The organism is Pseudomonas sp. Pseusp15 (assembly GCF_059492165.1).
On record NZ_CP168523.1, the window covers coordinates 1,997,916 to 2,920,661 of the forward strand.

At 59.5% G+C, this 922,746-nt stretch carries 768 protein-coding genes, 5 tRNA genes, 16 pseudogenes and 2 riboswitches; of the genes and pseudogenes, 460 read left to right on the forward strand and 329 right to left on the reverse strand.

The features are described from left to right. Positions 1–16: 16 nt before the first annotated feature. A pseudogene (gene ilvA / locus ACEN8R_RS09055) lies at positions 17–1,012 on the forward strand (threonine ammonia-lyase, biosynthetic); the annotation flags it as partial. A 30-nt stretch (positions 1,013–1,042) separates the two neighbouring features. On the opposite strand, the gene eco reads toward ilvA, so the two are convergent. Next, entirely contained in the window at positions 1,043–1,525 is a 483-nt protein-coding gene (gene eco / locus ACEN8R_RS09060) for a serine protease inhibitor ecotin (protein ID WP_018926054.1), read from the reverse strand. A gap of 390 nt (positions 1,526–1,915) precedes the next feature. Between eco and ACEN8R_RS09065 the strand changes: the two genes are divergently transcribed. Next, positions 1,916–2,185, forward strand: coding sequence for a DUF1652 domain-containing protein (locus ACEN8R_RS09065; RefSeq protein WP_026286409.1), 270 nt, complete (start codon positions 1,916–1,918; stop codon positions 2,183–2,185). Here the strand turns inward: ACEN8R_RS09065 and ACEN8R_RS09070 are convergent. From ACEN8R_RS09070 to ACEN8R_RS09080, 3 genes are all read right to left on the reverse strand, one after another. Further along, positions 2,182–2,580 carry a hypothetical protein gene (locus ACEN8R_RS09070; protein WP_018926052.1) on the reverse strand — a complete coding sequence of 133 codons (399 nt, stop codon included), beginning with the start codon at positions 2,578–2,580 and terminating at the stop codon, positions 2,182–2,184. The two genes, ACEN8R_RS09065 and ACEN8R_RS09070, sit on opposite strands and share 4 nt — an antisense overlap. Before the next feature lie 91 nt (positions 2,581–2,671). Further along, positions 2,672–2,941, reverse strand: coding sequence for a DUF2790 domain-containing protein (locus ACEN8R_RS09075; protein WP_018926051.1), 270 nt, complete (start codon positions 2,939–2,941; stop codon positions 2,672–2,674). 171 nt (positions 2,942–3,112) lie between these two features. Continuing rightward, complete coding sequence (locus ACEN8R_RS09080) at positions 3,113–3,646, reverse strand: hypothetical protein (RefSeq protein WP_018926050.1); 534 nt, start codon at positions 3,644–3,646, stop codon at positions 3,113–3,115. Between the two features lie 372 nt (positions 3,647–4,018). On the opposite strand from ACEN8R_RS09080, the gene ACEN8R_RS09085 reads away from it, so the two are divergent. After that, positions 4,019–4,315, forward strand: coding sequence for a hypothetical protein (locus ACEN8R_RS09085; protein WP_018926049.1), 297 nt, complete (start codon positions 4,019–4,021; stop codon positions 4,313–4,315). 99 nt (positions 4,316–4,414) lie between these two features. Here ACEN8R_RS09085 and ACEN8R_RS09090 read toward each other — a convergent pair whose 3' ends face one another. From ACEN8R_RS09090 to ACEN8R_RS09170, 17 genes are all read right to left on the reverse strand, one after another. Next, the gene (locus tag ACEN8R_RS09090) at positions 4,415–5,362 is read right to left on the reverse strand and encodes a PoNe immunity protein domain-containing protein (RefSeq protein ID WP_018926048.1); all 948 of its coding nucleotides are present in this window, start codon (positions 5,360–5,362) and stop codon (positions 4,415–4,417) included. Continuing rightward, complete coding sequence (locus ACEN8R_RS09095) at positions 5,359–7,092, reverse strand: hypothetical protein (protein ID WP_018926047.1); 1,734 nt, start codon at positions 7,090–7,092, stop codon at positions 5,359–5,361. Before ACEN8R_RS09095 ends, ACEN8R_RS09090 begins: the two co-directional genes overlap by 4 nt. Next, positions 7,089–9,380, reverse strand: a complete 2,292-nt coding sequence (locus ACEN8R_RS09100) for a type VI secretion system Vgr family protein (protein ID WP_018926046.1) — start codon at positions 9,378–9,380, stop codon at positions 7,089–7,091. Before ACEN8R_RS09100 ends, ACEN8R_RS09095 begins: the two co-directional genes overlap by 4 nt. A 229-nt stretch (positions 9,381–9,609) precedes the next feature. Beyond that, positions 9,610–10,341 carry a hypothetical protein gene (locus ACEN8R_RS09105; protein WP_018926045.1) on the reverse strand — a complete coding sequence of 244 codons (732 nt, stop codon included), beginning with the start codon at positions 10,339–10,341 and terminating at the stop codon, positions 9,610–9,612. A 397-nt stretch (positions 10,342–10,738) separates the two neighbouring features. Beyond that, positions 10,739–11,677: a carbohydrate kinase family protein gene (locus tag ACEN8R_RS09110; protein ID WP_018926043.1), complete on the reverse strand. Its 939-nt coding sequence runs from the start codon at positions 11,675–11,677 to the stop codon at positions 10,739–10,741. Positions 11,678–11,690: 13 nt separating this feature from the next. Beyond that, a complete protein-coding gene (gene xylB / locus ACEN8R_RS09115; protein WP_018926042.1) occupies positions 11,691–13,187 on the reverse strand; it encodes a xylulokinase in 1,497 nt (498 codons plus the stop codon). 126 nt (positions 13,188–13,313) lie between these two features. Next, complete coding sequence (locus tag ACEN8R_RS09120; RefSeq protein WP_018926041.1) at positions 13,314–14,789, reverse strand: mannitol dehydrogenase family protein; 1,476 nt, start codon at positions 14,787–14,789, stop codon at positions 13,314–13,316. 16 nt (positions 14,790–14,805) lie between these two features. Then, positions 14,806–15,909 carry an ABC transporter ATP-binding protein gene (locus ACEN8R_RS09125; RefSeq protein WP_018926040.1) on the reverse strand — a complete coding sequence of 368 codons (1,104 nt, stop codon included), beginning with the start codon at positions 15,907–15,909 and terminating at the stop codon, positions 14,806–14,808. Positions 15,910–15,941: 32 nt separating this feature from the next. Further along, a complete protein-coding gene (locus ACEN8R_RS09130) occupies positions 15,942–16,772 on the reverse strand; it encodes a carbohydrate ABC transporter permease (protein WP_018926039.1) in 831 nt (276 codons plus the stop codon). Positions 16,773–16,782: 10 nt separating this feature from the next. Next, entirely contained in the window at positions 16,783–17,712 is a 930-nt protein-coding gene (locus ACEN8R_RS09135; RefSeq protein WP_026286408.1) for a carbohydrate ABC transporter permease, read from the reverse strand. A 182-nt stretch (positions 17,713–17,894) separates the two neighbouring features. Further along, the gene (locus tag ACEN8R_RS09140; protein WP_018926037.1) at positions 17,895–19,205 is read right to left on the reverse strand and encodes an ABC transporter substrate-binding protein; all 1,311 of its coding nucleotides are present in this window, start codon (positions 19,203–19,205) and stop codon (positions 17,895–17,897) included. A gap of 342 nt (positions 19,206–19,547) precedes the next feature. Further along, the gene (locus tag ACEN8R_RS09145) at positions 19,548–20,453 is read right to left on the reverse strand and encodes an AraC family transcriptional regulator (protein ID WP_018926036.1); all 906 of its coding nucleotides are present in this window, start codon (positions 20,451–20,453) and stop codon (positions 19,548–19,550) included. 80 nt (positions 20,454–20,533) lie between these two features. Then, the gene (locus ACEN8R_RS09150; RefSeq protein WP_018926035.1) at positions 20,534–21,415 is read right to left on the reverse strand and encodes a phosphatidylinositol-specific phospholipase C domain-containing protein; all 882 of its coding nucleotides are present in this window, start codon (positions 21,413–21,415) and stop codon (positions 20,534–20,536) included. Between the two features lie 189 nt (positions 21,416–21,604). Beyond that, a complete protein-coding gene (locus ACEN8R_RS09155; RefSeq protein ID WP_018926034.1) occupies positions 21,605–22,471 on the reverse strand; it encodes a phosphatidylinositol-specific phospholipase C domain-containing protein in 867 nt (288 codons plus the stop codon). Positions 22,472–22,620: 149 nt separating this feature from the next. Next, positions 22,621–23,916, reverse strand: coding sequence for a glycosyltransferase (locus tag ACEN8R_RS09160; RefSeq protein ID WP_018926033.1), 1,296 nt, complete (start codon positions 23,914–23,916; stop codon positions 22,621–22,623). A gap of 146 nt (positions 23,917–24,062) precedes the next feature. After that, entirely contained in the window at positions 24,063–27,854 is a 3,792-nt protein-coding gene (locus ACEN8R_RS09165; protein ID WP_018926032.1) for a M35 family metalloendopeptidase, read from the reverse strand. Positions 27,855–28,054: 200 nt separating this feature from the next. Further along, the gene (locus ACEN8R_RS09170) at positions 28,055–28,417 is read right to left on the reverse strand and encodes a response regulator (protein WP_018926031.1); all 363 of its coding nucleotides are present in this window, start codon (positions 28,415–28,417) and stop codon (positions 28,055–28,057) included. 258 nt (positions 28,418–28,675) lie between these two features. Between ACEN8R_RS09170 and ACEN8R_RS09175 the strand changes: the two genes are divergently transcribed. From ACEN8R_RS09175 to ACEN8R_RS09190, 4 genes are all read left to right on the forward strand, one after another. Further along, positions 28,676–32,167, forward strand: coding sequence for a response regulator (locus ACEN8R_RS09175; protein WP_495624764.1), 3,492 nt, complete (start codon positions 28,676–28,678; stop codon positions 32,165–32,167). Then, positions 32,167–32,979 carry a CheR family methyltransferase gene (locus ACEN8R_RS09180; RefSeq protein ID WP_495624765.1) on the forward strand — a complete coding sequence of 271 codons (813 nt, stop codon included), beginning with the start codon at positions 32,167–32,169 and terminating at the stop codon, positions 32,977–32,979. The genes ACEN8R_RS09175 and ACEN8R_RS09180 overlap by 1 nt, the downstream gene beginning before the upstream one ends. Before the next feature lie 78 nt (positions 32,980–33,057). Further along, the gene (locus tag ACEN8R_RS09185; protein WP_018926028.1) at positions 33,058–34,272 is read left to right on the forward strand and encodes a hybrid sensor histidine kinase/response regulator; all 1,215 of its coding nucleotides are present in this window, start codon (positions 33,058–33,060) and stop codon (positions 34,270–34,272) included. Between the two features lie 44 nt (positions 34,273–34,316). Next, a complete protein-coding gene (locus tag ACEN8R_RS09190) occupies positions 34,317–34,694 on the forward strand; it encodes a response regulator (protein WP_018926027.1) in 378 nt (125 codons plus the stop codon). An 85-nt stretch (positions 34,695–34,779) separates the two neighbouring features. On the opposite strand, the gene ACEN8R_RS09195 is transcribed toward ACEN8R_RS09190, so the two are convergent. Beyond that, positions 34,780–35,835 carry a tetratricopeptide repeat protein gene (locus ACEN8R_RS09195; protein WP_495624766.1) on the reverse strand — a complete coding sequence of 352 codons (1,056 nt, stop codon included), beginning with the start codon at positions 35,833–35,835 and terminating at the stop codon, positions 34,780–34,782. Positions 35,836–35,911: 76 nt separating this feature from the next. Continuing rightward, on the reverse strand, positions 35,912–36,811 hold the full coding sequence (locus ACEN8R_RS09200; protein ID WP_495019790.1) for a bestrophin family protein: 900 nt from the start codon (positions 36,809–36,811) through the stop codon (positions 35,912–35,914). A 210-nt stretch (positions 36,812–37,021) separates the two neighbouring features. On the opposite strand from ACEN8R_RS09200, the gene ACEN8R_RS09205 reads away from it, so the two are divergent. Genes ACEN8R_RS09205 through ACEN8R_RS09215 form a run of 3 tightly spaced genes read left to right on the forward strand, consistent with a single transcriptional unit; the run spans position 37,022 to position 40,329 of the window. Continuing rightward, a complete protein-coding gene (locus ACEN8R_RS09205) occupies positions 37,022–39,169 on the forward strand; it encodes an FUSC family protein (protein ID WP_495624767.1) in 2,148 nt (715 codons plus the stop codon). Beyond that, positions 39,159–39,359: a DUF1656 domain-containing protein gene (locus ACEN8R_RS09210; RefSeq protein ID WP_018926023.1), complete on the forward strand. Its 201-nt coding sequence runs from the start codon at positions 39,159–39,161 to the stop codon at positions 39,357–39,359. Before ACEN8R_RS09205 ends, ACEN8R_RS09210 begins: the two co-directional genes overlap by 11 nt. Before the next feature lie 4 nt (positions 39,360–39,363). Beyond that, positions 39,364–40,329 (forward strand): HlyD family secretion protein, encoded by a 966-nt coding sequence (locus tag ACEN8R_RS09215; RefSeq protein ID WP_018926022.1) that lies wholly within the window; start codon positions 39,364–39,366, stop codon positions 40,327–40,329. A 237-nt stretch (positions 40,330–40,566) separates the two neighbouring features. On the opposite strand, the gene ACEN8R_RS09220 is transcribed toward ACEN8R_RS09215, so the two are convergent. The 4 genes from ACEN8R_RS09220 to ACEN8R_RS09235 form a co-directional block, all read right to left on the reverse strand. Further along, entirely contained in the window at positions 40,567–41,988 is a 1,422-nt protein-coding gene (locus ACEN8R_RS09220) for an efflux transporter outer membrane subunit (RefSeq protein WP_018926021.1), read from the reverse strand. Continuing rightward, the gene (locus tag ACEN8R_RS09225; protein WP_018926020.1) at positions 41,985–45,176 is read right to left on the reverse strand and encodes an efflux RND transporter permease subunit; all 3,192 of its coding nucleotides are present in this window, start codon (positions 45,174–45,176) and stop codon (positions 41,985–41,987) included. Before ACEN8R_RS09225 ends, ACEN8R_RS09220 begins: the two co-directional genes overlap by 4 nt. A 15-nt stretch (positions 45,177–45,191) precedes the next feature. After that, on the reverse strand, positions 45,192–46,445 hold the full coding sequence (gene mexE, locus ACEN8R_RS09230; protein ID WP_495624768.1) for a multidrug efflux RND transporter periplasmic adaptor subunit MexE: 1,254 nt from the start codon (positions 46,443–46,445) through the stop codon (positions 45,192–45,194). Positions 46,446–46,765: 320 nt separating this feature from the next. Continuing rightward, positions 46,766–47,683 carry a LysR family transcriptional regulator gene (locus ACEN8R_RS09235; RefSeq protein WP_018926018.1) on the reverse strand — a complete coding sequence of 306 codons (918 nt, stop codon included), beginning with the start codon at positions 47,681–47,683 and terminating at the stop codon, positions 46,766–46,768. A gap of 268 nt (positions 47,684–47,951) precedes the next feature. On the opposite strand from ACEN8R_RS09235, the gene ACEN8R_RS09240 reads away from it, so the two are divergent. The 4 genes from ACEN8R_RS09240 to pgm all read left to right on the forward strand — a co-directional run bounded on the left by ACEN8R_RS09240 (position 47,952) and on the right by pgm (position 54,278). Then, the gene (locus tag ACEN8R_RS09240; RefSeq protein WP_018926017.1) at positions 47,952–48,974 is read left to right on the forward strand and encodes a zinc-dependent alcohol dehydrogenase family protein; all 1,023 of its coding nucleotides are present in this window, start codon (positions 47,952–47,954) and stop codon (positions 48,972–48,974) included. Between the two features lie 588 nt (positions 48,975–49,562). Beyond that, entirely contained in the window at positions 49,563–51,053 is a 1,491-nt protein-coding gene (locus ACEN8R_RS09245; protein WP_026286407.1) for a hypothetical protein, read from the forward strand. 67 nt (positions 51,054–51,120) lie between these two features. Continuing rightward, on the forward strand, positions 51,121–52,521 hold the full coding sequence (locus ACEN8R_RS09250) for an aminotransferase-like domain-containing protein (RefSeq protein ID WP_026286406.1): 1,401 nt from the start codon (positions 51,121–51,123) through the stop codon (positions 52,519–52,521). A gap of 110 nt (positions 52,522–52,631) precedes the next feature. Continuing rightward, positions 52,632–54,278: a phosphoglucomutase (alpha-D-glucose-1,6-bisphosphate-dependent) gene (gene pgm / locus ACEN8R_RS09255; protein WP_018926014.1), complete on the forward strand. Its 1,647-nt coding sequence runs from the start codon at positions 52,632–52,634 to the stop codon at positions 54,276–54,278. 154 nt (positions 54,279–54,432) lie between these two features. Here pgm and ACEN8R_RS09260 read toward each other — a convergent pair whose 3' ends face one another. Then, positions 54,433–55,128, reverse strand: coding sequence for a pirin family protein (locus ACEN8R_RS09260; protein WP_495624769.1), 696 nt, complete (start codon positions 55,126–55,128; stop codon positions 54,433–54,435). A gap of 281 nt (positions 55,129–55,409) precedes the next feature. On the opposite strand from ACEN8R_RS09260, the gene ACEN8R_RS09265 reads away from it, so the two are divergent. From ACEN8R_RS09265 to ACEN8R_RS09275, 3 genes are all read left to right on the forward strand, one after another. Beyond that, positions 55,410–57,884 (forward strand): UvrD-helicase domain-containing protein, encoded by a 2,475-nt coding sequence (locus ACEN8R_RS09265; protein ID WP_018926012.1) that lies wholly within the window; start codon positions 55,410–55,412, stop codon positions 57,882–57,884. A gap of 281 nt (positions 57,885–58,165) precedes the next feature. Then, positions 58,166–59,542: a pyridoxal-phosphate dependent enzyme gene (locus ACEN8R_RS09270; protein ID WP_018926011.1), complete on the forward strand. Its 1,377-nt coding sequence runs from the start codon at positions 58,166–58,168 to the stop codon at positions 59,540–59,542. Then, positions 59,539–60,735: a cystathionine gamma-synthase gene (locus ACEN8R_RS09275; RefSeq protein WP_018926010.1), complete on the forward strand. Its 1,197-nt coding sequence runs from the start codon at positions 59,539–59,541 to the stop codon at positions 60,733–60,735. Before ACEN8R_RS09270 ends, ACEN8R_RS09275 begins: the two co-directional genes overlap by 4 nt. Positions 60,736–60,840: 105 nt before the next feature. Here the strand turns inward: ACEN8R_RS09275 and ACEN8R_RS09280 are convergent, their stop codons facing one another. Then, positions 60,841–61,116 carry a DUF1652 domain-containing protein gene (locus tag ACEN8R_RS09280; protein WP_018926009.1) on the reverse strand — a complete coding sequence of 92 codons (276 nt, stop codon included), beginning with the start codon at positions 61,114–61,116 and terminating at the stop codon, positions 60,841–60,843. Positions 61,117–61,391: 275 nt separating this feature from the next. Here ACEN8R_RS09280 and ACEN8R_RS09285 point away from each other — a divergent pair, with 275 nt between their 5' ends. From ACEN8R_RS09285 to ACEN8R_RS09300, 4 genes and pseudogenes are all read left to right on the forward strand, one after another. Further along, positions 61,392–62,207, forward strand: coding sequence for an AraC family transcriptional regulator (locus ACEN8R_RS09285; RefSeq protein ID WP_018926008.1), 816 nt, complete (start codon positions 61,392–61,394; stop codon positions 62,205–62,207). A 51-nt stretch (positions 62,208–62,258) separates the two neighbouring features. Further along, complete coding sequence (locus ACEN8R_RS09290; protein WP_495624770.1) at positions 62,259–63,665, forward strand: NAD(P)/FAD-dependent oxidoreductase; 1,407 nt, start codon at positions 62,259–62,261, stop codon at positions 63,663–63,665. Between the two features lie 2 nt (positions 63,666–63,667). Then, positions 63,668–63,754, forward strand: a pseudogene (locus ACEN8R_RS09295) (cupin domain-containing protein); the annotation flags it as partial. Positions 63,755–63,813: 59 nt separating this feature from the next. Then, positions 63,814–64,899 carry a polyamine ABC transporter substrate-binding protein gene (locus tag ACEN8R_RS09300; RefSeq protein WP_495624771.1) on the forward strand — a complete coding sequence of 362 codons (1,086 nt, stop codon included), beginning with the start codon at positions 63,814–63,816 and terminating at the stop codon, positions 64,897–64,899. Between the two features lie 73 nt (positions 64,900–64,972). On the opposite strand, the gene ahr is transcribed toward ACEN8R_RS09300, so the two are convergent. After that, a complete protein-coding gene (gene ahr, locus ACEN8R_RS09305) occupies positions 64,973–66,004 on the reverse strand; it encodes an NADPH-dependent aldehyde reductase Ahr (RefSeq protein ID WP_192350563.1) in 1,032 nt (343 codons plus the stop codon). 514 nt (positions 66,005–66,518) lie between these two features. On the opposite strand from ahr, the gene ACEN8R_RS09310 reads away from it, so the two are divergent. The 11 genes and pseudogenes from ACEN8R_RS09310 to ACEN8R_RS09360 all read left to right on the forward strand — a co-directional run bounded on the left by ACEN8R_RS09310 (position 66,519) and on the right by ACEN8R_RS09360 (position 81,517). Continuing rightward, on the forward strand, positions 66,519–67,967 hold the full coding sequence (locus tag ACEN8R_RS09310; RefSeq protein ID WP_018926004.1) for a serralysin family metalloprotease: 1,449 nt from the start codon (positions 66,519–66,521) through the stop codon (positions 67,965–67,967). A gap of 67 nt (positions 67,968–68,034) precedes the next feature. After that, complete coding sequence (locus tag ACEN8R_RS09315) at positions 68,035–68,457, forward strand: AprI/Inh family metalloprotease inhibitor (RefSeq protein WP_018926003.1); 423 nt, start codon at positions 68,035–68,037, stop codon at positions 68,455–68,457. A gap of 212 nt (positions 68,458–68,669) precedes the next feature. Next, a complete protein-coding gene (locus ACEN8R_RS09320; RefSeq protein WP_495624772.1) occupies positions 68,670–70,457 on the forward strand; it encodes a type I secretion system permease/ATPase in 1,788 nt (595 codons plus the stop codon). Continuing rightward, positions 70,454–71,803, forward strand: a complete 1,350-nt coding sequence (locus ACEN8R_RS09325; RefSeq protein WP_111453380.1) for an HlyD family type I secretion periplasmic adaptor subunit — start codon at positions 70,454–70,456, stop codon at positions 71,801–71,803. Before ACEN8R_RS09320 ends, ACEN8R_RS09325 begins: the two co-directional genes overlap by 4 nt. Positions 71,804–71,805: 2 nt before the next feature. Further along, positions 71,806–73,170, forward strand: a complete 1,365-nt coding sequence (locus ACEN8R_RS09330; protein WP_495624773.1) for a TolC family outer membrane protein — start codon at positions 71,806–71,808, stop codon at positions 73,168–73,170. Between the two features lie 180 nt (positions 73,171–73,350). Continuing rightward, positions 73,351–73,854 (forward strand): annotated as a pseudogene (locus ACEN8R_RS09335) (S8 family serine peptidase); the annotation flags it as partial. Then, the gene (locus tag ACEN8R_RS09340) at positions 73,742–74,107 is read left to right on the forward strand and encodes an autotransporter domain-containing protein (protein WP_495624774.1); all 366 of its coding nucleotides are present in this window, start codon (positions 73,742–73,744) and stop codon (positions 74,105–74,107) included. The pseudogene ACEN8R_RS09335 and the gene ACEN8R_RS09340, both read left to right, overlap by 113 nt. 66 nt (positions 74,108–74,173) lie before the next feature. Then, positions 74,174–77,221, forward strand: coding sequence for an autotransporter domain-containing protein (locus ACEN8R_RS09345; RefSeq protein WP_495624775.1), 3,048 nt, complete (start codon positions 74,174–74,176; stop codon positions 77,219–77,221). A 23-nt stretch (positions 77,222–77,244) separates the two neighbouring features. Then, on the forward strand, positions 77,245–78,942 hold the full coding sequence (locus ACEN8R_RS09350) for a polyurethane esterase (RefSeq protein WP_495624776.1): 1,698 nt from the start codon (positions 77,245–77,247) through the stop codon (positions 78,940–78,942). 97 nt (positions 78,943–79,039) lie between these two features. Next, complete coding sequence (locus ACEN8R_RS09355) at positions 79,040–80,893, forward strand: polyurethane esterase (protein WP_495624777.1); 1,854 nt, start codon at positions 79,040–79,042, stop codon at positions 80,891–80,893. Positions 80,894–81,151: 258 nt separating this feature from the next. Next, positions 81,152–81,517, forward strand: coding sequence for a hypothetical protein (locus ACEN8R_RS09360; RefSeq protein ID WP_019579005.1), 366 nt, complete (start codon positions 81,152–81,154; stop codon positions 81,515–81,517). A gap of 258 nt (positions 81,518–81,775) precedes the next feature. On the opposite strand, the gene ACEN8R_RS09365 is transcribed toward ACEN8R_RS09360, so the two are convergent. Beyond that, a complete protein-coding gene (locus ACEN8R_RS09365) occupies positions 81,776–82,702 on the reverse strand; it encodes a 2-hydroxyacid dehydrogenase (protein ID WP_026286404.1) in 927 nt (308 codons plus the stop codon). A 272-nt stretch (positions 82,703–82,974) separates the two neighbouring features. On the opposite strand from ACEN8R_RS09365, the gene gabT reads away from it, so the two are divergent. From gabT to ACEN8R_RS09385, 4 genes are all read left to right on the forward strand, one after another. Then, positions 82,975–84,267, forward strand: a complete 1,293-nt coding sequence (gene gabT / locus ACEN8R_RS09370) for a 4-aminobutyrate--2-oxoglutarate transaminase (RefSeq protein WP_018925993.1) — start codon at positions 82,975–82,977, stop codon at positions 84,265–84,267. 96 nt (positions 84,268–84,363) lie between these two features. After that, the gene (locus ACEN8R_RS09375) at positions 84,364–85,020 is read left to right on the forward strand and encodes an HAD family hydrolase (RefSeq protein ID WP_018925992.1); all 657 of its coding nucleotides are present in this window, start codon (positions 84,364–84,366) and stop codon (positions 85,018–85,020) included. Between the two features lie 45 nt (positions 85,021–85,065). Then, positions 85,066–85,554: an Lrp/AsnC family transcriptional regulator gene (locus ACEN8R_RS09380; RefSeq protein WP_003174918.1), complete on the forward strand. Its 489-nt coding sequence runs from the start codon at positions 85,066–85,068 to the stop codon at positions 85,552–85,554. 572 nt (positions 85,555–86,126) lie between these two features. Further along, entirely contained in the window at positions 86,127–87,332 is a 1,206-nt protein-coding gene (locus tag ACEN8R_RS09385) for an acetyltransferase domain-containing protein (protein WP_495624778.1), read from the forward strand. A 67-nt stretch (positions 87,333–87,399) separates the two neighbouring features. On the opposite strand, the gene ACEN8R_RS09390 is transcribed toward ACEN8R_RS09385, so the two are convergent. Next, positions 87,400–88,113 carry a cupin domain-containing protein gene (locus ACEN8R_RS09390; RefSeq protein WP_495624779.1) on the reverse strand — a complete coding sequence of 238 codons (714 nt, stop codon included), beginning with the start codon at positions 88,111–88,113 and terminating at the stop codon, positions 87,400–87,402. Positions 88,114–88,182: 69 nt separating this feature from the next. Continuing rightward, entirely contained in the window at positions 88,183–89,040 is an 858-nt protein-coding gene (locus ACEN8R_RS09395) for a GNAT family N-acetyltransferase (protein WP_495624780.1), read from the reverse strand. A gap of 241 nt (positions 89,041–89,281) precedes the next feature. Between ACEN8R_RS09395 and ACEN8R_RS09400 the strand changes: the two genes are divergently transcribed. From ACEN8R_RS09400 to ACEN8R_RS09460, 13 genes are all read left to right on the forward strand, one after another. Next, entirely contained in the window at positions 89,282–90,754 is a 1,473-nt protein-coding gene (locus ACEN8R_RS09400; RefSeq protein ID WP_495624781.1) for an aldehyde dehydrogenase family protein, read from the forward strand. 524 nt (positions 90,755–91,278) lie between these two features. After that, positions 91,279–91,947: a haloacid dehalogenase type II gene (locus ACEN8R_RS09405; protein ID WP_018925987.1), complete on the forward strand. Its 669-nt coding sequence runs from the start codon at positions 91,279–91,281 to the stop codon at positions 91,945–91,947. A 42-nt stretch (positions 91,948–91,989) separates the two neighbouring features. Beyond that, positions 91,990–93,264 carry an NAD(P)/FAD-dependent oxidoreductase gene (locus ACEN8R_RS09410; RefSeq protein WP_495624782.1) on the forward strand — a complete coding sequence of 425 codons (1,275 nt, stop codon included), beginning with the start codon at positions 91,990–91,992 and terminating at the stop codon, positions 93,262–93,264. Between the two features lie 94 nt (positions 93,265–93,358). Then, positions 93,359–94,996, forward strand: a complete 1,638-nt coding sequence (locus ACEN8R_RS09415; RefSeq protein WP_064617986.1) for an ABC transporter substrate-binding protein — start codon at positions 93,359–93,361, stop codon at positions 94,994–94,996. A 47-nt stretch (positions 94,997–95,043) separates the two neighbouring features. Next, positions 95,044–96,000, forward strand: coding sequence for an ABC transporter permease (locus ACEN8R_RS09420; RefSeq protein WP_018925984.1), 957 nt, complete (start codon positions 95,044–95,046; stop codon positions 95,998–96,000). Continuing rightward, a complete protein-coding gene (locus ACEN8R_RS09425) occupies positions 95,997–96,872 on the forward strand; it encodes an ABC transporter permease (protein WP_018925983.1) in 876 nt (291 codons plus the stop codon). The genes ACEN8R_RS09420 and ACEN8R_RS09425 overlap by 4 nt, the downstream gene beginning before the upstream one ends. Position 96,873: 1 nt before the next feature. Beyond that, a complete protein-coding gene (locus ACEN8R_RS09430; protein ID WP_064617983.1) occupies positions 96,874–98,715 on the forward strand; it encodes an ABC transporter ATP-binding protein in 1,842 nt (613 codons plus the stop codon). Next, positions 98,712–99,020 carry a (2Fe-2S)-binding protein gene (locus ACEN8R_RS09435; protein ID WP_495624783.1) on the forward strand — a complete coding sequence of 103 codons (309 nt, stop codon included), beginning with the start codon at positions 98,712–98,714 and terminating at the stop codon, positions 99,018–99,020. The genes ACEN8R_RS09430 and ACEN8R_RS09435 overlap by 4 nt, the downstream gene beginning before the upstream one ends. Then, the gene (locus tag ACEN8R_RS09440; protein WP_495624784.1) at positions 99,002–100,393 is read left to right on the forward strand and encodes an FAD/NAD(P)-dependent oxidoreductase; all 1,392 of its coding nucleotides are present in this window, start codon (positions 99,002–99,004) and stop codon (positions 100,391–100,393) included. The genes ACEN8R_RS09435 and ACEN8R_RS09440 overlap by 19 nt, the downstream gene beginning before the upstream one ends. Continuing rightward, positions 100,390–101,559: an NAD(P)/FAD-dependent oxidoreductase gene (locus ACEN8R_RS09445; protein ID WP_018925979.1), complete on the forward strand. Its 1,170-nt coding sequence runs from the start codon at positions 100,390–100,392 to the stop codon at positions 101,557–101,559. The genes ACEN8R_RS09440 and ACEN8R_RS09445 overlap by 4 nt, the downstream gene beginning before the upstream one ends. Further along, entirely contained in the window at positions 101,556–102,713 is a 1,158-nt protein-coding gene (argE, locus tag ACEN8R_RS09450; protein WP_019578987.1) for an acetylornithine deacetylase, read from the forward strand. The genes ACEN8R_RS09445 and argE overlap by 4 nt, the downstream gene beginning before the upstream one ends. Before the next feature lie 149 nt (positions 102,714–102,862). Beyond that, on the forward strand, positions 102,863–104,320 hold the full coding sequence (locus tag ACEN8R_RS09455) for an NAD-dependent succinate-semialdehyde dehydrogenase (RefSeq protein ID WP_495624785.1): 1,458 nt from the start codon (positions 102,863–102,865) through the stop codon (positions 104,318–104,320). A gap of 24 nt (positions 104,321–104,344) precedes the next feature. Next, positions 104,345–105,424 carry a tartrate dehydrogenase gene (locus ACEN8R_RS09460; RefSeq protein WP_495624786.1) on the forward strand — a complete coding sequence of 360 codons (1,080 nt, stop codon included), beginning with the start codon at positions 104,345–104,347 and terminating at the stop codon, positions 105,422–105,424. A 121-nt stretch (positions 105,425–105,545) separates the two neighbouring features. Here ACEN8R_RS09460 and ACEN8R_RS09465 read toward each other — a convergent pair whose 3' ends face one another. After that, positions 105,546–105,770, reverse strand: coding sequence for a YgdI/YgdR family lipoprotein (locus tag ACEN8R_RS09465; RefSeq protein ID WP_495624787.1), 225 nt, complete (start codon positions 105,768–105,770; stop codon positions 105,546–105,548). A gap of 207 nt (positions 105,771–105,977) precedes the next feature. Between ACEN8R_RS09465 and ACEN8R_RS09470 the strand changes: the two genes are divergently transcribed. The 3 genes from ACEN8R_RS09470 (at position 105,978) to ACEN8R_RS09480 (ending at position 110,958) form a co-directional block, all read left to right on the forward strand. After that, a complete protein-coding gene (locus ACEN8R_RS09470; protein WP_495624788.1) occupies positions 105,978–107,645 on the forward strand; it encodes a VRR-NUC domain-containing protein in 1,668 nt (555 codons plus the stop codon). Further along, the gene (locus ACEN8R_RS09475; protein ID WP_495624789.1) at positions 107,642–109,921 is read left to right on the forward strand and encodes an ATP-dependent DNA helicase; all 2,280 of its coding nucleotides are present in this window, start codon (positions 107,642–107,644) and stop codon (positions 109,919–109,921) included. The genes ACEN8R_RS09470 and ACEN8R_RS09475 overlap by 4 nt, the downstream gene beginning before the upstream one ends. 128 nt (positions 109,922–110,049) lie before the next feature. Then, on the forward strand, positions 110,050–110,958 hold the full coding sequence (locus ACEN8R_RS09480) for a zeta toxin family protein (protein WP_495624790.1): 909 nt from the start codon (positions 110,050–110,052) through the stop codon (positions 110,956–110,958). Positions 110,959–111,010: 52 nt separating this feature from the next. Here the strand turns inward: ACEN8R_RS09480 and ACEN8R_RS09485 are convergent, their stop codons facing one another. Further along, a complete protein-coding gene (locus ACEN8R_RS09485) occupies positions 111,011–112,159 on the reverse strand; it encodes a MalY/PatB family protein (protein WP_495624791.1) in 1,149 nt (382 codons plus the stop codon). 235 nt (positions 112,160–112,394) lie between these two features. On the opposite strand from ACEN8R_RS09485, the gene fdnG reads away from it, so the two are divergent. From fdnG to ACEN8R_RS09520, 7 genes are all read left to right on the forward strand, one after another. Next, positions 112,395–115,460, forward strand: coding sequence for a formate dehydrogenase-N subunit alpha (gene fdnG / locus ACEN8R_RS09490; RefSeq protein WP_258674112.1), 3,066 nt, complete (start codon positions 112,395–112,397; stop codon positions 115,458–115,460). Continuing rightward, entirely contained in the window at positions 115,461–116,405 is a 945-nt protein-coding gene (gene fdxH, locus ACEN8R_RS09495) for a formate dehydrogenase subunit beta (protein WP_495624792.1), read from the forward strand. It begins immediately after the preceding gene. Next, positions 116,402–117,055 (forward strand): formate dehydrogenase subunit gamma, encoded by a 654-nt coding sequence (locus ACEN8R_RS09500; RefSeq protein ID WP_018925967.1) that lies wholly within the window; start codon positions 116,402–116,404, stop codon positions 117,053–117,055. Before fdxH ends, ACEN8R_RS09500 begins: the two co-directional genes overlap by 4 nt. 4 nt (positions 117,056–117,059) lie before the next feature. Continuing rightward, positions 117,060–117,986, forward strand: coding sequence for a formate dehydrogenase accessory protein FdhE (gene fdhE / locus ACEN8R_RS09505; protein ID WP_495624793.1), 927 nt, complete (start codon positions 117,060–117,062; stop codon positions 117,984–117,986). A 249-nt stretch (positions 117,987–118,235) separates the two neighbouring features. Next, the gene (selA, locus tag ACEN8R_RS09510) at positions 118,236–119,669 is read left to right on the forward strand and encodes an L-seryl-tRNA(Sec) selenium transferase (protein ID WP_495624794.1); all 1,434 of its coding nucleotides are present in this window, start codon (positions 118,236–118,238) and stop codon (positions 119,667–119,669) included. Then, positions 119,666–121,585: a selenocysteine-specific translation elongation factor gene (gene selB / locus ACEN8R_RS09515; protein ID WP_495624795.1), complete on the forward strand. Its 1,920-nt coding sequence runs from the start codon at positions 119,666–119,668 to the stop codon at positions 121,583–121,585. Before selA ends, selB begins: the two co-directional genes overlap by 4 nt. A gap of 6 nt (positions 121,586–121,591) precedes the next feature. After that, a tRNA-Sec gene (locus tag ACEN8R_RS09520) sits at positions 121,592–121,687 on the forward strand. Between the two features lie 18 nt (positions 121,688–121,705). Here ACEN8R_RS09520 and ACEN8R_RS09525 read toward each other — a convergent pair. Continuing rightward, entirely contained in the window at positions 121,706–123,058 is a 1,353-nt protein-coding gene (locus ACEN8R_RS09525; protein WP_155944796.1) for an OprD family porin, read from the reverse strand. Positions 123,059–123,107: 49 nt separating this feature from the next. Beyond that, positions 123,108–123,761, reverse strand: a complete 654-nt coding sequence (locus tag ACEN8R_RS09530) for a hydrolase (RefSeq protein WP_018925962.1) — start codon at positions 123,759–123,761, stop codon at positions 123,108–123,110. A gap of 223 nt (positions 123,762–123,984) precedes the next feature. Here ACEN8R_RS09530 and ACEN8R_RS09535 point away from each other — a divergent pair, with 223 nt between their 5' ends. From ACEN8R_RS09535 to ACEN8R_RS09545, 3 genes are read left to right on the forward strand one after another with little or no spacing between them, the layout of a single operon-like run. Continuing rightward, positions 123,985–124,950 carry a tripartite tricarboxylate transporter substrate binding protein gene (locus tag ACEN8R_RS09535; protein ID WP_018925961.1) on the forward strand — a complete coding sequence of 322 codons (966 nt, stop codon included), beginning with the start codon at positions 123,985–123,987 and terminating at the stop codon, positions 124,948–124,950. A gap of 1 nt (position 124,951) precedes the next feature. Beyond that, positions 124,952–125,443 (forward strand): tripartite tricarboxylate transporter TctB family protein, encoded by a 492-nt coding sequence (locus ACEN8R_RS09540; protein WP_495624796.1) that lies wholly within the window; start codon positions 124,952–124,954, stop codon positions 125,441–125,443. Between the two features lie 24 nt (positions 125,444–125,467). Continuing rightward, on the forward strand, positions 125,468–126,976 hold the full coding sequence (locus tag ACEN8R_RS09545; protein WP_111453353.1) for a tripartite tricarboxylate transporter permease: 1,509 nt from the start codon (positions 125,468–125,470) through the stop codon (positions 126,974–126,976). A gap of 387 nt (positions 126,977–127,363) precedes the next feature. On the opposite strand, the gene ACEN8R_RS09550 is transcribed toward ACEN8R_RS09545, so the two are convergent. The 3 genes from ACEN8R_RS09550 to ACEN8R_RS09560 form a co-directional block, all read right to left on the reverse strand. Further along, on the reverse strand, positions 127,364–127,795 hold the full coding sequence (locus ACEN8R_RS09550; protein WP_018925957.1) for a nuclear transport factor 2 family protein: 432 nt from the start codon (positions 127,793–127,795) through the stop codon (positions 127,364–127,366). A 116-nt stretch (positions 127,796–127,911) separates the two neighbouring features. Next, positions 127,912–128,751 (reverse strand): pirin family protein, encoded by an 840-nt coding sequence (locus ACEN8R_RS09555; RefSeq protein ID WP_018925956.1) that lies wholly within the window; start codon positions 128,749–128,751, stop codon positions 127,912–127,914. Between the two features lie 41 nt (positions 128,752–128,792). After that, a complete protein-coding gene (locus tag ACEN8R_RS09560; RefSeq protein WP_018925955.1) occupies positions 128,793–129,176 on the reverse strand; it encodes a DoxX family protein in 384 nt (127 codons plus the stop codon). A 141-nt stretch (positions 129,177–129,317) separates the two neighbouring features. Here ACEN8R_RS09560 and ACEN8R_RS09565 point away from each other — a divergent pair, with 141 nt between their 5' ends. The 4 genes from ACEN8R_RS09565 (at position 129,318) to ACEN8R_RS09580 (ending at position 133,035) form a co-directional block, all read left to right on the forward strand. Further along, positions 129,318–130,229: a LysR family transcriptional regulator gene (locus ACEN8R_RS09565; RefSeq protein ID WP_138867557.1), complete on the forward strand. Its 912-nt coding sequence runs from the start codon at positions 129,318–129,320 to the stop codon at positions 130,227–130,229. Between the two features lie 88 nt (positions 130,230–130,317). After that, positions 130,318–131,820, forward strand: coding sequence for a sensor domain-containing diguanylate cyclase (locus tag ACEN8R_RS09570; protein ID WP_495624797.1), 1,503 nt, complete (start codon positions 130,318–130,320; stop codon positions 131,818–131,820). 153 nt (positions 131,821–131,973) lie between these two features. Then, positions 131,974–132,618, forward strand: a complete 645-nt coding sequence (locus tag ACEN8R_RS09575) for a hypothetical protein (protein WP_064617943.1) — start codon at positions 131,974–131,976, stop codon at positions 132,616–132,618. A gap of 75 nt (positions 132,619–132,693) precedes the next feature. After that, complete coding sequence (locus ACEN8R_RS09580) at positions 132,694–133,035, forward strand: hypothetical protein (protein WP_026286402.1); 342 nt, start codon at positions 132,694–132,696, stop codon at positions 133,033–133,035. A gap of 142 nt (positions 133,036–133,177) precedes the next feature. Here ACEN8R_RS09580 and ACEN8R_RS09585 read toward each other — a convergent pair whose 3' ends face one another. The 4 genes from ACEN8R_RS09585 to ACEN8R_RS09600 all read right to left on the reverse strand — a co-directional run bounded on the left by ACEN8R_RS09585 (position 133,178) and on the right by ACEN8R_RS09600 (position 137,818). Continuing rightward, a complete protein-coding gene (locus ACEN8R_RS09585) occupies positions 133,178–133,828 on the reverse strand; it encodes an MliC family protein (protein ID WP_495624798.1) in 651 nt (216 codons plus the stop codon). Between the two features lie 261 nt (positions 133,829–134,089). Further along, a complete protein-coding gene (locus ACEN8R_RS09590; RefSeq protein WP_018925949.1) occupies positions 134,090–135,505 on the reverse strand; it encodes an amino acid permease in 1,416 nt (471 codons plus the stop codon). A 175-nt stretch (positions 135,506–135,680) separates the two neighbouring features. Then, on the reverse strand, positions 135,681–136,733 hold the full coding sequence (ocd, locus tag ACEN8R_RS09595) for an ornithine cyclodeaminase (protein ID WP_026286401.1): 1,053 nt from the start codon (positions 136,731–136,733) through the stop codon (positions 135,681–135,683). Between the two features lie 50 nt (positions 136,734–136,783). Next, positions 136,784–137,818, reverse strand: coding sequence for a histone deacetylase family protein (locus tag ACEN8R_RS09600; RefSeq protein ID WP_018925947.1), 1,035 nt, complete (start codon positions 137,816–137,818; stop codon positions 136,784–136,786). A 119-nt stretch (positions 137,819–137,937) separates the two neighbouring features. On the opposite strand from ACEN8R_RS09600, the gene ACEN8R_RS09605 reads away from it, so the two are divergent. Further along, positions 137,938–138,438: an Lrp/AsnC family transcriptional regulator gene (locus tag ACEN8R_RS09605; RefSeq protein ID WP_495624799.1), complete on the forward strand. Its 501-nt coding sequence runs from the start codon at positions 137,938–137,940 to the stop codon at positions 138,436–138,438. 181 nt (positions 138,439–138,619) lie between these two features. Here ACEN8R_RS09605 and ACEN8R_RS09610 read toward each other — a convergent pair whose 3' ends face one another. Together ACEN8R_RS09610 and wrbA are read right to left on the reverse strand one after the other, a co-directional pair. After that, positions 138,620–143,434: a M10 family metallopeptidase C-terminal domain-containing protein gene (locus tag ACEN8R_RS09610; RefSeq protein WP_495624800.1), complete on the reverse strand. Its 4,815-nt coding sequence runs from the start codon at positions 143,432–143,434 to the stop codon at positions 138,620–138,622. 522 nt (positions 143,435–143,956) lie between these two features. After that, entirely contained in the window at positions 143,957–144,559 is a 603-nt protein-coding gene (gene wrbA, locus ACEN8R_RS09615; RefSeq protein ID WP_018925944.1) for an NAD(P)H:quinone oxidoreductase, read from the reverse strand. Between the two features lie 456 nt (positions 144,560–145,015). Here wrbA and ACEN8R_RS09620 point away from each other — a divergent pair, with 456 nt between their 5' ends. The 7 genes from ACEN8R_RS09620 (at position 145,016) to ACEN8R_RS09650 (ending at position 153,228) form a co-directional block, all read left to right on the forward strand. Beyond that, a complete protein-coding gene (locus tag ACEN8R_RS09620) occupies positions 145,016–146,284 on the forward strand; it encodes a cystathionine gamma-synthase family protein (RefSeq protein WP_495624801.1) in 1,269 nt (422 codons plus the stop codon). Between the two features lie 137 nt (positions 146,285–146,421). Next, positions 146,422–147,858, forward strand: a complete 1,437-nt coding sequence (locus tag ACEN8R_RS09625; RefSeq protein WP_258614349.1) for an amino acid permease — start codon at positions 146,422–146,424, stop codon at positions 147,856–147,858. Positions 147,859–147,909: 51 nt separating this feature from the next. Further along, complete coding sequence (locus ACEN8R_RS09630) at positions 147,910–148,800, forward strand: LysR substrate-binding domain-containing protein (RefSeq protein WP_495624802.1); 891 nt, start codon at positions 147,910–147,912, stop codon at positions 148,798–148,800. Positions 148,801–148,818: 18 nt separating this feature from the next. Continuing rightward, positions 148,819–150,207 (forward strand): threonine synthase, encoded by a 1,389-nt coding sequence (gene thrC / locus ACEN8R_RS09635; protein ID WP_064617926.1) that lies wholly within the window; start codon positions 148,819–148,821, stop codon positions 150,205–150,207. Then, positions 150,204–150,641: an Lrp/AsnC family transcriptional regulator gene (locus ACEN8R_RS09640; RefSeq protein ID WP_018925939.1), complete on the forward strand. Its 438-nt coding sequence runs from the start codon at positions 150,204–150,206 to the stop codon at positions 150,639–150,641. The genes thrC and ACEN8R_RS09640 overlap by 4 nt, the downstream gene beginning before the upstream one ends. A 115-nt stretch (positions 150,642–150,756) precedes the next feature. Next, on the forward strand, positions 150,757–151,797 hold the full coding sequence (locus tag ACEN8R_RS09645; protein WP_495019749.1) for a homoserine dehydrogenase: 1,041 nt from the start codon (positions 150,757–150,759) through the stop codon (positions 151,795–151,797). 12 nt (positions 151,798–151,809) lie between these two features. Then, positions 151,810–153,228, forward strand: a complete 1,419-nt coding sequence (locus ACEN8R_RS09650) for an aldehyde dehydrogenase family protein (protein WP_018925937.1) — start codon at positions 151,810–151,812, stop codon at positions 153,226–153,228. Between the two features lie 76 nt (positions 153,229–153,304). On the opposite strand, the gene ACEN8R_RS09655 is transcribed toward ACEN8R_RS09650, so the two are convergent. From ACEN8R_RS09655 to ACEN8R_RS09665, 3 genes and pseudogenes are all read right to left on the reverse strand, one after another. After that, on the reverse strand, positions 153,305–154,171 hold the full coding sequence (locus ACEN8R_RS09655) for a patatin-like phospholipase family protein (protein ID WP_018925936.1): 867 nt from the start codon (positions 154,169–154,171) through the stop codon (positions 153,305–153,307). Positions 154,172–154,726: 555 nt separating this feature from the next. Continuing rightward, positions 154,727–156,280, reverse strand: coding sequence for a sensor domain-containing diguanylate cyclase (locus tag ACEN8R_RS09660; RefSeq protein ID WP_495624803.1), 1,554 nt, complete (start codon positions 156,278–156,280; stop codon positions 154,727–154,729). A 102-nt stretch (positions 156,281–156,382) separates the two neighbouring features. Next, positions 156,383–156,860 (reverse strand): annotated as a pseudogene (locus ACEN8R_RS09665) (hypothetical protein). A 418-nt stretch (positions 156,861–157,278) separates the two neighbouring features. Between ACEN8R_RS09665 and ACEN8R_RS09670 the strand changes: the two are divergent. The 4 genes from ACEN8R_RS09670 (at position 157,279) to ACEN8R_RS09685 (ending at position 162,596) form a co-directional block, all read left to right on the forward strand. Beyond that, positions 157,279–158,196: a ketopantoate reductase family protein gene (locus ACEN8R_RS09670; protein WP_495624804.1), complete on the forward strand. Its 918-nt coding sequence runs from the start codon at positions 157,279–157,281 to the stop codon at positions 158,194–158,196. Positions 158,197–158,896: 700 nt separating this feature from the next. Then, the gene (locus ACEN8R_RS09675) at positions 158,897–159,616 is read left to right on the forward strand and encodes a helix-turn-helix transcriptional regulator (protein ID WP_258614344.1); all 720 of its coding nucleotides are present in this window, start codon (positions 158,897–158,899) and stop codon (positions 159,614–159,616) included. A gap of 98 nt (positions 159,617–159,714) precedes the next feature. Continuing rightward, positions 159,715–161,226 (forward strand): indoleacetamide hydrolase, encoded by a 1,512-nt coding sequence (gene iaaH / locus ACEN8R_RS09680; RefSeq protein ID WP_258614343.1) that lies wholly within the window; start codon positions 159,715–159,717, stop codon positions 161,224–161,226. Positions 161,227–161,294: 68 nt separating this feature from the next. After that, positions 161,295–162,596, forward strand: coding sequence for a carbohydrate porin (locus ACEN8R_RS09685; protein WP_018925930.1), 1,302 nt, complete (start codon positions 161,295–161,297; stop codon positions 162,594–162,596). Between the two features lie 67 nt (positions 162,597–162,663). Here the strand turns inward: ACEN8R_RS09685 and ACEN8R_RS09690 are convergent, their stop codons facing one another. Then, complete coding sequence (locus tag ACEN8R_RS09690) at positions 162,664–163,578, reverse strand: LysR family transcriptional regulator (protein ID WP_258614341.1); 915 nt, start codon at positions 163,576–163,578, stop codon at positions 162,664–162,666. Between the two features lie 118 nt (positions 163,579–163,696). On the opposite strand from ACEN8R_RS09690, the gene mdlC reads away from it, so the two are divergent. The 5 genes from mdlC to ACEN8R_RS09715 all read left to right on the forward strand — a co-directional run bounded on the left by mdlC (position 163,697) and on the right by ACEN8R_RS09715 (position 169,730). Beyond that, positions 163,697–165,286, forward strand: coding sequence for a benzoylformate decarboxylase (gene mdlC, locus ACEN8R_RS09695; RefSeq protein ID WP_018925928.1), 1,590 nt, complete (start codon positions 163,697–163,699; stop codon positions 165,284–165,286). A 63-nt stretch (positions 165,287–165,349) separates the two neighbouring features. After that, positions 165,350–166,684 (forward strand): MFS transporter, encoded by a 1,335-nt coding sequence (locus ACEN8R_RS09700; protein WP_192350504.1) that lies wholly within the window; start codon positions 165,350–165,352, stop codon positions 166,682–166,684. Between the two features lie 50 nt (positions 166,685–166,734). After that, positions 166,735–168,195 (forward strand): aldehyde dehydrogenase family protein, encoded by a 1,461-nt coding sequence (locus tag ACEN8R_RS09705; RefSeq protein ID WP_495625007.1) that lies wholly within the window; start codon positions 166,735–166,737, stop codon positions 168,193–168,195. Between the two features lie 118 nt (positions 168,196–168,313). Further along, a complete protein-coding gene (locus ACEN8R_RS09710; RefSeq protein WP_018925925.1) occupies positions 168,314–169,591 on the forward strand; it encodes an OprD family porin in 1,278 nt (425 codons plus the stop codon). Positions 169,592–169,607: 16 nt separating this feature from the next. Continuing rightward, the gene (locus tag ACEN8R_RS09715) at positions 169,608–169,730 is read left to right on the forward strand and encodes a ketopantoate reductase C-terminal domain-containing protein (protein WP_167331178.1); all 123 of its coding nucleotides are present in this window, start codon (positions 169,608–169,610) and stop codon (positions 169,728–169,730) included. Positions 169,731–169,793: 63 nt separating this feature from the next. On the opposite strand, the gene ACEN8R_RS09720 is transcribed toward ACEN8R_RS09715, so the two are convergent. After that, on the reverse strand, positions 169,794–170,750 hold the full coding sequence (locus tag ACEN8R_RS09720) for an AraC-like ligand-binding domain-containing protein (protein WP_081626502.1): 957 nt from the start codon (positions 170,748–170,750) through the stop codon (positions 169,794–169,796). Positions 170,751–171,136: 386 nt separating this feature from the next. Between ACEN8R_RS09720 and ACEN8R_RS09725 the strand changes: the two genes are divergently transcribed. The 5 genes from ACEN8R_RS09725 to ACEN8R_RS09745 all read left to right on the forward strand — a co-directional run bounded on the left by ACEN8R_RS09725 (position 171,137) and on the right by ACEN8R_RS09745 (position 178,374). Continuing rightward, positions 171,137–172,474, forward strand: a complete 1,338-nt coding sequence (locus tag ACEN8R_RS09725; protein WP_495624805.1) for a carbohydrate porin — start codon at positions 171,137–171,139, stop codon at positions 172,472–172,474. A gap of 11 nt (positions 172,475–172,485) precedes the next feature. Next, positions 172,486–174,711: a beta-glucosidase family protein gene (locus tag ACEN8R_RS09730; RefSeq protein WP_495624806.1), complete on the forward strand. Its 2,226-nt coding sequence runs from the start codon at positions 172,486–172,488 to the stop codon at positions 174,709–174,711. A gap of 144 nt (positions 174,712–174,855) precedes the next feature. Further along, positions 174,856–175,863 carry a carbon-nitrogen hydrolase family protein gene (locus ACEN8R_RS09735; RefSeq protein ID WP_495624807.1) on the forward strand — a complete coding sequence of 336 codons (1,008 nt, stop codon included), beginning with the start codon at positions 174,856–174,858 and terminating at the stop codon, positions 175,861–175,863. Between the two features lie 29 nt (positions 175,864–175,892). Next, positions 175,893–177,140 carry an MFS transporter gene (locus ACEN8R_RS09740; protein ID WP_495624808.1) on the forward strand — a complete coding sequence of 416 codons (1,248 nt, stop codon included), beginning with the start codon at positions 175,893–175,895 and terminating at the stop codon, positions 177,138–177,140. Positions 177,141–177,243: 103 nt separating this feature from the next. Continuing rightward, positions 177,244–178,374: an alpha-hydroxy-acid oxidizing protein gene (locus tag ACEN8R_RS09745; protein ID WP_032833723.1), complete on the forward strand. Its 1,131-nt coding sequence runs from the start codon at positions 177,244–177,246 to the stop codon at positions 178,372–178,374. A gap of 492 nt (positions 178,375–178,866) precedes the next feature. On the opposite strand, the gene ACEN8R_RS09750 is transcribed toward ACEN8R_RS09745, so the two are convergent. The 4 genes from ACEN8R_RS09750 to ACEN8R_RS09765 form a co-directional block, all read right to left on the reverse strand. Next, on the reverse strand, positions 178,867–180,162 hold the full coding sequence (locus ACEN8R_RS09750) for an MFS transporter (protein WP_495624809.1): 1,296 nt from the start codon (positions 180,160–180,162) through the stop codon (positions 178,867–178,869). Between the two features lie 49 nt (positions 180,163–180,211). Then, positions 180,212–181,369, reverse strand: a complete 1,158-nt coding sequence (gene tcuB, locus ACEN8R_RS09755; protein WP_495624810.1) for a tricarballylate utilization 4Fe-4S protein TcuB — start codon at positions 181,367–181,369, stop codon at positions 180,212–180,214. Continuing rightward, positions 181,356–182,807 carry an FAD-dependent tricarballylate dehydrogenase TcuA gene (gene tcuA / locus ACEN8R_RS09760; protein ID WP_495624811.1) on the reverse strand — a complete coding sequence of 484 codons (1,452 nt, stop codon included), beginning with the start codon at positions 182,805–182,807 and terminating at the stop codon, positions 181,356–181,358. The genes tcuB and tcuA overlap by 14 nt, the downstream gene beginning before the upstream one ends. 173 nt (positions 182,808–182,980) lie before the next feature. Beyond that, complete coding sequence (locus tag ACEN8R_RS09765; protein ID WP_138867536.1) at positions 182,981–183,916, reverse strand: LysR family transcriptional regulator; 936 nt, start codon at positions 183,914–183,916, stop codon at positions 182,981–182,983. 1,094 nt (positions 183,917–185,010) lie between these two features. Between ACEN8R_RS09765 and ACEN8R_RS09770 the strand changes: the two are divergent. Beyond that, positions 185,011–185,137, forward strand: a pseudogene (locus ACEN8R_RS09770) (hypothetical protein); the annotation flags it as partial. A 133-nt stretch (positions 185,138–185,270) separates the two neighbouring features. Here the strand turns inward: ACEN8R_RS09770 and ACEN8R_RS09775 are convergent. The 5 genes and pseudogenes from ACEN8R_RS09775 to ACEN8R_RS09795 form a co-directional block, all read right to left on the reverse strand. Continuing rightward, a pseudogene (locus tag ACEN8R_RS09775) lies at positions 185,271–185,390 on the reverse strand (hypothetical protein); the annotation flags it as partial. Positions 185,391–185,500: 110 nt separating this feature from the next. Next, positions 185,501–186,886 (reverse strand): GntP family permease, encoded by a 1,386-nt coding sequence (locus tag ACEN8R_RS09780; protein WP_032833722.1) that lies wholly within the window; start codon positions 186,884–186,886, stop codon positions 185,501–185,503. 297 nt (positions 186,887–187,183) lie between these two features. Then, the gene (locus ACEN8R_RS09785; protein ID WP_477759167.1) at positions 187,184–188,029 is read right to left on the reverse strand and encodes an amidohydrolase family protein; all 846 of its coding nucleotides are present in this window, start codon (positions 188,027–188,029) and stop codon (positions 187,184–187,186) included. Positions 188,030–188,057: 28 nt separating this feature from the next. After that, complete coding sequence (locus tag ACEN8R_RS09790) at positions 188,058–189,347, reverse strand: MFS transporter (RefSeq protein WP_495624812.1); 1,290 nt, start codon at positions 189,345–189,347, stop codon at positions 188,058–188,060. A gap of 136 nt (positions 189,348–189,483) precedes the next feature. Continuing rightward, complete coding sequence (locus ACEN8R_RS09795) at positions 189,484–190,215, reverse strand: GntR family transcriptional regulator (RefSeq protein ID WP_111453331.1); 732 nt, start codon at positions 190,213–190,215, stop codon at positions 189,484–189,486. Between the two features lie 216 nt (positions 190,216–190,431). On the opposite strand from ACEN8R_RS09795, the pseudogene ACEN8R_RS09800 reads away from it, so the two are divergent. Further along, positions 190,432–190,566 (forward strand): annotated as a pseudogene (locus tag ACEN8R_RS09800) (OprD family outer membrane porin); the annotation flags it as partial. 80 nt (positions 190,567–190,646) lie between these two features. Here the strand turns inward: ACEN8R_RS09800 and ACEN8R_RS09805 are convergent. The 4 genes from ACEN8R_RS09805 to ACEN8R_RS09820 form a co-directional block, all read right to left on the reverse strand. After that, positions 190,647–191,390: a proteasome-type protease gene (locus tag ACEN8R_RS09805; protein ID WP_026286395.1), complete on the reverse strand. Its 744-nt coding sequence runs from the start codon at positions 191,388–191,390 to the stop codon at positions 190,647–190,649. 80 nt (positions 191,391–191,470) lie between these two features. Continuing rightward, on the reverse strand, positions 191,471–192,268 hold the full coding sequence (locus ACEN8R_RS09810; RefSeq protein WP_495624813.1) for a transglutaminase family protein: 798 nt from the start codon (positions 192,266–192,268) through the stop codon (positions 191,471–191,473). Then, entirely contained in the window at positions 192,265–193,215 is a 951-nt protein-coding gene (locus ACEN8R_RS09815) for an alpha-E domain-containing protein (protein ID WP_019578892.1), read from the reverse strand. The genes ACEN8R_RS09810 and ACEN8R_RS09815 overlap by 4 nt, the downstream gene beginning before the upstream one ends. 3 nt (positions 193,216–193,218) lie before the next feature. Next, a complete protein-coding gene (locus ACEN8R_RS09820; RefSeq protein ID WP_111453329.1) occupies positions 193,219–194,628 on the reverse strand; it encodes a circularly permuted type 2 ATP-grasp protein in 1,410 nt (469 codons plus the stop codon). 1,178 nt (positions 194,629–195,806) lie between these two features. Here ACEN8R_RS09820 and ACEN8R_RS09825 point away from each other — a divergent pair. Further along, positions 195,807–195,917 (forward strand): annotated as a pseudogene (locus tag ACEN8R_RS09825) (ornithine carbamoyltransferase); the annotation flags it as partial. 75 nt (positions 195,918–195,992) lie between these two features. Here ACEN8R_RS09825 and ACEN8R_RS09830 read toward each other — a convergent pair. The 3 genes from ACEN8R_RS09830 to ACEN8R_RS09840 form a co-directional block, all read right to left on the reverse strand. Further along, positions 195,993–197,756, reverse strand: coding sequence for a SulP family inorganic anion transporter (locus ACEN8R_RS09830; RefSeq protein WP_026286394.1), 1,764 nt, complete (start codon positions 197,754–197,756; stop codon positions 195,993–195,995). 322 nt (positions 197,757–198,078) lie between these two features. Then, positions 198,079–198,276 (reverse strand): YbdD/YjiX family protein, encoded by a 198-nt coding sequence (locus ACEN8R_RS09835; RefSeq protein ID WP_007938220.1) that lies wholly within the window; start codon positions 198,274–198,276, stop codon positions 198,079–198,081. 14 nt (positions 198,277–198,290) lie between these two features. Then, entirely contained in the window at positions 198,291–200,348 is a 2,058-nt protein-coding gene (locus tag ACEN8R_RS09840) for a carbon starvation CstA family protein (RefSeq protein WP_495624814.1), read from the reverse strand. A 242-nt stretch (positions 200,349–200,590) separates the two neighbouring features. Between ACEN8R_RS09840 and ACEN8R_RS09845 the strand changes: the two genes are divergently transcribed. Together ACEN8R_RS09845 and ACEN8R_RS09850 are read left to right on the forward strand one after the other, a co-directional pair. Beyond that, positions 200,591–201,952, forward strand: a complete 1,362-nt coding sequence (locus ACEN8R_RS09845) for a cache domain-containing protein (RefSeq protein WP_064617831.1) — start codon at positions 200,591–200,593, stop codon at positions 201,950–201,952. A gap of 33 nt (positions 201,953–201,985) precedes the next feature. Then, the gene (locus tag ACEN8R_RS09850; RefSeq protein ID WP_018925859.1) at positions 201,986–202,618 is read left to right on the forward strand and encodes a response regulator; all 633 of its coding nucleotides are present in this window, start codon (positions 201,986–201,988) and stop codon (positions 202,616–202,618) included. Positions 202,619–202,624: 6 nt separating this feature from the next. Here the strand turns inward: ACEN8R_RS09850 and ACEN8R_RS09855 are convergent, their stop codons facing one another. Further along, the gene (locus ACEN8R_RS09855) at positions 202,625–203,146 is read right to left on the reverse strand and encodes a transporter suffix domain-containing protein (RefSeq protein WP_018925858.1); all 522 of its coding nucleotides are present in this window, start codon (positions 203,144–203,146) and stop codon (positions 202,625–202,627) included. Positions 203,147–203,349: 203 nt separating this feature from the next. On the opposite strand from ACEN8R_RS09855, the gene ACEN8R_RS09860 reads away from it, so the two are divergent. The 3 genes from ACEN8R_RS09860 to ACEN8R_RS09870 are packed head-to-tail and all read left to right on the forward strand — an operon-like array spanning position 203,350 to position 207,041. After that, on the forward strand, positions 203,350–204,888 hold the full coding sequence (locus ACEN8R_RS09860) for an efflux transporter outer membrane subunit (protein WP_495624815.1): 1,539 nt from the start codon (positions 203,350–203,352) through the stop codon (positions 204,886–204,888). Further along, a complete protein-coding gene (locus ACEN8R_RS09865; protein ID WP_018925856.1) occupies positions 204,881–206,020 on the forward strand; it encodes an HlyD family secretion protein in 1,140 nt (379 codons plus the stop codon). Before ACEN8R_RS09860 ends, ACEN8R_RS09865 begins: the two co-directional genes overlap by 8 nt. Next, complete coding sequence (locus ACEN8R_RS09870) at positions 206,010–207,041, forward strand: DUF2955 domain-containing protein (RefSeq protein ID WP_018925855.1); 1,032 nt, start codon at positions 206,010–206,012, stop codon at positions 207,039–207,041. Before ACEN8R_RS09865 ends, ACEN8R_RS09870 begins: the two co-directional genes overlap by 11 nt. Here ACEN8R_RS09870 and ACEN8R_RS09875 read toward each other — a convergent pair. Both ACEN8R_RS09875 and ACEN8R_RS09880 read right to left on the reverse strand, forming a co-directional pair. Beyond that, the gene (locus tag ACEN8R_RS09875) at positions 207,026–207,478 is read right to left on the reverse strand and encodes a YMGG-like glycine zipper-containing protein (RefSeq protein ID WP_064617823.1); all 453 of its coding nucleotides are present in this window, start codon (positions 207,476–207,478) and stop codon (positions 207,026–207,028) included. The genes ACEN8R_RS09870 and ACEN8R_RS09875 overlap by 16 nt on opposite strands. Further along, on the reverse strand, positions 207,475–208,401 hold the full coding sequence (locus tag ACEN8R_RS09880; RefSeq protein WP_019578879.1) for a helix-turn-helix domain-containing protein: 927 nt from the start codon (positions 208,399–208,401) through the stop codon (positions 207,475–207,477). Before ACEN8R_RS09880 ends, ACEN8R_RS09875 begins: the two co-directional genes overlap by 4 nt. A gap of 162 nt (positions 208,402–208,563) precedes the next feature. On the opposite strand from ACEN8R_RS09880, the gene ACEN8R_RS09885 reads away from it, so the two are divergent. From ACEN8R_RS09885 to ACEN8R_RS09915, 7 genes are all read left to right on the forward strand, one after another. After that, positions 208,564–209,922 (forward strand): glutamine synthetase family protein, encoded by a 1,359-nt coding sequence (locus tag ACEN8R_RS09885; protein ID WP_018925852.1) that lies wholly within the window; start codon positions 208,564–208,566, stop codon positions 209,920–209,922. Between the two features lie 50 nt (positions 209,923–209,972). Then, a complete protein-coding gene (locus ACEN8R_RS09890; RefSeq protein ID WP_495624816.1) occupies positions 209,973–211,061 on the forward strand; it encodes a polyamine ABC transporter substrate-binding protein in 1,089 nt (362 codons plus the stop codon). Continuing rightward, positions 211,058–212,359 (forward strand): NAD(P)/FAD-dependent oxidoreductase, encoded by a 1,302-nt coding sequence (locus ACEN8R_RS09895; protein ID WP_495624817.1) that lies wholly within the window; start codon positions 211,058–211,060, stop codon positions 212,357–212,359. The genes ACEN8R_RS09890 and ACEN8R_RS09895 overlap by 4 nt, the downstream gene beginning before the upstream one ends. Positions 212,360–212,533: 174 nt before the next feature. Then, complete coding sequence (locus ACEN8R_RS09900) at positions 212,534–213,130, forward strand: paraquat-inducible protein A (RefSeq protein ID WP_019578875.1); 597 nt, start codon at positions 212,534–212,536, stop codon at positions 213,128–213,130. Then, on the forward strand, positions 213,127–213,795 hold the full coding sequence (locus ACEN8R_RS09905) for a paraquat-inducible protein A (protein ID WP_086944304.1): 669 nt from the start codon (positions 213,127–213,129) through the stop codon (positions 213,793–213,795). Before ACEN8R_RS09900 ends, ACEN8R_RS09905 begins: the two co-directional genes overlap by 4 nt. Beyond that, complete coding sequence (locus ACEN8R_RS09910; RefSeq protein ID WP_495624818.1) at positions 213,776–215,431, forward strand: PqiB family protein; 1,656 nt, start codon at positions 213,776–213,778, stop codon at positions 215,429–215,431. Before ACEN8R_RS09905 ends, ACEN8R_RS09910 begins: the two co-directional genes overlap by 20 nt. Before the next feature lie 15 nt (positions 215,432–215,446). Further along, positions 215,447–216,001, forward strand: a complete 555-nt coding sequence (locus ACEN8R_RS09915) for a PqiC family protein (RefSeq protein ID WP_064617815.1) — start codon at positions 215,447–215,449, stop codon at positions 215,999–216,001. Positions 216,002–216,007: 6 nt separating this feature from the next. Here the strand turns inward: ACEN8R_RS09915 and ACEN8R_RS09920 are convergent, their stop codons facing one another. Next, positions 216,008–217,279, reverse strand: coding sequence for a sensor histidine kinase (locus ACEN8R_RS09920; protein ID WP_111453316.1), 1,272 nt, complete (start codon positions 217,277–217,279; stop codon positions 216,008–216,010). 298 nt (positions 217,280–217,577) lie between these two features. Here ACEN8R_RS09920 and pmrG point away from each other — a divergent pair, with 298 nt between their 5' ends. The 3 genes from pmrG to ACEN8R_RS09935 all read left to right on the forward strand — a co-directional run bounded on the left by pmrG (position 217,578) and on the right by ACEN8R_RS09935 (position 221,724). Further along, positions 217,578–218,258, forward strand: a complete 681-nt coding sequence (gene pmrG, locus ACEN8R_RS09925) for a lipopolysaccharide core heptose(II)-phosphate phosphatase PmrG (RefSeq protein WP_495624819.1) — start codon at positions 217,578–217,580, stop codon at positions 218,256–218,258. Between the two features lie 187 nt (positions 218,259–218,445). Further along, positions 218,446–220,167 (forward strand): lipid IV(A) 4-amino-4-deoxy-L-arabinosyltransferase, encoded by a 1,722-nt coding sequence (gene arnT / locus ACEN8R_RS09930; RefSeq protein WP_018925843.1) that lies wholly within the window; start codon positions 218,446–218,448, stop codon positions 220,165–220,167. A gap of 27 nt (positions 220,168–220,194) precedes the next feature. Next, positions 220,195–221,724 (forward strand): ArnT family glycosyltransferase, encoded by a 1,530-nt coding sequence (locus ACEN8R_RS09935; RefSeq protein WP_018925842.1) that lies wholly within the window; start codon positions 220,195–220,197, stop codon positions 221,722–221,724. A 3-nt stretch (positions 221,725–221,727) separates the two neighbouring features. Here the strand turns inward: ACEN8R_RS09935 and secF are convergent, their stop codons facing one another. Then, positions 221,728–224,301, reverse strand: coding sequence for a protein translocase subunit SecF (gene secF / locus ACEN8R_RS09940; protein ID WP_018925841.1), 2,574 nt, complete (start codon positions 224,299–224,301; stop codon positions 221,728–221,730). A gap of 188 nt (positions 224,302–224,489) precedes the next feature. Between secF and ACEN8R_RS09945 the strand changes: the two genes are divergently transcribed. The 14 genes from ACEN8R_RS09945 (at position 224,490) to ACEN8R_RS10010 (ending at position 241,340) form a co-directional block, all read left to right on the forward strand. Continuing rightward, positions 224,490–225,155, forward strand: a complete 666-nt coding sequence (locus ACEN8R_RS09945) for a response regulator transcription factor (protein ID WP_018925840.1) — start codon at positions 224,490–224,492, stop codon at positions 225,153–225,155. Further along, entirely contained in the window at positions 225,145–226,560 is a 1,416-nt protein-coding gene (locus tag ACEN8R_RS09950; RefSeq protein WP_018925839.1) for a sensor histidine kinase, read from the forward strand. The genes ACEN8R_RS09945 and ACEN8R_RS09950 overlap by 11 nt, the downstream gene beginning before the upstream one ends. Before the next feature lie 265 nt (positions 226,561–226,825). After that, a complete protein-coding gene (locus ACEN8R_RS09955; RefSeq protein WP_018925838.1) occupies positions 226,826–227,842 on the forward strand; it encodes an iron ABC transporter substrate-binding protein in 1,017 nt (338 codons plus the stop codon). 3 nt (positions 227,843–227,845) lie between these two features. Further along, positions 227,846–229,444, forward strand: coding sequence for an ABC transporter permease (locus tag ACEN8R_RS09960; protein ID WP_026286388.1), 1,599 nt, complete (start codon positions 227,846–227,848; stop codon positions 229,442–229,444). Continuing rightward, positions 229,441–230,511 carry an ABC transporter ATP-binding protein gene (locus ACEN8R_RS09965; protein WP_018925836.1) on the forward strand — a complete coding sequence of 357 codons (1,071 nt, stop codon included), beginning with the start codon at positions 229,441–229,443 and terminating at the stop codon, positions 230,509–230,511. Before ACEN8R_RS09960 ends, ACEN8R_RS09965 begins: the two co-directional genes overlap by 4 nt. Positions 230,512–230,926: 415 nt before the next feature. Next, entirely contained in the window at positions 230,927–232,075 is a 1,149-nt protein-coding gene (gene arnB / locus ACEN8R_RS09970) for a UDP-4-amino-4-deoxy-L-arabinose aminotransferase (protein WP_495624820.1), read from the forward strand. Then, complete coding sequence (gene arnC / locus ACEN8R_RS09975; RefSeq protein WP_018925834.1) at positions 232,072–233,091, forward strand: undecaprenyl-phosphate 4-deoxy-4-formamido-L-arabinose transferase; 1,020 nt, start codon at positions 232,072–232,074, stop codon at positions 233,089–233,091. Before arnB ends, arnC begins: the two co-directional genes overlap by 4 nt. Continuing rightward, the gene (gene arnA, locus ACEN8R_RS09980; RefSeq protein ID WP_018925833.1) at positions 233,088–235,082 is read left to right on the forward strand and encodes a bifunctional UDP-4-amino-4-deoxy-L-arabinose formyltransferase/UDP-glucuronic acid oxidase ArnA; all 1,995 of its coding nucleotides are present in this window, start codon (positions 233,088–233,090) and stop codon (positions 235,080–235,082) included. The genes arnC and arnA overlap by 4 nt, the downstream gene beginning before the upstream one ends. Next, positions 235,082–235,966 carry a 4-deoxy-4-formamido-L-arabinose-phosphoundecaprenol deformylase gene (gene arnD / locus ACEN8R_RS09985; RefSeq protein ID WP_018925832.1) on the forward strand — a complete coding sequence of 295 codons (885 nt, stop codon included), beginning with the start codon at positions 235,082–235,084 and terminating at the stop codon, positions 235,964–235,966. The genes arnA and arnD overlap by 1 nt, the downstream gene beginning before the upstream one ends. Further along, a complete protein-coding gene (gene arnT, locus ACEN8R_RS09990; RefSeq protein ID WP_018925831.1) occupies positions 235,963–237,618 on the forward strand; it encodes a lipid IV(A) 4-amino-4-deoxy-L-arabinosyltransferase in 1,656 nt (551 codons plus the stop codon). Before arnD ends, arnT (ACEN8R_RS09990) begins: the two co-directional genes overlap by 4 nt. Beyond that, positions 237,615–237,959: a 4-amino-4-deoxy-L-arabinose-phosphoundecaprenol flippase subunit ArnE gene (gene arnE / locus ACEN8R_RS09995; protein ID WP_018925830.1), complete on the forward strand. Its 345-nt coding sequence runs from the start codon at positions 237,615–237,617 to the stop codon at positions 237,957–237,959. The genes arnT (ACEN8R_RS09990) and arnE overlap by 4 nt, the downstream gene beginning before the upstream one ends. Next, a complete protein-coding gene (gene arnF / locus ACEN8R_RS10000) occupies positions 237,956–238,369 on the forward strand; it encodes a 4-amino-4-deoxy-L-arabinose-phosphoundecaprenol flippase subunit ArnF (RefSeq protein WP_018925829.1) in 414 nt (137 codons plus the stop codon). Before arnE ends, arnF begins: the two co-directional genes overlap by 4 nt. After that, positions 238,366–239,745, forward strand: a complete 1,380-nt coding sequence (locus ACEN8R_RS10005; RefSeq protein WP_018925828.1) for a UDP-glucose dehydrogenase family protein — start codon at positions 238,366–238,368, stop codon at positions 239,743–239,745. Before arnF ends, ACEN8R_RS10005 begins: the two co-directional genes overlap by 4 nt. Beyond that, on the forward strand, positions 239,718–241,340 hold the full coding sequence (locus tag ACEN8R_RS10010) for an ArnT family glycosyltransferase (RefSeq protein WP_495624821.1): 1,623 nt from the start codon (positions 239,718–239,720) through the stop codon (positions 241,338–241,340). Before ACEN8R_RS10005 ends, ACEN8R_RS10010 begins: the two co-directional genes overlap by 28 nt. A gap of 142 nt (positions 241,341–241,482) precedes the next feature. On the opposite strand, the gene ACEN8R_RS10015 is transcribed toward ACEN8R_RS10010, so the two are convergent. Then, on the reverse strand, positions 241,483–242,448 hold the full coding sequence (locus tag ACEN8R_RS10015) for a LysR family transcriptional regulator (RefSeq protein ID WP_026286387.1): 966 nt from the start codon (positions 242,446–242,448) through the stop codon (positions 241,483–241,485). 296 nt (positions 242,449–242,744) lie between these two features. Here ACEN8R_RS10015 and argH point away from each other — a divergent pair, with 296 nt between their 5' ends. The 11 genes from argH (at position 242,745) to ACEN8R_RS10070 (ending at position 254,699) form a co-directional block, all read left to right on the forward strand. Then, positions 242,745–244,172, forward strand: coding sequence for an argininosuccinate lyase (argH, locus tag ACEN8R_RS10020; RefSeq protein WP_018925825.1), 1,428 nt, complete (start codon positions 242,745–242,747; stop codon positions 244,170–244,172). A gap of 145 nt (positions 244,173–244,317) precedes the next feature. Further along, positions 244,318–245,196 carry an amino acid ABC transporter permease gene (locus ACEN8R_RS10025; protein WP_018929142.1) on the forward strand — a complete coding sequence of 293 codons (879 nt, stop codon included), beginning with the start codon at positions 244,318–244,320 and terminating at the stop codon, positions 245,194–245,196. 10 nt (positions 245,197–245,206) lie between these two features. Beyond that, on the forward strand, positions 245,207–245,971 hold the full coding sequence (locus ACEN8R_RS10030; RefSeq protein WP_018929141.1) for an amino acid ABC transporter ATP-binding protein: 765 nt from the start codon (positions 245,207–245,209) through the stop codon (positions 245,969–245,971). A gap of 39 nt (positions 245,972–246,010) precedes the next feature. Further along, positions 246,011–246,835, forward strand: coding sequence for an ABC transporter substrate-binding protein (locus tag ACEN8R_RS10035; RefSeq protein ID WP_018929140.1), 825 nt, complete (start codon positions 246,011–246,013; stop codon positions 246,833–246,835). A gap of 77 nt (positions 246,836–246,912) precedes the next feature. Further along, complete coding sequence (locus ACEN8R_RS10040; RefSeq protein ID WP_018929139.1) at positions 246,913–247,761, forward strand: polysaccharide deacetylase family protein; 849 nt, start codon at positions 246,913–246,915, stop codon at positions 247,759–247,761. Next, positions 247,754–248,641: a polysaccharide deacetylase family protein gene (locus ACEN8R_RS10045; RefSeq protein WP_018929138.1), complete on the forward strand. Its 888-nt coding sequence runs from the start codon at positions 247,754–247,756 to the stop codon at positions 248,639–248,641. The genes ACEN8R_RS10040 and ACEN8R_RS10045 overlap by 8 nt, the downstream gene beginning before the upstream one ends. A 17-nt stretch (positions 248,642–248,658) precedes the next feature. After that, positions 248,659–250,002 (forward strand): MmgE/PrpD family protein, encoded by a 1,344-nt coding sequence (locus ACEN8R_RS10050; RefSeq protein WP_018929137.1) that lies wholly within the window; start codon positions 248,659–248,661, stop codon positions 250,000–250,002. Positions 250,003–250,057: 55 nt separating this feature from the next. Further along, positions 250,058–251,236, forward strand: coding sequence for an MFS transporter (locus tag ACEN8R_RS10055; protein WP_495624822.1), 1,179 nt, complete (start codon positions 250,058–250,060; stop codon positions 251,234–251,236). A 160-nt stretch (positions 251,237–251,396) separates the two neighbouring features. Continuing rightward, the gene (locus tag ACEN8R_RS10060) at positions 251,397–252,092 is read left to right on the forward strand and encodes an HPP family protein (protein WP_026286646.1); all 696 of its coding nucleotides are present in this window, start codon (positions 251,397–251,399) and stop codon (positions 252,090–252,092) included. 345 nt (positions 252,093–252,437) lie between these two features. After that, positions 252,438–253,544, forward strand: a complete 1,107-nt coding sequence (locus ACEN8R_RS10065; protein ID WP_026286645.1) for an enoyl-CoA hydratase/isomerase family protein — start codon at positions 252,438–252,440, stop codon at positions 253,542–253,544. A gap of 3 nt (positions 253,545–253,547) precedes the next feature. After that, entirely contained in the window at positions 253,548–254,699 is a 1,152-nt protein-coding gene (locus ACEN8R_RS10070; protein WP_018929133.1) for an acyl-CoA dehydrogenase family protein, read from the forward strand. Between the two features lie 108 nt (positions 254,700–254,807). Here the strand turns inward: ACEN8R_RS10070 and ACEN8R_RS10075 are convergent, their stop codons facing one another. The 6 genes from ACEN8R_RS10075 to ACEN8R_RS10100 form a co-directional block, all read right to left on the reverse strand. Continuing rightward, positions 254,808–255,581 carry an enoyl-CoA hydratase gene (locus ACEN8R_RS10075; RefSeq protein WP_019649661.1) on the reverse strand — a complete coding sequence of 258 codons (774 nt, stop codon included), beginning with the start codon at positions 255,579–255,581 and terminating at the stop codon, positions 254,808–254,810. Positions 255,582–255,610: 29 nt separating this feature from the next. Next, the gene (locus ACEN8R_RS10080; protein ID WP_019649660.1) at positions 255,611–256,738 is read right to left on the reverse strand and encodes an acyl-CoA dehydrogenase; all 1,128 of its coding nucleotides are present in this window, start codon (positions 256,736–256,738) and stop codon (positions 255,611–255,613) included. Between the two features lie 180 nt (positions 256,739–256,918). Continuing rightward, positions 256,919–258,112: an acetyl-CoA C-acyltransferase gene (locus tag ACEN8R_RS10085; RefSeq protein WP_018929130.1), complete on the reverse strand. Its 1,194-nt coding sequence runs from the start codon at positions 258,110–258,112 to the stop codon at positions 256,919–256,921. A gap of 12 nt (positions 258,113–258,124) precedes the next feature. Beyond that, on the reverse strand, positions 258,125–258,886 hold the full coding sequence (locus ACEN8R_RS10090; RefSeq protein ID WP_018929129.1) for an SDR family NAD(P)-dependent oxidoreductase: 762 nt from the start codon (positions 258,884–258,886) through the stop codon (positions 258,125–258,127). A 16-nt stretch (positions 258,887–258,902) separates the two neighbouring features. Further along, positions 258,903–260,567 (reverse strand): AMP-binding protein, encoded by a 1,665-nt coding sequence (locus tag ACEN8R_RS10095; RefSeq protein ID WP_018929128.1) that lies wholly within the window; start codon positions 260,565–260,567, stop codon positions 258,903–258,905. Positions 260,568–260,735: 168 nt separating this feature from the next. Continuing rightward, positions 260,736–261,752, reverse strand: a complete 1,017-nt coding sequence (locus tag ACEN8R_RS10100; protein ID WP_018929127.1) for an AraC family transcriptional regulator — start codon at positions 261,750–261,752, stop codon at positions 260,736–260,738. 274 nt (positions 261,753–262,026) lie between these two features. Between ACEN8R_RS10100 and efeU the strand changes: the two genes are divergently transcribed. From efeU to efeO (ACEN8R_RS10120), 4 genes are read left to right on the forward strand one after another with little or no spacing between them, the layout of a single operon-like run. Next, a complete protein-coding gene (gene efeU / locus ACEN8R_RS10105) occupies positions 262,027–262,866 on the forward strand; it encodes an iron uptake transporter permease EfeU (protein ID WP_086944321.1) in 840 nt (279 codons plus the stop codon). A gap of 8 nt (positions 262,867–262,874) precedes the next feature. Continuing rightward, entirely contained in the window at positions 262,875–264,074 is a 1,200-nt protein-coding gene (efeO, locus tag ACEN8R_RS10110) for an iron uptake system protein EfeO (protein WP_495624823.1), read from the forward strand. 18 nt (positions 264,075–264,092) lie between these two features. Further along, complete coding sequence (efeB, locus tag ACEN8R_RS10115) at positions 264,093–265,391, forward strand: iron uptake transporter deferrochelatase/peroxidase subunit (RefSeq protein ID WP_495624824.1); 1,299 nt, start codon at positions 264,093–264,095, stop codon at positions 265,389–265,391. A 26-nt stretch (positions 265,392–265,417) separates the two neighbouring features. Further along, on the forward strand, positions 265,418–266,242 hold the full coding sequence (efeO, locus tag ACEN8R_RS10120; protein ID WP_111453294.1) for an iron uptake system protein EfeO: 825 nt from the start codon (positions 265,418–265,420) through the stop codon (positions 266,240–266,242). A gap of 89 nt (positions 266,243–266,331) precedes the next feature. Here efeO (ACEN8R_RS10120) and pssA read toward each other — a convergent pair whose 3' ends face one another. After that, entirely contained in the window at positions 266,332–267,675 is a 1,344-nt protein-coding gene (gene pssA, locus ACEN8R_RS10125) for a CDP-diacylglycerol--serine O-phosphatidyltransferase (RefSeq protein ID WP_018929122.1), read from the reverse strand. A gap of 228 nt (positions 267,676–267,903) precedes the next feature. On the opposite strand from pssA, the gene ACEN8R_RS10130 reads away from it, so the two are divergent. The 3 genes from ACEN8R_RS10130 (at position 267,904) to ACEN8R_RS10140 (ending at position 269,913) form a co-directional block, all read left to right on the forward strand. Further along, positions 267,904–268,467: a TetR/AcrR family transcriptional regulator gene (locus ACEN8R_RS10130; RefSeq protein ID WP_086944324.1), complete on the forward strand. Its 564-nt coding sequence runs from the start codon at positions 267,904–267,906 to the stop codon at positions 268,465–268,467. Between the two features lie 56 nt (positions 268,468–268,523). After that, a complete protein-coding gene (locus ACEN8R_RS10135; RefSeq protein ID WP_018929120.1) occupies positions 268,524–269,000 on the forward strand; it encodes a nuclear transport factor 2 family protein in 477 nt (158 codons plus the stop codon). 133 nt (positions 269,001–269,133) lie between these two features. Next, a complete protein-coding gene (locus tag ACEN8R_RS10140) occupies positions 269,134–269,913 on the forward strand; it encodes a TSUP family transporter (RefSeq protein WP_018929119.1) in 780 nt (259 codons plus the stop codon). Here the strand turns inward: ACEN8R_RS10140 and nudC are convergent. The 3 genes from nudC to ACEN8R_RS10155 all read right to left on the reverse strand — a co-directional run bounded on the left by nudC (position 269,881) and on the right by ACEN8R_RS10155 (position 272,520). Further along, positions 269,881–270,711, reverse strand: a complete 831-nt coding sequence (nudC, locus tag ACEN8R_RS10145; protein WP_018929118.1) for an NAD(+) diphosphatase — start codon at positions 270,709–270,711, stop codon at positions 269,881–269,883. The two genes, ACEN8R_RS10140 and nudC, sit on opposite strands and share 33 nt — an antisense overlap. A gap of 6 nt (positions 270,712–270,717) precedes the next feature. After that, positions 270,718–271,530 carry a crotonase/enoyl-CoA hydratase family protein gene (locus tag ACEN8R_RS10150; protein ID WP_018929117.1) on the reverse strand — a complete coding sequence of 271 codons (813 nt, stop codon included), beginning with the start codon at positions 271,528–271,530 and terminating at the stop codon, positions 270,718–270,720. 216 nt (positions 271,531–271,746) lie between these two features. After that, a complete protein-coding gene (locus ACEN8R_RS10155; protein ID WP_495624825.1) occupies positions 271,747–272,520 on the reverse strand; it encodes a methyltransferase domain-containing protein in 774 nt (257 codons plus the stop codon). 298 nt (positions 272,521–272,818) lie between these two features. On the opposite strand from ACEN8R_RS10155, the gene pncA reads away from it, so the two are divergent. Continuing rightward, a complete protein-coding gene (gene pncA, locus ACEN8R_RS10160; RefSeq protein WP_019578833.1) occupies positions 272,819–273,448 on the forward strand; it encodes a bifunctional nicotinamidase/pyrazinamidase in 630 nt (209 codons plus the stop codon). Positions 273,449–273,630: 182 nt separating this feature from the next. On the opposite strand, the gene ACEN8R_RS10165 is transcribed toward pncA, so the two are convergent. Further along, positions 273,631–274,932 (reverse strand): ATP-binding protein, encoded by a 1,302-nt coding sequence (locus tag ACEN8R_RS10165; protein ID WP_018929114.1) that lies wholly within the window; start codon positions 274,930–274,932, stop codon positions 273,631–273,633. 3 nt (positions 274,933–274,935) lie between these two features. After that, positions 274,936–275,637: a response regulator gene (locus tag ACEN8R_RS10170; protein WP_018929113.1), complete on the reverse strand. Its 702-nt coding sequence runs from the start codon at positions 275,635–275,637 to the stop codon at positions 274,936–274,938. Between the two features lie 251 nt (positions 275,638–275,888). Here ACEN8R_RS10170 and ACEN8R_RS10175 point away from each other — a divergent pair, with 251 nt between their 5' ends. The 3 genes from ACEN8R_RS10175 to ACEN8R_RS10185 all read left to right on the forward strand — a co-directional run bounded on the left by ACEN8R_RS10175 (position 275,889) and on the right by ACEN8R_RS10185 (position 280,983). Continuing rightward, positions 275,889–277,046 carry an efflux RND transporter periplasmic adaptor subunit gene (locus ACEN8R_RS10175; protein ID WP_018929112.1) on the forward strand — a complete coding sequence of 386 codons (1,158 nt, stop codon included), beginning with the start codon at positions 275,889–275,891 and terminating at the stop codon, positions 277,044–277,046. A gap of 14 nt (positions 277,047–277,060) precedes the next feature. Further along, positions 277,061–280,159 carry a multidrug efflux RND transporter permease subunit gene (locus ACEN8R_RS10180; RefSeq protein ID WP_018929111.1) on the forward strand — a complete coding sequence of 1,033 codons (3,099 nt, stop codon included), beginning with the start codon at positions 277,061–277,063 and terminating at the stop codon, positions 280,157–280,159. Positions 280,160–280,341: 182 nt separating this feature from the next. Then, positions 280,342–280,983 carry a DUF1345 domain-containing protein gene (locus ACEN8R_RS10185; RefSeq protein WP_018929110.1) on the forward strand — a complete coding sequence of 214 codons (642 nt, stop codon included), beginning with the start codon at positions 280,342–280,344 and terminating at the stop codon, positions 280,981–280,983. 71 nt (positions 280,984–281,054) lie between these two features. Here the strand turns inward: ACEN8R_RS10185 and ACEN8R_RS10190 are convergent, their stop codons facing one another. After that, the gene (locus tag ACEN8R_RS10190; protein ID WP_495625008.1) at positions 281,055–283,640 is read right to left on the reverse strand and encodes an autotransporter outer membrane beta-barrel domain-containing protein; all 2,586 of its coding nucleotides are present in this window, start codon (positions 283,638–283,640) and stop codon (positions 281,055–281,057) included. A 315-nt stretch (positions 283,641–283,955) separates the two neighbouring features. Continuing rightward, positions 283,956–286,778: a hypothetical protein gene (locus ACEN8R_RS10195; RefSeq protein ID WP_495624826.1), complete on the reverse strand. Its 2,823-nt coding sequence runs from the start codon at positions 286,776–286,778 to the stop codon at positions 283,956–283,958. 239 nt (positions 286,779–287,017) lie between these two features. On the opposite strand from ACEN8R_RS10195, the gene ACEN8R_RS10200 reads away from it, so the two are divergent. The 5 genes from ACEN8R_RS10200 (at position 287,018) to ACEN8R_RS10220 (ending at position 292,355) form a co-directional block, all read left to right on the forward strand. Continuing rightward, entirely contained in the window at positions 287,018–288,046 is a 1,029-nt protein-coding gene (locus ACEN8R_RS10200) for a LacI family DNA-binding transcriptional regulator (protein ID WP_495624827.1), read from the forward strand. Positions 288,047–288,198: 152 nt separating this feature from the next. Beyond that, the gene (locus tag ACEN8R_RS10205; protein WP_018929105.1) at positions 288,199–288,981 is read left to right on the forward strand and encodes a sugar phosphate isomerase/epimerase family protein; all 783 of its coding nucleotides are present in this window, start codon (positions 288,199–288,201) and stop codon (positions 288,979–288,981) included. Then, positions 288,974–290,014 carry a sugar kinase gene (locus ACEN8R_RS10210; RefSeq protein ID WP_018929104.1) on the forward strand — a complete coding sequence of 347 codons (1,041 nt, stop codon included), beginning with the start codon at positions 288,974–288,976 and terminating at the stop codon, positions 290,012–290,014. The genes ACEN8R_RS10205 and ACEN8R_RS10210 overlap by 8 nt, the downstream gene beginning before the upstream one ends. 52 nt (positions 290,015–290,066) lie before the next feature. Further along, positions 290,067–291,365 carry an MFS transporter gene (locus ACEN8R_RS10215; RefSeq protein WP_018929103.1) on the forward strand — a complete coding sequence of 433 codons (1,299 nt, stop codon included), beginning with the start codon at positions 290,067–290,069 and terminating at the stop codon, positions 291,363–291,365. Positions 291,366–291,377: 12 nt separating this feature from the next. Beyond that, the gene (locus tag ACEN8R_RS10220) at positions 291,378–292,355 is read left to right on the forward strand and encodes a 2-hydroxyacid dehydrogenase (protein WP_018929102.1); all 978 of its coding nucleotides are present in this window, start codon (positions 291,378–291,380) and stop codon (positions 292,353–292,355) included. Positions 292,356–292,450: 95 nt separating this feature from the next. On the opposite strand, the gene ACEN8R_RS10225 is transcribed toward ACEN8R_RS10220, so the two are convergent. From ACEN8R_RS10225 to ACEN8R_RS10290, 14 genes are all read right to left on the reverse strand, one after another. Then, complete coding sequence (locus tag ACEN8R_RS10225) at positions 292,451–293,635, reverse strand: methionine adenosyltransferase (protein WP_018929101.1); 1,185 nt, start codon at positions 293,633–293,635, stop codon at positions 292,451–292,453. A 108-nt stretch (positions 293,636–293,743) separates the two neighbouring features. Next, positions 293,744–294,628: a ribose-phosphate pyrophosphokinase gene (locus tag ACEN8R_RS10230; protein ID WP_018929100.1), complete on the reverse strand. Its 885-nt coding sequence runs from the start codon at positions 294,626–294,628 to the stop codon at positions 293,744–293,746. Beyond that, positions 294,625–296,142, reverse strand: a complete 1,518-nt coding sequence (locus tag ACEN8R_RS10235; protein ID WP_018929099.1) for a thymidine phosphorylase family protein — start codon at positions 296,140–296,142, stop codon at positions 294,625–294,627. Before ACEN8R_RS10235 ends, ACEN8R_RS10230 begins: the two co-directional genes overlap by 4 nt. A gap of 130 nt (positions 296,143–296,272) precedes the next feature. Next, positions 296,273–296,602: a DUF2933 domain-containing protein gene (locus ACEN8R_RS10240; protein WP_081626552.1), complete on the reverse strand. Its 330-nt coding sequence runs from the start codon at positions 296,600–296,602 to the stop codon at positions 296,273–296,275. Continuing rightward, a complete protein-coding gene (locus ACEN8R_RS10245) occupies positions 296,599–296,817 on the reverse strand; it encodes a hypothetical protein (RefSeq protein ID WP_018929097.1) in 219 nt (72 codons plus the stop codon). Before ACEN8R_RS10245 ends, ACEN8R_RS10240 begins: the two co-directional genes overlap by 4 nt. After that, the gene (locus tag ACEN8R_RS10250; RefSeq protein WP_018929096.1) at positions 296,814–298,997 is read right to left on the reverse strand and encodes a heavy metal translocating P-type ATPase; all 2,184 of its coding nucleotides are present in this window, start codon (positions 298,995–298,997) and stop codon (positions 296,814–296,816) included. The genes ACEN8R_RS10245 and ACEN8R_RS10250 overlap by 4 nt, the downstream gene beginning before the upstream one ends. 25 nt (positions 298,998–299,022) lie before the next feature. Continuing rightward, complete coding sequence (locus tag ACEN8R_RS10255; protein ID WP_018929095.1) at positions 299,023–299,292, reverse strand: DUF5676 family membrane protein; 270 nt, start codon at positions 299,290–299,292, stop codon at positions 299,023–299,025. Further along, on the reverse strand, positions 299,289–299,975 hold the full coding sequence (locus ACEN8R_RS10260) for a methyltransferase family protein (protein ID WP_018929094.1): 687 nt from the start codon (positions 299,973–299,975) through the stop codon (positions 299,289–299,291). Before ACEN8R_RS10260 ends, ACEN8R_RS10255 begins: the two co-directional genes overlap by 4 nt. Positions 299,976–300,072: 97 nt before the next feature. After that, on the reverse strand, positions 300,073–300,471 hold the full coding sequence (locus ACEN8R_RS10265) for a hypothetical protein (RefSeq protein ID WP_018929093.1): 399 nt from the start codon (positions 300,469–300,471) through the stop codon (positions 300,073–300,075). 104 nt (positions 300,472–300,575) lie between these two features. After that, on the reverse strand, positions 300,576–300,974 hold the full coding sequence (locus ACEN8R_RS10270; protein WP_018929092.1) for a hypothetical protein: 399 nt from the start codon (positions 300,972–300,974) through the stop codon (positions 300,576–300,578). A 96-nt stretch (positions 300,975–301,070) separates the two neighbouring features. Further along, a complete protein-coding gene (locus ACEN8R_RS10275) occupies positions 301,071–302,258 on the reverse strand; it encodes a pyridoxal phosphate-dependent aminotransferase (RefSeq protein ID WP_018929091.1) in 1,188 nt (395 codons plus the stop codon). 40 nt (positions 302,259–302,298) lie between these two features. After that, positions 302,299–303,924: a methyl-accepting chemotaxis protein gene (locus tag ACEN8R_RS10280; protein ID WP_495624828.1), complete on the reverse strand. Its 1,626-nt coding sequence runs from the start codon at positions 303,922–303,924 to the stop codon at positions 302,299–302,301. Between the two features lie 359 nt (positions 303,925–304,283). Next, complete coding sequence (locus ACEN8R_RS10285; RefSeq protein WP_495624829.1) at positions 304,284–305,426, reverse strand: glycerate kinase; 1,143 nt, start codon at positions 305,424–305,426, stop codon at positions 304,284–304,286. A gap of 155 nt (positions 305,427–305,581) precedes the next feature. Further along, complete coding sequence (locus ACEN8R_RS10290) at positions 305,582–306,712, reverse strand: sugar diacid recognition domain-containing protein (RefSeq protein ID WP_064617724.1); 1,131 nt, start codon at positions 306,710–306,712, stop codon at positions 305,582–305,584. A 169-nt stretch (positions 306,713–306,881) separates the two neighbouring features. Here ACEN8R_RS10290 and ACEN8R_RS10295 point away from each other — a divergent pair, with 169 nt between their 5' ends. Then, complete coding sequence (locus ACEN8R_RS10295; RefSeq protein WP_495019300.1) at positions 306,882–308,192, forward strand: MFS transporter; 1,311 nt, start codon at positions 306,882–306,884, stop codon at positions 308,190–308,192. A 238-nt stretch (positions 308,193–308,430) separates the two neighbouring features. Here the strand turns inward: ACEN8R_RS10295 and ACEN8R_RS10300 are convergent, their stop codons facing one another. From ACEN8R_RS10300 to ACEN8R_RS10310, 3 genes are all read right to left on the reverse strand, one after another. After that, positions 308,431–308,790 (reverse strand): DUF6124 family protein, encoded by a 360-nt coding sequence (locus ACEN8R_RS10300; protein WP_018929086.1) that lies wholly within the window; start codon positions 308,788–308,790, stop codon positions 308,431–308,433. Between the two features lie 346 nt (positions 308,791–309,136). Then, positions 309,137–309,511, reverse strand: coding sequence for a VOC family protein (locus tag ACEN8R_RS10305; protein ID WP_495624830.1), 375 nt, complete (start codon positions 309,509–309,511; stop codon positions 309,137–309,139). Further along, the gene (locus ACEN8R_RS10310) at positions 309,508–310,224 is read right to left on the reverse strand and encodes an SDR family oxidoreductase (protein WP_086944346.1); all 717 of its coding nucleotides are present in this window, start codon (positions 310,222–310,224) and stop codon (positions 309,508–309,510) included. Before ACEN8R_RS10310 ends, ACEN8R_RS10305 begins: the two co-directional genes overlap by 4 nt. Before the next feature lie 100 nt (positions 310,225–310,324). On the opposite strand from ACEN8R_RS10310, the gene ACEN8R_RS10315 reads away from it, so the two are divergent. The 3 genes from ACEN8R_RS10315 (at position 310,325) to rarD (ending at position 313,389) form a co-directional block, all read left to right on the forward strand. Then, on the forward strand, positions 310,325–311,224 hold the full coding sequence (locus tag ACEN8R_RS10315) for a LysR family transcriptional regulator (protein WP_018929083.1): 900 nt from the start codon (positions 310,325–310,327) through the stop codon (positions 311,222–311,224). A gap of 68 nt (positions 311,225–311,292) precedes the next feature. Further along, the gene (locus tag ACEN8R_RS10320; RefSeq protein ID WP_495624831.1) at positions 311,293–312,306 is read left to right on the forward strand and encodes an aldo/keto reductase; all 1,014 of its coding nucleotides are present in this window, start codon (positions 311,293–311,295) and stop codon (positions 312,304–312,306) included. A 195-nt stretch (positions 312,307–312,501) separates the two neighbouring features. After that, entirely contained in the window at positions 312,502–313,389 is an 888-nt protein-coding gene (rarD, locus tag ACEN8R_RS10325) for an EamA family transporter RarD (RefSeq protein WP_064617711.1), read from the forward strand. Between the two features lie 67 nt (positions 313,390–313,456). On the opposite strand, the gene hppD is transcribed toward rarD, so the two are convergent. Together hppD and ACEN8R_RS10335 are read right to left on the reverse strand one after the other, a co-directional pair. Next, positions 313,457–314,533, reverse strand: a complete 1,077-nt coding sequence (hppD, locus tag ACEN8R_RS10330; protein ID WP_007935668.1) for a 4-hydroxyphenylpyruvate dioxygenase — start codon at positions 314,531–314,533, stop codon at positions 313,457–313,459. Between the two features lie 246 nt (positions 314,534–314,779). Then, the gene (locus tag ACEN8R_RS10335) at positions 314,780–315,727 is read right to left on the reverse strand and encodes a DMT family transporter (protein WP_495624832.1); all 948 of its coding nucleotides are present in this window, start codon (positions 315,725–315,727) and stop codon (positions 314,780–314,782) included. A gap of 78 nt (positions 315,728–315,805) precedes the next feature. Between ACEN8R_RS10335 and ACEN8R_RS10340 the strand changes: the two genes are divergently transcribed. From ACEN8R_RS10340 to ACEN8R_RS10350, 3 genes are all read left to right on the forward strand, one after another. Continuing rightward, positions 315,806–316,678 (forward strand): LysR family transcriptional regulator, encoded by an 873-nt coding sequence (locus ACEN8R_RS10340; protein WP_111453272.1) that lies wholly within the window; start codon positions 315,806–315,808, stop codon positions 316,676–316,678. A 103-nt stretch (positions 316,679–316,781) separates the two neighbouring features. Beyond that, positions 316,782–318,317, forward strand: coding sequence for an EAL domain-containing protein (locus ACEN8R_RS10345; protein WP_495624833.1), 1,536 nt, complete (start codon positions 316,782–316,784; stop codon positions 318,315–318,317). Between the two features lie 233 nt (positions 318,318–318,550). Next, positions 318,551–318,916, forward strand: coding sequence for a histone-like nucleoid-structuring protein, MvaT/MvaU family (locus ACEN8R_RS10350; protein WP_007935661.1), 366 nt, complete (start codon positions 318,551–318,553; stop codon positions 318,914–318,916). A 174-nt stretch (positions 318,917–319,090) separates the two neighbouring features. Here the strand turns inward: ACEN8R_RS10350 and ACEN8R_RS10355 are convergent, their stop codons facing one another. Beyond that, entirely contained in the window at positions 319,091–319,615 is a 525-nt protein-coding gene (locus ACEN8R_RS10355; RefSeq protein ID WP_026286641.1) for a DUF4946 domain-containing protein, read from the reverse strand. Between the two features lie 134 nt (positions 319,616–319,749). Here ACEN8R_RS10355 and gloA point away from each other — a divergent pair, with 134 nt between their 5' ends. Next, positions 319,750–320,271, forward strand: coding sequence for a lactoylglutathione lyase (gloA, locus tag ACEN8R_RS10360; RefSeq protein ID WP_018929075.1), 522 nt, complete (start codon positions 319,750–319,752; stop codon positions 320,269–320,271). Between the two features lie 67 nt (positions 320,272–320,338). Here the strand turns inward: gloA and ahpF are convergent, their stop codons facing one another. From ahpF to ACEN8R_RS10375, 3 genes are all read right to left on the reverse strand, one after another. Continuing rightward, positions 320,339–321,901, reverse strand: coding sequence for an alkyl hydroperoxide reductase subunit F (ahpF, locus tag ACEN8R_RS10365; RefSeq protein ID WP_258614272.1), 1,563 nt, complete (start codon positions 321,899–321,901; stop codon positions 320,339–320,341). Between the two features lie 145 nt (positions 321,902–322,046). Then, positions 322,047–322,610, reverse strand: a complete 564-nt coding sequence (ahpC, locus tag ACEN8R_RS10370) for an alkyl hydroperoxide reductase subunit C (protein ID WP_018929073.1) — start codon at positions 322,608–322,610, stop codon at positions 322,047–322,049. A gap of 138 nt (positions 322,611–322,748) precedes the next feature. Beyond that, entirely contained in the window at positions 322,749–323,687 is a 939-nt protein-coding gene (locus tag ACEN8R_RS10375) for a site-specific integrase (RefSeq protein ID WP_018929072.1), read from the reverse strand. Between the two features lie 178 nt (positions 323,688–323,865). Between ACEN8R_RS10375 and ACEN8R_RS10380 the strand changes: the two genes are divergently transcribed. Then, positions 323,866–324,885, forward strand: a complete 1,020-nt coding sequence (locus ACEN8R_RS10380) for a DNA-binding protein (RefSeq protein ID WP_111453269.1) — start codon at positions 323,866–323,868, stop codon at positions 324,883–324,885. Here ACEN8R_RS10380 and gorA read toward each other — a convergent pair. Beyond that, positions 324,882–326,240 carry a glutathione-disulfide reductase gene (gene gorA / locus ACEN8R_RS10385; RefSeq protein WP_258614271.1) on the reverse strand — a complete coding sequence of 453 codons (1,359 nt, stop codon included), beginning with the start codon at positions 326,238–326,240 and terminating at the stop codon, positions 324,882–324,884. The two genes, ACEN8R_RS10380 and gorA, sit on opposite strands and share 4 nt — an antisense overlap. 129 nt (positions 326,241–326,369) lie before the next feature. Next, on the reverse strand, positions 326,370–327,209 hold the full coding sequence (gene galU, locus ACEN8R_RS10390; protein WP_003182953.1) for a UTP--glucose-1-phosphate uridylyltransferase GalU: 840 nt from the start codon (positions 327,207–327,209) through the stop codon (positions 326,370–326,372). Positions 327,210–327,489: 280 nt separating this feature from the next. Between galU and ACEN8R_RS10395 the strand changes: the two genes are divergently transcribed. Both ACEN8R_RS10395 and ACEN8R_RS10400 read left to right on the forward strand, forming a co-directional pair. Then, complete coding sequence (locus ACEN8R_RS10395) at positions 327,490–327,678, forward strand: hypothetical protein (RefSeq protein WP_007935646.1); 189 nt, start codon at positions 327,490–327,492, stop codon at positions 327,676–327,678. A 140-nt stretch (positions 327,679–327,818) separates the two neighbouring features. Continuing rightward, positions 327,819–328,100, forward strand: a complete 282-nt coding sequence (locus ACEN8R_RS10400) for a hypothetical protein (protein WP_018929069.1) — start codon at positions 327,819–327,821, stop codon at positions 328,098–328,100. A 13-nt stretch (positions 328,101–328,113) separates the two neighbouring features. Here the strand turns inward: ACEN8R_RS10400 and ACEN8R_RS10405 are convergent, their stop codons facing one another. Both ACEN8R_RS10405 and ACEN8R_RS10410 read right to left on the reverse strand, forming a co-directional pair. Beyond that, positions 328,114–328,344 carry a hypothetical protein gene (locus ACEN8R_RS10405; protein ID WP_007935641.1) on the reverse strand — a complete coding sequence of 77 codons (231 nt, stop codon included), beginning with the start codon at positions 328,342–328,344 and terminating at the stop codon, positions 328,114–328,116. A gap of 72 nt (positions 328,345–328,416) precedes the next feature. Continuing rightward, positions 328,417–328,773: a hypothetical protein gene (locus ACEN8R_RS10410; protein WP_018929068.1), complete on the reverse strand. Its 357-nt coding sequence runs from the start codon at positions 328,771–328,773 to the stop codon at positions 328,417–328,419. A 212-nt stretch (positions 328,774–328,985) separates the two neighbouring features. Between ACEN8R_RS10410 and ACEN8R_RS10415 the strand changes: the two genes are divergently transcribed. The 5 genes from ACEN8R_RS10415 to ada all read left to right on the forward strand — a co-directional run bounded on the left by ACEN8R_RS10415 (position 328,986) and on the right by ada (position 332,158). Continuing rightward, positions 328,986–329,288, forward strand: coding sequence for a DUF1883 domain-containing protein (locus tag ACEN8R_RS10415; protein WP_007900033.1), 303 nt, complete (start codon positions 328,986–328,988; stop codon positions 329,286–329,288). 28 nt (positions 329,289–329,316) lie between these two features. Then, positions 329,317–329,487 (forward strand): hypothetical protein, encoded by a 171-nt coding sequence (locus ACEN8R_RS10420; protein WP_086945763.1) that lies wholly within the window; start codon positions 329,317–329,319, stop codon positions 329,485–329,487. 129 nt (positions 329,488–329,616) lie between these two features. Next, the gene (locus tag ACEN8R_RS10425; RefSeq protein WP_192350427.1) at positions 329,617–330,327 is read left to right on the forward strand and encodes a 2OG-Fe(II) oxygenase; all 711 of its coding nucleotides are present in this window, start codon (positions 329,617–329,619) and stop codon (positions 330,325–330,327) included. Beyond that, positions 330,317–330,997 (forward strand): DNA oxidative demethylase AlkB, encoded by a 681-nt coding sequence (gene alkB, locus ACEN8R_RS10430; protein ID WP_477743154.1) that lies wholly within the window; start codon positions 330,317–330,319, stop codon positions 330,995–330,997. The genes ACEN8R_RS10425 and alkB overlap by 11 nt, the downstream gene beginning before the upstream one ends. 87 nt (positions 330,998–331,084) lie before the next feature. Beyond that, positions 331,085–332,158, forward strand: a complete 1,074-nt coding sequence (gene ada, locus ACEN8R_RS10435) for a bifunctional DNA-binding transcriptional regulator/O6-methylguanine-DNA methyltransferase Ada (protein ID WP_258614265.1) — start codon at positions 331,085–331,087, stop codon at positions 332,156–332,158. On the opposite strand, the gene ACEN8R_RS10440 is transcribed toward ada, so the two are convergent. Together ACEN8R_RS10440 and acuI are read right to left on the reverse strand one after the other, a co-directional pair. After that, positions 332,122–332,610 (reverse strand): GyrI-like domain-containing protein, encoded by a 489-nt coding sequence (locus ACEN8R_RS10440; RefSeq protein WP_495624834.1) that lies wholly within the window; start codon positions 332,608–332,610, stop codon positions 332,122–332,124. The genes ada and ACEN8R_RS10440 overlap by 37 nt on opposite strands. A 53-nt stretch (positions 332,611–332,663) precedes the next feature. Beyond that, positions 332,664–333,647: an acrylyl-CoA reductase (NADPH) gene (gene acuI, locus ACEN8R_RS10445; RefSeq protein WP_495624835.1), complete on the reverse strand. Its 984-nt coding sequence runs from the start codon at positions 333,645–333,647 to the stop codon at positions 332,664–332,666. A 213-nt stretch (positions 333,648–333,860) separates the two neighbouring features. Here acuI and ACEN8R_RS10450 point away from each other — a divergent pair, with 213 nt between their 5' ends. From ACEN8R_RS10450 to ACEN8R_RS10485, 8 genes are all read left to right on the forward strand, one after another. Beyond that, positions 333,861–334,925: an NAD(P)H-dependent flavin oxidoreductase gene (locus ACEN8R_RS10450; protein ID WP_495624836.1), complete on the forward strand. Its 1,065-nt coding sequence runs from the start codon at positions 333,861–333,863 to the stop codon at positions 334,923–334,925. A 265-nt stretch (positions 334,926–335,190) separates the two neighbouring features. After that, a complete protein-coding gene (modA, locus tag ACEN8R_RS10455; protein ID WP_374727784.1) occupies positions 335,191–335,943 on the forward strand; it encodes a molybdate ABC transporter substrate-binding protein in 753 nt (250 codons plus the stop codon). Continuing rightward, a complete protein-coding gene (gene modB / locus ACEN8R_RS10460; protein ID WP_018929058.1) occupies positions 335,944–336,624 on the forward strand; it encodes a molybdate ABC transporter permease subunit in 681 nt (226 codons plus the stop codon). Positions 336,625–336,627: 3 nt separating this feature from the next. Beyond that, the gene (gene modC / locus ACEN8R_RS10465; RefSeq protein ID WP_495624837.1) at positions 336,628–337,707 is read left to right on the forward strand and encodes a molybdenum ABC transporter ATP-binding protein; all 1,080 of its coding nucleotides are present in this window, start codon (positions 336,628–336,630) and stop codon (positions 337,705–337,707) included. A gap of 85 nt (positions 337,708–337,792) precedes the next feature. Beyond that, positions 337,793–338,830, forward strand: coding sequence for a DNA topoisomerase IB (locus ACEN8R_RS10470; protein ID WP_495624838.1), 1,038 nt, complete (start codon positions 337,793–337,795; stop codon positions 338,828–338,830). Positions 338,831–338,937: 107 nt separating this feature from the next. Next, entirely contained in the window at positions 338,938–339,162 is a 225-nt protein-coding gene (locus tag ACEN8R_RS10475; RefSeq protein ID WP_495624839.1) for a hypothetical protein, read from the forward strand. 132 nt (positions 339,163–339,294) lie between these two features. Continuing rightward, positions 339,295–339,543, forward strand: a complete 249-nt coding sequence (locus tag ACEN8R_RS10480) for a hypothetical protein (protein ID WP_018929055.1) — start codon at positions 339,295–339,297, stop codon at positions 339,541–339,543. A gap of 297 nt (positions 339,544–339,840) precedes the next feature. Next, positions 339,841–340,125, forward strand: a complete 285-nt coding sequence (locus tag ACEN8R_RS10485) for a hypothetical protein (protein WP_192350413.1) — start codon at positions 339,841–339,843, stop codon at positions 340,123–340,125. Here the strand turns inward: ACEN8R_RS10485 and ACEN8R_RS10490 are convergent. Further along, the gene (locus ACEN8R_RS10490; protein ID WP_018929053.1) at positions 340,103–341,032 is read right to left on the reverse strand and encodes a LysR family transcriptional regulator; all 930 of its coding nucleotides are present in this window, start codon (positions 341,030–341,032) and stop codon (positions 340,103–340,105) included. The genes ACEN8R_RS10485 and ACEN8R_RS10490 overlap by 23 nt on opposite strands. A gap of 100 nt (positions 341,033–341,132) precedes the next feature. Continuing rightward, complete coding sequence (locus ACEN8R_RS10495) at positions 341,133–342,332, reverse strand: MFS transporter (RefSeq protein ID WP_477759118.1); 1,200 nt, start codon at positions 342,330–342,332, stop codon at positions 341,133–341,135. A gap of 378 nt (positions 342,333–342,710) precedes the next feature. Between ACEN8R_RS10495 and ACEN8R_RS10500 the strand changes: the two genes are divergently transcribed. From ACEN8R_RS10500 to ACEN8R_RS10515, 4 genes are all read left to right on the forward strand, one after another. Beyond that, positions 342,711–343,910, forward strand: a complete 1,200-nt coding sequence (locus tag ACEN8R_RS10500) for a c-type cytochrome (RefSeq protein ID WP_495624840.1) — start codon at positions 342,711–342,713, stop codon at positions 343,908–343,910. Beyond that, the gene (locus ACEN8R_RS10505; RefSeq protein WP_086945556.1) at positions 343,907–344,380 is read left to right on the forward strand and encodes a (2Fe-2S)-binding protein; all 474 of its coding nucleotides are present in this window, start codon (positions 343,907–343,909) and stop codon (positions 344,378–344,380) included. The genes ACEN8R_RS10500 and ACEN8R_RS10505 overlap by 4 nt, the downstream gene beginning before the upstream one ends. Then, positions 344,377–346,614 carry a xanthine dehydrogenase family protein molybdopterin-binding subunit gene (locus ACEN8R_RS10510; RefSeq protein ID WP_495624841.1) on the forward strand — a complete coding sequence of 746 codons (2,238 nt, stop codon included), beginning with the start codon at positions 344,377–344,379 and terminating at the stop codon, positions 346,612–346,614. The genes ACEN8R_RS10505 and ACEN8R_RS10510 overlap by 4 nt, the downstream gene beginning before the upstream one ends. A gap of 150 nt (positions 346,615–346,764) precedes the next feature. Then, on the forward strand, positions 346,765–347,877 hold the full coding sequence (locus ACEN8R_RS10515; protein WP_495624842.1) for an alkene reductase: 1,113 nt from the start codon (positions 346,765–346,767) through the stop codon (positions 347,875–347,877). 114 nt (positions 347,878–347,991) lie between these two features. Here ACEN8R_RS10515 and ydiJ read toward each other — a convergent pair whose 3' ends face one another. Next, positions 347,992–351,021 carry a D-2-hydroxyglutarate dehydrogenase YdiJ gene (ydiJ, locus tag ACEN8R_RS10520; protein WP_495624843.1) on the reverse strand — a complete coding sequence of 1,010 codons (3,030 nt, stop codon included), beginning with the start codon at positions 351,019–351,021 and terminating at the stop codon, positions 347,992–347,994. Between the two features lie 160 nt (positions 351,022–351,181). Here ydiJ and ACEN8R_RS10525 point away from each other — a divergent pair, with 160 nt between their 5' ends. Both ACEN8R_RS10525 and ACEN8R_RS10530 read left to right on the forward strand, forming a co-directional pair. Continuing rightward, entirely contained in the window at positions 351,182–352,066 is an 885-nt protein-coding gene (locus tag ACEN8R_RS10525) for a LysR substrate-binding domain-containing protein (RefSeq protein WP_026286638.1), read from the forward strand. A 108-nt stretch (positions 352,067–352,174) separates the two neighbouring features. Beyond that, a complete protein-coding gene (locus ACEN8R_RS10530; protein WP_495624844.1) occupies positions 352,175–352,861 on the forward strand; it encodes a phytanoyl-CoA dioxygenase family protein in 687 nt (228 codons plus the stop codon). A gap of 116 nt (positions 352,862–352,977) precedes the next feature. Here the strand turns inward: ACEN8R_RS10530 and ACEN8R_RS10535 are convergent, their stop codons facing one another. Beyond that, complete coding sequence (locus tag ACEN8R_RS10535; protein WP_495624845.1) at positions 352,978–353,469, reverse strand: helix-turn-helix domain-containing protein; 492 nt, start codon at positions 353,467–353,469, stop codon at positions 352,978–352,980. A 99-nt stretch (positions 353,470–353,568) separates the two neighbouring features. Next, positions 353,569–354,405, reverse strand: a complete 837-nt coding sequence (locus tag ACEN8R_RS10540) for an AraC family transcriptional regulator (protein WP_018929043.1) — start codon at positions 354,403–354,405, stop codon at positions 353,569–353,571. A 380-nt stretch (positions 354,406–354,785) separates the two neighbouring features. On the opposite strand from ACEN8R_RS10540, the gene ACEN8R_RS10545 reads away from it, so the two are divergent. Together ACEN8R_RS10545 and ACEN8R_RS10550 are read left to right on the forward strand one after the other, a co-directional pair. Then, positions 354,786–355,499 (forward strand): class I SAM-dependent methyltransferase, encoded by a 714-nt coding sequence (locus tag ACEN8R_RS10545; protein WP_064617671.1) that lies wholly within the window; start codon positions 354,786–354,788, stop codon positions 355,497–355,499. A 168-nt stretch (positions 355,500–355,667) separates the two neighbouring features. Then, the gene (locus ACEN8R_RS10550; RefSeq protein ID WP_488175612.1) at positions 355,668–355,835 is read left to right on the forward strand and encodes a hypothetical protein; all 168 of its coding nucleotides are present in this window, start codon (positions 355,668–355,670) and stop codon (positions 355,833–355,835) included. A 166-nt stretch (positions 355,836–356,001) separates the two neighbouring features. On the opposite strand, the gene ACEN8R_RS10555 is transcribed toward ACEN8R_RS10550, so the two are convergent. After that, positions 356,002–356,937, reverse strand: a complete 936-nt coding sequence (locus tag ACEN8R_RS10555) for an AraC-like ligand-binding domain-containing protein (RefSeq protein WP_018929040.1) — start codon at positions 356,935–356,937, stop codon at positions 356,002–356,004. Positions 356,938–357,289: 352 nt separating this feature from the next. On the opposite strand from ACEN8R_RS10555, the gene ACEN8R_RS10560 reads away from it, so the two are divergent. The 8 genes from ACEN8R_RS10560 (at position 357,290) to ACEN8R_RS10595 (ending at position 364,120) form a co-directional block, all read left to right on the forward strand. Continuing rightward, the gene (locus tag ACEN8R_RS10560) at positions 357,290–357,469 is read left to right on the forward strand and encodes a hypothetical protein (protein WP_018929039.1); all 180 of its coding nucleotides are present in this window, start codon (positions 357,290–357,292) and stop codon (positions 357,467–357,469) included. 20 nt (positions 357,470–357,489) lie between these two features. Continuing rightward, complete coding sequence (gene oxdA / locus ACEN8R_RS10565; RefSeq protein ID WP_192350395.1) at positions 357,490–358,548, forward strand: aliphatic aldoxime dehydratase; 1,059 nt, start codon at positions 357,490–357,492, stop codon at positions 358,546–358,548. 86 nt (positions 358,549–358,634) lie between these two features. Beyond that, positions 358,635–359,501, forward strand: coding sequence for a transporter (locus ACEN8R_RS10570; RefSeq protein WP_258614237.1), 867 nt, complete (start codon positions 358,635–358,637; stop codon positions 359,499–359,501). A 153-nt stretch (positions 359,502–359,654) separates the two neighbouring features. Next, positions 359,655–361,169, forward strand: a complete 1,515-nt coding sequence (locus ACEN8R_RS10575) for an amidase (RefSeq protein ID WP_018929036.1) — start codon at positions 359,655–359,657, stop codon at positions 361,167–361,169. A 77-nt stretch (positions 361,170–361,246) separates the two neighbouring features. Continuing rightward, on the forward strand, positions 361,247–361,840 hold the full coding sequence (gene nthA, locus ACEN8R_RS10580; RefSeq protein WP_086945566.1) for a nitrile hydratase subunit alpha: 594 nt from the start codon (positions 361,247–361,249) through the stop codon (positions 361,838–361,840). Positions 361,841–361,881: 41 nt separating this feature from the next. After that, on the forward strand, positions 361,882–362,544 hold the full coding sequence (gene nthB / locus ACEN8R_RS10585) for a nitrile hydratase subunit beta (protein ID WP_018929034.1): 663 nt from the start codon (positions 361,882–361,884) through the stop codon (positions 362,542–362,544). After that, a complete protein-coding gene (locus ACEN8R_RS10590; protein ID WP_258614231.1) occupies positions 362,541–363,809 on the forward strand; it encodes a GTP-binding protein in 1,269 nt (422 codons plus the stop codon). Before nthB ends, ACEN8R_RS10590 begins: the two co-directional genes overlap by 4 nt. A gap of 92 nt (positions 363,810–363,901) precedes the next feature. Then, entirely contained in the window at positions 363,902–364,120 is a 219-nt protein-coding gene (locus ACEN8R_RS10595) for a hypothetical protein (protein WP_258614228.1), read from the forward strand. Positions 364,121–364,232: 112 nt separating this feature from the next. Here ACEN8R_RS10595 and ACEN8R_RS10600 read toward each other — a convergent pair whose 3' ends face one another. Together ACEN8R_RS10600 and ssuD are read right to left on the reverse strand one after the other, a co-directional pair. Then, positions 364,233–365,084 (reverse strand): amidohydrolase family protein, encoded by an 852-nt coding sequence (locus ACEN8R_RS10600; protein WP_018929031.1) that lies wholly within the window; start codon positions 365,082–365,084, stop codon positions 364,233–364,235. Further along, positions 365,081–366,220, reverse strand: coding sequence for an FMNH2-dependent alkanesulfonate monooxygenase (ssuD, locus tag ACEN8R_RS10605; protein ID WP_018929030.1), 1,140 nt, complete (start codon positions 366,218–366,220; stop codon positions 365,081–365,083). The genes ACEN8R_RS10600 and ssuD overlap by 4 nt, the downstream gene beginning before the upstream one ends. Before the next feature lie 635 nt (positions 366,221–366,855). Between ssuD and msuE (ACEN8R_RS10610) the strand changes: the two genes are divergently transcribed. From msuE (ACEN8R_RS10610) to ACEN8R_RS10620, 3 genes are read left to right on the forward strand one after another with little or no spacing between them, the layout of a single operon-like run. Continuing rightward, on the forward strand, positions 366,856–367,419 hold the full coding sequence (msuE, locus tag ACEN8R_RS10610) for an FMN reductase (protein ID WP_018929029.1): 564 nt from the start codon (positions 366,856–366,858) through the stop codon (positions 367,417–367,419). A 10-nt stretch (positions 367,420–367,429) separates the two neighbouring features. Further along, on the forward strand, positions 367,430–368,617 hold the full coding sequence (locus tag ACEN8R_RS10615; RefSeq protein ID WP_018929028.1) for an acyl-CoA dehydrogenase family protein: 1,188 nt from the start codon (positions 367,430–367,432) through the stop codon (positions 368,615–368,617). Between the two features lie 8 nt (positions 368,618–368,625). After that, a complete protein-coding gene (locus ACEN8R_RS10620; RefSeq protein WP_018929027.1) occupies positions 368,626–369,729 on the forward strand; it encodes a sigma-54 interaction domain-containing protein in 1,104 nt (367 codons plus the stop codon). Between the two features lie 10 nt (positions 369,730–369,739). Here ACEN8R_RS10620 and ACEN8R_RS10625 read toward each other — a convergent pair whose 3' ends face one another. The 8 genes from ACEN8R_RS10625 to msuE (ACEN8R_RS10660) all read right to left on the reverse strand — a co-directional run bounded on the left by ACEN8R_RS10625 (position 369,740) and on the right by msuE (ACEN8R_RS10660) (position 377,788). Next, positions 369,740–370,510 (reverse strand): ABC transporter ATP-binding protein, encoded by a 771-nt coding sequence (locus ACEN8R_RS10625; protein WP_018929026.1) that lies wholly within the window; start codon positions 370,508–370,510, stop codon positions 369,740–369,742. A gap of 148 nt (positions 370,511–370,658) precedes the next feature. Then, the gene (locus ACEN8R_RS10630) at positions 370,659–371,984 is read right to left on the reverse strand and encodes an ABC transporter substrate-binding protein (protein ID WP_018929025.1); all 1,326 of its coding nucleotides are present in this window, start codon (positions 371,982–371,984) and stop codon (positions 370,659–370,661) included. Between the two features lie 80 nt (positions 371,985–372,064). Further along, positions 372,065–373,132 carry a branched-chain amino acid ABC transporter permease gene (locus tag ACEN8R_RS10635; protein WP_495624846.1) on the reverse strand — a complete coding sequence of 356 codons (1,068 nt, stop codon included), beginning with the start codon at positions 373,130–373,132 and terminating at the stop codon, positions 372,065–372,067. A gap of 11 nt (positions 373,133–373,143) precedes the next feature. Further along, the gene (locus tag ACEN8R_RS10640; protein WP_258614218.1) at positions 373,144–374,025 is read right to left on the reverse strand and encodes a branched-chain amino acid ABC transporter permease; all 882 of its coding nucleotides are present in this window, start codon (positions 374,023–374,025) and stop codon (positions 373,144–373,146) included. A gap of 76 nt (positions 374,026–374,101) precedes the next feature. After that, on the reverse strand, positions 374,102–374,893 hold the full coding sequence (locus tag ACEN8R_RS10645; protein WP_018929022.1) for an ABC transporter ATP-binding protein: 792 nt from the start codon (positions 374,891–374,893) through the stop codon (positions 374,102–374,104). Positions 374,894–374,907: 14 nt separating this feature from the next. Then, positions 374,908–376,062 carry an AMP-binding protein gene (locus ACEN8R_RS10650; protein WP_495624847.1) on the reverse strand — a complete coding sequence of 385 codons (1,155 nt, stop codon included), beginning with the start codon at positions 376,060–376,062 and terminating at the stop codon, positions 374,908–374,910. Positions 376,063–376,077: 15 nt separating this feature from the next. Beyond that, positions 376,078–377,178 carry a dimethylsulfone monooxygenase SfnG gene (gene sfnG / locus ACEN8R_RS10655; RefSeq protein ID WP_018929020.1) on the reverse strand — a complete coding sequence of 367 codons (1,101 nt, stop codon included), beginning with the start codon at positions 377,176–377,178 and terminating at the stop codon, positions 376,078–376,080. A 46-nt stretch (positions 377,179–377,224) separates the two neighbouring features. Then, entirely contained in the window at positions 377,225–377,788 is a 564-nt protein-coding gene (gene msuE / locus ACEN8R_RS10660) for an FMN reductase (protein WP_018929019.1), read from the reverse strand. Between the two features lie 392 nt (positions 377,789–378,180). Here msuE (ACEN8R_RS10660) and ACEN8R_RS10665 point away from each other — a divergent pair, with 392 nt between their 5' ends. After that, the gene (locus tag ACEN8R_RS10665) at positions 378,181–379,419 is read left to right on the forward strand and encodes an acyl-CoA dehydrogenase family protein (protein ID WP_495624848.1); all 1,239 of its coding nucleotides are present in this window, start codon (positions 378,181–378,183) and stop codon (positions 379,417–379,419) included. A gap of 7 nt (positions 379,420–379,426) precedes the next feature. Here ACEN8R_RS10665 and ACEN8R_RS10670 read toward each other — a convergent pair whose 3' ends face one another. Both ACEN8R_RS10670 and ACEN8R_RS10675 read right to left on the reverse strand, forming a co-directional pair. Then, positions 379,427–379,756, reverse strand: a complete 330-nt coding sequence (locus ACEN8R_RS10670) for a hypothetical protein (protein WP_495624849.1) — start codon at positions 379,754–379,756, stop codon at positions 379,427–379,429. Positions 379,757–379,860: 104 nt separating this feature from the next. After that, positions 379,861–381,987, reverse strand: a complete 2,127-nt coding sequence (locus ACEN8R_RS10675) for a TonB-dependent siderophore receptor (protein ID WP_305409040.1) — start codon at positions 381,985–381,987, stop codon at positions 379,861–379,863. A gap of 212 nt (positions 381,988–382,199) precedes the next feature. Between ACEN8R_RS10675 and ACEN8R_RS10680 the strand changes: the two are divergent. Both ACEN8R_RS10680 and ACEN8R_RS10685 read left to right on the forward strand, forming a co-directional pair. Beyond that, positions 382,200–382,427, forward strand: a pseudogene (locus ACEN8R_RS10680) (site-specific integrase); the annotation flags it as partial. Positions 382,428–382,748: 321 nt separating this feature from the next. Next, complete coding sequence (locus ACEN8R_RS10685) at positions 382,749–383,012, forward strand: hypothetical protein (protein WP_026286635.1); 264 nt, start codon at positions 382,749–382,751, stop codon at positions 383,010–383,012. Between the two features lie 81 nt (positions 383,013–383,093). Here the strand turns inward: ACEN8R_RS10685 and ACEN8R_RS10690 are convergent. Continuing rightward, positions 383,094–383,177: pseudogene (locus ACEN8R_RS10690) on the reverse strand (DUF2280 domain-containing protein); the annotation flags it as partial. A 2-nt stretch (positions 383,178–383,179) separates the two neighbouring features. Between ACEN8R_RS10690 and ACEN8R_RS10695 the strand changes: the two are divergent. After that, positions 383,180–383,494 (forward strand): annotated as a pseudogene (locus tag ACEN8R_RS10695) (tyrosine-type recombinase/integrase); the annotation flags it as partial. 82 nt (positions 383,495–383,576) lie between these two features. On the opposite strand, the gene ACEN8R_RS10700 reads toward ACEN8R_RS10695, so the two are convergent. Both ACEN8R_RS10700 and ACEN8R_RS10705 read right to left on the reverse strand, forming a co-directional pair. Next, positions 383,577–383,663 (reverse strand) — tRNA-Leu (locus ACEN8R_RS10700). Positions 383,664–384,350: 687 nt separating this feature from the next. Further along, positions 384,351–384,650 carry a hypothetical protein gene (locus tag ACEN8R_RS10705; protein ID WP_495624850.1) on the reverse strand — a complete coding sequence of 100 codons (300 nt, stop codon included), beginning with the start codon at positions 384,648–384,650 and terminating at the stop codon, positions 384,351–384,353. 3 nt (positions 384,651–384,653) lie between these two features. On the opposite strand from ACEN8R_RS10705, the gene ACEN8R_RS10710 reads away from it, so the two are divergent. After that, a complete protein-coding gene (locus ACEN8R_RS10710) occupies positions 384,654–385,664 on the forward strand; it encodes an acyltransferase family protein (RefSeq protein ID WP_495624851.1) in 1,011 nt (336 codons plus the stop codon). 386 nt (positions 385,665–386,050) lie between these two features. Here the strand turns inward: ACEN8R_RS10710 and ACEN8R_RS10715 are convergent. Continuing rightward, positions 386,051–386,124 (reverse strand) — tRNA-Cys (locus ACEN8R_RS10715). A 241-nt stretch (positions 386,125–386,365) separates the two neighbouring features. Beyond that, positions 386,366–387,268, reverse strand: coding sequence for a helix-turn-helix domain-containing protein (locus ACEN8R_RS10720; protein ID WP_018929012.1), 903 nt, complete (start codon positions 387,266–387,268; stop codon positions 386,366–386,368). Between the two features lie 301 nt (positions 387,269–387,569). Here ACEN8R_RS10720 and ACEN8R_RS10725 point away from each other — a divergent pair, with 301 nt between their 5' ends. Both ACEN8R_RS10725 and ACEN8R_RS10730 read left to right on the forward strand, forming a co-directional pair. Next, positions 387,570–388,880 carry an ABC transporter substrate-binding protein gene (locus tag ACEN8R_RS10725; RefSeq protein WP_064617635.1) on the forward strand — a complete coding sequence of 437 codons (1,311 nt, stop codon included), beginning with the start codon at positions 387,570–387,572 and terminating at the stop codon, positions 388,878–388,880. A gap of 167 nt (positions 388,881–389,047) precedes the next feature. After that, complete coding sequence (locus ACEN8R_RS10730; RefSeq protein WP_018929010.1) at positions 389,048–389,821, forward strand: L-iditol 2-dehydrogenase; 774 nt, start codon at positions 389,048–389,050, stop codon at positions 389,819–389,821. Positions 389,822–389,851: 30 nt separating this feature from the next. Here the strand turns inward: ACEN8R_RS10730 and ACEN8R_RS10735 are convergent, their stop codons facing one another. The 5 genes and pseudogenes from ACEN8R_RS10735 to nirB form a co-directional block, all read right to left on the reverse strand. Then, on the reverse strand, positions 389,852–390,838 hold the full coding sequence (locus tag ACEN8R_RS10735) for a methyl-accepting chemotaxis protein (protein ID WP_457327234.1): 987 nt from the start codon (positions 390,836–390,838) through the stop codon (positions 389,852–389,854). Positions 390,839–390,955: 117 nt separating this feature from the next. Next, positions 390,956–391,465, reverse strand: a pseudogene (locus ACEN8R_RS10740) (MCP four helix bundle domain-containing protein); the annotation flags it as partial. Positions 391,466–391,595: 130 nt separating this feature from the next. Next, positions 391,596–392,036 (reverse strand): CBS domain-containing protein, encoded by a 441-nt coding sequence (locus ACEN8R_RS10745; protein ID WP_018929008.1) that lies wholly within the window; start codon positions 392,034–392,036, stop codon positions 391,596–391,598. A 31-nt stretch (positions 392,037–392,067) separates the two neighbouring features. Continuing rightward, on the reverse strand, positions 392,068–392,454 hold the full coding sequence (gene nirD, locus ACEN8R_RS10750) for a nitrite reductase small subunit NirD (RefSeq protein WP_495624852.1): 387 nt from the start codon (positions 392,452–392,454) through the stop codon (positions 392,068–392,070). Further along, on the reverse strand, positions 392,454–395,015 hold the full coding sequence (gene nirB / locus ACEN8R_RS10755) for a nitrite reductase large subunit NirB (RefSeq protein WP_495624853.1): 2,562 nt from the start codon (positions 395,013–395,015) through the stop codon (positions 392,454–392,456). Before nirB ends, nirD begins: the two co-directional genes overlap by 1 nt. A gap of 785 nt (positions 395,016–395,800) precedes the next feature. Here nirB and ACEN8R_RS10760 point away from each other — a divergent pair. The 3 genes from ACEN8R_RS10760 to ACEN8R_RS10770 all read left to right on the forward strand — a co-directional run bounded on the left by ACEN8R_RS10760 (position 395,801) and on the right by ACEN8R_RS10770 (position 397,990). Further along, positions 395,801–396,406 (forward strand): SCO family protein, encoded by a 606-nt coding sequence (locus ACEN8R_RS10760; RefSeq protein WP_018929005.1) that lies wholly within the window; start codon positions 395,801–395,803, stop codon positions 396,404–396,406. Continuing rightward, entirely contained in the window at positions 396,406–396,894 is a 489-nt protein-coding gene (locus tag ACEN8R_RS10765; protein ID WP_018929004.1) for a copper chaperone PCu(A)C, read from the forward strand. The genes ACEN8R_RS10760 and ACEN8R_RS10765 overlap by 1 nt, the downstream gene beginning before the upstream one ends. 169 nt (positions 396,895–397,063) lie before the next feature. Then, on the forward strand, positions 397,064–397,990 hold the full coding sequence (locus tag ACEN8R_RS10770; protein ID WP_495624854.1) for a bifunctional 5,10-methylenetetrahydrofolate dehydrogenase/5,10-methenyltetrahydrofolate cyclohydrolase: 927 nt from the start codon (positions 397,064–397,066) through the stop codon (positions 397,988–397,990). 58 nt (positions 397,991–398,048) lie between these two features. On the opposite strand, the gene ACEN8R_RS10775 is transcribed toward ACEN8R_RS10770, so the two are convergent. Further along, positions 398,049–398,567 carry an SgcJ/EcaC family oxidoreductase gene (locus tag ACEN8R_RS10775; protein WP_495624855.1) on the reverse strand — a complete coding sequence of 173 codons (519 nt, stop codon included), beginning with the start codon at positions 398,565–398,567 and terminating at the stop codon, positions 398,049–398,051. A gap of 172 nt (positions 398,568–398,739) precedes the next feature. Here ACEN8R_RS10775 and ACEN8R_RS10780 point away from each other — a divergent pair, with 172 nt between their 5' ends. From ACEN8R_RS10780 to ACEN8R_RS10795, 4 genes are read left to right on the forward strand one after another with little or no spacing between them, the layout of a single operon-like run. Beyond that, on the forward strand, positions 398,740–399,924 hold the full coding sequence (locus ACEN8R_RS10780; protein WP_495624856.1) for a sensor histidine kinase: 1,185 nt from the start codon (positions 398,740–398,742) through the stop codon (positions 399,922–399,924). Beyond that, complete coding sequence (locus tag ACEN8R_RS10785; protein WP_111453229.1) at positions 399,921–400,571, forward strand: response regulator; 651 nt, start codon at positions 399,921–399,923, stop codon at positions 400,569–400,571. The genes ACEN8R_RS10780 and ACEN8R_RS10785 overlap by 4 nt, the downstream gene beginning before the upstream one ends. Then, positions 400,568–402,895, forward strand: coding sequence for an ATP-binding protein (locus ACEN8R_RS10790; protein ID WP_495624857.1), 2,328 nt, complete (start codon positions 400,568–400,570; stop codon positions 402,893–402,895). Before ACEN8R_RS10785 ends, ACEN8R_RS10790 begins: the two co-directional genes overlap by 4 nt. Then, positions 402,892–403,356, forward strand: coding sequence for a response regulator (locus ACEN8R_RS10795; RefSeq protein ID WP_018928998.1), 465 nt, complete (start codon positions 402,892–402,894; stop codon positions 403,354–403,356). Before ACEN8R_RS10790 ends, ACEN8R_RS10795 begins: the two co-directional genes overlap by 4 nt. On the opposite strand, the gene ACEN8R_RS10800 is transcribed toward ACEN8R_RS10795, so the two are convergent. After that, complete coding sequence (locus tag ACEN8R_RS10800; RefSeq protein ID WP_064617623.1) at positions 403,333–404,253, reverse strand: alpha/beta fold hydrolase; 921 nt, start codon at positions 404,251–404,253, stop codon at positions 403,333–403,335. The two genes, ACEN8R_RS10795 and ACEN8R_RS10800, sit on opposite strands and share 24 nt — an antisense overlap. A 285-nt stretch (positions 404,254–404,538) precedes the next feature. Here ACEN8R_RS10800 and ACEN8R_RS10805 point away from each other — a divergent pair, with 285 nt between their 5' ends. After that, positions 404,539–405,219, forward strand: coding sequence for a glutathione S-transferase family protein (locus tag ACEN8R_RS10805; protein ID WP_018928996.1), 681 nt, complete (start codon positions 404,539–404,541; stop codon positions 405,217–405,219). 119 nt (positions 405,220–405,338) lie between these two features. Here ACEN8R_RS10805 and ACEN8R_RS10810 read toward each other — a convergent pair whose 3' ends face one another. The 3 genes from ACEN8R_RS10810 to ACEN8R_RS10820 form a co-directional block, all read right to left on the reverse strand. Then, positions 405,339–405,668: a hypothetical protein gene (locus ACEN8R_RS10810; RefSeq protein ID WP_018928995.1), complete on the reverse strand. Its 330-nt coding sequence runs from the start codon at positions 405,666–405,668 to the stop codon at positions 405,339–405,341. Between the two features lie 75 nt (positions 405,669–405,743). Then, complete coding sequence (locus tag ACEN8R_RS10815) at positions 405,744–406,424, reverse strand: phosphoribosyltransferase (RefSeq protein ID WP_064617621.1); 681 nt, start codon at positions 406,422–406,424, stop codon at positions 405,744–405,746. Between the two features lie 65 nt (positions 406,425–406,489). Beyond that, positions 406,490–407,377, reverse strand: coding sequence for a universal stress protein (locus tag ACEN8R_RS10820; RefSeq protein WP_477743182.1), 888 nt, complete (start codon positions 407,375–407,377; stop codon positions 406,490–406,492). Positions 407,378–407,636: 259 nt separating this feature from the next. On the opposite strand from ACEN8R_RS10820, the gene ACEN8R_RS10825 reads away from it, so the two are divergent. Next, on the forward strand, positions 407,637–408,860 hold the full coding sequence (locus tag ACEN8R_RS10825) for a DUF3422 domain-containing protein (RefSeq protein WP_495624858.1): 1,224 nt from the start codon (positions 407,637–407,639) through the stop codon (positions 408,858–408,860). 18 nt (positions 408,861–408,878) lie between these two features. On the opposite strand, the gene cobF is transcribed toward ACEN8R_RS10825, so the two are convergent. Both cobF and ACEN8R_RS10835 read right to left on the reverse strand, forming a co-directional pair. Then, entirely contained in the window at positions 408,879–409,634 is a 756-nt protein-coding gene (gene cobF / locus ACEN8R_RS10830) for a precorrin-6A synthase (deacetylating) (RefSeq protein ID WP_495624859.1), read from the reverse strand. Further along, positions 409,634–410,206 carry a histidine phosphatase family protein gene (locus ACEN8R_RS10835; RefSeq protein WP_495624860.1) on the reverse strand — a complete coding sequence of 191 codons (573 nt, stop codon included), beginning with the start codon at positions 410,204–410,206 and terminating at the stop codon, positions 409,634–409,636. The genes cobF and ACEN8R_RS10835 overlap by 1 nt, the downstream gene beginning before the upstream one ends. 514 nt (positions 410,207–410,720) lie before the next feature. Between ACEN8R_RS10835 and ACEN8R_RS10840 the strand changes: the two genes are divergently transcribed. The 8 genes from ACEN8R_RS10840 to ACEN8R_RS10875 all read left to right on the forward strand — a co-directional run bounded on the left by ACEN8R_RS10840 (position 410,721) and on the right by ACEN8R_RS10875 (position 418,925). Continuing rightward, on the forward strand, positions 410,721–411,575 hold the full coding sequence (locus ACEN8R_RS10840; RefSeq protein WP_018928989.1) for a MurR/RpiR family transcriptional regulator: 855 nt from the start codon (positions 410,721–410,723) through the stop codon (positions 411,573–411,575). Positions 411,576–411,577: 2 nt separating this feature from the next. Next, a complete protein-coding gene (locus ACEN8R_RS10845) occupies positions 411,578–412,222 on the forward strand; it encodes a cysteine hydrolase family protein (protein WP_064617612.1) in 645 nt (214 codons plus the stop codon). After that, the gene (locus ACEN8R_RS10850) at positions 412,219–413,550 is read left to right on the forward strand and encodes a type I glutamate--ammonia ligase (protein ID WP_495624861.1); all 1,332 of its coding nucleotides are present in this window, start codon (positions 412,219–412,221) and stop codon (positions 413,548–413,550) included. The genes ACEN8R_RS10845 and ACEN8R_RS10850 overlap by 4 nt, the downstream gene beginning before the upstream one ends. Beyond that, on the forward strand, positions 413,534–414,286 hold the full coding sequence (locus tag ACEN8R_RS10855) for an N-formylglutamate amidohydrolase (protein ID WP_495624862.1): 753 nt from the start codon (positions 413,534–413,536) through the stop codon (positions 414,284–414,286). The genes ACEN8R_RS10850 and ACEN8R_RS10855 overlap by 17 nt, the downstream gene beginning before the upstream one ends. Positions 414,287–414,339: 53 nt before the next feature. Further along, positions 414,340–415,689, forward strand: coding sequence for an APC family permease (locus ACEN8R_RS10860; RefSeq protein ID WP_018928985.1), 1,350 nt, complete (start codon positions 414,340–414,342; stop codon positions 415,687–415,689). A gap of 119 nt (positions 415,690–415,808) precedes the next feature. Then, a complete protein-coding gene (locus ACEN8R_RS10865; protein ID WP_064617605.1) occupies positions 415,809–416,825 on the forward strand; it encodes an arginine N-succinyltransferase in 1,017 nt (338 codons plus the stop codon). Positions 416,826–416,886: 61 nt separating this feature from the next. Beyond that, positions 416,887–417,921, forward strand: a complete 1,035-nt coding sequence (gene astA, locus ACEN8R_RS10870) for an arginine N-succinyltransferase (protein ID WP_086945598.1) — start codon at positions 416,887–416,889, stop codon at positions 417,919–417,921. 134 nt (positions 417,922–418,055) lie between these two features. Then, on the forward strand, positions 418,056–418,925 hold the full coding sequence (locus tag ACEN8R_RS10875; RefSeq protein ID WP_018928982.1) for an isocitrate lyase/PEP mutase family protein: 870 nt from the start codon (positions 418,056–418,058) through the stop codon (positions 418,923–418,925). Between the two features lie 51 nt (positions 418,926–418,976). On the opposite strand, the gene hcnC is transcribed toward ACEN8R_RS10875, so the two are convergent. The 4 genes from hcnC to ACEN8R_RS10895 form a co-directional block, all read right to left on the reverse strand. Continuing rightward, on the reverse strand, positions 418,977–420,236 hold the full coding sequence (gene hcnC / locus ACEN8R_RS10880; RefSeq protein ID WP_018928981.1) for a cyanide-forming glycine dehydrogenase subunit HcnC: 1,260 nt from the start codon (positions 420,234–420,236) through the stop codon (positions 418,977–418,979). Beyond that, positions 420,229–421,638 carry a cyanide-forming glycine dehydrogenase subunit HcnB gene (hcnB, locus tag ACEN8R_RS10885; RefSeq protein WP_230139129.1) on the reverse strand — a complete coding sequence of 470 codons (1,410 nt, stop codon included), beginning with the start codon at positions 421,636–421,638 and terminating at the stop codon, positions 420,229–420,231. The genes hcnC and hcnB overlap by 8 nt, the downstream gene beginning before the upstream one ends. Then, a complete protein-coding gene (locus ACEN8R_RS10890; protein WP_018928979.1) occupies positions 421,635–421,949 on the reverse strand; it encodes a (2Fe-2S)-binding protein in 315 nt (104 codons plus the stop codon). The genes hcnB and ACEN8R_RS10890 overlap by 4 nt, the downstream gene beginning before the upstream one ends. A gap of 287 nt (positions 421,950–422,236) precedes the next feature. Further along, positions 422,237–422,557 carry a YdcA family protein gene (locus ACEN8R_RS10895; RefSeq protein WP_064617596.1) on the reverse strand — a complete coding sequence of 107 codons (321 nt, stop codon included), beginning with the start codon at positions 422,555–422,557 and terminating at the stop codon, positions 422,237–422,239. A 160-nt stretch (positions 422,558–422,717) separates the two neighbouring features. Between ACEN8R_RS10895 and ACEN8R_RS10900 the strand changes: the two genes are divergently transcribed. Then, positions 422,718–423,401 carry a response regulator transcription factor gene (locus ACEN8R_RS10900; protein ID WP_018928977.1) on the forward strand — a complete coding sequence of 228 codons (684 nt, stop codon included), beginning with the start codon at positions 422,718–422,720 and terminating at the stop codon, positions 423,399–423,401. Further along, a complete protein-coding gene (locus ACEN8R_RS10905; RefSeq protein WP_018928976.1) occupies positions 423,379–424,773 on the forward strand; it encodes a sensor histidine kinase in 1,395 nt (464 codons plus the stop codon). The genes ACEN8R_RS10900 and ACEN8R_RS10905 overlap by 23 nt, the downstream gene beginning before the upstream one ends. Positions 424,774–424,873: 100 nt before the next feature. Here the strand turns inward: ACEN8R_RS10905 and ACEN8R_RS10910 are convergent, their stop codons facing one another. Together ACEN8R_RS10910 and ACEN8R_RS10915 are read right to left on the reverse strand one after the other, a co-directional pair. Further along, complete coding sequence (locus tag ACEN8R_RS10910) at positions 424,874–425,380, reverse strand: DinB family protein (protein ID WP_018928975.1); 507 nt, start codon at positions 425,378–425,380, stop codon at positions 424,874–424,876. Positions 425,381–425,603: 223 nt separating this feature from the next. Beyond that, the gene (locus ACEN8R_RS10915; protein WP_018928974.1) at positions 425,604–426,722 is read right to left on the reverse strand and encodes an NAD(P)/FAD-dependent oxidoreductase; all 1,119 of its coding nucleotides are present in this window, start codon (positions 426,720–426,722) and stop codon (positions 425,604–425,606) included. Between the two features lie 452 nt (positions 426,723–427,174). Between ACEN8R_RS10915 and ACEN8R_RS10920 the strand changes: the two genes are divergently transcribed. From ACEN8R_RS10920 to ACEN8R_RS10930, 3 genes are all read left to right on the forward strand, one after another. Then, the gene (locus ACEN8R_RS10920) at positions 427,175–427,471 is read left to right on the forward strand and encodes a hypothetical protein (RefSeq protein WP_018928973.1); all 297 of its coding nucleotides are present in this window, start codon (positions 427,175–427,177) and stop codon (positions 427,469–427,471) included. Positions 427,472–427,670: 199 nt separating this feature from the next. After that, positions 427,671–429,341: a Na/Pi cotransporter family protein gene (locus ACEN8R_RS10925; protein WP_018928972.1), complete on the forward strand. Its 1,671-nt coding sequence runs from the start codon at positions 427,671–427,673 to the stop codon at positions 429,339–429,341. A 95-nt stretch (positions 429,342–429,436) separates the two neighbouring features. After that, complete coding sequence (locus ACEN8R_RS10930) at positions 429,437–429,754, forward strand: DUF2388 domain-containing protein (protein ID WP_495624863.1); 318 nt, start codon at positions 429,437–429,439, stop codon at positions 429,752–429,754. A gap of 35 nt (positions 429,755–429,789) precedes the next feature. On the opposite strand, the gene ACEN8R_RS10935 is transcribed toward ACEN8R_RS10930, so the two are convergent. Continuing rightward, positions 429,790–430,737 (reverse strand): pyridoxal-phosphate dependent enzyme, encoded by a 948-nt coding sequence (locus ACEN8R_RS10935; RefSeq protein WP_495624864.1) that lies wholly within the window; start codon positions 430,735–430,737, stop codon positions 429,790–429,792. 166 nt (positions 430,738–430,903) lie between these two features. Between ACEN8R_RS10935 and ACEN8R_RS10940 the strand changes: the two genes are divergently transcribed. Continuing rightward, on the forward strand, positions 430,904–431,563 hold the full coding sequence (locus ACEN8R_RS10940) for a methyltransferase family protein (protein WP_018928969.1): 660 nt from the start codon (positions 430,904–430,906) through the stop codon (positions 431,561–431,563). Positions 431,564–431,588: 25 nt separating this feature from the next. Here the strand turns inward: ACEN8R_RS10940 and ACEN8R_RS10945 are convergent, their stop codons facing one another. Both ACEN8R_RS10945 and ACEN8R_RS10950 read right to left on the reverse strand, forming a co-directional pair. Continuing rightward, positions 431,589–432,257: an HAD-IA family hydrolase gene (locus ACEN8R_RS10945; RefSeq protein WP_495624865.1), complete on the reverse strand. Its 669-nt coding sequence runs from the start codon at positions 432,255–432,257 to the stop codon at positions 431,589–431,591. A gap of 58 nt (positions 432,258–432,315) precedes the next feature. Next, complete coding sequence (locus tag ACEN8R_RS10950; RefSeq protein ID WP_018928967.1) at positions 432,316–432,723, reverse strand: response regulator; 408 nt, start codon at positions 432,721–432,723, stop codon at positions 432,316–432,318. A 204-nt stretch (positions 432,724–432,927) separates the two neighbouring features. Between ACEN8R_RS10950 and ACEN8R_RS10955 the strand changes: the two genes are divergently transcribed. Further along, positions 432,928–433,866 carry a class I SAM-dependent methyltransferase gene (locus ACEN8R_RS10955; RefSeq protein ID WP_086945603.1) on the forward strand — a complete coding sequence of 313 codons (939 nt, stop codon included), beginning with the start codon at positions 432,928–432,930 and terminating at the stop codon, positions 433,864–433,866. 242 nt (positions 433,867–434,108) lie between these two features. On the opposite strand, the gene ACEN8R_RS10960 is transcribed toward ACEN8R_RS10955, so the two are convergent. Continuing rightward, the gene (locus ACEN8R_RS10960) at positions 434,109–434,762 is read right to left on the reverse strand and encodes an NAD(P)H-dependent oxidoreductase (protein WP_018928965.1); all 654 of its coding nucleotides are present in this window, start codon (positions 434,760–434,762) and stop codon (positions 434,109–434,111) included. A 100-nt stretch (positions 434,763–434,862) separates the two neighbouring features. On the opposite strand from ACEN8R_RS10960, the gene ACEN8R_RS10965 reads away from it, so the two are divergent. Both ACEN8R_RS10965 and ACEN8R_RS10970 read left to right on the forward strand, forming a co-directional pair. Beyond that, positions 434,863–435,501, forward strand: a complete 639-nt coding sequence (locus ACEN8R_RS10965; RefSeq protein ID WP_018928964.1) for a TetR/AcrR family transcriptional regulator — start codon at positions 434,863–434,865, stop codon at positions 435,499–435,501. A 105-nt stretch (positions 435,502–435,606) separates the two neighbouring features. After that, entirely contained in the window at positions 435,607–437,370 is a 1,764-nt protein-coding gene (locus ACEN8R_RS10970; protein WP_018928963.1) for an L-lactate permease, read from the forward strand. A gap of 28 nt (positions 437,371–437,398) precedes the next feature. Here the strand turns inward: ACEN8R_RS10970 and ACEN8R_RS10975 are convergent, their stop codons facing one another. Genes ACEN8R_RS10975 through ACEN8R_RS10985 form a run of 3 tightly spaced genes read right to left on the reverse strand, consistent with a single transcriptional unit; the run spans position 437,399 to position 443,126 of the window. Beyond that, the gene (locus tag ACEN8R_RS10975; RefSeq protein ID WP_018928962.1) at positions 437,399–438,784 is read right to left on the reverse strand and encodes an efflux transporter outer membrane subunit; all 1,386 of its coding nucleotides are present in this window, start codon (positions 438,782–438,784) and stop codon (positions 437,399–437,401) included. Continuing rightward, a complete protein-coding gene (locus ACEN8R_RS10980) occupies positions 438,781–441,927 on the reverse strand; it encodes an efflux RND transporter permease subunit (RefSeq protein WP_018928961.1) in 3,147 nt (1,048 codons plus the stop codon). Before ACEN8R_RS10980 ends, ACEN8R_RS10975 begins: the two co-directional genes overlap by 4 nt. Before the next feature lie 2 nt (positions 441,928–441,929). Further along, entirely contained in the window at positions 441,930–443,126 is a 1,197-nt protein-coding gene (locus tag ACEN8R_RS10985; RefSeq protein ID WP_018928960.1) for an efflux RND transporter periplasmic adaptor subunit, read from the reverse strand. A gap of 113 nt (positions 443,127–443,239) precedes the next feature. On the opposite strand from ACEN8R_RS10985, the gene baeS reads away from it, so the two are divergent. Next, positions 443,240–444,658 (forward strand): sensor histidine kinase efflux regulator BaeS, encoded by a 1,419-nt coding sequence (gene baeS / locus ACEN8R_RS10990; protein WP_018928959.1) that lies wholly within the window; start codon positions 443,240–443,242, stop codon positions 444,656–444,658. 3 nt (positions 444,659–444,661) lie between these two features. Next, the gene (locus ACEN8R_RS10995; protein WP_018928958.1) at positions 444,662–445,345 is read left to right on the forward strand and encodes a response regulator; all 684 of its coding nucleotides are present in this window, start codon (positions 444,662–444,664) and stop codon (positions 445,343–445,345) included. Between the two features lie 74 nt (positions 445,346–445,419). On the opposite strand, the gene ACEN8R_RS11000 is transcribed toward ACEN8R_RS10995, so the two are convergent. From ACEN8R_RS11000 to ACEN8R_RS11015, 4 genes are all read right to left on the reverse strand, one after another. Then, entirely contained in the window at positions 445,420–447,546 is a 2,127-nt protein-coding gene (locus tag ACEN8R_RS11000) for a TonB-dependent siderophore receptor (protein WP_018928957.1), read from the reverse strand. 91 nt (positions 447,547–447,637) lie between these two features. After that, the gene (locus ACEN8R_RS11005; RefSeq protein WP_018928956.1) at positions 447,638–448,087 is read right to left on the reverse strand and encodes a hypothetical protein; all 450 of its coding nucleotides are present in this window, start codon (positions 448,085–448,087) and stop codon (positions 447,638–447,640) included. A gap of 107 nt (positions 448,088–448,194) precedes the next feature. Beyond that, positions 448,195–449,457, reverse strand: coding sequence for a HAMP domain-containing sensor histidine kinase (locus ACEN8R_RS11010; protein ID WP_018928955.1), 1,263 nt, complete (start codon positions 449,455–449,457; stop codon positions 448,195–448,197). Then, a complete protein-coding gene (locus ACEN8R_RS11015) occupies positions 449,454–450,137 on the reverse strand; it encodes a response regulator transcription factor (RefSeq protein WP_018928954.1) in 684 nt (227 codons plus the stop codon). The genes ACEN8R_RS11010 and ACEN8R_RS11015 overlap by 4 nt, the downstream gene beginning before the upstream one ends. A 223-nt stretch (positions 450,138–450,360) precedes the next feature. Between ACEN8R_RS11015 and bamA the strand changes: the two genes are divergently transcribed. From bamA to ACEN8R_RS11070, 11 genes are all read left to right on the forward strand, one after another. Next, positions 450,361–452,727 (forward strand): outer membrane protein assembly factor BamA, encoded by a 2,367-nt coding sequence (gene bamA, locus ACEN8R_RS11020; RefSeq protein ID WP_018928953.1) that lies wholly within the window; start codon positions 450,361–450,363, stop codon positions 452,725–452,727. A 220-nt stretch (positions 452,728–452,947) separates the two neighbouring features. Beyond that, entirely contained in the window at positions 452,948–453,940 is a 993-nt protein-coding gene (locus tag ACEN8R_RS11025) for a SphA family protein (RefSeq protein WP_018928952.1), read from the forward strand. A gap of 54 nt (positions 453,941–453,994) precedes the next feature. Next, positions 453,995–455,176, forward strand: coding sequence for an MFS transporter (locus ACEN8R_RS11030; RefSeq protein WP_495624866.1), 1,182 nt, complete (start codon positions 453,995–453,997; stop codon positions 455,174–455,176). Positions 455,177–455,238: 62 nt separating this feature from the next. Further along, positions 455,239–456,690, forward strand: a complete 1,452-nt coding sequence (locus tag ACEN8R_RS11035) for a carotenoid oxygenase family protein (RefSeq protein WP_026286631.1) — start codon at positions 455,239–455,241, stop codon at positions 456,688–456,690. 316 nt (positions 456,691–457,006) lie between these two features. Further along, positions 457,007–457,858 (forward strand): fumarylacetoacetate hydrolase family protein, encoded by an 852-nt coding sequence (locus ACEN8R_RS11040; protein ID WP_018928949.1) that lies wholly within the window; start codon positions 457,007–457,009, stop codon positions 457,856–457,858. Between the two features lie 3 nt (positions 457,859–457,861). Continuing rightward, positions 457,862–458,683, forward strand: a complete 822-nt coding sequence (locus tag ACEN8R_RS11045; RefSeq protein WP_018928948.1) for an IclR family transcriptional regulator — start codon at positions 457,862–457,864, stop codon at positions 458,681–458,683. Between the two features lie 24 nt (positions 458,684–458,707). Next, on the forward strand, positions 458,708–460,354 hold the full coding sequence (locus ACEN8R_RS11050; RefSeq protein WP_018928947.1) for a bifunctional 3-(3-hydroxy-phenyl)propionate/3-hydroxycinnamic acid hydroxylase: 1,647 nt from the start codon (positions 458,708–458,710) through the stop codon (positions 460,352–460,354). A gap of 24 nt (positions 460,355–460,378) precedes the next feature. Next, positions 460,379–461,227, forward strand: coding sequence for a VOC family protein (locus ACEN8R_RS11055; protein ID WP_018928946.1), 849 nt, complete (start codon positions 460,379–460,381; stop codon positions 461,225–461,227). A 76-nt stretch (positions 461,228–461,303) separates the two neighbouring features. Beyond that, complete coding sequence (locus tag ACEN8R_RS11060) at positions 461,304–462,782, forward strand: aldehyde dehydrogenase family protein (RefSeq protein ID WP_018928945.1); 1,479 nt, start codon at positions 461,304–461,306, stop codon at positions 462,780–462,782. Between the two features lie 88 nt (positions 462,783–462,870). Continuing rightward, positions 462,871–463,848, forward strand: a complete 978-nt coding sequence (locus ACEN8R_RS11065) for a helix-turn-helix domain-containing protein (RefSeq protein WP_018928944.1) — start codon at positions 462,871–462,873, stop codon at positions 463,846–463,848. A gap of 216 nt (positions 463,849–464,064) precedes the next feature. Beyond that, the gene (locus tag ACEN8R_RS11070; RefSeq protein WP_026286630.1) at positions 464,065–464,829 is read left to right on the forward strand and encodes a substrate-binding periplasmic protein; all 765 of its coding nucleotides are present in this window, start codon (positions 464,065–464,067) and stop codon (positions 464,827–464,829) included. Between the two features lie 29 nt (positions 464,830–464,858). Here ACEN8R_RS11070 and ACEN8R_RS11075 read toward each other — a convergent pair whose 3' ends face one another. From ACEN8R_RS11075 to ACEN8R_RS11090, 4 genes are read right to left on the reverse strand one after another with little or no spacing between them, the layout of a single operon-like run. Next, a complete protein-coding gene (locus ACEN8R_RS11075; RefSeq protein ID WP_495624867.1) occupies positions 464,859–466,394 on the reverse strand; it encodes an amino acid ABC transporter permease/ATP-binding protein in 1,536 nt (511 codons plus the stop codon). 49 nt (positions 466,395–466,443) lie between these two features. Further along, on the reverse strand, positions 466,444–467,241 hold the full coding sequence (locus ACEN8R_RS11080) for a transporter substrate-binding domain-containing protein (RefSeq protein ID WP_018928941.1): 798 nt from the start codon (positions 467,239–467,241) through the stop codon (positions 466,444–466,446). Between the two features lie 26 nt (positions 467,242–467,267). Beyond that, the gene (locus tag ACEN8R_RS11085) at positions 467,268–468,317 is read right to left on the reverse strand and encodes an isopenicillin N synthase family dioxygenase (protein ID WP_192350314.1); all 1,050 of its coding nucleotides are present in this window, start codon (positions 468,315–468,317) and stop codon (positions 467,268–467,270) included. Then, positions 468,310–469,167 (reverse strand): sugar phosphate isomerase/epimerase family protein, encoded by an 858-nt coding sequence (locus tag ACEN8R_RS11090; protein ID WP_495624868.1) that lies wholly within the window; start codon positions 469,165–469,167, stop codon positions 468,310–468,312. The genes ACEN8R_RS11085 and ACEN8R_RS11090 overlap by 8 nt, the downstream gene beginning before the upstream one ends. A 1,349-nt stretch (positions 469,168–470,516) precedes the next feature. Between ACEN8R_RS11090 and ACEN8R_RS11095 the strand changes: the two genes are divergently transcribed. The 3 genes from ACEN8R_RS11095 (at position 470,517) to ACEN8R_RS11105 (ending at position 472,657) form a co-directional block, all read left to right on the forward strand. After that, the gene (locus ACEN8R_RS11095; RefSeq protein WP_495625009.1) at positions 470,517–471,083 is read left to right on the forward strand and encodes a methyl-accepting chemotaxis protein; all 567 of its coding nucleotides are present in this window, start codon (positions 470,517–470,519) and stop codon (positions 471,081–471,083) included. Between the two features lie 86 nt (positions 471,084–471,169). Next, a complete protein-coding gene (locus tag ACEN8R_RS11100) occupies positions 471,170–471,727 on the forward strand; it encodes a hypothetical protein (RefSeq protein WP_495625010.1) in 558 nt (185 codons plus the stop codon). 111 nt (positions 471,728–471,838) lie between these two features. Further along, positions 471,839–472,657 carry a DeoR/GlpR family DNA-binding transcription regulator gene (locus ACEN8R_RS11105; protein WP_018928936.1) on the forward strand — a complete coding sequence of 273 codons (819 nt, stop codon included), beginning with the start codon at positions 471,839–471,841 and terminating at the stop codon, positions 472,655–472,657. Between the two features lie 4 nt (positions 472,658–472,661). On the opposite strand, the gene otnI is transcribed toward ACEN8R_RS11105, so the two are convergent. The 6 genes from otnI to ACEN8R_RS11135 all read right to left on the reverse strand — a co-directional run bounded on the left by otnI (position 472,662) and on the right by ACEN8R_RS11135 (position 478,550). After that, a complete protein-coding gene (gene otnI, locus ACEN8R_RS11110) occupies positions 472,662–473,444 on the reverse strand; it encodes a 2-oxo-tetronate isomerase (RefSeq protein ID WP_018928935.1) in 783 nt (260 codons plus the stop codon). A gap of 103 nt (positions 473,445–473,547) precedes the next feature. Continuing rightward, complete coding sequence (locus ACEN8R_RS11115) at positions 473,548–475,008, reverse strand: GntP family transporter (protein ID WP_018928934.1); 1,461 nt, start codon at positions 475,006–475,008, stop codon at positions 473,548–473,550. 194 nt (positions 475,009–475,202) lie between these two features. Next, positions 475,203–475,841, reverse strand: a complete 639-nt coding sequence (otnC, locus tag ACEN8R_RS11120) for a 3-oxo-tetronate 4-phosphate decarboxylase (protein ID WP_007941469.1) — start codon at positions 475,839–475,841, stop codon at positions 475,203–475,205. Further along, positions 475,838–477,136, reverse strand: a complete 1,299-nt coding sequence (gene otnK, locus ACEN8R_RS11125) for a 3-oxo-tetronate kinase (protein ID WP_018928933.1) — start codon at positions 477,134–477,136, stop codon at positions 475,838–475,840. Before otnK ends, otnC begins: the two co-directional genes overlap by 4 nt. A gap of 10 nt (positions 477,137–477,146) precedes the next feature. Beyond that, complete coding sequence (gene ltnD, locus ACEN8R_RS11130) at positions 477,147–478,052, reverse strand: L-threonate dehydrogenase (RefSeq protein WP_018928932.1); 906 nt, start codon at positions 478,050–478,052, stop codon at positions 477,147–477,149. A 165-nt stretch (positions 478,053–478,217) separates the two neighbouring features. Then, positions 478,218–478,550, reverse strand: a complete 333-nt coding sequence (locus tag ACEN8R_RS11135) for a hypothetical protein (protein WP_495624869.1) — start codon at positions 478,548–478,550, stop codon at positions 478,218–478,220. A gap of 103 nt (positions 478,551–478,653) precedes the next feature. On the opposite strand from ACEN8R_RS11135, the gene ACEN8R_RS11140 reads away from it, so the two are divergent. From ACEN8R_RS11140 to ACEN8R_RS11195, 12 genes are all read left to right on the forward strand, one after another. Further along, the gene (locus ACEN8R_RS11140; protein ID WP_018928930.1) at positions 478,654–480,540 is read left to right on the forward strand and encodes a 3-dehydroquinate synthase; all 1,887 of its coding nucleotides are present in this window, start codon (positions 478,654–478,656) and stop codon (positions 480,538–480,540) included. Next, positions 480,537–481,427 carry a UbiA family prenyltransferase gene (locus tag ACEN8R_RS11145; protein WP_018928929.1) on the forward strand — a complete coding sequence of 297 codons (891 nt, stop codon included), beginning with the start codon at positions 480,537–480,539 and terminating at the stop codon, positions 481,425–481,427. Before ACEN8R_RS11140 ends, ACEN8R_RS11145 begins: the two co-directional genes overlap by 4 nt. Then, on the forward strand, positions 481,424–482,197 hold the full coding sequence (locus tag ACEN8R_RS11150; protein ID WP_018928928.1) for an EboA domain-containing protein: 774 nt from the start codon (positions 481,424–481,426) through the stop codon (positions 482,195–482,197). The genes ACEN8R_RS11145 and ACEN8R_RS11150 overlap by 4 nt, the downstream gene beginning before the upstream one ends. Positions 482,198–482,233: 36 nt before the next feature. Continuing rightward, on the forward strand, positions 482,234–483,118 hold the full coding sequence (locus tag ACEN8R_RS11155; protein ID WP_111453178.1) for a TatD family hydrolase: 885 nt from the start codon (positions 482,234–482,236) through the stop codon (positions 483,116–483,118). Continuing rightward, a complete protein-coding gene (gene eboE, locus ACEN8R_RS11160; protein ID WP_495624870.1) occupies positions 483,115–484,347 on the forward strand; it encodes a metabolite traffic protein EboE in 1,233 nt (410 codons plus the stop codon). Before ACEN8R_RS11155 ends, eboE begins: the two co-directional genes overlap by 4 nt. After that, a complete protein-coding gene (locus tag ACEN8R_RS11165; protein ID WP_495624871.1) occupies positions 484,337–485,782 on the forward strand; it encodes an alkaline phosphatase family protein in 1,446 nt (481 codons plus the stop codon). Before eboE ends, ACEN8R_RS11165 begins: the two co-directional genes overlap by 11 nt. Next, positions 485,761–486,900: a hypothetical protein gene (locus tag ACEN8R_RS11170; protein WP_019651677.1), complete on the forward strand. Its 1,140-nt coding sequence runs from the start codon at positions 485,761–485,763 to the stop codon at positions 486,898–486,900. Before ACEN8R_RS11165 ends, ACEN8R_RS11170 begins: the two co-directional genes overlap by 22 nt. A gap of 10 nt (positions 486,901–486,910) precedes the next feature. Continuing rightward, entirely contained in the window at positions 486,911–489,289 is a 2,379-nt protein-coding gene (locus ACEN8R_RS11175) for a hypothetical protein (protein ID WP_138867415.1), read from the forward strand. A gap of 67 nt (positions 489,290–489,356) precedes the next feature. Continuing rightward, the gene (locus tag ACEN8R_RS11180; RefSeq protein WP_495624872.1) at positions 489,357–490,280 is read left to right on the forward strand and encodes a hypothetical protein; all 924 of its coding nucleotides are present in this window, start codon (positions 489,357–489,359) and stop codon (positions 490,278–490,280) included. A 19-nt stretch (positions 490,281–490,299) separates the two neighbouring features. Continuing rightward, positions 490,300–491,610 carry a hypothetical protein gene (locus ACEN8R_RS11185; protein WP_086945631.1) on the forward strand — a complete coding sequence of 437 codons (1,311 nt, stop codon included), beginning with the start codon at positions 490,300–490,302 and terminating at the stop codon, positions 491,608–491,610. A 3-nt stretch (positions 491,611–491,613) separates the two neighbouring features. After that, entirely contained in the window at positions 491,614–493,422 is a 1,809-nt protein-coding gene (locus tag ACEN8R_RS11190; RefSeq protein WP_495624873.1) for a hypothetical protein, read from the forward strand. Positions 493,423–493,455: 33 nt separating this feature from the next. After that, positions 493,456–494,511, forward strand: a complete 1,056-nt coding sequence (locus ACEN8R_RS11195) for a hypothetical protein (RefSeq protein WP_495624874.1) — start codon at positions 493,456–493,458, stop codon at positions 494,509–494,511. Positions 494,512–494,582: 71 nt separating this feature from the next. On the opposite strand, the gene ACEN8R_RS11200 is transcribed toward ACEN8R_RS11195, so the two are convergent. The 5 genes from ACEN8R_RS11200 to ACEN8R_RS11220 all read right to left on the reverse strand — a co-directional run bounded on the left by ACEN8R_RS11200 (position 494,583) and on the right by ACEN8R_RS11220 (position 499,994). Continuing rightward, positions 494,583–495,668, reverse strand: coding sequence for a 2,3-butanediol dehydrogenase (locus ACEN8R_RS11200; protein ID WP_477759170.1), 1,086 nt, complete (start codon positions 495,666–495,668; stop codon positions 494,583–494,585). Between the two features lie 94 nt (positions 495,669–495,762). After that, positions 495,763–496,875, reverse strand: coding sequence for an acetoin dehydrogenase dihydrolipoyllysine-residue acetyltransferase subunit (locus ACEN8R_RS11205; RefSeq protein ID WP_064617509.1), 1,113 nt, complete (start codon positions 496,873–496,875; stop codon positions 495,763–495,765). Further along, positions 496,872–497,891, reverse strand: coding sequence for an alpha-ketoacid dehydrogenase subunit beta (locus ACEN8R_RS11210; protein WP_018928915.1), 1,020 nt, complete (start codon positions 497,889–497,891; stop codon positions 496,872–496,874). Before ACEN8R_RS11210 ends, ACEN8R_RS11205 begins: the two co-directional genes overlap by 4 nt. 33 nt (positions 497,892–497,924) lie before the next feature. Continuing rightward, a complete protein-coding gene (locus ACEN8R_RS11215) occupies positions 497,925–498,902 on the reverse strand; it encodes a thiamine pyrophosphate-dependent dehydrogenase E1 component subunit alpha (protein ID WP_495624875.1) in 978 nt (325 codons plus the stop codon). 33 nt (positions 498,903–498,935) lie between these two features. Beyond that, on the reverse strand, positions 498,936–499,994 hold the full coding sequence (locus ACEN8R_RS11220; protein ID WP_204125421.1) for an ATP-NAD kinase family protein: 1,059 nt from the start codon (positions 499,992–499,994) through the stop codon (positions 498,936–498,938). Between the two features lie 346 nt (positions 499,995–500,340). Here ACEN8R_RS11220 and ACEN8R_RS11225 point away from each other — a divergent pair, with 346 nt between their 5' ends. Beyond that, entirely contained in the window at positions 500,341–502,227 is a 1,887-nt protein-coding gene (locus tag ACEN8R_RS11225; protein ID WP_495624876.1) for a sigma-54-dependent Fis family transcriptional regulator, read from the forward strand. A 120-nt stretch (positions 502,228–502,347) separates the two neighbouring features. On the opposite strand, the gene ACEN8R_RS11230 is transcribed toward ACEN8R_RS11225, so the two are convergent. Continuing rightward, a complete protein-coding gene (locus ACEN8R_RS11230) occupies positions 502,348–503,913 on the reverse strand; it encodes a carbohydrate porin (protein WP_349745801.1) in 1,566 nt (521 codons plus the stop codon). A 167-nt stretch (positions 503,914–504,080) separates the two neighbouring features. On the opposite strand from ACEN8R_RS11230, the gene ACEN8R_RS11235 reads away from it, so the two are divergent. From ACEN8R_RS11235 to ACEN8R_RS11260, 6 genes are all read left to right on the forward strand, one after another. After that, on the forward strand, positions 504,081–505,355 hold the full coding sequence (locus ACEN8R_RS11235) for an ABC transporter substrate-binding protein (RefSeq protein ID WP_495624877.1): 1,275 nt from the start codon (positions 504,081–504,083) through the stop codon (positions 505,353–505,355). Positions 505,356–505,376: 21 nt separating this feature from the next. Beyond that, positions 505,377–506,339, forward strand: a complete 963-nt coding sequence (locus ACEN8R_RS11240) for a carbohydrate ABC transporter permease (protein ID WP_086945640.1) — start codon at positions 505,377–505,379, stop codon at positions 506,337–506,339. After that, positions 506,336–507,178 (forward strand): carbohydrate ABC transporter permease, encoded by an 843-nt coding sequence (locus ACEN8R_RS11245; RefSeq protein ID WP_018928908.1) that lies wholly within the window; start codon positions 506,336–506,338, stop codon positions 507,176–507,178. Before ACEN8R_RS11240 ends, ACEN8R_RS11245 begins: the two co-directional genes overlap by 4 nt. A gap of 27 nt (positions 507,179–507,205) precedes the next feature. Further along, positions 507,206–508,339 (forward strand): ABC transporter ATP-binding protein, encoded by a 1,134-nt coding sequence (locus ACEN8R_RS11250; protein WP_495624878.1) that lies wholly within the window; start codon positions 507,206–507,208, stop codon positions 508,337–508,339. After that, the gene (locus ACEN8R_RS11255; RefSeq protein WP_495624879.1) at positions 508,336–509,838 is read left to right on the forward strand and encodes a glycoside hydrolase family 32 protein; all 1,503 of its coding nucleotides are present in this window, start codon (positions 508,336–508,338) and stop codon (positions 509,836–509,838) included. Before ACEN8R_RS11250 ends, ACEN8R_RS11255 begins: the two co-directional genes overlap by 4 nt. A gap of 75 nt (positions 509,839–509,913) precedes the next feature. Then, positions 509,914–510,906 (forward strand): LacI family DNA-binding transcriptional regulator, encoded by a 993-nt coding sequence (locus ACEN8R_RS11260; protein ID WP_019651691.1) that lies wholly within the window; start codon positions 509,914–509,916, stop codon positions 510,904–510,906. Positions 510,907–510,943: 37 nt separating this feature from the next. On the opposite strand, the gene ACEN8R_RS11265 is transcribed toward ACEN8R_RS11260, so the two are convergent. Then, positions 510,944–511,579, reverse strand: coding sequence for an FMN-binding negative transcriptional regulator (locus tag ACEN8R_RS11265; protein ID WP_495624880.1), 636 nt, complete (start codon positions 511,577–511,579; stop codon positions 510,944–510,946). Positions 511,580–511,708: 129 nt separating this feature from the next. Here ACEN8R_RS11265 and pdxR point away from each other — a divergent pair, with 129 nt between their 5' ends. The 15 genes from pdxR to ACEN8R_RS11340 all read left to right on the forward strand — a co-directional run bounded on the left by pdxR (position 511,709) and on the right by ACEN8R_RS11340 (position 531,436). Next, positions 511,709–513,229, forward strand: a complete 1,521-nt coding sequence (gene pdxR, locus ACEN8R_RS11270) for a MocR-like pyridoxine biosynthesis transcription factor PdxR (RefSeq protein WP_495624881.1) — start codon at positions 511,709–511,711, stop codon at positions 513,227–513,229. 496 nt (positions 513,230–513,725) lie between these two features. After that, complete coding sequence (gene rfaH / locus ACEN8R_RS11275) at positions 513,726–514,247, forward strand: transcription/translation regulatory transformer protein RfaH (protein ID WP_495624882.1); 522 nt, start codon at positions 513,726–513,728, stop codon at positions 514,245–514,247. Positions 514,248–514,481: 234 nt separating this feature from the next. Continuing rightward, positions 514,482–515,642 carry an outer membrane beta-barrel protein gene (locus ACEN8R_RS11280; protein WP_495624883.1) on the forward strand — a complete coding sequence of 387 codons (1,161 nt, stop codon included), beginning with the start codon at positions 514,482–514,484 and terminating at the stop codon, positions 515,640–515,642. 13 nt (positions 515,643–515,655) lie between these two features. Beyond that, on the forward strand, positions 515,656–516,189 hold the full coding sequence (locus tag ACEN8R_RS11285; protein WP_026286626.1) for a polysaccharide biosynthesis/export family protein: 534 nt from the start codon (positions 515,656–515,658) through the stop codon (positions 516,187–516,189). Between the two features lie 3 nt (positions 516,190–516,192). Continuing rightward, on the forward strand, positions 516,193–518,439 hold the full coding sequence (locus ACEN8R_RS11290) for a GumC family protein (RefSeq protein WP_495624884.1): 2,247 nt from the start codon (positions 516,193–516,195) through the stop codon (positions 518,437–518,439). Between the two features lie 142 nt (positions 518,440–518,581). Continuing rightward, positions 518,582–519,973 carry an undecaprenyl-phosphate glucose phosphotransferase gene (locus ACEN8R_RS11295; RefSeq protein ID WP_495624885.1) on the forward strand — a complete coding sequence of 464 codons (1,392 nt, stop codon included), beginning with the start codon at positions 518,582–518,584 and terminating at the stop codon, positions 519,971–519,973. A gap of 10 nt (positions 519,974–519,983) precedes the next feature. Continuing rightward, positions 519,984–520,691 (forward strand): WecB/TagA/CpsF family glycosyltransferase, encoded by a 708-nt coding sequence (locus ACEN8R_RS11300; RefSeq protein ID WP_018928897.1) that lies wholly within the window; start codon positions 519,984–519,986, stop codon positions 520,689–520,691. 9 nt (positions 520,692–520,700) lie between these two features. After that, positions 520,701–521,780: a glycosyltransferase gene (locus ACEN8R_RS11305; protein ID WP_495624886.1), complete on the forward strand. Its 1,080-nt coding sequence runs from the start codon at positions 520,701–520,703 to the stop codon at positions 521,778–521,780. Further along, entirely contained in the window at positions 521,777–522,886 is a 1,110-nt protein-coding gene (locus ACEN8R_RS11310; RefSeq protein WP_495624887.1) for a glycosyltransferase, read from the forward strand. Before ACEN8R_RS11305 ends, ACEN8R_RS11310 begins: the two co-directional genes overlap by 4 nt. Beyond that, positions 522,886–524,199, forward strand: coding sequence for an O-antigen ligase family protein (locus ACEN8R_RS11315; protein ID WP_495624888.1), 1,314 nt, complete (start codon positions 522,886–522,888; stop codon positions 524,197–524,199). The genes ACEN8R_RS11310 and ACEN8R_RS11315 overlap by 1 nt, the downstream gene beginning before the upstream one ends. Before the next feature lie 17 nt (positions 524,200–524,216). Beyond that, positions 524,217–525,170 (forward strand): glycosyltransferase family 2 protein, encoded by a 954-nt coding sequence (locus tag ACEN8R_RS11320; protein ID WP_111453156.1) that lies wholly within the window; start codon positions 524,217–524,219, stop codon positions 525,168–525,170. Between the two features lie 13 nt (positions 525,171–525,183). Continuing rightward, positions 525,184–526,602: an oligosaccharide flippase family protein gene (locus ACEN8R_RS11325; protein ID WP_495624889.1), complete on the forward strand. Its 1,419-nt coding sequence runs from the start codon at positions 525,184–525,186 to the stop codon at positions 526,600–526,602. Positions 526,603–526,685: 83 nt separating this feature from the next. Next, positions 526,686–527,750 carry a UDP-glucose 4-epimerase GalE gene (gene galE / locus ACEN8R_RS11330; RefSeq protein ID WP_495624890.1) on the forward strand — a complete coding sequence of 355 codons (1,065 nt, stop codon included), beginning with the start codon at positions 526,686–526,688 and terminating at the stop codon, positions 527,748–527,750. Then, positions 527,747–529,219, forward strand: coding sequence for a family 16 glycosylhydrolase (locus ACEN8R_RS11335; RefSeq protein WP_495019342.1), 1,473 nt, complete (start codon positions 527,747–527,749; stop codon positions 529,217–529,219). Before galE ends, ACEN8R_RS11335 begins: the two co-directional genes overlap by 4 nt. Before the next feature lie 219 nt (positions 529,220–529,438). Further along, positions 529,439–531,436 carry a peptidase U32 family protein gene (locus tag ACEN8R_RS11340; RefSeq protein ID WP_495624891.1) on the forward strand — a complete coding sequence of 666 codons (1,998 nt, stop codon included), beginning with the start codon at positions 529,439–529,441 and terminating at the stop codon, positions 531,434–531,436. Positions 531,437–531,607: 171 nt separating this feature from the next. On the opposite strand, the gene ACEN8R_RS11345 is transcribed toward ACEN8R_RS11340, so the two are convergent. Continuing rightward, positions 531,608–531,682, reverse strand: a tRNA-Gln gene (locus ACEN8R_RS11345). 224 nt (positions 531,683–531,906) lie between these two features. On the opposite strand from ACEN8R_RS11345, the gene ACEN8R_RS11350 reads away from it, so the two are divergent. The 6 genes from ACEN8R_RS11350 (at position 531,907) to ACEN8R_RS11375 (ending at position 556,099) form a co-directional block, all read left to right on the forward strand. Beyond that, positions 531,907–533,019, forward strand: a complete 1,113-nt coding sequence (locus ACEN8R_RS11350; protein ID WP_495624892.1) for a CapA family protein — start codon at positions 531,907–531,909, stop codon at positions 533,017–533,019. A 154-nt stretch (positions 533,020–533,173) separates the two neighbouring features. Beyond that, positions 533,174–534,913, forward strand: a complete 1,740-nt coding sequence (locus ACEN8R_RS11355) for a dipeptidase (RefSeq protein ID WP_138867396.1) — start codon at positions 533,174–533,176, stop codon at positions 534,911–534,913. A 157-nt stretch (positions 534,914–535,070) separates the two neighbouring features. After that, positions 535,071–537,047 carry a metallophosphoesterase gene (locus ACEN8R_RS11360; protein WP_018928886.1) on the forward strand — a complete coding sequence of 659 codons (1,977 nt, stop codon included), beginning with the start codon at positions 535,071–535,073 and terminating at the stop codon, positions 537,045–537,047. Positions 537,048–537,387: 340 nt separating this feature from the next. Further along, a complete protein-coding gene (locus ACEN8R_RS11365) occupies positions 537,388–541,581 on the forward strand; it encodes a DUF5801 repeats-in-toxin domain-containing protein (RefSeq protein ID WP_018928885.1) in 4,194 nt (1,397 codons plus the stop codon). Between the two features lie 295 nt (positions 541,582–541,876). Then, positions 541,877–549,754 (forward strand): DUF5801 repeats-in-toxin domain-containing protein, encoded by a 7,878-nt coding sequence (locus ACEN8R_RS11370; protein WP_495624893.1) that lies wholly within the window; start codon positions 541,877–541,879, stop codon positions 549,752–549,754. Positions 549,755–550,036: 282 nt separating this feature from the next. Next, a complete protein-coding gene (locus ACEN8R_RS11375; protein WP_018927966.1) occupies positions 550,037–556,099 on the forward strand; it encodes a DUF5801 repeats-in-toxin domain-containing protein in 6,063 nt (2,020 codons plus the stop codon). Between the two features lie 115 nt (positions 556,100–556,214). Here the strand turns inward: ACEN8R_RS11375 and ACEN8R_RS11380 are convergent, their stop codons facing one another. The 4 genes from ACEN8R_RS11380 to ACEN8R_RS11395 form a co-directional block, all read right to left on the reverse strand. Continuing rightward, a complete protein-coding gene (locus tag ACEN8R_RS11380) occupies positions 556,215–556,931 on the reverse strand; it encodes a response regulator transcription factor (RefSeq protein ID WP_026286568.1) in 717 nt (238 codons plus the stop codon). A gap of 623 nt (positions 556,932–557,554) precedes the next feature. Then, positions 557,555–558,934 (reverse strand): TolC family outer membrane protein, encoded by a 1,380-nt coding sequence (locus ACEN8R_RS11385; protein WP_018927964.1) that lies wholly within the window; start codon positions 558,932–558,934, stop codon positions 557,555–557,557. Between the two features lie 2 nt (positions 558,935–558,936). Beyond that, positions 558,937–560,250: an HlyD family type I secretion periplasmic adaptor subunit gene (locus ACEN8R_RS11390; RefSeq protein WP_018927963.1), complete on the reverse strand. Its 1,314-nt coding sequence runs from the start codon at positions 560,248–560,250 to the stop codon at positions 558,937–558,939. After that, complete coding sequence (locus tag ACEN8R_RS11395; RefSeq protein WP_026286567.1) at positions 560,228–562,006, reverse strand: type I secretion system permease/ATPase; 1,779 nt, start codon at positions 562,004–562,006, stop codon at positions 560,228–560,230. Before ACEN8R_RS11395 ends, ACEN8R_RS11390 begins: the two co-directional genes overlap by 23 nt. Positions 562,007–562,205: 199 nt before the next feature. On the opposite strand from ACEN8R_RS11395, the gene ACEN8R_RS11400 reads away from it, so the two are divergent. Next, the gene (locus tag ACEN8R_RS11400; RefSeq protein ID WP_026286566.1) at positions 562,206–562,871 is read left to right on the forward strand and encodes a class I SAM-dependent methyltransferase; all 666 of its coding nucleotides are present in this window, start codon (positions 562,206–562,208) and stop codon (positions 562,869–562,871) included. A gap of 75 nt (positions 562,872–562,946) precedes the next feature. Here the strand turns inward: ACEN8R_RS11400 and ACEN8R_RS11405 are convergent, their stop codons facing one another. Together ACEN8R_RS11405 and ACEN8R_RS11410 are read right to left on the reverse strand one after the other, a co-directional pair. Then, the gene (locus tag ACEN8R_RS11405) at positions 562,947–564,287 is read right to left on the reverse strand and encodes an ATP-binding protein (protein WP_018927960.1); all 1,341 of its coding nucleotides are present in this window, start codon (positions 564,285–564,287) and stop codon (positions 562,947–562,949) included. After that, positions 564,284–564,943 (reverse strand): response regulator transcription factor, encoded by a 660-nt coding sequence (locus ACEN8R_RS11410; RefSeq protein ID WP_018927959.1) that lies wholly within the window; start codon positions 564,941–564,943, stop codon positions 564,284–564,286. The genes ACEN8R_RS11405 and ACEN8R_RS11410 overlap by 4 nt, the downstream gene beginning before the upstream one ends. Before the next feature lie 162 nt (positions 564,944–565,105). On the opposite strand from ACEN8R_RS11410, the gene ACEN8R_RS11415 reads away from it, so the two are divergent. From ACEN8R_RS11415 to ACEN8R_RS11430, 4 genes are all read left to right on the forward strand, one after another. After that, on the forward strand, positions 565,106–565,576 hold the full coding sequence (locus tag ACEN8R_RS11415; protein WP_018927958.1) for a DUF2271 domain-containing protein: 471 nt from the start codon (positions 565,106–565,108) through the stop codon (positions 565,574–565,576). Positions 565,577–565,600: 24 nt separating this feature from the next. Beyond that, positions 565,601–567,781, forward strand: a complete 2,181-nt coding sequence (locus tag ACEN8R_RS11420) for a PepSY domain-containing protein (protein WP_018927957.1) — start codon at positions 565,601–565,603, stop codon at positions 567,779–567,781. After that, complete coding sequence (locus tag ACEN8R_RS11425; protein ID WP_018927956.1) at positions 567,771–568,736, forward strand: FAD:protein FMN transferase; 966 nt, start codon at positions 567,771–567,773, stop codon at positions 568,734–568,736. Before ACEN8R_RS11420 ends, ACEN8R_RS11425 begins: the two co-directional genes overlap by 11 nt. A 388-nt stretch (positions 568,737–569,124) precedes the next feature. Continuing rightward, positions 569,125–570,165 (forward strand): ABC transporter substrate-binding protein, encoded by a 1,041-nt coding sequence (locus tag ACEN8R_RS11430; RefSeq protein ID WP_018927954.1) that lies wholly within the window; start codon positions 569,125–569,127, stop codon positions 570,163–570,165. 182 nt (positions 570,166–570,347) lie between these two features. On the opposite strand, the gene ACEN8R_RS11435 is transcribed toward ACEN8R_RS11430, so the two are convergent. Further along, positions 570,348–571,220 carry a DNA/RNA non-specific endonuclease gene (locus tag ACEN8R_RS11435; protein ID WP_018927953.1) on the reverse strand — a complete coding sequence of 291 codons (873 nt, stop codon included), beginning with the start codon at positions 571,218–571,220 and terminating at the stop codon, positions 570,348–570,350. Between the two features lie 370 nt (positions 571,221–571,590). Here ACEN8R_RS11435 and ACEN8R_RS11440 point away from each other — a divergent pair, with 370 nt between their 5' ends. Continuing rightward, positions 571,591–572,220 (forward strand): glutathione S-transferase family protein, encoded by a 630-nt coding sequence (locus tag ACEN8R_RS11440; protein WP_018927952.1) that lies wholly within the window; start codon positions 571,591–571,593, stop codon positions 572,218–572,220. Positions 572,221–572,337: 117 nt separating this feature from the next. Here ACEN8R_RS11440 and ACEN8R_RS11445 read toward each other — a convergent pair whose 3' ends face one another. After that, positions 572,338–572,934 carry a TetR/AcrR family transcriptional regulator gene (locus tag ACEN8R_RS11445; RefSeq protein WP_018927951.1) on the reverse strand — a complete coding sequence of 199 codons (597 nt, stop codon included), beginning with the start codon at positions 572,932–572,934 and terminating at the stop codon, positions 572,338–572,340. A gap of 532 nt (positions 572,935–573,466) precedes the next feature. On the opposite strand from ACEN8R_RS11445, the gene ACEN8R_RS11450 reads away from it, so the two are divergent. The 8 genes from ACEN8R_RS11450 (at position 573,467) to ACEN8R_RS11485 (ending at position 584,462) form a co-directional block, all read left to right on the forward strand. Further along, positions 573,467–574,480, forward strand: a complete 1,014-nt coding sequence (locus tag ACEN8R_RS11450; RefSeq protein WP_018927950.1) for an SDR family oxidoreductase — start codon at positions 573,467–573,469, stop codon at positions 574,478–574,480. A gap of 80 nt (positions 574,481–574,560) precedes the next feature. Then, positions 574,561–576,081 carry a class I adenylate-forming enzyme family protein gene (locus ACEN8R_RS11455; protein ID WP_495624894.1) on the forward strand — a complete coding sequence of 507 codons (1,521 nt, stop codon included), beginning with the start codon at positions 574,561–574,563 and terminating at the stop codon, positions 576,079–576,081. Then, positions 576,071–576,682 (forward strand): HAD-IB family hydrolase, encoded by a 612-nt coding sequence (locus ACEN8R_RS11460; protein WP_018927948.1) that lies wholly within the window; start codon positions 576,071–576,073, stop codon positions 576,680–576,682. Before ACEN8R_RS11455 ends, ACEN8R_RS11460 begins: the two co-directional genes overlap by 11 nt. Before the next feature lie 3 nt (positions 576,683–576,685). After that, positions 576,686–578,449 (forward strand): FAD-dependent monooxygenase, encoded by a 1,764-nt coding sequence (locus tag ACEN8R_RS11465; RefSeq protein WP_018927947.1) that lies wholly within the window; start codon positions 576,686–576,688, stop codon positions 578,447–578,449. Between the two features lie 118 nt (positions 578,450–578,567). After that, positions 578,568–579,653 carry an acyl carrier protein gene (locus ACEN8R_RS11470; RefSeq protein ID WP_018927946.1) on the forward strand — a complete coding sequence of 362 codons (1,086 nt, stop codon included), beginning with the start codon at positions 578,568–578,570 and terminating at the stop codon, positions 579,651–579,653. Between the two features lie 83 nt (positions 579,654–579,736). Continuing rightward, positions 579,737–583,147: a polyketide synthase family protein gene (locus ACEN8R_RS11475; protein WP_026286564.1), complete on the forward strand. Its 3,411-nt coding sequence runs from the start codon at positions 579,737–579,739 to the stop codon at positions 583,145–583,147. Positions 583,148–583,206: 59 nt separating this feature from the next. After that, positions 583,207–583,683, forward strand: coding sequence for an SRPBCC family protein (locus ACEN8R_RS11480; protein ID WP_019020906.1), 477 nt, complete (start codon positions 583,207–583,209; stop codon positions 583,681–583,683). Positions 583,684–583,763: 80 nt separating this feature from the next. Next, positions 583,764–584,462 carry an outer membrane protein gene (locus ACEN8R_RS11485; protein ID WP_018927943.1) on the forward strand — a complete coding sequence of 233 codons (699 nt, stop codon included), beginning with the start codon at positions 583,764–583,766 and terminating at the stop codon, positions 584,460–584,462. Between the two features lie 197 nt (positions 584,463–584,659). On the opposite strand, the gene ACEN8R_RS11490 is transcribed toward ACEN8R_RS11485, so the two are convergent. Next, positions 584,660–585,436: an alpha/beta fold hydrolase gene (locus ACEN8R_RS11490; RefSeq protein WP_018927942.1), complete on the reverse strand. Its 777-nt coding sequence runs from the start codon at positions 585,434–585,436 to the stop codon at positions 584,660–584,662. Between the two features lie 614 nt (positions 585,437–586,050). Between ACEN8R_RS11490 and bcsQ the strand changes: the two genes are divergently transcribed. The 10 genes from bcsQ (at position 586,051) to ACEN8R_RS11540 (ending at position 603,356) form a co-directional block, all read left to right on the forward strand. After that, positions 586,051–587,136 carry a cellulose biosynthesis protein BcsQ gene (gene bcsQ, locus ACEN8R_RS11495; RefSeq protein ID WP_026286563.1) on the forward strand — a complete coding sequence of 362 codons (1,086 nt, stop codon included), beginning with the start codon at positions 586,051–586,053 and terminating at the stop codon, positions 587,134–587,136. Further along, entirely contained in the window at positions 587,133–589,364 is a 2,232-nt protein-coding gene (bcsA, locus tag ACEN8R_RS11500; protein ID WP_018927940.1) for a UDP-forming cellulose synthase catalytic subunit, read from the forward strand. The genes bcsQ and bcsA overlap by 4 nt, the downstream gene beginning before the upstream one ends. Further along, positions 589,361–591,664: a cellulose biosynthesis cyclic di-GMP-binding regulatory protein BcsB gene (bcsB, locus tag ACEN8R_RS11505; RefSeq protein WP_280630367.1), complete on the forward strand. Its 2,304-nt coding sequence runs from the start codon at positions 589,361–589,363 to the stop codon at positions 591,662–591,664. Before bcsA ends, bcsB begins: the two co-directional genes overlap by 4 nt. A 7-nt stretch (positions 591,665–591,671) precedes the next feature. Continuing rightward, entirely contained in the window at positions 591,672–592,913 is a 1,242-nt protein-coding gene (gene bcsZ / locus ACEN8R_RS11510; RefSeq protein ID WP_018927938.1) for a cellulose synthase complex periplasmic endoglucanase BcsZ, read from the forward strand. After that, positions 592,889–596,749: a cellulose biosynthesis protein BcsC gene (locus tag ACEN8R_RS11515; protein ID WP_495624895.1), complete on the forward strand. Its 3,861-nt coding sequence runs from the start codon at positions 592,889–592,891 to the stop codon at positions 596,747–596,749. The genes bcsZ and ACEN8R_RS11515 overlap by 25 nt, the downstream gene beginning before the upstream one ends. 17 nt (positions 596,750–596,766) lie before the next feature. After that, positions 596,767–597,435, forward strand: coding sequence for an SGNH/GDSL hydrolase family protein (locus ACEN8R_RS11520; protein ID WP_026286561.1), 669 nt, complete (start codon positions 596,767–596,769; stop codon positions 597,433–597,435). Next, positions 597,432–598,106 (forward strand): alginate O-acetyltransferase AlgF, encoded by a 675-nt coding sequence (locus ACEN8R_RS11525; protein ID WP_495624896.1) that lies wholly within the window; start codon positions 597,432–597,434, stop codon positions 598,104–598,106. Before ACEN8R_RS11520 ends, ACEN8R_RS11525 begins: the two co-directional genes overlap by 4 nt. Positions 598,107–598,124: 18 nt before the next feature. Further along, positions 598,125–599,534: an MBOAT family O-acyltransferase gene (locus ACEN8R_RS11530; RefSeq protein ID WP_018927934.1), complete on the forward strand. Its 1,410-nt coding sequence runs from the start codon at positions 598,125–598,127 to the stop codon at positions 599,532–599,534. After that, positions 599,534–600,688, forward strand: a complete 1,155-nt coding sequence (locus tag ACEN8R_RS11535) for an alginate O-acetyltransferase AlgX-related protein (RefSeq protein ID WP_495624897.1) — start codon at positions 599,534–599,536, stop codon at positions 600,686–600,688. Before ACEN8R_RS11530 ends, ACEN8R_RS11535 begins: the two co-directional genes overlap by 1 nt. A 244-nt stretch (positions 600,689–600,932) precedes the next feature. Continuing rightward, entirely contained in the window at positions 600,933–603,356 is a 2,424-nt protein-coding gene (locus ACEN8R_RS11540; RefSeq protein ID WP_018927932.1) for a glucose/quinate/shikimate family membrane-bound PQQ-dependent dehydrogenase, read from the forward strand. Between the two features lie 104 nt (positions 603,357–603,460). Here ACEN8R_RS11540 and pcaG read toward each other — a convergent pair whose 3' ends face one another. From pcaG to hpaR (ACEN8R_RS11560), 4 genes are all read right to left on the reverse strand, one after another. Next, positions 603,461–604,066 (reverse strand): protocatechuate 3,4-dioxygenase subunit alpha, encoded by a 606-nt coding sequence (gene pcaG, locus ACEN8R_RS11545; RefSeq protein ID WP_018927931.1) that lies wholly within the window; start codon positions 604,064–604,066, stop codon positions 603,461–603,463. Positions 604,067–604,077: 11 nt separating this feature from the next. Beyond that, complete coding sequence (gene pcaH, locus ACEN8R_RS11550; RefSeq protein ID WP_018927930.1) at positions 604,078–604,797, reverse strand: protocatechuate 3,4-dioxygenase subunit beta; 720 nt, start codon at positions 604,795–604,797, stop codon at positions 604,078–604,080. A gap of 103 nt (positions 604,798–604,900) precedes the next feature. Next, positions 604,901–605,830 (reverse strand): pca operon transcription factor PcaQ, encoded by a 930-nt coding sequence (pcaQ, locus tag ACEN8R_RS11555; RefSeq protein ID WP_018927929.1) that lies wholly within the window; start codon positions 605,828–605,830, stop codon positions 604,901–604,903. 145 nt (positions 605,831–605,975) lie between these two features. Continuing rightward, positions 605,976–606,398: a homoprotocatechuate degradation operon regulator HpaR gene (gene hpaR / locus ACEN8R_RS11560; RefSeq protein ID WP_026286558.1), complete on the reverse strand. Its 423-nt coding sequence runs from the start codon at positions 606,396–606,398 to the stop codon at positions 605,976–605,978. A 254-nt stretch (positions 606,399–606,652) separates the two neighbouring features. On the opposite strand from hpaR (ACEN8R_RS11560), the gene ACEN8R_RS11565 reads away from it, so the two are divergent. Then, a complete protein-coding gene (locus tag ACEN8R_RS11565; RefSeq protein ID WP_018927926.1) occupies positions 606,653–607,909 on the forward strand; it encodes an OprD family porin in 1,257 nt (418 codons plus the stop codon). Between the two features lie 115 nt (positions 607,910–608,024). On the opposite strand, the gene hpaA is transcribed toward ACEN8R_RS11565, so the two are convergent. Then, positions 608,025–608,927, reverse strand: a complete 903-nt coding sequence (gene hpaA / locus ACEN8R_RS11570) for a 4-hydroxyphenylacetate catabolism regulatory protein HpaA (protein ID WP_018927925.1) — start codon at positions 608,925–608,927, stop codon at positions 608,025–608,027. Positions 608,928–609,116: 189 nt separating this feature from the next. On the opposite strand from hpaA, the gene ACEN8R_RS11575 reads away from it, so the two are divergent. From ACEN8R_RS11575 to ACEN8R_RS11615, 9 genes are all read left to right on the forward strand, one after another. Further along, positions 609,117–609,773 (forward strand): fumarylacetoacetate hydrolase family protein, encoded by a 657-nt coding sequence (locus tag ACEN8R_RS11575; protein ID WP_018927924.1) that lies wholly within the window; start codon positions 609,117–609,119, stop codon positions 609,771–609,773. A gap of 11 nt (positions 609,774–609,784) precedes the next feature. Beyond that, on the forward strand, positions 609,785–610,555 hold the full coding sequence (locus ACEN8R_RS11580) for a fumarylacetoacetate hydrolase family protein (protein ID WP_018927923.1): 771 nt from the start codon (positions 609,785–609,787) through the stop codon (positions 610,553–610,555). Positions 610,556–610,560: 5 nt separating this feature from the next. Then, positions 610,561–612,021 carry a 5-carboxymethyl-2-hydroxymuconate semialdehyde dehydrogenase gene (gene hpaE / locus ACEN8R_RS11585; protein ID WP_018927922.1) on the forward strand — a complete coding sequence of 487 codons (1,461 nt, stop codon included), beginning with the start codon at positions 610,561–610,563 and terminating at the stop codon, positions 612,019–612,021. Positions 612,022–612,129: 108 nt separating this feature from the next. Then, positions 612,130–612,987, forward strand: coding sequence for a 3,4-dihydroxyphenylacetate 2,3-dioxygenase (hpaD, locus tag ACEN8R_RS11590; RefSeq protein WP_018927921.1), 858 nt, complete (start codon positions 612,130–612,132; stop codon positions 612,985–612,987). Between the two features lie 201 nt (positions 612,988–613,188). After that, positions 613,189–613,581, forward strand: a complete 393-nt coding sequence (locus tag ACEN8R_RS11595; protein WP_018927920.1) for a tautomerase family protein — start codon at positions 613,189–613,191, stop codon at positions 613,579–613,581. A gap of 49 nt (positions 613,582–613,630) precedes the next feature. Beyond that, complete coding sequence (locus tag ACEN8R_RS11600) at positions 613,631–614,935, forward strand: MFS transporter (protein ID WP_018927919.1); 1,305 nt, start codon at positions 613,631–613,633, stop codon at positions 614,933–614,935. A 12-nt stretch (positions 614,936–614,947) separates the two neighbouring features. Next, positions 614,948–615,751, forward strand: a complete 804-nt coding sequence (hpaH, locus tag ACEN8R_RS11605; protein ID WP_018927918.1) for a 2-oxo-hept-4-ene-1,7-dioate hydratase — start codon at positions 614,948–614,950, stop codon at positions 615,749–615,751. 18 nt (positions 615,752–615,769) lie between these two features. Further along, on the forward strand, positions 615,770–616,570 hold the full coding sequence (gene hpaI / locus ACEN8R_RS11610; protein WP_018927917.1) for a 4-hydroxy-2-oxoheptanedioate aldolase: 801 nt from the start codon (positions 615,770–615,772) through the stop codon (positions 616,568–616,570). Between the two features lie 16 nt (positions 616,571–616,586). After that, positions 616,587–618,041 (forward strand): NAD-dependent succinate-semialdehyde dehydrogenase, encoded by a 1,455-nt coding sequence (locus ACEN8R_RS11615; protein ID WP_018927916.1) that lies wholly within the window; start codon positions 616,587–616,589, stop codon positions 618,039–618,041. A gap of 155 nt (positions 618,042–618,196) precedes the next feature. Here ACEN8R_RS11615 and hpaR (ACEN8R_RS11620) read toward each other — a convergent pair whose 3' ends face one another. After that, positions 618,197–618,619, reverse strand: a complete 423-nt coding sequence (gene hpaR / locus ACEN8R_RS11620; RefSeq protein ID WP_026286557.1) for a homoprotocatechuate degradation operon regulator HpaR — start codon at positions 618,617–618,619, stop codon at positions 618,197–618,199. Positions 618,620–618,851: 232 nt separating this feature from the next. On the opposite strand from hpaR (ACEN8R_RS11620), the gene ACEN8R_RS11625 reads away from it, so the two are divergent. The 6 genes from ACEN8R_RS11625 to ACEN8R_RS11650 all read left to right on the forward strand — a co-directional run bounded on the left by ACEN8R_RS11625 (position 618,852) and on the right by ACEN8R_RS11650 (position 623,770). Next, positions 618,852–620,150 (forward strand): NAD(P)/FAD-dependent oxidoreductase, encoded by a 1,299-nt coding sequence (locus tag ACEN8R_RS11625; RefSeq protein ID WP_018927914.1) that lies wholly within the window; start codon positions 618,852–618,854, stop codon positions 620,148–620,150. Positions 620,151–620,203: 53 nt separating this feature from the next. Continuing rightward, entirely contained in the window at positions 620,204–620,569 is a 366-nt protein-coding gene (locus ACEN8R_RS11630; RefSeq protein WP_018927913.1) for a cupin domain-containing protein, read from the forward strand. 52 nt (positions 620,570–620,621) lie between these two features. Beyond that, complete coding sequence (locus ACEN8R_RS11635; protein WP_018927912.1) at positions 620,622–621,287, forward strand: helix-turn-helix transcriptional regulator; 666 nt, start codon at positions 620,622–620,624, stop codon at positions 621,285–621,287. A gap of 93 nt (positions 621,288–621,380) precedes the next feature. Beyond that, positions 621,381–622,202 carry a molybdenum cofactor biosynthesis F family protein gene (locus tag ACEN8R_RS11640; protein WP_018927911.1) on the forward strand — a complete coding sequence of 274 codons (822 nt, stop codon included), beginning with the start codon at positions 621,381–621,383 and terminating at the stop codon, positions 622,200–622,202. Further along, the gene (locus tag ACEN8R_RS11645; RefSeq protein WP_018927910.1) at positions 622,195–622,995 is read left to right on the forward strand and encodes an SDR family NAD(P)-dependent oxidoreductase; all 801 of its coding nucleotides are present in this window, start codon (positions 622,195–622,197) and stop codon (positions 622,993–622,995) included. The genes ACEN8R_RS11640 and ACEN8R_RS11645 overlap by 8 nt, the downstream gene beginning before the upstream one ends. Next, on the forward strand, positions 622,988–623,770 hold the full coding sequence (locus ACEN8R_RS11650) for an SDR family oxidoreductase (RefSeq protein ID WP_018927909.1): 783 nt from the start codon (positions 622,988–622,990) through the stop codon (positions 623,768–623,770). The genes ACEN8R_RS11645 and ACEN8R_RS11650 overlap by 8 nt, the downstream gene beginning before the upstream one ends. 59 nt (positions 623,771–623,829) lie before the next feature. Here the strand turns inward: ACEN8R_RS11650 and feaR are convergent, their stop codons facing one another. The 3 genes from feaR to ACEN8R_RS11665 form a co-directional block, all read right to left on the reverse strand. Beyond that, entirely contained in the window at positions 623,830–624,792 is a 963-nt protein-coding gene (feaR, locus tag ACEN8R_RS11655) for a transcriptional regulator FeaR (protein ID WP_018927908.1), read from the reverse strand. A gap of 118 nt (positions 624,793–624,910) precedes the next feature. Then, entirely contained in the window at positions 624,911–625,495 is a 585-nt protein-coding gene (locus tag ACEN8R_RS11660; RefSeq protein WP_018927907.1) for a DUF3156 family protein, read from the reverse strand. Then, positions 625,476–626,975: an APC family permease gene (locus ACEN8R_RS11665; protein WP_018927906.1), complete on the reverse strand. Its 1,500-nt coding sequence runs from the start codon at positions 626,973–626,975 to the stop codon at positions 625,476–625,478. Before ACEN8R_RS11665 ends, ACEN8R_RS11660 begins: the two co-directional genes overlap by 20 nt. Positions 626,976–627,280: 305 nt before the next feature. Between ACEN8R_RS11665 and ACEN8R_RS11670 the strand changes: the two genes are divergently transcribed. Beyond that, positions 627,281–628,609 (forward strand): alginate export family protein, encoded by a 1,329-nt coding sequence (locus tag ACEN8R_RS11670; protein WP_018927905.1) that lies wholly within the window; start codon positions 627,281–627,283, stop codon positions 628,607–628,609. Positions 628,610–628,648: 39 nt separating this feature from the next. Here ACEN8R_RS11670 and ACEN8R_RS11675 read toward each other — a convergent pair whose 3' ends face one another. After that, on the reverse strand, positions 628,649–629,554 hold the full coding sequence (locus tag ACEN8R_RS11675) for a methyl-accepting chemotaxis protein (RefSeq protein WP_018927904.1): 906 nt from the start codon (positions 629,552–629,554) through the stop codon (positions 628,649–628,651). Between the two features lie 266 nt (positions 629,555–629,820). Between ACEN8R_RS11675 and ACEN8R_RS11680 the strand changes: the two genes are divergently transcribed. The 4 genes from ACEN8R_RS11680 (at position 629,821) to ACEN8R_RS11695 (ending at position 634,136) form a co-directional block, all read left to right on the forward strand. After that, positions 629,821–630,798: a helix-turn-helix transcriptional regulator gene (locus ACEN8R_RS11680; RefSeq protein ID WP_018927903.1), complete on the forward strand. Its 978-nt coding sequence runs from the start codon at positions 629,821–629,823 to the stop codon at positions 630,796–630,798. A 128-nt stretch (positions 630,799–630,926) separates the two neighbouring features. After that, positions 630,927–631,808, forward strand: coding sequence for a transporter (locus tag ACEN8R_RS11685; protein WP_018927902.1), 882 nt, complete (start codon positions 630,927–630,929; stop codon positions 631,806–631,808). A 22-nt stretch (positions 631,809–631,830) separates the two neighbouring features. Further along, a complete protein-coding gene (locus ACEN8R_RS11690) occupies positions 631,831–632,994 on the forward strand; it encodes an MFS transporter (RefSeq protein WP_018927901.1) in 1,164 nt (387 codons plus the stop codon). Positions 632,995–633,029: 35 nt separating this feature from the next. Next, entirely contained in the window at positions 633,030–634,136 is a 1,107-nt protein-coding gene (locus tag ACEN8R_RS11695) for a class II histone deacetylase (protein ID WP_018927900.1), read from the forward strand. 108 nt (positions 634,137–634,244) lie between these two features. Here the strand turns inward: ACEN8R_RS11695 and ACEN8R_RS11700 are convergent, their stop codons facing one another. Continuing rightward, positions 634,245–635,201 (reverse strand): p-hydroxyphenylacetate 3-hydroxylase reductase component, encoded by a 957-nt coding sequence (locus ACEN8R_RS11700; RefSeq protein WP_018927899.1) that lies wholly within the window; start codon positions 635,199–635,201, stop codon positions 634,245–634,247. Positions 635,202–635,269: 68 nt separating this feature from the next. Next, the gene (locus tag ACEN8R_RS11705) at positions 635,270–636,439 is read right to left on the reverse strand and encodes a p-hydroxyphenylacetate 3-hydroxylase oxygenase component (protein WP_018927898.1); all 1,170 of its coding nucleotides are present in this window, start codon (positions 636,437–636,439) and stop codon (positions 635,270–635,272) included. A gap of 274 nt (positions 636,440–636,713) precedes the next feature. Here ACEN8R_RS11705 and ACEN8R_RS11710 point away from each other — a divergent pair, with 274 nt between their 5' ends. The 3 genes from ACEN8R_RS11710 (at position 636,714) to ACEN8R_RS11720 (ending at position 640,323) form a co-directional block, all read left to right on the forward strand. After that, on the forward strand, positions 636,714–638,201 hold the full coding sequence (locus tag ACEN8R_RS11710) for an aldehyde dehydrogenase family protein (RefSeq protein ID WP_018927897.1): 1,488 nt from the start codon (positions 636,714–636,716) through the stop codon (positions 638,199–638,201). 128 nt (positions 638,202–638,329) lie between these two features. Further along, a complete protein-coding gene (locus ACEN8R_RS11715) occupies positions 638,330–639,376 on the forward strand; it encodes a Rieske 2Fe-2S domain-containing protein (RefSeq protein ID WP_018927896.1) in 1,047 nt (348 codons plus the stop codon). Continuing rightward, on the forward strand, positions 639,373–640,323 hold the full coding sequence (locus ACEN8R_RS11720) for a PDR/VanB family oxidoreductase (protein ID WP_018927895.1): 951 nt from the start codon (positions 639,373–639,375) through the stop codon (positions 640,321–640,323). Before ACEN8R_RS11715 ends, ACEN8R_RS11720 begins: the two co-directional genes overlap by 4 nt. A 10-nt stretch (positions 640,324–640,333) precedes the next feature. Here ACEN8R_RS11720 and ACEN8R_RS11725 read toward each other — a convergent pair whose 3' ends face one another. From ACEN8R_RS11725 to ACEN8R_RS11745, 5 genes are all read right to left on the reverse strand, one after another. Continuing rightward, on the reverse strand, positions 640,334–641,047 hold the full coding sequence (locus ACEN8R_RS11725) for a GntR family transcriptional regulator (protein ID WP_018927894.1): 714 nt from the start codon (positions 641,045–641,047) through the stop codon (positions 640,334–640,336). Between the two features lie 77 nt (positions 641,048–641,124). Further along, positions 641,125–642,366, reverse strand: coding sequence for a thiolase family protein (locus tag ACEN8R_RS11730; RefSeq protein WP_018927893.1), 1,242 nt, complete (start codon positions 642,364–642,366; stop codon positions 641,125–641,127). Next, positions 642,363–644,246, reverse strand: coding sequence for a feruloyl-CoA synthase (locus ACEN8R_RS11735; RefSeq protein WP_026286555.1), 1,884 nt, complete (start codon positions 644,244–644,246; stop codon positions 642,363–642,365). Before ACEN8R_RS11735 ends, ACEN8R_RS11730 begins: the two co-directional genes overlap by 4 nt. A 143-nt stretch (positions 644,247–644,389) precedes the next feature. Next, entirely contained in the window at positions 644,390–645,838 is a 1,449-nt protein-coding gene (locus ACEN8R_RS11740) for an aldehyde dehydrogenase (RefSeq protein ID WP_018927891.1), read from the reverse strand. Between the two features lie 129 nt (positions 645,839–645,967). Next, positions 645,968–646,798, reverse strand: a complete 831-nt coding sequence (locus ACEN8R_RS11745; RefSeq protein ID WP_007895816.1) for a p-hydroxycinnamoyl CoA hydratase/lyase — start codon at positions 646,796–646,798, stop codon at positions 645,968–645,970. Positions 646,799–647,010: 212 nt separating this feature from the next. Between ACEN8R_RS11745 and ACEN8R_RS11750 the strand changes: the two genes are divergently transcribed. Beyond that, on the forward strand, positions 647,011–647,499 hold the full coding sequence (locus ACEN8R_RS11750; protein ID WP_018927890.1) for a MarR family winged helix-turn-helix transcriptional regulator: 489 nt from the start codon (positions 647,011–647,013) through the stop codon (positions 647,497–647,499). A gap of 6 nt (positions 647,500–647,505) precedes the next feature. Here the strand turns inward: ACEN8R_RS11750 and ACEN8R_RS11755 are convergent, their stop codons facing one another. Further along, the gene (locus ACEN8R_RS11755) at positions 647,506–648,816 is read right to left on the reverse strand and encodes an OprD family porin (protein ID WP_019649001.1); all 1,311 of its coding nucleotides are present in this window, start codon (positions 648,814–648,816) and stop codon (positions 647,506–647,508) included. Between the two features lie 331 nt (positions 648,817–649,147). On the opposite strand from ACEN8R_RS11755, the gene mhpT reads away from it, so the two are divergent. Continuing rightward, positions 649,148–650,374, forward strand: coding sequence for a 3-(3-hydroxy-phenyl)propionate transporter MhpT (gene mhpT, locus ACEN8R_RS11760; protein WP_018927888.1), 1,227 nt, complete (start codon positions 649,148–649,150; stop codon positions 650,372–650,374). Between the two features lie 58 nt (positions 650,375–650,432). On the opposite strand, the gene ACEN8R_RS11765 is transcribed toward mhpT, so the two are convergent. The 10 genes from ACEN8R_RS11765 to ACEN8R_RS11810 all read right to left on the reverse strand — a co-directional run bounded on the left by ACEN8R_RS11765 (position 650,433) and on the right by ACEN8R_RS11810 (position 664,483). Beyond that, positions 650,433–651,893: an amidase gene (locus tag ACEN8R_RS11765; RefSeq protein ID WP_018927887.1), complete on the reverse strand. Its 1,461-nt coding sequence runs from the start codon at positions 651,891–651,893 to the stop codon at positions 650,433–650,435. A 16-nt stretch (positions 651,894–651,909) separates the two neighbouring features. Next, on the reverse strand, positions 651,910–653,157 hold the full coding sequence (locus ACEN8R_RS11770) for an MFS transporter (protein WP_018927886.1): 1,248 nt from the start codon (positions 653,155–653,157) through the stop codon (positions 651,910–651,912). 10 nt (positions 653,158–653,167) lie between these two features. Next, the gene (locus tag ACEN8R_RS11775) at positions 653,168–654,103 is read right to left on the reverse strand and encodes a SphA family protein (protein WP_018927885.1); all 936 of its coding nucleotides are present in this window, start codon (positions 654,101–654,103) and stop codon (positions 653,168–653,170) included. 78 nt (positions 654,104–654,181) lie between these two features. Continuing rightward, the gene (locus ACEN8R_RS11780; protein ID WP_018927884.1) at positions 654,182–655,165 is read right to left on the reverse strand and encodes a helix-turn-helix domain-containing protein; all 984 of its coding nucleotides are present in this window, start codon (positions 655,163–655,165) and stop codon (positions 654,182–654,184) included. Between the two features lie 144 nt (positions 655,166–655,309). Further along, positions 655,310–657,733 carry an efflux RND transporter permease subunit gene (locus ACEN8R_RS11785; RefSeq protein WP_018927883.1) on the reverse strand — a complete coding sequence of 808 codons (2,424 nt, stop codon included), beginning with the start codon at positions 657,731–657,733 and terminating at the stop codon, positions 655,310–655,312. A gap of 52 nt (positions 657,734–657,785) precedes the next feature. Continuing rightward, positions 657,786–658,886, reverse strand: a complete 1,101-nt coding sequence (locus ACEN8R_RS11790; protein WP_495624898.1) for a WD40/YVTN/BNR-like repeat-containing protein — start codon at positions 658,884–658,886, stop codon at positions 657,786–657,788. Positions 658,887–658,956: 70 nt separating this feature from the next. Then, complete coding sequence (locus ACEN8R_RS11795) at positions 658,957–660,318, reverse strand: DUF1329 domain-containing protein (RefSeq protein ID WP_018927881.1); 1,362 nt, start codon at positions 660,316–660,318, stop codon at positions 658,957–658,959. A 15-nt stretch (positions 660,319–660,333) separates the two neighbouring features. Beyond that, complete coding sequence (locus tag ACEN8R_RS11800) at positions 660,334–661,983, reverse strand: DUF1302 domain-containing protein (protein WP_018927880.1); 1,650 nt, start codon at positions 661,981–661,983, stop codon at positions 660,334–660,336. Between the two features lie 185 nt (positions 661,984–662,168). Further along, positions 662,169–662,936 carry a coniferyl-alcohol dehydrogenase gene (locus ACEN8R_RS11805; protein WP_018927879.1) on the reverse strand — a complete coding sequence of 256 codons (768 nt, stop codon included), beginning with the start codon at positions 662,934–662,936 and terminating at the stop codon, positions 662,169–662,171. A 71-nt stretch (positions 662,937–663,007) separates the two neighbouring features. Next, positions 663,008–664,483 (reverse strand): benzaldehyde dehydrogenase, encoded by a 1,476-nt coding sequence (locus ACEN8R_RS11810; protein WP_018927878.1) that lies wholly within the window; start codon positions 664,481–664,483, stop codon positions 663,008–663,010. Positions 664,484–664,776: 293 nt separating this feature from the next. Between ACEN8R_RS11810 and ACEN8R_RS11815 the strand changes: the two genes are divergently transcribed. Both ACEN8R_RS11815 and ACEN8R_RS11820 read left to right on the forward strand, forming a co-directional pair. Further along, positions 664,777–666,552, forward strand: coding sequence for a sigma-54-dependent Fis family transcriptional regulator (locus tag ACEN8R_RS11815; protein WP_018927877.1), 1,776 nt, complete (start codon positions 664,777–664,779; stop codon positions 666,550–666,552). 217 nt (positions 666,553–666,769) lie between these two features. After that, positions 666,770–667,381 (forward strand): TetR/AcrR family transcriptional regulator, encoded by a 612-nt coding sequence (locus ACEN8R_RS11820; RefSeq protein ID WP_018927876.1) that lies wholly within the window; start codon positions 666,770–666,772, stop codon positions 667,379–667,381. 91 nt (positions 667,382–667,472) lie between these two features. Here the strand turns inward: ACEN8R_RS11820 and ACEN8R_RS11825 are convergent, their stop codons facing one another. From ACEN8R_RS11825 to ACEN8R_RS11835, 3 genes are all read right to left on the reverse strand, one after another. Further along, positions 667,473–668,576 (reverse strand): polyamine ABC transporter substrate-binding protein, encoded by a 1,104-nt coding sequence (locus ACEN8R_RS11825; RefSeq protein WP_495624899.1) that lies wholly within the window; start codon positions 668,574–668,576, stop codon positions 667,473–667,475. 39 nt (positions 668,577–668,615) lie between these two features. Continuing rightward, positions 668,616–669,953, reverse strand: a complete 1,338-nt coding sequence (locus ACEN8R_RS11830) for an alginate export family protein (RefSeq protein ID WP_018927874.1) — start codon at positions 669,951–669,953, stop codon at positions 668,616–668,618. Positions 669,954–670,070: 117 nt separating this feature from the next. Next, on the reverse strand, positions 670,071–671,333 hold the full coding sequence (locus ACEN8R_RS11835) for a serine hydrolase domain-containing protein (protein WP_018927873.1): 1,263 nt from the start codon (positions 671,331–671,333) through the stop codon (positions 670,071–670,073). Between the two features lie 390 nt (positions 671,334–671,723). Here ACEN8R_RS11835 and fdhA point away from each other — a divergent pair, with 390 nt between their 5' ends. Next, positions 671,724–672,923 (forward strand): formaldehyde dehydrogenase, glutathione-independent, encoded by a 1,200-nt coding sequence (gene fdhA / locus ACEN8R_RS11840; protein WP_018927872.1) that lies wholly within the window; start codon positions 671,724–671,726, stop codon positions 672,921–672,923. Positions 672,924–672,973: 50 nt separating this feature from the next. Here fdhA and ACEN8R_RS11845 read toward each other — a convergent pair whose 3' ends face one another. From ACEN8R_RS11845 to ACEN8R_RS11860, 4 genes are all read right to left on the reverse strand, one after another. Further along, positions 672,974–675,343, reverse strand: a complete 2,370-nt coding sequence (locus ACEN8R_RS11845; protein ID WP_018927871.1) for a hypothetical protein — start codon at positions 675,341–675,343, stop codon at positions 672,974–672,976. A gap of 61 nt (positions 675,344–675,404) precedes the next feature. After that, positions 675,405–676,154, reverse strand: coding sequence for an ABC transporter permease (locus ACEN8R_RS11850; protein ID WP_007941346.1), 750 nt, complete (start codon positions 676,152–676,154; stop codon positions 675,405–675,407). A gap of 7 nt (positions 676,155–676,161) precedes the next feature. Next, a complete protein-coding gene (locus ACEN8R_RS11855) occupies positions 676,162–677,163 on the reverse strand; it encodes an ABC transporter substrate-binding protein (protein WP_018927870.1) in 1,002 nt (333 codons plus the stop codon). After that, the gene (locus tag ACEN8R_RS11860) at positions 677,160–677,999 is read right to left on the reverse strand and encodes an ABC transporter ATP-binding protein (protein ID WP_064617317.1); all 840 of its coding nucleotides are present in this window, start codon (positions 677,997–677,999) and stop codon (positions 677,160–677,162) included. The genes ACEN8R_RS11855 and ACEN8R_RS11860 overlap by 4 nt, the downstream gene beginning before the upstream one ends. 135 nt (positions 678,000–678,134) lie before the next feature. Here ACEN8R_RS11860 and ACEN8R_RS11865 point away from each other — a divergent pair, with 135 nt between their 5' ends. Further along, complete coding sequence (locus ACEN8R_RS11865) at positions 678,135–678,878, forward strand: GntR family transcriptional regulator (RefSeq protein ID WP_018927868.1); 744 nt, start codon at positions 678,135–678,137, stop codon at positions 678,876–678,878. Here ACEN8R_RS11865 and ACEN8R_RS11870 read toward each other — a convergent pair. From ACEN8R_RS11870 to ACEN8R_RS11890, 5 genes and pseudogenes are all read right to left on the reverse strand, one after another. Beyond that, a pseudogene (locus tag ACEN8R_RS11870) lies at positions 678,866–678,973 on the reverse strand (aldehyde dehydrogenase family protein); the annotation flags it as partial. The gene ACEN8R_RS11865 and the pseudogene ACEN8R_RS11870 sit on opposite strands and share 13 nt — an antisense overlap. Positions 678,974–678,983: 10 nt before the next feature. Further along, positions 678,984–679,832 carry an alpha/beta fold hydrolase gene (locus ACEN8R_RS11875; RefSeq protein WP_018927867.1) on the reverse strand — a complete coding sequence of 283 codons (849 nt, stop codon included), beginning with the start codon at positions 679,830–679,832 and terminating at the stop codon, positions 678,984–678,986. Positions 679,833–679,866: 34 nt separating this feature from the next. Then, a complete protein-coding gene (locus ACEN8R_RS11880) occupies positions 679,867–681,159 on the reverse strand; it encodes an NAD(P)/FAD-dependent oxidoreductase (protein ID WP_026286554.1) in 1,293 nt (430 codons plus the stop codon). A 57-nt stretch (positions 681,160–681,216) separates the two neighbouring features. Further along, positions 681,217–681,639: a RidA family protein gene (locus ACEN8R_RS11885; RefSeq protein ID WP_018927865.1), complete on the reverse strand. Its 423-nt coding sequence runs from the start codon at positions 681,637–681,639 to the stop codon at positions 681,217–681,219. A gap of 34 nt (positions 681,640–681,673) precedes the next feature. Then, positions 681,674–682,813 carry an ornithine cyclodeaminase family protein gene (locus tag ACEN8R_RS11890; protein ID WP_018927864.1) on the reverse strand — a complete coding sequence of 380 codons (1,140 nt, stop codon included), beginning with the start codon at positions 682,811–682,813 and terminating at the stop codon, positions 681,674–681,676. A gap of 185 nt (positions 682,814–682,998) precedes the next feature. Between ACEN8R_RS11890 and ACEN8R_RS11895 the strand changes: the two genes are divergently transcribed. Beyond that, positions 682,999–683,826 carry an AraC family transcriptional regulator gene (locus tag ACEN8R_RS11895; RefSeq protein WP_428635993.1) on the forward strand — a complete coding sequence of 276 codons (828 nt, stop codon included), beginning with the start codon at positions 682,999–683,001 and terminating at the stop codon, positions 683,824–683,826. 89 nt (positions 683,827–683,915) lie between these two features. On the opposite strand, the gene ACEN8R_RS11900 is transcribed toward ACEN8R_RS11895, so the two are convergent. The 9 genes from ACEN8R_RS11900 to ACEN8R_RS11940 all read right to left on the reverse strand — a co-directional run bounded on the left by ACEN8R_RS11900 (position 683,916) and on the right by ACEN8R_RS11940 (position 693,379). After that, positions 683,916–684,857 carry a helix-turn-helix domain-containing protein gene (locus ACEN8R_RS11900; protein ID WP_018927862.1) on the reverse strand — a complete coding sequence of 314 codons (942 nt, stop codon included), beginning with the start codon at positions 684,855–684,857 and terminating at the stop codon, positions 683,916–683,918. 75 nt (positions 684,858–684,932) lie between these two features. Continuing rightward, positions 684,933–685,712, reverse strand: a complete 780-nt coding sequence (locus ACEN8R_RS11905; RefSeq protein WP_495624900.1) for a 2-keto-4-pentenoate hydratase — start codon at positions 685,710–685,712, stop codon at positions 684,933–684,935. Next, positions 685,709–687,316 carry a bifunctional 3-(3-hydroxy-phenyl)propionate/3-hydroxycinnamic acid hydroxylase gene (locus tag ACEN8R_RS11910; RefSeq protein ID WP_028940844.1) on the reverse strand — a complete coding sequence of 536 codons (1,608 nt, stop codon included), beginning with the start codon at positions 687,314–687,316 and terminating at the stop codon, positions 685,709–685,711. Before ACEN8R_RS11910 ends, ACEN8R_RS11905 begins: the two co-directional genes overlap by 4 nt. Before the next feature lie 62 nt (positions 687,317–687,378). Then, the gene (locus ACEN8R_RS11915; protein ID WP_018927859.1) at positions 687,379–687,981 is read right to left on the reverse strand and encodes an amino acid synthesis family protein; all 603 of its coding nucleotides are present in this window, start codon (positions 687,979–687,981) and stop codon (positions 687,379–687,381) included. A gap of 10 nt (positions 687,982–687,991) precedes the next feature. After that, complete coding sequence (locus ACEN8R_RS11920) at positions 687,992–688,450, reverse strand: VOC family protein (RefSeq protein WP_018927858.1); 459 nt, start codon at positions 688,448–688,450, stop codon at positions 687,992–687,994. A gap of 11 nt (positions 688,451–688,461) precedes the next feature. After that, complete coding sequence (locus tag ACEN8R_RS11925) at positions 688,462–689,502, reverse strand: VPS10 domain-containing protein (protein WP_018927857.1); 1,041 nt, start codon at positions 689,500–689,502, stop codon at positions 688,462–688,464. 12 nt (positions 689,503–689,514) lie between these two features. Beyond that, positions 689,515–690,309, reverse strand: coding sequence for an SDR family NAD(P)-dependent oxidoreductase (locus ACEN8R_RS11930; RefSeq protein ID WP_019578593.1), 795 nt, complete (start codon positions 690,307–690,309; stop codon positions 689,515–689,517). Positions 690,310–690,335: 26 nt separating this feature from the next. Beyond that, positions 690,336–691,826, reverse strand: a complete 1,491-nt coding sequence (locus ACEN8R_RS11935; RefSeq protein ID WP_018927855.1) for an aldehyde dehydrogenase family protein — start codon at positions 691,824–691,826, stop codon at positions 690,336–690,338. Positions 691,827–691,837: 11 nt separating this feature from the next. Continuing rightward, on the reverse strand, positions 691,838–693,379 hold the full coding sequence (locus ACEN8R_RS11940; protein ID WP_111454537.1) for an acetolactate synthase large subunit: 1,542 nt from the start codon (positions 693,377–693,379) through the stop codon (positions 691,838–691,840). Positions 693,380–693,627: 248 nt separating this feature from the next. Between ACEN8R_RS11940 and ACEN8R_RS11945 the strand changes: the two genes are divergently transcribed. Beyond that, positions 693,628–694,386, forward strand: coding sequence for an IclR family transcriptional regulator (locus ACEN8R_RS11945; protein ID WP_018927853.1), 759 nt, complete (start codon positions 693,628–693,630; stop codon positions 694,384–694,386). Between the two features lie 49 nt (positions 694,387–694,435). Here ACEN8R_RS11945 and ACEN8R_RS11950 read toward each other — a convergent pair whose 3' ends face one another. The 3 genes from ACEN8R_RS11950 to ACEN8R_RS11960 form a co-directional block, all read right to left on the reverse strand. Beyond that, positions 694,436–695,761, reverse strand: a complete 1,326-nt coding sequence (locus tag ACEN8R_RS11950) for an alginate export family protein (protein WP_018927852.1) — start codon at positions 695,759–695,761, stop codon at positions 694,436–694,438. 3 nt (positions 695,762–695,764) lie between these two features. After that, entirely contained in the window at positions 695,765–697,198 is a 1,434-nt protein-coding gene (locus ACEN8R_RS11955; protein ID WP_018927851.1) for an aldehyde dehydrogenase family protein, read from the reverse strand. Positions 697,199–697,287: 89 nt separating this feature from the next. Next, positions 697,288–698,736 carry an APC family permease gene (locus ACEN8R_RS11960; protein ID WP_018927850.1) on the reverse strand — a complete coding sequence of 483 codons (1,449 nt, stop codon included), beginning with the start codon at positions 698,734–698,736 and terminating at the stop codon, positions 697,288–697,290. Between the two features lie 343 nt (positions 698,737–699,079). Between ACEN8R_RS11960 and ACEN8R_RS11965 the strand changes: the two are divergent. The 3 genes and pseudogenes from ACEN8R_RS11965 to ACEN8R_RS11975 form a co-directional block, all read left to right on the forward strand. Next, positions 699,080–700,273: pseudogene (locus ACEN8R_RS11965) on the forward strand (PDC sensor domain-containing protein); the annotation flags it as partial. 318 nt (positions 700,274–700,591) lie between these two features. Beyond that, positions 700,592–701,131, forward strand: a pseudogene (locus ACEN8R_RS11970) (methyl-accepting chemotaxis protein); the annotation flags it as partial. 86 nt (positions 701,132–701,217) lie between these two features. Beyond that, entirely contained in the window at positions 701,218–702,726 is a 1,509-nt protein-coding gene (locus ACEN8R_RS11975) for an MFS transporter (protein ID WP_495624901.1), read from the forward strand. Positions 702,727–702,765: 39 nt separating this feature from the next. On the opposite strand, the gene ACEN8R_RS11980 is transcribed toward ACEN8R_RS11975, so the two are convergent. The 3 genes from ACEN8R_RS11980 to ACEN8R_RS11990 form a co-directional block, all read right to left on the reverse strand. Continuing rightward, a complete protein-coding gene (locus tag ACEN8R_RS11980) occupies positions 702,766–704,214 on the reverse strand; it encodes an APC family permease (protein ID WP_018927847.1) in 1,449 nt (482 codons plus the stop codon). Between the two features lie 189 nt (positions 704,215–704,403). Then, the gene (locus ACEN8R_RS11985; protein ID WP_018927846.1) at positions 704,404–705,144 is read right to left on the reverse strand and encodes an IclR family transcriptional regulator; all 741 of its coding nucleotides are present in this window, start codon (positions 705,142–705,144) and stop codon (positions 704,404–704,406) included. Positions 705,145–705,204: 60 nt separating this feature from the next. After that, positions 705,205–706,179 carry a helix-turn-helix domain-containing protein gene (locus ACEN8R_RS11990; RefSeq protein ID WP_026286553.1) on the reverse strand — a complete coding sequence of 325 codons (975 nt, stop codon included), beginning with the start codon at positions 706,177–706,179 and terminating at the stop codon, positions 705,205–705,207. Positions 706,180–706,393: 214 nt separating this feature from the next. Here ACEN8R_RS11990 and ACEN8R_RS11995 point away from each other — a divergent pair, with 214 nt between their 5' ends. The 5 genes from ACEN8R_RS11995 (at position 706,394) to ACEN8R_RS12015 (ending at position 710,799) form a co-directional block, all read left to right on the forward strand. Next, complete coding sequence (locus tag ACEN8R_RS11995) at positions 706,394–707,770, forward strand: aspartate aminotransferase family protein (protein ID WP_018927844.1); 1,377 nt, start codon at positions 706,394–706,396, stop codon at positions 707,768–707,770. Positions 707,771–707,803: 33 nt separating this feature from the next. Continuing rightward, positions 707,804–709,258, forward strand: coding sequence for an aldehyde dehydrogenase family protein (locus tag ACEN8R_RS12000; protein WP_026286552.1), 1,455 nt, complete (start codon positions 707,804–707,806; stop codon positions 709,256–709,258). A gap of 105 nt (positions 709,259–709,363) precedes the next feature. Continuing rightward, positions 709,364–709,927, forward strand: coding sequence for a cytochrome b (locus tag ACEN8R_RS12005; protein WP_018927842.1), 564 nt, complete (start codon positions 709,364–709,366; stop codon positions 709,925–709,927). Positions 709,928–710,081: 154 nt separating this feature from the next. Further along, positions 710,082–710,465, forward strand: coding sequence for a fluoride efflux transporter CrcB (gene crcB, locus ACEN8R_RS12010; RefSeq protein ID WP_064617293.1), 384 nt, complete (start codon positions 710,082–710,084; stop codon positions 710,463–710,465). Between the two features lie 10 nt (positions 710,466–710,475). After that, positions 710,476–710,799 carry a DUF190 domain-containing protein gene (locus ACEN8R_RS12015; RefSeq protein WP_019578582.1) on the forward strand — a complete coding sequence of 108 codons (324 nt, stop codon included), beginning with the start codon at positions 710,476–710,478 and terminating at the stop codon, positions 710,797–710,799. A gap of 121 nt (positions 710,800–710,920) precedes the next feature. On the opposite strand, the gene ACEN8R_RS12020 is transcribed toward ACEN8R_RS12015, so the two are convergent. Beyond that, positions 710,921–712,258 (reverse strand): alginate export family protein, encoded by a 1,338-nt coding sequence (locus ACEN8R_RS12020; protein ID WP_495624902.1) that lies wholly within the window; start codon positions 712,256–712,258, stop codon positions 710,921–710,923. Positions 712,259–712,495: 237 nt separating this feature from the next. Here ACEN8R_RS12020 and ACEN8R_RS12025 point away from each other — a divergent pair, with 237 nt between their 5' ends. From ACEN8R_RS12025 to antC, 15 genes are all read left to right on the forward strand, one after another. Next, positions 712,496–712,888 carry a DUF6152 family protein gene (locus ACEN8R_RS12025; protein ID WP_019649037.1) on the forward strand — a complete coding sequence of 131 codons (393 nt, stop codon included), beginning with the start codon at positions 712,496–712,498 and terminating at the stop codon, positions 712,886–712,888. Between the two features lie 67 nt (positions 712,889–712,955). Then, the gene (locus tag ACEN8R_RS12030; protein WP_019578579.1) at positions 712,956–713,738 is read left to right on the forward strand and encodes a hypothetical protein; all 783 of its coding nucleotides are present in this window, start codon (positions 712,956–712,958) and stop codon (positions 713,736–713,738) included. Between the two features lie 32 nt (positions 713,739–713,770). Further along, positions 713,771–715,279 carry an alpha/beta hydrolase domain-containing protein gene (locus ACEN8R_RS12035; protein WP_019649039.1) on the forward strand — a complete coding sequence of 503 codons (1,509 nt, stop codon included), beginning with the start codon at positions 713,771–713,773 and terminating at the stop codon, positions 715,277–715,279. A gap of 20 nt (positions 715,280–715,299) precedes the next feature. Next, positions 715,300–715,788, forward strand: a complete 489-nt coding sequence (locus ACEN8R_RS12040) for a DUF6644 family protein (RefSeq protein WP_018927835.1) — start codon at positions 715,300–715,302, stop codon at positions 715,786–715,788. A 32-nt stretch (positions 715,789–715,820) separates the two neighbouring features. Next, positions 715,821–716,309, forward strand: a complete 489-nt coding sequence (locus ACEN8R_RS12045; protein WP_018927834.1) for a DUF6644 family protein — start codon at positions 715,821–715,823, stop codon at positions 716,307–716,309. A 38-nt stretch (positions 716,310–716,347) separates the two neighbouring features. After that, the gene (locus ACEN8R_RS12050) at positions 716,348–717,070 is read left to right on the forward strand and encodes a DUF6162 family protein (protein ID WP_018927833.1); all 723 of its coding nucleotides are present in this window, start codon (positions 716,348–716,350) and stop codon (positions 717,068–717,070) included. Beyond that, entirely contained in the window at positions 717,067–717,999 is a 933-nt protein-coding gene (locus tag ACEN8R_RS12055) for a metal ABC transporter solute-binding protein, Zn/Mn family (RefSeq protein ID WP_018927832.1), read from the forward strand. The genes ACEN8R_RS12050 and ACEN8R_RS12055 overlap by 4 nt, the downstream gene beginning before the upstream one ends. Beyond that, the gene (locus ACEN8R_RS12060; protein WP_495624903.1) at positions 717,996–718,703 is read left to right on the forward strand and encodes a metal ABC transporter ATP-binding protein; all 708 of its coding nucleotides are present in this window, start codon (positions 717,996–717,998) and stop codon (positions 718,701–718,703) included. The genes ACEN8R_RS12055 and ACEN8R_RS12060 overlap by 4 nt, the downstream gene beginning before the upstream one ends. Then, a complete protein-coding gene (locus tag ACEN8R_RS12065) occupies positions 718,700–719,605 on the forward strand; it encodes a metal ABC transporter permease (RefSeq protein ID WP_018927830.1) in 906 nt (301 codons plus the stop codon). Before ACEN8R_RS12060 ends, ACEN8R_RS12065 begins: the two co-directional genes overlap by 4 nt. A 35-nt stretch (positions 719,606–719,640) precedes the next feature. After that, the gene (locus tag ACEN8R_RS12070) at positions 719,641–720,597 is read left to right on the forward strand and encodes a metal ABC transporter solute-binding protein, Zn/Mn family (RefSeq protein ID WP_495624904.1); all 957 of its coding nucleotides are present in this window, start codon (positions 719,641–719,643) and stop codon (positions 720,595–720,597) included. 12 nt (positions 720,598–720,609) lie between these two features. Further along, positions 720,610–720,951 carry a hypothetical protein gene (locus ACEN8R_RS12075; protein WP_019578571.1) on the forward strand — a complete coding sequence of 114 codons (342 nt, stop codon included), beginning with the start codon at positions 720,610–720,612 and terminating at the stop codon, positions 720,949–720,951. 8 nt (positions 720,952–720,959) lie between these two features. Then, complete coding sequence (locus ACEN8R_RS12080; RefSeq protein ID WP_019649044.1) at positions 720,960–721,784, forward strand: DUF4198 domain-containing protein; 825 nt, start codon at positions 720,960–720,962, stop codon at positions 721,782–721,784. A gap of 152 nt (positions 721,785–721,936) precedes the next feature. After that, positions 721,937–723,322 carry an anthranilate 1,2-dioxygenase large subunit gene (antA, locus tag ACEN8R_RS12085; RefSeq protein WP_495624905.1) on the forward strand — a complete coding sequence of 462 codons (1,386 nt, stop codon included), beginning with the start codon at positions 721,937–721,939 and terminating at the stop codon, positions 723,320–723,322. Position 723,323: 1 nt separating this feature from the next. Beyond that, positions 723,324–723,812, forward strand: a complete 489-nt coding sequence (antB, locus tag ACEN8R_RS12090; RefSeq protein WP_018927825.1) for an anthranilate 1,2-dioxygenase small subunit — start codon at positions 723,324–723,326, stop codon at positions 723,810–723,812. Between the two features lie 18 nt (positions 723,813–723,830). Further along, positions 723,831–724,862, forward strand: a complete 1,032-nt coding sequence (antC, locus tag ACEN8R_RS12095; protein ID WP_349746803.1) for an anthranilate 1,2-dioxygenase electron transfer component AntC — start codon at positions 723,831–723,833, stop codon at positions 724,860–724,862. A 71-nt stretch (positions 724,863–724,933) separates the two neighbouring features. Here the strand turns inward: antC and ACEN8R_RS12100 are convergent, their stop codons facing one another. Next, entirely contained in the window at positions 724,934–725,146 is a 213-nt protein-coding gene (locus ACEN8R_RS12100; RefSeq protein WP_018927823.1) for a DUF3079 domain-containing protein, read from the reverse strand. Between the two features lie 224 nt (positions 725,147–725,370). Between ACEN8R_RS12100 and ACEN8R_RS12105 the strand changes: the two genes are divergently transcribed. From ACEN8R_RS12105 to ACEN8R_RS12120, 4 genes are read left to right on the forward strand one after another with little or no spacing between them, the layout of a single operon-like run. Then, entirely contained in the window at positions 725,371–725,895 is a 525-nt protein-coding gene (locus ACEN8R_RS12105) for an iron transporter (protein ID WP_018927822.1), read from the forward strand. Further along, positions 725,896–726,228: a cupredoxin domain-containing protein gene (locus ACEN8R_RS12110; protein ID WP_018927821.1), complete on the forward strand. Its 333-nt coding sequence runs from the start codon at positions 725,896–725,898 to the stop codon at positions 726,226–726,228. A gap of 22 nt (positions 726,229–726,250) precedes the next feature. Next, entirely contained in the window at positions 726,251–727,105 is an 855-nt protein-coding gene (locus ACEN8R_RS12115) for an FTR1 family iron permease (protein ID WP_028940861.1), read from the forward strand. Next, on the forward strand, positions 727,093–728,472 hold the full coding sequence (locus ACEN8R_RS12120) for a 4Fe-4S binding protein (RefSeq protein ID WP_495624906.1): 1,380 nt from the start codon (positions 727,093–727,095) through the stop codon (positions 728,470–728,472). Before ACEN8R_RS12115 ends, ACEN8R_RS12120 begins: the two co-directional genes overlap by 13 nt. Before the next feature lie 16 nt (positions 728,473–728,488). On the opposite strand, the gene ACEN8R_RS12125 is transcribed toward ACEN8R_RS12120, so the two are convergent. The 11 genes from ACEN8R_RS12125 to ACEN8R_RS12175 all read right to left on the reverse strand — a co-directional run bounded on the left by ACEN8R_RS12125 (position 728,489) and on the right by ACEN8R_RS12175 (position 743,213). After that, positions 728,489–729,184 carry an anaerobic ribonucleoside-triphosphate reductase activating protein gene (locus ACEN8R_RS12125; RefSeq protein WP_305409206.1) on the reverse strand — a complete coding sequence of 232 codons (696 nt, stop codon included), beginning with the start codon at positions 729,182–729,184 and terminating at the stop codon, positions 728,489–728,491. Further along, positions 729,181–729,348, reverse strand: coding sequence for an anaerobic ribonucleoside-triphosphate reductase (gene nrdD, locus ACEN8R_RS12130; RefSeq protein WP_111454549.1), 168 nt, complete (start codon positions 729,346–729,348; stop codon positions 729,181–729,183). The genes ACEN8R_RS12125 and nrdD overlap by 4 nt, the downstream gene beginning before the upstream one ends. A 32-nt stretch (positions 729,349–729,380) precedes the next feature. Next, entirely contained in the window at positions 729,381–731,396 is a 2,016-nt protein-coding gene (locus tag ACEN8R_RS12135) for a ribonucleoside triphosphate reductase (protein ID WP_495624907.1), read from the reverse strand. 327 nt (positions 731,397–731,723) lie between these two features. Then, on the reverse strand, positions 731,724–732,716 hold the full coding sequence (moaA, locus tag ACEN8R_RS12140; RefSeq protein WP_495624908.1) for a GTP 3',8-cyclase MoaA: 993 nt from the start codon (positions 732,714–732,716) through the stop codon (positions 731,724–731,726). A 25-nt stretch (positions 732,717–732,741) separates the two neighbouring features. Continuing rightward, a complete protein-coding gene (locus tag ACEN8R_RS12145) occupies positions 732,742–733,710 on the reverse strand; it encodes a peptidylprolyl isomerase (protein ID WP_495624909.1) in 969 nt (322 codons plus the stop codon). A gap of 10 nt (positions 733,711–733,720) precedes the next feature. Next, positions 733,721–734,401 carry a respiratory nitrate reductase subunit gamma gene (gene narI / locus ACEN8R_RS12150; RefSeq protein ID WP_495624910.1) on the reverse strand — a complete coding sequence of 227 codons (681 nt, stop codon included), beginning with the start codon at positions 734,399–734,401 and terminating at the stop codon, positions 733,721–733,723. After that, positions 734,394–735,149, reverse strand: a complete 756-nt coding sequence (narJ, locus tag ACEN8R_RS12155; RefSeq protein WP_018927812.1) for a nitrate reductase molybdenum cofactor assembly chaperone — start codon at positions 735,147–735,149, stop codon at positions 734,394–734,396. Before narJ ends, narI begins: the two co-directional genes overlap by 8 nt. A 2-nt stretch (positions 735,150–735,151) precedes the next feature. Beyond that, positions 735,152–736,690 (reverse strand): nitrate reductase subunit beta, encoded by a 1,539-nt coding sequence (gene narH, locus ACEN8R_RS12160; protein WP_018927811.1) that lies wholly within the window; start codon positions 736,688–736,690, stop codon positions 735,152–735,154. A gap of 1 nt (position 736,691) precedes the next feature. Next, the gene (locus tag ACEN8R_RS12165; protein ID WP_086945723.1) at positions 736,692–740,465 is read right to left on the reverse strand and encodes a nitrate reductase subunit alpha; all 3,774 of its coding nucleotides are present in this window, start codon (positions 740,463–740,465) and stop codon (positions 736,692–736,694) included. A 68-nt stretch (positions 740,466–740,533) separates the two neighbouring features. Beyond that, positions 740,534–741,931: a NarK family nitrate/nitrite MFS transporter gene (locus ACEN8R_RS12170; RefSeq protein ID WP_018927809.1), complete on the reverse strand. Its 1,398-nt coding sequence runs from the start codon at positions 741,929–741,931 to the stop codon at positions 740,534–740,536. Beyond that, complete coding sequence (locus tag ACEN8R_RS12175; RefSeq protein ID WP_018927808.1) at positions 741,909–743,213, reverse strand: MFS transporter; 1,305 nt, start codon at positions 743,211–743,213, stop codon at positions 741,909–741,911. Before ACEN8R_RS12175 ends, ACEN8R_RS12170 begins: the two co-directional genes overlap by 23 nt. Positions 743,214–743,516: 303 nt before the next feature. Here ACEN8R_RS12175 and ACEN8R_RS12180 point away from each other — a divergent pair, with 303 nt between their 5' ends. The 4 genes from ACEN8R_RS12180 (at position 743,517) to ACEN8R_RS12195 (ending at position 747,185) form a co-directional block, all read left to right on the forward strand. Beyond that, positions 743,517–745,319: a HAMP domain-containing protein gene (locus tag ACEN8R_RS12180; RefSeq protein ID WP_018927807.1), complete on the forward strand. Its 1,803-nt coding sequence runs from the start codon at positions 743,517–743,519 to the stop codon at positions 745,317–745,319. After that, the gene (narL, locus tag ACEN8R_RS12185) at positions 745,316–745,963 is read left to right on the forward strand and encodes a two-component system response regulator NarL (protein ID WP_018927806.1); all 648 of its coding nucleotides are present in this window, start codon (positions 745,316–745,318) and stop codon (positions 745,961–745,963) included. Before ACEN8R_RS12180 ends, narL begins: the two co-directional genes overlap by 4 nt. An 86-nt stretch (positions 745,964–746,049) precedes the next feature. Next, positions 746,050–746,724, forward strand: a complete 675-nt coding sequence (locus tag ACEN8R_RS12190) for a Crp/Fnr family transcriptional regulator (protein ID WP_192351179.1) — start codon at positions 746,050–746,052, stop codon at positions 746,722–746,724. 74 nt (positions 746,725–746,798) lie between these two features. After that, positions 746,799–747,185: a putative zinc-binding protein gene (locus ACEN8R_RS12195; protein ID WP_064617227.1), complete on the forward strand. Its 387-nt coding sequence runs from the start codon at positions 746,799–746,801 to the stop codon at positions 747,183–747,185. Positions 747,186–747,498: 313 nt separating this feature from the next. Here the strand turns inward: ACEN8R_RS12195 and ubiT are convergent, their stop codons facing one another. The 7 genes from ubiT to norR form a co-directional block, all read right to left on the reverse strand. Next, the gene (gene ubiT / locus ACEN8R_RS12200; RefSeq protein WP_495624911.1) at positions 747,499–747,969 is read right to left on the reverse strand and encodes a ubiquinone anaerobic biosynthesis accessory factor UbiT; all 471 of its coding nucleotides are present in this window, start codon (positions 747,967–747,969) and stop codon (positions 747,499–747,501) included. Then, entirely contained in the window at positions 747,963–748,853 is an 891-nt protein-coding gene (locus ACEN8R_RS12205) for a U32 family peptidase (protein ID WP_018927802.1), read from the reverse strand. The genes ubiT and ACEN8R_RS12205 overlap by 7 nt, the downstream gene beginning before the upstream one ends. 10 nt (positions 748,854–748,863) lie before the next feature. Continuing rightward, positions 748,864–749,859: a ubiquinone anaerobic biosynthesis protein UbiU gene (ubiU, locus tag ACEN8R_RS12210; RefSeq protein WP_064617223.1), complete on the reverse strand. Its 996-nt coding sequence runs from the start codon at positions 749,857–749,859 to the stop codon at positions 748,864–748,866. Between the two features lie 214 nt (positions 749,860–750,073). Next, positions 750,074–751,309, reverse strand: a complete 1,236-nt coding sequence (locus tag ACEN8R_RS12215; protein WP_192351175.1) for a molybdopterin molybdotransferase MoeA — start codon at positions 751,307–751,309, stop codon at positions 750,074–750,076. Beyond that, complete coding sequence (moaB, locus tag ACEN8R_RS12220; RefSeq protein WP_018927799.1) at positions 751,306–751,860, reverse strand: molybdenum cofactor biosynthesis protein B; 555 nt, start codon at positions 751,858–751,860, stop codon at positions 751,306–751,308. The genes ACEN8R_RS12215 and moaB overlap by 4 nt, the downstream gene beginning before the upstream one ends. A gap of 162 nt (positions 751,861–752,022) precedes the next feature. Next, a complete protein-coding gene (gene pdxH / locus ACEN8R_RS12225) occupies positions 752,023–752,670 on the reverse strand; it encodes a pyridoxamine 5'-phosphate oxidase (RefSeq protein WP_026286549.1) in 648 nt (215 codons plus the stop codon). Positions 752,671–752,769: 99 nt separating this feature from the next. Continuing rightward, entirely contained in the window at positions 752,770–754,299 is a 1,530-nt protein-coding gene (gene norR, locus ACEN8R_RS12230; protein WP_026286548.1) for a nitric oxide reductase transcriptional regulator NorR, read from the reverse strand. Between the two features lie 155 nt (positions 754,300–754,454). Here norR and ytfE point away from each other — a divergent pair, with 155 nt between their 5' ends. Continuing rightward, positions 754,455–755,129: an iron-sulfur cluster repair protein YtfE gene (gene ytfE, locus ACEN8R_RS12235; protein ID WP_495624912.1), complete on the forward strand. Its 675-nt coding sequence runs from the start codon at positions 754,455–754,457 to the stop codon at positions 755,127–755,129. A 75-nt stretch (positions 755,130–755,204) separates the two neighbouring features. Here the strand turns inward: ytfE and ACEN8R_RS12240 are convergent, their stop codons facing one another. Both ACEN8R_RS12240 and ACEN8R_RS12245 read right to left on the reverse strand, forming a co-directional pair. Further along, a complete protein-coding gene (locus ACEN8R_RS12240; RefSeq protein WP_428635952.1) occupies positions 755,205–755,642 on the reverse strand; it encodes a hypothetical protein in 438 nt (145 codons plus the stop codon). Positions 755,643–755,670: 28 nt separating this feature from the next. Next, positions 755,671–756,861: an NnrS family protein gene (locus ACEN8R_RS12245; RefSeq protein WP_495624913.1), complete on the reverse strand. Its 1,191-nt coding sequence runs from the start codon at positions 756,859–756,861 to the stop codon at positions 755,671–755,673. A gap of 584 nt (positions 756,862–757,445) precedes the next feature. Here ACEN8R_RS12245 and ACEN8R_RS12250 point away from each other — a divergent pair. Together ACEN8R_RS12250 and ACEN8R_RS12255 are read left to right on the forward strand one after the other, a co-directional pair. Further along, positions 757,446–758,129: a Crp/Fnr family transcriptional regulator gene (locus tag ACEN8R_RS12250; protein WP_018927791.1), complete on the forward strand. Its 684-nt coding sequence runs from the start codon at positions 757,446–757,448 to the stop codon at positions 758,127–758,129. Beyond that, a complete protein-coding gene (locus tag ACEN8R_RS12255) occupies positions 758,126–758,320 on the forward strand; it encodes a hypothetical protein (RefSeq protein ID WP_018927790.1) in 195 nt (64 codons plus the stop codon). The genes ACEN8R_RS12250 and ACEN8R_RS12255 overlap by 4 nt, the downstream gene beginning before the upstream one ends. Positions 758,321–758,491: 171 nt before the next feature. On the opposite strand, the gene ACEN8R_RS12260 is transcribed toward ACEN8R_RS12255, so the two are convergent. From ACEN8R_RS12260 to ACEN8R_RS12285, 6 genes are all read right to left on the reverse strand, one after another. Beyond that, the gene (locus ACEN8R_RS12260; RefSeq protein ID WP_495624914.1) at positions 758,492–760,333 is read right to left on the reverse strand and encodes a nitric oxide reductase activation protein NorD; all 1,842 of its coding nucleotides are present in this window, start codon (positions 760,331–760,333) and stop codon (positions 758,492–758,494) included. 77 nt (positions 760,334–760,410) lie between these two features. Continuing rightward, positions 760,411–761,838, reverse strand: a complete 1,428-nt coding sequence (locus ACEN8R_RS12265) for a cbb3-type cytochrome c oxidase subunit I (protein WP_018927788.1) — start codon at positions 761,836–761,838, stop codon at positions 760,411–760,413. Between the two features lie 3 nt (positions 761,839–761,841). Continuing rightward, complete coding sequence (locus tag ACEN8R_RS12270; protein WP_018927787.1) at positions 761,842–762,282, reverse strand: c-type cytochrome; 441 nt, start codon at positions 762,280–762,282, stop codon at positions 761,842–761,844. A gap of 263 nt (positions 762,283–762,545) precedes the next feature. Continuing rightward, positions 762,546–762,803, reverse strand: coding sequence for a cytochrome C oxidase subunit IV family protein (locus ACEN8R_RS12275; protein ID WP_495624915.1), 258 nt, complete (start codon positions 762,801–762,803; stop codon positions 762,546–762,548). Positions 762,804–762,814: 11 nt separating this feature from the next. Next, positions 762,815–763,402: a cytochrome c oxidase subunit 3 gene (locus tag ACEN8R_RS12280; protein ID WP_064617213.1), complete on the reverse strand. Its 588-nt coding sequence runs from the start codon at positions 763,400–763,402 to the stop codon at positions 762,815–762,817. Further along, entirely contained in the window at positions 763,386–764,168 is a 783-nt protein-coding gene (locus ACEN8R_RS12285) for a CbbQ/NirQ/NorQ/GpvN family protein (protein WP_370695265.1), read from the reverse strand. Before ACEN8R_RS12285 ends, ACEN8R_RS12280 begins: the two co-directional genes overlap by 17 nt. 208 nt (positions 764,169–764,376) lie before the next feature. Here ACEN8R_RS12285 and ACEN8R_RS12290 point away from each other — a divergent pair, with 208 nt between their 5' ends. The 11 genes from ACEN8R_RS12290 (at position 764,377) to ACEN8R_RS12340 (ending at position 773,610) form a co-directional block, all read left to right on the forward strand. Then, complete coding sequence (locus tag ACEN8R_RS12290; protein ID WP_495624916.1) at positions 764,377–766,068, forward strand: cytochrome D1 domain-containing protein; 1,692 nt, start codon at positions 764,377–764,379, stop codon at positions 766,066–766,068. 24 nt (positions 766,069–766,092) lie between these two features. After that, positions 766,093–766,407: a c-type cytochrome gene (locus ACEN8R_RS12295; RefSeq protein WP_192351166.1), complete on the forward strand. Its 315-nt coding sequence runs from the start codon at positions 766,093–766,095 to the stop codon at positions 766,405–766,407. Between the two features lie 15 nt (positions 766,408–766,422). Further along, positions 766,423–766,749: a c-type cytochrome gene (locus tag ACEN8R_RS12300; protein WP_018927781.1), complete on the forward strand. Its 327-nt coding sequence runs from the start codon at positions 766,423–766,425 to the stop codon at positions 766,747–766,749. Next, positions 766,746–767,924, forward strand: a complete 1,179-nt coding sequence (locus ACEN8R_RS12305; RefSeq protein WP_192351164.1) for a cytochrome D1 domain-containing protein — start codon at positions 766,746–766,748, stop codon at positions 767,922–767,924. Before ACEN8R_RS12300 ends, ACEN8R_RS12305 begins: the two co-directional genes overlap by 4 nt. Before the next feature lies 1 nt (position 767,925). Then, a complete protein-coding gene (locus tag ACEN8R_RS12310) occupies positions 767,926–768,384 on the forward strand; it encodes an Lrp/AsnC family transcriptional regulator (protein ID WP_495624917.1) in 459 nt (152 codons plus the stop codon). Then, positions 768,381–768,896 carry a siroheme decarboxylase subunit beta gene (gene ahbB / locus ACEN8R_RS12315; protein ID WP_495624918.1) on the forward strand — a complete coding sequence of 172 codons (516 nt, stop codon included), beginning with the start codon at positions 768,381–768,383 and terminating at the stop codon, positions 768,894–768,896. The genes ACEN8R_RS12310 and ahbB (ACEN8R_RS12315) overlap by 4 nt, the downstream gene beginning before the upstream one ends. Further along, positions 768,889–769,332: an Lrp/AsnC family transcriptional regulator gene (locus ACEN8R_RS12320; protein ID WP_064617203.1), complete on the forward strand. Its 444-nt coding sequence runs from the start codon at positions 768,889–768,891 to the stop codon at positions 769,330–769,332. The genes ahbB (ACEN8R_RS12315) and ACEN8R_RS12320 overlap by 8 nt, the downstream gene beginning before the upstream one ends. Then, on the forward strand, positions 769,307–769,822 hold the full coding sequence (gene ahbB, locus ACEN8R_RS12325) for a siroheme decarboxylase subunit beta (RefSeq protein WP_018927776.1): 516 nt from the start codon (positions 769,307–769,309) through the stop codon (positions 769,820–769,822). The genes ACEN8R_RS12320 and ahbB (ACEN8R_RS12325) overlap by 26 nt, the downstream gene beginning before the upstream one ends. Positions 769,823–770,034: 212 nt before the next feature. Continuing rightward, on the forward strand, positions 770,035–771,213 hold the full coding sequence (gene nirJ / locus ACEN8R_RS12330) for a heme d1 biosynthesis radical SAM protein NirJ (protein ID WP_258613877.1): 1,179 nt from the start codon (positions 770,035–770,037) through the stop codon (positions 771,211–771,213). A 70-nt stretch (positions 771,214–771,283) separates the two neighbouring features. Next, positions 771,284–772,120, forward strand: a complete 837-nt coding sequence (gene cobA, locus ACEN8R_RS12335) for a uroporphyrinogen-III C-methyltransferase (RefSeq protein ID WP_018927774.1) — start codon at positions 771,284–771,286, stop codon at positions 772,118–772,120. Beyond that, complete coding sequence (locus ACEN8R_RS12340; protein WP_018927773.1) at positions 772,117–773,610, forward strand: cytochrome D1 domain-containing protein; 1,494 nt, start codon at positions 772,117–772,119, stop codon at positions 773,608–773,610. The genes cobA and ACEN8R_RS12340 overlap by 4 nt, the downstream gene beginning before the upstream one ends. Positions 773,611–773,796: 186 nt before the next feature. On the opposite strand, the gene ACEN8R_RS12345 is transcribed toward ACEN8R_RS12340, so the two are convergent. The 7 genes from ACEN8R_RS12345 to moaC all read right to left on the reverse strand — a co-directional run bounded on the left by ACEN8R_RS12345 (position 773,797) and on the right by moaC (position 779,121). Continuing rightward, entirely contained in the window at positions 773,797–774,540 is a 744-nt protein-coding gene (locus ACEN8R_RS12345) for an SDR family NAD(P)-dependent oxidoreductase (protein ID WP_018927772.1), read from the reverse strand. Positions 774,541–774,579: 39 nt separating this feature from the next. Next, positions 774,580–775,968, reverse strand: coding sequence for an oxygen-independent coproporphyrinogen III oxidase (hemN, locus tag ACEN8R_RS12350; RefSeq protein ID WP_018927771.1), 1,389 nt, complete (start codon positions 775,966–775,968; stop codon positions 774,580–774,582). Next, entirely contained in the window at positions 775,952–777,337 is a 1,386-nt protein-coding gene (locus ACEN8R_RS12355) for an oxygen-independent coproporphyrinogen III oxidase (protein ID WP_026286546.1), read from the reverse strand. The genes hemN and ACEN8R_RS12355 overlap by 17 nt, the downstream gene beginning before the upstream one ends. A 119-nt stretch (positions 777,338–777,456) precedes the next feature. Further along, complete coding sequence (locus ACEN8R_RS12360; protein ID WP_018927767.1) at positions 777,457–777,900, reverse strand: CopD family copper resistance protein; 444 nt, start codon at positions 777,898–777,900, stop codon at positions 777,457–777,459. Between the two features lie 54 nt (positions 777,901–777,954). Then, a complete protein-coding gene (gene moaE / locus ACEN8R_RS12365; protein ID WP_018927766.1) occupies positions 777,955–778,401 on the reverse strand; it encodes a molybdopterin synthase catalytic subunit MoaE in 447 nt (148 codons plus the stop codon). A 4-nt stretch (positions 778,402–778,405) separates the two neighbouring features. After that, entirely contained in the window at positions 778,406–778,651 is a 246-nt protein-coding gene (locus tag ACEN8R_RS12370) for a MoaD/ThiS family protein (RefSeq protein ID WP_018927765.1), read from the reverse strand. Then, positions 778,648–779,121, reverse strand: coding sequence for a cyclic pyranopterin monophosphate synthase MoaC (moaC, locus tag ACEN8R_RS12375; protein ID WP_026286545.1), 474 nt, complete (start codon positions 779,119–779,121; stop codon positions 778,648–778,650). The genes ACEN8R_RS12370 and moaC overlap by 4 nt, the downstream gene beginning before the upstream one ends. Before the next feature lie 296 nt (positions 779,122–779,417). On the opposite strand from moaC, the pseudogene ACEN8R_RS12380 reads away from it, so the two are divergent. The 3 genes and pseudogenes from ACEN8R_RS12380 to ACEN8R_RS12390 all read left to right on the forward strand — a co-directional run. Next, positions 779,418–779,690, forward strand: a pseudogene (locus tag ACEN8R_RS12380) (PAS domain-containing protein); the annotation flags it as partial. Positions 779,691–779,909: 219 nt separating this feature from the next. Next, a complete protein-coding gene (locus tag ACEN8R_RS12385; RefSeq protein ID WP_495625011.1) occupies positions 779,910–780,983 on the forward strand; it encodes a methyl-accepting chemotaxis protein in 1,074 nt (357 codons plus the stop codon). A gap of 154 nt (positions 780,984–781,137) precedes the next feature. After that, positions 781,138–781,350, forward strand: a complete 213-nt coding sequence (locus ACEN8R_RS12390) for a hypothetical protein (RefSeq protein ID WP_018927761.1) — start codon at positions 781,138–781,140, stop codon at positions 781,348–781,350. Here ACEN8R_RS12390 and ACEN8R_RS12395 read toward each other — a convergent pair. Both ACEN8R_RS12395 and ACEN8R_RS12400 read right to left on the reverse strand, forming a co-directional pair. Beyond that, positions 781,347–784,367 carry an EAL domain-containing protein gene (locus tag ACEN8R_RS12395; RefSeq protein WP_495624919.1) on the reverse strand — a complete coding sequence of 1,007 codons (3,021 nt, stop codon included), beginning with the start codon at positions 784,365–784,367 and terminating at the stop codon, positions 781,347–781,349. The two genes, ACEN8R_RS12390 and ACEN8R_RS12395, sit on opposite strands and share 4 nt — an antisense overlap. Continuing rightward, on the reverse strand, positions 784,355–785,374 hold the full coding sequence (locus ACEN8R_RS12400) for a substrate-binding domain-containing protein (RefSeq protein WP_018927759.1): 1,020 nt from the start codon (positions 785,372–785,374) through the stop codon (positions 784,355–784,357). Before ACEN8R_RS12400 ends, ACEN8R_RS12395 begins: the two co-directional genes overlap by 13 nt. Positions 785,375–786,031: 657 nt before the next feature. Here ACEN8R_RS12400 and ACEN8R_RS12405 point away from each other — a divergent pair. Genes ACEN8R_RS12405 through ACEN8R_RS12435 form a run of 7 tightly spaced genes read left to right on the forward strand, consistent with a single transcriptional unit; the run spans position 786,032 to position 794,257 of the window. Next, positions 786,032–788,233, forward strand: a complete 2,202-nt coding sequence (locus tag ACEN8R_RS12405) for a type VI secretion system Vgr family protein (RefSeq protein ID WP_495624920.1) — start codon at positions 786,032–786,034, stop codon at positions 788,231–788,233. A gap of 11 nt (positions 788,234–788,244) precedes the next feature. Beyond that, positions 788,245–788,691, forward strand: a complete 447-nt coding sequence (locus ACEN8R_RS12410) for a DUF6484 domain-containing protein (RefSeq protein WP_028940907.1) — start codon at positions 788,245–788,247, stop codon at positions 788,689–788,691. A 15-nt stretch (positions 788,692–788,706) separates the two neighbouring features. Continuing rightward, the gene (locus tag ACEN8R_RS12415; protein ID WP_495624921.1) at positions 788,707–789,819 is read left to right on the forward strand and encodes a DUF2169 family type VI secretion system accessory protein; all 1,113 of its coding nucleotides are present in this window, start codon (positions 788,707–788,709) and stop codon (positions 789,817–789,819) included. Continuing rightward, positions 789,819–790,856 carry a hypothetical protein gene (locus ACEN8R_RS12420; RefSeq protein ID WP_258613873.1) on the forward strand — a complete coding sequence of 346 codons (1,038 nt, stop codon included), beginning with the start codon at positions 789,819–789,821 and terminating at the stop codon, positions 790,854–790,856. Before ACEN8R_RS12415 ends, ACEN8R_RS12420 begins: the two co-directional genes overlap by 1 nt. Beyond that, the gene (locus tag ACEN8R_RS12425) at positions 790,856–792,031 is read left to right on the forward strand and encodes a PAAR-like domain-containing protein (protein WP_495624922.1); all 1,176 of its coding nucleotides are present in this window, start codon (positions 790,856–790,858) and stop codon (positions 792,029–792,031) included. Before ACEN8R_RS12420 ends, ACEN8R_RS12425 begins: the two co-directional genes overlap by 1 nt. A 29-nt stretch (positions 792,032–792,060) precedes the next feature. Then, entirely contained in the window at positions 792,061–792,969 is a 909-nt protein-coding gene (locus ACEN8R_RS12430; RefSeq protein ID WP_018927753.1) for a WD40/YVTN/BNR-like repeat-containing protein, read from the forward strand. A 22-nt stretch (positions 792,970–792,991) separates the two neighbouring features. Beyond that, positions 792,992–794,257: a TIGR02270 family protein gene (locus tag ACEN8R_RS12435; RefSeq protein WP_495624923.1), complete on the forward strand. Its 1,266-nt coding sequence runs from the start codon at positions 792,992–792,994 to the stop codon at positions 794,255–794,257. A 101-nt stretch (positions 794,258–794,358) separates the two neighbouring features. Here ACEN8R_RS12435 and ACEN8R_RS12440 read toward each other — a convergent pair whose 3' ends face one another. Further along, the gene (locus tag ACEN8R_RS12440; RefSeq protein WP_026286543.1) at positions 794,359–795,291 is read right to left on the reverse strand and encodes a helix-turn-helix transcriptional regulator; all 933 of its coding nucleotides are present in this window, start codon (positions 795,289–795,291) and stop codon (positions 794,359–794,361) included. Positions 795,292–795,875: 584 nt separating this feature from the next. On the opposite strand from ACEN8R_RS12440, the gene ACEN8R_RS12445 reads away from it, so the two are divergent. The 4 genes from ACEN8R_RS12445 (at position 795,876) to ACEN8R_RS12460 (ending at position 799,808) form a co-directional block, all read left to right on the forward strand. Then, entirely contained in the window at positions 795,876–797,225 is a 1,350-nt protein-coding gene (locus ACEN8R_RS12445; protein ID WP_019649133.1) for an MFS transporter, read from the forward strand. A gap of 98 nt (positions 797,226–797,323) precedes the next feature. Beyond that, positions 797,324–798,016 (forward strand): fumarylacetoacetate hydrolase family protein, encoded by a 693-nt coding sequence (locus ACEN8R_RS12450; RefSeq protein ID WP_495624924.1) that lies wholly within the window; start codon positions 797,324–797,326, stop codon positions 798,014–798,016. A 43-nt stretch (positions 798,017–798,059) separates the two neighbouring features. Next, positions 798,060–798,818 (forward strand): SDR family oxidoreductase, encoded by a 759-nt coding sequence (locus ACEN8R_RS12455; protein WP_192351133.1) that lies wholly within the window; start codon positions 798,060–798,062, stop codon positions 798,816–798,818. A 33-nt stretch (positions 798,819–798,851) separates the two neighbouring features. Continuing rightward, the gene (locus ACEN8R_RS12460; protein WP_495624925.1) at positions 798,852–799,808 is read left to right on the forward strand and encodes a 2-hydroxyacid dehydrogenase; all 957 of its coding nucleotides are present in this window, start codon (positions 798,852–798,854) and stop codon (positions 799,806–799,808) included. Positions 799,809–799,906: 98 nt separating this feature from the next. Here the strand turns inward: ACEN8R_RS12460 and ACEN8R_RS12465 are convergent, their stop codons facing one another. Together ACEN8R_RS12465 and ACEN8R_RS12470 are read right to left on the reverse strand one after the other, a co-directional pair. Next, on the reverse strand, positions 799,907–803,056 hold the full coding sequence (locus ACEN8R_RS12465) for an efflux RND transporter permease subunit (RefSeq protein WP_495019369.1): 3,150 nt from the start codon (positions 803,054–803,056) through the stop codon (positions 799,907–799,909). Continuing rightward, positions 803,053–804,162: an efflux RND transporter periplasmic adaptor subunit gene (locus ACEN8R_RS12470; protein WP_495624926.1), complete on the reverse strand. Its 1,110-nt coding sequence runs from the start codon at positions 804,160–804,162 to the stop codon at positions 803,053–803,055. The genes ACEN8R_RS12465 and ACEN8R_RS12470 overlap by 4 nt, the downstream gene beginning before the upstream one ends. A 219-nt stretch (positions 804,163–804,381) precedes the next feature. Here ACEN8R_RS12470 and ACEN8R_RS12475 point away from each other — a divergent pair, with 219 nt between their 5' ends. Then, a complete protein-coding gene (locus ACEN8R_RS12475) occupies positions 804,382–805,842 on the forward strand; it encodes an efflux transporter outer membrane subunit (protein WP_495624927.1) in 1,461 nt (486 codons plus the stop codon). 138 nt (positions 805,843–805,980) lie between these two features. Then, complete coding sequence (locus tag ACEN8R_RS12480; RefSeq protein WP_495624928.1) at positions 805,981–806,766, forward strand: SDR family NAD(P)-dependent oxidoreductase; 786 nt, start codon at positions 805,981–805,983, stop codon at positions 806,764–806,766. Between the two features lie 111 nt (positions 806,767–806,877). Here the strand turns inward: ACEN8R_RS12480 and ACEN8R_RS12485 are convergent, their stop codons facing one another. From ACEN8R_RS12485 to ACEN8R_RS12495, 3 genes are all read right to left on the reverse strand, one after another. After that, a complete protein-coding gene (locus ACEN8R_RS12485) occupies positions 806,878–808,149 on the reverse strand; it encodes an OmpP1/FadL family transporter (RefSeq protein ID WP_018927738.1) in 1,272 nt (423 codons plus the stop codon). A 198-nt stretch (positions 808,150–808,347) separates the two neighbouring features. After that, positions 808,348–808,974: a TetR/AcrR family transcriptional regulator gene (locus ACEN8R_RS12490; RefSeq protein WP_018927737.1), complete on the reverse strand. Its 627-nt coding sequence runs from the start codon at positions 808,972–808,974 to the stop codon at positions 808,348–808,350. A 440-nt stretch (positions 808,975–809,414) separates the two neighbouring features. Beyond that, on the reverse strand, positions 809,415–810,341 hold the full coding sequence (locus tag ACEN8R_RS12495; protein WP_018927736.1) for an AraC family transcriptional regulator: 927 nt from the start codon (positions 810,339–810,341) through the stop codon (positions 809,415–809,417). Between the two features lie 165 nt (positions 810,342–810,506). Here ACEN8R_RS12495 and ACEN8R_RS12500 point away from each other — a divergent pair, with 165 nt between their 5' ends. The 3 genes from ACEN8R_RS12500 to ACEN8R_RS12510 all read left to right on the forward strand — a co-directional run bounded on the left by ACEN8R_RS12500 (position 810,507) and on the right by ACEN8R_RS12510 (position 813,921). Next, positions 810,507–811,556 (forward strand): NAD(P)-dependent alcohol dehydrogenase, encoded by a 1,050-nt coding sequence (locus tag ACEN8R_RS12500; RefSeq protein ID WP_018927735.1) that lies wholly within the window; start codon positions 810,507–810,509, stop codon positions 811,554–811,556. A 44-nt stretch (positions 811,557–811,600) separates the two neighbouring features. Continuing rightward, positions 811,601–812,623 (forward strand): alpha/beta hydrolase, encoded by a 1,023-nt coding sequence (locus tag ACEN8R_RS12505; RefSeq protein ID WP_495624929.1) that lies wholly within the window; start codon positions 811,601–811,603, stop codon positions 812,621–812,623. An 89-nt stretch (positions 812,624–812,712) separates the two neighbouring features. After that, positions 812,713–813,921, forward strand: coding sequence for an MFS transporter (locus tag ACEN8R_RS12510; protein ID WP_258613862.1), 1,209 nt, complete (start codon positions 812,713–812,715; stop codon positions 813,919–813,921). Between the two features lie 255 nt (positions 813,922–814,176). On the opposite strand, the gene ACEN8R_RS12515 is transcribed toward ACEN8R_RS12510, so the two are convergent. Next, positions 814,177–814,608, reverse strand: coding sequence for an Lrp/AsnC family transcriptional regulator (locus ACEN8R_RS12515; protein WP_019578517.1), 432 nt, complete (start codon positions 814,606–814,608; stop codon positions 814,177–814,179). 200 nt (positions 814,609–814,808) lie between these two features. Here ACEN8R_RS12515 and ACEN8R_RS12520 point away from each other — a divergent pair, with 200 nt between their 5' ends. The 4 genes from ACEN8R_RS12520 (at position 814,809) to ACEN8R_RS12535 (ending at position 819,573) form a co-directional block, all read left to right on the forward strand. Then, positions 814,809–815,528: a YczE/YyaS/YitT family protein gene (locus ACEN8R_RS12520; protein ID WP_018927730.1), complete on the forward strand. Its 720-nt coding sequence runs from the start codon at positions 814,809–814,811 to the stop codon at positions 815,526–815,528. A gap of 100 nt (positions 815,529–815,628) precedes the next feature. Then, on the forward strand, positions 815,629–817,113 hold the full coding sequence (amrS, locus tag ACEN8R_RS12525) for an AmmeMemoRadiSam system radical SAM enzyme (protein ID WP_018927729.1): 1,485 nt from the start codon (positions 815,629–815,631) through the stop codon (positions 817,111–817,113). Then, positions 817,110–818,255 (forward strand): trans-sulfuration enzyme family protein, encoded by a 1,146-nt coding sequence (locus ACEN8R_RS12530; protein WP_018927728.1) that lies wholly within the window; start codon positions 817,110–817,112, stop codon positions 818,253–818,255. The genes amrS and ACEN8R_RS12530 overlap by 4 nt, the downstream gene beginning before the upstream one ends. A gap of 61 nt (positions 818,256–818,316) precedes the next feature. Beyond that, positions 818,317–819,573, forward strand: a complete 1,257-nt coding sequence (locus tag ACEN8R_RS12535; RefSeq protein ID WP_495624930.1) for an aminotransferase-like domain-containing protein — start codon at positions 818,317–818,319, stop codon at positions 819,571–819,573. An 84-nt stretch (positions 819,574–819,657) separates the two neighbouring features. Here ACEN8R_RS12535 and ACEN8R_RS12540 read toward each other — a convergent pair whose 3' ends face one another. After that, positions 819,658–820,290 carry a LysE family translocator gene (locus tag ACEN8R_RS12540; RefSeq protein ID WP_018927726.1) on the reverse strand — a complete coding sequence of 211 codons (633 nt, stop codon included), beginning with the start codon at positions 820,288–820,290 and terminating at the stop codon, positions 819,658–819,660. A 411-nt stretch (positions 820,291–820,701) separates the two neighbouring features. Between ACEN8R_RS12540 and ACEN8R_RS12545 the strand changes: the two genes are divergently transcribed. From ACEN8R_RS12545 to ACEN8R_RS12565, 5 genes are all read left to right on the forward strand, one after another. Next, positions 820,702–821,814 (forward strand): hypothetical protein, encoded by a 1,113-nt coding sequence (locus ACEN8R_RS12545; RefSeq protein ID WP_495625012.1) that lies wholly within the window; start codon positions 820,702–820,704, stop codon positions 821,812–821,814. A gap of 93 nt (positions 821,815–821,907) precedes the next feature. Beyond that, positions 821,908–822,246: a hypothetical protein gene (locus ACEN8R_RS12550; RefSeq protein ID WP_495624931.1), complete on the forward strand. Its 339-nt coding sequence runs from the start codon at positions 821,908–821,910 to the stop codon at positions 822,244–822,246. A 328-nt stretch (positions 822,247–822,574) separates the two neighbouring features. After that, positions 822,575–823,063, forward strand: coding sequence for a hypothetical protein (locus ACEN8R_RS12555; protein WP_495624932.1), 489 nt, complete (start codon positions 822,575–822,577; stop codon positions 823,061–823,063). A gap of 125 nt (positions 823,064–823,188) precedes the next feature. Beyond that, positions 823,189–823,605: a hypothetical protein gene (locus ACEN8R_RS12560; RefSeq protein WP_018927722.1), complete on the forward strand. Its 417-nt coding sequence runs from the start codon at positions 823,189–823,191 to the stop codon at positions 823,603–823,605. Positions 823,606–823,999: 394 nt separating this feature from the next. Next, entirely contained in the window at positions 824,000–824,605 is a 606-nt protein-coding gene (locus ACEN8R_RS12565; RefSeq protein WP_495624933.1) for a hypothetical protein, read from the forward strand. 596 nt (positions 824,606–825,201) lie between these two features. Here the strand turns inward: ACEN8R_RS12565 and ACEN8R_RS12570 are convergent. Then, on the reverse strand, positions 825,202–825,663 hold the full coding sequence (locus ACEN8R_RS12570) for a hypothetical protein (RefSeq protein ID WP_432416838.1): 462 nt from the start codon (positions 825,661–825,663) through the stop codon (positions 825,202–825,204). A gap of 366 nt (positions 825,664–826,029) precedes the next feature. Here ACEN8R_RS12570 and ACEN8R_RS12575 point away from each other — a divergent pair, with 366 nt between their 5' ends. From ACEN8R_RS12575 to ACEN8R_RS12610, 8 genes are all read left to right on the forward strand, one after another. Further along, positions 826,030–826,620 carry an amino acid synthesis family protein gene (locus tag ACEN8R_RS12575; RefSeq protein WP_018927718.1) on the forward strand — a complete coding sequence of 197 codons (591 nt, stop codon included), beginning with the start codon at positions 826,030–826,032 and terminating at the stop codon, positions 826,618–826,620. 43 nt (positions 826,621–826,663) lie between these two features. Further along, positions 826,664–827,497 (forward strand): alpha/beta fold hydrolase, encoded by an 834-nt coding sequence (locus ACEN8R_RS12580; protein ID WP_018927717.1) that lies wholly within the window; start codon positions 826,664–826,666, stop codon positions 827,495–827,497. Further along, a complete protein-coding gene (locus ACEN8R_RS12585; RefSeq protein WP_192351099.1) occupies positions 827,494–828,975 on the forward strand; it encodes an aldehyde dehydrogenase in 1,482 nt (493 codons plus the stop codon). Before ACEN8R_RS12580 ends, ACEN8R_RS12585 begins: the two co-directional genes overlap by 4 nt. 12 nt (positions 828,976–828,987) lie before the next feature. Continuing rightward, complete coding sequence (locus ACEN8R_RS12590; RefSeq protein ID WP_018927715.1) at positions 828,988–829,473, forward strand: flavin reductase family protein; 486 nt, start codon at positions 828,988–828,990, stop codon at positions 829,471–829,473. 70 nt (positions 829,474–829,543) lie between these two features. Continuing rightward, on the forward strand, positions 829,544–831,019 hold the full coding sequence (locus tag ACEN8R_RS12595; protein ID WP_018927714.1) for an NAD-dependent succinate-semialdehyde dehydrogenase: 1,476 nt from the start codon (positions 829,544–829,546) through the stop codon (positions 831,017–831,019). Further along, positions 831,016–831,405, forward strand: a complete 390-nt coding sequence (locus ACEN8R_RS12600; RefSeq protein WP_008059553.1) for a carboxymuconolactone decarboxylase family protein — start codon at positions 831,016–831,018, stop codon at positions 831,403–831,405. The genes ACEN8R_RS12595 and ACEN8R_RS12600 overlap by 4 nt, the downstream gene beginning before the upstream one ends. A gap of 86 nt (positions 831,406–831,491) precedes the next feature. Beyond that, a complete protein-coding gene (locus ACEN8R_RS12605; RefSeq protein WP_018927713.1) occupies positions 831,492–832,244 on the forward strand; it encodes a GntR family transcriptional regulator in 753 nt (250 codons plus the stop codon). Positions 832,245–832,246: 2 nt separating this feature from the next. Then, positions 832,247–832,810, forward strand: a complete 564-nt coding sequence (locus ACEN8R_RS12610) for an NUDIX hydrolase (protein ID WP_018927712.1) — start codon at positions 832,247–832,249, stop codon at positions 832,808–832,810. Positions 832,811–832,816: 6 nt separating this feature from the next. Here the strand turns inward: ACEN8R_RS12610 and ACEN8R_RS12615 are convergent, their stop codons facing one another. Continuing rightward, positions 832,817–833,110 carry a DUF1330 domain-containing protein gene (locus ACEN8R_RS12615; RefSeq protein WP_018927711.1) on the reverse strand — a complete coding sequence of 98 codons (294 nt, stop codon included), beginning with the start codon at positions 833,108–833,110 and terminating at the stop codon, positions 832,817–832,819. A gap of 71 nt (positions 833,111–833,181) precedes the next feature. Here ACEN8R_RS12615 and ribBA point away from each other — a divergent pair, with 71 nt between their 5' ends. The 6 genes from ribBA (at position 833,182) to ACEN8R_RS12645 (ending at position 839,722) form a co-directional block, all read left to right on the forward strand. Next, on the forward strand, positions 833,182–834,291 hold the full coding sequence (ribBA, locus tag ACEN8R_RS12620) for a bifunctional 3,4-dihydroxy-2-butanone-4-phosphate synthase/GTP cyclohydrolase II (protein WP_495624934.1): 1,110 nt from the start codon (positions 833,182–833,184) through the stop codon (positions 834,289–834,291). 280 nt (positions 834,292–834,571) lie between these two features. Beyond that, positions 834,572–835,597, forward strand: coding sequence for an ABC transporter substrate-binding protein (locus ACEN8R_RS12625; RefSeq protein WP_018927709.1), 1,026 nt, complete (start codon positions 834,572–834,574; stop codon positions 835,595–835,597). Beyond that, positions 835,594–836,538, forward strand: a complete 945-nt coding sequence (locus ACEN8R_RS12630) for an ABC transporter permease (protein ID WP_495625013.1) — start codon at positions 835,594–835,596, stop codon at positions 836,536–836,538. Before ACEN8R_RS12625 ends, ACEN8R_RS12630 begins: the two co-directional genes overlap by 4 nt. Positions 836,539–836,544: 6 nt before the next feature. Further along, positions 836,545–837,354, forward strand: a complete 810-nt coding sequence (locus tag ACEN8R_RS12635) for an ABC transporter permease (protein WP_192351093.1) — start codon at positions 836,545–836,547, stop codon at positions 837,352–837,354. 17 nt (positions 837,355–837,371) lie between these two features. After that, complete coding sequence (locus ACEN8R_RS12640) at positions 837,372–838,526, forward strand: ABC transporter ATP-binding protein (protein ID WP_018927706.1); 1,155 nt, start codon at positions 837,372–837,374, stop codon at positions 838,524–838,526. 251 nt (positions 838,527–838,777) lie between these two features. Continuing rightward, positions 838,778–839,722, forward strand: coding sequence for a hypothetical protein (locus ACEN8R_RS12645; protein ID WP_018927705.1), 945 nt, complete (start codon positions 838,778–838,780; stop codon positions 839,720–839,722). Between the two features lie 97 nt (positions 839,723–839,819). Here ACEN8R_RS12645 and ACEN8R_RS12650 read toward each other — a convergent pair whose 3' ends face one another. After that, positions 839,820–841,226 (reverse strand): purine-cytosine permease family protein, encoded by a 1,407-nt coding sequence (locus tag ACEN8R_RS12650; protein ID WP_018927704.1) that lies wholly within the window; start codon positions 841,224–841,226, stop codon positions 839,820–839,822. Between the two features lie 324 nt (positions 841,227–841,550). On the opposite strand from ACEN8R_RS12650, the gene ACEN8R_RS12655 reads away from it, so the two are divergent. Both ACEN8R_RS12655 and ACEN8R_RS12660 read left to right on the forward strand, forming a co-directional pair. After that, entirely contained in the window at positions 841,551–842,036 is a 486-nt protein-coding gene (locus tag ACEN8R_RS12655) for a flavin reductase family protein (RefSeq protein WP_018927703.1), read from the forward strand. Between the two features lie 35 nt (positions 842,037–842,071). Beyond that, complete coding sequence (locus tag ACEN8R_RS12660; RefSeq protein WP_018927702.1) at positions 842,072–843,115, forward strand: LLM class flavin-dependent oxidoreductase; 1,044 nt, start codon at positions 842,072–842,074, stop codon at positions 843,113–843,115. Positions 843,116–843,196: 81 nt separating this feature from the next. Here ACEN8R_RS12660 and ACEN8R_RS12665 read toward each other — a convergent pair whose 3' ends face one another. From ACEN8R_RS12665 to glnT, 5 genes are all read right to left on the reverse strand, one after another. Continuing rightward, complete coding sequence (locus tag ACEN8R_RS12665; RefSeq protein WP_018927701.1) at positions 843,197–844,522, reverse strand: ammonium transporter; 1,326 nt, start codon at positions 844,520–844,522, stop codon at positions 843,197–843,199. Positions 844,523–844,695: 173 nt separating this feature from the next. Further along, entirely contained in the window at positions 844,696–846,036 is a 1,341-nt protein-coding gene (locus ACEN8R_RS12670; RefSeq protein ID WP_018927700.1) for an FMN-binding glutamate synthase family protein, read from the reverse strand. Between the two features lie 20 nt (positions 846,037–846,056). Next, positions 846,057–846,740, reverse strand: a complete 684-nt coding sequence (locus tag ACEN8R_RS12675; protein WP_018927699.1) for a GltB/FmdC/FwdC-like GXGXG domain-containing protein — start codon at positions 846,738–846,740, stop codon at positions 846,057–846,059. 11 nt (positions 846,741–846,751) lie between these two features. Next, positions 846,752–847,657, reverse strand: coding sequence for a class II glutamine amidotransferase (locus tag ACEN8R_RS12680; RefSeq protein ID WP_018927698.1), 906 nt, complete (start codon positions 847,655–847,657; stop codon positions 846,752–846,754). Positions 847,658–847,729: 72 nt separating this feature from the next. Then, positions 847,730–849,064 (reverse strand): type III glutamate--ammonia ligase, encoded by a 1,335-nt coding sequence (glnT, locus tag ACEN8R_RS12685; RefSeq protein WP_018927697.1) that lies wholly within the window; start codon positions 849,062–849,064, stop codon positions 847,730–847,732. Between the two features lie 277 nt (positions 849,065–849,341). Between glnT and ACEN8R_RS12690 the strand changes: the two genes are divergently transcribed. Then, complete coding sequence (locus tag ACEN8R_RS12690) at positions 849,342–849,947, forward strand: helix-turn-helix domain-containing protein (RefSeq protein ID WP_105341121.1); 606 nt, start codon at positions 849,342–849,344, stop codon at positions 849,945–849,947. Between the two features lie 39 nt (positions 849,948–849,986). Here ACEN8R_RS12690 and ACEN8R_RS12695 read toward each other — a convergent pair whose 3' ends face one another. The 3 genes from ACEN8R_RS12695 to ACEN8R_RS12705 are packed head-to-tail and all read right to left on the reverse strand — an operon-like array spanning position 849,987 to position 852,528. Further along, complete coding sequence (locus tag ACEN8R_RS12695) at positions 849,987–850,748, reverse strand: PAS domain-containing protein (protein WP_018927695.1); 762 nt, start codon at positions 850,746–850,748, stop codon at positions 849,987–849,989. Further along, positions 850,749–851,420 (reverse strand): response regulator, encoded by a 672-nt coding sequence (locus ACEN8R_RS12700; RefSeq protein WP_018927694.1) that lies wholly within the window; start codon positions 851,418–851,420, stop codon positions 850,749–850,751. Continuing rightward, positions 851,389–852,528 (reverse strand): sensor histidine kinase, encoded by a 1,140-nt coding sequence (locus tag ACEN8R_RS12705; protein WP_245220338.1) that lies wholly within the window; start codon positions 852,526–852,528, stop codon positions 851,389–851,391. Before ACEN8R_RS12705 ends, ACEN8R_RS12700 begins: the two co-directional genes overlap by 32 nt. Positions 852,529–852,751: 223 nt before the next feature. Here ACEN8R_RS12705 and ACEN8R_RS12710 point away from each other — a divergent pair, with 223 nt between their 5' ends. The 15 genes from ACEN8R_RS12710 (at position 852,752) to ACEN8R_RS12780 (ending at position 870,854) form a co-directional block, all read left to right on the forward strand. Next, a complete protein-coding gene (locus tag ACEN8R_RS12710) occupies positions 852,752–853,264 on the forward strand; it encodes a dimethylamine monooxygenase subunit DmmA family protein (protein ID WP_018927692.1) in 513 nt (170 codons plus the stop codon). After that, the gene (locus ACEN8R_RS12715) at positions 853,261–854,190 is read left to right on the forward strand and encodes a PDR/VanB family oxidoreductase (RefSeq protein ID WP_018927691.1); all 930 of its coding nucleotides are present in this window, start codon (positions 853,261–853,263) and stop codon (positions 854,188–854,190) included. Before ACEN8R_RS12710 ends, ACEN8R_RS12715 begins: the two co-directional genes overlap by 4 nt. A 9-nt stretch (positions 854,191–854,199) precedes the next feature. Next, positions 854,200–855,216 (forward strand): heme-dependent oxidative N-demethylase family protein, encoded by a 1,017-nt coding sequence (locus ACEN8R_RS12720; protein ID WP_018927690.1) that lies wholly within the window; start codon positions 854,200–854,202, stop codon positions 855,214–855,216. 34 nt (positions 855,217–855,250) lie between these two features. Further along, on the forward strand, positions 855,251–856,381 hold the full coding sequence (locus ACEN8R_RS12725; protein ID WP_495624935.1) for an aminomethyl transferase family protein: 1,131 nt from the start codon (positions 855,251–855,253) through the stop codon (positions 856,379–856,381). Positions 856,382–856,412: 31 nt separating this feature from the next. Then, on the forward strand, positions 856,413–857,279 hold the full coding sequence (gene purU / locus ACEN8R_RS12730) for a formyltetrahydrofolate deformylase (RefSeq protein ID WP_495624936.1): 867 nt from the start codon (positions 856,413–856,415) through the stop codon (positions 857,277–857,279). Positions 857,280–857,330: 51 nt separating this feature from the next. Beyond that, positions 857,331–858,698 (forward strand): trimethylamine monooxygenase, encoded by a 1,368-nt coding sequence (locus tag ACEN8R_RS12735; RefSeq protein ID WP_495624937.1) that lies wholly within the window; start codon positions 857,331–857,333, stop codon positions 858,696–858,698. Between the two features lie 15 nt (positions 858,699–858,713). After that, a complete protein-coding gene (locus ACEN8R_RS12740; protein ID WP_495624938.1) occupies positions 858,714–861,056 on the forward strand; it encodes a trimethylamine N-oxide demethylase in 2,343 nt (780 codons plus the stop codon). 75 nt (positions 861,057–861,131) lie between these two features. Beyond that, positions 861,132–862,811, forward strand: a complete 1,680-nt coding sequence (locus ACEN8R_RS12745) for an APC family permease (protein WP_018927685.1) — start codon at positions 861,132–861,134, stop codon at positions 862,809–862,811. Positions 862,812–862,906: 95 nt separating this feature from the next. After that, positions 862,907–863,830 (forward strand): bifunctional 5,10-methylenetetrahydrofolate dehydrogenase/5,10-methenyltetrahydrofolate cyclohydrolase, encoded by a 924-nt coding sequence (locus ACEN8R_RS12750; protein ID WP_018927684.1) that lies wholly within the window; start codon positions 862,907–862,909, stop codon positions 863,828–863,830. A 222-nt stretch (positions 863,831–864,052) separates the two neighbouring features. Further along, positions 864,053–864,919, forward strand: coding sequence for a formyltetrahydrofolate deformylase (gene purU, locus ACEN8R_RS12755; protein WP_064617107.1), 867 nt, complete (start codon positions 864,053–864,055; stop codon positions 864,917–864,919). Continuing rightward, positions 864,916–865,821, forward strand: coding sequence for a bifunctional methylenetetrahydrofolate dehydrogenase/methenyltetrahydrofolate cyclohydrolase FolD (gene folD / locus ACEN8R_RS12760; protein WP_064617106.1), 906 nt, complete (start codon positions 864,916–864,918; stop codon positions 865,819–865,821). The genes purU (ACEN8R_RS12755) and folD overlap by 4 nt, the downstream gene beginning before the upstream one ends. Then, on the forward strand, positions 865,803–867,044 hold the full coding sequence (locus tag ACEN8R_RS12765; protein ID WP_064617105.1) for an FAD-dependent oxidoreductase: 1,242 nt from the start codon (positions 865,803–865,805) through the stop codon (positions 867,042–867,044). The genes folD and ACEN8R_RS12765 overlap by 19 nt, the downstream gene beginning before the upstream one ends. Positions 867,045–867,057: 13 nt before the next feature. Beyond that, positions 867,058–867,360 (forward strand): sarcosine oxidase subunit delta, encoded by a 303-nt coding sequence (locus tag ACEN8R_RS12770; RefSeq protein ID WP_495624939.1) that lies wholly within the window; start codon positions 867,058–867,060, stop codon positions 867,358–867,360. After that, entirely contained in the window at positions 867,357–870,254 is a 2,898-nt protein-coding gene (locus ACEN8R_RS12775; RefSeq protein WP_495624940.1) for a 2Fe-2S iron-sulfur cluster-binding protein, read from the forward strand. The genes ACEN8R_RS12770 and ACEN8R_RS12775 overlap by 4 nt, the downstream gene beginning before the upstream one ends. A gap of 3 nt (positions 870,255–870,257) precedes the next feature. After that, on the forward strand, positions 870,258–870,854 hold the full coding sequence (locus tag ACEN8R_RS12780) for a sarcosine oxidase subunit gamma (protein WP_111454605.1): 597 nt from the start codon (positions 870,258–870,260) through the stop codon (positions 870,852–870,854). 367 nt (positions 870,855–871,221) lie between these two features. Here ACEN8R_RS12780 and ACEN8R_RS12785 read toward each other — a convergent pair. The 6 genes from ACEN8R_RS12785 to ACEN8R_RS12810 form a co-directional block, all read right to left on the reverse strand. Then, positions 871,222–871,297, reverse strand: a tRNA-Gly gene (locus ACEN8R_RS12785). Between the two features lie 63 nt (positions 871,298–871,360). After that, entirely contained in the window at positions 871,361–871,921 is a 561-nt protein-coding gene (pgsA, locus tag ACEN8R_RS12790; RefSeq protein ID WP_007933765.1) for a CDP-diacylglycerol--glycerol-3-phosphate 3-phosphatidyltransferase, read from the reverse strand. Positions 871,922–871,954: 33 nt separating this feature from the next. Further along, a complete protein-coding gene (gene uvrC, locus ACEN8R_RS12795) occupies positions 871,955–873,778 on the reverse strand; it encodes an excinuclease ABC subunit UvrC (protein WP_007933764.1) in 1,824 nt (607 codons plus the stop codon). A gap of 2 nt (positions 873,779–873,780) precedes the next feature. After that, the gene (gacA, locus tag ACEN8R_RS12800) at positions 873,781–874,422 is read right to left on the reverse strand and encodes a response regulator transcription factor GacA (RefSeq protein ID WP_008015884.1); all 642 of its coding nucleotides are present in this window, start codon (positions 874,420–874,422) and stop codon (positions 873,781–873,783) included. Between the two features lie 127 nt (positions 874,423–874,549). Then, positions 874,550–874,993, reverse strand: a complete 444-nt coding sequence (locus ACEN8R_RS12805) for a GNAT family N-acetyltransferase (protein WP_018927675.1) — start codon at positions 874,991–874,993, stop codon at positions 874,550–874,552. After that, a complete protein-coding gene (locus tag ACEN8R_RS12810) occupies positions 874,994–875,752 on the reverse strand; it encodes a carbon-nitrogen hydrolase family protein (protein ID WP_018927674.1) in 759 nt (252 codons plus the stop codon). A gap of 645 nt (positions 875,753–876,397) precedes the next feature. Between ACEN8R_RS12810 and ACEN8R_RS12815 the strand changes: the two genes are divergently transcribed. The 11 genes from ACEN8R_RS12815 to ACEN8R_RS12865 all read left to right on the forward strand — a co-directional run bounded on the left by ACEN8R_RS12815 (position 876,398) and on the right by ACEN8R_RS12865 (position 890,774). Beyond that, on the forward strand, positions 876,398–877,477 hold the full coding sequence (locus ACEN8R_RS12815; protein WP_018927673.1) for a 3-deoxy-7-phosphoheptulonate synthase: 1,080 nt from the start codon (positions 876,398–876,400) through the stop codon (positions 877,475–877,477). A 286-nt stretch (positions 877,478–877,763) separates the two neighbouring features. Next, on the forward strand, positions 877,764–878,645 hold the full coding sequence (locus ACEN8R_RS12820) for an esterase/lipase family protein (protein ID WP_018927672.1): 882 nt from the start codon (positions 877,764–877,766) through the stop codon (positions 878,643–878,645). A 95-nt stretch (positions 878,646–878,740) separates the two neighbouring features. After that, entirely contained in the window at positions 878,741–879,022 is a 282-nt protein-coding gene (locus ACEN8R_RS12825) for a peptidylprolyl isomerase (protein ID WP_007933754.1), read from the forward strand. 135 nt (positions 879,023–879,157) lie between these two features. Then, positions 879,158–881,026 carry an extracellular solute-binding protein gene (locus tag ACEN8R_RS12830; protein WP_018927671.1) on the forward strand — a complete coding sequence of 623 codons (1,869 nt, stop codon included), beginning with the start codon at positions 879,158–879,160 and terminating at the stop codon, positions 881,024–881,026. Then, positions 881,026–882,087, forward strand: a complete 1,062-nt coding sequence (locus ACEN8R_RS12835) for a microcin C ABC transporter permease YejB (RefSeq protein WP_018927670.1) — start codon at positions 881,026–881,028, stop codon at positions 882,085–882,087. Before ACEN8R_RS12830 ends, ACEN8R_RS12835 begins: the two co-directional genes overlap by 1 nt. Further along, positions 882,087–883,109, forward strand: coding sequence for an ABC transporter permease (locus ACEN8R_RS12840; protein ID WP_018927669.1), 1,023 nt, complete (start codon positions 882,087–882,089; stop codon positions 883,107–883,109). Before ACEN8R_RS12835 ends, ACEN8R_RS12840 begins: the two co-directional genes overlap by 1 nt. Before the next feature lie 14 nt (positions 883,110–883,123). After that, on the forward strand, positions 883,124–884,704 hold the full coding sequence (locus ACEN8R_RS12845; RefSeq protein ID WP_018927668.1) for an ABC transporter ATP-binding protein: 1,581 nt from the start codon (positions 883,124–883,126) through the stop codon (positions 884,702–884,704). Between the two features lie 44 nt (positions 884,705–884,748). Then, complete coding sequence (locus tag ACEN8R_RS12850; RefSeq protein ID WP_019020911.1) at positions 884,749–886,164, forward strand: sigma-54 interaction domain-containing protein; 1,416 nt, start codon at positions 884,749–884,751, stop codon at positions 886,162–886,164. A 287-nt stretch (positions 886,165–886,451) separates the two neighbouring features. Continuing rightward, positions 886,452–887,843, forward strand: a complete 1,392-nt coding sequence (locus ACEN8R_RS12855) for a GntP family permease (RefSeq protein WP_018927666.1) — start codon at positions 886,452–886,454, stop codon at positions 887,841–887,843. Between the two features lie 7 nt (positions 887,844–887,850). Next, positions 887,851–888,624: a 3-hydroxybutyrate dehydrogenase gene (gene hbdH / locus ACEN8R_RS12860; protein WP_018927665.1), complete on the forward strand. Its 774-nt coding sequence runs from the start codon at positions 887,851–887,853 to the stop codon at positions 888,622–888,624. Positions 888,625–888,818: 194 nt separating this feature from the next. After that, positions 888,819–890,774: an acetoacetate--CoA ligase gene (locus ACEN8R_RS12865; RefSeq protein WP_018927664.1), complete on the forward strand. Its 1,956-nt coding sequence runs from the start codon at positions 888,819–888,821 to the stop codon at positions 890,772–890,774. 60 nt (positions 890,775–890,834) lie between these two features. Here the strand turns inward: ACEN8R_RS12865 and ACEN8R_RS12870 are convergent, their stop codons facing one another. After that, entirely contained in the window at positions 890,835–891,944 is a 1,110-nt protein-coding gene (locus tag ACEN8R_RS12870; protein WP_018927663.1) for a PilT/PilU family type 4a pilus ATPase, read from the reverse strand. Positions 891,945–892,063: 119 nt separating this feature from the next. Between ACEN8R_RS12870 and ACEN8R_RS12875 the strand changes: the two genes are divergently transcribed. Then, the gene (locus ACEN8R_RS12875) at positions 892,064–894,601 is read left to right on the forward strand and encodes a PAS domain-containing hybrid sensor histidine kinase/response regulator (protein ID WP_018927662.1); all 2,538 of its coding nucleotides are present in this window, start codon (positions 892,064–892,066) and stop codon (positions 894,599–894,601) included. Between the two features lie 66 nt (positions 894,602–894,667). Beyond that, positions 894,668–894,943 (forward strand): peptidylprolyl isomerase, encoded by a 276-nt coding sequence (locus ACEN8R_RS12880; protein ID WP_007933743.1) that lies wholly within the window; start codon positions 894,668–894,670, stop codon positions 894,941–894,943. Positions 894,944–895,037: 94 nt separating this feature from the next. Here ACEN8R_RS12880 and ACEN8R_RS12885 read toward each other — a convergent pair whose 3' ends face one another. The 8 genes from ACEN8R_RS12885 to ACEN8R_RS12920 form a co-directional block, all read right to left on the reverse strand. Next, positions 895,038–895,973, reverse strand: coding sequence for a sugar kinase (locus ACEN8R_RS12885; protein WP_018927661.1), 936 nt, complete (start codon positions 895,971–895,973; stop codon positions 895,038–895,040). Positions 895,974–895,986: 13 nt separating this feature from the next. Then, the gene (locus ACEN8R_RS12890; protein ID WP_495624941.1) at positions 895,987–897,204 is read right to left on the reverse strand and encodes an amino acid deaminase; all 1,218 of its coding nucleotides are present in this window, start codon (positions 897,202–897,204) and stop codon (positions 895,987–895,989) included. A gap of 37 nt (positions 897,205–897,241) precedes the next feature. Beyond that, a complete protein-coding gene (locus ACEN8R_RS12895; RefSeq protein WP_111454618.1) occupies positions 897,242–898,006 on the reverse strand; it encodes an IclR family transcriptional regulator in 765 nt (254 codons plus the stop codon). A 124-nt stretch (positions 898,007–898,130) separates the two neighbouring features. Next, the gene (locus ACEN8R_RS12900; RefSeq protein WP_018927658.1) at positions 898,131–898,520 is read right to left on the reverse strand and encodes a RidA family protein; all 390 of its coding nucleotides are present in this window, start codon (positions 898,518–898,520) and stop codon (positions 898,131–898,133) included. A 30-nt stretch (positions 898,521–898,550) separates the two neighbouring features. Beyond that, positions 898,551–899,342 (reverse strand): amino acid ABC transporter ATP-binding protein, encoded by a 792-nt coding sequence (locus ACEN8R_RS12905; RefSeq protein ID WP_018927657.1) that lies wholly within the window; start codon positions 899,340–899,342, stop codon positions 898,551–898,553. Then, the gene (locus ACEN8R_RS12910; protein WP_018927656.1) at positions 899,339–900,001 is read right to left on the reverse strand and encodes an amino acid ABC transporter permease; all 663 of its coding nucleotides are present in this window, start codon (positions 899,999–900,001) and stop codon (positions 899,339–899,341) included. Before ACEN8R_RS12910 ends, ACEN8R_RS12905 begins: the two co-directional genes overlap by 4 nt. An 8-nt stretch (positions 900,002–900,009) precedes the next feature. After that, positions 900,010–900,672: an amino acid ABC transporter permease gene (locus ACEN8R_RS12915; RefSeq protein ID WP_018927655.1), complete on the reverse strand. Its 663-nt coding sequence runs from the start codon at positions 900,670–900,672 to the stop codon at positions 900,010–900,012. A gap of 52 nt (positions 900,673–900,724) precedes the next feature. Next, entirely contained in the window at positions 900,725–901,573 is an 849-nt protein-coding gene (locus ACEN8R_RS12920) for a transporter substrate-binding protein (protein WP_018927654.1), read from the reverse strand. A 340-nt stretch (positions 901,574–901,913) separates the two neighbouring features. Here ACEN8R_RS12920 and ACEN8R_RS12925 point away from each other — a divergent pair, with 340 nt between their 5' ends. Then, on the forward strand, positions 901,914–902,369 hold the full coding sequence (locus tag ACEN8R_RS12925; protein ID WP_018927653.1) for a thioredoxin family protein: 456 nt from the start codon (positions 901,914–901,916) through the stop codon (positions 902,367–902,369). A 63-nt stretch (positions 902,370–902,432) separates the two neighbouring features. Here the strand turns inward: ACEN8R_RS12925 and ACEN8R_RS12930 are convergent, their stop codons facing one another. The 5 genes from ACEN8R_RS12930 to cobW all read right to left on the reverse strand — a co-directional run bounded on the left by ACEN8R_RS12930 (position 902,433) and on the right by cobW (position 910,857). Next, entirely contained in the window at positions 902,433–904,079 is a 1,647-nt protein-coding gene (locus tag ACEN8R_RS12930) for a phospholipase D-like domain-containing protein (RefSeq protein WP_495624942.1), read from the reverse strand. A 76-nt stretch (positions 904,080–904,155) separates the two neighbouring features. Next, positions 904,156–904,701: a vWA domain-containing protein gene (locus ACEN8R_RS12935; RefSeq protein WP_495624943.1), complete on the reverse strand. Its 546-nt coding sequence runs from the start codon at positions 904,699–904,701 to the stop codon at positions 904,156–904,158. Between the two features lie 119 nt (positions 904,702–904,820). Continuing rightward, positions 904,821–905,828, reverse strand: coding sequence for a magnesium chelatase ATPase subunit I (locus ACEN8R_RS12940; protein ID WP_064617088.1), 1,008 nt, complete (start codon positions 905,826–905,828; stop codon positions 904,821–904,823). Positions 905,829–906,012: 184 nt separating this feature from the next. Next, a complete protein-coding gene (cobN, locus tag ACEN8R_RS12945; RefSeq protein WP_495624944.1) occupies positions 906,013–909,786 on the reverse strand; it encodes a cobaltochelatase subunit CobN in 3,774 nt (1,257 codons plus the stop codon). A gap of 3 nt (positions 909,787–909,789) precedes the next feature. Next, on the reverse strand, positions 909,790–910,857 hold the full coding sequence (gene cobW / locus ACEN8R_RS12950; protein ID WP_026286539.1) for a cobalamin biosynthesis protein CobW: 1,068 nt from the start codon (positions 910,855–910,857) through the stop codon (positions 909,790–909,792). Between the two features lie 102 nt (positions 910,858–910,959). Then, positions 910,960–911,172, reverse strand: a riboswitch (cobalamin riboswitch). A 256-nt stretch (positions 911,173–911,428) separates the two neighbouring features. Continuing rightward, a riboswitch (cobalamin riboswitch) is annotated at positions 911,429–911,656 on the forward strand. 122 nt (positions 911,657–911,778) lie between these two features. Here cobW and ACEN8R_RS12955 point away from each other — a divergent pair. The 4 genes from ACEN8R_RS12955 (at position 911,779) to cobM (ending at position 913,937) form a co-directional block, all read left to right on the forward strand. Beyond that, positions 911,779–911,982: a CbtB domain-containing protein gene (locus tag ACEN8R_RS12955; protein WP_018927647.1), complete on the forward strand. Its 204-nt coding sequence runs from the start codon at positions 911,779–911,781 to the stop codon at positions 911,980–911,982. Positions 911,983–911,993: 11 nt separating this feature from the next. Beyond that, positions 911,994–912,698 (forward strand): CbtA family protein, encoded by a 705-nt coding sequence (locus ACEN8R_RS12960; RefSeq protein WP_018927646.1) that lies wholly within the window; start codon positions 911,994–911,996, stop codon positions 912,696–912,698. After that, complete coding sequence (locus ACEN8R_RS12965; protein WP_018927645.1) at positions 912,695–913,108, forward strand: cobalamin biosynthesis protein; 414 nt, start codon at positions 912,695–912,697, stop codon at positions 913,106–913,108. Before ACEN8R_RS12960 ends, ACEN8R_RS12965 begins: the two co-directional genes overlap by 4 nt. An 82-nt stretch (positions 913,109–913,190) precedes the next feature. Next, complete coding sequence (gene cobM, locus ACEN8R_RS12970; protein WP_007941756.1) at positions 913,191–913,937, forward strand: precorrin-4 C(11)-methyltransferase; 747 nt, start codon at positions 913,191–913,193, stop codon at positions 913,935–913,937. A gap of 204 nt (positions 913,938–914,141) precedes the next feature. Here cobM and nfuA read toward each other — a convergent pair whose 3' ends face one another. Continuing rightward, positions 914,142–914,726 (reverse strand): Fe-S biogenesis protein NfuA, encoded by a 585-nt coding sequence (gene nfuA / locus ACEN8R_RS12975; protein WP_007946504.1) that lies wholly within the window; start codon positions 914,724–914,726, stop codon positions 914,142–914,144. 106 nt (positions 914,727–914,832) lie between these two features. Beyond that, on the reverse strand, positions 914,833–917,118 hold the full coding sequence (locus ACEN8R_RS12980; protein ID WP_495624945.1) for a fatty acid cis/trans isomerase: 2,286 nt from the start codon (positions 917,116–917,118) through the stop codon (positions 914,833–914,835). A gap of 155 nt (positions 917,119–917,273) precedes the next feature. Here ACEN8R_RS12980 and metH point away from each other — a divergent pair, with 155 nt between their 5' ends. Beyond that, positions 917,274–920,984, forward strand: coding sequence for a methionine synthase (gene metH / locus ACEN8R_RS12985; RefSeq protein WP_495624946.1), 3,711 nt, complete (start codon positions 917,274–917,276; stop codon positions 920,982–920,984). Positions 920,985–921,167: 183 nt separating this feature from the next. Further along, the gene (locus tag ACEN8R_RS12990) at positions 921,168–921,398 is read left to right on the forward strand and encodes a DUF2970 domain-containing protein (protein WP_018927642.1); all 231 of its coding nucleotides are present in this window, start codon (positions 921,168–921,170) and stop codon (positions 921,396–921,398) included. A gap of 6 nt (positions 921,399–921,404) precedes the next feature. Here ACEN8R_RS12990 and ACEN8R_RS12995 read toward each other — a convergent pair whose 3' ends face one another. Beyond that, entirely contained in the window at positions 921,405–922,490 is a 1,086-nt protein-coding gene (locus ACEN8R_RS12995) for an ABC transporter substrate-binding protein (RefSeq protein ID WP_111453873.1), read from the reverse strand. Positions 922,491–922,746 lie beyond the last annotated feature (256 nt).

Genomic DNA, 922,746 nt, shown 5'->3' on the forward strand with positions numbered 1-922,746 from the left:
AAGTCAGGAGACGATCATGAACAGCACCCCCGCCCAGCAGAGTTTGCTTGAGCATTACGTGAAAAAGATCCTCGCCGCGCCGGTCTACGAACTCGCCGTGCGCACGCCGCTGCAAGCGGCACCGGCCTTGTCCGAGGCGTTGGGTAATCAGATCCTGCTCAAGCGCGAAGACTTGCAACCGACTTTTTCCTTCAAGATCCGTGGTGCTTACAACAAGCTGGTGAACCTGAGCGATGAACAGAAGGCTCGGGGCGTGATCACCGCATCGGCAGGCAATCATGCCCAAGGCGTAGCGTTGGCGGCTCGCGAGTTGGGGATTGCCGCCACTATCGTCATGCCCTGCACAACGCCGGAATTAAAGGTGCTGGGTGTGCGCAGCCGGGGCGCCGATGCGGTGCTGCACGGCGAAAGTTTTCCGTTTGCCCTGGCCTATGCGCTGGACCTGGCACAGCAAACCGGTCGCACCTTTGTCTCGCCCTTCGACGACCCGGACGTGATCGCCGGGCAGGGCACCGTCGGCATGGAGATCCTTCGTCAGCACCAAGGGCCGCTGGATGTGATCTTTGTGCCGGTGGGCGGCGGTGGCTTGATCGCCGGTATCGCCGCGTACGTCAAATACCTGCGCCCGGAAGTGCGGATCATCGGTGTCGAATCGGAACATTCCGCCTGTTTGCAGGCGGCCTTACAGGCCGGCGAACGGGTTGTGCTGCCGACCGTTGGCACCTTCGCCGATGGTGTGGCCGTCGCTCAGATCGGCGCGCATGGTTTCGAGGTCTGCCGGTTCTGCGTCGATGAAGTGCTGACCGTCAGCAACGACGAACTCTGCGCCGCGATCAAGAATATTTACGACGATACCCGCTCGATCACCGAACCTTCCGGCGCCCTGGCCGTGGCGGGCATCAAGCAGTACGTGGCGAAAACCGGCACCCGAGGGCAGACCCTGGTGGCCATCGACTCCGGTGCGAATATCAACTTCGACAGCTTGCGTCATGTGGCCGAGCGCGCCGCATTGAGCGGCGCCCCGGCGTGAGGGATGGACCAGTTATTCCTGAACGGCGTTCTCGACGCGGCTCGACGCCGACCAGATCCGGTAGCGCACTTCGACGTCCTTGGGCACATAGAGCACGATCGGCAGTTTGCTGTTGTAGCGCAGCTTGAAACCGTCACCGACCACCGGCACGAAGTCCTGTTTGTGCTTGCCGTCAGGACAGGCCATCAGGGTGCTCATCGGGCCGGTGACTTTTTCCAGCCGGTAAAACGGGTAGCCCCAGCCTTCGAGGTTCTTTTCCTCAAGCATACCGCCTAGACGCTGACGGTTGCAGTCGACGGTCAGGGTCTTGCCGGCCAGAATTTCGACCTGGTAGGCGTCTTCCTGTTTTTGCGGGGCGAGATGAATGACCTGGCGGGTAAAGCCGCTCTCTGGTTTGGGATACGGCGCGACGTCTTCGAGTGTCGCGGCCTGGGCAACGGACGACAGAACGGTAACTATCAGCCCGACGGTCGTATTAAAGGGCAAAGCACCCATAATGCCTCCTTGCGTGTGCGTTGGGTCAGCGGATACTGAACAGATGGCCGCATTCTCACTGCCGTCCTCGGTCAATGCAAACCCGCCATCAGAGATGGGTTGCAAAATGCAGGTGTCGAAAACAGTCCTTTCTTGCATTTTGCATGACGTGATGTATTGCCTTCTTTGTTAAACCCTTGATTGGCCGACGAGCCGCAGGGCGAAATTCCGGGCATGTTTTATGCTGAAGCTGTCTTGAGCTGACCACGGTCCCGTTGAGTCAGCGCTGAAACAAAAAAACGGTCGGACGTTGGAACGATGAAGCCCGCAAGGAAGAAAAGAACGGGTGATCTGAGCTCCGACCGACAATTGATTTTCGATTGGCAATCTCACAATACCGAGAGGGTGGCCATGTTTCTTTCTGCCTTGGAACTACGCAATATCGTTGAAAGCAGTTTTCTTCCGAAACGCTGCCAATGCACGCTATCTCCGGATCTGTCGATGACCGTCAAGGTGTATTCGGACAACGAGACTGACCATCTCGACCTGTGCGTCACCGGCATAGACGCCCATCGCCTCAACGGATGTCGGGAGATTAATCATCTGATCGCCGAGTTACGCACCGACCTTGAGCACAAGACCCATAGCCATTTGCCCAGCACTAAGTCGAAAGCTCATTAGCCGACTGTTTCACCCAATTCGAGCGACACGCGCCGGGTCTGGATAAACCCCAGACCCAGTGCCAATTCCACCAGGATCGCCAGTAAGATACCCGGCCCGGCATGACCATTGAGCCATTCGCCGAAGCCCAGCGCTGCCAAGCCGAAACAGCCAACCATAAAGCCGCTGCATATCGCACTTCTCGCCGCCGAGGGCGGTGCCTGCCGCACGAGATAAAACATCACCCCAAGCGCACCGAACAGCACCGCACTGCGCCTGGCCACAAACCCCGCTGCGGGCGAATACTCGATACTCCAGATCGCCAGCAACCATTGCGGCATCAAACCCCACACCAGCGCCAGCAGAAAGCAAAGCGCGGCGGTGAACGTTGAAAGCGTGCGAAACGAGAACGGCATGGCGAATCCTTTCGGCAGTAGAGGGGGACGCCGAAGCATAGCCTCAGAATCCCCGCAGGCCTACCGCCAAGTGCCGAATCAGAATCGTCTGTCAGCTCTGATAACTGCACGCGTCAGAAAGTTTTCGATAGGTAATTTCCGCAGGCTTGCCCGAGGTGCTATCGATGTACTTCATGTCCGCCGTGACCACTTCGCAGTCCAGCGTCGACGGTTCGGTCATGGAAATGACCTTGCCCACATTCAGCGGCATGCCGTAGTGATAAGGCACGGCCTGAGAGGACGACGTGTCGTTGGCCTGAGCGAAACCGGCGAAAGCGGTGCAGGCGAGGGCGGTGGTCATCAGCAGTGTTCGCATGTTCATGATGGGTCTCCAGTGCAGAGGGGAAGCCAGTTCGATGCAAGAGCGTCGAACCTGCCGCACTGGGCGTCAGAGGGTGCTGAGGGAGTGCGGTCCAGTAAAGTTTTGGACCGCAGGATTAATCGAAGGTTAAGTAGCGGGCTAATGGTTGTTGCGAGCCGGTTGTGCGGTTATCTATTCGAGGTGCACAACCTTGAACCCACGTCGATCTGGAGGCGTCTCTATACCAGCGGGTCCTTCCAACTGCCCCCTTCCAGCAACATAGTCATAGACCAGAAACTTCGCCGACACTTCATACCCGATATTAGGAATGACCAGTCGGATCTGCTCTCGTCCGAGGTACAGCCAACGTGGTAGCGCCTTCTCGGCAAAATCGATTCGCTCGACGGTGTGAGTGACAGGGTTCTTGCGTAAAACGACGCCTTTTAGATACGGCGAGCCGTATGCGAAGGCGAATATCAGGCTGGAAGAAACACACTTTGCCAGGAAGACTTCGCCGAAAAAGTCGAAATCCGGGATGTCGGTAAAGGCCGGTTGGATTTTGCTGTCGAGTTTCACAAACAGGCGCTGGCCTTGCGCATTCGTTTCCGCCAGCAAGGACACCTGAGTTCTATCGGCCAAAGGGCAGGTGAGGATTGTCTGGAGTGGTTGCGCGTAGGCCGGGGCGGCTAGCAGTGCCGCGATGATGTACTTCCATGGTGTTTGCATTCGGGGAAATCCCTTCGGTTGTCGGGTCCTACGTTACTGCCCTTGAGTCGTGATAAATCCTAAGAAAGCTTCGTCCCGTTCCTACAGGCTCGGGCGTGTTGTCGTCTTTCGCCGGCCGGCTGCCAGCGTTTACTGTTTGGCGTCGCTGCAAAATCAGCGAACAGGTTTGGTCACCTGATAACAACGCACATATGTGCCATCATTCGCGCTGCGGACATCTATGTCCTCACAGTGCGTTGCTATGGCGGCTGTGTGCGGGACGCCTTCGGGCGAGCCGGTTGGTTGTTATCGGTTGACCAAGCCTGTACACAGTCCGCCTCCATCGTTTGGTCACGGTGCTGGTGGTTACTTACAAACAATCGAGTAATCCATATGCAAACTTTTAACCCGTTTCCAGATCGTTATCGTTCAATCAAAAGCAGCGTCACCAACTCAAATCCCTTGGTAATCGACACAGAAGCCAATCCCCAGGACATCCTCGAATCCGCCCTCCAGCGCATCCGGGCCTCCAGCCAGTTACTTGAAACACTTCACTGCCTATGCTTCAAGCACGGTGATGTTCAGGACATTCCGCACATTACCCATGCGATTTATTTGTTGACCCAGGATGGTTGCGACCTGCTGCAAGTTGCGCAGCAGCGGATGATGGGCTGGAAAGCGCCGGTCTGACGGATACGGTATTACACACAAGCCAGCCTCTTGCGGACGCTGGCTTGTTCGCCCATCCGAACAATGATTGGCTGAAGTCAAGTCAATCTGCCGCCGCTATTATTCTTCACCTGACCAATACCAAATAGTATCGCCCCATCTCGAGTCGCTGAAGCTCGGCATGATTTCGCCCTGTTCGAAATAGCGACGAGATTCTGCTTGTGCAGGTGTAAACCAATAGCCTGCTTTACTGCAAGGTTGCCCTGCATTTATACGAGCAATCTGGGCAGTGTCGGTCGGTTGGTAATTTCTCGCGTATTCGACCAAGTCTTTTGGATAAACCATATGATTAATTTTGCTGTCGTCGATACCGTACAGAAAAGCAATAGCACCAGCCTCCAGCGCCCAATATCCAAAGTAGCTTCCTTCATCCCCTTGTTTGTGAGAGTCGTGCCATGAGGCCTGCTCAAACGCGGGATACCAATCATTGCAATATTTTTGCAATAGTTTGGAAGCTTCTTCCTTGTCCTCCTCATAGGTGGCGTATACCAGAGGCGAGTAAACATCGTGATACCAGCGATCGACGTCGTATCGGTCAGGCAGCAGTTTGCAAAGCAAATCCTCATAGAGGGTGTCATCGCCTGCGTAACCTGCTGGATCTATTAAGGCAACGAATCGTTTTAGCAGGTCGGTGCGATGTAGAAGAATACACAGACTGAACACTTGAACGCATTCTTCGTACTGATCAGGCCAGTCATCAATCGTTAATGGTGTAATGTTCGGGATTTTTTCGTAATTCGCCAGCTTCTCCTGAAGAAGCTCGTAACTTTCTACAAGCTTTTCCAATAATGGGATCAGGACTACGATCTCATTGCCAGCGGTGTAGCGTATCAGTATTTCCTTGAGTATCAGCTTCTGAAAGTATCTGGCTCTGAGCGATTTTTCTTGCTCGTCAGAGTCCGCCTGAAACGTATTTTCTTTGAAGAATTCAATCGAATCTTTGTAGTTGATAAAAAAATTATCGAAGCGAGCTTCGCTTAAGAATTGTTGTCTTCTGCTCATGATCATTCCTCCGCCTTCAGGGAGCTCAATTTGCCGTATTTTTTGGTGAGTGACGCCTTCTTTTTATTGACGGCTTCTTTAACTTTGTTTTCTTTGTAGTGAATAGCCTCGTGCGCAGTATGAGTCTCCGGCCCCGTCATATTTTTTCGAGCTTTTGCGTGTTCGCGAGGACCATTGAGAACGCTGTAAAGAGGTGTGAAAAATAAATGCCGACTGAATGAACTAAGAACGTTCTTTGAAATTTTCTCACGTAGAGCTTTGTCTATGTTCTGGTGAATCCATTCGATACTCATTTGTACCAATACAACCTTGCCCGATTTTTCGGTAGGTTGAGCAGAGTCAATTTCTTTTTTTTGCTCTGTTTTTTCTATTGTTTTAGCTTTTTCTTTTGGTGCGTTATCATTGGTGGCTTTTTTTCTGTTACTGCTCGTCGATGCATTTTTAGTAGTCGTACTATTGTGTTTTTTTCCCGGTCGGGATTTTTTCGGCGCGGTTGTTTCTGCAGTCGTGTCTGATTGATCAACAGGTTCGAGTAACTCTTCAACTGCAATATCACCCGAAACACCCAGTTTGGAAACAATGCTGGGTTTACGAGGTTCTGGTTGTGGGCCTGAAGCCGCCGGTTTTTTTGAGTGCTTAGCTGCCTTATCCTCTTCTTCTTTTTTTCTGTATTGATCTTTTATAAATTTTGGAGTGTCTTCGTCTCTGCTTGCTTTAGCTTCGACAATCGCAAACTTTTTTGAATCATTCGTTGCAGGATCGGCGCGCCATACTGCGTCGATACCAGTACCGTTCGCCCCATCAGATAATTTATACAGGGCGTGCCATTCTTTTGGGTTGCCACCCATTGAAAGTTTGCCTAACGTATTTTCGTCAGGATTGCCACTAAGCCAACGTCCCTCTGCGCCTTTATCATGGCCATCCCAATGTTTACCCCAGCCTAGAGTTTCCGCGCAGTAATAGTCGGCGATATGCTCTCCACTGACGCCAAGTGCATCATTGGCAATATGGTAGACCTTGGTGGCTGCGTTCTGCTGGTCAATCTTGTTGGAATGTGTGCCGCTCGCGCCGTCCGCACCTTGACTCGCCACTGAAGCATCTTTGCCCGCGGGTTTCTTTGTTGTTGCCGGCTTGCTTGACGCCGCCATCGCAGAGCTGTTGCGTTGCATGCCTTTCCACTTGAGCAAGCGTCTTTCGACAATAGCGAGCATTTCCGGCATGTTGTCGCGAGACGTCGCCAAGACGGTAACGACCGCGGATTTTGCCCAATTAGGCAAACTCTGAAATGTCGACGAGCCTTTGACCGCGCTAATGATAGCGTCTAGCTCAGCACTCAATTTTGACGCATCGAAAACCTGCTTGAGCAGCTCCTCGGGACTGGTTTTGATTCCACACTCCTGAAGAACGAAGCGCAACAGATCGAACAAAACCGGTGCAAATCGCTGTGGGTCGCGGTTAACGATGCGCATGCTTTTCTTCAACCCATCGCCTGGGCCTGGTATCCAGCCTATCACTGCCATTAAAAGGTCAAATTTGGCGTCTTCCTTTCCGTCTGCGCTTTCTGCGTTATACAAAGTAATGGACGATTCGATAGTGTCATAGGCGTCGATGGCCTGGCCGAGGAAAGGCACGGCGCCCATGGCGATACCTTTGGCCAACTCGACAGCTGCTTCCTTATAAGCGGCCTTACGGTCTGTGTCGTCTGTGACCTCGGTATTTTGTGCTACTTCACTCATGCCAGCCTCCCTGCAGCTTGTTCAACCAAAGCCTGTAAATCGACCTCGTTCGGGTCATATCCTAATTTGAGCAAGTCTTCGTTGATCTTATCGTCGGAGCTTTCGACAACCTTGATTGATTCACGGTTGTACGGCCTTGGATCCTCGCCGTAATACACCTTGGCCGGTCCTTTCGGGACATCCTCCAAACGAGCAAAGCCGTCGTCGTCCAGCACGCCTTCACGGGTCGACCCGTCGGCAAAATCAACTCGATACGACGCGCCCTGCACAGGCTCAAGGTTGTCGTAATGCAGGTTCAATTCCAGCCAGGTCGGATTGGTCTTGGCTTCTTTCATCAGGCGACCGGCGATGTCGGCAGCAGCAAGTCCTGGAATAAGCGGGGCAAGGATGGCGATTCCGGTGCCGGAACCTGGCCCACCACCCGAGTTGACCTTCACCTCAGCCCCACTGATCGTCACACCCCCCGCATCAATCTTCACAAAACTCCCGCCAGCCTTGGCCGTGAGCTCCATGCCACCCTCAACCACTACCTTCTCGCCAGCGTTGTAATGAATCTCCTGACCGGCCTCGACAAACTGCGCGGTGCCCACCTTCACATGCTGGGTCACGCCCACGGTCAGGTGATCATCCGCCCGCGCTTCAGTCTTGCGATCCAGATGGGTGAGGCGATGCTCTTCCACCTTGAACTCGCTGAACACGTTGGCTTCGACCGTGTCATGCCGTTCATTGCCGACGCGGATCTTCTGGTCGTGTTCGATGTTTTCATCCCAGTCGCGCTGGGCGTGCAGGTAGATCTGTTCCGCGCCTTTCTTGTCTTCGATGCGAAACTCGTTGTAGCCCTTGCCGCCCGGCGAGCTGAGGGTTTTGAAGGTGCTGCGGGTCTTGTTCGCCGGCAGGTCGTAGGGGACGACGTTTTCCTTGTGGTACAGGCAGCCGGTGATCAGCGGTTGGTCGGGGTCGCCCTCGAGGAAGGTGACGAGCACTTCCATGCCGACTCGTGGGATGGCGATGCCGCCGTAGGCGTTGCCGGCCCAGCCGCTGGCGACGCGTAGCCAGCAGCTGGTCTTGTCGTCGGCCTGGCCGTCGCGGTCCCAGTGGAATTGCACCTTGACCCTGCCGTATTCATCGCAGTGGATTTCTTCCCCCGGCGGGCCGGTGACGATGGCGGTCTGGCTGCCCAGCACTTGCGGTTTCGGGTGTTCCAGGGCCGGGCGGAAGTGCGCGTCCCACGGGGTGGCGAGGAAGCGGTTGCGGTAGCCCTGGTGGAAGTCGTCCTTGTTGTCGGTGACGTCGCTGGTGGTGTTCTCGCCGAGCACTTGCGGCTGTTTGCCCTCGTGGACGATTTCCAGCAGCAGCCACAGGTCGTTCCATTCGGCGCGCGGGTGTTCGCTGAGGGCCAGGAAGTGGCCGCTGACCAGGGTCGGTTCGTCGCCTTTGCCTTCGGCCAGTTGGTAGTCGCTGCGATGGCGCTCGAGGGCACGGGTTGCCAGTTGCTTGCCGCGCGCGCGGTCGGTGAAACGGCCGGGGTAGTCGTAGTCTTCGAGGTCCGGGGCGAACGCGCTTTTGGCTGCGCTTTCCGGCAGCAGCCGGGGTTTTTCGAAGTCGTAGTCGCGGCGGCTGACGCGGGTGGTGCGGGTTTCCAAGCGCAGGTTGAAGCGCTTGATCACCGTCTTCTCGGCGGCCATGCCGGAGTCCTGCTGGTAGCTCACCGGCGCCAGTTTGCGGAACACCGTCTGGTCATCGCCGAACACCAGTTTGTGGCCACTGGCCGAGTGCTGGAAGTGGAAATGGATGCCTTCCTCTTCGCACAGGCGCTGGATGAAATGCAGGTCGGATTCGTCGTACTGCACGCAGTACACGCGCTCCGGGTAGATCGCGCCGAGCTGGAAGCTGTAGGCGTCGGCCAGAATGCCGCGGGCTTCGAGGACCTGGGCGATGATCTTCGGTACGCTGAGTTGCTGGAAAATCTGTTGGTCGTGGTTGTGGCGCAGGTAGGCCAGTTGCGGCACCAGGCTGATGCTGTAGCGGGTCAGGCTCTTGCCGGAATCGCCTTGCTCGATGCGGTACACCAGGCCATGGATTTTGCCTTGGCCGGTGGCGCCGAAGGTCAGACAACCGGGCTTGTGCAGCAGCTCTTCGAGTTTCAGGTCGGGGCGGGTACTGACCAGTTCGATGTCGAAACAGAACGGCTGGTTGAGGGCCTCGCGGCCGATGAAGCTGAGCACCTGAAGGTCGACGGAAACGCCTTCGAGGGTGAGGGAGATATGGATTGCGTTTGCGTCCAGCATGCCTTGAATTCCGTCCTTTGAAAAAGCAGGGGGCGGATGGTGCAGTATTAAATGGCCATGTTCAAGGCGAAAATGCCGTAGGTCAGGGGCCTGACGCTTGTAGGGCTTTCCCCTATAGCTGAGGTTTTGCACGATGAATACAGGCACTTTTCGAGGCAATTGACCGCTACGCCATATAAAAAAGAAGGCCCCACAGATGGGGCCTTCGTTTATGACTCAGCCAATTAATTCAAAGCGATTGCAGGGAAATGGTCGCGCTCTGAGAGTTTTGCTGGCTGTCAGCATCCATCCAGACCCACTGCGTACCGTCGCCTTGCAGATTATTGGAAATACTCTGAATCTGCGAGTAACTGATCTTGACGGCCCCAACTTCACTTGCAGTAGGCCCGATCGTGGTGACCTGGCCGGAGAGCAGGCCGTTCGACGTCTCATTGACGACGAACACGGTCGCTTGCGCCTCACGGAACTGGCAAGAGAGGAACTGTGTAATGGTGCTGGTGATCGTCAGGTTCATCCATTTCGATGGAGGGACCGCATAGTAGCGGGTGTACTTGTTGAACGGATGCTGCTCACCATCGGCCGGCAGCGGATAGTTGCTGAGTCCCGATGTATTGGTCGGCATGCTGACACTTCCCAGCCAGATTTCGACCTGTGATTTACCGGCGTTGCTGGACAGTGAGACTGAAACGGTTTGAGTATCGGTGCCCGAGACAAAACCCAACGATGCCAGGCCTGCATTGGCCGTGGTGCCAGGCACCGTGATCGGTACGGGCGGCTGGCTGTTGCTCCAGTTCACGGAGACAGTCGAGTTGTTGTCATTTTGCGCGGAGTTGTAGATAAAGATCCCATACAGCTGGCCTGGGCTAAGCGCGGTACAGGTGGCTGTATCACCTGCGGTGAGCGTAATGCGTTGTCCGCCGTTCCAGTTAATTTGGGCAGCTGAGATAGCGACACTTTCCATGTTGGAGTTCCTTTTCCTGTTGTGGTGGTATAAGGATTTCGCACAGCAATTGTCCTTACCTGCGCCGTGCGTGGAAAAGATACTAGTTGAAGGCATGTAGCGGTCAAGTAACTAACTGGTTGTAGTTGGCTGCATATGATTATTTTTTGGAATAGTTGCAAGTATAAATCGCTATAAATTTTCTCGGGTATAAAAAATATAAAGCTGTCAATGACCGCTTATCTTTTGTACGGGTTTTATTTTTTAAATTGCAATAAGACTATATCTAAAAAATATAATGGGAGAAAAGATGTAGCGCTCAATGAAGAAAGATATGCAAGCTGTCTTTTATTCAAGTCCACCGGCAGGCCCTGAAATCAGGACCTGCCATAGTAGAGAGGTATGGGGGGCGTGTATTTCAGCTCAACTGCCGCCGATACGGCAAATCCGGCCCGGTCTTGCTGCAGGTCAACGCGGCGGCACTCACCGCAAACCTGAGCATCCCGTCAATCTGCTCACGGCTCAGCCGCTGCACACCCGCAACCGAATCCAGCTGCTGCTCGGTCAGCCAGGTAATCAGCGCCGCCTGGAAGGTATCGCCAGCCCCAACGGTGTCGGCAATCTTCACCGAACAGGCCGGCACCGACCATGTGCCATGAGCCCGGCTGAACACCGTCGCCCCCTGACCGCCACGGGTCAGGAACACCAACTGACAACGATGCTCCAGCCAGCTTTCGATCACGCGCTGGGGATCCTGCTCGGGATACAACAGGCTCAAATCTTCGTCGCTGACCTTGATCAGGTCGGCAAGCTCCACCAGGGTGGCGATCCGTGAACGCCACAACTCGATGTTCGGCTCGGGATTCAGGCGCACGTTCGGGTCGAGGCTGATCAGGCGTTTGCCACTTTCGCGCTGCACCAGCGCCAGCAAGGTATCGGCAACCGGTTGCACCACCAGCGAGAACGAGCCGATGTGCAAGCCGCGCACTTCAGGCCCCAGTTGCGGCAGATGAGCAAGGCTCAACTGCCGATCCGCGCAGCCTTCGCCGCGAAAGCTGTAGTGAGGCGAGCCGTTGGCACCGACCGCGACCATCGCCAGCGTGGTCGGCGCGGCGAAGTCCACAAGGTAATCCGGGCGTACGCCTTCATCCTGCAGCACTTGCTGCAAGCGACGGCCGAGGTAGTCGGTCGACAGTCCGGCAAACAGCGCGGCATCCACGCCCAGGCGGCGCAAACCCACCGCGACGTTGAACGGCGAGCCGCCAGCAATTGCCTTGAAATTCACTTTGGACGCCAGGCCGCTGGCATCGTCTTCGCTGAAGAAATCGAATAGCGCTTCACCACACACCAGATACATAGTTGCTCGCTCTTTAAAGGGTTGCGACATGCTGTTGATAGCGTTCGTAGGCCTGCTGACAGGCCTGTACATTTTCTGCAATCGGCAGGGTTTCACTGGCCAGGTCGAGCTTCACGCAGCGCTCGCACAAGTCCGCCAGGCTGTCTTCGTGGCCGTTTGCCCAAGACTTGCACCACGCCGCCTGAATCGCTGCGCCAAGCGCCGCGGCCTCGCTCTGTTCGGTACAAATCACTGGCGTATTCATGATGTCGGCGACGATTTGCCGCCACACCGGGCTCTTCGAGCCGCCGCCGGTCAGGCAGATGCTGCGGCTTTGTAAGCCATTGTGGCGCAGCAGGTCCAGCCCGTAACGCAAACCGAAGGTGGTGCCTTCCACCACGGCGCGGCACAGATTGGCCCGGGTCAGGTTGGTCATGGTCAACCCCAGCAGGCTGCCGCTGGCATGGGGCAGGGCGGGAACGCGTTCGCCATTGAGGAACGGCAGCATGCACACGCCTTCAGCACCAATCGGCGCGTGTTCGACCAGGGCGTTGAACTGCTCGATATCCAGTTCGAACAACTCGCGAATCGCGCCGGTGGCATTGGTCAGGTTCATGGTGCAGATCAGCGGCAACCAGCCGCCGCTGGAGGAACAGAACGTTGCCACCGAGGCGTCCGGACTGACGTGCGCTTGCTCGGCATAGGCGTAGACCGTCCCCGAAGAGCCGAGGCTCATGGTGATCGCGCCGGGCTTGATGTTGCCGGTGCCGATCGCGCCCATCATGTTGTCGCCACCGCCGCTGGAGACCAGGGCCTTGGGGTTGATGCCCAGATGCTCGGCGATGCCCGGCAGGATCGTACCGACCGGCTGGTGGGCATCGATCAGCTCCGGGAGCGCGGCTTGCAGGCGCCCGCTGGGGTCGATGTCGCGCAGCAGTTGCAAGTCCCACTGGCGCGTACGTACGTTGAAATAGCCGGTGCCCGACGCATCGCCGTACTCGCTGCAACTGCGACCGGTGAGCCAATAGTTGAGGTAGTCATGGGGCAGCAGGATACGGGCGATGCGGGCGAAAATTTCCGGGTGTTGTTCTTTGGTCCAGAGCAGCTTGGACACGGTGTAGCCCGGCGCGATAACGATGCCGAGGCGCTCCAGGGAGCCTTTTTCACCGCCCAGATGAGCCAGTAGACGATCATTCTCCGGGGTGGATTCGGTATCGCACCAGAGCTTGGCCGGGCGCAGTACCTGGCCGTGATCGTCGAGCAGCACCAGACCATGTTGCTGGCCGGAAACGCCGATGCCGAGAATGGCCTGACCATCGACATCCGCGGCGAGCAACGCGCGACGGGTGGCCTGGGTAAAGGCTTCCAGCCACTGGGCAGTGTCTTGCTCGCGACGGCCATTGGGGCCGCTGATGAGGCTGTGGACAGCAGCGCCCTGAGCGAGGACCTGACCACTGTGTGCGTCGAGGATCACGGCTTTGGTGCCTTGGGTGCCGCAGTCGATGCCCAGGAATAGTTGTTGGTTTGCCATGGAAACACCCTACCGAAGATTGTTCCCACGTTCTGCGTGGGAATGCATCAATGGACGCTTTGCGTCCGCTTCTGGATGGGACGCGGAGCGTCCCGGGCTGCATTCCCACGCAGAGCGTGGGAATAATCAGACGGCCAGCACTCGTTCGAGCGTCTGCGTCACGCCAACTTCCCGCAAGCTGTTACAGCACCACTCGAACGCCGCGACGAACTCTGGCGAACGCGGAATCGCCGTGCCGAAAATCTCCTCAACCTCCAGCAGCCGCTGGGTGATCAATGCATCATCGGCCACCAGCGCCTGACAGAACGCCGCCCGCGGATCCGGAATTGCATAGGTCTGACCGTTCTCATCCACGCCTTTGAGGTACAGCGCCCAGGCCGCCACCACCAGCGCCGCACGTTTGGTCTCGCGGCCGTCGGCGATCAAGCGGTTGAGGGTCGGCACGGTGAATTTCGGAAACTTAGATGAGCCGTCCGAACACACCCGCTCCAGTTGATCGGCAATCGCCTGATTGGAGAAGCGCGCCACCAGGGTGTTTTTGTACTCGGTCAAATCGATGCCCGGCACCGGCGCCAGTTGCGGCGTCACGTCCAGGTCCATGTAGGCGCGCATGTAGCGCACGAACAGCGGGTCGTTCATGGTTTCGTGAACGAAGCGGTAACCCTTCAAAAAACCCAGATAAGTCAGGGCCAGGTGACTGCCGTTGAGCAGTTTGATCTTCATCTCTTCGTAAGGCGTGACGTCGTCGGTGAACTGCACGCCGACTTTTTCCCAGGCCGGGCGACCGTTGACGAATTTATCTTCCAGCACCCACTGCACAAACGGTTCGCAGACCACTGGCCAGGCGTCGTCAATGCTGTGTTTGTCGTGCAATTGCAGGCGATGCTGGATGCTGGTCATCGGCGTGATGCGGTCGACCATGGCGTTGGGGAAGCTGACGTTGCGCTCGATCCAGTCGCGCAGGTCGGCATCGCGCAGGGCGGCGAATGCGAGCAAGGCTTTGCGGGTCACCGCGCCGTTGTGCGGCAGGTTATCGCAGGACATCAGCGTGAACGCGGGCGTGCCGGCGGCACGCCGTTTGGCCAGCGCGGCGCAGAGGAAGCCGAACACGGTTTTCGGCGTGTTCGGATTGCTCAGGTCGTGCTGGATCTGTGGTAGATGCGTCATGAACTCGCCGTTGCTGTCGTCGATGCAGTAGCCGCCCTCGGTGATGGTCAGCGAGACGATGCGGATCTCGGGGCTGGCCAGTTTATCGATCAGCGCCTCGGCGCCGTCTTCGGCCAGCAGCATGTCGCGGATCGCGCCGATGACTCGCACTTCGGTGTCGTCGGTATCGCCGAGTTCAAACAAGGTGAACAGGTAATCCTGTTCTTTGAGATCGTCCCGGGCACGACGGTCTTCGGTGCGCAGGCCGACCCCGCAGATGGCCCAGTCCAGTGCTTCGCCGGTGTTCATCAAGGCGTCGGTGTAGTACGCCTGATGTGCGCGGTGGAAACCGCCGACGCCAATGTGCGCGATGCCCTGGCGGGTGTCGCTCAGGGTGTAGGCGGGCAGGGCCACCTCGGGGGCGAGGCGGTTGAGGTTGGACTTATTCAGTTTCATCGCATGTTCTCTGAGTTCAGGCTGCGGCGCGCAGTGGACGAGTCAGCGCCACGCCGTTGGCATCGAATAAATGGCAGTGTTCGGCGTCCAGGTGCAGGCTCAGGGTTTCGCCATAACGGCTGGCCAGATCGCCGCGAACGCGCATGGTCAACGCTTCACCGGAAGACGTCAGCACATGGCAGAAGGTGTCGCTGCCCAAACGTTCGCTGACATCGGCGGTGACTTGCAACGTGCAGTCGCCAGGTTGCGCCAACTCCAGGTGTTCCGGGCGAATGCCCAGCGTTACCGCACCGCCGACGCTCAGGTTGGCCGCGCTCAGTGGCAGAGTGATGCGGGTGCCGGCGTCCAGCAGCACTTCGCAGCCCCGGCTGTCGACACGGGTGACTTTGCCTTTGAGGAAGCCCATTTTCGGTGTGCCGAGAAAACCTGCGACAAACAGGTTGGCCGGCTGGTGATACAGGTCCAGTGGCGAACCGACCTGCTCGATCTTGCCGCCATTGAGCACGACGACTTTGTCGGCCATGGTCATGGCTTCGACCTGGTCGTGGGTCACGTAGATCATGGTGGCTTGCAGTTCTTTGTGCAGGCGCAACAGTTCCAGGCGCATTTGCACCCGCAGGGCGGCGTCGAGGTTGGACAGCGGTTCGTCGAACAGGAAAATTTTCGGATTACGCACAATGGCCCGGCCGATCGCTACGCGCTGACGCTGACCGCCGGACAGCTGTTTCGGTTTACGTTCGAGCATCGGCCCGAGCTCCAGAATGCGCGCTGCTTCGCCGACCTTCTTCTCGACTTCGGCTTTCGCTACACCGGCCAGGTCGAGGGCGAACGACATGTTTTTACGCACGCTCATGTGCGGGTACAGGGCGTAGGTCTGGAACACCATCGCCAGGTCGCGCTTGGCCGGGCTGACTTCGGTGATGTCGCGGCCATCGAGCTCGATGGTGCCGCCGCTGACTTCTTCAAGGCCGGCGATCAGCCGCAGCAGGGTGGACTTGCCGCAACCCGACGGGCCGACGAACACCACGAATTCCTTGTCGTTCACTTCCAGGTCGATGCCTTTGATGATGGAAAAACCTTCGAAGCCTTTTTGCAGATTTTTGATTTTCAGGTTGGCCATGATGGCGCTCCTTTATGTTTATTCTTTGAGGGCTATTTCACGGCGCCAAACGACAGGCCGCGGACCAGCTGTTTCTGGCTGATCCAGCCGAAGATCAGGATCGGCGCGCAAGCCAGGGTCGACACCGCCGACAACTTGGCCCAGAACAAACCTTCGGGGCTTGAGTAAGAGGCGATCAGTGCGGTCAGTGGCGCGGCTTTGGACGAGGTCAGGTTCAGCGACCAGAACGCCTCGTTCCAGCACAGGATCAGCGACAGCAACACCGTGGAAGCCAAGCCACCCTTGGCGATCGGCAGCAGCACCCGGACCATTTCCTGCCACAGGGTGGCGCCGTCCAGGCGTGCGGCTTCGAGGATGTCCTTGGGGATGTCTTTGAAGTAGGTGTAAACCATCCAGACCACGATCGGCAGGTTGATCAGCGTGTAGATCACGATCAGCGCGATTCGCGTATCCAGCAGGCCAAAGCTCTTGGCCAACAAGTAGATCGGCATCAGCACGCCCACTGGCGGCAGCATCTTGGTGGAGAGCATCCACAGCAACGTGCCTTTGGTGCGCTGGGTTTCGTAGAACGCCATGGAATAGGCGGCCGGCACCGCGATCAGCAGGCACAATGCCGTGGCGCTAAAGGAAATCACCACCGAGTTCCAGGCGAAGCTGAAGTAATCGCTACGCTCGTTGATGTGCAGGTAGTTCGAAAGCGTCGGCGTGAAGATGAACTGCGGTGGTGTGGCGAAGGCGTCGATTTCGGTCTTGAAACTGGTCAGCACCATCCAGAAGATCGGGAAGAAAATCAGGATCGCGATGGCCCAGGCCAGAGTGCCGAGCAGCAGGCTTTGCAGACGACGGGATTGTTGAAGAGTCATGGCGCGGGCCTCAGGCTTTGTCTGTCAGGTTTTTGCCGATCATGCGCACCAGCACAATGGCCGCGATGTTGGCAATCACCACCGCGATCAAGCCACCGGCGGAGGCCATGCCGACGTCGAACTGCACCAGCGCCTGGTTGTAGATCAGGTAGGCGAGGTTGGTCGAGGCGTAGCCGGGGCCACCGTTGGTGGTGGTGAAGATTTCGGCGAACACCGACAGCAGGAAGATGGTTTCGATCATCACCACCACCGCAATCGGCCGGGCCAGGTGTGGCAAGGTCAGGTGCCAGAAAATCGCGATCGGGCCGGCACCGTCCAGGCGCGCGGCTTCTTTCTGTTCCTGGTCGAGGGACTGCATGGCGGTCATCAGGATCAGAATCGCGAAGGGCAGCCATTGCCAGGACACAATGATGATGATCGACAGCAGCGGGTAGTGCGCCAGCCAGTCCACCGGCTGCGCGCCGAACAGCTTCCAGATGTAGGCGAGAATCCCCGAGACCGGGTGAAAGATCAGGTTCTTCCAGATCAGCGCACCGACGGTGGGCATGATGAAGAACGGCGAGATCAACATCACCCGCACGATGCCGCGACCGAGAAACTCACTGGCCTCCAGCAATGCGCTGATCAACACGCCGAACACCACGCTGACCAGCAACACACTGCCCACCAGCAACAGGGTGTTGGTAGCGCCGGGCAGGAAACCCGAATCGCTCAGGAAATAGCTGAAGTTCTCCAGCCCCACGAATTCGTTTTCACCGGGGTAGAGCAAGTTGTAGCGGATCATCGAAAAGTAAACGGTCATGCCCAGCGGCACGATCATCCACAGCAGCAGCAACGCCACCGAGGGGCTGACCAGAAACCAGCCGGGGTTGGTCAACCGGCTTTTACGCACCGGTTGCGGGATGTCCATGTGAGCTTTGACAGTGGTTGAAGTATTCATGGCGATCAGAACCGATTGGGAACAGACAAATGAAGATCAACTGTAGGGGCGAGGCTTGTGTGGTGAGGGAGCTTGCTCCCGCTGGGTCGCGAAGCGGCCCCAAAAGCTTTGCGACTGCTGCGCAGTCGAACGGGAGCAAGCTCCCTCGCCACACAAGCCGACCCCTACATGGGGGGCGCTGGTTATTTGGGATAACCGGCGCGCTTCATTTCACGTTCGGTGGTTGACTGGGCGGCGGTCAGGGCCTGGTCGACCGTGGTCTGGCCGATCAACGCGGCCGAGAACAGCTTGCCGACCTGGGTGCCCACGGCCTGGAATTCAGGAATGGTTACCAGTTGGATACCGATGTAGGGCACAGGCTTTTGCGACGGTTGGCTCGGGTCCGCGGCTTTCAGCGATTCCAGCGTCACCTTGGCGAACGGCGCGGCATTCATGTAAGCCTCTGTGTAGGTCGAGGCGCGAGTGCCTGGTGGCACGTTGGCGATGCCGTCTTTTTCCGCGACCAGGGCTCCGTACTCCTTGGACGTGGCCCAGGCGCTGAAGGTTTTCGCCGCTTCCTTGGCCTTGGAACTGGTTGGGATAGCCAGTGCCCAGGAATACAGCCAGGCCGAACCTTTGTCGGTGATCTGATGCGGCGCGTAAGTAAAGCCGACGTGGTCGCTGACTTTGCTTTGGGTTTTGTCGGTCACGAACGAGCCGGCCACACTGGCATCGACCCAGATCGCGCACTTGCCGCTGTTGAACAGCGCCAGGTTCTCGTTGAAGCCGTTGCTCGATGCGCCAGGCGGGCCGGACTTTTTCATGGTGTCGACGTAGAAATTCAGCGCATTTTTCCACTCAGGACCGGTGAATTCCGGCTGCCATTTCTCATCGAACCAGCGTGCGCCGTAGGCGTTGGCGACGGTGGTGATCAGCGCCATGTTTTCGCCCCAGCCAGCCTTGCCGCGCAGGCAGATGCCGTACTGTTCTTTATCTTTATGGGTGAGTTTGCTGGCGAATTCGCCGATCTGTTCCCAGGTCGGGCGCTCCGGCATGGTCAGCCCGGCTTCCTTGAACAGGTCGGTGCGGTAATAGGTGATGGAGCTTTCAGCGTAGAACGGCAGGGCATAGAGCGAGCCCTTGACCGAAAGACCTTCACGCACCGAAGGGAAAACGTCGTCGAGGGCGTAGTTGGCCGGCAAGTCCTTCATCGGTTCCAGCCAACCCTTGGCACCCCAGAGTGCGGCTTCGTACATGCCGATGGTCAACACATCAAACTGCCCGCCCTGGGTGGCGATGTCGGTGGTCAGGCGTTGGCGCAGGACGTTTTCTTCAAGCACCACCCAATTGAGTTTGATGTCCGGATGCTCGGCCTCGAAGGTTTTCGAGAGCTTTTGCATGCGGATCATGTCGCTGTTGTTGACGGTGGCGATGGTCAGGGTCTGAGCGCCGAGGCTGACGCTGCTGAGGGTCATGCAGGTGAGGGCAAGCAGAGCTTTTACCGAAGGTTGCATCGTGCACTCCTTTTCTGCACCCGGGGGTTACAGAAGGACAGTTATTGTTTTTGTGTCTTCCTGCGGAGGGAAGAATGTGCAGCGATTACAGCCTTCAATTGACAGGCTGACAAATCATCCATCGCACTGTGATCGATACTTTTTTGCACTGGGAAGTCAGGGGGCTGGTGTCGCTGCATGCCGCGCTGTAGCAGCTGCCGTCAGGCTGCGTTCGAGGGCGAAGCCCTCGCCGGGTCCGAAGCTGCGGCGATACAGAAGAGGTGGAGTGGCCGGGTTTGCGACTGCTGCGCAGCCGAACGCAGCCTTCGGCAGCTGCTACAAGGATCCGTGGTACAGGATAAGTCAGTGCTGATTCTGCTCAGTCAACCGTTGCACCGCCAGCCGCCGATAGTGCGACGGCGTCATGCCCTTGAGTTGCTGAAAACGCCGGTTGAAGTTGGAAATGTTGTTGAAGCCCGACTCGAAACACACATCGGTCACCGTTTTGTCGCCATCGGCCAGCAGCTCGCAGGATTTGCTGATGCGCAGGCGATTGACGAACTCGATGAAGCAGCGTCCGGTGGCCTGTTTGAACACTCGGCTGAAGTAGGTCGGCTTCAGGCCCAGATGCTCGGCCACCTCTTCCAGCGTTAAATCCCTGGCGTAATGGGCAAAGATGTAATCCACCGCCCGGTTGGTACGGTCGATATTGTGTTCATCGGCCAATTGCGGCGTTGTGGCACCGGACAGCAACTGGTAGTCATCGGACGCCGCCAGCAACTCCAGCAGAATGAAAAAATGCCCGAGCCGGGTCATGCCTTGGGTGTCGGCGATGCGCTGCATCAAGGTCATGGCCTGGCGTATGGTGCGCTTGCAGCGAAACTCGATGCCGTACTGCGCGCGCTCCAGCAAGGGCGCAATTGTCTTGAGTTCGGCGAATACCTGATGGCCACTTTCGAACAGCTCGTCAGTGAAATTGACCAGCATGTCGCGCTCGGGCACCACTTCGTCTTCGGCCACCTGGCTGATCCAGTTGTGGGGTAGGTTGGGGCCGGTCAGGAACAGTGTTTCCGGGTAGAAGTTACCGATGTAGTCACCGATGAACACCTTGCCGGAGCTGGCGATGATCAGGTGCAGTTCGTATTCCTTGTGGAAATGCCAGCGCACCAGGGGGCAGGGGAATCCGTGTTGGCGATAGATGATGGACAACCCGTTGTGGTCGTCCATCAATTCGTAGGAAGGATCGGTGACTCTGGCTGTTCGGGTCATGTCAGGGCGCTTTTATTGTTATCGCCTCTTGATCATGCCTCTTTCGGGGCGCCTAAGGCCAGCTTGCAACGCGACTGTGCTCAGGCGGGGGCATGCAAGGCATCACCGTATACCGCTTTCATGCTGGTGGCACTCCAGCAGTAACGAACGATTTCGGATTCGTCGAAAAAGTCGGTATTGATGATGCTGCAGCGCGTGACCCAGTCCCGGGTGGGATTGAACCAGTCATTGATGTGGTTTTTGATGTCTTGAGGCCCTCCCAGAAACGCGTAGCTGGTGGCCGATAACGACCATAGAAATGTTTCGTATGGCGCGTCTTTGAGTGTGTTGGAAATATGGGTTTTCAAATCCTCGGTGTCGGTAAACCGCTTGTTGATCCACTTGTGTGTAATACGCGGCCAGAAATAATTCTCATCCAGTTCCCGCCGTACGGGCGCCGCTAATATCACCCGGCGGCGAGCACTGATCCGCTTGAGCTCGCCGATCGTTTTTGTGGCGTTGTCGGGCGGTATCACTCGCTGTCCGAGTTGGCTGACCAGAAGCTCATTGAGTTTCTGATAGTCAAAGCGATTGTTACCGTCCCCTAGCTGATGAAAGTCCAAAACCACGAATTCATCCGGGTTTCGGTCCAGGAAAGATGAAACTGCGCTGATGAGTTCATCGAGAACCCGATGTGATTGATATCCATGGTGATGGAAATAGAAAATCGACTGCTCAGCCCCCTCGGTGTAGCCCAGGCGGATATCGAATGCCCGTGCGCCATTGGACAATTGCCATGCAAATGAACCGTTTTGACATGTCGTCCAGTTGCCGACGACCACCTCATAATTAGGCGCCTGTTTATCCATGCCGGCGTTATGGGCGCCGGGCCAGATAACATCAGTCAGTTTTATACGATCGATGTCGAGGGCATTACTCATCCATTTTTGTTTATCCAGCGTGATTACTGCGTTATGGGTCATGACAGTTCCTTGTCGTAGACTCGTCCCTTCCATGGAGGGGACGAGGTCCATGTTTAGGGTGTGGCTGCGTGCCATACCTCTATTGCTCGCCTGCGTAGAAAGGCTTTCATGACCCAGCATAGAAGTGCGCGACTGCATTGCCAGTCACGGAAATACTTGCATAAGAATTAATCCTTTAATGGCTCGGCGCTAGTTGGCGCGCTTGGCCGCTTTACTCAGGTTTGCGGTCAGGCAATACGAAACGATGTTGCTTTCTTCAATGAAGTCGACATTGATAATGTTGCACCGTGTTGCCCAGTCGCTTTTATTCGGGTCAAACCACGAATTAAGCTCATCGTGAATATCTACCGGACCACCGAGAGCGCTATAACTGGTCGCGGACAGCGACCATGGTGCCCATGTGCCTGGCGGAAACTTCAGCACTTTTATAATGTGCTGCTCCAACTCGGAGGCACTGGTGAGGCCGTTTCCAGACCATTTGTGCTCGATCTGTTCAATGAATAGGTTTTGATCAAGGGCTCTGTTCCTGGGGGCTGCGACCAGTATTCTTTGCAAAGAACTGATTTGTTTGAGTTGACGCAGACTCAGCGACCGGTTTTTGCTGGGAATGATCCGATGACCGAGAAAGTGGATCATCATGTCATTAAAATAAGCGAAGTCAAACGTGCTTCCGCTCAGATCGTGAAAGTCCAGGATGATGAATTCATTGGGGTTTTCCTGAAGGAATTTTTCTACATCGGTTACAAGTTGGCCCAGGGTTCGGTCATTGCGATAATTGTTATGATGACAGCGAAATTTTCCAAGTCCCGGCGCGCGGGCGTCGTAAGTCAGGCGAATATCCAGCGCGCGGGAACCGTTGTGTAGCTGGGAATAAAACGATTTATGCTGACAGGCCAGCCAATGGGCTCCCGGGCCTTGCAGCCAAGTGGCTTTCCAGTCGCTTCCGGCGTTATGGGTGCCTGGCAGTGTCAACTCATTGAGCGACAGTGTATCGATTGCCGGCGTGCTGGCCATCCAGTTTCTAAGTACGTAGTTGTTCTGAACAGTATTGTCCATTTAATGCTTCCTTGCATAGTTTGATAGGTGTTATCGGTTGGCTGAAGTGAGTGGCTGTTACTCACTTCGGTCAATAATTTATAAAGGGAAAGAGCGGGGCGATCAATCGTTGTGATAATGCAAGATATGTGTATTTGGTTGTGCGTAACTTAGGCAGGGTTTCGGTTTTTCGCCTCAATCCATTGCGCCATGTATTGCGTACTTTTATGGTGGTGATGACGCAACATACTACCGGTAAAATTATCGCGTCTAAGTTGAGTCAAGTGCTGTTGGCAGTGCAACAACTTCTTGATCAATGCCGGGCCATGTTCCGACATTTTATATCGATCGGCCAGTAACCTCTGTCCGTGGGATTGGGCCTGCGCCCAAAGCGCTTCATCCTTATACAGGCGCACCGCACAGTCAGCCAGTTCCCGTGCCGTGCGGGCCACGGTCCCAGGCCAGGGATGATTGCCATGCATGGCTTCGGCGCCGATGGGCGTCGTCACCGTGGGGGTGCCACATAACATGGCGTCGACGATCTTGCCTTTGATACCGGCACCGAAGCGTAGAGGCGCCAGACAAATGCGTGCCGCCGACATCACTTGCAAAGCATCTTCTGCCCAGTTCATGACATGAAAACCCTGGGCCGGGTTGTGCAACGCGGTAGCTTTGGGGGGGGTGTAAGCACCGTAGATATGCAACTGAGCCGTGGGCAGTTGCTCGCGGATCAACGGCCAGATGGCTGTTTTCATCCAGAGCACCGCATCCCAGTTCGGCGCATGTCGAAAATTGCCGATGCTGAGAAAGTGCGCCCGATCTTCAAAGGCTGTCGGCGGCACGAGCTCAGGTTCGACCATCAGCGGACACCAGTGCAACAAGTTGCGCGGCAGCTTGAATTGCTCGACCAGCAATTCGATCTCCACTTCAGAGATCATCAGGTTCAAGTCGCAACGGTACAGCGCAGCAATCTCCCGTTTGGCGAGATCGGTATCAGCCATCAGTTCGAACTCTTCGCGCAACGCCGGCGCGAACAAGTCGCTGAAATCATTATTGTCGTCACTGACCTTCAAGCGATCCTTGAGGCGCTGATGCCGGGCGTGCCGCAAGCTTTGCAGATCCGATGTCTCGAGGACACGCAGGGCATCGGGACAGTATTTTTCGACCCGCCAGCCAAACTGCTCCTCCATCATGAACTGATCGAACAGCACTATGTCCGGAGCAAGTTCACTGACGAAGTCGTCGAAACTACTGTTGTTCAATTCAATCGGAATTTCACGAATGCCCAACGCCGTCAGATCAGCCCGATGTTCGCCGGTGCCGGCCGGGCTACTGAAGGTGACGTCCCAGCCTTGCTGCAAGAATGTTTCAAGGATTTGCATGACGTGCCCACCGGCCGCTGAAGAACGGGGCTCGGGCCAGACGTAACCAATGACCAGGACTTTGGTTGCGTTGAGCTGACTCATGACAGTGTTCCTTGGTGTAGGCGAGGAGGGACGAAGAAAAGGCCGCAATTAAACCACAGGAGGCGATTCCTGTGAGTTTGCGGCCGTTTACTTGAGTCGACGGGAGGTCAGCGCCCCTGTTGACAGAGATTTTCTGTCCCAGGCATCTAGGCGAGTGTAGACAGATTAATGATCACAGCCTCCGTGATGTGCTTACCGGTTGCGGTGTCGAACTTGCTCCTCATCCGGCCCAGGTTTTCGAGAAAGCGCGGGTAATTGGCCGATCGTTGATTCAGCAAGCCAATAGCCAGGGCGTAAGAGTCGGCGTTCAGGAGTGCAGGAGCCTCGGCAACGATCTTGGGCAAGTCTTTTTTAAGCTGGTTAAACTCACGGAACCCCTTGTGATCGGCATCCCGCAATGTGAAAGGATCTAATCCTTCCGGATGCTTCGCCAGATTCATCAACTGAGTCACATCGACATCGCCGGCCTTACCAAATGCGGGATCCGGGTTGCCATACATCAGGTCAATCGTACGTTGTGAGCCATGAGACATCTCATGCACCACGCCATCAGCGATCCGTCCTCTGTCGAACCTTTCCTTTTGGAAAAAGTCAGTCATATTGTCCGAGTAGATCTTAATGAATCGACTGTTAACTGAATCGGCAGGGTAATTCGCTGCTTTCCATCGCGCGAAGGTCTCGGGAAGCATTGCCGCCAGCGCGCCGTCCGAAGGTTTTTTTACAATATCTATGTTCTTCAGGGAGATGTGATTGAGGTCTTTTTTCATTTTGCGTAATGCTTCGGTCAGGTGCTCAACAGTTTGAGCGGAACTGTTGCCGAAGAAATACTTTATTACTGCTTTTACTTCGAAATCAGCACTGTTCGCCACCAGTTGATGCAGTGCGGTGTCAATTTTTGTCTGGGCGATCGGTAAGCTTCTTTTGACATAGGCGGAGACGAAGCTATCCGGCAGGAGTTTCTTGCGAACGTAGGACTTGAAACTCAAGTCGAAGTTTTTGAGTTTCTTTCCCCACGGCTGCCCCAGCCGGTTGAGAGCGTACCAGTCATCCTGCATGCGGACCGCAGACACGACGAAAGAATCTCCAGAGCTACCCAGCGGACGCCAGGTTCCTTGTCCGATATCAGTTCGTTGCGCCGCTTTGATCAAGTCATAAGCGTCAGCACTGCCGGTCAGTCTTCGAAGTTGATGGGTTGCACTTTCCAAAGAGTTCAAGCCAGCCCGACTGATACCCAATACACCTTTCTTTAAATACTTTCCGACGCCCAGGATCAGCTCTGGCGTACCGTCCAGCGGGTTGAACACAGAGTGGAGAAACCCTAGGCCCAACTTGGCTAGCGCTCTGGTCTTCGAGGCTGTGGAAACGGCCTTTGCCGCGATGCTAGCGGCTTTTGCAGCGACGCCAACGACCAGCAAAACGGTCATCGCTAGTTCAAGCGTGCAGGACAGCGTACTGCCCCTGTTACGGTCCGGATCGTCGGAGAAGAAGTCTTCGATGCAGGATTTAAAGGGCACAATAATATTAATGAATGTCTCGAATTGTTGTTCTTCCTTTGAGTGTCTTTGCTCCAGTTCCGTTCGGCCCCGTGCGTCTTCTATCAGTTCGTCGTACGTCCAGAGGGGGCGATGCTTCAAAATGAAATTTGTCAGGGGGCTGAATTCTCCGCTTTGATAACTCTCATAATAACCAGGCTTAATAGTGCGTGTTGTTTTTACCGATGCGTTCAATGATCCCAGTTTTTCAATTACCCCATGACTGGACCGGGTGTTGCCGGGTGGAACTCCATGGGTATAGCTCTCTATATCAGTTGGCAAATTGTGGATTTTTTCGGCTTTGCTCAAACTGTTGATGTGATCGGTAAAGTCCAGTCTCGCAGGTTGTGCCAGCAGACCTTCTTTTTGCACAAGTGCTGCCAGTTGAGGGTTCTCCCTGCATTCACCGTGCAAGGTGAACAGTTCATAACAATACAACCGGCCTTCATATTTCGAGCACATCACGACGCCATAGCGACCCGTGGCTTCATCTTTGGCTTTCTGTTTTTCCTGAGGAAACAAATCGGGAGGCTGGATGATGGCAACCGAGGGCCGGATAGTGAAGAAAGTGACTTCACCGCACAGCAAACGAACCCGGTCAGCCGGTGGTAACGCCGACAAAGCCAGCTTGACAATACTGGCCATCGCTTTTTCCAATGGCGCATAAGCCTGGTCAAAACGACGTTTGAAAATCCCCTCCGTAGAGACCAGATTAGGCACAAGGTGCGGAAATCTCTGGTAGAGACTAGGGCTTCTTTTCAAATCCCAGTTCAGTGTCCCCAGATGGTTGGACATGTTGAGCTCTACCATGGACATGGCTAACGGCTCGAAATTGTTGAACTCGTGCCAACCCCGTTGTTTCTCGAACAGTATTTTTTCGTCGATGAAATCGCAGTCCGGCACGATCTGCTCAAGTATCTCCCGGGAAATCGCTTTTCGGCTGGGCAGTGGGGTCGATAACGTGGCGACTGCTTGGGAATAGACATCCGCAAAGGTCTGATAAGCCTCAATGGCACGATCACCAGAACCTTTATAGTCACTGACCACCTGCTCAAGAGTAATCACGTTGTTCAACAGCGCCCAGTCAATAATCGGGTCGACTGACAGCACGCTGTGCAGAATTTCCTGCTCCTTGTTGACTGGCTCAATCGCTTCAAGTTGCATGACGTTGGCAAATGTCATGGAAAGCACGGAACCGCAAGCGTTGGCTTCTGCTATGGCAACGCCCCGACAGAACGTAATCCATTCGGGGGTGCCCAGTCGCAATGATTCGGGCAGATTTCTTACCAGAAATTCGGGTGCCCTGCCTGCCAACAGCAAGTAGGCGGCGAGCGTACTGGTGTTAGAAGGAATGTCATGCTCATTCTCAAGATGCCGTTCCAGTTCGGTGAAAACCTCTGGAACCGATTTCTCTATGTTTTCAGGTGCATAAAGGTTGTAACCCGCGATGTGATTTCGACGCTCGTCGCCTCCCGCGTCCGGGTAAATGTCGAGAATAATTGCAGTCATGAGCACCTGCTCGAGGTTCAACTCTGAGACGGACTCACCTGATTTGGATCCGTACCAGTCAAGCGCTTTTAAGTAACTTTCGGACCAGCTTTTGAAATAGGGGTGTACACCCAATTCATGCAGCAGTTCGCGGCAATTCAATCGGTTTGCTGTTTTCGAACGATTTCCCAATGCAATGCTACACAGGTCCACCAGCAGTTTTCCGCGTCCGCCGATGTGCTGAGCGGTCAAGGTACGAATTGTTTGCCTGTCATCCGCCGACAACACCAAAGCCCTGTCCTCACTGCTCGTGATGGCTTCCCAGTAGTTACCCAATGCAGGGGAAGGGTGGTAGTCAAACTCTAGATGTTTGATCAGGTTTTTTATGCGTTTTACATCTTCGGGCAGTTCGTATTCGTGGAATGTGATCCATTGAGCAACACCCAGCCGATTGTCGAAGAACACCACTCTGTCGATGGTTGCTGCAATATCCGCGATTGCAACCAAATCATCATTGAGGTCCGCATCAAGTTTGGTCTTTGCGGTCAATCGTATTTCGCGGCCATTATGGGAGGCGATGATGTGACCTGCATCGACAACATAGAACGAAGCATCGGGATGGACGGAATAGTAGGCGAGCACTTCTTTAAAGGCGGGCTTGTCGATCATGCTCTGCAACATGACAGCGCCGGGGCGCAGCGCCTGTTCGAACGAAGAACCTTCGCTCACTGTAATGAATAGCTCTTCCCAGTCTATCTGCTCATTGTTTTCTTTTCCGGAAATAGCCTTTTTAAGCTGTGCGATGATTTCGCCTCGCTCGATTTTATCGCTCTCAATGCCTTGTTTAAGTCGAGGGGTGATGTCTTGAGGGTTGGATAGTTGCAAATTATAATTCGCAGCTGTGTGCCGTTGGTCCATTGGTAGTTCCTTCTACTGGTTGTTGCTTAAAGGTGTGGGGATCCTCTTTTAGTTTAAGTTATTGGGCAACTGGCATTGTATTAGTGCCTGTTTCAGGTGGGGTCATAAAGTTGTTGAGGGCGCGGACTGTTCCGTTGCGGAAAAACTAAAAAGCACCGCTCTTTTCAGGAGCAGGTGCTCGGTGCGGCTTAAGCGCTTAGTTACACTTCAAGTATGTCCTTGACCTTATCCCGCAGTTGATCAATCGAGAACGGCTTGCCGATCACATGCATGCCGTCAGGCACCTCGATGCTTTCGGCATAACCGCTGGCGAACAGGATCGGCAACTCGGGGCGCAGCAGGCGTGCCTGTTTCGCCAATTCCCGGCCGTCCATGACCGGCAGCCCCACATCGGTCATCAGCAGGTCGATGTGCTGGTCCTCATCGTTGATGAAATCCAGCGCCTCTTCACAGCCATCGGCCTCAAGTACCCGGTATTCCAGTTCCTCCAGCACATCGACGATCAGCGTGCGCACGATGGCATCGTCTTCGACGACCAGGATGGTGGATGTGTTGGTGGACATAGTGGGGCTCTCAAAGGTTGGATTTACGATAGCGTCGATCGAAATCGCCGGGCTCTTGCATGAGTAAGTGACGGATCACGACAAGTTCCCGAGGCGTTACAAAGAACAATAGCCGCACAAGAGCCGCGAAGAATAACCGCTCCTTTGCGCCGGAGCAGTGAAATGCAGGATATTGCCGAAAAACGTGTCAGAAAAATGGATCCCCTCGGCCGATTTGGGGCAGACTCGATGGCTTCCAACAGTTCGACAAGGCTTCCCATGACCTCTGCGCCTGCGGTTGATGAGCAACGATTCCGTAAACTCCTGAGCCGCAACGTCAGCCTGCCGTTGGGTGTCGGTGTCATCAGCGCGGCGTTCTTTGTCTTGCTGATCACCTATCTGCTGTCGGTGATCCAGTGGGTCCAGCACTCGGACCGGGTGATCAATAATGCCAATGAAGCGGTAAAACTGACCGTCGATCTGGAAACCGGTATGCGCGGTTTCCTGCTCAGTGGCGACGAGCAATTTCTCGAGCCCTATGAGACGGCCAAGCCAAGAATAACGGTCGCCCTCAATACCTTGCTCGAACTGACCGCGGACAATTCGGTGCAAACCGACCGCCTGCACCGGCTCCAGGCCTTGCAGACGGAATGGGCCAATTACGCGCAATCGATAATCGATTTGCAGCGCGCAGGCGGTGATTACCGCAGCGTCGTCAAGGTCGGGCGCGGCAAACGGTTGACCGATGAGATCCGCAAGCAATTCGAAGACGTGATCGACATGGAGCAGCAGTTGCGTGCCACGCGCAATGAAGAAGTGCGAAGCGCCACAATCTGGAGCATCGCCCTTTATCTGTTGTTCGTGGCCGGTATCAGCGGATTGCTGGCCTATGTCGGCCGCCGGGATCTACTCAACCTGTCCCGCAGCTACAGCGTCAACCTCGCCGCGCAACAGGCCAGCGCCCGGCGTCTGGAACAGCAGGCCTGGTTGCGCAATGGCCAGACCGAACTGGCCGAGCAAGTCCTGGGGCAGTTATCGCTCAATCTGTTGGGCCGCAATATCCTGCAGTTCTGCGCGCAATACCTGGGCAGCGCCGTCGCGGCGATCTATGTCCGTGAGGAGCATGGTGGCCTGAAGCGCATCGCGTCTTACGGTTTCTCCCGGGAACAGGAAGCACTTGAGCAGCAGATTTACAATGGCGAAGGGATTGTCGGCCAGGTGGCGCAACAGGCGCGTCTGATTCGTCTTGATGAGGTGCCAGGGGACTACTTCAAAGTCAGCTCCGGCCTGGGCGAAGGTTTACCACGCAGTGTACTGGCGGTGCCGACCAGCGATGACGATCGCGTCAACGGGGTGATCGAACTCGGTTTCCTGCGACCGCTGACAGATCGTGACATCGAGTTGCTCGAACTGGTTGCCGGCAACATCGGCACCTCGATCGAAGCGGCGCGCTATCGCCAGCGCTTACAGGAAGTGCTGGCCGAAACCCAGCAACTCAACGAAGAGTTGCAGGTTCAGCAAGAAGAGCTCAAGAGCGCCAACGAAGAGCTGGAAGAGCAGTCGCGGGTTCTCAAGGAGTCCCAGGCTCACCTGGAAACCCAGCAGATCGAGCTGGAGCAAACAAACGAGCAACTCGCCGAACAGGCGCAGATCCTGGCCGAGCAACGCGACGCCATGGACCTGAAGAACAGCCAGCTGAATCAGGCCCAGCTCGAGCTCGAGGCCCGCGCCGAAGAATTGCAGCGTGCCAGCAAGTACAAATCCGAATTCCTTGCCAACATGTCCCACGAATTGCGCACGCCGCTGAACAGTTCGTTGATTCTGGCGAAATTGCTGGCGGAAAACCCGCAGGAAAACCTCAGCGCCGAGCAGGTCAAGTTCGCCGAGTCGATCTATTCCGCCGGCAACGACTTGCTCAACCTGATCAACGACATTCTCGACATTTCCAAGGTTGAGGCCGGCAAGCTTGAGGTGCGTCCGGAGAACACCAGCGTTGCGCGCCTGGTGGAAGGCCTGCGAGGAATGTTCGAGCCGTTGGCCGCGGACAAGAAACTGGATTTTGAAGTCGAATTGCGCGCTGACGCACCGCTGATGCTGTTCACCGATCGCCAGCGCCTGGAGCAAGTGATCAAGAACCTGTTGTCCAACGCGGTGAAGTTCACCGAAAAGGGCACAGTCAGCCTGATTGTCGCGGCTCAGCCAGGCGAGGGCATCGCCTTTATCGTCCGTGATACCGGGATCGGCATTGCGCCGGATCATCAGGACAGCATTTTTGAAGCCTTCCGTCAGGCCGACGGCACTACTAACCGTCGTTACGGCGGAACCGGCCTGGGCCTGTCGATTTCTCGTGATCTGGCCACCTTGCTGGGCGGCTCCGTCAGCCTGACCAGCACGCCGGGGCAGGGCAGTGTGTTCACCCTGGTGTTGCCGCAGCACTACATCGAACCGGGCGATGCGCCTGTCGAAACGATGAAAGCCACGCCGGTGACCATGCCGCAAGCCATCGTGGTTACCGCGCCTGTGCCGCTGGTTGCCGAGGTCGAAATCGCGCGTTTCGATGATGATCGCTACGGGGCGCCGTTCGCCACTCGTTGCATCCTGGTGGTGGAAGATGAGCCGGACTTTGCGCGTATCCTCTACGATCTGGCCCATGAACTGGGTTATCAGTGCCTGGTGGCCTACGGCGCCGATGAAGGCTACGACCTGGCCAGGCAATTCATCCCCGACGCGATCCTGCTGGACATGCGCCTGCCGGATCATTCCGGGCTGACGGTGTTGCAGCGCCTGAAAGAGCAAGCCGAAACCCGGCACATTCCCGTGCATGTGATCTCGGTCGAAGACCGTGTCGAGGCCGCCATGCACATGGGCGCCATCGGTTACGCGGTCAAACCGACTACGCGCGAGGAGCTCAAGGAGGTGTTTGCCCGCCTCGAAGCCAAACTGACCCAGAAGGTCAAACGCATATTGCTGGTCGAAGACGACGATCTGCAGCGTGACAGCATCGCCCGATTGATCGGCGACGAGGACATCGAAATCACTGCCGTCGGCCTGGCGCAGGATGCACTCGATTTGCTGCGCACCACGATTTTCGACTGCATGATCATCGACCTGAAACTGCCGGACATGCTTGGCAACGACTTGCTCAAGCGCATGTCCTGCGAGGATATCTGCTCGTTTCCACCGGTGATCGTCTATACCGGACGCAACCTGACCCGGGACGAAGAGGCCGAGCTGCGCAAGTATTCGCGCTCGATCATCATCAAGGGCGCGCGTTCGCCCGAGCGGTTGCTGGATGAAGTGACACTCTTCCTGCACAAGGTCGAATCCCGGTTATCCCATGAACGCCAGACCATGCTCAAGACCGCCCGCAGCCGCGACAAGGTGTTCGAGGGGCGCAAAGTGCTGCTGGTGGACGACGATGTACGCAATATCTTCGCCCTGACCAGTGCGCTGGAGCACAAGGGCGCGGTGGTGGTGATTGGCCGTAACGGTCGTGAAGCAATTGAGCGATTAAATGAAGTCGAGGACATCGACTTGGTGCTGATGGACGTGATGATGCCGGAAATGGATGGTTTCGAAGCCACCCAGGAAATCCGCAAGGATCTGCGCTGGCGCAAGCTGCCGATCATTGCGGTGACGGCCAAGGCGATGAAGGACGATCAGGAGCGCTGCTTGCAGGCCGGCTCCAACGACTACCTGGCCAAGCCCATCGACCTGGATCGCCTGTTCTCGCTGATTCGTGTGTGGTTACCGAAGATGGAACGCCTCTAATGGAGCGCAGCGAAATCGAACTGAGGTTGTTGATCGAAGCGATCTACCTCAAATACAGCTACGATTTTCGCGATTACTCCGGCGCGTCGATCAAGCGTCGGGTCAACCATGCATTGATCCAATTCGAGTGCAATACCATCTCGGCGCTGCAAGAGAAGGTCCTGCACGACCCAACCGCGTTCATGCAGCTGCTGCAATTGCTGACGATTCCGGTCAGCGAAATGTTTCGCGACCCTTCGCACTTCCTGGCGCTGCGTCAGGAAGTGGTGCCGCTGCTCAAGACCTATCCGTCGATCAAGGTCTGGATTGCTGGTTGCAGCACCGGCGAAGAGGTCTATTCGATGGCGATCCTGCTGCGCGAAGAAGGCTTGCTGGAGCGCACCATCATCTACGCCACCGACATCAACCCGCGCTCGCTGGATAAAGCCAGGCAGGGGATTTTCTCCCTGCAGAATGTTCGGGCCTACACTCACAATTATCAGCAGGCCGGTGGTCAGCGTTCGTTCGCCGATTACTACACGGCGGCTTATGACTACGCGATTTTCGACAAGAGCCTGTGCGACAACGTAACGTTCGCCGATCACAGCCTGGCCACTGATAGCGTATTCTCCGAAACTCAATTGATTTCGTGTCGTAATGTGCTGATTTACTTCAACAAAAAGCTTCAGGATCGAACGTTCGGCTTGTTTCACGAATCTTTGTGTCATCGGGGCTTTCTGGCACTGGGCAGCAAGGAAACCCTGGATTTTTCGGCCTATGGCAATCAGTTTGAGCCGTTGGTCAAACAAGAAAGGATCTACCGCAAATCATGAACCGTGCAGGTATTCCTTGTGTAGAAGCTATCGTGATCGGCGCTTCGGCCGTCTTCGTGTCGAGCGGGAACAAATCCCATGCTAAGTAACATCCAGGCCAAATTGCTGATCGTCGACGACCTGCCGGAGAACCTGCTGGCGCTTGAGGCGTTGATCAAGCGGCAGGACCTCATCGTCTACAAGGCCTTGTCCGCCGACGAAGCCCTGTCGCTGTTGTTGCAGCACGAATTCGCGCTGGCCATTCTCGATGTGCAGATGCCCGGCATGAACGGCTTTGAGTTGGCCGAGTTGATGCGCGGCACGGAAAAAACCAAAAGCATCCCGATTGTGTTCGTCAGTGCCGCTGGCCGTGATCTCAACTACGCATTCAAGGGCTACGAAAGCGGAGCCGTGGACTTTCTGCACAAGCCGCTGGATGTTCACGCGGTCAAGAGCAAGGTCAATGTCTTCGTCGATCTGTATCGCCAGAGCAAGGCGATGAAGCAACAGGTCGAAGCCCTGGAGCAAAGTCGCCGCGAACAGGGGGCGTTGCTCGAACAGTTGCAGAACACCCAGAAAGAACTGAAGCAGGCGGTGCGCATGCGCGATGACTTCATGTCCATCGTTGCGCATGAAGTCCGTACACCGCTCAATGGCCTGATCCTCGAAACCCAGTTGCGCAAAATGCACCTGGCCCGGGATAACGCCGCGGCGTTCACCCTGGACAAAATGCACGCCATGGTCGAGCGCGACGAACGGCAGATCAAAAGCTTGATCCGCCTGATCGAAGACATGCTTGATGTGTCGCGGATCCGCACCGGCAAGCTGTCTATCCGCCCCAGTCGGTTTGACCTGGTGCAACTGGTGCACAATCTTTTGCAGAACTTCGCACCTCAGGTTGAGGCCGCAGAGTCGTCAGTCAGCTTGATCGCCGACCAGCCCGTGATGGGCGACTGGGACGAGTTTCGTATCGAACAAGTGATTTGCAATCTGCTGACTAATGCGTTGCGCTATGGTGCCAAGAGCGCGATCGACGTTCGCGTGTACAATCACCACGGGCAAGCGCGGGTTGAGGTTCAGGATCGCGGTATCGGGATCGGTGTAGAGAATCAACAGCGCATTTTTCAGCAGTTCGAGCGGGTTTCCACCAGGGCCGTGGTGGCGGGGCTGGGCCTGGGGTTGTTTATTTCGCAGCAGATTGTCGCCGCCCATGGTGGCTCCATTACCGTCGAGAGCCGGATTGGCGAAGGCGCCTTGTTTCGCGTTTGTCTGCCGCTGCAGGAAAACAGCCCGATGAACGCAACCTCTGATTGACCACATGGTCGTATCAGCAGCTATTGACCGAACAAAGGTTTTCCATGAGTGAAGATGCACAAGACGTGGTACTGATCGTTGAAGATGACCCTTCGATTTTGATGGTGCTGTCCGCTTATTTGTCGGGTGAAGGTTACCGGGTGCTGCAAGCCGAAAACGGTGAGCAGGCCTTTGAGATCCTGGCGAGCAAACCAAACCTGGACATGATGATCACCGACTTTCGCCTGCCTGGCGGGATTTCTGGCGTGCAAATCGCCGAGCCTGCCGTGAAGCTGCGACCGGAACTCAAGGTGATCTTCATCAGCGGTTACCCGCAGGAAATCCGCGAGACCGACAGCCCGATCACCCGCAAGGCACCGATCCTGGCCAAGCCATTCGATCTGGATGTGTTGCAACAGATCATGCAGGACATGCTCTCCTGAAGCTGCGTCGACGGTTGTGTCGTACGGCCCCCCTGTAGGCGCTGCCGAAGGCTCGGGCCGCGTTCGGACGATCTTTTGATCTTGATTAAAGCCCTTGCTGCAACGCCGGATCATCCGGATTGAGCTGCTCGAGCTGCGCCAACAGGATCTGTACGTTCTGCAGCTGCCCGCTTTCCTTCCAATAGTTGATCAACAGCACGCGCGCCTTGCGATCGGCCGGGTGGCGCTGGACGATTTCCTGCAGCTGTTTCTGCGCGGCCTCCAGCTCTTGTTCACCATGCAACGTGGTGGCCAGGTCGTAGCGGTAATCCTTATTGTCGGGTTCAAGCTCCACGGCTTTGGACAGCCCGAGCAAGGCGAACTCACTTTGCCCGTGATGCAGCAACCAGAGCCCCAACGCATGTTGCAAGTAGGCCGAATCGGGCTGGGCCTTTAACTGCTTCGCCAACAATTGCTGGGCGGCATCGCTTTGGCCCAGTCGATCCAGCACGTCAATCTGCATCACCAGTGCCGGCAAGTTGCCGGGCGCCAGTTGCAATGTGCGCTCCAATGCCTGCTGCGCGTCCTTCAGTTCGGCATTATGCAAATGCAGGCGCGCCAGTTGGTACTGGGTGTCGGCGCTTTCCGGCTGCTGCTTGAGGACCTGCTCCCAAGCGTCAATGGCTTGCTCCAGGGGGCCGAAATACAACCCCAGCTCATCCGGAGACAGCCCCAGCAAGGCGTTGACCGCCGCAAACCGGACACTTTGGTCGCTGTCATCGAGCAAGGGCCCGAGCAGCAGACTTCGTTGTCCGTTGGGCACTAAACCGCTGATGCTTTTGATCGCCGCGATGCGTACATCCGCCGAAGGATGTTGCAGGTCCGCATCCGCCAGTTTCAAGGCTTGCGGGCTGGGGTAGTTGGGCAGCTCGGCATGCAGCCAGACGCGGCGCTTGTCGGACAGGTCAGGGCGGCCCAATTGCTGGTAAAGCACCCGCGCCGCCCCCGGTTGACCCATGCGTGCCTGGGTCAGCGCTTCGCTGTAGCCGCGTCGAATTGCCTCCGGCACCACGGGCGTCGTGCTGCGCAAAAAAAACCAGGCAAGGGCGAGGGCAAACAGTGCACAGAGGCTGATGAGCAGATAGCGGCGGGACTGAGGCATGCAGGAATCCGGGAGCTGACAGGCTTTTACAAGGTCACCAGCTTCGGTCAGGCCGGGCTGTGAGTCAAACCCTGGCTCAGTTCAGCACGTAGTCATCGGGCTCAAGGGCCGGTGGCAAGTCGGTTTGCCCCAACGCTGCCAGCACTTCGCGCTCCAGCGTGCGCAAAATCGCATTGCACGGCAGATCGTTCTCATCGAAGCCGAACGGGTCTTCCAGATCGTCGCCAATTTCGTCGAGGCCGAAAAAGGTGTAGCTGACAATGGCGGTAATCACCGGTGTCAGCCAGCCAAGAGATTCGGCCATGGCGAACGGCAACAAGATGCAGAACAGGTAGATGGTGCGGTGCAGCAACAGGGTGTAGGGGAAGGGCAGCGGCGTACTTTTGATGCGTTCGCAACTGGCCTGGACCTGACTGAGGCTGACCAGTCGCGTTTCCAGTTGGGTATAACGCCATTCGCTGATCTGGCCGTGTTCGGCAAGGGCCGAGCACCGGACGCCAATCCGCTGCAAGAGCGCGTCAGTGATGTTCGGATGCTCTGCGTCCACGGCATCCTGCGTCCACGGCTTGATGGCGCTCATCTCGTTTTCAACGCGCAGGCGGGCGATCAGGCCATGGGCGAACCCGCAGAGTTCACGCAGCATAAGTTCACGTTCGGCCGCCTCCATCAGCCCCTGGGTTTGACGAATCAACGATCGCACTTCGATGATCAACTGCCCCAGATGCTTGCGGCCCTCCCACCAGCGGTCGTAGCAGGCATTGTTGCGAAAACTCATGAAGATCGACAACGACAGACCCAGCAGGGTGAACGGCGTGGCGTTGACCTTGGAGAAATACGCCGGGTGCCAGATCTCCACCAGCACGATTACCGACGCCAGCAGGGTCACCAACAGACTGCGCAAGGCAATGCGCTTGGCAATCGAGCCTTTAAGGGAAAACAACATGCCGAGCAGGTTCGGCTTGGGACGCACAATCATGGGCAGGGGCTTTATAGAGAGAGTGACGCTTTCGCAGCGATTTCAGCCTAGGGGCATGGGGGGATCCTGTCCAATCGCTTTGGCTGACGAAGTGATCGACAGGCTCTATCGACGCAGGCGTGTCCATCGGCGAAATGGCCTACAGGTCTTGTCGACATTGAAACTCGTCGAAGCAAGGAAGCAATGACTACGCTTGCAGGAGATGACTCGATGAGCGCTCCCATGCAACCGCTGCTTCAATACTTCAAGGCGATTCTCAACCCCGGACGCGAGGTGCTGCTGTTTGCCCTGAGAACCATCGTGGCGGGGCTGCTGACGCTGTACCTGGCCTTTGTGTTCGACCTCGACCAGCCCAAGTGGTCGATCATGGCGGTGATCATTGTCAGTCAGCCATTGGGCGGCATGGCCCTGGCCCGAAGTTTCGGCCAGATCATCGGCACCACGTTGGGCGCGGCGGTCGCGGTGTTGATCATGGCCATTTTCCCCCAGGCGCCGCTGCCCTTCATCATCACCCTGGCCTTGTGGTTGGCGCTGTGTACCGCCGGCGGCACCTTGTTGCGCTACACCAGTTCCCAAGCGTTTGTCCTGAGCGGTTACACGGCGGTGGTGGTGGCACTGCTGGCGCAACCCGATCAGGAGGGTACGTTCCTGCTGGCAGTCACTCGCGTGACAGAAACATTGCTGGCGGTGGCCTGCGTGTGCGTTGTCAGCCTTCTGACGGCGCGACCGGAGGCGGTGGCCAAGGGTTACTTCGCCAAGATCGATCAAGTGATCAAACTGCTCGCGACTCACGCGGCAGCGGTGATTCGAACCGAGGAAAGCGAGGCCGATTTCCACAAGCGGCAAATGCAACTGTTGGGCGAGATCAGCGCCCTTGAAGGGCTGCGTCGACATTTGTACTTCGATGCACCACGGTTGCGCAGCGCCAATAGCCTGGTGCAATTGCTTGGCAATCAACTGGTGCTGCTGACTTCGCGGCTGACGGCTTTGCGTCACCAGCGGCAATTACTCACCGAACGTTGGGAAGGCGCGCTGCCGGAAGAGATACAGCGTTTGCGCAGCGAGGAACTGGCATTCCTTGATGAGCTGGCCGTGCAAGGTCGCTCATTGTCGACCGAGGCGCGGCATCATTTTTTGACGCTGCAACAGCGTTTCGATGACCAGGCCTACAAGGCCGAACAACTCACCGAGACGATGCCTGCCACGCTGCGTTCATTGGCCTGGGCACTGCGCTGGGAGCAGGCACGGATGTTGGAGCAACTGGGGCAGATTCTGGAACTGAGCGACGCGATCCAGGAAGGACGGGAAGCCAGTTGCGTGTTCCGCGGCCAGGACAACCCGTTGCATCTGGACTTCACGTTGGCAGCAATGAACGCAGTCCGGGCATTTACAGCGTTACTGGTGGCGGGGCTGATCTGGATCGAGACTGCTTGGGATGGGGCCCGTGGCGGGATGATTGTAGTGGGGATTCTCTGTTCGCTGATGGCGACTTTTCCGCGACCGTTGCTTGCCAGTCAAAGCTTTGCCAGGGGGCTGGGTCTGGCCTTGGTGGTGTCGGCGTTCTATCTGTTCATGCTGATGCCGATGATCAGTGACTTCGAGTTGCTCGCCTTGTTGTTTGCACCATTGCTGTACGCGGTCGCGGTGGGGCTGGCCAGTCCGCCAACCACTGGCACAGGCATTGGTCTTGGACTGACGACCATGCTGTTGCTGGGGCCGCAAAACGCAGGAATCGGCCAAAACAATGCCATTCAGTGGTTTGAATTTGCCGGCGCGTATATCAGCGCCGCCGCGCTGGCGCTCAGTGTTTACGCCTTGATCTTCCCGTTCAGGCCCGATTTACGGATACGCCGGCTGTTCAATGAAAGCTGCGAGCAGGTCTACGCTTTGTTGAAGACGCCGGCCACCGATGAACAGCAATTTGCGTTTGAAAGCCGTATGGTCGATCGCCTGACCATGATGTTGGGACTATTGCCGGCGACCAGCGACAAGCACTCTCGCGAGCTGTTCGAAGTCAGCCTCGGGTGCATGGCACTGGGGGTGGCATTGAACCAGCTCAGGCAGCAGGGGCAGAGCAATGCGTTGTTGAGTACGCAACAACAGAACCGTTTGCTGGCGGCAGTCCGAGAGACAGGGCGATTGATCGCCGGGCGACCCGGGGTTGACCTTGTGCAGTTGCTCGGAAGCTTGCATGTCTTGGGCGATGAAATGGACGACTTGCATCTAGACGTACATGAACACCTGTGGTCGGTATTCAGGATGCGCGTGGCGTTGTTGATCGTGGTGTCGTTTCTGGAGCGCCATCGCAAATACTTTCAACCCGCAGACAAGGAAGGAGTGCCAGCCCTTGCCCATTGATCTGGAAGTGGGGGGCGTCTATCTGCCGCCAATCGCCCAGGCGCTGTTGCTGGCCTTGCCGATTTTTCTGCTGTTGGACTGGACCTTGCGCCGCCTGGGGGTATTGCGATTTGTCTGGCATGAAGCCCTGTTCGAAGGCGCGTTGTATGCCTGCGTATGCGCAACGTTGATTCTGATGATGGGAGCCTGATGCCTTGAAGACGATCCTTGCCCGACTCGCGACCCTGGCGGTGGTGGTGCTGGCCGTCATCCTTGGCTGGTTCGCCTGGGAGCATTACACCCGCGCGCCCTGGACGCGCGATGCACGGGTTCGCGCCGATGTGGTGACGTTGTCCGCCGATGTCTCGGGGCGGATCGTCAGCCTGAGCGTTCAAGACAACCAGCGTGTCGAGAAGGGCCAGTTGCTGCTGGAGATCGACCCGGCTCGCTATACGCTGGCGGTGGAGCATGCCAAGCGTGCGGTGGAAGTTGCCAAAGCCACGCTGGGTCAGTCCGAAGCGACGATTGTCTCCAGCGAAGCGCTGCTGCGGCAGCGTCAAAGCGAAGAGCAGCGCCGTCGAACCCTTAAACAGCGCTTCGCGATCTCCGGCGAAGAGTGGGAAAAGTCCAGTACCGAAGTCGCTGTGGCGCAGGCGGAACTCTTGCGCAATCAGGCCAATCTGGGCCTGGCACATGCCAACGTGCAGCTGGCGATCGCCGCTCTGACCCAGGCCGAACTGGACTTGCAGCGCACACGAGTCGTAGCGCCTGTCAGCGGTTACGTGACCAACCTGCTGACTCGCCAAGGGGACTACGCCACTGCCGGGGGCGCATTGTTGGCACTGGTGGACAGCGATTCGTTTTATATCAGTGGCTACTTTGAAGAAACAAAGCTGCCGCGAATCAAGGAGGGTGATCGGGTCAGGATCGAGTTGATGAGCGGCGAGACCTTCGGCGGCACCGTACAAAGCATCGCTTTTGCTATCGCCGACCGTGAGAACTCCCCCGGCAGTCGCCTGCTGGCCAACATCAACCCCAGCTATACCTGGGTCAAACTGGCACAACGGGTGCCGGTGCGGATTCAGATCGACGCCGACTATATCGCCAAAAACAGCCTGCGTGCCGGGACCACGGCCACGGTGACCGTCATGGAAAACCGGGATAATCAGGCAACCCACTAACCCCATATGGGGACGGGCTTATGTGGCGAGGGGGCTTGCCCCCGTTCGGCTGCGCAGCAGTCGTAGATTGGGGCCGCTTCGCGACCCAACGGGGGCAAGCCCCCTCGCCACAAAGGCTCGCTCCCACAGGGATATGCGTTGAATTAAAGACCGACAAAAAAAAGCCCCGCGACCGAATGAGGCGCGGGGCAAAGAATTTGGTTGGGTTGCGGCCAACCAAAGGGGCACGTTAAAGCATTACTTGCTGGCGACCGTCTCTGGCTGCCAGCCGCCGCCGAGGGCTTTGTAGATCGCGACGATGCCGCGATACAAATCGACTTCGGCCTGGGCTTGGGTGTCTTCGGCTGCCAGACGCTCACGCTGGGCATCGAGCAGGACGAGGAAGTCCACGGTGCCTTCGCGGTAGCGAATTTCGGCGAGGTCCGCAGCGGCGCGGCTTGATTCGCTTTGACGAATCAGCGAAATCAGGCGCTGCTGGCGTTTGCCGTAATCACTGAAGGCGTTCTCCGATTCTTCCAGTGCCAGCAATACGTGCTGCTCATAGGTCGCCAGGGCGCCTTCGGCTTCAGCATCGGCACCGCGCAAACGGGCGCGCACGCTGCCCAGGTCGAACGCCGCCCAGGTGATGCTCGGGCCCAGTGCCCAGGCATTGGCCGCCGACGAGCCGATTTGTGAACCGCGCCCGGCAGTCCAGCCAAGAAAACCGCTGAGGCTCACCCGAGGGAACAAGTCAGCCTTGGCCACGCCGATACGCGCAGTGGCAGCCGCCAGTTTGCGTTCGGCGCTGCGGATGTCCGGACGACGTTGCAGCAGTTCACCCGGGTCGCCGATGGGCAGGGCCTTGGCGATCGCCGGCAAGTCTTTTGGACTCAGGTCGACGGTCAGCTTGTCTGGACGTTCACCCAGCAGGGTGGCGATGCGGTTGCGCTGACGAACCTGTTCGGCTTGCAGTTGCGGCACGCTGGCTTCGACAGACGCCAGGCGCGCATCGGCACGAACCACGTCCAGCTGATCGCCAACACCGGCGTCACGCAGGCTTTCGGTGATCTTGCGTGACTCCTGCTGATTGTTCAGGTTGGCCAGCGCGATTTTTTCTCGCAGTTGCGCGCCGCGCAGTTGGCCATAGGCGTCCACCAGTTCGGCAATCATGGTGACTTGCAGTTGGTAAAGATCGGCTTCGGCCGCTTGCTGCTCAGCGTCGCTGGATTCCAGGTTGCGCTGGATGCGACCGAACAAGTCCAGTTCCCAGGCCATGTCCAGGCCCAGGTCATAGCGTTCGCTGTTGACCCGTTTGGTGGTCTGACCCGGAATCTGCCCTTTGCCCAGATCGCTGCTCGCGCGGCTGGTGATGGTCGGCATGGCGTCATTGCTGGCGTCATCGCGAATCGCTCGGGCCGCTTTCCAGCGGGCAAAAGCCACACGCAAATCACGGTTGCCCTGCAAGGATTGCTTCACCAACTGGTTGAGGGTCGGATCGTCGAATTGCTGCCACCAGATGCCTTCGAAACGGGCGCGGTCAAAGTTCTTCTGACCGGCGCTGCCATCGTTGGCGGCCGTGATGTTGGCCGCCTCGGTGGCTGGGGTTTTATAGTCCGGGCCGACGGCACAGGCGCTCAGCGCCAGTACCAGCAGGCTCGGCAGGAAGGCTTTCAGGCTCATTGTTGCGCCTCCAGTTGCTTTTCCAATTTCAGTGCCTTGGCCGCTTTGCGTTGCTCACCGCGCTCCACAAAGTTGCGAATCAGTACGTAGAACACCGGCGTCAGCAACAGACCGAAGAAGGTCACCCCGAGCATCCCGGAGAACACCGCCACACCCATGGCATGACGCATTTCGGCACCCGCACCGCTGGAGAAAACCAGTGGCACAACACCCATGATGAACGCGAAGGAGGTCATCAGGATCGGCCGCAGACGCAGACGGCAAGCTTCCAGTACCGCTGCCAGCGGGCCGAGGCCTTCTTCCTGTTTATCCTTGGCAAACTCGACGATCAGAATCGCGTTCTTACACGCAAGTCCCACCAGTACGATCAAGCCGATCTGGGTAAAGATGTTGTTGTCGCCGCCCGAGGCAATCACCCCGGTAATGGCCGACAGCAGAGTCATCGGTACGATCAGGATCACCGCCAGTGGCAGGCTCCAGCTTTCGTATTGAGCCGCGAGCACCAGGAACGCCAGCAGTACGCAGAGCGGGAACACGAACAGCGCAGTGTTGCCGGACAAAATCTGCTGGTAGGTCAGGTCGGTCCACTCGTAGGTCATGCCGTTCGGAAGTTCATCCTTGAGCAATTTCTCGATGGCTTTCTCGGCCTGGCCGGAGCTGTAGCCTGGGGCTGCCGCACCGTTGATTTCAGCGGTGATGAAGCCGTTGTAGTGCATTACGCGGTCTGGCCCGGAGGTGTCGCTGACCTTGATGAAGGTCGCCAACGGGATCATCTCGCCTCGGTTGTTACGCACTTTCAGCTGACCGATCTGGTCCGATTCGAGGCGGAACTGTTGCTCAGCCTGAACGTTGACCTGATAGGTGCGACCGAAGCGGTTGAAGTCGTTGGCATACAACGAACCCAGGTAGATCTGCAGGGTGTCGAAGATGTCGCTGACGGCCACGCCGTGAGTCTTGGCTTTTTCCCGGTCGATAGCAGCATCGACCTGCGGCACGTTCACGGTGTAACTGGTGAACAGACCGGCCAGTTCCGGCACGCTGCGGCTCTTGGCGATGATGTTCATGGTTTCTTTGTACAGCTCGTCATAGCCCAGGTTGCCCCGGTCTTCGATCTGCAGGCGGAAACCGCCAATGGTCCCCAGGCCTTGTACCGGCGGTGGCGGGAAGATCGCCATGTAGGCTTCCTGAATCCCGGCGTACTGGCCGTTCAACGCACCGGCAATCGCACCGGCGGACATGCTCGGGTCTTTACGCTCGTCGAAAGGCTTCAGGGTGACGAACACGATGCCGGCGTTAGGGCTGTTGGTGAAACCGTTGATCGACAGGCCGGGGAAGGCCACCGCGCTTTCCACGCCAGGCTGTTTCAGGGCCAGGTCGGACATGCGCTTGATCACGTCTTCGGTACGGTCCAGGCTCGCGGCATCCGGCAGTTGCGCGAACGCCACCAGGTATTGCTTGTCCTGGCCAGGTACGAAACCGGTCGGCGTATTGGAGAAACCGAAGAAGGTCAGCACCATCAAGCCGGCGTACAGCAGCAGGGCGATACCGCTGCTGCGGATTACCCGGCCCACGGTGCCGACATAGCCATGGCTGGCCTTGTCAAAGAAACGGTTGAACGGACGGAACAACCAGCCACCGAAGATCTTGTCCAGCACCTTGGAGAAGCGGTCCTTCGGCGCGTCATGGCTCTTGAGCAACACAGCGGCCAGTGCTGGCGACAAGGTCAGCGAGTTGAAGGCCGAGATCACGGTCGAAATCGCAATCGTCAGGGCGAACTGTTTGTAGAACTGACCGGTCAAGCCGGAGATGAACGCGGCCGGGATAAACACCGCACACAGCACCAGCGCCGTCGCGATGATCGGACCGGTCACTTCACGCATCGCACGCTTGGTGGCTTCTACCGGAGTGAGTCCGAGCCCGATGTTTCGCTCGACGTTCTCCACCACCACGATCGCATCGTCGACCACGATACCGATGGCCAATACCAGTCCGAACAGCGACAGGGCGTTCAGCGAGAAGCCGAACAGGTGCATCACGGCAAACGTACCGATCAGCGAAACCGGCACCGCCACCAACGGGATGATCGAGGCGCGCCAGGTTTGCAGGAAGAGGATCACCACCAGCACAACCAGGATCAGTGCTTCGAAGAGGGTGTGAACCACCGCCTCGATGGAACCGCGCACGAAGATCGTCGGGTCATAGACGATGCTGAAGTCCATGCCTTCCGGGAAGTTCTTTTTCAGCTCGGCCATTTTCGCCCGAACGTCGTTGGAGATCTGGATCGCGTTGGAGCCTGGGCGCTGGAAGATCGGGATCGCCACCGCCGGTTGGTTGTTCAGCAAGGAGCGCAGGGCGTATTGGCTGGAGCCGAGTTCGACACGAGCGATGTCTTTGAGGCGAGTGATTTCACCATTTTCGCCAGAGCGAATGATGATGTTCTCGAACTCTTCCTCAGACACCAGACGGCCTTGGGTGTTGACCGACAGCTGGAATGCCGTGGCATTCGGTGCAGGCGGAGCACCCAGGGCACCGGCCGCCACTTGACGGTTCTGTTCACGAATCGCGGTGACCACATCGGTGGCGGTCAGGTTGCGCGAAGCGGTCTTGTTCGGATCGAGCCACACCCGCAGCGAGTAATCGCCCATGCCGAACAGCTGCACATCACCGACACCGCCCAGACGCGCCAGCTCATCCTTGATGTTGAGCAAGGCGTAGTTGGACAGGTAGAGCATGTCGTAGCGTTTGTCCGGCGAGGTCAAGTGCACAACCATGGTCAGGTCGGGCGACGCCTTGTCGACGGTGATACCGATGCGCGTCACTTCCTCGGGAAGTTTCGGCTCGGAACGCGTCACGCGGTTCTGCACCTGCACCTGCGCGTTGTCCAGGTCGGTGCCCAGGGCGAAGGTGATGGTCAGGGTGATCTTGCCGTCAGCGGTGGATTGCGAGGACATGTACAGCATGTTCTCGACGCCGGTGATGGCTTGCTCCAGAGGAGCAGCCACAGTTTCACCGATGACTTTAGGGTTGGCGCCGGGGAAGTTGGCACGGACCACCACGGTTGGCGGCACCACTTCCGGGTATTCGCTGATCGGCAACTGGAACAGCGAGATGGCACCGGCGATCAGGATCAGCAGCGACAGTACCGCTGCGAAAATCGGCCGTGAAATGAAGAATTGGGAGAAATTCATCGGAGTAATTGCCCCTTAACCGCGTGGAGTCGCAGCAGCCAGTTTCACAACCGTACCCGGCGCGACCTTGGCAGGTGCGACTTGGGGCAGGTTGCTGACTTCCAGCGCTTGTCGTTGTTGAGCAAGGGCCGCGAGGGTTTCCTTGCTGGCCATCGGGATCACTTCAGGGCTGACCGGCGAACCAGGGCGAACCCGTTGCAAACCCTTGACGATGATGGTGTCGTCTTTGTTCAGGCCGCTGCGCACGATGCGCAAACCTTCGATTTTCGGACCCAGCTCGACGGGGCGATAAGCCGTTTTGTTGTCGGCATCCATCACCAGCACGAACTTTTTACCCAGGTCGGTACCGACCGCTTCGTCGTTGATCAACACCGCGGAGTAGGTGCCGCTGCCCACCAGTTTCAGGCGTGCATAAAGACCCGGGGTGTAGCTGCCGTCTCTGTTGTCGAACACCGCACGACCGCGGATGGTGCCGGTCTTCGGGTTGACTTGGTTGTCGACGAAGTTCATCTGGCCCTGGTGCGGGTTGCCGTCTTCATTGGACAGGCCCATGTAAACCGGGGTGGTGGCGCCGCGTTGACCCTGGCGGGCGAGCTGGTTGTACTTGAGGAACACGCGCTCGTCGGCATCGAAGTAGGCGTAGACCTTGTCGGTGGACACCACGCTGGTCAGGGCGGTGGTATCGGCGGTCACCAGGTTGCCGGCGGTGATTTCCGCACGGCTGACGCGGCCACTGATGGGCGCAGTTACGCGGGTGAAGCTCAGGTTCAGTTTGGCCAGGTCCAGTTGCGCCTGGAGTGCGCCGACGGCGGCGCGAGCCTCTTGAGCGGCACTGGTGCGCGAGTCGGCGAGTTCGGCGGAAATCGCGTTGCTGGTGCGCAGGCGTTCACCGCGTTGGGCTTCGTTTTCACTGCGGGTAGCCGTGGCGCGAGCTTGCGCCACCAGGGCTTCGAGGCGGCGGACCTCAGCCTGGAACGGGCGCGGGTCGATCTGGAACAACAGATCGCCTTTCTTGACCAATGCGCCTTCGGTGAAGGTTACGTCATCGATCTGGCCGGAGACCCGTGGACGAATCTCTACCGTTTCTGGCGCTTCCAGGCGCCCGGTGAATTCGTCCCACTCGTTGACCGGTTGCTCCAGCACCTTGGCCACGCTGACTTTGGCCGCGGGCATGGTGGCGGCAGCGTCCGGAGTCTTGCCGCAGGCGCTCATCACCATCACGGCCAACAGGGCCAAGGGGAAGCGCAAATGTTTGAGTGACTGTTCCATGGATGCATCCGCCAATGTATTGAGATGGGCGGATAATGCTTGGCGGGGCGGTATCAAACGAATCGAACGAGGCAAAGGTAACTATCATTCGGAATGATATAAGCCAGAAGCAAGCCCTCTAGCATGCACCTTTCGTTAGCGGGCTATCAAATGAAATGATGACAATTGTGTGTTGCGGGGAATGCAAAGGTTTGGCTTGAAACCGTGTAGCGGCCTTCGTGGGCAAGCCTCGCTCCCACTGGGGATTTGTGTATCGTTGATCCGGTCCAGGAGCGAGGCTTGCCCACGAAGAGGCCATCAGCCTCAATACAACATCAGGATCAGGCCAGACTATCCGGATCCCCGAAAAACATCTGAATCCGCGACCTCAACCACCGCTCACCCGGATCATTATCCTGCGACCCGCGCCAGGCCATGTGCAATTCAAAGCTGCGCACCGGCAACGGTGGATCTTCCGCCCGAACACCACCGGCGGCTGTCAACGCTTCGGCGGTGTAGTCCGGGACGGTGGCCACGATGTCGGTGCCGCTGATCAGTGTGCTCAGCCCGTTGAACTGCGGCACCGCCAGCACCACGTGCCGTTTGCGCCCCAGCTTCTCCAGCTCTTCATCTATAAAGCCGCTCAGGTCGCCCGCGAACGACACCAGCGCGTGGGGGCGGGCGCAGAAGTCATCCAGGCTCAACGGCCCCGGCACGGAGTCGGCTCGCAACAGTTTCGGCATGCTGCGGCGCAGTACTTTGCGCTTGGCGTTGGCCGGCAGGTCGGCGGTGTAGCTGACGCCAATGGAAATTTCGCCCGAGGCCAACAGGTTCGGCATCAGGATGTAGTTGGCCCGACGCACCACCAGCACGATGCCCGGTGCCTCGGCGCGCAGGCGCTTGAGCAGCATCGGCAGCAACGCGAACTCGACATCGTCCGACAGGCCGATGCGGAACACCGCGGTGCTGGTGGCCGGATCGAATTCCGCCGCGCGACTGACCGCGGTGGAAATCGAATCCAGGGCCGGCGAGAGCAGGGCGAAGATTTCCACCGCTCGGGCGGAAGGTTCCATGCTGCGGCCGGTGCGCACGAACAACGGGTCATCGAACAGCCCGCGCAGGCGCGAGAGCGCCGCACTGATGGCCGGCTGGCCGAGGAACAATTTCTCCGCAGCGCGGGTCACACTGCGCTCGTGCATCAGTGTTTCGAAAACGATCAACAGGTTCAGGTCGACACGACGCAGGTCATTACGATTCATCTGGGGTCCTGGCAGATTCAGCAAACTTGACGTGAGCGACCATATGAGAACAATGGCCGGCGTGAATCTTACGGGGAAAGGCTGGTACTCTGCACAGGGTAATTCAGTTTTCCCTGAAAGGCTGCTTCGGTTTTTACGGCATTGGATGATGTCGCCGTCGCTGCGGAATCAATGACAGGCATGTCGACTATTAATAGCCACTGATGGTCTTGGGTAGAAAGCCCAGATAGAGTTCAGGGCATTAGAGGTTACTTTGACGAGGTTTGCGATGTCCCGCACGATCCGTTTTCACAAGTTTGGTCCAGCCGAGGTGCTCAAATGCGAAGAGCATGCGGCCGCTCTGCCTGCGCCGGGCGAAGTGCAGGTGCGTGTCGAGGCGATAGGCATCAGCTGGTACGACATTCTCTGGCGCCAGAACCTGGCCTCGTCCCATGCTCGCCTGCCTTCAGGCCTGGGTCATGAAATGGCCGGCGTGGTCACGGCGCTCGGCGAGGGGGTCGATGACCTCGCTATCGGTGACAAGGTCGCCAGCTTCCCGGCCGAAAGCCCCAACGATTATCCGGTCTACGGCGAACAGATCGTTCTGCCGCGCACGGCGCTGACCCGCTACCCGGACGTGCTCAGTCCGGTCGAAGCCAGCGTGCATTACACGCCGCTATTGGTCGCCTATTTTGGCTACACCGATCTGGCGCGCGTCAAGCCCGGGCAATTCGCTCTGGTGACCGACGCCAGTCACTGCGCCGGGCCGTCGTTCGTACAGCTGGGCAAAGCCCTTGGTGTGCGAGTAATCGCTGCGACCAAAACCGCGGATGAGCGTGAATACCTGCTGTCGCTGGGTGCCGAAAAAGTCATCGTCACCGAAGAAGAAGATCTGCTGATGCGGATCAACAAAATTACCGACAACCGTGGCGTCGATGTGGTGTTCGATGGCCTGGGCGGCCCGCAGATGTCGCTGCTCGGCGATGTGCTCGCGCCTCGCGGCAGCCTGGTGCTCTATGGCCTGCAGGGTGGTAACCAGACGCCATTTCCGGCCTGTGCGGCGTTCCAGAAGAACATTCAGTTCTTCGTGCACTGCATCGGCAACTTCACCGGCAAGCCGGAGCTGGGCATCCTCCAGGATCAGGCCGCACTGCAACGTGCCCTGCGCGACATCAACCAGTTGACCGCAGACCATGTGCTGCTGCCACTCAAGACTCGGGTATTCCCGTTTTCCCAGTTTGTCGAAGCACACCGCTACATGGACGAATGCCCATGCCGCGAACGGGTCGCCCTTGAGGTCGAGCCTGTCTGAGCTCTTCGTACGAGCCCCCTTGTATAAACCCCTCTGGAAAGGTCCGTGCAGGCACGGACTTTTCCGCTGTCAAAACCTCCAAAATGAGACATCCCATCGATCCCTCGGTGGGGCGGTTCAGCAACTGAACTGGTTTTTGCTCTCGATCTGTATCTTCTAATCATTATGTAAGCCCTGATAATTGAATGATTATTTCATCTCAAGGAAAGAGTCATGGCTGGGTATCAGGTTGAAACTTTTCAACGCGCATCGGCAATACATGCTCAACAAATAATTCGACGCCGCTCGGCGGTCATACATTTATTGGCAATTTCTTTCTTTATTTCTTGTATTACACGTCTGTGGGATGTTGTCGGAAATTTCCTAGGACATCGCTCGGGGCCGAAAAACACCCGTCCTGCCTGGCGTTGCGGCGGTATTGCCCTGCTTGGGGTTCTCGAGACATGCAACCATTTCAAATAATTACAAAATGCTTAAGTGCTAGCATTTGATAACAACCCCGGCACCCCATTCATGACAGGCAATCCGTCGCGCAGTGCATGTAATTGTTTGCGTGGCGTCGAACTTATGAGTAACAGGTAAACAATGATGACCCATACCCATGAACAGGCAATGAATTATGTTTATCAACAAGTACTGCAGCGCTTGCTGAGCTTTTTCTCTCGCGCCGAGCGCACGGCATTGCAACTGATGATTCAGCGCCTGGTGGTGTCGGCTGGAGGTATGGAGCGTATCGGCGATTACAAGGTGTTGGCGATCCAGTCCGGGTCCCGTGACAGCTGCTACACACTGGCGCTGCTGCGCGCCGCGCAACTGAGTATCGCCGGTCGGGCACCGGCGACGTTCCAGCTGCGAGTGGCCACTTTGCGCTTGAATGGTACGGCTGCGACAGCACTGGAAAACATCCATCGCAGCAGCAGTGCATTGTTTCTCTACGACGATCCCCGGGTCGAAATGTTGATGGTCGATAATCGTGAGGTCCTGCCGTTCAATCACTTGGCGCCAATCTCCGATGCCGGCCGCGAGTCGAATCGGCTCAACCTGCTGATGGTCGGGCACCGTCGGGCCTGGAACGGGCCGCTTGAGTTGTGGGACGACGGGTACCTGGCCACAGGTGATTTTTATGGACAAATTGCCCGCTGGGACAACGGCGTCGATGTCATGGTCAGCAGCGATTCACCCCGTCGGCAGGCGCAGTTTATCGAGGGTTTGAACCGTGCCGCAGCCAAGGCCGGGCTTGCACCGACGAGCCGCCATGAAACGGGCTACGAGGGATTGTTCGCGCGGCTCGATGAACTGGGCAGCGACTGCTATCGCGAGTTTTATCCCGACTCTGCTCAGGCTGCGTGGCGTCCTTCCGAGCGCTTTGAGGCCTGCCGTCGCACGACCTTCATCGACATCCACGACATGCTGGTCAGCAACCTGGAGGAGCGCTGGCCGCTGCTCACTGACTTCCTCGGCTTCCAACCTGACGAACTGACGGCTCAACTCAGTGATAACGACTATGTCAGTCCGTCGATATCCGCGCACCTTCGCGGCTTGCAAGCGCGCTTTGTACACGGTCGCACCTACGAAGAGGGGGTCAGCGAATACCTGCAGCGGGCCTTGGTGATGATGCGTCGTAAACAATTGCCCGAGCGCTTTTGCGTGCAGGCAGTGGAGACCTTCGGCAATCCGCTGACCATGGCCGATCAGCGCGGATTGGCGACAGCCGAAGCACAAAAAAATCTCGGTTTGAGTGAAGCCCAACTGGTGTGCCTGCTGTTCGCCCCGTTTGTCGATAACGGCGCGGCCCTGGAGCATTTTCTTCGTCAATGCCATCCCGGCATGCTGGTAGCGCTGCCGGAATTGCACCGGGCGATGCAGGGCGGTCCGGCACCCGAGCAGGTTCTGCAGTGGATGGTGGATGTCAGCGGGTTACCGGTCAGCCTGATCGGTACGCTTTACCGCATGAGGCCGGTGGTTCGGGATGAGGGTAGGGTGCCAGACACGGAAAGCGGCGACGCGGGCGTGCAAGTCGAAGACATGGACCCCGAGAATGAAACAGCAGTGACTGGCGAATGGTCGATGGGCCAGTGAATGTTCCTGGTTTGGCGGATGCATCAAGAGTGCGTCATGACGTTCGTAGCGTGTTCGGTCATCACCCATGAAAGGATCACGAGATTCCGATTTCGCGTACCAGGCGGTGTACCGCTACCTGAACAATCTGATCAATGAGCCGGGCAGTGACGTGCGAGTGCGCCTGCCCTCATTGCGGCAGTTGGCGGATCGTTTGAGTGTGTCGATCTCGACCATTCAATACGCCTATTCGCTGCTGGAGAAGGAAGGACGCATCTATTCGGTTGCCAAGTCAGGCTATTACGCACTGCCGGTGTCTTCTATCGGTCTTCCCGGCAGCGGCAAAGACCTGCTCGAAACGGTCTATGTCAACGCCAGGCGCCCCGGCATGCTGGTGTTGAGCGCCGATGAGCCGGCGTTGTTACAACCCCTGGACAGCCCGTTGTTGTTGCTGGAGAGAGAATTGCTGCGCCAGTATCCGCGCCAGCCACAACCGTCTTCACAACCCTGCGGCGAGCTGGAACTGCGCACGGCCCTTGCGGCACGCTACACCACTTCGCCGACACGCTGCTGGCATGCCGATGATGTCTATATCGGCGCAGATATGCGCGGCGTACTTGAAATATTGATCGCCGTTCTTGAGCTCAAAGATTCGGTGGTGGTGGTCGAGTCGCCGTGCGACTGGGTGATTCTGCGCTTGTTCCAGGACGCAGACGTGCAGGTTGTCGAGCTGCCGCTGCAAGCCTGTGGTGGCCTGGATCTCGAACAGCTGAGAGAGCTGCTCGAGACCGGGCAGGTGCGACTGATGATGCTTTCATCGGGACTGAACATGCCGCGCGGGAGCGTGGCGCCTGACGACAACCGGCAGTCCACTGCGCAACTGCTGGGACGGCATGGCTGTTGGGTGTTGGAAAACGATTGTTACGGCGAGCTCGAATTCGAGCCGAGCGGCTTGCGGTTTCGCGACCTGGTGGACCCTGATCGGCTGATCGTGTTTTCCACTTTCGAGAAAATCATCGGCTCGGAGGCACCCTTTGGTTACCTGCTTTCGCGACAACTGCGTGCCGAACTGCAACGGCACTTTCTGCTGCGGGCATTCCGTTTGTCGCTGATTCGTCAGAAAGCCATCGCGCGGCTGTACAGCAACGGACGCATCGATCAACACCTGCTGGTGTTGCGTCGACTGCTCAAGGAACGCATGGTGCTGATGACCCAACTGCTCCAGGAGCGTCTGCCGGAATCGCTGCATTTCGTCGAGCCCCAGGGCGGGGCGACGGTGTGGATTCGCTCGTTGCGCCAGGTCAATGTACATCGAGTGTTCCAGAGACTGCTCAAGCAGCAAGTGGTCATCGCACCGGGGGAGTTGTTCAGTTTGCAGGGCCTGCACGCGCAGCACTTGCGCCTGAGTCATACGTTCGGTGGCGACCACGAGCTCGTCGCTGCACTGGGGCTACTGGGGGATGCCTTGCGTCTGGAATCGATCGATTGAGCCGAGGTGGAAGAGCTCCTCGGAACCTGACATTCGATAACGTCGCGCAACGGCCAAACTGTCAGTAAACTGCGCTCCTATCCCGAACCACTCTCTCTCAGAGGTTTTGCATGACACTCAGTCCTTTTGCGGGCAAACCGGCACCGGCAGAACTGTTGGTCGACATCCCGCGACTGGTAACGGCCTATTACACCGGCCAGCCCGATGCAGCCATTTCTACCCAGCGCGTCGCCTTCGGCACGTCCGGACACCGAGGTAGCTCGTTCGACTTGAGTTTCAACGAATGGCATGTCCTGGCCATCAGCCAGGCGATCTGCCTGTATCGCGAGGCCCAGGGCATCGATGGCCCGCTGTTCGTCGGGATCGACACCCACGCACTGTCCACGCCAGCCGGTGCCAGTGCCCTGGAAGTGTTGGCGGCGAACGGTGTCACGGTGATGATCGCCGAAGGCGACGAGTACACCCCGACGCCGGCCATTTCCCATGCGATTCTTTGCTACAACCGCGGGCGCACTTCAGGCCTGGCGGACGGCATCGTCATCACGCCGTCCCACAACCCGCCGCAAAGCGGTGGCTACAAGTACAACCCAACCAACGGCGGCCCGGCCGATACCCACATCACCAAGTGGATCGAAGCCAAGGCCAACGAGTTGCTGGCAGCCAAGCTCGCCGGCGTCAAACGCATCAGCTACGAGCAGGCCCTGAAGGCCAGCACTACCCATCGTCATGATTACCTCAACACCTATGTCGCTGACCTGATCAACGTGATCGACTTCGACGCCATCCGCGATGCGAAGCTGCGTCTGGGTGTCGATCCGCTGGGCGGAGCAGGGGTGCGCTACTGGTCGGCGATTGCCGAGCACTACCGCCTGGACCTGGAAGTGGTGAATAAACAGGTTGATGCAACGTTCCGTTTCATGACCGTCGACTGGGACGGGCAGATCCGCATGGACCCATCGTCCAGCTATGCCATGCAAGGCTTGATCGGCCTGAAAGAGCGTTTCGACGTGGCGTTTGCCTGCGACCCGGACCACGACCGTCATGGCATCGTGACCCCGTCCGGTGGTTTGCTGGCGCCGAACAACTACCTCGCGGTGTCGATCGACTACCTGTTCCAGAACCGTCCACTGTGGCGGGCCGATGCGGCCGTGGGTAAGACCGTGGTCAGCAGCGGCTTGATCGATCGCGTCGCCAAACGCCTGGGCCGTTGTCTGTACGAAGTGCCGGTCGGTTTCAAATGGTTTGCCGACGGTCTGTTTGACGGCTCCCTGGGTTTTGGCGGTGAAGAAAGCGCCGGTGCGTCGTTCCTGCGCAAGGACGGCGGTGTCTGGAGTACCGACAAGGACGGTTTGATTCCGGCGCTGCTGGCCGCTGAAATGACCGCTCGCACGGGCCGTGATCCAAGCCAGGCCTATCGCGCGTTGACCGATGAACTGGGTGAGCCGTTCTCGGTACGCGTTGATGCCAAGGCCAACCCTGAACAGAAAGCACTGCTGAGCAAATTGTCGCCGGACCAGGTCACTTCGACTCAACTGGCGGGCGAAGCGATCCAGAGCATCCTCAGCCATGCACCGGGCAACGACCAGGCCATCGGCGGTCTGAAAGTCATGACCGAGAACGGCTGGTTCGCGGCGCGGCCGTCGGGCACCGAGGACATCTACAAGATTTACGCGGAAAGCTTTGTCAGTGACGATCACCTGAAACAACTGGTGGCCGAGGCTCAGACACTGGTAGATGGCGCAATTTCTGCGAAGTGATTGAAAGTCCTGTGGTGAGGGAGCTTGCTCCCTCGCCACAAATGAAATTGTCTAGTCCTGAAGCTGGTGTAAACCTTGTTCAGGACGGGACACACAGCAAAAAAAAGGGGCGACCATCAACGGTCGCCCTTTTTTTTGCCGCGCATTTACCGCCTCAAGCCACATCTACCAAGACGATTTCGCTGTCTTCGATCGCAGTCACCCGCAACACTTGCTCATCGGCAACCGCGACCCCGTCTCGAGCTTGTGTGCGCAAGCCATTGACTTCAATCGCTCCTGTCGCTGGCACCAGATAAGCGCGACGGCCACTGTCCAGACGATATTCAGCCGTTTCCCCGGCTTTCAGGTTGGCCGCCACCAGACGTGCATCGGCGCGAATCCGCAGGCTTTGATCGTCGCCGGCCTTGCCACTGGCCAGGGTCACGAAGCCTTCGCGCTGGCCTTTGGGGAAGGGCTTGGCGCCCCACGACGGTGCCAGACCGGTTTCGTTGGGGATGATCCAGATCTGAAAGATCCGGGTCTCGGTCGCTTCCAGGTTGTACTCACTGTGGGCGATCCCGGTGCCGGCACTCATGACCTGCACATCACCGGCTTCGGTACGGCCCTTGTTGCCCAGGTTGTCCTGGTGGGTAATCGCGCCTTCACGAACGTAGGTGATGATTTCCATGTCCCGGTGCGGGTGTTGCGGGAACCCGGTGCCGGGGGCAATCACGTCATCGTTCCACACCCGCAGGTTGCCCCAGTTCATGCGTTTGGGGTCGTAGTACTCGGCGAACGAAAAGTGGTGATGGGCATCCAGCCAGCCATGGTGCGCGCCGCCCAGGGAGTTGAAAGGTCTGAGTTCAAGCATGATCGTCTCCTGAAAAAGGTTCGTCATGGGGGCAGAACGTCTGAGCCACAAACGAGAACCGGTGGTTGATGGTCAGTATCATCCATCAGGTACCCATCGATAAAAAGCGTAAAAAATGCCTCAATACAATCGAATTATTTGATACCGAATAATCTCGAATTTTTCTCATCCAGCCTTCACTTCATCGCATAAGCCAATGACCTGTAAGCATTTCACTAGAACTCAACGGCAAATGCAGACACCATAGCCCCCGACAGCCTTACACACTGGAGTCCGCCTGCGTGCCGCAACACACACCCGATCTTCCGCCCGAACTTCGTCCCCTGGCCGAGATGCCTTTGCTCAAACGTCTGGCCGCCCGGTTCTTTGGCCACGGCCTGACCCGCCTGCGCGCGCAACACCGTGCGTCCTGGCTGCACGGGCAAGCCGACGGTTTTCGCAGCGGTCACAGCGCTGGCGTGGAATACGGCTATAAGGAAGGCAAGCTCGAGGGTCTGGAAGAAGGCCGGCAAGTGCTGCTGATCCGTGACTCGCGCTCGACCGAGCATCGACCGCCCAACGTCGATGACAACCTGTTCGACGATTGGCGCCTGCCATTGAGCGCCGAGCTGAAGAAGCGCATGAAGGCCGACGTGGCGCGACTGCTGCCTGCGCATGCCCAGCCGAGCGCTGCCCAATGGAAAATGATCTTCAGTGACACACCGTCGACTTCGGTGATCGCCGGCGCGGGCGCGGGCAAGTCGACCACCCTGGTGTTGCGTATCCTGCTGCTCAGCCATTACCTGGGGTTTGAGCTGAGCTCGATGACCGTGGTGACCTTCACTCGCGAGTCGCGCAAGGACTTCATCAATAAGCTGATCGAACTGTTTGCCGTGTGGGGTCGGGCACTCAGTTTCAAAGAAGCGCGGGACCTGGTGCGTACTTTTCATTCGCGGATCCTGCCAATGGTGCGCAGCCTGCCGGGTTTCGAACGACTGCAAGCCTTCGAAAACCTCAGCTTTCGCGTGCAGGGCACCGATGAGGAGGTCGACAGCAACCCCTTCGACCTGCGAATCAACGATGCCCAGCGCCAACAACTCAACGCCTGCTATCACAGCCTGCATACCCGCGATGAGCGTTTCCGCGAATTGATCAAGCCGTTGTCTCGTCACGCCTTGCAGCTCAAGGAACTGGAGCGCGATCACCCGGACGTGCAAAAGCGCATGGCGGTGACTGAACTGGCGGCCAAGCGCGATGAAGAGCTGTGCGACACCATCGAGGACCTGTGGTTTCGCGCCGGCGCTTGGCCGATCAAGGGCATCGAGCCGAATCGTCAGGCCTTCGACATCAACGGTTCGACCTTCCATTGCCACGGTTACATTCCGGCGCTGGATGCCTGGGTGGTGCTGGGTTTCGATCCTCGGGAAAATCCCCAGGTCAGCCGCCCGAATGCCAAGCTGACCGTGCGTGCGGAATGGGCTGTAAAGCGCACCTTGTTTCAAGCTTTCTGTCATAAGCCATTGATATGGCTTGATAGTTACGAATCTTCAAAACGTGTTTTGGCGTCGCTTGCCGGTGACGCCAGCGCCGGGCCGGGCTTCGATTACAAGGTCAAGGGCGAGCTGGCTTCCGCGCCGTTGCTGGACTGTTTTGTCGCGGCAGCCGGGTTTATCGAAAACCTCGGCCTGGATGTGCCCAATGCCGTGGGCCAGATGAGTTTCGCCAAAGATGACCCGGACCGATTCTTCTTCGAGGCCTTGAGCCTGTTCTGGCGAGCGCTGGAAGATCATCTGCTGGATCAATCGCCACCCGTGATGACCTACAACCGGATGTTTGCCCTGTTCAGCGAGCATTCACCGGAGAATCTCAAGTTGCTCGGCGATGAACTGCTCAGGCCAATGTCGCACTTGATGATCGATGAGTTCCAGGACGTGTCGCCGCAGATCGTTTCCTGGATTCGCGCCAGCCTGGCCGAGATCCGCAGTCGTGGCCCGGCCATGCACGTAGGGCGAGGGGCGCAACGTTCGTCATTGCTGTGTGTGGGGGACGACTGGCAATCGATCTACGGCTGGCGTGGCAGTTCGCCGAGCTATTTCATGGAGTTCAACAAGGAGTTCCCGTCACCGAGCACGACCAAGGTGATGCTCAGCGACAATTACCGCAGCCATCAGCACATCATCGACGCGGCGGAGCACATCGTCCGCGCCGCACCGGCAATCGCCGGCAAGAAGGCCAAGGCCAGCGGAGAACCCAAGGCGTTGCTGCCGGTGAACGTTCTCGATCGGGATGACCAGGGTATGGCCCAGCGCCTGATCGAGCACTACAGAAAAGGCGATTCAATCTTGATGCTTTATCGAAAAAGTAGCGATAAGTCATTGATAGAAGAGCATATTCAGTCTGTAGTTAATGTGGATTCTAGCTTGCCGTACGACGCGCGGCGGCTCAAGCAACTGACCTATCACAGCGCCAAGGGCCTGCAAGCTGATGCGGTATTCCTGCTGGGAGATTGCCAGCATCTGACCAGTTCGCCTTACAAGAACCAGGTCTATCGCATGGCCGGACTCGGCAAGGCCGGCGACAGCGAGCCCTACGACAGCGCACAGAAAGACGAGATCCTGCGTCTGGCCTACGTGGGCATCACCCGGGCGGTGAGCCATTGCTACTGGTATGTCGATGGCCAGGATACCCAGGCGGCGAATATGCCCAAGGCCTCCGACCGGATCGGCAAGGGCAAGGCGTTTTTTGCCGATCACCGTCAGGGAAAAGTGCAGGCCTGAACCTCAAGAGAGTCTTGAGTCAAAAAACCTGTGGCGAGGGAGCTTGCTCCCGCTGGGCTGCGTAGCGGCCCCAAAAATGCGACAAGCATTGCCGATTTTTGTGAGCGCTGCGCACTCAAGCGGGAGCAAGCTCCCTCGCCACAACAAGCTCGCTCGCCACAAAAGTTGCGAGGGGCGCGATCCCGGCCTATGGTCCAAGCGAGGCTTTGATTGCGACGAGGCGCTCGACACGCTTCAGGTCGCTGTCCATCCAGTGCGGATACCCGTAGCGAGGTGACGACATGCCGAACAACTCCCGTCCCGCCGTGCTCGAACTGATCGGCAATACGCCGCTGGTGCGTATCAGCCGCTTCGATACCGGCCCATGCACACTGTTCCTCAAGCTTGAATCGCAGAACCCCGGTGGTTCGATCAAGGATCGCATCGGCCTGGCGATGATCGACGCCGCCGAGCGCGACGGTCGCCTGCGCCCCGGCGGTACCATCGTCGAGGCCACGGCCGGCAACACTGGCCTGGGGCTGGCTCTGGTCGGCCGCGCCAAGGGTTACCGGGTGGTGCTGGTGGTGCCGGACAAGATGTCCACCGAAAAAGTCCTTCACCTCAAGGCGATGGGCGCCGAGGTGCATATCACCCGCTCCGACGTCGGCAAGGGCCATCCCGATTATTACCAGGACGTCGCTGCGCGGCTGGCCAAGGACATTCCCGACGCCTTCTTCGCCGATCAGTTCAACAACCCGGCCAACCCGCTGGCCCACGAGTGCAGCACCGCGCCGGAGATCTGGGCGCAGACTCAGCATGATGTGGATGCCATCGTGGTTGGTGTCGGTTCGGCCGGCACGCTGACCGGGCTGACTCGTTTCTTTCTGCGCGTACAACCGAATCTGGAAATGGTGTTGGCCGACCCGGTCGGCTCGGTGATGGCGGAATACAGCCGCAGCGGCACCCTTGGTACGCCCGGCTCCTGGGCGGTGGAGGGCATCGGTGAGGACTTCATTCCGTCGATTGCCGACCTTTCCAGCGTGCGCAAGGCCTATTCGATCAGCGATGAGGAAAGCTTCGATCATGCCCGCCAGCTGCTGCGCGCCGAAGGCATTCTCGGCGGCTCTTCGACTGGCACCTTGCTGGCGGCGGCATTGCGTTACTGCCGCGAGCAGACCGAGCCGAAGCGGGTGGTCAGTTTCGTTTGCGACACCGGCACCCGTTATCTGTCGAAGATCTACAACGACCAGTGGATGAACGATCAGGGCCTGCTTGCGCGCAAACGCTACGGCGATTTGCGTGACCTGATCGCGCGGCGTTTCGAGGATGGCCGGGTGGTCAGCGTCGGCCCGGACGACACCTTGCTCACCGCCTTCCAGCGCATGCGCCTGGCGGATGTGTCGCAACTGCCGGTGCTGGTGGACGGGCAGCGGCTGGTCGGGGTCATCGACGAGTCCGATATTCTGTTTGGCGTGCATGAAGACGCCACGCACTTTCGCATGACCGTGACCAGCGCGATGACCGACAAACTCGAAACCCTGCCTCCCGGCGCCAGTCTTGCTGAACTGGAGGCGGTGCTCGACCGTGGGCTGGTGGCGATCATCGCCGACACCTCGGGCTTCCATGGCCTGATTACCCGCGTCGACATGCTCAATCACTTGCGGAGGTCCCTGGCATGAGTCAGCACGATGAAAGCACCGCGCCACGGGGCTTTGCCACCCGTGTGATCCATGCCGGACAGACGCCGGACCCGACCACCGGGGCGCTGATGCCGCCGATTTACGCCAACTCCACCTATGCGCAGCAGAGCCCCGGTGTGCACAAGGGCTTCGATTACGGGCGTTCGCACAACCCGACGCGCTTTGCCCTGGAGCGTTGCGTGGCGGACCTTGAGGGCGGCACCCAGGCGTTCGCTTTCGCCTCCGGGCTGGCGGCGATCGCCACTGTGCTCGAATTGCTCGACGCGGGTGCGCACATCGTTTCTGGCAATGACTTGTACGGCGGGACTTTCCGTCTGTTCGAACGGGTGCGCCGGCGCAGCGCGGGGCATCGCTTCAGCTTCGTTGATCTGACGAACCTGGCGGCCTTCGAAGCGGCGCTGCAGCATGACACGCGGATGGTCTGGGTCGAGACGCCGAGCAATCCTTTGCTCAGCCTCACTGACCTCGCCGCCGTCGCACGCATCTGTCGCGAGCGCGGCATCATCTGCGTGGCGGACAACACCTTCGCCAGCCCGTGGATCCAGCGTCCTCTGGAATTGGGCTTTGATATCGTGCTGCACTCGACCACCAAGTACCTCAACGGTCATTCCGACGTGATCGGCGGCATCGCAGTGGTCGGGCAGAATGCAGAACTGGCCGAGCGCCTGGGCTTTCTGCAGAACGCAGTGGGGGCGATCGCCGGGCCGTTCGACGCGTTCCTCACCTTGCGCGGGGTGAAGACCCTGGCGCTGCGCATGGAACGTCATTGCAGCAACGCGCTGGAGTTGGCGCAATGGCTGGAACGTCAGCCGCAAGTGGCACGCGTGTATTATCCGGGCCTGCCATCGCACCCGCAGCACGAATTGGCGCGGCGGCAGATGCGCGGGTTCGGCGGGATGATTTCCGTCGAGCTGAACAGCGACCTGACGGGCGCCAGACGTTTTCTCGAGAGTGTGCGGATCTTTGCCTTGGCCGAGAGCCTGGGCGGGGTGGAAAGCCTGATCGAGCACCCGGCAATCATGACTCACGCCACCATTCCCGCAGAAACACGCGCACAGCTAGGTATCAGCGATGCGCTGGTGCGTTTGTCTGTGGGGGTGGAGGATGTCGAAGACCTACGCGCCGATCTGGCCCAGGCGCTGATGCAAGTTGCGGCGACGCATTCCTTGTAGCAGCTGCCTCGCAGGCTCGACAGCTGCTACAAGCCGATCGGGCTCGGCAGCTGCTACAAAAAGCCCGCTAAATCGATAAGCGGGCTTTTTGTCGGGTGTTGGCTGTCAGGCATAACTCCTGAGCGTCTGCGGAGGAATGAACGCTTCCAGCTCATCCTCGACCGCTTCGATAATCCGCTCTACATCGGCAGCGTTCATGACCGTTGCACAAGGAATGCCGGCAATGGCGATCATGGTTTCGCCGCTGGCTCGGTCGAACAGGCGAGCAACCATGCTGCCCGGTGCATCCATGGTCGCCTCGAAACCCATGGGATGAAAATGCCAGCGCATCAGCTGGCAGGCATTTGGAAAAGTAACCTTGCTGAATGAACCTTGATTCATGTGTTGCCCACCTTCTTCATCGAGCGCTTCCTTTAGCTCATGTTAGGAGGGAAGAGCCTTCAATGGCTCAACCGGTGACTGTCTTTAAAAGTAGCACCCGGATGTGAAAATCATGTGGATTTTTTCAGACCGTTCAGCGATTGGTTCAGTTTTTTTTGATGCAGGTCATGAGATACGGGCATCTCGGCCAAGGGCCAGCATTGCCGGGCATCCCATTGGTCATTGAAGCCCGGACAGAACTTCGGCAAGCTCGGTTTTTTCTCGTCGAGTCCTCTATGCACGCCGATGATGATGGTCCGTCGCAAACCCAGGCCACGGGCGACACGGTCATGCGTTACCACCTGCGCTGGAAGCACCGGGATCTGGATGGTGTGATGGCGCTTTATCACCCGGACATTCAGTACAACGACTTTTTCCAGAACCGCGTGATGGGGCTGGATGCGTTGCGCGACTACGTGCGCGACAGCATGCCCCGGGATCCGGATGAGGCGCTGGAGCACTCGGACCGTATTCGACTGGATGGCAACACGGCGTTCATTCAATACCGCATCACCCTTCGCGGCGGTGAAGGGCTGGTGTCGTTTCGGACCAGCGAGGCGATCACCGTACGTGACGGGCTGATCTGGCGGGTCAATGAATACGCCACCCTTGTACATGAACAAACATCCGGCAAAGCCGCCCGCAACCTGCGCCCGGCGGTCAGTCGGCTCGGGTTGTCACCGCGACAGCTGAGTTTCATGGCCGAAGACTTGCAGCAGTATTTCCAGGGACAGCAGCCGTACCTGGATCCCGAACTCGACCTGCAACGGGTGGCGAAGGAGTGCGGTTACAGCCGCAATCAGATTTCCTACCTGTTGAACCAGGTGCTCGGTCAAAGCTTCTACCGTTACGTCAATCAGGCGCGGTTGCGGCATTTGCTCGCGGCACTGGACAGCGCCGCGCCGCCGCTGCGTATCGATGAGCTGGCCTTTGCCGCAGGCTTCAATTCGCTGTCGGCGTTTTACAGCTGTTTCCGCCAGCACACCGGTCTGTCGCCCAAGGCTTACGCCAAACAAATTTCTTTGCGTGCACGCGCGCAAGACGGCCCCTGAGCCCACGCACTAGGATCGACGCCATCGAAGTATTGAGTGGCGGAGTCTTGCATGGCAGCGTGGCGAACGATCAGTTTGTGGATGGATCAACTCGACGAGCCGATGCTGGCGCGCCCGGCGCTGGAACAGGACCTGGACGTCGACGTGGCCATCATTGGCGCCGGGTACACCGGGCTCTGGACGGCGTACTACCTCAAACGCCTGGCGCCGGGACTGAACATCGCCATCGTCGAAGCCCAAACCGCGGGGTTTGGTGCGTCGGGCCGTAACGGCGGCTGGTTGATGGGCAATCTGCTGGGTGAAGACCGCTTGCTCGCCGGACTACCGGCGGAACAACGTCGCGCCTCTTTCGATCTGTTGCACAGCATCCCTGATGAAGTAGAGATCGTCCTCGAACGAGAAGGCATTGACTGCGATTACCGCGAGGGCGGGGCGCTTTACTGTGCGGCGCGTTACCCGGAGCAGGAAGCCAGCCTGCGCAATTATCTGGACGCGCTCTACCGCCAAGGGCTGACCGAGGCCGACTACCGCTGGCTCAACACCGAGCAATTGGCGCAACAGATCAGAATTGCCAAACCTTATGGCGGTATCTATGCACCGCACGTGGCGACCATTCACCCGGCAAAGTTGGTGCGAGGTCTGGCACGGACGGTGGAGCGCATGGGGGTCAAAATTTATGAAAACAGCCCGGTCACCCAGTGGCAGTCGGGCAGTTTGCGTACCGCCCGCGCGCAGGTTCGCAGCCGCTGGATCGTGCCGGCGGTAGAAGGTTACGCAGTCACGTTGCCGCCGCTGGGTCGTTATCAATTGCCCGTGCAGAGTTTACTGGTGGCGACCGAACCGCTGTCCGCCGCGACCTGGGACGACATCGGCCTCAGCCATGGTCAGGCGTTCAGCGAAAGCAGCCGCCAGGTCACCTACGGCCAGCGCACGGCCGACAACCGTCTGGTGTTTGGCGCCCGTGGCGGCTATCAGTTTGCCGGCAAGTTGCGCCATGACTTCGAGCTGAGCGCCAGCGAAGTGCAGTTACGACGCTACCTGTTCGGTGAACTCTTCCCGCAGCTCAAGAACGTGCGAATCACCCACGCCTGGGGCGGAAACCTGGGGATGTCCCGGCGCTTCAAGCCGCACATGCTCTGCGATCAGGCCAGCGGCATCGCCTTGTCGGGCGGTTATGGCGGGGAAGGCGTGGGTGCCAGCAACCTCGGCGGGCGGACGCTGGCCGATCTGATTCTTCGGCGCGATACCGAGTTGGTGCGCCAGCCGTGGGTGATTACGGAGGGCGGTCTCGACGCGCTCAAGGCCTGGGAGCCGGAGCCCTGCCGCTGGCTGGGCTACAACGCAATCATCCGCAGCTTCGTTCACGAAGACCAGACCCTGGCCAATCCGTCCACCGCGCCCTGGCGTCGCAAACTGGCCGGCCGGGTCGCGGGGTTCATGGAAGGTTTCATGCGCTGAACGGCGATGCACTGATGTTGCCAGCCAACAGCCTCGGCATCTGGGACATCCAGGAAACCGTGCGCAAGACCTACGTTTTGATTTTTTGATCTCTGATTGCCTGCCAGTTCTCCAATAAAAAGAAAACAACCCATACAGGAATCGACCCATGATCCGAAAGACACTGACGCTTGCTCCACTTGCGCTCGTCGCGACCCTCAGTCAGGCCGCCGAGACCGTGAAAATCTACAACTGGTCGGACTACATCGCCCCGGACACCACAAAAAACTTCCAGAAAGAAACCGGTATCGCCTTCAGTTACGACGTCTTCGACAGCAACGAAACCCTGGATGGCAAGTTGATGACCGGCACATCCGGGTATGACGTGGTATTCCCGTCCAACCACTTCATGGCCCGACAGATTGAGGGCGGGGCCCTGAAGAAACTCGACAAGAGCCAGCTGCCGAACTGGAAAAACCTCAACCCGGTGTTGCTCAAAACGTTACAAGCCAACGACCCGGGCAACGAGCATGGCTTCCCGTATTTATGGGGCAGCACCGGCATCGGCTACAACGTGGCCAAGGTCAAGGCGGTGCTGGGCGACAACGCGCCGGTGGATTCCTGGGACCTGATCTTCAAGCCCGAGAACATGGCAAAACTGCAAAAGTGCGGCGTGGCGATCCTCGACAACGGGCCCGAACTGTTGCCGGCGGCGTTGAATTACCTGGGGCTGCCGCATCACAGCAAGAACCCCGAAGACTATAAAAAGGCCGAAGCGCTGCTGATGAAAGTCCGGCCCTATGTCAGCTATTTCCACTCATCCAAATACTCCAGCGACCTGGCCAACGGCGATATCTGCGTGGCCGTCGGCTTCTCTGGCGACATTCTCCAGGCGGAAAACCGCGCCAAGGAAGCCGGGAATGGTGTGGACATCGGCTATTCGATTCCCAAGGAAGGCGCGGCCATCTGGTTCGACATGGTCGCCATGCCCGCCGACGCCCCGGACGAGAAAGCCGGTTACGCGTTCATGAACTACCTGCTGCGTCCCGACGTCATGGCCGGCATCAGCAACTACGTGCACTACGCCAACGGCAACGAACAGGCCGACCGCCTGATCGATCCGGCGATCAAGAGCGACACCAAGGTGTATCCGAGCCCGGAAATGATGGGCAAATTGTTTGCCCTTGAGGCGATGCCGTTGAACATCGACCGGGTGCGGACGCGGGTGTGGAACAAGATCAGGACCGGTAGCTGATCGGTCTGCCTGCAACACCTCTCGAGTAGCGATGGCAAAAGGCGCGTGCGGTATTACCCGACGCGCCAGTCTGTCATTTGCTGGCGTCCAGCACGACGCGGTAACGCGCCTTGCCACTGCGTAGGTGATCAATGGCGTCGTTGATCCGGCTCATGGGAAAGTGTTCGACCTGCGGCAAGATCTGATGCCGGGCGCAGAATTCCAGCATGGTTGCCGTGGTACTGGGCGAGCCAACCGGCGAGGCAGACACACTCTTTTGTTGGGGCAGCAGGTTGAATACGTGCACTGGAATAGCGCCAGGCACGACGCCGACAAAGTGCAGGCGACCCTTGCCGCGCAGCGTGCCGAGCATGGCCGGCCAGTCGAGGTCGGCGTTGGCGGTGACCAGGAGAAAATCCAGGGTGCCGGCAATGGATTTCAGCGCGTTGCTGTCGGTAGAGGCGAGCACGTTGTGCGCGCCCAGGCGCCTGGCTTCGTCCTGCTTGCTCAACGACGAGGTAAAGGCCGTGACCTCGCAGCCCCAGGCGTTGAGAAAGCGCAGTGCCAGATGACCGAGGCCGCCGATTCCCACGACACCGACCCGGTCAGTGGGCTTGACGTCGAATTCCACGAGCGGGTTGAACACCGTCGAGCCTGCGCAGAACAGCGGTCCGGCCATGGCCGGGTCAAGTCCGTCCGGTATCGCAAGCGCCCAGGCCCAGTGCGAACGCAGGCGATCGGCGAAGCCTCCATTGCTGCCAACGATGGTGGGTTGGACTGTGCTGCACAGATTGTGGGAGCCTCCGATGCACGAGGAGCAATGCATGCAACTGCCCTTGTACCAACCAATGCCCACCCGTTGCCCCACTTCGAGACCGCGTACCTGTGCGCCCACTCGCACGATACTGCCGACTACTTCGTGGCCAGGGATAAACGGGTAGTGGCTCAGGCCCCATTCGTTATCGATCATCGACTGGTCGGAGTGACAGACGCCGCAATACTCCACGGCGACTTCCACCTCCTCGGCGCCCAATGGACCGGGGTCGTAGCTATAGCGCTCCAGCGGCGCGCCTGCCGATGTTGCGGCCCAGCCGGTAAAAGTTGTGAGTTCGGTACTGTTGCTCATGGGATACCTCCAGATCAGGAGACAGGGACTTTGGCCGTTCGGATGCGGTGGCCTGGCAAGCCAGAGCGTAATCAGTCTAGCAGGCCGCAATCACGAGCATGGTCTGAGGGCGGTGCCGGGATTAACGGGTCGTCGGAGCCCTGTCGTTGTCCACTGCGGCAACTAACTGGACGTTTAATTTGATTGATATCAATACACTGGCACTGATACTAAGAAGTCCAAAAAAAGAGAGCCAATCAACAAAAAAACAACTTACCAATATTTAATATTTAAATATGAAATTGTCGGACAATCCGGCTGAAACCCTGTACTAAGAACAATCTTTCGACAGCACAAGCAATGTTTGCTGGAGTTCTGCGAAACAGTTCAATTTGACGTCAAAAAAAATGTAGACGTTTGATTTCGAATTGTGTCAGTTTTCATACGCCTTCATTGGGCGAGTGATAGGACGATCTCGCCAGAGATTGTCGTATCGGACAAAAACTGTTCCATTGCTAAACAAGGAAGTGTGTTTATGTCGAAAGTAAAAGACAACGCTATTGATCTTGCCGAACAGGCCTTTGCACCATTGGCTGCCGCCAGTTCTGCCTACAACCAGATCGATAGTTTCAGCCATCAGTATGATCGGGGTGGCAATCTCACGGTCAATGGCAAACCCTCCTTCTCCGTCGACCAGGCCGCTACCCAGCTGCTGCGTGACGGCGCTGCTTACCAGGACAAGGACGGCAGTGGCAAAATCGAACTTACCTACACGTTCCTGACCTCGGCCTCGTCGAGCACCATGAACAAGCACGGCATTACCGGGTTCAGCCAGTTCAATACGCAACAGAAAGCCCAGGCCGTGCTCGCCATGCAATCCTGGGCCGACGTGGCCAACGTCACCTTCACCGAGAAGTCCTCCGGCGGTGACGGTCACATGACCTTCGGCAACTACAGCGGTGGTCAGGATGGCGCAGCGGCATTCGCTTATCTGCCTGGCACGGGCGCCGGTTATGACGGCACTTCGTGGTACCTGACCAACAGCAGCTATACGCCGAACAAGACGCCGGACCTGAACAACTACGGCCGTCAGACCCTGACCCACGAAATCGGTCATACCCTGGGGCTGGCCCACCCTGGCGATTACAACGCCGGTGAAGGTGCACCGACCTACAATGACGCGACTTACGGGCAAGACACCCGCGGTTACAGCGTCATGAGTTACTGGAGTGAAAGCAATACCGATCAAAACTTCAGCAAGGGCGGTGTGGAAGCGTATTCTTCCGGCCCGCTGATGGACGATATCGCGGCCATCCAGAAACTCTACGGTGCCAACACCACCACCCGTACCGGTGACACCACCTACGGCTTCAACTCCAACGCCGGTCGCGACTTCTTGAGCGCATCTTCCTCGTCGGACAAAGTCGTGTTTTCGGTGTGGGATGCGGGCGGCAAGGACACCCTGGATTTCTCCGGCTTTACCCAGAACCAGAAGATCAACCTCAATGAAGCCTCGTTCTCCGACGTTGGCGGCCTGGTGGGCAACGTGTCCATCGCCAAAGGCGTCACGATCGAGAACGCGATTGGCGGCTCGGGTAGCGACCTGTTGATCGGTAACAGTGTGTCCAACGAACTGAAGGGCGGTGCCGGCAACGACATCCTCTTCGGCGCGGGCGGTGCAGACAAACTGTGGGGCGGCTCGGGTTCGGACACCTTCGTGTTCGCGGCCAGCAGCGACTCCAAGCCAGGCGCGGTCGACCAGATCCTCGATTTTGTCAGCGGCCTGGACAAGATCGACCTGACCGGCATCACCAAAGGCGCGGGCCTGCATTTCGTGAACTCGTTCACCGGTGCGGCAGGCGATGCAGTGTTGACCACTTCGGGCGGCAACAGCCTGTTGTCGGTGGACTTCTCCGGGCACGGCGTGGCTGATTTCCTGGTCAGCACCGTTGGCCAGGCGGCGTTCTCGGACATCGTGGCCTGATTCAAGGCATAAAGGAGGGCGGCGCTTTACGCGTCGTTCTCTGCCCCGATCCAGAGTAAAACGCCCTATGACCCAGAACGCTTTTACCTGCAAAACAACCGCGTGGCTGTTAGCGACGCTGATGATGTTTCTTGGAGAAGTAGCCATGGCAAGCAGTCTGAAATTAGCCGATCCGTCGGAGCTCGCCGGCAAATGGCAAGCCATTTTGAATACCGCGCAAGACTCGCCCGAGTCCCAGGCGCTGCAGGACAAACCGTCGAATGTCTGCACGATAGAGCTTAAATCGGACCAGACCCTGGGTGAGGGGGCCGATTGCTTCAGTGCCTGGCTGAACAAATCGGCGATGGGCTGGTTCCCGGAGCCGGACGGCATTGCCGTGACCGGGGAAGAAGGCTCAAGAATTGTGTTTTTCAGCCGACAGCATGAGGGGCTTTATAAAAGCACCTTGAAGTCGGGGCTGATTATTACGCTCACGCGCGCAGCGCAATAAGCGAAAGGCGTCGGACCGACGACAGGTACTGAATATAAAGACCGTTGTTGCAGTTATAAGCAGCAGATCAATAACCAAGACTCTTTAAAGTCCACAAAGAGTTGTTATTAATCTGTCAGCAATAACCGGCAAAAGAATGTCTCGACCCGTGTGCGGACAGTTAATTGGAACCTTGCCAAGTGAGGCGAGGTTTAATACCTCAGGAAAAACCAATGAAGATGGCGAAGAGCCCGGCCACCGCACCGTTATTCAAGGCACTGGGCGACTATAAGAGCATCTTGATCAGCGTCGGCTGCTTTACCGCATTGATCAACGTTCTGATGTTGGTCCCGTCGATTTATATGCTCCAGGTTTATGACCGGGTGCTGTCGTCGCAAAACGAAACCACACTGGCGATGTTGTCGCTGATGGTGGTCGGGTTCTTCGCCTTCATCGGGTTGCTGGAGACTGTGCGCAGTTTCATCGTCATCCGTATCGGCAGCCAACTGGAGCGCCGTCTCAACCTGCGGGTGTATCAGGCTGCTTTCGAGCGCAACCTGTTCAAGGGTGAGGGCAACGCCGGGCAATCCCTGGGCGACTTGACCCATATTCGCCAGTTTGTCACCGGTCCGGCGCTGTTTGCCTTCTTCGATGCGCCATGGTTTCCGGTCTATCTGTTTGTGATTTTCCTGTTTAACGTCTGGCTCGGCGTATTGGCCACCGCAGGGGCGGTGCTGCTGATCGGGCTGGCCTGCCTCAACGAGGCCATGACCAAAAAGCCTTTGGGCGAAGCGGCAGGGTTTTCCCAGAAATCCAGCCAACTGGCCACCAGTCATCTGCATAACGCCGAAACCATTCAAGCCATGGGCATGCTTGGTGCATTGCGCAAGCGCTGGTTCGGGGTGCACTCGCGTTTTCTCGGCCTGCAGAATCAGGCCAGCGATACCGGCGCGGTCATCAGTTCCTTGAGCAAAACCCTGCGCCTGTGCCTGCAATCCCTGGTCTTGGGGTTGGGCGCCTTGCTGGTGATCAAGGGCGACATGACCGCCGGGATGATGATCGCCGGCTCCATTTTGATGGGCCGGGTGCTGAGCCCCATCGATCAGTTGATTGCCGTGTGGAAACAGTGGAGCGGCGCCAAACTCGCGTACCGCCGCCTCGACGCCTTGCTGCAAGCCTTTCCTGCGAGTGACGAGGCCATGGCGCTGCCGGCGCCGAAAGGCCAGATCACGTTCGAGCAAGTCAGCGCCGGCCCGCCGGGGCAGCGGGCAGCGACCTTGCACATGGTCAATTTCAACCTCGGCGCCGGCGAAGTGCTGGGCGTGCTCGGGGCTTCCGGCTCCGGCAAATCGACCCTGGCGCGGGTGCTGGTCGGCGTCTGGCCGACGCTGGGCGGCACGGTGCGCCTCGACGGCGCGGACATTCATCGCTGGAACCGCGACGACCTCGGCCCTTACATCGGCTATCTGCCCCAGGACATCGAATTGTTCAGTGGCAGCATCGCCGAAAACATCGCCCGATTCCGTGAGGCAGACCCGCAAAAAGTCGTCGAAGCCGCGCAACAGGCTGGCGTCCATGAATTGATCCTGCGCATGCCCCAGGGCTACGACACCGTGCTCGGCGAAAACGGCAGTGGTTTGTCCGGTGGCCAGAAGCAACGCGTGGCCCTGGCTCGTGCGTTGTACGGCCATCCGAGCCTGGTGGTACTGGATGAACCGAACTCCAACCTCGATACCGTCGGCGAAGCGGCACTGGCCGGCGCCATCGCACACATGAAGGCCCGGGGCACCAGCGTGATTCTGGTCACCCATCGTTCTTCGGCCCTGGCCCAGGCCGACAAGTTGCTGGTGCTCAACGAAGGTCGCTTGCAAGCCTTCGGCCCAAGCCAGGACGTGCTCAAGGCGCTTGCCGGCAACCAGTCAGGCGCTCAGGAACCACAACGTGAAAAAGCCGCGCAGGCACCGGGCGGGCTCAGCATGAGCCGGCAGTACCAGCCCACGACCAGGAATTCGGGTGTATGAGCAGCACACGCATGAACAACGACAGCGAAGCGACGATGGAACACGACTACATTGCCGAACGCCCTGAGCGTGACGCCCGTTTCTTCGCCCGCATGGGCTGGATTCTGGCGATTGTCGGCGCCGGCAGTTTTTTCACTTGGGCGAGCCTCGCGCCGCTCGATCAAGGCATCCCGGTGCAAGGCACCGTGGTGGTCTCGGGCAAGCGCAAAGCCGTGCAATCGATGAGCAACGGCGTGATCAGCCAGATTCTGGTGCGTGAAGGCCAAGTAGTGAAACAAGGCCAGCCGCTGTTCCGCCTCGACCAGACCCAGGTCGCGGCCGACGTGCAATCGCTGCAAGCGCAATACCGCATGGCGTGGGCCAGCCTGGCGCGCTGGCAGAGTGAACGGGACAACCTCAAACAGGTGAATTTCCCCGCTGAGCTGAGCAACGATCCCGACCCCCGCCTGGCGTTGGTGCTTGAAGGCCAACGGCAATTGTTCAGCAGCCGTCGCGAGGCGTTTTCCCGTGAGCAAGGCGCTTTGCGCGCGAACATCGAAGGCGCCAGCGCGCAACTGGCCGGCATGCGCCGCGCGCGCACTGACCTGACGGCCCAGGCCAGTTCCCTGCAACAACAGTTGAGCAATCTGCAGCCCTTGGCAGACAACGGTTACATCCCGCGCAACCGCTTGATGGAATACCAGCGTCAGCTGTCGCAAGTGCAGCAACAATTGGCAGAGAACACCGGCGAAAGCGGGCGGGTGGAGCAGGGCATCCTCGAATCCCGGCTGAAGCTGCAACAGCACAGCGAGGAATACCAGAAGGAAGTGCGCAGCCAACTGGCCGACGCGCAGCTCAAAAGCGTGACCCTGGAAGAGCAACTGACTTCCGCCGGCTTCGACCTGCAACACAGCGAAATCGTCGCCACCGCCGACGGCATTGCGGTCAACCTTGGGGTTCATACCGAAGGCGCGGTAGTACGCCAGGGCGAAAACCTGCTGGAGATTGTCCCGCAAGGCACCAGCCTGGAAGTGGAAGGGCACTTGCCGATCAACCTGATCGACAAGGTCGGCACGCACTTGCCGGTGGACATTCTGTTCACCGCGTTCAACCAGAGCCGTACCCCGCGAGTGCCGGGCGAAGTCAGCCTGATTTCCGCCGACCAAATGGTCGATGAGAAAACCGGTGCGCCGTATTACGTGCTGCGCAGCAGCGTCAGCGATCAGGCCATGGAAAAACTCAACGGCCTGGTGATCAAGCCTGGCATGCCGGCAGAAATGTTCGTGCGCACCGGTGAGCGTTCACTCCTCAACTATCTGTTCAAACCGCTGCTCGACCGGGCAGGCTCCGCGTTGACCGAGGAATAAGGATGTTCGGTTGTATGAATAAGCTTTCCCTGCTCGCAGCGACCCTGGCCTTGCTGACGTGCAACAGCGCAATGGCCATGGGGCCGTTCGACATCTACGAGCAAGCGTTACGCAATGATCCGGTGTTCCTCGGTGCCATCAAGGAGCGCGATGCCGGCCTCGAAAACCGCGACATCGGCCGCGCCGGGCTATTGCCGAAGCTGGGTTACAACTACAACAAGGGGCGTAACTCCTCCAAGGTCACGCAACTGAATGCCCGCGGTAACAGCCAGAGTGAAGATCGCAACTACAGCAGTTACGGCTCGACCCTGACCCTGCAACAGCCGTTGCTCGATTACGAGGCTTACGCTGCGTATCGCAAAGGCGTGGCGCAATCGCTGTTCGCCGATGAAAACTTCCGTGGCAAGAGCCAGGAACTGCTGGTTCGCGTGCTGGAGAATTACACCAAGGCGCTGTTCGCCCAGGACCAGATCGACATCGCGCGCGCGAAGAAAAAAGCCTTCGAGGAGCAGTTCCAGCAGAACGAGCAGATGTTCCGCCAAGGGGAAGGCACGCGCACCGACATCCTCGAAGCCGAGTCACGTTACGAGCTGGCGACCGCCGAGGAAATCGAGGCGCGGGACGAACAGGATGCGGCTCTGCGGGAACTGGGCGCCCTGGTGGGTGTAGCCGCCATCGACATTGGCGACCTGACGCCACTGGATCAGAACTTCCAGACCTTCACCCTGCAACCGGCCAACTACGACACCTGGCACGAGATGGCGGTGGCCAATAACCCGAACCTGGCTTCCCAGCGCCAGGCGGTGGAAGTGGCGCGCTATGAAGTCGAACGCAACCGCGCCGGGCACCTGCCGAAAGTCAGCGCCTACGCCTCGATGCGCCAGAACGAATCGGAAAGCGGCAACACCTACAACCAGCGCTACGACACCAACACCATCGGTATTGAAGTCAATGTGCCGCTGTACGCCGGTGGCGGCGTCTCGGCCTCGACCCGGCAGGCCAGCCGCAACATGGAACAGGCTGAGTACGAGCTGGACGGCAAGACCCGGGAAACCTTGATCCAGCTGCGCCGCCAGTTCAGCGCCTGCCTGTCGGGGGTCAACAAGCTGCGCGCTTATCAGAAGGCCCTGACCTCGGCCGAAGCGCTGGTGGTCTCGACCAAACAAAGCATTCTGGGCGGCGAACGGGTCAACCTCGACGCATTGAATGCCGAACAACAACTATTTACCACCCGCCGGGATCTGGCGCAGGCACGCTACGACTATCTGATGGCCTGGACCAAGTTGCATTACTACGCGGGCACCTTGAACGAACAGGATCTGGCCAAGGTGGATGAGGCGTTCGGCCAGGGCGCGAGGGCACAGTAGCCGTTAGAAAACAGTGTGGCGAGGGAGCTTGCTCCCGCTGGGCTGCGAAGCAGACCCAATGGCGGTTGCTGCGCAACCGAACGGGAGCAAGCTCCCTCGCCACAGAATCACAGCAACACGTCGCCCCTGGGACCGGGGCCTAGAACTCTAAAAACGCCAAGAAAGCGAGATTTCATGCACATGGACGTACAGATCAAGCCGATGTCGGTCGGCACGCTGCTGCTCTTGATTTCATCAGCGCCGGGTTCGGCCCTGGCGCAGTACCTGGAAACCGGCACCCTCGGTGACCCGGCCAGTTGGCGTTCGGCGGAGTTCCAGCGCGATTGGGGCCTGGGGCGGATGCAGGCCGATCAAGCCTATGCCGCCGGCATCACCGGCAAAGGCGTAAAAATCGGCGCGCTGGATTCCGGTTTCGATTCCAGTCATCCCGAATTCGCCGCCGACCGTTATCACGCGGTGACGGCCAGCGGCAGCTATGTCGATGGTTCAGCGTTCAATATCGACGGCACGCTCAACGCCCACAACGACTCCCACGGTACCCACGTCACCGGCACCATGGGCGCGTCCCGGGATGGCAGCGACATGTACGGCGTGGCGTTCAACGCACAAATCTACGTCGGCAACACCAACAAGAACGACAGTTTCCTGTTCGGTCCCAACCCCGACCCGCGCTACTTCACAGCTGGACCTGAGCGGCAGCCTCGGTTGGCAGCACAACCTGAGCAACACCAATTCCGAAGAACACCTGGTGTTTGCCAGCGGTGGCGCACCGTTCGCGGTGCAGAGCTCGCCGCTGGTTCGTGATGCGGCGCTGGTGGGTGCCCATGCCAGCCTGGTCTTGAGCCGGGACATTCGGTTGAACCTCGATTACACCGGCCAACTGGCCAGCCGCGAGAAGAGCCATGGGGTAGGGCTGAGTCTCAATTGGCAGTTTTAGTAGCAGGACAAGACACGCCTTTGAAGGCCCAAGGATCTTTGCAACACAACTAAGGACGGTAGCTTGATGGATAACAAGTACAACAAACTTGCCTTGCTCTGTGCACTGGCAACCCTGGGCACCGCACACGCGGCACCCTACGTGGAAAACGGCAGGGTCGGTGACCCGAACAGTTGGCGCAGCGCGGAGTTCAACGCCGACTGGGGGCTGGGGGCGATCAACGCTCAGGATGCCTATGCGGCCGGTTACACCGGCAAAGGGGTGAAACTGGGGATCTTCGACCAGCCGGTCTACGCCTTGCACCCGGAGTTTTCCGGGGCCAACAAGGTAATAACCCTGGTCACCAGCGGCATCCGCGAGTACACCGATCCGTACATTCCGGTCAAAGCCGGGGACGCCTTTCTCTATGACGGTTCGCCTTCAGTAGGTTCCAACGGCAAACTCGGCGCCCACGGCACCCACGTTGGCGGGATCGCCGCGGGCAGTCGCGATGGCGGACCGATGCACGGCGTCGCCTTTGGCGCGCAAATCATCAGCGCTGACAACGGCGACCCAGGCCCGGAAGACGGCATCATCCGTGGCAACGACGGCGCGGTGTACAAGGCCGGCTGGGACGCCCTGATCGCCAGCGGCGCGCGGATCATCAACAACAGCTGGGGCATCGGCATCACCGACCGCTTCGACCTCGGCGGCCGGGACCCGGCGTACCCGCACTTCACCGTGCAGGACGCGCAACTGCAATTCAACGAAATCCAGACCTTGCTCGGGACCAAACCCGGCGGTGCCTACGACGGCGCCATTGCGGCGGCCCGCAGCGGCATCGTCACGATCTTCGCCGCCGGCAACGACTACAACCTCAACAATCCGGACGCCATCGCCGGCCTCGGTTACTTCGTCCCCCAGATCGCGCCGAACTGGATGACCGTCGCCGCGTTGCAGAAGAACCCGGACATCAACAGCCCCGACCTCTACACCATCAGCACCTTCTCGTCGCGCTGCGGCTACACCGCGAGTTTCTGCGTGTCGGCACCGGGCAGCCGCATCTATAGCTCGATCATCAGTGGCACCAACGCCGATAACCTGACCACCGGCTACGCCAACTACAACGGCACCTCGATGGCGGCGCCGCACGTTGCCGGCTCGGTGGCAGTGTTGATGGAACGCTTCCCGTACATGACCGGCGCGCAAGTTGCCAGCGTGCTGCGCACCACCGCCACCGACCTCGGCGCACCCGGCGTCGACGCACTGTACGGCTGGGGCATGATCAACCTGCGCAAAGGCATCGATGGCCCGGCGATGTTCGTCACCGAGCAGGACATTCCCGAGGAGTTCCGCATCAACGGCGCCTACGGCTCCAGCCAGTTTGTCGCGGACTTGCCGGGTATCGGCGCGACCATCGATGCTGGCAAACCCACCGAGCGCGTGTGCAATGACGTGCATTGCGGGCTCGACTATTGGCGTAACGACATTTCCGGCCATGGCGGCCTGACCAAGCAGGGCATCGGCACGCTGGTGCTGACCGGCGCCAACACCTACACCGGCCCGACCCTGGTCAATCAGGGCCGATTGGCGATCAACGGTTCGCTGCTGTCGGCCGTCACCGTCAACAACAGCGGCATCCTTGGCGGTAACGGCAGCATCGCGGCACTGACCGCGAAAAGCGGCGGTACTGTAGCCCCCGGCAATTCCATCGGCACCTTGCAGGTGGCGGGCGACGTGACCTTCGAACCTGGTTCGACCTACGCCGTAGAACTGTCGCCCACCAGCAGCGACCGGATCATCGCCGGCGGCAAGGCGATCATTGACGGCGCAACGGTCAGCCTGTCGCTGGAAAACAGCCCGACGCTGCTGACCACCGGCGAGGCGAAAACCCTGCTCGGCAATCAGTACAACATCCTGCAAGCGGCCGGCGGAATCGAAGGGCGCTTCGGAGCAGTGCTGCCGGATTACCTGTTTATCGGTGGCACCCTCGACTACGCGGCCAACGGCATTCAACTGGCCGTCGAGCGTAATGCGACGTCCTTCACCAGCGTTGGCCAAACCCCGAACCAACGCGCCGTGGCCGCTGCTGCCGAGCAACTGGGCGCAGGCAATCCGCTGTACGAAACCCTGCTGCTGTCGCCGACCGCCGCTGTCGCGCAACAGGCGTTCCAGCAGCTGTCTGGCGAGATTCATCCGGCGATCGGCACGCTGCTGATCAACGACAGCCACTACCTGCGCGATGCCGTCGGCGACCGTTTGCGCGAGCATGATCTGTTCGACGCCGGCGCACCGACCGATGACCGCAGCAATGCCTGGCTCAAAGTGCTCGGCGCCTGGGGCAAGAGCGATGGCGGGCATGACAACGCCAGTTCCAACAGCTCCATCGGCGGGCTGCTGGCCGGTGTCGATGGCTTGATCACTGAACATACGCGCTTGGGTTTCGTCACTGGTTACAGCGACAGCTCATTGAGCATGGGCGATGGCACGCACTCTTCAGCTTCGGTCGACAGCTATCACTTGGGCGCCTACCTGGGCCATGAGATCGACGCGCTGCGCCTGAGTGTCGGCGGCGCTTACAGCTGGCATCGCATCGACGTCAAACGCGACCTGCAATTCGGTGACGTCAGCGGCAAGCAGAAATCCAAACGCGATGCGACCACCGCGCAACTGTTCACCGAAGCAGCCTATCGCCTGGACCTGCAACCGCTGGCACTGGAGCCGTTCGCCAACCTGGCCTACGTGCATTTGAACAGCGACAGCTTCAGCGAAAAAGGTGATGCCGCCGCACTCAAGGGCGGTGAAAACAACCGCGATGCGGTGCTCTCGACCCTCGGCCTGCGGGCGAGCAAAGCCATTGCGCTGTCCGACCAGCATCAGTTGGAACTGTCCGGCACGCTCGGCTGGCAGCACAACCTGAGCAGCACCCGTTCCGAAGACCACCTGGCCTTCGTCAACGGCAACACCGCGTTCAGCGTGCAAAGCGTGTCGATGGACCGCGATGCCGCGGTGGTCGGCGCCCGTGCCGGACTGGCGCTGGGCCGCGATACCCGTTTGAACCTGGATTACAACGGGCTGCTCGGCTCCCGGGAAAAAGACCACGGTGTGGGCCTGACCCTGGACTGGCAGTTCTGATTTGACGCAAAGGAAGCCACAGCATGGGACTGTTTGATTACAAAAATGCCGGCAGTGCGGCCGGCAAGGCGTTGTACTCCGACGCGATCGCGCTGACGCTCTACGCGTACACGCCCATCGGCCAGCCACTGCCAGCGACCGCTTGGGCGCCGATTGGCGCGGCAGCCCTGGGCTATCAGGGCAAGGTGGGGCCTCAAGGCACCTTCTATGGCGAGAAGGACGGTTTCACCAGCGCCGAAGCCGAAATCCTCGGTAAATACGACGGGGCAGGGCAGCTGATCGGCCTCGGCATTGCGTTCCGTGGCACTGGCGGCCTGGGTTACAGCGACACCTTCGGCGACATGAAAAACAACCTGCTGGCCGCGGTCGGACCGGCGGATTACGCGAGCAACTACGCGAAAAACGCCTTCGATACCTTGCTCAAAAGCGTCGCCGCGTTTGCCATCGCCCACGGCCTGAGCGCCAAGGACGTGCTGGTCAGCGGGCACAGTCTCGGTGGGCTGGGGGTCAACAGCCTGGCGGAGTTGAGCGGCAATAACTGGGGTGGTTTCTTCAAGGACGCCAACTACATCGCCTTTGCCTCGCCGACCCAAAGCGCCACCGGCAACAACGTGCTGAACATCGGTTACGAGAACGACCCGGTGTTTCGCGTGCTCGACGGCACCACTTTCAGCAGTGGCTCGCTGGGCAAGCACGACGGTCATCAGGATTCGGCGACCAACAACATCGTCAACTTCAATGACCAGTACGCGTCCACCGCGCAGAACCTGGTGCCGTTCAGCATCCTCAACCCGCTGAACTGGTCGGCCCATGGCTCGTTGGGCTATGCCGACGGCTTGAACCGGGTGATCGACTCGCGCTTCTACGACCTCACCGACAAGGACTCGACGCTGATCGTGTCCAACCTGTCGGAGTCGTCCCGAGGCACCACCTGGGTCGAAGACCTGGGCCGCAGCGGCGAGCCCCACACCGGCAGCACGTTCATCATCGGCACCGACAGTAATGACTGGCTCAAGGGCGGCGCCGGCAATGACTTCATCGAAGGTCGAGACGGTAACGACCGGTTCCGCGATGACGGCGGCTACAACCTGCTGCTGGGCGGCAAGGGCAGCAACACCTTCGAGCTGCAGAAGCCGTTGCAGAACTTCAGCTTTGCCAATGACGGCGACGGCACCCTGTATGTGCGCGACGCCTACGGCGGCATCAGCATGACCCGCGACATCGGCGCGCTGGTGAGCAAGGAATCGGGCTCGTGGTGGGGCAGCAAGGAGGTGACCTACAACGTCACCGCCAATGGCTTGCTCAATGGCACGGAACTGACCCACTACAACCATTCGCTCAACGGCGATGCCTTCAGCAACACGCTGGTGGCCAGCGTCGACGGTGACTGGCTGTTCGGCAATGCCGGCGACGACCTGCTGCGCAGCGATAAAAGCCATGTGACCTTCGTCGGCGGCACGGGCAATGACGTGATGCATACCTCGGGAGGCGGCAACACCTTTTTGTTCAGCGGCGCCTTCGGTTTCGACGCGATCAATGGCTACCAGGGCAGCGACAAACTGGTGTTTATGGGCGTCCAGGGCGCGGGGCAGGGCTATGACTACACCCAGCACGCTTCACAGGCCGGCAACGACACGGTGCTGAAGATTGGCGATTACGCCGTGACGCTGGTGGGGGTGGGACTGGATAACCTGTCGGCTTCGGGGATTACGTTTGCGTAAAGGCGGCATGCACTAGAGGCTCCGGGGCGCCTCGTGATCGAGGCGTCCTGGCTGTGAGCTATCTCTGACAATTCCAACAAAGAGAGAGGCAATAGCAATGGGTGTGTATGACTACAAGAACTTCGGCGCAGCAGACTCCAAGGCGTTGTTCAGCGACGCCATGGCGATCATGCTGTATTCCTATCACAACCTCGACAACGGTTTCGCCACCGGTTACCAGCAAAACGGTTTCGGCCTGGGCTTGCCGGCCACCCTCGTGACCGCGCTGATCGGCGGCACCGACTCCCAGGGCGTGATTCCCGGCATTCCCTGGAACCCCGATTCGGAAAAGGCCGCGCGCGACGCTGTGCAAAAGGCCGGCTGGACCCCGATCACGGCCACGCAACTGGGCTATGACGGCAAGACCGACGCTCGCGGAACCTTCTTCGGCGAGAAGGCCGGTTACACCAGCGCGCAAGTGGAGATCCTCGGCAAGTACGACGCCCAGGGTCATCTCACGGAAATCGGCATTGCCTTTCGTGGCACCAGCGGCCCAAGGGAAATCCAGATCGGCGATTCCATCGGTGATGTGATCAACGATCTGCTGGCGGCGCTCGGCCCCAAGGATTACGCAAAAAACTATGCGGGCGAAGCCTTCGGCAATTTGCTCGGCAAAGTCGCGGCGTTTGCCCAGGCCAATGGCCTTGCGGGCAAGGACGTGCTGGTTAGCGGCCACAGCCTCGGCGGATTGGCGGTCAACAGCCTGGCGGACTTGAGCAGCGAAAAATGGTCCGGGTTCTATCAGGATTCCAACTACATCGCCTACGCCTCACCGACCCAAAGCAGCAGCGACAAAGTGCTGAACATCGGTTATGAAAATGACCCGGTGTTCCGCGCGCTCGATGGCTCGTCGTTCAACCTGGCTTCGGTGGGCGTGCACGACGCTCCCAAGGATTCAGCGACCGATAACATCGTCAGCTTCAACGACCACTACGCCTCGACGGCGTGGAATGTGTTGCCGTATTCCATCCTTAACATTCCTACCTGGATCTCGCACTTGCCCACCGGTTACGGCGACGGCATGACCCGGGTGCTGGAGTCCAAGTTCTACGACCTGACCAGCAAGGATTCGACGATCATCGTCGCCAACCTCTCGGACCCGGCGCGAGCCAACACCTGGGTCCAGGACTTGAACCGCAACGCCGAAACCCACAAAGGCAGCACCTTCATCATCGGCAGCGACGGCAATGACCTGATCCAGGGCGGCAAGGGCAACGACTACATCGAAGGCCGCGACGGTAACGACACCTTCCGCGACAGTGGTGGCTACAACATCCTGTTGGGCGGCAAGGGCAGCAACGTGCTGGACCTGCAACAGTCGGTGAAGAACTTCGTCTTCGCCAATGACGGTGTCGGCAACCTGTACGTGCGCGACGCCAATGGCGGCATCAGCATCACCCGCGACATCGGCAGCATTGTCACCAAGGAACCGGGGTTTCTCTGGGGCGTGTTCAAGGATGATGTGACCCACAGCGTCACCGCCAATGGCCTCACTGTCGGCAGCAACCTGACCCAGTACGCCTCGAGCGTGAAGGGCACCACCGGCAACGACACCCTCAAGGCCCATGCAACGGGCGACTGGTTGTTTGGCCTGGACGGCAACGACCACTTGATCGGCAGCGCCGGCAACGATGTGTTTGTCGGCGGGGCGGGTAATGACCTGATCGAGTCGGGCGGCGGGATTGATACTTTCCTGTTCAGCGGCGCGTTTGGCCAGGACCGGGTGGTGGGTTATCAGGCCAACGACAAACTGGTGTTCCTCGGGGTTCAGGGCGTTGCGCCAAACGACGACTTCCGCGCCCATGCCACGGCGGTGGGGCAGGATACGTTGCTGACGTTTGGCAGTGATTCGGTGACCCTGGTAGGCGTTGGGCTGGACAGTTTGTCCAGCAGCGGCATTGTGATCGCCTGAGGGTGAGGCGGCGCCGGTAAGGGCCTCTTCGCGAGCAAGCTTCGCTCCTACATTGGAATCCATTTCCCCTGTAGGAGCGAGGCTTGCCCGCGAAGAACGATAACGCGGTAATCCTGCCTGTCCCCGTGACTCACTGGCCACTCCCGGACTCCAATACCTGCCTCAACAGCAACTGGCCCTAAAGCATCAGCCCATCCACGCGTTATCCTTATGACGCCGGTGCTGCATGCCGCCATTGAGTACAGGAGATTTTGCAACGTGAGTAACAGCAAGAGGTATACCTTCGGTCTGGCGCTGGCCTTGTTATCGGCAGCCGCCGCCGCAGAACTGCCTCAGAGCTCGATTCTGACCCGTTACGGGGTCACTTCCGATCAACTGCCGAAACCGGCAGCCACCGAAACCGCCAAACCCGTCGAAGAAAAAAGCCGCTTCCAGCTCCAGCCGGAACAGCCCTGGGTGACCGTGCGCCTGGGCGACGGCAAACAACCGGAGAAGACTGGCAATATCAGCATCGACCGTTCGATGCAGCAGGAACTGGAACGCTGCCAGCGCATGCAGGAACAACTGATCCGGCGTGGCGGGCAATACATTTCCTGCGATAACAGTATTCCGGGCACCCACTAAACCTATTAATGCCGGACAATTAAGCCGTAATGCGATCTGTAGCAGCTGTCGAGCTTGCGAGGCTGCGTTCGGCTGCGAAGCAGTCGTGAATCCGGCTAACGCGGTCTGCCTGATGCACCGCAATGTCTGGTTTTACGACTGCTCTGTAGCCGAACGCAGCCTCGTAAGCTCGACAGCTGCTACGGCGAACGCACAAAGAGTGCGTTGCGGCTGAACTGACCGGCATTAGCCCCTGAGCGCCCGTTACTGCATCGGCGCTCAATAACCCTGCGCGCGATCGATCTCACCGAGCATCGGCTCCCCCCGTTGATGCCGGCGGATGTTTTCCAGCAACACCCCGAACGCGCTTTCCGGCTGGGTCATCGCGGCGATATGCGGTGTCAGCAGAATCTGCGGGTGGTGCCAGAACGGATGATCTACCGGTGCCGGTTCCTGTTGCAGCACATCAAGGACTGCGCCGCTCAAGTGCCCGCTGTCCAGCGCTTCCAGCAGATCCTCTTCGATCAAATGCCCACCACGGCCCATGTTGATCAGCGCCGCGCCCTTGGGCAGTTGCTCAAACAGGTTGCGATCAAGAATGCCCTGGGTCTGTTCGGTCAGCGGCAACACACACAACAGAATGTCGCACTGGCTGAGGAACGCCGACAGTTGCGCGTTGCCGGCATAGCAATCGACCCCCGGAATGTGATGGGCACTGCGCGCCCAGCCGGACAAGGCAAAGCCCAGCGGTTGCAAGGTCGCCAGAATCTGCTGCGCCTGGGCGCCGAGCCCCATGACCCCGACCCGACGTTTGGCCGCCGGTTGCAACAAGTGCGCCTGCCAGCAGCGGGCCATTTGTTGCTGGCGGTAGCGCAGCATGTCGCGGTGCAGGCTGAGTACGGCAAAAGTCGCGTATTCGCACATGCCACGGGTGATGCCCGGATCCAGCAGACGCACCACCGGCAAGCTCGCCGGCAAGCGACCGAGGTCGAGTTGATCGACGCCGGCGGACAAGGCAAACAGCACTTGCAGATTCGGCAGCACAACGTCGAGATCGTCAGGTGCCTGCCACGCGGCCAGGTATTGAATGTCCTTCGGGTCGCCGATGTCCGGCCAGGCGCGCCATTCGATATCCGGGGCGTGTTCGGCAAACAGCGCTTGCCACTGTTTGCCGCGCACAGGGTCAGCTTTATACAGCAGGGCCATGGGCATTTCCTGAAAGGTGAAGGGGCTGCTCATCATCGCGCAATACCAGCGCAGGATCTGTCGAAAGCAGCGGCTTTAACGGGTTGTGTGATCTTGTATCGACCCGGCATCGGCAGATTCGGCGGGCTGAAGGAATCTGCCGTTTGGCGGGGTGAAAACAGTCGATCCGAATTTCTCAGGGGGCAAGTTCGGCGTAGTTCGTTTCGCGCAAGCCTTAACCTGAACACCATCGCAACCACTTCCCGGTTGCCGGACTCACGATGGGAAATGCCATGAATAGCAAAGTCGACGAAACCCCTCATTTGCTCCGTCAGCGCGATCAATTCGTGCCACGTGGCCTGGTTACCGCGCATCCGTTGGTGATCGATCGGGCCCAGGGTTCAGAATTGTGGGACGTGGACGGCAAGCGCTACCTGGACTTTGTCGGCGGTATCGGTGTGCTTAACATCGGTCACAATCACCCGAAGGTGGTCGCGGCGGTGCAGGCACAGTTGCAAAAAATCTCCCACGCCTGTTTTCAGGTGGTGGCCTATAAGCCTTATCTCGACCTGGCCCAGCGCCTGTGCGAAATGATCGGCGGCCAGGACGCTTATAAAGCGGCGTTCTTCACCTCCGGCGCCGAAGCGGTGGAAAACGCGGTGAAGATTGCCCGCGCCCACACCAACCGCTCGGCGGTGATCGCCTTTCGTGGCGGGTTCCATGGCCGGACTTTGCTCGGCACCACGCTGACTGGCATGAGCCAGCCGTATAAACAGAACTTCGGGCCGTTCGCGCCGGAGGTCTTCCACACCCCGTATCCGAATGCCTATCGCGGTGTCACCAGCGACATGGCGCTCAAGGCGCTGGACGAGTTGTTGGCGACCCAAGTGGCGCCTGAGCGGGTCGCGGCGATCATCATCGAACCGGTGCAGGGCGATGGCGGTTTCCTTGCGGCACCGGCGGAGTTTCTTCAGGCCCTGCGTGCCCTGACTGAAAAGCACGGCATCGTGCTGATCCTCGATGAGATCCAGACCGGTTTCGGGCGTACCGGCAAATGGTTCGGTTTCCAGCACGCCGGGATTCAGCCGGATCTGGTCACCGTGGCCAAGAGTCTGGCCGGCGGTTTGCCGCTGTCCGGTGTGGTCGGTAAAGCCGAGATCATGGACGCGCCATTGCCCGGCGGCCTCGGCGGTACTTACGGCGGCAACGCGCTGTCGTGCGCGGCGGCGCTGGCGGTGATCGAGGCCTACGAGCAAGAGCAGTTGCTGGCCCGTGGCGAAGCGTTGGGCGAGCGTCTGCGTCAGGGACTGTTGCGCTTGCAGGCCCGTTACCCGCGGATCGGCGACGTGCGCGGCAGCGGCTTCATGCTGGCGATCGAGCTGATCAAGGATGACGAGGCGCGCACCCCGGATGCCGACCTCAACCAACGACTGATCGACGAAGCCCGGGCCGGTGGCCTGTTGGTAATCAAGTGCGGCGTGCAACGCAACGTTTTGCGCTTCCTCGCGCCACTGGTGACCAGCGAAGCACAGATCGATGAAGCGTTGCAGATTCTCGACGCGGCACTGGCACGAGTCTTGAACTGAGCTCACGCCAGCTCACGGGCGCTGCCACACGGCATCGCCCGTGAGCATTTATGGAGCATGGATTGATGGAATGCATCATCGGAGGCTTTACACACCATGGGGCTGACTGATTATCGAGCGTTGCTGATCGATTGCGATGAGGTGCTGGTGGATCGCGATTCCGGAGTCTGGGCGGCGTTGCAGCCGCTGCTCGACAGCCGTGGCGGTCACCCGGACAAGGCACAGGTGCTGGCCGAATTCAGCGAGGTGGTGCGGGCGCTGTACCCGCGTTTCGGCGAGTTGGGCTTCAGTGGTTTGCTGTGTTTCGCCCACCGTCAATTGGCCGAGCGCTGGGAGTTGAAAGCCAGTTGGGAGGAGGGCATGAGCTTCGCCCGGTCCGTCGTCGGCTGGTCGTTGTTCGAGGATGCACCCGGCGCCATGCTGTACTTGCGCAAGTTCTATCGCCTGCTGGTGCATGGCGACCGTGACGCCGAAGATCGCGGCCTGCTGTGCGAACGCCTGGGGATTATGCCCGACGATTTTATTTCCTTGGCAAGCGACCCATTGCAGGACCATGACTGGCTGGCGGCCAATGACCTTGATGCCAACACCATCCTCCAGGTAACCCGGCCTGGCGCCCGGCAACCGGGGGCGGGGGCGGTCTGCCTGATCTGTCGCGGCCGGGCCAGACAACCGTCGCCGTGCGCGGCGGATTACTGCATTAACAGCATGGCGGATCTGGTGGCTCAGCATCAGCTGTCTTTACGGCGCTGATTTTGCTAGAAGATTGTCTTACAAACGGCAGTCAAGAGGTACGCAATGGAAGGTTTAGTAAAACTGGACCGAATCGACATCAGCATCCTGGTTGAGCTGCAAAAGGACGGGCGCATGACCAACGTCAGCCTGGCCGATGCCGTGGGCCTGTCGGCCAGCCCCTGCCTGCAACGGGTCAAGCGGCTGGAGTCGGCCGGGTATATTTCCAGCTACAAGGCTCACCTGAACCTGGCCAAGATCACCGACTCGGTCACGGTGTTCACCGAGATCACCTTGAGCGACCACAAGCGCGAAGACTTCGCCAAGTTCGAGTCCAATATCCGTCTGGTCGACGAAGTGCTCGAATGCCACCTGATCAGCGGTGGCTACGATTACCTGGTGCGCTTCATGACACGCAGCATCCAGCATTATCAGGAAGTGGTCGAAAGCCTGCTGGACAAGAACATCGGCATCTCCAAGTATTTCAGCTACATCGTCATCAAGTCACCCGTACTGAAGGACGGCGTGCCGCTGCGCAAATTGTTGCGGCACTGAAGCTGACTCCACATCCCCCCATTCCCTTGCAGCCTGCCGCGCCTTCGAAAGAGGCGCGCGACGGGCTCTGTGTAGCAGCTGCCGAGCAGCGCGAGGCGGCGTTCGGCGGCGAAGCAGCCGCAAAATCAGTCACTGCGATCCGTCAGGTACACCGTGCATTCAGGGTTTACGACTGCTACGCAGCCGAACGCCGCCTCGCGCTGCTCGACAACTGCTACGGAGAATTCGGTTTGGGCATGCACCTCAATCGGACATCGGGGCCGCACAGCCGCTTCAACACGCTTCATGCTGGCGCAGGCCGTATAAACCGCTGTTTACGCGGCGAAAACAGTCTTCGTTTGCGTTACGGGCGATGAATTCGGAACAAAGCGCAAAATCGCCTGCGTTGTAATGCGTTCAGAGAGAGGGGCAGGTCGTTGCACGGTTTCAGTTCAACACTGTCGTTCTATCGAAAGGAAGGTCAGGTACCCTTGCCGCGGGCGCCGTCGCAGCTGCCGGCATCGGAAGTTGCCAGGCTGAAGAAACAGGGCTGAGCCAGCGGTAGTCCACTGACCAAGACATGAGTGACTGATATGACCCTATTTACAAGCGTGGCAGGGCAGGCGGGAAGTGTTTCCCCTGCGCTGGCCACCAGCGTTGCCAAAACCAACACCCGGATGTTGGCCATCGATGCCTTGCGCGGCTTCGTCATGCTGTTGATGCTCATCGACCATGTGCGCGAAACCTTTCTGCTGCACCGTCAGGTCACCGACCCGATCGATGCGCTGAGCGTGACCCCGGACCTGTTTTTCACCCGCCTGCTGAGCACCCTTTGCGCCCCGGTGTTCATCTTCCTCACCGGGTTGTCGGCCTGGCTCTACAGCCAGAAACACACGGCCGGTGAAACCTCGGTGTTCCTGCTCAAGCGCGGGCTGTTCCTGGTGTTTCTGGAGCTCACGTTCGTGTGCTTTGCCTGGAACGCCGAGTTCCCGCCCAAGACGCTGTGGCTGCAAGTGATCTGGTGCATTGGCATTTGCATGATCGTGCTTGCCGGGTTGCTGCACTTCAAGCGCGGTTGGCTGATCGTGCTCGGGGTGGCCATTGTCGCCGGGCACAACCTGCTCGATGGCGTGACCGTGGGGCCGGAGTCGCCGTTCTTCGTGCCGTGGTCGATCCTGCATCAGCGCGTATTCATCGACATCACCGAGTTCACCCGGGCTCGCACCACGTACCCGGTGTTGCCGTGGATCGGCGTAATCCTGCTGGGCTGGGCCATCGGGCCGTGGTTCGGCAAGGACATGGACCCGGCAGAGCGGATTTCCCGCTTGCTCAAAGTCGGCTTCGGCCTGCTGGCGGCGTTTGTGTTCATCCGCTATCTGAACGTTTACGGCGAGAAACCCTGGGTGCAGACCGGTGATTCGCTGCGCACCTTCATGAGTTTCATGAGCGCGAAGAAGTACCCGCCGTCACTGATGTTCCTGATGCCGACCCTCGGCCTGGGGCTGATTCTTCTGGCGTTGTTCGAGAAGGCCCAGGATCGTTGGTCCACCGCGACCCTGGCGGTCTACGGTGGTGCGCCGATGTTCTTCTACTTGTTGCACCTGTATGTGCTCAAGGCCATGTACCTGGTGGCCGTTGCCATCTGGGGCGCCAATCAGGGCACCTATTACGGCTTCGATAACCTGCCCATGGTCTGGCTGTGGAGCGTGGTTCTCGGGGTGCTGCTGTTCTTCCCGACGCGCTGGTTCGCCAACCTCAAGCAGCGCCGTCGCGACATCGCGATTCTCAAATACCTCTGATTCAAAGATCTTGCTGAATTCAGCACAAATACCTGTGGGAGCGGCGATGCGGCGCTCCCACAGTTCGCTATTTGACGGCATACACCTTGCGCACATACCGCGTACTGCTCCAGGCGCACGGTGCGCCTTGCGGCACGAACACGGTGTCACCGGGGTTGACCGTTACGCTGGTTCCATCCGGCGCCTGCAAAGTCACGCTGCCTTCGAGCAGGTGCATCAGCTCGTTGAGTTTGTGCGCTCGGCCATGGCGGGTGTAAGGCGTCGAATCCCACACGCCGACACGCAGATCAGTGGCGTCATCTTCGAAGGCATTGCGCGAGCGACACTGCGGCGTAGGCCCGATCAGTATCTGCGGTTCCGGTGCCGCCGAAGGGGACAGCATCGCCAGCGGGTCGAGCGCTGTCAGCCCCGGTTTCTTTTCGGCGCTGGGGCTGGTGACGGCGCAGAAGGCCCAGCACGTATCGGGTTGTGCCTCAAACCTGAGCGCTGTGCCGCGACCGATCACCGCGCTGGCACCGATGCCCAGTTCCAGCACCTGTTCCCCGGATTGCAGCACGACGTGCCCGGCATGGACCACGATCACTTCGGTGTGCGGGAAGTGCTCGATATCGACGGTTTTGCCGGTGTGAACAAGGCCCGCCGAGACGCCGTCGGACCCGATGTAGGCGATCTGACGACCGTCCATGAACGGATCGATGGAACTCAAGGGCGCTGCCTTGAAAGACGTAGAAACGCGGCTGCCGTCGGCGCGGGCCAACAGCACAATGGTGGGTTGAGACATGCGGGTGACGCTCCCTGCAAATGGGGGGTAGAAAGTGATGGAAGGCGCTCGCTTCATCGCGCGCCGGGATCAGCCGATGGCTTGGGTGACGAGGGCAAATTGGCGTACGCCGTTGGCCGCTTGCGGCGGTGTACCCCGTGCCATTTGCGCCACGGTGTCGACCTGTTTGAGACCGGCCAGCTCCAGCCACTCGCTCAAACCACTGTCCGCTGGAATGTCGATTCGCACGAAAGCGTCCGGCACCTGGGCCAGCAACACGGCGATCAGGTGTTTGGCCTGTTCAAGATTTTCGGCGATGACCGGGCCGAGGCAACGACCGCGACCAAACGGGCGCAGCAGGGCGAAGGCACGCAACTGACCGTCGCGCTCGATGCCTACCGAATGCTCGGCCACCGCAAACAGTTCCGTGAGCACCGCTTGCCGGTCCAGACCACTGCCGGCGTTGGCCAGTGCCAGTTGAGGAGCCCGATCCGTCGCCTGTAACGGGCGGCATTCCTCACCGTCCGCCAGTGGTTCAAGCGCGGGCACCTGGGCCAGGCCTTGATGCTGCTGAATTCGTCCGTACTCGACAAACCCCTGGCTGGCATAAAGCGGCGCACCGGCGAGGGTCGCATTGAGCATCGGCGTGCGCGACTGGCAGGCCTCCAGTGCGTGCTCCATCAATCGACGGCCGATGCCCTTGCCCTGATAGTCGTCACTGACAATCACCAGGCCGATGGTGGCGAAGTCGCCTTGCCGGCAGGCGAATGCGGTGCCGATCAATCGGTCGCCATCGAGCACCACAAAGCCTTCGCTGACCCGCTGCAACATCGCCCAGTCTTCCAGGCGATGAGGCCACTTCAACTCGACAGACAAGGCATGGGCCGAAGGCAAATCAGCAGCGGTCATCGGCCGATAGACATAAGCGGAAGGGTGCGAGGCGGACATGATGAATCTCCGTTTTACAGTGTGCGCGATCAACCGGTTTTCCGGCGCGAGGATGCCTGTATCCCATCTGTGTGAAGGCCTGACAAGGGGGGCGGAAGGATTCGGCAGATTCCTCACATCAAAGGCCTGCAGACCACACTTACTACTTAATTGCCCCATAAGGTCGGCAGCAAATGCTTGGGCTTTTTTTCTACGATGGAGGCCTGAGTAAACGCCTCGCCGTCCCTTTCTGGAGTGCTCCATGGATAGCTTCGATCCTCGCCTTATCGCTGTGCGCAGCGCTCACTTTATTGCTGGCAAATACCGCGACGCCCAACCGGGGCTGGAGGTGGTTCGCCCTTCAGACGGTCAGGCCTATGCCCAGTTGCCGATCGCCGATGCCGACCTGGTGGATGAGGCGGTCAACGATGCCTGGCAGGCGTTTAACCGCAGCGATTGGGCCAGCCGTCCGCCCCGGGAACGGGCACGGGTCATGCGTCGCTGGGCCGATCTGATCGAAGCCGATATCGCCGTGCTGGCGCCGCTGGAAGCGGTGGGCTCGACCCGTCCGCATAAAGATGTGATCGCCTGGGACATTCCTTATGTCGCCGAGGGCATTCGTTTCTTTGCCGAACTGGCGGACAAGCACGGCGGCCAAGTCGCGGCGACCCAGACCGATCGCCTGGGCATGCAGATCGCTGAACCGTACGGCGTGATCGCCGCCATCGCGCCGTGGAATTTCCCCTTGAGCATGGCTTCATGGAAAGTCGCGCCGGCGCTGGCTGCCGGCAATGCCGTGGTGCTCAAGCCGTCGGAGCTGACGCCGTTTTCCAGCCTGCGCTTTGCCGAACTGGCGGTGCAGGCGGGCATTCCTGCCGGGATTTTCAACGTGGTTCAGGGCGATGGCCGGGTCACTGGCGACGCCTTGTGCCGTCATCCACGGGTGGGCAAGGTAACCTTTACCGGCTCCACGGCGACCGGCTCGAGCATCATGTCCACTTGTGCATTGGTGGGGCCGAAACCGGTAACGCTGGAGCTGGGCGGCAAGAGCCCGCAACTGGTGTTCGCTGACGTGCCGGACATCGCGAAAACCGCACGCACCGTGGCGCTGGCCATCACCGGCAATGCCGGGCAGGTGTGCGTGTCTGGTTCGCGGTTGTTGATCGAGCGCTCGATCATGGAGCCGTTCGTTGCGCACTTGCAGGCGTATTTCGAGGAATTGCGCCCGGGGCCGACCTGGTCCTCCGAGAGCACGCTGTCGCCGATTATTTCCCGGTTGCAGGCCAGCCGTATCGACGGCATCGTCCAGCGTTCGCGCCAGGCCGGGGCCGAAGTGCTGACTGGCGGTGGTTTGTTTGAAGGGCTGGGCGGTGCCTATTACCAGCCGACCTTGCTGGCTGGCCTGGACAATCAGAACCCGGCGATCTGTGAAGAAATCTTCGGCCCGGTGCTGACGGTGCAGGCGTTCGATGACGAACAGCAGGCACTGAGCCTGGCCGCGCACGCCACCTACGGCCTGGCGGCGGGCGTGCACACCGCCGACATCAACCGCGCCCTGCGACTGGTCCGGCGGCTGGAGGCGGGCACGGTGTGGGTCAACCGCTATGGACGCAGCAACGACTACATCCTGCCGACCGGTGGCTACAAACGCTCCGGCATCGGCAAGGACCTGGGTCGCGAAGCCTTCGAAGCCAATCTGCGCTTCAAGAGTGTGCTGATCGATATCGCTGGCTAATGTCCGCCCCCTAACACCTGTGGCGAGGGAGCTTGCTCCCGCTGGGGGGCGAAGCACCCCAAATCCAACGACCACAATCCTTCAGGTAGTACGCATCAGCCGACTTTACGACTGCTTCGCAGCCGAACGGGAGCAAGCTCCCTCGCCACAGGTGATCCGTTAACCGCAGATCGTCGACAGGTTTCAAACCGCACCCAAACGGGCGCTTCCTCAGGGAAGCGCCCGTTTTCGTTCAGCCCGGCGCAGGTTCTGCCGTGAATGGGGGCGTTCGTCAGCCTCGCATAGCCATGAAGGTCCATAAGAGCGCATAAATACGGGGGTTGCCCAAGGCTGGAGCGAGCCGCAAAGTCTGCTGAGGGGGCAGGCTAAAACGGTGGTTTGTATCAAGCAGAGGTCGCTTTTAACGCCATCTGCTGATTTCACGGTGTTGTAATGACGGTGTGCTGCAGCGTTGCATCGCCGCTCCCGAAACGCAGCGAATACCTGTCGCGCCATGACCTCAACGAACTTCAGGACCGCACTCAATGAGCTTTCTACGCCCCAAATTCATTACGTTCGACTGCTACGGTACGCTGACCAATTTCCACATGGGCACGATGACTCGCGAACTGTTCGCCGACCGCGTGGCGCCCGAGCAGATGGATCAGTTCGTCAAGGACTTCTCGGCCTATCGCCTGGACCAGGTCATGGGTGACTGGATGCCGTATGACGAAATCCTCAAGACCTCCCTGGCGCGGGTCTGCAAGCGTTGGGGTGTCGAATACCGTGGCGAAGGCCAGCTGTATTACGACGCCGTGCCGACCTGGGGCCCGCACCCGGACGTGCCGGCCGGTCTGTCGAAAATCGCCGACAAGATCCCCCTGGTGATTTTCTCCAACGCCAGCAACAGCCAGATCATGTCCAACGTCGACAAGCTCGGCGCACCGTTTCACAAAGTCTTCACCGCCGAACAGGCCCAGGCCTACAAGCCGCGCCTGGCCGCGTTCGAGTACATGCTCGACAACCTCAACTGCGGCCCGGAAGACATCTTGCATGTGTCTTCCAGTTTCCGTTACGACCTGATGCCGGCCCACGACATGAAGATCAAGAACAAGGCCTTCGTCGCCCGCGGTCACGAGGTTCCGGGCAATGCGTTCTACGGCTACCAGCAGATCACCGACATCGGTGGACTGGCGGCGCTGGTCGGTCTCTGAGTTGAACGGTAACGGCGCTCTTCACGGAATAAGGGGTTAGACATGGGCAGTGAATCCTACTGGCTCGACACCGCACCGGCGTTTACCGGTGCTCAGCTCGGCGCATTGCCCGGGCAGGTCGACGTGGCCATCGTCGGTGGCGGTTTCACCGGCCTGGCGGCGGCTCGCGCGCTGGCCTTGAAGGGCGCCAGTGTGGTGGTGCTGGAAGCCGGGAGAGTGATCGGCGAAGCCTCCGGGCGCAACGGCGGCCAATGCAACACCGGCGTTGCCCAGGACTATGCCGGGCTGAGTGCCAGCCTCGGTGCCGACAAGGCGCGGGCCTATTACCAGGCCTATGAAAGCGCGGTGCAGAGCGTTGTGTCCCTGGTGGAGCAGGAGCAGATCGCTTGCGACCTAAAGCGCAACGGCAAGCTCAAACTGGCGGCCAAACCGCTGCACTACGAAGGCCTGGCGCGCACCTGCGAATTGATTCGCAAGGAGGTCGATGCCGAGGTCGAGTTGCTGAACGCCGAACAGACCCGCGCCGAAGTGAATTCGGCCCAGTTCCATGGCGGCTTGCTGCAGCGCAACGGTGTGCAGATGCATGTCGGGCGTTTCGGCGTCGGTCTGGCAGAGGCTGCGGCGCGTCACGGCGCGCTGATCTATCAAGGTACGTCGGTGACGGACTGGAAGGCCCAGGCCGGCGGTTATCGGGTCAACACCGCGAAGGGTTCTTTGCACGCCGGGCAAGTATTGCTGGCGACCGGCGCTTGTCAGCACGGTGGCCTGGGCTGGTATCGGCGGCGGATCGTGCCGGTCGGCAGTTTCGTGATCGCCACTGAGGTGCTGCCGCAGTTCCTCATCGATCAGTTGCTGCCCGGTCGGCGTGCCTATGTCACCAGTCGCATGATCGGTAACTACTTTCGCCTGACCCCGGACAACCGCTTGCTGTTCGGCGGACGTGCGCGGTTCGCGATGTCCGACAGCGTGAACGACGCCAAGAGCGGCAAGGTGCTGCAAGCGGCGATGGTGCAGATGTTCCCGCAGTTGGCCAAGGTGAAAATCGACTATTGCTGGGGCGGGCTGGTGGACATGACTTCCGACCGTTTGCCTCGCGCCGGCCAGCATGGCGGGGTTTATCACTCCATGGGCTACAGCGGCCATGGGGTGCAGATGTCGGTGCACATGGGCCAGGTGATGGCCGAGGTGATGGCCGGCAAAGTCGAGGCCAATCCCTGGCGCGAACTCGACTGGCCGGCGATTCCCGGGCATTTCGGCAAGCCGTGGTTCTTGCCGTTCGTGGGCGCTTACTACCGCCTCCAGGACTACTTGCATTGAGTTGATGTTGTGGCGTCACCGTCGTTTGCGTTTCCAGGACGTTCCGGTCAACCGGAGCACTCGAATCTTCTGATTTTCGACAGGTACAACTGATATGACTGACAACAAGATCGACTCGAAACTGATTTCCGGCCAGGACAGCCTGCGGGTATTCGAAGGCCTCAATCGTGGTATGTCACGCCGCCACGCCTTGCAGATGCTCGGCGTGGCGGGTGTTGCCGCAGCGGGTGCCGGCAGCCTGTTCGGCGCCGCCGGCAAACTGTTCGCCGAAGAAGCGGCGACCCCGGGCAAAGGCAAGCCGGGCGGGCGGATTCGCGTCGCCGGCATGTCCAGCTCCACCGCCGACACCCTGGACCCGGCCAAGGGCGCGCTGTCTACCGACTACGTGCGTCACTTCATGTTCTACAACGGCCTGACCCGTTTCGACAGCCACCTGGTGCCGCAACTGGAACTGGCCGAGCGCATCGACAACACCGATGCGACGCTGTGGATCATCACCCTGCGCAAGGACGTGACCTTCCACAACGGCAAGACCCTGAGCGCCGCCGACGTGGTGTTCTCGCTGTCGCGCCACAAAGACCCGCTGACCGGTTCCAAGGTCATGCCGCTGATGGCGCAGTTCGAAGAGATCAAGGCCACCGGCACCCACGAAGTGCAGATCCGCCTGAGCGCGCCGAACGCCGAGCTGCCGTCGATCCTCGCCGTGTCGCACTTGTTGATCGTTCCCGAAGGCACCACCGACTTCAACCAGGGCATCGGCACCGGGCCGTTCACGGTCAAGGAATTCAAACCGGGCGTACGCTCGATTGCCGCGCGCAACACCGGCTACTGGAAACCGGGCCTGCCGTACCTGGACGAGATCGAATTCATCGCGATTGCCGACGAACCGTCACGAGTCAACGCACTGCTGTCGGGCGACGTGCACATGATCAACGAGGTCAACCCACGCTCGACCACACGGATCAAGGCCAGCGCCAAACACCGGGTCGTCGATGCGCCGTCGGGCAACTACACCGACCTGATCATCCGTCAGGACCAGATGCCGGGTAAAAGCGCCGAATTCACTCAGGCGATGAAGTATTTGCTGGACCGTGAGCAAGTGAAGTCCGCGGTGTTCCGTGGCTTTGCCGTCGTCGGTAACGACCATCCGATTTCCCCTGGCTCGCGCTACTACAACGCCGACCTGCCGCAGCGGGCCTACGACCCGGAAAAAGCCAAATTCCTGCTGAAGAAGGCCGGCATGGAAAGCATCAGCATGCCGCTGGTGGCATCGCCTGCCGCGACCGGTTCGGTGGACATCGCCGTGCTGTTGCAGCAATCGGCGAAACAGGCCGGGCTCAAGCTCGACGTCAACCGCCTGCCCAGCGACGGCTACTGGTCCAACCACTGGATGAAGCACCCGCTGAGCTTCGGCAACATCAACCCTCGGCCGAACGCCGACGTGATGTTCTCGCAGTTCTTCCAGTCCAGCGCGCCATGGAACGAGTCGGGCTGGAAGAACGATCAGTTCGACCAACTGCTGATGCTCGCCCGCGGTGAAACCGACGACGCCAAGCGCAGCAAGATGTACGCCGACATGCAGGCCCTGGTGCATGAACACTGTGGCATCGGCGTGCCGGTGTTCATTAGCAACATCGACGGTGTCGACCAGCGCATCAAGGGCTACGGCAGCAACCCCCTCGGCGGTTTCATGGGCTACATGTTCGCCGAACAGGTCTGGCTCGATGCCTGATCGGCCGCACACGGGCGTCAGCGGGGCTATTGCATGAGGGTAGGGCGATGAATAGCAACACACTGTGGTTGATCGGCCGGCGCCTGGGCGCGGCGATCGTGACTTTGTTGATCGTGTCTATGGTCGTGTTTGCGATCACGGCGGTATTGCCGGGGGACGCGGCGCAACAGGCACTCGGGCAATTCGCCACGCCGGAACAGGTGGCGGCCTTGCGCCTGAAACTGGGGCTGGATCAACCCGGTGTGGTGCGTTACCTGCATTGGTTGATGAACCTGCTGAGCGGCGACATGGGGCAATCGGTGTCCAATGCCTTGCCGGTCAGCGAGCTGATGGCCGGGCGGGTGCCCAACACACTGATGCTGGCGGCCGTCACGGCGCTGGTGTCGGTGCCGGTGGCGCTGATCATCGGCATCGGCTCGGCCATGGGCCGGGGCGGGCGCATGGACAGTGTCCTCAGCTTCATCACCCTGGCCCTGGTCGCCGTGCCGGAGTTTCTGGTGGCGACCCTGGCAGTGCTGATCTTTGCGGTGAACCTGGGCTGGCTGTCGGCGCTGTCCTATGCCAGCGACATCACCTCACCTTGGCAATTCATGCGCACCTACGCCTTGCCGGTGATGACTCTGTGCTGCGTGATTGTCGCGCAAATGGCGCGCATGACCCGGGCGGCAGTGATCGATCAGCTCGACAGCGCCTATGTGGAAATGGCCCGGCTCAAGGGCGTGAGCCCGGTACGGATCGTGTTGCGCCATGCCTTGCCCAACGCCATCGGGCCGATTGCCAATGCCATCGCCCTGAGCCTGTCGTACCTGCTGGGCGGGGTGGTGATCGTCGAGACGATCTTCAACTACCCCGGCATCGCCAGCCTGATGGTCGATGCCGTGACCAACCGTGACATGGCGCTGGTTCAGGCCTGCACCATGCTGTTTTGTACGGCGTACCTGGGGTTGGTGCTGATTGCCGACCTGTGCGCGATTCTTTCCAATCCGAGGCTGAGAAACCAATGAACGATCTCATGGCGAAATCGGCGCCTGCCGGGCCCGAGCTGGCATTGGGCAAGGTCGCCCATGGACCGTCGTGGCTTGGCCTGGTCGGGGCGGCGATGTGTGTGATCTGGCTGCTGGTGGCTATCTTCGGTCCGTGGCTGGCGCCGCACCCGGTGGGTGAAGTGGTCTCCGATAATGTGTTCGACAGCCTCAGCGCGGCTTACCCGTTGGGCACCGATTACCTGGGCCGCGACATGCTCAGCCGCATTCTCGTCGGCGCGCGGTTCACCGTAGGTCTGGCGCTGATTTCAGCGGTGTTGGCCAGCACGCTGGGGACCGGATGTGCGCTGCTGTCGGTGGTGTCGCCGAAATGGCTGGACGAAGTGATCAGCCGTTTGATGGATGCCTTTATATCCATCCCGAGCAAGATGCTGGCGTTGATCATGGTCTCCGCGTTCGGTTCTTCGGTGCTGTTGCTGATTTGCACCGCTGTGCTGAGCTTCACCCCAGGCGCGTTCCGCATCGCCCGCAGCATGGCGGTGAACATCGAAGCGCTGGAATACGTGCAAGTCGCCCGCACCCGTGGCGAGCGCCGGTTGTACATCGCCTGTGTGGAAATCCTGCCGAACATGCTCAACCCGGTGCTGACCGATCTGGGGCTGCGCTTCGGCTTCATCGTGCTGCTGCTCAGTGGCATGAGCTTCCTTGGCCTCGGTGTGCAACCGCCGGATGCCGACCTCGGTTCGCTGGTGCGCGAGAACATCGGCGGCCTCAATCAGGGCGCGCCAGCCATCGTGATTCCGGCGCTGGCCATCGGCACCCTGACCATCGGCGTGAATCTGTTCATCGACCGATTGTCGTCACGGCGTAGTCGACGTACGGGAGGTCATTGAAATGAGTGATTTGATTCGAGTCGAAGACCTGCGCGTGGTCGCTTGCGGCGAGCGTGGCGAAGTGGAGATCGTCAAAGGCGTGAGCTTCTCCCTGGCCAAAGGTGAAGTGCTGGCGTTGATCGGTGAGTCCGGCTCCGGCAAGACCACCATAGCGCTGGCGTTGCTCGGCTATGCCCGACGCGGTTGTCGATTGGCGTCCGGCGTGGTGCAAGTCGGCGAACACGACATGCTGGCGTTGAGCGAAAGCGAACTGCAAGGCCTGCGCGGCAATCGGGTGTCGTACATTGCCCAGAGCGCCGCCGCTGCGTTCAACCCGGCGAAAAAACTGATCGATCAAGTGGTGGAGGGCGCATTGATTCACGGCCTGGGTAGCCGGGCCGTGCTGGAAGCCAAAGCCATCGAACTGTTCCGCGATCTGGCCTTGCCGGATCCCGATCACATTGGCCAGCGTTACCCGCACCAAGTATCCGGCGGGCAGTTGCAACGGGTAATGGCGGCCATGGCGCTGATCAGCGATCCGCTGCTGGTGGTGCTCGACGAGCCGACCACCGCCCTCGACGTGACGACGCAGATCGACGTGCTGCGCGCTTTCAAGCGGGTGGTCCGCGAACGTGGGGCGACGGCGGTCTATGTGTCCCATGATTTGGCGGTCGTCGCGCAAATGGCCGATCAGATTGTGGTACTCAACGGCGGACAGATTTTCGAGCAGAGCGCCACCGCGCCGCTGCTCAAGGCCCCGGCCCACGAATACACCCGCAGCCTGCTGCTGGCGGCCCGCCCGGACACGACGATCCGCCCACCTTGTGGCATCGCCGAAGAAACACCATTGCTGACGATTCAGGGGCTGACCGCCGGTTACGGCAACAAGAACCTGCAAGGCATGCCGTCGATTCGCGTGCTGGAAGATATCGACCTGACCGTGCGCCGGGGCCAGGCCATTGGCGTGATCGGTGAGTCGGGTTCCGGCAAGTCGACGCTGGCGCGGGTGGTGGCCGGGTTGCTGACGCCAGCCTTGGGCGGCCTGACCTTCGATGGCCAGCCACTGGGCGGTAGCCTGTCCGAGCGCACCGATGAGCAGTTCCGCCGGATTCAGATGGTGTTCCAGAATGCCGACACTGCGCTCAACCCGATGCACAGCGTCAGCACTATTCTGAGCCGTCCGCTGAAAATGTACTTCGGCCTCAAGGGCGCCGCGCTGCGCGAGCGTATCGGCGAACTGCTGGACCTGGTGCGCTTGCCGCGCGCCATGGCCGAACGCCGTCCGAATGAGCTCTCCGGCGGGCAAAAACAGCGGGTCAACCTGGCCCGTGCCCTGGCGGCCAAACCGGACCTGATCCTCTGCGACGAGGTGACCTCGGCGCTGGACACCGTGGTCGGCGCGGCGATTCTCGAACTGCTGCGCGACCTGCGTCAGCAACTGGGCGTGTCGTATCTGTTCATCAGCCATGACATTTCCACGGTACGCGCGCTGTGCGACGACATTGTGGTGATGTACAGCGGCCACAAGGTTCAGGCCGGCAGCCGGCAGGCGTTTGCCCAGGCACCGTTCCATCCCTACACCGACCTGTTGATCCATTCGGTGCCGGAACTGCGTCAGGGCTGGCTGGAAAACTGCGGCACCACCTGCGGCACGCTGCCGCCGATTGGCGCCAAGGCCAATGTGCCAGAGCTGTGCACCTTTCTCAGTCGCTGCCCGGTGCGGGTCGACGGTCTGTGCAATCGCACCGCGCCGAACCGGCGGATCATCGACGGCGGTAGCGAAATTCTTTGTCATCACGACAGTGCCGAGTTGCTGAAAACACAGCAGGGGTTATCCACCATGAGCCTGGGAGCTTATGCATGAAAGGGCGTTTTGTGAGGCTGGCCGAGCAGGGCCGGCCGACCGTCAAGCTGACGGTAGACGGCGCATCGATTGAGGCATTGCAGGGCGACACATTAATGGTCGCGTTGCTGACCCAGGGCTCGGCGCTGCGCCAATCGGAATTCGACTCGGGCCGCCGCGCCGGTTTCTGCCTGATGGGCGCTTGCCAGGATTGCTGGGTCTGGACCCGCAGCGGCGAGCGCCTGCGCGCCTGTTCCAATGAAGTCCGCGAAGGGCTGGACATCGTCACCACACAACCGGAGGCAATATGGCCACTGCACGGCTGAGCGCTCAACGAGTGGTTATTGTCGGCGCCGGGCCGGCCGGCATTCGCTGTGCCGAAACGCTGCTGGCGGCTGGCTTGAAACCGATCCTGATCGATGAGAATCGCCGGGATGGCGGGCAGATCTACCGGCGCCAGCCCGAAGGTTTTACCCGGGACTACGCCACCTTGTATGGCACCGAAGCGGCCAAGGCCAAGAATCTGCACCAGAGTTTCGACCGATTGCGCGGGCAAATCGACTACCGCCCCGACACGCTGGTGTGGAACCTGACGCCGGGGCAATTGTGCTGCGTCAGCCAGGGCAAGCACTCGACGGTGGATTACGATGCGCTGATCCTCTGCACCGGAGCCACCGACCGCTTGATGCCGATCGAAGGCTGGCAGCTGGCGGGTACTTACAGCCTCGGCGGGGCGCAGATCGCGCTCAAGTCCCAGGCGGTGTCCATCGGCCACCGCGTGGTATTCATGGGCAGCGGGCCATTGCTGTATCTGGTCGCCAGCCAATACGTCAAAGCAGGCGCGAATGTGGCGGCGGTGCTCGACACTTCGCCCCTCAGCAAGCGTATCGCGGCAGTGCCGAAGCTGATGGCGCGTCCGGGATTGCTGTTCACCGGGATGAAGTTACTGGCGCAGTTGTACCGGGCGAAAATCCCGGTGCATCTGGGGATTTCGCCGCTTCAGGTGCAAGGCGACGCGGCCAGTGGCGTCAGCGGTGTGCGAGTGCGTACAGCGCGCGGTGAGACGTTAACGGTGGACTGTGATGCTGTGGCGTTGGGTTATCACTTGCGCCCGGAAACCCAACTGGCCGATCTGGTCGGTTGTCGCATGCGCTTCGATGAGGCCTCCAGCCAGTGGTGGCTGGCCGTCGATGAAGAGGGCCGCACCTCGGTCAACGGTGTGTATGCCGCCGGGGACGGTTCGAAGATTCGCGGCGCCGATGCGGCCGAGCACGCCGGGCGCCTGGCGGCGATGGCGTTGCTGGAGGATCTGCAGCAACCGGTGAACGCCGGTTTGCGTGACGAACAACGCCACGCGCTGGCGGTGATGGATGAGTTTCGCCTCGGTCTGGCCCAGGCGTTTCCCTGGCCGGCGGATCAAGCCAAAGCCTTGCCGGACTCAGCCATCGTCTGTCGCTGCGAGATGATCAGCGCCGGCGAGTTGCGCCGTACCGTGAGCGAGAAGGGGGCCTGTGAAGTCAATCGGGCCAAGGCCTTCAGCCGGGTCGGCATGGGCCGCTGCCAGGGGCGTTATTGCTCCCAGGCCGGGGCCGAAGTGATCGCGGCGGCGGCAGGCGTCAGCGTGCAACAGGTCGGTCGGCAGCGTGGACAGGCACCGGTCAAACCCCTTTCGATGCTCACCGAGGAGGTGTCGCCATGACGCTACACAAAGCCGATGTAGTGATTGTTGGCGGCGGCCTGATGGGCTCGGCGGCGGCGTTTTTCCTGCGCCAGCGCGGGCAGTCGGTGATTCTGCTGGAGCGCGACCAGATTGGTCAGTACGCCAGCGGCGTGAACTTCGGCAACGTCCGGCGTCAGGGACGCTTCCTCGGTCAACTGGAATTGGCCAACCGTTCCTGGGCGCTGTGGAAACGCTTGCCAGAGCTGATCGACGACGACCTCGAATTCATTGCCAGCGGGCACATGCGCGTGTGTTACCGCGAGGATGAAATCCCTGAACTGGAAGCCTATGCGGCAGCACCCGAGGCGGCGCAGCTGGATTTGAAAATCTATCGTGGCGCCGAGCTGCACCAGCGCTTTCCGTTTCTCGGGCCGGACGTGAAGGGCGGCTCCTATGCGCCTCACGATGGCCATGCTAACCCGCGCTTGGCCGCGCCGGCATTTGCCCGGGCTGCCCGCCGCCTCGGGGCGCGGATCGAGGAACAGACTGAAGTCGCTGAAGTGCAGAAAATTGCCGGCGAGTTCACGGTGACCACCACCGACGGTCGCCAGTTCGGCGCCGAGCGCTTGCTGATCACCGCCGGCGCCTGGGGCCAGAAACTCTCGGCGCAGTTCGGCGAACCGGTGCCGCTGGATACCAACGGCCCACAAATGGCCGTGACCGAACCGGTGCCGTACGCCTTGCCAACGGTGATCGGCGTGTACACCAAGATCCCCGAAGAAGTGATCTACTTCCGCCAGATCCCGCGCGGCAACATCATCATCGGTGGCGGCTACCGCAGCAAACCGGACATGCTCAACCGCCGCGCCTATGTCGAGCCGCGCAGCATTCTCAATCAGATGGACCAGATGCGTCGCCTGCTGCCAGGCGTCGGCAACCTGAACATCATCCGCGTGTGGAGCGGCATTGAAGGCTACTTGCCCGATTCCCTGCCGGTGATGGGCCCCAGCGGCAACGTTGACGGTTTGTATTACGCGTTCGGCTTCTGCGGTCATGGCTTCCAGCTCGGCCCAGGCGTCGGCGACGTCATGGCTGAATTGATCAGCACCGGCAGCACCAGCACTTCGATTGAGCCGTTCTCGATCCGCCGGTTCACCCCTTCAGCCGAGCAACGGACAACCGAGCAAAGGAGCAGGGCCTCATGAAACCCCGTGTACTGGATATTCTCAAACGCCTGATGGCCTTCGACACCGTGTCTTCGGAGTCGAACATGGCCCTGATCGAGTACGTACGCGACTTGCTGCTGACCAAGGGCATCGAGTCACTGATCGTCAAGGACGAAACGGGTAAAAAGGCCAACCTGTTCGCCAGCACCGGCCCTAAAGAGTTACCGGGCATTCTGTTGTCCGGCCACACCGACGTAGTACCGGCGGCGGGGCAGGCCTGGACCTTGCCGGCGTTTGAGGCGACGGTGCAGGACGGGCGGATCTACGGGCGTGGCAGTTGCGACATGAAGGGGTTTATCGCGTTGGCCATCGACGCCATGCTCGATGCCGCCGACCATTCGTTGAGCCGACCGCTGCAAATCGCCTTGTCCCATGACGAAGAAACCGGCTGCGTCGGTGTACGACGGTTACTCGACGTGCTGCACCTGGCGCCGGTACGGCCGTTTTTGTGCCTGATCGGTGAGCCGACCAACATGCAGTTCGTGCTGGGGCACAAGGGCAAGGGGTCTTACCGCACTTATTGCCGTGGCCTGGAAGCGCATTCCTCGTTGGCGCCGCGTTCGGTCAATGCGATTCACGTGGCCTGCGATTTCATCGCGGCTCTGCGTCAGAGCCAGCAGCAACTGCAAGAGCAGGGCGCACAGGATGCCGATTACGACGTGCCTTACAGCACCGTGCACGTCGGGCAGATTGTCGGCGGCAAGGCGCTGAACATCGTGCCGAACCTGTGCACCCTGGATTTCGAGGTACGTAACTTGCCGGCGGACGATCTGGATCAGTTCCTGGAGCAGATGCGCGAGCGTGCCGAAGTGATCGTGCGCGAGGCGAAAAAGCTGTCCAGCGTGGCAGACATCGAGATCGAAACCCTCAACGTCTATCCGGGCCTCGATACCCATCCGAGCGTTGAAGCGGTGCGCTTCCTGAAAAACTTCGCCGCGCCGGACACCGGCACCGCCAAAGTCTCGTTCGGCACCGAGGGCGGGTTGTTCAAGCAGCGTCTGGATGTACCGGTGGTGGTCTGCGGCCCGGGCTCGATCGAACAGGCGCACAAGCCGGACGAGTTCATCGAGATCAGCCAGATGCAGGCTGGGGAGCGGTTTCTGGAGGGATTGCTGGGCTCCCTGAAACTTTGAGATCGTCAAGATCTTTTGATTTCTGCTTGCCGGTAGAGCCTGCCGTCCCACCGCGAATTTCAGCATCCAACACTGCCCATCAAACGCTTTCAGCATCCTTATCCGTGGCACCTCCCTAGACTGGAAATGTCTCGGATCAGGACTCGACCATGCTCAAGAATCGTTTGAAAGACCCCAGCCTTCTGGCAGAACTCGCTTATGTGGACGGGCAGTGGATCGGCGCCGATAACGCCGCGACCCTGGACGTCATCGACCCGGCCACCGGCCAGTTGCTTGCCCGGGTGCCGGCCATGCAGGGCGCAGAAACCCGACGCGCCATCGAAGCCGCCGAGCGGGCCTGGCCCGCGTGGCGCACACGCCCGGCAGCAGAACGGGCGGCGCTGCTGGAGCGCTGGTATCAGGCGATGATCGACAACCTCGACGACCTCGCCTTGATCATGACCTGCGAGCAGGGCAAACCTCTGAACGAAGCCAAGGGTGAAATCCGCTACGGTGCCGGGTTCGTCAAATGGTTCGCCGAAGAGGCCCGCCGGGTTTATGGCGAAACCATACCGGCCCCCAGCGGCGACCGCCGCCTGCTGACCCTCAAGCAACCGGTCGGCGTGTGTGCCGCGATCACCCCGTGGAATTTCCCCAACGCGATGATCACCCGCAAGTGCGCGCCGGCCCTGGCCGCCGGGTGCCCGATCATCGTCAAACCCTCGGACTTGACCCCGCTGTCGGCCCTGGCCCTGGCGGTACTCGCCGAACGCGTCGGCATTCCGGCCGGGGTGTTCAACGTGCTGACCGGCATGCCCGCCGGCATCGGCGAAGAACTGACCGGCAATCCGACGGTGCGCAAGATATCCTTCACCGGCTCCACTGCGGTCGGTCGGCTGCTGATGCGTCAGAGCGCTGAGCACATCAAGCGCTTGAGCCTGGAACTGGGCGGCAACGCGCCGTTCATTGTGTTCGACGACGCCGACCTGGAGCAGGCGGTAGCCGGGATCATGCTCAGCAAATTTCGCAACGCCGGGCAGACCTGCGTCTGCGCCAACCGCATTCTGGTGCAGGATGGCATCTACGAACGTTTCGCCCAGCGACTGGTGGAGGAGGTGGGCAAACTCAAGGTCGGCAATGGCCTGGACGCCGACGTGACCATCGGCCCGCTGATCAACCCGGCGGCGGTGAGCAAGGTCGCCCGGCACATCGACGATGCCCTGAGCCAGGGCGCGCGTTTGCTCTGCGGCGGCATTCCCGAGGGTGACAACCAGTTCGTTCAGCCGACCGTCCTTGGCGACACCCACGCCGACATGTTGCTGGCCAACGAAGAAACCTTCGGCCCGGTGGCGCCGTTGATGCGGTTTACCTCTGAGGCCGAAGCGCTTGCGTTGGCCAATGCCACGCCTTTTGGTCTGGGTGCCTACTATTTCACTCAGGATTTACGCCGGTCCTGGCGGTTTGGCGAGGCGCTGGAGTTCGGCATGGTCGGCCTCAACACCGGGCTCATTTCCATGGAAGTCGCGCCGTTCGGCGGCATCAAGCAGTCTGGGCTGGGCCGTGAAGGCAGCAAGTACGGGCTGGATGAATACCTTGAAGTCAAAGCTTTCCACATCGGCGGGCTGTAATTAACGGACACGGGGGCACGATTGATGAGCAAGACATTCAGAATCGCCGCGATTGCCGGCGATGGCATCGGCAAGGAAGTCCTGCCGGAAGGGTTGCGGGTACTGGAGCAAGCCGCGAAGAAGTGGCAGTTGGAGCTGAGCATCGAAGTGCTCGACTGGGCTCACTGCGATTACTACCTGGAACACGGGCAAATGATGCCCGACGATTGGTTCGACCAGCTCAAGGGGTTCGATGCGATCTACTTTGGCGCCGTCGGCTGGCCGGACAAGGTGCCAGACCACATTTCTTTGTGGGGCTCACTGCTGAAGTTTCGTCGCGACTTCGACCAATACGTGAACATTCGCCCGGTACGTCTGTTTCCCGGCGTGCCGTGCCCGCTGGCCGGGCGCAAACCGGGGGACATCGATTTCGTAGTGATCCGCGAGAACACCGAGGGCGAGTACTCCTCGGTCGGCGGCAAGATGTTCGAAGGCACCGAACATGAGTTCGTGCTGCAAGAGTCGGTGTTCACCCGGCGCGGCGTGGACCGGATTCTCAAGTTCGCCTTCGACCTGGCCCAGACCCGACCGCGCAAACGCCTGACGGCGGCAACCAAGTCCAACGGGATTTCCATCAGCATGCCGTACTGGGACGAACGCACGGCATTGATGGCCGCGCAGTACCCGGACATCACTTGGGACAAACAGCACATCGACATCCTGTGCGCGCGTTTTGTACTGCAACCGGACCGGTTCGACGTGGTGGTGGCGTCGAACCTGTTCGGCGACATTCTGTCCGACCTGGGACCTGCCTGCGCCGGCACCATCGGCATTGCGCCGTCGGCCAACCTCGATCCCGAGCGGCGTTTTCCATCGCTGTTCGAACCGGTGCACGGCTCGGCCCCGGACATCTACGGGCGCAACATCGCCAACCCGATCGCGATGATCTGGTCCGGTGCGTTGATGCTGGATTTTCTGGGCAATGGCGATGAGCGTTATCGCGCCGCACACGACGGGATTCTGCAGGCGATCGAACGGGTGATTGCAGAAGGGCCAATCACCCCGGACCTGGGCGGGCGGGGCTCGACTCAGGAGGTCGGCAAGGCGATCGCGCAAGCGCTTTAAAGCCAACACCCTGTAGGAGCGAGGCTTGCCCGCGAAGAATGCACCGCGGTTTATCAGGTATTACGCGTCATCGCTCTTCGCGGGCAAGCCTCGCTCCTACAGGGGCGGCCCGCTCAGGGGATCAGTCTTCCTTGCGAATCGTGGCCACGTCATCGGCGCGGACTTTCAGTTTCGCCCCGGAAATATCTTCGAACTCGAAGAAGCCATCCTTGCCCTTGGTGTTCGGCATGTCCTTGGTCAAATACTGGGTGCCGTTCTGCAGGGTCACGACCGTTGGCGTCGAGCAACCGGTCAGGGCCAGAAAGGCCGCTGCCGCCAGAGGCAAACCCAGAGTCTTGATATTCATACACACCTCCATCACTCAATAAAAACAATGCGAACGCCTCATTCGAGATCAATCCTCACTGTGCTTCTAACGCGGTTTGTGCGATGGAATGGCAGAAAGTTCGATGGTCACCCGAAAATTGCCCGATAGCGTCGCCACTTATCCTTTTCCGTTTGCACCGGGTGGGGCATAGCTGGTATCTGTACGCATAACCAGTATTCGCTTGCCATGGCCCGATTGCCCGTGATTGTAAATCCCCTCGACGACCCGTTCTATTACTTGAACAACTTCATGCAAGTGCTTGATTGGCTTGAGCATCGTTATGCCGATGTACTCAGCATCGAAGAGCTGGACTTCATCCGCGACTTCAATCGACTGCCCCGCGAGTCCCAGGCTTTGCTGGTCAGATTGGTGATGCGCAAGGGCGTGCATTTCAGGGCCGGCAAACTGAGTTACGTCGAAATCGGCGACATCGCCAGCGCCGCCGCGCCGCTCCTGGCCCTGGGCTGGATCGACGAGCAGTTGCCGCTGCCTGTCGAGGAGGTGTTCGAGGTGCTGCTCAAGGCCGAGATTCTCCAGTGTTTTGGCGACGCCATCGATCAACCGAAAGGCAAAAAGAGCGATTGGCTGCGGGCCCTGAGCGAGCAGTTTCCTGAAGAGCAAAGTTTTGCCCAGTGGTGCCCGGCACTGGATGACCGGTTGTTCAGCCTGACCGTCATGGGCCTGTGCGATCGGTTGCGCCTGATGTTCTTCGGCAATCTTTACCAGGATTGGTCGGAATTCGTTCTGGCTGACCTGGGCATCTATACCTACGAAAAAGTCGAGTTTTGCGCCGAGTCCCGAGGCTTGCGCAGCCGCGAAGACGTCGACGCCTGCCTGTTCCTGCACAGCTGTCAGCAGCATTTCGAGGCGGGTGAAGAGGTGGCGACGGTTGTCGAGCAGATCAACAGGCTGGAACTCGCCAATCCCTGGCTGCAAAGACGTCGGGCCAAGCTGCTGTTCCAGATCGCTCAGCACTGCGAACGCATGGCGGATTTTTCCACCGCCCTGGGCCTCTACCGCGATTGCACCTACCCCGGCGCACGCCTGCGGCTGATTCGCGTGCTGGAGCGCTGTGGTGAATTTCAACTGGCCTTGGATTTGGCGAGCCACGCCGAGCAAACCCCGGAAAGCGCCACCGAACATCAGCATTTATTGCGTGTGTTGCCCAGGCTGCGGCGCAAACTGGGCGGGCCGCCGATCAAGCGGCCAGCCCCGCGGGCCATGCAGCGCCTGGACCTGCAATTGCCCAGGCACGACCCGGCATTGTCGGTGGAGTATTACGTTCAGGCGCATCTGGCGGACGAGTCGGCACCGGTGCATTACGTCGAGAACAGCCTGATCAACTCGCTGTTCGGGTTGCTGTGCTGGCCGGCGATCTTCGCCCCGTTGCCGGGGGCGTTTTTTCACCCATTCCAGCGCGGCCCGGCGGACCTGCACAACGAAGACTTTCATGCCCGGCGCGCGGATCTGTTCCAGGCCTGCCTCGCCGAACTCGATGACGGGCGTTACGCCCAGACCATCCGCGAGCGTTACACCGCCAAGTGGGGCGTGCAGTCGCCGTTCGTATTCTGGGGCGCGCTGAGCGAGGAACTGCTGGAGCAGGCGCTCGACTGTCTGCCCGCCGAACACCTCAAGCACTGGTTCAATCGACTGCTGCTCGACATCAAGGCCAACCGCGCCGGCATGCCGGACTTGATCCAGTTCTGGCCGCAACACAAAACCTACCGAATGATCGAAGTCAAAGGCCCCGGCGATCGCCTGCAAGACAACCAATTGCGCTGGCTGGAGTTCTGTCACGAGCACCAGATGCCCATCGCCGTTTGCTACGTGCAATGGGTGGAGCAGGGCGCTTGAGCTACAGCATTGCGGTGCGGGCGTTGTGTGAATTCACCGCCAAGGTCGGCGACCTCGACCTGCGTTTCACCCCGTCGCCAACCGCGCTGGAAGGCATTGTCGGCCATCGCACCGTGGCGTCACGACGCAGCGGGGGTTACCAGAACGAGGTCGCACTTGAGGGCCAGTATCGAACCTTGAGCGTGAAAGGCCGGGCGGATGGCTACGATCCGGGGCAAAACTGCCTCGAAGAAGTCAAAACCTACCGGGGCGACCTGAGCAAGCAACCGGCCAACCACCGGCAGTTGCACTGGGCGCAGGCGAAAGTCTATGGCTGGTTGATGTGCCAGAAACTGGATTTGGCGCAGATCGACCTGGCGCTGGTGTACTTCGACATCGTCAGCGAGAAGGAAACCTGTCTGGTCGAGACCTTCAGCGCCGCCGACTTGCAGCTGTTCTTCGAGCACCACTGCGGGTTGTTCCTGCACTGGGCCGAGCAGGAAATGGCCCATCGCGAAGGGCGCAATCTGGCGGCTCGACAGCTGAGCTTTCCCCATGCCGATTTTCGCCCTGGCCAGCGGCATCTGGCCGAATCGGTGTTCAAGGCAGTCAGCACCGGCCGCTGTCTGATGGCCCAGGCGCCGACCGGTATCGGCAAGACCATTGGCACGCTGTTCCCGATGCTCAAGGCCCTGGCGCCGCAGCAACTGGACAAGGTGTTTTTCCTCACGGCGAAAACCCCGGGGCGCAAATTGGCGCTGGACGCTGCTCAGGTCATCCTCGACAGTGCCGATGCACAGCCGTTGCGAGTGCTCGAGATGATCGCGCGGGACAAGGCTTGCGAGCACCCGGACAAGGCCTGTCATGGCGAATCCTGCCCGTTGGCCCAGGGTTTTTATGATCGTCTGTCGGACGCGCGTCAGGCCGCCAGTCAATTGAGCCTGTTGAACCAAAGTGCCTTGCGCGAGGTTGCCCTGCAGCACGAGGTTTGTCCTTATTACTTGAGCCAGGAAATGGCCCGCTGGGCGGACGTGGTGGTCGCTGACTACAACTACTATTTCGACTTCAGCGCGTTGCTGTTCGGGTTGGCCCAGGCCAATAACTGGAACGTTGCGGTGCTGGTGGACGAAGCCCACAACCTGGTGGAGCGCGGCCGGCAAATGTACAGCGCCAGCCTCGACCAGGCGACTTTGAACGGCGTACGAAAAACCGCGCCCGAGTCGTTGAAGAGATCCTTGCAGCGAGTCAATCGTGAATGGAATGCCTTGCACGATCAGCAACTCGGCCCCTATCAGGCCTACGACAAAGCCCCGGAAAAACTGCTTCAGGCCTTGTCCTTGTGCTGCGCAAGCATCGGCGACTACCTGAATGATCATCCTCAGGGCCTGGACAGCGGGTTGCAGAATTTTTACTTCGACATGCTGCAATTCGGTCGCGTGGCTGAACTGTTCGACGAGCATTTCCTGTTCGACATCAGCAAGCGTGACCTCGAGCGCAAGCGCAATCTGTCGCAGCTGTGCCTGCGCAATGTGGTACCCGCCGGTTTCCTCCGCCCGCGCCTGACCGCAGCGCGCAGCACGGTGCTGTTTTCCGCGACCCTGAGCCCTCGGCATTACTACGCCGACCTGCTGGGTACCCCGGCGAACACGGTATGGATCGATGTGGAATCGCCATTTCACGCCGATCAGCTGCAAGTGCACATCGTCAGCCAGATCTCCACGCGGTTCGTTCACCGTCAGGCCTCCCTTGCGCCCATCGTCGAGCTGATCGCCAAACAGTTCAGCCAGCGTCCGGGCAACTACCTGGCGTTTTTCAGCAGCTTCGACTATTTGCAGCAAGTGGCGCAGTTGCTGGCCGAGCGGTATCCGCAGATCACGCTGTGGTCGCAGTCCCGGGGCATGGGGGAAGCGCAGCGTCAGGACTTTCTCGACCAGTTCACCGCCGACGGGCAGGGCATCGGCTTTGCGGTGCTGGGTGGCGCGTTCGGTGAAGGCATCGATTTGCCCGGCGCCCGCTTGATTGGCGCCTTCATCGCCACCCTGGGGCTGGCGCAACTCAATCCGGTCAACGAACAGCTGAAACAGCGCATGGCGGCGATTTTCGGTGCCGGTTATGACTACACCTACCTGTTTCCAGGTCTGCAGAAAGTGGTGCAGGCGGCGGGGCGGGTGATCCGTACACGGGAGGATCAAGGGGTGGTGATGCTGATCGACGACCGGTTTGGCGAGAGTAAGGTTAAGCAATTGCTGCCGCGTTGGTGGTCCGTTGAGCTGACGCAATTTCCTTCTGGTTTGTAGGAGTTTTTACCTTGTAAAACAGTGACATATCTTGAAAGACACGCTCGTTTGAACAAACAACGAAACACCGCTTTATTCAAAGGGCAGGCAATCACTTTCAAGCGAATCTTTGATAAGGAAATCAAGGTATGTCAGTAGCACCGAATTACGCTTACACGCCAGTACAAGTCACCGCAGCGTTCACTGAAATCACCACCACATTATTCAGTGGCATCACCGCCGAAACACTCCCCAAGATGCTGATTGTCGCGGGGGTACAGGGCTCGGGTAAAACCTATCTGCTGGAAAAAAGCCTTTTGCCCACCAACCGCTATGCCAATTATGTCCGGCTGTACTTGCCCGAATACCGAAAAAAACACCCTCAATACGCAGAAATGATCAAACTCGGTGTCCTGCACGCTTATGAACATACGGAGGCTTTTGTCCGGGATGTGAGCACGAAGATCTTCACCGAGGCGTTTAAAAACAAATACAACATCATCATGGAATGTGCATTCGACAGCATCGATTTCGCGGCTTTCCCACCGACGGCGACGGCTGCCGGCTACCAGTTCGAAACTCACATCGTCGCCTGCAATCAGGAGTTCGCTCATGTATCGAGCATCAAAAGAGCACTGAAAAGCCTGGAAGATCAGGAAATGGAAAGATTTCTCCCGGCATCAAAGCTGGAGGCCAGCATGAGATATGCACAAGCGATCATCCCGGCCTTCGAGACAGCCGCAAAGGCGATCAGCGGCTCGCAAATCATCTTGTACGAGCGTGGGTTTGGTGGTTTGAAAGACCGTGTCTTGCGCGCTCAGAGCACCTACACAAAGGCCGCCAACGGAGCGATCGACTCGACGACACTCAACGCGCATTTTTCGCACGGCGTCTATTCCGGCATCATCGACAAACATGTCTTCGCGATGACCGACCGGGACGAAATGGTCAAAGAATGTCATGTGGCGTTGCATAAGTCCCGGACCCATGCCCGCTATGTCCCGAACTTCGTCTACAACGAGCTGTACGCTTACATCGTCAAATACGTGTACCGATAATCCGCGCTGTAGGAGCTCAGCTCCTACAGTTGATCCGTGGTTGCCGCACGAGTCAGCGGTTGCGCAAACTACGCTCCATCCGCGCAATCCCTTCTTCCAGCAACGCCCGTGGGCAGCCGAAGTTCAAGCGCACGAATTGCTGGGCGTGATCGCCGAAATCCAGCCCGGCGCTCAGCCCGACTCTGGCCTGTTCGAGGAAGAATTGCTGCGGGTTGTCCAGCCCTAGTGCCGTGCAATCGAGCCACGCCAGATAAGTGCCCTGGGGAACGTTCATGGTCACGCCCGGCAACCGCGTGCGAACGGCCTCCACCAGATAGTCCCGATTGCTTTGCAGGTAGGCCATGAGTTCGGTCAGCCATGGGCGGCCTTCGCTGTAGGCGACGCGGGTGGCTTCCAGGCCCAGCGGGTTGACGCTGTCGACCATGCCGCAGCGGGCATGGTTGACGCGATGGAGCAGCGCTGCGTCTTGAATGATCATGAACGCAGTCTTCAGGCCAGCGATGTTGTAGGCCTTGCTCGCCGACATCAAGGTGATGGTGCGCTTGGCGATCTGCGGGCTGAGCGAGGCGGTCGGAATATGCACGCGCCCATCGAAGCACAGCTCGGAATGGATCTCGTCGGAGATGATCCACGCATCCTGTTCCAGGCAGATGTCGGCAACCGCTTGCAGTTCTTCCCGAGGGAAGACCTTGCCCAGCGGGTTATGCGGGTTGCTCAGCAACAGCGCGCCGCCTCCTTGCAGTGCCTTGCGCAAGGCATCGAGTGGCGTGGCGTACGTGCCATCGGCCAGCGCGTTGAAGTCCAGTTCGACCTTGTTCAGCTGCCAGTGGCCCGGCGCATGGCGCAGTGGTGGGTAGTTGGGTGTCTGCACGACCACGTTCTGTTGCGGCTGAACCAATGCATGCAGGGCCATGTTGAAGCCTGATTCGATACCCGGCAGGAACACCAGTTCCTGGGGCTGCACACGCCAGGCGTACTTGCTCCACAGGTCGGCGACGATGGCGTCACGCAAGTCATCCTGAGCCACGCTGTAACCGAGCATCGGGTGTTCCAGGCGTTTTTGCAGGGCCTGAATGATCGCCGGCGGCGCGGCGAAGTCCATGTCGGCGACCCACATCGGCAACACGTCGGCCGGGTAACGGCTCCACTTGGTACTGCCGGTGCCATGGCGGTCGAACACCTGATCAAAATCGAAAGTCATGCTCAGTCTCATAAAAGGCAGAGGGGGTAATCCGGCGGCCATGATAAGCGCCAACCTTCACTGCTGGCGAGTTGTGCAACAGGGCATGACCGGCAAGCCGCCGACGGTCGGTTTTCAGACCGTGCACCACAACATTGTCTAAAGTTCTAATTGGCGGTAGTTCCGTTGCCGTCACCGTGATCGTCCAGAAAAACCCGGCCAACGCACCGGGCTTCCACCTGATCAGGAGTGCACGATGGACCTCAACCGTCGTCAGTTCTTCAAGGTCGCTGGTCTCGGCCTTGCAGGATCCACCCTTGGCGCGCTGGGCATGGCCCCGACGCCAGCCTTCGCCGAACAAGTGCGTCATTTCAAGCTCGCCCATACCCATGAAACCCGCAACACCTGCCCGTACTGCTCGGTCGGCTGCGGCTTGATCATGTACAGCCAGGGCGACAATGCGAAGAATGTCGCCCAGAGCATCATTCACATCGAAGGCGATGCCGACCACCCGGTCAATCGCGGCACCCTCTGCCCCAAAGGCGCAGGCCTGCTCGACTTCATTCACAGCCCCAGCCGTCTGCAATACCCGCAAGTGCGCAAGCCCGGCACCAAGGAGTGGACGCGGATCTCCTGGGATGAAGCGCTGGACCGTATCGCCGACCTGATGAAGGCCGACCGTGACGCCAACTTCATCGAGAAGAACGCCCAGGGGCAAACGGTGAACCGCTGGCTGACCACCGGTTTCCTCGCGGCGTCGGCCTCGTCCAACGAAGCGGGTTACATCACCCACAAGGTCATTCGCAGTCTGGGCATGCTGGGGTTCGATAACCAGGCACGTGTCTGACATGGCCCGACGGTGGCAAGTCTTGCCCCGACGTATGGCCGTGGTGCCATGACCAACCACTGGACCGATATCGCCAACGCGAATCTGGTTCTGGTGATGGGCGGCAACGCAGCAGAAGCACACCCTTGCGGTTTCAAATGGGTGACCGAAGCCAAAGCCCACAACAAGGCGCGGCTGATTGTGGTCGACCCGCGTTTCACCCGTACGGCCTCGGTAGCGGACTATTACGCACCGATCCGCACCGGCACCGACATCGCCTTCATGGGCGGGCTGATCAATTACTTGCTGACCGAAGACAAGATTCAGCACGAATACGTGCGGGCCTATACGGACGTGTCGTTCATCGTCAAGGCCGGCTACGGTTTCGAGGACGGCTTGTTCAGCGGTTACGACGCGAGCAAGCGCAGCTACACCGACAAGTCCGGCTGGGGGTATGAGATCGGCGAGGACGGCTTTGCCAAAGTCGATCCGACCTTGCAGGACCCACACTGCGTCTATCAATTGATGAAGCAGCATTACAGCCGCTACACCCTGGAGCTGGCCAGTCAGGTCTGTGGCATGCCCACCGACGCGATGAAGAAAATCTGGGAAGAGATTGCCACGTGTGCTCAACCGGGCAAGACCATGACGATTCTCTATGCCTTGGGCTGGACCCAGCACTCGATCGGCTCGCAGATGATCCGCAGCGCGGCCATGGTGCAATTGCTGCTGGGCAACATCGGCATGCCCGGCGGGGGCGTCAACGCTTTGCGGGGGCACTCCAACATCCAGGGCCTGACCGACCTCGGCTTGCTGTCCAACCTGCTGCCCGGCTACCTGACCCTGCCATCCGAAAGCGAACAGGACTACAACGCCTACATCGCCAAGCGCGCACTCAAACCGCTGCGTCCCGGGCAGATGTCCTATTGGCAGAACTACGGCAAGTTCCATGTCAGCCTGATGAAAGCCTGGTATGGCGCCAATGCCACCGCCGAGAACAACTGGGGCTACGACTGGCTGCCGAAACTGGACATTCCCGGCTACGACATCCTGAAAATGTTCGACATGATGGGCAAGGGCCAGGTCAACGGCTACATGTGCCAAGGCTTCAACCCGATTGCCGCCTTGCCGGACAAGAACCGGGTGATGAAGGCACTGGCCAAACTCAAGTGGCTGGTGGTGATGGACCCGCTGGCCACCGAGACCTCGGAGTTCTGGCGCAACGTCGGGCCTTACAACGATGTGCAAACGGCCGACATCCAGACCGAAGTCATCCGCCTGCCCACCACCTGTTTTGCCGAAGAAAACGGCTCGCTGGTCAACAGCGGCCGCTGGCTGCAATGGCACTGGAAGGGGGCCGACGGCCCGGGACAGGCGCGCACCGACGTGAAGATCATGGCCGAGCTGTTCATGCGTCTGCGCCAGCGTTACCAGGCCAACGGTGGTGCCTGGGCCGAGCCGATCCTCAAGCTCGACTGGCCGTACAAGATCCCCGATGACCCGACGCCGGAAGAACTGGCCCGGGAATTCAACGGCTACGCCATCGCCGATGTCACCGACGCCTCGGGTGCGGTGGTCAAGGCCGGTCAGCAGCTGTCCGGTTTCGCCCAGCTCAAGGACGATGGCAGCACGGCCTCCGGTTGCTGGATCTTCTGCGGCAGTTGGACCGAGCAGGGCAACAACATGGCCCGTCGTGACAACAGTGATCCTTACGGCATGAAGCAGAACCTCGGCTGGGCCTGGGCCTGGCCGGCAAACCGACGGATTCTCTATAACCGTGCCTCTTGCGACCCTCAAGGCAAACCGTGGGATGCGAAAAAGCGCCTGGTGTGGTGGAACGGCAAGGTCTGGACCGGCACCGACGTGCCCGACTACAAGGTCGATGTGCCGCCGGAAGCCGGGATGAACCCGTTCATCATGAACCCCGAAGGCGTGGCGCGGTTCTTCGCCCTCGACAAGATGAACGAAGGGCCATTCCCCGAACACTATGAACCGTTCGAGACGCCCATCGGCATCAACCCGATGCACCCCAATAACAAACAGGCGACCAGCAACCCGGCCGGGCGGATCTTCGATTCGGTCTGGGACACCCTGGGCCAGGCCAAGGACTTCCCTTATGCGGCGACCAGCTACCGGCTGACCGAACACTTCCACTTTTGGACCAAGCATTGCCCGATCAACGCCGTGACCCAGCCCGAGCAGTTCGTCGAGATCGGCGAGGCGCTGGCCAAGGAGAAGGGGATTGCCGCTGGCGACCGGGTTAGGGTCAGTTCCAAGCGCGGACATATCGAAGCAGTGGCGGTGGTGACCAAGCGGATTCGTCCGCTGCAGGTCAACAATCAGGTGGTGCACCAGATCGGTATCCCGTTGCACTGGGGTTTCACCGGCGCCACCCGCCACGGTTACCTGACCAACACCCTGGTGCCGTTCCTCGGCGATGGCAACACACAGACCCCGGAATCCAAGTCATTCCTGGTCAACGTGGAGAAAGTCTAAATGGCCAGCCAAGACATCATCGCCCGTTCGGCCACCACCACCGTGCCGCCCTCGGTGCGTACCCAAGGGGAAGTGGCCAAGCTGATCGACACCACCAAGTGCATCGGCTGCAAGGCTTGCCAGGTCGCCTGCTCGGAATGGAACGAGCTACGCGACGACGTCGGTCACAACCTCGGCACCTACGACAACCCTCACGACCTCAGCGCAGACACTTGGACCCTGATGCGCTTCACCGAGCATGAAACCGATGCCGGCAACCTCGAATGGTTGATCCGCAAGGACGGCTGCATGCACTGCGCCGAGCCCGGCTGCCTGGCGGCGTGCCCGAGCCCCGGCGCGATCATCAAGCACGCCAACGGCATCGTCGACTTCGATCAGGACCACTGCATCGGCTGCGGCTATTGCATCACCGGTTGCCCGTTCAACATTCCGCGCATCTCGCAAAAGGACCACAAGGCCTATAAATGCACGCTGTGTTCGGACCGGGTGGCGGTGGGGCTGGAACCGGCCTGCGTGAAAACCTGCCCGACCGGCGCCATCGTGTTCGGCAGCAAGGAAGACATGAAGGAACACGCCGCCGAACGCATCGTCGACCTCAAGAGCCGCGGCTTCGACAACGCCGGTTTGTATGACCCCGCGGGCGTCGGCGGCACTCACGTGATGTATGTGCTGCACCATGCCGACACGCCGAGGTTGTATGCCGGTTTGCCGGATCACCCGGCGATCAGTCCGCTGGTGGACCTGTGGAAAGGCCTGAGCAAACCCCTGGCGCTGCTGGCCATGGGCGCGGCGGTGCTGGCCGGGTTCTTCCACTACGTGCGTGTCGGGCCACAACTGATCGAGGAAGACGAACATCCGACCACCGTCGACCCTGCCGTGCATGAGTTCGATCCGTCGGTGCACACATTCGATCCGACCAAACCGGGCGGGGAGGACAGGCCATGAACGACAAACCGATCCTGCGCTACACCGCCAACCAGCGCACCAACCACTGGCTGGTGGCGATTGTGTTCCTCTTGGCCGCGTTGTCGGGGCTGGCCTTGTTTCATCCGGGGTTGTTCTGGCTCAGCAATTTGTTTGGCGGCGGTTCGTGGACGCGCATTCTGCATCCGTACCTGGGCGTGACGATGTTTGTGCTGTTCCTCGGCCTGGTGTGCAGTTTCTGGCGGGCGAACTACTTCATCACCAACGACCGGCTGTGGCTCAGGCGTGTCGGGCATGTGATCCGTAACGAGGAGGAGGGCGTGCCGCCCATCGGTAAATACAATCCGGGGCAGAAGCTGCTGTTCTGGGTATTGTTGATCTGCATGCTGGTGCTGCTATTCAGCGGATTGGTGATCTGGCGTGCCTGGTTCAGTGCGTACTTCGGCATCACCAGCATCCGCTGGGCGATGCTGCTGCATGCGCTGGCAGGGTTCATCTTGGTGTTGAGCATCATCGTCCACGTCTATGCTGGTATCTGGATTCGCGGTTCGGTCCACGCCATGGTGCGTGGCCGGGTCAGCCGCGCCTGGGCGAGAAAACACCATGGGCTCTGGTACCGGGAAGTGACCGGCGACGAAACGCCAGAGCCACCGATCAGCAAAAAAGGATGATCCCTTGGCCACAATCCTCGAGCCCGGGCAAATAGAAGCGGCGGCGAGTTCACCGCCGTTTTTGTACCTGCCGCCGAACAACCTGTTCACCCTGCGCGCGTTGCGCCTGGAACGTTTGGCTGACGGCCATCCCATGGCGGACTATCTGCGTTTGATCGCGGGGTTGTGTCATGTCCAGCAGCAGCTGATGGATGATCCGCTCGTGGCGACCATGCCCGACCCCGAACGCCTGCGGTTGTGCGTAGAACATGGCTTACCGCCGTTCGCCGCCGACAGTCTGGTGCGCGAAAATGTTTGGCTGCCATACCTCGAGGCCTTGTTGCAGCGCTATCAGCCATTGCCACACTCGGCGGTAGAAAACGCCGTGGCGACGTTGCGCAGTGCGAACCCTGGGCTGCTCAAGGCGTGGGCGATTGCCCTGGTCAGCGGCCAGTATTCGATGCTGCCGGCAGCGCTGGTGCCGTTTCTCGGCGCCGCGCTGCAAGTGGCCTGGAGTCATTGGCTGCTGAACACGCCCAACCTTGAACTGACGCGCGGTGACAGCCTCAGCCAATGCCCATCCTGCGGTTCACCGGCGATGGCCGGGGTGATTCGTCATCGCGGCAAATACAACGGCTTGCGTTATCTAGTGTGCTCGCTGTGTGCCTGCGAATGGCATGTGGTGCGGGTCAAATGCGTGTATTGCGAACAGAGCAAGGGGCTTGAATACGTCAGCTTCGAGGATGATCGCCACGCTGCCAATCAGGCACCGTTGCGGGCGGAGGTCTGTCCCGGTTGCAACAGCTACCTGAAACTGATCTACCTGGAAAACGACGCCGAAGCCGAAGCCCTGTCGGCGGACCTGTCCAGCCTGATGCTGGACATGCGTCTGGAGCAGGAAGGCTATCAGCGGCCAGCGCCCAATCTGCTGCTGGTAACAGGCGAACAGTAGCTCCAACGCTGCGATGTGTAGCAGCTGGCGAAGCCTGCGTTCGGCTGCGAAGCAGTCGTGAGTCCGGCAACCATGGTGCACCTGACACACCGCAATGGTGATTTTACGACTGCTGCGCAGCCGAACGCAGCCTCGCAAGCTCGACAGCTGCTACAAGGAGTGCGTCGCGGCTGAAAGTGAACAGCACTCGAGCGGGGAGCCCAGCGGCTACACTCAGACGCGACGGTCACTCGCTTCCGGGAGCCTCTGATGCCCGCAACCCTCGCCGGCCAAACCTTGCGGCTGCCTTCCATCGACAGCCTGCTACGCCATCCTGCCTGCCAACCGCTGGCCGAGCGTTACGGACACGACGCACTGCTGGCCGGCCTGCGGCAATTGCTCGATGACTTGCGCGAGCCGGTGCACAACGGTGAACTCGCCGCCATTGAAATCGCCCCCGACGTATTAGCGGGGAGGGCAGGTGAGCGTCTGGCGATTCAGCATCGCAGCCAGATCCGCCGGGTGTTCAACCTCACCGGTACGGTGCTGCATACCAACCTCGGGCGGGCATTGTTACCGGAGGAGGCCATTGAAGCAGTGCAACTGGCCGCCCGTTATCCGCTCAATCTGGAATTCGACCTGCACAGCGGCAAGCGCGGCGACCGGGACGATTTGATCGAAGGCTTGATCCGCGAACTGACCGGCGCCGAAGCAGTCACCGTGGTCAACAACAATGCCGCCGCTGTGTTGCTGACGCTCAACAGCCTGGGCGCACGCAAGGAAGGGATCATTTCCCGAGGTGAGCTGATCGAAATCGGCGGCGCGTTTCGAATTCCCGACATCATGGCCCGCGCCGGGGTGCGGTTGCATGAAGTGGGCACCACCAACCGCACCCATGCTCGCGATTACGAGGCCGCCATCGGCCCGCGCAGTGGACTGCTGATGCGCGTACACGCGAGCAATTACAGCATCGAAGGCTTCACCGCGAGAGTGCCGACGGCGGAATTGGCGCAGCTGGCTCACGGCCACGGACTGCCCTTGCTCGAAGACCTCGGCAGCGGCAGCCTGCTGGACCTGACACGCTGGGGGTTGCCCGCCGAACCGACGGTGCGCCAGGCACTGCTAGATGGCGCGGACATCGTCACCTTCAGCGGCGACAAATTGCTTGGCGGGCCTCAGGCCGGATTGATCGTCGGCCGCAAAGACCTGATCGCCAGGATCAAGAAAAATCCGCTCAAGCGTGCCCTGCGGGTCGACAAACTGACCCTGGCCGCCCTCGAAGCCGTCTTGGCGCTGTACCGTGATCCCGATCGATTGGCCGAACGCCTACCGAGTCTGCGTTTGCTGACCCGGCCCCAAGCCGACATCCTCGCCCAGGCCGAACGCTTGCAACCGTCATTGGCGCAGGTGCTGGGCGATGGCTGGAGCGTCAGCGCGGTGCCGGCACTGGGCATGATTGGCAGTGGCAGCCAACCGGTGGCGCGTCTGCCTAGCGCGGCGTTATGCCTGCGGCCCAACGTTTCCAAACGCCTGCGTGGGCGACGGTTGCTAGGGCTGGAGGCAGCGTTGCGGCAACTGCCCATTCCGGTGCTCGGGCGTATCGACGATGACGCCTTGTGGCTCGACGTGCGCCAACTCGATGACGAAGCGGCATGGTTGGCGCAGCTCAATCAGCTGGTGCAGGAGGAGGGCCGGGACGGGTGATTGTCGGCACCGCGGGGCACATCGATCACGGCAAGACTTCCTTGCTGCAGGCATTGACCGGGCAGGCCGGTGATCGTCGCCGCGAAGAACGCGAACGCGGCATGACCATCGACCTGGGCTATCTCTATGCGGCGCTGGAACCGGGCGCCGCCCTGACCGGTTTTATCGACGTGCCCGGCCATGAGCGCTTCACCCACAACATGTTGGCCGGCGCTCAAGGGATTGATCTGGTGTTGTTGGTGGTAGCGGCCGATGACGGCGTCATGCCCCAGACTCGCGAACATCTGGCGATTGTCGAGTTGCTGGGCATTCCTCGGGCACTGATTGCAATCAGCAAGTGCGACCGGGTTGACTCGGCTCGGGTGCAGGCTGTTCGTGAGCAGATCGAAGCATTGCTGGAGCCCGGACCGTATGCCGGCGCGCCGCAGATCGCGCTGTCGAGTGTGACCGGCGAGGGCATCGAGACATTGCGTCAGGCCTTACTGGATGCGCAGCATGAAGTTGTTCAACGCAGCGCCAGTGGCGGTTTTCGTCTGGCGATTGATCGGGCCTTCAGCGTGGCCGGCGCCGGCATCGTGGTGACCGGTACGGCGTTGTCCGGTCAGGTGACAGTGGGCGATACGCTGATGTTGAGCCCGCAGGGCAAACCGGTGCGAGTACGTGGCCTGCATGCGCAGAACCAGGCCGCTGACAACGCAATGGCCGGGCAGCGCGTCGCGCTGAACCTGAGTGCCGAGCGTTTGGCCTTGGAGCAGATCCACCGTGGCCACTGGCTGGTGGCCGAATGGCTGCATGCGCCGACCCAGCGTCTGGATATCCGGATGAGGGTGTTGACCAGCGAAGCGCGAAGCTTCGAACACTTTCAACCGGTGCATGTGCATCTTGGAACTCAGGACGTGACGGGGCGGGTGGCTTTGCTGGAAGGTTCCAGCCTGGCACCGGGCGGGCAGATGTTCGCGCAACTGCTGGTCAATGCGCCGGTGTTGGCAGTGAAGGGCGACCGCTTGATCCTGCGCGACCAAAGCGCCCAACGCACCCTTGGCGGTGGCCAAGTGCTGGACCCGTTCGCCCCGGCCCGACATCGTCGCAGCCCTGAGCGATTGGCGCAGCTACAGGCGCTGTCCACCACCAATAGCCTGGAAGCGGCACTGCCGGCGTTGCTGGCCAACAGCGACACCGGGCTCGATCCGCAGCGCCTGGAGCGTCAATTCAATCGTCCGCGCCAGACTTGGGAATTGCCCGATGACGTGCGCCTCATCGATACGCGGCAGGGGCCGTTGTTGTTCAGCGCGGTGCGCTGGGAAGCCCTGAAAACGCCGTTGCTGGAACACCTCGCACGCTTTCATCAACTCGAACCGGACCAGATGGGACCGGACCGCGATCGCCTGCGTCGCTTCGCCGGCAGCGTGCTGGAACGGTCGACCTTTATCAGCCTGCTCGACGAATTACTGGCCAGTGGTGCAATGACGGCCAGCGGCCCGTGGCTGCATTTACCCGATCACCAAGTGCGCTTGAGCGAGGACGACGAAAGCCTCTGGCAACAATTGCAGCCATTGTTCGAACAGGCGGGTTTCGATCCGCCGTGGGTGCGTGATCTGGCCAAAGCCACTGGCCATGACGAGGCTGCCGTGCGCCTGCTGCTGCGCAAGATGGCCCGGTTGGGACTGCTGCATCAAATCGTTCGCGACCTGTTTTACACCGACACGCTGCTGCGCCGATTGGCGGCTATGCTGGTGCAACTGGCCAGCGATAACCCGGTGATCCAGGTCGTCGGGTTTCGCGATGCCGTGGGCCTGGGGCGCAAGCGCAGTATTCAGATTCTTGAGTACTTCGACCGGCTCGGCCTGACCCGCCGCTTTGGCGATCGACGCCATATCCGGCTCGACAATGCACTGGCCCAACAAGCCGCAGTCTGACTTCAAGGAAGGCAATCGCGCCCGGTGGCGCGGCCGGGCTTCAAACCCGGTTGGGGACGGCATCCGTTCCCGGGCAGGTTCGACTCCGGCTGCCTTCCGCCATTTCCATGGTGATCTCGATCACAGGTGCCCGAAGGTCAGCGGGTACTGGATGACGACGTAAACTCTGTCGATGTCATCGCCCGCCTGAGCGGTGTTGGCCCGATGAGACACATGGGACAGTTGCAGTGACAACCCCTTGGCGGAGCCTGACTGCACGATGTAGCGCAGGTCGATGTCGCGCTCCCAATGCCGCCCGCCATCGCCCTGTTGAGGTACGTACTCGCCGATGGTCGGGTCGAACGGGTTGTAGGCCCCACCCTTGGGCGCACGGGTGCCGTCGATGTCGCTGCCCCGGACATAACGCGTCATGAAACTCAGGCCGGGGATGCCATAAGCACCGAGGTCGAGGTCGTAGCGTGCCTGCCAGGAGCGTTCATGGGCGCCGTTGAAGTCGGCGTACTTGATCGAGTTGGCCAGGTAAATCGAGTCGCCACCGACGAAGTCGAACGGTGTGTCGCCATTGATGCGTTGCCAGGCCAGGGTAAAGGCATGGGCATCAAGGGTGTATTTGCCCGAGAGGCTGTAGGCGGTGTTGTCGATGGCACCGGCCAGTGCCTTGCCGGTGTCCTGCGTGCGGTACAGGTTGGCGTCGAGGAACACGGCGGACTGTTTCAGGTGCAGGTTGGCGTAATACTGGCGCCAGGTGTCGCTCAGCTCGGAGGCGTACAACGCGCCGCCGACAGGACTGTTTGTGAACAGGTCGGTGCCCAGAAACGTGATGCCACCAGCTTCGGTGTTGGCGCCGTAGCCGTAAAAGTTGCCCTTGCTTGTTGTGTTGTCCTGATTCTTGAACGCCGTGAAATGACCAGCCACCAGTTTCATGTTGTCGATTTCGTTGCTGTTCAACAGAAAGCCCGTGGCGTATTCCGGTTGCAGGCGTTTGTCGGAGGTGTCGAACACCGGGGTTTCCACGGTCATTTCACCGAAGGCCAGGGTGGTTCGGGAGGCCCTGATTTTCAGTGCGCCACCGGCACTGGAATAGTTGTCTTCGCTGCGACCGTCACTGTCCAGCGGCAGTAACCCGGTTCCCGAATGCCCTTTGCCGCCGTCGAGCTTCAGCCCCATAAACGCGTGGCTGTCGACGCCGAAACCCAGCGTGCCGGGGGTGAATCCGGATTCAAATGAGCCAATAAAGCCTTGAGCCCACTCTTGTTTGTAGTTCTTGCCCGAAGGCTGGGGTGAGCGGTAGTCGCTGTTGAGGAAGAAATTTCGACTGAGCACCTCAAGCTTCCCGCCCTCGAGAAATCCTTGCGCGGAATCCGGTGTCTCATCCGCCAGGGCTGTTCCGGCAAAAAACACGCAGAGCCAGAAGGACGCCCTGGGTACGTCCTTCCGCCCGGAAATGCGCGGGAGGGTTTGTAAAGAAAACATGACGGATCTCCCGCTTGAAACAGCGACTCCGAAGAGTCGCTATTTATTCTCAATGGCCTTCAGAGGCATGGAACATGGTCTTGGCGTAGATCAGGCCCAGACCATAGGCACCACCGTTGGCGATGGAGGTTTTCACCGTCTCGTCGTAAGTCTCGGTGCGTGCCCAGTCGCGCTGCAGTTCAAGCAGGTATTGCAGCGAAGTCATTGGGCGGGCACCGAGCTGGATCATGCGTTGCACGGCCATTTCATGGGCTTCGATGGAGACATCGCCACAGGCATCGGAGATGAAGTACACCTCGAAGCCTTGGTCGAGGGCCGACAGTGCCGGGCCAACGATGCACACGGAGGTCCACAGGCCGGCCAGGACGATTTTTTGTTTGCCGATGGCGTTGACTTCAACGGCAATGCGCTCGTCTTCCCAGGTGTTCATGCTGGTACGGTCGATCACTTTGTGTTCCGGGAACACCGATTTGATTTCGTCGAAGATCGGGCCGGAGAAGCTTTTCTCGGCGACGGTGGTGAGGATGGTCGACACCTTGAAGCCCCGGGCTGCCTTGGCTACCAGTGCGGCGTTATTGCGCAGGGTGACGGCATCGATCGACTTGGTCGCAAAGGACATTTGCGACTGGTGATCGATCATGATCAGGGTGTGGTCGGTTGGGTTCAGCAGGGTTTTGCCAGGTGCTGCTTTTGCGATGGCCATGATGATGTCCTTGCAAGTGGATTGTGGGTGGTTCACAGGGCCTATGGTTGCGTAGATTTCGATGCGGATATTGAGTCGATGTGCTGTCTTTGATTAACGGCGCATCAGCACAAAGGCCGTCAACAAACACATCTATGACCTACGCTTGTTTCCAGACGAATGCTCACCGAACAGGGGCTCTCCCTGATCGAAAACAACAAGAACGGCTATCCGGAGACGTCTCATGTTTGCACTGGCCCGTCGATTCAGCAGCAACCTCGCCGCTTTCATTACCGCCGCCGCACTCGCATCCCCCGTTTTTGCCCTGGACACCGTCAAGTTCATGGCCCCAGGTTCCGTGGGTGGCGGTTATGACCAGACCGCGCGAGTCCTGGGCAAAGCCATGGTCGAGGCCCAAACGGCCAAAGCCGCCACCTTCGAGAACAAGGGTGGCGCCGGCGGGACCCTGGGGTTGGCGCAATTTGCCAACGCCACCAAGGGCGACCCCGATGCGCTGATCGTGGTCGGCGCGATCATGGTCGCGTCCATCGAGCAGAACAAACCGCAAATCACCTTGAAGGACGTAACCCCGATCGCCCGGCTGTTTACCGAATACAACGTGATCGCCGTACGCGACGACTCGCCGTACAAAACCCTGGAGGACTTGCTCAAGGACTTCAAAGCCAACCCGTCCAGCATCAAATGGGGCGGTGGCTCCAAGGGGTCGATCGACCACATCGGCATCGCCGAACTAGCGAGCAAAATGGACATCCCCGTCAACAAGGTCAATTACGTTGCCTTCGCCGGTGGCGGCGAAGTCGTTGCCGCGGTGCTGGGGGGGCACATCACGGTGATCACCGGCGGCTACGCTGAGCTGGCCAAATACGTGCAGTCCAAACAGTTCCGCTTACTGGCCGTCGGCGCGCCCAACCGCGTTGAAGGCATCGACGCACCGACGCTCAAAGAGTCTGGCTACGACGTGACGATCGGCAACTGGCGGGGTGTTTACGGCGCCGCGGGCCTGACGCCTGAACAGCGCAAGGCACTGACGGAAGCCGTGCTGACCGCCACCAAAAGCGCCGTATGGCAGGAAAACGTAAAAACCAATGCGTGGTCGCCGAGCATTCTGACCGGGGATGATTTCGGCAAATTCGTCGATGAGGAGCACGGACGCCTGCGCGCGATGCTGGTCAAGGTCGGGCTGCTTTGAGATGGCCGGGCGCTGGAGCGTAAAGCCTGCCCAACTGGCGATTGGCGTCAGTATTGTCGTCATCAGTGCGGTATTGGCGGTCGGCGCCTCGCGGTTTCCCGCCGAGATGGGGTTCGTCATCATGCCGGCCTATGTCTACCCCTATGCCGTCGCGGCATTTCTGGGCGCCGTCGGTCTATTGATGGGCTATCACGCGCTTACCGGTGGTTTTCGCAACCTCGCCGATGATCATGAGACTTCCGGCGCCGAGCCCGGCGGCAAGGCTGGGGCGATGTGGGTTACGGCAGGGCTGGTGGGCGTGGCGTTGCTCATTTCCTACATTGGCTTCGTATTGGCCGCCGCATTGCTGTTTGCCTGTTCGGCGCGAGGCTTCGGCAGCCGCAGCCCGGTGCGGGACCTGGCCATCGGCATCGCTCTGGCACTGCCGATCTACTGGCTTTTCACCGCCGGGCTAGGGGTTTCCCTTCCGCCCTTGATCAACGCCTGGATCTGATTCAGGCCGTAGGAGGTCGACAAGGTGGATATTCTCTCGAATCTGGCCGTCGGCTTCGCTGGCGCGCTGACGCCGATCAATCTGATGTGGGGTTTTATCGGTTGTCTGCTGGGCACTGCAATTGGTGTATTGCCGGGGATCGGCCCGGCGCTGACCGTCGCCTTGCTGCTGCCGATTACCGCCAAGGTCGATCCGACCGGGGCACTGATCATGTTCGCCGGCATCTATTACGGCGCTCAGTTTGGCGGCTCCACCACCTCGATCCTGCTCAACACGCCAGGGGAGTCATCCTCGATGGTCACGGCCCTGGAAGGCAACCTCATGGCCCGCAACGGACGGGCAGGCCCGGCGCTGGCAACGGCCGCCATCGGTTCATTCGTGGCTGGCACCATCGCAACGATCTTGCTGACGTTGTTCGCGCCCCTCGTAGCCACGCTGGCGCTGAAATTCGGGCCGGCGGAGTATTTCGCGATTCTGGTGCTGGCCTTCACCACCGTGTCGGCAGTGCTCGGCGCGTCGATGCTGCGCGGCTTTGCTTCATTGGGCATCGGGCTGACCATCGGTTTGATCGGCCTCGACTCGACGTCAGGCATTGCCCGCTACACCTTGGGAGTTCCCGAACTGGTCGATGGCATCGAAGTGGTGCTGGTCGCGGTGGGGTTGTTTGCCGTCGGTGAGGCCTTGTACGGCGTACTTTACCAAAAGGAAGAAACGGCCAGCCGACACCGCCTGACCTCGTTGTGGATGACCCGCGCAGACTGGAAGCGCTCGGTCCCGGCGTGGCTGCGGGGCACCTTGATCGGTTTTCCCTTCGGATCGATTCCGGCCGGTGGCGCGGAAATCCCGACGTTCCTGTCCTATTCCACTGAACGCAAACTCAGCAAGTACCCGAAAGAATTCGCCGCCAGCAAGGGCGTAGGCGCCATCGAAGGCGTCGCAGGTCCCGAGGCGGCGAACAACGCGAGCGCCACCGGCTCACTGGTGCCGCTGCTGACCCTGGGCATACCGACCTCCGCCACGGCGGCGATTCTGTTGGCGGCGTTCCAGAACTACAACCTGCAGCCGGGGCCGCTGCTGTTCCAGACCTCGGGCGAGTTGGTCTGGACCCTGGTGGCCTCTTTGTATATCGGCAACGTCATCCTGCTGGTGCTGAACCTGCCGCTGGTGGGGCTGTGGGTCAAACTCTTGCAAATCCCTCGGCCGTACCTGAACGCCGGGATCCTGGTGTTCGCCACCATCGGCGTGTACGGCATGCGCCACTCATCCTTCGACTTGTTTCTGATGCTGGGTATCGGCTGGGCCGGGGTGTTGATGCGCCGCTTCGACTTCCCCGTCGCCCCGGTGATCGTCGGCATGCTGCTGGGGCCGATGGCGGAAAAACAACTGCGTAACGCCTTATCCATCAGCCAGGGCGACTGGATGATATTTGTGACGCAACCGATTGCGGCGTCGGTGCTGGCGGTGACGTTGTTGGTGCTGTTGGTGCCGTATTTGCTGCATAAACGCGGGATCAAATTGCATGAGGATGATTGACGGCTGATTGCCTGGCTCCCAGCGCGATCCATAGCAGTTGCCGAAGGCTGCGTTCGGCTGCGAAGCGGTCGTGTATACGACTGACGCGGTCTGCCTGACATACCGCATTCGCTCCCGGGCAAATCGTAGGAACGTGGCGCACAGGCTCGGGCGTTGCAAAGGGAGGAGGGGTTCAAGGCTGCTGTCTAGCGGTGTAGCGACGGACGAGCAAGCCCGCTCCCATATGTGATCGCTGACGTGCACAAATAATGTGTTCACAGGTAATCCAGTGTGAGAGCGGGCTTGCTCGCGATCCAGCATTGCAACTGCCTGACACCCCCACTTAATTCTCGCCGCAAGGGACTGAGGAGTGGCCGCGCGATGGCCGAAAACCGGCTTACGCGACAGTCAGAGCCGAAACGCTTGTCGTCCTACCAGTAACCATTTTCCTTGCTGCTTTTGCCAGATCTGAAAGTTCTCGATTTCTGTGGGAACAATCTCGGTGCCCTTGATGGCTTGCGCCGAAAAATGATGGCGGACCAACGCCACATCACCCGAGACGGTGATTTTCTGGTTCTGCATCTCCAGCGTTTTGAAAGCGCTTTTTCCGGTTTCGATGTCGGCGATGAATTCTTTCTTGTCCTGGATTTTCCCGCTGGAATGCCCGTAGGACAGGTTTTCAGCGGTGAGCGCATTCAGTTGAGGGACGTTTTTGGTCAGCATCGCTTGAGTCAGATGGTCTACCGCAGCGGCAACATCCTTCTCGCTCGATGCGGGGGAGGCCGCCACGTAGCCACTGAACAGGCATAAAAAACCGATAATCAGCTTCACTTTTTTCATGGGTAATTCCTTGTTGTTATAGGTGCGAGGATGACAGATGAATTACGCAAACTCATCTGTCATCGTACAACATATCAGGTTTTTACCAAGTGATGCAGATATGGCATTAGCGAGTGCTAGGCCAGCCGTCCCTCATGAAACAGACGCGCGCCAATACGCTGAATTTCAGCTTCGCCCTGCGCCAGTGCCGCTCGGCTGGTGTGTACTGAATAACGCCCCATCACCAAATCATGTGGGTGCTTCACCGCCGAGCCCAGCACGAAAGACGTGTCGCCGTGCGCCACGAAATCGATGGGTTGGTCTGACTCCTCGAACACCGCCAACTCGCCAGTATTGACCGGGCCACCAACGCCCAGCCGACCGGCATTGACCGCCAGCCACGCCACGTTGTGGCCGGCGGGAGGTGTGTAGCGCCAGCGTTCTCCATCTTTCAAGCACACGACGAGGTAGTTCATGTCCGAAGGTGCTGCAATCGCGCTTTGCGCTGCGCCATAGCGTCCGAGCAGCACACGCGCCGGGCCTGCTTGCGGGATCTGCGAGGGCGCCAGGTAGAGGCTTTCCGCCGGTGTGTTTTCGTGTGAAGCGGGCAGGGCGACCCAGAGTTGGAAGCCCGATATTGAGCTGTCGCCGACTGGTTTAGCGTCGTGCCACACGCCATTACCGGCGCGCATCCACTCCACACCTTCGGTGGGCAGCACGCCCGTCTTGCCCGTGGTGTCTTCGTACTCCACGCCGCCCTCAATCATGTAGGTCAGTGTTGCGATCCCTGAATGCGGGTGCATGCCGAAACCTTTCTGCCCGCCTTGGGGCTTGAAGCCGAAGAGATCAAGAAACACAAAAGGCTTCAACAACTGGCCCAGGTCGCCAGGGCTCATGAGTCGCGTGATCGGCCCGTGAGTGCTGCCGGATGTGCGGTGAACGATGGCGCGCGTTGGTGTTGCGATGATGCTGTTCATAGGTTTTCCTCAAGTCTTGAGCCGATCGCCTTGGGCATGGATCAGCGCGCTGCACCGAGCAAGGCCGCGGGCTTCTGCCGCCAGGCCACGAAGGCAGACATCGCCAACAGCACCAGGGCAGGGGCGGGATTGCCGCCAATCACGAAGAGATGCGTAACCACTGCGCCGGTCATGGTCGCCGTCAGCAGCAGCCCGGCGAAAAAGCTCGTGACCGGGATGAGCAGCAACACAGCGCCAGCCACTTCAATGGCACCGGTGAGGTAGCGGAACCATTGCCCAAGGCCGACGGCATCGAACACCTGAACCATCTGTGGAGCGCCGGCCAGCTTGGCGATGCCGGCCGCAGCGAACGCCAAGGCCAGAAAGATGCGAACACCCCAAAGGATGCGATTTTGGATAGGGGAGAGGGATGAAGTTTGAGTCATGGAAAACGATGTCCTTGCCTGTGGTTAACGCAGTTAGAGGGCTAACTGCCGCGATGCAAGAAGGATAAGCGTGCCCGGATTGGTTGATTAGATGGCACAATTGGATTGAGCCCGTCCATTTTTTGCTGGAATTATCGCCTTATGCTCGACTTGAATGACATTGCCTTGTTTGTCCAAGTGGTCCGCAGCGGCAGCTTTGCCGAAGCGGCGCGGCGGCTGGGCATGCCGCCCAACACCGTCAGCCGGCGTGTCCAGCAGCTCGAGGCACAACTCGACACACGACTGCTGCAACGCTCCACGCGCAAGTTGACGCTGACTCATGCCGGGCAGGCTTTTCACGAGCGCTGCGTGGGCGCGGTGGACGGGCTGATCGAGGCGGGGCACGAGTTGATGACGGGCAGCCAGGAACCCAGCGGCTTGGTGCGCGTCGCGGCGACGGCGGATTTCTTCGACTTCTTCCCCATGGAATGGGTGGCTGACTTTCTTGCCGCGCATCCGCGGGTGCGGCTTGACTTCGTGCTCAGTGATGCCCGCGCCGACTTGATCGCCGAGCGTATCGACATCGCGTTTCGCGGCGGTCCGCTGCAAGACTCAGGCTACGTCGGGCGCCAGCTCTTCAGTGCAGGCAGCGAGGGCTTGGTGGCGAGTCCGGCTTACATCGCTGCTCGCGGTATGCCCGGTACGCTGCAGGACCTGGTGAACCATGACTGCGTGAGTTTCGCCCATCCCAGCGGCTTCACCACCTGGCGTCTGACCGGACCAGAGGGCGTGGAGGAAGAGGTGCAAATCGCCAGCCGTTTTTCCGGTAACACGGCCCAGGCACTGCGCAAGGCTACGGTGGCCGGCCTGGGCATCGCACTGCTGCCGCCGACGCTCGCCATGCTCGATCTTCAGGCGGGTCGACTTGTACGTGTGTTGCCACACTTCCAGCGTGCGGGCTTTGGCCTGCACGTGCTTTACCCGAGCCGGCAGCATCTGCCGTTGGCGGTATCGGCCTTCATTGAACTGGTGATGGAGAAACTAAGAGTGGAAGCATTCCCGGCGCAGGGCTGACCTATCCATATGCATCAGCAATGCTGGCCAAAAGCCTTCTATAATGCGCAGCCTTTGACGCCAGTGTACTCAACAGCCCGGTATTTCCTTGAAACGCGATCTTCGACTTGCCACTTTTCTGATCTTTCTGGTGTGTGTCTCCGTGGTGCTGCTGACGGCCTGGCAGACATGGACAGCCCGACAGAACACCTTGAGCGACATCAATACCGATACATTGAACCTGACTCACGCGCTCAACACTTACACCGAGGGCACCTTCAAGCAAAGTGAAGTGCTGTTGCTGGGCCTGACAGAAAGGATCGAGAAAGACGGCACCGGCCCGGAGCAACTCGAACGGCTGAGCAAGTTGGTTGCCCAGCAGATGGATGCGCTCCCCCAATTGAATAGCGTGGTGCTGTACGACGCCCAGGGGGACTGGCTATTTTCGACCGACACACTGATCTCATCCAATAGCAACAACGCAGATCGGGCGTTCTTCAAGCATCACCGAGACGTCCCGGATCGCGGTATCTATATCGGCCCGGCGATTCTCAGCCGTGTCACTTGCGCCTGGGTGATTTCCGTCAGCCGGCGCATCGATCACCCTGATGGAAGTTTTGCCGGGGTAATCGCCGCGACCATCAGCCTTGAACACTTCCTCAAACTTTATCGAAGCATCCACGTGGGGCAATACGGCGCGATCAGCCTGACCTCATCCGAAGGGAGCCTGCTGGTGCGGTATCCCTTTCAAGTGGAAGACATCGGTCGTGATCTGTCGCGCGCGCCCATATTCTCCGAATACTTGCGCAATACCTCATCGGGCACCGTGGATTTTGCGTCGAATGTCGATGGCATCCATCGCCTCTACGCGTTCAAGAGAAGCGATCAATATCCTGTCGTCACGACGGTTGCGGTGGGGCAGGCCGAGGCAACGCAAGCGTGGCTCAGTCAGACAAAGCAATCTGTCGCTGTGGTGCTGCTGTTGCTGGGCCTCCTGGTCGCACTGGGACGCCGGCTGATTTCCCACATCAGCCGGCGTATTCGGGCGGAGGAAAAGTTGCTCGCCACCCAAACCGCACTGATCGAGCTTAACCAGACGCTGGAAGTTCTCGCCAGCGAGGACAAACTCACCGGCCTCGCCAACCGCCGGCATTTCGATCAGTTCCTGGATGTCGAACTCAAACGCGCCAAGCGACTCGCAAGCCCGTTGTCACTGATCCTGATCGATGTGGACTTTTTCAAACGCTACAACGATCACTACGGCCATCTCGCCGGAGATGAATGTCTGCGGATCATAGGTCAGGCGATCAAGCACTGTGTACGTCGCCCGGGAGACATGGCGGCTCGTTATGGCGGGGAAGAAATCGCCGTGGTGATGCCCAATACGGACGAATCAGGAGCGCGCAAGGTTGCCGAGGCGATCCTGTCGGGGATTGCGACCGAGCAGCTTGCGCATTTGTCGAGCCCGTTAGGTATCGTGACCGTCAGCCTGGGGGTGGCAACTTATGTCGCCGACGGCAGCGACACTGATGAAAAGGCACTGATCGGTCGTGCAGACCGCGCACTTTATGCGGCAAAGTCGCAGGGGAGAAATCAGCTGAGCGTCGCGTGATCGAGCAGGCACTTGGAGGAAAGAGCGAACTATCGGCACGCGGCGCAACTATCGGTTCAAGTGATAGTGACAATCAAGAAACGCAAGTTCTGCTGGATCGGGTAAAGGCGGAAAATCGCCTCCATCGAAGACGCAGCTCAAGGAATTTGCGCGATGAAGACATTGACCCGACTGGCAATTGTCGCCCTGTTGATGGGCGGGGTTGTTACTGCTGCAACCGCCTACGCAGACGACGCTCAGTCGTGCCATTTTCTGCCCATCGCCGGCGCCAGTACCGGATTGCAGCATTCGCAAACCGTCGGTGTGCTGTACAGCGAAAACACCCTGGATAACCTGCAATACCTCGAGCGTTACCACGATGTGGCGGTGAACGGCGCGCGCGATGCGCTGGATGCGCGGATTCGCGACGCGTTCATCAACAGCTCCGACCCAGAGTTGGCAATCGACTGGCTGATGAGTTCGTTACAGCAGCAGTTCCTGTCGGTGACCGTCTACAACAACCTCGATGCGTTGTTGCAGGCCCATCCGGATGTGGTGGTGATGCTCGATACGCATAACCGTCTGCTGACCCAACGCAACAGTCAGGTCGAAGCGCGTTTCGCCGCACGGTTCTACGACGCCAACCTGCAATACATCGGCAAGGCCGAAGGCGCCGTCGAGAAACAAATGCCTTCGGTCTGGGTACACCGTAAAGCGGCAGCCGAGATTGCCGCCCAGATTGATCAACAACGCGACCTGCAACTCAGCGCCTTGAAGCAGTTCGATGACTCGCTCAAAACCCTGGTGACTGCTGGCTGAACACCCGGACCATAACCGCAACGACAGTGACCCGTTGCGCAACGAAACAGATTTTTTACTTCAGGACCTGCACCGATGCGCCCTTTATTTGTTCCTGCCATGGCTTTCGCCACCTTGCTGCTGGCCGGTTGTGCCACTGCGCCGAACGACCCGACGCAGATCCTGCAGACGAAAAAAACGCCTGCCGAGTACGCCGATTGCGTGGTGCCGAAGTTGCAGGGCAGCGCACTGAACCCGACGGTCTCGCAAACCCAGCGAAGCTACCGGATCGTGGTGCCGAGCAAAGTCGCCGCGGACAACGTTTTGGAAGCCTACAAAGCGCCGAACGGCGGCAAGGTGTTTTTGTATGAGCGCCACTTGCTGGCGTCGAACTTCATGCCTTCGAGTTTCGAACGTGCCGCGCAGGATTGCCTGTAACCCGAAACCGCTTTGAAAAATGCTCCTTTGGTTGGCCGCAACCAACCAATTTTTTGCCCCGTACCTTATGTGGTTTCGGGGCTTTTTTTTGCCTGCAGGTTTTGGGGCTGGGAGCAGGGCGCCGGTACTTGCGCCAGAGACATCAACCGACCGGCTCGGCCTTGCAACTCATTGGCCCTGAGCCAGGCTTCTGGAATAGCACCACGTCGCCCTCTTGCCAGAAACTGTAATTCCCTTGGGAGTCCTTGCCTGTGTATCGGGTTCCCGAATCACTCGGCTCCTGGTTCAGGACGATCGAGGTGTTCGCCCATTTCAGGTACACGACACCAGGCTGCGTGGTGAAGAAGGTGGCGGCAACCAGCGGGTCAAGCCCTGTACAACGAAAAGCCAGGGGGCCCTCGGTGAGTCTGTTTGGGTCCTTGGTTCTCACGATGGCCGAGCCTTGGCGCAGCTGGTACGCGCGCTCGGCATAACTGCGGACTGTGCACGTCTTGGGTACAGGTGTGGAGGCGCACTGATTGCGGGCATCGGTCCAGAACTGCTGGTCGATCATGATTTTGTCCGGACGCGGCACTGAATGTTCATCCGTGAGCGCCAGGCGATAAAGACGCGTCAGTTCGATATCCATCTGCGCCAGCTGCGGATCGCGACAAATCAGCTTTTCGACGGACGCCTTTGCCTCGGCACAGTCGAAGCTGGTCTTGAAGGTTGGTGCAGCATTAACACAAGTGCTCGCCGCCACGCATACGCTGGCAGCGAGTAGACAGGTGAAAAGGGTCGTGACCGTTTTCATGTTGGCTTCACCCAGATCATTACGTGATGCCCGGATTGCCGTGGGATTGATCGATGCGTTGAATAGTTATTCGTTCGCATTGGTGTATCGCAGTGTAAGTCAGTGCTCAGAACTTGCCATACCGCTCGGCGGCGGTGGGGTTGCAGGAGCGAGTTGGCCGCCACTGAAATTTGACGGCCTTCTCCTGCAGCTATTCGACCCGCAGGTGCCCCACAAATGCCACGTCACTCTAGAGGGCGCCCCCAAAGGCTCCAGGTAAAATCAGTTGTACTGACTTATCGATCCAGCTGCGGGTTTGGGCCTCCAGGTGTGGGTCAGCTGATAGGCAATTGCCAACCATATAAACCACCCCGGCATGACCATTAAAGCAATTCGGGTGTCAGGTCTTAATGCCAGCAAACAGAGAACAAAGCCCAGGAACGCCAAGGAGAACCAGGCCATCGGCACGCCGCCAGGCATCTTGTAGGCCGATTGCGCATGCAGGTCGGGCCGGCTTCTGCGATAGGCAATGTACGACGCGAGGATGGTCGACCAAGTGAAAATCACCAGGATCGCCGACACGGTCGAGACTATGGTGAACGCTGTCATGACTTCCGGAACGATGAACAGCAACAATACTCCCACCAGCATCAACAGTGTGGTGAACGCCAGGCTCAGCAGAGGCACGCTATTGCCCGACAAACGCCGAAAAATCCCTGGTGCATTGTCGTGACTGGCCAGCCCAAACAGCATGCGGCTGGATGAAAATACGCCACTGTTGGCCGATGAGGCGGCAGATGTCAGCACGACAAAGTTGACGATACCTGCTGCTGCGGGAAATCCCGCAACCAGAAACAGTTCGACGAAAGGACTCTTGTTGGGCGAAACCTGTTGCCAGGAGGTCACCGCAATAATGCAGGCCAGTGCCAGCACATAAAACAGGATGATTCTCAGCGGAATTGAGTTGATGGCTTTAGGCAGGGTCTTCTCGGGGGAGCGGGTTTCGGCTGCTGCTGTGCCGATCAGCTCGGTGCCGGCAAAGGAGAAGATGGCCATCTGAAAACCGGCAAAGAAACCGAACAAGCCGTTGGGGAAGGCTGCCTGTTTATCCAGCAGGTGGTTCAGGGAGGCAGTGACGCCATTGGGTGAGACGAAGGAGCTGGCAATCAGCACCATGCTGACGCCAATCAAGGTGACGACGGCTATGATCTTGATGATCGCGAACCAGAACTCCACTTCACCGAAAAGCCTGACCGTCAGCACATTCAAGGCAAACAGCGTCATTAGCATACCGATGGCCGGGATCCAGGCGGGTACATCAGGGAACCAGTATTGAAAGAAGCCGCCGACCACCACGGCATCACCCACTACCGCGACGCTCCAACTCAGCCAGTACGACCAACCGAGAAAAAATGCCGCTCGCGGGCCAAGGTAGGCACCGGCAAAATCCGCGAAGCTTTTGAAGTTTAAGTTGGAGAGCAACAGTTCGCCCATGGCGCGCATGACGAAGTAGACGAACAAGCCGATGATCATATAGATGAGGATGATCGACGTGCCGGAAAGGGCGATGATCTTCCCGGAGCCCATGAACAGCCCTGTACCAATGGCGCCTCCCATGGCCATTAACTGAATGTGACGATTGCTGAGGGTGCGCTGCAGCGCGGGCTGTTCAGGCAGCCCGGACGGAGTCGTTTTCATTACAAAACCTCTTGATTTTATGTTTTTGAGTTTTGGCAGAAAGTGGGTGTCTAGCGTTCTTGTTAGAGATGCAACGGCTACTGACGGTGGTGGTTTGCGTGTGGCAGGGTTTCTCGTCCGGTCACACGGTGAGTAGCCCCTTGGCACTTTGCTCAGGAGGCCTCACCTATCGCGATCAGCTGACTGTGCGCAGGCGCGAGGGAACTGCTGGCTGCTGATCAAGCAGTTGATAGAGGTTTTTTATGTTGGCAGGCGTCGGCACCAGATGGATGCGCTCACCGATGGCATGCTCCCGCGCAAGGTCGTGCACGTAGCGCAGTGACGAAAAGTCTTCGAGGGCAAAACCCACGGAATCGAAAACCGTGACCTGGGCGTCGTTCTCACGGCCCGCGACTTCACCTTGAACAATCCGGAAGAATTCGACGACGGGAAAGTCGGCCTCCAGTTGTTGAATATCGCCTTCAATCCGGGTTTGAGGTTCAAACTCAACGATGACCCGGGCATTGCGCAGGATGTCGGCGTGCAGTTCGGTTTTCCCAGGGCAATCACCGCCGACGGCATTGATATGCATGCCGGGCTCGATCATCTCGGGCGTCAGAATCGTTGCATAGGCCTTGTCTGCAGTGACCGTGGTGACGATGTGCGCACCCTTGACCGCGTCCTGTACCGAGTTGGCCAGAATCACCTCGATATCCGGGAATGCGGCTAGGTTGTGCTTCAACTTAAGTGAAGCGTCGCGATCGATATCGAAAATGCGGATTTCCTTGATGGACAGCATTTCGTAGAAGGCGATGGCTTGAAATTCGCTCTGGGCGCCATTGCCGATGATTGCCATGATGTTTGCATCAGGGCGCGCCAGGGACTTCGCGACCAGGGCGGAGGTCGCGGCTGTGCGCACGGCGGTGGTCAATGTCAGTTCGCTGAGCAAGGTTGGATAGCCACTGTGGACATCGGCCAGGACACCGAAGGCCATGACCGTCAGCAAATTGCTTTGACCGTTGTCCGGGTGACCATTCACGTATTTGAACGAGTACTGTTGGCCATCGTCCGTCGGCATCAACTCGATCACACCATCGGCCGAATGATTGGCGGTGCGCGGCGACTTATCAAACTGCGCCCAGCGTGAGTAGTCAGCTTCGATGTAAGCCGCCATTTCGCGTATTGCCCGACGGATTCCCACCTTGGCGAACAGGCGTGCGGCATGATCGACGTCTATAAAAAGAGTCATGTTTTTATTCTCCGATTCAATAGTTGAAGCGCTGCGATTCAGGGGATGACTCAGGTGCGTTTGCTCTCGTAACCATGCAGCACGTTGACCGCATTGATCCCGATTTCATCGACCATGTAGCCGCCCTCCATCACGAACAGGGCGGGGCAGCCCACGCCCGCTATCAGCTCGCCGATGCCGATGAAATCGTCGCTTTCCAGCAGAAAGTGGCTGATGGGGTCGTCCTTGAATGTGTCGACGCCGAGTGAAATAACCAGCACTTCAGGGGCGAATTGCTGAAGTTTCTTGCAGGCGTGGAGCAGGGCGTTGCGATAGCTTTCCCAGGTGGTGTTCTTCGGCAACGGGTAGTTGAGGTTGTAACCTTCGCCGTGGCCGGCGCCGACTTCGTGGCTGTAGCCTGAGTAGTACGGATAGGACACCGTCGGTTCGCCGTGCAGCGAGACAAACATGACGTCACTGCGCCCGTAGAAGATGTTCTGGGTGCCGTTGCCATGATGAAAGTCGACGTCCAGTACCGCGACACGTTTGGCGCCTTGGGTAATGGCGTGCTGTGCGGCAATGGCGGCGTTGTTGAGATAGCAATAGCCGCCCATGTATTCACGTGCTGCGTGATGGCCGGGCGGACGGCACAGGGCAAAAGCACTGTCGTGGCCTTCATCGATCAGCGCCAGCCCAGTCAGCGCGATATCGGCGCTGGTTTTTACCGCTTGCCATGTGGTGGCGGTAATCGGGGAGCCGGCGTCCATGGCGTAGAAACCCAACTTGCCGTCGATGTAAGCCGGCACATGCTCGTTAGCCAGATCGCGCACTGGCCATACCAGCGGCAAGGCATCGTGGGTGCGTCCGGTTGCGCTCCATTCAGACCAGGCCGATTCAAGAAAGGTTACGTAGCGCTCGCTGTGCGCGTTGACATAGCACGACCGGTCAAAGGCTTGCGGCTCGATGACCTGACCAAGCCCGACCTGCTTGACCCGATGATGGACGGTATCGGCTCGACTGGGCTGTTCGAAGGACGGCTTGAGCACGCCGTCTTTCAATTCGGTGCCGTGGTGCAAACGGTGGGAATCACTGAAAACTGTAAACATTGTGCGCATCCGTTGATGTGAGCCAGTACAAATATTTTGTTCTGGTACGGATGCGATTTCTTTGCTTTGTTTTCGGTGTTTGGTAGATATTGCGGGAGGTTTTACTCAGGAATGGCGCAATGCAGAAAAAAATATCCAAGCGTATCAGTCTCGACGACACCGACCTGGCGATTCTCGCATTGCTGCAGGAGGATGCGAGTATCTCCAACGCCGAGCTCAGTGAGCGCCTGTCGTTAAGCCTTACGCCTTGCTGGCGGCGGCGTAAGAGAATGGAGGAGGCGGGAGTGATTAAGGGCTATCAGGCTAACCTTGATCGACGAATGCTGGGGCTGGACATCATGGCGTTCGTGCACATCCGTTTTTCCACCCACGCCGATCACGCCCCCGACGACTTCGAGGCGGTGATTGCGCAGTTGCCCGAAGTGTTGTCCTGCCACAAGATCACCGGGGATGCCGACTACGTGCTGCAAGTGTTGGCAGAGGATCTTGACAGCTACAGTGACTTTATCGAGCAGGTGCTCAGGCGCCAGGTGGGTATTGCCTCCATCCAGTCCAGCCTGGCATTACGCGAGGTCAAGACCAGTAGCCGTATTGCGATACCCAAATCGAGCAAGGACTGAAGGGCAGGGGTTGGATCACCTTTCCAAAACCTACCTTGACCGAGTTTTTTTCTCGCTGGCGAAATTGACGCCTGCCCCCGTACCAGAATGCAAAATGCAGGAGCAGGCAAGCCCGCTCCTGCATTTTGACCTGTGGCTGTCCTCGATTTTTCGAGCACTGCAAATCCCTTTTGGGCGTAACTCAGGCTGTGAAATCGCTGGCGTGCAACTCCGTGACGCCCACCAGTGTGATTTCGAACTCGGGGGCGGCGTCGGCATCGACACTGCCGTAGAGAATGCCATCGGCAAAGCGTAGTTGGCCGGTGGCGTCGGCAGGGTCGAAGGCGTTGGCGCCGATGAAGGTGAAGGCGTCGATAGCAGTGGTCAGCGGGTTGGCGTCCAGGCCGGAGAAGTCCAGATGATCACCCTCGGTGCTCTTGAAACCGTTGATCACATCGCGTAAAGCGCCGGCGCCCATGTCCGACAGCGCATCAAACACGTAGGTATCCGCGCCAGTGCCTCCGGTGAGGTTGTCGGTGCCGGCACCGCCGATCAGCCGGTCATTGCCCGAACCGCCCACCAACGTATCGTTGCCCGCACCACCGTTCAGAACGTTCGCGCCGCTGTTACCCGACAGAGTGTCGGCGTAGGCGCTTCCCGTGAGGTTTTCGAAGAGCTTCACGGTGTCGAGCCCGGAACCCACGGTGTTTTGCTGCGCTGACGTCGAGAGGTTGACGGTAACGCCAGACGCGGCGCGTTCAAAAGACACCGTGTCATTGCCCTCGCGTCCGTCCAGCACGTTGTTGCCGGCTCCGGCGAACAGCGTGTTGTCCAACGCGTTGCCCGTGCCATTGGCGGCGCCAGTGCTATCGATATACAGATGCTCGACGTTGTTGCCGAGGGTATAGGCCGCCAGGCTGCTGTGCACGCTGTCGATCCCTCCGGACGCCGCACTGCTGTTGGTCTCGATCACGGCGTCGTCAGCGTTGTCGACATAGTAGGTGTCGTTGCCATCGCCGCCGCTCATGCTGTCGGCCCCTGCGGCACCATCGAGCACATTATTGCCGGCATTGCCGGTGATGAAGTTGTGCTGCTCATTGCCGGTGCCGTTGATGCCCGACACGCCGGTGAGCACCAGGTTCTCGAGATTGGCGCCCAGGGTCCAGCTGACCGAGGCCTGTACCGTATCGATCTGCGAGGTCGAGGTGTTGGTTTCCACCACGCGGTCGAGCACGTTGTTGACCACATAAATGTCGTTGCCGTCGCCACCGGTCATGGTGTCGGCGCCCAGGCCGCCATCCAGCGTGTCGTTACCCGAGCTGCCCACCAGGGTATCCGCCTGGTCGGTACCGGAAATCATCTTCCGGTTGTTGTCGAAAATGTCCTGCACGCTGTTGTTGTCGTTGGGGTTGCCCTGGAAGCCAAGGTCATTGGCGATGTAGTCGGCCAGGCGCTGGCCGACGATTTCCGCCGATTCCTCGTGCAGGTGCCAGATGTCGTCGGGATACGTCAGCGGATCGACTTCGTGTCGCAAGGGGAGGTCGTTGTAGTCCACCGCCAGCTTGACGTCGGCGCGCTCGGCGGCAATGGCTTCCTGGGCGGCGTGAACATAGCCAACCCCCTCGACGATGGAGGCGATCTTCTCTTCCGAATAGCCACGGGCGCGCGCCGCGTCCTGCTCGTAGTGACCGGTTTCCATCATGTACACGTCGAAGTTGCCGAACTGGGCATGCAGGTAGTCAAACACCTTTAGGGTCGCATCCTTGTAGGCCGCTGCTGCCGCTGCTTTGTCCGTGGCTTGGGCGATCTCCTGAGCGGCTTCCTCACCCTGGCCCCAAATGATGCCCATGGTGACGTTATTGATCGATTGCAGTTCGGAGCGCTGTTCGCTCAGCAGCGTCACGGCGCGCAACAGCGCAGCCCCGGGTTGGTCGGTGTCGGTCAGCCACCAGCACAACTTGAGTTCCTCGGCGCTGAGCGTCGACAGGCCGGTGACCGTGCTGCCGCCCACCGCGATGTCGATGCCGTTGCCATCGGCATCGGTGAACTGGCTGCGCACGTCATAGGGGGTGTAGCGGTCCAGGTCGTTGACCAGCATCGAGGTGCCGGACTGATTGTCGTCCTCCGTCATGCGCAGCAGGCGCGCATTGGATTGGCCGAGGGTGGGCAGGTAGAGGATGTCCTGCTGCGCGTGCTGGCCAAACACGAAGTCACTGGCGGTCAGGGTGTTGAGGTAGTTGCCGCTGAGGGCGATTTCAAAACGATTACCATCGGCATCCGCTTCGGCGGACTTGATGTAGGTCTTGTCGCCCGCCGCGTTGAGGGTGATGTACAACGTGCCATTGTGGCCATCGCCAAGGCCGACAAAGCCCAGGCCTGACACATCGATTTTGTCGACGCCCGCGGTGAAGTCATAAATCGTGTCGGTGGCCGTGATACCACCCGTGTCGTAGTCGCGGTAGCTGTCGAGCAGGTTGGTATAGCGGAAGGTGTCGGCACCGTCGCCACCATACAGCGAGTCGCGTCCGGCACCGCCGTCGACGGTGTCGGCGCCAGCGCCGGCCTTGATCGTGTCGTTGCCACCGAGGCCGAGGATCAGGTCTGCACCCGCCGTGCCGTTGAGGGTTTCGGCATTGTTGGTGCCGGTGACAGTGTTGGCCACTCCCAGGGCGAAGCTATCGCTGGCCGATGCACCGGCCGGGTCTGTGGCCTTGACCAGCACGTCGTAATTGCCGGATGCGGTGCTGGTCGGCGTGCCGCTGAAGGTCAGGTTGGTGGCATTGAAGCTCAGCCACGCGGGCAGGGCGCTGCCATCGGCCAGGGTGGCGGTGTAGCTGAGGTTGTCATTATCCGCATCGGTGAAGCTGGTGGCTGGCACCACGTAGCTGAACGGGGCGTTTTCGGTTGCGTTCTGATCCAGCAGCGGCGTGGCCAGAACCGGCGCGTGGTTGGTCGGTGACGACGTGGCGAAGACGAAGTTGGCGCTGGTCAGCTTGTCGAGGTAGTTACCGTTCAGTGCCACTTCGAAGCGGTTGCCATCGGCGTCGGCAGTCAGGGACTTGATGTAAGTCTTGGTGCCGGCACTGTTGAGCACCACGTACACGGTGTTGTTCTTGCCATCCCCCAGGCCGGTGAAACCCATGGCCGAGAGGTCGATCTTGTCGGCGGTGATATCAAAATCGGTGATCAGGTCGGCAAGGTTGGCACCACCGGTGTTGTAATTGCGATAACTGTCCAGGCGATTGGAAAACACAAAGGTGTCCGCTCCGGCGCCACCGGTGAGGGTGTCCATACCGGCACCGCCGTCGAGTTTGTCGTCACCCGCGCCGCCACTGAGACTATCGTTGCCCGCCAGGCCGAGCAGGGTGTCGGCCGAATCACTGCCCAGCAGCGAGTCGCTGCCGCTGGTGCCGGTGAGCACACGATTGAAGATGAAATTGCTCGCGGTCAGAGTGCTGGCGAGGTTGCCCGAGAGTATCAATTCGAAGCGATTGCCACTGGCGTCGGCATCGTAGTCCTTGATGTAGGTGCGGTTAGTGCTGGCGCTGTAGCTGACTTGCAGGGTACTGCCATGGCCATTGCCCAGGCCGGTGAAACCGAGGCCGGCGAGGTCGATCTTGTCCTGGGTGACATCGAAGTCGGTGATGGTGTCATCGAAGCTCGCGGTTGCATTGCGGTAGCTGTCGGACTGAGTGGTGAAACGGAACGTATCGGCGCCGGTACCGCCGGTGAGTTTGTCGATGCCTGCACCGCCTACCAGAATGTCGTCACCGGCCCCGCCATTGATGGTGTCGTTGCCAGCACCGCCATAGAAAATCTCGCTGCCGGCGCTGCCCAGCAGGGTGTCGTTGCCAGCTGTGCCTTGCACGGTGATCATCGGGACCGTGTCGCTGACGTAACTGCCGTCGCCATAGACCAGCGTCGCACCGTTGCTGGTGTGGCTGATGGTGTTGCCGATGATGGCGTTGCGATCAGTGCCGTCTTCATTGCGCTCCGCAACGCCGTAGGTCGACAGGTTGCTGCCGGTGATGATGTTGCTCTGGATGATGTTATCGCTGCCGTTGTAGTACTTGCCGGACACACCCAGGGTGTCGTTGTAGGACTGGATGATGATCTCCGGCACGGGGTTGCCCAGGGAATTGCTGTTGAGCGTGTTGTCGATAAGCTCGACGTGGTTGCTGCCGTAGATACGGACCCCGGCGCTGGTGTTGTCGTGAATGTCGACGCCGCTGACCGTCACCTCGCTGGACATTTTGATCAGTACCCCTTCGGCGCCGTTGCCATACACCTCGCCACCGGTGATGGTGATGTTGCTGGGGGAGGGGATGTTCTCGCTGCCGCGCTGCACCACGATGCCATTGCCGCCGTTGTTGTAGGCAACGTTATTGGTGAGCGTGAAGTCGTGGGTGCTGGTCACGATATTGAAACCGTGCCGGTCGTTGTCGTAGGCGACGTTGTTTTCGAAGGTGCTGTTGCTCAGGAAGTCAGCTACGAAACCGTCCAGGCCGTTGCCGTGGGACACGCTGTTCTTGATGACCATGTTGATGGTCTGCTCGTGGGGGTCGAAACCGTACCCGGAGCAGTCCTTGATCTCGACGCTGTCGAGGGTGACGTTGGAGTCGTAGCCTGCTTGCCCGGGAATGTAGCCGTTGAACCAACCGTCGATCTTGCCCGTAGTGTTGTCACGGTTGCCGTCAATGGTGAGCTTGCTGACGCCGAAGTCGTGGGTTTCCTCGCCATAGGCGGAGCGGATGACGCCGGTGATCTTGGTGTCGGAGCCGTCAGCCACCTTGACGGTGGTAGCGCCCATGCCGTCGCCGTACAGGTAGACGTTGCTCTTGAGCATCAGGCAACCGTCGGAAGGTTCCACTCCTCCCGAAACGATATAGGTTCCGGTCGGCACGTAAACCTGCCCCCCGCCTGCGGCGGCCGCCGCATCAATTGCACGTTGTATCGCCGCTGTGTCGTCAGTGATGCCATCTCCTTTGGCGCCAAAATTTTGTACATTGAAAATCATGAGCTTATCTCCGTATCAGGCAAGAACCTCGGAAGATGCCAATATTCCATCGACAGCCACCGTGGTTTGACCCAGCGGAGTGCAAAAGTTATGACCACATATCGGGGATGTGTCAAAAAACCGGACTAACTGATCGGCGGTTCGAGGGGTGTATCAAAAAAGTAACAGTTTGTTGACGCTCACTCCGGTAGCGAGCGATGGCTCTGTGGGAGCGGGCTTCCATCATTGAGGTGTATTACGAGGTGCTATCGATAGCCCGCAGGTGCGCTGCAGCAATGTTGTATGCGCGATGCTTGAGCTGGAGGTGTATGAGCGGCATGGGTAATGAGGAGCGACCTCGCCAGAACGTCGCTCCTCTGAATCCAACAACGCTTACGTCGTCTTCAATGACTCCCGACGCGCAAGGCTTTCTCTAGAATCGCCAAGCCACCAGCGAGTATCAGCGGCGCGGTGGTGAAGTCCGCCCCGGCCTTACACAGGCTAGCTCGTGTCCTGCAATACGCGCCCATTCAGGTGCTTGCGTTAACCCGCGATCTTTATTGCAAGCTCAGCGACGTGTTTACCCTGGAAACGCGCAATATCCAGTTCATTCTGTGACGGTTGCCGTTTACCGTCAGCGCCTGCCAGGGTGGTCGCGCCATAGGGCGTACCGCCGGTGATCTCGCTCATGTTGGTCAGCCCTGCGCAGGTGTAAGGCACACCCACGATGACCATCCCTTGATGCAGGAGTGTGCTGTGAAACGACGTAATCGTGGTTTCCTGGCCACCGTGCTGGGTGCCGGTCGATGCAAAGACACTGCCGATTTTCCCGACCAGCGCGCCGCTCATCCACAGTCCGCCGGTCTGGTCGAGAAACGTGCGCATCTGTCCCGCCATATTGCCGAAGCGCGTCGGTGTACCAAAGATGATTGCATCGTAATTGCCCAGCTCGTCAGGTGTCGCCACCGGTGCCATCTGGTCAAGTTTGACGCCGATGGCTGCTGCCTGTTCGGCCGGGATGGTTTCAGCAACACGCTTGAGCGTCACGTCGGTGCCAGGTACGGATCGTGCGCCTTCGGCCACTGCTCCAGCCATCGTTTCGAGGTGACCGTACATTGAGTAATAGAGAACCAGTACCTTCGCCATGATTTTTCTCCTGGATTAAGCGCCATTCGATGGATTAGGAAGATCTTGGGTTACACCACTGCCAACGAACTGCAGCGGCAGGCGTAGCACTCGGTCACGAACAAAACGGCGGCTCACACCCACCCGACTGCAGGGACTTTGACGGCATGCGGATTAACACTAGCAGTTCCGTATGCTGCCTGCCGGGCAGTCAGGGAAGCTATTCGATTGGTGGCAGATGGCAGCACGTGTAGTGGGGAAGGGCGCGCAGCAAAGAGGGCATCTGTCATAGGTAATTCACTTCACTCAATGCGCATGGGCATGTGAATGGATGGTCAGGGCACCCGGTACCCAGCCATTAAAAAAAGTACCCCTTACTCCCGGATATCATGATTTTTCACATGCATGAGCTTTCCATATAGTCCTCCCAAGCCCACTTGGAACACGGCTGTGTTTCCCTTGATGCGAGAGAACTTTATGGAAAATAAGAAACGCGCCGTCCAGGCTTCAGACATTGGGATGGGGACTCGAGTCGTATGGGGAGGAGAGCAGGTTCAACATCCCTACAATGCGACGCAGACACCCATCGTGGTCAGTGCTGCCTATGGCTATGACGATATCGATAAGTGGTATGACGTGGCATTGGGAAAGGAGCCCGGCTTCATTTACAGCCGGATGAGCAATCCCACTGTCTGCGTCTTGGAAGATAAACTCTGTGAGCTCGAAAACGCAGAGTCGGCCGTAGCTTTCAGTACCGGAATGGCCGCGATCAGCGGTGTACTGCACACCTTCCTGTCCTTTGGGCAGCGTGTGATATCTACGCGTGACAGCTACGGTGGTACGAACAAGATTTTCGAGGAGTTTCTTCCACGCATGGGGGTGGAGGTAACCCTTTGCGATACGCTCGACACCGTGGCACTTGAGCAGGAGATCGCTAAAGGCTGCAACGTCCTGTACCTGGAAACACCCACGAACCCAACGCTGAAAATCGTTGATATTCGGCGCCTTGTGGCAGCGGCCAAGCGAGTGGGCGCTTTGGTTGTTGCGGACAATACATTCGCGACGCCTCTGAATCAGAACCCGCTCGCCTTAGGCGTTGATGTGGTTGTGCACAGCGCGACCAAATTCCTGTCCGGTCATGGTGATGTCCTCGGTGGTGTGGTCTGCGGCGCCGAGCATTTGATGTCTCAAGTTCGCCATTACCGCGAAATCAATGGTGCCTCGCTGGATCCTTTTTCGGCGTATCTAATCATCCGAGGCATCAAGACTCTGGCTCTGCGTGTTCGCCAGCAACAGGCGAGCGCGAAGCTTTTGGCCGAGTACCTCTGTACCGAACCGCTGGTTGAGTCGGTGAACTATCCGGGGCTGCCTCAACATCCAGGTCATGACATCGCTCGTTCGCAAATGAACGGATTCGGAGCCATCGTCAGCTTCGTGCTGAAAGGAGGCATGGGCACAGTGACCCGTTTGCTGCCGCTGCTCAGGTATGCGCATCGGGCGGGTAATTTGGGCGCTGTCGAGACCATCTATGGGCCGGCTCGGACGACCAGTCACGTGGAAAATACCTTGGAAGAACGTCAGGCACTTGGAATCTCCGAAGGTTTGGTTCGAGTGTCCGTAGGTATTGAAGATTCAGCAGATTTATTGGCTGACCTAAAACAAGCTTTCGCTTTAGTGCGAGGTAAACATGGTGATACGAGCTTTAACGCTGATAGTGCCCAACGTTTCATTGAAGTAGAAACCTGAATACGGGCAGGACGCTCGAGATTCATCTTAAGCCCTTCATGAAGAATGAAAATAATAAAATCCAGCGACAACTAAATTGTACTGCCCAACCGCCAGTTACAAGGACGCTTGTCCGCACATTTCATGAGAATAAAACTATGTCCACGCATATTAAAGATAATCAGTCCGACCCAAACTCGCGTTTCAAAAAGGAAATGCAAACACGCCACATCGTTATGTTGGCACTGGGCGGTGTGATCGGTACGGGGTTATTCCTTACCTCCGGTTACACGGTTAATCAGGCAGGGCCACTCGGTGCAGTGATTGCTTACATCATCGGTGCAGTGATGGTGTATTTAGTCATGGTCTGTCTCGGTGAGTTGGCTGTACAGATGCCAGAAACCGGATCTTTCAGTAGTTACGCAACGCGATACCTGGGCCCAGGCACAGGCTATACAGTGGCCTGGCTATACTGGCTCACTTGGGCAGTAGCTATCGGTTCAGAGTTCACAGCTGCGGGCATTCTGATGGTTCGGTGGTTTCCTGATACCCCCGTCTGGATTTGGAGCGCGCTATTTGCCATCGCAGTGTTCTCAAGCAATGTTGTCTCCGTTCGGTGGTTTGCGGAGACTGAGTTTTGGCTTTCGCTGATTAAGGTGCTGACCGTTATCACATTCATTGTGATCGGCGGAGCGGCAATTTTCGGTCTTATTCAAGTACAGAGTTTGCAGGGTGCGGGACTTTCCAACTTCACACGTGAGGGGCTTTTTCCCACCGGGTTTCTACCCATTGCAATGACCCTCCTGGCTGTTTCCTTCGCCTTTTCGGGAACTGAGCTGATCGGGATTGCGGCAGGCGAAGCGCAAGACCCACATACTAGCGTGCCCAAGGCAATCCGCACGACAGTGGTACGTTTGGCGCTGTTCTTCGTGGGGACCATTTTCGTCCTTGCGACGTTACTGCCACGAGAGCAAGCGGGGCTTGTAGAAAGTCCGTTCGTCATGGTGTTTGAGCTGATTGGCATCCCATACTCTGCCGACATTATGAACTTCGTCATTCTTACGGCACTGATTTCCGCCGCTAACTCGGGGCTGTATGCAGCATCGCGCATGCTGTGGACATTGAGCGATCAAGGACATATGCCTAAGCGCTACGCCAGGCTCTCCAGTCGTGGCACACCGGTGAACGCCATCGTGCTTAGTATGGCGGGCGCAGTGGCTTCTCTGCTCAGCAGTGTGTTTGCCCCTGATACGGTTTACTTGGCCTTGGTGTCCATTTCCGGTCTGGCGGTCGTAGTCGTGTGGATGAGCATTGCTGCCAGCCAGATCGCGTTCCGTCGTCAATACGTTGCTAATGGCGGACGAGTTGAAGACCTGCATTTCCGTGTACGCGGCTATCCATGGGTGCCTATCGGTGCACTGTTGTGTTGCTTGCTGGCCTGTGTGGGTATCGCTTTTGATCCTGAGCAGCGAGTGGCGCTTTACTTCGGACTGCCCTTTATCGCGTGGTGTTATTTCGTTTACTGGGTCACTCGAAACAAGAGAGCAGAGCGATTGGCTTTAGCCGCCGCTGTTCATTCCTCTGGCACCGTGTGAGTTTCTCAGGCAATGATTGAGCATAGTTAAAGCCCTGATGAGGTTGCGCCGATGAGTCAAAAGTCACTACCACCCTTGAACTGGTTGAGGGCATTCGAAGTATCGGCGCGTTGTTTAAATTTTACCCACGCGGCGGAAGAACTCCATTTGACTCAAGGGGCTGTGAGTCAGCAGATCCGTCAGTTAGAAAGTCACCTCGGTGTGGCGCTGTTCAAGCGCTTACCTCGAGGACTTGGCTTGACCGAGGAAGGGCAGTCGTACCTGCCTGTCGTACAAGACGCGATCAGTCGCCTTGCAGTCGGCACAAACGAGATTTTCGGCCAGCGCAATCGAAGACATTTGAAGGTGCGTGGCAGCCTTTCCTTTCTTCACTATTGGTTGGCCCCCCGACTCGCAGATTTTTGTCGGGAGTATCCCCAGATTGATATTCGATATATCAGCAATATTTGGGTGAAAGAACCGGACGGCGAGGATGACCTGGAGATTCGCTGGGGATGCGGTGAGTGGTCGGGCTTGCACGCTCAGCGATTGACTTGGGACATCCTTCAGCCTGTTTGCTCCCCAACGCTCATGGCCAGTTCACCCATACATGAGCCTCGCGATTTGATGAACCATTCACTGCTTCACGTGTTGGGGTACGAAGAAGGTTGGGGTTACTGGTTGAAGCGAGTTGGAGCAGACGACGTCGACTACTCCCGTGGTCTTCAGTTTGACACGCTGATTTCCACGATCCGAATGGCCGAATTGGGGCAGGGCGTTGCGCTGGCACGGTCTTCCGTGGTCGAGGATTTGCTTAAAAACGGGCAATTGGTTGCGCCATTCAATCACCGTATCGAGGCAAGCGAATCCTTTTATCTGGTGCACGAACAGAACGAAGTGCTATCGCCTGATGCCGCACATTTTTCTACCTGGCTGGTGGCGCAAGCCCATCGCCTTTTGTAAAACTGATTTGGAGTTGCCATGGATTATGTAAGCACTCGCGGCGGCGACATGCGTGCTGATTTTCGCAGTGTGGTTCTGTCGGGGCTCGCCGAAAATGGTGGTCTCTATGTCCCAGCCAGTTTGCCTGTCTTTACCGAGAAACAGATTGCTGGCTGGTCGTGGCTGCCGTTTGATGAGTTGGTTTGGCGAGTGATTTCGCCTTTTGTTGGTTCATCCATAGACGAAAGCACCCTGCGTGCCTTGCTCAGTGACAGCTATCAACAATTCAAGCACCGCGCTATTACGCCGCTTGAGCAAATCGGGCACAACGAGTGGATACTCCAGCTGTTTCATGGCCCGACCGGTTCTTCCAAGGATTTCGCCGCGCAATTGCAGTCGCGCCTGGTCGACCATTTCCTGAAGGAGATCGGTAAAGAAGCGTTGGTGGTCGGTGCAACTAACGGTGATACCGGCGTCGCGGCGCTTGAAGCCTTTGCTAACTGCCCGGCCGCCCGCATGGCGATACTGTATCCGCGCGACGGGCTTGCACCTGAGCAACTCAGTGCCTTGCAGGCAGCCGACCCGCAGCGGGTTCAGCTGTTTCCGGTTGACGGTAATTTCGATGATTGCCAGACGCTGGTCTCCCGACTCTTGCGTGAGTGGCCGTTGGATGGAGTGTTGCCGGTCTGTTTCAACTCGACCAATTGGATCGGCGTCCTGGCCCAGATCGTTTTTTACTTCCACGCAGCCTTGCAACTGGGCGGTGGCTCGCGTCCCGTTGGCTTTAGCGTTCCAGCTGCCAGCTCGGCCGAAATCTACGCTGGTTACATTGCGCAGAAAATGGGATTACCGATCAATCAGGTGATCATTTCCACCAACAGCAATGATGCCCTGCACCAGTTTTTTCATTGCAATCGGTACTCCACCCGGATGACTAATCGAACCGTGTCGCCGGCGATGGACTTCTCGTTGTTTTCCAACCTGGAGCGGTTTATCTGGGAGATTTACGAGCACGATGGCTGCTCAACAAAAGCACTGATGGAGCATTTTGAAAGTTGCGGAGAAATGAGCATCGGCAACCAGCAATGGCTGCGTGCTCGAGTACTCTTCGATTCCTATGCCGTACACGAATCCCAGGTGCGCGATGAAGTAGTCGAACTGTTCCGAGAGACAGGCTCGGCCATCGATCCTCACACCGCTGTCGGTGTACTGGCCGGCAGGCTTCATCGACGCAGCCTGGGCGCGCCGATGGTCACCTTCGGGCAAATTGCGCCGGCCAAGTCAGCGGCGCTGTTGGCCGAACTGGGCGTCTGGCAAGCAAGCGTTCCGAGCACTGTCGAGGTGCGCGCGCAACCACCGTACCTGGCCAAGGGTGATCTTGACGGTCTGTGCCAGGCTCTTCGTCTGGCGCTGCAGAGGTCTGCATGAAGCGCATTCTAGATCCGTTGGACGAACGCATACTCGCCGAACTTACCGCCAATGCGCGAATAGCCCATATCGAACTGGGTGCCAAGATCAACTTGTCGCGCAATGCGGTGCGCCAGCGCATCGAGCGTCTTGAGCGCGACGGTGCGATCCAGGGCTATACGGTTCTTCTCGGTGAGTCGCGGCGGCCTACGTCGCTTATCAGCGCGGTGATCTTTGTCTACCGCTACGACCGCATGCGTGGCGAAGAAGTACTGACTGCGCTGCGCTCCATTCCCGAAGTCGTGCAATGTGAAGTACTCAGTGGTGAGTTCGATTTAATGCTGCGTGTGAATGCCGCCACACCTGAACGCGTCCATCTCGTGTGGAAGGAAATCGCGGCCATGCCGGGGGTGGAAAACACCGTGACATCGTTCGTCCTTTCTGCGGTGTTTTGACAACATCGTGCTTGGGCAAAACGCTCAATTAATACAGCACTCTGCCATATTCAACTGCCAAAGCCCGGCTCTTAGGATGTTCCTAACGAACAACATCAATATAGGAACAGCGCTTATGACTGAGTACAAAATTGCCTTGGTAGGATTTGGTGGCGTGAACCGTGGCTTCGCCCAATTGGTCGCCGATTGTAATGCCGAGTGGAAAGAGGCCCTGGGCTTCACCATTAAAATTGTCGGTGTCACCGATCTGTTCCTCGGCTCAATCGTTGCCAAAGACGGTCTGGATGCAAAGCAGTTGGTGGCGCTGCCGGTTGAGAAGGGCGCATTCGCTCAACTGCCCGGCGGCAATGCTGAGGCCTTCAACGAAACCGTGATCAAGCATTCCGGTGCAGACATCATCGCTGAGGCCACTTTTACCAATCCGGTGGATGGCGAGCCCGCCACTACCTTTTGCCGCTGGGCCTTGGAAAGCGGCATTCATGTAGTGACCACCAATAAGGGGCCTATTGCGCTGCACGGTGCCGAGCTCAAAGCGTTGGCCCGGCGCAACCAGGTCGCCTTCGAATACGAGGGGGCGGTGATGAGTGGCACCCCCGTGATTCGTCTGGCCAGGCAGGCTCTGGCGGGTGCCAATGTGCAAGGCTTCGAAGGCATCCTGAACGGCACTTCCAACTACGTGCTCACCCGGATGAAAGACGGCCTGGCGTTCAACGATGCCGTCGTACAAGCGCAACAACTCGGCTACGCCGAGGCAGATCCAACCGCCGATGTGGAAGGGTTTGACGTACGCCTCAAGGTGGTGATCCTGGCCAACGAACTGCTCAACGCACGACTGAATGTCAGCGATGTAGCGTGCTCGGGTATCAGCAATATCAGCGCACAAGATATTGCCCAGGCAAGTGCCAATGGCGCGAGCTGGAAACTGATTGGCTCAGCCGATCGTGAAGCGGATGGCTCGGTTCGAGCGAGTGTCGAGGCTCGCTTACTGTCGAACTCACATCCTCTTGCCGGAATCAACGGCGCTACGAATGCAGTGTCATTCAAGACCGAACTCCTGGGAGCTGTCACGGTGTCCGGGCCTGGGGCAGGGCGCATCGAAACAGCCTTCGCATTGCTGTCGGACATCGTCGCCATCCACTCCGCCCACGGCAAATAACAGGAGATAGTCATGAGCGTATCCAGCATGGCCAGTATCCAGCTTGTTGAAGCCAAACAGATTGATGTGTTCAGTCCATTCGATGGTCGCTTGGTGGGCAGTGTCCCTTGCCTCGATGCCGCCGCAGTTCCTGGCTTGCTGGAACGTGCGCGAATTGGCGTGCGTGAGAGTGCGGCAATGCCTCGTCACCTGCGTGCACGCATCCTTGAGGAGGCGGCCCGGCGTGTAGAGCTTGAGGCTGAAGCGTTTGCCAAACTCATTGTTGCAGAGGCGGGGAAGACGCTGCGACAAGCAGAGAAGGAAGTGAAGCGCTGTGTGAACACGCTGAAGCTATCGGCGGAAGAGGCTCGTCGTAACGCCGGGGAAGTGATTCCATTTGAGGCATATGAAGGCTCCGAATCGCGCCAAGGCTGGTTCACTCGAGAACCGTTGGGGCTTATCGTCGCGATCACTCCCTACAACGATCCGCTGAACCTGGTCGCCCATAAACTTGGCCCGGCCATCGCCGGTGGTAATGCTGTGATCCTGAAGCCCTCAGAGCTCGCACCGTTGTCTGCTCTCAAGCTGGTTGAGTGCCTGGTGGAAGCGGGTCTGCCTCCGTCTGTGGTAACCCCGGCGACCGGTGGCGTCGATCTGGGTAAAGCATTGGTGGAGGTTCGTGAAGTTCGGATGATTTCCTTTACGGGCGGTTTTGCCACAGGTGAGGCCATCGCTCGTAGTGCAGGGTTGAAGAAGCTAGCGATGGATCTGGGAGGAAATGCCCCGGTTCTCGTGCTTGAAGATTGCGATATCGAACCGACTGTTGAGTCCTGTGTGTCTGGCGCCTTTTGGGCAGCAGGGCAGAATTGCATCGGCACTCAACGCATCCTTGTACACAGTTCAATTTATGAGGACTTCCGTGAGCGTTTTGTCAGCCAAACGCGTGCCTTGGTAGTGGGTGATCCTGACCAGCGAGCAACGGATGTAGGCCCGATGATTACAGAACAGGCGGCCCGTCGTACCGAACAATTGGTGAATGAAGCACTGGCCGAGGGGGCCGTTCTTCTGTGTGGGCACCATCGCGAAGTGGGAAGCTATGCGCCGACCGTGCTGGAGCGTGTAAGCCATAACAGTCGTATCTGGCAGCAGGAAGTCTTCGCGCCGGTTGTCATCCTGGAGCCTTTTGACCAGTTGGATGATGCTGTTGCTCTGGCCAACGCTCCGGAGTACAGCTTACATGCGGGACTCTTCACACGTGATCTTTCCAAGGCCTTGAAATTGGCGCGGCAAATTCAAGCCGGTGGCGTGATGATCAATGACTCTTCCGATTATCGTTTTGATGCCATGCCTTTCGGTGGCTTCAAGTACGGAAGTCTGGGGCGAGAAGGTGTCCGGTTTGCCTATGAGGACATGACGCAGCCTAAAGTGGTCTGCATCAATGAAATGGGTTGAGCCATCAAAGTAGCTAATTACCGTCGACCGTTACATCGGGTGAAGTTGCTCGTCCAGTGACACCCGATGTTTTTTCTCAATGCTCATGGGCATGTGAATGGATGGTCAGGGCACCCGGTACCTTGGTGCGTTCGAGCCCCCCATGTTCCAGCCACCGGAGGGTCTGCTCATAGGCACGCTGCAGCAAAGACTCGGTCTGGTCGAAGTTGAACACCGAGACATCCACAGGGCACAAGGGCGGGACGATGTGCAGGCTGGTGAGCGTGCGGAAGTGTTCGATGTCGCTCACCAGTTGGCGCATGCTCATCAGATTGACGGTGTGCAAGGCCAAGGCGACCAAGCCTCGGGGCGGTTGTGTCAGGGCGCAACTGACCCCGGTGGGGATGACCACGACGTTGCTGGCTCCCAAGGCTACGGCAGTCGAAATAGGTGTATTGCTTGCCACGCCGCCGTCAACCAGGAACCGATCGGCGATTTGTACGCAGGGGAACACCAGTGGGATAGCAGCGCTGGCCAGTAACGCCTGCTCAAGTTCGCCACTGGACAGCACCGTCTCGGCGCCACTGAGCAGGTCGGTGGTGACGATGTGCAGGGGCAGCGCCGCATCCTCAATGCGATGAATGGGCAGTGCCTGACCCAGCAATCGGTGCAAGGCCGCCGGCTGCAACAGAAAACCACGCCGTTTGAGCAGTCCTCTACAGGTATCGAGCCAGGAGAGGGGAAAGATGTCCGTTTTACTCAGCCCGCGCCAGAATCCGGCGAGCGCCTCGACGCCATCGGAATCGGGCCTTGCGGCAAAGTAGGCACCGTTGATAGCGCCTACCGAAGCGCCAACCACCATGTCGAATCGAACATTGGCCTCGACCAAGGCCCGCAACATCCCCACCTGGACCGCACCCAAGCTGCCGCCGCCAGCGAATACGATTGCGGTTTTGGTCGCCATGGTCGAAGTCTCGGTGCGGAAATGTATCGAATGAGTGTAGCTGGTGGGGTGGTGTTACTTTGGGCGGCTCGCCATATGCTCGAGCCGTCGTAAGCTAGTAGTTCCGGACGATGCCGAATCCCACGGGATCAATGCGTAACGGAGCGTACTTCTACTGCGAGACTTCAGGCAGAACTGGACGATATCGTTCTGGCCGTTCCCAACCTATCGGACGCTAGCGTACCAATCGGCTCCGATGAGGATGGGTGCTCAAACCCTACATGGGCGGTGTCGATATCATTCGTTAAATGCCTATAGGCCTCAGGGGCTGGCATAGTTGATGTGTATCACTGTCTTGAGAAAAGCAGGGGGCCAGCGCTCAGCTAGTCGGCGCTGTGAACGTTTCCGTGATCAATCTTGGACTTCGGAGTTTGGAAGGTGCGTTCCCGGTACTGTTACAACACAGCTTCCGAACGCCAGGCCAGACATTTTCTTAATGCATGGCAATGGGTACGTCATGTGGTTTTGTGGCGGGGACTGACAACCTTGTGTAGTGACAACTCGATAGTCAGTTTGTTACGGATTCGCAAGTTGGACTTGATCACGACCACTTGATTTAGCACTGTACATAGCGGTATCGGCACGCCGAATGAAGGCGTCAAACGATTCCGATGGAACCCACGTTGCAACGCCGAAGCTACAAGTAACCTCTCCTGCCTCGTCAAATGGGAGGGCGCTTATCAGCACTCTAAGCTTTTCTGCCAGCAGGCTCGTATCGTTCGATTCGCTGTCCGGGCAGATCAATGCGAACTCTTCTCCGCCCGTTCGGCACAGCAAATCGGTATTGCGTGTTGCCGTACGTATTCGTGCGCACAACGACTTAAGAACGTTATCACCACACTGATGCCCCCAGCGGTCGTTGATGCATTTGAAGTGATCGACGTCGAACAGGATCAGCGATAGAGGCTTGTCGTGCTCGTCAGCCTCGATGAGCAGGCGCTCCATCAAATCTTCGAAATACCGGCGGTTATAGACACCGGTCAGGTGATCGGTAATGTTCAATAAACGCAAGTCTTGCGTGCGCTCATCAACCAGCGAGAGGGCGCGGGCGCGCTGTGTGATCAGCAAGTACACCATCAAGGTCAGCAGCAGCGTCAATCCTACTCCGAATACTGCAATCAAACTGACGGACAGGACGTTGCTGTTGGCGACCAGAAAAGTTGAGCTGGGCCGAAACTGCATCAGGTAATTCTGGTCGGCCACTTTCAACAGCCGTTGTGCGTACAGCTCTGACGGGGCAGCGGGGGCCTGGCTCTGATAAATGGTTTCCCCTTGATGCTGCGTGTCGATCAGTGAAAGTCTCACGTTCAGCCGTTGCAGACTGGGTGATGGAATGCCTTGTTCCATCAAAGACGCCAGGCGTACGGTGGAGACAACGAAACCCTGCAAACCATCATCTTTAGATGGAACCTTAAGGTAGTCCTGGAATACGGGTGCGACGAAGAAAATCCCGGACTGCCCATTAGTCATTTTCAATGGTTCCGACACGACTATTTGATGTGTTTCTCTCGCCTTGCTCATCAAGACCTGGCGACCCGGGCGAGCCATGACATCCATGCCAGGAACGATCTTCACGTCATCGAGCTTCAATAGGTAGAGCAATATCCAGTGTTCCGGCCTGCTGGAGAGGGGGATTTTTTCGCCGGTGACTGGATTAATTTCATGATATGAAAAATCACTTGTACCGTTGAGGAGCGCCTTCGCGCGAAACGACTGTAGATCCTTCTCAAGAATCCTCGGTACCCAGCTATAGGCTTCGTCCTCTCCAACTAGAGGTGTGACGAATCCCAGAAACTCCTTTTCAGTGACATCGTCGGCATTGATAAAGAAACGCTTCACAACGTCTAGTTTTAAGACCTGCGTATTAAAGCGTCGTTGCAGGCGACTGAATCGTTCGTCGACCTCCAGTTGGAACGCAACGTTGACGGTGCGCTGCTCTGACCCAACGAAAAGAATCAGTACCAAGACCGTGACGGCGACACCAGCTAGGAACACCAGAGCGCAGAGGCTCACATCTGATGCTTTGAATGCGTTCTGACGAGAAGACATCATTTCCTGTTCCTTGCTCATCGCCAAAATCGACGCGCGGTCATCTAGTATTCTTTCGAATTATCGGCACTTCCGACGACATCTTTATAGGCTATGCGACCCGGATACCTATCTACTCAATCTTCAGGTTTGCGTGCGTAGCCAAGCTTCCACTTTTTGCAATCTGCCAATCTCGAGAAGCTTTGACTTTGCTAGATCTAAAACCTCAAGCAGTCGCTGTTTTTCTATTCGGGAGGGAAACCAATCATCAATTTCAACGCTGCAGTGTATGGACTCGCTCAATGCCCATCTCACGATCATGTCCGCTGCTGCCCTTTAGTGATCCGCCATGTACAGACGTCGTCCTTCAACAGCCCAGCCACGGCCAACTAGCTGATCAGTGACGTCTGATGCCCAGGTCGCCAAAGTAGTCGGTGGTGTCAGGATAATGGATGCCTGCCAATGATACGTTGGCCACGCCGGATTCCCGATCAAAATATGAAAGGAAATGCCACCCACCCGTGGTGCTTCCTGGATGTGGGAAATTGATGGCGGCTTTCCCTGTAATGTAGTTTTCGCGGGAGGCGCGTTTGAGGTCAAAATCAAAGAGCGGCTGCATCATGGGAGCTTTTTACGCCGCGCTAGACCCTGCTCGATGTGGCCAGCGCGGGCGAAAATTGTGGCGTCTTCTACACGTAACCCACAATTTCAGGTGTGATTGCTAGACTGCATAGACTCCAGTGATAACCTGTTGATGCCCCCAGTCACCTTACCTGGCACACAAAAAGATTCTGCTCGACGCGACATCGATTGCTTGATTCGAACCGTTAGTTGCGAGCGCGCCACCTCGCAATCCTCAAAGCGCGTCTGACCAATCCATATGCATATCTTTATCCTCTTCATCGTGCAGGTCAGCAGTCAGCACAACTGATGTGAATGTCACCAACATAGAAGGCGTTTATCTTGAGTAGGCTTGGTATCTATTTGTGTGATTGCTGGCCCTTTTTCTACAGTTACCAGCTATTAGTCGAGGATTATTCATGAAAATCGCAATTGTCGGCGCTGGTGCAATGGGAGGGCTTTTTGGTGCGCGCCTATCGCTGGGTGGGCAAGAGGTCTCCTTTGTTGAAGCCTCTGAAGCCACTATCGCGGCCATCCAGCGCAAGGGCCTGCAGCTCGTGACGCCTTCGGCAACGGAGCGCGTGATGGTGCCTATTGGGCGGGCGAAGGATTTCGCTGGAACCTTCGATCTGGTAGTTATTTTTACTAAGGGCTTTCACACGGATATTGCTATTGAGTCGGTGCGACATCTTGTCGGGCCTACGACCTGGGCGCTATCTGTTCAAAATGGCTTGGGCAACGCCGAGCTGATCTCCAAAGTCGTACCTGCAGAGCGCATTATTGTGGGTATGACCAATCTGCCTGCTGATCTGGTTGAACCAGGTGTCGTCCACAGCCATGGTGATGGCCATATAAATCTTTGGCCATGGAATGGTGAGGATAAGTCGGTAGCACAGGATATCGCAGAGACCTTCCAGCAAGCCGGGTTACCGTGTCGGGCCGACCCAGAGGTTCAAATTGCCATCTGGGAGAAGGTAGCTTTCAACGCTGCCTTGAACTCGGTCTGCGCGATTACACGCCAAACCGTGGGAGGCGTTGGGGATTCTGAGCATGGTAGGAGTTTGACCGCAGGTGTTATCCGAGAAACGGTAGAGGTCGCGAATGCTCTCGGAGTGGATGCTCAAGCCAGTCGGGTAGAGCATGCCGTTAATCACGCCTTTGCCAATCATCATCAGCACAAGCCGTCGATGTTGCAGGATGTCGAGGCAAAGCGAAAAACTGAAATCGACTTCATCAATGGCGCCGTTGTTGAGCGAGCCAACGAGCAAGGGATCGACACCCCTGTGCTTTCATCGCTGCACAGCTTGGTCAAGCTCATTGAGGGCGCGTATCTCTGAATAGTGGTAAATCATCACCTCGAGAAGATCGGAAGGTAAAGCACTGACCCGCCGTGGCGCCATAAATATCGCCATATCAAATCAGGTCACTCCAGGCTCACCTAGAGTGGCTTGAGTTTGTTCGAAGAACCAGCTGAGGCCAGTTGATTGAATGCTTCTGGAGTGCCAGTGAAGGGTGCCTTCAAACGCTGGTACATGGAAAAGTGTGGAAGCCTGAGCTTGATTCGACGCTTGGCACCGAGCTTTTGGAGTACGTCTTCGGCCATTCCATGCCCCGATGTTCTTGTGACTAGGACATGAGGTTCCGCAAGGAAGTTTTCCATCGACAAATCCTCTTGAATCCGAGGGTGACCTGCGTCTAGCAGGCAAACATAGCGTTCGCTCACAAGTCTCTTGGAGGCTAGTCTTGGGCCGCTGATGACCCGGCTACAGATTCAGTCATGCCCCTAATGTCTTTACGATACTCACCGTGAATATTCGACCCATCTAGTAGAGGTACCAACCAATCTGGTACCTGGCAGAGAGTACCTCGGACGGATTTTTTATCTGAACAGGTTCACTATCTCGAGTGCTCTAGCACCTGCCTCTGAACGACTTTTAGCGATAGATACCAGTATTTTTGAGGCGTTTAACAGAACAAACCACCGAATTCAGGCCCGGAAATTGCTCGGAGACTCGCGTGAAAACCGGGAGCATGCCTATGCATATCAATCAAATGGACATGACGAATTCTGAGCTTGGCCTTTTTGCTCAGATCGTCTGGCGACTCCGCACGGGTGGTGCGGGGGATGAAGTTCGTCAGCAGGTGCTCGGTGATGTTACCCAGCTGCTTCGATCTGACTTCGGAGCCTCTTACCTCTGGGATAGCTCAAGGGGGCGATCCACGCGTTGCGCTGCAGTCAATATTGATGCACGTATGCTGCGGCAATACGATGAGCAGATTCACATGCACGATACCGTAACACCGGTGTTAAGAGCCCAGCGGCAAGCTGCTTGTGTGGATGATGTTATCAGTCGGCCTACCTTGGAGCGCAGTGAGCATTACGCCGAGTTCCTCAGACCGTGTGGGATGCACCATGGAGTGAACGTTTTCTTCTTCAACCAGGGACGGGATGTGGGGGATCTACGTATATGGCGCAGCGCTGACCAACCTGCGTTTGGCCCCAGGGAGCTCACTCTGCTGAACGCCCTCACACCGTACTTCCAGCACGCGCTCTCGGTTGAGCTGCCTCTAAATGGTGCCCTGAGTCCGCGAGAGCGTGCTGTTGTCGAGCACGTAGCGGCCGGGCGCAGTGACAAGGAGATCGCGCGCCTCATGTCCATTGGCTTCACAACGGTACGTACCCATCTAAAAAACGCCATGGCCAAGACCAATTCGAGCAATCGAACCGAGCTCGCCATGCGGGTGGGAATACACTAAACCTCCTCATTAATGAGGATGTTTGCCGGATATTTCCATGTGCGTAAATGAATCATCGAGACCTGCAGTGGGGATCGACTGATTCTCAAGGAATATCCGTGAAGACCAGACTCTCCTGCTTAGCGATTGGCCTTTTGGCAGCAAGCGCTGGCGCATCGGCGTCGAACGTACCGAAAGACTTCTACTTGATGAGCGCTGAGCAGATGGCACAAGCCATCTGCGAAAAGAAGGTTTCCAGTGAATCGGTTGTCAGCTATTGGCTGGCCCGTATTGAAACGCATCCTGAGCTTAATGCCTTCATTTCTATAGACCCAAAGAGAGCCTTGGGCGAAGCTCGTGCTGCAGACGCGCGCCTCGCTAAGGGTGAGCAGTGCCTTCCCTTGGGCGGCGTCCCTATAGCAATCAAGGACAACATTCAGGTCGTTGGTTTCACGAACACAGCAGGCACGCCAGCTCTCGCTAATTTCTTTCCGAAAGCCAATGCGCCGATTATCGATAGGCTCCAGGCCGCAGGCGCCATTGTGGTCGGCAAGACCAATATGCATGAGCTCGCGTTTGGCGCTACCGGCTACAACACCGCCTTTCATCTTCCACAGCTGGTCGGTGTGCGCAATGCCTTTGACAACTCTCGCATTGCCGGTGGTTCGTCATCAGGGAGTGCCGCCGCTCTGGGGGCTCGCTTGATTCCAATCGCTATGGGGACAGATACAGGTGGCTCTAGCCGTGAGCCTTGCGCGCTAAATGGCTGTGTTGGTTTTCGCCCAACGGTTGGTCGATATAGCGGTGTAGGCATCACACCTATTTCGACCAGTCGCGATACGGCAGGCCCAATGGCCAATACCGTCGGAGATGTCGTGCTGCTGGATTCGATTCTTAGCGGTGTACCGCCTCTGAAGCCAATACCGGCCCACCAAATTCGACTGGGCATTCCAGATTTCTTCTGGGCAGATCTGGAACCGGAAGTCTCGACACAGGCCAAAGCCGCGGTAGAGAAGCTCCGCAGTTCAGGAGTTGAGGTCGTCTCAGTCAGCATGCCGGGTATCGGTCAATTGGCATCAGCTGTGGCAACGCCAGTCGCGATCATGGAAGCGCGCAAGGCCCTGACTGATTACCTGAAATCACAATCCACCGGAGTGTCATTCGAAACCCTGGCCGCCAAAATTTCGAGTCCCGACGTCCAAGGTATTTTCTCGGCCATGGTCGTGCCTGGTAATGTCCCAGGGGCTGATGGAAAGATGATTCCTGGCGGCCCGGCTTATGCGCAAGCGATCAAGACGGGTGTCCCAGCCTTGCTAGCTCTCTATCAGAAGACATTCGCGGACAACAAGCTCGATGCTCTTCTGTTCCCCACGGTTCCAGAGGTGGCAATCAAGACCGGCCCTGACGCCGGAACGCCTCAAAAATTTGGTCGGATTATTCGAAACACCGACCCGAGCAGCAACGTGAGGATGCCGGGTCTCAGTATTCCCGTAGGTGTTGGGAAAGAGTCCGGACTTCCTATAGGTATGGAGATTGACGGATTGCCTGGAACGGACGACCAACTTCTGGCAATCGGTCGCACGCTTGAGTCGATCTGGGGGCCGGGCCCACTTTCGCCCATCGCACGCTGATCGGCCGTTCTTACCTTAAGCGCAGCTGCACTGGCTGCGCGAATAAAAACCTTTCTCGGATTAAATGAATGAACGCGATCCCACTCGTCGCAGGTACTTCTGCGCGCCGATTTTGTGTAACCGCTGTTGTGGCTTTGGGTAGTATGGCGAGCTCGGCATGGGCCGATTCGGCGCCCACAGACAGTAGTCCAGTCAAGGCGCACCTGATCGTTACCGATCTGATGCTGGAGAACCTTAACACTGGCCCTCGTCCCCATACATTCGCCAACGCTGGCGCAATTTTCGCCGGCGCCGATTTTGACATGTCCAAGCTCATGGGGTTGCCAGGCGGCACGTTCCAGTTTGAATACACATTTTTCCCGTGGATGCGCAATGAAGGTCAGCCAACTGCTGGCGCCTGGCAAGGAGCCACAGGTAGCGCGCTAGGTGGCGCACCTATGCATAACGACATCGACAAGGGATATCTGTCGAAGTTTGAATATCGGCAAATGCTGTTGGACAACCATCTTGAGCTCGATGTTGGCCGTAGCAATGCTAAGCAGCATTTCTACATGATGAACTGCGAAAACTGGGTTACTTGCAACGACCCCATCATTGAAAACACCACCGGAATATTGCCTTACCCATACGGAAGCTGGGGCGGTTACTCGCGTTACTCATTCGACAACGGTCAGTACATACATGCTGGCGCTTTCGAGTCCAATCCTGCCCATTACATCAAACGCACCAAGGGTTGGAACTGGGATCCGGGTGACGCGAGTGGTATCACTTGGTTGGCAGGCGTTGGTGCTCAAAAGAGCTTCGCGCAGACGCCCTTGGCCTATCACTACGAGCTTAATGGTTTTTACAATACCTCCGAACAGACAGACATATTGGATGGCTCGACCCGTCGTGGTAGCAGCGGCTTAATCTACCGCTTTATGCAAACGCTATCTCGCGAAGGCGGTTCCTCTGCCGGAAACCCAGACAAAGCGTGGCAAGTATTCGGCGCGTGGACTTGGAGTGCTGACGATCTGCAGCCTTTCGAACACTTCGTGGAAGCAGGTATAACTCGCGTTGGCCCATTCGGGCGCCCTCAGGATTCAGTCAGCTTGAAAGCGAGCTACCTGCGTTTGGGGGACAAGCAAGTTCAATATCAGCACGATCAGCGACTGCTGGCCACCGGTGTTGACCAAGGAATGTCAAAAGGAGAGTCGCGAGTAGAGCTCAATATGGTGTGGCAGGCGACGCCTTATCTAGCACTTCAGCCAAGCGTGCAGTACGTGTTCAACCCCAGCAACTTCTACAATCCACAGGCCGAGGTCAGCAGCGATGGAGCCGTCGTCGGATTGCAGATAGTTTATAACTTGGGCGCTCAACTCGGCCTTTAAGTGCTCGCCTTGGGCGATGATCAGATCTCAGCCGCTCGGGGTCGGACATCGACAGCAGCTTGATCCGTCAGGCCACGCCGGGCTCGCCTAGCGTGGCCTGAATCTGTTCGAAGAACCAGTTAAGCCCCGTTGATTGAGTGCTCCGGGAGTGCCAGTGGAGCGTCACTTCGAAGGACGGTACATCGAAGGGCAGTTCAAGCATTTTAAGCGGCTTGGCCAGTGGCATTTCACAAAAGCTGTCCGCGATCTGGGACGGCAGAATCACCAACAATTCTGTGCCCGGTATTACCTTTGGAAGGACTGAAAAGTGAGGAATCCTGAGCTTGATCCTTCGCTTGACCCCGAGTTTTTGAAGCACGTCTTCGGCCATGCCATGCCCCGATGTCCTTGTGACCAAGACGTGCGGCTCTACGAGAAACTGTTCCATTGTCAGCGCTGAACCAATCCGAGGATGATTCGCGTCCATCAAGCAAACGTATCGCTCGCTCACGAGCTTCTTGAATGCAAGCCCAGATCCGCTGATGACCCGGCTGCAGATGGCCGCGTCGATGTGACCGTCGTTCAACCATGTCCCCACCTGGTCGATCTCTAGCGGAATGATCTCAAGCTCGATATTGGGCGCCAGGATATTTAGCTGACCCATGAGCTTGGGCAGCAACGCCATCTCCCCCAAGTCAGAAAGCGCTAGTCGAAATTGCCTGCTTGAGTGGGCAGGCTCAAACCTTCTTGCCTCAGCCACTGACTCCTCAATACAACGTGCAGCCTGCTTGAAGCCTACGTATAGCTGAGCAGCAAGCCTCGTTGGCTGCATTCCTTGGCTATTGCGTATGAACAACGGGTCGTCGAATTGCTCACGTAGTTTCCCCAGGCTGTAGCTGATTGACGGCTGGGTGACAAACAGCCGCTCGGCGGTAATCGTCAGGCTCTGCGTTTCGTAAAGCGTGACGAAGGTGGTGATCAAATTTAGATCGAAATGAGCCATCCGTAGACCTTTATGAAAATAAGTGGTGTCTATGTAGTAGTCATAAAATATTGATTTGATCGATTTTAATCGAATTTTTACAGTAGGAGCAATCGGACACACCCTGGAATATGACCCAATGAAAACAATTCACTCTGCCGCTTATGCGCTTTTGCGTCGCCATGGCATGACCACCATCTTTGGTAACCCTGGATCCAACGAGCTTCCTTTTCTGAAGGACTTTCCGGAGGATTTCCAGTATGTCCTCGGTCTTCATGAAGGCGCTGTGGTGGGGATGGCGGACGGCTATGCTCTCGCAAGCGGTAAGCCTGCTTTCGTAAACCTCCATGCAGCAGCAGGTACGGGCAATGGCATGGGGGCTCTCACCAATTCGTGGTATTCACACAGCCCGTTGGTGATCACGGCAGGTCAACAGGTGCGTTCGATGATTGGTGTCGAAGCAATGCTGGCCAATGTGGATGCATCACAGCTACCCAAACCACTGGTCAAGTGGAGCTATGAACCTGCAACGGCTCAGGATGTGCCTCGGGCTCTTAGCCAGGCGATCCACATTGCTAATACTTCTCCCAAGGCTCCGGTGTATCTGTCTATTCCATACGACGACTGGGAGAAACCATCTCCGCTCGGTGTGGAGCATCTTCTTGAGAGAGAAGTCCAGACTGCGGGTGCTCCTGATGCGCGGCAGCTGGCAGCTTTGACCAAGCACTTGAATGAGGCCAACAACCCTGTTCTCGTTCTCGGCCCTGATGTGGATGCTACCCGCTCCAACGATTACGCCGTCGCCTTGGCCGATAAACTGAAACTGCCTGTCTGGGTTGCTCCATCGGCATCACGTTGCCCGTTCCCAACTCGCCATCCTAGCTTCCGTGGAGTTTTGCCTGCTGCCATCGCAGGGATCAGCAAGACGCTTGCTGGCCACGACCTGATCATCGTCATCGGCGCGCCGGTTTTCCGCTATCACCAGTTCGCACCAGGCGAGTATCTACCGGCAGGAGCTCGGCTCTTGCACATCACGTCAGATCCTCAGGAAGCAGCTCGCGCTCCTATGGGGGACGCCTTGATCGGCGATATTGCAGAGACTCTACGCGTACTGGCAGAGGGCGTTGAGGAGAAGGCAAAGTCCTATCCAGCATCTCTACCAGCGTTGACAGATGTACAAGATGAACCTCATCACTTGCGCCCGGAAACGCTGTTCGACGTCCTCGACGCGGTCGCTCCGCCAGATGCTATCTACGTCAAGGAATCGACTTCCACCACGACCGCGTTCTGGCAGCGAATGAACATGCGTCACCCTGGTAGCTACTACTTCCCCGCAGCAGGTGGATTGGGCTTCGGTCTGCCAGCAGCGGTGGGCGTTCAACTGGCCCAGCCCGATAGGCGCGTGGTCGCTTTGATTGGCGATGGCTCTGCGAACTACGGAATTACTGCGTTGTGGACGGCTGCGCAGTATCACATCCCAGTCGTGTTCATCATCCTCAAAAATGGCACCTATGGTGCGCTGCGCTGGTTCGCGGGCGTCCTGAATGTTGAGGAAGCGCCTGGTTTGGACGTCCCTGGTTTGGACTTCTGCGCTATCGCAAAAGGGTATGGAGTCAAGGCGGTACATACCGACACTCGCGATAGTTTCGAGGCCGCCCTTCGCGCTGCTCTCGACTCTACCGAACCTACTTTGATCGAGGTGCCCACTGTGACGATCCAGCCTCATTGATGAGTGCCAAGGGCCTTGTGCCTCCTAGTAAGTCCCCGAATAACAAAAACAAGAGACCAAATTATGACTCAAAGAAATGCTACAGAAATTGCGGGCTCAGCTCCGTTGGGCAGGTTCCACTACGGCCTGTTGTTTTGGTGCTCGTTCATCATGCTGTTCGATGGCTATGATCTCGTCATCTACGGATCTGTGGTTCCCCGCTTGATGGAACAGTGGTCTATCCCGCCAGTCCAAGCGGGATGGATGGGGAGTGCAGCTCTATTCGGAATGATGTTCGGCGCAATCGCTATCGGCCCGCTTGCAGACCGAATGGGGCGACGCAAGATCATCCTCGGAGCGATCACTCTCGCGAGCATTAGCGCTTTCGCAAATGCATTCGCCTGGGATGTACCCAGCTTCGCGGCTTTGAGATTTTTTACCGGTGTCGGCCTCGGCGGTGCCATTCCAAACATCGTTGCCCTGATGAGCGACTTGTCCCCCACAACTCGTCGTAGCACTCTGACTACGATCATGCTCAGCTTTTACTCCATCGGTGCAATGATTTCGGCGTTGGTGGCCATGCTGGTGATACCCAAATTTGGATGGGAGGCAACATTCTTCATCGGCGGACTGCCACTGCTTTGCATGCCTTGGATGTACCGTTATCTCCCTGAGTCTTTGCCCTATCTGCTGGCGAAAAATCAACGTGCAGCAGGGGCACTTCTCAAGCGTATCGTTCCCGATATAGATACTGCTTTTGTCCGATTTGAACCAGCTGTACGAACCTCAACATCCACACCTCTTTCCCGACTGTTCAAAGAGGGGAGAGGCGTGGGTACCGTCTTTCTCTGGCTAGGTTTCGGCATGTGCCTTCTGATGGTTTACGGCCTCAATACCTGGTTGCCGAAAATAATGGTCGCAGGGGGCTACCCACTTGGCTCCAGTCTCATGTTTCTGGTGACGTTGAATCTTGGCGCTACGGTGGGCGCTCTTGGGGGTGGCTGGCTGGCTGATCGCTGGGGCTGTAAACCTACGTTGATTCTTTTTTTTGCATTGGCGGTCGTTTCGCTTTGCATCCTCGGCATCAAGCCGGGCCCGGTAACGCTCAACATAATGTTATTGATTGCCGGTGCTACCACCATCGGAACTCTTGCTGTAATTCATGCCTTTGCCGCTCAGCAGTATCCGAGTGATATCCGTTCCACGGCTGTCAGTTGGTGTTCAGCCATAGGTCGTTTCGGAGGCGTCGCAGGCCCCGCTTTGGGGGGGCTTATGCTCAGCCTGAACTTACCGCTCCAACTGAATTTTATCTTCTGCGCCATACCAGGACTGATCGCGATTTTTGCTATCGCCATGGTCAAGCGGCGATCTGCGCATTCGAACGAGATGGAATCCCAGCCGATTGACGCGCATTCCTGATCTTCAAGTCACACCGTCCAAGGAGACATCACTTGAGCCAAGCCAACCGTATGCCTTACCAAGAAATGCATCTGCTGCCGATTGCAGGAGAGTGGCGTAAGGGCAGCGCCGGGAACGTGCTTAACGTTACTGATCCGTTCACCGGTGACACCCTGTTAGAAATCGTCCAGGCTGATCGCGAAGACCTCAATCAGGCCTATATCTCTGCCGAGAGCGCTCAGGCAGCTTGGGCCAATATGGGCCCGGGACAACGGTCGGCGATACTCTTGAAAGCGGTGCAAATCTTCGACGAACGCCGTGAAGAAATTATCGACTGGATCATCAAGGAGTCCGGTAGCACACGAATCAAGGCACAGATCGAGTGGGGGGCGGCTCGCGGCATCACTCAAGAGTCGGCGTCATTTCCTGCTCGTGTTCACGGTCGGATCCTACCTTCCAATGTGCCGGGTAAGGAAAATCGCGTTTATCGTGAACCGCTCGGCGTGGTTGGGGTGATCAGCCCTTGGAACTTCCCGTTTCACCTGACTCAACGTTCTGTCGCGCCGGCACTGGCATTGGGCAATGCTGTCGTGATCAAGCCAGCGAGCGATACTCCGGTCACCGGTGGGTTGCTCGCTGCCAGGATTTTCGAGGAAGCAGGAGTGCCCAAGGGCGTCATCAGTGTATTGGTGGGCTCTGGCGCTCAGATCGGCGATGCATTCGTGGAGCATCCGATCCCCAAATTCATCTCGTTCACAGGCTCGACGCCGGTCGGGCTGAACATTGGGCGCATTGCCAGTGGTGGCAAGTATCTCAAGCATGTGGCACTGGAGCTGGGTGGCAATAGCCCATTCGTGGTGCTGGCTGATGCTGATCTCGATCAAGCGGTCGCAGCGGCTGTCATGGGCAAGTTTTTGCACCAAGGACAGATCTGCATGGCCATCAACCGGATCATCGTGGAAGACGCCCTGTATGACCGGTTCGTAGAACTCTACGCGGAGAAGGTCAGAGCGCTGAAGGTTGGTAATCCCAGTGATGCTGACACGGTGATTGGCCCCATTATCAATCGTAAACAGCTCGAGGGATTGTTGAACAAGGTTTCTCGGGCCAAAGAAGAAGGTGCGAGAACCGTCGTTGAAGGGGAGGTTCGCGGGAATCTACTTCCACCACACGTTTTCGCCGACGTTACCGCTGATATGGAAATTGCGCGAGAAGAGATTTTCGGCCCGCTCGTTGGCATCCAGCGTGCTCGCGATGAGGCCCATGCTTTGCTGCTGGCTAATGACAGTGAATATGGGCTCTCCAGCGCGGTGTTCACCAAAGACCTCGAACGAGGTGCTCGCTTTGCTCGTCAGATCAAGGCCGGCATGACGCATGTCAACGATATTCCCGTGAATGACGAGGCGCACGCACCATTTGGGGGAGAGAAAAACTCCGGGCTTGGTAGGTTTAATGGTGAGTGGGCGATTGAAGAGTTCACCACTGACCATTGGGTAAGTGTGCAAATGACGCCTCGGTCTTACCCTTTCTAAGTGCTAGTGCACTACTTGCTATATAAAGTTTAGCTTTTTACAAAAATTGTATCCGCTGCCTTTATTTATAAGGGCGGCGGCCTGCTATCGCCTCCAAAAAAAATAAAAAGGTAAATTTATGCAGACTCTCTCCAAGACAAAATGTGGTGTACTTGCTGTCACTTGCTTGTCCTGTGTGCAACCGTTATCTGCTAGAGCGGACTTTCTCGAAGATAGCAAGGTCACATTAGGTCTGCGTAATGCTTATATTGACCGTGACTTCAAACAAAGCGATGCGCCTAAATCTAGGGTCGGCAGTTGGACTCAGGGTTTCGATTTGCGTTTCATCTCTGGGTATACCGAGGGGCCAGTTCAGTTTGGCTTTGATACCAGCGCTCAATGGGCGTATCGATTAGATGGCGGCGGCGGTAGAGGGCCCGATAGTGTCATACCCTACGACGCCAGCCGAGGTGAACAGGTCAGGGAATATGGGCGTTCGAATGCCACGGCAAAAATACGTGTTTCCAAAACAGAGCTAAAGCTCGGTGAGCTACGTCCCACTCTGCCAGTTGCCTATATTGACGATTCGCGCCAGCTCATCACCACTTATCAGGGTGCACTGCTGGAGTCTAAAGAGTGGGAAGGCCTTACTCTCACCGGCGGGCGTATCACTGAAATTGCTGCACGCGAATCGTCCAGTCATGAAAAAATCTATTTGATGAATGGCCCTGACATCAAACGCCGTAGCGATGGGCTGAACTTTGCAGGGGCTACTTACCAGTTCACGCCTGGACTTTCAGGAACCTATTTCTATGGGCAGCTGGAAGACATTTACAAACAGCACTATCTTGGGCTTACAGATGTTTTTGATCTGGGTGGCGGTTACGCGTTGAAAACTGACTTGCGCTATTATCAAAATAGCGAGGATGGAGACGCGCTCTACGGGAAAATTGACAATAAAACCTATGGTGCCATGACTACCCTGAAAAAGGCAGGTCATGCATTCGGGATTGGCTATCAACGTATGCTTGGCGAATCAGCGTTCCCGCTTTTCAATGGATATGCCCCACAACCCTATCTCGTCAACTGGTCAACACTCGGATTCTTCAAGCCCAATGAGAGCTCTTGGCAACTCAGGTATGACTACGATTTTGCTGCTATGGGTGCTCCGGGACTGAAGCTGATGACTCGCTATATGCGGGGTACCGGAATTGATCGAGGTAGCAATGCCTTGGACAAGAATGTCGAGAGCGAAAGCAACCTGGTGTTGAGCTATGTCATCCAAAGTGGCCTCTTCAAAAACGTCGGCTTTGAGTGGCGTCACATCGAGGTCAAAACCCGCTTCGGTAGCGGCTCATTGTCTGGCCCGGACTACGATGAGAATCGTCTGATCACTACTTATACCTACCAATTTTAGAAGGCAGCCATGCACATTGCGCCAGACTGAAAATGAACTTATAGCGGGCGCAATTGTGGAGAAAGGGCAGGCCGCTGGTGTTCACGTTCCTGTTACTCAGTGCCTCCATGCTCTGATAGGCATGAAAGAGCTGTCGTGAAAAAGCGACAGAGTGCTTCGTCCTAGTCGAAGCATGATGGAGTTACGTGGCCCCTGGATCATCTTATCCAGTCATGTGTTGCTTACGGAACTCCTTGGGAGTCATTCCAGTTTCGCGTTTGAATGCACGGCTGAAGTGCGTGCAATTGCTGAACCCCCAATCAAATGCGATATCACCAATATTCTTTTCTTTCAAAACAGGACTCTTCAGGTCGCGTTGACATAGCTGAAGCCGTTGACTCCAGATCCACTGAGAAAGTGGCTGATCTTCTTTTTCAAAAATCCGATATAGAGAACTCACCGACATCTTAAGATCTAAAGCAATCCTCTCGATATTCAGGCTCGGGTCTCTCAGGTTCTGAAGTATGTAACTCTTTACCCTGGATAGATGAAAGGTCTGAAGTTTAGATACTTCGCCTTGTTGAGCCTGAGGTAAGGACTGCAAACCTCCAACTACCAACTCAATCAAAGCGTTGGCTATCGGATCCAGCACAGTTGTTGCCATCTCAGCCCTGCTTTCTGCCAGAGAGCGCAGCATGCCGCCCAGCAAAATGCTAGGGCTTGATTTGGCGCTTATTGTCAATCCGCATAGGCGATCAGGGCTGCTCACGTGAGCGCTAAGAAGGCTGCGAGGAATTCTAAGGATATACTTGCTGAAGTTTTCGCAGTATCCCATTTCAAATGGCCGAGTGCTGTCGTAGAGAACGAAGTCTCCAGCGCTCTGTTGGGATTCTTTATCACTCTGTCTCAAAAAACCCTGTCCGGAAATTTGATAGCTGACCATAAAATAGTCAGCGTCAGAGTTGCGGACTAAACGAGCGCTTCGGGTCACCTGATGCGGACTGGCCGTCATGGCCATTAAGTCTACTGGCCCCACGGACGCATGTTGCAGATCCGCACTAAAGGACGTCCCCGCGCCGGCAACGCACTCCAGAGGCATAAACATTTTTCCAATTGTTTCCCTCCAAAAAGGTAGGCGGTCACCTTCGGGTATTGCTCTTGTTGAGAGTGTGGTGTGCATGTTGAGTGTCCTGCGCTGGCTGCTTGCCTAAAAGCAAGCAAATAGGGTGCCTCTCCCACAGAGATTCATCGATTTGAGATCCACAGCCCAGTAATGGTGGAAGCGGAGTACAGGAAGGCATTCGTTTCGCTTTCTCGCCACCGCAACTCGCCTCATTTCAGGGCGTGACGTCGACTTTCACGCTCGCCTGATGACGCGCTCCACCTTAAGAAATAGAGGCAACTTCCTCAGGAAGTGGAGGGCAGCGGTTTACTCCAGTGGCCTGCGATAGTTCTCAACGCAGACAGCTTGGCGCCGCTATCAAGATTTTTCTGCCCCCACACATATACACGAAGCAAGTAGGAGCCTGGCGAGCTCCTTTGCGCTCGACAAAAGGAGCACTCGAATTGAAGAAACGTATAGCAGCTGGTGGTTTAGCCCTCGTAGGGTCAATCAGCATCCCCGCCCTAGCTGCTGAGCCTTTAGCTTCAGACTCGCCATGGCTGACTGGTGATTGGTCGGGGAAACGCAATGAGCTTAGTGAGCAAGGGTTCACCTTTGGGCTGTTCTACGTAAATGAACTGGCTACGAACGTGAGAGGTGGTTATGACCAAAAGACAGCTTTGGAAACAAGTGATCAGACCACAGCCCTGTTTAACTACGATTTGAGTAAAAAGCTCGGTGTGGATGGAGAATTCAGCCTCGTCGTAACTAATCGAAACAACCATGAGTTACTTACAAACACTCGCGTGAACGACCCTCGCACGGGTTCACTTCCCAATCTCTCGCAAGAAGTGTGGGGCTTTGGCTCTGTGACGCGCTTGACCCGACTCACCTACCAGCAAAACTTCTTCGACAAACAGTTGAGCCTTAGGGTTGGGAAAATGACACCGACGGAAGAGTTTTTTCCGTCCACCTGTGAGTTTCAAAGTCTTGTCAACTGCGGCACCGTCCCTGGCATAAGCAACATTTGGTACGGATGGCCAATCAGTACGTGGGCGGCTACGACTACCTGGCACATGACGCCGGATTGGTACGTAAAGTTTGGCGTCTACCAGCAGAACCCCCAGACCACCACCAATGACAGAGCTATTTCCCTCAGTGATCGTGGTACTGAAGGGCAAATCTACCCGGTGCTGCTCGGCTGGCGCCCTTATTGGGGAGAGCGAAAGTTAGCGGGTAATTATTTCATTGGCGCCTATTACAGCAACGTAGACGCACCCGATGTTGTAGCAGGTGCTGCCGGCGGGATGGAGGCATCTAATCCATCTGCTGGATTCAAGACTCGCCATGGTAAGCGGGCGGCTTGGGCTTTCTTTGAACAGCAACTGACGGGGCCTGGCGGAGACAGTAAGCAAGGCCTGCGCGCTTTTGTTAACGCCGAGATCAATGACAAGGAAACTTCTGTCCTGCATTACGGCTACGGCGCCGGTCTTTACTACAACGGCCTTTTCGACAATCGCCCGGATGACATGCTTGGATTTGCCAGTACGGCAATCAAGATCAACAAAGATTGGACACGAAATCGAGATCTTACTAACCAGTTGGCAGGCGTCGATGACTACGACGATCCCCGTTATCTCCCGCTAGGCGACACCGAAGTTTCGACTGAGTTGTTCTATCGCTACCAAGCCACGAGGTGGCTCTACCTCCAGCCAAATATCCAGTATTACCACGCTCCAGGTGGTGTGGACAAAGTGCCGGATGCGACGGTGCTTGGCCTGCGATTCAACATCAGCTTCTAAAGGACAACCCAATGAAAAACCGAATTCCTTCAAGCGCCACCATGCTGCTGACACTTATAATGACAAACACCCACGTACTCGCGGCGTCTCAACCTTGGTTAGACTCGGATAAATCATCTGATCATCGTGCAAAGCTTCTTCAGCAAGATCTGACACTTGAAGAGCAAATACGCCGAGTACACGGCGAAATGGCCATGCCTATCCTTGGATTTACAGTGCCAGATGGCGCCATCGGATCCGCTGGGTTTGTGCCTGCCGACACAACGCGGGGCATCCCAGCGCTCCAAATCACCGATGCAAGCCTGGGCGTTGCCAACCCTGCCAATGTCCGGCCAGGAGATGGGGGGACGCCCCTTCCTTCAGGGCTCAGCAGTGCTGCCAGCTGGAATCCGAAGGTCGCCTACGATGGCGGCCAAATGATCGGGCATGAAGCATGGAGTAAAGGATTCAACGTCATGCTCGCAGGTGGCGTAAACCTGGCTCGTGATCCACGCAATGGAAGGAATTTTGAATACTTTGGCGAGGATCCCCTGCTTGCTGGCACGATGGCAGGTGAAAACATCAAGGGCATTCAAAGCCAGCATGTGCTTTCAACGATCAAGCATTTCGCCATGAACGATCAAGAGACCGCGCGAATGGGCATGAGCGCTGTCATCGGTGAACGGTCTTTGAGTGAGAGTGATCTGCTGGCATTTCAAATCGCCATCGAGCGCGGCCAGCCGGGCGCAGTGATGTGTGGTTATAACCGAGTCAATGGCATTCACGCCTGCGACAACGCTGATCTGCTTCAGCGCATCTTAAAGGATCGTTGGGGCTATCGCGGTTTTGTGATGTCCGACTGGGGTTCTGTTCACGGTGTCGAAGCCGCCATGCATGGCGTGGATATCGAGATGGGCACACAGTTGGACAAGTGGTTATTTGGAGATGTTTTCTTCGAGAAGCCACTGTTGGCCGAAGCTGAGCAAGACCAAGTTTATCGCACTCGTTTGGGTGAAATGAGCCAGCGAGTCCTGCGCTCGATGTTTGATGTTGGCCTCTTTGAGCACCCTCCTGTTAAAACACCTATTGATTACGCAGCGAGCAAGGCCGTAGCACAACAAGCTGCCGAAGAGGGGATGGTGTTGTTGCGCAACGAGAAGCATGCGTTGCCTCTCAATGGTGCGACCAAGAAGATCCTTGTAGTGGGTGGCAACGCGGACAAGGGGGTTCTCTCTGGAGCCGGTTCGTCACAGGTTGTAGAGCCAGAGGGTGCTGGCCTGGTAATTCCTACGGGAGGCGAAGGTCAGTTCGCTTCACTGCGCGAGATGGTTTGGCATAGAAGCTCGCCGCTTAAGGCTCTGAAGGAGGAGCTGCCAGATGCAGTCATTACCTTCAACGATGGCCGTAACTCCGGGGAAGCGGCTGCGTTGGCCAAGAACGCTGACGTGGTCATCGTGTTCGCGACGCAGTGGATGATGGAGAGTTACGACACCTATGACCTGGAGTTGCCTAGCGGTCAGAATGGCTTGATTGACGCATTGGCCTCCGCAAACGCTAAAACCATTGTGGTCTTGGAAACTGGTGGCCCTATCAGCATGCCATGGCTCAACAAAACGGCAGCAGTCATGCAGGCGTGGTATCCAGGTGCAGGTGGTGGTAAGGCCATCGCTCGCACGCTGACCGGCAAAGTAAATCCATCGGGCCGCCTCCCGATCACTTTCCCGGCAGACCTCAAACAACTGCCTCGCCCTGTGGTACCCGGCTTTGGTGGCCCCGAAAACGCCAAGATCGATGTGGACTACAACATCGAAGGCGCTGACGTTGGATATAAATGGTTTGCGCGAAAAAACATCAATCCTTTGTTCCCATTCGGCTTCGGGCTTTCCTACACACAGTTTAAATATGATGGGCTGAAGGTCGAAAAAACCTCTCCGCTCACCGTTAGCTTTAACGTGACCAACATCGGCAAGCTGACGGGACAAGATGTTCCTCAGCTCTATCTGACGGGTATGCCTGGTCGAGCTCAGCAACGCTTGCTGGGGTGGAACAAGATCGAGCTCCGTGCCGGGGAATCGCGATCCATAACCCTGCACGTGGATTCACGCCTGCTCGCCGATTTTGACGTCAAGGCACAGCGCTGGTCTGTAGCGCCAGGAGCGTATGCATTGGGCCTAGGCCATAGCGCTACAGAATTCGTTTCCCAGCGGCATGTAGATCTGCCCAAGCAGGATTTCGCAGATCCCGTCGTGAGCCGCTAAGACATTTTTCTTCATGCCTGGGTGCCCTCCACCCATGGCATGGAGAAGCTAGAGCAAATCTGACAAGACTTTCAGCACATTCCAATTGGGCATTTTCATCAAAGATGCAGCAACGGCTGAGCGCCATCTTTTTTTGAGGTTTCTATGTCTTTTTCAACTTCGTATCGAGTCGCAGTGGTGCAGGCAGCACCCGTCTTCATGGATCGCAGCGCGACGGTTGATAAGTGCATTCAATTGATTGCCGAGGCAGCTGGCAACGGTGCTCGGGTAATCGCGTTTCCGGAAAACTTCATTCCTGGTTACCCATGGTTTTTCTGGCTGGGGTCACCAGCTTGGGCAATGCAGTACATGCTGCAATATCACGAGCAGGCCTTGGTGATTGATAGCCCGGACTATCGTCGATTGGAGCAAGCGGCAGCCGACCATGAAATCTTCGTGTGCCTCGGCTTCACCGAGCGATCCAATGGCAGCTTGTACATGGCGCAGACTTTCATTGACGACCAGGGCCGTACCCTGTCGACCCGACGCAAGCTCAAACCAACCGTGGCAGAGCGCATGGTCTTTGGGGAGGGCGACGGTAGTGATATCCAAGTTCATGAAACCAACATTGGTCGGCTCGGAGGACTGTGCTGCTGGGAGCATATTCAGCCACTGACCAAATTCGCGATGTACAGCAAGCATGAGCAAGTGCACGTCGCCGCATGGCCAGGTTTTTCCCTCTATACGGACGTCACCCCAGCAATTGGTGGTGAGGTTAATAACGCCGTAAGCCGCACATATGCCGTTGAAGGCCAGTGTTTCGTTCTCGCCCCGTGCGGGATGGTTTCCCAGGACGTTGTTGAATTGCTCTGCCAAACGGATGAAGCACGTAATTTACTAAAGGTCGGGGGAGGCTTCGCGCGCATCTATGGCCCCGACGGCGCCGATTTGGCCACTCCATTACCGCCAGACCAGGAAGGACTGCTGTACGGGGACATCAACCTTGACGCCGTCACGATGGCCAAAGTTGCAGCAGATCCGGTTGGCCACTACTCCCGAAGCGATGTCACAAGACTGCTGTTTAACAGCGAGCCACGCAGGCCCGTTACAGAGGACGCATCAATCGGTTCGGATGACAAGCTTGCTCTTGTTGACGACCTTGAAGCCAATTAATCGATATCCCTTTTTGATGGGTGCATAACATGCAGCATAAATCGCTTGGTGATTCAGCTTACGAGTGGAAAATGGTGTGGCTGCTAGCGGTGCTGTTTGGCATCGTAGGTCTGGATCGGTTGGTGGTGGTGTACTTGTTTCCAATCTTGAAACCAGAGCTGGGGTTGAGTAATACCCAAGCCGGTGCAATCGCTTCTGTATTGGCGCTGACATGGGCGCTGTCTACTTATGTTCTTGGTGGCGTGAGTGATCGCCACGGTCGGAAGAAGGTGTTGATCTACTCCGGCATTTTCTTCTCACTCATGACATGGATGACGGGAGCGGTAAAAAGCTTCACTGGAATGCTGGTCGTTCGAGGCCTTCTTGGCGTAGGTGAAGGCGGGGTTTTCAGTGCCAGTGTCGCGACGCTCGCAGAGATATCGACGCCCAAACGGCGAGGGCTCAATATGGGCATTCACCAAGCATTCTTTCCACTGTTGGGCATCGGTTTGGGCCCGATCATTGCGACTCAATTAAGCTTGTACATGCCATGGGAGTGGGTGTTCTTTCTGCTCGGGATTCCTGGGTTGATTTTGACGGTGATGCTCGCGAAGCTCATGCGCGAACCCAGTAAGGTGACCGTCGAGCGCGATGCACGCAAAAGCGCTCCTATCACCAGCGTGCTCAAATTCCGCAATATCTGGGTGACTACAGTCATCGGCTCTCTGTTTCAAACGGGCTTGTTCGTATTCTCGACCTTCGTCGCGCTTTACCTCACTCAAGTGGTGGGGCTGTCGTTGAGCACGACGGGATTGATCGTCTCGGGCTGGGGGTTCGGTGGCTTCATAGGAATGATCGCCGTACCCGCCTTGTCGGATCGATGGGGGCGTAAACCTGTGCTGGTGACTTGCGCCACTATTTACGGTCTGCTGATGCTCGCATTTGCTCTGAGCCACGCCGGCCCTTGGGTGATGTTTTCGATCCTGTTTGCCGCCGGTATCTTCGGATTTGGCATCGCACCATTGTTCTTGGCTGTGATTCCTAGCGAGTCCGTCCCATCCAATATGACCGGAGCAGCAGTTGGTGTGCCAACGGGTGTGAGCGAATTAATTGGCGGTGTATTGATGCCTGTGATTGCAGGTGGTTTGGCCGATCTATACGGCTTGGCGCTACCCATGATGGTAGTGGGAGCGGTATCACTTGCAGCGGCTGTCACTGGTTTGTTCCTGATCGAAACCGCACCTGGTGCTGCTACCCATCTAGTCACGTCCTCAGCACTTGCGGTTACTTCTGAATAAGCGTGATCTATTCAGGGCCTGGATAGTATCGATTTGATCAATTAGGCCCCGCTCAATAGAGTGGGGTTTTTACTTTGTATTCTCGTACTGCCGTGAGGACACCATGAGCTTAGCTTTTAGCGTTGAAGGTTTTCGTTCACTGGCGCAACGGCGCCTTCCCAGAATGGTCTTCGACTACCTTGAAGGCGGCGCCGATGATGAGAAATGCCTGCAGCGTAACCGGGACACGTTCGACCATTGGGAGCTCATCCCAAGACGCTTGGTTGATGTCGCCCAGCGTGATCTGAGCGTTAACGTCTTCGGTACTACTCAGCCACTGCCGCTCCTGGTAGCTCCGATGGGGCTTAATGGGGCATTTTGGCCGAAGGGCGATATCGCTTTAGCAAGGGCGGCTAGGAAAGCCGGTATCCCCTTTATATTGTCCACGGCGGCCAATGCGTCCATTGAGGAGGTCGCGGAAAAAGCGGGAGGGGAGCTGTGGTTCCAACTCTATGTAGTGCACCCGTCACTTGCTGATCAACTCGTAGCTCGTGCACTGGCGGCAGGTTACAGAACGCTAGTGCTGACCACTGATGTTGCGGTGAACGGCAAGCGTGAGCGTGATTTACGTAGTGGTTTTGGCCTGCCTTTCAAGTACACGCCGAAGGTAATGCTCGATGGAATGCTCCATCCGCGCTGGTCTATAAGCTTGCTTGCAGGCGGGATGCCGCAGATGGCAAATTTCGCCAATCAGGACGCCAACAACGTAGAGCTTCAAGCTGCGCTGCTGTCGCGGAAAATGGATGCCAGTTTCAACTGGGATTCACTTAAAAGATTGCGAGAACTCTGGCCACATCGGCTGTTAGTCAAAGGAATACTTCACCCTGAAGACGCTGCGCGTTGTATGGCGTTCGGAGCTGACGGCGTAATCCTCTCAAACCATGGCGGGCGTCAACTTGATTCGAGCTGCTCGCCTATGCCTGTTCTTAAGCAAATTGCTAATGCTCATCCGGGCAAGGTGCTTGTTGATAGCGGTTTCAGACGTGGTTCTGACGTTGTTAAAGCTATGGCGCTCGGTGCGGGTGGTGTTCTTCTAGGCAGGCCACTACTCTACGGTCTGGCTGCAGGTGGCGAGGAAGGGGCTAGCCAGGTGCTGAGCATTATCAAAGATGAGATGGATCGCACACTTGCGAACATGGGGTGTGCCTCCATGGCGAGTTTGTCGCCCGACCATGTCACCTCAATCAGGGGGTGATACCAACAGCCGTATCTGCGGCCTCGGCGCTGTGTATGGCTGAACGTTTCAACTCGTGCATCGACGATTTCACGTTTTTTTTCAACCGGAGGGAAGAAGCGGAGGAGGGCGCTTGCGGTAATCATAAAATGCGTCAGTTGGTTTGAGCTGCAGCCATTATTACTTTGAGATGCTGTTCTCCTTGGAGTCAAACAGCTGTCATCCACCATCATCAAGATCCCAAACTGGCCCATTGCCGAAGCCTATCTACTGAAGTGCGGCTACGGCTTTCCGAATACTTGGGTTTTGAAGGATTTGGAATAGGAACGGCGCATTGGCCGCATGGAGTATCTGCTTAAAAAGGCTAGACGAGGTGTCCACTTAAATTGAAGTGCACACCTGTCTTGGCTTAGCAGAGCGGGCTAGATGCCTTTGCCGGACGCATACAATGCAGGCCAGGGCGCGATATTTATTCAGTGCAAAGCCCTGAATTCCGCCGAAACCTCTCTTTGATCAAGCGTTGACTGGCACTGCTTTTTGCCTGCGATACAGGATCGTCGTCGCTGTGAACCCACACAACGCAGCAAACATTAGCCAGTAGGCGGGCGACGCCTTGTCACCTGTTGCCTGCACCAGGATTGTTGATACGGCGGGTGTAAAGCCGCCAAACACAGCCGTTGCCAAACTGAATGCCAGTGAAAATCCTACGACTCGTACGTTCTGAGGCATTACCTCAGTCAATGCAGCAACCATCGCGCCATTGTAAATGCCAAAGAAAAAAGAGAAGTACAGCAGCACGGCGAGCAGTCGTTCGAAGCTTGCCGCCGCGGCCAGCCAATGCATGGCGGGATAGGCGGTGAAGATGCACAGCAAGGTGACCGCCAGCAACAAGGGGCGGCGTCCAATGCGATCAGAGATCGTACCGCCGATGGGCAGCCAGATGAAGTTGCTCAGGCCGACGAAGAGCGTGACCACCAGACTGTCGCTGGTGCTCAGGTTCAGTACAGACCGGCCGAAAGTCGGGGTGTAGACGGTAATGAGATAGAACGTGGTCGTGGTCATCGACGCTAACAGACCACCAGCCAGTACCGTGCGCCAGTTGTCCCGCATCGAGCGAAAGACTTCACTGGCACTTGGGTGATGGCTGCGCGCTTTGAATGCATCGGTTTCCTGTAGCGAGCGGCGAATGATGAAGATGAACGGGATAATCAGGCAACCAATGAAGAATGGGATACGCCAGCCCCAGGCTGCAACGTCGGCGGCCTCCATAGACGCGTTAATCGTATAGCCCAACGCAGCCGCAAGAATGATCGCCACTTGTTGGCTGGCCGACTGCCAACTGGTATAGAAACCCCGGCGTCCGGGCGTGGCGATTTCAGCCAGGTACACGGAAACACCACCCATTTCCGCACCTGCGGAGAATCCCTGCAACAGTCGCCCGAGCAACACCAATATCGGCGCTGCGATGCCTATGCTGGCGTAGCCCGGAACCAAGGCGATCAAGACCGTGCCCGCGGCCATGATCGACAGCGTCACGATCAGCCCCTTTCGCCGGCCCACCTTGTCGATGTATGCGCCCAGCACGATAGCGCCCAGCGGCCGCATCAGAAATCCCGAGCCGAATACGGCGAAGGTCATCATTAACGAGGCGAACTCGCTGGTGGTAGGAAAGAACGTATGGGAGATGTAGGTCGCGTAAAACCCGAACAGAAAGAAGTCGAACTGTTCGAGAAAATTGCCGCTAGTGACCCGCAGGATGGCGCCCAGTTTGGACCCCTTGGATCGGGTGTCTTGAGTTGTTGTTTTCATCAGGCTACCGTGGTGATCAATATTGTTTTTGGAATGAATGGATCGCCGATCAGTCGCTACCTGCGTTGATCGGGTTGGGTTGGCGTTTTTCGATGGAGTACTTGAGCAGCGCGGCGCTGCGGAAGATGCCATGGGCGAATTTGCTGTAGGGCATGGTCAGGAAAAACGCCATGACCAGGCCGAGATGGATTGCCAGCAACAGGCCCAAGGCTGCGGTTTCACGGAACGCCAGGAGTGCCAGGCCGCTGGCGCTGACCAGGAACAGCAGTGCGATAAAGCCGCGATCCATGGGTTTCTGGTTTTCGTCGCCGTGTTCGGGGTTGCGACGCAGGTTCAACCACAACAGACCCGCAGGGCCGACCAGCAACCCGAGCCCACCGCTGATGCCCAGCATCACCGGCAAGCTCAAGACGGGGTAGGGCGCCGACCAGTCCAGAAGGAAATGGTAGAGCGTGGCGACCCCAGTGGCGGCGAAGCACAGCATGAAGCCGTAGAAGGTGAAGTGGTGGAAGCGCCGCCGCCACAAGGTGAATCGATCATCAGCGTTATTGCAGCCCTCGCCATGGCCACCGTCCAGAAATTTGAGCCGGGCGACGTTGGCCGTGGCTTCCAGTGCAGCAGCGGTTTTTTCCTGCGCGGGCGCGTCGGTCGGTGAAACATTGCGCCAGAAGCGCCGCGCGCCAAGGGTTAACGCGAGTACCGCGAATCCGAAAACTGCACCGAACATTACGGCCAGGGTGTTGTGCGGAAAGATCCCGTAGAAATTTCCCCCGGGCATCGCCGTGAACAGGTTGCCCATCACCATCAACGTGAGACACAGGAACAGTGCCAGCCCGACACCGGCGGACAGTGCCAGAGTCAGTCCGTTGCGTCGGTATAGTGTGCCCATCGCCTGTGGCCAGGCGTACTCGGTATAAGTGTCGAGGCGGACTTTGGCCATGGCCTTGGGCACATTGATTACGAATTCGTGAGGGGCAGCGTACTGACAGGCATGCAGGCATGCGCCGCAGTTATGGCAAAGGTTCGCCAGGTAATGGATATCCGCCTGAGAAAACTCCAGACGCCTTGTCATGGCCGGGAATACAGCGCAGAAGCCCTCGCAGTAACGGCAGGCATTGCAAACGGTCATTTGTCGCTGAACTTCGCTTTCATCAAGGTTGAGTACGGGAATCAATTTACCCGGTGCCTTGGGATCAAACAGCTGCATGTTGGGGCTCCGTGGAGGAAGGGGTCAGGAAGCCGGCCGCAGCCGCGGCTTGCACACCGGCGATGCGACCGAATGCGGTACCAATGGCCATGCCGATGCCGGCGGTATAGCCCTTGCCCAATACGTTGCCCGCCATCATTTCTCCTGCGACAAACAGGTTGGGGCTAGCCTTGCCGTTGAAGTGAACGGCGGCGGTATCGTCGGTAGCGAGGCCTAGATAGGTGAAGGTCACGCCAGGTTTAAGTGGGTAGGCACAGAAGGGGGGCTTTACCAATGGGCGGGCCCAATGGGTTTTGGCGGGTGTCAAACCTTCGGTGTGGCAATTGTCCAGCGCGGTGTGGTCGAACGTGCCGACGCAGCAGGCTGCGTTATATTCCTCGATGGTTTTGACAAATTGCGTCACGGGAAGCTTCAACTGGCGGGCCAGGTCTTGCAGAGAGTTGGCTTTAGTGCCCGGAAACACCGGAGGCATGAAACGGCCGAGGGCTTGTTGGTCGATGATCGAGTAGGCCTGTTGACCGGGTTGACCCGCCACCAGGCGGCCCCAGATCGCATAGCGCTTGGGCCAGAAATCCTCGCCTTCGTCATAGAAGCGTTCGCCGTCGCGATTGACCACCACGCCCAGCGATACGCAATCGATACGGGTACAGATACCACCGTCATACAGGGGCGCACGGGCGTCGATGGCCACCATGTGCGCTTGGGTTGGGTCACCGATAAAATCGGCGCCCAAGCTCTGCATGCGCCGAAGCAGTACACCAGTATTGAAGCGCGTCCCGCGAATCAGAAAATTGTCTGACGGCCATTCTCCGCGATCGTTTTGGCCCCAAGCCTCACGGAGCCACTCGCGGTTCGACTCGAAACCGCCAGCCGCCAGAACGCACGTCTTGGCCTGGATCCGCTCGGCGGGCAAACGCTGACCATTGACCTCACGCTCACCGATGTGGGCTGCGACGAATGCTCCGTCCTTCAACTCGATGTCGATGACTTGAGCGTTGTAGCGGATCTTCACTCCCAGCCGCTCGGCGCTGCGGAAGTACGCGTTAACCAACGCTTTGCCGCCGCCCATGAAAAACGCATTGGTGCGCGCAACATGTAGGGCACCAGACAACGACGGCTGAAAATGCACACCATGGGAGCGCATCCAGTCACGGCAGTTCGACGAGGCGCGGATGACAATACGTGCAAGCTTTTCGTTAGTAATCCCACCGGTGACTTTCAGCAGATCCTGCCAATATTCTTCTTCGGGATAGGCATCGACCAACACATCTTGCGGTGCGTCGTGCATACATCGCAGGTTTCGTGTGTGTTGCGAGTTGCCACCGCGCCAGATTTTCGGTGCGCCCTCCAGCAGCATCACGCTAGCGCCAGCCTCTCGCGCCATCAACGCTGCACACAAGGCGGCATTGCCGCCGCCAATTACTAATACGTCGATCATCATCACTCCTCAATCGCAAGGAGGCATGAACGAAGTGCTCCTCGCGAGTGGGGGGAAGGTAGAGCTGTCAGCTTATTGTCGAAAGGCGCGAAATGAATGGGGGTGTTTAGTTTTCATAAAGGCTTTGGCGCGGACACCTCAGTATTGGAAACCGGGAAGAGGGTGCGCCGGGATCATGACGCGACGTCCTCAATCCACGATGCTCCCGGCCATTGTTGATCAACGACCAACTGTCGAGCGACATCGGTGATGACCAGTCGCGCCGCCAGAGCAGCGGGAGACAGCTCATCATCAGGCAGTGTCGCCAGCAGGTTTCGTCGACCTACGTGAGCATCGGAAATTTCCACCACTGAAAGTCCCGACTCACCTTTGAGCGCTGCTGCCGCACCGGGCTGGATGGTGGCAGCATGACCTGCGCGTACGGCGTTCATCAATACGGCAAGCCCATCCACTTCCATGATGATGTTGGGAGCCAATCCCGAACGTTCAAACGCAACCATCAGCGTAGAACGCAAACCGTGTTGCGCACTGGGCATTACCAGTGGAAGTTGCCCCAGATCCGCCAGTTGCACGCTGGTTCCTTGTGGTGCGTGGGGCAGGTGCGGTGAGCTGATGACAAATAGTTTTTCGTCGAGCAGCGGTGTCACGCTCCAGCGCTTACCACCTTCGAGTTGAAACAGAATGGCCAGGTCGATCTGGCGAGCATTGAGTTGCGTGGCCAAATGCCCGGATAGCATTTCGACCAGGTGCAATTGAATATCCGGGTAACGCTCTCGCATCGCGTTGATCAATGGCAGGGCAAGAACAGTGGAAGTCGTGGGCGCCATTCCGACGGTGACGTACCCACTCATTCGCCCACGGTGAGCGGCCATGATCGCATTTTCGGCTTGCCGCAAACACAGCTGGGCATGGTGCAGGAACGCCATACCGGAGCTGGTAGGTGTGACGCCAGTAGTGGTGCGATTAAGGAGGCGGGTTGACAGCTCACTTTCAAGTTTCGCGATCTGTTGGCTAAGGGCTGATACGCCGACGTCCAGTTCAAGAGCTGCGCGTCCCAAGCTGCCGTGTTCGAGGATTTTTACGAAATATCGCAGTTGTCTCAATTCCAAGCGTTGCTGCTCCACGTTAAATTGTTGTTGGAATGCCTATCGATTACCGCGGCGAGCACCAAACCGCAAGACAATATAGGAGAGGGCCTGAAAATTTTGAGATTCGTTGTTGTTCCTACAATCCAAACAGAAACAGGATCAATGCGTAACGGAGCGCGCTTCTACTGCCAGACTGTACCGCAAGGTTTCAACATCTATGGTAGGGAAGAGAAACTACGTCTGAAGACTACCTATGAGTCTCGAGAAGGCACCGAGACTGAATGTCGACGACTTAACTTTGATCGCCTTCAAATCATACTTTCTGAGCGCGAATCCATAATTGCGCTGTAGGTATGAGCAGTCCTGCAAATCATCCGGCGCTTGGCGTTCCGAAATGAGTGGATCAAAGGATCTGGAGTTGCGTATCTGTCAGGCTGCGGTAACGAGCGTGGTCGGGACGAACATTGATGATATGGCTTTCAAAGCGTCGTTCAATCTCGAATGAGTATGGGCAACGGCGCTAGCAGGTTTGTCGAATCAGTGGTTTAGGCGGTTCATGAACATCTATGACATGACACATCATTTAACATAATATACATTACACGTAACATTATGTTTCAAGATTAGTCCAGCGGACGCAGGTTTTCGAGGATCCCTTTCATTCGATGCTCTTGCTTGTGGTGGAAAATGCAGGACGATCTCTGATGAATCAACCTATGTGCGTGCGGTGTGTCGATTTTACTGTCGATGGAAAACTACACGCTATCGGGAAGCTGCAAGGTGAAGCGGCTACCGCCATTCGGATTGGGCTCATGTCGAATGCCCCATCCAAGGTGATCTACAACACGTTCGATGGTGGATAGGTCCAAGCCCGAGCCACCCGTGAAATCATCAGCGCCCCTAAAGCCGATTTGGGATTTGACAGGCATTCCTCGCATTTCTGATTGAGCTGTTCCCTTCAACGCCACCTTGGGATGAACTAATCAACAAAGTCGTGGGCGCGAGGCAGGAAAAAGGCATTTTGACGGTTTCTGAATGATCTGGCCCAGAGTGTGTAAAAACGCCGTCGCGAACACTTGCTATGGTTTTTGAGGGTTTCGTCGCAGGGATCGCCTATGAAGCGCTTTATCCAATGTGAACATCGAGGCCAAGACACCTTTACTTCCCGAGAGCCTTGATGACTATGCCCACGATGCCAATCCGGTTCGCGTAGTCGACATCTTGGTCTACGATCTCGACCTCCACCGTTATCGTTCCTGCCCCCTCTTCACTCTACTAATACCGGGACAGACCACATGCGTAGGCTCTGAGGTATTGTCCCTCCTGAGTTGACAGTAAAACCGTTTCCACCCCCTTTTCCTTTTTTCATAGATCATTAATCTGAACAATTTCGAAAGCGCATACAACAAAGGGCCCTTGAAGGGCCCTTCGTTTCTACAACTTCGCCTGTGTGAGGTTTTTTGTAGACCTTCACCTGGCGGGGCTTATGCGTGCCGACACTTTAGGGTTAGAGCCGAGTAAAACACCCTGTGGAACGTAACTCTATCTCCCCCCCCCTCGGCTAACTCGTTCGGGCAGGGTTACTAACTGCGAACAGATCCTGACTCAAACCACCGTGACAGCCGCATTCAACATCAACACCACAATCAAACCGACCACGGCTACGATGGATTGAACCACCGAAATGGTCTTGGTGGCTTCGCCCATAGTCATGCCGAAGGATTCCTTCACCATCCAGAAGCCCGCATGGTTCGCATAGTTGAAGAACAGCGAGCCGCAGCCTATGGACAAGGCAAGCAGAGGCAGGTTGAGGCTGGGATCAGCACCTGCAAGCGGCGCCAGCAAGCCAGCAGCACCAACGATACCGACAGTGGCAGAACCGGTAGATACCGAGAGCAACATCGCGATCAACCAACCCAAGATCAGCGGAGGGAACGCAGACTGCTGAGTCAGGTGCACAATGGCATCGCCCACCTTGGCGCTGGTCAACAGCTCCTGAAAGGCACCACCGCCGGCGATGATCATGATGATTGAGGCGATTGGCTTGAGGCTCTTGCCCAGGGATTCGCGCAATTGCCCCGCATCGCCGCCCCGCGCGAGTACCAGACTTGCCCCTGCGAACAGCACGCCCAGGAGCATGGCGATCAGGGGATTGCCCAAGAAACTAGCCATTTTCAGGATCGCATTGTCCTTGGGTAATACCATCTCAGCGACGGCATGAATCAGCATCAGGATCGCCGGTAGCAAGGCTGCCAGCACGCCAAGGCATACGCTGGTGCTTGGTTGATCGTCGGCTTTTTCAGCCAGGGTGAACTGATCTAGCAAAACCTGATCGGGCCGAGTGCTCATGCGCGGCGAAATGAATGCGCCATAAAGCGGGCCGCCTAAAATCATTGCAGGAATAGCCGCAAGGAAGCCATAGAGCATTGTGGGCCCAACCGAGGTTTTGAGCGCGGCGATGGCCGTCAAGGGGCCAGGGTGCGGCGGTACCATCCCGTGCATGGCTGCAAGTGCCGCAATCACCGGAACACCCACATACACATAGGCTGAACCTTTGAAGCGAGCCTGGCTTTCCAGCTTTCGCGCCACGCTGAATATCAGCGGCAGCATGATCACCAAGCCCACCTCGAAAAACATGGGAATGCCAATTACAAATGCAACCATCATCATGGCCCAAGGTATCATCCGATCCGATGTTCGCTTGAGGATGACCTCGGCGACCTGCTCTGTGACACCTGCGTCAGCAAGAATTTTGCCTAGCATCGCTCCAAGCGCGATTACGACCCCTACTGCCCCCAGTGTCTTTCCGACGCCGGTGATCAAGTGGGAGACTATGGTTTCTGGTTCCATACTGGTTGCAAAGCCAACGCCAACGGAGACTACTAGCAAGGCCAGGAGCGGGTGCATTTTGAGACGCGACACGATGAGCGCCACCAGCACCAGGACGCTCACCAATGCGGTCAGTAAGAGGTCTACATCTAAGGGAGTCATGAAAGGATCTCGGCTGGGCTGGCGCTCAAACTGCACTCAGATTTGAAAGAGAAGTTTGAAACCGTAACGCCTGTCGGCGCACGCAATAAACCAAACATCGTTTGGGTACTTTCAACTTCGGCATTGGATGACGTGTTCATGGAATCTACTCTCTTGTAATTGGAATATGCTGCTATTACACAGAACTTTTCGATGAGCCACGATAGGTTTTACTGCAACGGTCGCACTTCGAATGTTCTGTATGTATTCGTTTAAATGGGTGAGATGAATGGTCATCTGCAAATGCAGGCGTAAATTTCAGCTTTCGCCTTTCGCAAAACCGAATAACCTTCGAGGGACTTGCACCAGCAACGAATAGCTAACCTGCGTCGAACACTCCAGGGCTTGCAACTGATCGACTACGGTGCTGAAACCGATGCTTTGCTCATGCTGCGTATGCGGCCAGTCGCTGCCCCACACCAACTGGCGAAGGCCGAAACTTTGTTCCAGCAGCGGTAATGCCATTCGAGCGAAATTGATGTTCTGTTGCGGCGTACCTCCCAAACGATAGATTCCCGATACCTTCATCCAGATCGAACCTTTCGATCCCAACTCCAGTAACTCGCAAAAGCCGGGCTGATCGACGCCCGAATTGGCATCCGGCCGACCAAAGTGATCAATCACCAACTTCAAACCGAACGGCGTCAATTGATGGATCAGTCCCGGCAGATCCTTTACCTCCCGATGCAACTCGACATGCCAGTCAAGATCAGCAATGTGGCTGAAAAACTCTCTCCAGGCACTGTTACGAAAATCAGGTAACGCCTTACCCATCAGGTTCAAGCGAACGCCGACCACGCCCAGGTGATCCATGTCATTCAACATGGCGCGACTGACGCCTGGTTCCAGCACAACCACGCCTCGCAACTGATCCGGCGCTTGCCTCAACGCCGCCAGCAGGTAGCTATTGTCGGTACCGAGAAAGCTCGGTTGCACCAATACGCCATGACTCAGACCATGAGCGTGCAAGTGCGTCAGATACTGCTCAAGCGTGGCGTCGTAATCAGGGGTATAGCGCCGTGCACCGACCAGACATAGATCACGGCTAAACACATGAGCGTGGGAGTCGATGCCGGTGATCGGCGTAGAACAGGTGTCAGTCATAGCGTTCATCTATAGAAGGTAAAGGGCATCAGGCCCGGGCACTCTCGTTGCCGTTGACCGTTGCTGGCACCGATGCACTCGAGGCTTCGAGGCTGCATCCACGGGTTTCCGGCAGACAAAGTGCCGCGATCACCGCCACGCCGTAGGCAATCCCTGCGTCGATGCCAATCGCCGAACCCAATGACATGGAGTCGCTCATGTGACCGACCAGGAACGGGAATACTGCAGAGAGCACCCGGCCAAAGTTGTAGCAGAAACCGACACCGGCACCGCGTACATCCGCTGGGTACAACTCGTTGAACAGCGCACCAAGACTCGCAGGAATGCCTGCCGCGAAGAAGCCGAGCGGGAACCCCAGAAACAGCATCTGGGTATTGGTCAGCGGCAGGAACACATAACACTGCACGGTGACGACACAGCACAACGCGAACAGCACGATGTTTTTGCGGCGGCCAATACGGTCGATCAAGAATCCGCTAACAACGCAGCCACACCAGAAGGCGAAGATAATCACCGCCAGATAGCCGCCAGAGTTCAGCACCGACAGGTTGCGCTCAGTCTTGAGGAATGTCGGCAGCCAAGTCATCACCGCGTGGTATCCGCCGTGTGCGCCCAAGCCCAACAACCCGCCGAACAGCGTTACGCGGAGCAGTTCAGGTCGGAAAATACCGGCCAGGGATTTGAAGAAGCTCTGTGGAATGGCGTGTTCTTTCTGCAAACGTTGGAAGCTGTCAGGCTCCTCGACATTACGCCGTACCCAGAGGATCAGGAACGAGGGCAGCAGGCCTACGACAAACATCACACGCCAGGCCATGTCTTGCGGTACGAACGTATAAATCAGCGCAAATACCCCGACCGCCAGCCCCCAACCGACCGCCCAGGCACTTTGCACAGTGCCCATCACTTTGCCGCGGTATTTCGGGTTGATGGTTTCGGCCATCAATACCGCGCCGGCGGCCCACTCACCGCCAATGCCGAAGCCTTGCAGTGCCTTGACCATCAGCAACTGATGGAACCCTGTGACGAAGGCGGACAGAAAGGTGAAGAAGGAGAACCACAGAATCATCCACTGCAACGTACGCACCCGGCCGTAGCGGTCGGACAACGTCCCCCCTACCCATCCGCCGATGGCCGAAGTGACCAGCGTGACGCCGCTGATCAGCCCGGCATCGCCCTTGGTCAGTGCGAACGCAGCGATCAATGCCGGAATGGCCAGGCCGAACATTTGTACTTCCAGAGCATCCAGCGACCATCCGCCGAAGCAGGCCCAGAACGTTTTGCGCTCCCGAGGAGTGACTTGGCGATACCAGCTGAACATGATTTCTTATCCTTATAAGTGAAACGTGAGGCAGCCGAAAGCGAACCGCGCCGCTACGAGGCCAGGCATGGCAAGCAAGACGATGAAGACGGCGCAGATCAGGCGCCGATGAGCGATCCGCTATTGAGGCAAGGCGCTAGCGAATATCCACGCTGTAACGGAAATGCTCGGCATGCCCACGGGAGCGACGCCATTCCAGAGGCGTCCCGGCGTAGTCACGCGCCAGACGCTCGATCACCACCACGGGACTGTTGACCGGTACTTGCAGCAATCGCGCATGCACGTCGTTTACAGACTCGGCGGTGAGTGTTTCTTCGGCAGAAGCGACGACCTGACCGCAGACTTCTTCGTAAATCGGATACAACAGCGGCCCTTTTCGACTCAGGTCGATCTCCAGCAGCGGCTGAAACCGGCTGCGAGGTAGCCAGATTTCTTCGGCAAGTACCGGCTGAACATCGAGAAGACGTACGCGAACAATGCGAATAACCGGTGCGTCGATTGGCAGGCCTAACGTTTGGGCCACCGCCGAGGGTGCGGCCACCGGCTCAATCGACAAGATGCGACTCTCCGGCACCTGGCGCTCGCCCGCAGCGGTCTGGAAGCGGAAAAATCGGAACAGTGACGATTGAAACTGCGGCCGGCGAACGAAGGTGCCTCGACCTTGCTGACGCTCAAGAACGCCCTCACTGACCAGCGCGTCAACCGCTTTGCGTACGGTGCCAGTGGACAGTTGGTACTCCGCTGAAAGTGCAGCCTCGGTGGGAATGGCCTCCCCGGGACGCCAACGATTGTTGGCAATCTGTTCAGCCAACTGATCTCGCAGGCGCTGATAAAGCGGTAGCCGGACATCACTGGATAAGGAGTTCATCGACTTTATTCACCTTGTTATATAGTCATATATATGAATCTTGAGGCGAGTATTCTCCTGATGCATTTTTCTGTCAACAAGGGTTGCTGATCTCGCTGACGAAAGGTGGGTGAGCCTAGGTCAACTGGAATGACCCACTGCCTCAATCCGAGTGAGCCCTACCCGCTCAGCCTGTTCTAAAATCTCCTCTGGCGTTGCGTCCGTAGTGGGCATGATCTGGACTATGCGATTCAGTCCGGCACGCTTAAAGGTGTCGGATTTGGATGGCGCAACGGCAAGTCCAACAGCGAGGCGGCGCGTGACCAGAACCAGAATCGCTTGATCGTGAGCTACAGCATTCCGCTGCTTTAGCCAATCGACATCACGATATCGCGCACTTGGTAATCGCTGGCCCGGCCGCTTTACTTCAGCGCTGACGCAGAGTCAGCGCTTTATTGGCAGCCCCCCGACATGTAAGCGTCAGGCGGCGCCGGCAATGCGGCAAGCATGTCCTGCAGTCCGGCAGCCCACTGCATACGGATACGCATGAAATACGGGTCATCAGCCGTAATGCGATAACTTTTCGCGCTGGCAAAACTGTCCTTTCTGAACACCAGCAGGTCCAGCGGCATACCCACCGACAGGTTGCTGCGCATGGTCGAGTCGAACGAGATCAGCCCGCAGCGCAGGCCCTCTTCGAGTGATGTGCGGTACGTGAGGTTGCGATCGAGTATCGGTCGGCCGTACTTGCTTTCACCCAATTGCAGGAATGGCGTGTCCTCCGTCGCCTGAATGAAGTTGCCTTGCGGATAAATGCTGTACACATCCATCGCCCCCTCCGCGATCTGCCCGCCCACCAGAAAAGAGCAACTCAAGTCGGTCTTGCCGGCCAACTTGGTACGGTCCCGGGCGACGACTTCGCGAACGGTTTCGGCCACCAGCACAGTGGCGTCATAGAGTGTGCGGACATTCAACAGGTGCGGGCCAGGCCCACTGCAACGCTGCTTGAGCAAGTTCACCACCGATTGCGAGGTGGCCAGATTGCCCGCGGTCTGCAACACAATCAGCCGCTCGCCCGGCGTGCTGAAAATAAACAACTTACGAAACGTTGAAATCTGGTCGATACCGGCATTGGTCCGTGAGTCGGAGATGAACACCATCCCGTCGGCCAGGTGCATAGCGACGCAATAAGTCATTTGCGCTTACTCGTGAATTCTGGATGAAAGGCCATACCGTCTCCCCGACGGCATGGCCAATTACGGTGAACGTTTCAGGCTTATTGGTGCTGAACCTGAAACAGCGACGTTACCTGTACCCGCGCCAGCATCGACTCGGCCCCGCCACCACGACGCATGCCACGTACCGGGCAGGCGTCGAGGTAGTCCAGGCCTACCGCCAGTTTCAGATGGCGTTCGGGCCGGGCCAGCCGGTTGGTGACATCGAAGCTGTACCAACCATCGTCGAGCCAGGCTTCGGCCCAGGCATGGCTGGCCAAGTGGTTTTCATCTTCGGTGCACAAGTAACCGGAGACATAACGCGCAGGAATCCCCAGGCTACGGGCGCAGGCCAGGAAGGCGTGAGTGTGGTCCTGACAGACCCCGCCTCCACCCGCAAACGCCTCGGCGGCCGTGGTGTCCACGGTGGTTGCGCCCGGGTTGTAGACCATATGGTCGGCCAGGCCGTGCATCAGGTCGATCAACGCCGTTCGATCACGGCGTATGCCGCAGTGCTGCACGGCGAAGGCATTCAGGGCATCGTCCGCAATCGTCAGCTTACTGCTGCGCAAAAACGGCAAAGGCGATTGGCTGTCGCGCTCCAGCTCACGGTCCGAGTCGATATCCACCTGACCATAAGCTGTCAGTACCAAGGCCCCATGGGGTTCGTCCATCGTCAACACATGCAGGATGTTGCCGTACGGATCGAACTGGCTGCGCACCAGGCGCGGCAGTTCCAGGTGCCATTCCAGGATGCGCTGGCGTTCACTGTTCTGCGGCGTCAGACGCAGGAACTGAATGCTGGTGCAGACTTCATCGGCGTAGCTGTAGGTGGTGTCGTGACGTATGGACAGTTTCATACGGCCTCCAGATAGGACTCGTGAACGGTCTGGCCGAGATGGCGAACCTGGGAGATGAAGTCAGTCAGCCAGAGGTGCAGACCGAAGCCGAGAATCTCGTCGATACCGGTGTAGCGCAGCCGAGCATTCAACTCGGCGGCCAACCGCTGGGCGGCCCGCCCGTTGCTGCCCGGCAGGCTGGCGAGTATATGGTCCAGTTCCTCGATACAGGCATGCAACGAACGCGGGACGTCGCTGCGCAACAACAGCATCTCGGAGACCTGCTCGGCGCCCGGCGCATTGCGGTAGATCTCGTTGAACGCCTCGAAGGACGACAAGGCCCGCAGCAAGGCACTCCACTGGTAGTAGCCGCGCGCGGAATTGTCACTCACCTCCTCCGACTCCTCGCCGAACATTTCGTAGCGTGCATCCAGCAGGCGCAGCGTGTTGTCTGCCCGCTCAAGGAAAGTCCCCAGGCGAATGAAGCAGTAGGCATCGTTGCGCATGATGGTGCCCGAGGTCGCACCGCGGAACAGGTGCGAACGCTCCTTGACCCACTCGCAGAAATGGCTGATGCCATAGCGCGCCAGACCATTGCTGGCGATGTTGCGCATCTCCAGCCAGGTGGCGTTGATGTTCTCCCACATGTCGGCGGTGATGCGTCCGCGCACGGCATGAGCATTGGCTCGCGCGGCTTGCAAACAGCAATAGATACTCCCGGGGTTGGTTTCATCCAGCGCGAAGAAGTGCAACATGCGTTCGGTGTTGAGCTCTCCATAACGCTCGTTGTAATCGTCCAGCGTACCGGCGGCGAGCAGCGACATTGCCAGTTCGGCGCGGCCATCGGTACGCCCCGCCTGAGGCATCAACGACAACGAGTAACTGACTTCGAGCATGCGCGCCAGGTTTTCGGCGCGCTCCAGGTAACGGGACATCCAGTAGAGGTCCGAAGCGGTTCTTGAAAGCATGTCTTAGTCCTCCACTACCCAAGTGTCTTTGGTGCCGCCGCCCTGAGACGAGTTCACCACCAGCGAGCCTTCGCGCAATGCCACGCGGGTCAGGCCACCGGGCACCAGACGGGTTTCTCTGCCCGACAGCACAAACGGGCGCAGGTCAATGTGGCGTGGAGCGATGCCGTTTTCGACAAAGGTCGGGCACGTCGACAGGCACAGGGTTGGTTGGGCGATATAAGCTTCGGGGCGTGCCTTGAGGCGCGCGCGGAAGTCTTCGATTTCCGCCGCCGTGGCCGCCGGGCCGACCAGCATGCCGTAGCCACCGGAGCCCTGGGTTTCCTTGACCACCAGCTCAGGCAGATTCGCCAACACATGGGACAACTCTTCCGGTTTGCGGCATTGCCAGGTAGGCACGTTCTTGAGGATCGGTTCCTCGGCAAGATAGAAGCGGATCATGTCGCCGACATAGGGATAGATCGACTTGTCGTCGGCCACGCCGGTGCCGACGGCGTTCGCCAGCACCACATTGCCTGAGCGGTAAGCGGCAATCAGGCCCGGTACGCCGAGCATGGAGTCCGGGTTGAACGACAGTGGATCGAGATACGCATCGTCGAGACGGCGGTAAATGACGTCCACCTGTCTGGGGCCAGCGGTGGTGCGCATATAAACGTGATCGTCGCGGACAAACAGATCTGCGCCTTCAACCAGTTCCACGCCCATTTCACGGGCCAGGAACGCATGCTCGAAGTAAGCGCTGTTGAAGCGGCCCGGGGTCAGCACCACGGTCGTGGGATTGTCCAGCGGGCTGGAGCTCCTCAGGGTGTCCAGCAGCAGGTTCGGGTAGTGATCGATGGGCGCCACACGCTGGGCGGCGAAGAGTTCGGGGAACAAACGCATCATCATCTTGCGGTCTTCAAGCATGTAGCTGACGCCGCTGGGAGTGCGCAGATTGTCTTCCAGTACGTAGTAGCTGCCATCGCCGTCGCGGACCAGATCGACCCCGGCGATGTGGGCGTAGATGCCCCGGTGCAGATTCAGGCCCTGCATGGCGACCTGATAACCCTCATTGGCCAACACCTGTTCGGCCGGAATGATGCCCTCCTTGAGAATACGTTGCCCGTGGTAGATGTCGTCCAGGAACATGTTCAATGCCTGGACCCGTTGAATGCAGCCCTTCTCGACCATTTGCCATTCGCTGGCCTTGATGCTGCGCGGAATGATGTCGAACGGAATCAACCGTTCGGTGCCCTGCTCGTCCCCGTATAAGGTGAAGGTGATGCCGGCTCGGTGGAACAACAGGTCGGCTTCGCGACGACGTTGATCCAGCAACTCCAGAGGTGTGTCCGCCAACCAACGCGCGAACTCCTGGTAATGTGGGCGGCAGCCACCACTCGCATCATACATTTCGTTAAAAAAAGCTCGGGACATACCCTACTCCTTGCCGCAATACAGACGGCATTTTCTTATAACTTCGCTATTTCAATAAAATCAGGCCTTACGTTGTTTTAGTGAGTACTGTTTCTGTTGAGCACCTCAGTGTGCGTCGTTAACTTCCTGTCTCATTTGGAAACAAATTCCGCGTGAATTCGGCAACCTCTTGACGCGTTCCGACGCCAGAGACTTGGCCTTTGCGGTTTGATTTCTGGCGCCCCATTTATAACGTTCCCCCATAATTTTTTTTCGATGAAAAACCACACTAGCGGTGGTTTGAAAGTACTTTTGCAAGGGCTGTGCCCAACTATTGTTACGACCGATAAAAACCTTAAAAACCCTCCTACAAGCCTGAATTGCGACACATCATTTCATTTTTGAGACGAAAATCGATAAGACTACTGAAACGGTTTTTCCACTTGTAACTTGCACAACTCTGGATCGGACGAAAATGGTGCATTTGGCAACTGATTTGAGTTTTATGCCCTACAAGCGGGAAATTCCTACTCACTGTTTTTATTCTCCGTGTAATACAAGGCGTCCAGCGCGGCGCATTGATGAATACCGACGCACTATTAATGGTCAATAAAATGCACCCGGAGATGACGCCTGAAGCGAAGCTGCAAAGTAGTGAGGCATGGAGGACGGCCCGACACTGAGCCTTACCATCCGTACTACGCCAAAACCATATTCCACGCCCCGATGGCCAAGCTACAACGCAATAGGCATTGAGCTAGACAGTTGCTGTCCGACGCACGGCATCAGGCCGCGGGCAAACAGATCAGGATAGTTGATCCTGATCAATAGTTTGCCGGTTGATCGCGCACACGCTGTCGGGCACGCAACGACGCAATGCCATGGATTGCTCACCGCCAGCGTACTCAGAAAGCAAAGGATGAGCCTGCACACATCAGGATGATTGATTCCTGCCTTTTTGGAGCGCCGTCAATGAAGATTTATGTTGAAAAAGACCCTGCACAGAATTGTTGGTGGGTTCACATGGGGCTGTGGATGGCGAGCTTCCGCAGCCTTGATGGTGCCGAGTCTTTTGTCGAGAGATTGAACTCCCGAATCAATGCCCCGCACTCTCTGGAAATGATTACAAACCGTCCTTTGTGGCCGGGAACGATTTCCCGCAGCTCGCCTCTCGATCAGCACGATGAACCTCACTTGGCAAAGCCTGGGCCGAACGTATCAAGCAACTGTTGCCGTACCAGGTCAACACGGACTTGATGAAAGCCACCGGCAACCCGCGCCCCCGGTTCATGCACTGCCTTCCGGCATTCGTTCTGTGAAATCCGAGCGTCCACGCGCGCTTTGCTTTCCCGGGAAATCCCGCCTGCGAAGCTCATTGACGCGGGCTAACCCACTGGATAAATCACGAGATAACTTTCGACCGCATCGTCTATCGTTGGAAAAAACGCCGTTTCGCCCAGCTTGGCGAAAAGCCCGAATCGCTTTAGCTTGTCCTTGACCGGATCCTTCATCTCGGCCACGCACAACTTGATACCCGCCCCACGCAAGGTTTCATCGAGTTCAGCCAGCATATCGGCAGAAGTTACGTCCACGCTGGTGACCGGTTCCGACGCTACAACCAGCCAACGCACGGGCGAAGGCGATGTTGCCACGGCGTCCAGTACCCGGTCATTGAACAGCTCGGCATTGGCGAAAAACAAAGGCGCATCCCAGCGAAACAAAACCAGGCCTGGGATAAGGCGCGCGTCGGGATAGCGCTTGATATCGTGGTAACCCCGGATCTTTTCCGGGCTGCCCAGAACCGCCGAGTACGGGCGCCAGCCATCCCACAGGAACTCGATGACGGCGATCACGATGGCCAGGCCGATGCCCTCGATCGCGCCCAGTACGACCACACCGATGGTGCAGACGATCGACAGCCAGAATTCCCAGCGCTGGATGCGATAGATTCGTCGCAGGTCGGTCACTTCGATCAGGCCGATGGCGGATGCGATCACCACTGCCGCCAATGCGCTGGTAGGCAGGTTCTGCAACAGGTTCGGCGCCGCCATCAGCAATAAGGCAACTGCGATCGCACCGACGACACCGGTCAATTGGGTTTTCGCGCCTGCGGCCTCGGCTACGGGTGTCCGGGATGAACTGCTGCTGATTGGAAAACCTTGAAAAAACCCGGCGGTCAGATTGGCGAAGCCGAGCCCGACCATTTCCTGGTTCGGGTCCACATAAGTACGAGTCCGCGCCGCATAAACACGAGAGAGCACACTGGTGTCGGCGAACGAAACGAGGGCGACGGCACAACCACCAATCAGGACGGGGACGATATCAGCCCTGGTGATCCAGGGAATGGCGAATGCTGGCAGCCCCTGTGGGAGCGATCCCAGGACCGACACCCCGGCGCGAGCTGCAAGGTCCAGTACACCAACGGCAACGGTCGCGCCTGCCACTGCGACCAGAATGCCCGGCACGCGTTTATTGCCCTTGAGTAGCAGGATCACCGACAGAGTACTTGCGCCCACCGTGAACGCGGCCCAGTTGGTTATCCCAGCCATCACTGCTGTAGCGATCGCCCATACATTTCTCAGAGGCCCGTCGGTTTCTATCGAAAAACCGAAAAACTTTGGCAGTTGACTGATCAATACCACCAGCGCAATCCCGTTCATGTATCCGTAGCGGATCGGTTTGGAAAGCAGCTCAGTAATGAAGCCCAGACGCGCGATGCCAGCCAGGATGCACACCACCCCCGAGACGATCGCCATCATGCCCGCGAGGGCGATTGCGCGATGCGGATCGCCGCCGGACAGTGGCAAGACGACGGCCAGGATGACAGCAGCCAGCGAAGAGTCTGGCCCAAGCACCAGAATCCGGCTGGGACCGAACAACGCATAAGCGAGTAATGGAACGATCGTTGCGTAGAGCCCGTAAATACCGGGTACGCCCGATGCCACCGCATAGGCGATGCCGACGGGTATCAGCATTGTGGTGAGCACCAGTCCGGCCACGAGGTCGTGGCGCAACCAAATCATTTGGTATCCGCGCAACGTACGCAGTCCCGGGAGCCAGCGGTCCCAGAGGGTCTGGCCGTCGTTCGACTTGCGGTGCGCAATCCGCCCCGGTTCCGGGACGGGAGGCACAATATCCGAATGACTCATGGCAATGCAGCCCTTGGCGGAGACTCGCTCGGCAATCCGTCAGAATTTTTCGGGAATTCGCCGCAACGGATAATCCGGCTCGCGATAACCGCCTGCCTTCTCTTGCAGACCGCTCATTCGTTTTATCCAGATCGCGTGGACGGCCCTTCTGCTCTTGACGTTTAACTCCATCAGGCCCCCGGTGAGTCTAGAACATGATCAGCGATCATGAGGGCGTTCGCCCTGATGAAAAACCAGAGCGAATACCAACCGAATCGACCGTTGCAGGGTTGTCCTGCAACATAGAATCTCCCACAGGGTTTGGATCAACCTGGCTGTCAGGTCAGCAACACTTCGGCCCTGCCTTGCCGCCGTAACGAGCCTCCTGACGTTCGCGAAAGAACATCTCGTAGCTCATCACCGGCTTGTCCGGGTGTTCGGTTTGCATATGCTCGACGTAGTTGTCGTAGTCGGGCATGCCGACCATCAGGCGCGCAGCCTGACCGAGGTATTTACCGAGGCGACTCAGGTCATTGAACATGCTGCCCTCCTCGATCAAGCATCTGGCAGCGCATGGAATGGCGCTTCTTTATCCGTACGTTCTTTGGTGCCCCAGGCGGCGATACCGACCTTGAGCGCAAAGAACAGGATGCTGAACACCACGAGCAGGAACAACACCGTCAGCGTTGCGTTGGTGTAGGCGTTGTAGATCACATGCTGCATCTGCTCAATGCTCTTGGCCGGCGCCAGCACCTGACCGTTGGCCAGGGCATCGCTGTACTTCTTCGCTAGCGACAGGAAGCCAATCGCCGGGTTGGCGTCGAACAGCTTGATGAAGCCTGCAGTGGTGGTGCAGATCAGCAGCCATACCGCTGGCAGCATGGTCACCCACACATAGCGTTGGCGTTTCATTTTGATCAGCACAACGGTTGCCAACATCAGCGCGATACCGGCCAGCATCTGGTTGGAGATACCGAACAGTGGCCACAAGGTGTTGATCCCGCCCAACGGGTCGATCACGCCTTGGTACAGCAGGTAACCCCACATCGCCACGCAACCGGCGGTGGCGATCAGGTTGGCGGTCCAGGATTCGGTGCGTTTCAGCGCCGGCACGAAGGAACCAAGCAAGTCCTGCAGCATGAAACGCCCGGCACGGGTACCGGCATCGACCGCAGTGAGGATGAACAGCGCTTCAAACAGGATCGCGAAGTGGTACCAGAACGCCATGGTGTTTTCACCCGGCAGCACGTGGTGCAGGATCTGCGCGATACCGACCGCCAGGGTTGGCGCACCGCCGGCACGGGCCAGGATGGTGGTTTCACCGATGTCCTTGGCCACTGCTTGCAGCGCTTCCGGGGTAATCGCGAAACCCCAGCTGCTGACTGTCTGCGCAACCGAAACAGCATCGGCGCCGACCAGAGCTGCCGGGCTGTTCATGGCGAAATAGACGCCCGGCTCGATCACCGAAGCGGCAACCATCGCCATGATCGCCACGAAGGATTCCATCAGCATGCCGCCGTAACCGATGTAACGGGCATGGCCTTCGCTGGCAAGCAGCTTCGGCGTGGTGCCGGAAGCAATCAGTGCGTGGAAACCGGACACTGCGCCACAGGCAATGGTGATGAACAGGAACGGGAACAGCCCACCCTTCCACACCGGCCCGGTGCCGTCGATGAACTGGGTCAATGCCGGCATTTTCAGCTCGGGCATGGTGATCAGAATGCCGATCGCCAGCGCAACGATGGTGCCGATCTTGAGGAACGTGGACAGGTAATCACGCGGCGCCAGGATCAGCCATACCGGCAATACGGCCGCGACAAAACCGTAGCCGATCAGCATCCAGGTAATCTGCAGTCCAGTGAAGGTAAAGGCTTTGGCCCAGACCGGGTCAGCAGCAATTTGCCCGCCCAGCCAGATCGAACCGAGCAGCAACGCCACGCCGATCACCGAGATTTCACCAATACGGCCCGGACGGATGTAGCGCATGTAGATGCCCATGAACATCGCGATCGGGATGGTCGCCATCACCGTGAAAATGCCCCACGGGCTCTCGGCCAGGGCCTTGACCACGATCAGCGCCAGCACCGCGAGGATGATGATCATGATCAGGAAGCAGCCGAACAGCGCTATGGTCCCGGGGATGCGGCCCATTTCTTCACGGACCATGTCGCCCAGGGAACGGCCGTTGCGGCGAGTGGACATGAACAGGACCATGAAGTCCTGAACCGCACCGGCCAGCACCACGCCGGCAATCAGCCACAGCGTACCGGGCAGATAGCCCATCTGCGCCGCCAACACCGGACCGACCAGCGGCCCCGCGCCGGCAATGGCTGCGAAGTGATGACCGAAGAGTACGTGTTTATTGGTCGGCACATAGTCCAGACCATCGTTGTTGAGTACGGCGGGAGTGGCCCGATTGGGGTCGAGCTGCATCACCTTGGTGGCGATGAACAGGCTGTAATAGCGGTATGCGACGAGATAAATAGCGACGGCTGCGACTACGATCCAGAGGGCGTTGATGGCTTCGCCGCGGCGCAGGGCCACGACACTTAGCGCAAACGCTCCCAAGACAGCCACGGCAAACCAGGCGAGGTGTTTAGCCAGACGGGGCATAGCGTGTCTCCTGCCGACAGTCAGCGACTGCGGCGGTAATTATTATAATTGTGTCCGCTTTGCGGAGCGGGCCCAATATCCACCCATGCTGTCGACAAATAAATCCGCGTTACTACGTACGTGGCGTCTACGTAGTTCTACGTAGAAGGTTTGTCATTCTGTCCAGCACCGCTACTGGAGGCGCGTATCTTTGGCATATGATGCCGGGCCTTCGCCCTCCCTCGGTCTGGCCAGGAGTAGAGATGCAGCTCAAACACAAAATCGTCGCGCTCGGCATTCTGCCGCTGGTGTTGGCGATCGCGGTCATCTGCGCGCTGGTGATTTCCCTGAACCGCCAATTGGGTGATCAACAGGCGCAACTGATCGAAGACAGCATTCTGGCCAGCAAGCGCGCAGAGCTGAAAAACTACGTTGAAATGGCACAAAGCCTGATCGCGCCGCTGTACGACAACGGCCGTGGTGACGAACACGCACAGCAACAAGTGCTGGAAGAACTGCGCAAGCTCAGTTTTGGCATCAATGGCTACTTCTTCGTCTACGACCGCGAAGGCCGCAGCCTGATGCACGCACGCCAGTCAGAGCTGGTGGGCCAATACCTGTGGGACATGAAAGACCCTCACGGCCTGCCGGTAATCCAGGCGTTGCTCAAAAGCGCGGCATCCGGCGAAGGCTTTCAGCGTTACGCCTGGAACAAACCCTCTTCCGGCCAAGTGACCGACAAGCTCGCCTACGTAGTGATGCTCGATCGTTGGGGCTGGATGCTCGGCACCGGCATCTACCTTGAAGACGTTGAGCGCGCCACCCAACAAGCGCGTGCCGAGGTGGCTCAGGGCATCCGCACAACCATGCTGGCGATTGCCGCGGTGGCGCTTGTAGCGGTGCTGTTTGTGTTCGCCAGCGGCATGACGCTGAACGTCAGCGAACATCGCCTGGCCGACAAAAAGCTGCAGCGCCTGACCCAACGTATCGTCAGCCTGCAGGAGGAGGAGCGTTCGCGGGTTTCCCGAGAGCTGCACGACGGTATCAGCCAGTTGCTGGTCTCTATCAAGTTTCAGTTCGAACTGGCCAGCCATGTACTGGAGAATGGCCAAGACAAAGGCTTGAGCATTTTAAGAGACGCCACCGAGCGCCTGGGGGAAGCGATCGGCGAGGTTCGCAGCCTCTCCCACGACCTGCGCTCATCATTGCTCGACACCCTCGGCCTGCCGGCTGCGATCGGTCAACTCGCCGCCGAGTTCGAGCAACGCAGCGGTCTTGTTGTAACCTTCAACGATAACGAATTCGACTGTCACCTGGCCGATGGCGCCGCCGCCTCGCTGTTTCGCATTGTGCAAGAAGGCCTGACCAACATCGAACGCCACGCCCAGGCAAAACACGTCATCATTACCCTGCACGGCTGCGAAAAGTCCGTACGGTTGACGGTGATCGATGACGGCATAGGTTTCAATGTCGCCCAGGTCGAACGTCGCCAGGCCGGCATTGGTCTGCGTAATATCCGCGAGCGAGTCGAGCATTTTGGCGGTCGATTCGACCTGACCTCGATGCCGGGAAGAAGTGAGCTGGACGTGCTGCTGCCGATGAAGCCACCCAGTACAGAACGCTGACTCACCCCATAACAATTAGAGTGAATGCCTGCGATGAACCTGCCCTACCCGATCCGCGTCGCCCTGGTCGACGATCACTCCCTGGTCCGCGATGGCATCAAATCGCTGCTGGCGGTCATGGCGCCGCTGGAAGTGGTGGGCGAAGCCGAGAATGGCGCCGATGCCATTGAGATGGTCGGGCGCTGTCAGCCGGATCTGTTGCTGGTCGACATCAGCCTGAAGGATATCAACGGGCTCGAGCTGACCCGGCTGTTGCGCAGCCAGTACCCGTCGCTCAAGGTGCTGGTGCTGAGCATGTACGACAACTACGAATACGTCAGTGAATCGGTTCGCTCGGGGGCTAGCGGCTATGTACTGAAGAACGCGCCTTCACGGGAAATCATTGCGGCCATCGAAGCCATTGTCAGTGGTGGGACGTTCTACAGTGCCGAAATCGCCCAACGGCTCATCGCCGATAAAAGTACCGACAACGAACTGACACCGCGCGAGAGCCAGGTGCTGTACAAAATGGCTCAGGGGTTGAACAACAAGGAAATGGCTCGCGAGCTGGACATCAGCGTCCGCACAGTGGAAACCCATCGCCTGAGCATCCGCCGCAAACTCAACATCGACAAACCCGCCGCCCTCGTAAAATACGCGATCGATCACGGGATCATCTCTCGTTAGAAGCACTCACACCGTACTCACGTTGACAACACGCGCCGTGCGGATAAACAAAGCACGCACCTTGTCCCAGAAATTTCCCCCCAGTACGAAAAAGCTGCCGACCAACATGGCATCGCCCAGCGCCTGGACCTGCCAGAGGTTCGGTCTCAGCCCCGGCCACAGCGTGTCCACGTAAGGTTCGAGAAATGATGAGATCAGTGGCAGGCAAAACATCACCAGGCCAACTCGATGGCGAGCCGGGCCTACTTCCTGTTCAGTCGGTGCGAGCGTGGAAACGTAGCCAAACACGCTGCGCTTGAGTTGCTGAAAACCAGACTTGCCCATGACGGCGATGGCGAGGATCAGCAGAATCTTGTTGCTGATAAACAAAATGCCTGTCAGTGCCGCGATCTTTGGGCCGGGCACATCCGCAGCGGCGGCGAGCGGCACCAACAGCCAGGCGAGCACTGTCAAACTGAGAATCCCGATGCCTGCTTTGAAACGCCAACCGGTGGAGCTGGGGGCAATCTCGTCCTGGGGACTGGTCATGGTCTTCGTACCCTTCTTTTTCACCCGAATGAATAACTTTCAAAAGCGTAGCAGTTGCTCGGTGCCCTGTTTGTCAAACATGACCTTGTGTTTGTCTTGGCTGTACTAACCTAAGCGGAACCGGTTCAAGCCCGCACAGCCAGGGCATTCAATATTGGGGACGCTAGGATGACGTTTTCCCGTGACCAACTTACAGTGCTGCGATGCTGACGCGCCCGGCTCCGCTGCTTCTACTGGGGGCCCTCGCTCTTGGCGGCTGCGTGCGTCTGGGACCGGATTTCCAGGCCCCGGGCGAGGCCTGGACAAAACTCTGGAGCAGCCCTGCGCTTGAACAGGCCAGCCAAAGACGCGCCTATCCCGATGTGCGCCAGTGGTGGCAAGTGTTCGCCGACCCGGTCCTCGACGGGCTGATCGCCGAAGCGGATGCGCACAATTCCAACCTGAAAATTGCCGGCCTTCGCGTCATGGAAGCCCGTGCCCGGTTGGGGATAGCCCAAAGCGGACGCTATCCGCAACTGCAGCAGGCCAGCGCCGAGAGCTTGTACATCAACCGTCGGCAATACGGCGGCAACAACCCGCAAGACAGCCATTTCTGGCAACACAGCGTGGGTTTTGATGTCGGTTGGGAGCTGGACTTCTGGGGACGTTTCAGTCGGGCCATCGAGTCGTCAGATGCCAGTTACTTTGCGGCTCAAGCCAATTATGAAGACGTACTGGTACTGCTGCGTGCTCAAGTGGCCGACACTTACTTCTCATTGCGCACCACCGAAGCGCGTTTACGCGTCGCCCGGGAAAACGCCGAACAGCAAAAGCGCAACTTTGAAATCACCGAGAAACTGTTCAACAGCGGCCAGAGCGCCGAGCTCGATTTGCAACAAGCCAAGACCCAGTACCTCGGCACCTTGAGCAGCATTCCGGAGCTTGAAGGGCAAGTACTGCGCACCCGCAACGCATTGGCCGTACTGATCGGACAGCCGCCCAACGCCCTGCCCCGATTGCTCGAAAACCAGGGACTGATTCCGCTGGTAGACCGTGCCGTGCTGCAAGACATACCCGCCAGCCTGCTGTTGCGTCGACCGGACGTACGCGCCGCCGAACTCAACGTCGCCGCCCAATCGGCACTGATCGGAGTGGCAGAAACCGACTTCTATCCATCGCTGACCTTGCTCGGCAGCATCGTCTGGTCGACCGACACGCTGAAGGGCACCTCCAACAGCCTGGACCTGATCGGCGGCCCCAGTTTGCGCTGGAATCTGTTTGATCACGGTCAGATCAGCAACAACGTGCGGGTGCAGGATGCGCGGTTGCAGCAGCTGATCGAGGTTTATCGCGACAAAGTCCGCGAGGCTGCACGCGAAGCCGATGATGCCGCCAGCGGCCTGAGCAAATCACTGGAACGCGAGCGCATCCTGAGCGAAGCGCAGGTCGCCGCCAAGCGCTCGCTGAGCCTGGCCAACAGCCAATACCGCGAAGGCTACTCGGACTTCCAGCGGGTGCTGGATGCCCAACGCGCATTGCTCGAACAACAGGACAATTACCTGGTCAGCCGCAGCAATGCCGTGAGCAACCTGATCGCCCTGTACAAAGCCCTCGGCGGTGGCTGGTACAGCGCCCTGCCAACCGTCGACCCAGGCACTCGCCAACAAATGGAACACCGCACCGATTGGGGCAACCTGCTGCATGAACCAGCCCCTTCACCAGCCCTCTCTTCCACGTCAGACAAGGTCAAAGCCGATGAGTGAACCCTCACCGCCCGCCACTGAAGCGCCCTCTTCCAAGGCGCCCGAACCGGCTGCCGATCCGGCAAAAAAAGGCATCAAATGGGTGCTGCTGCTGATCGTCCTGAGCCTGGCCTGGTATCTGTTGGCTGACCGTTTCACGCCGTATACGCAACAGGCTCGGGTCGGTGCCTTCGTGATTCCGGTGGCGGCTGAAGTGGCCGGTCAGGTGATCCGCGTGAATGTGCGCAACAACCAGGACGTCAAGGCAGGCGATGTGCTGTTCGAAGTCGATCAGCAGCCCTATCAGATAGCCGCCGACCGCGCACGCGCAGATCTTGAGTCTACCCGCCGGCAGATCGGTGCCAGCACTGCCGGCATTGCCTCCGCGCAAGCCTCGTTGCGGGCGGCCCAGGCCAATGAACTCAAGGCCCGGCAGGATAACGAACGCCTTGAAAGCCTGTACCGCCAAGACCGCGGAACCATTTCCGTGCGCCTGCTGGAAGCTTCGCGGGCCAGCCGTGAGCAGGCCGTCAGCCAAGTCGCCGCGGCCCGTGCTGAAGTCCAGCGAGCACGGGAACAGGAAGGCGGCAGCGAGGAAGACAACGCGCTGTTACGCAGCGCCGCCACGGCGTTATCAAAAGCCGAACTCGACATGGCCAACACCCAGGTCCGCGCGCGCTCGGCGGGTTTGATTACTGACCTGCGCACCGACGTCGGGCAATTCGCCTCGGTCGGCACGCCGGTCATGACCTTGATTGCCATCCACGATGTGTGGATCAGTGCGGACATGACCGAGAACAACCTGGGGCGGGTCAAGCCTGGAACTCCGGTGGCGATCGTGCTGGACGCGCTGCCGGGCGAGGTCTTCGAGGGGCGGGTGCGCAGCGTTGGCTACGGCGTCAGCGTGGGGCAGACGCCGGCGCCGGGCACCTTGCCCAGTGTGCAAAACAGTCGCGACTGGTTGCGTCCGGCCCAACGCTTCCCGGTGATCATCGAATTTTCTGACGAGGCGATGCAGGTGCTGCGTGACAGTCGCGCCATTCGTGCCGGGGGCCAGGCCGAAGTCATGGCCTTTCCTGCGCAGAATAATCCGCTGAATCCCTTGGGACGCCTGTTTTTCTGGCTGATGAGTTGGTTGTCTTATGCCTACTGATCGCCCGCCCGGATTCCAACGGGCGCCGCGTCTGGCCGTCGGCACGGCGCTGTGCCTGGCCATCAGCTTCGGCCTGGCACTGCCGATTCCGTTTATTGCGCCGGTGCTTTGCGTGTTGCTGTTGGCCACGCTTAACAAACCCCTGCCATTCAAGGCAGGCGTGATGCTGGCAGTGGTTGCGATGCTGACCACCGGCATCGGGCTGTTACTGATCCCGGTCCTGCGTTATTACCCCCTCAGCGGCGTGCTGCTGATCGGTGTCGGTCTGTTCCTGGCCTTTGGTTTCGGGCTGCGCGGCGGCAACACCTTGGTCGTGACCTTTCTGATCATCGGCCTGACGATGATTTCCTCGGCCGGCGTTGCCGAGTTCGATCTGGCGATAATGGTCATCGGTGCCCTGGTCAAGGCCTTGCTCCTCGCCGTCATCGTCGTCGCGATCAGTCACTGGCTGTTTCCCGACCCGGCCAATGCACCCTTGCCAGCTGCCGCCAGCGCTATGCCGGCGCAAGAAGTGCCAAGGATAGCGCTGCGTGCCACCCTGATCGTGATCCCAGCGTTCTTGTTGGCGCTGATCGACCCGGCCAGTTATCTGCCGATCATTTTGAAAGCGGTCAGTCTGGGCCAGCAGAGTTCAACGGTAACGACGCGCAACGCCAGTCGCGAACTGCTCGGCTCGACCTTGATGGGCGGGCTGTTGGCCATTGTGTTCTGGTGCGCGCTCAGCCTGTTCGTGCACTTGTGGATGTTCTTTCTGTGGATGCTGCTGTTCGGCTTGCTGTTGGCGCGCAAGCTCTATGCCCTGAGTCCGACTCGACAAACCCCGGGGTTCTGGCTCAACAGCCTGATCACGCTGATCATCCTGCTGGGCCAGTCGGTGCAGGACAGTCTTGCCGGCAAAGACGTCTATACCGCCTTCGCCGTGCGCATGGGGTTGTTTATCGCCCTCACGCTCTATGCCGACCTGATGGTTCACCTGATTGAACAGCGGCAGCGAACGCCCGGTGCTCAGGGCGTTACCTGATAACCCCGCCCTTGCAGGCAGCTGGTATAGGCGGTTGAACTGGTCGACGCGTTGGTCTTTTGCTGCGCCCGACGCTCCTGACGCTGGCGCGCGCCACCAACCACTGCGCCCGCCGCTGCGGTTTGCCCGGCCCGGTTCTGGCGATATTCCTGTTTCACATCGTCGTCGACCCCCTCGTAAAACTCGTCATGCTGACGCCCCCGGACCTCAGCGCCCACCGCCCCGGCAGCAGCACCCACCGCAGCACCGCGCAAGCGCCCGCCCGAGGGTGGTGGTGTTGAGGAACTCTGACTCGCCGCGACGTTGCGGCAATCGTTGATGTCCAGCTGGGTTTGTTGCGAACTCTGCCCTTTCAACGGCACAACCGTTTCGGCCTGGACCTGCGTACAGGCCATCGACACTACGACACACAGACTGAAAGACGATAACCGACTCATGATGACCTCCGACAAGGTCCACTGTGTTGGCGGGCGAGCGTCTGGCTGGGAAGCTCCTGGAACAACGCTCGATAACTGCTGGAAAACCGCCCCAAATGCCAGAACGACCAGTGCATCGCCACTTGCGCGACTGTCGTGTCGCTGGCCGTTCGGCTGAGCAACTCACGGCGCGCACTGTTGAGCCGGCGCAAACGCAACCAATGCGAGGGCGTCATCCCGGTGTACGCCTTGAACGCGTGCTGCAACTGACGCAACGAAACCCCGGCCACCTGGGACAGTTCCAGCAAGTTGAGGGTTTCTTCCGGGGTATCGGCGGCCCATTCGGCGACGCGCTTCATGATCGTTCGCTCTTCGGCCCGACGCTGCAAGCCTGCGCGATCCAGGCACACACAAGCGTTATCGAGGATGAACAAACAGTCCTCCAGCAACTGCTGGGTCAATGCCTCTTTGCTCGGCGGATCCAGCGTCTGCTCCAGTCGCGTCAAGGTGCCGCTCAACCAGCGGCTGAACAGCGCGTTCTGCCCGCAATTGAGCGGCGACATGAACAAGCCTTCGAGCCGCGCCACGTCCAGGCCATGCCGTTGAACGAATTGCGGTCCGAACACCACGGCGATTTCCTGGTAGTTCTCCGGGGTGATCCAGATGTTGCGGCTCTCGCCGTTCAACATGTACAGCGAGTTGTCGTTGCGATCGAAACAGAACGCCAGTGAACCTTCGGGGGCGCTGAAATTCTGCTCGACCCGGGTGTTCATCTGCTCTTCGTAAATCTCCACGCCTTGCAAGTCCAGATAGCGCACCCGCCCGGCGAAATGCCCCGGTGACATCTGCTGATAGTGCTGCACCCAACCCGGTGTGGCGCGGATCTGCTCAGCCACGTCGGCGGTGTTGAAGGCTTGAACCTGTAACGGATTGCACGCTGTCATGGGGTGACCTTACGCACTCGTTTGGTGCGTTTTGGTGCTGCTTAAAGTGGATAGATGGAACGCCACGGCTCACCCAAGATAGTCGTCAACGCGCCACAGGGGAAGTGTCCGGTGGATGAAGGCGCCTTCCCCGGCGTAATTCAAACCAACAATGAGGTCTTTATGAATGTCCCTTTCGATCAGCTGTTCACGTGGCTGAAAGATCACAAGATTACCGAGGTCGAGTGTGTGGTCAGCGACTTGACCGGCATTGCTCGCGGCAAGATTGCACCCACCAACAAGTTCCTGCATGAGCGAGGCATGCGCCTGCCGGAAAGTGTGCTGTTGCAAACGGTAACCGGGGACTTTGTCGACGATGACATCTACTACGACCTGCTCGACCCGGCCGACATCGACATGGTCTGCAAACCTGTCGCCGACGCGGTTTACGTGGTGCCGTGGGCCATCGAACCCACCGCCATCGTGATCCACGACACCTTCGACAAGTTCGGCAACCCCATCGAACTGTCGCCGCGCAACGTGCTGAAGAAAGTGCTGCAGCTTTACACCGACAAAGGCTGGCAGCCGATTGTCGCGCCGGAAATGGAGTTCTACCTGACCCAGCGCTGCGAAGACCCGGACTTGCCACTCAAGGCGCCGCTGGGGCGTTCTGGCCGTGCGGAAAGCGGTCGACAGTCTTTTTCCATCGACGCCGCCAACGAGTTCGATCCACTGTTTGAAGACGTCTACGATTGGTGCGAACTGCAGGGCCTGGACCTCGACACGCTGATCCACGAAGACGGCCCGGCGCAGATGGAAATCAACTTCCGTCATGGCGATGCGCTGGACCTGGCGGACCAGATCACCGTGTTCAAACGCACCCTGCGCGAGGCGGCACTCAAGCACAACGTGACTGCGACTTTCATGGCCAAACCCATTGGTGACGAACCTGGCAGCGCCATGCACATCCATCAAAGCGTGGTCGACATCGCCAGCGGCCAGCCGATCTTCGCCGATGCCGACGGGCAGATGAGCGAGCTGTTCCGGCACCACATCGGCGGCCTGCAAAAGTACATCCCCAAAGTGCTGCCGATGTTCGCGCCCAACGTCAATTCGTTCCGCCGCTTCCTGCCCGACACCTCGGCACCGGTCAACGTCGAATGGGGCGAAGAAAACCGCACCGTCGGCCTGCGCGTGCCGACCTCGAGCCCCGACGCCATGCGCGTGGAAAACCGTTTGCCGGGTGCCGACGCCAACCCTTACCTGGCGATCGCCGCGAGCCTGTTGTGCGGCTACCTGGGCATGGTCGAAAAGGTCGAGCCGAGCGCCGCGGTGCAGGGTCGTGCCTACGAGCGACGCAACCTGCGCCTGCCGATCACCATCGAGGACGCACTCACGCGCATGGAAGAGTGCGAAACCATCAAGCGCTACCTGGGCAGCAAATTCGTCCGGGGGTATGTCGCGGTCAAGCGCGCCGAACACGAGAACTTCAAGCGCGTGATCAGCTCCTGGGAGCGCGAGTTCCTGCTGCTCAGCGTCTAAAAAACACACGCCCGCTCCCACAAAGCCAAATAACTCAAAGAGGTGTCGATATGCGTCTATTGAAATCCGTGGTTCCGGTCGCGCTGGCGGTATTGTTCAGCGCCTGGGCGCAGGCTCAGCCAAGCGTCAGCGTCTACAACTGGACCGATTACATCGGCGAGACCACCCTCGCCGACTTCCAGGCAAAAACCGGGATCAAGGTGATCTACGACGTATTCGATTCCAACGAAACCCTGGAAGGCAAACTGCTCGCCGGCCGCACCGGGTATGACGTGGTGGTGCCGTCCAACCACTTTCTCGCGCGCCAGGTGAAGGCCGGTGCGTTCCTCAAACTGGATCGCTCGCAGCTGCCCAACTTCAAAAACCTCGACCCGAAACTACTGACGCTGCTGGAGAAAAACGATCCGCAGAACGCGCATTCCGTACCGTATCTGTGGGGCACCAACGGCATCGGCTACAACGTCGACAAGGTCAAGCAAGTGCTGGGCATTGATCACATCGATTCCTGGGCCGTGTTTTTCGAACCCGAGAACCTGAAGAAACTCAGCCAGTGCGGTGTGTCGATGATGGACTCGGCTGATGAAGTATTCCCGGCAGTCCTCAACTACATGGGCATGGACCCACGCAGCGAAAACCCTGAGGACTTTAAAAAAGCCGAAGCCAAACTCTTGAGCATCCGGCCTTACATCACCTACTTCCATTCCTCCAAGTACGTCTCGGACCTGGCCAACGGCGACATCTGCGTGGCCTTCGGTTACTCCGGCGACGTGTTCCAGGCGGCCAATCGCGCCAAGGAAGCGAAGAACGGCGTGAACATCGCCTACTCGATCCCCAAGGAAGGCAGCAACCTGTGGTTCGACCTGCTGGCAATTCCCGCCGACGCCAGCAACCCGAAAGAGGCCCACGCCTTCATCAATAACCTGCTGGACCCGCAAGTGATCGCCAAGGTCAGTGCCTCGGTGGGCTATGCCAATCCGAACCCGGCGGCCAAGGCCTACATGGATGCTGAGTTGGTCAATAATCCTGAGGTCTACCCACCCCAGGACGTCCTCGACAAACTCTACATCTCCACCACCCCGCCCCAGGCGATCATGCGTCTGATGACCCGTTCCTGGAGCAAAGTGAAGTCCAACCAATGAATCAGCATGACAAGCAACATGCCCGCTCCTATTACGCGGCATCGGCCAATGGCATGGCACCCTACCCTACGCTGGATTCGGACCTTGAAGCCGATGTCTGCGTGATCGGTGGCGGGTTCACCGGGGTCAACACCGCGATCGAACTGGCACAGCGCGGGCTCTCGGTGATTCTGCTGGAGGGCCGGCGGATCGGCTGGGGCGCCAGCGGTCGTAATGGCGGGCAGTTGATCCGTGGCATTGGCCATGACGTCAGTGGGTTCGCCCGTTATGTCGGCGAGGAAGGCGTGCGTTATCTGGAGCGTGCGGGCATCGAGTCCGTGGAGCTGGTGGGCAATCGCATCCGTGAACATGGCATCGATTGCGACCTGCGCTGGGGCTTCTGCGAACTGGCCAATACACCGGCGCAGTTCGCTGCGTTCAAGGCAGAGCTGCAAAGCCTCGCCGAGTTGGAGTACGCCCATGAAACCCGACTCGTCGGCCCCGAGCAGATCCGCCAGCAAGTGGTGGGCTCGGACCTTTATGCCGGCGGCCTGATCGACATGGGTTCGGGGCATTTGCATCCGCTGAATCTGGTGCTCGGCGAAGCGCGGCTGGCGCAATCTCTCGGGGTACGGATTTTCGAGCAGAGCCCAGTGCTGGAGTTGGTCCACGGCAGCCCCGTGCAGGTTCGCTGCGCCGGCGGTACAGTACGCGCCGGCAGCCTGGTGCTGGCCTGCAACGCACATCTGGAAGAACTCGAACCGCGCCTGAGCGGTAAGGTGCTGCCGGCGGGCAGTTACATCATCGCCACCGAACCGTTGGCACCCGAGGTGGCCGCTCAGCTGATCCCGCAGAACCTGGCGCTGTGCGACCAGAAAGTCGGTCTTGATTACTACCGGCTCTCGGCGGATCGACGTTTGTTATTCGGCGGTGCCTGCCATTATTCCGGGCGCGACCCCGTGGACATCGGCGCCTATATGCGGCCGAAAATGCTCAAGGTCTTCCCGCAATTGGCGGATGTGCGCATCGACTACCAATGGGGCGGCAAGATCGGCATCACCGCCAACCGTTTCCCCCAGGCCGGCCGCCTGAGCCAGTACCCGAACGTGTTCTACGCCCAGGGTTATTCCGGCCATGGCCTGAACGTGACCCACTGGTGCGCCCGGTTGCTGGCCGAAGTGATACAGGTCGGCCACAGCCGGGGGCTGGACGTGTTCAGCGCCGTGCCGCATATGACCTTTCCCGGCGGACGAACCCTGCGCTCACCGCTGCTGGCGCTTGGCATGTTCTGGTACCGGTTGCGCGAATTGCTTGGCTGAGATTCGTGGTAATGGCTTTGCACATACCCTGAAGCCGAAGTGCAGTCTGCTACAAATGCCCTCTAGTGCCGCATTCGGGTTATCCCTGGAGTAGCCTTTAGATTTGCTCAATCGCAAGTCACTTCTATATTGAGGGAGTGCTCTGACTTTTCTGCCTCCCGGCGAGTGCTGCCCATGGCGACGACTGCTCCATTGATCATCTGCGAGCACTGCGACTGCGTGTATGAAAAAGTCACGCTCGCCAAACATCAAAAGGCCCTGTGTACACGTTGCGGCGGTGTGCTTGCGCGTTACAACGGCTTGTCGGTGCAGCAACGCCTGGCGCTGAGCTTCACGGCGGCCGTGCTGTGGACTTTCTCGAATTTCTATCCGGTCATGACCATCAGCCTCAAGGGCATGAAGAACAGCGCGACGCTGTGGGATTCGGTGGTGGCGCTGAGCCAGGGGCCGATCACTTTCATTGCGTTAGTGGCGGCGATTTCCATCATCATCGCGCCGATGTTCCAGCTGCTCCTGTTGATCTGGGTATTGAGCTTTGCCCTCACCTCCCGACGTTCCCCAGGCTTCAAGCTATGCATGCGCTGGCTGGAAACCCTCAGGCCCTGGAGCATGCTGGAAGTCTGCCTGCTTGGGGCGATGGTCGCGGTGTTCAAACTCGCCGGGCTGCTGGATGTGCTGCCGGGTATCGGCATGTTTGCCCTGGCGGTCCTCAGCCTGTTGCTGATCCGCATCGCCGGGCGCGATGTACGTGATTTGTGGGACACCCTATGAACAGGCCACCGCTCGCCAGCGAACTCAACCTGTGCCTGTGCCACAGTTGTGGCATGGCCTGCGACATGACCGATCAACCTCACGAATGCGAACGCTGCGGCGCGCCGTTGCATGCCCGCAAACCTGACTCTCTGACCCGGACATGGGCCTATCTGCTGGCCTCACTGGTGTTTTATATCCCGGCCAATCTGCTGCCGGTCATGAACACCAGTCTGTTCGGCAACGGCTCCGACAGCACCATCATGAGCGGTGTGCTGGAGTTCTGGGCACACGGTGCATGGGACATTGCGCTAATCATTTTCATTGCCAGCATCGCGGTGCCGGGCATCAAGTTCGTTGCTCTCTCCCTGCTGCTGATCACGGTGCAACGCGGCAGCTTCTGGGCGCGCAAGGAACGTTCGAGGCTTTACCGTTTTGTCGAGCTGATCGGCTACTGGTCGATGCTCGACGTCATTGTCGTTGCGCTGGTGGCGGCATTGGTGAAATTCCAGGCCCTGGGCGATATCGAACCGCGCCCGGGCATTCTGTTCTTTGGTCTGGTGGTGGTGTTCACCATGCTGTCGGCGATGAGTTTCGACCCGCGGCTGATCTGGGATAACGAGCGGGATAGAGCGCTGCAAAACCCACAAGATGAGGAGCCCATGGATGAAGTCCCAAGCCACTGACGGTCCGCAAGCCCCTGGCCAAGCCGCGATCAAGACCCGTCGCTTCAGCGTTTCGCTGGTATGGATCGTGCCGATCGTAGCGGTGTTGGTGGGGATTTCCCTGGTGGTGCACAGCTGGCTGCAGGAAGGCCCGACCATCACCATCACGTTCAAGACCGGTAGCGGCCTGGTGGCCAACAAGACCGAGGTCAAATACCGCAATGTGGTCATCGGCCGCGTCTCGGAAGTGAAACTGAGCGGCGACCAGAAACGCGTCGACGCCACGATCCAGCTCGACAAACAAGCTGAAAGCTTCACCCGGGAAGACTCGCAGTTCTGGGTTGTGCGGCCGCGCATCGGTGCCGGTGGCGTTTCGGGCATCGATACCTTGCTGTCGGGCGACTACATTGGTGCCGACATCGGCCAGGCCGATGCCCGCTCCAAACACTTCATCGGGCTGGAAAACCCGCCGCCCATTACCTATGGCGAACCGGGTAAACGCTTCATGCTGCACACTCAGGACCTCGGCTCGCTGGACATCGGCTCCCCCGTCTACTACCGCAAGATCCCCGTCGGGCAAGTGGTGGCGTATGAACTGGATGCCGACGGCAAAGGGGTGAACATCGAAATATTCGTGCACGCACCCAACGATGCCTACGTTACCGAGAACACCCGGTTCTGGAACGCCAGCGGTATAGATGTGAATGTCGGCGCCAACGGTTTTGCGGTGAAGACCGAATCCCTGTCGGCCCTGTTGGTGGGCGGCATCGCGTTTCGCGCGCCGGAATACAGCCCCAACGACCAAGTGGCGGCCGAGGATAATGCCTTCGACCTGTTCGAGGATGAGCATACCGCCCTCGCCCCGCCCAACGGCAAGGCGCAGTACCTGAGCTTGCGATTCGATCAGGCATTGCGCGGGCTCAAGGTTGATGCACCGGTGGAATTCCTCGGCATAGAGATCGGCCGGGTGGTGGCAGTCAATCTGGATTTCGACGCGAAAAAACGCAGCTTCCCGGTCAATGTCGGCATCGTGATCTACCCGCAACGCCTCGGTAAGGCTCATCTCAAATTGCTCGAAGCCTTGAAACATGACCCCAACGATGAAGCCGCCAGCGTGCGCCTGATCGGCTCCTTCATCGAAAACGGCCTGCGAGCCCAGGCCCGTAACGGCAATCTGTTGACCGGCCAGCTGTACATCGCGCTCGACTTCTACCCCAAAGCTGAAAAAGTCGTGTTCGATCCGACCGCCCGTCCCGTCGTCATTCCCACCATTCCCGGGAGCCTTGAGCAGTTGCAGGAAAAACTCGAGAGCATGGTCAACAAGATCAACCAGCTGCCCATCGAACGCATAGCCGGCAACCTGGACAGCAACCTCGTCGAACTGCGCAAAGGACTCGCACAATTCAACGCCAAGACCCTGCCCGGCGTGCAAACCACCCTGTCGGACGTCAGCAAGACCTTGCAATCGGCCAGTTCGACCCTCGCCGAAGATTCGCCGCAACGGGAACAACTGAGCCAGACCCTGGACGAGCTTGGACGCATGTCGCGCTCGTTGCGTGAACTCTCGGACTACATGGGACGGCATCCGGAATCGCTGATTCGCGGCCGCCCCGACAATGCCGCGCCGATGGATCTGCAAGGGCCACCGCGCAACTGACCACAGGAGCTACCCATGGCATTTTCGCTGAAGATCACGCTGGTCACTGCGTTGTTGCTACTCGCCGCTTGCCGCAGTGAGCCGATTCAATTCCACACCCTGACCCCGGCTCAACCGAGCGGTGCAAGCGGCGGAGCGGACATCCAGATCGAAAGCATCACCGTGCCGCCCCAGGTCGACCGTCCGCAGATCGTCATTCGTCAAGGCAACGCCGGCCTGGCAATCCTCGAAACACAATGGTGGGGCGCAAGCCTGTCGGAGGAACTGCGCAGTGCCCTGGTCGATCAACTGGTCAACAGTAACCCGCAGCGCAAAGTGTCGTTGCGCCTGGACGTTCAGCGTTTTGATTCGATACCCGGTCAGTACGCATTGATCGACGTCAAATGGCGCCTGCGCAAACTCGGCGAAGGCGATGCTGCATTAGTCACCTGCCGCAGCACCTTGCAGACGCCTTCCGGCACGAGTATCGATGAGTTGGTGGTGGCTCATCAGAACAATGTGAAGCGCTTGGCCGCCACCATCAGCCAGGCTACCGCCGGCACATCGAAAAGCTGCCCGGCAACTAAATAACAGTCATCAGACGCCTTCCAGTTCAATGGTGAAACAACTGCCGTTGGGCTGAAGGCTGCTGTGTTCCACTCGCCAATTCTGATGGGTGCAAATCCGTTGGACCAGTGAAAGCCCCAGTCCCAGGCCTTCTCCCCGGCGCTCGTCACCGCGAACGAACGGTTGAAACATCGTATGGCGTTTTTCTTCCGAAATGCCTATGCCACTGTCTTCGACGCTGAAACCGCGCGCCCGCAGGGTCAGGCGAATGTAGCCGTGATCGGTGTAATGCCAGGCATTGCGCAGCAAATTGCCCATGACCGATCGCAGGAACGTCAGGTTATGGCGATCCGACGAAACCTGTTCATTGTCGTAGATAAACTCGATGCCTTTTTCCCGGATCAGCGGCGCCCAGATATCCACGAGAGCATCGGCGACTTCTTTGAGCGTCGCACTTGCTGCGGTATCAGAGTCTTCCCGATCGCGAGCCAGCATCAGAAACGTATCGACCAATTGCCGCATTTCGTCGCTCGCGCGGGCAATTCGACTGACTTGAGCCACGGAGCGCCGGTCAAGCGAGGGATTGGCTAGCAGCAATTCGCAGGAACTGCCCAATACCATCAATGGCGTGCGAAGTTCGTGGCTGACATCGCTGGTAAAGAGTTTTTCCCGGTCCAGTGCCTCACGCAACCGGCCCAGGGTCTGATCGAAGGCAAGTGCCAGCGCTCCCACTTCGTCGGCCGCGTAGTCGGGATGAAGCTCAGGGGCCAGTTCCAGCAACTGCTCACGTTGACGCACCTGGTGCGCCAGACGAATGACCGGCGCCATCACACGCCTGGCCAGCATCCGGCCTAACAAAACCGCGAGCAGGATGCTCAAGACGAACCCGACGACCACCACCGAGAATAACGCCTGTTCACGCTGTTCGACGCTTCGCCGGTCTCGCAACAAAACGTATTTGCGACCGCCCACCAGGCTTACCATGGCGTAGTACTTAGAACCCGCGTAGAGCGTTTCCTGAAAACCTGGTGCAAGCGCCGCCAGTTCCTTATCCAGCGCCATCGCACCCGGACCTTCCTGGATGAAAAACAGTTCGTCTTTCTCCGGCTGATGGCTCCACCCGGCGCTGTTTTCCATCGACAGCAAGCGGTGCAGCCCTCCTACCAGGCGGGAAGCCGTGATATTTCGATCCACCACATGCACGGTCGCGACGATGCCCATCGCAAATACGCCCGCGACCAAGGTACTCATCAAGGCAAATACGATGACAATCCGTTTATTCAGACTCAGTTTGAAATCCATTCTGTTGCTTGGCTCCACTGCCGGTTCAAACCGCGCCATCTGCTGAATCGGGCCGATGCCGCAGAGCCGAGACGCGAACCAAAGATAGACCATAGACCACTGTACGTGGTGTTCAAGACAAGCGCTGCAACAACCAACTAAAAAAAGTACTGAAATTTTTCTACGCAAATTTTTCACATCCCTTTCACCACTCCGACACCTGCCTTGAACTAGTGTCTTTCCAGGCCCCTTCAAGCGTTGTTACGCTGGGTTGTATTTGAAAGTTGTTCTCTATTGCGTACCGACGGGTAAACAAAACATGGTTGATCATGTATCGCGCAAACAGCCAGCGGCACGAATCGTTAAGTCGCGGCTCGGCAAACTGGTCGCGGCAACGGCCGCTCTGGTTATCGCGGCACTCGTCACGGGGTTTGTCTGGTGGCCCAGATCTCCGATCAACCTGGCGACCGCCGGGTCCGAAGCGACCAACAGCCTGGTCGATCGCTGGCAAGCCGGTGAAGTGGCGGTACTGGTTCGCCATGCGGAACGCTGCGACCAGTCCAGCAATCCGTGCCTTGGCCCCGCCGACGGCATTACCCGAGTCGGCAGCGAAGCCGCCACAGCCGTGGGCCAAGGTTTTATGCAGCTGGGCATGACCCAGACCGATGTGCTGAGCAGCCCAGCCACCCGCACGGCACAAACCTCGCGTTACATGTTCGGCAAAGACGCGATGACCCAGGAATGGCTGGTCAGCTGCGGTAAAACCCTGCGTAACGATGTGGTGGCGCACAAGCAAGCCCATCGAAACCTGGTGTTGGTCACGCACAGCGGTTGCATCAGTGATTTCGAAGCCCAGACCGGTTTCGAGCACGCGACGACCAGTAAGTATGGCAGTGCCTTGTTCGTGCAAATTGCCGCCGACGGGCAACCTCAGGTACTCGGCATTGTGAATGCCACTGACTGGCAGACGCTGTTGCACGGCAAAGCCTTGAAACAATAATCGCGGAAAAAAAAGTCGAAGCCGAGAAAGCCTTTTTGCTCGGGCAGACTATAACTAGTCCGTAACCATTAGATGGCTGACGCAACTTCTGTAGTCCACATCGCTATTGTGTTGCTTTATGTAAAAAGTTCCGCTAGTGCAAGCGTGCACCTGGCGGAGCAACTTCCTTCTGCGCCAAGGTCGAGTCATGACGTCCAATAACTTGTTGCCCCACCCCGACGGCTCTTTATTGCGTGGCACCGCGCGTGCGCTGCCCATCACCGAACGCTGGATCGTGCCCGGCTTGCTGCTGGCGTACGTGGTCTTCTACCTGCTGCCGCTAGTCACCCATGGTCTATGGATTCCCGATGAAACCCGCTATGGCCAGATCAGTCAGGAAATGCTGCTGAGCGGTAACTGGGTGTCCCCGCACTTCATGGGTATCCGCTACTTCGAGAAACCCATCGCCGGTTACTGGATGATCGCCATCGGCCAAGCGGTGTTTGGCGACAACCTGTTTGGTGTGCGTATCGCTTCGGCGCTGAGCACCGGGCTGAGCGTCTGGCTGACTTACCTGATTGCTCGCCGATTCTGGAATGATCCGGGCAAGAGCTTTATCTGCGCCTTGCTCTACATGAGCTTCGGCCTGATCGCCGGACAAGCCGGATACGCCAACCTCGATCCGCAATTCACGCTCTGGGTCAACTTGAGCCTGGTCGCGTTGTGGTTTGCCATCGATAGCCATTCCTCCCGCGGCAAACTCGGCGCTTGGGCGCTGTTGGGTTTTGCCTGTGGCATGGGCTTCATGACCAAGGGCTTTCTCGCCTGGTTGTTGCCGGTGTTGATCGCCCTGCCCTACATGATCTGGCAGCGACGCCTGGGCGAGCTGTTGCGCTACGGACCACTGGCGGTGGTCGTGGCGGCGGTGGTCTGCCTGCCGTGGGTGCTTGCCATTCATCATCAGGAACCGGACTTCTGGCGGTTTTTCTTCTGGCACGAACACATCCGCCGTTTTGCTGGCGAAGATGCGCAACACGCGCGCCCGTGGTGGTTCTATTTGCCGCTGCTGGTCGCCTCGAGCCTGCCGTGGGCTGCCTTGTTGCCAACGACACTCGTCCAGGCCTGGCAGCAAAAGCGCCAGCCCGTGATCGGTTTTCTGTTGCTCTGGATGCTGTTGCCGCTGGCGCTCTTCAGCTCGAGTAGCGGAAAACTGCCGACCTACATCATGCCGTGCCTGTTGCCATTGGCATTGCTGATGGGACACGCAGTGATGGAGCTATTGAATCAAGGACGAGGCCGGATCATTCGCATCAACGGCGTGATCAACGTCGTCATCGCCACCAGCGCCCTGATCGCCCTGCTTTATCTGCAAGCCACCAAGGAAGTCTACGAAAACACCGAGATGTTCACCCTGTCCCTGGCGTTCATCGTGTTGCTCGGCTGGATCATCACCAACGCCTTGCAGGTGCTGCGTCCATTGATATTCTGGGCCATGCCGGCACTCGGCATCTGGCTGCTGGTAGCGTTGTTGCCGGCAGCGATGCCGGCGCAGATCGTCAATAGCCAAATGCCTGACCAGTTCATCGCCGAGCATCTGGATGCCTTGAGTCAGACGACATCGTTGCTCAGCAACGATCTGGGCGCGGCGTCAGCCTTGTCGTGGCGCCTGAAGCGACCTCAGGTCGATCTGTTCAACACTGTCGGCGAGCTGAAATATGGCCTCGACGATCCCGCCATGGCGTCACGTAAAGTCACCCTGGACAACGTCGGGCAATGGATGACCGAGGCCCGCAAAAAAGGCGCGGTCGGCGTGGTGATGCGGGTTAACAGTGTCGCGGAGATGCAGGAAGTCGAGATGTTGCCCATCGATGGCAAGCGCTATCAGCGCGGCCACCTGGAGATTCTGATATTCCCGCAGAGCCAACCCTGACACCGTTCTTCCTACAGGAAACCCGCTATGAACCTTCGGGCTAGTGACAGGGGCGCCTTGGCGCTCCTGCTCGGCGCCTCTGCGCTGATTTTGTTGTTGGGCCTGGGCACGCGGGAGTTATGGGGGCCGGAAACCCGCTGGGCCAACATCGCGTTGCAAATGCTCCAGAGCGGTGACTATTTCGATCCCTACCTCAAGGGCGGGCCGTATTACGACAAACCGCTGCCCTCCTACTGGCTGATCACGGCCACCGCCTGGCTGACCGGCGGTTTAGGGCACTGGTCATTACGCTTGTCTTCGGTGGTTGCCGCCTGGCTGAGCGTCTGGCTGGTGTACTTGATCGGCGAGCAGCTAATGCGCAAAGGCACCGGATTGATTGCCGGGTGGATGCTGGCGACCACCTTTTATTTCGTGTTCTGGGCACGGGTCGCCACCGCCGACATCCTCACCGTCTGCGGTGTGCTGGCGGCGGTGTGGTGGTATTGGCGCGGGCCGCAAGACACGCGTTTCAGCCGTTACCTGGTGTTTTTCCTGCTGTTGTCCCTGACCTCATTGTTCAAAGGCCTGATCGGCTTCATTCTGCCGGGCTTGCTGCTATTACCGCATGTGGTGCAGGACGGTCGCTGGAAAAGCCATCTCAATCTGCGGCTGTGCGGCGCCCTGGTCATCGCCGGGGCGTTTTACATGACGCCATTCATATTGTCGCACCTCTACGGCGCGCCGACTTATGGCGAAAGTGGCCTGGGCCTGGTGCTGCGGGAAAACGTCGTGCGGTTTTTCCAGCCCTTCGACAACATCGGACCGATCTACACCTATTTGATTTACCTCCCGGTCTACACTCTGCCATGGGCGCCTTGCTGGATGCTGGGGTTGTGGTTTGCGCTGCGCCACTGGCGCAGCGTCGAACCCAATACGCGCTGGCTGGTTTGGGGGTTGGGTCTGTTGATGCTGTTTTTCACGGCCAGCGGCAGTCGACGCAGTTACTACGTATTGCCCCTGGTGCCCTTCGCCCAGTTGCTGGGCGCCTGGTGGATCACCCGGCGAATGGCCGAACGCAATGCCACAGACAGGTTCGGTAGTCGCCGATTGAAAATCGGTTTCGGCCTGACCGCTGTGTTGTTGATGGCGATACTCGGTGTGTTCTATCCCTGGACCAACGGCGGTGGCGGCGTGGTTCAGTTCGGTGAGACGGTCAGGCTTGAGGCCAGCAAACGCGCACCGCTCAATACATGGCGCATGGTGATGATCGAGGTGGACAACAAAGTGCCGATGTACCTGCAAACCGGCGGCGCCCCCTTCTATTACGTGCAGCAAAGCCAGGACTTTCCTCGCACCGGCGATACCGCCGCGCTGATGACCTGGCTGGACAACACCAGCGGCCAGCACTGGGACCCGCAACGCACCATCGTTATCACCCAGTACCGCAACGGTGATGCAGTACCGCTGGACTACCTGAGTGCCGACCATCAGGTCATCACCACCACGCCCACCAACGGCGAGCGCATATTCCACGGCCGTGAAGACCAGAGCGTGGCGTATATTCCCCGGGCCGAATAGGTGTCAGTGCAGGCGCTTGCTGTCGATCTTCGTCGCCAGGGTTTCCAGCGCCTCAGTACACGCAGTCAGATCCGGCGACCCGGTTCTGACTTGCTTCAACGCCCGGTCCAGGGACTTGTCGATGGAGGTCCAGCCTTCAGGATCAATCGGTCGCAGTTGTTCCTCGTTTTGGTCCCAGGCACTTTCCAGGTCAGTGATCCTGGCCCTTGCACCTTTCATGTCGCCACTGCCCAGTAGCTTTTTGGTGTCGGTAATGATGGCCATCAGGTAGGACAGATCGCCCATCGACCCGGCGGGAGTGGCCGCTACGGGAATGGCGGCACTGATCTGCTTGCTATCAAACTTGGCCAGCAGAGTCTTCAAGGCTTCGGCACAGGCTTGCGGATCCGGGTTGCCGGAGCGCAGTTGGGACAGTGCACGGTCAATCGATTTATCGACCGAAGTCCAGTCAGCCGGCGACTTCGGCTGCAAGGTTTCTTCGGCTTGATCCCACGCTGTTTCCAGATCGGTGATGCGAGCCTTGGCTGCTTTCAGGTCGCCGGCGTCCACTAAACGGGCAGTGTCTACGGTAATCGTCCGGAAACTCGACAAATCGCCAAGGGAACCGGTCACCGTCGAGGCGCTCACCGTCGTTTTACCGGCCGTTGCCTGAGCCGGCACCCAGAACCACCCACCGACGCCGACCGTGCAGACGAACAGCAGTGCCCCCAGGAACGGCGTGGACGCCAGATGCGGGACACGCTTGGGGCTGAGTTTCAATGTTGAACCAACCTTCGCCACCCGAAAGCTTCGCCGGGAAAGCGTCAGCCAGATAGCGCTGGACATGAAAATCGACGACACCGCGCCGGATATCAGACCCAGCACCAGAGCCAGCGAGAACATCTGCAACGGTTCGCAGGCAAACAGATACAGGCAGGTCGACGCCATCACCACTGTCAGCACGGTGTACAGCGAACGCCTCAGGGTCTGGCTGATGCTCAGGTTGATCAGGCTCCACAAGGCCAGCGCATCCACCGGCGGGGACTTTTTCACGTTTTCGACAATGCGTCCGAAGATCACGATCTTGTCGTTCAGTGAATAGCCGATGATCGTCAGCAATGCAGCGATGTAAGTGACGTCGATCTCGAACTTGAACAGCGAGAAGATCGCCGAAACGATGAGGATGTCCTGAACGATCGGCAGCAAGGTTGCCAAGGCGATGGCCCAGGAGAAACGCAGGCCGATATAGATTGCGATGCTGGCGAATGCCGCAATCACCGCATAAATGGCCCGAGTGGCAAAATCCCGTGCAACGCCCGGGTCTGCGGTGTTTTCCTCGTACTCTACGGTCTGATACTTACCCTTGAACGCAGTAATGATCTGCTTCAGATCAGCGGACTTGAGCACTTCATCGAAGCGTACGGCGATGTGCTGATTCTGTGCACCGCCCACGGCCACGGTGGCCGGGATGGTGCCCGCCCCGGTCATGATTTGCGTGGCGGTTTCCTGAGTGATCGCACGGTCGACGTCGATGTCCAGCGCAGTGCCGGCGGTAAAATCAATGTCCAGGTTCAGGCCGTGAGCGCGGTAATACAGCGAGCCGGAAACGATGGTCAGCAACGAGACCACAATCGCCGTTTTACCCAGGCCCAAGAAGTTGAAACGGCGAGCCTTGGTGGCGCGCGGCTTGCTCTTTCCGATCAACCAACGCTGGCTGACCCACTGGGTATCGACCAGCCACAGCATCAGCTGGCGAATTAGCAAGAAGTTAGTGGCGACACTGATCACGATGCTCACCAGCATGGTCAGCGCAAATCCTTGAATCGGCCCGATGCCGGCCGCGAACAAGGCAATCATCGCCAGCGCGGTCACCAGGTTTGCATCACGTATCGTCGGCTGCGAGCCTTTGAAACCGTTATCCACGGCTTCGCGCAGAGACCGGCCAAGGTCGATTTCCTCGCGAATACGTTCCAGGCAAATGATGCTCGCATCCGCCGCCATGCCAATGCCCAGCACAAACGCGACCACCGCCGACAGCGACAAGGTGGCACCCGAGGCGGTGAATACAATCAGCAATAGCCACAGGTAGACCAGCGTACAAAACGCGGCGATCAAACCGGCAGTGCGGTACAGCCCCACCAGCAACAGGAAAATACAGGCGATGCCGATCAAACCTGCCTGAACGGTTTCCGCCAGCGCGGTTTTGCCGAGTACGCTGCCGACGGTCTGGGTGTATTTCTCGGTCAGCTGCGTGGGCAACCCCTGCGAACTTCCGAGCAGCGAGCGTGATTCTTCGGCGGACGTCAGGCCTGCCAGTTTCACCCGAATATGGTTGGCGCCCTCGACCCGGATGTCCGGTTCGGTAATACCAATGCTGTCGGCGCGTTTACTCAGGATCGCGACCGTCTGCAACAAGTCATCCTTGGCGAGCCGGGTTTTGCCCGGTGCCGGGTTCACAACGTAATAAATCTCGTAACCACCGCGAAACTCCAGCCCGAAGCGCACATGAGTGGCCAGGCTGGAAAATGTCGCAGCCACCAGACAGGCCAGCAGCCCCGTCAGGAGGATGAACGACAGGCGTCGACTGGAAAGGCTCATGGAAGAAATCCAGAAAAGGGACTGAAAAGCGAATCGAAGCCGAAGGGCTCGCTCACCACTGGCGGGCAGTCTAAAGAAGCGAAAATGAACCGCTTGTTAACGAAGTCACATGGCTGTGCGACGGCTTGCCAGTGCGTGCCGGACATGCAATGAATGCACGCCTGCAATGCCTGATCAGGAAGCGAGCGATGAAGGTTCTGGTGGCCGAAGACAATGCCCTGCTGGGTAACAGCATCAAGCGCGGGCTTGAGGAAGAAGGCTGGGTGGTGGATCTGGCCAGGGACGGCAAAGAGGCCTTGTACTATGCCGATGCCAGTGAATACGACGTGTTGGTGCTGGACTGGATGCTGCCGCAGATATCGGGTCTGGAAGTACTCAGCGTGGTGCGCGGCAAGGGCAACGACGTGCCGGTGATCATGGTCACGGCCAGAAGCGAAGTAGTGGATCGGGTGCAGGGCCTGGATCGCGGCGCCGACGATTATCTGAGCAAACCTTTCGAAATGATCGAGTTGGTGTCGCGGCTCAATGCCCTCTATCGGCGCTCGATCGCCCGTGGCTCGAAATCGCTGACACTGGGTAATCTGAACATCGAACTCGACACCTTGCGGGTCAGCATCGGCGGCCGTCCGCTGGATCTCACGGGCATGGAATACAATCTACTGGTGGCGCTGGCCGGCAAGGCGAATCAGTTGCAGACCCGCACGGTATTGCTGGGGTTGCTCTACCCTTTCGACAGCGAGCCGGACAGCAACAGCCTGGACGTGCTGCTCAATCGCCTGCGACGCAAGTTGGCTGGGGCCGACGTCGAGATTGAAACCGTTCGCGGCAAAGGGTTGATCCTTCGTGTGGCGTAACCTGGCACTGAACATCAAAATCGCGCTCACGCTGTTCGTGGTTCAGGCGTGTGTGTTGTTCGTCGGCTATGTGTGGCTGAGTCATTGGGTGCAAACCACCCGGCTCGATGAACTGCGGCACCATCTCGATACCCAGTCGGACGTCATCGAGTCGCTGATCAGCGTCGAAAACGCGCAGTTGGTCTATCAGCGCCAGGGTGAATTCGCCTCGGAACTGGATCACGATCACGACCTGTTTTTTGACTTGTCATCGATATCGGGTGAGATGCTGCAAGAATCCTGGGGACCAACGCCGTCAATGCGCAAAGCGCTTCGCGAGGCCATGAGTCAGGTTCGCGCGGGCGACGAAGAGACTTTCCTGTTCGATGTCGGTCACGAGAAATGGATCGCACAGATGGGCGACCTTGAGCGCGCCAGCCCCGAAGGCCCGCTGAAAGCCAGGCTGCTGGTGGCCACCAACGCGCAACCGGTGCTCAATGCGGTCAACGCCTTCAAACGGGTGGTGGCGCTGGCCGCGATAGGGATATTGCTGTTGACGACGCTTGGCAGTTTTATCGTGGTGTCGCTCTCCACCCGCAACCTTCGCCATTTCGCTCGACAACTGCGCACCTTGAAGCCGCCGGAATTCACCCGCCGGGTGGTGTTCGAGGCGCACTCGGCGGAAGAAAAACTGCTGTTCGACAGCTACGCGCAAATGGAAGCGGCGGTTCAGGAGGTGCTGGAACATCAACGGCTGTTTATCGCCAACGCCTCCCATGAACTGAAGACGCCGATTGCTGCCGTGACCTCTGCGCTGGAGGTCATTCTGGCGCGGCCACGGCACGCCGAAGATTACGCCCAGACCTGTCGTGATGTGCTGGCCGAAATGCAGGTGCTCAAGCGCCTGTCTCTCGGCCTGTTGGACCTTGCGCAACTGGAGGGCACCGCCGAGATTGCCGGGCAGGCAAGTGGGTTGAATGACAATGCGCTCAATGCTGTCGAGCGTTGGCGCAAGGCTGCCGAACTCAAAGGTCTCAGTCTCTCCCTGCATCTGCTGGAGGATTATCAGGCCCAAGTCGCCGGAGGACCGGAACAGTGGGAAGTGGTGTTTGGCAACCTGCTGGACAACGCCATCAAGTACACCCCGGCCGGCGGCGCCGTCGACGTCATGCTGGACGAACATCCGGGCAGCGGTTTGATCATCAGGATCACCGATAACGGTGCAGGCATGTCCACGCAAGAAGTCCGGCAATTGGGGCAAGTGTTTTTCCGTGCCGACGCCGCACGGTCGCAATCATCGTCGTTCGGGCTTGGCTTTGCCCACTGCAAGCGGATTGTCGAAAGACTGGGTGGACATCTGACGGTTCAAAGTACGCCGCAGACAGGGACGCGCGTGACCATTGCCATGATGCGTTATAAGCCTTGAGCCCCGCGTCACCTCAGACCAGGCCAAAGTTCAGCCAAGAGGCCCAAGGCCACACTCCGATCGAAGATATCGTTTGAAAGTTGCCCACCACCGTGTCGGCTCAAGTTTTCCGTCGACCGTGAAATGACATCTATTTACGATTTTTTTGACGTTTTTTTCTCATTTGGCGCTCTACATTCGCGGCGACTCAAACATGCAAATGATTCGCATTGTTCCCATGATGAATCTGCGCGTGTTGACTAAAAAAACAGGAGCCGTCGACAGAATGATTTCCCGTATCCCCTCGTTCCTTAAAAACGCATTGCTGACCACTGCTTTCCTCAGCGCCGGTCACGTGTATGCCGCTGCGCAGACGGAGGGTATCGTGGTCTACAACGCTCAACACGAAAGCCTGACCAAATCCTGGGTCGAAGGCTTCACCAAGGAAACCGGCATCAAAGTGACCGTGCGCAATGGCGACGACACCGAGATGGGCAATCAGCTCGTGCAGGAAGGTGCAGCCTCCCCGGCCGACGTGTTCCTGACCGAAAACTCCCCGGCGATGGTGCTGGTCGACAACGCGGGGCTGTTTGCACCGGTTGCGCCGAGCACGCTGGAACAAGTGGGCGCGGCCTATCGTCCGGCGCATGGCAAATGGGTAGGGATTGCCGCACGCTCCACGGTGTTCGTCTACAACCCGAGCAAGCTGGCTGAAGCAGACTTGCCAAAATCGCTGATGGACCTCGCAGCACCGAACTGGAAAGGCCGCTGGGCCGCTTCGCCGGCCGGTGCCGACTTCCAGGCCATCGTCGCTGCCGTGCTGGAACTCAAGGGTGAAGCCGCGACCCTCGACTGGCTGAAAGCGATGAAAACCAACTTCACCGCCTACCGGGGCAACAGCGCCGTGCTCAAGGCGGTCAATGCCGGTCAGATCGACAGCGGCGTGATCTATCACTATTACAGCTTCGTCGATCAGTCCAAGACCGGCGAGAACAGCAAGAACACCTCGCTGAACTACTTCAAACACAAGGATCCAGGTGCCTTTGTCAGCCTGTCCGGCGGTGGCGTCCTGGCCTCCAGTCAACACAAGGAACAGGCCCAGGCATTCCTGAAATGGATTACCGGCAAAGACGGCCAGGCGATCCTCAAGAACGGCAACTCTTTTGAATACGCCGTGGGCAAGAATGCAGAGTCCAATCCGAAACTGGTGCCGCTGCAGCAACTCGACGCTCCGACTGTCGACGTCTCGAAACTCGACAGCAAAAAGGCGGTTGAGCTGATGACCCAGGCCGGGTTGCTCTAATTGTTGCCTGAAACGCTACCGGCAGAGGTCGCTGCGGCGTCCTCTGTAAACTTGCGCGCACGCTCTCGCGGCGTCTTCTCGGGCCGCGGCGGCGCCTGGGTGATTAGCCTGTCGGTGCTGATGTCGTTGCTGGCGTTGCTGCCGATTGCTTTCGTGATCGGCGTATCGGCGCAGACTGGCTGGGCGACGCTGGTGACGCTGGTATGGCGCCCACGCGTCGGCGAGTTGCTGATCAACACCGTGCTGCTGGTGGTGCTTACCATTCCCTTGTGCATCGCACTGGGTCTGGCGCTGGCCTGGTTGACGGAACGCACCAACTTGCCGGGGCGGCGCTGGTGGTCGCTGTTGGCGACGGCGCCGCTGGCAGTGCCAGCATTCGTGCACAGCTATGCGTGGGTCAGTCTGGTGCCACCGATTCATGGGCTGTTTGCCGGCGTTCTGGTGTCGGTCATCGCCTATTTCCCGTTTCTTTACCTGCCGATAGCAGCGACTTTGCGCCGGCTCGATCCGGCCATCGAAGATGTCTCCGAGTCGTTGGGGCTCAAGCCCTGGGCAGTGTTCTTTCGTGTGGTGCTGCCGCAGTTGCGCCTGGCCATCTGCGGCGGCGCCTTGCTGGTGGGGCTGCACCTGCTGGCCGAGTACGGTCTGTACGCGATGATTCGCTTCGACACCTTCACCACGGCCATCTTCGACCAGTTCAAGTCCACCTTCAACGGGCCTGCCGCCAATATGCTGGCCGGCGTCCTCGCGCTCTGCTGCCTGGCCATGCTGACGGCTGAGTCGGCTGCTCGCGGCACGGCGCGTTACGCCCGGGTCGGGTCGGGAAGCGCGCGCGAACAAAGGATCGTGCGCTTGAAGTTGCGCACCACCCTGCTCGCGCTCACGCTGCAAGGCATGACCTGCGTGCTGGCACTCGGCGTGCCGTTGATCACCCTTGGCAAGTGGCTGATCGCCGGTGGCGCGCAAGTCTGGAACCTGAGCGAACTGCTGCCGGCGCTGGAGCAGACGCTGATGCTCGGGGCCGCCGGCGCGCTTATTACCACATGCGCGGCTATCCCGATCGCCTGGCTGTCGATTCGCTCACCGGGCCCGTTGCAACGTGTGCTGGAAAGCTGCAACTACATTACCAGCGCGTTGCCGGGGATTGTCGTCGCGCTGGCACTGGTAACGCTGACGATTCATTTTGCCCGGCCGATTTACCAGACCACCATCACGGTGCTGCTGGCGTATTTACTGATGTTTTTGCCCCGCGCCCTGGTGAGTTTGCGCGCAGGCATCGCCCAGGCGCCGGTGGAACTGGAGAACATGGCACGCAGCCTCGGCCGTTCGCCTGGTCGGGCGTTGTGGCTGATCACTCTGCGTCTGGCCGCACCCGGTGCTGCCGCTGGCGCTGCGCTGGTGTTTCTGGCGGTCAGCAATGAGTTGACCGCCACCCTGCTGCTCGCCCCCAATGGCACGCGCACCCTGGCTACCGGTTTCTGGGCAATGACCAGTGAAATCGACTATGCCGCCGCGGCGCCCTATGCCTTGCTCATGATTCTGCTGTCGCTTCCGTTAACCGGACTTCTTTACCATCAATCCAAACGCACGGCTGGCCGATGAACGCTCTTGAACTCCACTCGATCTGCAAGTCCTACGGTTCTCACCGAGCCCTGGAGAACATCAGCCTGTCGGTGCCGACGGGAAGCCGTACGGTGATCGTCGGCCCGTCCGGTTCGGGCAAGACCACCTTGCTGCGAATGATCGCCGGTTTCGAGTTCCCGGACTCGGGCAGCCTTGCGCTCAATGGTCAAATGCTGGTCGACGGCACCCGCGAGGTCCCCGCGCATCAACGCTTGATCGGCTATGTTCCGCAGGATGGTGCGCTGTTCCCGCACATGACCGTAGCCGCCAACATCGGTTTCGGGCTGGCGGCCAAGGGCGTTGCCAAACAGGAACGTGTCGCCGAGTTGATGGACAGCGTGGCACTGGACTCGAGTATGGCCAATCGTTGGCCGCATGAACTCTCCGGCGGCCAGCAACAGCGTGTCGCGCTGGCCCGGGCCCTGGCGCAACAACCACGGCTGATGTTGCTGGACGAGCCGTTTTCGGCACTCGATACCGGTTTGCGCGCCGCCATGCGCAAATTGGTCGCAAGGCTTCTGGCTGACGCCGGTGTCACGACCATTCTGGTGACTCACGATCAAAGTGAAGCGTTGTCATTCGCCGATCAGTTGGCGGTGATGCGTCAGGGCCGGCTAGTGCAATCCGGACATCCGCTGGACCTTTACCGCTATCCCGCCGATGAACAAACCGCCCTGTTTCTCGGGGATGCCGTGGTCATGCCGGCCAGAATCGAAGCGGGTTGGGCTCATTGCGATCTGGGTCGCATACCGGTCAACAACCACAGAAACAACCGATCAGCGCAAATCATGCTGCGCCCCGAGCAACTTCAGCTGATCAGCGCGCCCCACGGCCTGGAGCAACAGGACGGCTGTCGCGGCGTGGTCACCGAATGCGACTTCGGCGGTAATACCTGCACATTGACCGTGGAATTGCAGACGTTGAACGCTGATGACCGTCCGGGGCGTTCATTGCTGGTGCGCAGTTCCGGCATGCACGCGCCACCCGCTGGGAGCGAGGTTCATGTGTCGACCATCGGCCATGCTCATGTACTGAGCGAACCTTAAGCTTTTGAATCGGTAACGGGCGAGAAACGAAATCGCCCCCGAATATAACAATTCAAAAAAACAACTAAGCAATGCAGCGCAAGTCCATCAAGGCAGACACTTCTGTACGCCTTTCCCTACAAAAAATGCGATGAGCCGGTAGAAGCCTGAACAGTGCCTGTATGGGCTTGAAATAAAACGAATCACCTACCGGTTTTTCATGTTCCTTTCACAAAATCGCGCTTACCCTCAACGGATCACAGATGGCGTCTTGATAGCGTCCAACCCGCCGGGCATGACAAGCAAAGTCAACCGATGTAATTTGTCACAAATTACTGGCAACTGCTTGATGCCGCTTTTGTTTTAGCGTCTACGCTGATGTTGGATCCAACGTTCAAGCCTGATAGTCTAATTTTTTTTCAGTTCCGAGGTGCCCATGAGTCAGGCGTTTCTCCCCTTCTCTCGCCCGAGTATCGGCGATGAAGAAATTGCTGCGGTAGAGCAAGTACTGCGCTCTGGCTGGATCACTACCGGGCCGAAAAACCAGCAACTGGAAGAACACTTCGCCAACTATGTCGGCTGTCGGCATGCCGTCGCATTGTCCTCGGCCACCGGTGGCATGCACATTACTTTGTTGGCCTTGGGTATCGGTCCCGGTGACGAAGTCATCACTCCGTCCCAGACCTGGGTGTCGACCGCCAACATGATCTGCCTGCTCGGTGCGACGCCGGTTTTCGTCGACGTTGACCGCGACACGTTGATGAGCGACCTGGAGAGCATCGAAGCGGCGATCACGCCTCGCACCAAGGCAATCATTCCGGTGCATTACGCCGGCGCGGCATTCGACCTCGATCCGCTCTACGCTCTGGCCGACAAACATGGCATCACCGTCATCGAAGACGCGGCTCACGCAGCGGGCACTTTCTATAAAGGTCGGCATGTCGGCGCCCAAGGCACGGCGATCTTCTCGCTCCACGCGATCAAGAACATGACCTGCGCCGAGGGCGCAATGTTCGTCAGCGACGATGAAGCCCTGGCCAATCGGGTACGCATGCTCAAGTTCCATGGCCTGGGCGTCGACGCCTACGACCGCCTCACCCACGGCCGCAAACCCCAGGCCCAGGTGATCGAACCCGGCTTCAAGTACAACCTGGCCGACATCAATGCCGCCATCGCCCTGGTTCAGCTGGAACGCCTGGACGCGATCAACGCCAAGCGCACAGAGCTGGCCCAGACCTACCTGCAACGCCTTGAAGGCCTGCCGGTGCAACCGCTGGCCATTCCGGCCCATGCGCAACAGCACGCCTGGCATCTGTTCATCCTGCGCATCGACGCCGAACGTTGCGGGCTGGATCGCGAGGCGTTCATGAAGGCGTTGCAGGAACAGAACATCGGCACAGGTATTCACTTCATCGCCACCCACCTGCACACTTACTACCGGCAGCGTTTCCCCAACATCTACCTGCCCAACACCGAATGGAACTCGGCGCGGCTGTGTTCGATCCCGTTGTTCCCCGACATGACCACCGATGATGTCGATCGTGTCGTCGGCGCCATTGAAAAAACACTGGACAGAAGCCTGTGAAACCTTATCCGATCCGTTGCGTATCAATCGTCATCCCGGTCTATAACGAGGAGGACAGTCTGCCCGAGTTGCTCCGGCGCACCGAAGCGGCGTGCCAGCAACTGCACCATGACTACGAAATTGTGTTGGTCGACGACGGCAGCCGCGACAACTCGGCGCAAATCCTCGAGGAGGCGGCCAGTCTCGACGGCAGCCCGGTGGTGGCGGTCATTCTCAACCGCAACTACGGCCAGCACGCGGCGATCATGGCAGGGTTCGAACAATGCAAGGGCGACGTGGTGATCACCCTCGATGCCGACCTGCAGAACCCGCCTGAAGAAATCCCGCGGCTGGTGGCTCAGGCCGAACTGGGCTATGACGTAGTCGCCACGGTGCGCAACAACCGTCAGGACTCGGCCTTGCGTCGCTGGCCGTCGAAGCTGATCAACCTTGCCGTGCAACGCTCCACCGGTGTTGCCATGAGCGACTACGGCTGCATGCTGCGCGCCTACCGCCGCACCATCGTCGACGCCATGCTCGCCTGCCGCGAACGCAGCACGTTCATCCCGATCCTGGCCAACAGCTTCGCCCGGCACACCACGGAAATTCTGGTGACCCACGCCGAGCGTGAACACGGCGAATCCAAATACAGCCCGATGCGCCTGATCAACCTGATGTTCGATCTGATCACCTGCATGACGACCACGCCCCTGCGATTGCTGAGCATCGTCGGCTTCGGCATGGCCGGCCTAGGCGTGCTGTTCGCCATCGCGTTGATTGTGCTGCGCATGGCTTTCGGCGCCGGTTGGGCGGGCGGCGGTACGTTCGTCCTGTTCGCCGTACTGTTCGTTTTCACCGGCGGGCAATTCATTGGCATGGGCCTGCTGGGCGAGTACCTGGGTCGCATGTACAGCGACGTCCGGGCACGTCCACGGTTCTTTATCGAAAAAGTTTTACGTAGCACCCCTTCTGCTCCTGCCCCCGTTGTCACCGTTGACGGTCTCACTTCCACTTCTTCAGATCAGGTTCTCTCATGAGTGCAAAAGCTGTTGTCTTCGCTTATCACGATATTGGCTGTGCCGGCATCGAATCCCTGCTTGCCAGCGGTTTCGAGATTGCAGCCGTGTTCACCCATCCCGATGACCCGAAGGAAAATGCGTTCTATGGCTCGGTTGCGCAACTGTGCGCCCGTAAAGGCATCCCGGTGCATGCCCCGGAAGACGCCAACCACCCGCTGTGGATCGAGCGCATCAGCAAACTCAATCCCGAGTACCTGTTTTCGTTCTACTACCGCAACCTGCTGAGCGAACCACTGTTGGCCACGGCCAGCAAAGGCGCCTTCAACCTGCACGGTTCGTTGCTGCCTCGCTACCGTGGCCGCGCACCGGCCAACTGGGTACTGGTCAACGGTGAAACCGAGACCGGCGTGACCCTGCACCGCATGGTCAAACGTGCCGATGCCGGCGCCATCATTGCCCAGGAGCGGGTAGCGATCGAGCGCGCCGACACCGCGCTGACCCTGCACGCCAAATTGCGCCAGGCCGCCAGCGATCTGCTGCGCGACACCTTGCCTGCCTTGCTTCAGGGCAAAATCAGCGAAACCCCACAGGACGAATCCAAAGCCACAGTGTTTGGCCGTCGCACCCCGGCGGACGGCAAACTGGTCTGGAGTAAACCTGCCGAAGAACTGTTCAATCTGGTCCGCGCCGTGACCCAACCTTACCCGGGCGCGTTCTGTGCCGTGGGCGAGCACAAGTTGATTGTCTGGAGCGCGGATGTCGTCAAGGGCAACGAAGGCCAGGCACCAGGCCGGGTTATCAGCGTCGATCCGCTGCGCATCGCCTGCGGCGAAGACTCGCTGGTGGTCAACGCCGGCCAACGCAACGACAACGGCCTGTACCTCAGCGGTCCACAACTGGCCAATGAGCTGGGGCTGGTCGACGGTTCTGTGCTGCGTGGCGCCGAATCGGGCCGTGCACCGCGTCGCACCCGCGTGCTGATCCTTGGCGTCAACGGCTTCATCGGCAATCACCTGTCCGAGCGCCTGCTGCGTGACGACCGCTATGAAGTGTACGGCCTGGACATCGGCTCGGACGCCATCGAGCGCCTGCGCAGCCATCCGAACTTCCACTTCGTCGAAGGCGATATCAGCATCCACTCGGAGTGGATCGAGTACCACATCAAGAAATGCGACGTGGTCCTGCCGCTGGTGGCGATCGCCACGCCGATCGAATACACCCGCAATCCGCTGCGTGTATTCGAACTGGACTTCGAAGAGAACCTGAAACTGGTTCGCTACTGCGTCAAATACAACAAGCGCGTGATCTTCCCGTCGACCTCCGAAGTCTATGGCATGTGCCAGGACGCCAACTTCGACGAAGACAGCTCCAACCTGGTGGTTGGGCCGATCAACAAGCAACGCTGGATCTACTCGATCTCCAAGCAGCTGCTTGACCGAGTGATCTGGGCTTACGGCCAGAAAGGCCTGAACTTCACCCTGTTCCGCCCTTTCAACTGGATGGGCCCACGCCTGGACCGTCTGGACTCGGCGCGTATCGGCAGCTCCCGGGCCATCACCCAGTTGATCCTGAACCTGGTGGAAGGCACGCCAATTCGCCTGTTCGACGGCGGCGAACAAAAACGCTGCTTCACCGACATCGCCGATGGCGTCGAAGCCCTGGCGCGGATCATCGACAACGACAACGATGTCTGCAACGGCCAGATCATCAACATCGGCAACCCGGACAACGAAGCCAGCATTCGTCAGCTGGGCGAAGAACTGCTGCGTCAGTTCGAAGCTCACCCGTTGCGCGACAACTTCCCGCCATTCGCCGGTTTCCGCGATATCGAAAGCAAGGCTTTCTACGGCACTGGCTATCAGGACGTGTCTCACCGCAAACCGAGCATCGCCAACGCCAAGCGTCTGCTTGACTGGGCACCCACCGTGGAGATGAAGGAAACCATCGGCAACACGCTGGACTTCTTCCTGCGCGAGGCCATGCTCGAAATCGCGGACAAAAAACGTTGATGCAGGCAGGCCTTCGAATCGATGTCGACACCTACCGAGGCACCCGTGAAGGGGTGCCGCGGTTACTCGAAATGCTCGATGAAGCACAGGTCAAGGCGACGTTTTTCTTCAGCGTCGGGCCAGACAACATGGGGCGCCACTTGTGGCGCCTTATCCGTCCGCAGTTTCTCTGGAAGATGCTTCGTTCCAACGCTGCCGGCCTGTATGGCTGGGATATTTTGTTGGCAGGCACTGCGTGGCCGGGCAAACCGATCGGTCGCGACCTCGGGCACCTGATGCGTCAAGCCCAGGCGGCTGGGCATGAAGTCGGCCTGCACGCCTGGGATCACCACGGCTGGCAGGCCAATGCCGGACGCTGGAGCCAGGCGCAACTGATCGAGCAGATTCGTCGTGGCGTCGACAGCCTCAGTGACATCCTCGGTCAAAAAGTCGAATGCTCGGCATCCGCCGGTTGGCGGGCGGACGAGCGTGTGATCGAAGCCAAGCAAGGTTTCGGCTTTCGCTACAACAGCGATTGTCGAGGCCAGCATATGTTCCAGCCAATCCTGACCAATGGTAGTCTGGGCGCACCGCAGATTCCGGTGGACCTGCCGACCTTCGACGAAGTGGTTGGCCCGACCGTTGCGGCCAAAGACTTCAACACCTTCATTCTTGAGCGGTTCTCCCCGCAAAAACTCAATGTCTACACTGTCCATGCCGAAGTAGAAGGGATTCTGATGGCCAACGATTTTCGCCAATTATTGGCCGATGCTCGCCAACGTGATATTCATTTCCAGCCCTTGGGCAATTTGCTTCCCGACGCCCCCGCCATCTTGCCGAAGGGCCGGGTTGTACGCGGCACCCTTGAGGGTCGCGAAGGTTGGCTAGGGGTTCAAGGCGCATGAGCAAACCCTGGGCATTGCCGTTATTACTGGTCGTTCTGCTGCTGGCGTACTTGTTGCCACTGGGCACCCACGGCCTATGGATTCCCGACGAAACCCGTTACGCCCAGATTAGCCAGGACATGCTCCTGAGCGGTAACTGGGTGTCGCCGCACTTCATGAGCCTGCGTTACTTCGAAAAACCCATCGCGGGCTACTGGATGATTGCCATCGGCCAGGCGCTGTTTGGCGATAATCTGTTTGGCGTGCGTATCGCCTCGGTGCTGAGTACCGGGCTGAGCGTGTTGCTGTGTTATCTGATCGCTCACCGGCTGTGGAACGAGCCGCGCAAGAGTTTTGCCTGTGCGCTGCTGTACATGAGCTTTGCGATCATCGCCGGGCAAGCCGGCTACGCCAACCTCGATCCGCAATTCACCTTCTGGGTAAACCTGAGCCTGGTGGCTTTGTGGTTTGCGCTGGACAGCACCAGCCGTGGCCAGCGTCTGCTCGGCTGGACTGTACTGGGGCTTGCCTGTGGCATGGGTTTCATGACCAAAGGCTTCCTCGCCTGGGCGTTGCCGGTGTTGATCGCCCTGCCCTGGGTGCTCTGGCAGAAACGCTGGCGGGAACTGCTGACTTACGGCCCGGTGGCGATTATCGTCGCCATCGCGGTGAGCCTGCCGTGGGCCTTGGCGGTGCACGCGCAGGAACCCGATTACTGGCGGTTCTTCTTCTGGCACGAACACATTCGCCGCTTCGCCGGGGATGACGCCCAACACGATGCGCCATGGTGGTTCTACCTGCCGCTGCTGGTAGCGTTCAGCCTGCCATGGGCGGCGTTGCTGCCATCGGCGCTGAAACAGGCCTGGCAGACCCGGCGTCAGGCCAACATCGCTTTCCTGCTGCTGTGGTTGCTGATGCCCTTGCTGTTTTTCAGCCTGAGCAACGGCAAGCTGCCGACCTACATCATGCCCTGCCTGCTGCCTCTGGCGTTGTTGCTGGGCCATGCCCTGGCGGACCGACTGAAGCTGGAACAAGGCCGGGTGCTGGGGATCAATGGCCTGCTGAACATGACGCTGGGCCTGATCGTCCTGATTGCGCTGGTTTATCTGCAACTGAAAAAACCGCTGTACACCCACGAACTGCACAACCTGGTATTGGTGTTCATCGGGTTGATCGGCTGGATCATGGCCAACCTGCTGCAGGCCTTCCGTCCCTTGCAATGCTGGGCGGCACCGGCTTTTGGCAGTTTGCTGCTGATCGGCGTGCTGCCGGCCGGCATGCCGGATTCGGTGGTGGCTAACAAGATGCCCGACCAGTTCATCCTCCAGCACGCCCCGGAACTGGCGCAGACCGACAAGCTGTTGAGCAACGACCTGGGCGCTGCCTCGGCCCTGGCCTGGCGCTTGAAACGCCCGGAGGTGGCGTTGTACAACACGATAGGCGAATTGAAATACGGCCTCGACTATCCTGATCCAGATGCAATACAGCAGCGGGTCGATCTCGAGCACGTGCAACAGTGGATGCGCGAAGCGCGTCAGAGTGGTTCGGTCGGCGTGGTGATGCGGGTCAAAGGGGATGACGAACTGCAAGAAATCGAACTGCTGCCCAAGGATGGCAAACGTTATGAACAAGGCAACCTGGTGATCCTGATCTTCCCTCGGGATGCGTCATGAGCCTGTTGCTGCTCCTGACCGCCTGCCTGCTGACTTGCCTTGGCCAGATCGCCCAGAAGTACGCCGTGGAAAGCTGGCGTGGCAAGACCTCGGGTTGGGGCGAGAAACTGCGTTCGCCTTGGCTGTGGCTGGCGCTCGCCTCTCTGGGGCTGGGCTTGCTGGTCTGGCTGCTGGTGTTGCAGCGCCTCGAAGTCGGTATCGCCTATCCCATGCTCAGCCTGAATTTCGTGCTGATCACACTGGTCGCCCGTTTCGTCTTTCACGAAGTCATCGACCGCCGTCACTGGTTGGGCGTGGCGCTGGTGATTGGTGGCGTGGCGTTGCTGGGGCAACACGCATGAGCCTGCCTCGCGGAATCGCCTTTGCCATGGGCAGCGTAGTGCTGGGCACCGCCGCGCAGTTGGGCATGCGCTGGAGCATGACTCGCTTGCCACATCCCGAACAGTGGTTAGCGGCCTTGAGCAGCGGCAGCGTCGATATGCCCGCTGTGATTGTCGTACTGGCCGCCATCCTCGCCTATGCCGTGTCGATGCTCACCTGGCTCGCGGCCCTGCGGGATGTGCCGCTGGGTCGGGCCTATTCGCTGCTGAGCATCAGCTACGCGCTGGTGTATGTGCTGGCCGCCAGCCTGCCACTGTTCAACGAATCCTTCAGTCTTTCAAAAACCCTGGGAGTGGCGCTGGTCATCCTGGGGGTCATTACTATTAATTCTCGACCTGCTCGCGCGCCCGAACTTAGGAGTGCATCATGAAAATCAGTGTATTTGGTAGCGGTTACGTTGGTCTGGTGCAAGCCGCCGTCCTGGCTGAAGTCGGCCATGACGTAGTGTGCATGGACATTGACGAGAAAAAAGTTGCGTTGCTGCAACAAGGCCACGTCAGCATCTTCGAGCCGGGGCTGGCCAGCCTGGTGCGTGAAAGCCTGGATGCCAAGCGGCTGCACTTCACCTCGGACGAAAAGTTCGCGGTGCAACATGGCCAGGTGCTGTTCATCGCCGTCGGCACACCGTCCCGGGAGGATGGTTCGGCGGATCTGCAATACGTGTTGTCCGTGGGTGAAGCGGTCGCGCGTCATCGTGAACAGCCGGTGATCCTGGTGGAGAAATCCACGGTGCCGGTGGGCACCGGCGATACGCTGCGCGCCCATATCGACCAGTACCTGCTCAAGGCCGGCCGTCAGCTGCAGTTCGATATCGTTTCCAACCCGGAGTTTTTGAAAGAAGGTTCGGCCGTGGCCGATTGCCGGCGCCCGGACCGCATCATCATCGGCTGTGAAGGCGATGAAGTGCGCGACGTGATGCGCGACCTCTATGCACCGTTCAACCGCAACCATGACCGCGTCATGTTCATGGACCTGCGCAGCGCCGAGCTGACCAAATACGCCGCCAACTGCATGCTGGCGACCAAAATCAGCTTCATCAACCAGATCGCCGAATTGGCCGAACACCTGGGTGCCGACATCGAATCGGTACGGCTGGGCATCGGTGCCGACTCGCGTATCGGTTACCACTTCATCTACCCCGGCTGCGGTTACGGCGGCTCGTGTTTCCCCAAGGACATGCGCGCTCTGATCCACAGTGCCGAAGAAGCCCACTGCAACAGCGACCTGCTGCAAGCGGTGGAAGCCATCAACGAGCGGCAGAAACACAAATTGTTCGAACGCATCAACGCGTTCTACAAGGGTGATTTGCGCGACAAGACCTTCGCCGTTTGGGGCCTGGCCTTCAAGCCCAACACCGACGACATGCGCGATGCGCCGAGCCGGGTGCTACTGGAATCGCTGTGGGCTGCGGGGGCCAATGTACGGGCGTTCGACCCGGAAGCCATGCAGGAAACCCAACACCTTTATCCTGACGAACCGAAGCTGATGCTCATGGGCACGCCGGAATCAGTCCTTTCGGGTGCCGACGCCTTGATCATCTGCACCGAATGGCAGCAGTTCAAGGCGCCAGACTTCGACCTGATCCAGCAACGCCTGAATGCACCGGTGATTTTCGACGGACGTAACCTGTACGACGCAGAGCGCCTGGCCCGCAGCGGCTTCCTGTATTTCCCGATGGGCCGTGGTGAATCCCGCAAATTGCCAATTCCCCTTCAGCAATGGCCATCGGCCTCAGGCGTCGCGTGAGTACGGTATCGCCCGGCATTCGTCGGCAGTCCTTAGGGTTCGGGCTGCTGACGTTCATGCTGTTCATCGCAGGGGTCTATCAGCAAACAGCAATCGGTTTCGATTCGCGGTTCGTGCTGTTCGCCCAGGAGATGCTGCGCCACGGGCCGTCGTTTTTCCCGACCACCTATGGCCAGCCCTATGCCGATTACTCGGCGCTGTCTACGGTGTTTGTCTGGCTGTTGTCCCTGCCGTTCGGTCAGGTCAATAGCCTCACCGCGTGGTTGCCGACTGCCATCGGCGCTGCGGTGATCGTCACGTTGATGTACCGGTTGGTCGCGCCCTGCTCCACACGCTGGGCGCTGCTGAGCATCGCGTTGATGTTGCTCACCAGTACATTTGTCACTGAAACCCGTGCCGTATCCCAGGACCTGATGCTGGCGGCCGTGGCCTTTTCGGTGTTCTACCTTGGGTACGCCGCCGATCATTTCGCGATGCCCCGTCGGTGGCCGCTGATTTTTGTGCTGCTGCTGTTGGGCTTCGGGATTCGCGGGCCGATCGGGCTGGTTATCCCCACCGGTATGTTGTGCAGCTACTACCTGCTCAATCGCCAATGGTCACGGTTGTTCGGTTTTGGCCTGCTGGCGGCGGTGTTGTTGGTGGTGTGCGTCGGCGCGCTGCTGTGGCTGGCCGAAGCCAGTGGTGGAACGGCCTTCATGCATGACGTGGTGCGCATGCAGTTCATGGGGCGCATGGACGGCAGTGAAGGCGTCAGTGGTTCGCTGTATTACTTCACCGCTTCGTTTGGCAACTATGCGCTCGCTTATCCATTGGCACTGCTGGTATTGGCCGCGGTCTGGCTGACGAATCCACGGCAGGCAGGTCCGGCATTACGCTTGTTGCAATACTGCACGGCGGCCGGGTTGATCGTGATGATTGGCTTATCGATTCCCCAGGCGAAAAAGGCCCGTTACCTGCTGCCGATGCTGCCCATGGCGGCGATCATTGCGGCGTACCCGTTTCAGGTGGCGCAAGGTCGGGTATTCGGTTGGTTGCGGGGTTTGATGCAAGGGCTGTGGCTGGTGATACCGGGGGTGTTGATTGTCGCATTGCTGATCATTCAGCGGAGTCTGCCAGCACAACCTCCTGCCTTTGTGCCGGTATTGATCGTGCTTGCGGCTCTGCAAGTCATCACACTGGCGGCTTGGTTCCGCGCTCACTGGCGAGCCGAGGTGCTGGCCTGTTGCGCAGTCCTGGCGCTGTGGTCGGTTTATATCCTGGTGTATGAACCGGTCGAACGTCAGCTTTACGACACGCAAGCCTTCAGTCGAGCCGCGTTCGCTGAGATTCAAAAAGCGCCGGCGCCGTTGGTGCTGCACGGCATGGGCAAAGACGCCAAGGCGATCAAGTTCATGGTCAATATCGAGCAGGACTTTCAACCGGTGTTCACCGAATCGACACAGGAACTGGAAGCCCTCTCGGGGCCGGCCTGGCTGATGATGGACCGAAACGACTACAACGCCTTGCAAGGCACTCCGCTGGGTGCCCAGCCACCGGTATTGAGCGGACGTTTCGATAAGAACGATTTCGTATTGCTGCACACGCCGCCCTTGTAGGAACTGCCGCAGGCTGCGATCTTTTGATGGTTTCGATGTTGCTGAAGAGCAAGATCAAAGATCGCAGCCTGCAGTAGCTCCTGCGTATCCATGTATTGTCCTTTAGTTACTGTTAACCACACTTGAACGCCTACGTTTGAGGTTAAACCGGCGCCTTCAAATCCACCCCCAGCGCCTGGGCAAACGCCTTCACCAACGGACTGCGCACAGTGTTGTGGCGCAGGATCAGATTGAACGGCGTGACGATGTTGATCAGGTCCGGACGCACCGCCCGAAACTGTCCCTGAGCCACCAGGTTTGCCGCGTAATGCTCGGGCAGAAAACCGACGAAACGCCCCGTCTTGACCAGCAGCGCCACGGCTTCCACTTGAGTCGCCGAAGCGGAAAAGCTGTCGTAGCGGGCAAAATTCAGTTTGTCCCGATGGATCGCGTAGCGGTGGTTGATGCACTCGTAATCCTGCAGCACATTGCCGCCCATGTCCGCCTCCGGCACCGAGAACAGTGGATGACCGACAGCGCAATACACGTACGAGCGTTCTTCATACAGCGGGAAGTAATCGAACTCTTCTCTTTTTTGATAAACCGGCACGATCCCGGCCACTAGCCGCCCCTCGACCACCCCTCTTTCCACTTCATCTAACTGCGATGCCTGAAGTTGAAATCTTACTTTCGGCGATTCTTCATTTATTCTTCTAAGCGCCGCAACTAACGGAGAATTCGAGTCCGTAATTGTATTATCAATGACGCCCACCCCAAGGTCGCCAATAAGTTCATTCTGCGCCGAACTAAGCCGATCACGAAAGTTATCGACCGATGCAAATAAATCGATCGAGGCCTGATACACCAGGCGCCCTTCTTCGGTCAGGTGAAACCCTTCCCGCCCCCGGGTACACAGGCGCATGCCGATGCGAATCTCAAGGTCGGAAATCTGTTTGCTGATGGCCGCCAAGCCCACGTTCAGCTCATTCTGCGCCGCACTGAAGCCGCCAGCCTCGACCACGGCCTTGAATACTTTGAGCAGTTTGAAGTCCAGGCCGCTGAGGGCCAACGGCGCCCGATGTACCGTTTTTAACGGCGGGTTTCCGGAATTGGAAAGTGGGGTTTCCATAATGCTTATTTACCTCTGGCGCCCTATTCAACAACCTGTGTCCAACAACAAAAACAGTGCTGGCTAATAATAATGAACACAGAAAACAAGGCTTGGCAACCGTTAATAAATCCCGCCGATCAGTGCCAACTCACTGATTTCGAACTATTAAAAGCTGACACTTCGATCAGCTCTCGCCCTTTAGCAACTGCCCTCTTGAATACTGCTTGGCCATGACCACACCCGAATAATTTCCGGGAAGTGTTTCAGGCTCTGCACACCGATATCAGTTCGCGTTACCGACGAGGAAAACAACAATGTCTCAAACCACCGACCGTCTCTGGGGTGCCCGCTTCAAGAGCGGCCCGTCCGAAGCCTTGGCGGCGCTGTCCCGTTGCCCCGAGCGCTACTTTCGCCTCACCCCGTACGACCTCGCCGGCTCCAAGGCGCATGCCCGGGAATTGCAGCGCGCCGGTCTTCTGAGTGAGCAGGAAACCCAGACCATGCTCGACGCCCTGCAGCGCATCGGTGATGACTTCCGTGCCGGCAGCATCGCGCCGACCCTGGATGACGAAGACGTGCACACCTTCATCGAGCGCCTGTTGACCGAACGCCTCGGCGCACTGGGCGGCAAGCTGCGCGCCGGCCGTTCGCGCAACGACCAGACCGCCAACGACCTGCGGCTGTTCCTGCGTGATCACGTCCGTACGTTGGCCGTTGAAGTGCTGGCCTTGCAGCAAGCACTGGTGGAGCAGGCCGAGCGACACGTCGAAAGCATCTGCCCGGGATTCACTCACCTGCAACAGGCCCAGCCGATCGTCTTCGCTCATCACTTGCTGGCCCACGCCCAATCGATGCTGCGCGACGTGCAGCGTCTGGTGGACTGGGATGCACGCACCTCGCTGTCGCCCCTGGGTGCGGCGGCCATGGCCGGTTCCGCCATCGCTCGCCTGCCCCAGCAGTCGGCCAAGGAAATGGGCTACAGCGGCGTGTGCGAAAACTCCATCGACGCCGTGGCCAGCCGCGATCACGTCGCCGAATTCCTGTTTATCGCCAGCATGCTCGGGATCAACATTTCCCGCCTCGCCGAAGAATTCTGCCTGTGGTCGTCGCGACAATTTCGCTGGGTCGCGCTGGACGATGCCTACGCCACCGGCAGTTCGATCATGCCGCAGAAGAAAAACCCGGACATCGCCGAACTGGCCCGGGGCAAGGCTGGCCGCTTGATCGGCAACCTGACCGGCCTGCTCTCGACGCTGAAATCCCTGCCGCTGTCCTACAACCGTGACTTGAGCGAAGACAAGAACGGCGTGCTCGACAGCGTCGACACCCTGCTGCTGGTGCTGCCGGCCATGGCCGGGATGGTCGCGACCATGAAGGTCAACGTCGAAGAACTGCGCCGTCAGGCACCACTGGGTTTCACCCTTGCCACCGAAGTCGCCGACTGGTTGGCGATGCGCGGCGTGCCGTTCAAGGAAGCGCATGAAATCACCGGCGCATTGGTCCAGGCCTGTGAGAAACACGACATCGAACTGTGGGAAGCCTCACCGGCGCTGCTGGCCGAGATCGATCCGCGCCTGACACCTGAGGTGCGCGACAGCCTGACCCTCGAAGCCGCCATCGCCGCCCGCAGTGGCTGGGGCGGTACCGCGCCGCAACAGGTGCGCGAGCAGATCGGCCGACTGAAAACCGCCCTTGTCGCGCAGCAAGAGTGGACCGAGAACTATCAGGGCTTCCGCCTCTGATAGACAACGCAAAACCTTGTAGGAGCCGGCTTGCTGGCGATGGTGTGTCAGCTGAATTGATGTCGACTGACACTCCATCGCCAGCAAGCCGGCTCCTACAAGGGGATTGTGCTTGATCTGAAAGAACAGTGTACGGAGAACCAACATGAGCCAGACACAGGCAGAACGACTCCAGGCGGAGCGCAAACTGGCGGAAAACCAGTTCGATATCACCCAGTATCAACACGTGCCACGGCGCTACTACGGGCGGATTTTTTTCGCCAGCGTCATCGTGATCGCGATTATCGGCCTGGTACGAGCCTTCGCCGAAGGCAAGATCGAATGGTCGTACATCGGCCAGTTCCTCACTTCGCAAGCGATCATGTGGGGCTTGCTCAACACCATCGTCATGGCGGTGCTGGCGATGGCGCTGGGCATTGTCTTCGGGGTGATCACGGCGATCATGCGCATGTCGGCCAACCCGATCCTGCGCTATGTGGCGCTGACCTACACCTGGCTGTTCCGTGGCACGCCGCTGATCCTGCAGCTGTTGCTATGGTTCAACCTGGCGCTGATCTTCCCCACCATCGGCATCCCCGGCCTGTTCGAAATGGACACCGTGAGCCTGATGACGCCCTTCGTCGCCGCCCTCCTCGGCTTGAGCATCAACCAGGGCGCCTATACCGCCGAAGTGGTGCGTGCCGGCCTGTTGTCGGTGGACACCGGCCAGTACGAAGCCGCCAAGTCGATCGGCATGCCGCGCCTGCAAGCCTTGCGCCGGATCATCCTGCCCCAGGCCATGCGGATCATCATTCCGCCAGTCGGTAACGAATTCATCGGCATGGTGAAAATGACCTCCCTGGCGAGCGTCATCCAGTACTCGGAGCTGCTCTACAACGCGCAGAACATCTACTACGCCAACGCCCGTGTGATGGAGCTGCTGATCGTTGCCGGTATCTGGTACCTGGCCACGGTCACCGTGCTGTCCTTTGGTCAAAGCCGTCTGGAGCGTCGTTTCGCTCGCGGCGCCGGCAAGCGTTCTTGAGGAGCCCAACATGAGAAGCATCGTCAAGGCCGTGAGCCTGAACAAGTATTACGACCATTTCCACGCGCTCAAGGACATCAACATCGAGGTCGAGCAAGGTGAAGTGCTGTGCATCATCGGCCCGTCCGGCTCCGGCAAAAGCACCCTGCTGCGTTGCGTGAATCAGCTGGAAAAAATCGACAAGGGCGGCCTGTGGGTCGACGGCGAACTGGTGGGTTACCGGATCGTCGGCAACAAACTGCACGAGCTCAACGAATCGCAGATTGCCCGCCAGCGCCTGGCCACCGGCATGGTGTTCCAGCGTTTCAACCTGTTCCCGCACATGACTGTGCTGCAAAACATCATCGAAGGGCCGTGCCAGGTGCTCAAGCGTTCGCCCAAAGAGGCGCACGAAGAAGCCGTGGAACTGCTCGCTCGCGTCGGCCTGGCCGACAAGCGCAACAGCTACCCGATCGAACTGTCGGGTGGTCAGCAACAACGTGTCGCTATTGCCCGTGCATTGGCCATGCGCCCCAAGCTGATGCTGTTCGATGAACCCACTTCGGCACTCGACCCGGAACTGGTCGGAGAGGTGCTGTCGGTGATGCGCGATCTGGCGCAAACCGGCATGACCATGATCGTCGTCACCCATGAACTGGGCTTCGCTCGCGAGGTTTCCAACCGCATGGTGTTCATGGACGGCGGGCAGATCGTGGAGGCTGGAAGCCCCGAAGAAATACTAATAAGTCCGCAAAACCCACGCACCCAAAGCTTCATTTCTGCCGTTCGAACCTAAGCGCCCTTTGGCGCTCACAACACTCATAAGAGAACGACCATGAAGAACCTAGTAATCCCAGCAGTACTTGCCAGTGTCCTGGCATCCGGTTTCGCCTTCGCTGCCGAGTTGCCGGCCAGCATCAAGGACAAGGGCGAGATCGTTGTTGCGATCATGCCGAACTACCCGCCGATGGATTTCAAGGACCCGGCCACCAACACTCTCACCGGCCTTGACTATGACCTGGGCAACGCCCTGGCCGAACGTCTGGGCGTGAAGATCAAATGGCAGGAAACCGGCTTCGAGCAAATGATCAACGCGCTCACGACCGACCGCGTAGACATGGTGCTGTCGGGCATGACCGACACCGCCGAGCGTCAGGCCAGCGTGACCTTCGTCGATTACTTCACCAGCGGTCCGCAGTTCTACACCTTGCAGAAAAACAAGGACACCAACGAGATCGTCGACTTGTGCGGCAAGAAAGTCGGCACCAGCCGCCGTACCACCTTCCCGGCGGAAATCGCCGCGTGGAGCAAGGAAAACTGCGAAGCCGCCGGCAAACCTGCGATCAACGTGATCGGCACCGAAGGCTCGGCCGACGCCCGTGCGCAACTGCGTCAGAGCCGTATCGACGCGGCCATGCAGGGCAGCGAAACCCTGCCGTACCTCAAGACCCAGGAAAAGGACATGTACAAAACCGTGGGACTGCCGATCTCCAAGCAGTTCTCGGGCATGGGTGTGAGCAAGAAAAAAACTGAGCTGAGCGAAGCGGTGAAAATCGCGTTGCAAAGCATGATCGATGACGGCAGCTACCAGGCGATCCTGAAGAAATGGGACCTGGAACTGGGCGCGATCAAGACCGTGACCATCAACGCCGGCAAGTAACACGGTTCGTAGCAGCTGCCTCGCGGGCTCGGCAGCTGCTACGGGTGTTTCAACTATTAATTCTGGAGCGCCACACGATGTCCTCCTCGCTGCAACCCACCTGGCCCGACCAGCACCAGGCCTGCCTCGCCCTGGCCTTCGACCTCGATGGCCCCACCGGCGATGCCATGCTTAACGGCTCGATCTGGCGCAAGCCCGAGTATTTCGGTTTCGGCGGTTACGGCCCCTATCGGGCGCTGCCGCGGATTCTCGATCTGCTGGATGAGTTCCGCATCCCGACCACGTTTTTCGTTCCGGCCTGGGTCGTGGAGAACTGGCCGAAACAGTGCCAGGCGATTGTCGAGCGCGGGCATGAGGTGGCCTATCACGGCTACAAACACGAATCTTTTTACGCCCTGACGCTGGAGCAGCAGAAGGACGTGATGCACAAATCCCGCGAGGTGTTCTGGAAGTACCTGAACATCCGCGCTGAAGGTTTCCGCACGCCGTCCGGCGACTGGCGGGCCGAAACGCCGGCCATGCTGGTGGAAGCCGGTGTGACCTATTCCAGCAGCATGCGCGGCGATGACCGGCCCTACCTGGTCAAGGTGCCGGGCTTCGATACACCACTGGTGGAAATCCCCGGCCGCTGGGAAATGGACGACTACGCCTCCCTCGCCTACACCCGCGCACCGGACTTCCCTTCCGGGCTGGACCGAACCGCCAGCTACGAACTGACCCTCGATAACTGGTGCCGCGAGTTCGATGGCGCCATGGCTGAAGGCCTGTGCCTGACCACCCTGTTCCACCCCAAGATCACCGGCAAACCGGGCCGCATCCTGTTGCTGGAAAAACTCTTCGAACACATGCGCCAACGCGATGACGTGTGGTTCGCCACCTGCCGCGATGTCGCCCACTGGTGGCTGAAGGAGCATCACCATGGCTGATTCCATTGTCTGGCCCAACGGCTACCGCTGCGCCGTGGTGCTGACCGTCGATTACAACGACATCCACGGCATCCTCACCCAGGCGCCGGAAGTCGCCGGGCGCGACAAGACCTTGTCGGTGTGGCGCTACGGCACCCAGCGCGGGGTCGAGCGTTTGCTTGGCGTGTTAGCAGAACTGGGGGTTTCCAGCAGCTGGTTCGTGCCCGGCATCGTTGCCGAGGAAAACCCGCAACACCTACGGGCGATCCAGGCCGGCGGGCACGAGATTGCCTGCGCCGGCTACCGCCATCAGCACTACGACCACCTGACTCTGGCCGAGCAAAGCGCCGAAATCGCCAAGGGCTGCGCGGCCTTGAGCGCGCTGACCGGTCAGCGTCCGACAGGCTTTCGCATTCCCGCCGGCAATGGCGCACCCGGCTTCATCGAGGCGTTGCGCGAGCACGGTATCCGTTGGTCCTCGTCATGGCGCGGCGATGATTTGCCCTTCGCTCACCCGACGGCGCCCGAGGTGATCGAACTGCCGTTGCACTACGAACTGGAGGACGAGCCCTATTTCGCCTTCAACCTCAGCCCGGCGGTGCCACCGGCGCAATCGCGCATCGCCTCTTACAGCCACACCCTTGGCAATCTGAAGATGGACTTCGCCGGGTTTCACCGATTCGGCTTGTGTTACGTGCTGCGGCTGCACCCGGAAATCATCGCCACGCCAGGGCGGATCGGCGTGTTGCGCGAATTGCTGCAAAGCATTCAGCAGCACGATGACGTGTGGATCGCCACCGGTGCCGAAGTGGCTCAGTGGTGGGCAGAGTCGGCGGCGCCGGTGACCGAGGATCACCCGGCCGCTGTGTACGAGCGTCATTATCGGGATTACGGCGTATGAGAGATCAGGATGGGGTTATGCGAATGGCGCGGCTGGCGCAGTTCTGCGTCGATACCCGTTTCGAAGAGTTACCTGCCGCGTTGGTGGAGCAAGCCAAGCGACACATTCTCGACACCTTCGGCGCAGCCCTGGCCGGAGCCGGCAGCGATGTCGCCAGACAGGCGCGTCAGGTGTTCAAGGGAGAAGCCGGCAGCACGTTGGTCTGGGGCACCGGTCAGCGAGTCGGCGCGGCGCAAGCCGCCATGCTCAACGGCATCGCCGCGCATGCCCTGGAGCTGGACGATACCGGCGGCTGCGACCATTCCGGCGCGGTGGTGCTGCCGGCGGTGATGGCGGCGCTGTCGATGTCAACGAAGCCAGTAGACGGCCGCGAACTGATCACTGCCGTGGTGATCGGCTACGAAATCGGCCGTCGGGTGCTCGAAGCCTGCGGCAGTTACTCGGCCCATAACGGCGCCGGTTGGCACTCCACGGCGACGTGCGGAGTGTTTGGCGCGGCGGCGGCCAGTGCACGGATTCTGGGGCTGGATGCGCAACAAACCTTATCGGCACTGGGCATCGCCGGCAGCTTCAGTGGTGGTCTGTGGGCGTTTATCCATGACGGCTCGCAAAGCAAAAGACTCCACAGCGGACGCGCCGCCGAAGGTGGATTGCTGGCCGCGCGGTTTGCTCAACAAGGCATCACCGGCCCGACAAAACTGTTCGATGACGTCTGGGGCGGTTTCCTCAAGACCCTCGCGGCGGACACCGCCGCGCCCGAGGCGTTGGACGCCGAACTGGGCCACGTATGGAAACTCGCGCGCTGCTCGATCAAGCCCTATGCGGCTTGCCGTGGGACCCATTCGGCGATCGACGCATTGGGCCTGTTGCTCGATCAATTGCAGGTCAGCGCCGAGCAGGTCGAGGACGTTCAGGTATCGCTGTGCGGATTCCTTCAAGACATGTGCGGTGGCCAGGACGTCAGCACGTTGCCGGCGGCGCAGATGAGCCTGCGTTATGCCCTGGCGGCCCGGCTGCTCCATGGGCATTGCCGATTGGAAGCCTACGACGATGAACAGCGCCGCCACCCGCGGATTGCGCACTGGATGTCGCGTATTCGCCTTGAAGTCGACCCGCAACTGTCCGAGGATGGCGAGCCTGTCGTCAGCGTGCGGACCGTGGACGGTCGGCAAGCAAGCCTGTGCGTTGAGGTGCCGTTGGGCGCGCCGGGCAATCCGCTGAGTGATGCGGCGCTGGAGGAGAAATTCTTCAGCCTGGCCGAGCGGGTGATACCGCTACAGCAGGCAAAAGAGCTGCTGGAGCAGTTGTGGCGGCTGGAAGAACTGGAGTCGGTTCGGGCGCTTGATCGGTGGCTGAGTTGAGCCTGGCGTTGCGCGTCGAACACCACAGAATCTGAATAAGGACATTTGCCCCACCGTGGCCACTTACTCCCTCGTTATCCGCCGGCTGATGATCTGCTCGCTGACCATCGTCGTCAGTCGCGCCATCACCAGCCCGTTGCTCACGCTGTTCCTGAGCACCAAGCTCGGCCTCAACCAACAGGACGTCGGCCTGCTGCTCGGGATTGCGGTGTTCATCGCCACCCTGCTCGCGCTCTATGGTGGTTACATCATCGACCGCCTCGAAAAGCGTCGGCTGTTGATCCTGGCCATGCTCTCCAGTGCCATCGGCTTCGTGCTGCTGACCTTTGCCGAAAACCTCTACCTGACCACCGCGACCCTGGTGATCACCGAAACCGCCTCGGCGCTGTTTCTGATCGGGTCCAAGGCGATTCTCAGCGACAACCTGCCCATGGGCCAACGCGCCAAGGCTTTTTCGCTGCGCTACACCCTGACCAACATCGGCTACACCACCGGCCCGATGCTCGGCGTGGTGATCGCCGGCGTGTACCCGATTGCCCCGTTCCTGATCGCCGGCGGCATCGCGTTCTTCAGCATTTTCCTGATGAGCGGGATTCCCAAAGACCCGGCCCAGGTACCCGCCATCGGTCAGCCGCAAAACTTTCTCAAGACCCTGGTCACCCTGAAAAACGACCGCACGCTGATCATGTTCACCTGCGGCTGCCTGCTCAGCACCGTGGTCCACGGGCGTTTTACCTTGTACCTGTCGCAATACCTGCTGGTGACCCACGACTCCAAACGAGCGCTGGAAACCATGGCCGCCCTGCTCGCCTGCAACGCCATCAGCGTGATCCTGCTGCAATACCAGATCGGCCGGTTTCTCAAACGCGAACAACTGCGTTACTGGATTGTCGGCGGCAGCAGCCTGTTCATCCTCGGCTTGATCGGTTTCAGCCTGGCCGACAGCCTGGTGAGCTGGTGCATCGCAATGTTCATTTTCACCCTCGGCGAAATGATCATTTACCCGGCCGAATTCCTCTTCGTCGACACCCTGGCCCCGGAAGAGCTGCGCGGCAGCTACTACGGCGCACAGAACCTCGCAGCCCTCGGTGGTGCGCTGAGCCCGGTGATCTGCGGCTTCTTGCTGATGCACACACCCGCGCCCACCATGTTCTACGCCCTGAGCGCGTTGACGGCGATGGGCGGTTTTCTCTGTTTCATGAGCGGTCGACGCGTCGCGATACTGCAAAAATAATGCATTGAAGCTGCATTAATATGAATTTGTCAGTATCGGTAATGACCGGCACACTGTGCGCCGTTCCTCCCCCAATAGTTGGAACCACTTCAAGGGCTTTCCGGGTATCCGGACAAGCCTTTTTTTTGCCCTGGTTTTTGTCAAAGGATCGATGTTCGTCATGCTCGCTCACTGGTTGCCCGCCGCCATCAACACCCGCCCCTCCGAATGGAGCCGTGCCGCCATCGGCATGGCCATGGGGACGATGTTCAGTGTCTGGTTGTGCGGCCAGGTGTTCGGCATCGACGTGGCGCTGCATCTGATAGGTCCGTTGGGCGCGTCGGCGGTATTACTGTTCGCCGTGTCCTCAGGTGCGCTGGCCCAGCCGTGGTCGATTCTTGGCGGTTACCTTTGCGCGGGGGTGATCTCGCTGCTGGTCGCTCACGTACTCGGCCGCACCCTCGGCAGCGCCTGCCTCGCGGCGGGCATGGCGCTGATTCTGATGTGCTGGCTGCGTTGCCTGCACCCACCCGCCGGGGCGCTGGCGCTGCTGATGGTGCTGGCAGACCCGGCGACCATCGCCATGGACTGGAAAGCCCTCGGCCCGGTAATGCTCAGCGGTTCGACGATGCTGCTCAGCGCGTTGGCGTACAACAACTTCACGCGCATTCGTTACCCCAAACGTCCCGCCGAACCGGCCCCGCTAATGCCCGCGGCCGACAGCCAGGCGATCACCGCCGAAGATCTGCGACGGGCACTCGCCGACATGGAGGCCTTCTACGACGTCACCCCTGAAGACCTCGAGCAGTTGATTCATGCCAGTGAATTGCATGCCAAGCGGCGCAGTATCGGTGAAGTGCTGAGCAGCAGAACCTGAAGGCATCTTTGTGGCGAGGGGGCTTGCCCCCGTTGGGTCGCGAAGCGGCCCCAAAACCTGCTAACGAATTTTTCCAGGCATAGCTCATTGCCCTTATCTGCGGCTGCTGCGCAGTCGAACGGGACGGTGCGGCGATCCGACAAGCCCCCTCGCCACAAATTCAAGGTTGATTCAAAACGGAGTCAGGCTGCCGAAGGCTGCGATCTTTTGATTTTGCACTAAGGTAAAAATGCAGAAAGAACCTGCACGTATCTCGGTTGTACAGGGCAAATTTGCACTGTTACGATCCTGCATCGCTCGCGCGCGAGCTTCTCTATAAAGAACAATAAAAGCAGGGAGTTAGTGATGACTGCTCAGGTTTCATCCCCGGGGACACCGTCCATGGATGCCACGCAAAACGAAGTGTTGGCCGAGGTTCGCAATCACATCGGTCACCTGACCCTCAACCGCCCCGCCGGCCTCAACGCCATTACCCTGGACATGGTCCGCAGCCTGCAACAGCAACTCGATGCCTGGGCACAGGATCCGCAGGTGCATGCGGTGGTGTTGCGCGGTGCTGGCGAGAAAGCCTTCTGCGCCGGCGGCGATATCCGCTCGCTGTACGACAGCTTCAAAAGCGGCGACACGCTGCACGAAGATTTCTTCGTCGAGGAATACGCCCTCGACCTCACGATCCATCACTACCGCAAACCGGTCCTGGCCTTGATGGACGGCTTTGTCCTGGGCGGTGGCATGGGGCTGGTGCAAGGCGCCGATTTGCGGGTGGTCACCGAGCGTAGCCGTCTGGCGATGCCGGAAGTGGCCATCGGTTATTTCCCGGACGTCGGCGGCAGCTACTTCCTGCCGCGCATTCCCGGTGAGCTGGGCATCTATCTCGGCGTCAGCGGGGTGCAGATCCGCGCCGCCGATGCGCTCTATTGCGGCCTGGCCGACTGGTATCTGGAGAGCGCCAGCCTGGGCGAGCTGGACGAGCGACTCGACCATCTGGAATGGCACGACACCCCGCTCAAGGACCTGCAAGGCGCGCTGGCGAAACTCGCCGTGCAGCAACTGCCGGTAGCGCCGCTGGCGGCGCTGCGGCCGGTCATCGACCACTTCTTCGCCCTGCCCGATGTGCCGAGTATGGTGGAACAACTGCGTGCAGTGACCGTCGCCGACAGCCATGAGTGGGCCATGGCCACCGCCGACTTGCTGGAAAGCCGTTCACCGCTGGCCATGGGCGTGACCCTGGAAATGCTGCGGCGCGGTCGGCACCTGAGCCTGGAACAGTGCTTCGCCCTCGAACTGCACCTGGATCGCCAGTGGTTCGAACGTGGCGACCTGATCGAAGGCGTGCGCGCCTTGCTGATCGACAAAGACAAGAACCCGCGCTGGAACCCGCCGACCTTACAGGCGCTGGACGCCGAGCACGTCGCGAGTTTTTTCACCGGGTTTGACCAGAGCGGGAGCTGAGCCATGCACGATATCGAATTGAGCGAAGAACAAGTGATGATCCGCGACATGGCCCGGGATTTTGCCCGCGGCGAAATCGCGCCCCACGCACAAGCCTGGGAAAAGGCCGGCTGGATCGATGACGGTCTGGTGGCAAAGATGGGGGAACTGGGGCTGCTGGGCATGGTGGTGCCCGAGGAATGGGGCGGCACCTATGTCGACTACGTGGCCTACGCGCTGGCGGTGGAAGAGATTTCCGCCGGTGACGGCGCCACCGGCGCGCTGATGAGCATCCACAACTCTGTCGGCTGCGGGCCGGTGCTGAACTACGGCACCGAAGAGCAAAAACAGCAATGGCTGCCGGACCTCGCCAGCGGCCAGGCCATCGGTTGCTTCTGCCTGACCGAACCGCAAGCCGGTTCCGAAGCCCATAACCTGCGCACCCGCGCCGAACTGCGCGACGGCCAGTGGGTGATCAACGGCGCCAAGCAATTCGTCAGCAACGGCAAACGGGCGAAGCTGGCAATCGTTTTCGCCGTGACTGATCCGGAGTTGGGCAAGCGTGGCATCTCGGCATTCCTGGTGCCGACCGAAACAGCGGGGTTCATCGTCGACCGCAGTGAACACAAGATGGGCATCCGCGCTTCCGACACCTGCGCCGTCACCCTGAACAACTGCACCGTCCCTGAAGCCAATTTGCTGGGTGAACGCGGCAAAGGCCTGGCCATCGCCCTCTCCAACCTCGAAGGCGGCCGCATCGGCATCGCTGCGCAAGCCCTGGGCATCGCCCGTGCGGCGTTCGAAGCGGCGCTGGCTTACGCGCGGGATCGGGTGCAGTTCGACAAGCCGATCATCGAACACCAGAGCATCGCCAATATGCTGGCCGACATGCAGACCCGACTGAACGCCGCGCGCCTGTTGATCCTGCACGCCGCGCGCTTGCGCAGTGCCGGCAAGCCGTGTCTGTCGGAGGCTTCACAGGCCAAGCTGTTTGCTTCGGAGATTGCGGAGAAAGTCTGCTCGTCGGCGATTCAGATTCATGGCGGGTATGGGTATCTGGAGGACTACCCGGTGGAGCGTTACTACCGGGATGCGCGGATCACGCAGATTTATGAAGGGTCGAGCGAGATACAGCGGATGGTGATTGCCCGGGAACTCAAGAACTACCTGATCTAAAAAGCTTCGCGGGCAAGCCTCGCTCCTACAGGGGAATGCATATCCTCTGTAGGCGCGAGCGGTGCGGCGATCCGACTTGCCCGCGAAGACGTCCGTGAGGACGCTACATCACTTGCCTTGGAATTCGGCCTCACGCTTGGCAATAAATGCCGCCATCCCTTCTTTCTGATCCTGTGTGGCAAACGCCGCATGGAATACCCGGCGTTCAAAACGCACGCCTTCCGACAGGCTGACTTCAAAGGCGCGGTTGACGCTTTCCTTGATCATCATCGCAATCGGCAGTGATTTCTTCGCAATCAGCGCCGCGACTTTCAGCGCTTCGTCCACCAGATCATCCGCCGGCACGATGCGCGCCACGATCCCGCAACGCTCGGCTTCCACCGCATCGATCAAGCGCCCGCTCAAGCACATTTCCATGGCCTTGGCCTTGCCCACGGCGCGGGTCAGGCGCTGGGTGCCGCCCATGCCCGGCAATACGCCGAGGTTGATTTCCGGTTGGCCGAATTTTGCATTGTCGCCGGCCAGGATGAAGTCGCACATCAGCGCCAGTTCACAGCCACCGCCCAAGGCGAAACCGTTGACCGCGGCAATGATCGGCTTGCGGCGGTTAGCCACGCGATCGCTGTCGCTGAACAGATCATCGAGGTAGATCTGCGGGTAAGTCAGCTCGGCCATTTCCTTGATATCGGCACCGGCGGCGAAGGCTTTTTTCGAGCCGGTCAACACGATGCAACCGATGTTCGAATCGGCTTCCAGGCCATCGAGGGCGTGGTTCAGTTCACTGACGATTTGGGCATTCAACGCGTTCAAGGCTTGCGGACGGTTGAGGGTGATCAGGCCGACACGGCCGTGGGTTTCCAGCAAAATCGTTTCGTAGTTCAGCTCTTTATTGCTCACAGACGGACTCCTTCTCAAAGATTGCGCGAAATGACCATGCGCTGAATGTCGCTGGTGCCTTCGTAGATCTGGCACACCCGCACGTCGCGGTAGATACGCTCCAGCGGGAAGTCGTTCAGGTAACCGTAACCGCCAAGGGTTTGCAACGCCGAGGAACAAACCTTTTCGGCCATTTCCGAGGCGAACAGTTTTGCCATCGACGCTTCGACCAGCGCCGGTTTGCCGCTGTCGCGCAATGCCGCCGCGTAATGCACCATCTGCCGGGCCACGGCGATCTGGGTGGCCATGTCGGCCAGGCGGAACGCTACCGCCTGGTGCTCGATGATCGGCTTGCCGAAGCTCTCGCGTTCGCGGGCGTAGTCGCGGGCCGCTTCGAATGCGGCGCGGGCCATGCCCACCGATTGCGAGGCGATGCCGACACGTCCGCCTTCGAGGTTGGCCAGGGCGATCTTGTAACCTTCGCCCTCCTCACCCAGTCGATTGGCCACCGGCACTTTCACATCCTCGAAGAGGATCTGGCAGGTATCGGAGGCATGTTGACCGAGCTTGTCTTCGACCCGCGCGACTTTATAGCCCGGCGAATCGGTGGGCACGATCAGCGCGGTGATCCCGCGTTTGCCGGCACTCGGGTCAGTCACCGCAAACACAATCACCACCCCGGCGTTTTGCCCGGAAGTGATGAACTGCTTGCAGCCGTTGAGCACGTAGTGATCGCCTTCCAGCCGGGCACGGGTTTTCAGGCTGCTGGCATCGGAGCCGGCTTGCGGTTCGGTCAGCGCAAACGCACCGAGCATCGCGCCGCCGGCCAGCGGTTTGAGGAAACGTTCTTTCTGGTCGTCGTTGCCGAACTTGAGGATCGGCACGCAACCCACCGAGTTGTGCACGCTCATGATGGTCGAGCAGGCGCCGTCGCCGGCAGCGATTTCTTCCAGGGCCATGGCGTAAGCCAGGTATCCGGTGTCACAACCGCCCCACTGCTCCGGCACCAGCATGCCGAAGAAGCCCAGGTCAGCCATCTCGCTGATGGCTTCCTTGGGGAAGCGATGTTCGCGGTCCCATTCGGCGGCGAACGGTTTCAGCCGTTCCTGGGCAAACTGCCGGGCCGCGTCGCTGATCTGAAGTTGTTCGTCGTTGGGGATCATGCCAATTCCTTAAAAATCAAGTTGAAACGCAAGACCTGTGGGAGCGGGCTTGTGTGGCGAGGGAGCTTGCTCCCGTTCGACTGCGCAGCAGTCGCAAAGCTTTTGGGGCCGCTTCGCGACCCAGCGGGAGCAAGCTCCCTCGCCACATAAAACCCACACACAGGTTGCGCCTCATTAGCCTCAGTACAGGCATTCAACGGCCATGGCCGTCGCTTCGCCGCCACCGATGCAGATCGCTGCAACGCCACGTTTCAGGCCTTTCTGGCGCAGGGCCGAGAGCAAGGTCACGAGGATCCGCGCGCCGGACGCGCCAATCGGGTGGCCCAAGGCACAGGCACCGCCGTGGACGTTGATCTTCTCGTGGGAGATTTCCAGCTTGGTCATGGTCACCAGGCTCACCACGGCGAAGGCTTCGTTGACTTCGAACAACTCGACTTCATCCAGTGACCAGCCGGTTTTCTTCATCAATTTCTTGATCGCGCCCACCGGTGCCACCGGGAACAGCCCCGGGGTGTCGGCGAACGCCGCGTGGCCATGAATCACTGCCAGTGGTTTCAAGCCTTGTTTCTCGGCTTCGGAACGGCGCATCAGCACCAATGCCGCCGCGCCGTCGGAAATCGAACTGGAGTTGGCCGCCGTCACCGTGCCGCCCTCGCGGAACGCCGGTTTCAGCGAAGCGATCTTGTCCAGTTTGGCTTTCGGCGGTTGTTCGTCGTGGCTGATCAGCACTTGCTGTTTGCCGACCGTCACGGTGAGCGGCACGATCTCGGCGTTAAAACTACCTTCCTCGATCGCCTGTTGGGCGCGGGTGGTCGACGCGATGGCAAACGCGTCCTGATCTTCACGGCTGAAGCCATTGGTCTCGGCGCAATCCTCGGCAAAGGTGCCCATCAGGCGGCCCTTGTCGTAGGCGTCTTCGAGACCATCGAGGAACATGTGATCGAGCACCTGGCCATGGCCCATGCGGTAACCGCTGCGGGCGCGGTCCAGCAGGTACGGCGCGTTGGACATGCTTTCCATGCCGCCAGCGACCACCACGTCGGCGCTGCCGGCGATCAGCATGTCGTGGGCCAGGATCGTCGCTTCCATGCCCGAGCCGCACATTTTGTTCAGCGTCGTGCAGCGGGTCGATTTATCCAACCCGGCGCCCAGTGCCGCTTGCCGCGCCGGGGCCTGGCCGAGGCCGGCGGAGAGCACGCAGCCGAACAGCACTTCTTCGACGGATTCAGGGGCGATACCGGCGCGTTCGACCGCGGCACGAATCGCAGCAGCGCCCAGTTGCGGTGCGGTCAGGCTTTTCAGTTCGCCCTGGAAACCGCCCATCGGGGTGCGGACGGCGCTGACAATAACAATCGGATCGTTGGACAATGTCATGACAAATACTCCTTATTTAGCGGCCATGCGCAAGGCACCGTCGAGACGGATCACCTCGCCGTTGAGCATGCTGTTTTCTATGATATGCCTGGCCAACGCGGCGTACTCGCTCGGCTTGCCCAGGCGTGGCGGAAACGGCACCCCAGCGGCCAGTGAATCACGTACTTCCGGGGTCATGCCGGCCATCATCGGCGTTTCGAAAATGCCCGGTGCGATGGTCATCACGCGGATGCCGAAACGCGCCAGCTCACGGGCGGCAGGCAAGGTCAGGCTGGCAATCGCGCCTTTGGACGCCGAATACGCAGCCTGGCCAATCTGGCCGTCGAAGGCCGCCACCGAGGCGGTGTTGATGATCACCCCGCGCTCGCCGTCTGCATCGGCTTCAGTCTCGGCAATCGCCGCAGCAGCCAGGCGCAGCATATTGAAACTGCCGATCAGGTTGACGTTGATCACCTGGCTGAAACTGGCCAAGGCATGAGGGCCGGTCTTGCCGAGGATCTTCTCGCCACGCACGATGCCGGCGCAATTAACCAGGCCATTAAGGCCGCCAAACGCTTTGACCGTCGCCTGCACCGCCGCTTCGGCCGCCGCTTCATTGCTGATGTCGGCCACCACGCTTTGCGCGCCGAGACGTGCCGCCTGCGCCGCAACGGCTTCGGCGTTCATGTCCACCAACATCACCTTGGCGCCGGCCGCCACCAGCATTTCAGCAGTGGCGGCACCGAGCCCGGAAGCACCGCCGGTGACGAGAAAAACCTTGTTTTCGATCTGCATCATTGTTTCCTTGGATTCAAGCTGAAACGTTCTTCGCGGCGGCCTCTTGAGCCTTGGCGATTTCCTGGTTGCGCAAGATAAAGCGCTGCAATTTGCCGCTTGGGGTTTTCGGCAATTCGCTGACAAATTCGATTTCACGGGGGTACGAGTGCGCCGCCAGACGCTTGCGCACGTGTTGCCGCAGTTCTTCGGCCAGCGCAGGCTCGGCGCGGTATTGCGGGCTGAGCACGACGAAGGCTTTCACCAGTTCGGTGCGCTCCGGGTCGGGCTTGCCGATCACCGCCGCCTCGACCACCGCCGGGTGTTCGATCAGCGCGCTTTCCACGTCGAACGGGCCGACGCGGTAACCCGAGGTGGTAATCACGTCGTCGCTGCGGCCGACGAAGCTGATGCTGCCGTCCGGGTTCCACTCGACGGTGTCGCCGCTCAGGTAATAATTGCCGACGAACGCTTTGGTCGGTACGCCTTCGTAACCACCGAACCAGCACATCGGCGACTGGGTACGGTCAATGGCCAGGATTCCTGGCTGGCCAACGCCGAGTTCTTTGTATTCCTCATCCAGCACCACGATACGGTGGCCCGGCGAGGCAAAACCGGCGGCGCCCATGTGGATCGGATGTTCCAGGCCATGGTGATTGCACAGCACCATGCCCAGTTCGGTCTGGCCGTAATGGTCGTGAATCACCACGCCGAGGTTGTCGGCGAACCAGCGGATCACTTCCGGATTCAGCGGCTCGCCGGCGCTGCTGACGATGCGCAGCTTGCCCTTGATCGAACGGGCGAATTCATCGCCACCGGCAATCAGCAAGCGATAGGCGGTCGGTGAGCCAGTGAGGTTGGTAATCCCGTATTTGTTGATCACCCGGCAGGTGCTTTCGAGGGTGAACGGGCCATCGTAAAAGGTGATCGGATGCCCCATCGCCATCGGCCCGGTGACACCGAAATAAATACCGTAGGCCCAACCCGGATCGGCGACGTTCCAGAAGGCGTCCTCGGGGCGCAGGTCTACAGCGTCGCGGGTGTAACTCTGGAACGCAACGATGGCCTTGAGCGGCACCGACAGCGCTTTCGACGGGCCGGTGGTGCCCGAGGTGAACATCAGCAGGAACGGGTCTTCGCCGGTCAGCAATACCGGTTCGCAGATGCTGGAGTAGTTGGCCAGTTCCGCCCAGAAACTGAAATCACCCCGAACAATACCTTGGCCTTTCGCGCCGCCGACGGTGACGATGGTCGGGCAGTCGGCCACTTCAGCGAGTTTCGGGCGATTGACCGCATCGGTGACCACCACTTTGGCGCCGGAACTGTTCAGACGGTGTTCGATAGCTTTGGGGCCGAAGGCGGTGAACAGCGGCTGATAAACCGCCCCGATACGCCAGGCGGCAAACACGGTGATCAGCAATTCGAAGTTGCGGGGCAGCAGGCCTGCGACCTTGTCGCCCTTCTTCACGCCCTGGGCCACCAGAAAGTTGGCGAAACGCGCGGCCTTGTCCTGCAAGTCGCTGAAAGTATAGGTCGCGCTGCTACCGTCGCGGCCTTCCCAGAACAGCGCAATGCGCCCCGGCAAGGCATGCCGGTCGCAACACTCGACGCAGGCGTTGAGCGCTGTCAACGACCCTGTGAGCGCGGCATCGACGGTGTGCTGATAGTTGAACTGTGACGTAGCAGACAAGTAATCGCGCATTGCCAGAATCCCTCTGTATTTTTATTAGGTTGGGGGAACCGTAATCAACAGGGAAATACTCGCTCTGCGCGGGGAGCGGGACAATGGTCAAAGCTATCAAGTTGCGTGACTGGTTTGGCCAAGGTTCGAGGGCGTGCCCGCGATGGCGTCAGCCCCCCAGGATCCGGATCAGTCCGCCTCGTTAAGAATCAAACTCCGATAATGCCCAGGATTGGACCCCGACCATTTGCGAAACGCCTTGTAGAACGAGCTGGCATCGGCAAACCCCAAACGGGTAGCGATTTCAGCGAAGCTGATGGCCGGTTCGGCCAGCCAGACGATGGCCAGTTCCTTGCGCACGCTGTCCTTGAGCCCCTGATACGTCTGCCCTTCTTCGGCCAGGCGGCGGCGCAAAGTTGAAGCCGACATGCACAGTTGCTGCGCCAGCGCTTCGGTTTCCGGCCAGCACTCGGCGGGCAATTGCCGCAGATCGTGCTTGATCCGGCTGGCCAGGCTCTCGGGGTCGCGGTACTTGACCAGAATGTTCGCCGGTGCATGGGCCAGAAAGCGCTTGAGCTCTTCAGCGCTGCGCTTGATCGGCAAATCCAGGCAGTCGGCGGAGAAAATCATCCGCGTACGCGGCCGGTCGAATCGCAGGTTCTCGGAAAACATCACCCTATAGTCATCGCAAAAATCCGGCTCCGGGCAACGCAATTCAATGGCCAGGATCGGAATCCGTCGGCCCGCCAGCCAGCAAGCAACGCCGTGCACGATCATCCAGTAAGTGAAATAGGTGAAGGCGCGGCGTGGTTCTTCGTCGTCCTCCAGCAGGACGATTTCCGCCAGGCTTTGCTGGCGAACCAGTTGTGCGGGCAGGCGTTCGAGCATCAACGACAGAAAGCTCAGGCCCGAGGTCAGCCCGGCGGCCAGGCTTGGCTGAACCATGGAGCAGCGACAGAGAAACTCCAGGCTGCCGGACTTGAGCTTGCGTGGGTCCATGCCAAAAAACTCATCGTCCCCACGCCGGGCCAGCAAACGCCACAGGCGCGCATAGGCGGCGGCCGGGACACGCGCGTCGGTGCTGCCCAACAGCGCTGGATCGATGCCGACCTTGTTCAACACCTCTGCGGTGGCAGCGCCAGGGGCGCAACTTTGCAACAGTGCTTCACGCACCAGTTGAATGGCGATGGTGTCTTTTTCCGACATTGACCGGGGTGAGCCTTGTTCGTGTTTGAGTGGTGGGCATATTAGCGCACACCAAACCGATTCCGTAGGAGCGAGGCTTGCCCGCGAAGAACGATGACGCGGTTTCACCGACAGACCGAGTTGCCTGATTCGCGGGCAAGCCTCGCTCCTACGGGATGGTGGGATCTTCAGGGTTGTTCAGCTTAGGTTCAGGCAATTAGCAATAACTACCATATGAGAATAAGTTTCATCATGTTACAAATTAGCACCCTATCTAATTACTCCCCGGTGCTGAATGCTCGTTCCTTTTCTGATCATGCTGCGCGAAGGCATCGAAGCCGCGTTGATCGTTGGCATTATCGCCAGTTACCTCAAGCAGACCGGTCGCGGCCAATGGATGCCGGCAGTGTGGGTCGGTGTATTCCTCGCCGCCGCGCTGGCCCTGCTGGTCGGCGGTGGCCTGGAACTGATCAGTGCTGAATTCCCGCAAAAGCAGCAAGAGCTGTTTGAAGGTGTGGTCGGTTTGCTGGCCGTCGGCATTCTCAGCTCCATGGTGTTCTGGATGCGCAAGGTGGCGCGTTCGATCAAGCATTCGCTGCACGTTTCCCTCGATCAGGCGCTGACCGGTTCCAGGCATCAAGTGACCGCGCTGATCGCCATGGTGTTTTTCGCCGTCGCCCGGGAAGGCCTGGAAACGGTGTTCTTCCTGCTCGCCGTGTTCCAGCAAAGCGAAGGCCCGGCCGCACCGCTCGGCGCCCTGCTCGGCCTGGCCCTGGCGATCATCGTCGGCTTCCTGATCTACACCGGCAGCCTGCGCCTGAATCTCTCGGCGTTCTTGCGCTGGACCGGTCTGTTCATTCTGGTGGTAGCCGCCGGGATTCTCGCCAACTCGGTGCAAGCCCTGCATGAAGCCGGCGTGTGGAATCACCTGCAAACCGTGCTCTTCGACTTCAGCGCCACGCTGCCGATGGACGGCCCGCTGGGCTCGGTGCTGGCCGGCATGTTCGGCTACCAGGACGCGCCGACCGTCAGCACCCTCGGGGCGTATCTGCTTTATCTGTTGGTGGCGCTGGTGATGTTTTTTCTCCCGGCGGCCACGCCCGCGCAAACACCCTCCTCCGTTTCCAGCCAGTAAGGGCCTTCATGTCAACGCCAGTTCCTCCAGTGGCTTCCCCTCCCCGCGCCTTGCGCTGGGCGGTAGCCGGATCGGTGATCGTGATGATCGCCGCCGGTGGCCTGTTCTACTACGCCTCGAAAATGGCCGCCGCCAAGCGCCAGAGCAACCACGACCAAGTGCTGGTCACCCTTCACCCGCACAGCTGCGAACCGAATGCGTTGACGGTTCCGGCCGGTCGCACCAGTTTCCGTATCGTCAACCGCTCGGACCGTGCCGTCGAATGGGAAATTCTTGACGGCGTGCTGGTGGTCGAAGAGCGCGAGAACATCGCCCCTGACCTGAGCCAGGTGATCAACGCCAACCTGTTGCCCGGCGACTACACCATCACCTGCGGCTTGCTGAGCAACCCGCGCGGCACCTTGCATGTCACCCCGACCGCCGCGTCCGATGCGGCGACCAAGGCGCGTCCGTCGATGGTGGCGTTCATTGGCCCGCTGTCGGAATTTCGCGTGTACCTGAGCAGCCAGAGCACCGCATTGATCAAAGCCGTCGCCGCGCTTGAGCAAGCGATCGAGGCCGGCGACCTGAGCCAGGCACAAGCCTTGTATGTGCCGGCTCGTGCGGCCTATCAACGGTTGGCTCCAGCAGCCCAGCGCCTCGCGGAGCTGGACAACGCGATCAACGCCCGCGCCGATTACTTCGATAAGCGCGAGCAGGATCCGGGCTTCGTCGGCTTCCACCGCCTCGAATACGCGCTGTTCCAACAACGCAACCTCGACGGTCTGACGCCTGTTGCACAACGCCTGAGCATGGATGTCGCCAATCTCAAACAGCAACTGCTGGCCCAGTCGCTGCCACCGGAACAACTGGTGAGCATGCTGGTGCGCAACCTCAACAGCCTCGCCGAGGTACGCGCCAGCAGCGGCGAAGAAGAACGCTACAGCCACTCCGACCTGAACGGTTTCGCCGCCAACCTCGACGCGACCCGCAAAGTCGTCGACCTGTTGCGGCCATTGCTGAGCAAATCTGCCGCTGAACTACTGGCGAAAATCGACAGCGCGGTCACGGCCTTCGACGCCGAACTCAACGGTTTCAAGGTCAAGGATGGCTACGCCAGCTACGACACTGTCAGCGCCGAACAGCGCAAACGTATCGCCGACAAGGCCAAGGTTCTGGCCGATGCACTCGATGGAATCGATCCCGCCCTTGGCCTTTCCGGCCTGTAAGCAGAAGACCTCAGACAGATGAACGACTCAGAACAGTTTTCAGCACAACGCCGTCGTGTATTGATGGGTATGGGAGCCGCCGGTGTGGCGATAGCCGGTTCGGCCCTGAGTTGCCCGGTCATGGCCGCGACCCCGGCGCAAGTCACCGAAGCACCGAGCAGCGACAAGACCGAGGACCGCCACGCCTTCCACGGCCAGCACCAGACCGGCATCGTCACCCCGCGCCCAACATCCGGCATGCTGGTGTCGTTCGACGTACTGGCCAACGACCGCGCGGACCTGGAGCGGCTGTTTCGCACGCTCAACGAGCGTATCGCGTTCCTGATGCAAGGCGGTCCGGTGCCCCAGGTCGACCCCAAACTGCCGCCGCTGGATTCGGGGATTCTTGGCCCGGTGGTCACACCGGACAACCTGACCATCACCGTTTCGGTGGGCGAGTCGCTGTTCGACGAGCGCTTCGGTCTGGCCGGCGCCAAGCCCAAGCGGCTGGTCCGCATGGTCGGTTTCCCCAACGACGCACTGGAGGCCGACTGCTGCCACGGCGACCTTAGCCTGCAGTTCTGCTCCAACACCGCCGACACCAACATCCACGCCCTGCGCGACATCGTGAAAAACCTGCCGGACCTGTTGCTGGTGCGCTGGAAACAGGAAGGCAGCGTGCCGCCGCAAGCCCCGGCGAAACCCGGTGTGCCGGCGCAAAGCGCACGCAACTTCCTGGGTTTTCGCGACGGCTCGGCCAACCCTGATTCCAACGACGACAAGGCCATGGACCGTATTGTCTGGGTCCAGCCCGGCAGCGACGAACCGGCCTGGGCGGTCAACGGCAGCTACCAGGCGGTGCGGATCATCCGCAACTTCGTCGAGCGCTGGGACCGCACGCCGCTGCAAGAACAGCAAAGCATTATCGGCCGGGTCAAGAGCACCGGTGCACCGATGGATGGTGCGCATGAAACCCAAGTCCCGGATTACGCCAAAGACCCGGAAGGCAAGCTGACCAAACTCGACGCCCACATCCGCCTGGCCAACCCGCGCACCGCCGCAACCCAGGCCAATCTGATCCTGCGCCGGCCGTTCAACTACTCCAACGGCGTGAACAAGAACGGTCAGCTGGACATGGGTTTGCTGTTCATCTGTTACCAGGCGGATTTGCAAAAAGGCTTCATCACCGTGCAGACCCGACTCAATGGCGAGCCGTTGGAGGAATACCTGAAACCGGTTGGCGGCGGGTACTTCTTCACCCTGCCGGGTGTGACCGGCGACAAGGACTTCATCGGCCGCTCGCTGCTCAACGCCACACAACCCAAAGCCTCAGTCTGACCCTTACCACTCCACGGAACCGTCCCATGAAAAAGTCGCCCCTCGCGTTACTGCTGACCCTTGGTTTGCTCAACACCCCGTTTTCAGCTTTCGCGGCGACGGCGCCACTGGAGTTGGTGGGGCCGATCTCTGACTACAAGATCTACGTCACCGAACAACTGGATGAACTCGCCAGCCACACTCAGCAATTCACCGATGCAGTGAAAAAAGGCGACCTGGCCACCGCGAAAAAGCTCTACGCACCGACCCGCGTCTATTACGAGTCGATCGAACCGATTGCCGAGCTGTTCAGTGACCTCGATGCGTCCATCGACTCCCGGGTCGACGACCACGAAAAAGGCGTGAAGGCCGAAGACTTCACCGGTTTCCATCGCATCGAATATTCATTGTTTTCAGAGAGCAGCACCCAGGGTCTGGACAAGCTGGCTGACGGCTTGAACAAAGACGTGAAAGACCTGCAAACCCGCGTCGCCGGCCTGACCTTCCCACCGGAAAAAGTCGTCGGCGGCGCCGCTGCGCTGCTTGAAGAAGTGGCCGCCACCAAGATATCCGGCGAGGAAGATCGCTACAGCCACACCGACCTCTATGATTTCCAGGGCAACATCGACGGCGCGAAGAAAATCGTCGACCTGTTCCGTCCGCAGATCGAGAAGCAAGACGCGGCATTCATGGCCAAAGTCGACAAGAACTTCGCTACGGTGAACAAGACGTTAGCCAAGTACAAAACTACAGGGGGTGGTTTTGAAACGTATGACAAGGTGAAGGACAGCGACCGCAAAGCGCTGGTCGGGCCGGTGAATACCTTGGCTGAGGACTTGTCGATGTTGCGGGGGAAGTTGGGGTTGAACTGAATATCGGCGTTGTCTGTGAAAAGATCGCAGCCTTCGGCGGCGCCCACAGGCGCGGAGCTGCCGAAGGCTGCAATCTTTGCTTTTGAGCCCTACAAAATCCGATACAACAACCGCTCGATCCGCACCCGACTCACACGCTTGAGAAACCTGGCCACTCCCGCCGGGTAATCCGGTAGCGTTTGCAGATCCAGGTAACGCTCAATACGGCGGGTGTGCTGGAAAATCTCCGCCAGTTCCTTGCCACGCGGCTCCAGCAACTCGCCTTTCGGATCATCAATCAGCAACGCATTTTCCAGGTCGAGACGGAACGCCCGTGGATTGAGGTTGTTGCCGGTCAGCAAGGTGTAGCGCTGATCGATCCACATGCCCTTGAGATGATAGGTGTTGTCACCATCCTTCCACAGATGCAGGTTCAGCTTGCCGCTGTCGATGTTGCGCTGATGACGCTTGGCGAAACGTCGCAGGCTGATTTCGTAGAGGTATGGCAACGCCGCGATCACCTTGAACGGCTCGCTGGGCGGGATGTAGAAATCGTTGGCGGTCTTGTCGCCGACGATGATGTCGATCTTCACGCCGCGAGCCAGGGCCCGATTGATTTCCCGGGTCACCGCCAGCGGCAGGTTGAAGTACGGCGTGCAGATGGTCAGCTGATGCTGCGCACTGGCAATCAGCTCGCAGATCACCCGACTCAACGGGTTGTTCTTGCCCACACCGAGCAACGGACTGACCGATAAACCGCCCTTCGCCGTGCTGCCCGCCGTGGTGTCGTACGCCGCGTGCTTGAGACGGCTGCGCAGGTCGCCGATGTCATGGCGCAGACTGCGGGTGGTCGGCAGGTTCGGCAGGTCTAGGCGATGCACCGCTTTGGAGGTGATCAAACCGTGCTGGATCAGGTGATGCATCGAATCGGCCAGCGCCTGATTCTGCAGCAGGTGATAACGGTCGAAGCGGTACTTGTCGAATTTGTGCAGGTAAACGTTGTTCAGGCTCGCGCCGCTGTAGATCACGCAATCGTCGATCACGAAGCCTTTCAAATGCAGTACGCCGAACAGTTCGCGGGTCTGCACCGGCACGCCGTACACCGGCACTTCGCTTTCGTGGGTACGGGTGGTTTCCTGATACCAGGCTGAGTTGCCCGGTTGCTTGCCGGCACCGATCAAGCCGCGCTGGGCGCGCAGCCAGTCCACGACCACCACCACGTCCAGTTCCGGACGTGCCAGTTTGGCCGCGTGCAGCGCATCGAGGATTTCCTGGCCGGCCTCATCCTGTTGCAGGTACAGCGCAACGATATAGATACGCCGGGTCGCCTGAGCGATTTTTTCCAGCAGGCAACGACGGAACTCGGCAGCGCCAGAGAGGATGGTGACGGCATCGGCGGTCAGCGGAAAACTGCGCAATTTAGGCAGCAGAGAACGTTTGAAAAGCAACGGCATAGGGCTCGCAAAGGGTCGAATCCGAAGAGCCTGAGAGCTTACACCATGGATGGGTTTGGGTCTTGTTACTGTCTGTAAAGACCTCTTCGCGGGCAAGCCTCGCTCCTACGGTTTTTCGTCGTTTGGAACACAAATCCTGTAGGAGCGAGGCTTGCCCGCGAAGGCAATTTCATAGGCACTACAAATAACTACTTGACCATGAAGAACGATCATTCTACTGTTAGCCACATGAACGAAATCATTAGCAACGACACACGCGACATCATTCTGGATGTCACCGAAAAGTTGATCTACAAAAGTGGCATCGCTGCCACCGGCATGGATCTTCTGGTGAAAACCGCCGGCGTCTCCAGAAAAAGTATTTACCGCTACTTCGCCAACAAGGAGGAGCTTGTCGTCGCGGCCCTGCAACGCCGCGATGAGCGCTGGATGCACTGGTATCGGAGCGAAGTCGGCACGGCCCAAACCCCGGCCGAGCGGCTGCTCAACCTGTTTACCGTGCTCAAGGCCTGGTTCGTCTCCGAAGGCTTCCGCGGCTGCGCATTCATCAATACCAGCGGCGAAACCGGCGACCCGCAAGACCCGGTTCGCCTGGTCGCCAAAGACCACAAACAGAAACTGCTCGACTACGTGCGCGAGCTCTGTACCGAATATGGCGCAACAGACCCGGAGACGCTGGCCAGACAGCTGCTGATCCTGATCGACGGTGCCATTACCGTAGCGCTTGTGATGGGTGATCACAGTGCCGCCGATAATGCGCAATGCATGGCGCGAAAGTTATTGGACCTGTAACACTTTAAATAAGCCCGACAACTTGCTTGAACGTTAATTTGATAGGGAGACTTAATATGTCTACTGCCGAAGTTCGTCCGCCATTGCCGCCGTTTACCCGTGAATCGGCCATCGAAAAAGTTCGCCTGGCCGAAGATGGCTGGAACTCCCGTGACCCGGAACGGGTGTCTCTTGCCTACACCCTGGACACCCAGTGGCGTAACCGCGCCGAGTTCGCCCACAACCGCGAAGAAGCCAAAGCTTTCCTGACCCGCAAATGGGCCAAGGAACTGGACTACCGACTGATCAAGGAGCTCTGGGCCCATGGCGACAACCGCATCGCCGTGCGTTACGCCTACGAATGGCACGACGATTCAGGCAACTGGTTCCGTTCCTACGGCAACGAGAACTGGGAGTTCGACGAGAACGGCCTGATGTTCAACCGCTACGCCTGCATCAACGACCTGCCGATCAAGGAAAGCGAGCGCAAATTCCACTGGCCACTGGGTCGCCGGCCGGATGATCACCCAGGTCTCTCCGATCTAGGCCTGTAGACACAATCCCCCTGACCGATCGTTCCCGCGCTCCCGCTTGGGAACGATCGGCTGTACCCGGATAACTTTATGGGTAAGATACCGGCCTTTCCCCGCAGCCCTCTTCTGCGCCCTGCCGAATAAGCCCCATTCCATGCCTTTCGAACTCAGCGTTGACCCCACTACCCTGGCCGTTCTGGCTCTCGTCGCTTTCATTGCCGGTTTCATCGACGCCATCGCCGGTGGTGGCGGTCTGTTGACCACCCCGGCACTGCTGACCGCCGGCCTGCCGCCGCATCTGGTACTGGGCACCAACAAACTCAGTTCGACCTTTGGCTCGGCCACCGCCAGCTTCACCTTCTACCGCCGCAAGCTGTTCCATCCACGGCAGTGGATGCACGCCATCGTCGGCACGTTGGTTGGTGCGCTCAGCGGCGCCATCGTCGCTCATTATTTGCCGGCGGAATGGCTGAACAAGATGCTGCCGGTAATTGTGTTCGCCTGCGGCCTGTACCTGTTGTTCGGCGGCACACCGAAAGCGCCGCTGGACAGCGATGCACCGATCAAGAAAAAGTGGCAATCGAGTCAAGGCTTCAGCCTCGGTTTCTATGACGGCGTGGCCGGCCCGGGAACGGGGGCGTTCTGGACCGTCAGCAGCCTGCTGCTCTACCCCATCGACCTGGTCAAGGCCAGCGGCGTGGCGCGCAGCATGAACTTCGTCAGCAACATTGCGGCGCTGTCGGTGTTCATCTTTTCCGGGCAAGTGGACTGGATTATCGGCCTGAGCATGGGCCTGTCGGTGATGGTCGGCGCCTTCTTCGGCGCGCGCACCGCCATCAGCGGCGGTGCGAAATTCATTCGTCCGGTGTTCATTACGGTGGTGCTCGGCCTGACCGTGCGCCTAGCCTGGCAGCACTGGTTCAGCGTGGCCTAAGCGCCGCGCCACGTAGACGTCGATCAGGTAGCGGGCAATCGAGCGTGACGCCGGCAACGGCGGCAGCTCGTGCACGTTGAACCACTGGGCGTCTTCGATCTCGTCTTCCTGACAGACAATCTCGCCACCGGCGTACTCGGCATGAAAACCGAGCATCATCGAATGCGGGAACGGCCAGCACTGACTGCCCATGTACTGGATGTTCTTGACCTCGATCTGCACCTCTTCGCGAACCTCGCGAATCAGGCAATCTTCGGCCGACTCACCCGGCTCGGCAAACCCCGCCAACGTGCTGTAGACCCCGGTGACAAAACGCGGCGAACGGGCCAGCAGAACCTCGTCGCCACGGGTCACCAGCACAATCATGCTCGGCGAAATACGTGGGTAGCTGCGTAAATCGCATGGCTCGCAGTACATTGCCCGCTCGCGCGGCACCTGGATCATCGCCTGCCCGCAGTTGCCGCAAAAACGGTGCTCACGGGCCCAGGTACCGATTTGCGCGGCATAGCCCAGAACCTTGTAGACGGTGTGATCGCCCTCGAGCATGAACGCCCGCAGGCCTTTCCAGTTACAACCCGGCACGTCGCTGTGACTGCGCAATTCCAGCAGGTACACCGGTTCGCCATCCAGGTGACCGATGCCGTGCTCGGCAAGAACCGACAAGTCCTGACGCTTGAGCCATTCCCGTGGAAACAGGGCGCCATTGTCATCGAACAAAAAGCCTTCGGGGCTGCGCGCCACGGCCCAGCCGCCGGGTTGATCGGTGTCCAGTACTGCAGTGGTCCAGCGTGAAGTCATGGTTAATCAATCCAGAAATTCGGGTTTCTGTTTGCTCATATGGGCGGCCATGGCCACGCGCAGATCGGTGGACTGCAGCATGGCGGCGTTCCACGTGGCGACGTATTCAAGGCCGTCGTCGATGCGATGGTCGCGCATGTAGCTGATCATCTCTTTGGTACCGGTGATGGCAATCGGCGACTTGCCGGCGATTTCGCGGGCAATCCCCATCACGCCTTCCAGCAGGCTGGCGGTGTCGCTGTAGACGCGATTGACCAGGCCAATGTTACGCGCTTCTTCGGCGCCAAAGGTGCGACCAGTGTAAGCCAGTTCACGCAGCATGCCGTCACCGATGATCCGCGGCAAGCGTTGCAAAGTGCCAACATCGGCCGCCATGCCGATATCGATTTCCTTGATGGAAAATTGCGCGTCCTCAGCCGCGTAACGCATGTCGCAGGCCGAAATCAGATCGATGGCGCCGCCCAGGCAATAACCCTGCACCGCCGCCAGCACCGGTTTGCGGCAGTTGTCGACGGCGTTGAACGACGCTTGCAATGCCAGGATCTTGCGCCGCAGCAGCCGCGCATTGCGGCCGACGTCCTTGCCCAGTTCATTGGCCACACCAGCGAGCATCATTAGGTCGATACCGGAAGAAAAATGCTTGCCGGCGCCACTGAGCACCACCACCCGGACTTCATCGGTATCGTCGATCCACTGGAAAATCTCGATGATCTCGCTCCAGAACGCGGCGTTCATCGAGTTGATCTTGTCCGGACGGTTGATCTGCACATGGGCGATGTTATCGGCCAGTTCGACGCTGAAGGCGGTGTATTGAGACATGGCAGTGATCCTTTACCGGACAGAAAATGAAGCCCGGACTATAACAAGGCATCTGTGTCGGCAGTAAGGCAGCGGTTCGGCCAAATGCGGGACTGGCTTCAGGTTTTTTTAGCGTCTGGACCGGCCCTTTCGCGAGCAAGCCTGCTCCCACAGGGGGTCTTTGGCGCTCACAAATTCCCTGTGTGTGGGCTTACTCGCGAAGGCCGCACCGCCGATCTAACGGCCCTTCACCGCCACAAACGCTACGGTTTCATAAGGCACGGTCACCACATCCCGCCCCCTCAGCGCCGGTTCCCCGGCAATCAATGCCCGCAGTTGTGCATCAACCTTCGCCCGCTCCGCCACCGGCAACGCAGCGATATAACTGATCGAGCGCACCCGATTGAAAATTACATCCTCCAGCGACCCCGTATGACCATGACTGAAATACTGCACCTGCAACGGCCCGAATGCCTGATGTGGAAAGGCTTCGCGCCACGCGCCTGTGTAATAACGCGGTGTGTCGCCTTCCAGCGCGTTGACAATCGCATCCAGTTTTGGCATCCAGCTGACCTTGGCGTCGCGCAGGTTCCACACCAGCCCCAGCTTGCCGCCGGGCTTGAGCACCCGGGCAATCTCGGTCAACGCCTCGGTGCTGGCAAACCAGTGAAAGGCCTGAGCACAGACCACCACGTCCACCGACGCATCCGGCAGCGGGAGGTCGGTGGCGGTGCCGCTCGCTGCCAGTACCTCAGGAAAGGCTTCGCACAGTTTCTCCAGCATCTGCGGCACAGGTTCCACCGCAATCACCTGCGCCCCGGTCGCCACCAACGGCCCGGTGAACTTGCCGGTGCCGGTGCCTAGGTCGAGCACGGTTCTATCGGCGTTCAACTCAAGGGTAACCGTAAGCCAGTCAGCCACTTGGGGTGGATAATCCGGACGACCACGGACATAGGTGTCGGCACCGGTTTTATACCCTGCGGCCGCAGAGGGATGGACCTGATCTTTCATGGCAGTTCTCCAAATGGACAACGAACGCTGTCGAGGATAGCGCCTCGATTTGCGCTTTCCTTGCAATGATTGTCAGAAAAAAATGAATAATTGTTCACACTGCGGTGTTCACCGTCCATCGCCCATGAGGTCCATGACCGTTGTCTATTGGGCGAGCATGGAACACGCCTTGATGCTGATCGGGCATAACCCGGCGGCAGCACTGGAGGGCCCGGCGAAGTTATTGAGAAGCCGGCTTAGCACTCCAGCGAACTTGTCACTATGCTTGCACCCGACTTTCCAAGGAGGAACCTACCCCATGCCAATTTCTTCACGCGCTGCCTTACTGGTCATCGACGTACAAAACGACTTCATTCCCGGCGGTCAATTGCCGGTGCCGGAGGGTGACCTGATTGTGCCCCTGATTAATCGTCTGGGTCGCCAGTTCAAACAGGTCATCATTGCCCAGGACTGGCACCCGCCCGGCCACGCCTCGTTCGCTTCCAGCCACCCTGGGCACAAGCCTTACGACGTGATTCAGTTGCCTTACGGTGAACAGACCCTGTGGCCGGAGCATTGTGTTCGCGCCACACCCGGCGCCGAGTTCCACCCGGAGCTGGACCTGCCCCACGCCCAATTGATCATCCGCAAGGGCTGCAACCCGGACATCGACAGTTATTCGGCGTTTCTGGAGGCGGATCGAACCACGACCACCGGTTTGGCCGGGTACCTGAAAGAACGCGGCATCGACACGGTTTACATGGTTGGGCTGGCACTGGATTTCTGCGTGATGTTTTCTGCGCTGGATGCGCGGGCGGCGGGGTTCAATGCGTTTGTGGTGATGGATGCTTGCCGCGCGATTGATCTGGAAGGGTCGCTGGCGGCGGCGATTGAGCGGATGCAGGTGGCGGGGGTCGGGTTGATTGAGTCAGCCGAACTGCTCGACTGAACTGCAGATCGTTCCCTCACCTGGCTCGTAGCAGCTGCCGAGCCCGTGAGGCTGCGTCCGAGGACGCAGTCCTCGCAGGTCCTGCGAATGCGGTTTTCCTGGAAGAACCGGTTGCCTGGTTTTACGAGTGCTGCGCACTCGAACGCAGCCTCGCGGGCTCGGCAGCTGCTACAACGAATGCGTCAGGCCGAGGTGGGCAGCCACAAACGGAACCGTGCGCCGCCCAATGGTGATGCCTGCGCGGTCAGCGTGCCACCCTGCGCTTCCAGTGCTCGGCGGCTGATTGCCAGCCCCAGGCCAAACCCGCCTGTGGCGCGATCCCGACTGCGATCCAGCCGATAGAACGGCTCAAAGATCCGCTCCCGCTCTTCATCGGGAATGCCAATGCCATCGTCATCCACCCAGATCTCACAGCCTTTGGCGCACACCTGCACACCAATCTGAATCCGTTTCTCGCAATAGCGCATGGCGTTGCGCAGCAGGTTCTGGATCGCCCGGGCGGTCAATCTCGGATCCAGCGAGAAGCGTTCGAGCTGACCGTGCAGCAGCACATCAATGACGATTTCCGGTGACTCAAGCTCTTCATCGACGCTGCCCAAAATACTGTCGATGAATTCATCCAGCGACACCTCGACCTGATCCGGCAGCCGAGCCGGGTTTTGCAATCGGCTGTAGGACAGCAGCTCCAGCACCAGCTCATCCAGTTCGCGAATGTGCGCGACCAGGCCTTGCAGGCGTTCTCGGCTGGTGGCCGGCAAGTCGTCGGACAGCGCCAGGGCCAGACCGAAATCCAGCCGCGTCAACGGCGTGCGCAATTCGTGGGACACGGCGTTGAGCAAGTCGCGCTGCTGGTTGAGCAGGTTTTCGATGTCGCCGGCCATGGTGTCGAACACGTTGGCCAGGCTGCCGATGTTGGAGCTGGGGGAAATCTGCGTGCGCTCGCTCAAATGGCCCTTGCCGAAGCGTTCGGCGGTGCTTTTGAGACGTTCCAGGTCGCGCCAGTGCGGGCGCAGCCACAACAACAGGCAGGCCAGCATCGTCGCACCGATCAGCACGTTGATGCTCCAGTACAACCAACTGACATCCGTGGGGTCCGGTGGCACGACCATCTCCACCACCATCTGCTCGTTCAACGGTGTCACCGCCAGGGTGCGCCAGCCCCAGTCGCCGATGCGTACCACGTTCTCCCCGCGCTGCAAGCGTTCGCGCTCATCCAGGGTAAATTCGGTATCGTCGTTGCGGGTCAAAATGATGTGCAGCGGCTGGAACTCCTTGTCCATCTCCGCCGCCAGCGCCGGCCACTGCTCGACAGGCACCGTACGAAACTGTTTGACGATCAGCGTTTGCAAACCTCGGGAGTAATCGAGGTTGTAGGTCACAAAACGCTCATGGAAGACCTTGATCACCAGGTCCGGGACCAGGTAGATCGCCGCGCTGAACGAAACGATGGTCACCAGGTACAGACGAAACAGGATTCTGAACATGGTTCAGCATTCCCACTCGGAGCGGCTGAACAGGTAGCCCTTGCCCCACACGGTCTTGATCTTGCGCGCCTCGCCGGCGTGGTCGTCGAACTTGCGCCGCAGTTTGGAGATGGCCACATCCACCGAGCGGTCGGTACCGTTGAATTCGATACCGCGCAGGCGTTGCAGAATCTGGTCACGGCTCAGCACCTCGCCGGCATGCCGGGCCAGCACCACCAGCAAGTTGTATTCGCCGCTGGACAGCTCGACCAGTTGTCCACGCCAGGTCACAGTGCGCTCGGACAGGTCGATGCACAGGTTGCCCATGAGAATGCGGTCATTAGCGGTCTGCGGTTCGCTGAGGCTGCTGCGACGCAACAGCGTGCGTACGCGAGCCAGTAACACACGGGGCTCGCAAGGTTTGGTGACGTAGTCGTCTGCGCCCATTTCCAGGCCCAGCACCTGATCGTGGCTGTCGTCACGGGCGGTGAGCATCAGGATCGGCAACGTCGCCGAATCGGCCCGCAGCAAACGGCAGACCTGCAAGCCGTCGAGCCCCGGCAGCATCAGATCGAGAATCACCAGGTCCGGCGGACTGACCCGCGCGCGTTCGCGTACATGATCGCCGCGGCTGATCACGCTGACGGAATAGCCGTTGCGTTCCAGGTAGCTGGCAATCAGTTCCGAGAGTGCGGTGTCGTCTTCGACCAGGAGGATGTTGGGCATGGGTGTTTCCAGAAAGTGCTGTGGCGAACTTCAGGGCCTCTTCGCGGGCAAGCCTCGCTCCTACTGTAGGAGCGAGGCTTGCCCGCGAAGGCGGCCTGACAGGCGCAATAAAATTCAAGGCCTGAAGGATATACGCCCTCACGCATACGCGAGCAAAACCCTTACACAATTTCACACAGCACCAACAAAGCTTCACCGCTACCCTCATCGACTCCCCGTAGGATGCGGGTAGTCATTATTGGGGTATTTCCATGTCAAAGAATCTGCTTGCCACGCTCAGCCTGATTGCCCTGGCGTTGACGTTGAGCGCTTGTGACCAGTCTTCGACCGCCGAAGAATCGGCACCGCTGGCCACGGTACGCATCGAAACCGTCGAAGCTCGTCCTCTGTCAATCAGCAGCGACTTGAGCGGGCGGATTGCCGCACCACGGATTGCCGAAGTGCGTGCCCGGGTTGCAGGAGTGGTGTTGCAGCGGGTCTTCCGCGAAGGCAGCGACGTGAATAAAGGCGACGTTCTGTTCCGTATCGACCCGGCCCCCTTCAAGGCCGACCTGGACAGCGCCGAAGCCGCGCTGCGCAAGGCCGAAGCCAACGCGTTCCAGGCCAGATTGCAGGAGCAGCGTTACGCCCAGTTGATCGAAGGCAACGCCATCAGCGCTCAGGATTACGACAATGCCCGAGCCAATGCCCGGCAGACCGCCGCCGATGTCGCCGCCAACAAAGCCGCGGTAGAGCGGGCGAAACTGAACCTCGGTTATGCCACCGTCACCGCGCCGATTTCCGGGCGCATCGGCCGCGCGCTGGTGACTGAAGGCGCGCTGGTGGGGCAGAACGAAACCACGCCGCTGGCGCTGATTCAGCAGTTGAACCCGATCCACGCCGACCTGACCCAATCGACCCGTGAACTCAACGACCTGCGCCGGGCCTTCCGTTCCGGCCAACTGAAGGAAGTGGGCCAAGGCCAGGCCAAAGCCACACTGATCCAGGACGACGGCAGCCTTTATCCATTGCCCGGCAAGTTGTTGTTCACCGACATCACCGTCGACCCGGGCACCGGTCAGATCATTCTGCGCAGCGAGTTCCCCAACCCGGACCTCGACTTGCTGCCGGGCAGCTTCGTTCGCGTACGTCTGGAGCAAGCGTTCAATCAGCAAGGCATCAGCGTGCCGCAACGGGCCATTCAGCGTGACAGCGCCGGTGTCGCCCAAGTGCTATTGCTCGACGCCGAACAGCGGGTCGGCCAGCAACCGGTAGAGCTGGGCCCGGTGCAGAACGATCGCTGGATCGTCACCCGCGGCCTCAAGCCCGGTGACCGCATCGTCACTGAAGGCCTGCAACACGCGCGCCCCGGTGAGAAAGTCCAGATCGACAACACCCCTCTTCCACTTGCCCAGGTTTCTGGTCAGTAAGCAGGACGCTTTTTATGCCGCAGTTCTTTATCGATCGCCCGGTGTTCGCCTGGGTGGTTGCCTTGTTCATCCTGCTGGCCGGTGCGTTGGCCATTGGGCAGTTACCCGTGGCGCAATACCCGAACGTTGCGCCGCCGAAAGTCGAAATCTACGCCACCTACCCCGGCGCTTCGGCGCAGACCGTGGACGAAAGCGTGGTCAGCCTGATCGAGGGAGAACTCAACGGCGCCGACCATCTGCTGTACTTCGAATCCCAGAGCAGCCTCGGCAGCGCCACCATCACCGCGACGTTCCAGCCGGGCACCAATCCGGAAATGGCCCAGGTCGATGTGCAAAACCGCCTCAAAGCGGTTGAGTCGCGCCTGCCTCAGGCGGTCACCCAGCAAGGTTTGCAGGTGGAGAAAGTCTCCGCCGGTTTCCTGTTGCTGATCACCCTCACCTCCAGCGACGGCAAGCTCGATGACGTGGCGCTCAGCGATTACCTGGCGCGCAACGTGATGAACGAGATCAAGCGTCTGGATGGCGTCGGCAAGGCCCAGTTGTACGGCGCCGAACGGGCGATGCGGATCTGGATCGACCCGCAGAAGCTGATCGGCTTCAACCTGACCCCGGCTGACGTCAATGCCGCCATCGTTGCGCAGAACGCTCAGGTTTCCGCGGGCAGCATCGGCGACTTGCCGACCCGCACCACTCAGGAAATCACCGCGACCGTTCTGGTCAAAGGCCAGCTGTCGACGCCTGAAGAATTCGCCGACATCGTGCTCAAGGCCAATCCTGACGGTTCTACCGTGCGCATCCGTGATGTGGCGCGGGTCGAGATCGGCAGCCAGGAATATCAGTTCTCCACACGCCTGAACGGCAAACCGTCCACCGCCGTCAGTGTGCAACTGTCGCCGGGCGCCAATGCCCTGAGCACCGCAACGCTGGTGCGAGCAAAGATGGACGAGCTGGCGCGCTATTTCCCGGCCGGTGTCGAATACAAGATCCCGTACGACACCTCACCCTTCGTCAAAGTCTCGATCACCAAAGTGGTTTACACCCTCGGCGAGGCGATGGTGCTGGTGTTTGCGGTGATGTTCCTGTTCCTGCAGAACATCCGCTACACGCTGATCCCGACGCTGGTGGTGCCGGTGGCGTTGATGGGCACGTTTGCGACCATGCTCGCGCTGGGCTTCTCGATCAACGTGCTGACCATGTTCGGCATGGTGTTGGCCATCGGCATCCTGGTGGACGACGCGATTGTGGTGGTGGAGAACGTCGAACGAATCATGGCCACCGAAGGCCTGTCGCCCAAGGAAGCGACGCGCAAGGCGATGAAGCAGATCACCGGCGCGATCATCGGCATCACCCTGGTGCTGGTGGCGGTATTCATTCCGATGGCGTTCATGCAGGGCTCGGTCGGGGTGATTTACCAACAGTTCTCGCTGTCGATGGCCACGTCGATTCTGTTCTCGGCATTCCTCGCCCTGACGCTGACCCCGGCGTTGTGTGCGACGCTGTTGAAGCCGATCGCCAAAGGCGAGCATCACGAAAAAGCCGGATTCTTTGGCTGGTTCAACCGGCGCTTCGAACAACTGACCGAGCGTTATCAGGGCTGGGTCGCCTATGCGTTGAAACGCACCGGTCGTTACCTGTTGATTTATGGCGTGCTGCTAGTCGGCCTGGGACTGTGTTTCAGTCGTCTGCCCTCCTCGTTCCTGCCGGTGGAAGACCAGGGCTACACCATCACCGACATCCAACTGCCACCGGGCGCGAGCAAGAATCGCACAATAAATGTGGTGGAGCAGATCGAAGCACACAACGCCACCGAACCGGGCGTCGGCGACAGCACAGTGATTCTCGGCTTCAGTTTTTCCGGTAGCGGGCAGAACGCCGCGCTGGCGTTCACCACGCTCAAGGACTGGTCGGATCGGGGCAGCGACGACTCGGCGAGTTCCATCGCCGATCGCGCCAACATCGCGCTGAGCCAGATCAAGGATGCCATGGCTTTCTCGGTGCTGCCGCCGCCGGTTGACGGTCTCGGCACCTCCAGCGGTTTCGAGTTCCGCTTGCAGGACCGTGGCGGCCTCGGCCATGCCACGCTGATGAAAGCGCGCAGCGAATTGCTCGCCGCCGCCGAGAAAAGCCCGATCCTGATGAATGTGCGCGAAAGCGCCCTGGCCGAAGCGCCACAGGTTCAGCTGGAAGTCGACCGCAAACAGGCCAACGCCCTGGGCATATCCTTTGCCGACATTGGCAATGTGCTGACCACGGCGGTCGGTTCGGCCTACATCAACGACTTTCCCAACCAGGGGCGAATGCAGCGAGTGGTGGTCCAGGCTGAAGGCGATCAACGCAGCCAGGTCGCCGATCTGCTGAAGATTCACGTGCGCAACAACGCTGAAAAAATGGTGCCACTGTCGGCCTTCGTCCGGGCCAACTGGACCCAGGGCCCGGCGCAATTGACCCGATACAACGGCTACCCGGCCATCAGCATTTCCGGCGAGCCTTCGCCCGGTCATAGCACCGGTGAAGCGATGGCGGAAATCGAACGGCTGGTGGCGCAAGGCCCGGCAGGGTTGGGTCAGGAATGGACCGGGTTGTCGTTGCAGGAACGTTTGTCCGGCAGCCAGGCACCGATTCTGCTCGGGCTGTCGCTGCTGATCGTGTTCCTGTGCCTGGCGGCGCTGTACGAGAGCTGGTCGATTCCAACGTCGGTGTTGCTGGTAGTGCCGCTGGGCGTTCTCGGTGCGGTACTGGCCGTGACGCTACGCGGAATGCCCAACGACGTGTTCTTCAAGGTCGGGCTGATCACCATCATCGGCCTGTCGGCGAAGAACGCGATCCTGATCATCGAGTTCGCCAAGAGCCTTTATGACGAAGGCCACGATCTGGTCGACGCAACCTTGCAAGCCGCGCGCCTGCGGTTGCGGCCGATTGTCATGACGTCGCTGGCGTTCATCCTCGGCGTGGTGCCGTTGGCGATTGCCACCGGGGCCAGCTCGGCGAGCCAGCAAGCGATCGGCACCGGGGTGATCGGCGGGATGATCACCGCGACGCTGGCGGTGGTGTTTGTGCCGGTGTTTTTTGTGGTGGTGATGAGGTTGGTGCGCAAGCGCCATAAGAACATCTAAATAACGACACACCCCTGTAGGAGCGAGGCTTGCCCACGAAGGCGGTGTATCAGTCAACATCAACGTTGAATGTTACGGCCATTTCGCGGGCAAGCCTCGCTCCTACGGGGGATGTGTCGTTGTGGTCACAACGGACTGCGCTGGGCTATGGTGTTTGCAAAACCCAGACACATCGAGCCTCCATGCCCCTCCTCGCCCGCACCCACCCTCGCCTGTCCGCCGCGACCGCATTCGGCCTCGCGGTGGGCATTCTGGCGCCAGCCGATTCGATCCTCGGCAAAATCCTCGTCGGCTGGAATGCCGGGGTCTGGACCTATCTGGCCCTGATCCTCTGGCTGACCATGCGTTCCAAAGCCGACGACGTGAAACGCATTGCCGAGGTCGAGGACGAAAACGCCGGGCTGGTGCTGTTCACGGTGTCCATGGCCGCATTGGCCAGCCTCGCCGCTATTACTCTGGAACTGGCGGGCAGCAAGGATCTGGGCACCTATCACCGGCTGTTGCACTACGGCTTCACCGGGTTGACCGTGATCGGCTCGTGGCTGTTGATCGGGGTGATCTTCAGCGTGCATTACGCCCGGTTGTATTACACCTGGGAAGGCAAGGAACCTGCGTTGCGATTTGCCGAAGGGCTGACAACCCCCAATTACTGGGACTTCCTGTACTTCTCGTTCACCATCGGTGTGGCGGTGCAGACGGCGGATGTCGGCGTGGCCACGCGGGAATTGCGTAAGATCGTGCTGGCGCAATCGTTGATCGGGTTTGTGTTCAACACGGCGATTCTCGGGTTTTCAATCAATATCGCAGCGGGTCTGTTTGGCTGATGGCCGTAAAAAAAAGATGCCCCGACAGTGTCGGGGCATCTTTATAGGTCATGTCATTGAAGCAACGTTCATCAGAAGAAATAGCTCACTCTCAAACTACCGCTCCAATCCTGACTGACAGTGTTGCCTTTACTGCCACCGACCTGGCCGGAAACCTGCCAGTTGCGTTGAGCCGGTGTCCACTTCACACCTGCGCCGTACTCAATTGAGCTACTGGCGCGGTCATCATCGAAACGGTCGTCGTTGATTTTAACCTCGTTGGTTTTCACAAACTCGTGGTTAACCCCCGCCGACAGACTTGGCTCCAGCAGACTGCCATTTTCGAGGCTGATCACACGTCCGCCTCTGACGCCCACATTGCCCTGCAAAGAACGCATGGTGTCGGCTTTAACTTCAAGGCCATTGTCCAAACGATAACTGTCACTTTGAGTCACGCCGGTCGAAACCCGCACCTGGGGTTCGACGAAATAGTTGTTCTTGAGGCGAATATGTTTGCCCACCGCCACCGAACCGCTGGCGCCCAAGGCCGTGTAATCACCCTTGGCCCGAGTGCCATCACTCATGGTGACTTTGGCCTTGTTGTCGAACTGGTTGATCTTGGCCATGACATTGACGAACACGCCGCTTTCAACATCGAACGTGCTGCCGTAAACACCGGCGTTCACACTCTCGACAGTCGCGCTGGAACCGTATTTGAGATCCATTTTGGTATGGCTAGACCCGACGAACCCGCCCAATACCCACGAGCGACCGCCAAGATCCACCAATGTATCGGCGCCGCCGGTGATGCCGGTCTGGTTTTGCGTGTAGCCATCGCCATAGGCGTTATCGACGCTGTATTGATTGCCGTAAGTGCGAACCCACACACTGTTGCTCAGCTTTGTGGTGTCGCTATCGCTGGCCGCCCGCATCGAAGCCTCGGGCCGGGCACTGAGCCCGCGATCACCGATCTGATCATTGAGCATGTTCATTTCGGCATTCAACAAACTGCGCGCGCTGCCTGCCAATGCCAATGCCGTATTGGTCGACGTACTGACCGTTTCCTTGTCCGGCCGAAGGTACAAGCCCTCGCCTTCCCTCGCCAGCCGGTAGACAAAGGTGCCGGCGTCCACTGTTTCCCGATTGTTCAAGCTAACGTCAGCGTTGCCCGAAATGATATTGCCGATGTGTATGTCCTCGGCAGTCAGCGGCTTGTGGCCGGTAGGGGTGACATCAAATTTAAGTTGACCTTCCGCGTGCCCGGCGTTGAAAAAATCAGTATCGCCGGTTCTCAGGTCTGTCCCCATGACAACAGTGCCCTTACCGGAAAAATTAGCGACATCCAGTCGAAGGAACTGCTCGTTAGTGCCCATACGCACGATGCCGCCGTTGGACGTCAGGTTCTGTATGGCGCTATTCCCGGTCATCACCCACTGCGCCGCGTTGTTGATGCTCAGATTGCCTGAATTGTTGATCCGGCCAGTTAATACCGAACTATTGTCCAGGAGCACGTTGCCATTGGAAGCAGTGAGCACGTCACCGGTGAGACGGCTGCCATTGTTCAGCGAGAGGCCGGAAACGTTTTCAACGTTGCCCTTGATTGCCGAACGGTTGTCCAGCTGCACGCTGCCATTGGCGTCAGTGAGCACATCACCGGTCAGGCTGCTGCCATTGTCCAGTGAAAGGCTGACGACATTGTCGACATCGCCATTGATGGCAGAACCGTTGTTCAGACTCACCGTAGCCGCCGTGCCCGCAACCGCCTGCACATTGCCGTTCAAGGTGCTGCGAGAATCGAGGCTGACCCGTGTAACGTTTTGCAGATTGCCATCGATAGATGCCGCGTTTTGCATCGCCAGCGCGACGGTGCTGCCGGTATCGGCGATGACATTGCCGCTCAAGGCACTGGCGTCGACGGTAACGTTGGCAGTGGAGCGATTGGTCGCCTGCAGCAGTGTGCCGTTGCCGCCGATCAGCTCGGAACCCGCAAGGACATTGATGTTGGCAACCGTGCCGGCGCTGCCGGAAGAGCCCAGTACGATGGCTGACCCGGTTCCGCCTGTAACGCGGGTATGGTTGAGCATCACAGTGCTGGCGTTGACACCTACCGTGTCGGTCACGATTTGCAGGCCGTCTTGTGCGCCGGTAATCGTGCTGCCCGTCGCTGAAAGTGTTGCGCCGCCCAACTGCACACCATAACTGGTGGCCCCCGTGCCGACGACAGTGGAGTCTGTAAGGTTAAGTACGGCAAAACCTACCGCTTGTACGCCGCCAATCGCGCCGGTGATGACACTGTTACCAGTCACGGTGGCAGAAGAGGATGCAGGGGTGCTGATGTTACGTCCCAGCAAAAGCCCGAAACTGTTGGTGCTGGTGATGGTCGAGTTGTCGATCGTTGCGTTGCTGTCGATCAGTTGAATGGCACCTCGGCCCGCCGTGCTGTTGACCGTAGCGCCGGACATATTCAACGAGGAGGTGTTGGCATCGATTCGCTGGCTCTGACCACCGTTGAAAACGACATTGGCATTTTGTGAGCTGATGGTCAGCGCTGTCGCGTTGTTGACGGTCAGCGTTCCCCCCTGGGACACCACCCAGGCTTCCGGCGCAGGTGGATTGGTGACCACTTCACTTTCGCCTGGCAACAGGGTTCGGCTATAGGCCTCAGGCGCGGCGATCATTGTCGCCACCATCATCAGTCTGATGGTATTCGGGTGTTTAGAAAGAAAAAAAGTGGACATGGGTCGTTCCTCAAACCTGCACGAATACAGAAGCTGTTTTTTGGCAGTGTTGAAAACTCCCACCTAAAAAACGTCCGACAGCCTAATTAGAAAACCGAATGTTTAATGTAGGAATAGTCCTTACATGCACGACGACTTATCCTTCCAGAGTGAAGGCAACCTCGATTTCCTCCTCTTTGATAGTGGTAAAAATCGCGAGAGAGGCAATCGAATCTCCCTCGCGATACCGGCAATACCAATACTACGGAGACAGCGCTAGACTGGAGCTAGTGACAGGTCGCAATATTGGAAGCTGTTATTGATAGTATCCAAAGGTTTGATGACCGGAGTTGATGATTGCAGGCCATTCTGGGCTGTAATCCAGTATTTACCCCATGCAAGTGCACCTCGCTTCGGCTGGGCAGCCTTGAAGTTTGTAGCAGTACCTACGCCAGCAACGTCAGGTATGTTGGCAGCCTGGATGGTGTAAGTTGCTGAGTTAGCCGTACCGGGAATCAACGCGTTACCCGTCGCATTTGAGTGCGCTTCAAAATGCGCCGTGATAATCGTGCCCTGCGGCAATAGTGGGGTCTTTGCGAGCTGCAATCCGAGTACATAACCACTGGTAGGATTCCTCATCCCAAAGCACTCGATATAGTCGCGCACTGCAGGATTACGGATTCTGATTGTAGGATCCGGCAGCACGACCGGAATCTGATTGACGACCACTGTCTTCGTCAAGGATTTGTTTACGTTTTTACCTAATCCGGTTATCTCGATAGTGTAGCGAGCTGTATCGCTGGGAGGTGTCAACGTGGCCATTACATTGGCCGGGATCGGAACAGAAAAACCCTGTACAGCTACGAGCGGGCTATATGTTTGAAAAGGTATTGTAGCGTTACCCAAGTAACACTTGACCTCATGCTCCGGTAAAATGTCCGGATCTGTAAGACCGTTCGTCACTGTGAATGTACCTGGCTTGTCGCGATCAGTAGCCGCAATAACGTCTGGAACATTGGAAACTCCCGTTACAACCGGTAGTTGGAGATCCGGGTTCTCCAGATCAGGCGGGTTTGGAGGTATTACACCAGCGACACGCGAATCGAACGTAAAGGTTGCAGTCGGTGAAACTGCATTAGGCGTAAGACCGGCGCGCTCTATTTCGTAATGGATCGTGAGGTCCATGGGGTCATCAGTATTGGCAAATTTCGGATAAAGATCTGCGAAGTCAAGATCAAAAGACAGATTAGCGTTAGCCCAAGGTTGTTTGGCAGTCTCGAAAAAATTGGTGACATCGAGGGGATCCGTAATCACCGCAAAAACTTGATCTCCCGGCTCCGCGTGTTCGATAAATGCGTTTTCGACGATAGCCGTAATCGCGTTTGCAAAGTCTTCCCAATAGAGCGGCGTGGTGTAGTTTGGATCGGTCTTTGGCACCAAAGGTGCTTTTTTGGCCAATGGCGCTTGCGGTAATGCCAATGTCAGAATCGGCGTGGAAACAGATTCTTCGCCTTGATTAGCGAGCCAATCGTCCCACCGATAACTCATATTGACGCGTCCATTCAGGAATTGAAGCAACGCGCTGCTAGGAATGCTAAATGCACCGGTAGCATTGACGGTGGCGTTATAGACCTGGACTTTTTGCATACCAGAGATGAGCCAGACGGTCAGCATGTCGTCGAGACGACGCCCGAAGTAACCGACACTCACCGTAAAATTCATATCCGTATTTGCATCTATCCAGGTCTTGTCAATAATCCGCTGCGGAAGCGGGGTGCCATTGGCAAAATTTGGAACGGGTGTCGGCTTTATTTTTCTGGGTGGATTTTTTGTATTGACCGGTGCAGTTTCGTCAGATATAGCCTCCACGATGTTGGAGGGGTCTCCATTACCGCCATTGTCTTTGAAAAATTTAAACATGATTTCCCAAACAGTCGGGCCAAGTGACGTAGCTAATTCCTTAAACAGGTCTGCATTCAAGGTCACCGGAATAGGGGTCGGAGGCCGGCTGGCGACTGGGCCAAGAAAGAGGGTCTCTGGATAGTCTATCCAAGTCAGGGATCCTTTTTCGCGGTACATAAAATCCATACTATCTTGTTCCAGCTCATCTGGCGGACGATTAACATCCACAATGAGGGCCTTAGTATCAAACATTGCTTTTGGGATAAAACCATTTGTCAGACCATTTATTGCAAAAGTCGAAAGAACCCCACCACCTGAGGAAAGAGTAGAAGTGGGGCGCTGCACTTTTGGTACGAATTGCATTGTCATCAGTGTATCTCCTTGCGCGTTCAGGCCGGAAGGGCCAGGTTTTCCAGGTATTTTTTGATCGATTTTCACCAGTCCTTGTTCTGACTCAGCAATGATCCTGCCGCCGTCAAACAACTGGCAGATGAAAACAGCGGAATCATTATCAAACAACGAACTTATATGCTTTTGAAACGGCACTACATGATTGAAGCCATTTGCTATGTCTGTCCCGGAAAGTATTTTCTCCCAACGGCCATAAACTTCTGTCACTTCAGGACCACTTCCATTGAGGCTCCGGTATCCCCTCCAGATAATCACTGCGACATATCCGGGCAGAGCAATGTCAATCAGGGGGCGAACGCGGAGAGTGGCGCCACTTGTCAATGGAGGATTCGTATTGTTATTCAGATACCCCCAGAGTGTTGCATGAACCGCCAAGGGTTCCAGAAAGGTTAAAAGAGGCGTGTGATCGATGGTTAGTTTTCGATCTGGCGAGCGATCGTCGTTACCGCCATCCCCTTTCCAGAGTACGTAATAGAGAAACATACTGCCGTCGACTGCCAAATGAGTTGGCGTCAGATCGAAATACAATTCCTTATCCGTCAGGGGGGTCGGGTATTTAACGTTATAAAGAGTATCCTCCACATCATTCTGACGCTTGATCACCCACAGTCGATCATTAGGCAGTGGATCCAGCCAATACGGAATTACAATTCGAGTCCCGGTTTTCAAAATCTCGCGAGGAACATGACCGGCCAGATCACTGTCCTCGATCCCTTCAACTGAAAGCGGTTGTGCCAGTACACCTATAGGCGTCTTAGTGGTTTGATTAGTGGGTGTCGAAATCATTTTTCCATCACCGATTGATACGAGATGTTCGAGAAATCAAGGCACTTTCTTTTGCTGTTCTGTCGGGAAAATTAGGCGCTTCAACAGAAAATTTTCCTACTGTCAGATCTGACAGGTATTGATACCGTTTGTCGGATTCGATCTTTTCGAGCACCTTGACTGAAAGCGTTATCACTTGACGCAACCAAAGAATCTGGTGTTTCATGAAACCGGTTTCAGATAACAAGAAGACTCAATCCATGAACGACTTCTCCGCCGCCCAGCGCAGCCGCGTCACCATGCTCGACGTCGCCGAACACGCCGGCGTCTCCAAGGCCAGCGTCTCGCGCTTCATCGGCGACGACCGCGCCCTGCTCTCCGATGCCACGGCCCTGCGCATCGAGCAGGCGATTGCCGAACTCGGTTACCGCCCTAACCAGATGGCCCGCGGACTCAAACGCGGGCGCACCCGGCTGATCGGCATGTTGGTGGCCGATATCCGTAACCCTTATTCGATTGCCGTGATGCATGGCGTGGAAACCGCCTGCCGTCGGCACGGCTACAGCCTGGTGGTGTGCAACACCGATCGCGATGACGAGCAGGAGCGTCAGCACCTGGCGTTGCTGCGCTCGTACAACATCGAAGGCTTGATCGTGAACACCCTCGGCCATCACGTGGATGAGTTGCGTGAATTGCAGCGGGAAATGCCCATGGTGCTGGTGGATCGCAAGGTCGAGCAGTTCGATAGCGATCTGGTGGGGCTGGACAATCCCGCCGCCGTCGAGATCGCCGTGGCCCATCTTGAACAACGCGGTTATCGCGATGTGCTGATGGTGACGGAGCCGTTTGACGGCACCAGTTCGCGGATCGAGCGGGTCAGCAGCTTCAAGGCGCAGATCGAGCAGCGTCCGGCGCTCTCGGGCGCGGTGGTTGAAACTGGCGGTGATCTGGCCGGTCGCTTGAAATCCTTTCTTGATACCCCTGGTCCCAGGCCGAAAGCGCTGTTCTGCGCCAACGGTATTGCGGCGTTGGCCAGTACCCATGCGTTGCGTGAATTGCAGTGCAACCTGTTTGAGGATGTCGGGTTGATCGCCCTGGATGATCTGGATTGGTATCCGCTGGTGGGCAGCGGGATTACCGCCCTCGCCCAGCCGACCGAGGACATTGGCGCGAGTGCGTTTGAGTGTTTGCTCAAGCGTTTGCGTGGGGATGACGGGCCGGTGCGGACTTTGGATTTTCCGGCACGGTTGATTGTGCGGGGGGCGACCACGGGGGGTGTTCCAATTTGAAGGCCTCTTCGCGGGCAAGCCTCGCTCCTACGGATTTACACCCACGCCCCTGTAGGAGCGAGGCTTGCCCGCGAAGAGGCCCGAAAGAACAACACATCACTCACTGATATTTTTTTTGAACAAAAATGAAACCGGTTTCAGAGGTGATAACAATGAACAAACCACCCGTTTCCATCAGCCTGTCCAGCTATGGCGCCGAGCTTGTGCGCCAACGCGGCCAAGGCAGTTTTGTCGAGGTGCTGGCCGCTGCCGGCGCCACGCACATCGAATGGCGCGAAGAGCTGCTGACCCTCGAAGACCCCGCGCAATTGGCCGACGCCACGCAATCCCGGGGCCTGGAAAGCGTGTATTCCTCGCCGCTGGAGTTGTGGCTGGCCGGGCAATCGGCACCCAACCCTGAATTGCTCTCGACCCTGCAACGCGCCGAGGCATTCGGCTCACAATGGCTGAAAGTCTCCCTGGGTTATTTCACCGACAACAATGACCTGCAAACACTGGCCCATGTGTTGCAGCAGAGCCCGGTGCAATTGCTGGTGGAAAACGACCAGACCTTGCACGGCGGCCGCATCGAGCCGTTCCAGCGTTTCTTCGCCGACGTCGAGCAGCATCAGTTACCGATCAAAATGACCTTCGATATCGGCAACTGGCAATGGCAGGACCAGTCCGCTGCCAGCGCCGCGCGGTTGCTCGGTCGACATGTCGGCTACGTGCACTGCAAAGCAGTGGCGCGTCGGGTCGACGGCAAACTGGTGGCGATACCACCGGCGGCCAGTGACTTGCACCTGTGGCAACAATTGCTGCGGCACATGCCCCAGAACGTGATGCGCGCAGCGGAATATCCGCTGCAAGGCGATGACCTGGTGCAGTTGACCACCGAACACGTTGCTACCCTCGCCTGCCTCGGCCAATCCCGCCTGGAGCCTGCGCATGTCTGAGATCGAGATTCTGTCGTTCGGCGAAACCATGGCGATGTTCGTTGCCGAGCAGAACGGTGAACTGGCCGACGTCGGCCACTTCCACAAGCGCATTGCCGGGGCCGACAGCAACGTCGCCATTGGCCTGTCGCGATTGGGCTTTAACGTCGCCTGGCTGAGCCGGGTGGGCGCCGATTCTCTCGGCCGTTTCGTCATCGATACGCTGAAGAAAGAAGGCCTGGATTGCAGCCACGTCGACATCGACCCGGCCCACCCCACCGGGTTTCAACTCAAATCCCGCGCCGATGACGGCAGCGATCCGGTGGTCGAATATTTCCGTCGCGGTTCGGCGGCCAGTCACTTGTCGGTGCAGTCGATTTCCCCGTCGCTGCTCAACGCCCGGCACTTGCATGCCACCGGCATTCCTCCGGCGCTATCCGCGTCGGCCCGGGCAATGTCCTTCGAACTGATGACCCGCATGCGCGATGCCGGGCGCAGCGTGTCGTTCGACCCCAACCTGCGCCCGAGCCTGTGGGCCAGCGAACAGCAGATGATCAGCGAGATCAACCGCCTCGCCGCCCTCGCCCATTGGGTACTGCCGGGGTTGAGCGAAGGACGGTTGCTGACCGGTTTCGAAGACCCCGCCGATATCGCGGCGTTTTACCTCGACCAGGGCGCCGAAGCCGTGGCGATCAAACTTGGCCCGCACGGTGCGTATTACCGCACGCATCAGGATGAAGGTTTCGTTGCAGGCGTACCCGTGGCAACAGTGGTCGATACGGTTGGTGCCGGTGACGGGTTTGCCGTCGGCCTGATCAGCGCCCTGCTGGAAAACCACAGCGTTGCTCATGCCGTGCAGCGTGCCAACTGGATCGGCAGCCGCGCGGTGCAGAGCCGTGGGGATATGGAAGGCTTGCCCACCCGGGCCGAAATGGATGCTGAATTTGAGGACGCCGTTCGCGGGCAAGCCTCGCTCCTACAGGGTTCGGGGTGTACGCCCGTAGGAGCGAGGCTTGCCCGCGAAGGGCCCCTCACTATTAACGTAAAAATTTGAATCAGACTCCGTTACCTGCTGCGACAAAAACAACAAGCTCAGGAGCATCACTATGAAAACCGCAACACTGGCCACCCGCCGCTGGTGGTACATCATGCCCATCGTGTTCATCACCTACAGCCTGGCGTATCTGGACCGCGCCAACTACGGGTTCGCCGCCGCCTCCGGGATGGCCAAGGACCTGATGATCACCCCGGGGTTGTCTTCCCTGCTCGGCGCACTGTTCTTCCTCGGCTATTTCTTCTTCCAGATTCCGGGCGCGATCTACGCCCAGAAGCACAGCGTGAAGAAACTGATTTTTGTCAGCCTGATTCTCTGGGGCGCCCTGGCGACCTTGACCGGGATCGTCTCCAACGCCTACTGGCTGATCGTCATTCGTTTCATGCTCGGCGTGGTCGAAGCCGCGGTGATGCCGGCGATGCTGGTGTACCTGTGCCACTGGTTCACCCGTGCCGAACGCTCGCGCGCCAACACCTTCCTGATCCTCGGCAACCCGGTGACCATGCTCTGGATGTCGGTGGTCTCGGGTTACCTGATCCAGCATTTCAGCTGGCGCTGGATGTTCATCATCGAAGGCTTGCCGGCGGTGTTGTGGGCGTTTATCTGGTGGCGTCTGGCCGATGACCGTCCGGCCCAGGCCAAGTGGCTCAACGACCAGGAAAAGCAGGACCTGGAAAGTGCCCTGGCCGCCGAACAGGTCGGCATCAAGGCAGTGAAAAACTACGCCGAAGCCTTCCGTTCGCCAAAAGTCATCATCCTCGCCTTGCAGTTCTTCTGCTGGAGCATCGGCGTCTACGGTTTCGTGCTGTGGCTGCCATCAATCCTCAAGGCCGGCGCGCAAATGGACATGATCGAAGCCGGCTGGCTGTCGGCGTTACCCTACCTGGCGGCAGTGATCGGCATGCTGCTGGTGTCCTGGGGCTCGGACAAACTGCAGAAGCGCAAACGCTTCGTCTGGCCTCCGCTGCTGATCGCCTCGATTGCGTTCTACGGCTCCTACGCGCTGGGCGCGGAGCATTTCTGGTGGTCCTACACCCTGCTGGTGATTGCCGGTGCCTGCATGTACGCCCCGTACGGGCCGTTCTTCGCCATCGTTCCAGAAATCCTCCCGGCCAACGTGGCCGGTGGCGCCATGGCGTTGATCAACAGCATGGGCGCGCTCGGTTCGTTTGGCGGCTCTTATCTGGTCGGGTACCTGAACAGCTCCACCGGATCGCCTGGTGCGTCTTATCTGCTGATGAGCAGCGCGTTGCTGGTGTCGGTGGTGCTGACGATTTTCCTCAAGCCCGGCGCCAGTGACCGGGTCGTGGCCAAAGCCGCCGCGCCCCGGCCGGTGGCGGCTCATTCCTGAATGGATGTTGATATGAAAAAGCAGGTTGTGCTGTACAAGAAACTCTCGCCGCTGCTGATGGCTCGCTTGCATGAGCAGACCGAGGTGACGCTGATCGACAGCCTCGACGCCGAAGGCCTGGCCAAGCTGCGCCAGGCCCTGCCCCGCGCCCAAGGGTTGCTTGGCGCCAGTCTGAAACTCGATGCCGGGTTGCTGGACCTGGCACCGAACCTGGAAGCGATTGCCAGTGTGTCCGTCGGCGTCGACAACTACGACATCGACTACCTGACCGAACGGCGGATCCTGCTCAGCAACACCCCCGACGTGTTGACCGAGACCACCGCCGACACCGGTTTCGCGCTGATCCTGGCCACCGCCCGACGCGTGGTGGAACTGGCGAACATGGTTCGCGCCGGCCAGTGGAACCGCAACATTGGCCCGGCGCATTTCGGCAGCGATGTGCATGGCAAGACGCTGGGCATCATCGGCATGGGGCGGATTGGCGAGGCGTTGGCGCAGCGTGGGCATTTCGGTTTCGGCATGCCGGTTGTGTATCACAGCCATTCCCCGAAACCGGCGGTGGAGCAGCGCTTCAATGCGCAATACCGCAGCCTGACCGAGTTGTTGCAGCAGGCCGATTTCATTTGCCTGACCTTGCCACTGACCGCTGAAACCGAAAAGCTGATCGGCGCCAGGGAGTTCGCCTTGATGCGCCCGCAGAGCATCTTCATCAACATTTCACGGGGTAAGGTGGTGGACGAAGCGGCGTTGATCGAGGCGTTGCAGCAGAACCGGATTCGCGCTGCCGGGCTGGATGTGTTCGAGCGCGAACCGCTGCGCCATGACTCGCCGTTGTTGCAGTTGAACAATGTGGTGGCGACGCCGCATATCGGTTCGGCGACCCATGAGACGCGGGAGGCGATGGCGACTTGTGCGGTCGAAAATTTGTTGGCGGCGTTGGCGGGTGAGCGGCCGGCTAACCTAGTGAATGGGCGAGCGTGGAAAGGCTGAAGCATTGGATCGGATGCGCCGAACTCAGTAGCCAGGTGCCTAAAAAGGTAGCTCAGTGATGTGTGACCGCTGAGCAACCCCGCTGACTTCTCTTATCAAAAAGCAGGCAGATCACCGCGGACCAAACGCGCAGTGGTTCGTTCGATGTCGGACAAATGGGCATACGCAAGGTTTTGCACTGCCTGGCGCATGGCCGCACTCAAAGGAGTGCGGCAGCCCAGTTCGACAGCAACCAGTGCCGGGCAGTCAACCGGCTGGCCGATACGCGACAACAGTTGCACCGTGGCCTCTTCCACGCCCGCGACTTCGGCGACGATAGCGCGTGCCATTTCCCACGCCAGTGCGTTGTAGAGCTTGCCGACATGGGAAACCGGGTTTTTCCCCGCCACCGCTTCAAGCGACATGCTGCGGCAAGGTGTGATCAGGCCGTTCATGCGGTTACCGCGCCCAACCTGGCCGTCGTCGCCCTGCTCTGCACTCAACCCGGTGACGGTCAGGTAAATCCCGTCCACGCCGATCGCGTTCGTATCGTCGAGCGTATTGACGGCTAGATCACAGGGGCTCGCCAGGGTCGCGCGTAAATGCTCCGTGATCGACTGCTTAATCGCGAAATACTCTGCCGCATGGTGAATCTCCCGATCGATGAGCGCCAACGCGACGGTAAATGTCATCCTGTCGCCAACCCGCGCCCCCATGACTTTATAGTCATCGCCCGCCGCCGGAAAACGCGCTTGAAACTCGGCCGAGTGCAACAGCGTCCCCAGTTGCAGCACCTGTTTTTCGAGGGGCGAGTACGGCGCGAACCCGATACCGAAGGAGGTGTCGTTGGCCAGCGCGTGAGACATACCGCGCACGAAAGCCTGCTGCAGATTGGGGCTGCCGCTACGTACCGCACATTCGATTGCGAACAACGCCGGATCGCAGCGCAGGTTCTCGGACAAATAGCGACGTGCGGATGCATGCACACTTTCGGCCAGCCCGGCGTCCGGCAAGGAACTGGCTCGGCCGCACAGGATCAGGCGCATCGGCGTCAGCACCTGTCCACCACCAAAGTGCGGCTGGCTCTCGCCGCCGATCAACAAGGCCTTGTCGACGTTGTAATGCTGAATGCGCCCATAGGCTTGCAGGTACGCGCGGTTGAGCGCCAGCGACACGGCTTCCGCGACACCATCGCACAGGCTGTCCGGATGGCCGATCCCCTTGTGTTCGCACATCTCGACCTCGCTCATCCGGTGCAAGCGTTCGCAGGCAGTAATGACGAACCGGGTCCTGTCGCTCATGTTCCTCTCCGCGTTATCTTCCGATCGATCGCGTCTACTCAGTACCTCGTGCACGACGGCGCTGTTTGCGATCAGCCCGTGAGTGCCCGTGATGAGTGAGTACGGAAGTCATGGCGCAAGCTCCTTGATGGCTTGTGCAAGCAGTGTCGACAGATCGATGGCGTTGCTGGCGTGCCGGATGCTATTGCTGGTGAAGACCTGAATGCCGGCCGCTTGCAGGTTGCGTTGGGCGTGTTCTGCATACACTCCGTGCACCGCCAAGGCCACCGGTGGGCGCATGCCTGCTCGTTGCAGGTGCCCGGCGGTTTCGAGCAGGGTATGCCCCGTCGAAATGATGTCGTCGATCAACACCGGGGTGTGTTCTCGCCAACGCTGGATATCGGGCACGGAGACCGCGACCTCCCGATCGCCGAGTCGCATTTTCTGCAACACGATGAATGGTGCTTTCGCCAGCCGGGCGACCTCCGATACCCATTGCTCGCTTTCGCTGTCCGGACCGATCAACAAAGGTCGGGCGATCTTGCCGGGGATCCAGGCTGCCAGGGCCGGCGCGGCATGTACGACTCGATGCGGTACCGGGTATAGGGTGCCTAGATCATGGATACGATGCAGGTGCGGATCCACCGTCACCAACCAGTCGATGTGCGGAGCCAACAGTGCAGCAAACAGACGCGCGCTGACAGCCTCACCCGGATGAAAACGCTGGTCCTGGCGCATATAGGCCAAGTAGGGAGCAACCAGGCCCACAGAGCGAGTGCCCATCTCGCGCAGGGTTTCCATAAGGAAGCACAGCGGTATGAACCGTTTGTCCGGGCAGTGCAGGCTGCACAAAATCACCGCGTCACGGCCCTGCACGTCGCTCAACACACGCACATAGCTTTCCTCGTCGGGAAACTGCCTCAATTGGCAGGCGGCGGGTTCCAGCCTCGCGGCCGCCGCCAGCCCGGTCTGTAAAGCCAGATTGCCGTCGAGACAAAACAGCAGGGGATTCATGGCGCATCCTCCTCGATGAAGAAGAGTTCCGGGTGCTGCTGTGCATACTCCAGCGCATAGGCCAGTTCGCCCGGGCTTTCGGCATGCACGGTATAGAGCGGCTGATCGGCCTCGACCCGTTCTCCGAGCGCCGTACCGAGTACCAGCCCGGCCGCGGGGGCCGCCGGTGCCCCGGCCAATTTTCCGATGCGCGACAGTACGCGGTTGTCGATGCGGCACACACGACCTTCACGGCCGGCCAGGACCGGGTGCCTATAGCGCGCCTGCGGCGGCTCTCGCAGTCCGCCCTGGGCGTTCGCGATGGCCTGGAATTTTCGCCAGGCACTACCGCTCGCCAAGGTAGTGGCGGCGAGCGCATAGCCACTATCGGCCGGCGCCTTGCCGGCCATTTCCAGTAACAGACCGGCGAGGTCGAGGGTACGCTCACGCAAGTCCGGCGGCGCCTGCGCATCGCCGCGCAGCACCGCCAGCACATCACGCGCTTCCAATGCCGGACCGATACCCCGCCCAACAGGGCCATCACCGTTCGAGACATGCACCTTGACGTTGAGGCCAAGCCGACCGCCGACCTCGACCAACAGCGTTTGCAGTTTTATCGCCGCCGGCAGATCGCGCACTTTCGCGGTGGCGCCGACCGGGATATCGATCAACACATGACTGGCACCGGCCGCCAGTTTCTTCGACAACACCGAGGCCACCAACTGGCCTTGGCTGTCCAAGTCCAGGGCTCTTTCGACCCGGATCATGACATCATCGGTTGGGCTCAGTTGCACGGCCGCGCCCCACACGACACAACCGTTTTCTTGCTCCACTACCCTGCGCATCGCCGGCAAATCGAGAGCGACCGGGGCCAGGGTCTCCATGGTATCGGCTGTACCCGCTGGCGAGGTAATGGCGCGGGAGGAAGTCTTGGGTATGCAAAGGCCGTTGGCCGCGACGATGGCCACCACGATGGGCGTGGTCCGATTCCCCGGCAGCCCACCGACGCAGTGCTTGTCCAGCACCGGTGACCGGTCCCAGTGCAGACGCTCGCCGGTTTCAACCATGGCTTCGGTCAGATAGCGGATCTCGGTGAGCGACAGTTGGTTGCCGGTACAGCCGGTTATAAAGGCCGCCAGCTCCACATCGCTGAATCGGCCGGCATCGATGTCATTCACGATCGCGGTCAGCGCCTCCCGCGACAGCGCACTTCCATAGATCTTCCCGCGCACGGCGCTCATCGACTCTACCGGCGCCGGGTGACGCACGGCAACGCTTTCACCCTCCTGAGCACCGAGCAGCCGCCAGGCCGATTCCGATAGCCCAACCTCACCGCCGGCTATCCACCGTCCATCCACCACCATCAGCGTCGCGATGACGCGACGCGTGCCTTTGACCAGTTCGATACGTGACAAGGCGGAAAAACCTTCCGAGCGGCAGACGTGACAATCCCGTGGCATGAACGCCACCGGCTGCTGGTGGGTATCAATGCCGAGCCGGCGGACGCGTAACTCAAGCACACTGCGTATCGGCATGAGCACACTCCTTTCGGCGCCTTGGCGCAGTAAGTCGATTCGCTGAAGAAGCCACTATCCAGGACTTGTTCACCATACTACTGCCCTCACTGCACGCAGGCAGGGTCTCATGCGATATACGGCACGGCACTCATAGGTCTGGGCGTTGCGTCGCGCCGTCCGACTGACTACCGGATTCGGGCGCATGGCCTGCGTGATCGTCGCGGTACTGATGGCCGCAGCAGCCACCGTGCGCGTCATGCTCACCGCGATTGGCCTGTTCGTGACCGCCATGCCCACCGTGTCCACGATGCATGAACAGATGCATGAGCGGACAGGCCAGCAACAGCAGGAATGGCAAGTAGGGAATGACGTGGGCCCGGTGCTCGGTCAACAGGAAGTACCCGGCGATGGCAAGAAAGCCGAGGAAGAACCCGTTGACACGGCCGGTGCTGCGATGGGGAACATAATGGCGTCTCATAACTGATTCCTCCTGTGGGGTTTGCGACGGGCCTCGGCCATGTCCTTATCGAATTGGCGGACGCCGCGAAAAAGTTGCACCCCGACCAAGACCGGGCATAGCAGGAATATCGCTGCTATGGCCAACGATTTGCCCGTCAGCCCCAACAGGTAAATCGCCGTTGCAATACCCGCGATACTGACCAAAAGGCAGATAATCAAAACTTCGCGCTTCATGATGTGGCCTCCTGGCTTAAACCAACACGGGCACGTTTAAGCAGTGCGGAGTTGGCAACCACCGACAGGGAGCTGAGTGCCATGGCGGCGGCAGCGATGATGGGGTTAAGCACACCAAAGGCCGCGATTGGAATGCCGATACTGTTGTAGATGAATGCCCAGAACAGGTTTTGTTTAATCTTGACCATGGTTGCGCGCGACAGCTTGATCGCGGTCACCACGTCACGCACATCGTTCTTGAGCAGGATGATGCCGCCGGTTTCCTTGGCTACATCGGAACCCGAGCCGATGGCGATGCCGATGTCTGCGGTGGCCAGGGCAGGCGCATCGTTGACACCATCGCCAACCATGGCCACGACCTGCCCTTCGCTTTGCAATTGACGGATCACTGCGACCTTGTCATTCGGTAAAACCTCGGCAATCACTCGCTCGATGCCCACCTGGCGTGCAACCGCTTCGGCAGTACGGTGGTTGTCACCGCTCAGCAGCACGACCTTGATGCCGCTGGCCAGCAACGCCGCAACAGCCTCGGCCGCTTCAGGTTTAATGGTATCGGCCACAGCAATCACACCGAGCAAACGGTCATCGACTCCGACCAGCATGGCGGTCTTGCCATCGGCTTCCAAACGGATGAGGTGCTCCTCGGCAGCCTCGGTCGAAATGCCTTGGCGGGCGAATAAACGCCGGTTGCCCAGCCAGAGGGTGCGATTGTCGATCTTGCCTTCGATGCCGTGACCGGCGATCCCTTTGATGTCGCTCGCTTTCGGCAGGCTGATATCGCGATGCCGGGCGGCGCGCACAATCGCGGCACCAAGCGGATGTTCCGAACCGGACTCCACGGCGGCAGCGAGCATCAAAACCTCGTGTTCCGACGCTGCGCCTAGCGAAATCACATCGGTTACGTTGGGTTCGCCTCGGGTAATGGTGCCTGTTTTGTCGAACACCACCGTACTCAGTTTTTCTGCCCGCTCCAGCACTTCGCCACCGCGAATCAGGATGCCGTTATCGGCCCCCTTGCCAACACCGACCATTAACGCGGCGGGCGTCGCCACGCCCAGGGCGCAGGGGCAGGAAATGATCAGCACCGCGATAAAGGCCAACAGCCCTTGCGGAAAACTCCCCGCAACAGACCAGCCGATCAGGGCCAGTATCGCGACTGTCACCACCGCCGGCACAAAGTAGCCCGTGACCTGATCGGCCAACCGCTGGATCTGTGCCGTGCTGGTCTGTGCTTCCTCAACCATCCTGATGATCTGCGCCAGTGCGGTATCGGCACCGATCCTGCTCGCCTTGAAAGTGAGCACCCCGCTGCCATTGAGCGTGCCTCCGATCACCGGGCTGCCCGGGTGTTTGTCGACCGGCATCGACTCGCCGGTCAGCATGGACTCATCCACCGTTGACTGACCTTCACTGACATCGCCATCGGTGGGGATTTTCTCGCCAGGCTTGACCACCAGAAACTCCCCGGCCATGACGTTTTCAGCAGGCAAGTCGACCTCTTGTCCGTCACGAATCACATGCGCAATCGCAGGCTTGAGATCAAGTAAGCGCCGCACCGCCGCCGAGGATTTTTTCTTGATGATCTCCTCCATGTACCTGCCAAGCAGTACGAAGGCGATGATGACCGCCGACACCTCGAAATAGACGTCGCGCTCGGCTACCTTGACCGGCAGGACATCCGGGAAGAACAACACCGCGACACTGTAGAAATAGGCGACCGATGTGCCGAGGGCGATCAGAAAATCCATGTTGATGCTACGGGTGCGAATGGCATTCCACGCCCCCTTATAGAAACTCCAGCCGCCGATGAACTGCACCGGTGTTACCAGCAGGAATAGCCAGATACCCCACGTGAACCAAGGGAGTGCCGGGATCGGTACCCAAGTCAGCAAGGTGGCACCCGCGGCCAGCGCGATGAAGGCGCCCGCACGCAGCAGCGCCAAGGCCAATACACCGGTCAGGGCGATAGTCACGCGGGTTTTCATCGCCTTCAGTTCATTTTCTGGCGACTCGAAGATGCGCACGCAACTATCGCTGCAAAAGTAATAGGTGCGCCCGCCACGTTCTCGTGACAACGCCATGGTCATATCAACCATCATCCCGCAGATCGGGTCTTTCGCCATTTTCCCTGATGCAAGCGCCTGCTGGTGTTGGCTGTGCTGCATGTGTGATTCGCTCATCACGGCCTCCTACTCGAAGCAGCTATCAAGGCCTGCCATGAAGCTTGGCGGACAGCCACGCAAACAAGGTACCGACCAACGCGCCCCATACACTCAAGACCAGCAGTGGTCCGACGAAAGTCGCCACACTGTAGTCTTGCGGAGCTTGAAGACGACTGAAGTCGAGTCCATGGAACAAGGCACTGAGGAAAGCAATACCCTGCGCCGGCCATAGCGCATAGAGCAACGCACAGATGGTGTAGGAAATGGCCATGGTCAGGGCCAGAGAAATGCCGGTTTTCCAGGGAGCGTTCATGATTGTTTTCCTGAGCCTGGAGGGCTACCAGTAGGAGTGTTGGGACTGTGGGGGACTGACCAGGGCAGGAATGCCGGAGTCTGTTCACAGTAAGTTCGGTAGGCATCACCGAAGTGCGCAAGCATCTCCTGCTCTTCTCGCTTCGCCAGCCTGGCGTAAACCAACAGGAGAATTGGAAACATTGCCAGGGTGATCAATGTCGGCCATTGCAACAAAAAGCCAAACATGATCAGCACGAAGCCAGCGTACTGCGGGTGACGGATCCGTGAATACGGTCCGTCGAGCGCCAGTTGGCCAGTGCTTTGGGCCTTGTAGAGCACACGCCAGGCGGCCGCCAATAACCAGAAGCCGCCAGCGATCAGCAGGTTGCTGACAATGTGGAATGGACCCCAGTGTGGATTGACCTTCCACCCCATCATTACTTCGAGCAAATGCCCAGCGTCGTGCGAAAGGAAGTCGATGCCAGGGAAGTGACGAGTGAGCCAGGGCATCAACAGGTAGATCGTCAGCGGGAAACCGTACATTTCGGTAAACAGAGCCACCAGGAACGCCGAGAACATACCGAATGAGCGCCAATCGCGGCTCGTCCTGGGCCGGGTGAAACTGAAGGCAAACAGGATAAACACCAATGAGTTGATGATAACCAGCGACCAAAGACCGTAGGCCGATTCTGTATGGTTCATGGTGGGTGCTCCTCAACAACAAACATCAGAGGGGTGCTGGCTGCATTCACCCCTCCAGCGCCAGAGCCATGTCATTTGCAGCAGCTCTACCGCACATTCACTTTTTCATCGGCATTTCCATCATGGACGACTGCTGCTCCATCATCTGCATCATCATGTCCATCATCCCTTTGCCTTCGCTGTCCTTAGCTCCCATACAACCCATCGCACCCTGCTCCTTACTCATCATGGCCATGCTGTCCTGCATCGCTTTCATGCCTTCTTGCAAGGCGGACTGGCGCTCAGCCGGCGTTTCAGCCGCTACTGCTTTGTCATGTGCAGCCTGCATTTTCTGCATTTGCTCGGTCATGGCTTTGGTCATGGTCGTCGATACCGGGGCGGTGCTCACGGTTGCGTCGGCTGGCGCGTCGGCCGGGTGATGCGCATCCTCGGCAGAGACCATGAATGCACGGCTGGCCAAGACGGCAGCCAAAACCCATTTCGAATGCACTTGCATGATGAACTCCTGAGATTGTGACGGGATAAGCAGGAATAACCGAGTCGCGAAAAAGCGACACAGCAGGACAGAGCAACCAGTGCTCTGCCACTCTGAGGCAGGGGTTAATCGTTGAAACGGACGAAAGTAAGACGTACAGGGCTTTCGGGTGGCGCGGGACGTTTCAGTACAAGAGCGGCGAAGGAGGATTTTTGCTCAGGATCAAACACCATAATCAGGACTGCCGCCGTTAGCAGTAACAGGGCAGCCCAGTGGACAGGATCCGCTGCTGGCATCTGCAATGCAGGTTTTATCGCCGTGGCAGTGTCCTCACAGTTTTGAAGGCAACCATTGGCGTGGAGCGCATGCCCCTCCAGCAGATGCTGTTCGACATTGTGTGGCGCGGCCAAATTGTGAATCGGCTGTACCAGACACCCCTGGATTGCCATCACGGTCACAGCAACCACCCATACGGCGAGGATCAGGCGCAGTAGGCGTTGGCGGTGCCGGCGGAACCAGGACATGAAGTACAACCTCGACTTGTTACGTCGTATTGATTTTCAGTCTAGCCAGCAAAGCAATGCAGAAGTTGATCAATATCAAATTAGTCGATGGCGCGATCAGGCCCGTCGCATCTGCAGCAAATCCGCCGCACAGGACGCAATCCGCCGACACGCTTCCGCCAGCTTCACCTGGTCCACCACCAGCCCGATGCGTATGTGCCCCGCCGCACTCGGCCCGAAGGCTTCGCCGGCCAGCACCGACACGCCATAACCTTCCAGCAGCCGCTCGGCAAAATCCTGGGCGCCGAGCCCGGTCTGGCGCACATCGAGCATCACAAACATCCCGCCATCGGGCTTGATCGGCCGGATACCGGGGCAACCGCTCAACCTCGCGCACACCAGATCGCGTCGCTGGCGATACTCCTCACGCATCAGCGCCACTTCCGGCAAATCCTTATCGAGTGCCGCTTGCGCGGCTTTCTGAACGAAATCCGGAATGCCGAACAGCATGCACAACGACAGATGCATCACATGATCGGCCAGTGGTTTCGGGCCGATCATCCAGCCTACCCGCCAGCCAGTCATGGCATGGGATTTGGACAAACTGTTGAGGGTCGCGGTGCGCTCGGCCATACCCGGCAGGCTGGCCGGGCTGATGTGCTCGCCCTCATACAACAGGTCGCTATAGACCTCATCGCTGATCAGCCAGAGGTCATGTTGCACACAGAGCGCCGCCAGTTCCTGCCAGCTTTTCAAGGAAAGGCTGGCACCGGAGGGATTGTTCGGACTGTTGAGCAGAATGACCCGGGTTTTAGCGGTGATCAGCGCTGCGACATCCGCCGGCTCGACCCGAAAGCCGTTCTCCGGACGCACCGCCACAGGCACCACGCTCGCCCCGCAGGCACCGAACACGCCTTCATAAGTGACGTACATCGGTTCGGCGATGATCACTTCATCACCCGGATCGAGCAGGCACTGGGCAACCGAATACACCGCGCATTGAGCGCCGGGCAGCACGATCACATGGTCGGCGTCCACCTCTTGGCCGCAGCGCTGCTGGTGACGGCTGGCGATGCTGCTGCGCAATGTACGGGTGCCGCGCACATCCGAGTAATGGGTGTCGCCGGCCAGCAGGCTGTCGATGGCCGCGTGGACGACCGGCAGCGGCGTATCGAAGTCCGGGTCGCCGACCGACAGCAGCAGCACATCGACGCCCTGCTCGCGCAATTCCAGCGCTCGATCGTGAATCTTCCAGGCTGCCGCTCCATCACCGTCGATTCGTTGGGTCAAGGCTGAATAGCGCATGTACTTCTCCTAACGCGCGAGTTCCAGTTTCAACCCTATCTCAAATCACGAAACGCGCCACCATTGCATTCAAATCTACCGCCAGTCGTGACAGTTCATGGGTGGCGGCGCTGGTCTGGTTGGCACCGGCGGCCGACTGGGTGGCCAGGTCGCGGATGTTCACCAGGTTGCGGTCGACTTCACGGGACACCTGGGCCTGTTCTTCCGAGGCGCTGGCGATCACCAGGTTGCGTTCATTGATCAGCTGAATCGATGAAGTGATCTGTTCCAGGGCGACACCTGCCGCACGGGCCATTTCCAGGGTGCTTTGGGTGCGCTGATTGCTTTGCTGCATCGACGACACCGCTTCACCGGTGCCGTTCTGAATACCGGCCACCATTTTCTCGATTTCCTGGGTCGATTGCGCAGTGCGATGGGCCAGCGCCCGGACCTCGTCCGCCACCACCGCAAAGCCACGTCCGGCCTCCCCGGCACGGGCCGCTTCGATGGCAGCGTTGAGGGCCAGCAGGTTGGTCTGCTCGGCAATGGCGCGGATCACGTCCAGCACTTTGCCGATGTCGCGGCCCTGAGTCGCCAGCCCCTCGATCATCAGTGCAGTGTTTTGCACGTCGTGGGTCATGGTCTGGATCGCGTCGACGGTTTCCACTACTCGGTCACGACCTTCACGGGCGGCCGCGGTCGACTGGTTCGAGGCTTCGGACGTCGATACCGCGTTGCGTGCCACTTCTTCCACGGCGGCGGTCATTTCGTTGACGGCGGTGGCGGCCTGTTCAATTTCGTTGTTCTGTTGTTGCAGGCCACGGGACGCTTCTTGGGTCACGGTGCTGAGTTCTTCGGCGGCGGCGCCCAGTTGCGTCGCGGAGCCGGCGATCTGTTCGATGGTCTTGCGCAGGTTCGTCTGCATGGTGGCCAAGGCGCCGAGTAAACGCGCCGGTTCGTCGTTGCCATCGACTTCGATGACCTTGCTCAGGTTGCCGCTGGCAATGGTTTCGGCCGCGAGCACCGCACGGTTCAGCGGCGTGACGATACTGCGGGTCAACAGCCAGGCCAGCAGCACGGTCATCAGGGCAGCGACCGCCGAGACCACGATGATGCCATTGGTGGCAAAGGCAAACTGCTCTTTGGCCTGGGCATCGGCCGCAGCCGCGCCAGCCTTGTTGATGGCAATCAACTTGTTCAACTGCTCGCCCATCTGATCGGTGCCATCCTTGATCCGGGTGTTGATCAGGTTGAGCATTTCATCCAGTTTGTTCTGCCGCGAAAGCTCCATCATCTCGCGCACCGCTTGCAGGTATTTGTCCAGCGTGGCCGAGAATGTCTTGAATAACGCCGCTTCCTCATCGCCGGCCGGCAATGCCCCATAAGCAGCCTGTGCCTGCTTGACCTTGTCCACCAGTATCCCGATTCGGGTTTCTGCTTCTTGCAGGCTCGCGGGCTCACGGTTCACCAGAACCCGGAACGAGAGAATTCGCAGACGCAGCACGTTTTCGGTCATGACACCCAGGAAGCCGACGCTGGGTAGCTGATTGCTTTCCATATCCACAGAGGCCTGTCGGATGATCGACATGCGATTCGCCGCAAACACACCCAGCACGATGACCAGCAAGGCGATGAAAGCGAAACCGAGGAAAGCTCGAGGCGCGATTTTCAGATTACGCAGTGACATAGGATGATCTCGGTAATTGAGGCGGCGAGCATCCTTGCCATGATCACTGGCGGGCGGGCGATGGCGCGCACCTTTCAGTTTGGCGCCACTGTTGTAATTGGTTTGTGTACGCCTATTGGCTGTATCGGCCGGGGTTTAGGATTTTTGCAGGGGTCTGGAGAAATATTTTTCAAGGGCGGCAGAGTGTTTCAGCGGTGAAACAGATGTTGCGCGGAGGTCGGCTTTGCGCAGTAGCCTTTGTGGCGAGGGAGCTTGCTCCCGCTGGGCTGCGTAGCGGCCCCAAAAAATTTACGGCTGCTGCGCAACCGAGCGGGAGCAAGCTCCCTCGCCACAGAGATTTCTTTTTACTGAAGACAGTGTCAGGCCTTGCGGGCGGCCACCCGCCAAACCCGCGCGATATCACTGGCGCGCTCACGCAACAATCGCGGCGCCTCGGCGCAGGCCTGTTCCAGGCTCATCGGCCCGCTCGCCAATGCAAAAGCCGCATCGATGCCATGCTCGTACAGAGCCTGATACCCCTCGCCCAAGGTGCCGGCAATGACGATGACCGGCACACCGTGCTGCCGCGCAATGCGTGCCACGCCAAACGGGGTTTTGCCGCGCAATGTCTGGGCATCGAAACGACCTTCGCCGGTGATCACTAGGTCGGCGCCGTTGACCGCCTCGGCCAGCCCCACCAGTTCGGCGACCACTTCCACACCGGCCTGGAATTGCGCGCCGAGAAACGCCTTCGCGGCAAACCCCAGACCGCCCGCCGCGCCACTGCCCGGTTCATCGCGCACGTCCTTGTCCAGGGCTTGCGCGCAGAGCTCGGCAAAGTGCCCGAGGGCCTGGTCCAGTTGCTGGACTTGCTCGGGCGACGCACCTTTCTGCGGGCCGAAAATCGCTGACGCACCGTGAGGGCCGCACAGCGGATTATTGACGTCGGCGGCGATGTCGAAACGCACGCCGGCCAGACGCGGATCAATGTCGCTCAAATCGAGACGGGCCAGTTGCGCCAGCGCCAGACCACCCGGCGCCAGGGTTTGGCCCTGGGCATCCAGCAGTTTCACCCCCAAGGCCTGCATCGCCCCGGTGCCGCCGTCATTCGTGGCACTGCCACCAATCGCCAGAATCACTCGTTGCGCCCCGGCATCGAGCGCAGCGCGGATCAATTCGCCGGTGCCGAAGGTGCTGCTGGTACAGGCATCGCGCAGGTCAAGCGGCACCCGTTGCAGGCCACTGGCCTCGGCCATTTCGATGATCGCGGTATGACTCTGCGGCAACCAGCCCCAGGCGGCATCGACCGTGGCGCCCAACGGCCCGCGAACGCGGGTGCGGCGCAGTTCCCCATCGCACGCGGCCAGAATCGACTCGACCGTGCCTTCGCCACCATCAGCCATCGGGCACTTGAGCAATTGCGCGTCTGGCCAGACCTGCGCCAATCCCAACGCGATGGCGTCGGCCACACCTTGGGCACTCAGGCTGTCCTTGAACGAATCGGGGGCAATGACGATTTTCATGCGAATTCTCCAGTTCCAATGCGTCCATGCTGCCAGCAGGCCTGAACAATAACGCCGGTCCGCTGCACAAGCGGCCATGTGGATTATTGTTCATTTCCACAAAACCCTTGTCCGCACTGGTCGTCGTAGCAGCTGCCTCGCAGGCTCGGCAGCTGCTACGGAGCGGTGGTCGGCAGCTCGGTTTGTGGCAGGAGCTGGACGCCAAGGTACAGTGCGAGCATTCCGTCGAGCTTCAGCGGGTCGACGCCGCTGAGTTCGGCGATCCGCTCCATGCGATAACGCAAACTGTTGCGGTGGATGCCCAGGGCATCGGCGCAGGCCTGGCTCTGGCCGTCGTGTTCGCACCAACTGCGCAACGTCGCCAGCAGTTGGCCGTTGCCATCCTTGGCGATGACTTTACGCAGCGGCCGCAGCAGTTCATCCAGCGCATCGTCGTCGCGGTGCCGCCAGAGCATCACCGGCAGCCGATAACGGTTCAGGATCAACAAGCGAGAATGCGGCAACACATCGCGCCCGTAGGCCAGCAAATCGCCGACCCGTCGATAGCAGCGACGCAACCCCGACAAGCCGTCGGCCTGCCCGCCCACGGCAATGCGCAAAATGTTCCAGCCCAGGCCATCGAGCTTTTCCAGCAATCGTTCGTTCTCGACCGCAGGCGTCGCCGGGCGGCACCAGAGCAACGAAGATTTGGCCGAGCTCACGCACCAACTGTCCGGGTAGCGCGACATCAGCCAGGCGCTGAGCGCTTCGACGGTCTGGCTCGGGCCGTGTTCGATGCCCAACTCGAACAGATACGGCACTCGTGTCAGCTGCGGCTTGAGCCCCAGTTGCTGCGCTTCATCCAGCAACCGTGGCGAATCCCCTGCTTCGCTCAACAGCAATGCCAGCAGATCGTCGCACCGTTGGCGCCGCCATTGCTGCTCGGCCTGCTGATTGCGCTGGGCCACCAGCATCTCGGCGGTCATGCGCACCAGTTCGGCGTAGGTGCGCAATTGCTCCGGTTCGCCAGTAATGCCCAGCACGCCGATCAAACGCTGATCGAGCAACAGCGGCAGATTAATGCCCGGCTGCACGCCTTTGAGATGAATCGCCGTTTGCGCGTCGATCTCCACCACGCGCCCGTTGGCCAGCACCAGTTGCGCGCCTTCGTGACGGGTGTTGATGCGCTCCGGCTCACCGCTGCCGAGAATCAGCCCCTGACTGTCCATGACATTGACGTTGTAGGGCAGGATGGCCATCGCCCGGTCGACGATGTCCTGGGCCAGGTCGTGATCGAGTTCAAACATAGCGGGGATCCTTGAAAGCGTGATGGGGCGGCTTGTTCAGCCGCACAGGCCAGGGTCGCAAACCCTGTGCTCAGGCACAAAGACAACCACCCAAAGGGTGGCCGAGACTCACCGGGCGATCAACGTTACCCTTGCGTCGCAAAAAATCATAATAAAGAGAGAGCCCGCCATGTCACAGAGCGCCACCGCTACCCTGGCCAACGCTGACGACAAGAACGCCGTCTACAAACGCATTACCTTGCGTTTGATCCCCTTCATCTTCATCTGCTACCTGTTCAACTACCTCGACCGGGTGAACGTCGGGTTTGCCAAACTGCAGATGCTCGACGCGCTGAAATTCAGCGAAACCGTGTACGGCCTCGGTGCCGGAATCTTCTTTATCGGCTACGTATTGTGCGGCGTGCCGAGCAACCTGGCCCTGACCAAGTTCGGCCCACGACGCTGGATCGCGTTGATGATGATGACGTGGGGCACGCTCTCGACGTGCCTGCTGTTCGTCACCACACCCACCGAGTTCTACACCCTGCGCCTGTTCACCGGCGCCGCCGAAGCCGGGTTCTTCCCGGGCGTGGTGCTTTACCTTTCGCAGTGGTTCCCAACGTTCCGCCGTGGCCGCATCATGGCGCTGTTCATGTCGGCGATCCCGGTATCGGGCCTGCTGGGCAGCCCGTTTTCCGGCTGGATCCTCAACCACTTCGGCGCAGGCCAGGCCGGTTTGGCGGGCTGGCAGTGGATGTTCCTGCTGCAAGGCATCCCGACCGTGATTCTCGGCGCCCTCGCCTATTTCCTGCTCAGCGACAGTTACGCCAACGCCAAGTGGCTGACCCCGTACGAGCGTTCGGTGCTTGAAGCCGACCACGCCGAAGACCTGGCCAGTAAACCGAAAACCACCACCGACTCCTTGCGGGCAGTGTTCAAGAACCCGGCGATCTGGGCGTTCGGATTGATCTACTTCTGCATCCAGAGCGGTGTTTACGCGATTAACTTCTGGCTGCCGTCGATCATCAAGAACCTGGGTTTCAGCGACAACCTGGTGATTGGCTGGTTGAGCGCGATTCCGTACTTGCTGGCGGCGGTGTTCATGTTGATGGTCGGTCGCTCGGCGGACCTGCGCAAAGAACGTCGCTGGCACCTGGTGGTGCCGATGCTGATGGGTGCGGTGGGGCTGTTGATTGCGGTGAACTTCGCGACCACGCCAGCTCTTGCGATTCTCGGCCTGACCCTCGCCACCATGGGCGCCCTCACCGGCTTGCCGATGTTCTGGCCGGTGCCGACGGCGATGCTCAGCGCCGGTGCGGCGGCCGGTGGCTTGGCGCTGATCAACTCCATGGGGCAGATGGCGGGTTTCCTTAGCCCGTATCTGGTGGGTTGGGTCAAAGACAGCACCGGGTCGACCGATGCGGCGTTGTACCTGCTGGCGGGTGTGATTGTGTGCGGCAGTTTGCTGGCGTTGCGCATGACCCGGACGTTGCGGGTTTAAGGTTCAGTGAAAACAAAAACGGCCCTCCCGGGCCGTTTCTCATTCCATGCATTCGCAATTGCTTCCGTGGGAGGGAGCTTGCTCCCGCTGGGTTGCGAAGCGACCCCAATCCCGGTGATCGCGGTTTTTCAGACATACCGCATGCCCAGGCTTTGCGACTGCTGCGCAGCCGAGCGGGACGGTGCGGCGATCCGACAAGCTCCCTCGCCACAAGGAGTGCTCTCACTACAGACTTTCGTCAGCCTTGCGGATCGAGGTTATCCAGCACTCGGTTGACAGCCAGCTCCCCAAGCATGACCACCGATTGAATCCCCAGCATCATGTTGCGATGGGGCATGTCCATCAATCCGGCGAATTCAGTGAGCATCATGCTCGCTGACGCCAGGGATTCGCAGGCGTTGACCAGCAGGGTTTCGTTATCGACCTTTTCACCGACATGGTAAATGGTGCTGGGTTTGCGCTTGGTGGCTTTGGGGGTGGGTGGTTTGAGGTAATGGTCGAGGGCGCGCTCGGCGGCTTCGTTGAGTTTTTTGGAATCGGGGGTTTCGTAGGGGGAAACGTCGTCCACTTCAGGTGGATTTGGCGTTGGTTTGAACATAGATGAAACTCCTAACAGGACAGAAGGAGCCATCACCCTCGCTACCAAACGATGGGTGGCGGCCATGCTCAGGTTGGTAGACCGGGCGTTAGGAAACCGGCGCGTCCGAAGACGCCCTGCGCATGGCCACCATAAAACAGAGACGAGAAACTCTGCAAAAAGGTGGTGCTGTGCACCTAACAACAATCCCGGGCTACCAAACCCGATCGCTGTTTTTCAGCGACAGAGAAACGATATAGCCCAGGCCAAAGATGCACTAGCCGGCGGATTCTGGCGCAGTCGTAGGCAGCGGCGCAAGAATATGTAGCCTTAGTGAGTATCTGGAAATGTCTTTTAAACATCGTCCTTAAACGCCCACCAGACTCCCCGCCTTGGCATCCAGCTCAATCACCAAACCACCCGGCATCTGCACGAAAATCTGCCAGATTCCGTCCTCCGGCACCTGCGCCACCTGATACGGCAAACCGCTGGCCTGCACCTGCCGCAACACCGTGGCAGCCTCCTCATCGGTGCGAAAGGCAATGTGGCTCAACGCCGTTTCATCGAACGCCGGCTGTTCGATCACATGCACCAGCGCCTGCGCATCCTGATACAACCAGCGTCCGGGGAACGGGAATGGCGGGCGGCGTCCCGGCGCCAATCCCAACAACGAACCGAAGGCCTCCTGCAACGGTTGCCCGTCGGGGGTGTTGAAGGCCAGATGATCAAAGTGCCAACTCATAGCAACCCTCCTCCGTCGACGTCGATGACGGTGCCGCTGATAAAGTCGTTTTCCATCGCCAGAATAAACGCTGCCGCCAGATCTTGCGGGGTGCCGACCCGGCCCACCGGCAATGTGGCGGCGGTACGGGCAAACATCGCGGCGCGTTGCGTTTCGTCCATTCCGGCGTAAGCCTCAGTGTCGGTCACGCCAGGGCTTACAACGTTGACCCGGCGCGGAGCCAGTTCCTTGGCCAGTTGCTTGCCCAAGGCTTCCAGCGCCGCATTCAAGGTGGTTTTGATGAACTGCCCGGCGACAAATTTGCGCGACAACAGACCCGAGGTCAGCGTGATGCTGCCACGTGCGCTCAGGTATGGCAGCGCGACCTGGATCGCCCGCAGCGCGCCCCAGAATTTGACATCGAAGGCCTGTTGGGCGTGCTGCAAATCGCTGTCAGCCAACGGTTTGGCACTCACACTCGGACCGGCAGTGATCACCAGATGATCGAAAGGGCCGATACGCTCGAACAGCTGTCGCAACGACGATTCATCAGTGACGTCCGCCGCTTCGTGTCGAATCTTTGCATCATGGTCGACCGCTGGCTGGCGGCGACTCACCGCGACCACACGGGCCTCACGCTCGGCTGCGGCCTGGACGATGGCTGCGCCTATTCCGCTGCTACCACCGATCACCACGACGGTCTGATTGTGCAAGGAAGCGTTGAGTTGTGTCATGAGCCGATCTCCGGTCGAGTTAGGGAGATTCAATCTTCCCCGGTTGCCAATCGAAGAAAAATCCCGGTAAATCAGAAGGATCTTTAAAGGATTTTTACCAATGAGCTCGATTCTCGACCTGGAGATCTTCGTCCGCACCGCCGACTCCGGCAGCATTTCCGCCGCCGCCCGCGCCCTGGAGCTGACCCCGGCGGCGGCCAGCATCGCCCTCAAACGCCTGGAAACCCGTCTCGGCATCCGCTTGCTGGCCCGTTCCACGCGAAGCATGCGCCTGACCGAAGAAGGCCGGCGCTACCTGGATAGCGTGCGCCTGGCACTGGCCGCGCTGGCCGAAGGTGAGCAGGCGTTGAAGCAACAGACCCAAGGCTTGAGTGGTGTACTGCAATTGGCGGCGCCATCGGACTTCGGGCGCAATGTGCTGTTACCGTGGCTAGATGATTTCAAGCGCCAACACCCCAACATTCAATTGCAACTATTGCTCAACGATCGACATGCCGACCTGTTCCGCGAGACGGTCGATGTGGCCCTGCGCTTCGGTGTGCCGAGTGACTCGACGCTGGTGGCGCTACCGATTCTGCCGCAGCATCGGCGCGTGGCCTGTGCCAGCCCCGAGTACCTGACCCGCCGTGGCACGCCGCAGCATCCCGAGGAACTGGGCGAACACAGCGCCCTTCTCTACCTGCGCAATGGCCGACCCTACAACCATTGGCGTTTCAGCCGTGGCGATGAGGTGCTGGAGGTTGATGTGCATGGCGACTATCTGAGCGATGACGGCGAAGTTGCCCGCCGCTGGGCCCTGGCCGGGCATGGCATCGCCTACAAGGCCTGGCTCGACGTCGCCGCCGATGTGCAGGCCGGGCGGCTGGTGACGCTGTTCGATGACTGGCAAGGCGAAAGCGTGCCATTCAATTTGCTCTGCCCGCATCGGGTGCAGGTGTCGGAGCGGGTCAAGGTGTTGCAAACGTTCTTGCAGGAGCGTTGTGAGGCACTGCGTCGATAATTCAGATTGCTCCGCGCAGCGGTTCTGGTATTTGATTAGGGCTTTCTGACCGGTAAAAGGATTTCGTCATGAGCTATCGCACGCTGGGTCATTCGGGTTTACAGGTGTCGACCCTCACATTGGGCACCATGATGTTCGGCGAACAGACCAGCACCGAAGATTCCCTGCGGATCATCGGCAAGGCCTGGGACCAGGGCATCAACTTCATCGACACCGCGGACGTGTACACCAACGGCCGCTCCGAAGAGATCGTCGGCGAAGCGATCGCCAGCCACCGCCACGAATGGGTGCTCGCCACCAAGGTCGGCTTCGGTCCGGTGGACGGTGTGCCGAACCGCAGCGGTTTGAGCCGCAAGCACCTGTTCAATGGCATCGACGCCAGCCTGACGCGGTTGGGCACCGATTATCTGGACATCTATTACCTGCACCGCGAAGACCACAACACGCCGCTGGAAGTCACGGTGTCGGCCATCGGCGATCTGATTCGTCAGGGCAAGATCCGCTACTGGGGCCTGTCGAACTATCGCGGCTGGCGCATCGCCGAGGTGATTCGTTTGGCCGACAAACTCGGCGTCGACAGGCCGGTGATTAGCCAGCCGCTGTACAACATCGTCAACCGTCAGGCGGAAACCGAGCAGATCACCGCCGCGCAAAACTATGGCCTCGGCGTGGTGCCTTACAGTCCGCTGGCGCGCGGTGTGCTCAGCGGCAAGTACGCGCCGGATGTGACACCGGACGCCAACAGCCGCGCCGGTCGCCAGGACAAACGCATCCTGGAAACCGAATGGCGGGTTGAGTCTTTGCGCATTGCCCAGCAGATCCAGCAATATACCCGGGACCGTGGCGTGGGCATCGTCGAGTTCGCCATCGCCTGGGTGCTGAACAACAGCGCCATCACCTCGGCCATCGTCGGCCCGCGCACCGAAGAACAGTGGGATGGGTACATCAAGGCGCAAGCGGTGAAAATCACGGCGGAAGATGAAGCCTTTATCGATTCGCTGGTGACACCGGGGCATGCGTCGACACCGGGGTTCAATGATGTGAGCCATTTTGTGCCGGGACGCAAACCGCGTTCGGCTTGAGATTTATCAAGGGCAAGCTCGCTCTCACAGGTTCTGTGTCGATCTGCTGACTATGCTTCGACGAAGTTACTTGTGGGAGCAGGCTTGCCTGCAACATCCCTCGCGATGTTGAAAATATCGATCACTTGGCCAATATTCAGCACAAAAACCACGTATCCTGCGCGCCCCGTTTGACCTTCAACCCGCGAGGACAGTTTGTCTAAAGGTATCGCTCTATCGGTCACAGCCTCGATGCTGTTTGCCGTCATGTATTACTACACCTCACTGCTCTCCCCCTTGAGTGGCGTGGAGATTTTCGGTTGGCGGATGTTGCTGACCGCACCATGCATGACCGTGTTCATGGTGGTGTCCGGCGAATGGAAACGTGTGCTCGAGATTCTTCGGCGGCTGGCCGCCAAGCCGAAGTTGCTCATCGCCCTGATCGGCTCGGCAGTGCTGCTGGGCCTGCAACTCTGGTTGTTCATGTGGGCGCCACTCAACGGCTATAGCCTTGACGTGTCGCTGGGGTACTTCCTGTTGCCGCTGTCCATGGTCCTGACCGGGCGAATCGTCTATGGCGAGCGCCTTTCCTACCTGCAGAAAATAGCCGTGTTCTTCGCCAGCCTCGGCGTGCTCAACGAGTTGTATCAGGTCGGCGGTTTTTCCTGGGCGACGTTGCTGGTGGTGATCGGCTATCCGATCTATTTCATCCTGCGCAAACGCCTGGCCACGGACAACCTTGGCGGGCTCTGGCTGGACATGGCGTTGATGCTGCCGGTGGCGTTCTGGTTCGTGCAGGGCGGTGAACAAGGTTTTGGCGTGTTCGATCAACATCCGTGGCTGTCGCTGTTGATTCCCCTGCTCGGGGTGATCAGCGCTTCGGCGCTGGTGGTCTACATCATTGCCAGCCGGCTGCTGCCGTTCAGCCTGTTCGGGTTGTTGAGTTACGTCGAGCCCGTGCTGTTGCTGGGCGTTGCGTTGCTGTTGGGGGAAAGCATCAAGGCCGGCGAATGGCTGACTTACATTCCGATCTGGCTGGCGGTGGCGGCGTTGGTGTTTGAAGGGTTCAAGCATCTGGTCCGGCAACGACGCCGGCCAATGTAATTGCATGATTCAAAAAAAAGCCCGGCCAGCATTGCTGCTGACCGGGCTTTTTCACATCAGGAACGGCTTAATCGGTGGAAAGCACACCGCGACGAACCTGATCGCGCTCGATGGATTCGAACAGAGCCTTGAAGTTGCCTTCGCCGAAACCATCGTCGCCTTTACGCTGGATGAACTCGAAGAACACCGGCCCCATCAGGGTTTCCGAGAAAATCTGCAGCAGCAGACGCTTGTCGCCAGGTTCGGACGAACCGTCCAGCAAGATGCCCCGTGCTTGCAGTTGATCGACCGGCTCGCCGTGGTTCGGCAAACGGCCTTCGAGCATTTCGTAGTAGGTGTCCGGCGGCGGCGTCATGAAGCGCATGCCGATTTTTTTCAGGCGGTCCCAAGTATCGATCAGGTTATCGGTGAGGAACGCCACGTGCTGGATGCCCTCGCCGTTGAACTGCATCAGGAACTCTTCGATCTGCCCGGCGCCTTTGGACGACTCTTCGTTCAGCGGGATGCGGATCATGCCGTCCGGCGCGGTCATGGCTTTGGATGTCAGGCCGGTGTATTCGCCTTTGATGTCGAAGTAACGGATTTCGCGGAAGTTGAACAGCTTCTCGTAGAAGTTGGCCCAATAGGCCATGCGACCGCGATACACGTTGTGGGTCAGGTGGTCGATGATTTTCAGACCGGCGCCAACCGGGTTGCGGTCAACACCTTCGATGAATACGAAGTCGATGTCGTAGATCGAGCTGCCTTCACCGAAACGGTCGATCAGGTACAGCGGAGCGCCGCCGATGCCTTTGATCGCCGGCAGGTGCAATTCCATCGGACCGGTTTCGATGTGGATCGGCTGGGCGCCGAGTTCCAGGGCACGCTTGTAGGCCTTTTGCGAATCCTTGACCCGGAACGCCATGCCGCACACCGACGGGCCGTGCTCGGCCGCGAAGTACGAGGCCACGCTGTGGGGTTCGTTGTTGAGGATCAGGTTGATCGAGCCCTGGCGATACAGGTGCACGTCTTTGGAACGGTGGGTCGCGACCTTGGTGAAGCCCATGATCTCGAAGATCGGCTCCAGGGTGTTCGGGGTCGGCGATGCGAATTCGATGAACTCAAAGCCCATCAGGCCCATTGGGTTTTCGTATAAATCTGCCATTTTGGCGCCTCATCATGCTTTTAGAATTAACGGATCGTTAGTTGCTAGCAATGCTGAGACCGGCGGGTGGCGCGCAGGAGATGCCCCTCACGCTGCGGGCGAGGAAGTCACCGTAGATCAATTGGAACCCAAATATCTTCATTGTCGACCCAAGGCTCTTGCGGGCGAGGCTTCTGCTGCCAGAAGACGATTATTCTTATATGCGTAACCGGATTCTACACAGCGTAAATCAGTTTGTCCGCCTTCTTATACAATCCCCTTTTTCGTGGCCTGCGCAAGCGGTTTGTTGCACAGGAAAATCCCCGCCAGGATCAGCCCGCCGCCCAGGCACATCGCCAGTGTCAGCTGCTCGCCCAGCAACAACGCGCCGAGAAGAACAGCAGTCAAAGGGTTCAAGGCGATGAACACGCCCGAGCGCGTCGCACCGATTTTGCGGATGCCGTCGTAATAACCAATGTAGGCCAATGCCGAACCCAGCACGCCCAGGTACATCAGGCTCAACCATTGTTGCGCGCCGAGCCCGGTGAGCGCCGCGACACTCAACTCGCCCCGCACGGCGCTGGTCACCCAGAGCATCAGCGTGCCGAGCCAAATCGAGTACGTCACCGTCTGCACCGGCCCCAGTGTTTGATTCAGGCCTTTGGAGAACAGCGAATAAATGCCCCAGCCGAGCACGCAGCCGAAGATCAACAGATCGCCGATCCAGGTATCGGCATTGCCGTCCAGTAACTGCGGATTGCGGCTGACGATCACCAGGCTGGCGCCAGCAATGCAGATCGCGATACCGACCACTTTCGCCCGACTCAGCCGCTCCTTGAACAGCAGCCACGACGCCAGGCCGATCACCGCTGGATTCAACGCTACGATCAATGATGCCCGAGACGCGTTGATGTAATGCAGCCCGTAAAAGAAGCACAGGTTGTAGAAGAAAATCCCGAAGAATCCCAACAGCGCCAATTGCAACCATTGCCTGGGGCTGGGTCGCACCAAGGGCACCCGCGCCAGCAGCAGGAACACCAGCAACGCCACGCTCGCCAGCAGGAACCGCAGACTCGCAGCGAATAACGGACTGAGGCTGTCGGCCAGAAACCGCCCGGCGACGAACGTCCCGCCCCAGATCATGGTGACCGCCGCCAGTTTCAGATAAACCGGCACATCCGAAGAGTTCGCAAGGGTCTGTTCACACGTAGTCATAAGTCTCCACCACCAGAAATCGGGCATGTGGCGTATCATTCGACTAATGATCGATCATCGTAAAATGAGTAAAAGCTCATGACCCTCACTCAACTCGAGATTTTCTCGCTGGTGGCCGAATTGCGCGGCTTCACGGCGGCCGCCCATCGTTTGGAGATTTCCCAGTCTGCGGTCTCCCACGCACTCAAGTCGCTGGAGCAGGAGTTGGGTGTCGAGCTGCTGCGCCGGCATCAGTCCCAGGTCGAGCTCAGTGATATCGGCCAGCAGCTATTACTGCGCGCTCGGGCAATGCTCGGGCTGGCCAACACTTTGCGCCAGGAGGCGGCCGATTCACGCGGGATGAAAACCGGAACTCTGCGTATCGGCTCGTTCGGCCCGACCTCATCGATCAAGCTGTTGCCCAGGATCTTGCAGCACTACCGCGCCTCGCATCCGGGCATCGAGGTTCATATCGATGAAGGGCCGGATCGCCAGGTGATTCAGTGGCTGGAAGAACGGCGTATCGACATCGGCTTCGTGGTGTTGCCCCAAGAGCGTTTCGACACCGTGGCCTTGATCGAGGACCAGATGGTCGCGCTGCTGCCTGCCGACCATGTACTGGCCGGTCGCGGCAGCTTGCGCCTGAACGACTTGTGCCACGACCCTTTTGTGCTGACCGAAGCCGGGTCTTCGGAGCTGGTGTCGCGCCTGTTCAATACGGCGCGATTGACGCCGAACATTCGTTATCGCTGCTCGCAGTTGCTCAGCACATTGGACGTCGTAGGCCGTGGCGATGCCTTGACTGTCGTCGCCGAAAGCTCACTGCCTGACGACAACGACAACCGCTACGTGAAAAAACCGCTGTCGCCCCCCATCAGCCGCCAAGTCGGTCTGGCGGTGCTCGATCAGCGTCAGTCATCCCCCGCGACGCTGGCCTTTATTAAACTGGCCTCAAGATTGATTAAAGGTTGAGCGGCATAAGGGCTGATAGCCAACTATCATGGCTGAACTCTTTTGGGAGGCATGTCGACCTGCCAACCTTTGAGAGCCCTCTTTTATCGCGATGGATTTGCGAATGCCACTGAACGTCAAAAGTCGCCGCAAGCGTGGCACCCGAATCACTGTGACTGTTTTGAGCGGATTGCTCCCGGTGTTGCTGGGAGTCGCCATTCTCTATCTGCAGGCTGAACGTACCCTCAAGCAAAGTACTGAACTGACTGGCGAAGAATCCATTCGCCAGTTCGAACTGATGCTCGACAACACCGCCCAAGCGGCGCAGGAGCTCCTGCCGCTGGCTGGCAAAAACTGCAATGACGTCAAACTGGCCTTGCGCGAACAAGTTACGCGCCGGCCCTTCGTGCGCTCGACCAACCTGGTGTGGGACGACAACCTCTATTGCAGTTCGTTGTTCGGTGAATATCAGGAAAAGGTTAATCCCGGCGACTACACCCAAGGCCAGTTATGGCTCATGAACGGCAACCCGGTCACGCCCAATACCGCGCTGTTGGTGTACCGGCTCAGCGAAGGAAATAAAGGGGCATTGACCACGCTGAACGGTTATCACCTGAGCAATGAATTGCGCCTGATCGGCCGCAAGACATTACTGTTGCTACAAGTCGGTCCCAACTGGTTGTCTGCCGACGGCAAAGTTCACGAGGACGCCCTGCCCGCCTTGCCGGTAGCACAAAGTACGCTGACGTCCTCGCGTTATGCCTTTACGGTGGCCGCAGGTTTCCCCGAAGGAGAAACCTGGCGTTACATGCGTAGTGAATACCCGCCACTGTTCAGTCTGTTGATGTTCTTCGGCGTGGTGTCAGGTTCGATCGGGCATGTGCTGCAGAAGCGCTCGATGTCGCCCAGTCGTGAAATGCAGCGGGCGCTGGAGGCAGCAGAATTCATTCCTTACTTTCAGCCCGTGGTGCATGGCGACAATAAGCTGTGGTCCGGCACCGAAGTATTGATGCACTGGAAACATCCCAGGGAAGGCCTGGTGCGTCCGGATCTGTTTATCCCGTTTGCCGAACATTCCGGTCTGATCGTGCCGATGACCCGCTCGCTGATGCAACAGACCGCCACATTGCTGGCGCCCTTGTCGGCATCGTTCGACGGGCCGTTCCACATTGGCATCAACATCACCGCCAGTCATTGCCGGGATCTTGCGCTGGTCGAAGACTGCCGAGAATTCCTCAGTGCTTTTGCACCGGGCAGTGTCCATTTAGTGCTGGAGTTGACCGAGCGCGAACTGGTCGAACCGACAGCCATCACCCTGCAGTTGTTCGAACAGCTTCGCGCGCTGGGCGTGATGATCGCCATCGACGACTTTGGCACCGGCCATTCAAGCCTCGGTTACTTGCGTCAGTTCAATGTGGACTTCCTGAAAATCGACCAGAGTTTTGTCGCCATGATCGGTGTCGACGCCCTCTCCCGGCACATTCTGGACAGCATCATCGAACTCTCGGCCAAACTCGATCTGGGCATCGTCGCCGAAGGGGTGGAAACCGAGGAGCAAAGTGACTATCTGACTGCCCATGGCGTGAACTTTCTGCAAGGTTATCTGTTCGGCCGGCCGATGCCCGGCGCAGAGTTCATTAGAGCATTAAGTGATCATTAACTAACCACGTTAAGCGCCGGAATCATGATGATGCGCGCCAAATTGAATCAAAAGACTACTCTTGTTACATGAAGAAAAAGTCAGGATTTACTCTTGGCCAATTAACTACTACAATTTTTCATACCTGTGCAAAATCGGCAGGCGTGCCATTATCACCGAGTCGCTTCAAGGCTCTTGGCTTATAGCTTTGTTTGCGGTTGGTTTCAGCCAAACACACTATTGGAGTAAAGATATTGTCCAGACTCGCTGAATTCCGTGCAGCTGAAAAGGCCCTTCAAGAACAGCTCAAGCAGTTGGAATCTTTGAAGAACGATGCCGGTCTCAAAAAAGAAATCGAATTCGAAGAAAAGCTCCAGGGGCTGATGAAAACCTACGGCAAGAGCTTGCGCGACATTATCGCCATCCTCGACCCGCACCCGGCGAAATCCGGCCTGCAGCAGGCAACCGCCCCTAAAACCCGCCGCGCTCGCGTGGTCAAGGTTTATCAGAACCCGCACACGGGTGAACTGATTGAAACCAAGGGCGGCAACCACCGCGGCCTGAAAGCCTGGAAGGAACAATACGGTGCAGCCACCGTTGACTCCTGGCTGCGCGCCTAAGCGCTCACGGTAATAAAAAAGCCCTGCCAATGCAGGGCTTTTTCATGGATGCCGTCTAAAATGCGACGATAGTCGCCGATCAATTCGCTATAGCCTGACTAACTTTGTGCTTAATCCGTTTGGCTATCTAAAAATCCGGGCCATGCTCAAAAACGCGGGTACAGAAACCTTAAACTAAAGTTTCAAGCTGTTTCGAGCTGCCTCTATGTCGCCCTGACTTGCCTTATAAACCTCAGCCTGCCCCGCGTAGGAAAGAACATAGGCTTTATCGCCGTCGACTGCGGCGACCAATGTTTGAGACAACACATGTCGACCGTTCTGGGTAATGGTGCAGGTAGTTTCCAGCGCCGATAACCGGCTCAAGGCAGTCGGATGAATTTTGTTGCAGACGCTCTGATAGCCGCCCTGAAAAAAGTCCTTCTGCACGGACTTGCGCATTTCCAGTAACACACCTTCCAGATTCACCTGATGACCGCTTTCCACTTGAGTCATGGTCAACTCCATCACCATTACCGGTGTCCCGTCCTGGTCGTTTTTTACCGCGCGCTGGCGGGAAACCTGAGGTTTGGCCTCGTCTTGCGGCACGGTCTCGACTGTCCATCCATTGGGCCAGGTCACGACCGGAGCTTCTGCATCAGCACGGGTAACACCTGAAAGCAGACACATCAGGACGAACATCAATTGACAGGGTCGGATCATTGTAATGAACACTCACGGATTGAGCCGCGAAGTCTGAGCTTCACCCGCCCGGCAGGCAAGCCTGCGGTTTTGGTTTGGCGATGCCAGGCCCCTTGCGTATCATTGTGAGCATTCTTGGAATTTCCGGAGGGCCCATGAGCCTGCACGAACTCAATACATTTCCTGGTGTGACCGCCCAACCTGACACCGCCACCCAGAAGTTCGTCTTCAACCACACCATGCTGCGGGTCAAGGACATCACCCGGTCCCTGGATTTCTACACCCGCGTCCTGGGTTTCTCGCTGGTGGAAAAGCGTGATTTCCCGGAAGCCGAGTTCAGCCTGTACTTCCTGGCGCTGGTCGATAAAAACCAGATCCCGGCCGATGCCGCTGCTCGCACCGAGTGGATGAAATCGATCCCCGGCATTCTCGAACTGACCCACAACCACGGCACCGAGAACGACGCGGATTTCGCCTACCACAACGGCAACACCGACCCGCGCGGCTTCGGCCATATCTGCATTTCGGTGCCGGACGTCCGCGCCGCGTGCGAACGTTTTGAAGCGCTGGGCTGCGATTTCCAGAAACGCCTGAACGACGGTCGCATGAAGAGCCTGGCGTTCATCAAGGACCCGGATGGTTACTGGGTCGAGATCATTCAGCCGGCACCGTTGTAAATCAAAAGATCCACCCACAAAAAACCCCATGATCGCTCATGGGGTTTTGTGTTTTCAGCTTCGGCGTTTATGCCGGCGCCGAGGTGCGAATCAAGTGATCGAATGCGCTCAGGGAAGCCTTGGCGCCCTCGCCCACCGCAATCACGATCTGCTTGTACGGCACGGTGGTCACGTCGCCGGCCGCGAACACGCCGGGGATCGACGTCTCACCACGGGCATCGACAATGATCTCGCCGCGCGGCGACAGCTCGATGGTGCCTTTGAGCCAATCGGTATTAGGCAGCAGACCGATCTGCACGAAGATCCCTTCCAGCTCAACAGTGCGCAGCTCGTCCGACTGACGATCCTTGTAGCGTAGGCCGTTGACCTTCTGGCCATCGCCGGTCACTTCAGTGGTTTGCGCACTGGTGATCACGGTAACGTTCGGCAAGCTGTGCAACTTGCGCTGCAACACCGCATCGGCGCGTAGTTGTACGTCGAACTCCAGCAGGGTTACGTGGGACACGATCCCCGCCAGGTCGATGGCTGCTTCGACGCCGGAGTTACCGCCACCGATCACCGCCACACGCTTGCCTTTAAACAGCGGACCGTCACAGTGCGGGCAGTACGCCACGCCCTTGTTGCGGTATTGCTGCTCACCCGGAACGTTCATTTCACGCCAGCGCGCGCCGGTGGCGAGGATCACGGTCTTGGCTTTCAAGGCCGCGCCGCTGGCGAAATGGATTTCGTGCAATTCACCGTTTTTTCCCGGCACCAGCTTGTCGGCGCGTTGCAGGTTCATGATGTCCACGTCGTATTGCTTAACGTGTTCTTCCAGTGCCACGGCCAGTTTCGGCCCTTCGGTTTCCTGCACGGAGATGAAGTTCTCGATGGCCATGGTGTCGAGCACCTGGCCACCAAAACGTTCAGCCGCCACGCCGGTGCGAATGCCTTTACGAGCGGCGTAAATTGCCGCTGAAGCACCGGCCGGGCCACCGCCGACGACCAGTACGTCGAAGGCTTGCTTGGCGCTGATCTTCTCGGCCTGGCGCTCGATGCCGCTGGTGTCGATCTTGGCGAGGATTTCTTCCAGGCCCATGCGACCCTGGCCGAAGTTCACGCCGTTCAGGTAAACGCTTGGCACGGCCATGATCTGGCGCTCGTCAACTTCGGCCTGAAACAGCGCGCCGTCGATGGCGACGTGGCGGATGTTCGGGTTCAGCACGGCCATCAGGTTCAGCGCCTGAACCACATCCGGGCAGTTCTGGCAGGACAGCGAGAAGTAAGTCTCGAAGTTGAACTCGCCTTTGAGCGAGCGGATCTGCTCGATAACGTCGACACTGGCTTTCGATGGGTGGCCGCCGACTTGCAGCAAGGCCAGCACCAGGGATGTGAATTCGTGGCCCATCGGGATGCCGGCGAAACGCAGGCTGATATCGGCTCCCGGGCGATTGATCGAGAACGATGGTTTACGCGCATCGTTACCGTTGTCGAGCAAAGTAATCTGGGTGGAAAGACTGGCAACGTCTTTGAGTAACGCGAGCATTTCCTGGGATTTCGCACCGTCGTCGAGGGATGCAACGATCTCGATCGGCTGAGTGACCCGTTCCAGGTACGATTTCAACTGGGCTTTAAGATTGGCGTCCAACATACGGGCGATTTCCTTAGATGCTGTTTGAATAGAGAGCAATCAGACATAAAAAAACGCCCGAGCGAATCTCGCCCGGGCGTTTTATGGGGCGGTGCAGCTTACTTAGTAGGTGCGGAGCTCCGCCCTGATGAAGCGCGTCACAGACTTAGATCTTGCCGACCAGGTCCAGGGACGGAGCCAGAGTGGCTTCGCCTTCTTTCCACTTGGCTGGGCACACTTCGCCCGGGTGAGCGGCGACGTATTGAGCGGCCTTGATTTTGCGCAGCAGCTCGGAAGCGTCACGGCCTACACCGCCATCGTTGAGTTCAACGATTTTGATCTGGCCTTCAGGGTTGATCACGAAAGTGCCACGGTCAGCCAGGCCAGCTTCTTCGATCAGCACGTCGAAGTTGCGGGAGATGACATGAGTCGGGTCGCCGATCATGGTGTACCGGATTTTGCCGATGGCTGGCGAAGTGTTGTGCCAGGCAGCGTGGGCAAAGTGGGTATCGGTGGAAACGCTGTAGATCTCGACGCCCAGTTTTTGGAACTCGGCGTAGTTGTCAGCCAGGTCTTCCAGTTCGGTCGGGCAAACAAAGGTGAAGTCAGCTGGGTAGAAGAAAACGACAGACCACTTGCCTTTCAGGTCAGCGTCCGACACGTGTACGAAGTCGCCGTTTTTGTAGGCGGTAGCTTTGAACGGTTTAACTTGGCTGTTGATGATAGGCATCGGTGACTCTCCGTCAGGGGTTAAGAAGTTGATGTGGTGAATCCTACCCACCCGATCGCCGGTTGGCTCATTGGCAAACCTGATGCTGCTGATTTGTTTTCGCTATTAGCCGAGCGTATTAATAGAAGAAAACGTGATCTACAGCGCCAACGGCTTTTCAGCGATTCGGGTCATCCCGAGAAACGGGCTGGCTTCAACATAGCGCATGGCTGACTTCACATCCTTCCAGCCCACGTAATTCATCAACGACTTCAAATCCCAACCGCTCTGATGCGCCCAGGTGGCGAAGCCGCGACGCAGGGAGTGACTGGTGTAGTGCTCGGCCGCAATGCCGGCGCGCTCCAGTGCCTGGCGCAACAACGGGATCACGCTGTTGGCGTGCAAGCCCTCCTCGCTCAAATGGCCCCAGCGATCGATGCCACGAAACACGGGGCCACGGACCAACGCGGCTTCGGTAATCCATTCGATGTAGGCCTGTACCGGGCACAGGCGCTGCAAGGCGGGTGTCTGGTAGGTCTGGCCGAGGTTCTCGCGATCGCCCTTGCTGCGTGGCAAGTAGAGGGTAATGCCTGAACCGGCGCTGGCTTGTACATGCTCGATCTGCACGCGGCACAACTCATCACTACGAAAACCACGCCAGAAGCCCAGCAGGATCAGTGCGGTGTCGCGCTTGGCTCTCAGCAATCCCGCGCGATCGCCCTGCGCCCTGGCGGATTGTGCTTCCTGCTCCAGCCAGGCGATCACTTGCTCCAGATGCTGCAACTGCAAGGGTTCAGCCTGTTTTTCCTGGGCCGGGTGCAGCGCGCGAATACCTTTGAACACTTTGCGCACCACCGGTGCCTTGGTCGGATCGGCGAACCCCTGGCTGTTGTGCCACTGCGCCAACGCGGACAAGCGCAACTTCAAGGTATTGATCGACAGCACGCCCGCATGTGCAACCAGGTACCGCGCAACGCTATCGCTGGTCGCCGGCAGGAACCCGCCCCAGCTGACTTCGAAGTGCTCGATGGCCGCGCGATAGCTGCGACGGGTGTTGTCGCGGGTAGCGGCTTGCAGGTAGCGATCCAGATCGGTCATGGGCTCAGTGCTCGAAAACGTACCGCGTTGGCGATTGAAAACCCGGTCTACAGCTCATCACACGGGGTAATACCAGTATATCCCGCATTAGTTATCACAAGTTTTTAACTTTATTCACGGCATGGTACATTGCTCATATTAGTGGTACGTACCACAGTATCAAATCGTAGGAGAACACATGGCACGTGGCGGCGTAAACAAGGCACTGGTGCAAGCGGCACGCTCGGCAATCCTCGCCCGGGGCGAACACCCGAGCATCGACGCAGTGCGGATCGAAATGGGCAATACCGGCTCGAAAACCACGATCCATCGCTATCTGAAAGAGCTCGATGACGGCACCGAACCCGCGCCAGCACCTTCCGAACCGATCGATGATGAGCTGACAGCGCTGGTGGCGCGACTGGCGCAACGCCTGAAAGAACAGGCGCAAGAACCCATCGACCAGGCACGCGCGCAGTTCGAGCAACAACGAAAAGAGCTGGAAACCCAGCTGCACGAGGCCCGCGAGGCCAATACCGAATTGCAACAGCAATACGAAATTCAAAGCCTGGCGCTGACCCAGGAATCGGCGGAACTGCACGACACCCGCTCGATGCTGCAAACCGAGCAAACCCGCAACGCCGGGCTGAACCAGGCACTGGCCGATTTCGAATTGCGCTTGCAGGACAAGGACGAGCAGATCCGCTCACTGGAAGAAAAACACCTGCACGCCCGCGAAGCACTGGAGCACTACCGCAACGCCGTCAAAGACCAGCGCGAGCAGGAACAGCGACGCCACGAAGGCCAGGTGCAGCAGATTCAGATGGAGTTGCGTCAGGCCCAGCAAAGCGCACTGGTACGCCAGGATGAAATCACCCAACTGCATCGCGACAATGAGCGTCTGCTGACCGAAAACCGGGGCACGCTGCGGGAGTTGAGCCTGTTGCAGGAGCAACTCAAGCACACCAACAGCCGACAGGATCAGTTACTGGAACAGGTCACCCGCATCGACAGCGAACGCACCCTCCTCCAGGAACGCTTGCGCATTGCCTTGCTGGAAAGCCAGTCGCTCAAGCAGAACATTGACGAGCAGTCGCACATCAACAAAGCGCTGGAAGTTGAACTGATCAAGTTGCAGGCAAGCCTGGATGAAAGCGTGCGCCTGGCCGCTGTCGTTGCGACAGCGCCAGACGCATCAGCGCCACAGAAGAACGATTAACCCGCGACTGGCGTACGCATGGTGACGAACTCTTCGGCGGCTGTCGGATGCACGCCGATGGTTTCGTCGAAGTCGCGCTTGGTCGCGCCCGCTTTCAGGGCAATCGCCAACCCTTGCACGATCTCGCCGGCATCCGGGCCGACCATGTGGCAACCCAGGACCTTGTCGGTCTTGGCGTCCACCACCAGTTTCATCAAGGTGCGTTCCTGACATTCGGTCAGGGTCAGCTTCATCGGCCGGAAACGGCTTTCGAAGATCACCACATCGTGCCCGGCCTCGCGCGCTTCTTCTTCAGTCAGCCCGACAGTGCCGATGTTCGGTAAGCTGAACACGGCAGTCGGGATCATCTTGTAATCCACCGGGCGATATTGCTCAGGCTTGAACAAACGCCGCGCTACGGCCATGCCTTCGGCCAGAGCAACCGGCGTGAGTTGTACCCGACCAATCACATCGCCCAAGGCCAGGATTGACGGTTCAGCGGTTTGATACTGTTCATCCACCTCGACAAAACCTTTCTTGTCGAGTTTGACCCCAGTGTTTTCCAGCCCCAGGTTGTCGAGCATCGGACGCCGACCGGTGGCGTAGAACACGCAATCCGCCTCCAGCTCACGACCATCCTTGAGCGTCGCCTTCAGGCTGCCATCGGCCTGTTTGTCGATACGCTCGATGTCGGCATTGAATTGCAGGTTCATGCCGCGCTTGGTCAGCTCCTCCTGCAAATGCTTGCGCACTGCGCCGTCGAAGCCACGCAGGAACAGATCACCGCGATACAGCAGCGTGGTCTCGGCGCCCAGCCCGTGGAAAATCCCGGCGAACTCCACCGCAATGTAACCACCACCGACCACCAGAACGCGCTTGGGCAGCTCTTTAAGGAAGAATGCCTGGTTGGAGCTGATGGCATGCTCGTGCCCCGGAATCTCCGGGATCTGCGGCCAACCACCGGTGGCAATCAGGATGTTTTTGGCGGTGTAACGCTCGCCATTGATCTCAACCTGATGCGGATCGACGATTTTCGCGTGACCTTCATGCAAGGTCACGCCACTGTTGACCAGCAGATTGCGATAAATGCCGTTCAGGCGATTGATCTCGCGATCCTTGTTGGCGATCAGCGTCGCCCAGTCGAACGTCGCTTCACCCGGAGTCCAGCCAAAACCTTGCGATTGCTCGAAGTCTTCGGCGAAGTGCGCGCCGTAGACCAGCAGTTTTTTCGGCACACAGCCAACGTTCACACACGTACCGCCCAGGTAGCGGCTCTCGGCCACGGCGACTTTCGCACCAAAACCGGCCGCGAACCGCGCAGCCCGCACACCGCCAGAACCGGCACCAATCACATATAGGTCAAAATCGTAGGCCATTACTATCTCCTCGGCAGGACACCAGCATACCTGCGGGTGCCCTTTGGGCAAGCGTTGCAAACTATTTGGGGCCGAAAAATGAAAAAGCCACCCGAAGGTGGCTTTTCAATACAAGCAGGTCAGGCGCTATCAGTAAGCCTTGCCAGTCTTGTAGAAGTTCTCGAAGCAGAAGTTGGTCGCGTCGATGTAGCCTTCGGCGCCACCGCAGTCGAAACGCTTGCCTTTGAACTTGTAGGCCATGACGCAGCCGTTTTGCGCTTGCTTCATCAGGGCGTCGGTGATCTGGATTTCGCCGCCCTTGCCTGGCTCGGTCTGTTCGATCAGGTCGAAGATGTCCGGGGTCAGGATGTAACGGCCGATGATCGCCAGGTTCGACGGTGCATCTTCAGGTTTTGGCTTCTCGACCATGCTGTGAACGCGATAGATGTCGTCGCGAATCATCTCGCCGGCGATCACGCCGTACTTGTTGGTTTCCTGAGGATCGACTTCCTGGATAGCCACGATCGAGCAGCGGAACTGCTTGTACAGCTTGACCATCTGGGTCAGTACGCCGTCGCCTTCGAGGTTGACGCACAAGTCGTCCGCCAGTACTACGGCGAAAGGTTCGTCGCCAATCAGTGGACGGCCGGTCAGGATTGCGTGGCCCAGGCCTTTCATTTCGGTCTGGCGAGTGTAGGAGAACGAGCACTCGTCGAGCAGTTTACGGATGCCGACCAGGTATTTTTCCTTGTCAGTGCCCTTGATCTGGTTTTCCAGCTCGTAGCTGATGTCGAAGTGGTCTTCCAGGGCGCGTTTGCCGCGACCGGTAACGATGGAGATTTCGGTCAACCCGGCATCCAGTGCTTCTTCGACGCCGTACTGGATCAGTGGCTTGTTTACCACCGGCAGCATTTCTTTGGGCATGGCTTTAGTCGCTGGCAGGAAGCGAGTACCGTAACCGGCTGCTGGGAACAAGCATTTCTTGATCATATAAGTCCTTGAAAGGGCTGTGTGTACGAGTTTCGGCGCAGTCTAATCAGGCGGCGTGCACCTTACAATGCCCCGCACTGGCTAACCGACGCCATCATAGAGAAATATTCTGATGGATAGTTCCGCAGATAAGCTGCACAACGTCTTATAGATAGCAGAGATCGACGACCCGCGCGGCCATCAGTCTAGCGACAATCTGCCCCACCCTACACCCATCGGCACCCGTTGAGGGCATTTGGCGCTATCATTGCGCACCTGAACCAGCCAACGAGGCAGATAGATGTCGGCAGCAAAAAGCGTCAACGGGTACCTGATCAATCAGGCGAAAGACGGCCAGTGGTGGATAGACAGCGTCGGCGGCGAGAATATTGCCGGGCCGTTCCCTACAGAAGCGTTGGCGATTGAAGTGGCATCGGTGTTGCAGGATCAACCCGCAGCACCCAAGCGGCGCGGCAAAGACAAGCCTTGAGCTGAACCTGGCGCGACCGCAGCCCTGTCTTTGCGCAGGGCTTTTTTGTGAATGCCTGCAACGAAGTGGCCAATCGCTATAACCTTTCGTTGCAGCCGCTGTCATAGCGTTTAGCCCCCATCACTGACGACGACCACGACATGAAAAGATTCTTGCCACTGATTGCGGTACTGGCCCTGAGTGGCTGCGCCACGTCAGAAACGACTTACCTGAAAAATGGCGAGCAAGGCCTGACCATCGACTGCTCCGGGGAAGCCAACGCCTGGGCCAGTTGCTACGAAAAAGCCGATGCCTCTTGCGCCGGTACCGGCTATCGGATTGTCGGTACCGACGGTACACCTTCGACCAAGGAAAGCGACAAAACCCTGGGCGTCGACGTCGGCAATTACAAGAACCGCAGTGTGGTGGTGGTCTGCAAGTAGGGCACCCATTGCCCTACATATGGATTTCGGCGAACTTGATCCCGAGCCCGCGTACCGTCTCGATCAAATCGTCGAGGCGGCTGAAGGACTCGACTTCATCGTTGTCATCCACCAGGAAAAAACTGCGCCCGGCGCTTTTCTTGAAAAATACGATCCACTCCCCCGGATTCGCCGGGTTCTGAATCACATGGGTGGCAGAGATATGACCCTCTGCGTGGCGCTCCCGCACCTGCTCTCGTTTCATGCTCGACTCCAGAAATGACAATGCCGTCAAAGTGCGACTTTGACGGCATCGATGCTGACCGGGGGTAGTTTATCAGCCGGAAATGCACGCGGTGGCGGCATTGCGTACATCCCATGGGCGCAACGGCACATTGGAGATGCGCTCATGCAGTTTGATGCTGCTGCCACCGGAGCGGTCTTCAATGTCAAACACCGCTGCCGGCCCCGAGGAAAACTTCTGCGGCACAATCACCCGCATGCCATCCTTTTGCGGCTCGACTTGCAAGGCCCCACGGCTACTGGCCAACTTCTCGACCAGGCACTGGGCGTACTCATGGGGTTTCTTGCCTGAAATCACGTTCATGGTAGGCAACGACGCAGTGATGTCCGAGACCGTCGCACATCCACCCACTGCCAATACAAACGGCACGACCAGAACACCCCATTTCATATGAAACCTCCGATAAAGACCCTCCGACAGCACAAATGCTGTTTTTCTCCAAGGCTCCCTGCATTTATCGCTCATAGAATTCCAAATAACTGTTTTTAATTGTCAAAGCGGACCCCGACAGCCAGATAATAACCTGTTCGGGCTGATAAACTGCGCCAATCGCCCATGCTATCGTTTTGATTTTGTAGAAAAAGCCCTTCTGGAGGCGCCTCATGAAATTTATCCACCAGCGCGAGCACCTCAACGAAGACGACATCGTCGTCATTCAGTGCTCCCAAATGTGCAACATCCGCTTGATGAACGACGCCAACTTCCGCAGCTTCAAGAACGGCGGCCGTCACACGTATCACGGTGGCGCATTCGACACCTTCCCGGCCCGGATCACCGCGCCGAGCACCGGTTTCTGGAACATCACCATCGACACGGTCAACCGCCGGCCGATCAGCGTGACCCGCAAACCGACCCTGACGCACTCGATCAAGATCATCCGCCGCTCCAGCTCGAAGCTGAGCTGAACCCACACCAGAACAGGCAGGTATGACCGTGGCCCAGACGACCAAATACGTCATCAAATACAAACTCAACGGCGAACGTCGCTTCGAATTCGCCCAGCTTGAAAACGGCACCGCAGAAGAAGCCAAGGCTGCGCTGGACAAGCTGCATGGCCAGAGCGAAGACGTCATCAGCGAGATCAGCGTCAGCAAAGCGCTGTAACGCGATCTGGAGCGACAACATGGACGTCTGCTCCCCTCTCGCGAATTCGACCGCAAGCGCCGGAGTGCCCGCTCCCGCAACGCTCTCTAAACTGGCCGCCTCGACCTTTTGGTCAAGGAGTCAGAACCCTTGCTTACCGATCCGATTCACCACGATGCCCTCGACTGGGGCAAACTTACGCAGCAACTCGACCAGGATGGCTGCGCGATCATCAAATCGCTTTTAAGCCATAAGACCTGCGATGAAATAAGCGCCCTGTACGACTGCCCCGAACCCTTTCGCTCGAAAGTGGTGATGGCGCGCCACGGTTTTGGCCGTGGCGAGTACAAATACTTCAGATACCCGCTGCCGGATCCGGTGGCCCGATTGCGCAGCGCGCTCTACCCTCGACTGGTTCCCATTGCCAATCGCTGGTACGAATGCATGGATCTGCCGACCCGTTTCCCCGAATCCCACGAAGCGTTTCTGCAACGCTGCCATGCCGCCGGTCAGGAACGCCCGACACCTTTATTGCTGCAATACGGCACGCAGGACTACAACTGCTTGCATCAGGATCTGTACGGCGAACACGTGTTCCCGCTGCAAGTGGCGATTCTGCTGTCAGAACCGGGAGAGGACTTTACCGGTGGCGAATTTGTGCTGACCGAACAACGCCCACGGATGCAATCGCGCCCGCAAGTCATCGGACTGAAGAAAGGTGACGCGTTGATTTTTGCCGTGAATCAGCGCCCGGTTAAAGGCGTTCGCGGCTATTACCGAGTGACCCTGCGTCATGGGGTGAGTCGCCTGCACAGTGGAAAACGGCATACCCTTGGAATCATCTTTCACGATGCGTTATGAGCCCATGAACCCGATCACCTTCGATCTGTTTGCCGACGCAGAACCCGAGCAGCAGCCCAGGCGCGAGCAGATTGGCGAACAATCCTACGTCCTGAGGGGCTTTGCCCTGCCCTGGCTCGACCGGTTACTACCGGCGCTGGAGGCGGTTCTGACAGCGGCGCCGTTTCGGCAGATGGTCACGCCCGGTGGCTTTACCATGTCGGTGGCCTTGAGCAGTTGCGGCACCTGGGGCTGGACCACCGACCGCAACGGCTACCGATACACCCGCAACGATCCGCAGACCGGCGCGCCCTGGCCTGAAATGCCCGAGGTGTTTTTCGAACTGGCCCAGGCGGCGGCGCGAGAAGCAGGGTTTATGGCGTTCGTACCGGATTCCTGCCTGATCAACCGCTATGTTCCCGGGGCCAGGATGTCGTTGCATCAGGACAAAAACGAAAACGCCTACACCGCCCCCATCGTGTCGGTGTCTTTGGGGTTGCCGGCGACGTTCCTGTTCGGCGGCTTCGAACGCAACGCCAAAAGCCAGCGGGTGCCGCTATTTCACGGTGATATCGTGGTTTGGGGCGGCGTGGACCGTTTGCGTTACCACGGCGTATTGCCGATCAAGGAAGGCCAGCATCCGCGGCTGGGCGAACAGCGGATCAATTTCACTTTTCGTACTGCGCGATGATGCAGTCGAATTCGACCGCAAGACCCGGAGTGTGGCGTCGGTGCCGGCTGGTTAATCTGCATGAAACGGGTCAACGGACATGAAGCCATGACAACTCAATCGCCAACAATCGCCACCGAAAACGATCCTCGCTGGGCCGCCGTGGTCGCGCGCGATCCACGTGCCGACGGGCAGTTTGTGTATGCGGTGAAAACCACCGGTATCTACTGTCGCCCCAGCAGCCTGGCACGCCTGCCGAAACCGCAGAACGTCGAATTCTTCGACACGGCCGAGCAAGCTCAGGCGGCGGGTTATCGCCCCAGCAAACGGGCCGCGAAAGATCACAGCGACGTCGCCGCGCAACACGCCGCGACCGTGGCCGCCGCGTGCCGTCAAATCGAATCCGCCGAAACGTTACCGGCGTTGAATGAACTGGCGGATGCAGCCGGTTTGAGCAGTTTCCACTTCCACCGCGTGTTCAAGGCCATCACCGGCCTGACGCCCAAGGGCTACGCCACCGCCCATCGTTCACGCAAGGTTCGCGAGCGCCTGACCGATGGCGGCACGGTTACCGATGCGCTGTATGACGCCGGATTCAATTCCAACAGCCGTTTCTATGAGGCGGCGGATCAATTGCTCGGCATGACACCCGGGGACTATCGCGCGGCCGGGCAGAACAACGACATTCGCTTTGCCGTCGGCCAGTGCTCTCTGGGAGCGATTCTGGTGGCACAAAGTGAGCGCGGAGTCTGCGCGATTCTGCTGGGCGACGACCCGCATCAACTGGTCTGCGACCTGCAGGACAAGTTTCGCCGCGCCAACCTGATTGGCGCCGATCACGAGTTCGAGCAGTTGATCGCCAAGGTCGTCGGCTTTATCGAAGCCCCGGCCCTCGGCCTGGATTTGCCGCTGGATGTACGCGGCACAGCGTTTCAAGAGCGGGTATGGCAAGCCCTGCGGGAGATTCCCGCCGGTAGCACCGCCAGTTACGCCGATATCGCTAAGCGCATCGGCGCGCCGAAAGCCATGCGCGCCGTGGCCCAGGCCTGTGGCGCGAATAGTTTGGCGGTGGCGATCCCTTGCCATCGCGTGGTGCGCAGCGACGGCAACCTGTCGGGCTACCGCTGGGGCGTGGAACGCAAGCGTCAGTTGCTGGAACGTGAAAACGCGTCCGGGTCCTGAATGCCGATATAGACCGCCACGGACTCAGGCCCGGTGTAGACCTCGAAGTCCGTGGCGAACTTGCGGCGAACCAGCGGGTTGTCCTCGAAGTAGGCCCAGATAAAGCCCCAGGCCTGAATGACGCTATCGGGCATCGCCCCTTTGGCGCTGAACACCAGGTAATCGCCGCCCTCAACCTGAATTTGCGCAAAGCCCTCGGAGGGCGCGGTGACTGCCACTCCCGCGGTCACATCGAAGTGGCCCGACGCGTCGGACTCGTAGTTGGAATACACGCCGTACATAAAGGAATCCGGTTGTTTGTGGGCGATCTTGTCGAAAATATCTTCGACGAAAAACCGCTCCCACATAGGGCCGATACGTGCGGTATCCGGTTGCTGCTCTGCGGTATTGCGGGTTCGCACCTGCAAACCCGAGACGCTGAAGGGCTGCACTTCGCGCAGTTTTACATCCATTGGTCGATATTCCTTGTCGCTACAGTTTGTCTGTTTGATTGATGCTGAAACGTTCAACGATTGACGTCGACCACCACCCGGCCGCGCAACTGCCCGGCAAGCAAGCGTGGCGCGGCGTCGATGGCTTCGCTCAAGCCGATTTCGTGGCTGATCAGCGGTAGCAAGGCGAAATCCAGGTCCTTGGCCAGGCGATTCCAGGCCAGTATCCGCCGGGCTTTGGGTTGGGTCACGCTGTTGATCCCAGCCAGGGTCACGCCGCGCAATATGAACGGTGCGACGGACGCCGGGAAGTCCATGCCCTGGGCCAGGCCGCAGGCGGCGACGGTGCCATTAGCCCTGGTGCTCGCGCAAGCGTTGGCCAGTGTGTGGCTGCCGACCGAGTCGATCACCGCTGCCCAACGCTCCTTGGCCAACGGCTTGCCCGGCTCCGACAATGTGGCGCGGTCGATGATCTCACTGGCGCCCAAGTGCTTGAGGTAGTCGTGTTCGGAGGTGCGGCCGGTGGAGGCCACCACGCGATAGCCGAGTTTGCTCAGTAGCGCGATGGCGAAACTGCCTACGCCACCGTTGGCGCCCGTCACCAGTACGTCGCCCTGTTCGGGACTCACGCCGTTGTGCTCCAGCGCCAGAATACTCAGCATCGCCGTGTAGCCGGCCGTGCCGATGCCCATCGCTTGTGCGGCAGTGAACGCCTTGGGCAACGGAATCAGCCAGTCGCCATTCACGCGAGCTTTCTGCGCCAATCCGCCCCAGTGTCCTTCACCCACACCCCAGCCATTGAGCAGGACGTGATCACCGACCTTGTAGTCCGGATGACTGCTGACTTCGACGGTGCCTGCCAGATCGATCCCCGGCACCATCGGGAACTTGCGCACCACCGGGCTGCTGCCGGTGATCGCCAGGCCATCCTTGAAGTTCAGCGTGCTGTACGCCACACGCACCGTCACATCGCCCTCAGGCAATTGATCGTCAGCGATCTCTTGCAGCGTGGCCCGGTAACCGCTGTCGTCTTTGTCGATCAAAATGCCTTTGAACATCATTGCCTCCTGGTGGAATCGCTCAGTTGTCGTGCTGTTGAAATAACACAGGGAACCCCATCACCGTACCCGACTTTAAGCCAATCCCCATCGGCTGGCGCCTTGCGGATCATCCTGTACGCATTAAAACTCGACTGGCCTTGTGTCAGGCAATACTGATACAAACTTGCTTCTACCGTCCCTGCCCTGTTTCGACGTCGGAGAACACTGCACATGAGCCAATGGCCAGACACCCGCATTCTTGACCTGCTCGGGATCGAGCTGCCGATCATCCAGGGCCCTTTGGCCGGCGCGACGACTTCGGCCATGGTGATTGCTGTGTGCAACGCCGGCGGCCTCGGCTCCATGCCCGCCGCAATGCTGAGCATCGAGCAGTTGCGCGAAGAACTGAAGACGATTCGCCAACACACCCAGCGTCCGTTCAACGTCAATTTCTTCTGCCACCAACCTCCGCCGCCGGATGAGCAGCGCGCCCGGGATTGGAAAAACCTGCTGGAACCGTACTACCGGGAATTGGGCGTCGACTTCGACGCACCGACGCCGGTGTCTAATCGCGCGCCTTTCGATAACGCGGCCTGCGAAGTGATCGAAGAGTTTCGTCCCGAAGTAGTGAGTTTTCACTTCGGCCTGCCGGAAAAATCGCTGCTGGATCGGGTAAAAGCCACCGGAGCGAAAGTTCTCTCCTCAGCGACTACGGTCGAAGAAGCCATCTGGCTGGAGCAGCATGGCTGCGATGCGATCATTGCGATGGGTTACGAGGCTGGCGGTCACCGGGGCATGTTCCTCAGTGATGACTTGAGCAGCCAGGTGGGTACTTTCGCGTTGGTGCCGCAGGTCGTTGATGCGGTGAAAGTGCCGGTCATTGCGGCGGGCGGGATTAGCGATGCGCGTGGCGTCGCAGCGGCTTTCATGTTGGGCGCATCGGCGGTTCAGGTAGGTACGGCTTATTTGTTCACGCCAGAGGCCAAGGTCAGCGCGTCCCACCACAAGGCGTTACGCACGGCCAAGGAAAGCGAGACAGCGGTCACCAACATTTTCACCGGGCGCCCGGCGCGCGGGATTCTCAATCGGGTGATGCGTGAACTCGGGCCAATGAGCGCCAAAGCGCCGGCCTTCCCCTTGGCGGGCGGTGCGCTGATGCCATTGCGGGCTAAAGGGGAAGCGGATTTCAGCAACCTTTGGGCCGGGCAGGCGTTCACCCTGGGCGTTGAACTGACTTCGGCAGAGCTTACCCGGCGTTTGGCGGATGAGGCATTGGCCAAATTGCTTCACCGCTAATCAAGCTGCGACTAACCACAACCTGTGGCGAGGGAGCTTGCTCCCGTTCGGCTGCGAAGCAGTCGCGAGCTTTTGGGGCGCTTCGCGCCCCAACGTGAGCAAGCTCCCTCGCCACAAGAAAGCCGCCTTGCCACAGGTAAGCTCCCTCGCCACAGTTCGCTGCCTACCTTGCACTCTGCATCCGGCAAGTTCCGTTTACAGGTATTTCGCTATATATTCTTATATATAGCGTTTCACTCGCCTACCACGGAGCCGTTTCATGACCATGCGTGCCTCACGTTTTGCCCCTGTGTGCCTGTTCAGCGTGTTCGCTTTCGGGTCCGCCCACGCGAACGAAGTCCAGGTCGCCGTTGCCGCCAACTTCACTGCGCCGATCCAGGCCATCGCTGCCGATTTCGAGAAAGACACCGGGCACAAACTGGTCACCTCCTTTGGTGCAACCGGCCAGTTCTATACCCAGATCAAGAACGGCGCGCCGTTCGAAGTGTTGCTCTCGGCGGATGACACCACGCCACAAAAACTCGAGACCGAAGGCGACACCGTCAAGGGTTCGCGCTTCACCTACGCTATCGGCACGCTGGCGCTGTGGTCGGCCAAGGAAGGTTATGTCGACGCCAAGGGCAAGGTTCTGAGCGACAACCAGTATCAGCATCTTTCCATCGCCAACCCGAAAGCCGCCCCGTACGGTCTGGCTGCCACTCAGGTGCTGGCCAAGCAAGGCCTGACCGACAAGGTCAAAGGCAAGATCGTTGAAGGCCAGAACATCACCCAGGCTTACCAATTCGTGTCCACCGGCAATGCCGAACTCGGTTTTGTGGCCTTGTCGCAGATCTACAAAGACGGCAAAGTGACCAACGGTTCGGCCTGGATCGTTCCGGCCAACCTGCATGATCCGATCAAACAAGACGCGGTGATCCTCAACAAGGGCAAGGACAACCCGGCCGCCCAAGCATTGGTTGACTACCTCAAAGGGCCGAAAGCCGCCGCCGTCATCAAGTCCTATGGTTACCAACTCTAAATGACGCTATCGAGTGCCGATTACTCCGCGATCTGGCTGACCCTGAAACTGGCGTCCCTGACCACGGTCATCCTGCTGATCATTGGCACTCCGATTGCGTTATGGCTGTCGCGTACCCAATCCTGGTTACGCGGCCCGGTCGGGGCGATCGTCGCCCTGCCCCTGGTGCTGCCACCCACGGTGATTGGCTTTTATTTACTGTTGGCGCTTGGCCCGAACGGGTGGATCGGCCACTTCACCCAATCGCTGGGACTCGGCACCCTGACCTTCAGTTTTGCGGGGCTGGTGATCGGCTCGGTGCTGTACTCGATGCCGTTCGTGGTCCAGCCGCTGCAAAATGCCTTTTCCGCCATCGGCACTCGCCCATTGGAAGTGGCCGCCACCTTGCGCGCCAACCCCTGGGACACGTTCTTCAGCGTGATTGTGCCGCTGGCCCGTCCCGGTTTCATCACCGCGGCCATTCTCGGTTTTGCCCACACCGTCGGCGAGTTTGGCGTGGTGCTGATGATCGGTGGCAACATTCCCGACAAAACCCGCGTGGTCTCGGTGCAGATCTACGATCACGTCGAAGCCATGGAATACGCCCAGGCCCATTGGCTGGCCGGGGCAATGCTGGTGTTCTCCTTTGCAGTGTTGCTGGCGCTCTACTCCAGCCGTAAAACCAAAGCGGCCTGGAGCTGACCCATGATTCAAACGCGCTTGAAACTGAGCTATTCGGGATTTGCCCTGGATATCGACCTGCAATTGCCCGGCCGTGGAGTGACTGCGCTCTATGGTCATTCCGGTTCGGGCAAAACCACCTGCCTGCGTTGCATCGCCGGCCTGGAACAGGCCGAGCAGGGTTTTATCCAGATCAACGATGAAGTCTGGCAGGACAGCGACCGGCGGATTTTCATCCCGCCGCATAAACGCGCCGTGGGTTATGTCTTCCAGGAAGCCAGTCTGTTTCCCCATCTGTCGGTGCGGGGCAATCTTGAGTTCGGCCTCAAGCGTATCCCCCGCCAACAGCGCCGGGTCGATATGGCCCATGCCACTGAACTGCTGGGAATCGGCCATTTGCTCGACCGCAGCCCGCAGAAGCTTTCCGGTGGCGAGCGCCAGCGGATCGGCATCGCTCGCGCCTTGCTCACCAGCCCCAGATTGTTGCTGATGGACGAACCGCTGGCGGCACTCGATACCCAGCGTAAAAACGAAATCCTGCCTTACCTGCAACGATTGCACGATGAGCTGGACATCCCGGTGCTGTACGTCAGCCATTCCCAGGATGAAGTCGCGCGGCTTGCCGATCACCTCGTCCTGCTCAGCAACGGCAAGGCTTTGGCCAGTGGCGCCATCGGCGAAACCCTGGCCCGGCTCGATCTGCCGCTGGCGCTGGGCGATGACGCCGGCGTGGTGATCGAAGGGCACGTCAGCGCCTACGACGCCGACTACCAGCTGCTGACCTTGCAACTGCCCGACACCAACCTGAGCATTCGGGTCGCCCACGCGCCGATGACCAAGGGCCAGGCATTGCGCTGCAAGGTTCAGGCGCGGGATGTCAGCCTGAGCCTGCAAGGCGTCGAACAGAGCAGCATCCTCAATCGCCTGCCGGTCACGGTGATCAGTGAAATCGGCGCCGACAACGCTGCTCACGTACTGATCCGCCTGAATGCCGCCGGCACACCGCTGCTGGCGCGAATCACCCGCTACTCCCGGGATCAACTGGGCGTGCACCCCGGCCAGCAACTCTGGGCGCAGATCAAAGCGGTGGCGGTGTTGGCCTGAAATCTGTCGGCATTCTTTAGGCACCCCGGCAATGGCGCGTGGTCAATGGCTTAACACCCTGACTCGCCGCCCGGGATTGCCTGCCATGCCAGATACCGCGTTGTCCGAGGGACTGCCGTCCGACCTGCATTACGTCGACGACAGCCAGCCTGGCATCACCCGCAAGAAGCTGCGTGGCGCATTCGGCTATTTCGCCCCGTCGGGTCGCCGCATTACCGATCCGGATGAAATCAAACGCATCAATGCCCTCGCAGTACCGCCCGCCTACACCGATGTATGGATTTGCCCCGACCCGCGCGGTCATCTGCAAGCCACCGGTCGCGATGCCCGTGGCCGCAAGCAATACCGTTATCACCCGCGCTGGCGCGAAGTGCGCGATGCCGACAAATATTCACGCTTGCGGGACTTCGGCCTGGCCCTGCCGAAACTGCGCAAGCAGCTTGAAACCCTGTTGGCGACTCCCGGCTTCAGTCGCGACAAGGTGATGGCCACGGTGATCACCTTGCTCGATGCGACGCTGATCCGGGTTGGCAACACTCAATACGCCCGGGACAACCGCTCCTATGGCCTGACGACACTGCGCAACCGTCACGTCGAGATCAACGGCAGCGCGATCATGTTCCAGTTTCGCGGCAAGAGCGGCATCGAGCACCAGATCGCCGTAAAAGACCGGCGCCTGGCGCGGATCATCAAGCGCTGCCTGGAGATTCCCGGGCAAAACCTCTTTCAGTATCTGGACGAAAACGGTGACCGGCACACCGTCAGCTCCTCCGACGTCAACGCCTACTTGCAGACGCTGACCGGTGCCGATTTCACCGCCAAGGATTACCGTACCTGGGCCGGCAGCGCACTGGCGTTGGCGGTGTTGCGCAAGTTGCAGTGGCAATCGCAAGCCGATGCAAAGCGGCAGGTGGTGGACATGGTCAAACATGTCGCCCGGCAATTGGGCAATACCCCGGCGGTTTGCCGCAAGTGCTACATCCACCCGGCGGTCGTGGATGAGTTTATGCAAGGCGCATTGGCCGGACTGCCGCCGTCGCGGGGGCGTAAAAGGCTCAGGGCAGAGGAAGTGGCGCTGGCGGTGTTTCTGGAGAAGCTCATCGAGAAGGCTGAAACACCATGAGTCGTCTTCAGGGGTGCACTGAACCGACGAACTGACCCACCAGTTTTTTGCATGATCGCAAAGCGCTTCTATGCTTGATCTGAACACGAACAGCTTCGGTGGACGCCATGGAAGACATTTTCGTTGTGAAACGCTGCAACAAGATCATCGTTCATGGCCGCCGGGCCGGAGAAGTCGGTCATCCACCGCCCGACGCCGCCGTCTGGTATCGCATCATCGATACCCGTACTCGCGGCTTTATCGGTGACGGTTACGATCTTGAAGAGGACGCCAGGCGCGAATGTCGCAGGCTTAACGAGGCCAGTTCGCCGGTGTCGCACGGGTTGGCTTGACGCCGGCCACTTTCATTTTCCGGGTCTATACTTGAAGGAGCTGAAGGACCAGCGACCCATCGGCAGAAAGCTCGCTCCCCCGCGGGCTTTTTGTTGCCCTTTAGCCGATTTCCTTGAACGGAGGTGATTGTCATGTCCGAGAAAGAGTCTATCGCCACCCTGCTCACCCTGCTTGACTCCCGTCAGGCCCGCCTTGCTGCTGCGTGCAAGGAGATCGCCGACTGGGTCGATCATCAAGGGGGGCATCCGACAGCGCTCAGGATTCGTGACCGCTTGAACGACATCGAGAAGGACACGCCGCAGATTCGCAGCGCGTTGTCTGCACTCAAACATGTCGAGCCGCCACTGCCTCGGTTCAAATCAGGCGACCGCGTTATTTGAGCCAGGGACAGAGTCCAATTCAGCACACTGAGCGGTGACCTCTTCGTCACCGTGGTTATGCCTGCCTGCCAGACTCGCGCTACATCCCAACCCGGCCCGTTTTGCCGGGCTTTTTTTATTCGTGCCTTCGGCCATTTCACACCGTCTTCACAACCGAACTCCTACAGTTCACTTGCTCCTTTGAAAACATCCCCTGGCCCGCCCGCATGCGGGCCATTTTTTTGCCTGCCGTAACGCGAACGAACGCCCTCACCCGCCAGGTGTCGAACGCTTACACATCACGAAGGAGTATGTCCCATGGTCACTCACTTCAAAGTCGGCGGGCACCTGGCCTGCGGGCACAAAGGCAGCAACCTCACTTCCAGCAGCATATTGAACCGGGTGAAATGCAGAAGCTGCCGCAACACCGATGCGTACAAGGAAGCGCGCAAAGCCGAACGCAACGCCGCACGTCGGGCCGCACGCAAAGCCAAAGCCACCCACGCCGCCAACGACTGGCGCGCAGAGTGGACCCAACGGCTGATCGAGATGCCCGGACTGCAACGGCTACCGCGTGGCTTTACTGGCCAGCCATTTGTATAGCTGACACGCCAGGCGTGAGGATTTCCTCTAGAAAATCGATAAACACATTGATCCGGCTGGATCCCCGGTGGTTGGGCAAATACAGCGCGTTGATGCAGCTGCTCGCACTGCCGGGATTGACTTCGTAGTGTTCCAGCAACCGCGTCAGCCGGCCTGCGGCGACGTCGTCGCGCACCAGCCAGTCGGCCAACAGGGTCACCCCGCCGCCGGCGATTGCCGCTTCGCGCAGGATGTCGGCGTTGTTGCTTTGCAGGCGGCCGTGCACATTGAGCTGGATGGTTTCCTTATCGCCCTGGAACGTCCAGCACTGGTGCGAACCAGCGTAATCAAAGCGCAGGCATTGGTGCTCGAGCAAGTCGCGAGGATGACACGGCGCCGTGTGGCGGCTCAGGTAATCCGGGCTGGCCACCACCCAGCGCTGGAAGGCCCCTACCCGTTTACTGACGATGTCTTCACTGACCACCGACGATCCCAGACGCACTGACACATCGATCTGTTCGCTCAGCAGGTCGCTGACCTGATCGCTCAACGACACGCTTATTTCCAGTCCCGGATGGCGCTCGAGCAATCGGCCCAGATGCGGCGCGATGATCCGCCGACCGAACTCGACAGGGACGCTGATCCGCAGGCGTCCTTGCGCCTCGCTGCCACGGTCGGCAACCACGGCATCGGCTTCGTCGATGGCGTCAAGAATCGCCACAGCCTTTTCGAAATAGGTTTGCCCGGCGACGGTCACGCTGGTGTTGCGTGTCGTGCGGTTGAGCAGGCTGGCGCCGAGCTCGTTTTCCAGCCCCGCCACCTGGCGAGTGACCGAAGACGTCGAGATGCCGAGCTTGCGCGCCGCGGAGGAATAACCGCCGCAACGCACGGTTTCAACAAACATCTTCAGTGCCAGCAACTTGTCCATAAGCGTAATCCGGTCAAAAAGAAACGGTGATGATAGTGCATCACCGTTCGCCAGCCGTATTGTACGACCGTGCTTCACCGGACTCCCCGGCACCCGGCGCTCAGGCATTGGCCTTGCGACCGAGGAACATCACCAAAGCCAGGGTCGGGAGCAATGCCACCGATGCGGCAGACAGGTTCCAGCCGAAGTGCTCGTAGAGCGGGCTCGCCACCAGCGATCCCAAGGCACCGCCAACGAAGATACTGGTCATGTACACGGCGTTGAGGCGTGCCCGGCTGTGCGGGTCGATGGCGTACACCTCCCGTTGGCCCAGCACCATGTTCAGTTGCACGGCGAAATCCAGCAGCACCGCACACACCACCAGCCACAGGTAGCTGCTGCCGGGCAGCGCAGCGATCAACAATGAAGCCGGTGCCAGCAGCAGTGCGACCCGTGTTCCGCGGTGGCCGTGGCCGGCATCGGCCAAGCGCCCGGCAATCGGCGCAGCGACTGCACCTACCGCTCCGACCAGGGCAAAAATCGCCACCTGCGCCTGGCTGAAACCGTGGTGACGCATCAGCTCAATCGGCGCAAGCGTCCAGAACAGGCTGAAGCTGGCGAACAATAACCCCTGATACACCGAACGTTGACGCAGCACCGGATGGCGACGAGCCAGGGTAAACACCGAGCCGATCAGCGCGGCATAAGTCGCCTGATGCGTCGGCACACGGCGCGGCAGCGCAGCCGCGGTGATCAGGGCGATGACGGCCATCAGCGCCGCCGCGCTGTAAAACACCCCGCGCCAGCCAAACACTTCCACCAGCAGGCTGGACAGCGGACGCGACAACAGAATGCCCAGCAGCAGCCCGCTCATGATATTTCCCACCACACGGCCGCGCGTGGCTTCGGGCGCCAGATGCGCCGCCAGTGGCACCAGAATCTGCACCGCAACCGAAGTAAGGCCGATCAGCAATGAAAACACGAGGAACATCGACGGCGAGTGCGTCAGCCCGGCACACAACAGCGTAACGCTCGCCGCGAGGGTGAAACCCACGACCAGGCGCCGGTTTTCCATCAGGTCGGCCAGCGGCACCAGCAACAGCAGACCCAGCGCATAACCAAACTGTGTGAGTGAAACGATCAGGCTGGCATTGGCGCTGGACAGGCCGATCTGCGGCGCGATCAATTCGACAATCGGCTGGGCGTAATAGAGGTTGGCCACGACCGCGCCGCAGCAAAATGCCAGGAACGCGACCATCAGGCCGGAGAGTGAAGCAGGCTGTTCGGCCTTGGCCGCTGCTGCAGGGTTACCCGTGAGCATGATGACACCTCGTTGAGTTCGGGAAAGTGATGCCAAGGCTAAGGGCATGGGCCGACACAGAGAATCCATCATCCGGGCAATGGAGTGATGCGCCATCCGCAACGACCCCGGCGTTGCCGTTGGCGCAAAGCGCTATTGCGCGACCTGGCAATACTCCGGCGCTTGCGCTTTCTCTAACCTTGGGCACTTGGCGCAGGGCTCTCCATCAGCGCCCTTCCCCCGGATGCTCAAGGAGCTGTTCATGATCCCGAATCCCTCATCGATGCGCATTGCGCGCCTCTCGCGTTGCAACCCCTCATGAAGGGCAATTTCCTGAGATCCAGCCCCCTCTGGATCAGCGCGGCCGTCCTCGCTTCGATAGGTGCAATCGGCGCAGCGATGCTGATGTGGCGCCCGGCGATAGCACCGATTGAGCGCCCGCGAACGTTCGATGCCGCGCAATTGCAGCGCGGTGCGCGGGTGGTCGAAGCAGGCGATTGTGCGGTGTGCCATACGCGTCCGGGCGGTCAATACATGGCAGGCGGGCTGCCGCTGGTGACGCCATTCGGCACGCTCTACAGCACCAACATCACACCCGATCCGCAGACCGGTCTCGGCCAATGGTCACTGCCGGCGTTCGAGCGGGCGATGCGTGAAGGGATCGCCCGCGACGGCCACTTCCTGTACCCCGCCTTCCCGTACGTGCACTACCGGCGCATGAGCGAAGGCGACATTGCCGACGCGTATGCGTACTTGATGAGCGGCCCTGCCGTGAATTCACCGGCCATGCAAAACCACATGAATTTCCCGATGAACCTCCGGCCGCTGGTGTCGTTCTGGAATCTGCTGTTTCTGCATGCAAAGCCGCTGACGCCGGTAGCGCAACAATCTGAAGCGTGGAATCGCGGACGTTATCTGGTTGAAGGCCCCGGCCACTGCGCAGGCTGCCATTCACCGTTGAACCTGATCGGTGCCGAGCAGTCCGGCGCAAGCCTCGCGGGCGGTAAGGTAGATGGCTGGGAGGCGCCTTCGCTGCTCGGCATGGCCCGTCGCGCAAACCCGTGGAGCAGTGAGCAGTTGGTCCACTATCTGCGGGCAGAAGTGGTGGACGGGCACGGCACAGCCGCAGGCCCGATGCGCCCGGTCAGCCTCAGTCTGGCTCGCTTGCCGGTCAGCGACGCAGAGTCGATTGCCGAGTATGTGCTGAGCCTGCAAACCAGGGCTGCGATCACCGAAATCCTACCCGGCGCCGGGAGCGTTGAGACCTTGGACCAGACCAGCGGTGCCCTGCTGTTCGCCAGTGCCTGCGCCGGTTGTCATGCCCCTGCGGCGCCGATGCGCGAAATCGACGGGCGTCCAGGGCTGGATCGCACCTCGGCACTGCAAGCCCCAAGCGCACGCAATTTCCTGAAAACCGTGCTCGAAGGCGTGCCGGCAATTCCGGGCGTGCCCGGACCGGTCATGCCGCCGTTTGCCGCCAGCCTGGACAACGTTCAACTCATAGCCCTGGCGTCATACCTGCGCCAGCAAGCCAGGCCTGACCAACCCTGGACAGAGCTCTCTTCCACTATTGAAGCGATCCGTCAGGAGACGAAATGACCCAAGTCACGCTCAACGTCAACGGCTCGGCCCAAGCCTTGGAGCTGGAACCTGACATGCCGCTGCTCTATGCGCTGCGCAATCATCTGGGGCTGAACGGTGCCAAGTACGGGTGTGGCTTGGGGCAGTGCGGCGCCTGTACGGTCATCGTCGATGACAAACCGGTCTTTTCTTGCGTGACGCCCTGCGCGGGCCTTGAGGGCAAGAAGGTTCGAACGGTTGAAAGCCTCGGTTCTGCCGAACGTCCCAGCCCTTTGCAGAAAGCCTTTATCGACAAACAGGCGGCTCAATGCGGCTACTGCATCGCCGGCATGCTGATGCGCGCGCAGTCATTGCTGGAAAGCAATCCGCACCCGGACGAGCAGACCATTCGCGAGCACATGGCAGGCAACCTGTGTCGTTGCGGCACCCACCTGCGGATTATCGAGGCAATCAGCCTGGTGGCAGGGCAAAACGGGAGCGCGACATGACCGTGGAGAAAAAAGTCGACCACAGTCGCCGGGCTTTCTTGCGTGGAGGCGCCTTGCTGGTGGCGTTTACCCTGGTGCCGGCAGCGCGTCGTGCATGGGCCGACACCGAAGTGGATACCCTCGGCACGGTGGTGCTGGCGCCTGATCTGCCCGGCAGCCTGCGCACCAATCCCTACCTCGATGCGTGGATTCGCGTGGGCCCTGAAGGCATCACCGTCTACACCGGCAAGGTCGAATTGGGCACTGGCGTCAAAACAGCCTTGCTGCAAATTGCCGCCGAACGTCTGGAGGTTTCGCCGACGGCGATCAACCTGCTGACGGCCGACACTGCCCTGACGCCCAACGAAGGCTACACCGCCGGCAGCCATAGCATTTTCGACAGCGGCACCGCGCTGTTCAACGCGGCGGCGCAGGTACGTGAGTTATTGCTGCAGTCGGCCGGGCGCAGCTGGGAGGTGGCACCGCCACTGTTGACGACACAGGAAGGCGTCATTCACGGCCCTGCCGGACAACGAATGTCCTACGCTGACGCCGTCAAAAACGTCGATCTGCACCTCTATGCCAAGTCCGAATCGCCGGCAATGCCCGCGACGGGCTTCAAGCTGATCGGTCATTCGCTGCAACGACTGGACATTCCGGCAAAAGTCAGCGGCGGCCCTGCATTTGTTCAGGACATTCGTCTGCCGGGCATGCTGCACGCTCGGGTCATTCGCCCTCCTCGTCCCGGCTGCACGCTGGAAGCCTTCGACGCGGAGTCGATCAAAACGCTGGCCGGGGTTGTGCAGGTAATTCGCGACGGCAATTACCTTGCCGTGGTGGCGCGTGATGAATGGCAAGCGATCAAGGCCATGCGCCACGGATATGAATCGGCGCGCTGGAGCGGTGGTCAAGCCATACCCGAGTCACGGGACATCCACACATTGCTCGAGCGCCTGCCTTCACGCCGCTACCCGATCAGCCATGAGGGCACCCCACAGGTGGCGACCGACAAGAGCTATCGAGCGCGCGTGACCAAGCAATACCTGATGCACGGATCCATCGGCCCGTCCTGCGCCGTGGCCTGGTTCAAGGACGGCACCCTCACCGTCTGGACCCACACCCAAGGCGTGTATCCGCTGCGCGCCGGGATCGCCGAAATGGTGCGGCTACCGCCCGAGCGCGTTCGCTGTATCCACACCGAAGGGTCCGGTTGTTACGGCCACAACGGCGCAGACGATGCAGCGGCCGACGCGGCGTTGATTGCCATGCGAATACCGGGCACGCCGGTGCGAGTGCAGTGGATGCGCGAGCAGGAAAATCTCTGGGAACCCTACAGCTCGGCGATGGTGACTGAAGTGCAGGCCAATCTTGATGCGCAAGGTCGACTGCAGGACTGGAACTATGAACTGTGGACCACGCCGCATAACGAACGTATCGTCAACGCGGGCCGGTTGCTGCCGGCGCGACTGCTGGCCCGACCGTTCATCTCTGCGCCTTCGGTGCCCATCGCTCAACCTGAAGGCGACGGCGATCGCAATGCCGCGCCGCTGTACACGCTGGCATCCACGCGCATCAACATGAACTTCATCACTGAGATGCCGTTTCGCACCTCTGCCATGCGCTCGCTGGGCGCGCACATCAACATCTTCGCGATCGAGGCGTGCATCGATGAGCTTGCCGCCAGGGCCGGGAGCGATCCGGTGGCCTTGCGCCTTGCGCATCTGGCAGATCCCCGGGCGCGGGCCGTGGTGGAGCGCGTGCGCGACGCCATCGGCTGGTCGCAAAAAAGCAGCGAACCCGGCGCGGGCATCGGCTTCGCGTTTGCCCGCTATAAAAACATCATGGGTTATTGCGCGATCGCGGTGCGCTTGCGCGTACATCCGCAGACCGGCGAGGTGCAGGTCGATCACGTCGTCACGGCGGTAGACGTCGGGCAAATCGTCAATCCCGATGGCCTGCGCAACCAGGTGGAAGGCGGGATCGTGCAGTCCACCAGTTGGACGCTGTATGAAAAAGTCGCCTATGACGCCGGGGGCATACGCAGCTACGACTGGAGTGGCTACCCGATCCTGCGCTTTTCGCAGGTGCCGAAAAAGGTCGACGTGCACCTGCTCGACCAGCCGGGACAGCCGTTTCTCGGCGCCGCCGAAATCGTCCAGGGACCGATGGCCGCCGCCCTCGGCAATGCCGTGGCGAACGCTACCGGCCGACGCTGGCTGAACCTTCCTTTGACCCGCTCGGAGCAACCGTCCTGACCCTGCGCAGCGTTGCGTTTCACGCAATGCAGCGTAGAGGCTGATGCGGATTATCAAGCGGCATGCAGCGGATTAACTTACAGCCATACGGTGCCTGGCCAAACGTCCATCGCCGCCCTGCTCCCTCTTTTCGAAATCTGGAGAAACTCTATGACGCAGCAACTGTTCCAACCCATCGCATTGGGGCCATACACACTCCCGCACCGAGTGGCGATGGCGCCGCTGACCCGCTCACGCGCCGGGCAACCGGGCGATGTGCCGACGGCCATGAACGCCGAGTATTACCGTCAGCGTGCGAGTGCCGCATTGATCATCACCGAGGCGACGCAAATCTCCCGACAGGGCCAGGGCTATGCCTGGACCCCGGGCATCTACAGCGATGAGCAGGTACAGGCCTGGCGCGAAGTCAGCAGCCAGGTGCACGAGGCCGGCGGTTTGATCTTCATGCAACTCTGGCACGTGGGCCGCGTGTCGCACCCAAGCTTTCAGCCCGACAACGCCCTCCCGGTGGCCCCGAGCGCATTACCCGTGCCGGGCAAGACGTTCATCGTCGACGTGGATGGCAACGGTGTGTGGGGCGATGTGCCGGTTCCGCGGGCACTGGAAACCTCGGAGATCGCTGACATCATCAACGACTACCGCCGGGCCGCGCGCAATGCGCTGAACGCCGGGATGGATGGCGTGGAAATTCACGCCGGCAACGGCTATCTGTTGGATCAGTTCATCAACAGCAACAGTAACCAGCGCAAGGATAGCTACGGCGGCAGCCTGGAAAACCGTGCGCGCCTGTTATTGGAAGTGGTTGCTGCCGTCGTCGACGAAGTCGGTGCGCAGCGCGTGGGCGTACGCCTCACGCCGATGGGACGCTTCATGGGCATGGGCGATGAGACGCCGCAAGCTACGTTCGGCCATATCGTGCGTTCGTTGAACCAGTGGAATCTGGCCTACCTGCACCTCGTCGAGCCTGCCGTCGTCGGCACCGTCAAGGACGAGAACTTCGATCCGCGCTGGGATGCAATCATCGGCCAACTGCGTGCAGCGTGGGACGGCGTGCTGATGATCGCCGGTGGCTACGACCCCGAGACGGCGGAACAGGCCTTGATCGACGGCCGCGCGGACATCATCGCGTTCGGCAGACCGTTTCTGGCCAACCCTGATCTGCCACGGCGAATTCGCGACGGGTTGTCGCTCAATGCGCCGGATCCGAGCACCTTCTTCGGTGGCGATCAGCGTGGATACGTGGATTACCCGGCTCACTCCTGACAGCTGAATCCAGACCATCAATGCACCTTGGCGCGCCCGTGGGCGCCCTGTCCGACGGGCAGGAGCGCCACGCCAAGGAACTGATGCTGCGTGCAATCAGCCGCAGCGTTTGCATCAGCGAACTGGCTGAACAATGCGCTCTAGCACAACCTCCAGTGGATGGCGCAATTGCGTGTTGGCAAAGCGCTTCACCTGACTGCGGCAGGAGTATCCCGTCGCCAGCGCCTCACCCTTTTTGTCCAGCTTGCCGGCCCATGACTGCTCGAAAATGGTCCGCGAGGTATCCTGGTTCCGGGCTTCATGACCGTAGGTTCCGGACATGCCGCAGCAGCCGGTCGCCTCAGTCGTCAGCTTGAGCCCGAGCCGGGCAAAAACGGTTTCCCATTGCGAAGTACTGGCCGGGACATTGGTTTTCTCGGTGCAGTGCGCCAACAAACGGAATGTATCAGTCGCCGGATGCGGATTTTCCGGCAACGCATCGCAGAGCCATTCCTGGGGTAGCAGGACCTTTGGGCAATCGTTGAGCCCCGGTACTTTCTGATATTCCTGGCGGTAGACCAGGGTCATCGCCGGGTCCAGACCCACCAGCGGCACTCCGCAGTCGGCGAGCGCCTTGAGCTGATGGGCGTTGCGGATCGCCGCCTTGGCGAAGGCACCTAGGAAACCCTGCACATGCAAAGGCTTGCCGTTGGCGCTATAGGGCGCCAGAAACACCCGATAACCCAGCTGATGCGCCAACTGAATGAAGCTCGCCAGCAACGGGGTTTCGAAGTACCGGGTGAAGGCGTCCTGCACCAGCACCACGCTGCGCTCACGTTGAGCGACAGTGAGCTCGCGCAAGGCTGGCACACTGGCGACAGCGACCTTGCAGCGGGTCAGCGTGGCCTGCAGGTTATGGCGATTGATCAACGGACTGTCGAGCATACCGACCTGTCGCTCAAGCAGACGGCTCACCCATTTCGAGCTCATCACCGCGTTGTACACACCTGGCGCGTAGGCCATGTAAGGCAGGGTGAACTCCAGCGAGCCGATCAAATAGTCGCGCAGCGGGCGTTGATAACGACCGTGGTACAGCTCCAGAAATCGCGAACGGAATTCCGGCACGTTGACCTTGACCGGGCATTGTCCCGCACAGGATTTACAGGCCAGACACCCCGCCATCGCGTCGTAGACCTCATGGGAGAAATCCGCCTCGCCGCGCGAGCGCGCCAGGTTGTTGCGCAACCGAGCTGGCAACCCGCTCAGCCACGACAATTTGCCTCGGGCCGCTTGCAGTACATCGATATTGGCCGCGCCTTGCAGACGCAACCACTCGCGAATCAATGAGGCCCTGCCCTTTGGCGAATGCTGGCGTTCACGGGTGGCTTTCCACGACGGGCACATCGCATCGTTGGGATCGTAGTTGTAGCAGGCGCCATTACCGTTGCAGTGCACGGCGGAGCCGAAGCTTTGCCAGACGCGCTCGTCGATTTGCCGGTCCAGGTCACCACGCAGCGTGACTTCGTTGACCTTGAGCAAGCCTTGGGCGGCGTCCGGCGGAGTGCAGATTTTGCCGGGATTGAGCTGATTGTGCGGGTCGAACGCGCCCTTGAGCGATTGCAGCGCCGGGTACAGCTCGCCAAAAAACTCGGGGACATATTCCGAACGCAAACCTTTGCCGTGCTCACCCCACAGCAACCCCCCATAACGCCGGGTCAGCTCGGCGACGGCATCGGAAATCGGCTTGACCAGAGCGGCCTGGGCCGGATCTTTCATATCCAGCGCCGGACGTACATGCAACACACCGGCATCGACGTGACCGAACATGCCATAGGCCAGGCCATGGCTATCCAGCAAGGCGCGGAACTCAGCGATGTAGTCAGCCAGTTTCTCCGGCGGCACGGCGGTGTCTTCGACGAAAGGCTGCGGGCGAACCTCGCCGTCGACGTTACCCAGCAACCCGACCGAGCGCTTGCGCATGGTGTATACGCGAGTCACGGCTTCGGCCCCTTCGGCCAGGGTGTGGCCCAGTCGCTCAATCGTCGTGTCGGCCTGCAGATGCTCCACGAACGACGCCACGCGAGCATTTACGTCCGCCAGGTCTTCCCCGCTGAACTCCACCAGGTTGATGCCCAGCGTCGCGCGCCCGGCGTCCGTCGGGAAGTACTCGGCGACGCTGTGCCAGACAATGTCTTTCATCGCCAGCATCAACACTTTGGAGTCCACGGTTTCGATGGACAACGGCTTGTGCGCCAATAACGCATTAGCGTCGCGCAACGCATCCATGAAGCTGCTGTAGCGCACGTTCACCAACACCGAATACTTGGGAATCGGCAGCACGTTGAGCTTGGCTTCGACGATGTAGCCCAACGAACCTTCCGCCCCGCACAGCACACTGTTGAGGTTGAAACGCCCGTGCTCGTCGCGCAGGTGCGCCAGGTCGTAACCGGTCAGGCAGCGGTTGAGTTTGGGGAAGACCGACTCGATCAGGTCGGCCTGGGTTTCCTGAATGTGCCGCGCCGTCCGGTACACCTCGCCGATGCGGCCGGATTGCGTGCATGCCACTTCCAGTTCCGCGTCGGACAGAGGCCGGCTGTGCAGACGCTCGCCACCGAGCAGCACACTGTGCAGTTCCAGCACGTGATCGCGGGTCTTGCCATAGGTGCAACTCCCCTGGCCGCTGGCGTCGGTGTTGATCATGCCGCCGACGGTGGCGCGGTTGGACGTCGACAGCTCCGGGGCGAAGAACAGCCCATGGGGTTTGAGCGCGGCATTCAGCTGGTCCTTGACCACGCCCGCCTGCACCCGCACCCAACGCTCGGCGACGTTGATTTCCAGGATGGTGTTCATGTGCCGCGACAAGTCGACCACGATGCCATCGGTCAATGACTGGCCGTTGGTGCCGGTGCCGCCGCCTCGCGGGGTCAGCTTGATCTGGCGAAAGCGTGGTTCGGCCATCAAGGTCGCGATGCGTGCGATGTCGTCCGCGTCCATGGGGAACACCGCCGCTTGCGGCAGGCGCTGGTAAATCGAGTTATCGGTCGCCAGCACGGTGCGAGTGGCGTAGTCGGCGCTGAGCTGGCCACGAAAGCCGCTGGCGCGCAGGGCCTGAAGAAATTCCGGGTAGTCTGCCGCAAGTGCAACGGTGGGCAACTGAGCGATCATCGCAGGCTGTTCTCTTGTCGGTCTAATCATGGGAAAAAATCAAAACACTTGTCGCCTGAGCATTAATGGGTCAGCCTCAGGTCGTCGGCTACGCCAATGATCCTGTAGGCTCTGGCGCCGGACAAACGGATAATCCTGCCGCTATCGATGACTTTTACGAATGAATTACCGTCACCTCACGCCCTCGATGTCGTTGCTGCTGGCCTTTGAGGCCGCCGCCCGCCATGAAAGCTACACCCGTGCCGCGATGGAACTGTCACTGACCCAAAGCGCCGTGAGCCGGCAAGTCCAGGCGCTGGAACAGCAACTGGGCCTGACGCTGTTTCGCCGTGAAGGCCGGCAAGTGCAGTTGACCGATGTCGGTCGTCTCTACCAGCGGGAAATGAGCGAAGCGCTCGGACGCATCCGCAGCGCCACGCTGCAAGCCATGGCTTATCAATCCGGCAGCGGCACCTTGCGCCTGGCCACCTTGCCGACTTTCGGCTCGAAGTGGTTATTGCCGCGCCTGCATGACTTCTACAAAACCCATCCCGGCATGCTGGTGCACATCAATTCCCGGATCGACGCCATCGACTTCGAAACCAGCGGTATCGATGCCGCGATCGTCGTCGGCAATGCCGATTTGCCGGGCCTGATCAGCCATCGCCTGCACACCGAAGAACTGATGGTGATCATTTCTCCAGAAGCGGCCGAGCTCCACGACGCCTGGACGCCGGAGCGCATTGGCGCACAGACACTGCTCAACGTCGCAAACAACGCTAACGTCTGGGGCGAGTGGTTCAGCCACCACGCCCTGCCCCATCGAATGATGCGGCTGGGGCCGAGTTTCGAACTCACCTCGCACTTGATCCAGGCCGTCAGGGCCGGCATCGGCATCGGTTTGGTGCCACGTATTCTAGTGGCCGACGAGTTGGCCAACGCAGAGCTGATCAGCCTCGACCAGCCGTTCGCCAGCCAGCGCAGTTACTACCTGACCTACCCGCCGCGCAACGAGATGTTGCCATCGCTTATCGCGTTCCGTACCTGGTTGCTGGAACAGATCTGAACGAGCGCGAAGAACAGGCTGTCCACTTTGTTCTTCTATGATGTCCATCAGTTGCGCGCGCAACTGCAGGATTTTTGATGCGTTGGTGGCAAGGAAATTGAGGAATCGATGACTGACCGTGAACAACTCCATCGAGATGGCTTTGCGCTGCTCCGTCGAGCGATCCCGGCCGAATGGCTGGGTGACCTTCGTGCCGTGTTCGATGCGGGCGTGAAGCCGGCGGACCAATGGCCAGTGCCGCGCGGCATGGATTGGCGCCATTCGCTGCTGGATTCTGATACGAAGATTCAGGCGGTGTGTCGTCTGCCGGAGCTGCTGACGGTGGTGGGTGAGCTGATCGGAGAACGGTTTTTCCTCTCGCAGGTGGAGGGTCGCGAGCCCCTTGCAGATGGCGGTCATCAGCGGCTGCACCGCGACTTGTCGGCCCAACGGCCAGGCGACATTGTGAACGCCATTGCTTACTTCGACGATTATGGCCCCGAGAACGGCGCAACACGTATCGTCCCCGGCAGCCATCGCCCTGACCAGGAAGCGCCGCCATTCGACTTCAATGACGAGTCCCGGTCCGTGCAGCTTTCAGGCTCCGCGGGTGACATCCTGGTGTTTGATGCCGATTTAGTGCATGCGGGCAGTCTGAACTCAATCGGCGCACGCCGGCGCTCCATCCTGATCAGCTATTTTTCGGAGCCTTTATACGCGTCACACCTGGAAACGGTGAGCCTGCGCAGTATCCGGATGGACACAACCGATCGGTTCGACCCTTCGGACTTTACCTGCTCAAGCCATCAAAAATAGCGGACCGAAAACCAACAAGGAGTGCCTGCTATCAATGGCAGCACCCACCACACCCGTCCGACTGACAATCGGACGGGTGTGGTGGCCTTGATGGATTCTCCAGGGGGGGATCCCCCCTACAGCTGGGACTTTTTCTGTGTCCGCCACTTTCCTGGGGTCATATTGAATTTCTTGGAGAACATTCGGGTGAAATGGGATTGATCAGCAAACCCGCACTCCAAGCCCACTTGAGTAATAGAAAAATCAGTTTGCTCAAGGAATTCTTTCGCTCGGGTTAATCTTGCAAGCTGAAGCCAATCACGTGGGGAGTGGCCCGTAGCATTCTTGAAAGCTCGGGAAAAATGACTTCGTGACAAGGAACACTCCTTGGCTACGGCCGAAACCTGAATGCCGCAATCAAGGTTTTCCATCATGACTTCTTTTGCTTTTCGCTCCTGCCAATAACTCAGTCTGCCCGGCCCGTTATTGGTCGCTATGAGTCGCAGATTGGCGCATGCCATCGTCATGATCGGCTCAGCGCCAAGCCCGGCGGCACCGATTGCGATGGATACCCGTTTGTCGCCTCCCTGGCTGGACTTGAAGACTTCTACAACGTCCACGTCGTTCATTGTGACCTCTCAATGTTGGAGACGAGGTCTATTGTGGCCAGCATCATTTTGGCGAAAGCGCTTGATCGGGCCGTCCATGCGCCCGTTTGGGCCAGATCGTTAGCGGGGTTTGCGTAGCCCGCTTGGGGTTAGACCCAGGTGGCGCTTGAACAGTCGAGCAAGGTATGAGGGGGAGTCCAGGCCTACCGCGAGGCTGACTTCGAGGATCGATAGTGAAGTGCATGAAACAAGCCGGGCGGCCGTTTCCACTCGGGTGCGGTTGGTGAAATCCAGCAGGGTTTCGCCCGTAATGTCTTTGAAGATACGAGTAAGGTGACGCCGTGACAGGTGGAACTCATGCCCAATCGACTCAATATCCAAATCTGTTTCCAGATTCTCCTGAATGTAGCGCTGTATGTCGCGAACCAGCGTCGCCTGCTGCTGATGTTCACTCGGCTGCGGCTGAGTCTGCTGACAAGCGATAACCCGCGCGCACTCCTCGAAGAGCAGATGATTGAGATGGGGTAATTGGCGCTGAAAGGCCTCCGCAGATGCACTGCCTTGCAGTTGGTCGTACAGGCGCAAGATACTTTCCAGCGTCTCTGTTCCTTGCCAGATCCCCGATCGATTTACCTGTTTGGCGAAACCGCTGTAACCGTTCATCTGTCCTTGATGCTTGATGTAAGAGGGATCGACATACAAGGTCATATGTTTCTCCCGCCCCGGAGCCGCTTGGGTTGCGTGTGCAAAGTCTGCCGGCACAAAGGAAAACAACCGGGGCGAAACGTGAGCAATCTGGCTGCTTTCGGTCGACAGGAATAGCCCACCCTGGCGTGGTAACAGCAGCATATGACAGTCATGGGCGTGCCAATCCACGGCGTAGCCACTGGTGTCGCTAGTCTCCAAGTGAAACACTTCGGGTGACTGACCACTGAGCTTGGACGACATGTAGGCCATAAAATAGACCCCTTAATACAAGTGCACCGCTGCAATAGCCTCGTCGGGGCGGTTCTGAGCGGCGGATGGGGACCATCGGTAACAATAGATGCGTCATCATACATACCTTCCTAACGCCGCACGACCAGACCAAAGGGTTCCTCCCCCCTTGACTTGCGCCCGACCCACGCGCACTGCCGATCGCTGTGGATGACCCGGATCATCTCTCCATCAGGCAATACGCTCGAATAGTCAAAACATGGGTAACAGCCATTGGACTTGATCCGACGATGCAATTTTTTGAGGTATGCATTCCCTTCAGGAATGCTCCACATAAAATTAATGAATTTTTATTATTGGTGTGTCTGGCGTAGCTTGATTTCAGGACATGGAGAACCGCCTTGAAATCATCCCCTCTCAACTCAGAAAAATTTGATACCTCACGAGCCAATGAGTACGGACGACAGAGCCGTATTGCGCTAGCAGGATATGACGCCTGCCAAGACTTGGCGGCGTGCATGCTGGCGGCAAGCCTGGGCACTGCACGTTCGGCAAAAATACTTGTAGTTGGCGCTGGCGGTACGGCGCAGGAAATTGTTGCTATGGCCAAGCTTGAGCCGGGTTGGCGCTTCACGGCCGTTGATCCGTCCGAGCCGATGTTGGAGGCTGCAAAGCAGCAATTAGAGGCAAACAACTTGCTTGAAAGAACGGCCATGCATCTTGGGCATGTTGAAGACCTGGCAGCAGACGAGTCATACGACGCAGCGACCTTGATCGGGGTACTCCATCATCTCGATGGAGATGAAACCAAGCGACAAATTTTACGATCCATTCGGGCTCATCTAAAACCGGGGGCGCCGTTGATTGTCGCGGGGAATCAATACGCTTATGCCAGCCAGCCGCTACTGCTTGCGGCTTGGGGGCAGCGGTGGCGGCAGCATGGAGCCAGCCCGGATGAAGTGAAGGTCAAGCTTGGGAAAATCCTTCAAGGTGCTGATCCTCCACATTCCGAGGCGGCGGTTCAAAAACTCTTGCATGACGCCGGATTTGGAGACGCTACCCGTTTCTTCAGCAGCCTTTTCTGGGGGGCGTGGTTGACGTGCAAAGTGGTCTGAACATGATTGAAAGTATTAGATATACGTCGACCGTAACAGACCAATGGCGGGAAATCTATAATCACCAACGTCCACACCAAGCTCCGGATTTTAACGTTCCTGCCTCCCGGTACCGGCAAAGTGAGCTGTGCTATCAGGAAGTACCGGCGGAACTGGAGTACGGCGATGATGACGAAGTGCGAACAGTGCAAGCCAACGGGGAGCTCAACTGGTGAGGGTAGGAGCTCAAGCTGGGCCCGGGCGTTTACCGGTGAGCGTGTGGGCTTGCGCAGGACCTTGGAGGACGGCAAGCACGATGTCTACTGGGTAGGCATCGCGTTGCACAAATTGAGATGAACGCCCGATCCGTAATATCAGGTAAACGGCTTCGTTAACTGTCCACTATGTCTCCGAACATGTGTCCACCATGTCCCCCAGTCCAAACAGAACGCCCCGCAGGAAACGCCCTGCGCTTTCACAGAAGAGCGTTCAAGCGCAAGGGCACTGTCCTTCGGGGCATCACTCAATTTCGATGCAACAGGGTATTGGGCGCAACGCCAAATGCTTTGCGAAACGCATGGCTGAAATGGGAGAAGTCAGAAAACCCGAAGTCCAGCGCCGCCTGGGACACACTGCGCACCTGACCGCGCTCGATCGCTTCACGGCTGGCATTCAGGCGCTCTTTCCAAATTTCTGCCACGGGGGTCTTCTGGTAGCGGGCGAAGGCTCGGGTGACGGTGCGGGTGGACACATTGTGGGCCTGCGCGATGACTTCAATCGACAAGTCCGGCTCGGTCAAGTGCCGTTGAATGTACTTCATGATGCGGCCGTAGAGATCCAGCTCATCGTGACTGATCTTCAAGTCCTGGAGTTCCAGGCTGATGACAAGGAGGTCGAGCAAAGCGCTGGAGTAACGGTTCGAGATGGCCTCATCCTGCAACGATGCCGGCGCACTCGCGGCCTGACGCAACATTTCACGCAATGGAATGACTCCCGGACGCCGCTCGTCGAGAACCATCGCGGTGTAATCGGCGATACGTGGCAGGCGTTCGACGAGCAAGGCTCGCGGAATGCGCACCAGGTGGTTTTCAGTGCCACCGAAGCTGAATCGAAACGCCTGAGTTGCGTCATAAAGAAACAAATTGCCCGCCGCCAGGTTGGCTTTTCTGCCGCCTTGTTCAATCTGGCCGTGGCCATTTCGAGAGAACCCCAACCATAAATCTTCGGAAGGACCACTGCGCAGATGCTGCTCGGAGCGTTCCCAGTAATGCAGGGGTGCAGACAGCGAACAAATGTCCAGATCACCCACGGTATTGACTGCAAGCGAGCCATCAAAACTGCTCTGGGACAAAGGTTTGCTATCGGCCGCCAGGCAATGGCGGCAGACCACTTCCTTCCAATAATCAAAGCGGCGCGGGGCCGCGACAGCGAGGGTCGAATATTGAGTGCTTGGGTTCATGCCACGGACCTCAGTACAACCTTGCAGTAAGAGCGCGAGAAGTTCTAACGGCTTTATCGCAGCAATTAACAGGCCAAGCGCATTCATGCCGATCCTGAAGGGCTCTGCGAAGTGACTGCCATCGAGGTTTTCGCCCGGCCAACGTGACGCGAGAACACCTCAAAATCCCCACTTAGAGGCAGAGTGCCTGACGTATTCGGCGTGGGTGCACCAATGCCGATCATGGCCGCGCCGCGTGTGTCGGCGTTGTCTTTTACAACCAAACGGTTGTCCTGACGAACAAAGCGGCCTATCGCCGTCCAGCCTAATTTTCACCTCACAGCAGCTCATCCCCCTGCTGATGAGGCCTCCCATGGACCGACAATATTCAAAACAATTGCCTGACTCATCCTGGCTTCTGCACATGCGCGATCTCGTGCCTGAGGAGTCGGCTTACTGGTTGATTGAATGGGGAGCCATGAAGCTGCTGCATCGACGGCAGGTCGCCAAGCGCACCCCGCCGCCGAAGCGTGAATCCAAACCGCTTGCCTGAAAAAAAACGAGGAGCTCAAGATGGAATCTGCAATCGACAAACATCTCAAATGCCCACGCACCCTGTCCCGCCGCGTGCCCGATGAGTATCAGCCGCCGTTTCCGATGTGGGTGGCACGCGCTGACGAGCAACTGCAACAAGTAGTGATGGGGTACTTCGGCGTGCAGTATCAAGGCGATGCACAGCGCGAGGCCGCGTTGCAGGCGATGCGTCATATCGTCGGCAGTTTCAGCCTGGCCAATGGCCCGCAGAACCACGACTTGACCCACCACACCGACAACAGCGGCTTCGACAATCTGATTGTCGTCGGGTATTGGAAAGACCCGGCGGCCCACTGTCGCTGGTTGCGTTCACCGGAGGTGAATGACTGGTGGGCTTCGTCGGATCGGCTGAGTGATGGCCTTGGCTATTTCCGTGAAATCAGCGCCCCGCGCGCCGAGCAGTTTGAGACCCTGTATGCCTTCCAGGACAACCTGCCCGGCGTCGGCGCGGTAATGGATACGACCAGTGGTGAAATCGAAGAACACGGCTACTGGGGCTCGATGCGCGACCGCTTCCCGATCTCCCAGACAGACTGGATGATGCCCACCAGCGAGCTGCAAGTGGTCGCGGGTGATCCCGCCAAGGGTGGCCGGGTGGTGATCATGGGGCATGACAACCTCGCCTTGATTCGCTCAGGCCAGGACTGGGCGGACGCCGAGGCTGAAGAACGTTCACTGTACCTCGACGAGATCCTGCCGACCCTGCAGGACGGCATGGACTTCCTGCGTGACAACGGCCAACCCCTGGGCTGCTACAGCAACCGCTTCGTGCGCAATATCGACCTGGACGGCAACTTCCTCGACGTGAGCTACAACATCGGTCACTGGCGCTCGATCGAGAAGCTCGAACGCTGGGCGGAATCCCACCCCACCCATCTGCGAATTTTCGTGACCTTCTTCCGTGTCGCGGCGGGCCTGAAGAAATTGCGGCTGTACCACGAAGTGTCGGTGTCGGACGCCAAGAGCCAGGTGTTCGAGTACATCAACTGTCACCCGCAGACCGGAATGCTGCGCGACGCGCAATCGCCTGCATCCTGAATCTGGTCGGCGTCTAACCCCCCCCAATTTCTGCCGTTTTGCCGCCCTGCCCGGGTGGCACGGCCTTGCCGTGCAAGGAATAAAAGATGAATAAGATCCTTCTGCTGACACTCTCCACGCTGTTGCCCGTACTCCACGCGAACGCTGGCGAGGTGGCCCCTGGCGATTACGAGCAATACCCGGTCGGCGCTACCATCGGCGCGATTTACTACCAGCACTCCACCACAGACTCGGCCTACGCCAATGGCCATAAGGCCAGCTCGGACTTCAGGTTGAGCTCGGACGTCGGCATCCTGCGTCTGCTCCATGTGTACGCGCTGAGTGAAACGGTCACCATCGACCCGCAATTCCTCCTGCCCTTCGGGCACGTTTCCACTGGCGGCGATGCCTCGACACTCGGCAGTACCCGGGGCGTCGGCGACTTGATCCTCACCGCGCCGGTCAAGTGGCGGCTCAATGAAGCCCGCGACACCCTCAGTATCGCCCCCTATGTGTATGTCCCTTCCGGTACCTACGACAAGAACGACGCGCTCAACCTCGGTGAGAACCGCTGGAAATTCGAGCTGCAGAGCGCCTACGTCAAGCACTTCACGGAGAAGTGGGCAATGGACCTGGTCGGCGGTGCCACCTGGTATGGCGATAACACCGATTACGGCGCCAATGGCGACCGCCTCAAGCAGGACGTGTCCTACGCTGCCCAGGTGATGGGCCGTTACATGCCAGACCCCACCACGGCATTCGGCGTCGGCTTCGGGCGTACCTGGGGCGGTGAAACCAGCGTCGCGCGTGTCAACCAGGACGACGAAATGGGCACCACCAACTTCCGCCTGACAGCCACCAAATTCGTCACCCCCCAGGACCAGCTCCAGCTGCAGCTGGGCAAGGACCTTTCAGTGGATAACGGCGCCAAAGAGGACTTCCGCATGAACCTGCGTTACGCGCACGTGTTCTAGCCAACCGTCCAGCAGACAGCCGCCGGACACCCTTCCTGCGCCTGGCGCAAGGATGTCCGGCTCAACCAAGTCGGTGTCTTTTTCAACCAAGCCACCGCGCAGAGGCACGGATTATCTTGAACCCCAGGCCACCACGATAAGGACAGCCCCACCATGGCAATCGTTCGTCCCACCCTTGAACACTTACTGGACATCGCGAACGGCCTGCACATGCAGCTCAGCCGTGAACAAGCCAGTGAATACCTGGCCCTGATGCAGTCGAGCTTCGACGCCTACGACCTGATCGACGAGCTGCCCGATTGCGTGCCGCCCGTCCGTTACGAGCGCAGTTCCGGCTACCGCCCTTCGGCGGCCCACAACCCCTTGAACGCCTGGTATTACCGCACCGAAGTCAACGGCGCACCGCAAGGCAAGCTGGCGGGCAAAACCGTCGCGCTCAAGGACAATATCGCCCTGGCCGGCGTCCCCATGATGAACGGTGCCGCGCCACTCGAAGGTTTCGTCCCGTCGTTCGATGCCACCGTGGTCACGCGCTTACTGGATGCGGGGGCGACCATTCTCGGCAAGGCCACGTGCGAGCACTACTGCCTGTCCGGTGGCAGTCACACCTCTGACCCCGCACCGGTACACAACCCCTATCGTCAGGGTTTCGCCTCCGGTGGTTCCTCTTCCGGCAGCGCGGCACTGGTGGCCGCCGGCGAAGTGGATCTCGCGGTCGGCGGCGATCAGGGCGGCTCCATTCGGATTCCTTCGGCATTCTGCGGTACTTACGGGATGAAGCCGACCCACGGCCTGGTGCCCTACACCGGGATCATGGCGATCGAAGCGACCATCGACCATGCCGGGCCCATCACGGCCAACGTGCGCGACAACGCGTTGATGCTGGAAGTCATGGCCGGCGCCGACGGCCTCGACCCACGCCAGGCCGCGCCCCGGGTCGACACCTACAGCGATTACCTGGACCGTGGCGTGCAAGGGCTCAGGATCGGCATCCTGCAGGAAGGTTTCCAGCTGGCCAACCAGGACCCGCGCGTAACTGCATCGGTGCGTAACGCCATCGCCCAGTTGGAGCGGCTCGGCGCGCATGTCGAGGAAGTCTCCGTGCCGGAGCACAAGATCGCCGGCTCGCTGTGGCTCCCCATCGGCTGTGAAGGCCTGACAATGCAGATGATGCACGGCAATGGCGCCGGTTTTAACTGGAAAGGCCTGTACGACCTCACGTTGCTGGACAAGCAAGCCGGGTGGCGCGAGCAGGCGGATCAGCTGTCCGCGTCTCTCAAGCTGTGCATGTTTGTCGGTGAATACGGCATCAAGCACTACAACGGCCGTTTCTACGCCAAGGCGCAGAATCTCACACGCATGGCCCGGGCCGGTTACGACGCGGCGCTGGCGCGCTACGACCTGCTGGTGATGCCGACCGTGCCGATCATCGCCCAGCCTCATCCGGAACCTGGTTGCTCGATCACGGAATACGTGGCCCGGGCGCTGGAAATGATCGGCAACGCCTCAGCCCAGGACATCACCGGCCATCCGGCCATGTCGATTCCCTGCGGGCTGGTGGACGGCCTGCCGGTCGGGCTCATGCTGGTGGGCAAGCACTATGCCGAAGGCACGATTTACCAGGCGGCCGCAGCGTTCGAAGCGTCCGTTGACTGGAAAAACAATTAACCGGTCGGTCCCCGCGCAGCGCACAAAAACAAACACCCCAGGCGCTGCTTAAACGCTCAACGATGAGGAGTTAACTGATGAACACCGATGAAAAAACCACCTCGACCCCAGGCGAGCGAGCCCGCGCCCTATTCCAGGTGCTCAAGCAAAAGGAGCTGATTCCCGACGGCTATATCGAACAGCTGACCCAACTCATGGCCCACGACTGGAGCCCGGAGAATGGCGCTCGAGTGGTGGCCAAGGCCTGGGTCGACCCGCAGTTTCGTGAACTGCTGCTCAAGGACGGTACCGCTGCCTGCGCGCAATTCGGCTATACCGGCCCACAAGGTGAATACATCGTCGCCCTGGAAGACACTTCCACGCTGAAAAACGTGATCGTCTGCAGCCTGTGCTCCTGCACCAACTGGCCCGTCCTCGGCCTGCCGCCGGAGTGGTACAAGGGCTTCGAATTCCGTGCCCGCCTGGTCCGCGAAGGGCGCACCGTTCTGCGGGAACTGGGCACCGAGCTGCCAGAGGGAGCCACCATCAAAGTGTGGGACACCAGTGCCGAAAGCCGCTATCTGGTGCTGCCGGTACGACCCGAGGGCAGTGAGGGCATGGATGAAGAGGCCCTGCGGGCCCTGATCACCAAGGACGTCCTGATCGGCGTGGCGCTGCCGCAGGTAGCGTAGCCAGGGCGCTGGGTTTCTTTCACTTTTCAGAGGTATTCACAATGGATGGCTTTCACGATCTCGGCGGTTTTCAAGGCTTTGGCAAAGTCCCGCACACCATCAATAGCCTGAGCTACAAACAGGTGTTCAAGCAGGACTGGGAACACCTGGCCTACAGCTTGATGTTCATCGGCGTCGATCACCTGAAAAAATTCAGCGTCGACGAAGTGCGCCACGCCGTCGAACGCCTGGATGTTCGCCAACATGTCGGCACGCAATACTACGAGCGCTACATCATCGCCACCGCGACCCTGCTGGTAGAAACAGGCGTGATTACCCAGGCAGAACTTGATGAGGCCCTAGGCTCTCACTTCAAGCTGGCGAACCCCGCCCACGCGGGCGGGCGCCAGGCGATCACCGGTCGGCCCCCCTTCGAGGTGGGCGATCGGGTGGTCGTTCGCGACGAATATGTGGCCGGGCATATCCGCATGCCGGCCTACGTACGCGGCAAGGAAGGCGTGATCCTGCACCGCACGTCAGAACAGTGGCCCTTCCCGGATGCCATCGGCCATGGCGATGTGAGCGCGGCGCATCAGCCGACCTACCACGTCGAATTTCGTGTGAAAGACCTTTGGGGCGACGCGGCGGACGATGGTTTCGTGGTGGTCGATCTTTTTGAAAGCTACCTCGACAAGGCGCCCAGCGCAAAAGCGGTGAACGCATGATTGACGGCGCCCAGGCGGGCCGACTGCCGGTGACGGTCCTTTCGGGCTTCCTCGGTGCCGGCAAAACCACCCTGCTGAACCATATCCTGCGCAATCGCGAAGGCCTGAGAGTCGCGGTCATCGTCAACGATATGAGCGAAGTCAACATCGATGCCGAAGCGGTGCAGCGCGACGTGTCGCTGCACCGTGGTCGCGATGAGTTAATCGAGATGAGCAACGGCTGTATTTGCTGCACACTGCGCGCCGATTTGCTGGAGCAGATCAGTGATCTGGCACGTCAGCAGCGTTTCGACTACCTGCTCATTGAATCCACCGGGATCTCCGAGCCGATGCCGGTGGCGGAGACGTTCGCCTTCCTTGACACCGAAGGCTTCAGCCTCAGCGAACTGGCACGCCTGGACACCTTGGTGACGGTGGTCGATGGCAGCCAGTTTCAGGCGCTGCTCGAGTCGCCGGATACCGTGGCCCGTGCGGATGCCATGGAAGACGCGCCGGAGCGCCATCTGGCCGACCTTCTGATCGAGCAGGTGGAGTACGCCAACGTTATTCTCGTCAACAAACTGGACCTGATCGATGACGCCGGTTACCAGGCACTGCACGCCATTCTCGCCGGCCTGAACCCCGGCGCGCGGATCCTGCCGATGACCCACGGTCAAGTCGCGCTGTCGAGCATCCTCGGCACCCATCTGTTTGATTTACCCAGCCTTGCCGCGTCGCCGGGCTGGATGAGGAAAATGGAGGTGACCGACGCGCCAGCCTCCGAAGCGGACACCTACGGTGTGACATCCTGGGTCTACCGTGAGCGGACACCCTTTCACCCACAGCGCTTGCTCGACTTTCTCCAGCGCCCCTGGCGCAACGGACGGCTGTTGCGCAGCAAAGGCTATTTCTGGCTCGCCAGCCGGCACCTGGAAACCGGCATGCTGGTGCAGAGCGGCGGGCAGTTCCAGTGGGACTATGTCGGCCACTGGTGGAACTTTATCGATCCGTCGCAATGGCCACGGGATGAATACCGGCTCCAGAGCATCATGGCCAAGTGGGACAACGTGGTCGGTGATTGTCGCCAGGAATTGGTGTTCATCGGCCAGGGCCTCGACACCGAGGTTTTACAGCGCGAGCTTGACCACTGCCTGCTCAGTACCCGGGAAATCGCCGCCGGCCCACTGGCCTGGCAAGCCCTGCCGGGGGCGACAGTGTTTGATTCGCAGTCGTTGTCGGTACGTCCACCGCAGCCCCTGGCGGCTGACATCACTTCACTCAGGTAGAGGTGCTCCATGTTTTTTTCAGCCGGACAACCCACTGGGTATTGGCTCCGCTCGCCGACAGACTGGACCAGCCTGACCAGGCGAGCACGCCGTTGTCGTCGAACAACCCGTTGTTGCGACGCATCCTGACCAGCGTCGAGCAATTGCTGCAAGAGCGTCGGATGCAGAAAGACGAGGTGCGCGCACTGAGCCTGGAAGTCGCCGAACTGAACGAGCGCCTGGCCTGCCGCGACAGGCTGTTGCGCCAATGGGAGGCTCGCCAACAGCTTATTGTTCAAGGCGCCTTGTCCTGGATCTTTCCATCGGTTTGACACAGCCAATTGCCGTCGGCGTCAACGCGCTGCTGGGCGACCCGCGCCATTACCTCGCCGACTTCTATAGCCCGATTGGGCGTCCGTCGAAACGGCAGGCGTCGATTCAAGGCTACCTCCTCAACCCTAACAACCGCGCCGCATTCCCATAAAGCAACTTATCCAGCACCTGATCCTTGAACCCCAGCGCCTGAAAATCCTCGATCGACTGGCGGATCGGCCGGAACGGGTAGGACGAGCCAAACAACAGTTGGTCGCCCAGAAAGCCATTGGCTGCTGCGACAAAGGCCTCGCTGCCCGGCAGGAACAGGTACATGTCTGGCACGGCGAAGATGTTTTCATAGCGAAAAGCTACGCCCAGCAGTTGCGCCACGTTCGGCCAGTAGCCGTGGTAACAGACTATTTTCAGTTCGGGAAACGCTCGTGCCACCGCTGCCAGGCGGCCAGGGTCGTTGAAGGCCGGATCCGGCGTGGTCGGTCCGCTCATCAGGAACAGCGCAATGCCACGGCGCGACAAGTGTTCGTAGAGGGGAAAGTACAGCGGGTCATCCGGATGCCGTGCCGGCGCGGCGAAACCCGGCTCCAGGCCGATACCGACCAGACCGAGTTGATCAATCACCCGGTCGATTTCGGCAATAGCGCCATCGATACCCTGAAGCGTCGGGTCAACCCCGGCGATACCCAGCAGCTCCTGATGGGGATGGGTGATTTCGTGGATGAAATCATTCGGCAGGTGTTGCCCAGGGGTGTGTCGCCCCACCACCACCGCCTGGCTCAAACCGGCTTCTCGGACTTCGGCAATAAAGCCCTCTGGCGTCAGCGAGCGGGCAAAATGCTCGTCGCTGCCGCGAGCTCCGACGCGGCGATTCAGCCAGCGCGCGGTGGCGTAGCCCGCCGAGCCCGGGTTGGCGCCAAAGAAATCGTGCAGATAGGCCGGCCGGCAGCGCATGTCGATCACTTTCATACCGCGGTTTCCTCTTGTTTGGTCTTGGCTCGCACATCGAAGGCTCCGCCCGTGAGCACCTCATTGACGGTCACCGCCTGTTTACCGGGCAACGACGGGAACACCAGTTCGGCGAAGCGGTAGGCCTCTTCCAGGTGCGGATAACCTGAGAGCACGAAGCTGTCGACGCCGAGGTCGACGTATTCCTGCAGCCGGGCGGCGACGGTCTGCGGGTCACCGACCAAGGCAGTACCGGCACCGCCGCGCACCAGGCCGACACCGGCCCACAGGTTGGGACTGACTTCCAGCTGATCGCGACAGCCACCGTGCAGCGCAGCCATGCGGCGCTGGCCTTCGGAGTCCATGGTCGCGTAGTTGGCCTGGGCCTGGGCGATGGTCTCGTCGTCCAGGTACTGGATCAGTTCGTTGGCAGCGGCCCAGGCTTGCTCGTTGGTTTCACGCACGATCACGTGCAGACGTACGCCAAAACGCACTGTGCGGCCGTGCTTCGCGGCGCGGGCACGTACATCGCCGATCTTCTCGGCCACCGCGGCCGGTGGCTCGCCCCAGGTCAGGTAGGTGTCCACGTGTTTGGCGGCCAGCTCGTGGGCAGCCGGCGAAGAGCCACCGAAGTACAGCGGCGGATAGGGCTTCTGCACCGGCGGGAAGAAATTCTGCGCCCGCTTCACATGGATGTGCTTGCCCTCGAAGTCGACCGTTTCACCCTGCAATACCCGACGCCAGACGGTGAGGAACTCATCGGCGGCCTCATAGCGCTCATCGTGCTTGAGGTACACGCCCTCGGCGGCCAGCTCGGCCGCATCGCCACCGGGGACCACGTTGAGCAGCAGGCGCCCACCCAGGGCCTGGTCGAGGCTGGCAGCCTGACGTGCCGTTACGGTCGGGCTGCTGATTGACGTGCGCAAGGCCACCAACAATTTAATCCGGCTGGTCACTGGTACCAGACTGGCAGCGGTGACCCAGGGATCAAGACAACTGCTGCCGGTGGGAATCAACAGGCCGTCGTAGCCAAGGCTTTCCGCAGCCACAGCAATCTGCCGCATGTACTGGTTGGTGGCCGGGCGGCCGGACTCGGACTTACCCAGGTAGCGGGTGTCACCGGAGGTGGGGAGAAACCAGAAAATATCCAAATTCATGGTACGGGCCTCAGGGAGTGATACAGGGCTGGATCACAAGGCGCACGGCACATCGGCCGGCAGATATAGGAAGCGAGCACTCTGTGGCGCCCTGATCAGCACTGTTGCTGGAGAGTCAGGTGCCTGAGCAAGAGCCATACCAGAAGCCCTGAAACCTTGCGTTGCGGGCTGCAGGCAGCGTGCACAACCACCTGAGCGGCGACGGTGGAAGGTGAATGCCATGCGCTTTGGTCCACCCACTGTTGCCCACCCAACAGTGATGTTGAACCGCTATTGTCTGAGCAACACTTGGCCGATCCGAGAGGCATTACCTACTGATTTCGGCCGGCTAAAGCCAGCCAAAAGCTGCTCGCCTGGCACTGACAGCCCGACAAAGCCTTAAGCTAATAACCAAAAAGTATTTATTAGATGTTTTTTAGATCACTTACATTCAATTCATGGATACCACAGTGTTGCCCGACAAACAGCAGCGCCATTGCTGCTCACGCAACAGTCGCTCAACAGTTAGCTGCCCAGACAACAGCAGTCGAGACCAAGAAACAGACTAACTTATTGTTTTTCATAGCTCTTTTAACCATGGAACAACTCTTGCTCTGATGGCTGCACATCCCGCAACTCGAACAGGAACAGACCCCATGAGCACTCCACTTAAAGTCGTCGCCGTTTCCGGTGGAACCTATCGTCCGTCGCGCACCCTGGTACTGGTCCAAGCCATCGTTGCTGAGCTGAGCCAGTACCTGCCAATCGAAAGCCGCATCATCGAGCTGGGTGACATTGTCCGCCCGCTGGGCAGCGCCATATCCCGTCGGGAGCTGCCGGAAACTGTTGAGTACGAGTTGAATGCGATTGAGTCGGCGGACCTGTTGGTGGTGGCCGCACCGGTCTACCGTGGTGCCTACCCGGGCCAGTTCAAGCACCTGTTCGACCTGATTGGCCAGGACGCATTGATCGATACCCCGGTGTTGCTGGCCGCCACCGGTGGCAGCGACCGGCATGCGCTGGTAATCGATCACCAGTTGCGCCCGCTGTTCAGCTTCTTCCAGTCGGTGACCCTACCCTTGGGCGTGTATGCCTCGGAGGCCGATTTCACGAATTACCAGATCAGCAGCGAAGCGCTGAAAACACGCATCCGCCTGGCAGTCGAACGGGCCGCACCGCTGTTCACCGCCAATGCCGCCGACCTGCGGAAAACAGCCTGAGGAACAGCCTGTGACCGCTATCCATACGTCCAAACTTGAAACCCCGCTGCAGATCGCTCGGACGCTCGCCGCCGAGTTTTCCCGAACCGCCGCCGAACGCGACCATCTGGGCGGCACGCCGAAAGCCGAGCGCGACGAGTTGCGCCGTAGCGGTCTGCTGGCGATGAAAATTGACCAGCAATACGGTGGCCTTGGCGCCAGCTGGAGCGACACCCTGGAAGTGGTGCGCGAATTCGCCAGGATCGACAGCTCGATCGCCCACGTGTTCGGCTTCCAGCACTTGATGCTGGCCACGGTGCGGCTGTTTTCCCGGCCCGAACAGTGGCAGCCCTGGTTCGAACAGACCGCGCGCAACAACTGGTTCTGGGGTAATGCCCTTAACCCGCTGGACACCCGCACCCTGTCGAAAAAGTTTGCCGGCTATCGCGAGTTTTCCGGGCGCAAGAGTTTCTGCTCCGGCTCCGCCGATTCGGAAATGCTGATTGCCTCGGCGCTGGATGAATCCACCAGCGGCAAGCTGTTGATCGCCGCCATTCCCAGCCACCGCACCGGCATCACCTTGCACGGCGACTGGGACAACATCGGCCAACGGCAGACCGACAGCGGCAGCGCCACCTTCGAACGGGTGCGCGTGGAAGAGAATGAGCTGCTGCTCGATCCCGGCCCGCTGAGCACGCCCTTTGCCTGCCTGCGCCCGCTGATCGCCCAACTGACCTTCGTCAATATCTTCCTCGGCATTGCCGAGGGCGCGTTCGAAGAGGCCCGCGATTACACCCTCAAGGAAACGCGCCCCTGGTTCAAGGCCAACGTCAGCCAGGCCAATCAGGACCCCTATGTCCTGCGCCATTACGGCGAATTCTGGGTCGGGCTGGAAAGCGTGCGCCTGCTCACTGAACGAGCCAACGCCCTGCTCGACCAAGCCTGGAGCAAGGAGCACCAGCTCGCCGCCGAGGAACGTGGCCAACTGGCCCTGGCCATTGCCACCGCCAAGGTCGCCGCCACCCGCACCGGCCTGGACCTGACCAGCAGCCTGTTTGAAGTGACCGGCGCCCGCGCCACCCATGCCGCGCTGCGCCTTGATCGTCACTGGCGCAACCTGCGCACCCAGACCCTGCACGACCCCGTGGACTACAAGCTCCATGAACTGGGTGACTGGGCGCTCAACACGGCGCTGCCCACTCCGTCCTTTTACTCATAGGCCCGACCATGCAACTACTCACGCTGCCGCCCTCACCAGCCTTGGCCACCTCGATACGCGCCACCGCGCAAGTCTTCGAAGACCCGAAATCACAGGCGCTGCTGGCGCACCTGCAACAGGTTGCGCCCAGTGATGCCAGCGTGTTGATCATCGGCGAAACCGGGACCGGCAAGGAGCTGGTGGCCCGTCACCTGCACAACCTCAGCGCTCGTCGCAACAAACCGTTTATCGCGGTCAACTGCGGCGCGTTTTCCGAAAGTTTGGTGGAGGCCGAACTGTTCGGCCACGAAAAAGGCGCCTTCACCGGCGCCCTGAGCGCCAAAGCCGGCTGGTTCGAGGAAGCCAACGGCGGCACGCTGTTCCTCGACGAAATCGGCGACTTGCCGATGCCAATCCAGGTCAAGTTGCTGCGGGTGCTGCAGGAGCGTGAAGTGGTTCGCCTGGGTTCACGCAAAAGCATCCCAATCGATGTACGGGTGCTGGCTGCGACCAACGTGCAGCTGGAAAAAGCCATCAACGCCGGGCACTTTCGCGAAGACCTCTATTACCGGCTAAACGTGGTCAGCCTGGAACTCAGCCCGCTGCGCGAGCGACCGGGCGACATCCTGCCGCTGATCCGCCACTTCATCGCCGAGTACAGTCGTCGGCTGGGCTATGGCGAAGTGGTGCTGGATACCGAAGCCGAACAGAAGCTGGTGAATTACTCATGGCCGGGCAATATTCGCGAGCTGGAAAACGTCATTCACCACACCTTACTGATCTGCCGTAACAATCTGATCCGCGTCCAGGACTTGCACCTGTCCAACCTGCGTATCGAACGCCTGGACGCCAGCAATACCGTACAGGACGACAGTGCCGACGCCCTGTTGCAGCAAGCCTTCAAGAAGCTGTTCGAGGAAGAAAGCGGCGCCCTCCACGAGCGGGTCGAGGAAGCGCTGTTGCGCGCGGCCTATCGCTTCTGCCACTACAACCAGGTGCACACCGCCAGCTTGCTGGGGCTGAGTCGCAACATCACCCGCGCGATGTTGATCAAGGTCGGTGAACTGGTGGTGAACAAACGCCGCCCGGTACAGGACGCCCAGACGGTCAAAGTGGTCAACCTGTCGATCTGACTGGTGGCGGTCAAGCAGCAGCTCCTTTACCCGCTGTCCCGCCCCCCAGGTAGAAGTCCTGAATATCACTGCGCGCGGCCAACTGCCCGGTCGTGCCTTCGCTGACAACCCGGCCGCTTTCCAGCACGTAGCCGTACTGGGCGTAACGCAGGGCCAGGTTGATGTTCTGCTCGGCAATCAGGAAGCTCACGCCGTCGCGCTGATTGAGCTGCTGGATGATCTCGAAGATCTCCTCGACGATCTGCGGTGCCAGGCCCATCGAAGGTTCGTCCAGCAATACCAGCTGCGGCCGGGCCATCAGCGCCCGCCCGAGCGCAACCATCTGCTGTTCACCCCCGGAGGTGTAGCCGGCCAGGCTTTTGCGCCGCAGCTTGAGGCGCGGAAACTGGCTGTAGATACGCTCAAGATCGGCCTTCAGTTGCCCGCGGGACACCTGACGCGCAAAGGCACCCGTCAGCAAGTTTTCTTCCACTGTCAGTTGGGCAAAGCAATGCCGGCCTTCCAGTACCTGCACCAGGCCGCTGGCCACCAGGCTATGGGGCGTGCTACGAGTGACATCCTCGCCTCGATAGAGGATCCGCCCCTGCACTACCTCGCCCCGCTCGGCGCGCACCAGATTGGAGGCGGCCTTCAAGGTGGTGCTCTTGCCGGCACCGTTGGCCCCCAGCAACACCACGATCTGCCCTTGCGGCACCGCCAGCGATACCCCGCACACCGCGAGGATGGCCTGTTCGTACAGGACTTCAATCGCGTCGATCCGCAAGATCGGTACTTGGTTCATACGCCTATCCCCATGCTGTTCAATTAATAAAAGCTTGAAACAAGTGACTTGTGGCGAGTGACTTGCTCCCTCGCCACGGGATGTGTATTGAGCAGACATTGCCTTAACGGAAAAGCATTGGGGACGCCTCCCCGACCCGATTCACATCTCAGCTGTCCTGGCTGCAATCGCGCGGTGTGATGCCTTTTTCCTTGGCGTACTGGTGCGACGAGGCTTCGATGATCGGCCTGAGCAAGGCACGGTCGGCCTGCACCCAGTCACTGATCAGTTTCCACTGGCTGCCATCCCACTGCTGGAAGCGCACGGCACCGCCCCCTTCATGGTCCGAGCACGACAGCTGCAATGGTTGCACCAAGCCCAGTGCACCCAGCTCCTTGAGGCGGGCATCGTCCAGTTTGAGGTGCTCGAAGCCCCAGCGCACCTGCTCGCCGGTGAGCGGTTGCTTGCCGAATTTCTCCTGGGCAATGCGCACCGCTTCGACATTGAGAATGCCGTTCACCACACCGAGGTTGTAATACACGGTGCCGAAGCGTTTCGGATCGGCCAGGTCACCATTGCCCCTGGCCACCACCTGCTGCTGGATGCCTTGCAGGACCGGGAAATCGGTGCCCGTGGGGTGCGTGGTGATCGCGATAAAGCCTTTGGCGGCGGCACCGGCCGGTGCGGCATCGTCCTCGGAGTTACTCCAGATGTTGCCGATGATGTGATCCGCCGGGAAGCCGACTTTCTGCGCGGTTTTCAACGCCACCGGGTTCATCACGCCCCAGCCTCGCAGAATCACCCAGTCGGGTTTTTCCCGGCGAATGTTGAGCCATTGCGACTGCTGTTCGTTACCCGGATGGGGCACTTCCAGCAGGGTCAGCTTGAACCCGTACTTGTCGGCCAGGGTCTGCAACACCTCATTGGTTTCCTTGCCGTAGGGCGAGCCATGATACAGGGTGACTATCTTCTTGCCCTTGAGCTGGTCCAGCCCCCCGGCCTGCTGGCCGATGTAGTTGATGATCGCCGAGACTTCGGAGTACGGGTTCAGCTGCAACGGGAAGACATAGGGGAAAACGCTGCCGTCAGTGGAGTCGGTGCGGCCGTGGTTGATGGTGATCAGCGGCAGTTTGTCCGCGGTCGAGCGCTCCAGGGTGGCATAGGCGATTCCCACCGACAGCGGGTTAGTGGCGGCAGCCGGCGCACCATTGAGGCCTTTTTTCAGACGCTCGTAGCACTCCACGCCCTTCTCGACCACGTATTCGGTTTCGCACTCGCTCCAGGTCAGCTTGACGCCGTTGACCCCGCCATTGGCATTGACGTACTTGAGGTAGTCGATAAAACCACCAAAAAACCCGGTACCACCGGCGGCATAAGGACCGACCCGATAGCTCTGCAGCGGGAAGTACTGTTCGTTATCCGCCTGCGCAGTCAATGTGGCAACGCTCAGGCTGACGGCCAGGGCGAGGCTACTGAGTAGAGATCGTTTCAACATCGGTATTTTCCTTATCAATGATTCAATCGCACGTTTGCCGCAGGAGGATCGAAGCGCAGTCCATGCCTGCGCCGGTTTGCTCAGTAGCGCAGGGGCCACAACCGAGCGCGCTCGCGGAACTTCTGCCAGAGGCGCGCCAGGCCCTCCGGCTCCTTGACCAGGAACACAATGATCAGGGCGCCAAATGCCATCTTCTGCAGGTTTTCTATCTGCCCGGCATCGATCAGCCCGGCCGGCAACAAGGCCACCAGGTTCGACAGCAGCACCGGAAACAGCACGATGAACGCCGCGCCCAGGAAGTTGCCGAGGATGCTGCCCAGGCCACCGATAATGATGATGAACAGGATCTGGAAGGACCGATTCAGATCGAAACCGTGGGGCTCCACGGTGCCCAGGTAAGTGAAGGCCCACAGCGCTCCGGCCACCCCGAGAAAGAAGCCGCTGATTGCAAACGCCAGCAGCTTGGTCTTGAGCAACGCAATTCCCATCACTGCAGCGGCCGTGTCCATGTCACGCACGGCCATCCAGTTGCGTCCCAGTTCACTGCGCACCAGGTTCTTGCCCAGCCAGAACAACGCCACCACCACCCCCAACGTCAGCAGGTAACGGCCCACCGGTGAGTTCAAATCCACCCCGAGTATCTCCAGGCGCGGTGCACTGATCACCCCCGAGGCGCTGTTATTGGAGAACCAGCTGAAGTGGGTCAGCGCCCAGGTCACAAAGAACTGTGCCGCCAGGGTCGACACCAGCAGATAGAAGCCCTTGATCCGCAGGCTCGGCAGGCCGAACAGCACCGCCACCAGCGCTGCCACTCCCCCGCCCAGGGCCATGCTGAGCAATAACGGCGAGCCCGGCACCCGCAGTTCAACGTTGTAAGTGGCAAAGGCGCCCACAGCCATGAAGGCCGCCGAGCCCAGCGACAACTGCCCGGCATAGCCGGTCAGCAGGTTCAGCCCCAGCCCGGCCAGTGATAGCACCAGAAACGGAATCAGAATGGCGCTGAACCAATAGTCGTTACCCAGATACGGCACACCTACAAAGGCCAACAGCAGCAAGGCAACCAAGCCGTAACGGTCCTGCCGCAGGCGAAACACCCGGCGGTCCTGGGCATAGCGAGTACTGAACTGACCGGCTTCCTGATAAAACATCACGCCTCTCCTTAAACCCGCTCGATCGCGCGTTCACCAAATAGCCCGGCCGGCCGCACCAGCAGGAACAGCAACGCCAGCACATAGGGAAACCAGTTCTCGATACCGCCGCCGATGACGGGGCCCAGGTACACCTCGGCCAGCTTCTCCGAGGCGCCGACGATCAAGCCGCCGACAATCGCCCCACTGATCGAGGTAAAACCGCCGATGATCAGCACCGGCAATGCCTTGAGTACCACCAGCGACAGCGAAAACTGCACCCCCAGCCGCGCGCCCCAGAGCAGGCCGGCCACCAGACCGACAAACCCGGCCACCGCCCACACCAGCACCCACACCCGTTGCAGGCGGATGCCCACGGCCAACGCCGCCAGCGGGTCATCGGCCACGGCACGCAACGACAAACCAATACGGGTCTTGTTGAACAGCAGCGACAGCGCCAACACCAGCAGCGCGGCGGCCACGGCGGCAAAAATGTCGAACTGCGACAACAGCATGCCGCCCAGTTCCAGTGGCTCGTCACTGATGCCCAGTTCCAGGCCATGCACCTGGGCGCCCCACAGCGCCTGGGCGCCCCCTTCGATCACGTAGGACAAGCCGAGGGTGGCCATGAACAAGGTGATTGGCGAGCGGTTGACCAGCGGACGCAATACCACCCGCTCCACCGCCAACGCCAGCAGCACCATCGCCGCCAGGCTAATGACAAACGCCAGCCAGAACGGCACCCCGCGCTCCAAGAGGCTGACAAAGGTCAGCGCCGAAAACAGCACCATCGCCCCCTGGGCGAAGTTGAAGACGCCGGAGGCCTTGTAGATCAGGACAAAACCGATGGCCACCAGGGCGTACATCACCCCGGCCAGCAGCCCACCGATCAACACCTCTAAGAAAAATTCCATGAGCCTTCCTGTTTTGCGGGCAAAGGGTTCCTGGCCACCAGGCGGCTGGCGGCTGGCGGCGCTATCGACCCAGGGGTTAGTGGCGCGTGCCGAGGTAGGCGGCGATCACCTCGGGGTTTTGTCGCACTTCTTCGGGTGGGCCGTCGCCGATCTTGCGGCCGTAGTCGAGCACCACCACGTGATCGCAAATGCCCATGACCACTCCGATGTCGTGCTCGATCAACACCACCGTAGTGCCCAACTCACGGTTGATGTCGACGATGAAGCGGCTCATCTGCTGCTTCTCTTCGGCGTTCATCCCGGCCATCGGTTCGTCCAGCAACAGCAAACGCGGTTCGGCGGCCAGGGCACGGGCGAGTTCCACCCGTTTCTGCAAGCCATAGGGCAGCTTGCCGACAAGGGTGTCGCGCCAGGGCTGGATGTGCAGAAAGTCGATTATCCGCTCGGCGGCCTCACGTTGGCGGTCGTCCTCGCCAGCGGCGCGGCCGATGCGCAGAGCCTGCTCGATCCAGCTGCTGCGACGCTTGAGGGTGCGTCCGGTGAGCACGTTGTCGAGCACACTCATGCCTTTGAACAAGGCGATGTTCTGAAAGGTGCGGGCAATGCCGCGCACCGCCGCATCATGCGGGCTCATGCGCCGGCGCCCTTCTCCGGCAAAGCGGATGCGCCCCTGCTGGGCCTGGTACACGCCGTTGATCACATTCAGCAGTGAGCTTTTACCCGCGCCATTGGGGCCGATCAAGGCGCAAATCTCGCCGGCGGCCACGGCAAAGCTGATGTCGGTCACCGCCTTGACGCCCTTGAACGACAAGCCAATATTTTCCAGCTCCAGCAGATGTTCAACCTTTGTCGCCTGTGTCTGTGCCATGAGTCATGTCCTTGTCAGGCCGGTTGCGTGCTGTCTTCGATCCAGCCGTTGACCACCGGGGCTGGCCAGCGCGCGGGCCGGTGCCACTGTGCCGGGTCAGGCCAGGTGCGTACTTCAATCGCCAAGGCCTGGAAAAACGCCTGGGTGTGTGGCGCCAGCGCCTCGCCCACCACCAACGGCGCGCGGGTGCGGGAAAAGCCGAGGATGTCGCGCAACGGCCGGCGGATCAGCCAGTACCCCAGATGCCGTTGCAGCGCACCGGGGTGCGCCACCAGCGCCCAGTCCACCAGACGCCGACGCCAGCTGCCTGGCTCCGGCAAGCGGGCCAGGACCTGGGCATGCAGGCGCTCGTAGGTTTTCCGGGTGCCGGCCACCAGCGTCGGGCCCAACTCGCGACGGTCCTGGTCGCGAGTCGCCAGGTTCTCCGGAAAATTCAGTCGAAAGCCGGCAATCAACCAAGGCGCCAGCAAGTAACGCGCTTGACTACCCGCGGCAAACGCTCGCGCCGCCAGGGCTTCTTCCTGCCGCCCCAGCTGCTCGCTGTGCACCAGGCGCCGGCCTTCCTTTAGCAACTCGGCGTGGCTAATGCGCTGCTGCTCGATGCGCTGCCCCACACCCAAACGGTAGAAGGTAAAAGCTGTGCGCTCGGCTCGGGCCTGGGGTTCCAGCCGGTGATCGCTGCCCAGCAGCAGTTGTGCGAACGCCAGGGTGTCACCGGTCTGACTCACCTCAGCCATGCCGCGGCCGTCGGCGTAAATCAGCAGCCTGGGCGCCAGTCCGGCGGCGCGCAGGCGCTGAATCTCCTCATGGCCTTCGGCGAACACCCATTCACTGTGCAGCTCACGCAACAGCGGCACCTGTGCAGCCGCTGCCTCCAGCGGATCCAACAGCGCGGCCACCCCGCCCAACCACTGTGCCGCCAGTACAGCGATCAACGCCTCCGGCCGCGGGCGGCTGACAATCACCAAGCTCGCGCCAGGCACAAAACCACGCACCTGCAAGGCCATTGCCAGGTGTTCAACCTCAGCGGCCAGTTGGCGCCAGGTTCGCACCTGCCACACCCCCAGGCGCTTATGTCGCAGGGCAATGCCCGTCCCTTGCTGACGTGCCTGCTGTTGCAGCCACTGCGGCAAGGTGTCGGATTGCGTGTTATCAGTGAATGTCGCCATGACCTTTCCCGTCCTTTAGGCGAGCGCCGCAGCCTTGGCCGCGACCGCCTCGCGCTCCAGCTCACGCACCAACGGCAACACCTTGCGGCCGAAGTACTCCACTTCTTCATGAAAGTGCAGGAAGCCAGTGAGCACCAGGTCCACGCCCACCGCCTTGAGGGCGACGATGCGTTCGGCAATCTGCTGCGGCGTACCGATCAGGTTGGTCTTGAAGCCATCGTTGTACTGCACCAGGTCTTCGAAGGTGGACTTGGCCCAGTTGCCTTCGCCTTCAGGGCTGGAGGCGCCGGCGTTCTTCGCCTCGCTGCCGAAACCATTGACGGCCTCCGGATCGGCCTTGGCGATAATTTCCTGCAATACCGCTCGGGCTTCAGCCTCGGTTTTGCGGGCAATGACAAAGGCGTTCACCCCAACTTTCACTGAGTGGCCATTGATCGCGGCCTTGGCCCGAATGTCGTCGACCTGGGCCTTGATGCCTTCGACGCTGTTGCCGTTGGTGAAGTACCAATCGGAAACCCGCGAAGCCATGTCCCGCGCCGCGCGCGAGCTGCCACCCTGGAAGATTTCCGGGTGCGGTTGCTGCAGTGGCTTGGGTTTGAGGGTGTAGTCATGGAAGCGGTAGAAATCGCCATGAAAACTGAAGTTGTCCTGGGTCCAAATGCCCTTGAGCGCCTGGATGAATTCTTCCGAGCGACGATAGCGCTCATCGTGGTCCAGCCACGGCTCGCCAATGGCCCGGAACTCGCCCTTGAACCAACCCGACACGATATTCACCGCGACCCGACCGTTGGTGAACTGGTCGATGGTGGCCAGCTGTTTGGCCGCCAGCACCGGACTCCAGGGCCCAGGCAGGATGGCGGCGATCACCTTGAGCTTCTCGGTGGCGGCCAACAGCGCGTGGCTTATGGTCACCGACTCGTGCTGGTTTTCGGCGCCATAACCGGCGGTAAAGCGGATCTGTGACAAGGCGTATTCGAAGCCGGCCTTTTCGGCGATTTGCGCCAGCTTGCGGTTGTAATCGATGTCCCAGCTGGTGCGCTGTTCGATCTTGCTGACCACAAGGCCACCGCTGACGTTGGGAACCCAATAGGCAAACTTGATGTTGTCCTGGCTCATTGTACGTACTCCATTGACTCGTTGAAATGAGGGTTGACCCGGGACGTCAGGCAGCGCTGGCATCCCGGTGAACTTTCGGATTGAGGCTCAGGACCGCCGACTCGACAGCGCGCTCGATGCGTTCGAGCAACTGGGGGCTGGTGATCTGGTAGTCGGTGAAGTCGGCTTCGGCGGCATACACACCGATGGGCAAGCTCAGGGCCTGGAAGAAACCAAACAGCGGGCGCAACTGGTGATCGATGATCAGGGCGTGGCGGTCCGAGCCACCGGTGGCGGCCAGCAACACCGGCACGTTGTTCAACGCCTGGTGATGGACGAAATCGAACAGGTGCTTGAACAGTCCGGTGTACGAGGCGCGGTAAACCGGGCTGGCAGCAATCAGCAGGTCGGCCGTTTCAATGGCCTGCAGATCGGCCTCTACCGCGGCGGGCAAGTCTTCACGGCACAGCACCCCGGCAAACTGCGGGCCGACCTCGGACAATTCGATGAGGTGCAGCGCGATCGGCAGCTGTTGCGCAAGACCGGCGACCAGAGCCTTGAGCAGCACCAGGGTGCGCGTAGGCCGCTGCACGCTCCCGGATACCGCGACCACTTTCAGTGTGTTGCTCATTGCCCGTCCTCATGGTGGCAGAGGCCACCGCGGCACCTGCACAAGGACTAGAGCAGCAACCGTGCCATCTCTATAATTCAATAAAAATCAATAAGTTATACGGTTTTTCGCAAAACGCCGCAGTGTCGTCCACCGGGCAGGCTGTTGATCAACTGTTGCGCTCACAACAGCTGCCTCTCTGCCCATTCCGTGCAGCGCGCCCAGGCCGCTGTTGCCGGGCAGTCAGCGCTTCAGCAAGTTGCCCGGCAGACGACAGCAACCACCCTGGCGAACAGCCCTGCGCGCCCGATTAAACGGCTTTTGCAGTGCCAGGCACGACCTGTGCACTGGCAGTAGTACGCAACAGATCGACTGCACTGTTGCTTCTCTTGCCTTCCATAAGGAGCTGCACCATGACTGTCCAGCAACAGCACCTGCCACACCCCCTCTCCAGCGGTACCGACTACCAGGCCCTGGCCGAGCGCTTCCGGCCGATCTTTGCACGCATCGCCGCCGGCGCACTGGAGCGCGAGCAAACTCGCAGCCTGCCCTTTGAACAAGTGAAGTGGCTGAAGGAAGCCGGCTTTGGCGCCGTGCGCGTGCCGGTGCAGTACGGTGGCGCCGGCGCTTCCCTGCCCCAGTTGTTTGAGTTGCTGATCGAACTGGCCGAAGCCGATTCCAATCTGCCGCAGGCGTTGCGCGGTCACTTTGCCTTTGTCGAAGACCGCCTCAACGCCCATGCCGATGCGCCCCAGGACACCTGGTTCAAGCGTTTTGTCGACGGCGATCTGGTGGGCAACGCCTGGACCGAAGTCGGCAGCATCAAGATCGGCCAGGTTGGCACCCGTGTCTCGCGTCTGGGTGAACAATGGGTGGTCAACGGCACCAAGTACTACAGCACCGGCAGTATCTTCGCCGACTGGATCGACCTCTATGCCCAGCGCGATGACAACGGCGCCGATGTGATTGCCGCCGTTCGCGTGCAGCAACCGGGTATTGTGCAGAGCGACGACTGGGATGGCTTTGGTCAGCGCACCACCGGCAGCGGCACCTCGGTATTCGAGAACGCCGTGGTGGAGCCCGAAAACCTGCTGGACTTCACCACCCGCTTCAAATACCAGACGGCCTTCTATCAACTGGTGCTGTTGGCGGTCCAGACCGGTGCCGGCCGTGCCGCGGTGCGCGACATCACGGAAGAAGTACGCAAGCGCACGCGCATCTTCAGCACCGGCAACGCCAGCCACGTCAGCCAGGATGTCCAGGTGCAGCAAGTGGTGGGCAAGGCTTCAGCGCAGGTCTATGCCGCACACGCCACCACCCTGCGCGCCGCGGCCGCCTTGCAGGTGGCCTACGAAAGCCGCTTCGCCCATAACGACGAAGCCGAACGCGATGCCAACATCGCCGCCGAACTGGAATCCGCCCAGGCCCAAGTGGTGATCGCCGACCTGGTGCTGCGCGCCACCAGCGACCTGTTCAACGCCCTCAGCGCCTCGGCCACCAGCACCGGCAAAGCCCTCGATCGTCACTGGCGCAACGCTCGCACCGCGGCCTCGCACAACCCGCTGATCTACAAGGAACGCATCATCGGCGACTGGGAAATCAACGGCACCGAACCGCCCTACGTCTGGCAGATCGGTGCAGGATCGAAGTAAGTCGACATCACGCGGGTGCCAGATACCCCGGCACCTGATCGGCCAGCGACGAAGCACGGGCCAGCAACGCGCCTGGCCCCTGGCTCGTCGCTACGCCCAGGAATCGACGTCCCTGGGCGCGGCTCTGGATACGCTCGATACCGCCATGCAGCAAGCTGACCTGCCCACCCAGTGCCTGGGCGATGCCCAGCAGATCGGTCGCCACGGCCGGTGACACCTCGTGTTGCGGGTCACCAAAAATCTGCCACACCTCGCCCTGCTCCACGATCCGCCCACGGTCCAGCACCAGGCACGAGCGACCTGAGATAAGCTGACGGCTGACCTGTCTGTAGCTCAAATCTGCAACTGTCGCCTTTGCAGGATCCACAGACTCTACTGCTGACGCACATCGCCTCACTTCCAGCGTTATCGCGCTTGCTCAGTGTGCACCAGCAGAACGCACTACAACGTGTAGGAAATACCGACTTGCACGGTTCGTGGCGCACCCGGATAAGCGTAAACATTGCCGAACGCGCCTTCTTCATAATCGCGATCAAACAGGTTTTTCACGTCAAGATTGAGCCGCACCTTGTCATTGATCTTGTAGAAGCCAAGCAAGTCGACAACGGTGTAGCTGCCCATCGAAAACGCAGTGTTGGCGGTTTGTCCGGCGCGCTCGTCGACGTACTTGAATCCGGTGCCCAAGCCCAATCCCTTGAGGGTGCCGTCCTGGAACTCGTACATATTCAGCAGGCTGAAGCTGTTTTTCGGGATGTTCAGCAGCCGCGTGCCAGAGCGCAGTACGTTGTCTTTGGTCACTTCGGCATCGACATAGGCGTAGCCGCCAATCACGCGCCATTCGGGAGTGAGGTTGCCGGCAACGTTGATGTCAAAACCACGGCTTCGCACTTCACCGGCAGCCACGCTGAAGGTGGAATCGACGGGGTCGGTGGTCAGCACGTTACGCTTCTCGATCTGATAGATCGCCGCATCGACACTCAACCGCTGATCCAGTGCTTCCCACTTGATACCCATTTCGTACGACTTGCCCTTCTCCGGCGCAAACCCTCCGCCGAGGCGGCTTGCGCCGGTGTTGGGCTTGAACGAGCGGGCGGTGTCGGCATAAACCGCTAATGTCTCGGTCAAATCGTAGGTCACGCCGATGCGCGGAGTTACTGCGTTGTCACTCGCCTGCCAACTCTTGCCGCCCGGGACAAAGGTTTCGTAGTCATGTTCGAAGCGTTCGAAACGCGCCCCTGCCAGCACCTTCAGTTTGTCGGTCAGTGCCAATTGATCCTGCACAAACGCGGCATAAGTTTTGAGGTTTTCCTTGTCGTGGGTCGGCGTGCGAGTCAGTGCTGGACGCGACTGGCCGTACACCGGATCGAAGATGTCGATCGGATACGCATCGACAGCACCGCTGGAGCGTTGAATGATCGACTTGTAGTCATAATCTTCGTACTCGATACCGGTGAGCAACGTGTGCTGCAAACCAGCGGTATCGAAATGGCCGGTCAGATTGAGCTGGGTATCCTTGTCGGTCCACTCCAGCTTGCGATAGTTGAAGTTGCGCCCCAAGGTGCGGCCGTCAGCGGCAATACCGTTGGCCTCGACTGCGTTGCCCTTGAGCGAACCATCGAGCCACTGGAAGCCACCACCCAGCGTCCAGTCGTCATTGAGCATGTGCTCGAAACGCAGCTGCGCCATGTTGTTGTCGTTATGCAGTTTGCCAGCGTCTTTTTCGCCGAAAAAACTGTCGCGAGAGGCGGTACCCGTCTGCCTCGGGTAACGTGTAACGCCTCGATCCAGAGGCGCGTTGTTACGCATGAAATCGCCTTCGAAAATCAGCTTGGTCGCGTCGGTTGCCTGCCACGTGAGCACCGGCGTGATACCGTAGCGCTCGGTTTCGACGTGATCGCGGAAGGTGTCGCCGCCCTCGCCCACTACGTTCAGTCGATAGGCCAGGCGCCCTTCTTCGTCGAGCGGGCCGGAAGCATCCAGCGTGCCACGCTTCATGCCCTGATCGTTCAGTTGACTGCCCAAGGTGACGGTGCGCTCGGGCAACGGCTGTTTGGAAATCACGTTGAACGTGCCGCCAGGATCACCCCGACCGTAGAGCATGGTTGCCGGACCGCGTAGCACTTCGAGTCGCTCGATAGTGTTGGCATCCGGCATGTTCGGATAGCCGCGGTTGATCGGAAAACCGTTGCGATAAAACTCGCCAGTGGTAAAGCCACGAACGGTAAACGTGGTCAGACCCTGTCCACCAAAATTGTTCGCCCGCCCCACGCCCCCAGCGTAGTCCAACGCGTCCTGCAAACGGGTGGCTCCCAGATCCTCGACCGCATCTTTCGAGACCACACTGATCGATTGTGGGGTTTCGTGGATCGACGTGTCGGTGCGTGTGGCGCTGGCCGAGCGCGTAGCCAGATAACCCTGCACCGGGCCGTCCGCCCTTTCATAATTCGCAGTACCGATAACATCGGTTGCGTCCAGCTCAAGCGTTGAGGGTGACACCTCCGTTTGTTCAGCCCATGAGGTAGACGACAATGCTTGCAGCACACAAATGGAAAGCAGGGTTCGACGCATGAAGAGAAAAACCTTTACGAATAGGCCAATGCAGGGAGTGAAACCGCCAAAAACTGCGGCGCATGCTATACAAAACCATTCGTAATTAACACTGATTCCCATTAACAAAAACAATCTTCGATAAAGTCATCACTTCATTCAAGCAATGGCCATTGCAGCATCATCCGCGCCACGGCCGAGATCATCCAGCGCTGCCGACCTTGGCGGTGTAGCCGATGACGCCGAGCATGCTCCGGAAGTGGTTTGATAATGCCCCGAAGTTTGCCGGCATTCCCAAGGCTGATTTTCAAATGCGCGTACGGACGAAGGCCGCGACGGATAAGGAAGAATCGACACGCAACATTCGTGCTGCACGCGATCAACTTGGGCACACCACCGTAGGCATGACAGAGAAGTACATTCGAATGCGTAAAGGGATGAAAGTCACGCCCACAAAATGACCAGTGGTAGCGAATTGCGGAGCAGAGATAGATTTTTGCGGCGCAAAAAAATAAGGGCTTGCGTGAGGTATCTCATGCAAACCCTTGATATTCAAGGTGCCCAAAGCCGGAGTCGAACCGCACGCCCTTGCGAGCGGGCGATTTAAAGTCCCGAGCACGGTCAGGAGAACCTGACCATGAGTGGATAACGTGCGCAATCAGGAGCAGAAGCTAATCTCCCCTTTGAACGATAAAACTCAATAATCGAAAGTGTCTGCCGATAGTCAAAACGATGCCCCAGCATTAGGGGATTTTAGAATGTGGAGTAGCAGGCTCAAGCTTATGAAAGATATCTATCTACTGATCGAACATGGTATGGATCAGGGCGAAGTTTATGTGCTTGGCTGGTTCGATGATGAGAAAAGGGCCAAGGAAGTGGCTGAGGAAAAGGAGTGGGAGGCATACCGCGCCAGCTTGAAAACTGAGCACCCCTGGTCAAATCACAAACCGCTGCCGCCAGACCAAACTAAATATCGTCGCTTCTGGATCAAAGAGATTTCCAAATTTGATCACGTTCCAGTTCCTAGATCCTCGGCAGTTCATTGACCCTCCATCCGACTTCTGCTCGATTGCAGATCTATCAACTTATCTTCCAGCGGTGACCTGCAGGACGTACGCCTGACAAGCAGCCATGCGGCCAAGCGTTCGCAGCCGGAACGCCCTGTTAGCGATCGGGATCTCTGCCGTCTCTTCGCGGAAACGCTTGCGGGTAGAAGGTTTTGATTGATCGAATCATGTCCCGAAAGTCAGAACACAAGGTCCGCTCGACACGACTGATCGCTATAGCGGATGGCACACCAATGACAGTGGCGATATTGCGGAGAAGGTTTGATTTGGCCAGGGAAGCGGCCGGTGTCCAGAAATCTGAATTTCAGATGCGGGATTTACGCGCCAAGGCAGGCACAGATAAGGCCGAGTCCAGCGGTGATATCTTGCAGGCGAGAGATCAACTTGGGCATAAGGCTGTGGTAATGACAGAGAAGTACATCCGGAACCGCATGGGCAAGAAAGCCACTCCTACCAAGTGAATTGCGGACCAAATCCAAAATAGCGGACCAGAAACAAACAAGGGCTTGCATTAGCTTTCGCCTGCAAACCCTTGATTTTAGATGGTGCCCGAAGCCGGAATCGAACCGGCACGCCCTTACGAGCGGGGGATTTTAAGTCCCATGCGTCTACCAGTTTCGCCATTCGGGCGGTAGCGCTTGTGCAACAGAGGGGGAAATATATACATCCCGCCCCGGTGAAGCAAGTTCACACCCCCCTTTTCAAGACTAAATCTTGCAGGACTGCGAAAATAAAAAAGCTCCGTAGATCATGGACCTACGGAGCTCGTTTAAAGTGGAGGTCGAAGTCGGAATCGAACCGATGTAGGTGGATCTTCAATCGATCAACAAAACAAGCTATTTCAATAGGTTAGCATCATTATCGTTCCGCAAGCTACTGATTTTCAAGGTTCTGTAAGCCGCGCGGCACACGGGACTGCTCCATGGCTGCGGAGCTGCCCGGCGCCTGATTTTGTGACTCATCGCGCCAACCTCGTCCGAAAATAGACCTGATGCCGAGTTACCAATTGATACCAAAAACGACAAGCAAAGACGCTTTAATCGACTAGCCTTGCCGTACTAAACGCCAACGGAAGGGCAACCTGGATGATCAAGTTTGGAGCCGAGCGACCGGCAGAAACGCTGTACCCCAGTCTTTACGATGAGTTCGAGATCAGCAAAAAACCCTATTGGTCATCTCCCAGGGTGCAGGAAAAGGCCATGATCACGGCTCGCGCCAGCGCCATATTTAAACTGCTCAGGTTGGGTACTCGGTCCAACCCTCAGTGAGCATTTCGGCGCGATATGTGCCCTCATCGATTGCTTGCGGAAATGCTCGTTAGCGGTCGATCTGGAACCGCCTCATCGCCACGTTAAGGGCAGGTGCAAAAACGCCGACGCTGGTGCCGGCGTCGGAGAGGATCTTCAATAATTGTTGCACAGCAACAATAATGGCATTTTGCCAAGATGCGTCCAGTGATTTGGTGTAGAATCCGCATCGATCGGCACGACTCACCAATTTAGCGCTCAAAAAAACAAATAACATTCTCGGTTTTATATGCCTAAACAAATCATGGACAGAATTGTATTTTTGGATTGCATGCGAATATTTGCCTTTATTGGCGTGCTCGTCGGCCACCGAATGTTCCCAGACGTCTACTATGCATCTATCGATGAATCACTACATATCTCTTTACGGTATGTTTTATCGACAATCTCTCCATTAGTTTGGTCTGGTGCTGCAGGGGTAATCGTTTTTTTCATTACATCTGGCTACGTCATAACGCATGTACTCCAGTCCGAGAACACAACAGAGTTTCTCATAAAACGTTTTTTCAGAATTTATCCATTATTTATTTTCGCCGTCATCTGCGAGGCACTGGTAAATAAATTCGTTAATGGAATCCCGCTCCCTCCAGCCTGGCAATGGATTCCACACCTCCTTCTTTTAGGTGACCTGTTTGCAATTCCAACCTCACTATCTGGTGTTGAATGGACGTTGCGGATTGAGGTTGCTTTTTATGTGTTGATGGCGCTATTCAAGGCGTCCGGCCTGATGCGCAAGCAGCAATACCTTCCAATGGTATTTGGCGCTATTGCTGCAACCTTGTATTTCTCTTCGCCATTCCCTAACTCACCAGGGCTCACCCTCGGATACACCACGCTTTATGCTCCGTTCCTCTTTTTAGGATCGTGTATTTATCTGCTGGAAACCGGCAAAGCCAATAAGAATGCCTGCATCGCATTAATGATATGCATCGTCTTGGCATTCTGGACTATGACGACCAAAATCCAGCCATCATTCAATAACAATAATCACTCGATGTATGCACTGGCTATTTTCTTCTCTGCATGGCTGATTCGAGACAGAATACAAGATGGCCCACTTATCAGGCTCACCTCAAACCTGACGTACTCAGTCTATTTATTCCATAACTGGGCATGGCCTTATTTGGCAGAAGTCGTGAGCAACTTGGGAATCACCTATATCCCGCAAAAAATACAAATAGTCATGATCCTTGTAGTCATTTGCTACGTACTACATAAAACAGTAGAAACGTACGGCCTTCGCGCCGGGAGAATTGTAGTAGCCCGCTACCGCACTGCAAAGACCATCAACAGAATCAAACAAGTAGAAACTGCCAGCTCTTAACCCCCCCTATAACGATTACTCCAATACACTCAACTATCACGCAGGGATTGGAACCCCTGCCCTTGCCATAGCTGGCAAAGTGGTGAAGTAGCCTCTGTACCTATCTTCAGATGCCACGAAGGCTGCCGCGGATGGTGACCTTGAGCTTTCAGCGACGATTAGCAAATTTCAGTTCCGTGAAACCGACCGAAGACGGCTAGTGAAATTGACGATATCACTGACGCAAGTGCCCCGCTCGGTCACTCAGCTCGAGGGATAAAAAAGGTTTATCACCGCGTGTGCGCCCATCGTAAAGCCAACAACGCAATCCATTCATGCGGAACACTTCACTTTCCTGAAGGCATAAAAAAACCCCGTAGATCATTGATCTACGGGGTTTTTAATAGTGGAGGCCGAAGTCGGAATCGAACCGGCGTAGGTGGATTTGCAATCCACTGCATAACCATTTTGCTATTCGGCCTCAAACATCTGATGTTCAGTAGCGCAACATCAAACGTGTAAACTCGTACCTGGAAACAAGATTCTAATCTAGCTTCCAACCCTTTGAAATCTAAGGGGTTTTCGTGTTCCTGAATCAGGAATGGACGCAATTCTGGACTGGTTCGAAAGGCATGTCAAGAACTGGAAGAAAATAATTCCAGATGCGCTAACGCCACTACCCGGTTGCTTTCGAGACTAACACTTCAGCGCCACAGAAAGCGCTACCCACCGCAAGATGCGCGCTGCAACCGCTGCCGATACTCGCTGGGTGTCTCATGCATTTCATGGCGAAAGTGCCGATTGAAATTCGACAAGTTGGCGTACCCCACCTCAAAACAGATATCGGCAACGCTGAAACTGCTTTGCGCCAGCAAACGGCAGGCGCGCTGGACTCGTAGTTTGCGCGTCAGGTCGACGAAGGTATGGCCGGTGGCGCGCTTGAAGAATTTGGAGAAGGCCGGCTCGTTCATGTCCAGCCGCTGGGCAATGACCGACATCCGCAACTCATCGGCGAGGTCGTTCAGGATGTAGTCGAAGACAATGCTCATGCGCTGGGCCGTCAATGCGTCGAGCATGGGCGCGTATTGCAGGCTGGCGAGCGTCTGTCTCTCGCTGTCGGGGGCCGATGCCAGCAGTTGCAGCAACGACAGGAACAGGCACAGTCGCTGCAAGCCGTGGCACTGGCCGATCTCTTCCAGCAGTCGAGCTGCTTTTTTGCGGGTGTTGCCATGAAATTCGATGCCCTGCGCCGCCTGGCGAAACAGGCTTTGTAACTCGCTGAGCTCCGGGACCTTGTCGCGCAGTTGCATCAGCATCTGGCCATCGAATTGCAACACCACGTCACGGCCGGTAATCACCTCGCCTTTGCCCAGATCGCTGATCCAGTCATGAGGCAGGCCCGGGCCGATGAGGGCGACATGGCCGGCTTCGAATACGCCGATGTAGTCACCAGCCAGAAGCCGACCGCTGCCTTCACGGATCAGGTGGATCTCGAACTCCGGATGATGGTTCCAGCGCGCCAGGTCGAAGGGATAGTCGTGCTCATACCAACGAAAGCTGTGCTGGGGCTCGTTCAGAATGACTTCAAGCGCTGGCGGCTTGTCTGCGGTTACGTGATGGTTCATCACCCTGGCGATTCCGTTTTTGTTGGTTTTATCAAGGTACCGCGAAGCCCGGGACGAGTCGAAGTCTCGGGACGCTGACATGAGACTCGCACTAACGACGCCCGGCGCCTAGCGCGTTACATGGAGCCCACTGATACTTTTTTTCCACGGTCAAAAAAGTATCAGCGGCGCGTATGCCATTCATTTGTTCGCTGCTTGGGTAGCTGCAATTCTGTGGTCATCCCGGTGCGGCTATGCCCCGCCTCGTGGATTACAACAACAATAAAGCTTCTGCCGCCCAAGGCGCAGAGCGGAGATCACGATGAAGATCATTCCAAGCGCACTTTTTCTGTCCGCCGGGCTGTGCTCTGCCCTGCTCTGCCAGGCGGGTGAAACGGTGACCATCGCCACCGTGAACAACAGCGACATGATCCGCATGCAGCGACTGTCCAAAACATTCGAACAGCTGCACCCCGACGTGAAGCTCAACTGGGTGGTGCTTGAAGAGAACGTGTTGCGTCAGCGCCTGACCACCGACATAGCCACTCAGGGCGGCCAGTTCGACGTGCTCACCATCGGCACTTACGAAACACCGTTGTGGGGCGCCAAGCATTGGCTGGAGCCAATAAAGGACCTGCCCGCCAGCTATGACCTCGAAGATATTTTCCCTGCGGTTCGCCAAGGGTTATCGGTCAACGACACGCTCTACGCCCTGCCGTTCTATGGCGAAAGCACCGTCACCTATTACCGAACCGACCTGTTCAAGAACGCCGGCCTGAGCATGCCCGAGCACCCGACCTGGACGCAGCTCGGCGAGTTCGCCGGCAAGCTGCACCAGCCGGATAAAGAACAGTATGGGATGTGCTTGCGCGGCAAGGCCGGTTGGGGTGAGAACATGGCGCTGCTGACGACCATGTCCAACGCCTTTGGCGCGCGCTGGTTCAATGAGCAGTGGCAGCCGCAACTCACCGGGCCGCAATGGACTGCCGCCGCCAACTTCTACGTCAACACCCTGAAGCAGTACGGCCCACCGGGTGTGTCGAGCAATGGCTTCAACGAAACGCTCGCCCTGTTCAACAGTGGCAAATGCGCAATCTGGGTCGATGCCAGCGTCGCCGGCTCGTTCATCACCGACACAACGCAAAGCAAGGTGGCCAATGATGTTGGTTTCGTCGCCGCGCCAACAGAAGTCACCGACAAGGGTTCGTCCTGGCTCTATGCCTGGTCACTGGCCATCCCGGCGACATCCAAACACAAGGAAGCCGCCAAAGCCTTTGTGACCTGGGCCACCTCCAGGGAATACATCCAACTGGTTGCCAAGACGGATGGCATCAGCAACGTACCACCGGGCACCCGCATGTCGACCTACAGCGACGCCTATTTGCAGGCTGCGCCCTTCGCCGGTGTCACGCTGAAAATGATGCAGAACGCCGACCCGGCGCACCCATCAGTCCAGCCCGTGCCCTACGTCGGTATTCAGTACGTGACCATTCCCGAATTCCAGGCGATTGGCACGTCGGTCGGCAAACTGGTATCCGCGGCGCTCACCGGGCAGATGCCAGTGGAACAGGCCCTGGCCTCCGCGCAGCAAAGCACCGAGCGGGAGATGAAGCGCGCTGGTTATCCCAAGTAGGTAGTCCGTGTGGGAGCGGGCTTGCTCGCGAAGAGGGCGGCACATTCAACAGCGATGTCGCCTGACATACCGCTTTCGCGAGCAAACCCGCTCCCACAGGGTTCTGCGCAGACTTGTAATGCCCTCAACGGGGGCGTCTTTATAGCTCTTACGAATGGATGAAAAAAATGAAACGTCTGGAAGGAAAAAGCGCGCTTATCACCGGTTCTGCCAGGGGCATCGGGAGAACCTTCGCGCAAGCCTATCTCCGCGAAGGCGCTACGGTCGCAATCGCCGACATCAACCTTGAACGCGCGCAAGCCACAGCGGCTGAACTGGGGCCGAATGCCTATGCAGTCGAGATGGACGTGACCGATCAGCAATCCATCGACGCTGCCATCGCCACGGTGATCGCCACCAAAGGCAAGCTCGACATCCTGATCAACAACGCGGCGCTGTTTGATCTCGCGCCGATCACAGAGATTTCTCGCGACAGCTACGAACGGCTGTTCTCGATCAACGTTTCCGGCACCCTGTTCACACTGCAGGCCGCGGCCAAGCAGATGATCCGCCAGGGCCATGGTGGCAAGATCATCAATATGGCCAGCCAGGCCGGTCGGCGCGGTGAAGCGCTGGTCGCGGTGTATTGCGCGACCAAGGCGGCGGTGATCAGCCTCACGCAATCGGCCGGTCTCAATCTCATTCCCCATCACATCAACGTGAACGCTATCGCGCCGGGGGTGGTGGACGGCGAGCATTGGGACGGCGTCGACGCGCTGTTTGCCCGCTATGAAAACCGCCCGCTCGGGGAAAAGAAAAAACTGGCGGGACAGGAAGTGCCGTACGGGCGCATGGGCACGGCGGATGACCTTGTCGGCATGGCGATCTTCCTGGCATCGACCGAAAGCGATTACATCGTGGCGCAAACCTATAACGTCGATGGCGGCAACTGGATGAGCTGACTGGCCCTGATAACAGGGCCAGCCAATGCCTCAAAGGCGAAATCGATCCACCGACTGCGAGAGCTGTCCGGCCAGGCTGGACAGTTCATCGGTGGTCGAGGCGGTCTGGTTGATCACCTTGCTGTTGCCTTCGGACATGCCGGCAATCATTTCCACCTGATGTGCGATTTCGTTACTGGCCAGGCTCTGCTCACCGATTGTGCGGCTGATGTCATTGACCAGCTCCGTGGTGTTGAGCGTGGCCTGGAGGATTTCGCGGATGGCGCGCTCGACGTCGGCGGTCACCGCCATGCCCTTGTCGACCTGCGCGACGCCCGCCTCCATGCTGCTGACCGCCTCGCGGGTGCTTTGCTGGATACGCGCGACCATGGTGGCGATTTCCTGGGTGGAGGCGCTGGTGCGGCCCGCCAGGCTACGCACTTCATCGGCGACGACAGCGAAACCACGGCCCTGCTCACCGGCACGGGCGGCCTCGATGGCGGCGTTAAGCGCCAACAGGTTGGTTTGATCGGCGATGCCCTTGATCACCTGAATGATGCTGAAAATCCCCTCGGACTCCTTGTCCAGGGTGCGGATCACCTGGGCCGACTGCTGCGCCGAACGGGCAATCCCGTCCATGTCGCTGACCACTTGATGAATCACCCGACCGCCGTCCTTGGCCAGTTCCTCGGCCTGGTTGGCCATGTTCAGTGCACGCTCGGCATGCCGGGTGATTTCTTCGATGCTCGCAGTCATTTCGCTGGCCGCCGCGGCCATGGTGCTGGCGGCAACGCTTTGCTGCTGACTGCTGCCCGCGACCTGATGGCAACCGCTGCTCAACCGCTGGCTCATGCCACTTACGCCGTGGGCGTTGCTGCGAACCACTTCGATCATGCCGCGCAGGTCACGCTGCATGGTCGCCAGGCTGCGAATCAAGGTGCTGGCTTCATCCTTGCGGGTGGGTTCGACGATAGCCTCGCTCAGGTTGCCATGGGCGATGCTGTCGGCAATCCGGCTGGCGATCTGCAACGGCCCCATGATGCTCAGGATGACCGAGCGTCCCAGGGCGAGCAGCAGCAACAAGCTGGCAATGAGTACGACACCGAGGGTGAAGTTGGCACTGCTGATGGTTTGCCGAGTGCCCGCGCTGGTCTGTTGAGTGTTGGTTTCGATCAGCTCACTGAGGGTGGCCATCTGGCTTTCCAGTTGGCTGAACGCGTTATTGAACGTGCCCAGTTGCTGTTGTGCGGAATCCGGATTATCCAGCGCCAGCCCGACAATGCGCTCGGCGGCACTGATGTACGTATCGAGGCTTGGCTTGATCTTGTCCAGCGCGGCCTTGAGGGTATCGTTGACCGGCAGCTTGAGGTTGTCACCGAGCATCTCGCGAAAATGCGCGGCATGCTCATTGAGTGAACTGCGCACCTCGGCCTTGCTGCTGGGGCTCTTGCCCAACCCTACCAGCATCGCCGACAGCACATCGGCGCGCAGTGCATCGTGCATCATGTCGGCTTCGAGGTGGTTGCGCAGCGCGGTCATACTGACCTCGTTGTCACTCACCGCTTCAGCCATCCGGGTGTTACCCACATAGCTGACCAGACTCACGATCAGGGCGGTGAGCAAGCCAGTGCCGATCAACAAGATCAAACGTAATTTTATGGACACTCGATGGTTCCCCTGTCGGCAGGTGCGTGGTCGGCTAATTGCCTACTGTTGGGGTTATCGACTGTTCCAACCGGTTACTTAGGTTTATTTCCACGCCAGCCGATTTTTGCGACCTACGGTATGCGCGGGCTCAATGCCCGCGAATGTAGTGCTCAAGTTGCCGTATCAAATCGGCCTGCTCGACGATGGCTTCCTTGACCAGATCGCCGATCGACAGCAGCCCGATCAGTTCCCCGCCTTCCAGCACCGGCAGATGACGCAAATGACTGTCGGTCATGACCTCCATGCAGCGCTCGATGCTCTGCAAACTGTCGGCAGTCACCACCGGTGCGCTCATGATCTCGCGCACCGGCGTGCCGACCGAAGAACGCCCCTGTAGCACCACCTTGCGCGCATAGTCGCGCTCGCTGATGACGCCGACCACCTGCCCTTCTTCGATCACAGGCAGCGCGCCGACGTTCTTCTCGGCCATCATTTTCAGGGCGTCGAGCACCATCTGATCCGGTGCGATGCTGTGCACCTGCTGGTTTTGCACGATCTTCAGTTTCAGCAACTGTGCGGCTGTTTTCATCAACGTTCTCCGATACGGTCCAGGGCGACGGTCAAGCCGCCGCGACTTCCACGACGCCGGCGTTCAGACGCACCGGCCACACCCGCAGGCGCTGTTCGGGGTACTCCAGGCAGCTGCCGTCTTCAAGACGAAAGTGCTGCTTGTAGATCGGCGACGCCACCACCAGATCACCCTTGAGACTGCCGATCAGTCCGCGGCCAATGACGTTCGCGCCAGATTGCGGATCATGGTTGTCGATGGCGTAGAGGGTGCGGCCTTCGGCTAGTGGCAGGTAGAACAGCGCGACCTGAGCGCCGTCGAGCCAAACGACAACGCCGGAGTTGCTGACCAGATCCTGCTGGCTGCACACCGCCTGCCAGGCTTGGGCATTGGCTGCGGTGGCAAGGGCATCGACACGCTGGGTATTGGACTGGCTCATCAGGCATTCTCCTCGGTGACAGGGATAAGGTTGAGTTCGGCGGCCATGATCGGCCGGCGCTGACCGCGCTCCTGGACAAAATGGATGTCTGGGTCCGGGCGCTGATCGTTGACGAAGGTGCGGAAGCGCTTGAGTTTTTCCGGGTCTTTGAGGGCATTGGCCCATTCGCATTCGTAGCGGTTGACCACCAGTTGCATCTGCGACTCAAGTTCTGCGCCAAGCCCCAGGCTGTCGTTGATGATCACGTCCTTGAGGTAATCCAGCCCGCCCTCCAGGCTTTCGCGCCAGACCGAGGTGCGCTGCAATTTATCGGCGGTGCGGATGTAGAACATCAAGAAACGGTCGATGTAACGGATCAGGGTTGCATCGTCCAGGTCGGTGGCGAACAACTCGGCGTGACGCGGACGCATGCCGCCGTTGCCGGCCACATAGAGGTTCCAGCCGTTCTCGGTAGCGATCACGCCCACGTCCTTGCTCTGCGCCTCGGCACATTCACGGGTGCAACCGGAGACGGCGAACTTGAGCTTGTGCGGCGAGCGCAGGCCTTTGTAGCGATCTTCGAGGGTCAGGGCCATTTTCACGCTGTCCTGCACGCCGTAACGGCACCAGGTGCTGCCCACGCAAGACTTCACGGTACGGGTCGACTTGCCGTAGGCGTGCCCGGTTTCGAAACCGGCCTCGATCAGCTCGGACCAAATGTCCGGCAACTGATGCAACTGCGCGCCGAACAGGTCGATCCGCTGGCCGCCGGTGATCTTGGTGTAGAGGTCGTATTTCTTCGCCACCACGCCGATCGCGATCAGTTTGTCGGCAGTGATCTCACCGCCAGCAATGCGCGGCACGACCGAATAGGTGCCGTTCTTCTGCATGTTGGCCATGAAGGTATCGTTGGTGTCCTGCAACGGCACCAGCGAGGCGTCCATGATCGGCTGGTTCCAGCACGAGGCGAGGATCGAGCCCACTGCCGGTTTGCACACGTCGCAACCGGTGTGTCCACGGCCGTGCTTGGCCAGCAGTTCTTCGAAAGTGATCACCCCTTCTACCCGCACCAGCGCATAAAGCTCTTGGCGGGTGTAGGCGAAGTGTTCGCACAGACTCTTGTCGACGCTGACGCCACGAGCAATCAGTTCATGCTCGAAGACTTGCTTGAGCAGCCCAGCGCAACCGCCGCAACCGGTGCACGCCTTGGTCTGCGACTTGAGCAGGCCCAGGTCGGTGCAGCCGCCATCGATGGCCGAGCAGATCGAGCCCTTGGTGACGTTATGGCACGAGCACACCGTTGCCGACTCGGGCAACGCGCCCGGGCCCAGGGTTGGCGCGCCGGTGGAGGACGGCAGAATCAGGCTGGCCGGTTCCGAAGGCAAGGCAATACCGTTCTGCATGTATTGCAGCAAGGTGTCGTAATAGCTGTTGTCGCCGACCAACACTGCGCCAAGCACACGCTTGCTGTCGGCATCCACCACCAGCCGGCGGTAACTGGCCGTCGCTTCATCGATGAACTGATAACTGCGCGCACCCGGCGTCTGCGCATGGGCATCGCCGATGGAGCCGACGTCAACGCCGAGCAGTTTGAGCTTGGTCGACATGTCGGCGCCCTGGAACGGCTCGGCGGCTTGATTGCACAGCAGCGACGCGACGCCACGGGCCATCTGATAACCGGGGGCGACCAGGCCGAAGAGGCTGCCATTCCAAGCGGCACACTCGCCGATGGCGTAGATGTTCGGGTCGCTGGTCAGGCACTGGTCGTCGATCACCACGCCGCCGCGAGGACCAATGTCCAGCGCGCATTGGCGGGCCAATGCATCTTGCGCACGGATGCCGGCGGAGAACACGATCAGGTCGGCTTCAAGAAATTCGTCGTTGGCAAAATTCATCCGGTAGCGGTACTGCTCGCCGGCACTGATCGACTGCGTGCCACGGGACAGGTGCACACCCACACCGAGCCGCTCGATTTGCGCCTTCAGCGCCAGACCGCCCTGCTCGTCCAGCTGCACCGGCATCAGGCGCGGGGCGAATTCCACCACATGGGCTTCCAGGCCCAGGCTTTTCAGGGCGTTGGCGGCCTCCAGACCGAGCAGGCCACCGCCGACCACCACGCCACGCCGGGCATTGGCCGCCGCAGCACGAATCGCGTCGAGGTCTTCAAGGGTGCGATACACCAGGCGCGAGTCGCCTTCGGCCCCCTCAATGGGTGGCACGAAGGGATAAGAGCCGGTGGCCAGAACCAACTTGTCGTAAGCGACGCAACCTTGCGCGGTAATCACCTGGCGCCGGACGCGGTCGATTTCCAGCACCGGCACGCCCAGATGCAGGGTGACGCCCGGCGTCTGGTATAGGGATGCTTCGCCCAGGGCTAGCGATTCGGCATCGCGACCGCCGAAATACTCGGACAGATGCACACGATCGTAGGCACGCATCGGCTCTTCACTGAAGATATGCAGGCGGTAGTGGTCGAGGGCGCCGCGCTCGATGAGCTGCTCGACACAATGATGTCCGACCATGCCATTGCCGATCACGATCAGCGTTTGCAGTTTGTTCAATGCGGCAACATTGGAATTCATAGTAAGCACCCAGCCAAAGCCAATCACGGATAAAAAAGCAAAAAAAAACGCCTGAAACCTCTCGGTTTCAGGCGTCTTTGCCTGTTCTTCGCGGTGTTCGACCTAGCGCCTTCGCCTGATCCACCGATGTTGCCCACGACCTGCCCGGCCGGTCGATCTTCGTTGATCGAGTGGGCTGCCCCTCTTTTCAGATGAGGCTGAAGGGAGAATGCAGCCTTTGTGCCAGTCTGCAGCGCATGACTTCCTCAGTTCTGGAAAACCAACGGCTGAACGATGGGAGAGTTTGATAAAGACCGCGCCCCGGGCGGGTCTCATCAGGCGCGAGTCAACTTTGCAGCCCCCCGCGAGCGGGTGGGCGGACGTTGGGACTGAAGGAAGGAACAGCTCAGGAAACCGCTTCGCACTGGTGCATGTTGTCAGACGTGGCTCTTTAAAAGTGCATGCTCTACACCCTGCCGGGCATTTCCCGGTGCCATTCGGGCAAGCGTCAATGCCGATCTGTAGCAGCTGCCGAGCCTGCGAGGCTGCGTTCGGCTGCGCAGCAGTCGTCAAATCAGTAATTGCGGCTCGTCGCTGCTCAACTTACCGGCCCGGGTAAGCGTTGCCTTCAGCAGCATCGCGTATTTGTATTTTCAGATATATCGAGGCCGCGACCTTTTGGCGCATGCCGCCAAGCCATCGATTAAGCGTCACAGGGCAACAGTTTGTTAACATCCATGCGCTTTTTTTCGTCTGATTGATCAGCCACTGTAGATTCCCGGTCGCTACACAGGATGCTTTTGTTCATGAGTACGTTGTATACCCGTCGCACGGTCCTGCGCGGCATGAGCCTGCTGAGCCTCGGCCTGCTCGCTGGCTGCGATGACAGCAGCAAGCTGTCGTTCAAGTACGGCAAGGACCTCAGTGACAAGATCATGGGGCGTACCTTCAAGCTCAAGGACGCCCAGGGCGAATCCCGGATGCTGACCAGCTATCGGGGCCTGATGCCGATGGTTTTTTTCGGTTTCACCCAATGTCCGGCGGTCTGCCCGACGACGCTGGCCCGTGCGGCACAGGCGAAAAAACTGATGGGCCGCGATGGCGAACGCCTGCAAGTGATCTTCATCACCCTGGACCCCGAGCGCGATACGCCGCAAATGCTCGACGCCTACGTCAAGGCCTTCGATCCCAGTTTCGAGGCACTGTACGGTACGCTGGAAGAAACCGCCGCCACCGCCAAGGAGTTCGGTGTGTTCTATGAAAAGATCCCGAGCGGTTCGACCTATACCCTCTCCCACACCGCGACCAGCTTCGTTTTCGACTCCCGAGGCAATTTGCGCCTGGGGCTGTCCGCGTCCCTTACCGCTAAAGAGTGTGCAGAAGACCTGCTCACCGTCATGGAGGTCTGCTGATGACTTCGATTTGCGCACCACGTATTAAACAGCTGGGTATCAAGCAACTGGTCCTGGGTCTTTCCCTGATTGGCATGGCTTGGCAGGTGTCCGCTCAAACCCAGGTGAGCGACGCCTGGGTCCGCGCGACGGTGGCCGGTCAGCATTCGACCGGCGCCTTCATGACCCTGCAGGCCGACAGCGATAGCAAACTGCTCAGCGTACAGTCGCCGGTAGCGAACACCGTGCAAATTCACCAATCCAGCATGAAAGACGATGTGATGAGCATGAGCCAGGTCGAGTCCGTCGCGCTGCCGGCCGGCAAACCGGTAAGCTTCGATCCCCATGGCTATCACATCATGTTGATGGATTTGACGGCCCAGGTTAAGGAAGGCGGCAAAGTGCCCCTGACCCTGACCGTGGAAAACGCCAAGGGCGAAAAAGAGACGATCACCGTTGACGCCGAGACTCAGGCGCTCGGCATGCCTGATCACAGCAAGATGCATTGAGAGCTCGATCCCAGCCTGTCTGATCGCTGGCTGGTGTTCCGGTGGCGTATGCCTGCCCTCACCTGATAGCCTGAGCACCCTTGCCTGCATGTCTCTGATGGATCATCGGCGCGTGAAGACGCCGCGATGATCACTTCACCCCCATTCAATCAAGACAACGGTGACTCTCTTGATCAGCAGCACCCCCACATTTGCCCGCGATATCGACGGCAAAGCCATTTCTGCCAAGGTTCTCGACGAGGTCCGGGAAGAGGTTCTGGCCCTGGCTGGCCAACAGATCTACCCCGCCCTGGCGGTCTTGTTGGTCGGCGACGACCCGGCCAGCCATGTGTATGTGCGCAATAAACTGCTGCGCGCCAAGGAAGTCGGTATCCGCTCCCTGGAATACCGCCTGCCGGAAACCGCCAGCCAGGCCCAGGTCCTGGAACTGATTGCACAACTCAATGCCGATCCCACGGTGAACGGCATCCTGGTGCAACTGCCCTTGCCGGCCCCTATCGATGAGCAGGCAGTGATTCATGCCATCGACCCGATCAAGGACGTGGACGGTTTTCACCGGGAAAACGTTGGCGGGCTGGTGCAAGGCATCGAAGTGCTGACTCCGTGCACGCCCAGCGGCTGCATGCGCCTGTTGCACGAAACCTGCGGTGATGACTTGAGTGGTTTGCACGCGGTGGTCATCGGCCGGTCGAACATCGTCGGAAAACCGATGGCGACCTTGCTGCTGCTGGCCAATTGTTCGGTCAGCGTGGTGCACTCGCGCAGCGTCGATGCCCCGGCGTTGTGCCGGTTGGCGGATATCGTGGTCGCCGCGGTGGGCCGGCCAGCGTTGATCGATGCCAGTTGGCTCAAGCCCGGCGCGGTGGTGATCGATGTCGGCATCAACCGCATCACCAGCGAGTTCGGCAACCGTCTGGTGGGCGATGTCGACTACGCCAGCGCCCGCACCGTCGCCAGCGCGATCACCCCGGTTCCCGGTGGCGTCGGGCCGATGACCATTGCCTATCTGTTGAAGAACACCTTGATCGCCAGCCGGTTGCAACGCGCGGCACAGGCTCGCGGGCAGCAGCCCGAAGACGACCTGGCGTTAAACTGAGCACAATGCAAACGGCCCACCTGAGTGTGGGCCGTGTCGGTTTTGCACATCCTCTTGTTTATTTCCCCGCGTGCAACACCTGCGTTTGCGGCATCGCCGAAGAGTGGTGGTTGAGAATCTTCCACTGACCGCCCACCTGCTCATAAACGAAGGTGTAACGCGCCTGCACCTGACGGGTCTTGCCATCGGTTTCGGTCAACGTAAAGGTGTAGACGCCACTGTCCATGGCCACGTTGGCGCCCAATGGGCGGATCTCACGGAAGTTGATCAGCCCTACCGGCTTGAGCGCCATGAAGTGATCGAAGTAGTCCTTGATCTGTGCCGGCGTGGTGCGCACCTGATTGGAAACCGTCGGTTGCAGCACCGCGTTCGGCGCATACAGGTCGACCACGCTCTGAACATTGCCACTCTTCAACGCGCTGTTCCAATGGTCAAACAGGGCGGCGATTTCACGATCCTTTGCGTTGGTCGGTTGCTGCGCCACGCTGCTGTAAACGTAAGGCACCGCTTCCAACGCCTGAGCCAACGGGGCGGTCAGGGCGAATAACAGGGCGATGGTCGAGGTCTTGAATTTCATTGCGCTATTCCAATGATGGTCGATGGGCACACTGTGCCGCCCTGAACGCGGCCCGCCATCGGCCAACCGGAGCCATCTGCCTATGCCATTCGGCAGATAGCGCCCTGCCCCGCTAACAAGGTTTAATGACGCCCCTGCCCGAACGGGCGTGCCGGCGCCGGAACCTGCCCCCATGCAAAACCCTGATCATGACCCCGGTAGCGCCCTGGCCATTCGCACTCAATATCGGCAGTCGCAAAGTCGCGCCGCGCGGCTGCGGCTGCTGGTGGATACCGGCCAGGAGCTGACCCAACTGGCTCCCGAGGCCATGCGCCAACGGGTGCTGCAACGGGCCTGCGCCTTCCTGGCTATGGACCATGCGCTACTGCTGGAATGGGACATGGATGCGCAGGTCCGGACCACCGCCAGTCACGGCAGCCGTGATCGTTTGCACAGCCTCGAGCACCTCGCCGACACCGCAATGTGCGCACCGCAATGGCAGGAACAGCCGAGCGCGGATCTGCCCAATGTGTTGCGGGTGCCTTTACGCGATGGCGATGGTGCCGCCTTCGGTGCGTTGGTGCTGGCCAACAGCGTCAGCATCAGCGCACCGGACACCGAAGACCTCGAATCCCTGCAATTGCTCGCCACCCTGCTCGCCGCGCACCTGGAAAACCAGCGCTTGCTCGACGCATTGGTGACCCGCGAGCGCACCATGTCCGATCTGGTCCACCGACTGTTCCGGGCACAGGAAGACGAACGCAAACGCATGGCCTACGACCTGCACGACGGCCTGGCACAAACCCTTGCCGGGCTGCATCAGCGCCTGCAAGGTTTTGCCGGTCGCTGCCCGCCATTGCCCGATGAACTCGGTGCGGACTTACAGACGATTCTTCAACTGGCCCAGCATTGCGTCGGTGAAGGCCGGCAATTGATCCGTGGCCTGCGTCCGACGGTGCTCGACGACTTTGGCTTGCTGAAAGCGGTCGACAAAGAGGCCGATCGCCTGCGCGAGGCCGGGATCAAAGTGAACTGGAGTGCTCGTTGCGAAGCACGTTTGCCCAGCCAGGTGGAGATCGCCCTGTTCAGGATCGCCCAGGAAGGCATCAACAATATTCTCAAACATGCGCAGGCCAGCCACGTCGTGCTGGCGCTGCAACTGCATGACGGACACGCCTCGCTGCGGGTGGACGATAACGGCCAGGGCTTTGCCATGGAACAACCCCTCGATACCTGCGGCGCCCGGCACCTGGGGCTTGCCGCGATGCAGGAACGCGCGAGCCTGCTGGGCGGCGAGTTCACCTGCATCAGCCATGCGCACGGCGGAACGCAACTGCGCGCCACCGTCCCCTCCGGCCTGAATGGAACCCCTCAATGACTGACGTTATACGACTGGTGGTCGCGGACGATCATGAAGTCACGCGCACCGGCTTCGTCTCGTTGCTCGCCGGCCTGACGCAATTTGAAGTGGTCGGCCAGGCGTGCAATGGCCAGCAAGCACTGGATTTATGTGAGCGGCTTTTGCCCGACATCGTCATTCTCGATATCCGCATGCCGGTGCTCAACGGGCTGGGCGCGGCACGCCTGCTTCAAGAGCGCCTGCCGAGCCTGAAAGTGATGATGTTCACCATGGACGACAGCCCCGATCACCTTGAAGCCGCCATGAACGCCGGCGCCGTGGGCTATCTGCTCAAGGATGCCAGTCGCCACGAAGTGATCGACGCCTTGCAACGTGTCGCTGACGGCGAGCAGGCCCTCAACAGTTCAGTCAGCGCGCAGTTGCTGCGCCGCCTGACCGAGCGCAACGCCAGCGGCGCCGCTCCCGTAACCCTGACCCCACGGGAACGCCAGGTGCTGGGGCTGGTGGCCAGCGGCATGAGCAACCGTGAAATCGGTGCAAAACTCGGCATCACCACCGGCACGGCCAAAGCCCATGTGGAACGGGTCATCGGCAAACTCGGCGCCGCCGACCGCACCCAGGCCGCTGTGCGTGGTATTGCGCTGGGTCTGGTGACCCAGTCATGAAAGTGTCAAGCGCCCGCCGCTGGGCCGATCTGCCGTTACGCGGCAAAGCCCTCGTGGTGATTTCCCTGCCGTTGGTGATTCTGTTGCTCTCGCTGGTGCTGATCTACACCACCGAACGGCAGACCGCGCGCGCGGAAGAGGACGTGCGCCGCGTGTTGCTGGTGCAAGGCGATATTCAGGCGGTGCACACCCTGCTCGCCGAGGCCGCCGCCAGCGTGCGCGGCTATCTGCTGACCCATCGCGAGGATTTCCTGCCAGGTTACCGGCAAGCCAAGCCCTTGATCGAATCGGCCCTGCAGCGGCTCGACCGCAACGTTCGCGATCAGCGGGTGCGTAAACATCTGGAGGCGATCACGCCGCTGATCGACACCAAGGTCGAAGGTCTGGTTGAACTGCTCGATGATCGCAACGCAACCCCAGAGTCGATCACCACGATCCTGATCAACAACAAACATGTCCTCGACGAATTACGCGAACGCATCAGCGCCATGCGCACGCTTGAGGACACCCTGCTGGCCGAGCGCACCGCAGCGGCGGCCTCCACTCGACAGCGCCTGTTGTTCTCCACCTTGCTGGCCGCCGTTTGCGGGTTGTTCGGCGCCATTGTCGCGGTGCTGTTTCTGTCCAAAGGCATCGTCGCCCGGGTGCAGCAGGTTCAGCGTAACGCCCAACGGCTGGCACTCGGCCAGCCGTTATTGCCGCAACCGCCGGAGAACGATGAGATCGGTCAATTGGGCACGCGCCTGGTCGAGGCCGGGCTGTTGCTGGCCGAACGTGAACGAGCCTTGCGCGACAACGAAGAACGCTTGCGGCTGATCATCGACGGGGTGAAGGACTACGGTATCTTCGCCCTCGACACACGCGGCTTCGTCACCAGTTGGAATGCCGGCGCCGAACGGATCAAGGGCTACACCGAACAGGAGATCGTCGGCCAGCATTTCTCGGTGTTTTATCTGCCGCAAGAATGCCCGCAGCATCCCGACATGGCGCTGCGCGAGGCCACTCGCAATGGTCATTACATGGAAGAGGCCTGGCGTTGCCGCAAGGATGGCAGCCGCTTCTGGGCCAGTGTGGTGATTACCGCGCAATACGACAGCAGTGGCTCCCTGCGCGGGTTCTCCAAGATCACCCGCGACATCACCGATCGCCGTGTTGCTGAGATCGCGCTAAGTACTGCGCGGGAAGAAGCGGAACGCGCCAGCCGCGCCAAAAGCGAGTTTCTGTCGCGCATGAGCCACGAACTGCGTACTCCGCTCAACTCGATTCTCGGCTTCGCGCAACTGCTGGATATGGATTCGCCCAAAGGGCAGCGGGCGCAGATCGGTCACATCCTGCGGGCCGGGCAACACCTGCTGACCCTGATCAACGAAGTGCTGGACATCGCCAAGATCGAAGCCGGGCGGCTGCCGCTCAACGTTGAGGCTGTGCCCCTGGCGGTGGTGCTGCAAGAAGCCCTGACGCTGGTGTCGCCCATGGCCTGCGACGCCGGCATTCAACTGGTGGAACTGCCGATGCTGGCCGCCGACAGCGGGATCGTCGCCGATCGGCAACGGCTGGTTCAGGTGCTGCTGAACCTGTTGTCCAACGCGATCAAATACAACCGGCCCCAGGGTCAGGTGCACATTGAGGTCAGGGTTCATCAACAACGAATTGCAGTATCGGTCTGCGATACCGGCAAGGGCATTGCAGCTGATCGGCAGGACCAACTGTTCAAGCCGTTCGAACGCCTGGAGACCGACCCGAACGTTGAAGGCACGGGCCTCGGCCTGGCGTTGAGCAAAAGTCTTCTGGAAATGATGAACGGCAGCCTGACCGTCAAAAGCCAACCCGGCAACGGCTCCAGTTTCACCCTGGAGCTACCCTTCGAACGATTGCCGTCAACCACTGAGCCACCTGCGGCACTGATCAGCCCGCCAACCGCAACACCCGCCCTCGCCGCCCCCGATTACCAGGGCAAAGTGCTGTGCATCGAAGACAATCTGTCGAGCCTGGCTCTGATCGAAACCCTGCTGCAGCGACGGCCACACATCCAGTTGCTCTCAAGCATGCAGGGGCAAATGGGCCTGGACCTGGCCCGGCAACATGCACCGCAGCTGATTTTGCTGGATGTGGCGCTGCCGGATCTTGACGGTTTCAACGTTCTGCAGCGCTTGCGTCTGTCCTCCAGCACCCGCGCCACGCCCGTGCTGATGATCACCGCCGATGCCAGCGACCTCACGCACCAGGCCTTGCTGGAAGCAGGAGCGACCGCGGTGCTGACCAAGCCGATTCATATTCCTTCATTCCTCGCCCATCTTGACCAGCACCTACCGGAGCCCGTGTGAACACCGACCTGCGCATTCTGATCATCGACGACCAACGACCCAACCTCGATTTGATGGAGCAGTTGCTGGTCCGCGAAGGCCTGACCAATGTACTGAGCAGCACCCAGCCGCTGCGAACCCTGGACCTGTTCAACAGCTTCGAGCCGGACCTGGTGATTCTCGATCTGCACATGCCGGAGTTCGACGGCTTTGCCGTGCTCGAACAGCTCAACCGGCGCATTCCGGCCGGCGAATACCTGCCGATCCTCGTGCTCACCGCCGACGCCACCCGCGATACCCGCCTGCGCGCGCTGGCCCTGGGCGCCAAGGACTTCATCAGCAAGCCATTGGACGCCCTGGAAACCATGCTGCGGGTCTGGAACCTGCTAGAGACCCGCGCACTGTATAAAGCCCTGCGCACGCTGGTCCCTGCGGATCAAATCGAGTTGCTGCGTCAGTTAAGGCCGCAGCCAGTTAGCTGATTGCAGGGGCGGAATCACTGACGATTTGCCGCTGAAAGCCAGGTTGCGTGGCTGGTTCGGTGTCCTCACGGCTGGCGGCTGCAGAAAGCCCAGCAAGGCCCGCTGCGTGTCATGCCAGGCCGTGGGGTGTTCCATGTCAAGGAAGTGCCCGGTGTTCTCGATGGTCTGAAACTGCGCCTTGGGGGTATGCGCCGCAAACAGACGGGCGTCTTCCACCGAGGTGTACTCGTCCCATTCACCATTGATAAACAGCAGCGGGACTTCGATGGCATCGGCACAAGACACGTAGCAGTGGGTGTCCTGGGTCAGCACCTCATTGACGTGGAAATGCATCTGACGGTATTCGTGTTCGTCCAGGCTGCTGACATGGCGCTCATTGAAACGCTTGAACAGCGACGGCAGGTGCTTACCGATCGTGCTGTTAATCAAACGCCCGACGTTGCGCCGATCGCAGGCATGGAGAAAGTGCCGCCCGCTCTCCAGATACTCACGCATCGGTGTATTGATCCGCGCGGCGAATGAACTGATCACCGCCTTTTCGATCCGGCGGGGTCGCTGGGCCAGCGCTACCAAGGTCGCCGCGCCACCCCAGGAAAAGGACAGCACATGCTGGGCGCGAAAGTGCTCGATCAACTCCAGCAGTATTTCGGCCTCGTCTTCCTTGCGGATCGGTTGGTCATGCCGGTTGTGTTGTTTCGATTGACCGGCGTAGGGCTGATCGTAGAGGACCACATTGAATCGTGGCCGCAGGTAACGCACCGTTTGCGCAAAGGATGCGGTCGTTGCCAGCGAGCCATTGACCAGAATGATCGTCTTGTCAGCAGCGGCGTTGAGATAGTGCTCGGTATAAACCTTGTACTTCTTACCAATCTCGACGATGGCAGTTTTCGGCATCATTTCATTCTATTCCTTGAACAAATTGGACCAGACACACAGCGTGGTCGACTGCCCGGCTTCCTCCGGACAAGCCTGACAGCACAAACCAGCGACAACGGTACAAGGGCGCTGAGATGAACGCCATGACCAATGAGTCACAACCCGACCAGCGGTTTCCAGTTAAGCAGGAATTCTCCCGTGTGCAAGCTCACAAGCTCGAAAGCATCTGCCCAGACGCTTCGCCGGCATCAGCCTATGCTTGTTTATTGCCCCACCCTTTTCATCTGCCCAACAAGGAGTTGAGAAATGTCGCTAACGCTTTACTACCATCCGCTGTCGTCGTACTGCCACAAAGTGCTCATCGCGCTCTATGAAAACGGCATCGAGTTCGACAGAAGAATCATCGATCTCACGGACGCCGCCGACCGCGCAGAGCTTCAGGCATTGTGGCCCATCGGAAAATTCCCGGTACTTCGCGATCATGCTCGTCAACGTAATCTGCCGGAGTCCAGCGTCATCATCGAGTACCTGGATCGCCTGTATCCAGGTGAACAGCGCCTGGTTCCGGACGATTGGGAGACCGCGTTGGAGGTGCGCTTATGGGACCGGTTTTTCGACAATTATCTACAAACGCCGGTCCAACAGATTGTCAGTGATCGACTACACGCGACCAACGGTGATTTGACCAGGGAACGGGCCACGCTTGCGACGGCGTACAGCATGCTCGAGCGCCGGATGGCGTCCAGAATCTGGGTGGCCAGCCCGGACTTCAGCCTGGCCGATTGTGCCGCCGCCCCGGCGCTGTTCTATGCCTGCACACTGGTGCCGTTCCCCGACGACTACCAGCACTTGAGCGCCTATTTCGACCGGTTGATCCAGCGACCGTCATTCCTGCGGGTGATCGACGAAGCCAGGCCCTGGTTTTCGTTCTATCCGTTTGCGGATCGCCTTGCACAACGGTTTCGTGAGGCGCCGGATAATGCATGACCAGTCATTGGCCGCAATGCGATCTGTAGACAACCCGGCGTTTGCGATGTTGCTGGAGGGGATTCGCAAGGCTGTGCGGGAGGGATGGGGTCGTAGGAACTGCCCCTGCGACCGGCGGTTTACCGTTGCGCCAACTCATGCCGGATGCATTGCTCATAATACGTTTGCTTGATGCCGGCAGGCTTGAGACGCGAAGGGCTGTTATAGGTTTGCTCCGTGATGCCCATGGCCGTCATGCGCATCCACGGCCGGGGAAACTTGCGCGATTGCAGCTTCTTGCGTGCTCCGTAAAGCGTAAGCCCGGAAAGTTTCGAGGCTTGCGCGCCCTCGGCTATTTCCGAGCCCCAGCTGCATACATAGCGAGAGTTCTTGCTCAGTTCCTTTGCCTGGGCTCCAAACGAAATAGCCACCAGGACAAACGTTGCAGTCATCCATACCAAAGTCCGCATATCGCCAATGCCTAACCTGCTGAAAAGAAAGCAAGTTTGACAACGAACCGAAGATCGGGGGGCCAGCAGTTTGCCTCATTTCATCATTGATTCTCTCTGCCAGGCCCGATGTAAAAGATCGATGACCTCTTCATCCGACGTCTGAGAGAAATCCGTGTACCAATAGCCGATTGATACCAGCCAATCGGGGGTGAGCGGGCAAATCAGCTCGTCCACTTCGTCGCGCAGTGCCTCTGCCGTTTCCATGGGGGCCACCGGCACGGCGACGACGATGCGCGATGGTGCTTGCAAGCGCACGGCCTGTATCGCGGCCATCATCGTGGCCCCTGTCGCCAGGCCGTCGTCGATCAGAATCACCACTTGATCCTTGAGTGCCAAAGGCTCGCGGGATGCCCGGAATAGCTGCTCGCGACGCAACATTTCCTGCGTTTCCTTCGCCACCACAGCGTCGAGCGTACGCTGGTCGATGCCATTAGCCCGCAGCGCATCGTCATTGACGATTTGAATGCCACCGCTGGCGATAGCGCCCATGGCGAATTCCTGGTGGGACGGCACGCCCAGCTTGCGGACCAGCATCAGGTCCAGGCGAACCTCCAGGGCCGTGGCCACTTCATAGGCGACCGGCACGCCGCCACGGGGCAAGGCGAGGACGATGACATCGGCTCTTTTGGCGTATTTAAGCAGCGACTCCACCAGGCTTCGGCCGGCATCAACCCGGTCATGCAAGATGGTTTGCAATGAAGGACTGTGATTCATCTGAAAACCTCCCTGGGGCGGGAACCCCGAAACGGGCAAGTCAATTTCGCCAAGGATGCTTGCGACTACACCGCCAGAACGCTGCAAGGCACCTGGTACAGAATATGTTCGGTCGTGCTGCCGAGCAGTTTCTCCAGGCTACCGTATTGCGTTCTACCCATCACGATCACATCTATCTGGTGTTCGTGGGCGAACTCACTCAGCGCCGACACCGGATGCCCTGTGATGAAATGCCGGCATTCAGCGGGCACGCCGAACCGGGCGGCCAACTTGAGGAATGAGGTTTCCAGGTCCTTGCGCAATTCCCGGGTAAGCTCCGATAGCGTCAGGCCACCGCCCAGATCCGCCAGAAAAGCAGCCGGAATGTCACACGCGTACAGCAGATGCAACTCGGCATTGCATTGCAGCGCAAGGGCAGACGCCTGCAGGATGATCCGGTCATTGAGTTCGCTGTTCGAAGGCTCGGTATCGCCAACATCAACCGCGGCCACCACCTTCTGCGGCAAGGCATGGCTTTCGGCGCCCACCAGATAGACCGGCACCGGACAATGGCGCAACAAACGCCAGTCCAGCGGCGTAAAGAACGCGCGCTTGAGCACGGGCTCATGCTGGACTTGCTTGATCAACAGATCGGGGTGCATTTCCGTGACGTGATCAAGGATGTCCTGGCGCATGTTGTCGGCCCAGGCGACCTCGGTTGTCACCTCGATCCCCCTGCCCTGCATTTTTTCCGCCTGTTCCTTGAGCCAGTCGCGGTGTTCCTGCAGGTAGTTCGCCCGAGCCACTTTCCGGTCGCCCTCTTCGAGCAACGACAGAATGTCCAACGAGGGGATCAGCGCCGCAATATGCAAACTCGCCCCGCTGGCCTTGGCCACGGCAGCGGCATGGTTGAGCGCGGGAGACTGGCGCAGGAGCGGGTTGATGATCAGTAATAACCGTTGATACTGGCTCATGATCTGACTCCGGACAGCGATGGCGTTTTCGCCAGGTCAGCAACCCGGCTTCAGCCCAGACTCCCTCCTTAAAGTCTCTTGGGCCTTGATATATATCAATCCCCTGTGGGCGTCATTGAAGGTGCCCACTTGGGAAAGAATAGTTCACAACTGTGTTGTGCATCTCGTGCCGGGCTCGTGTGGCGAGGGGAGTTGCATGTGACTCCAAAATGGGTCACCCAGTCCCAAGAACAAACAACTCCAACATGGCCTCGACAGCATGCACCCGCAAAGACTGACCCTGCACAATGAGTTGCACGCGCGCCCTTCGCTGTATTTCGACGAGCCCGCCCACGTGTTTCATTTGGCGTTTCTGGCTAATGACGGGCAATGCGACACCCTGCTGAGTCGCTGCTGCCCCGGCCCCGTCGACCCGGATGCGGCCCAGGGCATCACCAGGCTGGAAGGGCATGCCTTGAAGTGGGAGCGGCACGCGGAGTTCCTGACGCTGACACTGGTGGTGCCTTCTTCCAGTCAGGAGCCTGACTGGAGCCAGCCCCCCAAGACCTTGATGGACCGCGTCGAACCCTTCATGCAGCACGTGATCAACGCCGTGCAGATTGTGGTGCGCAACGATGCGTCGTTTTCCGGCGATCTGTCGGCTTATGGATTCAAAGACCCTTGCGGCTCATGCATAGGCGGTGGCGATGCGACGGTCTGGAGCGATTTTCGCCTGAGCGAGGACGGCACTAACCGTTTCCTGTTCGTCAACAAGCGCCTGAATGCCTATCGCCAAGGCCGGATGATCCGCCGCCTGCTGGAAATCGAAACCTACCGCATGATGGCGTCGCTTTCCCTGACCACCGCGAAAACCTTGAGCGCTCAGCTCAACGTCTTCGACAAGACATTGGTCAACCTTTCGGAACGTAACGCCGGCCCCGATACCGGCAATGCGAAAGCGTTGTTGACCGACATCGCCAGTCTGTCGGCGCAAGTGGTCAGCAGCACCGCGAAAACCCGACACCGCTTCAGCGCCACCCAAGCGTATGCCCAGCTGGTTTTCGAGCGTTTGGACGAACTCAGGGAAACTCACGTGGGCGATTGCCAGCGACTGGGGATCTTCATCGAAAGACGCTTCAAACCCACCGTCAGGTACTGTGACGTCACCGAACAGCGCCTGGAGCAGCTGGCCAAAAGCGTGGCCAACCTCGGGGATCTGCTGCAGGCGCGGGTGCAGGTTGAAATGGAAGAACAGAACTCGGAAATCCTGAGCAGCCTGAACGCTCGCGCCGATACCCAAATCAAAATCCAGCGTGCGGTCGAAGGCTTGTCGATTATCGCCATCACCTATTATTTGCTGAGCCTGTTCAAGCTGTTCTACTCGGGCCTGCACACCCTGGGCGTGGACATTTCCCCGCGGGACGCCATGCTGGCCATGACCCCGCTCGCGCTGTGCATCCTGCTGTTTATTTTGATCAGGATCAGAAAAGCCAAAGAACACTGATCCATCGGTTGGCGGCGTTCAAGGCTTGCGCAACAGGTAGGTATCCATGATCCACCCGTTGGCCAACCGCGCCGCCTTGCGCACCCGCTCAATTTCATCGGCCACGTCTTTGAGCTTGCCGCTGATCAGGATTTCATCCGGCGTCCCCAGATAAGCGCCCCAATAAATCTCTGTCTCCTGATCAGCCACGTGATGGTAGGCATCTTGCGCATCCAGCATTACCACCAGGCTGTCGGCATCGCTTACCTGGCCGGCCGCCAGCCGTCGGCCGGTGGTGATTTCAATCGAGCGGCCGATGCTGTTCAGCGGCACCTTATGTTGCGCCGCCAGCGCCTGCACGCTGGTGATGCCGGGGATCACCTCGAACTCGAACACACAACGACCTGACGCCAGAATCGCCTGCAGGATCCGAATGGTGCTGTCGTACAACGCCGGATCGCCCCACACCAGAAAACCGGCGCACAGGTCGTCGGTCATTTCCTCATCGATCAGCCGCTCGAACGTCTGCTGCTTGGCACGGTTCAGGTCTTCGACGCTGGCGTTGTAGTCCACATCGCCGCGCTCACGCTCAGGGCTATTGGCTTCAACGAAGCGGTAGTCGCGGTCGGTGATGTAGCGCTCGCAGATCTCGCGACGCAGGTCGATCAGTTTGTCTTTGCTCTGGCCCTTGTCCATGAGGAAAAACACGTCGACCCGGTTCAGCGCCTTCACCGCCTGCATCGTGATGTAGTCGGGGTTGCCGGCGCCGACACCGATGACCAGAAGTTTTTTCATCACAGCGCTCCTTCAGGGTCCATGCCCGTCAAGCGAAACCGCCAGCGACCGTTGAACCGCAATTCGATGGCCGACAACGGCTCGACGTCGATCTGGTTGAACGCCGCGCCCTGCAACACCTGCATCAGCGCGGCGCGAATGACAAACGGATGGGTGATGGCAACGATATGCTCCGGTGTCGCCTCAAGGGTCTTCAACCACGCGGCTACCCGCTCGCCGAGCTGCGCCACCGATTCTCCCCCGTGGGGCGCCGACGTCGGGTCGCTGAGCCAGGCCTGGAGCGTCTCGGGTTCGGATGTTTGCAAGTCGTCGATCGACGTGCCTTGCCAGCGTCCGAAATCGCAATCCCCCAGTGCCGTGACAATCTCCACGTTGTCGCCAAACAGCTCAGCGGTTTGCCGGGTCCGCAGTTCAGGGCCGCAGAGTAAACGGGGGGCTCGCTTGAACAGACGACAGCGCGAGCCCTTCGCCGATTGCCAATCCATTTCCACGGGTTCATTCGTAGGAAAACGCGCCAGTTTCTGTGCGACGGTTCGAGCATGACAAATCAGGGTCAAGCGGGTTGCCTGCACGAAGGTTCTCTCTGTCGATGGGATGAAAGATGGCACGATGCCGCGAACAATCGGTTCATTGTGCCGCAAGAAACGCACTCTGGGCGCCTTCCTTGTAGCAGCTGCCGAGCTCGCGAGGCTGCGTTCGGCCGCGTAGCGGTCGTAAAATCAGGCACTGTGATCCGTCAGGCACACTGTGCACTCAGGGTTTACGACTGCTTCGCAGCCGAACGCAGCCTCGCAGGCTCGACAGCTGCTACCAGCGAACGCAGCCTCGCGAGCTCGGCAGCTGCTACGGCGTGGGCTCACAACGCCCATTTTATTCCTGAGCTGGGTCGATATCTCACACCTCTATGGGCGATGTCCTACAAAGCCTGTCGACATCCACTCAGCCCCGCACGCACGGGGGTTTTGCCCCATTTTAGTGCTTTTAAAATCCGCACGAAAATTAACTAGACATGTAGCACACGTTACATAAATACTAATTTAGCGTTTTATGAAATGAAACCGACATACCCATCCAGCAGGAGCCCGGATGCCCCCTCTCAGAGACCTGATCACCGAGCCCGGCCTGGACTTCACGCCGTCGGAACGCAAAGTCATACGTGCCTTGCTGGACCAGTACCCGCGTAACGGACTGGGCCCGATGTCACGTCTGGCCGAACATGCCGGTGTCAGCGATCCGACCATCGTGCGGCTGGTAAAAAAGCTGGGTTTCAGCGGTTACGCCGATTTTCAGGAAGCCTTGCTCAGTGACATGGATCACCGCCTGCGCTCCCCCAGCACCCTGTTGCAGCCCCGCGCCCAACTCAAAAAAGATGACCCCTGGAGCCATTATCTGGCAGACAGCCATCGGGCACTGGTAGAAACCCAGGCGCTTACCCAGCCTGAAGATGTGCGGATTCTGGTGGAGTGGCTGCTCGACACCCGCCACCAGGTCCACTGCTTTGGCGGTCGCTTCAGCAGTTTCCTCGCCAACTATTTGCTCAATCACCTGCGCCTGTTGCGGCCCGGCTGTTTCGCCCTGGAAGACAACGCCCAATTACCGGACCGGTTGTTTGACGTGCAGCGTCAGGACGTATTGCTGGTGTTCGACTATCGCCGCTATCAGTCCCAGGCCCTGCGGGTCGCCAATGCCGCGAAGAGCCGACATGCGCGCGTCGTGTTGTTCACCGACATCTACGCATCACCGCTGCGGGAAATAGCCGACCTGATCATCAGCGCACCGGTGGAATCGGCGTCGGCCTTCGACTCGATAGTGCCGGCGCTGGCCCAGGTTGAAGCACTGATTGCCTGCCTGACCCTGCGCAGCCCCGATCTGGCCGATCGCCTGGAAGGCATCGATGCCCTGCGAGCCGACTTCGACACTCACCTGCTGGAGGATAAATAAGGATGTTCATGCTCCCCCACCATTCGCCCCGGGACTTGCCGTTTGCCGCCGATCACACCGCGCTGTTGCTGGTGGACATGCAACGTGCCTGGCTCGAACCGCAGTTCGACCCACACCTCAACGAACCGGATGCCGACTACTTCCTGACCCGCGCCCGCACGCAGGTGGTGCCCAATCAACGCAGGCTGCTCGATGCCTTTCGCAGCGCCCGGCAAAACGTGTTGCACACACTCATCGAAAGCCTCACCGCCGATGGCCGCGACCGTTCGCTGGACCACAAACTCTCGGACATGCACCTGCCCAAGGGCAGCCCGCAAGCGCAAATCATCGAAGAGCTGACGCCGACCGAAAACGAAATCGTGCTGCCCAAGACCTCTTCCGGGGTGTTCAACTCCACCAGCATTGACTACGTGCTGCGCAACCTTGAAACCCGCCACCTGATCATCGCCGGCATCGTCACCGACCAATGCGTCGACATGGCCGTGCGCGACGCCGCCGACCGTGGCTACCTGGTAACGCTGGTCGAAGATGCCTGCGCCACCTACACCGAACAGCGGCATCACGCCTGCCTGAACGCCATCAAGGGCTACTGCTGGATCACCGACACCCAGACTGTGCTTGGCCGGTTGCAGGAGATGCAGCCATGAGCGAACGCCTGTCACCCCTGCCCATGACCACCATTGTCACCACCGACCTGATCGGCGTGACACGCGGCCGTTCCTTCCCCACCGACGAACTCGATGCCTATCAAGTGGCCGGTTGCGGCTGGGTGCCGGCCAATAGCGCCCTGACCCCGCAAGACATCATCGCCACCAGCAACCCTTGGGGCGCTTATGGGGATTTACGGCTGGTTCCCGACTTGAGCAGCCGGGTGACCGTCAACAACGGCCCGGATGCCAACGCGCCGGCGCTGGACTTCATTCACGGCGACATTCGCGAAACCGATGGCCGTCCGTGGGGCGCCTGTCCTCGTACGCTGTTGCGCAACGAAGTGGAACGCTATCGCGACGAGTTGGGTTTGCAGATCAACGCCGCGTTCGAACACGAATTCAACCTCGACAGCGGCGCGGCGGAGCACCTGGCGTTCTCTCTGGAAGCCCAGCGCCAAGGCGCCGAATTCGGCGGCTGGCTGCTCAGTGCACTGCGAGCCGGCGGCGTCGAACCGGAAATGTTCCTGCCGGAATACGGCAAGCACCAATACGAAATCACCTGCCGCCCGGCCCTTGGTGTCGCCGCCGCCGACCGCGCGGTGAACGTGCGCGAGATCACCCGTGAGATCGCCCGGCAAATGGGCCTCAGCCTGAGTTTCGCCCCCAAGACGGCCGAGCATGCCGTGTGCAACGGCGTGCATTTGCACGTGAGCCTGCAAGACATGGCCGGCCAACCGGTGATGTATGACGCTGGCACCGCCAACGGCCTGTCGACCCTCGGCCAGCATTGGGCCGCCGGCGTTCTGCATTACTTGCCGGCGCTCTGTGCGTTCACCGCCCCAACGCCGGTTTCCTATGAACGCTTGCAGCCCCACCACTGGAGCGCTTCCTACGCCTGCCTCGGCCAACGCAACCGCGAAGCGGCGCTGCGGATTTGCCCGACCGTCAGCCTGGGCGGCAAATCCGTGGCGATGCAGTACAACCTGGAATTTCGCGCCATGGACGCCACCGCCTCACCGCACCTGGCCATGGCTGCATTGCTGATCGCCGGGCGCCTGGGTATCGAGCAGCGCCTGGCGTTGAACGCCATCACCGATGAAATCCCTGACTCCCTGAACGAAGAGCAACGCCATGCCCGCGGCATCGTCGCCCTGCCCGCGTCGCTGTCCCGGGCACTGGATTGCCTGCGCAACAGCGAGGCGCTGATCGAAGCCCTGCCGAGCGCGTTACTGGATACCTACTTCGCCCTGAAAACCGAGGAACTGACGCTGACGGAACAGCTCTCGCCCGCCGACCTCTGTGAGCACTATGCGCGCCTGTACTGAATCCGCCGAACTGGGCCTCTACACCCGGCCTGCCTACACCCTGAGCCGGGAAGCTTCCGAGCACCCGCTGATTCTGGTGTGTGAACACGCCAGTCGTTTTATCCCGGACCGGTTAAACGACCTGGGCCTGAGCGACGAGGCCGCCCGCGAACACATCGCCTGGGACATCGGCGCCCTGGCGCTGGCCGAGGGTTTGGCCGAAGCACTGGGCGCGACCCTGTTGGCGGCCAACTATTCGCGGCTGTTGATCGACCTCAACCGCCCGCGCCACGCGCCGGACAGCATTCCGTTGCAGAGCGAGATTTATCAGGTGCCGGGCAATCGCGATCTGGATGAGGCCACCCGTGAATACCGCCGGCACTGCCTGTTCAAACCGTTTCATGCACGCCTGCAAACCTTGATCGACGCCCGTGTGGAGCAAAATAAACCGGTTCGAGTGGTGGGGATTCACAGTTTCACGCCGATATATTACGGCCAGCCACGATCGCTGGAAGTCGGCGTGTTGTACGGCCAGGCCACGGAGTACGCCCAGCGAATGATCGACGGCCTGAGCCGGCACCCATTGAAAGTCGCCGGTAATCAGCCATACAAAGTCGATCCGCTGGGTGACATGACCGTACCGGTTCACGGCGATGCACGCGGGCTGGACTCGGTGCTGATCGAGGTGCGCAACGACCTGCTGCGCACCCGCGAGGACGTCAGTCGCTGGACCGACTATCTGGCGCCGCTGCTATAGCAACAGTTTCAAACTCGCAGCGTGTAGCTGCTTATATCAAGGAGAACGGCTTCATGGACATTGAAGAATTCGGCTACAGGCAAGAGTTGAAACGTAGCCTGTCACTGACCGACCTGGTGGTGTACGGGATGATCTTCATGATCCCCATCGCTCCGTTCGGCGTGTATGGTTACGTCAACGCCGAAGCACCCGGCATGGTGCCGCTGGCCTACATCATCGGCATGGTGGCGATGCTGTTCACCGCCCTCAGTTACGGCAGCATGGCCCGGGCCTTTCCGGTGGCGGGCTCGGTGTATTCCTACGCACAACGCGGCCTCAACCAACATGTCGGGTTTATCGCCGGCTGGCTGATGCTGCTCGATTACCTGCTGATTCCGCCGCTGCTCTACGTATACGCGGCGATGGCGCTGAATCATTTGTACCCGGACATCCCGAAAGTCGGTTTCATCCTGGCCTTTCTGGTCAGCGCCACTTTCGTCAACCTGCGGGGCATCACCTTCACCGCGCGGATGAACATCATCTTCCTGCTGGCGCAACTGGTGGTGCTGGGGATCTTCCTGTTCTACGCCTGGACTGCCTTGCACAGTGGCGGCGGTAACGGTCAGCTGACCCTGGCGCCGCTGTACAACCCCGAGACGTTCAACTTCGCCCTGTTGATGCAAGCGGTGTCGATCGCGGTGTTGTCGTTCCTCGGCTTCGATGCGATTTCGACCCTCGCCGAAGAGATCAAGGGCGATCCGGGCCGCAGCGTCGGCAAAGCAGCGTTGATTACCCTGGTGGTGATGGGCGTGATCTTCGTCGTGCAGACCTGGATCGCCACCGACCTGGCCGCCGGCCTGGGCTTCAAGTCCGCCGACACCGCGTTCTATGAAATCGCCGAAATCGCCGCCGGTAGCTGGCTGGCCACCCTGACCGCCGTGGCCACTGCGCTGGCCTGGGGTGTGGCGGTCGCCATCACCTCCCAAGCGGCGGTTTCGCGACTGCTGTTCGGCATGGCCCGAGACGGCAAACTGCCAAAAGTGCTGGCCAAAGTGCACCCGAAACACAACACACCGTACTTGAGCATTTATCTGGTGGCGGTGCTGTCGCTGGTGATCTGCTACCTGTTCATCAACTCGGTGGACACCCTCACCTCTCTGGTGAACTTCGGCGCCCTGAGCGGCTTCATGCTGCTGCACCTGACCGTGATCAACTACTACTGGCGCCGGCAGCAATCCGGCCAGGTGATCCGTCACCTGATCTGCCCGGTCATCGGCTTCATCATCGTCGCCGCCATCATGTACAACATGGGCGTCGATGCACAGAAACTCGGCCTGATCTGGATTGCCCTGGGCCTGGTCTATCTATTCTTCCTCAACAAACTGGGTGCCAGCACCGCACTGCCCGACCCAAGCAACGGCTGACAAGAAAAAGAGCAACGTCTGACATGATTTCAGGCGACTGCCGATTTTACGCGTGGAAACCGACAGTGATAGTCAGGTTCGGTGCAAGCCGCCGAACCCTTTGATACAGGAGTATGTCCATGCTGGTCTTACGTCCAGTCGAGTTAACCGACCTGCCCCAGTTGCAGCAACTGGCGCGTGACAGTCTGGTGGGGGTCACGTCCTTGCCGGACGACACCGAACGCCTGAGGGAGAAAATTCTCGATTCCTGTGCTTCGTTCGAAAAAGACGTCCAGGGCCAAGGTCCGGAGAACTATTTCTTCGTGCTGGAAAACCTGACGACTCGCCGTCTGGTCGGCTGCTCGGAAGTGCTCGCCACCGCCGGGTTCGGCGAGCCGTTCTACAGTTTGCGCAACCGCCATTTCACCAGCGCCTCACGGGAGCTGAACATCGAGCATGGGGTGCCGGCGTTGTCGTTGTGCCAAGACCTCAGCGGTCACTCTTTGCTGCGCGGTTTCCATATCGACTCGGCACTGGAGCGCACGCCATTTTCCGAGTTGCTGTCCCGGGCGCGACTGCTGTTCATCGCCGCCCACCCGGCACGTTTTGCCGAAGCGGTGATCACCGAGATCGTCGGTTACAGCGACGAACAGGGGCAATCGCCGTTCTGGGATGCTCTGGGCAAGCATTTCTTCGATTTGCCTTACGTCGAGGCCGAGCGGCTTTGCGGCCTGCAGAGCCGAACATTCCTCGCAGAATTGATGCCGCAATACCCGATCTACGTGCCGATGCTGTCGCAGGCTGCGCAAGATTGCATCGGCCGGATCCACCCCGATGGCCAGGAGGCCTTCGACATTCTGGAGCGCGAAGGCTTCGAGACCAACAGCTACATCGACCTGTTCGACGGCGGCCCGACGCTGTACGCCCGCACCTCAAGCATTCGTTCCATCGCCCAGAGCCAGGCCGGCACGGTGCAGACGGGCTCGCCCATCGACGCCCGTGGCAGTTACCTGGTGAGCAACGATTCGTTGAAGGACTACCGCGCCATCGTCGCCGAACTGGACTACTGCGCCGGGCAACCTATCGCTTTGAGCGCCGAGATGTGCGCGGCCTTGAACGTGACCGACGCCAGTGCGATCCGGCTGATCGCCCTGTGAGTGGCAACCGGCCCCGAGCCCAACGACAGCGCCCGAGCAGGCGCGAAGAAGGAGCTGCATCATGATTTTGCGCCCGGTTCAAATGACCGACCTGCCCGCTTTACTGGATTTGGTACAACGGGCCGGCCCCGGGTTCACTACCCTGCCGGCCAACGAAGAGCGCCTGACCCACCGGGTGCGCTGGGCCCAGCGGACTTTCGCCGGACAGGTCGAGCGCGCGGATGCCGACTACCTGTTTGTGCTCGAAGACGATGATCAGCAAGTGGTCGGCGTCAGTGCCCTGATCGGGGCCGTCGGTCTGCGAGAGCCCTGGTACAACTACCGGGTCGGGCTCACGGTCAGTTCATCGCCGGACCTGGGTATTCAGCGCCAGATCCCCACGTTGTTCCTCAACAACGAAATGACCGGGCAATCGGAAATCTGCTCGTTGTTCCTGCGACACGATCAACGTTATGGCAGCAATGGTCGATTGCTGTCGCTGGGGGGGCTGCTGTTCGTTGCCGAATTCCCCCAGCTGTTCGGCGACAAGCTCATCGCCGAACTGCGCGGCAGTGCCGACGAACATGGCTGCTCACCGTTCTGGGACAGCCTGGGCCGGCACTTCTTCAAGATGGATTTCAGCCATGCCGATCACTTGTCGGGGCTGGGCAGCAAAGCGTTCATCGCCGAACTGATGCCGCGCCAGCCGCTCTACACCTGCCTGCTCACCGAACAGGCCCAGGCGGTGATCGGCAAGCCCCACCCCAACACCGAACCGGCGCTGAAGATCCTCACCGCCGAGGGGTTTGCCCATAAGGGTTACATCGACATCTTCGACGCAGGCCCGGTGATCGAAGCCCCGGTGTCGAGAATCCGCGCGGTGCGCGACAGCCAATCACTGGTGCTGGCCATCGGCACGCCCGACGACCAGGCCCCGGTATGGCTGATCCACAACCGTCGCCTGGAAAACTGCCGCATCACCACCGCCCGGGCGCGGCTGGTGGGCAATAGCCTGGTGGTCGACCGCCTCACCGCCAAACGCCTGCAATTGCAACCCGGCAGCTCGGTACGCGCGGTGCCGCTGCTCAACCAACAGCAGCAAGCGGTAGCGGCGTGAGCGGAAAAGATCTTGCGTTCACTTGCCAAAAAAATTCGTCATCATCCTTTACCCGCCCGCGTGATAGCCTTTTGTTCCTTCGGCGTTGACACTTTTGCTCAAGCCCTTCCATTCCTTTATATGGTGGAACTCGTATGTCCAGGCTTTCTCACCAAGATTTACGCCGTAATTTCCGCCAACTGCTCGCTTCCGGCATCTGCTACCACACGGCCTCTGTCTTCGACCCGATGTCGGCACGCATCGCCGCCGACCTGGGTTTTGAGGTGGGAATCCTGGGTGGTTCGGTGGCGTCGTTGCAGGTATTGGGCGCCCCCGATTTTGCGTTGATCACCCTCAGTGAGTTCGCCGAACAGGCCACCCGCATCGGCCGAGTGGCGCAATTGCCGGTCATTGCCGACGCCGACCACGGCTACGGCAACGCGCTCAATGTCATGCGCACCATCGTCGAACTCGAACGCGCCGGCGTGGCCGCCCTGACCATCGAAGACACCCTGCTACCGGCGCAATTCGGTCGCAAGTCCACCGACCTGATCACGGTCGCCGAAGGTGTCGGCAAGATCCGCGCGGCGCTGGAAGCCCGGGTCGATTCGGAAATGGCGATCATCGCCCGCACCAACGCAGGGATCCTGCCGGTCCAGGAAATCATCAGCCGCACCCAGCATTACCAACAGGCCGGGGCCGACGGGATTTGCATGGTGGGCGTGCAGGATTTCGATCATCTGGAACAGATCGCCGAACACCTGAGCGTACCGCTGATGCTGGTCACCTACGGCAACCCGCTGCTGCGCGACGACAAACGCCTGGCCGAATTGGGCGTGCGAGTCACCATCGACGGCCATGGCGCCTACTTCGCAGCGATCAAAGCCACTTATGACAGCCTGCGTGAACAGCGCCAGATCTTCACCCAGGCCTCCGACCTGAACGCCACCGAACTAACGCATACCTATACGCAGCCGGAGGACTACATTCGTTGGGCCAAGGAGTTCATGAGCGTTAAAGAGTGACGGCACAAGCGCCCTCACCACAGCGCTCGCGCGTCTGTGGTGAGGTTGAGGTCAAGCCATGTGCGCTTCTTTCGATTCGACCTCCGGCGTCACTTCAAACCGATCCGCCAGAAACGGTGTGATATCCAGCGGCAACGGCTCGTTATTCACCAGTTTGTCCAGCACCACGCCGGTAATCGCCGAGGTCAGGATGCCGGTGCGGAAATGTCCGCAGGCATTGAGGTAACCCTGCACCCCTTTCATCGGCCCGAGAATCGGCAGTTCGTCCGGCGAACCAGGACGTAACCCGGCCCAGCAACGTTTCAGGTTGATGTCGGCGAGCGCCGGAATGCAGCGCACTGCGCCTTGCACCAGGCTGCTGATTTCCGGGTAGGTGGTGGTCACGTCAAAACCTTTGTCTTCGGTGGTGCTGCCGATCAGGATTTCGCCATTGTCTTTCTGCGCCACGTAACAGTCGCTGGTGGTCAGGCAACCGCGCAGGATCTTCGGCATGCGCTCGGTCAGTAGGATCTGGCCCTTCACCGGTTTCACCGGAATGCGAATGCCGGTGGCCTGCTCGCTGAGGTCGGCGGCCCACGCACCCGCAGCGTTGATCAGCGTATCGCAACGGAACACACCGGCCTCGGAGGTCTGCACGCCAGTGACCTGCGAGCCGTGATGCAGCACCCCGGTGACGTTGGTGTTGAAGTACAGGTCCACACCGTTTTGCCGCGCGCCTTCGGTGTAGGCATCGGCCAGGCGGAACGGGCTGACCTGATGGTCGCAGAGAAACTCCAGCGCCCCCCTCGCCTCATGGCTGACACTTGGCTCGGCTTCGCGCAGTGCCGCTTGATCGAGCCAGCGCACCTGATCCGCCAGGTGCGGAATGCACGCCACGATGTGCTCGGCGTAGAGCCGGTCTTCATCGTCGTAGATCACGAATTTCAAGCCGGTCCTCTCGAACTTGAAATCCATCCCGTGATTGTCCTGCAGCTCCCGGTGCAAATCCGGGTACATCGCGTTGGACTGCAAGGCGAAATCGAAGAACGACTGCGGCAGGATATGCGGCGTGCTGGAGTCCACCGCCACCGCCGCGCCCTGGGCTTCGCGCTTGCGATTGGCCGACATCATGCGGAAGAAAATCACCCCGCAGCCCAAGCCCACCGACTCACCGATCGCCCACAAGCCCCCGGCCGAAGCACGGGTCGCGTTGCCGGGTCGCTTGGCGTCGATCAGCGCGACTTTCAGGTGTTTGCGCTTGGATAACTGATAGGCGCAGGACGCCCCGATCACACCGCCGCCGGCGATGATCACGTCGTAGAACTTACTCATGGCTTGCAGCCTCCGTGCCGACAGACTGGAATGCTGAAAAAGGAATCGGGTCGACGGGAAAGCGCGGTCGCAACCAGCCCACATCTTGCCGCCCGGTGGCTTCGCGCAAACGGTCGGTGCAATAACCGACGCACATCCGCCCCTGACAGTCGCCCATGCTCACGCGGGTGCGCATTTTCAGGCTGGCCAGGTCTTGCACACCCTGCTCCAGCGCCCGATCGATGTCGGCGCGGGTCGCGTGCTCACAGCGGCAAATCACCGTGTCGGCGACCGGCAATGCGGTCTGCCCGGCACCGCGTTCGGTGTAACGGTCGACGGCGGCGCGAAAGCGCACGATGGACTTGAGTTTCGACAGGTAGCGGTCACGTCTGACCCGCGCCAACTCCGCATCCAGCACGTCACGTTGCAGCAGGATCGACACTGCTGCGATTCGTCCCGCGAGCATGGCCGCCTCGCCACCGCGAATGCCGCCCATGTCACCGGCCAGATGCACATGGGGTTCGCTGCTTTGCTGCCAGACATTGGCGCTGGCCCGCAGGTAGCCGTCATCGCTGAAGCCATGGTCCAGGCCCATTTGCTGGCTGAGTTGGGTGCGAGGAATGAAGCCATAGCCGACCGCCAGGGTCTGCGCGGCAATCCGTTCGGCGCGGCTCAGGTCTGGCTCCCAGGTGCTGGAGTACGGCGCGACAGTCACCGAACTCAACTCATCCTCGCCCTGTGCGTCGACCACGCCCCAGCCATAGTGCATGGGAATGCCGTGCAGTTTCAGGTACGCGAGCATGCTCAAACCGTCGAGGAACAACTGTGGCTTGTTCAATAGCGCGAGGCTTTCCCGGGCGATCTTGCCGAACCCGCACGCCTCGTAGACTCCGGCGACGCTCACCCCCGAAGCGTGTAGCTGGCAGGCCACCAGCGGCAACAGCGGACCGGTGCCGGCAATCACCACCGGCCCCTGGGGTTGAACGACGCCGCTCTTGATTTGCAGTTGCAAACCACCCAGCAGAATCACCCCAGGCAAGGTCCAGCCGGGGAACGGTACGCTGCGCTCATGGCAACCGGCAGCCAACAGCAGCTGCGGGTATTCGACCTCCTGCAAATGCTCGTTGATGTCCAGCACCACCAACGCCCGGGTGCCTTCGGCGCCGACCACGCGGTGGTTCAAGCGCACGTCGATCAGGCCCGACTGCTCGTGGAATTCTCCATGCAGTTTGGCCAGCACTTCCGAATAGCGTGGCCCCAGGTAATCCAGTTGCACGTTATCGCGCAAGGGGCCGCGATAGACCACCCCGCCAAGACGCGAAGCCTCTTCGAGCAAGGTACAACGCACACCATGGCGCGCCAGTTCAATGGCCGCGGCCATACCCGCCGGCCCGCCGCCGACGATCACCGGTTGCAGGCTCATAAAACCTCCTGCCCGGCGATACGGTTGACCCGGGTTTCGATGCGCATGCCCTCACGCACGATCGTCTGGCAGGCACGCCGTTTGTGGCGCCCATCGATTTTCACCAGGCAGCATTGGCACACGCCCATGCCGCAATAGGCACCGCTGATTTGATCGTGATCGTTACGGGCCACCTGGCGAATGCCCAGTGACTGAATGACCGTCAGGACGGTTTCGCCGATGGCGGCGCTGACAGTCTGGCCATTGATGCACACAGTCATATCCGCCCGCACCAGTGGCTGGATATCGAAGGTTCGGTTTATGCGTTGCATTGCGATTGTTCATCCGTGAAAGGTTCAGGTGAGATTCTTCAGCTCCATGCTGCACTACACCTTGCGGGCCACCTGACTAATAACAACGAGAAGGTCTGCACTGGTACTTCGACAACGCATCAGCTGCGCGTCCAAGCAATGTAGTCAATACCGCGAGATGGGGCTGGATCTTTTTATGTTAGGAAATATCGCCGAAGGAAATATTGATCCAGGCCAGTGAAAACACCTGCGTCCTATCCAACATCGACGCTAAGCATTGCGCTAAGCGTTTTTTGGCTGCAAACGAATTACTTGCGCTTGTAACTCTTGTTGCCGCTGGGCGTCAGGCAATACACACCGCCTCTTGGCCCGGTGCAGAACGTACCGGTACCGCAGGCGCAGCCTTCGGTTTCCTGTAACAGCGTCTGCGGCCGCGCCTGGCTTTTAGTGCCAAACATCGCCGAACAGCTTTTCTTTGAACCGCTGATGGAGCCGTCATTGCACAGGAACAGATCGCCGTCGCAACGATCGATACCGCCCTTCTTCCCCGAACACGGCGTATTGGCAGCCCAGGCGGATGAACCGAACAGGCACAACAGCACAAATATTGGCATCCAGCCACGAACCATTAAAGTGCGCACAGTGCAGCTTCCATTTAGAGTCATGGCTGGATGATATCAATGTTGCGACCAGCCTCACGAGACCACATGAAAGTTAATTTAATCAGCCGCATGTAATTCTTGGCAAAATGCCTCAACTTCGTATTGAACCGATTATCAGGCAAGCCCTATGACCCGTATTTTGACCATCGAAGACGACGCCGTGACCGCCCGGGAAATCGTCGCCGAACTGAGCAGCCACGGCCTTGAGGTGGATTGGGTCGACAATGGCCGCGAAGGCCTGGAGCGCGCCGTCAGTGGCGACTACGACCTGATCACCCTCGATCGCATGCTGCCGGAGCTCGATGGCCTGGCGATTGTCACCACCTTGCGCACCATGGGTGTGGCCACGCCGATCCTGATGATCAGCGCCCTCTCCGACGTCGATGAACGCGTGCGTGGCTTGCGTGCCGGCGGCGACGATTACCTGACCAAACCGTTCGCCACCGATGAAATGGCCGCCCGGGTCGAAGTCTTGCTGCGCCGGCAGAACACCGTGACCGCCCAGGCCACTACGTTGCGCGTGGCCGATCTGGAGCTGAACCTGATCAGCCACGAGGCCAGCCGCGACAGCCAGTTGCTGACGCTGTTGCCCACCGAGTACAAGTTGCTGGAATTTCTGATGCGCAACACCGGGCAGATTCTGTCGCGGATGATGATTTTCGAAGAAGTCTGGGGTTATCACTTCGACCCCGGCACCAACCTGATCGACGTGCACATCGGCCGTCTGCGCAAGAAAATCGACCCGCCAGGCAAAGCCCCACTGATTCGGACCGTGCGAGGCTCGGGTTATGTCATTGCTGAACCCCTCTAAAGGCTGGCGTTCCTCCAGCAGCCGTTTGCTGGCGCTTTACAGTTCGCTGTTCGTCGCCTGGAGCGCGATTCTCATGGGGGTCATGTATTACGAGGTGTCCAACTACCTCGACACCCTCGCCAAACACTCGCTGATGCAACGTCAGCATCTGTTTTCACGCTTCCAGGGCGAGCAACTGGTGGATGCCCTCGCCGCCAGCATGACCTTCGACATTCGCGGCATCGATGCCTATGGCCTGTTCGATGACCAGCAGCGCTACCTCAGCGGCGCCTTGCGCCAGATCCCCGAAGAACTGCCGCTGGACGGCAAAATTCACATGCTCGGCGATTGCGCCGAATCCGACGACCCGACCCTGCCCGCCGACAGCTGCGACGCCGTCGCGACCCGAACCCTGGACGGCCGCTGGCTGGTGCTGGTGCGGGACAACGGTTCGTTGTTTGCCGTGACCCGGATCATCCTGCACGCGCTATTGTGGGGCGTGTCGCTGACGATTTTGCCGGGCATCGCCGGCTGGCATTTATTGAGACGGCGCCCGCTGCGGCGGATCCGGGCGATCCAGGCCAGCGCCGAAGCCATCGTCGCCGGCGACCTGACCCGGCGCCTGCCGTTGTCCAATCGCCGTGACGAACTGGACATGCTCGCCGCCATCGTCAACGCCATGCTCGAACGCATCGAGCGCTTGATGCATGAGGTCAAGGGCGTGTGCGACAACATCGCCCATGACCTGCGCACGCCGCTGACTCGTCTGCGGGCGCAGCTGTACCGGATTCAGCAACAGGCCGATGAAGGCTCGACACTGGCCGTGCAACTGGATTCGGTGCTCGGCGAGGCGGACACCTTGATGGCGCGTTTCCGTGGCTTGTTGCGGATTTCCGAGCTGGAGGATCGCCAGCGCCGTTCGGGGTTCGTGCGACTGGACCCGGTGCCGTTGCTGCGGGAGTTGCATGACTTTTATCTGCCGCTGGCGGAAGAAGGCGAACTGACCTTTGAACTGCAAATGCCCGAATCCTTGCCCGGGCTCAACGGCGACCGCGCTCTGCTGTTTGAAGCCGTGGCGAACTTGCTGAGCAACTCGATCAAATTCACCCCGCCAGGTGGCCAGGTGATTTTGCGTGGGGTGAATGACGCGGGGCACACGCGCATTGAAGTGCTCGACTCCGGCCCCGGGATTGCGCCGGCCGAGCGCGAGGCAGTGTTTCAGCGTTTCTATCGCGCCGAAGGCGGCAACCCGCAAAGCGGATTCGGGCTGGGCCTGTCGATCGTAGCCGCGATTGCCAGCCTGCATGGGTTTACGCTGGAGGTGGACAGCAGTGAGTTAGGGGGTGCGCGGTTGGTGCTCGATTGCCGGCAGAACCTGATTCCCCAGGCTTGACCCAATCTCCATAACAAAGAAGATCAATGTGGGAGCGGCCCCCTCGCCACAGGGCCACTTCCCACAGCGGATTTATGCTGTTATCGGGCCAGGGCTCGACTCAATACCCGGGAACCTCGCGCAAAAACTCTGACAGGTCGGTGATCGGCGGTATGGCCGGAATGTCGAAGTACATCTGAATCACCCAGCCCCGGTGATAGCTGGCGTGGTTGACCACATGCAACAGCATGGCGCCGGCACTCATGACCCCGCTTTCCCCCGACATGGAGGTGAATTCGATGGGTTTATCCAGCGACTCCTCGGTCTGGGCCGAGCTCCAGCCACAGAACCATTGATCAATCTCCTGTTGCGCCATTCGCAACTCGGCGAGCTCGGTATGGAGCAGGCCATGGGAGGTCTTGAAGTCGTGCCCCCGGCCCTCCAGATGAGCTTGCCAGATGCAATCCACCACATAGGTGTGGTTCAAGGCGCCGATCATGTTATTGAACACCGACACCCGTTTGCGATTGAGTTCCTCAGGTGGCAGCGCCATGAGGCTGTCGAAGAGTCGCTGATCGGCCCAGCGCTTGTAATCGGCGAGCATGCGGGCAGTGCGTACGTTGATCATCAGAGATCTCCCATGGCGATGGGCGCATTGCCAAGAATAGTCCTCGCAGCTGGTTGCAGCCTAAACCCTGATCATCGGTTGCGCCGCACGACTTTGTAGCAGCTGCCGAAGGCTGCGTTCGGCTGCACAGCAGTCGCTAAACCATACGCTGCGGGTGGGTCAGATAAACCACGTGCGCAGGATTCACGACTGCTGCGCAGCCGAACGCAGGCTTCGCCAGCTGCTACAGCGTTTCATTGCGAATTAAACGCTGCACCACCCGTTCGGCCAGCGCCAGGCAACTGGTCAGCCCCGGCGATTCGATGCCGAACAAGTTAACCAAACCCGGTACGCCGTGAACATCCGGGCCGCTGATGATGAAGTCGGCGGCCGGCTCGGTCGGCCCGCTGATTTTCGGGCGGATGCCGCTGTAGGCCGGTTGCAGACTGTCATCGGGCAACGCCGGCCAGTAGCGCCGGATCGCCTGATAGAAGCCTTCGCCACGATGGGGGTCGACGCGATAATCGATCTGCTCGACCCATTCGACATCCGGCCCGAAACGGGCCTGACCACCCAGGTCCAGGGTCATGTGCACGCCCAGCCCGGCGCTTTCCGGTGCTGGATAAACCAGATGCCGGAACGGCGCCGGGCCACTGAAACTGAAGTAACTGCCCTTGCACAGCCAAGCCTTGGGCACGTGCCGCGCCGGCAAGCCTTCGATCCGGCTCGCCACCTCTGGCGCAGACAGTCCGGCGCAGTTGATCAGTTCACGACAGCTCAAGGTCATCGGCTGAGTCCCCCCCATGTGCAGCTCGAAACCCTGTTCGGTACAACGGGCCGATGTAAGCGGCGTATGAAAGGCCACCGAGGTGCCCCAGGCTTCGGCATCGGCCTGAAGCGCCAGCATCAAGGCATGAGAATCGACAATCCCGGTAGACGGTGACCAAAGCGCTGCAACACAAAACAACGCCGGCTCAAGCGCTCGTGCCTGACCGGCATCCAGTAATTGCAGGTCATCGACACCGTTGCGCCGGCCTTGCTCCAGCAACGCCTGCAAGGCATGGCGCTGACGGTCATCGGTGGCCACGATCAGCTTGCCGAGGCGCCGGTAATCGACACCGCGCTCATCGCAGAAGGTATACAGGCGTTGCTTGCCCTCCACGCACAATTGCGCCTTGAGACTGCCGCTCGGGTAATAGATCCCGGCGTGGATCACTTCCGAATTGCGCGAGCTGATGCCCACGCCAATCCCCTCGCCCGCCTCGACCAGGATCACTTCTCGTCCGGTCCGGGCCAAGGCTCTGGCCACCGCCAGCCCGACCACGCCAGCCCCGACTACCACGCATTCGATATCGACGCTCACCTGCCCTCCACTCATTCAAGCCAGCCCTGGATGCGATAATCGATCAGGCTGGAGGATATCGCCAGCATGACTTCATACGGTCTGCTACGTGGCGTTCACACTCTATGTTTAATTTCCCATTTAACGATCATTCAAAATAACAATTAACTGTCATTGACCTGAACACTTTCCAACTTCCCCCCTTCAACACAACCTTAACCGGCTATCGGCGATTGACTTTGCCAACCTGCCTGAGTAAATTGCGCCGGCCGATAACAACGGCTTTTTTCAACTCACAAAAGAATTCAATGGACACAGTATCTAGTCGCTGTCGGATGACTGCTCACACGCAGGATCTGGCACATAACCCAGACAATGACGGGCCTCGACTTTTCGGTCGGGTGAGCTGCGCTAGAGCTTGAGGCTCCACCGTAACTTGCCTCACCGGAATCATTCCGGCCCAGAGGCATGTTATGAACTTCAAAACCACTGTACTGCCGGGCGTACGCGCCTTTGCATCGACCATGCGGGTCAAGCCCTGCCGTGAGCGTCTGCCGACGACTCGGCTCTGCGCCCCGTTCTCCGCCCCTTCTACCCACGCCAAGGTGCGCCCTCGTGCCAACTGGCGTGTCTGCCCGACAACCGGCCGGCTTCAGCAACGCTGGAGCTTCGACGACAGTCAGGACCCACAAAGTCGGCGCATCGCGCGCCTCTTCCAGCAGGCGAGCCTGATGCTCGGCCTGTCTATCGGGGCATGCATTTTCAGTTGATCTGAAGGCACTTCAAAGTCCTTCCAGAACGGTTTCCTTAAACGGGAATCCGACAATTTCTTATTGCCCGTAAAAAATCTGAATTATTGGAATTAGTTGCGGACCATCAAGTAACACCACAATCACGGGTGTTATTCAGATACCACGAGCCGGGTTCCGGGCCTTCAATAAATGCAATACGAAACAAGGGAGAGCCCTCATGTCGGGAACTACTCTACTGATCAACCTCGCCGGCTCCATTGCCCTGTTGCTATGGGGCACTCATATGATTTCTTCGGCGCTGTTACGCGGCTTCGGCACGCCGCTGCGTCAGTGGCTGGGCCACAACCTGAACAACCGCTGGATGGCGTTGCTGTCGGGGATCGGTATCACCGGGGTCTTGCAAAGCAGCACCGCCGTGAGCCTGATGGCGACCTCGTTCACTGCCGCCGGGACGCTGGGACTGGCGCCGGCCCTGGCGGTGATGCTCGGCGCCAACATCGGCTCGACGTTGGTGGTGCAATTGCTCAGCGTTGATGTGTCGATGCTCACGCCCAGCGTTTTGCTGGCGGGCCTGATCGTCTTTCGTCTGCGCGATGACTCGCGCTACGAAAGCGTCGGTTGTGCACTGATCGGCCTGGGGCTGATGCTCCTGGCCTTGCACATGCTCGGCTCCACATTGGCGGAAGTCGAAGGCACGCCGATCTTCCAGCTGATCATGCAGAGCCTCGAGGGCGATCTGGTCATTGCACTGCTGGTGGCGCTGATCCTCACCTGGCTGTGCCACTCCAGCGTGGCCGTGGTGTTGCTGATCGTCTCGCTGGCCGCCACTGGCATGCTCTCGGCCAGCACCATCGTCGCGCTGGTGCTGGGGGTGAACATTGGCGGTGCGCTGCCCTCGGTCATCAACGCCGGATCGAGCGTCGGCCGACGCCTGCCGCTGGGCAACCTGCTGGTGCGTGCGGTCGGTGCTCTGGCGGCCTTGCCGTTTGCCGGGTTGCTCGCTCAGGCGCCGCTCGCGCCCTCGACCCTGGTGGTGTGCCTGCACACCGGTTTCAATCTACTGCTGGCGTTGGTGTTCATCGGTCTGACCGACGTACTCGCCAATGCCCTCACCCGACTGCTGCCGGCACCTGAGCGGGATGTCGATCCCGGCATGCCGTGCTATCTGGACGAAGCCGGCCTGGAAGTGGCCAACATCGGCCTGTCGAATGCCGCTCGCGAAGCGTTGCGCATGACCGACATGTTCTCGACCATGCTCGGCCGGATGCTGCAGCTGTTCCACACATCGCTACCGGCCTGCGCCGATGAAGTGCAGCGGATCGATCAATCCCTGGACCTGCTCAGCGCGGCGATTCGCGCTTATCTGGCCGACATCGGCAAGGAAGGCATCAGTGATAGCGATGCCGATCGTTCCCAGGAAATCCTCACGTTCGTGATCAACCTCGAACATGCCGCGGACATTCTTTCCAGCAGCCTCACGCAGTTGGCCATGCGCCGCTTGCGTCGGGGTGAACAGTTCTCGGCCTTCGAACTGGGCAACATCGCCCCGCTGCACGACGCCGTTCTGGAAAGCCTGAGCCTGGCGATCACCGTGTTCCTGCGCGAAGACATCGCCACTGCCCATCAACTGATCCAGCGCAAGGAGACCGTCAGAAGGCTCGAAGCCTGCGCCAGCCGCGAGCACTTTCGCCAGTTGCAGGAAGACAAAAGTACCTGGGCGCAATCCGGTGATATTTTCCAGCGGGTACTGCGTGATTACCGGCGCATGCATCACCACATCGCCGCCCTGGCGTATCCGCTGCTCGAACGCGCCGGTGAGCGCTCGGTCGAGAGCATCGATGCTCCCGCTACGGGTCGCATGACGGTAGATCTGGCTGGAATTGAGTGAGGCATATGTCGATCGGCAGGGAACTCCTGACCACCGCCAGGCATCCTAAATTATGTGTTACTTCTTTTACGCTTCACGCTTCGGAGGACGCCGTCATGCGCCGTCTGTTTTTAGTATCTTCACTCGTGCTTTGCTTGCCCTTTGGCTCAGCCATAGCCCGTGTGGATGCGGGCGATGTCGCCACCTCAGCCGGGGTATCCGCATCGCTGTACTCAACGTTCAAGGATCACAAAATGGTCATTCCCGCCCGGGATGACGCCTCCAGTTTTGTCGCCAGCGGCGGCACGATCCGTGGCGTTTACCTGGAGTCGGTATTGAAGGAAATTCGCCAGAATCATCCCGACCTGAAGGCCAGCGATGAAGACCTGGCCAGAGCGATCCTCGTTCAAGAAGGTGTTCCAGCCGGTCAATAAAGTCTGAAACGTAAGCGGTAGGGCTAGTGACAGCCCTACCTTGCTTCAACGCTGTGTTTTTCGACCCCGGCAGACAGGCGTGCCCAGCCGGCGACCAACTGCGCGCTGATGCTGACGCCGCCGCACACCACAATCACTACGTCGTGGGCCTCGGCAATTGCCGGATGGTCGAGGTAGGCAATCGCCAATGAAACGCCACACGCCGGTTCGACCAACTGGCGCAGGTCGTTGGCGTAACGAACCACGCCCATGATCGCCTCATCATCGCTGAGCACCACGCATTCATGCGGGAAATCAAGGATGTGCTGCACCGGCCAAGCGGCCACTTGCGCGGCGCCGAGTGACGTGGCAACGGTGTCGATGCGCGGCAGTCTGACCGGGTGCCCGGCAGCGATGGCGGCAGCGAACGACGCCGCCCCCTGGGTTTCGCACGCAACGATCCGACAATCCATGCGCTGATGACGGATCAGGCCGGTGAGCAGGCCCGCCAGCAAACCGCCGCCCCCCACGGACGTCACCAACGCATCGACTTGAGGGCAGTCCTCGAGGATTTCATCGACCATGGTGCTGTGCCCTTCCCACAACACCGGGTGATCGAAAGCCGGCACGTATTCGGTGTCTGCGCCCTTCGCGAGTTCTTTCGCCCGTTGATTGGCCTCGTCCCAGACCTTGCCATAGACAATCACCTCGGCACCGGTTTTTCTGATCCTGGCGCGGGTGGTTTCCGGGGTCGTGTTCGGCACCACGATGCAGGCTTTCAGCCCAAGGTTGGCGGCGGCCACCGCCGTGGCCAAACCGGCATTGCCACCGGAAGGACAGACGACTTTGCGCTTGCCCTGCTCTGCCGCCTGACTGCATAACAGGCCCATGCCGCGCAGTTTGAACGAGCCGCTGGGTTGCAGGTTTTCCAGCTTGAGCCAGATTCGCCGGGTCGGAGTCGACAGACCCGGGTGCAGAATCAGGGGCGTTCTGATGTGAAGCATCGTGTGCTCCTTGTGACAGCACCGGCGCGTTGAGATCTTTCAACGGGCCGGAAGTGAACGGACAGGCTCATCCTTATCCAAGCTTAGTTCACCCTGCTCGACGGCTACCGCTCTCATAACGGGCTGCCCTCTACACTGGTGATATGCCCTTTTTGCGAGATCAGTTATGAAAATCTCAGCCAAACTCGCGTTTTTCGCCCTCGTCAGCACCCTTGCCTACCTCGCTCTCGCGGTGTTCGGGCTGGGCGGGTTGGCGGCGTTTTTCTCGCATCCACCGCTGGTGGTCATTGCGCTGGCAACCCTGGTGATGGCGATCGTGTCATTGTTCAGTGAGGGCAATTTGAGCCCCGGCGAACGTGAAGACCGGGCCAATCGCTGGGTGCTGCCGGTTTTCGGGGTGCTCGGGTTGTTGAGCGGGTATCTGCCGGCCTACACCGACCGGATCGACTTCTGGACCTTCGGTGGCGAGGGCGTGCGTTGGCTGGGTGCGCTGCTGTTCATTGGCGGCGGCGCGTTGCGGATGTGGCCGGTGTTTGTACTGGGCAAGCGCTTCAGCGGATTAGTGGCGATTCAGCCAGGACACCGTCTGGTCACCGACGGAATTTATCGGAATGTGCGCAACCCCAGCTACCTGGGGCTGCTGATCAATGGCGTGGGCTGGGCGCTGGCCTTTCGTTCCGGTGTCGGGTTACTGCTGGTGGCGCTGATGTTGATACCGCTGATCGCCCGCATTCGCTCTGAAGAAGCGCTGTTACGCTCGCAGTTCGGCAACGAATACGAAGCTTATTGCGCCCGTAGCTGGCGATTGATTCCGGGGATCTACTGAACTGACCGCATCAGGGCCGTGTCGATTACAAAAAGTGTAAACGGATCAGGTTATTGGCATCCACATGGCTCGTGACCGAGTCATAACTGGCCAGTGTGGCGTGCCGGGTCTGAAGGGGATGAACGTGGGTCGCGGTGATGACCATGATGTTGGCACCCGCCGCTTCACCTGCGCGAATTCCGACGTCGGCGTCTTCGAAGATCAGGCACTCGGCTGGGTCCACCTGCAGTCGACCAGCCGCCAGCCGATAGCCCGCAGGATCGGGCTTGCCGGCGCTGACATCTTCAGCGGTAACCATCACGCCAGGCTCGGGAATACCGGCCGCGGCCATTCGGCGCAACGCCAGGGCCCGCGGTGCAGAGGTGACGATGGCCCATTGGTGGGCGGGCAGCGACTTGAGGAAATTCGCCGCGCCGGACACCTCGACAATCCCCTCCACATCATCGATTTCCGCCTCGGTGATCCACGCCGCTTCAGCTTCGGCATCTACCCCTGGCAACGCCAGGCGATTGATGGTGTCGATGGCGCGAACGCCATGGATGGTCGGCAGAAAGGTTTCGACATCGACGCCGTGGCGCACGGCCCAGCTAGTCCAGATCCTCTCGGCGGCGGCGATGGAGTTGAGGACGGTGCCGTCCATATCGAACAGCAAGCCACGGAATGACCTGTTGAGCAGGGATGTTTTGACAGACAAAGGGCGACGTCCTTTTGCAAGAGCCAGGCAAATGTTGTCAGCTAATGTACACCAGCGCCTACAGGGTTCGGGTCGACTGCAAGGCGCGTTGCACACAATCGAGCAACTGCCCCACCGCCCAGGGTTTCTTGATGAACGAAACCGGATGCTTGACTCCGGAGCTTTTCGGGGTTTCGAAGCCAGACATGATCATGATCGGTTTGTCTGGCCAACGGTCGCCAAACTGATTGGCCAGGTCCGCGCCATTGAGTTTGCCCGGCATGGTGATGTCCGTCAGCAACAGCCCCACCTCCGGCGCGTGCTGCTCCAGAAACTGCGAAGCCGCATCCGCGCTGATCTGTGGTTTCACCGCAAAACCTTCCTCCTGAAGAATTTCGCAAAGAAACTCGAGGATCAACGGGTCGTCCTCAACCACAAGAATCAAACCGTCAGACAAATGCGCGCCCGCCGTCGATACTGGACTCATCACTGTGCCACTCCCTGATTGTTTCATTGGTTGCGCGGGCTCAAATCCGCCTCCTATTCAGGTATGAGCAGCGGACTTCGCGGAAAATTCATTTTTGATGCGGTTGTCCTGGAGATTCTCTGTTCAAGCCGACATACACGACCGTTTGTCAGCGCGTAATTGTGGTTAAAATGCCGCCCCCTTCTACATTGCCGACCTTGCCCGATGAATCCAGACGCCCTCTCCATCCTCCACGACCATTTGCTGACAGCACTTGCGGCCGCCCCCGCAGAAACCCGTCGGCTGTTTCACGGCCGTGGGCGCTGCTGGCCGGGGTTGGAGCAATTGACCGTCGACTGGCTCCAGGGCGTGGTGCTGGTCTGCGTATTCAAGGAGCCGCAAGCGTCGCAACTGGATGATTTGAAGCAGCGACTGATGGCGATCACGCAGGCGCCTGCGTGGAAAGCCTCAGGCGCGCATACCTTGCTGCTGCAACATCGCTATTTGCAGGAAAGCACCACCGAATGGCTGATCGGGGAGCCTATCGAGGAAATGACGATCACCGAGGGCGGCTTGCAGTATCGCGTGGACCTGGGCCGCAAACAGAACACCGGCCTGTTTCTCGACATGCGCTACGGCCGCGATTGGGTGCGGTCCAATGCGGATGGCAAGCGGGTGCTGAACCTGTTTGCCTATACCTGCGGGTTTTCAGTGGCCGCCATCGCGGGAGGCGCTACCCATGTGGTCAACCTGGACATGTCCCGCGCGGCCCTGAGCCGTGGTCGCGACAATCACCGGCTCAACGGCCATGACTTGAGCAAGGTGAGCTTTCTCGGCCACGACCTGTTCAAGTCCTGGGGCAAAGTGATCAATAGCGGCCCTTATGATCTGGTGATCATCGACCCACCGTCCTTTCAGAAAGGCAGTTTCCTGCTGACCAAGGATTATCAGCGCGTGTTGCGCCGTCTCCCGGAACTGCTCAGCCCCCAGGGCACGGTTTTGGCCTGCATGAACGACCCGGCTTTTGGCGCGGACTTCCTCATCGACGGCGTCACCCGCGAAGCACCGAGCCTGCGGTTTGAGCAACGGTTGGAGAATCCGCCGGAGTTTCCCGATGCCGATGTTGAGTGTGGGTTGAAGGCGTTGGTGTTCAGGCAGGGGTAGTTGAAAATCAAAAGGGTGATTCAACACCAGGCAGGCCGGCCAGACTCAGCAGACTAATGGTACTTGAGTGCTAAACCACGGCTTCCTACGATAGTGGTACGCAGCGGTTGGAGGTTTAAGCCGTTGCGTAAGTGGTGGGTGAACTGAACCCCAATAAGCCCACCCCTTGTTTCATGCGCATCTTGAGCCTCTCGGCTCTACTTCCTCCCCATCAAAGAGCTTTGAGGCTCTTTTTTTGTCTGTCAAAAAGCCTCGGCGCTGACCGCTCGGCAACGCTGAACATCCTGCTCCGCGTCGCGGCGCCCGGAGGCAGCAAAAAGCTCACGACCGATCGTGCGCGCAGCCTGCAGATGAACCGTCGGTTCCTGGATTTCCGATTCGAGCAGCAACTCGGACGTCACCACGCAAGCACCGCAATAATCAAAGATCCCATGGTCGATCTGCGTCTTCATGGCGTCGGCATAACCGTGGCGCGCATAGGTTCCTGCGTCGGCACCGCCAACACCCACCAGATGAACCCGCAGATGGCGAAGCTTCTTCTCCAACCTGGCATCCGCCGCGAAATCGAACGCCCAGCCATTGGCGAACACACGGTCGATCCAGCCTTTGAGCAGCGCCGGCATCGACCACCAATAAACCGGATAAACCAGCACCAGTGCATCGGCGCGATCGATTCGCGCCTGCTCGGCGGCCACATCGGCGGGCGGCGGTGCTTCACGGTGATGGACGGCGAGATCGGCCGCGCCGAATCTCGGATCGAACCCTTGCGCCCAGAGGTCCGCAATTTCGAAAGAGTGGTCGGCATCCGCCTCGGATACTCCTTCAGCGACGTGTCTCGCGAGGCTATGGGTAAGCGATTGGGGGTCATGGTGAGCCACAACGATGAGCGCGTGCATAACAAAATCTCCTGCTACGGAATGAGTGATTGAGGGTGAAAGACGAGCCTTATATACTCTTGGTAAGTTACGCTCAGTAAGCTACTTTTGGTATATAGCCATGTCAAGCACCGAAACACCCGAGCAAGATTCCAATCCGCAACCGCGCCGGCGGATGTCGCGGGAGGAGCGCCTGCGCCAGTTGCTGGATGTCGCCTGGCAACTCGTTCGAGAGGAAGGTACGGACGCGTTGACGCTTGGCCGGCTCGCCGAACAGGCGGGGGTCACAAAACCGGTGGTTTACGATCACTTCACCACCCGCCCCGGGTTGCTGGCGGTGCTCTATCAGGAGTTCGACGCACGTCAGACCGCGCTCATGGATACCGCGCTTGAAGCCAGTGAACCGACACTGGCCAGTAAGGCAATGGTCATCGCCTCGTCTTATGTCGACTGCGTTCTGCTTCAGGGCCGCGAGATCCCGGGTGTGATCGCGGCGCTGACGAGCTCGCCCGAGCTGGAAAAGATCAAGCGCGAGTACGAAGCGATCTTCATGGGCAAGTGCCGCAACGCCCTGCTCCCCTTCGCCGGAACCGGTGATATCGCGCCAGCGAGTCTTCGGGCGATGCTCGGTGCCGCCGAGGCGCTGTCCCATGCCGCCGCGACCGGAGAAATCACCGCAGAGCAGGCACAGGACGAACTCTTCGAAACGATCGTGGCGATGGTCGAAAGGAGCGCACGTCAGGAGGGTCTAGAAACCTAAAGCGCATCGTAGGGCTGGCAAGCACTCGCCAGGACAGCAGCGTATTGCCACCTATACTCAAGCCACCTTCCCCGCGCTACCCACAATAAAAAGCAGAGGTGGAAAATGGTCTGGCAGCAAATCTACGACCCCTTCGGTAACCCGGTGCTATCAACCCTCATGGCGGCGACGCCGGTGGTGGTGATGCTGGTTTCCCTGGCGTTTTTCCACATCAAGGCGCATCTGGCGGCGTTGTTGGCCCTGGGTTCGGCCTTGCTAATCGCGATTTTCGCCTTCGGCATGCCCGCGAACATGGCGGGCTCGGCCGCACTGTTCGGCGCCGCCAACGGTCTGTTGCCGATTGGCTGGATCGTGCTCAACATTATTTTCCTGCATCGGCTGACCACCGAGAACGGCTCGTTCAAAGTGCTGCAAGACTCCCTGGCGCGCATCACCGACGACCGACGTCTGCAATTGCTGCTGATTGCCTTCTGCTTCGGTGCCTTCTTCGAAGGGGCCGCCGGTTTCGGCACTCCCGTGGCGGTAACCGGGGCCATTTTGATCGGGCTGGGTTTCTCACCCCTGGCCGCGTCTGGCCTGGCGTTGATTGCCAATACCGCGCCCGTGGCGTTCGGTGCTCTGGGCACGCCCGTCATCACCCTGGCCAAAGTGACCGGGCTGGATGAAATGGAGCTGTCGATGATGGTCGGTCGGCAGTTGCCGTTCTTCTCGGTGATCGTGCCGTTCTGGCTGATCTGGGCCTTCGCCGGATGGCGCAAGATGCTGGAAATCTGGCCGCCGATTCTGGTTGCCGGCGTCAGCTTCGCCATACCGCAATTCCTCGTCTCCAACTACCACGGGCCAATGCTGGTGGACGTCATCGCGGCACTGATTTCCATGGCCTGCCTGACTGGTTTCCTCAGGGTCTGGAAACCAGCCACGGTGCATACCTCGGCCGCCCTGTCAGGGCGAGTCGACAACTCCAAAATAGCCCAGGAGCATGACCAGAAACCCGTCGCCAGCGCGACCTTTGCCAGCGATGCAAAACCCGCGGTTATGCGCGCCTGGATGCCGTGGATCATCCTCACGGTGTTCGTTTTCGCCTGGGGCACCCAGGGCTTCAAAAACTTGTTCGATACCCGCCCGGCCATGGATCCGCAAACCCACTCGGCCAAGCTTGATCCGCAGGGCAAACCGATGCGCGAGGCCAACCCGATCTTTGCCCCGAGCGTGACCTTCACCACGATTCATCAACAGATCGAGAAGGTCCCGCCGGTGGTGCCCGCACCGAAAGCCGAGGACGCGATCTACAAGTTCACCTGGTTCACCAGCACCGGTAGCGGCATCTTGCTCGCGGCGATCCTCGGCGGGCTGCTGATGGGGTACTCAATCCCGCAACTGCTGCACCATTACCTGCGAACGCTGTGGGTAGTGCGCTATTCGCTCACCACCATTGTGGCGATGCTCGCCCTGGGTTTTCTCACCCGCTATTCGGGCCTCGACGCCACCATGGGCCTGGCCTTCGCCGCAACGGGCATTTTCTACCCGATGTTCGGCACCCTGCTCGGCTGGCTCGGCGTGGCCCTGACCGGCTCGGACACGGCCTCCAACGTGCTGTTCGGCGGCTTGCAACGGGTGACCTCCGAGCAACTGGGCCTGAGCCCGGTGCTGATGGCCGCCGCGAACAGTTCTGGCGGGGTCATGGGCAAGATGGTCGACGCCCAGTCGATCGTGGTCGCGTCCACCGCCACCCGCTGGTACGGCCATGAAGGGGAAATCCTGCGCTACGTGTTTTTCCACTCCGTGGTGCTGGCAATTCTGGTCGGCGGGCTGGTGACGTTGCAGGCGTATGTGGCGCCGTTTAGCCATATGGTGGTGGGCGGGCACTGATCCAGGGGGGCGGGCCTGATCGCGAACATTAATTCCAGCCGCCCCCCATTACCTTGTACAACGTCACCCGGTTGCTCTGCTCGGCCAGACGCAGGGTGATCAGGTCCTGTTGGGCGCTGTACAACGAACGCTGGGCGTCCAGCGCTTCGAGGTAGCTTTGCGAGCCGCCGCGATAGAGCGCGTCGGCCAGTTCAAAGCTTTTACGGCTGGCGTCGGTCAAGGCTTGCTGGGCCGTCAGACGTTGGTCCAGGGTGCTGCGCACCGCCAGGGCATCGGCCACTTCCTTGAAGGCGGTCTGCAAGGTTTGCTGGTAGGTCTGCACCTGAATTTCACGCTCGACCTTGGCCGCATCCAGTGTCGCGCGATTGCTGCCGGCATCGAAGATCGGCAGGCTGACGCTCGGGGCGAAGGTCCAGGCGCCGCTGCCGGACTTGAACAGGCCGGACAAGGCCGAACTCGCAGAACCGGCGTTGGCGGTCAGGCTGATGCTCGGGAAGAACGCCGCACGGGCCGCGCCGATATCGATGTTGGCCGACTTGAGGGTGTGCTCGGCGGCCAGCACATCCGGGCGCCGTTGCAAAAGACTGGACGGTAACTCATCCGGCACCTGAACCAGCAGCGCGACCGATTGCAGGCTCGCGCCGGGCAGCAGTTCATCGGGAATATCGCTGCCGACCAGCAAGCGCAAGGCATTGTGGTCCTGGAGAATCTGACTGGCGTAGACCGCCACATCGCCTCGGGCCGACTCCACAGTGGTTTGCGCCTGGGCCAGGGCCAAGCCGGAAGAACCGCCCAAGGCATGGCTGCGTTGGTTCAGTTCGTAGGTTGCCTGTTGGCTGCGCAGGGTTTCCTGGGCCAGTTGCAAACGCTCATTGTCCGCCGCCAGCGTCAGCCAGGCCGTGGCCACTTCAGCCACCAGGCTGATCTGGGTGCTGCGCCGGGTTTCGGTCAGTGCCAGATAGTCTTCCAGCGCTTCGTCCTGAAGGTTCTGTACTCGCCCGAACACATCCAGTTCATAGCTGCTCAGCCCCAGTTGCGCACTGTACTCATGACTGGTGCTCGCCGTGCCGCTGCTGGACGTGCGGCTATGTGTGCCGCTGACTCCTGCATCGATGGTGGGAAACGCCGCCGCCCGTTGAATGCGATATTGAGCCTGGGCCTTTTCGATGTTCAGGCTGGCCAGACGCAAATCACGGTTGTTGGTCAGCGCCAGGGTCTGTAAGCGCGCCAGGCGACTGTCGGTAAAAAACTGCTGCCAGTGAATATCCGCCGCCGAATCGCCTGAGGCCACGCTGGTTGACGGCAACCATTGCCCGGCGACCGGCGCTTCGGGGCGCTGATACTGCGGCGCCAGATTGACACAACCGGTGAGCAACACCAGAGCAGCCAACAAGGGCCAATGAAACTTGATCATGCATCACCTTTCTGCGCGGTTGGGTTGGCGGTTGTTGCGGTGGATACGCGACCGAAACGACGACGGATCAGTACGAAAAACAGCGGCACAAAGAAGATCCCCAGCACGGTGGCGCTGAACATGCCCCCCAGCACGCCAGTGCCGATGGCCTGGCGCCCGGCAGAACCGGCGCCGGAGCTCAATGCCAGTGGCAACACGCCGAACATGAAGGCCAAAGACGTCATCAGGATCGGTCGCAGGCGTTGGCGCACGGCAGTCAGTGTCGCGTCCCGCAGGCTGTTGCCCTGCTCTTGCAGGTGCTTGGCAAACTCAACGATCAGAATCGCGTTCTTCGCCGCCAGTCCCACCGTGGTCAACAGCCCGACCTGGAAGTACACGTCGTTGCTCAAACCACTGAAGCGGGTCGCCAGCACCGCGCCGACCACCCCCAGCGGCACCACCAGCATTACCGAAAATGGCACCGACCAACTCTCATACAACGCCGCCAGGCAGAGGAACACAAACAGCACCGAGATCCCGTACAGCAGCGGTGCCTGGGAGCCGGACAAGCGCAGTTGATATGACTGCCCGGTCCACTCGTAGCCGATGCCTTCGGGCAGTTGTTTGATGATCGCTTCCACCGCATCCATCGCAACCCCGGCGCTCACCCCCGGTGCCGGATCACCGACCACCTCCAGCGAGGCGTTGCCGTTGTAGCGTTCCAGCAACGGCGAGCCATAGCTCCACGCGCTGCTGGCGAACGAGGAAAACGGCACCATCTCACCTTTGCTGTTGCGCACGAACCAGTGCTCCAGGTCAGCCGCCTGCATCCGCGCCGACGCCTCGCCCTGCACGTAGACCTTCTTCACCCGCCCCTGGTTGAGGAAGTCGTTGACGTAAGTGCCGCCCAACGCGGTGGACAAGGTGCTGTTAATGTCGCTGGTGCTCAGGCTCAAGGCGCCGGCCTTGCGATCGTCGATGCTGACTTTGAGCTGCGGTGTATCGTCCAGGCCATTGCTGCGTACTCCCAGCAGCCGCGGGTCTTTCTTCGCCAACTCGATGAACTGCTCCCGCGCGGCGACCAGGGCGTCATGCCCCAGTCCGCCAAGGTCTTTGAGTTGCAGGTCGAAACCCGAACTTTGCCCCAGGCCACGTACAGCGGGCGGCTGCATGACAAACACGTTGGCATCGCTAATGCTCGCCAACGCCAGGGTTGCACGTTGGGCAATAGAAGCCGCGTCCTGCCCTTTCCCCGATCGCTCGCTCCAGTCCTTGAGTTTGATGAAAGCCCGGCCGGTATTCTGGCTGTTGCCACCCATGCCCAAACCGCTGATGCTGATCAGCGCCTCGACTTCCGATTGTTCGAGCATGTAGCTCTCGAACTGCTTCATTACTGCCTGAGTGCGGCTATCGGTGGCGCCCACCGGCAACTGGATCTGCGCCATGAGGATGCCTTGGTCTTCATCCGGCAAGAACGAAGTCGGCAGGCTGGCGTAACCAGCGCCCATCGCCAACAAAATCACCCCGTACACCAGCAAGCTCCGACGCCCACGCTGCAGAATGCCGCCGACCCATTGTTGATAGCGCAAGGCGCTGCGTTCGAAGCTGCGGTTGAACCAGCCAAAGAAGCCGCTTTGCGCACCATGGCCCTGGGCATCGGACGGCTTGAGCAAGGTCGCACACAAGGCCGGTGTCAGGGTCATCGCCACCAACACCGACAGGAGCATGGCCGAGACGATGGTCACCGAAAACTGCCGATAGATAATCCCGGTGGAACCACCGAAAAATGCCATGGGAATAAACACGGCGCTGAGCACCAGAGCGATGCCGATCAGTGCACTGGTGATTTCCGCCATGGACTGGCGAGTCGCCGCCAGCGCCGAAAGTCCCTTCTCACTCATCACCCGCTCGACGTTCTCCACCACCACGATGGCATCGTCCACCAGCAGTCCGATGGCCAGGACCATGGCGAACATGGTCAGGGTATTGATTGAATAGCCGAACAGCGCGAGCACGCCGAAGGTGCCCAGCAATACCACCGGCACGGTGATCGCCGGGATCAGCGTGGCCCGCAGATTCTGCAGGAACAGGAACATGATCAGCACCACCAGCACGATCGCTTCGCCCAAAGACTTGACCACTTCTTCGATGGACAGGCTGACAAAGGGGGTCGTGTCGTAAGCGATCACGTTCTTGAGCTGCATTTGCGCAGGGTAGAAAGGCTCCAGTTCCTTGAGTTTGGCCTTCACCGCTTCACCCACGCTCAGGGCATTGGCCCCGGCGGCGAGCTGCACGCCCATGGCGGCGGCAGGTTTGCCGTTGAGGGCAGAACTCACGTCGTAGCTTTCGCTGCCCAGTTCGACCCGCGCCACATCGCCCAACAGCACCACCGCCCCATTGCTGGTGGACTTGACCACCACGTTGCGAAATTCTTCGGCGGTTTGCAGCTTGCTGCGGGCACTGATAGTGGCGTTCAACTGTTGCCCGGCCACCGCTGGCAAGGCACCGAGCTGGCCGGCGGACACCTCGGTGTTTTGTGCTTCCAGGGCGCTGCTGATGTCCGAGGGCATCAACGCATACTTTTCCAACAGGGCCGGGTCCAGCCAGATGCGCATGGCATAACCCGAACCGAGGGTCTGCACGTCGCCGACGCCATCGATACGACTGATCTGGTCGAGCAAGGTGCTGGAAATGTAGTCGCCGATCTGGGTGCCGGTAACGCTTTCGTTATCGGAGGCCAGGGCGGCAATCATCAGAAAGTCCGAACCGCCCTTGGTCACGGTCAGGCCTTCGCTCTGCACCGATTGCGGCAGTCGCGATTCAGCCTGTTGCAGTTTGTTCTGCACCTGCATCTGCGCCACATCAGGGTTAGTGCCGGCGGCAAAGGTCAGGCTGATGCTGGCGCTGCCCGCCGAACTGCTGGAGGCCGACATGTAGGTCAGGTTATCCAGCCCTTTCATCTGCTGTTCGATGACCTGCGTCACCGAGTTTTCCACGGTCTCGGCCGAGGCGCCAGTGTAGGTGGCGGAGATCCGTACCGTTGGCGGCGCGATGTCCGGGTACTGTTCCAGCGGCAGTTGGCTGATCGACAAGGCGCCGGCGAGCATGATGACGATGGCGATGACCCAGGCAAAAATCGGTCGATCGATAAAGAACCGCGCCATGCTCAGCCCTCCTGCGCAATGGCAGTCGGCGCCGATTGCCGCGTGCGGCTGCGAGTGCCAGGGTTTTGCGCCAGCACCGGGGCGCCAACCCGCACTTTCTGCCCGCCCTCGACAATCACCTGGTCACCCGCCGTCAGGCCCGAGGTGACCCACCATTGGTTGCCCACGGCGCGATCGATAGTCAGCACACGTTGTTCGACCTTGCCATTGACCACCAGCAACACCGACGTCACGCCACTGGCGCTGCGGGTCACGGCTTGCTGCGGAATCAGGATCGCTTGATCGTCCCGGGCCTGCTCCAGCACCGCCCGCACATACATGCCCGGCAGCAACAGCCGGTCCGGGTTGGCAATTTCCGCCCGCAGGGTCACGGTGCCGGTGCCCTCATTGACGCTGACCCCGCTGAATTTCAAGCGGCCCTCATGGGCGTAGGTGCTGCCGTCGTCGAGCTTGAGACTGATCCGCGCTTCGCCCTCGCCGTTGCTTTGCAGCACACCGCTGGCGAGGTCGCGCTTGAGGCGCAACAGCTCAGTGGTCGATTGCGTGATATCCACGTAGATCGGGTCCAGTTGCTGCACCGTGGTCAGTGCGCTGTCCTGATTGGCCACCACCAATGCGCCGGGGGTGACCGTCGAAGTTTCGATACGCCCGTTGACGGGAGAACTGATGCGGGTATAGGCCAGGTTGATGCGCGCCGTATCCACGCCGGCCTGGGCCACTTGCAGTTCAGCCTCGGCGGTCAGCAGACTGGCCTGGGCATCCTCGTTGTCCTGCTGGCTGATGGCATCGATCTTCGCCAACTGGGCATCACGCCTGGCTGTGGCCTGGGCCGACTTCAACGTGGCGCGAGCTTTGGCGAGGGTCGCCTGTGCTTCAGCCAATGCAGCCTTGTATGAGGACGCGTCCAGCTGATACAGCGCCTGCCCGGCCTTGACCTCGGCGCCTTCGACAAACAGCCGTTGCTGGACGATACCGCCGACCTGCGGGCGAATCTCGGCGATCATGAACGCCTGAGTGCGCCCGGCCAGCTCCGTGGTCAGCGCCTGGCTTTGAGGTTGCACCGTGATCACTGACACTTTGGCCGGTTCGACCACGGGCGCGGATGCGCCGGGGGAGCAACCGCTCAACACCACCAGAATGATCAAGGACAGTAAAACCGCGGCGGTTACCAGGGATTTGGCGAGAATTTTGGTCGACATAAATGCCTCTGCAAGACGGGGTGGCTGAAGCCAGACGCCATACTGCGAGGCAAATGTGCAGGAAAATTGAAGATTGCCTGCCGCCCTTGAATCTTCGTCGCGCCAGGGCCTAAATGGGCGGGCCATTCACCGACCTGCCCGAGCCCATGAAACTGAGTATCTCCACCAAACTGTTTATCGCGGTACTGGCCAGTGTGCTGTTTGTCATCCTGAGCATGGGGCTGGCCAACGGCTGGAGCTTCGGCAAAGGCTTTCTCGATTACCTCAACGAACAGGCTCTGTTGCGCATGACCCCAGTGCTGCCGCGCCTGGCCAGCGCCTATGAGCGCGAAGGCAGTTGGGAATTTCTGCGCAACCAGCCGGATCGCTGGTTCGAACTCATGCGACCGGAGCCGGGCGTAGACTTCACCAACCCGCAGCAGCCGACCCTGCCCACGTCTGACCTGACCGGCGCGGTGTTTCGCATCGCTCTGTTGGACCAGCAAAAGCAGTTGGTCATGGGCTACTCGGCGATTGCCGACGACGCCCTGATGCGCCCGATCGAGGTGGCCGGTAAAACCGTCGGCTGGCTGGCGGTAACGCCGTTCCAGAACGTGACCGAAGCCGGCGGTGAACGCTTTCGCCTGTACCTGTTGCGCACCAGTCTGGCCGTGGGCGTGTTCTCGTTGCTGCTGGCAATGCTGATCGCCTGGTGGATCGCCCGCACTTTGCTTGACCCCGTCAAGCGAGTAGCCGCCGCCACGCATCGATTGGCCGCAGGCGAGTACAGCAACCGGGTGGCGGTGTCCTCCAATGACGAAGTCGGTCAGTTGGCCCGCGACTTCAATCAACTTGCGTATACGCTGGAGCGCAACGAAAAAATGCGCCGGGAGTTCATGGCCGATGTGTCCCATGAACTGCGCACCCCGCTGTCAGTGTTGCGCGGTGAGCTGGAGGCCATCGAGGATGGTGTGCGCACGCTCGATCAGTCCTCGATGAAGTCGCTGCAAGGCGAAGTCGGCATGCTCAGTAAACTGGTGGATGACCTGTATGAACTGTCACTGGCCGATGTGGGTGCGCTGACCTACCGCAAGAGCGAATGCGATCTCAACGAGCTGCTGGACAGGTGCGCAGCGATGTTCCAGGAACGCTGCAATGCCCGGCACTTGCGCTTGGAGCTGGAGCTGCCGACACCCCCCCTAAGAGTGGAAGCCGACCCCAAGCGCTTGCAGCAACTGTTCGGCAATCTGCTGGAAAACGCCGTGCGCTATACCGATGAAGGCGGTGTGCTGCGTATTCGTGCGGCCAGCGATGGCGACGACGTACGCATCGATTTCCTGGATTCCGGCCCCGGGGTCGACGCGGATCAGTTGCCGCGTCTGTTCGAGCGTTTCTACCGTGGCGAAACCTCACGCAACCGCGCCAGCGGTGGCGCCGGTCTGGGGCTGGCGATCTGTCACAGCATCGCCCTGGCTCATGGCGGCAGCCTCAGTGCCGATCATTCCCCGTTGGGTGGCCTTTGGCTGACCCTGCGCCTGCCACGGAATGCCTGAACCATGGTCAACGACAACCCGATCCTGATCGTCGAAGACGAGCCCAAGCTGGCCGCGTTGATGCGTGACTACCTGATCGCCGCTGGGTATGCGACCCAATGCCTGGACAACGGGCTGGAGGTGGTACCGGCGGTCCGTGCCCGCGAGCCACGGCTGATCCTGCTCGACCTGATGCTGCCTGGACGCGATGGCCTGCAAGTGTGCAAGGAACTGCGCAGCTTCAGTGCCGTACCGATCATCATGATCACCGCCCGCGTCGAGGAAGTGGATCGCCTGCTCGGACTGGACCTGGGCGCCGACGACTACATCTGCAAACCCTTCAGCCCGCGTGAAGTGGTGGCCAGGGTCAAAGCCATCCTGCGACGCAGCCCGCAGCTTTTGACGTCCGCACCACCGCGTCTACAGATTGATGAAGAACAGTACCTGGCCTCCCTCGACGGCATAACGCTGGACCTGACACCACTGGAATTGCGCCTGCTAAGCACCCTCGCCCGCTCGCCGGGACGGGTGTTTTCCCGGGATCAGTTGCTCGACCGGATCTACTCCGATCACCGGGTGGTCACCGACCGCACGGTCGACAGTCATATCCGCAATCTGCGGCGCAAGCTCGAACAAGCCTGCCCGGGGGAGCATCCGATTGAATCGTTGTACGGGGTGGGTTATCGGTTTCAGCTCGCCGACGCCTGAAGCGTCGTCGAGTTGAAGGAAGACTACCGCCCCGTTCCACGGGCAGAACGGGGCGGCACATCAAGACAGTGCGATCAGAACGTCACGCTGGCGCTGAGGCGTGCCGTGCGCGGCTCGCCGACATTGACCGCCAGTTGGCTGCCGGTGGAGGACGGGTAGTACTGTTTGTCGAACAGGTTGTCGACGTTGAACTGCAGCGAAGTCTTGTACCCGAACATCGGCGCCTCCCAGCGCACGAAGGCATCGGCGACGGTGTAGCTGCTCAGCCAAAAATCGTTGGCATTGTTGGCCGCACGCTCGCCGACATAACGCGCACCACCGCCCGCATGCCAGGCCCCGAACTCCGTAGGCACATTCAGGTGATGGGTAAGGTACAGGCTTGCGGTGTGCTTCGGCGCATCGGCGAGGCGGTGACCTTCGTCATCCGGATCGTCGAGGATTTCCGTGTGGGTGTAAGCGTAGGTGCCGATCAGGTCCCAGCGCTCGGCCACACGCCCGGTGATGTCCAGTTCCAGACCCTGTGAACCGACCTTGCCCGCGGCTTCCGAAAGGCTCGTACCATTGACGGTCTGGGTGGTCACGACGTTTTTCTTCTCGATGTCGAACAGCGCCAGGTTGATGTTCAGCCCCGGCAGCGGATCGTACTTGGCGCCGACCTCATAACTGCGGCCCTCCTCCGGATCGAAGGTATGGCCGGCATCGTCGACTTGGGTATTGGGCTTGAACGAACGGCTGTAGTTACCGTACAGCGACAAGCTGTCGGTGGCTTTGTAAACCAGCCCCAGGAACGGCACGAAGGCATCGCCGTTATCGTCGCGGTTGACCTTGTAGCTGCTGCCGCGGCCCTGATCGCTGTACTGATCGAAATGCTGCTGGCGACCGCCGAGAACCAGGATCCAGCGGTCATCAAGGTGCCAGTTATCCTTGAAGTACACGGAGCTGGAGTTCAACTGGTTGCTCAGGTCACTTTGGCTGGCACTGACAAGGCTCGGCTCGGCCAGACGACCATAAACCGGCGAGGTGATGTCGAAGCCTGACTGCGCGGTATTACGGTAGGTTTTGCCACGGAATTGGTCGGACGCTTCGGTGTCCGCGCCGATCAGCAAGTCATGGCGCTGGCCGAACAGTTCCTGCTGGCCGATGAAATCCCAACTGGCGTAGCGGGTCTCGTCATCGTAGTGAGCACCGTTGGCAGCCCGTCGCAGATTGTTGCCGGTCAACGAACTCGGCTGGGCAATCGAGAGGCTGTAGCGGTCGTTGTTCCAGCCGTAGGTAACGCGGGTTTTCCAGTCGTCACTCAGCTGATACTCGAAACGCGCGGTAGCCAATTCACGGATACCGACGCTTTTGGCCCATTTTTCGTCGAGGCGCTTGTCGTAGTCGATGTCCGCCGGATGACCATTGGTGAACACCGTGCCACGGTCGAAGGGTTTGGAGTAATCGTTGTATTCGTAGCTGAGGGTCAGGCTGGCACGCTCGCCCGTCCAGGTCAGCGAGGGTGCAACCAGGGTGCTTTCATTCACGCCGTAGTTGCGCCAGTAATCCTCGTGGCCGCGCTCGGCAATCAGGCGATAGGCCAGGCCGGTATCGCCCAGCGGCCCGGTGGTGTCCACGGCCATGGTGCCGCCGCCTTCGCTGTAGGCCGAGCCACTCAGGGTCGTGCTCTGGGTGTATTCAGGCTTCTTGCTGATCACGTTGATCAACCCGCCGGGTTCCAGCGCGCCGTACAGCATCGACGCAGGCCCTTTGAGCACTTCGATGCGATCCGTCGTGGCGCTGAAGTTTTTCCCCAGGTTGGAACGCACGCCATCGCGCAGGATCGAGCCGTCATCGTTGGTGCCGAAACCGCGCTTGACCAACGAGTCCCGGGAACCGCCCAGGGTGTTGCCCTGGCTGACGCCGCTGACGAACTTCATCGCGTCGTCCAGCGAGCGCACCTGATAGTCGGCCAGGGTTTGCCGGGTTACGACATTGACCGATTGCGCCTCCTCCTTGATCGGCACATCGCTTTTGCTTGCGGTGCTGGCTTGAGAGGTGGTGTAGCTGGTGTCTTGACTGACGCGGCTCGCCTGAATATCCGTGGTCGGCAGTTCAATCAGTTCCTGTGCCCACAAAGGACCGGCGAACATCACGCAGGACAGTGTCGGCAGCGCGTGTTTGATGAAAACCTTGCGGCGGGCAAAGAGGTGGGGATGGCTCAAGACGTTGCACTCAATGAGTTAGTAGTAATGATTCTCATTGTATGGTGCGATGTATTTCCAGTAAACACCTTCGCGGTTATTAACTAACGAGTTATTGCTCTGCCACATAGATGATGGTTTGCGCGCTGTCTGCTGTCGCGGGCGGACGGGTGAAATAAGTGTCGCCGTCATCCGTGAGGATCTCGTATTGCACCTTGCCGGCGATACGGCTCGATACAGCGGCATGCTTGATGATCTTCAGCACCCGCTGAAATTTCACGCTTTGGGTGCCGTTCTGGGCAGGCCCGGTGAGCACATTGACCGTTTGAAACCAGCCATCATTTTTTTTGTTCGATACCAGGGTGCTGGTCAACGCCTCAAAACGCTCCAGTCGGGTAAAGCCCCAGAGCGTCTGCTCCTCGACCTTTTTGCCCTGCGCGGTAGAACCCGTAAACACAAACAGATTGATGGCCGGATTGTCTTCACAAAAGAAGTCATAGGGCACCAGCCCGTCGACCATTTTCTTGCCGGAAACGAAGCCCTTTTTATGAACCAGAAACATGCCCACCTCCACGCTGAAACATCAGCAAACGCTGCGTAAGTTTGAGCGGGAAGTCTACTGAGGCGAGGCGTACAGAGCCGTCAAGCCAATGTAATATCGTGTAAAGATCACGCCTGACGGGGCAAGCTGATTTCCACGGTCAGCCCAGCGGACGGCTCGTTGCGCGCCACAATCGTGCCGCCGTGCATTTCCACGGCCCTTGAGGCGATCGCCAGGCCCAGGCCGAAACCGGCACTGGCCTCGCTCAAGCCACGCTCGAACGGGTGGAAAATGCTCAGCAGCCGCTCGTTTTCAACACCCGCCCCCTGATCGGTAATCCGCACCGTCAGGCAGTCTGCTTCGAGATTGACCTCAGCCGACACAACAACCGCCGTCATCGGTCTGGTATGGCGCACCGCGTTGCGAATGACGTTCTCGAAACACCGATACAGCAACTCGCCGCTGACCCGACTGACAAAGGCCGGGCACGCCTGCAGACTGACCCGGCAACCTTTCATTCCCGCCTCGAATTGAGCGTCCTCGACGATCACCGCCAGCAACTCGATGATGTCGAGTGGCTCGCGGTCGATACTCTCGGGCCGGCCCTGCATGCGCGCCAGGGTCAACAACGCCTCGATCAACGTATCCATTCGCACCGATTCGCGCTGGATGCGCTCCACCATTTCCTGGCGGGCCGGTTCTTGCTGCAACAGCCCGATGGCAGCTTGCATGCGCGTCAACGGTGAGCGAAGTTCGTGAGAGATGTCATGCAACAGGTGTTGCTGGGCCTCCACCAGCAGTTTCAGCTGGTTGGCCATTCGGTCACAGTCCCCGGCCAGATCGACGATTTCATCGCGGCGCCCGCCCATCATCGGTTTGACCCGGGTTTCGAAGCGCCCCTTGGCCACATCGCTCATCGCCCGCCTGAGATAGGCCAACGGCCACGCCAGGTAATACGCCATATACCCGCTGAACAGCGCACTCATCACCGTGCCGATGATCAGCGGGATCGAACGCCCCGGCCCTTGCTCACCTTCTTTGCCAAGGGGCTGTGAGGATCTGAGCGAGAGGGCCAGACCGTCCTTGCTGATGACCGTTCGCTCAAACGCTGGCCGCGGAACCGGCGACCCAGCCAGCAGTTGACCGGCACTGTCATAGACACCAATGGTTTCGTCACCGGGGTGCCGCCACACTGTCAGCAATTGCCTTCCCGACTCGACGCCGAATTGTCGCAGCAGCTGTTCCTCGCTGGCCAGGATGGCCTCCAAATGAGGATCGCCAGGCCCGTGATTACCCAGTACCAGAATGCCCACCCCGACCAGAAACGTCAGGCTGGTGGCGAGCCAAAACGCCAGGAACAGTTTCCAGAACAGCCGACTGGGTTTCATCATTCGGCGATCAACAGATAACCGAGGCCACGCACGCTCTGAATCCAGGCCTTGGCGTCAGGGCGCGGACCGAGCTTCTGGCGAATGCTGCTGATGTGCACGTCGATGCGCCGGTCGTAGCGGGTCAAGGGACAGCCCAAGGCATTGAGCGACAGGTCCTGTTTGCTCACCACCTGCCCGGCACAGCGGGCCAGTTCTTCGAGCAGGCTGAACTCGGTACTGGTCACCCCCAGCTCGCGCCCCTGCCACTGGGCCTGGCGCTTGCCGGGCCACAAGACCAGCGGGCCGGTCCTGATCACTTCGGTGGTGGGCTGATCCGCCGGCTGCACCCGACGCATGATTGCCCGCAAACGCGCCACCAGTTCCCCCGGTGAACTGGGTTTAGGCACATAGTCATCGGCCCCCAGTTCCAGGCCGGTGATCTTGTCGATGTTATCGCCACGGGCCGTGAGCAACACCACCGGTACCTGGCTCACGGCGCGAATGCGCCTGAGCACCTCGATACCCGACAGGCGTGGCAGCATCACGTCCAGCACCACAATGCTGTAGCGCCCGGACAGTGCTTGAATCTCACCCTCCTCGCCCGTGTGCACGGCGGTCGCCTCGAAGCCTTCACGCTCCAGGTATTGGCTGAGCATTCCAGTCAGTTCCTGGTCATCGTCGACTAGCAATACAGAGATCATGGCGGGCTCTTGAGTGGGGGCCGCGCATTATCGCCCTTGCGCTGCACAGCGTCATCGCCCCGGGCAAACCTTTACCTAACTTGACACTTGGTTAACCGCACCAAACGCACCGAGCTTTTATGCTTCACCTCCACCAGCCTGCTCGCTTCGCGGTAACTCGTCTTGCTGTGAGATATCCGCGCCCGCCTACGCTGCTTGTCGATGTGTTCTGGATAAGATCTTGATGAATTTTTCGCGCCTGCTCTGCTCGGCTGCACTATTGCTCAACGCCACATTTGCGCACGCCCAAGGCTTCAAAATTTCCGATATTCGCATTAATGGCCTGCAACGGGTTTCCGCCGGCAGCGTATTCGGTGCATTGCCGTTGAACGTCGGTGATGAAGCGGATGATCGTCGTTTGGTGGAGTCCACCCGTGCGTTGTTCAAGACCGGTTTCTTTCAGGATATCCAGCTGGGGCACGACGGTGACGTGCTGATCATCACGGTGGTCGAGCGCCCCTCGGTCGCCAGTATCGAGATCGAAGGCAACAAGGCGATCTCCACTGAAGACCTGATGAAGGGCCTCAAGCAATCCGGTCTGGCCGAAGGCGAGATCTTCCAGCGCGCGACCCTCGAAGGTGTGCGTAACGAGCTGCAGCGCCAATACGTCGCTCAGGGCCGCTACTCGGCGTCGGTCGATGCCGAAGTGATCCCACAACCGCGTAACCGCGTGGGCCTGAAAATCAAGATCGACGAAGGCTCTGTCGCGGCGATCCAGCACATCAACGTGGTGGGCAACACGGTCTTTGCTGATGAAGACCTGATCAACCTGTTCGAGCTCAAGACCAGCAACTGGCTGTCGTTCTTCAAGAACGACGACAAGTACGCCCGCGAAAAACTCTCCGGTGATCTGGAGCGCCTGCGCTCCTATTACCTGGATCGCGGCTATATCAACATGGACATCACCTCGACCCAGGTGTCGATCACCCCGGACAAGAAACACGTCTATATCACCGTCAACATCAACGAAGGCGCGAAGTACACCGTTCGTGACGTCAAGCTCAGCGGTGACCTGAAAGTGCCTGAAGACCAGATCCGCTCCCTGTTGCTGGTTCAGCAAGGCCAGGTGTTTTCCCGCAAGCTGATGACCACCAGCTCGGACTTGATCACCCGTCGCCTGGGCAACGAGGGTTACACCTTTACCAACGTCAATGCGGTCCCCAACCCGAATAATGACGACCATACCGTCGATATCACCTTCGTGGTCGACCCGGGCAAGCGGGCCTACATCAACCGCATCAACTTCCGTGGCAACACCAAGACCGACGACAAAGTGCTGCGCCGCGAAATGCGTCAGATGGAAGGTGGCTGGGCATCGACCTACCTGATCGACCAATCCAAGACCCGCCTGGAACGACTGGGCTTCTTCAAGGAAGTCAACGTCGAGACGCCGGCTGTAGCGGGCGTCGACGACCAGGTTGACGTGAACTACAGCGTCGAAGAGCAGGCCTCCGGTTCGATTAGCGCCAGCGTCGGTTTCTCTCAGAGTTCCGGCCTGATCCTCGGAGGTTCGATCACTCAGAACAACTTCCTGGGCACGGGCAACTACGCCAGCCTGGGCCTGACCCGCTCGGACTACCAAAGCAAGTACAACTTCGGTTTTACCAACCCCTACTTCACGCCGGACGGGGTGAGCCTGGGCTACAACCTGTTCTACAACGCCACCGACTACAGCGATTATTACAGTGACGGCGTTTCGTACTACTCCATCAACAGTTATGGCGCCGGCACTTCACTTGGCTACCCGATCAATGAAACCTCACGGCTGAGTTTCGGCCTGACCGTGCAACACGACAACATCGAGCCAGGCACCTACAGTGCTGATGAGATCTACGATTTCATTGCACGCGAGGGCAAGGAGTTCAACAACTTCAAGGCCAACCTCGGCTGGTCGGAATCGACCTTGAACAAGGGCGTGCTGGCCACCCGCGGGCATTCGCAGAACCTCAACCTGACGGTGACAGTGCCCGGCAGTGATCTGAGTTTCTACAAGATCGATTACACCGGGCAGACCTTCCTGCCACTGAGCAACGCCACTTCGCTGCGTTTCCACACCAAGCTCGGTTATGGCAACAGCTACGGCTCGACCGACGGCCTGCCCTTCTATGAAAACTACACGGCCGGTGGCGAAGGTTCGGTGCGCGGCTTTGAAAGCGGCACCCTCGGCCCGCGCAACACCCCGGCCACAGGCACCTATGCCAGTGCCGGCCAGGCGTATTATTCGGATCGGGACACCGACGCATTGGGCGGCAATATCCTCATTACCGGCGGGGTCGAATACCTGTTCCCGATGCCCTTCATCAAAGACAACAAATCCCTGCGCACTTCGGTTTTCTGGGACGTCGGCAGCGTCTACTCCAACAAGTGCTACCTGAGCACCACCCAGGGTTGCGACGGTGTCGACCTCGGTCAACTGGCCAGTTCCGTGGGGGTCGGCGTCACGTGGTACAGCCCGATGGGACCGTTGAGTTTCAACCTAGCCTTCCCGGTCAAAAAGCCTGAGAACGCTGATACGCAAGTGTTCCAGTTCTCCATGGGGCAGACTTTTTGAACCGGTGAGTCCGCAAGCATTCCACTTCGTTGGTGCACTGACACGATGTGCAGAATGTGGGACAAGCCCACCCCCACAGGTTTCGCGCTGCCCCCCCTGCATCATGGCGCTCTCAGTCAACTCTGGCCGTTGTGCTCAAGCATCACGAACGTTCGGGAATTAAAGTCGAAGTGCCAGGGGAGCTACCCCGGCTCACAATTCCAAGAATAGAGCCACTTCGATGAGCCTGAAAAAATCCCTGCCAGTATGCCTGGCACTCAGCTTCGCATCGCTTGCCGTACCAGCAGTAGAGGGCCCTCCACCACCGTCGGTGAGTGAACCCAGCGGCATCAATCTGGGCGGCACCAGTTTCTACGACGGTTTCGCGGGGCCGCCCGGTCTGTCCCACCTGACCTATCTGAAATTCAGCACCGCACGCAGCATCAGGGACAATGCAGGCAAGGATAATGGCGCCTTCGACAATCCGAAGATCAACGTCATCTCGCTGATCAACCAACTGAGCTATTACTCACCCGACACCATCGGCGGTGGTGCACACCTGGGCTGGAGCTTATTGGTGCCCATCATCTCCCTGGACGGTGACTTTGGCGACAACGGTGCCAAGCTCCAGGATAACGGCACAGGGCTTGGTGATGTCACGGTAGGGCCGCAGATCCAGTTCGACCCGATCGTCGACGCCCACGGCAGGCCCGTGTTTGTACAGCGTCTGGCTTTCGACACCATCCTTCCAACCGGCAAATACGATAAACATAAAGACCTGAACCCAGGCTCCAACTACTTCTCTCTGAACCCTTACTGGGCCGCGACCTGGATGCCGGCGCCTCGTTGGGAAGTGAGCTGGAGGCTGCACTACCTGTACAACTTCAAGAACAACGATCCGGCGAGCAGTTCGACGCAACTTTTCGAGGGCCAGCCTGTGCGCGACACCCAGGCAGGACAATCGGCGTGGGCCAACTTCACGGCCTCGTATGAAGTGGTCCCCAACGTATCCGTCGGGATCAACGGGTACTACTTCAGGCAAATATCAGATGACGAGGTTAACGGAGGTCGGCTGAGCAACTCTCGGGAAAAGGTGCTGGGCATCGGCCCGGGCCTGTTCTGGAAAATCAGCGATGGCCAGGGCTTCTGGTTGAACACCTATAAAGAGACCGGCGTCGAGAACCGCGCGCAAACGGATTACGCCGTCCAGATCCGATACGCCCACACATTCTGACCGATGTGCGCCCACTCGTGCATGAGCGGGCCCTTTTACCCGAGGTGATGTTTCATGAACGCGCTCGACTCCATTGACAGTAAAAAATCATTGGCCGCTATCTGCCTGATGATGGTCATTTCCTTAGGGACGTTGCAAATCCAGCCTATTCTGGGCGGAGCCTTTATCGACCAACTCGGTTTGCCACTGAATGCCATCGGCGCCATTTTTGCGGCAGAACTGATTGCGATGGCCGTCGCCTGCGGCGTTTGCGCCATGTTGATGGCCAGCGTCGACCGGCGCCGCTTTGCCCTGATTGCCTTGCTGATGCTGGTACTCGGCAATCTGGCCAGTGCTCAACTGCATAGCCAGGGGTTGTTACTGATCTGCCGAATGATATGCGGCGCAAGCGGTGGCGCGGTCATGGCCGTTGTCTACGCCACCGCAGCCCTGCGCACATCCAAGGATTCGACGTTCGCGGTGATAAACATCGGCAACCTGCTCTGGGGGATGCTGCTCGTGAGTTCCATGCCGGTGATTCTGAAATCATTCGGCGTGGCCGGGGCGTTTTATCTCTTGGCCATCGCCAGTGCCCTGGCGATGGTTGGTAGCTGGAGAGTGCCGAGGAGCTATCCCGAGGCACATCGGGCAGCGAGCGGCTCGATCCCGCCTTTCGGGCTCACATCGATCTTACTGCTGATGCTTTTTACGCTGCTGTTTTTTGGCCATTCCGCACTGTGGGTTTATCAAGAGCGCATTGGTAAAGGCATTGGCCTGGAGCCGCAACAGATCGGTGCAATACTGGGGGGCAGCATCCTTGCCGGTGCCCTTGGAGCGGCACTGGCCGGACTTATCGGCAGACGCCTTGGGTTGCTGTTTCCGCAACTACTGAGCTTCGGCACGGCGCTGATTGCGACTCTGGTCATGGTCTATGGCAATACCCCTGTCGCATTTGCGGTCACTGCCTGCCTGATCCATGCAGTATGGTTTTTCAGTCTGCCTTACTTACTGTCCATGGCGGCCGAGCTGGACCCTTCCGGCCGACTGGCCGGGCTGGGTAACGCCGCGATTTTCGTTGGTCAGGGGCTCGGCCCGTTTGGCGCGGCACTCGTGGTAGGCGAAGGGCAATTCCGCGCCGTCGGATGGCTGGCGGCCTCGGCCTACCTGACAGCCCTGGTTATCTCGTGTCTGCTCGTTGCACGTTTTCGTCGTGACGCGAAGCCTTGCGCAACAGCACTGTCGCCTCAGTCGACCTGACCTGATATCAAACAGGAACCCCGTCAATGAACAATCGATACCCATCTTCAGAGGTTATGCCGATGACCACCCCGTTTCCCCAAACCCCTGAATTTTCCGGCGCGCTCTATGCACCCAGTCGGATAGAAGCCGAGGTGTTCGACCTGGAGATTGAAGGCACCCTTCCCGCTTCGATCCGTGGCGCTTTTTATCAGGTTGCGCCAGACCCGCAATACCCGCCGATGCTGGGCTCGGATATTTTCTTCAATGGCGACGGAATGGTCAGCGCGTTCTACTTTGCCGATGGCAAGGTGTCGATGCGACGTCGCTACGTAATAACCGACCGGTTGATGGCTCAGCGCCGCGAAGGTCGCTCGCTCAATGGAATCTATCGAAACGTCTACACCAATGATCCACTGGCGGCGAAGAACAACACCACCGCCAATACCAGCGTTGTCGCTCATAACGGTGTGCTGCTTGCACTCAAAGAAGATGCCATGCCCTGGGCAATGGATCTTGAAACACTGGAAACCCTCGGCGAGTGGCATTTTGACGGGCAGATCGAATCAGCGACGTTCACCGCCCACCCCAAGCTCGACCCGGTATCAGGAAACCTCTTGGCCTTCAGCTACGAAGCCAAAGGCGACGGCACACCTGACCTGGCCTATTTCGAACTGTCGCCCGACGGAAAGCTGTTGCACCAAATCTGGTTCCAGGCGCCGTACGCGGCCATGGTTCATGATTTCGCGGTGACTGAACACTACGTGGTGTTCCCGCTGATTCCGTTGACGACCGACCTCGAGCGTATGAAGAAAGGTGGCCAGCATTTCCAATGGCAACCCGATCTGCCTCAGCTCTTCGCCGTCGTACCACGCAATGGGCGCGCGGAGGACGTTCGATGGTTCAAGGGCCCCAAGGACGGTTTCCAGGGCCATACGCTCAACGCGTTCGATGAGGGCGACAAGGTTTACGTAGACATGCCGGTCACCGGCGGGAATATCTTTTACTTCTTTCCCCAGGCCGACGGTCATGTCCCGCCACCCGAAACACTGGCGGCCAGCCTGATGCGCTGGACCTTCGACCTGACCAGCACGCAGGAGGACATTCAACCGCAGCCATTGACGGATTACCCCTGCGAATTCCCAAGGTGCGATGACCGCTACATCGGTCGAAAATATGAGCACGGCTTTGTGCTCGCGTTCGATCCAGAGCGCCCGTACAACCCCGCGAATGGGCCGATTCCGTTTCAATTCTTCAATCTGCTGGCCCATGTGAACCTGAAAACAGGCACCACCGATGCCTGGTTTCCCGGTGACAGCGGATGCTTCCAGGAGCCCATTTTCATTCCGCGCTCCCCTGATGCGCAGGAGGCGGATGGCTACGTCGTTTCCGTTCTCAATCACATCGCGGACGGTCGCAGCGAGCTTGTAGTTCTGGATTCTCGTGACATGGAGAATGGCCCCATTGCACGAATCAAAGTGCCGTTCCGGATGCGCATGTCGCTACATGGTTGCTGGGTGCCGAGCAAACAATGAACCCATCGGCGACCCACTGAAATGACAGGAAGCCTGTGATTCACCAGGCCGGGATACGGCTCCTGCCCTGACCTTCCAAACACATCACTGTCTCGTATTGCCTGTTCCGGAGGGTCGGCAAAATGCTGCCAAAAATACACAAAAAAACATAATTCCTGCATTTTGGGATTTTTAATAAATCTCGCTTTACAGGATTAATCTCCACAACTAGATTGAACCTCAACCGCCGCGGCTTACCTGCCGCCATAGCTACATGAGCAGTGCCGAGCTTCTTTGCTCCCTGCGCATGCGCTGATCCTCTATCAAGGAGCACTCAATGAAACTCGCGAGCTTTATTGTTCAAGGCCGTAGCACCTACGGCGTCGTCGATGGCGAGCATGTCATCGATCTGGAGTCGGTCAAGCAAACCTTCGGCACCGATCTCAAGCAGGCTATCGCCAACAATCGCCTGGCCGAACTGAGCCACGAGGTCCTCGCGAGCCTGCCTCGTATCCCATTGGCTGAAGTAACTTTTCTCCCCGTCATCCCGAACCCGGGCAAAGTGCTGTGCATTGGCATCAACTACGCCACACACGTACGTGAAACCGGTCGTGAGATGCCGACCTACCCGATGATTTTCACTCGTTTCGCTGACAGCCAGACTGCCCACCTGCAACCCATCGTTCGCCCGAAGGCCTCGCACAAGCTTGATTTTGAAGGCGAGCTGGCGGTGGTGATCGGCAAACCGGCGCGTCACGTCAAGCAAGCCGACGCGCTGGACTATGTCGCCGGTTACACCTGCTACAACGACGGCAGTGTCCGCGACTGGCAGAAACACACCATTCAATTCGTTCCGGGCAAGAACTTCCCGAACACCGGCGGCTTTGGACCTTGGCTGGTCACCCGCGACGAGATCGGCGATCCGCAGGACCTGGAACTGACTACCCGCCTCAATGGCGAAGTCATGCAGCACACCAGCACCAGCGACATGATTTTCGATGTCCGCGCACTGATCGAATATTGCTCCACCTTCACCGAACTGGCCCCCGGCGATGTGATTGTCAGCGGCACCACCGGCGGCGTCGGCGCGTTCCGTGAACCGCCGGTATGGATGAAACCGGGCGATGAAGTCGAGATCGAAATTTCGCGAATCGGCATCCTGCGCAACAGCATCGTCGACGAGCAGTAAGCCATGGCCACACTACGCGAATCAGAACAATTGCCGGCGCAGGATATCGACAGTAAAGGTTCTAGCCTGGAGCGCATGCTGCGGGTACTCGATCTGTTTACCGAAGAGAGTCCGATCTGGGCTGTCGATGACATGGGCGGTGCATTGGGGTTTACCCGTTCAACCATCTACCGCTATGTGCGCGAACTGGCCGAGGCCAACTTGTTGTTCCAGGTCGGGGCCGGACGTTACGCCCTGGGCGCGAGAATCATTACCTGGGACCGTCAGTTGCGACTGAGCGACCCTTTGGTGCGCGCCGCACAATCATTGGAACCAAGCCTCCCACGCTGGAGCGAGCAGCAGATCTGGCTGATCTGCCGCCTGTTCAAGGACCAGGTGGTCTGCATTCATCAATACGGCGATTTGTTCAGCGAGGTCAGCTACTCACGCGGCTCACCGAGGCCGTTGTTCCTGGGCGCGACCTCCAAGGCCATCCTCGCCAACATGACCTCGCGTCAACACAGCCAACTCTTCCTGGAAAACCCCGATGAGGTGCGCGCCAGCAACCTTGGTCAGACCTGGGAACAGTTCCGCCGCTCGCTGCAGCGTCTTCGTCATCAGGGCTATGTGGCCAGCGCCGGCGAAGTCGACGCTGGCGTCTATGGCCTCGCCGCTCCGATCTTCGATGGCGATGGCAAAGTCGTCGGCAGCATCAGCTGCGTGCGCCCGATTCAGGAACGTGACAGCACTCAGGAAGAACAGCAAGGACAGCAGGTCCTCGCCCTGGCGCAAAACCTGTCGCAACTCATGGCTGCACTCGCCAACCGCCCCAAGCCATTGGACTGAGCCATCCGGAAGGGAACAACAACAATGACACCCCTCAAAAAAATCAGTACACACGTCTTGATCATCGGCGCCGGGCCCACCGGGCTGACCCTGGCCAACTTGCTTGGCCAAGCCGATGTGGACACCTTGATCATTGATCGCAAGCCGGACACCGTGACCGAGCCGCGGGCCGTTTCGATCGATGACGAATCCTTGCGCACCATGCAGGCCGTCGGACTGGATGAAGCCGTGTTGCGAGATGTAGTGCCGGGCTATGGCGTGCACTACTTCACTCGGCCCGGTGGCCGCTGCTTCGGCAAAGTCGAGCCCACCGGCAAGTTGTATGGGTTCCCCAAGCGCAATGCATTTCGCCAGCCACTGTTTGAACACACCCTGAAAATGGGCCTCGAGCGCTTTGCCAACCTGAAGGCACGGTTCAGCCATGAGCTGCTGGAATTCAGTCAGGATAAGCATGGCGTGCGCGCACTGATCCGTGACGCAGACGGCGAAACTGTCGAAGTCCATGCGGCCTATCTGGTCGCCTGCGACGGTGGTCGTAGCCCGGTGCGCAAGCAACTCGGAATCGAGATGGTTGGCTCGAGCTTCTCCTCGCGCTGGCTGGTGGTCGACACTGATCAGGATGACGATCCGTTCTGGCAAACACGTGTGTACTGCGATGCACGCCGTCCCGTCGTTGAAGTACCCGGCCCCCACCGCACACGCCGCTTCGAGTTTCTGCTCAAGCCGGACGAAACCGATGAGCAGGTACTCGGCGATGCTCGCCTGCAAGCGTTACTTTATCCCTTCAAGGGCAACACCCCGGCGTCCATCGTGCGCAAGACCGTTTATACCTTCCACGCCCGGGTTGCCGAACGGTGGCAAGTGAACCGCGTGTTTCTCGCCGGCGATGCCGCGCATCTGACTCCGCCTTATGCCGGACAGGGCATGAACAGCGGTGTTCGCGATGCCCATAACCTGGCCTGGAAACTGATCGGCGTGCTGAAGGGCAAAATGGCTGAAACGGCTCTACTGTCTTACGAAAGCGAGCGTCGCGATCACGCCTGGGCATTGATCAGACTGGCCTTGAACCTCGGCGTGGTCATGGCGCCGGCAACTGTCTTGCGCGCTCATTTGATCAGCGGTGCATTTGCTTTGATCGGCCTGCTGCCGCCGTTGCGGGACTATTTCCTGCAAATGCGCTTCAAGCCTAAACCCCGATTCACCAAAGGGCTGGTGCTGACCGAAGGTAAAGCCGGGAAACTGTCCTGCGGACACATGTTCCCTCAACCGATGCTCACCGATGCTCAAGGCCAGGAAATTCTGCTCGATGACTCGATCGGTGCCGGCTTCGCCTTGATTCAGTACGGCGATTACAGCCGCCAACGCATCGACGAACTCCAGCATGGCTTGTGGTTCCACCTCGAAGCCAAGCGCATTCTGATCCTTCCCGAGCCTGTCAAAAACATGCCTTCGATGCCTGGCTGCATGGTGCTTCATGACCGCCAGGGTTTGCTCAAAGAAATACTGGGCGATTCAAACACGTTCTTGCTGCTGCGCCCGGATCGCTATATCGCCGCCATTTTCGATAAGGCCGGCGAAACAAAGGCTGCCGAATCTTTGCAGTTGCTGTTCGGCATCGCACAGGCGCGAAACCAAAAAGCCGAATCAAGCATCGCGCCAGTCTTTCCCTGAATTCTTAAAGCCACGGAGGTGTTTATGCAAACCCTACAGACCTGCACCCCTGCACGCCTGTGCTACCTGCATCTGGCGAGCAAAGAGCCGCAACGACAAATCGATTTCTACCGGCGCATGCTGGACATGGAAGGCCTGGCACAGCCCGATGGCAGCTGGATACTCAGTGGCCCGCAACGCGCCATGCTCGTGTCGCCCGCCGATCACAGCGGCCTGCTTGCGGCGGCCTATGACCTGGGCGATCAGGCTCGGCTGGGAGAACTGCGCGCCCGCCTGAACGAGAACGGCTGTGCTGTCGAAGACATCGACTCGCCGTTGCTCGAACCGGATGCCTTTGTGCTTCGTGACCCTCAAGGCCGACAAACGATATTTGGCGTGTCCCGCATTGATCCCGGTGTCGACCGTCAAGGCATGCCGGGCCGCTTGCAGCACGTGGTATTCCAGACCACTGAACTGGAAGCCATGATCGATTTCTACGTCAATAAGATCGGGTTTACGGTATCGGACAATGTCGTCGACGAGCAGACCGGCCAGCTCATGGTGTGTTTCCTGCGCTCGGACGATGAACATCATTCGCTGGCATTTTTCCGCGGTTCGAAAAACGAATGGGATCACCACTGTTACGAAACCAATGAATGGAACGACATCCGTGACTGGGGTGATCGCTTCGCCAAGGAACGTATAACCCTCTTTTTCGGCCCCGGCCGGCATGGGCCGGGCAACAATCTGTTCTTTATGGTCGTCGATGCCGATCGCAACCGCCTGGAGTTTTCCGCCGAACTCGAAATGACCGATGCCGCCCGCCAACCCGGTGTCTGGCCGCAGGAGGAGTACACACTCAATTCCTGGGGGCGCGCCTGGATCAGAAGCTGAGCACATTTCTTCAGACAAGTTTTTGCATCATCCATGTCCTTAATCGACGCGGCCACCTGCCTCCAAAGGTAAGACTATGACGACTCAACATTTGCCCCTCTACGCCATCAACGGCGACCAATACATCAATGGCACCTGGCGTACAGGTCGTTCCTCGCGGCGCCTGGATGACCGTAACCCCTTCAATGGCGAGCAACTGCTGGAAATGCCACTGGCCTCGATTGCCGATCTCGACGATGCCTATCAGGCTGCACATCGTGCGCAAACAGCGTGGGCAAAGCTGCATCCGACGCAGCGCAGCGCGCAACTGGAGAAACTCGCTCACGTCATCCTGAACCGCCGCGATGAAATCATCGACTGGCTGATTCGTGAGTCCGGCAGCACGCGCATCAAGGCGAGCATGGAATGGCAGTTCACCCTGAACCTGGTGCGTGAGTGCGCAACGTTGCCGATGCAGGTTGAAGGACGGATCCTGACGAGCTACAAGCCCGGTGAACAGAGCTTTGTCTTCCGTGAACCGCTGGGTGTTGTCGGGGTGATCAGCCCATGGAATTTTCCGTTGTACCTGAGCATGCGTTCGGTGGTCCCGGCACTCGCGCTTGGCAACACAGTGGTGCTTAAACCCGCCAGCGACACGGCAGTAACAGGCGGCCTGCTGATTGCTCATTTGTTCGAAGACGCAGGCTTCCCGGAGGGTTTGCTCAATGTCGTGGTCGGTGCAGGTTCGGAGATTGGCGATGCCTTCGTCGAACACCCGGTGCCAAGCCTGATTTCCTTCACCGGCTCAACCGATGTCGGTCGCAATGTCGGCCGGATTGCGACTGGCGGCAAACACATCAAGCGCGTTGCGCTGGAGTTGGGCGGCAATGCTCCACTGGTGGTCCTGGATGACGCGGATATTGATATAGCCGCGCACGCAGCAGTGGTCGGGCGTTTCCTGCATCAGGGCCAGATCTGCATGAGCGTCAACCGGGTGATCGTCGACCGCTCGCTGTATGCGGACTTCACCGCGCTGGTGGTGGAGCGAGTGCGCAAGCTCAAGACCGGCGACCCGGCCCACGCAGACACCGTGATCGGGCCGGTGGTCAATCAGAACCAGCTCGATGGCCTGTTGCGTAAAATCGATGCCGCCGAGAACGCGGGCCTCAAGCGGTTGTGTGGCGGCCCAGCGTCCGGGTTGGTGTTGCCTGCGCATGTCTTCGGTGAAGTCGGGGTCGATCAGGAACTGGCACGTGATGAAACCTTCGGGCCGTTGCTGCCGCTGCTGATCGCAGAAAACGAAGCGCATGCGTTGGAGTTGGCCAACGCCAGCGAATATGGCCTGTCCAGCGCGGTATTCACCCGGGACATGGCCCGAGGCTTGAACTTCGCCCGTGGCATCGTGGCCGGGATGACCCATATCAACGACATCACCGTCGACGACCAGCCCAATGCGCCCTTCGGCGGCGAAAAGAACTCCGGCCTCGGGCGTTTCAATGGTCACTACGCCCTGGATGAATTCACCCGCGCCCATTGGGTCACCTGGCAACCGGGGAGCCACCACTACCCTTTCTGATTCTTGATCGGTACTGACCGGACTAAAATTGGGCAAGTGTTGACCCATTTGCCCAATCTACAAAAACAATAAGAAAAGAGGCGAAAAAATGAGTCATTTAGCCTGTGTGTCCACCGATCAGGTTGTTCGATCCGACCGGCTGATGAAGTGGAAAGAGTTCATGAGCGATCACTTGGGTCGCACGCCGGACTACATCAAGCGTCTGGAGTCGACATTCATCGACCCGTTGCATAACAGCAACTTTCAAGGTCGGCTGGAATATGGTGATCTGGGTCAGCTCGGCTTCTGCCGCATGACCGCCAGTGCCCATCGCTACTCACGCCATCTGAGCAAAGCGGTCGACTCACCCGATACGCCGCGCATGCTGATTCTGCAGATCGCCGGCGTCAGTCATTTCGAACAAGGTCGGCACTGCAGCGCATTAGCGCCTGACGAGATGCTGTTGGTCGACAGCGGCCAGCCCTTCAGCGTCACCAGCACTCAAGGTTGCGAACATTTTATCCTGCTCTTCAAGGGGCCGGCCCGACAGCCACCGCAAGCGGGCGATGTTCACCTGAACGGGCGCAATGGATTGGGCCGCATGTTGATGCATCTGATCAGTGATGCGTACAGCCAGTACCCACTGCTCAACAATCATTCGGCCGAACTGATCGGCAACAGCATCGTGGGGCTTCTGGATAACGCCCTGAAGAACAAACAGGAAGAAAAACAACTCGAACACGATTTCCGCTTCTTCAAGCAAAACCGCCTCAAGGCGTATATCGAGCGCCACCTGGCCGACCGCGACCTGACCATCGAGCGCATCGCCAGCGTCGAGCAATGCTCTGTGCGCAGTTTGCACCGCGCATTTCAGGAAGAGCTCGGCTGCAGTATCAGCGAATACATCTGGCAACGGCGCCTGTCGCGCTGCGCCGAAGATCTGCGCAGCCGGGAACATGCCCATCGCTCACTCACCGACATCGCCTTTGCCTGGGGCTATGGCAGCAGTGCTCATTTCAGCAGACAGTTCAAATCGGCATTCGGCATATCGCCCAAGCTGTTCCGCGATACCCAGGCCCGATCCTGACGCCACCTGCTGCTCGCCCATTGTGATGCGGGTGCACAACAGGTACTGGCCCCGCAAAACACATTCACTTGGGAGGTAGATGTGTCCCGCCACAAAGTCTGCGTAAAATACGGCGTCGATGCCGAATCCAATACAAAAACAGACTCATCATCCCTGTGATCAATACCACCGGTGAATTGTGGCTCCCCCCTACTTTCAATGCCTGAATGATCAACCATGAGCGGGAGTTCACGGATCTCAACTGCCCGTACAAAGACGCTTTGCAGATTGTGCCTGTCGATCTCGCTGCTGATTGCCTGTCACGCGAGTGGCGCGCCCTTGCCGCTCGAACTGTATATCCCGGACGCTCCCCCCCTGACGTTCGTCGATGGCTCCAAAGGCCACGGCATGGTCGGCGAGGCCGTAATGACCGCCATTGCCAACGCCGGCTATATCGCGCATGTCCATGTGCTTCCCTGGGCCAGATCGCAGAAACATGTCAGCGAGACTCAGGACATCCTGATCGCCCCTTTGTCACGCACGCAGGAACGTGAAGATCGCTTCACCTGGATCGCGCCGATCATGCCCATGGAGCGTGCTTTTTTCAGCCTTGACCGGCCGGTGAGCAGCTTCGAGCAAGCGAAACAAACCTACCGGGGGATCGGCGTCGGCCTGGGCAGTGCGCAGGAGGAAATCCTCCGTGAACAAGGCTTCAGCGACGAGCAGATCCACCCCCTGACCATTGGCGACAACCCCGCGCAGATGCTCTTGAAAGGTCGCATCGATGCCTGGTTCAACGGTGTCCCGGAGAGTCGATACATCTGGCCGAAAGTGTCTGAACATACACTGCACATGAGCCCCGTCATGAGCAGTGTGGACCTCTACCTGGCTTGCTCGAAGCAGTGCTCCGCCCAACTGGTGCAAGACTTGCGCGCGGCGGTTGAAACGCTTCGCGATGACGGCACCCTGGCGCGCATACAAAAGCGCTATTTGTCGCCATAGGAATTCTGAGGGCACACGGCTAAACCCATTCAAGGCAGGCATCCCTCCTCCTCTGGCACCTGCAATCCCATGAACCGCCGCACTCTATGAGCCTCGGGCTGCTCGCGGATCGCCTGTGGCGAGGCATCCAGCTGAATGTGGCCGTTTTCCATGAAGATCACCCGGTCGGAAATCGACAGGGCAAAATCCATCTCGTGGGTGACAATCAGCAGGGTCATGCCTTCGCGGGCCAGGTGGCTGATGACCGTGAGTACTTCGCCGACCAGCTCCGGATCCAGCGCCGAGGTCGGTTCGTCGAACAGCAGGATATCCGGGTCCATGGCCATGGCCCGGGCAATCGCCACGCGTTGTTGCTGGCCGCCGGACAGTTGATGCGGATATTTGTGGACGTGTGCCAACAGGCCGACCTTGTCGAGTAACTGGCAGGCGCGTTGCTCGCTCAACACACGACCGACACCGTGATAACGGGGAGCGAGGCTGATGTTGTCCAGCAGTGTGCGGTGCGGGAACAGGTTGAAGCTCTGGAACACCATGCCGATGCGCCGTACGCCCTGACGAATCCGACGGCTATCCGGTTTGTCCCAGGCATTGATGAAGCCCTCGCCGAACAACAGGATTTCGCCCTGATCGATGCGCTCCAGGCCATTGACCGTACGAATCAGCGATGTCTTGCCGGAGCCGGACGGGCCGATGATCGAAATCACCTGGCCACTTTGTACCTTCAGGTCGATGCCCTTGAGCACATGATGATCGCCGTAGCGTTTGTGCACGCCCTGCAGTTGCAGGGCCGGGGCGGCGCCTTTGGATGGCGGCTTGAGCTTGCTCGATAGAACAGGCGCCAGACTGTCACGCAGCGCTTGTGTCGAGGCGCTGTCGAGGGTTTGCGGTGTCCGCAGGTTGAGGTCCAGGTAGCGTTCCAGACGCTGCAGGGCAAAGCCGAACAACGTGACGATCAGCACGTAGTACACACCCACCGCCGCCAGGGTTTCCATTACCAGGAAGTTCTGCGCATACAGGCGCTGGCCGACGGTCAACAGTTCGGTCAATGAAATCACCGAGATCAACGACGTCAGTTTGACCACCGTGATGTATTCGTTGATCAAGGTCGGCAGTGAGATACGAAAGGCCTGGGGAATCACAATCAGCCGTTGCAGACCGAACAGGCCGATTCCCAGGGCGCGGCCGGCTTCCTTCTGGCCCTTGGCGACCGAGATCAGTCCGCCACGATGAATTTCGGCCATGTAGGCGGCCTCAGTGACCACCAGCGCCAACAGACCGGAATAGAACGGTACCGACAGCACCGGCCCGGCACCGGGCAGCAACTGCGGCAGGTTGTAGATGAAGACCACCAGCACCAGCAGCGGAATGCTGCGAAAGAACCAGATGTAGAGTGACGCCGGCAGGCGCAGCCAGGGCGAGCCGGACAACTTGGCTGACGCCAGGATGAAGCCCAGCAACATCCCCAGGAACCAGGCCAGGGCGCTCAGTTCGATGACGGTCAGACTCGCCGCCCAGAAGTCAGTCTTGGAGAACAGCGAAATAAAGTAAGACCAGTCGAATTGCATAGACACCTCGTGCACGCCGCGCCCTCGACCGAGGGCGCGGCTTCAGCCATTACTCGGAGACCGGTTCCAGATCGTATTTTTTGAGAATGGCGGCGTACTCGCCGTTGGCTTTGCTGTCAGCCAGGGCCTTGACCAGCGCCTGATAGGTTGCCTCGGCGTCTTTCTTCACGTAGATGCCCAAGGTCTGCGGGTAAACCAGTTTCTGCGAGCTGACCACGACCCGCCCGTTGGTGCGCTGGGCGATCATGTGCGCGGCACCGGCGATTTCCACCTGGGCCTGGATGTTCTTCGACAGCAGCGCCTGCGTCACTTCGGGAGCCGAGGGGTATTCGTTGACGGTGATCGCGCCTTTGTTGTTCGGAACGCAGTAGTCGCTGGACAACTGGTTGAACTTGGCGACCCAGGTGGTGCCCTGCTCCAGGCCGATCTTCAGGCCGCACAAGTCCTCGGGAACCTGCGGGCTCAACTCACTGCCCTTGGGCACCATGATCGCCGCGCCGGTATTGGCGTAGGCGATAGTGCGGGCCTGGAGCTGGCGCTCGGGGGTGATGTACATGCCGGAAATGATCGCGTCGTAATGCCCGGCGTTGAGGCCGTTGATCAGATTGGGGAACTTGGTGTCGACGAAATTGGCCTTGACGCTCATCGCCTTGGCCAGGGAGTGGGCCAACTCAGGATCGGAACCGACCACATTCTTGTCAGCGTCGTAGGACTCGAATGGCGGGTAAGTGATTTCCATACCGACTTTCAACACACCGGGGGTCGCGGTGTTGGCGAAGGCAGCATGGGCGCAGAACAGGCCGGCGGCGAGCAGGCTCAGTTTGGTCAGGGCGTTGTGGCTTTTCATGGTGGGAAGCTCCGTGGGTTGTTTTTTTAGGAATGAGAGGTGGTGTTCTTCAGATGGCCGAAACTCGATGGCTTTCGGGCCCGGGACGGCAACTCAAGCTCGCCGTTCTCCACGCGTTTGCGCAGGTACTGGTAGGTCTGTAAGGCCTGGCTCCACATGTGTTCGCCAATCGCCAGCGCCTCGTACTCCCGGTCATCCCTGGCGAATGCCGGCAGCGGCTTGATCAGCGTGTGATAGTCGCAGGCGTAGAACAGCGGGAAGCTGTAGCGCTCCTGCGCGACCTTGCGCACCCGGTGGGCAGTGGCCACAAAGGCACCCGCGGTCATGACTTCCAGCATGTCGCCGATGTTCACCACGAACGCGTCGGGTAGTGGCGGCGCGTCGATCCACTGCCCCTGATCATTGAGCACCTCCAGCCCCGGTTGATCGGCGTGCAGGATGGTGAAGCACTCGTAGTCGGTATGCGCGCCGATGCCCGGAGCGTCGACGACATCGGCATCGAAGGGATAATGGATCAGCCGCAATTTGGAGGGCGGGCGAGTCACCAGCGCGTCGAAGTAGCCCTCCTCCAGCCCCAGGGCCAGGGCGAAGCCATCGAACAGTCGGCGGCCTAGCGCGAACACCGCCTGATAGTAGTTCTGTACCGCGCTCTGGAAACCCGGCACGTCGGGCCAGTGGTTCGGCCCCAGCAGCGGTGTACGGTTGAGGAACAGCGGGTCATCCGCTGGCACTTCGAAGCCGATATCGAACGCTTCTTTGTGATCCGGCTTGCCCTTGGAATACACCTCCTCGCCTTCGGGCACGAAGCCCTTGTGGCTTTCCGAGGCGCCGATGTAGTGGCGCATCTTGGCGTCCAGCGGTTGCGCAAAATAATCCCTGGCCGCCTGGCGCAGGCCCTCGATCAGCGCCGGATCGATGCCGTGCCCGGTGATGTACAGAAAGCCCACATCGCTGGCGGCGCGGCCCAGTTGCTCGGCCACGGCCAGGCGGTGCTCCAGTTCGATACTGAAGAGCCCGGCGATGTTCACCACCGGAATGCTGTTGAAGTTGGCTTGGGTTGGCGAGGTGTTACGCATGGCGGGCTCCTTCACGGGTGAAACGGTCGAAGTGTTCGCGCTCGGTCCTAGCCATCCACTGGTTCAAGGTCCAGAGGTCGGCCACCGGCATGTTGGTGAAGGGCAAGTGGTGCAGATAACCGTCGGCACCGAACTCTGGGGTCAAGGTGCTGACCGGGTAGCCACGTTCGCGCTGAGCGGTCCAGACGGCCTCCCAGTGGCGCTGATGGAACGCCAGTTCACGGGCATATTCCGGTGCGGCGGGATGGGGGACTTGCGGGCCTTGGTCGTAGCCGACCCGCGCCTGGATGTGATGCACGCGTTCGACGAAAGCCGAAAGATCGTCGGCCGGATCGTCCAGCAGTCGCTCACAGCACACCACCCAATGGCTGATGTCACTGGTGAAACGCAGACCCGGCAGTTGGCGGATCAGCTCCAGAGTCACCCAAGGGCTGTAAAGGGAACGGGCGCGATGCGTCTCGAAACTGCAGAACACGCCATGCCTGGCGGCCAGTTCCATGGCCTGGCCGAAAAATTCGACCTGCAATGCCTGCGGCCAGCGGTCGTTGCCTGCCAGCAGATTGACGAAACGTGGGGTCAGCTCCGAGGCCCAGCCCAGTTTGCGATCAATGTCGGCCAAGTGTTGGGTGGGCGTGGCGTTCTGGTCGGGCAATACATCGTAGGCACTGAACAGTGTGCAGATGTAGGGAACTTGATTACTGCGCAGGAAAGCGCCGAACTCGCCACGCTCATCGGCCTGCAGTGGCAGGCGCGCTTCGAGGCCATCGAAGCCAGCGGCGAGCAGTTCATCCAGGGCCTGTGCCTTGCTGGCGGTATAGCCCCATAACGTGCGGAAAATTTCTAGCTTCATGCATTCCTCTCGGCTGCGTCAGGCCACCCGCTATTGGGCTGGCGTTACTGGGCAGTCGAAAGAAGTTGCTGCGGGCCGCGGCTCTGATGGCTGCGGTCCCGTGTGACGAATCCTAAGGCTAGGGCGACAAGCGATTGAATAGGCTGCAGCAAATAGTTAGTTCAGAAATTCATGAACTAACGATGCCGGATTTTCTCGCGTTGTGTAAGCCGCAATGCGATCCGTAGCAGCTGTCGAGCCTGCGCTCGCTGTAGCAGCTGTCGAGCTTGCGAGGCTGCGTTCGGCTGCGAAGCAGTCGTGAGTCCGGCTGATGTGGTCTGCCTGACACATCGCGAGCTCTGGTTTTACGACTGCTTCGCAGCCGAACGCAGCCTCGCAGGCTCGGCAGCTGCTACCAAGTGTGCGCCCGGTGCGGATGGGCACGAACCAGAACAGAGCACAGCGACGCAGCCATTCCCGCGACTGGTGCGTTGCTCGTCTGTGCTGCCCTTCGCAACCCTGTAGCCATCAGGTGCAATTCTCCTTCCACCGCGGGGTGACAGGCTGATCTGTTGTCGAGCACAAAGGCTGGCAAACAACTTGCTTGGGCTCTGTTCAAGCTTGAGCCATCAACACCGATGGTTTGGCAAACATCTCGGACAACGGCGTCCGCTTCCCTGCACATTGCGGCAGGAGAGCGTGCGCCGTTTTTGCTTTCATCCCGGCATCAGAAGGAAATCCTCATGTCCGCTCAAGGAATGCACCCACCGGGTCACGCCATCGTTCATCTGCGCAGCGATGGCGGCACATCGCACCCGGCCGGCACATCATTCGCCAAAGCCTTGTTCGAACCTGGCAGAGCCCTGCTCGAACGCAGCAGGATCGGCTTCTGGCTACCGCTCGGAATAGCCCTCGGCGCCTGTGGTCTCGCACTGGCCGAACAGCCCGCAAGCGCATTGGCCCTGATACCTGGCGTGCTGTACCTGGGATGCGCCTGGCAGCTTCGCGAGCGTCATCAACGCCAGCTGCAGACATTCTGGGATACGGAACTGGCACAACTGCTGCGCAGCTCCCGGGATACCGACCCTGCGACACTGCTGGTGGCCGCCAGCCTGCAACTGCGCAACAACGAACGCTTGCGCAGCGAAGTACAGTTCGCCAGCCGTGCCCTGGAGCAGATGGCCCAACAGGCCCGCGACCAAGGAGCGGAACAGAGCCAACGCATTGCCATGATCGCCGCCGCCAGCGAACAGATCGATCAGACCCTGCACAGCATCGATGCCTTGGCCAAGGGCGCGCTGGCAGCCTTCGCCAACGCTCACACCCAGAGCGAAACCGGTTGCCTGGAGGCGCGCTCAGTGGGTGACAGCATGCGCGTCATTCAGCACCGCCTGGGCAATACCGCACACGCCGTGGAAGCGTTGCTGCAGCGCACGACCGCCGTGGAAAGCACGGTCAACAGCATTCAGGCATTGGCCAAACAGACCCAGTTGCTGGCGCTCAATGCCTCCATCGAGGCGGCCCGTGCCGGCGAGCACGGGCGCGGTTTCGCCGTGGTCGCCGATGAGGTCCGCAGCCTGGCCCAGGCCACCGACCGGGCGACCCATGAAATCACTACCGCCGCGACAGCGATCGCCATGGCCGTGCGCCAGGTGGATGGCGAGGTCAAGGAACACCGCGATCTGCTGGCCGCCGGGAGTGAACAGAGCGAGCAGCTCGCCGCCAACCTCGACGACCTGGCGCAACATAGCCAGAGCAATCTGCAACACCTCGGCGCCATGCAACAGGCGCTCAGCGAGCATCAGCTAGCCAATCATGCCCTCAGCGAACAGTTGCAACAGGTCAATGGCGCGGTACAGGAACAGAGCACGCAAACCAATGCGCTGCACGACCTGACCCGTTATCTCAACCAGCTCACCGTCGGAAGCCGCCCATGAATCCAGCACTCGCCACAGCATTCGACGATGGGCCATCCCGCCAAGTCCGTCTGCCGCAGGGTGACACCGGACTAAGGCAGGCGCTGTTGCTCGGTCTCGACCTGCTGCAAGGACTACAGCAGCATCGCGGTCTCGGCGGACAAGTCACCCGCGATGCGCAACAACGTTGCCAGGCATTGGGGCATGCGCTCGACCAACGCTGGAGGGAGTGGCCGTATTCCGCACAGTGCCAGGCCTGGGGCGCGTTACGCCGCGACCCGGCGGATTTCGATGGCCATTGCCGATTGCTGCAGGACCTGCTCGGCGCCATCCAGCACCTCGAGCTGCAACGCTGTGCGCTCAGCCTGGCGCGCCCGAGCATCGCCGCGCGCTGCTGGGAACTTGAAGAGCTGGGACGACTGCGCGGGCTGTCGGTACGCGCCGCCGCCCATCGAAGTTGCCCATTGGAAATGCTGATTCAATTGCAGTACCTGCACGAACGCTTGCTCAAGCACGCTCCCCATTCGCTGCACACTGCGCTCGAACAACTGCAACGCTGCCTGATCGGGACAACCACCGTGTCCATCACCCCGGCGCAGTGCTACGCCCTCCTCACCCCATTGCTCGACGAACGCCTGGACGCTATCCGCCGGGATCTGGATTGAGGCTGCCGTCACCAGAACAGAGATCCGCAACAGCTCGTTCCTTTACCGTAGATTCGCTACTATGTTTGCACCGCTTTCCTTGTCGGCGGATTTCTTCACTCTGGAGCCCGAATGCCTAGTCAAAAGGACATCGCCGCCGAAAGCGGCGCACCGATGATTCCTGAACAGCGCCGTGAATTGATGCTGCGCCAATTGCGCAAGCATCAGGTGCTGAGCGTTCATCAGTTGATGGAAATGTTCGACTGCTCGCACATGACCATCCGCCGCGATATCGCGCTGCTTGAACAGGAAGGCCGTGCTTACTCGGTCACTGGCGGCGTGCGAATTGCCAGCCAGCTCCACAGCGAGCCCAGTCATCAGTTCAAGGCGGTGGTCGAGTTGCCGCAGAAGCAGGCGATGGCCAAGCTGGCCGCGCGGCTACTGCATGCCGATATGACGGTTTATCTGGATGCGGGCACGAGCACGCTGGAAATCGTCCCGTACATCAAGGCGCTGTCGGGAATGACCGTGGTGACCAACGACTTCGGGATTGTCCAAGCGCTGATCGATGCGCCCCATGTCACGGTGATTCACACCGGCGGGCAACTGGATCATTCGAATCAATCGTGCGTGGGTGGGCTGGCGGTGGCCACCTTGCGTCAGATCGTCACCGATATCGCTTTCATTTCCACCAGCTCCTGGGATTTGCGTCGCGGCCTCACCACGCCGTCGGCGCTGAAGGTGGAGGTCAAGCAAGTCGCGATGCAATCGGCCTCGCAAGTGGTGCTGGTGGCCAGCAGTTCGAAGTACGGCACGTTCAGCATGTACCGGATCGCCGGGCTCGAGCAGTTCGACATCATCCTCAGCGACGACGCACTGACCCCTGCCGCGGCCGATAGCATCCGCAAGCAGGGTGTCGAACTGCTGTTGCCTTCCGATAACAACCTGTAAGGCGTTAGCGCGCCTTCCAGTCCCGCAGCCACTGCAAGCCGGCCGACGTGTTGCCACGGGGCCGGTATTCGCACCCTACCCAGCCGTCATAACCCAACTGGTCGATCAACTCGAACAGATAGGGATAGTTGACTTCACCCAGGTCTGGCTCGTGTCGATCCGGTACACCGGCGATCTGGATATGACCGATGCCGGCGAAATCCCGACGCAGTTTAGTGGCCAGGTCACCTTCGACGATCTGGCAGTGGTAGCAATCGAACTGAACCTTCAGGTTACCGGCGCCCACTTCCTTGCAGATGGCCTGGGCCTGATCCTGGCGGTTGAGGAAAAAGCCCGGCATGTCGCGCGTGTTGATCGGTTCCAGCAGCACGGTGACACCGACCTTGGCGGCCTGCGCGGTGGCATAGGCCAGGTTCTCCAGGTACACGCCGTGATGCCGTGGTCGATCACTTTCCGACGGCAACAACCCGGCCATCACATGGATGCGTGAGTTGCCCAGGACGGCGGCGTATTCCAGTGCGCGATCGAAACCGCTGCGAAATTCACTCTCCCGGCCCGGCAACGATACCGTGCCCCGCTCGCCTGCCGCCCAATCGCCGGGCGGTGCGTTGAACAGCGCCTGCACCAGGCCGTTATCGCTCAAGCGCTGTTTGAGTTCCTGGGCGCTGTAGTCGTAGGGGAACAGGTATTCCACCGCTTCAAAACCATCGGCGGCCGCGGCGGCGAAACGATCCAGAAACTCATGTTCAGGGTAGAGCATGCTGAGGTTGGCAGCAAAACGAGGCATGGTAGCTCCTATGTATGTTTTTTGTAGGAGCCAGGCTTGCCGGCGAAGGCGCTCTTAAAGACGCCTTCGCCGGCAAGCCTGGCTCCTACAAGTCGACAGTTCGTTAGACAAACGGCCAGATCAGCAAGGTAATACCGAAACCCAGCGTGCCGAGCAAGGTGGTCAGCACGGTCCAGGTACGCAGGCCGTCGGCCACGTTCAACCCGGACAGCTTGGTGAAGATCCAGTAACCGGCGTCGTTGATATGGGACATGGCCAACCCGCCACCGCCCATGGCCAGGCACAGCAGCGCCATGTGATTCGCGGTGAGGTTGAGGGTCGCGATCAGCGGGCTGATGATGCCGGCGGTGGTCACCAGCGCCACCGTGGTCGAGCCCTGGACCGCACGCAACAGCATGGTCAGCAGAAAGCCCAGCGCGAGCACCGGCAGACCGGTGGTGCGCAACAAATCGGAGACCACCGCGCCGATGCCGGTATCCACCAGCACCTTGCCGAACACACCGCCGGCACCGGCAATCAGAATCACCATGGCCACACCTGGCAAGGCCGAACCGATCACGTCAGACACCTGGGTACGACTCCAGCCCCGACGCGACCCCAACAACCAGGCACACAGCAAGGTGTCGATCAGCAGCGCCACCAATGGCGCACCGAGCACGGTCATGATGCCGCGCAGGACCGAGTCGGCAGGCAGCAACGAGTTGGACAGTGTTCCCAGCAGAATCAGAATGATCGGTAGCGCGATCAGGCTGACGATCATGCCAAAACCCGGCGCGGGTGCCGGCGGCAACTTGGAAACGATCGCGCTGGTGGACTCTTCCAGGCCCATGTGCGACGCGGCCACGGCAGCTCGTTCAGCGCTCTTGCCGTTGCCATTGGCCCAGGCGACCAGGTCTTCGTTGGTGACATGCGGGCCATAGACTTCGGCGCGGATATCGTCGGTCATCGGGTACACCCGACGGGTCATGCGCCCGGCCACGCGGTAACCGACATAGCAGAGGAACGCGGTGATCGGCAGACCGAACATCAGCACGCGACCGAGGTCGGCACCCAACTGACTGGCAGCGGCCACCGCGCCGGGGTGTGGCGGCAGGAAGGCGTGTACGGTCAGCAACGCAGCACACATCGGCAACGCAAACACCAACAGTGGCTTGCGTGCACTGCGGGCAACGCCATAGGCCAGCGGCATCAGGATGATCACACCGACCTCGAAGAACACCGGCACCCCGACCATGAACCCGGCAATCGTCAGCGCCAGCGGCGTGCGTCGATTGCCGAAACGGCTGATCAGCGTCTTGGCCAGCGCCTCGGCGCCGCCGGAGAGTTCGATGATCCGCCCGATCATCGCGCCCAGGGCAATGATGATCGCGATATGGCCCAACGTCTTGCCCATGCCGCCTTCGATGGTGGCGACCAGGTCGGCCGGTTTTACCCCGGCCACCAGCGCCACCAGAATGCTCACCAGCATCAACGCCACGAACGGCTGGAACTTGTACTTGAGCACCAAAAACAACAACAGAGCGATCCCTAGCCCCGCGGTAACCATCAGGATTAACGGGCTCATTTCACAAGCCCTCCGCGCCGGGCGAACACAAGGGTGCTGCAACCGGGTCTGAAAATGCCGCAGTGAAGGTGAGTCATGCCTGGATGTCCTCTTGTTATTGTATTTTTCAGGCAAGCCGGGGTCGTGGGAGTCGCTGCGCGTCTCCCGAACAAGGCCTGCTTTATCGGTCTATCGTGTTAAAAAACTTCAGCGCCCTACCAGTGCACACCGAAAGCCGCTCGCAGCTCGTCCAGTGCTGCCTGATCGAGTGGTTCGGGCTTGGGATTGCTCATCAGCCACAACCGCGCGGTTTCTTCGAGCTCCTCCAGGGCGTAGCTGGCTCTGGACACCGAACTCTCCCAGACCACCGGCCCCAGCCGTTCGAGCATCACGCCGCGAACACTGTTGGCCAGTTGTGCGACCTGTTCGGCCACCTTTGGCGAGCCGGGACGCTGGTAGCTGATCAACGGGATATGCCCGACTTTCATCACCTGATAGGGCGTCAATGGCGGCAGGATGTCGTTCGGCTGCCAGACACCTGCCAACGTCAACGCCACCAGATGAGTGGAATGGGTATGCACCACACCACCGACACTCGGGTTGCGGTCGTAGACCTGGCGATGCAGCGCCAATGTCTTCGACGGCTTGTCGCCAGACACCCATTCGCCAGCCAGATTGACCTTGGCGATGGTCGCCGGATCGAGGCGGCCGAGGCAGACATCGGTCGGCGTGATCAGCCAGCCATCGTCCAGCCGTGCGCTGATATTGCCGGCGCTGCCGACGGTGTAACCGCGCTCATACAGGCTGCGGCCAACGTCGCAGATTTCTTCGCGCAGGGCGTTTTCATTACTCATTGCGCACCTCCGGTCTGGGCCAGTTGCTTCAGCGCTTTGCTGAAGAAATCCCGACCACCGAAGTTGCCTGATTTGAGCGCCAGGGCCAGAGGCTCATCGGTGCTGCTGACGGTTGCCGGCACACCCGGATCAATCTGCGCGCCAATTTGCAGCAGTTGTACGCCCAGCGCCTGAACCACCGCGCCCGAAGTTTCACCGCCGGCGATCACGAAGCGCCGCACGCCGCTCTGACGCAAGCCTTGGGCAATTTCGCCAAAGGCGTTTTCCACCAGACTGCCGGCCTGTTCGACGCCGAGCTGCTGCTGCACGGCCTTGACCTCGTCCGGTGCGCTGGTGGCGTAGATCAATACGGTTTGTTCATTGTTCTTGGCGAAGGCCAGAGCCTGGGCCACCACGGGTTCGCCAGCCGCCAGGGCCAACGGATCGATCCGCAGCGCGGGTCGACCGGCTTCTAGCCAGGCTGCGACTTGGCCATTGGTGGCGATCGAAGCGCTACCGGCCAACACCACTTCACCACCGGCCACCGCCGGGAGTTTCGAGGCATCGAGGTCGCGCAGTTTACCGGCACGACGGAAGTTTTCTGGCAAGCCCAGGGCCAGCCCCGAGCCGCCAGTCAACAACGGCAAGTCGGCACAGGCGGTGCCAAGGGTGTACAGATCCTGATCCGACAAGGCATCGGCAATCGCCATACCGATACCTTGAGCCCGCAGTTCGGCGATGCGCCCGCGAACCTTTTCGGCGCCTTGGGCAATGGTGTCGTAGCGCAACAGGCCGACGTTCAGACGGGTCTGCGACTGCAGCACCCGCACCAGGTTGGCATCGGTCATCGGCGTCAGCGGGTGATGCTGCATGCCCGACTCGCTGAGCAGTTGATCCTGGACGAACAAGTGACCGCGAAAGATCGTCCGGCCATTCTCCGGGAACGCCGGGCACGCCAGGGTGAAGTCGCTGCCCAGCGCCGCCAGCAGTGCTTCACTGACCTGGCCGATATTGCCGGCCGCGGTGGAATCGAACGTCGAGCAGTACTTGAAGAAAATCTGCTCGCAGCCTTGCTCACGCAACCAGGCCAGCGCGGCAAGGGATTGCTCGACCGCTTCGGCGACTGGAATGGTGCGTGACTTGAGGGCGATGACGATCGCATCGGCATCGAGCCCGGCCGCCACTTCGCTGCTCGGAATGCCAATGCTTTGCACGGTGCGCATACCGCCGCGCACCAGCATGTTGGCCAGGTCCGTGGCACCGGTGAAATCGTCGGCGATGCAGCCCAGCAATGGGCGTGCAGGGGTAGTGTTCATTGGGTGTTCCTCAAACCGGCTCGGTCTTGGCAGTCGGCAACTCGATGCCGGGGAAAATCTTGATTACTGCCGAGTCGTCCTCACGCCCGAAGCCGGCACTGGAAGCCTGCATGAACATCTGGTGGGCGGTGGCCGACAGCGGCAGCGGGAATTTGCTGGCCCGTGCGGTATCCAGCACCAGGCCCAGGTCCTTGACGAAAATATCCACCGCGGACAATGGCGTGTAATCAGCCTTGAGAATGTGCGGCACGCGGTTTTCGAACATCCAGGAATTACCGGCGCTGTGGGTGATCACTTCGTAAAGCGCGTCGGCATCGACCCCTTCACGCAGGCCCAGCGCCATGGCTTCGGCAGAGGCCGCGATGTGCACACCGGCGAGCAACTGGTTGATGATCTTGACCTTCGAACCCAGGCCATGGCTGTCGCCCAGGCGATAAACCTTGCCAGCCATGCCTGCCAGGACGGCTTCGGCCTTGGCGTAAGCGTCGGCCGGGCCGGACGTCATCATGGTCATTTCACCGGCAGCCGCCTTGGCTGCTCCACCGGAGATCGGGGCATCCAGATACAGCAAGCCCTGGGCGGTCAGGCGCTGGCCCAGGTCGACAGCGTAGGTCGGGGCCACGGTGGCACAACCGATCACCAGGCTGCCCGGGCGCAACGCAGCGACGGCGCCACCCTCGCCAAACAATACGGTTTCGGTCTGCTCGGCGTTCACCACCACGGTAATGATCACGTCGCACGCCGCGGCCATCTGCGCGGGCGAAGAGCACGCCACGCCGCCCTCCCCGGCAAACTGTTCAGTCACCTGCGCACGCACATCACAGGCATGCACATTGAAACCACTGCGCAACAGTGAGCGGGCAATGCCCAACCCCATCGCGCCCAGACCGACAACACCGACATTCTTGTTATTCATGGGGTACTCCTGAGGGAAGCAACGGCCTGTTCCACGCCGGTAAAGCGCAGGCGGCGGGCCGCGATGTAGAGATGGGCACCGGCGGCATGGCCAGCGGATCGCCCAACACAGTGGCAGCTACGATCGCTTGGCACTGGTTGAGCAGATAATCCATTAATGAACAGATTATGTGAAGTATTTTTTTAAAATAACATTTTTTAACATCGACTCAGATGCATCGATAGCCGCGACGCGCTTTTTTGTAGCAGCTGTCGAGCTCGCGAGGCTGCCTTCGGCTGCGCAGCAGTCGTAAAACCAGAACTCGCGGTGCATCAGGCAAACCACGTCAGCCGGATTCACGACGGCTGCGCCGCCGAACGCAGCCTCGCAGGCTCGGCAGCTGCTACGGGTCGCGTTCACGCAGGTGAAAAAAGTCAGATCGCCATCAGGCCGCCTTGCAAAAACACCACGACCGTCTAAGTTCAGAACTATCTCTACAGGCGTAACCAAACCGTACATAAACCAGCCCTTCAGGCGAGAGAACCTATCGATCCAATACCAACCAGACGCTGCTTTTAATTACTGACACGGAATCAGTCATAAAAATAAAGAGGGATGCTTGATGAAGCGCAGCCATGGGTATCGTGCGTTCTCGCAACGGGGGCCTGCCGGTCATTTCTGGATTTCATTGCTTTGCTTCTCAGGCTTGGTGATCGCCAGCTTTCTGTTGTTCGAACAACAGATCCAGGACTTCCTGACCCATCTCAACCTGTACCAGCCTTCCACTCCCACCCAAAAACTCAACCTGGCCCTGCTGCTGATCGCCCTGCTCGCGCTGGACGTGGTGCTGCCGGTGCCTTCGAGCATGGTCGCGCTGCTGGCCGTGGCCATGCTCGGCGCTGTTGGCGGCTACCTGGTGATTTTCGTGGGGCTGTGCCTGGGGGCCGGACTGGGGTATGCGCTGGGGGCGGGCTATTTTCGGCTGCTGTCCGGCCGCCTGGGCCTGCATCAGCGCCAGCCGGGGCAACTGGCATACAAGCTGGGCACGCTGTCGTTGATCTGCCTGCGCGGCGTGCCGGTATTGGCCGAAACCTCGGTGGTGGCCGCCGGGATGCAACGTTATCCGCTGCCCGCGTTCGTGTTAGTGACCACCCTGGCCAATGCCGGTCTGGCACTGGCCTACAGCGCCATCGGCATCTACCTCGTCGAGCAGAACGCGCTGCTGGTGGCCCTGCTCGCCAGCATGGTGTTGCCCGGGCTGTTTATCGCCGGGTACAGCCTGTTCAAAACCTTGCGCAAGCAAAACGCCGAGCATTCCCTGCACGGGCGTTTCGAGGTCCGTTACGACTACCCGGTGGTGTTCACCGATCACCTGTTCGAGCCGTCCAATCCGTGTCTGCACCGCCAGCTCACCGCAAGACTCACCCCACAGCACCGGGGCCCGGTGACGGTGCTGGTGTTCGCCGATGAACAACTGCTGCAAAGCGCCCCGCACCTGCTGGAACAGATCGACGCCTACTTTGCCGCCCATGCGGCGGACCTGCATTTGCAGGCCGCGCCGATTGCGGTGCCGGCCGGCGAACTGAGCAAGGACTCACAGGTGTTGCAGCAGCTTTACACCGATATGCTGCAGCATGGGCTGGACCGGCATTGCTATGTGCTGGCCCTGGGCGGCGGTGCGGTGCTGGATGCGGTGGGCTACGCCTGCGCCACCTTCCACCGTGGCATTCGCCTGATCCGCATCCCGAGCACCGTGCTGGCGCAGAACGACGCCGGCATCGGGGTGAAAAACGGCATCAATGCCTTCGGCCAGAAGAACCTGCTGGGCGCCTTCTACCCCGCCACCGCGGTAATCAACGACTTCCAGCTGCTGACCAGCCTGACTCGCCGCGACCAGATCGCCGGGCTGGCCGAGGCGGTAAAAGTGGCGCTGATCAAAGACCAGGCCTTCTTCCAATGGATGGAACAACAGGCCGACGCCCTCGCCCACTTCGATCACTCGGCCAGCCGCTATGCCATTCGCCGCTGCGCCGAACTGCACCTGGCACACATCACCGGTGCCGGCGACCCCTTCGAGCGCGGTAACGGACGGCCACTGGATTACGGGCATTGGGCCGCGCACAAACTGGAAAACCTCAGCCAGCACCGACTGCGCCATGGTGAAGCCGTGGCGGTGGGCATGGCCCTGGATGGGCTCTATGCCAATGCCCTGGGGTTGTTGAGCGATGCCGACACCGAACGGCTGCTGAACCTGTTGCTCAAGCTCGGCTTCAGCCTGAGCCCGCCGGAACTGACCTTGAAAGATGCACAGGGACGCTCGCTGGTTCTGCTCGGTCTGGAGGAATTCCGCCAGCACCTGGGCGGGCAACTCTCCATCCCCATGCTCAGCCGGATCGGCGAGTCGGTGGACCTGCACGAGATCGATGCCGCGCGGATGGAACAGGCGCTGCAACGGCTGTCGACCCGCATCGATCCAGCGCTCACCCTCAGCGAGGGCTGCGCGCAATGAGCCAGACACCGCTGAACCTGAAAACCTGGATGACCCTCGGCCGGGTATCCAACCTGCCCACCGTGTGGACCAACACCTTGGCCGCCGCCCTGCTCGCCAGCAGCGCCGGTGCCCTGGCGCCGCCGTCGTCGCTGGTGTGGATCCTGCTGTTGGCCGCGCTGTCGTTGCTGTATCTGGCCGGCATGTTATTGAACGACCTGCTGGACGCCGACTGGGACCAACAGCACCACAACCCGCGCCCGATCACGTTGGGCCTGGTCAGCCGCCAGCAAGTGGGGCTGGCTACTGCGCTGTTGCTGATACTGGCTGCGGCCTCGGTACTGGGCCTGAGCCGGTTGATCGATCAACCGCACTGGTTGCTGGGTAGCGCCACCCTGCTGGTGGGCTGCATCCTCGGCTACAACGTGCTGCACAAGAAATACGCCCACAGCGTCTGGCTGATGGGCGCCTGCCGCTCGGCCCTCTACCTGACGGCGGCGGCCAGCCTGGCGGTGCCGCCGGAGCCGATCTGGCTGTGCGCCATGTTGCTTGGCGTCTACATCAGCGGCCTGACCTACCTGGCTCGTCAGGAACACAACAACCAGTTGCTCAGCCGCCTGCCGCTACTGCTGATGTTGAGCCCGCTGGCGCTGGCGATCTATTCCGACAACGTCTGGTTCTGGCCGGTGCTACTGCTCTGGCTTGGCTGGCTGGGCTGGCATTACTGGCACCACTTGGCCAACCCGCAGCAACGGCAAGTCCGTACCTTTATCGGCGCTGGCCTGGCGGCTCTGCCACTGTTTGATGCCCTGGTGCTGGCTGTGGCCAACCAGCCGCTGGGCAGCCTGTTATGCGTTCTGGTGTTTTTCCTGCTTCCACACTTCCAGCGCTGGATCAAACCGACATGAACATGGACGTCACTGCATCGCCATCGGCGGCTCTCGATATACGCCACGACTGCCTCGCCGAACAACACCAGGCCCTCACCCAACAGCTCGATGACACCGAGCTGCAGTGGTGGCGCCAGGCCCAGGAGCAGCTTGCCCAACGCCCGGACGGCAATACCGCGGCGCTGTTGAGCAGCCAGTGCAAGCGCAACCTCAAGGAGCAATCGCTGCCCCACAGTCCCGACTGGAGCAGTGTCCAACTGGCGCGGGCATTGTTGCTGGCTCAGGTCCTGGAGCAACAGCCCCTCGCAGGGCAACTGCCGTTGCTGCGCCAACTGTTCCTGTGGGGTGACGATCAAGAAAAAATCGCCACCCTGAAGGCCCTCGACTGGCTCGACAGTCGCGGGCTTTGCGTGGAACTGGCGCTGCAGGCCGGGCGTACCAGTAACAGCCAGGTGTTCGCCGCCCTCGCGCTCGACACCCTTTACCCATCGCGCCATTACAGCGAACGGGCCTTCCATCAATTGGTGCTGAAGGCACTGGGCATGGGGCTCGACATACGACGCCTGATCGGCCTGACCCAACGACACAGCGTCACCCTCAACCAGCTGGCCCTCGACCTGCTGGACGAACAGCTCGCCGCCGAACGAACGGTGTCCGCCGGGCTGCCCCGAGTGATTGCCTTCGACCTGCTCAGCCCGGCGCAACACCAGCGCCTGGCCGGCCTGAATCAGCAGCAACGCTTACCACCGGAATGGCATGAGCACCTGGCCGGCACCTCACAGAACTGACACTCAACGACTCCTTTTCCTTGACGAGGATTTACCATGCTCAAGTACTTCGACCCGCATATTCATATGGTCAGCCGCACCACCGATGACTACCAGAACATGGCCGCCGCCGGTATCACGGGGGTGATCGAACCGGCCTTCTGGCAGGGTCAGGCCAGGACCAGCGTCGGCAGTTTCATCGACTATTTCGACACCCTGTTGGGCTGGGAGCGCTTTCGCGCCAGCATGTTCGGCATTCATCATTTCTGCACCATCGGCCTCAACCCCAAGGAGGCCAATGACCTGTCGGTGGCCAATGAAGTGCTGGAGATTCTGCCGCGCTACCTGGTGAAAGACGGCGTCGTGGCGGTCGGCGAAATCGGCTACGACGACATCACCCCGGAGGAAGATCGCTTCCTCGCCGCTCAGCTGGAGCTGGCCAGACAATTCAATTTGCCGGTGCTGGTGCACACCCCGCACCGCGACAAGATCGGTGGCACCAAACGCACCCTGGCAGTGATTCGCGAAGTCGGGATTGCCGAGCACCTGGTGATCATCGACCACCTCAACGAACTGACCCTGCCGCTGGTGCTGGACAGCGACTGCTGGCGCGGCCATTCGATCTACCCCAACACCAAGATGTCGGAACAGCGCATGGTCGCCCTGTTGCAGGAGTACGGCACCGAGAAAATGGTGGTCAACAGCGCCGCCGACTGGGGCATCAGCGACCCGCTCAAAGTGCCGAAAACGGGCGAAGCAATGCTGGCTGCCGGCTTCAGCGAAAGCCAGGTCGAACAGGTGCTGTTCCACAACCCCGTGGACTTTTTTGCCCAAAGCGGCCAACTGGACAAGTCCCTGGTCAGCACCCCGCTGCCCATTGACCAGCGTCGGCAGTGGCAGGACAACTCTGCCCTGCGTGGCCAGGAACCGGTGATCAAATGAGTGCCGGCACGGGTTGGGCTGCCGCGCAGGTCGGTTATTGCAGCAATGTGCACCCGACCCGTGACCTGGCGGGGCTACGGTCATCCATCGAATGGCATTTCCGGGGTGTGCGTACCCTGCGCGGCCTGAACGAGCAAGACAGTGGGCTGTGGATCAGCGCCCTCGCCGCAGCCGAACTACAGCAGGCGTCAGCTCGCGCGGACTTCCTCAGCCTGCTGCAACGCAGCGGGCTGCGGCTGACTTCACTTAACGGCTTTCCCTATGGCCAATTTCATCAAGGCGCGGTGAAAGCCGACGTCTATTTGCCCAACTGGACTGATCCGAAACGGCTGGCGTACAGCCTGAATCTGGCCCGAATCCTGGCACACGCCCTGCCGTCGGATTGCCCCCAAGGCGTGATTTCCACCGTACCGCTGGGCTATGCCGCCGACTGGAACCCGCGGCGACAGCAGCGTGCCGAACACCTGCTGCGCCAACTCACGGCTTCACTGGCCAGGCTGCATCGGGAGACGGGCAAGAAAATCGTGTTCTGCCTGGAGATGGAGCCGGACTGTGTGCTGGAAAACACCGACCAGGCCATCGCCTTCTTCCACCGCTACCAAGCCAGCGATCCGCACCATGACTATCTGGCGCTGTGTTTTGATGTCTGCCACCAGGCCGTGGTTTTCGAACACTGCTATCAGTCGCTGGAAAAGCTGCGCCAGGCCCGAGTGCCTGTCGGCAAGATCCAGCTGTCGAACGCGCTGATTTGTCACCTGCCCGCTGAAGACGACAACCGGCGCGAACACGTGCTCAAGACCTTGAGCGACTTCGCCGAAACCACCTACCTGCATCAAGTCAAAGCCCGAGATGCGCAGGCGCGGTTATCGGGCTGGGCCGACCTGCCCGCCGCCCTCGACGATTGCGCCAATAACCTGGAGCAGTACCCCGAACTGCGGATTCATTTCCACATCCCGCTGTTCAGCGAACACTTGCTGCTGCCTGAGCTCAGCGGCAGCCAGATCGCCCTGTCGCAGACTTTCGACTATCTCGCAGACCATGGGGATTTTCGTCCCGTGCTGGAAGTGGAAACCTACAGCTGGGGCGTGCTGCCCGCGCAACTGCGGCCCGACACCGAGCACGCCCAACTGCAGGGGATCGCCGCGGAACTGCACTGGGTCGAAGAGCAACTGCGCCAACGCCAATTGCTGCAATCCCAAACGCGGGAGGCGTACGCCGATGCCCTCTGAAAATCCGCGCCAAGCGCTGCTGCTGATCAACGTGGTCGGGCTGACCCCGGCTCTGCTGGGGCCGGCGACACCGCACATCAATGCCCTGTTGAAAACGGCGAAAATGGCCAGCCTGCAACCCGTGTTTCCGGCGGTCACTTCTACAGTGCAGGCCTCGATCCTCACCGGCGCGTCGCCGTCGGAACACGGCATCGTGGGCAATGGCTGGTATTTTCGCGACCAGGCCGAAGTGCGTTTCTGGCTGCAACCCAACGCACTGATCCAGGGAGAAAAGGTCTGGCAGACGCTCAAGCGCGAACTCCCGGGTTTTCGCTGCAGCCAGCTGTTCTGGTGGTACAACATGTATGCGGACGTGGACGCCGCCATCACCCCACGCCCGCACTACCCGGCCGATGGCCGCAAGATGTTCGGCCTGTATTCGTCACCGGCCTCGTTGCATGAGCGTATCGAGCAGCAGATCGGTGAATTTCCGTTTCCGGGTTTCTGGGGTCCGGCGGCCGGCATCGCATCGAGCCGCTGGATCGTCGACTGCGCCATCGCCGAATTCCAGCTCGATCGACCGGACCTGCAGTTGGTCTACCTGCCGCATCTCGACTATTGCCTGCAGCGACTGGGCCCTGATCATCCGTCGATTGCCGACGAGGTGCGGGCCATCGACAGTGAAGTAGGTCGCCTGCTGGCCTTTGCCCAGGGGCAAGGCGCGGCGGTGATGCTGTTGTCCGAATATGGGATCGAAGCGGTACAGCAATCCGTATCGATTAACCGGCTGTTGCGCTCGGAAGGCTTGTTGCAGGTGCGCCAGTCGCTGACCTGGGAGTTGCTCGACCCCGGCGCCAGCGCGGCCTTTGCCGTGGCCGATCATCAGATCGCGCACATCTACGTGAAACAGGCGCAAGACATTCCTCGCGTCAAAGCGCTGCTGCAGCGCCAGCCCGGCATCGAGCAGGTGCTGGATAAAGCCGAACAACGGGCCTGGCAACTGGATCATCCGCGCAGCGGCGAGCTGGTGACCGTGGCCGCGCCGGGTTACTGGTTCGATTACTACTACTGGCTCGACGATCGCAAGGCACCCGACTTTGCCCGCACCGTGGACATCCATCGCAAGCCCGGCTACGACCCGCTGGAACTGTTCATCGACCCGGCCATTCGCTTCCCCAAATTGAAAGTGGCGCGCCGCCTGCTGCAGAAAAAGCTCGGCTTTCGCTACTACATGGACCTGATTCCGCTGGACACCCGCCTGGTCCGTGGCAGCCATGGTCGCCTGCCCGACAGCGAGAACACCGGCCCGCTGCTCATCACCAATTGCGATCTGCCGTTGCCCCAGCGCCTTGCGGCCACGGCAGTGAAGCAACTGCTCCTGGAACACTTCCTGGGGCATTCACACACCGACCCGGCCAATGCCAAGGAGCTTCCATGCGGCGAGCCATTTCTATAACAGTTCTGAGTGCCCTGGCCGGTTTGGCTCAGGCTCAGAGCACAAACACCTTTGACTGCAGCAACTTTCTGCAATTTGGAGGAGACGTCGACAAGACCCGGGCCGCGTTTGCGCAGAGCCCCGAGACCATGGCCTGGAACTGGTTCGTCTGCCTGAACCAGCCCGCTGCCGCGGGGAGCCCCAACCGCGAGTGGGAATCCATGAAGCCTTCCGATCAGGTCTACCTGCCCAACGGCGCCAAGCCCGCCCCCTATGGCACGGCTGTGCCGCCGCCGAACGCGGTGCTTACACAGGCCAAGGCGCTAGGAATGGATATGTCCCGAACCTTCCATAACCTCAATGCCACCCAACAGGTCGATGGCTTGATTCTGCAGATGGGCGGCGCAGTGCCCTCAACAGAAAAAGGCAACCCTGTACGCTTTCAGCTGCTGATGGGCCAGGGCACGTTCGATTACATCGTGCAGAAGCAGGTCTACAACATGAACGGCCAGGCCGCCCTGACCAGCAATCTGGAGTTTCCGCCCATTGCCTGGGAGCTGAAATCCTCCTGGCTGTGGATCGGCTCCGACGCGACCTACAAACAGAAACTGGAGAAAGACGGTTACTACATCGCCCAGGCCTATTACCTGAAAAACGGTCAATACAAGGTCGGCTATGCAGCATTAAGCGGCTTACACGTCGTCAACAAGCTGAACGCCAACTGGGTCTGGACCACCTTCGAAAACATCAACAACAGCAAGTACACCGTGACCAATGCCGTACCGGCCACCCCGATGACCAACACCACAGGACCGACACCGGCTGCCCAATCGGTCAATACCAGCTTTCAGGCCGCTAATCCCTCCCTGTCGAAGTACGAACTGATCGGGGTGGAATTCCAGCCCATCACTCAGGTGCTGGCCAACTCCCAGCTGGAATCGGCCTTCCAGAACACCTCATCCTGCCTGGCCTGCCACGGCACCGCCGCCTACTCGAACCAAAAGGGTTACTTCAATTTCGCCCTGAAAGAACAGGGCGGCATTGTCTACCCCACCACCCCGCTGCCGAACTCGGCTTTCGCCGGTTACAACAAACTGGATTTTGTCTGGTCGTTGAAACACGCCCAGTGGCAACGCTAAGGAGCATGACATGAGCGTATTGAATTTCCCCCGTATCTACCTCAACGGCCACATGTTCTGGAACCCGCCAACAGCCAACAACAACGATGTGTTTCCACTCTATGACGCGGTCAACATGGATATTAACTGGCCGTTTGTGAACTTCTACGACATCACGCGCCAGAACGCCCCCAACAAGCTGATGCCCTGGGTCATCAGTCCCGTGAACAACGTCCCGGACTATGTGTCGATGGTGCCGACCAATGGCAGTCCGACCCCCTACATTCCCGCAGAATGGGATCTGTTTGGCGACAATGCCTGCGGCACGGTGAGCTACGACGATATCCGCTCCGTGGTCATCGGCGGCGAGCTGCAGGCCAACAACTACATCGCCCAGGATGCGCTGGTCGGCAAGAACTACCAATTGCTCGGTAACCCCTTTGGCAGCGCCAGTCCTACTGCCGCGCGCTTCGTGGACATCAGCCCGTGGCAGAACACCTTCACCGCGTTGTATTTCGACAAGCTGATGTTGGGGGATGATAAATGCGGCCTGACCCTCAATCGGCAATACCGGATGCTGGATCGATTCCTGAACTTCAATTGGGGGGCCCTCGGTGGTCTGAAGTATGTCACCACCACCTGGCAGACCTGCTTTCCTCAGGAAAACCTGGAATGGGTTATCGGCAACTCCGCGCTGCTGAGTCAGCTTCAACAGCAGATGAAGCAACAAGGAGCTCGTGGCTTGATGTTCAGGTTTTCCACCTACCTGACCTACTATGACAAGAACGGCATTTTCAACGATTTCCCGCCGATCAATACCCACTCCACGACAGCCGCGGACATGGCCAAAGTGCAAGCGATGTATCAGAAGGGCCTGGACAACGTTTCCGATATATTCTTCAACCCCGCCTACAGCCGCACCGCAGCGACCTTGGGTCTCTGGTTTGCCGACGAATACCCCACCGCACCCGCCGGCCGGCGCCTGGTATCTGCCAATCCGGTACCTGTTTTCAAAACAAACCAGCCTGTCGATGCCACAAGCATCACACTGGGTGTGATGTCGGCCCAGATTACCGGCAACACCCTGTCGCTGGATCTGGGCAACACTTTTCCGTTCTATCCAGTGGACTCCAACGCCCCGATCCCGACGGCCGAAAAATTCCATGCCGGCAACTATCTACTGGGCGTACGCAAGGATGGACAGTTCAACCCGGTGATCAACTTCGGTTTCGAGCAGTATCGACAAGCTGCCTTCGACAAACGTTCCGGCCTTCTGGACTTCACGCTCAACGACGCAGACAAGGCGACCCTGCAGGCCGGCCCTCTGGAGCTGCAGCTACAGGGCACACAAACGCCCCAGATCGCTTCCACTCAGCAGATGTGGACCGCCGAAGTGATAGAAAGCGGCAGTTTCATCGACGTGGGTGATCACAAGACGCTGCAAATCATGGTGCAAAAGGATGGCAAGCCAGCGGCCAACACCGTGCTGTGGGTGGCGGAGTATGGCAACCCCTTCTCGGTGACCACCAGCAACTACTATCTGGCATTCAGTAATCCGGCCGACTTCACACTGTTCTACGACCATCCGGCAGACCGTACATTGAACAAGCCCAATCTGCCGCAATTCAACGACATGCTCGCGATATCAAGCCACCTGGCTACCGGTAGCGGCCGTGGACTCATCGCCCTACAGGCCGTGGATACGTCGAATGCCGGGCCTTCGGGAATACCGGTAAATTATCAGCAGTTCCTGCATGACTTGGGCAAACCAGTCGCGGTCAATTTGCGCCCTTGCCTGACATTCGACTCAGCCATCTCCCGAACCGGGACGCTGCGCGATGCTCAGAACAGCATCGTCAATTACTCTGTTGCAAAGATCACCACCAACGCCAGCGGCATTGCCCAACTGGGCGTGAGTGCTCGAGCCCCGGGTTTTCCCACTCTGCGGTTCTTCGTGCAGGAAGATCACAACAACCCGGCCGTCCCTTTCAGTTTCAACTACACCCAGGCCTACACAGACTTCCTCGCCCCGATGCGCGTCCTGCCACTGGATCCTCAGTTGCAACAGGACTTCATCACCTACTGGAACTCCATCTGCACGCGTCAGAACGCCGCGACGCTGTTGTGGGAGAACTTCATCTACCCACGCATCTTGCAGACCTTCTATTACCTGTACCCGATCATGAACAAGTTCATGCCGCTCAACTCCCAGGCACGAGTTGAAGGCGCCATCGACCAACTGATTGTGCTGATCAGCAAGGAGTACCAGGAGGAAAGCACACTCGCCATGCCCATCACCCGCGACATGTCACAAAGCCGACGCGCCGTACTGGAGCTGTGGGCGCAGTCCCTGGTGAAACGCAATTACCCGCCCATCCCGCTCAGCATGAGCGACTACGAACAAAGCTAAAACTACAACGCTCAAGCAGGACCACCGGGTGACGAGTCTGTCACCCGGCACTTCACAGGAGTGTCATATGAAAGCCAGCATTTTGAACCGGCTGTTGCTGTTGACCCTGCTACTCATCCCGGCTCTATTCGCCCAGGCAGACAGCGGTGCCGTGTACTTCACCATGGGGGTGCACAACACCGAGGGGTGCAATGAACAGAACGGTAATTGCATCGCAACACGAGCACCGGGCGAGCCTTCCGATCCGTTTTTCCCGGCCTACTGGATCAGCGACTGGACCATGTACCGGGTGATGCACAACTACGAGAAAAACCCGCCGCCCTACAGCAATCCACCCACCACCCTGACCCCGGCGGACTACACCGTCTCTCGCGGCACCAGTTACTACGACACCGCCTACATCCCGCCGGATGGCGACGGCTTCGGCGCGATGATGGAACACTACGAGAAATACTGCCTGCCGATCTTCCCGATCAAGAACAACAACTACACCTGCTCCTTCGTGTCGCTGGGCAACAAGGCCTACTTCCTGACCTATCCCCAGGACCGTCCCAAGGACATGCCGGCCTGCTGCATGTTCTCGCCGATGAACCACCCACCACGGCAGGATTTCATCAAGCACCTGCCCTACAGTGCCGCGCGCAGCCAGAACCTCAATGGCAGCGTGCAAGCCTATGCCCTGAATGTCGACTCGCCACAAGGCCCGATCCTGTTCGGCTACGCCTTCTACAAGAACGCCACGGGACAACCGCCCTACCGGCATCCGCAGTCGTTCTATTTCTCCGGTGATGCCAGCGTCGCCAATGCCCCCATCGTCAGCCAGAACTACACCAACTTCCGCATCGCCAAACCGGACCCGGCCCAGACCTGGGCGCAAGTGGCCGCCATGTGCCCGGCGAATCCACCGCCCTGCCAATTGTTCGAACCACCGGCGTCACAGAGCAACGGCCAAAAGGCGCAGTGGAACAAGCTCATGCAACGCAAACCCTGAATAACGACGAAGGATCGCCATGAAAACCACATTCCGTTTCTGCGTGATGTTAGTGGGCCTGGCCAGTCTGCCGGCCTTGATCCTGGAGCAGGCCCTGGCCCGAGAACAGGCCATGCCGTCGACGCAGGCCAGTAACCTGAGTTGCCAACCCCCCAGCACCGCGCCGGTCGCCACCGCCAGTCAGGACCAGTTCGATCAATACAGCTGGCAGATGTTCATCGCTTTGAACTGGCCCGCACAGGATGGGCAACGAGGTGATCCCGACTGCGCCAAACAGCTTGGGGATCCCGGCTACACCGTTTGGCAAACCTACAAGACCGTGGAGGAAATCTTTCTGCCGAGGGGTGCCAATCCTGGCCCGTGGAATACCCCGCAGACCGCCAAAAGCCTGGGCATCATCAACATCGCCGCGCTGAAGAACAGCACCCAGGTGAATGCCGTCGACCAGGCCGTCGGCGGCTGGCTGATCGACCAGGCCGGTAACCCGACCTACTACGACATCTCGGCCAACGAGACGTCCTACGACTACATCGTCAACAACAACTTCTATAACGCCGACGTCGTTTCCAAAGCTAATAACATCAACTTCCCCAACGGGGTCATCGAGGTCAAGTCGAGCTGGCGCATCCTCACCCCCAACGACAATGCCAGCCACTACCTGACCATGCTGGCGCGCGTAGCCACGTTCAACGACCAGGGCCAGCGCAGCGGTGTCACCGAGGCCTACCTGGGCCTGGTGGGCCTGCACATCATCACCAAGGTCAATGGCTACCCACAGTGGATCTGGTCGACCTTCGAGCAGATCGACAACGTTCCGCCCAAGGAGCTGGTGCACGGTCAGTGGGTCGATCAGCCGACACCCGGCACAACCTACTCCTACTTCAACCCCACCGCGCCCCTCGTCAGCCTCAACCAGTCACCCTGCGACTGGCAGACTCAGGGTGGACAACTGGTCTGCGTGCCCAAACCCGGCACCACGTTCCAGACCCCGAACCCACTGAACCGGGTCACCCCGATTGCCGAGATCACCAACGGGGTAAACACCAATTACCGCACCAACCCGGACGTGCAAAAAAGCGTGTTGAAGTACTACCAGCTCATCACCACCCAGCGTCCGCTGATGCCGGACAACCCCAGCAACCCATTGGGTCAGCCGACCCCGTCGCTCTCGGCCAACGTGACCATGGAGAGCTACATCCAGCCCAACAGCAGCTGCATGAATTGCCACTCCATGGCGACACCGGTCAAGAGCCCCTACAAGGCCGATTTCTCCTACATGTTCAAATTCGCCAACGCGCCTGTCGGCAAAACCACCAAGGACGAGGAATAGATCATGAGCATTCTCAATGGACCACGCCTGAATTTCTGGGGCGGCATCCGCACGGACGTCAGCCTGCCGAACAACTCCCCCACCATCCCTTACGACGGCAATGATGAATGGCCGCTCTTCGACCTGACCACCTCGACCCTGGCACCGACTGCGCAGTCTTACACCGACGATCAGCTGAACAACATGATCAACGCGCCCGACGGCGACTACTACACCGCCGGCGGCTGGAATCACTATGGGCAGCATGTCGTCGACATGCAGAACGCCTTGATCAGTTCCCAGGGTAATCCGGGCAGCATCAGCACCACCGGCGACATGGTGGGCCAGCCGGTTTATCTGCTCGGCTCGGTGGACCCGGTGACCGGACAAGGCCCCGTCTCCGGCCCGATGATGGTGGACCTGGACCCCACCTCCTCAACGACCACCCAGATATTCGTCGGCGGCCTGCAGATTGGTGGTAACAGCGACATCCAGTTGCTGATTCGCAGTAATACCGTGTGCAGCAGTTTCGACGTGGCGGGACGTGTGCTGTTGCCCGCGAAAATGGATGCGCCGGGATCTTTCCACGCCAGCGGTACGTTTCAACTGACCTTCCCTTTGAGCAGCATCGTCAGCTGGAACCAGAACAGCAGTGGCCTGCGCTCGATCATCCAGGCGCCGGGTGCGACCGGCATTGTCCTGCGTTTCGTCATGTTCGAAATGTGCCCCACGATGACCACGGAACAACTGGACGCCGATTATGCCGCCGGCCGATACACCCCCAACCCGAGCATCGGCAGGGTCATCGGTACACTGGCCCCGGCCTTCGCCGACGAGCCGCTGAACTGCCAGCCGGGCCGGCAACTGGTCAACCAGAGTACGGGGAATGCCGGCTATGCCGACCTGGGCGGCAACGGTTACCTGAGCATCGACATGGTGAACGTCATTCCGAAGCAAACCTTCAGGGCCGTCAGGGACGATATCACCAGCCCTATCGGACCGAACGCGAACTACGGCCCCGTCACCATCACCGCAGGCACCACTGAACTGGCCACCCTGGACCCGACCAACCGCTTTCTATTCGACTACTACGTGTATGGCGGCATCGTCGACCTGCCCCTGACCGCCAACCAGCTACAGGCAGTGCAGACCGCCGCCCTGGCGATCAACGCGCCCGGCAAGGTCGCCGGTACCACGTTGCAAGCCACCGAATCGACCTATCGGGTGTATGCCGATCAGCGCAACGTCTACCTGGAGGACTACCCCAATGGCCTGTCAATCACCTTGCAGGTCAGGTACTTGGGCGGTCCGGTCCCCAAAGCCACCGAAATCGACCTGCAGGCTGCTGCTCCTGCTGTTTACGATGAACCGCAATACTGGGATTTCCTCGATTTTCCTGCATCGCTGACCGTTAACCCTGGCCAGCTCGCGATCAGTTTCCCGGTCACCGTCAAAGCGGGTTCTGCCGCCCAGGCGGGCTTTGTCGCCTTGACCTGCACGGCCAATGGCCTTCCAAGCAGTGGCTACTTCACCAGCTTCCGCAAATACGCACAGACCGACTTCGGCATCCCCGCGGGCACCCACATCACCTGGGAGCTGATGTACCCGAACGTCCTGCGCTTTCACTACCTGGCCTTCCCCGCCATGTCGCGCTACATCCCGCTCAATCAGCCCGACGCGGTCATGGGCGCCAAGAACCCCATCCTCGCCCGAACTTCGGATGCGTACAAAGGCACCACGCTGTTCATGCCTGTGGTGCGCTCGATGTCGCCCTGCCAGCGGGCGCTGCTCCGGGCTTATCTCACCGGTGAACCGTGGCAACCGCCGCAGTAACCGCATCCATCCGTTATTCATGGAGAGAGCCCTATGCCCATTCCCATTAATATCCCTGCGCGGCCCAGCGAAACCCTGTGCCCGAGCACCATCATCGCCGAAGGCCTGCTGAACCCTCGGGGCATTTGCGTGCAGGCCGATGGCAGCCTGCTGTTGACCGAAGCCGGCTCGGGCCTGCCGGAGCAGCCCTTCAGCGGTCGTATCAGTCGACTGCGACCGGATCCGCACAAGCCCGGCGCCTATCTGCCCGGCGAGATACTGGCGCAAGGTTTTCGCGCCATGAACATGCAGGCTCGCATGCTGCGCGATGAAATCATGGGGCTGTCGGACATCGCCTGCGGTGACGGGCGCTGTCTGGTCAGCCAGACCGATTACGTCGAGGGTTCCAAACTGCTGGACCTGCAATTCACACCGCCCGAACCGGTGTTTCACAGTCGTGGCAATCTGAATGCGCTGTGTTACCACCCGACCCGCCGCAGTTGGCTGGCGGTCAAGCCCGATACCAATCAGTTGGTGGAATTCGCCAGCGGACAGGACGAACGCGTGCTGGTCCGGTTGCCCGAACTGGACCAGGGCCAGGAAGCCGTCCCGGTGACCCTGGTGTACGAACCGGCGACCGACGCAGTGCTGATCAGTCTGTTTTCCGGAGAGTTGCAGGGCGCCCCGACGCGCAAGGGCATCGACTTCGCCGAGAAGGCCGGCCAGGTGATTCGGGTCTGGCCTGACAGTGGGCAAGTCGAGCTCCTGTTTCGTGGCCTGCAACTGCCCACCGGACTGGCGCTGTGTCCGAAGGGCAACGTGTTGGTGCTGGAGCTCTGCGACCGCCTGCAGCAACCCTTGCCACCCGACTGGAACGGCGAACCGCTGCATGGCGGCTTTACCCGTTTTACCGGGCGACTGCTGAGCTGCAACTTGCATACCGCCCAGGTCGCCGTGCTCGCCCGCGACCTGGATACCCCTTCCAACCTGTGTCTGCTGGAGGATGCGGTACTGGTGAGCGAAGGCATGGGTTTGACCGGCCGGCCACTGCCCATGCCAGACAACACCGTCGTCCCGTTGAGCGGCAGGCTGCGGCGGGTGCAGCTCTGAAAAGGTGGGCCACACGTTGCCTGAACATTACCTGCCCCGAATTCGGCAGGAATGTTCAGGCTCGGTTCGCGTCAATCGCGCTCTGAGGCGTCTCGGATTCGAGCGGGTGACACGATGATTTTCACGTTGTGCTCCTTGTTGTTAACCAATTGCTCAAAGCCCTGCCCGACGATCTGTTCCAGCTGAATGCGCCCGGTTATCAGCGGCGTGATGTCCAGCCGGCCGTCGGCGATAAAGGCGATTACATCTGCGAACTCACCGTTGTAGGCGAGTGCCCCCAGCACCTGTTTTTCGGTGGCGACCAGCTCGAAGAAATTGAACTCGCTGGGCTCCTCGAAGATGCCCACCAATACACACGTGCCGGCCTTGCGGATCAGGTCAATGGCGAGCTTGGCCGTGTGTTTGTTGCCGATGCATTCGAAACTGACATCTGCCCCCAGCCCGCCGGTCAGCCGTCGCACCTCAGCCAACGCGTCACACTCATTAGGGTCCAGCACTTGGCTTGCCCCCACCTCCAGCGCCTTGGCCTTGCGCGCTCCCGACATTTCCAGAGCAATGACCTGGGCCGCGCCAGCCGCCTTGGCGCACATGATGGTGCACAGGCCGATGGTTCCCGCGCCAACCACCACCACATTTTTCCCCAGCAAACTCCCGGCCTTTTTCACCGCGTGCATGCCCACTGCCAGCGGTTCGATCAGCGCCCCGGCTTCGGCTGGAAAGTTGGCCGGCAACTTGTAAAGCAGGTTGGCCGGCACGTTGACCAACTCGGCGAACGCGCCATTGTTCATCAGCCCGGTGAACGCCAGGTTCTCGCAAATGTTGTACAGCCCATGGGTGCAGTAATAACAAGTACCACAATGCTGACAGGCATCGGCTGCCACCGGTTCGCCCACACTGAACCCCTGGACCCCGGCGCCGATTTCGACGATCTCGCCACAGAACTCATGACCGAGAATGCACTGCCCCTTGATGCCGGTCAGCGGGTGCGGCGCATCCACCGGAATGAACACTGGCCCGGCCACGTACTCATGCAAGTCGGAGCCGCAAATACCGCACCATTGCACGCGAATCTGCACCCAGCCCGCCGGTGGCGAGACGGGCAACGGCACATCTTCGACGCGGATATCGTGACGACCATGCCAGACAGCGGCACGCATGCTGCGGGTCGGATCAATTGGAAGGCTCATGTTGGAATCTCCTTGAAATCGTTGGCCTTGGCGCCCGGCAAATGGCCGGCCGCCAAGGGAGGCATCAGTGTTGTTGGACAAAGTCCAGAATCAGCCGATTGACCTGCTCGGCCGCTTCCATCTGCACCATGTGCGCCTGACCCGGCAGGATTTCGACCTGAGCAGCCAGGCCAGCGCTGTGGGTCGCAGGAATGATCGCGTCGTCACTGCCCCAGATCAGCAACACCGGTTGCCGGTTTTCTTGCACCACGCCACGCAGATCGAGTTGTTGCCGGCCTTCTTTGAACAGCCCCGCAACCAGCAGGCGCAGGGCCGCATCCACCCCTTCCAGACGCTTGTACTTGAGCATGTCTTCGAGCATCTGCCGATTGACCAGTTCGGGGTCGGAGAACAGTTGCACCAATTGTGGTTTGAGGGCATTGCGGCTGGCTGCCTCGACAAAACCTTGCAGGTAATCGCCGTTGATTTCCGCGCCCAGGCCGGCGCTGCCGATCAAGCTCAGGGAACGCACCCGCTGGGGAGCCAGGCGCGCCGTGTTCAGCGACACCGCCCCGCCCATGGAATGCCCCACCAGATGCGCCACGGGAACATCCAGATGATCGAGCAGAGCCAGCAGCACCCTGCTCAACTCATCCAGATCTCCGTGTTCCAACTGTTTGCCCGACTCGCCATGGCCCGGCAGATCCAGAGCTATCACCCGGCGCCCGGCGGCCAATGCTTCATGATTGAACATCCAGTTATTCAGGTCACCGCCGAACCCGTGCACCAGCACCAACGGAACCCCGCCTTCGCCGCGCTCGAAGTAACGGATCAGTCGCCCGTCCAGTTCGACCTTCTGCGGCTTCGGCCCACTGTCTTCCTCGGCACCGTCACCTGGCACGAACGCGGCCTGGAACTGCTCGATCACCGCATCGATCTCGGCCTCGCTGGCTTCGCCGTCGACCACGATGCCTAGCAATGCACCGACCGCGAGGGTTTCATCCTGGCGCGCGATCTGCCGGCGCAGCACACCGGAAAACGGCGCTTCGACACTGCTGGAAATTTTGTCGGTTTCTACGTCGAGCACTTCATCGCCCTTGGCGATCGCCTGGCCCTCCTCCTTGAGCCAGACATCGACCCGGCCTTCGGTCATGGACAAGCCCCACTTGGGCATGGTCAGGGTATGGATCTGGCTCATGAACGCTTGCTCCACTCGATCAGCTTGAGCACGGCGTTTTCGATCTTCGCCGCGTCGGGGATATAGAGGTCTTCCAGAGAGTCGGAGAACGGCACCGGTGTGTGCGGCGCGGTGACCATCTCGATGGGCGCCTTGAGCGAGGCGAACGCTTTTTGCGCCACCAGGGCCGAGATGTCGGTGGCCATGGAACAGCGCGGGTTGGCTTCGTCGATCACCACCAGGCGCCCGGTCTTTTCCACGCTTTCCAGAATGCTGTCTTCGTCCAGCGGGCTGGTGGTGCGCAGGTCGATGACCTCGCAGTCAATCCCCCGCCCTGCCAGGCTGCGGGCTGCATCCATCGCCGTATTGACCGTGCGCCCATAGGAAACCAGGGTCACGTCCTTGCCGTCGCGCAGGAAGTTGGCCTCGCCGAACGGGATGGTATAGAGCTCTTCCGGCACCTCGCCCTGCATGCTGTAGAGCAGTTTGTGTTCGCAGAAGATGACCGGATCGTTGTCGCGGATGGCCTGGATCAACAGGCCCTTGGCGTCATAAGGGGATGACGGGCAGACAACTTTCAGGCCGGGGATGTGGGTCCACAGCGACGTGAGCATTTGCGAGTGTTGGGCGGCGGCCCGCAGGCCCGCGCCGACCATGGTGCGAATCACCAACGGGGTGGAAGCCTTGCCCCCGAACATGTAGCGAAACTTGGCCGCCTGATTGAGGATCTGGTCCAGGCAGCAACCGGCGAAGTCGACGAACATCAACTCACACACCGGGCGCACGCCGCAGGTCGCTGCGCCTACCGCGGCACCGACATAACCCAATTCCGACAGCGGCGTGTCCAGCACGCGGCCGGGAAATTGGTGGTAGAGGCCCTTGGTCACGCCCAATACCCCGCCCCAGGCGTCGTTTTCACCGGGAGCACCGGCACCGCCGGCGACGTCTTCCCCCATGATGAACACGCTGGGGTCGCGGCGCATTTCCTGAGCCAGGGCTTCGTTGATTGCCTGCTGATAACTGATTTTTCTCGCCATGATAAAGGTCTCGATTCTTGTTATAGGGGGCGTTCAGGGATAGGAAACGTAGACGTCGGTGAGCAGGTCGGCGGCGCTTGGCTTGGGGTCGGACTTGGCCTTGCGCACGGCATCTTCGATCAACAGGTCCACTTCGCCATCGATCTGGTCCAACTGGCTGGCATCGATCAAGCCGGTCCGAGTGGTGCGCTCGCGAAACTGCATCAGGCAGTCATTGTGTTCGCGGAAATACTTGACCTCGTCCGGTGCCCGATAGGTCTGGGCGTCGCCTTCAAAATGACCGTAGTAGCGGGTCAGCTTGACCTCGATCAACGACGGTCCTTCACCGGCTCGGGCGCGCGCCACTGCGGCACCGGCGGCTTCGTGAACGGCGAAAAAATCGAAGCCGTCGACGGTGACCCCAGGCATGCCGAAACCGGCTGCGCGGTCGGCAATGTGATCGCAGGCCACCGACCAGTTGGACGCCGTGGCCTCGGCGTAACCGTTGTTCTCGGCAATGAACAGGCACGGCAGGTTCCACACCGAGGCCATATTCATCGCTTCGAACACGGCCCCTTCGTTGGAACCGCCATCGCCGAAGAACGCCACGGCGACGCCGTCGGTCCCCTTGAGCCTGGCGGCCAGGGCCGCCCCTACCACCAGCGGTGCACCGGCACCGACGATGCCATTGGCACCGAGCATGCCTTTCTCGAAATCGGCGATGTGCATGGAGCCGCCCTTGCCCTGACAGACTCCGGTTTTCTTACCGTAGATTTCGGCCATCATCCCGTGCACATCAACGCCCTTGGCGATGCAATGACCGTGGCCACGGTGGTTGGAGGCGATGCAGTCGTCATCCCTCAGGTGAGCCATGACACCGGCGGCCGAGGCCTCTTCACCGGCATAAAGATGGACGAAACCGGGAATCTCGCCGGTGGCGAACTCCACGTGCAGGCGCTCTTCAAAGACGCGGATGGTGCGCATCACCCGATAGGCATGCAGCAATTGATCAGCAGTCAGCTGTGTCGACATTTTTATTCTCCAGGGTGTCTTGAGGCTCAAGTTTCAAAGTGCAAGGTTCAAAGGGTGTTGCGGGTGTTCACGACCGATGGCCAGCAGCCGCTCTTGCGCGGCATAGGCCAGCGCCGCATTGACATCGATGCTCAACGGGCCGCCGGCATCGAGGGTCACGGTGGGCAAGTCATCGGCGTTGAATTCGATTTCCCGTTCGCCATCCAGGGCCAGGGTGCCGCTGCTCAGGCACAGGCGATGGGCAACACCGGGTTCAAGGCTGGCGGCCGCGAGTACGCCGCAGCCTTGCAACAGGCCGGGCGCCAGGGGCACCAGCAAGGCTTCGGACGATTGCGGATCAAGGCGCATCCAGGCACCGTTGGGGGCTTGGCGCGAGACCGGAAACCACAAGCCGCAGAGGGCCGATATGCCAATGGACTGAGGTTCCGCGAAGGTGACGAACACCTCCGCCAGATCGATCCCACGGCTGATTGCACGGGCGCCGATGAAGGGCAGCGGGGACACTGCCACGTCTACCAGCGCCACTTCGCACAGGTCGCGGCGCGGAATCCGCACCAGCAGGCGTTTATTGCGACGCAAGGCAATTTCGGGTGGGATCCGGCCGCTGGCGAATAGCCCGCCGGCCAGCCCGGCGCTGGTGGCCTCACGCAGTTCCGGGAAGGCATTGTTGGTCCCCGTCGACAGGGTCAGCAGCGGAATGTCGCCGACTTCGGCAGCCACCGCTTTGTGGGTGCCGTCACCGCCGAGCACGGCAATCAGCGACACGCCGCGTTCAGCCATCCAGCGCGCGGCCTGGCGAGTGTCCGCCACGCTCTGGCGCAAGGTCAGTTCCAGGAATTCCAGAGTTGGCCAGTGGCTGTCACGCGCCTGGCGGCCATGACTGTTCTTCTTCACCGCCGCCGCGATGCCGGTCATGTCGGTGGGCATCAGCACGCGCTCGACACCGGTGGCGCCAAAAGCCGCCAGCAGCCGTTGGATCACCGAGACCTTGTCGGTGCTGGAAAACAGCCCGGCATTCGCCGTCAGGCGCCTTACGTCCCGGCCGGACGCCGGATTGGCAATGATGCCGACGGTCAGGGGCAAGCGACTCATGTCGCCACCACGGGTACGGCAGAGTAAAAGCCTCGGCAGGAGGACATAGGGCACCTCTTGTTATTATCGGGTTGCCAGTCGTGCTGGTTGCCAGGGTTAGAGCAAGGCCGGTGCCAGAATCGCAAAAGATCGCCATAAAGCCCGTTCCAGAGCGGTTTTGACTACATTTCCAAGTGATGGGATCCCGCTCGATTGAGACGTCCCATGTCAGCCTGCACGGGTTAGCGGCCAGACCTTGAGACGTCGCGTCTCAGCTTCGCAGTGGGGTGAACCGATGCTTGTCGACCGTCCGTGAACGGCGCTTAATAGCCCGCACAACTAAAAGAAGATCGAACCGGAGGCCCTAATGCTTTCCGCACACTCGAAGGCGCATGTGGATTGCGTCAGCCGTGTTTTGAAGAACGCAGCGCACCTGCCGCAACTGCCCGTGCCGGACTTGATCCTGGATTCCTGGCGCCGTTCCATGGAGCAACACCACTTGGACCCTGGCTCATTACAAGGGCCGCGGATCCTGTCCCAGAACGTGCTGCAAGAGTGTCGAGAACGCTCCGAACTGTTCCTGCGCATCGCCAGCGAAGAAGTCGCCCGACTCCATGGTCGTGTGCGCGATGCCGACTACTGCGTGTTGCTCACCGATGCCCAGGGCCAGACCATCGACTATCGCGTGGAAACCTCCATCCGTAATGATTGCCGCAAAGCAGGCCTGTACCTGGGCACCTGCTGGTCAGAAGGTGAGGAAGGCACCTGCGGGGTGGCCGCGGTGCTGACCGCACGAACACCGGTTACGGTGCACAAGCGGGATCACTTCCGCGCGGCTTTTATCGGACTCACCTGCTCCGCCGCTCCGGTCTTTGACCCTCGGGGGGAACTGCTCGGGGTGCTCGATGTGTCTGCGGTGCGTTCGCCGGACGACCGTCGTTCGCAGCATCTGATCCGGCAAATGGTGGTGCAGAGCGCACGGGAAATAGAACAGGCGTTTTTCATGAACAGTGCCCAGGGTTACTGGGTGCTGCGGGCCCACAACAGCCCGGGCTACGTCGACAGCCAGCCCGACTACCTGCTCGCCTGGGACGACGACGGCCAACTGCAGGCACTCAACCCCGCGGCGCGGCAGTGGCTGTCGCAAAGTTTTGGTCACCTGCCGGACCACATCGGCCAAGTGTTCGATCAGCAGTTATTGCATCGCGCCAAAGACGAATCACTCTGCCTGTTTCACTGCCGGGGTGGCCGCCATGTCTTGCATGGGCGACTCAGCGCGCCACGGCAAGTGAAACGCAGCCCGGCTCGGCGGGTACTGTCACCCGCCGAACTCGACCCGCGACTGGAAGAAAGTTTGCGCCTTGCGGTTCGGGTCAAAGACCGTAATCTGCCGGTGCTGATCCACGGCGAAACCGGTTCCGGCAAGGAAGTCTTCGCCCGCCAGCTGCACCAGGCCAGTCTGCGCCGTGATCGACCTTTTATTGCGGTGAACTGCGCAGCGATTCCCGAAAACCTGATCGAAAGCGAGCTGTTTGGTTATGCAGCCGGCGCCTTCACCGGGGCTTCGAATAAAGGTATGCAAGGCCTGCTGGAACAGGCCGATGGCGGCACCCTGTTTCTCGATGAAATCGGTGATATGCCCCTGACCCTGCAAACCCGGCTACTGCGGGTTTTAGCCGAGGGCGAAGTGGCGCCCCTGGGAGCGTCAAGAAGCAAGGCGATAGACATTCAGGTGGTCTGCGCGAGCCACCGCGATCTGGAGGCCCTGGTCGCCTCTGGCGAGTTTCGCGAGGACCTGTACTTCCGCCTCAGTGGTGCGCGATTCCAATTGCCGCCGTTGCGCGAACGCAGTGATCGACTGGCATTGATCAACCGGATACTCGAGGAAGAATCATCGGCCTGCGCGACAGCGATGCAACTGGGAAGCACCGCACTGGAATGCCTGCTCGGCTATCGCTGGCCGGGTAATGTGCGCGAACTGCGGCACGTGTTGCGTTACGCCTGCGCCGTGTGCGAGTCCCAATTGATTCTGTTGAGTGACTTGCCTGAGCATCTGCCCGGCCGTCGACTCAATGATTCGGCTTCAGCTGACACCATGGAACGCTGCGTCAGTCCTGAACGCGAGGCACTCATCGATGCCCTCGTGCGTCATCGCTGGAAACCCACACCAGCGGCCAAGGCTTTGGGCATCTCCCGGGCAACGCTGTATCGACGGGTGCATCAACATGGCATCGACATGCCTGGCAGGGGCTGACCACGAGTTCATCCGGCGGCCCCGCTTAATGAGCGTTGGCCACCGGACAGCACAATGGACTTGCATCGATCACAGTATTGGTGAACGGCATCGAATAAATGTGGAAGCAAGCCCCGGCTATTAAAACCAGGTCTCCATCTGTATCCCGTATTGCCACACACCGCCGGCGTTGAAGTCGGTCTTGCCAAAGTTGTCTGTGGAGCTGTATCGGTCCAGGTCCGAAGACCAGTTCATGAAGCTGGCGAACACTCGCAACTCGGGGCGTGTGAGCAGGTCTCCAACGTCGGGTTTGAAGGTCGGGGCGATGGTGAATTTCCAGAAGTTGCCGTCCACCGCATTACGTTGCAGGTAACCCTTGGGGTCGAGGTTCATGGTTTGCCAGCTCATTTCGTAGGCCATCTCGAAATTGCTGTTGATTTCATTGGCCAACCGCATGTTCAGGGTCATCCAGCGGTAGTCGTCACCCTTGACGTAGCGATCCTTGCTTTGTTCGGCCAGCAGACTTGGACCGATGCGCCAGTGGGGTGCAATCGGTGTCTCGCCGTACAGCGCCAGGCGCAGCGCACGGGCGTCGTCGATCAGTTCGCCGTCCGAGCCGATGTTCTTGACCTCGGCCCCCAGCCCTTGCCCGTAGAGCAGCGCCGTCTTGAAGAAGCCTTCCCTGCCGAAAAAGTTTTTCTGATGATTTGCGATCATGCTGTGCAAGCCGGAGTCCGCAGGCTTCAGGCCCGCTTCATTGGTGCGAGTGCTAAAGTCGTTTTTCTTTGAGCCAATGCCATTGAACATCCACTGCCACTGACCATTATCGAAGAACTGGTTGGAGGTGAGGATGTAGCTTTCCACATCGGCATTGACACCGCCCTCACTGAAATCCCCGTAGTTACGCCCGATCAACGAGTAATTCGAGCGCCAGTTCTTGTTCATCTGCACGTCGTAGATACCACCCCCGGTGCCGGCCAGAAAGACGACGTCCGAGTCCAGCCAATGGATATCGAAGTTGTCCCTGTCGAATCGCTTGCCTGCCCACAGGGTGGCGTTCTCGAACGTCGAATTGCCCTTGAATGCGGCGAGATGATCGAGTTCCGTAAATACCTGGCGCACATTCAGGTTACTTTCGGCGGCCGTCCAGTCATTGGAGCTTTCCACTCCATCGGCGATGGAAACCGTGAATTTGGAATGGGTGCCGTTCTGCGCATAGGCTTCTTTCGACAGGTCTATACGCATGTAAGTATCGTCTTCATTACCCAGTCGCCCGACTGCACCACCGACTGAACCGGCAGGCGTTGTATAAGGACCGCCCCGCCCGCCCCCCAGGCCATCGTTGATCAGCAATCCGGAGCGGGCGTAGCCCTTGAAGCTGAACCCGTCGGTGAGGTGTCCGGTACTGCCCTCCTTCTCCAGGCTTTGCTGACGGGCTTCGAGTTTTGCCAACCGCGTATCCAAACTGGGCGCCGCAGTGGCGGTCGCAGTGGACGCAACAGGCTGCAAGGCGGGAGTGGACTGTTTGAGCTGCTGCAATTCCCTGGCGAGCGCCTGGGTTTGTTGTTCGGCGGCGGCTGCACGTTTTTCCGCAGCGCTGGCGCGGGCTTCAAACGCGGCCATGCGTTCTTCCAGAGTCGCGGCCTGAGCAGTGGCCGCCGAGGTGCCGAGTACGCCTGCGAGTAGCCAGCTTGATGCTTTCTGCATGGGGGATTTCCTGTTTTGTTTTTATTTTTTGTCCTGCGACCGGCCTTTTTTTTGTGAATTGTTAATTGTCAAAATCCACGAAAAAAAGGATGCCTCATCGCAAATACGCTGCTACATTTGGCGATGTTAACGTTAACTTTTCTAAAAACAAAAATAAAGAGGGCTTTATGAAACAGCTCAAATCACTCTTTCCAGCAGCACTGCTTGCCCTTTGCGCCGGGCTTCCATCCCTCTCCAGCGCAGCCAATCTGACGATTTCCTGCGGTGCGGTGGGCGCGGAATTACAACTGTGCAAAGAGGCCGTCGAGGCGTGGTCTCAACAGACCGGCAATCACGTCGAGGTGGTGTCCACGCCTAACTCGGCAACCGAGCGGTTGTCGTTCTATCAACAGATCCTCAGTGCGCAGTCCAGCGACATCGACATCATTCAGATCGACATGGTGTGGCCGGGGATGCTGGCCAAACATCTGCTGGATCTGCGCGAGGTGCTGCCCGCCGATGCAACCCAAGGCTACTTCCAGGCACAGGTGGACAACGCCACGGTGAACGGACGGCTGGTGACGATGCCGTGGTTCACCGACTCGGGCCTGCTGTATTACCGCAAGGACTTGCTCGAGAAATACAACAAGCAAGTCCCCCAGACTTGGGAGGAAATGACCGCTACCGCCAAGGATGTACAACAGGCCGAGCGCAATGCCGGCAACGCCAACGCCTGGGGGTACATCTTTCAAGGGCGTGCCTACGAAGGCCTGACGTGTAATGCGCTGGAATGGATCAGCAGCCAACCGGACGGCGGGCTGGTCAATCCACGAGGCGACATCGTGGTCAACAGCCAGGCCTCAAGAGCGGCGTTGACCCTGGCCAAAAGCTGGGTAGGCGACATCTCCCCGCGTGGCGTGCTCAATTACACCGAGGAAGAAGGACGCGGCGTATTCCAGTCGGGCAATGCGTTGTTCATGCGTAATTGGCCTTATGTCTGGGCCCTGGTGCAAAGCCAGGACAGTGCGGTAAAAGACAAGGTCGGGGTCGCTCCCCTGCCCCGCGGCGGCAGCACCGGCACCCATGCCTCCACCCTCGGCGGGTGGGGTTTGGCGGTATCGCGTTACAGCGCCAACCCGAAGCTTGCCGCCGAACTGGTGAGCTACCTGACCAGCGCTCAACAGCAAAAACATCGTGCGTTGATTGGCGCCTATAACCCGGTGATCGAGTCGCTCTACCAGGATCCCGAGTTGCTCGCGGCCATGCCTTATTACAGTCAGCTGCACAGCATTCTCAACGATGGCGTCATGCGCCCCGCTTCAATCACCGCTGCTCGTTATCCGCGGGTTTCCAATGCGTTCTTCGATCAAGTGCATGGCGTGCTGGCCGGCGAGTTGCCGGTCGATCAGGCGCTGACCGAACTGGAAGGCGAACTCACGCGCATCAAACACCGGAACTGGTAAGCCACAAGGAAGAAAATCACCATGTCTGTCTCTACTGCCCATGCTCCCTGTGACGAGCTCCTGCTCACCAGGGAAACGCCGGTACAGCGTCGCCGAGTGCGCGCTGCCTGGCTATTTCTGACGCCGATGTTGCTGTGTCTGGCCCTGGTGGCGGCCTGGCCGTTGCTGCGGACATTCTGGTTCAGCCTGACCGACGCCAACCTGGCGGACACCGCTGGCGGCACCTTCGTTGGCCTGAGCAATTATCTGTTCCACAACGGTTCCAGCTGGTCGGGCATCCTGGTCGATCCGCAATGGTGGAATGCAGTGCGCAACACCTTGCATTTCACCGTGGTGTCGGTGGGGCTGGAAGTCGTGCTGGGGCTGCTGGTGGCGTTGCTGCTGAACATCCAGTTCGCCGGCCGTTCCCTGGTGCGAGCGTTGATTCTGATTCCGTGGGCGATTCCGACCATTGTCTCGGCGAAGATCTGGTCATGGATGCTCAATGACCAGTTCGGCATCATCAATCACCTGATGCTCAGCCTCGGCCTGATTACCGCGCCTCTGGCCTGGACCGCAGATGCCGATCTGTCGATGTGGGCGGTGATTATCGTTGATGTCTGGAAGACCGTGCCGTTTGTCACCCTGCTGATGCTCGCCGCCTTGCAGATGTTGCCGAGTGACTGCTACGAAGCCGCCAGGGTTGATGGCATTCATCCACTGAAGGTGTTCTGGCGGGTCACACTGCCACTGCTGATGCCCGCGTTGCTGGTGGCGGCGATCTTCCGCATCCTCGACTCCCTGCGGGTGTTCGACGTGATTTATGTGCTGACCTCGAACTCATCGAGCACCATGAGCATGTCGGTCTACGCCCGCCAACACCTGGTGGAGTTCCAGGACGTCGGTTACGGCAGCGCCGCCTCGACCCTGCTGTTTCTGGTGGTTGCAGTGATCGCCATGCTTTATCTCTACCTCGGACGCCGTCAACTGGAGGTCCGGTCATGAGCCCTCGCCTACTGAAAAAAGCACTGTTGCGCTTCGGTTTCTGGTGCCTGATCGGGGTGTTGCTGCTGTATGCGGTGTTCCCTTTCTACTACGCCATCGTCACGTCGCTGAAGCCGTCCAGCGCCTTGTTCGAGGTGAGTTACTGGATCAAAAAACCCGACTTCTCCAATTACGCGGCGGTGCTTAACCAAGCCTCATTCCTGCGGGCTATCGGTAATTCACTGGTGGTCGCGCTTAGCGTAGTGACGCTGGCGCTGTTCCTCAGCCTGACCGCCGCTTATGCCTTGGGCCGGGTGAAATTCCGTGGGCGTGGCACGGTGTTGATGATGGTCCTTGGGGTGTCGATGTTTCCCCAGGTCGCGGTGCTATCGGGGCTGTTCGAGGTGATCCGTGCCTTGGGCCTGTACAACACGTCCTGGGCGTTGATTCTCAGCTACACGATTTTCACCCTGCCCTTCACCGTCTGGGTGCTGACCACGTTCATGGGTCAACTGCCCCATGAGCTGGAAGAAGCGGCAATCATGGATGGCGCCTCGCCCTGGGTCACGCTGACCCGGGTGCTGTTGCCGCTGCTCTGGCCCGCACTGGTCACCACTGGCTTGCTGGCTTTCATCGCGGCGTGGAACGAGTTCCTGTTTGCCCTGACTTTCACTCTCACCGACACCCAACGCACGGTGCCAGTGGCCATCGCCCTGATTTCCGGCGGCAGCCCCCATGAGTTGCCTTGGGGTTTGTTGATGGCGGCATCGGTGCTGGTCACCGTCCCACTGGTGATTCTGGTGCTGATCTTCCAGCGCCGAATCGTTTCCGGCCTCACTACCGGCGCGTTAAAGGGTTGATGCCCGACAACTACAAGGAACAGCATCGTGATCAAGTTGAAACTGGATAACGTGAACAAACAATTGGGCGGCGCGCGGATTCTGCGCGACGTCAACCTGGAGATCGCGGCGGGTGAGTTCGTGGTATTCGTCGGCCCTTCGGGCTGCGGAAAGTCGACCCTGCTGCGCCTGATCGCCGGACTGGATTCGATCTGCGCCGGCGACCTGCTGATCGACGGGCGTCGGGTCAACGACCTGGAGCCGCGCGAGCGTGGCGTCGGCATGGTATTTCAGTCTTATGCGCTGTACCCGCACATGAGCGTCTACGACAACATCAGTTTTGGTCTGAAGCTGGCCAAGACTGAAAAGACCAGCCTGCGCGAACGCGTGCTGAAAACCGCGCAAATCCTGCAATTGGACAAGCTGCTGCAACGCAAGCCAAAGGAATTGTCCGGTGGGCAGCGTCAGCGTGTAGCCATGGGCAGAGCCATGGCGCGGGAACCGGACATTCTGCTGTTCGATGAGCCGCTCTCCAACCTCGATGCGTCCTTGCGGGTGCAGATGCGCAACGAAATCGCCCGGCTGCATGCCCGGCTGGGCTCGACCATGATCTACGTCACCCACGATCAGGTTGAAGCGATGACCCTGGCCGACAAAATTGTCGTGCTCAATGGCGGTCGCGTCGAACAGGTCGGCTCACCGCGCGAACTCTATGAGCGCCCGGCCAGTCGCTTTGTCGCCGGCTTTCTCGGTTCACCCAGAATGAACTTTCTGCTGGCGCGCTTGCAGGCGCCGGGCGAAACCAGCCTGGTCGACAGCCCCGTGTTGGGAATGACGTCCCTGCCCTTCGACAGCTCGAACCTGGCGGCGGGCACGCTGCTGAGCCTGGGCATTCGCCCGGAACACGTGTCGCTCAAGTCAGCGGAAGGAGCCGCCGGCATCGTGGTGACCGCGGTCGAATACCTGGGCAGTGAAACTTATGTGCACCTCGAGACAGGTCAGGACGAGCCACTGATCAGTCGTTGTGAGGTCCACGCCGGATGGCAGGTGGGCGATCGGGTCGAGCTGCAGCTGGACATCGACAACCTGCACCTGTTCGACGCTGACGGCACAGCCTTGAAGCGTCACCCACATGCCATTGAAACCGTCCCTCTGCGCCCGGCACGAGCAGGCGCCCTATGACTTTGTCTTTGAATACCATGAGCGATCCAATGCCTGACTCCCTTGACCTTGCGCAACAGGCGCTGAGTGACGGCCTGTCTCGGGTCATCCACGATTACCGCCCCGGTTATCACATTGCCCCCCCGACAGGCTGGATGAACGACCCTAACGGGGTGGTGTACTTCCGTGGCGAGTATCACGTTTTCTATCAACACCACCCCTTTGACGCCAAGTGGGGCCCGATGTATTGGGGGCATGCCAAGAGCGCCGACCTGGTCCATTGGCAGCATCTGCCCATTGCCCTGGCGCCCGGCGATGACTTCGACCGCGACGGTTGTTTTTCCGGTAGCGCGGTAGTGTGTGGAGACACCCTGGCGCTGATCTACACCGGGCACACCTGGCTGAAGGACGTGGGTGATGAAAGCTCGATCCGTCAAGTCCAGTGCCTGGCCACCAGTGTCGACGGCATTCGCTTCGTCAAGCATGGCGCTGTCATCGACACCGCGCCGCAAGACTCGATCATGCATTTTCGTGACCCCAAGGTCTGGCAAGCGGACGACTATTGGTACCTGATTGCCGGCGCACGTCTGGGCGATCAACCGCTGCTGCCGCTGTATCGTTCCACCGATCTGCACACCTGGGAGTTCCTCGATTATGTTGCCAGCGGCAGCGAGGGCGATGGCTACATGTGGGAGTGCCCGGATCTGTTTCGCCTGAACGGGCGCGACGTGCTGCTGTACTCCCCTCAGGGCATGCAACCCCACGGTTACGAACGGCTCAACAAGTACCAGACCGGTTATCGAGTGGGCCAACTCGACAGCCAATGGCACTTCACCGGCGGGCCTTTTATCGAGCTGGATAACGGCCACGATTTCTATGCCGCGCAAACGCTGGTGGCCGCCGATGGTCGGCGCCTGGTGTGGGCGTGGCTCGACATGTGGGAAAGCCCGATGCCGAGCCAGGCCCATCACTGGTGCGGCATGCTCGGTTTGCCGCGCGAACTTGAACTGCATGACGATCGCCTTTGCGTGTATCCGGCACGGGAGTTCACCGCGCTGCGCGAGGCGCCATTGCCGAGTACGCCTTGGCGGGATGAGTCGGGAACCTGTTGGGTGCCGGAAGTGAATGGCGACCTGCTGGAAATCCATGTGCATCTGGATTTGCGCGGCTGCACCGACGGCCACCTGGGCATCGCCTTGCGCTGCAGCGACGATGGCCTTGAAGAAACCCTGCTCTATTACGATGCGGCATTACAGCGCCTGGTGCTGGACCGCAGCCGCTCGGGTGCGCAAGTCAGCGGCCAGCGCAGCGTGTCGATAGACCCGACACAAGAGCGACTGGAGCTGCGCGTGTTTCTCGATCGCTCGTCCATCGAGGTGTTCGACGAAAACGGCCGCTTCAGCCTCAGCAGTCGCCTCTATCCGCGGCCCGACAGTCTGGGCGTGAAGTTGTTTAACCACGGCAGTGGTGGGCGTGCATCGATTCCGAAGGCGTGGCCTCTCGCTTCAGGTTGGGTATGAGCGCTGTCATTCGAGTCGCGAGAAACCCGGGCCCTGTGTCATGATTCTGCGTCAACCTGACCGGGCTCGCCTCGCATGACTTCAGTGAAAGACGTTGCACAGCTGGCCGGCGTGTCCTTGATGACGGTTTCTCGAGCGCTCAACAACCCGGAAAAACTGAGCCCCGAAACCCTTCAGCGGGTGCGTCGCGCCATTGATGAACTGCAATTCGTACCGAGCCTGTCGGCGCGCAAGATGCGCGGCGACAACCTCCAGTCGCGCACCATCGGTGTGTTCGCGCTGGACACCGCGACCACACCGTTCGCGGTGGAGCTGCTGCTGTCCATCGAACAGACCGCGCAACAGGCCGGCTGGAATGTCTTCATCCTTAACCTGTTGAGCAACCCGCCCACTGACCAGAACATCGACCTGATGTTGTCGCACCGCCCCGACGGGCTGATTTTCAGCGCCATGGGCTTTCGCCACGTCAGCATTCCCGAGCGCTTGAAGAGCAAACCGCTGGTACTCGCCAATTGCCTGGCCGATGACAGTCGCCTGGTCAGTTACGTACCGGACGACGAAACGGGGCAGTATCGCGCCGTGCATCACGCGTTGAGCCAAGGCTATCGGCGCCCGCTGTGCATCAATCTGCCAAAACAGAGCCTGGCCTGGGGGCTGCGACAAGAAGGCCTCTTGCGCGCCTGTCAGGCATTCGGGCTGGCGCCTGACGCGCTTCTGCAATACGACCTTTCCGAGCATGACGCCTACGGTGAAACCGCAGCCATCCTCGACCGGCACATTGTTGAGGGTCGCCCACAATTCGACATTCTGATCTGCGGCAACGACCGGATTGCGTTTTGTGCCTATCAGCTGTTGTTGAGCCGAGGCCTGAAAATTCCCGGCGATGTCGCCGTGCTCGGCTACGACAACATGATCGGTATCGCCGAACTGTTCATCCCGCCGCTGACCACGGTGCAACTGCCGTACTACGAGATCGGTCGCCAGGCTGCCCGGCATCTGATCGAAGCCCTTGAGGTAGAGGGAGCCCAGCCGGTTGATTGTCCATTGGTGGTCAGGGCGTCGCTATGAGTGCGAGCGCCGCAGACCAGCCTGTGCACGAGGTGCCTCAGGATTCGGCATCGACACCCGCGAGCATTGCCTCTCCCAATACGATTTTCCCGCTGTCTTTAAGTGCCTGACCTGCACCACGGATGTCTCTCGCTTCCTTGTTCTGGCCCAGCTTGAATTTACCGACCAGGCGAGTGATCTCGATCTCTACCCCAACGATCGCTTTAAGCATCGAGGCGATGTAGTCCTTCGGGGCGTCCGTCATTTTCCACGGCTCGGGCTGGGACGACTCATGGGTTCGGGTCAGGAGCGCCACCAACCCACGGACATAGCGCTCATCATCGTGAAGGGTGATCCTCCCATGGGCGTGCACCACCTTGTAGTTCCAGGTCGGAACCTGCTTATGGGTTTCGTGCTTGCTCGGATACCAGGTGGGCGAGATGTAAGCCTCGGCACCGCGAAAAACCACCAAAACTTCGTCGCCATTTTTAACGTCTTGCCAGACCGGATTGGCGCGCGCGACGTGCGCCTGGAGAACACCGAACTGCCCCTGCGCAGCCTTCAACTCGAAAGGAATGTGGTTGGCATCCAGTCCGCTTTCACCGTTGGTAAACAAAATGCCCAGCGGGTGCTGCACGATCAGTTCATGAAGGGCTTCGGCGCGAAGCTCATCAAAATGGGCAGGTACGTACATATCAACTCCTTCAATCGTTCAAGGGTGGGGACAGCGCGCCAGTGGTGAGGTGGCCTTCGTGTGAATTGTGTGGATGAACTGGCCCATGGTATAGAGCCAATATCCAACATAATCACTGAGCCAGAATTGATGGCACGTAAAGCCAACGTTGTTGAAATTCCATCGCTGGGCACGCTGGATCGAACCGCCGGTCAATTGGGACGACAACTTGCTCAAGCGCTTAGGTCCGCGATCCGCAGGGGCGACCTCAAGCCTGGTGAGCTGCTGCCATCGACGCGCATTCTCGGCAAATCGCTGACGATTGCCCGAGGCACCGTTATCGAGGCCTTTGAGCAGTTGATCGCCGAGGGCTTCCTGGAATCCCAAGGCAGAGCAGGTACGCGGGTGGCCCGCTCTTTGGCAGATGCGTCGCCAACCACCCGGCAGGAGCAAGGTCGGCCCACCGAAGCCAGGTCGTGGACGCCCTCTTCCCGAATCGAACGGTTCGCTCAGGTGGCCCAGCAATTTAGAGCGGCTGCGCAGATTCCGTTCTCGGTCTCGGTGCCGATTGGCAAAGCGGCGCCTGACGATATCTGGCGTCGCCTTGGCAATCGCATCAGGGCGCGAGGGGCTGGAGCGCCCTCGGGATACGGCGATCCACAAGGTGCGCTTGAGTTACGGGAAGCGGTAGCGGATTACGTGCGCAAGTCACGCTCTGTGCGCTGTGAAGCGAGCCAGGTCATCATTACATCCGGCACGCAACAGGGCCTGTATCTCGCCTGTCAGGTGCTGCTCGATGTGGGGGATTTTGCGTGGGTGGAGGATCCGGCCTACCGGGGTATCACAGGAATTCTGGAAAGCGCAGGCCATACAAATCAAATGATCCGCGTCCCAGTTGATGCCGAGGGGCTGAATGTTGAAAACGGCATAGCGCAATGCCCCCAGGCACGAGCAGCCTTCGTGACCTCGTCACATCAATATCCACTCGGCATGCCAATGAGCATGGCCAGGCGCGATGCCTTGCTGGCATGGGCCCGGGCGTCCGATGCCTGGATCGTCGAGGACGATTACGACAGTGAACTGCGTTACGCCGGCCACCCTTTTCCATCCTTGCAGGGGCTGGACCCCGACCGGGTTATCTACCTGGGGACGTTCAGCAAAATACTGTTCCCCTCGTTACGACTCGGCTACGCAATCGTTCCGCCTTATCTGGTGCAAGCCTTCTGCGGTGCGCGGGTCCTGATGGATCGGCATCCCGCCAACGCCGATCAGCACGTACTCGCAGCATTCATCGCAGAAGGACATCTGGATCGGCACATCCGGCGAATTCGCGGCGTATACGCAGACATCCACAGGCAAATCATCGAGGCGGTTGCCAGGCTGATTCCTCGCGAACTTGCATGGCTGGAACCGAGCGATCAGGGTATGCATCTGGTGCTTTGGCTGGCGGAAGTTATCGACGATCAGTGGGTCGCCGCCAAAGCTTCCGAAGCTCAGGTATCGGTACGTGCCGTGTCGCCGATGTATGCCGGTGGCAATGGCCGTTCGGGATTGATTCTGGGCTTGGGCGGTTTCAGTGCCGAAGACATTGAATCCGCCACCAGGCGCCTTGCGCAGGTCATCACGTTGGCCGCGAACCCGTCGGCCGCAGGATCATGCCAATTGCCATAAAACATTTTTAAAACAATTAGCTGGACAACCTTAATAACTTATTGGACAGAAGGCTATATTTTTGACTAGTGACATTTGACAGGTCACCTTGAGTGATCAATACCTAACAGGGTCGACACCTGACAAAGGCGACGATCCAGTGGATGAATATCCATTGTCGACTGCATTGTAATTAAGGCTTACGAACGAAAGTACTTATTCTTATAGGGCCGAAGGTTCGGACCGTGCGGTAGCTTTGGCCATCGCAAAGTACCGGCGTCATTTCGTGCCCGAAGGCGATATCATGCACAGCGTTAAGTAAGGTTTACACATTCCACTTTAAAGCCCTGTGCCCCCCTTACCGTTTCCTGTGCGTTACATGCTTCATCATTGATACACCGTTTTAAAAGCTTAACACTTTCGCGACTTCCACAACCTCATTGCGTTCACTGGAAGGATAACGGCATTGCTGATACGCAACAGGCATGCTTAAACCAACGTTACGGAGCTTGCCAGTATGCTGACGACTACCCAAGCCTCTAACTGGTATCTTTTGCAGTGCAAGCCACGTCAGGACGAACGGGCAAAAATCAATTTATTGCGGCAAAACTATGTCATATTTTGCCCGCAAACCGTTAGCCAGCGCTGGATACATGGTAGCCCCCATCAATCCCTTGAGCCTCTCTTCCCGGGGTACCTTTTCATTCAGTTAGGCCGTGACGACAATTGGGCGCCTTTGCGCTCTACCCGTGGCGTCAGCCGAATCGTCGATTTTAATCACGGACCGGCAATGGTCCCCGACGATGTCATCGAACACTTGCAAGAGCGGTGCTATAAACCACCGGAAATTCTTGCACCTCACTCGTTCAAGCCCGGCGAAAAACTGCAAATAACCCGAGGGCCGCTGTCGACACTCGAAGGTATTTTCCTGACCATGTTAGGTGACGAGCGAGTGATGATCCTGCTTCACTTTCTAAATAGAGAACAGCCGGTTCGTATTCCACTGACTGATATTGAGCGAGCACACCTCCTTCTATAAGCTCTTATTCAACTTACTTCAACAACGAACTTAAACACACTCACCCAACTTTAAATTCAAACAAAGTTTTATGCCTTTTTTATTTCATGGATTGTTTCCAGGCGCGTGATTACTCACACTTACGGTCTCTATTCACATGAAGCAATCACTGACATCAGCCGATATTACATCGCGCACATTCGGCCCTGTTTTTCCGGTCTATAGTCATTGGATTCATCCCCAAGGAGCAATGAGATGACCTTTAAGACCCATGGCCCCTTCGCACTGATAGTGATCTCTCTATATCCCGGAGCGGCCTGGAGTCTCGACCCCCAGGCCATTAACATCTACGGATTCGACTTCACACCCACGTTGTTATTTTCAGAGAGCTACGATGACAACTTCCGGGAGCTGGATCGGGGACGTCAGTCTTCCATGGTGACCAAGGTGGCGCCCTCTTTCGAACTCAAGGCCGAAGATCGAAACAGTGCCACGCGACTTATCTGGCAGCCTACCCGCTACATTTATCATGATCATCCGGACGCCTCGAATACGGCACAACGTGTGCGGCTCGACAGCATCATGGAGTTCACCGACCGCCATCGCCTGAAACTTGAAGGGGAAGCGCGTAAATACGAGCGCACGACATCGACTGCTGTCGATGGCATCAATGACAAGATCCGCACTAATCGCGTCAATGGTCTCTATACCTACGGCGCCAAGAGCGCTGCCAATCAGATCGATCTGGGCGCAAGTTACGCTCAACTTCGTTACGACAACTCCGACGGCATCAATAAAGACAAAGAGCGCAATACCACCGGCCTGACCACCACCTGGTACCACCGTATAGGCAGTAATACCCGCGGCTTGCTGGAGTACGACCATACCGTCTTCGACTACCTGCTCTCCGACAGCCGTCTCAACAGCACGTCCAATGCGGTCCTGGCCGGTGCCGAGTGGGACTTCACCGCACGCACCACCGGCAAAGTACGCCTTGGTTATGAGCGCAAGAACTTTGATGACAGCAGTGTCAAAGACCTCAGTAACCCGACCTGGCAGGTGGACCTGCGATGGAAGCCACGAACCTACTCGACCTTTTCGTTCGTTGCTCGCCAGGCGCTGGCCGAGGGCGACGACGGTGCTGACGCCGTCAAGACCAGCTCTGCCCTGTTTGGCTGGCGTCATGGCTGGACCGAACGGATCACAACCGTGGCCGAAGCAGGGCTGGCCCGCTATGAGTACGAGGGGCAGAACCGCACCGACAACCTTCGCGACTACAACTTCGCCGTGGAATACCAGATGCGCCGCTGGCTGGATATCGAATTGGGCTATCGCCACCGCAACGACAATTCCGACGCCGACAACCATAGTTTTGAACGCAACATCTTCCTGCTCAGCTTCAACGTAAGTCTCTAAGAGGTTTCCCCCCATGAACTCGCGAATGCTTGCCTTGTTGTTCGTGCCGTGGCTGTTGCCCGTGACTTTTGCAGCGGACACCGGCGCCCAGTACAAACTGGCGGCCGGCGATGTATTGCGCATCACCGTATTCGGAGAACGGGATTTAAGCTTCGACAAAATCCGCCTCAATGACGCCGGTACATTTTCCTATCCGTTCCTGGGTGAGATCTCCGCCAAGGGGCTCACCCCCAATCAGGTGGAAAAGATCATCGTCGACGGGCTCAAGCAAGGTTACCTGGTCGACCCCAAGGTCAGCCTCAACCTGATCGTCTACCGCTCGTTCTACATCAATGGCGAAGTACAAAAGCCCGGCAGCTATCCATACGAGCCCGGGCTGACACTGGAAAAAGCCATTGCACTGGGCGGTGGCCTGACCGAACGGGCCTCGATCAAGCGAGTGACCATCGTGCGCGGCGATGGCTCACCACCATTGACCGATACGGTCACGCGCAGCACCGCCATCGCTCCCGGTGACACCATCTCCATTGCACAAGGCTTTTTCTAAATCATGGATAACAGCCCAAGCATCTACGTTGAACGTCCGCTCCAGGCGCATCTGCCTCAGCACCAGCAGCATGGCGAGGAGAAGGACACCATTGACCTGCTCAAATTCTGGAGGGTGATCTGGCGTGCTCATTGGAAAATCGCTGGGTTGGTGCTGCTTGCCTGTGCGCTTGCGATGGCCATTCTGTCATTCATTCCCGCGCAGTACATCGGCAGCGCCACCCTGCTGATCAAAGAAAAAACGCCACCACTGCTGACCTTCCAGCAAGTCACGGACTCAAGCTCCGGTACCGTCGATTACTTGCAGACGCAATTGGCGCTTCTGCAATCGCGGGACTTGGCCGAACGCGCCGTCAAAAAGCTCAACCTCACCACTAACCCGGTGACCGATCCCCGCCAGCAACCGCAGTCATGGCTTACGCCACGCGAATGGTTGGCAAACCTTGATCTTGGTCAGTGGTGGCCGGCACTGGACTTTTTGATACCCCAACAGGTAACGCCCACTGAAACCGACATTTTCAATGAGGTCACGCAGAACCTCATGAAGCGCACCGACGTCAAATTCGTCGGCAAGAGCCAACTGCTCAACATAGAGGTGTTGCTGCCCGACCCTGACCTGGCGGCCGCAACCGCCAATGCGATTGCCCAAGGCTTCATTGATAGCCAGTTCGACAATAGCCTGAAGTCCTCGCAGACCAACGCCAGTTGGATGAATTCACGCCTGGTCGAATTGCGTAATAACCTGCGCATTGCCGAAGACAAGCTTCAGGCTTATCGGGAAGAACAAGGCCTGGTCGATGTCGGCGGTGTCGCCACCATCAGCGCCAACGAACTGGAAATGACCGGCAACCGCATGATCGATGCCCGCCGTAACCTGGCGGAAGCCGAGAGCCGGTACCGTCAGGTCCAGGCCCTGAGCAATGGCGATCTGAGCAGACTCTCCAGTGTGCCCGCCGTCTTGAGCAACGCTTTGGTGCAGAAATTCCAGGCACAACAGGCCAAGGCTCAAGCCAAGGTCGAAGAATTGTCCGGGCGTTACGGTCCAAAACATCCGACCCTGATCGCCGCCCTCGCCGAGTTGCGTACGGCCACCGACAGTTTGCGTCTACAGGTTCGACAGGTGGTTGCCAGCATCGAACAGGATTACCAGCTAGCCAAGGCCAGTGAAAGCTCACTGCATAAATCATTCAACAGCAACAAGACGCAGATACAGGATATTTCGCGCAAGGAGTTCCAGCTGCGTGAGTTACAGCGAGAAGTCGACAGCAGTCGCGCGTTGTATGAGACCTTCATCACTCGCTTGAAGGAAACTGCGGCCACCTCAGACATGGATTCCACCAAAGCGCGCATCGTCGACCCCGCGATTGTGCCTTTGGAACCGAGCAAACCCCGTAAAACACTGATCATGGCGATTGTCGCCATTGTGGCCGCGCTGATCGGCATGGCGCTGGCATTAATATCCGAAGCCCGGAACAAAACCTTCAAGACCGACGAAGCGGTCGAAAGCATGCTTAATATCCCCCTGCTCAGTGTGGTGCCGCTGGTCACGAAGAGAAGCCGCCGGCAACTGGCGCGATTGTTCGACGACAACGAGCATCCGCGTTTTTGCGAGACCATTCGCAACTTGCGCACCTGGCTGATGTTGCATAGTGGAGAAAAGCCGTCACAGGTAGTGCTCGTTGCCTCGACCATGGCCGATGAAGGTAAAAGCACCATTGCCAACAACCTGGCTTACTCGCTTGCATTGCTGGAGCGGGTCCTGTTGATCGATGCCGACATGCGCCGATCCAGCCTTTCGCTCAATTTCGATTTTCCGGCAGACAGCCTGGGGCTGGCCAATGTCCTGGCGGGTACCGCCCGACTCGAAGACTGTATCCGGACTGTCGGCAATCTAGACATGTTGCCGGCCGGCAAGCTTGCGCCCCCGCCGCTTGATCTACTTAGTTCGCCGTGCCTGGCGCCCCTGCTCGAAGCACTGAAATCGCGTTACCAGCGCATCATCATCGACTCCCCGCCGGCGCAAATGGTCAGCGATGCGCTATTGCTGGCCAAGCATTCGGACGCGGTGATTTACGTGATCAAAGCCGAAAGCACACCGGTCAGCCAGGTGCAGAAATGCCTCGCCATTCTGCAACAGAGCCACGCGCCGGTGTTCGGTGTAGTGCTCAATCAGGTTGACCTGCGCAAGGCGCGCAAGCAGGGCTACAGCCATAGCGATACGTTCCAGAACTACGACTATCTGACCCGGTAAACCCTTGCGCCTGTCTCTTGAGTAGCATCTTTCCAACAACCACCAAAAACTGCTTCATCCCAGTCGATCGATACCAGCGTGCGGGAACGAGGGCGTGCAGAATTCGACGCCGATGTCCAACCCATGCCTGGAGGTTGAGCCGATGACATCGCTATATACCGCTCAAATGATGCACCGGCGAGGTCTGACTTTCTGGGGCCAATGGGTGTGTGCGCTCAGCCTGGTCAACCTGCTATTGATATTGCTGGTGCATTGGAGGATCGGCAGCCTGACCAGTGAATACCGCATCCTGATGGTTCTCACTGTGCTCGGCTCGATTCCGATCTACAGCGTCATGCAGGTTTACCACAAGCGTCATGAGTGGTTGTCGGGGCTCGGTCGTTTGCTGGCGGCCTGGCTGATTCTGCTGGCCGTTCTGATCAGCATCGCCTTTGTCACCCAGACCAGCGCGATTTTTTCGCGTCAAGTAATCATCGTCTGGACCGTGTTGGGTTACCTGATCCAGGCTGCAAGCTTCCTGCCCTTGCATTACCTGGCTCGATTGCACTCGCGCAAGCTCTGTAACGAACGCCGCGCGGTAATCATCGGTACTTGCCCGACCGCATGCCGGCTTGCAAGGAAACTGTCCAGACCGAACCGCGTACCCGTACTGGGGTTTATCGCGACCGCCGAACATACCGGCCCGGCACCGAGCATTTTGCCGCTGCTGGGCCGCATCGACGAAATTCGCGAAATCATCACCCACCTGCACGTACGCCGGGTCTACATCGTCCTGCCGTTGGCGCAGGCAGCCATCATTGAAGCCCTGTACATCGACCTTCTGGATATGAATGTCGACGTGGTCTGGATTCCTGATTTCGGCAGCATGGTGTTGCTCAATCAATCGATCTCGGAAATAGAGCGAATGCCGGCCATCTACCTCAATGAAAGCCTCATCAGTTCGCACCCCGGCAGCCTGCTCTGCAAAGAGCTGTTCGAACGTACCCTGGCCGCCGTGGCCATTATTGTGCTCAGCCCCTTGCTGCTGATCGTGGCGGCGGCGGTCAAGCTCTCTTCGCCCGGCCCGGTGTTGTTCAAACAAGATCGTTACGGCTGTAACGCCGAGGTGATCAAGGTCTGGAAGTTCCGCTCGATGCATGTGCATGACGACAGCGAAGTGCGCCAAGCCTCTCGCGAAGATGAACGCATCACCCCGCTCGGGCGCTTTTTGCGCCGTAGTTCGATCGATGAGCTACCGCAGCTTTTCAACGTGCTGTTCGGTGAAATGGCCCTTGTCGGCCCGCGACCGCACGCGGTCACTCACAATATTTACTACACCGGCAAAGTACGCGCCTACATGGCCCGTCATCGCCTCAAGCCGGGAATCACCGGCTTGGCCCAGATCACCGGGCATCGCGGTGAAACCCAGACGCTGGAAAAAATGCAGCAGCGCGTCGCCCAGGACCTCAGCTACATCAACCAATGGTCGCTGTGGCTGGACATCAAGATTCTCGTCAAGACCCCTTTCACGTTGTTCTCAAAGGACATTTATTAAGGAGTCAGCCATGATAGATCTGGAACTGATCGGGCATTTCGCACCGAACCTGCTGGACGCCAACAAAGCATTTTCCTTCATTAACTTTGCGTCCATCGGCAGTCTGTTCGATCGGAGTCCGACGTCCATCGCCTATTTTTGCGATGGAATGTTGATGTCTACCTTCATGTCGCGCATCACCGGCCGGACGATCGGCCGGGTAAGCTTCGACTTCACCTCCATCGCCGACGCTGTCTTCAGTTGCGCCGAGAAACAAGGCAAGCGCATCTATTTTGTCGGTGCCAGGCAAACCGAACTGGACCTGTTCATCAACAAGATCAAGGGGCGCTACCCGGCGTTGCTTATCGCCGGTCATCACAATGGCTATTTCGATGCACCGCAGGCCGCGTGCATTCAAGCGGACATCTGCCGCAGTGAAGCCAACATCCTGATCGTCGGTCTGGGCGCAGGGCTTCAAGAGCAGTTCGAACAGGATGCCCTGCGTGCCGGCTTCAACGGTGTGGCATTCACCTGTGGCGGTTTCATACGCCAAGAGGCGACGGCCACACACCATTACTACCCTGAGCTGATCAACCGCCTGCATCTGCGCGCGTTCTATCGGATGTACCGCGAACCCCACACCATCAAGCGCTACCTGGTCGATTACCCGACCAATTTTGTTCATCTGCTGGCGATGATCGTCCGGCGCCAAGTGACGATCCATATCACTTATCCCTGAGCGCCCACCATGCATATCCTGTTCATCCTCAAGGACTTCAAGCCCGATGGCGGCCTGGAGCGTGTCCAGCAACGCCTCGCCCGACAGTTTCTCAAGGATGGCCAGCGGGTCAGTTACTTCGTCATGAACGGCGATACCGCGGACGACGAAGAAGCGGCCACCTTCAATGGTGGCGGCAATGGATTCTTCGGTCTGCTCAAGTCGATCGGAGTGCTGCGTCGCCTTATCCGTCGTGAGCGTGTAACCCACCTTATCGCCGCCAAGGAACAGGCCAACCTCTGCACCTGGTTTGCCACCCTGGGTCGCTCATGCAAGGTCATCTACGCCCGTCACGCGGCACTGGATTGCGGCGAGCAGAAAATCGGCCTCACTACCCTGCGCCTGCTCTATGGGTTGTACCTCTGCGGCAACGATCAGGTGGTGGCGGTATCCAAAGGCCTGCATCAGGCCCTCGCCGATCTGGTGCCCTGGGGTCGCCAGCGTATCCGTTATTGCCCCAATGCGGTGGTCACCGAACAACTGCTCAGCGCCGCGCAGACGCCCCTGCTCAGAGGGTTGCCGACCGAGTTCTGGTTGGCAGTGGGCCGGCTGGTGGAACCGAAGGGCTTCCATTTGCTGCTCGATGCCTATGCCATGGCCTTGGGCTGCGCCGCGCTGCCGGATCTGGTGATCATTGGCGATGGTCCGCAACTCGCCGCGCTGACATTGCAGGCAAACCACCTGGGCATCGAGGACCGTGTGCATTTCACTGGTTTCCTGAGCAATCCCTACCCATTGATCAGGCATGCACGACTGCTGATCCTGAGTTCCTTTCATGAAGGCTTGCCGACCGTCCTGATCGAGGCCCTGGCGCTGGGTACGCCCGTGCTGGCCTGCGACTGCGAGACCGGGCCCAGGGAGCTGCTTGATAACGGCCGACTCGGCCAACTGGTCAAGGTCAATGATGTACCGGCACTGGCCGAAGGGATGCTACGCAGCCTGGCCTCGCAAGACCAGGCTGCGCCAAACGCACAAGTAGCCGCTGATGCAGTCCGCCAGTACACCAGTCAATACGCCGCGCAGGCGTATTACCAGGTATGGAATCAATGAAGAAATTGCTGATTATTCTGCAGGACTTGGGTGGAGGCGGTGCCGAAAAAATGATGGCGCGCCTCGCTGGAGCGCTGACTGACGCTGGCAATGACGTGACTTTACTGATGCTCACTGGCACCGGCGTGAACTCGGCGCACCTCGACCCACGGGTAAAAAAAGTCGAGTTGCACAGCGCCCGCAGCTCCAGGGCCGTGCCGGCGCTGGCACGCTTTCTTCGCCACAATCGCTTCGACGCGCTACTGGCCGCCCTCACCCACGTCAACGTCGTGGCCATCGCTGCCGCCGCGCTGTCAGGTACGCTGGCGCGCCTGCATGTCAGCGAGCGCAACGCGTTTTCCCATGACAAATATGTCAACCCCACGCTGACGGTGCGCACAGCGTATCTGCTGGCACCATTGCTGTATCGACTGATCCCCAATCCGGTGATCTGCGTCTCGCGCGGCGTCGCCCAGGATCTGATCGACACCACCATCACCCGCCCCCAGGATGTCACCATCGCCGACAATCCGGTGCTCGACAATGATTTTCGCGACAAGGCACCGGCGCGTCCAAACCACCGCTGGCTGCAGGAAAAGTCCACCCCGGTGATTGTCGCCGTGGGCCGCCTGGCGCGACAAAAAGGCTTTGACGTATTGATCGACGCCTTCGCCCGACTGCCCGATCCCAGTGCCCGATTGATCATTTTCGGCGAAGGCGCGCTCAGAGCCCAATTGCTCGAACAAGCAGTTGCTGTAGGCGTGGCCGACCGGTTCGATTTACCAGGCTATACCAGTGATCCGATGGCAGAAGTGGCGGCGGCCGATTGTTTTGTACTGTCGTCGCGTTTCGAGGGCAGCCCCAACGCACTGGTCGAGGCCATGGCCACTGGCACTCCGGTGGTATCGACTCACTGCCCCTATGGGCCGCAAGAGATTCTCGATAATGGCGCGATCGCTCCGCTGGTGGCCGTCGACGCCCCTGACGCGCTGGCGCAGGCCATCACGATGCAGCTGACGTTGCCGCGTGATGTAAATCGCCAGGCCCGCATCGATGCCGCCGCCCGTTTCGTGAGCGCTTGCGCGGCGAAAACTTATCTCGATGCGCTACTCGGGAGGCAGTCGTGATGAACACACTGGAACTCAGGTACAGCACGCTGCGCAACGCCTTCACGCTGTTCGGTGTGCTGTTCTACATCCAGGTGATCGGATTTTTTTCCGGGCTGGCGGATACGTCAAATCTGGACTTGGCCGAAAAAGACCTCGAAGGCAACGCGGTCAATCAGATTTGCGGTCTGATCACCCTGCTGGTACCGCTGTTCTTCTTCATCCGCAACAAGGTCTTCCTCAGCAAAAGCTTTTACAGGAACAACGCTTTCTTGCTGGTGTTCATGCTCTGCCTGGCGGTATCGATCAGTTGGTCCCACGACCCGATGTTAAGTTTCAAACGTTTTGTGGCGCTGATCAGCGTGGTCTTCTTTGCGGGTTTCATCGCCTACAACTACAGCCTCGAGAAAGTCGCCTTCATGCTCGGCTGTCTCATCGGCGCCGCTGCGTTGTTCGGCTTGATACTGGCGCTTGTCAGGCCCGATGTCGCCTTCATTAACGGCGGTGTTCGCGAGGGTGCATTCAAAGGGATTTTCCCGGATAAAAATGCCGGCGCCCGGATCAACGCGATCGCCATTTTGCTACTGCTGCCGATGATCCGTCAGGGCAATCCCTGGGCCATCATCTGCTCGTTGTTCTCGCTGATCGCGATTGCACTGGCCCAATCCGCCACCGCCACAGCACTGATTGTTGCCGGCACCGTGAGCTACTGGTACTTCCTCACGCTGATCCGTTTGCACATCAACCGTTCATGGCCCGCATTCCTCGGCACGACGATCGTCTATTTGCTGATCTGTTTCTTTCTCTACGGCAACTACACGCTGCTGCTGGAGCTGACCGGTCGTGATCCATCACTCACCGACCGCACGTTGATCTGGGACCTGCTCACACCGCTGATCGACGCCGAATTCCTCAAGGGTTACGGCTTCGGCGCCTTCTGGTCCAGCCCCAGCGCCGAGGTCTTTATCAGCCGCTGGGGTTACATCGGTAATGCCCACAACGGCTACATCGAAACCTTGCTGAACGGCGGTATCGTTCAGTTGATAGCGCTGCTCCTCATGCTGATCGAGGCACTGCTAAAACACTATCGGGCCGTGATGGCGGACCAATCGGCACGGTTTCATGTCAGCGCGATGGTCATCGTCGGATCATTCATGCTCACCAACTATGTAGCGTATGTCGTGCCCAACTACCGCTCGGCGGAGTTTCTGGTGTTCTGCGTCCTGGCCCTGTCCTTTCGGCATCACCACGCGAAATACCCCGTGTTGTCAGCAGCAACCCTGCGTCAGCGTCCGTCCGGCGAGGCATTGCCGCGCGATTCAGCCAAGGCGTAACGAAAGGAGAAATAACCATGCCAGACCAAGCCCACCCTTCACCCAATACCGTGTGCGTCATAATCGCGATGTACAACGGCGCCGACAGCATTGAGCAAACACTGGCGTCCGTGGCCGGGCAAACGCGACTGCCCGATCACGTCATCGTCATCGACGATGGTTCCACCGATGATGGGCCCCAACGGGTCAGGGACTTCGCGGCGCCGTTTCGCCTGACGCTGTTGCATCAAGCCAACGAAGGCCAGGCCAGCGCCCGCAACCACGGACTGCAGCACACTGAAGAGACTCTTGTGGCGTTTCTCGATGCCGATGACAGATGGTATCCGCGAAAGCTGGAGCAACAAGTGGCACTGTTTGAAGAACTGGATCGTCAGGGACGGCCGGTGGGGCTGATAGATTGCTACGTGCATAACGACTACAGCGATGGCAGGCGAATACTGGAAGACCGGCAAAAAAACGGTAGGCATTTCGACGATTTCATCCGCGCCAACGTCCTCAATGGCGTGTCCTCCGCGATGGTCAAACGCGACGTGATCATGCAACTCGGCGGCTTCAATGCCAGCCTGCGTTACTCCGAAGACCGCTTCATGTGGACCCGGATCGCCGAACACTGGGAGGTCCATACGGTGCCAGAGGTGCTGCTGCAGCGCATGGTCAACAGCGCCAACATGACCGCGCAACCGACAAGGTACTACCCGCACAAGATCAGGTTCATCGAAGAGTACCTCGCCCACTTTGGCCCGCAGCTCAGCAAGCAGCAACGGATCGATTTCGCGCTGGGCAGCCTCTCCGACTTTCTCGAACTGTTTTCCCGCAGAGGAGAGCATGCCCAAGTGATCGGTGTGTACCGGCGAATGCTGGAGTATTCCTGGCAAGCGCTGATCTTCAGGAACGGCAAACCGACATTGCGCTTCCTCTATGCATGCGTCCAATCATTGCGCAAGGCACCTGCGTCCACCACCGCTCATTGAGCCGGTATCCGCCATGGCCAATCATCGTCTGGTTAAATTGATCTGGATTTTCACCGAGAAATTCGGCCTGATTTTCCTGTCGATGATTACCTTTGTCGCGTATGCCAGGCTGCTGTCGCCCACAGAGTTGGGTGTGGGCACGGTCATCATTGCCGTCGTCGAGTTGATCGGGATGATTTATTCCTCGGTTCTGGAAGACCCGCTGGTACGACTCGAACGACTGGAAGACAAACACATCGCCACAGCCTTCTGGGCGTCGGTACTCGTCAGCCTGCTGTCCATCGTCGTCATCTCGGGCGCGGTAACGCTGTACACACCCGAACCGGTGCTGCGATGGATGACGGCGGTGGCCTCGGTGAAAATCCTGTTCACCATGATGGCGCGGGTCTATGTGGCGCAAATGCGCCGTAGCGGCAACTTCAGGATGTTGGCGTCGCGCACGTTACTGGGCAAAGTGTGTGGTGGCGTGGGTGGCATCGCTGTCGCGCTTTGGGGGTTGGGGGCCTGGGCGGTCATTGCCCAGGTACTGATCATGGAGTTCGTGTCCATTGTCGTATTGATGCGTGCAGACCCGCGCCGCATTGCCTTTAGCATTGACGGCCCGCTCCTGCGCGAACTGTTGAAGGCCGGCGCACCGGTTGCCATCAACGCGCTGAGTTCGCAAACGCTACAGCGCGGGGTCACCGTCATCCTGGGCATGACGGCCGGTAGCAACGCGGTGGGCATGTTCAACATGGCGATGCGCATCATCGATCTGCCGCGCACGGCGATCTATCACGGCCTGATCAGCTATGCGCTGCCGGTGTTTGCCCGGCGCAACGCCGATCCCTCGCGGTTGCGCGCGATCATCAGCGATTCGACCGCCGTCAGCGGCTTCCTGCTGACGCCCCTGTTCATCGGCATCGCACTCACGGCGCATGACCTGATCCTGTTGATCTTCGGCGCCAAATGGACCGAGGCCATTCCCCTGCTGCAAGTGCTTGCGTGCACGGCAGCCATCGGCAATACCGCCATGTACGCCACAACCGCACTGGTCGCGGTCAATTGCAGCCACCTGACCATCAAGGCCGAAGTGGCAACCACCGTACTGGCACTGGCGCTGGTCTATAGCTTCGGCAGCCTTTATGGCGGCATGGCCGCCGCCCTCGCCCTGCTAGCCCGGATGGCGATCATCACGCCACTGCAAATCCGTGGGTTGAACCGCGCAATCGGCTATGACTGGCGGCTGTTTTTCGAAACCAACTATCGCAGCGTGGTTGCCTCGTTGGTCATGGCTGCGATCGTCCTGATGGTTTCTTCCCGATTGAGTGTTCAAGGCTACCTGCACCTGTTCTGCAGCATCGTGGTTGGCGCGCTGAGCTATGCCGTGGCGTACAGCGTGATGCATCCGCGCTGGCTGCAAGAATTCAAATCGGTTTTCACCACCCGCTGAGAGGACGCACCCGACAACCTTTCTCCTACCCGGACCACATTCTCCTGACTCGCGCAATTTCCTTGTGACAGGAACGCCTCATCATGCACAAAACCACGTTGATTACCGGCGGGGCCGGATACATCGGCTCGCATACCACCCTGACCCTGATTGACGCCGGTCAACAGGTGCTGGTCCTCGATAACTTGTGTAACAGCTGCCGCGAATCGCTCGCGCGCCTGGAGTATCTGACTCGCAAGCGAGTCGACTTCATTGAAGGTGATATCCGCGATAACCACCTGCTCGATGATATCTTCAGCCGCTACGACATCGATGCCGTGGTGCACTTTGCCGGTCTCAAATCCGTGGAGGAAAGCATTCGAAAGCCGCTCGACTATTACGCCAACAATGTCATTGGTACGCTCAATCTTTGCCATGCGATGGCCCGATTCGAGGTCTTCAAACTGGTGTTCAGCTCATCGGCCACGGTGTATGGCATTCCCCGACAGATACCGCTCATTGAAGATCTAGGCACAGGCAAACCGATCAATCCCTATGGTCGTACCAAGCTGCTGATCGAAGAGTTGCTCACCGACTTGTGCCTGTCCGATCCGCAGTGGAGCATTGCGGTGCTGCGCTACTTCAACCCGATTGGTGCTCACGATAGCGGGCTGATCGGGGAAAACCCCAATGGCAAGCCCAACAATCTGCTGCCTTGCCTGACACGAGTCGCGATGAGGCAAATGCCCGAACTCACCGTATACGGCAGCGACTATCCCACTGTCGACGGAACGTGCGTGCGCGATTACGTCCATGTGGTCGACCTTGCCGAAGGCCATCTCAAAGCGTTGCGGGCGTTGCATAACAGAAACGGTATCCACGTCTGGAACCTGGGAACAGGCATTGGCCACAGCGTGCTGCAAATCATCCGCAGCTTCGAGGACATTACCGGTATTACCATCCCGTTCCGGTTCGCGCCGCGCCGTGTCGGCGATATCCCCGAATGTTGGGCCGACCCCACCAAGGCGGGGCGTGATCTGGGCTGGTACGCACAGCGCGACCTGATGCAGATGATCATCGACACCTGGCGATGGCAAATGTGTAATCCGCACGGATACCGCTCCCAACCCGGATTGGCCGCATCGATTGTGTTAAAGCAATGGGTATGAGCAGGTACATCCTTTTGGCAGCCCTGGTATCGGTTGTGTGCTACGCGTCGGGGGGCACTCCCCCGCCGCTGGCCAACGGCCTGGTGCTGTGGCTTGACGCTGCCGATGCTTCAAAAATGACCTTCGATGCCCAGAACCACCTCCTGCGGTGGCACGACAAGTCCGGCAAATCCAATGACGTTACCGTAGACGATGCCGCAGGCGCCGCACTTCCGCTGCGTGTGGAGGACGCCATGAATGGCCATTCGGTGGTGCGTTTGAGTGGCTCGTCGGCGTTCCTTGGCAAGACAATTCGTGCCGCAAAAGGCCCCATGACCTTATTGATCGTGTCACGCAGACTGAACGGGCAAAGCGGCGGCGAGACCTGGCAGCGGCTGTTCAGCTCGCGCCCGTGGATCGCTGAAAACGACAACGTGGCACCAAATTTCGCGATCAGCGTGCAACAGCCCTCCGCCTACGCCCCGGCCCTCTTCGTTCTGGAACTCAACGACGTGCCTATAGGCCCGTTTGCGGTGGGGCGCAATGTGGTCGGTAGCACTGAAGACTTGCGTGGCGACATCGCGGAAGTGTTGGTGTACGACCGTCACCTGGCCTCTCTGGAGGAGCGGCAGCGCGTGTTTCAGTATCTGGCGCAAAAGTGGTCCGTCGCTATCCCCAAGGCGGCCAATTCCTGGACCCGTATCGGCCCCCTGGACGCTGTACCGCAGCGGATCAATGCCGAACTGCCGTTGTCCGATCAGGCCAATGTCGGCCAATGGAGGGTGGACAGCCAATTTTCCGACGACTTCAACGGTGCGACCCTTAACACCAGTCGCTGGCACGTCAACAATGCCACGGGCACCGAATCGCTCGGGCGTAAACCGGCGCTGTTCACGCCGAACAATGCCTACCTGAGCGATGGCCATCTGAACATCGTTTTCCGCAAGGAAAACGTGCCGCAAAAGTACGTTCGGCTGGGTTACCAAGGCTATAGCTCGGCGATGGTCCGCACGATCAAGCGCAGTTTTTACGGCTACTACGAAGCCCGCGCCAAACCCATGGAATCGGCGGGCTCCAGCGCCTTCTGGCTAGCGTGGACGGGGCTTGCCGACAATGCCACGGAGATCGACATATTCGAGATCGGCGGCAAGACCAAGGGCGCTGCCTTCGACCGTCTATACAACATGAACGCCCATGTCTGGGCCACGCCACAAAGCACCGCCCACCTCAGCGACGGCAGCAGCTGGATCGCCCCGTGGCGCCTGGCCAGCGACTTTCATGTCTACGGTTTTGACTGGCAACCCGACACCTTGCGCTGGTACGTAGACGGCGTCCTGGTGCGAGAGGCCAAGAACACCCACTGGTTCTTCCCGATGCAAATCAACTTTGACAGCGAGGCCATGTGGAATTGGTTCGGCGTTGTCGACGACGCCGATCTGCCCTCCACATTCAGCGTGGACTACCTCAAGGTGTGGCGGCGCGGTCGATAGCCGGGTCTTGATCCAGCGTCTTTGAATTTGATCCTTCCCCTTCCATCCTTGCTCAGCGGCAGATTCACTACATCAGCCATCGGATTCGGCCAAGGGATGAAGCCGATGGTTATTCGTGTTGCTCAGCGGACAAACGCCATCGGGCAGCACATGGGTGCCGGTCAGGCGTTTCGCCGCTACAATGCGCACCTTGACCGTGACAAGCCAGACTAAAAAAACATGTCCCTACCCAAGCATCACCTGGAATTGCTCAGCCCCGCCCGCGACGTGGCCATCGCCCGCGAGGCCATCCTGCATGGCGCCGACGCGGTGTACATCGGCGGCCCGAGCTTCGGCGCCCGCCACAACGCCTGTAACGAGGTGAGCGATATCGCCCAATTGGTGGAATTCGCCCGTCGCTATCACGCGCGGGTGTTCACCACCATCAACACAATCCTGCATGACAATGAGCTGGAGCCGGCGCGCAAGCTGATCCACCAGTTGTATGACGCCGGCGTCGATGCGCTGATCGTCCAGGATCTGGGCGTGATGGAGCTGGACATTCCGCCGATCGAGCTGCACGCCAGCACCCAGACCGACATCCGCACCCTGGCGCGGGCGAAGTTCCTCGATCAGGCTGGTTTCTCGCAACTGGTACTGGCCCGCGAGCTGAACCTCCAGGAGATCCGCGCGATTGCCGACGAGACCGACGCGGCCATCGAGTTTTTCATCCATGGCGCGCTGTGCGTGGCGTTCTCCGGCCAGTGCAACATCTCCCATGCGCAGACCGGCCGTAGCGCCAACCGTGGCGACTGCTCCCAGGCCTGCCGCCTGCCCTACACCCTCAAGGATGAAAAAGGCGGTGTGATCGCCTACGAAAAACACCTGCTGTCGATGAAGGACAACAACCAGAGCGCCAACATCCGCGCGCTGGTGGAAGCCGGTGTACGCTCGTTCAAGATCGAGGGGCGCTACAAGGACATGGGCTATGTGAAGAACATCACCGCCTACTATCGCCAGCGCCTGGACGACGTCCTCGAAGACCGTCCGGACCTGGCTCGCGCTTCCAGCGGCCGCACCGCGCACTTCTTCCTGCCCGATCCGGACAAGACTTTCCATCGTGGCAGCACCGACTACTTCGTCAGCGAGCGCAAGATCGACATCGGCGCCTTCGACTCGCCGACCTTCACCGGCCTGCCGGTGGGCGTGGTGGAGAAAGTCGGCAAGCGCGACCTGCTGGTGGTCACCCACGAACCGCTGTCCAACGGCGACGGCCTCAATGTGCTGGTCAAGCGCGAGGTGGTGGGCTGGCGTACCAACATCGCCGAGCCCAAGGGCGAGTTCGAAGAAGACGGTGAAAAGCGCTACCGCTACCGTGTCGAGCCCAACGAAATGCCGAAGGGGCTGCACCAGTTGCGGCCGAATCACCCGCTGAGCCGCAACCTCGACCACAACTGGCAGCAAGCCCTGCTCAAGACCTCCGCCGAGCGCCGGGTGGGTCTGGCCTGGGTCGCTCGCCTGCGTGAGGATCGCCTCGAACTGACCGCCACCAGCGAGGAAGGTGTCAGCGCCAATGTCGCCCTCGACGGTCCATTCGGCCTGGCCAACAAGCCGGAACAGGCCCTGGAGCAACTGCACGACTTGCTCGGCCAGTTGGGCACCACGCAATACCACGCCACGGATATCAAGCTGGATGCACCGCAGGCGTATTTCATCCCGAACTCGCAGCTCAAGGCTTTGCGCCGCGAAGTCATCGAAGCGCTGACCACGGCCCGCATCGAAGCCCACCCACGGGGTGGTCGCAAGGCCGAGACCAATCCGCCACCGGTGTACCCGGAATCGCACCTGTCGTTCCTGGCCAACGTCTACAACCAGAAAGCCCGCGACTTCTATCACCGCCACGGCGTCAAGCTGATCGACGCGGCCTATGAGGCTCACGAGGAGACCGGCGAGGTGCCGGTGATGATCACCAAGCACTGCCTGCGCTTCTCCTTCAACCTCTGCCCCAAGCAGGCCAAGGGCGTCACCGGCGTGCGCACCAAGGTCGCGCCGATGCAGCTGGTGCACGGTGACGAGGTATTGACGTTGAAGTTCGACTGCAAGCCTTGCGAGATGCACGTGATCGGCAAGATGAAGGGGCACATCCTTGGTCTGCCGCAACCGGGCAGCGTGCAGCAGGTTGTCGGGCACATCAGCCCTGAAGACCTGCTCAAGACCATCCCTCGCGCGCCCCACTGAGTGACGGGCGAGCGCGCCGCTACGGCGTCGCGCTCGCTGTGTTCGGAGGGATATTTAACCGACACAAAAAAACGCCAGGCCGAATCGGCACTGGCGTTTCTCGTAAACACGACCATCCAGGACTCGCGCAATACCGCCGACTGAGTCATGACTGGATGAGTGTAAGGAAAATGGCAGGGGCGGCTGGATTCGAACCAACGCATGGCAGGATCAAAACCTGCTGCCTTACCGCTTGGCGACGCCCCTGTAGCTGTTGCGATGAGTGCCTGGCACTCTCTTTCTGAATGTGCAGCTTGCGAGCAATATCGAGCTGCTGCGTCCCTACGCTGCAAGCCCCGTAAGGGCCTCTGCAAGAACGCGCGGAAATTTATCAACTTTCGCTGCATCTGGGAAGCCCAAAAACAAACTAATTTGTTTTAAAACAGAGATTTACTGTTGATCCAGGCTATTCGGGATATCCGGAGGGTGCCATGGCAGCCGTTACCGATACGCTGAAGCTGTTTCTCACCGGCGATGTCATGACCGCCCGAGGCATCGACGCAGTGCTGCCGCATCCTGGCGATCCACGGCTTTACGAAGACTACGTCAAGAAAGCCGGCGATTACGTCCGGTTGGCAGAACGACGCAATGGCCCGATTCCCCGCCCGGTCGATTTCACCTATATCTGGGGCGTTGCGCTGGATGAGTTCGAACGTCGCCAGCCAAACGCACGCATCATCAACCTGGAAACAGCGGTGTCCCGACGCGGACGACCGGAGCCAAAGGGCATCAATTACCGCATGAGCCCGGAGAACTTCCCGGCCATCAGTGCCGCCGGCATCGACTGCTGCGTGCTGTCCAACAACCATGTGCTGGACTGGGGCGCGCCTGGCCTGGCCGATACGTTGGCCACCCTGGCGAACAACGGCATGTGCAGTGCCGGCGCCGGGCACAACCGGCAATCCGCCGAAGCGCCCGCCGTGCTGGCACAGCCTGACGGGCGGCGCTTGCTGGTGTTTGGCCTCGGCGCTCCCGACAGCGGCATTCCACCGCAGTGGGCCGCCACGGATAGCCGCGCGGGCGTCGCACGGCTGGAAGATCTGTCGATGCAAAGCCTGCGCCCTGTGGCCGAACGGATTCTCAAGTACAAAAATCCGGGGGATCGGGTGCTGGCCTCCATTCATTGGGGCGGCAACTGGGGGTTTGAGATCCCTCGTGAACAGGTCCGGTTCGCCCATGCCTTGATCGACGAGGCCGGAGTTGATGTGGTGCACGGCCACTCCTCGCACCACATCAAGGGCATCGAGGTGTACCGCGAACGCCTGATTCTCTATGGCTGCGGGGATCTGCTAAACGATTACGAAGGCATCGAGGGCCACGCAGATTATCGCGGCGACCTGGGGCTTTTGTACTTTGCCTCGCTGGCCCCGGACGGGCACCTGCAGACGCTGGAGCTGATACCCACTCGCCTGCAGCGCTTTCGCCTCTGTCACGCCGAAGGGGATGACCGTCAATGGCTGCAAGACACCCTTTCTCGCGAGTGCAAACGCTTGGGCAGCAGCCTCCAGACGGGCGCGCAAAATGCCTTCGAGTTGCATTGGTAGGCTTTTTCATTTCTGCGTCGCTTTTGCATTTCTGTGCGACAGATCGCACTTCAGGTACTCCCGTACTACTCCCTCTTGGTGTTAATTTGGAAAAGTTTCTGACTAATCAATCAGATATTTCCTACCAACCACCTGCAAAGGAATGCCCCCAGCAATGGACTTTTCACTTAAGCAACTGGCCGCGACAACCCTGATGCTGGCCAGCCTTTCGTCGTTCACCACCTCAGCGCACGCCAACATTACCCCGCAACAGAGCGCGACCATCCTCAAGACCTTCAGCGATGCATCGGTAACGGATTTCAGGCAGTTCCTGGAACGCCTGGCCAAGAGCGAGCTTGCCAAAACCGGTAACCTCGGCCCGGCAATCAGTGCTTTCCAGGGCAACAAGCCCCTTTCCGCTGAACAGCAGAACGAGATTCATCGCCTGCTTGGCCTCTATGCGCGGGTGAAGTACGGCAACGCTGCTACCGAGACCTTGCGCGAACTGGTGGCCATCCCGACCTTCCGCGTGGACGGCGTGGCCCAACACGACAACCCTGAATTCATCAAGATCGGCGACAAGCTCAAGGGCCTGGCCCAGGCCTTCAACCTGAACTTTCGCAATATCGACAACCGAGTCTATGAAATATCCCTCGAAGGGGCTGGCGACGAAATCGTGGGCATTCACGCACATGCCGATGTGGTGCCCGTGACGCCGGAGAACTGGGTCTTGAAAGACGGCACCCGCCTCGACCCGTTCAAGGTCACCCTGGTCGGCGACCGTATGTATGGCCGAGGCACCGAGGATGACAAAAACGGCATCGTGGTCGCGCTCTACGCCATGAAGATCATCAAGGAAGAGAAGCTGCCGCTGGCTCGCCATTTCAAGCTGCTGGTAGACACCACCGAGGAAACCACCGGCGACGCCATCCCCTATTACTTCGAACACAACCCGACACCCAACTACAACCTGGCGCTGGATGGCGGCTACCCGGTGGTGATTGCCGAGAAAGGCTACGGCACCGTCATGGCGAACTTTGCCCTGCGGAGCGCTCAGGGCAAGGGCGCCGAAATCACCTCAATGACCGGCGGCCTGGCAACCAACCAGATTCCGTCAACGTCGGTCGCTACCCTTGTGACTGACAAGCCCGCCGAACTGGCCGCCAGCCTGCAGAAGGCGGGTAGCGATTATGCCAAGCGCAATGGCGGCAACTTCGAGGTGACCGCCAAGGTCGTCGGCAAGGACGTCAAGCTCACGGTCACCGGCGTTTCCGCCCACTCCTCCGAGCCCGAGTCAGGCATCAACCCGGTGGCACGGATGCTGGGCTTCATCAACAGCCTCGACGGCAAGGTCGCGCTCAAGCACAACCACATTACCGACGCCGCCCGTTATGCCGTCGACAACTGGGGACTGGACTACCTGGGCGGCAAGTTGGGGGTCGGTTTTTCCGATGCCTTCATGGGGCCGCTGACCACCTCCCTGACCTATGTCGGGATGGATGAAAAAGCCTTCAAGCTTGCGGTCAACCTGCGCGTGCCGAAGGGCAAGTCCCCGGAAGCGCTCAAGGCTGAAATCGCCGAAAAGCTGGGTGCCTGGAGCAAGAAGACTCACATTGCAGTGGCTTTCGACTACAAGATCGCCGAGCCGATGTACCGCAACCCCGAAGGTGAATGGGTCAAGGCACTGTTGGCGGTGGCCAGCGAGAACCTTGGCATGGAACACAAGTTCGGTACCTCAGCCGGCGCCACTTCGGTCCATGAGCTGCCCAACGGTGTGCAGTTCGGCTTGGCAAGGCCTGAGCTCAAATACACCGGCCACAACGACAACGAGTTCAAGACCGTCGACCAGTTCCTGCTGGACCTGCAGATCGTGACCGAGATGATGGGTCGCATCGGGCAGTTGCCGACACTCTGATCCCCCGTCCGGACCCGCCATTCTGGCGGGTCCATCGTTTTGATCCTCTTGCCATGAACCGGCGGCTATCGCATAACTGACCTATTCTGAATCAACCGACAAGAAGTCAAACCCCACCTGATGTACCCGGACTCTTTACAGCAATGGAGGCTAGGCGATGAAGGAGCAATCGATTGAGTTCCGCCCTGGAGAGGGACACTTTGAAGAGGGGCACTCTGCGCTCCTCGCCATGACCCACGCCACCCAATCTTCCACGACCAATAGCCGCATCGAACTTTACACCCAGGAGTCGATGGTCAACTGGCTAGGCCCGTTTCAGCTCATGCGCACGGGCATGCAATCGGCCGCGGCCACCACCATGGGTGCCTTCGCAGACCCACGCGATGTGTTGGCCATGCTCAACCCCCGGGGCTCTAACCCACCCATTCAGGTGGCTGCCGACGGTGATGTGTGGATCGACTATCTGGCGGATACCGGCGATGGCTGGGACTCCACCTATTCCATGGCGCTGTGCGTCAGCCAGGATGTCAAGTTGCCGGAGCTCACGCTGCCGCGCGGCGACGTGCTGCTGCTCGGCGGCGATCAGGTCTACCCCACACCTGCCCAATCCGGCTATCGCACTCGCTTCCTCGATCCCTTCCGCGCTGCCTTTCCCGCGCCGGTCCCCAAGGTTCGTCCGAATGAGCAGGACCAGCCCGTGCCGCAGCCAGGTGCACCGTGGATGGTGGCGACGCCCGGCAACCATGATTGGTATGACGGCCTGCGCGGTTTCTCTCAACTGTTTTGCGAGCAGAAGCCCATCGGCGGCTGGGAAACCCGTCAACACACCAGTTACTACGTGCTGCAGCTGCCCAATGGCTGGTGGATCTGGGGCCTGGACCTGCAATTGGAGTCGATGATCGACCGCCAGCAGAAGCAGTACTTCGAAGAGATGCGCGCCAAACTGCAGCCAGGCGACCGCGTGATCCTCTGTACACCCGAGCCGAGCTGGGTGGATGAGGCCGAACGACTCGCACGCGTGGGGCGCAAGACCCTGCCCTCGATCGAGACCCAGACCTTGCGCTTCAGCAGTCTGCGCGAGATCGAGCAGCTCTTGGGTGACCACTTGGCGGTGGTCCTGGCCGGAGACTCGCACCACTACGCGCGCTACCAGCCAAAAGCCGGCAGCCAGGCACCGCAACGCATCACCTGCGGAGGCGGTGGCGCCTTCCTGCATGGCACTCATCAACTTCCAGATCCGCCCGAGCCAATCACCGTCGGCGGAACGCCGCAGCACTACGAGCTGGCGGCAACCTACCCGGACAAAAAGACCTCTGAACAGCTGCGTAACCGGGCATGGCGGCTACCCACCCACAACCTCTCGTTCTGCGGCATGCTGGCGATCTTGTACTTGCTGTTCGACTGGATGGTAGAAAGCGCCAGCAAGGTGCCCCACCCGGCGCGCGATAATCGCAGCCTGGTCGAGGTATTGTCTGGCCTCGAAGTATCTATTCCCAACCTGCGCGAGGTATGGCGACAGCTGGTCCTGGTTCTGGCACACAGTCCTTCGTCGGTGATGCTCGCCGTGACCATTGTGCTGGGCTGCGCAGTGCTCTCGGCCGCCGGGGTCAAGCGCACCCGAAAGCTTGCCTATGGCGTCGGGGCCGTTCACGGGTTGCTTCACCTGGGACTGGCGATCGGGCTGCTGTGGCTCATGGGCCGTATCAACATCCACTACTTGCAGTTCGAGGTTGAAAACCTGCTCCAGGTCTTGTTGTTCCTGGTGGGGACACTGGTGCTCGGCGGTAGTTTGGGAGGCCTGCTATTCGGTGCCTGGATGGTCATGGCCAATACTTTATGGGGGCTACATAGCGAAGTGGTTTTTTCCTCGCAACGCATCGCCGACCACAAATGCTTTCTGCGTATGCACTTCAACGGCGACCAACTCACCCTCTACCCGCTCAAACTGGAGAAGGTCTGCCGGCGCTGGTCCGTGGCATCGGGAGTCGCCAAACTGGCGAAGGTGCAGCGCACCTGGAGGTTGCGGGCAACGCCTGAAAGCACTGGCCCGCGCTTCGTGCCGGCCTCGGGCGAGCTCGAACTGCGGCTGATCGAGCCGCCCATCGTGATTCGGCGGGGAGGAACCAGCTCATGAGTTCGCCTGCCTCTATGAACAAGGATTAGATTTGAATGACGCTGGCGGCATACCCGTGTCATTGCGTGATCCCGGCCGACCGAGCTGACTCAAACTCAGCTCGGCGCGCCCACGGTTAACGCCCGGGCAGCCTTAGAACGCCGCCGTCTTGTGCTCATTCACAAACGTAATATGCGACGCTACTCCTTTGCGCCCTCCTCCTCTTTCCCCTCCCAAGTAGTCTGAAACTCCCATCCCGCATGGGAGTTTCGGCCGATGCGCAATCCCCGGCGCTTCTCCATAGTTGCGGCCAAAGGTCAACGGTCAGGCCTCGATGACCGCAATTGCTCTGGAGAAAGTCATGGCTACCGGCGAGCAAAATTCATCGCTAACGGGCGATCCGACCCCCCCATACATTCCGACCCTCGACTCAGTGGTCAACGCTCTCAGCGTTGTGACCTCTGGCGCGAGCGTTACGCTGGACGAAACGGCCGGGTTGCAAAACAGCACCGCCACGCCAAGCCCCGCGGGAGACGCTGACGACAACGACATTCTGCTGGCGTCCCTGCCCTCGACTTTCTCTACCCGTTTGACCGCACTGGGGGCAGGTACCGCCACAGGTGCGGCCTTGAGTGGCTATACCGGTGCCGCAGGCAATACCGGCAGCAATGCGTTCAGCGTCACCGCCGACCCTGGAGCAACCATTACCAACGTCAGCTTCGTCGACAGCTTGGGCGCACCGCTTAATGGCGTGGACAGCGGGTTGGATACCATTGATGGCACCAGCATCCTTCTCTATACCGATACGAACGACAACATCCTGGTGGGCCGAGCCGGGAGCGCAAGCGGCGCGATCGTGTTCGCAGCCTACATCGAAGAAACCGGATCGCCACTCTCGGGCGGCAAGATCTGGACCGTGGAGTACCAACCGCTCAAGCATCCAGATGCGACGAACCCCGACGATGCGGTCAATCTGCTGAACAAGGTGTTCATCGGCGCCGGTCAGGACGCGGAATTCAGTCTGGACAAAGCGCCGTCGGGCCAGCAGTTGTTCCTGATGTTCACGACCGCGGGCGCGACGGCCGATGCGAACGGCCGGATTCCTGGTGTCTCGATCGTCGTCACCGGCAGGGATCCGCTGGATCAGTCGGCAAGCAGTGATGCCATCACCAGCGCCGACACGGTCAACAGCAGCCAGGGCGGCGGCAGCACAACCCTGGGCACCAACAACCAGGCGATCACCGAACAGGAAGGCCTGCGCTTCAGCTTCGTCAGCGGTGCCAAGGCGGACTTCACCGTCCCCAACCTGAGCCCGGGCGAAGCGGGTGTCGAAGCGAACATCGACTTCACCCAGTACTTCGGCGCCCGCTCCGCGACCTTCAAAGTCGTGCAGGAGACGGGCGGCACCACCGCGAAACTCTTGCTCACCGCCGTCAAGAACGCCGACAACGCCAGCGGGTCGCAGAGCGGTGTCAACTTCGTCAACAGCTACGCCAACGACAGCACCGAAAAGGTCGCGATCACCAACGGCAGCGTCACCGTCAAGACGTTCGCGGGCGCCACCGTTAGCGGCGTTGTCATCACCTACAACGCCGACGGCACGGTGCTGATCACCGGCGTTCCGACCGACTCGCAGATCACCTACAGCACGGCGACCGACCACAACCGCGTGATGATCGAGAACGCCGGGTTGCTGACCGACAAGAACGGCGACAAGACGCACGCTGACTTCGACATTGGCGGCTTCAAGGTGCTGCAGTCCAGCACGTCAACCGCCGAAATCGGCTCCAAGATGATTTTCGAGGACGACGGGCCGAGCATCAGCACCACTGGCACCGAACCGACGCTGACAGTCGATGAATCGGTGCTGGCGACCAACGATACCAAGAGCTTTGCCGCCAACTTCACGTCGGCGTTTGGCGCTGATGGCGCCGGCACCCTGACCTATGCGCTGGGCGTGGTGGCGGGAGGCTCCGGGCTGACCGATACGGCCACCGGTGAAGCAGTCAACCTGTCGCTCAATGGCACGGTAGTGGAAGGCCGTACGGCCACCACCAACCAACTGGTGTTCACCGTCAGCGTCGCCGCCAATGGCGACGTCACCCTCGACCAGATCCGCGCCGTGGTGCATCCCGATGCGACCAATCCAGATGACTCGAAGACCCTGACCTCGGACAGCCTGGTGACGCTGACGGCCACCAAAACCGATGGGGACGGCGACAGCGTCCATGCCACCCTCAATATCGGGCAGAACCTGGTGTTCAAGGATGACGCCCCCAGCATCAGCACCACCGGCACCGAGCCAACGCTGACAGTCGACGAAACGGTACTGGCGACCAACGATACCAAGAGCTTCGCCGCCAACTTCAGCTCGGCGTATGGCGCTGACGGGGCCGGCACCCTGACCTATGCGCTGGGCGTGGTCGCGGGCGCCTCAGGGCTGGTGGACACAGCCACGGGCGAGGCGGTCAACCTGTCGCTCAACGGCGGCGTGGTGGAAGGCCACACGGCCACCACCAACCTGCTGGTATTCACGGTCAGCGTCGCCGCCAACGGTGACGTCACCCTCGATCAGCTCCGCGCCGTGGTGCATCCCGACACGACCAATCCCGATGATTCGAAAACGCTGACCGCGGACAATCTGGTGACCCTGACCGCAACCATCACCGACAAGGACGGCGACAGCACCCAGGCGACCCTCAACATCGGCCAGAACCTGGTGTTCAAGGACGACGGACCGAGCATCAGCACCACCGGCACCGAACCGACGTTGACGGTGGATGAGACGGTGCTGACCACCGACGCCACCCAGAGCTTCGCGGCGAACTTCACCTCGGCGTATGGCGCCGATGGCGCCGGCACGCTGACCTATGCGCTGGGCGTGGTGGCGGGTGCCTCCGGGCTGACCGACACGGCCACCGGTGAGGCAGTCAACCTGTCGCTCAACGGCGGCGTGGTGGAAGGCCGCACAGCCACTACCCACCTGCTGGTGTTCACCGTCAGCGTGGCCGCCAACGGTGACGTCACCCTCGACCAGCAACGGGCCGTGGTGCATCCCGATCCAACCAATCCGAATGATTCGACGAGTCTGTCCTCGGACAATCTGGTAACCCTGACGGCGACCAAAACCGATGGAGACGGCGACAGCGCCCATGCCACGCTCAACATCGGCCAGAACCTGGTGTTCCAGGACGACGGCCCTGCACTTGCCTTCGGCAACCTGATCGGCACCGGTAGCATCCTTCCACAACAAGGGTACTGGGATCACTCGGCCGGAGCCGACGGACTGGGGGCAACCGGTCTGGATATTTCGTTGGTGAATAACCAATTCACCCTCGTCCGGCCAGACAACACGACCACCACCGGCACCGGCACGCTCACCGAGCAGTCGCCTTCACCGGACGTCAATGGCGCCTACCATTTCGCCGGCACGTTGACCGGTGATTTCGACAACAATGCCGCCACCGCGAATACCTCCGTCGACTACACGCTGACCGCCTATAGCAATGGCACCTATACACTGGACCTGGTGCAAGGCTTCAGTTCGCAGATTGTGCTGAGCAGTGCCGACGGCTCGCTCAGTGCCGGCGGCCCGGATCCAGTGCGCACATTGTTGATCCCACCGCAGAATCCGCCGACCATTCCTTCGCCATCCGAGGAGATTGTGTTCTTTTCCGCCAAGGCGACGGCGTCGACTTCGGACATCCTGACCGGCATCGGGGTCGGGAAACCCGACCCCACCGAAGCCCAGCTACAGACCACCCCCCTGCCCTCGTACATCGATCCGGCTGCCATGAACGTCAGCACGTCCGGCATCGGCGTCGGCAATAACATTCTCCAGGGAGACAACCTGGTGGCCATCAGCGCTGCCGATGAAAGTTTCGTGATCAATCCGGAGACCCTGCTGGCGGGCATGAAGATCTTCATCGACAACTCCGTGGGGGGGTACAACACGGCGACCGAAGACCTGTACTACAGGGCCTACTACGAGGATGGCACGTTCTCGAACCTGATCGAGGTGAACACCGTGACACCGGAGGCCGGCGGACAGGTGTCCTTCCTCGTTCAGCAACAAGGCACGAAGTTGATTGATGCGGTTCAGCTCACGATGGGCCGAGGCGATGTCAAGATCCCGGTGATCCAGTTCATTCAGCCGACCGAAAGCCTGGCCAGCGATATCAAGCTGGCATTCAACGCGACGCTGACGGACAAGGATGGGGACTCGGCGACGAGTGGTTTCGACGCCAACCTGTTCGCCAACGACTTGGGCGCCACCTTCGACTTCACGCTGGTGGGCACAAGCGGTGAGCGGGATGCCTTCAACGTCGATTTGTCACTCACCCAGAACAAGTACCAGATCACCGGCTTCGATGCGAGCGCAGGGCTGCGCGACACGCTGGTGCTCAACGGCGACCAGAGCGCCGTTGTGCAGTCGATCGACAACAGCGGCGCCAACAGCGTCGTGACGATTGCCGAAACGGGCGGACAAATCACGACCATCACCTTGGTCGGGGTTGATGTTCTGAATACCGACATTGTCCATGGCAGCGCCTGAGGCAGCGCGTGTGTGAAAGGATGCGAGGGTGGCGAAAGTCACCCTCGCATTGTTTTTGCAGTTCCAAAATGAGATCGGCACGGATCGAATTCGCTGTGGGTTCTCAAACACCACAAGGCTTAAACACGGCAGAAAACAACGAGAACGACATGCAGCAGGCCACCAACGAGGACAGCTAGGCCGAAACTCCTATCCCGCATGGGAGTATCGGCCGATGTGCAATCCCCGGCGATTAGTCATAGTTGCAGAGGTCAATGGTCAGGCCTCGATGACCGTAATTGCTCAGGAGAACGTCATGACTATTCGCGAGCAAAACTCATCGCTAACGAGCGATCCGACCTCCCTCAACTTAACGTCGATTACAGCCAACGCCCTGAGCGTGACGCCCGGCGCAAACGTTACGCTGGACGAAACGGCCGGGCTGCAGAACCTCACCGCCACGCCAAGCCCCGCGGGAGACGCTGACGACAACGACATTCTGCTGGCATCCCTGCCCTCGGCCTTCTCTACCCGTTTGACCGCACTGGGTGCAGGTACCGCAACGGGTGCGGCCTTGAGTGGCTATACCGGTGCCGTGGGCAACACGGGCAGCAATGCATTCACCCTCACCGACCCGTCCGGAGTTACCGATATCCGCTTCGTCGACAGTGCTGGCGCACCGCTCAATGGACTGGATAGCGGACTGGATACCCTCGATGGCACCAGCATCCTTCTCTATACCGATACGAACGACAACAACATCGTTGTGGGCCGAGCCGGGGCCGCAGATGGCGCGATCGTGTTCGCGGCCTATATTGAAGAAACCGGATCGCCAGTCTCGGGCGGCAAGATCTGGACCGTGGAATACCAACCGCTCAAGCATCCCGATGCGACGAACCCCGATGATTCGCTCAATCTGCAGGATAAGGTGTTCGTCGGAGTCAGTCAGGACCTGGGATTCAGCCTGGCCGGTGCGCCCTCCGGTCAGAACCTCTTCCTGATGTTCACGAAAGCGAACCCGACAACTGAAGTTATCAATGGTGTCACACGGATCACCGATCCCACCATCATCGCCACCGGTAAGGACCCTGCAGACCAGTCAAGTGGCGCCAACATAAACACCGGCGACACGATCAATACCAGCCAGGGCGGTGGGCCGACCACCATAGGCACCAACAACCAGATGATTGTGGAACAGGAAGGCATCCGCTTTTCGTTCGTCACCGGTGCCCGGCAGGATGTGACCGTTCCCAATCTTAGTCAGACCGAAGCTGATGTTGAGTCCAACATCGACTTTACCGGCGTCTACAATTCGACATCGGCCAATTTCGACGTCGTGCAGTTGCAAAGCGGCAAGAGTGCTGTGGTAAAAATCAGCGCATTCAATACCGCTGCTGAACCTGGCGCGAATTTCATCAACGGCTATGCGAATGACACGCTGGTGGCCATCACCAATGTTCAAGTCATCAACAATAGCACCGGGCTGGTAATCGAAAACTCCGACGGCTCGGTGAATGATCCGACCATCACCATCAGCTTTACGGGTGGGGTTGCAACACTCACCGGCATTAAAGCCGGCTACCAGATTGAATACACCACAACCTCAGATCACAACCGCGTGCTCATCGAGAACGGCGCGGCCCTAGACGCCAGGGGAGATAACCACGCCGACTTTGATATCGGCGGCTTCTCGCTGCGCAAAGCCTCTACCGCGACCGCTGAAATCGGCTCCAAGATGATCTTCGAAGACGACGGGCCGAGCGTCAGTGCGACCGGCACGGAGCCAACGCTGACAGTCGACGAAACGGTGCTGACCACCGACGCCACCCAGAACTTTGCCGCCAACTTCACCTCAGCGTTTGGCGCCGACGGTGCGGGTACGCTGACCTATGCGCTGGGCGTGGTCGCGGGTGCCTCCGGGCTGACCGACACGGCCACCGGTGAAGCCGTCAACCTGTCGCTCAACGGCACCGTGGTCGAAGGCCGCACCGCCACCACCAACCTGCTGGTGTTCACCGTCAGTGTCGCCGCCAACGGTGACGTCACTCTCGACCAGCAACGGGCCGTGGTGCATCCCGACGCGACCAATCCGGATGACTCGACCAGTCTGACCTCGGACAATCTGGTAACGCTGACCGCCACCATCACCGACAAGGATGGCGACAGCGCTCATGCGACCCTGAACATCGGCCAGAACCTGGTGTTCAAGGACGACGGACCGAGCATCAGCACCACTGGCACGGAGCCAACCCTGACGGTTGACGAAACAGTACTGACCACCGACGCCACCCAGAGCTTTGCAGCGAACTTCAGCTCGGCGTTTGGCGCCGACGGTGCGGGTACGCTGACCTATGCGTTGGGCGTAACTGCCGGCCCGTCGGGACTGACGGATACAGCCACCGGTGAAGCCGTCAACCTGTCACTCAACGGCAGCGTGGTCGAAGGCCGCACCGCCACCACCAACCTGCTGGTGTTCACCGTCAGTGTCGCCGCCAATGGTGACGTCACTCTCGACCAGCAACGGGCCGTGGTGCATCCCGACGCGACCAATCCGGATGACTCGACCAGTCTGACCTCGGACAATCTGGTAACGCTGACCGCCACCATCACCGACAAGGATGGCGACAGCGCTCATGCGACCCTGAACATCGGCCAGAACCTGGTGTTCAAGGACGACGGACCGAGCATCAGCACCACTGGCACGGAGCCAACCCTGACGGTTGACGAAACAGTACTGACCACCGACGCCACCCAGAGCTTTGCAGCGAACTTCAGCTCGGCGTTTGGCGCCGACGGTGCGGGTACGCTGACCTATGCGTTGGGCGTAACTGCCGGCCCGTCGGGACTGACGGATACAGCCACCGGTGAAGCCGTCAACCTGTCACTCAACGGCAGCGTGGTCGAAGGCCGCACCGCCACCACTAACCTGCTGGTGTTCACCGTCAGCGTGGCGGCTAATGGCGACGTCACCCTCGACCAGCAACGGGCCGTGGTGCATCCCGATCCAACCAATCCGGATGACTCGACCAGTCTGACCTCGGACAATCTGGTGACGCTGACCGCCACCATCACCGACAAGGATGGCGACAGCGCTCATGCGACCCTGAACATCGGCCAGAACCTGGTGTTCAAGGACGACGGACCGAGTATCAGCGCCACTGGCACGGAGCCAACGCTGACGGTCGACGAAACGGTACTGACCACCGACGCCACCCAGAGCTTTGCAGCGAACTTCAGCTCGGCGTTTGGCGCCGACGGTGCGGGTACGCTGACCTATGCGTTGGGCGTAACTGCCGGCCCGTCGGGACTGACGGATACAGCCACCGGTGAAGCGGTGAACCTGTCACTCAACGGCAGCGTAGTCGAAGGTCGCACGGCCACCACCAACCTGCTGGTGTTCACCGTCAGCGTGGCGGCTAATGGCGACGTCACCCTCGACCAGCAACGGGCGGTGGTGCATCCCGACCCTACCAATCCGGATGATTCGACCAGTCTGACCTCGGACAATCTGGTGACCCTGACCGCCACCATCACCGACAAGGATGGCGACAGTGCCCATGCCACGCTGAATATCGGCCAGAACCTGGTGTTCAAGGATGACGGACCGAGTATCAGCGCCACTGGCACGGAGCCAACCCTGACGGTCGACGAAACGGTACTGACCACCGACGCCACCCAGAGCTTTGCAGCGAACTTCAGCTCGGCGTTTGGCGCCGACGGTGCGGGTACGCTGACCTATGCGTTGGGCGTAACTGCCGGCCCGTCGGGACTGACGGATACAGCCACCGGTGAAGCGGTGAACCTGTCACTCAACGGCACCGTGGTCGAAGGCCGCACCGCCACCACCAACCTGCTGGTGTTCACCGTCAGCGTGGCGGCTAATGGCGACGTCACTCTCGACCAGCAACGGGCGGTGGTGCATCCCGATCCAACCAATCCGGATGATTCGACGAGTCTGACCTCGGACAATCTGGTGACGCTGACCGCCACCATCACCGACAAGGATGGCGACAGCGCTCATGCGACCCTGAACATCGGCCAGAACCTGGTGTTCAAGGACGACGGACCGAGCATCAGCACCACTGGCACGGAGCCAACCCTGACGGTTGACGAAACGGTACTGACGACCGACGCCACCCAGAGCTTTGCAGCGAACTTCAGCTCGGCGTTTGGCGCCGACGGTGCGGGTACGCTGACCTATGCGTTGGGCGTAACTGCCGGCCCGTCGGGACTGACGGATACAGCCACCGGTGAAGCGGTGAACCTGTCACTCAACGGCACCGTAGTCGAAGGCCGCACCGCCACCACCAACCTGCTGGTGTTCACCGTCAGTGTCGCCGCCAATGGTGACGTCACTCTCGACCAGCAACGGGCCGTGGTGCATCCCGACCCAACCAATCCGGATGATTCGACCAGTCTGACCTCGGACAATCTGGTGACGCTGACCGCCACCATCACCGACAAGGATGGCGACAGCGCTCATGCGACCCTGAACATCGGCCAGAACCTGGTGTTCAAGGACGACGGACCGAGCATCAGCACCACTGGCACGGAGCCAACCCTGACGGTTGACGAAACGGTACTGACGACCGACGCCACCCAGAATTTTACAGCTAACTTCAGCTCGGCATTTGGCGCCGATGGCGCGGGCACATTGACCTATGCCCTAGGCGTAGTCGCAGGCGGTTCCGGACTGACCGATACGGCCACCGGTGAAGCCGTCAACCTGTCACTCAACGGCACCGTGGTCGAAGGCCGCACCGCCACCACTAACCTGCTGGTGTTCACTGTCAGTGTCGCCGCCAACGGCGACGTCACCCTCGACCAGCAACGGGCGGTGGTGCATCCCGATCCAACCAATCCGGATGATTCGACGAGTCTGACCTCGGACAACCTGGTGACCCTGACGGCCACCATCACCGACAAGGACGGCGACAGCGCCCATGCCACCCTCAATATCGGGCAAAACCTGGTGTTCAAGGATGACGGACCGAGCATCAGCACCACCGGCACGGAGCCAACCCTGACGGTTGACGAAACGGTACTGACGACCGACGCCACCCAGAGCTTCGCGGCTAACTTCAGCTCGGCGTTTGGCGCCGACGGTGCGGGGACGCTGACCTATGCGCTGGGCGTGACTGCCGGCCCGTCGGGGCTGACGGATACAGCCACCGGTGAGGCGGTCAACCTGTCACTCAACGGCACCGTGGTCGAAGGCCGCACCGCCACCACTAACCTGCTGGTGTTCACTGTCAGTGTCGCCGCCAACGGCGACGTCACCCTCGACCAGCAACGGGCGGTGGTGCATCCCGATCCAACCAATCCGGATGATTCGACGAGTCTGACCTCGGACAACCTGGTGACCCTGACGGCCACCATCACCGACAAGGACGGCGACAGTGCCCATGCCACCCTCAACATCGGGCAGAACCTGGTGTTCAAGGACGACGGACCGAGCATCAGCACCACCGGCACCGAGCCAGTCCTGACGGTCGACGAAACGGTGCTGGCCACCAACGACACCCAGAGCTTTACCGCCAACTTCAGCTCGGCGTTTGGCGCTGACGGTGCGGGTACGTTGACCTATGCGTTGGGCGTGGTCGCGGGCGGTTCCGGACTGACCGATACCGCTACCGGCCAAGCGGTGAATTTGTCGCTTAACGGTACAGTCGTGGAAGGCCGCACGGCGATTAGCAACGATCTGGTATTCACCGTCAGCGTCGCCGCCAATGGTGACGTTACCCTCGATCAGATCCGCGCCGTGGTACATCCCGACCCAACCAATCCGGATGATTCGAAGACGCTGACCTCGGACAGTCTGGTGACCCTGACCGCCACCATCACCGACAAGGACGGCGACAGTGCCCATGCCACCCTCAACATCGGGCAGAACCTGGTGTTCAAGGATGACGGACCGAGCATCAGCACCACCGGCACGGAGCCAGTCCTGACGGTCGATGAAACGGTGCTGGCCACCAACGACACCCAGAGCTTTACCGCCAACTTCAGTTCGGCATTTGGCGCCGATGGGGCCGGCACGCTGACCTATGCACTGGGTGTGGTAGCGGGCGGCTCCGGGCTGACCGATACGGCCACCGGTGAAGCGGTCAACCTGTCGCTCAACGGCAGCGTGGTCGAAGGCCGCACGGCCATCACCAACCTGCTGGTGTTCACCGTCAGTGTCGCCGCCAACGGTGACGTCACTCTCGACCAGCAACGGGCCATAGTGCATCCAGACCCAACCAATCCGGATGATTCGAAGACGCTGACCTCGGACAATCTGGTGACCCTGACCGCAACCATCACCGACAAAGATGGCGACAGTGCCCATGCAACACTGAACATCGGCCAGAACCTGGTGTTCAAGGACGACGGGCCAAGCATCAGCACCACCGGCACGGAGCCAACCCTGACGGTTGACGAAACGGTACTGACCACCGACGCCACCCAGAGCTTTGCGGCGAACTTCACTTCGGCGTTTGGCGCCGACGGTGCCGGTACGCTGACTTATGCGCTGGGCGTGGTGGCCGGAGGCTCCGGACTGACGGATACAGCTACCGGCGAGGCGGTGAACCTGTCGCTCAACGGCGGCGTGGTGGAAGGCCGCACAGCCACTACCCACCTGCTGGTGTTCACCGTCAGCGTGGCCGCCAACGGTGACGTCACCCTCGACCAGCAACGGGCCGTGGTGCATCCCGATCCAACCAATCCGAATGATTCGACGAGTCTGACCTCGGACAATCTGGTGACCCTGACCGCCACCATCACCGACAAGGACGGCGACAGCGCCCATGCCTCGCTGAACATCGGCCAGAACCTGGTGTTCAAGGACGACGGTCCATCACTCGCGTTTGGCAACCTGATCGGGACCGGTAGCATCCTCCCACAACAGGGATACTGGGATCATTCAACCGGAGCCGACGGACTGGGGGCAGCAGGTCTGGATATTTCGTTGGTGAATAACCAATTCACCCTCGTCAGGCCAGACAACACGACCACCACCGGGACCGGCACGCTCACCGAGCAATCGCCCTCGCCGGATGTCAACGGCGCGTTCCACTTCGCAGGGACTCTGACCGGTGATTTCGACAACAACGCCGCCACCGCGAATACCAGCGTTGACTACACGCTGACCGCCTTTGCCAATGGCACCTATGCCCTGGACCTGGTGCAAGGTTTCAGTTCCGAGATCGTGCTCAGCAGCGCCGACGGTTCGCTCAGTGCCGGCGGCCCGGATCCGGTGCGCACATTGCTGATCCCGCCGCAGAATCCGCCGACTATTCCTTCGCCATCTGAGGAGATTGTGTTCTTTTCCGCGAAAGCAACGGCGTCGACTGCGGACATCCTGACCGGTATCGGGCTTGGAGCCCCCGACCCCACCGAAGCCCAGCTACAGACCAACCCCCTGCCGTCGTACATCGACCCGAGGGCCATGAACGTCAGCACGTCCGGCATCGGCATCGCCAATAACCTGTTCCAGGGAGACAACCTGGCGGCCATCAGCAATGCCGATGAAAGCTTCGTGATCAACCCGGAAAGCCTGCTGACGAGCATGAAGGTCTTCATCGACAACTCCGTGGGGGGTTACGACACGGCGACCGAGGACCTGTACTACAGGGCCTTCTACGAGGATGGCACGTTCTCGGCCCTCACCGAGGTGAACACCGTGACACCGGAGGCCGGTGGACAGGTGTCCTTCCTCATTCAGCAGCAGGGCACGAAGTTGATCGACGCTGTTCAGCTCACGATGGGCCGAGGCGAGATCAAGATCCCGACGATCGAGTTCACTCATGAGACCGAGAGCCTGGCCAGCGATGTCAAGCTGGCGTTCAACGCGACGCTGACAGACAAGGATGGGGACTCGGCGACGAGCACGTTCGACGCCAACCTGTTCGCCAACGACCTGGGCACCACCTTCGACTTCACGCTGGTGGGCACGAGTGGTGAGCGGGATGCCTTCAACATCGACTTGTCACTTCCTCAAAACAAGTACCAGATCACCGGCTTCGATGCGAGCGCAGGGCTGCGCGACACGCTGGTGCTCAACGGCGACCAGAACGCCGTTGTCCAGTCGATCGACAACAGCGGCGCCAACAGCGTCGTGACGGTTGCCGAAACGGGCGGACAAGTCACGACCATCACCTTGGTCGGGGTTGATGTTCTGAATACCGACATTGTCCATGGCAGCGCCTGAGGCAGCGCGTGCGTGAAAAGATGCGAGGGTGGTGGAAACCACCCTCGCATTTTTTTGCAGTGCCAATATCAGATCCGCACGGATCGCATTCGTTGTGAGCGCTCTAGCACCACAAGCCTTGAACACTGGCCCCCTGCGGCCAGGCCTGCGACGAGGACGACTAGTCTGAAACTCCCAGCCCGCGTGGGAGTTTCGGCTGATGCGTAATCCCCGGTGCTTCTCCATAGTCGACCAAAGGTCAACGGTCAGGCCTCGATGACCGCACTTGCTTTGGAGAAAATCATGGCTGCTATTGGCGAGCAAAATTCATCGCTAACGAGCGATCCTGCCCTCCTGTACATTCCGACCCTCGACTCAGTGGTGACAACATCGGTTACCACCAATGCCATGAGCGTCGTGGCCAGCGGCGCGAGCGTCACGCTGGACGAAACGGCCGGGTTGCAGAACGGCACTGCCACGCCAAGCCCTTTGGGAGACGCGGATGACAACGACATTGCGTTGGCGTCCCTGCCCTCGACTTTCTCTACCCGTTTGACCGCACTGGCAGCAGGTACCGCAACGGGTGCGGCCTTGAGCGGCTACACCGGTGCCGCAGGCAACACCGGCAGCAATGCGTTCAGCGTCACCGCTGACCCCGGAGCAAATATTACCGATATCAGTTTCGTCGACAGCGCCGGCGTACCGCTCAATGGCCTGGATAGCGGACTCGATACCCTCAATGGCACCAACATCCTTCTCTATACCGATACGAACAACAACATCCTTCTGGGCCGAGCCGGAAGCGCAACCGGCGCGATCGTGTTCGCAGCCTACATCGAAGAAACCGGATCGCCGGTCTCGGGCGGCAAGATCTGGACCGTGGAGTACCAACCGCTCAAGCATCCCGATGCGACGAACCCCGACGATGCAGTCAATCTGCTGAATAAGGTGTTCATCGGAGCCGGTCAAGACGCGGAGTTCAGTCTGGCCAATGCGCCGTCGGGCCAGCAGTTGTTCCTGATGTTCACGACCATGGGCGCGACGGCCGATGCGAACGGCCGGATTCCCGGTGTCTCGATCATCGTCACCGGCAGGGATCCGCTGGATCAGTCGGCAAGCAGTGCTGCCATCACCAGCGCCGACACGGTCAACAGCAGCCAGGGCGGCGGCAGCACAACCCTGGGCACCAACAACCAGGCGATCACCGAACAGGAAGGCCTGCGCTTCAGCTTCGTCAGCGGTGCCAAGGCGGACTTCACAATCCCCAACCTGACCCCGGGCGAAGCGGGTGTCGAACAGAACATCGACTTCACCCAGTACTTCGGCGCCCGCTCCGCGACCTTCAAGGTCGTGCAGGAGACGGGCGGCACGACTGCGAAGCTCTTGCTCACCGCCGTCAAGAACGCCGACAACATCAGCGGGTCGCAGAGCGGCGTCAACTTCATCAACAGCTACGCCAACGACAGCACCGAAAAGGTCGCGATCATCAACGGCAGTGTCACCGTCAAGACGTTCGCGGGCGCCACCGTCAGCGGCGTTGTCATCACCTACAACGCCGACGGCACGGTGCTGATCACCGGCGTTCCGACCGACTCGCAGATCACCTACAGCACGGCGACCGACCACAACCGCGTGATGATCGAGAACGCCGGGTTGCTGACCGACAAGAACGGCGACAAGACACACGCTGACTTCGACATTGGCGGCTTCAAGGTGCTGCAGTCCAGCACGTCAACCGCCGAAATCGGCTCCAAGATGATCTTCGAGGATGATGGGCCGAGCATCAGCACCACCGGCACGGAACCGACCCTGACGGTCGACGAAACGGTGCTGGCGACCAACGATACCAAGAGCTTTGCCGCCAACTTCACGTCGGCGTTTGGCGCTGATGGTGCCGGTACGCTGACCTATGCGCTGGGCGTGGTCGCCGGTGGCTCCGGGCTGACCGATACGGCCACCGGTGAAGCAGTCAACCTGTCGCTCAATGGCACGGTAGTGGAAGGCCGTACGGCCACCACCAACCAACTGGTATTCACGGTCAGCGTCGCCGCCAACGGCGACGTCACCCTCGACCAGATCCGCGCCGTGGTGCATCCCGATGCGACCAATCCGGATGATTCGAAGACGCTGACCTCGGACACCTTGGTGACGCTGACGGCAACCAAGACTGATGGGGACGGCGACAGTGTCCATGCCACCCTCAACATCGGCCAGAACCTGGTGTTCAAGGACGACGGACCGAGCATCAGCACCACCGGCACGGAACCGACCCTGACGGTCGACGAAACGGTGCTGGCGACCAACGACACCCAGAACTTTGCCGCGAACTTCACCTCGGCGTATGGCGCTGACGGGGCCGGCACGCTGACCTATGCGCTGGGCGTGGTGGTGGGAGCCTCAGGGCTGGTGGACACAGCCACGGGCGAGGCGGTGAACCTGTCGCTCAATGGCGGCGTGGTGGAAGGCCACACGGCCACCACCAACCTGCTGGTGTTCACCGTCAGTGTCGCCGCCAACGGTGACGTCACCCTGGACCAGATCCGGGCCGTGGTGCATCCCGATACCACCAATCCCGATGATTCGAAAACGCTGACCGCGGACAATCTGGTGACCCTGACGGCAACCAAAACCGACAAGGACGGCGACAGCGCCCAGGCCACCCTCAACATCGGCCAGAACCTGGTGTTCAAGGACGACGGGCCGAGCATCAGCACCACCGGCACCGAGCCGACGCTGACGGTCGATGAGACGGTGCTGGCGACCAACGATACCAAGAGCTTTGCCGCCAACTTCACCTCGGCGTTTGGCGCTGACGGTGCGGGTACGCTGACCTATGCCCTGGGCGTGGTGGCGGGAGGCTCCGGGCTGACCGACACCGCCACCGGCCAAGTGGTGAATTTGTCGGTTAACGGCGGCGTAGTGGAAGGCCGTACGGCCGCGAGCAACGAACTGGTGTTCACCGTCAGCGTCGCCGCCAACGGCGACGTCACCCTCGACCAACTCCGGGCCGTGGTGCATCCCAATACGACCAATCCGGATGATTCGAAAACGCTGACGTCGGACAGCCTGGTGACGCTGACGGCGACCAAGACCGACAAGGACGGCGACAGCGCCCAGGCCACCCTCAACATCGGCCAGAACCTGGTGTTCAAGGACGACGGGCCAAGTATCAGCACCACCGGTACGGAACCGACGCTGACGGTGGACGAAACGGTGTTGGCGACCAACGATACCAAGAGCTTTGCCGCCAACTTCACCTCGGCGTTTGGCGCCGACGGTGCCGGCACCCTGACCTATGCGCTGGGCGTGGTCGCGGGCGGCTCCGGGCTGACGGATACGGCCACGGGCCAGGCAGTCAACCTGTCGCTCAACGGCGGCGTGGTGGAAGGCCACACGGCGATTAGCAACGACCTGGTGTTCACGGTCAGTGTCGCCGCTAATGGCGACGTCACCCTCGACCAGATCCGCGCTGTGGTGCATTCCGTCACGACCAATCCCGATGACTCGACGAGCCTGACCTCGGACGATCTGGTGACCCTGACGGCGACCAAGACCGACAAGGACGGCGACAGCGCCCAGGCCACCCTCAACATCGGCCAGAACCTGGTGTTCAAGGATGACGGGCCAAGCATCAGCACCACCGGCACCGAGCCAACGCTGACGGTCGACGAAACGGTGCTGGCGACCAACGATACCAAGAGCTTTGCCGCCAACTTCACCTCATCGTTTGGCGCTGATGGCGCCGGCACGCTGACCTATGCCCTGGGCGTGGTCGCGGGAGGCTCAGGGCTGACCGATACGGCCACCGGTGAAGCGGTGAACCTGTCGCTCAACGGCGCAGTGGTCGAAGGTCGCACGGCCACCAGCAACCTGCTGGTGTTCACGGTCAGCGTCGCCGCCAATGGCGACGTCACCCTCGACCAGATCCGCGCCGTGATGCATCCCGACGCGACCAATCCGGATGATTCGAAGACCCTGACCTCAGACACCTTGGTGACGCTGACGGCGACCAAAACCGATGGGGACGGCGACAGCGCCCAGGCCACCCTCAACATCGGCCAGAACCTGGTGTTCAAGGATGACGCCCCCAGCATCAGCACCACCGGCACCGAGCCAATCCTGACGGTCGACGAAACGGTACTGGCGACCAACGATACCAAGAGCTTCGCCGCCAACTTCAGTTCGGCGTACGGCGCTGACGGGGCCGGCACCCTGACCTACGCACTGGGCGTGGTCGCGGGCGGCTCCGGGCTGGTGGACACGGCCACGGGCCAGGCGGTCAACCTGTCGCTCAACGGTGGCGTGGTCGAAGGCCACACGGCGATTAGCAACGATCTGGTATTCACGGTCAGCGTGGCCGCCAACGGCGACGTCACCCTCGACCAACTCCGGGCCGTGGTGCATCCCGTCACGACCAATCCCGATGATTCGAAGACCCTGACCGCGGACAACCTGGTAACCCTGACGGCGACCAAGACCGATAAGGACGGCGACAGCGCCCAGGCGAGCCTGAACATCGGACAAAACCTGGTGTTCAAGGACGACGGACCGAGCATCAGCACCACCGGCACGGAGCCGACACTGACGGTCGACGAGACGGTGCTGGCGACCAACGATACCAAGAGCTTCGCGGCTAACTTCACCTCCGCGTTTGGCGCCGATGGCGCCGGCACGCTGACCTATGCGTTGGGCGTGGTGGTGGGGGCCTCCGGGCTGACCGACACGGCCAGCGGCCAGGCGGTGAACCTGTCGCTCAACGGCGGCGTGGTCGAAGGCCGCACGGCCACCAGCAACTTGCTGGTGTTCACGGCCAGCGTCGCCGCCAATGGCGACGTCACCCTCGACCAGCTCCGTGCCGTGGTGCATCCCAACGCCAGCAATCCCGATGATTCGACGACGCTGTCGGCGGACAACCTGGTGACGCTGATAGCGACCAAGACCGATGGAGACGGCGACAGCGCCCAGGCGACCCTGAACATAGGGCAGAACCTGGTGTTCAAGGATGACGGCCCTACACTTGCCTTCGGCAACCTGATCGGGACCGGTAGTATCCTTCCACAAACAGGGTACTGGGATCACTCGAACGGAGCCGACGGGCTGGGTGCAACCGGGCTGGATATTTCGTTGGTGAATAACCAATTCACCCTCGTCCGGCCAGACAACACGACCACCACCGGCACCGGCACGCTCACCGAGCAGTCACCCTCACCGGATGCCAATGGCGCCTACCACTTCGCAGGCACGTTGACCGGCGATTTCGACAACAACGCCTCCACGGCAAATACCAGCGTCGACTACACGCTGACCGCCTATACCAATGGCAGCTACACACTGGACCTGGTGCAAGGTTTCAGTTCGACGATCGTGCTCAGCAGTGCCGACGGCTCGCTCAGTGCCGGCGGCCCGGATCCGGTACGCACCTTGCTGATCCCGGCGCAGAATCCGCCGACGATTCCTTCGCCATCCGAGGAGATTGTGTTCTTTTCCGCCAAGGCAACGGCGTCGCCTTCGGACATCCTTCCCGGTATCGGGGTCGGTAAACCCGACCCCACCGAAGCCCAGCTACAGACCACCCCGCTGCCGTCGTACATCGACCCGGCGGCCATGAACGTCAGCACGTCCGGCATCGGCGTCGGCAATAACCTTCTCCAGGGAGACAGCCTGGCGGCCATCAGCTCCGCCGATGAAAGTTTCGTGATCAATCCGGAAAGCCTGCTGACGGGGATGAAGATTTTCATCGACAACTCCGTGGGGGGGTACAACACGGCGACCGAGGACCTGTACTACCGGATCTACTACGAGAATGGCACGTTTTCGGCCCTCACCGAGGTGAACACTCTGACGCCAGAAGCCGGCGGACAAGTGTCCTTCCTCGTTCAAAAGGAAGGCTCGCTGCTGATTGACGCGGTTCAGCTCACGATGGGCCGAGGCGATGTCAAGATCCCGGTGATCCAGTTCATTCAGCAGACCGAGAACATGGCCAGTGATATCAAGCTGGCGTTCAACGCGACGCTGACGGACAAGGATGGGGACTCGGCGACGAGTGGTTTCAACGCCAACCTGTTCGCCAACGACTTGGGCACCACCTTCGACTTCACGCTGGCTGGCACGGCCGGTGTGCGGGATGCCTTCAACGTCGACTTGTCATTCACCCAGAACAAGTACCAGGTCACCGGCTTCGATGCGAGCGCAGGACTGCGCGACACACTGGTGCTCAACGGCGACCAGGGCTCCGTTGTGCAGTCGATCGACAACAGCGGCGCCAACAGCATCGTGACGATTGCCGAAACGGGTGGACAGATCACGACCATCACCTTGGTCGGGGTCGATCTCCTGAATACCGACATTGTCCATGGCAGCGCCTGAGGCAGCGCGCGTAAAAGAATGCGAGGGTGGTGAGAAACCACCCTCGCATGCCTTACAGGTCTGATATGAGGCTCACGAACGGCGACACAGTGACGGCTGGGCGCCCCGAAGAAATTCAGCGCAGTTGCACCCAAGTGGACTCGGGCGGTTCTTCGTTGTTGGTGAGCCCGTGCTTCTGTGCGTATATCAGCAAGTCGATCCGGTTAACGAGATTAAGCTTTTGATAAATGTTACTGAGGTGATTGTGCACGGTGTGCTCGCTGATACCCAGGCGCCCGGCGATGCACATGTATTTGGCAGACGGATCTCCCACGATGGCGCGAATCAGTTCCTTTTCACGCAGCGTCAGCCGCGCCTGTTTCGCCTGCTCCGAATTGCATTTCAAAGGTATATGCCCGGTCGCGGCATAGTCGGAAAGCCCACCGACCCAGGCTCTATCCAGCCCGATGTCGCGATGGTGGACCTGGATGATGGCTCGGATGATCGATTCCGTCGGGTCTTCCGCCAGCACGACGCCGCGTGCGCCCGCCTCTATCGCCTGGGCAACAGGGACGGTTTCGTACAGGCTCTTGAGCACCAGGACTTTCATTTCGGCGCTGCGGGCGAGCCCCGCGACGACCGCCAATGGGTTCAGCGCATCCGGAAAGAAACTGAAAAAAATGACATCGGGACGCAACTGATCGGCAAGATCCAGCGCTTTGGTATAGGTGGTGGCCTGCCCGCTCACTTCCATCTGAGGCTTGCGGGCATTGATCAAGTCTTGAAGGCCCATAAGAACAAGAGGACGACAGTCGATCAGCATCACGCTTATTGGTTTTATTTGGGTCGTCATTACCGTCCTGACTCCCTTGAAAAATGAACGATGGCCTCCACCCGTTGGCCTTCCTGGATCAGCAGCTCATTCACCTGTCCTTCACGATTGACGGACAGATACGAGCGCCGACAGGCCTTGACAGTGCCCGCCCGGGTATTAACCCTGGGGGACACTTCCACCCGTTGCACCGGCAGGGATTGCGGACGTTCCCAGAAGCCGGGCAAAAGCCATCGAAACAACAAAAATAGGAATAATCATCAATAGTTTGCGCTTGATGAAGTGCTCCTGCGAACCGCTCAACTGAGTCTAGGCCAGCCCGGCGCGCTGCCAGCCCAGCCATCCGCCAGTCGTCGACTCAGCCTCATGCGGATAGCCCGGCTGATGTTCCCAACGGTGCCATCTCCCCTAGAAAATCAAGGTCTTAGGCTCGCCACCGGCGACCTGCGGCTGAAGTCTGCCCCGATCAAAATCGTCAATTAACCGACGAGTGGCGTGCGGCAAAGTATGACAATAAAAACAGCGTCAATTTATCGGCGAAATCCGCCTAGCCGAGCCACCCACGAGCCGGCCCCAGGCCCGCGGGCAGGCACTGAAAAACCAGCCTGGCTGGAGGGTCTACAACGGCGGTATTGCTGGCAAGTTCAGGGGGATGTGAGTTTTTGACTGGAGCTGCGGGGGCTCAGCCAGGCATTGACGTTTTCGACACTCTCGACAGGCGGCTTGCCCGCCCAGCGATTGAGCGTGAAGACATTGGTGACGAAGTCGTATTGGGTCTTGAGCAGATCACGACGAGCCCGGAATTCGTTGCGTACACTGGTCAGTACATCGACGGCATTGACCATTCCGTAACTGAGTCCTTTCTCTGCCGCCACTCTGGACAGCTGTGCCGAGGCCAGGGCATGCCGGCTCGCACTGATCTTTTCTGCGCTCGAGTTGGCCGTCAGGTAAGCGGTGGTGATCTCCTTGACCACCTGGCGCTGGACTGCTTCCAGTTGCTGCTCCGCCACAATCTGATCCTGGTAGAGCCCCCGCACCCGCGCCGAGGTTGAACCACCGCTGTATATCGGCACTTGCACGCCAATACCGGCGACATAGCTGTCGGTACGCGGCGCCAGGGAGTTGTTGTAGCCCTCGTTGGTCTGTTGCGCGCTCAGAGACAGGCTCACGGTCGGATAGTGCCCGCCCTTGCCGCCGCGCAACGCAGCGCCTGCGGCCTCGACACCACTTTCGTTGGCCTTGAGCGCCGGGTTTTGCGCTATACCCTCGCGAACCCACGTTTCAAGACTCTGCGTCGACACCTGTAGTTGTACGTCATCGCGAATCCGGTTGAGCTTCTCCTTGACCGGCCGACCGACGATTTCCGCCAATGCCTCGCGGGTGATACTGGCCTGGTTCTGGGCATCCAGCTCCTGCGCCGCCAGCAAATCGACCCGGGCCTTGAGGTCGAGTTGATCGGTAATCATTGCCAGCTGCTTTTCGTACAACGCATTGACCCTGTCCAGGCTCTTTTGCGTGGTTTGACGCTCCGCCTTTACCAACTCCAGTTCATCCTCGGCCGCCAATGCGGCGAAGTAACGCTGGGCTAAATCCACTGTGGCCTCGGCCTGGGCCTCCTGCGCTTCTGATTCGGTTTGCTTGGCCAGGCTTTTGAATCTTTGGTAGTTCTCCCACGCGGCCTTGTTGTAAAGGTATTGACGCAGCACCAGGCTGTAGATTTCGCTATCGTAACTGCGCTGCACCAGGTCGCTCTCCTGATGAATCCGGTTCTGCCCGGCGTTGAGCGATACCTGTGGTAACAGCGAGCCCAGGGCCTCGCGTTGATGTTCCTCGCCCGCCTTCGCTCGCGCATACGAGGCCAACACTCGCGGATCTTCCAGCCGGGCCTCGCGATACAACTGCATGAGGTCAGTGGAGTACGTCGAGGCACTGACCCCGGTCGGCTTCGCTTCAGTGGTTTGCGCCAGAACGGCACCCGCGGCAAACATGAACGCCCCGCCCAGCAGAACTGTCGACGCTCGCATGATCACTCCTCGATCAACGCTTGAGAGATGACATTGCGGGCCGGCTGCAGAAGGTATTGCAACAGCGTGCGTTGCCCCGTGATGATCAACACGTCCGCAGGCATCCCTGGCAGTAATTTGCGATCACCCAAGGCGCGCACGCCGGCTTCGGTGACCCGGACCCGCGCCAGGTAATAGGGAGTCCCGGTCTTTTCGTTGACCAGCCGGTCCGCCGAGACACTGATGACCTCGCCCTGGATCACCGGCGTGGTCGCACTGTTGAACGCGCCGAAACGGATATCGGCACGCTTGCCGATGGCGATGCGATCGATATCGACCGGCGCCACCTGGGCCTCTATGACCAGTTCAGAAACCGAGGGAACGATGTCCAGCAAAGGCGTCGCCGAGCGCACGACGCCGCCAATCGTGTGCACCGTCATGCCAATCACCATGCCCGATTCGGGTGCGCGGATGATGATATGGCTGAGCCGGTCCTCCAGGGCGGAAGCCTTCTCTTGCAGGTCGTAGATTTTAGTCTGGACATCGGCCAATTGTTTGGCGACATCGGCATTGAAGTCTTTATCGACTTGTAGAATCTGCAGCTGTGTTTCGTTGATCTGCAGGCGCGTCCTGGTGATGGTCGAACGATGGTCGGCCAATTCGGACTTGACCATTTCAAGCTTGCGCTGCTGCTCAAGCAGGCGTTGTTTGTCGACGAACCCTTGTGACAACATGTCTGTCAATTCAACGATTTCACCGCTGTAGGATTTATTCAGTTGGCTCTTGACCCCGATCATCGCCTCCAGCCCCTTGATCTGTTGATTCAACTGACCAATGCGCTCTTGCAGCACCGATATCTGGCCCAACCGTGACCCCCGTCGTGCGTTGAATACCTGGGTCTCGCCCTGGCGCGCCTCGGCACCTCGCAGACTGTCGGCATCGGTCATGACGTCAAAGCCAATGACTGGCAGATTGTCCCGCTCAGCCTTGAGTCTTGCCTCCATGGCTCTGGCGGCAATGAGCTGGCTTCGGGTCATCTCGTATTCGGATCGCAGCTGGGCATCATCGAGAATAATCAGCGGGTCATCCTGCTTGACGATGTCACCGTCATGGGCCAACACCTCTTTGACGATGCCACCTTCGAGGTGTTGTACCGTTTTCCGATAAGCCTGCACGGTGACCACACCAGGCGCGTAAGCCGCGCCATCGATCGGTGCGACCGCCGCCCAGGTGCCGAACACCCCGAAGGTCATCAATAGAATGCCAAAACCCAGGCGACGGATCTTTCGATCAGAGACCGCCAGGTCGGCGAAGTTATCTGTTTGACGACTGAGCATCGTACTGTTCATCGGCATCACCCTTGCGAGTAGCCACCGAAGCCACGCTTGCGCCTGCTTGCGTGGCGTGCTTTTGTGCCCGCTGCGCGAGTTCGGCCAGCACTTGTTCGCGTGGTCCATAGAGACTGATGGCGCCATCACTCATCACCATCAGCCGGTCAAGTTGGGACACAATGTTGGTTCGGTGGGTAATCACAAAAACGGTTGCACCTGTCAGCTTGAGCTGCTGGATGGCCACCGCCAGGGCACGATCACCGACTTCGTCGAGATTGGAATTGGGCTCGTCGAGGATAATCAGCCGCGGGTTGCCATACAGGGCACGGGCCAGGCCGATGCGTTGGCGCTGCCCTCCCGACAGCATGACGCCATCGCTGCCAATGACGGTGTCATAGCCATCGGGCAACAGCAGAATCATTTCGTGAACCCCGGCGGACTTGGCCGCCAGAACGACTTTCTCGGAGTCGACCTCGGCGAAGCGGGCAATGTTCTCGCTGACGCTGCCTTCGAATAATTCAATGTCCTGGGGCAAGTAACCTATGTACGGCCCAAGTTCATGTTTGTCCCACGCACAGATGTCCGCGCCATCGAGCCGGACCACCCCATGCTGCGGCGCCCACACCCCCATCAGTGCCCTGGCCAGGGTGGACTTGCCCGCGGCACTTGGACCGATGATTCCGACAATGCAGCCGGCAGGTACGCTGAAACTTATGTTTTTGATGATCGGGGTTTTCGAGCCAGGTGCCGCGACGATCAGATTCTCCACCTGCACATGCCCCTGAGGCGCAGGCAGTGTCATACGCTCGGGCTGAGCCAGCTGTTTATCGAGGATGTCGTTGAGACGGCGGTACTGCGAGCGGGCCGCAATAAAGCCCTTCCAGCTGCCGATGATCAGATCGATGGGGGCCAAGGCGCGCCCTAGCAGCACGGACCCGGCAAACACCATGCCTGGCCCCACCTGGTGATCCACGGTCAGGTACGCCCCCAGCCCCAGGATCAGCGATTGCACCAGGATCCGGAAGGACCTGGAAAGCGTGCTGATGATGCCACCTCTATCACTCGCCCCGGACTGCAGCATCAGGACATGTCTTTGGCGACGCCCCCACCGGTCCATCAGGGTTTCAAGCATGCCCATGGACTCGATGACTTCAGCGTTGCGCAGATTTTTCGTGGTGTGGAGCGTCGCGCTGATATGTTCCTTGTTAGCCTGGGCAAGTGCCGGCCCCGTCAACCTCTCATTGAGAAACGCGAGAAATAACAACAACAACGCACTGCCCACCGCTACCCAGCCATACCAGGGATGGAACATGAACATCACAGCGATATAGATAGGCAACCAGGGCGCATCGAAAAAGGCGAACAATCCATTACCGGAGAGGAACTGTCTCAAGCCCGTCAAGTCGTTGAGCGACTGGGCCGAGGCATCCATGCCGCCACTTTCCAGCGCCCGTTTGAAACTGGCCTTATAGACCTGGCGACTCAGCAACACATCCAGCCGGGTACTGACCCGAACCATGATGCGTGAACGCACCCATTCCAGGGAACCGAGTGTTACCACCAACCCGGTCATGATCAGCGTCAGCATCGCCAGGGTGGTCAGACTTCCGCTGGTGACCACTCGTCCATACACCTGAAGCATATAGAAGGTAGGAACGAGCATCAGCGCGTTGATGAAAAAGCTGAAAAAGCCAACAGAAACAAAGCTGTCTCTACAGGCTTTCAACGCTATTTTCAGACTGTTTTCAGGTGTGTTTCGCATGGAAACCCCTGCTCGGAAAGTCATACCTTGAGGAGCTTAGATCATGCCGAACGACTGTGCGCAGCCGTTGGCCAGATCGCCCCGGACAACGGGTTTCACCCCCGTTTTCGACTGGATGCAAGTAAAGCGTCACCGACAAGATCCGTTCCGCCAGTACTTGTCCTATCCTTCCCTCCAACCCATCACTGCGGACATCGAAATGCCCAGCCCCGAATCCACCCTCCTCCAGAGCTGGCACCACAACGCCAAGCCCTGGATCGAGGCTATCCGCACCGGCACCATCGAAAGCCGCCTCAAGGTCACCGACCAGGCAATCCTGCTGGCGATACTGGGCCGCCAACCCGAGCGCGTGCTCGACCTGGGCTGCGGCGAGGGCTGGCTGTTGCGGGCGCTGGCTGAAAGGGCCATCGAGGCGGTCGGTGTGGATGGCGATGCGACACTGGTCGAGGCAGCACGGGCGGCGGGCTCTTCGCGGGTGCATTTGGCGAGCTATGACGAGTTGGTAGAGGCGAAGGTGGACATCGGCAGCGACTACGACCTGATCTGCGCCAACTTCGCCCTGTTGCACCAGGACATCATCCCCCTGCTCGCCGCCATGAACGCCCTGCTCGCCCCCGGTGGCGCGCTGGTGATCCAGACGCTGCATCCGTGGACCGCGGCGGCGGGCGACTATCAGGACGGTTGGCGGGAAGAAACCTTCGCCGGGTTCAAGGGGCAGTGGCAACCCATGCCGTGGTACTCGCGCACCATGTCCAGTTGGCTCAACGCCCTGGACATGGCCGGTTTTCGGCTGGCCAGCCTGCAAGAGCCGCAGCACCCGCAAAGTCCGGTGCCGCAGTCGTTGTTGTTGGTGGCTGAGCGATAACGCTTTTACACCTGTCAACCTGGTCTGAGATCGGTGCTGTAATTCTGCCCGGACTCTCCTCGTCCATGGGTAGCCTCAGCCTTCGACAGCGGACACGAGCGGTAACCAGACGCAGACTTCGAATCCCTCCTGTCGACCTGTTGCCGGCGACACCAGCATCATTCGCGCGTTGACCCCCTGCACAATGGTTTTGGCAATCGCCAACCCCAACCCTGACCCGCTGGCTTCACTGTGACCGCGCACAAAACGCTCGGTCAGGTGCTGCAACACGGGCTCCGGCACCACCGGGCCACCGTTGACCACCCGTAGCAACGCCTGGTCGGTCAGACTGACTTCGATCGGTTGATCCATCGCACCGTACTTCAGCGCATTCTCGATCAGGTTGCGCAACAGAATACCGAAAGCGTCTGGATCAATGACCGAGTACACGCAGGCCTGGGTTGGCAGCTGCAGCTCGATGTGGCGAGCGCTGCTATGGTTCCACTCATCAACCACATGGACCAGCAACGGAACGAGATCCTGGGGCGTTTCGGACAGCAGCCCACCGCCTTCGGCCTTGGCCAGTTGCATGAGCTTTTCCGAGAGCCGCGCCAACTCGCGCAACGAGTTTTCGATCTTTGCCGCGCGCACTCGCAACGGGCCTTCGGGCGCTTCGTGACGCAGCCGCTGGACCTGCGCCAGGGTAGCGGCCAGTGGCGTGCGCAGTTCATGAGCGCTATTGGCGGTAAAACTACGCTCGGCCTCCAGGGCCTTGCGCAAACGCTCCAGCAGATGGTTGACCGCGTCAGCCAGCGGATCGATTTCGGCCGGCAGGCGCGACGTTTTGATCGGCGACAGATCACCCACCCCACGGGCCTCCACCGCTCGACGATAGGCCAATACGCTGCGCAGGCTGATGCGCACGAATAACCAGGTGCCCAACAGGCTGATGGGAATCAGCGCCAATAGCGGCATCAGCAAGGCAAACAAGGCTTCCCGCGCGGCCTCACGGCGATGGCCAAGGGGCTCGGCGATTTCAATGAACAGCGTTTCCCGCAACGCACTGGCGCCATACAGACGGTATTTTTCAGTGGTGGAGAAGCCTTCGGTCGGTTGTTTGTTGAAGATATTCGGGTTGGCGTCGTGGGATTGCATCAGGATCTTGCCCCTCGCATCGCGCACCAGATAGGTCAGGTATTCCTTGTGCATTGTGAGGGGGGCCACGTGGTGTGTCTCATCGGGCTTTTCCCGATTGCTGATTTCCAGTACGACCAGGGGCAGCATGCGTTGCGCCGTCTCTTCCAGCGCGCTGTCGAATGCCTCATTCAACTCATGTTGCACCACCAGCCAGGCGCCGACGGTCGCCCCCAGCCAAAGCAAGGTCATGCCCAGGGTCAAGCCCACGCCGAGACGTTTTTGCAGGCTGGACGACTTCATGCGGACGTCAACCGGTAGCCCATGCCGCGCACGGTTTCAATCAGGTCGCGCCCGAGTTTCTTACGCAACCGGCTGATATAGACCTCGATTGTATTGCTCTCGATTTCGGCACCGAAAGCGTACAACCGTTCTTCGAGCTGCGCCTTGGACAGCAGTGCGCTGGGGCGCTGGACAAACGCCTCGAACAGCGCCCACTCCCGCGCCGTGAGGTCCACAGTCGCACCGGCCCGCTGCACCGTACGGGCACTCATATCGATCTGCAATTCGCCGAGTTTGATCTGCGGGTTGGGGTTGCCACTATAACGGCGAGCCACTGCAGCCACACGGGCCGAAAGTTCAAACAGGTCGAACGGTTTGACCAGATAATCATCGGCCCCGGCATTGAGGCCGGCGATACGATCGGATATCTGATCCTGGGCGGTCAGGATGATCACCGGCGTTGCATCCCCTGCGGAACGCTGCTGACGCAAAAAATCCAGCCCGCCACCGTCCGGCAACATCAGGTCAAGCAGGATCAGGTCGTATGGGGTAGTGCGCACACTGTTGCGCGCATGCTCCAGGCGCTGCACCCAATCGACGGCGTGGCCGTCATCGGCGATCTGTTCGCGCACCGCCTCCCCCAACCCCGGTGCGTCCTCGACCAATAAAACCCGCATCTGGCACCTCCTTGATGGTTATCGTGCAGCACCTTAATCGCCTTACCTGACGTGAATCTGAAGATTCAGGTGAGTCCCTCTGTCGATGATTTTTACTGCGCTTCAGGTTGCTGTCAGCAAGCAAGTCCAGGCTTTGGCCCCAACGAGCAAAAGGACAATCCCATGAAAAAAATTATCGCTGCATCCTGCCTCGCCGGCGCCGTTGCCCTGCCAGGACTGGTCCAGGCCCGTGAAGTGACCTTGACCACTCAGCTCAAGGACTACAGCGGCAATGATGCATATCTGGCGATCTACGTCACCGACGCCACTGGCCAATACCAGAAAACCCTCTGGGTGGCCGGCAAGAAGGCCAAGTATTACAGACATCTGGCCGACTGGGCCCGTGGAAGCGGGATGAACCCGAGCGAGTTTGACGGGGTCAGCGGCGCCAGCGTCGGCAGTGGGCGCACCCTCAAAGTCAGTGTCGAACTGGCAGACACCCTGATCGATGCCGGCTATCAAATCCGCATCGACAGCGCCGTCGAGGACAAACGTGATGCCCGCGCCGATGTCAGCGTGCCCCTGACGTCCAAGGGCGCAGGCAAGCCGGCGACCGGCAGCACCTACGTCGAGTCCTTTACTTACGATCTGTAGCACTGGCCATTCTGGAGGCTGAACATGCTTCGCCAGTTCCATTCCCTGCCCGGCCTGATCGCCGCCCTGCTGGTCATGCTGTTGGCCATCAGCGGCGCGATGCTGTCTGTCGACCCCGCCCTGGAACGCCTGCACAGCACGTCCACCGCTGCCGGGCAAGTCAACGTCAGTCAACTGGCCGGGCGCGTAGCCAGCCATTTCCAGGGCGTGGAGCAGATCCAGCGCACAGCGTCCGGGACGGTCATCGTCTACTACAACCAGGACGGTCAGGCCGGGGCCGAAAAGGTCGATCCACTGACCGGTCAAGGCCTCGCACCTTACGAGCCATCCGCCTTCTCGCGCTGGATGAAAGACCTGCACCGCTCGCTGTTCCTTGGCACACCTGGCCACGGGGTGTCTGGAGTCGGCGCACTGTTGATGCTGATGCTGTCGGTGTCTGGTGCGCTGTTGCTGGCCCGGCGGCTGGGCGGCTGGCGCAACCTGTTGCGGCCACTGCGAGGTTCCTTCAGCCAGCGCTGGCATGCTGAAGTCGGACGCCTGGCATTGCTTGGGCTGCTGTTGTCGGCACTGAGCGGGCTCTATATGTGCGCCACGACTTTCGGCTTTATCGCTGATGGCAGTCAGAATGAGCCCACCTTCCCCGCCCACGTCAGCGCCGGCCCGGCCTTGCCGGTGGCGAACCTGAAAGCCTTGCAGGCCACTGACCTGAATGACCTGCGCGAGCTGGTCTACCCGAACCCCAATAACCCGCAAGACGTGTTTTCCCTGCGCACGGCCCAGGGCGACGGTTACGTGGACCAGGCCAGCGGCACTTTGCTGTCCTATCAAGCCCACGATTCGATGCGCAACGTCTACGAATTGATTTATCAATTGCACACCGGTGAAGGCCTCTGGTGGCTCGGTCTGCCGCTGGGGCTCTGTGCCCTCTGCGTGCCGTTGATGAGCGTGACCGGTATCCTGCTGTGGTGGCGCCGCCGCAAGGCCGCTCCGAACATCCGTGAAAACTGCACCGCGCAATCCGCCGACAGCGTGATTCTGGTCGGCAGTGAAAACAATAGCACCTGGGGCTTTGCCAACACCTTGCATGACGCTTTGCACCAGGCTGGACACCGGGTACATAGCGCGGCGATGAATCAATACACCAGCGAATACAGCAATGCCCAACGGGTATTCATCCTCACCGCGACCCACGGCGACGGTGATGCCCCGGCCTCGGCTTCGCAGTTCCTGGCACGGTTGACCAGGGTCGGCCTCAAACCCGGCCTGCCGTTTGCCGTGCTGGGCTTGGGCGACCGCCAGTTTGCGCAGTTCTGTCAGTACGCCCATCAGGTGCAGGACGCGATGTTACAGGCCGGTGGCTCACCGCTGCTGGAGCTGGAAACCGTCAACCGCCAGTCCGCCCAGGAATTTGCTCGCTGGGGCCGCGCACTGGGCAAAGTACTGGGGCAGGACCTGACGCTGGTCCATACTCCGGAGCAGCCACGTACCCATCAACTGATTCTGATGGAGCGCATCGCCTACGGCGAACAGGTGAATGCGCCGACCCACGTACTACGCTTCAAGGCAGCCAGCGAGCTGCCGGAGTTTCTGGCTGGTGACCTGGCAGGGATTCTGCCCCCTGGTAGCGCGATCCCGCGGTTCTACTCGCTGGCCAGCAGTTCGCAGGACGGTGTGCTGGAAATCTGCGTACGTAAACACGAAGGTGGCGTGTGCTCGCAATTCCTTCACAACCTGGACATCGGTGCGTCGATCGAAGCTTTTATCCAGCCCAACCCACAATTTCGTCCGGCGTCGGGCGCGCACCCGGTGATCCTGATCGGCGCCGGTACCGGCATAGGTCCCTTGACCGGTTTTATTCGCAACAACAAGGCCCGACACCCCATGCACTTGTATTGGGGCGGGCGTAACCCGGCTTCGGATTTTCTCTATGAATCGGAGCTCAATCGTTACCTCGCGGACCAGCGCCTCACGGCATTGCGTGCCGCCTTCTCCCAGGTCATGGACGGCAGTTACGTGCAAGACCGGTTGATCAGCGATGCGCTGGTCTTGCGCCGGTTGATTGAGAAAGGCGCCCAAGTGTTGGTGTGTGGCGGTCGCGAGATGGCCAAGGGCGTGATGCAGGCCCTGGATGAAGTGCTGGCGCCGATCAACCTGAGTGTGCTGACCCTCAAGGCACAAGGACGCTACCGTGAAGATGTCTACTGACTTGCAACGCTACAGCCTGAATGGCGAGACCATGGGCACCCGTTACACCGCCCTGTTCTATGCGCAAGCCGGGATCAACACCGACAACATCGACCATAGCCTGGCACGCGCCGTGGCCCGGGTAGACCAGCAAATGTCCACCTGGAAACCCGACTCCGATCTCAACCGCCTCAACGTCGCCCCCGAACAGAAGTGGGTGCCGGTACCCAAGGAACTGGCCATGGTGCTGTCTGCCGCGCTACGTGTCAGTCAGCAATCCGGCGGCGCCTTCGACATCGCGGTCGGCGATCTGGTGAATGCCTGGGGGTTCGGCCCCGGCGAACAGACCGTCACGGAGCAGATGCTCGACACGCTGCCGCCGCAAGCTCGCCTGTCCGCCAGTGCGGCGCTGAGCGTTGACCCGCAACGTAATCAGGTGCGCAAACGTGCGTCGCTGAACCTCGATCTGAACGGTATCGCCAAGGGTTTTGCTGTCGATGAGCTGGCCCGCTGTCTGGAGGGTTTTGGCATCACTCGTTATCTGGTCGGCATCGATGGCGAGATGCGCGCCCGCGGCGTCAAACCTGATGCCCACCCCTGGGTCGTAGCCATTGAAAAACCCTGCCGGGGTGTGCGCGAAGTCATGGGTGTGATGGAACTCAGCGACGCTGCCATCGCCACGTCCGGAGACTACCGACACTGGGTCGATGTGAGGGGGCAGTCCTATGCCCACACCATGAACCCGACCACCGGCGCACCGCTGTGCAACGCACTCGCAGCCGTCACAGTGGTGGCGGCCTCATGCATGCTCGCCGACGCCTGGGCCACGGCGCTGATGGTGCTGGGCGAAACCGAAGGCCCACGTCTGGCACAAGAGCGCGGGATGGACGCGTTGTTCGTGCTGCGCGACGGTGAACAGTTCAAAGAAATATCCATCGTCGGCGGCCAGTTGCAGGCGCAGATTGAAATGCGCTGAAGGACCATTCGAAATCAGTACGAATCAAACCGCCAGATGAGACATGACGCCCTGGGCGGCCACGCCCAGTTCGAGCCTTTATTGGTAACCGGTCGGTAGAAGACCCTGTGACCGGTTGATCCACCTCATCTGAATACAACCCGGATCAGCAGTGCCCACTGCTGAAGAGCTTTTTTATAGCTCCCAAGCATATTTTTAATAATTTTCCTCTTCCGATTGATGCCGCACTATCAAACCGCACTGAGCACCTCTGGTCCGGCTTTCCCGGATGAAAGCTTTTTTCATGACGATGCCGGCCCCAAGAGCCCGGCACGGTGGAACCTTATCGGCCTCTGGCCAGCACTGCCCGGTTTTACACCATTCTAAAAACCAGCTGTGGGAGCGTTCCATGTCTTTATCCTTACGTACCTGTGTTCCTTTTTCCCTGGCCCTGTTGTGCACCGGCGTGTTCGCCGAGCCTCAGGCCCTGACCGTCATTTCGTTCGGCGGCGCCACCAAGCAGGCCCAGGACAAGGCCTATTTCCAACCCTTCAATGCAAGCGGTGCAGGACGCATCGTCGCCGGCGAATACAATGGCGAACTGTCGAAGATCAAGGCCATGGTCGATGTGGGCCATGCCACCTGGGATGTGGTCGAGGTGGAGAGTCCGGAACTGTTGCGTGGCTGTGATGCCGGCTTGTTCGAGCGACTGGACAAGGCCAGTTTTGGCGACCAGGCCCAGTTCGTACCGGGGACCTTGACCGAGTGTGGTGTGGCCACCTACGTCTGGTCGATGGTCATGGCCTTCAACAAGGACAAGCTGGCCAAGACCCCGACTTCCTGGGCGGATTTCTGGAACGTCACCGACTTTCCGGGCAAGCGCGGCCTGCGCAAAGGCGCCAAGTACACCCTGGAAATCGCTCTGCTGGCCGATGGTGTCAAGCCAGACGAGCTCTACAAAGTGCTGGCCACCCCCGAGGGCGTGAACCGTGCCTTTGCCAAGCTCGACAAGATCAAGTCGAGCATCCAGTGGTGGGAGGCTGGAGCCCAACCGGCGCAGTGGTTGATCGCCGGTGACGTGGTGATGAGTGCCGCCTACAACGGTCGTATCGCCTCGGCGCAGAAAGAAGGCATGAACCTGAGCATCGTCTGGCCCCAGAGCCTATACGACCCGGAATACTGGGCCGTGGTCAAAGGGTCGCCGAACAAGGCGCTGGCCGAGCGCTTCATCGCGTTTGCCAGCCAGCCGCAGGCCCAGAAGGTTTTCTCGGAAAACATCCCTTACGGCCCCGTCCACCGCCAGGCCCTGGCACTGCTGCCGGAGCCAGTACGCCAGCAATTGCCGACGGCCGAAGCCAACTTGGCCAAGGCTCAGTCGGTAGATGCGGAGTTCTGGGTGGACCACGGCGAGGAGTTGGAAGAACACTTCAATGCCTGGGCGGCGCGTTAGCCGCGACACACTCTCTGTAGCAGCTGCCGAGCCTGCGAGGCTGCGTTCGGCTGCGAAGCAGTCGTGAATCCGGCTGACGCGGTCTGCCTGATGCACCGTAAGTTCTGGTTTTACGACTGCTGCGCAGCCGAACGCAGCCTCGCCCCGGCTCGACAGCTGCTACGGATTAATCAATCAAGCCATCAAGAGCGCCCCACGGAACCTGTGACCGGTAGATTTCCCAGCAAGTTGAGCCCGGTACTCTTCACGAAAGCGTCATAGTCCATCGGTTTCTCGATGCGGGTTTCAGCGTTGGGCAGTACGTAAGCCCAGGCACGCTTGGACGATGCGTCGTAAACCAGTTTGAACAGGCGGGTCGGCACCCAGACCTTGTTGTCGCCGACGGTGCCGTGGCCTGAATCAAAGAGCGGGCCGGTAAAGACAAAGACATTGCCATCGGCTCGTTTGGCAAACTTTCTGACATCGGACTCGACCTTACTCCAGATCTTCCGGTTGTTGGTTGGGTCTTGCGGCACCATGTTCGACAGCGCAAAGGATTGGGCCATTGCATTGGGGTTCGGTGCATCGGCTGCCGGGGATTGATGGCCACGGTCCACGGCCGGATGTTGGCTACGGTAGTCGCTCAACTCTGCCCGCCCACTCTTGGGAATGCGTGGGTCCGGATAGAACTGGTTGGTGCGCTCCTCCCCTTTGGCATCCTGCAGCTGGGCGGCATTAAGGCGTTCGACCACTACCAGCGGTGTCTTGCTGGTTTGCGAGTACAGCACCGCGAAGTTATCGGAACACAGGGCCAAGGGTTTCATTGTGGCAGGCACAGTGGCCATGTTGATCGGTTTCGCGGCCGGGAACAGATCCGCGCAGCCGTCAAACGATGCCTGTTTCTGTTTGTTTGAATAGAGTTCCAGCGCCGCGCTCTGGCTGATCGAGCCCGAGTGGGAGGTTTGTTGCTGATGCTGGGTGGGCGGCTTGATGAAATCCAGCAGACTGCGGGCTTGTGCCCCGGTCGAGAGCAAAACAAGGGCCGACAGCCCAACTGCAATTTTGCGTAGGTGCATGCTTTAAATCTTCGAATTGGATTGAGGGGTAAACGTACGACGAGTCCCGATTTACGAAACCAGGTAGAAGCGGTTGCGGATTATATTGCGGTGAGCATGCTTTCACTGTCCTTGATCAAATTGCCGATGCGGATCCGGTCGGCGCCGGGCAGTACGACCGCTGACGGTCGCGCGGGGTGTATTGACCATCACAAGTCACATTAGTGCTGAGCGGCGTACACATTCTACTTGGCCATGCTCGTCGAATGGGCATACCTAAGCGGACTGGTTAACTGACGCGAAACGTTGTGCGTACTCCTTGTAGACAGGCGCGTATGCCGCTTTTCACTTAGCATCCAATAATCATCCATTCATTTTCAGGGAGTGTCTGATGAGCCCGAAAATAGAGCTGTATGGCGCGCCTACCGGCAACAGTCTGAGGGCTGCAATAGCCTTGGAGGAAGCAGGTATCCCCTACACCGCACGAAGACTGAACTTGCAGGCGAATGAGCAACGCGACTTGTCGTACCTGGCGCTTAATCCGGCAGGAAAAGTCCCAACCCTGGTCGACCATTCATCGACACCCCCGCTGGTCATTAACCAATCGAACGCAATCATTCAGTTCGCTGATGCAAAAGCTCCGGGTCGGCTTGCACCTGCGCATCGTGGACCAAAACGCGACCGGGTGTTTGATCGTTATTTCTTTTTCGTAACGGACGTCATCGGGCCCAGTCATGCTGCATTTTCCCTGCGCCAGGCAGGATTTAATGATGCGGCCACAGTTATCGATCAACGCGTCATTGAACAACTCGTCTACGCAGAACGGTTTCTTACCGACGACTTTATGGCCGGAGATCAGTTCTCCATGGCGGACATCTCCGCTTTCACCATTGCGGCATCATTTCGTGATCGGCTGGATTGGGCAGTGCTTTCACGCTTATCACGCTTATCACGCTGGTTCGACGCGATCGAAGCCAGGCCCGCCGTACAACGAGGATTGAAAACGTTCCAGAATCACTGAGCGCTACTGCGCAGACCTTATTGTGTGCGCTAAAGATGGGCATGGCTGCTCGCATCCTGCCCGAGGTCTGAGCCCCGGACATGCGAATATCGTATGTATCACAAGAATGGCAGCGTTCTATAAGGGCTCTGCTGTCTGGATAAGCGAGTTCAACACCAGTTTTATTTCAGAGGCTGGATCTTTATGCCCTTGCAGTATCAAACCTTCCGACAAAGCGGTGAAGGTCCTTGCAAGAGCGGCATTCGCCAAAGGAGGCTTCTTGCCTGCATGATTAAATATGATGGTAATCAACTTACCCAAGGCTTCACTATTTTCCTGATGCAGATCGTAGTAATGCGTTGAGAACTCTTCATCACGCAAGGCGATCAGTTGCAACTCAGCATCAAGAATCGCGCAACTGGTATTATTTTTAAGCGTGTCAATATAGGCATTCAATCCATGGGTCAGCTCTTCCGATGAATACCCTGAAGTCAGGGTGACACTCAATCGATCAATCTCAACTCCCTTGAATCTCTGAGTTAACTGCAGAAGCAAGTCCGACTTACTTGTAAAGTTTGAAAAGAAGGCCCCCTTCGAAAAACCGGCTTCCTCGGAAATAGCGTTGACACTGGTGGCGTGAAAACCTTTTCTCACCATAAGGTCAGTGGCGGTATCGAATAACTTATCCCTTGTTATTTGCTGACTTTCTTCTCGACCTAATCTCTTTTTAATCACGCCTTCGGCTCCTTTGGCCAAACAAATCTATTTGTAACTGGATGCAACGGATCTGCCACTCACTGCGCAAACCTGTTTTAACTATCATATCTTATACTAAGCCCTCTTAATCACTTTGCATTTAAACTTTTAAGGAGTGCCATGTAAATGCCATGTATTGGGCCCCGCACGTTCAGGCGCCTTGGTATCCAGCCTGACGCGCGCGCCCTGATGAATCGAGTCAGCAAGGGTGTCTTTTGACTCCCCCCAGAAGGCAGGCGACGGACGGCAAAAATGTCTAGCGATGACCTCAATCCGCCCGATCCCGGTGAATGCCTGCTGTCGACAACGCTCTAAACCACAGGATTTGCGTGTTTCAGGTCGGGTTCAAGGACGTCGACCTTGTGGCGACTGTTAAATACCGCTTGATTTCCAGATACCGAATGGTTTTTACTTGCCGCCGTTGACGCCCCCTGCCTGGTCAAAGCATCGAGCGCGGTGACATCAATCTCAATGCAGTAGCAGGTTACCACCCCACAGGAGCTGGATTTTAATGGAATATGCCTTTGTTACAGGCGCTACAGGCCTGCTCGGCAATAATGTGGTTCATGCGCTTTTAAAGCGAAACATCAAAGTAAAAGCACTGGTCCGCTCCGTCGAAAAAGCCAAGAAGCAGTTCGGCAATCTGCCTGTCGAATTTGTCGAAGGCGACATGCTCAATGTCGACGCCTTCAGCCATGCCTTGCAAGGCTGTGATGCCTTGTTTCATACGGCCGCCTATTTCCGCGATAGTTACAAAGGTGGAAAGCACTGGCAGAAACTGTATGACACTAACGTGACCGGTACCGAGCGCCTGTTGCAGGCCGCTTATGCCGCAGGCATTCGTCGTGCAGTCCATACCTCCTCCATTGCCGTCTTGAAGGGCGATAAAGATCAGGTGATCGATGAAACAATGTCTCGCAGTGAATCGGAGGCTGACGATTACTACCTGAGTAAAATATTGTCTGAACAGAAAGTTCAGGAATTCCTGGCGCGGCATCCGGACATGTTCGTCGCCATGGTATTGCCTGGCTGGATGTTTGGCCCTGGGGACATCGGCCCGACCTCATCAGGACAGTTCCTGCTCGACTTTGTCGGACAGAAATTGCCCGGCGTACTGCCTGGAAGTTTTTCCGTTGTCGATGCCAGGGATGTAGCAGAGCATCAACTCGCGGCGATCACACGCGGCCGATCCGGAGAACGCTACCTGGCAGCCGGCAATCACATGGACATGAAAAGCATTTTCCAGGCGCTCTCCAGTGTCAGCGGCGTAAAAGCGCCGGAGCGCAAAGTGCCACTGTTCATGCTGCGTATAATTGCCTTGATCTATGAAGGTTATTACCGAATCACGAAAAAGCCGGTGCTCATCAGCACTTCCACTGTCAAACTCATGGAACAAGAGCAAGGGCGCACCCATTTCAGCCACAACAAAAGCCTGAAAGAATTGCAGTGCAAGTTCCGCCCCGTGACGGAAACATTGACCGATACCCTGGATTGGTATCGGAAAAATAACTACATTGATGCTTAATTGAAACAATTTATATATAGCCTGCCTCTGTAGTACTTTTTTGTCTGACCATAAATTCAAGGATTGAGAGAGGTTGGTAAATGAAAAGCCTTTCATCTAAAGAAGGTTTTCTGCATCGGTTCGTCGGTTTTTCAGAGTCGTTCCCCGAGCACATTGCTATCAGGAACCTGGACGCGGAAGAAGATACCGTCACTTACCGTGAGTTGCGTATAAAGGCTGAAGAGTGCAATGGCGCACTCTCAGCATTAAATGTATTGCCTGGCGACAAAGTAGCGCTCGTTCTACCCAATGGGGTGGAGTTCATCGCTTACTATTTGGCGATCATCGGTCGCGGTGCGGTTCCGGTCATTCTCAACTACAAACTGACGCCATTCGAAATGAACAGCGTCATCAGCATCGCCAGACCGACGCTGGTAGTGACCACCGAAACGCTGTTCGAGCAGCATAGCGAGACATTTCAGCCTGACTACGGCGTTAAGCACTCCTTGGTGTTGAACGCCGCAAGTGAGCCGTCATCGCCCCTGCCCGACAACGCAACGGCGGACTCTCGGCTTCCCCGACAGACCGAGCCCTTGTTACTGCCCGAAGGCAATCCGATCGTCTCGGTACAGTTCACCTACCGGGGCATCGGTAAACCGCTGGCCGTTTCTCACCGCTACCTTGATTTGACGCAATCGAGTGATGGCCTGCATGAGCAGTTTCATCTTCAAGGTGTCGGTTCCGTTCATCTGGTGACGCTGCCGCTGTATGCCATCTTCGGCCTGTCGGTGATGATGGTTTTCCCCTTGAGCGTGGGCGCCACACTGTTAATGACTAACACCCTGCTCAACAGGGATCTGGCAGAAGTCTTGTCCCAGCATAAGGTCACCTTTGCCTGCCTGGTGCCCGACGTCATTCGCTACTTCAATACACGACTGGCCAAACGCAAGGGCGCGCTGTTGCCGTTGCACCCTCACCTGATGATTTATTCGGGTGGCAGTCATTTACCCGCAGACGAAGCCGAGAAGCTGGGAAGGCTGCTGGGGTGCAATCCGGTGCTGCAAGGCTATGGATTGACCGAGAGCATGCCGGTGATTGTCCAGAGCTCGATTGGCAAGGTCCATCGCGGCGCCATGGGACAACCGATCAGAGGCGTAGAACTAAGGGTCGTCGATGCCGAAGGGCGGGATGTCGCACCTGGACGCATTGGCGAACTGCTGATTCGCGGCTCGATGGTGATCGACGGCTATAACGATGCAGAGGACGCCAATGCCCGGTTCTTCCGTGATGGTTGGCTACACACGGGTGATCTGGTCTGGCGGGACGACGACGGGCATGTGTTCTTCTATTGCCAACGCCTGCGAATCTCGAAGATCAAAGCGCAAATGGTCGACCTGACTGAAATCGAATCCATTGCCCTGAAGCACCCGGATGTGGTGCGCGCGAAAGCTTACATCGTCCCGGACAACAAGGAGGTCAACGTACTGCACCTGTGCGTTGAAGGGAGCGGCGACTTGACCCAAAACGCTGTCTCTACCCTGCTCTCGCGCTACCTCTCGGGCTTCAAGTTGCCCAAAACCATCGAGATCATCTCTCTCAAGGAAGAGATTCATGCAAGCTAATGGCACACAACCGGTACTGGCCGTGTTTGACTTTGACGGCACATTGACCGACAGACATACGTTCTGGCGCTACATGCGTTATATCGTGGGAACCCGATCGTTCTGGCTCAGGATCATTCCCCTGCTACCCAAAATGCTCAGTGTAATCGTTGGCATCACGCCATTGATGCAAGCCCGACTGGCATTCATTGCCTGTTATCTGGGCGGTCTGTCCGTTGAGCAAGAGCGCGAGCATGCCAAGTATTTCATCAGCGAGCTGCTACCGCTCTGGCTCAGGCCCGAGGCTCTGCGCCGGCTGCAATGGCATCAGTCCATGGGGCATGTCACTGCGCTGGTCAGCAACTCGCCGGAAAACTACCTGATTCCCTGGGGTCAGGCAGCGGGTTTTGACTATGTCTGCGGCACTCGCCTGGCGACGGCGAAGAACAAACTGACCGGAGGAATATCAGGTACCAACTGTGTTGAGAGAGAGAAAGTCACACGGCTCAAGGGCTGCCTGAGCAACCTTGATGACTTTTACATTTATGCCTACGGGGATTCATCCGGTGACGATGCCCTGCTCGGCATTGCCAACTCTCCCTTCTACAGAAACTGGTACTAACCGATGAACACTCTGAGCACTTTGGCCCCCAAGCACTTCAGCCAACCCGGTAATACCCCGACAGTCATGATCGTAGGCGCCGGCCCGATTGGCCTGTCCCTGGCAATCATGCTGAAGAAGTGGGGCGTCTCTTTTCGCATCATTGAAAAGAATGCCGGTCCCTCGACCGCTACCAAAGCGATGGCCATCCATTCCAGAACCCTGGAAATTTTCCGAGATCTGGGAGTTGCCGATCAGGCCATCAGCGACGGATTCACTATCAACCAGTTTTCGGTGCAATCGAACGCCAAACGGGTGCTGAACTACAACTTCTCCTACCTGGACGCCACCTACCCCCTGCTCCTCAGCCTGCCACAACCGCAGACAGAGAAGATTCTGCTTGAGCGACTGAACAAGTTGGGAGCAGATGTTGAATGGAACACCGAGCTGGTCGACATAGAAAACCAGCCGGGCTCAGTGCAGATGACGCTTCAGCATGCGGACGGCAGCGCCGAGTCCTTTTCCAGCCGCTGGGTGGTCGCGTGCGACGGTGCTCGCAGCAACATCAGAAAACGTCTTGATATGACCTTCGAAGGATCGTCCTACGACCGCTTCTTCATGCTCGCCGATGCCGATATCGAGTGGTCTGGAAGCAAGGACGAAGGCGCTTTCTTCCTGGGTGCACAGGACGGTTATGTCGCGGTCGCGCCGATCAGCGCTCAATCCCGTTATCGACTTTTCATCGAGATGCCCTACAACCTGCCACCAGAAGGTGAGCGCCCTTCCTTGAGCCTGGAGAACTTTCAGCGGTTGTGCGAAGGACGCGGGCAAAAGATGACGTTGTCCAATATTTCATCGACCACCATCGCCTCTTTCCAACATCGCCGCGTGCAGTCGTTGCAGCAAGGCTCTGTGTTTCTGGTGGGCGACTCGGCTCATATCGGCAGCCCGATCGGTGGCCAATGGATGAACCTGGGGGTTTCCGAGGCCTATAACCTGGCGTGGAAAATGGCCTATGTCGATCAGGGCCTGGCTGATCCATCGTTGCTGGAAAGCTACAACGAAGAGCGCTACCCGGTGGCCCTGGAAGTCGAGAACACGGCACATCGACTGACCGGACTGATTACCGTCAAGCATCGCGCCCTCGTTTGGCTGCGCGACAATGTTCTGCCACTGATAAGCAACAGGCGCAAGGTTCAGCGCAAACTGCCGTCGATGATTTCCGGTCATCAGTACCACTACGGCAAGAGTGATTACATCCAGGAATCGCTGACGAAAAAGCAGCGCATGAATTGGGATAAAAAAGGCAAGAAACCCGAATTCCAGACGTCGGTGCCTCGCGCCGGGCAACTGGCACCCGATGTCGAGTTGTGGCAACTGCAAGGTATGCCGCCAAAGCGCTTGATCGACTTGTTCCACGGAACGTTCACGCTGTTGATTTTCAGCGCAGCCGATCAGTTTTCCCCGTTGTTGCCGGGCTATTACTCGCTGGCCGAGTCGGTGGAGAAGGACTACCCGGGCATCAAGGCTTATTGCGTTATTGATGCCCTGAGCAGCGCCGAACTGCCTTCCTGGCACTCGACGTTGCTGGACCCCGATTGGCGGCTGCACAAGCGTTACCATGCCAAAGCGGGCACGTTGATGTTGATTCGTCCTGACGGCTACATCGCTTTCCAGGGAGCCGATGCAATAACGCTCTTCACTTATCTGAACGTAAGATCCGGGCTGCTCAAAGGAGCCAGAAAAACAACATCTTCCGAGATCGACGCAGTGGAACTCCAACTTTAAGTCGCTATATGGCTACTGCCAACCTGGTTCATTGATTCACACAAGGCCCAACCCTGGGCCAAGACTTGTTATTTCTTGTTTGTAGAAAACATATACCGACTTTGGTTAGGAGAACCTCATGCGCTTCCAACTCAACGATGTTGTGCAGGAATTCATCGTGTCCAATGGAAAAATAGCCAACAGCTATTTTTCTCTTTCAGAAAAAATCATTGATTCACTGTGCGAGTCCAATATCGCAAAAGAATCAATATTGATGCGTTTGCTGGAGCAGGCCGAATCCGTCACTGCGCACTACTTCAATGCTCACCAACAAGTCCTCGAGGGCGTTTATGCCAATGGGATTGAAGCCCCCGTCAATAAAAACCTTGCGGTGCTGGAGCCCGTACACTCGAACCCGGTAATACTGGAATCGACACCTGTTGCGGAACAAACACCCGCACTCAACTACGGGCAATGGCTGCGCGCCGAAATAAGTACGGTCACAGGATTCAAAAAAGAACAAATCGACTTCGATCAAAGTTTCGAAAGCCTGGGTATCGACTCTCTCGGCATGGTCGATATTTTCGAATCCCTGGCCCAGCACTTCCCGGAAAAGAAAGAGCTCACTTCGCAGCTCTTTGATGCCCCCACTCCTACCGCCTTGCTGGCGCGGCTTGAAGCCGATCCGCAGGCACCTGCCGTGGATGTCGAAGCATGGGTACTGGAACAACTGGCGAATATCACCGGTTTTACGGTTGACCAGATCGACCAAAAACAAAGCTATGAAAGCCTGGGCCTGGATTCCCTCGTGCAGCTGGACTTCCTGGAGTCGGTCGTCGCATTGTGGCCGCAACTCAAGGCCAACAGCACTGAGCTGGCCAACGCCAAGTATCCGCAGGCAACAATCGCCCTGATTAAAGCCGCCCTGGCCGCCCCCGAGTCGACATCAACACCCGCTACCGAAGTGCAAGCACCTGCCACAACGGACGACCAAGGGCAGGCAAGCAACCTGCTTTTCAACTCCCTGTCACCCCTGATCCCGGACGCGCCACAGTCGATCGACATTGAGACGCCCTTTGCACAGTTAGGGCTCAACGGTTTTGCCCGAGAAGCACTCTGCCAATCAATGGCGCAACAGTGCTCTGCCAGCGAGTTTGCCGGTGAAGCACTGATGTCGCGTCGTACGCCGCAGGACGCCTTGTCGCTTCTGGCACGACTGAGCTGAAGCACTGAGCCGCTGTAAAAAATGGCATGGAATCCGGGTGATCGGACAGATCACCCAGCATTTTGGCAATCAGGAGACAGGGTATGAATGGCGCGGTAACAACAGAGGGCGACTTTTGCTTCAGCGCAATGGCCGGCGAGTTTCCCGGGGCACCGTCAACGGATGCGCTTTGGCATTTGCTGACGCAAGGACAGATAGCACCTATCAATTCGATGCTGACACGCTGGGAACTGGATAAGGCGTCAATCTATTCAGCAAAGGCAGGTGAAAAGGATCGCGTTTACCTGGACAGCGCTTTTTGCCTGACCGATGACGCATCAACCCCTTCACGGCATGAAGGACGGCAGGTCGCCATCGGTAAGAAAGTACTGCAGACACTCCTCGCCCAGCTTGCCGGACAAGGCTCGACTCTGATCAAAGAACGCACCGCATTGGTGGTCGCAACATCCTGGAGTGACGAGAGTTATTTCGTCACCGGCATGTCCGGAAAAACCGAAGCACCACAGGGCTACACGCCGGGTGAACAAGTGGCTGAACTGGCGGCGGCTTTTGCCTTCGGTGGCCCGGCGTTATCGGTCGACACCGCCTGTAGTTCGTTCCCCTATGCAATCGACATGGCTCAGGCCCTGGTCAATAGCGGACAGGCGGATAACGCGATTGTCATGGCACTGAACACCGTGCTGCCACCGGCGCTGTTTCTGGGCTTCTCGCAGTTGACCGCCTTTTCCGCCCGGGCCCAAATGCAGGCGTTCGGCCAGGACGCTGACGGCATTGTGCCGGGCGAATGTGCAGTCGCCTTTTTGGTCGAGCCTGTATCGCAGGCCCTGATTGCGCAGCGCCGTCCCCTGGGTGTTTTACGGGCATTGGGAATGTCCGCCGATGGCGCCGAAGGTTCAGTGTTTGCACCTGGCAAACAGGCCCAGTACACGGCTTACCAGCGTGCCTATATCGGTCTTGATCCCAATGACGTGGACTACATCGAAACCCATGGCACCGGTACTCCGCTGGGTGATGCGACAGAGCTGGACTCGCTGAACAGCTTCTTCGCCCCCCACTGCACAGACGGCAAAAAAATCACCATCGGTTCGATCAAGTCCGTCATTGGCCACCCACTGGCCGCTGCTGGAGGCGCTTCGCTCGCCAAGGCGCTGATGATCTTGCGTCACAAAGGGATTCCACCTCAGCCCGACTACCGTACCAGCGCAAAAGTCGACGAGACCAGCCTGCGACTGGCCACAAGGCAGATACAGCCCCTCGCGGACCGGCAGTCGGCGATCCGTATAGGCATCTCGAGCTTTGGCTTTGGCGGCGCCAATGCGCATCTGGTAGTGGATGAATATATTCCCGACAACCGCCCTGTCGCCCCTCAAGCCAACCCCGGCGTGTTAATACTGGACCTTGCGATTGTCGAGGCTGAAGCAGCGATCGGCAGTCACGGCTCGTTGCAGTCATTCAAACAACAGCTCGATCGGCCGGCAGCGCCATCAGTCAGTTTCCCTTATGGGCGTTTCGTTGATTACACCCCTGCCCCAGGTCAGCCGTTACTGGGCCAATTCCTGGCGCAGGATCGCGTCATTGATATCGACGGTTTCGGCATGGGCCCCAAACCTCTGGCCCATGTCGATCCGTTCAAGTTGTTGATCACCGATCGCGTCAATCATTTGCTGCGACGCCTGCCGGGTGTGGCCGGCTCACCCGGCACGGCGATGGTCATGTGCTGCAACATGGGCGGGGAACGCTTCAGCAATGCGTACAGCAGCGCTCACAGCTTCTACTCCCAGGCTCAAGGCACGCCACCGGGCGTGGAGGTAGCGGACGTGGCAACCATGTTGCCGAACATGTTGTCCGGCTACCCGACGCAGATTTTTGACTTCAAGGGTTTCCATCAAACACTGGTCGGCACCCCGGGTCTGTTCTGGCAAACCTTGCTGGCATCGCAGCAATGGTTCAAGAACGGCATAACCACGCTGTTGCTCGGTGCAGGACGCTTTATCAGCGGTGAAATCGAGATCGAGCGCGCCCGACATTCAGCGACGGTGCAAGGTGAAGGACTGGGGCTGATTGCGCTGCGTCCCTATCAACCAGACGCCAGCGACAAACCTTTACTGGTGATCCGCGCGGCGGTTCTCGCCCATGCCGCGAACTCGCTGGAAGAGGCTTGCCAACTGCTGGGCAAAGAGCGGAGTCAATACCAGAACATTGAAGTCTGCGAGCTGCAACCTGACGCGACTCATGCCAGTGGATCTCTGCAAGAGATTACCGGTTTCCTGGCTGAAGCCAGTGGCATCGAAACCCTGCTGGCGGTGATGTTGAGTGCATCGGCTCACACGGTGATCGAGGTTCGCGAAGCCGGCAAGGCAGTGATGTGGTTGTTTACTGAAAAGCTTCGGGAATGGAGCACGGTGGCCGAACCCGCTCCTGCCATCAAGCATCCCTTTACCCTGCGTTTTGCTCACTCGGCCCACCATGAACTGCAACCGGTGATCCCGCCTGCCCGTCCTGTCAGCCTTGTCCGCGAACCACAAAACGACGGCGTCGACGTGCTGCAACTCAGCGACATGCTGACCAACACTCTGCTCTCAGGGCTGCGTGTCCGGGTTCGCGCCATGGAGAGTCTTTTCGCCCTGCACCGTGGCACTGAAGTCCAGCGCCCGGCGCACTGGCAACGTTCCCCGGAAAACATCGTGATCGCCAACGTCCAGCGCGGCGCTCAGTCACTGCACGCCCGGCTCGTGGTGAATGAAGCGCACCCTTATTTCTTCGATCACCCTCTTGATCACATCCCCGGCATTCTATTGCTTGAGGGCGTGTTGCAACTGATTGAACTCGCCATGCCGCCACTGAGTGGGCGAGTCGCGTATGTCAAAACCCTGAATATCAAGTTCCAGCAATACGTACAAAAGGAGGGTGTGATTGATCTGCATCTGGAACAGGAAAAAGACTCCCAGGTGTTCAATGCCAAGGTCATGCAAGCCGGAAAGCTGATGTGCACCTGCGTCCTTGGGATGGCCTACAGCTCGGCGTTCGAGAAATCGCCCGCCGGCGAGTTCACGGCCACTCGCTGCCGTGACAAGGCCTTGCTGCACAAGGCCAGGGAAGAAAACGTCATCGTCAGTGACATGAGCGGCATCGCTCAGGGCTTGAGCGTGGACACGCTCAAACTGCCGGATGAGCACTTCTTCCAGGAGGGCGACCCCGAGCACCATTCGATGGTGTATTTCCTCGAAGTTGCCCGCCAGTGCTACATGCAGATTGCCCACAGCCATCTGCGGATTCCACTCAACACCCCGATGAACCTGCTGGCCTTGAGTTTCACCCTGGATCGGCCAATCCCCAGGAACAGTCCGCTGTCATTGGCACCGCAAGCGGGTTTTGACGCACAACAGCCGTTCAAAACCAACCGCATCTATATCGACCTGTTCAACCGGGGCGAAAAAATCGGTCAAGCCAGCATTACAGCTCAGGTGCTGAGTCAATCCGCACCCGCGGCCTGAGGCACTCAATTGATCCCACTCTCCCGCATGACCGTGCCCCCAACAATCAAGGTGTCGCCGTGAACGATGTCAAAGTGCAAGTCATAGTCAAATCGCCGCGTGCTGAAATCTGGAATATCTGGAGCAATTTTTCAGAAGCGCCGCTATGGGATACCGACGTTCGCCAGTGCGAACTCAATGGCCCGTTTCAACCTGGAACGCGAGGCAAATGCGTCCTCAAAAATGGCCTGAACATGCCGCTGAAACTGGAAGCAGTGAAGCTGCATGAAAGCTATCGGAACACGGCAAGACTGCTTTGGATCGACCTTGAGTTCGATCACCAGATGCGCAGGCTTTCCCCGAATGAAACCCAAGTCATCCATAGCGCAAAGATCTCTGGCCCCTTGAGTTTTTTATACCGCGGGCTGCTACGCAAAATGCTGACCGCGGCAATGACTACGGCACTGCGCAACCTGTGCACGCTGGCTGAACAACGAGCGAATGCCATCAGTACCCCAGGGCTCGAAAAACCTGGAACGCATTTGCACCGTGTATGAAATATCCCGGGAGGGAGCGTGTTGCACGCTCGCTGCCGCCCCCCGCTTACTTATCGATAACGGCACACTTTGGACCGAGCATGAACCTATTTAAAAAACCTCTGTATCTCATGATGGGCGTCATTGGCATGGGCGTTATTGCCCCTGAGTCCAGTTCCGCCGACACGCTCGGCCCTTACGTCAGCGTCATGGGTGGTCTGAACTGGGTGGCTCCGCAGGACCTTAACCAAAACAACCTCGACTTTGTCGAGATGGAATTCAACCAACCGTTACACTCCGGCTACGCCACCGGACTCGCACTGGGCTGGCGATTCCCCATCGGGCTCAGACCCGAAGTGGAACTCAGCTACCGCAAAAACACCCTGACCCAGTTCAATAACCGGGTCTACGAAGGCGGCGGGAGCATCGACGGGAAAGGCGAAGAGGAAGCCACCAGCGTCATGGCCAACCTCTGGTATGACGTCTTGAACCTGCCAGCCCCCTTCAATCGGTTCACCCCTTACATCGGCGGCGGCCTGGGTTACACCAAGCTGTCGGTCAGTGGCCTGGAAGCCGGCGGCGTCCAGTTCGGCAACACTCATCGCGACACTGTATCGGCCTATCAACTCGGCGCCGGGGTAGGTTACGAACTCACCGAGCAATGGTCCATGTCCCTGGATTATCGATACCTCAAGACTCGCGATGCGCACTTCGGTGACATTCAGGGCCTGCCCCAAGGCGATGTGCGTACTGACTACAGCGCCCAGTCATTAATGCTCGGCCTGCATTATTGGTTCTAAGGGGTTAAACAGATCGGTGCCTTGCGAGGCGTCGCTACGGCAAGCCGGTGAAATGCTTCGGCGCAGAGGCTCACCGGCTGATCAACTTACTGACGACCACCCGTTCAAAAATCGATCAAGGCACAAATGAGTTCCTCACTTGATGCCTTGATTCGATACTTGACCCTCTGCCTACCTACACTTCACAAGCGCAGGAATCACATCGCCGCAGCCGCTTTTTCAATCAGCCGGGCTACCGGCTCCGGGTTTGAAACCATCACGACATGGGAAGCCCCTTTAACGACTTTCACCACCTTGGCCTCGGCTCGCTTGGCCATGAATTCCATGGCCTGCGGTGGAATGTTCTTGTCCTTGTCGCCATAGATGTACCAGGACGGAATGTGCTTCCAGGCGGGCGTACCTGACTGTTCGTTCAGCGCCGCTTCGGTGACCGGGCGCTGAGTCGCCGCCATCAATGCCGCCTGCGCGGTGGGGACGTCAGCGGCGAACTGATCGTGAAACTTGTCCTGCTGGATGTACAAATCCTTGCCGCCATCAGCCAGTGCGACAGGCGCTGCGAGGGTTGGGCCGAGGGTACTCCCCGGGAATTTTCCGGCTAGCCCGGCGACCGTTTCGCCCGCCTCGGGCGCGAAGGCGGCGACGTAAACAAGTGCCTTTACATTGGCATGGTCGTTGGCCGCTTCGCTGATGACGTTGCCACCGTAGGAGTGGCCGACCAGCACAACAGGCGACTTGATGCCATCGAGCAACGCAGAAACAGCAGCGCCATCGCTCTTCACACTGCGCAATGGATTGGCGGCGGCCACAACAGGGTATCCATCTTTTTCGAGGATCTTCACCACGCCATTCCAACTCGAAGCATCGGCAAAGGCGCCGTGCACCAGAACAACAGTAGGCTTTTCAGTTTGCGCCGACGCGTTGGCGCCGATGATCAGGCTAACGGTGCAGGCCAGAGCGGCCATTACTTTTTTCATTGGAAACTCCTTGGGTGGTTGAACTATTGAACGATGTCTCGATGGAGTTCATTTGACGCCGAACGGGTATCCCGGATGTGTCACCAACCGCCCATAAAAGAAACAGTCTGTATCGGCATGCGGCCTGGATACACAGAGATACATTTGCGTCAGAAGTGGTGGAACTTGGTAACCATAAAAAGAGACCGAAGTTTCTTTTTTTCAATCTTCACGAACTTCAACGAAAGCCAATAGAACAATAACTTTAGCGGAAACGAGACTCACACTACTCCACCCCCATTGAAACCGAAGAGATTTCTTTTATTCCTGAAGCAGAAATACTCTGAAATTATTTCTCCCGATAAATGCACTTATTATCTGCTACCGCACCACACCTCATTGGACAGTTATTATTTTAGCGCACTTTAACATTCACACTTTCTACAAATATCACAACACACAAATAATACTTGGACAAACACCAACATGACTCGCTGACTTTTTATAACAATTATTGACACACCTACATGGAAACCCTAAATTAATGGCACTCTGCCAACGCCTAGACGACGCATCAACTTTGTTAAGTTAATGGAATGCTGAGTTTCTAAGTTATTTCATTCCTGGTACAACGCATGAAATATGTAGACGACATTACGAAACTCTTTACACGTTTTGGCGCAAACGCAGAGACTTACCAGGAAATACAACCAAACTATAAAGATTTCAAAGACGACCCGGTCATACCTGCGGTGGCTGAGCCAGAACCGCCGGTCGAACCGGTGAAAAATATTCCCCCCTCGCCACCATCGCCCAAGCCCCCTCCCCTGACCGAACCACTTGCGAGTTCTGCTACGGGTGACCGTCAGCGATTGAGCGACCTGTTGCGTGAACTCAACCAGGTTCGTCGGGACGGTCTGCCAGAAACGATTCGCAAGCGGACCAAGGCGAAGGTCATTGCCATCGTTTCAGCGAATGGCGGGGTGGGTAAAAGCACCATCGCCGCTGGCCTCGCGAAAACACTTCGGCACCCTGGCGGGCGAGTCATCGCGATTGATCTGGACCCTCAGAACGCGCTGTCCAGCCACTTGGGTATCACCAGGCCGGCTCCCGGGCTGATCCAGCTCAAAGAGCAGGACGCCGACTGGGGCGTTCATCGCCTGCCGGGCTTTAGTGACAGTGAGTGCCTGCCCTTCGGCACTGGCGAGCTGAACGAACGCCGATTGCTCAGGCAGATGCTGCTTGAAGATGCTGACTGGTTGAATCAGCACCTGGCGTCAATGAACCTCAGCGAAAACGATATCGTGATCCTGGATACGCCTTCGGGCGCGACCGTCTATTCGCAACAGGCACTCGACGCCGCCGATCTGGTGCTGGTGATGACGGTGGCCGACGCGGCCTCCTACCTGGCACTGGACACCATGACCCAGTGGCTGGAAACCAGCCCGCGACGCGCACAGCGGCAGCGGTATGTGCTCAACCAACGGGATGACTCTCGTGCGTTCAGCAGGGACATGGGCGTGCTGTTTCAGCGACGGCTCGGCGCTAACCTGATCGGGACGATTCGCCTCGATCACCAGTTCAACGAGTCGCTGGCCTATGGTCGGGACCTGTTGCAGTACGCACCTGAGAGCATTGGCTGTCAGGACATTCTGTCGCTATCAGGCGCGGTCCATGCCCTGCTTTTCACGGATGCTTCCAGCCAGCAGGGCACGCTATGACCGTCCAGCTGAATCAGCTACCTGCAAAGACCTGGTGGTTGCAGAAGCTGCTGGATAGCTTCCAGGATCGCTTTAGCCAATGGCCCCTGCGTTGGCGCCTGGGCCTGAAAATTTCAGGCGGGCTGATTGCAGCATTGTTGGTGCTGGGTATCCTCACTGCACCGCAGAATCTGTATTCCCAAGCCGTGTTTGCCTCCGTCTGTTTTGCCGCCAGCCTGATCATCCGCAAGCAAACCGGGCGTCTGGCGATCCTGACCCTGATTACCCTCTCGCTGATCGCTTCGTTGCGTTACATGTACTGGCGCCTGTCCGACACCCTGGACTTCGACAACTGGCAGGATGCCGTATTTGGCTACGGGCTGGTGCTGGCAGAACTGTATGCCTTGCTCGTCCTGGTCTTCGGCTATATACAGACCGCCTGGCCGTTGCAACGTAAACCGCAGTTTCTGCAACAGCCACCCGCTGAATGGCCGACGGTGGATGTGTTCATTCCCACCTATAACGAAGCACTGGGTATCGTCAAACTGGTGGTGCTCGCGGCTCAGGCCATTGACTGGCCCGAGGGCAAACTGCGGGTGCACGTGCTCGATGACGGACGCCGGGAGGAATTCAAGGCTTTCTGTCAGCAGATTGGTGTCAACTACATCACCCGCGACAACAATCAACATGCCAAGGCCGGCAACCTCAACGAGGCACTCAAAGTCACCGATGGCGAGTTCATTGCCATATTCGACGCCGACCACGTGCCCACCCGCTCCTTCCTGCAAATCACCATGGGCTGGTTTTTAAAGGACCCGAACCTGGCGTTGCTGCAAACGCCGCATTTTTTCTACTCACCCGATCCGTTCGAAAAAAACCTCGATACCTTTCGCTCGGTACCCAATGAAGGTGAGCTGTTCTACGGCCTGGTGCAGGACGGCAACGACTTGTGGAACGCGGCATTCTTCTGTGGCTCCTGCGCGGTCATCCGGCGGACTCACTTGCTGGAAGTCGGCGGCATCGCCACCGAGACCGTGACCGAAGATGCGCACACGGCACTCAAGCTCAATCGCCGTGGTTTCAACACCGCTTACCTCGCCATTCCACAAGCGGCGGGACTGGCCACCGAAAGCCTTTCCCGACACATCAGCCAGCGCATACGCTGGGCACGGGGCATGGTGCAGATTTTTCGGACCGACAATCCCTTGTTTGGCAAAGGGCTGAACCTGGGGCAGCGCATCTGCTACCTCAATGCCATGATGCACTTTTTCTACAGTCTGCCCCGCCTGGTGTTCTTGACCGCACCATTGGCCTACCTGTTTTTCGACGCGCAGATTTTCCATGCCTCGGCGTTGATGGTCACGGTCTATGTACTGCCGCATATTTTCCATTCCAGCCTGACCAACTCCAGCATCCAGGGGCGCTTCCGCCATTCCTTCTGGAACGAAGTGTATGAGTCGGTGTTGGCCTGGCACATCATGCGACCGGTCCTGCTGGCTCTAATCAGCCCTTCGCTGGGCAAATTCAACGTAACCGACAAGGGCGGCACCGTCGAAAAGGACTATTTCAACTGGAAGCTCGCGCGGCCTTACATCGTCCTGTTGACCTTGAACATGATCGGTCTGGCGATCGGCGTGGTGAAACTGGTCGGGAGTGATTCGGCCGAGGTCACGACCCTGCTGATCAACCTGATCTGGACCGTGTACAACATCATCATCGTCAGCACCGCCGTGGCGGTGGCCACTGAGTCCTCTCAGGTGCGCAACGAGCCCAGGGTGCCCGCGGATCTGCCCGTGCGCGTCTATCGCGAAGACGGCACATCGTTCGATTGCATAACCCGGGACTTCTCACAAAACGGCGTGGGTCTGGCACTGCCACCGCAAGTTCAGCTCAGCGCCAAAGAGAAGCTGCGGCTGTGCATTCTGCGCACACCTCCCTCAAGCCTCTTTCCCGCAACAACGATCTTCAGCAACGACAACGTGGCAGGCGTGAAATTCGAGGGTTTGACCCTGCGCCAGCAAAGTGAGCTGGTGCGACTGACCTTTTCACGGGCCGACACCTGGGCCAACACGTGGGGCAACGGCCGCCTCGACGCGCCAATGTCAGCGTTGCGCGAGGTCAGCAGCATTGGCTTGCGCGCCATCCTGCGCTTGTTCGTTGCCACCCTAAAGGACAGCCAGGCGCTGCTGCGCAAACGCCCGGCCACTCCATCACCCATCGACCCCACCGCGGACACGCAACGATCTTGAAGCCTTCCACTCGCCGGACCTTTCCTCCTCGTCGCTCACTCATGCTGCTCGCCTGCTCACTAGTGGGCTGGAGCGACTGGGCGTTGAGTGCTACCACCCCAATCAACGCCACAGAGCCGGCGGTGATGCCGGTCGCATCGTTGCCCGGGACCGATGCCCCGAGCAACAGCTATACCCGCACCCTCAAGGAGCTCGGCAAAAGCTATTCGATGAACCTTAAAGGCGTGGAGGCTACCGACAGTGTGAACTTCAATGTGCGCGCCGATGAAGTCGTCACGGCTGCGCAGGTCACGCTGCAGTACAGCTATTCACCGGCGCTGCTGGCCGACCTTTCGCAAATCAACGTGCTGATCAACGATCAAGTGGCCGCCAGCCTGCCCCTCCCGAAGGAAGAGGCCGGTAAATTGCAGACCCGGACCGTGCAGATTCCGCCGCAAACCATCACCGAATTCAACCGGCTCAGCCTGCAGTTCATCGGTCACTACACGATGCAATGTGAAGACCCTCTGCACTCCAGCCTGTGGGCCAAGATCGGCAACGATAGCCAGCTGAGCCTCCAGGTGTCCTCGATTAAACAGCCCAACGACCTGTCCGCTCTGCCTCTGCCCTTGTTCGATCGTCGAGACGCTTCGCCCCTGAAGCTGCCCTTCGTGTTCACTGCGCGCCCGGGCGGCCCTGAGCTTGAGGCCGCCGGTATCCTGTCGTCCTGGTTTGGCGCCCTGGCCAGCTACCGCGGCGCAACCTTCCCCGCCAGCCTCACCAGCCTGCCGGCCAAAGGCAACGCCGTGGTGTTTGTCAGCAGCGGCGAATCGACGGCCTTGAGTGGCTTGCCGATCAAAGCGGCCACGGGGCCGACATTGACACTCGTGAGCAACCCGAATGATGCTCAGGGCAAACTGTTGATCGTCTCCGGGCGCGATGGCGCCGATCTCAAAGTCGCCGCGACCGCGCTGGCCCTCGGTGGCTCGGCTTTTTCCGGGCAGAGCGTGGTGATCGACCGGATCGACTCGCTCAAGCCACGCCGACCGTACGACGCGCCTAACTGGCTGCCCTCCGACCGCCCGGTTCGCCTGGGTGAACTGGCCAAGCCCGCAGAACTCAATGTGTCGGGTTACAACCCAGGACAAATGACGGTTGCGCTGCGCTTGCCACCCGACCTGTTTAACTGGCGTGAGCCCGGCGCACAACTTGACCTGAAATACCGCTATACGCCGCAGCCGGTCTCCACCAATTCCTCGTTGCTGGTCAATTTCAACGATACCTTCATCAAGTCGATCGATCTGCCTTCGATCGAGAAACTCGGCAACAGCGACAGCCTGCTGGCGATGCTCAAAACCGACGACAGCCTGGCCCGCACGTCGCGCATGCTGTTGCCGCTCAATTCCGTAGCGCTGCAATCACGCCTGCAATTTCGCTTTATGTATGACTACATCAAACAGGGCGACTGCCGCGACATCATCATCGACAACATGCGCGGTGTGATTGACCCGGACTCGACCCTGGACCTCAGCCAATACGAACACTTCATGGCCATGCCCAACCTCGGGGTGTTCAAGGACAGCGGCTTCCCGTTCACCCGTATGGCCGACCTTTCTGAAACATCGGTGATCCTGCCCAACGAGCCAGGCCCGGCCGATCTGAGCGCCTATCTGACCGTGCTGGGCCGCTTCGGCGACTCCACCGGTTATCCGGCCACCGGCGTCAAGGTGGTCCACGCCGACCAGGTGGCCGAGCAACGCGACCGGGATCTGCTGGTGCTCGCCTCGGGCAACAATCAGCCGCTGCTGGAGCAATGGCAAAGCCTGCTGCCGGCCAAGGACGAAGCTGCTGCGCAGTACTTTGAATTGTCTGACCTGCCCTTGCGTCTGCGCAACTGGATCAGCCCGGATACGAAAACCAATCTGCGTGAAGCGCGCAGCAGCTTCAGGTTCAGCGCTGACGACGGCAGTGCTTATCTGACTGGATTCGAATCGCCGCTCAAGAGTGGGCGCAGTGTGGTGTTTATCGCCAGCGCAAGGCCCAACGGCTTGGCCGACGTGACCAACGCCCTGCTCAGCAGCGAAGAAAACGCCCACGAGTTGCAAGGCAGTCTGGTGGTGGTCAAGGGCAAGCATGTCAAATCGCTGGTCGCCGAACAGGACTACTACGTCGGGAGCCTGGGGCCATTGCGCTATCTGCAGTGGTACCTCTCGCAAAACATAATGGCGCTCATGCTGTTCACGCTCCTCGGGGTCCTGCTGCTTGCTTCGATGACTTACCTGGCCCTGCGCTTACGGGCCAAACGTCGTCTTGGCCAATGAGCTGCGCATGCCTGTGTCGTCCATGAGCAGCCGGGCGGTTTCACTTCGCCAGTGCCTGCGCGGTAACGCGCGCAGGTTGAGCGTTGTGCTTGCGCTCGCCCTGCCGGTGCCTGCGATAGCCGCCACAACTCCCTGTGAGTTGCCGGCCTGGCCACTGTGGCAAACCTATGCAACGCGCTTCGTCCAGGCCGACGGCCGGGTTCTGGAATCGAGCCTGGAGAACAATCACAGCACTTCTGAAGGGCAATCCTACGGCATGCTCTTCGCACTGATCGGCAACGATCAGGCACGCTTTGACAAACTCTGGCGCTGGACATCAGCCAACCTCGCAGGCTCCGCCACAGCCACTCGCCTGCCAGGCTGGTTATGGGGGCAAGGCACGGACGGTCAGTGGCGTCTGCAAGACGCCAATTCGGCTGCCGACGCCGACCTGTGGATCGCCTACGCCCTGCTCGAAGCCGCAAGACTGTGGCATCGGCCGGACTATCGCCAGGATGCCCTGCACCTGATGGCGACGATTGAAGCGCAATTGGTCGTCTCGCTGCCCGGGCTGGGGCCGATGGTATTGCCTGGACCACAGGGCTTCGTCCTGCCGGATGCTCTCTGGCGCCTGAACCCCAGCTACCTGCCACTGCCACTGTTACGGCGGCTGGCCAAGGAAGCTCCCAACGGGCCCTGGCAAGCGATTGCCAACAACACCGCGACGATGATTGCCCAATCAAGCCACCACGGTTTTGTCGCTGACTGGGTCGGTTATCAAGGCACTTCAGCGCAATCGGGTGTCTTCGTCAGCGACCCGATCAACGGCGACACGGGTAGCTACGATGCCATTCGCGCGTACCTCTGGCTGGGCATGAGCGACGCCTCCGAACCGCTGGCAGCGCTCCTGCTCAAACGGCTGGACGGCATGGCTCGCAGCACTGTCGCGACGGGTTCCCCCCCGGAAACAGTCCGGATTCTCCACGGCAGTGTCCAGGGTCAGAGCCCGTTTGGATTCTGGGCTGCACTGATTCCCTACCTTGAGGCCAAGGGGCATCCCCGGTTGGCCGATCAACAACGCCAGCGCGTGGAGCTCGCCTTGCAAGAGGCGCTGGCCAGGCCTGATGCCGACGCCAGTCCGCCGCGTTACTACAACTTCATGCTTAGCCTGTTCGCGCTCGGCTGGGCAGATAAACATTACCGATTCCGGGAAGACGGAACGCTGAAACTCTCCTGGGAGACCGCATGCACGCGCACCACCGCACGCTAGCCATCGCCGTCATGAGCGCATGGACGGCTGCTGCACACGCTCAAAGTCCGACGCCACAGACGTTACTCGTCGAGCAAGGGCATTACTGGCAGTCGCACAACAACCCTCAACGCGCTACGGAAGTCTGGCAGAAAGTCCTGCTGCTGGACCCGGTCCAGGTTGACGCACTCTATGGCCTGGGCTTGATCGGCGTGCAACAGGGCAAGCCACAACAGGCGCAGCAATACCTCGCCCGCTTGCAGGCCATCCAGCCAACGCCTCGGCAGGCTCTGCAATTGGCGCAGGACATCGGCGTGGCCCAACCGCAGAACCAGCAGCGCCTGGAGGAGGCTCGGCGCCTCGTCGATGCCGGTGAGCGTGACAAGGCGACCGCCGTGTTTCGCTCGCTGTTCGATGGCCGCCCACCTCAAGGTACGATCGGCCGCGAGTATTACAACAACCTTGCCTTCAATCAGGCTGACTGGGCTGAAGCACGCAGCGGATTCCAGCGCCTGCAACGTGAGATGCCCAACGACTCGATCGTCGCGCTGTTTTACGCCAAGCATCTGGTCCGTCGTGAAGACAGCCGTGCCGAGGGCATTCGTGCACTGGCCGCGCTGACCCAGCGTACCGACATTGCCGGTGATGCCGACGAAAGCTGGCGCCTGGCACTGACCTGGATCGGTCCGCCCAATCCGGCACAAGTACCGTTGTTCGAGGCGTACCTCAAGACGCATCCGGATGACGTGGAAATCCGCGCACAGATGAACAAGGGCAAGCAACAGCCGGCAACGACGGCCAGCAAGGAATGGCAACCGCCCGCCGAAGTCGCGCGCGGCCTGAAGGCGCTCAAAGCAGGCGATCAGGCCACCGCCGAACAGGCGTTTCAAGCACGCTTGAAAACCCAGCCCGATGACGCTGACGCGCTGGGCGGCCTTGGAGTTATTCGCCAGCAGCAACAGCGACTGGCCGAAGCGGAAAAGCTCCTGGGGCAGGCCACGCGACAACACAACGGCAGCCGCTGGCAAGTGGCGCTGAACGAAGTGCGCTACTGGTCTGCGTTGCAGCAGGCCCGCGATGCCCAGGCCAAAGGCCAGACAGCCCAGGCACAGGCCTTGGTGAACCAGGCGCTGCGGCAGAATCCAAACGGGGCGGATGCTCTCCTCGCCCTGGCGGATATTCAGGCCAGCGCGGGCCAGTTCGATGAGGCTCAGCGCAACTATCGGCAAATTTTGAATCTGCGCCGCGACGACCCTCGAGCACAGGAAGGGTTGGTCAATGTGCTGCTCAAGAGCGGCAAGAACGATGAAGCCCTGCAACTGATCAACAGCCTGCCAGCCACCGGACAGGCAAAGACCGGCCAGTCCGCACGCCTGCAAGCCTTGCGCGCGACACAACTGGCCGCCCTCGCCGAACAACGCAACGACCTGCCCGCTGCGCGCAACGCCTTGCAAGACGCGCTGCGCGTTGAGCCGGACAACATCTGGACACGTTTCGCCCTGGCCCGCCTGAACCTGGCGATGGGCGAACCGCAAAAGGCTCGGGACCTGATCAACACCATGCTCCAGGCCCACCCCGACAATGCCGATGCGCTTTACGTCAGCGCCTTGCTGTCGGTCCAGATGGGTGAGTGGAAAGCCGCCCAGGCAACCTTGGGACGCTTGCGCCCCGACCAGCGCACCCCGGACATGGAAGCACTGGCCGCTGATGTCAGCCTCAACCTGCAACTCAGCCAGGCGATCGGGTTGGGCAAGCGCGGACAGCGCCAGGAAGCCCTGACCTTGCTCGATCGTACTCAGCCGATGGCCAACAACAGTCCAGATCGCACGGCGAGCCTGGCCTCGGCCTATGTCGAGATCGGCGAGCCGACCCGAGCGCTGGCCCTCATGCGCGGCCAGTTGCAACACACCGCTGCGCCCTCGGCGGACTTCATCCTGCAATACGCCTCGGTCCTGCTTGAGTCCGGGGAAGACGCCCAGGTCAACGAGATTCTGCGCGACCTTCAGAACAAGCCCTTGAACGCACCGACTCGCAAGCGTTTCGACGACCTGCTCCATCTCTATCGCATCCGCCAGGCTGACCATCTACGCGAACAAGGCAATCTGGCCAGCGCGTATGACACGCTGGCGCCCGCGCTGGCGCAACGTCCCGGTGACAGCGCCGCCGTCGCGGCGCTGGCGCGAATGTATTCGGCCAACGGCGACACGGCAAAAGCCCTCGAACTCTACAAGCCGCTGTTACAACGTCAGCCAAACGACCCACAACTGCTGTTGGGTGCCGCCGACGCGGCGGTGTTGGCACATGACACAGGCTTTGCCGAACAGGCACTGCAACAGCTGCTCAAGACCGAATCCGGCAACCCTCAAACGCTGACCGAGGCCGCCCGCCTCTACCAGAACATGGGCAAGACCGGCACGGCGACCGATCTGCTGCGCAAGGCAGTGGCCATCGAACAGAGCGAGAAACGCAGAAGCCAGAGCGGCCAACTGGCCGGTTCGACGGTGGCACCCAACCCTTTTGCGGGGGTGTCGGGGCCACGCAGCGAGGTCAGTCGCGACACCTTGCTGGCAGCGATCCCGCCACCGGCTCAGGAAATACCGGGCAGCGTGAGGTCTAACACCCCTTTTGGCATCGACGCCCTGCCAAGGCCCCAGCAGGCGAGCAATCCATTCGAGTCGCAGCTACCGCGCGCTGCACTGGTGAGTGAAGACATCAGCCCCGCACAACTGGCGCTGAATAAAATCCTTCAGGAGCGCAGTGCCTACGTCACCCAGGGCGTGAGCATTCGCAGCAACAACAGTGAGTCGGGGTTGAGCAAACTGACCGATATTGAAACGCCGCTGGAAATCAATATCCCGCTGGATGAAAGCCGCGTCGCCCTGCGCGTGACACCGGTCTCACTGAACGCCGGCAGTGCCAGCGGCGAAGCACTGCAGCGCTTCGGTAGCGGTGCGCAGAGCGAAGGCGCCGGCTCGCAAAAAACCGAGGGTGTCGGTCTTTCCGTCGCTATTCAACGGCCCGCGGATGGGCTCAAGGCCGATCTCGGCACCACCCCGCTCGGCTTCAAATACTCCACCGCCACGGGCGGCATCAGCGTTGATCGCCCCATAAGCGACTCCTCTAATGTCCGCTACGGGGTGAGCGTTTCCCGGCGTCCGGTGACTGACAGCGTCACCTCGTTTGCCGGCACCACGGACAAACGCAGCGGGCAGTCCTGGGGCGGTGTGACCGCCAACGGCGGGCGCGGCCAGTTGAGCTATGACGACAGTGAAGTCGGCGCCTATGGCTACGCCTCCTGGCACCAGCTATTGGGCAACCATGTCGAATCCAACAGCCGCAGTGAACTGGGCAGCGGCATCTACTGGTACCTGCAAAATGCAACGGACAGCAAGCTGACCGTCGGCCTGAGCATGACCGGCATCAGCTACGCGAACAATCAGGACTATTTCACCTATGGCCACGGCGGCTATTTCAGTCCGCAGACGTTCTTCGCCCTGGGCGTACCGGTGACCTGGGCACAACGCACCGGGCGCTTGACGTATCAAGTCAAGGGCTCGGTCGGCGTGCAGCATTTCGAGCAAGACAGTGTCGACTATTTCCCGACCGACAAAGCCCTGCAGGCGGCCTCGGGCCTGCGTTACGCCGGGCAAAACAAAACCGGGATCGGCTACAGCGTCGCCGCAGCGGCTGAATACAAGGTCGCTTCGAACTTCCTGCTGGGCGCCAATCTGGGCCTGGACAACGCCCACGACTACCAACAATTCAGCGGCGCCCTGTCTTTGCGTTACCTGTTCGAGGACATCAGCGGCCCCATGAGCTTGCCGGTCAGTCCGTACGCCTCACCTTATTCCAACTGATCATTCTGGAGTTTCCGATGCCCACTTCTGCCCTTGCCGGCCTGACGCTCCTTGTTCTTGGGGAGAGCCATATGAGCCTCGCGGACCATTTGCTGGAGCCGCTGCACGACAACCTGACTCGCCAAGGCGCCCTGGTTCACTCCATCGGTGCCTGTGGCGCCAGCGCTGGCGACTGGCTGATCAGTAAAAAGGTCGACTGCGGTGCCGAGCGCAAAGGCAACGACAAGATGGTGATCAAGGGTCGTGACGCCACCACCACACCGATCCAGGACCTGATCGCCGCCGACAAGCCCGACCTGGTGGTACTGGTCATCGGCGACACCATGGCGTCCTATGACAAGCCCGTGTTTCCGAAGGCCTGGGCATGGCAAAGCGTCACCGGCCTGGCCAAGGCCATCGCGGCCACCGGGACCCGTTGCGCCTGGGTGGGCCCGGCCTGGGGCAAAGCCGGTGGCATGTACCAGAAGAATGATGCCCGCACCCAGTTGATGTCGCAGTTTTTAGCCGCGAACGTGGCGCCTTGCACCTACATCGATTCGCTGACGTTCTCCAAACCCGGGCAGTGGATCACCACCGATGGGCAGCACTTTACCGTTGCCGGTTATCAAGCCTGGGGCACTGCGATTGGTGGTGCGTTGGCCAAGTTGCCCGCCGACACCGTCAGCAGCACAGGAGCCGGCAAATGACTCGATCCGCATGTGGCTGGGCGCTGTTCGCGCCCTTGATGCTGAGCCTGCACGCCCAGGCCGCCGACATTGCCCTGTACCCGACGGGCCCGGATCAGGACTCGGCCTTCTTGCGCTTTATCAACGCCGCCGACCGCCCCTTGCAGCTGCTGGCCGAAGGCTCGCGGGCCAGCCTCAGGCTCGAGGGTTCGAATGCCGTGTCCGACTACCTGCCCGTGCCCGCCAACCAGCCGATCAAGGGCACCCTGGAACGCGACGGCAAAAGCCAGCCGCTGGACATCCAGGTGGCAGCAGGCGAATTCACCAGTGTGATCGCTTTGCCAGACAGCGCTCAAGGTATCCGCCAGGTCGTCATCCGTGAGCAACCCGACGATTTCAATAGCCTGAGAGCCTCGCTGGCGTTTATCAGCGCCGATCCAGCGTGCACCCAGGCCGGTTTGCGTGCTGCGGGGAAAAACACCGACCTGTTCAAGGAGGTGGCCGACGGCAGCGTGCAACGCCGAGCGATCAACCCGGTCACCCTATCGGTTCAATTGGTCTGCGCCCAAACCAATGTCGGTGCGCCACTCGACCTCGGCCAGCTCAAGGCCGGCGAGCGCTACAGCGTTGTGCTGCTGCCTGGTGCAAATGGCCCGCACCTGTTGCTCGCGACTGACGTCCTGGCCCACTGATCGGATCGCGCCACCACCATGGTTTTTGCCTCTCTCGAGTTTCTGACGTTGTTCCTGCCGCTGTTCTTGTGCAGCTATGCAGTGTGCCCAGCCGCCTGGCGCAATGTCACGTTACTGATCGGCAGCTGGCTGTTCTATGGCTGGTTGAGCCCTCGGTTCCTCGCAGTGCATGTGGTGCTAACGATCACGGCGTGGGCCGGCGGCTTGCTGATTGACGCCTTGCGGGAAAAAGACAAGGGTCGCGTGCGGCTACTCGTGACACTGATCGTGCTCAACACAGCGGTGCTGTGCTGGTACAAGTACGCCAACATCGTCGCCGGTACGTTGATCGATGCCCTTGCCTGGTCTGGCGCCATGCCGCTGGACTGGCAGCGAGTCATCATGCCGGCCGGGCTATCGTTTATCGTCTTGCAGGCGATTTCCTATCTGGTGGATGTACACCGCCGCACCGTGCCGGCCGAACGCAGCTTCATTAATTACGCCACCTATATTTCGATGTTCGGCCATTCGGTCGCCGGTCCCATCATTCGCTATGACTGGGTTCGGCGTGAGCTGAATCAGCGTCACTTCAACTGGCAGAATTTCTCGCTGGGCGCACGCCGGTTCATGGTCGGGATGAGCATGAAGGTCCTGGTGGCCGACACCCTGTCGCCGGTGGTCGATGTGGCGTTCAATGTGCAGAACCCAAGTTTCTCTGACGCCTGGATCGGCTGCCTTGCCTACTCCTTGCAACTGTTCTTCGACTTCGCCGGCTACAGCGCCATGGCCATTGGTCTTGGATTGATGCTGGGCTTCCACTTTCCCGAGAACTTCAACCGTCCCTATCTGGCCAACAGCATCCAGGACTTCTGGCGCCGCTGGCATTTGTCGCTGTCCAGCTGGCTGCGTGACTATCTGTATATTTCGCTGGGTGGTAATCGCAACGGCACCTGGAAAACCTATCGCAACCTGTTCCTGATCATGGCCATCGCCGGCCTCTGGCACGGTGGCGATAGCTGGAATTATCTGCTGTGGGGCAGCGCCCATGGTATTGCGTTGTGTGTGAATCGTGTCTGGAACAGCTCTACCCTGCCCCCGTTACAGCCAGTGTTTTCCCATGGGCTGACCCTGCTGTTCGTCTGCCTGGCCTGGACACTGTTCCGCGCCCCCGACTTTCACAGCGCGCTGAGCCTGTATGCCGGACAGTTCGGCCTGCAAGGCATTGCCCTCGGTGACGAACTGTCCGCGACCCTACGCCCGGTACACGGCCTTGCGGGTTTGCTGGGGGTGTTCGGTGTCGTTGCACCGTTGTTGCACCCTTACTGTGAGAAACGAATGGGCGGCCTATTGCTCCGCACCACCGCCCTTTGGCCCATCACCGGTTTCATGCTGTCGTTCGCACTGATCGCCAGTCGCGAAACCGTACCCTTCCTGTACTTCCAATTCTGATGACAACCCTAAAGCCTCCCCCGCTCCCTACTCAGCCAGATGATTTGGCGATCCGCAGCAGTCGGTTGGCAGGCGTGGCGCTGCTGATATTCCTGTTCGTCGGACTGCTGTCCTCTGGCCGTCTGATCGTTTCAGGGCAGATCTCACTATTACCCGGTGAAGTGCAGACCTCGCAGATTCTTGACGGCGATATCACTCATCGACTCGCCAAGGAACTGTCGAACGCTCACCTCCCCACGACCTTCGCCGAACTGGAGCGCGGAGTCAGTTGGCTGCTCCTCAGTGACACCGGGCCGAGGGTTCGCTCAGGTTGTCCTGGCTGGTTGTTTTTGGCCGATGAGCTCAAGGTTAATCATCAAGCGCAGCGCAATGCCGATGCCAAAGCCCAGGCCGTGATTGATCTAAAGCAGCAGCTCTCCCAGCGTGCTATCAGCCTGCTGGTGGTCATCGTTCCAGACAAGAGCCGCATCGCTTCCGAGCAGCGTTGCACACTGCACCGCCCAGCCGCTCTCGAAGGACGAATCCAGGCCTGGACCTCAAAGCTGGATGCGGGCGGCGTGTCGAATCTGGACCTCACCGCGGCGCTGACGCCACTGGGGGCCAGTGCCTGGTTGCGCACCGATACGCACTGGAGCGAATCCGGCGCGAAAACGGCGGCCGATGCCATCACACAGCGCCTGAAGACCCTGGGCATCAGCGCCACGCCAAGCAGGTCGTTCAATGAACGTCATGCCCCGCTCGCGGTTCGACCTGGCGATCTGGTCCATCTGGCGGGCATCGACTGGCTGCCGCTCAAATGGCAACCCGCACCCGACATGGTCGCCCAAACCAGCACCCACGAACTTCCCGTTGCGTCAGCCGCCAACCCTGACACTGAGGCAGACCTTTTTGGCGATGCCGACCTCCCCAACACCGCGCTCATCGGCACTTCATTCTCACGCAACTCCAACTTCGCAGGGTTTCTGCAGCAGGCACTGGGCGCCCCCGTGGGTAACTTCGCCAAAGACGGTGGAGCGTTCTCTGGCGCTGCAAACAGCTACCTCAACAACCCGGCTTCCAAAGAAACGCCGCCAAAGCAAATCATCTGGGAAATCCCGGAGCGGGACCTGCAATCGGCGTACGTCGACCCCATTGCCTATCGCTCTTTGCGGTAGGCAATCACACCTGGCTGAAGGCAATCTTCGCCAGCTCGCCCCGTGTGTTCAGGGGCATTTCTCTCGATTGTTACCATCCTCGCAACAGTGTTTCTCCTTTCCGGCAAATGACAATTTGTCGCAGGGCTCGCTTTTTTTGATATCTTTGCGCAATTAACCAAATAGTTAACAACTATTTTCAGACTTGCCTTCACTGCTCTTAACCCTCCCCACAAACGTTCATGCGTCAGTAGGATCATGCAACATGACTAAGTCTCGACCTTCGGCATCCGTCAGCCGCTGGCCCATCTGGGTCGTCGCCTTCGGTGTGCTGGTATTTGGATTATTCTTCGCAGCAGGTGGTGGCTACCTCGCCACGCTGGGCGGCAGCTGGTACTTCCTGCTCGCCGGTTTCGGTTTGATCGTCTCTGCCGTACTGCTCTTCAAGCAGCGTCTGCAAGGTGCCTGGCTGTTCGCGGCGGTGATGGTGCTGACCGTGATTTGGGCGCTGGCCGATGTCGGACTGAATTTCTGGCCACTGATCTCTCGCTTGTTCGCCCTGGGCGTGCTGAGCCTGTTGGTGGCATTGGTCTACCCCCATCTGCGCAAGGCCAATAGCCTGGCCAGCGGTCGCAGTGGCTACGCTCTGAGCGGTGTGCTGGCAGTCGCCATCGTTGCAGGTGGTGCCGGTATGTTCGTACCCCATGCCCCTGTTTCGCCGACCGGTGACGGCCCTGGCCTGACCACGGTCGACCCTGCCAAGGCCCAGAAAAACTGGGAACACTACGGTAACGACGAAGGTGGCGGCCGCTTCGCTGCTCTGGACCAGATCAACCGTAGCAACGTCTCGAAGCTGGTGCCGGCATGGACCTACAATACCGGGGACATCGCGATCAGCGACGGCAATGGCGCCGAAGATCAGATGACACCGTTGCAGGTTGGCGACAAGGTGTTCATCTGCACCCCGCACAACAACCTCATCGCACTGGATGCCGATACCGGTAAACAGCTGTGGAAGAACGAGATCAACGCCAAGACCCGTGTTTGGCAACGTTGCCGCGGTATCGCCTACTTCGACGCTACCGCCGCGCTCGCCCAGCCTGCTGACGGCAGCACACCTGCCAAGCCCGTATCAGTACCGGCCGGCGCCAACTGCCAGCGCCGTCTGCTGACCAACACCATCGATGCGCGCCTGATTGCAGTGGACGCCGATACAGGGGAGTTCTGCCAGGGCTTCGGTAACAACGGCCAGGTTGATCTGAAAGCAGGTCTTGGCGACGTCCCTGATTCCTATTACCAGCTGTCATCGGCACCGCTGATGGCCGGGACCACCGTGGTTGTCGGCGGCCGTGTCGCCGACAACGTCCAGACCGACATGCCAGGTGGCGTGATCCGTGGTTTCGACGTCGTCACCGGCGAGATGCGCTGGGCATTCGACCCGGGCAACCCCGAAGACAAGCAGGCTCCGGCGGCCGGCAGCACCTACGTGCGCAGCACGCCCAACAGTTGGGCACCGATGTCCTACGACCCGGCGATGAACACCGTGTTCTTGCCGATGGGCAGTTCGTCCACCGATATCTACGGTGTGGAACGTACGGCACTGAACCACAAGTACGGCGCTTCCGTTCTTGCACTGAACGCAACAACCGGCGAAGAAAAGTGGGTCTACCAAACCGTCCACAACGACCTGTGGGACTTCGACCTGCCCATGCAGCCAAGCCTGATCGACTTCACCAAAGCCGACGGCAGCAAGGTGCCCGCCGTAGTGATCGGCACCAAAGCCGGCCAGATCTTCGTGCTTGACCGCGCCACCGGCAAACCGCTGACCAAGGTGGAAGAGGTTCCGGTCAAAACCTCGAACATCCCGAACGAACCTTACTCGCTGACTCAGCCGAAATCGGTGGGCATGCCAGCGATCGGCGCGCAAACGCTGACCGAGTCGGACATGTGGGGGGCAACGCCGTTCGATCAACTGCTCTGCCGTATCTCGTTCAAGAAAATGCGTTACGACGGGCTGTACACCGCACCAGGCACCGATATCTCGCTGAGCTTCCCGGGCTCGCTGGGAGGGATGAACTGGGGTGGTATCTCGACTGACCCGGTACACGGTTTTATCTTCGTCAACGACATGCGTCTGGGCCTGTGGATCCAGATGATTGCGGCGCAGAAAGATGCCAAGACCTCTTCCGGTGGTGAAGCACTGAACACCGGCATGGGCGCAGTACCGCTCAAAGGCACCCCGTATGCAGTGAACAAGAACCGCTTCCTGTCGGTTGCCGGCATCCCTTGCCAGGCACCGCCTTTTGGCACACTGACCGCGATCGACATGAAAACCCAGAAAGTCGCGTGGCAAGTGCCGGTCGGCACCGTCCAGGACACTGGCCCGTTGGGTATCAAGATGCATCTGCCGTTGCCGATCGGCATGCCGACGCTGGGTGGTACGCTCTCTACCCAGGGCGGCCTGGTGTTCATCGCCGGTACACAGGACTACTACCTGCGCGCCTTCAACTCCGCCAACGGACAAGAGGCCTGGAAAGCCCGGCTACCCGTGGGCAGCCAGGGTGGCCCGATGACGTATGTGTCGCCGAAAACAGGCAAGCAGTACATTGTCATCACCGCGGGTGGTGCGCGTCAGTCACCCGATCGCGGCGATTATGTGATCGCTTACGCGCTGCCTGATAGCAAGTAACCCGTAACAACAAAAAGCCGCTGCCGCCCTGTGAGGGTGGCAGCGGCTTTTTGTTGTCTGCACGCTTGGCCCGTTGAACTCGCTGGCTCGGCGCGAAGCGGGTTTTAAAAATCGAAGAACACCGTTTCACCCTCCCCCTGAATACGTATGTCGAAACGATAAGCCGCCTTGCCATCCACCTCGCAACGCTGCGCTATCAGCGTTTCGCGACGCTGCGGTTGCTCGATCAGATTAAGCACCGGGCACGTCGCGTTGGCTTGTGGCTCATCGGCAAAGTACAGCCGGGTTTGCAGGTGAATATTGATCCCGCGGGCAAACAGCGACACATTGATGTGCGGCGCCATCGGCACCCCGGCGGCATTGTTCACCACGCCCGGCTTGATGGTATTGAGTGTCCACTCCCCCGCATCGAAGGTGGTGGCGGTTCGGCCGAAGCTGTTGAAGGTTTTTTCCGAGTCGAAGACCGGGTCGTAGACACCTTCATGATTGGCCTGCCAAAACTCCAGAAACGAGTCTCGCACCAGGTGACCGTTGCCGTCATAGACATGACCGATCAGCAGAATCTGTTCGCCCTCGGCACCCGGCTTGGCCATCTGATTCCAGATTTCTTCCGGCCGTGTCGGGTTGCCGGCAGCCTCTAGGGCCAGACCGATATGCACATAGGGGCCGGCCGTTTGCGAAGGGGTTTCGGGTAGCAGTTCGATAGGCATGGACGGACTCCTCAGCAGTTTTCGAAGTGGGTCTTGCGCTGGCCGCGCAGCACGATGTCGAAACGATAGGCCAGGCAATCCATCGGATTGGCATTACCCATGTCGAGCCGGGCGATCAGGCTCTGTACCGCCTCTGGATTGGCGATCGACTTGACGATCGGGCACATCGGGATCAGTGGATCGCCTTCGAAATACAGCTGGGTGATCAGGCGCGTGGCGATCGATGGCCCGCTGATGGAGAAATGGATGTGCGCCGGGCGCCAGTCATTCGGACCGTTGCGCCAAGGATACGGACCGGGTTTCACGGTGCGGAAGCTGTAGTAGCCGTCACGGTCGGTCAGAGCCCGGCCGACACCACCGAAATTCGGGTCCAGTGGTGCCAGGTAGCGATCATTCTTGTGCCGGTAGCGACCACCGGCGTTGGCCTGCCACATCTCCACCAGGGTATGCGGGATGGGCTTGCCATATTGATCACAGACCCGGCCGGAAACGATGATCCTCTCGCCCACCGGCAGCCCACCATTATTGAAGTTGAGTAGCAGGTCGTTATCGAACCGGCCCATTTTCAGGTGAGAGAAATCCGGGCCGCTGGTTTCGCTGGCCGACTGGGGGATGCTCACCAAGGCTTGGCGTGGAGAACGGGCGACAGAGGTTTTGTAATCAGGGGTCAGGGCTTTGGGGTGCCAATTACGGTCACGAATAACGAAACGACTGCTGTCTGCATCAGACATGTCGATCTCCTGTTGTTTGATTTATGGAGCACTACCTGCGCAGTTTCAAACAACAGAAGGCTGGGGAATATTGAAAAGCCACCCTCAACACATAACCAAATGGTTATGGATAAGACCCTTCGCGATACGCCTGCCCTACCTCGCGCAGCACCTCGACGCACCACTGGGCCGCCAGTGACAACGGCAAGCTGGCGTTACTGGAAATCCCCACCGAACCACCCGGTTCGCGCTGCCCCAGGTTGATCTCAAGCAGTTCGCCGCTTGCCAGATCCAGGCGCACGGCATCCAGAGGCGCGATCCAGATCGCCTCGCTGGACAACACATAACGACGGCTCAGGGTCACGGACAAGGTTTCCAGACGCTGCCGCGACTGGCTGATGCCACATTGCACGAACAGGCTATCGGCATATTTGCGAATCGTCGTTCCTGCCAGCGGCAGCACCAGCGGGAAATCTTCCAGGGCGCTACGCTCCAGTGGCTCGGCCAGCAAGGGATGATCGGGACGCACCACCAGTGTCATGGATTCACTGTACAGATGCTCGAAGGTCAGCCCCTGAATCTCCGGGCTATCTGTCATACGGCCGACCACCAGGTCCACGTCACCCACCCGCAACTGCGACAACAAATAGGCGCTTGGCCCGGTCACCACACTCACCACCAGCGCCGAATGGCGCTCGTGCAAGCGCCGTACAACCTCAGGCACCAGCAAACTTTCCACTGTCGACAACACGCCGAGTCGAACCGTGCCTGCCGCATATTCGCCACCGCGCAAGGTGTTCACCCCATCACGCAACGCCTGCACCGAAGGCCCGGCATAACGCAAAAAGGCAACCCCGGCTTCGGTCAGGTTCACACCACTTTTACTGCGTATAAACAGACTTGCCGCCAGCAGCTCCTCCAGCTCCTTGAGCGTCTTCGACATCGCTGGCTGACTCACCGCCAACACATCCGCCGCCCGCGCCAGACTGCCCTGACGAGCCATTTCGAGAAAGCACACGAGGTGACGGAATTTGATGCGGGTGTCGATGTTCACTACGGAGCCCTGTGAAGTTGCCTCGATGGCGTCGAAACGTTTGCAGGCAATCTTAGCGTGCGCTCAATTTCCTGGTGATCGGATGGTGGCAATGGACTTTTTTGACTTGCTCGGAGGGGATGTCAAATACAGGACATTGCGTCAATCAGGGCTTGATGTTCTTCAATTTATTGAGCAGTTCCAGCAACTGCTCAAGCGACTCCGCGCCGAACTGCTCCTGAATCTTCAAGTAGTTGCTTTCCATCCCCGCACTCATGTCGACGAAACACTGCTGCCCCTGCTCGGTCAGGGCGATGAATACCCGGCGCTGATCTTCGGACGACTTCCTGCGCCGGACGATACCGTCGCGCTCCAGCCGGGACAGCACGCCGGTCATGCTCGGTTTGAGGATGCATGCCAGATTAGCCAGTTGATGGCTTTCCAGTTCGCCGTGCTGACGCAAGATACGGATCACCCGCCATTGCTGTTCAGTCAGATCATGTTCGTTGAGCAACGGCCGGAAAAATGCCATGGCTGCTTCGCGGGCCTGCAACAAGGTGAGCGTAAGGGACGGTCTGGGGGTCGGCATGGTTCACGCGGAAAAAGAGGTCGAAGCCTCAAAGCTTAGAGTCGGCACAGAGTGCATGCAACATCCCCTCTGCAGCACATCATTAACTTATAAACAAATCAATGATCTCAGATAAAAAATAATCGCCACCACCCCTATTTCTTCTGAAAAAACTGAAAAAAACGCTACAAAAATAATAGATAAGATGTTAACTATATGACACCCCTTACCGAATAGGGGGTGATACCTACAAAAACAACAAAAGGACCCCCCTCATGCATTCGTGCCTCCTTCGCACGGCGGCAAGCGTTGCCCTGTGCGCCGCGTTTAGCCCGTTTAGCGCTCACGCTGATTTTGTCCAGGACAGTAAAGCCAGTTTGGACCTGCGCAATTTCTACATGAACCGAGACTTTCGTCAGAGCAACGCACCACAGAACAAGGCCGAAGAGTGGGCCCAGGGTTTTGTATTACGCCTGGAGTCGGGCTACACCGACGGCATGGTCGGTTTCGGGGTCGATGCCTTGGGCGAACTCGGGGTGAAACTTGACTCCAGTCGCGATCGTCGAGGCACCGGCTTGCTGCCCTTTGGCGCCAGCCAGCAACCAGAGGACAGCTACAGCGAATTGGGCCTGACCGCCAAGCTGCGAACATCGAAGACCGTGCTCAAACTCGGCACCCTACAGCCGCAACTGCCCGTGGCCGCCTATAACGACACCCGACTGCTGCCCTCAACCTACAGCGGTGAGCTGGTCACCTCCCAGGAAGTCGACGGCCTGACCCTGAATCTGGGCCGCCTGGAAAAGCAGAACCTACGAGACTCCTCCAGCAATGACGAGATGAGTTACGCCGGTGTGCAAAGCAGCCATCTCGATCTGGCCGGTGGCACCTACGCGATCAATCCACACCTGGCAGCGACCTATTATTACGCCCGGATGCAGGACATCTACAGCCAGCACTTCATCGGTCTGGTGCATGAATTGCCCTTGGCAGAAGGTGTGAATCTGCGCAGCGATTTGCGCTATTTCGATACTCGCGAACAAGGCAACCATGAATTGCGCAGTCCATCCAGGGTCGATGGCGGCAAGATCGACAACCGTTTTTTCAACGGCATGGTAAGCCTGTCGATGGGTGCCCATAAATTCGGCCTGGGGTACCAGAATCTCTCCGGAGACGGCGACTTCGCCTTTCCGGGCCTGGACCCATATTCAGTAAACCTGGTGACCATCAACGTCTTCACCAAGGCCGAGACCGACGCCTGGCAGGCGCGTTACGACTACAACTTCGCGGCCCTGGGCCTGCCTGGGCTGACCTTCATGACTCGCTATGTCGACGGCTCTCATGTGCAAACCTCCACCGTGCGTAACGGTCGGGAATGGGAGCGTGACACCGACCTGGTTTACACGGTGCAGAGTGGTCCGCTGAAGAACGTCAATGTGCGGCTACGCAACGCCACTCTTCGCTCAAGCAACGGCCTGACCAGCGATATAGACGAAAACCGGATCATCATCGGCTACAGCCTGGCCTTGTGGTGAGCCGCCCATGAAAAGTGCAATCGGTTCCCTGTAAAAGCCATTTTTCAGGGCACCGGCTGCGACCATGATTGCTCGACAAACACTCGGCGCCTATCGAGAAGCAAACATGGCTACCTCAGCGCAAACCCGACTGCCGCAGGCGGTACTCCCCAGGGGTCACCAGCGCATAACGCTGGAAAAACCGACTGAAATAGGCCGGGTCCTTGAAGCCCAGCTGGTAGCAGATTTCATTGGCCGAACTGCCAGTGAACAACAACAGACGCTTGGCCTCCTGCATCAGCCGTTCAAGGATCAAACGTTTGGACGGCAGGTCGGCAATGCGCCGGCAGACATCGTTGAGCCGTGCCTCGGTAACACCAATGCCATCGGCATAGCGCGACAGCGGCCAGTGCTGCAGGTAATGGTCTTCGATCAATTCGTTGAAGCGGTGGAAGATCCGCAAGTCTTCATGGCGTGCCGGGCGGGCTTCCAGGGAATTGGCGCACAGCCTGAGCAGGCTGATCACGATCAATCGCGTCAGGCTCTCCAAGGCCGCCCCCCGCCCTGGCTTGTCGCCGTTGATCTCGTTGCACAGTTCCTCGAACAGAAACTCCAGTCTCCTGACCTCGGGCTGGAACTGTGGTGCCAGCCCCGCCAATGCCACGCAAGCCGCTGGCAACTGCGAGCCCGGCGCCAGACTCGGATCGGCATCGATCAACTGCCAGACCAGTTGCTGGCGCACCGTCAACACATGCCCGTCGGCGTCCGCTTCGGTGACGAAGGAATGGGCCACCGTCGGTGGCGTGAGGAAAAACATCGGTCCCGACTCGAGGTATTGCTGGTCATCCAGATAGACCCGCACCGCACCGCTCTTCACGTAATGCACCTGGAAGAACCGGTCGTGTCGGTGCACGGGCATATTGCGGCCGAAGAACTCAGCCAGATTGCCGAGTTTGTCGTAGTGCACTTCGGCATCGCTGTAACGCTGGTCGTAGACCTGACCGATGTTGATATTGGGGATCGGCTGACGATCGATCATCGCTCGGTTCTCTTTCTTGTTTGCGTGTTGGCAGTGCAAGGACTTTCATCCTGCGCCGGTTTGCGGCGGCTAACCACTGCCAGCGCATTTTGCCACGCTTGACGATTGTTAACATATTAATTATAACGTTAACAGGTTAACGAATATTTCGCGAAGCAGTCACTGCTCCGCCATTGCCAGGAGAAAAGCATGAGCCGTGCCCTGCATGATGTTGCGAACGGCACCCTGTTCGGCGTTGCGCTGAACTATCAAGGGTTGCTGAACCAACGTATCGCCGAATTCGGGCAAGCGCCTTACCAGAAACCGCCGGTTAAACCGGTGCTGTTCATCAAGACGCCCAACACCCGCAATGGCCATGACCGCGCGGTGATTCATCCGCAAGGTGAACGCCTGCAACCGGGGCCTGCACTGGGTGTGGTGATCGGTAAAAGCGCCAGCCGGGTCAGCATCGAGAATGCGCTGGAACATGTGGCCGGCTACACCATCGTCAATGAGTTCAGCCTGCCGGAAGACAGCTACTACCGCCCGGCGGTGAAAGCCAAGTGTCGTGACGGCTTCTGCTCGCTGGGCCCGGAATTGGTGGGCCTTGACCAGCTCGCCGATCCGCATCAGTTGAGTCTGAAACTGTTCGTCAACGGTGAACTACGCCAGGAAAACTCCACGGCCAACTTTGTCCGCAGCATTCCCCAGTTGATCGCCGAAATCAGCGAATTCATGACCCTCCACGAAGGCGATGTGCTGATCACAGGCACCCCTGAAGGCCGTGTCGATGTCCAGCCCGGTGACACCGTCGAAGTCGAAATCAGCGGCCTGGGCCGCCTCGTCAACCACATCGTGGCCGAGTAACAGGAGCTTCCATGAAACACGCCCGTATCCGCTTTGAAGGTGAAGTCCACCTCGTCCATGTCGAAGAGCACAACGCCGTGCGCCTGGCCGACGGCCGCCTGCTGGCCGAAGAACAAGTGCAATGGCTGCCACCGGCCACCGGCAGTATGTTCGCCCTGGGCCTGAACTACGCCGACCACGCCGCCGAGCTGGCCTTCAAGCCGCCCACCGAGCCCCTGGCGTTCATCAAGTCCCCGGGCACCTACACCGGCCATAACCAGGCTACATGGCGCCCGGACAACGTCGCCTATATGCACTACGAGTGCGAACTGGTCGCCGTCATCGGCAAGCCCGCGCGCAACGTCAAGCGTGAAGACGCCCTCCAGTACCTGGCCGGCTACACGGTGTGCAACGACTACGCGATCCGTGACTACCTGGAAAATTACTACCGGCCCAACCTGCGGGTGAAGAACCGCGATGCCACGACGCCGGTCGGTCCGTGGATCGTCGACGTCGCCGACGTGCCGGACCCGAGCAACCTGAAACTGCGCACCTGGATCAACGGTGAGTTACGTCAGGAAGGCTCGACCTCCGACATGATTTTCGACATCCCTTACCTGATCGAATACCTGTCCAGCTTCATGACCTTGCAGCCCGGCGACATGATCGCTACGGGCACGCCGGAAGGTCTGGCCGATGTGGTTCCAGGCGATGAAGTGATTGTGGAAGTGGAAGGCGTGGGTCGCCTGGTTAATCGAATTGTTAGCGAAGCGGAATTCTTCTCCGCCCGGAAAGAGGCTTGAGCAACATGATCAAACACTGGATCAACGGCCGTGAGGTCGAAAGCAAAGACGTTTTCGTCAACTACAACCCGGCCACCGGTGAAGCCATCGGCGAAGTCGCCAGCGGCGGCGCCGAAGAAGTCGCTCAGGCCGTAGCCGCGGCCAAGCAAGCCTTCCCCAAGTGGGCTAATACGCCAGCCAAGGAACGTGCCCGACTGATGCGCAAGCTCGGTGAGCTGATCGAGCAGAATGTCCCGCGTCTGGCCGAACTGGAAACGCTGGACACGGGCCTTCCGATCCATCAGACCAAAAATGTGTTGATCCCCCGCGCTTCGCACAACTTCGATTTCTTCGCCGAAGTCTGCACCCGCATGGACGGTCACTCTTACCCCGTCGACGACCAGATGCTCAACTACACCCTGTATCAGCCGGTGGGTGTTTGCGGTCTGGTGTCACCGTGGAACGTGCCGTTCATGACAGCCACCTGGAAAACCGCGCCGTGCCTGGCACTGGGCAATACTGCAGTGCTGAAGATGTCCGAGCTGTCCCCGCTGACAGCCAACGAACTCGGTCGTCTGGCTGTTGAGGCCGGCATTCCCAATGGCGTGCTCAACGTCATCCAGGGTTACGGCGCCACCGCCGGTGACGCGCTGGTTCGCCACCCGGATGTACGTGCGATTTCCTTCACCGGAGGTACCGCCACCGGCAAGAAAATCATGCAGACCGCCGGCCTCAAAAAATACTCCATGGAACTCGGCGGCAAGTCACCGGTGCTGATCTTTGAAGATGCGGACCTGGAGCGCGCCCTCGACGCCGCACTGTTCACCATCTTCTCGCTGAACGGCGAACGCTGCACCGCTGGTAGCCGGATCTTCATTCAGGAAAGCGTTTACCCTCAGTTCGTCGCCGAGTTTGCTGCCCGCGCCAAACGCTTGATCGTCGGCGATCCACAGGACCCGAAGACTCAGGTCGGCTCGATGATCACTCAGGCCCACTACGACAAGGTCACTGGCTACATCAAGATCGGCATCGAGGAAGGCGCCACCCTCCTCGCCGGTGGTCTGGAACGTCCGGCCAACTTGCCGGCGCACCTGAGTAAAGGCCAGTTCATTCAGCCGACGGTGTTCGCCGACGTGAACAACAAGATGCGTATCGCCCAGGAAGAGATCTTCGGTCCGGTGGTGTGCCTGATTCCGTTCAAGGACGAAGCCGAGGCCCTGCAACTGGCCAACGATACCGAGTATGGCCTGGCGTCTTACATCTGGACCCAGGACATCGGCAAGGCCCATCGCCTGGCCTACGGCATCGAAGCCGGCATGGTGTTCATCAACAGTCAGAACGTGCGGGACTTGCGTCAGCCGTTCGGTGGTGTGAAAGGTTCCGGTACCGGACGCGAAGGCGGCCAGTACAGCTTTGAGGTGTTCGCCGAAATCAAGAACATCTGCATTTCCATGGGCAGTCATCACATCCCGCGTTGGGGTCTCTGAACAGCCGATGGTCGCTGCTGAAGGCAGCGATGGGCCGCGCATCGGCTCATCGCAGCCTTCACTGGCCACCAGATTGAATCGAATAACAACAATTTCAGGAGAATCATCATGGGCGAAGTCGTCCTGGCCGCGAAAATCTGCCATGTACCCTCGATGTACCTGTCGGAACTGCCCGGCAAGCATCACGGTTGTCGCGAGGCGGCAATTGCCGGACACAAGGAAATCGGCCGTCGCGCCCGCGAGCTCGGTGCCGACACCGCCGTGGTGTTCGACGTGCACTGGTTGGTCAACAGCGGCTATCACGTCAACTGCGGCGAGCATTTCAAGGGCATCTACACCAGCAACGAACTGCCGCACTTCATCAAGAACATGGAGTACGAGTACCCGGGTTGCCCAGCGTTGGGCGAGCTGATCGCCACCGAGGCCAATCAGGCCGGGGTGCGCACCATGGCCCACAACATCCCGAGCCTGGAGTTGGAATACGGCACTCTGGTACCTATGCGCTACATGCACATGGGCGTCCCGGACGAGCAGAAGTTTGACGTGATCTCCATCGCCGCCTGGTGCGCCTGGCATCGCCTGGAAGACAGCTTCGCCTTCGGCGCTGCCGTGCGCCGGGCCATCGATAGGAGCGACCGCAAGGTGCTGGTGCTGGCCTCCGGCTCGCTGTCCCACCGTTTCTCCGACGACCGTGAAGCCGAAGCCAACATTCACAACTGGACCCGTGAATTCGACAAGCAGATGGACCTGCACGTGGTCGAGATGTGGAAGCAAGGTCGCTTCAAGGAGTTCTGCGCAATGCTCCCGGACTACGCCGAGCACTGCTTCGGCGAAGGCAAGATGCACGACACCGCCATGCTCCTCGGACTGCTTGGCGGGCCCGAGTACAACAAACCGGTGGAAGTACTGACCGAGCCCTTCGGCAGTTCAGGCACTGGCCAGATCAACGCCATTTTCCCTCTCTGAGGTACCAGACAGGAACTGGCGTAGCAGCTGTCGAGCGGAGCGAGGCGGCGTCCGAGGACGTAGTCCTCGTAAAACCGGTGCTCTCGATTTACCTGAAAAACAGAGGTGTATGGGGTTACGACTGCTTCGCAGCCGGACGCTGCCTCGCTCCGCTCGACAGCTGCTACGCGATGCGAAACATCAACGTTACGGGAGACTCACATGCCTCATTTCATTGCTGAATACACCGACAACATCGAACAACAAGCCGACTTGCCCAGCCTGTTCGAAAAAGTCCACGCCTCCCTCGGCGACAGCGGCGTGTTCCCCCTGGGCGGCATCCGCAGTCGTGGAGTGCGCCTGGACACCTGGCGCATGGCTGATGGCAAGCACGATTACGCCTTCGTCCATATGACCCTCAAGGTCGGTCACGGACGAGATCTGCCGACCCGGCAGACAGTCGCACAAACACTGTTCAACGTAATCACCGAGCACTTCGCCGAACTGCAGTCGCAACGGCTGCTGGCGCTGTCGTTCGAGATGATCGAGCTGCACCCCGAACTGAATTTCAAGCAGAACAACGTGCATGCCTTCTTGAAGAACCAGGCGGGCTGATTCACGCCCTCCTTCCGCCAACGGCCACTCAAACAAAAAGTACAACATCATGAGCACAGCCAATACCGCTGACAGCATCACCCTTGCCGAGCACGATCGAACCCACAGCACCGTTACCTGGCGCCTGATGCCATTGCTGTTGATCTGTTACCTGTTCGCCCATCTGGACCGGATCAACATCGGCTTCGCCAAGATGCAGATGAGTACCGACCTGCACTTCAGCGACACCGTCTACGGCTTCGGAGCCGGACTGTTCTTCATTGCCTACGCGCTGTTCGGGGTACCGAGCAACATGGCCCTTGACCGGGTCGGACCACGGCGTTGGATCGCCAGCCTGATGGTGGTCTGGGGCGTACTTTCTGCCAGCATGTTGTGGGTCGAAAGCTCCAGCGGTTTCTATGTCCTGCGCTTTCTGCTGGGCGTAGCCGAAGCCGGCTTCTTTCCCGGGATCCTGGTGTTCCTCAATCGCTGGTACCCGGCCCGGCGCCGGGCTCAAGTCACCGCGCTGTTTGCCATTGCCGTGCCGATGGCCGGAGTCATCGGCGGACCGCTGTCCGGGGCGATTCTGGAAAACCTCCATGACTTCGGTGGACTGCGCGGCTGGCAGTGGATGTTCCTGATCGAAGGGGCGCCGGTGGTCTTGCTGGGCCTGGTGGTGCTCAAGTGTTTGCCGGATAACTTCGAAGTCGTGAAGTGGCTGAACCCGGCGCAGAAACAGCAACTGCGCGCGCAACTGAGCAGCGAAGAACAGCGTAAATCCATCACCTCCTTCGGTGGGATTGTGCGCGACCCACAGGTCTGGCTGCTGGTGGCGATCTATTTTGCGGTGATGCTGGCGGTCAACACCCTGGCCTTCTGGATGCCAACACTGATCCACGGCGCGGGAATTGGCAGCGACGGCAAGGTAGGCCTGCTCAGTGCAGTGCCCTATCTGGCCGGGTGTTTCTTCATGATCGGCTGCGGACGCTCGTCGGACCGTAACCGCGAACGCCGCTGGCACCTGTGTGTGCCGCTACTGATGGCCGCCGCCGGTATCGCAGTGGCGGGCCTGGCGCCGGGCAACCCGCTGTTGGTGATGGGCGGCTTGACCGTCGCTGGCATGGGTGCCAGCGCCGCGTTGCCGATGTTCTGGCAACTGCCTCCGGCCTTTCTCTCCAACTGCACACAAGCCGCCGGCATTGCCCTGATCAGCTCGTTCGGCAGCATCGCCTCGTTCCTCGCGCCTTACCTGATCGGCTGGATGCGCGACACCACTCAGAGCGCCAGCCTGGCCCTGTATGTCCTGGCGCTGTTAATCGCTCTCGGCGGCTTCCTGGTGCTGCGCACCAATGCGGCCATCGTCAATCCACAATAAGAGATCTTCGTCATGCTCGATCAACAGCAAATCCTTCACGCCGCCGCACAACTGGATCGGGCTGAACGCTCCAGGGAGCAGGTCCGGCAATTTTCCCTCGATCACCCGGCTATCACCATCGAAGACGCGTATGCCATCCAGCGCGCCTGGGTCGCCCAGAAAATCAAGGACGGGCGCAAACTGGTCGGGCACAAGATCGGTCTGACCTCGCGGGCCATGCAAGTGTCCTCGAACATCACCGAGCCGGACTTTGGTGCCTTGCTCGATGACATGTTCTTCGACGAGGGCACGGACATTCCGTTCGAGCGCTTCATCGTGCCGCGGGTGGAAGTGGAGCTGGCGTTCATCCTTGGCAAGCCGCTCAAAGGTCCGAACTGCACGATCTTCGACGTGCTCGACGCCACTGAATGGGTGATCCCGGCGCTGGAAATCATCGATGCGCGAATTCAGCAAATCGACCCGCAGACCAAGGCGACACGCAAGGTGTTCGACACCATTTCCGACAACGCCGCCAACGCTGGCGTGGTCATGGGCGGTCGTGCCGTGCGGCCGACCGAGATCGACCTGCGCAAGGTGCCTGCGGTGCTCTACCGCAACGGCGTGATCGAGGAGTCCGGGGTGTCGGCCGCCGTGCTCAATCATCCGGCCAAAGGCGTGGCCTGGCTGGCGAACAAACTGGCCGCCTACGACGTCACCCTGGAAGCGGGCCAAATCATTCTCGGCGGCTCCTTCACCCGCCCGGTGGCGGCCAACCCCGGTGATACCTTCCATGTCGATTACGACATGCTGGGTTCCATCTCCTGCCGCTTTGTTTGATCCCTGGAGGACTGTTCCATGGACATGCCCATCAACCGTTTCAAACAACGCCTCAAAAGCGGCGAAGCTCAGATAGGCCTCTGGCTCGGTCTGGCCGACGCCTACTGTGCCGAGCTGGCAGCCAATGCCGGTTTCGATTGGCTGCTGATCGACGGCGAACATGCACCCAATGATCTTCGCGGGTTGCTCGGCCAGCTTCAGGCAGTGGCGCCCTACCCCAGTCATCCGGTGATACGCCCGGTGATCGGCGATATCGCGCTGATCAAGCAGGTGTTGGATATCGGCGCCCAGACCCTGCTGGTGCCGATGGTTGAAAGTGCCGAACAGGCACGGGAACTGGTGCGTGCGATTCACTATCCGCCCCAGGGCATACGCGGTGTCGGCAGTGCGCTGGCCCGTGCGTCACGCTGGAACAGCATTCCCGGTTACCTCGACAAAGCGGATGAACAAATGTGCCTGCTGGTACAGATCGAGAACCGCGAAGGCCTGGTCAACCTGGATGCCATTGCGGCGGTCGAGGGCGTGGACGGGGTGTTTATCGGCCCGGCGGATTTGAGCGCGTCCATGGGCCATCGCGGCAATCCGGGGCATCCCGAGGTGCAGGCGGCCATCGAGGACGCCATCGTGCGGATTCAGAAGGCCGGCAAGGCCGCAGGCATTCTCAGCGCCGACGAGACACTCGCCCGGCGCTATATCGAGTTGGGCGCGGCATTCGTTGCCGTGGGTGTCGACACCACCGTGCTGATGCGTGGCCTGCAAACCCTCGCCGGCAAATTCAAAGATGCTCCGGTGCCCACCAGCTCCGGCGGCGTGTACTGATTTTTCGAGAAGCCCGATGAAACTTAACGATTTGAAACTGCTGCGCGAGCAGGCTTACATCAATGGCCAATGGGTCGACGCCGATGACGGTTCACGCTTCGCGGTGACCAACCCGGCGGATGGCGAAGTCATCGCCCAAATCAGCTCCCTCGGCCAAGCCGAAACCGCCCGCGCCATCGCCGCGGCCCAGGCTGCCCTGCCCGCCTGGCGCGGCAAAACCGCCAAGGATCGCAGCAAGGTATTGCGCACATGGTTCGAGCTGATCATGGCCCATCAGGAAGATTTGGCTCGCCTGCTCAGTTGGGAACAAGGCAAACCGCTGGCCGAGAGTCGTGGCGAAGTTGCCTATGGCGCGAGCTTTATCGAGTGGTTCGCCGAAGAGGCCAAGCGGGTCTACGGCGATGTGATTCCTCATGACAAGCAAGGTCGGCGGCTGGTGGTGATCAAGCAAGCCATCGGGGTGGTGGCGGCCATCACACCGTGGAATTTTCCCAATGCAATGATCACCCGCAAGGTTGGTCCAGCGCTGGCCGCCGGTTGCACCGTGGTGCTTAAACCGGCTTCAGAAACCCCATTGTCGGCTTTGGCCCTGGCTGAACTCGGCGAACGCGCCGGCATTCCGGCGGGCGTGCTGAACGTCGTCACCGGCACCCGCTCTCGAGAAATCGGTGCGGAGCTGACGGGTAACCCGGCAGTGCAAAAACTCTCGTTCACCGGCTCCACCGGCATCGGCAAATTGCTGATGGCCCAGTGTGCGCAAACCATCAAGAAAGTCAGCCTGGAACTGGGCGGTAACGCGCCCTTTATCGTCTTCGAAGACGCCGACCTGGATGCCGCCGTGGAAGGTGCGATCGGCTCGAAATTCCGCAACAGCGGCCAGACCTGTGTCTGTACCAACCGCTTGCTGGTACAAAACAGTGTCTATGACGAGTTCGCCCGCCGCCTGGTGCTGGCAGTCGACGCCCTGAAGGTCGCCCGGGCCGAGACCGAAGGCGCGCAACAAGGGCCGTTGATCAACGCCAAGGCGGTGGCCAAGGTCGAGGAACACATCAACGACGCACTCGCCCAGGGCGCGAGGCTGCTGGCCGGCGGCAAACCCCACGCACTGGGCGGCAACTTCTTCGAACCCACGGTGCTCGGCGACGTCACCCCGGCCATGCTGGTGGCCCGGGATGAGACCTTCGGCCCGCTGGCACCGCTGTTCCGTTTCGACACCGAAGCCGAGGCCGTCGCCATGGCGAACGATACCGAGTTCGGTTTGGCGTCCTATGTCTACACCCGCGACCTGGGCCGGGCCTGGCGCGTCAGCGAGGCGCTGGAGTACGGCATGGTCGGAGTCAACGAAGGACTGATCTCCACCGAAGTGGCGCCGTTCGGCGGGATAAAGCAGTCAGGGTTGGGCCGCGAAGGTTCCAAGTATGGGATCGATGATTACATCGAGCAGAAGTACATGTGCCTGAGTATCAAATAGTCCGGCTGACCTCCGATTTGGGGAGCTGCAAGGAGCAAGGTCCTGCGCGGACCTTGTGGGAGCCTGGCTTGCCCGCGATGAACGATAGCGCAGTGGGCTGGATACACCGCGGCATCTGCTTTGCGAACAAGCCCGGCTCCTGCAGGTTCAGGCTTTCAACGCTTGATGGTCTTCAATTCATCGAGCAACCCAAGCAACGTCTGCAACTTCTCCTCTCCCAACTGTGCCTGCAACCGTTGGTAGTTCTCTTCCATGCACTGGCTCATGGACTCAAAGCACGCCTCGCCCTTTTCGGCCAGGGTCACCAGCACCCGTCGCTGGTCCTGCTCGGCCTTGCGCCGATGGACCATGCCGGCCGCCTCCATGCGCACCAGCACACCGGTCATGCTCGGTTTGAGGATGCACGCCAGTTCCGCCAGCCGGTAGATTTCCAGCTCGCCGTGCTGACTGAGAATGCGGATAACCCGCCACTGTTGTTCAGTCAACCCGTGCTGGTTGAGCGAGGGACGAAAAAAACTCATGGCTGCTTCACGTGCTTGCAGCAGGGTCAAGGTCAGGGATTGCCGGGGTTTGAGCATCGGAGTCAGGATCACGGTTGATTTAGTTAATAATTTAACGAAACTCTATCATCCTGTCCTCCCGAACGCGCCATAACTTCTTATCGCAAAGGCCTTCTGGCGCGCTGAATCAAAAATCCCGGCATAGAGAATCAAGACATCCACCGAGCCAAGGCTCTTAATAGGAGTCATCCGGTACAGAGCTAATCAAAGGCCCTGCGTTGAGTTTTTCTTCACTTTTTCAGGCTGCGCCATGATCAATATCGAAACGCCCACCTATTACACGGCCACCAAAAAATACAATCTCAGCTTCCCGACCCTGGAACAGGATGTGGAAGCCGACGTTGTGGTCATTGGCGGTGGTTTCTCCGGCATCAATACCGCGCTTGAGCTCGCCGAAAAAGGCATCACCAACATCGTTGTACTGGAGGCGCGTTACCTGGGTTTCGGTGGCACCGGGCGCAATGGAGGGCAGATCATGGCCGGCATCGGTCACGACCTGGAGAAGATCAAGAAGGACGTGGGTGAGGACGGTCTGCGCCAGGTCTTCGAGATCAGCGACCTGGGCGCGGACATCATCAAGGACCGCATCGCCAAGTACAACATCGATGCCGACTTCTGCCACGGCTACGGCTACATGGGCTTCAACGCTCGCCAGGAAAAGACCCTGCGCGCCTGGGAAAAAGACTTCAAATCGATCAACAGCAAACACGAGATTCGCTTTCTCGGTGGTTCGGACGTCAAGCAAATCATCGGCTCCGATGCCTACAGCAGCGCATTGCTGCACATGGGCGGCGGTCACGTCCATTCGTTGAACCTGCTACTCGGTGAAGCCAAGGCACTGGTTGGGCACGGCGTGCGGATTTTCGAGAACAGTCCAGCGCTGGAAGTCAGCTATGGCGAGCGCATCACCGTGCGCACCGGCCGTGGTTCAGTAAAGGCCAGCAAGCTTCTGTGGGCCTGCGACAGTTTCCTCAACAAGCTGGAACCTGAGCTGCACCGCTCGACCATAAACACTTACGCTTTCCAGATGATGACCGAGCCACTGTCGGACGAGTTGATCAACCGCATCAGCCCGATTCGCGGCGCCTACAGCGACATTCGTCCGGTGATCGACTACTACCGCGTCACCAACGAAAACCGTCTGTTGTTCGGTGCGGCCACACCGCTGGTCGAGCACATTCCCCTGGACCTGAAAGCCTGGAACCGCAACCTGATGCTGAAAATTTTCCCGTACCTCAAGGACGTGAAAATCGATCTGGCCTGGGGCGGTCCGATGGCCTGCAGCCCGAATCTGTTCCCGCAGATCGGCACCCTGCCCGGTCGCAGCAACGCCTTCTTCGTTCAGGGCTATTCGGGCTTCGGCGTCACCCCCAGCCACATCATCTGCAAGGTGCTGGCCGAAGGCATGAGTGAAGGCTCGGCGCGCTATGACCTGGTCAGCTCGATCCACCGCCCTACCATCCTTGGCAAAGATGCGTTTCGCCCACTGTTGCTGACCGCCGGCAAGTCCTGGCACCAGCTGTCAGGTTATTGGAACGGGCGTCGGTAACTGCCAAGGCGCTCTTCCCTTTTCTGTTTTTTTACTCATCAGGAGCAACTGCCATGACCCTTACCACCCTCAAGAAAGACATCCAGCTGTCCGAACTGGACGCCTGGGGCTCCGTTGCCGACCTCGGCTCGGAAATCCTCGAAGGCGAAGTCAAAGCCTTCGGCAAAATGACTTTCGGCGCACCGACCGACCCGGTCAGCAGTGCCTATTTCGGCACCACCCAGGGCAAGTTCCGCATGGTCTATCCGTTCGCCGAACAAGCTACGGTGGTTACCGGCGAAGTGGTCCTGACCAACGAATCCACCGGCCAGAGTGCTCGCTACAAGGCCGGCGACAGCTGGTTCGTGACCAAAGGCACTCCCGTGCTGTGGGAAGTGGTCAGCGAAAGCTTCGTCAAACACTACTTCGCTGTCGCTTGACCGATTCGGGTTGCCGGCGAACAGCCGGTAGCCCCTTGGCGAGGTACCGAACATGAATGCCCTCCCCACCCAGGAAATCGCCGGCCATTGCCTGCAAGCTTTCACTCAACTCGTACCTGCCAGTCAGGCGGCGTTCTACTGTGTCGACCGGCAACTGCAAGCCCGTGACTTCCGGCTGCATTGCATGAGCGATGAGATGCATCGCGACTATCTGGACAACTACCGTCGGTTCGACCCTTTGCAACCGCGAAATTGCCTGTCCAGCGGGCGAGCCGTGGTGCCTCTGGGTTTTGCCATGGCCCGACAGCCGACACGGGACAGTCGGCGCTATCGGGACTTTCTGCAGCGCTATGGCATTGTCGATGTGGTGGAAATCCTCGCCCATCGCGCCGGCCAGCCTCAGGCCGCGATCTCGATGTTACGCACCGCCGAACAAGGCGCCTTCACCACCGACCAACTGGCCCAGCTCAATGCCTTGCAGTCCCTGCTGCAACTCGCCGTCGCGAACATACAGCCCTGCGAAGATCCGCTGACCGGCCTGACGCCCAAGGAGCGGCAGATCGCGTTGTTACTGCGCCAGGGCGCCAGCAACAAGCAACTGGCCCTGGAACTGAAAGTCGGTCTGCCGACCATCAAGACCCACCTGATCAACCTGTTTCGCAAGACCGGCGTCAGCAGCCGCACCGAGCTGGTCGGAACCCTGTTTCTCCAGCTCTGATTTTTTAGCCCGGCTCAACCATCCGGTTGATAGGCGAGCTTGTTTGCGAACCGCATGCTCCAGATTGTTATTTCACTCAACTGGAGCATTGCAATGACAACATCATCCGACTGGATCACCGTTGGCGCCCTGGCCGACGGCTTCGCCCCTGAAGCCTTCATCCTGCCGAACCTGGCCGACCTGAACGGCAAGGCCTTCACGCTGAACTTCGCCAATGGCTGGCAGATCGAACATCGTTTCGACACCGAAGCCCTATCCTGGACCGCTGCCGATGGGCACTCCACAGGCACTGCAAACTATCGAGCCACCTCAGTGCGTCCAGGTCTGTACCTGGTGGACTTCATCAAGCACGAAGGTGGTCAAGCCTGGTCGATCAGCCTAGTGCTCGACACCGTTAGCGCTGCATTCACCGCCGTGATCGGCCGCATGCCGACCCAGGAGCAAACCTGTGAAGGCCTCTACAGCCGTGCGCTGGCGGGCAAGCACCTGACCTCGGTCGAAGTCGAGTTTTTGCATGGCAGCCTTGATCGTCCGTGGCAGGAAGGCCAATGCCCTCACGCACCGACCAGCGAACTGAGCGGCCTGCGCAACCTGTATCGCTACAGCCCAAGTGAAGTCTACGAACACATCTACCTCAACGATCAGTTCTATTCCTGGCAGTGCCTCAAGGGCGTCGAGCAAGGCCTGTGCGACACCGACCGTTGTCACTACTACAAGATCGCCGATCAGCTGTACCTGTTCGTCTGGCGCGAGAAGATCATCCCGACCCTCGGCCTGGTGCTGATCGACCTGCAACAGCACCGCAGCGACGGCAAGATCTTCGGTTATGCCGGGTCGTCCTTCGATGAACTGTCAAACTTTCCGATCAGCTCTTACTGCCAGGTTCTCAACCGGACGGAGTATCCCAATGCCTGAGCCACGTACCGTTGCAATCACCGGTGCCGGGACGGGTATCGGTGCTGCCTGTGCCCGGCTGTACGCAGCCGAAGGCGCCAATCTGGTGTTGATCGGCCGCCGCCGCGAGCCCCTGGAGCAAATTGCCCGGGAAACCGGCGGGCTGGTTTTGGTCGGCGATGCCGCCTGCCCGGACACCTGGGAAGGATTCGTGGCGCAGATTCGTCAGCGCTACGGGCGCCTTGATGTACTGCTGGCCTGTGCCGGCGGCCTTGGCCTGGGCAGCGCCACCGACACCAGCCCGCAGACCTGGGAAGCGGCGTTGCGCAGCAACCTGGACAGTGCCTTCTACAGTGCCCGGGCCTGCCTGCCTCTGCTGCTGGAGAGTACCGGCAACATCGTGCTGATCGGGTCCATTGCCTCACTGGCGGCGGGCCCCGAAGTCTGCGGCTACACCACCGCCAAGCATGCGCTGCTCGGCCTCAATCGTTCGCTGGCCAGGGATTACGGCCCGCGCGGTGTACGAGTGAACGCCGTCTGCCCCGGCTGGGTGCGCACGCCCATGGCCGATCAGGAGATGCAGCCGCTGATGGACTTTTATGACGAAACGCTGCAGCAAGCCTATGACCGGGTCTGCGCCGACGTGCCGTTGCGACGACCGGCCAGCGCCGAGGAAATTGCCAGGGTTTGCCGCTTCCTGGCCTCTAGCGAGGCGTCGATTATCACGGGCGCAACCGTGGTGGCCGACGGCGGCTCGAGCATCGTCGATGTGCCGACCCTGGCCTACACCCACATGGAGCAAACTCATGTCTGAAGGCTGCGCTTTCAAAGATCTTGATTTCAGCGGAAAAACCGTCCTGGTAACCGGCGGAGCACAAGGCATTGGGCGGGCGATCGTCGAAGCCTTCGCCTGGCGCGGTGCGCGAGTGGTAATCGCCGACCTGCAACTGTCACAGGCTCAGGCACTGGCCAGCGAATTGTCCGGGCAGACGTGTCAGGTCGAAGCTGTGGGCGTCGATCTGGCCGATGCCACGGCAGTGTTCGACATGGTCCGGGCACTGGAGCAACGCTGGGGTCGGCTCGATATTCTGGTGCACAACGCCGGGTATTTTCCGCTGACACCGTTTGCCGACATCACGCCATCCATTCTCGAGCGCACCCTGGCGGTCAATCTCTCGGCATTGTTCTGGCTGACCCAGGCGGCCTTGCCGATGTTTCACCGTCAGGGCGGTGGTTGTGTGCTGGTCACTTCGTCAGTTACCGGCCCAAAAGTGGCTTATCCGGGGCTGAGCCATTACGCGGCATCAAAAGCCGGGGTCAACGGTTTCATCCGCAACGCGGCACTGGAACTGGCCGGACACAACGTGCGGGTCAATGGCGTCGAGCCGGGCATGATCGCGACGCCAGCCATGGGCAATCTGGGGGACGACCAACTGAACGAAAATATCGCCAGTCGAGTGCCCCTGGGACGGCTTGGCAAGGCGGCGGATATTGCCGGAGCCATGCTGTTTCTAGCATCGGATCTGGCAACTTACATCACCGGACAGACGCTGGTGGTCGATGGCGGCTCGACCTTGCCAGAGGTTTGATATAGCGTTTTTTCATGCTGAAAGGGGGCTTTGAAAAGCCCCCTTTTTCATCCAGAGAGTCAAGCCGCCCCCACCGCCTGTTGCAAATGACTGGAACGAAAATCCTTGGGTGACAACTCGAACTGCTTCTTGAACGAGCGGCTGAAATGCGCCGAGTCGGTGAAGCCCCACTTATAAGCGATGGAGGTGATCGATTCGCTACGCAAGAACGGATTGGTCAGGTCATCGGCGCTGCGCTTGAGCCGCGCCCGTTGAATGTAGCGACAGACGCTATCGTCCTGCTCTTCAAACAACCGATACAAATGCCGCACTGAAATGTTCAATCGATTGGCCAGCCCGACGGGACTCAAGCCCGGCTGGGTCAGGGACTCGTCGATGACTTTCTGCACATAACTGCGCAGGTTGTTGCCCTGTAACGAAGTAACGTCATCCCCCGACACCTGATCCTGATCGAATGCCGAACCCAGCAACGATACAAAAGCCGATTGCAACGCCTCACCCTCACCGACTGCGCCCTCGCCCACCCACGCGTCCTTGCACAGCTGATCCACCAGCACATGCAGCATCCGCCCACAGGCCTTGCTCGAGGAAATCTTGCCGAACGTCCGGGACTGGCTGCCAAGCTGTTTGCACACTTCGTTGCGGGACAAGGAGACCGAGACATGCTCGATCAGCCCGAATGGGCTGATTTCAATGGAGCCTGCCGAGTCCATCAGCAGCAGGTCCCCGGGAGCCAACTGGATGCTCTGTCCGTACTGGGTGATCTGGCAGTAACCGCTGCGTTGGCTGACCAGGAAACAATCCTGTTCGTTGTCGTGATCGGCGTTGGGCTTGTCGCGCTTGATAAGCCCTGCGTTGGTACGCAAGTTCGCCAAGGACAGACCGCCCCGGGAACACTCGGAAACCTCACCAATGAACAGCGAACGGTTGTAGGCCAATTCTGTGTCGAAATGACCACAGGCTGCTCGCAGATCCCGGGTCCAGGTTTCCAACCCGTCTTGCACAGACTGATGGATGCTCATGGGGCTCTCCACAATGGCTTTTTGTTTTTGTTGCGCAATAGTTAACATGTTATCTATATGCGCGCAACAAGTACGTGTCTGCCAAAGTGGGTAGCACTAATGATGCCAAAATCGCGAATCAGAACGTGCGCAACAGGCGCTGCAATCCAGTCAACGTGTCAAGCAGCCAAGTGCGTTGATCACGGCTCAAAGCGATGTAGCGACGAAAGGCCGGCATCCGGTTGACCACCTCGCTGCCACCCATATGCTCCAGCCGTACGCACCACTGATGCCCTTGCAGATCGATGCGCAAGCGTTTGAAGTCCAACGGCATCAAGGCCTGGTGCAGCGCACTGTCCTCCTGCAACCTGGCCTGCAACCTGGCTAATAGCGCGGCGTCTCCAGCACGCTGCCGACAGCGGATCCCGGTCCGTCGAACAGCCCCGCTATGGTGCAGTTCGAAGCTCACCGCGCCCTCAGTCGAGGCAGGCACCCGGATCACGAACTCGGTCATGACCAGGTGCATCAACAGCTGCGACTCGGTGCGCTCGACGATCTCCAATTGCAGGCTGCCATCGTCCAGCGAAGCCCGGGCCGCTGTCGGCTCTGTCTGCTCGAAACTGGCCAGACCGAGGTTGCGCCGCAGGTGCTCGAGCGTCACCCCAGGTCGATAACCGGCTGGGGCGCGTCTGGCGCTGAACAGCTCAGACAGTTTTTGCAGCATGGTCGATATACCCGTTGTGAGGGTGCCCCGGTTCATTGGAGAACTCCTTGGCCAGCACTTCTTCCACCGAAGCAGGCTTGAATGGATTGACCTTCTGCACGACTAACGTCCAGAACAGCGCGTACACCGCGGTGCCACCAAGCATCACCGCGAACGGGACATAGATATCCGCGGGGTTCATGCCGGGCGGCGTGATAAACCACATGCCCAGCAGGATGCCGACGCTGGAAAGGATCTGTGGCAACGGGAAGAAGGGCGAGCGATAGGCCCGTGGCAGATCGGGACGACGGATGCGCAGCATTACCACCGACAGCGTCACCAGCAGATAGGCAAAACTCCAGGCACAAACGGCGGCCAACACCAGATGCATGATGTTGTCAGTGTTACCGCCCAGATACAGCGCATGCAGGCAAGGAATCAGCATCGCCACCAGAATGCACAGCAGCGGCGTCTTGAAGCGTGGGTGCAAGTAGGTGAAGACCTTGGGCAACGCGCCGTCGACTGCCATGCCGTAAAGAATCCTCGGCACACCCGCCATCAGCGTATTGATGGTCGCCGCCCCGGCAAACAGAAAGCCGATCCCCAGCCACATCGGACCGATATTGCCCATCACCTGCTCGGCGAACTTTGGAATGGCCATCGGTGTATCGAGCAGATGCACGCCACCGGCGGCATCAAGCAACACGTTCTCCACTTGGCGCTTCATTGCCGCGCCATAGATGAACATGCACGACGCAACGCTCAACAACCCCAGAATCATCGCCTTGGGCATGACCTTGGCCGATTGGCGCAAGTCCGGCGCCAGAGGGGTGACGAACTCACAACCGACGAACATGAACATGGCCATGCCCACCAGCGACAGGATGGTGATCAGGTCAGTACCCACAAGGGATACACCGAACCAGCCATCCAGTTGCACCGCTGGCGCCGCGATCAACCCCAACACGCCAAACACCATCAACGTGGTCCACATGCCGAAGGTCAGAATGATCTCTGCCCTGCCGAAGGCGCTGACGCCGAAGGCATTGAGAATCCCGAACACCACGACGAACCCAACCCCAAGCAACCAGGAACCACCGGCAGATTCTGCCAAGGTATTGAGGTGCTCGAAGTTCACCAGGGCCATGACCCCGGAAAGAATGGTCTCGGCAGTGCCTGCGAACACATGCACGATCAGGTAGGCCGACAACGTGCCAGTGATAGCAAAGAAGCGGCCCATGCCGCAATTGATGTAGTCGTAGACCGAACCGGTAGTCGGCAGGATCGATGCCGCTTCAGCGAAGGTGGTCGCCTGGGCCAACATCATCACCACGGCAATCAGCATGGCCACCGCGAAGGCGCTGCCGCCGATGCCAAAGCCCATGGTCGCGGTGAGAATCACCGGGCTGGCCATGATCAGACCAATGGTACTGGCGAGCGCAGTGGGAAAACCGACCGTGCCCCGGTTCAAATGCTCGGTGAGTCTGTCATTGATCGACATAGTGCAGATCCTCAAAAGCGGATTTTTATAGTGGATGTAACGAGCCGTTCAAGGAGCTGGCGATAAAGCCCTCCCCAGCCAGTCCCTGAGCGAAACGGCGCCGTGTGCAGAGTGACTGTGCTCCTCTGCCACCCAGATCGTCTTGCCCATGTCTGCCGCCGGTCTTGTTGCTCCCTGCCATGCTTCACCGCGTGGCTGACAGGATCAAATGCCTGGCACGCAGGTGAAAGACTTCCCCCACCTCCAGTCGCCCTAATGCGCACTCGACCTATCGAACTGTCCAACAAAAGCTGGGGAAAACAACAATGGAGCAAACACTGAAAGCACGAGCGCTGCCCAAGGCCGTTGGTCTGGGGATCGCGCTCTTGATCGCCGACTCGTCGGCCCAGGCGTACGAGCTGTATGCCGATAACGACACCAAGGTCACGGGCAACTTCCTCGCGGTCTATGGGATGTTCAACAGTCGCAAGAACTATGACGGCACCACAGGCGGGTCTAGCTGGCGCGAAGGATTTATCAAGTATGGCTTGAGTGTCGAGCAAACGCTCGGCGGCCTGGGCAGCGCCTACGGCACGGCCAATCTGGTCAGTTCCGGCACCTGGGGCGATGGCGATGCCGCGGGCATCACCGACGGTACCGAACGAACCACAAAGTTTGATGAAGCCTTCGCCGGCTGGCGTTCCGGCGACCTGTTCCCGGTACTTGGCAAGGATGGCGTGGATGTGTCGTTTGGGCGCCAGGTCATTACTCTCGGTGACGGTTTCATCATCAACGACGACGGCCTGAACCTGGGTAAAGGTGTGGCGGATGGTGAGTTCAACCGAGGTGGTGCCTATTATCTCGCGGCGCGCCACGCATTCGACGAAACGGCCGTCCTGCGCCTGGGCGGCAAGGAAGGCGTGCACGGCAGCCTGATGTGGATCAAGTCGGACAACCGCGCCCAGGCCAAGACCGAGATGGCCGCCAGCACCCTGGAATACACCGCCGCGCCAGGTACCCTCGGGCTGACGTATATTCACGGCATTGACGTCGATGATCGTTATGCCAGCGACTTCCAGAAGCAACGTGAAGGCATGAACATCTATAGCCTGCGGGGCGCTGGCAATGCCGGAATAGAGAACGCTCACTTTTCCTTCGAATATGCCTGGCAGGACAAGGACGCCGGCCCGGAAAAAGCCTGGTACACCGAAGCCGGCTACACCTTTGCCGACCTGCCATGGTCGCCGGACCTGACGTACCGTTACAGCCGCTATTCCAAAGATTGGGATTCGATGTTCAACGGTGTCAACCGTGGCTACGGCACCTGGTTCCAGGGCGAAGTGGCCGGTAATTATTCGGGCCCGTTCAACAGCAACACCGCGATCCAGCATGTGGCGCTCAAAGTCAAACCACTGGAGCCAGTGACCGTTGGCGTGCTGTTTTTCGACTACAAGACCCTGCACAAGAACAATGCGCTGGACCTCGATGGTCGTGAACTGGACCTGTATGCCGAATGGGCGGTGAACGAGCACCTGATCGTCACCCCGTTGGTGGGCCTGTATAAGCCGGAAAAGGATGAAAGCAACGGCGGTAATCAGGTTGGTGGCAACGGCACCAATGTCTACAGCCAACTGACCGTGGCCGTGCCTTTCTAATCCATGTCAGGAGCTGCCTGGCGCAGCTCCTGACGCGGTTTACTGTTTGTGCTGATGCAACATCGTCTGAATCTGATGAGTCGCCTGGCGGGTATTTTCCGCCAGTTTGCGCACTTCATCGGCCACCACTGAAAACCCGCGCCCGACCTCCCCCGCCCTGGCCGCTTCGATGGCGGCGTTCAAGGCCAGCAAGTTGGTCTGGTCGGCGATGCCTTTAATGACTCCCACCACCGTCGCGATCTGGCCGTAGGTCGCCTGATTCTGCTCGAGCATTCGTTGATGGGTGGCCTCGGCTGAACGCTCATCGCTAATGTCGCGCACCGCGCCGATCACTCGGGTCAAGCGGCCCTGCTCGTCACGGGCTGCGCGACCACGCTCGCGACACCAGATGTAACCTCGGGTCTTGTGGCGCATCCGGTATTCAAAGACGTATTCACCACTGCCGTGGGTTGCGAGGATTTCCCGATCGAAGATCGCCATGATCTTCGGCAGATCGTCAGCATGGGTGATGTTGACTTGAGCATCCCAACCGTCGGGCAGCTCGTGCGGGGCATACCCCATGAGGAGGCGGAACTGACTGGAAAACCGCATGCAACTGGCTGGATCCTGCACATCACCGTTGACCACGGTGATGTCCCAGCAACCCTCGGTCAGCGTCGACTGCAACAGCTCCCAGATCTGCTCCTCCTGCCGGTGCTGGTGGGACAACTGCACGTGCAGGCTTAACTCGGCCTCCAGCGCCTGCTCGCGGAGCCGGGTCTGTTCCAGCTGTTGGCGAAGCGTTTCAAGCGCCTGCTCGCTGCGCTCCAATTGGCAGGCCTGGCCCTTGGACAGCTCCTCGGCGACCCGCAGACGTTGCACGATTTGGTTTTTTTCTTGTGTAAACCGTTCCAGTTGCAAGGCCTCGGTGAGCGCCTGCTGCTGTTTATGTTTCTTGAAGAACATCAGCCTGTCCTTTGTTCATCGAGTCGAGACACTGGATCTGATAGCAAACGGGAGATGATTGCTTGTACGTGGCTGCTGAGGCGTTTGCTCCTGTCTGCCACACACAAAAGGCCTTCCTGTAGCAGCCATCGTGCATCTGTAGGATAGCGATACTCTCTCAACCCGCCGATACTCGTCCTCAGGCCCTGCCCACGTCCAAACGACGTTTCGGTCCTTAATGACTTCGTGACGAAAACAATAAAAATGTCGCACAGAGGTACATACGAATGAGCCGTCATGATCATGGTCACGCCAGCCTCCTGGAGGCGTTCAGTGCAATGACACTGGAGCTTCAGCGCCTGGCACAGGACAAAGACATCGAGCATTTCCACCACGCCGCGCTGGGCTGCATCAACCAGTTGTTACCCTTCGACAGTGCCTGGTGGGGGCGTGCGGCGCTGATTGAAGGGTTGCCTGAAGAACACAACTCCTATCTCTACAAATTGCCCCGCAGCTACCTGTCGGACTGGCAATCGATTCGCCACATCGACGTGACCGTCGGCAGGGTCCACGACATCCCCGGGCAAGCGGTCATCGTCGACATGCGCGACCCTTCCAACGGTTCCGGACTCAACTGGCTCGGCGAATCCTATGGTATTGGCGAATTGCTGTGCATTGTGTACGTCGACCCACAAACCCACCTCAGCGATCACCTCACGGTGTATCGCGCTCCCGAAGCACCGCGCTTTTCCGATCAGGATTGTCGGTTGCTGAACAACCTCATGCTTCATCTGGTTGCTGCGGTATCGGCCAACCAGATCCGCACCCTTGTGGCCATGCGCGAAACCCTCACCCGCCCGCGCAATCTGGCGCTCGCCGTATGCGACCAGCGCGGCACACTGCACTGCGCGGAACGTGGTTTCGTCGACTTGCTGCTGACCGAGTGGACGGACTGGACCGGCCCTTGCCTGCCGGTGGCAATGGACGCTAATGGGTATGAAGGCAAGTATCTGCAGATCGAGGCCTCGACGGTCGGTGATCTGTTCTTGCTGGCAGCCCGCAGCCGCACTGTGCTGATGCAATTGAGTCCACGAGAAAACGATGTGGCTCAAGGCTTCGGCGAAGGCAAGACCTACAAGGAAGTCGCCCGCGATCTGGGCATGTCACCCAATACCGTGCGCCACCACATCCGCGCCATCTACAGCAAACTCGGGGTCAAGGACAAAGCCCGAATTGCCCATCTGCTGCACGCCCCGCCTGACTGATCTACCCCGCTGACTCGCGCTGACTTTTTAGCTGCCTTTTTGACAGCCACGGGACACTTTTGCCCTTTTTTCCCTATGCCACGTAGGGGCGATCCGTTCGCCGCACAACAACTCAAAGAAGAGACGCAATGCCCATGACCAGTACCTTCACCCGCAACACTGCACTGGCTCTTATCAGTGGTCTGTCGAGCCTGCATGCTGGCGCCGCCGACCTCAACGCCCGGGATTTTTTCGGCGCCCCTTCGGGCACCACCCTGGGCGTGCTGTATTTGCCGGCAAGCCGCGCCAATGATTTCCACGGCCCCGCCGACAGCACGGGCAAGGCCGACCTTAAGGTCAACGCCGTGGCTTATCGCCAGGTCTTTTTCACCGACATCTGCGGCACCCTCTGCACCCCACAATTCATCGTGCCCTTCGCCGACATCAGCGCCCACCTGCCAGGTGCCAGTCAGCACACCGGAGAAAGCGGTTTCGGTGACCCTCAGGTCGGCGGCACCCTGTTCTTCATCAACGACCCCACCTCGCGCACCTACAGCGGGTTGCTGACCCTGATTACCCTGCCGGTGGGCGAGTACCACAGCACAAATCCCGATGTGTCACCCGGTGCCAATCGCTGGGGGGCAACCTTCGTTTACAACTACACCCAGGGCATCGGTGAAAAATGGGTGCTGGAAGCCAACCTCGAAGCCCAGCTCTATGGCAAGAACGACGACTACTTCAGCAATGACCTCAAACAGGACCCTCTGTATCGCTTGCAAGCTTTTGCCTCTTATGACTTCACGTCGAGCACCTATGGCGCGTTGCGACTGATCCACGCCGATGGCGGCGAGTTGCGGATCAATGAACAACGCATCGATGACACCCACAAGCGCTACACCCAGGTGGGTTTCGAAGTCGGTCACTGGCTCGATAAACAGAATCAGTTGATGTTCAGCCTCTCGCAGAACGTCGCCACCGACAACGGCTATCACGGTACCGACGCATTGCTGCGTCTGGTCCATGTGTTCTGAATTCATTCATCGGAGCTTGAACATGAACACCCAGACCAAACCGCTGACCAATCACCGCTCGCTCGCATCATCCCAACTGGCATTGCTGGCAGCCATTGTGTTGTTCGCCGCCATCACCCCGACCATCCTTATGACCGCACCGGCTGTGGCGGCGCAACTGGCAACTCAATGGCAGCTGAGCCCGTCACAGATAGGCAATCTGTTCTCCACCGAACTCGGTGCCATGAGCCTGGCCACCCTGCCCGCTCTCTGGTGGCTCAAACGTATCGACTGGCGCCGCGCCGCATTGCTGGCCGGGATACTGTTCATTGCAGCCAACCTGCTCTCGATGCTTGCCCACAATTATTCGCTACTCCTGGCATTGCGCTTTTGCAGCGCCCTGGCCGGCGGTTCACTGATGATCATCTGTCTGTCCAGCGCCGCCTCGACGTCCAACCCCGATCGCGTCTATGGCTTATGGGTGATGGGGCAACTGGTGGTCGGGGCGATTGGCTTGAGCATCCTGCCACGCCTGTTCGAACACTACGGGCTGTCAGCCTGCTACTTGATCCTTGCAGGGCTGATGACGGTCTTTTTGCCAATGGCCCGTTACTTTCCCCAAGGCAGCCCGCCGACTGAGAAAACCGCCGAGCGAGTAGCCCTCGCCTCGAAGTGGAAGGCGGCACTGGGCATTCTTGCCATCCTGAGTTTTTACATCAGCCTGAGCGGCGTCTGGACCTTTATCGGTTCCATCAGCACCCACGCCGGCCTCTCTGCCGAGTCCAGCGGCGAGATTCTTGCCGTTGCTACGGTGACAGGCATTGTCGGTGCGGGTTGTGCCTCGCTGATCGGCAATCGTCTGCCACGCCTGCTGTTGTTGCTGCTGGGTTACGGGCTGATGGCAGGCTCGGTGCTGCTGTTGCTGGGCCAACCTGAAATGCTGCGCTTTGCTTTGGCTGCGCTGCTTTTCAAGTTCACCTGGACCTTCATTCTGCCGTTGATTCTGGCCTGCCTGGCCGACCTCGACCGTTCCGGAAAACTGATGAATGCCTCCAACCTTGTGATCGGTGGTGGCCTCGCCATCGGCCCGACAGTGGCTGGCCGGCTGATCGAAGCCAGCGGCGGTTTCCAATCGCTGCTTATCGGAGGGGCCTGCATCACTTTGCTGTCCCTGGTGTTGATTCTGAGCTGCCGCCCTAGCGCGTGAGTGGTCCTTTTACCCTAAAGAAAATGGAAAGAACGATGAGCCGAAAAAGTGCGTTTTTCTTCGACGAACTCAGCCTCTGGCACAGCGCCGGACTGCACGCCTTGACCTTGCCGGTGGGAGGTTGGGTGCAACCGCCTGCCGCTGCCGGCCACGCCGAATCGCCGGAAACCAAGCGCCGTCTGAAGAGCCTGCTGGACGTTTCCGGCCTGACCCGACACTTACAGGTACGAAGCGCCAATGCGGCAGCGGATGAGGATCTGCTACGGGTTCATACGCCTGACTACCTGCAACGCTTCAAGGCCATGAGTGATGCCGGCGGCGGCGAATTGGGGCCGAACGCTCCCATTGGGCCCGGCAGTTATGAAATAGCCAGGCTGTCCGCCGGACTGGCCATGGCAGCGGTCGATGCCGTACTGTCCGGCGAGGTCGACAATGCCTACTCTCTGTCACGCCCACCGGGTCACCACTGCCTGGCCGACAGCGCCATGGGTTTCTGCTTCCTGGCCAATATCGCCATCGCCATTGAAGCCGCAAAAGCACACCGTGGCCTGGGCAAAGTCGCGGTGATCGACTGGGATGTGCACCACGGCAACGGTACTCAATCAATCTTTGAGGAACGCGGTGATGTGCTGACCATTTCGCTGCATCAAGACAGCTGTTTCCCCGCCGGTTACAGCGGTGAAGCCGATCGCGGCCGCGGCGCGGGATTGGGAGCGAATATCAATATTCCGTTGCCCCCAGGCTGCGGTCATGAGGCTTATCTCTATGCGATGGAGCGTATCGTGATTCCGGCGCTGGAGCGCTTCGAGCCCGAGTTGATCATCGTTGCCTGCGGTTACGACGCCAACGCCGTCGATCCCCTCGCCCGGATGCTGTTACACAGCGACTCGTACCGGCAGATGACTCGCTGCGTGCGCGAAGCCGCCGAACGGTTGTGTCAAGGCCGTCTCGTTCTGGTGCATGAAGGCGGGTACTCCGAAGCGTATGTGCCGTTTTGCGGGTTAGCGACCATTGAGGAATTGGCTGGCATCAGGACTGAAGTCACCGACCCCATGTTGGAGTTTGTGCAGCTGCAGCAACCGAAGGAAGCGTTTGCGGCATTTCAACGGCACTTGATCGATGAGTTGGCCGTAGCACGCTGAGCCTTGGCGCTGACAATGTTGCAGCGCAGTTCAACGGCCCGAGCGTGACGCAAAAAAAAATCCGATGCCATTACCGGCATCGGATTTTTCTACCCCAAGATCAAACGGTCAGCAGTTGCTGATCAGTCGTTTCAACACGGTTTTGAACGTTTCTATCTGCGTCTCGCTGAATTCGGCAAAGACTTTCTCTTGTTGCGCCTGAGCGATCGCCCAAAGGTCTTCGGTCTGCTCGATACCGGCAGCCGTCAGACGTACACCGTTGTCATCGTCGTTCACCAACCCCTTGCGTTTGAGGTTGGCGACGGCCTCATCGATTTCCCGAACAGGCATCGCCACCTCACGCAACAGATCGTTGGGGTTCAGCCTTGCGTCACTTTCCAGCACCATCAGCATGCGCGCCTCGCTGGTGCGCAGGCCGGTGGACAGTTGCCGTGGCTGGTAGCTGGACTGGTAGGCCCGCACCGCCTGGGTCATCAGGTAATACAGATTGTGGCTGAGGCGCCCCTGAAAATGGCTGCTCGGTGGCTGGCTTTCATCGCGTTTAGTCATGCGGGTATGGGGCAAGACCATGGAATAGGCGCCCTGGTGATAGAGCAAGGGCGAGCGACCGAAATCATCGAACGCCACCACCTTGCCGATCATGATCCAGTGATCGCCGCCATCCACCTGCTGGTACTTCTCGCAGTGAAAACGCGCCGAGCAATCGGCGAACACCGGTGCCCCACCCTCGCCCGGTTCGAACTCGATCTCGGCGAAGCGATCTTCCTTGGGCCGGGCGAAATTATTGGAAAGGTCAATCTGGTCCGCCGCCAACACGTTGACCGCGAAATGGCTGGCCTGCTCGAACACCTCGTGGCTGTTGGAACGCTTGTCGATGCTCCACAGCACCAGCGGCGGATCGAGGGATACCGAGTTGAAGCTGTTGGCGGTCACCCCGACTTTGCGCCCGGATGCGCTGGCGGCAGTCACCACCGTCACCCCGGTGGCGAAATTGCCCAGCGCCCGGCGAAAGGCCCGTGGGTCGAAGGTCGTTTCAGTAGCTGCACAAACGCTGTTATCAGACATGCAAGACTCCCGGACTGCTTTCAGGAGCAGTCCTGATTGTTGTTATGGGGACGCGGTGACGATCTGGCTCAGATCATGCTCGGGTCGGGCTCCAGACCCATCAGCTCGCGGCCGAGGATCTGCGCGCAGACGTCGTAGTCGGTGTAGGCATGGGCCCCGGTCATGTGCGAGTCGCGGAACAGGCGTTGCATCTCGTTATGCTCGAACCAGGCATTGCCGCCGGCGGCCTCGAACAACCGGTCCACTGCCTGAATGCACATCTTGGTGGCGTAGGCCTGGTTGGTGCGCCAGAACGCCAGGGTTTCGCGGCTTGGGTATTCATGTCGTTCGCTGTGCTCGGCATGCTCCTGCCAGGTCTTTTCGAGAAAGGCCCGGGCCGCTGCTACCTGATGGGTCGACTCGGCCAGGCGCATCAACGCCGGGGTCGCGGCACCGACCGCCGCACCGGTGTAGGCACGCACGCGGGTTTTGGTTTTTTCACGGAACACCTCCAGCATGCGCTCGGCGACACCCAGGCTCACCGTGGAGAAACCGCTGGCAAAGTAAGGACGGTATGGCGAGTAGAAGATCTTGCTGTCCGGGTACAGACCGAAACCCGCGGACTTGCCTTCCATCATGTCTTTGGCTTTCTGGATGCGATGTTCCGGTACCAGCACATTGTCGATGATCAAAGTCTTGGTGCCACTGCCTTTCATGCCAGCGGCGAACCAGTCGTCACGGATCTGGTAGTCGCTGCGCGGCAGCACCGCGAAGCAGTAGTCCTGGGTACCCTCGGCATTCTTGCGACGGAAACCGACAATCGCCCACTCGGCATGGTCGCAGCCGCTGCTCCAGCCCATTTCACCGCTGAACAGCACACCGCCTTCGGTCTCTTCGGTACGGCCGAAAGGCGCGATGCTGCTGCTGGCGGTGGCATCCGGGTCAGTGCCCCAGACTTCCTGCTGCAATTTGGCCGGGAACATGGCCAGTTGATGACTGTGAGTACACAGCAGACTCATGGCCCAAGCCGTGCTGGCACAAGAGCCTGCAAGCAAGGCAATGCAGTCGGCAAATTGCGGCAGCGATATTTCCATCCCGCCGAACTGCTTCGGCTGAAAGGCACGGTGCATGCCGATGCTTTTGAGCAGCGCAATGTTCTCGTCGGGGACCTTGCGGTTCCGCTCGGCCTCAAAGGCATTGGCAGCGATGGTTGGCAGAATGGACTTGAGGTCTTCGAGGAGCGGGTTTGGCTTTTTCATGGACGGCCCTGCTTATTATTGGATGTCCGCCCGGTGCCCCGAATCGAGGCACGGCGCCGGATACAGGGCCAGTATGAAACCCGCCATCGCGATAGAAAATGCACCTTCCAGAGCCAAGATTGTACTTTTCAAAGGCAATGGCCCAATCATTCCGCCCACACTTGAAGCCGTTCTGGCACCCACGGGCATGTAGCACGGCAGGCACAGTCAAGCCACGCATGCCCCCACGGATTAACCTCGGGTTTTTCTCTTGTTCGCGATCAGGAAAACCCCCATGAGCGATATTGCGCTGCTGCCTCAAGTTGAAGCCTTCCTCCGTCGAAGCCATGCATTGTTTATCGACGGCGGCTACGTCCAGAGCCGTTCCAGCCAGACACTGGAAGTGATCAACCCTGCCACTGGCAAAGTCATTGCCCAGGTCGCCAATGCCGATCCAGCCGATATCGACGCGGCGGTGGAATCGGCCAAACGTGGCTTCAAACAATGGTCCCAGGCCACACCGGCGACGCGGGGCAATGTGCTGCTGAAACTGGCGGACTTGCTGGAGCGCAACCGCGAAGAACTGGCACAGATCGAAACCTGCCAATCGGGCAAGATCATCCAGATTTCCAGGGCTTTCGAAGTCGATCAGGCCGCTCACTTTCTGCGTTACTACGCTGGCTGGGCGACCAAGATCAGCGGCCAGACCATCACCCCGTCATTGCCCTCCTTCGCCGGCGAACGCTATACCGCCTACACCTTGCGCCAACCCGTCGGGGTGGTGGTCGGCATCGTGCCGTGGAACTTCTCCACCATGATCGCTATCTGGAAACTCGCCTCGGCGCTGGTGACCGGTTGCAGCATCATCATCAAACCCAGTGAGTTCACCCCGCTGACCATCCTGCGGATCGCCGAACTGGCCATTGAAGCCGGTCTCCCGGCCGGCGCACTGAACGTACTGACAGGGGGCGGGCTGGTTGGCAAAGGGCTGATCGAACACCCGGGCACCGACAAGGTGTCGTTCACCGGCTCGGTGCCGACCGGCATTGCCGTCGGTCAGAGCGCCATGGGTGCCGGCCTGACCCGCGCCACCCTGGAACTGGGCGGTAAAAACTCGGCGGGGTTCCTGCGCGACGTCGATCTGGATAAAGCGGTCAACGGCATCATCGAAGCCGGCTTCCTGCATTCCGGGCAAATCTGCGCCGCTGCCGAACGGTTCTTCGCCCATCGCTCACAGATCGAGCCAATCATGGACAAACTGGCCCAACGTTTGAGCACGCTGAACATCGGCTCGCCCCTGGACGAGCGCACCGAATTCGGCCCGGTGACCAACCGCCAGCATCAACTCAAGCTCGGCGCGTTTTTCGACAAGGCTCGTGCTGAAAACAACACCATCATCTGCGGTGGCAACCTGATCGACCGCCCCGGCTGTTATGTCGAACCGACGGTGATCCTCGCCAACACCGTCAACGACTCCCTGCTCAACGAAGAAACCTTCGGCCCGGTCGCCACCTTCTACCCCTACGACACCGAAGACGAGCTGCTCGAACTGATGAACAACACACCATACGGCCTGAGCGCGAGCCTGTGGACCAACGATTTGTCCAAAGCCATGCGCATGATCCCGAGCATCGAAGCCGGCACCGTCTGGGTGAACATGCACACCCTCCTCGACCCGGCAGTACCGTTCGGCGGCATCAAGTCTTCAGGCATCGGCCGTGAATTCGGCGGCGCGTTTATCGACGACTACACGGAGCTGAAATCCGTGATGATCCGCTATTGATTCGGAGGATTCCAAAGTCACCAATGGATCCACTAAATCGTTAATAAATAGAATAAGTTTGACAAAACCTCAATAAATCACCATTAATGGATCCACTAAATAACAACAAACAACCTTGGAGAATCTCCATGTACCCCAAGAACACCTGGTACGTCGCCTGCACGCCCGATGAAATCGCTGGCAAGCCATTGGGCCGTCAGATCTGCGGTGAAAAGATGGTTTTTTACCGCGGCCACGAGGGTAAGGTGGCGGCTGTCGAGGACTTCTGCCCTCATCGCGGCGCGCCGCTGTCCTTGGGTTATGTGGAAAACGGCAATCTGGTGTGCGGCTATCACGGGCTGGTGATGGGGTGCGACGGCAAGACTGTGGAAATGCCCGGGCAGCGGGTTCGCGGCTTCCCGTGCAACAAGACCTTTGCCGTGGTCGAGCGCTACGGCTTTATTTGGGTCTGGCCCGGCGATCAGGCGTTGGCCGACCCGGCGCTGATCCATCACCTGGAATGGGCCGTCAGTGACGAGTGGGCCTATGGCGGCGGCCTGTTCCACATCCAGTGCGACTACCGCCTGATGATCGACAACCTGATGGACCTGACTCATGAAACCTACGTTCATGCGTCCAGCATCGGCCAAAAGGAAATCGACGAAGCGCCGCCGGTCACAACGGTCGAAGGCGATGAGGTGGTCACCGCCCGCCACATGGACAACATCATGGCCCCGCCCTTCTGGCGCATGGCCCTGCGCGGCAACAACCTGGCCGACGATGTGCCGGTGGACCGCTGGCAGATCTGCCGCTTCACCCCGCCCAGCCATGTGCTGATCGAAGTCGGCGTGGCCCATGCCGGCCATGGCGGTTATCAGGCTCCCCAGCAGTTCAAGGCGTCGAGCATCGTCGTCGACTTCATCACGCCGGAAACCGAGACCTCGATCTGGTACTTCTGGGGCATGGCGCGCAACTTCAATCCGCAGGATGAAGCCTTGACCGCGAGCATTCGCGAGGGACAGGGCAAGATTTTCAGCGAGGACCTGCAGATGCTCGAACGCCAGCAACAGAACCTGCTCAGCCATCCCGCGCGCAGCTTGCTCAAGCTCAATATCGACGCTGGCGGCGTGCAGTCACGTCGCGTTCTGGAGCGATTGATCGCCAAGGAGCAAGCCCCGCAGGAGTCAATGGCATGATCGAAGTGCTGGTGGTATCGCGCAACAACGAAGCCCACGACATCTGCAGCTATGAGCTGGCCAGTGTCGATGACCGACCGCTGCCGGCCTTCAGCGCCGGTGCGCATATCGATGTGCACCTGCCCGGCGGCTTGATCCGGCAATACTCCCTGTGCAACCACCCCGAAGAACGCCATCGCTACCTGATCGGCGTTCTCAAGGACCCGACCTCCCGCGGTGGTTCACTGGCCATGCACGAGCAGATCCACCCCGGCACCCGCCTGCCGATCAGTGAACCGCGCAACCTGTTCCCGTTGGTCCATGAGGCCAGGCGCAGCCTGCTGTTCGCTGGTGGTATCGGGATCACGCCGATCCTGTGCATGGCCGAACGCCTGGCACACAGTGGCGCGGATTTCGAGCTGCATTACTGTGCCCGATCACGGGACCGTGCAGCCTTTGTCGAACGCCTGCAACGCTCGCCTTTTGCCGACCGGGTGTTCCTGCATTTCGATCAGGAACCCGACACCGTGCTGGACGCGGCCAAGGTTCTGGCCACGCCGCAGAGCGACGTTCATTTATATGTGTGTGGCCCCGGTGGCTTCATGCAGCACGTGTTGGACACGGCCAGGAAGCAGGGCTGGCAGGAGCAATGCCTGCACCGCGAGTACTTCGCCGCCGCGCCCGTCGACACTGGCGCCGATGGCAGTTTCTCGATCAAGCTCGCCAGCAGCGGTCAGGTCTTTGAGGTGCCGGCCGACAAGAGTGTGGTGCAAGTACTGCAAGACCACGGCATCGAAATCGCCATTTCCTGTGAACAAGGCATTTGTGGTACTTGCCTGACTCGGGTTCTGGAGGGGGTGCCGGAGCATCGCGACCTGTTCCTCACCGAAGATGAACAGGCCTGCAACGACCAGTTCACCCCTTGCTGCTCGCGCTCGAAAACGCCGCTGCTGGTGCTGGATATCTGATAAACCGCGCTTATTCCGAGCGGAGAATGACCTTCATCCGCTCCTCGGCCGTCGCTGAGCCGAAGACCTCGGCGTAGCGCAACGTGGCGTTGGCGTGTTCGCGCATGATCGCTTCGGCACGCGCGCCCTGGCGGTTGACCAAGGCATCGAACACCGAATGGTGTTGCATGTGGGCATAGTTGAAGCGTCGGTATTCCCGGACCATGTCGTTGCGGTCCACGGCCAGGGCAGTCACCGAAGCGAAGGGCAAATGATCGTTGCGCGCCAGGGCATCGGCGATCGCCGGGTTGTGACTGCCTTCGACGATCACCTGGTGAAAACGCATGTTGAGGTCGTGATAGACCTCCAGGTCTTCTATGGTCACGTACCCTTTATCGAACAGCTGATCACCCTGCATCAGGCACTGTTCGAGGGTCGCCCGGGCTTCGTCCGAGAGCCCGCGCTCAGCGGTCTGACGCGCCGCCAGGCCTTCGAGTACGCCCCGTACTTCGACCGCACCGGCAATGTCATCGGGGCTGACCGAACGCACCTGAAACCCGCGCCCGCCAAAACGCACCAGCAAGCCTTCCTGCTCCAGCGTGCGGAACGCCATGCGCACCGGCATCCGCGAAACACCGAACAGCTGCGCCGTGGGGATTTCCATCAACCGCTCGCCCGCCGCCAGTTCGCCCGAGGCGATCATCTTGCGCAATGCGACCAACACCGTTTGACCGGGCTTACTCATCCAGGCAACTTCCAGAAAGGTGGGCCTGCATAGTAACGCAAGAGAGAGACGCCAGGTTTGGGCAGAGGTCGCGGTGTTCAGCCTTGATAGGCAGGATTCTCGATCAGCAGCGCCATACCCTGCCCTCCGCCAACACACGCGGCGGCAATGCCATAACGCAGATTGCCCTCGCGCAGTTGCCTGGCCAGGGTCAGCACCAGACGCAATCCGCTGGCGGCCAAGGGATGCCCCAGGGCGATGGAGCCGCCCCGCCGGTTGAGGCGGTCGCCGTCCAGTTCAAGCACCTGCGCCACGGCCAGCACTTGTGCCGCCTGGGCTTCGTTGATTTCCAACAAGCCGATGTCGTCAATGGCCAGGCCGCTGCGTTGCAGCAGCAACTGGATCGCCGGTGCCGGGCCGATGCCCATGAACTCCGGTGCCACCCCCACCACGGCACTGGCCAGCAAATGGGCCAACACCGGACGCCGAGCCGCAGAGGCTCGCCCCACCAGCGCGGCCGCCGCACCATCGACCACCGCGCAACTGTTGCCGGCCGTTTGCACACCGCCGGCATGCACCGACTGCAACCGGCCCAAAGCGCTCAGGTCGGTAGGTCGCGGGTGGCTATCGTGCGTTACGCGGTCCACGCCCCGTGGCAACTGAATATTGCGTGGCTGATAGCCGGCCAACTCAAAACGCTCATTACCAATCGCTACCAGTTCCGGCTCGAACCAGCCGTCGGCTTGCGCCTGCAATGCCAGTTGATGACTGCACAGAGCGTAGCGATCCACTTCGTCGCGGCTCAGGCCATGCCGCCGGGCCAGGTTGTCGGCGGTGGTGATCATGTCTACGCCCGGGGCCGGGTCGTAGAGGGCTTCCCAGAGAAAGTCCTTGAACGCCACCTCGGCGCCGAGCCGGAAACCGCTGCGGTGGGTGTAAGCGGCAATCGGGTTGCGTGACATCGATTCGGCTGCCACACACAGGGCCAGCTGCACGCCGTCATCCAGCTGCCCGGCGGCCTGCCGCAAGAGTTCGAAACCGGTGGCGCAGATACGCTGCACCCCCAGCGCCGGAGTCTCTTGCGGCACGCCACTGTAGAGGCCGATATGCCGAGGCAGCAGGTAAGCATCGAAACTGGCCTGAGCCACGGAGCCAGCGAGCACACTGTCCACCGAGGACGGATCGAGAGCGGCGCGGGCCAATACCTCGCGCCCGACCTTGATCCCCAGATCGATCGGCGAGACCTGAGCCAAGTCCCCGCCAAGGTCGACCCAAGGCGTGCGCAGGGCTTCGAAAATCGCCACATCGCTAAAGCTCGAATACTGCCCCGCACCGTTCACGGCAGAGGTCCGGCACGCAGGATGGAAGGATCTTCACCGCGATACAGCGCCTCGACCTTGTCGGCACGCCACTGCAACACCGCACGCTGATTGATCGAGCCCTTGTCGGTGATTTCACCACGGTCGATGGAAGCAGGTTCGTCGAGCAGCGCGATCCATTCCAGGCGGCTGGCATTACCGGTGGCGTCGCGGTTGAGCCGCTGCAGCCAATCGCCGAACCACTGACGCACCGGCGCGCTGGCCAGAACCTCGGCGTCACTGGCGCGGGCATTCAAACCCGCCAGACGTCGGCATTCATACAACCGGGGAAAGACCAGCGCCCCCAGGCACTCGCGGTCCGGTGCGGCCACCACCAGGTCCTGAACATAAGGATAACCTTCGAGCACCGCGCGATTGCGCAGCGGACCGACGCTGACAAACACGCCGGAGCTGAGCTTGAAGTCCTCGGCAATGCGCCCGTCGAACATCAGTCCCAGTTGCGGATCACGGGGGTCAGCCAGTTTCAGCGCATCGCCGGAACAATAGAAACCTTGTTCGTCGAACACCTCGGCGGTCTGCTGCGGCGCGCGCCAGTAACCGGGCATGATGTGCGGCCCGCGAAAACGCCCTTCCAGCTTGCCGTCCACCGGCACCAACCGCACTTCGCAACCGGGTGCCGGCAGGCCGATGTAGCCGGCCATGGACAATGGCCCGGTGGTGAACGTGCAGGACGGCGACGCCTCGGTCATGCCAAGCCCGGCCATCATGCGAATGCGTTCGCCACAATGCTGTTCAGCGACCCGGTCCAAGCGATCCCAAACCCGTTGCGACAAACCGGCGGCAGCGAAAAAGAACAGCTTCATGCGCGAGAAGAAACGCTCGCGCAACTCGCCATCCTGCTCCAGAGCGTTGACCAGCTCTTCCCAGCCCTTGGGCACGGTCAGGTAGGCGGTGGGCGATATTTCCTTGAGGTTGCGCAGTGTTTCAGCAAAACCCTGAACGGTCGGCTTGCCGTCGTCCAGGTAAAAAGTGCCGCCGTTGTACAGCACGATGCCGACGTTGTGGCTGCCACCGAAGGTGTGATTCCACGGCAGCCAGTCCACCAGCACCGGAGGTTCTTCGCCGAACACCGGGAAGGTTTGCAACAGCATCTGCTGGTTGGCGCAGAGCATGCGCTGGGTGGTGACCACCGCCTTGGGCAGTTTGGTGGAGCCTGAGGTAAACAGGAATTTGGCGATGCTGTCTGGCCCGGTAGCCGTGAAGGCGCAATCGGCCTCGGCACCGCCGGGTTGTTCCAGCAGGCTGGCAAAACTCGCCTGACGGCGGCCCGGTACTTGACCATGCACGGTAATCAGCGGCGTTTCGGCCGGCAGCACCGCGTCGATCGCCCGCTGATAGGTCGCGGCGTCGCTGACGAACACGAGGCCCGGTTGCAGCAGATCGCAGACATGCCGCAGCTTGGCGAAATCCTGGGACAACAACGAATAGGCCGGGGAAATCGGGCTATAGGGAATGCCGGCATACATTGCGCCCAGGGCAATCTGCAGATGCTCGATGTCATTACCCGAGAGGATCGCCAGCGGTCGCTCGGCCGACAGGCCATAAGTCAGCAGGCTCTGGGCAATGGCGCGGACGCTGGTCAGCATCTCGGCGTAACTCACCCGGCGCCAGTCGCCGCCCTCCTGGCGAGCGGCGACAAAGGTCTGTTGCGGGCGCACCCGGGCCCAATGCACCAGGCGATCGAGCAAGCGTACGGGCAACTCGGCCAAGGGTTCCAGGGAGCGCATATGCAATATGCCCTGCTCTTCGCTGACCTCGACCGCAGGACAGCCGATGGATACCTGGCGATAGCGTGGCGCACTGGCGTCGGCCTGGGGTTGCGATCTGAATTCGGAACTCACGTGCTTGTTCTCCATCAAGGCACGCCACCGGTCCGCTGCGAAGCAGTCAACTGGGGCATGGCAGCCTTGTTATTGTTATATCTGGCCTGCACGCGGGCGACGAGCGCTCTCAAGCGTACGTCGCCCGGCGCTGCGACAGCTGCTCAGATCGGGTAGTGCCGCGGTCCGTTCTGCAAGGTCACCCAGCGCAATTGGGTGAAGTGCTCGATGGACGCCTTGCCGCCAAAACTGCCATAGCCGCTGGACTTGACCCCACCGAACGGCATCTGCGCCTCGTCGTGCACGGTCGGGCCGTTGATGTGGCAGATGCCCGACTCGACTCGCTGGGCCAAGGCCAGCGCACGGCCGGTGTCTCGACTGAAGATCGCCGCCGACAAACCGAATTCGGAATCATTGGCCAGACGCAGCAGCTCTTCATCGCCCTCACCGCGCAGCACCACCGCCACCGGGCCAAAGGATTCTTCACGGTACAGGCGCATGGCATCGGTGACGCTATCGAGCAAGGTCGGCTGCAGAATACTGCCCTCCAACCGGCCACCTGCGACCAGGGTTGCGCCCTTGTCGAGAGCATCGTCGATCATCAGTTTGATCCGTTCGCCGGCGTTGCTGTCCACCAGGGAACCCAGCACCGAACCTTCCGCATTGGGGTTGCCGGCGGGTAAGGTGGCGATCTTCGCCGCCAGTTTGGCGACAAAGGCATCGGCCACCTTGGCATCGACGATCAGGCGCTCGGTGGACATGCAGATCTGTCCCTGGTTGAAGAAGGCACCGAAGGCTGCGGCCTCGACTGCCGCATCCAGGTCGGCATCTTCCAGCACCAGGAACGGCGCCTTGCCGCCCAGTTCCAGCAACGCCGGCTTGAGATGACGCGCCGACAACTCACCAACGATGCGCCCGACATGGGTCGAGCCGGTGAAGTTGACCCGACGCACCGCCGGGTTGGCGATCAACCGTTCGACAATCGCCGGGGCATCCTGGGGCGCGTTGCTGATGACGTTGACCACCCCGTCACCGAGGCCGGCGTCCTGTAACACCTGGCCAATCAGCCGGTGCACCGCCGGGCTCAGTTCCGACGCCTTGAGCACCACGGTGTTGCCGCAGGCCAGCGGCATGGCGATGGCGCGGGTGGCGAGGATGACTGGGGCGTTCCACGGCGCGATGCCGAGCACCACGCCACACGGTTGACGCAGGGCCATGGCGAAGCTGCCGGGCACATCCGAAGGAATGACTTCGCCGGTGATCTGGGTGGTCATGGATGCCGCTTCACGCAGCATGTTCGACGCCAGATGCACATTGAAGCCGTACCAGTTGGCCATGGCGCCGGTCTCGCCGGCGGCGGCGATGAATTCCGCGCTGCGGGCCTGCAACTGCTCGGCGGCGCGCAACAACCGGGTGCGTCGTTCATTGGGGGCCAGGGCCGCCCAGGTGGGGAATGCCGCTTTGGCCGCAGCCACGGCGGCGTCGGCATCTTCCAGGGTGGCGGCGGCAACCCGCGACACGATTTCGCCGGTCACCGGATTACGCCGTTCGAAGGTTCGACCGTCTCGGGCGGGGCACGACTGGCCGCCGATCAGCAGGGGCACGTCCAGCATGGTGATTCCTCTTTATTGTCTTTATCGGGAATACGTTCGAGGGGCTCACAGTAGCGCCGAGGCGCCGGGGCGAACAGCTGGCGGACGCTCGATCGCCCGGCCAGCTCGCCTTGTTCTAAACGTCAGGGCTCAGCGTTTGTAAGCCTGCAAACCGGGCTTGATGCTCTTGTCGTCGAGGAACTGCTTCATGCCCTGCTCGCGGCCACCTTCGGTGTCCAGAAGACGCGACTGATCGAGCTTGGCGTACAGGTAATCTTCGTTCTGCTCCCAGGTGAGTTCGCGGCAACGCTTGAAGCCGTGCTTGGCTGCGCGCAGCACCACCGGGTTTTTCTCCAGCAGGTTACGCGCCAGCTCGATCGTCACCTCACGCAGTTGCGCCAGCGGCACGCTCTCGTTGACCAGGCCCATCTCGGCGGCTTTCTGCCCGCCGAAGGTCTTGCCGGTCATGATGTAGTACAGCGACTGGCGATGGCCCACGGTGTCGGCCATGGCCTTGCTCACCAGGTTGCCCGGCGGAATGCCCCAGTTGATTTCCGACAGGCCGAAAGTCGCTTCATCGGCGCAGATCGCCAGATCGCAGGCCACCAGCGGGCTGAAACCGCCACCGAAGCACCAGCCGTTGACCATGGCGATGGTCGGCTTGGCGTACATGCGCAGCAGTTTCCATTGCCATTGAGAGGCTTCGCGGCGGATTTTTTCCTGAAGGATTTCCGGGCCGGCGTCCACTTCGCGGAAGTATTCCTTGAGGTCCATGCCTGCAGTCCAGGCTTCGCCCGCCCCCGTCAGCACCAGGACACCGGCGTCCGGATCCTGCTCCAGGGTTTCCAGAACGTCGATCATCTCGCGGTTCAGGGTCGGGCTCATGGCGTTGCGTTTTTCCGGACGGTTGAGGATGACCCAAGCGATGCCTTCCTCGATTTCCACTTTGACCGTTGTCCAGCGACCTTCGTAATTGCTCATGGCGATGCTCTCTTGTTCTTGGCTTGACGATGGGTAAAAACTAAACCGCAAATATAGTTATGTCAATTAACTATTAATAAAATTAACCGAGTTGTTTTCGTGCCTGAAACGGGCGCAGCGCCTAGAAATCTGAAAGAGGTCGTGGCTATCCCCGGCCAATCTCGGCAAACTAGATAGCCTTCTTAACCGCCAGCCCGAGGATTCACCCTGCAATGGCCAAGTCTTCCAAGATTGCCGCCGCCCCCGAGGCGCCTGCCGACAGCCCCGAAACCCAGGCGTCGCTGGACGCAGCCCTCGACGACCTGATCGGTTACGCCATGCGCCGGGCGCAACTGAAACTGTTCCAGAACCTGATTGGCCGGCTCTCGGCCCACGACTTGCGCCCGGCGCAGTTCTCGGCCCTGGCGATCATCGACCAGAACCCCGGGCTGATGCAGGCCGACCTGGCCAAGGCACTGGCCATCGAACCACCGCAAGTGGTGCCGCTGCTGAACAAACTGGAAAGCCGGGCGCTGGCGGTGCGAGTGCGCTGCAAACCGGACAAACGCTCCTACGGGATTTTTCTCAGCAAGACCGGCGAAACCCTGCTCAAGGAGCTGAAACTGATCGCTGCCGAGAGCGACATGGATGCCACGTCCGCCCTCGACAGTCAGGAACGCGAAGAACTGCTCAGGCTGCTGAAGAAGGTCTATCAGGCCTGAAACGACTTACCAGATCGGCACGGTGTAGAGCACCAGAAAGCGGGTCTGGTTTTCATCGCGAAACGCCGCGCCGGTGGGGAAGTCATTGCGATAGATCGACTTGCGCGCCATCAGCCCGACGTTCTTCAGCGGGCCACTCTGGATCACATACCCCAGCTCCATCTGGAACTCCCGCTCCTTGCGGTCGTCGGCGTTCAGCGCCGCCAGTTCGATATGGTCACCGCGCACATAACGCAGCCGGCTCTTCAGGCCGGGCACCCCGGCGGCGGCGAAGTCATAGTCGTAGATCGCCTGCCAGGTTCGCTCCTTGGCATTGAGAAAGTCTGAGCTCATGGTCAGCTCACTCATGCCCATCAACTCGGTGCCCGACACGTAAGGCGTCGCGGTGTCACCACTGGAGTGCATATAACCCAGGCTCAGGCGATGGCCGCCAAAGCGATAACCGAACAACGCCGAGAGGTTGCGGTTGTCCACCTTGCCGGCCTTGGCGCTGCCGTCCTCGTCGCTGAAAAAACTGCGCAAGTCAGTGGTCAACGTGCCCTCGCCCACCTGCAGCGTGTGCAGCAAGGCCAGGGTGTTCTGCTGGTACAGATCCGCCACTTCGGCGTGATAGGCACGCAGGCTCAGATCCTTGTTCACCTGGTAATCGCCACCGACATAGGCCATGTGCGATGAGGTGGCCGCGCCGTTGAAACGCCGGTTCGGCGAGGCGATGCTCATCGGCTGGTAGTTGGTGGAATCGCGCTTGTTGATGCGATCGATGTAGCCAGTGTTGAAGGTCAGCCCGTCGATGTCCTTTGAACTGAGGGTGGTGCCACGAAACGTCTGTGGCAGCAGCCGTGACGGACTGGCGAAAGCGAACGGCAGGAAGATCGACACATCGCCGGTCTTCACCGTGGTCTGGGCAAAACGCATCTTGGCGGTCATGGCCAGGCGCGAATACTCGTCCGCCGCACGCTTGTCGCTGGCGGACACCGGCAACAACTCGGTGCCACTGCGGTCCGGCGACGAGTCCAACTTGACGCCCATCAGGCCGCGAGCGTCCAGGCCAAAACCAACAGTCCCCGGAGTAAAGCCCGACTCCATATTCATAATGAAACCCTGGGCCCATTCCCGGGCCGCGGTCTTCGCCCCGTCGTCCTTGTAGTCCCGATCCAGGTAGTAATTGCGCAGGGTCAAGGTGCCGTGACTGTCATCGATAAAGCCTTCGGCCAGCGCCGGAGTGGCAATCACACTCAAACCCAACAGGGCCAGATGACGTGCGCGAACAGGTAAGGTTGAGATCGCCACGAGGGCGTCCCGAGGGAGATTTGGCATGTTCGATGTCCACTTATTGTTGTTGTTTTTAGAACGGGATCGTCGGGTTGCCCCAAGGATCTCCGGTCAGAGAATGGAAACGCCTGAGGGTGGCGTCAATCCACAATGACCGATAATCGAACATTAATATTATTATCTATTTTTTAAATACATCTTCAACCTTATGTCATCACATTGATTTAAATGAAATTAATGGCATTTTTCAGTAAAAAACCTTGGTCATTCATTTTTTAGTTATCTTTGTTAATCTTAATTTCAGCCTGCTATCGCCTACAGCAATCAGGCTCGCGTTCCCCCGTAAGCCCCAACAAAAACAATAATGAGGTTCGCCATGGACACCCCATCACGTCGCACGACGCTGACCATCGCCCTGTGTTTTATCGTTGCACTGATCGAAGGCTTCGACCTGCAAGCCGCTGGCACTGCCGCCGCAGGCCTGCGCCAGACCTTTGCCCTGGACCCTAAAATGATGGGTTGGGTATTCAGCGCCGGCATCATCGGTTTGCTGCCGGGCGCCTTCTTCGGCGGCTGGATCGCCGATCGCATCGGCCGCAAGAAAATCCTCATCGGCGCCGTGCTGCTGTTCGGCGTGTTCTCCCTCAACACGGCCTATGTCAGCAGTTTTTCCGGCCTGCTGCTGGCGCGCTTCATGACGGGCCTGGGCCTGGGTGCCGCCCTGCCCAACCTGATCGCGCTGTGTGCCGAAGCCGTGGGTGAGCAACGTCGCGGCACCGCGATCAGCATCATGTATGCCGGCGTGCCGTTGGGCGGCGCGCTGGCGGCGGTGGTCGCCATGCTGTTTGCCGAGCATTGGCAGATGACCTTCATCATCGGTGGTCTCGTGCCCTTGCTGGTGGTGCCGTTGATGGTCCTGCTGCTGCCTGAGTCCAGCGCCTTTCGCCAGCAACAAGGCAGCGTCAACGTGGCGCGCGCGTCAACCGGCCAGGCGCTGTTCGGCGAAGACCGGACCCGCGTCACCCTGGCGTTGTGGCTGAGTTACTTCTTCACCCTGACCGTGATGTACATGCTGCTCAACTGGCTGCCATCGCTGTTGCTGGAACAGGGTTTCAGCAAACCCCAGGCAGGCCTGGTGCAGATGCTGTTCAACATCGGCGGCGCCCTCGGTTCCCTGCTCGGCGGACTGCTGCTGGATCGCTGCAACGGCATCAAAGTGGTGCTGTTTGTCTACGCCGGGTTGCTGGCGGCGCTGGCTGGAGTCGGCCTGTCGGTGGGCATCGTCCCCATGGCCATCGCCGGTTTTTCCGCCGGGTTGTTTGTGATGGCCGCGCAGCTGGTGCTTTACGCCCTGGCACCGCCGTCGTACCCGACCTCGGTGCGCGCCACCGGCGTCGGCGCTGCGGTGGCGATCGGTCGCCTCGGATCAGTAGCCGGGCCGTTGGCCGCCGGGCAGATTCTGGCGGCTGGGGCCGGCACCACCGGAGTTTTGCTGGCGACCTCGCCTGGGCTGCTGATTGCAGCACTGGCAATCATCAGCGTGATTGCCCGCTCGGCCGAGCCGCCGTTGCGTACGGCGAACCCGATTGCGGATAAAACCTGACCGGGGCGCCCTCCTTGTAGCAGCTGCCGAGCCTGCGTGGCTGCTGCTACAGATCGTGTTACGGCGTGGTGCGCAGGCACGCATTCACCGGCGGTACGCGCTGCCGCCAGGGCTGAGCCTGCTCCAGTTGTGCGGCCAGGCTCAGCAAGGTCGCCTCTTCGCCGAAGCGGCCTGCGAAGTGCGCGCCCATGGGCAAGCCTTGCGGGCTCCAGTGAAGCGGTACCGACATTGCCGGTTGCCCACTGGCATTGAACAACGCGGTAAACGGCGAGTAACTGTGGAAGCGCTCGATCAATTCATCGAGACTCAAGCGGTCGTCCCGCAGGTCCAGCTCGCCGATTGGTACCGGTTCACGGGTCAGGGTCGGGCTGAGGATCAGGTCGTAATCCTGCATGAACAGCGCCAGTTGCCGGCCCAGGGCATGAATCCACTCCACCGCTGCCGCGTATTGCGCGCCACTGACCCCGCCCTTGTCGCGCAGAATGATCCGCGTGCGGGCTTCCAGCTCCTCGGGCTGTACAGGCGCGCCACGCAATTGGCCCAACAGGTCGACGTAGTTTCGCGTGCTGGCACCGATGATAGTGAACACCTGGTCAAGAAACTCAGGCAGCACCACCGGTAACCGGGCGGGTTCTACCCGATGCCCCAGCGACTCACACAGGCTCGCAGCCTGACGCACCGCCTCCAGGCTTTGTGTGGAAGTCGGCCAAGACCCGATCTGCTCCACCAGGGCGATACGCATTGGCCGCGGAGTCTGATGTACAGCAGTCACATACAGTTGCGCCGACAGCGGCGCAGCATAGGGCGCACCCAAATCGATTCCCGCCGTGGCGTCGAGCAAAGCCGCGCTGTCACGTACCGATAAGGTGATGCAGTGGTTGGTGCCCATGCCCGCCCAACCCTCGCCTATCATTGGCCCGGAGGGCAGCAAGCCACGGCTTGGTTTGAGGCCAAAGACTCCGCAGCAGGACGCCGGCACCCGCAACGAACCGCCGCCATCATTGCCATGGGCAAACGGCACCACCCGCGCCGCCACCAGGGCCGCCGCCCCGCCGCTGGAGCCGCCGGCGCTGTGCTCGGTGTTCCACGGATTGCGGGTGGCGCCGAAACGTGTCGACTCGGTGGAATAGGATGTGCCGAACTCCGGTGCCGTGCTGGTGCCGACGATCAGGCAACCGGCGCGGCGCAGGCGGATCACCACCTCGGATTCGAAATCGGCGCGGGCCCCGCCCAGCGCCAGCGAACCATTGGTCATTGCGGCACCCTGCACCGGCGCGAACAGGTCCTTGATCAAGGTCGGCACACCGGCAAACAGTCCGTCCCGAACCTGAGGTTCGAGCGCTGCCTCGCGGGCCTTGTCGTAAAGCCGCTCGGCCACTGCGTTGAGTTGCGGTTCAACCCGCTCCAGTCGCTCGATCACTGCGTCGACCAGCTCCACGGGCTGCACTTCACCACGCCTGACCCAAGCGGCCAGGCCGGTGGCGTCTTCCTTGTCCAACAACTGATGGATGTCTTGCATGTTTGATACTCCGGATCTATTTCAATGACGAATGGGTGGATGGCACGGAAGAGTTCGAGCGGCGGCGCGATAACCCGGCGATCGCCCAAAGCAACGCGGCAGCAAGACTGGCAAAGGCCAGCCATTCGATGGCGTGACGCAGGTCGCCAGCAAATGCGCCGAGCATCGCCACCACCAAGGGGCTGACGAACTGACCGAAATACAGGCACGCGGTGAAGCCTCCCAATCCCCGACCACGGGTTCGAGCACTCAAGGCCTCCATCATCGGCGCCATGACATTGGGCACCAGCAATCCCGCGCCCAGGCCATGGATCACCACCGCCAACACCACTTGGTTGTAGCTTTGCCCGCGCATCAGCAACCACAACCCGAGCGCCAACAACAGCAGCAACACCGCATTGGTGCCGGCGATCCCCAAGCGTCGACGCAGCAGCGGCCAGGCCAGGGAACCGCCCAGGGTGGCCAGCAGGCTCAAGCCGGCGGACAGGCCAATCAGGGTGCTGGATGTGACCCCGAGACCCACCAGCAAAATGGGCGTCTGTACCGGCACCACAAAGCTCAGCACCATGCCCGCGAGGATCAGCAGATAACCCAAAACCAGCGGCAGAATCGCCACCCGCTCCGGTCCCTGAACCTCAACGGACGGCTGCGTACGAACCGGCTCCCAGAGCACCTTCACCATGGCCGGCACCAGCAGCAGCGGCAGCAAATAGAGGAGGAACGGCAAGCGCCAGGAGTGCTCGCCCAAAGCGCCACCAACGACGAAGAACAACGCACCGACCAAACCGATGGTGACCACCTGACGATTGATGTAGCGCAAGCGTTCCTCGCCCTGCCAATAGTCGCCGATCAGGGTCGCGCAACAGGTCATCACCGCCGCCTCGGCCACCCCGAACAGCAGGCGCACGGCGACGATGGACTGCAGATCTCCCAGCACCGCCGGCAACGCGCCGAGCAAGGCATAGAGCAAGGTGGCGATCACCAGCAACACCTTGCGCCCGACTCGATCGGCGAGCCAACCGGCCAGAGGCGCGCACACCGCAATCGCCAGCGCCGGTCCGGTGACCGCCAGTGGCACCAGCAGGTCGGCCCGGGAAGTGAGCGGCCCGAACTCGGCACCGAGTTTGGGCAGGATCGGCGCGATCATCACCGAGCCCATGATGGTCAAGCTGCTGCCCAGCACCAGCACCAGCCCTTCGCGGCGTCCCGTGGCCTGACGCACGACAGGCGTCGCCAGGGTTGAAGCGCAATGCACAGAAGTCATGGTCCGGTCCTCAGAAACTTTGGGAAACGCGCAAGGCGACGGTGTAGCCTTCGGCGCGGTTGCTCGCGCCCTGCTCTTTGTAGAGGTGCAGCCAGACCGGCGGCAGGCCCGGTTTGACGTAGCTCACCGCTGGTCCCACAGCCAGCACCCTGGCGCGATTGCCACTCGTCAGGCCCGGGGCGTCGTCATCGGTGAACTGACGGTAGTAGTACCCGCCGATACCGGCGGTCCAGGGGCCGAAGTGCTGGCCCACGGCGAACTCATGCCGGTACTCCACGCCGTTCTTGTAGTCAGTGGCAGGGTTGCGCGTGTTGATGTCCACCTCAAAGCTCGATGACACCTCGAAGCCGGTGTCACTGATGTAAGTGGCATTGACGATGGGGGAAAAAGTCCAGTGATTGAGCCCGGGGGAAATCAGCCGGTTCTTGTCGTAGTCGCCGGTGGGGGTCTGGATCTGAAACTGGGTGTTGACGAACAGGTTGGGCGACAGGTTCCACTGCAGGATCAGCGGCAGAAACTGCACGTCTGCCAGGCGGAACGGATCGGCCTCAAGCTTCAACGGACCGCCCGGCGTCGGCACCTCCAGGGAAGCATCCATCTTGAAGAAAGGCACCACCGTGCCGAAACCGTATTGGGCGCCGAGGACGCTGTAGTCCGTCATGCGCATATAGGCGAGGCCGATGGACAGCACGTCCAGGGAGAGATTGTTGTCCAGAGAACGACCGTGGCGGTCCTTCTGCACGTTGGCCGAATAGTAGGCCGTGCGCAGGCCCAGGGTGCCGAATGGCGTGGCCGGCGGCATCATCCCGGCGCCGAAGTCATAGACGCCCACTGCGGTGGTCGGCGCCCCGTTTTCAGTGGCCTGTGCGCCGGCGCACAGGCCGAACAGCCCCAGGGTAAACACAGTGACGCGGCTGATGCCTGAGTTGTTGTTCTTGTGATTCATCGAATGCCCCTCCCAACCAAATGGTGTGGGCCATCCTAGTAACGACTCCGGTAGGCGGGTTATCCGTTTTCAGCACAGTTAATGGCGACGCAAGGTCTGTGAGGGCGTCTCTCCGAACAGTGTGCGGTAATCGCTGGCAAAGCGACTCAGGTGCCAGAAGCCCCAACGCGCCGCCACCTCTTGCACCCCCTGTTCATGGGGGCTGTCACGCAGTTCACGACGCACTGCATTGAGGCGCAACGCCCTTAAATACGCCACCGGATTGATACCCAGGGTTTCCTGGAAACAGTACTGGAGTTTGCGTCGGCTGGCGCCGATGTGATTGCACAGATCGAGGATCGACAATGGTTCGTCCAGATGCCCCAACGCGTATTCCCTGGCACGATCGACCATGCGTTTGCGCGCCGTCGGGTTAAGGGGCGCGGCCTGATCCGGCGCGACCAGCTCCAGCAGTTGCACCATCACGGCATCGCGAATGCCATGACGGATCGCCTCATAGCCCAGCAAGCTGTCGTGGCCTTGATCGGCAGCGGCCAGCTCGTCGAACAGCGCCGCCAACTCAGCCTGCACCGAGGAAGCCCCCAGACGGTAACACTTGGGAAGATCGGTAATTTGAAACCGGGCGCCCTGGCGCTCCAGCACATGTTCAAGGGCCTGGACATCAACCGCCACCCCCAACAGATCCAGATGTTCGGGCGTGCGCAGATCGGGCAAGTGATCACCATGGGCCACCAACAGGCTCGCCTCATGAATCGGATGCCCCGCACAAAACACCGTCCCCTGAGCGCTCAGCGGCACGCTGAAGGTGATGGCTCCCTTCCAGGCGCTGCCACTCTTGAGCATCGCCTGATTAGAGCGGTCGCGCGCCAGTTGCATCCATCCGGCGCGAAACTCGATCAACTCGCCTTCAAAGCGCCCGGGCGTCAGCTGGTCATAGCGTACCTGCCAGCCGTCCATGTTCTGTGCGTGCTGATCGATGTCGTTGGTGCGATAACGATGAATCGCCGCAGTCATGTCCGGCGTACCGGTGGCGCCTTCCACGCTAGGGTTATTGTTATTCATGGACCTTTCCTGTTGGGCACACAAGGCTTGCAGACTGTTGGGGAGGCAAGTTCCATTCCGCCGTAACAGGCATTGGCGCAATTGTGCCGAAAACGGCTAGTCGGTCCTCACTGTCCCCGTCCTCGTGTAGCGCTTGCCGAGTCCTCAGCCCTCCTTGACCAACAGCCCATGCCGACTCGCTTCAGGCTTTTTTGCGAAGACCTTCTGCGGCAGCAGCAGCCAGGCCAGGGCCGGCAGCAGGATCAGGGCGCCGAGCATGTTCACCAGGAACATGAACGCCAGCAGAATCCCCATGTCGGCCTGGAACTTGATCGGTGAGAACGCCCAGGTCGACACCGCGACCGCCAGGGTCATGCCGGTCAGCAACACCACTTTGCCGGTGAACAGCAGCGCCTGGTAATACGCCTGTGCCAGGGTGTCGCCGGCACGCATTCGAGCCAGGATCACACTCAAGACATACAGCGCGTAGTCGATGCCAATGCCCACGCCCAATGCGATTACCGGCAGTGTCGCGACTTTGACCCCCATGCCCAGCCCCACCATCAGCGCCTCGCAAAGAATCGAGGTGAGCATCAGCGGCAGCATCGCGCAAAGGGTTGCGCGCCAGCTGCGGAAGGTCAGCAGGCACAACAGGCTGACCGCGCCGTAGACCCAGAACAGCATCTCGCGCATGGATTTTTTCACCACGATATTGGTCGCGGCTTCGATCCCGGCGCTGCCGGCGGCGAGCATGAATTTGACCTCTGGCATCTGATGCTTGCTGATGAATTTCTCGCTGGCCTGCACCACCCGATTCAGGGTATCGGCCTTGTGATCGGCCAGGTAAACGTACAGCGACAACATCGAGCAGCCCTGATTGAACAGCTCCCTCGGTGCACGGGTTTGCACGGCGCCCAGCGCACCATCATTGGGGATCAGCTCATACCATTTGAAGTTGCCTTCGTTGTAACCGGCAGTGGCGATTTTGCTCAGCGCCGCCATCGAGCTGGTCGACTCCACGCCGGGCAATTGCTCCAGCTGCCAGGCCAACGCATCCACTGCCGACAGGCTCGCGTAGCGGGTGCACTGATCTTCCGGAGTCTTGATCATGACCACGAAAATATCCGAGCTGGCCGCATAGTTCTGGGTCATGAACAGCGCGTCGCGGTTGTAGCGCGAGTCAGCCCGCAACTCCGGAGCGCCGGGGTCGAGATCGCCGATCTTCAGGTGCAGGCTCACGGCAAAACCGAACGCTGCCAGCAGCAGACCGCCCAGCATGGCGCCCATGGCCCAGCGCCGTTGGGTGAACAAATCGAGTACGCGCCACAACGGATGCTTGATCTGCGCCTGCAGTTCGGCGTTTTCCGAACTCAGGCTGCGTTGCGCCGCTGCCGGGCTGACACCGATATAGCTGAGCAGGATCGGCAACAGAATCAGGTTGGTGAAGATCAGCACCGCCACACCGAGACTGGCGGTGATCGCCAGATCCTGAATCACCCGGATATTGATCAGCAGCAACACCGCGAAGCCCACCGCATCACAGAGCAACGCGGTCATGCCGGCCGCGAACAGTCGGCGGAAGGTATAACGCGCGGCCACCACCCGGTGGGTGCCGCGACCGACGTCCTGCATGATGCCGTTCATCTTCTGCGCGCCGTGGCTCATGCCAATGGCGAACACCAGAAACGGCACCAGCGCCGAGTACGGGTCCAATTCATAACCGAGGATGGCGAGCAGACCCAGCTGCCAGAGCACCGCCACCAGCGAACACGTCACCACCACCAGCGTGCTGCGCGCGCAGCGGGTATAGCCAGACAGCACCAACACCGTCACCAGTACCGCCACCACGAAGAACAGCAAAACCTGGGTCAGCCCCTCGATCAGGTCGCCGACGATTTTGGTGAAACCGGTGATGTGAATCCGCAGGTCATCGCTCTGGTACTTGTCCCGCAGGGCTTCCAGTTGCCGGGAAAACTCGCCGTAGTCCAGGGCCTTGCCGGTCTGCGGACTGATGTCCAGCAACGGCACGAAGATCACGCTGGACTTGAAGTTGCCGGCCACCAATTGACCGACCTCACCGGAACGCGCGACGTTGGTCCGCACCTGTTCGATACTGGCCGCCGAGCCATCGTAGTCGTCGGGGATCACGGTGCCGCCATCAAGCCCCTCCTCGGTCACGGCGGTCCAGCGCGTGGTCGGGGTCCATAACGATTTCATGTAGGGCCGGTCGACACCCGGCAGCAGATAGAGCTCGTCGTTGAGCCTGGCCAAGGTGTCGAGATAGTCCTTGGTGAAAATGCTGCCTTGTTTGACCTCCACGGCGATCCGCAGCGAGTTGCCCAGGCCGCTCAACTCACTGCGATTCTCCAGGAAGTTGGCGACATAGGGATGCCCCGTGGGAATGGTTTTCTCATAACTGGCATTGATGCCGATGCGCGTGGCTTGCCAGCCGAGCACCAGCGTCACCAGCAGACACAGCAGGATCACCAGCGGTCGATGGTTGAAGATCGCCCGCTCGGCGAAGTTGCCCGACGCCTGGTCGAAGTCTGCCAGGCGGCCAATCACGGTTTGGGTTTTGTCGTCTTTCAAGTCTGACTCCTGTTGCACGAGCCGTGGCCCGATAGCGCTGCACCGTGAAGATTCAAGGTTTGCCAGAGGCTCGTGGATCCTGGTCAGCGGCCACACCGCTCAAACCAACGCTGGCCAGGCTGCCATCGGCCGCCTGTTGCACGGCAGCGACAGTCCCGCCGCTGCGGCTCTGGCGTTTGTCGAAGCTACGACCCTGGTCATGGCTGAATAAAAGCTCGCCGCCCTGGCTGGCCAACAGCAGGCTGCCATCGCGCAGTTCGATGGCGCTCGACAGTGTTGATTCGATGCCGGTGTCGAGGCGTCGCCAACTGCCGCCACGGTCGTCGGACCACCAGGCGTTACCGCGCAAACCATAGGCAATCAAGGCGCCGCCGTGAGTGCCGAGCAAGCCGAAAAAGCTGCCTTCATAAGGTGACTTCAAGGCCTGGAATGAATGCCCGGCATCGGTCGAACGCAACAGCAAACCGCGCTCCCCCACCAGCAGCAAATCGTTGCCCGAGACGCGAATGCCATACAGGTTCAGGCCCTGCGGATTGTCCACATGCTGCATCCACGGCTGCCAGCTTCGCCCGCCGTCGTCGGTACGGTAGATCTGGTTGTAGGCGCCAACGACGTAGCCGTGCAGGTGGTCACTGAAGTACAGGTCGAGAAACGGTTTGTCCGGTCCGTCGTCGAGCATCTGCCGGGCCTGCGCCAGGTTGCCGGCACCGCCCGGCTGATCGGCATCGCGCTCAGCGGCCTGCACCGCCAGCGCGGCGGCGCGTTCACCGTCGAGTTGCTTGTGCCAGGTTTCACCGCCGTCCTCGGTGTGCAACACCACGCCCAGATGACCGACTGCCCAACCCTGCTCGGTATCGACGAACTGCACCGCCGTCAGGCTGACGCTGACCGGCACACTGGCCTGGCGCCAATTGACTCCAGCGTCATCCGAGAGCAGCACGATCCCGCGCTCGCCGACCGCCACCAGTCGCTCGCCGGCCCGGGTCAGCCCGAGCAATGCCGCGCGCTGGGCCTTGGCGGTCGGCAGTGCCGGCTGCTGCAGTACTGCAAACGTATTCGCCTGGGCGCTGAACACACACGCCATCAAACCCAATGCCAGGACGCAGGCACCCCGGCGCAGGCCGAAGCCCGCATAGCGTTTTTGCACCATCATGTCGGTATCCCACTCGCAAAGTCACAAGCGACCGTAGCGCGCACCCTCACCCACCACGGCCCCCTCAGGTTCAACGCATGTTTTCGTTGGCCATGGCATCCGGCGTGAAATAGGACGCCGAAGGTTTCGCGACTTTCTGGTACTGGACCGCCAGATCGTTGCTCGAGGAGTTGAGGAAGTAGGCGCCGGTGTCGAGGTTGTAGCTGCCCCACATGACCTGCGCGGTGAGGGCCGGCAGGTCCGGCGCCAACAGCGTCAGCGAATACATCTGCCGTCCGAGCTTGCCCTGGGCGTCATACCCGTCGGCCATCAGGATCTGCCAGGAGTCTTCGTCGATGTAGTAGGTGCGACGCGGCACCACATGGCGCTTGCCGGATTTGAGCGTGGCCTCGACCACCCAGACCCGATGTTTCTCCCAACGCACCAGGTCAGGATTGAGGAAGTTCTGTTTGACCAGGTCGTCGCTCTTGGCCAGGCCGGCGCGGTTATTGTTGTAGGCGACGATCAGTTCTTTCTTGCCCATCAGCTTGAGGTCATAGCGATCGGTAGGCCCGAACAGCATGAACGCTTCATCGAACAGACCGACCCCCGAGGTCACGAAGTCCGGGGTGTCGTAGGCGATGTTCGGCGCCCGGCGCACCCGGCGCTGGCCGACCAGATACTGCCAGGCCGCGCGGTTGGCCGGGTCCAGGTCCCAATGGGTCATCAGGCCTTCACCGGCCTTGGACGATGGCAACTCGGTCAGCAGCTTGCCCACCAGGTACTTGCCGGAAAAGTTTTCCAGGCTGCCGTCTTCGACGTAGTAGGGAAACTGGTAGGTGTACTGGGCGCGGGTTGCCTGGACTTTCTTGCCGCCGGCGGTCATCAGCCAGGTATCGAAAGGCGAGCTGATGGTGTCGCCGCCCTGCCAGGACAATCGATAGTTCCACAGCACTTGCGTACCGTTTTCCGGGATCGGGAACGGAATGCCGCCATAGGCGCCGGTGACTTTCTCGCTCGCCACGTCCAGCGTGGCGCGGGTGGCATTCTTGCCGGTGTTGTCATACACCCATTGCGGGGCTGCCGCCGAGCGATGGGTCGGGTAGACGTCCAGGCGATAGTCCGGGTATTTCTTCAGCAGCAGTTTGGTGCCTTCGGCCAATACATTGGCGTACTGCTCCATGTTCGAGGCCTTGATCGAATACAGCGGTTTTTCACCGGCGAATGGATCGGGACGTTTGTCACCTGGCTTGTAGCCAGGCGCGACCTTGGTGTAACCGCCTTGCCAGGCCGGGATGCTGCCATCGGCGTTGCCGGCGCGCTCGCCACCAAGGGGTGTCAGTTCAGTCTTCAAACGTGCAGCCTGCTCAGGCGACACGGCCGCCTGCGCCAGGCTCATGCCGGCAAGGGCCAGGGTGAGGACGCAAGTGTTGAGAAATGCTTTGTTCTGCATGGCGAATCCACCTTATTAGAATGAGGTTTTCACGTAGAGCGAGACGAAGTCGCGGTCGGCCAACGACTGCCCGTAACTGAAATTGCCGTCCTCGCGCAGCCCGGCTTTTGGGGCACCGAAGAAGTTCACGTAGTTCAGGCCGACATCCCAGCGCTGCAGGTAGGTGGCCTTGAGCCCGACACTCCAGTCGCCGGAATGGGTATTGCCGAAGCCCGATTTGTTGACCGCCGAAGAGCGCCCATCGAGTACCACACCCATGCCGATCGGCACGGTCAGGTCGATCCCGTCGACAATCTGGAAGTACGCCGGCTCCACCAATACCCGCAGTGCCGTAGCATCGCGGGTGGTGTTGGCATCCAGCGCGGCGGCGTTCTCGGTCACGCTCAGGGTGCGGTTCCAGGCCAGCTCGGCCAGTGCCGAGCCGCCATCCCAAAATGCGGTGGGCGATAACAGGTAAATCGCCGACAGGTTGGCGTGAGCGGTTTTGCCCCTGGCAAACAGTGAGTTATCGTCGCCATCGGCCGCCACGCCAGGGGCCACCACTTGCAGATTGCTCACCAGCGGCGCGTTCCAGCGCACGGAAGTTTCACCGGCAAAGTTGAACGGCCCATAAGCGGTGGAGAAGCTGACACCGGCAGTCTTGATGTCTTCGGCGTAGACCTGACGATAGGAACTCAGGATCGGCAACCCCGTGGCGGCCGCAGCCGCACCGTCGAGGTAGGCGTACAGGCCGGTCGGGGTTTTGTCGTGATACTGCGCAGCGTAGAAACCCAACTCCAGCTCGGTGCCGGTCGGCTTGAAGCGGATCTGCATACCGCCCTGCCCCGAATTTCGCGGTTTCAAATCACCGCCATTCACCGTGTCGTTGCCGAACACTTCGCGCAGTGAACCGCTGCCGTAACCGATGGCATCGATATCGCTCAGGTAGCTGCCGGCGCCGGGCACATTGGAGCGTTCCCACTCAAACTGGTAGTAAGCGCCCACCGACAACTGCGGGTTGATCTGCAACTGCCCGGAGATCTGATTGACCGGACGCAGGATCTCCTTGAACTGGGTCCCCGGCACGCTCAGCAACTTGACCACATCGGTCGGGCCCTGGGCATTGGCAATGCCGTTGCCACCGTAGAACAGGCTTTCGCCGTAGATCAGGCTGTGTCGGCCCAGACGCACCACGCCCTGGGAGTCTTCACCGAGGTCACCGCGCAGGAACACGAAGGCGTCGAGAATTTCCGCGTCGCGACCGTGGAGCTTGCGGGTTTCGCTGAGGAAATGCGTTTGCTCGCTGCTGTCGGTGCCCTTGTTGTAGATATCGTCGTACCAGGCTGCGCCGCTCACGCGCAGGCCATAGTTTTGCCGGCTGAGGTCCATTTCGGAAAACAGGTCCAGACGATTGGAGACCAGGCCACTGCTGAAGTTTTTATCGCCCTGACTCTGGATCGAGGGATACAGGCCGTTGGCGGTCGGTGCGTTGACCAATCGGCTGTCCTGCCCCTGAAGACGCCAGGCCTGGCTGTACTTGATGGTGTTGTCCCAACGCAGTTTCCAGTCGGAATCACCAAGGTCCATTTGCATGGCCTCGACCCTTTCGACCATCACACCGGCGCTGCATAACGCCAGAAACAGGGCGCAATGCTTGAAACGAAAGCAACGTTTAACGTTGTCCATGGACGCTCCTCATTATTTTTATTTTTGCCTGTGCATCTGTGGCGAGGGGGCTTGTCGGAACGCCGCATCGCCCCGTTGGGGCGCGCAACGGCCCTCAAGTAGAACCGGTGCACCGGTTTACGACTGCTTCGCAGCCGAACGGGAGCAAGCTCCCTCGCCACAGCCGCCGTCTACTGGTGTGCATTTCAGATGTAGGTGGAGGCCAATCCGCCATCGACGGCCAGGTTGACGCCGTTGATCCAGCGCGACTCGTCGGCACACAGGAAAGCGATCACCGCCGCTACCTCATCGGCATAAGCGGGGCGTTTCATGCGATGGGCATCGGCCTGGGTTCGGGCCTCACCGAGCATGCTCACGAAGTCGCCGAGGATCGGTGTGAAAACCGGACCTGGCGCGACGCTGTTCATGCGCACCGAATGTTCGAGAAACCAGGGTTGGGCCTGCAGGTAATTCCAAACGATCAAGGCTTCCTTGAAATACTGGTAGCAGGTCTGGTCCGGTACCGGGTGCTCGGCCAGCCAGGCCTGCCCGGCGGCGAAACCTTCGATGTGCGCCAGTGCCTTGTGCTGTTCCAGACGTAACGGCCACTCGGCGCCGAGGATCGAGGCGATATTGACGATGCTGCCGCCAGCGTTGATGCGTGGCAGCAACGCGCTGCTCAAGTGGCGCAATCCCAGGTAGTTGACCCGCGCCAACAGTTGCGGGTTTGCAGTGCCCGGCACCCCGGCGATATTGCACAGGCTGTCGATCCGTGCCGGTAGCTGCGCCAGCAACCAGTCGATGTTCTCGGCACTGCTCAGATCGCCCTGAACAAAACCATCCAGGGTCATGTGCGGCGCCTTCAGGTCCACGCCAATCACGTGGGCGCCGTGGCTGCGCAGCAGGCTTGCCGTGGCCGCGCCGATACCCGAAGAGACGCCAGTCACCAGCACAATCTTGTTGTCGAGTTTCATGTTGAGTCCTCTTATTATTTTTGTGTACTCGGTGAGCCGACCTACCTTGTCGGCCCGGCAAAACCGGCCCGTCAGAACGGGTAACGCGGCGCCTTATCCTTGACCGTCACCCATTGCCATTGGGTGTATTCATCCCAGTCGGCCGGGCCGCCTACGCTGCCGGCATTTCCTGAGCTGCCGCGTCCGCCGAAGGGGTTGATGCATTCGTCGGCCACTGTCTGGTCGTTGATGTGCAGCAGCCCGCAATTGAGTTGCTCGCCCATCGCCATCGCGTGCCCGACCGAAGGCGAAATGATCCCCGCGGACAAGCCATACTCGGTGCGGTTGGCCAGGTCGATGGCCTCATCGTCGCTGGCAAAACTCACCACCGTGGCCACCGGGCCGAAGATTTCCTCGTCGAACGCGCGCATGCCCGGGCGCACACCGGAAAGCACCGTGGGTTGGTAGAAGAGCTGCTCATACTCGCCGCCGGCTTGCAGAGTTGCCCCGGCCGTCACACTCTCCGTGACGATTTCATGCACTCGCAACAGCTGGCGTTTGTTGATCAACGGCCCCAGCACCGCCTCACCGCGAGCGGCATTGCCGACCGTGATTGCCCGTGCCTTTTCTGCCAACCGGCGGACCAGTTCTTGTGCAATCGACTCATGGGCCAGGATGCGTCCGGTGGCCATGCAAATCTGCCCCTGATGCAGCCAGGCACCCCAGGCGGCGTTACTGGCCGCCAGTTCGAGATCGGCGTCTTCGAGCACGATCAACGAGTTCTTGCCGCCCAGCTCCAGGGCGACTTTTTTCAGATGACGCCCAGCCAGCTCCGCGACTTTGCGCCCCGCTGCGGTGGAGCCGGTGAACGCGATCATCCGCACATGCGGATCGCGGCACAGCGCTTCTCCGGCTGGCGCTGCCCCCGGCAACACCTGCAGCAAGCCCTTGGGCAGACCGGCCGCCTCGAACAACCGGGCAATGATGAAACCGCCACTGACCGGGGTCTGCGGATCGGGCTTGAGCACCACGGCGTTGCCCGCCGCCAGCGCCGGCGCCACCGAACGCAGGGACAACACCAAGGGAAAGTTGAACGGCGAGATCACCCCGACCACGCCATGGGGCAACCGGCGTGCATAGGACAAGCGCCCCGCTTCGCTCGGCAGAACCAGACCATGGGGTTGCGACAGCAGCCCGGCCGCCTGATGCAGCAACACGATCGCCTCACGGACCTCATGTTCACCCTTGAACAGGCTGCCGCCACTTTCCCGGGCGATGTACAACGCCAGTTCGGCAAAGTGTTGCTGAGCCAATGCGGCAGCTTTACGAAAGATCTCTGCGCGTTCCCGTGGTCCCAACGCCGCCCAGGCCGGTTGAGCACGAGCGGCGTTCAGACTGGCAAACGCGATGTCCGCTGCATCGGCCAAACCGGTGACGGTCAACACCTCGCCGGTGGCCGGTTCGATGACGCTATGGCTGCCGCCCAATGGACGTAGCCAGTCGCCATTGAAGATGCGTTCACGCCATGGCTCGTCCCGCAGAAAATCAGATGGTTCACTTACCGACATTTCGGTCTCCCGGCTCTTGTGTTTGTCATTGCCTGACGCGGCCTTGCTAAAACGATGCAAGGCGTCTGCGTGGTGATAGCGCTAGAGCAAGGGCTGTGCCGACTTCCTGCGTCGCGCCGCATTTCAACTGGCGAAGGCTCTGGCCTGCGGGCTGTAGAGGGGTGTTTGCGAATAGGACAAGGTGCTTGGCGTACAGCCGGCAGCTCGCCACTTGTCCAAATGATAAAGTTATGTTTAATAACTGTTTTGCTAGTTGATCATTTCGATCAGTCGACTCGCTCAGGGGCATAACAATGAACAATCCCCATTCGCTGCTTCCTCATCTTGCCGTGCAGGAGGAGCATTTCTCGCCCCGAGGCGACAGTACCCAACTGGCCGAAGGCAACTCACCGACCCTGGCCGAGTTGACCGAATGCCTGTTCTTTTCCCCTGTTGACGGACGTATCTGGCTCAACGACCAGCGCATGCTGCTATTGCACAGCTCATCCTTCGGCGCGCTGCGACGGGAAATTATCGAGCGCCAGGGACTGGAACAGAGCCGCGGCCTGTTTACCCGCACCGGCTATCTCTCCGGCGCACGCGATGCGCGACTGATCCGCGAGCGCTGGCCAGACGCCGACGCCGCGGCGGTTTTCTCGGCCGGCACTCGTCTGCATACACTTGAAGGCATGACCAAGGTCGAACCCCTGCACTTCAAATTCGACGCCGACTCAGGCTTCTATGAAGGTGAATTCCTCTGGCACCATTCCTGTGAGGCCGACGAACATATCGCCGCCTACGGGATCGGCCAGGATCCGGTGTGCTGGACCGAACTGGGCTATGCCATCGGTTATGTCAGCGGGCTGTTCGGCCGTCTGGTGATCTTCCGCGAAACCGAATGCCGGGGCATGGGCCATGAGAGCTGCCGGGTGATCGGCAAGACCGCCGAGCAATGGGGCGATGTCGAGCAGGACCTGAGTTATCTCACCGCCTCACCCTCAAGCGCCGAGCCCAAACAGCCTCAAGCCCCGGCGCCCGCCCCCCAGGATGACGACAGCGAAAACCCCGGCGGGCCAAAACCGATTGGCGCCAGCGCGGCCTTCAATGCCGCTACCCTCGCCTTGCAGCGCGTGGCGCCGACGCCCGCCACGGTGTTGTTCAGCGGCGAGTCCGGGGTCGGCAAAGAGTTGTTCGCCCGTCAGTTGCACCAATTCAGCCCACGCCATCGAGCACCTTTCGTGGCGCTCAACTGCGCCGCCATCCCGGACAATCTGATCGAGGCTGAGCTGTTTGGTGTCGAACGTGGCGCCTACACCGGCGCGACCCATTCGCGCCCCGGACGCTTCGAGCGCGCCCAGGGCGGCACGCTGTTTCTCGACGAAATCGCCAGCCTCAGCCTGCCGGGTCAGGGCAAGTTGCTGCGTGCATTGCAGGAGCGGGAGATCGAGCGCATCGGCGGTGGCCAGCCCATCAAGGTCGACGTCCGGGTGGTGGCGGCCACCAATGTCGACTTGCGCAAAGCCGTGGCGGCCGGAGAATTTCGCGAAGACTTGTTCTACCGGCTGAATGTCTACCCCATCGTGCTGCCACCGCTGCGAGAACGTCGCGACGACATTCCGTTGCTGGTCAACGCGTTCCTGCGGCGCTTCTGTCAGGCCTACGCCCGCAAACCCGCCGGCCTGACCATGCGCGCACTCAAGGTGTTATTGCGCTATGACTTCCCCGGCAACGTACGGGAACTGCAGAACCTGGTGGAGCGCGGCCTGATCGCCAGCGAAGACGGCCAAGCCATCGATCTGATCCACCTGTTTCGCAACGAACCCATGCCGCAGGATGCGTACTCTCTGGACGACAATGGCAGCCTCGCCGCAACCGACCAGAGTCCCACCGGCACACAGCCTCGCCCGGCCTTGCTGGAGACCCTGGCTCGCCTGGAACACGGCTTCTCCATTGAAGGGCTGGAGTCGCGCCTGATCGATGAAGCGCTGCAAAAAAGCCAAGGCAATCTGGCCGCTGCCGCGCGACTGCTGGGTTTGAGTCGTGCGCAGTTTGCCTATCGACTGAAAAAATACCGACAGGCATCGGCTTGATTCAGGCGGGTCAATGCATGGTGAACAGCGCTTAAAAGATTAATGAAATTAACTATTAAGCCTGAGGACTCTCGCCATCAGCCAACGAGACTTTTCGCTTCCGGGATAAACGCGCACTACAGAAATTAGCGCTTTAAAAGTTTTACCCGATTAAGTATTTTGCATGGATGATTGGGCGACATGCGCCCCCTTTATTCATAGCGACAAGGGATCAACCGTGAGCGGACTGCGTGAACGTCAGAAAGTCGAACGACGCCAAGCCATCAGCAAGGCAGCGATCGAACTGTTCGAGCGTCAAGGTTTCCAGAACACCACCATCGAACAGATCGCCAACCAGGCTGGGGTGTCGGCGCCCACCGTGTTCAAGTACTTCGGCAACAAGCAGGAAATCATCCTGGAAATCCTGCACGACGCCGACCAGCGCGCCCTCAAGGACACCCGCAACCAGATCCCTGAAATTGAGGATCCGGTCGACGCCCTGTGCTACCTGGAACGCCTGCTGACCGGTTACGCCCTGGAAGTCATGCATCCCAGTCTCTGGCGTGAACTGCTGCCGTTGATTCTATTTGGTGGTGATAACGGACTGCCCGAAGGTTATCGGGCCATGAACGATGCGCTCAGGGCCGAAATCAGCGGTTTACTCAGAGAACTGCAACAGGCCGGCAAGCTACGCGCCGACCTCAACGTCGACCTGGCCGCCTTCCTGTTGAACGACTACTCACACCTGCAGTTGTTCAGGCTGGTCAACCAGGAACAGCCGGACATCGAGTCACACTCCGCCCAGGTAAGGCGTATCACCGAGCTGCTCTTTTACGGAATGCGGGCCTGAGAACGCCAGCCTCCTCCCAGACTGGCTGCATGCCATAGCCGAGGCGCGTCATTGCTGGCGAGCCCGGCGTCACGACGCCGGGCCACGATGATCAGCGGTTGGTCTTGATGGTGGTCCAGGTGCGGGTGCGGATCCGTTCCACGGCTGCCGGCATGGGCTGCAGAGCGAACAGTGTTTTGCGCGCTTCGTCCGGCACATACATGTTGGGGTTATTACGGATCTCGGCGTTCACCAGTGCGGTGGCGTCCTTGTTCGGATTGGGGTAACCGATCTTGTTGCTGATCCGGGCAATGACGTCAGGGCGCAGGATGTAGTTGATGAACTCATAGGCTTCTTTGGTATGGGGGGCGTTGGTCGGCACCATCATCACGTCCGACCACATCGGCGCGCCTTCCTTGGGTAACGCCATCTCCACCCTGACGCCCTTGCCGGCCGCATCGGCCAGTTGCTTGGCCAGCGCCACGCCACCCGACCAGCCGACGGCTACGCAAATGTCACCGTTGGCCAGGTCCATGCCGTAGCGTGAGGAGTTGAAGTAGGTGATGTGCGGGCGAATCTTCATCATCGCCGCCTGGGCCTGCGGGTAGTCTTCGCGCTTCTGGCTGTTGGGGTCGAGGCCCTTGTAGTGCAAGGCGATGGGCACGATTTCGTTGGCTGCGTCGAGGAAACCGACACCGCAACTGGCCAGCTTGGCGAGGTTCTCTTCCTTGAAGATCATGTCCCAGGTGTTCATCTGCACATTGGCGCCCAGGACTTGCTGAACCTTGTCGACGTTGTAGCCGATCAGCGTGGTGCCCCATAGGTACGGTGCTGCGTAGCGGTTGCCCGTATCACCGGCAGCTTCCAGGGGTTTCATGAACTCCGGGTCCAGGTGCCGCCAGTTCGGCAGCTGGTTGCGGTCCAGCGGCTGGACGGCACCGGCGGCGATCAGGTGACTCAGGTTGGCGCTGCCGGGGTATACCACGTCATACCCGGAATTGCCGGTCAGCAGCTTGGACTCCAGGGTTTCGACACTGTCAAAAACGTCGTAGATCGGACGGATGCCCGTTTCCTCCTGGAAGCTCTTGAGCACCTCAGGTGGCAGATACTCGATCCAGTTGTAGATCCGCACCGTGCGCTCTTCAGCCAGGCACACCCCGCTGGCCAGCAACGACACTACAGCACCCAATAAGGTGTTACGCAAAAACATGTTCATGGTTAAGCACTCCTGCGCGGCCGCGAAGGCTCGCGGCACTTAATAGCGGTAGGTGAAGTACAGTTCCAGCGCACTGAATTTCTGGTCATCGCCGAACACCTGCCTGGCGGCGGCCAGCGGCTTGACCCAGTTATAGGAGAGCGACGTATAGAACGACGGCGTCGGGGTCCAGTCGAGGAAAACCACACTCTCGTCCGCAAAGCGCCGATCGCTGACCTGCGCACCCATGTAGTTTTTCTCGTCCAGCCAGAACTGATAGTGGATCGCGCCGAGGGTCAGCGTTTCATTGAGGTGGGTCTTGAGCGAGAACTGCTGGACGTTTTCGTTGCTGTTGAACAGCAGGTAGTTGCCGACGACATCCCCCACCAGCCAGGTGCTCCAGTCGACGAAGCCCTTGCTCAGTGACTCCCAGGCTTTCTGCCGGTTGTCGGCGAGGTTGTCGTCGCCGGAAAAACTGGCGTAGCGATAGCCGATCACCGGGGTCAGCGGCAACGTGTTGAAGGCGTAATCCGCCTGACCGTACCAGGCGTTGGCATCGTAATCCACGCCTTCACCACTGCCCCGCTCCACGGCGTATTCGGCATTCAGGGTCAGGTCCGGCACGCCCGGTACTTTGGCCTTCAACGCACGCACGTTGTACACCTGCATCCCGTCCCGGCGTCGTGGCAGTGTACTGCCCTTGGGCCCCAGCGCATTGACCTTCATCGCCATGGCCCCAAGTGTCACCTGGTCGTCGAGGTTGTAGTCCAGGTTAGCGCCGGTCATGCGGAAGTCACCCAGATCGTCATCGACCCGCAAGGTGAAGGCCTGGGTTTTCAATGCGCCATGATCCCAGGCCAGAATGGCCGAATCCTTGAAGGCGGTTCTGGGGCCAAGCCAGTAGGCGCCGTCCTTGAGTTGGTCGAGGTTACCGTCCATGACGATGAAGCCGGTGCCGATCATGTAGTTCTGGCGACCGGCTGTGAGCGTCCACTCCCCGGCCCGGAAACCACCGTAGAGTTCTTCGGTGGCCACGTCACCATCAGAGCTGCGGGTGAAGCCGCCGGCATCGCCATCGCCAAAGGTGGTCGCCGCCACCAGCGAGCCACCGGCCAACAGGCTGAAGTCTGGCTGCAGGGCGTATTCCAGCTTGACGCCGGGCTTGACGTAGAGCTCCTGCCAGTCGATTTTCGTACCGCCATTCTTGCCACTGCGCGCATCGACGCGGCCGCTGCCGAAGTTGACGTTACGGGTGGAAAGGGTCGCACCGCCGGCAGTGAAGTTGACCTCACCCTTGAGGTTGCCATCCTCGAAGGTGTAGCCCGCCAGCGCGACTTGGGCGGTCAGGGGTAAGCCGACCGCTAAAAGCGTTCGAGAGAAACGCGTCATGAGAACCATATGAAGCTCCTGTGTGATTATTGTTGTTACAGGGCAGTGAATGGCGGCGCAAAGCGCCGCCAACACCTGGTCGAGCCAGGCGAATAGGTCGCAAACTTCTTGTCGTTATGAGGCGTTTCAGTGAGTAAGGTGCGCGGCGATGGCACGCAGCATGCGCACGCTGTCAGCATCGAACGGGCTGACAGCCTCGGTCAGCGATGACTGCTTGACGATCACCACACCGGACGGCTTATCGACGAACAGGTACTGGCCGTGGATACCGCCGGCCATGATCGCCTGACTGTGGTCGTTGAAGACGTACCACTGGCTGCGGTAGGAAGCGTCAGGGGTCCATTGGGAGAACTCGGAGTTTTTGGCGTAGATCGCGGGATCGGAGCCGGCGCAAATGCGTGCAACCGTCTCGGTCGACAGCAATTGCAGCCCATCATGGCGACCGTCGTCGGCCAGCAGCCGACCGAACCGCGCCATGTCTCGCAAGGTGGCGTTGAAACCGGCACCGGCAACGCTACGCCCCCAAGGATCGGCCATGAAGTAGCCGTCGCGCTCACACCCCAACTGGCTCCAGATGTCTTGCAGCAATTGATTGCAAGCCTTGCCCGAAGCGCGCTCCATGACCCAGGCCAGGGCTTCGGTGGTGGCGGTCACGTAATGGAAAAAGCCGCCATGACTGCCGCGTTTTTTCAGCGACGGCAGGTACTGATACAGCGACTCGAACTGAGCGTACTGTGCAGGTGCCGGCTGGAAACCGCAGGCATAGCCGTACTGCGAGCTCTCGGAGTTGGGATCGTCATAGACTTCGCTGTAGTCGATGCCCACGGCCATGTCGAACAGCTGGCGCACCGTGGCATCGCCAAACGCGCTGCCCAACAGTTCGGGCACGTAAAACGCCGCCGGCAACTCCGGATTGAGGATGCCATCGCAGACCAGTTGCTCCCCCAGGGTGCCGATCAGCGACTTGGTCACCGAGAACATGACGTGCCGGTCCCGGGGACGCTGGCCGTTGAAGTAACGCTCGAACAGCACGGTGTCGCCCTGCATCACCAAAAAGGCGTCGGTCTGACTGACCACCAGATGATCGATGACACTGACGCTCAAGCCACATTCACTGTCGAAGTGCAGTTCATCCAGCGCTTGTGGCGCTTCCTTCAAGACGCTGACCGGTCCACCACCCGCCTCCACATCAATGGAGGGACGCAGGCGCGCCAGATTGCGGAACCCCCACTGATTGAACGGTGGACGCATCCAGTTGTTCCAGGTGACGCGGCGTTTCGGTTCGGCCGGAAAACCCTGCATAAACAAAGGCGCCAAGCGCCTGTCGAGTGACGATTCATTCGTCTCGATGTAAAGACTGGCCAGCAACGGCACGGTGTTCTGACTCATCGGGTTTCCCCTGCAAAATGACTCTGCGTGAAAGCAGATGCAGGGAAATAATTACCCGGTATTATTTTTTAGTCAATAAAACATTTATCAGATAAAAATATTTTTAGCGCTGTGCTTTGATGGGTGGGGCAAACACGGCGTTCAGCGCCCGTTACTCCTGCGCCAGCCCTGCCAACCGGGGGGTAATTGGGTGCTAAATGCCCTCGCAGGGTGCTGATACCAGGCGTAGGATCGATACGATGACTGCTTATCACGCATCGTTGGAAGGTGACTTCCAACCCATCTGCATTCACGCGCAAACGCAAGACATTTACCGCCGCACTGTAAGGCCGCGCGACCCTTCGCAGTACAAGGGCCGTGTTCTCACAACAACAAAAGCGAGGTGAAATCATGTCTGGTAATCGTGGTGTCGTGTATCTCGGCGCAGGCAAGGTCGAGGTGCAAACCATCCCCTATCCGAAAATGGAAGACCCGCGCGGCAAGCGCATTGACCATGGCGTGATCCTGCGCGTGGTTTCGACCAATATCTGCGGCTCCGACCAGCATATGGTGCGTGGCCGGACCACGGCCCAGGTCGGGCTGGTGCTTGGCCATGAGATCACCGGCGAGGTCATCGAGAAGGGCCGTGACGTGGAAAACGTGCAGATCGGTGACCTGGTATCAGTGCCGTTCAACGTCGCCTGCGGCCGTTGTCGCAGTTGCAAGGAGCAGCACACCGGCGTCTGCCTGACGGTCAATCCGGCGCGCCCCGGCGGTGCCTATGGCTATGTGGACATGGGTGACTGGGTTGGCGGCCAGGCCGAATATGTGTTGGTGCCGTATGCCGACTTCAACCTGTTGAAGCTGCCCGACCGCGACAAGGCAATGGAGAAAATCCGCGACCTGACCTGCCTCTCCGATATCCTGCCGACCGGCTACCATGGCGCGGTGACCGCCGGTGTCGGCCCTGGCAGCACGGTGTATATCGCCGGCGCCGGTCCGGTCGGACTGGCTGCCGCCGCCTCCGCTCGTCTGCTGGGTGCGGCGGTGGTGATAGTCGGCGACGTCAATCCGCTGCGCCTGGCGCATGCCAAGGCCCAGGGCTTCGAGATCGCCGACCTGACCCTGGACACTCCGCTGCACGAGCAAATCGCCAACCTGCTCGGTGAGCCGGAAGTCGATTGTGCGGTCGATGCGGTCGGCTTCGAAGCCCGTGGCCACGGCCATGACGGCGCGCAGCACGAGGCCCCGGCCGATGTGCTCAACGCGCTGATGGGCGTGGTGCGGGTCGCCGGCAATATCGGTATCCCCGGTCTGTATGTCACCGAAGACCCGGGTGCGGTCAATAAAGCCGCCAAGCATGGCAGCCTGAACATCCGTTTCGGCCTCGGCTGGGCCAAGTCCCACAGTTTCCACACCGGCCAGACCCCGACGATGAAGTACAACCGTCAGCTGATGCAGGCGATCATGTGGGACCGGATCAAGATTGCCGAGGTCGTCGGCGTGCAGGTGATCAGCCTGGACGACGCGCCGCGTGGCTACCACGAGTTCGATGCCGGGGCGCCGAAGAAATTCGTCATGGATCCGCACAAGCTGTTTACCGCGGCCTAAGGAATGGGTTGGGACAAGGGCAGCTTTGAGCTGCCCTTTTTTATGGCCGTTTATAACGTAAGAAACAGCGCCGAGGTCCAGACTCGGGATTGATCGCGCTGCCGGGCGCAGATGAATAATGGATGTTCACGCCCCTGCTCCAGATTCAACCGGGCAAGCTCGATTTGCCCTTGCAGTTCACGAGGCAGCGGCGCAGCGGTTGTCCTTTCGAGGGACACCTTCAACTCCGCGCCCGGCAACTCTTCACTCACTTGCGATTGCACCAGCAACTCATCGCCGGACAACTCCATCAGCACCGTCGGCGCATGCACGTAAGGTTGCGGTTCAGACGGGTCGCCGACCTTGATGTAGTTATCGATGCGGCTATGAACCTGCAGCGTGGCGCCGGCCAATTGCGACAAGTCGATTTCGATGCTGTCGGTGTCGCCGTTGGTGTCGGTGCGAAAGGCCAGAACCGTTGCATCCTTGCGCCATACAGTTTGTTCGGGGTGATCGAGACCCAAGGCGCGAAAGCCGTTGATGACCGCACCCGTCACGCGAATCTCGCCGGTCCAGTAGGCGCCGCGATAACGGTCCTTGATCCTTGCGCCGCCCAGGCGCAGACGAATACGTTGGCTGGAAAAACCCAATTCCTGATGCAGGTTGCGCGACCAGATCAGTTTGTCGCCATCGAACAGATCGACCTGCTCCCAGCCCGCCTCTCCGAGCAGTCGATAGTCCAGCGTGGCATTTGCATCGGCGGTGAACACTTCACCCATGAAATGCTGGCCCTGGCGCAGGCTGGCAAATGAACGCTCGCCGGTGGTGGCAAAAGTGCGACGGGCGCGAAGTGCCTTGCCAACACTGGCTCGATCGAAGGCCTCGGCCACCACGCCAGTCAGCCCGCCGCGAGAGCCGAACACCGCCGTGGCCGGAACACCACCGCCACAACGCCCCTGATGCTCATCGCTGTTCGCCGCGGCACCCACTCGATAGCCACGCTGAAGCGCTTCGGCGTAGACCCAATGGAACTGCCCCCAGGCCGAGCCGACCTCGATCAGGCGCTCCAGCTCCGGATGGTGCCAGTCGAGGTTGCAACGGCGTCCGCCGACGTGAGGCATCATCAAATGCCCTTCGGGGTCCTTGGCATAGGCGGCATACAACTCATCCACCGGCCAGGCACCCGGCTTGATGGTGCCGGCGGTGAACTCGTTCCACTCGAAAGAACGCACCAGCCGACCTTGATTGTCGAAGGGAAACTCGGGTTTGCGGTCATGCAGGAACACCACATTACGGTCGCCGCCCGCGCAAGAGTTGCCGCACCATTCGGTGCCGGGATAGCAAACAAATCGTCCTGGTTCATTGAGTTCGTGAATCAGGTTGACCGCCTGATCCCAGCGCTGCTCAGTGATATTGAAATCATTGGCGGTGTAACCGAGGACATCGAGCCCGGCGACATCGCGACCGTAGCTGAGGTTGTACAAGGTGTCGTTGGTGCCCACCGTGTCATCGGAGTGCACATGCAGGTCGGCGTACAGCGGGCGCAATGCAGTGCCAGCCGGATCGACCGTGACAAACGCCCGAGCGGTACGCACAAAAGGTGCCGCCACCTCGGCCGACAAGCGCCACTCCCCCACCGCACCAAGATCAAAACCTTCAAGCCGGGCAGTCGCCCAACCTTCAGCCGCCAGGGTGAACGGTTGTTGTCGCTCCCCCCCTTCAGGATCAACCAGAGTCAGGACACCTTGGAGCGGCAAGTTGCGGCAGGTGTTGCCCCAGGCATCATCCACCCTGAGCAGTACGTCGAACACCTCACCCGCGCTGACCAGGCGAGGCACGATCAACTGCACGCTTTGCGCCGGTCCCGGCACGATGTTCAGCAGCGGATCACCCGGCACCTCGGCAAATTTCGAGCTGCCCAACGGGTCGATGAACAAACGGAAACGGAAGTCCTTCTCGACAAAACTCTGCACCCGCGTACCCGCGCCGCCCTGACGACGATCGCCCAGGCGAATGATTATTTTGTCTCCCGGATTCAGGTAACCGTCGATGATGTCGATGATGATCGCTTTCTGGAAGGGCCGTTCATGGCCCTTCTGGTCGAAGCGCACTTTCAGATGCTGCACAGAGGCCTGGCTCTGGCCAGGGACCAGCTCGCCTGCCTGATATTCGGCGCTGACATAGTTGGGGCCAGTCGGATTCGAGGTCTGGAACAAGGCCCAGTCGGAGTAGAACTTGAAGGCCAGTTTCAACCAGGCGCCGTCTGCGAGGCCGCTGCCGCCGACTTCGTAGACCAGGGTAATTTCATCCCATTGGCCGGCAATCAGCGTGTCACGATCACAGTGGATGCTGCCCAGAAACGGGCGTTGTTTGTTGCGTTCGTAGAGGCCTTGAGGGGCAATGTAATACCCGGCTTCGCGGGGATCGAAAACGTTACTCACATGACACCTCGTGCAGTGGTCCACTGAAGGTTTGAAGGGGGTTGAAGTCAAATGACGATGCTTACTGCACTCGCCATTTCTGGTAATGACGCTCGATACGCCTGAACACAAAACTCTCCATCAGCCAGGCAATCAGGCCGATCACGACAATGCCCAGCAGCACCTGGCTGCTGTTGCCGATCTGCCCACCCGTCGACACCATCCAGCCGATGCCCTGGGACGCACCGATCATTTCCGCCGCGACCAATGCCCTCCAGCCCTGGCTGAAGCCGATGCGCAACGCCGCCGTCACGAAGGGCAGCGAGGCCGGCAGGTAAACGTGGGCCAGCAGTTGCCAGCGGTTGGCGCCCAAGGTGCGTGCCGCACGGACTTCACCGCCGCGGATACTCTGCACGCCCTCCTGAATGGTCACGGCCATGGGGAACATCGCGGCAATGAAAATCACCAGCACGATGGAGACATAGCCCAGGCCGAAAATGATCATGATCAGCGGTGCCCAGGCGATCGGCGGGATGGCCATGAACAGGCTGTTGAGCGGCGAGATGAAATCGCGAAAACGCGAGGACAGGCCACCGGCAGTACCCAGCAGCACCGCAACGACCACCGCCGCGCAAAAGCCGCCAACCTCTTCAAGGACGCTGGCCCGCAGGTGCTGCCACAGCGAACTGTCGCCCAGCCAGCGCACAGCCTCGCGGGCAACATCCCATGGCTGCGGCAGGATGTAAGTGGGAAAGCGGCTGGCCAGGGCCATCCAGATCAACAGCAGGAATGGCAGTGACGCCCATCCCCAATTCGGTTTTGGCAAGGACATGACAGACTCAGTGCGAGGCTTTTTGCAGGTAGGAGGTATCCACGATCTGTTCGGTCTTGAGCGTGGTATCGATAAAGCCCAGGTCGTGGGAGTAATTCATCAGGCGCTGGATGAATTGAATATCCGCAGACTGCAAGTCCGCTGACCAGCCCAACCGGGTACGTGCCTGGGCGACGATGGCTTGCGGGGCGATGGTCTTGCCGTCTACGCCTTGCACCGCTTCAAGCTTGAACGCCTCGGCGATGATTCGATTCGACTCTTCGGGGTGCTCGTTGAGAAAGGCGATGGCCTTGCGGTGCGCACGCAGCAGCTTCACCACATCTTCCGGTCGCTCCTGCAAGGTTTTGGGTAAGGCGATCACCACGTACCAAGGGTAATTCGGCAGCGCCTGATTGACGTCGAGCAGGATCCGGCTCGACCCGCGCAACAACGACTGGCTGACAAAGGGTTCCCAGGAAAACGCCGCATCGACAATGCCGCGCTCCAGCGCCGCGTTCATATTGCCGGGTGGCATGTCGATGATGTCCAGATCCTTGTCAGGATTGAGCCCGGCCTTTTCTTTCAGCACATAGCCGCGCAGCAGCACATCCATGCCACTGCCCTTCTTGACCCCGGCCAGTTTTTTCCCCTTGAGTTCATCCAGGGCGGTAACCGGACTCTTGGCGTCGACAATCACCGCAGCCTGACCGTAATTGACCTTGGCCAGAATCCGGCTTTGCAGCCCCCGGGAAAACCATTGATACACCGGCGGCGTACCGACATAGGCCACATCCAGCTCGCCAGCGGCCAGTGCCTGCTGGATCACCGGACCATCGCCCAAGGCCTTGAGATCGACATTCAAGCCTTCCTCGCGGTAGTAGCCCTGTTTGTCGGCGATCAACGCCGGGGCGTTGGCCATCGCGAATACATAACCCACACGCAAGGGTTTCTCTTCGCCAGCCACGGCGAATACGCTGCTTGCCAAGGCGGCAACAGACAAGGAAAGGGCAAGCAGCGAATGTTTGATCATGCTGTCAACTCAGGTTGGCGGGTTGGGTAAGCGGAGGCAGCAGGCACTTCCATGACCTGGGAAATGCGCTCCATCAGCTCATTGCGGTAATCGAGAAAGGCCGGCAACCGGCGGGTTTTGAGGTTGGAGCGAGGGCGCGGCAAATGAATATTCAGTTCGCTGTGGATACCGCCGGGGGCGATGTTAAGCACGATGACCCGATCCGCCAGAAACACCGCTTCGTCGATATCGTGGGTAATGAACAGCACCGTCTGACCCAGTTCGGCCCAGATGCGCAAGGTCTCTTCGTTCATGCTGTTGCGGCTGATGGCATCCAGTGCAGCGAATGGCTCATCCATCAGCAACACGCTGGGCTCCAATGCCAGGGTCCTGGCCAGGGAAACCCGCTGCTGCATGCCGCCAGACAACTGATGCGGCAACCGATGCGCGGCATTCTCCAGACCGACCAGACGCAGGTACTGCAAGGCTTGAGAACGCTGCTGCGATTCGTTGATCCGAGCCGCCATTCGCAGGCCGAAACGGACGTTTTCCAAGGCGCTCAACCAGGGAAACAACTGCGGCGCCTGAAACACATAACCCAACTCCGAACGCTCTGGACGCACCGCCGTCTGGTTGATACTGATCTGACCACTTTGCGGTTGCACAAAACCTGACAACAAGTTCAGCAAGGTGGTTTTCCCGCAACCGGATGGCCCCAGGATCGCAACGAACTCACCGGGCCTGGCGTTCAGGCTGAAAGAGGAAAACACGCGATGCCCATTGGGGTAGCTGAAGCTGATGTCATCGACCGTCAGCGCATCGGCTTGCTGCTGTGCGTAAGGGAGGGTTTTGAACATGGCAAGTGTCGTCAGGTCGTTTACAATGGGAATACCTGACATAATACGTATTAATACAAGTCGTCCCAATAACCTATTTTTATAACCTTAGAAGTGAAGGCGCACCACCCTCCTCCAAGGCCATGGAAACCGACAGTGTCTACATCCATTCTTCGCGACAGCACCACCTCACTCTACGAGCAGATTGCCCAGCAATTGCTGGAAGAGATTCAACGCGGCGACTTTGAGCCCAGCGGCAAGCTGCCGTCAGAAGCAGAGCTGGGTAAACGTTTTGCGGTGAGCCGCGTCACCGTTCGCCTGGCGGTGGGCAAACTCAGCGACGACGGCGTGGTAGAGCGCAAACAAGGCAAAGGCACCTTCGTGGCGGCCAAACAGGTGCGGCACGGCCTGGACGCGTTGCGTAGTTTTCATGAAGCCTTGTTGCTGCAAGGGTTCGAACCGAGCATGCGCGTCATCAGCCATACCCTGCAGCCGGTTCCAGAGGCGTTGCGTGGTTTGTTTGAAGAAGCGGACGATTGCCTGCTTCTGGAACGACTGCATTTCGTCGATGACGAACCCATCGCGCTGGGCCGCAGCCATTTACCGGCCGAATTGGCCAGCGTGGTCTGGACTGAAGTCGAGCATCAACCGATTTACTCCATTCTCGAGTCGATCACTGGCATGGCGGTCACCCGAGCCGATCTGGCGATCCGCGCGCAAGAAGCCGATAAACACCTGGCCAGTGCCTTGCACATCAAACGTGGCGCGGCACTGCTGGTCATGGAGCGCACCTCCTGGTTTGCCGACGGCCGCTGCTGCGACCGTACGACCTTCTACATCCGCCCGGAACGTTATGCCTTTGTCTTGAGTGGTGTCTTCAAGTCCAGACCCGCCAGCTGAATCAGTGCACCCGCAGGAATGCCCGCCTCAATCGCCAATTCAACCCGACGCATGGCGGTCAATGGGGTTTCCATCGCCGGTTTGATTCTCACCGTGCCGTGGGTTTCATTGGCCCGGGAGCTCAAGGCTTTTGAGAAAGCCTGCGACCAGCGCGTTGAACGCCTCGCCTTGATCATCGTGTACATAGTGACTGGCGCCTGCGACCTCCACCGTCTGGACGTACGAATTGCTGGCGCTCATCGCCTGCAGCATCGCGGGTGGCAGAAAGTCCGAGCGGCCGCCGCGAATGAACAGGGTCGGGCAATCCAGCGCGCGTACCGCCGGCCATAGGTCCGTCGGCTCGATACTCAGGCGCGCCTCGGCAATACCCTGCTGATCATGGCGCCAGGTGATCACGCCATCGCTCTCTTTCATCGAATGAGTGAGCCTTGATGCCAGGCCCTGTTCCGACAACCCAGGGCGCGAAGCCTGCCAGAATGTGCGGGCCGCCTCCCAGCTATCGAACTGCAAAGGCGTCTGGCTCATTTCGCGGCGAATACGCGCGGCGCCATCGCCCTGGATTGAGGAGCCGGGGCCGATGTCCTCGATCATCAAGCCAACCAATCGCCCCGGGTTTTGCCGCGCATATTCAAGGGCGTTGGCGCCCCCTAATGAGTGCCCCAGCAATACAAAACGCGACAAGCCAACATGGGCGACCAAGTCCTCGAGGTCCTCGACATACGACTGCGTGTGGTAGCTGCCGGGCGCGGCCCAGTCACTCAGTCCTCGACCGCGCTGGTCCAGGGCATAGACGCAGTAGCCTGCACCCAGAGATTGCACCAGCGATTCCCAGGTTTGGGCATAAGCCCGCAAGCCATGCAATAGCACCAGAGGCACACCGGTGGATTCACCCCAGCGCAAAAAGTGCAGGCGCAAGCCAGATCGGTTGGTAAAGAAACAGCTGTCAGAAGGCATCGTTTGGTTCCTTATATGCGTGGCTTCGACCGACCTAGAAACGATCGAACCGATAAGGGCTTGGATCAATGATCGGCGCATGACCGCTGACGAGATCCGCGGCGAGGTGACCTGCCGCCGGCGACGTGCCGAAGCCGTGCCCCGAGAAGCCGGTGGCCACGGTCAGCCCCGGAATCTGCGCGACCGGCCCAATGACAGGATTCGAATCGGGTGTGACATCAATAGTGCCTGCCCAGGCCAGGGCAATCCGCGCCTGTTCAAATACCGGCCAGGCCGCAATGAGGTTGTTCATCGCATCGTTATTGAGCCGCGGGTTGGCGGCCGGGTCCTGTACCCTGACGCGCTCGAACGGGCTGACACTGTCGGATTTCCAACGCCGGGCAAGCGCCAGGTCATTGAAAAAAGGCTTGCCCAACGACACGTTCAACACGCTGCGTTGCGCACGGAACTGCGGCATGTATTGCTTGGCGAGCAACAGGTGGTCGAGGGTCAGGAAGGCATCCAGTTTGCCGCGCTGGGTAATGATGAAGCCGCCGTCCTTGTGCTTGCGAAACGAAAAGTCCGGTGCGCCGACAGCAATTTCCGTCGGCCCCTCCATTGGGTGAGTACGTAGCACCGAGCAGGTCAAGGGCAAGGTCGGCAACGACACACCGAGGTTGCCCAGAAAACGCCGTGACCACATCCCCCCAGCCAGCAGCACATGATCACAGCGAATCTCACCTTGCTCGGTGACCACGCCACTGACCGTGCCGGCGGACATTTGCAGCGTCCGTACCGCGCACTGCTCGATAATCACCACACCCAGGGCCATGGCGGCCTTGGCGATAGCGCTGCTTGCCAGCGTCGGTTCGGCACGCGCATCGGACGGCGTGAAGATGCCACCGGCCCACTCACCCACGCCACCGGGCACCAACGCGTCAATCTCGCGCTTGCTGAGCAGCCGTGAATCCAGCGACAAATGCTCCACCGACTTGAGCCATCCCTCATGCATCGCCATCTGCGATGGGCTGCGGCCCACGAACATGATGCCCTCCTGGCGATACCCGACATCCGCCCCTACCCGCTCAGGCATCTTTGCCCACAGACGGTCAGCGGCGAGGGCCAGAGGGATATCGGCTGCGTGGCGGCTGGTCTTGCGTACCCAGCCCAGGTTGCGTGACGACTGCTCGCCGGCGATACGACCTTTTTCCAGCACCACCACCGCAATATTGCGTTCGGCCAATGTCAACGCTGCAGTCAGGCCGATAATCCCGCCGCCAATGATGACGACGGAGGTTGCGGAGGGAAACACGGTAGACGTTTTCACGGGCGCTATAGTGGGTGCCATGATCAAGACTCGGTAAACGAATGAGGTAGGCCACGCCTGCGCATGGCCGCGTGACAGTTACTGCGACAGTCGAATGACTTCAACTTGCGCCTTCGACGCGTTGCGATACGCCGTCACTTCCAGCTCCACCTTGTAGACCGTCGACCCCAAGGGCGGACAGGTGACGGTGCTGGCAGGGTCAACGCCGCGAAACTTTTCGCCGATCAGGGCCATCACGGCAGGTACGTCCTTGGGGTCCTGGATGAACACCCGCGAACACACCACGTCCGCCAGGCTCGCATCGACCGCCGCCAGGGCCGCCTCGATGTTGGCGAATACCTGATGGGTCTGTTCGAGGATATCTTCCGGGATCAGCTTGGTTTGTGGGTTGCGGCCTGCGGTGTTGGACACGTAGATCCAGTTGTCCACGACCACCAGGCGCGAATAGCTGGCCTGATCTTCAAACGGGGAACCGGTCTTGAGCTTGATGATTTTTGTCATGTGGAATGCCTCGTCAATATTAGTGATGGCTGGCTTAGCGCAGAACCGGGGTTTCCCACAGGTTCAAGGTGACGCCGATGCCTTTTTCGATGGCGTTGCGGTAAACCACCGTGCCCCAGGCCACGTCTTCCACGGGCATTCCGCCCACCGACATGATGATGATTTCTTCATCGTTCTTACGGCCTTGCGCGGCCCCGGCGATGATCTTGCCAATGTCCTCGACGTCTTCGAGCCGCATCTTGCCTTCGGCAATCATGTCCATGAAGCGCACGCCAATCACCGGCACGCAGTGATGCGCAGGCTTGGGCAGTTCTTCAAACCAGGCTTGGTAGAGACCGGTGTTGTCCAGCACCTTGCGTACGTCGCGCTGTTCCATCCCGTCGTCAAGGGAGCAGGATGCAGGCATCGCGAGGAAGGCACCTGGCTTGACCCACTCGCGCTTCACAATTGGGTAGGTTGTGGGATCACCCACCTCACCGGAGCTACAATAAGTAACAAGGTCGGAGTCACGAACCACCGCTTCAAGGGTGTCGACCACTTCGATCGTGGTGACCTGCGGATAGGTTTCCTTGACCCAGGCGATAAAGTTATCGAGGCTCTTCTGGCCACGCCCCTTGATCTTCAGTGTGTCGATATGCGGGCATACCGCGATGAATGCCGCCAGTGTGGTCTTGCCCATCACACCCGGGCCGAGCAGGCCGACGACTTTCGAGTCCTTGCGTGCCAGGTGGCGCGCGCCCACGCCGGGAATCGCACCGGTGCGGTACGCGGACAGCAGGTTGGCCGACATATGGGCCAGCGGTGCGCCGGTGTCGGGGTCGTTCAAGGTAAACATCAGAATCGAGCGCGGCAGGCCTTTTTCGCGGTTGGCGATATTGGAGCCGTACCATTTCACGCCTGCGGTGCAAAAGCTGCCGCCCAGGTAGGCAGGCATGGCCATCATGCGTCGGTCAGCCGTGGGCTTGGGCATGTTCGGGAAGGGTGAATCCTGCGGGAAGATCACCATCGCTCCATGGGAGTCATTGTTCGGACCGGCCATGCGATAGTCACCGGCATAGAGCAGGCCGAACATCTCCTCCATGGTGTTCACGCACGCCAGCATGTCAGTCACGCCCGCGCGGATCATGTCCTGCTCGGAGAGGTAGATGAAGTCGATTTTTGTATTTGTAGACATAGTTATTCTCGGGCTGAAGGTGATATCGCTGCGGTAGGCGCAGCTCCACGCTGTCGACCTCGAGTATCAGGGCGCGCTTTTCGGCGGTATTGTAAATTTCGGACATGCCCGATTGACCGGCGCGCAACAGTTGGCGTGATTAATGCGTGAAAACTTCCGTATCGCTGCTCATCGAAGGTGCAACCATGATCAAACAGTGCGCGCCGCCTCCCAGGCACCACACTGCGAACGAACAGCCCTGGTTCGTGCTCAACTCTTCACGGTATTCGGTCATGCCCTCCGAACACCCGGCGATTTCGCATTTCTATGCCTTCGATGTGGCTCAATCAGCCAACCTGCTGGCCGTGCCGGACGGTTGCGTGGATATTGTTTTCGACTGTGATGCAACACGCCCTACCGCCCGGATCTGTGGCACGCCGCTGGCTGCCCAAGCGGTCGAGTTACACCAGAACCATCACTACTTCGGCGTGCGCTTTTCACCGGGCGTCATTCCCGGATTTATCAATGTGCTGGCCGAGGAATTGACCGAACGGGAACTCGACCTGCTGGAGGTCTCGGGGTTCGCCCAGCGCATCTTCGAAAATATCGTTCAAGCACCGCTGCTGGGCGATCAGATGCGGCTGTTCAACGACTACCTCGCCCCCCGCCTGATGGGGAGAACGTCAGCACTCACGGCCATGGTCATTCAGCAGGCGCTGCGCCACCGCGGTGATATTCGTATTCAGCAACTGGAAGAGCTCAGCGGGTACACCAGTCGCACGCTGCACCGACAGTTCAGCCAGGACACCGGCATATCACCCAAGACCTTTTGCCGAATCATCCGCTGCCAGGCAGCTCTGGACACCCTCAATACCCAACACGATGTATCGTTTTCGGAGCTGGCCCTCGACCTGGGCTTTTCCGATCAATCGCACTTCCTGCGCGACTTCAAGAAATTGGTCAGTACAACGCCTTGCGACTATCAACGCAAAATGGTCCAAAACGCCTATAGCGACCGCATCAACTACGCCTGACCCGCCCTTTCAAAATTTCACGAGCGCTTGAATATCAGCCTGGAAAAGGAAATCGGGTGGGAGGACAGCGTCAGCCGCACATGAGGTCTTTAGCGCATAGCCCTGAGCGTTTCAGACGGTGACTCGCCGAACAATTGCCGGTAATGCGCGGCAAAGTGGCTCAGATGAAAAAAGCCCATCGCCATCGCGATCTCACTGATGTTGTGAGTGCAGGCAGAGGTTGTGATCAAGCGGCGTCGCACCGCGTTGAGGCGTAGATTGCGCAGGTATTCGACCGGACGCATTCCGGTCACTGCCTGAAAACTGTTCTGCAGGGTCCGGCGACTCACCCGCAGGTGCTCGCACAGGTCGAGAATGCTCAGTGGTGTATCACCACTGGCATCGATCAGCTCTTGGCAACGCTTCACCAGGTAAGCACTCACGGCGAAATTACCGCGACGACAACGTACCTCATCGGTGGCGTGGCTGAACAAATCGAGGAACGCGCCGAGCAGTTCTTCCTCCAGCATCTTCTCGGCGGTTGAGTTGATAGCGTCCGTCTGTTCCAAAAGGTGATGAAACAGCGGGTGGATACGCTGACGTATTCGCAACAGTAACGCATCATCCACGCTGAGTTGGGACGTGGTCTTCAGGCGCTTGAGCTGATCGTCAGACAATTCGAAGGCCGCCAGTTTGGCGAAGCGTACCGCGTCGATATTGAGCGCAAAGAAGTGCATGCCTTCAGGGGCGTGCAACACAAACTCCTCGCCGTCACGCAACAGTACCACGCTGTGAGTGCCCACCTGTTGCCCCTGCACCACCGGCGCGCAGCCTAACGACATGGCCGCGCACAGCCGACCTTTGGGCGCATAGCCGCGCTGTACCACGCGTTTGTCCAGCACTTCCTGGAAGATTTGAAAGCGGTCAGAGGACAGCTGCCGCAGCTCACTTGTCAGGCAGCCACGGCCGAGTTGGTCATACACTTGTCGCCAGCCCTGGATGGAGCCAGCGTGTTGTTGAGGGTCATTGAAGGTTCGAACTTCAGCAAGCATGGTCGTCGTTCCTCGGTGGCCCCGTTTGTTTATCGGCCTGAAAGGGACTCAGTCATCCGTGACGGCAGCTATCGTTCACACCGGGGCGGCGTCCGCCTTGAAAACCAAAGCCAGTTCCATGCCAAGCATGTGCAGGCAGTACGTGGCGGGCTGGATATTCATCGGCGGCAACAACGCCCCGGACAACACGACCTGCCCAGCCTCCACAGGTTGACCGTCGGCCAACAGACGCCGAATCAGCCAGCACAGATTGGCCAGCGGGCTGTCCTCCCGATCACGCGTATCACCGTTTCCGCAGAGCGCGCCGTCGCACTCCAGGCGATACGCTACGTTGACGTGGTGTACAGGATCGAACGGGATGCGCGGTCCGAGACAATAAAGCCCCGCCGCCGCGTTGTCGGCAAGAAAGGCGCCCACTCCGAAATCCCAGCCCTGCCAACGGCAGTCGGCGATCTCGAACGCGGGCGCTACGTCGCCGAAGGCGGCCAGAATATCCTCGTCACGGTAGTCCCCCGGCGCCAGGGTACGCCCGAGTACAAACGCCAATTCGATCTCCAGCTTGGGCTGGATCAACCGCGAGAACGCCACCGCCGTACCCGGCTCGACAATCATGGTATCCATCAGGCCGCCATACACCGGCTCGTCAAGGCCAAAGCGTTTTTGCGCGGCGCTGCCGGCGAAGGCGACCTTCCACCCGCTCAGTCGCTCGCCTGCGGCTTGTTGGTGATCCAGCGCCTGGCGTTGCAGCGCATAACCCGCAAGCCGATCTATCGCCTCGGGGGCCAGTGGCGCAATGGCTTGCACCGTGCGCGTTGCCTGATGTAGCCGATTAAGTAGCGCGTTGCCGCTGTTCATGACAGTTGCTCCGCCAGTTTGCGCAGCACACCTTCAAGCCTCTCTGGTGTGGTAATGGCGGCGACAAACCGGTCCGGACGCACCACTACGATGCAGTCACGCACCCTGGAGAACCATTCACCCAGGCGATTATCCACGTCCTCCACGCTGATGGCGTCCGAGGCCGTCAACGGCTGGCCACGTCCGATGCCACTGCGCGAACGATTGACCTGAATAAAACGCGTGTCCCAGCGCGCCCAATAAGCGGTCATTTCCTCGCTGAGTTGCTCGCGCGGGTTCACCCGATAACCCAGCACCGCATAGGAATTGCCAAGCACTTCGTCCAGGCGACGACGCTGCCCCTGGGCGTCTTCGATATGCGGCTGTACAAACAGCTGGCCGACCAGGTCGTCCTCGCGCAACTCGGCCCGTTCGTGATAGACCAAGCCCTTGGTGATGGTGGCCTTGGGTTTGAATTTGAACTCCAGCAGGTGCGAGCGCAGATTGTCGACACTGTTCACTGCCTGGAACAGCCAGTCGCGCACGCCGGCCATCAGCGGGTTGGTCATTCCCAGTACCGCGCCCATGTTGTCGGCCAGGGCTACCAGCTCGGTGGCATGCCCACGGCGCTCCTGGTCGTAGCTGGCGAGGATCGAGTGCGAGGCACGGCCCTGGATGATCGCCGCCAGTTTCCAGGCCACGTTGGCCACGTCCCTCAGCCCGGAATTGAGGCCCTGCCCGGCCCAGGGTGGAGAAATATGCGCGGCATCACCCACCAGCGCCACACGCCCTTCGACAAACCGCACCGCGACCCGGGAGTGGTGGGTATAGGCTCGGATGCGGATGATGTTCAACTGATCGACCGCGTTGCCGATATGCCCACGGATCAAGTCGCGAATGGTGCTTTCCTCACACATCCTCGCTTCATCTTCGCCCTCCAGGAGCATGAATTCCCAGCGGCGTTGCTGGTACGGCAGATAGATGCACACGAAGGGCCGCTCCGGGTCGGCATGCAGTGCGGTGTAGGGTGCATCTAGGGTGTCATTGGCCGTATCGACCACCACCCATTTGCGCGCATGTGTCAGCCCCGACAGCTCGATACCAAGCTTTTTACGCACCGTGGAGCGTCCGCCATCGGCGCCGATGACATAGTCAGCCCGCAGTTGATAAATCTCGCCTTGAGCATCGCGCACCTGCAATGTCACGCCCTGCCCGTCCTGCTCGAGTTCGAGCATTTCATGGCCTTGGCGCAACACAACGCTGGCACGCTGTCCCAGGGTTTCGCGCAACGTGCCTTCCAGCAACTGCTGCATGAAAATATTACGCATTGGCCAGCCGTAATGGGCGGTACTCGGCTTGACCTCGGCGAAGCACACACCGCGTGCATTGTAATAGCGCAGCGGTACATCGCAGATCATGTCGCGTACAGCGAGATCGGCGATGCCGATCCCCTGCAGCACGCGCAGTGCTTCATCATCCATGCCCACCGCGCGTGGGTAAGGCAGTACGCCGTCGGCAAGCTCAAGGACGACGCAGTCGATACCGTACATCCCCATATAGTGTGCGGCCGTGATCCCGTTAGGGCCGCCGCCGACAATGACAACTTGGGTCTTCTCCTGCTTCATCGCTATTCACCGCTTTCTTGTTGTGTTTTTAATCCGACGCCGCTAAAGCCATGCGCCTGAAATCAGTGCAGCCCATCAATACCTTTGACGTCTGCCGCCTGCAGACCGCCCAGCCGCGCATGCAAGCGCCCGCGCGTGGCGAAGGCCCAGATCACGATTACCTCATCCGGCGCGGGGCCGTCGCCAAACATCAGGGACATGCTGTCGTAATGGGAGCGTACATACAGTGCATCCTTGTGAGCCAACGGCACATCGATGGTTGAACCCGGGGCGCCCCGTTTGCCGGTGGACGGCACCCAGGATTTGCCCCCGCCCAGCGCCAGGCGCACCGGATCGGCAGCCGGGTTGGTCAGGAACGCATTGCCGTGTTCGTATTCGCCCTGGCTGCCCACCATGCAAGCTTTACCGTAGCTGACAATATCCCGCGAGCCGGCCAGCGCCTGAATGCGACGACCGAACTCTTCGCCCAGCAGCGGCGACGGTTCTACCAGCTCTGTCAGCGACTCGCTGTAGCGACCGGCATAGGGGTTGGCGATCACGGCGGCGACGGCATATTTGAACAGCGGCTCGCCATCGGCTAACTGGCCACTTTCGTTGGCCAGGGTTTCTTCGACAAAGCTGTACCACTTGCGGATGTGATACGAAGCAAAATTCGCGGTTTTCATCTGGGTTGCCTCAAAGTGGGTCTAGTGGGTCTAGATTGAAATGTCGGCTTGGCGCGCCAGCGGCCTTGAACCGGGCCTTGCCGCGCGCATCGTCGTGTTCGGTCTCAAGGAAAAATTCCATGCGATTACCGTCAGGGTCGTTGAAATACACACCATGGCCGATTTCGTGATCGGTGATCTTCACCACCTCGACGCCCTTGCCCAGCAACATGCCGTAGAGCTGGCGCAAGGTGGTCATGTCCCCGGCGATTTCCAATCCATAGTGTTGCAACCCCAACCCGCCCTGATGGGCGCCGGGCTCTGCACGAAGCAAGGCGATGTCGTGATGTTTGGTGCCAAACGCCATCATGACCCAGCTTTCGCCCCGGGCACTTTCATGCATGCCCAGGATGTCGGCGTACCAGCGTGCCGACACATCAGGATCACTTACCGAGAGCGATAAGTGAGTACGAAGGATTTCGACTTTCATCGCGTGATACCTCAGCTTTTTTTGACCACGGATTGATGCCCTGCCTTGATCTGCGCCACCGCGGGGGTCCAGAGCACGTCAGCGATCTCACTGAATTCGCGCCACTGTTTCTGCCAGCCATCACCGCCATTCCCGGAGGTGAACAAGTGCCCGTACTTGGTTCCCGCAACGATCTGTCGCGGATTTTCCGGGTTGAAGGCAATGGCCCAGACGCAGGAATTGGGTTGTTGCGGCAGGGGCAGCACTTCCCAGCTGAGCGCAGCATCACGGGACACCAGGATCTTGCTGGTGGTACCGGGCGTGCCATCGGAAATACTCAGGTACAGGTCGCTTTGCGTGCCCAACGGCGCGTTCATGGCGCGCATGTAGTACAGGCCGAACGCTTCTCGACCGATAATGCCAGTCCAGGTCAGCCCCTCATCCAGGCTGCGGTAGACGGCGTTGACGCAGACCACCACGATGACTTTCTGACCATGATTGGGCAGTACCAGAATGTTGTGGACATCCGAGTTGTAGTCCCACAGCAGCCGATCATCGACGCGCGTCCAGCTGTCGCCACCGTCACGGGAGTGGAATAACCCACCCTCTTCAAGGCCGAACCATAGCTGGTTGCGGTCGGTCGGGTCATAGGCGAAAGCCAGCAGCCGTGGGCGGCTGACTCCGTCGCAGAATTCCGGAATCTCCACCGGCGCACGATCCCAACTGAGACCACCGTCCAGCGTCCTCCACAGTACGGCGCGCGAAGGTGCACCGGTGCCGACGAAAATCCGTTGCGCGTCCTGCGGATCGACGGCGACTTTCCAGACCGTCTGCCCGTTGAACGGCGAATCGACCCGCTGCCAATGGCCGCCGGTGTCGCGGCTGACACACAAACCTACATCCGTGCCGGCGTAGATCACCTCAGGCTCGCCGGGGTGCACGCTCAAGGATCGAGTGATCGCGTCGAACTCCAGATCCTGGCCCAGGCCCAGGCGATGCCAGGTCCGCCCCTCGTCGGCGCTGCGGATCACCGCCTGCCCTACCGTGGCCACTAACAGGGTTCCGTTACTCATCGCTGGTGCTCCTCAGATGTAGATACCGCGGGTCAAACCGCCGTCGATGCCGATGGATTCTCCGGTCACCGCGCCAGCCTTCGGCGACGCCAGGAAACCAATCAGCCAGCCCATTTCAATCGGTGCCAGGGTGCGGCGAATCGGCGTCGCGTCGATGTAGGCCTGCTCAACCTGTTCCGAGGTCTTGCCTTGCTTGACCGCTTCGCGCTCGTACAACTCCTGGATGTGCGGGGTATCCACCACGCCGGGATGGATCAGGTTGACCGTGATGCCCGAAGGGCCCAACTGGTCGGAGAGGGTTTTGGTCATGTGGGCGATCGCCAGGTTGCGCATCCCCGAGAGGACTTTGCTGCTGCGCCCAGTGAGGCCGCCGATGTTGATGATGCGACCGAAACCGCCGGCCTTCATGTGCGGGGTCACTGCCTTGGCGCAACGGAAGTAGCCGATCACCTTGGTGTTGAGATCCGACAGCAACTCGTCGTCGCCGGCATGTTCGATGTCATTGCGCACCACGCCGGACGGCGCTGCGGCACCGTTGACCAGGATGTCGATGCGGCCGAAGTGTTTGTGCGCGGCTTCGACCATGTCAGACACGGCCGACATCTGATTGGTGTCGCAGTACAGCGGCAGCACTTCGTTGCCGGTCTGAGCCGTGATCTCTTCGGCAGCCTGTTGGAGAAACTCCATGCGGCGTGCGCAGATCACCACCTTGCAGCCCTCTTCGGACAGAAAACGTGCGACTTCCTTGCCGATACCCATACCGCCGCCGGTGACGATGGCCACGCGGCCTTTCAATTCCAGATCCATAGCATTTCCTCTTGTGATTATTCGGTTCAGGCGAGATCGACGAAGACGCTCTTGGTCTCGGTGTAGGCATCGATCACGTTTTTACCCATTTCCCGGCCCCAGCCAGATTGCTTGTAGCCGCCGAACGGCGAAGCCGCGTCGACCACGTTCCAGCAGTTGATCCACACCGAGCCCGCCTTGAGCTGCGCCGCCACGCGGTGCGCCGAGCGCAAGTCGCGGGTCCACAGGCCTGCTGCGAGGCCATAAGGCGAATCGTTGGCGCGCAGCACCAGGTCGTCGATTTCGGTCCAGCTCATGACGGTCAGCACCGGACCGAATATCTCTTCGCGGGCGACACAGGCACGTTCGGCGCGATCAAGGAACACGCTGGGCGCAATGAAGTGGCCGCGCTCCAGGTGGGCGGGACGGCCGCCACCGCAGATCAGTTCGGCGCCCTCCTCCTGACCACGTTGCAGGTAGCCTTTGACCGTGCTCAATTGGCGGCCCGACACGAGTGGGCCCATGCTGGTGGCCGGGTCCAAACCATTACCGAGCACGTGGGCGGTGGCATGCCGCTCAAGTTCTTCGAGCACCTGATCGAGCACACTGGCGTGTACGTATAAACGTGAGGCAGCCGTGCACACCTGGCCCTGGTTGTAGAAGATGCCATCGGCGGCACCTTTGGCGGCGCGCACGATATCGGCGTCTGGCAAGATGATGTTCGGCGACTTGCCGCCCAATTCCAGCGAGACCTTTTTCATGTTGCTGGTGGCCGCCTGAGCGATCAGCCGACCGACCTGGGTCGAGCCGGTAAAGGCAATTTTGTCCACGTCGGGATGCTGCGCCAGCGGTCCGCCCGTTTCCGCGCCAAGACCGGTGATCAGGTTGACCACCCCCGCTGGAAACCCGGCGGCCTCGATCAACTGCACCAGTCGAATCGCAACCAGCGGCGTTTGCTCGGCGGGCTTGAGCACCGCGACACAACCTGTCGCCAGCGCCGGGCCAAGCTTCCACACGCACATGTTCAACGGGAAGTTCCACGGTACGATCAGCGCGCACACACCCACCGGTTCACGCAAGGTGTAGTTGAGCATCGGCGCACCGCTGGCCGGCGATACAGGCAGCGTGCTGCCTTCGATCTTGGTCGGCCAGCCAGCGAAGTAGCGAATGATGGTCGCCGCGCTGGCCGCTTCCCCTCGAGCGGCTGAGATGGGTTTGCCGTTCTCCAGCGTGATCAACTGCGCCAGCTCCTCGCGGTGCTGATCCAACAGGTCCGCCAGTCGAAACAGCAGCAGACCGCGCTGGGCGGGAGACTGCAGCGCCCAGGCGCCGTTGAACGCTGCGCGGGCTGCCGCAACGGCCGCATCTACGTCACTCGCGTCACCTTGGGCCACTTCCGTCAGGGTTTCTTCAGTTGCCGGGTTTTCCACGGCAAACCGTCGGCCAGCGGCGGCGTCCTGCCAACTGCCACCGATAAACAGGCGGCCAGGCTGGGACAGAAAATGTTGCACAGCAGGTAGCACTTCGAACTGTTTCATCATCGACTCCTTCACAGCGCCATTTCGATCAGGCAAGGACCACCGTCGGCATTGGCATTGGCCAGCGCCTGTTGCAGTTCGGCATTGGTGTGCACCGTGCAGGCCGGCACACCGTAGCCCTTGGCCAGCGCTTTCCAGTCAATCCGCGGGCTATCGAGCACCGTCAGGCGCAGGGCTTCGGGGCCCATTTCAGTCATGCCGAAGCGGCGCAGTTCGTTCTGCAAAATGGCGTAGCGATGGTTGGCGGCAATCAGGATCACCACCGGCACCTGCTCACGGGCGATGCTCCACAGGGTTTGGATGGTGTACTGGGCACTGCCGTCGGATTGCAGGCAGAACACGCGATTGCCCCGCTCCGCCAAGGCGGCGCCGAACCCCACCGGAATGCCCTGGCCGATCGCGCCACCGGTATTGGTCAACACCCGGTGCCGCGCGGCGCTAGCAGAGGCGGTGAAAAACGGATAGCCACAAGTGCCGCCTTCCACGGAGACAATGCTGTCGTCCGGCAGCGATGCGGCTAAAACCTGGCCGATGGACTGAGGTGTGAGCTCGGCATGGCCTGGCGGCAGTTCGATGCCCATCGGTGTCGGCACGTAGGCCGGTGCATTGAGGGCATCGGCCAGCGCCGTCAGCGCGCCGGCTACATCGTCACCGACATCGGCCAGCGTCAGCAGACGCTCACGCTCGGCGAGGCGCGACGGGATGCCTTCGTAGCCAAAATAACTGATGGGCTCCGGCACCCCGGCACACACGACCTGGTCGTACTGCTCGAGGATTTCAATGGCCACTTCCGGGAAGTACGGCAGGCGATCCAGATCCGGCAAACCACCACCACGGTAGCTGAGCCGTGGAAAGGTCTCGGCAAACAGGCGCACGCCAGGCAGTTGGGCCAGGCGCCCCGCTGCTTCCAGACCGGCAACCGACAACCCCTCATCCCCGACAATAAACACCAGGCGCTGCCCGTCACGCAGTGCCTGTGCCACCGTCTCGACCCGGTCACCGGCAAACCGGCGAATCGGCGCCCGCATCGGAGCGAACACGCCGTTGTGCGTCACTGCGCTGGCTTGCAGGTCCATGGGCAGAATCAGGCTGGCGATCTGCCCTTTGGCCTGCCAGGCCGACCGCACCGCTTCCTGCAAATCTTCGCCGATACCCGACGCCGTGCGCGAGGTGCGCACCCAACCGGAGACAGTCCCGGCCAAGGCCTGGATGTCACTGGCCAGGGGCGGATCGTAGTTGACATGCCATGACGCGTGATCACCGATCACGTTGACGATAGGGGTATTGGCACGACGCGCGTTGTGCAGGTTGGCGATGCCATTGGCAAACCCGGGGCCCAGGTGCGTCAGGGTCATCGCCGGCTTGCCGGCAATCCGGCCATACCCATCCGCCGCCCCCGTGCACACCCCTTCGAACAACGACAACACCGGCTTCAGTGCTGGTGCGCTGGCCATGGCCGCCACCAATGGAATTTCGGTGGTTCCGGGGTTGGCGAAGCAGTATTCGATACCGCTTGCCGCTGCCGCATTCACTATCAGTTGCGCACCATTCATTTTCAGCCCTCTTGCTTGAGCATTTGCAGTGATGAGATTTATCACACACAAATACTCAACCAACAAGCATTAAATTCGTATTTGTCTCGTTTTGTGAGATTTATGCGATTTTATTTGCACCAGAAAGACTGCCGAGATTGCGTTTTTCTCTCACTGAGGTAGTGTTGCGCCAGCGCTTGGCGCTTCTGCGGGATGTCTGGTCTACGCCGGAACGAAGCACGCGCCCTCCCCCCGTCTTTAGGAACAAAATGAGTAGCCTGAGCAAATTGCTGAGTGTCCTGGACCTGTTCGGTCCACAGACATTGAAAATCGACCCCGACACCATTGCCGAGCGCATGGGCCTGTCACGTGCGACCGTGTACCGCTACGTCAAGGATTTGTGCGACGCCGGCCTGCTGACCCGCGTGGACGCCGGCAGTTATGGCTTGGGACCGCGAGTCATCGAACTGGACTGGATGATGCGTCAGTACGACCCTATCCTCGTTGCCGGGCGCGAGTTGATGCACGAGCTGTCCGCGCAAACCGGCCTGGCCGTGTTTGCGAGCGTCTTTTATGACGGTCGCATCATCAACACCTACATCGCCGAACCCACCGACACCTACCACTTTGCGTTCGGGCGCGGGCAACCGCTGCCGTTCTTTCGCGGCGCGCAATCCAAGGTGTTGATCGCCTTTCAGAAAGGTCGCCGTTTGCAACGCTTGTTCGACGAGCATATGGCCAACGACCCGGACTGCCCTTATGACTGGTCAAGCTTCTCCAAGGCCGCGAAAAAGATTCGCAAGGACGGTTACTGCCTCACCCATGATGAACTCAACCTGGGCTTGACCGGCATCGCCGCGCCGATCATCCAGACGGACATCGACGAAGTGGTTGGCAGCCTGTCCGCCGTCGGCAGCACGCAGAGCTTCAAGCTGCTGCGCCAGGAAACCGTGATCGAAATGGTCATGGATACCACTCGGCGCATCGCCGAAAACATGCGTAATCAGTCGAACACCACCACGCCCTAGCCTATGGACAAGCCGCCGGTCCCTTACCAGGGACGCGGCGGATGTGCGGTCAGAACGGAACAGCCACCGTCAATTGGCTGTACAGGTTGGTGCCATTGCCGCCGACTTGATTGCCACCCGTGGTTGAGTCCTGATCGGGTTTGTAGAGGCCAATCAGCGGGGTAATGATCAAGTGCGGGTTGGCTGCCCATTCGGCGTAGATATCCAGCTCACGGGCATTGAGGTTCAGCGCGTTGTTTTTACGCACCGTGTCGAAATCGAAGTACAGCGCGCCCAAGGTCAGGTTTTCCAGCGGAGTGGCCTTCAGACCGACGTGCTGAATGCTGGTATTGCTGTTGAACGGCCCGGCGTAGTTTCCGGCGACTTCGCCCTGGAACCAGGTGCCGTAGCCCATGCTCAAGCCAGTGAACAGCGGATCCCATTTCTGTGAATAGCGGGTATAGCGATAGGTCACCTTGGGCGCCCAGGCGGTATCGGCGAAGGTGTAGCCCGCTTCGCCGTACCAGGCTTTCTCAGGCCCGGCGTCCTTGTCCTGCCAGGCGTATTCGAACGCCAGGCTGACGTTCTCGATGCCCGCATCGCCTTCACCGCGAACGCTGTAGACGTTCATGCCTTTGCGCTGGCGTTGAACGTCGGTGGCCCATTGATCGCTCACGTCGATGCCGTGTACCCAGGTCAATCCGATCGTACCCGGCTGGGTGGTGTAATCCAGCGTGCCGGCGGCCAGTTCGGTTTCGGCCTGGACGCGGTTGTCGGATTTGAGCCACACCAGACTGCCGTGCAGGCCATCTTGCCCACCCAGGCGCAACAGCGCGGTTTGATCGAACGCATGCCGTGCAGCCAGGTAATAAGCGCCCCCACGGTTCATAGTGCCATTGGCCGGACCCTCGCCCAGGTTCAGTCCGTCATCGTTGATCAGGAACCCTCGGCCCAGCTTGACCACCTGGCGCCCGCCGGAAATATCAACCCCGTCCTTGCCTAACGCAGGGAACAGGTCGCCGGAGCGCCAGCCCAGGTAGGCGTCTTCGATCTTTGTTGTGCGCTCGGTTCCCAGGGAATTGCCGCCTGGGTCGCCGTCGCCCCAGGTGGCGGAACTGACCAAGGCGAATGCCCCATACGCGGTGCCATTGCCCGCCAGGGACTGGTCGCCATTCAAGCCGTACTTGATGAAGCCTTCGCGCCAGGTAGATCCACCGGGTGTGCCGTCGTAGTTCTTGCGACTGTTGAACTGGCCGAACACGGCGGTCATGTCTGCGTTGAGGTGACGGCTCTCATCACTGTACAACTCATAGGCCTGGGCCTGATTGATGGCGCATAGCACCAATGTGCACACAAGCGTGCTACCAAACACGGGATGGCGTGATGGATTGCGCATGGCTCAAGCTCCTTGTGGTGCGCCTTTAAAAGGGCGGACAAACAGCAGTTGCTGGCCAGTGAACTCCAGCAGCCCCTCAAGGCCGAACTCGACGCCAAACCCGGACATCTTGCTGCCGCCAAACGGTGTGTTCGGCTGAATCTGCGCGTGGCAATTGACCCAGGCAACGCCGCTTTCCAGGCGGCTGGCCAGTGCCTGGGCCTGCTCGACATCCGGCCCCCAGACCGATCCGCCCAGCCCCATGTCGCCGGCATTGGCGCGCCGCAGTACATCCTCGACATCCCGGTACGCGATCAAAGGCAACACAGGACCGAACTGTTCCTCGTCGACCAGACGCTGGCCATCTGTCACGTCCGCGACCAGGGTGGGTGGATAAAAGAAGCCGGGGCGATCCAGACGCGCGCCGCCGCACAGCACGCGTGCGCCTTGTGCCCGCGCGTCAGCGACCAGCGCGTCGACAAGCTCCAATTGCTCAAGGTTTTGCACCGGTCCAAAGGTGACGCCAGCTTCCAGGCCATCGCCCACCACTTGGCGCGTCGCAATCAGGGTCAGCGCATCAGCAAAGGCCTGGTACTGCGATTCGTGGATATACAGGCGCTTGAGGGCCGCGCAGGTCTGGCCCATGTTGAGAAACGCCGCCTGGAAAATCTCCTCGACCACCGCCTCAACCGGCGTACCGGGCAGAACGATTGCCGCGTCGTTACCACCCAGCTCCAGCGTCAGGCGCTTGAGGTTGTTGGCGGCGCCGCGCATGACGCTTTGTCCGGTGGCGGTCGAGCCGGTGAACACAATCTTCTGAATGCCGGTGTGCGAAGTGATTGCGCTGCCGAAACCTTGCTCACCCGTCAGGCAATTGATCACGCCGTGAGGCACATGGCGGGCGATGATCTCCACCAGGCGCAAGGTGCTCAGCGGGGTCAGGCTCGACGGTTTGCTGATCACACAGTTACCGGCTCGCAGCGCCGGCATGATGTGCCAGACGGCGATCATGAACGGCCAGTTCCACGGCGTAATCGACGCCACCACACCCAAAGGCTTGCGATGCAACTCGATCCGCTGGGTGGGGGTTTCCTCCACCAGCTCCACGGCAATCTCCTGCCCGGCCGCATAGCGGGTCCAGGCGGCGGACCCCATGACTTCGGAAAACGCCAGTTCCAGTGGTTTACCTTGTTCCAGCACAATCAGTCGGGCCAGTGACTCTGCCTCCCGCTCGATATCCGCCGCAACCGCCAACAGGCGCTCGCAACGGTCTGCGTGGGTGCTGTGCCGCCAGCTTTTGAACGCCGCTTGTGCAGCGTCGACCGCCTGGTCGAGTTGCGCCAGCGAGCCGGCGGGGCATTGGGCGAATGCAGCACCGGTGGCCGGGTTGATCACATCAAACTGGCCCTGTTCACCGGCGACCTGAACGCCATTGATGAGCATCTTGTAGTTGTGCATTTGAAACCTTCCTTTCACACACTGACGAGCCATGCCGGGCAACGGCAGGCTGGAATTGTCTGGTTAGTCGAGCAGTAACGAGTGCGGCCTTAAAGCTTGTGGCTGCCCAAGGCAAGAAACCGTTGCGGGGAGATCTTTCGCAAGCGCGCGGCGAGCATGACGCCGATGATCAGGGCCGCGGGAATGATGGCGCAGAGTCCGTAGGACAATAGCTGGCTGGCCCCGGTCAACACGTCGAAATGCACCACCGCCAGCCCCAGCACGAGCACCAATGCCAGGGAGGAGAAAACAGGCAGGATGCGCCCGCGCCATATCCCGACGTTAAGCTCGGGATGACGCTGAAAGTAGACGCAGACCGCTACCGACGTCAGCGCCATCAGTAAAATGACGCAGAGGGTGGCGAGGTTGGAGAACCAGGCGAACAGTTGCAGGATCGGGTCCGCATCCAACGCAGCGAAAATCAGTACCACCACAGCAGCAATCAGGCTCTGCAACACCGAACCCATATGGGGGCTCTGATGCACGCGGTGAGTGGTGCCCAACAGACTGTGCAACAGGCCATCACGGCCGATCGCGTAAAAATAACGCGCGGCGGCGTTATGAAAAGCCAGGAGGCCGGCATAGATACTCACCATGAACAGCACCCGGATAATCTGAGTCAGCCAGGGGCCGACAAAGTGATCGGACATGCCGTAGATAAACGTCGTGGGATCCTGCAAGGCCTGCAGCATCGGCACGATCTTGTCCGCGCCCACGCCCACCACCATTGACCATACCGACAGCGCGTAGAACCCACCGATCAGCAACACCGAACTGTAGGTGGCAATCGGGATAGTACGCTGCGGGTTCTTGGCCTCTTCGCCGTAAATAGTCGTCGCCTCAAAGCCGATGAATGCCGCAAAACAAAACAGCAGGCCGATGGACGGGGTACCGCCGAGCACATGGGTGCGGTCGAACGCATCAAGGTTGATGCCGCTGTCGCCGCCGGATTTGAGGATGGCAAAATCCAGGATCAGGATCGCCAGGTACTCGGCGATTACCACCACCGACAGCACCCGCGCAGAAAGGTCGATCTTGCGATAGCCCAGAATCGCAATGCTCGCCATCGCCATCAGCGAGTAGGACCACCACGGCAACACCAGCCCAAATACACTTTCCATGGTGCCACTGACGACCCCACCGAACATGCCATACAACCCGACCTGAAGAATGTTATAGGCAAACATCGCCAACACCCCGGCCGCGCCGCCTGCCAGGCCACCCAAACCACGTGAGGTGAACGCATAAAAACCGCCGGCATTGGTCAGGTGCCGGGACATGGTGGTGTAACCCACCGAGAACGCGAGCAGCACCAGCAACGCCAGGATCAGCAATGCCGGAGTACCGGCACCGTTACCCAGCATGATGCCAATCGGGAAGCCACCGGCGATCACACTTAAAGGACTCGCCGCCGACACCACGAAGAAGATGATGAACCCGACGCCCAGGGCGCCACGCTTGAGCTCCGTGGAGCTGTTGATCGAGATAGGTACACTCATGTTGTTGACCTTATTGTATGAGGCAGTCGCTGTTGGGGTGGCCCGATTGAATTCCATCGGCACCAATTAGCGTTTTGTTTTAGTTGCGCGCTGAACTCGATCCTATGCCCGCCCCTGAACCGCTCGCTATCCCAAATCGGTAGCATCCGAGGCGCCGCCCCAAAACAGGTCGATGCGGCACCCGCAATCCGGCAGTCCTTGCCGATTCGGGATAACCGGCTGGCCGTTCCCTCCCGCATGCTAGCGTCACCCGCTCTATACCCAGATGCCGGCACCGATAATAAAAGCGAGGGCCTGGTCCACAGCCCATCGCAGCCAAAGCCCTCTGCAGGAAGTCCCAGTCATGCGTTTAGCTCATCTCACTATCCAATGGCGGATCACACTCCTGAGCGGACTGTGCCTGCTGGCTGTCGTCGGCGCGCTGGTAGGCACCTCGGTGTACCAGAACCAACAAAGTGCAAAATTGCTGAAGGAGCAGAGCAGTCACCTGCTCGGGCAAGCCGCCGTGGAGCGCTTGCAAGCCCAGGCCGCTGCCCATGGCCAACAGGTCGAACGCTTTTTCAACGAAACGGCGCTGTATAGCGAAGGGTTCGCGCAACAGGTTCTGCAACTGCGCGATCAAACGCTCAATGGACGCCTCACGGCTGGGCAATTGCGCGAAGCGCTGATCAGCGTGACCCGTCAGACACTGCTCAACCGCGAAAAAGTGCTCGGCCTGTACGTCATCCTTCTGCCTGACGCGTTGGCGGGCGCAGACGCTAATTTCGTCGGGCAACGTGCACTGGCGAGCAACGAAAAAGGTCGTTTTGCGCTGTATTGGTCACAGAGCCAGCCGGGACAATTGGTCCAGGATGTGCTCACCGAGGCGCAAATCTTCACCAACACAGCGCCCCCCGGCAGCGAACCGACAAACGTCTGGTACACCTGCCCTCAAGCTCAAAGGCGCACGTGCGTGGTGGAGCCCTACACCAGTGAGGTGGAAGGCCAGAAAGTCCTGATGAGCAGCATTTCTGTCCCTCTGATCGCCAACGGCAAGATCCTCGGCGTGGTCGGCATGGACATTGGCCTCGACACGCTGCAAAAGCTGGCTGCCGACCTCGGCCAGGACCTGTATCAAGGCAACAGCGAAGTGGCCATTGTGTCGGCCTCCGGCCAGGTGGCAGGACGCAGCGGCGAAGTCTCCGGGACCACCCTCGATATACGCCAGGCTCTGCAACCCGTGGCAGGCAATCCACTCTGGCAACTGGAGATCAAGGTTCCCCAAGCCCTGGTGCAGGCACCCGCCCGGCAAATGCAAAGCGAACTGGACGACAAAAGCCGCCAGGCCAACTGGCTCAACCTTTGCCTGGGGGTATTGGCCAGTTGCCTCGGCATGTTGCTGATCTGGCTGGCCGCCTACGGGGTGACACGCCCGCTGCTGAAGGTGGCAGGCCTGCTTGATGCCATCGTCGATGGCGATGGTGACCTTACCCAACGCCTGCCCGCCGGGCGACGCGACGAATTGGGCCAATTAGCCAATGGGTTCAACCGTTTTCTGGACAAGTTGCAGCCAATTATTCGCGACATTCAAACCGCCTCCCTGGATACCCGCAACAGCGCCAATACCTCGTCGGGGATTGCCCGGGAAGTCAGCGCAGGGATGCAACGCCAGTACCGCGAAGTGGAGCTGGCCGCGACCGCGCTGCACGAAATGAGTGCCAGTGCCCAGCAAGTGGCGCGCCATTCCCACGGTGCCGCCGACGCAGCGACAGCCGCCGAAAGCGCGAGCCGATCAGGTCAAGCGGTGTTCTCCATCGCCGAAAGCAGCATCGAAAGCCTCGATCAGCGTCTGGACACCACCCTTAAGCAAGTGCATGCCCTCGCCGATAGCAGCACCCAGATTGGCCAGGTGCTGGACGTCATCAGCACCATCGCGCAGCAGACCAACTTGCTGGCGTTGAATGCGGCCATCGAAGCGGCCAGAGCGGGCGAACAGGGGCGCGGCTTCGCGGTGGTAGCCGATGAAGTCAGGCACCTGGCCAGCAACACCCAGAGCTCGGTCGAACAGGTCCGCACGGTGATAGAAATGTTGCAGCAGTTGAGCCAGGAGGTGGTGCACAGTACCCAGCTGAGCCGCGAGCAAGCCGGCAACAGCGTGATCCAGGTGCAACAGACCCGTGCGGCGCTGGAGAATATTTCCCAGGCCGTGGATGTGATCGAGCAGATGAATCAGCAGATCGCCAGCGCAGCCCTGGAGCAAAGCACGGTCGTGGAAGATATCAACCATCGGGTCAGTGGCATTCGCAGCATCAGCGAAACACTGACCAAACGGATGAGCGATGCCTCAACGGCCAGTGACTCACTCCATGAAATGGCCAACCATCAACAGCAGCTTGTCGGCCATTTTCGAGTGTAAAGGGGCACGGCAGGCTACCTGCCGGTGCTGACGTCTTGACTGAGTGACAGTTGCCGGCTTTCGACCATCGTTCATCGAGCCCCCCCATGATTCCCCCACGTCGTTGGCTGATCCTGGCCATTATTTCCAGCGCATTGCTGCTGATCGTCATTGATATGACAGTGTTGTACACCGCCCTGCCGACACTGACCCGTGAGCTCGATGCCTCGGCCTCGCAAAAGCTCTGGATCATCAACATCTATGCATTGATCGCTGCCGGGCTGCTGTTGGGCATGGGCACACTCGGTGACCGCCTCGGGCACAAACGCCTGTTTATCGGCGGGCTGAGTGTGTTTGGCCTGTTCTCGCTGATCGCGGCCTTCTCGCCATCGGCCAGCGTATTGATCGGTGCCCGCGGCTTTCTGGCTGTCGGCGCGGCGATGATGATGCCGGCTACGCTGGCCATCGTGCGGTTGACGTTCGCCGACCCGCGCGAGCAGGCGATGGCATTCGGCATCTGGGCATCGGTTGCCTCAGGGGGCGCCGCGTTCGGCCCGGTGGTGGGCGGCCTGCTGCTGGAGCACTTCTGGTGGGGCTCGGTATTTCTGATCAACGTGCCTATTGTGCTGGTGGCACTGGTCCTCGGCGCGGTGTTGATCCCGAATCACCCGGGGGATGCCAAAAAGCGATGGGACTGGCTGGGCTCGCTGCAGGTCATGATCGGGTTGATCAGCCTGGCGTATGCCGTCAAGGAACTCGGTAAACGGGCGCCCTCCTTCGACGGCATGCTGGTGGCGGTCGTGCTGGGTGCGCTATTTCTGACACTGTTCATTCGACGCCAACGCCGTGCCGCACAGCCGATGCTCGATCTGGCGCTGTTCACTGCACCGGGCTTCAGAAATGCCGTCATTTCAGCAGTCGTGTCGGCCGCTGCGTTGATCGGCATGGAACTGGTGTTCAGCCAGCGCCTGCAACTGGTACTCGGCATGTCGCCGCTGGAGGCGGCATTGTTCATCCTTCCTCTGCCACTGGGCTCCTTCGTCGCAGGGCCGCTTGCCGGTTACTACCTGCCGCGCCTGGGAAACCGGCGGATGCTGTGCTGGACGTTGCTGCTGTCGTCAGTCGCGATGCTGAGCTATCTCTTGCTGTACAACGCTGCGGTTTACCTGCAAGTCGCCAGCCTTGCCCTATTGGGCTTGACGATTGGCGCTGCACTGACCGTTTCGTCCAGCACCATCATGCTCAGCGTGCCCGCCAATAAAGCCGGCATGGCCGCCTCCATCGAGGAAGTGTCCTTTGAACTGGGCGGTGCTGTGGGTGTGACGCTGGCGGGCAGTCTGTCATCGGCGATTTATGCGTATTCGGCGGGCCTGATGATTCCGGCATGGCTGACCCTGAACCCCGCGACATTCGAGAGTCTCGACGACGCGTTGGTCGTCGCCGAGACGTTGTCACCCGAAGGCCGCGCGATGCTGAGCGCATTCGCCCGTGCGGCGTTCGATGCAGGCTTCGTTGCCGTGCTGGCAGCGTCGGCAGTCCTGCTGTTGATCGCCTCGCTGCTGGTCAAGTTGAGCAGACAGGCGCAGCCGCGCGAGGTCGCAGACCTTCCTTGGTAAGCAACGCGCAGATTTGGTTGAAAAGTTCTGCGTGGGGCCTTAAAGCTTGTGGCTACCCAATGCCTGGTACCGCTGCGGCGACGCCTTGCGAAGTCGAGCCGCCAGGAACACGCCACCCAGCAGGGCCGCGGGAATGATCGCGCAGAGACTGTATGACAAGGCCAGGCTGGCGCCCGTCAGTACATCGAAGTGCACCACCGCGAGTACCAGGACCGCCAATAGGGCAATGCAAGAGAAACCGGGGAAAATCCGCCCGCGCCAGATCCCCACCTTGAGTTCGGGGTGACGCCGGAAAAAGAAGATTACCGCTGCGGACGTGAGCGCCATCAACAAAATCACGCACAGCGTGGCCAAGTTGGACAGCCAGGCAAACAGCTGCAGGATCGGATCGGCATCCATGGCGGCGAAAATCAGTACCACCACCGCCGAAATAAGGCTCTGCAACGCCGACCCCATATGAGGACTCTGGTGCACGCGATGGGTAGTACCCAAGCGGTGCGGCAACAGGCCGTCACGCCCAATCGCGTAGAAGTAACGGGCCGCGGCGTTATGAAACGCCAGCAGGCCGGCATAGATACTGACCATGAACAGCACCCGGATAATCTGAGTCAGCCAGGGGCCGACAAAGTGGTCGGACATGCCGTAGATAAACGTCGTCGGGTCCTGCAAGGACTGCAGCATCGGCACGATTTTGTCCGCACCCACGCCCACCACCATCGACCATACCGACAGTGCGTAGAAACCACCGATCAGCAACACCGAGCAGTAGGTGGCAATCGGGATAGTACGCTGCGGGTTCTTGGCCTCTTCGCCGTAAATAGTCGTCGCCTCGAAGCCGATAAATGCCGCGAAGCAGAACAGCAAGCCGATTGACGGTGTGCCGCTGAACACATGACCGCGATCAAACGCATCAAGGTTGATGCCGCTGTCGCCGCCGGATTTGAGGATGGAAAAATCCAGGATCAGGATCGCCAGGTACTCGGCGATCACCATCACCGACAGCAGCCGCGCCGACAGGTCGATCTTGCGATACCCCAGAATCGCAATGCTCGCCATCGCCATCAGCGAGTAAGACCACCACGGCAGCACCAGTGCGAACATGCTTTCCATGGTGCCACTGACCACCCCGCCGAACATGCCATACAACCCGACCTGAAGAATGTTATAGGCAAACATCGCCAACACCCCGGCCGCGCCGCCTGCCAGGCCACCCAAACCACGTGAGGTGAACGCATAAAAACCGCCGGCATTGGTCAGGTGCCGGGACATGGTGGTGTAACCCACCGAGAACGCGAGCAGCACCAGCAACGCCAGGATCAGCAACGCCGGCGTGCCGGCGCCATTGCCCAGCATGATGCCAATCGGGAAGCCACCGGCGATGACACTTAACGGGCTCGCCGCCGACACCACGAAGAAGATGATGAAACCAACACCCAGGGCACCACGCTTCAACTCCGTCGAACTGTTGATCGGGATAGATACGCTCATGTTCTTGACCTTATTGTATGAGGCAGTCGCTGTAGGATCGGTGCAGCAAGCCGTTCACCGTCACCGATAGAGCTTGTCGCTTTTATCGCACGCTGGATTCGATCCTATGCCTCACCGTGAACGCCCCGGTATCCCAAATCGGTAACCTGTTACGCCATCACCTGAACAGCGCCATCCGCCTGCCTGACCTCACTGCGAAGCGAGACGCGCCGTCAGTTCTGACGCCGCGCCGGTCACCAGGTCGCACAGATAGCCTTGCTGAAACGCACCGAACCGCTCACTGCGCCCCACCAGGGTCATGCTCCCTAGGACGCGCTGCTTTTCGTCGAAGATCGGCGCCGCGACGCCACTGCGTCCTGGGTGCAGCTCGCTTTCGCTGATGCAGTAGCCCTGCTTGCGGATGGCGAGCAGGCTCTTGATGAACGGCTTCCACTCCAGCCCCAGATGCTGCAATTCGGATGGGTTCACGTGCGCGTCGTAAACACGTCGGATTTGGCGCGGTAGCAGATAAGCCAGTACGACCCGGGAGGTCGCGCTGTGGAAAAGATCGATCGACCGCCCCCTGCCGCTACCGACCGGTCCAGCATCGGAGCCACGATGGATCAGCACGTTGACCACGGAGTCGCCATGCCACTCGCTGACCAGCGCGTCCAGGCCGGTGTCGACGACCAGGTTGTCGACCAGATCCCGGCTGCATGCCAACAACGGATCGTAGTTCGTCATCAGATGCTCCAGCGTGACGATTCGCGGGCCGAGCGCGTAACCGCGCGGCAATCGCTTCAAAAAGCCCGCGTCGCCCAGTTCGCGCAGATAACGATAGGCGGTGGCGGACGTGTAGCCGAGCTCCCGGCAAATGATGTCCACATCGATGACCGGTTGTTCCGGGCGAAACAGGTCGAAGACCATGAGCAGACGGCGCAGGCTATTCATCTTTCTCTACATCCTTGTGAAGCCAACGGTCACCCCACACTGCTTTCAGCGGGCGGGTGTTCAGGCATGAGCGCAACCGGTGATGGCAGCGCGGGGGGTATGGGACGGCAACTCTGCGAACAGCTCCTGGTACTCCGCCGCAAAATGGCTGAGGTGAAAGAAGCCCCATTGGGCAGCGGCATCGCCGATCGAGAGATGCGACGCGCGGGTGGACATCAAGGTCCGGCGTACACCGTTGAGCCTCACAGAGCGCAAGTAATTCAGCGGCGTCGTCTCGGCAACCGAGCGAAAGCTGTTCTGCACGGTACGCCGACTGACCTGGAGTCGCTGGCACAACTCGATCACGCTGGGCACGTCGATCATCTCCGCGGTCGCCAGACGGTGGCATTTCTCGACAATGAAGCTGCGCGTGGAGCTTGCGGAGCGTTGTTGCTTGTCGCAAGCCGGGTCGGTCATGAGTTGCAGCAACTCGCCGAGCATCGCCTGTTCCAGCGCCAGCTCCCGCTCCCGATCTCGCGTGCTGTCGAGTTCTTCGTACACCAGGGCCTGGGAGAACATCGCCAGCAATCGGCGACGAGCGTCTGCAAAGCGCGGCGTGGAAACCCTGATCACCGGCTGACGCAGCAACAGGCTGACCTCCTTCGCCGAAGCCGTTTGCGCCAACGCCTGCTCGAACAATTCACGTTCGAAGGTGATGGACAGCAGCTCCATGCCCATCGGCATATGGAACATGAACTCCTCGCCACCGTGAAGAAAGAACAGGCTGCTATCGTCCGCCTCCCGTCCCTGCATCCGAATCGAACCCGGGGTGGTGATCGGCACGGCAAAGCACATCTTGCCTCGGGGAGCCACGCCGTGCTGCACGACACGCTGGTTGATCTGCTCGAGAAAGACGTGGACACCCGCCGTCGACAACTGCATCAGCGAACTCTCAGTCGAGCCTGCCGTTAGCTGACTGTAGTCCTGGTTCCACTCCTGGACGGTGGCCGCATGGACATGGACGTCTCTGAAATGGCTGATAGTCTGATTTTTCATGATGTCGAAAGCCTCTGCCAATATTCTTGTTTTTAGATCGCCTTCCTATGCGATATTCGCACATAGTGAGAATTTTGCACAATTCTTTATGAGATTTTAAATTCACTGGACAGTGCGCTCAGGGCGGTCCACTCATATGCCAATTCGGGCTACCGGCCATACACACACCACGGAGATGATCAGCACACTTAAATCGACATCCAGAGTGAACGTCATGAGTGAAGCCAAACTTGAATCCCTCCATTTCGCGGATGCCCCGCGAATTACCTCCAGCACACTTCCCGGCCCCAAAACCAGCGAGGCCCTGGCGTTGTCGGCGCGTACCGAGTCGATGGCGCGCGGCGGCGGACGCATGCCGGTGGCCATGGACCGCGCCTTCGGCGCGACCTTCAAAGACCCGGATGGCAACACCTACATCGATTTGTCCGCCGGCGTGGGCGTCAGCAGCGTAGGCCGCTGCCATCCGAAGGTGGTGCAGGCGATCCGCGAACAGTCCGAAGTGCTGATGCATGCCCTGGAGGTCAACAGCACCCGGCGCACCGAGCTGGCGGCCAAGCTCTCCGAGATCGCGCCCGACGGCTTGCGTGGCGACTGCATCACCTTCTTCACGCAAAGCGGCAGCGATGCGCTTGAAGCAGCCATCAAGTTCGCCAAACGCATCACCGGGCGGCACCAGATCATCGCCTTTCATGGAGGCTACCACGGCGTGTGGAACGCCTCGGGTTCCCTGACGACAGGTACGGCATACCGCAAGGGTTACGGAGCCCAAATGGGCGGGGTGATTCATGCCCCCTACCCTTACGCCTACCGTTTCCCTTTCGACACCACTCACAAAAGCGCCGAGCAGATCGCAGGCGAATATGTGGACTACCTGTTGAACACCCCCTACACCGCCGCCGATGACGTGGCTGCCGTTATCGTGGAGCCGGTGCAGGGCGAAGGCGGCTACGTGCCTCCTTCACCAGAATTCCTGCAGCTGTTGCGCAAAGCATGCGACCGTAGCGGCACGCTGCTGATCGTCGATGAAGTGCAATCCGGCGCAGGGCGCACCGGCAAGATGTGGGCGGTCGAGCACTCGGGCGTGAAGCCGGACATGCTCACGTTCGGCAAAGGCATCGGCAGCGACCTGCCAATGGCGGGCCTGATCATGCGTTCGGACCTGGCGGCCGCGATTCCTGACGGATCGATGCCCAACACCTTTGCCGCCAACTCGTTGTCCGCGGCGGTGGCGCTGACCAACATCAGCATCCTGCAGGACCCGGAGCTCGATCTGCTCAACCGTGCGCACACCCTGGGGTTGGAGGCGCAGGAACGTATCCGTGGCTTCAACAGCCCGTTCGTCGCTGAAGTCCGCGGCCGCGGCCTGATGATCGGTATCGAACTGGTTGAAGACCCAGCCACCAAGGCTCCCCTGGCGCCCGAAAAAATCGGCCAGCTCATGGGCTACCTGCTGAACCACGGCGTGCTGATGATTCCCTGTGGTCGCTACAGCAACGTGATGCGAGTCATGCCGTCGCTGACGATCTCACGCTCTCTGTTCTTCAAGGCACTGGACATCTTCGGCGACGCCCTGGCTTCCCTTGAGGCATGACCCGACCACTGCACATCACTTATGGACCGCAAAATGACTGAGCACTTGAATCACTTCATCGAAGGCGCGTCCTTCGAAGCCTCCGACGGTCGTCGCATAAACCTCGTCAACCCCGTGACAGAACAGGTGTACGGCAGTTCCGCACAGGGCACGACTGAGGACGTGGACCGCGCAGTGGGGGCCGCACACCGCCAACTTGAGGGTGGCGCCTGGAGCCAGCTCGACGGCGCCCAGCGCGGTCGACTGCTATCTAAACTCGCTGACCTGGTTGAACGCGACAGCGAATTGCTGGCCGATCTGGACGCCAACGCCATCGGTCGCTCACCCATCGAACCGCGCCGGATGGACTTGCCCAACGCGATCGCCAACCTGCGTGCCGCTGCTGGCTGGGCCAACCAGCTGGAAGGGCGCACCATTCCCACCGGTGGCTACTTCGGCACCAAGACTCTTTCGTACACGGTACGCGAGCCCGTGGGTGTGGTCGGCGCCATCGTTCCCTGGAATTCGCCGTTGATGATCACCGTCTGGAAGCTCGCCGCGTTGCTGGCGGCAGGCTGCACCGTGGTCATCAAACCTTCGGAAGAGACGCCGCAGTCTGCCCTGCACCTGGCGGTGCTGGCTCAGGAAGCGGGCTTCCCTGACGGTGTGATCAACGTGGTCACCGGCTACGGCAATGAGGTGGGTCGCGCCTTGTGCGAACACCCGCTCGTTGCCAAGATCAGCTTCACCGGCAGCCCCGAGGCCGGACGCGAAATCCAGCGCACCGCCGGTGTGCTGTTCAAGCGCGTGGCATTGGAACTGGGCGGCAAAAGCCCCCAGATTGTCTTCGACGATGCCTCTTTCGAAGACGCGCTGCGCGGGTGTGCGCTCGGCCTGTTCGCCAACCAGGGCCAGGTCTGTGCGGCCGGCTCGCGCATCCTGGTGCACCGCAGCATCGCAGATCGCTTCGGCGCAGCGCTGGCCGATGCCGCAGAGGCAGTCAACGTGGGCGACCCTCGCCAGCCCGGTGTACAGATGGGACCGGTGGCCAAGAAAGCGCAATTCGATCGCGTTAACCGATACATCCAACTGGGAATAGACCAAGGCGCCTCGCTGCTGGCCGGTGGTGTATCGACGCCTGAACAGGGCTGGTTTGTCCGGCCGACGATCTTCACCAACGCGAACAACGCCATGGCGATCGCCCAAGACGAAATCTTCGGGCCCGTCGGCACGCTGATCACGTTCGACAGCGAAGAGGAAGCTATCGCACTGGCCAATGACTCCTCCTACGGCCTGGCGGCCACGGTCTGGACGACCGACCTGGTGCGAGCGCACCGCGTAGCCGCTGCGGTGAAGGCCGGTGCCGTGGGTATCAACTGCTGGAGTCCGCTGGACGCCAACCTGCCCTGGGGTGGCGTAAAGACCAGCGGTATCGGCCGTGAAGGCGGGTTTGCCGGCGCGGTGGCCTACACCGAGGAGAAAGTCATCACCGTGCTGCTACCTTCCTGAGCACGATCCCTGTCCTGACCGAATAACCCTCCGGCCCCTGTGCCGCGAGGGTTAGCGTTCAAAAGTGCATCCCTGATGCCGTTGATAATCAATGGAGAGACTGCGATGAACCCGATAGATCAACAAACAACCGATCGGTATCCGACGTCCCTGCGAATGTTGCACTGGGTGCGTGCCGCACTCATCGCAGGCCTCCTCTGGGCAGGCTGGCATATGACCGGTCTGAATGACGAAGTGGCGAGCAAGTACGAGCTCTATTACCCGTGGCACAAATCCTTTGGGCTGTTGGTGTTTCTGGTTGTCCTGACCCAGATCGCCCTGCGCTTTCGGACCCCCGTGCTTCCGCAGCCGCTGGAAACGCTGGCAAGTTATGAAAGGTTCCTGTCAAGGCTTACGCAGCGTGTCATGTATGCGCTCGTCGTGATCGTGCCGTTGATGGGTTACTCAATGTCGAGCACTTACACGATGAGCGACGGGGTGTTCTTTTTTGGGGTCAACCTGCCGGAGCTCCTTCCGAAAAATGACAATTGGTTCGTCGTCTTCCAATGGCTGCACAAAGTGCTCGCCTACACCCTGCTCGGACTGATCCTGTTGCATGTCGTAGGCGCCCTCAAACACCGGTTTTACGACCGGGACCCTCGAAACGACGTCCTGCGCCGCATGCTGTGACTTGATGAGGCGTGGGCGCAAGATGTCCACGCCTTCATGGCTCTGACCTGAGGGGGCCCGGTACAGTCACTTGCGTACGGGGTTCTTGAAGTTTTCAGTTCTGTTGTGCTTACCTGCTATCAGTTTGGCCCAGGTCTGACGAGGTGAGCCCGCCATGCTGAAATCACTCGCTGTTATCGCCGTTGGTGCGTCACTTGGTGCCTGGTTGCGCTGGCTCCTGGGCATGAAGCTGAACGCCCTGTTCCCCACGATTCCCCCGGGCACGGTGGTCGCGAACATGGTCGGGGGCTACATCATTGGCCTGGCTATCGCGTTTTTGGCCGCCTCCCCCACCTTGAGTCCTGAGTGGCGCCTGCTGATCATCACGGGTTTCTGCGGTGGGCTTACCACCTTTTCTACGTTTTCCGCCGAAACAGTTGCCCTGATCCAGGAAGGCAGACTGCTCTGGGCGCTCGGCTCAATTTCATTGCACGTCGTAGGCTCGTTGGTGATGACCGCTGCCGGGCTTTTGTCCTATCAAATCATTGGCATGCGATGAGGAGATGAAAATGAAAGGTTTTCTGGTGATTTTCTTCACTCAACAGAACCGCCGTTATCAGGGAAAGATGCTTGGCGAATGGATCGTCGATGTGGCCAAGGAGATGGGGCTGCGTGGTGCGACTCTCTCTACGGCTATCGAGGGTTTTGGACACACCGGTCGACTGCACTCTTCGCATTTTTTTGAACTCGCGGATCAGCCTACGGAGATTCGCATGGCTATCACCGAGGACGAATCCGAAAGGTTGCTCAAGAGGCTGGAGGCTGAGGAAATCTCTGTGTTCTACATAAAGACCCCAATCGAGATGGGCTTCGTCGGCAAAAAAACCACCTAGCCTGGCCCCTCCTCGATCGTCTGTTGCCTGGCGACCTCCCATCGGGAATGCGCCACCGCGGGTGGCGCCCCCGATCAAGATACCGGCAACAAACCTTCGTCGTTACGGCGTGAGCGGCGACTCAGAACGTCATCCACACGATGAACTGGAAGTAAGTGTTCGTTGATGCGCTCCCGCTCTGCAGACCACCGTCCCCGAGCCACTTTTCGGGCTTGTAGAAGCCGACCAGAGGCGAGAGTGTGACGTTATCCGTCACCATCCAATCCAGAAAAAGGTCGACCTCACGTGCAGCGAAGTCCTGCTCATGCGTACGGGAGAGCTGGTGGTAGTTGAAGGCCATTGCGTTAAGGGTCAATTTATCGGTCGGCTTGACTGAGAGGAGCACGTCGTTGATCGCCATGTTCGAGGTCACTGAACCTGCGTAATTGGCGGCGACTTCACCCTGGTATCGCTTGCGAAAACCTCCCTGGAACAGAAAGTCGTAACCTTCGGAATAGCGCGAATATCGATAGCTCACCGTCGGTTGCCATTGGGTGTCGGCAAAGGTGTAGCCCGCTTCGAAGAACATCGCCCGCTGTGAGCCCGAGCGTTTTTCCTGACGTGCGACCTCGAACGCAAAGTCGGCATTCTCGATCCCGGCATTGCCCTGCCCACGAATGCTGTAGACGTTCATACCCTTGCGCTCAAGCCGATCGCCAAAGGCATATCGCTCGTCAACATCCAGGCCGTGCACGTACGTCGAACCGATCGAGCCGACGGGCGTCGTGTAGTCGAGGGTGGCGGCAGCCACTTCGGTCTTCGACTGCCCGGGGTTATCGGATTTGAGCCATATCAGGCTACCGTGCAGGCCCTCCTGACCACCCAGTTTCAAGACTGCCGTATTCCCGAACGCCAACCGCGGGCCAAGGTAAAAGGCGCCACCGCGATTGAACCGGCCATCCCTTACGCCCTCGATAGGGCTGAAGGCCTTCCCGGGGGCGAACCCGTCGTCAGTGATCAGGAAGCCGTCCACCGTAACGAGCTGCCGGCCAAAAGAGAAATCAACGCCGTCCTTGCCCAGCGCAGGAATCAGGTCACCTGACTTCCAGCCCAGGTAGGCGTCTTCCACAGCCGTTCTTCTTTCATCCCCGACGGTGAGTCCTCCCGCGTCCCCATCGCCAAATGACCCCGTGCTGATCCAGCTGAACCCGCCATAGACGGAACCGGCAGTGATCTTGTTTGTCGTGCCGTTGAGACCGTACTTGGCGTAGCCTTCTTGCCAGCGCATCCTGCCAGGCTCCCTCTCAGGGTCGCCAATGTAGTTTTTCTCGCTGCCGAACCAGCCAAACGCCGCCGACAGGTCGGCGTTCAGGACGGTTCCGCCATCGTCTTCGTTGTAGAGCTGGTAGGCGTGTACCTGCGGCTCAAATGTACAGAGTGCGACCAGCGAAAGTAATGGGGCATAACTGAGGGTGCGCATGACGTCTCTCCTGTTTTTATATTTATGAGGCGAGCCATGAGTGTTCCGGCTTGGGTCGCGCAAGCGGTAACCCAAATCAGCACTTTCAAGGGGCTGGCCGCCCATCCCCTCGCGCGATACCTCCCCCGCTGCAAAACATCCTCAGCGCCTCGAATGGTTGCCGTTTTGGGCTACGGCCTCTGAGCGCACTCCCCCTATGCTGGGTCCATAAGAACCATAAGAACCGAGGCACCTGTCATGACCCCTTTGTCACCCTCCCCGCTGTTACGTCAGGGGCTTTGTCTTCTGACCCTCTTCGCCTGCAGTGCCCTGGCACCTGTTGCCAGTGCTCACCATTCGTTCGCGCTTTTCGACCAGACCCAGACCGTCTCGATCAAGGGTGTCGTCGAGCGCTTTGCCTGGAGCAATCCTCACATCACGATTTACCTCGATACACCCGGCCCGCCGGCCCAGCGATTCAAGATCGAAACGGGCAGTGTCAACGCGTTACAGCGCACGGGCTGGACCGCTGAGTCGATCAAGGCCGGCGAGACTGCCGAGGTGTCCTTCAAACCGTTGAAAAACGGTGAGCCAGGAGGGCTGCTCGTGGAGATCAAGATCGGTGACGTCGTACTCACGGGCGGCGGATGAGAAATCCTTCCCTGGCTTCATGACGACCTAACCGACCGGACCAGACCAGCAGCGTGGAGACGTTTCAATGAAACCGACACGAACCTTGAACACGGCAATGATCGTCCTGGGCATCGCCCTCGTGACTGTCGCCGGGATGTGCAACGCCGCTACACCTTCCAAACCTCTAAGCGACAAACACAGCGTCAGCGCACGCCCCGACATCAGCGGCACCTGGGAACGAACCCCGGACGACTGGTTCGGTGAGAACCCCGACAACCCGGTGCACCCAGGCGGACCGATGGACCTGAAGGCGCCCTATGCCGACGAATACGTCGCGCTGAAGAAGAAACAAGCCGCTGCGAACGAGGCCGGAACGCCGTTGGCCACAACAAGTTCCAGATGCCTGCCCGAGGGAATGCCAACGTTGATGGCGGCGCTTTTTCCGATCCAGATCATTCACGACGACAAGCAAGTGATTGTCCTCGGTGAGTATCTCCAGCAGGTCCGCCGGATTCTCTTGAACGAAGCGATGCCTGCAAAAGAGACCCTGGACCCTAAATATCAAGGCCATTCACGCGGCCATTGGGAAGGCGACACGCTCGTCGTGGAAACACAACGGGTGCGAACGGACGTGAGTTTCTACGACGTTCCACACGGCAAGGACATGAAGATCACCGAACGCATCAGGCTGACGGCGCCGGATCACCTGGAGAACCAGGTCGTGATCGAGGACCCGCAGGTGCTCAAGACCCCGTATCGCTTCACGTTCGAGTACAAACGGTCCAACTACGCCATTCAAGAGTATGTCTGCGAGAACAATCAGATCGTGATCGATAAAGAGGGCAAGGCATCCCTCAGTCTCGAGTGAAGTCGCCATTAATCGCCATCGGAGCTGACCAAATGGAAAGACTGACAACCTTCAGCATCCTGCGGCCGACGCTGCAAAGCGCCCTGCTGTTGCTGATCCTCACGTCGAACACATTCGCAGAAGTGCCGCGCATGCCCACGGCCATCGCGGTGCCGCCCTCCGGCAAGCCACCGCTCTCGTCGGCGAAACGCCCGGGCACCGAATACAGCGACCTCGACAAGTACGGCTACATCGAGGAGGAGTTTTACCTGCAAGGCGTTGCCCCGGCCATTACCGCCTCGGGCAAAACCCTGTTGGAGGCGCCTTACACCACACGCATTCTGGTGCGCAAACCGGCTGACCCCGCGCGCTTCAATGGCACGGTCGTGATCGAGCCGTTCAGCTGGTTCGGCGAGCGCGCCGCGGGATGGATCCTGACCCGCGACTATTTGCTGCGTCGCGGCTACGCGTACGTCGGGTACACGCTGAATGTGAACAAGCCACCAGTCGATCCCAAGTTCATCTCGGACACCCCGGCTGCCGAGGCCGAGCAGATCGCTCAGTACGGACGGATCGTGAACTTCGAGTTCATGCGCCGCTTCGACTTTGCACGCTACGCGCCGCTGGGCACCTATTACGACCCGGAACACTTCACCCGCGGTGAAGCTCCCGATCCGTTTGCTCCACAGTCCCAGGGCATCGGGGCGCAACTGGCGTTGCTGCTGAAAACCAATGCAGCGCAAAGCCCGTTGGCCGGTCTCGATGTTCAACGCATCTACGTCAATAGCTGGGCCGTGACCGCGCAAGTCTGGATGGACTACCTCGACCAGGGCCGGCACCAGCAATGGCGTATGCCCGACGCAAGGCCGCTGATCGATGCCTACATGACCGGCCGCATGGCCTACGGAGAAGTGGGCGGCGACGTCATCCGGGTGCCGCGCCATACGCCCGATGGCGTGCCGTTCGTGACCGTCTACAGCCAGTCCGAACTGATGCACGACGTGATCGAAGGCATCAACCTGCCGCCGGACACCGACAGCCCGCAGATTCGCTATTACGAAGTGACCGGCATGCCGCACCTGCGGCTGGCCGACCTCGGTACGGAGCATACCGAAAAGCTCGCTGCCGACATCGGCAAGGGCGACGACCCACGGTGCCGGACGCTGTACGACGAACCGGCGGAGCTGGTCGTCTCGGCGCTCCTGGATCGCATGGACCAATGGGTGCGCCAAGGCAAACCCATGCCGAATGCTCCGCGGGTCGCCCGCGATGGCAAGACCGCCGCGCGCGACCCTGTTACCGGCAACCTGCAAGGGGGCGTACGCCCACCGTGGATCCAGGTGCCCAGTGCGACCTACCTCACGGATCAGGAGACCGGCTGCGGACTGATCTACGACACCAAGGTGCCTTACTCCAAGGACGTGCTTGACCAGCGTTATGGAAGCTTCAGCAACTACGAACAGAAATTCGAAGACGCCAAAGCCCTTTCGATAAAGGAAGGCTACCTACTGCCAGAAGATGCGGCGGGCCTGCGTTCGATCGCAACGCCTCAAGACTTCTAACCCATTGGGAAGAACAGCAAATGTCATCATCACTCATCATTGCCTGGATCTATGCGTCACCTTTGAGCACAGCCATCCGGGACATTCTCTGGATCATACCCACCGTCCAGAGCATTCATATCCTCGCTATCACAGTGCTCTTCGGCTCTGCGGTCATCTCCGATCTTCGGCTGGCGGGTGTGTTCGCCACGGACGAGCCCTTGCGTGGCGTCGTTCGCCGGTACTACCCGTGGATGCGCAATGCGCTCCTCGTCCTGCTCTTCACGGGGTTGATCATGATCATCGCCGAGCCTGATCGCGTACTCGTCAACTCGACCTTCTGGCTGAAGATGGCGCTGGTCGTGAGTGCGTTCACGCTGACCTTGCTTCTGCGGCGCCCCCTTCTGCGCCCTGCCGACGATGCACAACGTGATGGCAAGCCTCCTCTTGTCAAGGCGCTAGCCTGGCTGTCGATCGGCTTGTGGTGCGTCGTCATCATCTGTGGTCGCTGGATCGCCTACGCGATCTAAGCGTTTTCAACGAAAGCTCCCAGGTATTCGCCATGGACATTCAACCAACACTACAAGCCCTCCAGGACACCTCTGTCGCCACCTTCATCCGAGAGTCGGGCTCCGCTTTTCCAACCCTTGAATCGGTGCATGTGATCGGCATCGCCCTTGTGTTCGGGACCATCGCCGTCGTCGATTTGCGTCTGCTCGGCGTTGCCTCCCATCGCCGCAGCGCGCTACGGCTGATAAAAGATTTGCTGCCGTTCACCTGGGTCGCTTTCGTGGCTTGCGTGATCACCGGCCTGCTCATGTTCGCCGCCAATGCCACGACCTATGCCGAGAACACCGCGTTCTTGTGCAAGATGGGCGTGTTACTGCTGGCGGGGCTCAACATGGGGGTATTCCATTTGGGCGTCTTTCGCCGCATTGCCGAATGGGACACAACGCTAACGCCTCCCAGCCAGGCGCGTGTCGCAGGGTTCAGTTCGTTGGCATTGTGGGCGGGCGTGGTGTTCCTCGGCCGCTGGATCGCGTTTCTCTGATGGCTCGTCTATCGCCGCGTCGCGCATCCGGTGCAGATATGCCCAGCGATCACGCAAACAGCGCAATCAAGGTGGTGCGCCCGGTATCCGGCCGATGGGAATCGCTGGCGCTGTTGCTTGCGGCCCTGGCAGTCATCGCCAGCGTGGCAGGCTATATAACGCTGCGCCCCCAGAAAGTCGGCCCACCGATAACCTTGAGCTGGCAGGTGCGTTCCTTCGATGGCCTGGGTGCGGTCGATCAGGCGATTCACAGCGCTCTGCTGCCGGCCGGTGAAGAAATCATCTGGTTCAACAACGATACCGGCGGCTGGATCACGCTGGAGCGTGCGCAGAAAATCTTGCTGCCGCCCTTCTACCGTGACGCCTTCTGGAAGACCAATGGCGAGGTGCAGTGGCAATTGATTCTGCCTGGCACTCACCTGCCGCATGCCGCTTCCGGCGACGTGCACGCCGATGCGCCTGTCACCCCGCCGGACCAGACCGCCAACAAGGTGTCGCAAGCCACCCAGGGCCAGGGCGCTACGGTCTATTACGGCTCGGGCGGCCGCGCGCCGGGCCAGAGCGCCTACCTGCTCGTCATCGGTCACGCGCATGCCGGTGTCATGTGGGCCAACCAGGCGACGATCTGGGTCCACCGCGACCCGAACGCGCCCTACCCTGGCATCGTCAAGCCCGAATCGCTGGTCGGCGATGGCTGGCGCCAGGTCATCCCTTACAACGGTGCCAGCGAAGTCGAACGCGTAAAAGGAACCCAGCCATGACCGTTTCTACGAAACACCGCGCACTGTGGCGCCGATGCATCGCGCTATTGCTGCTGATACCCGCCATCGCACTCGCCAGCCCGGCTCCCTCTTCGGGCAAGAAGCTCAAGATCGGCGTCACACTGCATCCCTACTACAGCTTCGTGGCAAATATCGTTGGAGATCGGGCGGAAGTCGTTGCGCTCATCCCGGCGGAAGCGAATCCGCACAACTACCAGCCGCAGCCCGATGACATCACCCGCGCGATGAATATCGATGTTCTGGTCGTCAACGGCATCGGACACGATGAATGGGCCTTCCAGATCATCAAGGCCGCTGGCCGCGGGGCGACCCTGCCGATCATCCAGGCCAATGCCTCGGTTGCGCTCATTCCAATCGGCGGCGGCCAGGACGGCGTCAAGGTGGTCAATCCGCATACCTTCGTATCCACCACGGCAGCGATACAACAGGTCTTCGAGATCACTCGCCGGTTGGGGGAACTGGACCCGGACAACGCTGCGGCGTATCGACAAAACGCCCTGGCGTATGCCGCGCGTATCCGGGCGCTAAGGGCCGGCTTCATGACCCGTTTCGCCGCGCTGGATTTGTCTTCCTTCCGGTGCGCGACAACGCACGCTGGATACGACTACATGATGCAAGAGTTCGGCCTGTTCGTGAGTGCGGTGATCGAGCCGCGTCACGGCGTCGCGCCGACTGCGCGCCAGTTGGCCAACACCATCGACGCGATCAAGAAGGCCAATGTGCGTGTGCTTTTTGCCGAGAAGAATTTCTCCCTCGACCTGGCCAAGCCTATCGAGGCAGCCACCGGCGTGAAGGTGTTCGCGCTGTCTCACATCACCGGTAATACCTACAGCCCGGACGAATTCGAGGTGGCGATGCGTGAAAACCTCGAGACCTTGGCCGAAGCCGTTGAGTTTACGCAGCGATGAACGCGATGAAAGAGGAACAAGCGATGCGCGGCCCCGCCATAGTGTTCGATGACGTCTCCCTGCAATTGGGAGGTACGCAAGTGCTCGACAAAGTGAGCTTCCGGGTAGAAGCCGGTGCGCTGCACTGCCTGGTAGGCCCGAACGGCGGCGGCAAGACTTCACTGGTGCGTGCGCTGCTGGGCCAGATGCCGCATTCGGGGACGGTCCGGTTCGAAGGCGAGGTCACGACACCCATGGGGTATGTCCCGCAATTGCCGGACTTCGACCGCAACGTGCCGATGACGGTCAACGACATCATGGCCCTTCTCGGTCAACGCAGGCCGGCCTTCCTGGGCTCAAGCCGATCTGCCAAGGCGGCCAATGCCCAAGCACTGGAGCGCACCGGCGTGGCCGGAATGGGCGCAAAACCTTTTGGCAGCCTATCCGGTGGCCAGCGTCAGCGAGTGCTGCTGGCCCAGGCGATCAGCCCGGCGCCCTGGCTACTGATCCTTGACGAACCGACCGCCGGCATCGACGAACCGGGTGTGCGACTGGTGGAGGCGCTGGTGGCCGAGCTGAACGGCCGCGGCGTCACCATCCTCTGGATCAACCATGACCTGGAACAAGTCAGGCGCATCGCGCAATCGGTGACCGTTATCAACCGGCGGGGGCTGTTCCATGGTTCGCCCGACCAGGTCGCCTACCCTCTGGAGGCTACCCAATGAGTGCCCTGTACGAATTGATTCGCAACCAGCTCCAGGCGCTTGCCGCGAGTGGCATCCTGCCGCAACCGTTCGAGTACGAGTTCGTGATCAATGCGCTGCTCTGTGCAGTGCTCATCGGACCGCTACTGGGCGTGCTGGGCTCGATGGTGATGATCAAGCGCATGGCGTTCTTCAGTCAGGCCGTCGGTAATGCGGCGATGACCGGCGTTGCCATTGGCGTGCTGATCGGCGAGTCCTACACCTCCCCCTACTTCTCAATGTTCGGCTTCTGCCTGCTGTTCGCCCTGACGCTGAAGTACACGCAGCACCGCACCACGCTGGCCAATGACACACTGATCGGCGTGTTCTTGTCCATCTCGCTGGCGGTCGGGGCCTCGTTGCTGCTGTTCGTGTCGGCGAAGATCAACACGCACGTAATGGAAAGCGTGCTGTTCGGTTCCATCCTGGCGGTCGACTACACCGACATGAACGTGCTGCTTGTGGTAACGGCGACGTGTGCTCTGCTCGGACTGCCGATGTACAACGGCATGCTGTTGGCCAGCCTCAATCCGAGCCTGGCACATGCTCGCGGCGTGCGCGTGCGAAGCGTCGAGTACCTGTTTGTCGTACTGGTCACCCTGGTGACGGTAGCCTGCCTGAAAATCATCGGCGCAGTACTCGTCGAAGCCCTTCTGCTCATACCGGCCGCGGCAGCACGCAACATCAGCCATTCGCTCCCAGGGCTGGTCGTGCGCGCCATCCTGATCGCGACTTTTTCCTGCGTGGTCGGCATCCTGGCACCCATGCAATTTCACATTCCCGTACCGACAGGCGGCGCAATCGTGATCGTCGCCGCCCTGGTGTTCGTCGTCACCACCGTCATCCGCGCTACCGGGGCCCGGTTCAGAGGTGCCAGCGTATGAAATGGCTTTGCATGTCACGTCGACCCTGGCTAGCGATGCTGGTACTGCTGCTGGGCAATCCGCTTTCTGCCTTCGCGGATACCGGCAGGCAGCAGGTGCTTGTCGCACTGCCGGCGGTGTATGCGCTCACCTCGACGCTCAGCGACGGCACAACCCTCAAGATCGTCCGCCTTCCGGCAGACTCTGCCGTGCCCATGGAAAGCCAGGCCAACGCGCTGTCGCGCCTGGAGCCCGCCGTGTTCCAGCAGGCCACCGCCGTAGTTACCCTGGGCAACCTCTGGCGCGCGGATCCGCTTTACACCACGGCACGTCGCCACAATCTGCGAATCGTCGAGATCGATGCCTCGCACTCATGGGACACCGTCAAGCCCGGAGTGGCCGTGGCCCGCGTGCCATCGAACGACGTTCCCTGGGTAACCGAACGCGACGTCGATGGCGGACTGTCGCCGTACGCCTGGCTCGGCCCCGTCAACGCCATGCGCATGTCGGCGATTATCGCTACCGACCTGGCACGCCTGTCTCCCCCCGATGCGCCTCGGATAGAGCGCAACCTCGCCGCACTCGAAGGCCGATTGCGCCAGCTCAAGGCCAACTACGGTGCCCGGCTGCTGGCAGTGCCGGATCTGCGCGTGCTGTCGCTGGCCAGTGAGTTCACCTACCTGTTCGGCGAGTTCGGGATTTTTGTCGACGGCTGGTTCGTCCGACAGGACATCGACTGGAGCGACGCCGACTGCACCGCACTGACCCGATACCTGCGCGAGCGTGACATCCACGTGGTGGTCCACAAGTGGGCACCGGACGCCAGGATTGCCAAGGCCATCGAGGACGGCGGCGCACGGTTGTTGATACTGGACGCCGGCAACCCGGGAATGCTCGCCGACGCGGCCGACGGGTACGAAGCACTCCTGAGTTCGAACCTGGATTCCTTACTGACGGCCTTCGCGCCACCTGGCCCCAATACGAGCGGCGACCACAAATCGCCGCTCCAATGATCAACCTCGACCGTGGAGATCGAAGACCTTATGAAACCCCTAGGCTCAGCACATCGGATACTGATCGCCGGCGCCCTGGTGTTCTGCCAGGCAGCCTTCGCTCATGGCCCCGTCTTCGACTGCTACATCGAGAGCGATGATCTGGTGAAGTGCGAGGCGGGTTACACCGACGGCAGCTCCGCCGCTGGCAGAAAAGTCCATGTCCAGGACACTAGCAACAAGGTGTTGCTCGAAGGAAACGTCGGCACCGACAACACCTACGCATTCCAACCCCCAGCCGGGAAATACTCCGTTGTGTTCATGGGCGGAGACAACCATCAAGCCACGATTCAATCATCCGACATTTCAAGGTGAAATCGACCATGCCGATCAAACGACGACTGCTCCAGGCACTTGCCGCCGTTACATTAGGTTGCCTGACAGGCGCTGCACAGGCCCATTTCCAGATGCTCTACGTCGAGGAAACGGCGCTGCCGCGTGCGGATAAACTGGAGTTCGCGCTGGTGTTCACGCATCCCTTCTCCGGCGGCCCCACCATGACCATGGATGAACCCCGCGCCTTTAGCCACATCAGCTCGCACGGCGGGGAAAAAATCGATCTGCGCCAATACTTGCGCCCTGTCCAGTGGCAGAGTCGCGATAACCAAACGACTGCCTATCGTGCGTCGATTCCGCGGGAGTTGGTTCGCTCACTGGGTGACCATATCTTCGTACTCGAGCCCGAGCCCTACCTGGAAACCGAGGAAGACGTCTACATCCAACAGTTCACCAAGCTGATCGTGAACGTGGGCGGAGTACCCGGCAACTGGGCAGAACCACAAGGGTTGCCGGTTGAGATCCAGCCACTGAACAAGCCTTATGCAAACTGGACAGGCGGAGTGTTCCGCGCCTTGGTGCTGGCCGATGGCAAGCCCGTTCCGTTCGCCGAAATCGAAATCGAATACATCAACCATTCCGTCGATATCGAGAAAAACGCCTTCGGCCAGCAAGACTATGTAACGGCACCTCAAGCTTCATTCAAATCCCTGAGCTCCTACACGGACGCCCAGGGCATCGTGACCATCGGCCTGCCCCGGGCCGGCTGGTGGGGTATTGCAGCGCTCGACATCGGTACAACGAAAACCCACAAGGGCAAACCCTTGTCGCAAGACGCGGTGCTGTGGGTGCAGGCCAGGGATATGAAATGAAAAGCGCATAAAGCAACCGCGCCTGACAGGCCTCACGAAAAGCGCCCTACCCCCTCAGAAACGGATAGATATCGCCTCGAATCCGGATAGATGCACCGCACAGAAAGGCTTTCAATCAGGTCGTGCCTAAAACTACAAAAAGGGTGTACCTGATGAACAGCTCTAGAAGCATTGCGCAGTGGCAAGATTACATTCAGGGTTGCCTGGATTTTCGGCCGGCCGAAGGTATTTACCGCGTCGCCCGCGACATGTTCACAGAGCCGGAACTGTTCGACCTGGAGATGGAACTGATCTTCGAGAAGAACTGGATCTACGCCTGCCACGAGAGTGAAATCGCCAATCCCAATGATTTCCTGACGATGCGCGCCGGTCGTCAGCCGATGATCATCACCCGCGATGGAAGCAATCAGCTCCACGCGCTGATCAACGCTTGCCAGCACCGGGGCGCGACCCTGACTCGCGTCAGCAAAGGTAACCAATCTACCTTCACCTGTCCGTTCCACGCCTGGTGTTACAAAAGTGATGGCCGCCTGGTCAAGGTCAAGGCTCCGGGGGAATACCCGGAAGGTTTCGACAAAGCAACCCGCGGCCTGAAGAAGGCCCGGATCGAGAGCTACAAGGGCTTCGTCTTTATCAGCCTGGACGTCAATGGCAGCGACTCGCTGGAAGACTACCTCGGCGATGCCAAAGTGTTCTTCGACATGATGGTCGCGCAGTCTCCGACTGGCGAACTGGAAGTACTGCCCGGCAAGTCGACCTATAGCTATGACGGCAACTGGAAACTGCAGCACGAAAACGGCCTGGATGGTTATCACGTCAGCACCGTGCACTACAACTACGTCTCCACGGTGCAGCATCGCCAGCAAGTCAATGCGGCCAAGGGCGGTGGTTCCGACACGCTGGACTACAGCAAGTTGGGCGCCGGCGATGCCGAAACCGACGACGGCTGGTTCTCGTTCAAGAATGGCCACAGCCTCTTGTTCAGCGACATGCCCAACCCGACTGTACGCGCCGGGTATGCCAGCGTCATGCCGCGCCTGGTGAAGGAATACGGCCAGCAACAAGCCGAGTGGATGATGCATCGTCTACGCAATCTCAACATCTACCCAAGCCTGTTCTTCATGGATCAGATCAGCTCGCAGCTGCGTATCGTGCGCCCAGTGGCCTGGAACAAGACCGAGATCACCAGCCAGTGCATCGGCGTCAAGGGTGAGTCCGACGCAGATCGGGAAAACCGGATCCGCCAGTTCGAGGACTTCTTCAACGTTTCAGGCATGGGCACTCCCGACGACCTGGTGGAGTTTCGCGAAGCCCAACGCGGATTCCAGGCCCGCCTCGAGCGCTGGAACGAAGTGTCCCGCGGCAGTGAGAAATGGGTCGAAGGCCCCACCCCGAACAGCGAGGTTCTGGGCATCAACCCGGTACTGACCGGCACCGAGTTCACGCATGAGGGGCTCTACATCAATCAGCACGGATCCTGGCAGCGCTTCCTTCTGCAAGGTCTGGCACAAAAAGCCCTGAACTTGAAGGAGGTGTGAAATGAGCGCACTACAACATTCCGTCGAACAATTCCTCTACCGCAAAGCCGAGCTGTGTGATCAGCAGGATTGGGACGCCTACATCGCCCTGTTTGATGAACAGAGCGAATTCCACCTGCCGCAATGGGAGTCGGAGCATGTGTACACCACCGATCCCAAGCGCGGCATGTCGCTGATTTACTACTCGAACCGCTCCGGTCTGGAAGACCGGGTATTTCGTCTGCGCACAGGCAAGTCGGCGGCTTCAAACCCGATGCCGCGCACCTTGCATCAAATCAGCAATGTGCGAATCAAGGAGATCGATAACGGCTTGCTTGAAGTCAAGGCCGCCTGGGTCACGCTCTACACCCGGCAAGGGCTGTCCGAGCAGTTCTACGGCCATGTGACCTACCACCTCAAAGCGGACGCCGACAGCTGGAAGATCACCCGCAAGCACATCGTGCTGCTCAACGACACGATCAACTCAGTGCTTGATTTCTATCACCTGTGAACTGTGGGGCACGCTGTCATGAACCATAAAGTCGCTTTCAGCTTCGCAGATGGCAAGACCTCGTTCTTCGAGGTCAAGCCCAACGAACTGCTGCTCGACGCCGCGCTACGCAATGGCGTGAACATCCCGCTGGACTGTCGCGAAGGTGTCTGTGGCACTTGCCAGGGTCGCTGCGAATCAGGCCAATTCACTCAAGACTACGTCGATGAAGAGGCTCTTTCCGAGCAGGATCTGGCGCAACGCAAAATGCTCTCTTGCCAGACCCGCGTGCAATCGGATGCGTCGTTCTATTTCGACTTCGATTCGAGCTTGTGCAACGCTGGCGCAACCCGGTTACTGCAAACGGTGATCACCGGTGTAGAACAGGTGTCGGCCACCACGGCGATCCTTCATCTGGACGCTTGCGCCCACCAGCAGCAATTGGACTTTCTTCCGGGGCAATACGCTCGACTGCATGTACCGGGCACCAGTGAGTGGCGCTCCTACTCATTCGCCAACCGCCCCAACCCCACCAACCAATTGCAGTTTCTCATCAGGCTCCTGCCTGATGGCGTGATGAGCAACTTCATCCGTGAGCATTGCCGCCCCGGTCAAACACTCGAGCTCGAGGCCCCATTAGGGAGCTTCTATCTACGTCAGGTGACCAAACCTCTCGTACTGGTGGCAGGAGGAACCGGCCTGTCGGCCTTCCTCGGGATGCTTGATAACATTGCAGAAAAAGGTGGCTGCGGGCACCCGATCCAACTGTTCTATGGCGTCACGCAGGACAATGACCTGTGCGAAACTCAACGCCTGGCTGATTATCGCGACCGCATCGCCGACTTCGACTATCACCTTGTGGTTTCGAAACCCTCCGTGGATTGGCAAGGTAAAACCGGGTGGATTCCTGATCACTTCGACCGTCAGTCGTTCGACGCCAACCCATTCGACATCTACCTGTGCGGTCCTCCGCCCATGGTCGACGCGATTAAAACCTGGTTCAACGATCAGAAGATCGAGCAGTTCCAGATGTATTACGAGAAGTTTATCGATAGCAATTCCAAACATTGAGCAACAGGGAAATATCCGGAGAGGCATCCAGATATTTCCCTGATTTTTTAATCTGCGAGCTTTGGCATGCACTAGACGCCATCATCCGCTGTCTTGTCCGTGACGATGAGGGGCTCGATGCCCCAGTCGCCAGACAAATACCAATCCTCTCCGAACATCTCGGCCGGATGCATCGTACGGTCGGAGCCATTGCCGCATGCCAGGGACTTGGCCGGACAATACCGGTCGCACCCCCAACAGATCCGCTCGGGGTGCTTGGGGTTGACGGGGAAGTTCTTGGCCATTTCGATCTCCGGTCATTGAGAGACGTTCTTGCAACCTACAGCCATTGTGCAAATCCATCCTTGATGGATATCAAGAATCGACATCTAGCGACTGCTCTCCCTATCGCGATCCTGGAGCTAAGCTTCTAACGGTTTAATTGATCAAAACTTGATAACAATCATTATTGTTCGCAGCAAAGCTTCCTAGACTCGGGTTCCTACTCGTCAGTGCTCAGGAAGACATTATGCGTACCCACCTCTCACTCGCCCTGCTCTTGCTCGTACCGCTGGCTCACGCAAAGGAATACCCGATCGGGGAGCCACAGCTGTGTCAGGGGCTGGAAGTCGGGGCGGTGTATCTGCAACCGATCGAAATGGCCCCGGCTGGCATGATGCGCGCTACTGTCGATTCTGATGTTCACCTGGAAGCCGACATTCGGGCCACCGCGGACAATCGACAGGGCTTTCAGGAAGGCAGTTTCGTGCCTTACCTCAATGTCTCGTTCAACTTGAGCAGAGCGGGTAACCCGGACGAAATCAAGGGCGACTTCCATGCCATGGTCGCCAATGACGGCCCGCACTATGGCGACAATGTGAAGCTGCTGGGGCCGGGCAAATATCGGCTGACGTTCACCGTGCTACCACCCACCGGTCACGGCTCCCTCGGGCGTCACACCGATAAGGAAACCGGTGTGGCGCCCTGGTTCGAACGCTGCGAACTGCACTACGAGTTCATCTACGCCGGCATCGGTAAAAAAGGCGGCTATTGAATGAAGCGCCTGCATCTTGCCTGGCTGATCGTGGCCGCAACAGTTGCGCCGTTGACGGCCCATGCCGAGTTGCCGAGCTTTGAGCTGACCCTGCGCGATGGCCACTTCTCCCCTGCCTTGCTTGAGGTCCCGGCCGGACAGCGCTTCAAGATCGTCCTGAAAAATAGCGGTCAGGGGCCGGCCGAGTTCGAGAGCACGCCGTTGCGGGTTGAAAAGGTACTGTCGCCGGGCGTGACAACCTTCGTCGTCATTCACCCGCTCAGGCCCGGCCACTATCCCTTTTTCGATGAGTTCAATCCGCAATTGCCCGAGGGCGGCATCCTCGCGAAATAACCTGTTAGCGCACGGAGCTTCCATGAATCAATCAATGTTCATCGTCTGGCGCGAAAGCGTCGAGGCGTTGCTGGTGATCGGCATTCTCCAGGCCTGGGCCAGCCAACAAGGCCAGCGTCATCGCTTGGTCAAATACCTGTGGGCGGGTGTGATGCTGGGGTTGATGCTCTCGGGCCTGCTGGCGGTGTTGATTCTGTTTGCCGGTGAGGCCATGAGCGGGTCGGCCAGTGAATGGTTCCAGGCCGCACTCGCACTGTTTGCCAGCCTGTTAATGGTGCAAATGGTCGGCTGGATGCACCGTCACGGGCGCACCCTCAACCACGATTTGCGACGGCACGCCGATAGCCACCTGGCCCGCCAAGGAGGCGCAGGTCTACTACTGCTGGCCATGCTCGCGATCAGCCGTGAAGGCAGCGAAACGGTGGTATTTCTCTATGGCGCCGGCGCCCGATTGCGGGGTCCGCAGCTCGGTTTGTTTGCCGTCGGCGGCGTGTTGGGGCTGGTGCTGTCCGCGCTGACCATTACGCTGCTGCACAGCAGTCGCCGCTTCATTTCATGGCAACGATTCTTTGCCATCAGCGAAGTCATCTTGCTCATGCTCGGCGCGGGGTTGCTGGTCAGCGGCACCGAGCGAATCGGCGGCCAACTGCTCGCCCTGGATGTGCCGGACGTGGTTTACAGCCTCGTAGGCGAATCGCTTTGGGACAGCAGCGCTTGGCTGAGCGACAGCCATGGATTGGGTGGCTTTCTGGCCAGTTTTGTCGGTTATCGCGCAACGCCCAGCGGCATGACCTTACTGGTGTGGGTCGGTTACTGGCTGGTCGTCAGCGCCTGGCTACGCCAACGGGCTGCGGAGAAAGTCCCATGCCTGACCTGAGCCGGCACAATCGATGGCTCCAGCGCCTGGGTGACGGGATGCGTCGCCATGCGTCCGTCATCCGTGCGCTGCAGTGGACTGTCGTAGTGTTTTACGCAGTGCTGTTGGTGACCCCGGCGCTGTTGCCGTTGCCGGACAGCCAGGCACGGATACTCGACAACCTGACCTTGCTCGCGCAGTTTTTATTCTGGGGAATCTGGTGGCCGTTCGTGTTGCTGTCGATGGTGTGCTTCGGTCGACTCTGGTGTGGCGTTCTGTGCCCGGAAGGTTCGCTCAGCGAATGGGCCAGTCATTACGGCAAAGGCCTGGGTGTGCCGCGTTGGTTGCGTTGGGGCGGTTGGCCCACATTGGCGTTCTGCCTGACGACCCTCTACGGCCAATTGATCAGCGTCTATGACTACGCCCAGGCCGCACTGTTGATTCTGGGTGGCTCGACCGTCGCAGCGGTCATCGTCGGGTTGTTGTTCGCCCGGGGCAAGCGGGTCTGGTGCCGTTACCTGTGCCCGGTCAGCGGGGTTTTCGCCCTGCTCGCAAGGCTGGCCCCCGTGCACTTTCAGGTCGATGAGCAACGCTGGATAGAGAATGCCGCGCCACGCCTGCCGCCCCCCAACTGCGCTCCCCTGCTCGATATCCGTCGCCTGCAAGGCGCCAGTGATTGCCACGCCTGCGGACGCTGCAGCGGGCAACGCGGCGCCGTGCAGCTGATCGCCCGCTCCAGCAATCAGGAGATTCTTCACGCAACCGCTCAGGCGCTGTCCCCTTGGGATACACGCTTGCTGCTGTTCGGCGTGATCGGCTTGGCCATGGGCGCGTTTCAGTGGACGGTCAGCCCATGGTTTATCGCCCTCAAACAAACCCTGGCCCAGTGGCTGGTGGAACACAACCAGCTCTGGGCCTTACGGGACAACGCCCCCTGGTGGTTGCTGACCCATTACCCGCAACTCAACGACAGCTTCAGCTGGCTCGACGGCTTCAGCATTGTCGCTTACTTGAGTGTGAGTTCGATCATGCTCGGCACGGCGTTGATGCTGCTCCTGCGCCTGACGGCCCGACTGGCGCGAGATCGCGCACTGTATTGGCCCCTGGCGCTGACACTCACGCCTGTGGGTGGTGCCGGACTGTTTCTCGGGCTGTCGGCCACCACCGTCAAATTACTGCGTTATGAAGGTCTGCTGCTGGAGTGGGTACAACCCGCCAGGGCCTGCCTGCTATTGGCCGCCATGGGGTGGAGCCTGCTACTGGGTTGGAAACGGCTGAAACACGAAGGTATTCCCCTGCCTCGGCGCGTGTCGGGTGGCGTTTGCCTGTTCCTCGCCAACGGCCTGATCGGGTTTGGCTGGTGGTTGCAGTTCTGGGGCTGGGCTTGAGTTTCCCCAGCCCCCGTTACCCCCGCAGCACGAAGGCTGGGAACAACTCGCGCATGGCCTCCCACAACTCTGGCAACAAGGCTTGTGCCGAAATGCTTGGCAGTAGCGGATCGAACATCCGCTCAGTGCGGACCAGTTGCACGGCGAAGCGTTTGACGCCGAGCGCACTCAAGCGTTTTGCCAGAATCAGCAGACGCGCCGGCTCGAACAGATGCCAATGCACGGTGGTGCGACATTCGTAGTCCACACCACTGGCCAGCAGATGCTCAAGGCTGCGCCAGTTAGCCGTTCCACTGCCCTCGACCCGGGTAATGGCCAGGCAATCTTCGGGCAACGCCTTGACGTCGAAACCGACCCAATCCGCGCCCGTGAGTGCCTTGGCGAAGGCGGCAGGCTTGATGCCGGCGCTGTGCAAGCCGATGCGAAAGCCCATGTCCCGCACTTCATCCATGGCACCGAGCAAGCCGTCCTGCAAGGTTGGCTCACCGCCGCTGAACACCACGGCATCGAGCAGGTCCTGACGACGTTGCAGAAACGCCAACACCCGCCGCCAATCCACTTCCTCACTGCCACGAGGCGGAATCAGCTGCGGGTTATGACAGTAACGACAACGCCAGGCGCAACCCTGGCAAAACAGCACGCAGGCGAGCTGTCCCGGATAGTCGATAGTGGTCAGGGGCACCATGCCCCCAACCCGAAGCATTCGACTCATTGGCGCCCGGCCAGTGCCGCGCTTTCAGTGAAGTGCAGCCGCTCGCGGTGCTCCGACTGTTTACCTGGATTGAACGCTGACACAGGACGGTGATAGCCCATCACCCGGGTCCAGATTTCGCAGCGTTGGCGTTGAGCCTGGGGCAGAGTTTGCGATGCAGTCATGGTGAAGCTCCTTGCGGTTGAGTGGATCAAAATCAATGAACGGTGCCAGCCTTCTGTTCTTGTAGCAACAGGGCCTCGTCGCATTTGGGGCAGAACTCATGTTCGCCATCGAGGTAGCCGTGCACCGGGCAGATGGAGAACGTCGGGGTCACGGTCAGGTACGGCAGGCGGAAACGTCCAAGGGCCTTGCGCACCAGTTGCTTGCAGGCCTGCACCGAGGAAATCCGCTCGGCCATGTACAGGTGCAAGACCGTGCCGCCGGTGTATTTGCATTGCAGTTCGTCTTGAAGTTCCAGGGCCTCGAAGGGGTCTTCGGTGTAGCCCACGGGCAGTTGCGAGGAGTTGGTGTAATACGGCGCCTGCGTACTGCCCGCCTGGAGAATGTCGGGGTAGCGCTTGAGGTCTTCCTTGGCGAAGCGGTAGGTGGTGCCCTCCGCCGGTGTCGCTTCCAGGTTGTAGAGATGACCGGTTTCTTCCTGGAAACGCAGCAACGTGGCGCGCACATGGTCCAGCAGACTCAGGGCAAACTGCCGGCCATGTTCGGTGTGCATGCCCTCCTCGTCGCCAGTGAAATTGCGCAGCATTTCATGCAGGCCGTTGAGGCCGATGGTGGAAAAATGGTTACGCAAGGTGCCCAGGTAGCGCTTGGTGTAAGGGTACAAACCGGCATCCATGTGATGCTGAATGACCTTGCGCTTGACCTCCAGGCTCTCCATTGCCAGCTCCATCAGCGTGTCCAGGCGTCGCAACAAGCCACTGGTGTTGCCCTTGAACACATAGCCCAGGCGTGCACAGTTGATGGTCACCACGCCGAGCGATCCGGTCTGTTCCGCCGAACCGAACAAGCCACCGCCGCGCTTGAGCAACTCGCGCACATCGAGCTGCAACCGGCAGCACATCGAACGCACCTGATTGGGCTGCATGTCCGAATTGAGGAAGTTCTGGAAGTACGGCAAACCGTAACGCGCCGTCATCTCGAACAGACGGTCGGCGTTCTCACTGTCCCATGGAAAGTCATGGGTGATGTTGTAGGTCGGGATCGGAAAGGTGAACACTCGCCCTTTCGCGTCGCCAGCCTGCATCACCTCGATGTACGCGCGGTTGAGCAGGTCCATTTCGACTTGCAGGTCACCATAGGCAAACGGCATCTCCTCACCGTTGATGACGGGTATCTGCTCACGCAAATCCTGCGGGCAAACCCAGTCGAAGGTCAGGTTGGTGAACGGCGTCTGGGTGCCCCAGCGTGACGGCACATTGAGGTTGTAGATGAACTCCTGGATCGCCTGGCGCACCTCCTGGTAACTCAGCCGGTCCTTGCGCACGTAAGGCGCCAGGTAGGTGTCGAACGAGCTGAACGCCTGGGCGCCGGCCCATTCGTTTTGCAGGGTGCCGAGGAAGTTCACCATTTGCCCCAGGGCACTGCTCAAGTGCTTTGGCGGACCCGCTTCGACACGCCCCGGCACGCCGTTGAGCCCCTCGTGCAACAGAGTGCGCAGCGACCAACCGGCACAGTAACCGGCGAGCATGTCGAGGTCGTGCACATGCAAATCCGCCTCGCGGTGGGCCTGGCCGATGGCCTCGCTGTACACCTCGTCCAGCCAGTAGTTGGCGGTGACCTTGCCCGACACGTTCAACACCAGCCCGCCCAGGGAGTAGCCCTGATTGGCGTTGGCCTGGACCCGCCAGTCTTCACGGTCCAGGTACTCATTCATAGAAGTCGCCACCTCGACCATGGTCCGGCGGTCACGACGCAAACGCCCGTGCTGTTCGCGGTAGACGATGTAGGCGCGCATGGCGAAGAAGTAACCGGCATCCATCAATACCCGTTCGACCCGATCCTGAATCTGCTCGACGTGCAACCTTGGCAGCCCTTCCAGTCGGGCGAGTACCGCCTGAAGCAAGCCTTCAACCTCAACCTCGGTGTACTCCCCTGTCGCCTTGCCGGCGGCGATCAATGCCTGGCGGATCTTGTCGGCATCGAAGGCGACCAGACTGCCATCGCGTTTGTGCAAGCGGTTACATCCCACTGAGATCAGCGTGCTCTGCATTTGGCCTCCAGATACTACATATAGATGTTCATACACAAACAAACACAACATGCAGTGAAGACTACGGACAAAGTGCTGTTCTGCAATTGATCGATATCAAGATTTGCCGGTGAAAAAAACCGCCCGAAGGCGGTGAAGGGAAAATCGGTGTGAACACTGTGGCGAGGGAGCTTGCTCCCGCTCGGCCGCGAAGCGGTCGCAATCCTGCAAGCTCGATTTGTCTGAATAATCGTGGTGCCTCATTTAGGGTTGCTTCGCAACCCAGCGGGAGCAAGCTCCCTCGCCACAAGTATTGTGTTTAGCAAACTCTTTCCTTAACAGAACAGCTCAACCGCCACTCATGTTCATGAACCGCACAATCTGCACCTCCCCTTCGGGGTTGAAGTCGTGGCGCAATGGCTTGCCGCGCAAAGCCTTTTGCACCGCATTGATCAGCGGCTGGTCGTCCAGCGGATAACGCCGCAGCAATCCACGCAAATCCAACGCGTCGTCCTGGCCCAGACAGAGCAAAAGCTTCCCTTCAACGGTCATCCGCACCCGGTTGCAGGTGCCGCAGAAGTTATGGCTGTTGGGTGAAATGAAACCGATCCGGGTATCGGGATGGCGTTCCAGACGCACATAGCGCGCCGGTCCGCCGCTGTTTTCCGTACTGTCGAGCAACCGATGTTGAGCGGCGATCGATGCCCGCACTTCATCGCTGGAACAAAACGATTCACCCCGTGACCTGCCGACATCGCCCAACGGCATTTCTTCGATGAAACTGATATCGATGCGCTGATCGATGGCGTACTGCACCAACGCCGGGACTTCATCGAAGTTGCGCCCCTTCATCACCACGCAGTTGAGCTTGATCCGCTCAAACCCTGCGTCCCGCGCGGCTTCAATGCCACCCAGCACCTGATCGAGATCGCCGTTGCGGGTGATTGCGCGAAACTTCTGCCCGTCCAGGCTATCGAGGCTGATGTTCATCCGCTTGACGCCTGCCTCCGCCAACGGCCGGGCCAGACGGCCCAGCTGCGAGCCGTTGCTGGTCATCACCAGTTCGCGCAAACCGGGCAATGCGGCGATGTTGCGGCACAGTCCGACAATGCCCGGACGAATCAGCGGTTCGCCGCCGGTCAGACGGATTTTGCGGACGCCCAACCCGACGAACAACGTTGCCAGGCGCTGCAATTCCTCCAGCGTCAGGACCTGCTGACGCGGCAGGAAGGTCATGTTTTTCGCCATGCAATACACACAGCGAAAATCACAACGGTCCGTCACCGACATCCGCAGATAATCGATCTGCCGTCCAAAACCATCCTGCATGACAGCGTTCATCACATCTCCCGGTTTGTCTCGATGCTCACTGCACCAGCGGTGAGTCGGCGCCCTGCAAGTGGATGCCACGAATATCCGCCGCTCCGATCAGGGTTTGCAGGTACTGCACCAGCGCTTTTTGCCAGACGCCCTGCTGCAACTGCGTGCGGATCGCCGTCGACACCACTTCATAAGGCAACGGCATGCCTTCAATCCGCTGATCGACACTCACCACATGCCAGCCGTAGCGACTTTCCAGCGGTTTGCTGGCCAGGCCGGGCGCTAGCGTGAACAGCTGACGCTCCAGTTCCGGCACGGTCTGGCCCTTGCTGATCTGCCCCAGAGAACCGCCTTGAGCCTTCGACGGGCAGGCCGAATATTTCACCGCCAGCTCGGCGAAACTGCCGGGGAAATCCTCCAGACGTTGCAGCAATATCTCGGCCTGAGCATGCGCAAGGCTGCGAGCCTCGACATCATCCGGCGCGCACTCGAGCAGGATGTGTCGCACCGCCAGCAACGGCGCGCTGTGAAAGCGCCCGCGATTGTTTTCGTAGTAGCGCAGGCTGGTTTCCTCGTCGCACTGCGGCACGTGCACCTCGCGTTCGAGCAACAAACGCGTGGCCGCTTCTTCTTCGTTCTCACCAGCGCCGATCTCCAGCGCCAGGCCGAGTTCGGCAATGCGCTGCTGCAACAATTCGCGGATCACCAGTGCCCTGGCGGCCAGATAGACCGCCTCTTCACGGCTTTCGGCCGGGTGATATTGCAGCTCCTGGGCCATTGCCTCAGGCGTGATCGACACCCCGTTGACGCTGATGATCGGCCACTCCTGTTCGCTGCTGGCGATCAACTGCACCGGGGCGTCCTCGGCCGCCGCCGGCTCGACCGGCAGTGCTTCAAACTGCGCGATGTCGACAACTTCCGGTACCGAAAGCTCTGCATTTTTAGAAGAACCGCAGCCACCGCTGCCGCCGTTACCGCCGCCACATCCACATCCACATCCACATCCACCTGACATGATGTTCTCCTCAGACTTTCTGCCGAACGATTTGATAACGACGCCCCAGGTACCAGATCGGTGCACTGACGATGTGTACGAGACGGGTGAAGGGGAACAACACGAACAGGGTCAAGCCGAGAAACACATGCAGCTTGTAGGTCAGCCCGACCGGCGCAATGGACGCCGCCGCCTCCATCGGCCGCAACAGCACGGTGTTCTGCGCCCAGTCGGCGAGCATCACCATCACCGAGCCGTCCATGTGCGAGGTGGACGCTGCAATCGTCAGCAAACCGAGCAGCAACTGCACCAGCAGCACCAGCAGAATCAAAATGTCCGAAGCGCTGGAGGCGGCACGTACCCGAGGATCGGTGAGCCGCCGATTGACCAGCATCAGCAAGCCGATCAGGCACAGCAGGCCGAAGAGCCCGCCGGAGACCATCGCCAGCAACTGCTTGTTCTCGGTGCTGATCACATGGTGATAAACCGATGCAGGCGTCAGCAGGCCGACGAAATGCCCGGCCAGTACAAACAGCACACCGATGTGGAAGAGGTTGCTCGCCACGCGCATGCCGCGCTGGTTGAGCATCTGGCTGGAGCCAGCCTTCCAGGTGTACTGCGACAGATCGAAACGGGCCCAACTGCCAATCAGGCAAATCGCCAAAGCGACATAGGGATAGATCCCGAACAACAACAGGTTCCATTTAGACATTGCCTACCTCCTTGGCTGGCACGGTGGCCAACCCTTCATGCTGAAAATCCACCCAGTGCAACGGCACGGCGCTTTCTTCCCGGGCCTTGCCCGGGGCGCCAGGCAACGAACTGCAACGGTCTTGCTGTTCGGCCTGGAGAAAGTCCACGGCCTCCTCTTCCCAGATCTTGTCGAGGGCTTCGAGGGAGTCGTCGCGCGGTTCCGCCGCCACCTGCGCCCGCAGGTCGGCCACCGCCTGATGCGGCTCGGCCCCGGCGATTTGCAGCAACGCCCGGAAGCAACTGGCATAGGCGCTTTCGCGCTCTTCCAGACGCGCCGCGAGCAAGGCCAGCAAGTGCGAAACATCCGCCAGGCCCTCGCGGGCCTCGAGGTCTTCGCGGGTGGACAGGAACTCCAGGTACAGCGGGATATAGTCCGGCAGCTCCTTGACGCCGATGGCAAAACCGGCGGCTTCGTATTGCGCCATCATGTCGACCATGGCCTGGCCACGATCGCGGGATTCGCCGTGCACATGCTCGAACAACAGCAACGACAGCGAACGCCCCCGGCCGAACAGCGCGCCGTAGTGCTCCTGCCCGTCCATCAGGTCATTGGCGCAGATCAACTCCAGCAATTCGAACAACGCACCGCGCTGTTTAGGGCTGATTTCCCGTGACTGGATAATCGCTTGCTCCAGTTCGTCGCGCCCGCCAATCAGCGTCTCGGTCGGATAGTCGAGCAGCAGCGAAATCACTTTGAGAATTTGCATGCTCATTCCTCCCACAACTGGACGGTTTTCAGGACGTCGCGGCGGTTGGCTTTCTTCGCACCGAACATGTTGGTGTCGGAGCTGCCGCTGCAACCGCTGCCGAAACTGAAGCCGCAACCGGAGCGCTCGGCAAAGGCGTCGCTCATGGCGTCTTCACGGTGGGCACTCGGTACCACAAAGCGGTCTTCATAGTTGGCAATCGCCAGGTAGCGATACATCTCTTCGACCTGGGCCACGCTCAAGCCGACGTCCTTCAACACTTGCAGGTCCTGAACGCCATCGACTTGCTCGGAGCGTTTGTAGGCGCGCATCGCCAGCAAGCGTTTAAGTGCGCGCTTGACCGGTTTTTCATCGCCCGCTGTCAGCAGGTTCGCCAGGTACTTCAGTGGAATACGCAGGCTGTCGACATCCGGGATCACCCCGTTCATGCCCACGGTGCCGGCGGTGGCGGCGTTCTGGATCGGCGACAGCGGCGGTACGTACCAGACCATCGGCAAGGTGCGGTATTCCGGGTGCAGCGGCAGTGCGAGTTTCCAGTCCACGGCCATTTTGTAGACCGGCGAACGCTGGGCGGAATCAATCACCGACTGCGGTACGCCATCGGCCAGGGCCTGGCGAATCACTGCCGGGTCGTTCGGATCGAGGAAGATCTCCAGTTGTTTCTCGTACAGGTCTTGCTCATTGGCGGTGCTCGCCACTTCGCTGATGCGGTCGGCGTCATACAGCAGCACACCGAGGTAACGGATACGCCCGACACAGGTTTCGGCGCAAACAGTCGGCATCCCGGCTTCGATACGCGGGTAGCAGAAGATGCACTTCTCGGATTTGCCGCTTTTCCAGTTGAAATAGATCTTCTTGTACGGGCAGCCGCTGATGCACATCCGCCAGCCACGGCATTTTTCCTGGTCGATCAGCACAATGCCGTCTTCTTCGCGCTTGTAGATCGCCCCGCTCGGGCACGACGCCGCGCACGCCGGGTTGAGGCAGTGCTCGCACAGGCGCGGCAAATACATCATGAAGGTGTTTTCGTATTCGCCGTAAATGTCCGCCTGGATCTTGTCGAAGTTCTTGTCCTTGCGGCGCTTGGCGAACTCGGTACCGAGGATTTCTTCCCAGTTCGGGCCCCACTCGATTTTTTCCATGCGCTTGCCGGAGATCAGCGAACGCGGGCGCGCGGTGGGCTGATGCTCGCCCAGCGGCGCGGTATGCAGGTGTTGGTAATCGAAGTCGAACGGTTCGTAGTAATCGTCGAGGCTCGGCAGGTCCGGGTTGGCGAAAATGTTTGCCAGCACGCGGAATTTACCGCCGATGCGCGGGTTGATCGTGCCGTTGGCATTGCGGATCCAGCCGCCCTTCCACTTGTCCTGGTTTTCCCATTCTTTCGGGTAACCGATGCCGGGTTTCGATTCGACGTTGTTGAACCAGGCGTATTCCATGCCTTCGCGGCTGGTCCAGACGTTCTTGCAGGTAATCGAACAAGTGTGGCAACCGATGCATTTATCCAGGTTCAGGACCATGCCGATCTGTGAGCGAATCTTCATCTCAGTTCTCCTCGATATCGGTCGGCAGAGGACGCGGCAGGTCATCGCCGTTTGAGCCATCGAGCCAGTCGACTTTGGCCATTTTGCGTACCACGACGAATTCATCGCGGTTGCAACCGACCGTGCCGTAATAGTTGAAACCGTAGGCCTGCTGTGCATAGCCGCCGATCATGTGGGTCGGTTTGAGCACCACGCGGGTGACCGAGTTGTGGTGGCCGCCACGGGTCTTGGTGGTTTCCGAACCAGGCACGTTCACGATCCGTTCCTGGGCGTGGTACATCATCACCATGCCGTCCTTGACCCGCTGGCTGACCACCGCTCGTGCGGTCAGCGCGCCGTTGGCGTTGAAGCATTCGATCCAGTCGTTGTCTTCAATGCCGGCGCGTTTCGCGTCGTTCTCCGAGAGCCAGACAATCGGCCCGCCGCGGCTGAGGGTCAGCATCAGCAGGTTGTCGCTGTAAGTGCTGTGGATGCCCCATTTCTGGTGCGGAGTAATCCAGTTCAGGACGATTTCGGTCTCACCGTTGCTGCGCTTGCCTTTCACCCCTGCAATGGTGCGGGTGTTGACCGGCGGGCGGTAACTCATCAGTTGCTCGCCGAATGCCTGCATCCACGGGTGATCCTGGTAGAACTGCTGGCGACCGGTGATGGTGCGCCATGGGATGGCTTCGTGAACGTTGGTGTAGCCGGCGTTGTAGCTGACGTGATCGTCTTCGAGACCCGACCAGGTAGGGCTGGAAATGATCTTGCGCGGCTGCGCCTGAATGTCGCGGAATCGGATCGCCTCGTGTTCCTTGGATAACGCCAGGTGGCTGTGATCGATGCCGGTAAATTCCGACAACGCAGCCCAGGCCTTGACGGCGACGTGGCCATTGGTTTCCGGCGCCAGGGACAGAATCACTTCAGCAGCATCGATCGCCGAGTCGATTTTCGGCCGGCCATGACTGATCCCGGCAGCCCCTTCGCGGTGATTGAGCGCACCGAGGAATTTCACTTCGGCGTCGGTGTTCCAGTTGATGCCCTTGCCACCGTTGCCGTGTTTTTCCAGCAATGGCCCCAGCGAGGAAAACTGCTTGTAAATGTTCGGGTAATCACGCTCCACCACATGCAGGTTCGGCGCGTTCTTGCCTGGCACTGGGGCCACGCCGGCGCTTTTCCAGTCGGTGCCGCCAAAAGGTTGAGCCAGTTCACCGACGCTGTCGTGCATCAGCGGAATGGTCACCAGGTCCTTCTCAACGCCCAGATGCCCTTCAGCCATGCTGGAAAAGGCCTTGGCGATGCCTTTGTAGATTTCCCAGTCGGAACGCGATTCCCACGCCGGGTCGATGGCGGCCGACAGCGGGTGAATGAACGGGTGCATGTCCGAGGTGTTCATGTCGTCCTTTTCGTACCAGGTCGCGGTCGGCAAGACGATGTCGGAATAGACGCAGGTCGAGGACATGCGGAAATCCAGCGTGGTGACCAGATCGAGCTTGCCGATGGCGCCCTCGTCCACCCATTCGGCTTCTTCGGGTTTGCAATCCCCGACCTGGCCGATGTCTTCGTTCATCACCCCATTCTTGGTGCCGAGCAGGTACTTGAGCATGTACTCGTGGCCCTTGCCCGAGGAGCCCAGCAGGTTGGAACGCCAGATAAACATGTTGCGCGGGAAGTTCACCGGGCTGTCCGGCTGTTCGCAGGAGAAGCGCAGCGAGCCGTCTTGCAGCGACTTGACCACGTAGTCTTTCGGGTCCATGCCGGCTGCCGCGGCATCGCGGCAAATGTGCAGCGGGTTGGTGTTGAGTTGCGGTGCGCTGGGCAACCAGCCGGCGCGTTCGGCACGGATGTTGTAGTCCAGGGCATGCTCGGGAAACTGTGATTTATCGGCCAGCGGCGAGAGCACGTCGTGCATGCTCATCTTCTCGTGGCGCCATTGCGAACTGTGGGCGTAGAAGAAGCTGGTGCCGTTCATCTGCCGTGGCGGACGGTTCCAGTCCAGGCCGAACGCCAGGGGCAGCCAGCCGCATTGCGGACGCAGTTTTTCCTGACCGACATAGTGCGCCCAACCGCCACCGGTCTGGCCGACACACCCGCAGAGCATGAGCATGTTGATCAGCCCGCGGTAGTTCATGTCCATGTGGTACCAGTGGTTCATCGCCGCGCCGACGATGATCATCGAGCGCCCCTTGGTCTTGTCGGCGTTATCGGCGAACTCGCGGGCGATCTGGATCGCTTTCTCGCGGCTGACGCCGGTGATCTGCTCCTGCCAGGCCGGGGTGCCGGGTACGCTTGCATCGTTGTAGTCCTTGGCGACGTTAGCGCCACCCAGGCCACGATCGATCGCCAGATTGGCGGCCGACAGGTCGAACACAGTGGCGACTTTGGCCACACTGCCATCGGCCAGTACCACGTTGTGCACCGGCACGCGGCGGTATTGCACGGCATCGCCAGCGACGTGCTGGAAGTGCTCGTGGGACTCGCCGGCAAAATACGGGAACGCCACTTCGGCGACGTCATCGCCGATCAGGCTCAGCTTCAGATCGATCTCACGCCCTTCACCGCCTTCACGAGGCAGGATGTTCCACTTGCCCTTCTCGCCCCAGCGATAACCGATGGAGCCCTGAGGAGAAACCAGTTCACCGCTGACATCCAGCGCGATGGTTTTCCATTCCGGGTTGTTTTCCTGGCCGAGGTTGTCGGTAAGGTCCGAGGCGCGCAAGAAACGGTCCGGCTGGTAACCGGCGCCCGGCGCCTTGTCGACCATTTGTTTGAGCAGCACCAGCACCGGCAAATCGGTGAAGCGCTTGGCGTAGTCGGTGAAATACGCGCTCGGTTTGTCCAGGTGAAACTCTTTGAAGATCACATGATTGAACGCCTGGGCCAGCGCCGCATCGGTACCCTGCTTGGGGTTGAGCCACAGGTCGGTGAGCTTGGCGACTTCCGAGTAGTCGGGGGTGATGGCGACGGTCTTGGTGCCCTTGTAACGGACTTCGGTAAAAAAGTGCGCATCGGGGGTACGGGTCTGCGGGACGTTGGAGCCCCAGGCAATGATGTAGTTGGAGTTGTACCAGTCGGCCGATTCCGGCACGTCGGTTTGCTCGCCCCAGACCATCGGCGAGGCCGGTGGCAAGTCGCAGTACCAGTCATAGAAACTCAGGCACGCACCGCCGATCAGCGACAGATAACGCGAACCCGCGGCATAGCTGACCATCGACATGGCCGGAATCGGCGAGAAACCGACGATCCTGTCCGGGCCGTATTGCTTGATGGTGTAGACGTTGGACGCGGCAATGATCTCGTTGACTTCCTCCCAGTTGGAGCGAATGAAGCCCCCCATGCCGCGCTTGCTTTTATAGGAGTCGGCCTTGGCCTTGTTCTCGACAATGCTGGCCCAGGCTTCCACCGGCGCCATGGTCTGCCGCGCCTCGCGCCAGAGCTTGAGCAACGGCTTGCGGATTTTCGGGTACTTGAGGCGGTTGGCGCTGTAGATGTACCAGCTGTAACTGGCGCCACGCGGGCAACCGCGAGGTTCGTGGTTAGGCAAATCGTTGCGGGTGCGCGGGTAATCGGTCTGCTGGGTTTCCCAGGTGATCAGGCCGTTCTTGACGTAGATTTTCCACGAGCACGAGCCGGTGCAGTTCACCCCGTGGGTGGAACGCACGATCTTGTCGTACTGCCAGCGCGATCGGTAGACGTTCTCCCAGTCGCGAGACTCTTTGCGAGTCTCTCCATGACCATCGGAAAACTCGTTTTGCTTGCGATTGAAAAACCGCAGTTGATCCAGTAAATGACTCACGGTGTGTCCTCTCAGGCTTGCTGCGGGGTTCTGTGCCCCGCCCACGCAATGGTTGGATTCAGGTCGTCTCAGCAGGGTGTCGCGGCGCCTTTGCGCGCGTACCACCACCAGGTCACCACGATGCAGCTCAGGTAAAAAACGACGAACATGTAGAAGGCCATCTCAGGGCCGCCGGTCTGGGCCATCGAAGTGCCGAAGGATTTGGGAATGAAGAACGCACCGAAGGCGCCCATGGCCGAACTGAAGCCCAGGACGGCGGCCGATTCCTTGCCGGCATCCTTGAGCGCCTGTTCACGCACGGCTGGCGATTTCCCGGCCGAGGCTTTTTCGTGCTGCGTGCGGAAGATCACCGGGATCATCCGGAAGGTGGAGCCGTTGCCCACGCCAGTGGTGATGAACAGCAGCATGAACAAGCCGAGGAAGCCGTAGAAGCTGCCGCCCGCGCCGTTCTGCGGCAAGAAGTGCATCACGCCGAAGACCATCGCGATCATCGCCACGAAGTTCCACAGGGTCACTTTCGCGCCACCGAGCTTGTCCGCCAGCCAGCCGCCCAATGGCCGTACCAGCGCACCGACCAATGGGCCAAGGAAGGCGAATTTCAAGGCAATGACATCCGGAAAGGAGGTTTTGATCAGCAGCGGAAACGCGGCGGAAAAGCCGATGAACGAACCGAAAGTCGCCAGGTACAACCAGCACATCAGCCAGTTGTGCTTGCGCTTGAAGATCACTGCCTGTTCGCTGAACGAGGCCCGGGCGCTGGACAGGTCATTCATGCCGAACCAGGCCAACACCGTCACCAGGACGATAAATGGCACCCAGATGAACCCGGCGTTCTGCAGCCACAACTGACCGCCGTCCGGCAACGCTTGCGAGGAGCCGCCCATGAAGCCGAACACACCGAAGGTAATCACCAGCGGCACACAGAACTGCATCACCGAGACGCCCAGGTTGCCCAGTCCGGCGTTGAGGCCCAGCGCTGTGCCCTGCTGGGACTTGGGATAGAAGAAGCTGATGTTGGACATGCTCGAGGCGAAGTTGCCGCCACCGAAACCGCAGAGCAAGGCAATCAACACGAACACGCTGTAGGAGGTGCTCGGGTCCTGCACGGCGAAGCCCATCCAGATCGATGGCAGCAGCAGCGACGCAGTGCTCAGGGCGGTCCAGCGCCGGCCGCCGAAGATCGGCACCATAAAGGAATAGAAGACCCGCAAGGTCGCACCGGACAGCCCCGGCAATGCCGCCAGCCAGAACAGTTGGTCGGTGGTGAAGCTGAAGCCGATGGCGTTCAAGCGCACAATCACCGTGCTCCAGACCATCCACACCGCAAAGGCCAACAACAGCGCAGGAATGGAAATCCACAAGTTGCGAGTGGCGGTCTGTTTGCCGCTACTTCCCCAGAACGCGGGGTCCTCGGGGCGCCAGTCATGAATGACCGGGCCTTTGTCAGGCGTTTGCAGAACGGACATGTTCTTCTCCTTGGGCAATGCTGGAAATCGGGGACGGGATCAGCAGCGGCTCTTTACCAAGCACCGGGCTTTTGCGTATTTCGCTGAAGTACATCCAGGTGAGAGAGACCCAGACCACGCCGTACATCAACATGAAGCAGGAAGAGCGCACGCCGGTGAGATCCACCAGGGCGCCGAACAGGATCGGCAGCACGAAACCGCCCAGGCCACCCGCCAGGCCGACGATGCCGGACACCGCGCCCATGTTTTTCGGGTATTCATTGGCGATGTATTTGAAAACCGAGGCCTTGCCGAATGCGAAGGCGATGCCCATGACGAACAGCAGCACGGTGAACAACGCGGGGCTCAGGCCAATGTGGAAATCCAGCGGGCCGTCGATGGTCTGCACTTGCAGTTGGGTCTGGGGATACGAGAGCAGGAACAGGCAGATCCAGCTGACCCACAACACCCACCAGGTCACGCTTTGCGCCCCCCAGCGATCCGACATCCAGCCGCCGACAGCACGCAGTACGCCGCCGGGCAGGGAGAAACAGGCCGCCAGCAGCGCCGCGCTTTGCAAGCTGAAACCGTATTCCTGCACGTAGTACTTGGTCATCCACAGTGCCAGGGCAACGTAGCCGCCGAAGACGATCGAGTAGTACTGGCAGTAGCGCCACACCGCAGGATCTTTCAGTGAGCGCAGTTGCTCACGCAAGCTGGCGCCCGTGGCACTACGATGGCCCTTGTTTTCTGAGGTCAGGAACCAGAACAGCAGCGCAGTGATAAACAAGATCGCACTGAAGACTTTCGGCACCAGCTGCCAGCTGCCGGCGGCGATCAGCGCCGGGGCCAGGAACTTGGTCACCGCCGACCCGGCGTTACCGGCACCGAAGATGCCCATGGCGAAGCCCTGGTTCTCCTTGTCGAACCATTTGGCGACGTAGGCAATCCCAACGGAAAACGAGCCACCGGCCAGGCCGACGAACAAACCCAGTACCAGGAACTGCCAGTAGGCGGTGGCGTGACTGATCAAGTACAGCGGCGTGACGCAAGTCAGCATCAGCAGGAAAAACACGCTGCGCCCGCCAAATCGGTCGGTCAGCAACCCCAGCGGCAAACGCACCAGCGAGCCGGTCAGCACCGGGGTCGCGGCCAGCAGGCCGAATTGGGTTTCGTTGAGCTGGAGCAATTCCTTGATCGGCACGCCGAGCACGGCAAACATCATCCAGACCATGAAGCACACAGTGAAGGCCAGCGTGCTCATGCCCAGCACCAAGCCTTGTCGTACACGCGGTTGGGTCACAATGCTCTCCCGTCAATTAGCCATGGCGGCAGACTAGAGAGGCAAACCCCGCAAAAACTTGACCCAGGTCAACGATGCCCATGTGGGCCTAAGCCTATGCTTAGCCCGCCTACCTCCAAGGAGGTAGTGCTAGAAAACCTTGAAAACCTTTATTTATCAGCTTGTTAAGGGTTTCAACCCACGCTTTTGCCGACAAGGAACTGTCGACAACTCTTTAGAGGTAGCTCGCCCAGGAACGGCGGCAAAACCCCACGCTGGAACGTGCATGCTCTGTTTTCTTATCGCTTTCCCGGACCTGCGCCGATGATCCGCTGGTTGCGCAGCTCCCTGCCCGCTCGCGCCGGGCTGGCGGTGATCCTGATCGCCGTGCTGGCGCTCGCCAGTTCATTGAGCGCCGGGCTGATCGCCTGGTTCAGCCAGGGCGATGCCGCTGCCATCAACACCGCAGGCTCGGTGCGCATGGAGACCTATCACCTGAGCTGGAAACTCGCCGCTGGCGTCGCCGACGAAGAAATCACCACCATCATCGACAGCCTGCAAAACCGCTTGGACAGCCACTCTCTCAAAGCGGTACTGGAAGATGGCCCGACCACCGCATTGCAACTCAGTTATGGGCAAATCCAGCAACACTGGAATGAGGATTTGCGTCCGGCACTGGAGCGCGGCGATGCGGCGGCCTTTCAGGCCCAGGCGCAGTCCTTCGTTGAGCAACTGAACCAGTTCGTCGATCTGTTGCAACGCCAAAGCGAACAAAAGCAAGGCTGGCAACAGGCGATCCAGGGCCTGGCCCTGTTCACCACCATGATCGTCCTGCTGCTCGGGCTCTACGAACTGCAGTACGGCGTCGTTACCCCTTTGAAGGAGTTGGTGGATGCAACCCAGCGCTTTCGTCGCGGCGACTTCAAGGTGCGGGTCAACCATCAGTCCGAGGATGAGCTGGGCCAGTTGGCCATGAGTTTCAACACCATGGCCGAGACGATCGAAGAGTCGCATCGCACCCTGGAAAGTCAGGTCCGGCAAAAAACCCTGAACCTGCAACAAGCCAATGCCGCCCTGGAGCTTCTGTATCAAAGCAGCCGAAGCCTGGCCACACGCCTGGCCAATGCCGAAGGCCTGGATGAGTTGATTCGGCGCTTCCAGCAACGCCTGCCCGGCTTGCGCCTGTCGCTGTGCCTGCAGGGACAGTTGCAGGCACCGGCCCAGCAGCTGCTCGCCCTGCATGGCGCGAACATCCGGGAAGTCTGTGCCAGCAGCGACTGCGCCACGTGCCAGCGACACCCTAAAACCAACCCGCAAATCTTCAGCATCAGCAACCAGGGCAGTGAACTGGGGGAACTCAAGGCGCACTTTGTCGACGGGCACCCCATGCAAGCCTGGGAAACCCAACTGATCCAGGCCCTGGCCAATCTGATCGGCACCTCGCTCTCGCTCAAGCGTCAACGGGAACAGGATCATCGCCTGCTACTGCTCGAAGAACGCACGATCATCGCCCGCGAGCTGCACGATTCACTGGCCCAGGCCCTGTCCTACATGAAGCTGCAAGTCAGCCGCATGCAAACCCTGATGCGCCGGGGCGAACCGGTCCAGACCCTGGAAACCGTCACCAGCGAATTGCGCGAGGGACTGAACAATGCCTATCGCCAGTTGCGCGAGTTGCTGACCACGTTTCGCTTGCAGATTCACGACGCGGGACTGGTACAGGAACTCAAGGACACGGCCGAGGAGTTTTCCCGTCGCGGAGAATTTCAGGTGCACCTGCACGTCGACACGCTGGCCTTTCAGCTATCGGCCAGCGAACAAATCCACATTTTGCAGATCACCCGCGAGGCGCTCTCCAACTGCCTGCGCCACGCCCATGCGCAAAACGCCTGGCTGCAACTGCGCCAGGATGGCGAGACCGTCAGGTTGTCGGTCGAAGACGACGGGCGTGGGTTCAGTGGCAATGTCGACCAGCGCGAACACCACGGCCTGAACATCATGGATGAGCGGGCTCGCAGCCTGCGCGGCCAACTGCAGATATTTTCCAGGGAGCCCCAAGGCACCCGTGTCCAACTGGAATTCCACCCGGAGTTTCTCGGGCAGCAAACAGAAGGTAGCGCCACATGACCCCGTCCCCACAACACAAAATCCTGCTGGTAGACGATCACCCGATGATGCGTCACGGCATTCGCCAGATGCTCGAACTCGAAGATGATTTCCTGATCGTCGGCGAAGCCAGCCAGGGTGAAGAAGCACTCAGTCTGATTGAGCCGCTTCAGCCGGACCTGGTTTTGCTCGACAACAACATGCCGCAAATGAATGGCATCGAAACCCTGCGCCGACTACGAGCCATGCACTACACCGGCAAAGTGCTGCTGTTTACGGTATCGGACGCCGAAGACGATATTCGCGATGCACTGCGCCTGGATGCCGACGGCTATCTGCTCAAGGACATGGAGCCCGAACTGTTGATTCAGTACATCCGCGATGCCCTGAACGGCGCGCTGGTGATCAGCCCGGGACTGACCCAAGTCATGGCGCAAGCACTGCGTGCTCCTGCGCGTCAGGCCGTGGTGGAACTGACCGAGCGTGAGCGTCAGGTGCTGAAAACCATCGCCAGCGGCTTCAGCAACAAGGTCATCGGGCACAAACTGGGCATCACCGAAGGCACGGTCAAGGTTCACGTCAAAAACCTGTTGCACAAACTCGGCTTGCGCTCACGAGTAGAGGCGGCGGTGTGGGCCATGGAACATCTGCGCAACGCCGGCTGAAGGGTATTCCTCTTTGGAGGTAGGCCTGCAGAGGCATAGGTCATCGAGCCTGCGCTCTCTACTATGGTCGTCAGCGGAGGTACGCCATGCTGACTCACCCTTCCATCGTTTTAACGTTGCGCCGTCATCATCTGTTCAGCCAACTGCCGGAGAAAGTCTTCGAGGAAGTCTGCGGCCTGGCCATGCTCAAACGCCTGAGTTGTCACAGTACGCTCATGCATCAAGGGGATCCGGCCAGGCGTTTTTTCCTGCTGGTCAGCGGCCAGGTCAAGTTGTACCGACTCACCGGCGAAGGCCAGGAGAACCTGGTGGAGATCATTCAGCCCGGCCAGACTTTTGCCGAAGCCTTGCTGTTCAGCCAGGCTCGTCTGTATCCGGTGAGCGCCACCGCGCTGAAGGACAGCGTGCTGGTGAGCATCGACGGCAACCATTACCGCAATGCCCTGGAGGACCAGCCGAAAGTCTGCCTGGCCATCCTGGCGAGCATGAGCGTTCACCTGCACCTGCGTCTGCGCGATATCGATACCTTGACCATGGCCAGTGCGAGCCGTCGGGTGATCAATTTCCTGTTCCAGGAACGCCACCCGGTGACCGGCCAGATTGTCTTGCAGATGTCCAAACGCCTGGTGGCGTCGAAGCTGGGAATTCAGCCGGAAACCTTTTCGCGGATACTGCATCGCCTGGTGGAAAGCGGCCTGATTGCCATGGAGCGACGCCACATCAGCATCCTCGCTGAAGAGGAACTGGCCGCTTTCCAATAGCCGGAATTGACCGTCATCAAGGTACCCATCCACACCTCTTGCACACTGACAGAGCCCATCCACGGAGAGTGCAAATGCCCCGTTCAACCCTGCCTTTGGTTTACTCCTGCTCAGGCTGCTCCAACGTCGCCCAACTGGCCAACACCCTGGCCGTGCGCCTGGATCGCAGTGGTCTCGCTGAAATGTCCTGCATCGTTGGTGTCGGCGGGCATGTGGCAGCGCTGGTCAACAAAGCGCGCTCGGGGCGCCGGATCTTCGCGCTGGACGGCTGCCCGCTGCAATGCGTCGAGAACTGCCTCAAGCAACATGGCCTGCACGCGGACGTGCACCTGATCCTCAGCCACTACGGGCTGCGCAAACGCTATGGCGAGGACTGCACGCTGGCGCAGAGTGATGAGTTGTTTGAAGGGATCAGGCAGTTGATTGCCAGTGATGCCCGACAGCACGGAAGCCGCCAGTAAACGATTAATGCTGTTCACTTAAGCAATTTCAGCCGCGACGCATTCCTTGTAGCAGCTGCCGAAGGCTGCGTTCGGCGGCGAAGCCGTCGTCAAACCAGTGATTGCGGCGTGTCAGGCAGACCGCACTAGCCGGATTCACGACGGCTTCGCCGCCGAACGCAGCCTCGCAGGCTCGACAGCTGCTACAGATCGCATTACGGCTTAAGTGAACAGCATTACAGTAAACGATGGCCTGAGGGCCAACGAAAATCCAACTGTGGGAGCGGCGGTGCGACGATTCGACCTGCTCGCTCCCACATTTAATCTACGTTGGTCATCCCGCCGCCAAGCCCTTCCCCGCTCGCTCCAGATTGCGCCACAACCACACGGGCAGAACATCGGGATCAAGGCTGTCAATCAGGTTCTTCAGCGCCAGCCCCAGTTCGGTATCACCCTCGATGACCAGCCGCCGGCGAAAGAACAACGTGTCGGGATCTTCCTGACGGCTGGCCAGCAATAAAAATTCGCGCCAGTTACCGCTGATGGTCACGTTCGCCGTAGCGTGCTCGGCAATCCGCAAGCCCTGACGACTGAGCGTCAGGTACCAGGACAAACCCAGGTCCGGAATCCGCAAGCACAGCCAGCGCCCGCGCAGCACTTCGAACTCGCCCTCGCGCAATGGCTCGGCGAGGCAGCGATTCAGCGTCTGCTGCAACGCCAGGCGCTGCACGGCAAAAGGCACCCGGCGCACCAGTGGCAACAACCGGTCGGCGCCTTTCGACAGCCACTTCTTTCGATTCAGCACAGGCCAACCTCCTCGACGCGCAGCATGCCGGCCTGACCATGCCAATAGCCATTGCAACCTTCGACGAACAGCGGCGGTGTTTCGCCCAGACGAACCCGTTGATAGGCCGCGATCACTTCGTCCATGCCCTGAGCACGAGGGCTCAAGCGCAACAGATCGGCACCACAGGCCACCAGTCCGGCGTAATCGGCCAGCAGGTTGGTCACCTCGGCCGACATCGTTTGAATACCGTTAAGGGTAAACAGTGGTTGCCCCTCCTGGCTGGTCAGCGCCAGGCCATCGGGGTAGTTGATGCAGCAGAACCGGCAGTCGTCCTTGGGCCGGTTTTCTGCACGGGCAGTGAAGCAGCGGGCGGAATAGGCCAACGGCAGGTGCCCATAGGCGAAGATTTCAACTTCCGGCACTGCACGGCCCAGCTCGCGCACTTGCCCGATCACGTCGCTGATCAGCGTCGCCGAACACTCCACGGGCGGCACCCAGCGAGTCATTCCGCTGTCGAGTAATTGTGCCAATGAGTGGCCGTTGTACAGATTGAGCGCCGGGCCGCCCACGAACGGTAACTTGCGCTCGGCCAGGAAATGCACCGCGCCCATGTCGTTGGCCTCCACCAACAACTCGCCGTTGTCGCACAGCCGGCGCAGGCTGGAGAGTTCGGAGGCAGCCTCGATCAGCGTCAGGCTGGAAAGCACCAACTGTGCCTGGCTGCATTCCTGTAACTCGCGCCCCAGCCCCAGCCATTGATCCAGGGAAAAGGCCCGGCGTTTGGAGCACACGGTTTCCCCCAGATAAATCACGTCCAGGGGCAAGGTCGACATGTCGGCGTAAAAGTTGCTGAGTTGCTCTTTGTCCCAATAAAACAGGACCGGTCCCAGGCTGAGCTTCATGTCGCGTCCCTCATTGCCATGATCGATGATAAGCGCCCAGGGTGGTCTGGCTGCCTTCGGACAAACCGGCCAGCACCTGACGCCATTCTTCCTTGACCCGAAAACTGCCGGGCGCGCCACGGTGAGCGTCCAGTGCCGCGCGCCAGACCCGGGTGACTTGTTCGACATACGCCGGGCTGCGTTGGCGGCCCTCGATTTTCACCGCTTCGACGCCAATGGCCGTCAATTCCGGGAGCAAGTCCAGGGTGTCGAGGCTGGTGGGCTCCTCCAGCGCATGAAAGCGTTTGCCATCGACCAGAAAACGGCCTTTGCACAAGGTCGGGTAACCGGCCGATTCGTCAGGGGTGTAGCGATCGATCAGCACTTCGCTGAGGCGCGCGCTCAAGCCTTCGGCGTCCTCGCTCCAACGCACGGCTTTGGCTGGCGAACAGACACCGCACAGGTTCGGCGACTCACCGGTAATGTAGGAAGACAGGTGGCAACGCCCTTCGGCCATGATGCACAAGCTGCCGAAGCCAAAGACTTCGATGGGCACCGGGCTGCTGGCGGCGACTTGACGTACCTGCGCCAACGACAACACCCGCGGCAATACCGCGCGACGAATGCCGTAGCGCTGCGCATAAAATTCCAGCGCCGCGGCATGGGTTGCCGACCCCTGAACCGACAGATGCAGGGCCAATTGCGGGTGACGCTGACTGGCATAGTCGAGCACCCCGGGGTCGGCGGCGATCAGCGCATCGACGCCGAAATCGGCGGCACGATCCACCGCCCGTTGCCAGCGCTCCCACCCCTTGGGTTGTGGGTACGTGTTGACCGCGACGTAGAGTTTGCGTTGATGTTGGCGGATGTGGGCGACGGCGGCGTCGAACTGTTTGTCGTCCATGTTCAACCCCGCGAAATGCCGGGCATTGGTGTCATCGCGAAAGCCGACATACACGGCATCGGCGCCTTGGCGCACCGCCGCTTTAAGCGCAGGCAGATTCCCTGCCGGGCAGACCAGTTGCATGGGTAATCCTCATCAAAAAGCGCAGTCCGGAGCCTGATCAGCCATGGTTGGAATGCGCTTGTGGCGAGCGAGCTTGCTCCGGGCGGCGTTCCGACGCTGGACTGCGCAGCAGGCCTGAATAACAGGGCCGCTTCGCGACCCAGCGGGAGCAAGCTCCCTCGCCACACAGTCTAGCCAGACCGGCAGGCACAGCCTTGACGGCAATCAATTGCCATCACTGCATCAGGTCGGCGAAGGACAGGAACATCACGTTGTCGTGCTTGAGCACTTGCTGCTCGCACTCGATCACCGCCAGCCCGTCGGCCCAGCACGCGGCGGTCAACATGGCCGAGCTTTGCTGAGGGTGCAGTTCCACACTCAACTGGCCATCGGCACCGGGAATCAACCTGGCCCGCAGGTATTGTCGACGCTTGTTACGCTGCAACCAGTCGAACCCGGCGGGTACAGCCAACGGCACTGGCAGCACGTCAGTCACGCCCTGGGCCCGGAGCAGGAACGGACGCACCACCACCAACGCGGTAATCAGCGCCCCTGACGGGTTTCCCGGCATACCGATCCACGGTTTACCGGCCACTTCGCCATAGGCCAATGGCTTACCCGGCTGGATGGCCAGCCGCCAGAAATCCACACTGCCCAGTTCCTCGATGGCCTGTTTGAGGTGATCTTCCTCGCCGACCGACACGCCACCGGAGCTCAACAGCAAGTCGCATTCCGAAGACGCCAGGCTCAAGGCATGCCGGCTGGCCACCAACTCATCGGCCATGACGCCATAGTCATGCACCTCGACGCCCCAGCCACGCAACAACGCAGCAAGGCAATACCGGTTGCTGTTGTAGATCTGCCCCGGTGCCAAGGAATCGCCCGGCTCGCGCAGTTCATTACCGCTGCTGAGCAGGCACACTTGCAACGGCCTATAGACCTCGACCCGGGCGATCCCGGCGCCGGCCAGCAACCCCAGTTCTTGTGCGCGCAAGCGTTTGCCAGCCTTGAGCAGCAGATGCCCGCGGCGAACTTCCTCCCCTTCCTTGCGCACGTGATCGCCAACGGCTACGGGCGGGAACCAGACTCGCTCGCCTTCGACCCGGCAGCGCTCTTGCGGCACGACGGTATCGGCACCCGGTGGCAATGGCGCGCCGGTAAAGATCTGCACCGTTTGCTGCGCAAGCAAGGGCGAGCGCGCCTGATCCCCCGCCGCAATTCGCCCGCCAATCGTCAAACAGCCACCTTCCGCTGGCAGGTCACCAGCCCTGAGGGCATACCCGTCCATGGCACTGTTGTCCCAGGCCGGCAGGTTCACCGGGCAATGAATGTCCACCGCCAGTACCCGCCCCATGGCTTGGTCCAGACGGACCATTTGCGCCAGGGGTGGTGGTGGCGCCTGGTCGAGCAGACGGCTGATGGCCTCGTCCACGGGCATCAGGTTGCCGAGGTCGCACACCCGGCCGCTCATGAGCGTGTCTCGCAGGCGTCGATGACCCGCTGTGCTTGCGCTTTCAAATGCGGGGCGAAGTTACACGGGCCGGTGCGACTGTCCAGTTGCTCGAGCAGAATCTTGTTCCAGGCAGTCCGGCAGGCACCCGGCGAGCCAGGAACGCAGCACACCAGTACACCGTTACTCATCCCGGCCAGTGCCCGGGACTGCAGACTGGACATGCCAATCTCCTCCAGCGACACCTGGCGGAACAATTCGCCGAAGCCTTCCACATGTTTGTCCAGCAGTGGCAGCACCGCTTGCGGTGTGTTGTCACGAGCGGTGAAACCGGTGCCGCCAGTCATCAATATGACTTGCACCCGGGGGTCGGCGATCCACTGGGAGACCGTTGCGCGGATCTGATAAATGTCGTCCTTGACCAGGCCGCGATCGATCAGCACATGCCCGGCCGTTTGCAGCAAATCCGCCAGGGTCTGTCCTGAAGTGTCGGTGTCAAAGGTGCGCGTATCGCTGATGGTCAGCACGGCAATGTTCAGGGGTTCGAAACTGCGTTGCGTCAGATGGGCCATATCCAGGCTTTCCCGTAGATGAGGGTATGGCCCAAAGCCTGAACCGGAATAGCGAACGAGCCTATTCCTCCAAGGAGGTACCTCGTCGGGGTCTATGGATTAATGGGGGACTCAAGCCCGTAGCAGCTGCCGCAGGCTGCTACGGGGGAACTTACTCGTCGCTCAAGGCGCCAAGCGGCGCCGTTGCCATGCACCATCTCGCAACCGGTAATCGAGACGGTCATGCAAGCGGTCGGCACGGCCCTGCCAGAACTCCAGACGTTCAGGGTGCAGGCAATAACCGCCCCAATGTTCGGGGCGCGAGACGGTCTGGCCAACGAAGCGCTTGATGGTCTGCGCCAACATCGACTCCAGCGCGGCACGACTGGCCAACGGACGACTTTGCGGTGAAGCCCAGGCGCCCAGGCGACTGGCCATCGAGCGGGAATCGAAGTATGCATCCGAGAGTTGCGGGTCGAGCCTGGACACCTGGCCTTCGATGCGCACTTGACGCTCCAGCCCTGGCCAGAAAAACGTCATGGCGGCATAGGGATTGACCGCCAGCTGCTGCCCCTTGTCGCTCTGGTAATTACCGAAAAAAGTAAAACCTTCATCGCTCAAGCCTTTGAGCAACAGCACACGGCAGTGCGGCCGCCCTTCATCATCGACCGTCGCCAGCACCATGCTATTGGCTTCGACAGGTGCGCACTCGGTGTCGCGGGCCTGTTGCAGCCATTGCCGGAACATCGCCAACGGATCGTCCAGCGCAGCCTCATCTTGCAGGCCATTAAGGGTGTAGTTACGGCGCATTTGGGCCAGGGACAGGGGCATGACGGTGATCTCCGGAAGGTTTTGCGCAGTGTGCGAGGCACTGCGCGATACCACCTTGACCGCCATCAACACCGAGGGTCGAAGCGACAACGCCCTGACCTACTTCAGACGCAGGCGCCGCGCCAGTTTGTGCAAATTGCTGGGGTCGACTTCCAGCATTCGCGCGGCGCTGGCCCAGTTGTCCCCGGACAGGCTCAGGGCCTCGAGGATCTTCTTGCGCTGGTAATCATCGACGGCTTCGCCCAGGGGCTGGAACGGCAGATCAACCGTAATGTCCCGGGATGGCTCGACCTCTGCCCCCGATGCTGCCACCGGGCTGTCGAGATCGAGAACCTCTGGCTCCAGCGTCATGATCGATGTGCGACTCGTCCCGCGACTGAGCTGCTTCAATGCGGCCCGACTGATGACGTGCTCCAGTTCGCGCACATTGCCCGGCCAGGTGTATGCCAGCAAAGCTCGCTCCGCCGCCGGCGACAAACGCAAACCTCGCAGGCCGAGCCGCGCCCGATTGAGCTCCAGAAAATGCCCGGCCAGCATCAACACATCGTGACCACGCTCGCGCAGCGCTGGAATCGGCACCGGGTACACCGAGAGGCGGTGATACAGATCGGCGCGAAACAAGCCATCGCGGATGCTGTCCGGCAGGTGCCGATTGGTGGCGGCGATGATGCGCACATCGACGTGCAACGGCTTGTCGGCGCCCAGGCGCTGGATCTCGCCGTTTTGCAGGGTGCGCAGCAATTTCGCTTGCACACTCAAGGGCAACTCCCCGACTTCATCGAGAAACAGCGTGCCACCGTTGGCGGCGTCGAAGCGTCCGGCACGGTCACTCGTAGCACCGGAAAAGGCGCCTTTGACATGCCCGAACAACTCACTCTCTGCCAGCGACTCCGGCAAGGCTGCGCAGTTAACCTGTATCAGCGGTTTGTGGTGGCGCCTTGAAAGACGATGCAAGCGCCGTGCGAACAGCTCTTTGCCGACGCCGGTCTCGCCCAGCAGCAATACCGGCAGATCGGAATCGGCCAGTACATCCAGCTCATTGAGCAACTGATGCAACACCTCACTTTGCCCAAGGATCTCGCCTTCTCCGACGGGCACGCGCAAGTCCTGAGGATCGCTGCGGGACAGGCGCAAGCTGCGGTTTTCCTGCTCCAGGCGGGTGACCCGCACGGCGGCTTCGATCTGCAAAGTGCAACGCTTGAGTTCTTCCCGCGCCCGGTTGTCAAAGGTCCCGGCGTGCAGCGCATCGAGGGTGATCGCGCCCCAGATCCGCCCCTCGACATAGAGGCTCACGCCCATGCAGTCATGCACCGGCAGCGGTTCGCCGACATGGTTGTCGAGCAAGCCGTCGTAGGGGTCCGGCAGGCGGCTGTCGGGCTCGAACCAGGTCGGCTCGCGCGACGCCATGATTGCCGCCAGCCGAGGATGCTGGGCAATGACGAACCGGCGCCCCAACGCTTCATGAACCAGCCCCACCGTTGCAACGGGCCTGAGGCTGTCGTCATCCAGACGCAGCAAGCCCACGGCGCCACTGTTGAAGTATTCGCGCAGGGTCTGGACCAGTCGTTGCAACCGCACGGCATTGGGCAACTCGACGATCAGGTCGGCCGCCAGGCTTTCTCGCAGCATGGTAGTCATCACCCTCTATGGTTGTATTTACCCTGAAGCATCAGGGTGAATATCACCACAACTAAAAATTAATCCATGGTTTTCAATTAGTTGAAAATGGCATGCCGGATGCAATAGGCCTGGGGAACCTGTTGAAACCTAAACAAGGAACCCTGATGAGCCAGCCCCTATTGGAACAAAGCCTCGGCCAACTGGCCTGTGACATTCCCGGTGCCACCCGGATCTTTCACACCTTCAAACTGGACTTCTGTTGCGGCGGGCATAAAAGCCTGCGTGAAGCGGCCCTTGGCAAAAACCTCGATCCGGTCCTCATTGCCGACGCCCTGCAGATTCTGCAAGACGCCGGCGAAACCCAGCACGACTGGCGCAACGAACCGTCCGAACTGCTGATCGCCCACCTTCTGGCGCGCTACCACGCCCGCCACCGCGAGCAACTGCCGGAGCTGATCCGACTGGCCCGGCGCGTCGAGCAGGTCCATGGTGCGCGCAGCAGCTGCCCCAACGGCCTGGCCGACCTTCTGACCGACATGCAACAGGAACTCGAAGGCCACATGCTCAAGGAAGAACAGGTGCTGTTCCCGATGCTGCAACAAGGCATCGGTCCTCAAGCGGCGCCGCCGATCCAGGTATTGCGCTTCGAGCATGATCAACATGGTGAAGCACTGGAGAAAATGCTCGCCCTGACCAATCACATCATCCCGCCGGCCGATGCCTGCAACACCTGGCGCGCCCTCTATCGCGGGCTGCTGGAGTTCAAAGACGACTTGATGCAACACATCCACCTGGAAAACAACGTGTTGTTCATTAATGCCCTGAACCCCCGCCATTGATCGATTGTCGGCCACCCCCAACCCGCGCCATCCAACCGGATGACGCGGGTTTTGTTTATGAGGGACGAGTTGCGATCAGCCGTGCCAATAGAACATGGCCTTGGCCAGGATCACGATCATCACCATGTGCCCGAGGATGCTGCGGCGAATCCAGCTTGCGCGGGTCGCGGTCAGGCGCCCGTGGGTCAGCCAATAGGCCAGCAGCAAGTAATGACCAATGATGCTCAGGGCCAACAGGATTTTCAGGCTCAGCAACGTAGCAAAACTGCTGGCCAGCGGCTGACTCAATGCGCCCCGGTACTGCCACGCCAAACCGATGCCGGCGCCGTACAACAGCAACACCACGCCATGCAGCACTTTGCGCGAGCGCACGGCAATCGCCTGGTCCGCCGTCACTTGCGATACGTCCGTCAACTGCTGGCGAGCGCGATGCCAGATAACCACCTCGAAAAACAGCGTGCCGATGAAGGCAATCGCCGCCAGCAAATGCGTGACCAGTAAAAAGGGATACATCAGCGGCTGCCTCCATTCATTCGCGTATTCATCCCGGATGACCGTCGACCCGGGCCCGCAACAGCATCGGCCCATAGCGCCAGGCATACAGCGCAAACGCCAGCGTCCAGCACAGGCCCGCCAACCACAATGCGGCCAAGGGGAAAAACAGGATCAACACCACCCGGCTCAGACACGCCAGGTTGAGCAAAATGAAGGCCAGGGTCATGCCCGAGGGCGGTTCCAGGGGGCGACCGGTGTGGCCGAGGCTGACCCGCGCGATCATCGCCAGCACCAGGCCAGCCATGGCCCCTATGGTCAGGCAATGCACCGCCAGACTCGGGTTAACCGGCACACCGAAATGCCACAGCGCCATCACGAGACACGCCACCGCCAGCCAGCCATAGGCCAGATGCAGCGACCACAACAACGGCACGCGCCAGAGTGCCCGGTCATGCCAGCGCACCAGGCGCACCAGATGCCCTGCCGCCAGCACCGCGAACAGCAGGCCCACCCAGACATTGGGGTTGAGCGCCGGTCCTGCGGCATACAACAACGCCACCAGCGGCGAACCGACCAACAGCAGGCGATCCAGCCAGGGCCAGGCGGCAACGCCTTCAACCCGACCAAGGCCGCGCTGGGTGAAGAACGGAATGACCCGCCCGCCGATCAACCCCATCATCGCCGCCACCAGCCAGAGGCCGCTCAGCACGCCCTGGCGTTGCCAGCCTTCGTGCCCCTCGACCAGGCCGTACAGAGACAACCCGTCAGCCAAGGCCAATAACATCAAGACCACCACAATCGGGTAGTTACGTTTCTGCCGCACTTTCCACAAGGTGAAGCCCATGAGTACCGCCACCGCCAACGGGAACGCCAGTTCCAGTACTGCGAGCAACGGCCATGGCGCATTGGCCAGCCAGGCCACCCGCGCCAACAACCACAGCAACGCCAGCGCGGCCAACGGTTTGCTGCTGAGGCCGGGGCGACCGGTCCAGGTCTGCACCGCCGTCAACAGAAAGCCCGCGATAATCGCCAACCCGAACCCGAACAGCAATTCATGCCGATGCCAGCCCAGCCAACCGCCCGCCGGCTGCCAGTTGGAAATCGAACCACTGAAGGCCGCCAGCCAGAGTGGAATGACCAGCACTGCCAAAAGGCAACCGGCGAGGAAAAATGGCCGAAAGGCCAGCCGAAACAGCGGCGTGATTGCCATCGCTTTACGGCGGTCAAGCACTTGCATAAAACCACTCCTCTACCTTGTTGCCGACCTGACACCAACCCGCAGGCGCCGAGGTAAATCCAGGGGCAATCATCGGGTATTACCGATCCATTGCCGTTGTCGCAGATCAAGTGTGCAAGGGGCGTGCCCTGATGCTTTCTCGTATTCCTGTGGCGAGGGAGCTTGCTCCCGCTCGGGTGCGCAGCAGCCGTAAAACCGGCGAATGCGTTCTATCAGACATACCGCGTAGATCGATGTTGGGAGTGCTTCGCACTCCAGCGGGAGCAAGCTCCCTCGCCACAGGGCATTCCGGATCAGGGTACAAATGACCATTAAAGGGTTATTTTCACCCTAATCCTCAGGGTCTTTTTTACCCTCACGCCTGAGAACCCCGCTAAATAAAGGCCTCCAAGCCTGGCCCATGTCTTGCTCAAGCTTGTGGAAATCAAACAAACCGATCCCAGGAGTCGTCATGAAAAAAGTCATCCAGCCACTGGCCTGGTTCGTGGTGTTGACCTCAATCCTGGCCGTGGCCAGCGGCGTTTCCCTGGGCCTCGTCTGACTTGTTCACCAGCCCCCCTTCTCAATCTTCAGGATGAATTCTCATGGTGCTTCACCGCGTCCATCACCAGATTCTGCGCAGTCATCATCTGTTCGAGCCGTTGAACGAAGAACAGCTGGACGAATTGATGAGTACCAGCCAATTGCTGAGCATCGACAAAGGCGAGCCGTTGTTCCGTCAGGGGGAGCCGGCCGATGCGTTCTACTTCGTGATTGCCGGCGCGGTAAAAATCTACCGGCTGACACCGGATGGGCAGGAGAAAGTGTTCGAGGTCATCAGCGAGCGGCAAACCTTCGCAGAGGCGATGATGCTGATGGACACCCCAAACTATGTGGCCTCGGCCGAAGCGATCTGCCCCACCCAGCTCTATCGTTTATCCAACAGCACCTACATGCGCCTGCTGCAGAGCAATAGTCGGTTGACCTTCGCACTACTGGGCAAGCTCTGCGTTCGCTTACATCAACGGGTCAACGAAATCGAAACCCTGTCGCTGAAAAACGCCACCCACCGGGTCGTGCGTTATCTGCTGACGCAACTGGTGCGCCAGCAAACCGTTGACTGCCAATTCGAACTGCCGATGGCCAAGCAACTGATTGCCGGGCATCTGTCGATCCAGCCAGAAACCTTTTCGCGAATCATCCGCCGCTTGATCGATGAAAACATCATCACTCAGGACGGCCGTCAGATCGCCATTCTTGATCGTCTGCGCCTGGAACAGTTCGAGTGAGTGCCATGCCCGTCTGCCTGTATTGCCAACATGCCAACCCTTCACAAGAAACCGAGTGCCACCAATGCGGCATGCCCCTGCCGGCACTGGCTGAACACGCCGGGGAACGTCGGCAGCGCCGATTCATGTGGTTCTGCGTTGGCCTGACGGTCTTTTGCGTGGTGATGTTTTTCTGGCTGCCGCGCAGCTGAAGATCGCACATATCCCTGTAGCAGCTGGCGCAGCCTGCGTTCGGCTGCGCAGCAGTCGTAAATCCTGAGCCCACGGTACGACTGAAACACCGCGTTGTATGGTTTCGCGACTGCTGCGCAGCCGAACGCAGCCTTCGGCAGCTGCTACAGGGACGCAGGTGGTCAAGGACATCACAGTTGGGTCAGCTGGCGGTACAACTGCGGCAAGCGCAGGGGCAGTTGTTCGGGCTGGCGGATCAAGGTGTAGCCATTGGCGCCGAACATGTATGGCAGGTAATCCCCGGCCTCGCGATCGATCGTGATACAGAACGGCGTCAGCCCCTGACGCCGTGCCTCCAGCACCGCCTCGCGGGTATCTTCAACGCCGTAGTGCCCCTCATACAGATCCAGATCATTCGGTTTGCCATCCGTCAGCAGCAACAACAGTTTGCTGCGCCGCTTGCTCGTGCCCAACAGTTGCGTGGCCTGGCGAATGGCGGCGCCCATACGTGTGTAATACCCCGGTTTGAGACCTTGAATACGACCTCGGGTGGTGTCGTCATAACGCTGGATGAACGACTTGAGTTCCTGCATGCGCACTTGCTGACGACGCAACGAGGAAAACCCGTACAGGGCGAAATCATCACCCAGCACCGACAAGGTTTCGCCGAACAGCAGCAGGCTGTCGCGGATCACGTCGATGACACGATGCTGATCGTTCAGGTGGGCGTCAGTGGACATCGACACGTCGGCCAGCAACAGGCACGCCAGGTCGCGGCGAGTCTGCCGCTGCTCCATGAACAAACCGCGTTCGGCGCACTGGCCATGCTCGCGATCAACGTGAAAATCCAGCCAGGCCTGCATGTCCAGCTCTGATCCCTGAGGTTGTTGGCGTAACCATTGACGATCATTGCGCAGGTGCTCGAACTGACGCCGCAAACGGTGCGCCGAGGCCTTCAGGCGTAGCGGCAGCGGCTGCGCCTCACAGTCGCGGGGCACCAGCATTTGCAGGTTGACGAAGCTGTCCTGCATCCGTTGTTTGCGATAGTCCCACTCCGGCAACTTGATGCCCTCGCCGAGGGGAATATCGTCGACATCGGCCGGTGGTAAATCCAGATGCAGCTTGAGACCGCCACCCTTGCGCAGGCGTGTGCGCGACAGCGTCAACTCATCCAGGTCGTCGGCGACTCGGGCAGCGTCCGGGTCTTCGCTGTCATCCGACCAGCGATCCAGGTCCACGTGCTCGGTCCAGCTGAACAGGTTCTCCAGACGCACCACCAGCAACCCGCCTTCACGGGTGCTTTCATCGATCCGCGTCGCGCGCTTACGCCCGCCTTTCTGCTCGCCGGGTGGCGTGGTCAAAGACTCTTCGGACTCATCGCCCAGATCGGCAGCCTGGGGACTAGCGAGATTTTGCGGCGGGTACAACCACAGCGGCAACGGCCACGCGGCCCGTTCGCTACGGGGGAAGTGCTCGACACTGCCGGGCTCGCGCAACGCCTGGCATAACGCCCGTTCCAGTGCCGCTTCGCTGCCGTTCAACGAGGCCGGATCGGGGCGCAATTGCAGATGGGCATCGACCAGTCGTTGGTAACGAACACGCAGCGCGGGATAGCGTCGCAGCAGCTGTTGCGTCCAGCGTTGATTGTCCCGGCCCCAGTGGCGCATCTGCCCGGCCTGTGCCGCCAGCAACGCGAGCCAGCGATAGAGTTCCTCATTCAGTGCCACTTCGGGAAACACCGCCAGGCTCGATGGCAGCCGTAAATTACGCTCGTCACACCACGCCAGCGGCACTTGTTTGCAGGTGCCGGCGATTTGCTGCAACACGTTGCGTCGCAGCAGCAGATCGCGGTCGCTGGCCGCTTCCACACCGACGCCATTGGCACCGCCCATGGCGCGGAACAACAGCGCCAGCGGGCGTTGCTGGCTGGCCAGTTCAACCCGTGCTTCGGGGAAATCAGGGCTGGCGCGCCGGGTGATGAAACGATGCCAGACACTGCCTACCCACTCTTCCAGTTCGACGGTAAACGCCATGATGCTTGCCCTTGCTGGAACCAAAAAACGGCCCGCTGTATCAGCCGGGCCGACCTTTTCCTAGCCATTGCACCCGATCATGAAGGTACAACCGCCGCCGGAGCGCGCAAGGCTGCGCGGCCACGTTGCTTGAAGCTGAACAGGTAACAGAGCAGCCCGGCGAAGAAGCCGATACCAGCACCCAGACGCGCCCAGAACAGCACTTGCAGATGTTCGACCGTGGCCATGAATGGCAACGCGATCCCATCGGCCTGCCAGCGTTGCAGGTAAACCTGTACGACACCGGCCGCGGTGAGGAACAGCGTGATCATCACCATCGACAGGGTCATTAACCAGAAGCCCCAGACTTCGAGGGTCTGTGAACGCTCGTCACCCGCTTCACCCAGCCCGCGCAGGCGTGGCATGGCGTAGCTGATCAAGGTCATCACGATCATCGCGTAAGCACCGTAGAAAGCCAGGTGACCGTGCGCTGCCGTCAATTGCGAACCGTGGGTGTAGAAGTTGACCGGCGCCAGGGTATGCAGAAAGCCCCAGACACCCGCACCGAAGAACGCCGTGACCGTGGTGCCCTTGGCCCACAGCGTGGCGGCACGGTTCGGGTGTTGCCGCCGACGGTTCTTCACCATGCTGAAGGCAAAGATCACCATGGCCAGGAACGGCAGCGGTTCGAATGCGGAGAAGATCGAGCCGACCCACAGCCAGACCTCGGGCGCACCGATCCAGAAGAAGTGGTGACCGGTGCCGATGATCCCGGTAATCAGCGCCATGGCGATGATCACGTAGAGCCATTTCTCCACGACTTCCCGGTCGACACCGGTGATCTTGATCAGCACGAAGGCGAGCATCGAGCCCATGATCAGTTCCCACACGCCTTCCACCCAAAGATGCACCACCCACCACCAGTAGAACTTGTCGCGGGCCAGATTACCGGGGTTGTAGAAGGAGAACAGGAAGAACACCGCAAGGCCGATCAACCCGGTCATCATCACCATGCTGACGGTGGTCTTGCGACCTTTGAGCAAGGTCATGCCGATGTTGTAGAGAAAGCCCAGGCACACCACCACAATGCCCATCTTGGTGATGGTCGGTTGCTCCAGGAACTCCCGGCCCATGGTCGGCAGCAGCTCGTTATGCGTCAGTTTGGCCAGGCCCGCATAAGGCACCAGCAGATAGCCGAGAATCGTCAACACACCAGCAGCGGCGAATACCCAGAACAGAATGATCGCCAGCTTCGGGCTGTGCAGTTCGCGGTCGGCCTCTTCCGGAATCAGGTAATAGGCGGCGCCCATGAAGCCGAACAGCAACCAGACGATCAGCAGATTGGTGTGCACCATCCGCGCCACGTTGAAGGGAATGATCGGGAACAGAAAGTCTCCGATCACGTATTGCACCCCCATGATCAAACCGAACAGCACCTGACCGAGAAACAGCATCAGGGCAAACACGAAGTACGGTTTGGCCACGGCTTGCGAGGCGAATTTCAGATGCGGATTAGCGATGCTCATCTCTTAGCCCTCCTTGTTTGGCGGCCAGCCATTGGTGTTGATGTTCGAGCTCCATTTGAGGAACTCGGCGATGTCATCCACCTCTTGCTCGCTCAACTTGAACTGCGGCATCGCTCGTCGGCCCGGTACGCCCAGCGGCTGCATTTTCATCCAGGCATGTAGAAAAGGTTTAAAGCCCTCCTCCCCGCCGCGCCGCTGGAATACGTTGCCCAGCTCTGGCGCAAAGTAGGCGCCCTCGCCCAGCAACGTGTGGCAGCCGACGCAGTTGTTTTGCTCCCAGACCGTCTTGCCGCGAATCACTGATTCGGTTAACTGCGCTTCGTTGCTGCGCACTGGAAAGGTCTGTTCCGTGTGATAGGTCAAGGCCAGGAATATCAGGAAGAAAAAGACGCTTCCCCCGAAGTAGATATTCCTGGCCATGCCTTTGGTGAAGGTCTCTGACATGGTCGCTTCCTCTTTGCTTGGCGTGCCCATGATAGAAAGCGAGGGGGTAAAACCTGCTTGATGGCGATCAAGAAAGGCAGATGGTTTTGGTCGGGTAATACGCTTAAGTCGTACTCGGTCCATGTAGCAGCTGGCGCAGCCTGCGTTCGGCTGCGAAGCAGTCGTGAAATCAGCCACCGCGGTGTTTCAGATGGACCGAGGCGGTAGGATTTACGACTGCTGCGCAGCCGAACGCAGGCTTCGCCAGCTGCTACATGGATTGGTTAGCCGATCGACAGCAGCGTCAGCCCCACAACGGCCGCCAACACCAGCGCCCAGCTCACCATCAACCGGCGCCACAATCGCGGCGCATGGCGCATCTCCATGAAGCCATCGGCGATCAGCCAGGCCTTGCCAACCGCCACCAGCAAAATGGCAATGGACAACAGCCACGTCGCGCCGACTTGTGACAACACAACGGTGCACACGCTTAATGTGGCCAACGCTGCCCAGCAGACGAGCAACAACCTGGAAGCCGACATCAGAACCTCCGTCAATTCAGCACGTACACCAGCGGAAACAGCACGACCCAGATCAGATCGACCATGTGCCAATACAGCACGCCCGATTCAAACCCGCTGCGGTTGGCGGCGTTGTACAGGCCTCGACGGCAGCGCTCGGCCAGCCATCCGAGAATGACCATGCCGAGCAATACATGGAGAAAATGAAAACCGGTGAGGATCCAATAGAGGGTGAAAAACGTGTTGTGCTCCATGCCCAGCCCCGAGGCCAGCAAGTGCCGGTATTCGGTAAGTTTCAACACCACGTAGACGCTGCCGGCAAGCAACGCGGCCAGCAGAAGTACGGCGCCGTGGCGGGACCGGGAGCGCCTGACCTGCTCCTGAGCCAGCGCGGCGAACAGCCCGGCGGTGAGCAGGCTCAGGGTCATTGCCAGGCCGGTAGAGGTGTTGAGCAATTGACGGCTTTCACCAAACAACTGCGGCTTGAGTGCCTGGGTCACGGCGAACGCCAGAATCAGGATGGCGAACACCGACAACTCGGCCAAAATGAAAAACCACATCGCCAGATCGCCCGGCAGGTGGCCACGCGCAACGCCCCTGGACTCAGCCGAAGTGGACATCAACCACGCCCATCAGCGCCGCAACCGTCAGCGGATCATCGCTCAGCGGCTCGGCCAGGCAGGCCATGCACGCTTCACGCGGGCTCATGCCGGAGCGGATCATTCGCGCGGTAAAAATCAACAGCCGTGTCGAGGCAACTTCCTCAAGATCATGTTGATCCAGCCTTCGCAGAGCCTGCCCCAACCTGACCACTTGCGCCGCCAGGGCGCTGTCCACCTGCGCTTCCCGGCTGACAATACGCTCTTCATCGGCCACCGGCGGATAGCCGAAACGCATCGCCACGAAACGTTGTCGGGTGCTGGGTTTCATGCCTTTGAGCAGGTTCTGGTAGCCGGGGTTGTACGACACGACCAGCATGAATGAGGACGGCGCCTGCAACACTTCGCCGGTGCGCTCCAGGAACAACTCGCGACGATCATCGGCCAGTGGGTGCAGTACGACCACCGTGTCCTGCCGCGCCTCGACCACTTCGTCCAGATAACAGATGCCGCCTTCACGCACCGCGCGAGTCAGTGGCCCGTCCTGCCACCAGGTGCCTTGGGCACCGATCAAATGACGACCGATCAGGTCGGCGGCACTCAGATCGTCATGGCAAGCCACGGTGTACAGCGGCAGCTTCAGCCGATGGGCCATGTGCTGGACGAAACGGGTCTTGCCGCACCCCGTCGGGCCTTTGATCAGTACGGGCATGCCGTGTCGCCAGGCTTGCTCGAACAGCGCCTCCTCATTATTGAGCGGTTGATAGAAGGGTTCGCAAGACTGGATTCGGTCCATGGGCTGTCTGTTCCAAAAGCGGATTCAAGCCACACGCTACGGGTGCCTGCGACAACCTGGCAAGTGACATGGCCGGCAAACTTGATCGCGGTCAAGCAAGCATTGGTCTGCTCGGGCATAGCCTTGCACGGCACTAAGAACCTGCGTTCTGCGCTGCCGTTCCAGCACATCGCAAAGGTCTTGCCTGAGGAGAAATGGAATGCTGATCAGCAATAGAAAAACGTTTGCTCTGACTGTCGCCACATTGTGGTCGGCGCTGGCCCTTGCGGTGACTCACGCAGCCAGAGCCGAGGAACCCGCCACTGCTGCGGCCAGCCCGCTGATGGTCAAAACCGCCGGAGCGCCCGACATGAGTCAGGCCGAGTTCGACGCGTCCAAGGAAATCTACTTCCAGCGCTGCGCCGGCTGCCACGGCGTGCTGCGCAAAGGCGCCACGGGTAAACCACTGACGCCGGACATCACCCAGTCTCGCGGCCAACCGTATCTGGAAGCGTTGATTACCTTCGGTTCACCAGCGGGCATGCCGAACTGGGGAACATCGAATGCACTGACCAAGGATCAGATCACGGCCATGGCCAAGTTCATTCAGCACACACCGCCCACGCCACCGGAATGGGGCATGGCCGAGACGCTGAAAACCTGGAAAGTGCTGGTCAAGCCCGAGGATCGTCCGAAGAAGCAACTGAGCAAACTCAATCTGCCGAACCTGTTTTCGGTGACGTTGCGCGATGACGGCAAGATTGCCCTGATCGACGGTGACAGCAAGAAAATCGTCAAGCTGATCGAGACCGGTTACGCGGTGCACATCTCGCGCATTTCTGCCTCCGGTCGCTACCTGCTGGTGATTGGTCGAGACGCCCGGATCGACATGATCGACCTGTGGCCGGTGGAGCCGACCAAGGTCGCCGAAGTCAAAGTGGGCATCGAGGCGCGCTCGGTGGAGACCTCCAAGTTCAAGGGTTACGAAGACAAATACACGGTCGCCGGCTCCTATTGGCCACCACAATTCACCATCATGGATGGCGAAACCCTGGAGCCCAAACAGATCGTCTCGACCCGCGGCATGACTGTCGACAAGCAGGAATATCACCCGGAACCCCGGGTCGCGGCGATCATCGCCTCCCACGAATGGCCGGAGTTCATCGTCAACGTCAAGGAAACCGGCAAGGTCATGCTGGTCAATTACCAGGACATCAAAAACCTCACCATCACCTACATCGATGCCGCCCCTTTCCTGCATGACGGCGGTTGGGACAGCACCCATCGCTACTTCATGACCGCCGCCAACAACTCCAACAAAGTCGCCGTGATCGACTCCAAGGATCGCAAGTTGGCCGCCCTGGTGGACGTCGGCAAAACCCCTCACCCGGGTCGTGGCGCCAACTTTGATCATCCTGTCTACGGGCCGGTCTGGGCCACCAGCCACCTGGGAGACGACGGTATCTCGCTGATCGGTACCGACCCGGCCAAACACCCGCAATACGCCTGGAAACAGGTCGCCTCGCTCAAGGGTCAGGGTGGTGGATCGCTGTTCATCAAAACCCACCCCGACTCCCGTCACCTGTACGTCGACACCACCCTCAACCCGGACGCCAAGCTGAGTCAGTCGGTGGCGGTGTTCAACATCGACAAACTCGACGCCGGCTACACCGTGCTGCCCATCGCCGAGTACGCCGGCATCAAGCAAGGGGCCATGCGGGTCGTGCAGCCGGAATACAACAAGGCTGGCGACGAGGTCTGGTTCTCCGTGTGGAGCGGCCAGTCGGACGAATCGGCGCTGGTGGTGATCGACGACAAAACCCTGAAGCTCAAAACAGTCATCAAGGACAAACGACTGATCACGCCCACGGGAAAATTCAACGTCTACAACACCCAACACGACATTTATTGAGCTCCATCAATGAAAGGAATCCTCATGAAAAATACCCTGCTTTCACTGATCGCCCTGACCGGCGCATTGAGCCTGCAACCGGTGGTGGCCCAAGACGCGCCGGAGCTGTTCAAGAGCAAACCCTGTGCAGCCTGCCATTCCATCGACACTAAATTAGTCGGCCCGGCACTCAAGGAAGTAGCCGCCCGGAACGCTGGCGTGGCCGGTGCCACGGACACCCTGGCCAACCACATCAAGAACGGTACGCAAGGCAACTGGGGCCCGATACCAATGCCGGCCAACCCGGTGACGGATGATGAAGCGAAGACACTTGCAACTTGGGTCCTGAGTCTCAAATAGCCAACGGAGGGCGCCATGATGGTTCATCGACACGCAGTGGTTCTGGCGGCCCTCCTCCTTTTTTGCGCGACCTCGGTTGCGGCGCCGAACGCCAAGCGTCAGGCCCAACTCGAGCACCTGCTGGCCCAGGATTGCGGCGCCTGCCATGGACTGCACATGACCGGCGGGCTGGGTCCCGACCTGACGCGTGCAACGCTGGCCGGCAAGTCCCGCGACAGCCTGATCGCCACCGTCACCCAAGGTCGCCCCGGCACCGCGATGCCCGGTTGGGCCCCGTTGCTCAGCCCGGACGACATCCGTTGGCTGGTCGATCTTCTTCTCCAGGGATATCCCGCACCATGATCCGTTCAACCCTGCTTTTAGCGGCGACCGGGCTGTTGTTGTCCGCCTGCGCTCTGTCACCTTTGCGTGGTACCGGCGATCTGGGCGTGGTGGTGGAGCGCACCACCGGCAGCGTGCAAATCATCGAAAGCGATACCCGCACGGCACTGGCCCGACTCGAAGGCTTCGGCGATCTGTCCCATGCCTCGGTGGTGTTTTCCCGCGACCAGCGTTATGCCTATGTGTTCGGCCGCGACGGCGGGTTGAGCAAAATCGACCTGCTGACCCAACGCATCGACCATCGCGTCATCCAGGGCGGCAACAGCATCGGCGGCGCCATCAGTCAGGACGGCAAGTTGATCGCAGTCTCCAACTACGTGCCCGGCGGCGTGAAGGTGTTCGATGCCGTCACTCTGCAACAGGTGGCCGATATTCCCGCGACACCGCTCGCCGATGGCAGCAAACGCTCACGGGTGGTCGGCCTGGTCGACGCGCCCGGACAGCGTTTTGTGTTCAGCCTGTTCGATACCGGCGAGATCTGGACCGCCGATTTCAGTCAGGGCAGCACGCCACGGATCAGCCGCTTCACCGGCATCGGCCAGCAACCCTACGACGCGCTGATTACCCCCGATGGTCGCTATTACATGGCTGGGCTGTTCGGCGAAGACGGCATGGCGCAACTCGACCTCTGGCACCCCGAGCGCGGGGTGCAGCGAGTGCTCGGTGATTACGGACGCGGCCAGGCGAAGTTGCCCGTCTACAAGATGCCGCATCTGGAGGGTTGGGCCGTTGCCGACAACCAGGCCTTCGTGCCCGCCGTCGGCCGTCATCAGGTGCTGGTGATGGATTCCCGCACGTGGCAGCAGACCGCTGCCATCCCGGTGGCCGGTCAACCGGTGTTCGTCACGTCGCGGCCGGACGGTCGGCAACTGTGGGTCAATTTCGCCTACCCGGACAACGATCGGGTCCAGGTCATCGACACCGAAACCCGTGCCGTAGTCGCCGATCTGCGACCGGGGCCGGCGGTGCTGCACATGGAATTCACCGCGCGCGGCGACCAGTTGTGGCTGTCGTTACGCGATGGCGATCAGGTTCAGGTCTGGGATCCGTACAGCCTGAAGCAGCTGAGCACCCTTCCCGCCACCGCGCCGAGCGGCATCTTCTTCAGCAGTCGCGCGCAGAAAATGGGCTATTGAAATGAACCTCGACCTGCTCAGCCGCCAACTGATCGACCGCTTCCAGCACGGCATGCCATTGTGCCCGGAACCTTACAAGGAGATGGCCCGGATTCTCGGTTGCCGCGAGGCCCAGGTGATGGATTGTCTGGAAGCGATGGCTCAGGCCGGCACCCTCTCACGCATCGGCCCGGTGTTCGAACACAGCCGCGCCGGGGCCAGCACCCTCGCCGCCTTCGCCGTGCCCGCCGAACGTCTGCAACAGGTCGCCGAGCGCGTCAGCCAGTATCCCGAGGTCAACCACAACTACGCACGGGAGCATTTCTACAACCTGTGGTTTGTGCTGACCGGGCCTGATCGCCCCCACATCGAACGTGTTCTCGAACAACTTGAGAACGAAACCGGCCTTGTTCCGCTGGATCTGCCGATGTTGACCGCTTACCGCATCGACCTCGGTTTTGCCTTGGGAGAAGGCCCATGAAGCCGGGATTGAGTCCCGAACAGACACAGGCCTTACGAAGGCACCTGGAAGACGGATTACCGCGTGTTTCGCGCCCCTATCAGGCCCTCGCGGAACGGATAAACGCCGACGAAAACCAGGTGCTCGCGCAGATGCACCAGTGGCACGAACAGGGGCTGTTTCGCCGGGTCGGCCTGGTGCTCAACCATCGCGCACTGGGCTTTACCGCCAACGCCATGCTGGTGCTGGATGTTCCGGACGCGCTGATCGACGAAGTCGGCCAGCGCCTGGGGCAAGCGTCCGATATCACCCTCTGCTATCAACGGCCACGGCGCCTGCCGCAGTGGCGCTACAACCTGTTCTGCATGGTTCACGGACGCCAACGCGCGCAGGTCGAGGCGCAGATCCAGGCGTTGCTGGAAGAACACTTGCTGAGTGACCTGCCCCATCAACTGCTGTTCAGCACCCATGCCTTCAAACAATGCGGCGGACGCTTTGTCGCCTCCTCAACGGGAACCAAGCCCCATGGATGATCTTGACCGTCGGTTGATCAACCGCTTGCAACTGGGCCTGCCACTGGTGCGTAACCCCTGGCAGGCGCTGGCCAGCGAACTGGACAGCAGCAGCCCTGAATTGCTCCACCGCCTCCACGAACTGCTCTGTGAAGGAATACTCACGCGCTTCGGTCCTATGTTCGACATCGAACGCCTCGGTGGCGCCTTCACCCTCGCGGCGCTGGCCGTGCCGGAAGAACGGTTCGAAGAGGTCGCCGAGCAACTGCATGCCCTGCCTGAAGTGGCGCACAACTATCGACGCGAACACGCCTGGAACATGTGGTTCGTGCTCGGCTGCGCGACCGAACAAGACGTCACCGAAACCTTGCAATACATCGAAACCCTGACCGGTTTGCCGCTGCTCAACTTGCCTAAAGAGGAGACTTACCATGTCGGTCTGTACTTCCCGGTCTGAAGACACACTGGCACACCGGCTGATTGAACTGACCCAGGCCGGCCTGCCGCTGCTGGACGACCCGTGGGCCTGGCTCGCCGAACAGCTGGACCTGAGCATCGAATCCACCCTGGATCTGCTCAAGCGCTTGCAGGCCGAGGGCGCGATCCGGCGCATCGCCGCCGTCCCCAACCACTATCGCCTGGGCTATCGCTACAACGGCATGACCGTTTGGGATGTGCGCGACACCGACATGCCGCGCCTCGGCGCGCTGATCGGCGCACAGCCTTTTGTCAGCCACTGTTATCGACGCCCGCGACGAACCGCGTGGCGCTACAACCTGTTCGCCATGGTGCACGGTCGCAGCCGCGAGGAAATCGACAGCTACCGCGAACACCTGCGCTACTTGCTGGGCGACGCCTGTGTCGCCGACGAGATGCTGGTGAGCAGTCGCATCCTGAAAAAAACCGGTGTGCGTTTAATGCCGCTCAGTTCAACGCATACCTTGTAGCAGCTGGCGAAGCCTGCGTTCGGCTGCGAAGCAGTCGTGAAATCAGGCGATACGGTGTTTCAGATAAACCTTGCACACAGGTTATACGACTGCTGCGTCCGATCGCGGCCCGAACCGAACGCAGCCTCGCAAGCTCGACAGCTGCTACGGGCATCAGGCTTGCGTTTGCTTATTGCTTCGCGCTGAACACACCCTGACTCAAGGAGAGTTGCATGTTGAGGATCAGCCAATACCTGCGTGCCCTGACCGGCCAGGTGCCCGCCCCCAGAACCAGCCCACCGGGCAGCAACCGGCCGCCGGTGGTGATCTGGAACCTGCTCAGGCGCTGCAACCTGACCTGCAAACACTGCTACGCCACGTCCGCCGACAGCGTCTTTCGCGACGAACTGGATACGCCCGCCGCGCTGACCGTGATCGACGATCTGCACGATGCCGGCGTGAAGGTATTGATTCTTTCCGGCGGTGAACCCCTGCTGCGTGACGATCTGTTTGTGCTCAGCGCCTATGCCCGCACAAAGGGTTTCTTTGTGGCTTTGTCCACCAACGGCACATTGATCGATGAGCAGAACATCGCGCAGATCCGCGCAGCGAATTTCGATTATGTCGGGATCAGCATCGACGGCCTGGAAGCCACCCATGACGCCTTCCGCCAATTGAAGGGCAGCTTCGCCAGTTCCATGCGGGCGATCCGGCTCTGTCGCGAACAGGGCATTCGCGTCGGTCTACGGACCACATTGACCCAGGAGAACCATGCGCAGCTGCCCCAACTGCTGGCGCTGATGCGCGAATACGACGTGCAAAAGTTTTATCTGTCGCACCTCAACTACAGCGGTCGCGGCAAACGAAGCCGCCAACTCGACGCCCGGCAGCAGATGAGCCGCGAGGCGATGACGCTGATCTTCAAACGGGCCTGGGAGGACATCCAGCACGGTCGCGACAGCGATTTTGTCAGCGGCAACAACGATGCCGACGCGATTCTCCTGCTGCAATGGGTAGGCCTGCATCTACCCGAGCATTACCGGCGCCTGGAACACATGCTCCGCGCCTGGGGCGGCAACGCCTCGGGCAGTGGCATCGCCAACATCGACAACACAGGCGAAGTGCACCCCGACACCTATTGGTGGCAGCACTCGGTGGGCAATGTCCGGCACACGCCGTTTCGCACGCTGTGGCTGGACCGCCCGGACGCCTTGTTGCAGCAACTGCGCGCGCATCCTCGGGCCATCGGTGGCCGCTGTGCTCAATGCCGCTGGCTAAGCATCTGCAACGGCAATACCCGCACCCGCGCCTGGGCCGAAGGTGATCTCTGGGGCCAGGACCCCGGATGCCACCTCAGCGATGAAGAAATCGGCATACCACCATTAACGACCATCCCTTGCGTCATGCACTGAAGCACCCGCCTGGCGAGCCATCTGACAAAGGATGGGGCCGGCCCACCTGATGAAGTACCAAGGACGTCCCATGCATCCATCGATTATTTTACCGGCTGCACTTGAGTCCCCGTTCAGACCGGGCGAAGTTGCCCTGGTCGGCGCTGGCCCCGGCGATCCACGCTTGCTGACCCTGCGCGCCTGGAGCCTGTTGATGCAAGCCGACGCCGTGGTTTACGACCGCCTGATCAGCCCCGAGCTGCTGGCATTGATCCCCCTCACCTGCGCCCGGCATTACGTCGGCAAGGCCAGCGGCTGCCACAGCCTGCCACAGGATCAGATCAACGAACTACTCGCCGACCTCGCCGATCTGGGGCAGCGTGTGGTCCGGCTCAAAGGTGGCGACCCGTTCATCTTCGGCCGTGGCGCCGAGGAACTGGAGTACCTGCTGCAACGCAACATTGACTGCCAGGTGGTCCCCGGCATTACTGCCGCCTCCGGGTGTAGCGCTTACGCTGGCATTCCACTGACCCATCGGGAGCTGGTCAACTCCTGTCGATTCATCACCGGGCACCTGCAGCACGATGGTGAGTTGCAATTACCCTGGAGCAGCCTCGTCGACAGCAGCCAGACCCTGGTGTTTTACATGGGGTTATCCAATCTCGGGATTATCGCCCAGCGCTTGATCGAAGCTGGAATGCCCGCCGAGACACCGGCGGCGCTGATCAGCAATGGCACGCGTCCCGACCAGCATGTTGCACGAGGCAGGCTGCACCAATTGCCGACCCTGGCGCGGGAATGCCCACCTGGCATTCCGACGCTTGCGGTGATCGGCAAAGTGGTCGATCTGTTCGCTGCCCAACAACAGGAATTCCCGGCGCGCTTTTACCCCGCAGCGCTGCAACGCCAGCGCAAGGTGGCGATATGAGGCGCATGGTGCTTGGCCCATTGTTATGGATCGGTGCGGCTCACGCCGGTGCAGCGACTCCGCCCTCCGACGTGGCCGCCAACCTCTACCAACAGCATTGCCAGAGCTGCCATGGCGCCAATCGTCTCGGCGGTACGGGACCGGCCTTGCTGCCGGAAAGCCTGAGCCGGATCAAACCCGACGAAATCCGCAGCGTGATCCAGGACGGTCGTCCCGCGAGTCAGATGAGCGGGTATGCCAACGTGTTCAACGCCACGCAGATCGACGCGTTGGTGGACTACCTCCAGCAACCACCCGCCACCCCACCCACCTGGAGCAACGATGACATTCGCGGCAGTCATTCGATTCTCGCCGATATCAACAAACTGCCCGACACACCCCAGCATCGCGCCGATCCCCTGAACCTGTTTGTGGTGGTGGAAGCCGGTGATCATCATATCGACATCCTCGACGGCGACCGCTTTGAAGTGCTGGCTCGGTTCGCTTCGCACTTTGCAGTGCATGGGGGGCCGAAGTTTTCGCCGGACGGACGCTTCGTCTACGTGGCTTCTCGCGATGGCTGGATCAGCCTGTATGACTTGCATAACCTGAAACTGATCGCCGAGGTCCGCGCCGGGCTCAACACCCGCAACCTCGCGGTGAGCAAGGACGGCCGATGGGTGCTGGTGGGCAACTACCTGCCTGGCAACCTGGTGGTGCTCGATGCCCGTGATCTGTCATTGGTCAAAACCATTCCGGCGATCGGCCAGGACGGTACCGCGTCACGGGTCAGCGCGGTCTACACCGCGCCGCCACGGGACAGCTTCATCGTAGCGCTCAAGGACGAGAAGGAAGTCTGGGAACTGCCCTGCACCGGCACACCGGATTTCGAACCGCGACGGATCCACGCCGAAGATATGCTGGACGACTTTTCCTTTTCACCGGACTACAAGCAACTGCTGGCCACGTCGCGCGCGGCCAAGGGCGGCCAGGTGATCGACCTCGACAGTGGCAAGGTGGTCACCGACATTCCACTGCCGGGCATGCCGCACCTGGGGTCCGGGACCTACTGGAAACGTAACGGTGAGTGGGTGTTCGCCACGCCGAACATCAGCAAGGGCCTGATCTCGGTCATCGACTTCAAGACCTGGAAACTGCTCAAGGAAATACCGACCCTGGGGCCGGGCTTCTTCATGCGCAGCCACGTCAACTCGCGGTATGCCTGGGCCGACGTGTTCTTCGGCCCCGACAACGATGCGATCCACCTGATCGACAAACAGACCCTGGAAATCGCCCACACCCTGCGCCCGATGCCCGGAAAGACCGCCGCCCACGTCGAATTCACCCGCGACGGTCGCTACCTGCTGCTGAGTATCTGGGCCACCGACGGTGCGCTGATCGTCTACGACAGCAACACCCTCAAAGAGATCAAACGCCTGCCGATGAACAAGCCGTCGGGTAAGTACAACGTGGGCAATAAAATCGAGTTTGCCGAGGGTACGTCGCACTAGATTTTGTGTCTGAACATCGAAATACACATTGCACTTGTGGCGAGGGAGCTTGCTCCCGCTGGGGCGCGAAGCGGCCCTAAAAGCAGTCACTGCGTACATTCAGATTAAACGCAGGTGCTGATTTTACGACTGCTACGCAGCCGAGCGGGAGCAAGCTCCCTCGCCACAGGGTTTGTGTTCACCTCTTCAGCTCAGGGTATAACCGTTATCGACTTTCCAGTCCTGACCATAAACACCCCGCGCGCCTTGAGACAGCTGAAAGACAATCACGTTGGCCACCGCAGACGCATCGAGGAAATGACCGGGCAGCAGACGTTTGCCGAGGGTGCCGGCAACGTCGTCGAGTTCCCCGTCGCTCAACCCCAGGTTGTCCCACATCGAGGTCGCGGTCGGCCCCGGGGAGACCAGATTGATGCGCACGTCATAACGCGCGAATTCCACCGCCAACGTGCGCGCCTGCGCCGCCAGCGCGGCCTTGCTGGCAATGCAGGCGGCCAGACCGGGAAAACTCGAGCCGGTCAGGAAGCTGCCGACAAACACCACCGAAGCCGGACTCGCCAACTCCCCGCGTAACGCCGCCAGGGTATTCAACGCCCCGGCGCCGTTGACCGCCCACTGACGCTGGAAGGCCGGCATGTCGAGGCTATCGGCCATTTCGGCGATACCCGCGTTGGGCACCAGATAATCCACCTGGCCCAGTGTCGATGCACGTTGGGCCAGCGCCTGCAGGTCATCCTGACAGGTCACGTCACCGGCACACCATTGCAGGCGCTCGCCATAGATCTGCTGCAAGGCCGGCAGTTCCCCGATTTTCCGTGACATCGCCAGCACCTTGACCCCGCGCGGCAACAGCGCCGCACACAGGGCCAGGCCTATCCCGGAACTGGCACCCGTGACCACCGCCAAACGATCCTGAAACTCGGTTCTCATCATTTCCTCCTGGCATCGCGGACGCCAGCACTGGGGACTTCAAACGGTACGTGAAAACCGGCCTTTTTGATCAGCGCCCAAATAGGCATCAAACGCCATCGCCGCGCTGCGCATCATCAAATGCCCGTGGGGCAACAACACCAACGCGTCTTTGTGAATCTGCAGCAAGCCATCGCGAACATGCTCGTCCAGTTGCATCAGCGCATCGGCAAAGTAATCGGTAAAGCAGATGTCATGACCCGCTTCAAACTTGCCGAAGTCGATCCGGCCGTGGCACATCAGATCGCTGATCACTTCACGGCGCAGACGATCATCGGCGCTCAACCGGTAACCCCGATGCACAGGCAACAAGCCTTGATCAATGCGGGCGTAGTACTGCGATAGCTCCTTGACGCTCTGGCTGTAGCTGTCGCCGACCTTGCCGATGGAGGACACCCCGAGACCGATCAAATCGCAGTCGGAATGGGTGGAATAACCCTGGAAATTGCGTTGCAACGTGCCATTGGCCCGGGCCAACGCCAACTCATCGTCCGGCAAGGCAAAATGGTCCATGCCGATATAGATATAACCGGCCTCAGTCAGACGACGGACAGTCAGTTCAAGCAATTCCAGTTTGCGCTCCGGTGGCGGCATGTCAGCCAAACGAATCAGCCGTTGCGCGCGCACCAGCTCCGGCAGATGGGCGTAGCTGTAGGCGGCAATCCGGTCCGGACGCAGCGCGATGATTTTGCCGAGGGTGACATCGAAACTCTCCACGGTTTGCAATGGCAGGCCGTAAATCAGATCGACACTGATCGATTTGAATCGCGCTTGGCGCGCCGCAGCGACCAGCGCATGGATTTGCTCTTCACTTTGCTGCCGATTGACCGCTGCCTGCACGTCGGGATCGAAGTCCTGTACGCCAAAGCTCAAACGATTGAACCCCAACTGACGCAACAACTGGATCTGTTGCGTACTGATGGTGCGAGGGTCGACCTCGATGGAAAACTCATGGTCATCGCTGTCGTCCATGTCGAATGCCTGGTGCAGGCAGTCCATAAGGTCAGCCAGTTGTTCGCCGGTCAAATAGGTCGGCGTGCCACCTCCCAGGTGCAGTTGCGTGAGTTTGCGGGTGCGGTCGAACAAGGCAGCCTGCATCACGATTTCGCGCTTGAGGTACGTCAGGTACTCGACGGCGCGGTGGGTTTTCTGGGTAATGATTTTGTTGCAGGCGCAGTAGTAACAAAGGCTCTTGCAGAACGGGATGTGGATGTACACCGACAGCGATTTTGGCGTTGTCGCCTGGTTGCTGTCCGAGGCCGCACGCTGATAGTCATCGACGGCGAACGCCTGATGAAACTGCGGCGCGGTCGGGTAAGAGGTATAGCGCGGCCCCGGGAGGTCATACTTTTCGACCAGGGCACGATTGAAATCAAATGAAGTTGTCATGATCAATCCATTCGTAATGGGGTTCATGCCCCGCACCGTCCGAATCCTTTTCAAACAGGTTGCAGACGGCATCCACGTGCGGCCGACCGGCCGGAAGAATGCTGATGAAACGGTCAGACAGTTCAATCAACCCGTCACGGCTCAATTGCTCAAGCACAGGCCAGGCGGTGAAAAAGTACTGGCGAAAAATGACTCCATGACGCCTCTCGATTGCCTGGATATCCAGCTCCAGATCACACGCCAGGCGTTCCATGACCATGTGCCTGACCTGATCCCCTTCCTCACAGCGCCAGCCACGACTCGTCGGCAGTTGGTCCATGTCCAGTTGCTGCTGGTACCGTTCCAGTTCGTCGGTGTTTTGCGCATACAAACCGTCGATCTGACTGATAGCGCCCAAACCGAACCCGATATGGTCGCAATGCCCGTGACGGGTAAACCCCTCACAATTGCGACGTAATCGGCCGCGCTCCTGAGCAATCGCCAAATCGTCATCGGGCCGGACAAACTGCCCCAGGCCAATGTAGTGATAACCGGCGCCGATCAACTGTTCAAAGCAGATCCGGCGCATGGCGCCTTTATCTTCCTCGCTGCAAAACGCCCCGATTGTGTCTGCAGTCTTTGGCCGATAGCGTTGGGGTGGCCGGGCATAGTCAAACACCAGCAGCCGGTCCGGCTCCAGTTCGATGATGGTCGCCAGTTTCAGCGCAAAACTTTCTGGCGTCTGCCAGGTATGGCCATAACCCAGATCGACATTGATGGATCGATAGCCGAAGGTACGAGCGGCATCGATAAGCGAATGGATCGGTGCCGGATTCTGGTAGCAGGCCACCGACATCGCACGGTCGGCACCGATGTCCGGAACGCCGATGCTGACATGGTTGAACCCCAGGTCACGCAGCATGCCCATGGTCGACCAATCCGTATGGTGAAGGTCCACTTCTATGCTGTAGTCACCGCACTCATGTCCAAGAAAGTTGAATCGGCCACGAAGGTGATTCATCAGCCGTCTCAGTTGGGCGATGGCGGGTGTTCCGCCCCCCAGATGGAACTGCTCGACCCGCTGCCCGGCTCCCAGATGACAACCGACGAGGTCGATCTCATGTTGCAGACGCTGAAGATAGTGTTCGACACCACTGTGCTCGCATGAAGTTTCGCGAGGGGACCACAAGGCACGCTTGAGGTTAGAAGGCAGTTGCACGTTCAGCGACAGCGGACGGCACTTCTGACGGCTGACGCGCAATGCACGATGCAAATCCAGAGAGCCGATGCCGTCGTGAAATTTTTCAGTGTCGACATGGCCGTTGGGGTCGAGCACGCCTTGATCGCACCGGACGTTCAGCTCTCCAGGGCTGTGAAACGAATTGAGCATAACGGGTCTCCGAGACTGGCTGCGGACCGCCAGTGTCGGAGCCTGGCGACCCATGCTCCTTGATTTGCATCAAGCGCGAGCGAAGTGCTTGTCGCGCAACGGACACCAGGCAAGCCCAGTCACCACGTCAGGTAAAACATCCACTTGGCCAACAGCACAATGACAACCATGTGGCAGAACAGGCTGCCATGGATGAAATGCAGGTATCGAGCACTCATCCGGCCACTTTTGAACAAAAACATGGCGACCAGGAAATGCAGCAGTACGCTGACGGCCACCACGATTTTCAACATCAGCAACGTGCCAAACGATGAGGCCATTGGTGTGGCAAGGACCGGTAAATAGCGCAGCCAGACCATCCCCAACCCGGCACCGAACAACACCAGCAAGACCCATGGAATCAAGGTGCGTGCACGTCGACCGACACCCTGCTCGACCAGTAACATGACCTTGACCGGCAGTTGTTTGCGGATACTTTCAAGGAACAGGACTTCGAAGAATACCGTGCCGATGAAAATCATCGCGGCAAACAGGTGCAATGTCAGAAACAGCGGATAGAGCATGGGATTCTCGCTCTCAATACAGCTGAACACGTTCCACTCACCGCGAGGGAAACGTCACTCCCATCGTTGCGCCGCCTCGCGATCACTGTGGCGAGCCTCGACCCAATGGGAACTCTCGGCCACCTGTTCTTTCTTCCAGAATGGCGCTCGGGTTTTCAGGTAATCCATTACAAACGCACAGGCATCAAAAGCCGCTTGACGATGACTGCTGCTGACGCCGACAAAGACAATGGGGTCTCCCGGTTGCAGCGCGCCGATTCGATGGATCAGCACCAGTCCGAGCAACGGCCAGCGCTGTCGGGCTTCGTCGGCGATCTTGCCCAGGACCTTTTCGGTCATACCGGGGTAATGCTCAAGAAACATCCCGGCGACTTCTTGTCCGACGTTGGTGTCACGTACATACCCGACAAAACTCACCACGGCACCGACATTCAGGCTCAAAGCCTGCAGGGCATTGATTTCGGTGCCGGGTTCGAAGCGCTCTGTCTGCACTCGAATCATCGAATCACCCTCCCGTTACGGTTGGGAAAAAACCCACTTCATCACCGTCGATCAACGGCTCATCGAGCCCACACATGTCCTGATTGCGGGCACACATGAGGTTCTGTTCGGCCAGCACCTGCCAGACGCCAGACCGATGTATCAGGTGCTGACGCAACTGATCGACAGAAGTGAAATCACCTTCAATCGTTTCATCGTCAAGGCCAAGCGTTTCGCGGTACCGCGAGAAATACAAAACATTCAGCTTCATTGTTGCGGCGCCTGATACCAACCACTTTTACCACCCTGCTTCTCCAACAGCCGCACCGATTCGATACTCATGCCCCGGTCCACGGCCTTGCACATGTCATACAAGGTCAAGGCCGCCACACTGGCGGCGGTCAGTGCCTCCATCTCGACGCCGGTCTGTCCGGACAGCTTGCACCGAGAAACAATGCGTACGCGTTGGTCACCTTCAAAACTCAACTCAACGTTAACACTGCTCAGAAGCAGCGGATGACAGAGCGGAATCAACTCGCTCGTGCGTTTGGCCGCCTGAATGCCGGCGATCCGCGCTACCGCAAATACATCACCTTTAGGGTGAGCACCACTGGCAATCAGTTGTCGGGTCTCGGCAAGCATATGAACCCATGCCTCAGCCACGGCTTCTCGGGACGTCACGCATTTATCCGTAACATCGACCATTCGCACGCGTCCCAGTGAGTCGAGGTGAGTCAGCATCAATTCAGTCATGAGCAATAAGCCTTGCGCTACCAACAGTCGGTTTCAGCGCAGAATACAGCGCAGGCCGACACAGGCGGTTGACGTCAATCAAGTAATCCAGACAAGGCCATTCCTACAACCTTGCGTAAACCAGGATGTCGAGGACGGACCTGAAAAAAAATCTAATCTGGACCCGATTTCCAATGATCAAAATTAATGTAACTCATTGTTGTTAAATATAATTTTAAAAAAATTACTCACATTTTCCTGGCGTCTGCCGATGGCTTTTTTACCGGACCCAGGGAGCTGCAGGAATGAGGAACAACCAACCCGTTACGCAACGTGAGGTCGCGCTTGCACCTCAACAGAAACTCATCTCGACAACAGATGCTCGAGGAGTCATCACTTACTGCAATGACGCCTTCGTAGAAATCAGTGGCTTCGACAGAGCCGACCTGATTGGCGCACCGCAAAATATCGTCCGCCATCCCGATGTGCCTCCTGCCGTATTCGCCCATATGTGGGGCGCTCTTAAGCAAGGCAACCCGTGGATGGGCATTGTCAAAAACCGCTCCAGAAACGGTGACCATTACTGGGTCAATGCCTACGTCACACCGATTTTCGAAGGCAGCCAAGTGGTTGGCTATGAATCGGTCAGGGTCAAACCCACTGCCGAACAAGTTCACCGCGCCGAAGCCCTCTACAAGCGCATCAGTCAGGGCAAGGCGGCCATCCCCGCGCGTGACAAGTGGCAACCGGCCCTGCTTGGCTGGTTGCCATTCCTGGTTATGGGCTTGGCGGGGGCTTTGAGTGGTGTCTTACTCAACACCTTCGTGGCCATTGCCATCACCGCAGCTGTCTCTGCACCGCTCGGACTGATCGTCACGCGCTGGCAAAAGCAGGGGACATTGCGCATGCTACAGATGGCTGAACCCTCCACCTCCGATCAACTGATCGCGAAAATGTACAGCGACGAGTGTGGCCCTCAGGCACGCCTTGAAACCGCCTTTGTGAGCCAGGCCGCGCGCCTGAAGACCTGTCTTACACGTCTGCAGGACACCGCGGAGCAACTCAGCGGACTAGCCGGGAGGTCCGACGTATTGGCCGCCGACAGCTCACGGGGTCTTGATCGCCAGCGTGTCGAAACCGAACAAGTGTCCGCAGCGGTCAATCAGATGGCGGCGACCACACAAGAAGTCGCCAGCCATGTCCAACGCACCGCTGACGCCTCCCAAGAAGCTAACTTGCTGACCGGACGCGGACGCGATGTGGCCCGAGATACCCGCGAAGCGATCCAGCGACTGTCCGCAGTGGTTGGCGAAACCGGGCAGACGGTCGCGCAGTTAGCCAAGGACAGCAATGAAATCGGAACCGTGGTCGATGTCATCAAAGGCATTGCCGATCAAACCAACCTACTGGCCTTGAATGCCGCGATCGAAGCTGCGCGCGCTGGTGATATGGGTCGAGGCTTCGCCGTGGTGGCGGACGAGGTGCGTCAGTTGGCGCAGCGCACCTCTGAATCCACGACGCAAATCCATGGCTTGATAACCAAGCTCCAGATGTCTTCCGATAACGCCGTGCAAACAATGGAAAGTGGTCGCCATCAGGCCGAAGAAGGTGTGACGTGGGTGCTTGAGGCAGACAAAGCATTGGTAGGTATCAGTGAAGCGGTCGCCAACATCACTGATATGACAACCCAGATTGCAGCGGCCACTGAAGAGCAAACCGCCGTTGCAGAGGAAATCAGCCGTAATATCACCACCATCGCGCACCTGGCAGATCAGACGTCGGAGCAGGCCCATCATTCGGCAGAGTTAAGCAAGGAATTGACCCGGACAGCTAATACTCAGTATTCATTGGTCGAGCGTTTTAATCGATAACTAGAGGTGTTTGAGCTGACCGAAGAAGCTCGCAGTTGACCGGCGAAAATACGGGAGAGCACCGACCTCAAGTGGTTTGCGCCACAATCGGCATGGGGACGGCCTTCATAGGTCGTTCCCCTGCCACACTACCCGGCTCATCGAGATTGGCACCATGGTTCATGCCAGATGCAAGTTTTCTCTCTTGCTGAATGCCGAGCGTGCCATGCCACAGTCCATCAAAAATGCTGAAGCGAAATTCCGTCGTCCGGTGCTGGCCACTCTGGTGGTTTCTCTGGTCACCAGTTGGGTGAGCAGCAGAAAGTCGCCGATGTCTTTTTTGCCGCAGGTCGACACAGCAGCGTTTTACCGTACGCCAAGTCATTAATGCCCGGGCATTGGACTGCGTGGACGTTTTACATCGCGTTTTCGCCTTACCGTGTCAGGGCTGATAATGCGGCTCGGTTGAGGCAATCGGGACGTACGCAGTAACAGACTGATTTCCTCTGCGCTGACCGCTCTGCTGAAAAAGTGGCCCTGAATTTCATCGCAGCCGTTTTCACGCAGGAAGGTTTGCTGCTCTTCGGTTTCGACACCTTCGGCTATGACCTTGAGGTTCAGTTGGTGCCCCAACGAAATCACTGCGGTAGCGATGGCTTTGTCGTTCTCGTTGTCGGGCAGATCGTGCACGAAAGACTGGTCGATCTTGAGTCTTGCGATGGGGAAGCTTTTCAATGCGGCGAGGCTGGAGTAGCCGGTGCCGAAGTCGTCGATCGACAGACTGATCCCCATTGATTGCAGTTCCTTCATTTTGCTGATGGCTTGCTGAAGGTCTTGCATGATCAGACTTTCGGTCAGCTCCAGCTCAAGGTACATCGGGTCCAGTCCGGTCTCTTGCAAGGCATGCCTCACCCGGTCGATCAGGTCCCTTTCGATGAACTGGCGTGCTGAAATATTCACCGACATGGTGATCGGCGGCCAGCCCGCATCCTGCCAGTCCTTGTTCTGTCTGCACGCGGTATGAATCACCCAATCGCCTATGGGCACGATCAACCCGGTCTCTTCGGCCTGCGGAATGAATTTGACTGGAGACACCATGCCGAGCTCGGGGTGCTGCCAGCGGATCAGTGCTTCAACGCCGATAATCTGACCTGTCTGCAAATCCACCTGTGGCTGGTACAGCAGCAGGAACTCGTCATGGTTGAGTGCGTTTCGTAGCCCGTCTTGCATGGCGAGCTTGCCCTGATCCTTGTTATTCATCTCGCTCGTATAGAACTGGTAACTGTTGCGACCCAGTTCCTTGGCCCGGTACATGGCGGCGTCCGCATTGCTGAGCAACGTATCGGTATCGCTGCCGTCGGCTGGGTAGGTGGCCAACCCCATGCTGCAGGTGACGTGGAGTGTATGCCCGCTGAGCTGAATCGGCTGCAGGATGGCTTCCTGGATCTTGTGCAAGGCTGGAGTAACGCCGTCGAGGTCTGAGGGCTGGTCGAACAGGATGATCACAAACTCGTCGCCACCCAGTCGCACGACGGTGTCGGTGCGGCGCACACATTCCTGCATGCGCTGGGCGACGGTTTTCAGCAGTACGTCTCCAGCGCTGTGCCCAAGGCTGTCATTCACCAGTTTGAATTTGTCCAGATCGAGAAACACCACCGTCACCAGCCGGCTGTAGCGCTGGGCATACAGTATTGCCTGCTTGAGACGGTCTTCGAGCAGGGTGCGATTCGGCAGCCCGGTCAGTGCGTCATGGTCGCCCATATAGCGAATGCGTTTTTCGGTCAGTTGGCGTTCTATCGCAATACCGGCAAGAGGTGTCGCCATGTCGATCAGTCGCGTCTCGGTCGAGCTAGGGCTGCGGACGGTGTTGGAATACAAGGCAAACGTACCCAATACCTTTCGCTCATGGGACAGAATCGGCGTCGACCAGCAGGCGCGAAATCCATAGGGCGCAGCGGCTGATCGGTACTCCTCCCACAGCGGGTCCAGCTCGATATCCGTGACGATGACCGGTTCTCGTCGATACACCGCGGTGCCGCAAGAGCCTACGTTTGGACCGATCGCAATCCCGTCAATGAGCTGGTTATAGGCTTTCGGCAAACTGGGGGCAGCCCCGTGCAGCAGGTGTTTGCCATCCTCATCCAGCACCAGGATGGACACCATCATCCCCTCCAGTTGGGACTCGACCAGGTGAGCCAGACTCTCGAGGACTTCTGCAAGCTCGGTGCTCCTGGCGATCAGCTCCAGGACATGACCTTGTCCGGCACGGATGATGGCTTCTTGCTCTAATCGGTTGTTTTGCAGGGCGAGCCGCTCTGTGGCGATACTCAATTGGACCGTCTTTTTTTCCAGCTGAAGACGGTCTTTGAGGAATTGATTCACCGCGCGAGCCATGTTGCCGATCTCGTCTTTCCCATGTTCCACCATCATCAAATGCGTTTTGTCAGTGCGTTCCTGACGCAATTGCCGGCTTATTTCATTCAGGCGCACAAGCACATGACGGCCCATGAAGACCCGGGTCACGAACCAGGCGAACACCAGGCTGGCGCCCAACATGATCAGCACCCATTGCTGGCTACGATTTGAGGCCTCGACCAGGCGCTGCACGGCTTCGCGATAGTCTTCGGTGTAAGCACTGGATTGCGCACGGGCCACCGCGACCAGAACCCCGGCCTCATTCTTCAACTCCTCATTGAAGCGCTGGATGACGTTGTGCTGATTGATGAGTCTCAGGCGCAGGGAGAAGAGATCGGGCGTTTCCCCATCAGCGTCGGGTAACTTGCCAGCGGCGCGTGACAGGCGCTCATATCGGATCCGCAGCCGTTGCACGGCATCACTGTCATTAGCCTGCGGCAGATCGAAAAGTAACACCGCCAGTTCCAGGCTGGACCGGGACTTGGTCGCGGTTAACCGGGCAGCGTGATCCTCCAGGGCTTGCTCGAAGGTGACCTCGGTCTGCAACAGGCTTTCTCGCAGTTGCGCAACGATGTTGGCGGTATTGCGGAACATCTGACTCGACTGATGCATGTCGAGTATCGCCTCGCCACTGTTCGCGGCAGTCAGCTCCTGCACCAGTTGATCAAGGGCTTCAAGCTGTTCGACGGTCGCCGCATAGCTTGAACGCAGGGCGTCGGGGGAACGGGTTGTCAGAAGCTGATCGGTCTGGCGTTCGATCAGCAAGGTCCGCTGCACCATGTCTTGCCCATTTTGCATGCGCACCAGTCGTTCATCCGTCAGCTGGCGGGTGGCGCTGTTTGACGTGCGCAACGCGTAGACCGCTGTGGCACCACCCGCCAGGATCAGCAGCGCCAGCGTCAGGAACGCCAGTGTGAACTGTGCGCGCAACGACTGCGGCAATAGCCGGCGTCCGAGCCGGGAAATAACGTCCAATGTCAGGGATTCCATTGGTGGCGATAAATGTCTCGATAACCATTGTCAGGGTCGTACTGGAATTTCTTCCCGCCGTCGAAAGCAATATTGTCGGCATTGACCAAGTGAATCGGTGCTACGAAGCCGCTCACCGGCTGCCCTGCAAACAACCGGTTCAATTCATCCATCACTTGCCAGCCATGCAGGTTGAGCGGCTCGGCCACGGTGACGGTCTGGTAGGTTTTTGCCTGTATGCGCAAGAAAGCCGAAGCGCTGCCATCACCGGCAGATAACAGACTGATGCCGTCACTGGGCATTGCGGCGTTGGTCAATGAGGCAATCGAGTAGTCGAAATAGATATCGTTGATGGCCAGCGTGTGGGTCCAGCGCTTGCCATAGCGCTGAAGCAGCTCCTTGGTGAGCGCCGGCATCTTCTCGCCACTTTCGGAGATCGCCACATCGCGCACTTCCAGCAACGTACATTCTCGACAGGCCCGAATGACGTTTTCCATGGCCTTGGCTTTCGCCATGGCGATGCTGTACTTGGAGTCGGTCAGGATGACCACGCCGGCGTGTCCGTTTGACTGTGCCACTGCCGCCATGGCCGTGAGGCGAGCCACTTCGAGCGGGTCGGTCGTGACGTTCATGGCCACCGGCGTGCCGTCAATCGGCCCGGGGCGTGCCCCGGCGTGCCAGCCAACCACCGGCACATCCCTGTTGGCGAAGAGGATCAGCGCCGCATTGTTCTCAAGGGCATCGGAACCGCACAGAATGAGGCCGTCGGGCTTCTCTGCCAGCGCATCGGAGAAGGCCTTTGCGCGCCCGGCCGATGATCCAGCGCCATCGAATATCTTCAGCGTCCAGCCCATCGCCTTGGCTGCCTCGCGAGCGCCCTGCGCGACACCGACGATGCCTCCGTTACGCAAATCCTCTGCGACAAGGGCGATGCTCTTGCCCCGCTGGGCTTTCGGGCCGGACTCAGGGCCGCTCCAGCGAACGGCTTCAAGGGTGGCCCTGGAAACGATTTCCTGCGCTTGAATCACCGTTACCGTGGCGTTTTCGACACCTGCCGCGGTTGGCAGGTTCTGGCCGTATCCGGGCGTTGCCGTGAAAAGACAGAAAACCGTAATTGAAGCCATCCGGAGTAGCCAGGGCCTGAGTAACCAGGGCCCGATCAGACAGGTTCGATCACCGTATGTAATGCCGGGTGTGGAGCCGATGGCGCGATCATAGTCTGGCATGGCGTCCCTTTTTGCCAAGAGTGCAGCGTTCACTATCCGAAAGGATAGTCGGTTCTGCTGTCATCAGGTCTTCGGTGGTTAAAAGTGCGCGAACTTTAGTTTTACAGTACTCATCCTTTACGCAACTTTGAAAGATGCTCTTCATAAGCACGATTGAATTCGCGCCTGAATAAATTGCGCGGGTACTCACTTTTTAGAATAAAGCCTATAACCAAAGATACTAAATAATGACCTCCGATCACCGATCTTGAAACGCCTCGGTGTTCACCCCACTGGTCGGAGAGTTTCTTGACAAGCATTGAACAGCGCTAACACTTCCTTGAATTGTAAGGATTAGAGATAACGCCAAAGAGGCGTTGGGCAAAAGGTTAATCCGCTGGAAACGGATTCAGTCGTACGTTGCGTTATGTATTCGAGACGGCCGACTGACGCCCAAACACGAGGCAGAGGAAGCCGTGCATGGCAATCACGCAAAACAACCGTTTGGTGCAGGTCAACTGCCCCCTCGGCGGCGATGTCCTGCTGCTGCGGAGCATGGAAGGCAACGAAGAATTGGGGCGGTTGTTCCACTACGAATTGAACCTCACCTCCGAAGACCGGGCGATCACGTTCGACCATTTGCTGGGCAAGCCGATGGGCCTGACCCTGGAACTGCACGACGGCGGCAAACGCTACTTCCACGGCATTGCCTGCAGCTGTCGACAACTGACCGGCCATGGCCACTTCGCCGGCTACCACGTCAGCCTGCGGCCCTGGTTCTGGCTGCTCACGCGCACCTCGGATTGCCGGATTTTTCAGAACAATACGGTGCCGGACATCATCAAGCAGGTGTTCCGCGACCTCGGTTTTTCCGATTTCGAAGACAGCCTGAGCGGCAGCTACCGCCAGTGGGAATATTGCGTGCAGTACCGCGAAACCAGCTTCGATTTCGTCAGCCGCTTGATGGAACAGGAAGGGATCTATTACTACTTCCGCCATGAGCAAGCGCGTCATGTACTGGTGTTGGCCGACGCCTATGGCGCCCACTCCACGGTGGCAGATTACGACTCAGTGCCGTTCTACCCGCCCGATCGGCAAATGCGCGAGCGCGATCATTTCTACGATTGGCAACTGACGCGGGAAGTCCAACCCGGTTCGCTGGAGCTCAACGATTACGACTTCCAGCGCCCCCGCGCCAACCTTGAGGTGCGCTCCAGTGTGTCGCGCAGCCACAGCAACGGCGACTACCCGCTCTACGACTACCCCGGTGAATACGCACAGAGCAACGACGGCGAGCACTATGCGCGTACCCGCATCGAAGCCATCCACAGCCAGTTCGAGCGCGTACAACTGCGCGGCCGTGCCCGCGGACTGGGCTCCGGCCACCTGTTCTCGCTGACCGGTTATGAGCGCGAAGACCAGAACCGCGAATACCTGGTGGTCAGCGCGCGCTACCACATCCACCAGGAGCCCTATGAAAGTGGCACCCAGGATCTCTCCGAGCAGTTCGTGGGCGAACTCGCTTGCATGGATGCCAGCCAGGTTTTCCACCCCCTCCCCCTGACCCCCATGCCGATTGTCCGAGGGCCACAGACCGCGGTGGTGGTCGGCCCCAATGGCGAGGAGATTTGGACCGACCAGTATGGCCGGGTCAAAGTGCACTTCTACTGGGATCGCCACGACCAATCCAACGAGAACAGCTCCTGCTGGATGCGCGTCTCCCAGGCCTGGGCCGGCAAGAACTGGGGGGCGATGCAGATCCCGCGAATCGGTCAGGAAGTGATTGTCAGTTTCCTCGAAGGCGACCCGGATCGGCCGATCATCACCGGCCGCGTCTACAACGCCGAGCAGACGGTGCCTTACACGCTGCCGGCCAATGCCACCCAGAGCGGCGTGAAGAGCCGTTCAAGCAAGGGCGGCTCACCGGCCAACTTCAATGAAATCCGCATGGAGGACAAAAAGGGTGCGGAGCAACTGTTTATCCACGCCGAGAAGAACCAGGACATTGAGGTCGAGAACGACGAGACCCACTGGGTCGGCCACGACCGCAGCAAGAGCATCGACAACGACGAAACCGTGCACGTCAAACACGACCGCACCGAAACCGTCGATAACAACGAGACCATCACCATTGGCGTCAACCGTACGGAACACGTCGGCAGCAACGAGACCATCAACATTGGCAGCAACCGCACGATCAGCGTCGGCGCCAACGAAACCGCGACCGTGACCCTGCAGCGCACCCATGCGGTAGGTATCAACGAGACGATCGCCATCGGCGCAGCGCAGGAAGTTGTCATCGGTGCCTTTCAAACGGTGAATGTCGGGGCCTACCAAAACGTCAATGTGGGCCTCTACCAGTCGACCAATGTGGGCGCCAACCGCTCGGTGGACGTGGGTGCCAATCTTTCAACCACGGTAAAGGCAAACGAATCGCGCAAGGTCGGTGCAGGACGCACGACCGATATCGACAACAACGATGCGCTGACGGTGGGCAAGGACCTTGTCATCGATGCCGGTGACTCGGTGACCATCACCACCGGCAAAGCCAGCATCGTCATGAAGAAGGACGGCACCATCAGCATCCGCGGCAAGGACATAACCATAGACGGCTCTGGCGCGATCAACATCAAGGCCAACAAGAACGTGGTGATCAAGGGACGCAAGATCCTGCAAAACTAGGAGTCACGCGTATGACGGTTCAATACCCACTACCCACCCAGGCCCGCATCGATGGCGTGGTCATCGGCGTCCTGCTCGACCTGCCGCAAGCCAGTGCGCCCCTGGTGACCTACCCCGGTTGCCCCGAGGAACAGAGCATCGCCGCCCGCAGCACCACCCTGCTCGCCCCTGCAGACATCGGCACCCAGGTGGCGCTGATGTTCGAAGATGGCGACCCTTTCCGCCCGCTAGTGATCGGCCGCCTGCTTGGCCAGACCGCGGCGCCCGCACCGGTTGCCTGCGTGCAACTGGACGACCAGCGCCTGGAATTGAGTGCCGAACGCGAGATCGTGCTGCGCTGCGGCAAGGCCAGCATCACCCTGACCCGCGCGGGTAAAGTGATTATCCAGGGCGCCTACCTGTCCAGCCGCTCCAGCGGGGTCAACCGCATCAAGGGTGGTTCGGTGCAGATCAACTAGACAGGTATTCGGCCCATGGAACTGCTCAACGCCAGCAAACTGCTTGCTGCCTATACCCAGGGCACGGAGCCCGATGGCCGCGAATCCCTGGTGGTGGTGGCCAAAGGCACTTTCAATCTGCCGCTGGACGGCCGCGCGGCGACCCTCGCCGACAGCCAGCAACCGCTGCTGATGGCCGATACCTTCCTCGGCGAGCCTGGTCTCAGCGCCCCGCTGCAGGAAATGGACTTCGCCCCGATCAAGCCATTCTGCGATGTGCTGGTGCGAGGCAAGGCCTATGCCCCAGGCGGGCGGCCCGTGAGGCAACTGGCTGCGGGCATTCGCGTCGGTCAGATGAGCAAAGCCTTTTCCGTCCTCGGCCCCCGGCAGTGGCAACCGGGGCTATTGGGCGTTTCTCCCGGCTTGCCGCAGCCCTTCACCGAGCAGCACATCTCTTATGCCCAGGCCTTTGGCGGCAGTCATCCGATGGCCAAAGACTCCGAAATGCGTCACTGCTACCTGGACAATCCGACCGGTTGTGGCTGGTTCCCACGCCATATGGGTAGTGCTGATATCGGTGGCATGCCGATGCCGAACACCGAGGAATTGGGCAAGGCGATCGACAGTCCCTCTGGCGACTACCGCCCGATGGCCCTCGGCCCCATCGGCCGTAGCTGGCCGCAACGCGCCCGCTTCGCCGGTACTTATGACGAGACCTGGTTGGCCGACTGCTTTCCGTTTCTGCCGGGTGATTTCGACCGCCGCTACTTTCAGGCGGCCCCTGACGATCAGCAGATCCACTATCTGCGAGGCGGCGAGGACGTGCTGCTGCTCAACCTCACGCCCCAGGAGCGCGCGGGCTTTCGCATCCCCGAAATCGACGTGCCGGTGACCTTCTTCCTGAAAAAAGGTGGTCATGAGACTGTGCAGGCGGTGATCGACACCCTGCTGATCGACACCGACGCGCTCCAGGTGCAACTGACCTGGCGTGTCGCCCGCCCGCTACGGCGCAACATGTTCGAGATCGCTCAGGTGCTGGTCGGCACGATGTCCACGGGCTGGTGGCGCGCCCGAGAACTGGGCAAGGATTACTACCCGTCGCTCTCCTCCTTGGTAAAAGACAAGCACGCACCCGAGGAGACGGACTGATGACCGTGCTTTGCATCATCGGCTCCGGCATGGTCAGTGCTGTCGGCCTCAGCGCACCCGCGAGCTGCGCGGCGATCCGCTGCGCCATCGACAATTTCCAGGAAACCCGCTTTATCGACCAAGGCGGCGAATGGCTGATTGCCGCCAGCGTGCCTTTGGAACAGCCCTGGCGCGGCCGCACCAAGCTGATCAAGATGGCCGCCCGGGCCATCGCCGAGGCACTGCAAAGCACCCCCAACGTCGACCCGGAAAAGACCCCGCTGTTGCTGGGGGTGGCGGAAGTCGAGCGCCCCGGCCGCCTCGATGGTCTCGATAAGGGGCTGCTGCACGCCATTGAAGCCGAACTGGGCCTGCGCTTTCATCCCGGTTCCAACGTCATTGCCCGTGGTCGGGTCAGCGCTGCCGTGGCCCTGCTGAATGCACGCACGCTGATCTACCAGGGCGGCCATCGCCATGTGCTGATTGCCGGCGTCGACTCCTTCCTCAGCGGGCCGACGCTGGCCGCTTTCGAAGCACGCGAACGCCTGCTCACCAGCCAGAACTCCAACGGATTTATCCCCGGCGAAGGTGCCGCCGCCGTGGTGCTGGCCGCCCCTGTTGCCAGCAAAGAGCCGCAATTGGCCTGCATCGGCCTGGGGTTCGGTATGGAGAAGGCCACGGTGGAGGCCGAAGACATTCCCCTGCGCGCCGACGGCCTGACTCAAGCCGTACGCGCCGCCCTGAGCGAAGTCGGCTGTGGTTTGGAGCAAATGGATTATCGGCTCACCGACATCTCCGGCGAGCAGTACTACTTCAAGGAAGCGTCCTTGGTCCTGAGCCGCACCCTGCGCGTGCGCAAGGAGTTCTTCCACCTCTGGCACCCCGCCGACTGCATCGGCGAAGTCGGCGCCGCCATCGGCCCGGCGATGCTCGCCGTGGCCCTGGCCGCCAGCCGCAAGGGCTATGGCGAAGGCCCGAATATCTTCTGCCACTTGGGCAACGACGCCGGCGAACGCGCCGCCGCGATGCTCAGTTACCAGACTGTGAGGGCTGCGTGATGGCGAATGAGGTCTTTGCCAACAATATGGAGATCTCCTGCAAGGCGGCGGATGGCAAGTCGGTGGCCTGCTTTCCGGATGTCTGCTTCACCCCGCCCCAGGCTCCGCCCACCCCGCCCGGGGTGCCGATCCCCTACCCCAATACCGGCATGGCCAAGGACACGACCAAGGGAAGTCGGACGGTGAAGATCAGTGGTAAGGAAGTGATGCTCAAGAACAAGAGTTACTTCAAGACCAGCTATGGGGATGAGGCCGGTTGCGCGCCGAAGAAGGGCGTGATCACCAGTAAGATCAAGGGCAAGGTGTACTTCACCTCCTGGTCGATGGATGTGAAGTTCGAAGGCGAGAACGTAGTGCGACACATGGACCTGACAACCCACAACCACGCATCATCACCTGGTAACACGCCAACGTGGATGCATGTGGATGCGATAGCGTTCGACACCAGCGAAGGCCAGGTCTGCAAAGACGAGCAAAACGCTGCCGAGGATAAATGCAAGGATGCGAAGATACGTCCCAAGCGGGAGACCGAGAGAGGCAACAAAGTACCGGATGGAATGGATTGCGACGATGAATGCAAGAAAGCCAAGGCATGCGTGCTCAAACCGAAAAAAAAAGACAAGAGTTTTTGCTGTCACCCGGAGATCACAGGTCACCACCTGATCGAGGTACATTGTTTCTCTAAGACGGGGGAACGTGGCACTGCCTTGACTGGCTTCGAGAAGTACAAGCAAGACAACGCGCCGTGCGTGTGTGCATCCCAGTCGCGCGACGACGGTACCCATGGAATCCTCCATGCGGTCCAGGGCCAGATGGAGGCGGCCCACAACGACGGTCCGGTGTTGCAATCCTGGCCGGACTCCGGTGACAAGATCAAACCAGGCAGCGACCAGCGACTACCCGCTAATGCCAAATGGACTTACAAAAATGCCCGTGAAGCAGGTGCACTTGCCCACAGTACGGCATTCCCTCATTGCAACTCGAAGTGCATAGCCAACCAGCTGGACGACTATCACCAGAAAAAATGTGACATGGAAGACAACACACCAGTGCGCAGCGATCCAGGCTCGGACAAGCGCTCTTCCGGCACGCTGACTGCCACGCAGCAGAACGCCGTCGACCAGGCGATCGAGGCCATCAAAGGCATCACATCCAACGCCCACTCTGCCGCTTAATTTTCAATTTCAAGAACGATAGGTTTGCTATGTCTAACGAATACTCCTTCCTTTCCGGCTTCATGCAGAGCCGCAATGTTGGTCGAGTCATCGCCCAAGTCGATGCATTGAAGGAAAGTGGCTCGACCGCCTCCAAACTGCTCAAGTGGGACAGGTCCCAGAACCGCTGGTTCTCCTTCAACCTCGAGTGGCACGCCACGCGAATCTGCGCAATTGAAGTACCGGAAATCATGGTTTTCGCTACAGGTCCAGACGGTATTGTGTCAGTCAGCACAATGGTTGGCTCAACCGAAGAAGAGATCGACGACTCGCTCGATGGCCCTGCTCGTCGCGGTCCTATTCGGGATCTGCAACTCATCAACGGTGTTCCCTACGCCACTGGCATGGGCCGCCAGGTTTACCGTCGCGAGGGACCAGCCAAATGGACGCGTCAGGACCAGGGAGTGGTTTTACCCAGAGGCGAGATTGAACTATGCGGTTTCAACTCCATCGACGGTATCAGAGAAGAAAATCTCTATGCCGTCGGATTCAATGGCGAAATTTGGCAACGCCTGGAAGGCAAATGGTTCAATCGGGAAAGTCCAACCAATCTCGTATTGCATCGGGTCAAGGTCGTTCGCGAAGACTTAGTGTTTGTATGCGGGCAGATGGGCACTTTGCTGCGTGGCGATGGTTCGCAGTGGGAAGCCGTTGGACAGGACGCAACCAGCGAAGACCTCTGGGGTATGGAGTGGTTCAACGGCGAGCTCTATTTGGCCTGTGATTCCGGTCTATTGCGCCTCGACGGCAATGACAATCTGGTTGCAGTCGACATGAATTTGCCCGGTAAGCCCAGTAGCCGCCATCTCCATGCAAATGATGGTGTTCTCTGGTCCTGCGGACCGAAGAACGTAGTCTGGACCGAGGATGGGCAGCGTTGGACCGAGGTGACCCCGTGATATCGACCCAGGCAGGCTTAGTTTGATATCCCTACCCATCATCATCGACCAACACGCCGAAGAAGCCGGCTTCCTAGCCGTCCTGCGCGACTATGCCCAGCGCGCGCCGCATTACGATCTGGATGACCTCAGCAAGCTCGACAGCCGCATCGACGCCTACCTCGACGGCCTTCGAATCGCCGGCACCACCGGCCTGGAAACCCTCCTGACCCAACTCGGCCCACACGCCATCGGCGAGATGTTCGCCAGTGCAGTACTGGCCTTCGAGGCGGGTAACGCGCAGGTGTTGTCACGGCTCAGCGAGCACTTGCGCAGTGCCGTGGATACAGAGCGCGGTTATCTGATGGCCTTGGGTTGGCTCGACTGGGAATGGATATCGCCCTGGATCGACCGCATGCTCGCCTCCCCTGAACCTCTGTTCCACCGCCTCGGCCTGGCCGCCTGCGGCATGCACCGCTACGACCCTGGCCCTGCCCTGCTTACCGGACTTTCCCACGCCGACCCAAGCGTGCTGGCACGTGCCGCCCGCACTGCCGGCGAGCTGCGTCGTCGTGACCTGATGTCGACAATTCATGCCCACCGTCTACACCCGGATCCAGCCACGCGCTTCTGGGCCAACTGGGCCACCGCACAGATGGGCGATGAGCACGCCCTGGAACCGCTGCGCCAGTTCGCCGAGCAACCGGGCGAGTTCCAGTACCGAGCGCTCTGCGTATTGCTGGCCTGGCAAAAGCGTGAAAACAGCATCGCCTGGATACGCCAATTGATAGAGCACCCTGAGCAGCAGCGCATCGGCATCCAGGCCATCGGGCTGCTGGGCGACCCGTTCAGCGTGCCCTGGTTGATCCAGCAGATGAGCGACCTGTCTCATGCCCGCGTCGCCGGCGAAGCCTTCAGTCTGATCACTGGCGCTGACCTGGCGCTGCTCGACCTGGAATTGCAGGACATGCCGGATTTCGATGCCGGCCCGAACGACGATCCTGAGGACGCTAATGTCGCCATGGACCCCGATGAAAACCTGCCCTGGCCCGACCCGCAGTTGATCGCCGCCTGGTGGCGGGCCCATGGAGGCGATTTCCAGGCGGGCATGGGCTATGTGCTGGGGCTACAGCAGAGCGAGAGCAGTTACCGGCGCGCCCTTGTCCAGGGCCAGCAACGCCAGCGTATTGCGGCCGCCTTCGGCGTTGCTCGCTGGCGACCGAACGAAGTGCTGTTCCCCACCAGCGCACCCGCCTGGCGGCAAAAGATGTTGTTGGGGGAGCCAGCGTCGCTCGTTCGGCCCCTCTGAGGTTTTGCCAAAATAGAATGCAGCCCCTAAGCCACGCAGTATGGCTTGATCAGCACGGAGACTGGCTGCGCCCCCTGCGCTGCAATGTGAACGATGAACAATCACGTGTTGGACGGTGATTGCGGCGTATCAGGATTGAGTTGCTGACGCCTGAATTGCCCTGGAGGCTGGCCGTGGATCTGGCGGAAGCGTCGCGAAAAATAAGCCTCGTCAGCGAAACCGCACAACCTCGCCACCTCCCCCACCGGTCGTGTCCCATTGAGCAAATAATTGCGTGCCGCGTGCATCCTGCGCTCGAGCACCAGCTCAGTGAAGGTCTTGCCGATTTCCTTGCGCAACCAGTGCGTCAGGTACGTCGGTGACAGGTAAGTCGCAGCAGCCACCTTGATCAGGTTGAGGTCGGGATCGGCAATGTTCTTGCGCAAGTATTCGGACATCCTGCTCAGCGCATCGCGTCGGCTGACTTCGGCGGCATTCTCCTCGGCCAACCGCTTGAGCGGCTCGGCATACAAGGCACAAACGCTCCCCACCAGTTGCAGCAACAATCCCTTGAGCATCTCGCGAGTGCCGAACTGACGGTTTTCATCGAGCACGCGCATCTGTTCGATCAGGGCACAGACTTTGCTGAAATCTTCATCGGACAGAATGAAATCCAGATGCTCCTGAAAGCGGAACGGCGACAACTCGGGTGCCAGCAGAATCGAGACCTCCTCCAGGTCCATCGGGTCGCACTGCAAATGCGGCAACAGGAAGGTCTGGGAAAAGTTGATCACCATGAAATTGCTGTCGGCCGGATGCGGAATCACGTGCACGCGATGCGGCAGGATGAAGGCCAGCGTGTTGCGCGGAAACGGCCGCTCGACGTTGCCGATGTGCTGCACGGTATCGCCACCGAGGTTGACCTGGATCTGGAAATACTCATGGCGATGCGGGCTGGTTTCGGCGCGCCGGCCCTTTTTGTCGCGGATGTAAAAGTCCGTCAATTCGCTGCGTTGCTGCATGACGTAAGTGGGTACTCGACTCGGTGACGACATCGCCTGAGGATCCTCGACAGGTACATGGACAGGTTGTCGTCGCGCCGCGACGCAGGCGGCGACCGCAGTGATTGTGAAGGCAGACACCGCTGGCTTCAACATGTCATAGGATGACAACGAAACACAGAGAATTAATTGTATCCGTGTGTGATGTGTCGCCTGTCCAAAAAACTACGAGCGCACAAAAATATTTAATCATTTAAAAACATCAACTTATGAAGTGAATAACACATACCGAAGGAAATGAGCCGATTTGATTTCTCTTGGACACCTGCATTAATCGCCTTTTACAGGAGAAAAAACGATCTAACGCCTCCGTTGATTTTGAGAGGTTGTACGACCACTGTAACAACCAATGCAGCCCGACCCTTCCAAAAACAATCAAAAGGTGCGCTCGTGATGAACCTGCTTTTTTCCCTCGCCAACCCTCCCCCGACCGAGCCAGTCCGAAGGCGTATCTGAGCGCCTGACAGTAGCTGTCCGCGCCCTCATTCAAGTAGCGATTGCCCTGCCCCGGCACTGGGGGCATCGGCTTCGGCTGCGCGCGAACATCTCGATTCTCCTAACAATAAAAAGGTCTACTCATGTCGAATTCGCAAACCTCCCCGTCCACCGCGCCGTCGGTGAGCGCCGGCGCCCGGGACGCCCTGTTGCCTCAGCGACTACCGACGCGGCGGCGCTGGTTCATGCTGTCATTGCTGCTGATTGCGACCATCATCAACTACATCGACCGCGTAAATATCTCGATTGCCGCACCGTTCATGGCCAAGGATCTGGGCCTGGACAAGATCGAAATGGGCCTGATTTTTTCCGCGTTTGCCTGGACCTATGCACTCGCCCTGGTCCCCGCCGGGTTCATCGCCGATCGCTTCGGTTCCCGGTTCACCTACGGGGTGTCGCTGATCAGTTGGTCGACGGTCACCGTGTGCCAAGGCTTTGCCACTGGGTTCGCTTCGCTGTTCGGGCTGCGCCTGGCTGTCGGCGCCATGGAAGCTCCAGCGTTTCCGGCCAACAGCCGAGCGGTCACGGTGTGGTTCCCGGCCCGCGAACGGGGCCTGGCCAGCAGCATTTACGTGTGCGGCCAGTATCTGGGCACGGCATTGTTTACCGGCATGCTGTTATGGCTGGCCACGACCTATGACTGGCGCCATGTTTTCTACAGCACCGGGATACTCGGCATTGTGTTTGGTGTGATCTGGCTCTACGTGTACCGCGATCCGCTGAGCTGCAAGAACGTCAGCCAGGAAGAACTGAAGTACATCGAAGCCGGCGGTGGACTGGTCAAGAGCAGTCAGGAGCGCACCCGGTTCAACTGGCGGCAGATCGCCGAGCTGTTCAGCTATCGGCAGATCTGGGCGATTTGCATCGGCAAGTTCGCCAGCACCTCGGCGTTGTACTTCTTCCTGACCTGGTTCCCGACGTACCTGATCGAAGAACGCAAGCTGACCATGATCAAGGCCGGGGTCTTCGCCGTGCTGCCGTTCGTAGGTGCAACGGTCGGCATTCTGCTGGCAGGCATCGTCTCCGACTTGCTGATCCGTCGTGGTTACTCAATGTCCTTCGCTCGCAAGTTGCCATTGGTGGTCGGCTCGATGCTGGGGATGTCGATTGTGCTGGTGAATTTCACCGACTCGAACGTGATCTGCATTGCCGTTCTGACCATGGCCTTCTTCGCCCAGGGAATTGCCTCCTCGTCGTGGGCGGCGGTGTCGGAAGTCGCGCCGAAGGAGTTGATCGGATTGACCGGGGGGGTCACCAGCCTGGCTGCCAACATCGGCGGGATCGTCACCCCGATTGTGATTGGCGGAATCGTCCACGCAACAGGCTCGTTTGCCTACGCCTTCTGGTTCATTGGCGGCGTGGCGCTGATGGGGACCTTGTCCTATTCGTTGCTGCTCGGTCGCTTGTATCGCATCGAACTCAAGGCGCGCTGAGCCAAGAAACCGTTTTTCTCCAACACGAGACGGCTTTCGTCCAACTTTGCAAAAGATTGCCGCCGTACGCTGACGCTTCAAACAGGACGACTACAAAAATGACGATGACCGAGTACGTGTTTACCCCGGATCTGCCCGTGACCTTGCCGGTTGCCGGCAGCCAGCAGCGCTTTCCCGTTGGCCGAGTTTTTTGCGTCGGCCGCAACTACCCTTGGCCAGACACCCAAGGCCAGTCCCGCCAGCCGCCGGTGTTCTTCATGAAACCGGCGAGCAACGTGGTGGATGCGACGGGCGAAGTGACTTTCCCGCCATTGACCGAAGAGTTTGTCCACGAAATCGAATTGGTCGTGGCCATCGGCGAAGGCGGCGCCAATATTCCGGAGAGCCAGGCGCTGGCCTATGTCTGGGGCTATGCCGTCGGCCTTGACCTGACCCGCCGTGATGTCCAGCGTGCGGCCAAAAGCAATGGCTTGCCGTGGGAAGGTGCCAAGGTGTTTGACGGCGCCGCGCCGATGACCGCCATCGTGCCGGTGACTCGCGCCGGACACCCGGACGGTGATTTGTGGCTGAACGTCAACGGCGAAGAGCGCCAACGCGACAGCCTCGACAGCCAGATCTGGTCGGTCAGTGAAATCATCAGCCGCATCTCGCAATCGGTAGCGCTCCGGGCCGGTGACTTGATCATGACCGGCAGCCCGGCGGGCGTCGATGCGCTGCAACCGGGCGACATCATCAATGCCGGGATCGACGGCATCGGCCAACTGGAAATGCGCGTCGGTCAGCGACCTTGAACCCGACGTACGCTCTCGTGAATCGAAAAAAGGAGATAACAACATGTCCAGTCCTTTGAAAGTGGCCCTGGTCACCGGCGCCGGCAGCGGAATCGGCCGCGCCGTGGCGCTGGCTCTGATGGCAGACGGATTCACTCTGGTGTTGGCCGGTCGCCGAGCGGAGCCTTTGCAGGCCTTGGTCGAATTGGCGCTCAGCGAAGGACACGAAGCGTTGGCGGTGCCCACTGATGTGCGCGACCCGATCAGTGTCGATGCGCTGTTTGCCACCATCACCGAGGTATACGGACGCCTCGACGTGGTGTTCAACAACGCCGGGGTCAACGCCCCTGCTGTGCCGCTCGATGAGCTGACGTTCGAGCAGTGGCGAAACGTGATCGACACCAACCTCAACGGCGTTTTCCTCTGCGCCCGTGGTGCCTTCGCACTGATGCGCCGGCAACAGCCACAGGGCGGACGCATCATCAATAACGGCTCGATCTCGGCGCATACCCCACGCCCCTTCAGCAGCGCCTACACCGCCAGCAAACATGCGGTGCTGGGGCTGACCAAATCCCTGGCCCTGGACGGGCGTGAATTCAACATCGCCTGCAGCCAGATCGACATTGGCAACGCCCTGACCGAAATGTCGGTGCGCATGACCAAAGGCGTGCGCCAGGCCAACGGCACCATCGCCGTGGAGCCGATGGTGGACGTCAAACATGTGGCCGATGCCGTGCGTTACATCGCCGGCCTGCCGCTGGAGGCGAACGTCCTGAACATGACCGTCATGGCCACTGCCATGCCGTTTGCCGGTCGCGGTTGAACCGGTCTTTTTATTCCGCTACACGAGGTTTACATGAAGCCAGAAGTCTTGCAGCTCAGCCCGATCCTGATCCCTGAAATCAACGCGCGGCTCGATGAGCTGTTTACCGTCAGACGTTACTTCCAGCAGGCCGACAAGCAGGCTTATTTGCAGGAACACGGCGCGAACATTCGCGGGGTGATCACCGGCGGGCATACCGGAATCAGCCAGGCGCTGATGGCGCAACTACCGAAACTGGAAGTGGTGGCGGTCAACGGCGTGGGTACCGATGCGGTGGATCTGGCTTACGCCCGGGATCGCGGAATCCGCGTAACGGCAACCATCGGAGCGCTGACCGAAGATGTCGCCGACCTGGCCATCGGCTTGTTGATTGCCGTGTGCCGGGGTCTGTGCACCAGTGATCGTTATGTGCGTTCGGGCCAATGGCCCCATAGCCCGACGCCGTTGGCTCCGTTGCCGTTGGCACGTCAGGTGTCGGGCATGCGCATCGGCATCGTCGGCATGGGCCGGGTCGGCCGTGCCGTGGCGACCCGGGCCGCGGCGTTCGGCTGCCCGATCAGTTACACCGATCTGCAGCCGATGAGCGACGTGAACCACACGTTCATCGCCGATCTGAAGCAGCTGGCCAGCTACAGTGATGCACTGATTCTCGCGGCCGCTGCCGACAAGGCTGAAGCCATCATCAATGCCGAGGTGCTGCACGCACTGGGCAAGGACGGGTATCTGATCAACGTGGCGCGCGGCAAGTTGGTCAACGAGGTCGATCTGGTGACGGCACTGGCCGCTGGAGAGATCGCAGGTGCGGCACTGGATGTGTTTGTCGATGAACCGAACGTCCCCGAGACACTGTTTGCCAACGAGAACGTGGTACTGCAGCCCCATCGCGCGAGTGCGACGCTGCAGACTCGCACGCGAATGGGAGAGATGGTGGTGGCGAGCCTGGTGGACAGTTTCGCCGGGAGAATACCGCAGGGGTCTGTGACTGACTGAACGTTGGCCGCCGAGGAGACGTTGCGTCCCCTCGGCGGTTCGGTGTCAGGTAAACAGCCACGTCGACGCCCACTAAAGCAGCACGCTATGGCCTACGGCTAAAGCTCTGTGGTTTGGTGAACGTCGAGAGGACGAGGTGGCGTCCTATCCACCAGGCTTGCTTGCTTATTGGCGGGTTCAGTTTTCCCCGCATGGTCAGGACGGATCTTGAACCAGATGGAGTACATCGCTGGCAGGAACACCAGCGTCATGATGGTTCCGACAAACGTGCCTCCGATCAGCGTGTAGGCCAGCGTCCCCCAGAAGACGGAGTGTGTCAGGGGAATGAATGCCAGGATTGCCGCCAGCGCTGTCAGCAGTACCGGGCGGGCACGTTGGACCGTGGCTTCGACCACCGCGTGAAACGGATCCAGCCCTTCTTGGGCGTTGTGATGGATTTGCCCAATCAGAATCAGCGTATTGCGCATCAAAATGCCTGAAAGGGCGATTAGACCTACCAGAGCGTTGATACCAAACGGCTGCTGGAAGATAAGCAGTGTCGGCACCACACCAATCAACCCCAGTGGCGAGGTGAGGAACACCATGACCATCGCCGAGATCGAACGTACCTGCAGAATAATGATCAGCAGCGTCATGGCAATCATGATCGGGAACAGCGGCAACATCGCTTTACCGGCTTTACCCGACTCCTCGATTGCACCCGCCTGCTCGATCCGGTACCCGTCAGGCAGCTGGTCGATGACCGGCTGCAGCTCTTTCATGATCACGCTCGAGACGTCCGGTGGCTGCAGGCCTTCGGCAATGTCACCGCGCACGGTAATGGTCGGCGTGCGGTCACGACGTCGGAGGATCGGATCCTCCATACGAACATCGACCTCTCCCACCTGAGACAGCGGAATCCGCTGACCCGCCGTGCCCACCAGCGTAAAGCCTTCTATCCTGGCGGGATCGAGCCTGATATCACCCGCTGCGCGACCGACCACCTGCACCGAGCGAATGTCCTCACGAACTGCGGTGATCGGTACTCCGGTCAACAGGAATTGCAGTTGCTGCGCGACTGAGTTTGACGTCAACCCCACCGCCTCCAAGCGATCCTGATCCAGAGCGAAATGCAGCGTCGGCGTCAGTGGCCCCCAGTCAGTGTTGACGGTTCTCATCATCGGGCTCGACTGCATCACGTCCAGCACCTGGCCCGCGATCTCGCGCAATTTTGACGGATCAGGCCCCATCACCCGATAGGCAACAGGGAACGGCGAATATGGACCAAACACAAGCTGAGTCACCCTGACTCGCGCTTCTGGGGCAAGTCCCTCAGCAGCGGCTTCGCGGAGACGGAACTTGAGGGCCTCGCGCTCCTCCTGGCTGTCCGTCAGCACCACAATCTTCGCGAACGATGGATCAGGGAGTTCCGGCGCCATCGCCAGATAGAAACGCGGCGCGCCTTGCCCGATATAGGCCGTGACGATTTTTGCCTCACCCTGCTTTTGCAGCCAGGCCTCTATCTTGGCGGTGGTGGCGCTGGTCTGCTCAATGGAGGTTCCATAAGGCATTTGCACTTCAATCAATACCTCTGGACGGTCCGAGGTAGGGAAGAACTGTTTCTTGACCAGGCTCATGCCGAGAATCGCCACGCCAAACATTGCGATAACAGTACCGGCTACCAGCCATTTGCGAGCGATGACACGCGTCAACACCTGGCGGAAGCGGTTGTAATTTCGGGTGTTGTAGATGGCCGCATGACCACCCTCCACCTTCTTGATGTTCGGCAACATCTTCACACCCAGGTACGGGGTAAAAGCTACCGCAACCACCCAGGAGGCAATCAGGGCAATGCCCACGATCCAGAACATGTTGCTGGTGTACTCGCCGGCTGTCGACTGCGCGAAACCGTTGGGCATAAAGCCGATAGCCGTCACCAGCGTACCGGAAAGCATCGGCGCGGCTGTATGACTCCAGGCGTACGCGGAAGCTTTGATGCGGTCGTAGCCCTCTTCCATTTTCACCACCATCATTTCGATAGCAATGATGGCGTCGTCCACCAACAGTCCGAGCGCCAGAATCAACGAGCCAAGGGTGATACGGTCAAAGTTCTTTCCAGTGGCCGCCATCACCACAAACACCACAGCCAACGTCAACGGCACAGCCGCAGCGACCACAACGCCTACACGCCAGCCCATGCTGAGAAAGCAGACGAGCATCACCACAAGCAGCGCGACGAAAAACTTGACCATGAACTCGCCGACGGCCGAACTGATATTTACAGATTGATCGGTGACCTTGGAGAGCGTCATGCCCAACGGCATGCCTTCATTGATCTTGACCGTCTCCGCGTCCAGCGCCTTGCCCAGGTCAAGACCGTTCCAACCCTCACGCATCACGATCCCCAGCAACAAGGCCTCTTCACCGTTATTACGCACGAGAAAGGTTGCCGGATCTTCATAACCACGTTCGATCGTCGCCACGTCCGAGAGCTTCAGCGTCCGCCCCTGAACCGCAATGGGTGTGTCACGAATCTTCTGCACCTTATCGAAGGCGCCATCCAGCCGAAGAAAAACCTGCGGCCCGTCGCTTTCGATCGAGCCGGCAGGCGTGAGCACGTTCTGATTATTCAGCGCGGCAAAGATGTCCTGAGGCGATACGCCCAAGGTGGCCAGCCGATCATGGGAAAAGGAAACAAAGATGCGCTCGGGTTGCTCCCCAATGATGTTGACCTTCTTCACGCCCGGCACATGCAACAGTTGTTGGCGCAACGACTCTGCATCACGCACCAACAGTCGCTGCGGTTCGCCTTTGGCTTTCAGGGCGAACAGTGCAAATGTCACGTCCGAAAACTCGTCGTTGACCATTGGCCCGATGACACCCGCCGGCAGCTTCCTGGCCTCATCGTCGAGCTTTTTACGCGCCTGATAGAACTCCTCCTGCACTTGCGAGGGCGGCGTGCTATCGCGCAGTGACACCATGGTGAAGGCGAGGCCAGGACGGGTGTAGGTTTCCGTGCGGTCGTACCATTTCAGTTCTTGCAGGCGCTTTTCAAGTGGCTCTGCTACCTGATCCTGCATCTCCTGCGCCGTGGCGCCCGGCCACGCGGTAATGACCGTCAACTGCTTGACCGTAAACGGAGGATCTTCCGCACGCCCCAGCTGGAAGAACGACAGGATGCCCGCAACGGCGATCAGGAAGATCAGAAACACCGTGATGGAGCGCTCGCGAACGGCGATCGCAGAGAGATTGAAGCGCCCCTCGCTCATTGATGACTCCCTGCGACCTTGACGCCATCCGGTTGAGCCAGCCTCACCTCCTCACCATCGCGCAGCAGATGCGCGCCTAACGCTACAATCTGCTCGCCGACCTTGAGATCGCCTGCGACTCGCGCTGCGTCGTCGCTCAAGCCCAAGACTTGAACAGGTCGCCAGGCCACCTTCGCAGGTGTACCGGCAATGACCCATACGCCAGTGCCTTGGCCTGGGTCATAAACGGCGGCGATCGGCACTTGCAGCCCCTGCCCTTGCGTGGTGCTTTCAGCGATCCGAAGCGTGACGGTCGAACCTAGCGGTGCATTGGCCAGCGCGCCCTCAAGCACATACCGCGCCTCGAAGGTGCGTGTCATTCGGTCGGCCGAGTCAGAAAGCAACCTCAGCTTCGCTGTAACAGCACCCGTGGTATTGCCATAAAGCGTCGCCTGCGCGGTGGATCCTGCTGCGGGGCGTAGCGTCTCGGGCAGATGCACGATGGCTTCACGTTGCCCCGCCCGCGCCAGTCGAACCACGGGCTGTCCCGGGCTGACGACTTGTCCGGGCTCGGCGAGCGTCTCCACCACTACGCCGTCGGAATCCGCAAACAGCACCGCATAACCAGAAGCATTGCGGGCTACATCAGCCTGCGCTTCAGCGGCGCTGAGCTGCGCCTTTGCGGTATCCGCTGCGGCTTTGATCTGGTCGTAAGCCGATGCGGAAATAGCGCCTGCGGCGACCAGGTCGCGATATCGCGCTTCGTCATCTGCAGTCTGCTTGGCTCGGGCCCGAGCGGCGATGACTGACTCTTGCTGTGCTCGCGCCTGCAACCCCAGGTCGATTGGGTCGAGACGCATGAGTGGCTGACCGCGCTTAACGGTCTGACCGGTGTCAACCAGACGCTCAAGCACCTTGCCTGATACCCGAAAACCCAGATCGCCCTGGACGCGGGCAGCCACGACGCCCGTGAAAGAACGTGAGACGTCGGACGAACCCTGAACCGCAGAGGACCTCACCAGAGGGGCATGCGTACGTGGATCTTCAACGGTGGATGAGTCGCCACACGCCGTCAGGACGAGAGGCAACAAGCAAGCGGCAATGGGGACAGGTCGAAGCCGGCGCATAGGTTCCCTTACTTAAAAAATAGGACAGGCACCACATTCTCAGTCTAGTGACCATATCTGTCAATGGTCACGAATCATGAAGTACCGAACCCCATGATCTCAGCACTAGTATTGCCGAATACTGCTGGCAAACCTCGAGCTCAGCCCAAAGAGCGTCGATTGACAGACAGTGACCATAACGTAATATAGTCACAAACATCCTCAATTGAAGGTACCTCAATGCCTCCCCTCCGCCCCATTGCTCTCTTGGTGAGTGCCAGCTTGATGACAGGTTGCGCGGTCGGTCCGGACTATCACCGTCCGGACGCCCCACTGTCGGACCATTACTTGGGGCAGTCTTCTGTCGAACAGAGGCCTGGGGCGACGCCGGCCAGTCTTGTCGCCTGGTGGGAAGGCTTTGGTGATCCGCTGTTAGCCGACTTCGTCTCCAAGGCACTTGAGCAGAACCTGGACCTGGCGCAGGCGTCGGCGCGAGTCACGCAGGCACGGGCCGGACTGGGCGCTGCAAATGCCGCTTTACTGCCCTCGGGGAACATCAGCGGACAGGCCGCGCACTCCTACCAGTCAATCGAGACTCCGCTCGGCCAGGTGTTGAACTCAACGCCTGGCTATGACCGGTACGGAAGTTCCTACGAGGCCAACCTCGATGCCAGCTGGGAGGTAGATGTCTTTGGCGGATTGCGCCGCGGACGCGAGGCTGCTCTGGCCGAGTACCAGGCTTCCCAGGCGGGCGTCGCTGCCACACGATTGGCCGTCGCTGCACAGACCGCCGATATCTACATCACTATCCGCGGACTGCAGACCCGGTTGGACATTGCGAACCGACAAGTCAAAACACAGCAGGAGCTACTAGAGAAAGTCCAATTGCTCTACAGCAAGGGGCTCGCCGCCAACTATCAGGTTCGCCAGGCCGAAGGGGCGCTATCGCAGGTCCAGGCGACAGTGCCGGTCCTGCAGACCGGTCTGGATGCTGCCATGAATGCGCTGGATGTCATGCTCGGCGCGCCGCCAGGCACTCACCGCACACAACTGGCAAGTGCGGGGAGCATTCCTGTAGCGCCGCAATTAAAGGCGATGGGAACGCCGGCCGATTTGCTGCGCCGCAGGCCAGACCTCATTGTGGCTGAGCGCCGTCTTGCGGCCTCAAACGCACGCATCGGGGAGGCGATTGCTGAGTACTACCCGAAATTCTCCCTTAGCGCATTGCTGGGTAGTGCTACGGCTGTATCCGCAGGCAATCTTTTCACCAGCGGCGCCAGCCAGTCGGCGGGCGTATTGGGACTGCGCTGGAGACTCTTCGACTTCGGTCGCATAAACGCCCAAATCGACCAAGCCAAGGGACAGGAAGCCGAAACCCTGGCCGCTTACCGTCAGTCCGTGCTGCGCGCCACCGAGGATGTCGAGAACGCGTTCTCCTCCCTGGTGAATCGGGAAGCTCAAGCAACCACCCTCACCGGGGGAGAGGCGTCTCTGACACAGGCTCGCCAATCGTCGTTCATTGCCTATGAGAAAGGCACGGCCAGCCTGATCGACGTCCTGCACGCCGACGAGACGATGCTGCAGGCTTCCGATGCTCGGGCACAAGCACGAACGGAATCGGCACGGGCGGCGGTTGCGGCATTCAAGGCGCTCGGTGGTGGCTGGCAGCCTCCTGAAACTCAGCCTGTTGCGACACGATGATTTATCCAGGTGACGTAGCACTTGATGCACGCACCTCCCCCCTCTTTCAGCTACTACCCAATCCGAGAGTGGGTTCGCTCACCGACTGACGCGGTCAGCAGCCAATTGCTCAATAGAAACCAACCGGAGTACAGCGAAATGAAGTCGAACGAAAATTCCTGGGTGCTCATCACCGGCGCATCAAGCGGATTTGGCGAGGAGTTTGCCCGGCAATATGCAGCGCAGGGAAAATCGCTCGTTCTGGTAGCAAGAAGGCTGAGTAAGCTCGAAGCGCTATCGGCGCAGTTGCGCGAACGCTTCGGCGTTGATGTGATCGTCGAACAAGTAGACCTGTCCTCGATCCCGGCGATCATCGGACTGCATGAGCGACTCAGCGAACGCAATATAGTGATCGATGTGCTCATCAACAATGCGGGTCATGGATTGCAGGGGCCTTTCCTGGATCAACCTCTGGATGAGTCCCTGACCATGATTGATTTGGATATCGCCAGCCTGACAGCCCTGACACGCCTTTTCGCGGCCGACATGCGAGCCCGCAAACGTGGGCACATCCTGATGGTCGCCAGCTTGCTGTCCTTCCAGGGCGTGAAGAATTTCGCCGTTTACTCTGCCGCGAAAGCCTATGTTCTTCGCTTCTCTGATGCGCTTCATCGCGAACTGAAAAATGACGGCGTCGTCGTTACCGCACTGTGCCCAGGAATGTCGGATACCGGATTTGCAGAAAGCGCCAAGCAAAAGATCACGCCGGCCTTAAAAATGGTGATGATGCAGCCTCAACCCGTCGTACGCGCAGGAATCCGTGCGCTGCAAGCCGGACGCATGAGCGTGGTGCCGGGTTTTGGCAACAAGGCCATTACTGTCTTGACTTGGGCCACACCTCGTCGGTTTCATCAGGGCCTTATGGCGCAGGTGATGGGAGTCTGAGGGGACGACAAAGAGGCCTTTTACCTCAGGGGAAAGGCCCGAGATGTGTTCCTAAAGGTCGGGAGGCAACGCGTGCTCCCGACAGGACATTCATCGTGTAACAGCACTCAATTAGAAGCGGTAACTCACAGACGTACCGAGCCCGTTCGCACTGTTCTTAAATTTGGCACTGTATGCACCTCTATTCGCAGAGGCGTCGTTGATCTGCACGCTCTCCTCCCATAGGTAGGAATAAGCAACATCGATCGTGACATTGTCCGCCGGAGTCCAGCCAGCACCGAAGCTGATAACCTTCCGGTCACCCGTAGGAATACGTGGTCCACGGTTGGTGTTGTTGGTGGGAGACTGGTCGACCGAGAAGCCTGCGCGAAGTACCCATTGGCTGTTCAATTTGTACGCCGTGCCGATAGCGTGAGCCCACGTATCATGCCAGTTCTGTTCTTCGGTAATCGTGCCCAGCGAGCCGCTCAACAAAGGGGGTAAACCCGTGTTCTCGATGGTTAATTCTTTAAAGCGACTCCAGCGTGTCCAGGTACTCCCCAAATATAGAGTCCAGTCATTATTGAGCTGATGAGTCACCGAGAAATCCACTGACTCTGGGGTATCCACATCCAGCGAAGCGTCATAACTCCGGCCGCTGACCCCCAACACGCTAAAGATGCCGTCGGTGACCTTGGTCTTGGCGTCCAAGTGGTAACTGACCTTGGAATGGTAAGTCATGCCCAAGCGAGTTTGGTCTGTAGCCTGCACCAGGATACCGGCGTTGAAACCGAGGGCCGTGTCATCGCCCGTGCTTTTGAGTTTTCCGTCATTGCGACCTGGGCTAAGTGGATTGGGCACCATCCCGGACAGCTCACCGGTGATGCGGTTGATGGTCGGACCGAACCCGATCGAAACTTTGTCGTTGAAGGCATAGCTGATGGTGGGCTGGAACGTAAGGGTCGTGACCTCACTTTTGTTGGCGTAGTAACGCCCGGCAAAACCGCTGCCATAGTCAGTCATCAGACCGAAAGGTACATAAAACCCTACACCGAACGCCCAATGCTCATCGATGGGTTTGACGTAGTAACCCATAGGCACTGTGGTGGTTGGCACCATGTCGCCGTCTTCCTGGCCTCCGAATGTACTGCGGGTTTGGCTTATGTCGGTCTTCGCGAATAGAGTCGCCGCGCCCACGCTGACCTGCTCTCTTTTCAATCGAGACATACCCGCCGGATTACCGAAGACCGTGCTCGCATCTTCAGCGGATGAGGAGCGCCCGGCAAACCCGGACCCCATCCCACTGACGCTTTGTTCATTGAGAGCGAAACCGCTTGCAAACACATTTGAAGATGCGAGCACGACAGCGAGGCCAAATGGGCTCTTGAGCAACATTTTTTTCATTGTTTGAACTCTATGGGATCACTGAGATGAAGCAGTAGAAGTAACGGCTCACAATATTTATTCATGTGACCAATTCAGTCAATGGTCACAACGCGAATAAATGAAATGCCCTTCGACGACTGGAAGAAGGGCAAAGTGAAAAGCCGTTTTGGTGATGTGTCGCTTACACAGGCGTGACGTAAAACCGTTAGCCGAAGGTCAAGGCATGAGGCTACGCAAAATGAGGTTGGCGGTGAGCGTGGGCGCCTCCTCGACATAATCGAGGTTGTACTGCAGGAGTAAAGGATTGACGAAAGGCCGCAAAGCCAGATGTATCGCTTCTACTGTTTCGTCCAGGGGAGTCTTGCGTTCAAATTCGCCGATCTCTCGCCCCTCCCGCACGATTTGCAACACGAAGCGTTTGATCTGTGCGTCATAAGCCTGCGTACTGGGCCAGCTTTCCGACGCCGCAAATGCTGCAATGTCATAGAGTTTTCGGTCGTTAAAGAACAGATTCACGCCTGTGGCGACCACAGTTTTGACCAATCGTCGAAAGCGTTCCGTCGGCGACAGGTCTTCTACATTGATCGCCTGCTCCACAGCCGCGACGATTTCTGCCAGACAATTTGCACAGATGGCTTCACCGATCGCCTGCTTGGAATCAAAAAACTTGTAGATGTAGGCCTTGGAAAACCCAATGGCCCTAGCCAGGTCGGAAACCGTGGTTTTGCCGTAGCCGTACTGACTGAAGTGTTCGTTGGCCGCCGCAACAATCTGGTCTCGAATGTCGTGATCGGCTGGGCCACGGGGGCTGGGCGAAGCTGAAGATATTGATGGCTGATTCATGGGAACAGCTTACTCACCCAATCGCCGACTGACAACTTGTGACCGATAAGATATCTAGTCACGATATCGGCCATTTTGAACGACTTTTCCGAGCGCCCACAAACTTCATCACTTGAGCCGGTCGACAGTGGCTGCCTCGAGGAGTTGTTGCAGCGCGACACACGACTGATTTATTGGAGAACATTATCTGATAGTCCTTCAGTGGTGAGCGCTGCCGCCGAGACTGGTTCGGGGAACGTAACTGCGAACGAAGGTGTCATCTGTATAGGCACCGTGGTGTCGCAATCCTGTTGGGATAGAGAGGTGGCTTTCATGAACAATATTATCTACATCGTCGGGGCAGTTGTGATTGTCCTGGTTATTCTGTCGTTTGTCGGCCTTGTATAGCCTTAGCTGCCAGCTGAGAACCGTCCTGATGGCGCCTGCCTGACAGGGTGCATTTATGTTGCTACCTCCTGCCCTCGCAACATCGCAATATCCCGCTTGGGGGGTACGCCAAACAGACGGCTGTATTCGCGGCTGAACTGCGACGGGCTTTCATAGCCGACCTGGTAGGCTGCGCTTGATACTTCCTGATGCTCGTTGAGCATCAATCGCCTCGCCTCGTTCAATCGCAACCACTTCTGGTACTGCAACGGGCTCATCGAGGTGAGCTGGCGGAAGTGGTGATGAAAGGTGGGTGTGCTCATCTGCACTCGCGCCGCAAGTTCTTCGACGCGAAGCGCCGAGGCGTAATTCAACTTCAGCCAGTCGATGGCTTTTGCGATGCGATAACCCTGGCCATCGACCGAGGTAATCTGCCGCAACCTGGCAGCCTGATCACTCTTCAAGAGACGATAGTGAATTTCGCGCTGAATCAGGGGCGCAAGCACAGGGATGGCTTCAGGCTCATCGAGTAGCGCCAGCAAGCGCTCGAACGACGCCAACATGGCAGGCGTTACTGAACCAATCCCGACACCTTTCACCACTGATCGATCACGGGTTGGCGGCAAGTCACCCTGCACTATCAGCTCAGCCAACATGCGCAGATCGAGCTTCAAAGTCAGCCCCAGGCATGGCTGCTCCGGGCTTGCCACCAGCACCTCAGAATTGGCGGGCAAGTCCAATGAGGTGATCAGAAATCGCGACGTGTCATACGGGTAGCCCTCGCCACCTACCCAAAGCTGTTTCTCCCCCTGGGCGACGAGGATGATGCTTGGCTCGACCATGCAGACGACGGGCGGCGACGGATGTTCGCGCCTGAAAAAGCCCAGGCCCGTAATGGGCGTACCGTAGTCACCTGGTTTCGGGATCTGCTCGCTAATGATCCGCGCAAGCGTTTCTTGTGGCGACAGGTGTTGAGCAGCGGTGTCGTGTTTGATCGTCATGTTCGCCTTGTACCTCTTCGCTGAACTCTAACTCGCCCGCTCACGACCGTCCTGCAAAAAAACAGAGACTCATAGAATCAGGCAAGTAATCCAGCGCAATGCACTACAGGGAGTCTGGGCAGAGCCGGAAAATGTTCATCCGACAAAGCCATTGAGGACTCTCCCATGCTTGTACAAGCCTATGGTGCTCATGCGGGCGACAAGCCCCTTGAACCGTTGCAAATCATTCGCCGTACACCCGCCGCCCATGACGTTCAGATCGATATTGCCTTTTGCGGCATCTGCCATTCGGACTTGCACCAGGTGCGCGCCGAGTGGGCGGGCACGCAATTTCCCTGCGTACCGGGGCACGAAATTGTGGGTCGTGTATCGGCGGTCGGCGCGCATGTTGTGGATTTCAAAGTCGGCGATCTGGTCGGTGTCGGTTGCATCGTCGACAGCTGCAAACACTGTGAAGACTGTGCCACGGGGCTGGAAAACTATTGCGACGGCATGGTCGGCACCTACAACTTCCCGACCCCGGACGCACCTGGCTGGACGCTCGGCGGCTACTCACAAAACATCGTGGTGCATGAACGTTATGTTCTGCGTATCCGCCATCCCGAAGAACAACTGGCCGCCGTCGCACCACTGCTGTGTGCGGGCATCACCACCTACTCCCCACTCCGTCACTGGAACGCCGGTCCGGGCAAGAAAATCGGCGTGGTCGGCATTGGTGGCCTGGGCCACATGGGCATCAAGCTGGCCCACGCGATGGGCGCCCACGTCGTGGCGTTCACTACATCCGAATCCAAGCGCGAAGCGGCGAAGGAGTTGGGCGCTGACGAAGTGGTGGTATCGCGCAACGCTGAGGAGATGGCCGCGCATGCCAAGAGCTTCGACTTCATCCTCAACACCGTCGCAGCCCCCCACGATCTCGATGCCTTTCTGGTTCTACTCAAGCGCGATGGTGCGCTGACCCTGGTCGGTGCACCCGCCTCGCCGCATCCATCGCCCAATGTGTTCAACCTGATCATGAAACGACGAACGATTGCCGGCTCGATGATCGGCGGTATCCCCGAGACGCAGGAGATGCTGGATTTCTGCGCCGAGCACGGCATCGTCGCCGACATCGAGTTGGTCCGGGTCGATCAGATCAACGAATCCTATGAGCGGATGCTCAAGGGCGACGTCAAGTATCGCTTCGTGATCGACAACGCCACATTGGCTGGCTAAGCGAAAGGCGCCAGCGAATAACCACTCATCAAAAGGACTATCCAGTGAAAGGCATTTTGCTTGCCCTAGGGCTGCTTGTTACCTCTTTTTCTTCAACGGGAGCCGATCTGTCGAACGGCGCGGACAACTTCTACAAAAGCGAAAAAGTGACGGTAGAAAAGGTCACCTTCAAGAATCAATACGGCATGAAGGTGGTGGGCAATCTGTTCATCCTGAAGAACCTCAATCCTCAATCGAAGAATGCCGCGATCACTGTCGGTCATCCAATGGGGGCAGTGAAGGAGCAGAGTGCAAACCTCTACGCCACAAAAATGGCCGAGCAGGGATTTGTCACACTGTCGCTGGACTTGTCCTTCTGGGGTGAAAGTGAAGGCACGCCTCGCCAGGCCGTTTCGCCTGATATCTACGCCGAAGACTTCAGTGCCGCCGTGGACTTTCTCGGCTCTCGCCCATTGGTCGACCGTGAACGTATCGGCGTCATCGGTATTTGCGGCAGTGGCAGCTTCGCCATCAGTGCGGCCAAGATCGATCCGCGTCTGAAGGCCATCGCCACCGTCAGCATGTACGACATGGGCGCCGCCAATCGTAATGGCCTCAAGCACAGTGTAACGATCGAACAACGCCAGCAAATCATTCGCGAAGCGGCGCAGCAGCGCAACGCCGAATTCTGGGGTGGCGAAGTCCGCTATACCAGCGGCTCACCACTGAAGCTGACCGGCAACGCCGTGGGTGACGAGTTCTACGATTTCTATCGCACACCGCGTGGTGAGGTCACCCCTGCCGGCGCATCGGCACAGACAACCACCATGCCGACGCTGACCAGCAACGTGAAATTCATGAACTTCTATCCGTTCAACGACATCGAGACGATCTCCCCTCGCCCACTGCTGTTCATTGCTGGCGCCCGGGCACACTCACTCGAGTTCAGCGAGGATGCCTACAAACGCGCGGCAGAACCTAAAGAACTGCTCATCATTCCAGATGCCGGCCATGTGGATCTTTACGACCGGGTCGACCTCATTCCATTCGCCAAGTTGACCACATTCTTCAAAAGCAACCTGAAGTAGCACTGAACAGTGCCCTGGCCGGGCATCCGTTCTCACGCGCGGCCTCGTTCCCGGGGCCGCGACGCTTCGCGCATTACGGGATTCAATCAATGATCCAACCCACGCTCTCAGCCCCGCGAAAACCTGAACAATCATGGGGTGCCGTATTCGCCATGTCGCTCGCCGCCTTCGTCCTGGTGGCATCGGAGTTCATGCCCGTCAGCCTGCTGACACCGATTGCCGCCGATCTGCATATCACCGAAGGGCAAGCGGGCCAGGGCATTTCAGTCTCTGGGCTGTTTGCGCTATTCGCCAGCCTCCTGACCGCTTCGGTGGCGGCGCGGGTCGACCGCAAGCCACTGCTGTTGTCCCTGACGCTGCTGATGATCGTTTCGGGAACCGTGGTCGCGTTCGCGCCGAACTACTGGGTGTTCATGGCCGGCCGCGCGCTGATCGGCGTAGCAATTGGTGGTTTCTGGTCATTGTCGGCGGCAACTGCCATACGCCTGGTGCCTGACGACCAGATCGCTCGCGCCATGGCAGTCGTCAATGGCGGCAACGCTCTGGCGACAGTGATTGCAGCACCTCTGGGCAGTTTTCTCGGAGCCTTCATCGGATGGCGCGGCGCATTTTTGTGCGTCATCCCGGTCGCGGTAATCGCCAGTCTCTGGCTTTGGGCGAGCCTTCCTGCGATGAAGTCGCAAAGCGGTTCAGGCACTGGAAATGTTTTCAGGTTGATGAAAAGCACACCGGTCGCGTTAGGCATGGCGGCGGTCAGTGTCTTTTTCATGGGCCAGTTCATGCTATTTACCTACTTGCGCCCGTTCCTTGAAACAGTCACGCACGTCAGTATTTCCATGCTGTCACTGATGTTGCTCGTCCTCGGCCTGGCAGGCCTCGCGGGAACCTTCCTGATTGAAGCATTCTTGAAAAATGGCCTGCATCGCACCCTCATCGTCATCCCGATATTGATGGCGGCGATCGCACTGGCACTCGTTTCGTTCGGCAGCTCTGCGGCTACCACCACCGTCTTGTTGGGTCTCTGGGGGCTGGTTGCGACCGCGGCGCCGGTGGGATGGTGGACATGGCTGGCCAGAACATTGCCAGAGGATGCTGAAGCCGGAGGCGGCTTAATGGTGGCGATCATCCAACTGGCCATTGCATCCGGCGCAACCGTTGGCGGGCTGGTATTTGACTCGAATGGCTATAGAGCGACTTTCGAGTTGAGCGCCACGCTGCTGGGCGTGGCGGCAGTTCTTGCCTTCCTGGCGGCACGCGCAGCTTCGCGAGAGCCTGTTGCATCGGAGAGCATCGCTTGAAAAAACACAAGACATGCCAAGGCGAGTCTTGTGTTCCCTGTGGGGCAATCGCGGCCAAGTACGTTAGTGGGCGCAGGCACATCGGCCGCAGTACCCCAAGTGTCTGCGACCGGCATGACATTGTTCACCGTTCCTCAAAGAGCCGTGGACGTTAATTACCGATTCAGGGACAGATGAATCGCTGGTGGCGCCGTTCCGGGCAAACAAAATGATCACCCTTGAAATAGCTGACAGCCGACTGTTCTATGTACGGGCTCAAGGGACAAGCTTTCTTCTCTCGATGGGGACAGACAAGACAATGCTTGTACGTGTCTCACCGTACGCGTTGATCTTCGCAATGATATTTTCGATATCGGCCATTGACCTGGCATAGATCCTGATCAGGTAGGAGTCGTTACCCGTGACGTGCAGGCACTCAACGACTTCGGGTATGTCGTTGAGCGTCGCTATCAATTTGGATTTCGCAGGCTTGAGGGTGGTCATGCCGACGACAGCAGATATGCCGAACCCTAGTTTGGTTGGATCTAACTGAGCGCTATATCCCTTGATGACCCCAGAATCTTCGAGCTTTCGCAACCGATCAGTGGTGGCGGGAATAGAAAGACCTGCGTGCTTGGACAGCTCCGTGATGGAAATGCGACCAAAGTCCTGCACCTTCCCCAAGATTTTGATGTCTATACGGTCCATGTAAGCTCCCACAGCAAAAAGTATAAATTTTAATGAAAAGCACCCGGTTTTCATTAAAAAATAATGCACCAAAATAAAGCAGAGTGCTAGTCTATTTGCAGCCCGGTAAAGCCTAACAAGAACCCGGGTAATCAATAGCTCTGAATCCTTAGCGTTACGCACTGCATAATAAAATATTCTCCTCCAGGGATGGTGTTCGTATGGAAGATGAAAAAATAAAGTGTGAAAAAAAATCCTATCCATCATTCGCGAATTATATTGGAACGCAAGTCCTAAGTTTTCGTGATTTCAAGATGGATCAGATTTTTATGTATTTGGCTGGCGTCGCCCTTTTCTCGGTGGGGGCCAAGTTTTTCATAGTCAGTCAACTGGGGACTGACCCATTAGATGTCCTGATCATCTCGATAAATAAAATACTCATGCTCGGAATGGGCGTTTGTTCGGGTATCGTTTCTCTATTCTTTCTGCTGTGGTGGATGCTCTGGAACAAGAAATATCCTCCGATAAGCCCATTTGTTACAACCACACTTACAGGTCTGTTGATTGACCTCTGGTCCGTGCTGGGGCTTGGAGAGTATTTGATTGTCAGAGTGAATGAGTACACGATATTGGCGATGGGTCTGGTGCTGTGTGCTTATTCGTCTGCACTGATTATCATGAGCGGTATTGGTATCAGAATCATGGACCTTGTGGTGCTTACCATGGTGTCCAAATGGGCGTGGTCATTCACCAAAGCCAAAATGATAATTGAAATTGGCATCTTTTCAACCGGATGGCTTCTAGGCGGGCCCTTCGGCATGGGAACCATTGCATTCTTGTTGGTCATAGGCCCTCTTATACAGCCATTCATGAATATAAACGCCAGGCGTTTTTCACTTAAGAATTATGGATTGACCAGCGTTTCTTCCGCCTATCAATAACTACTAGGGGATTGCTGCCACTGTGGCGGCGGGATTGTTTCGCCTCGACTATTTAAACCGATGATATTGACAGCAACTTCCGTAAAATGAGGAGTGAGAGATGGACACTACAAAAAATAAAAACTGGACCTTGGAAAGCACGCCTGCAAAGTTGGAAGAAATACTCCCGAACGGCGTTGTAAAGTGTCATCTTTCTCCCCGAAACTGTGTCATTCAGGAGGGTAAAGTAGGTTTTTGCAAGGTGCGCGGAAACAGAGGCGGCCGGTTAGTTACATTGAATTATGGCAAAGGCGTTCACAGCACCGAAGAGACCATCGAAACCGAGGCGGTATTCCACTTTGCTCCCGGAGAGCGAATCCTTTCCCTAGGCAATATCGGCTGCATGCTTAACTGCGGCTACTGCCACAATTGGAAGACCTCTCAGGCCAAGTATGTGACAGACAAAGATGTTTACTACTATACGCCTGAACAGGTTGTAGAAACCGCCTTAAAGCATGGTATACGCGTTATCTCCTGGACGTATAACGACCCTGTTGTCTGGCATGAATTTATCCTCGATACGGCAAAACTGGCAAAGGAAGCGGGCTTAATCAATTTATATAAATCAGCTTTTTTTATCAGTGAAGAAGCCATTGATGAACTATTGCCCGTCATCGACATATTCTCGATTTCGCTAAAATCCATCTCCCCCGAATACTATCGAAAAGTCACAACAGGCTGGGTAGAGCCCGTTCTGGCTGGCATCAAGAAAGTATACGATGCTGGTAAATATGTTGAAGTCAGCACCTTGATGGTTACCGATATCAGTGACGATGAGGATACCGCCAGGAAAATCAGCCAGTGGGTGCTGGATGAACTGGGCCCGAATGTACCGCTCCACTTTGTAAGGTTTCACCCTGATTATAAAATGAGTAATAGCATCAGGACGCCCGTGGATAGACTCCTGAAGGCCCGGGACATTGCCCGGAGCATGGGGGTTGAGCATGTTTATCTGGGTAACGTAAATGATGTCGAGGGCACCAATACCAACTGCAATAATTGTAACGCTCTACTCGTTACCCGCTACGGTTTGAATGCTGAACTAATCGGATTGGATAGCAACGGTTGCTGCACCCGGTGTGGGCACGACGCACACTTCAAGTTACTGGGCGAACACAAAGCGAACATGCCTGTTGAACTGCGAGAGGCTGCATTGACCTCTTACGAGAAGCGAAAGTTCGAGTGGCATGGGGATATCGTATCGCTGCACGCCCAAGTGCTGAATACTGAAGACTTTGAACAGACCGTCTACCTGCGGCGCAACTATACCGACGGGCTCAACAGTGATTGGAAATCACTGACATTGCGGCCGTATGAAAGCTATCGATTTATTATTGCCAAGGCACGAATTGATGAATCAGGCCCTGAAGTCTGGCTTCCCAAGGGGGTGAACTCAAATCTTCATGAAGTATTCGACAGGGCTCACTTCCCAACCGAGTCGATTGAAGAGATTGGTATTTCGCAAAACGACATCACGCCGACCATTGGGTATGAAGGCAAGCAGAACATGTATGAGCAGGTTATCAAACTGGTGAGCAAATCATGAGCGTGTCTACTGAAATACTCCACATCAGGGTCGATGACCGAGAGGCCCACCCATCCGTGACGCCTATTTATCAGTGCAGCGCTTTTAGCGCTGACTCGGCGTTCTTCTACTCGAGAAAAGCCAATCCCAATGTGACTGAGCTGGAACAGGTTGTCGCTGCACTGGAAGGAAGCGAATACGCCTTGGCCTACAGCACCGGAATGAGTGCCATCTACATGGTGCTGGAGCTGCTGAAACCCGGTGGGTCGCTGGTGATCAACAAATATATCTATGGCTGTTCTTATAAGCTGTTTCAGCGATATGCGGCACGTATCGGTGCGAAACTGACGATTCTGGATCTCACCACGGAAAGTGGATTGAAAGAGTTGCCGTCGGACGTGGACATGGTCATTTTCGAAACACCGACCAATCCCTTTCTGAAAGACATTGATATTCATGCGGTCAGCAAGGCGGTTAAGCAAAACAACCCACACGCTCTGGTGGTCGTTGACAACACGTGGGCCACTCCGATATTTCAAAAGCCTCTGAACTTCGGCGCGGATATTTCTCTGTACAGCGCAACGAAGTATTTCTCCGGGCATAGCGATGTCATGGGCGGCCTGGTACTCGTCAACAATGAAATGATTTATACGCGCCTCCTCGAAGGCCGCTTTTACTCAGGCTCAATATTAGCGCCTAATAGCGCATGGCTGCTCCGCAGAAGCATGCAGACATTTAACCTGCGCATGGAGAAACACAGCAACACAACCTCCAGCATGCTCAACTATCTACGGGAACTGCCCTTTATTGAGCATGTATATTATCCACGAGTCGATGGTAAACAATTGACCGGCTACGGTGGCATTGTGTTTGTTGATATTCGGCCCGATCTGGTCCCCTTTTACAAAACCTTCACCAGCTCCCTCAAATGGTTTGGAACGGGTACGGGCATGGCCTGTGTCACGTCAATGGTTGCGCAACCCTTTAGTGGAAGCCATGCCTCGATGACTGAGCAGGAAAAAGCGGATATGGGGATTGAAAAGGGGTTGGTACGATTGTGTTTTGGTTTAGAGGCCCTTGAGGATCTTAAAGAGGATCTGCTTCAGGCATTTGTGGCCATGGAAAATATGGCCAATCAAAAAAGTGCACTTAAACCTGCGTAACAGATGTTAATCATGAGCAACGAGCCTTCAACGGCTCGTTGCTTTTTATGGAGAAGCGAGATTGCCCAGTGTACTCGAAAAAACGATATTCGAAGACCCTACTCTGAACGTTATCCATCTTCTAAATTCCATTTCCAGTGAAAATCCAGAGGCAATCTCTCTGGCTTCCGGTCGACCTGACGACGAGCAATGCGACCTGTCCCTCATCGATAAAGGGCTGGCCAGCTATGCACGATACGCCGTCAATCCGGAACACTCGCTTGCGACACTACTTTGCCAATATGGAAAAACCACCGGAATTATCAACGGCATAATAGCCGAACACTTGCAGGTGGATGAAGGCATAAAAATTTTCAACCCTGAAAGTATTGTCGTGTGTATGGGGTTTCAGGAAGCTGCGACCTTGACACTGCTATCAATTTTTGAAGGAGGTGGTGTTTTATTAGTGCCTGACCCTGTGTTTTCCGGAATAACGGGGATTGCGAAATTATTAAGAATAAAAATTGTACCCGTTCCCGAGGACGCCTTCCTCGATCCATCTGCCCTGCGCAAGGTAGCTGAAGATCTTGAGTCCAAGGGGGAAAAGGTAAAAGCGCTGTACGCGATTTCAGATTTTAGTAACCCTACTGCTAACAGCCTTTCCTATGAAAACAGAAAGGCCATGCTCTCCTTGGCCAATGAAATGAATTTTTTTATCCTGGAGGATAATGCCTACAGCTACTTCAGGTACGAGGGAGATAAAATCCCCTTGATGAAGTCAATCGACAGTAGTCGAGTATTCCTTCTTGGCTCTTTTGCAAAGTCAATTTTTCCGGGATTGCGTATGGGCTACGTAGTCGCCCCGGAGAGCGCTGGGGTGATTTCCTTTAGCGCCAGGTTATGTAAAGCCAAAAGCTTGATCACCGTCAATACACCTGCCCTGTGCCAGGCAATTGTCGGAGGTTTGCTGATAGAGAACAATTACTCTTTAAAACAGCTTAATCAACCAAGAGTGTTGTCTTACAGGCAAAAAAGAAACCATATGATTGAATGCCTTGAACGTGAATTCCCGGTCAAGGCTGGTTCTGAAAGAAGTGTCACCTGGAACCATCCAGAGGGAGGTTTTTTCATCAATGTACAGTTGCCCTTCACCTTTGAATATTTTGAAATGTGCGAGTGCGCCAGGAACTTCAAGGTTATTGTATTTCCCACTTCCTTGTTTTCGCTGACGAATCAGGCTGTCACTCAGGTCAGATTGTCGTTTAGCAATGCGACAGAATCAGAAATCAAACAAGCGATAGGTAGCCTCAGGGCGTACATTGAATCCAGAATTCAGTAAAGCATCCTCCCGTCAAACCGTAGGGGATTGATGCCAAGGCTTACTCATCAGCCAATAAGAAATAAGCCTTGCCTCATTTCCCTATTAAGCTGCTGTGGCGAGCATAACGCCAGTGGCTACTTGGTAGGCACCCAGAATGGTGATGGTTGACCCGGAAAAATAGTTGATCAACCTGAGCTTTGATTGGGAGATTCTGGTCTTGAATATGGAGGAGAATCCGCTCAATCCCAGCCACCAGACAGCCGAGCCTAGAAATATACCTGTCACCATAGGCAGCACTGAGTGCTGACCGCTTTGATCATTAGCCATGCCATCGCTCATGGCAGCAAATATCGCAATAAACGACAGGATGGTCATTGGGTTCGACAGTGTCAAAAACAGTGTACTCAAGTAGGCTTTTAACAGGTTGGCTCGTTCACCCGCCAGGGCTGTTGAGCTCGCTTTCGATTTTATTGTTTGATAACCAATGTACGCGAGGAACATCCCCCCCAAAATACACAACCATGGCTTAAAGCTAATGAGTGTCGCTATGATGACTGTGATTCCCAGCGCACCGACAAATCCATAGATCGAATCGGCTGTGGCCGCCCCTAACCCTGTCGCGAAACCTGCTCTCCATCCAAGCGCAAGGCTCCTCTGTATGCACAACAGCCCAATGGGTCCCACAGGGGCTGCGATACAAAGCCCAATGATCATCGACTTAATGAAAATCAACATAAATGCACCTCCGCAATTGATGCTTAAAGGTTAGGAGAAGTACATTTTTTTATGAATTAATTATTAATTCCCATAGAGGTTTTTTTGATAATTTTGTAAGAAGTATTCTTATCTTTCCTTCATTATTAAGGTGCACTCTGTGATGAGCCTTACTAAACACGATCGGGATGCCATTCGCCTTCGACGATGACGCCGGCCAGGACGTTGCAGGCTTTTTCGTTTCTGCGTCGCTTTTGCATTTTTGTGCGATAGATCCCACTTCAGGGATTTCCCCTACCGCTCCTTCTGTCTCCGATGCCGTGGGACGAATAACCGGCTATACACACGACGGCATGGGAAATCTCACCAGCGTGCCCCAACTGCAAGGGACATCGCAGGCCGTAACGGACAGCTGACCCCACCTTCAACCAACTGACCAGTCACACCGATGGTCTGAGCCATACTACCAACTACAGCTACGACAGTTTGGGACGTCTGACACAGATTACCGCCCCCTTGGGCAATACCGTGAAATTCACATCAGATAGCCAAGGGCGGGTGACGCAGATCACCGATCCCATCGGAGCGAATACCGCTCTCAACTATTCTCTTGGAGACCTCGCCAGCGTTAGTGACCCATTGGGGCGAACCACCAGCTACGTCACCGACAACGTGGGACGCGTCATGGCATTGACTGACACCGTGGGACGCCGCACCCTGATGGAGTACGACGTGTTGGATCGCAAAACCAGGATCACAGACCCGCCAGGAAGCGTGACCGGTTTTGCTTACGACACGAACAGTAATCTCCTGAGCGTCACTGACGCCAAGAACGGAGAGCATGCGTACACCTATGATGCTCGCGATCGTCGTATAACTTACACCGACCCATTGAACGCTACGCAAAGCTATGGTCTCGACGGCTTGGGTAATGTGACACAGCGGACCGCCCGCAATGGCGTCATCGCCACCTACACCTATGACGCCTTGAATCGCCGCACGCAATCAGCCTTCGGACAGACCTTGATTGGCAGTGGTCCCTCGTTGACAGCACCGGATGCCACCGTGGGCTACACCTTCGATGGTGGTAACCGTCTGACGCAGATTGTTGATACTCAAGGCGGCACGATCACCCGCAGCTATGACAATCTGGATCACCTGCTTAGCGAGACTACTTCCCTAGGCACCGTTTCCTACACCTACGATGCCGCTGATCGCCGCACCAGTATGACGGTGACGGGCCAGCCCGCTGTGAATTACACCTACGACGCTGGCAGTCGTCTGACCAATCTCAGTAACGGCAGCCAGAGCGCGGCGTTCACCTATGACGCGGACAACCGTCGTGCCACCTTGACCCTGCCCAACGGGGTGACCGTCAGTTACGGTTACGATAACGCCGGTCAACTGATCAACCTCAACACTTACACCTGGGATTCGCGCCAGCGCCTGAGCAAGACCGCAAAGTTCAAGAGGCCACCGATCAAATTAAAAAAAACCCGGAAACTACCGAATTACAGGACCAAACTGCTCAACCACAGTGCATGACACACTTAGCGCCGGAGGAATAAACTCTATATATACAATATGGCCAAGACGACTGATGGAAAACTTAAAAGAAAATTACACCCCGGAGGCAAAATGAAACTCTCACGTCTTCTGATTTGGCCTGCAACTGCAGGAGCATTTATTCCTATCATTCTCCATATCATATGGCGCCTAGATAACAACATGCTTCTTCTTAGCAATAGTGCAAAAATAATATTACAAAAAATAACTTTAGCCTTATGGCCAAGTTCCTTTTTTATGCTAGCAGCAAGTGGCGATGAGCCGTATTTATTATCCGTACTGGCAAATATTGCGCTTTATGGCATTCTGGGTATCGGCATATATTATGGGCTTACCAAACACTGGCTAATTCTAATATTCCCCATCCTGGGGACCTGCCTAATTTGGTGGGGTCTTTTCTCACTAAAATAAACAATGAGATTTTGTCATTACTCTGAGTATCATGGCAACGGCCCCAATCCGCATCCAGAGAGTGGTACCAATGGCCCATATGGTTTGCATAGGATTATCATCTTCAACGTTCCGGGGCGAACAGGAATGGGACTCCATTCAGGAAGAGCGAATAGCGGTGCACAAAACCATCCGACGCTGGTAGGCATCCGAACGACAGACGCTGCTATGGGATTCGTGCGTAATCTCATAACACCTGCCCCTGCAACATCCATGACTGCTATCATCAATAACGTCAATACTCCTCAGTTTGGTACGCAACAGTAGTGTGGTCGACAGGGTGATAATCATGATGCTCATCAGATTTGTATGTGCTCACTCTCTAACCTTCTTGGCCTTATTGTTCGGACTTGGACTGGGATGTGTGCCATTCTCTGAGGCTTCGGCGCACGGAAACTGCCCTCCCGAAATGAATAGCCAAGCAGGGTCTTTTTTAGTTGATGCGCGCGGAGATTGGCCCTCCCTTTTCAAGCATCAGAGAGTCTTCGCTTCTTGTGATGATGGTGAGCTTGGCGAGGGCTATTCTGAAGCAGTGGCGAACCTCTTCGCCCAAGGATGGGATCAGTTCGATACATTTGTTGCACTTGCAAAAACACACCCTGACTTTCAAAATTGGGCGATACGACATATCGATGCGACTGTCTCAGATGACGACCTAAATAGAATCATATTAAATTCCAATACATGCATTAATAATGCACCGGTGGAAAAACTTTGCAGGGTTATTCGACAGAGTGCTGAAAATGCCCTGATGGAATCTGCACGGATGCGACGATAAAATTTTGGGATAGGTTCTACGCCTATGTCAGCGGCATCCTTGCTGTATGACGCCAACGGCAATATGACCAGTGACGCTCCTGGTACGGCGCGCCGACTTTGTATCGTTACAAAGGAAATTAACCGATGAGCATTCCAAACATTAAGATCTTCATGATTGCAATTTCGTGCCTATTGCCGCCATTGACTGCATGGGCCAAATCACCCTGTGATGGTATTGACCGACGTTTAAACTTATCTGAAATACCGAAGCTACGCATAGAGGTGGGACATCAATTAAATGTCGACAACGTAGAGATTTTACAATCTTTTAAAAGCCTTAGCTGGACGATTTTGTATGCAGCCTCAGATGAGACTGACCCTGCATTTTTATTTTATTCAGACAACCCAATCAACCATCACTTTATAACTCTATGGAGTGGCGGAGCGAAGCCTGATGAGGAGCAAGCTATTAGTTCATGGCTTCAGAAAAACGCCAAAGGCATTCCTACCAATCTAGCGCAATGTTTTGTATGGCATGTGACGAAAGATCGAGACATGTAAACAAATCTCCGCTCAAAAAGCTAAAACATCTTTCCCCATGCTGGGGGGAAGATCGATAATTTAGGCCACATCAAACAAGGTCAAGCCCGACTCCCCATATTGCTTTACGGTGAGGGCGGCAGTTGTCAAATATACGCCCCCAAGCGACAATCAGTTGCACTGGCAGCTAATGCACCCGATTAGCCCCGGAACTCCGCATTCCACCGATCGCCTTGGTGACACAATAAACACCATGAATAGAACCAACAACATTATCAGCCCTGATGGAACTGAAAGAATTACAGCATCTGTTAGTCCATCGAATGACTTGTTTGACGACGAATGAGAACACCCTGCGTACGGGGGTAATTCTCCAGGAAAGATACTTCATTGATCTATTGAAAGGTGGTGCGCCATGATCATAAAAAAGTCGACACTTGAATTTTTGTTTACGCTACTCACACTTACAAGCTTAGGCATGCCAGCTTCGGGGAGTGATAGTTCACCCCATTGCCGAGAGGCAGTTATGATGTTTTTAACCACTCCAGAAAAGCGTACTCTTATTGCATTATCAGATGCTAGCGAAACTGAATGTTGGTCGGTTATCGAGCAGTCGAACAGCAACCTCAACCAATTGATGCATTTGGTTGAACAAGGAAATGATTGGAGCGCTCAGTATTTAGTTGAGCACTTAAGAGTGCTAGATGGCGGAAATTTAGAAGACTCACTTATAGCGCTGGGGCTATTTTCTGACCACCATATGGAACGCTTATTGATTTTCGCGAAGAAAGGACAGCTCTCAAAGCAGGAACTCAGTGACACCTTAACCATGCTTCCACTTTCATTGAGTGATAATCCAGCGGGCCAATTGGATTATCTAAAGGCAAGAAGAAATCGAGTGATGCGCGTAACGAGAAAAAATCTATCTGAGCAAAAGACTCTAGCACTAAGCGCTATCGACAATTTTGAGTCCGAGATCAGGTCAAAAAACCCGCAACTCATTGAAAATCCTCAGCATTAGATTAGTGCTTTCATCACCCCCAAGCTCTACATCAAACTGGGCCGAGCCTCAATGTAACCACCTTGAAGGTTCGCCAGGCCAGAAAGACTGCTGTAAGAGAATTCTCGCCAGCAGCCAAGGCAGTGAGACGATCCTCTCTTCGAGCGGTTCGAGGATTAATCCCCTTTCGCATTTTCAGTCAAAGGCATATGTACATCTCCTCGTCTCGATCGATTGAGGAGAGATGTACGGGTTCCAGCAATGCGTCATCTATCTGAAAACCGGCATGCCCTGGGACCGGATTTCGACGTACGTTTTAATGTACAAAAAAGCGTGGCTGGGGGTGGTTCTCAGTAGAAATCACTGGAACGAAAAAAAGAGGCAAAAGCCTCTTTTTCCAATGCTGACAACAAAATACCGCGCAAAAAAAACGCCACTCAATGAGTGGCGTTTTTCTGTATTTGGAAGAAACGAGACTCGCATCTAGCGTACTACCCATTGAAATCTAAGGGTTTTCTTTTATTCCTACTGCAGGAATGGACTTGATTCTGGACTTGTTTTCAGGGTGTATCAAGAGCAAAAAAGGAGTGAATCCACGCCACGCTATTGGAGCCTACCTATAGCCAACTGACGATTTTTGCGGCTACGAGGCCAGCTTTGAACTTGGTGTCATCGAACTTGTGCCGCCATGGATCAAGCTGCCAATAGGGAATGCGCTGACCGCGATTCCCCTGGCTCAGAAGCAGTAAGCGTCGAGCCTTGATATCGCGATTGATCTGATCGCGAGATTTACCTGCCAGCCTGGCGAAAACCAGCAGCGGCAAGTTACTCGAAACCTCAAACGTGGCCGACATTTCAGCTCGTTCACGCTGGATGTCAGACACGTGAGATTTGTGAGGTTTTTCTGTCCGTATCGGTGCAGGTACGGCAGGCGATCGGTTGCGCCCAAGGGGGGCTTTCTCGCTACTGACCAGCATCGTCGATGCGACGGTCGCCAGTACAAAGCTTCGGTAGCTGAGCCACAACTGCACTTGCCTTCGGATTTGAACGTCACCTAAATCGTCGAGCATCGAATTCAATAGCAGCTCGTCCTCACAGTCCAGAATCTTACGTGCAGGTTGACCGATTTCCAGATCAAGAGGTCAACAGCGACAGCGCGATCACGGCCTTCCAAGACGTGACTCCAAGCAGCAACAAATCCCGGTGCAATGAACATCCATGTTTTCACTCCAATAGTTCCCGTAGTCGTACACCTCACCGACCATCGACCGCTACAAGATCGATAGCACCAGTCCTGCTGCAGCGATGTACTCCGAGCAACGGGCAATACCTGCCCTCCCTTTTATCGCCTTCCGACCAGAAACCCATAGAGGGGACTTGCGCAACCAGTATTATGGTATACCATCATACGCACAGACACTCTTACCCTTACAACGGAGCAGCTCATGAGTTTCGAAATTCGCAAGATCGTCAGCTATGTCGAAGAAACCTTTATCGAAGGCGGCAAGGCTGCCGACAAGCCCGTGACCATGGTCGGGCTGGCCGTGGTGATGAAAAACCCTTGGCTGGGTCGCGGCTTCGTCGAAGACCTGAAGCCGGAGATCCGTGCCAATTGCTCCGACCTCGGCGCGCTGATGGTTGAACGCCTGGTGGGCATCATTGGCGGCGCCGAGAAGATCGAAGCTTACGGCAAGGCCGCTGTCGTCGGCGCCGATGGCGAAATCGAGCACGCCTCTGCCGTGATCCACACCCTGCGCTTCGGCAACCATTACCGCGAAGCGGTCAAGGCCAAGAGCTACCTGAGCTTCACTAACAAGCGCGGCGGCCCGGGCACTTCGATCCAGATTCCGATGATGCACAAGGACGACGAAGGCCTGCGTTCGCACTACATCACCCTGGAAATGCAGATCGAAGACGCGCCGCGCGCCGATGAAATCGTCGTGGTACTGGGTTGCGCCGATGGCGGCCGCCTGCACCCACGCATCGGCAACCGTTACATCGACCTGGAAGAACTGGCGGCCGAGAACGCCCAGTAATCCGATCAGTCACCACAACAAAAAAGGCATGCAGGAGCGCTCCATGATTCGGCTCACCGCTGAACGCACCCCGGCTGGCACCAGTTACCTGGCGACCGGCCAAGGCCAGCCCGTGGTTTTGATCCACGGCGTGGGCCTGAACAAAGAAATGTGGGGCGGCCAGGTCGTTGGCCTGGCCACAAAGTACCGTGTGATTGCCTACGACATGCTGGGCCATGGCGCCAGCCCGCGCCCGGAAAGCGGCACGCCCCTGCTGGGCTATGCCGACCAGTTACTGGAGTTGCTCGACCATCTGCAATTGCCTCAGGCAACAGTGATCGGTTTTTCCATGGGCGGGCTGGTGGCACGGGCGTTTGCCTTGCATTACCCGCAACGCTTGCAAGGCCTGGTGGTGCTCAACAGCGTGTTCAACCGCAGCCCCGAACAGCGTGCCGGCGTCATCGCGCGCACCGCTCAAGCGGCCGAGCATGGCCCGGATGCCAACGCCGAAGCTGCGCTGTCGCGCTGGTTCAGCCGTGAATACCAGGCGGCCAACCCGGCGCAGATCGCCGCGCTGCGCCAGACCTTGGCGGGCAACGATCCGCAGGGCTATCTGACCACATATGAGTTGTTCGCCACCCAGGACATGTACCGCGCGGAAGATCTGGGCAGCATTCAGGTGCCGACACTGGTCGCCACTGGCGAACTGGATCCCGGCTCGACACCGGAAATGGCCCAGCAACTGGCCGAGCGAATTCCCGGCGCGACCGTTGCCGTGCTCGCCGAGCAGCGGCATATGATGCCCGTAGAATCGCCGCGCCTGGTCAACCAGCTGTTGCTGGAGTTTCTCGACACGGCAAACGCTCGACAAAACCAAATAAAGGGGATCGTTGCATGACACTCGCACGCTTCCAGATGTGCATCGGCGGTGAATGGGTCGATGCCCTCTCCGGCAAGACTTTTGAAAGCCTGAACCCTGCCCTGGCGCAAGCCTGGGCTGAATTACCCGATGCCGACGAAGCCGATGTCGAGCGCGCCGTGCAGGCTGCGCAGACGGCTTTCGACAGCCCGGCCTGGCGCGGCTTGACCGCCACCGCTCGCGGCAAACTGCTGCGACGCCTCGGTGATCTGATCGCTGAGAACAAAGAACAACTGGCGCAGCTGGAAAGCCGCGACAACGGCAAGCTGATTCGCGAAACCCGCGGTCAGGTCAGCTACCTGCCGGAGTTTTTCCACTACACCGCGGGTCTGGCCGACAAACTCGAAGGCGGCACCCTGCCCCTCGATAAGCCCGATCTGTTTGCCTACACCGTACATGAAGCCATGGGCGTAGTCGCGGCGATCATTCCCTGGAACAGCCCGCTGTACCTGACCGCGATCAAACTGGCGCCAGCTCTTGCGGCAGGCAACACCATCGTGATCAAACCGTCCGAGCACGCCTCGGCGACCATTCTGGAGCTGGCTCGCCTGGCGCTGGAAGCCGGGATTCCGCCGGGGGTAGTCAACGTCGTCACCGGTTACGGCCCAAGCACCGGCGCCGCCCTCACCCGCCATCCGCTGGTGCGCAAGATCGCCTTCACCGGTGGCGCCGCGACCGCACGGCATGTGGTGCGCAGCAGCGCGGAGAACTTCGCCAAGCTGTCGCTGGAGCTGGGCGGCAAATCGCCGAACATCATCTTTGCCGACGCCGACCTCGACAGCGCCATCAACGGTGCGATTGCCGGGATCTATGCGGCGTCCGGCCAGAGCTGCGTTTCCGGCTCGCGACTGCTGGTGCAGGACGAAATCTACGACGAATTCGTCTCGCGTCTGGTCGAACGCGCCAAGCGCATCCGCATTGGCAACCCGCAGGAAGACAGCAGCGAAATGGGCCCCATGGCCACCGCGCAGCAATTGGCGGTGGTCGAAGGCCTGGTGGCCGATGCCATCGCCGAAGGTGCGCGCCTGCGCCTGGGCGGCAAGCGTCCAGAGAATCTGGGCGATGGCTGGTTCTATGAGCCGACCCTGTTCGAGTGCGACCGCAACTCGATGAAGATCATGCAGGAAGAAGTCTTCGGCCCGGTGGCCTCGGTCATCCGCTTCAAGGACGAAGCCGAAGCGCTGGCGATTGCCAACGACTCGCAGTTCGGCCTCGCCGCCGGCATCTGGACCCGCGACCTGGGCCGCGCCCATCGCCTGGCCCGGGACGTGCGCTCCGGGATCATCTGGGTCAACACTTACCGTGCGGTATCGGCCATGGCGCCAATCGGCGGCTTCAAGAACAGCGGCTATGGACGCGAAAGCGGCATCGATTCGGTGCTGGCCTACACCGAGCTGAAAACGGTGTGGATCAACCTGTCTCAGGCGCCAATGCCTGATCCCTTCGTGATGCGCTAGGAGACCGCCGACATGATCGAACCCGGCATTTATAAAGACGTCATGAGCTCGTTCCCTTCCGGAGTCACGGTGGTTACCACCCTGGACCCGGACGGCGGCATCGTCGGCATCACCGCCAGCGCCTTCAGTGCGCTGTCGATCGACCCGGCACTGGTGCTGTTCTGCCCCAATTATGCCTCCGACACCTACCCGATCCTGCGCGACAGCAAGCAGTTCGCGATTCATCTGCTGTCCGCCGACCAGACTGCCGAAGCCTATGCGTTTGCCGGTAAAGGCAAGGACAAGGCCAAAGGCATCGACTGGCACCTCAGCGAGCTGGGCAACCCGCTGCTGGGCAAAGCCACCGCGATTATCGAGTGCGAACTATGGCGTGAGTACGACGGCGGCGATCACGCGATCATCGTCGGCGCGGTGAAGAACCTGATTCTGCCCGAGCAACCGGTGACGCCGATGGTCTATCACAAAGGCAAGCTGGGCCCGCTGCCCACCCTGGCCTGACGTCTACATTTGGGCTGCGTCTAACCACCCCCCGGTGCAGCCCTTTTTTACTTCTATTATGGGAGCCGGCATGAGCCCAGCAGCCTTGCAACTGTTCCGCCAGCAGGCCTACATCGACGGCCAATGGCTGGATGCGCCCGATGGCACCTGTCAGGACATTTTCAACCCGGCCACCGGCGAGCTGATCGGCCGAGTGCCGAACCTCGGTGCCGCCCAAGCTCGTCAGGCGATCGACGCCGCCAACAACGCTTGGCCGGCCTGGCGCGCACTGACCGCCAAGGAACGCAGCCAGACGCTCAAGCGCTGGCATTCGCTGATGCTCGAAAACGCCGACGCCCTGGCTCAAATCCTCACCCTGGAACAAGGCAAACCCCTGGCCGAAGCCAAGGGTGAAATTCTCTACGCCGCAAGTTTCATCGAGTGGTTCGCCGAAGAAGCCAAGCGCATCTACGGCGACACCATTCCCAGCCACAAAGCCGATGCGCGCATTGTGGTCAGCAAGGAACCGATCGGCGTGGTCGCGGCCATCACCCCGTGGAACTTCCCGGCGGCGATGATCACCCGCAAGGCCGGCCCGGCGCTGGCGGCCGGTTGCCCGTGCATCGTCAAACCGGCCCCGGAGACACCGTTCTCGGCGCTGGCCATGGCCGCGCTGGCGGAACAGGCCGGGATTCCACCGGGCATTTTCAACGTGATCACCGGCGACGCCGTGGCCATCGGTGGCGAACTGACTGCCAGCCCATTGGTGCGCAAACTGTCATTCACCGGCTCCACTGCAATCGGAAAGTTGTTGATGGCTCAGTGCGCGCCGACGCTGAAAAAAGTCTCGCTGGAACTGGGGGGCAACGCGCCCTTCATCGTGTTCGACGATGCCGACCTGGAGCGTGCCGTGGAAGGCGCGCTGATCGCCAAGTTCCGCAATGCCGGGCAGACCTGCGTCTGCGCCAATCGCTTCCTGGTGCAGAGTGGTATTCATGATGCTTTCGCCACGCGCCTGGCCGAACGCGTGGTGCAACTGAACGTGGGCGACGGTTTTGAGGCAGGCGTCACCCAAGGTCCGCTGATCAACGAACGCGCGGTGGCCAAAGTCGAAGACCACGTGCAGGACGCCCTCGCCCAGGGTGCACAACTGCTTTGCGGTGGCGACCGCCATGCGCTGGGCCACGGTTTCTTCCAGCCAACGGTGCTGGCCGGCGTAACCGGTGAGATGAAAGTCGCTCAGGAAGAAACCTTCGGCCCGCTGGCCGCGGTGTTCCGCTTCGACACCGAAGCCGAGGCCGTGCACCTGGCCAACGACACCGAGTTCGGCCTCGCCGCCTATTGCTACACCCGCGACCTGGGCCGGGCCTGGCGCATGAGCGAAGCGTTGGAGTACGGCATGGTCGGGATCAACGAAGGACTGATTTCCACCGAAGTCGCGCCGTTCGGTGGCATTAAGTCCTCGGGGCTGGGCCGCGAAGGTTCCAAGTACGGCATCGAGGATTATCTGGAACTCAAATACACCCTGATGGGCGGGCTCGACGACTTTGGGAGCACACAACGATGAGCAACGAAAAGTATGAAAAAGGCCTGAAAATCCGCACCCAGGTGCTGGGCGAAGCCTACGTGAACCGCTCCATCGAGAACGCCGACGACTTCACCCGGCCACTGCAGGAAATGGTCACCGAGTATTGCTGGGGCCACGTCTGGGGCCGTGAGGGTTTGTCGCTTAAAGAGCGCAGCATGATAAACTTGGCGATGATTTCGGCCCTCAACCGGCCGCACGAACTCAAGCTGCATGTACGCGGTGCCTTGCGTAACGGGCTGAGTCGTGAACAAATACGCGAAATTCTGCTTCAGGTCGGTATTTATTGCGGTGTCCCCGCTGCCGTAGACAGTTTCCGGCTCGCCCGTGAAGCCTTCGCCGAAGCCGATGCCGAGGCCTCCAGTTAACCCTTGGCTGCTGTGATGACCTGAGCACGATGATCCTCGATCGACGTGCTCTTTTTGCATGGACAGCCACACTCAGAGCGGACCCCATGAAACGCCTGCCACTCGACGACAGCTTCAAGGTCAATCGCAACCCCGTTACCCTGCGCGAAATCGTGCTGGATAAACTGCGTAGCGCCATCATGAACTTCCAGCTCCTGCCGGGAGACCGACTGGTCGAACGCGATCTGTGCGATCGCCTGGGCGTCAGCCGCACTTCCGTACGTGAAGCCTTGCGTCACCTGGAATCCGAAGGCCTGGTGGAGTTCGCCGACGCCAAGGGCCCACGGGTCGCGATCATCACCCTGGCCGATGCCGTCGATATCTATGAGCTGCGTTGCGTGCTCGAAGGCCTGATCGTTCAGCTGTTCACCCTGCGCGCCAAAGCCAAGGACATCAAGGCCCTGGAAAAAGCCCTCGAGGAAAACCGCAAGGCCCTCAAGGAAGGCGAACTGCAACAGGTCATCGATTCGGTGCAGGGTTTCTACGACGTGCTGCTCGAAGGTTCCGGCAACCATGTCGCCGCCACCCAGCTGCGCCAGTTGCAGGCCCGCATCAGCTACCTGCGGGCGACCTCGGTGTCCCAGGAAAACCGTCGCGGCAGCAGCAACCAGGAAATGGAACGCATGGTCGAGGCGATCAAGAGCGGCGATCCGCTAGCCGCTCACCAGGCTTGCGTCGACCACGTGCGCGCCGCCGCTGCTGTGGCTCTCGATTACCTGAAACGCAAACAGGAAGAAACCGGCGCGATCCCAGAGATCACGCTGCCCATCGCCCTTAAAGAACCGCGCATAGGTCGCTAATCATGTTCAGCCCGAGCTTTTGTCCGAAGTGTGGCGGCAGTGACCTGGGTCAGCAGCTACCGCCGGGCGATACGCACGAGCGCCTGATGTGCCGCGGTTGCGGCTACATCCATTACATCAATCCGAAAATCATCGCCGGTTGTATCATCGAACAGGACGGCAAGTACCTGCTCTGCCAGCGCGCGATCCCGCCGCGCCCTGGTACCTGGACGCTGCCGGCCGGCTTCATGGAAGCTGGCGAGACCACCGAGCAGGCAGCGCTGCGTGAAGTCTGGGAAGAAAGCGGTGTGCGCGCGGAAATCCTCTCGCCCTACTCGATCTTCAGCGTGCCGAAGATCAGCGAGGTGTACATCATCTTCCGCGCCATCGCGCTGGAGATCACCGGTCAGTATGGGCCGGAAACCCTGGACTACAAATTCTTCGCGCCCGAGGACATTCCCTGGGACAGCATCTATTATCCGGCGATCCGGCAGATCCTCGAACGCTATATCGAGGAACGCCAGGCCGGGGTCTACGGCATCTACATCGGCAACGACGACAGCGGCAAAATTCACTTCATCCGCTGATATCCCCTAGGGCGCCACGCCTTCGACAATGATCACTTCGGCCCGAGCCACGCCCTCGCGGTGCCGTTTCGCCTCTTGATATTGCTCGCTGTGGTAACAGGCGAGCGCCTGCTCGTAAGAATCGAATTCGATGACCACGCTGCGTTGCGGCGTGCGGCGACCTTCCATCGCTTCGCTGCGCCCGCCCCTGGCAAGCATCCGCCCGCCATATAACGCGAAGGCCGCCGGTGCCCGCTGGGTGTATTGGCTGTATTGATCGGGGTCGGTGACATCCACGTGAGCAATCCAGTACGCCTTCATAGTGACCTCTTGGTTTATTTTGTATTATGGTATACCAATAAATATACCCACCCAACACTGAGAGTTCCAGCATGGCCTTCAACAGCATCGAAGAAATCATCGAAGACTACCGGCAAGGCAAGATGGTGCTGCTGGTCGATGACGAGGACCGGGAAAACGAAGGCGATCTGCTCCTCGCCGCCGATCGCTGTACCGCCGAGGCTATCAGCTTCATGGCCCGCGAAGCACGGGGCCTGATCTGCCTGACCTTGACCGATGAACACTGTCAGCGCCTGGGGCTGGAGCAGATGGTGCCGAGCAATGGCAGCGTGTTCAGCACCGCGTTCACCGTGTCTATTGAAGCCGCCGTCGGTGTGACCACTGGCATCTCCGCCGCCGACCGTGCACGTACCGTCGCCGCGGCGGTTGCCGCCGATGCCGGGCCCGCCGACCTTGTGCAACCGGGTCATATCTTTCCGTTACGCGCCAAAGAAGGTGGCGTACTGACCCGCGCCGGCCACACCGAAGCCGGTTGTGACCTCGCCCGCCTGGCCGGTTTCACCCCGGCGTCGGTGATTGTCGAAGTGATGAACGACGATGGAACCATGGCCCGTCGCCCGGACCTGGAAGTGTTCGCCCGCAAACACGGGATCAAGATTGGCACCATCGCCGACCTGATCCATTACCGCCTGAGCACCGAACACACAGTGGTGCGCATCGGCGAGCGCGAATTGCCGACGGTGCATGGGACTTTCCGGCTGATCACCTTCGAAGACCGCATCGAAGGCGGCGTGCACATGGCGATGGTAATGGGCGACATCCGCCGGGACGAGCCGACGCTGGTGCGGGTGCATGTGATTGATCCGCTGCGTGATCTGGTTGGCGCCGAATACAACGGCCCGTCCAACTGGACACTATGGGCGGCCCTGCAGCGGGTGGCTGAAGAAGGTCGCGGCGTAGTGGTCGTGCTGGCCAACCATGAGTCGTCGCAAGCGCTGTTGGAACGCGTGCCTCAACTCACCCAGCTGCCGCGACAGTTCAGCCGCTCGCAATCGCGCATCTATTCTGAAGTAGGGACCGGAGCGCAGATTCTCCAGGATCTCGGGGTGGGCAAGTTGCGTCATCTCGGCCCACCACTGAAATACGCAGGCTTGACCGGTTACGACCTGGAAGTGGTAGAGAGCATCCCTTTCACCGAATGAGTCCGGGGCTGGCCCCTTTACCCGCGCAGTTCACTATTGGGTGGCCTGACGGCAAAAAAACCGCTTTTGGCTGATAACCGGTAAGGCAAAATGCTTGCACAAAGCTTGGAATACCATAATATGATATTCCATAGACCGAACGCTTCAGCCAAAAGCCCCGGCAGGGAAAAGCACAAACAACAGCTCTTGGCACGGTCGCCTTTAAGGCCAGATGGACCTACTGCTCCCGATAGGCGGGCGACAAAAGCCCGCTTAAAAACACAACAATGAGGGCGTGAAAATGGTGTTGAAGAAAAGTGCAACCGCAATACTGTTCGCGGGCTTACTGGCCACGGTCAGCCATGTGGCAATGGCGGCCGAAAGCGTCAACTTCGTCAGCTGGGGCGGTACCACCCAGGATGCGCAGAAGCAGGCCTGGGCCGATCCGTTCAGCAAGGCCACCGGCATCACCGTGGTCCAGGATGGCCCTACCGACTATGGCAAACTCAAAGCCATGGTCGAAAGCGGTAACGTGCAATGGGACGTGGTCGACGTCGAAGCTGACTTCGCCTTGCGCGCAGCCTCCGAAGGTTTGCTCGAACCCCTCGATTTCTCCGTGATCCAGCGCGACAAAATCGACCCGCGCTTCGTCTCCGATCATGGCGTCGGTTCGTTCTTCTTCTCGTTTGTGCTCGGTTACAACGAAGGCAAGCTCGGCGCCAACAAACCTCAGGACTGGTCCGCGCTGTTCGATACCAAGACCTACCCCGGCAAACGCGCCCTCTACAAATGGCCAAGCCCTGGCGTGCTCGAATTGGCGCTTCTGGCCGATGGTGTAGCTGCCGACAAACTCTATCCGCTGGACCTGGATCGGGCCTTCAAGAAGCTCGACACCATCAAGAAAGACATCGTCTGGTGGGGCGGCGGCGCGCAATCGCAACAGCTGCTGGCGTCGGGTGAGGCGAGCATGGGCCAATTCTGGAACGGCCGGATTCATGCCCTCCAGGAAGATGGTGCACCGGTGGGTGTGAGCTGGAAACAGAACCTGGTCATGGCCGACATTCTGGTCATTCCAAAAGGCTCGAAAAACAAGGCCGCGGCCATGAAGTTCCTGGCCAACGCCAGCAGCGCCAAAGGACAAGCTGACTTCTCCAACCTGACCGCCTATGCGCCGGTCAACGTCGACAGCGTGGCACGCCTGGATTCAGTGCTGGCCCCTAACCTGCCGACGGCCTACGCCAAGGATCAGATCACTCTTGATTTCGCGTACTGGGCCAAGAACGGTCCGGCCATCGCGACACGGTGGAACGAATGGCTGGTCAAATGAAAATGACGGCAACAGCGTCCCGTCAACCTACACCGACCGGGAGCGCCGCTGGCGCTGCCGGGGCGGTTCCCGGCAAGGCGGCTGCGATGAACCAATCTCCTTCCCTGGCACAGCGCTGGCGCGGTTCGAGCAACCTGATCCCCGCCCTGCTGTTCCTCGGTCTGTTCTTTCTGGCGCCGTTGATCGGCCTGCTGCTGCGGGGCGTACTGGAGCCGGTACCGGGCCTGGGCAACTATGAACAACTGTTTGCGAACTCGGCTTACGCCCGGGTCTTGATCAACACCTTTTCGGTGGCTGGGCTGGTGACCCTGTTCAGCCTGCTGCTGGGCTTTCCGCTGGCCTGGGCAATCACGCTGGTGCCCCGTGGCTGGGGCCGCTGGATCCTGAACATCGTGCTGCTGTCGATGTGGACCAGCCTGCTGGCGCGGACCTATTCCTGGCTGGTGCTGTTGCAGGCCTCCGGGGTGATCAACAAGGCGTTGATGGCGATGGGCATCATCGATCAGCCACTGGAAATGGTGCACAACCTGACCGGTGTAGTGATCGGCATGAGCTACATCATGATCCCGTTCATCGTGCTGCCGTTGCAGGCGACCATGCAGGCCATCGACCCGATGATTCTGCAGGCCGGTTCGATTTGCGGCGCCAGCCCCTGGACCAACTTCTTCCGGGTGTTCCTGCCGCTGTGTCGGCCGGGGTTGTTCTCCGGTGGCCTGATGGTATTTGTGATGTCCCTTGGTTACTACGTGACCCCGGCCCTGCTGGGCGGCGCGCAGAACATGATGCTGCCCGAATTCATCATTCAGCAGGTGCAGTCGTTCCTCAATTGGGGACTGGCCAGCGCCGGCGCAGCCTTGCTGATCGTGATCACGCTGGTGTTGTTCTACTTCTACCTGAAGCTCCAGCCGGAATCCCCGGTTGGCGCCAGCAACCCGAGGTAAGCCGTCATGCTCCTGACCCCCAATGCCATGAGCCGCAGGATGCGTTTGGGCCTGTACTTCACGACCGGTCTGATCGCGTTGTTCCTGCTGTTGCCGATCGTGTTCATCGTGCTGCTGTCCTTCGGCTCCTCCCAGTGGCTGGTGTTTCCGCCACCGGGCTGGACGCTGAAATGGTACGGCCAGTTCTTCTCCAACGCTGACTGGATGAACGCCGCCATGGCCAGCCTCAAGGTGGCGGTGCTGACCACGATCTGCGCCGTAGCCCTGGGCCTGCCGACCGCGTTTGCCCTGGTGCGCGGGCGTTTCCCCGGCCGGGAAATGCTCTACGGCCTGTTCACCCTGCCGATGATCGTGCCACTGGTGATCATTGCGGTGGCGGTGTACGCACTGTTCCTCAAGCTCGGTTACACCGGGACCATGTTCGCTTTCGTGGTCAGCCACGTGATTGTTGCGCTGCCATTCACCATCATCTCGATCATCAACTCACTGAAGCTGTTCGATCAGTCGATTGAAGATGCCGCGGTGATCTGCGGTGCCTCGCGCCTGCAAGCGGTATTCAAGGTGACCTTTCCGGCGATTCGTCCGGGCATGGTCGCCGGTGCGCTGTTCGCGTTCCTGGTTTCCTGGGATGAAGTGGTGCTGAGCGTGATGATGGCCAGCCCGACCCTGCAAACCCTTCCGGTAAAAATGTGGACCACCCTGCGCCAGGACCTGACGCCCGTGATCGCCGTCGCCTCGACGCTGCTGATCGGCCTCTCGGTATTGGTCATGGTCATCGCCGCCGCCGTTCGCCGGCGCAATCAAATCAGCGCCTGAGCGCCCAGGAGAACAACATGAGTGCCGTCATCAAAGATTCCGCGCAGCAGCACGACAAACCACTGGTCAGCCTGCGCAACCTGAACAAGTACTACGGCGATTTCGCCGCCGTGGACAACATCTCGCTGGACATCAAGGACGGTGAATTCCTCACCTTCCTCGGCTCCAGCGGCTCCGGCAAAAGCACCACCTTGTCGATGCTCGCCGGCTTCGAAACCCCGAGCAGCGGCGAGATCCTGGTCAACGGTCAATCGCTGGTCAACGTGCCGCCGCACAAGCGCGACATCGGCATGGTGTTCCAGCGTTATTCGCTATTCCCACACCTGTCGGTGCGCGACAACATCGCGTTCCCGTTGTCGATCCGCAAACTGGCCCCCGCCGAACGCGAGCGCCGGGTCGATGCCATGCTCAAACTGGTACAGCTTGAGCAGTTTGCCCATCGCCGCCCTTCACAACTCTCCGGTGGTCAGCAACAACGGGTAGCGATCGCTCGCGCGCTGGTCTATGAGCCACGCATCTTGCTGATGGACGAACCCCTCGGCGCGCTGGATAAAAAGCTGCGCGAAGACTTGCAGGACGAACTGCGCCAACTGCATCGGCGACTCGGTATCACCATTATCTACGTGACCCACGATCAGGAAGAAGCCATGCGTTTGTCTCAGCGCATCGCGATCTTCAGCCATGGCAAGATCGTGGGCCTGGGCAGCGGTTATGACCTGTACCAGAATCCGCCGAATGCGTTTGTCGCTTCGTTCCTCGGCAACTCGAATTTCCTCAAACTCAAGGCTCAGGGCAATGCGGTGGCTTCGTTTGAAGGCCAGTCGTTGTCGATTCGCCTGACAGCCGGTTTGCAAACCGATCAGGATGTATTGCTGATGGTGCGTCCGGAAAAAGCCCTGGCCCTGAGTGTCGAACAAGCGAGTCAAGAACCATTGGCGGCGGGCTGGAATGAAGTCTCGGCCAAGGTGGTGGAAGTGCTGTTCCTTGGCGAAAGCCAGACCTGCAGCGTAGTGACCTCGGGCGGCACGTCGATGACCGTCAAGGCCCTCTCTGCGGCCGGCATGCCACTCAAGGCGGGCGACCCGGTGCGCGTGCGCTGGGCGACAGCGGATGCTTGCGTTTATACCGAATGGGCAGAAAGCGATCTGAACAAGGCGGCGGGCGCTCACTGATGCAAAGGGCCCACCGCGGTGGGCCCGATTTTCGCGATAATCGCTCAAGTGACGTGAAACGCTACGATCAATGCCCAAGGATCGAAGTTTCAACTGTCGCAGGTGGCGTATTCCTTTAGATGCTGAACTCCACTTCAGATGGGGAGACAGCTCATCTGCGTTTGAGCCTCCTCCAGCTTGTTGCCTGGCTCTCTCAACACTTGTCGCCTAAGCTATGTTCTCCGAAACATGGATGATGACGGGAGGCGACAATGAGAGTTGCGAACATCTTTTTATTTACCGTGGGTCCAAAAGGGAACGCTCCAATCCCTAGTGTTCTCGGCATTTATCTCAAATATGCCAACAGAGACACGACAAACTTCATTGGTTGGTTTCACCTAACGGCGACAGCAATAAAGGGAGGATATTCAGGATCTTATCAACAAATCTTTATGATAGATAAGAGCGGAGACACCTCGGAAGACCATACAAAAATATCCGAGATTGCGGCTAAATTCGCCGTAGCAGAGCAGCCCCAAGGAAACACCGACTTAAAAACATTAAAGGGAGATATTGGAGCAATTGTTATAGCTCATGGTAGTTGCGCGCTAGCTGGCACACTCTCCCCCGACAAACTTGCCTACACAATTAATAATTTCAGAGTTTCAACAGGGCTGACTCAACAGTTCAGAAAAATTGTACTCGATGTCTGTAACGTCGGACAAAAGGCTGGAGTATTCAAAAAGACCAACAAAAAATATAATGGAATCACTTTCCAAGAAGATGAGCCACAGCAAGAACATTCAGAAGAAGAGGACGAGGACGAGCAGAACAAACTCAATTTTCTTCAAGCTTTTTTAGCAGTCTATGGACCACTCTCGAAAGATGCAGGCACAGTCAGTGTTGCTGGATGGGACTCGGGGATTTCGGTTTTTCATCCAGATAATGAATATTTCACCAACAAGGTAAGCGTCGCCCAAGGGAACACTGCGAATGTCTCTAATCCCGCCATTGTCGATTCATTGCAACCCGGCCAGAAATTTTTTAGCAACAGAGAACGCACTGGATCACATTCAGAATACACGCTCGGCCTTATTGATAATGAAACCCGGAAAACTCATAAAAAAATATACAACTACGCATCCGTCGAAGATCCTTCTAGTACCGGACGCATCGTGCAGCTCAAAATAAAAGACTGGTCAGACAAAGAAAAGTAGCTCTCATCTACAGCACCAGTTACATCTGGCTCAGACATGATCCGGAAACAATAATGCCCGACAGTGTGCCGGGCATTGCACATGAAGTCTGGAACGGTCAATCAATGTAGCCCAACCGCACCGCCCTGCTCCGCTGAGTCTGCCCCCGAGTAGCCAGGCAGTAATACAACGGACACGTCACCACCAACCCCACCAGCCACGAAAGATCCGCCCCCTCGACCATATTGGCATACGGCCCGACATACAACGATGTATTGGCAAACGGCAGCTGCACGATGATCCCGATGAAATACGCAACGATCGCATGCAGATTGAAGCGTCCATAAATCCCGCCGTCAGCCCGGAAGATCGACGCGATGTCGTAGCGGCCGCGCTTGATCACATAGAAGTCGATCAGATTGATCGAAGCCCACGGCACCAGTACCAGCAACAGCGCCAGGATCAAACCGATGAACTGCGAGATGAAATCCACCGAAGCGCCCAGCGCAACAACACAGCAACCGGCCAGCACCCCGCTCGACAGCACCACCCGCAGCTTGATGCTCGGCGTCCACTGGCTGGCGAAGGTCTGGATCGAGGTGATGATCGACAGCACCGCGCCATACAGATTCAAGGCGTTGTGACTGATGATATTGAGCAAAAACAGCACCATCAGAATCGGCCCGAGCCAGCCGGTGGATTGCTTCACGGCGGCCATCGCTTCGGTACCTTCCGGGGTCGCCAGCACCGCCACCGCGCCGAAGCTAAACGACAGAATGGTGCCCAGGGTCGCACCCATATAAGTGGCCCAGAACGGTTTGGCGATGCCGATATCCACCGGCAGGTAACGGGAATAGTCCGACACATAAGGCGAGAAACTGATCTGCCAGATAATCCCCAGCGATACCGTGGCCAGCCAGCCGGAGAGGTTGAAGCTACCGCGAGTCAGGAAATCCGATGGCAGTTCATGGGCGAAGATGTAAATAAACCCGGCAAGCAATGCGCTACCCATCACCCAAGTACCGATGCGGTTGAGGGCATGGATGAAGTTGTACCCGATCACTCCGATCGCGGTGGCGCCGAGGGCACCGATCAGGATGCTCGCCGGCACCGGAACCGCAGGCGCGATGCCGACAATCGACTTGCCGGCCAACACGATGTTGGAAATGAAGAAGCCGATGTAGATCAGCGCGGCGAAAAACACAATCAGCAGCGCACCATAACGGCCGAACTGGCCACGACTCTGGACCATTTGCGGAATACCCATGCGCGGGCCCTGGGCCGATGCAAGGGCGATCACCAATCCGCCGAGCATATGCCCGAAGGCAATCGCCAGCAGCCCCCAGACCAGGTCGAGGTGAAACACCTGAACCACCATCGCCCCCGTCACGATCGGCAACGGTGCGATGTTGGTGCTGAACCATAAAGTGAACAGGTCGCGGGCCTTCCCATGGCGTTCCGCGAGAGGGACGTAATCGACCGTGTGATTCTCGATCAACGGGTCTTGCCGGGACATCTGGGACATGTGCATGAACTCGAGTTTGTCTGATCTTATAGTTGTACGAAGCCAAACCGGGGGTGCGCTTTGGCAGCCCCTCAGATGCGCACCATATTATGGTATTCCAACTTTTTCACAAGGCTGATCCGATACTTTACCGGTAATCTGATCTGCACCTTCTGCGGCCGTCAGTACTCAAATTCGCGTCACAAACCCCGAAAACATTGGGTTTCATGCCCTCGACATGCGTTTATCGGCAAAGATAAAAACCACTTGCAAACTATGTATTACGGTATACCATCAGACCTATAAATTCATAAAAACCACCTCACAGCACCCGAGGACCCTCCAATGATCGATGCCGCCATCTACAAACAAGTCATGGGCTCGTTCCCGTCCGGAGTAACGGTCATCACCACGCTGGACGACGACGGACAAATCGTCGGCCTCACCGCCAGCGCGTTCAGTTCGCTGTCCATGGACCCGGCCCTGGTGCTGTTCTGCCCCAACTACAGTTCCGATTCCTATCCGGTATTGATCAAGAACAAACGCTTTGCCATTCACGTCCTGTCCGGCGGTCAGCAAAGCGAAGCCTATGCTTTCGCCCGCAAAGGCAAGGACAAGGCGCAAGGGATCGAATGGACGTTGAGCGAACTGGGCAATCCGATCCTGGCCAACGCCACGGCCGTCATCGAGTGCGAGTTGTGGCGCGAATATGAAGGCGGCGACCACGCGATCATGGTCGGCGCCGTGAAGAACCTGATAGTGCCGCAGCACACCGCCGGCCCACTGGTGTACTGCCACGGCAAGATGGGCGCCCTGCCCGTCCTCGCCTGAACCGACAGCCAATTACAAAGATTAGAGGTAGCGTCATGAAATTTTCCCTGTTCGTACACATGGAACGTTGGGACGAAAGCGTCAGCCACCGTCAGTTGTTCGAAGAACTGACCGAACTGACCCTGATGGCCGAGGCCGGTGGCTTCAGCACTGTGTGGATCGGCGAACACCACGCCATGGAATACACCATCTCGCCAAGCCCGATGCCGCTGCTGGCGTATCTGGCCGCCAAGACCACCACCATTCACCTGGGCGCCGGCACCATCATCGCGCCGTTCTGGCACCCGCTGCGGGTAGCGGGCGAATGTGCGCTGCTGGACGTGATCAGTAACGGTCGCATGGAAGTCGGCCTGGCCCGTGGCGCCTACCAGGTCGAATTCGACCGCATGGCCGGCGGCATGCCTGCCTCGTCCGGCGGTCAGGCGCTGCGGGAAATGGTCCCGGTGGTGCGCGCCCTGTGGCAAGGCGACTACGCCCACGACGGCGAGATCTGGAAATTCCCCACTTCCACCAGCGTGCCCAAGCCGATCCAGAAGCCCAACCCGCCAATGTGGATAGCGGCTCGCGACCCCGACTCGCACAACTTCGCCGTGGCCAACGGCTGCAACGTGATGGTCACGCCATTGATGAAGGGCGACGAAGAAGTTCTCGACCTGAAGAACAAGTTTCAGACCGCCCTGGACAACAACCCGGACGTACCGCGCCCGCAATTGATGGTGTTGCGCCACACCCACGTGCATGCCGCCGATGACCCTGAGGGCTGGAAAGTCGGGGCCAAGGCGATTTCCAAGTTCTACCGCACCTTCGATGCTTGGTTCGGTAACAAGACAACGCCGGTCAACGGTTTCCTGGAACCGAGCCCGGAAGAGAAGTTCGCCGAGCGCCCGGAGTTCAAACTGGAAAGCCTGCACAAAACAGCGATGATCGGCACCGCGGAAGAAATCATCCCACGCATCAAGTATTACCAGGAACTGGGCGTCGATGAGTTCAGCTTCTGGTGCGACAACAGTCTGCCCCACGCAGAGAAGAAAAAATCCCTGGAGCTGTTCATCAAGCAGGTGGTACCAGCGTTTCGCTGAGTCCACCTATCAGGCTTTGCGATAAAACCCAGGTAAGCCAAACGCCGGTTCATGCCGGCGTTTTGCTGTCCGCGCCAGACCTCAATGGTTGTAGGCACGCTCGTTGTGCTCGGCCAGATCCAGCCCCATCTCCTCCACCGATTCATCAGCCCGTAAGCCGACAAGGACATTGACGAGTTTGAGAATGACCCAGCTCACCACGAAGCAATAGACCGTGGTCAGCGCAACGCCTTTTATCTGCGCCCAGACTTGTCCTCCCAGGGTCACGCCCTCCACCAGCCCGCCCAGAGATGGTATGCAGAATACTCCGGTCAGGATCGCGCCAATCATCCCGCCGATACCGTGCAAGCCGAACACGTCGAGACTGTCGTCATAACCGAAGCGACGTTTCAGCACGGTGACGCTCAAGTAGCAGAACACCCCGCACAGCAGACCAATAGCCAACGCACCTCCAACGCCGACATAGGCGCACGCCGGCGTGATGCCCACCAGACCGGCCAAAGCCCCACTGGCCAGGCCCAGGGCACTTGGCTTGCCGACCTTGAACCACTCGGTGAACATCCAGCCGAGAATCCCGGCGCAAGCGCCCAGCTGGGTGTTGAGCATGACGATGCCGGAGGTGCCATTCAGACCGCCGCCGGAGCCGATGTTGAAGCCGAACCAGCCGACCCAGAGCATGGCCGCACCGGCCATGGTCAGGCTCAAGTTATGCGCCGGCATTGGCTCGTTTTGGTAACCCTTGCGTTTGCCCAGGATCAGGCACGCCGCCAGCGCTGCGACACCCGCATTGATATGTACCGCGGTGCCACCGGCAAAGTCGAGGACGCCCCAGTTATGCATCAAGGCCCCCGAACCACCCCAGACCATGTGCGCTACCGGGGCGTACACGAGGGTGAACCACAGCGCCATGAACAGCAGCGCCGCCGAGAACTTCATGCGTTCGGCGAATGCCCCGGCGATCAGCGCCGGGGTGATGATGGCGAAGGTCATCTGGAAGGTCACGAACACCCCTTCCGGAATTTCACCGACAAGGCTTTCCGGTGTCATGCCCGCCAGAAAGGCCCGGCTCAATCCACCGACAAAACTGTTGAACGTCACCTGTCCCTCGACCATGCCGGTGCTGTCGACCACCATGCTGTAGCCATAAATCACCCACAGCACCCCCACCAGGCCGGCGATGCCGAAGCACTGGGTAAACAACGACAGCATGTTTTTTGCCCGCACCAGGCCGCCGTAAAACAACGCAAGGCCTGGCAGACACATGAACAACACCAGCACGGCGGCGGTGACCATCCAGGCCGTGCTGCCGGTGTTCAACGTGGGAGCATCGGCTGCCTGTGCCAGCGGCACGAGCGCTCCGGCAGCCAGTAGGCCGAAAAGGGACTTGCCGAGAAGACGATTGACCATGTTCAAAGCTCCTGCAAAAGAAATGGGAAGTGTCGGGCAGTGAGCAAGGTAAGTGCGTACGGGTCTCTTGGGAGACTCTTGATCGTTGGGCAAGCCTGCGGCGATCCGGCAGGCCAACCGAAATATGTGTGGCGAGAGGGCAAGCCCCCTCGCCACAGGTTATCTCACCGGTTTCAATAACCACCCGAGCCCGGAACCCAGTTGGTCCCCGCCAACGGCACCCGCGCCATGGCGGCCGACTCCACCGTCAATGCCACCAAATCCTCGGGATCGAGGTTATGCAGGTGCGACTTGCCACACGCCCGGGCCATGGTCTGCGCCTCCAGTACCAATACCCGCAGGTAGTTGGCCAGACGCCGGCCGCCTTCCACCGGGTCCAGCCGCTTGGACAGCTCCGGATCCTGGGTAGTGATCCCCGCCGGGTCGCGGCCGTTCTGCCAGTCGTCGTAGAAACCGGCGGCCGAGCCGATTTTCTTCAGTTCCTCGTCCAGGCGTGGATGGTTATCACCCAAGGCAATCAGCGCCGCCGTGCCGATGGCCACCGCATCCGCGCCCAGCGCCATCGCCTTGGCCACATCGGCGCCGTTGCGAATACCACCCGACACGATCAACTGCACCTTGCGATGCATGCCCATCTCCTGCAAAGCCTGTACCGCTTGCGGGATGGCCGGCAGAATCGGAATCCCCACGTGTTCGATAAACACTTCCTGAGTCGCCGCGGTGCCGCCCTGCATGCCGTCGAGGACAATCACATCCGCGCCTGCCTTCACCGCCAATTTGACGTCGTAGTACGGCCGGCTCGCGCCGATTTTTACGTAGATCGGTTTTTCCCAATCCGTGATTTCGCGGATCTCGGCAATCTTGATCGCCAGGTCATCCGGGCCGGTCCAGTCCGGGTGACGGCAGGCGCTGCGCTGATCGACACCGATCGGCAACGTGCGCATGCCGGCCACCCGCTCGGTGACTTTCATGCCCAGCAGCATGCCGCCGCCACCGGGTTTGGCGCCCTGGCCCAGGACAATTTCGATGGCGTCGGCTTTGCGCAGGTCGTCCGGGTTCATGCCGTAGCGCGATGGCAAATACTGATAAACCAAATGCTGGGATTGACCGCGTTCTTCCGGGGTCATGCCACCGTCACCGGTAGTGGTGCTGGTGCCGGCGATGGTCGCGCCACGGCCCAGCGCCTCCTTGGCATTGGCCGACAACGCACCGAAACTCATGCCGGCAATGGTTACCGGAATCTTCAGGTGGATCGGCTTCTTGGCGAAGCGGTTGCCGAGGATCACATCGGTGCCGCACTTCTCCCGATAACCTTCCAGCGGGTAGCGTGAAACGCTGGCGCCCAGCAGCAACAAGTCATCGAAGTGCGGCAGCTTGCGCTTGGTGCCACCGCCGCGAATGTCATAGATGCCGGTTTCAGCGGCACGCTGTATTTCCTGAATGGTCAGGCGGTCGAAGGTCGCGGACTCACGCAACACTGGAGTGCCTGCTTTTTGGGTAGTAGGGTCGCTCATGTCTATTCTCCTCGCGCGGATCAGTACGCGGATGCGTTATCGACTTTGAAGTTGTACAACTGTCGGGCCGAGCCGTAGCGCTTGAAGTCAGTCGCCTTATGCTCGAAACCGGCACGGTTCAGCAGGACTTGCAGCTCCTCCAAGTGTTCGGCGCGCATCTCTTTTTCGACGCAGTCCGAACCCAGAGATGCGACGCTACCCTTCACGTAAATATGGGTCTCGTATAACGAATCACCCAGTGCATCGCCGGCATCGCCGCACACCACCAGGCGTCCCGCCTGGCCCATGAAACAACTCATATGGCCAATGCTGCCGCCGACCACGATGTCGATACCCTTCATGGAAATCCCGCAACGCGCACCAGCATCACCTTCAATCACCAGCAGCCCGCCATGGGCCGTGGCACCGGCCGCCTGAGAGGCGCTACCTTTGACCCGGACGTAGCCGGACATCATGTTCTCGGCGCAACCGACACCGACATTGCCGTGGACGGTGATCGAAGCCTTTTGATTCATGCCGGCGCAGTAGTAACCGGCGTGGCCCTGGATCTCGATGGACACGGCCTGGTTCACCCCGACCGCGAGGTTGTGCTTGCCGCTCGAATGAGTCACCACCCATTCGCGGTCTTCAACGTTGTTGACCTGGTCGTGCAGCGCCTGGTTGAGGTCGCGCACGGTGGCAATGGAAAGATCGATGGTTTTCATGTGTGCGCCCCTTAAGCTGACTCGCGTTCCCAGATGTACATAGTGGCCGGTGCCGGTTCCCAGACCCTCGCGTGTTCGATCCCCGGCAGGCTCGACAGCGCCTGGTATTCGGAAGCCATAGCGACGTAGTCCTCCGTCTCGGCGAGGATCGCCGGCTTGCAGGCGATCGGATCGCGGATCACCGCAAAACCGTTACGGGTACCGATGGCGAAGGTGAAGAAGCCGTCCAGATCCTCCAGCGAATGATCCAGCGCCTCCTTCAGCGAGTCGCCCTGTTGCAGGCGCCAGGTCAGGTAGCCGGCGGCGACTTCGGTGTCGTTGTCGGTCTCGAAGTGAATGCCTTCGCGCTTAAGTTCCTGACGCAGGCGGAAGTGGTTGGACAGCGAGCCGTTGTGCACCAGGCACAGGTCGGCGCCGGTGGAGAACGGGTGGCTGCCTTCCATGGTCACCGCGCTTTCGGTGGCCATCCGGGTGTGGCCGATGATGTGGCTGCCCTTCATGCCGGCCAGGCCAAAGCGTTGGGAAATCTCCTGGGGCAAGCCCATACCCTTAAGGATTTCGATGCTTTGTCCAGCGCTCATAATGCGTACGCTCGGCGCCAGCTCAGCGAGGGCCAAGCGTACCGGCGCCTCTTCGGCATTGACCTTGAGCACGGCGGCGTTGGCGTTCTGGAACCAGTCCAGCGAGCAGCCGAGGCGCCCTTCCAGCTCACCCATCAGGGTTGTCCAGTCGAAGCCTTCGGTGGTCGCCTGCAGGGTCAGCTTGACCCAGCCATCGGCGACTTCATCGCCGTAAATGGCGAAGCCGGCACTGTCCGGGCCACGATCGGTCATGGCCTGCAACATGGGTTCAAACAGCTGGCCGAGCTGAGATTCCAGCTGTGGATTTTTCAGATAAAGACCTACGATTCCACACATATCAAGTCTCCTTCGGAGGCAGTGAACACTCGACGCCATGCCGGGTGCCCGAATGGTTGTCACAACTCAGTGTTAGAAAAATTCGGTGTAGCGCTGGATTTCCCAGTCGGAGACGTGGCGGCTGTATTCCACCCACTCCATGCGCTTGAGCTTGATGAACTCGCCGACGATCTGCGGACCCAGCACCTCGGCGAACAACGGGTCGGCTTCCAGCGCATCGCAGGCTTCCTTGAGCGATTGCGGCAAAGTCTTGATGCCCCGTGCAGCGATCTGCTCCAGGCTCAGGCTGTAGAGGTTTTCATTGCAAACCTGGTCGATTTCCAGCTGACGGTCGACGCCATCCAGGCCGGCCGCAATGATCGCGGCGCTGACCAGATAGGGATTGCAACCGGCGTCCGGGAGGCGGAATTCGAGACGGCCGTAAGGCACCCGCACCATGGCTGAACGGTTGTTGGCACCGAAGGCTATAAAGGCCGGCGCCCAGGTCGCGCCGGACAACGAGTTGCCCACCACCAGACGCTTGTAGGAGTTGACCGTCGGCGCGGCGAAGGCACATAGCGCCGGGCCGTGGGCCAGCAGACCGGCGGCGAAGTGATAAGCCATTTTCGACAGGCCCATGCCGCTCGGGTCGCTGGCGTCATGGAACAGGTTCTTGTTCTCGGCGCTGCTGATCGACAGGTGAAAGTGCATGCCGTTGCCGGCACGTTTCGGGTCTGGTTTGGGCATGAACGAGCAGATCATGTCCAGGTCATTGGCAATCTCGCCGGCGGCCATGCGGAAGAAGGTGAAGCGGTCCGCCGAGGTCATGGCGTCGCTGTAGGTGTAGTTGATTTCGAACTGGCCGTTGGCGTCCTCATGGTCGATTTGATAGACCTCAAAATCCACCGCCTGCAAAGCTTCCGTCAGGCGTTCAAGAAACACCCGGGAGCGCGACAGGCCTTTGTAGTCGTAGCAAGGCTTGTCCAGGTTGTCGCTGAGGTCGACCAGTTGCAGCTTGCCCTGCTCGTCGCGGCGCATCAGGTTGAACTCGGGCTCCAGACCAGTGTTGAGGGTCCAACCCTTTTCTTCCAGGCGTTGCACTTGTTGCTGCAGCACATAACGGCTGTCATAGGGATGGGGCTTGCCGTCGACGTGGCCGATGCACACCACCCGCCCGTAACCCGGTTGCCAGGGCACTGCCGTCAGCGTCGACAGATCGCCACGGGCCATAAAGTCCGGGCCGTGAGGTTCCATGCCCATGCCGCTGATCGCGAACCCGGCAAACCCCGCTCCTTCCTCGGCAACAGCCTTGAGCCCACAGATGGGCACCGACTTGGTTTTGGCCGCCCCGTGTATATCCACAAACTGCGCAAGCACATACTTGATCCCGTGCTTGTCGATGATGCGCTGGGTTTCTGCTGGCAACATTGCTCGTCACTCCTCGCGAAAGGCAAAACATTGTGGATGGGTCTTGACTGACTTTTTATTCCTAAAAAGAAAGTTAGTTTCCCACTAGGAATGCAAGGCCCTTGCCAGATTCGCGAGTGAAGCGTTGATTCGCCGAGAAAAGCGCTTTTGTGCTGTATATATGGGAAAATTCTTTTCCCGGTGGGAATACCGCCCCGATGGATGCGAGCCGAGTGCCGCGATTTGCACTTTCTCAGTGCGAAACTAATATTACTGAACGGAAAGTGTGCAGGATCTGATGACTATGCCAACCGAAACCGCTCCGCGTCTCAAGCTTGAGCAATACCTGGGTTTACAGATCAAGCGACAACGCCAGGCGCAGGATCTGAAGCTGTCCGACGTGGCCAAGATTGCCGATATCAGCCAGGGCATGTTGAGCAAGATCGAAAACGCCCAGGTGTCCACCAGCCTCGATACCCTGAGCCGTCTGTGCGACGTGCTGGGCCTGCCGTTGTCGAAATTGTTCAGCGAATACGACCAGCAAGATGGCAGCGCGTTGTTGGTCAAGGCTGATCAGGGGATGGAAGTGGTTCGGCGAGGGACCGAGAAAGGTCACACCTACCATCTGCTCAATCACACCCGTGGGCCGAAGAAGAGTTTCGAGGCGTACATGGTGAGCATGGATGACGCGAGTGAAGAGTTTCCGACCTTCTCCCACCCGGGCACCGAATTCCTGCACTTGCTGGAAGGCGAACTGATTTATCGCCACGGCAATCAGCTGTACCGCATGGAAGCCGGCGACAGCCTGACCTTCGAAGGCGAAATTCCCCATGGCCCCGAGCAACTGGTGCAGGTACCGATCCGGATGCTGTCGATCATGAATTACGGCAACGATAAGGAGTGATCCTTAAACCGGCGTTTTGCCTGACCGCAAAACCTGTGCTCAGCGCCCCGGATTCAAACCCCTGCTGCGCTCGAAAATCGCCCCCTCGATCCCCAGCACTTCCCGGGTGTCGGCATAGATCCCGACGCCCTTTTCCCAGACGTGCTTGATCGACTGATCCGCGCAGCGAATCCGGTAATTGAGTTCAAATGGCTCCTGTCGCGACAGGGCACGTTGCACCTCGCGCCAGACGTAATCGGCATCCTGGGCCAGGATCAGGCTGTTGTAGGTGAACTCATGATTGTCCACCAACCGCTCCGGTGGATACCCGGTCAGTTGCAGGCATCCGGCACTGACGAACTCCATGGTCCAGTCGCGGTTGTTGCGCCCGCGATAGATCAGCCCCGGCATGCTGTCGAGCAGGCTCATGCTGCTTCGCTGGCTGGCCTGTAAGGCAATCTCGCGCCGCTTGTGCGCGGTAATGTCCCCGGCCACCAGATAGAAACCCTGATACCCGCGCTTGAGGCTGACCTCGAACCAACGCAGTTCTCCCGAAGGGTGAACAAAACGCAGCCGCTGGTTGAAGCAAGTCTCGGGGCGTCGCCGCAGTTCAAGCAGGGCCCGGCGCCACAGCGAACGGTCTTCGTGGTGCACATAATCGATGAGGTTGCGCTCCGGCCCCGACCGATCCATCAGCTCGACCCACGCCAGGTTGAAGTGGGCGATCTGGCCGTTGTCCCGTAGCTCAAGCAATGCCGCAGGAAAGCGGTCCATCAGGTGTATAGGCTGTGTCGGCATGAATGCCTCTGGACGTTCCATCATCTAATGCCGCTCCTCATGTCCCACCGACGAGCCGTTGTGCACCCAGGCCGCCAGCTCCAGGCGCGAGTGCAGGCCGAGCTTCTGCAACAGATTGCGCACATAGATCTTGACCGTGCCATCGCTGATCCCCAGCTCCCGGCCGATCTGTTTGTTGCTCATGCCGGCGGCAATCAGGGCCAGGGTCTGGCCCTCGCGCTCGGTCAGGTTGCCGGTGTCGAGCGGATCCGCATCCTGCACCTGTCGCTGCAGCGGTTCACGTTGGTCGGCGAGCAACGAGACCAGGGTCGAATCGAGAACAATCGCGCCCTTGTTGCAATTGCGCATGTAGGCCAGCAACGCATCAGGCTCGGTTTCCTTGAGCACATAACCGCTGGCCCCCAGGCGCAGGGCCGTCAACAACTCGGCGCGATCCATCGAGGCGGTGAGCACCACGACCTGGCAGTCGAGGCGCAACTGACGCAATTCATCGAGCACCTGCAAGCCGCTCAGGCCGGGCATGTGCAGATCCAGCAGGACTTGCTGCGGCGCCAGGCTCACGGCCAGGTTGATGCCTTCGCGACCGCTGGCGGCCTGCCCCACCACCTCGAAGTCGTCACTGGCGCCGAACAGCTGCGCCAGCCCCTTGCGAAACAGCGGATGATCATCGATCAGTAACAAGGTCGTGCAGTCCATCGAAACTCCCCTCTGGCAGGTCTGGGTGGAGATAAAGGTGTACGCGGACCCCATGGGGGCGGATCGCTTCAATGCTTAGGCGGGCGCCGATGCTGGCGGCGCGCTCACGGATAATCGCCAGGCCGAAATGATTGGCCTCCCCCGATGCCGGGCTCAGGCCGATGCCGTCATCCTCCACCGACACCGAGGTATCGCCGTCCTGGCTTTGCCGCAGCTCGATGCGCACGTGCCGTGCATGGGAATGGCGCACGGCGTTGGCCAGTGCCTCACGAATGATCTGCAAAATCTGTAATTCGGTTTCCGGGTTCAAGGCATCGTCGGCCAGACGATTGTCCAGTTCGAAGACGATGATGCAGCGCCGCGAGAACTCCGCGACCGAGTCGGCCAGGGCCTGGCGCAGCGAGCGCCCGTCCATGGTCAGGCGAGCGCTGGTGATCAGCTCGCGCACCTGGCGTTGCAGCTGGCTCAAGCCGCTGCACAGTTCCTGCAACGCGGCGCTGGCCTGCGCAGGCTCACCCATTTGCGACTGCAGCACACGCGCCTGGAACGACAGGTAGCCCAACTGCTGAGCCACCGAGTCGTGCAGCTCGCGGGCCAGGGCGCCGTGCCGGGACGTGGCCTGTTTGCGCTGTTGCTCACGGGTGTGGCAGCGCAAGCGCACAGTGACGCCGACCGCCTGTGCAGCCTCCTCCAGCAACTGGCGCCAGCTCGCTCCGACCGGTCGCGGGGTATCGAGCAACAACACCCCTTTGTTCGAATCGTCACTTTGCGGCAAGGCACACAGCAGGCGATGTACGCCCCGTTGCCGACAAGGGCCACAGGCCTGAGCCGCATCAGGCAGTGTCGAGTCACGCCAAGGGCAATGCGCAACGTCCTGACAGCCCTCGAGCAATCCGCGCCGTGCCGGCCCCATGTCTTCGCCGCCCAGGATCAGATTCAGTTTGCAGGTCGGCAACAATGCTTCGAAACGATCCAGAAAACCCGACAAGGCACCGTCAGCGTGCACCTGACACAAGGGCAATCCGGCCAGCAGTTTGCGCACGCTGCGTGCCTGTTCGGGGCGAATAGGCCCCAACCAGAGCGGCCACCACTGCGGTTGTGTTCGCACTATCGATAACTCCCCGTCCGGTTGCTCAGCCCTGAGCAAAGACCAGCAACTTCCATGCCCCGAACAGACGTTGCGCAGGGCTTATCTCCAAAGACATAGCCCTTTTTCCGGATTGAGAAGATTTTCCCCATAGGAAAGTATCTTCCCTAACAGGAAACAAATTTCCAGTCCAACGCCACCTTTCTCGCCCTTCGACAGGCGCGGATCAGCCAGGAAAGCCCACATGACGGATAGACACAGCGCCGCCCCGGACCGACTTCACAGCCTCCCGCGCTATCGCCAGCCGCTGCCTCGGGAAAGCGTCACCCGGCACATAGTGGTCATGCAATCGGCGGCCGCCTGCTCGCCCGTGGTCGGGGAACTGGAACAGCCCTTGGTGCTGAATGGCGAGAGCGCCGACTTTTCCCGGCGCCTGCATCAGGTGCTGGTCAGCGCCACCGTCGGCAGCCATCTCTACATCATGGGCGACGAGGCCTTTATCTGGCGCATCCACGGCGAGGCCCGCAGCGCCGGACTGGAAAATGACGAGATCGACATCACCCGCACGATTGCCGGTGCGCGCCTGGTGTATTGCGTGCACTGCGGCCTGACTCAGGCCGCCGGGCCGGAGCCGCTGCTGACCTGCATCGGTTGCGACGTAGGGCTGGAAGTCCGGGAGCACTTTTCCCGCCGCCTCGGGGCGTACCTCGGCGTCTGCGCCAACCCCGACCAGCCTTACGCCGGAGTCCGGTCATGAGTGCCGCAATCGAAGTGCGAGTCAGCGCGGCGAGAATGCTTACCCCAGTGGTGCGCGAATTCACCCTGCAGGCGTGCGCCGGGCCCCTGCCGGCTTTCTCCCCCGGCAGTCATGTGCAGGTTCACCTGCCACTGGCCGAGGGCAAGCTGCGCAATGCCTATTCACTCACCAGCGACCCGGCGGACAGCCAGCATTACCGCATCGCCGTACGCCTGCAGGAGGCCTCCCGCGGCGGCTCGCACTACCTGCATCGGCAGGTCCAGGTCGGGGACACGCTGCAAATTTCGCCGCCGGCCAATCTGTTCGCCCTGCATTCGACCGCCAGCCTGCACATCCTGATCGCCGGAGGCATCGGCATCACGCCGTTCATGGCCTACATCGCGGCCCTGGAACAACGCAAGGCCCACTTCGAATTGCACTACCTCTGTCGTCCGGGCCTGAGCGATGCCTATGTCGAGGCGTTGCAACAGCGACTGGGATCGCGCCTGCACACCTACGCCAGCCGCCCGGACCTGAGCCGGATCCTGCGTGATCGACCGCTGGGCAGCCACGTTTACACCTGCGGCCCGCAACCGTTGCTCGACGCGGTTCGGCAACAGGCCAAGGCACTCGGCTGGCCGCCCGGCCGGGTGCACTGGGAAGCCTTCAATGCCGCACAACCGGGCCAACCCTTCGATCTGGAACTGCTGCGCAGCGGTCGGCGCCTGCGGGTCGGCACCGAACAAAGCCTGCTCGAAGCCCTGGAATCCGCTGGGCTGCAGATCCCCAACCTGTGCCGCGGCGGGGTCTGTGGCCAGTGCATGACCCGCCACGTGGGCGGCGACATCGAACACCGCGACAGTTTTCTGAGCCCCGCCGAACAGGCCGACTTTCTCATGCCCTGTGTCTCTCGCGGCTGCGGCCCTTGCGTTTCGCTGGATCTTTAGGAGTCGACCATGACCATTCAATCAAGCCCCGTGCAGAGCTATCGAGACGATTTCAGCTTTCGCAACAGCCCCGCCGCCATCCGTCGTTTTCCCTTCCCCTTCACCGAGGACAGCTACCTGTATTCGGTGAACATCGAACCGGCGACCTCCCGGGACCCCGGCTCGATTTACCAGCACGGGTTCGACATCGACGAGCACTACCGCTCGGAAATGGCCGAACGCGCCCTGGTGCTGGATAAGGATCCGCGCCGCTACCTGGTGCTGCCGCACATGCAAGTGGCGGCCTGGGATGCGCTGCAGATGCTCATGGAGCACCTGGCCGCCGACTATCCGCAGTGGTTCACCCTTGAGCGTGACGCTGAACACTGGCATTGGCGCAACACCCTGCTGGATATCGATCAGCGCTTTGTGTTCGGTGATGCCGCGACCCTGCCTTGCGAACCGCTGGAGTTCATTGGCCGACAGGTGCAGGGGGATTTCGCCCTGCTCGATCAACGCGACGGCGATCTGTACATGGACGCCGGCCTGGTCACCAGCCCGGCCGACTGGTCCCTGGCCTTCGACGCCGGCATGAGTTTCAAGCAGTGGCATTCGCCGGTGCCCATGGCCCACCAGATGGGCATCTTCGACCGCGCGCTGAAGTACCTGCTCAACCTGCAGGTGGGGCAGCCGGTGCGACGCCTGAACTGGACGCTGACCATCAACCCGCGCTTGGACTCCTCCCCTGAGACTTTCCATGAATGGGGCGCCGACCGCGGCCGCATCACCGCCGAGAACGTCGGGCAACAGGTTCACCTACGGGTCGAGTTGCAAGTGATGGTCCGTCTGCCTCGCAGCAACGCGGTGATGTTCAGCATCCGCACCTACCTGATCAGCATGCAGGAGCTGGTCACTCAGCCCGGCTGGGGCTGCCGCCTGCACCGTGTGCTGCGCGACCTGCCCGAGCCGATCGCCGACTACAAGGGCATGAGCCGCTACCGACAGACCCTGGTCGAGTGGCTGAGCAGCTTCGATCCGCAAGCCTGAACCCTGACCCACTTTCACCGACAAGGATCTTCACATGACGCATTCATGGCGTATTTCTGCACTGGCCGAACGGCACCGCGCACTCGGCTCGAACCTCGAAGACTGGAACGGCATGGGCACTGCCTGGACCTACGACAGCGACCTGGCCGATCACCATCAGGCGATCCGCACCCGGGCCGGGCTGATGGACGTGTCCGGGCTGAAAAAAGTCCACTACGTTGGCCCCCACGCCGAGAGCCTGCTGCAATGGGCGACCACCCGCGACATCGCCAAGCTCTACCCCGGCAAGTCGGTGTACGCCTCGATGCTCGACGAGGACGGCAAGTTCGTCGATGACTGCATCGTCTACCGTACCGGACCTAACGCGTTCATGGTGGTGCACGGCGCGGGCAGCGGCCACGAAATGCTGGTGCGCTCATCCCAGGGCCGGCAAGTGGCGGTGCTGTTCGATGACGACCTGCACGACCTGTCGCTGCAAGGACCGCTGGCAGTGGACTTTCTCGCCGAGCACGTGCCCGGGATCCGTCAACTGCCTTACTTCCATCACCTGCAAACCCGCCTGTTCGATCGCCCGGTGATGATCTCCCGCACCGGCTATACCGGCGAACGCGGCTACGAGATTTTCTGCAAGGCGGCCGATGCCCCGGCACTGTGGGACAGCATCCTTGAACAAGGCGCGGGCCTGGGCATCATCCCTTGCGCCTTCACCGCCCTGGACTGGTTGCGGGTGGAAAGCTCACTGATGTTTTTCCCCTACGACAACTCGCAGATGTACCCCTTCGCCGATCAGAAGGCTGGCGACACCCTCTGGGAAATGGGCCTGGATTTCACCGTCTCTCCGGACAAACGCGAATTCCGTGGCGCGGAAGAACACTTTCGGTTGCGCGGTCAGGAGCGTTTCAAGATCACTGGCGTGTTGCTCGAAGGTGTCCGCGCCGCGGAGGCCGGCGACACCTTGTGGCAAGGCAGCCAGCAAGTCGGGGTGATCACCTGCGGCATGTATTCGCGCCTGAGCAAACGCTCCATGGCCATCGCCCGCATGAGCGTCGCCTGCTCGAATCCAGGCATCGCCCTGCAGGTGCGCGGCAGCCAGGACAGCGCCGCCGTGACCCACGCCCTGCCCTTCGACGATCCCGAAAAAACCAAGCGTACGGCCAAGGGCTGAGCCTCCAACCACTTTATCCAAGGGACTTTCGATGGACACTTCCAACGAACATTACATTCTCAAGATCAATTGCCCGGCAGCGTCCGGCATCGTTGCCGCGATCACCACCTGTCTGGCCGGACAGCAGTGCTACATCAGCGAGCTGGCGCAATTTGACGACGAGTTCACCGGGCAGTTTTTCATGCGCGCGGTGTTCCGTTTCAACAAGGGCGTGAGCGGCGACATCGGTGCCCTGCGCGAGGATCTGGGCGACCTGGCCGGCGGCTTCGACATGCAGTGGCAGCTGTTCTGCAGCAGTCAGCCGACCCGGGTGCTGCTGATGGTCAGCAAGTTCGACCACTGCCTGACTGACCTGCTGTACCGCCACCGAAAAGGCGAGATGGACATGCACATCACCGCAGTGGTCTCCAACCACCTGGACCTGCGAGCCATGGCCGAACGCGAAGGCATTCGCTTCATCTACCTGCCGATCACCAAGGACAGCAAGGCCAGCCAGGAAGCCGAGTTGATGCGCATCGTCGAGGACACCCAGACCGACCTGGTGGTACTCGCCCGCTACATGCAAATTCTGTCTGACGGTCTGTGCCAGCAGCTGTCCGGTCGAGCCATCAACATCCATCACTCGTTCTTGCCCGGTTTCAAGGGTGCCAAACCCTATCACCAGGCCTACGACCGTGGCGTGAAGCTGATCGGCGCCACCGCCCACTACGTCACCAGTGACCTCGACGAAGGCCCGATCATCGAGCAGGAAATTCAGCGCGTCGATCACACCTACCAGCCCGATGCGCTAGTCGCCATCGGCCGCGACACCGAAACCGTCGCACTTTCCAAAGCCCTGAAATACCACCTGGAACACCGGGTGTTCATCAACCAGGACAAGACGGTGATTTTTCGCTGAGCGCGCCCTTTTTCGATCCATCGCCACAAGACACAGTCACGAGAGACGACCATGACCACACGCGTAGCAATCATCGGCGCCGGCCCTTGCGGCATGGCTCAACTGCGGGCATTTCAATCAGCCAGGGACCAGGGCACGCCCATCCCGGAACTCGTCTGCTACGAAAAACAGCAGGACTGGGGTGGCATGTGGAATTACACCTGGCGCACCGGCCTGGACGAGAACGGCGAACCGGTGCATGGCAGCATGTACCGCTACCTCTGGTCGAACGGCCCGAAGGAATGCCTGGAGTTCGCCGACTACACCTTCGAAGAACATTTTGGCCGCCCCATCGGCTCCTACCCACCGCGGGAAGTGCTGTGGGACTACATCAAGGGTCGCGTCGAAAAAGCCGGGGTTCGCGACTACATCCGTTTCAACAATGTGGTGCGCCAGGTCACCTTTGACCAAGAGACTCGCCGCTTCACGGTGGTCGCCCACGACCACGGCAGCGATACCCAGACCTCGGAACAGTTCGATTATGTGATCAACGCCTGCGGGCACTTCTCGACGCCGAAGATGCCGTACTTCCCAGGATTCGAGCAGTTCGGCGGGCGCATCCTGCACGCCCATGATTTCCGCGAGGCGCTGGAGTTCAAGGGCAAGGATCTGCTGATCGTCGGCAGCAGCTATTCTGCCGAAGACATCGGTTCCCAGTGCTACAAATACGGCGCCCGCAGCATCACCAGCTGCTACCGCACCGCGCCCATGGGCTATGACTGGCCCGCCAACTGGGAAGAAAAACCGCTGTTGCAACGCCTGGAAAAAAACCGCGCGTACTTTATCGACGGCACCCACAAGCACGTCGATGCGGTGATCCTCTGCACCGGCTACAAACATCACTTCCCCTTCCTGCCGGACGAACTGTGCCTCAAGACCGACAACCGGCTATGGCCGATGAACCTGTACAAGGGCATTTTCTGGGAGCCCAACCCGCAACTGATTTACCTCGGCATGCAGGACCAGTGGTACTCGTTCAACATGTTCGACGCCCAGGCCTGGTACGCCCGCGACGTGATCCTGCAACGCATCGCCCTACCCGACCAGACACAAAGGGCCGCCGATAGTCAGCAATGGCATGCCCGTGAACAGCAGCTTGAAACCAACCAGCAGATGTTCGAATACCAGGGTGCCTATATCCAGCAACTGGTGGACGCCACCGACTACCCGAACTTCGATATCGCCGCGGTCAACGACACCTTCCTGCACTGGAAGCACGACAAGGCCCACAACATCATGGGTTACCGCGACAAATCCTACCGATCGCTGATGACCGGCACCCAGTCGCCACCCCACCACACGCCTTGGCTGCATGCCCTTGACGACTCCATGGCGGCGTACCTCGCTGAACCGCCGATGTCCGTCAAGTCGATCGGTTGACCCGGGAGCCTCACCATGAACGCACCTCGTGTTTCCCGCCCGCGGGAGCCCGGACTCTTTGCCCGGGCCCCGGCCCTGGAGCGCTATCGGGTGGCCGCCGGCGGCCTGACCCTTGTCGCGCTGCAGCCCGGTGACAGCCTGCAAGTGATCGACCTCGAAGGTCGGCAACCCTGCGAATTGCTGGCCGTGGATATGCTCGGTCGCAGCGCCCTGGCGGCCTGGGCGCTGAGCGGTTCGACGGCCTGCGGGTTTATCGGCGCACGGCTCGCCGAACCGACCTTGCAGTCGCGCCGCATTGGCCAGGCGCTGATCCGACGCGCGATTGATCCACAACACCTGCCCAGCGCCGCCTCACTCTGGGACGAGGACAGCCCTGCCGACTTCAGCCGCCGCTTCGTCGCCAGCGATGAGCTACTGGTGATCGTCGCGGCACCCGCCGGGCCGACCGCCGTTGACCGGCAATACCGGCCCAGCGAACTCAGGTTATGGGTGACTCGGGCCAATCCCTCGCCGCTGCTGCTCCCCGCGTTGCCCGAACCCTTGGGCGAGTTACTTGACGAGTTCACCATCGGCGCCGGCACCGCCCACAGTTACACCGTCGGCAAAGGTCAGTATGTGCAGGTGCTGGATGTCGCCGGTCGCCAGTGCTCGGACTTCGTCGCCCTGGATCGACGGGCACTGGATTGCGGCCTGGAACTGGACCTGGACCAGACCGTGACCCGCACCCTGAACGGCAGCGCCTACCCGGCACCGGGACTGTTCTCAAAGTTTTTCGACCGGCAGATGCAACCGATGCTGGAGGTGGTGCGTGACACCGTCGGCCGCCACGACTCCTTCGCCCTGGCCTGCGCCTCGCGCTACTACGAGAGCCATGGCTACTTCGGGCACGACAACTGCAGCGACAACCTCAGCCGAGTGCTCGCGTCCCATGGGGTCAAGGCCCGCAATGGCTGGCCGGCGATCAATTTTTTCTTCAATACCGGGATCGACGCGCACCAGCAGATGACCCTCGACGAACCCTGGTCGCGTCCCGGTGACTACGTGCTGCTGCGGGCCATGACCGACCTGGTGTGCGGCAGTACTTCGTGTCCGGATGACATCGACCCGGCCAATGGCTGGAACCCGACCGATATCCATGTCCGCATCTACAACGAAAAGGAGCGTTTTTCCATCGCCATGAGCACTCGAACCACGGCCGATGCCGACCCGATTCTCACCCGTGAGACTGCGTTCCACTCACGCACCAGCGCCTTGACCGGCAGCTTCGTCGACTACCGCAACTGGTGGCTGCCACTGCGCTATGACGGCTATGGTGCGATTGAGGAATACCTCGGTTGCCGCGAACGGGTGGCGGTGATGGACCTGACCGCCCTGCGCAAATTCGAAATCATCGGCCCCGACGCCGAAGCCTTGCTGCAGTACTGTCTGACCCGCGACGTGCGGCGCCTGGCGGTGGGACAAGTGGTGTACTCGGCGATGTGCCACGAACACGGCGGCATGCTCGACGATGGCACCCTGCTGCGCCTGGGGCCGGACAATTTCCGCTGGATCTGCGGCGAAGACTACGCCGGGACCTGGTTGCGCGAGCAGGCACAGAAACTCGGCATGAAGGTCTGGGTCAAATCCGCCAGCGAGCAGATCCACAACCTGGCGGTGCAAGGCCCACTGAGCCGCGAGCTGCTCAAGCAGATGGTCTGGACCCCACCCACTCAACCGGGCCTGGAAACCCTCGGCTGGTTCCGCTTTCTGGTGGGCCGCCTGGATGATTACGACGGCTGCCCGCTGATGATCTCGCGCACCGGCTACACCGGCGAACTGGGCTACGAAGTCTGGTGCCAACCCGAAGATGCCGAGCGGGTCTGGGACCGGATCTGGGCGCTGGGCCAACCCTTGGGTCTGGTGCCGCTGGGCCTGGAAGCCCTCGACATGCTGCGCATCGAAGCCGGGCTGATCTTTGCCGGTTACGAGTTCAGCGATCAGACCGACCCCTTTGAAGCGGGCATAGGTTTTAGTGTGCCGCTGAAAAGCAAAACCGATGACTTCGTCGGTCGCGACGCCCTGCTGCGGCGCAGTGCCCATCCCGCCCACAAGCTGGTAGGCCTGCAATTGAGCGGCAACGAAGGCGCTCACCACGGCGACCCGGTGTACCACGGCCGGGCCCAGGTCGGGGTGATCACCAGTGCCTGCCGCTCGCCGCTGCTGGCCAGCAACATCGCCCTGTGCCGGGTCGATGTGGCCTGCGCCGACGTGGGTACGACGCTTGAGATCGGCAAAGTCGATGGCCTGCAGAAGCGCATCAGCGCCACGGTCACCGCAGCGATTTTCTACGACCCAGACAAGAGCCGGGTACGCAGTTGATCAATCAGACGAGTATGTGCGCCACCCGACTTTGACTGCCCCACTACACCTCTACTCAGACATGGGAATACGAAGATGGAAGCGACTACGTTCGAGGCCGTACCGCAGGCTGCCAGTTCAGTGGGCGGCCTGCACCGCAAGATCGATTGGCGCGGGGCATTCTGGGTCGCCAGCGGCGTGCCCGCCCTGGTGCTGTTCTCTATCGGCGCGATTGCCGCCACGGTCGGCAAACCGGCCTGGATCGTCTGGATCGTGTCGATCCTGTTCGGCTTTATCCAGGCCTTCACCTACGCCGAAATCGCCGGGTTGTTCCCGCACAAGTCCGGTGGTGCCTCGGTCTACGGCGCGGTGGCCTGGGTGCGCTACAGCAAGCTGATCGCACCGGTGTCGGTGTGGTGTAACTGGCTGGCCTGGTCGCCGGTGTTGTCTATCGGTTCCGGACTGGCGGCCGGGTACATCCTCACCGCGCTGTTCCCCGCCGATGCACTGATCAACACTTGGCAACTGACCCTGCTCGATCTGGGCTGGATCAAGAGTGGCCTGTCACTGCGGATCAACGCAACCTTCGCCATCGGCCTATTGATCCTGCTGACGGCGTTCACTGTGCAGCATGGCGGCATCCTGCGCTCGGCGCGCCTGACCCTGGTGCTCGGCGTGACCTCACTGATTCCCTTGCTGCTGGTGGGCGTAGTGCCATTGTTCACCGGGGAGGCGGCCCAGGCCAACTTCCTGCCGCTGTCCCCCCTGGCCCATGATGCGACCGGGCAAGTCATCGACGGCCCCTGGGATATCTCCGGCTGGACGCTGATGGCCGGCGGGTTGTTCATGGCCGCGTGGTCAACCTACGGTTTCGAAACGGCAGTGTGCTATACCCGCGAGTTCAAGGACCCCAAGCGTGACACTTTCAAGGCGATTTTCTATGCCGGCCTGTTGTGCATCCTGGTGTTCACCCTCGTGCCCCTGGCGTTCCAGGGCAGCCTCGGTCTCGGTCAACTGGTGACCCCGGCCGTCCTCGACGCCAGTGGCGCGGTGGTCACACCGGCGATCTACAGTGGCCTGTTGTCGCCAGCGATCTACAGCGGCATGGGCGTCGGCCAGGTCCTGGCGGACAGCATCGGCGGCGGCAAGCTGGTGGCCAATATCGTGCTGATCATGCTGGTCCTCGCCACTTTGCTGGCGATCATGACCTCGATGTCCGGCTCGTCGCGCACCCTGTATCAGGCGTCGGTGGATGGCTGGCTGCCAAAATACCTGGGCCGCACCAACGAACACGGCGCGCCCACCGCCGCGATGTGGACCGACCTGTCGTTCAACCTGCTGCTGTTGCTGATGTCCGATTACGTATTCGTGCTCGCGGCGTCCAACGTCAGCTACATCATCTTCAACTTCCTCAACCTCAATGCCGGCTGGATCCATCGCCTGGACCGCCCCGACTGGATACGCCCGTACAAGGCCCCGACCGTGCTATTGGCCGCTGGTGGCGTACTGAGTTTCGTCAACCTGGCATGCATGGGGCTGGGTGCCGATATCTGGGGTGCCGGCACCCTGGTGACCGGCCTGTTGCTGGCGCTGTTGATTCTTCCGGTGTTCTGCTACCGCCACTACGTGCAGGACAAAGGGCGCTTCCCGGAAGCGATGCTCAGCGACCTGTACATTCAGGCCGATGCCGGTCAAAAGCGCGCCGGCTGGCTGCCCTACGCCACGCTGATCGCAGGTGTCCTGGTAGTGTATGGCTGCCATCAACTGGCAGCCTGAGCCCCTTGCTTGCCGGTCTCTGAAGGATCATCGGGGCGCAACGACGCCTCGATGTTCACTTCGCCCCCCATTCAATCAAGACAACGGTGACTCTTTTGATCAGCACCACGCCTGCACTTGCCCGCGATATCGACGGCAAAGCCATCTCTGCCCAGGTTCTTGACGAGGTCCGGGAAGAAGTTCTGGCCCTCGCCAACCAACAGATCTACCCCGCCCTGGCGGTCTTGTTGGTCGGCGACGACCCGGCCAGCCACGTGTATGTGCGCAACAAACTGCTGCGGGCCAAGGACGTCGGTATCCGCTCCCTTGAATACCGCTTGCCGGAAACCGCCAGCCAGGCCCAGGTCCTGGAACTGATTGCGCAACTCAACGCCGATCCCGCGGTGAACGGCATCCTGGTGCAACTGCCCTTGCCCGCCTCTATCGACGAGCAGGCGGTGATTCACGCCATCGACCCGATCAAGGACGTGGACGGTTTTCATCGGGAAAACGTCGGCGGGCTGGTGCAAGGCATCGAGGTGCTGACCCCATGTACGCCCAGCGGCTGCATGCGCCTGCTGCTCGAAATCTGCGGTGACCTGAGCGGCTTGCACGCAGTAGTCATCGGCCGTTCGAACATCGTCGGCAAACCGATGGCGACTTTGCTGTTGCAGGCCAACTGTTCGGTCAGCGTGGTGCATTCGCGCAGCGTCGATGCCCCGGCACTGTGCCGGTTGGCGGATATCGTGGTCGCGGCGGTGGGCCGGCCAGCGTTGATCGACGCAAGTTGGCTCAAGCCCGGCGCGGTAGTGATCGATGTCGGCATCAACCGCATCACCAGCGAGTTCGGCGACCGTCTGGTGGGCGATGTCGACTACGCCAGTGCGCGCACCGTTGCCCGCGCGATCACCCCGGTGCCCGGTGGCGTCGGGCCGATGACCATTGCTTATCTGCTGAAGAACACCCTGATCGCCAGTCAGTTGCAGCGTACTGCGCGGCTTGACGGAGCGCTGTCGGTCAGTGCGCCGGTGTTGGGCTGATTCTCACTGGATCACTCGGTCAGCCCTCGGGCCCCTCTAAAATTTCCTGTCAGTTAAAAAACTTTCACAAAAGATCTGGACGTCACGCACCCATTCCCCTATAAAGCCACAAACAGGAATAATTTATTCCCACCAAGAAAATACGCTCATGGATGAGCCTGCTGTCCGCTGATGTTTTTTTCGCTATGCGATGAGCTGCCGCCATCATCCCGAGGACGTGTCATGCAACACGAAAAAAACCATTTCATTATCAAGATCACCTGTCCCGCGGTGTCTGGCATTGTCGCTGCCGTCACCACCTACCTGGCGGACAACGGTTGCTACATCGGGGAGATGGCGCAATTCGACGACGACTTCAGCGGCCGTTTTTTCATGCGCGCGGTGTTCCGTTTCAACGACGGCCACCAGGGCGATATTCAGCAGATCAAGGACGGTTTCGCCGACGTCGCCCAAGCGTTCGACATGACCTGGGAATTGCACGATACCCGTGAACCGATGCGCGTACTGCTGATGGTCAGCAAGTTCGACCACTGCCTGACCGACCTGCTCTACCGCTACCACAAGGGCGAGATGGACATGACCATCACCGCCATCGTCTCCAACCACCTCGACCTGCGGCCCATGGCCGAACGCGAGGGCATTCGCTTCATCTACCTGCCAGTCACCAAAGACACTAAGGTGCAACAAGAAGCCGAGTTGATGAAGATCGTCGACGACACTCGCACCGAACTGGTGGTGCTGGCGCGCTACATGCAAATCCTCTCCGACGATTTGTGCAAGCAACTCTCGGGCCGGGCGATCAACATCCACCATTCGTTCCTGCCCGGGTTCAAAGGCGCGAAGCCCTATCACCAGGCCTACCAGCGTGGTGTGAAACTGATCGGCGCCACGGCGCATTACGTCACCAGCGACCTCGACGAGGGGCCGATCATCGAGCAGGAAGTGCAGCGCGTTGATCACGTCTATCTGCCCGACGATTTGGTGGCTACCGGGCGTGACACCGAAACCGTGGCCCTGTCCAAAGCGGTCAAGTACCACCTGGAACACCGGGTTTTCCTCAACCAGGACAGAACGGTGATCTTCCGGTGAACGCGCCCCGACTGATTGACGGCAAAGCCGCCGCCGCCCGTGTGTTGGCACAGGTCCGCGAGGACGTGGACAGCCTGCGCGAGCAAGACATTCAACCGGCACTGGCCGTAATTCTGGTGGGCAGCGACCCGGCCAGCCAGGTCTACGTGCGCAACAAAATCCTGCGCACCGAAGAGGTCGGTATCCGCTCCGTGGAGTACCGGTTGTCTACGGACACCAGCACCGAACAGCTACTCAATTTGATTGCCTGCCTGAATGCCGACCACTCGATCAACGGCATTCTCTTGCAACTGCCGTTACCGGCGCATATCGACGAATTACGTGCACTGGAGGCCATCGACCCGGACAAGGACGTCGACGGTTTTCATAGCCAGAACGTCGGCGGACTCAGCCAGGGTCGCACCGTGCTTGCGCCCTGCACCCCCAGCGGCTGCCTGTATTTGCTGGAGCAAACCTGCGGCGACCTGCGCGGCAAGCATGCGGTGGTGGTCGGTCGCTCGAACATCGTCGGCAAGCCCATGGCCGCGCTGCTGCTCAAGGCTGACTGCTCGGTGACTGTGCTGCATTCGCGCAGTCGCGATGCGCAAGCCCTGTGCCGTCAGGCCGACATCGTCATTGCCGCCGTGGGTCGGCCGCGGCTGATCGATGCCGGCTGGCTCAAGCCCGGCGCGGTGGTGATCGACGTCGGCATCAATCGCATCGACGACGATGGTCGCAGCCGTCTGGTGGGCGACGTCGACTTCGACAGTGCTCTGCCCCACGTCGCGGCGATCACCCCGGTACCCGGTGGTGTCGGCCCGATGACCATCGCCTTTCTGATGAAAAACACCGTCAGCGCAGCCGTTGCGCAACACCAGGCCCTACGCAGCCAATCGGAGGCCCTATGCCATTCAATCTATTGAAGTACGGGCTGAGTTCGGAGTACCCGGTGGAAGTGGATTTGCCGCCACCGAAGGAACTCAAGCCGAGCTATGACGTGGTGATCATCGGTGCTGGCGGCCACGGCCTGTCCACCGCTTATTACCTGGCCAAGTACCACGGCATCACCAACATCGCGGTGCTGGAAAAGTCCTATCTGGGCGGCGGCAACACGGCTCGCAACACTGCAGTGATCCGCTCCAACTACCTGACCAGTGAGGGCGTACGCTTTTATGCCGAGTCGGTGCGAATGTTTCAGGGGCTGTCCAACGAGTTCGATTTCAACATCATGTACTCCGAGCGCGGCCAACTGACCCTGGCCCACACCGATGCCACGGTGCGTTCGTTCCGTCAGCGCGCCGAGGTCAACAAACACTTCGGCGGCCGTACCGAGATGATCGACCGCCAGCAGATCCGCGAGCTGGTGCCCAGTCTCAACCTCGATCCCGGCCACTTGCCGGTGCTCGCCGGGCTCTGGCACATCGACGGCGCCACCGCACGCCACGACGCCGTGGCCTGGGGGTACGCCAAACAGGCGGCCAAGCGCGGGGTGGAAATCCATCAGCTCACCGAAGTCCAGGACCTGATCATCGAGAACGGCGCGATCACCGCCGTCAAAACCAACCGCGGCACGATCAGATGTGGTTGCGCGGTGCAGGCGATTGCCGGACACAGTTCCTTGCTGATGGCCAAGGCCGGAATTCGTTCGCCGATCCAGACCTTCCCGCTGCAAGCGATGGTCACGCAGCCGTTCAAGCCGTTTCTCGACCCGCTGGTGAGTTCCTCCGCCCTACACTGCTACGTGCAGCAAACCAGTCGTGGCGAAGTGGTGTTCGGCGGCGGCTCCGATCCCTATCCATTGTTCAACACCCGGTCGACCCTTGACCTCAAGGAAAGCTTGCTGGCCCACGCCATCGAGATGTTCCCGTTCCTGGCCAACGCCAAGCTGATGCGCCAATGGGCCGGAATTACTGACATGACCCCGGATTACAGCCCGATCATGGGCCTGTCGCCGGTGAAGAATTACTACCTCGACGCTGGCTGGGGCACCTGGGGCTTCAAAGCTACGCCGATCTGCGGCAAGACCATGGCCGAGTTGGTCGCCAGCGGCGGCAAGGTGCCGGAGTTGATCAAGCCCTTTGGTCTCGAACGCTTTTCGACCTTCCAGCAAGTCAACGAAATGGGCGCCACGGCGGCCAGCCACTGACGGAGAGCAGACAATGAAAATCATGATTTGCCCGCTCAATGGGCCGCGCAATATCAGCGAGTTCACCTATGGCGGTGAGTTCAAGCCAATGCCCGACCCGGTCAACTGCAGCGATGCCGAATGGGCCGACTACGTGTTCAACACCGACAACCTCGCCGGTGTGGTGCGCGAATGGTGGATGCATACACCGTCCAGCTACTGGTTTCTGGCAGAACGTCACACCGTCAGCGATGAAATCCTGCGCACCTTCGACCCTAAAGAACTGTTCAGCACCCGTGTCGAGTTCAGCGCAATTGCCAAGGAGATCGCAGGATGAACCGCCTACCCGCCCCCATGGGCCTGCTGATTAACCGCGATCAGCCGCTGGATTTCAGTTTCGACGGCGACCGTTATCAGGGCTTGCAAGGCGACAGCATCGCCAGCGCCTTGTTGGCCAACGGACGCTTCCTGATTTCCCGTTCGTTCAAATACCATCGCCCGCGTGGCCCGCTGACCATGGCAGGCCAAGACGCCAACAGTCTGGTGCAACTGCCCGAAGAACCTAACGTCCTGGCCGATGCACACGCTTTGTCCGCCGGCTTGCAAGTCACGGCGCAGAACGTCAATGGCTCGCTGGACAATGACCGCGATGCTTACCTGGGCAAGTTTTCCAAATTCATGCCAGTGGGGTTCTACTACCGTTCGTTCTACAAACCCAAAGGCATGTGGAAGGTCTGGGAACCGATCATTCGCAAGAAGGCCGGCCTCGGCGTGCTCGACCTGACCTTCCAGCCCGAGTATTACGACAAAGCATATCTGTTCACCGATCTGGCGGTGATCGGCGCAGGACCCGCCGGCCTGTACGCGGCCCTCACTGCAGCGAATGCCGGAGCCAAGGTTCTACTCATCGAGCAGCAGCCAATTCTCGGCGGCTCGCTGACCTATGCCCGCTTCGATATCGAAGGTAAAAGAGCAGAAACCTTGCGCCGCGAACTGCTCGCGGCGGTACAACAGCACGCCAACATCCAGATCCTGACCGAGGCCACCTGCAACGCCTGGTTCACCGACAACTACCTGCCGGTGATTCAGGGCAAGCGCCTGTACAAGGTCCGTGCCCGCCAGTGCCTGGTGTGCAGCGGCTCTTTCGACCAACCGGTGATCTTTCGCAACAACGACCTGCCGGGCGTGATGCTGACCAGCGCCGCGCAACGGCTGATGAAGCTGTATGCGGTCAAACCCGGCAAACGCGCCGTGGTGCTGACGGGTAACGATGATGGTTATCTCGCCGCCCTCGATCTGCATGATCAAGGCGTGGAAGTGGCCGCTCTGGTGGACCTCCGTACAGGCCCCGGCGACGCAGCCCTGTCCGAAGCGTTGGCCAAGCGCAAAATTCGTTGTTTGAGCAACAGTACGGTATACGAAGCCCTGTACGAAAAAGGCATGCGCCATGTCACTGGCGTCGACGTGCGCAAGATCACCGCACAGGGTCAGGTCGCCGACAGTGGGCACCACCTGGATTGCGATTTGCTGTGTATGTCAGCCGGTTACATGCCGGTCTATCAACTGCTGTGTCAGGCCGGCGGCAAACTGGCCTATGACGACCAGCGTGCGGAGTTCACTCTCAATGGCCTGCCACAGAACCTCGCTGTTGCCGGTTCGGTCAATGGTCGCCATCAACTGGACAACGTGATCGCCGACGGCGTGAATGCCGGTACTGACGCCGCCCTCGCCCTCGGCCTGACAGTCGGCGCGCAACGCGCGCCGTTCAGCGGCGAAGCTCGGGTCAACTTCAACTGGCCGATTTTCCCTCATCCCAAGGGCAAGGATTTCGTCGACTTTGACGAGGATCTGCAAGTGGCCGACATCGTCAACGCAACGAAAATCGGCTACCGCGACGTGCAACTGGTCAAGCGCTACTCCACCGTAGGCATGGGCCCGTCCCAGGGACGACATTCGGCACTGCCGACTGCGCGTCTGGTGGCTTGGGCGACCCAGCGCAACATCAGCGAAACCGGGGTGACCACCGCTCGGCCGCCCTTTGTTGCCGAGAAACTGGCACATGTTGCCGGTCGCGCTTTTGATCCCTATCGGCAAACACCGATGCATGCGCGCCATTTGCAAGCCGGCGCGAAGATGATGCCCGCGGGCATCTGGCAACGTCCGGCGTATTACAGAAGCGCCAAGGATCGCGACGCGTGCATGCAGGCCGAAGCCCTGCACGTACGCAACAAGGTCGGCCTCATCGATGTCTCGACTCTGGGCGGTCTAGACGTGCGTGGCCCGGACGCCGCTGAACTGCTCAACCGCATGTACACCTTTGCGTTCCTCAAGCAGCCAGTCGGCCGTTCCCGCTACGCGCTGATGACCAACGAGCATGGCGTGGTGATCGACGACGGCGTCTGCGCGCGGTTTGCAGAGAACCATTTCTACGTCACCGCCACCACCAGCGGTGTCGACCGGATCTATCAGCAGATGCTCAAGTGGAATGCGCAATGGCGCCTTGACGTGGACGTTGCCAACGTCACCGCGGCTATCTGCGCGGTCAACGTCGCCGGCCCCGACTCGCGCAAGGTACTGGAACAGGTCTGCAGCGACCTGGACCTGAGTGCCGAAGCGTTCCCTTATCTGGGAGTGCGCCAGGGCACGGTGGCAGGCATCAAGGCTCGGTTGCTGCGGGTCGGTTTTGTCGGCGAACTGGGCTATGAAATCCACGTCCCGGCGCGCCACGGACTCAAGCTCTGGGACGCGCTGATGGAGGCCGGCAAGGTGCATGACATCCGCCCGTTCGGCGTGGAAACCCAACGCCTGCTACGTCTGGAAAAAGGCCATGTGATCGTCAGTCAGGACACTGACGGCATGACCCACCCCGCGGAAATCGACATGGGCTGGGCGGTCAGTCGCACCAAACCATTCTTCGTCGGTCGCCGCTCGGTGGACATCCTCGAAGCCCAGCCGCTGAAACGCAAACTGGTCGGTTTCACCTTGCCCAAGGGCAGCCCACAACCACTGGAAGGCCATCTGGTGCTCAACGGCCCGGACATCAGCGGCAACGTCACCTCCTGCGAATATTCCGCCTCTCTGGGCAAGATCATCGGCCTGGCCTACGCCGGCATCGACCAGAGCACGCCTGGGCAACAGATTCCGATCCGCGTCGAAGGCGGCATCGTGGTCCAGGCCGAAGTGGTGAAATTGCCTTTCTTCGATCCCGATAATCAACGCCAGGAACTTTGAGTCATGACCAGTCTGAGAGAACAACCTAGCGTCAGTCAGCAAGCCCTGGCGCCTTCGCCGGAGTACTGCCTGGTGGACCTGACCGACCTGCCTCGGGTCGGCTTTCGCGGCGCACACAGTGCCGAGTACTTGCGCAACCGAGGCTTCGTCCTGCCGGACGCGCCCAACCGCGCCGTGGCCCAGGCCGATGGCAGCCTAGTTGCGCGACTGTCGCAGACCGAGTACTTACTGCTGGGCAGTCCAGAAGATCAGGGCGAACGGATGGCCGATGAAGAAGCCCGCTGGGAACTCGATCATCAGGCCAATTACCTGCTGCCGCGTCAGGACAGTCATGCCTGGTTTCAGCTGACAGGGGAATGTCCGAGCGAGGTGATGGCCAAGCTCTGTGGCGCTGACTTGAGTCCCCAGACATTCGGTCCGGGGACGGTGGCACAGACGTCGGCGGCGCGCATCAACGTGATCGTGATCAACGCCGGTACCGCGCATCAGGCGAGTTTGCACATCCTTTGTGATCGGGCGTCGAAAGCGTATTTTCGGGGGGCGTTGGAGGATGCAATGCAGGAGTATTCAGGTCTGGCTACGGCTGTGACAACGCGCTGACTCTGCCGCCCTACTGGTCATGCATGCTGAGACAAAATTCCGTTCTAAGCATGTATGGGCAGATGCCAACAGTGATGACAATGCCGCTTGTACACGCTGCACCGGCGATTAACAACGCCCCAATAATTTAGCTTTTCAGTGTAGCGAATTCGCTTCTGTGAACGCACGATAAATGAGCAACGTAGTACTGACGCTTCAGCTAGGATTTCGATGTACGTTTTAACGTACAAAAAAAAGCGTGGCTGATAATGGTTTTCAGCAGAACTCGCTGGAACGAAAAAAGAGGCAAAAGCCTCTTTTTTCAATGCTGACAACAAAATAACGCGCAAAAAAAACCGCCACTCAATGAGTGGCGTTTTTCTGTATTTGGAGCGGGAAACGAGACTCGAACTCGCGACCCCGACCTTGGCAAGGTCGTGCTCTACCAACTGAGCTATTCCCGCGTCTTGGTGAGGCGCATTCTATAGAATCCAGATGCCCCGTCAACCCCTTGATTCAAAAAAGTTTTATTTCTTTTCCACATCCGTCTTCAGATGCGGCCAGGCGGCCCGCAAGTACTGGACCATGGACCACAAGGTCAGGCCAGCGGACACCATCAGCAAAGCGTAGCCCATCAGGACCCAGAAGCTGAAGTCCGACGGATTGGCCAGCAGGATCACCAGCGCCAGCATTTGCGCGGCGGTTTTCCATTTGCCCAGGTTCGATACCGCCACATGGGCACGGGCGCCGAGTTCGGCCATCCACTCGCGCAGTGCCGATACGACGATTTCGCGACCGATGATGACGGCGGCCGGCAGTGTGAGCCACAGGTTGCCGTGTTCTTGCACCAGCAGCACCAGCGCAACGGCGACCATCAGCTTGTCCGCAACAGGATCGAGGAAAGCCCCGAACGGTGTGCTTTGTTCCAGACGTCGGGCCAGATACCCGTCCAGCCAGTCGGTCGCGGCGGCAAAGGCAAAAACCGAAGCCGACGCCAGATAGCTCCAGTGGTAAGGCAAGTAAAACAGCAAAATGAAGATCGGGATGAGCAGGACGCGTAGAACGGTAATCAGATTAGGGATATTCATCGACACAACTGGCTACGAGGTGAGTTGGGCATTCTACTCGCTGTGCAGATTTGCATAAATCAACTCTGCGAGCTTTTTACTGATCCCGGGTGCTTTGGCGATCTCTTCGATGCTGGCACGAGACAGCTCCTGCAATCCACCAAAATGTTTCAACAAATCCCGTCGACGTGTCGGTCCGACACCGGCAACCCCCTCAAGCGTCGAGGTGCGGCGGGTTTTACCACGCCGTGCACGGTGCCCGGTGATGGCGAAACGGTGGGCTTCGTCGCGGATCTGCTGGATCAAATGCAGCGCGGGGGAATCACCGCGCAAGGTGAATTCATGGGCCGCATCGTTGAGGTACAAGGTTTCGAAACCGGCCTTGCGCGTCGCCCCCTTGGCCACGCCCAGCAGAATCAGGTCGGGCACGGCCAGCTCATTGAGCACGTCACGGGCCATCGACAGCTGACCTTTACCGCCGTCGACCAGCAGAATGTCCGGCAGTTTGCCCTCTCCGTCCTTCAACTTGCTGAAGCGTCGGGTCAGGGCCTGGTGCATCGCGGCATAGTCGTCGCCTGGCGTGACGCCTTCGATGTTGTAGCGGCGGTAGTCGGACTTGATCGGGCCTTCCGGGCCGAACACCACGCAGGACGCCACGGTGGCCTCGCCACTGGAATGACTGATGTCGTAGCACTCAAGACGTTGCGGCGGCTCGTCCAGGCTCAGTACTTCGGCCAGGGCATCGAAACGTGCCGCGACGTGTTGCCGGTTCGCCAGACGTGCGCCCAGCGCCTGTTCGGCATTGGTGACCGCCAATTGCTGCCAGCGCGCGCGGGTGCCCCGTACACGATGACTGATGGTCAGTTCACGACCGCGCAGCTCTTCAATGGCCGCAATCAGGGTCGGAAAGTCTTCGTGAACCACGTTGACGATCAGCTCGCTCGGCAAGTCGCGCTCAGGACTGCTGATGAAGTACTGGCCGAGAAACGCCGCCATGACTTCGGAAACGTCTTCTTCAATACCCACCTGCGGGAAGAAGTTCTTGCTCCCCAACACCCGACCGCCGCGTACGCTGATCAAGTGCACACAGGCGCCACCCGGATTGACGAACGCTGCGATCACATCGACATCGCCCGTCCCGCCTTCCATGCTCTGCTGGTCCTGGACCCGGCGCAGCAATGAAATCTGGTCGCGCAATTCGGCGGCCCGTTCGAACTCCAGATTGACCGCCGCTTCCTCCATGGCCGCGGACAACTCGTCCGCCAACGCATTGCTGCGCCCCTCAAGAAACATCACCGAGTGGCGAACATCTTCGGCATACACCTCGGGCTCGACCAGGCCGACACACGGCGCCTTGCAGCGCTTGATCTGGTATTGCAGACAAGGTCGCGTGCGGTTCTTGTAATAGCTGTCTTCGCACTGACGTACAAAAAAAGCCTTTTGCAGCAGGCTCAGGCTTTCGCGGATCGCTCCTGCGCTGGGGTAAGGGCCGAAATACTTGCCCTTGGCCTTTTTCGCTCCGCGATGGATGCTCAAACGCGGGAACTGGCCATCCGAGAGAAAGACATAAGGGTAGGACTTATCGTCGCGCAGCAGGATGTTGTACGGCGGGCGCCATTCCTTGATCAGCGTCTGCTCGAGTAGCAAGGCCTCTGTTTCGTTGGCCGTGATGGTGGTTTCGACCTGGGCGATACGCCCTACCAGCGCGGCGGTCTTGGGAGCCAGACCGGTTTTGCGGAAGTAGCTCGCCAAACGTTTCTTGAGATTCTTGGCTTTGCCGACATAAAGCAGACGGGCATCGCTGTCGAACATGCGATAGACACCCGGCCGCCCACTGACCGTCGACAGAAAAGCACTTGGATCGAAGGTTTCAGTCATTTTCAGAGGCTGGCATCAACCATGCCGTGACGAACCGCCAACAGCGTCAACTCGACATCGCTGCTGATCGAAAGCTTTTCGAAAATACGGTAACGGTAGGTATTCACTGTTTTTGGCGACAGGCACAGTTTGTCGGAGATGATCTGCACCTTCTGACAGCCGACAATCATCAACGCAATCTGGATTTCCCGCTCAGACAAGGCGTCGAACGGCGAATCGTTGGTTGGCTGGAACGACTTGATTGCCAGTTGCTGGGCAATTTGCGGGCTGATATAGCGTTGCCCGGCAAACACCAGGCGAATGGCCTGGACCATTTCCGGCAGTCCGGCGCCCTTGGTCAAGTAGCCCGCGGCACCTGCCTGTAACAGGCGGGTAGGAAACGGATCTTCTTCGCACACGGTGACCGCGACGACTTTGATGTCGGGATGACTGCGCAATAATTTGCGCGTGGCTTCAAGACCGCCGATCCCGGGCATCTTGACGTCCATCAGCACCACATCGGGTTTCAACTCACGCGCTTTGAGCAGGGATTCCTCTCCCGACTCGGCCTGACCGACTACTTGCAGGCCATCGATGTCAGCCAGCATTCGTGTAATGCCTGTACGAACGAGATCATGGTCATCGACTACTAGCACCCTAATCAAGCAGACACCTCGCGATTTGGTCTTATTGGGTTGCCGGACACCTTAGCAAAAAGCGACTGGCAGACCTAGCGGAAAGCAGCATATAAAAAGTGTCAATTCTTCTGGCGAGGCTTGCTGGCAGTGTGTTTCAGCGATGCAGTCCATTGATATCACGCTGCATTCTCAGGAAACACTGGTCCTTGCCGACCACCTTCAGTCCTTTTCTCTCGTAAAGTATTTTTGCCGGATTATTTTCAAATACGGTCAGACGCAATGCCGGGCGCCGTTCCTTGCAGGCCATGGCGAATACCTGATCGATCACCCAGGAGCCAGCACCCTGCCCCCGGTACGCTTCAAGTAAATGCAATTCGCGGATATACAAGGCGCTGGCGTCACGGCTCAGGCTGACATACCCCATCAGTGTGTCATCACGCACAATCAGCCAGTTTTCGCGTCCCTCCCAAGCAACATCGAAAGCCTCATCCAGCCACAACAGTTCATGTTGAATGTAGTAGCGCAGCATATTTCGACAAGTCAGGTCACGCGCGAAGTCCAGGTCACGAGACGTTGCCGGGCGCAATTCGAACCCCATTCAAGCCTCCGCGACAGTCACGATTTGCCCCTTCCAGCCGTCAGCATTGCGACGAGCAACCACCATGAGATTCCCCGTCCCCGGTGCCGCCGCAACCAACGAGCCGTCCGCCGCCCAGATTGCACTACGCCCTGCCGACTCCCAGCCCCCCGTTGCGCCACCATGGTTGGCCATCAGTACCGCCATCGAGTGGGTGCGGGCATAACCTTGCAACAGTGCGGTATCTGGAGCGTAGCCGCTTTCTGTAATCAACACGCCCGCGGCATAAAGATCAGCGCCCTGCCGTGCCGCGGCGGCTGCATGACTGGCGTGAGAAAAATCGGCGCATATCGCCAACGCGACGGTGTCGGTACCGATCTTCAACGTCGAACCGCCTGTTCCCGGGGCAAATGCCACCTCCTCCCCTGGGTGCAAATGCTGCTTGCTGTAGATCTCGAGCGAACCATCGGCCCCCAATACCAGGGCACCGATCAACACCGGCGAATCGTCCGACAGACGAATCGGCATCCCGACGACACTGGTCACACCGACCTCCCGCGCGAAATCGCGCAGAGGTTGCAGCACTCTGGCGTCTGGCGCGATGGCCAGCTCCGCTGCCAGACCGCGCTCGTAGCCGGTCAGCGACAGTTCTGGAAACACCAGCAATTGCACGCCCTGCTCCGCGGCAACCTGCATGAAGCGCAGGTGCCGGGCAATATTGGCGGCAAGATCACCGGCGACGGAGATCGATTGTGCGGCGGCGATGGTCAGCGTCGTCATGGTTCGTCCTTGTGACGTTGATGGTTTGGACGCCGGTTACACGCCGCCCGTTGCGTAAAGTGTGTCACAACCCGCGACGTACCCAACCGATAGAAACGTCCCGTGATGCCCGATAGCATTTTCTGATTGAATCCGCGCACCGGCCTCTAGTAAGCTCGGCTCATTCTTCGGAGACAGACCATGTTCAACGCCCTCTCACCGCTTCGTACCGCCAGCGCCCCGCGCTCGGTTGCGGCTGCCCGGGCGAATGACGTTTGTGCTTCGGTCAGCTTTTATTTTGGGTATTGGTTTAGCCACTGGCGCGCCTGATACCCACACGGCGCCCACTTTAAACGGGTCGCCACCAGAGAATTCTCAACCCCCGGTCGGCCTCCCGACCGGGGGTTTTGTTTTTTCAGCCCTGAACATTTTTTGCGTTACACCAGACAACTTGAGGATTTACGACATGAATTACGCCACTTATTACCGTTACGACACTTTTACCGCCTGGCGATTTACCAGCTTCCGCTCGGGACAGCCTGCCGCCTCCGATCGGTCACCCACAGGTGGCAAGCATACACACGCAGCCAATCCGGCCAATTGTCGAACACCCCACTAGGGCCGAGCGCGCGGGACGACCCCGCCGCCAGCCCAGGAAGCCCGAATATGAACTCGTCCGTCTCTGCTCTGCCGCTGTCCACCTTGAGCCCTGCCAATGAAGCGCTGACCTTGCGTCTGCCCAGCTCATTGCAACTCAAACAGCAACTGCCACTCAGCAATGCCCTGACCCAACAAGTCGCCGCCCACCGCCAGGCCGTCCGCGCGATCCTCAACGGTGAAGACTCCCGTCTGCTGGTGATCGTCGGTCCCTGCTCGATTCACGACCCACGTTCTGCCCTCGAATACGCCGCCAACCTGGCCCGTCTGTCTGCACAAGTCAGCGACGAGATGCTGCTGGTGATGCGCGCCTACGTCGAAAAACCCCGCACCACGGTCGGCTGGAAAGGCCTGGCCTACGACCCGCACCTGGATGGCAGCGATGACATGGCGGGCGGTTTGACCCTGTCCCGCGAATTGATGCGCGAAATGCTCCAACTGGGCCTGCCCGTTGCCACCGAGCTGCTGCAACCGATGGCCGCCGGTTACTTTGACGACCTGCTGAGCTGGGTCGCGATCGGCGCCCGCACCACCGAATCGCAGATCCATCGGGAAATGGCCAGTGGCCTGAGCATGCCGGTAGGGTTCAAGAACGGCACCGATGGTGGTGTGGCTGTCGCCAGCGACGCCATGCGCTCGGCCGCTCATCCGCACCGCCATTTCGGTGTCGACAGCCAGGGCCATCCTGCGATTATCCAGACACCGGGCAACCCCGACACTCACCTGGTATTGCGCGGTGGCCATCGCGGGCCGAACTACGACCGCGACAGCATTGCCAAAGTGCACAGCGACTTGACCAGACTCAAGATTCCGGCGCGGATCATGGTCGACTGCAGCCACGCCAACAGCGGTAAAGATCCGTTACGTCAGCCCGCCGTGTTCAACGACGTGCTGGAACAACGCCTGCAAGGTGATCGCTCGCTGGTCGGCATGATGATTGAAAGTCATCTGTTCGAAGGCTGCCAACCGTTGAGCCCTTCGTTGCGGTACGGGGTGTCGGTAACGGACGGCTGCCTTGGCTGGACCGGGACGGAACAATTGTTGTTGCAGGGCGCCGAGCGACTTCGTGCACAACGAAGCACTCAGTAGCCAAAGTAAGCGGTGGCACCGAGATCCGCGATGCAGGGCGATCGGGTCGGTTTACACGGAAAAATGACCTACCAGCGGTAGGTCATTGAAAGAAATATCTCGGCCATCGTTAAAAAGATGTCCGGATATTCCGACCAAGACCTCACGCTCATTCGAGTTTTCGTACGATTTCTATTCCGTTTTCATCAGGTTACAGCGGCTTTTTCATACATCGCCGAGCAGTGGCTGTGCTTTAGAGTGCCCCCATTAAGCACACACCTGACCTACTCCGAAAAAGGAAATGTACATGCTACGGAATGCAACCACTGACTATCCGATCCTGCTGGTCCACGGGCTCTTCGGCTTTGATCGCATCGGCAAACTCGAACTGTTCCATGACGTCAAACAGGCCCTGAGAAGCGCCGGTGCGAGGGTTTTCATCCCGCACCTGTCGGCGACCCACAGCAATGAAACCCGTGGCGAACAGTTGCTGGTGCAGATCGAACGGGTACTGCAAGGAACCGGTGCAAGCAAAGTCAACCTGATTGGTCACAGCCAGGGCGCACTGGCTGCACGATATGCGGGGGCGCTGGCGCCACAGATGGTCGCTTCAGTGACATCGGTCAGCGGGCCGAACCACGGCTCAGAACTGGCCGACTTCCTGCGCAAGGCGCTGACGCCCGGGCGCCTGCCAGAACAGGTCGCCGGAGCGGTGGCCACCCTGTTCGCCGACTTCCTGTCGTTGCTCAGCGGCAACCGGCACCTGCCGCAGAACGCCATCGCCGCACTCAACGCGCTGACCACCGAAGGTGTCGGCGCATTCAACGACAAGTACCCTCAAGGGCTGCCGAAAACCTGGGGCGGCAAGGGTCGCGAACTGGTGAATGGCGTACGCTACTACTCCTGGAGCGGCACCCTGCAGGGAAACATCCTCGACGAAGGGCTCTATGCGCTCAACCCGCTGCACGGGTTCCTGCGGGCCTTCTCCCACTACTTCACCACCGAAGCCGAGCAGAATGACGGCATGGTCGGCCGGTTCAGCTCCCATCTGGGTAAAGTGATCCGTTCCGACTATCCGCTGGATCATCTGGACAGCCTCAGCCAGACCACAGGTCAAGTCCGCAAGGGCATCGACCCCATTGACCTGTATGTGCAGCATGCCGAACGCTTAAGAAATGCCGGGCTTTAGACAATGCCTTAAGCTGGACGGCATTTTGAGAAGAAATAGCCCTCTGAATCCGGTAGGCTCCGCACTTTACTGAACATTGAATGGAGTATTTTCCCATGGCCAAAGCCACCGCCCGCCACATCCTGGTTTCCAGCGAAGCCAAGTGCAACGAACTCAAGGCCCAGATCGAAGCCGGCGCCGATTTCGCCGAAGTCGCCAAAGCCAACTCCAGCTGCCCATCGAGCCGCCAGGGCGGTGACCTGGGTTCGTTCGGTCCAGGCCAGATGGTCAAGGAATTCGACACCGTGGTTTTCAGCGCGCCAATCAACGTGGTGCAAGGCCCGGTCAAGACCCAGTTCGGTTACCACCTGCTGGAAGTGACCAGCCGTCAGGACTGATCAACCCCTGAGTTTTCTCCACAACGGCCCGCCTTTTGGTGGGCCGTTGTGTTTTCGTTACGTGATACGGCTGGCGAGGGACGCGCCGCTAGCGTACAAATTGTGCTTATCGATCACCCGGCTCTAAGGCTGACAATGCGACTGGCTTTCCCCACTTTACTGTTCACTGCCGTGGCCCTGCTGTTGGGCGCCGCCGGTGTGAGCGCTGCACCGCAACAGGCGTTGACCGTGTACGGTGAACCGGCGAAGTATCCCGCCGGTTTCAGTCATTTCGACTACACCAACCCGCAAGCGCCCAAGGGCGGCACGATGCGTCGCTCGGCGCTGGAAATCGGTCATTTCGACCACATCCTGCCGTACATCGACAAAGGGATTGGCGTCACACAAGTCGATGGCTTGATCTACTCGCCCCTGGCCGCGCGTTCACTGGACGAACCCTACACCGTGTACGGCCTGGTGGCGCAGCAGATGGAGCGTTCCGACGATGGACTGTCCCTGCGTTTCTACCTGAACCCGAAGGCCCGTTTCGCCGATGGCAAGCCGATCACCGCCGAAGACGTGCGCTACACTTTCGACCTGCTGATGACCCAGGGCAGCCTGCGCTATCGCACGCAATTCGCCGACGTCAAAGGCGTCGAAGTGGAATCACCGCAAACCATTCGGTTCGACTTCAAGAGCAACGAAAACCGCACCCTGCCCCTCGACATCGCCACTTTGCCGGTGCTTCCCGAACACTGGTGGAAAACCCGCGACTTCGCCAACGGTGGCGGTTACGAGCCGCCGCTGGGCAGCGGGCCGTACCGCGTGAGCAAGGTCGACTCCGGGCGCAGCATCACCTTCGAGCGTAACGCCGACTGGTGGGCCAGGGATTTACCGGTCAGTCGCGGCCTCTACAACTTCGATCATTTCAGCATCGAGTACTTCGGCGACACCGACGTCGCCCGTCAGGTCCTGCGTGGCGGCGCCTACGACTACAACCGCGAATTCTCCGCCACCGCCTACTCCATCGGCTACGAGAGCCCGGCCTTGCGCGACGGTCGTCTGCAAAAAGCCCACCTGGCAACGCAGGCACCACAACCGTCCCAAGGCTTTGTGTTCAACCTGCAAAACCCGATGTTCCAGGACCGCCGCGTGCGCCAGGCGCTGGCCATGCTTTGGGACTTCGAGTGGAGCAACCGGCAGATGATGCGCGACCTGTACATCCGCCAGCAGAGCTTCTTTTCCAACACCGACCTCGCCGCCCGACAACTGCCCGACGCGGGTGAGCGGGCGATTCTCGAACCGCTTCGCGGGCAGATCCCCGACGAAGTCTTCACTCAGGTCTTCGAAGCACCGAAAACCGATGGCAGCGGCGTGATTCGCGACAAGCAATTGCAAGCCCTGGACCTGCTCGAACAGGCCGGCTGGAAACCCGATGGCGATCAACTGGTCAACGCCGAAGGCCAACCGCTGAGCTTCACCTTCCTGATCAGCCAGAACGGCATGGACCGATTGCTGCTGCCTTACAAGCGCACCCTGAAACAAATCGGCATCGACCTGAACATTCGTCGCATCGACGCCTCCCAGTACGTCAACCGCCTGATGTCCCGGGACTACGACATGATCGTCACCGGCTACCCGGTCACCAACTCGCCGGGTAACGAGCTGTACAACTACTTTGGCTCGGCGGCGGCCAGCGATCCGGGCTCCAACAACTACATGGTGCTGAAGAACCCGGCGGTCGATACGTTGATCAACGGCCTGGTCCGCGCCAACACCCAGGCCGACATGCTGCGCTACGCCCATGCCCTGGACCGTGTCCTGCAATGGAACTTCTATTGGATTCCCAACTATTACCCGCCCGGCAGTTCGACCGTGTGGTGGAACCGCTTCGGCATTCCCTCTGTACAAGCAAGCAATGACGAAGCCATCGAGAGTTGGTGGGAAGTCAGCTCCACCCCCCTGACCAACGAACAGATGACCGCCGAACTCATCAAGCGCGGCAAATCCGGAGGGTCGCACTGATGTGGGCTTACGTACTGCGGCGCTTGCTGCTGATCATCCCGACTTTAGTGATCATTCTTCTGGTCAACTTCGCCATCGTCCAGGCCGCGCCCGGTGGCCCGGTGGAACAGGCCATCGCGCACTTGCAAGGCATCGGTGGCGCGAGTGTCGGCGGCGGTTCCAGTGAGACCATGCACGGCAGCTCTCGGGCCAGCCGCGGGCTCGATCCGCAGCTGATCAAGGAGATCGAAAAGCAATACGGCTTCGACAAGCCGGCGCCGGAACGCTTGTGGCTGATGCTCAAGAGCTACGCCCACCTCGACTTCGGCAAGAGCTTTTTTCGCGGTGCCACGGTCACCGACCTGATCCTGGATAAAATGCCGGTGACCATTTCCCTCGGGCTCTGGGCGACGTTGATCACTTATCTGGTGTCGATTCCGCTGGGCATCCGCAAGGCCGTGCACCACGGCAGCCATTTCGATATCTGGAGCAGCACCGCGATCATCATCGGTTACGCGATGCCGGCGTTCCTGTTCGCGATGTTCCTGATCGTGGTCTTCGCCGGTGGCACCTCGCTGAACTGGTTTCCGGTGCGCGGCCTGGTCTCGGACAACTTCGATTCGCTGTCGACGGTGGGCAAGATCGCCGATTACTTCTGGCACCTGGTGCTGCCGGTAACGGCACTGGTGGTCGGCGGCTTTGCGACCCTGACCATCCTCACCAAAAATTCCTTCCTCAATGAAATCACCCGCCAGTACGTGGTCACCGCCCGGGCCAAGGGCTTGAGCGAACGCCAGGTGCTTTACGGCCATGTGTTTCGCAACGCCATGCTGCTGGTGGTCTCGGGAATTCCCCAGGCCTTTATCAGCGTTTTCTTCGCCGGCTCGCTGCTGATCGAAGTGATTTTCTCCCTCGATGGCCTGGGTCGCATGAGTTACGAAGCGGCGGTATCGCGGGACTATCCGGTGGTATTCGGTTCGCTGTTCATCTTCACCTTGTTCGGCCTGCTGATAAAAATCATCGGTGACCTGTGCTACACCCTGGTCGATCCGCGTATCGACTTCGCCGCGAGGAACGCCTGATGTTCAAACTCTCGCCGCTGGGCCGTCGCCGTTTTGAACGCTTCAAGAAAAACCGCCGGGGCTGGTGGTCGTTGTGGTTGTTTGTCGGTTTGTTCCTGCTGACTCTGGGCGGCGAACTGATCGCCAATGACCAACCGCTGGTGCTCAGTTATCAGGGCTCGCTGTACTTCCCGGCGTTCAAACACCACACCGAGCAAGAATTCGGCGGCCAGTTGCCGTTTCAGGCCGATTTCCGCAGCGATTACGTGCAGAAGCTGATTCACAAGGGCGACGGCTGGATGCTGTTTGCGCCGATCCCGTTCAGCGACGACACGCCCAATTACGATCTCAATCAACCGGCGCCGAGTCCGCCGTCGAAGGTCAACTGGCTGGGCACCGACGATCAGGCCCGGGACGTGCTGGCGCGAGTGATTTTCGGGGCACGGGTGTCGATCCTGTTTGCGCTGATGCTGACGTTTATCAGCGCCTTGATCGGTATCGCCGCCGGTGCATTGCAGGGCTATTACGGCGGCTGGGTCGACTTGCTTGGTCAGCGCTTGCAGGAAGTCTGGTCGGGGCTGCCGGTGCTGTACCTGCTGATCATTCTGTCGGGCTTCGTCGAGCCGAACTTCTGGTGGCTGTTGGGGATCATGGCGCTGTTTTCCTGGCTGGCCCTGGTGGATGTGGTGCGCGCCGAGTTCCTGCGCGGGCGTAACCTGGAATACGTCAAAGCCGCCCGTGCGTTGGGCCTGACCGACCGCAAGGTGATCGTGCGACACATTCTGCCCAACGCAATGAACGCCACCCTGAGTTATCTGCCGTTCATCCTGACCGGGGCGATTTCCACCCTCACGGCGCTGGATTTCCTCGGTTTCGGCATGCCGGCCGGCAGTGCGTCCCTGGGCGAATTGATTGGCCAAGGCAAACAGAACCTGCAAGCGCCGTGGCTGGGGCTGACGGCGTTTTTCACCCTGGCGCTGATTCTTTCTTTGCTGGTGTTCATTGGCGAGGCGTTGCGTGATGCCTTTGACCCTCGTTCTTGAAGCGGACTGGTGAAATGACTGACAACCTGATCGAAATCCGTGACCTCAACGTGGCCTTCAGTGGCCAGACCGTGGTGCGCAACTTATCTCTGGACATTCGCCCCGGCGAATGCCTGGCGCTGGTCGGCGAGTCCGGATCCGGCAAGTCGGTGACCGCCCACTCGATCCTGCAACTGCTGCCCGAAAACGGTACGCAAACCACCGGCAGCATTCGCTATCGCGGCCAGGAATTGATCGGCGCCGACGCTAACGTCTTGCGCGAACTGCGCGGTAACCGGATCGCGATCATATTCCAGGAGCCGATGACCTCCCTCAATCCGCTGCACAGCATCGAGAAACAGATCGGCGAAACCCTGCTGCTGCACAAAGGGCTGGGTGGCAAAGCGGCGCAAGCGCGGATTCTGGAATTACTGCAACTGGTGGGCATCCAGAAGCCCGAAGAGCGGCTCAAGGCCTACCCTCATCAACTGTCCGGCGGCCAGCGACAACGGGTAATGATCGCCATGGCCCTGGCCTGCGAACCGGAATTGCTGATCGCCGACGAGCCGACCACCGCGCTGGATGTGACGGTGCAGCGCAAGATCCTGCGGCTGCTCAAATCCCTGCAACAGCAGCTTGGCATGTCGCTGCTGCTGATCAGCCACGACCTCAATCTGGTGCGCAGCATGGCCCAGCGGGTGTGCGTGATGCACGCCGGGGAAATCGTCGAGCAGGCACCTTGCGAAACGCTGTTCACCGAGCCGAAACACCCTTACAGCTGTGTGCTGCTGAACGCCGAGCCGGAAGGTGAAGCCCTGCCCCGGGACGAGCGTGAAAACGTGCTGGAAGTGGAGAATCTGCAAGTGCAGTTCACCCTCGGTGGCGGGCTGTTCCAGCGTAAGACGTACCTGCGTGCAGTGGACGGCATCAGCCTGAACGTTCAGCGCGGCAAGACCCTGGGCATCGTCGGTGAGTCCGGTTCAGGCAAGTCCACGCTCGGTCAGGCGATCCTGCGCTTGCTTGATTCCGAAGGCAGCATTCGCTTTCAGGGGCAGGCGTTGGATGGCCTGACGCAAAAGCAACTGCGGCCATGGCGCAAGAAGATGCAGGTGGTATTCCAGGATCCTTTTGGCAGCCTCAGCCCGCGAATGTCCGTGGCGCAGATCATCAGTGAAGGCCTTGAGGTCCATAGCCAGTCCACCCCTGCCCAATGCGAAGCCCAGGTAATCCGGGTGCTGGAAGAAGTCGGCCTCGATCCGCAAAGCCGTCATCGCTACCCGCACGAATTTTCCGGCGGGCAGCGCCAACGCATTGCCATTGCCCGCGCGCTGGTGCTCAAACCGGCGTTGATCCTGCTCGACGAACCGACCTCGGCGCTCGATCGCACGGTGCAAAAACAAGTGGTCGCCCTGCTCCGCCAGCTTCAGGAGAAATATGGCCTGACCTACCTGTTCATCAGCCACGACCTGGCGGTGGTGCGTGCCCTGGCCCACGACATGATCGTGATCAAGGACGGCAAAGTGGTGGAAAGCGGCGCCAGCCACACGGTGTTCGAATCACCGCAGCACCCGTACACCAAAGAGCTGTTGGCGGCGGCGCATCCGGGGTTGGCATAATCCCTGCGATCTTTTGATCTTGATTTCCAAAAATGGACACCCCGATGAACACCACCGAAAGCCTCAAGGACTACCAGCGCGTTCGCACCCTGGCGATCCGCTCGCTGTTCGAGATCATCGAGCAATCGAGCGAAGGCACGGTGATTGTCGACCGCGATGCGAACATTGTCTGGATGAACGAGCGCTATGCCCGGCGATTCGGCCTGGAGTCGGCCGCAGGTGCCATCGGCAGGGCCTGTGAAAGCGTGATCCCCGGCAGCCTGTTGCGTGAGGTGGTGCGCACCGGACGGCCGATCCTGCTGGACATGCAAGACACCCCCAAGGAACCGCTGGTGGTGATGCGCCTGCCGATTCACGACGATGCCGGCGCGGTGATCGGCGCCATCGGTTTTGCCCTGTTCGACGAATTGCGCAGCCTGTCGCCAATGCTCAAGCGCTACCTGAGCATGCAGGAAGAGCTGGCGTCCACCCGCTCGCTGCTGCGGGCGCGACAGACCAAGTACAACTTCGCGCACTTCATCGGCACCAGCGCCGCCAGCCTCGAAGTCAAACGCCGCGCCCGACGCAGCGCCAGTGCAGAGTCGCCGGTGTTGTTGCTCGGTGAAACCGGCACCGGCAAGGAACTGCTGGCCCAGGCGATCCACGGCGCATCACCCCGGGCGCATAAAGCCTTCGTCAGCATCAACAGCGCAGCGATTCCCGAGTCGCTGCTGGAAGCCGAGTTCTTCGGCACCGCGCCCGGCGCGTTCACCGGCGCCGATCGCAAGGGCCGCGCCGGCAAGTTGCAAATCGCCCAGGGCGGCACGCTGTTTCTCGACGAAATCGGCGACATGCCGCTGCCGTTGCAAAGCAAGTTGCTGCGGGTGTTGCAGGAGAAGGAATTCGAACCGGTGGGCTCCAACGAGGTGATTCAGAGTGATGTGCGAGTGATCGCCGCCACCTCCACCGATCTGGTGGCGGCGATCAAACGCGGCGAGTTTCGCGCCGATCTGTATTACCGCCTCAACGTGCTGCCGATCCAGGTCCCGCCCCTGCGTGATCGCCTCGACGACCTTCCTGCCCTCAGTGAAGCGATCCTTGAGGAACTGCGCAGCCAGCACGAATTGAACCGCGAAGCCTTGGAATTGTTGGGGCAACACGCCTGGCCGGGGAACATTCGTGAACTGCGCAACGTGCTGGAGCGGGCGGCGTTGCTCAGTGATGACTTGATGCTGAACGCGGCGGATATCCGCGCGGCGATTGGCAGCTTTACCCCGGTGGAGCGTGCGGCGCCTCTGCCCATTGAGCCGATTACCCATGAAACCTTCAGTGAGGCTCGCGAACGGTTTGATCGGCAGTTGATTGAATCGACCCTCGCGCAATGCGGTGGGAAGGTAATCGAAGCGGCGGCGCGGTTGGGGCTGGGGCGGTCGACGCTGTACAAGAAGATGGCGGCGCTGGGGATTGCTGAGTCTCTATAAAGAGACATGCATCTCTATTGGTAGATAGGGCCTCTTCGCGGGCAAGCCTCGCTCCTACGGGTCGTGCAATTTCGTAGATAACCACACTCCCGTAGGAGCGAGGCTTGCCCGCGAACGCGTCAGCACAATCGCCAGAAATCTCAATACAGAGACAAAAATCACCAAAATCACTTCACAAACAAATAATCTCCTTATATTTCAATAGCTTAGATAGCTGGCACGAAACCCGCTATAGCCCTTCCACCAAGCTTCACCCTACAAAAATAACAATCCTGGAGAGACACACCATGAGTGTGATCATTGCCTTGGCAGCCCTCGCGCTGCTGATGGTGGCTGCTTACCGTGGCTACAGCGTTATCCTCTTTGCCCCGATCGCCGCCCTCGGCGCCGTCCTGTTCACCGACCCTTCCGCCGTAGCCCCCGTCTTCACCGGGGTGTTCATGGAAAAGATGGTCGGCTTCGTCAAACTGTATTTCCCGGTGTTCCTGCTCGGTGCGGTGTTCGGCAAGCTGATCGAGCTGTCGGGCTTCTCCCGCTCCATCGTTGCGGCGGCGATTCGCTTGCTCGGCACCCGTCAGGCGATGCTGGTGATCGTGCTGGTCTGCGCCCTGCTCACGTACGGCGGTGTGTCGCTGTTTGTGGTGGTGTTTGCGGTGTACCCGTTTGCCGCCGAGATGTTCCGCCAGAGCAATATTCCCAAACGCCTGATCCCGGCGACCATCGCCCTCGGCGCGTTCTCGTTCACCATGGACGCCCTGCCTGGCACGCCGCAGATCCAGAACATCATCCCCAGCACCTTCTTCAACACCACCGCCTGGGCGGCGCCGTGGCTGGGAGTGATCGGCACGATTTTCGTGTTCTGTGCCGGCATGCTGTTTCTGCAGCGCCAGCGCAACAAGGCCCAGCGCACGGGTGAAGGTTACGGTTCAGAACTGCGCAACGAACCGGAAACCGCACCGGACATCAAACTGCCCAACCCGTGGATCGCGCTGTCGCCGCTGTTGATGGTGGGCCTGATGAACCTGCTGTTCACCCGTTGGATTCCTGTGTGGTACGGCAAGACCCACAGCCTCTCGCTGCCGGGCATGGCCGTTCCGGTGACCACCGACATCGCCAAGCTGACGGCGATCTGGGCGGTCCAGGCGGCCTTGCTGGTCGGCATCGTCATGGTGCTGGTGTTCGGCTTTCAGGCGATTCGTGGCAAGTTGGCCGAAGGCAGTAAAAGTGCGGTCAGCGGCGCATTGCTGGCAGCGATGAATACTGCATCGGAATACGGTTTCGGGGCGGTGATCGCCTCGTTGCCAGGTTTTCTGGTGCTGGCCGACTGGCTCAAGAGCATTCCCAACCCGTTGGTCAATGAAGCGATCACCGTGACCTTGCTGGCCGGCATCACCGGCTCGGCGTCAGGCGGGATGAGCATCGCTTTGGCGGCGATGTCCGAGAGTTTCATCAGCGCTGCCCACGCCGCCAATATTCCGCTGGAAGTGCTGCACCGGGTCGCCGCGATGGCCAGTGGCGGCATGGACACCCTGCCGCACAACGGCGCGGTGATTACCTTGCTGGCGGTCACCGGGTTGACCCACCGCGAGGCCTACAAAGACATTTTCTGTATTACGCTGATCAAGACACTCGCTGTTTTTGTGGTGATCGGTACTTTCTACGCCACTGGCATTGTGTGAGGTATTCATGACGACTCTTTCGGGCAAGACCGCACTGGTCACCGGTTCCACCAGCGGCATCGGTCTGGGGATCGCCCTGAGCCTGGCCAAGGCTGGCGCCAACCTGATCCTCAACGGTTTCGGCGATGCGTCGACGGTGATCGCTGAGGTCGAGCAATTCGGTGGCAAGGTCGGCCATCACCCGGCCGACGTCAGCGACCCGGCGCAGATCGCCGATATGATCGAGTACGCCGAGCGTGAGTTCGGCGGCGTGGATATCCTGGTCAACAACGCCGGCATCCAGCACGTGGCGGCGGTGGAAGATTTTCCGGTGGAGCGCTGGGACTCGATTATTGCGATCAACCTGTCGTCGGTGTTCCACAGCACCCGCTTGAGCCTGCCGGGCATGCGTACCAAGGGCTGGGGACGCATCATCAACATCGCTTCGGTGCACGGCCAGGTCGGTTCGGTGGGTAAAGCGGCGTATGTCGCGGCCAAGCATGGCGTGATCGGCCTGACCAAAGTGGTCGGCCTGGAAACCGCCACCACCAACGTTACCTGCAACGCCATTTGCCCAGGCTGGGTGCTGACGCCGCTGGTGCAGAAGCAGATTGATGATCGCGCCGCGACCGGGATCGACCCGCAGCAGGCGCAACACGACTTGCTGGCCGAGAAGCAGCCCTCCCTGGAATTCGTGACGCCGCCGCAGCTGGGTGAGTTGGTGCTGTTTTTATGCAGCGAAGCGGGTAGCCAGGTGCGTGGCGCAGCGTGGAATATAGATGGTGGGTGGTTGGCGCAGTAGCCTGCCGCCCGCCCCTGTGGCGAGGGAGTTCTGTGGCGAGGGGGCTTGCCCCCGTTCGGCTGCGAAGCAGTCGCCAGCGACTGACCGTGCATCGAAAGTGCGGCGTCTATCCGGGGGCCGCTTTGCGACCCAACGGGGGCAAGCCCCCTCGCCACAGTAGACTGTGTGTAGACATAAGAAAAAGAGGCCAAGCCATGTCCGACATCCTCTGGCAACCCGGCACCGAGCGCATCGGCAAGAGCCGCATGGAGGCCTTCCGGCGTTTCGTCAATCAGCGACACACCCTTGGGATCGCCGACTACCCTGCCCTGCACCAATGGAGCATCGACCAGCGTGAAGCCTTCTGGCAGGCCATCGTCGATTTCTTTGACATCCGTTTTCACGATCAGCCAGACGCGGTGCTGATCGAAGGCGCGCAAATGCCCAGCGCGCAGTGGTTCCCCGGCGCTACCTTGAACTTCGCCGAACACCTGCTGCGCCGTCGTGACGATGCCGTGGCCGTGGTCGCCATTGGTGAAAACGGCCAACGGGAACAGCTGACCTGGGCCGAACTGGCAAGTCACGTCGCCGGTTTTCAAAATAGCCTGAAAGCCGCCGGTGTCGGCCTCGGCGACCGCGTGGCAGCGTGTATGCCGAACACCTGGCAGACCCTGGTGGCCATGCTCGCCACCACCAGCCTGGGCGCAATCTGGTCCTGTTCTTCACCGGACTTCGGCACCCACGGGGTGATCGATCGCTTCGGCCAGATCGAACCGAAAGTGCTGATCACCTGCGCCGGTTACCGCTACGCCGGCAAAGAGATCGACCAGACCACCAAGGTCAATGAAGTCCTCGGACAGTTGCCGTCCTTGCAGCAATTGATTGTTGTGCCTTATGCGCGTCCTCAAGCGCGCATCGAGGATTTTCGCTGCCAGGCCAACGTGACGCTGTGGGACGATTTTTACGACCCGGGCGGCGAGCCGCAATTCGTTCCCGTGCCTTTCGCCCATCCGCTGTACATCCTCTACTCCAGCGGCACCACCGGCGTACCGAAGTGCATTGTGCACGGCACCGGCGGCGTGCTGCTGCAACACGTCAAGGAACATGGCCTGCACACCGACCTCGGTGCCGGTGACCGTTTGTTCTACTACACCACCTGCGGCTGGATGATGTGGAATTGGCTGGTCTCGGCGTTGGCCGTCGGCAGCGCCGTGGTGCTGTATGACGGCTCGCCGTTTCATCCAGGGCCGGAGCGCTTGATCGACCTGATCGACGACGAACGCCTCAATGTCTTCGGCACCAGCCCGAAATTCCTCACTGCGCTGGAAAGCAATGGCTTGAAGCCGTGCGACAGTCATGACCTGAGCAGCCTGAGAACCATCCTGTCCACCGGCTCGGCGCTGTCGCCGCAAAGCTTCGATTACGTCTACCGCGCGTTCAAGTCCGACCTGTGCCTGTCTTCGATGTCCGGTGGTACCGATATCGTTTCGTGCTTTGTGATTGGCAACCCGGTCCTGCCGGTGCGCCGTGGTGAGATGCAATGCAAGAGCCTGGGCATGGCGGTCGAAGTGTGGAACGACGATGGCAAGCCTGTGATCGGTGAAAAAGGCGAACTGGTGTGCACCCGGCATTTCCCGGCCATGCCCATCGGCTTGTGGAACGACCCGCAACAGGAAAAGCTGCGCGCTTCGTATTTCAGCCTGTTCCCCGGCGTCTGGGCCCAGGGCGATTACGCCGAACAACTGCCCCATGGCGGCATGCTGATCCACGGCCGCTCCGACGCGGTGCTCAACCCCGGCGGCGTACGCATCGGCACGGCGGAAATCTACCGTCAGGTGGAGAAAGTCCCGCAGGTGCTGGACAGCGTCGCCATCGGTCAGCAATGGCAGGATGACGTGCGAGTGGTGCTGTTCGTGCGCTTGCGCGAAGGCATCGAACTGGACGAAGCGCTGCAACAACAGATCCGCCAGGTCATCCGCGCCAACACCACGCCACGGCATGTGCCGGCGAAGATTGTCGCGGTGACGGACATTCCGCGGACCATCAGCGGCAAGGTGGTCGAACTGGCGGTGCGCAACGTGGTGCATGGCCAGAAGGTGAAGAACACCGATGCACTGGCCAACCCCGAAGCCCTGGAGCAATTTCGAAACCGCCCCGAACTGAACGACTGACGCCGTAGATCTACTGTGGGAGCAAACCCGCTCCCGCATTTTTGAACAGCGTCGGCCCCTTCAGTCCATCAACCCCCATTCACCCGGCGGCGTATGGGGGCCGGGTGTGGCCTCGGCGTGCATTTTCAGGCGCAAGCGCAGATTGTTCACCGAATCAGCATGTTTCAACGCCTCTGCCTCATCGATTGCGCCCTCGGCAAACAGCGCGAACAGCGCCCCGTCAAACGTCTGCATCCCCACCTCTGAAGACTTCTCCATGATCCCCTTGAGTTCGCCAAACTCATTGCGCCGGATCAGGTCGCCGATGGTTGGTGTGCCCAGCATCACCTCCACCGCCGCCCGGCGCTGCCCGTCGCGGGTACGCACCAGACGCTGGGACACAAACGCTTTGAGGTTGTTGCCCAGGTCGTTGAGCAACTGCCCCCGGCGCTCTTCGGGAAAGAAATTGATCACCCGATCCAGCGCCTGATTGGCGTTGTGCGCATGCAACGTGGAAATTACCAGATGACCGGTATCGGCAAACGCCAGCGCATGTTCCATAGTCTCGCGGTCACGGATTTCGCCGATCAACACAACGTCTGGTGCCTGGCGCAACGTGTTTTTCAGCGCAGCGTGGAAACTGCGGGTATCGACGCCGACCTCGCGCTGATTGACGATCGACTTCTTGTGCCGATGGATAAACTCGACCGGGTCTTCGATAGTGATGATATGACCGCTGCTGTGGCGGTTGCGGTAATCGATCAGCGCTGCCAGCGAGGTCGACTTGCCCGAGCCGGTCGAACCGACGAACAGCATCAGCCCTTGTTTGAGCATCACGGTTTCGAGCAGCACCGGTGGCAAGTTGAGGTCTTCGAAGCGTGGAATGTCGAGCTTGATGTTGCGCGCCACGATGGACACATCATTGCGCTGCTTGAAGATATTGAGCCGGAAACGCCCGACCCCGGGCAGGGAAAGTGCCAGGTTCATTTCCAGGTCCCGATCGAACTCCTGGCGCTGTTCGGCGTCCATGATGGACGCGGCAATGGCCGCCACTTCTCCCGGCTTGAACGGTTGATCGGTCAGGGCTTTGAGCACACCGTCAAATTTCGCGCTGGGTGGCGCGCCCGTGGACAGGTAAAGATCGGAGCCATGGCGGCTGGCCAGAATCTGCAACAGTGCATCGATTTCCATGGCAAAAAGCACCCGCGAAGCATTCAATGAAAAAAATGACCCCATGCGGGTCATCTAGCGTCTACCGCCTTGCAAGGATAGTAGACGCCGCCACACTGACTCATGCGCAGGACATGTAGATGAACGCACCACCGACCGCCAGCGATGCCCAGGCCTTGATTGCCCGACTGGACTGGACAAACAACCCGCTGGGCGCCGCCGAAAACTGGCCGCAGAGCCTGCGCACCGCGGTGGACATCGTGATCCACTCGCCAATGCCGATGCTATTGCTGTGGGGCCCGCAGCTCACCCAGATCTACAACGACGGCTTCGCCTTCCTCGCCGGTAGCAAACACCCTCACGCCTTCGGACAACCGGCGCACCAGATCTGGCCGGAACTCAAAGACTTTACCGACCCGATTTACAGCGCCGTCCTACAGGGTCAGGTGCGGACCTACAGCGAACAGCGCTTCACCTTGCAACGCGACGGTCGGGATTCCGACTTCTGGCTGGATTTGACCTACAGCCCCATTCGCAACGAAAGCGCCGAGGTTGCCGGGATTCTGGTCACGGCCATCGAAACCAACGAACGTCGCCGCATCGCCCTCGAACTGGAACAACGCTCTGCCGCCAGCCTCAAGGCCCAGCAAGACACCGAGCAGCGCCTGCAACTGGCACTGGCCGCCACCGATGCCGTCGGCACCTGGGACTGGGACATTGGCGAAGACCGTTTCATCGCCGATGCGCACTTCGCGCAATTGCATGGCGTCGATCCGGCCATGGCCAACCAGTTGCCGATCAGCGAATACCTCCACGGCGTGCACCCGGAAGACCGCGCCATGATCGCCCGCAGCATCAAGCACTGCATCACCCATGGCAGCGAGTACGCCGAGGAATATCGCTTGCTGCAAGCCGACGGCCAGTTGCGCTGGGTGTTTGCCCGGGGTCGTTGCTACAAGGACCACCATGGCCGGCCGATCCGCTTTCTCGGCGCCGCGCTGGACCTGACCGAACGCAAACACATCGAACAGGCCTTGCGCCAAAGCCAGACCGAGCTGCAACTGATCATCAACGCGATGCCGATCCTGATCAGTTATGTGGACCGCGAAGAGCGCTTTCGCCTGAACAATGCCGCCTATCTGGAATGGTATGGCCTGACGCCCCAGGAGCTTTACGGCCGCACCATTCGTGAAGTGCTCGGCGATGAAGCCTATGCCCTGCGCGCCGAATACATCGCCGAGGCGCTGAAAGGCAAGACCTGTTGTTTCAGCATCAGCGCCGATCACCGCGATGGCAGCACCCGCCAGGCCCTGATGAACTACCTGCCACGCCACGGCGCAGACGGCGCGGTGAATGGTTTCTACATCTTCGTGATCGACGAGACCGAGCGCAAACAGACTGAAGAGGCGCTGCGCAACCTCAACGAAACCCTGGAAGAACGCGTGAGCGCTCGCACCCAACAACTGGCCGAAGCCAACCAGCGACTGCAGAACGAGATGTTCGAACGCGAGCGCGCCGAAGACGCCTTGCGCCATGCGCAGAAAATGGAAGCGGTCGGCCAGCTCACCGGCGGCATCGCCCATGACTTCAACAACATGCTCACCGGGATCATCGGCAGCCTCGATTTGATGCAGCGCTACATCGCCGATGGGCGCGCGGCCGAGATCGGTCGCTTCACCGAAGCGGCGGTGTCCTCGGCCCATCGCGCCGCCGCCCTGACCCATCGGTTGCTGGCATTCTCAAGGCGTCAGTCACTGGATCGCAGGCCACTGGACGCCAACCAGCTGGTGCATTCCCTGGAAGACTTGCTCAGCCGGACCAAGGGCGATCACATCGAGCTCAAACTGAAGCTGGCCGATGAGGTCTGGCCGGTCAGTACCGATGTCAGCCAACTGGAAAACGCCTTGCTCAACCTCGTGATCAACGCCCGGGATGCGATGCCCGATGGCGGTGAGTTGTTGATCGAAACCGCCAATGTTCACCTTGACGGCAGCGACGTCACTCCGCTGGAGCCAGTCAGGGCCGGGGATTACCTGATGATTGCCGTCAGCGACAACGGTGCCGGCATGACCCCATCAGTACTGGCCAAGGCCTTCGATCCGTTCTTCACCACCAAACCCATCGGCCAGGGCACCGGCCTTGGGTTGTCGATGATCTATGGTTTCGCCCAGCAGTCGGGCGGGCACGTCAGCCTGCACAGCCGGCCGGGCCAGGGCACCAGCGTTCGCCTGTATTTGCCACGGTTGCACGTCGCCCTGCCGGAACACGCGCAGCTGCCGGTCACCGGCGAAGCACCGCCAGCGGTTGCCGGTGAAACCGTGGTGTTGGTGGAAGACGATCCGGCGGTGCGCATGCTGGTGCTCGACCTGCTCAAAGAGTTGGGTTATCACGCCCATGAAGCCGAAGATGCGCAGAGCGCCCTGCCCTTGCTGGAGTCCGACCTGCGGGTCGATCTGCTGGTAACCGACGTCGGGCTGCCGGGCATGAACGGTCGGCAACTGGCGGAAATCGCTCGTCAGCACCGCCCTGAGCTCAAAGTGCTATTCATTACCGGTTATGCCGAGAAAGCCGCCGAACGCCAGGGCTTCCTGGAGGAAGGCATGGACATGGTAGCCAAACCCTTTTCCATGGACCTGTTGGCCAACAAGATTCGCACGATGATCGGCCAAGCCGGCTGAGTTAAGGCATAATCGCGCGCCCCACGCTGGCACCAACATAGCCACCACCGTTGCAAGGTACTGCCCATGAAAGCCCAAGCCCGCCATATTCTGGTGAAAACCTCGGAAGAAGCCGAGCAGCTCAAACAACGCATCGCCAAGGGCGAAGCCTTCGATGTGCTGGCCAAGAAATACTCCACCTGCCCGTCCGGCAAACGCGGCGGGGATCTTGGCGAAGTACGGCCCGGGCAGATGGTCGGGGCAATCGATGCGGTGATCTTCAAAAAACCGCTGCGGGTGGTGCATGGGCCGATCAAGAGCAAGTTCGGGTATCACCTGGTGCAGGTGTTTTACCGGGACTGATCGATTGGCTCGATGTACAGGGTGAGGCTTGCCTGTGGCGAGGGAGCAAGCTCCCTCGCCACAAAAAATCACAGCATCCCCCAAAGATTGCATTTCAATCTTTGGGGATCAGTGCCCCCGGCACTTGAATCACCCGACTCGCCAAGCGATGCCCCGCTTCAGCAGCCTCGACCGGGCTCCCACCCTTGAGGCGGCAAGCCAGATACGCCGCGCTGAACGAATCCCCCGCCGCCGTGGTGTCCACCACCCGTTCGACCACTTGCGCCGGCACTTCGAACGACTCGCCGTCACAGCGAATCAGACACGCCTCGGCACCGCGCTTGAGCACCACTTCGGGCGTGCCCATCTGCTCATAAGCGGCAAACACCGCCGTGCAATCGGAAAAGTGGAACAGCGCCTGCTCGTCATCAACCGTCAGCAACGCCAGGTCGACATAGGGCAACACTTCGCGATAAGCCGCTCGTGCGTCCTCGACCGAAGCCCATAGGCGTGGTCGATAATTGTTGTCGAACACGATCCGCGCATCCCGCTGTCGGGCTTCGATCAGGGTGTCCAGCAGTTTCTCCCGGCCCTGTTCACCGAGCACCGCCAGGGTAATGCCGCTGAAATACAGCACGTCGTAATCCGGCAGCGCTGCCAGGATCGGCGCGGCCGCCGGGGTGGTAAAGCAATCGCGCACGGCCGCTTCATTGCGCCAGTAGAGAAAACGCCGCTCGCCGGCCGCGTCGGTCTGGATGCAATACAGACCGGGCAAGCGACCGGGCAAACGCTGGACCATGCCCAGGCCGATGTGTTCGCTGGCCCAGCTCTGGCACATCGCATCGCTGAAACTGTCATCACCCAGGGCAGTGACGTAATCCACCGTGCCGCCATCGCCCAGTTCACGGGCCAGATAGACCGCGGTGTTCAGGGTATCGCCGCCGAAGCTCTGTTGCAGAGAGCCGTCGGCGCGCTGCTGCAGTTCGATCATGCACTCGCCGATCAGGGCGATGCGCGGGATGTTGGGGCCCAGAGGGCTGATGTTGTTCATGTTGTGGGGGCTCTTAGAAACAGGTTTCCATGGTCTCGATAACATTCAGCTGCTCATCCACCAGACACCCGATACGCCACTTGTCGAACGTCAAACACGGGTGCGAAGTCCCGAACGAAATGATATCGCCCACCCGCAACTCAACCCCCGGCGCCACGGTCATGAACGCGTGCTGGTCCATCACCGCTGTCACCTTGCAGGCACTTACATCATCGCCGGTCGCCGGCACCACGCCGGCCTTGTAACGCAGCAACGGCACCGGCAAACCGGCGTCGTAGGCCACGTCGCGCTTGCCCAGGGCGATCACCGCAAAACCCGGTTCGGGCAACGACTGCACATGCGCCCAGACTTCCAGCGCCGGGCGCAAACCTTCGTGCAGGTCGCTGCGACGGTCGAGCACGCAACATTGCGCTTCTTTGTAGATGCCATGGTCGTGGGCCACGTAACTGCCGGGGCGCAGCACGCTGAGGAAACGCCCGCCGGCATTCTGCGCTTCGAACGACTCGGCGATCAGGTCGTACCACGCCGACCCCGACGCGGTGATGATCGGCTTGGCAATCGCGAACGCGCCACTGTCCTGCAACTGCACCGCCAGACGCACCAGGGAGGCGGCGAACTCGCGGATGCCGCTCACCGCATGATCACCGTGAATCACCCCTTCGTAGCCCTCGATGCCGGTCAGCGCCAACGCCGGTTGAGCGTTGATAGCCTTGGCCAGCGCCAGCACTTCGGCTTCGGTGCGGCAACCGCAACGACCGCCGACCACGCCGTACTCGATCATCACGTTCAGGCGCACGCCGCGCGAAGCGAAATACGCGCCGAGGTCGGCGACGTTATCCGGGTGATCGACCATGCAATAGAAATCGAAAGTCGGGTCAGCCAGCAGGTCGGCGATCAGTGCCATGTTCGGCGTGCCAACCAGTTGATTGGCCATCAGCACCCGGCGCACGCCATGGGCGTAAGCCGCGCGGGTTTGCGTGGCGCTGGCCAGGGTGATGCCCCAGGCACCGGCGTCCAGTTGGCGACGAAACAGCGCCGGGGTCATGCTGGTTTTACCGTGAGGTGCCAGTTCCGCGCCGCTGTGGCTGACGAAGTCCTGCATCCAGCGAATGTTGTGTTCCAGCGCGTCGCGGTGCAGCACCAGGGCCGGCAGACTGACGTCCCGCACCAGGTTGGCGCCGGTCTGGGCGGCGCCCTTTTCCACGGCGGCGGTATTGATGGCAGTAGACATGGTCGATCTCCTCACACACGGCCGCAGGCAGCCGCTGTTATTCGTTGATACGCCGGGCGAGGCTGTTGGCGCTGTCGATCAGCACCCGGCGATAGTCGTTGTAATTGTTCTTCGCATCGGCCCGTGGGGCGACGATGCACAGGGTCGCGATGGCCACGCCGTTCGGGTCTTTGACCGGGGCGGCGAAGCAATGGGTAAAGGTGTCGGCGACGCTGTCGAAGGAAAAGAATCCGTCAATGGCGGCCTGGCGGATCTCCCGGAGAAACTGCTCCAGCGGCAGGCGTTCGCCGTCGGGCAGGATGAAATCGTCGGGGTCGATCAAATCGACGATCTGCTGATCGCTCAGGTGCGCCAGCAGCAGGCGCCCGGAAGCGGTCCAGGGGATCGGCGCGTTTTCGCCGATGTCCGAGGAAATGCGGAAATGCCGCTCCCCCTCTTTCATCAATGCCACGGTGTATTTGCGCCCGTTGAGCAGGCACATCTGCGCGGTTTCGCGGGTCTGGCTGACGATTTCCTGCAAGGCGTGATCGGCCTCGCGGGACAGGTCGAAATGACGCAAATGCGCCTGCCCGAGGAAGTACAGCTGACGACCGAGGTAAACGTGACCTTCCTTGCCCACGGGTTCGAGGATGCGCCGCTCCAATAAGGACGCAACCAGTTCGTAGATCGTGGATTTCGGGCTGCCGATGCCGCTGGCGATTTCGTTCGGGCGCAGGGGCTGGCCGATTTCCTTGAGGAAATCGAGGATGTCGAACGCCCGGTCCAGACCGCGAGCCCGGCGCTTGATGGTGTCTTCGGTCATTTCAGTGGTCCCATTCAAAGTGCCGGGAGTTTACCCAGAAGGCCGCCTTCGCGGGCAAGCCTCGCTCCTACAGGATTTCGCCGTTTGTAGGAGCGAGGCTTGCCCGCGAAGAATTCACTGCGGTTCAGGCCTTTTTCTTGTACGCGATGCAATCAATCTCGACCTTGCAATCGACCATCATGTTCGCCTGAACGCAGGCCCGGGCTGGGGCGTGTTCGCTTTTGAAGTACTCGGAAAACACCTTGTTGAAACTCCAGAAGTCCCGCGGGTCTTCCAGCCACACGCCCGTGCGCACCACGTCTTCGAGCCCGTAACCGGCCTCTTCCAGAATCGCGATCAGGTTTTTCATGGTTTGGTGAGTCTGCTCGACAATCCCGCCCACGATGATTTCACCATCCACCGCCGGCACTTGGCCGGACACGTGCAGCCAGCCATCGGCTTCGACGGCGCGGGCAAAAGGACGGGGCTGGCCGCCACCGGCAGTGCTGCCGGTGCCGTAACGAGTAATGCTCATGGGTGTTTCTCCTGATTAAAAAGTGAAGGCTTAAAAGCGGGTGCTCTTGAGAAATTCCGCCAGTCGCGGCGACTGCGGGCGCTCGAACAGTTCCTTGGGCGGCCCCTGCTCTTCGATCCGCCCCTGATTCATGAACACGATCTTGTCCGAGACCTCGAAGGCAAAACGCATTTCGTGGGTCACCAGCAACATGGTCATGCCATCCTCGGCCAGGCCCTTGATCACGTTCAGCACTTCGCCCACCAGCTCCGGATCGAGGGCCGAGGTGACTTCATCGAACAGCATCAAACTCGGGTTCATCGCAATCGCCCGGGCAATCGCCACGCGCTGTTGCTGACCACCGGACAACTGACCGGGGTAATGATCGCGGCGCTCCAGCAGGCCGACCCGCTCCAGCCATTTCTCCGCCAGCGCCACGGCTTCATCCTTGTGCAGTTTTTTCACCTTGAGCAACCCGAGGGTGACGTTCTGCAACGCGGTGAGGTGCGGGAACAGATTGAATTGCTGGAAGGCCATGCCGGTCATGGCGCGATGGCGGGCGATGACTTTTTCCGGGTGGCGCACGCGCTTGCCGTTGACCTCGTCATAGCCGATGGATTCACCGTCGAGCAGAATCTGCCCGCCCTGGAACTCTTCGAGCATGTTCACGCAGCGCAGCAGCGTGGTCTTGCCCGAGCCGCTGGAGCCGATCAGCGTGACCACATTGCCGCGCTGCATGGTCAGGTCGACGCCCTTGAGCACTTCGAGCGGGCCGTATTGTTTGTGCAGGCCGCGGATGTCCAGCAGCGCTTGGTTCTGGGTCGAAACTTGTGCTTGTGTCATGGCAAGGCCACCCGCTTTTCAATGTGCCGGCCGAGTAATTCGATGGCGTAGTTGATGACGAAAAACAGCAATCCGGCGAACAGGTAAAACTCCAGGGTCATGAAGGTCCGGGCGATGATCTGTTGAGTACTGAGCAGCAGCTCGGCGACGCCGATCACCGACAACAAGGTCGACGCCTTGACGATCTCGGTGGACGAGTTGACCCAGGTCGGCAAGATCTGCCGCAACGCCTGGGGCAACAACACATAACCCAGTGCCTGGTAAAACGTCAGGCCGATGGCCTTGCTCGCTTCCATCTGACCGCTGGGCAGCGCTTGCAACGCACCGCGCACGATCTCGGCGACATGGGAACCGCAAAACAGCGTCAGGCCCAAAGTGCCAGCCCCGAAGGCGCTGATCTGCCAGCCCAGTGCCGGCGCCATATAGAAGCAGGCCAGTACCAATACAAACACCGGCGTGCCGCGAATGATGTCGACGTAGAACCGGAACGGCGCGCGCATCCAGAACGTGCCGTAGGTGAGTACCAGGCCGGCGACGATGCCGACCAGCGTGCCCAGCAAAATCGCCAGGCCCGAGCACTGCACACTGGTCAGGAAGCCCTGCCACAGGACATCCCGGGCCACCCATAACTCATGCAACCAGCTGGGGGATTCGTACATGGGGCCTCCTATCGGCGAATCGCCAGACGCTGCTCGAGGTAACGCAGCATCATGGCAATGAGGTAACAGGCCGCAACATAGAGCGCTGTGGTCACCAGCCAGGTTTCGATCACCCGGTAGCTCTCGACATTGATCTTGCGCGCGTAATAGGTCAGCTCCGGCACGGCAATCGCCGCCGCCAGCGAGGTGTCCTTGAACAGCGAAATGAAGTTGTTCGACAGCGCCGGCAGCACATTGCGCAGCATCACCGGCACGGTGATGTACGCCTTGACCTGCCACTCGCCCAAGCCGATCGCCAACCCGGCTTCACGTAGCCCCTTGGGAATGCTCAACAACCCGCCACGAAACACTTCGGTCAAGTACGCCCCGGCATACAGCGACAGGGTGATGATGAACGAGGGGATCTTGTCCAGACGAATGCCCAGGCTCGGCAACGCGAAGTAGATCAACAGAATCAACACCAGAATCGGCGTATTACGGATCACCGTCACATACACCGACGCCAGCCCCCGCAATGCGCGGTGCTTCGACAGCAAAGCAAACGCCATCAGCAGGCCGATCACGCAGCCGATGGCGATCGACACCAGCGCCAGCTCAAGACCCAGACCGAGCCCCGCCAGCAAGGTGTCGAAGTCGCGCCACACGGCGGCAAAATTCAACTGATAGTTCATGGTCAGCAGTACCTTGAGCGGAGCGATTTATCACCGCCCCGCTCTCACGGGATCATTTGAATTCGACTGGGAAACCGATTGCAGGTGTAGGCAGGTCGACACCGAACCATTGTTTGAAGGAAGCCGCGTAAGTCGGGAATTCAACGCCGGTCATGCCTTCATGCAGCACGGTGTTGACGAAGTTCAGCCAATCCTGATCGCCGCGTTTGACCGCACAGGCGTAGGTCTGCGGGCTCCAGGCGTAGGTCGGGCTGCGATAACGGCCAGGGTTCTGCACCATCAGGTATTTCACCGACGACTGATCGGTGGCCGCCGCGTCGGCACGGCCGGAGTTCACCGCCTGATACATCAGATCCACGCTGTCGTACTGATCGACCTTGGCCTTGGGCAGCGCCTGATGCACCAGTTCTTCGGCGTACACGTTCTGCAGCACCGCCACGGTCACGCCGTCGGCGGCGGCCCTGAGGTCTTCGATTTCCTTGTACTTGCTGTTGGCCGGCAGCAACAGGCCAACACCTTCACGGTAGTACGGCAGCGTGAACGCGACCTGTTGGGCCCGGCTGGCGGTCACGGTGATGAACTGGCAACTCATATCGACCTTGTCGGTCAGCAGGTTCGGAATCCGCGCATCGGACGACTGCACCACGAACTCGACCTTGCTCGGGTCGTTGAACAACCCCTTGGCCACCATCCGCGCGATATCGATATCAAAACCCTGCAACTTGCCGTCGGCTCCCTGGAAGTGCCACGGCGCGTTGGTACTGCCCGTGCCCACGATCAATTTCCCACGGGCCAGCACGCTGTCGAGCTTGCTGTCTGCCGCTTGAGCGACACCCACGGCAGCGGCCGAAGCCGCGAGTACGAAAACACACGCTTTAAACAAGGAAAGTCGACGATGCATGGCAAGCACTCCAGGGCTGTGTTTATTCCGCTATACCGGAACTTGGTATGTAACAACGGAATAGACAGCAGAAAGTGTGCCACAGGATGTGGCCGGAATCTCGGAGGATTTGAAAAGTGTTTTGAATCAAATGGATGCGCACAGGCGCGAAGAAAGTGTTACGAAAAGACAGCTGGCTGAACGCTACCGTTGGCTACAGGCTGTGTGTGGTTGAGTCACATTGCGGTGCATTGCAGGTCAAAAAGAAGCAGAGCGCACCTGTAATTTTTGATAGTAGACCCACCCCCTTGCCTCCTTTAACGTCAACTGGCCTTCGACAGTCTTTGAAAAGGAGATTTCAATGAGTTCGATGTCCACCCAGTCATTGGATCCGGCCTACCGCAAAGCGCTCAACACCTGGCGCCCGGTGATTCTGTATTTCGGCAACGACCACTGTCCCGCCTGCAAATGGGCCGAGCCGGTTTTCCGTGAAATTGCCGAGAAGTACAAAGATCACGCGTGCATCTATGTGCTGGATACAAGCAAGTCCCCTCGGCATCCGGAAGTCAAAGGCACACCCACTGTGCTCTTTTACAAGGAGGGGAAGCTGCTGACGAAGCTCAAGGGCATAGGGACCCCGGAAACCCTGGAAGAACATTTCAAAAAGCACATCGGCAAGCTCAGGCCCAAAAGAGTTGCCCGCAAACCTCGTCGCGACTTGCCGTGGTTACAGAAAACCCTCAGCACTTTATGCACCGCGCCTCGGGCACGGGAGCGGTTGAATGCACGTTTGATGAGTAATGCAATGGGCAAATAACTGACCTGTAGCAGCAGCCTTGCGCTGCTCGGCAGCTGCTACAAAAAGTGCCCGCCGGTGTGTTTATCGTCCGGAAAAACGCAGCCGCGACAACATCCGCAGGTCGCCCTCGCGGTAATAGTCATCGGTCCAGCTGTCATCCGCCGCCAACGGCCGGACCTGCTTGAGTTGCAGTTTCTTTGCGAAGTAGCGGAACCGGTAATGTTCGTAGAAGCGCAGCAGTTCCAGCCCGTAACGATCGGCCAGGTCGGTGTCGCCACGGATGATCAGGTAGTTTTCGTCATTGCCGTTGCTGGCCGCGTCACTGAGGTTGTGGCTGCCGCTGATGATGGTCGGTGAATCGCTGGTGAAGTCGACGACGATGGCTTTGGTGTGCACCAGCAGGTTGCCCTTCTGGCCTTTCATGTTTTCCTTGAGCCAGCCTTCAAGGCCGGTGTTGAGCAGCGCGGTGGCAGCGAATTCGGCGGTGCGGTCGGCATGGAAACCGGTGATGCTGCTGACCGTGTTTTGCAGGCCGTAACGCAAGATGTCGTCGTGGGGTTGGCCGAGCAGCGCGTTGAGTATTTTGTCCGGCAAGGTGAATGCGGTGACAAACAGCAGGTCTTTTTTGGCGGCGTTGATGATCTTGATGAACTCACTCAAGTCGCCCTCGCCCGAGCGCGGTGAAAAACCGGCGAACAGCGGCTGGTCAGGCTGCATCGGATTGTGTTCCGTGAGCCAGTCCCGCGTGGCGCCGACGTCCGTCGGTGTGGCCCAGACCTGCTCGAAGGTTTGCAAGTAAGTGGCGCCGATCCGAGCGTCGTCCAGCACATGCACGACGTTGGCCTGACGGTAGACGCCGTTGGCAGTGAAGTTGGTACTGCCGCAGAGTACCGCTTCGGGCTGATGCTGCCCCGCCGCATCGAGCCGGCTCAGGACCATGAACTTATCGTGAAAGATATTGTGGGTGACTCGCCCGCGTTTGTTCGCCGCCGGGATTTTTTCCAGGCTGGCTTCGTTCAGCGCCGTGGTGTCTTCGCCAGGTTGGGCGTGGTACAGGACCCGAACCTTTACGCCACGCTCGAAGGCGGCGTTCACCGCATCGACGATCGCCTGCAACTGGTATTCATAGATCGCGATGTCCAGCGCCCACTGGCCATCCACGGCACGTTCGATAAACCCGAGCAGGCGTGCGAGCAGACCATTTTCCAGCCATTGCCGCGGCGCATCGGGCCACTCTTCGATGGGCAGTGTCTTGTTGACGCTGAGCAGCGCATCGAGGTCGGCGAATTTGCGCTGGAACGCCTGACTGGCAGCCACTGCTCGGTTGAATATCACGTTCTGCCCCTTGGGCAGGCCATTGTCCGTGGTGACCGTCACTTCCAGGCTTTCACCCAACTGTGGCGCATCGGCAGTGCCATAAGCCAGGTGAACCCGATAATGGATCGTCACACCCGGATTGACCGCGTAATCGGCCCAGCGAAATTTCTGCAAAGGCGCGGCATCGCTGGGGGTGGCGTGAAACTGAGGGAACGTATGATCCTTGCCGGGGAAGGTCAGGCTGTTGAACAGAAACAACCAGGGTTTGTCACCTTGCTGTTTTTCGATGGCAAACCCCAACAGGCCTTTGCGGCGGGGTTCGGCCAGGTCGATGGCCAGCAGCACACCGTTGGTGCCAGCGTAGGCTTTGACGCGGAAATCGTCCTGATCGTTGCGGGCTAGAACGCGCATGGGTCACTCCTGTGATGGGTTTGCTTACAGAGCATAGGGCAGCGATGCGATGGGGCCAGCACTGTCAGCACAAAACTCAACCTGAAATCAGCTCATCGATATGTCGATAATCAACCTGTAACTGCGCTGCCAACACCTTTGCCCGCCCGAGCCGAATCGGCCCGCGCTCGATGTCGATCAGCAACCCCGGACAATCCAGCTCCGGCAATGTCGACCATTCCTTCAACCGTCCATCTGTCACTAGCAGCAGCCGCTGCTGTTCGGCCGGAAAACGCTTTTGCCGGACCGCCAGCCAGCGCCCCGCCTCGCCAAGCGCCGCCAGCATCGGCGTCCCGCCGCCGGCGCCCAATCCCTCAAGCCAATCGCGTAAGCCCGCAGAAGCTTTCAATCCCTGCACCTGCCACTTCGGCAGGTGACCGCTGGCGGTCAGCAAAGCCAGGCGTGCGCGCTGGCGATAGGCATCGTCGAACAGTTGTGCCAGCAAGCCCTTGGCATCGCTCAACGCCTGATGGCGCCGGGTCGAGGCCGAGGCATCGACGATCACCAGCCACAGTTCATGCGGGGTGCGGGTCCGCAGATGGAACAATAGGTCATCGCGTTGACGCGGTCGGCCATTGAGCAAGGTGCCGGGCCAGTTGACCGATCCGCTACGGGCGGCGTGACGCTTGCCCTGTTTACCGTGATCCAGCCGGCCTGCGCGGGGTCTGGCATTCGCCCCCGCGTCTGATCGAGGGCGAATGCCTAGGGCTTTTTTGGCCAGCTCGGCACTTCACGTCGAGCACCGACCGGCAGCGCCTGGGCGGGCATTTCGCCCCACTGGCCCTGACCTTCGTTCGGGTTGGTGGTTTGCGCAGGGGATTGCTGTGGCGCTTGGGAGTTTTGCGGCGCAGAGGTCGAATGCTCCCGACGACGATGACGCAAGGCAAATTCGGCGACCGCGTCGATATCCTCTTCGGCAATGGCGTTCGCACCGCGCCACGCCGCATGTGCCCGCGCCGCGCGCAGCCAGACCAGGTCGGCCCGCAAGCCGTCGACACCGGCAGCAAAGCAGCGCTCGGTGATCTGCGCCAGTGCGGCATCGTCGAGCGGGATACTCGCCAGGGCCGCACGCGCCTTCTGGCAACGCTCGCGCAGGGCGTGTTGCTGACTTTCCCACTCGGCGCAGAAGCCTTGCGGATCGCTGTCGAAATCCAGTCGACGACGGATGATCTGGCCGCGCTCGGCGGGTGCGGTATGGCCACTGAGGGCGACGTTCAGGCCAAAGCGGTCGAGCAGTTGCGGGCGCAGTTCGCCCTCTTCCGGGTTCATGGTGCCGATCAGCACAAACTTCGCCGAATGCCGATGGGAAATCCCGTCGCGCTCGATCAGGTTGGTGCCGCTGGCGGCCACGTCGAGCAGCAGGTCCACGAGGTGATCGGGCAGCAAGTTCACTTCATCGACGTAGAGCACGCCGCCGTCGGCCTTGGCCAATACACCCGGAGAAAACTGTGCGCGCCCTTCGCTCAAGGCCGCGTCGAGATCGAGGGTGCCGACCAGCCGTTCTTCGGTGGCGCCCAGGGGCAAGGTAACGAATTGACCGCTGGCCAGCAGGTCCGCCAGGCCTCGGGCCAGGGTCGACTTGGCCATGCCGCGCGGGCCTTCGATCAGCACGCCTCCGATTTTCGGGTCGATGGCGGTCAGGTACAGGGCGAGCTTCAAGTCATCGGCGCCGACCACGGCGGAGAGCGGGAAATGGGGGGTGTCGGTCATGTTCAAATCTCGGTCATGGTCGGTGATTACTCTGTGGCGAGGGAGCTTGCTCCCGCTCGGCTGCGTAGCAGTCGTAAAACCTGAAAATGCGGTGTGCCTGACAGAGCCTGGTTTTTTGTTTTGGGGCTGCTGCGCAGCCCAACGGGAGCAAGCTCCCTCGCCACAAATTTCCTTTGCTCACCGGCTAACTGTCTTCTTCTATGTCCAGCAACAAATTCTCCAGCGCCTCGCGGTATTCACCCGGCTCCTGCCACATCCCCCGTTGCTGCGCTTCGAGCAGGCGTTCGGTCATGTCGCGCAAAGCGTGGGGATTGTGTTCGCGAACAAACTCCCGGGTCGCCGGATCAAGCAAATAGGCGTCCGCCAGCAACGCATACTGGTGATCGTCGATCAACTGCGTGGTGGCGTCGAACGCAAACAGGTTATCGACCGTCGCCGCCAGTTCGAACGCGCCTTTATAGCCATGACGCTTGATCCCGTCGATCCATTTCGGATTGGCCGCCCGGGAACGGATCACCCGGTTCAGCTCTTCCTTCAATGTGCGGATCTTCGGCAAGTCCGGCTGACTGTGGTCGCCGTGATAACTCGCCGCCGCTGCACCGCTGAGGCTTTCGACGGCCGCCAGCATGCCGCCCTGGAACTGGTAATAGTCGTTGGAATCGAGCAAGTCGTGCTCGCGGTTGTCCTGGTTTTGCAGCACGGCCTGCACCTGGCTCAGACGCTGGGCGAACTGCTCGCGTGCGGCGGTGCCTTCATCGGAGCCGCCGTAAGCGTAGCCGCCCCAGTTCAGGTAAACCTCGGCCAGGTCTTCGCGGCTTTGCCACAAACGACCGTCGATGGCGCCTTGCACGCCGGCACCGTAAGCACCCGGTTTGGCCCCGAAGATCCGCCAGCCGGCCTGTCGCCTGGCCGCTTCTTCATCCAGACCGGACGTCAGCAGCGCTTCGCGCTCGGCACGAACCTTGGCTGCCAACGGGTTGAGATCATCCGGCTCATCCAGCGCGGCGACCGCTTGCACGGCGGCGTCGAACAGCCGGATCAGGTTGGCAAAGGCATCGCGGAAGAATCCGGAGACGCGCAAGGTCACGTCCACCCGCGGCCGGTCCAGCAGGCTCAACGGCAGAATCTCGAAGTCGTCGACCCTCTGACTGCCCGTCGCCCACACCGGCCGCACACCCATCAAGGCCATGGCCTGGGCAATGTCATCGCCGCCGGTGCGCATGGTCGCGGTGCCCCAGACCGACAGGCCGAGCTGACGCAAGTGATCGCCGTGATCCTGCAAGTGCCGCTCAAGAATCAGGTTCGCGGATTGAAAACCGATGCGCCACGCCGTGATGGTCGGCAGGTTGCGCACGTCCACCGAATAGAAATTGCGCCCGGTGGGCAACACGTCCAGCCGTCCACGGCTGGGCGCACCACTCGGCCCGGCCGGGACGAATCGCCCGCTGAGGGCGTCCAGCAGGCCGCGCATTTCCGCCGGGCCGCAGGCGTCCAGGCGCGGGGCGACGACCTCGCGCAAACTGTCGATGATCGCGCTCACGTCGGACCAGCCTGGCTGGTTCAACGGAGCAATTTCAGCGCTCAAGGCTTGCTCGATCAACTGCGCGGCGAACAGTTCCAGACGCTCACGGGTATCCCCCGCCGTGCGCCACAGCTCATCACTGACCGCCTGCAAGGCATCCGGCCGAGGACCGTTCCAGGGCTCGGCCAACACGCAATCCAGTGGACCGAAGCCCAATTCGAACGCCTTGGCCAGCGCCCGCAGCACGCTCGATTGCGCGCCACGACCGTCACCGCGAGGAATGCGCAGCAAGGCCAATAAAGTGTCGATGCGCAATCGCCCGGTCGGCGACTCGCCAAACACGTGCAGGCCATCGCGGATCTGCGATTCCTTCAAGTCACACAGGTAAGTGTCCAGGCGCGGCAACCAGATCGCCGCGTCGGCATCGCTGTCGAGCTTCTCGTCCAGCTGCAGTTCGCGATCAATGTGCGTGTCGCGCACCAGTTGCAGAATGTCGCGTTGCAGTTCCCGGGCGCGGCGCGGATCGAGCAACTGCGCTTCGTAAAATTCGTCAGCCAACAACTCAAGGTTGCGCAGCGGGCCGTAGGTTTCGGCGCGGGTCAGCGGTGGCATCAGGTGATCGATGATCACCGCTTGCGTGCGGCGCTTGGCTTGGGCACCCTCGCCCGGGTCGTTGACGATGAACGGATAGATGTTCGGCAGCGGTCCGAGCAGCGCGTCGGGCCAGCAGTTTTCAGATAACCCGACGCCCTTGCCCGGCAGCCATTCGAGGTTACCGTGCTTGCCGACATGGATCACGCCGTGGGCGCCGTAGGTGTTGCGCAACCAGAAGTAGAACGCCAGATAACCGTGGGGCGGCACCAGGTCCGGGTCGTGATAGACCGCGCTCGGGTCAACCTGATAACCCCGCGCCGGTTGAATGCCGACGAAAGTCAGGCCGAAGCGCAACCCGGCAATCATCATTCGCCCGCCACGGAACATCGGATCGCTTTCGGGCGTGCCCCAACGTCGCAGCACCGCCTCGCGATTGGCTTCGGGCAGTGCGTTGAACATCAAAAAGTAATCGTCCAGCGCCAGGCTTTGCTGACATGGACGTTGATCGAGCGTGTCCAGGTCATTGCTGACGCCACCGAGCAGTTGCTGGATCAGCGCGGTGCCGCTGTCCGGCAGCTCGGCCGGCAACGGATAACCTTCGGCGTACAGGGCACGCAGGATGTTCAGCGCCGCGGCCGGGGTGTCAAGACCGACGCCATTACCGATGCGTCCATCGCGAGTCGGGTAGTTGGCGAGGATCAGGGCGATGCGTTTTTCGCTGTTGGGCAGCCGCGCCAGATCGATCCAGCGCCGTGCCAGTTCAGCGACAAAATCCATGCGTTCCGGTTGTGGTCGATAGCAAACCACATCGGACTGACTGCGCTCGCTGCGCCACGCCAGATCCTTGAAGCTGATCGGCCGACTGATGATTCGCCCGTCCAGCTCCGGCAGCGCGATGTGCATCGCCAAGTCACGGGGACCGAGGCCTTGCTCGCTGGCACGCCAACCGGGCTCGTTGTCCTGGGCGCAGATGGCCTGGATCACCGGGATGTTGCGACGAAACGGCCGCAGGTGCGGCGCTTCAGGGCTGGACTGGGCGAAACCGGTGGTGTTCAGAATCACCCCCGCCTCAACTTCATCCAGCCAGTCCTCGACCACCGCCAGGCAGCCTGGCTCTTTCAGACTGGCCAGCGCAATCGGCAACGGGTTGAGCCCTGCCGCCTGCAAACGCTGGCAGAAAATATCGATGAAACCGGTGTTCGCCGCCTGCAAGTGCGAGCGGTAAAACAGCACCGCCGCCACCGGCTGATCGGCCTGCCAATCGGCTTGCCAATCCTGAAGGTGCGCGGGGCTTTTTTGCGGGTGGTAGATCGCGGTGCGTGGCAGGGTTTGCGGCTCGGACCATGGATAATCACGACCCAGCCAACGACTGGCAAGGCAGCGAAACAGGTCGAGCGCATTGGCCATGCCGCCCTGACGCAGGAAGTGCCAGAGCCGGTCGCGGTCTTCGGGGGCCACGGTGCTCAGATCGCTGAGTTCCGGGTCCGGGCGATCGTCACCCGGCACCAGAATCAACTGCACACCGCGCTGGGACAATTCCACCAGACGCTCGATGCCGTAACGCCAATAGGCGATGCCGCCGTGCAGCGAGATCAGAATCACCTTGGCGTGGCGCAGCACTTCGTCGACATAAAGATCGACCGAGGCGTGATTCTGCACCTGCATCGGGTTGGCCAGGCGCAGGCTCGGGTAATCGTCGGGCAGCTGCTGCGCCGCCTCGGCGAGCAACGCCAGACTGGAATCGCCGCTGCACAGGATCACCAGCTCGGCGGGAGTTTGTCCAAGGTCGGCAATGTTGTCATCCGACACGAAACCGCCGGGCTGGGTCCTGAGCAGGTGCATGGGTTAAACGCTGAGCGCAGCGCGCAATTGCGCTTCGAGTTGAACGGCGTCCAGCGCCTGACCGATCAACACCAGACGGGTGGTGCGCGCTTCCTCGGCGCCCCACTGACGGTCAAAGTGCTTGTCGAAACGCGTGCCCACGCCCTGAATCAGCAGGCGCATCGGCTTGTTCGGCACCGCCGCGAAACCCTTGACCCGCAGAATACCGTGCTGCACCACCAGTTGCGTCAGCGCGTCCATCAGCAGGCTTTCGTCGGCTTGTGGCAGCTCGATCGAGATGGAGTCGAACGCGTCATGGTCGTGATCGTGGTCGTCTTCACCTTCATGGTGATGATCGTGATGGCTGTGACGGCTGTCGATGTGTTCTTCGGAACCGGCACCGAGGCCGATCAGCACGTCCAGTGGCAAGCGACCGCTGCTGGCTTCGATGACTTTCACCGCCGGTGGCAGCTCTTCGGCGACTTCCAGGCGCACGCGGGCCAGGTCTGCGGCGCTGATCAGGTCGGCCTTGTTGAGAATCACCAGGTCGGCGCTGGCCAGTTGGTCGGCGAACAGTTCGTGCAGCGGCGATTCGTGGTCCAGGTTCGGGTCGAGTTTGCGCTGGGCGTCCACTTGATCCGGGAATGCAGCGAAAGTGCCGGCAGCGACGGCCGGGCTGTCGACCACGGTGATCACCGCGTCAACGGTGCAGGCGCTGCGGATTTCCGGCCACTGGAAGGCTTGAACCAAAGGCTTTGGCAGGGCGAGGCCCGAGGTTTCGATGAGGATGTGGTCGAGGTCGCCGCGGCGAGCAACCAACTCGCGCATCACCGGGAAGAATTCTTCCTGAACGGTGCAGCACAGGCAGCCGTTGGCCAATTCGTAGACGCGGCCGCTGGCCTCTTCTTCGGTGCAGCCGATTGAGCACTGCTTGAGGATCTCGCCGTCGATGCCCAGCTCGCCGAACTCGTTGACGATCACCGCGATGCGACGGCCCTGGGCGTTGTCGAGCATGTGCCGCAGCAAGGTGGTTTTGCCCGAACCGAGGAAGCCGGTAACGATGGTGACGGGGAGTTTGGCCAGTGTTTTCATCGGATGCCCTTTGGCAAGGTGGCGGGCATACGGGACGACAACCGGCAACGCGGGCGCGCGTGCCTGAAGAGTTCGCCACCGGATCACCCCGCCCGGTTGAAAGTGAGAATCTGTGTCGAGGCAGGTCTCCTGGCTGACGGTGCGCCGGGCGTTGGCCCGGCATTCGCTGCGCCTTCCCGCGAACCCGTTGCACAGGGTTTGCAGTGGCGTGGCAGCGAACATCACCGTTCACAGTTGCGGGGGCAGCCGCGGCATCGACCGCGTTCCCTTCTTAGCTTCGACAGACGCCGAAGAACCTCGAAAGCGCAAGGCTACGCATCGTGTGGGGGCGGGTCAATGTCTTGTCGGCGAATGCGATCACCTGTGGCGAGGGGGCTTGCCTGTGGCGAGGGAGCTTGCTCCCGTTCGGCTGCGAAGCAGTCGTGAAACCATGCACTGCAAATCTTACAGACAGACCGCATGAATCCGATGCGACCGCTATGCGCTCGAGCGGGAGCAAGCCCCCTCGCCACAGATATTGGGTGTTAGTGAGAACCCCTGCCAATTGACTCCCCGCCCTCGCCCATGCTCTCCTACACGCCTTGTTACGGGTGCCCTTCACAGGGTGAAACGGGAAACCGGTGAATCATGTGCTTTACTCTAAAGCCATGTCAGTCCGGTGCTGCCCCCGCAACGGTAAGCGAGTGAAGCGTCAGATCCACTGTGCCGGTCATATGGCATGGGAAGGTGATGCTTGCAGGTCCAGGCGCAAGCCCAGCCCCTCGCGAGCCCGGAGACCGGCCCGCAACACAAAGTGACTTTTACGTTCACTGAATAACAAACCCGCGGTGGGCGGGCGCTGTTCGAAATCTCTGCGAGCCCTTGGCGTGCGGAGATTTTCATGCGCTCTATTCACCCGCTGACAGACCAGAGGGAAGCGCCATGACGATCATCAGCAGCACCGCCAGCAACACCGACAAGAGCATCGCCAGCACCACCACGACCCTGACTCAACGCCTGACCGCCGCCGTGTGTGCGTCGATCCTTGGCGCCAGCCTTGTGTATTTCGCCGGTTTCTCGCACATCGAAGCGGTGCACAACGCCGCGCACGATACCCGTCACAGCTCCGCCTTTCCGTGCCATTGAGACCTGCTGAGATGATCAAGCGTATTGCGCAAACCGCAGGTTTCACCGGGCTGCTGGCCGCCCTGCTATTGACCCTGCTGCAAAGCTTCTGGGTCTCCCCGCTGATTTTGCAGGCCGAGACCTACGAAAAATCCGAGCCGGCTGCTGTTGAAATCCACGAGCACGCCGCGGGCGCAGTCGCTCATACCCACGATGCCGAAGCCTGGGAACCGGAAGACGGCTGGCAGCGCGTGCTGTCCACTACCGGCGGCAACCTGGTGGTAGCCGTCGGTTTCGCCCTGATGCTCGCCGGTCTTTACACCCTGCGCGCACCGACCAAAACCTCTCAGGGCCTGCTCTGGGGCCTGGCCGGTTATGCGACGTTCGTACTGGCTCCGACTCTCGGCCTGCCGCCTGAGCTGCCGGGCACTGCCGCGGCTGATCTGGCGCAACGGCAAATCTGGTGGATCGGCACTGCCGCGTCCACGGCCGTCGGCATCGCGTTGATCGTGTTCAGCCGTCACTGGCTGATGAAAGCGCTCGGCGTGGCGATCCTGGCCGTGCCGCATGTGATTGGCGCACCACAACCGGAAGTCCATTCGATGCTGGCGCCGGAAGCCCTGGAAGCGCAATTCAAAATCGCTTCGCAGTTGACCAACGTGGCGTTCTGGCTGGCCCTGGGCCTGATCAGCGCCTGGTTGTTCCGCCGCAAAAGCGATGGCCATTACAGCGCATGACTGACGTCAGCTCCGCGCCGACCCTGGTGGTCGGCCTGGGCTGCCAGCGCGGCTGCCCCGTCAGCACGTTGCGGGCGCTGCTCGATCAGGCGCTACAGGCCCATCAAATCGGGCTCAGCGAGATCAAGGCCTTGGCCAGCATCGACCTGAAGCGCGAAGAGCCTGGTCTGATCGAACTGGCCGAACAGCTGGCATTGCCGCTGATGTACTTCAGCAGCGAACAATTGGCGACCTATCAAGCACAACTGAGCCACCACTCGGACATCGCGTTTGAACGCACCGGTTGCTACGGCGTGGCGGAAAGCGCTGCGTTGGCCCTGGCCGAACAATTGGCCCAGGCACCGGCAAAGTTGCTGATTCCACGACAAAAATACGCCCAGGCCACCTTGGCATTGGCCAGCGCCGCGTAAAATCCCCGATAATCCCCGCCTTCGATCATGAGCATTCTTCATCTGAAGCATGCCCAGGCCCTATTTCTGACAGGAAACGACGATGACCGTCTACTTCATTGGCGCCGGCCCCGGCGACCCGGAACTGATCACCGTCAAAGGCCAGCGGCTGATTCGTAGCTGCCCGGTCATCATCTATGCCGGCTCCCTGGTCCCCGCCGCTGTGCTGGAAGGCCACCGGGCCGAACAGGTGGTCAACAGCGCTGAACTGCACCTGGAACAGATCGTCGAGCTGATCAAGACCGCCCACGCCAACGGCCAGGACGTGGCCCGGGTGCATTCCGGCGACCCGAGTCTGTACGGCGCGATCGGCGAGCAGATTCGCTACTTGCGTGAACTCGACATCCCTTTCGAAATCATTCCCGGCGTCACCGCCACCGCCGCCTGCGCGGCCCTTTTGGGGGCCGAACTGACCCTGCCGGACGTGTCACAGAGCGTGATTCTGACCCGTTACGCCGACAAGACCGCCATGCCCGCTGGCGAAGAACTGGGCAGCCTGGCGCAACACGGGGCAACCATGGCGATCCACCTGGGGGTCAATCATCTAGAGAAGATCCTTGCCGAATTGCTGCCGCACTACGGCGCCGACTGCCCGATCGCGGTAATTCACCGGGCGACCTGGCCTGATCAGGATTGGGTGGTGGGAACGCTTGAAGACATTGCGCAGAAGGTACAAGCCAAGGGCTTTCGCCGAACGGCGCTGATTCTGGTGGGTCGAGTGCTGGGCAGCGATCACTTCAGTGAGTCGTCGCTGTATCGCGCGGGGCATGCGCACCTATACAGACCCTGAAGCACTTGTGGCGAGGGAGCTTGCTCCCGCTGGACCGCGCAGCGGTCCCAAAATCAGCCAACGCATTCATCACGGGAAAATGCATCGGCTGGATTGCGACTGCTTCGCAGTCGAGCGGGAGCAAGCTCCCTCGCCACAGGTTATCGATCATCCATAAAAAAACGGTGCTCACGGGCACCGTTTTTTATGTTTGCAGCGAACACCTTAGTAGTAGGCGTTTTCTTTCTGCGTGTGGTCAGTCACGTCACGTACACCCTTGAGCTCGGGAATACGCTCGAGCAAGGTGCGCTCGATGCCTTCCTTCAGGGTGACGTCTGCCTGGCCGCAGCCCTGGCAACCGCCGCCGAACTTCAGCACGGCGATGCCGTCTTCGACCACATCGATCAGGCTGACCTGACCGCCGTGGCTGGCCAGCCCCGGGTTGATCTCGGTTTGCAGGTAGTAGTTGATGCGCTCGTTGACCGGGCTGTCGGCGTTGACCATCGGGACTTTGGCGTTTGGCGCCTTGATGGTCAGTTGGCCGCCCATGCGGTCGGTGGCGTAGTCGACTACCGCATCGTCCAGAAACGCTTCGCTGAACGAGTCGATATAGGCGGTGAAGCTTTTGAGCCCCAGCGCTGTATCTTCAGGTTTTTCTTCGCCCGGCTTGCAGTAGGCAATGCAGGTTTCGGCGTACTGGGTGCCAGGCTGGGTGATAAAGACGCGGATGCCGATACCCGGGGTGTTCTGCTTGGAGAGCAGATCGGCCAGGTAATCATGGGCGGCGTCGGTAATGGTAATAGCGGTCATGGAAACTCCTCGCAGGCTTGGACGCAGTTTACGCCAATCGACGCGCCGCACAAAGTCCTAGTATTTTTGTCGGGAACTGTGGCTCCCACACCGGGTTGCAGGCATTTCAGAGATTCTCGTAGCGATTCATGTCCAGCACGCCCTCTTCCACTGGGTCGGTGTCGTGGATGTACCGGCTCAGATCATGGAAATACTGCCAGAATTGCGGATGACTGCGACGAATGCCCCAGCGTTCGACGATTTTTTCGAAACTCGCGGCGTCTTTGGCATTTTCCATCTCGTCGACAAACGCCGGCACCTGCCCGGCCGGAATGTTGAACATGAAGTTCGGGTAGCTGCTCAGAACACCCGGATAGATCGTCAACGTGTCGAGCCCCGGCTGATAACGCAGCGACTCCCCGAGCAGGAACGCCACGTTGCTGTGGGCGCGGTTACGCAGCAGGCTGTAGACCTCACGCTTGCCGCTTGAGGTCTCGATGCGCAACATCGTGGCCTCCGGCAACTGATCGATGACTTTCAAACCGGCGGCCGGGCGCGACGTCAGGCGGCTCAAGGCTTGCTCGGCGTTCTGCAACGCCGGATCAATGTTCGGCCGCGAGCAGTAAGCGCCGTCGCAGCGGTTGATCGGATCGGGCCTGGCATTAAGTTCGCCGTAACGGGACAGCAGCTGCAAGGCGAAATCGCGTTTCGGGTCGTTTTCGTCCAGCGTCAGCGCCGTCGGCTTGTCGTTGTCGATGTCCTCGTAATCCAGCCACATCTTGAACTTGCCGCTGTTCTGGTACCAATCGTCGAGATAGCCGTCCCGTGAGCTGGCCGGCATCAGGCGCAGGAAGTTCTGCTCGGCGCCGTTGCGGATCAGGTCGAAGTACAGCCGGGTCTGGGCCTGATGGGACACGTTACCGAACACATCGAAGTTGACCGCCAACTGGTAATACGTGCGTTCCAGCAACGGGTAATCGAACAGCCACATCGTCTGCGGCACATCGCCGATCAGGCCCTTGGTCACCGAGGCGCTGTCGAAATGCCGGAAGATACTCAGCAACGCATTGTCATTACCGGCCCACAGGGTCGACCAGCTCGGCGCTGGCAAGTCGGCATAGCTGTCCCGACGCAGAGCCTCATATTCGTTGCGTTTGTTGCGGTAGTCGTGCCACAGGCTCAGGACACTGCCGACGTCATCGTTCTGCCCCGGCATCGCCAGCAACGGCGTAGCCTTGCCGCGATATTTCGGGTCGGTGATGTAAAGGTCATGTTCCGGGGCCTGGAACAGTGCCCAGAAGTTGTCGCGAATCACGTCGGTGGCGATCTGGCCCCGGCAGACTGGGCCGCGAATAAAGGTGCGCACGAAGTATTCGGCGTTATCGAGCATGAACTGGTAACGCGCCTGGGCCGGGATCGCTTCGAACGTGGCAAACGGATTGGCCCGCCGCTCCGGCCCGTAGCCCGGTAACGCGTGGACCTGCCAGTTACCGTTGTAAAACAGGCTCTTGATCCGCGCCATCTTCGCCGCGCTCAGCGGGTAGGTGATGTGGGTCTTGTGCACGATCACGCCTTGCACCGGCCACAGACGGTAATAGACCTGGGTGCCCGGATCATCATTCGGACGGCGGGTGTTGATCAGGTTGATGGGCTGCCCCGTCGGCGTGCGCGAACGTACCCACTGAAAGAAATGCCCCGGCTCGCCGTCCTTGAAATAGATATGGGCCAAGAACCAGTGCTCGAACAGCCAGCGCCCGACCAGGCTCTCCCGGGCGCCCGGCGCATTCAGCAGGTTTTCCCACTGCACCACTTCCAAGGCTTCCCTGGCGCTGGGCACCAGTCCCTGCTGATCGATCGGCGCGCCGGAGGCCAGCCAGCGCTGCAGCGTCTGGTATTGCTGATCGGTAAGACCGGTGACCGCTAGCGGCATGCCCTCTTTCGGATGAGAGTTGGCGTAATCGCTGAACTCTGCCGGCATGGCGCACTGGTTTTCCCGGTTCAGGCCCAGGACGATCTCTTCCGGCAGTTTGGCGTTGGGTTGCAACGGGGTTTTGTGCCCCAGCTCAAGCATCCGCGCCATCAGCGCCGCCTGGCTGCCTTGGGCGTCGAGCACCGAATAGAAGCCCTTTTGCTGCCAGGCACGCTTGCCGAAGGCGTCATAAAACAACCGGGTCGGCGCGGCGGCCTTGCTCCGTTCGCCGTCATAGACCGGCGCCTTCGTCGCACCTCGGGCCGCCCCTTCGCCACTGCCCAGGTTGAGCTGACAGGCGGAGTCGTAGCAGGCATGGCAGGCCACGCACTTTTCGGTGAAGATCGGTTGAATGTCGTGAACGTAGGAAATGTCCGGACCTTGCGCAGCGGCGCCCCCGCTTAAAAACAGCATCAATAGGCTGGTGACGACGCGATACGACATATCCCTGGTCCTGATCATGAGAAAACGCCGCGATTCTACCGGTCCGACCCGCGCACCAACATGAACGATATTCATGCAAAACCGGCATATGCTCCAAAAGCACACAGGTTTGTTATTATCCCGGCCCTTCGTCATGGCCTTACCGAGTAGTCCAAATGTCCGATCGCAGCGTTCGCCTTCAAGCTCTCAAGCACGCCCTCAAAGAGCGCATCCTGATTCTCGACGGCGGCATGGGGACAATGATCCAGAGCTACAAGCTCGAGGAACAGGATTACCGTGGCAAACGCTTCGCCGACTGGCCGAGCGATGTCAAAGGTAACAACGACCTGTTGGTGCTGACCCGCCCGGATGTGATTGGCTCTATTGAAAAAGCCTACCTGGATGCCGGCGCCGACATTCTGGAAACCAACACCTTCAACGCCACCCAGGTGTCCCAGGCCGACTACGGCATGCAAGGCCTGGCGTACGAACTCAACGTAGAAGGCGCACGCCTGGCGCGCAAGGTGGCGGACGCCAAGACCCTGGAAACCCCGGACAAGCCGCGTTTCGTCGCCGGCGTGCTCGGCCCTACAAGTCGTACCTGCTCGCTGTCGCCCGACGTGAACAACCCCGGCTACCGCAACGTGACCTTCGATGAACTGGTGGAGAACTACACCGAGGCCACCAAAGGCCTGATCGAAGGCGGCGCCGACCTGATCCTGATCGAAACCATTTTCGACACCCTCAACGCCAAAGCGGCGATCTTCGCCGTGCAAGGGGTTTACGAAGAGCTGGGCGTCGAGCTGCCGATCATGATTTCCGGCACCATCACCGATGCCTCTGGCCGCACCCTCTCCGGCCAGACCACCGAAGCGTTCTGGAACTCCGTGGCCCACGCCAAGCCGATTTCCGTCGGCCTGAACTGCGCCCTCGGCGCCCGTGAATTGCGTCCGTACCTTGAAGAGCTGTCGAACAAGGCCAGCACCCACGTGTCGGCGCACCCGAACGCCGGCCTGCCGAACGAGTTCGGCGAGTACGACGAACTGCCGGCCCAAACCGCCAAGGTCATCGAAGAGTTCGCCCAAAGTGGCTTCCTCAACATCGTCGGCGGCTGCTGCGGCACCACACCGGGCCACATCGAAGCCATCGCCAAAGCGGTCGCCGGCTACGCCCCGCGTGAAATTCCGGACATCCCCAAGGCCTGCCGCCTGTCGGGCCTGGAACCGTTCACCATCGATCGCAGTTCGCTGTTCGTCAACGTCGGCGAGCGGACCAACATCACCGGTTCCGCCAAGTTCGCCCGCCTGATCCGTGAAGACAACTACACCGAGGCCCTGGAAGTCGCCCTGCAGCAGGTCGAAGCCGGCGCCCAGGTGATCGACATCAACATGGACGAAGGGATGCTCGATTCGAAGAAGGCCATGGTGACCTTCCTCAATCTGATTGCCGGCGAACCGGACATCTCCCGCGTCCCGATCATGATCGACTCCTCCAAGTGGGAAGTGATCGAAGCCGGCCTCAAGTGCATCCAGGGCAAGGGCATCGTCAACTCCATCAGCATGAAGGAAGGTGTCGAGCAGTTCATTCATCACGCCAAACTGTGCAAACGCTACGGCGCCGCGGTGGTGGTGATGGCCTTCGATGAAGCCGGCCAGGCCGACACCGAAGCGCGCAAGAAAGAAATCTGCAAACGCTCCTACGACATTCTGGTCAACGAAGTCGGCTTCCCGCCGGAAGACATCATCTTCGACCCGAACATCTTCGCCGTGGCCACCGGTATCGAAGAACACAACAACTACGCTGTGGACTTCATCAACGCCTGTGCCTACATCCGCGACGAACTGCCCTACGCCCTGAGCTCCGGCGGTGTGTCCAACGTGTCGTTCTCGTTCCGTGGCAACAACCCGGTGCGCGAGGCGATTCACTCGGTGTTCCTGCTGTATGCAATCCGCAACGGCCTGACCATGGGCATCGTCAACGCCGGCCAACTGGAGATCTACGACCAGATCCCGGTGGAGCTGCGCGACGCCGTTGAAGACGTGATCCTCAACCGTACTCCGGAAGGCACCGACGCCCTCCTCGCCATCGCCGACAAGTACAAGGGCGACGGCAGCGTCAAGGAAGCCGAGACCGAAGAGTGGCGCAACTGGGACGTCAACAAGCGTCTGGAGCATGCGCTGGTCAAGGGCATCACCACGCACATTGTTGAAGATACTGAAGAATCGCGGTTGTCGTTCGCGCGCCCGATCGAAGTCATCGAAGGCCCGTTGATGGCCGGCATGAACATCGTCGGCGACCTGTTCGGCGCCGGCAAAATGTTCCTGCCGCAAGTGGTGAAGTCCGCCCGCGTGATGAAGCAGGCCGTGGCCCACCTGATCCCGTTCATCGAACTGGAAAAAGGCGACAAGCCGGAGGCCAAGGGCAAGATCCTCATGGCCACCGTCAAGGGTGACGTGCACGACATCGGCAAGAACATCGTCGGCGTGGTGCTGGGCTGTAACGGCTACGACATCGTTGACCTCGGCGTGATGGTGCCGGCGGAGAAGATCCTGCAGGTCGCCAAAGACGAGAAATGCGACATCATCGGTCTGTCCGGCCTGATCACGCCTTCGCTGGACGAAATGGTTCACGTGGCCCGCGAAATGCAGCGTCAGGACTTCTATCTGCCGCTGATGATCGGTGGCGCGACCACCTCCAAGGCGCACACGGCGGTGAAGATCGAGCCCAAGTACAGCAACGACGCGGTGATCTACGTCACCGACGCCTCCCGCGCCGTGGGCGTGGCGACGCAGTTGCTGTCCAAGGAACTGAAAGCCGGTTTCGTCGAGAAGACCCGCCTGGAATACATCGACGTTCGCGAGCGCACCGCCAACCGCAGCGCCCGCACCGAGCGCCTGAGCTACCCGGCAGCCATCGCCAAGAAACCGCAGTTCGACTGGGCCAATTATGAGCCGGTCAAACCGACGTTCACCGGCGCCAAGGTACTGGACAACATCGACCTGAAGGTTTTGGCCGAATACATCGACTGGACACCGTTCTTCATCTCCTGGGACCTGGCCGGCAAGTTCCCGCGCATCCTGCAGGATGAAGTGGTCGGTGAAGCCGCCACCGCGCTGTACGCCGATGCCCAGGAAATGCTTGCCAAGTTGATCGACGAGAAGCTGATCAGCGCCCGTGCGGTGTTCGGTTTCTGGCCGGCCAACCAGGTGCGCGACGATGACATCGAAGTCTATGGCGACGACGGCAAGCCATTGGCCAAGCTGCATCACTTGCGCCAGCAGATCATCAAGACCGACGGTAAGCCGAACTTCTCCCTGGCCGACTTCGTCGCGCCGAAGGACAGCGGCGTGACCGACTACGTGGGTGGTTTCATCACCACCGCCGGGATTGGCGCCGAAGACGTGGCCAAGGCCTATCAGGAAGCGGGCGACGACTACAACTCGATCATGGTCAAGGCGTTGGCCGACCGTCTGGCCGAGGCGTGCGCCGAGTGGCTGCACCAGCAAGTGCGTAAAGACTACTGGGGCTACGCCAAGGACGAGACGCTGGACAACGAGGCGCTGATCAAAGAGCAATACACCGGCATCCGCCCTGCTCCGGGCTACCCGGCGTGCCCGGATCACACCGAGAAAGCCACGCTGTTCAAGCTGCTGGACCCGGAAGCGGAAGAGCTCAAGGCCGGCCGCAGCGGCGTATTCCTCACCGAGCACTACGCGATGTTCCCGGCGGCGGCGGTCAGCGGCTGGTACTTCGCTCACCCACAGGCGCAGTATTTCGCCGTGGGCAAGATCGACAAGGATCAGGTGCAGAGCTACACCTCGCGCAAAGGCCAGGAGTTGAGCGTGACCGAGCGCTGGCTGGCGCCTAACCTGGGTTACGACAACTAACCCCTTCCCCTGTGGAAGATTCTTTGTGGCGAGGGAGCTTGCTCCCGTTGGACTGCGTAGCAGTCCCATTTTTTGGGGCCGCTTCGCGACCCAACGGGAGCAAGCTCCCTCGCCACAACGGCTCCCACAGAGTTCGAGTCTGTTGTCTATGCTTGCCTCATACACATTCGTGACGGGGGATTTATGGACGATCCAGTCGACAACAATAATCACAACAAGCCGCCGACCTTCTGGCAGATGCTGCACAGCGTCATGGCGGCGGCGTTCGGGGTGCAGAGCGGGAAAAACCGGGCCCGGGACTTCACCCATGGCAAGCCCAGTCATTTTGTGATTCTGGGGATTCTGTTCACGGTGGTGTTCGCCCTGACGCTGTTCGGCATCGTCAAACTGGTGTTGCACCTGGCCGGAATCTGAGCCGGCTCAATGCATCAGGGTTTGCAGACTGAACGGGTAGCGGTACGACGTCGGCCGCCCCTTGGCCGAGAGCTTTTGAAAATCCACGTCGTAATCCTGAGTGGCGCTCAAGCCCAGCAGTCGCCGGGCTTGCGCGTGGTCGATCAACTGCAATAAGGGGATCTGTCGGTCGCGCCCGCCGTACTGGCTGACATCCACCCCCTGATCGTAGTCATGCAACTGCACAAGAGCCCAGCCGCCCAGAGTGAAGTGCCCGCCCAACAACACGCTTAGCCGCCCTTCCAACAGCGCCTGCAACGCGGCCGGTGAATTGTTGATGGCACTGAACAGCACACCCTTGCCCGGCTGGCCTCCCGTTTCGGCGTATGCCTGCATGGCACCGAACGCCATTTCATCGTTGGCCGACCAGACCAGCGATGTTTGCGGGTAACGCTTGAACAATAACCTGGCCTGTTCATAGGCGCGCTCGCGGGTCCAGCCGCCGTACACCAACTGGCGCAACCGCACTTCGGGGTGTTCGGCCAATGCCCGCATCATGCCCTGCTCACGCTCTTGCGCGGCCGGCGTGATTTTCAGGCCGGAAAAGGCCACCAGTTCAATGACCTCACCGGGTGCTACCGGGCCATGCAGGCGAATCAGTTCCTTGAGCATCAGGTAGCCGCCCTCCTCATTGTTGGGCACCAGGCTACCCAGCCAGTCGGGATACTTGTCCGGCTGGGCGCCGAGCAGACGCATCTGGTCGGCGGTCAGGCCGTTGTTGACCAAAAACAGCTTCACACCGCTGCCTTGAGCCAGGCGCAGGATTTCGGGGGCGACATACAGTTCGTTGGAGAACACCAGATAGTCCGGCCGACTCGGCCCTTGCAGCGCTTCGCGGGCCTGTTTGAGTGTGGTCTCGGCGTTTCGCTCGGCATACTGGATTTGCAAATCCATGCCCAGGTTCTTGGCCGCGGTCTGCATGAACTGCGAGTAACTGACCCAGAACGTCTCTTGGCTGGTCCCGGGATTGAGGAACAATACGGACGCCGCCTGGGCACACGGCCCCAGGACCGCGCCAAGCGCCAGCACTACACCATAGAAGAACTTCAACATTGATCGTCCGAGCCCCCGAAAATCCGCCGCGCATTATAGCCAGCGAAGTCCCTGGAAACGGCGCATATTCCGGCTTTTTGTCCGACAATCGTCGGCGCCGGGCCCGGACGGGGTCGTTTATTGATGGCTGACCCAGAATACCGCCGTACCCACGACCAGGATGATCAGGAACAGAATCGCCCAAGCATCGACCGTGCTATCGCTTTTCCTTGCTTTGGTTGGGTTGCTCATTGCATCGCCTCTTGTCGGTTTTATC

Excerpts from the sequence above, each read along its gene's own strand:
- ACEN8R_RS09315 (WP_018926003.1), top strand. The coding sequence starts at position 68,035 with ATGACCCAGAACGCTTTTACCTGCAAAACAACCGCGTGGCTGTTAGCG.
- ACEN8R_RS11815 (WP_018927877.1), top strand. The coding sequence starts at position 664,777 with ATGAACAATCCCCATTCGCTGCTTCCTCATCTTGCCGTGCAGGAGGAG.
- ACEN8R_RS10270 (WP_018929092.1), bottom strand. The coding sequence starts at position 300,974 with ATGTCCTGGTTCCGCCGGCACCGCCAACGCCTACTGCGCCTGATCCTC.
- ACEN8R_RS11520 (WP_026286561.1), top strand. The coding sequence starts at position 596,767 with ATGCCCACTTCTGCCCTTGCCGGCCTGACGCTCCTTGTTCTTGGGGAG.
- arnT (WP_018925843.1), top strand. The coding sequence starts at position 218,446 with ATGACGTCCAATAACTTGTTGCCCCACCCCGACGGCTCTTTATTGCGT.
- ACEN8R_RS09785 (WP_477759167.1), bottom strand. The coding sequence starts at position 188,029 with ATGACTGACACCTGTTCTACGCCGATCACCGGCATCGACTCCCACGCT.
- ACEN8R_RS10490 (WP_018929053.1), bottom strand. The coding sequence starts at position 341,032 with ATGGACAAGTTGCTGGCACTGAAGATGTTTGTTGAAACCGTGCGTTGC.
- ACEN8R_RS10380 (WP_111453269.1), top strand. The coding sequence starts at position 323,866 with ATGGCACGTGGCGGCGTAAACAAGGCACTGGTGCAAGCGGCACGCTCG.
- ACEN8R_RS11040 (WP_018928949.1), top strand. The coding sequence starts at position 457,007 with ATGAAACTCGCGAGCTTTATTGTTCAAGGCCGTAGCACCTACGGCGTC.
- ACEN8R_RS09245 (WP_026286407.1), top strand. The coding sequence starts at position 49,563 with ATGACCCATACCCATGAACAGGCAATGAATTATGTTTATCAACAAGTA.
- ACEN8R_RS11010 (WP_018928955.1), bottom strand. The coding sequence starts at position 449,457 with ATGATGAAACCCAGTCGGCTGTTCTGGAAACTGTTCCTGGCGTTTTGG.
- ACEN8R_RS09125 (WP_018926040.1), bottom strand. The coding sequence starts at position 15,909 with ATGGCCAACCTGAAAATCAAAAATCTGCAAAAAGGCTTCGAAGGTTTT.
- ACEN8R_RS09485 (WP_495624791.1), bottom strand. The coding sequence starts at position 112,159 with ATGACTTTCGATTTTGATCAGGTGTTCGACCGCCATGGCACCGGCAGT.
- ACEN8R_RS09605 (WP_495624799.1), top strand. The coding sequence starts at position 137,938 with ATGCAGAAAAAAATATCCAAGCGTATCAGTCTCGACGACACCGACCTG.
- bcsQ (WP_026286563.1), top strand. The coding sequence starts at position 586,051 with ATGAAATATGTAGACGACATTACGAAACTCTTTACACGTTTTGGCGCA.
- arnT (WP_018925831.1), top strand. The coding sequence starts at position 235,963 with ATGAGCAAACCCTGGGCATTGCCGTTATTACTGGTCGTTCTGCTGCTG.
- ACEN8R_RS12735 (WP_495624937.1), top strand. The coding sequence starts at position 857,331 with ATGACCACACGCGTAGCAATCATCGGCGCCGGCCCTTGCGGCATGGCT.
- pdxR (WP_495624881.1), top strand. The coding sequence starts at position 511,709 with ATGGCACGTAAAGCCAACGTTGTTGAAATTCCATCGCTGGGCACGCTG.
- ACEN8R_RS11995 (WP_018927844.1), top strand. The coding sequence starts at position 706,394 with ATGAGTGAAGCCAAACTTGAATCCCTCCATTTCGCGGATGCCCCGCGA.
- ACEN8R_RS11405 (WP_018927960.1), bottom strand. The coding sequence starts at position 564,287 with ATGAAGTCGTCCAGCCTGCAAAAACGTCTCGGCGTGGGCTTGACCCTG.
- ACEN8R_RS12430 (WP_018927753.1), top strand. The coding sequence starts at position 792,061 with ATGTCTAACGAATACTCCTTCCTTTCCGGCTTCATGCAGAGCCGCAAT.
- ACEN8R_RS11805 (WP_018927879.1), bottom strand. The coding sequence starts at position 662,936 with ATGAAACTCGACAACAAGATTGTGCTGGTGACTGGCGTCTCTTCGGGT.
- ACEN8R_RS12005 (WP_018927842.1), top strand. The coding sequence starts at position 709,364 with ATGAACCCGATAGATCAACAAACAACCGATCGGTATCCGACGTCCCTG.
- ACEN8R_RS12410 (WP_028940907.1), top strand. The coding sequence starts at position 788,245 with ATGACGGTTCAATACCCACTACCCACCCAGGCCCGCATCGATGGCGTG.
- ACEN8R_RS10555 (WP_018929040.1), bottom strand. The coding sequence starts at position 356,937 with ATGAACCCAAGCACTCAATATTCGACCCTCGCTGTCGCGGCCCCGCGC.
- ACEN8R_RS10725 (WP_064617635.1), top strand. The coding sequence starts at position 387,570 with ATGAAGATCATTCCAAGCGCACTTTTTCTGTCCGCCGGGCTGTGCTCT.
- ACEN8R_RS12310 (WP_495624917.1), top strand. The coding sequence starts at position 767,926 with ATGAACCTCGACCTGCTCAGCCGCCAACTGATCGACCGCTTCCAGCAC.
- ACEN8R_RS11290 (WP_495624884.1), top strand. The coding sequence starts at position 516,193 with ATGGATAACAGCCCAAGCATCTACGTTGAACGTCCGCTCCAGGCGCAT.
- ACEN8R_RS10650 (WP_495624847.1), bottom strand. The coding sequence starts at position 376,062 with ATGGCGACATTCACTGATAACACGCAATCCGACACCTTGCCGCAGTGG.
- ACEN8R_RS12810 (WP_018927674.1), bottom strand. The coding sequence starts at position 875,752 with ATGACGACGCTGACCATCGCCGCCGCACAATCGATCTCCGTCGCCGGT.
- ACEN8R_RS09750 (WP_495624809.1), bottom strand. The coding sequence starts at position 180,162 with ATGAAAACAACAACTCAAGACACCCGATCCAAGGGGTCCAAACTGGGC.
- ACEN8R_RS10955 (WP_086945603.1), top strand. The coding sequence starts at position 432,928 with ATGAATCCAGACGCCCTCTCCATCCTCCACGACCATTTGCTGACAGCA.
- ACEN8R_RS11005 (WP_018928956.1), bottom strand. The coding sequence starts at position 448,087 with ATGTTTCTGGTTCATAAAAAGGGCTTCGTTTCCGGCAAGAAAATGGTC.
- ACEN8R_RS09945 (WP_018925840.1), top strand. The coding sequence starts at position 224,490 with ATGAAGGTTCTGGTGGCCGAAGACAATGCCCTGCTGGGTAACAGCATC.
- ACEN8R_RS11575 (WP_018927924.1), top strand. The coding sequence starts at position 609,117 with ATGAGCCGTGCCCTGCATGATGTTGCGAACGGCACCCTGTTCGGCGTT.
- ACEN8R_RS11035 (WP_026286631.1), top strand. The coding sequence starts at position 455,239 with ATGACCACCCCGTTTCCCCAAACCCCTGAATTTTCCGGCGCGCTCTAT.
- ACEN8R_RS11915 (WP_018927859.1), bottom strand. The coding sequence starts at position 687,981 with ATGAAAACCGCGAATTTTGCTTCGTATCACATCCGCAAGTGGTACAGC.
- ACEN8R_RS10410 (WP_018929068.1), bottom strand. The coding sequence starts at position 328,773 with ATGAAATGGGGTGTTCTGGTCGTGCCGTTTGTATTGGCAGTGGGTGGA.
- ACEN8R_RS11475 (WP_026286564.1), top strand. The coding sequence starts at position 579,737 with ATGAATGGCGCGGTAACAACAGAGGGCGACTTTTGCTTCAGCGCAATG.
- ACEN8R_RS10735 (WP_457327234.1), bottom strand. The coding sequence starts at position 390,838 with ATGGGGCCGTTGCAGATCGCCAGCCGGATTGCCGACAGCATCGCCCAT.
- cobW (WP_026286539.1), bottom strand. The coding sequence starts at position 910,857 with ATGAAAACACTGGCCAAACTCCCCGTCACCATCGTTACCGGCTTCCTC.
- ACEN8R_RS09425 (WP_018925983.1), top strand. The coding sequence starts at position 95,997 with ATGAACGATCTCATGGCGAAATCGGCGCCTGCCGGGCCCGAGCTGGCA.
- arnD (WP_018925832.1), top strand. The coding sequence starts at position 235,082 with ATGCAGGCAGGCCTTCGAATCGATGTCGACACCTACCGAGGCACCCGT.
- ACEN8R_RS10935 (WP_495624864.1), bottom strand. The coding sequence starts at position 430,737 with ATGCTTCACATCAGAACGCCCCTGATTCTGCACCCGGGTCTGTCGACT.
- ACEN8R_RS09840 (WP_495624814.1), bottom strand. The coding sequence starts at position 200,348 with ATGCCCCGTCTGGCTAAACACCTCGCCTGGTTTGCCGTGGCTGTCTTG.
- ACEN8R_RS10140 (WP_018929119.1), top strand. The coding sequence starts at position 269,134 with ATGCCTTTCGAACTCAGCGTTGACCCCACTACCCTGGCCGTTCTGGCT.
- ACEN8R_RS11910 (WP_028940844.1), bottom strand. The coding sequence starts at position 687,316 with ATGAAGCAGGAGAAGACCCAAGTTGTCATTGTCGGCGGCGGCCCTAAC.
- hpaR (WP_026286557.1), bottom strand. The coding sequence starts at position 618,619 with ATGCTCAAACCCCGGCAATCCCTGACCTTGACCCTGCTGCAAGCACGT.
- ACEN8R_RS11875 (WP_018927867.1), bottom strand. The coding sequence starts at position 679,832 with ATGCCTTCTGACAGCTGTTTCTTTACCAACCGATCTGGCTTGCGCCTG.
- ACEN8R_RS12320 (WP_064617203.1), top strand. The coding sequence starts at position 768,889 with ATGGATGATCTTGACCGTCGGTTGATCAACCGCTTGCAACTGGGCCTG.
- ACEN8R_RS12345 (WP_018927772.1), bottom strand. The coding sequence starts at position 774,540 with ATGAGAACCGAGTTTCAGGATCGTTTGGCGGTGGTCACGGGTGCCAGT.
- ACEN8R_RS10980 (WP_018928961.1), bottom strand. The coding sequence starts at position 441,927 with ATGGCGCGGTTCTTTATCGATCGACCGATTTTTGCCTGGGTCATCGCC.
- ACEN8R_RS11925 (WP_018927857.1), bottom strand. The coding sequence starts at position 689,502 with ATGAGTAACGGAACCCTGTTAGTGGCCACGGTAGGGCAGGCGGTGATC.
- ACEN8R_RS12290 (WP_495624916.1), top strand. The coding sequence starts at position 764,377 with ATGCTGATCAGCAATAGAAAAACGTTTGCTCTGACTGTCGCCACATTG.
- ACEN8R_RS11315 (WP_495624888.1), top strand. The coding sequence starts at position 522,886 with ATGAACACACTGGAACTCAGGTACAGCACGCTGCGCAACGCCTTCACG.
- ACEN8R_RS09075 (WP_018926051.1), bottom strand. The coding sequence starts at position 2,941 with ATGAACATGCGAACACTGCTGATGACCACCGCCCTCGCCTGCACCGCT.
- ACEN8R_RS10305 (WP_495624830.1), bottom strand. The coding sequence starts at position 309,511 with ATGAGTTGGCACTTTGATCATCTGGCCTTCAACACCCCCGACGGGCAA.
- ACEN8R_RS10840 (WP_018928989.1), top strand. The coding sequence starts at position 410,721 with ATGCCCCCTCTCAGAGACCTGATCACCGAGCCCGGCCTGGACTTCACG.
- ACEN8R_RS10905 (WP_018928976.1), top strand. The coding sequence starts at position 423,379 with ATGTCATTGCTGAACCCCTCTAAAGGCTGGCGTTCCTCCAGCAGCCGT.
- ACEN8R_RS11220 (WP_204125421.1), bottom strand. The coding sequence starts at position 499,994 with ATGAGTCGCTTGCCCCTGACCGTCGGCATCATTGCCAATCCGGCGTCC.
- ACEN8R_RS10685 (WP_026286635.1), top strand. The coding sequence starts at position 382,749 with ATGAAAGATATCTATCTACTGATCGAACATGGTATGGATCAGGGCGAA.
- ACEN8R_RS09915 (WP_064617815.1), top strand. The coding sequence starts at position 215,447 with ATGGCATTTTCGCTGAAGATCACGCTGGTCACTGCGTTGTTGCTACTC.
- ACEN8R_RS12675 (WP_018927699.1), bottom strand. The coding sequence starts at position 846,740 with ATGAAAACCATCGATCTTTCCATTGCCACCGTGCGCGACCTCAACCAG.
- ACEN8R_RS11780 (WP_018927884.1), bottom strand. The coding sequence starts at position 655,165 with ATGAATAACAATAACCCTAGCGTGGAAGGCGCCACCGGTACGCCGGAC.
- ACEN8R_RS11440 (WP_018927952.1), top strand. The coding sequence starts at position 571,591 with ATGAGCCCGAAAATAGAGCTGTATGGCGCGCCTACCGGCAACAGTCTG.
- ACEN8R_RS09455 (WP_495624785.1), top strand. The coding sequence starts at position 102,863 with ATGCTCAAGAATCGTTTGAAAGACCCCAGCCTTCTGGCAGAACTCGCT.
- ACEN8R_RS10525 (WP_026286638.1), top strand. The coding sequence starts at position 351,182 with ATGAATTACCGTCACCTCACGCCCTCGATGTCGTTGCTGCTGGCCTTT.
- ACEN8R_RS10745 (WP_018929008.1), bottom strand. The coding sequence starts at position 392,036 with ATGAAAACAGCCGCACAGTTGCTGAAACTGAAGATCGTGCAAAACCAG.
- eboE (WP_495624870.1), top strand. The coding sequence starts at position 483,115 with ATGAGTGCCGGCACGGGTTGGGCTGCCGCGCAGGTCGGTTATTGCAGC.
- ACEN8R_RS11675 (WP_018927904.1), bottom strand. The coding sequence starts at position 629,554 with ATGTTCTTCAAGAAACATAAACAGCAGCAGGCGCTCACCGAGGCCTTG.
- ACEN8R_RS12590 (WP_018927715.1), top strand. The coding sequence starts at position 828,988 with ATGATCGAACCCGGCATTTATAAAGACGTCATGAGCTCGTTCCCTTCC.
- ACEN8R_RS10850 (WP_495624861.1), top strand. The coding sequence starts at position 412,219 with ATGAGCGAACGCCTGTCACCCCTGCCCATGACCACCATTGTCACCACC.
- ACEN8R_RS11880 (WP_026286554.1), bottom strand. The coding sequence starts at position 681,159 with ATGGCACCCACTATAGCGCCCGTGAAAACGTCTACCGTGTTTCCCTCC.
- crcB (WP_064617293.1), top strand. The coding sequence starts at position 710,082 with ATGCTGAAATCACTCGCTGTTATCGCCGTTGGTGCGTCACTTGGTGCC.
- ACEN8R_RS12245 (WP_495624913.1), bottom strand. The coding sequence starts at position 756,861 with ATGCAAGTGCTTGACCGCCGTAAAGCGATGGCAATCACGCCGCTGTTT.
- hpaH (WP_018927918.1), top strand. The coding sequence starts at position 614,948 with ATGCTCGATCAACAGCAAATCCTTCACGCCGCCGCACAACTGGATCGG.
- ACEN8R_RS12965 (WP_018927645.1), top strand. The coding sequence starts at position 912,695 with ATGACTGACGTCAGCTCCGCGCCGACCCTGGTGGTCGGCCTGGGCTGC.
- ACEN8R_RS11810 (WP_018927878.1), bottom strand. The coding sequence starts at position 664,483 with ATGTCGGTAAGTGAACCATCTGATTTTCTGCGGGACGAGCCATGGCGT.
- ACEN8R_RS12875 (WP_018927662.1), top strand. The coding sequence starts at position 892,064 with ATGAACGCACCACCGACCGCCAGCGATGCCCAGGCCTTGATTGCCCGA.
- ACEN8R_RS09395 (WP_495624780.1), bottom strand. The coding sequence starts at position 89,040 with ATGTCCGCCTCGCACCCTTCCGCTTATGTCTATCGGCCGATGACCGCT.
- otnC (WP_007941469.1), bottom strand. The coding sequence starts at position 475,841 with ATGAGTAATGAAAACGCCCTGCGCGAAGAAATCTGCGACGTTGGCCGC.
- ACEN8R_RS11565 (WP_018927926.1), top strand. The coding sequence starts at position 606,653 with ATGCATTCGTGCCTCCTTCGCACGGCGGCAAGCGTTGCCCTGTGCGCC.
- ACEN8R_RS10630 (WP_018929025.1), bottom strand. The coding sequence starts at position 371,984 with ATGTTGAAACGATCTCTACTCAGTAGCCTCGCCCTGGCCGTCAGCCTG.
- ACEN8R_RS10200 (WP_495624827.1), top strand. The coding sequence starts at position 287,018 with ATGAACGACTTCTCCGCCGCCCAGCGCAGCCGCGTCACCATGCTCGAC.
- ACEN8R_RS11240 (WP_086945640.1), top strand. The coding sequence starts at position 505,377 with ATGTCTGTCTCTACTGCCCATGCTCCCTGTGACGAGCTCCTGCTCACC.
- argH (WP_018925825.1), top strand. The coding sequence starts at position 242,745 with ATGTCTCAAACCACCGACCGTCTCTGGGGTGCCCGCTTCAAGAGCGGC.
- ACEN8R_RS10235 (WP_018929099.1), bottom strand. The coding sequence starts at position 296,142 with ATGCCGATACGCAGTGTGCTTGAGTTACGCGTCCGCCGGCTCGGCATT.
- ACEN8R_RS10765 (WP_018929004.1), top strand. The coding sequence starts at position 396,406 with ATGACTTCGATTTGCGCACCACGTATTAAACAGCTGGGTATCAAGCAA.
- ACEN8R_RS10675 (WP_305409040.1), bottom strand. The coding sequence starts at position 381,987 with ATGCGTCGAACCCTGCTTTCCATTTGTGTGCTGCAAGCATTGTCGTCT.
- ACEN8R_RS12895 (WP_111454618.1), bottom strand. The coding sequence starts at position 898,006 with ATGACCGAAGACACCATCAAGCGCCGGGCTCGCGGTCTGGACCGGGCG.
- ACEN8R_RS11795 (WP_018927881.1), bottom strand. The coding sequence starts at position 660,318 with ATGCAGAACAAAGCATTTCTCAACACTTGCGTCCTCACCCTGGCCCTT.
- ribBA (WP_495624934.1), top strand. The coding sequence starts at position 833,182 with ATGGCCTTCAACAGCATCGAAGAAATCATCGAAGACTACCGGCAAGGC.
- ACEN8R_RS09895 (WP_495624817.1), top strand. The coding sequence starts at position 211,058 with ATGAATCAGCATGACAAGCAACATGCCCGCTCCTATTACGCGGCATCG.
- ACEN8R_RS09850 (WP_018925859.1), top strand. The coding sequence starts at position 201,986 with ATGAACCTGCCCTACCCGATCCGCGTCGCCCTGGTCGACGATCACTCC.
- ahbB (WP_495624918.1), top strand. The coding sequence starts at position 768,381 with ATGAAGCCGGGATTGAGTCCCGAACAGACACAGGCCTTACGAAGGCAC.
- moaC (WP_026286545.1), bottom strand. The coding sequence starts at position 779,121 with ATGCTGACTCACCTCGACTCACTGGGACGCGTGCGAATGGTCGATGTT.
- ACEN8R_RS11750 (WP_018927890.1), top strand. The coding sequence starts at position 647,011 with ATGGCCAAGTCTTCCAAGATTGCCGCCGCCCCCGAGGCGCCTGCCGAC.
- ACEN8R_RS10085 (WP_018929130.1), bottom strand. The coding sequence starts at position 258,112 with ATGACATTGTCCAACGATCCGATTGTTATTGTCAGCGCCGTCCGCACC.
- ACEN8R_RS12780 (WP_111454605.1), top strand. The coding sequence starts at position 870,258 with ATGACCAGTCTGAGAGAACAACCTAGCGTCAGTCAGCAAGCCCTGGCG.
- cobM (WP_007941756.1), top strand. The coding sequence starts at position 913,191 with ATGACCGTCTACTTCATTGGCGCCGGCCCCGGCGACCCGGAACTGATC.
- ACEN8R_RS12870 (WP_018927663.1), bottom strand. The coding sequence starts at position 891,944 with ATGGAAATCGATGCACTGTTGCAGATTCTGGCCAGCCGCCATGGCTCC.
- ACEN8R_RS09325 (WP_111453380.1), top strand. The coding sequence starts at position 70,454 with ATGAGCAGCACACGCATGAACAACGACAGCGAAGCGACGATGGAACAC.
- ACEN8R_RS12575 (WP_018927718.1), top strand. The coding sequence starts at position 826,030 with ATGAGTTTCGAAATTCGCAAGATCGTCAGCTATGTCGAAGAAACCTTT.
- fdhA (WP_018927872.1), top strand. The coding sequence starts at position 671,724 with ATGTCTGGTAATCGTGGTGTCGTGTATCTCGGCGCAGGCAAGGTCGAG.
- selA (WP_495624794.1), top strand. The coding sequence starts at position 118,236 with ATGCCCGCAACCCTCGCCGGCCAAACCTTGCGGCTGCCTTCCATCGAC.
- ACEN8R_RS09865 (WP_018925856.1), top strand. The coding sequence starts at position 204,881 with ATGAGTGAACCCTCACCGCCCGCCACTGAAGCGCCCTCTTCCAAGGCG.
- ACEN8R_RS12450 (WP_495624924.1), top strand. The coding sequence starts at position 797,324 with ATGACGATGACCGAGTACGTGTTTACCCCGGATCTGCCCGTGACCTTG.
- ACEN8R_RS09440 (WP_495624784.1), top strand. The coding sequence starts at position 99,002 with ATGGCCACTGCACGGCTGAGCGCTCAACGAGTGGTTATTGTCGGCGCC.
- ACEN8R_RS11960 (WP_018927850.1), bottom strand. The coding sequence starts at position 698,736 with ATGAGTGTACCTATCTCGATCAACAGCTCCACGGAGCTCAAGCGTGGC.
- hcnB (WP_230139129.1), bottom strand. The coding sequence starts at position 421,638 with ATGAGCCTGCAACCGGTGATCGTCGGCGGCGGGCCGGCGGGTATGGCC.
- ACEN8R_RS12080 (WP_019649044.1), top strand. The coding sequence starts at position 720,960 with ATGCCGATCAAACGACGACTGCTCCAGGCACTTGCCGCCGTTACATTA.
- ACEN8R_RS10820 (WP_477743182.1), bottom strand. The coding sequence starts at position 407,377 with ATGAGCCAGTATCAACGGTTATTACTGATCATCAACCCGCTCCTGCGC.
- ACEN8R_RS10275 (WP_018929091.1), bottom strand. The coding sequence starts at position 302,258 with ATGCGCTATTCAGCCTTGACCCAACGAATCGACGGTGATGGAGCGGCA.
- ACEN8R_RS10195 (WP_495624826.1), bottom strand. The coding sequence starts at position 286,778 with ATGATTTCGACACCCACTAATCAAACCACTAAGACGCCTATAGGTGTA.
- ACEN8R_RS09165 (WP_018926032.1), bottom strand. The coding sequence starts at position 27,854 with ATGGACCAACGGCACACAGCTGCGAATTATAATTTGCAACTATCCAAC.
- ACEN8R_RS12265 (WP_018927788.1), bottom strand. The coding sequence starts at position 761,838 with ATGAGCATCGCTAATCCGCATCTGAAATTCGCCTCGCAAGCCGTGGCC.
- ACEN8R_RS11825 (WP_495624899.1), bottom strand. The coding sequence starts at position 668,576 with ATGAACATGTTTTTGCGTAACACCTTATTGGGTGCTGTAGTGTCGTTG.
- ACEN8R_RS12170 (WP_018927809.1), bottom strand. The coding sequence starts at position 741,931 with ATGTCCGTTCTGCAAACGCCTGACAAAGGCCCGGTCATTCATGACTGG.
- ACEN8R_RS12585 (WP_192351099.1), top strand. The coding sequence starts at position 827,494 with ATGACACTCGCACGCTTCCAGATGTGCATCGGCGGTGAATGGGTCGAT.
- ACEN8R_RS11205 (WP_064617509.1), bottom strand. The coding sequence starts at position 496,875 with ATGAGCCAGATCCATACCCTGACCATGCCCAAGTGGGGCTTGTCCATG.
- arnB (WP_495624820.1), top strand. The coding sequence starts at position 230,927 with ATGAGTCAGGCGTTTCTCCCCTTCTCTCGCCCGAGTATCGGCGATGAA.
- ACEN8R_RS12135 (WP_495624907.1), bottom strand. The coding sequence starts at position 731,396 with ATGCAGAGCACGCTGATCTCAGTGGGATGTAACCGCTTGCACAAACGC.
- ACEN8R_RS10500 (WP_495624840.1), top strand. The coding sequence starts at position 342,711 with ATGCTGATGTGGCGCCCGGCGATAGCACCGATTGAGCGCCCGCGAACG.
- ACEN8R_RS10150 (WP_018929117.1), bottom strand. The coding sequence starts at position 271,530 with ATGTCTCAATACACCGCCTTCAGCGTCGAACTGGCCGATAACATCGCC.
- fdxH (WP_495624792.1), top strand. The coding sequence starts at position 115,461 with ATGGCCAGCCAAGACATCATCGCCCGTTCGGCCACCACCACCGTGCCG.
- ACEN8R_RS12670 (WP_018927700.1), bottom strand. The coding sequence starts at position 846,036 with ATGAGCGACCCTACTACCCAAAAAGCAGGCACTCCAGTGTTGCGTGAG.
- ACEN8R_RS12690 (WP_105341121.1), top strand. The coding sequence starts at position 849,342 with ATGACTATGCCAACCGAAACCGCTCCGCGTCTCAAGCTTGAGCAATAC.
- ACEN8R_RS11080 (WP_018928941.1), bottom strand. The coding sequence starts at position 467,241 with ATGAAAAGCCACAACGCCCTGACCAAACTGAGCCTGCTCGCCGCCGGC.
- gorA (WP_258614271.1), bottom strand. The coding sequence starts at position 326,240 with ATGGCCTACGATTTTGACCTATATGTGATTGGTGCCGGTTCTGGCGGT.
- ACEN8R_RS11690 (WP_018927901.1), top strand. The coding sequence starts at position 631,831 with ATGAACACCCAGACCAAACCGCTGACCAATCACCGCTCGCTCGCATCA.
- ACEN8R_RS12470 (WP_495624926.1), bottom strand. The coding sequence starts at position 804,162 with ATGCGCCGGCTTCGACCTGTCCCCATTGCCGCTTGCTTGTTGCCTCTC.
- ACEN8R_RS10480 (WP_018929055.1), top strand. The coding sequence starts at position 339,295 with ATGTCCGAGAAAGAGTCTATCGCCACCCTGCTCACCCTGCTTGACTCC.
- ACEN8R_RS09380 (WP_003174918.1), top strand. The coding sequence starts at position 85,066 with ATGGAAGGTTTAGTAAAACTGGACCGAATCGACATCAGCATCCTGGTT.
- ACEN8R_RS09205 (WP_495624767.1), top strand. The coding sequence starts at position 37,022 with ATGAGCGCTCCCATGCAACCGCTGCTTCAATACTTCAAGGCGATTCTC.
- ACEN8R_RS09275 (WP_018926010.1), top strand. The coding sequence starts at position 59,539 with ATGAGTCAGCACGATGAAAGCACCGCGCCACGGGGCTTTGCCACCCGT.
- ACEN8R_RS10230 (WP_018929100.1), bottom strand. The coding sequence starts at position 294,628 with ATGAATCCCCTGCTGTTTTGTCTCGACGGCAATCTGGCTTTACAGACC.
- ACEN8R_RS11395 (WP_026286567.1), bottom strand. The coding sequence starts at position 562,006 with ATGCGAAACACACCTGAAAACAGTCTGAAAATAGCGTTGAAAGCCTGT.
- arnF (WP_018925829.1), top strand. The coding sequence starts at position 237,956 with ATGAGCCTGCCTCGCGGAATCGCCTTTGCCATGGGCAGCGTAGTGCTG.
- ACEN8R_RS11985 (WP_018927846.1), bottom strand. The coding sequence starts at position 705,144 with ATGAATAGCCTGCGCCGTCTGCTCATGGTCTTCGACCTGTTTCGCCCG.
- ltnD (WP_018928932.1), bottom strand. The coding sequence starts at position 478,052 with ATGAATAACAAGAATGTCGGTGTTGTCGGTCTGGGCGCGATGGGGTTG.
- ACEN8R_RS11935 (WP_018927855.1), bottom strand. The coding sequence starts at position 691,826 with ATGAAACAGTTCGAAGTGCTACCTGCTGTGCAACATTTTCTGTCCCAG.
- narH (WP_018927811.1), bottom strand. The coding sequence starts at position 736,690 with ATGAAGATTCGCTCACAGATCGGCATGGTCCTGAACCTGGATAAATGC.
- ACEN8R_RS12495 (WP_018927736.1), bottom strand. The coding sequence starts at position 810,341 with ATGACGATCAAACACGACACCGCTGCTCAACACCTGTCGCCACAAGAA.
- ACEN8R_RS09685 (WP_018925930.1), top strand. The coding sequence starts at position 161,295 with ATGAACGCGATCCCACTCGTCGCAGGTACTTCTGCGCGCCGATTTTGT.
- otnK (WP_018928933.1), bottom strand. The coding sequence starts at position 477,136 with ATGAACACTACCCCTGCACGCCCATTGCTGGGCTGCATCGCCGACGAT.
- ACEN8R_RS12880 (WP_007933743.1), top strand. The coding sequence starts at position 894,668 with ATGAAAGCCCAAGCCCGCCATATTCTGGTGAAAACCTCGGAAGAAGCC.
- ACEN8R_RS12660 (WP_018927702.1), top strand. The coding sequence starts at position 842,072 with ATGAAATTTTCCCTGTTCGTACACATGGAACGTTGGGACGAAAGCGTC.
- wrbA (WP_018925944.1), bottom strand. The coding sequence starts at position 144,559 with ATGGCGAAGGTACTGGTTCTCTATTACTCAATGTACGGTCACCTCGAA.
- ACEN8R_RS10550 (WP_488175612.1), top strand. The coding sequence starts at position 355,668 with ATGACGAAGTGCGAACAGTGCAAGCCAACGGGGAGCTCAACTGGTGAG.
- ACEN8R_RS11180 (WP_495624872.1), top strand. The coding sequence starts at position 489,357 with ATGAAAGCCAGCATTTTGAACCGGCTGTTGCTGTTGACCCTGCTACTC.
- ACEN8R_RS11640 (WP_018927911.1), top strand. The coding sequence starts at position 621,381 with ATGACAACATCATCCGACTGGATCACCGTTGGCGCCCTGGCCGACGGC.
- ACEN8R_RS09525 (WP_155944796.1), bottom strand. The coding sequence starts at position 123,058 with ATGTTTTCTTTACAAACCCTCCCGCGCATTTCCGGGCGGAAGGACGTA.
- ACEN8R_RS09630 (WP_495624802.1), top strand. The coding sequence starts at position 147,910 with ATGAGTCAAAAGTCACTACCACCCTTGAACTGGTTGAGGGCATTCGAA.
- ACEN8R_RS09885 (WP_018925852.1), top strand. The coding sequence starts at position 208,564 with ATGAATGTCCCTTTCGATCAGCTGTTCACGTGGCTGAAAGATCACAAG.
- ACEN8R_RS11540 (WP_018927932.1), top strand. The coding sequence starts at position 600,933 with ATGACTAAGTCTCGACCTTCGGCATCCGTCAGCCGCTGGCCCATCTGG.
- ACEN8R_RS10290 (WP_064617724.1), bottom strand. The coding sequence starts at position 306,712 with ATGTTTGAACTCGATCACGACCTGGCCCAGGACATCGTCGACCGGGCG.
- ACEN8R_RS12180 (WP_018927807.1), top strand. The coding sequence starts at position 743,517 with ATGATCCGCTGGTTGCGCAGCTCCCTGCCCGCTCGCGCCGGGCTGGCG.
- ACEN8R_RS12480 (WP_495624928.1), top strand. The coding sequence starts at position 805,981 with ATGAAGTCGAACGAAAATTCCTGGGTGCTCATCACCGGCGCATCAAGC.
- ACEN8R_RS10540 (WP_018929043.1), bottom strand. The coding sequence starts at position 354,405 with ATGGCCTACATGTCGTCCAAGCTCAGTGGTCAGTCACCCGAAGTGTTT.
- ACEN8R_RS10970 (WP_018928963.1), top strand. The coding sequence starts at position 435,607 with ATGGTCTGGCAGCAAATCTACGACCCCTTCGGTAACCCGGTGCTATCA.
- ACEN8R_RS09815 (WP_019578892.1), bottom strand. The coding sequence starts at position 193,215 with ATGCTTTCAAGAACCGCTTCGGACCTCTACTGGATGTCCCGTTACCTG.
- ACEN8R_RS09565 (WP_138867557.1), top strand. The coding sequence starts at position 129,318 with ATGCTCGACTTGAATGACATTGCCTTGTTTGTCCAAGTGGTCCGCAGC.
- ACEN8R_RS10800 (WP_064617623.1), bottom strand. The coding sequence starts at position 404,253 with ATGATGCCGAAAACTGCCATCGTCGAGATTGGTAAGAAGTACAAGGTT.
- ACEN8R_RS12215 (WP_192351175.1), bottom strand. The coding sequence starts at position 751,309 with ATGAGCGGCCGGGTGTGCGACCTCGGCAACCTGATGCCCGTGGACGAG.
- ACEN8R_RS10780 (WP_495624856.1), top strand. The coding sequence starts at position 398,740 with ATGCAAAACCCTGATCATGACCCCGGTAGCGCCCTGGCCATTCGCACT.
- ACEN8R_RS11030 (WP_495624866.1), top strand. The coding sequence starts at position 453,995 with ATGAACGCGCTCGACTCCATTGACAGTAAAAAATCATTGGCCGCTATC.
- ACEN8R_RS09420 (WP_018925984.1), top strand. The coding sequence starts at position 95,044 with ATGAATAGCAACACACTGTGGTTGATCGGCCGGCGCCTGGGCGCGGCG.
- ACEN8R_RS10155 (WP_495624825.1), bottom strand. The coding sequence starts at position 272,520 with ATGAAAGATCAGGTCCATCCCTCTGCGGCCGCAGGGTATAAAACCGGT.
- ACEN8R_RS09555 (WP_018925956.1), bottom strand. The coding sequence starts at position 128,751 with ATGAACAGCATCATCGCAACACCAACGCGCGCCATCGTTCACCGCACA.
- ACEN8R_RS11145 (WP_018928929.1), top strand. The coding sequence starts at position 480,537 with ATGAGCCAGACACCGCTGAACCTGAAAACCTGGATGACCCTCGGCCGG.
- ACEN8R_RS12305 (WP_192351164.1), top strand. The coding sequence starts at position 766,746 with ATGATCCGTTCAACCCTGCTTTTAGCGGCGACCGGGCTGTTGTTGTCC.
- ACEN8R_RS10760 (WP_018929005.1), top strand. The coding sequence starts at position 395,801 with ATGAGTACGTTGTATACCCGTCGCACGGTCCTGCGCGGCATGAGCCTG.
- efeB (WP_495624824.1), top strand. The coding sequence starts at position 264,093 with ATGAACGACTCAGAACAGTTTTCAGCACAACGCCGTCGTGTATTGATG.
- ACEN8R_RS09120 (WP_018926041.1), bottom strand. The coding sequence starts at position 14,789 with ATGAAACTGAATAAGTCCAACCTCAACCGCCTCGCCCCCGAGGTGGCC.
- ACEN8R_RS09225 (WP_018926020.1), bottom strand. The coding sequence starts at position 45,176 with ATGAATTTCTCCCAATTCTTCATTTCACGGCCGATTTTCGCAGCGGTA.
- ACEN8R_RS12270 (WP_018927787.1), bottom strand. The coding sequence starts at position 762,282 with ATGTCAGAGACCTTCACCAAAGGCATGGCCAGGAATATCTACTTCGGG.
- ACEN8R_RS10510 (WP_495624841.1), top strand. The coding sequence starts at position 344,377 with ATGACCGTGGAGAAAAAAGTCGACCACAGTCGCCGGGCTTTCTTGCGT.
- ACEN8R_RS12715 (WP_018927691.1), top strand. The coding sequence starts at position 853,261 with ATGAGTGCCGCAATCGAAGTGCGAGTCAGCGCGGCGAGAATGCTTACC.
- ACEN8R_RS12205 (WP_018927802.1), bottom strand. The coding sequence starts at position 748,853 with ATGAAGCTCAGCCTGGGACCGGTCCTGTTTTATTGGGACAAAGAGCAA.
- ACEN8R_RS10890 (WP_018928979.1), bottom strand. The coding sequence starts at position 421,949 with ATGCAACGCATAAACCGAACCTTCGATATCCAGCCACTGGTGCGGGCG.
- ACEN8R_RS10285 (WP_495624829.1), bottom strand. The coding sequence starts at position 305,426 with ATGAAAATCGTCATTGCCCCCGATTCGTTCAAGGACAGCCTGAGTGCC.
- ACEN8R_RS11045 (WP_018928948.1), top strand. The coding sequence starts at position 457,862 with ATGGCCACACTACGCGAATCAGAACAATTGCCGGCGCAGGATATCGAC.
- ACEN8R_RS10475 (WP_495624839.1), top strand. The coding sequence starts at position 338,938 with ATGGAAGACATTTTCGTTGTGAAACGCTGCAACAAGATCATCGTTCAT.
- ACEN8R_RS11980 (WP_018927847.1), bottom strand. The coding sequence starts at position 704,214 with ATGAGCGTATCTATCCCGATCAACAGTTCGACGGAGTTGAAGCGTGGT.
- ACEN8R_RS10255 (WP_018929095.1), bottom strand. The coding sequence starts at position 299,292 with ATGAACGCTCCCTGGAAAACCGGCATTTCTCTGGCCCTGACCATGGCC.
- ACEN8R_RS12110 (WP_018927821.1), top strand. The coding sequence starts at position 725,896 with ATGAAGCGCCTGCATCTTGCCTGGCTGATCGTGGCCGCAACAGTTGCG.
- ACEN8R_RS10590 (WP_258614231.1), top strand. The coding sequence starts at position 362,541 with ATGATTGACGGCGCCCAGGCGGGCCGACTGCCGGTGACGGTCCTTTCG.
- ACEN8R_RS10080 (WP_019649660.1), bottom strand. The coding sequence starts at position 256,738 with ATGATCCCCAACGACGAACAACTTCAGATCAGCGACGCGGCCCGGCAG.
- ACEN8R_RS09070 (WP_018926052.1), bottom strand. The coding sequence starts at position 2,580 with ATGCCGTTCTCGTTTCGCACGCTTTCAACGTTCACCGCCGCGCTTTGC.
- ACEN8R_RS12420 (WP_258613873.1), top strand. The coding sequence starts at position 789,819 with ATGACCGTGCTTTGCATCATCGGCTCCGGCATGGTCAGTGCTGTCGGC.
- ACEN8R_RS09350 (WP_495624776.1), top strand. The coding sequence starts at position 77,245 with ATGGGACTGTTTGATTACAAAAATGCCGGCAGTGCGGCCGGCAAGGCG.
- ACEN8R_RS10665 (WP_495624848.1), top strand. The coding sequence starts at position 378,181 with ATGACTGTCCAGCAACAGCACCTGCCACACCCCCTCTCCAGCGGTACC.
- ACEN8R_RS11200 (WP_477759170.1), bottom strand. The coding sequence starts at position 495,668 with ATGCGTGCCGCTGTCTGGCATGGTCGTCACGATATCCGCGTCGAAGAT.
- ACEN8R_RS10185 (WP_018929110.1), top strand. The coding sequence starts at position 280,342 with ATGCCCCTCCTCGCCCGCACCCACCCTCGCCTGTCCGCCGCGACCGCA.
- ACEN8R_RS12815 (WP_018927673.1), top strand. The coding sequence starts at position 876,398 with ATGAACTCGTCCGTCTCTGCTCTGCCGCTGTCCACCTTGAGCCCTGCC.
- ACEN8R_RS12295 (WP_192351166.1), top strand. The coding sequence starts at position 766,093 with ATGAAAAATACCCTGCTTTCACTGATCGCCCTGACCGGCGCATTGAGC.
- ACEN8R_RS12370 (WP_018927765.1), bottom strand. The coding sequence starts at position 778,651 with ATGAAGCTGAATGTTTTGTATTTCTCGCGGTACCGCGAAACGCTTGGC.
- ACEN8R_RS09810 (WP_495624813.1), bottom strand. The coding sequence starts at position 192,268 with ATGAAACTGTCCATACGTCACGACACCACCTACAGCTACGCCGATGAA.
- ACEN8R_RS10710 (WP_495624851.1), top strand. The coding sequence starts at position 384,654 with ATGTTCCCAGACGTCTACTATGCATCTATCGATGAATCACTACATATC.
- ACEN8R_RS09170 (WP_018926031.1), bottom strand. The coding sequence starts at position 28,417 with ATGTCCACCAACACATCCACCATCCTGGTCGTCGAAGACGATGCCATC.
- ACEN8R_RS10810 (WP_018928995.1), bottom strand. The coding sequence starts at position 405,668 with ATGCGGACTTTGGTATGGATGACTGCAACGTTTGTCCTGGTGGCTATT.
- ACEN8R_RS12830 (WP_018927671.1), top strand. The coding sequence starts at position 879,158 with ATGCGACTGGCTTTCCCCACTTTACTGTTCACTGCCGTGGCCCTGCTG.
- arnE (WP_018925830.1), top strand. The coding sequence starts at position 237,615 with ATGAGCCTGTTGCTGCTCCTGACCGCCTGCCTGCTGACTTGCCTTGGC.
- ACEN8R_RS11895 (WP_428635993.1), top strand. The coding sequence starts at position 682,999 with ATGATCAAACAGTGCGCGCCGCCTCCCAGGCACCACACTGCGAACGAA.
- ACEN8R_RS10400 (WP_018929069.1), top strand. The coding sequence starts at position 327,819 with ATGAAAAGATTCTTGCCACTGATTGCGGTACTGGCCCTGAGTGGCTGC.
- ACEN8R_RS12825 (WP_007933754.1), top strand. The coding sequence starts at position 878,741 with ATGGCCAAAGCCACCGCCCGCCACATCCTGGTTTCCAGCGAAGCCAAG.
- ACEN8R_RS09410 (WP_495624782.1), top strand. The coding sequence starts at position 91,990 with ATGGGCAGTGAATCCTACTGGCTCGACACCGCACCGGCGTTTACCGGT.
- pcaG (WP_018927931.1), bottom strand. The coding sequence starts at position 604,066 with ATGCCTATCGAACTGCTACCCGAAACCCCTTCGCAAACGGCCGGCCCC.
- ACEN8R_RS12865 (WP_018927664.1), top strand. The coding sequence starts at position 888,819 with ATGTCCGACATCCTCTGGCAACCCGGCACCGAGCGCATCGGCAAGAGC.
- ACEN8R_RS12025 (WP_019649037.1), top strand. The coding sequence starts at position 712,496 with ATGACCCCTTTGTCACCCTCCCCGCTGTTACGTCAGGGGCTTTGTCTT.
- ACEN8R_RS10900 (WP_018928977.1), top strand. The coding sequence starts at position 422,718 with ATGACCCGTATTTTGACCATCGAAGACGACGCCGTGACCGCCCGGGAA.
- ACEN8R_RS11725 (WP_018927894.1), bottom strand. The coding sequence starts at position 641,047 with ATGAGTAAGCCCGGTCAAACGGTGTTGGTCGCATTGCGCAAGATGATC.
- moaB (WP_018927799.1), bottom strand. The coding sequence starts at position 751,860 with ATGGCCCATCTGACGCAACGCAGTTTCGAACCCCTGAACATTGCCGTG.
- ACEN8R_RS09355 (WP_495624777.1), top strand. The coding sequence starts at position 79,040 with ATGGGTGTGTATGACTACAAGAACTTCGGCGCAGCAGACTCCAAGGCG.
- ACEN8R_RS11170 (WP_019651677.1), top strand. The coding sequence starts at position 485,761 with ATGCGGCGAGCCATTTCTATAACAGTTCTGAGTGCCCTGGCCGGTTTG.
- ACEN8R_RS11905 (WP_495624900.1), bottom strand. The coding sequence starts at position 685,712 with ATGAACAGCGGCAACGCGCTACTTAATCGGCTACATCAGGCAACGCGC.
- nrdD (WP_111454549.1), bottom strand. The coding sequence starts at position 729,348 with ATGACTGCATCGCAAACTCTGCCCCAGGCTCAACGCCAACGCTGCGAA.
- ACEN8R_RS12700 (WP_018927694.1), bottom strand. The coding sequence starts at position 851,420 with ATGGACTGCACGACCTTGTTACTGATCGATGATCATCCGCTGTTTCGC.
- ACEN8R_RS10165 (WP_018929114.1), bottom strand. The coding sequence starts at position 274,932 with ATGTTCAGAATCCTGTTTCGTCTGTACCTGGTGACCATCGTTTCGTTC.
- ACEN8R_RS09110 (WP_018926043.1), bottom strand. The coding sequence starts at position 11,677 with ATGTATCTGGTGTGTGGTGAAGCGCTATTCGATTTCTTCAGCGAAGAC.
- bamA (WP_018928953.1), top strand. The coding sequence starts at position 450,361 with ATGAATTTTTCGCGCCTGCTCTGCTCGGCTGCACTATTGCTCAACGCC.
- ACEN8R_RS10205 (WP_018929105.1), top strand. The coding sequence starts at position 288,199 with ATGAACAAACCACCCGTTTCCATCAGCCTGTCCAGCTATGGCGCCGAG.
- astA (WP_086945598.1), top strand. The coding sequence starts at position 416,887 with ATGATTTTGCGCCCGGTTCAAATGACCGACCTGCCCGCTTTACTGGAT.
- ACEN8R_RS11260 (WP_019651691.1), top strand. The coding sequence starts at position 509,914 with ATGACTTCAGTGAAAGACGTTGCACAGCTGGCCGGCGTGTCCTTGATG.
- ACEN8R_RS12655 (WP_018927703.1), top strand. The coding sequence starts at position 841,551 with ATGATCGATGCCGCCATCTACAAACAAGTCATGGGCTCGTTCCCGTCC.
- ACEN8R_RS09200 (WP_495019790.1), bottom strand. The coding sequence starts at position 36,811 with ATGATTGTGCGTCCCAAGCCGAACCTGCTCGGCATGTTGTTTTCCCTT.
- ACEN8R_RS09400 (WP_495624781.1), top strand. The coding sequence starts at position 89,282 with ATGGATAGCTTCGATCCTCGCCTTATCGCTGTGCGCAGCGCTCACTTT.
- ACEN8R_RS11105 (WP_018928936.1), top strand. The coding sequence starts at position 471,839 with ATGCCTAGTCAAAAGGACATCGCCGCCGAAAGCGGCGCACCGATGATT.
- ACEN8R_RS09860 (WP_495624815.1), top strand. The coding sequence starts at position 203,350 with ATGCTGACGCGCCCGGCTCCGCTGCTTCTACTGGGGGCCCTCGCTCTT.
- ACEN8R_RS11485 (WP_018927943.1), top strand. The coding sequence starts at position 583,764 with ATGAACCTATTTAAAAAACCTCTGTATCTCATGATGGGCGTCATTGGC.
- ACEN8R_RS10560 (WP_018929039.1), top strand. The coding sequence starts at position 357,290 with ATGGACCGACAATATTCAAAACAATTGCCTGACTCATCCTGGCTTCTG.
- ACEN8R_RS12465 (WP_495019369.1), bottom strand. The coding sequence starts at position 803,056 with ATGAGCGAGGGGCGCTTCAATCTCTCTGCGATCGCCGTTCGCGAGCGC.
- ACEN8R_RS10920 (WP_018928973.1), top strand. The coding sequence starts at position 427,175 with ATGAACTTCAAAACCACTGTACTGCCGGGCGTACGCGCCTTTGCATCG.
- ACEN8R_RS11050 (WP_018928947.1), top strand. The coding sequence starts at position 458,708 with ATGACACCCCTCAAAAAAATCAGTACACACGTCTTGATCATCGGCGCC.
- ACEN8R_RS11450 (WP_018927950.1), top strand. The coding sequence starts at position 573,467 with ATGGAATATGCCTTTGTTACAGGCGCTACAGGCCTGCTCGGCAATAAT.
- ACEN8R_RS09095 (WP_018926047.1), bottom strand. The coding sequence starts at position 7,092 with ATGAGTGAAGTAGCACAAAATACCGAGGTCACAGACGACACAGACCGT.
- ACEN8R_RS09880 (WP_019578879.1), bottom strand. The coding sequence starts at position 208,401 with ATGACAGCGTGCAATCCGTTACAGGTTCAAGCCTTCAACACCGCCGAC.
- ACEN8R_RS10960 (WP_018928965.1), bottom strand. The coding sequence starts at position 434,762 with ATGCACGCGCTCATCGTTGTGGCTCACCATGACCCCCAATCGCTTACC.
- ACEN8R_RS10515 (WP_495624842.1), top strand. The coding sequence starts at position 346,765 with ATGACGCAGCAACTGTTCCAACCCATCGCATTGGGGCCATACACACTC.
- ACEN8R_RS09065 (WP_026286409.1), top strand. The coding sequence starts at position 1,916 with ATGTTTCTTTCTGCCTTGGAACTACGCAATATCGTTGAAAGCAGTTTT.
- ACEN8R_RS09470 (WP_495624788.1), top strand. The coding sequence starts at position 105,978 with ATGGCCCGATTGCCCGTGATTGTAAATCCCCTCGACGACCCGTTCTAT.
- ACEN8R_RS12425 (WP_495624922.1), top strand. The coding sequence starts at position 790,856 with ATGGCGAATGAGGTCTTTGCCAACAATATGGAGATCTCCTGCAAGGCG.
- ACEN8R_RS09955 (WP_018925838.1), top strand. The coding sequence starts at position 226,826 with ATGATTTCCCGTATCCCCTCGTTCCTTAAAAACGCATTGCTGACCACT.
- ACEN8R_RS09175 (WP_495624764.1), top strand. The coding sequence starts at position 28,676 with ATGACCTCTGCGCCTGCGGTTGATGAGCAACGATTCCGTAAACTCCTG.
- ACEN8R_RS09935 (WP_018925842.1), top strand. The coding sequence starts at position 220,195 with ATGAACCTTCGGGCTAGTGACAGGGGCGCCTTGGCGCTCCTGCTCGGC.
- ACEN8R_RS09540 (WP_495624796.1), top strand. The coding sequence starts at position 124,952 with ATGGCCGGGCGCTGGAGCGTAAAGCCTGCCCAACTGGCGATTGGCGTC.
- ACEN8R_RS11660 (WP_018927907.1), bottom strand. The coding sequence starts at position 625,495 with ATGCTGCAAAAACTGTCTGAGCTGTTCAGCGCCAGACGCGCCCCAGCC.
- ACEN8R_RS11055 (WP_018928946.1), top strand. The coding sequence starts at position 460,379 with ATGCAAACCCTACAGACCTGCACCCCTGCACGCCTGTGCTACCTGCAT.
- ACEN8R_RS10470 (WP_495624838.1), top strand. The coding sequence starts at position 337,793 with ATGCCAGATACCGCGTTGTCCGAGGGACTGCCGTCCGACCTGCATTAC.
- nirJ (WP_258613877.1), top strand. The coding sequence starts at position 770,035 with ATGTTGAGGATCAGCCAATACCTGCGTGCCCTGACCGGCCAGGTGCCC.
- ACEN8R_RS12115 (WP_028940861.1), top strand. The coding sequence starts at position 726,251 with ATGAATCAATCAATGTTCATCGTCTGGCGCGAAAGCGTCGAGGCGTTG.
- ACEN8R_RS09585 (WP_495624798.1), bottom strand. The coding sequence starts at position 133,828 with ATGAAAACGGTCACGACCCTTTTCACCTGTCTACTCGCTGCCAGCGTA.
- ACEN8R_RS10265 (WP_018929093.1), bottom strand. The coding sequence starts at position 300,471 with ATGCAAGTGCATTCGAAATGGGTTTTGGCTGCCGTCTTGGCCAGCCGT.
- ACEN8R_RS11465 (WP_018927947.1), top strand. The coding sequence starts at position 576,686 with ATGAACACTCTGAGCACTTTGGCCCCCAAGCACTTCAGCCAACCCGGT.
- ACEN8R_RS12490 (WP_018927737.1), bottom strand. The coding sequence starts at position 808,974 with ATGAATCAGCCATCAATATCTTCAGCTTCGCCCAGCCCCCGTGGCCCA.
- ACEN8R_RS11325 (WP_495624889.1), top strand. The coding sequence starts at position 525,184 with ATGGCCAATCATCGTCTGGTTAAATTGATCTGGATTTTCACCGAGAAA.
- ACEN8R_RS10575 (WP_018929036.1), top strand. The coding sequence starts at position 359,655 with ATGGCAATCGTTCGTCCCACCCTTGAACACTTACTGGACATCGCGAAC.
- ACEN8R_RS12250 (WP_018927791.1), top strand. The coding sequence starts at position 757,446 with ATGGTGCTTCACCGCGTCCATCACCAGATTCTGCGCAGTCATCATCTG.
- ACEN8R_RS12960 (WP_018927646.1), top strand. The coding sequence starts at position 911,994 with ATGATCAAGCGTATTGCGCAAACCGCAGGTTTCACCGGGCTGCTGGCC.
- ACEN8R_RS11595 (WP_018927920.1), top strand. The coding sequence starts at position 613,189 with ATGCCTCATTTCATTGCTGAATACACCGACAACATCGAACAACAAGCC.
- ACEN8R_RS10535 (WP_495624845.1), bottom strand. The coding sequence starts at position 353,469 with ATGAACGACGTGGACGTTGTAGAAGTCTTCAAGTCCAGCCAGGGAGGC.
- ACEN8R_RS12035 (WP_019649039.1), top strand. The coding sequence starts at position 713,771 with ATGGAAAGACTGACAACCTTCAGCATCCTGCGGCCGACGCTGCAAAGC.
- ACEN8R_RS09835 (WP_007938220.1), bottom strand. The coding sequence starts at position 198,276 with ATGTTCAATGACCTGAGTCGCCTCGGTAAATACCTCGGTCAGGCTGCG.
- ACEN8R_RS12980 (WP_495624945.1), bottom strand. The coding sequence starts at position 917,118 with ATGTCGTATCGCGTCGTCACCAGCCTATTGATGCTGTTTTTAAGCGGG.
- ACEN8R_RS11715 (WP_018927896.1), top strand. The coding sequence starts at position 638,330 with ATGTACCCCAAGAACACCTGGTACGTCGCCTGCACGCCCGATGAAATC.
- ACEN8R_RS09340 (WP_495624774.1), top strand. The coding sequence starts at position 73,742 with ATGGCAGCGACATGTACGGCGTGGCGTTCAACGCACAAATCTACGTCG.
- ACEN8R_RS11525 (WP_495624896.1), top strand. The coding sequence starts at position 597,432 with ATGACTCGATCCGCATGTGGCTGGGCGCTGTTCGCGCCCTTGATGCTG.
- ACEN8R_RS11765 (WP_018927887.1), bottom strand. The coding sequence starts at position 651,893 with ATGCAAGACATCCATCAGTTGTTGGACAAGGAAGACGCCACCGGCCTG.
- ACEN8R_RS10005 (WP_018925828.1), top strand. The coding sequence starts at position 238,366 with ATGAAAATCAGTGTATTTGGTAGCGGTTACGTTGGTCTGGTGCAAGCC.
- hpaD (WP_018927921.1), top strand. The coding sequence starts at position 612,130 with ATGGGCGAAGTCGTCCTGGCCGCGAAAATCTGCCATGTACCCTCGATG.
- hppD (WP_007935668.1), bottom strand. The coding sequence starts at position 314,533 with ATGGCAGATTTATACGAAAACCCAATGGGCCTGATGGGCTTTGAGTTC.
- ACEN8R_RS09285 (WP_018926008.1), top strand. The coding sequence starts at position 61,392 with ATGCACGCCGATGATGATGGTCCGTCGCAAACCCAGGCCACGGGCGAC.
- mexE (WP_495624768.1), bottom strand. The coding sequence starts at position 46,445 with ATGGAACAGTCACTCAAACATTTGCGCTTCCCCTTGGCCCTGTTGGCC.
- galE (WP_495624890.1), top strand. The coding sequence starts at position 526,686 with ATGCACAAAACCACGTTGATTACCGGCGGGGCCGGATACATCGGCTCG.
- ACEN8R_RS10015 (WP_026286387.1), bottom strand. The coding sequence starts at position 242,448 with ATGGAAACCCCACTTTCCAATTCCGGAAACCCGCCGTTAAAAACGGTA.
- ACEN8R_RS12145 (WP_495624909.1), bottom strand. The coding sequence starts at position 733,710 with ATGTCAGGTGGATGTGGATGTGGATGTGGATGTGGCGGCGGTAACGGC.
- ACEN8R_RS12885 (WP_018927661.1), bottom strand. The coding sequence starts at position 895,973 with ATGAACAACATCAGCCCTCTGGGCCCCAACATCCCGCGCATCGCCCTG.
- ACEN8R_RS10860 (WP_018928985.1), top strand. The coding sequence starts at position 414,340 with ATGGACATTGAAGAATTCGGCTACAGGCAAGAGTTGAAACGTAGCCTG.
- ahr (WP_192350563.1), bottom strand. The coding sequence starts at position 66,004 with ATGAGCAACAGTACCGAACTCACAACTTTTACCGGCTGGGCCGCAACA.
- narJ (WP_018927812.1), bottom strand. The coding sequence starts at position 735,149 with ATGCAAATTCTCAAAGTGATTTCGCTGCTGCTCGACTATCCGACCGAG.
- glnT (WP_018927697.1), bottom strand. The coding sequence starts at position 849,064 with ATGTTGCCAGCAGAAACCCAGCGCATCATCGACAAGCACGGGATCAAG.
- ACEN8R_RS11710 (WP_018927897.1), top strand. The coding sequence starts at position 636,714 with ATGAGCGATATTGCGCTGCTGCCTCAAGTTGAAGCCTTCCTCCGTCGA.
- ACEN8R_RS11425 (WP_018927956.1), top strand. The coding sequence starts at position 567,771 with ATGTCTACTGACTTGCAACGCTACAGCCTGAATGGCGAGACCATGGGC.
- ACEN8R_RS09445 (WP_018925979.1), top strand. The coding sequence starts at position 100,390 with ATGACGCTACACAAAGCCGATGTAGTGATTGTTGGCGGCGGCCTGATG.
- ACEN8R_RS11385 (WP_018927964.1), bottom strand. The coding sequence starts at position 558,934 with ATGCGAGCGTCGACAGTTCTGCTGGGCGGGGCGTTCATGTTTGCCGCG.
- ACEN8R_RS09195 (WP_495624766.1), bottom strand. The coding sequence starts at position 35,835 with ATGCCTCAGTCCCGCCGCTATCTGCTCATCAGCCTCTGTGCACTGTTT.
- ACEN8R_RS11900 (WP_018927862.1), bottom strand. The coding sequence starts at position 684,857 with ATGCTTGCTGAAGTTCGAACCTTCAATGACCCTCAACAACACGCTGGC.
- ACEN8R_RS11150 (WP_018928928.1), top strand. The coding sequence starts at position 481,424 with ATGAACATGGACGTCACTGCATCGCCATCGGCGGCTCTCGATATACGC.
- ACEN8R_RS11645 (WP_018927910.1), top strand. The coding sequence starts at position 622,195 with ATGCCTGAGCCACGTACCGTTGCAATCACCGGTGCCGGGACGGGTATC.
- ACEN8R_RS11850 (WP_007941346.1), bottom strand. The coding sequence starts at position 676,154 with ATGTCCTTGCCAAAACCGAATTGGGGATGGGCGTCACTGCCATTCCTG.
- ACEN8R_RS11355 (WP_138867396.1), top strand. The coding sequence starts at position 533,174 with ATGGACTTTTCACTTAAGCAACTGGCCGCGACAACCCTGATGCTGGCC.
- ACEN8R_RS10995 (WP_018928958.1), top strand. The coding sequence starts at position 444,662 with ATGGTCAACGACAACCCGATCCTGATCGTCGAAGACGAGCCCAAGCTG.
- ACEN8R_RS11670 (WP_018927905.1), top strand. The coding sequence starts at position 627,281 with ATGGAGCAAACACTGAAAGCACGAGCGCTGCCCAAGGCCGTTGGTCTG.
- ACEN8R_RS12020 (WP_495624902.1), bottom strand. The coding sequence starts at position 712,258 with ATGCGCACCCTCAGTTATGCCCCATTACTTTCGCTGGTCGCACTCTGT.
- hpaI (WP_018927917.1), top strand. The coding sequence starts at position 615,770 with ATGGACATGCCCATCAACCGTTTCAAACAACGCCTCAAAAGCGGCGAA.
- ACEN8R_RS09905 (WP_086944304.1), top strand. The coding sequence starts at position 213,127 with ATGAACAGGCCACCGCTCGCCAGCGAACTCAACCTGTGCCTGTGCCAC.
- narL (WP_018927806.1), top strand. The coding sequence starts at position 745,316 with ATGACCCCGTCCCCACAACACAAAATCCTGCTGGTAGACGATCACCCG.
- ACEN8R_RS10405 (WP_007935641.1), bottom strand. The coding sequence starts at position 328,344 with ATGAAACGAGAGCAGGTGCGGGAGCGCCACGCAGAGGGTCATATCTCT.
- ACEN8R_RS09500 (WP_018925967.1), top strand. The coding sequence starts at position 116,402 with ATGAACGACAAACCGATCCTGCGCTACACCGCCAACCAGCGCACCAAC.
- pgsA (WP_007933765.1), bottom strand. The coding sequence starts at position 871,921 with ATGAATATCCCTAATCTGATTACCGTTCTACGCGTCCTGCTCATCCCG.
- ACEN8R_RS10570 (WP_258614237.1), top strand. The coding sequence starts at position 358,635 with ATGAATAAGATCCTTCTGCTGACACTCTCCACGCTGTTGCCCGTACTC.
- ACEN8R_RS12455 (WP_192351133.1), top strand. The coding sequence starts at position 798,060 with ATGTCCAGTCCTTTGAAAGTGGCCCTGGTCACCGGCGCCGGCAGCGGA.
- ACEN8R_RS11955 (WP_018927851.1), bottom strand. The coding sequence starts at position 697,198 with ATGCACAACTACAAGATGCTCATCAATGGCGTTCAGGTCGCCGGTGAA.
- ACEN8R_RS09310 (WP_018926004.1), top strand. The coding sequence starts at position 66,519 with ATGTCGAAAGTAAAAGACAACGCTATTGATCTTGCCGAACAGGCCTTT.
- ACEN8R_RS09150 (WP_018926035.1), bottom strand. The coding sequence starts at position 21,415 with ATGACCCATAACGCAGTAATCACGCTGGATAAACAAAAATGGATGAGT.
- ACEN8R_RS09345 (WP_495624775.1), top strand. The coding sequence starts at position 74,174 with ATGGATAACAAGTACAACAAACTTGCCTTGCTCTGTGCACTGGCAACC.
- modB (WP_018929058.1), top strand. The coding sequence starts at position 335,944 with ATGACGCTATCGAGTGCCGATTACTCCGCGATCTGGCTGACCCTGAAA.
- ACEN8R_RS10310 (WP_086944346.1), bottom strand. The coding sequence starts at position 310,224 with ATGACACAACTCAACGCTTCCTTGCACAATCAGACCGTCGTGGTGATC.
- metH (WP_495624946.1), top strand. The coding sequence starts at position 917,274 with ATGTCCGATCGCAGCGTTCGCCTTCAAGCTCTCAAGCACGCCCTCAAA.
- ACEN8R_RS09830 (WP_026286394.1), bottom strand. The coding sequence starts at position 197,756 with ATGAGTCATTCGGATATTGTGCCTCCCGTCCCGGAACCGGGGCGGATT.
- pmrG (WP_495624819.1), top strand. The coding sequence starts at position 217,578 with ATGGTTGATCATGTATCGCGCAAACAGCCAGCGGCACGAATCGTTAAG.
- ACEN8R_RS12845 (WP_018927668.1), top strand. The coding sequence starts at position 883,124 with ATGACTGACAACCTGATCGAAATCCGTGACCTCAACGTGGCCTTCAGT.
- ACEN8R_RS12100 (WP_018927823.1), bottom strand. The coding sequence starts at position 725,146 with ATGGCCAAGAACTTCCCCGTCAACCCCAAGCACCCCGAGCGGATCTGT.
- ACEN8R_RS11300 (WP_018928897.1), top strand. The coding sequence starts at position 519,984 with ATGATAGATCTGGAACTGATCGGGCATTTCGCACCGAACCTGCTGGAC.
- nthB (WP_018929034.1), top strand. The coding sequence starts at position 361,882 with ATGGATGGCTTTCACGATCTCGGCGGTTTTCAAGGCTTTGGCAAAGTC.
- gloA (WP_018929075.1), top strand. The coding sequence starts at position 319,750 with ATGAGCCTGCACGAACTCAATACATTTCCTGGTGTGACCGCCCAACCT.
- ACEN8R_RS12550 (WP_495624931.1), top strand. The coding sequence starts at position 821,908 with ATGAAACTCTCACGTCTTCTGATTTGGCCTGCAACTGCAGGAGCATTT.
- antA (WP_495624905.1), top strand. The coding sequence starts at position 721,937 with ATGAACAGCTCTAGAAGCATTGCGCAGTGGCAAGATTACATTCAGGGT.
- ACEN8R_RS09085 (WP_018926049.1), top strand. The coding sequence starts at position 4,019 with ATGCAAACTTTTAACCCGTTTCCAGATCGTTATCGTTCAATCAAAAGC.
- mhpT (WP_018927888.1), top strand. The coding sequence starts at position 649,148 with ATGGACACCCCATCACGTCGCACGACGCTGACCATCGCCCTGTGTTTT.
- antC (WP_349746803.1), top strand. The coding sequence starts at position 723,831 with ATGAACCATAAAGTCGCTTTCAGCTTCGCAGATGGCAAGACCTCGTTC.
- ACEN8R_RS10070 (WP_018929133.1), top strand. The coding sequence starts at position 253,548 with ATGCACGATATCGAATTGAGCGAAGAACAAGTGATGATCCGCGACATG.
- ACEN8R_RS11420 (WP_018927957.1), top strand. The coding sequence starts at position 565,601 with ATGCTTCGCCAGTTCCATTCCCTGCCCGGCCTGATCGCCGCCCTGCTG.
- ACEN8R_RS09145 (WP_018926036.1), bottom strand. The coding sequence starts at position 20,453 with ATGACCCGAACAGCCAGAGTCACCGATCCTTCCTACGAATTGATGGAC.
- cobN (WP_495624944.1), bottom strand. The coding sequence starts at position 909,786 with ATGCACCTGCTCAGGACCCAGCCCGGCGGTTTCGTGTCGGATGACAAC.
- ACEN8R_RS09290 (WP_495624770.1), top strand. The coding sequence starts at position 62,259 with ATGGCAGCGTGGCGAACGATCAGTTTGTGGATGGATCAACTCGACGAG.
- ACEN8R_RS12665 (WP_018927701.1), bottom strand. The coding sequence starts at position 844,522 with ATGGTCAATCGTCTTCTCGGCAAGTCCCTTTTCGGCCTACTGGCTGCC.
- ACEN8R_RS12195 (WP_064617227.1), top strand. The coding sequence starts at position 746,799 with ATGCCCCGTTCAACCCTGCCTTTGGTTTACTCCTGCTCAGGCTGCTCC.
- ACEN8R_RS09535 (WP_018925961.1), top strand. The coding sequence starts at position 123,985 with ATGTTTGCACTGGCCCGTCGATTCAGCAGCAACCTCGCCGCTTTCATT.
- ACEN8R_RS12360 (WP_018927767.1), bottom strand. The coding sequence starts at position 777,900 with ATGCTCTATCCGCTGTTTCTGACATTGCACCTGTTTGCCGCGATGATT.
- ACEN8R_RS12510 (WP_258613862.1), top strand. The coding sequence starts at position 812,713 with ATGATCCAACCCACGCTCTCAGCCCCGCGAAAACCTGAACAATCATGG.
- ACEN8R_RS11940 (WP_111454537.1), bottom strand. The coding sequence starts at position 693,379 with ATGAATGGTGCGCAACTGATAGTGAATGCGGCAGCGGCAAGCGGTATC.
- ACEN8R_RS12915 (WP_018927655.1), bottom strand. The coding sequence starts at position 900,672 with ATGAACTATCAGTTGAATTTTGCCGCCGTGTGGCGCGACTTCGACACC.
- ACEN8R_RS12855 (WP_018927666.1), top strand. The coding sequence starts at position 886,452 with ATGAGTGTGATCATTGCCTTGGCAGCCCTCGCGCTGCTGATGGTGGCT.
- ACEN8R_RS12540 (WP_018927726.1), bottom strand. The coding sequence starts at position 820,290 with ATGTTGATTTTCATTAAGTCGATGATCATTGGGCTTTGTATCGCAGCC.
- msuE (WP_018929019.1), bottom strand. The coding sequence starts at position 377,788 with ATGAGCAACACACTGAAAGTGGTCGCGGTATCCGGGAGCGTGCAGCGG.
- ocd (WP_026286401.1), bottom strand. The coding sequence starts at position 136,733 with ATGACTCTTTTTATAGACGTCGATCATGCCGCACGCCTGTTCGCCAAG.
- ACEN8R_RS11400 (WP_026286566.1), top strand. The coding sequence starts at position 562,206 with ATGCCCAGCCCCGAATCCACCCTCCTCCAGAGCTGGCACCACAACGCC.
- pssA (WP_018929122.1), bottom strand. The coding sequence starts at position 267,675 with ATGCCGTTGCTTTTCAAACGTTCTCTGCTGCCTAAATTGCGCAGTTTT.
- ACEN8R_RS12055 (WP_018927832.1), top strand. The coding sequence starts at position 717,067 with ATGACCGTTTCTACGAAACACCGCGCACTGTGGCGCCGATGCATCGCG.
- ACEN8R_RS11790 (WP_495624898.1), bottom strand. The coding sequence starts at position 658,886 with ATGATGGTGCAAAAACGCTATGCGGGCTTCGGCCTGCGCCGGGGTGCC.
- ACEN8R_RS11455 (WP_495624894.1), top strand. The coding sequence starts at position 574,561 with ATGAAAAGCCTTTCATCTAAAGAAGGTTTTCTGCATCGGTTCGTCGGT.
- ACEN8R_RS10600 (WP_018929031.1), bottom strand. The coding sequence starts at position 365,084 with ATGAAAGTGATCGACATGCGCTGCCGGCCGGCCTATCTGCACGATTTC.
- ACEN8R_RS12050 (WP_018927833.1), top strand. The coding sequence starts at position 716,348 with ATGCCCAGCGATCACGCAAACAGCGCAATCAAGGTGGTGCGCCCGGTA.
- ACEN8R_RS10010 (WP_495624821.1), top strand. The coding sequence starts at position 239,718 with ATGGCCATCGGCCTCAGGCGTCGCGTGAGTACGGTATCGCCCGGCATT.
- ACEN8R_RS10035 (WP_018929140.1), top strand. The coding sequence starts at position 246,011 with ATGAAGAACCTAGTAATCCCAGCAGTACTTGCCAGTGTCCTGGCATCC.
- ACEN8R_RS10340 (WP_111453272.1), top strand. The coding sequence starts at position 315,806 with ATGACCCTCACTCAACTCGAGATTTTCTCGCTGGTGGCCGAATTGCGC.
- ACEN8R_RS11390 (WP_018927963.1), bottom strand. The coding sequence starts at position 560,250 with ATGCTCAGTCGTCAAACAGATAACTTCGCCGACCTGGCGGTCTCTGAT.
- ACEN8R_RS09405 (WP_018925987.1), top strand. The coding sequence starts at position 91,279 with ATGAGCTTTCTACGCCCCAAATTCATTACGTTCGACTGCTACGGTACG.
- ACEN8R_RS11015 (WP_018928954.1), bottom strand. The coding sequence starts at position 450,137 with ATGATCTCTGTATTGCTAGTCGACGATGACCAGGAACTGACTGGAATG.
- ACEN8R_RS10045 (WP_018929138.1), top strand. The coding sequence starts at position 247,754 with ATGGCTGATTCCATTGTCTGGCCCAACGGCTACCGCTGCGCCGTGGTG.
- ACEN8R_RS12030 (WP_019578579.1), top strand. The coding sequence starts at position 712,956 with ATGAAACCGACACGAACCTTGAACACGGCAATGATCGTCCTGGGCATC.
- ACEN8R_RS12275 (WP_495624915.1), bottom strand. The coding sequence starts at position 762,803 with ATGTCGGCTTCCAGGTTGTTGCTCGTCTGCTGGGCAGCGTTGGCCACA.
- ACEN8R_RS11720 (WP_018927895.1), top strand. The coding sequence starts at position 639,373 with ATGATCGAAGTGCTGGTGGTATCGCGCAACAACGAAGCCCACGACATC.
- ACEN8R_RS11245 (WP_018928908.1), top strand. The coding sequence starts at position 506,336 with ATGAGCCCTCGCCTACTGAAAAAAGCACTGTTGCGCTTCGGTTTCTGG.
- ACEN8R_RS11705 (WP_018927898.1), bottom strand. The coding sequence starts at position 636,439 with ATGAAAAAGCCAAACCCGCTCCTCGAAGACCTCAAGTCCATTCTGCCA.
- ACEN8R_RS11195 (WP_495624874.1), top strand. The coding sequence starts at position 493,456 with ATGCCCATTCCCATTAATATCCCTGCGCGGCCCAGCGAAACCCTGTGC.
- ACEN8R_RS10785 (WP_111453229.1), top strand. The coding sequence starts at position 399,921 with ATGACTGACGTTATACGACTGGTGGTCGCGGACGATCATGAAGTCACG.
- ACEN8R_RS09105 (WP_018926045.1), bottom strand. The coding sequence starts at position 10,341 with ATGGAAAGTGTCGCTATCTCAGCTGCCCAAATTAACTGGAACGGCGGA.
- ACEN8R_RS12850 (WP_019020911.1), top strand. The coding sequence starts at position 884,749 with ATGAACACCACCGAAAGCCTCAAGGACTACCAGCGCGTTCGCACCCTG.
- ACEN8R_RS12625 (WP_018927709.1), top strand. The coding sequence starts at position 834,572 with ATGGTGTTGAAGAAAAGTGCAACCGCAATACTGTTCGCGGGCTTACTG.
- ACEN8R_RS12905 (WP_018927657.1), bottom strand. The coding sequence starts at position 899,342 with ATGACACAAGCACAAGTTTCGACCCAGAACCAAGCGCTGCTGGACATC.
- ACEN8R_RS12900 (WP_018927658.1), bottom strand. The coding sequence starts at position 898,520 with ATGAGCATTACTCGTTACGGCACCGGCAGCACTGCCGGTGGCGGCCAG.
- rfaH (WP_495624882.1), top strand. The coding sequence starts at position 513,726 with ATGCTGACGACTACCCAAGCCTCTAACTGGTATCTTTTGCAGTGCAAG.
- hpaA (WP_018927925.1), bottom strand. The coding sequence starts at position 608,927 with ATGATCGATCGTCAGCCGATCCCCAATATCAACATCGGTCAGGTCTAC.
- ACEN8R_RS10320 (WP_495624831.1), top strand. The coding sequence starts at position 311,293 with ATGAGCTATCGCACGCTGGGTCATTCGGGTTTACAGGTGTCGACCCTC.
- ACEN8R_RS11210 (WP_018928915.1), bottom strand. The coding sequence starts at position 497,891 with ATGGCGAGAAAAATCAGTTATCAGCAGGCAATCAACGAAGCCCTGGCT.
- ACEN8R_RS10965 (WP_018928964.1), top strand. The coding sequence starts at position 434,863 with ATGTCAAGCACCGAAACACCCGAGCAAGATTCCAATCCGCAACCGCGC.
- ACEN8R_RS12555 (WP_495624932.1), top strand. The coding sequence starts at position 822,575 with ATGATGCTCATCAGATTTGTATGTGCTCACTCTCTAACCTTCTTGGCC.
- ACEN8R_RS11630 (WP_018927913.1), top strand. The coding sequence starts at position 620,204 with ATGACCCTTACCACCCTCAAGAAAGACATCCAGCTGTCCGAACTGGAC.
- ACEN8R_RS12580 (WP_018927717.1), top strand. The coding sequence starts at position 826,664 with ATGATTCGGCTCACCGCTGAACGCACCCCGGCTGGCACCAGTTACCTG.
- ACEN8R_RS10495 (WP_477759118.1), bottom strand. The coding sequence starts at position 342,332 with ATGCTCACGGGTAACCCTGCAGCAGCGGCCAAGGCCGAACAGCCTGCT.
- ada (WP_258614265.1), top strand. The coding sequence starts at position 331,085 with ATGACAACTCAATCGCCAACAATCGCCACCGAAAACGATCCTCGCTGG.
- ACEN8R_RS09890 (WP_495624816.1), top strand. The coding sequence starts at position 209,973 with ATGCGTCTATTGAAATCCGTGGTTCCGGTCGCGCTGGCGGTATTGTTC.
- ACEN8R_RS11075 (WP_495624867.1), bottom strand. The coding sequence starts at position 466,394 with ATGCAATTCGACTGGTCTTACTTTATTTCGCTGTTCTCCAAGACTGAC.
- ACEN8R_RS09160 (WP_018926033.1), bottom strand. The coding sequence starts at position 23,916 with ATGAGTCAGCTCAACGCAACCAAAGTCCTGGTCATTGGTTACGTCTGG.
- otnI (WP_018928935.1), bottom strand. The coding sequence starts at position 473,444 with ATGCCTCGTTTTGCTGCCAACCTCAGCATGCTCTACCCTGAACATGAG.
- ACEN8R_RS09375 (WP_018925992.1), top strand. The coding sequence starts at position 84,364 with ATGGGGCTGACTGATTATCGAGCGTTGCTGATCGATTGCGATGAGGTG.
- ACEN8R_RS09560 (WP_018925955.1), bottom strand. The coding sequence starts at position 129,176 with ATGACTCAAACTTCATCCCTCTCCCCTATCCAAAATCGCATCCTTTGG.
- ACEN8R_RS10940 (WP_018928969.1), top strand. The coding sequence starts at position 430,904 with ATGAAAATCTCAGCCAAACTCGCGTTTTTCGCCCTCGTCAGCACCCTT.
- ACEN8R_RS11340 (WP_495624891.1), top strand. The coding sequence starts at position 529,439 with ATGTCCCTACCCAAGCATCACCTGGAATTGCTCAGCCCCGCCCGCGAC.
- ACEN8R_RS12775 (WP_495624940.1), top strand. The coding sequence starts at position 867,357 with ATGAACCGCCTACCCGCCCCCATGGGCCTGCTGATTAACCGCGATCAG.
- nirB (WP_495624853.1), bottom strand. The coding sequence starts at position 395,015 with ATGAATTCCAATGTTGCCGCATTGAACAAACTGCAAACGCTGATCGTG.
- ACEN8R_RS11265 (WP_495624880.1), bottom strand. The coding sequence starts at position 511,579 with ATGTACGTACCTGCCCATTTTGATGAGCTTCGCGCCGAAGCCCTTCAT.
- ACEN8R_RS09845 (WP_064617831.1), top strand. The coding sequence starts at position 200,591 with ATGCAGCTCAAACACAAAATCGTCGCGCTCGGCATTCTGCCGCTGGTG.
- ACEN8R_RS11855 (WP_018927870.1), bottom strand. The coding sequence starts at position 677,163 with ATGATCAAACATTCGCTGCTTGCCCTTTCCTTGTCTGTTGCCGCCTTG.
- galU (WP_003182953.1), bottom strand. The coding sequence starts at position 327,209 with ATGATCAAGAAATGCTTGTTCCCAGCAGCCGGTTACGGTACTCGCTTC.
- ACEN8R_RS10315 (WP_018929083.1), top strand. The coding sequence starts at position 310,325 with ATGAGCTCGATTCTCGACCTGGAGATCTTCGTCCGCACCGCCGACTCC.
- hcnC (WP_018928981.1), bottom strand. The coding sequence starts at position 420,236 with ATGAGTAAGTTCTACGACGTGATCATCGCCGGCGGCGGTGTGATCGGG.
- ACEN8R_RS11950 (WP_018927852.1), bottom strand. The coding sequence starts at position 695,761 with ATGCGCAATCCATCACGCCATCCCGTGTTTGGTAGCACGCTTGTGTGC.
- ACEN8R_RS11415 (WP_018927958.1), top strand. The coding sequence starts at position 565,106 with ATGAAAAAAATTATCGCTGCATCCTGCCTCGCCGGCGCCGTTGCCCTG.
- ACEN8R_RS10975 (WP_018928962.1), bottom strand. The coding sequence starts at position 438,784 with ATGATCAAGTTTCATTGGCCCTTGTTGGCTGCTCTGGTGTTGCTCACC.
- ACEN8R_RS09590 (WP_018925949.1), bottom strand. The coding sequence starts at position 135,505 with ATGAAAACGACTCCGTCCGGGCTGCCTGAACAGCCCGCGCTGCAGCGC.
- ACEN8R_RS12645 (WP_018927705.1), top strand. The coding sequence starts at position 838,778 with ATGAGAGTTGCGAACATCTTTTTATTTACCGTGGGTCCAAAAGGGAAC.
- ACEN8R_RS10375 (WP_018929072.1), bottom strand. The coding sequence starts at position 323,687 with ATGACCGATCTGGATCGCTACCTGCAAGCCGCTACCCGCGACAACACC.
- ACEN8R_RS10925 (WP_018928972.1), top strand. The coding sequence starts at position 427,671 with ATGTCGGGAACTACTCTACTGATCAACCTCGCCGGCTCCATTGCCCTG.
- ACEN8R_RS11185 (WP_086945631.1), top strand. The coding sequence starts at position 490,300 with ATGAAAACCACATTCCGTTTCTGCGTGATGTTAGTGGGCCTGGCCAGT.
- ACEN8R_RS10095 (WP_018929128.1), bottom strand. The coding sequence starts at position 260,567 with ATGCGCGATTACTTGTCTGCTACGTCACAGTTCAACTATCAGCACACC.
- ACEN8R_RS12280 (WP_064617213.1), bottom strand. The coding sequence starts at position 763,402 with ATGTCCACTTCGGCTGAGTCCAGGGGCGTTGCGCGTGGCCACCTGCCG.
- ACEN8R_RS09240 (WP_018926017.1), top strand. The coding sequence starts at position 47,952 with ATGTCCCGCACGATCCGTTTTCACAAGTTTGGTCCAGCCGAGGTGCTC.
- ACEN8R_RS11235 (WP_495624877.1), top strand. The coding sequence starts at position 504,081 with ATGAAACAGCTCAAATCACTCTTTCCAGCAGCACTGCTTGCCCTTTGC.
- ACEN8R_RS09640 (WP_018925939.1), top strand. The coding sequence starts at position 150,204 with ATGAAGCGCATTCTAGATCCGTTGGACGAACGCATACTCGCCGAACTT.
- efeO (WP_495624823.1), top strand. The coding sequence starts at position 262,875 with ATGTCAACGCCAGTTCCTCCAGTGGCTTCCCCTCCCCGCGCCTTGCGC.
- ACEN8R_RS12405 (WP_495624920.1), top strand. The coding sequence starts at position 786,032 with ATGGCAATCACGCAAAACAACCGTTTGGTGCAGGTCAACTGCCCCCTC.
- narI (WP_495624910.1), bottom strand. The coding sequence starts at position 734,401 with ATGTCTAAATGGAACCTGTTGTTGTTCGGGATCTATCCCTATGTCGCT.
- ACEN8R_RS10805 (WP_018928996.1), top strand. The coding sequence starts at position 404,539 with ATGTCGCTAACGCTTTACTACCATCCGCTGTCGTCGTACTGCCACAAA.
- ACEN8R_RS09870 (WP_018925855.1), top strand. The coding sequence starts at position 206,010 with ATGCCTACTGATCGCCCGCCCGGATTCCAACGGGCGCCGCGTCTGGCC.
- ACEN8R_RS11945 (WP_018927853.1), top strand. The coding sequence starts at position 693,628 with ATGAGTAGCCTGAGCAAATTGCTGAGTGTCCTGGACCTGTTCGGTCCA.
- ACEN8R_RS11930 (WP_019578593.1), bottom strand. The coding sequence starts at position 690,309 with ATGGATCTGGAATTGAAAGGCCGCGTGGCCATCGTCACCGGCGGCGGT.
- ACEN8R_RS11360 (WP_018928886.1), top strand. The coding sequence starts at position 535,071 with ATGAAGGAGCAATCGATTGAGTTCCGCCCTGGAGAGGGACACTTTGAA.
- ACEN8R_RS10895 (WP_064617596.1), bottom strand. The coding sequence starts at position 422,557 with ATGGTTCGTGGCTGGATGCCAATATTTGTGCTGTTGTGCCTGTTCGGT.
- pcaH (WP_018927930.1), bottom strand. The coding sequence starts at position 604,797 with ATGTCTGATGCAGACAGCAGTCGTTTCGTTATTCGTGACCGTAATTGG.
- nirD (WP_495624852.1), bottom strand. The coding sequence starts at position 392,454 with ATGAGCCAGTCCAATACCCAGCGTGTCGATGCCCTTGCCACCGCAGCC.
- ACEN8R_RS09260 (WP_495624769.1), bottom strand. The coding sequence starts at position 55,128 with ATGCTTGAACTCAGACCTTTCAACTCCCTGGGCGGCGCGCACCATGGC.
- ACEN8R_RS09670 (WP_495624804.1), top strand. The coding sequence starts at position 157,279 with ATGAAAATCGCAATTGTCGGCGCTGGTGCAATGGGAGGGCTTTTTGGT.
- ACEN8R_RS09625 (WP_258614349.1), top strand. The coding sequence starts at position 146,422 with ATGTCCACGCATATTAAAGATAATCAGTCCGACCCAAACTCGCGTTTC.
- ACEN8R_RS09385 (WP_495624778.1), top strand. The coding sequence starts at position 86,127 with ATGACCCTATTTACAAGCGTGGCAGGGCAGGCGGGAAGTGTTTCCCCT.
- ubiU (WP_064617223.1), bottom strand. The coding sequence starts at position 749,859 with ATGCAACTGGTCTGCCCGGCAGGGAATCTGCCTGCGCTTAAAGCGGCG.
- ACEN8R_RS12910 (WP_018927656.1), bottom strand. The coding sequence starts at position 900,001 with ATGTACGAATCCCCCAGCTGGTTGCATGAGTTATGGGTGGCCCGGGAT.
- ACEN8R_RS10415 (WP_007900033.1), top strand. The coding sequence starts at position 328,986 with ATGAAATTTATCCACCAGCGCGAGCACCTCAACGAAGACGACATCGTC.
- ACEN8R_RS12065 (WP_018927830.1), top strand. The coding sequence starts at position 718,700 with ATGAGTGCCCTGTACGAATTGATTCGCAACCAGCTCCAGGCGCTTGCC.
- ACEN8R_RS11745 (WP_007895816.1), bottom strand. The coding sequence starts at position 646,798 with ATGAGCAATTACGAAGGTCGCTGGACAACGGTCAAAGTGGAAATCGAG.
- modC (WP_495624837.1), top strand. The coding sequence starts at position 336,628 with ATGATTCAAACGCGCTTGAAACTGAGCTATTCGGGATTTGCCCTGGAT.
- ACEN8R_RS11435 (WP_018927953.1), bottom strand. The coding sequence starts at position 571,220 with ATGCACCTACGCAAAATTGCAGTTGGGCTGTCGGCCCTTGTTTTGCTC.
- tcuA (WP_495624811.1), bottom strand. The coding sequence starts at position 182,807 with ATGATCGACGTATTAGTAATTGGCGGCGGCAATGCCGCCTTGTGTGCA.
- ACEN8R_RS10775 (WP_495624855.1), bottom strand. The coding sequence starts at position 398,567 with ATGAAATTCAAGACCTCGACCATCGCCCTGTTATTCGCCCTGACCGCC.
- ACEN8R_RS12820 (WP_018927672.1), top strand. The coding sequence starts at position 877,764 with ATGCTACGGAATGCAACCACTGACTATCCGATCCTGCTGGTCCACGGG.
- ACEN8R_RS12560 (WP_018927722.1), top strand. The coding sequence starts at position 823,189 with ATGAGCATTCCAAACATTAAGATCTTCATGATTGCAATTTCGTGCCTA.
- hpaR (WP_026286558.1), bottom strand. The coding sequence starts at position 606,398 with ATGCCGACCCCCAGACCGTCCCTTACGCTCACCTTGTTGCAGGCCCGC.
- ACEN8R_RS12940 (WP_064617088.1), bottom strand. The coding sequence starts at position 905,828 with ATGACCGACACCCCCCATTTCCCGCTCTCCGCCGTGGTCGGCGCCGAT.
- ACEN8R_RS12640 (WP_018927706.1), top strand. The coding sequence starts at position 837,372 with ATGAGTGCCGTCATCAAAGATTCCGCGCAGCAGCACGACAAACCACTG.
- ACEN8R_RS12530 (WP_018927728.1), top strand. The coding sequence starts at position 817,110 with ATGAGCGTGTCTACTGAAATACTCCACATCAGGGTCGATGACCGAGAG.
- ACEN8R_RS09920 (WP_111453316.1), bottom strand. The coding sequence starts at position 217,279 with ATGGATTTCAAACTGAGTCTGAATAAACGGATTGTCATCGTATTTGCC.
- ACEN8R_RS09855 (WP_018925858.1), bottom strand. The coding sequence starts at position 203,146 with ATGACCAGTCCCCAGGACGAGATTGCCCCCAGCTCCACCGGTTGGCGT.
- arnA (WP_018925833.1), top strand. The coding sequence starts at position 233,088 with ATGAGTGCAAAAGCTGTTGTCTTCGCTTATCACGATATTGGCTGTGCC.
- ACEN8R_RS12340 (WP_018927773.1), top strand. The coding sequence starts at position 772,117 with ATGAGGCGCATGGTGCTTGGCCCATTGTTATGGATCGGTGCGGCTCAC.
- ACEN8R_RS10730 (WP_018929010.1), top strand. The coding sequence starts at position 389,048 with ATGAAACGTCTGGAAGGAAAAAGCGCGCTTATCACCGGTTCTGCCAGG.
- ACEN8R_RS12835 (WP_018927670.1), top strand. The coding sequence starts at position 881,026 with ATGTGGGCTTACGTACTGCGGCGCTTGCTGCTGATCATCCCGACTTTA.
- ACEN8R_RS11190 (WP_495624873.1), top strand. The coding sequence starts at position 491,614 with ATGAGCATTCTCAATGGACCACGCCTGAATTTCTGGGGCGGCATCCGC.
- ACEN8R_RS11085 (WP_192350314.1), bottom strand. The coding sequence starts at position 468,317 with ATGCGTAACACCTCGCCAACCCAAGCCAACTTCAACAGCATTCCGGTG.
- ACEN8R_RS12595 (WP_018927714.1), top strand. The coding sequence starts at position 829,544 with ATGAGCCCAGCAGCCTTGCAACTGTTCCGCCAGCAGGCCTACATCGAC.
- ACEN8R_RS10865 (WP_064617605.1), top strand. The coding sequence starts at position 415,809 with ATGCTGGTCTTACGTCCAGTCGAGTTAACCGACCTGCCCCAGTTGCAG.
- oxdA (WP_192350395.1), top strand. The coding sequence starts at position 357,490 with ATGGAATCTGCAATCGACAAACATCTCAAATGCCCACGCACCCTGTCC.
- ACEN8R_RS12765 (WP_064617105.1), top strand. The coding sequence starts at position 865,803 with ATGCCATTCAATCTATTGAAGTACGGGCTGAGTTCGGAGTACCCGGTG.
- ACEN8R_RS09460 (WP_495624786.1), top strand. The coding sequence starts at position 104,345 with ATGAGCAAGACATTCAGAATCGCCGCGATTGCCGGCGATGGCATCGGC.
- ACEN8R_RS12710 (WP_018927692.1), top strand. The coding sequence starts at position 852,752 with ATGACGGATAGACACAGCGCCGCCCCGGACCGACTTCACAGCCTCCCG.
- ydiJ (WP_495624843.1), bottom strand. The coding sequence starts at position 351,021 with ATGATCGCTCAGTTGCCCACCGTTGCACTTGCGGCAGACTACCCGGAA.
- ACEN8R_RS09730 (WP_495624806.1), top strand. The coding sequence starts at position 172,486 with ATGAAAAACCGAATTCCTTCAAGCGCCACCATGCTGCTGACACTTATA.
- ACEN8R_RS10210 (WP_018929104.1), top strand. The coding sequence starts at position 288,974 with ATGTCTGAGATCGAGATTCTGTCGTTCGGCGAAACCATGGCGATGTTC.
- ACEN8R_RS11255 (WP_495624879.1), top strand. The coding sequence starts at position 508,336 with ATGACTTTGTCTTTGAATACCATGAGCGATCCAATGCCTGACTCCCTT.
- ACEN8R_RS10505 (WP_086945556.1), top strand. The coding sequence starts at position 343,907 with ATGACCCAAGTCACGCTCAACGTCAACGGCTCGGCCCAAGCCTTGGAG.
- ACEN8R_RS09690 (WP_258614341.1), bottom strand. The coding sequence starts at position 163,578 with ATGGCTCATTTCGATCTAAATTTGATCACCACCTTCGTCACGCTTTAC.
- baeS (WP_018928959.1), top strand. The coding sequence starts at position 443,240 with ATGGGCGGGCCATTCACCGACCTGCCCGAGCCCATGAAACTGAGTATC.
- argE (WP_019578987.1), top strand. The coding sequence starts at position 101,556 with ATGAAACCCCGTGTACTGGATATTCTCAAACGCCTGATGGCCTTCGAC.
- ACEN8R_RS09300 (WP_495624771.1), top strand. The coding sequence starts at position 63,814 with ATGATCCGAAAGACACTGACGCTTGCTCCACTTGCGCTCGTCGCGACC.
- ACEN8R_RS09965 (WP_018925836.1), top strand. The coding sequence starts at position 229,441 with ATGAACGCTCTTGAACTCCACTCGATCTGCAAGTCCTACGGTTCTCAC.
- pdxH (WP_026286549.1), bottom strand. The coding sequence starts at position 752,670 with ATGCCCCTGTCCCTGGCCCAAATGCGCCGTAACTACACCCTTAATGGC.
- ACEN8R_RS09780 (WP_032833722.1), bottom strand. The coding sequence starts at position 186,886 with ATGACTCCCTTAGATGTAGACCTCTTACTGACCGCATTGGTGAGCGTC.
- ACEN8R_RS12695 (WP_018927695.1), bottom strand. The coding sequence starts at position 850,748 with ATGATGGAACGTCCAGAGGCATTCATGCCGACACAGCCTATACACCTG.
- ACEN8R_RS09600 (WP_018925947.1), bottom strand. The coding sequence starts at position 137,818 with ATGTTTACAGTTTTCAGTGATTCCCACCGTTTGCACCACGGCACCGAA.
- ACEN8R_RS12635 (WP_192351093.1), top strand. The coding sequence starts at position 836,545 with ATGCTCCTGACCCCCAATGCCATGAGCCGCAGGATGCGTTTGGGCCTG.
- ACEN8R_RS09480 (WP_495624790.1), top strand. The coding sequence starts at position 110,050 with ATGTCAGTAGCACCGAATTACGCTTACACGCCAGTACAAGTCACCGCA.
- ACEN8R_RS10845 (WP_064617612.1), top strand. The coding sequence starts at position 411,578 with ATGTTCATGCTCCCCCACCATTCGCCCCGGGACTTGCCGTTTGCCGCC.
- ACEN8R_RS10295 (WP_495019300.1), top strand. The coding sequence starts at position 306,882 with ATGTCACAGAGCGCCACCGCTACCCTGGCCAACGCTGACGACAAGAAC.
- ACEN8R_RS12565 (WP_495624933.1), top strand. The coding sequence starts at position 824,000 with ATGATCATAAAAAAGTCGACACTTGAATTTTTGTTTACGCTACTCACA.
- ACEN8R_RS12415 (WP_495624921.1), top strand. The coding sequence starts at position 788,707 with ATGGAACTGCTCAACGCCAGCAAACTGCTTGCTGCCTATACCCAGGGC.
- ACEN8R_RS12720 (WP_018927690.1), top strand. The coding sequence starts at position 854,200 with ATGACCATTCAATCAAGCCCCGTGCAGAGCTATCGAGACGATTTCAGC.
- ACEN8R_RS10225 (WP_018929101.1), bottom strand. The coding sequence starts at position 293,635 with ATGAGCGACAGGACCCGGTTCGTCATTACTGCCTGCGAACGCTTGCAC.
- ACEN8R_RS11230 (WP_349745801.1), bottom strand. The coding sequence starts at position 503,913 with ATGCAGAAAGCATCAAGCTGGCTACTCGCAGGCGTACTCGGCACCTCG.
- ACEN8R_RS11280 (WP_495624883.1), top strand. The coding sequence starts at position 514,482 with ATGACCTTTAAGACCCATGGCCCCTTCGCACTGATAGTGATCTCTCTA.
- ACEN8R_RS09820 (WP_111453329.1), bottom strand. The coding sequence starts at position 194,628 with ATGTCCCGAGCTTTTTTTAACGAAATGTATGATGCGAGTGGTGGCTGC.
- ACEN8R_RS09155 (WP_018926034.1), bottom strand. The coding sequence starts at position 22,471 with ATGGACAATACTGTTCAGAACAACTACGTACTTAGAAACTGGATGGCC.
- ACEN8R_RS12725 (WP_495624935.1), top strand. The coding sequence starts at position 855,251 with ATGACGCATTCATGGCGTATTTCTGCACTGGCCGAACGGCACCGCGCA.
- ACEN8R_RS11695 (WP_018927900.1), top strand. The coding sequence starts at position 633,030 with ATGAGCCGAAAAAGTGCGTTTTTCTTCGACGAACTCAGCCTCTGGCAC.
- ACEN8R_RS09580 (WP_026286402.1), top strand. The coding sequence starts at position 132,694 with ATGCGCCCTTTATTTGTTCCTGCCATGGCTTTCGCCACCTTGCTGCTG.
- ACEN8R_RS09705 (WP_495625007.1), top strand. The coding sequence starts at position 166,735 with ATGCCTTACCAAGAAATGCATCTGCTGCCGATTGCAGGAGAGTGGCGT.
- ahpF (WP_258614272.1), bottom strand. The coding sequence starts at position 321,901 with ATGTTGGACGCCAATCTTAAAGCCCAGTTGAAATCGTACCTGGAACGG.
- nudC (WP_018929118.1), bottom strand. The coding sequence starts at position 270,711 with ATGACTTCACGCTGGACCACTGCAGTACTGGACACCGATCAACCCGGC.
- ACEN8R_RS09180 (WP_495624765.1), top strand. The coding sequence starts at position 32,167 with ATGGAGCGCAGCGAAATCGAACTGAGGTTGTTGATCGAAGCGATCTAC.
- ACEN8R_RS11920 (WP_018927858.1), bottom strand. The coding sequence starts at position 688,450 with ATGAAAGTCGAAATCCTTCGTACTCACTTATCGCTCTCGGTAAGTGAT.
- ACEN8R_RS09220 (WP_018926021.1), bottom strand. The coding sequence starts at position 41,988 with ATGAGCCTGAAAGCCTTCCTGCCGAGCCTGCTGGTACTGGCGCTGAGC.
- ACEN8R_RS12000 (WP_026286552.1), top strand. The coding sequence starts at position 707,804 with ATGACTGAGCACTTGAATCACTTCATCGAAGGCGCGTCCTTCGAAGCC.
- gabT (WP_018925993.1), top strand. The coding sequence starts at position 82,975 with ATGAATAGCAAAGTCGACGAAACCCCTCATTTGCTCCGTCAGCGCGAT.
- acuI (WP_495624835.1), bottom strand. The coding sequence starts at position 333,647 with ATGTTCAAAGGCATTTTGATCGACAAAGACGACAGCGGTTACCGGGCC.
- ACEN8R_RS11135 (WP_495624869.1), bottom strand. The coding sequence starts at position 478,550 with ATGTACGGTTTGGTTACGCCTGTAGAGATAGTTCTGAACTTAGACGGT.
- ACEN8R_RS11665 (WP_018927906.1), bottom strand. The coding sequence starts at position 626,975 with ATGTCGATCAATGACAGACTCACCGAGCATTTGAACCGGGGCACGGTC.
- ACEN8R_RS10620 (WP_018929027.1), top strand. The coding sequence starts at position 368,626 with ATGCAACTACTCACGCTGCCGCCCTCACCAGCCTTGGCCACCTCGATA.
- ACEN8R_RS10335 (WP_495624832.1), bottom strand. The coding sequence starts at position 315,727 with ATGACTACGTGTGAACAGACCCTTGCGAACTCTTCGGATGTGCCGGTT.
- ACEN8R_RS10720 (WP_018929012.1), bottom strand. The coding sequence starts at position 387,268 with ATGAACCATCACGTAACCGCAGACAAGCCGCCAGCGCTTGAAGTCATT.
- ACEN8R_RS12680 (WP_018927698.1), bottom strand. The coding sequence starts at position 847,657 with ATGTGTGGAATCGTAGGTCTTTATCTGAAAAATCCACAGCTGGAATCT.
- ACEN8R_RS09415 (WP_064617986.1), top strand. The coding sequence starts at position 93,359 with ATGACTGACAACAAGATCGACTCGAAACTGATTTCCGGCCAGGACAGC.
- ACEN8R_RS11310 (WP_495624887.1), top strand. The coding sequence starts at position 521,777 with ATGAAGAAATTGCTGATTATTCTGCAGGACTTGGGTGGAGGCGGTGCC.
- ACEN8R_RS09130 (WP_018926039.1), bottom strand. The coding sequence starts at position 16,772 with ATGACTCTTCAACAATCCCGTCGTCTGCAAAGCCTGCTGCTCGGCACT.
- ACEN8R_RS11835 (WP_018927873.1), bottom strand. The coding sequence starts at position 671,333 with ATGAGTCAGAACACCGTGCCGTTGCTGGCCAGTCTTTACATCGAGACG.
- ACEN8R_RS10130 (WP_086944324.1), top strand. The coding sequence starts at position 267,904 with ATGAACGAAATCATTAGCAACGACACACGCGACATCATTCTGGATGTC.
- ACEN8R_RS12125 (WP_305409206.1), bottom strand. The coding sequence starts at position 729,184 with ATGAGTCGAATGCTTCGGGTTGGGGGCATGGTGCCCCTGACCACTATC.
- cobF (WP_495624859.1), bottom strand. The coding sequence starts at position 409,634 with ATGAAAAAACTTCTGGTCATCGGTGTCGGCGCCGGCAACCCCGACTAC.
- ACEN8R_RS10135 (WP_018929120.1), top strand. The coding sequence starts at position 268,524 with ATGTCTACTGCCGAAGTTCGTCCGCCATTGCCGCCGTTTACCCGTGAA.
- ACEN8R_RS12600 (WP_008059553.1), top strand. The coding sequence starts at position 831,016 with ATGAGCAACGAAAAGTATGAAAAAGGCCTGAAAATCCGCACCCAGGTG.
- ACEN8R_RS11460 (WP_018927948.1), top strand. The coding sequence starts at position 576,071 with ATGCAAGCTAATGGCACACAACCGGTACTGGCCGTGTTTGACTTTGAC.
- ACEN8R_RS11155 (WP_111453178.1), top strand. The coding sequence starts at position 482,234 with ATGCTCAAGTACTTCGACCCGCATATTCATATGGTCAGCCGCACCACC.
- eco (WP_018926054.1), bottom strand. The coding sequence starts at position 1,525 with ATGGGTGCTTTGCCCTTTAATACGACCGTCGGGCTGATAGTTACCGTT.
- ACEN8R_RS11625 (WP_018927914.1), top strand. The coding sequence starts at position 618,852 with ATGATCAATATCGAAACGCCCACCTATTACACGGCCACCAAAAAATAC.
- ACEN8R_RS12070 (WP_495624904.1), top strand. The coding sequence starts at position 719,641 with ATGCTGGTACTGCTGCTGGGCAATCCGCTTTCTGCCTTCGCGGATACC.
- ACEN8R_RS09330 (WP_495624773.1), top strand. The coding sequence starts at position 71,806 with ATGTTCGGTTGTATGAATAAGCTTTCCCTGCTCGCAGCGACCCTGGCC.
- ACEN8R_RS09080 (WP_018926050.1), bottom strand. The coding sequence starts at position 3,646 with ATGCAAACACCATGGAAGTACATCATCGCGGCACTGCTAGCCGCCCCG.
- ACEN8R_RS10245 (WP_018929097.1), bottom strand. The coding sequence starts at position 296,817 with ATGAAGCGCGAAGTTTTGATTATCTGCCTTTTGGTCAGTATCGCGGGT.
- ACEN8R_RS09430 (WP_064617983.1), top strand. The coding sequence starts at position 96,874 with ATGAGTGATTTGATTCGAGTCGAAGACCTGCGCGTGGTCGCTTGCGGC.
- ACEN8R_RS10280 (WP_495624828.1), bottom strand. The coding sequence starts at position 303,924 with ATGTCACTGCGTAATCTGAAAATCGCGCCTCGAGCTTTCCTCGGTTTC.
- ACEN8R_RS09390 (WP_495624779.1), bottom strand. The coding sequence starts at position 88,113 with ATGTCTCAACCCACCATTGTGCTGTTGGCCCGCGCCGACGGCAGCCGC.
- ACEN8R_RS12520 (WP_018927730.1), top strand. The coding sequence starts at position 814,809 with ATGGAAGATGAAAAAATAAAGTGTGAAAAAAAATCCTATCCATCATTC.
- ACEN8R_RS10485 (WP_192350413.1), top strand. The coding sequence starts at position 339,841 with ATGGTCACTCACTTCAAAGTCGGCGGGCACCTGGCCTGCGGGCACAAA.
- ACEN8R_RS10440 (WP_495624834.1), bottom strand. The coding sequence starts at position 332,610 with ATGGATGTAAAACTGCGCGAAGTGCAGCCCTTCAGCGTCTCGGGTTTG.
- ACEN8R_RS11305 (WP_495624886.1), top strand. The coding sequence starts at position 520,701 with ATGCATATCCTGTTCATCCTCAAGGACTTCAAGCCCGATGGCGGCCTG.
- ACEN8R_RS11370 (WP_495624893.1), top strand. The coding sequence starts at position 541,877 with ATGACTATTCGCGAGCAAAACTCATCGCTAACGAGCGATCCGACCTCC.
- ACEN8R_RS09675 (WP_258614344.1), top strand. The coding sequence starts at position 158,897 with ATGCATATCAATCAAATGGACATGACGAATTCTGAGCTTGGCCTTTTT.
- ahpC (WP_018929073.1), bottom strand. The coding sequence starts at position 322,610 with ATGCCTATCATCAACAGCCAAGTTAAACCGTTCAAAGCTACCGCCTAC.
- pncA (WP_019578833.1), top strand. The coding sequence starts at position 272,819 with ATGCCAATTTCTTCACGCGCTGCCTTACTGGTCATCGACGTACAAAAC.
- ACEN8R_RS11140 (WP_018928930.1), top strand. The coding sequence starts at position 478,654 with ATGAAGCGCAGCCATGGGTATCGTGCGTTCTCGCAACGGGGGCCTGCC.
- feaR (WP_018927908.1), bottom strand. The coding sequence starts at position 624,792 with ATGAGCATCCATCAGTCTGTGCAAGACGGGTTGGAAACCTGGACCCGG.
- nfuA (WP_007946504.1), bottom strand. The coding sequence starts at position 914,726 with ATGACCGCTATTACCATTACCGACGCCGCCCATGATTACCTGGCCGAT.
- ACEN8R_RS10175 (WP_018929112.1), top strand. The coding sequence starts at position 275,889 with ATGTCAAAGAATCTGCTTGCCACGCTCAGCCTGATTGCCCTGGCGTTG.
- ACEN8R_RS10530 (WP_495624844.1), top strand. The coding sequence starts at position 352,175 with ATGACTGACCGTGAACAACTCCATCGAGATGGCTTTGCGCTGCTCCGT.
- ACEN8R_RS11335 (WP_495019342.1), top strand. The coding sequence starts at position 527,747 with ATGAGCAGGTACATCCTTTTGGCAGCCCTGGTATCGGTTGTGTGCTAC.
- ACEN8R_RS11680 (WP_018927903.1), top strand. The coding sequence starts at position 629,821 with ATGAGCCGTCATGATCATGGTCACGCCAGCCTCCTGGAGGCGTTCAGT.
- ACEN8R_RS09185 (WP_018926028.1), top strand. The coding sequence starts at position 33,058 with ATGCTAAGTAACATCCAGGCCAAATTGCTGATCGTCGACGACCTGCCG.
- ACEN8R_RS11535 (WP_495624897.1), top strand. The coding sequence starts at position 599,534 with ATGACAACCCTAAAGCCTCCCCCGCTCCCTACTCAGCCAGATGATTTG.
- ACEN8R_RS10170 (WP_018929113.1), bottom strand. The coding sequence starts at position 275,637 with ATGCCCAACATCCTCCTGGTCGAAGACGACACCGCACTCTCGGAACTG.
- ACEN8R_RS10030 (WP_018929141.1), top strand. The coding sequence starts at position 245,207 with ATGAGAAGCATCGTCAAGGCCGTGAGCCTGAACAAGTATTACGACCAT.
- ACEN8R_RS09365 (WP_026286404.1), bottom strand. The coding sequence starts at position 82,702 with ATGGCCCTGCTGTATAAAGCTGACCCTGTGCGCGGCAAACAGTGGCAA.
- ACEN8R_RS09910 (WP_495624818.1), top strand. The coding sequence starts at position 213,776 with ATGAAGTCCCAAGCCACTGACGGTCCGCAAGCCCCTGGCCAAGCCGCG.
- ACEN8R_RS12390 (WP_018927761.1), top strand. The coding sequence starts at position 781,138 with ATGGTTCATGCCAGATGCAAGTTTTCTCTCTTGCTGAATGCCGAGCGT.
- norR (WP_026286548.1), bottom strand. The coding sequence starts at position 754,299 with ATGCTGCGAGAAAGCCTGGCGGCCGACCTGATCGTCGAGTTGCCCAAT.
- ACEN8R_RS11885 (WP_018927865.1), bottom strand. The coding sequence starts at position 681,639 with ATGACAAAAATCATCAAGCTCAAGACCGGTTCCCCGTTTGAAGATCAG.
- moaE (WP_018927766.1), bottom strand. The coding sequence starts at position 778,401 with ATGATTCGAGTGCAGACAGAGCGCTTCGAACCCGGCACCGAAATCAAT.
- ACEN8R_RS11215 (WP_495624875.1), bottom strand. The coding sequence starts at position 498,902 with ATGTCGACACAGCTGACTGCTGATCAATTGCTGCATGCCTATCGGGTG.
- ACEN8R_RS12995 (WP_111453873.1), bottom strand. The coding sequence starts at position 922,490 with ATGTTGAAGTTCTTCTATGGTGTAGTGCTGGCGCTTGGCGCGGTCCTG.
- purU (WP_495624936.1), top strand. The coding sequence starts at position 856,413 with ATGGACACTTCCAACGAACATTACATTCTCAAGATCAATTGCCCGGCA.
- ACEN8R_RS10065 (WP_026286645.1), top strand. The coding sequence starts at position 252,438 with ATGACTGCTCAGGTTTCATCCCCGGGGACACCGTCCATGGATGCCACG.
- ACEN8R_RS10090 (WP_018929129.1), bottom strand. The coding sequence starts at position 258,886 with ATGCAGATCGAAAACAAGGTTTTTCTCGTCACCGGCGGTGCTTCCGGG.
- ACEN8R_RS12440 (WP_026286543.1), bottom strand. The coding sequence starts at position 795,291 with ATGTCGTCACCGAGTCGAGTACCCACTTACGTCATGCAGCAACGCAGC.
- ACEN8R_RS11650 (WP_018927909.1), top strand. The coding sequence starts at position 622,988 with ATGTCTGAAGGCTGCGCTTTCAAAGATCTTGATTTCAGCGGAAAAACC.
- ACEN8R_RS09790 (WP_495624812.1), bottom strand. The coding sequence starts at position 189,347 with ATGTTCAGCTGGTATCGCCAAGTCACTCCTCGGGAGCGCAAAACGTTC.
- ACEN8R_RS11975 (WP_495624901.1), top strand. The coding sequence starts at position 701,218 with ATGATTCCCCCACGTCGTTGGCTGATCCTGGCCATTATTTCCAGCGCA.
- ACEN8R_RS11115 (WP_018928934.1), bottom strand. The coding sequence starts at position 475,008 with ATGAGCCCGTTAATCCTGATGGTTACCGCGGGGCTAGGGATCGCTCTG.
- ACEN8R_RS09720 (WP_081626502.1), bottom strand. The coding sequence starts at position 170,750 with ATGCACACCACACTCTCAACAAGAGCAATACCCGAAGGTGACCGCCTA.
- ACEN8R_RS09575 (WP_064617943.1), top strand. The coding sequence starts at position 131,974 with ATGAAGACATTGACCCGACTGGCAATTGTCGCCCTGTTGATGGGCGGG.
- ACEN8R_RS10220 (WP_018929102.1), top strand. The coding sequence starts at position 291,378 with ATGAAAAAGCAGGTTGTGCTGTACAAGAAACTCTCGCCGCTGCTGATG.
- ACEN8R_RS10855 (WP_495624862.1), top strand. The coding sequence starts at position 413,534 with ATGCGCGCCTGTACTGAATCCGCCGAACTGGGCCTCTACACCCGGCCT.
- ACEN8R_RS12015 (WP_019578582.1), top strand. The coding sequence starts at position 710,476 with ATGAAAGGTTTTCTGGTGATTTTCTTCACTCAACAGAACCGCCGTTAT.
- ACEN8R_RS11700 (WP_018927899.1), bottom strand. The coding sequence starts at position 635,201 with ATGTCTGATAACAGCGTTTGTGCAGCTACTGAAACGACCTTCGACCCA.
- sfnG (WP_018929020.1), bottom strand. The coding sequence starts at position 377,178 with ATGAGCCAGGACAACATCAAGTTTGCCTATTGGGTTCCCAACGTCAGC.
- ACEN8R_RS09235 (WP_018926018.1), bottom strand. The coding sequence starts at position 47,683 with ATGAATCGTAATGACCTGCGTCGTGTCGACCTGAACCTGTTGATCGTT.
- ACEN8R_RS12355 (WP_026286546.1), bottom strand. The coding sequence starts at position 777,337 with ATGCTCAATTCGTTTCACAGCCCTGGAGAGCTGAACGTCCGGTGCGAT.
- ACEN8R_RS12040 (WP_018927835.1), top strand. The coding sequence starts at position 715,300 with ATGTCATCATCACTCATCATTGCCTGGATCTATGCGTCACCTTTGAGC.
- ACEN8R_RS12955 (WP_018927647.1), top strand. The coding sequence starts at position 911,779 with ATGACGATCATCAGCAGCACCGCCAGCAACACCGACAAGAGCATCGCC.
- nthA (WP_086945566.1), top strand. The coding sequence starts at position 361,247 with ATGAACACCGATGAAAAAACCACCTCGACCCCAGGCGAGCGAGCCCGC.
- bcsA (WP_018927940.1), top strand. The coding sequence starts at position 587,133 with ATGACCGTCCAGCTGAATCAGCTACCTGCAAAGACCTGGTGGTTGCAG.
- ytfE (WP_495624912.1), top strand. The coding sequence starts at position 754,455 with ATGAGCCAGCCCCTATTGGAACAAAGCCTCGGCCAACTGGCCTGTGAC.
- ACEN8R_RS10985 (WP_018928960.1), bottom strand. The coding sequence starts at position 443,126 with ATGTCGACCAAAATTCTCGCCAAATCCCTGGTAACCGCCGCGGTTTTA.
- ACEN8R_RS10345 (WP_495624833.1), top strand. The coding sequence starts at position 316,782 with ATGCCACTGAACGTCAAAAGTCGCCGCAAGCGTGGCACCCGAATCACT.
- ACEN8R_RS09745 (WP_032833723.1), top strand. The coding sequence starts at position 177,244 with ATGAGCTTAGCTTTTAGCGTTGAAGGTTTTCGTTCACTGGCGCAACGG.
- alkB (WP_477743154.1), top strand. The coding sequence starts at position 330,317 with ATGCGTTATGAGCCCATGAACCCGATCACCTTCGATCTGTTTGCCGAC.
- modA (WP_374727784.1), top strand. The coding sequence starts at position 335,191 with ATGCGTGCCTCACGTTTTGCCCCTGTGTGCCTGTTCAGCGTGTTCGCT.
- ACEN8R_RS11375 (WP_018927966.1), top strand. The coding sequence starts at position 550,037 with ATGGCTGCTATTGGCGAGCAAAATTCATCGCTAACGAGCGATCCTGCC.
- antB (WP_018927825.1), top strand. The coding sequence starts at position 723,324 with ATGAGCGCACTACAACATTCCGTCGAACAATTCCTCTACCGCAAAGCC.
- tcuB (WP_495624810.1), bottom strand. The coding sequence starts at position 181,369 with ATGCAGCTGTTTGATCCCAAGGCACCGGGTAAATTGATTCCCGTACTC.
- ACEN8R_RS12650 (WP_018927704.1), bottom strand. The coding sequence starts at position 841,226 with ATGTCCCAGATGTCCCGGCAAGACCCGTTGATCGAGAATCACACGGTC.
- ACEN8R_RS11070 (WP_026286630.1), top strand. The coding sequence starts at position 464,065 with ATGAGCGGGAGTTCACGGATCTCAACTGCCCGTACAAAGACGCTTTGC.
- hbdH (WP_018927665.1), top strand. The coding sequence starts at position 887,851 with ATGACGACTCTTTCGGGCAAGACCGCACTGGTCACCGGTTCCACCAGC.
- ACEN8R_RS11860 (WP_064617317.1), bottom strand. The coding sequence starts at position 677,999 with ATGTTCAAAACCCTCCCTTACGCACAGCAGCAAGCCGATGCGCTGACG.
- ACEN8R_RS09140 (WP_018926037.1), bottom strand. The coding sequence starts at position 19,205 with ATGCAACCTTCGGTAAAAGCTCTGCTTGCCCTCACCTGCATGACCCTC.
- ACEN8R_RS12460 (WP_495624925.1), top strand. The coding sequence starts at position 798,852 with ATGAAGCCAGAAGTCTTGCAGCTCAGCCCGATCCTGATCCCTGAAATC.
- ACEN8R_RS10875 (WP_018928982.1), top strand. The coding sequence starts at position 418,056 with ATGTCCAGGCTTTCTCACCAAGATTTACGCCGTAATTTCCGCCAACTG.
- ACEN8R_RS09530 (WP_018925962.1), bottom strand. The coding sequence starts at position 123,761 with ATGGCCATCGCAAAAGCAGCACCTGGCAAAACCCTGCTGAACCCAACC.
- ACEN8R_RS11740 (WP_018927891.1), bottom strand. The coding sequence starts at position 645,838 with ATGCTGGACGTGCCCCTGCTGATCGGCGGCCAGTCGTGCCCCGCCCGA.
- secF (WP_018925841.1), bottom strand. The coding sequence starts at position 224,301 with ATGAGCCTTTCCAGTCGACGCCTGTCGTTCATCCTCCTGACGGGGCTG.
- pgm (WP_018926014.1), top strand. The coding sequence starts at position 52,632 with ATGACACTCAGTCCTTTTGCGGGCAAACCGGCACCGGCAGAACTGTTG.
- hpaE (WP_018927922.1), top strand. The coding sequence starts at position 610,561 with ATGATCAAACACTGGATCAACGGCCGTGAGGTCGAAAGCAAAGACGTT.
- ACEN8R_RS10250 (WP_018929096.1), bottom strand. The coding sequence starts at position 298,997 with ATGAGCGAATCACACATGCAGCACAGCCAACACCAGCAGGCGCTTGCA.
- ACEN8R_RS09740 (WP_495624808.1), top strand. The coding sequence starts at position 175,893 with ATGCAGCATAAATCGCTTGGTGATTCAGCTTACGAGTGGAAAATGGTG.
- ACEN8R_RS11800 (WP_018927880.1), bottom strand. The coding sequence starts at position 661,983 with ATGGACAACGTTAAACGTTGCTTTCGTTTCAAGCATTGCGCCCTGTTT.
- ACEN8R_RS12485 (WP_018927738.1), bottom strand. The coding sequence starts at position 808,149 with ATGAAAAAAATGTTGCTCAAGAGCCCATTTGGCCTCGCTGTCGTGCTC.
- ACEN8R_RS12920 (WP_018927654.1), bottom strand. The coding sequence starts at position 901,573 with ATGCATCGTCGACTTTCCTTGTTTAAAGCGTGTGTTTTCGTACTCGCG.
- ACEN8R_RS10395 (WP_007935646.1), top strand. The coding sequence starts at position 327,490 with ATGTCGGCAGCAAAAAGCGTCAACGGGTACCTGATCAATCAGGCGAAA.
- ACEN8R_RS10815 (WP_064617621.1), bottom strand. The coding sequence starts at position 406,424 with ATGAATCACAGTCCTTCATTGCAAACCATCTTGCATGACCGGGTTGAT.
- ACEN8R_RS12840 (WP_018927669.1), top strand. The coding sequence starts at position 882,087 with ATGTTCAAACTCTCGCCGCTGGGCCGTCGCCGTTTTGAACGCTTCAAG.
- cobA (WP_018927774.1), top strand. The coding sequence starts at position 771,284 with ATGCATCCATCGATTATTTTACCGGCTGCACTTGAGTCCCCGTTCAGA.
- ACEN8R_RS12260 (WP_495624914.1), bottom strand. The coding sequence starts at position 760,333 with ATGGCGTTTACCGTCGAACTGGAAGAGTGGGTAGGCAGTGTCTGGCAT.
- ACEN8R_RS12990 (WP_018927642.1), top strand. The coding sequence starts at position 921,168 with ATGGACGATCCAGTCGACAACAATAATCACAACAAGCCGCCGACCTTC.
- mdlC (WP_018925928.1), top strand. The coding sequence starts at position 163,697 with ATGAAAACAATTCACTCTGCCGCTTATGCGCTTTTGCGTCGCCATGGC.
- ACEN8R_RS12105 (WP_018927822.1), top strand. The coding sequence starts at position 725,371 with ATGCGTACCCACCTCTCACTCGCCCTGCTCTTGCTCGTACCGCTGGCT.
- ACEN8R_RS12475 (WP_495624927.1), top strand. The coding sequence starts at position 804,382 with ATGCCTCCCCTCCGCCCCATTGCTCTCTTGGTGAGTGCCAGCTTGATG.
- ACEN8R_RS10645 (WP_018929022.1), bottom strand. The coding sequence starts at position 374,893 with ATGGCACAGACACAGGCGACAAAGGTTGAACATCTGCTGGAGCTGGAA.
- thrC (WP_064617926.1), top strand. The coding sequence starts at position 148,819 with ATGGATTATGTAAGCACTCGCGGCGGCGACATGCGTGCTGATTTTCGC.
- ACEN8R_RS09795 (WP_111453331.1), bottom strand. The coding sequence starts at position 190,215 with ATGAACTCCTTATCCAGTGATGTCCGGCTACCGCTTTATCAGCGCCTG.
- ACEN8R_RS11770 (WP_018927886.1), bottom strand. The coding sequence starts at position 653,157 with ATGACTTCTGTGCATTGCGCTTCAACCCTGGCGACGCCTGTCGTGCGT.
- ACEN8R_RS12605 (WP_018927713.1), top strand. The coding sequence starts at position 831,492 with ATGAAACGCCTGCCACTCGACGACAGCTTCAAGGTCAATCGCAACCCC.
- purU (WP_064617107.1), top strand. The coding sequence starts at position 864,053 with ATGCAACACGAAAAAAACCATTTCATTATCAAGATCACCTGTCCCGCG.
- ACEN8R_RS11410 (WP_018927959.1), bottom strand. The coding sequence starts at position 564,943 with ATGCGGGTTTTATTGGTCGAGGACGCACCGGGGTTGGGGGAGGCGGTG.
- ACEN8R_RS10190 (WP_495625008.1), bottom strand. The coding sequence starts at position 283,640 with ATGATCGCCGCGCCTGAGGCCTATAGCCGAACCCTGTTGCCAGGCGAA.
- ACEN8R_RS09190 (WP_018926027.1), top strand. The coding sequence starts at position 34,317 with ATGAGTGAAGATGCACAAGACGTGGTACTGATCGTTGAAGATGACCCT.
- ACEN8R_RS11530 (WP_018927934.1), top strand. The coding sequence starts at position 598,125 with ATGGTTTTTGCCTCTCTCGAGTTTCTGACGTTGTTCCTGCCGCTGTTC.
- ACEN8R_RS12300 (WP_018927781.1), top strand. The coding sequence starts at position 766,423 with ATGATGGTTCATCGACACGCAGTGGTTCTGGCGGCCCTCCTCCTTTTT.
- ACEN8R_RS11635 (WP_018927912.1), top strand. The coding sequence starts at position 620,622 with ATGAATGCCCTCCCCACCCAGGAAATCGCCGGCCATTGCCTGCAAGCT.
- bcsZ (WP_018927938.1), top strand. The coding sequence starts at position 591,672 with ATGCCTGTGTCGTCCATGAGCAGCCGGGCGGTTTCACTTCGCCAGTGC.
- ACEN8R_RS11430 (WP_018927954.1), top strand. The coding sequence starts at position 569,125 with ATGTCTTTATCCTTACGTACCTGTGTTCCTTTTTCCCTGGCCCTGTTG.
- ACEN8R_RS10240 (WP_081626552.1), bottom strand. The coding sequence starts at position 296,602 with ATGAGACGCCATTATGTTCCCCATCGCAGCACCGGCCGTGTCAACGGG.
- ACEN8R_RS12045 (WP_018927834.1), top strand. The coding sequence starts at position 715,821 with ATGGACATTCAACCAACACTACAAGCCCTCCAGGACACCTCTGTCGCC.
- ACEN8R_RS09270 (WP_018926011.1), top strand. The coding sequence starts at position 58,166 with ATGCCGAACAACTCCCGTCCCGCCGTGCTCGAACTGATCGGCAATACG.
- ACEN8R_RS11580 (WP_018927923.1), top strand. The coding sequence starts at position 609,785 with ATGAAACACGCCCGTATCCGCTTTGAAGGTGAAGTCCACCTCGTCCAT.
- ACEN8R_RS12805 (WP_018927675.1), bottom strand. The coding sequence starts at position 874,993 with ATGGGGTTCGAATTGCGCCCGGCAACGTCTCGTGACCTGGACTTCGCG.
- ACEN8R_RS10930 (WP_495624863.1), top strand. The coding sequence starts at position 429,437 with ATGCGCCGTCTGTTTTTAGTATCTTCACTCGTGCTTTGCTTGCCCTTT.
- ACEN8R_RS10025 (WP_018929142.1), top strand. The coding sequence starts at position 244,318 with ATGAGCCAGACACAGGCAGAACGACTCCAGGCGGAGCGCAAACTGGCG.
- ACEN8R_RS11095 (WP_495625009.1), top strand. The coding sequence starts at position 470,517 with ATGCGCGTCATTCAGCACCGCCTGGGCAATACCGCACACGCCGTGGAA.
- ACEN8R_RS11755 (WP_019649001.1), bottom strand. The coding sequence starts at position 648,816 with ATGCCAAATCTCCCTCGGGACGCCCTCGTGGCGATCTCAACCTTACCT.
- ACEN8R_RS09650 (WP_018925937.1), top strand. The coding sequence starts at position 151,810 with ATGAGCGTATCCAGCATGGCCAGTATCCAGCTTGTTGAAGCCAAACAG.
- ACEN8R_RS12395 (WP_495624919.1), bottom strand. The coding sequence starts at position 784,367 with ATGGAATCCCTGACATTGGACGTTATTTCCCGGCTCGGACGCCGGCTA.
- hemN (WP_018927771.1), bottom strand. The coding sequence starts at position 775,968 with ATGACAACTTCATTTGATTTCAATCGTGCCCTGGTCGAAAAGTATGAC.
- ACEN8R_RS12890 (WP_495624941.1), bottom strand. The coding sequence starts at position 897,204 with ATGTCTACTGCCATCAATACCGCCGCCGTGGAAAAGGGCGCCGCCCAG.
- efeU (WP_086944321.1), top strand. The coding sequence starts at position 262,027 with ATGCTCGTTCCTTTTCTGATCATGCTGCGCGAAGGCATCGAAGCCGCG.
- ACEN8R_RS09700 (WP_192350504.1), top strand. The coding sequence starts at position 165,350 with ATGACTCAAAGAAATGCTACAGAAATTGCGGGCTCAGCTCCGTTGGGC.
- ACEN8R_RS10950 (WP_018928967.1), bottom strand. The coding sequence starts at position 432,723 with ATGAGTCCAGTATCGACGGCGGGCGCGCATTTGTCTGACGGTTTGATT.
- amrS (WP_018927729.1), top strand. The coding sequence starts at position 815,629 with ATGGACACTACAAAAAATAAAAACTGGACCTTGGAAAGCACGCCTGCA.
- ACEN8R_RS11890 (WP_018927864.1), bottom strand. The coding sequence starts at position 682,813 with ATGTCTACAAATACAAAAATCGACTTCATCTACCTCTCCGAGCAGGAC.
- ACEN8R_RS12930 (WP_495624942.1), bottom strand. The coding sequence starts at position 904,079 with ATGCGCGTTCTAGCCCGCAACGATCAGGACGATTTCCGCGTCAAAGCC.
- ACEN8R_RS11685 (WP_018927902.1), top strand. The coding sequence starts at position 630,927 with ATGCCCATGACCAGTACCTTCACCCGCAACACTGCACTGGCTCTTATC.
- ACEN8R_RS11830 (WP_018927874.1), bottom strand. The coding sequence starts at position 669,953 with ATGGTTCTCATGACGCGTTTCTCTCGAACGCTTTTAGCGGTCGGCTTA.
- ACEN8R_RS11165 (WP_495624871.1), top strand. The coding sequence starts at position 484,337 with ATGCCCTCTGAAAATCCGCGCCAAGCGCTGCTGCTGATCAACGTGGTC.
- ACEN8R_RS12120 (WP_495624906.1), top strand. The coding sequence starts at position 727,093 with ATGCCTGACCTGAGCCGGCACAATCGATGGCTCCAGCGCCTGGGTGAC.
- ACEN8R_RS12745 (WP_018927685.1), top strand. The coding sequence starts at position 861,132 with ATGGAAGCGACTACGTTCGAGGCCGTACCGCAGGCTGCCAGTTCAGTG.
- ACEN8R_RS11295 (WP_495624885.1), top strand. The coding sequence starts at position 518,582 with ATGACATCGCTATATACCGCTCAAATGATGCACCGGCGAGGTCTGACT.
- ACEN8R_RS11490 (WP_018927942.1), bottom strand. The coding sequence starts at position 585,436 with ATGAAAAAAGTAATGGCCGCTCTGGCCTGCACCGTTAGCCTGATCATC.
- ACEN8R_RS11615 (WP_018927916.1), top strand. The coding sequence starts at position 616,587 with ATGAAACTTAACGATTTGAAACTGCTGCGCGAGCAGGCTTACATCAAT.
- ACEN8R_RS11225 (WP_495624876.1), top strand. The coding sequence starts at position 500,341 with ATGCTTTCCGCACACTCGAAGGCGCATGTGGATTGCGTCAGCCGTGTT.
- xylB (WP_018926042.1), bottom strand. The coding sequence starts at position 13,187 with ATGGCAAACCAACAACTATTCCTGGGCATCGACTGCGGCACCCAAGGC.
- ACEN8R_RS11470 (WP_018927946.1), top strand. The coding sequence starts at position 578,568 with ATGCGCTTCCAACTCAACGATGTTGTGCAGGAATTCATCGTGTCCAAT.
- msuE (WP_018929029.1), top strand. The coding sequence starts at position 366,856 with ATGAGCACTCCACTTAAAGTCGTCGCCGTTTCCGGTGGAACCTATCGT.
- ACEN8R_RS09280 (WP_018926009.1), bottom strand. The coding sequence starts at position 61,116 with ATGAATCAAGGTTCATTCAGCAAGGTTACTTTTCCAAATGCCTGCCAG.
- ACEN8R_RS10825 (WP_495624858.1), top strand. The coding sequence starts at position 407,637 with ATGCACCCGCAAAGACTGACCCTGCACAATGAGTTGCACGCGCGCCCT.
- ACEN8R_RS12740 (WP_495624938.1), top strand. The coding sequence starts at position 858,714 with ATGAACGCACCTCGTGTTTCCCGCCCGCGGGAGCCCGGACTCTTTGCC.
- ACEN8R_RS09710 (WP_018925925.1), top strand. The coding sequence starts at position 168,314 with ATGCAGACTCTCTCCAAGACAAAATGTGGTGTACTTGCTGTCACTTGC.
- ACEN8R_RS12925 (WP_018927653.1), top strand. The coding sequence starts at position 901,914 with ATGAGTTCGATGTCCACCCAGTCATTGGATCCGGCCTACCGCAAAGCG.
- ACEN8R_RS12515 (WP_019578517.1), bottom strand. The coding sequence starts at position 814,608 with ATGGACCGTATAGACATCAAAATCTTGGGGAAGGTGCAGGACTTTGGT.
- ACEN8R_RS09250 (WP_026286406.1), top strand. The coding sequence starts at position 51,121 with ATGAAAGGATCACGAGATTCCGATTTCGCGTACCAGGCGGTGTACCGC.
- ACEN8R_RS09610 (WP_495624800.1), bottom strand. The coding sequence starts at position 143,434 with ATGATTTTCAATGTACAAAATTTTGGCGCCAAAGGAGATGGCATCACT.
- ACEN8R_RS10300 (WP_018929086.1), bottom strand. The coding sequence starts at position 308,790 with ATGTTCAAACCAACGCCAAATCCACCTGAAGTGGACGACGTTTCCCCC.
- ACEN8R_RS10450 (WP_495624836.1), top strand. The coding sequence starts at position 333,861 with ATGAGCCAATGGCCAGACACCCGCATTCTTGACCTGCTCGGGATCGAG.
- ssuD (WP_018929030.1), bottom strand. The coding sequence starts at position 366,220 with ATGAATTTGGATATTTTCTGGTTTCTCCCCACCTCCGGTGACACCCGC.
- ACEN8R_RS11285 (WP_026286626.1), top strand. The coding sequence starts at position 515,656 with ATGAACTCGCGAATGCTTGCCTTGTTGTTCGTGCCGTGGCTGTTGCCC.
- ACEN8R_RS10050 (WP_018929137.1), top strand. The coding sequence starts at position 248,659 with ATGCGAATGGCGCGGCTGGCGCAGTTCTGCGTCGATACCCGTTTCGAA.
- ACEN8R_RS09620 (WP_495624801.1), top strand. The coding sequence starts at position 145,016 with ATGGAAAATAAGAAACGCGCCGTCCAGGCTTCAGACATTGGGATGGGG.
- ACEN8R_RS11320 (WP_111453156.1), top strand. The coding sequence starts at position 524,217 with ATGCCAGACCAAGCCCACCCTTCACCCAATACCGTGTGCGTCATAATC.
- uvrC (WP_007933764.1), bottom strand. The coding sequence starts at position 873,778 with ATGACTGAAACCTTCGATCCAAGTGCTTTTCTGTCGACGGTCAGTGGG.
- ACEN8R_RS10640 (WP_258614218.1), bottom strand. The coding sequence starts at position 374,025 with ATGGAATTTTTCTTAGAGGTGTTGATCGGTGGGCTGCTGGCCGGGGTG.
- ACEN8R_RS10040 (WP_018929139.1), top strand. The coding sequence starts at position 246,913 with ATGTCCTCCTCGCTGCAACCCACCTGGCCCGACCAGCACCAGGCCTGC.
- ACEN8R_RS11775 (WP_018927885.1), bottom strand. The coding sequence starts at position 654,103 with ATGAATCACAAGAACAACAACTCAGGCATCAGCCGCGTCACTGTGTTT.
- ACEN8R_RS12060 (WP_495624903.1), top strand. The coding sequence starts at position 717,996 with ATGAACGCGATGAAAGAGGAACAAGCGATGCGCGGCCCCGCCATAGTG.
- ACEN8R_RS11350 (WP_495624892.1), top strand. The coding sequence starts at position 531,907 with ATGGCAGCCGTTACCGATACGCTGAAGCTGTTTCTCACCGGCGATGTC.
- moaA (WP_495624908.1), bottom strand. The coding sequence starts at position 732,716 with ATGAACGCTGTCATGCAGGATGGTTTTGGACGGCAGATCGATTATCTG.
- ACEN8R_RS11090 (WP_495624868.1), bottom strand. The coding sequence starts at position 469,167 with ATGAAGCTAGAAATTTTCCGCACGTTATGGGGCTATACCGCCAGCAAG.
- ACEN8R_RS10355 (WP_026286641.1), bottom strand. The coding sequence starts at position 319,615 with ATGATCCGACCCTGTCAATTGATGTTCGTCCTGATGTGTCTGCTTTCA.
- ACEN8R_RS12610 (WP_018927712.1), top strand. The coding sequence starts at position 832,247 with ATGTTCAGCCCGAGCTTTTGTCCGAAGTGTGGCGGCAGTGACCTGGGT.
- ACEN8R_RS11365 (WP_018928885.1), top strand. The coding sequence starts at position 537,388 with ATGGCTACCGGCGAGCAAAATTCATCGCTAACGGGCGATCCGACCCCC.
- ACEN8R_RS09805 (WP_026286395.1), bottom strand. The coding sequence starts at position 191,390 with ATGACTTATTGCGTCGCTATGCACCTGGCCGACGGGATGGTGTTCATC.
- ACEN8R_RS09090 (WP_018926048.1), bottom strand. The coding sequence starts at position 5,362 with ATGATCATGAGCAGAAGACAACAATTCTTAAGCGAAGCTCGCTTCGAT.
- ACEN8R_RS12615 (WP_018927711.1), bottom strand. The coding sequence starts at position 833,110 with ATGAAGGCGTACTGGATTGCTCACGTGGATGTCACCGACCCCGATCAA.
- ahbB (WP_018927776.1), top strand. The coding sequence starts at position 769,307 with ATGTCGGTCTGTACTTCCCGGTCTGAAGACACACTGGCACACCGGCTG.
- ACEN8R_RS09735 (WP_495624807.1), top strand. The coding sequence starts at position 174,856 with ATGTCTTTTTCAACTTCGTATCGAGTCGCAGTGGTGCAGGCAGCACCC.
- ACEN8R_RS09100 (WP_018926046.1), bottom strand. The coding sequence starts at position 9,380 with ATGCTGGACGCAAACGCAATCCATATCTCCCTCACCCTCGAAGGCGTT.
- ACEN8R_RS10060 (WP_026286646.1), top strand. The coding sequence starts at position 251,397 with ATGCTCGCTCACTGGTTGCCCGCCGCCATCAACACCCGCCCCTCCGAA.
- ACEN8R_RS10180 (WP_018929111.1), top strand. The coding sequence starts at position 277,061 with ATGCCGCAGTTCTTTATCGATCGCCCGGTGTTCGCCTGGGTGGTTGCC.
- ACEN8R_RS10790 (WP_495624857.1), top strand. The coding sequence starts at position 400,568 with ATGAAAGTGTCAAGCGCCCGCCGCTGGGCCGATCTGCCGTTACGCGGC.
- ACEN8R_RS09900 (WP_019578875.1), top strand. The coding sequence starts at position 212,534 with ATGGCGACGACTGCTCCATTGATCATCTGCGAGCACTGCGACTGCGTG.
- ACEN8R_RS11065 (WP_018928944.1), top strand. The coding sequence starts at position 462,871 with ATGAGTCATTTAGCCTGTGTGTCCACCGATCAGGTTGTTCGATCCGAC.
- ACEN8R_RS11175 (WP_138867415.1), top strand. The coding sequence starts at position 486,911 with ATGAGCGTATTGAATTTCCCCCGTATCTACCTCAACGGCCACATGTTC.
- ACEN8R_RS12445 (WP_019649133.1), top strand. The coding sequence starts at position 795,876 with ATGTCGAATTCGCAAACCTCCCCGTCCACCGCGCCGTCGGTGAGCGCC.
- ACEN8R_RS09435 (WP_495624783.1), top strand. The coding sequence starts at position 98,712 with ATGAAAGGGCGTTTTGTGAGGCTGGCCGAGCAGGGCCGGCCGACCGTC.
- ACEN8R_RS12190 (WP_192351179.1), top strand. The coding sequence starts at position 746,050 with ATGCTGACTCACCCTTCCATCGTTTTAACGTTGCGCCGTCATCATCTG.
- ACEN8R_RS11060 (WP_018928945.1), top strand. The coding sequence starts at position 461,304 with ATGACGACTCAACATTTGCCCCTCTACGCCATCAACGGCGACCAATAC.
- ACEN8R_RS09550 (WP_018925957.1), bottom strand. The coding sequence starts at position 127,795 with ATGAAAAAAGTGAAGCTGATTATCGGTTTTTTATGCCTGTTCAGTGGC.
- ACEN8R_RS12630 (WP_495625013.1), top strand. The coding sequence starts at position 835,594 with ATGAAAATGACGGCAACAGCGTCCCGTCAACCTACACCGACCGGGAGC.
- ACEN8R_RS11025 (WP_018928952.1), top strand. The coding sequence starts at position 452,948 with ATGAGCCTGAAAAAATCCCTGCCAGTATGCCTGGCACTCAGCTTCGCA.
- ACEN8R_RS09135 (WP_026286408.1), bottom strand. The coding sequence starts at position 17,712 with ATGAATACTTCAACCACTGTCAAAGCTCACATGGACATCCCGCAACCG.
- ACEN8R_RS09645 (WP_495019749.1), top strand. The coding sequence starts at position 150,757 with ATGACTGAGTACAAAATTGCCTTGGTAGGATTTGGTGGCGTGAACCGT.
- ACEN8R_RS10100 (WP_018929127.1), bottom strand. The coding sequence starts at position 261,752 with ATGTCGGAAAAAGACACCATCGCCATTCAACTGGTGCGTGAAGCACTG.
- ACEN8R_RS09320 (WP_495624772.1), top strand. The coding sequence starts at position 68,670 with ATGAAGATGGCGAAGAGCCCGGCCACCGCACCGTTATTCAAGGCACTG.
- ACEN8R_RS09875 (WP_064617823.1), bottom strand. The coding sequence starts at position 207,478 with ATGAGTCGGTTATCGTCTTTCAGTCTGTGTGTCGTAGTGTCGATGGCC.
- ACEN8R_RS09660 (WP_495624803.1), bottom strand. The coding sequence starts at position 156,280 with ATGAGCAAGGAACAGGAAATGATGTCTTCTCGTCAGAACGCATTCAAA.
- ACEN8R_RS10215 (WP_018929103.1), top strand. The coding sequence starts at position 290,067 with ATGAAAACCGCAACACTGGCCACCCGCCGCTGGTGGTACATCATGCCC.
- ACEN8R_RS12770 (WP_495624939.1), top strand. The coding sequence starts at position 867,058 with ATGAAAATCATGATTTGCCCGCTCAATGGGCCGCGCAATATCAGCGAG.
- ACEN8R_RS12240 (WP_428635952.1), bottom strand. The coding sequence starts at position 755,642 with ATGTATCCCTTTTTACTGGTCACGCATTTGCTGGCGGCGATTGCCTTC.
- ACEN8R_RS11990 (WP_026286553.1), bottom strand. The coding sequence starts at position 706,179 with ATGAAAAATCAGACTATCAGCCATTTCAGAGACGTCCATGTCCATGCG.
- ACEN8R_RS09465 (WP_495624787.1), bottom strand. The coding sequence starts at position 105,770 with ATGAATATCAAGACTCTGGGTTTGCCTCTGGCGGCAGCGGCCTTTCTG.
- ACEN8R_RS09655 (WP_018925936.1), bottom strand. The coding sequence starts at position 154,171 with ATGGCGACCAAAACCGCAATCGTATTCGCTGGCGGCGGCAGCTTGGGT.
- ACEN8R_RS10635 (WP_495624846.1), bottom strand. The coding sequence starts at position 373,132 with ATGTTTTATCAGGAAGCCGGTCAGTTCAGTACTCGCTATGCCCAGGAC.
- ACEN8R_RS11380 (WP_026286568.1), bottom strand. The coding sequence starts at position 556,931 with ATGACGACCCAAATAAAACCAATAAGCGTGATGCTGATCGACTGTCGT.
- ACEN8R_RS12500 (WP_018927735.1), top strand. The coding sequence starts at position 810,507 with ATGCTTGTACAAGCCTATGGTGCTCATGCGGGCGACAAGCCCCTTGAA.
- ACEN8R_RS10910 (WP_018928975.1), bottom strand. The coding sequence starts at position 425,380 with ATGATCAACGTACGCACTGCCCGCATGCTCGCCGATTACAAGCGCTGG.
- ACEN8R_RS11515 (WP_495624895.1), top strand. The coding sequence starts at position 592,889 with ATGCACGCGCACCACCGCACGCTAGCCATCGCCGTCATGAGCGCATGG.
- ACEN8R_RS10260 (WP_018929094.1), bottom strand. The coding sequence starts at position 299,975 with ATGAACCATACAGAATCGGCCTACGGTCTTTGGTCGCTGGTTATCATC.
- ACEN8R_RS10625 (WP_018929026.1), bottom strand. The coding sequence starts at position 370,510 with ATGAACCAAGTACCGATCTTGCGGATCGACGCGATTGAAGTCCTGTAC.
- ACEN8R_RS11600 (WP_018927919.1), top strand. The coding sequence starts at position 613,631 with ATGAGCACAGCCAATACCGCTGACAGCATCACCCTTGCCGAGCACGAT.
- efeO (WP_111453294.1), top strand. The coding sequence starts at position 265,418 with ATGAAAAAGTCGCCCCTCGCGTTACTGCTGACCCTTGGTTTGCTCAAC.